The organism is Thermus amyloliquefaciens (genome assembly GCF_000744885.1).
Classification (GTDB): Bacteria; Deinococcota; Deinococci; order Deinococcales; family Thermaceae; genus Thermus; species Thermus amyloliquefaciens.
The window spans coordinates 1-880,259 of the sequence record NZ_JQMV01000003.1 but is presented as its reverse complement, the minus strand read 5'-3'; the positions used below and the strand labels follow the sequence as shown (position 1 = coordinate 880,259).

Genomic DNA, 880,259 nt, shown 5'->3' with positions numbered 1-880,259 from the left:
CCCCAGAAAGGGAAGGCGAGGCCCTAACGGAAGAGGAGCTCCTCCTCCTCTACCCGGGGCTGGAGAAGCTCTAGGGGCCGGCGATGCCCAAGCCCCCCGCCGCGGCGCAAGCCACCGCCGGGGCGCCTAGGTCCCTCCTCGTCCCAGGTAGAGTATTCCCGTGGTACGGGTTTCTAAGCGCACCGTCACCTTCTTTCCCCCTCCCCGGGCCAAGGCGTTGGTGGGGGACTTCACCGACTGGGAAAGGAACCCCATCCCCCTCACCGGCCCCGTCACCCTGGAGTTCCCGGAGGGGGCTTACGTGGAATACGCCTTCCTGGACGAGCTGGGTAGGCCCTTCCCCGACCCCGAAAACCCGGAGCGGGCGGACAACCCCTGGTGGACCTACCCCCGGGCCGTCCGGCTTCCCGGGCACCGGTTGGAAGCGCCCCCCGAGCCCCGGGAGGAGCCCAAAGTGGAGCGCCACCGCCTGGGGCAACGGCGCTACTACGTGGCGGAAGCCGGGGCAAACCCCAAGGCCACCCTGGTGGCCCAGGACGGGGTGGCCTTCTACCGCACCGCGGGCCTGCACAAGGTGGCCCAAGCCCTGGTGGAGGCGGGCGAGATCCCCCCGGTGCGCCTGGTCTTTGTGGAACCCATAGACCGGAACCAGGAGTACCGCTTTTCGGAAAGCTACGAAGAGGAGTTTCACCGGGTCCTGGGGGAGGTGGAGCGCCTCCGGGGCCCTTTGGGGGAGATCCTCCTGGTGGGGGCCTCCCTGGGGGGGCTTTTCTCCTTGTGGCAGGCCTTGCGCCACCCGGACCGCTTCCCAAAGGTCCTCGCCCTCTCCCCGGCCCTAAAGGCCCACCCAGGGGGCACGGACGCCTACCGGGACCGGGAGTGGCTTTTGGAGCAGTACGCCCACGCCCAGGACCTGCCCCGCATCTACCTGGAGGTGGGGCTTTTGGAGTGGCTCCTGGCCCCAGCCCGCCGCTTCGCCGCCCTCCTGGCGGACCGCAAGGTGCCCCACGCCTACCGGGAAAGGGCCTCGGGGCACAACTGGGTCACGTGGAAGCAAGCCCTGGCCCCGGGGCTTCGCTACCTCCTGGGGGAAGCATGAATCCGGAAACCCTTTTGGTGCTCCTTTCCGTGGCGGCCCTCGAGGCCCTCCTCTCCGGGGACAACGCCCTGGTCCTGGCGGTGATGGTCAAACCCCTGCCTGCCCACCTGCGCCGCAAGGCCCTCTTCTACGGGGTCCTGGGGGCCTACCTCCTGCGGGGCCTCGCCCTTCTCTTCGCCGTGTACCTGATCCGGCTATGGTGGGTGCAGGTGTTGGGGGGGCTTTACCTCCTCTACCTCATGGTGCAGCACTTCCGGGACCACCCGGAGGCCAGGCCCTTGCCCGAGGCCACCGCCCGGGAGTTCTGGCGGGTGGTGCTCCTCATCAACCTGGTGGACCTGGCCTTTGCCGTGGACTCCATCCTGGCGGTGGTGGCCTTCTCCAGAGAACTCCTCCTGGTCTTCGTGGGCGTGGCCCTGGGCATCCTCTTCATCCGCCTGGCCGCCAGCTATGTGGTCACGGTGATGGAACGGTACCCGGGCCTGGAGAAGGTGGCCTACGCTTTGGTGGGCTGGGCGGGGGTTAAGCTCCTCCTGGAGGGAAAGGCCACCTTGGCCGAGCTATTGCACCGTCCGGACCTGGCCTGGCACATGCCCAAGCCGCTCTTCTGGGGCGTAACCCTCCTCATCCTCCTGGGGGGAAGCCTTCTGGCCCTCCGGAAACATGCCTAGGGATTGGGACGCCTTCTACCGGGAAAGCGAAGGGGAGCGGTCTCCCGCCTTCACGGTGCGGGCCTACGGGCCCCTCGTCCCCCCTGGGCCCGTGCTGGACCTGGCGGGGGGCCTGGGACGGAACGCCCACTACTTCCTGCAAAGGGGCCACCCCGTGGTCCTGGTGGAAAGGAGCCTCGAGGCCCTGCGAAGGCTTAGGGGCAGGAGCGGCCTGACCCCCGTGGGGCTGGACCTCGAGGCTCCCCAGGCCCTGGCCCACCTGCCCAAGGGCCCCTTCGCCGCCGTCCTCATGAGCTATTACGTGAACCGCCCTCTCCTTAAGGCCCTCCCTCCCCTGGTGGCTCCGGGAGGGCTGGTCCTGGTGGAGGGCTTTAGCCGCCGGGAAGCCATCCGCCGGGGCCGCCCCCATAGCCCCTTCTACTGGGAACCCTATGAACTCCTCACCCCTCCCCCAGGCCTGGCCCTAAGGGCCTTCGGGGAGGGGTGGATGGGGGCCTACCGGGTCTTCGCCGTTTACCAGAAGCCCAAGCCCCCACGGGGGACCTAAGCCCTAAGGCCCCGGGCCACCAGCTCGGCGATGTCCAAAACCTCCGGGGGCCTCTCGTCCTGGGCCACCTCCACGTTCATCATGGCCATGCAGAAGGGGCACCCGGTGGCGATGACCTCGGCCCCGGTGCCCTTGAGTTCCCGGTAGCGGTTCTCGGAAACCCGCATGGCCCCGGGTTCCTCCTCCTTCCAGAACTGGGCCCCACCCGCCCCGCAGCAGAAGCTCCCTTCCCGGTTCCTGGGCGGTTCCACCAGCTGGAAACCCACCTCCTTAAGCACGTCCCTGGGAGGGTCGTACACCCCGTTGTGCCGGCCCAGGTAGCAGGGGTCGTGGAAGACCACCTGCCTGGTCTTTTCGGACACCTGGAGCTTGCCGCTTTGCAGAAGCTCGGCGATGAACTCCGAATGGTGCACCACCCGGTACTCCCCGCCAAAGGCCTTGTACTCGTTGCCGATGGTGTGGAAGCAGTGGGGACAGGTGGTCACGATGGTCTTGGGGGCCACCTGGTTTAGGGTTTCCACGTTCTCCGTGGCCAGCTGGAAGAAGAGGTACTCGTTCCCTGCCCTCCTGGCCGCGTCCCCGGTGCACTTCTCCCTTCGGCCCAAAACCGCCCAGTCCACCCCGGCGGCGTTCAGGATCTCCACCATGCTCCTTGCGATCTTCTGGGCCCTGGGGTCGTAGCTGGCCGCACACCCCACCCAGTAGAGGACCTCGGGGTGGGGCTTTTCCTCCACGGTGGGCACGTTAAGCCCCTCGGCCCAGTCCAGGCGCTTGTCCTGGCCGATGCCCCAGGGATTGCCGGAGCGCTCCATGCCGCGGAAGGCGTTGTTAAGCTCCTGGGGGAAGGCGCCCTCCATGAGCACCTTGGCCCGGCGCACATCCAGGACGTGAAGCATGGGCTCGTTGCCCACCGGGCAGACCTCCACGCAGGCCATGCAGGTGGTGCAGGCCCAAAGGGCCTCCTCGTTCAGGGCGAAGTCCATGAGGGGCCTGGGGCTCTCCTGCCCGTGGGCGAATGCGGAGAGAATCTCGTTCAGCTCGTAGCGTTCGGAAATGACGATGGCCGCCGGGGAAAGGGCCTTGCCCGTGGTGTAGGCAGGGCAGGCCTCCTGACACCGGTTGCACATGATGCAGGCGTAGGCGTCCAAGAGCCGTTTCCAGGAAAGGTCCTCCAGCTTCTCCGCCCCGAACTTCTCCTCCTTCTCAAAGTCCAGGGGCTCGAGGGCCCCGGGCTTTTCCTGGCGGAAGGCCAGGTTGATGGGGCCCATCATCAGGTGGATGTGCTTGGAACGGGGGAAGTAGGGAAGGAAGAGCAGGATGGAGCCCAGGGCGCCCCACCAGAAGACGTGCTCCAAGACCACCAGGCTGGAGGGGGCAAGCCCGGAAAGGAGGCCCGCCAGGAGACTGGCCACCGGTTGGAAGGGATCGGGCTCCCCCTGGGCCAGGCCTGCCGCCTTGGAGAGGAGGCGGCTTCCCACGTGGAAGGTGATGAAGGCCCCCACGATGGCCGAGTCCCTGGGGATGCCCTGGCGCACCCGCTCGTGGAGAGGCACCTTGGGGTTCCAGGTGAAGTCGTGCGGGGCCAGCAGGTAGCGGCGGAGCATCAGGCCCAGGATGCCCACCAGGATGGCCGCGGTGAGGAGGTCGGCTACGAGGTTATAGGCGTTCCAGACCCCTCCTTGGGTGTGCAGGGGGAAGTACCCCTCCAAGAGGTCCACCAGGTTGACCAGGAGGTAGTACACGAACCCGTAAAAGACAAAGGCGTGGAGGAGGGAAACCAAGGGCCGCCTCTTGAAGACCGTCCGCTGGGTAAGGGTTAGCCAGATGGCCCTCCCCACACGCTCGGGCAGGCGGTCAAACCGGTCCTCAGGACGCCCCCGGCGGATGGCCAGATACACCCGGCGAAAGCCGGTATAGGCATAGTAAAGGCTGCCCGCCAGGAGCAGGATAAAGAGGATTTTCTCCGGTAGCGTAAGCATGGGTCCAACCTCCTTATACTCAGTAAAAGTTTACCCCATGGCGCCCACCTGGCAAGGGCTTACAATGGTGCCCCATGGAAACCATGGCCCTTGGCCTCCTCCTCTTCTTCGGCCTTTTGAACCTCTGGGTCTTCCACCGTTTCAAAAAGCCCCTCCTGCCCCTGGCGCTGGTGCTCTTCGTGAGCGTTTTCGTCTTCTTCCTCTCCCCGGTGCTGGGGCTCCTGGTCTTCCTTTTGGGGCAAACCCTGGCCTTCTACGCCGCCGGGAAAAGGTGAAAGCTGAGGAAGGCCACCAAGGCGCCCAGAAGGGCCCCCACCAGGACCTCGAGGTACGTGTGGCCCAAAAGCTCCTTCAAAGGCTCCGGGGCGGGACCCTTCTGCAAAACCTGCTGCAGTTCCTGAACCAACTGGTTGAGGAGCTGGGCATGAAGCCCCGCCGCCCGGCGGATCCCCGTGGCGTCGTACATGACGATGAGGGCAAGGACGGCGGCCACGGCGAACAGGGTGCTACCAAAGCCCTCCCGGAAGCCCACCCCCATGGCCAAGGCGCTCACGGTGGCGGAGTGGGAGCTGGGCATCCCCCCGGTTTCCAAGAAGCGTTCCCACTGAAACCGGCCCTCCAGCAGGTAATAGAGGAAAAGCTTCAGGGTCTGGGCCAGAAGGTTGGCCAGGATCGCCGTCCAAAAGACCTGGTTAGCGAGGAGCTCCATGCCGCCTGAGCAAAGCCGCCTTCACGGTGTTGGCCATCAGCATGGCCACGGTCATGGGCCCCACACCCCCGGGGACCGGGGTGAGGGCGGAGGCCACCTCGGCCACCTCGGGGTGCACATCGCCAAGGAGCTTGTCGTCCACCCGGTTCACCCCCACGTCCACCACGATGGCCCCCGGCCGCACCCACTCCCTGCGCACCAGGTGGGGCTTCCCCACCGCCACCACCAGCACCTCTGCCCGCCGGGTTACCTCCGGAAGGTTCCGGGTGCGGGAATGGGCCACGGTCACGGTGGCGTCCTCCCGCAGGAGGAGGCCGGCCAGGGGCTTGCCGACGATGTTGGACCGGCCCAGGACCACCACCTCCTTGCCCCTTAGCTCCACCCCGTGGTGCTTTAGGAGGCGCACGATGCCCAAGGGGGTGCAGGGGAAAAGCCCCTCGCCCCCGCTCCAAAGCTTGCCCACGTTGATGGGGTGGAAGCCGTCCACATCCTTGAGGGGAGAGATGGCCTCCAAAACCCGATCCGTGCGGATGTGGGCGGGCAAGGGAAGCTGGACCAGGATACCGTCCACCTCGGGATCCTGGTTCAGGGTGGCGATCCGCTCTAAAAGGGCCTCCTCGGGGGTATCCGCCGGGTACACCTCCACCTGGCTCAAAAGGCCCAGCTCCCGGGCCCTTTTGTCCTTCAGGCGCACGTAGGAAACCGAGGCGGGGTCATCCCCCAGGCGGATCACCCGGAGGGAGGGCACAAAGGGCAGGGAGCTAAGGGTCTCCCTTAGCTCCTGGTACACGGCCTGCGCCACCTCGTGGCCGGAAAGGATACGGGCAAGGGTCATCTCAGTCCTCCTTGGGCACCGCCTTCAGCTCGCCCCCCTTAATCCGCCGGTACAAGCGGCCAAGGACCCCGTTGACAAAAGCCCCGGAGTGCTCCCCCCCGTAGCGGTTGGCGATCTTCACCGCCACCTCGATCAGGGGGGCGAAGGGGGTGGGCTCGTAGAGCATCTCGTAGGTGGCCAGGCGCAAGACCGTGAGGTCGGTTTTGGACATCTGGGCGAAATCCCATCCCTCCACGGTTTCCCGCAGCACCCGGTCCACCTCCTCCGCATGGGCCTTGTACCCCTCCAAGAGCCTCCGGGCAAAGGCCACCCCTTCCTGGTCCAGGGGATCGCCGTAGGCGTCCTCCTCCCCCCCCATCTCCTCCAAGGCGTGACGGAAGGCCTCCTCCAGGTCCACCCCCCCCTGGGTGTGGGCAAACAGGGCCCGCATGGCCAGCTCCCGGGCTCGCCTAAGCATGGGCCTCCTTCCGGTACTCCACCTGGGCCACGGTGAGGTTGACCGCCAACACCTTCTCCCCCGTGGCCAGGTAAAGGGCCTCCCTCACGGCCTTCTGCACCGCCTGGGCCACCTCGGGGATGGGAACCCCGTAGTCCACGGAAAGGACCAGGTCCACGGTGAACCCCTCGGGGGTGCGCTCCACCTTGATGGGCTTCATCCGCCGGAAAACCTCCCCCAGGGAGCGGGGGGTGGTTTCCAGAAGCCGCACCCCCTGGACCTCGGAAAGGGCATGGGCCACCAGCCCCTCGAGGGCATGGTCGCTGATCTCGTACTCCACCATCACACGCCCAGTCTACATCTCCATCCGCCGGGCCACGAAGTTGGTGTAGACCGCCCCCCGGCGGAAGAAGGCGTTTTGCAGCACCCTTTGGTGGAAGGGGATGGTGGTCTTGAGGCCGGGCCCCTCGATGACCGTCTCGGAAAGGGCCCTTTCCATGCGCTTGATGGCCTCCTCCCGGGTGGGGGCCCAGGCGATGATCTTGGCGATCAAGCTGTCGTAGTGGGGCGGGATCTGGTACCCCGCATAGAGGTGGCTGTCCACCCGGATCCCCGGCCCCCCGGGGAAAAGGAGGGTTTCCACCTTGCCGATGGAGGGCCTAAAGCCCTTCTCCGGGTCCTCGGCGTTGACCCGCACCTCGAGGGCATGCCCCCGGACCTCCACCTCCTCCTGCCGGAGCCAGAGCTTCTCCCCCATGGCGATGCGGAACTGGGCCTGGACCAGGTCAATCCCCGTGATCATCTCGGTCACGGGGTGCTCCACCTGGATGCGGGTGTTCATCTCAATGAAGTAAAAATTCCCCTCCTTATCCACCAGAAACTCCAGGGTGCCCGCGGAGACATACCCCACGTGCCGAGCGAGCCGGGCAGCCGCCTCGGCGATGGCCTTCCGGGTCTCCAAGGGCAGGGTGCTGGGGGCCTCCTCCAAGAGCTTCTGGTGCCGGCGCTGGATGGAGCAGTCCCTCTCCCAAAGGTGGATGACGTTCTCCCCATCCCCCAGGACCTGGATCTCGATGTGCTTGGGCTCCTCAATGTACTTCTCCAGATAGACGGCGGGGTTGCCAAAGGCGGCCCGGGCCTCCTCCTGGGCCTGCTGGACCGCCCTCTCCAGCTCCTCCTCGGTGTGCACCAAGCGCATCCCCCTGCCCCCGCCCCCGGCGGAGGCCTTGAGGATCACGGGGTAGCCGATCTCCTGGGCGGCGCGCTTGGCCTCCTCCACGCTCTCAAGCTCATCCGTCCCCGGAACCGTGGGCACCCCAGCCTCCCGCGCCACCTTCCTGGCGGTGGCCTTGTCCCCCAGGGCCCGCATGTTCTCCGGGGTGGGGCCGATGAAGGTGATGCCGTGGTCCCGGCACATCTCGGCAAAGGTGGCGTTTTCCGCCAGGAAGCCGTACCCGGGGTGGATGGCGTCGGCCCCGGTCACGATGGCCGCGGAAAGCAGGTTGGGGATGTTCAGGTAGCTCTGCCCCGAGGGGGGCGGGCCGATGCAGATGGCCTCGTCGGCCAAGAGCACCGGCAGGCTCTTCTCGTCGGCGGTGGAGTGGGCCACCACGGTCTTGATCCCCAACTCCTTGGCGGCCCGGATAATCCTCAGGGCGATCTCCCCTCGGTTGGCGATCAGAACCTTTTTCATAGCGGCTGGATCAGGAAAAGGGGCTGCCCGTACTCCACGGGCTCTCCATTTTTCACCAAGATCTTCTTAACGATGCCCGAAACCTCCGACTCAATCTCGTTCATGAGCTTCATGGCCTCGATGATGCAGAGCACCTGGCCCTTCTCCACCCGGTCCCCTTCCTTCACGTAAGGGGGGGCGTCGGGGGCCGGGGCCCGGTAGAAGGTACCCACGATGGGGGCCCTCACCTCCACGCAACCCGGGCACCCCTCCTCTGCCCCCTTGGCCTCCTTCGCCTCGGGGGCCTCGAGGGAAGCCTCCGGGGCCGGAGCCGCAGGAACCGGCACGCCCGAAGTGGCGGGCGTGGGCAAGGGAGGCGGGGTGGAGGCGGAAGGGGCGGTTATCCCTTGCGGCAAGGCCACCACCTGCACCTCGCCCCCTCGGCGTACGGTGAGCTTGTAGTCCGGGGTCTCCAGGGTGAGCTCGCTCACCCCGTGCTCCACCAGGGCCTGCAGGATCTGCTTCAGCTCCTTGGGCGTCATGGGTGCACCTCGCGGCATCAAGCTTACCCTAACCAAGGGCCACCCGTGCCCTTGGACCCAGTAAAAGAAAAGCCCGGGGGTGAACCCGGGCCCTCCCGCCCAAAAGCCTCAGGCGCGGCCCACGTACTGGCCCGTGCGGGTGTCCACCTTGATGACCTCGCCGGGCTCCACAAACAGGGGCACCTGGACCACCGCTCCGGTCTCCAGGGTGGCGGGTTTGCTCCCGCCGGAAACCGTGTCCCCCCGCACCCCCGGGGGCGTGTCCACCACCTTGAGCTCCACCACGGTGGGGGGGGTGATCTTCAGGGGGCGCCCCTCGTACATGTCCCCCAGGACGGTCATCCCCTCCTTGAGAAACCGCGCCGCCTCCACCTGGTCCTTGGGCAGGTGGAACTGCTCGTAGGTCTCGAGGTCCATGAAGACCAGGTCGTCCCCCTCCTGGTACAGGTACTGGAGCTCCCGGGTCTCCACGTAGATGTCCTCCAGCTTCTCCCCGGAGTTGAAGGTGCGCTCAATGGTGGCCCCCGTTTCCAAGTTCTTGAACTTGGCCACCACCTTGGCCCCGCCACGGCCGATCTTCTGGTGCTGGTACTCCACGCACTCCCACAAGCCGCCTTCCATCTTGACCTTGGTGCCGGGCCGTAGATCGGTCACGCTGATCATGCTTCCTCCTGTAGGTCCAAGACCTGGGGCTCAAGCCCTAAGAGGTCAATATACCGAAGATACTCCTCCTCCCCAAGCTCCCGCCCGGCCAAGGCCACCAAAAGGGCCTCCATGACGTTGGTGCCAAAGCTCCGCCCCTGGAGGCGGGGGGTGGTGGTGATGAGGCGCCTTACCCCCCGTTCCCTAAGAAAGGCCACGTCCTCCGCCGTGGTGGTGTTGGTGAGCACCGTCTTTCCCCGCATGTCGTCGGGCATGTGGCGCTTGAGGTAGTGCCAGTCCCCCGCCACCACATCCGCCCAGAGGTAGTAGCGGCTCCGCCAGTCCACCACCCGCTTCTCCTGTTTTTCCCCCGTGGGGTAAAGGAGCTGGAAGGGAAGCTGGGTGAGGAGGGGAAGGAGCACAAAGGCCAGCTTCTGCAAGAAGGAGAGGGAGTAGAGGGGTATGGGCAACCCCAGGGCAAAGATGAAATCCCCGTAAAGAACCCGGGCTCCAGCCTCGTGCAGGGCCTCGGCCAAGCCGAAGCGATCCACGGCGGAGGGCAGCAACACCTTGGTTTTTTTCCAGTCTATCAGCCCCGCCAGTTGGGCCACCGCCCGGCGCTCCAAGGTGTGCTTTAGGCCCGAGCCGTCCACCACCGGGGTCTTACGGGCAGCCTCCTTGAGCCCTTTGGCGTCCCGGATGGTGTAGCGCCGTCCCCCTGCCCAGAGGTAGAGGTCGATGCCCCCAAGGCCGATGGCGTCCACCCGGCCATCCAACTCGGCGATGAGGGCAAGGGCCTTCCTGAAGTCGCCATCCGTGCCCCGCCTTTCCAAAACCACCTCTTCCCCCAGAAGCTCCACCTGGACCCTGGAGTCCCGGCGGCTTCCTCCCAGGGAGACGGAAACCACGTGCTTAGCCACAAGGGCCTATTCTAACCCAGCCCAGAGGGCCAAGGCCAGGAAAACCCCGGCCACGAGGAGGAAGGGCCAAACCCTCCGCACCCCCACAAGCCGGGCGAGGATCCCCAAGACCAGGCTGCCGAAGGCCAAGGCCAAGAAGAGGGCCTCGAGGTGGGCCAACACCAGGCTCATGGCTCCAAGTTAGCGCAAGACCCGCCCGAAAAAGTCCAGGACCCTTTGGCGGAAGACCCGGTCCGCCTCCCCGCGGAAAAGGTGGCCCGCAGGGTAACGGAAGCACTCCACCGGCTTCCCCAAGGCCTTAAGCCTTCGGCAAAGCTCCCACGACCACTCCGGGGGCACCTGGGCATCCTGGGTGCCGTGGTGGACGCTGAAGGGCACAGCGACCCTCTCCAGGTAGGTCCAGGCGGAAGCCTCCGCCAGGGTTTTTGCGGGCAAGGCCCAAAGCTCAAGGCCTCGAGCGCCCCCCGACCAGCGATGGATCCGCTCCAGGTTCCGCCTCTCGTCCCCGCTCATGCTGCCCTGGAGCACCACCCCCTTCAGGCGGGGATCCACCAAGGCCACCACCTGGGCGATCCCCCCGCCCATGGAGTGGCCGAAGAGGGCGATGCGCCTCCCATCCGCTTGGGGCAGGGCACCCTTGCGCACCTCGGCCAGCAAGTTGAGCACGTCCACCGCATACGCGTGGCGCAGGCCCCCGGCGGGCCGCCCCTCCGAGGGGGGATGGCCCCGATAGTTGGGGTGCAGGACCAGGTACCCTTCCCTGGCGAAGAAGTCCGCATAAGGGGTGGTATAGGCCAGGAGGCGGTAGCGGCTCGGCTCCACGTAGCCATGGAGGACCACCACCACGGGAAAGGGGCCCTTGCCCTTGGGCAGGTTGGCAAACCCATGGACCCGAAGGCCATCGGAAAGGTGGGAGAACTGAAGGCGGGTGAAGGAAGGCCCCTCCCCCAAAACCCGTTCCACGCGGAACCCCCCCTCCCCGTACGACCTCTGCCAAAGGTCGGGAAGGGTAAGGGGCTCGGCCCGCACCCACCCGTGGAGGAGGAGCCCCAGGCAAAGAACCCAGCGGACCATGGCCCCACGCTAAGGGGGCAGGAAGCCGAGGAATGTGGTTTAGGGGGTGGCCGCCTCGAGCCAGCCCGCCTGGAGGCCCTTTAGGCCGATGGCGTGGTAGACCAGCTGGGCCGCGGTCATCTCCGCATGGAACTGCCCATTGGGCGAAAGCTCCACGAAGTCCATCCCCACCACCTCCTTCTCCCGGAACACCGCCCCCAGGAGGTCCACCACCTGGCGGTAGGTGAGGCCCCCGGGGAGGGGGGTGCCCACGCTGGGCATGAGGGAAGGGTCCAGGGCATCAAAATCCAAACTGATGTAGACCCGCTCCCCTAGGGCCCCCAGGATCTCCCCCAGGGGTAGCCCCTCCCGGTGAAGCCGGTGGGCGGGGAAAAGCCCCACCCCCCGCTCCCGGGCCAGGGCCAAGGACTCCCTGTCCATGGCCCGGATGCCCACCTGCACCAGGGGAAAGCCCTCCTCTAGGAGCCGGTGGAAGGGGGATGCGTGGGAGTAGACCGAGCCTTGCCACTCCGGGTAAAGGTCCGCGTGGGCATCGATGTGCAGGATGGAAAACTCCCCCAGCGCCTCGCGGTGGGCCTGGACCAGGGGATGGGTGATGGAGTGGTCCCCCCCCAGGGAAACCACGAACTTGCCCGCCCGCAGGTGCTCAAGGGCCGCTTCCCGGATCAGGGCGTGGCTGGCCTCCGCGCTTCCCGCCACCCAGGGCACGGGCTCCGCGGCATGGATCCCCACCTCCTCCGGGGCCACCATGAGCTCCAGGAGAAAAGGCTCCAGCTCCCGGCTAGCCAGCAAGATGGCCTCAGGGCCAAGCCTCGCCCCCGGCAGGAAGGACAGGGAAAGGTCGTAGGGCACGGGCAGGACCACCACCCGGGCCTCCTGGTAAGGGGTATCGCGCTCACCAAAGACCAGGCGCATACCCCATAGAGCCTAGCAGACCCCGGCGCCTAGCGGCCCAGGAAGTGGAGCTCCAAAAGCCGCAGGAGGGCCAGGGTCCCGCGCTCAAAGTCCTGGATACGGATGTGCTCGTTGGGGCTGTGCACCCGGCTCCCTGGGTACCCCACCCCCAGGCCCACCGCCGGGGCCTTCAGGTGGTGGAGGAAGGGGTACATGGGGCCCGACCCCGCCATGTTGGGGTAGAGAACGGGCTTGGTCCCAAAGGCCTCTTCCAGGGCCTTCCGCACCAGGTCCAGGAAGGGATGGGCAAGGTCCGAGCGCGCGGGATGCTCCCCCTTTTCCAGGACCACCACCTCCACGTCGTGAAACCCCTGGGCCTCGAGGTGCCGCCGCAAGAGGATGGGGATCTCCTCCGGGTCCTGGTCGGGGACCAGGCGGAAATCCAGTTTGGCGAAGGCCTCCGCCGGCAACACCGTCTTGGAGCCCGGCCCACCGTACCCCGAGTGAAACCCGTTGAAGTTCACGCAGGGCTCCGCGTAGAGGCGCTGGTTAAACTCCTCGTCCCTGGCCCCGCCCAGGAAGTCCCGCACACCAAAGGCCTCCCTTAAGGCCTCCGATTCGTCGGGGATCTCCGCCAGCACCTCCATCTCCTTGGGGGTGAGGGGCCGGACCCGGTCGTAAAACCCGGGGATAAGGACCCTCCCTTCCTCATCCCGCAGGCTGGCCAGGGCCCGGCTCAAGCGGTAGATGGGGTTTTCCACCACCGCCCCATAGGAGGAGTGGAGGTCAAACCCCGCGGTGCGCACCCTGAGCTCCAGGGCCACGATGCCCTTAAGCCCCGCATAGAGGTAAGGCCGGCCCTTGGCGTCCACTCCCCCCGCCTCCCAGACCACGGCCTCGGACCTTAGGAGGTCCTCCTTGTCCCTTAGGTAGTCCGCCAGGTGAGGGCTTCCCACCTCCTCCTCCCCCTCCACCACGAACTTCACCCGGGGCAGGAAGCCGTGCTTTTCCCGGAACAGGCGCAAGGCCATGATCCTGGCCACCAGCTCCCCCTTGTCGTCGTGGGTGCCGCGGCCATACCAGGCCCCGTTGCGCTCCTCCAGACGAAAGGGCTCGCTTTCCCATAGCTCCAAGGGATCGGGGGGCTGAACATCGTAGTGGTTGTAAAACAAAAGTGCCCCTTCCCCCTCGCCCCCCTCGGCGTAGACCACCGGGGGCCCGTAACCGCGATGAAGCTCCGCTTTCAGCCCGAGCCCCTCCAAAACCTCGGCCACCTTGGCCGCCCCCGCCTCGAGGGCCTTCCCTTCCGCGCTCACCGTGGGCAGGGCCACCAGTTCCGCCAAAAGCCCCTTGGCCTCCTGCAAAAAGGACCTCATGGTAAACTGAGCATACTATGGTGGAACCCTCCTTGGTCCTTTACGGGGCCCTGTACCAAAGGGCCATGGACGTGCTCCAGGAGGCCCTCCAGGAAACCGGGGCCCGCTACGCCCTATTCATTGACCGCAAGGGGTTCGTCCTGGCGCACAAGGAGGCCCTCTGGGCCCCCAAGCCTCCCCCCTTGGACTCCCTGGCCACCTTGGTGGCGGGCAACGCCGCCGCCACCCAGGCCTTGGCCAAGCTGCTAGGGGAAGCGCGCTTCCAAGAGGTGGTGCACCAAGGGGAGCGCATGGGGCTTTATGTGGACGAGGCGGGCGAGGCGGCCCTCCTGGTGCTGGTCTTTGACGAGAACGCCCCCCTGGGCAAGGTCAAGCTCCACGGGAAGCGGGCCGCAGAAGCCCTAGCCCGCATTGCCGAAGAAGCCCTCGCCAACCCGCCCAAGCTGAACCTGGACACCCAGTACCGCGAGGAGGCCAAGGCCCTTTTGGACGAGCTCTTGGGCAACTAGCATGAGCACCATCAACTTTGCCAATCGCGAGATCAACTTCAAGATCGTCTACTACGGTCCGGGGCTTTCCGGAAAAACCACCAACTTGAAATGGATTTACAGCAAGATCCCCGAGGGCCGCAAGGGGGAGATGGTTTCCCTGGCCACCGAGGACGAGCGCACCCTGTTCTTTGACTTTCTTCCCCTGGACCTGGGCGAGGTGAAGGGTTTCAAAACCCGCTTCCACCTCTACACCGTCCCGGGGCAGGTCTTCTACAACGCCAGCCGCAAGCTGATCCTGAGGGGCGTGGACGGCATCGTCTTTGTGGCGGACTCCGCGCCCAACCGGCTTCGGGCCAACGCGGAGAGCATGCGCAACATGCGGGAGAACCTGGCGGAATACGGCCTCAAGGTGGAGGACCTCCCGGTGGTGCTCCAGGTGAACAAGCGGGACCTGCCGGAGGCCCTGCCCGTGGAGATGGTCCAGGCCGTGGTGGACCCCGAGGGGCGTTTCCCCGTCTTTGAAGCCGTGGCCACCGAAGGGAAGGGGGTCTTTGAGACCCTGAAGGAGGTAAGCCGCCTGGTCCTGGCCAGGGTGGGAACCACATAACACCGCCGGCTTAGGGGAGGGGGGTACTGCCCCTCTAGGTACCCCGGGGGGTCCCTAGAGGGGCCTTAAATCTCGCCCTTCTACCCCTCCCATGGGTCACGGGGGAAGCCCGTAACCTGCGGCAACCCCCCACGCATGGGCGCTTGGCTTCCTAATCCGGGCGCTTGGTCAAGGCATCTGGGCTTCCTTTGCCTTCGGGGACAAATGTACTTCACCTTTTTCTCAGCCTTCGGCTACCATAGGCGCCGTATACGGCCAGCTGCCGTAAAGGGAGGACGGGTATGGAGGAAAAACCGGTGGGCGCCATAGGAGTGATAGTGGTTCTTACCCTCACCATCCTGATCTTCTGGCTGGGGGTATACGCTGTCTTCTTCGCTAGGGGGTAGGGTATGGTGGACGAGCACAAGGCCCACAAGGCAATCCTGGCCTACGAGAAGGGGTGGTTGGCCTTCTCCTTGATCATGCTGGTGGTCTTTATCGCCCTCATCGCCTACACCCTGGCCACCCACACCGCAGGGGTGATCCCCGCAGGGAAGCTGGAGCGGGTGAATCCAGCCACGGTCCGCACCGAAGGCCCTTGGGCCGATCCCGCTCAGGCCGTGGTGCAGACCGGCCCCAACCAGTACACGGTCTATGCCTTGGCCTATGCCTTCGGATATCAGCCAAACCCCATAGAAGTCCCCAAGGGGGCGGAGATCATCTTCAAGATCACCAGCCCCGACGTGATCCACGGCTTCCACGTGGAGGGAACCAACATCAACGTGGAGGTCCTCCCTGGGGAGGTATCCACCGTGCGCTACACCTTCAAGGAGGCCGGGGAGTACCGCATCATCTGCAACCAGTACTGTGGCCTTGGCCACCAGAACATGTTCGGCAAGATCGTGGTAAAGGAGTGAGCTATGGCGGTGCGGATGTCGGAGATTAGCCGGGTCTACGAGGCCTATCCGGAGAAGAAGGCCACCCTTTACTTCCTGGTCCTGGGCTTCATCGCGGTGATCATCGGGAGCCTCTTCGGCCCCTTCCAGGCCCTGAACTACGGCAACGTGGATGCCTATCCCCTGCTCAAGCGCCTCCTGCCCTTCGTCCAGTCCTACTACCAGGGCCTCACCCTGCACGGGGTGCTGAACGCCATCGTCTTCACCCAGCTCTTCGCCCAGGCCATCATGGTCTACCTGCCCGCCCGGGAGCTGAACCTAAGGCCCAACATGGGCCTCATGTGGCTCTCCTGGTGGATGGCCTTCCTCGGCTTGGTGATGGCCGCCCTGCCCCTTCTCGCCAACGAGGCCACGGTCCTCTACACCTTCTACCCCCCTCTCCAAGGCCACTGGGCCTTCTACCTGGGGGCCAGCGTCTTCGTTTTGTCCACCTGGGTGAGCGTCTACATCGTGCTGGACCTTTGGCGTCGCTGGAAGGCGCAAAACCCCGGGAAGGTGACCCCCCTGGTCACCTACATGGCCGTGGTCTTCTGGCTCATGTGGTTCATCGCCTCCATCGGGCTGGTGCTGGAGGCGGTCCTCTTCCTCCTGCCCTGGTCCTTTGGCCTCATCCAGGGGGTGGACCCCCTGGTGGCCCGGACCCTTTTCTGGTGGACGGGCCACCCCATCGTGTACTTCTGGCTCCTGCCCGCCTACGCCATCATCTACACCGTCTTGCCCAAGCAGGCGGGGGGCAAGCTGGTCTCCGACCCCATGGCCCGCCTGGCCTTCCTCCTCTTCCTCCTCCTCTCCACCCCCGTGGGGTTCCACCACCAGTTCGCCGACCCCGGCATCGACCCCACCTGGAAGATGATCCACTCGGTCCTCACCCTGTTCGTGGCCGTGCCCAGCCTCATGACCGCCTTCACCGTGGCCGCCAGCCTGGAGTTCGCCGGGCGCCTGCGGGGCGGGAAGGGGCTTTTGGGCTGGATCAAGGCCCTCCCCTGGGACAACCCGGCCTTCGTGGCCCCCGTCTTGGGGTTGATCGGCTTCATCCCCGGAGGGGCTGGCGGTATAGTGAACGCCAGCTTCACCCTGGACTACGTGATACACAACACCGCCTGGATCCCGGGGCACTTCCACCTGCAGGTGGCGAGCCTGGTAACCCTCACCGGCATGGGTTCCCTGTGGTGGCTCATCCCCAACCTCACGGGCAAGCCCATCTCCGATGGCCAGCGCCGCCTGGGCCTGGCGGTGGTCTGGCTCTGGTTCATCGGCATGATGGTGATGGCCCTTGGACTCCACTGGCAGGGTCTCCTGAACGTGCCCCGGCGGGCCTACATCGCCCAGGTGCCGGACGCCTATCCCCACGCCGCCCTTCCCATGGTCCTCAACATCCTCGCCGGCATCATCCTGCTGGTGGCGTTGCTCCTTTTCATCTACGGCCTCTTCAGCGTTCTTTTGGGCCGGGAGCGTAGGGCGGAGCTGGCCGAGGCCCCGGTGCCCTTCGCCGAGGTCATCTCCGGCCCCGAGGACCGTCCCCTGGTCCAGGCCATGGACCGTATCGGCTTCTGGTTCCTGGTGGCGGTGATCCTGGTGGTGTTGGCCTACGGCCCCACCCTGGTGCAGCTTTTCAGCAACCTGAACCCGGTGCCGGGTATGCGGCTCTGGTAGGCCCTCAAGGGGTCAAGGGCCAGGAGTTTCTGGCCCTTGACCTTTTTTGCGGAAGGCGCAAGGCTATGCCCGTGGGCTTTGTAACCTCCCCTGCCTTGAGCTGGATAGTGGGCCTCACCCTTCTCCCCTTTTTTCTCCAGTTCCTGGGGTTGGGCCTGAGCGAGGTGCTGGGGCAAGGGCTTTGCGGAAGCGCCCTGGGGGTTTCCGAGGCGGAGGCTGTCCGCTACGGTCTGGTGAGCGAGTATTACCTTTACGGCCAGCTCTTCCTTGTTTTGCTGGCCCTAAAGGTCACCTACGCCCTTGTCCTGATCACCCTGCGCTTCATGTACCCCAAGGGGGAACCCCCCTTCGCCCCCTGGGTGTGGCGCGTTGGGGTGGGGCTTTCCACCGTTTTCCTCCTGCTCTTCCTCCTCACCCGCACCCTGCCCCTACCCTTCGCCACCCCCCTGGGGCCAGCCCTGCTTTCCCCGGCCCCCTTGGACCCCCTTTCCCTGTTGATGGTCCTTCCAGAACCTCCCCTGCTTTTCCTTTACCTGAGGTACCGGCCATGAAGCTTCCCGCGCAAGTCTACCTCCTGGGCCTGGTCAGCTTCCTCATGGACGTGGCCAGCGAGATGGTCTATCCCCTTTTGCCCCTCTTCCTCACCAGCCTGGGCGCAGGGGCTGGAACCCTCGGCCTGGTGGAGGGGATAGCCGAGGCCACCGCCAGCCTCTTCAAGGTGGTGGGGGGACGGGTTTCGGACCGGGTGGGCCGGAGAAAGCCCCTGCTCCTCCTGGGCTATGGCTTACCCGCCTTCTTAAGGCCCATCCTGGCCCTGGCGCAAAGCCCAGGGCACGTCCTTCTGTACCGTTTTCTGGACCGTCTCGGGAAGGGCCTGCGCACCGCCCCCCGGGATGCCCTCCTTGCGGAAACCGTGGATAAGGGCGCCCTGGGACGGGCCTATGGCCTTCACCGGGGCCTGGACACCTTGGGGGCCACCGTGGGCCCCTTCTTGGCCTTCCTTCTCCTGCCCCATCTGGGGGTGCGGGGCGTCTTCTGGCTTTCCGCCATCCCCGCCTTCTTGGCCTGGCTCACGCTTCTTAGGGTCACGGAGCCTGGCCCGGCCAGGGCCGCCCACACCCCCCCTCCCCCCCTTCGCCTGGACTACCTGAAGACCCTCCCGGCCGCTTACCGGCGCTTCCTTCTGGTTTCCGGCATCTTTGCCCTGGCCCTCTCCTCCAACGCCTTCCTGCTCCTGCGCCTTAAGGACCTAGGCCTCTCGCAGGAGGAGGTCACCCTGGCCTACACGGGCTACAACCTCCTTTACGCCCTTCTCTCCTACCCCTTGGGGGGGCTTGCCGACCGGGTGGGGTTGAGGCGGGTGGTGGCCCTGGGGTTTGCCCTTTACGCCCTGGTCTACCTGGGCTTCGCCTGGACCCAGACCGCCCTGGGGGGCGTGGCCCTGCTTCTCCTTTACGCCCTGTACTCCGCCGCTTTTGAGGGGTCAAGCCGGGCCTACCTGGCCACCCTGGTACCCCAGGAGGCCAAGGCCACCGCCATCGGCCTGTACCACACGGTGGTGGGGGTTTTGCTCTTCCCCGCAAGCCTGATCTTCGGTTGGCTATGGCAAGGCTATGGCCCTGCGCTGGCCTTCGCCGTGGGGGCGGGTCTGGCCCTTTGGGCCCTCCTCCTTTTCCTGCTTGACGGAAGAAAGGGCAGGTCCTAACCTGGAGGAGGCCCTTTGGGGCCTCGAGGAGGAAGGGGCCAAGAGCGCCTTCCCCCCTGACGGAGGTGAGGATGCCCATCAGCAAGGAAGAAAAGCAAAAGGTCATAGCGGAGTACGCCCGCTTCCCCGGGGACACGGGGAGCACCGAGGTGCAGGTGGCCCTGCTCACCCTGCGCATCAACCGGCTTTCCGAGCACCTCAAGGTGCACAAGCACGACCACCACTCCCACCGGGGTCTCTTGATGCTGGTGGGGCAAAGGCGCCGGCTTCTTCGTTACCTGGAGCGGGAAGATCCGGAGCGCTACCAGGCCCTGGTTGAGAAACTGGGCCTTAGGAAGTAAACTGGTATCCAGGTCGGGGGCGGGGCCTTTGGGCTCCGCCTTTCGCTTGAGGACAACCATGGCAGAAGGCACACCCAACACCCCAAGGGCCGAACGGTACGAAACCCAGGTGGCTGGCCGCCTCCTGGTTCTGGAAACCGGAAAGTACGCCAAGCAGGCCTCCGGATCGGTCCTGGTGCGCTACGGCGACACCGTGGTCCTGGCCACGGCCCAGGCCTCCGAGGAACCCATTGAGGCGGATTTCCTCCCCCTCACCGTGGAGTTTGAGGAGCGGCACTATGCCGTGGGCAAGATCCCGGGGAGCTTCATGCGCCGGGAAGGGCGCCCTGGGGAAAAGGCCATCCTCTCCGCCCGCATGACGGACCGGCCCATCCGCCCCCTTTTCCCCAAGGGGTTCCGCCACGAGGTGCAGGTGATCATCACCGTGCTCTCCGCCGACCAGAAGAACCCCCCGGACATCCTGGGGCCCACGGCGGCCAGCGCCGCCCTGATGCTTTCCGACATCCCCTGGGAGGGCCCGGTGGCCGCGGTTAGGGTGGGCCTCCTCGGGGGGCAGTTCGTCCTGAACCCCACCCTGCAGGAGCTGGAGGAAAGCGCCTTGGACCTGGTGGTGGCGGGAAGCCGCAACGCCATCCTCATGGTGGAGGCAGGAGCCCAGGAGGTGGACGAGGAGACCCTCGTCCAGGCCTTGGAGTTCGCCCACCGGGAGATGCAGCCCATCCTGGACCTGCAGGAGGCCATGGCCCGCGCCCTGGGCAAGCCCAAGATGGCCTGGACGCCTCCCGAAACCCTCTCCGAGGAGGAGAAGGAGGCCCTCTACCGCCTGGCCCTGGAGCGGGGGCTTTCCGGGGTGCTCCAGACCGCCAGCAAGGGGGAAAGGAGCCGGGCCCTCGAGGCCTTCGCCGAGGCCCTGATCGCCGAGGCCCTGCCCAAAGGGGAGGACGGCACCCCGGACGAGAGCCGGAAGCCGCTTTACGAAAGCGCCTTTGACGAGGTGGTGCGCAGGGAGCTCAGGCGGCTGGTGCTGGAGGAGGGTAAGCGGGCGGACGGCCGCACCCCCAAGGACCTCCGCCCCATCTGGATCGAGGTGGACGTCCTGCCCCGCACCCACGGCTCCGCCATCTTCACCCGGGGGGAGACCCAGGTGCTGGGCACCGTGACCCTGGGCACCGGCCGGGACGAACAGATCATCGACGACCTGGGGATCGACGAAACGGAAAAGTTCCTGGTGCACTACAACTTCCCCCCCTTCTCCACCGGGGAGGTGAAGCGCTTAAGGGGGGTTTCCCGCCGGGAGATCGGCCACGGCAACCTGGCCAAGCGGGCCCTGAAGGCGGTCCTCCCCCCCGAGGAGGCCTTCCCCTACACCATCCGGGTGGTGGGGGACGTGCTGGAATCCAACGGCAGTAGCTCCATGGCCACGGTCTGCGCCGGCTGCCTGGCCCTCATGGACGCGGGCGTGCCCATCCGGGCCCCCGTGGCCGGGGTGGCCATGGGCCTGGTGTGGGAGGGGGACCGGGCGGTGATCCTCACCGACATCCTGGGCCTGGAGGACGCCCTGGGGGACATGGACTTCAAGGTGGCCGGTACCCGCCGGGGGGTCACAGCCTTGCAGATGGACAACAAGGTGGGCGGGCTTCCCCGGGAGGTGCTCAAAGAGGCCCTCATGCAGGCCCGGGAGGCCCGCCTGAAGATCCTGGACCTCATGGAGAGCGTCCTCCCCGCCCCACGCCCCGAGCTCAAGCCCTTTGCGCCGCGTATCCTTAGCCTCAAGGTGCCGGTGGAGAAGATCGGCCTCGTCATCGGCCCAGGGGGCAAGAACGTGCGCGCCCTAGAGGAACTCGGGGTGGAGGTGGACATCGAGGAGGACGGGACGGTGCGCATCTACTCCAGCGACATGGAGGCGGCCCAGAAGGCCAAGAAGCGCATCGAGGAGCTCACCATGGAGGCCAAGGTGGGCGAGGTGTACGAGGGCACCGTGACCAAGATCACCCCCTTTGGCGCCTTCGTGAGCCTCTTCCCCGGCACCGAAGGGCTCCTCCACATCAGCCAGATCGCCCCCGGCCGGGTGCAGCGGGTGGAGGACCACCTGAAGGTGGGGGACGTGATCAAGGTGAAGGTCCACCGCATTGACGAACGGGGCAAGATCGACCTGATCCGCCCCGAGCTGGAAGGCAAGATCCCCCCCAGGCGGCGCGGCTAGCCCCTGGGGGTTTCCCCTCAGCGCCCATCCCGGCCAGGCCGGGAAGATAGGAGGTTTATGGAAGAGCAGGCGCGCAAACCGAGGCGGCGGCGGAGAAGGCCGCAAGGAGGAGGCGGAGCAACCGGCACCGGTCCCCAGGACTTCCTGGAGATCATCCCCTTAGGGGGGATGGGGGAGATCGGCAAGAACATCACCGCCTTCCGCTTCCGGGACGAGATCTTTGTGCTGGACGGAGGACTGGCCTTCCCCGAGGAGGGGATGCCCGGGGTGGACCTCCTCATCCCCCGGGTGGACTACCTGGTGGAAAACCGCCACCTCATCCGGGCCTGGGTCCTGACCCACGGCCACGAGGACCACATCGGGGGGCTTCCCTTCCTCCTGCCCATGGTCTTCGGCAAGGACTCCCAGGTGCCCATCTACGGGGCCAAGCTCACCCTGGGTCTTCTCAAGGGGAAGCTGGAGGAGTTCGGCCTGAGGCCGGGAAGCTTCAACCTCAAAGAGGTTTCCCCTGACGACCGCATCCAGGTGGGGCGGTACTTCACCCTGGACCTTTTCCGCATGACCCACTCCATCCCCGACAACTCCGGGGTGGTCATCCGCACCCCCATCGGCACCATCGTGCACACCGGGGACTTCAAGCTGGACCCCACCCCCATCGACGGGAAGGTTTCCCACCTGGCCAAGGTGGCCCAGGCGGGGGCGGAAGGGGTTTTGCTCCTCATCGCCGACTCCACCAACGCCGAGCGCCCCGGCTACACCCCGAGCGAGATGGAAATCGCCAAGGAGCTGGACCGGGCCATTGGCCGGGCCCCGGGAAGGGTCTTCGTCACCACCTTTGCCAGCCACATCCACCGCATCCAGGCGGTGATCTGGGCGGCGGAGAAGTACGGGCGCAAGGTGGCCATGGAGGGGCGGAGCATGCTGAAGTTCAGCCGCATCGCCCTGGAGCTGGGCTACCTCAAGGTGAAGGACCGCCTCTACACCCTGGAGGAGGTGAAGGACCTTCCCGACCACCAGGTGCTCATCCTGGCCACGGGAAGCCAGGGCCAACCCATGTCCGTCCTCTCCCGCCTGGCCTTTGAGGGCCACGCCAAGATGGCCATCAAGCCCGGGGATACGGTGATCCTCTCCTCTAGCCCCATCCCCGGCAACGAGGAGGCGGTGAACCGGGTGATCAACCGCCTCTACGCCCTGGGGGCCTACGTCCTCTACCCCCCCACCTACAAGGTGCACGCCTCCGGCCACGCCTCCCAGGAGGAGCTGAAGCTCATCCTGAACCTGACCACGCCCAAGTTCTTCCTGCCTTGGCACGGGGAGGTGCGCCACCAGACCAACTTCAAGTGGCTGGCCGAGGCCATGAGCCGCCCCCCGGAGAAGACCCTCATCGGGGAAAACGGGGCGGTGTACCGCCTCACCCGGGACACCTTTGAGAAGGTGGGCCAGGTTCCCGCGGGCGCCCTCTACGTGGACGGGCTAGGGGTGGGGGACATCACCGAGGAGATCCTGGCCGACCGCCGCCACATGGCCGAGGAGGGCATCGTGGTCATCACCGCCCTGGCCGCCCGGGACCCGGTGGTGGAGGTGGTGTCCCGGGGCTTCGTGAAGGCGGGGGAAAGGCTTCTTGGGGAGGTGAAGCGCATGGCCCTCGAGGCCCTGCAAAACGGCCTTCGCGAGAAGAAGCCCCTGGAGCGCATCCGGGACGACATCTACTACCCGGTGAAGAAGTTCCTCAAGAAGGCCACGGGCCGCGACCCGGTGATCCTCCCCGTGGTCATTGAGGGGTGAGGCATGTACCAGAGCCTTCTCCTTCCCACCGACGGCAGCGAGGCCGCTGAGCGTGGCGTGCGGGAGGGCCTCCAGCTGGCCAAGGCCCTGGGGGCCAGGGTGGCCCTCCTGTACGCCCTGGAACCCTTGGGGCCCAGGCTCCTCCTGGGCCCGGAAACCCTCCCCTACTACCAGGCCCTGCTGGAGGACCTGCGCAAGGAGGGCCTGGCCGCCCTGGACCGGGCCACCCGCCTGGCGGAGGAACTGGGGGTGGCCTTTGAGGCCCATCTCCTCGAGGGCCGGGCAGCGGAGACCATCCTCCGCGAGGCGGAAAAGCACGACCTGGTGGTCATGGCCTCCCATGGGCGGACGGGGCTGGACGCCGCCCTCTTGGGGAGCGTGACCCTGGAAGTGGTACGGCGCTCTTCCAAACCCGTGTTGGTGGTCCCTTACCGCAGGGCGTAAAGCCAGACCAGGCGCAAAAGGTAAAGCCCAAGAAGGGTAAGGGTGTCCCAAGAAAGCACCGCAAGCTTTCTCAGGGCCTGGTAGCTCATGCCCAAGAGCACCACCCCGTACATGGCCAGGGCCACCAGCACCGCGGCCAGGTGGCTTTCGTGGGCGGCGTGGAAAAAAGGGCCCGCATAGAGGAAGTCGTCCCAGGCCAGGATGAGGGCGTTGAAGAGGTTGCTCCCCAGGAGGTTGCCCACCTTGGCCTTTACCCCTTAACCCCCTTCCGCCATACTAGCCGGTCTACCCCTTCGGCCAGCAACCAGGCAAGCAGGGCCATGCCCAAGACCATCCCCCAGATCCACCCCGGCACCAAGACGGCCTCCAAAACCCCAGGGGCCAGGGTGCCAAGGAGGAGCTGGATGAGGATGCCCAAAACCACCGCCCCGTGCAGGTAGGGGTTAGGGAGGGGCATGAAGTGGGTATGCCTGGCCGCATAGGCAAAGAAAAGCTGGCCCAGGGTCATGAAGTGGAAGGTGGCGGTGCGGGCCACCTCGAGCTGGGAAGACATCCCCACAAAGCTCCCCCACCTCGGCATCAGGCCCAGGATGGCCAGAGCAAAAAGGGCCTTGAGGCTCCCGGTGACCAGGATGAACCGCCAGGAAGGCGGATCCAAAAGAGGGCTTTCCTTGGGCCTGGGGGGTCGGTCCAGGACCCCAGGGTTGCGGTCCAAGGCCAGGGCCAAGGCGGGAAGGCCATCCGTCACCAGGTTGATCCAAAGGATCTGCACCGCCGTGAGGGGAAGGAGAAGCTGCCCCGCCTCGTCCCTCAGGTGGAGAAGGGCGGATAACCCCATGCCCAAGGCCACCACCAGTATCTCCGAGAGGTTTGTGGAAAAGAGGAAGCGGATGAACTTTTGTATGTTTTCATAGATGCTCCGCCCCTCCTCTATGGCGGCCACGATGGTGGCGAAGTTGTCGTCCATGAGGATCAGGTCCGCCACCTCCCGGGAGACATCCGAGCCCCGTTGGCCCATGGCCACCCCCACGTCCGCCCGCTTGAGGGCCGGGGCGTCGTTCACCCCATCCCCCGTCATGGCCACCACCTCCCCAGCCTTCTGCAAGGCTGCTACAATGCGGAGCTTGTCCTCGGGGCGGACCCGGGCGAAGACGTCCACCTCCAAAAGCTCCTCGTCGGAAAGCTCGGCGATCTCCTCCCCGGTGGCCACGGTTTCCACCGGCAGGCCCACCTGGCGGGCGATGGCCAGGGCCGTGGCCGGGTGGTCCCCGGTGACCATCACCACCCTGATCCCCGCCTTCAAGACCTTGGCCACCGCCTCGGGCACCTCGGGGCGGGGAGGATCCAGGAGAAGGGCAAAGCCCAGAAAGCTTAGGCCCTCTTCCCGTTCCCCCTCGCCCCAAGCCAGGGCCAGAACCCGGAAGCCCCTTTGCGCATGGGCCTCCGCCTCCTCCAAAAGGGAGGCCTTTTCCCCTGGCTCCAGGGCAAGGCGGGGGATAAGGGCCTCGGGAGCCCCCTTGAAAAAGCTGCCCCTGGGCGTGGTCACCCGCATGTACTTCCAGGCGCTGTCAAAGGGCCTTTCCGAAAGCCTGGGGTTCTCCTGACGGACCCGCTTCACGTCCAGGTGCCGCGAGGCATAGCGCAGAAGGCCCAGCTCCAAGGGGTCCCCCGCACCCGTTTCCAGGTCGGCGTCGTTGCAGAGGGCCATGGCCAGGAGGGCCCCTTGGGGGTCTGGGCCCACCACCCCCTGCACCTCCATGCGGTTTTCCGTGAGGGTACCGGTCTTGTCCGTGGCGATGACCGTGACGCTCCCCAAGGCCTCCACGGCCGCCAGGCGGCGCACCACCGCCTTGCGCCGGGCCATGCGCTCCACCCCCAGGGCCAAGGCCAAGGTAAGCACGGCCGGAAGCCCCTCCGGCACCGCCGCCACCGCCAGAGCCACCGCGAAAAGGAGCACCTTGGCGGAAAAGCCTTCCACCAGAAAACCCAGCGCCACCAGGGCCACGGCAAGAACCACCACCCAGCGGGCCACCCGATGGCCGAAGGCCTCGAGGCGCCGCTCCAAGGGGGTTCTCTCCTCCTCCATCGTGGCCAGGAGCCCGGCGATCCGCCCCATGGCGCTGTTCAGGCCCGTGCGGGTCACCTGCAAAAGGGCCCTGCCCCGCACCAAAAGGGTGCCGGAGAAGACCTCCTCCCCTTCCCCCTTCTCCACCGGGACGCTCTCCCCGGTGAGCACGCTTTCGTCCACCAGAACCCCGCTGGCCTCGAGGAGGAGGCCATCCGCCGGGATGCGGTCCCCCGCCTCCAGGCGCACCACGTCCCCCGGCACGATCTCCCGGCTGGGAAGGCGCTGGAAACGCCCATCCCTTAGGACCCAGGCCAGGGGCTCCGCCATGGCCTTGAGGCGCCTTAGGGCCTCCTCGGAACGCTTCTCCTGGAGGGTGCCAAGCCCGGCATTGAGGAGAAGGATGGCCAGGATGGCCAGGGATTCCAAGGGAAGCCCGTGGGCTCCCTCATAAAGCCAAAGGCTCAGGTCCACCAGCAGGGCGAAAAGGAGGATGTAGATGAGAGGGCTTTGGAACTGACGCAGGAACTTCCGCCAAAGGGGCTCGGGCGGCTTCTCCGGAAGGGCGTTGGGGCCGTATTCCGCCAGGCGTTTTTCCGCTTCCTTTGAGGTCAGCCCCTGCATGGGGGCATGATACCAAGGCCCTTAGGGGCTTATTGTCCCCAGGGACAGGCTTCGGATATGATGGACCCATGCTGCAGTACCCTGAGCTACCCCTAGAAAGCCCCCTCATCGACGCCGAGCTCCCCGATCCCAGGGGCGGGCGGTACCGGCTTTCCCAGTTCCAGGAGCCCCTTTTGGCGGTGATCTTCATGTGCAACCACTGCCCCTACGTGAAGGGCTCCATCCGGGAGATCGTCTCCCTGGCGGAGAGGTACCGGGGCCGGGTGGCCTTCGTGGGCATCAACCCCAACGACTACGAGCGGTACCCCGACGACGCCCCGGACAAGATGGTGGCCTTCGCCGAGGAGCATGGCATCTTCTTCCCCTACCTCCTGGACGAAACCCAGGAGGTGGCCAAGGCCTACAAGGCCTTGCGCACCCCCGAGGTCTTCCTGTTTGACGCCAGGCGCCTTCTCCGCTACCACGGCCGGGTGAACGACAACCCCAAGTTCCCCGACCAGGTGCAAAGCCACGACCTGGAGGCGGCCCTCGAGGCCCTGCTGAAGGGGGAGGAACCTCCCCTCAAGGAGGCCCCGGCCCTGGGCTGCACCATCAAGTGGCGGCCTGGCAATGAGCCCGAGGTCAAAATCGGTTAACCCCGTTTCCTGGGCCTGTTAGGATGGTGCCGTTTTGGCCTGCCGTTTCCAGGGCAGGCAGGAGGTTTTATGCGCGTACTGGTGACGGGTGGAGCAGGGTTTATCGGTAGCCATATCGTGGAAAGCCTTTTGGAAGAAGGCGTGGAGGTGGCCGTTCTGGACAACCTCTCCACGGGCAAGCGGGAAAACGTCCCCCAGGGCGTCTACTTCTACAAGGTGGACCTCCGGGACCGGGAGGGTTTGGAAAGGGTGTTCCGGGAGTTTCGCCCCACCCACGTGTCCCACCAGGCAGCCCAGGCCTCGGTGAAGGTGAGCGTGGAAAACCCCACCCTGGACTTTGAGGTGAACCTTCTGGGCGGCCTGAACCTCCTCGAGGCCATGCGCAAATGGGGGGCGGAAAAGATCGTCTTTGCCTCCACGGGCGGGGCCATCTACGGGGAGGTGCCCGAAGGGGAACGGGCCGAGGAGACCTGGCTCCCCAGGCCCAAAAGCCCCTACGCCGCCAGCAAGGCGGGCTTTGAGCACTACCTTTCCGCCTACGGGCAGAACTACGGGCTCAAGTGGGTCTCCCTCCGCTACGCCAACGTCTACGGCCCCCGCCAAGACCCCCACGGGGAGGCCGGGGTGGTGGCCATCTTTGCGGAAAGGGTGCTCAAAGGGGAGCCGGTGACCCTCTACGCCAGGAGGACCCCAGGGGACGAGGGGTGTGTGCGGGACTACATCCACGTGGCCGATGTGGTGCGGGCCCACCACCTGGCCCTAAAGGGCCTGGAGGGGATCTACAACGTGGGCACCGGGGAAGGGCACACCACCCAGGAGATCCTCATGGCCGTGGCCGAGGCCGCCGGGCGGACCCCTGAGGTCAACCCCGCCCCGCCCCGCCCCGGGGACCTGGAACGGAGCGTGCTCTCCCCCTTCAAGCTCATGGCCCACGGCTGGCGGCCCGAGGTGGGTTTCCAGGAGGGCATCCGGCTCACCGTGGAATACTTCCGCACCCGTTGACATACCCCCCACCCCTATCTGATGATGGGGGGTATGAGCGTCCGTTTCTTCCATCCCGCCTGGTTCGCCATGGTGATGGGGGGAAGTGGGGTGGCCCTTGCCCTCCACCGCTTTGGCCTCGAGGCCCTAGCCCTGGTTAACCACGGGGTGGTGGCCCTTCTCTTCCTCGCCAGCCTGGGCATCTTCCTGGCAAAGCTTTTCGGCCACCGGGACCGGGTCTGGGAAGAACTCCATCATCCCCTTCTTTCCCAGCTCTACGCCACCTTCCCCCTGGCCTTTTTGCTCTTCAGCCTGGCCAGCCACGAGGTTTTGGGGCAAGGGAAGCTGGCCCTGGTCCTCTTCGCCGTGGGCTCACTCCTGGTCCTCTTCCTGAGCTTCCTTCTCAGCTATTTGATCTTCACCCGCATGCGCCTTCCCTTTGAGGCCGCCAATGGCACCTGGTTCATCCCGCCGGTCTCCTCCGTGGTGGTACCCCTGGCGGGAGGCCCCCTCCTGCCCCTCATGGGCCCTTGGGCCAAGGAGGCGTTCTATTGGATGCTCATGTTCCTCGGGCTTGGCCTCGTCCTCTTCCTTTGGGTGGGGGCCAACCTCCTGGCCCGCCTCTACGCCCATGAACGCCCGGCCCCCGAGCTGGTCCCCAGCTTTTTCATCGCCATGGCCCCGGTGGGGGTGGGCATCCTCGCTCCCCTCTCCCTCCTCAAGGGGGCCCAGGCCCTGGGCTTTTTCCCAGGGAGCCTCGAGGCCCTATACCTTTTCGGGATCGCCCTTTGGGGCCTGGGCGGGTGGTGGTTTGTCCTGGCCATGGCCCTTTTCCTGGAAAACCTTCTCCTCCACCGGGTGCGCTTAGGGTTCCAGCCCGGACTGTGGGCCTTCGTCTTCCCCCTGGCGGCCTTCACCCTGGCCACCAGGGCCCTGGCCGAGGGCCTATCCAGCCTCCTCCTGCACCTCCTAGCCCAGGGGCTCCTCCTGGTGCTTCTGGCCTTCTATCTGCCCCTTTTGCTCCGGAGCCTCCTGGCCTTTCTCCGCCTGGAAGCCCTCCGGCCCCTTGGCCAACAGGCGCCGGGCCAGGCGAACCCGGGCCCGCAGGGCCGCTAAAGCCTTCCTTTCCTCCTTAAGCCCCCTTTTGGCCCGGGCCAAGGCCTCCGCCCGGGCCCTGGGCCCCACACCCCCCAGGACCTCCCGGCGGGCCAAGAAGCCCTCGAGGCTCATCCAGGCGATGAGCTCCTCCCGTTCCACCCCCAGGAGCTCCGGCCTCACCCCAGGCAACGCCCCCTGGACCCGCCGGTAGGCCTCGGCGAGGGGTACCCCCTTGCGCACCAGGAGGTCCACCGCCTCCGAGGCCAGCACCTCCGGGGAGAACTCCTCCAAAAGAAGCGCCGGCTCAAAGCGGCTTTCCTCCAAGGCCACCCGGGTGAGCTCCAAGGCGGCCTCGGCGCTTTCCAAAAGGGCCGTCAAGGGCTCCAGCACCCCGGTGGAGTGGTCGTTCAGGTCGGTGAAGGGGGTGTTGTGGTTCAAGAGGGCCAGGGTCCCCACCCCGCCCACCAGCTGGCCCGCATGGATGCGGGCGTGCTCCAGCACCACCGGGTTCCGCTTCTGGGGCATGAAGCTAGAGCCCTGGGCCAGCCCCTCCCCCACCACGAAGGCCCCCCGCTCCGCCAGGGCCAGGAGGTCGGTGAGGAAGCGGGAGAGGCTGGCCCCCAGCCCCGCCAGGGCCGAGGCCAGCTCCAAGGCGTAATCCCCCGAGGCCACCGCATCCAGGGTGTTCTCCACCGGTCCGGCAAAGCCCAAGAGGGCGGCGAGCCGCCGCCGGTCCACGGGATAGGGGTTCCCCGCCAGGGCGCTGGCCCCCAAGGGGCAACGGTCCAGGGTCTCCAAGGCCTGCCTCAAGCGGCGGAAATCCCTCCCCAAAAGCGCCTCCACCCCAAGGAGGTAGTGGTCCAAGGTGGAGGGCTGGGCCGGCCGATGGTGGGTGCGCAGGACCAGGGGTACCCCGGAGTGGGCCTCGGCCACCCGGAGCATGGCCCCCCGCAGGCGGAGAAAATCCCCCAATAAGGCCACGGTGCGGTCCCTCAGGTAGGCGCGGAAGGCGGTGAGGTCCAGGTCGTTGCGGGAAAGCCCCCGCCTGACCACCCCCGCCACCTCCTCCCCCCAGTGCTCGGCCAGCTGGGAGTAGATGGAGAAAAACACGTCCTCCACCTCCCCCGTAAAGCTGGGCAGGGGAAGGGTGCGGAGTTCCTGCAAGGCCCTCACCGCCGCATCGGCCCGGGGGAGGCCCAGGCGGGCAAGCTCCATGGCGTAGGCGGTGAGGGCATCAAAGAAGTGGGGCACCAGGGCCTCCCGGGCGAACCGGTAATGGCGGCCCAGGACAAAGCGGCGATAGACCGCATGCCAACGCATGATCCCATCCTAGGGCCTCAGGGCCAGCACCCCCAAAAAGCCCCCTTGACCCAAAGCCCCAGGCCGGTAAAATGTTACCAACCGCCCGGTTGGCAGGGAAGGAACCGCATCCCCGTCGCCTTTTGGGCCACAAGGGCCTTTTCCCAACCGGCGGCCCGCTGGGCTAAGCCCCCAGGACTTGCCGGAAAAGGGCAGCCGTGGTATGGTGGCACCGAGCACAAGCGGAAAGGAGGCAAACCATGAAGCGCAGGGAGTTTTTGAAGAAGCTGGGTGTGGGCACCTTGACGGCCTTGGGCATGCCCTACTTCGCCACCGCCCAAGCCCGGCCGGTGAAGCTGGCCGCTCTTCTGCCCCTAACGGGGCCCTTCGCCTTTGCCGGCAACGCCGGCCGGGAGGGGTTCGTGGACGGGGTGGATTACGTGAACGAGGTCCAAGGCGGCATCGGCGGGCGCAGGCTGGAGCTCATCGTGGAGGACACCGGCTACGACGTGGCCAAGGGAACCGCCGCCTTCAACCGGGTGGTATCCCGGGAGCGCCCCGACGAGCTCCTCTTCGTCTATGGGGACTCCACCGGCCTTTCCAAGGCCCTGGCTCCGGAGATCGCCCGCATGGGCCTACCCTACTCCGCCACCAGCTTCGCCAACGAACTGGCCGACCCCAAGACCTACCCCACCATCTTCGTCTTCGGCCCCACCTACAACGACATGATGGAGGCCCTCCTGCGGCAGATCCGCCTGCAAAAGGGCCGGGCCAGGATCGCCCTGGTCTACTCCAACACCGAGTTCGGGCGCGACCCCATCCCCTACGTGAAGGAAAGGGCCAAGGCCCTGGGCATGGAGGTGGTGCACGAGGAGGTGACACCCCCCGCCTTCACCGACGCCACCCCGGTGGTGCTGAACCTCCGCCGGGCGAACCCCGATTTCGTCATCCTCCAGGGCTACGCCCTCTCGGTGGAACCCCTGATCCTCCGCACCGCCCGGGAACAGGGCCTGCAGGCCCAGTTCATGGGCACCTACTACTCCGCGGAACTGGCCCTCATCCAAAGGGCAGGCCCGGCCGCCGAAGGGTTTACCGTCACCTACCACAACGCCTACTGGTACGACACCCTGGTGCCGGCGGTGGACGAGATGCGGAAGTTCCGCCAGCGGAAGGGGCGGGACGTCTCCTACCGCCCCACCTACTACATGGGCAGCCTGGCAGTGGCCCTGGCCGTCGCCGAGGCCATGCGCCGGGCCGCCGGAGCGGGCAAGCTCAGCCGGGCCGGGGTGGTGGAGTACCTGGAGAAGCTGGGGGACTACAACGGCCTCGGCCTGCAACGGAGCTACCAGTTCGTGAACCACCGCCTCCCCTACACCAAGCTCTACCGGGCCAGCGTGAGGGAGGGGCGTTTCAACGCCATCACCAACTGGATTAAGCTGGCCTAACAAGCCCGCCTCCCGGATCCTGGGGGCTTTGCAAAACGCCCATGTCCGACCTCCTCCCCTACCTCATCGGCGGCCTAGGCAATGGGGCCCTCTACGGCCTTCTGGCCCTGGGGTTCGTCCTGGTCTACCGGGCCACCAGCGTGGTGAACTTCGCCATCGGGGAGTTCCTGCTGGTGGGGGCCTACCTCACCTACACCTTCGCCCTCTTCCTGCCCCTCCCCTTGGCCATGCTGGCCGCCCTGCCCGCGGCCCTTCTCTTTGGGCTTCTGGTGGAGCGGGGTTTTGTGCGGCCCCTCCTGGGGCGGAACGTGGTGGCGGTGATCATGGCCACCATCGGCCTGGCGGCGGCCCTGGACGGCGGGGTACAGCTCCTCTGGGGCCCGGACCTGAAGTACCTCAACGGGGAGCTGCCCCAGCTGGGCTTTCAGCTGGGGGATGCCTTTGTGCCCTCCCGGGCCGTCTGGAACCTCCTGCTGGCCCTGCCCTTGGGCCTTGGCCTCCTTTGGCTCCTCCGGAGAAGCCGCTATGGGGTCCTGGTGCGGGCCATCTCCGAACGGGAGGTGGCCGCCCTGGCCCTGGGCATCCCCACCGCCCGCATTTTGGCGGGGGTTTGGGGCATCTCCGCCCTCCTCGCCACCCTGGCCGGGGCCCTTCTGGCCGTGGCCAGCGGGGTGGGCCCCAACCTGGTCTTCTTGGGCCTCAAGGTCTTTCCCGTGGCCATCCTGGGCGGGCTGGACTCGGTGGGCGGGGCCCTGCTGGCCGGGTTTCTCCTGGGGATCCTCGAGGCCCTTTCCCAACGGTACCTGGAACCCCTCCTCCCCGGCTTCACCGAGGCCCTGCCCTTCGTGGTGGTGCTTCTGGTCCTTCTGGTGCGGCCCTATGGCCTGTTGGGCGAGCGGCAGATCGAGAGGGTGTGAGGCCACCCCACCCTGGCTTGGGCCAAGGTGGGGCCCCGGTAACGACCTTCTCCAAGCCTCGAGGCGAGGGAAAAGATGGGAAGAAACGGCATGATCCTGTCCGTAGAGAACCTCAAGGTGGTCTACCGGGGGGTGATCCTGGCCCTGGACGGGGTTTCCCTGGAGGTGAGGGAAGGGGAGGCGGTGGCCCTCCTGGGGCCCAACGGGGCGGGCAAGAGCTCCTTGGTGCGGGCGGTGGCGGGCCTCCTCCCCAAGTTTGAGGGGCGGGTGCTGGACGGGCATGTGCGCCTCTTCGGCCAGGAGGCCACCCACCTGGACCCGGTGCGCATCACGGGCTTGGGGCTTACCGCGGTCCTGGAGGGGCGCCCCCTCTTCCGCTACCTGACCCCCGTGGAGAACCTGGTGGCCGCCGGGCACCGCCTCTCCTCCCGGGAGCTTAAGGAGGGCATGGAGGAGGTTTTCGCCCGGTTTCCCCGGCTCTACGAAAGGCGGCACGAGCAGGCAGGTTACCTCTCAGGGGGGGAGCAGCAGATGCTCCTCCTGGGCATGGCCCTCCTCACCCGGCCCAAGGTGCTGGTGGTGGATGAGCCCTCCTTGGGCCTCTCCCCCAAGCTGGTGGAGGAGGTGATGCGCACCCTGGACACCCTGAGGAAGGAGAAGGGGCTAAGCCTCCTCCTGGTGGAGCAAAACGCCCGGGCCGCCCTCGCCATCGTGGACCGGGTTTACGTGCTGGAGCGGGGCCGGGTGGTGTTTGAGGGGGATGCCAAAACGGCCCAGGAGGACCAGGACGTGATGGAGTTTTACCTGGGCAGGGAAGAGGTGGGCTTCCGCCAGGCCAAGCGCTACCGTAGGAGGAAGCGGTGGGTGTGATCCTCGAGGCCAAGAACCTCCACCTCGCCTTCAAGGGGGTGAAGGCCCTGACGGGGGTGGAGTTCAGCGTAGCCGAAGGCGAGTTCTTCGCGGTGATCGGGCCCAACGGGGCCGGAAAGACCACGCTTTTGAACGTGCTTTCCGGGGTGTACGAGCCCGACAAAGGCGAGGTGGTCTTCCTGGGCCAAAACCTCCGGGGGAAAAGCCCCCAGGACAGGGCCCGCATGGGCCTAGCCCGCACCTTCCAGGGCCTGGAGATCTTCCGGGGCTTGAGCGTTTTGGACAACGTGAAGCTGGGGGCCGAGCTGGCCCTGCCCACCTACCCCTTGGCCCTACCCCGGGCCGAGCGGGAATGGCGCCTCCGGGCCTGGGCCGAGGAGGTCCTGGACTACCTGCACCTCTCCCCCTTCCGCCACGCCCCCGCGGGCATGCTTCCCTATGGGTTGCAAAAACGGGTGGAGGTGGCCCGGGCCCTGGCCAGCCGGCCCAAGCTCCTCCTCCTGGACGAGCCCATGGCCGGGCTCTCCCTGGAGGAGAAGCAGGACCTGGCCCGGTTTCTCCTGGACGCCCGGGAGGAATGGGGGGTTACCCTCCTTTGGGTGGAGCATGACCTGAGGGCGGTCCTGGAGCTTTCCGACCGGGTCCTGGTCCTCTCCTACGGGGAGGTGCTCTACCATGGCCCCCCACAAGGGGTGCGCCAGGATCCCAAGGTGGCGGAAGCCTACCTGGGGCAAGCTTGAGGCACTATGGAAGGAACGCTTCTTGCCTACCTGCACCGCCACGCCACGGAGCGGCCCCACGCCCCCGCCTTGCGGGTGAAGCGGCTTGGGGTGTGGCAGAAAACCTCCTGGAAGGAGCTCCTAGAGCGTACCCTCCGCCTCGCCGGGGGGCTTTGGGCCTTGGGCCTTCGGGAAGGGGAGGTCCTGGCCATCCTGGGGCACAACGCCCCCGAGTGGGTGGAGGCGGAACTGGCCGCCCAAACCCTCGGGGCCTTGCCCATGGGCATCTACGCCGACGCCATGCCCGAGGAGGTGGGCTACTTCCTGGAGTTCACTGGGGCCAAGGGCATCGTGGTTTCCGACGAGGAACAGCTGGACAAGGTCTATCCCCACCTGCACCTGGTGGACTTCGTCCTGGTCTGGGAGGAGGCGGGGATGTCCCGCCACTTCCAAGGCAAGGTCCGGCGCTTCAGCCAGGCCCTGGGCGACCCTAAGGTGGGGGAGGAGGCCCTAAGGAGGCGCCACCCCGAGGAGATCGCCCTCCTGGCCCCCACCTCGGGCACCACGGGGAGGAGCAAGCTGGCCATGCTGTCCCACCGCAATCTTCTCGCGGGCCACTTTGCCGTGGGCCAGGCCTTGGGCTTCCAAAAGGGGGCCTGGGTCTTCAGCTACCTGCCCCTTCCCTGGATCGGGGAGCAGATGCTCACCGTGGTGCAGAGCCTGGTGGAGGGCTCCACTGTGCACTTCCCCGAGGACCCCACCACCCTGAGGGAGGACCTCAAGGAGGTCCAGCCCGACTTCTTCCTGGCTCCCCCCCGGCTTTGGGAGGATATGGCCAGCCTCATCCAAAGCCGCATGGCGGACGCCGACTTCCTCAAGGCCTTCTTCTACCGGGTGGGGATGGGGGCCCTCCTGGAAGGGGCAAGCCGGGAGTTCCGGGGGGAGAGGGTGGGCTTTTGGCTCAACCTCAAGCGGGCCCTCTTCTACCCCCTCATCGCCAGGCCCCTTAGGGCCAGGCTGGGCCTCGCCGCCTGCCGCATCGCCGTCACCGGGGGCGCCCCCCTGGGCCCCGAGGTCTTCACCTTCTTCCGCGCCCTGGGGCTGGACATCCGCCAGGTCTACGGCCAGTCGGAGACCGCCGCCGCCACCACCGCCCACGCCACCGGGGACGCCCCGCCCGAGACCGTGGGCCCTCCCCTTCCCCAAACGGAGGTGCGCATCAGCGAGGAGGGGGAGATCCAGGTGAAGGGGCCCCAGGTCTTCCGGGGGTATTTCCGCCAGGAGAAGGCCACGGAGGAAAGCTTCACCGAGGATGGCTTCTTCCGCACCGGGGACGCGGGCTTCTTTGACGAGCGGGGGCACCTGGTGATCCTGGGCCGGGTGAAGGAGGTGGGGGCCCTGCTGGATGGGACCCGGTTTGCCCCCCAGTTCCTGGAAAACCGCCTGAAGTACTCCCCCTACATCCGCGAGGCCGTGGTGCTGGGGCATGGGAGGCCCTTTGTGACCGCCCTCATTGAGCTGGATCCGGAAAACGTGCAGAACTGGGCCAGGCGGCGGGGCATCCCCTTCACCACCTACCTCTCCCTCACCGAGCGCCCCGAGATCAAGGCCCTGATCGCCGAGGAAATCCGCATGGTGAACAAGACCCTTCCCGAAAAGCTCAAGATCCAGCGCTTCGCCATCCTTCCTAAGGAACTCCACCCCGACGACGAGGAGATCACCCGCACCCGCAAGGTCCGGCGCCAGGTGGTGGAGGCCCGCTACGGCCCGGTGATCCAGGCCCTCTACGGGGAGGGGGGGCGGGTGGAGGTGGTGCTCCCCATCCGCTACCTGGAGGGGGAAGGCAGGCTCGAGGCCACCCTCGAGGTGCAGGAGGTCTAGGATGTACCGCCTGGCCAAACAGCTCACCGACGCCTTTAGCCGCCGTTTCGCCCGGGCGGTGCGGGAAACCTACCGCGAGGACGAGGCCTACGCCAGCACCCCCTTGGGCCGGATGGCCCTTTGGGCCTTTTTGCTCCTCCTTCTCCTCCTGCCTGCCCTCCTCGGCCCCTACCCCATGTACGTGGCCACCCTGGTGGCCATCGGGGCCCTGAGCGCCTTGGGCCTCCACCTCCTGGTGGGGGGTGCGGGGCAGATCTCCTTGGGCCACGCCGCCTTCATGGGCGTGGGGGCCTATGCGGCAAGCCATCTCCACGGCCCCCTGGCCCCCCTGGGCATCCTCCTGGGCGGGGGGATCGCCGCCTTGCTGGGCCTTCTCCTGGGCCTCCCCTCCTTGCGCATCAAGGGGGTGTACCTGGCCATCGCCACCTTGGCCTTCCAGTTCCTGGCGGACTACGTCTTCAAGAACTGGGAGGCGGTCACCGGGGGGATCCGGGGGCGGACCCTGCCCCCTGCGGAGCTCTTCGGCCTGGCCTTGGACACCCCGGAAAGGCTTTGGTACCTGGTGCTCCTCTTCGCCCTACCCCTCTTCCTCTACGGCAAGCGCCTCCTCATGACCCGGGCGGGCCGGGCCTTCATGGCGGTGCGGGACAACGACCTCTCCGCCCGGGTGGCGGGGGTGGACCTGGTGCGGGTGAAGCTTTTGGCCTTTGCCCTCTCCGCCTTTTACGCCGGGGTGGCGGGGGGGCTTCTCGCCCAGCTTTACAAGGCGGTGACCCCCGAGTACTTCCCCCTCACGGTGAGCATCCAGTACCTGGCCATGGTGATCGTGGGCGGGGCGGGCACGGTGCTGGGAGCGGTTCTGGGGGCCTTCTTCGTCCTCCTGATCCCCGAGGTGCTCAACAGCCTGGTGGGGTCCTTAGGCCCGCAGTACGCGGCCACCCTGGCCGCCTGGCGCAACGTGGTCTTCGGCCTCCTGATCCTGGGCTTTCTGATCCTGGAGCCCTTGGGCCTGGTGGGCCTTTGGGGGAGGATCCGCAACTACTTCCGCACCTGGCCCCTCCCCTACTGACTAGCGGTCCCAGTCCTTCAGGTGGCGCAAGGCCACGGGAAGGCCGAGCCCCAGCCCGAAAAGGAGGTGGCCGGGGTCCGGGTGCAGGAGGCTGGCCAAGAAGGGCTGGGCCAGGGCCACGGCCAAGGCCGCCCGGTAGGGCCTGCGGAAAAGGGCCTGGAGGAGGGCGAAAAGGGCCAAGCCCCCCAGGAGGAGGCGGGGTCCACCGCCAGGAGGACCCCGGCGGCGGGGGCCAGGGCCTTGCCCCCCGGAGGAGGAGCCAAGGGGAAAAGGCGTGCCCCCAGACCGCCCCCACGCCCCCCGCAAGGCCTCCCCAGGGGCTTCCCGCCGCCCCCTCCCCCAGGGCCACGGCCAGGACCCCCTTGAAGACGTCCAGGAAGAGGACCATGAGGCCCGGCACCGGCCCCAGCAGCCGGTAGGCGTTCAGGGCCCCGGGGTTTCCGGAGCCCTCCTGGAGGAGGTTTCTTCCCCTAAGAGTCCCAAACCAGAAGGCGATGGGGAGGCTTCCCACCAGGTAGCCGAGGAGGAAGGCCAAGGCCATGGTCTAGGAAAGGGCCTTTTGCACCTGAGCCTGAAGCCGCAGCAAGGCCGCCTCGAGGCCCCTTAGGCGCAAGGGGGTGAGGAGCTCCTCCAACCCCGCCCCCTGGTAGAAGGTGGGGGTACCGCCAAGACCACTTCGGGGGGCTCCCCTTCCAGCCCCTCCTTGAGGAGGCCGGCAAAGGCCCTCACCGTGGGGGCCTCCTCGGGGACGAGGAAGTGGAGGCGCACCCTCCCCTCCTCCACCTCCGCCCGCAGGTAGAAGGGGGTCTGGCACTCGTGGACCCGCTCCAGCTCCAGCCCGGGAGGCGGGGCGGGTACCTTCTTGGCGTAGTCCAGGAGCACCTGGGCCTTGAGCTCCTTGGGCAGGGCGCGGATCAGGTCCAGGGCCTCTTGAAGCTTCTTGGGCAGGGCCATGGCCTAAGCTTAGCCCCCCTTGGGAGCGGTCTGGGTGGGGCGGAGCTCTATTTCGCTCACCAGAGCCCTTTCCGGCATCTCCAGGGCAAAGAGCACCGCTTGGGCCACGTCCCCTGGGGCAAGCTTCCAGGAGGCCCCGGGGGCGTTCCCGGCGAAGCCCGTGTCCACCGAGCCCGGCAGGACGTTCACCACCCGTACCCCCGCCTCCCTTAGTTCCAGCATGGCCGCCCCCATGAGGCCCAGAAGGCCGAACTTGCTAGCGTTGTAGGCCGCCCCACCCTTGAAGGCGTTCTTGCCCGCCAGGCTCCCGATGTTCACCACCACCCCCCTGGAGGCCAGGAGGGAGGGCAAGGCCGCCTTGAGGCCCAGGAAGGGCCCCACCAGGTTCACGTCCAAGACCTCCCGGAACTCCTCCTCGGAAAGCTCGTCCAGGGGCTTCATGAGCCCGATCCCGGCGTTGTTCACCAGGGCGTCCAGCCGGCCAAAGGCCCGGAGCACCCCCTCCACCGCCCGCTCCCAGTCCGCCTGGCGGCGCACGTCCCCGGGGAGGGGGATGGCCCCCTCGCCCAGCTCCTCCGCCAGGGACCTAAGCCGCCTTTCGTCCCGGGCCAGGAGGCCCACCCGGTATCCCTTGGCGTGGAGAAGCCGGGCGGTGGCCTCCCCGATGCCCCGGCTTGCCCCCGAGATCAAAACCGCCCGCATAGCCCTAGGATAGCCCAAAGCGGCCCCGGAGCTCCCTCAGCACCTTTTCCAAGGCGGCCTCCAGCTCCGCCAACCCTCCCCGGTTTTCCAGGGTCCAGGTGGCCCGCTTCCGCTTCTCCTCCTCGGGCATCTGGGCCCTTTCCCGGGCCAAGACCTCCTCCCGGGAAAGCCCGGAGCGCTCCATCACCCGCCTTAGGCGTTCCTCCAGGGGAGCGGCCACCAAAAGGGTGGCGTCCAGGTGGGCCTCCCAGCCCTTCTCAAAGAGGAGGGGGATCTCCAGGAAGACGATGGGCGCCTGAACCCGGGTCAGCTCCTCCTGCAAAAGCCGGCGCACCTCGGGGTGGACCACCGCCTCCAGGGCCCGAAGCTTCTCAGGATCGGCAAACACCTCCCGCGCCAGGGCCCTCCGGTCCAGCTCCCCCCCGGGGAAGGCCTCGGGGAAAAGCCGCTTGAGCTCTTCTTTCTTGTTCTCCCGGGCCCGGGCGGCCAGGGCGTCCAGGTCAATCACCGGGTAGCCCCGGGCGCGAAGGAGGGCGGCCACGGTGCTTTTGCCGCTGCCGATGTTCCCGGTGATGCCGATAATGATGGGGTGCTTCGTCTCCTCGCCCATCTTGGCTTCCCCTTTTATACCCCCAAGGGGGCCTTCCCCGTAGGGGGGGCGGTGCGGGACCTCCTCCTGGGAAGGCGGCCTTTGGACCTGGACTTCGCCGCCAGGGACCCCCTGGCGGCGGCCAAGGAGGCCCAGGCTCGCCTGGGGGGCACCCTCTTCCCCTTAGACGAGGGGAGGGGTCAGTACCGCCTGGTGGTGCCCCGGCCCGGCCCCCAACCCCCCTTGACCCTGGACTTCGCCCCCCTCGAGGCCACCCTGGAGGAGGACCTCCTTCGGCGGGACTTCCGCCTCAACGCCCTCCTCTGGAAGGAGGGCCGGGTCTTCGGCCTGCCGGGCGCGGAAGGGGACCTATGCAGGCGCCTCCTGGTGCCGGTGCGGGAGGCAAACCTCTACGCCGACCCCCTAAGGAGCCTGCGGGCGGTGCGCCTGGCCGCCAGCCTGGGCCTGGGCCTGCCCGCGGAAACCCGGAGGGCCCTTTCCCGCCATGCCCGCTTCCTCCTGGCCCACCCCGAGGCCCTCCCCGCCCGGGAGCGGGTGCGGGAGGAGCTGGCCAAGCTCCTCCTCTCCCCAAGGGCGGCCTGGGGCCTCCACATTCTGGAGCGCACGGGGCTTTTGGACGTCTACCTCCCCGAGCTCCGCCCCCTGGTGGGCCTGGAGCAGGGCGGGGTGCACCACCTGGACGCCTGGCGGCACACCCTCTCGGTCCTCTTCCACCTCAGCTGGCTCTGGCCGGAGGCCCCCCTCGCCGCCCGCCTCGCCGCCCTTTACCACGACGTGGGCAAGCCCTTAACCCGCCGCTATGACCCCGAGCGGGGCCGCTTCCGCTTCCTGGGGCATGCGGAGGTGGGGGCGGAGGTGGCGGCGGCAAGCCTCCTTGGGCTCCGCTTCCCCAAGGCGGCGGTGGAGGAGGTGCGGGCCCTGGTGCGCCGCCACATGGACCGCCCCCCCGAGGGGCAAAAGGCCCTCCGCCGCTTCTATTTCCGCCGCAAGGACCTCCTTCCCGCCCTCCCCTACCTCATGGCCGCGGACCGCCTGGGCACCCGGGGGGTGGAAGGGGAGGCCTGGGAGGTCCTGGAGGGCTTCCAGTTGGCGGCCCAAACCCCCCTGCCGGAGCGCCCCCTGCTTTCCGGGGAGGAGGTGATGGCGCTCCTCGGCCTAAGGCCGGGGCCGGAGGTGGGGCGGGCCTTGGCCCTTCTCCTCGAGGCCCAGGCGGAAGGACGGGTGCAAAGCCCGGAGGAGGCCAAGGCCCTTCTCCTATATTGGAAGGGTGGAGGGCAGGATCCGGCTTCTTGAACCGCAGATCACCCGCGTGGAAGGGGGGTTCCTCCTCAGCGACCCCTACGGGGTTTTCGGCAAGCCCCTGGCGCTCACGGAAGGGGGGCTTTTCCTCCTCTCCCTCATGGAGGGGAAGACCCTGGAGGAGGTCCAGGAGGAGGTCTTCAAGGCCCACGGGGTCCTGGTGCCCCGGAAGGAGCTGGAAGACCTCTTGAAGGCCCTGGAGGAGGCGGGCCTCCTCCTCACGGAGGGGGTGGAAAGGCGGCTTAGGGAGGAAGAGGAGAAGCTTAGGAAGGAGCGGCCCATGCGCCTGGCGGGCCTCTCCTACCCCGAGGGGGCGAAGGAGGCCCGGGCGTTTTGGGAGGCGTTTAGGGCCAGCTTCCAGGGGGAGGCCCCTGAGGCCCAGGCCCTTCTTTTGCCCCACCTGGAGCCCGCCCGCGTGCCCGAGGCCTACGGGGCCGCCCTGGCCGCCCTGGAAAAGACCCCGCCCCCTGAGCGCCTCTACCTGGTGGGGGTAGCCCACCGCCCCCTAAGGGAGAAGGCCGCCGCCCTGCCCGTCCCCTTCCAGACCCCCTTCGGCCCCGCCGAGCCCGACCTCCCCGCCCTCCAGGCCCTGGACGCCCTCCTCCCCTTTGAGCTCTTCAACACCCCCCTGGCCTTCCGGGAGGAGCACAGCCTGGAGCTACCCCTCTTCTTCCTGAAGGGGGCCTTCCCCCAGGCCAAGGTGCTTCCCCTCCTGGTGGGGCGGCGAAGCCCCGAGCTGGGGGAGGCCCTGAAGGTGGTGCTCAAGGACTTCCCAGGCCTTGTGGTCCTGGCGGTGGACCTTTCCCACGTGGGGCCCCGGTTTGGGGACGAGCCCCTTTCCCGCTCCCTGGCGCAGGAGGCCAGGAGGCGGGACCTGGGCTTCCTGGAAAGGCTGGCCCAGGGGGAGCCCGAGGCCGCCTTGGCCCACCTGGGAGCCAACCCCACCCGGGTGGACGCGGTGGAGGTGGTGGCCTCCCTCTCCCCCCTCCTCTCGGGGAGGCGGGGCCAGGTCCTGGCCTACCGGCTGGACCTCGAGGTCCCCACCCTAAGCGCCGTGGGGGCGGGAACCCTGGCCTTCTAAACCACCCCATGCGGGCTTATTCTTGATGGAGATGCTGGGGGTGGTGGCAAAGCGGTGCCGGGGCTCGCATAGGACCTCGAGACCCTCAGGCGGCACACCCTCTTCCCCTGGTGGCCTAGGGTGAGGGAATCAGCATAAAAGGGTATCAGGCGCGCAGCACCGTTAGGTGCATGCCGTTGTTAGACGCCATCTCCTCACCGTCCCGTCTGCCACTTGCGCAGGATCTCGTACGCACGGGAGAGACGCCCACCGTAAGGTGCCAGCCAAGTGGGCGGGTTCTTCGGTTCGACAGATAACCAAAAGGTGTCGTTACCACCCTTACCCTTATGCTGAGGCGTGCGGCCAATGACATATTGCCGGAGGACGTCCTTGGGAATAACCCAGCAATGTGCGTCAAAAGGTGAGATCCCGAGGCATATTGCGAACTCGTAGTTCTGGTCGCGAAACTGCTGGAACTTGTAGATACCGCTTTCCCAGAGCGTCGAGAATTTGATTTCGACTCGCCGTCCGGCAATGACGCGGTCAGCCTCCGAGTCTCCGGTCGCCGTGACGTCGAGGCCCTTCGCTGCGCACCAGCCAGCCACAAGTTGCTCGCCAATCTTGCCGACCTGTCGAGACGGGCATGTACGAATCCATGCGAACGGACTGCCCGCCCAAGGGTCATGGGCGCCCTCACGGACGTAGTCGGCCTTGAGCGTGCTCGCTAGCGCCGCGAGCAGCTGTACTTCAGGATCCTTGATCTCATCCTGCATTCGGTTACTCCTCCGGCGCGGCCGGCGCCGAGAACAGCCTACGCTGCTCCTCGCGTTTCTGGAACGGCGTCGGATCGAACCCAACCCACTCGATTCCATGGACGCCTTCGAACCGCCTGGCCATAACCGCGAGGGCCTCGGGGTTGTTATCAACCAGGATAAAGCGCCGTCCCAGCTCAAGCGCAGCTACGCCCGTTGTACCGCTTCCCGCGAAGAAATCGAGGACGATGGCCCCTGGGCGTGAGGATGCTTGTACGATGCGCCTAAGGATTCCGAGCGGTTTCTGTGTTGGATACCCGGTTTTTTCGGAGCTGTTGGTTGGAACTATGGTGTGCCACCAGACATCGGTCGGGAGCTTTCCACGCGCCGCCTTTTCTGGACCCACAAGACCGGGTGCCATGTAAGGTATGCGCTCGATCTCATCGACATTGAACACATAGTTCGATGGGTCCTTGACGTAGAGCAGGATATTGTCGTGCTTTGGGGGCCAGCGGTTCTTGGGGCGGCCGCCATAGTCGTACGCCCAGATGATCTCGTTCAAGAAGGACCGGCGGCCGAATATTGCATCAAGGAGAACCTTACAGTAGTGCACCTCGCGATAGTCCACGTGGAAATACAGGGAACCGTGTGGTGCCAAGACGCGATATGCCTCGACGAGACGCGGCTCCAAGAACGCCAGATAGTCGTCGAAGAAGTCGTTGAAGCGCTTGCTTCCCACGACGATGCTCTCGTAGCGGTGGCCCTGGAATCCGACGCGGTCCCCTTCGGGGGAACGCCTCGTTTTGAGCTGCGTCCGCTTCTGAACCTTCCCGGTATTGAAAGGAGGATCAATGTAGATCAGATCCACAGACGCTGCCGGAAGCGCCCGGAGAACCTCAAGGTTGTCAGCAAAGTAGATAGTCCCTGTCACATTGGCCTCAAGTGGATTCCTGATTAGCATAGCTCCCTCCTTGCGCCTAACTTATCCTTGTAGCCCACCTTCGTACGCTATGAGAGACTGTCGTCAAATCTTCCCACCCCACCTCAGGCGGCCCTGGCCAGCCACTTTACCAACAAGCATATCATGCCCACATACATCCATCCAGGTTTCCGTCACCTTTCGCCCCGTCGCTTCCGCGAGGTATTCCCCTTGCGGGGAAGCAGCGGGGCCCCCTTTTCCCTGGACTTGACGGAGGGACGGTCTATGACCAAGGCGCTAGGGGAAGCGTACCTCCCTTCTCACTTCCGGTCCCGGCGGGCCAGGGCCTGGACGGCGCTCTCCCCGGACACGCGAAGAGGTTTTGGCCCGCAAGGGACCCTAGCGGCGCCGCTTCCTGCGGCCTGGGCGGGGCTTCTCCTGCCCTTCCTTGGGCTGCCACTCGCCGAAGTAAACGGTGTTCACCGTGGCCCGCTCGGGCCGGTCGTCGCGGTGCCTTTCCTTGGGCGGTCCCACCACTTTGCGCATGATCTCCTCCTCTTTCTTGGACTTCTGCCCCCTTGGCTCCTTCGCCTTCTCCTCTCCCCCCTTCTCGGGGGTTTTCTCCACGTAGGGCACCAGGTCCACCTGCCTAAGCCTGGGGTTGGCGGCGGCGATGACCACCTCCATCTCGTCCCCCAGGCGGATCCGCCTGCCCTTGGGGCCCAGCAGGGCCAAAGCCTCCTCGCTGTAGGTGTAGGGCCCCAGGGCCTCGAGGCGCACCAGGCCCTCCACCCCGTTTTTCAGGGTAACGAAGGCCCCAAAGGGGGCCACCCCCGTCACCTTGCCCAAAAACCGCTCCCCCAAGTGGAGCTCGGCCCACTTGGCCATGTAGTACTTGGTGAGCTCCCGCTCCGCCGCCTCCGCCTTCCTTTCCATCTCCGAGGCCTGCTCGGCGATGGCGGGGAAGGAGCCTTGCCACCTGGCCTTTTTCGCCGGGGTGAGGGTGCGCCTCAGGAGGGCCTTCAGCACCCGGTGCACCACCAGGTCCGGGTAGCGGCGGATGGGGCTCGTGAAGTGCAGGTAGTGCTCCATGGCCAGGCCGAAGTGCCCCAGGTTCTCCGAGGCGTAGCGGGCCAGGCGCAAGGAGCGCAGGACCAGGTTGGCCACCACGGGCTCCTCCGGGCGGCCCTTGGCCTCCAGGAGCACCTTCTGCAGGGCCTTGGGGGAAAGCTTCTCGGGAAGGGAATAGCCCAGCCGGGCCAGGGCCTGGCGGAGCTTGGCGTAGGCCTCCTCCAGGGGTTCCTCGTGCACCCGAAAAAGGCCCGGAAGCCCCCGGCGCACCAGGTGCTCCGCCACCTTCTGGTTGGCCAGGAGCATCAGCTCCTCAATGAGGCTCCTGGCCTTGGGCTCCTCCTGGGGCAGGAGGTGCAGGGTGCCCTCCTCCACCTCCACCTTCACCTCGGGGAAGCTGAAGTCCAAGGACCCCGCCTCGAGGCGCTTTTGCCTAAGCCTTTGCGTCAGGTCCAGAAGGAGCGCCAGGTCCTCCGCCAAAAAGGCGTGCTCCTCGGGAAGGCCAAACCCCTCGGCGAAGGCCTCCACCTCGGTGTAGGTGAGGCGGGCCACGCTCCTTATGACCCCTTCCGCAAAGCGCACCCGCTTCACCTCCAGGTCCTCGTCCAGGTCCACCAGGACGGAGAGCACCAACCGGTCCTCCCCGGGCCTCAAGGAGCAGACCCCGTTGGAAAGGCGCTCGGGGAGCATGGGCAACACCCTTCCCGGCAGGTAGACGCTCGTCCCCCTTAGGAGGGCCTCCCGGTCCAGGGCGCTACCCTCCTTCACGTAGTGGGAAACGTCGGCGATGTGCACCCCGAGGCGGTAGCCCTTGGGCAGGCGCTCCACGTGGATGGCGTCGTCAAAGTCCTTGGCGTCCACCCCGTCCACGGTGAAGACCCGCAAGGAGCGGAAGTCCTCCCGCCTTCTGAGCTCCGCCTCGGGGATCTCCAGGGGAATGGCCTCCGCCTCCCGCAGCACCTCCTCCGGGAACTCCGCCCGGAGGCCGTACTTGGCGATGACCGCCTCGGTCTCGGTCTCCGGGGCGTCCCCCTCCCCCAGGTACTCCAGGAACTCCCCGTAGGGGCGCCGGTCGTAGTGCACCTTCACCACGATGCGGCTCCCCCGCTTGAGGCCGTGGAGCCCCTCGGGAAGAAGCCTCAGCTCCGGAAGCCCCGGCTCATCGGGAAGGAGCACGGCATACCCCTTGCGGAAATCCAGGGTACCCACCACCCGCTCCCGGGCCCGCTTCAGGACCCTTTCCACCACCCCCCAGGGCTTCCCGTCCCGCCCCGGGGGCATGAGGCGGGCCTCCACCAGGTCCTCGGGCCAGGCGTCCTGGGTGTGGCCGGGGGGGATGAAGAGGTCCTTCTCCGGCAACCGCACGAAGCCGTACCCGTCCCGGTGGAGGCTGATGGGCCCCTGCACCCGGGCCGGAAGGAAGTACTGGCTCCCCTTCTTCTCCAAAAGGCCTTCCCGCACCAGGCCCCTCAGGTAGGCCTTGGCCTCCCGCTTCTCCAGGCCAAAGCGCCTGAGGATCTCCTCCAGACGGTGGGGCCTGCCGGTCTTCTTGAAAAACTCCAGTAAGGTTTCCCGCATTCTATCCTAGGAGGCCCTCCAGGGCCTTCTCCGTGGCCTTCAGGCTCTCCGAGAAGGCGGAAAGGGCCTCGTCCACATGCTCCTTGCCGATGATGAGGGGGGGCTCGAGGCGCACCACCTTGGGGTTGTTGAGCCCGAAGGCGGTGATCACCCCCCTTTCGGCCAGCTCCGCCACCACCAGGGCGCCGATGTCGGCATCCGTAAACTCCACGCCCAGCATCAGCCCCCTGCCCCGCACGTCCTCAATCAGGTGGGGGTACTGGGCCTTGAGGGCCTTTAGCCCCTCCATGAGGTGGCCCCCCATCTCCAGGGCCCTTTGCGGCAGGTTCTCCTCGAGGGTCACCTCAATGGCCGCCAAGGCCGCCGCCGCCGCCAGGGGGTTGCCGCCAAAGGTGGAGGAGTGGTAAAGGGGGTTGGCCTTGAAGACCTCAAACACCTCCCTCCGCCCCACGCAGGCCCCGATGGGCATCACCCCGCCCCCCAGGGCCTTGGCCAGGGTCATGAGGTCGGGGGCCACCCCCTCCCAGTCCACCCCGAAGAGCCTGCCCGTGCGCCCGAGGCCGGTCTGCACCTCGTCGGCGATCATGAGCACCCCCTTCGCCCGGGTGAGCTCCCGCACCCCCTTGAGGTAACCCTCCGGGGGCACCCGGATGCCCCCCTCCCCCTGGATGGGCTCCACGATCACCGCGGCCGTTTCCTCATCTATGGCCGCTTCCAAGGCCTCCAGGTCCCCGTAGGGCACCACCTTCACCCCCGGCACCAGGGGCTTGGCCGGGTCCTGGTACTCGGGCTTGGGGGTGAGGGAAAGGGCCCCCAGGGTCTTGCCGTGGAAGCCCCCCTGGGTGGTGACGATGCCGGGCTTGCCCGTGTAGGCCCGGGCCAGCTTGATGGCCGCCTCCACCGCCTCCGCCCCGGAGTTGCCGAAGAAGACCATCTCCAAGCCCTCCGGGGTGATCTCGGCCAGCTTGGCGGCCAGGCGGGCCGTGGGCTCGGACACCAGCACCCTGACGGACATGGGCATGCGGTCCAGCTGCCGCTTCACCGCCTCCACCACCTTGGGGTGGCGGTGGCCCAGGTTCAGGGTGCCGTATAGGCCCAAAAAGTCCAGGTAGCGCTTGCCCGTGGTGTCCCAAACGTAGGGGCCTTCCGCATGGGACTCCACCCGGTCCAGACCGGTGAAGCGGAGCAAGCCTGCCAAGCCGGGATTGATGTGGCGCTCAAAGAGGGTAAAGGGGTCGTGGCTCATGCCCAAAACGCTACCCTAAGTGTAGCACACTCAAGGTCTGGTAGATGTCCTCGGGGATGCGCCCGGCCCTCTCCCCCACCTGGCAAAGGTGGCGGGTGAAGCCCTCCGCCAAAAGGACCCCTTCCCGCTCCACCCGGTAGCGGAAGGTGAGGTCCCGCCGGGAAAGCCGCTCCAGCCAGGTGCGCACCCAGACCTCCTCCCCGAAGCGGGCTGGGGCGCGGAAGGTAAGCCCCAGCTCCACCACGGGGAAGAAGACCCCCCGGGCCTCCACCCGGTGGTAGGGAAGCCCCGCCTTTTCCAAGAAGTCCACCCGGGCGGCCTCCAGGTAGACGGCATAGACGGAGTGGTGCACCACCCCCATCTGGTCGGTCTCCGCGTAGCGCACCTTGATCCGGGTCAGGCTCTCCACGGCAGGAACTCCAACCGGGGCAGGTGGCGCATCCGCACCTTCCGGGCCACGGCCCCCAGGAGGCGGGGCTTTGCGTGCTCCAGGGCCGAAAGCGCCTTTTCCTCCTCCTGGAAGGCCTCCACGTACACCGTGAGCACCCGGCCATCCGGGGAAAGGCGCACCGCCTCCACGGTGAGGAGGAAAAGCCGGGGGTCCTCCAGGCCATGGATGGCCTCGGCCAGCGCCCGCTTGAGGCGCTCCTCCAGGTGGGCCCTTCCGTAACTCACCACCTTCAGCTTACTCCCGGTCCAGGCGGGCCACCAGATCGGCCAGCTCCCTGGCCAGCTCCTCCGCCCCCTCCTTGGCCTCCACCATCACCCGCACCACAGGCTCGGTGCCCGAGGGGCGCACGTTCACCCGGCCGAACCCCCCAAGGCGTGCCTCCGCCGCCCGCACCGCCTCCTCGAGGCGGGGATGGGCCATGACCCGGTTCTTGTCGGAAACCCGCACGTTCAAAAGCACCTGGGGGTACATGGGCAAGGCCTCGTACCATTCGGCCAGGTCCCCCCCCAGGGCCTTCAGGGCCTTCAGGGTGAGGAGGGCGGTGAGGAGCCCATCCCCCGTGGTGTGGTGCCGGAGAAAGATCACGTGCCCCGAGGGCTCCCCGCCCAAGTAAAGCCCCTTTGCCTTCATCGCCTCCAGCACGTACCGGTCCCCCACCGCCGCCCGGTGGAAGCCAAGGCCCTTTTCCCTCAGGGCCACCTCGAGGCCCATGTTGCTCATCACCGTGCCCACCACCCCCTTTTCCCCATAGGCCAAGGCGGCCAGGTAAAGGATGTGGTCCCCGTGGAAAAGGCGCCCCTTCCGGTCTATGAACTGCACCCGGTCCCCATCCCCGTCAAAGGCGATCCCCAGGTCCAGGCCCAGCTCCACCACGAAGCGGCTCAAGGCCTCGGGGTGGGTGGAGCCGCAGGCCTTGTTGATGTTCCGCCCGTCCGGGGTGTTGAAGAAGGCCATCACCTCGGCCCCCGCCCGCTGGAAGAGCCTGGGGCCTATGCGGTAGGTGGCCCCGTGGGCCAGGTCCAGGCCCACCCGAAGGCCCGAAAGGTCCGGGGCGTGGGCCAGGAGGAAGTCCAGGTACATCCTTTCCGCCTCCCGGAAGTCCCCCACGGTGCCGATGCCCCGGGTGGGGTGCTCCTCCTCCAAGAGGGCCTCAATCTCCTCCTCCACGGGGTCGGGAAGCTTCTCCCCCTCTGGGCCAAAGAACTTGATGCCGTTGTCCTGGTAGGGGTTGTGGCTGGCGGAGATCATGGCCCCGGCACTGGCCTGGAGGTGCCGGGTCAGGTAGGCGAGCCCGGGGGTGGGCAGGACCCCCAGGTGCTCCACCCGCACCCCCTGGCTCATGAGCCCCGCGGCCAAGGCGGCCTCCAAAAGGTCGCTGGACTCCCGGGTGTCCTTGGCCAGGAGCACCACCGGCCTGGGGCTCCCCCGGCGGAGATGGGCCCCCGCCGCCTGGCCCAGCCTGAGGACGAACTCCGGGGTGAGGGGGGGCTTGCCCGCCTCCCCCCGCACCCCGTCGGTGCCGAAGTAGCGCCTCATGGGAAAGACTATACGCGCCTGCCCGCCTTTTCCGAAAGCCTGGGGGCGGCCAAGCCCTCCTGCCCCGGAAGGAAGGGATAAGCCAGGGTGGGCCGCCGCCACCAGAACCCCAGGGAGGGCCTCCTGCAGGGACGCCTAGCCCTTGGCGGCAAGCCAGTCCTCCCCCATGCCCACCTCCACCTCCAGGGGCACCTTGAGGGGCCACACCCCCTCCATGATCCGCTTGGCCTCCTGGGCCACCTCCTCCGCCCGGTCCTTGGGCGCCTCGAGGACCAGCTCGTCGTGCACCTGCAAAAGCATCCTGGCCCCCAGCTCCCCCAGCCTGGGAAAGAGCTTCACCATGGCCAGCTTCATCAGGTCGGCGGCGGTGCCTTGCACCGGCATGTTGAAGGCCATGCGCTCGGCAGCCTCCCGCACGCTCTTCACCCGGGAGGTGAGGTCGGGGACGTAGCGCCTGCGACCAAAGAGGGTTTCCACATAGCCCCGCTCCCGCCCCTCCGCCAGGGTCCTTTCAATCCAGGCCCGCACCTTGGGGTAGCTTTGGAAGTAGCGCTCAATGAAGGCCACCGCCTCCTCGTAAGGGATGGCGAGCTCCCCCGAAAGCCGGTGGGCGGACATGCCATAGAGCACCCCGAAGTTGATGGTCTTGGCCGCCCGGCGCATGAGGGAGTCCACGGCCTCGGGGGGCACGCCGAACATCCAGCTGGCCGTCTGGGTGTGGATGTCCTGCCCCTCCTGGAAGACCCGGATGAGGTTCTCGTCCCCGGAGAGGTGGGCCAGGACCCGGAGCTCTATTTGGCTGTAGTCCAGGGCCACCAACACCCACCCCTCCTCGGCGACGAAGGCCCGGCGGATCCGCTGGCCCAAGGGGGTGCGCACGGGGATGTTCTGCAGGTTGGGGTCGGAGCTGGATAGCCTCCCCGTGGCGGTGGCGGTCTGGTTGAAGCGGGTGTGGAGCCGGCCCGTCTTGGGGTGGACCAGGGCGGGCAGGGGGTCGATGTAGGTGCCCTTCAGCTTGGCCAGCTCCCGGTACTGCAGGATGTGCTCCACGATGGGGTGGACATGCCTCAGGGCCTCCAAGACCGCGGCGCTGGTGGAGCGCTTGCCCGTCTTCTCCGTCTTGCCGATGGCGGGAAGCCCGAGCTCGTCAAAGAGCACCTTCTCCAGCTGGTCGCGGGAGTTCAGGTTGAAAGGGTGCCCCGCCAGGCGGAAGACCTCCTCCTCGAGGCGCCTCAATTCCGCCTCCACCTCCAGGGAAAGGGCCTTCAGGTAGGCCACATCCAGCCGCACCCCCGTGGCCTCCATGTGGGCCAGGACCCGGGAAAGGGGTTTTTCCACCTCCTCGTAAAGCCAAAGAAGCCGCTCCTCCCCCTTTAGCCGCTCCCGGAGGTTGGCGTAGAGCCTTTCGGCGAGGAGGGCCTGCTCCCCCGCCTCCCCCGTCCACTCCCCCCCGTAGCGCCGGGCCACCCCCTCGGGGGCGGTGTTGGAGGGGTCCAGGAGGTAGGCGAGGAGCATGGGATCGTCCCCAGGCACCAAGGAGATGCCCTCCCGCAGGGCCAAAACCGCCAGGTCCTTGGCCAAGAGGCCCCGGGCCTCCCCCAGCTCCTGGAGGGCCGCCCAGGGGCTTGGGGCCCGGTAGACCCGCCCCCCGAGGCCGCGGCCAAGGCCAGGAGCTCCGCCCACATGGGCTCGGGGCGGGAGAGAAGGAAGCCCACGAAGGCCCCTTTAGGAGGTGGCCAGGGGGCCTCCTCCGCCGCCTTGGGGCTTTCCAGAAGGCCAAACTCGTGGAGCAGGCTTCCGAACTCCAGCCTTTCCAAAAAGGCCTTGAGCCCCTCCCGGTCGGGCTCCCGGCGCCGGGCGAAGTCCACCTGGAGGGGCAGGTCCGTGCGGACCCGGGAAAGCTCCAGGGAAAGCCTCAGGTCCTCCATGTGGTTGAGGATCTTTTCCCGCACCGAGGCGGGTTTCACCTGGTCCAGGTGCCGCAGGAGGTTTTCCAGGCTTCCCCACTCCCGGATCAGCTTGGCGGCGGTCTTCTCCCCGATCCCCTTGACCCCGGGGATGTTGTCGGAAGGGTCCCCAGAAAGGGCCCGGTAGTCCACCCACTGGGAGGGCGTAAGCCCGTACTTTTGCCAAAGCCATTCCGGGGTGATCAGGTACCCCTCGGGGTGCAGGATGGAGATGCGGTCCGAAAGGAGCTGGTAAAGGTCCCGGTCCGCGGTGAGGATGCGCACCTCGTAGCCTTCCGCCTCCGCCTTCTTGGCCAGGGTGGCCAGGACATCGTCCGCCTCAAAGCCCGGGACCTCGAGGCGGGCAAGCCCCAAAAGGTCCACCAGCTCCTTGATGAGGGCAAGCTGCCGGGGAAAATCCTCGGGGGTGGGGGCCCGGCCCGCCTTGTAGGCCTCGTAGGCCTGGTGGCGGAAGGAGGGGGCCTTGGCGTCAAAAACCACCACCACCACGTCCCCGTCTTCCTTGAGCGCCTTCAAAAGGCTTTTGGCGAAGCCGTAAACCGCCTGCACGGGCTCGCCGCGGCTGGTGGTGAGGCCCTTGAGGGCGAAAAAGGTGCGGTAGGCCAGGTGGTGGCCGTCCACCAGGAGGAGGCGGCCCTTGGGTTCAAAGAGGGGCAGCATCGCCTCCATGCTAAGGGTTCTCCACCCGGGCCTGGCCCCGGGTCAGGTCCAAAAGCGCCCGCAAAAAGGCCTCCCTCTCCCCTTCCGGAAGGCGCAGGGCAAAGAGCACCCCCTCGGGCCCATAGCCCTCCTTCGCCGCAAGGCCGCGGGCCTTGAGGAGCCCGTGCACCCGGCCCACCTCGGGGAAAGGCACAAGGAAGCGCACCTCCACCCAGTCCACCAAGGGCACCTTGGGCGCCCGCCTCAGGGCCTCCGCCGCCACCCCCCGTAGGCCCGCACCAGGCCCCCGCCCCCAGCTTGACCCCGCCGAAATAGCGCACCACCAGGACCACCACCCCATCCAGCCCCTGGGCCTCAATGGCGTGGAGGATGGGCTTGCCCGCGGTGCCCGTGGGCTCGCCGTCGTCGGAAAACCGGTACAGCTGGCCCAGTTTGTAGGCATAGCAGTTGTGGGTGGCCTGGGGTTCGCGGTTGGCCGCCAAGAAGGCCAAGGCCTCCTCCTCCGAGGCCACCGGGGCCGCCTTGGCGAGGAAGCGGCTCTTCTGGATGATCTCCTCATGGACCACCGGGGCCGCCAGGGTGTAGGCCATTCACCCCTCCCCCAGGGCCTGGCGGGCCGCCTCCTCCATACCCTTTGGATCGGGGAGGAAGCCCGTCCAGATGCGGAAGGCCAAGGCCCCCTGCCAGGCCAGCATGGGAAGCCCGGTCTGCACCTTGAGCCCCCGGGCCTGGGCCTCGCGCAGAAAGCGGGTCCAGAGGGGGCGGTAGACCAGGTCCACCGCCGCCCCCTCCGCCGGAAGGAACTCCGGGGGCAAGGGCGTGGCCCCCGGATCCTTCAACCCCACGCTGGTGGCGTTCACCAGGAGCCGGGCCTCCTTAGCCCGCTCCAAGGGCACGGCCCTCAACCCAAACGCCTCCGCCAGGGCCAAGGCCCTTTCCCCGGTGCGGTTCCAGACCCAGACCTCGAGGCCCACCTCCCTCAAGGCCCAGGCCACCGCCCGCCCCGCCCCTCCCGCCCCCAGGACCAAGGCGGGGCCCTCCAGGGGGATCCCCCCGGCCCTGAGGGCCTGGAGGAACCCCGGGGCATCGGTGTTGAAGCCCAAGAGCCTCCCCTCCACGGAGAGCACCGTGTTCACCGCCCCTATGCCCCGGGCCTCGGGGGAGACCCAGTCCAGAAGGGGCAAGGCCGCCTCCTTAAGGGGAATGGTGAGGTTCACGCCCCGGTAGCCCTGGCGCACCTGCTCCAGGCGGTCCCTTAGGGCCTCGAGGGGGGTTTCCCAGGCCTCATAGCTCCCCTTAAGGCCCAGGGAGCCCAGGGCGTACCGGTGCATGGCCGGGGAGAGGGAATGGGCTATGGGATGGCCCAACACCGCCAGGCGTAGCACGGACTTCAGGATACCCCACCACACTCCTCCGCCCAAGCCGTATAGAATGAGGGCGGTGAAAAGGCTCCTTGCCCTTTTGCTCCTCCTTCCCCTAGCCCTGGGAAGGACCTACCTTGTCCCCATCCAGGGGGAGATCGACCCCGCCTTGGCCGTCTTCGTGGAGCAGGCCCTGGACCGGGCCGAACGGGAGGGGGCCAGTGGGGTGGCCTTCCTCATCGACACCCCCGGGGGCCGGGTGGACGCGGCCATCCGCATCTCCGACCGGATCCTGCAAACCCCCCTCCCCACCCTGGCCGTGGTGCAGAACGCCTTTTCCGCCGGGGCCCTCATCGCCCTCTCCTGCCGCCAGATCGCCATGCTCCCGGGCTCGGAGATCGGGGCGGCCCTGCCGGTGGTGGCCCTGCCCCTGCAGCAACCCCAGGCGGCGGACCAGAAGGTCATCTCCGCCCTCAAGGGCAAGTTCCGCGCCGTGGCGGAAGCCCGGGGCAGGCCGGTGGAGCTGGCCGAGGCCATGGTGGACCCCAGCCTGGAAATCCCCGGCCTCTCCGCCAAGGGGGAGCCCCTCACCCTTTCCGCCGACAAGGCGGTGGAGCTGAAGGTGGCGGACTTTAAGGCGGGAAGCCTGGCGGAGGCCCTGCGCCAGGGGGGCTACGCCCTGGAGACGGAAAGGCTGGAACCCGGCCCCAGGGTGCAGGTGGCCCGGTTCCTGACCAGCTCCACCGTGGCCGGGCTCCTCCTGGCCCTGGGGCTTTTGCTCCTCCTCCTGGAGCTTTTCACCCCGGGGTTTGGGGTCATGGGGGCCTTGGGCCTGGCCTTTTTGGCCCTTTACTTCGCAGGGGGGTGGCTCGCGGGGCTTTCCGGGGCCTTTGAGCTCATCCTCTTCTTCCTGGGGGTGGCCCTCCTCCTGGCGGAGGCCTTCCTCTTCCCCGGGTTCGGCGTCGCGGGCGCCCTTGGGGTGGGGGCCATCCTGGCCTCCGTGTACTTCACCTTCGGGGAGAACGCCCTCATGGTCATCGGCATCGCGGTGATCGCCCTGGGCCTTGGCCTCCTCCTGGTCTTTCGCTTCCTGCCCAGGACCCGGCCGGCAAGGGCCTTGGTGCTGGAAAGCACCATCGCGGAACACGCCACGGGGGACGAGGTGGAGGTGGGGGCCATCGGGGTGGCCCTCACGGACCTAAGGCCAGGGGGCGTGGCCCGCTTCGGCAACAAGCGCATCGACGTGGTGGCTAACCGGGGTTTCCTGCCCAAGGGCACCACCTTAAGGGTGGTGGAGGTGAGGGGGCCCACGGTGGTGGTGGAAGCCTTGGAGGAATGATATGGAAGGACTGGGCATACTCTTTCTGGCTTTTGTTGTTCTCATCCTCGTTTTTCTCTTCTTCAGCTTCATCCCGGTAGGCCTCTGGATCTCCGCCTGGGCCGCAGGGGTCAGGGTGCCCCTCATCACCCTGGTGGCCATGCGCCTAAGGCGGGTTCCCCCCGCCAAGATCATCTACCCCCTCATCAAGGCCACCAAGGCGGGGCTGGACGTGCGGTTGGACCGCCTCGAGGCCCACTACCTGGCAGGGGGCAACGTGGACCGGGTGGTGGACGCCCTCATCGCCGCGGACAAGGCGGGGATCAAGCTCACCTTTGACCGGGCGGCGGCCATAGACCTGGCGGGGCGGGACGTTTTGGAGGCGGTGCGGGTCTCCGTGAACCCCAAGGTGATCCAGACCCCCATGGTGGCCGCGGTGGCCAAGGACGGGATCCAGCTTCTCGCCACCGCCCGGGTAACGGTGAGGGCCAACATCGACCGCCTGGTGGGCGGGGCCGGGGAGGAGACCATCATCGCCCGGGTGGGGGAGGGCATCGTGACCACCATCGGCTCCGCCAACTCCCACAAGGAGGTCTTGGAAAACCCGGACCGCATCAGCAAGACCGTGCTGGAAAAGGGCCTGGACGCGGGCACCGCCTTTGAGATCCTCTCCGTGGACATCGCGGACGTGGACGTGGGCAAGAACATCGGCGCCCAACTCCAGATCGACCAGGCGGAGGCCGACAAGAAGATCGCCCAGGCCAAGGCGGAGGAGCGGCGGGCCATGGCCGTGGCCGCGGAGCAGGAGAACCGCGCCCTGGTGGAGGCCATGCGGGCCAAGCTGGTGGAGGCCCAGGCCCAGGTGCCCCTGGCCCTGGCGGAGGCCCTGCGCGCGGGAAGGCTTGGGGTCATGGACTACTACCGCCTGAAGAACATCGAGGCCGACACCGACATGCGGGAGTCCATCAGCCGGGCGGCCAAGCCCGAGGGTGAGGAATGAGCCTGGACGATCTCCTTGGCCTCCTCTTCCTCCTTTTCTTCATCGTCATCCCCGCCCTGCAGGGCCTAAGCCGCCGCGGGCAACCCCTGCCCCCCCCAGGCTTTCCCGAGGACCTGCCAGGCCCCGAGGCCCAGCCCCGCCCCAGGCCCAAGGCCCGGCCCAAGCCAAAGCCCCGGCCCACCCCCCCTCCTTCCAAACCCGCCGAGGCGGCCTCCTTGGAGCGCTACCCCAGCCCGGAGCGAACCCCCTTGGAGGTCAGCTTCCGCGCAACCCCAAGCCCGGAAGAGGCGCCCAAGAAGGCTCCCAAACGAAAGCTGGTGGCCACCGACGGTGAGAGCATCCTGAAAGGGGTGATATGGCACGAAATCCTGAAGAAGCCCAAAGGTTGGTAATCCCCCTCAAGCCCGAGGAAACCCTGGCCTTTTTGGGCCAGGCGGACCGCAACCTGAAGAAGCTCCGGGCCCTTCTGCGGGAGGCCTTCGGGGAACGGCTCAAACTCATCGTGCGGGGCAACCAGGTGGAGCTGGAGGGGGAAGGGGAGGCGGTGGGGGTGGCGGAAAGGGCCGTGCGGGACCTCCTGGCCCTCCTGCGACAGGGGGCCGAGCTGGACCCCCCCACCCTGGAACAGGCGGTGGCCTTGGCCCTGCAAGGGGAGGGCCTGTACCAGGCCACCACCCCGGAAACCGAACTGGCGCTCCCGGGACGCCTCAGGCCCAAAACCCCGGGGCAAAGGCGGTACGTGGAGGCCATCGCCCACCACGACATCACCTTCGGCATCGGCCCTGCCGGTACCGGGAAAACCTACCTGGCGGTGGCCATGGCGGTGAGCCACCTCAGGGCCAAGAGGGTCAAGCGCATCATCCTCACCCGGCCGGCGGTGGAGGCGGGGGAGAAGCTGGGGTTTCTGCCCGGGGACATCCAGGCCAAGGTGGACCCCTACCTCCGCCCCCTATACGACGCCCTCTTTGACATGATCGACGCCGAGCGCTTTGAGCAGTACCTCCAGTCCGGGATCATTGAGGTGGCCCCCCTGGCCTTCATGCGGGGCCGCACCCTGAACGACGCCTTCATCATCCTGGACGAGGCGCAAAACACCACCCCGGAGCAGATGAAGATGTTCCTCACCCGCATGGGCTTCTCCTCCAAGATGGTCATCACCGGGGACATCACCCAGATTGACCTGCCCAAGCACCAAAGGTCGGGGCTGGTGGAGGCCACCCGCATCCTGAAGGGCATTGAGGGCATCGCCTTCGTGTACTTCAAGGAATCCGACGTGGTGCGCCACCCCCTGGTGGCCCGCATCATCAAGGCCTACGAGGAAGCCGAGCGTGGTGGAGATCGTAGCCAATAAGCGCCCACCCCGGGGGCTTATCCCCAGGCTCCGCCGGGCCCTTTCCCAGCTGATGGAGGAACTGGGCGTGGGGGACAAGGCGGTCACGGTCATCCTCACCGGGGACCGCAGGCTCAGGGCCCTCAAGCGGGAGTGGTGGGGGGAGGACGAGGCCACGGATGTCCTCTCCTTTCCCCACTACGAACCCGGGGACCCCTTTGTACCCCCCCACCTTGGGGACATCTGGATCAGCCTGGACACGGCCAGGAGGCAGGCGGAGGCAAGGGGGGTTCCCCTGGAGGAGGAGGTCCTGGTCCTGGCGGCCCATGGGCTATGGCACCTCCTGGGCCACGACCACCAAGAGGAGGGGGATTGGGAGGGGTTCCGCCGCGTCCAAGAGAGGATCCTCGGCCTCTAAAGGGCGTCTGGCGCTCCCTGGGTTACGCCTGGGAGGGCATCCTGTACGCCTGGCGGGTGCAGCGCAACTTCCGCCTCGAGGTCTGCCTGGGCCTCCTGGCCCTGGGGCTCGCCCTGTGGCTAGGGGTGAGCCCCGTGCCGGTGCTTCTGGCCAGCGCCCTGGTGCTTTCCCTGGAACTCATGAACACCGCCCTCGAGGCCCTGGCGGACCTGGTGAGCCCCGTCTTCCACCCCCTGGTCAAACGGGCCAAGGACACGGCGGCAGCGGCGGTGCTTTTGGCCAGCTTCTTCGCCCTCCTGGTGGGCCTTTACCTCCTCTTGCCTCCCCTCCTCGGGCGGTTTGGGCTAAGCTAAGCGTATGGACCACGAGGAAAGGGAGATGATCCTGGAGATCTTTCCAGGCACTCCCCCCGAGCTTCTCCCCATTGGGGAGATTCTTTATTATCGCGACGAGGAAGGCCGGGTGATCATCCAGGAAAAGGGGCCCCCGGAGCTCCGCCTGGCCCTGGAACCCCTGCCCGGGACCCTGGGAAGCCCCCAGGTGTGCGAGGCTTGCCGCCGCCACCTCTCGGGAAGCGCCCTGGGGTTCTTCCGCCACCCCGTGGGGGGAAGGGAAACCCACCTCCGCTACCTGGTCCTCTGCCTGGACACGGCTTCTTGCGCCAGCCATGCGGAGCCCGAACGTTTGAGGGAAATCCTCCTTCGCGGTATACTCACCTGAGAAGGAGGCCCTTGGGCCAAGGAGGTCGGCTTTGGCCGACCTTCATGACTTACGAGGTGAGCTATGGCGCGCGAGGTAAAGCTAACCAAAGCCGGTTACGAGCGGCTCATGCAGCAACTTCTGCAGGAAAGGGAACGCCTGCAAGAAGCCACCCGCATCCTGCAGGAGCTCATGGAGTCCTCCGATGACTACGACGATTCGGGGCTGGAGGCGGCCAAGCAAGAGAAGGCCCGCATTGAGGCCCGGATCGACAGCCTCGAGGACATCCTCTCCCGGGCGGTGATCATCGAGGAGGCCGCCACCGAGGTCATCGGCCTGGGCTCGGTGGTGGAGCTGGAAGACCCCGTCACCGGCGAGCGCCTGGAGGTGCAGGTGGTCTCCCCCGCCGAGGCCAGCGTCCTGGAAACCCCCATGAAGATCTCCGATGCCTCCCCCATGGGCAAAGCCCTCCTGGGCCACCGGGAGGGGGATGTGCTCAGCCTGGATACCCCCAAGGGCAAGAAGGAGTTCCGGGTGGTCTCGGTGCGCGGCTAAACATGAACGAGCAGACTCGGCAACGCTTACTCAACCTGGAAGCCCTGGTGGAGGCGGGTTTTCAACCCTACCCCTACCGGTATCCCAAGACCCACAGCGCAAAGGAAATCCTATCCGCCAAGGAGGGGGCTCCCCCGGAAAGCGAGTGGGAGGAAGAGGTGGCCCTGGCCGGGCGCATCGTGGCCTTGAGGCGCATGGGGAAGGTCACCTTTGCCCACCTCCTGGACGAAAGCGGCAAGATCCAGCTCTATTTTCAAAAGGACCTCACCCCAAGCTACGAGCTTTTGAAGAAGCTGGACGTGGGGGACATCCTGGGGGTCAAGGGCACGGTCTTCACCACCAAGACCGGGGAGATCACGGTGAAGGTCCTCTCCTGGACCCCCCTGGTGAAAAGCCTCCACCCCCTCCCCGACAAATGGCACGGGATCAAGGACAAGGAGGTGCGCTACCGGCAGCGCTACCTGGACCTCATCGTAAACCCTGAGGTGCGGGAGGTCTTTCGGCGGCGCACCGCCATGGTGCGCTACATCCGTCGCTTCTTTGAGGAGCGGGGGTTTTTGGAGGTGGAAACCCCCATCCTCCAGCCCACCACCGGTGGGGCGGAGGCCAGGCCTTTCAAGACCTACCACAACGCCCTAGACCACGAGTTTTACCTCCGTATCTCCTTGGAGCTCTACCTCAAGCGCCTCCTCGTCGGGGGGTACGAGAAGGTCTTTGAGATCGGGCGCAACTTCCGCAACGAGGGCATTGATCACAACCACAACCCCGAGTTCACCATGCTGGAGGCCTACTGGGCCTACGCGGACTACCAGGATATGGCCCAGCTGGTGGAGGAACTCCTTTCCGGCCTGGTCCTCCACCTCTTCGGCAGCTACCAGGTCCCCTACCAGGGGCGGGTGCTGGACTTCAAGCCGCCCTTCAGGCGCATCTCCTTCGTGGAGGCCCTGAAGGAGAAAGCGGGCCTTCCCTTTGACCCCCTGGACCTGGAGCGCCTAAGGCTTTGGGCCGACGCCCACCACCCCGAGCTTTCCCAGGTGCCGAACTATAAGCTTCTGGACAAGCTTTTCGGCATCTACGTGGAGCCCGAGCTCCAGGACCCCACCTTTGTCTTTGACTTCCCCCTGGCCATCAGCCCCCTGGCCAAGCGGCACCGGGAAAAGCCCGGGCTTACGGAACGCTGGGACCTCTATGCGGGAGGGATGGAGCTGGCCCCCGCCTACTCGGAGCTCAACGACCCCCTGGACCAAAGGGAGCGCTTCCTGGAGCAGGCCCGGCGCAGGCGCGAAGGGGACGAGGAAGCCCCGGAACCCGACGAGGACTTCCTGTTGGCCTTGGAATACGGCATGCCCCCGGCGGCAGGGCTTGGCCTGGGCCTAGACCGCCTGGCCATGATCCTCACCGACCAGCCCTCCTTGAGGGACGTCCTCCTCTTCCCCCTCCTCAAGCCCAAGAAGGAGGCGGTGGAAGGAGGGGTTTAGATGGCCGAAAACGCCGCCCGGTTGAGCCTCGTCGTCGCCCTCCTCGTCTTGGGGCTCAAGGCCTTCGCCTACCTTCTCACGGGCTCGGTGGCCCTGCTCTCGGACGCCCTCGAGTCCCTGGTGAACGTGGCCGCGGCGCTTCTCGCCCTCCTGGCCATCCGCTTCGCCCAGCGTCCTCCCGACGAAACCCACCCCTTCGGCCACAGCAAGGCCGAATACTTCTCCGCGGTGCTGGAGGGAGTCCTGGTGGTGCTGGCCGCCTTTCTCATCGCCAAGGAATCCATCCCCCGCCTCCTTCATCCCAGGCCCCTAGGGGACCTGGGACCGGGCCTCCTGGTCAGCCTCTTGGCCTCCCTGATCAACGGCCTTCTCGCCTGGCACCTCCTCCGCCAGGGGAGGCGCCTGCGCTCCCCCGCCCTCACCGCCGACGGCTACCACGTGCTTTCCGACGTGCTCACCTCCGTGGGGGTTTTCGCCGGGGTAAGCCTTGCGTGGGCCACGGGGTTATGGGTGCTGGATCCCTTGCTGGCCCTTTTGGTGGCGGGGGACATCCTCCTCATGGGCTTCCGCCTGGTGCGCCAGTCCGTGGGAGGGCTTATGGATGAGGGGCTCTCCCCGGCGGAGGTGAGCCGGATCCGAAAAACCATCGCCGAGGCCTTGGGGGGAAGGGCCCTCGAGGTCCACGACCTCAAAACCCGCAAGGCGGGAAACCGGGCCTTTTTGGAGTTCCACCTGGTGGTGCCGGGGTCCATGACCGTGGAGGAAGCCCACCGGCTCTGCGACGAGCTGGAAAGGGCTTTGGAGGAAAGTTTCCCCGGGCTTGCCGTCACCATCCACGTGGAGCCCGAAAGCGAGCGGAAGCGCTAAAGGATAGGGCTGCCCCCTGACCACTCGAGAAGGTAGCTTCAGAAAGGTGCTGCCGACAGGCTGGCTTCTCCCCGCCGGCGAAGGAGTCTTCTAACGCTCTTTTCCCTGAGCGTATAAAAGCGTAGAATATGGCCCAAGGGAGGACCCATGCGCAAGAAGCACGACTGGCTCAGGGAAACCTACCAGAAGAGCTTGGAGAAGATGCCCGAGAGGCCTGTGGCCCACCGCACCCTTTCGGACATCGCCCCAGAGCCCCTCTACACCCCAGAGGACATCGGCGTCCTGGACCCCGAGTACGAGGAGAAGCGGGGCTACCCCGGGGAGTACCCCTACACCCGCGGGGTCTACGGCTCCATGTACCGCTCCAAGCTCTGGACCATGCGCATGTTCGCCGGCTTCGGCACCGCCGAGCAGACCAACGAGCGCTTCAAGAAGCTCCTGAAGGCGGGCCAGACCGGGCTTTCCGTGGCCTTTGACCTCCCCACCCTCATGGGGTACGACTCCGACCACCCCCTCGCCAAGGGGGAGGTGGGGAAGTGCGGGGTGGCGGTCTCCAGCCTGGCGGACATGGAGATCCTCTTTGACGGGATCAACCTCGAGGAGGTCACCACCTCCATGACCATCAACAGCCCCGCCAACGCCATCTGGGCCATGTACCTGGCGGTGGCCAAGAAGAAGGGCTACGACTGGAAGAAGCTCGGGGGGACCATCCAAAACGACATCCTCAAGGAGTTCATCGCCCAGAAGGAGTTCATCTTCCCTCCCGAGCCCAGCGTGAAGCTGGTCATTGACACCTTTGAGTGGGGGCCCAAGAACGTCCCCAAGTGGAACTTCATCTCCGTTTCCGGCTACCACATCCGGGAGGCGGGGAGCACCGCCGTGCAGGAGCTGGCCTGGACCCTGGCGGATGGCTTTGCGTACGTGGAGGCGGCTATTCAGCGGGGCCTGGACGTGGACGAGTTCGCCCCCAGGATCAGCTTCTTCTTCGACGTCCACAACGACTTCTTTGAGGAGATCGCCAAGTTCCGCGCCGCCAGGCGCATCTGGGCCAAGGAGATGCGCCACCGCTACGGGGCCAAGAACCCCCAGAGCTGGATGCTCCGCACCCACGCCCAGACCGCCGGGGTCTCCCTCACCGCCCAGCAACCCCTCAACAACATCGCCCGGGTGGCCATCCAGGCCCTGGCCGCCGTCCTCGGGGGCACCAACAGCCTCCACACCGACGCCTACGACGAGGCCCTGGCCCTGCCCACGGAGGAGTCCGCCACCATCGCCCTCCGCACCCAGCAGATCATCGCCTACGAAACGGGCGTCACCCACACCATCGACCCCCTGGCGGGGAGCTACTACGTGGAGTGGCTCACCGACGAGATGGAACGCCAGGCCATGGCCATCATTGAGGAGATCCGCCGCATGGGGGGCGTGGTGCGGGCCATTGAGGAGGGCTACTTCCTCCGGGAACTGGCCGAGGCCAGCTACCGCTACCAGCAGGAGGTGGAGCGGAAGGAGAGGATCATCGTGGGGGTAAACGCCTTCACCGACGAGATTCCCCTCAAGGTCCCCATCCAGCTGGTGGACCCCGAGGTGGAAAGGGTGCAGGCGGAGCGCCTCGCCCGGGTGCGGCGGGAGCGCGACCCCAAGCGGGTGGAGGAGGCCCTTGCGGGCCTCAGGCGGGCCGCGGTGGAGGGGCAGAACACCATGCCCCACTTCGTGGAGTGCGCCCTGGCCTACTGCACCCTGGGGGAGATGATGGACGTCTTGCGGGAGGTCTACGGCACCTACCAGGAGCCAGCTTACGTTTAGGATGGGCGTATGGACAGGCGCATACGGGTGCTCATCGCCAAGCCCGGGCTGGATGGCCACGACCGCGGGGCCAAGGTGGTGGCCCGGGCCCTAAGGGATGCCGGCATGGAGGTGATCTACACGGGGCTGCGGCAAACCCCGGAGATGATCGTGTCCGCAGCCATCCAGGAGGATGTGGACGCCATTGGGCTGTCCATTCTTTCGGGAGCCCACATGCACTACTTCCGGGAGGTCAAAAGGCTTTTGGAGGAACAAGGGGCCTCGGACATCCTCCTCTTCGGGGGAGGGATCATCCCCGATGAGGACGTGCCCAAGCTGAAGGCCCTGGGGGTGGCGGCGGTGTTCGGCCCTGGGACCAGCACCCAGGAGATCGTGGACTTCCTGAAGCGGGCGGTGCCGGAGCGCTGGCAGGCCCAGGGCTTAGCATGAAGGCCATCCAGCTCTACTACCCCCCGGAGTGGGCCCACTGCTACGGGTGCGGCTACCTGAACCCCATGGGCCTGCACCTCAAGACCTACTGGGACGGGGAGCGCCAGGAAAGCCGCACCGCCTTCACCCCGAGCCCCCACCACACCGCCATCCCCGGGTTCGTCTACGGGGGGCTACTGGCCTCCCTGGTGGACTGCCACTCCACCGCCACCGCCGCCGCCGCCAAGGCCCAGGCGGAGGGGCTGGATCTGGAAACCCACCCCCTGCGCTTCGTGACCGCCAGCCTCAAGGTGGACTACCTGAAACCCACCCCCCTAGGCCCGGAGCTGGTCCTGGTGGGGCGGGCGCGGGAGGTGAAGGGCAAGAAGGTGGTGGTGGAGACCGAGCTTTACGCCGCGGACGTCCTCACGGTGCGGGGGGAGGCGGTCTTGGTCCAGATCACCGAGGGTTTTGCCAGTAAAACTCCAGCCGCCGAATGAGCTGCGAAAGCTCCTCGGCCTTTGGGGAGGCGGCCAGAACAAGCTCCAACCAGGCCTCCTCCAAGATCCTTTTAACCTCTCCCAGCTCCCGCTCAGGAAAAACCTTGCCCAAGGCCAGGGCTTGGCAGCGGTCCAGAAGCTCGCGCTTTTCCTGGGCCAGGTGTTCCACCCTCTGCCGCAGTTCCCAAAGCTCCGCCTGGGTCCTTTGCAAGCGCTCCTTCAGGTGGCTTTCCTCTAAACGCCTCCTCGCTTGCTCCCTAAGGATGGCGCGTTCCAGCTCGTCATCCCAATGCAGCATGGTTCAAGCCTAACCCCCTTCTGGAACCCAGCGGGTGATCTTTGCACACGCCTTAGAACTCAAAGAAAACGGGCAAAAACTCATACCCCTCCCCCGCACGGCGGATATGGCCCACCGCTGGCCAAGGGAAGTGGTGGGCGGTGCGTCCACAAGGCCCCCGATATGGTCGGGGTGGCCGTGGGTCAGGAAAACGTGGGTGATGTCCTCCGGAGCGTAGCCGGCCAAGGCCAGGTGCTCCAAAAGCCTGCCTCCCGAGGCCACCCCCCGCCCGGTATCCACACCATCCCTGCGCCCTGTAAGAACCGCCTGCGTTGCATGGACCACCCTCCTTGGGCTTCCCCTAACTCTAAAGGCGCCTACGCAAGGAGGGTGTGCCCTGGCTCACACGGGCCTCCAGGTACCGCTCCAGCAGGAAAAGCAACAGGGCCAGGGCCAAGAGGTGCGGGCGAAGGGAAAGGGGGGTGGGAGGGGCCTGGCCCAGGTCCTCCCAGCGCAGGAAACGCCCCCCGCTGGCCTCGGCCATCTCCCGGAGCACCTTTTCCCCCGGGAGCGGGGTCCACTCCCCCGGCAAGGGGAGGTCCAAGGGCAGGCGCCTTTTCCCATCCAGCAAAACCCCCTGCTCCCGGACCCAGGCCTGGTGGCGCAAGGGGCCCGTGGGCACCAGGGGCACCTCCTTCCCCCCGCTCAGCAGCACGGGACGCTCCAGGCGGCCCAGGACCACCACCTGCACCCCCTGCGCCTGGGGATAGGCGTAGAGGGCCAGGGAACGCTGGCTTCCCACCAGGTAACGGGCCAGGCCGCCCAGAAAGGGCGCCGCACCTTCCCAACCTCGCCAGGAGCGGGAAAGGTCCGTGGCCAAGGCGGCCACCCGCCCTTCTCCCCTTTCCCCTAGGGCCAAGACCGCCTTGTCCTCGCTGGCCAAAAGCACCTCCGCCCAGGGCTCGGCCCGGGCCGGGAGGAGGACGGAAAGGGGGGGTGGGGAAAACCCCTCGGTGAGGGGGTGGGGCCTGGCCTGGACGGGAAAGCGGCCCTCCAGGCCCTCCCCCTGGAAAACCTCCTGCCCTTCCCGCAGGAAAAGCCGCGGAAGCTCCTGGGGGGTGGCCGCCCGGTAGTACCGGCCCCCGCCCCTTTCGGCCAGGGCCTGCATAAAGGCCTGGTCGGCGTCAGGTCCCAAGGCCACGGCGCTCACCTCGAGGCCCGCGCCCTCCGCCAGGGCCAGGAGGGGCTCCTGGGGGTCGGAGATGAGGCCGTCGCTGAGCACCAGGATCCCCTTGCGCTCCACCGGCACCCCCTGCACAAGCCGCACCGCCTCCCGGAAGGCGGGCCCCAACACCGTCCCGCCCCCCGCCCGCACGGAGAGGAGGAGGCTTTCCGCCTCCCGCTTGCCCTGCTCCGTCATGGGCCTAGGGGGGAAGAGCACCCGCTGGCTGGAGGAGAAGAGCACCACCCCGAGGTAGTCCTCCGGGGCCGCGGAGCGCACCAGCTCCAAGGCCCCCGCCACCGCCAGGGAGAGCTTCTCCCCCTCCATGCTCCCGGAGACGTCCAGGACCAGGACCAAGGCGGCCCCCTTGCGGCCTAAGGGCTTCAGGGGAAGGTCCTCCGGGAGGGCGCGGTCCCAGCCCCCGAAGAAGAGGCCCTTGGGGGTGGCGGTGAAGAGGAGCCCCCCGCCCCGGCGGAGATGGTCCCGGAGGGCCCCAGGGGCCCCTTCTGGGAGGTCCAGGACCCCGAGGCCCACCGCCACCAGGTCGGCCTCCAGGGGCAACCGGAAAGGCCCCTCCTCCACCTGGAACCCCTGGACCTCCAGATAACGGGCCAAGGCCGGGTCCCCCAGGACCAGGGCCCTGGGGCGGTCGGCGGGGGCAAGCCTTATCCGGGCCTCGCTCCTGCCCCAAGGGCCCTCCGCCACCGCCCGCACCTCCACCTCCCCGGTGAGGGGAAAGGTGTAGGTGAGGCTCCTTTGGCCCTCCACCCGCAGGGAGCGCTCCAGGGTGGAAGGCCCCTCCACCCTCAGGCGGGCTTCCGTGGGGGTGGGGGCCTCGAGGACCACCCCCACCCCCACCGTCTCCCCGTAAAGGGGGTAGGGGGGCGGGACCAGGCGCACCGCCACGTAGGGCCTAGGGGGAACGTAAAGGACATCCAAGGGGAAAGGCGGGGGCACAGGTTCCAAGAGGCCGTCGGAGATCAGCACCGCCCGGCTGGGCCCAAGATTGGCCGCCTCCTGGAAGGCCGCCCGCAGGTTCGTCCCTTCCCCCAGGTCCAGCCGGCGGGCCGTGGGGGAGGGAACCCTCACCGCCCGCTCGGCAAAGGCCACATAAAGACCGTCCTTGGGAAGCCTATCCGCCAGGGCGAAGACGCCCTCCCGGGCCGAGGGGGAGAAGTCCAGGAGGTAGACCACCCGCCCCGGCAAGGGCACCTTGGGGTCCAGGAAGGCTAGGAGGAGCAGAAGGAGCACCGCTCCCCGCAGGAGGAGGGGCATACACCCATCCTACTTGGGTGGGGCCTCAGTCCATCCAGTGGCCCAGCTTCTCCTTCTTGGCCTGGAGGTAGCGCTCGTTATGGGGGTTATCCCCTGCCCGCAAGGGGATGCGCTCCACGATCTCAATGCCGAAGCCGGAAAGGGCCTTCACCTTGCGCGGGTTGTTGGTGAGAAGGCGCATCTTCCGCACCCCCAGGTCGTAGAGGATCTGGGCCCCCACCCCGTAGTCCCTTAGGTCCGGGGGAAAACCCAAGGCCAGGTTGGCCTCCACCGTGTCCAGGCCCTGGTCCTGCAGGTGGTAGGCCCGGATCTTGTTGACGAGGCCGATACCCCGCCCCTCCTGCCTCAGGTAGACCAGAACCCCTTTCCCCTCCTGGGCGATGCGCTCCAGGGCCAGGTCCCGTTGGAAGCCGCAGTCGCACCTTAAGGAGTGCAGGGCGTCCCCGGTGAGGCACTCGGAGTGCATGCGCACCAAAATGGGCTCCTCAGGGTCCCAGTGGCCCATGACCAAGGCGGCGTGCTCCTCCCCGGTAAGGCTATCCCGGTAGCCCAGGATGCGGAACTCGCCAAACCGGGTGGGCAAAAGGGCCTCCGCCTCCCGTTTCACGTAAAGGTCCCCCTTCTCCAGGCGGTAGCGGATCAGGTCGGCGATGGTACCCACCTTGAGGCCCCGCTTCCGGGCAAAGTCCAAAAGGTCCGGCAGGCGGGCCATGGTGCCGTCCTCCTTGAGGATCTCGATGAGGCTCCCCACCGGGGTGAGCCCCGCCAGGCGCAGGAGGTCCACCGTGGCCTCGGTATGCCCGGCCCGCCGCAGAACCCCCCCCGGCCGGGCCACCAGGGGAAAGACGTGCCCGGGACGGCGGAAGTCCTGGGCCGTGGCCTCGGGGTCAGCCAGGAGCCTAACCGTGGCCGCCCGCTCAAAGGCGGAAATCCCCGTGGTGGTTCCCCGGGCATCCACGCTCACGGTGAAGCGGGTCCCCTGGGGATCCTGGTTTTTCTCCACCATGAGGGGAAGGTCCAGGGCCTTGGCCCGCTCCTCCGTCAAGGCCACGCAAAGGAGGCCCCGGCACTCCTTGAGCATGAAGTTCACCCACTCCGGGGTCACGTGCTCCGCCGCCATGATCAGGTCGCCCTCGTTTTCCCGGTCCTCGTCGTCCACCAGGATCACCGGGCGGCCTTGGCGGAGTTCCTCCATGAGTTCCTGAACGCTGGCCAAACCCTCCATCATTCCCCCTTCATGAGCCGTTCCAGGTAACGGGCGATGAGGTCCACCTCCAGGTTCACCCCATCCCCCACCCTCAGGCCCCCCAGGTTGGTGACCCGCAGGGTGTGGGGGATGAGGGTGACAAAAAAGGCCTCCCCCTCTAGCCCCGCCACCGTGAGGGAAACCCCGTTTAGGGCCACGCTCCCCTTCTCCGCGATGTAGCGGGAGAGTTCCCGCGGGGGTCGGAAGTGGTAGTCCACGGCCCCCGGGGCCTCCCGGATGGCCACCACCTCCGCCACCCCGTCCACATGCCCGGTGACGAAATGCCCCCCAAGCCGGTCCCCCACCTTAAGGGCCCTTTCCAGGTTGGGCCGGTGCCCAGGGCGCCAGGTGGGGGCGGTGCGGCGCAGGGTCTCCTGGGCCAGCTCCACCCAGAAGCCCTCCCCGTCCACCGCCACCGCGGTGAGGCAGACCCCGTCCACCGCCACGGAATCCCCCACCTTAAGGTCCGAAAGCACCTCCTGGGCGGCGATCCTGACCCTAAGGAACGGGCCTTCCCTGACCTCCACGATCTCGCCGGTTTCCTCCACCAGTCCCGTGAACATCAGCCCTCCGGATAAGCCTCCAGCCAAAGGTCTTCCCCTATCCACTCCTTGCGCGCCAGCCTAAGCCCCTTGGCCTCGGCCATGCGCTCGGGGGCAAACCCCTCCATCAGCCCCCTTCCCTCCCCCAAGAGCTTGGGGGCCAGGAAAAGGGCCAGCTTGTCCACCCAACCCCTTTGCCAAAAGGCCCCAGCCAGCCTCGGCCCCCCCTCCAAGAGCACCCCGTCCAGGCCCTCCTCCAGCAAAAAGGCCAGGGCCCCCTCGAGGCTCACCCTCCCCCCCTCCCGGGGAAGCTCCACCACCCTGGCCCCCGCGGCCTCCAGGGCCCTAAGCCGCTCCCCGGGCGCCCCTTGGCCCACCAGCACGTAAACCCGGGCGGGCTCCCCCCGGGGCCCCGGCTGGAAGAGGCGGGCATGGGGCGGGGTGCGGGCTTCCGTGTCCAGGACCACCTTCACCGGGTCCCGGAGGGGCGGGGGCTCCAGCATGAGGGGAAAGGGCCTGAAGTCGGGCTCCCGCACGGTGAGCCAAGGATCGTCCCTTAGCACCGTCCCCACCCCCACCATCACCGCGGGAAGCCCCTGGCGGTAGGCCTGGGCCACCCGGCGGCTTTCCTCCGAGGAAACCCAGCGGGCATCGCCAGAAAGCGCCGCCACCTTGCCGTCCAGGGTGAGGGCGGACTTGAGGAGGACGAAGGGCCGGCCGGCCTTGTGGGCGTGGAAGAAGACCTCGTTCTGCTCCCGGGCCTCCCGCTCCAAAAGCCCGGCCTCCACCGCCACCCCCGCGGCCCTAAGCCGCTCCAGGCCTCCTTGGGCCAAGGGATGCGTATCCCGGGCCGCCACCACCACCCGGGCCACCCCCGCCTGCAGAAGGGCCAAGGAGCAAGGGGGGGTGCGGCCAAAGTGGTTGCAGGGCTCCAGGGATACGTAGGCGGTGGCCCCTTGGGCCAAGGGCCCAGCCTGACGGAGGGCAAAGACCTCGGCATGGGGCTCCCCGGCCTTGGGGTGGTACCCCTCCCCCACGATGCGGCCCTCCCGCACCAGCACCGCCCCCACCAGGGGGTTGGGGTGGGTGTGGCCTCGAGCCCTCTCGGCCAGCTGTAGCGCCCTCCGCAGGAACCGTTCGTCCAGCTCTCGCAAAGGCCCTCCTTCTCCCATCCGGACTTTCACCGTCGGCCCCGGAATTCCACCGGGTCGGGCCCCATGGGGGCTTCGCGGGCTTTCACCGCCGGTGGGGACTTCCACCCCGCCCCGAAGGAGGTGCCAGGTGGCACCCAACCCCACTTTACACCCGAGGGAAGGGCAAAAGCTGGAAGTGGGCTACCCTTAGGGCGCCCTTCTGGCCCCCCTGGGCCTCCTTAACCCCCATCCCTTCAGGCATCCAGCCACCCTGCCCCATGGGGACAAAAGCAAATAGGGGCCTTTGCAGGCCCCTATGCCCTTTGGTGGAGGTGGGGGGAGTTGAACCCCCGTCCGAAAGTCCCTACGGCAGGCTTCTACGTGCGTAGTCCGTGTTTTGGGTGTCCTCCTGGCTTAGCCCACGGACAGGCGGCCAGGAGCGAGCCCCGCTTACTTTCGCCTTGGGTTACGGGGCCTAGCCAAGGCTAGCCGGGTTTGTGTCCCCGCTACCGTGAGCCCCCGGCAGGGCTTCCGGGCGGGGTCGCGGGTCTAAGCCGCGAGCGCGTAAGCAGGCTTGTTGGCCTTTATTCGTTTGCGGGTTTTTACGAGGCCACCCGCACCTCGGCACGCCACCTGCCCTCGGCGACCCCCGTCGAGACCGTTCACCCCCATGTACCTGACCGGGATCGGACCGGCAAGCTTGAGTGTACCAGGCTAAAGGGGTTGTAGTCAAGGGGGTTTTGGGTGTAAACTAGGCGCAGTGCTCCCAAGGGAGGGGGGTGGGTGTAAGCCCACCCTTCCTTTGTGAAGGGAGGTTGGGGAGGTGCCTGTGGACCTTTGGCGGTTGGTGGAGGAAGCGGTAGAGCCCTTGGGCCTCGAGGTCCTGGAGGTGAGGGAAGCCCCCGGGGAGGTCCTGGTCCGCCTGGAGCGGAAGGACGAGAGGCCCATCCGCGTGGCCGACCTGGAACAGGCCAGCCGGGCCATCGAGGCCGTCTTGGACCGGGAAGACCCCATCCCGGGAAGCTACCGCCTTTTGGTGGAGTCCCCCGGCCCCAAGCGCCCCCTTTTCACCCGCCGGCACTTTGAGCGCTTCCAAGGCCTCAAGGCCAAGGTGCCGGGGCCCGAGGGCTTCACGGGGCGGATCCTGCGGGTGGAAGGGGACGAGGTGGTCTTCCAGGTAGGCCAGGAGGAAAAGCGCCTGAGGATCGGCACCTTCCGCGCCAACCTCGCCGAGTGGCCCGAGGAGCCAAGATAAAAAGGGGGAAGCATGAACCGGGAATTCATAGACGCCATGCAGCATCTGGCCTTGGAGCGGGGGGTTACCACCGAGGAGGTCCTCGAGGCCTTCAAGGAAGCCTTGCGCAAGGCCTACATCAAGCGGCAGAAGGGTTACCGCAAGGAGGAGATCGAGGCGGGCAAGGGCCCGGAGGTGGACGTGTACATCGATCCCCAGACCGGGCGCATCGAGATGGTGGAGGTCCGCCGCGTGGTGGAGAAGGTGGAGGACCCCGATAAGGAGATCGCCCTCTCCGAGGCCCTCCAGTACGACCCCGAGGTCCAGGTGGGGGACGAGATGGAGTTCCCCATCGACCCCGAGGGCCTCTCCCGCATGGCCATCCAGGACCTGCGGCAGATCCTCACCCAGCGCCTCAAGGAGTCCGAGCGCAACCGCATCTACAACGAGTACAAGGACAAGGAGGGCCAGGTCCTCACGGGGGTGGTGGCCCGGGTGGACAACCGGGGCAACGTCTTCGTGGAGCTGGGCCGGGGAGAGGCCTACCTCCCCAAGAGCGAGCAGATCCCCACCGAGCGCTACTACCCCGGCCAGCGCCTCAAGGTGTACCTGAAAAAGGTGGACCGCTCCGCCAAAGGCCCCTCCCTGATCGTGAGCCGGGCCCATGAGAAGCTGCTGGAACACCTCTTGAAGCAGGAGGTCCCCGAGATCGCCGAGGGCATCGTGGAGATCAAGGCCATCGCCCGCGAACCCGGCCGCCGCAGCAAGGTGGCGGTGATGACCCACAACCCCAACGTGGACCCCATCGGGGCCTGCATCGGCCACAAGGGGCAACGCATCCAGGCGGTTTCCGCCGAGCTGGGCCGGGAAAAGGTGGACATCATCCTCTGGGCCAAGGACCCCAAGGAGTTCATAAGGAACGCCCTCTCCCCCGCCCAGGTGGGCTCCATTGAGCTGGAGCCGGAGGGGCAGAAGGCCCGGGTCAAGGTGACCAAGGACCAGCACTCCCTGGCCATCGGCACCGGGGGGCAGAACGTCCGCCTGGCCTCCAAGCTCACGGGGTACGAGATCCACTTTGAGGAGGCGGAGATCTCCGACCTGGACGAGGCCATCCGCAAGGCCGCCCAGGAGGAAGCCGAAACCACCAGCCGGGCCAAGGAGGAGTTTGAGAAACTCTTCCGCAATCTTTCCGAGTAATGGCGCAACACCTCCCCATCCGCATGTGCGTGGCCTGCCGCAGGAGGCGGCCCAAGGGGGAGCTTTTGCGGATCCTAATCATGCCGGAGGGGTTTCGCCTGGATCCCACGGGGAAGCTGCCGGGCAGGGGGGCCTATGTCTGCCCCGACAACCCCGAGTGCTGGACGGAAAAGAAACTCAGGCGCTTTGCCGGGGGCCGGGCGAAGGCCTTATCGGAAGCGCTCATCGCCCTTTTAGGAGGTACGGATGGCCAAAATACGCATCTACCAGCTGGCTAAAGAGCTGGGCATGACCAACGAGGAGCTTCTGGAACTCCTGGACCAGATGGGGGTTCCCTACAAGTCCCACGCCTCCACCCTTTCCGAGGAGGATGCGGAGGCGGTGCGGGAGCTGGTCAAGGAGCAACGGGGCCTGCAGGAAAAACTGGAGGAGGAAAAGCGCAGGAAAGCCCTCCCCAGAAGGCCTCCCGTGGTGGTCATCATGGGCCACGTGGACCACGGGAAGACCACCCTGCTGGACTATTTGCGAAAAAGCCGCATGGCCGAAAAGGAAGCCGGGGGGATCACCCAGCACGTGGGCGCCTTTGAGGTGAAAACCCCCCAGGGCACCGTGGTCTTCATCGACACCCCGGGGCACGAGGCCTTCACCACCATCCGGCAGCGGGGGGCCAAGGTGGCGGACATCGCCGTCATCGTCATCGCCGCCGACGACGGGATCATGCCCCAGACGGACGAGGCCATCGCCCACGCCAAGGCCGCCGGGGCCAGGATCATCTTCGCCCTGAACAAGATGGACCTGCCCCAGGCCAACCCCGACCGGGTCAAGCGGCAGCTGATGGAGCGGGGTTTCGTGCCCGAGGAGTACGGCGGGGAGGCCATCGTGGTGCCCATCAGCGCCAAGACCGGCCAGGGGGTCCAGGACCTCTTGGAGATGATCCTCCTCATCGCCGAGCTGGAGGACTACCGGGCCGACCCGAACGCCGAACCCAGGGGGGTTATCCTCGAGTCCCGGCTGGACAAGCAGGCGGGGATCATCGCCAACATGCTGGTCCAGGAGGGCACCTTCCGGGTGGGGGATTACGTGGTGGCCGGCGAAGTGTACGGCCGCATCCGGGCCATGATGGACGCCGACGGCAACCAGCGCAAGGAGGCGGGCCCGGGGAGCGCCGTGCAGGTTTTGGGCTTCCAGGAGCTTCCCCATGCGGGGGATGTGGTGGAGTGGGTGCCGGACCTCGAGGCGGCCAAAGAGATCACTGAGGAGCGCAAGGAGGAGCGAAGGGCCCGGGAGGAAGCGGAGCGGGAGCGCCGCCCCAAGACCATGGCGGACCTCCTGCGCGCCCTCCAGGAGGAGGGGAAGAAGGAGGTGAACCTGATCCTGCGGGCGGATACCCAGGGCTCCCTGGAGGCCATCCAGCACATCCTGGCCAAGGAAAGCACCGAGGAGGTGAAGATCAACGTCCTCCTGGCCCAGGTGGGGGCCCCTACCGAGTCCGATGTCCTCCTGGCGCAGACGGCGGGCGCCGCCATCCTGGCCTTCGGGGTGAACCCCCCGGGCTCGGTGAAAAAGGCAGCGGAGCAGAAGGGGGTGCTCCTCAAGACCTTCCGCATCATCTACGACCTCATCGACGAGGTGCGGGCCATGGTCAAGGGGCAGAAGGAGCCCGTATTCAAGGAGGAGGTTCTGGGCCGGGCCGAGGTTCGGGCCATCTTCCGCCTGCCCGGGGGCAAACAGGTGGCGGGATGCATGGTCACCCAGGGCAAGGTGGTGCGGGGCGCCGAGGTAAGGGTTTTGCGCCGGGGCGAGGAGATCTGGAAGGGCAAGATGGCCAGCCTCAAGCGCTTCAAGGAGGACGTGCGGGAGGTGGCCCAGGGTTACGAGTGCGGCATCGGCCTGGAGGGGTTTGACAGCTTCCAGGAAGGAGATGTCATCGAGGTGTTCCAGGTGGTGGAGGTGCCGGCGTAGGGGGTTCTCTGCGGTGGGTCTTGTGGCCTTACCCCAGGAGGTGCCCCATGGCCCTTAGCCCCTCCTTGGGGTATCTGGGGGGTATCCGGGGGAGGTGGGGCCTTGTCCTGGCCCTCCTGGCCCTTGCCCTCCAGGGTCCGGCCCCAATCCCCCCGGGGAGGGTAAAGGGGGAAGCCGGGCTCCATGCCAAGGAACCCGCCTGGGTTCTGAAGGAGGAGCGGCAGGGGAGCGGGGCCATCCCCTTGGCTCAGGTCCCCACCCGCCCCCCCCATCTCCCCCTCAAACCCCAGAACCGGGAGGCCCAACCCCCCGTACCCAGGGCCTTTTCCCCCTCCCACCTCTACCTTCTCTATGGCCGCCTCCAGATGGATGGAGGCTAGGGGCTGGGTCCTCTGCCGGTCCACATCCGGCGCACCCCAAGTTGGCATATACGGCCCTAGGCGCTTTGGATAGCTAATCGGGCACATGCGTGCCCAAAGGGAAAGCGTATGAACCGCAAGCTGCTCAACGGACTGCTTCTCCTCGGCCTTTTCTTGCTGGCCCTCCTCATGGTCTGGAAGCCCTGGGCCCCAGGGGAGCCCAAGGTGAAGCTGGGCCTGGACCTTAAAGGGGGTCTGCGCATCGTCCTCGAGGCCGCCGTGGAAAACCCCACCCCCGACGACCTGGAAAAAGCCCGCACCGTGCTGGAAAACCGCATCAACGCCCTGGGGGTGGCGGAACCCCTGATCCAGATCCAGGGGCAAAAGCGCATCGTGGTGGAGCTGCCGGGCCTCTCCCAGGCCGACCAGGACCGGGCCCTCAAGCTCATCGGCCAGCGGGCGGTCTTGGAGTTCCGCATCCTCAAGGAGGGGGCCACGGGCACCACCGTGGCCCAGATCAACCAGGCCCTCCGGGAAAACCCCCGCCTGAAGCGGGAGGATCTGGAAAAGGACCTCATCAAGCCCGAGGACCTGGGCCCAGCCCTCCTCACGGGCGCGGATCTGGCCGACGCCCGGGCGGTCTTTGACCAGTTCGGCCGCCCCCAGGTCTCCCTCACCTTCACCCCGGAAGGCGCCAAGAAGTTTGAGGAGGTCACCCGGGCCAACGTGGGCAAGCAGCTGGCCATTGTCCTGGACGGCAAGGTCTACACCGCCCCCGTGATCCGCCAGGCCATCACCGGCGGCCAGGCGGTGATCGAGGGGCTTTCGGGCCTCGAGGAGGCCAGCGAGATCGCCCTGGTGCTGCGCTCCGGGGCCTTGCCCGTCTCCTTGGAGGTGGCGGAGATCCGGGCCATCGGGCCCACCCTGGGCCAGGACGCCATCCAAGCCGGCATCCGTTCGGCCTTGATCGGCACCCTGGCCATCTTCCTCCTCATCTTCGCCTACTACGGCCCAAGCCTCGGCCTGGTGGCCTCCTTGGGCCTCATCTACACCTCGGTGCTCATCCTGGGCCTCCTTGCCGGCCTTGGGGCCACCCTGACCCTTCCGGGCATCGCCGGCCTCGTGCTCACCCTGGGGGCTGCGGTGGACGGGAACGTGCTCTCCTTTGAGCGCATCAAGGAGGAGCTCAGGGCCGGGAAAAGGTTCCGCCAGGCCATCCCCGAGGGCTTCAAGCACTCCACCCTCACCATCCTGGACGTGAACATCGCCCACCTCCTGGCGGCGGCGGCCCTGTACCAGTACGCCACCGGGCCGGTGCGGGGCTTCGCGGTGATCCTGGCCATCGGCGTGGTGGCCAGCGTCTTCTCCAACCTGGTCTTCAGCCGCTACCTCCTGGAGCGCCTGGCCGACCGGGGGGAGGTCCGGCCTCCCATGTGGCTGGTGGACCCCCGGTTCAACTTCATGGGCCCCGCCCGCTTCATCACGGTAGCCACGCTCCTCCTGGCGGTGCTGGCGGCAGGGGTGGTTTTCACAAAGGGGTTCAACTACTCCATCGACTTCACCGGGGGCACCGCGTATACCCTGCGCACGGGCCCCGAGGTGGGGGTGGATACCCTAAGGCGCTTCCTAGAAGCGAAGGGCTTCCCCGCGAAGGAGGCGGTGATCACCCAGGTGCAGGCCCCCACCGCCGACTTCCGCGAGTTCTCCCTGAAGCTCCCCCCCCTTAGCGACGCCAAGCGGCTGGAACTGGAGAGGCTTTTGACCTCGGAGCTGAAGGCCACGGTGCTCACGTCAGAGACCGTGGGGCCTGCCATCGGCTCGGAGCTCAGGCGAAACGCGGTGATGGCGGTCCTGGTGGGACTCGGCCTCATCCTCATCTACGTGGCCTTCCGCTTTGACTGGACCTTCGGGGTGGCCAGCGTGCTGGCGGTGGCCCACGACGTGGCCATCGTGGCGGGGATGTACAGCCTCTTGGGCCTGGAGTTCTCCATCCCCACCATCGCCGCCCTGCTCACCATCGTGGGCTACTCCATCAACGACTCCATCGTGGTCTCCGACCGCATCCGGGAAAACCAAAAGCTCCTGCGGGGCGTCCCCTACCGGGAGATGGTCAACCGCTCCATCAACCAAACCCTCTCCCGCACGGTGATGACCAGCCTCACCACCCTCCTGCCCATCCTCGCCCTCCTCTTCCTGGGAGGGAGCGTCCTGAGGGACTTCTCCTTAGCCATCTTCGTGGGCATCTTCGTGGGCACCTACAGCTCCATCTACGTGGTGAGCGCCCTGGTGGTGTTCTGGAAGGAACTGCGCCAAGCGCGGGCCAAGAAGGCGGCCTAGGCGGAAGCGGAAGAACCCACCCCCAGGGGATGCGACCCCTGGGGGTTTAACCTTCCCAACCCAGCTCCCGCAAGGCCCTGGCAGGAGAAGACCCTCCTGGGCCTCCTCGTCCAAGGCATCAGCCTCCCGGCTATAGAATGCCTTAGAGGTACCCCTGAGCCCCAGCGGTTCCAAAACCGTACTGATCACCGGGGCCGGAAGCGGCATTGGCCTGGCCCTAGCCCGGGCCTTCGCCCGAGAAGGGGCGAAGGTGCTGGTCCACGACCTGAAGGACGCCTCCACCCTGGCCGAGGAGATAGGAGGGGAGTTCCTGCAGGCGGACCTGGCCGACCCCAAGACCGTGGAGGAACTGGGAAGACAGGCGGCCCAGCACGGGGTGGACATCCTGGTGAACAACGCCGGCTTCCAGCACATTGACCCCGTGGAGGACTTCCCCTTGGAGACCTGGCAGCGGATGCTCCAGGTGATGCTCACCGCCCCCTTCCAGCTCATCCGGGCCCTGCTGCCGGGGATGAAAAAGAAGGGATGGGGGCGGATCCTCAACATCGCCAGCGTCCACGGCCTGGTGGCAAGCCCCTACAAGAGCGCCTACATCTCCGCCAAGCACGGCCTGATCGGCCTCACCCGCACGGTGGCCCTGGAAGCGGGCCCCTTCGGCGTCACCGTGAACGCCATCGCCCCCGCCTACGTGCGCACCCCCTTGGTGGAGAACCAGATCGCCGACCAGGCCCGCACCCTGGGGATTTCGGAAGCGGAGGTGGTGGAGAAGGTCTTCCTGGCCCAGGCGGCGGTGAAGCGGCTCATCGAGCCCGAGGAGGTGGCAGAGCTCGCCCTCTTCCTGGCCTCGGAGAAGGCAGGGGCCATCACCGGGGCGGTCTTCCCCATCGACCTGGGCTGGACCGCCCGCTAGCCCCGCACGGCCCGAAGGGGCACCCCTTTCTCCTTGGCCCAGGCCTCCCACTCTTGGGCGGTCCTTCCTTGAAAGAAGGCCCGTAGCCGCTCATAAGGCAAAAGGCCGGGCCTGGCGGGACTGAAGGCCGCGGGAAATAGCTCTGGTAGGCCCGCCTCCTCGCAAAACCGGGCCCAAAAATGGGGCTCCAAGGCCGCCAAAGCCACCTGTCCCCGCCGGGCAGGGTAAACCCCATAGCAAAGCACCGAGCCATCCAGAAAGGGAATCGGGGGATAGGCCACGGCCTTCACCGCCTCGGAGAGGGCCACCTCATAAACCCCGCCCCCCAGGAGAAGGCCCTTGAAGACCGCCAGGGCCAGGGCATAGGCCCCGGCCAGGTCGGCGAACAGGAAGGATCTCCAGGGAAAACGTCCAAGTAGTCCGGCCTCGGCCAGGTACGTGAGGTCGTGGCCGGGATCGGCGCCATGGGGATAGCCCCTCAGGCGGGCGTAGACCAGCCGGGGGTTGACCTCCAAGAGCACCTCGGGTCCGAGGCCCAAGCGCTCCATGACCCCAGGGCGGTTGGCCTCGAGGAGAACGGCGGCCTCCCTCACCAGGGCCAGGAACCTCTCCCGATCCTCCCCCCTCTTCAGGTCAAGGGTCAGGACCTCCTTTTCCCCGTTCAAAAAGCGGTAGACCTCCGGGGCCCAGTCCTTTAGGGGATCCCCTTGCGGAGGCTCCACCTTGACCACGGGAAGACCCAAATCCCCAAGCAGCTTCCCCGCCAAGGGCCCGGGAAGAAGCCGGGTCAGGTCCAGAACCTTACCGGGGGGCCATGCGCAAGGCGCCATCCAGGCGGATCACCTCCCCGTTGAGCATGGGGTTTTCCAGGATGTGCAGGACCAAAAGGGCGTACTCCTCCGGCCTGCCTAGGCGCCTGGGAAAGGGCACCTGTTCCGCCAAAGAGGCCTTGGCCTTTTCCGGAAGGCCCTGAAGGAGGGGGGTATCGAAGAGGCCCGGGGCCACGGTCACCACCCGGATCCCCCACTCCGCCAGCTCCCGGGCGGCGGGAAGGGTGAGGCCCACCACGCCCCCCTTGCTGGCGGCGTAGGCCGCCTGGCCCACCTGGCCCTCAAAGGCGGCCACGCTGGCGGTGTTCACGATGACCCCCCGCTGGCCCTCGAGGTCGGGCGGGTTTTCCCGCATGGCCCAGGCCGCCAGGCGCAAGACGTTGAAGGTGCCCACCAGGTTCACCTCCACCACCCTGCGGAAGCTCTCCAGGTCGTGGGGGCCGTCCCGGCCCAGGACCTTGCGGGCCAAACCGATGCCCGCCGCGTTTACCACGGCGAAAAGGGGCGCCTGAAGGGCGGCGAACTCCACCGCCCGCCTGGCCTCCTCCTCCCGGGTCACATCCCCTTCCAGGTACTGGAGGCCCGTATCCTCCCCCCGCCGGAGGTCCAAGACCACCACCCGGTAGCCCCTATCCCTCAGGGCCAGGGCCGCGGCCCGCCCCAGCCCCGAGGCCCCTCCCGTCACCAAGGCGCTCCGTTCCATACTTCCTCCTAGATCCTCTGAAGGATGGTGGCCGTGGCCTGGCCGTGGCCGATGCACATCACCTGCAGGCCAAACTCCCCCCCGGTGCGCTCCAGCTCGTGGAGGAGCTTGGTCATGAGCACCGCTCCCGTGGCCCCCAGGGGGTGGCCGTGGGCGATGGCCCCGCCGTTGGGGTTTACCCTCTCCGGGTCGGGGTTAAACTCCCGCAGGAAGGCCAGGACCACGCTGGCAAAGGCCTCATTGATCTCAATGACGTCCATGTCCTTGAGGGAAAGCCCGGCCCGTTCCAGGGCCTTTTGGGTGGCGGGGATCACCTCCAGAAGCTGCAGGGTGGGGTCCCCCGCCACCACCACCCGGGCGCGGAACCGGGCCCGGGGGCGGAGGCCCAGGGCCAAGGCCTTCTCCCGATCCCCCAAAAGGAGGGCCGCCGCCCCGTCGGAGATCTGGCTGGAGTTGCCCGCGGTCACCACCCCGTCCTCCCGGAAAACGGGCTTTAGGGCCAGCATCCTCCCGTAGTCCACGTCGGGGCGAACCCCCTCGTCCCGGTCCAGGAGGAAGGGCCTCCCCTCCCCATCCACCCCCTCCAGGGGGAGGATCTGGGTCCGGAAGCGGCCTTCCTGGATGGCCCGGGCCGCCCGTTTGTGGGAAAGATACCCCCACTCGTCCAGCTCCTCCCGGCAAAGCCCGTAGCGCTCGGCGATGCGCTCAGCGCTCTCCCCCTGGTGGACGAGCTCATGCTTCTGGAAGAGGGCGGGGTTTAAGGTGTGGAAGCCGCCCCCGATGTCGGAGAACATGGGGACCCGGGTCATGCTCTCCACCCCGCCGGCAATGGCGAAGTCCAGGTCATGGGCGGCGATGGCCTGGGCGGCGAAGTGGACCGCCTGCTGGGAGGAGCCGCACATGCGGTTCAGGGTCACCGCGGGCACCTCCTTGGGGAGCCGGGAGAGGAGGACGGCCAGCCTGCCCACGTTGGCCCCCTGCTCCCCCACCTGGGTCACGCACCCCGTGACCACGTCCCCGATGAGGTGGGGGTCTATGCCCGTCCGCTCCAGGAGGGCGTCCAAGACCTGGGCGTAAAGGGCGTCGGGCCGCCACGCCCTAAGGGCCCCGTTGCGCTTGCCGATGGGGGTGCGCACCGCCTCGAGGATCACCGGCTCTCCCATACCCTCCTCCTTACCAGCTCCCGCAGGACGATAAGCCTTTGGATCTCGGAGGTCCCCTCGTAGATCTGGAGCACCTTGGCGTCGCGGTAGAGCTTGGCCAGTGGGTACTCCTCGCTGTAGCCGTTGCCGCCGAAGACCTGCAGGGCCTCCGAGACCCCCCGCACCGCATGGTCCGCGGCAAAGGCCTTGGCCGTGGCCGCTTCCAAGGCGTTCTCCTCCCCCCGCTCCGCCCCCTCGGCGGCCCTTAGGGTGAGGAGGCGGGCGGCCTCCAGGTCCATGTGGATCTCCGCCAGCTTGAACCCCACCCCCTCATGCTCCCAAAGGGGCTTGCCGAAGGCTTCCCGCATGGCGGCGTAGGCCAGGGCCTCGTCCAAAGCCCTCTGCAAAAGCCCCACCGCCAAGGCGGCCACCATGGGCCGGGAGCGGTTGAAGACCCGCATGGCCAGGGCAAACCCCTCCCAGGCGATCAGCCCTTCCTCGGGCACCCAGACGCCATCCAGCCACACCTCCGCCGCGGGGGAGGCCTTCTGTCCCAGCTTGGGCAAAGGAGGCCCCACCTCCACCCCCTCCCCCCGCTCCACCAGGAAGGCGGCGATCCCCTCCCTCCCCTCCGCCACCTTGGCGAAGACCACGAAAAAGGAGGCCTCTGGGGCGTGGCTGATCCAGGTTTTGCGCCCATGGAGGCGGTAGCCCCCCGCCACCTTCTCCGCCCGGGTGCGGAGGGCGGCCACATCCGAGCCCGCATGGGGCTCGGTGAGGGCGTAGGAGGCCACCTCCTCCCTAAGCCGGGGCAGAAAACCTCGGGCGTAAGGGCTTCCCGAGAGGAGAAGGGCGTCCGCCACCAGGTTGTTGAGGAGCAAGGCCGCCGCCACCCCGGTGCAGGCATAGGCCAGCTCCTCCGCCACCAGGACCAAGGCCCTGGGCCCAAGCCCAGCCCCGCCCAGCTCCTCCGGGACCAGCAGCACGGGAAAGCCCAGCCCCGCCGCCTCGCGGAAAAGCGGCCAGGGAAAGCGGGCCTCCTGGTCTAGCCTTCGGGCCTCGGGAAGGATCCGCTCCCGGGCAAAGCGCCGCGCCAGCTCCCGGATGGGTTTTTCCAGGTCCAAGGGAACCCCCGAACAAAGCTTACCCGGTGCAAAACCCTGGGGCAAGGGCCCATCCCCCCTTCCTTACATGAGCCCATCGGCCGCCTCGAGGGCCACCCCTCCGCCGGGCTGACCCCCACGGAAACCGAAAGGCCCCGCGCCTCCAAGGAGGCCCCGTCCCTTAGGCCCAGGTGCAGGACCGCGGCCAGGCGCCCCACGTCCGGGACCAAGCCACCGGGAAGCCAGCTTGACTTTGCCCCCTCCACCCTGGACGATGAGAAGGATGGATGGCAGGCGCATCCGCAACTTCTCCATCATCGCCCACGTGGACCACGGGAAGTCCACCCTGGCCGACCGCATCCTGCAGCTCACCCATGCGGTGAGCGAACGGGAGATGCGGGAGCAGTTTTTAGACTCCCTGGAGCTGGAACGGGAGCGGGGCATCACCATCAAGGCCAGCGCCGTACGGGTGGAGTACCGGGCCAAGGACGGGGAAACCTATATCTTCAACCTCATCGACACCCCCGGCCACGTGGACTTCACCTACGAGGTCTCCCGGGCCTTGGCGGCGGTGGAGGGGGTTCTTTTGGTGGTGGACGCCAGCCAAGGGGTGGAGGCGGAAACCCTGGCCAAGTTCTACATGGCCCTGGAGCACGGCCACGTGATGATCCCCGTGATCAACAAAATCGACCTGCCCAACGCCAGGCCCCTGGAGGTGGCCCTCGAGGTGGAGGAGGTCTTGGGCCTGCCCGCCGACGAGGCCATCTTCGCCTCGGGGAAGACGGGGGAAGGCGTGGAGGAGGTCCTGGAGGCCATCGTAAAGCGCATCCCGCCCCCCAAGGGCGACCCCGAGGCCCCCCTAAAGGCCCTCATCTTTGATTCCCTTTACGACGCCTACCAAGGGGTGATCCCTTACCTCCGCCTCTTCGAAGGAAGGGTGCGCCCGGGGGACCGGATCCGCATCTACTCCACCGGCAAGGAGTTCACCGTGGATAAGGTGGGGATCTTCACCCCCCAAGGGCTCATCCCCGTGGAGGAGCTCACCGCGGGGGAGGTGGGTTGGCTGGTGGCCGCCATCCGGGACATCCACGACGTCCAGGTGGGGGATACCATCACCCACGCCCATAGGCCCACGGACGCCCCCTACCCCGGCTTCCGCCCCGCCAAGCCCGTGGTCTTCGCCGGGCTCTACCCCGTGGACTCCGGGGACTACGGCAAGCTCCGGGACGCCCTGGAAAAGCTCAAGCTCAACGACGCCGCCCTTACCTTTGAGCCGGAGACCTCCACCGCCCTCGGCTTCGGCTTCCGCTGCGGCTTCCTGGGGCTTCTCCATGCGGAGATTGTGCAGGAGCGCCTGGAGCGGGAGTTTGGCCTGGAGCTCATCGCCACCGCCCCCAGCGTGGTCTACAAGGTCCGCCTGAAGAACGGGGAGGAGATGGAGGTCCTCAACCCCGCCGACCTCCCCGACCCCACCAGGATTGAGGAGATCCTCGAGCCCTACGTCAAGCTCACCGTCTTCACCCCCGAGGAGTACGTGGGGGCCATCATGCAACTCGTTCAGGAAAAGCGGGGTCGCTTGGTGAACATGACCTACCTTCCCGGGGAAACCAAGCGGGTGGAACTGGTCTACGAGGTGCCCTTTGCCGAGATCCTCTACGACTTCCACGATCGCCTGAAGAGCCTCTCCCGGGGGTATGCTTCCATGGATTACGAGCAGATCGGCTACCAGCCCGGGGACCTGATGAAGGTGAACATCCTGGTGCACGGGGAGCCCGTGGACGCCCTCACCTTCATCGCCCACCGGGAGAAGGCCTACACCATGGCCCGGGCCATGGTGGACAAGCTGGCGGAGGTCATCCCCCGGCAGCTCTTTGAGGTGCCCATCCAGGCGGCCATCGGGGGCAAGATCATCGCCCGGGCCACGGTGAAGGCCCTGCGGAAGGATGTGCTGGCCAAATGCTACGGTGGGGACGTGACCCGGAAGAAGAAGCTCCTGGAAAAGCAAAAGGAAGGGAAGAAGCGGCTCAAGGCCATCGGCAAGGTGGAGGTGCCCCAGGAGGCCTTCTTGGCGGTGCTCTCGGCGGGACGGGATGAGTCTTAGGGCAAGGCTGGCCCTGGTCATCGCCCTTCTGGCCTTTCTGCCCAACCTGGTCCTGGCCCTCACCCTGGGCCTCGTGGGGGAAGGCCCATGGCTACCCTTGGTGCTCTGGCTTCTCCTCATCGCCCTGGTTTCCGCAGCCGTGGGGTATTTCCTGGCCCAAAGCCTCCTCAGGCCCTTGGAGGAGCTGGCCCGTGCCCTGGCCTACCTCTCCCTGAAGGAGGGGCCGGTGAACGAGCTCAGGTTGCCTGCCCCCAAGGAGCCCCCGCCCCAGGAGATCGCCCTTCTCCGCGCCCGCTTCGGGGAGCTCCTGCAACGCCTGCAACGCCTCATGGAGGCCAGGGAAGCCTTCTACGGCGCCCTGGCCCACGACCTTAAGACCCCCCTCCTCTCCGCCATCCGGGCCCTGGAGTACCTGGAAAGGGCCGACCACCTGGGGCGGGAAAGGCGGGTGGAGCTCCTTATGGCCCTAAGGCGGGAGCTTTCCCAGGCCCACCTCCTGGTGGAAAACCTCCTGGCCCTTGCCCGCCTCGAGGCCCACACCCCCCAGCGGGAGACCCTAAACCTAAGGGCCCTGGCCGAGGACCTCCTCCTGCGCTACCGGGAGGAGGCGGAAAGGCGGGGGCTTGGCCTGAGGGTGGAGGGGGCAGGCCTGGCCCGGGGGGAGCGGCTCCTTTTGGAAAGAGCCCTGGCCAACCTTCTGGATAACGCCCTCCGGCACGCCAGGACCCAGGTGCGCATCCGGGTGGAGGAGGGGGCCATGCAGGTGGAGGACGACGGGGAGGGGCTTCCCCTTCCCCTCGAGGCCCTGGCCCAGCCCTTCCGCCAGGGCCCTGGGAACCGGGGAAGCGCTGGGCTAGGCCTCTACACCGCCAAGCGGGTGGCCGAGGCCCACGGGGGGAGGCTTCTGGCCTGCAAAAGCCCCTTGGGGGGAGGGTGTTTGCGCCTGGAGCTTCCCTCCGCCAAGGAGCTTTAAGGGCCGGGAAGAAGGGCGATGCCCAAGGTCCTTCTAGGCCCCCGTGGGGGCGCAAGCCACGAGGGGGCAGTTAGTCCATAACCGGGGGAATCTGCCGCACCCAGAGGATGTAGGAGAGGTACTCCAGGTACCTCAGGGGAACCTCGGAAAGGGGGCGGTCCACCTCCAGGCTCATCATGGCCTCCCCACCCCGCTTCTTGCGGCTTACCGTGAGGTAGGCAATGTTCACGTCGTCATCGGCCAGGATCCGGGCCACCCGGGCCACCACCCCCGGGGTGTCCACGTTGCGGATGACCAGGGTGGGGGCTGCCCCGGTGATGCGCACCTCAAAGCCCTCCAGGTCAAAGATGCGCACCAACCCCCCTCCCAGGGAGCTCCCCGTAACGGTGAGGCGCTCCTTCTCCCCCTCCAGAACCATGCGCACGGTGTTGGGGTGCACGTCCCCCAGTTCCACCTCCCTAAAGACCACCTCGAGGCCCTCCTTCTCCGCCAGGGCCAGGCTTTCCTTAAGCCTTTCGTCGTCGGGCTTCAGGCCCAGGACCCCTGCCGCCAGGGCCAAGTGGGTGCCGTGGCCCTTTCCCGTCTTGGCAAAGGAACCGTGCAGGCCAAACTCCACCCGTCTGGGCTTCTCCCCCAAAAGGTGGCGGGCCAGAAGGGCGAGGCGGCAGGCCCCGGCGGTGTGGCTGGAGGAGGGCCCCACCATCACCGGACCGATCATGTCCAGAAGACCCATGCCTGTAGAATAACCCCATGCGCGCGTTCCTGACCCGGGCCATCGGCCTCCTCCTGGCCGTGGGTCTCCCGGTCTTGGGCCAAAGCCTGGTGGTCCCCAGGGAGGTCCAGGCGGGGCGGTCCGTGGTTTTAGAGGGGCGGGACCTGCCCGAGGGACGCTTCCCCCTGGTGCTGGAGGGGCCGGAAGGGCAGCAAACCCTGGAGGTGGAGGTGCAGAAGGGAAGGTTCCAGCTGGAGCTAAGCCCCAAGGCCCCCGGGGAGTACCGCATCCGGCTTTCCCTGCCCGCCGGCGCCTTGGAAGCCCGCTTCACTGCCCTTGCCCCCGCCCTCCCCGAGCTGACCCGGGAAGGCCTTAAGCTCCCCTGGGGCCTCCTGCCCCTGCCCCCGGGGGAGTGGTTGGGACCCCTGGTCCAGGGGGATAAGGTGTACGTGGCCCAGGGGCTTTTGGTGGTGGAGACCAGCCTGAAGGGGGAATCCCTTGCCTTCCACTTCGCCCCAGCCCGCCTCCTGGCCCTCCGTCCAGGCCCCGAGGCCCTCCTGGCGGGGGACTGGGTCCTGCCCATCCCCTTCCCCCCCTTGCCCTTTGAGGGCGACGGGGAGGACCTAGAGGCCCTAGGCGCCCTCCTCCAGGCCCTCAAGCCTCCCAAGCCCTGGCCCTACTTCGCCTACTGGACCCAAGACCCCGCCACCCTCACCCCGGAGGACCTGGAGGCCTACGGCCAGGATCTCCTGGCCCGGGGCCATAGGCCGGAACTCCTCTTCGGCCAGGCGGGGGTGGCCCGCATGGCGGAGGCCTCCCGCTCCTTACGGCAGAAGGACCCCGAAAAGGCCCTCCTCCTGGCCCAGGCCCTTCTCCGCTACACCCCCCTTTTCCCCGGTTCCTTGGCCTTTTTCAGGGAAACGGCCCAGTACCTGGAGGCCCAGGGGCACCCGGCCCAGGCCCTGCGCTTCCAGGAAGCGGAGAAACTCCTTAGGGCCTGGCTTCCCCCAAAGCTTTCCCTGCTTCCCCCCGCCCTGGGGACCCTGGGCCTGGCGTATCTCGCCCTTATGCTCTACCTCTTCCTCTTTTACCTGCCGGCCCAGCTAAGGGACCTGAAGCCCCTGGGGGGCTACCTGGGCGGATTCTGGAAGCACCCCCTCTTGCGCTTTAGGCACCTCCACCTGGCCTACGCCAGCCTGGGGGAAAGGATCCTGGCCCTGGCCCTCCTCCTGGCCCTTGGCCTGGGCCTCCTCCTTCAGGGGCTGGACGCCCGGGTGCGGGCGGGGCTTTCCGCCCCCCCCTTAGACCAGGGGACCCTCCGCACCCAAAAAGCCCAGGACTGGCTGCGCGCCCTGCCCCCCACCCCTGAGGTGAAGGCCCTTTTGGGCTATGCCCTCCTCCCGGAGGCCCCCAAGGAGGCCCAGGGCCTCCTTGGGGAGGCCCCTTTGCCCTTCGCCCTGGCCCTCAGGGGGGACGAGACCCACTTGGCCCAGGCCTACCGCCAGGCGCCCCTCGAGGGCCCCATCCGCACCGCCTTAGGGCTGGGCCAGGACCCCTGGGGGGCCAGGGAGCCAGGCCCCTCCTTGCGCACCCTTTACCTGGCCCTTCTCAAGGTGGAACTCCGGCGCCTCCAGGAGGATCCCTTCCGGGGGTTCCTGCGCCTGGACACCCCCCTTCCTGAAGGGGTGAAGCCTTGGGCTTTCGCGGGCTTCTGGCTCCTCCTCCTCTACCACCTCCTCACCTTCCTCCTGCCCCGGCGCAGGACCCCGGTCCCCCCCTCCTGGGCCCTGGGGGTGCGCCTCTTGGTGCCGGGAAGCCTGGGGTTCTCCGCGGGGCTGGGCCTTGTCCTCCTCCTCCTGGCCGCCTACGGGTTCCTGGCCCTCCTGAAGGGGCAGGGGCCTACCCTCCTGATCCTGGCCTATGGGCTCCACCTCCTGGGGTTGGTCCTTAGCCTGAGGAGGCCCGCATGATCCTTCCCCCCATCCCCACCCCCTTTGACCGGGAAGGCCGGCTGGATGCGGAGGCCTTTCGCGAGCTGGCGGAGGCCCTGGAACCCCTGGTGGACGGGCTCCTCATCTACGGCTCCAACGGGGAAGGCGTCCACCTGACCCCGGAGGAACGGGCCAAGGGGCTTCGGGCCCTTAGGCCCCGGAAACCCTTTCTGGTGGGGCTCATGGAGGAAACCCTACCCCAGGCGGAACGGGCCCTTCAGGAGGCCCAGGAAGCCGGCGCCCTGGCCCTCTTGGCCACCCCACCCCGGTACTACCACGCCAGCCTAGGGGAGGGACTGGTGGCGTACTACCAGGCCCTGGCGGAGAGGATGCCCGTTTTCCTTTACCACGTGCCCCAGAACACCAAGGTGGACCTCCCCCTTGCCGCGGTGGAGCGCTTGGCCCAGCACCCCAGGATCCAGGGCATCAAGGACTCCAGCGGGGACCTGGTGCGCCTGGCCTTTTACCAGGCCCACCTGAAGGACTTCCGGGTCTTCACCGGCCACGCCCCCACCTTCTTGGGGGCCTTGGCCTTGGGGGCGGAAGGGGGCATCCTGGCCGCGGCCAACCTGGCCCCCAGGGCCTACCGGGCCCTCTTGGAAGCCTTCCGGGCGGGGCGGGTGGCGGAAGCCCAGGCCTGGCAAAGAAAGCTCTTCCCCTTGGGGAGCCTCCTCTCCCAAGGAGGGGTACCCCTCCTCAAGCAGGCCCTCCGGCACCTGGGCCTTCCCGCCGGCTACCCAAGGCCCCCCTACCCCCAGGAAAGCCCCCTATGGCCCAGGTTCCTGCCCGTCTTGCAGACCCTCGAGGAAGAGGGGTGGATTTTATGAGAAAGTGGCTCCTCCTGGCCTTAGGTCTTCTGGCGGCTTGTGCCCCCCAGACCCTGACCCCGGAGGCCCGTTTCCGGGGAGGGGAGATCCGGGGTTTTGCGGTAAGCCCGGAACCCCTTCTCCTCCTGGGGGTAAGGGTGGAGTTCCAAAACCCCAACCCCTTCCCCCTCCCCCTTGCCACCTTCGGCGCCCGGCTCCGGGTGGGGGAGGTGACGGTGCCCCTGGACCTCACCCTACCCCCCGGGAGGAAAGAGGAGGTCCTCTTGGTGCGGCTTAGCCCCAAAGGAGCCCTCGCCACCGCCCAAGCCCTCCTTTCCCGGGAGGGGGTGGAGGTGGCCCTGGAAGGCCGCACCCTGGGCCAAACCCTCACCTTCTTCCGCACCCGGCTGGCCTTCCCCCTGGAACCCCCAAGGGTGCGCCGGGCGGGGGTGAACCTCTTCCTGGAAAACCCCAACCCCCTGCCCTTGCGGGTGGAGGGCAGGCTGGTGCTCCTGGGCCAGACCTTCCAGGTGGAGGCCGACCTCCCCGCCCAAGGGGAAAGTAGGCTCCAGGTGGTGGGCTTCCGTCCCGGCCTGGAGCGCGGATCGGGGCGGCTGGAGCTTGTCCTCGAGGTCCCCGGCCTCTTCCGCCAGAGCCTGGTCCTCCCCCTTTAGAGCCTAAAGCCCAGGGGCAGAAGCTCCTCCAGGGTCCGCACCACATACCCCTCGGGCCCGTGCATCACCACCTCGGTCCCGGGGGTGGAAAACTCCAGGAGCACCTGGCGGCACCCCCCGCACGGGGGAACGGGCCCCTTGGGGCTATAGATGTGCACCCGGTGGATGCGCCGCTTCCCCGCCAGGACCATGGCCGCCACCGCATTTCTTTCCGCACACTGGGAAAGGGGGAAGGAGGCGTTTTCCACGTTGACCCCCAAAAACTCCTCCCCCTCCGCCTCCACCAGGGCCACCACGGGAAAACCGGAATAGGGGGCATAGGCCCGCTCCACATGGGCCTTCAGGACGGCCCTAACCCTCTCCATGTTCCACCAACCTCTCCACCCGCACCCTTTCTATGCGGCGCTGGTCCGCGCTTTCCACCACAAAACGGAACCCCTGCCACTCCACGCTCTCCCCCACCCCGGGGATGCGGCCAAACCGCTCGTAGAGGAAACCGGAAAGGGTGTCGTACTCCCCCTCGGGGAGCTCTACCCCCAGGGCCTCGGAGACCTCGTCCACGGGGGTCTGGGCCTGGATGGAGAAGGAACCGTCGGGAAGCCTGCGGATGGCCATATCCTCCGGCTCGTCCGTCTCGTCGTAGATCTCCCCCACGATCTCCTCCATCACGTCCTCCAGGGTGACCAGGCCCGCGGTGCCCCCGAACTCGTCCACCACGATGGCCATGTGCACCTTCCGCCGCCTTAGCTCCCTAAGGAGGGTCCAGGCATCCATGTTCTCGGGGACGAAGTAGGGGGGGTGGGCGATGGAGACCACGGTGCGTCCCTTGAGATCCTCCTCGCAGTGGTAATCCAGCAGGTCCTTGGCGTAGGCCACCCCCACGATGTGGTCCACGCTCTCCTTGTAGACGGGAACGCGGCTGTAACGGTGCTCGCGGAAAAGGTGGAGGAAGTCCTCCAAGGTGGCGTCGGCCTCAATGGCCACCATCTCCACCCGGGGGGTCATGATCTCCCGCACGGGGGTTTCCTCCAGCTCCAGGATGGAGTGGATCATCTCCTCCTCCTGGGCTTCTATCGTGCCCGACTCCTCCGCCCCCGCCAGGATGAGCTTGAGCTCGTGCTCCGAAACCAAGGGGGTATCCCGGGGCTCGAGGCCCAGCACCCGCAGGAAGAAGCCCGCCACCAGGCTGAAAAACCGGCCCACCGGGTAGAGGAGGAGGGAGAGGAGGTAGATGGGCCAGGCGGCCACCTGGGCTAGGGGCACGGCGTGGTGCACGGCGATGGACTTGGGGGTGATCTCCCCAAAGAAGAGGATCAGGAAGGTCATGGCCCCCGTGGCCACCCCCACCCCCACCGAGCCGAAGGCCCGGGTGGCCAGGTCCGTCACCAAGGCGGTGGCGGCGATGTTCACCAGGTTGTTTCCCACCAGGATGGTGGTGAGGAAGCGGGTGATGTCCTGGGAGAGGAGCCGGAAGGGCCCCCCTTGGGTTTCCGCAAGCTCCCGCACCTTCCAGGGGTAGAGGGTGGTGAAGGCGGTCTCGCTCGCGGAGAAGAAGGCGGAAAGGGCCAGGAAGAGGACCAAAAGAAAAAGGTCCCCAGGGCTTGGGGCTTGGGACTGGGCCAGGGCTATGGTGCCGAAGGGCAGGAAAAAGAGCCACCGACTGGGAGGTCTGTCCATATCACCTTTTCGCATTGTACACCATGGGCAAGTGTGGCCCGGCCCCACCTCCTTACTTCACCTTTCTGTATAGTTGAAGGGTATGAATGGTCCGCCCCTCACCCTGGTGGAGGAGCTTTCCCGGTTGGGCTATGCCCTCATGCGCCTCCTCTTCGCCCGGGCCAAGGAGGTCTTCGCTAAGGAAGGGGTGTCCCCCCTGCAGGCGGAGGCGCTCCGCCTGGTGGCCGAGGGGGTGCGGCTGCCCTCAAAGCTGGCCGAGCACCTGGAGGTCCTGCCCTCCCAGGTCTCCCACCTCCTGGCCTCCTTGGAAGAAGCCGGCCTCCTGGAGCGCCACCCCGACCCCGAGGACCGGCGGCGGGTCCAGCTCCAGCTCACCCCCAAGGGCAAGGCGGTGCAAGGACGGCTCCAGGCGGCCTGGCTGGAAGCCTACCGCCAGCACCTGAGCCGCCTGAACACCGCGGAGCTCATGGCCTTCCGCGACCTTTTGAAAAAGCTCACGGAGGTGGAGCGTGGCTAGGCTTTGGGCCCTTCTTTTCCTCCTGGTCCCGGCCCTGGCCAGCGGCCACGCCCTGGACCCCTTGCGGGAGCACCCCCTCCTCCGCCAGGCCCAAGCCCTTCTGGAGGCGGCGCGCAAGGGGCTGGAAGCCCAAGCCGCCCCCCTCGCCTTCAACCTCCAGGGCAACTACGCCCGGCTGGGCTACGAGTGCACCCCCGCCTCCCTCTGCCCAAGCCTCCCCGCCACGGGGGGAAGCCTCACCCTGGCCCTGGTCCTCACCCCCTTCCCCTTCGGGGAGACCGCGGACGGGCTCGCAAGGGCCCAGATCGCCTACCGCCGGGCGGAGCTCGGCTACCGCAAAGCCCTCACCGCCCTCCAGGCCCAGGCGGTGGCCGCATACGGCCGCTACCAGCTGGCCCTCTTGGGGGAAAAGCTGGCGCAAAAAGGCCGGGAGCTGGCCCAGACGGCCCTCGAGGCGGCCAGGAAGCGCCAGGCCAACCCCAAGGAACTCCGGGAGGCGGAGCTGGCCCTAAAGGAAGCGGAAAACCGCCTCCTGGAGGCCCAAAGGAACGTGGAGCTGGCGAAAAAGGGGGCGGAGGGCCTGGTGGACCTCACCAAGCCCCTTCCCGAGATCCCCCCGCCCCAGGGCACCACGCCCCTCGCCCTGGAGGAGGCCCGCCTGAGCCTGGAGGAGGCCAGGATCGCCTACGCCGCCTCCCTGCGCACCCTTTTCCCCGAGGTCAAGGCCAGCTACCTCCTCTACCCGAGCGGGAACGACACCTTGGCCCTAAGCCTTTCCAGCCGGAACCTGCAACCCACCCTGGCCTACACCCGGCAGGACCCAGGGCAACGGCCCACCAGCCTGCCGGGGGGTAGCTACCGCACCGCCGAGGAGCTCAGGCTTTCCCTTTCCCTCACCCTCACCCCCGGCCTTTTTGCCGCCCTGGAGGCGGCCGCGGCCCAGGTGCGGGGAGCGGAGGAAGCCCTAAAGGCGGCCGAGAGGCAGGCCCGGCTCCAGGGGGAAACCCTGGAGAGCTCCCTCAGGGCCTCGAGGCTGGCCCTGGAACTGGCCCGCCTCCGCCAGGAGGCGGGGAAGAAGGCCCTGGAGGAGGCGGTTAAGCGCCTGGAGCTGGGCCTGGAAAGCCCCCTGGCCCTGTTGCAGGCGGAGCTTTCCCTCCTCCAGGCGGAACTGGCCCTGGCCCAAGCGGAAAACGATCTGCGGAACAAGTGGATGGAGCTTTACCAGTTTTACGGCGAACTCTTACCGGAGGTAACCCCATGAGAAAAGGTGCCCTAGCCCTTCTTTTGCTCCTGGCTCCCACCCTGGCCCAGCCCCTCCCCGAGGCCCTGAAGAAGGCCCCGGAGGTGACGGCGGTGGTCCTCGCCCGGCTGGAAGCCGAAACCCGGCGGAAGGACCTGGAGCGCACCCTTCAGGACCCCTTGCGCACCCCCTTGGCCGAGCTGCAGGCGCGCCAGGCCTGGGAACTGGCCGAGGCCAGGCTCAAAAGGGCCTTGGCCCAGGCGGAAAACGAGATCGCTTCCGCCTATGCCCAGGCCTACGAGGCCCTCCTGCAGGTGGGCCTGGCGGAAAAGGCGGTGGAGGTGGCCGAGCTGGGGCTAAAGGCCACGGAGATCCGCCTCAAAGGGGGTGGGGCCACCAGCCTGGACCTCCTGGAAGCGCAAAACCGCCTCCTGGAGGCCAGGAAGAACCTGGAGCTGGCCCAAAAGGGACGGGATAGCGCCTTGGCCGCCCTGGCCCAGCTGGTGGGCCCCTGGAGGCCGGAAAGCGTTAAGGAACTTCCCACCCTCCCCGAGGGGAAGGTGGTGGAAACCCTGCTTCAGGAACACGCCGACCTCTTGCAACTCCGGCAGTCCCTGAACCTTCTCCGCTTCCAGCGGGGCCTCCTGGACGAAAGCTTTGCCCCGAGGAAGGATATAGAGGCCCTGGAGGACCAAAGCCAGGCCCTGGAAACCAACCTGGCCAACCTGGAGCGCACCCTCAGGCTGGGCCTGGAGGCCAGGTACCGCCAGCTTGTCCCCCTCCTCCAGGGGGTAAAGGCGGCGGAGGAGGCCTACCGGGCCGCCCAGGAGCGCTACCGGGCCGAGGAAAAGCGTTTCCAGGCGGGGCTCACCAGCCGGCTTAGCCTGTTGCAGCAGGAGCTTTCCCTGAGGCAGGCGGAGCTTACCCTGGAGCAGGCCAAGCACGCCTACCTGAAGGCCTACTACGGCCTTCTGGCCTCGAGGTGAACATGCGCCCGCTTCTCCTTCTCCTACCCCTCCTTCTCTTCGCCTGCGCCCCCAAGAGGGCAGAGGCCCCCGCGCCAGAGGCCCAAACCCCCTTGGCCCTCCAGGTGCGGGTGGTGGAGGCCAAGCAGGGCGTCCTGGAACGGGAGGTGCGGGCCTCCGCCAGCCTGCAGGCGGAACAGGACAGCCTGGTGGCGGCGGGGGCCTCCGGCCGGGTCCTGCGCACCCTCCCCGCGGGCACCCGGGTGCGGGCGGGGGAGGGGGTGGTTTACCTGGACCCCGCCCCCTTCCAGGAAGCCCTGGAGGCCGCAAGGCTGAACCTCCAGCAAGCCGAGGCCAACCTGGAGCGCGCCCAAAACCAGCTTTTGGGGAACCGGGCGACCCTCAAGGCCCAGCTCCAGGCGGCCGAGGCCCAGCTCCAGGCGGCCAAGAGGCGCTACGAGGAGGGCCAGGCCCTTTTGGCCATCGGGGCCTTGGCCCCCTTGGACCTCAAGGCCCTCGAGGCCCAGTACCGCCAGGCGGAAAGCGCCTACCAGAACGCCTTGGAGGCCCTGTCCCGCCTGGAGCGGGCGGAGGACATCAGGCTTCTTAAGCTCCAGGTGGAGGCCGCCAGGCTCCAGGTGCGCCAGGCGGAAAGGAACCTGAGGGAAAGCGTGGTCCGGGCCCCCTTTGCCGGGGAAGTGGTGGAGGTCTTCGTCAAGGAGGGGGAGTTCGTGGGAGCGGGAAGCCGGGCCTTCCGCCTGGCCACCACGGAGCGCCTCCTGGCCAAGCTCTTCCTTCCCCCGGACCAAGCCAGCGCCCTCAGCCCCGAAACCCCCTTTCTCCTCAGGCAAAACGGCCAGGAGGTGGCGGCCCGCCTCTTGCGCAAAACCGACCTGCCGGGCCAGACCCGGCTGGTGGAGGTGGTCCTGAAGCCAGAGGGCCGGCTTCTCCCAGGCCCCGCCGAGGTGCGCTACCGGGTGAGGCTGGCCGAGGGCATCCTCCTCCCCTTGGCCAGCCTCCAGATCCGGAATGGGGAGGCCCGGGTCTTCGTGGTCCAGGAGGGCAAGGCCCAAAGCCTCCCCGTGCGCCTCCAGGCCCAGGAGGCCGGGCAGGCGGTGGTGGAGGGTCTAAAGCCCAACACCCTGGTGATCCATCCCGTCCCCGAAAGCCTTAGGGACAACGACCCCGTGGAGGTGGTCCGGTGAGGGAAAACCCCTTGGTGGCCTTTTTCGTGGAACGCTTCGTCTTCGCCACCGCCATCTTCGTGGGCCTGGTGCTGGTGGGCCTCCTCCTGGGCCTGGGGCTTGGGGTGGAGCTTTTGCCCCGCTTCAGCGTGCCGGTGGTGGCGGTGTCCACCTCCTACCCCGGGGCAGGCCCCGAGGAGGTGGCGGAGCAGGTCTCCAAGCCCCTAGAGGATGCCCTTTCCACCCTGAGCGGGGTGGACACCATCGGGAGCAGCTCCACCGAGGGCTTCAGCCTGGTCTTCGTCCAGTTCCAGCAGGGGGTGGACGTGGACCGGGCAGCGGTGGAGGCCAGCCAGAAGGTGGCCGCGGCGCGGGGCCAGCTCCCCAAGGACGCCTCGGCCCCGGTGGTGCAGAAGTTTGACCCCTCGGCGAGCCCGATCCTTTACGTGGCCCTCGAGGCCCCGGGGGAGGACCTCTCCCAGGTGCTCCGCTACGCGGAGCGCACCCTGAAGCCCAAGCTCCAGCTGGTCCCCGGGGTGGCGGACATCCGCCTCACCGGGGCCCCCAAAAGGGCCATCCGGGTCTACCTGGACCCGGACCGGCTTCAAGCCCTAGGGGTGGCGCCCGGCCAGGTGGCCCAGGCCCTGGCCGCCTCGGCCCTGAACCTGCCCCTGGGCTCGCTCACCGAGGGGGAGAAGCGGCTGGTCTACACCCTGCGGAGCACCCCCGCCACCGCGGCCCAAGTGGCGGACCTCCTCCTGGACCCCTCCCGGGGCCTCCGGGTGCGGGACGTGGCCCGGGTGGAGGAGAGGGCCGAGGAGCCCACCACCCTGAACCGCCTGAACGGCCGCCCCGCCGTCCTCCTGGCGGTGGTCAAAACCCCGGACTCCAACGCCGTGGCCGTGGCCGACGGGGTGAAGCGGGCCCTTTCCCAGATCCGCCTCCCCCAAGGCTACCGGGCGGAGGTGGCCTTGGACACCACCCGCTTCATCCGCGCCGCGGTGGAGGACACGGTGCGGGAGGCCTTCCTCGCCGCCCTGGCCGTTTCCCTCGTGGTCTTGATCTTCCTGGGGAAGCTCAACTCCGTGTTCTCCGTGATCCTGGCCATCCCCATCACCCTCTCCGGGGCCATCCTGCTCTTTGGAATCCTGGGCTTCACCTACAACCTCATCAGCCTCCTGGCTCTCACCGTGGCCGTGGGCATCGTGGTGGACGACTCCATCGTGGTGGCGGAGAACATTGACCGCTACCGACGCCTGGGCTATGGCCTGAAGGAGGCGGTGCTCAAGGGGGCCAGCGAGGTCTCCGTGGCGGTGGCCGCGGCCACCTTGAGCCTCCTCGCCGTCTTCCTCCCCATCAGCTTCCTGCCGGGGCTCATCGGGCAGATCTTCCAGCAGTTCGGGCTGGGGATGGCGGCGGCCATCGCCGTGAGCTGGCTGGAGGCCCTCCTCTTCCTCACCGTGCGTCTGGCCTACTTCCCCGACCCCGACCCCCCACCCCTCCAGGAAGCCTTCCGCGCCCTCGGCCTCCTGCCCCAGGACCTCCGCTTTGCCTACCGGAGGGGTTACCGCACCCCCTTGGGCCTGCTCCTTGGCCTGGCCACGGCCTACCTCCTCCTCCGCCTGGGGCCTGGCTACCTCCTCCTCCTCCCCCTCTACCCCGCGGCCTACGGGGTGCTCCGCTACCTCTTCCGCCTCCTCCTTGACCTCCTGGGGGCCGTCACCCGCCTCCTCCACGGCCTGGCGGAGGCGGGCCTGAGACGGCTCACGGAGGCCTATGCCCGCAGCCTGGCGGGGGCCCTGAGGCGCCCCGGCCTGGTCCTCGGGGTGGCGGGCCTCGCCTTCCTCTCCATCTTCCCCATCCTGCCCAGGATCCCCTTCAACTTCACCCCCCGCTCCGACACCGGGGTGCTCACCGCCACCCTGCTCCTGCCCAAGGACACCCCCTTGGCGGTGGCCGACCGGGCGGCGAGGGCCCTCGAGGCCTACTTCCTCGCCCATCCCGCCGTGCTCCGGGTGGTGACCACCGTGGGGGCCAGCGCCGTGGGCGGGGCCCAGGTGGGAGACCCAAGCCGGGTGCAACTCCAGATCGTCCTGAGGCCCAAGGGGGAGCGCCAGGACATCTTCGCCCTCACCGAAACCTTCAACCGCGAGGGGAAGGCGCTTCTCAAGGACTTCCCCGGGGCCGACCTGCGGGTCCTGGCCCAGACAGGCCCCGAGGCGGGGGACGCCGATTTGCAGTTCTTCGTCACCAGCCCCGACCGTGCCCTCCTGGAACGGCGGACAGAGGCCATCACCGCCCTCATCGCCGAGAAGCCCTACGTGCTGAACGTGAAGAGCACCCTCGAGGCCACCCAGCGGGAGCGGGTCTTCGTCCCCGACCCGGCAAGGCTCGCCGGGACCGGCCTCACCCCCGCGGACCTGGCCCAGGCCCTGAGGCTCTACCTCTCCGGCACCCAGGCGGCCACCGCCCGGCGCTTTGGGGAGGAGTTCCCCGTGGTGGTCCAGGCCGACCCCCTGCGCCTGGGGAACGAGACGGACCTCCTCTCCCTCCCCGTCTACGCCCCCGCCCTGCAGGCCTTCCTGCCCCTGGGGAGCCTGGGGCGGTTTGTGGAGCGGCCCGGACCCACCCTGATCTCCAGGCGCAACCAGGCCTACGCCGCCGGGATCAACATCAACCTCAAGCCCGACGCCCCGGGAAGCTTCCAAATCCAGCAGCAGCTGGAGGCGGAGCTTAGGGAAAAGGGCCTCCTGGGCGACGGGGTGGAGCTCATCGCCACCGGCCTCGGCTCCTTCACCGGGGAGCTGGCCCGGCTGGCCCCCCTGGCCTTCCTCCTGGCCCTGGTCCTCAACTACCTGGTCATCGCCAGCCAGTTCAACGCCTGGCGCTACCCCCTCTACCTCCTCCTCCCGGTGCCCCTGGCCCTGGTGGGGGCCTTCTGGCTCACCTACCTCCTGGGCACCGGCTTGGACGTGATCAGCGTCCTGGGGGTGGTGATGCTCATCGGCCTGGTCACCAAAAACGCCATCCTCCTCCTGGACTTCGCCGTGAAGCGCATGCGGGAGATGCCCCTGAAGGAGGCCCTGGTGGAGGCGGCCCGGCTCCGCCTGAGGCCCATCCTCATGACCACCCTCACCGTGCTCATCATCAGCCTCCCCTTGCTCCTGGGCACCGGGGAGGGGGCGGAGTACCGTAAACCCTTAGGGGTGATCATCTTAGGAGGGTTGCTCTCCTCCACCCTCCTCACCCTCTTCGTGGTGCCCGCGGCCTTCTACACCTTTGAGCGTGGGCGGGCCCGGGAACCCGTCCTGAGGTGAAGCATGGACGCCAAGAGGCTCCTTTTCCTCTTCCTGGCGGCGGCTTTGCTCCTGGGCGGGGCGGTGGTGGGGGTGGCCCTTTACTTCCTTAGGCCCCTGAAGGCGGAAGGGGTGGCCCAGGAGGTCCTCTCCCGCTCCGGCCTTGCCCTGGAGGAAACCCCTTACGGCTTGGAGCTCGTCCCCAAGGCCCCCAAGGCCCTTTTGGCCTTCTACCCCGGGGCGCGGGTGGAGCCCTTGGCCTACGCCCCCGTGCTGGCCCCGGTGGCCCAGGCGGGATACCTGGTGGTCCTCCTCAAGGTGCCCTCCGGCATCGCCCTTCTGGGGAAGGAGCGGGCCCTCGAGGCCAAGGCCGCCCACCCCCACCTCCCCCTGGCGGTGGGGGGGCACAGCCTGGGCGGGGTGGCGGCGGCGGAGGTGGCCGCCCGGGAAGGGCTTCCCCTCCTCCTCTTCGCCAGCTATCCGGAGGCCGACCTTTCGGGGGAGCGCCTCCCCACCCTGGCCCTCTTCGGCACGGAGGACGGCCTCTTACCCCCTGAGGAGGCCCGGGAAAAGGCCAAGCGCCTCCCCCGAGGGGCCCGGGTGGTCTTCCTGGAGGGGCTGAACCACGCGGGCTTCGGGGCCTACGGCCCGCAAAAGGGGGACCGGCCCGCCACCCGCCCCCGGGAAGCCCTTTGGCGGGAGATCGCCCAGGAGGTCCTCCTCTTCCTGGAGAGCCTGGGCTGGGACACTCCTCCCCCACCCCAGGCCCTACGCTAGGGGCATGGAGCGGACCCACGAGCAGGTTCTTAAGGCCATGCGGGAAAACCTGGGGGAGGGCCTTCCCCAGGCCATCCCCCTCCTGGCGGAAAAGGCCCCGGGCCTCCTTTTGGAGCACGGGCGGAGCTGGAGCTACGCCATGCCGGAAAAGGGGGCCCTGGACGAGGGCACGCGCACCCTGATCCTCCTGGGCATCGCCCTGGCCACGGGTTCGGAAAGCTGCGTCAGGGCCATGAGCCACCGGGCCAAGCGCCTGGGCATCCCCAAGGAGGCCCTCCTGGAGACCCTGAAGATCGCCCGGCAGGCCCAGGCCAACGCCGTCTTGGGGCACGCCACGCCCCTTCTGGAGGTGCTATAGTGGGGAAAGCCGGGGTGGGCGCCCCCCCTCGGAACACTTCCCCCAACAACCGAGCCCAGTTTGGCCCTTTGCCCTTCGGGGGAAGGGAAAGGAGCGGACGTGAAGGACAGCTTCAAGACCCTAAAAACGCTGAAAACGGCCCGCGGCACTTACGGCTACTTTGACCTTGGGGAGCTGGAGAAGCAGGGGGTGGCAGAGGTAAGCCGCCTGCCCTTCTCCATCCGGGTCATGCTGGAAAGCCTCCTGAGAAACGAGGACGGCTACCAGGTGACCCGGGAGGACATCGAGGCCCTGGCCCGCTGGCAACCCGAGCCCGGGGAGATCAACGTGCCCCTGAAACTGGCCCGGGTCATCCTCCAGGACTTCACCGGGGTGCCGGCGGTGGTGGACCTGGCCGCCATGCGGAACGCCGTGGCCGAGCGGGGCGGGGACCCCAAGCGCATCAACCCCGTGGTCCCCGCCGACCTGGTCATTGACCACTCGGTGCAGGTGGACGCCTTCGGCACCGCCTACGCCTTCTTCTACAACGTGGAGAAGGAGTACGAGAGAAACCGGGAGCGCTACCTCCTCCTCAAGTGGGCGCAAAACGCCCTGGAGAACTTCCGGGTGGTGCCCCCGGGCACCGGCATCGTCCACCAGGTGAACCTGGAGTACCTGGCCCAGGTGGTGATGCAAAAGGAGCAGGACGGCCTCCGCCTGGCCTTCCCCGACAGCCTGGTGGGCACCGACAGCCACACCACCATGGTGAACGGCCTGGGGGTCCTGGGCTGGGGGGTGGGGGGCATCGAGGCCGAGGCGGTGATGCTGGGCCAGCCCTACTACATGCTGGCCCCCAAGGTGGTGGGCTTTAAACTCCATGGGGAACTCCCCGAAGGGGCCACCGCCACCGACCTGGTCCTGACCATCACCGAGATCCTCCGCAAGCACGGGGTGGTGGGCAAGTTCGTGGAGTTCTACGGCCCCGGGGTGGCCAAGCTCTCCCTGGCCGACCGGGCCACCATCGCCAACATGGCCCCCGAGTACGGGGCCACCATGGGGTTCTTCCCCGTGGACGAGGAAACCCTCAACTACCTGAGGCTCACCGGCCGGCCCGAGGAGCTGGTGGAGCTGGTGGAGGCCTACACCAAGGCCAACGGGCTTTTCCGCACCCCGGAAGCGGAGGCCAAGGTCCAGTACTCCGAATACCTGGAGCTGGACCTCTCCACGGTGGAACCCTCCCTGGCCGGCCCCAAGCGGCCCCAGGACCGGGTGGCCCTTAAGGAGGTGAAGGCGAGCTTCCTCGCCCACCTCACCAAGCCGGTGAAGGAAAGGGGCTTTGGCCTTACCCCGGAGCAACTCTCCAAAAAGGTAGCCGTCAAGCGGCAGGAGGAGGAGTTTGAGCTCACCCACGGCTCGGTGGTCATCGCCGCCATCACCAGCTGCACCAACACCTCCAACCCCACGGTGATGCTGGGGGCGGGGCTTTTGGCCAAGAAGGCGGTGGAGGCGGGGTTGGACACCAAGCCCTGGGTGAAGAGCTCCCTGGCCCCCGGCTCCAAGGTGGTCACGGACTACCTGGAGATTAGCGGCCTCCTCCCCTTCCTGGAGGCCCTCCGCTTCCACGTGGTGGGCTACGGCTGCACCACCTGCATCGGCAACTCCGGCCCCCTGCCGGAGGACATCGCCCGCGCGGTGGAGGAGGGCGATCTGGTGGTGGCGGCGGTCCTCTCCGGCAACCGCAACTTTGAGGGCCGCATCAACCCCCACGTGAAGGCCAACTACCTGGCGAGCCCCATGCTGGTGGTGGCCTACGCCCTGGCGGGGCGCATGGACATCGACTTCGCCACCGAGCCCCTGGGCCATGACCCCAACGGCAAGCCCGTGTACCTCAAGGACATCTGGCCCTCCATGGAGGAGATCCGGGAGGCCATGGCCAAGACCCTGGACCCCGAGCTCTTCAAGAAGGAGTACGCCAGGGTCTTTGAGGGGGACGAGCGCTGGCAGGCCCTTCCCGCCCCCACCGGGGAACTCTTCCAATGGGACCCCGAGAGCACCTACATCCAAAACCCCCCCTTCTTCCAAACCCTGGGCCAGCACCAGGTGGGGGATATCCGGGGGGCCAGGGTGCTTCTGGTCCTGGGGGACTCGGTGACCACCGACCACATCTCCCCCGCCGGGGCCATCCCCGTGAAGAGCCCGGCGGGCCAGTACCTGTTGGCCAAGGGGGTCAAGCCCGAGGAGTTCAACTCCTACGGCTCCCGCCGGGGCAACCACGAGGTGATGATGCGGGGCACCTTCGCCAACATCCGCATCAAGAACCTCATGCTGGACGGCCTCGAGGGCGGATACGCCAAGAAGCTGCCGGAAGGCGAGGTGGACTTCGTCTACAACGTGGCCATGCGCTACAAGGCCGAGGGCACGCCCCTTTTGGTCATCGCCGGCAAGGAGTACGGCACCGGGTCCAGCCGCGACTGGGCCGCCAAGGGCACCTACCTCCTGGGGGTGAAGGCGGTGCTGGCGGAAAGCTTTGAGCGGATCCACCGCTCCAACCTGGTGGGGATGGGGGTCCTGCCCCTGGAGTTCCTCCCCGGGCAGAACCGGGAGACCCTGGGCCTCACCGGGTACGAGGTCTACGACATCCTGGGCCTTCAGGACCTCGTCCCCCGCAAGAAGGTGGAGGTGGTGGCGCGAAGGGAGGATGGCACGGAGGTGCGCTTCCAGGCCATCGCCCGCCTGGACACGAAGGTGGAGGTGGACTACTACCAAAACGGGGGCATCCTGCAGACCGTGCTCCTCAACCTCCTGAAGGAGGCCAAGGCCCAGTAGGCAAAGCGGCAAAGGACCCCGGGGGTTCCCCGGGGTCCTTTGTTCCTGCCCGCGCCGCCTTTTCGGGGAACCCACCCTGGCCAAGCCAGGGTGGGTGGCATTAGAGGCCCGCCCCGATTTCCAGGTGCGGGTTGGGGCGCCCGCCCTCGGCCTCCGCCTCCCGGGCCTCGATCTTGCCCTTGATGCGTTTTAGGCGGAAGGTGTCCTCCCGCTCCCGTTGCTCCAGGACCTGCTGGATGAAGCGGATCTGGGAGCGGATGCCGGGGATCACCACCTGCTCCAGGGCGTTCACCCGGCGGGTGGTCTTCTTGATCTCCTCGCCGATTTTCTTGAGGCGGGTTTCCGTGTTGGCCACCTGGATCAGGGCCTCGGCGTAACGGCGGAAAGCACGGGCGGCCTCCAGGGTGTAGGCGGGGGTGCCCACCGGGGAAAGGAAGGCCCCATCGGGAAAGGTGGCCCTAAGCCTGGGCACCTTGCTCCCCCAGACGTTTTCCACCTCGGCCTCCACCCCCTCGAGGGGCCTTATCCCCAAAGCCGCCCCGGAAACCACCTCGGGCCCGTCAAAGGCCTGGGCAAGGAGCAGGGCCCCATAGGCCTCCTGGGCGGCCTGGTTCAGGGCCTTGCGGGCCTCGAGGGCCTCCCGCACCAGCCCGAAGAACTCCGCCACCAAGGCGTCCCGCTTCTTCTTGAGGAGGTCCACCCCCTTCTGCGCCAGGCGCATCTGGCTGCGCCGCTGCAGAAGGTTCATGCGGGTGGGGCTCACTTGGCTCAAGACTTCACCTCCTTACCGGGGGCCTATAGGGCCTGCGGAGCACCCCAGATCTCCTCCAGCTTCTGGCCGTAGTACTTGCCGATGTGGTCCTTGGAGATCCGCTTAAGCTCCCCTTGGGGTAGCATGGAAAGCAGGGCCCAGGCGATCTGCAGGCTCTCCTCAATGGAGCGGTTCTGCTGGCCCTGGTTGATGAAGTGCCGCTCAAAGGCGTCGGCGAACTGCAGGTAGCGGCGGTCGTTTTCCGTGAGGGCGTCCTCGCCGATGATGGCCACCAGCTTGCGGATGTCCACCCCGTTGGCGTAGGCGGAGTAGAGCTGGTCGGACACCTGCTTGTGGTCCTCCCGGGTCTTGCCCTTGCCCACGCCGTTGTTCATGAGCCGGGAAAGGGAGGGCAAGGGGTCAATGGGCGGGTAGATGCCCTTGCGGTGGAGCTCGCGGGAGAGCTGGATCTGGCCCTCGGTGATGTAGCCGGTGAGGTCGGGGATGGGGTGGGTGCGGTCGTCGTCGGGCATGGAGAGGATGGGGATCTGGGTCACGGACCCCTTCTTGCCCACCACCACCCCGGCCCGCTCGTAGATGGTGGCCAGGTCGGTGTACATGTAACCGGGGTAGCCCCGCCGCCCGGGGATCTCCTCGCGGCTCGCCCCGATCTCCCGCAGGGCCTCGCAGTAGTTGGTCATGTCCGTGAGGATGACCAGCACGTGGTAGTCGTGCTCAAAGGCCAAGTACTCCGCCACGGTGAGGGCCATGCGGGGGGTGAGGATGCGCTCGATGGTGGGGTCGTCCGCCTTGTTCAGGAAGAGGACGGAACGGCTAAGGGCCCCCGTGCGCTCAAACTCCTGGATGAAGTAGGAGAGCTCCCGCTGGGTGATCCCCATGGCGGCGAAGACCACGGCGAAGGGTTCCTCCTTCTCCCCCTCCCCGGAGAGGTCCGGGCGCACCGTGGCCTGGCGGGCGATCTGGGCGGCGATCTCGTTGGCGGGAAGGCCCGAGCCGGAGAAGATGGGGAGCTTCTGCCCCCGCACCAGGGTGTTCATCACGTCAATGGTGGAGATGCCCGTCTGGATGAACTCCTCCGGCTTCCTGCGGGCCACGGGGTTCAGGGGCAGGCCCACGATGGGCAGGCGCTTCTCCGGGGTGATGGGGGGCAGGCCGTCGATGGGCTTGCCGATCCCGTTGAAGCGCCGGCCCAGCATCTCCTTGGAAACCCCAAGCCGGGCCACGTCCTCCACCAGGCTCACGCTGGTGGTGGCCAGGTCCAGCCCCGTGGTCTCCTCAAACACCTGGATGACCGCATACTCCTCGGAGACCTCGATCACCTGGCCGCCGCGCACCCGGCCCGTGCCGTCCTTGATGTCCACGATGGCCCCGTAGGCCAGGTCCTTGGCGTTCTCCACGAAGAGGAGAGGCCCCGAGATGTAGGTGATGCCCGTGTATTCCTTCTTGAGAAGATCCATCCTTCCCTCCCCTAGGCCAAGGCCTTGAAGGCCCCCTCGATCTCCTTCATGGTCTCCTCAAAGTAACCGGGGAAGTCCTGCTCGCTCACGTAGCGGGCCCGGCCGATGCGCTCCATCACCGGGAGCTGCAGGATCTCGTCCACGGTAACCCCTCGCCGGATGGCCGCCTCCGCCTCCTTGTAAAGGCTCAGGATCATCTTCATGATGCCGTAGGCCTTCCCCATGGAGCAGTAGGCGTCGATCTCGTGGTAGGCGTTTTGCTGCAGGAAGTCCTCGCGGATGATCCGCCCCACCTCGATGACCAGGCGCTCGGCATCCTGGAGGGCATCGGGACCCACCAGCTGGACGATCTCCTGCAGGCCCGCTTCCCGTTGCAAGAGCTCGGAGATGGCGTCGCGAAGCTCCGGGTAGTCAGGGGCCACGTTCTCGCGGTACCAGGGATCCAAGGCGGGGGTGAAGAGGGAGTAGGAGCCGTTCCAGTTAATCGCCGGGAAGTGGCGGCGGAAGGCCAAGGAGGCGTCCAGCCGCCAAAAAGCCCCCACGATGCGCAGGGTGGACTGGGTCACGGGCTCGGACATGTCCCCGCCCGGCGGGGAGACCGCCCCCACGATGGTCACCGCCCCCTCCTCCCCGTTTAGGGTGATCACCTTGCCCGAGCGCTCGTAGAAGGCGGCCAGACGGGCGGCCAGGTAGGGGGGGTAGCCCTCCTCCGCGGGCATCTCCTCGAGGCGGCTAGAGATCTCGCGCAAGGCCTCGGCCCAGCGGCTGGTGGAGTCGGCCATGAGGGCCACGGCAAAGCCCTGGTCGCGGAAGTACTCGGCGATGGTCACCCCCACGTAGATGCTGGCCTCACGGGCGGCCACGGGCATGTTGGAGGTGTTGGCGATGAGCACCGTGCGGTGCATGAGGGGCCCACCCGTCTTGGGGTCGGTGAGCTCGGGGAACTCCACCAGCACGTCCGTCATCTCGTTGCCCCGCTCCCCACAGCCCACGTAGACCACCACGTCGGCGTTGGACCACTTGGCCAGGGACTGCTGGGTCACGGTCTTCCCGCTGCCAAAGGGCCCAGGGATGGCCGCCGTACCCCCCATGGCCACGGGGAAGAGGACGTCCAGGATGCGCATCCCCGTGAGGAAGGGGGTGTTGGGGTCCAGCTTCCTTTGCACCGGCCGGGCACGGCGCACGGGCCAGGTGTGGTACATCTTGAGCTCGGTGCCGTCCTCCAGGATCACCACCGGCTCCTCCACCGTGTACTCCCCGGCGGGCTTCACCTCCTTGACCCGGCCCTTCACGTCCGGGGGCACCAGGATCTTGTGGGTGAAGTTGAACTCCGGGACCGTGCCCAGGACCATGCCCCCCTTCACCTCATCCCCCGGCTTCACCCTGGGGGTCCAGGCCCACTTTTTCTCCCGGTCCAGGGCGTGGACCACCACGCCCCGGGTGATGTAGATGCCGGTCCTCTCCTGGATGCGCTCCAGGGGGCGCTGGATGCCGTCGTAGATCCCGTTCAGCATCCCTGGGCCCAGCTCCACCGCCAGGGGAAGCCCCGTGGACACCACCGGCTCCCCCACCTTCAGCCCCGAGGTATCCTCGTAAACCTGGACGAAGGCGGTGTCCCCATCCAGGCGGATGATCTCCCCCACCAGGCCCTCGTGGCCCACCTTGCAGATGTCGTACATACGGGCCCCGGTCATGCCCTTGGCGATCACCGCCGGGCCCGCAATCTTCTGGATCACGCCCTGGATCATCTTCCCTCCATTCTACAGCTTGATGTCAAAGCCTATGGTCCTTCGCACCAGCTCCCGCATGTACCCCTCCACATCGGGGTTCTGGAAGGCATCCCGCAAGCCCGCGATGGGAAGGAGCACGGGGAGGCTCTTGCCCCGCATGAGCCTCTCCACCGCCTTTTCCGGCTCGGGAAGAAGCCCGCTGTCCACGGCCACCAGGGCATACCCCCCGGCCTGGACAAGCGCCTCCAGCCGGGCCCTGGCCTCCTCGGAGGTGGAGGCGGGGTAGGCCTCGAGGCCCGCCAGCCTAAACCCCTGCGCCGCCTCGGGGTCAGCGATCACCGCGATCTTCATTCGCAGACCACCTCCTCCTCCACCTGGGCCCGGGGAAGCCCGAAGTAGGCCCGCCTGGCCAGAAGCCTAAGCCGCACGGCCTCCCACTCCCGCTCCTTCACGTAGGCCAGCACCAGCCCCACGCCCAGGGGGTCGGCGGCCCCCTTCTTGGCCTCCTTCAGGAGGAGGCAGCGGAGCCGCCTTTCCAAGGCCTTGAGGTCCCGCGCGCCCGCCAAAGGGGCAAAGGGGGTGCCCGCAAGCTCGTCCAAGACGGCGTAATCCCCCTCCAGGAGCCGGGCGAAGCGCACCCGGTCCACGAAGCGCCCGCCCCGGATAAAGACGCCTTCCACCGGCACGTCCTGCCCCTGGAGCTTAAAGGCGGTGCGCAGGTTCTCGGCGTCCACCTCGAGGGCCAGGTAGTCCCGCAAGGCCGCCTCCTCCAGGGCCTTGGAGGCCTTGGCCACGTCCTCAAAGAAGCGCTTGGCCAAAAGGGCCTCGATCCGCCCCAGGTCCTGGGTTTCCCGCAGCACCGCCCTCAAGGCCCGGGCCAGGGGGTGCCCCGGCACCGAGAGCACCTGGGCCATCCCCGCCGCGTCCTGGGCCTCGTAGGCCTGCCGCCAGAGAGCCTCCTTCAGGGTACCCGGGAGGAGGACCACCTCCTCAAAGGGCCTCCCCGTGGCCTTGGCCCGCAGGAGGGCCTGCAGGTTGGTGAGGTCGTTCCTCAGAAGGAGAAGCCGGACCGCCTCCCGGGCCTCCCCCGTGACCAGGCCCGCCAGATCCCCCACCAACCGGGCCTGGGTGAGGGCCACGGCCCGGTCCACCTCAGGAAGGCCCTGGCCGGCCAGGTCCTGGCCGTAGACGCTCTCGGAAAGGAGGCGCAGGAAATCCGCATAGGAAAGGTCCAAGGCCTCCTGAAAAAAGCTCTCCTTGAGGAGGGTGCTCCGCCTGGCCCGCACCCGGGCGTTTAGGTAGCCGAAATCATCCGCCATGTTCTAGCCCCACAGCACCTGGGCCACCTTGGAGGAGAGGGCATCCCAGGCCCGTTCCAAACGGCTTAGCAGGGCGTTCTCCACCTGGGTCCTGCCCCCCTTGCCGATGGCCCTCACCCCAAGGCGCAAGGCGGGATCCGGGCGAAGCTCCAGCCCCCGCTCCCGCGCCAGACCCTCGAGGTGGGGAAGGTTCTCGGGATGGGAGGCCAGGGCCTCGGGCTCGCCCAAGGCCCCAAGGGCCTCCTCCGCCAGCTTCCGCAAAACCCCTGGCCAATCGGGGCTACCCGGTAGGGCGCCAAGGGCCTCCTGCACCCTTTCCCTCACCCGGGCCAACACCTCTCCCTTGGCCTCGGTACGGGCTGTGGCCAGGAGGAGCTCCCCGGCGCTTTCCGCCCGGCGAAGGGCGGCCTGCAGGCTGGCCTCGAGGGCCCGCTTCTTAGCGGAACGCAACCCTTCGGCCTTGGCCCTGGCCTCGGCCGCCAGGCGCTCCGCCTGGGCCTTGGCCTCCGCAAGAAGGGCCTGGATCTCCGCCTCCACCTCCTGGCTCAAAATGGCTTCCAGTTTGGACATCTGCCCTCCTTGGAAAAAGGGCCCCACCCCACCAGGGGCAGGGCCCCCAAACCCCTTACAGCTTGCCGTTCAGGATGAAGGCGATGAGAAGGCCGAAGATCACCAGGGTCTCGGGCAAGAGCAGGAAGATCAGGGCGGTACCGAAGTTGCTCCGGTCCTCGGCGATGGCCCCCACGCCCGCCGCACCGATGCGGGCCTGGGCCACGCCGGTACCCAAAGCCGCCAAGCCCACCGCCAGGCCCATGCCCACGGCGATCAGGCCTCGGTCCAGACCGCCGGAAGCCGCCGCCTCCTCCGCCGCCAAAGCCAGCGCGCCGAAAACCGCCACCAGAACCGTAACCAGAAGCTTCTTCATCTCTTTCCCTCCCTAAAGCGTCTCACGGACGCTCTTGAACGGCCGGTAAGGCCTGCCGTTCTCCTCGTAGAAACCGAACTTGGTGAAGAACTCCACCCAGATAAGACGGATGGGCTGGAGCATGTGGCCGAGGGTGGTGAGGAGGAGGATGAGCAGGTGCAACACCGCCGCCACCAAGACCCCAAAAGCACCCCCAGAAGCCCAATCCGCTCCGCCAGGGCGAAGCCCACATCGGTAAGAAGGCCCGCCAGGATGCCCCCGGCAGCCCCCACCGCATAGATACGGATGTGGGAGAGGATGTGCCCTGCCTGGGTGAAGATCTCCGGAACCATGAGCCACATCCGGCTCACGAGAACGGAAAGCAGGAAGAGGCCAAAGCCTAGGTACATGAGCAAGGACAGCCACCCGGCCTGCAGGTTCCCCAGGTACCCGCCGCCAGGGCCAGGATGCCCACCAAGCCCCCAGGTACCCCACCCCCTCCCAGAAGTGGGCCATGTGGTGGTGCTTCAGGCCCAGGTAGGCCCGTAGGGCCAGGCCCCAGAAGACCATGACCACCCCGAAGGCCACGGAGAGGAGGATGAGGAGGTTGGCGGTCTTAGCCGTGTCGATGCGGGGGATGAGGATGGGGATGAGGCCAGGATGCTCGGGGGTGCCAAACACCCCCAGGTGCTCCAAAAAGGTGCCGAAGAACTCCCCGTAGACGAAGCCCCAGACCACCGTCCAAAAGACCATCCAGTTCAGGATGTAGACCAGCTTCCCGATGACCGCAGGCTTGAGCCTAAGGGCGAAAAGGTCGATCACCAAAGGCTCGTTCCGCTTGACGAACCCGGAAAGCCAGCGCCCGAGGAGGAGGAAGAGAAGGGCATACCCTATATCCCCCACGATCATGCCGAACCAGAAGGGGAAAAAGATGGGCACCACCGGGGTGGGATCCAGGGAGCCGTACTTGGGGGTGTTGAGGAAGCTCACCAAAAGCTCAAAGGGCTTCACCCAAGGGGGGTTGTCCAGGGTCACGGGTACCCTATCGGCCTCGTAGTGCTCGTCCACCGGCTCAAAGGCGTAGACCACCTGGTCCTTGTGCCGGGCCAAAGCCTCCTCCACCCGGCCCTTGGCCTTCACCGGCAGGTAGCCCAAAAGGGCAAAGCCAAAGCGCCCCGAGGCCAGCTCCTCCAAGGCCTTCAGCCGGGCCGCCTCATCCTTAGCCCGGGTCCAGAGGCTTTGCAGGGTGGAGGCCGCCTCCTGGGCCAGCCGGTAAAGGGCCTGCCGCACCTCGGAAAGCTCCTTGGGGGCCGCCTCCGCCCGCTCCTTCAACCGGCGGGCGGCCTCGCTTAGGGGAAGATCCCCGTAGGCCCCAGGGAGGCGCAGCTCCGCCACCCCAGCCCGGGAAAGGGCAGCCTTGGCGGCCTCGAGGTCCTTCCGGTGCACCACGAGAAGCCCCGCCACCCCTTTGGCATAGGGTGCGCTGGCCAGGACAAACCGCTCCTCCAAGGCCTTCTTCAAGGCCTCCTCCACCAGGGGAAGCTCCTTCTCGGCCAGCAAAAAGGGCACCACCCGGAAGAAGGGGCTCCGGTCCAGGCCCTGGGCCATGGCGGCAAGCTTTTCCAAGGGCTCCAGGTAGGCCTGGGCCAGGGAAAGCTCCTCCTCCAGCTCCTGCCGCTGCCGGGCCAGGCCCTCGGCATGGCCCTGGATGGGGGCTAGGGCCTTTTCGGCCGCCTCCAGGCCATCGGGGAAGGGCCTTCCGGGCTCCACCTCCCGGCCCAGAAGGGCCAGGGTGTGCTCGGCCCCCGCCGCCACCCCTTCCCAGCGCCTCAGTTCCTCCCGCTCCTCTTGGGAGAGCTTGTACTCGGCAAGCTCCTCCACCCGGAGGGTCTCCAGGTGGACCACCCCCGCCTGCTGCAGGCTTTGGAGAAGCTCCTGGGCCTTGGCCTTGGGCCCGGCCAGGACCAGCTTCTCCATGGGGGCGATCACGGCAAAACCTCCTTCAACACCAAGGCCACGGCCTCCTTCAAACGGGCCTCCGCCTTCTCCTTCACCGCCTTGGCCTCGGCCTCCGCCTGGGCCCGGTACCGGGCCAGAATGGCCTCGGTTTCCTTGGCCTCCCGGTCCCGGTACTCGGCCTCCAGGGCCTTAGCCTCCGCCTCCGCCTGCTGCAAAAGGGCCCTGGCCTCGGCCTCCGCCTGTTGCACCAGGAGCTCCGCCTCCTTTTTGGCCGCCTCCAGGCGGGCCAGAAGCTCCCTTTCCTTTTCCGCCAGGCTCTTGATAAGTCCCAGGCCTCCCATCGCCCCTCCCTTCGTGAAAAGATGCGCAAAGTGCGCCTGCCGGGTATGATACCGGCCCTTGGGGCAAACGTCAACCAACCCCGCTTAAGTATACTTAAGCGGTGCGGATTCTCGTCAACGAACACGGAGCCCAGCGCCTTCTGGCCCGGCACCTTTGGGTCTTTCGCCGCGATGTCCTCTCGGGCCCCGAGGAGCCCGGGCTTTACCCCGTTCACTGGGGCAAGCGCTTTCTCGCCCTGGCCCTTTTCAATCCCCAAAGCGACCTGAGCGTCCGGGCCTACCGCTTCCGCCCGGCCACGGACCCGGCAAAGGCGCTCCTGGAAGGCCTGGACAAGGCCCTGGCCCGGCGTCTTCCCGCGCTGGAAAGGGAGCCCGAGGGGGGCTTCCGCCTGGTCCATGCGGAAGGGGACTTCCTGCCGGGGCTGGTGGTGGACCACTACGCGGGCCACCTGGTCTTGCAGGCCACCGCCTACGCCTGGGAAGCCCTCCTGCCCCTGGTGGCCGAGAAGCTCAAGCCCCTGGGCAAAAGCCTCCTGGCCAAGAACGACGCCCGGGCCCGGCAGCTCGAGGGCCTCCCCCTGTACGTCCGGCCCCTCTTCGGCCAGGTGCCCCAGGAAGCCACGGTGAAGGAGGGCCAGATCCGCTACCGGGTGGACCTCGCCGGGGGCCAGAAGACCGGGGCCTACCTGGACCAGCGGGACAACCGGATCCTCATGGAAAGGTTCCGCGGGGAAAGGGCCCTGGACGTGTTCAGCTACGCGGGAAGTTTTGGCCTCCACCTGGCCTTGGGCTTCAAGGAGGTGATCAGCGTGGACAGCTCCCCTGAGGCCCTAAGGCAAGCGGAGGCGAACGCCAGGCTGAACGGGCTTTCCCTCAAGACGGTGGAGGCCAACGCCTTTGACCACCTGAGGGCCCTGGAAAAGGCGGGGGAGCGGTTTGACCTGATCGTGCTGGACCCGCCCGCCTTCGCCAAGGGGAAAAAGGACCTGGAAAGGGCCTACCGGGCCTACAAGGAGGTGAACCTCCGGGCCATCAAGCTCCTTAAGGAAGGGGGGCTCCTGGCCAGCAGCAGCTGCAGCCACCACCTAACCGAGCCCCTCTTCTACCAGATGCTCACCGAGGCGGCCCAGGACGCCCACCGCAGCCTAAGGGTCGTGGAGAAACGCGGGCAGGGATGGGACCACCCCGTCCTCCTCAACCACCCCGAAACCCACTACCTGAAGTTCGCCCTGGTGGAAGTGCTCTGATCCGGACCGCCAGGCCTTGGGGAGGGGGATGCCCTTAAGCACCCCCTACGACGGGGTGCTGAACTCCCTTCCCCCAGGCCGCCCCGGGATAGACTAAGGGGGTGGAGAAGGAGCTACTGGAAGCCCTGGGCCAGCACCTGGTCTGGCGCATCGGCCGGGCCGAGGAGGAGGAGGTCCTGGTGGTGCGGGTGGGCCTGGCCTCGGCCACACCCCGCTTCCGGGAACTGCCCAGGCTCGTGAACATCCCGGACGCCGAGGTGGCCCGCCTGGCCAAGGAGGGCCGGGTGCGGGTGGAGTGGGTGGAAGGATGAAGGCCAGGCTGCACCTCCACCTCAACGGCCGCCCTACCCCGAACCTACCCCTGGAACTCCGCCTGGAGGGGGAGGAGGTGCGGGGGGTTTTCCGGCAGGAAAACCCCGTGCTCGGGGAGGTGGCCCTTCCCTTCGCCTCGAGGCTCGAGGGGGAGCACCTCAAGGCCCTGCCCCTCCCGCCCCCCTCCCTTAGGATCGAGGGCCGGATGCGCACCCAGGCCTCGGGGGTAGAGCTGGAACTGGAGCTGGAACTCGTCCTACCTGAAGGCCAAAGCTGGGGCGAACGGGCCTTTGCAAGGATCCTGGAGCTTCTCTTCTTTAAAGGCCTGGAGCGCTCCCTTCCCCAGGCGACCCTTCCTCCGGTATAGTGCCCTATAAAGGAGGTGCCCATGCTGGAAATCCGCTATCTGGGCCACTCGGCGGTGTGGCTTTCCGACGGCAAGACCAAGGTGGTCATCGACCCCTTCCTCACCGGGAACCCCCTGGCCCCGATGGGGGTGGGGGAGGTGCAGGCGGACCTGATCCTGGTCACCCACGCCCACGGGGACCATTTTGGCGACGCCGTGGCCCTCTCCAAGAAAGGGGGCACGGTGGTTTCCACCTTTGAGATCGCCACCTATGCGGAGAAGCATGGGGCCAAGAGCCTCCCCATGAACATCGGGGGGACCCACCGCTTCCCCGGGGGCTGGCTCAAGTGGTTCCCCGCCTGGCACTCCTCCAGCTTCCCCGACGGCACCTACGGGGGCATGCCCATGGGGGTGGTGGTGGAGCTTGGGGGCAAGCGCATCTACCACGCCGGGGACACCGCCCTCTTCTCCGACATGCGCCTCATCGGGGAGCTGGGCCTGGACCTGGCCTTCCTGCCCATCGGGGACCACTTCACCATGGGCCCGGAGGACGCCCTGAAGGCCCTGGAGCTTCTCAGGCCCAAGCGGGTGGTGCCCATCCACTACAACACCTTCCCCCCCATCAAGCAAGACGGGGACGCCTTCGCCAAGAAGGCCCAGGAAAAGGGCGTGGAAGGCCACGCCTTGAAGCCGGGAGGGGTGTTGGTCCTTGACTAGCCTAAAGCGGAAGGACTTCCGCCTAAGGATGCTCCTAGGCCTGGGCCAGACCGCCCAGGTCTACCTGGCGGAGGCCCCTTCGGGGGAAACGGTCGCCCTGAAGCTTCCCCGCAAGGAGGTGCGCCAAGACCCTAAGCTGGCGGAGCGCTTCGCCCGGGAGGTTTCCCTCAGCCTCTCCCTGAGGCATGCCCACCTGGTCCGGGGGCTCCACGGGGTACCCTTTGGCGAGGAGGCCTTCCTGGCCCTGGAGTACTTGGAAAAGGGAACCCTGGAAGACCTCCTCCTCCAAAAACCCCTCCCCCAAGAAGAGGCCGTCCGGGCCCTTCTCCAGGTGGGGGAAGCCCTCCTCTTCCTCCACCAAAGGGGCCTGGTCCACCAGGATGTGAAGCCGTCCAACGTGTTCGTGGGGGAAGGGGTGTACAAGCTGGGGGACCTGGGGACCGTCCGCCCCCTGGAAGAGGCCAGCCCGGAGTACGCGGGAAGCCCCCACTACCTGGCCCCCGAGCTCTTCCTGGGGGCCAAGCCTAGCCCCAAAAGCGACGCCTACAGCTTCGGCGTGATGGCCTATGAGCTCCTGACGGGGAAGCGCCCCTTCCGGGGGGAAACCCTCGAGGAGCTCCGCAACGCCCACCTCCTGCTCCCTCCCCCGCCCACCTCCTTGCCTCCCCGGCTGGACAAGGCCCTAAGGCGGCTTCTGGCCAAGAACCCCGAGGAGCGGCTGGACCTCAAAACCTTCCTGGAGGTCCTGAAAAACCCCCAGGGCCCCAAGACCGAGGCAACCCCCACCAAGCGCCGGGGGTTCCTCTTCTGGAGGAAGTAGATGGAACCCATCTGGTACCCCAACCCCGAGGAAGCCCGGGCCACACGGCTTTTCCAGTTCATGCAAGCCCTGGGCTTTGAGGACTACCAGGCCTTCTACCGCTACAGCACGGAGGAGCCCGAGGACTTCTACCACGCCTTCTTTTCCCACCTGGGCCTACCCTGGCGCAAACCCTACCAAAGGGTCATGGAAGGGGGGTTCCCCCTCCCCCGCTTCTTCGTGGGGGGGCGGCTCAACCTGGTGGAGGCCGCCTTGCGCCACGAACCCACCGCCCTGGCCCTCATCCACGAAACCGAGGAGGGAGGGGTGCGCACCCTCACCTACGGGGAGCTCTTGCAGGAGGTGGAACGGGTGGCGGCAGGGCTACGGGCTTTGGGCGTGGAGCGGGGCGACCGGGTGGGCCTCTGGTTCCCCATGGGCCTCGAGGCGGCCATCCTCCTCCTGGCCACCGCCTGGCTTGGGGCTGTGGCCATCCCCATCTTCTCCGGCTACGCCGCTGAGGCCGCCGCCATACGCCTCAAGGACGCCAAGGCCAAGCTCCTCGCCGTGCAGGACGGCTTCCACAGGCGAGGAAGAAGGGTGGAACTCCTCCCGGAGGCCCGCAAGGCCCAGGCCCTGGCGGAAACCCCCCGCCTTCTGGTAGTGCGCCGGCTAGGCCTTCCCCTGGAAACCGGGGAGGTGGACTACGCCACCCTGCAGGGCGAGCCCTTCCCCCCGGAGGAAATGGAGAGCATGGACCCCTTCATGCTCATCTACACCTCCGGCACCACGGGCCGCCCCAAGGGCACGGTGCACTACCACGCGGGCTTTCCCCTGAAGGCCGCCTTGGACCTGGCCCTCCTCTTTGACCTGAGGGAGGGGGACCGCCTCTTCTGGTTCACCGACCTGGGCTGGATGATGGGGCCCTGGGCCATCCTGGGGGGGCTCCTCCTGGGGGCCACGGTCTTCCTCTACGACGGGGCCCCCGACCACCCGGGGCCGGAAAGGCTCTGGCGGATGGTGGAGGCCCACCGCCTCACCCACCTGGGCCTCTCCCCCACCCTGGTGCGGGCCCTGATCCCCTTGGGGGAGGAGCCCATAAGGGCCCACGACCTCTCCTCCTTAAGGGTGCTTGGCTCCACCGGGGAGCCCTGGAACCTCGAGCCCTACCTCTGGTTCTTCCGCGTGGTGGGAGAGGAAAGGCGGCCCATCGTGAACTACTCCGGGGGGACGGAGATCTCCGGGGGCATCCTGGGGAACGTCCTCCTCAGGCCCATCAAGCCCATGGGCTTCAACACCGCGGTGCCCGGGATAAAGGCCGCGGTGCTGGACGAGGAGGGAAGGCCCACGGTGGGCCGGGTGGGGGAGCTGGCGGTGCTCAACCCCTGGCCCGGCATGACCAAGGGCTTCTGGCAGGACGAGGCCCGCTACCTGGACACCTACTTCGCCCGCTTCCCCGGGATTTGGGTCCACGGGGACCTGGCCCTTCTGGACGAGGAAGGCCACTTTTTCATCCTGGGCCGCAGCGACGACACCCTCAAGGTGGCGGGCAAGCGGGTGGGGCCCGCCGAGGTGGAAACGGCGGCCATCGCCCACCCCGCCCTTAAGGAGTGCGCCGCCATCGGGGTGCCCCACCCGGTCAAGGGGGAGGCCATCGTGCTCTTTGCCGTGCTGAAGCCCGGCCATTCCCCAAGCCCCGAGCTGGCCCAGGCGGTGGCCGACCGGGTGGCGGAGGCCCTGGGCAAACCCCTAAGGCCGGAGAAGGTGGTCTTCGTGCCCGACCTGCCCAAGACCCGGAACGCCAAGGTGATGCGCCGGGTGGTGCGGGCCGCCTACCTGGGCCAGGATCCCGGGGACCTCTCCGCCCTGGAGAACCCCGAGGCGGTGGAGGCCATCCGCCAGGCTTCCCAAGGAGGCTAGCCCGTGCAGGCCCTGGGCCTTCTTCTCCTCCTGGGCCTTGCCCTGGCCACACCCTTGGAAAGCGCCCGAAGCCTCCATGCCCAAGGGGAGATGGCCGGGGTCTTGGCCCAGCTTGACCCCCTGCTCAAGGGCTACGACCCCCCGGAGGAGGCCTTGATCCTCGCGGGCTTCGCCCAGTACCGCCTGGGGCGCCTCGAGGAGGCCCTTTTCACCTTCAGCCGTCTGGTGGGCACCCTCAAGGGGGGTGGGGAGGCCCTCTACGGCTTCGGCCTCACCTTGAGAGCCCTTGGGGATCTGGAGGGGGCCAAAAGCGCCCTGGACTGGGCCCTGCGGCAGGGCTACCGGGAGGCGGAGAGCATCCTGGGACGCCTTCCCCCACCCCCTCCCCCGGCCCCCAAGGCCCGCAAAACCCCACCCCCCTTCCGGGCGGAGGGGGGACGGTTCTGGATCGGGGATACCCCCTTCCAGGTCCGGGGGGTCAACCTGGGGGTGGCCCTGCCCGGGCGCTTTCCCGCGGAGTTCCCGGAGGAGGAGGCCCTTTACCGGGCTTGGCTGGAACTCCTGAGGGCCATGGGGGCCAATGCGGTGCGCACCTACACCCTCCTCCCCCCCGCCTTCTACCGGGCCCTCCACCACCACAACCGCCTCCACCAGGACCGCCCCCTCTACCTGTTCCAGGGGGTTTGGACCGAGCTTCCCGAGGAGGAGGGGTATGAGGACTGGGAGGGCCCTTTCCTGGAAAGGTTCCTCCTGGAGGGGCGGGAGGTGCTGGACGCCCTCCACGGCAACCTCCGCCGCCCCCCTCGCCCGGGGCACGCCCACGGGGACTACACCGCGGACGTCTCCCCCTGGACCCTGGGCCTCCTGGTGGGGCGGGAGTTTGAGCCCTACGCCGTGCAGGCCTACAACGAGCGCCACCCCGGACGGGGCTACCGGGGGAAGTTCTTGGAGGCCCTACCCGGGGCCAGCCCTTTTGAGGCGTACATGGCGGAGGTCCTGGACCGCCTGGCCGGGTACGAGTGGGAGGCTTACGGCACCGTGCGCCCCCTCTCCGTGAGCAACTGGCCCACCCTGGACCCCCTCTTCCACCCCACGGAGAGCACCCGGGAGGAGGAGGTGGTCCTCAGGCGGGCTCGAGGGGAGCGGATCGCGGAGGAGGCGGTGCGGGAGCTGGACAACGACAAGGTGAGCCTGGACATGGCCCTCATCCGCCCTCGTCCGGGAAGCCCCGTGCACACCTTCGCCAACTACCACGCCTACCCCTACTACCCGGACTTCATGAACCTGAGCCCGCGGTACCAGGAGGTCCGGGGCCCCTTGGGGCCTTCCAACTACTTTGGTTACCTTCTGGACCTCAAGGCCCACCACGGGGACCAACCGGTGCTCATCGGCGAGATCGGCCTGCCCACAAGCCGCGGCATCGCCCACTTCCAACCTCAGGGCCTTCATCACGGAGGCCACTCAGAGGAGGCCCAGGCGGAGGGGGTGGCCCGTCTGGTGGAGGAGATCGAGGCCGCGGGGCTGGCAGGGAGCCTGGTCTTCGCCCTTTTGGACGAGTGGTTCAAGCGCAACTGGCTCTTTATGGAGTGGGAGGCCCCCGGCCGCGATCCCTTCTGGCACAACCTCCTGGACCCCGAGGAGAACTATGGCCTCCTGGCGGCCACGGCCCGGGGGGGCTTCCGCCTGGACGGGAAGGCGGAGGAGTGGGAAGGGGTGCCCTTCCTCCTCCGGGAGGAAGGCCGCTTCCTCAAAGCCCACGCCGACCCCGAGTACCTCTGGCTCCTCTACCGGGGGCCCCTGCCCCTAAGGCTCTACCTGGACACCGTCCCCGGGGGCGTACCCGTGGCCCAGGGGTTCGGGGCGGAGTTCCACCTGGAGGTGGGCCCCGAGGGGGGAAGGCTTCTCCTCGAGGCGGGCTACTACCCCTTCCAGGAGCTGGACCACGGCCTTTCGGGGACGGAGTACCTCCTTTTCCGCGGGCCCAGCAAGCCCGGGGAAGGCCCCTTCGTCCCCTTCCTCCTTGAACCCAACCGCCGCCGCACGGGCCGGGACGGGACCGACTACCCCCGGAGGGTCTACGAGCTGGGCCAGCTGCGGCGGGGGCAGGACCCGGAAGGGGCCCGGGACCCCACCGCGGACTACGCCCTGGGGGAAGGGGGGCTTTTGGAACTCCGCATCCCCTGGGGCATGCTCCTGATAGCCGACCCCAGCCAGCGCCTCGCCTGGTACGCCCCCGAACCCATCCCCATCGGGGGCATAGGCCTCCTCCTGGAAGGAGCCCCGCCCCTCCGCTTCACCTGGCCCACCTGGGAGGAACCCGCCTTCGCCCTGAGGCTTAAGCCCCTCTATTTCCGTCTGCAGGAGCTCTGGCGAGGAGGGCCCTGAGGGGGAGGCCAAGCAAGCGAGCCCCGAGGAGGAAGACCCCAAGCCCCAAAACCCCCCCGAGGAAAAGGGGCAGGAGGGCTTCCCCCGCCGTGGCCACGGGGAAGAGCCCCCTGAGAACCCACCCCAGCAAGGCCAGGGGAAGCCCCGCCAGCCAGGCCCGCAGAAGGAAGCCGGGCAGAGCCGGGATCCCCACCCCCTCCCGCCCGAGGAGGCGGAGGTAAAGGAAAAGCCCCAAATACCCCGCCAAGGCGGTGGCCAGGTTCAGGGCAAAAAGCCCGGCATCCTTAAGGAGCCAGTACCCCAGGGTGTTGGTGAGGAAAACCACGGCGCTGGCGGAAACCGCTTCCCGGATCCTTCCCAGGGCATAAAGCCCCCTTAGAAGCAGGGTGTTCACCCCCCAGGGCAGGACGGCAAACCCCAGGGCCTGGAGGACCTGGGCGCTGTAGGCCCGGTTTTCCGGGGTAAGGGGGCCAAAGAGGCCAAAGAGCACCACCACCACGAAGGGGGCCAGGGCCACCAGCATCCCCCCAAGAAGGGAAAAGAGAAGGATAAGCCGCTTCAGGGGGCCCGTGAGGAAGTGGGCCAGCTCCTGGCCCCTCAGGGCGCTCATCCGGGGGAAAAGGGCGATGGCGGGGGAGGTGGCAAAAAGCCCCAAGACCATCTGGAAGACCACCTCGGCGTTGTAAAACCCCGTGACCGCCGCCGGGGGGTAGCGGGTGAGGATATGGGTCAGAACCAGGTTCAGAAACTGGCGCAAGGAGGTGGTGAAGGCGAAGGGCCCCATCCGGAGCAAAGCTGGAGCAAAGGCCCGGTGCCAGCGCCACTCCAAGGTATAGCCCTTGAGGAAGGGAACCTGCACCAGGGCCTGGAAAAGCCCTCCCAGGGCCACGGAAAGGCCAAGGAAGGTGGGGTCTCCTGGAAATAGGGCCATCAGGCCGATGGCCACCAGGTTAAAGGCCACGGGGCCTAGGGCGTAGGGCAGGAAGCGCTCCTCCGCCTGCAACAACGCCGAGAACAGGGCGGCCATGGAGATGCCGAGGAGAAAGGGCAAAAGGAGGCGGGTGAGGTAGACCACCTGGGCCAGGTCCTCCCGCAGATGGCTCTCCCCAGCCACCAAAAGCCCCACCACCCAGGGAGCCAGGAGGTACCCAAGCCCAAGCACCAGGAGGTTGACCCCCAACAGAAAGGCTCCAAAGCGGCGGGCGAAGGCCCGGGCCTCCTCTGGGTCCAGGCCCTTCAGGAGGGGAATGAGGGCATTCTGCACCGCCCCCTCCGCCAAAAGCTCCCGGAGGAGGTTGGGCACCCGGTAGGCCACGTTGAAGGCGTCCTTCAGGGCGTCGGGGTAAAGGGCGTTGAAGACCGCCTGGCGCAGGAGCCCGAGGACCCTCGAGGCCAGGGTCCCCCCCATCACCAGGAGAACCTTACGGAGCATTCCCCTCCAGAACCTCCTGGAAGACCTCGAGGAAGTTGGCCTGGTTCACCACCGTGAGGCCGTGCAGGGCGGAGAGCTCCTTGGCCCGGGCCTTGTCCATGCCCAAAAGGACCAGGAAGCTTTCCCTAGCGGAAAGCCCCAGCACCTTCTTGAGCCCCGCATACTTGGCGATGTGGGCCTGGAAGTCCCCGGTCTTGGCCTCAAACCAATAGACCCTCTCCCCCACCCGCACCAGCACGTCCAGCTCCATGGCCTCCCCACCCGGCAGGGTGACCTGGTAGCCCACCGCCACCTCGTGGGGCAGGTTCTTGGAGCGGAGGAGCTTGCGCACCTTCTCGGCCACGTACCGCTCCAGCCAGCCCCCGGTGAGGAAGTTCTGCACCCAACCCTCCGTGCTGGCCTTGGCCCGGATGCGCCTTTCCTCGCTTTTGTAGTGGTAGGAGGTGAGGAGGGCGTACTGCTTCAGCATGGTGCAGAACTGGGTGGAGTTGGCGATCTCCTCCTGGGAGGCCTCGGAAAGGGAAAGCTCAAACTGGCGCTTGGTGGAAAGGCTTTGCTTCAGACGCTCGTAAAGCTTTTCCAGGCTGGGGTAGCGGTCCCCCAGGAAGAGGGCCAGGCGGGTGAGGACCTTCTCCTTCTCCTCCTCCTCCTGGGGCTTCCGCACCACCTGGATGCCCAGGCCCCTCAGCCATTCCTCCAAGGAGGCCACCCTTTTGGCCTTCGGGGCCTCCTGGACCCTGGGGGGCTCAGGGGGAGGAAGGGGAGCCTTGGGAGGCTCCGGCGGCGCCCCCTTCACCAGCCGCCACATCTCCCCGGCCAGGGCGAAGAAGCGGGCCCGCACCGGGTCCTCTGCCCCTTCCAGGCCCGGGGGGGTAAGGCCGGAGCGCAAGGCGTCCAGGAGCCAGGCCTCGAGGGCCTCCCTCAGGGCCTGCCTGGCCGCCTCCAGGTGCTCCGCCTCCACCCTCACGCCCAACTCGGGAAGCTCCGCGGCAAAACGCCCTGGACCCAAGAGCTCGTAGCGGGCCTGGGCCATGGTCCTTTCCAGGTAGCGGGTGAGAACGCCCACGGGCTCCAGCATATCAAGGCCGAGAAAAAAGGCCCCGGCGTTCGCGGGGCCACCTGGTGCCGGGGACGGGACTCGAACCCGTACGGGGGTAACCCCCCAGCGGATTTTAAGTCCGCAGCGTCTACCGTTCCGCCACCCCGGCAGACGCCTTCCATCCTACAAAAAGGGAGGCTCGGCGCCAAGGCGCAGGGTGAGGTCGGCCCCCAAGACGGCTTCCCCCGAGATCCGGTAAGGTACCCCCAAGAGCTCACCCAGCGACTTGGCCAGAAGCCCGGGCCCATTCTCCAGCACCTCCGTGCGGGAAGGGGGCAGGTCCACGGGGTGAAGGATGACCCGCAACCCCAGCTCCCTGAGCCTCAGGCGAGCCTTTTCCGCCAGGGCCTCCTGCCCGGGTCCATAGACCAGGGCCACCAGCCGCCCCGTAAGATCCCCCGTCCCCGCCAGCGCCTCCCCATCAAAGTAAACGTCCAAAAGCTGCCGCAGGGCCTCCTGGTCCACCTCCCAACCCCCTCCCCCGAACCTCCCGGGTAGAAGCAGGCTCACCAGGTGGGGTTGCTTCATGGCGAAGCCCAGGATGGCCCCCTTTTCCTGGCGGGTGAGGTCGGTCTGCACGTAGGGCTCCACCGCCGCCACCACCCGCGGAAGGCGCAGGATACCCGAGGGGGAAAGAAGCTGCTCCTTCAGGGCATGGAAGAAGGCCTGCTGCCGCTGCACCCGCCCGATGTCCCCCAAGGCGTCCTTGCGGAAACGCAGGTAACCCTCCGCCTGCTCCCCGTTCAGCACCTGGCACCCCGGCTTTAAATCAATGTCCAAGCCCGCGGCGGTGTCCCGGTAGCGCATGGGCTTCTCCACGCACACCCTAACCCCCCCAAGGGCGTCCACCGCCTTCCTGAGGGCCTCCGTGCTCACCACCACGTAACGGTCCGCCCGCACCCCGGTGATCTGGGCCACCGCCTCCTTCATGAGCTCCGGCCCCCCCAGGGGGCTTGCCGCATTCACCTTGTGCCAGCCGTAGCCGGGCAGGTTCACCCAAACGTCCCGGGGAACGGAAAGGACCACCACCCGGTTGGCCCCTGGGTCCAGGCGCACCAGGAGGATGGTGTCCGCCAGGCCCCGAAAGCGCTCGGGGGCCCTTCGGTGGTAGCCGGAGTACTCTGGGCTCGAGCCGTAGACCAAAAGGGTCAGGGGGCTTTTGAGCCCCTCGGGGGCAGGCACCGCCCCGTGGCGCACCGCGGGGCCCAAAAGGGGGTAGGCCCAAAGCCCCAGGGCCACAAGGAGGAGCAGGAGAAGGAGGAAAAACCGCCGCACGGGGGCTTAGTCTACACCCCCTTGGGTGAGGCGGATTAGGGGAAGCAGTAGGTGGTGTCCGCCATCACCCGGTCGGCGCGCACCAGGCCGAAGCCGTACTCGTCGTCCTTCCCCGCCGGGCCCAGGTCCTCCGCGGTCTGCGTGAGGCAGGTGTAGACCTGGTCCGGCGTGGGCCAGGTCTTGCGCTCGCTGGCGTATTTGCTCATGTAGAGGGCCACCACCCCGGCCACGATGGGGCTGGCGAAGGAGGTGCCGCTATCCGCCAAGTAGCCCTGCGGGTTCTTGGGGTCAGGCAACACCACCCCCTGCCCGGGGGCCACCAAACTGAGCTCCGGTCCATACGAAGAAAAGCTCGCCCGGGTCTTGTCCTGCTTAACCGCCCCAACGGCGATCACCCCAGGTAGGTTCGCGGGAAAGTAGACCCCTGCAGTACCCCCGTTGCCCGAGGCTGCCACGATGACGATGCCCGCGTTCCTAGCCCGGGTTAGGGCGTCCGCCAAAACCCCATCCGTTATGCCGTAGGCCCCCAGGGAGAGGTTCATCACCCTCGCGCCCAGAGAACGGGCCAAGTCCACGCCCCTCTGGATGTCAGCGGTGGAAAAGTCCGTCGCCCCGCTCCTCAGGACCTTAATGGGCACCACGTATCCCCCCCAGGTCACCCCGGCCATACCCCGGCCATTGTTGGTGTCGGCACCCAGAACGCCGGCCACCTGGAGGCCGTGTCCGTAGCTGTCTTGGAAGGGGGACTGTCCATCGGTCGGGTCGGGGTCGTTATCGGCCGCATCCAGCTTGACGCCCGCGGGAAGGTACTTGCTGGTCTGAAAATCCTCGTGGGGCAGGATGCCCGTGTCCAGCACCGCAATGAGGGGAGGGCACCCCCGGCCTGTACCCACATCCCAGGCCGCTTCCAATCCGACCAGACCGTTCAGGTATGCCCTTTGGTTGCTGGCATAAAGGAGATCGCTGGGCGCCCGCAGGGGGCGGTAAAGGTAGTTGGGCTGCACGTACTCTGCCCCCGCCCGAAGGAGGGCCCGGGCCCTGGCCTCCTCCTGCCCTTTGGGCACCCTCACCCGCAAGAGACCCCGGGGGAGGGTCTCTTGCGGCTCCACCCCCTCGGCCCGTAGGGTCTGGACGGAAAGCCCCGGCTTGGGGAGTACCAAAAGCTCCCCGGGCACGTACTCTCCCGCGAACCGGCCCAAGCCTTGGAGTCTTAGGGGTTCCTCCGCCTGAACCTCCAGGGGCCCCACCGGGCACTCCGAGGGGTTCACCGGTGGCGGAGGGGGCGTCTGAGGGCAGGCGGTGAGGACAAGGGCCGTGGCCGCAAGAAGGACCAGGAAGAAAACCCGGTTCATGCTCCTTACTTTACATGCCCAGCCCTTGGCCTCCCTTAAGCTTCGCCTAAGGTTTGCGCCACCCGGTCCGCCAGCTTTTCCAGGAAGGAGAAGAACATGGGCCCGTAGTGGGCCAGCTCGTCCCCATCGGTGGCGGCTATGGGAAGGTCCCAGCCCCGCTCCCGGGCCAAGGCCCGCGCCTTCTCCAGGGGGTTTTTGCCCCAGGGCTTGGGCTCGTAAAGGAAGAGGTCGGGCTTGCGCCGCTTGACCTCCTCGAGGTCCGGCTGGAAATACGCCTGGGGCACGTCCAGGAAGATGGGCCTGAGGCCCAGGTGCAAAAGGGCCTGGGCGATGTAGCTCCCCCGGCCCACGGTGATGGGCCCCCCCAGGTCCATCTCAAAGTAAACCCGCAGGTCAAACCGCCCCTTGAGGCGGCCGTAGCGCTCGGAAAGCCCGTGAGCAAGCTCCGTAGCCCTCTCCTCCAGGTCTAAAAGGTGCCCCAAGGTGACGAGGTTTTCCAGGATGCCGTAGGGGCTCGTGGGCAGGGGTACGGCGTAGACGGGGAAGCCCTCCTCCTTAAGCCTCAGGGCCTGTTCCCGCTGAACGCCGGTGGAGAGGAGGACCAGATCCGGCTCCAGGCTCCTCAGGAGCTCGGTGCGGGTCTTGGTGTAGGAGGCCAAGACGGGAAGGGAAAGGACCTCCGCCGGGCGGTGGCAGAAGGCGCTCCGGCCCACGAGCCTGCCGCCCACCCCCAGGGCGAAAAGGGCATCGGTCAGGTTAGGGGCCAGGCTCACGATGCGCCCGAAGCGGTCGGGGAGGTCCAAAGGCCCGAGGATCTCGTGAAAGAGCCTCATCGCCTAAGGTCCAGGGAACGGGCATGGCCCTCCAGCCCCTCCGCCCGGGCAAGCAACGCCCCCTTTTGGGCCAACTCCCTCACCGCGTTCTCGCTTAGGCCCATCACGGGGATCACCTTGAGGAAGTCCCGCACCGAAAGCCCCCCTTGGAAGCGGGCGGTGCCCGAGGTGGGCATCACGTGGCTAGGGCCGGCGATGTAGTCCCCTAGAGCCTCGGGGCTTCCCTCCCCCAGGAAGACCCCCCCGGCGTTTTGCACCTTCCCCAGCCAGGGCAGGGGGTCGGCCAGGGCCAGGCAGAGGTGCTCGGGGGCGTAGAGGTTGGCCAGGGCGAAGGCCTCCTCGAGGTCCTGGGTGAGCACCAATCCCCCCCGCTCCAAGGCCTTTTTGGCGATCTCCGCCCGGGGCAGGCCCTCCAGCTGGCGGGAAAGCTCCGCCTCCACCCTCTCCAGGAGGGCCCGGTCGGGGGAGAGGAGCCAAGGCTCAGAGTCGGGGCCGTGCTCCGCCTGGGCCAGGAGGTCCGCGGCCAGGAGCTTGGGGGAGGCGGAACCGTCGGCCACGATCAGGGTCTCCGTGGGGCCGGCGAGCCCATCTATGCCCACGACCCCGAACACCTGGCGTTTGGCCGCCACCACGTAGGCGTTCCCCGGGCCCACGATCTTGTCCACCCGGGGCACCCGCCCCGTCCCGTAGGCCAAGGCGGCGATGGCCTGGGCCCCGCCCATGGCGAAGAGCCGGTCCGCCCCCGCCACCCAGGCGGCGGCCAGCACCCCGGGGTGGACCTTGGGGGGGCTCGCCACCACCACCTCGCCCACCCCCGCCACCTTGGCGGGGACCACGGCCATGAGGAGGCTGGAAAGGAGGGGGGCGGTGCCCCCGGGGACGTAAACCCCCACCCGGGAAAGGGGGCGGACCAGCTGGCCCAAGACCCCGCTGCCGTCCACCTTGAGGAAACCCCCGCGAGCCTCCTCCCGGTAGAAGGCCTCTATGCGCTCCTTGGCGGTCTCCAAGGCATCGCGCAAGGCCTCGTCCAGGTCCTCGTAGGCCTCGCGCCAGGCTCGCTTGGGGATCTCCTCCACCGGATGGCCGTCCAGCTCCAGGCTCAGGCGGTCCAGGGCCTCGTCCCCCTCCTCCCGCACCGCCCGCAGGATGCCCCGCACGCTCTCCTCCACCTTGGGGTCAAAGGTAAGCCCCCGGCGGGCAAACCGCTCCCTCACCTCCTCCGTGCGGTAGATCATGCCTCCACTATACCCAGCGGCGGCGCCTTTTTACCTCCTCCACCCCCTCCAGGACCCCTTCAAACACGTGGTCGCCCACCTGCTGGGCTATCCTCACGGGAACCCCCTCCTCCAGCTGCACCAGGGTCAGGCCCGGGCGCAGGCGGAAGTGGCGGCGCGGGCGCCCTTCCACCTCGAGGTCCGCAAGCCTTTCCACGTACACCCTCCCCCCGGGCATGGGCCACCGCACCACCTCCCCGGGCTCCAGGGCCAGGCGGGGCAGGGCCAGGAGGAGGGAAAGGGGGTCGTGGTAGGGCGCCACGAAGGGCAGGGCCAGGCTTTCCTTGCCCTGGGTCACCAACACCACCCCTTCCTCCTCCAGCCGCTCCACGGTGAACACCCGGCTCTCCCGCCCCTCCACCCGCTCGGAGAAGTAGAGGGAAAAGCCCTCCGCATCCGTTTCCGTCTGCCAGCGCTGGCGGGTCTTGGGCAAGGGCAGGTTCACCTCGGCGGTGAGGGTGGCCTTCACGCCCACAGGCTGAGGGCGCACCTCCAGCCTCCCCTCCCCCGCCTCCTCCCCGGCGAAGAAGTACCGGTACACGTAGACCGCGGGCTGCTCGGTCATGGCCCTAGCGTACCTTGATGACCAAGGGCGGCCCCGGCACCTCTAGGAGGTAGTCCACGGGGTCGCGGCCCGCCACCCGGATGCGCAACCGGTACACGCCCTTCTGGTCAAACTCCGCCCGCCCAGGGGCAGTGAGGAGAAGCTGGCCAGGAGCCATCTTGGAGCCCTCGGGCACCTCCAGGAGCAACACCTCGGCCCGCTCCGTGGGGGGGTCGGTGCGGAACTCCATCACGTACCCCCCTCCGGAAGGGGCGGAGGGGCGAAGGAGGAAAAGGGTTAAGGCCAAAAGCACCACGGCGCCCAGAAGCCCCACCAGTAAGCCCCGCCTCCTTTGCCGTGGGGGTTCCACCACGGCAAAGGAGGGCTCCTCGGGCTCCTCAATGCGGATGACCCGGGGGCGGCTTGGGGTCGTGCCCGCGGACCGCGGGGCCTCCGAGGTTTTCGCCTCGAGGCCCTGGGCCTCCCCGGGGACGGGGTCCACGCTCAGCACCTTCCGCCCGGAAGCGGAGGGCCTAGGGGGTTCCTCCTTGGGCTGGGCCGGGGGTTCCTCGAGGGGGCTCTCCTGGGCCGCACCCCCCTCCGGGCCAGCCGGGGCCTGGGGCGAGGCCTCGGAAAAAAGGGCCTGCAGGGGCTCCTTCCCGGCCTCCACCCCCTCCAAAAGCTCCTTAAGGCGAAACTCGGGGTAGCGCTCCCCGGCCAGGGCCCGGGCCAGGGCCGCCAGGGCCTTTTCCGGCTCTCCGGAAAGCGCCTTTAGCCCCACCCCAGCCAGCCACACCCGCTTGCCCTTCACCAGGCAGAGTTCCGGGATGGGGGCATGGGACACCCCCTGGGCCTTCAAGGCCGCCAAGATCCGGGCCATCTCCTTAAGCCAGTGCTCCAACCGCTCCAGGTCCGCCACCCCCAGGTACTGGCTTAAGGGGACCGCCCCAATGGGCCACTCCAACACCCAGGCCTCCGGGATCTCTTCCAAAAGGGGAAGCACCCCCTCCGCCGCCACCGGCACCCCTTGGGCCCCCTTAAGCACCATCACCGGCATCCCCGTGCGGGTGTCCTGGCCTTCAAAGGCAATGGTGGAGGCAATACGGGCAAGAATGCGCCGCAACCAATAGGTACCCAAAACCTCCATCCTCCCAAGTATAGCCACGAAAACGCCCATCCGCCCGCCCATGACCCAGCCCAAGGCCAATGGGGGTCCCCTCTGGCCAAGGCCCTTTGGGAGCCCCTGTCGGGGCAGGAGGGCCTTTCGCTCCCCATTCCCCCAGCTATACCTCACCCTCTTCCCCGGCTATATAATCCTCACCAAGGGTAGGGCCCTTAGGCCGGAAAGGAGCGGGGATGGAGTTCAAGATCACGCTAACCACGGAGGAGATCATTCGGGGCTTGAAGCACTACCGCCGCATCGCCAAGCAAGACGTCCTCCGGGCGCCGGAAACGCCCAATCCGGAGGTCTTCCGCCGCCACGCGGAGGCCCGGCGCGAGGTCTACGCCAAGCTGGCCGAGGTGGCGGAGACCGAGGGGCCGGAGGCCGTGGTGCAGTACGCCCTGGAGCTTTACAAATCCCTGCCCTTTGTCACCGGCACCCCGGAGGACCAGTACCCCGAGATCAAGGGCCAGGAAAACGCCCTGGAGAACTTTTTCCTCATGATCGGCCTGGACCCCAAGACCCGGCGGGAAGCCCGGAAGGCCCGCAAGCCCCTGCAATGACCCTGGAATTGCTACAGGCCCAGGCCAAGGCCTGCACCGCCTGCCGCCTAGCGGAAGGCCGCACCCAGGTGGTCTTCGGGGAAGGAAACCCCGACGCCCAGCTGATGATCGTGGGGGAGGGTCCGGGGGAAGAGGAGGACAAGACGGGCCGCCCCTTCGTGGGCAAGGCCGGACAGCTGCTGAACCGCATCCTCGAGGCCGCCGGCATCCCCCGGGAATCGGTTTACATCACCAACATCGTCAAGTGCCGCCCCCCGGGGAACCGCACCCCCTTGCCCGATGAGGCCAAGGTGTGCACGGAAAAGTGGCTCCTCAAGCAGATTGAGCTCATCGCTCCCCAGATCATCGTGCCCCTAGGGGCGGTGGCCGCGGAGTTCTTCCTGGGGGAGAAGGTTTCCATCACCAAGGTGCGGGGGCAGTGGTTTGAGTGGCACGGGATCCGGGTCTTCCCCATGTTCCACCCCGCCTACCTCCTCAGGAACCCCAGCCGCACCCCGGGAAGCCCCAAGCACCTCACCTGGCTGGACATCCAGGAGGTGAAGCGGGCCCTGGACGCCCTTCCCCCCAAGGAGCGCCGCCAGGTGAAGGCGGTGAGCCAGGAGCCCCTCTTTTAAGTAGCCCGTCTTGGCTTGGGCCACGACGGGGGCCCCAGATTGGGCATCGCCCTTCTTCCCTGCCTAGGGCGGCAAGCCATTGGCCTTTAGGCCCGGCTCCAGGGGGTGTAGAGGACCGGCAAGGGGCTCACGAAGGGCTCGGCGTAGTCCACCCCCAGGTAGTTTCCCCAGTAGCGCCTTAGGGCCCGCCTCGCCTCCACCCCCTTAGGCCCCACGGTCTCGCTCACCCCTTCCCCGGAAAACTGGCTCTTGTAGGCCAAAACCGCCTGCTCCCACTGGTCTATAAAGGCGGAGATCTTCACCAGGAAGCTGGGGGTAAAGGGGTGGTTTCCCGGATAGAAGAAAAGCCGCTCCACCCGGTGGGGCTCCCCCTCCAGGGGGGCTTTCCCCAGGCCAGAAAGGTGCACCGCCGCCACCGCCAGACGGCTTGCCGCGGTGTGGTCGGGGTGGCGGTCGGCCTCGAGGGGCGCCAGGACAATGCGGGGCCTGAGCCGCCTCAGGGCCTCCGCCAGGCGGAACCGCTGCTCCGCCACGTCGGCAAGCCCCCCATCCGGCAGGCCCAGGTTGCCCCTATAGTCCAGCCCCAGGATGCGGCTCGCCTCCTCCACCTCCCTCGCCCTTTCCTCCGGGGTACCCTTCGTGCCCATCTCCCCCCGGGTGAGGTCCAGAATCCCCGTGGAAAGCCCCTCCGCCTTGGCCCGGGCCAGGGTGCCCCCGCAACCCAGCTCCCCGTCGTCGGGGTGGGGGGCAAGGACCAAAAGGTCAAGCACGCCTCCCCTCCTTCTCCCCCAGGCGCCTCTCCGTGCCCGCCTGAAGGCGCTTCAGGTTCTCCCGGTGGGTAAAGAAGATGAGGAGGGCCATGAGGGCCACGGTGAGCACCTCCCAAAGGGGACGGGCCAGGGCCAGGGCCAGCACCGTGGCCGCCACGCCCCCGGTCATGCTCCCAGCGGAGACGTAGCGGGTGAGGAGCATCACGGAAATGCCGATGGGAAAGGTCCAGAGGGCCAGCACAGGATCCAGAAAGAGCAGGGTGCCGAAGCTGGTGGCCACCCCCTTGCCCCCCTTGAACCCCAGGAAAAGGGAGTAGTTGTGGCCCAGCACCGCCGCCAAGGCCACCCCGCCCAGAAGGGACCCCTCTATGCCCACCGCCCGGGCGAGGAGCACGGCGATCCCCCCCTTGAACACGTCAAAGAAGGCCACCACCAAAGCAGGCCCTGGCCCCAGGGTCCTAAGGACATTGGTGGCCCCGATGTTCCCCGAGCCCACCTTGCGGATGTCCACCCCGTAGGTCCGGGCCACCAAGACCCCGGCGGGGATGGAGCCAAAGAGGTACGCCAGCACGAGGACCAAAACCACGGACGCCATAGGGGGGATTTTAACTGCTGGCGGAGGTGTAGCTCCTCAGGGCCAGGCGGAAGAAACCCCGGGACAGGAGGAAGAGGAAAGCCGCCAAGAGGCAAGCCGGAAGGAGGCCCGCCCCTCGGCCCAAAGCGGCCTCCGCAGGCACGGTGGTGAGAAAGGCCACGGGGACCACGAAGGTGAAGAAGAGCCGGTACATGGCCGGGTAGGCCCCCATGGGAAACCGGCCCGCCTCCAAAAGCCCCCGCAGGACCTCGGTGACGTTGTAGATCTTCACGAACCAGATGCTGGTGGTGGCCAGGAGGAACCAGAGGCTATAAAGCATCCAGCCCCCAAGCCCCCAGTACCCGGCGAAGGCGAGGTAGTCGCAAAACCCAAGCCCAAGCCGCACCCCCGCGTAGAGGAGAAGGCCCAAGCCCAGGAGAAAATCCCCCAGGCCCCAAGGGGAAAAGACCCTCAGGGAAAGCCAGAACTGGGGGTCCAAGGGCTTCAGGAGCACGAAGTCCAGGGTGCCCTGCTGCACGTGCTCCACGATCTTGTTGAGGTTGGGGGCGAAAAGGGTACTCCCCAGGCCCTGGAGAAGGGTGAAGGCCGCCAGGACCAAAAGGGCCTCCTCAAAGGCCCAGCCCCCGGGCCGGTACCCCCCCTGGTAGAGGAGGAGGAGGCCGAAGAGGGCCCCCAGGAGGGTAAGCCCCGAGGAGAGAAGGCCCAGGAGGAAGTTCAGGCGGTACTCCATCTCCGCCGCCAGGCTGAGGCGCAGGAAAAGGAGAAAAACCCTCAGGTACCGCACAGGAAACATTAGACCACAGGGTAGACTGTAGAGGTGTCGGGGGAGCCCATCGTCCTTGCCCAGGACCTCACCAAGCACTACCGGGTGGCCCTCAAGGAGGAAAGCCTCCTGGCCACCCTGCGCCACTTCCTCTTCCGGCAGTACCGGACGGTGAAGGCGGTGGAAGGGGTGAGCTTCCAGATCGCCAGGGGCGAGGTGGTGGGCTTTCTGGGCCCCAACGGGGCCGGAAAAACCACCACCTTGAAGATGCTCACCGGCCTGGTCCACCCCACCCGGGGTAAGGCGGTGGTGGCGGGGCACGTTCCTTGGCGGCGGGAAAAGGCCTTTCTGAAAAAGATCACCCTGGTGATGGGCAACAAGCAGCAGCTCATCTGGGACCTCCCCGCCCTGGACACCTTCCGCCTCAACGCCGCCATCTACGAGATCCCCGAGGCCGAGTTCCGAAGGCGGGTCCGGGAGCTGGCCGAGATGCTCTCCCTCACGGAGAAGCTCCACCAGCCGGTGCGCAAGCTCTCCCTGGGGGAGAGGATGAAGGCGGAGCTCCTGGCGGCGCTGCTCCACCGCCCGGAGGTCCTCTTCCTGGACGAGCCCACCTTGGGCCTGGACGTGAACGCCCAGGTGGCGGTGCGGGAGTTCATCCGGGAGTACAACCGGCGCTATGGGGCCACGGTCCTCCTCACCAGCCACTACATGGCGGACATCGCCGCCCTGGCCGAGCGGGTCCTGGTGATCCACCAGGGAAGGCTCCTCTACGACGGGGTCCTGGAGGGGCTTTTGGAGCGCTTCGCCCCTTATCGGGAGGTGGGGCTTACCCTGAAGGTGCCCCTCCCCCGGGAAGCCCTCCTCCCCTTGGGGGAGGTGCGGGAGCTGGAGGGCCGGGAAGCCCGGCTTTTGGTGCCCCGGGAAAGGCTCACGGAACGGGTGGCGGAGATCCTCCGGAGGCTTCCCGTGGAGGACCTCGAGGTCCGGGAGCCTCCCCTGGAGGAGGTCATCGCCCGGGTCTTCCAAAACCCCGTCCCGGTGGAGGGGGCATGAGGAAGGCGCAAACCCTCCTCTCCGTGTACCTGGCCTACATGCTGGAATACCGGGCCGAGCTCTTCCTCTGGGCCCTGGCGGGGGCCTTGCCCCTCATCCTCCTCGGGGTCTGGACCGAGGCCGCCCGGGGAGGGGATTTCAGCCTATCCCCAGGGGAGTTCGCCCGCTACTTCCTCATGGTCTTCCTGGTGCGCCAGGCCACGGTGGTCTGGGTGGTGTGGGAGTTTGAGCGGGACGTGGTGGAGGGCAGGCTTTCCTTTCGCCTTCTTAGGCCCCTGGACCCCTTCTTTGAGCACCTGGCCGCCCACGTGGCCGAGCGCCTGGCCCGGCTCCCCTTCGTGGTCCTCCTCACCCTGCTCTTCTTTTACCTCTTCCCCGAAGCCCGCTTCGCCCCCGAGACTGGCCCCTTCCTCCTGGGGCTTCTTTTTACCCTTTTCGCCTTCCTCCTTCGCTACCTGATGCAGTACACCACCGCCATGCTCACCTTCTGGAGCGAGCGGGCCACGGCGGTGGAGGAGGTCTTTTTCCTCCTTTACCTGTTCCTCTCGGGAACCCTTGCCCCCCTGGAGGTCTTCCCCGAGCCCCTGAGGACCCTGGCCCTCCTCACCCCCTTCCCCTACCTGGTCTACCTGCCCGCCGCCCTCCTCGCGGGGCAGGAGGTGGCCCTCTTCCCCGGGGTCTGGGTGATGCTCCTTTGGGGCCTGGCCTTTCTCCTCCTTTGGCGCCTCCTCTGGCGGCTTGGGCTTAGGCGGTATTCGGGCCAAGGCGCATAATGGGAGCATGGCCACCCGCTACCGCTTCCGCGTGGAGGAGTTTGAGCGGGCCTTCCGGGACGTGCCCCGGGTGGAGCTCTTAAGGGGAGAGGTCTACCAGATGAGCCCCATCGGACCCAAACACTTTCTGGCGGTGATGTACTTGGACCACAGGTTGAAGGAGGCCCTCCAAGGCAAGGCCTTAGTGGCGGTGCAGTCCCCCCTCCATCTTGCGGAGGATTCTGAACCCGAACCCGACCTCTTGGTGCTCCAGTACCCCTTGGAACGCTATCAAGGCCGGCTTCCTAGGCCTGAGGACGTCCTTCTCCTCATAGAGGTGGCGGACACCTCCCTGGAGTTTGACCGGGAGGTCAAGCTTCCCCTTTACGCCGAGGCCGGGATCCCTGAGGTCTGGCTTGTGAACCTCAAGGAGGGGCTCCTCGAGGTCTACCGGGAGCCCCGAGAAGGGCGCTACCGCTCCATCCGCCTCCTCTCCCCCTCCGAGCCCGCAACCCCCTTGGCCTTCCCCGAGGTCAGCCTGCCCTGGGCGCCATCTCCCTAAGGCTGGGGTAGAGGAGGGCGTAGGCGTAGCCGTCGGTGAGGGCCTTCAGGGAGGCCTCGAGGATGTTCTCGCTGGCCCCCACGGTGCTGAAGCGCTCCTCCCCCCGCTTCATCTCCACCATCACCCGCACCCCGGAGCTGGTCCCCGCCTCCTGCCCCGAGAGGATGCGCACCTTGTAATCGCTGAGCTCCACGTCGGCCAGCTCCGGGTAAAACTGCAAGACCGCCTTGCGGAAGGCCCTATCCAGGGCGGAGACCGGGCCAAAGGGGCTCTCGGCGGCGGTGTGCTGCAGGCTCTCCCCCACCCTGACCCGCACCGTGGCCTCGGCCCAGGCGGTGTCCAGGCCGCTTCCGTGCACGAAGACGGAAAACCCCTCCACGCTGAAGGGTAGGCTTCCCCCCTTTAGGCGGTGGGCCAGGAGGTAGAAGCTGGCCTCCGCCCCCTCGAAGGCGTAGCCCTCGTACTCCAGGGCCTTCACCTCCTCCAAAAGGCGCTTGGCCTCCTCCTTGGAAAGGTCCACCCCCAGCTCCTGGAGCTTGGCCAGGAGGTTGGAGCGCCCGGAGACGTCGGAAACCAGAAAGCGGCGGCTGTTCCCCACCCACTCCGGAGGGATGTGCTCGTAGGTGCGGGGGTTCTTGAGGACGGCGGAGACGTGCACCCCCGCCTTGTGGGCGAAGGCCGCCTCCCCCACGTAGGGGGCGCGGCGGTTTGGGGTCTGGTTGGCCCGCTCGTCCACGAAGTGGGAGAGCTCCTTGAGGCCCTTAAGCCTTTCCGGGGGAAGGGCGGGGATGTTGTACTTGAAGACCAGGGTGGGAAGGAAGCTGGTCAGGTTCAGGTTGCCGCACCGCTCCCCGTAGCCGTTGATGGTCCCCTGCACGTGGGTGGCCCCGGCCCTGACCGCCGCCAGGGCGTTGGCCACGGCGAGCTCCGCGTCGTTGTGGGGGTGGATGCCGATCCTTAGGCGGGGAAAGCGCTCCACCACCGCCTTGGTGACGGCGTAGACCTCCTCGGGCAGGGTGCCCCCGTTGGTGTCGCAGAGGACCAGGGTGTCCGCCCCCCCTTCCCGGGCGGCCTCGAGGGTGGCCAGGGCGTAGCCGGGGTCCTCCTTGTACCCATCAAAGAAGTGCTCGGCGTCGTAGACCACCCGCTTGCCCCGCCCCGCGAAAAAGGCCACGGTGTCCCGGATCATGCGGAGGTTCTCCTCCAAGGTGGTCTCCAGGGCCTCCAGCACGTGCAGGGTCCAGCTCTTGCCAAAGAGGACCACCACGGGGGTCTCGGCCTCCAGGAGGGCCAGGACCGAGGGGTCCTCCTCGGGGAGAAGCCCCTTCCTGCGGGTAGCCCCGAAGGCGGCAAGCCGGGCCTCCCCCAGGTCCACCCCCTTCATGCGCTGGAAGAACTCGGCGTCCTTGGGGTTAGACCCCGGCCAGCCCCCCTCAATGAGGTGGATGCCGAAGGCGGCCAGGCGCTTGGCGATGGCCACCTTGTCGTCCACGGAAAGGCTGATGCCCTCCCCTTGCGTCCCGTCCCTCAGGGTGGTGTCCAGAATCTCCACCATGGCTTCCCCCTAGGGCCCCAGCCTGGCCAGGCTGGGGCGGGCTCAAACGCCCCGCTGGACCTCCTCGATGGAAGGGGGATGCCGGGTGGCCCGGCCCGAGGCCAGCTTCCCGGCGGCGTCCAAAAAGGCCAGGGCGCTGGCCTCTATAATGTCCGGGGAAACCCCCACCCCCACCGCCTGGAGCTCCCCAAGCCGCAGGCGCACCGTCACCTGGCCCAGGGCCTCGGTGGAACCCGTGATGGCCTCCACCCGGTAAAGCTCCAGCTCGGGCCTGAGGCCGATGGCTTCCTCCAAGGCCTTGTACACGGCGTCCACCGGCCCATCCCCGGTGTGGGTGGCCACGCGCTCCCCATCCGGGGTCTTCACCTTCACCGTGGCCGTGGGCAGGAGGCCGGAGCCGGAGAAGAACTGCACGTGCTCCAGGGCGAAGAACTGGGAGGCGGGCTCCCACTCGCTCTCCACCAGGGCCTGGAGCTCCTCGGCGGAGAGGGGCCCCTTCTTCTCCGCGATCTCCTTGAAGCGGGCAAAGAGGACCTTGAGCTGCTCCTCGGTGAGGTCCTTGTAGCCCAGGTCCTCGAGGGCCTTCTTGAAGGCCGCCCGCCCCGAGTGCTTGCCGAGGACGATCACCGCGGGGCGCCTACCGATGAGCTCGGCGTCCATGATCTCGTAGGTGGAGCGGTGCTTTAAGACCCCATCCTGGTGGATCCCCGACTCGTGGGCGAAGGCGTTGTCCCCCACGATGGCCTTGTTGGGGGGCACGGGCATGCCGGTGTAGCGCTCCACCAGGCGGGAGACCCGGTATATCTCCTTGGTGTTGATCTGGGTCTTGGCCTTGTACCAGTCGCGGCGCACGTAAAGAGCCATCACCACCTCCTCCAAGGAGGTGTTCCCCGCCCGCTCGCCGATGCCGTTCACCGTGCACTCCACCTGACCCGCCCCGTTTTCTACGCCCGCCAGGGCGTTGGCGGTGGCCAGGCCCAGGTCGTCGTGGGTGTGGGTGGAGATGATCACGTTCCGGCCCCGCACCACCTCGTCCCGGATGCGGCGGATCAGGGCCCCGTACTCCCCAGGGGTGCCGTAGCCCGTGGTGTCGGGGATGTTGATGGTGGTGGCCCCCGCCTCAATGGCCACCTCGTAGAGCCTCTTCACGAAGTCCCAGTCCGCCCGCATCACGTCCTGGGCGGAAAACTCCACGTCGTCCACGTAGCGCCTGGCGTAGCGGACCATCTGGTCCGCCATCTCCAGGACCTCCTCCTCGGTCTTCTTCAGCATGTACTCCAGGTGGATCTTGGAGGCCGAGGTGAAGACGTGGATCCTGGGCTTCTCCGCCTTCTCCAGCGCCTTGGCCGCCTGGTCGATGTCCAGGGTGTGGGTGCGGGCGAGGGCGGCGATGATGGGGCCCTTGACCTCGGAGGCGATCCGCCGCACCGCCTCAAACTCCAAGGGCCCGGATACGGGGAAGCCCGCCTCGATGATGTCCACGTTGAGCCGGGCCAGGGCGTGGGCGATCTCCAGCTTCTGGTCCAGGGAAAGGGCCACCCCTGGGCTCTGCTCCCCATCCCTCAGCGTGGTGTCAAAAATCCTTATGTGCCTTTCCTCCATCTCCCATCCCTCCTTAAAGACCTGCAAACCACAAGGCCCCCCTTCTGGGGGGCCTTCTTACCTTGGCTAGCCTACCTCCTCCAATACCCTTGCCCGCAGGAAGGGCATCATGGCCCGAAGCCTTGCGCCCACCTCCTCGAGGGGGTGCTCCTTCCAGCGCTTGCGGTTCGCCTCCAGGACGGGCTGGCCCACCTGGTTTTCCAGCATCCACTCCCGGGCGAACTCCCCCGACTGGATCTGACGGAGGATCTCCCGCATGCGCCTTTTGGTTTCCTCCACCGGCACCGAGACCTCCCCCCGGGTGTAGTCCCCGTACTCGGCGGTGTTGGAGATGGAGTAGCGCATCCCGGCGAAGCCCGCCTCGTAGATGAGGTCCACGATGAGCTTGACCTCGTGCACGGTCTCAAAGTAGGCCATCTCCGGGGGGTAGCCCGCCTCCACCAGGGTCTCAAACCCCGCCTGGATGAGCCGGGTGAGCCCCCCGCAGAGCACCGCCTGCTCCCCGAAGAGGTCGGTCTCCGTCTCGTCCTTGAAGGTGGTGGGGATCACCCCCGCCCGGGCCGCCCCGATGGCCTTGGCGTAGGCCAAGGCCGTGGGGAAGGCCGATCCCGAGGCGTCCTGGTGCACCGCCACCAGGGCCGGCACCCCGCTGCCCTTCACGTACTCGCTCCGCACCAGGTGGCCGGGGCCCTTGGGGGCCACCATCCACACGTCCAGGTCCCGCCTGGGCTTGATCTGGCCGAAATGGATGTTGAAGCCGTGGGCGAAGGCCAAGGCCGCCCCCTCCTTGAGGTGGGGCTCGATCTCCTCCCGGTACACCCGCCCCTGGGTCTCGTCGGGGAGGAGGACCATGACGATGTCCGCCTCCCGCACCGCCTCGGCCACGGGCAAGACCCGAAGGCCCATGGCCTCCGCCCTGGCGGCGCTCTTAGAGCCGGGCCTAAGCCCCACCCGCACGTCCACCCCCGAGTCCTTGAGGTTCAGGGCGTGGGCGTGCCCCTGGGAGCCGAAGCCCAGGATGGCCACCTTCTTGCCTTGGATAAAGCCTAGGTCCGCGTCGTGCTCGTAGTAGATCTTCATACCGCCTCCCGTTTTTCCCTGACCTTAAGGGTACGCTCCCCGCGGCTCATGGCCACCGCCCCGGTGCGCATGACCTCGAGGATCCCATAAGGCCTAAGGGCCTCGATGAAGGAGTCTATCTTCTTGGAGTCCCCGGTGAGCTCCAGGATCAGGCTCTTCTGGGCCACGTCCACCACCCGGGCCCGGAAGGCCTCCTGGATGTCCTTCACCGCCAACCGCTCCTCCACCCCGGCCACGTGGACCTTCGCCAGGACCAGCTCCCGCTCCACGTGGGGCTCCGAGTGGTCGGTGACCTTCAGGACCTCAATCAGGCGGTTCAGCTGTTTTTCCACTTGCTCCAGGGTATGGTCGTCCCCGGAAACCACCAGGCTGATGCGGGAAAGCCCCGGCACATGGGTGGTGCCCACCGCCAGGCTCTCCAGGTTGAAGCCCCGGCGGGCGAAAAGGCTGGTGATGCGGTTCAAAACCCTGGGGTGGTCCTGGACCAAAACGGAGATCACGTGCCTCACGCCTCCACCTCCTCCCGTTCTTCGGGGTGCTCGAGGATCATGTCCTCCGCGGCACCCCCAGCGGGGATCATGGGGAAGACCCCTTCCTCGTGGTAGACCTTGAACTCCGCCACCACGGGGCCATCGGCGTTCAAGACCGCCTCCACCCCCTTCATGAGGTCCTCCTTGCGCTCCACCCTAACCCCCTTGATGCCGTAGGCCTCGGCCAGACGGGCGAAGTCGGGGTTGGAGTCCGCCAGGTAGACCTCGGAGTAGCGCTTGGCGTGGAAGAGGTCCTGCCACTGCCGCACCATGCCCAGGTAGCCGTTGTTGAGGATCACCACCTTCACGTCCAGCTTGTACTTCACCACCGTGGCCAGCTCCTGCAGGGTCATCTGGAAGGAGCCGTCCCCGTCAAAGTCGATGACCAGCTCCTCGGGGCGGGCCACCTTGGCCCCGATGGCGAAGGGCAGGCCCACCCCCATGGTGCCGAGGCCCCCCGAGGTGATAAAGCTCCGGGCCCGGGTCACCGGGAAGAACTGGGCGGCGAACATCTGGTGCTGGCCCACCCCCGTGGTGACGATGGCATGCCCGCCAGTGGCCTCGGCAAAGGCCCGGATCACCTCCTGGCTCTGGAGGTGGGGCCGGGGCTTCCAGCGCAAGGGGTGGCGGGTGCGCCACTCCTCCAGCTGCCGCCACCAGGAGGCCAGCTTAAGGGGCTTGGCCCCCTTCAGCATCTCCCGGAGCACGGACCGGGCATCCCCCACGATGGGCACGTGGGTGCGCACCAGTTTGCCGATCTCCGCGGGGTCAATGTCCACGTGGATGATGGTGTGGGCATGGGGGGCGAAGCGGGAGACCTTCCCCGTGACCCGGTCGTCAAAGCGAAGGCCGATGGCCAGGATGAGGTCCGCATGGTGGATGGCCCGGTTGGCGGCCACGGTGCCGTGCATCCCCGGCATGCCCAGCCAAAGGGGGTGGTTCCCCGGGAAGGCCCCCAGGCCCATGAGGGTGGTGATCACCGGGATCCCCGTTTTCTCCGCAAAGGCCAGCAGCTCCCCGTGGGCGTGCTGGGCCCCACCCCCCACCATGAGGACGGGCCGCTCCGCCTTCTCCAGGGCATCCAGGGCCCGCTCGATCTGCTTGGGGTGGCCCTTGGTGGTGGGCTTGTAGCCGGGAAGGTCCAGTTCCACCTGGAAGGTGCCGGTGAACTCGGAAAGCTGGACGTCCTTGGGCAGGTCAATGAGCACCGGCCCCGGCCTCCCGGTGGAGGCGATGTGGAAGGCCTCCCGCACCACCCGGGGGATGTCGTTCACCTCCTGCACCAGGTAGTTGTGCTTGGTGATGGGCATGGTAACCCCGGTGACGTCCGCCTCCTGGAAGGCGTCGGTGCCGATCAGGGCCCGGGGCACGTTCCCGGTGATGGCCACCACCGGGGTGGAGTCCATGAAGGCGTCCGCCAGACCCGTGACCAGGTTAAGGGCCCCAGGACCACTGGTGGCCATCACCACCCCCACCCGGCCCGAGGCCCGGGCATAGCCGGTGGCCGCATGGATCCCCCCCTGCTCGTGCCGCACCAGGATGTGACGGATGGGACTGTCGTAAAGGGCATCGTAGACCGGCATGATGGCCCCACCGGGGTGGCCGAAGATCACCTCCACCCCCTCCCTTTCCAGCGCCTTCAAAAGTGCCTCCGCTCCCTTCATCGCCCCCTCCTAAACCGAAGCCCCCCGGGTTCTCCGGGGGGCTTTGGATGCGCCAAAACGCTACACCCTACCCCCCGCTGGCCCTACGATTAGGACCAGGCCTAGGGATAGGGAGAGGCAAGGACGCATCTTGTGGCCTATCCTAGCCCTCCTTGTGAAAGCTGTCAAGTGCGACTGGCCAAGGGCCCCACGCCAATGCCCCTGGCCCCCAGGGACAAACCCCCAAAACCGCCTCCTCGGCAAGCTACAATGGTCTTGTGCGCCGGGAGGAAGTGTTGGAAAAGCTCGCCCCCCACCTGGACACCCTCCGGGAAAGGTTTGGGGTGGAGGCCCTTTACCTCTTCGGTTCCGTGGCCAGGGGCGATGCAGGTCCCGAAAGCGATGTGGACTTCCTGGTGCGCTTCTTACGGCCCCCAGGGTTTCTGGGCTACATGGGGCTCAAGCTCTTCCTGGAAGACCTCCTGGGCACAAGGGTGGACCTGGCGATGGACACAGCCTTGCGCCCCGAAGTGCGCCCTTGGATAGAGAAGGAGGCCCTGAAGGTTGCGTGACTGGCGGCGCTACCTTTGGGACATGCAGGGGTTTGTTTCCCGGGTCTTAACCTACCGGGGAAACCTGGATCGAAAGGCGGTCTTCTCCGACCCCATGCGCCTGGATGCCATTCTGCGCAACCTGGAGCTCCTCGGCGAAGCAGCCAAGCGGGTACCCCTCGAGGTGCGGGAGCGGTACCCTGAGGTGCCCTGGCGGGAGGTGGCGGGTTTGCGGGACGTCCTGGCCCACGACTACTTTGGGCTGGACGAAGACATCCTTTGGGAGGTCATCGCGGAACACCTGCCTTCCTTGCAGCTTCACTTAGAACGCATCCTGGCGGAAGAAGGCGGTACCCCTAGGTGGCCCTCCTAAGCCCCCTGCCCCGCGCCAACCCCACCCCTTCGCCGGGCGATGGCGGAAAGGGCCACCTTGGCGTGCTCCCGCCCGTTTTCTATGAAGACCGATCGGGTATCTGGCCCAAAGCCGCAGGAGCCGATGGCGAAAAGCCCCCTTCGGCTAGTCTCAAACTCGGGGGAGAGCAGGGGCCTCTCCCCCTCGTAGGCCACCCCCGCCTCCCTAAGGAGGCGGTCCTCCGCCCGGTAGCCGATCTGGACCAGGACGAAATCGGCCTCCAAAAACTCCTCCCCTTGGGGCCTTTCCAGCACCAGACCCGCGGGGGTGATGGCCTTCACCCTGGCCTCCATCACCGCCCTTATGCTCCCCTCCTTCACCCGGTTCTCAAAGTCGGGGAGGAGCCAGTACTTCACGCTGGGGCGAACCCACCTCCCCCGGTGCACCAGGGTTACCTCCGCCCCACCCCGGTAAAGGTCCAGGGCCACCTCCACCGCGGAGTTGCTCCCCCCCACCACCGCCACCTTCCTGCCAAAGAAGGGGGCCGCCTCCTCGTAGCGGTAAAGCACGTGGGGCAGGTCCTCCCCCGAAACCCCGAGGCGGTTGGGGTTAGCGAAGTAGCCGGTGGCCACCACCACGTACCGGGCCCAAAAGCGCCTTTCCCCAAACCGGTCCCGGGCCAAGACCTGGAAGGCCCCCTCCTCCCCTTGGATGCCCACCACCTCCGTGTAGGTGAGCACCCGAAGCCCCTCCCTTTCCGCCACCCTTTGGTAGTAAAGGAGGGCCTCGAGGCGGGTGGGCTTAGGACCTTGGGACACCAAGGGGTGGCCTCCGATCTCTATGTTTTTGGATTCGGAAAAGAAGACCATCTGCCGGGGAAAGCGGTAGAGGGTCTCCGCCACCGTGCCCCGCTCCAGGACCAGGTGGGAAAGCCCCAAGCGCTTGGCCTCTATGGCCGCCGCCAAGCCCACCGGCCCTGCCCCCACCACCAGCACGTCCACCATGCCTTTCAGTCTACGCCGCCCTGTAGACTCTTTCTCATGGACTGGCTCACGAACCCCGAGGTCTGGGTGGCCCTCGCTACCCTCACCGTGCTGGAAGTGGTCCTCGGCGTGGACAACGTCATCTTCATCAGCATCCTGGCCTCCAAGCTCCCCAAGGGGGAGCAGGACCGGGCCCGCGTGGTGGGCATCTCCTTGGCCGCGGTGACCCGCATCCTCTTCCTCCTTTCCATCGCCTGGATCATGGCCTTGAAAAAGCCCTTCTTTGCCCTCTTGGGCCACGAGGTGACGGGCAAGGACCTGGTGCTTATCGCCGGGGGTCTTTTCCTCATCTACAAGTCCGTCAAGGAGATCCACGAGAAGCTGGAAGGGGAGCCCGGCCACGCGGTGAAAAGGCTGGCCCCCACCTTCGCCTCTGTGATCGGGCAGGTGCTCCTCCTGGACATCGTCTTCTCCATAGACTCCGTCATCACCGCGGTGGGGCTCACCCGCTTCGTGCCGGTGATGGTAACGGCCATCCTCCTCTCCGTGGCCATCATGCTCTGGGCCTCCAAGGGCATCTACGCCTTCGTGAACCGCCACCCCTCGGTGAAGATGCTGGCCCTGGCCTTCCTCCTTTTGGTGGGCTTCACCCTGGTGGCCGAGGGCACCGGGGTGCACATCCCCAAGGGCTACATCTACTTCGCCATGGCCTTCGCGGTTTTGGTGGAGTGGCTGAACCTGCGGGCTGGGCTCAGGGGCAAGCCGGTGAAACTCCACGAGCCTTACGAGGAGGCGTAAAATCGGGCTGGAGGTGCTGTATGGAATACCGGATCGAACGGGACACCATGGGTGAGGTCAAGGTACCGGCGGATCGCTACTGGGGCGCCCAGACCCAGCGCTCCTTAGAGCATTTCCGCATAGGAGCCTGGCGCTTCCGCATGCCCTTGGAGGTGATCCGCGCCTACGGGATGCTGAAGAAAGCGGCGGCCAGAGCCAACCTGGAGCTGGGGGAGCTCCCCGAGGAGATCGCCCGGGCCATCATCCAGGCGGCGGAGGAGGTCATCCAGGGCAAGCTGGACGACCACTTCCCCCTGGTGGTCTTCCAAACGGGAAGCGGCACCCAGACCAACATGAACGTGAACGAGGTGATCGCCAACCGGGCCTCGGAGCTCCTGGGGCACCCCTTGGGCTCCAAGTACGTCCACCCCAACGACCACGTGAACCGGGGCCAGAGCTCCAACGACACCTTCCCCACCGCCATGTACGTGGCCACCGCCCTGGCCCTGCACCAGAGGCTTTACCCGGCGGCGGAAGCCCTCATCGCCACCTTTGAGGAAAAGGCCAAGGCCTTTGACGGCATCGTGAAGGTGGGGCGCACCCACCTCATGGACGCGGTGCCCATCACCCTGGGGCAGGAGGTGGGGAGCTGGGCGGCGCAGCTTAGGAACACCCTGGCCATGGTGAAGGAGGCGGAAAAAGGCCTCTACAACCTGGCCATCGGGGGCACGGCGGTGGGCACGGGCCTGAACGCCCATCCCCTTTTTGGGGAACGGGTGGCCCGGTACCTGGCGGAGGAGACCGGGCTTCCCTTTAGGGTGGCGGAGAACCGCTTCGCCGCCTTGGCGGCCCACGACGAGCTGGTGCAGGTGGTGGGGTCCTTGCGCACCCTGGCCGGGGCCCTGATGAAGATCGGCAACGACATCCGCCTTTTGGCCTCCGGGCCCTACGGGGGCATCGGGGAGCTCTTCATCCCCGCCAACGAGCCGGGAAGCTCCATCATGCCGGGGAAGGTCAACCCCACCCAGGTGGAAGCCCTCACCATGGTGGTGGTGCGGGTCTTTGGCAACGACCACGCCGTGGCCTTTGCCGGAAGCCAGGGCAACTTCCAGCTCAACGTCTACAAGCCGGTGATGGTGGATGCGGCCCTGGAGTCCATCCAGCTCCTGGCCGACGCCATGGAGTCCTTCAACGAGCATTTGGCCAAGGGGATCGAGCCCAACCTGGAGCGCATTGAGGAGCATCTCCAGAAAAACCCCATGCTGGCCACCGCCCTCAACAAGGCCATCGGCTACGACAAGGCGGCGGAGATCGTGAAGAAGGCCATCCGAGAGAAGAAGACCCTGAAGCAGGCCGCCCTCGAGCTGGGCTACCTCACGGAGGAGGAGTTTGACCGCATGGTGGTGCCCATGAGGCTGGCCAAGCCCCACGGGGGCTAAGACACAATGTGAGAAGGCCCACCCCACCTGGGGGTGGGTCTTTTATAGTGAAGGGGGAGGTGCGGTATGCCATATCCGTTCAAACTGCCGGAACTGGGTTACGCCTACGAGGCCCTCGAGCCCCACATTGACGCCAAGACCATGGAGATCCACCACCAGAAGCACCACGGGGCCTACGTGAACAACCTAAACGCTGCCCTGGAGAAATACCCCTACCTGCACGGGGCGGAACTGGAGACGCTCCTGCGCCACCTGGCCGCCCTGCCCCCCGACATCCAGACCGCGGTGCGCAACAACGGGGGCGGGCACCTGAACCACAGCCTCTTCTGGGAACTCCTCACCCCCGGGGGGGCCAAGGAGCCCGTGGGGGAGCTGAAAAAGGCCATTGACGAGCAGGTTGGGGGCTTCGCCGCCCTCAAGGAAAAGCTCACCCAGGCGGCCATGGCCCGCTTCGGCTCCGGGTGGGCCTGGCTGGTGAAAGACCCCTTTGGTAAGCTGCACGTGCTCTCCACCCCCAACCAGGACAACCCCGTCATGGAAGGCTTCACCCCCATCGTGGGCATTGACGTGTGGGAGCACGCCTACTACCTCAAGTACCAAAACCGCCGGGCGGACTACCTGCAGGCCATCTGGAACGTTCTCAACTGGGACAAGGCGGAGGAGATGTACAAGCGGGGCTAGAGCAACATCCCCCGAGGGGCCCTACGGGGCCCCTCGGGTTTTTCTTGAGCACTCTGCCTCCCGAAGCCCCCATGCCCCTCGCCCACCTTTAGGCCCAGGCCTTGCCCCTGATCCAGGGCAAGGGAAAAGGGGGAGGGCCAAGGTCCCATTTGGACTCCCGTGACGGGGCCCTCAAGCCCCCCCCTCCCCCAAAACCCTCGCCACCGCCCCTTCCAGGGCCTCCACCGCCTCCCGCACCCGCCAGGCCCCCTTGTCCCGCACCCCGGCCGGGTTGGAGATGGCCCGGAGCTCCGCTCCCCGCACCCCCAGGGCCAGGCAGGCCCGGGCGAAGGCCGCCCCCTCCATGCTTTCCACCTGGGCCCCCCATTGCCGGGCGAGGGCCTGGGCCTCCTCCGGGCTTTCGGAAACCAGGTCCCGGGTGAGGCCCACCGCCACCTCGAGGCCCAGGGCCCGGGCAAGCCCCTGCGTCAGGCCGGGGTCCAGGGGAAAACGATTGTAGAAGCGCCTTCCCTCAAGCTCCAAAGCCGGGAAGCCCAAGGGGGCGAGGCCCGCCTTTAGCCCCAGATCCGCCTCCACCTCCTCCCCCACCAGGACCAGATCCCCCAAGGCCAGGCCCGAGCCGGGGTAGGCCCCGGCGATGCCGAAGAGGAGGGCCTTCTCCACCGGATGGCGCGCCGCCCAGGCCGCCAGGGTAAGGGCGGCGTTCACCTTGCCGATGCCGGCCTCCAGGTAAACAAACCCCTCTCCCCTAAGCCCCTTCCTCCCCAGGAAGGAGAAGGGCTCGCCCCGGAGAAAGGGGGCCTCGAGGGCCGTGGGGGAAAGGAGGAGCCACACTACTCCACCACCTTGAACCCCAAGGCCTCCGCCCGCTCCACAAAGAACTGGATGTTCTCCCCCTTCACCTCGCCCCCCAGGCTTTTGCGGTCAAAGGCCTCCTCCGCCGCCAGGATCATGGTCTCCGCCAGACAGGCGGGCACCTGGTCGGGGGCACCGAAGTGCAGGTCCAAGGTGGCCCGCGCCCTCCCGGGAAGCCGCACCACCCCCCCGGGGATGACCCTCACCCCGGGCACCTCCTTCACCGAGGGGTGCACGTCGGGAGGCACCCCTTCGTCGTAGATCCAGGCCCCTGGCTTCACGTGCTGGGGAAAGATCACGGGATTGGGGTCGCTGGTGGCGGTAAAGATCAGGTCCGCCTCCCGGATGGCCGCCACCTCGGTGCTCACCTGGATCTCCGGCGCTTGCCCCTTGCGCTCCAGGTTCTTGCGCAGGCTCTCCACCGCCTTTTCCAGCCTTTCCCGATCCCGGCCCACCAGGATGAGCCGCCCCACCAAGGGAGCGATCTGCCGGGCGATGCCGAAGGCCACCACCCCGTTCGCCCCCACCACCGCCGCCGTGGTCTGCCTAAGCGCCTTCCCCCCTTGGGCAAAATGGGCCAGGATGTTGGGGATGGCGGCCTTCACGGTGCCCGCGGTGTAGGCCCCGCCGTTGGTCACCTGGATGCCGGGCACCGCCTCCTGTACCCCCTTGCCCTTCTCCCCCACCACGCTCCAGAAGGCCCCCAAGCCCACCACCGTGGCCCCGAGCTCCTGGGCGAGCCTGGCCCCCTGGATGGCCCGCCTCACCGCCAGGTCCGGCTTGCCCTTGATCTGGTGGGGGAGCAGGGGGGCGGAGATGAGGTGGCAGAGGATCTCCCGGCCATCCGCCGTCTTAACCCCCCTCACCTCCCCCACCTTCATGGGGCGGAAAAGCTCCGCCAGGCGTTCTATCCAGGCCTGTTTCAAAAGCCCCAGGCGAACCAGGGGCCGGGCCCAGCGGAAACGGGGGCTTTGCCAGAAATCCTCCACCGTGAGGGGATGGATGAGGAAGGCGCAGACCACCTGCTTTTCGGAAGGCAGGGGCAAGGGGTTACCCAGCCTGGGCTCGGTGCCCTCCAGGATGCGCCCCAGGTTCTCCTTGTAACGCCAAAGGGCAAGGAGAAAAAGGAGGCCGACAAGGGCCTTGGCCCCCGGGCTAAACCCTCCCCAGAAGGACACCCCAAGAAGCCCCAGGGGAAGCCCCAAGGCCCCCAGGGAGGCGTAGCCCGTGAGGGCGTAGAGGGCCAGGCCCAAGGCCACGGGGACCAGGCCCAGGGCTGGGTCCAGGGGAAGGCCCGCCAAGACCCCCAAGAGCACCCCCGCCCCCTTGGCCCGGAGGGGCCAGGGGTCCCGGAAGAAGAGGGGGTAGAGGTGGCCCAGGTAGACCGCCACCCCCAGGGCCAAGAGGCCCTCGAGGCCAAGCCCCAAAGCCCTTCCCAAGGCCAAGGGCAGGTACCCCTTGGCCAAGTCCAGGAGGAAGGCCGAAAGGGCAAAACCCAGCCCTAGCCGCCTCAGGGCGGTTTCCAACCCCAGGGTGTAGGGGCTTGCCGTGCGCAGGTCCACCCCCCGGCGCCTGGCCAGCCAGTACCCCAAGGGCAAGGCGCCCAGGGCGAAGGAAAGGGGTAGGAGAAGGAGCATCATCGCAGGTAGTTTAGCCCGGCCACCGCCCCGCCCGTGAGCAGGAGGACGAGAAGCCCAGCGGCCAGCACCCCCAGGGAGATGGCCAGGAGGGCGTACCGCTTTTTCAGGCCCAGCACCACCGCAAGCACCGCCCCGCTCCAGGCCCCGGTTCCTGGCAAGGGTACGGCCACGAAGAGGAAAAGGCCCAAGGCCCCCAGGCGTTGCACCTGCTCCTCCCCCTTTAGGCGCACCCGGGCCTCGAGGGCCTCCCACGCCCGGGCCAGAAGGGGCACGCGGGTGGCCAGGGCCACCGCCCAGGGCAGGAGGGTGAGGGCCAGGGGGGCCACCAGGAGGTTGCCCAGGAAGGCCAGGAGAAAAGCCTTCCCCGGGGAAAGCCCCAGGGCCACCCCCAGGGGGATGGCCCCCCTAAGCTCCACCACCGGCAAGGCGGCCACCAGGATCACGTAAAGCTCAGGCGGCATAGGCCACAAGGAACGGCCCGCCGCCAGACCCAAAGGGGATCCCGACGGCGGGCCACCGGGGCCAAGGCGCTAGGCGCGGGCCGCCTTGGCCTTCTCCACCAGCTCGGCAAAGGCCTGGGGCTCCCGCACCGCCAAATCGGCCAGCACCTTGCGGTCCAGCTCCACCCCCGCCTTCTTCAGGCCGTGGATAAAGCTGGAGTAGTTTAGGCCATGCTGGCGGCAGGCGGCGTTGATGCGCACGATCCAAAGCTTGCGGAAATCCCGCTTCTTGCGCTTGCGGTGGGCATAGGCGTAGTTGCCCGCGGCGAAGAGGGTTTCCCGGGCCTTGCGGAAGCTTTTGGAGCGGAGCCCCCAGTACCCCTTGGCCAGCTTGAGGATCTTCTTGTGCTTCCTGCGGCGAACGACTCCGGTTTTGGCGCGCGGCATCCTCTACCTCCTACTCGTAGGGCAAGAGGAGCTTGATCCGCTCCGCCTCCGCCTGGGCCAGGACAAACTTCCGCCCCTTCTGGCGGATGGTCTTCCCGGACTTCTGCCAGTTGAGGTGCCGCTTCCCGGTCCTCATGGCCACCACCTTGCCCGAAGCGGTTACCTTCACCCGCTTCTTGGCGCCCTTATGGGTCTTCATCTTCGGCATGTTCTCCTCCCTTTTGGGAAGCGCCCCGCACCGGGGACTTGCAGGCTCCCCAAAAGCCCCCACACTATAGCAAAGACGGGTGAAAAGGTCCAGTCTAGGCCGACACCTTGGCTGGGGCCAAGAGCATGTTCATGTCCCGGCCCAGGAGCTCCGGCTTCATCTCCACCACAGCCAGGCCCTTCAGGTCCTCGGCCACCCTTTCAAGAAGCCTCTCCCCCAGCTCGGGATGGGACATCTCCCGCCCCCGGAACATGATGGTGACCTTGACCTTGTGGCCTTCGGCCAGGAAACGCTTGATATGGTTCAGCTTGGTCTGATAGTCGTGGTCGTCGATCTTGACCCGGAACTTGATGGACTTTACCTCGGTGCGCTTGGCCTTTTTGCGGGCCTCCTTCTCGGCCACCTGCTGCTCGTAGCGCCACTTGGAGTAGTCCATGATGCGGGCCACGGGAGGATCGGCGGTGGGACCCACCAGCACCAGGTCCAGGTCCTGTTCCTGGGCCAAGCGCAGGGCCTCCCGGGTGTCCATGATGCCCAGCTGCTGCCCATCGGCCCCGATCACCCGCACCTGCCGTGCACGGATACGTTCGTTAACCAAGTACTCCTTTATCTACACCACCTCCTAGCCCGCAGGTCTTCCCTTCCGGCTTGCGGGCTAAGGGGAGTGTAGCAGGAAAAGGCGGGCCCCTACAATGGGGGCATGGTCCAGGTGGAAGGAGGCCCAATCTTAAAGGTGTTCCTGAACGACCCTGAGCGCCGCAACCCCCTCTCCCCAGGCATGGTGGAGGGGCTTTGGCAGGCCCTCGAGGAGGCGGAGAAGAACCCCGAGGTGCGGGTGGTGGTCCTTTCGGGCCGGGGAAAGGCCTTCAGCGCCGGGGCGGACCTGGCCTTTTTGGAAAAGGTCACGGAGATGGGCGCCGAGGAAAACTACCGCCACTCCCTCTCCCTCATGCGCCTCTTCCACCGCCTCTACACCTTCCCTAAGCCCACGGTGGCGGCGGTGAACGGCCCGGCGGTGGCGGGGGGAGCGGGCCTGGCCACCGCCTGCGATCTGGTGGTGATGGACGCCGAGGCCAAGCTGGGCTACACCGAGGTGAAGATCGGCTTTGTGGCCGCCCTGGTCTCCGTGATCCTGGTGCGGGCCGTGGGGGAGAAGGTGGCCAAGGACCTCCTCCTCACGGGCCGGATGGTGGGGGCGGAGGAGGCCAAGGCCCTGGGCCTGGCAAACCGGGTGGCCCCCCGGGGAAGGCCCTGGAGGAGGCCCTGGCCCTGGCGGAGGAGGTGGCGAAGAACGCCCCCACCTCCTTGCACCTCAGCAAGGAGCTCCTCCTCGCCCTGCCAGGGATGGGCCTGGAGGATGGCTTCCGCCTGGCCGCCTTGGCCAACGCCTGGATCCGGGAGACCGGAGACCTTAAAGAAGGCATCCGCGCCTTTTTTGAGAAGCGGCCACCCCGGTTTTAAAAAGCAAGAAAAACCGTTCCCAAACCCTCTTATGCGACCCCTTTGGCAAAGCTCGATGCGGCAGCCAACCCTATTCCTAGGGTGTGAACCCGCTTATAATGGGCGAAAATGGAAGAGACAGCCCTTCTCAAGCGGATCACCTTGGATCCCCAAATCAACCACGGCAAGCCCACCATCCGAGGCCTCCGTTACCCTGTGCACGTGATCTTAGAACTCCTGGCGAGCGGCATGACCCCGGAGGAAATCCTGGCCGACTTCCCTGACCTAGAACCGGAGGATATCCAGGCTTGCCTTCTCTTTGCCGCTAAGCTAAGCGACGTCGGGACGGTGCTCCGGGTAGCATGATCCGCTTTCTGGTGGACGCCCACCTGCCCTTCCGCTTGGTTCGCCTCTTGCGGGAACGAGGGTACGATGTTCTTCACACCAGTGAGCTTCCCAAGGGGAACGCCACACCGGACGATGAGATAAACGCCCTTTCCCTCCGAGAAAGAAGGGTGGTGGTTACCAAGGATGGTGATTTTACGCGGTCTTTGGTGCTTCAAGGTATGCCCTACAAGCTTCTTCTCATCGCTACCGGCAACATTTCCAACCAGGCTCTTGAAAGGCTATTCCTAGAGCACCTTGAAACGATATGTCAACTTCTAGAAAAGTACCGCTTGGTGGAGCTGGGAAGGCATGAAGTGGTAGCCCAGCTTCCCTCGAGCCCAGGCGAGGATCATCTGCCCCCTTAAGGCAGTGGGCCTACGAGGGTCACAAAGAGGGCAAAGGAAGGCGGCCCGGAAAACCGGGCGCTTGGGGGCCTTTTTTGAGAAGCGGCCCCCTAGGTTCTGAAAAGGCATGGCCTTGGAGCGGGGGGAGGGTTTGGGACACCCAGCAAGGGCTATACTCCCCTTATGGGCCTCGTTCCCCCCTGCTTCATCACCGAGATCGTGGAGAAGGACCTGCGGGAAGGCAAGTACAAGAAGCTCCTTACCCGCTTTCCTCCGGAGCCCAACGGCTATTTGCACATCGGCCATGCCCGGAGCATCGTGCTGAACTTCGGCCTGGCCCAGGACTATGGCGGGGAGTGCAACCTGCGCTACGACGACACCAACCCGGAAACGGAAAAGGAGGAGTACGCCCGGGCCATAGAGGAGGATGTGCGTTGGCTGGGCTTCACCCCAGATAGGGTCCTCTACGCCTCCGACTACTTTGAAACCATGTACCGGTGCGCCCTGGAGCTCATCCGGGAGGGCAAGGCCTACGTGGACGACCTCTCGGAAGAGGAGATGAGCGAGCTCCGGGCCCAGGGAAAGCCAAGCCCCTACCGGAACCGGAGCGTGGAGGAAAACCTGGAGCTCTTTGAGAGGATGCGCCGGGGGGAGTTCCCCACGGGAAGCCGGGTCCTGAGGGCCAAGATCGACCCCGCCCACCCCAACTTCAAACTCCGCGACCCCGTGCTCTACCGCATCGTCCACGCCCCCCATTACCATGTGGGCGACCGCTGGCCCATCTACCCCCTCTACGACTACGCCCATCCCCTCGAGGACCTCATCGAGGGCGTCAGCCACTCCCTCTGCACCCTGGAGTTTGAGAACAACCGGGCGATTTACGACTGGGTCATTGAAAACCTCAAGGGGAAGTGCGGCCTACCCCTGTCCCCCAGGCCCCACCAGTACGAGTTCGCCCGCCTGGACCTCACCCACACGGTGCTGTCCAAGCGGAAGCTCATCAAGCTGGTGGAGGGGGGCCACGTGCGGGGCTGGGACGACCCCAGGCTTCCCACCCTGAGGGCCCTGAGGCGCCGGGGGGTGCGGCCCGAGGCCATCAGGGAGTTCGTGCGGCGCACGGGCATCTCCCGCAACGAAGCCCGCATAGAGATGGAGCTCTTTGAGGAGGTGGTGCGGGACGACCTGAACCCCATCGCCCCCAGGGTCTTGGGGGTTTTGGAACCCCTAAAGGTGGTCCTCACCAACTACCAGGGGGAGGAGTGGCTTACGGCCCCCTACTGGCCCCGGGACATCGGCAAGGAGGGGGCAAGGCCCCTGCCCTTTTCCCAGGAGCTTTACATAGAGCGGTCGGACTTCAGCCTAAATCCCCCCAAGGGCTGGAAGCGCCTGGCCCCGGGGCAAAGGGTGCGCCTGCGGCACGCCTACGTCCTGGAGCTGGAGGACGTGGTGGAGGAGGGGGGCGAGGTGAAGCTCCTCAAGGCCCGCATCGTCCCGGGCACCCTAGGGGCCAACCCCCAGGACGGGGTGAAGCCCAAGGGGGTCATCCACTGGGTCTCCGCCCGGCACGCCCTGCCCGTGGAGTTTAGGCTTTACGACAGGCTCTTCCTGACGGAAGACCCCGAGGAGGGGGGGGATTTCCTGAGGAACCTGAACCCCAAGGCCCTCGAGGTGAAAAAGGGCTTCATCGAGCCCAGCGTGGCCCAGGATCCGCCGGACACCCGCTACCAGCTGGAAAGGCTGGGCTACTTCTGGCAGGACCCGGTGGACTCGAGGCCCGAGGCCCTGGTCATGAACCGCATCGTCCCCCTCAAGGAGGGGTACCGGCCCGGGTAGGGGGGCCTAAAGCCCCACGCTCACCCCCACCGCTCCCCCGATCCCGAAGCCCGTCTGGGGGAAGAGGTAAAGGATGGGGTGGGCCTCCACGTACACCCCCACCCAGGGCAGGGGCAGGTTCAGCCAGGTGCCCAAGACCGCCCTCAGGCCCCCCTGGCCCCGCCCCTCCTGGGGCAGGGTAAGGGCCGGCCCCGTGCCGTAAAACCCCCCCAGGCCCAGATAGAGGTCGGTGAGGGGCACCTTGAGGAGCAGGTCCACCCCACCCCCAAGGGCCTCAGGGCCCACCCCGCCATACACCCTGCCGTCCACCAGGAGGGGAACCAGGGGAAAGCGCAACCCCCCCTGCACCCCAAAGGGGCTACCCGCGCTCACCTCGGCCCGCTGGGCCAGGCCCAGGGCCAGCACCGTCAGCAAAACCGCCAGCACCCTACGCATGCCGCACCTCCTCCAGGAGGGCTTCCAACCGGGCCATCTGGGCCCGGTGAGCCCCGGGTTGGTAGTCCAAGAGCACCCCTTCCACCCCCAGCATGCCCAAAGCCCGCAGGAAGGCCTCCTTCAGGGCCCGGCTTTGCAAAACGCTGACCCGCATGCCCAGCTCCGGATGCCGCAGCAAGAAGGCCTGGGCCAAGGCCTCGGAGGTCCAGATGCCCGAAAGCCGCTTTCCCAGAGCTTCCAGCACCAGGTGCTCCCCGGGCTCCCCCTCCAGGATGTACCAGGCGCCGGATAGCTCCATCCCAAGGCGCATAATACCCCTCGTGAGGCTGGACCGCTACCTGGTGGCCGAGGGCCTGGCGGAAAGCCGGGAGAAGGCGCAAAGGCTCATCCGCTCCGGCCAGGTGAAGGTGGCCGGTCGGGTGGTGACCAAGCCCGCCTACCCGGTGAAGGAGGGGGTCCAGGTGGAGGTCCTCTCCCCCGAGCGGTACGTGGGCCGGGGGGCTTATAAGCTTCTGGGTGCCCTCGAGGCCTTCCCCATAGAGGTGAAGGACAAGGTGGCCCTGGACATCGGGGCCAGCACCGGGGGCTTTACCCAGGTCCTCCTGGAACGGGGGGCCCGGCGGGTGTACGCGGTGGACGTGGGCCGGGGCCAGCTCCACCCCTCCTTGCGCCGGGACGAGCGGGTGGTGGCCCTGGAGGGGCAGGACGCCCGCACCCTGGTCCTGCCGGAGCCCGTGGACCTTGCGCTTATGGACGTCTCCTTCATCTCCTCCACCCTGCTTTTGCCCAAGGTAAGGGAACTCCTGAAGCCGGGGGGCGAGGCCCTCATCCTGGTCAAGCCCCAGTTTGAGCTGGGCCCCGGGGTACACCAGGGGGTGGTACGGGAGGAAGCCCTGCGGCAAAAGGCCCTGGCCAGGGTCCGGGAAAAAGCCCTGGAACTGGGCTTTCGCCTCCTGGGGGAAAAGGAAAGCCCCCTGCCGGGGAAGGAGGGGAACCGGGAGTTTTGGCTTTGGCTTAGGGCCCCTTAAGCCACTCCTCCGCGATCTGCACGGCGTTGAGGGCGGCCCCCTTCAGGAGCTGGTCCCCCACCACGAAGAAGTCCAGGCCGTTGTCAAAGGCCAGGCTCTTCCGGATCCGCCCCACCTCCACGTTCCACTTGCCGCTCGCCGTGAGGGGCATGGGGTAGCGCTTGGCCCCGGGCTCGTCCACCACCTCCACCCCTGGGGCCTGGGCCAACACCTCCCGGGCCGCCTCCGGGGTGACGGGCCTGGCAAACTCCACGCTCACCGCCTCCGCGTGGGCCCTCAGGGTGGGCACCCGCACCGCGGTGGCGCTGATGCGGAGGGAGTCATCCCCGAAGATCTTGTGGGTCTCCCAGACCACCTTCATCTCCTCCCGGGTGTAGCCGTTTTCTTGGAAAGCGTCTATGTGCGGGATGACGTTGAAGGGCAAGGGGTGGGCGAAGACCTCGGCCACCGGGGTTTCCCCGTGGAGGTGGCGGTGGGTTTCCCTAAGGAGCTCCTCCATCCCCTTGGCCCCGGCCCCGCTGGCCGCCTGGTAGGTGGCCACGATGACCCTTTTGGCCTGGAAGGCCCGGTGCAGAGGCCAAAGGGCCATGGCCAGGATGGCGGTGGTGCAGTTGGGGTTAGCGATGATCCCCCGGTGGGTGAAGATCTTCTCCCGGTTCACCTCGGGCACCACCAGGGGCACGTGGGGCTCGTAACGCCAGGCGCTGGAGTTGTCCACCACCAGGGCCCCGCCCTCCACCCAGACCGGGGCCAGAGCCTTGGAAAGGGACCCCCCGGCGCTGGCCAGGACCAGGTCCACCGGCAAGGGCCCCTCGGGAAGGGGCTCCACCGGAAGGGCCTCCCCCCGGAAGTCCAGGGTCTTGCCAGCGGAGCGGGGGGAGGCGTAAAGCCTAAGCTCGCTTAGGGGGAAGTTGCGGGCCTCGAGGACCCTCAGCATCTCCTGCCCCACGGCCCCCGTGGCCCCCACCACGGCCACCCTCATCCCCGACCCTCCCGCATGCCAATCCCTTGGCGCAAACCCGCTTTTGCCTTTTCCATGCCAACACTCCCTAAGCGCCTTGGCCCGAGAAAGGCCAGGCCTTGTGGAGGAAAACCCCCTCCTCCCCAAAATACCAAACCCGCCAGGGCAGGAGGGGGTTATGGCCCGGGGCAAGGGAAAACCCATGCCCGCCGGGGAAGTCCCCTACCACCTGAGCTTCTCCCGCAAAAACCCCTCCAGCTCGTCCACGTGAAGCCGGATCTGCTCCATGGTGTCCCGGTCCCGCACGGTGACCGTATCCTTCAGCTTGGTGGTCCCGTCCTTGCTCTGGCCGATGGTGTCGTAGTCCACCGTGACGGCGAAGGGCGTCCCCACCTCGTCGTGGCGGCGGTAGGCCTTGCCGATGTTGCCCGTGTCCTCGTAGAGGACCCTGCCCAGGCCCAAGGCCTGGAGCCTGGCCTTTAAGCGCTTGGCGTACTCGGTGATCTCCGGACGGTTCTTCACCAGGGGGATGACCGCCACCTTGATGGGGGCCAGCTGGGGCTTAAGCCGGAGGACGATGCGCTCTTCCCCACTGGGGAGCTCCTCCCGGGTAAAGGCCTCCGCCAGAAGGGCCAAGACCCCGCGGTCCACCCCCGCGGAGGGCTCGATCACGTAGGGCACGAACCACTTGCCGGTATCGGGGTCCCGGTAGGCCAAGCGGGCGGTGGAATGCTCGTTCTTAAGCACCCGGGCGGTGATGCCGAGCTCCTCCTGGTCCTTGGTGTGGCTCCCCAGGTCAAAGTCCGTGCGGTTGGCGATCCCCTCCAGCTCCTCCAGGCCATGGGGGAAGCGGTAGAGGATGTCCACCGTGGCCTTGGCGTAGTGGGCGAGCTCCTCCTTGGGCTGCTCGTAGGGCACCAGGTTCTCCCGGCTCAGGCCCACCTCCTGCCACCACTTAAGGCGCTCCTCCACCCAGTAGCGGTGCCAGTACTCGTCCTCCCCCGGGCGCACAAAGTACTCGATCTCCATCTGCTCAAACTCCCGCACCCGGAAGACGAAGTTCCTGGGGGTGATCTCGTTGCGGAAGGCCTTGCCGATTTGGGCGATGCCGAAGGGAAGCTTCCGGCTGGTGCTGTCCAGGACGTTCTTAAAGTTCACGAAGATGCCCTGGGCGGTCTCCGGGCGAAGGTAGGCCAAAGCCGCCTCCTCCTCCACCGGGCCCACGTAGGTCTTGAACATCATGTTGAAGTACCGGGGCGGGGTCCAGTCGCCGGGCTCCCCGGTGGCCGGGTCCAGGACCCCCGCGGCGGTCATGGCCCCCCGGCCCTCTCCGGGGCCTGCATCATGGCCTGGACCAGGGCGTGCAGGTTGCCCTCCTCCACCTCCATGGCCCGGTAGAGCCGCCCGAGCACCCCTTCCGGTTGCTCCTTGAGGAGGTGGTCCAGGCGGTAGCGCTTCTTAGAGATGCGGTTATCCACCATGGGATCGGCGAAGGTGGCCTCGTGGCCGGAATAGTAGAGGACCAGGCGGTGGGTGAGGATGCTGGCATCCAACCCCTCCATGTCGTCCCGCTCGTAGACGTTCCTCCGCCACCAGGCCTGCTTCAGGTTGTTCTTGAGCTCCACCCCCAAGGGGCCGTAGTCGTAGGTCCCTTGGAGGCCCCCGTAGATCTCCGAGCCCTGAAAGATGAACCCTCTCCGTTTGCAAAGCGCCACCAGTTCGTCAAGGCTAGTTGCCGGCATTGTCCCTCCCCAAAGGGGGCTTAAGCCCCCGGTTACAGGGCATCTTACCGGATGCCGCCCCCTTTTGCCCCCGCTCACGGGGCCGCCATCCCCCAGGGCCAAGGTAATCCCGGGTGCAAACCTCCGCCGCCCTCCCCTTTAGGCTAGAATGTGGGAAGAGGGGAGCATGAACAGGTACGACGATCGCGCCAGGCTGGTTTTTCACTACGCAAGGGAGGAGGGGAGCCGCTTAGGCCACTCCATGATCGGCCCAGAGCACCTCCTCCTGGGCCTGATGCGCGAGGGGGGCACGGCGGCCCGCATCCTCCAGGAGTACGGGGCGAGCCTCGAGGCCATGCGCCGCATGGTGGAGGAGCTGGTGGGCCGCGGCGAGGGGAGCCGCACCGGGGAACCCCCTGCCATTACGCCCAGGGCCAGGCGGGTCATGGAGCTGGCCAGCGCCGAGGCCCGCAACATGGGGGCCTCGGTGATCGGCACCGAGCACATCCTCCTGGGCATCATCCGTGAGGGTGACGGGATCGCTTACCGCATCCTCTCCCACTTCGCCAAGGACGTGGACGCCATCCGCTGGCGCATCCTCTCCATGGCCGAGGGCCGGGAACGGGAAAAGCCGGTGAACACCCCCTTCCTGGACGAGTACGGCCGCGACCTCACCAAGGAGGCCCGGGAGGGCAAGCTGGACCCGGTGATCGGCCGGCAGGAGGAGATCAACCGGGTGATCCAGATCCTGGCCCGGCGCACCAAAAACAACCCCGTCCTCATCGGCGACCCCGGGGTGGGCAAGACCGCCATCGTGGAGGGCCTGGCCCAGGCCATCGTGGAGGGCCGGGTGCCGCCCATCCTGCGGGGGCCCGGGTGGTGGCCATTGACCTGGCGGGGGTGGTGGCGGGCACCAAGTACCGGGGGGAGTTTGAGGAGCGCCTGCGCCAGATCATCGAGGAGCTAAAAAACGCCAAGGTCATCGCCTTCATCGACGAGCTCCACACCCTGATCGGGGCCGGGGGAGCGGAGGGCACCCTGGACGCCGCCAACATCCTGAAGCCCGCCCTGGCCCGCGGTGAGATCCAGGTGATCGGGGCCACCACCACCGGGGAGTACCACCGTTACATCGAGAAGGACGCCGCCTTAGAAAGGCGCTTCCAGCCGGTGATCGTCCTGGAACCCTCCCCGGAGGAGACCCTGGAGATCCTGAAGGGGCTCAGGCCCCGGTACGAGGCCCACCACGGGGTCATCATCCCCGACGAGATCCTGGAGCTTGCCGTCAAGATCGGGATCCGTTCCCTCCCCGGGCGCAACTTCCCCGACAAGGCCATTGACCTCATCGACGAGGCGGCGAGCCGGGTGCGCCTCAACGCCTCCTTGGGCCTGCCCGTGGCCGAGGAGGAGGACGGCACCCCCATGGTGACCCGGGAGGACATCGAGGCGGTGGTGGACTCCTGGGGCGGGATCTACGTGGACGACAAGGACGACGAGAAGCTCATGCACCTCGAGGAGGAGCTCAGAAAGCGGGTGGTGGGCCAAGAGGAGGCCATCCGCGCCCTGGCCAGCGCCCTCCGCCGGGCCCGGGTGGGCCTGGGGGGCCGGACCCGGGTGGCAGCCAGCTTCCTCTTCGTGGGGCAAAGCGGGGTGGGCAAGACCCAGCTGGCCAAGGCCTTGGCCGAGGTGCTCTTTGGCTCGGAGCGGGCCCTCATCCGCTTTGACATGTCGGAGTTCCAGGAGCCCCACTCCATCTCCAAGCTCATCGGGGCCCCCCCGGGCTACGTGGGCTACGAGCAGGGGGGCCGGCTCACGGAGGCGGTGCGCCGCCAGCCCTTCAGCGTGGTCCTCCTGGACGAGATTGAGAAGGCCCACCCCGACGTGTACAACACCTTCCTGCAGGTCCTGGACGAGGGCCGCCTCACGGACGGCTTGGGGCGCACCGTGGACTTCCGCCGGGTCATCCTCATCATGACCTCCAACACCGGCTACAACGTGGGCCCGGCCATCGGCTTCACCAGCAAGGAGGTGGACACCGAATCCCCCCTCAAGGCCCTCTTCACCCCGGAGTTTCTGGACCGCCTGGACGAGGTGATCCGCTTCCGCCCCCTCACCGAAGAGGAGCTGGTGCAGGTGGCCCGGATGATGCTGGAGGAGATCCAGAAGGAACTCCAGAGCCGGGACATCACCGTGCGCTTCTCCCCCGAGGTGGCCCGGTTCGTGGTGGAGCAGGCCCCCAAGACGGGGAGCGCCCGGGCCATCCGGAACATCATCCGCGAACGCATCGAGGACCCCCTCTCCCTGGCCCTCCTCAAGAAGCCCAGGGGCCACCTCCACGTGAACGTGGAGGAAGGGCACCTGGCCTTCCACGAGGTGGAGGGGGAGGAGCTTCTGGTCTAGATGCCCCCCGGAACCCTTAGGCCCCACCTCCTCCACCCGAGGGGGTGGCCTTTCCTTGGGCCCCTCGAGGCCTAAACCCATGGCCAAGACCGCCTACGCCTGCGTGGAATGCGGTTACCGCACCCCAAAGCCCTTGGGGCGGTGCCCGGCCTGCGGTTCCTGGGATAGCTTCCAGGAGGTAGTCCCGGTCTCTCCCCCCAAGCCACCCCGCCAAGCCCACCCGGAACCCGCCCCCCTGCTTGCCCTTTCCCAGGTGAACGAGGCCGAGGAAAAGCGTTTCTCCTCGGGCCTCTCCGAGATGGACCGGGTCCTGGGCGGGGGGTTCGTGCCGGGGGAGGTGGTCCTCCTGGGGGGCGAACCTGGGGTGGGCAAGAGCACCCTCCTCTTGGAGCTGGCCAAGCACCTTCCCAAAAGGGCCTTCTACCTGGCCGGGGAGGAATCCCCGGCCCAGATCAAGCTGCGGTCCAGAAGGCTGGGGGTCCAGGACCTCCTCCTCCTCAAGGAAACCCGTTTAGAACCCCTGCTCTCCCTCCTGGAGCGCGACCCCCCTGAGGTGCTTTTTGTGGATTCCATACAAACCATTGAGGCAGGGGGTAGCCCGGGCAGCCTGGTGGCGGTGCGGGAGGCCACCCATGCCTTCGTGCGCCTGGCCAAGGAGAAGGGCATCACCACCCTCTTGGTGGGGCACGTGACCAAGGAGGGGGTGGTGGCCGGGCCCAAAAGCATAGAGCATGCGGTGGACGCCACCCTTTACCTGGAAACCGCCGGGGTCTACCGGGTCCTGCGAAGCGCCAAGAACCGCTTCGGCCCCGTGGGGGAGCTCGGGGTCTTCCGCATGGAGGAAGGGGGCCTGGTGGAGGTGAAAAACCCCTCGGAGGCCTTCCTTCTGGAAAGGCCCACCGGGGTGCCGGGAAGCGCCATCGCCTTGGCCCTGGCCGGGGAAAGGGCCTTGGCCCTCGAGGTCCAGGCCCTGGCCGCCAAAACCCCCTTCCCCGCCCCCCGGCGGGTGGTGCAGGGCCTGGACCCCAGGCGGGTGGACATGGTCCTGGCGGTCTTGGAAAGGCGGCTCAACCTCCCCTTGGGCAGCCTGGACATCTACGTGAACCTGGCGGGGGGCCTGAGGGTGCAGGACCCGGGCCTGGACCTGGCCGTGGCCTTGGCGGTGTATTCTGCGGTGGTGGGCCGGGCCCTGCCCCCGGACCTGGCGGTGGTGGGGGAGGTGGGCCTTCTGGGCGAGGTGCGGAGCGTTATGGGTTTGGAAAGGCGGCTTAGGGAAGGGGAACGGGCGGGGTTTTCCCATTTTCTCCACCCGGGGAACACCCGCTCCTTGGGGAAAGCGGTGGAGCAGTACCTGGGATGAGGCCCCGCCTCGTCTTCCACCTCCTTTTCGCCTTCCTCGGCTACCAGCTGGCGGTGAGCCTGGAGGGCTTGGGGCTTCTCCCCCGCTCCGCGGGCCTGCTTTCCCTCAACCGCCTCTACCTAACCCTGGCGGGCTTCCTGGCCGGGGTCCTTCTGGCCCCCAGGTTGGAAACCTTCTGGGAAAAGTGGGCCCGGCGCCTCCGGGAACTTCCCCCCGAGGTGCCGGTGGCCCTGACCCTGGGGGCCACCTTGGGGCTTCTCCTCACCGTGTTGGTTTCCAGCCTCCTGGCCCAGATACCCGGGTTTTCCCCCTACCATAGCCTCCTCCTGGCCCTCTTCCTGGTGGGGCTTTTCAGCTACCTGGCCCTGGGATACAAGGACTACCTGCGCCTTCCCCAAAGACCCGCCCGTCCCCTCGGGGGAAAGGTGTTGGACACCAGCGTCCTGGTGGACGGGCGCGTGGCCGAGGTGGCGGCCACGGGCTTCCTGGAAGGCCCCCTTTACGTGCCCCATTTCGTGCTGAAGGAGCTCCAGCACTTCGCCGATAGCCCCGATCCCCTCAAGCGGGCCAAGGGGAGGCGGGGGCTGGAAGCCCTGGAAAGGCTCAAGGAGGTGGCGCCCCTCGAGGTCCTGGAGGATACGCCCAAGGGGGAGAGCGTGGACGAGAAGCTCCTCTTCCTGGCGCGGGACCTGGGGGCCGCCTTGGTGAGCAACGACCTGGCCCTGTTGCAGATGGCCAAGATCTACGGGATCAAGGCCCTTTCCGTCCAGGCCCTGGCCCAGGCCCTCCGCCCCCAGCTCAAGGTGGGGGATACCCTGAAGCTCCTCATCCTGAAGGAGGGCAAGGAACCCCACCAGGGGGTGGGCTACCTGGAGGACGGCTCCATGGTGGTGGTGGACGGGGGGATCCGCTACCGGGGCCAGGAGGTGGAGGTGGTCATCACCCAGGCCATCCAGACCCAGGTGGGCCGGCTCTTCTTCGCCCAACCCGCCGCCGGGGCCTAAGGCCCAGGGGCACCAATATCCCCAGGACCGGCCAAAGGGCCCAGTCCTGTCCTTGGAGGAAGAGGAAGGTGAGGGAGAACCCCACGAAGTATACGTAAGGCTTTTCGGGGCCCCCGCCGTGGCACAAGCCACGACGGGGTACTCAACACCCGCCCCCCTTGGTCACCTTGGGCCTCCTTTCCCCCTTAGCCCACGCCCTTAGCCCAACCGGGGGAAGGGTATAATGCCCCTTGGCCTTGGCCCGCCAAGGCGAGGGAGGTGGAGCTTGAACCTGCACGAGTATCAAGCCAAGGAGATCCTGGCCCGCTACGGGGTGCCGGTGCCTCCCGGCAAGGTGGCCTACACCCCGGACGAGGCCAAACGGATCGCCGAGGAGTTTGGCAAACGGGTGGTCATCAAAGCCCAGGTGCACGTGGGCGGCAGAGGCAAGGCCGGGGGCGTGAAGCTGGCGGACACCCCGGCCGAAGCCTATGAGAAGGCCCAGGCCATCCTGGGGATGAACATCAAGGGCCTCACGGTGAGGAAGGTCCTGGTGGCCGAGGCGGTGGACATCGCCAAGGAGTACTACGCCGGCCTCATCCTGGACCGCTCCCAGAAGCGGGTGGTCCTCATGCTCTCCAAGGAGGGGGGCGTGGACATCGAGGAGGTGGCGGCAAGGAACCCCGAGGCCATCCACAAGTTCTGGATAGACCCCCACAAGGGCTTCAGGGCCTTTGAGGCCCGGGAGATGGTGAAGCGGGCGGGCCTCGAGGGCAACCTCAACAAGCTGGCCCAGGTCCTGGTGGCCCTCTACCGGGCCTACGAGGGGGTGGATGCCGCCATCGCCGAGATCAACCCCCTGGTGGTCACCACGGACGGCCAGGTGGTGGCCGCCGACGCCAAAATCGTTCTGGACGACAACGCCCTCTTCCGCCACCCGGATCTGGCGGAGCTCAGGGAGATCGAGGCCGAGCACCCCCTGGAGGTGGAGGCCAGCAACTACGGCTTCGCCTACGTGAAGCTCCAGGGGAACATCGGCATCATCGGGAACGGGGCGGGGCTCGTCATGTACACCCTGGACCTGGTGAACCGGGTGGGGGGAAAGCCCGCCAACTTCCTGGACATCGGGGGCGGGGCCAAGGCGGAGGTGGTCTACAACGCCCTGAAGGTGGTCCTCAAGGACCCCGACGTGAAGGGGGTGTTCATCAACATCTTCGGCGGCATCACCCGGGCGGACGAGGTGGCCAAGGGTGTCATCCGGGCCCTGGAGGAGGGCCTCCTCACCAAGCCCGTGGTCATGCGGGTGGCGGGGACCGCGGAGGAGGAGGCCAAGAGGCTCCTGGAGGGCAAACCCATCTACATGTACCCCACGTCCATTGAGGCGGCGAAGGCCATCGTGGCCATGGTGGGAGGTGCGGCGTGATCCTGGTGAACCGCGAAACCCGCGTCCTGGTCCAGGGCATCACCGGGCGCGAGGGGCAGTTCCACACCAAAGAGATGCTGGCTTACGGCACCCAGGTGGTGGCCGGGGTAACCCCGGGCAAGGGGGGAAGCGAGGTCCTGGGCCTTCCCGTCTACGACACGGTCAAGGAGGCCGTGGCCCACCACCGCATTGACGCCTCCATCATCTTCGTGCCGGCCCCCATGGCGGCGGATGCGGCCCTCGAGGCGGCCCATGCCGGCATTCCCCTCATCGTCCTCATCACCGAGGGCATCCCCACCCTGGACATGGTGAAGGCGGTGGAGGAGATCAAGGCCTTAGGAAGCCGCCTCATCGGGGGGAACTGCCCGGGCATCATCAGCGCCGAGGAGACCAAGATCGGCATCATGCCCGGCCACGTGTTCAAGCGGGGGAAGGTGGGGCTCATCAGCCGCTCCGGCACCCTCACCTACGAGGCGGCGGCCGCCCTCTCCCAGGCGGGGATCGGCACCACCACCACCGTGGGAATTGGCGGCGACCCCGTGATCGGCACCACCTTCAAGGACCTCCTCCCCCTCTTCAACGAGGACCCCGAGACCGAGGCGGTGGTCCTCATCGGGGAGATCGGGGGCTCCGACGAGGAGGAAGCGGCAGCCTGGATCAAGGAGAACATGAAAAAGCCGGTGGTGGGCTTCATCGGCGGCCGGAGCGCCCCCAAGGGCAAGCGCATGGGCCACGCCGGGGCCATCATCATGGGCAACGTGGGCACCCCCGAGTCCAAGCTCCAGGCCTTTGCCGAGGCGGGCATCCCCGTGGCCGACACCATCGACGAGATCGTGGATCTGGTGAAAAAGGCCTTGGGTTAGGCCACGCCCCTTTTCCCCGCCGTGGCGTGGGCCACGGCGGGGCCTTTATGCCCGCCCCGTGGCCTCGGCCATCCTGAGAAGCCGCTCCCCGTGCTCAGGGGTGAGCTCCCCCGGCCTAAGCCGCCAGGCCCAGTTCCCCGAGGGGCGCCCAGGGTAGTTCATCCGGGCCTCGCTCCCCAGGGCCAGGACGTCCTGCACCGGGTAGATGGCCAGCCTCGCCACCGACTTCATCCCCAGATGCATGAGGGCCCAGGGCACCTCCTCCTCCCCCCGGAAGCCGATTTCCCACTCCGCCAGGTACCTCTCCAGGAAGGCCCTTTCGTGGGGGGTGGCGGTGCGGTACCAGCCCAAGGTGGTGTCGTTGTCGTGGGTGCCCGTGTAGACCACCACCCGGCCATGGGGGGGGTAGTTGTGGGGCAGGAAGGGGTTTTCCCTGCCCCCATCAAAGGCGAACTGCAGGACCTTCATCCCGGGCAGGCCAAACCGCTCCCTCAGGGCCTCCACCTCCAGGGTGATCACCCCCAGGTCCTCCGCCAGGATGGGCACCTGGCCGAAGGTTTCCTGGATCTTCTGGAAAAGTTTCTCCCCCGGGGCCTTCACCCAGCGCCCCTCCACCGCCGTGGGGCAGGAGGCGGGGATCTCCCAGTAGGCCTCAAAGCCGCGGAAGTGGTCGATGCGCACCAGGTGGAAAAGCTGGAGGGCCTTTCCTAGACGCGCGATCCAGAAGGAGAAGCCCTCCTTCTCCAACACCTCCCAGCGGTACAGGGGATTCCCCCAGCGCTGGCCCGTTTCCGAAAAGTAGTCGGGCGGTACCCCGGCCACCACGGTGGGCCTTCCCTCCTCATCCAGATGGAACCACTCGGGGTGGGCCCAGACCTCCGCCGAGTCCTCCGCCACGAAGATGGGCATGTCCCCGATCAGGGAAAGGCCCAAGGCCTCCGCCTCCTCCCTCAAGGCCTGCCATTGCTGGAAGAAAAGCCACTGGGTCCAGGCGTGGAAGGCCACCTCCTGGGAAAGCCTTTCCTTCGCCTCCCGCAAGGCCCCTTCCTCCCTTAGGCGCAGGGGCAGGGGCCAGCGGTTCCAGGGAAGCCCCCCGTGGTGGGCCTTCAAGGCCATGAAGAGGGCGTAGTCGTCCAACCAACCCCTTTCCCGTTCCCAGAAGGCCTGGAAGGCCTCCTTCTCCTCCCGGCTAGCCCGCCCCTGGAAACCCCGGAAGGCCTCCCTAAGCACCGGCCACTTCCAGGCGTAAAGCCCCCCGTAGTCCACCCGGCCCTCAGGAAAGCCGGGGTCCTGGAGGCGCAGATACCCCGCCTCCGCCAGGGGCCTGAGGTCGATGAGGTAGGGGTTACCGGCAAAGGCGCTGAAGGCCTGGTAAGGGGAGTCCCCGTACCCCGTGGGGCCCAGGGGGAGGACCTGCCAATAGCGGGCCCCATACCGGTGGAGGAAATGGAGGAAGGCCCGGGCCTCGTTCCCCAGGACCCCGATGCCGTAGGGCCCAGGGAGGCTCGTGGGGTGCAGCAGCAACCCGTAGGCGCGTGGAAGCTCCATGGGTCCAGTTTATCCCCCCATGGAAGGCTTTCCAACGGGTGGCCTGCCCCTCAGCCCACCTTGTTCCCTTTCTCGTCGTAGGTGTAAAACCCCCGCCCCGTCTTGCGGCCCAAAAGCCCCGCCTGCACCATGCGGCGGAGAAGGGGGGAGGGGCGGTACTTGTCGTCCCCAAAGCCCCGGTGGAGCACCTCCATGATGGCCAAGCAGGTGTCCAGGCCGATGAGGTCGGCAAGCTCCAAGGGGCCCATGGGGTGGTTCATCCCCAGGCGCATGACCCCGTCGATGGCCTCCTTGGTGGCCACCCCTTCCCTGAGGGCCTCGATGGCCTCGTTGATCATGGGCATCAGGAGGCGGTTGGAAACGAAGCCGGGGTAGTCCTGGACCTCGAGGGGCGTCTTCCCCATGCGCCTCGCCACCTCCACCACCACGTCCCGGGTTTCCTCGGAGGTGAGCTCCCCCCGGATCACCTCCACCAGCCCCATGAGGGGCACGGGGTTGAAGAAGTGCATGCCGATGAAGCGCTCGGGCCTTCCCGAGTAGCGGGCCAAGGCGGTGATGGGGATGGAGGAGGTGTTGCTGGCCAGGATGGCCTCGGGCTTCACCAGGCTTCCCAGGCGCTCAAAGAGGCGGCGCTTCTCCCCTTCGTCCTCCACGATAGCCTCCACGACGAGGTCCGCTTCCGCCAAATCCTCCAAGCGCAGGCTGGTGCGGATGCGCCCCAAGGCCTCGTCGCGGGCCTCCTGGGTTAGCCTGCCCTTCTCCAAGAACTTGCCCAAAGAACGCCGGATGGCGGCAAGGCCCCGCTCCAGGAAGCTTTCCGCCACGTCCACCAGCACCACCTCAAACCCCGCCTGGGCCGCCACCTGGGCGATGCCGCTTCCCATCTGCCCCGCGCCCACCACGCCGATCCGCTTAACCTCCATACCGCACCTCTCGGGCTATTTTACGCCCCTGAGGTTCACCAAAAGGACGCCCACCAGGGCCAAGGCCCCGCCCAGGAGGGAAAGGAAGGAGGGCACCTCCCCCAGCCAAAGGTAGGCGATGAGGATGGCCAAGACGGGGGAAAGGTAAAGGAAGCTGGCCAGGCGGGAGGCGGGGGTGCGGGAAAGGGCATAGGTCCAGGTGAGGTAGGCCAAGGCCCCGGGGAAGACGCCCAGGTAGAGGGCGCTGTAGAGGGCCGGTCGGGGTGCGGCGCGCAGGGCCTCCCCCAGGCCGGGGAGGAAGACGAGAAGGGGAAGCGTGCCCAAAACCAGGGTGTAGACCGTCATCTCCCGGCTGCTGTAGCGGGAGAAGAGGGGCTTTTGCCAGACGAAGTAGAAGGAGGTGGAGAGGGCGGAAAGCAGGATCAGAAAGGCCCCCGGGCTAAGGGACACCCCTCCCCCCTCCCCCACGGCGATGAGCAAGGAGCCCGCCAGGGCCAGGGAAAAACCCAAAACCCCCGCGGGCTTAAGGCGCTCCCCCAGGAAGACGTAGGACAGAAGCGCGGTGAACACCGGCCCGGTGGCGATGAGGAGGCTTGCCGCCCCCGCGCTCACCGTGAGCTCCCCGTAGGCCAAGGCGGTGTGGTACACGGTGATGCCCAAAAACCCCAGGAGGAAAAGCCGGGGAAGGTCCTCCCTCCTGGGGGGGCGAAGCCCCTGGAGCCGGGCATAGAGGAGCAAAAGGGCGCTGGCCACCAAAAAGCGGAGGAGGACCAGGTGCCCTGGGCCCAGGCCCTGGAGCCCCGCCCGGATGCCGGCGAAGGCGCTGGCCCAGAGGAGGATGGTGAGGAGGGCCGCCCCCAGCGCCCTAGGCTCCATGGGGTAGCACCAGGTAGTAGAGGCCCCTCCGCAAAAGGCCCCTCTCCAAAAGGGCGTTGACCTCCCTGGCCCCCACCTGGAGCACCTTTTCCTTCACCTGGGCCAGGGAGAGGTATTGGCCCGTGTACAGGTACTCCATCCCCAGGTGGAAAAGCCTCCCCATGGGGGTCTCCCCGGCAAAGACCAGGCCTGTGGCCAAGGGGGTTTTGGCCTTTTCCACCTCCTCCTCCCCCACGCCCTCGAGGGCGATCCGGTCAAGGGCCTCCTGAAGGACGGCCAACACCGCCTCCTTGTTCCCTGGGTCCGCCTGCACGTAGGCGTGGAAGAAGCCTGCCCGGTCGGCCTCCTCGTGGCCAAAGGAGGCCGTCTCCGCCAGGCCCGCGTCCACCAGGGCGAAGTGGAGCCGCCCCGAGCCCTCCTCCCCCAGGAGGTGGGCCAGCACCTGGGCGGCAAAACGCTCCTCCTCCTGGTAGCCGACCCCGGGGAAAAGGCCCACCAGGTAGAGGGCCCGGGCCTTCTCGTAGGGGTTCTCCACCACCCCCTGGGCAGGGTCTAGGGGAGGGTAGGCTCTTCCCGCCTCCCCCAGGGGCCAGTCCGCCGTAAGCCGCTCCGCCTCGGCCACCAGGGCCTCAAAATCCACCTTCCCCGTGGCGGCCAAAACCATGTTCCCCGGAAGGTAACGCCTCGCGTGGTAGGCGGCCATGGCCTCCCGCGTGAGGGCGGTGATGCTCTCCACCGTGCCCAGGACGCTATTCCCCAAGGGGTGCCCCTGGAAGAAGCGGGCCCGGGCCCAGTCGTAGGCCATAAAGCCCGGGCGGTCCTGATAGCGGGCGATCTCCTCCAGGATCACCTTCTTCTCGGTGTCAAAGTCCTCCTGGCGCAGGGCAGGGCGCAGGAGCCGGGAGAAGAGCTCCAGCAGGGAGAGGGCGAACTCGGGCAGGACCGCCCCGTAGTAGACCGTGGCCTCCTCGGAGGTGAAGGCGTTGTACTGGGCCCCCAGGCGGTCAAAGGCCAGGTTCACCTCCCAGGCGCTCATCCCTTCCGGGCCCTTGAACACCATGTGCTCCAGGAAATGGCTTACCCCGCTCTCCTCCGGGGCCTCATCCCGCGCCCCCGTCCTCACGAAGTAGCCCAAGGCCACGCTCCGCGCCTCGGGAAGCACCTCCGCGATGACCCTAAGGCCATTTTTCAGCTCAGCCTCACGAAACATCGTCCACCTCGCCCAGAAGCCCCACCCAGGGGTTGCGGTAGGGGTGTTCCCGCAAGAAGGCGTTCACCGCCTCGAGGCCCGTACCCTCTATGGCCTCCTCGATCTCGGAAAGGGGCCGGATCCGCCCCAGCATGAAGAGGTCCCGCACCATGGAGGCGGCCCGGCTACGGATGGACTCGTCCGCCATCACCAAGGCGGTCTTCAGGCCCACCTTGGCCCGGGAAAGCTCCTCCTCCGTGACCCCTTCCGCCAGGCGCTCCATCTCCGCCAGCATGACCCTCAGGGTCTCCCCGGCCCTCTCCTTGGTGGTGCCCCCATAGGCCATGAGGAGGCCCTGGCCCCTCACCCCGGCGGGGAAGGCGCTCACCGCATAGACCAGGCCCCTCTTCTCCCGCACCTCGGTGAAAAGGCGGCTAGACATGCCCCCGGAGAGCACCTCCAAGGCCAGCCGGGCGGCGTAGAACCGGGGATCCTCGGGGCCCACGTCGGGGTAGGCCAGGCCGATCTGCACCTGGGCGGTGGAGCGCCTGAGGACAAAGCGCTGGGGCTCGGCAAGCCTGGGCTCCGGGTACCAGGCCTCCTCCCCCTCCCAGGCCATAAGGGGCTCCAGGGCCCCCAAAAGCCTATCCCAGGAGACCCCTCCCGCCACCGCCAGGATGGCCCCCCTGGGGGTGTAGCGCCGACGGTAGTCCTCCCGCACCGCCTGGGGCGTGGCCCTTTTTAGATCCTCCTCCTCCCCCAAGGGGTCCCGGCCGTGGGGGGAGAGGAAGACCCTTTTCCTGAGCTCGGAGAAAAGCTTCCGGGCGGGCTGGTCCTCCTGGGAGAGAAGGGCCTGCAGGGCCACGCTTCTCACCGCCTCAAAGCCCTCCTCGGGAAGCCTGGGCCTAAGGAGGAGGAGGGCATAGATCCGGAAGACCTCCTCCAGGGCCTCCGGCAAGAAGGCGGCGGAGAAGAGGGTGTACTCCAGCCCCGCCCCGCTCTGCCGCCTAACGCCCAAGGCATCCAGGGCCCGGGCCAGCCCCAAGGCGTCCAGCTCCCCAGCCCCCTTCCAAAGCCACCCCTCCAGGAGGGAGCTGGCCCCAAGAAGCCCCTCGGGCTCGTTCACCGCCCCGGCGGGCACCAGGAGGCCGAAGGCCACCCCGGGGTAGTCCCGCTCCTCGAGGGCCAGCAAAAGCCCATTCGGCAATCGCTCCACGCGGCTCACAGGCCTAAGGGTATCATGGAGGGCGTGAGGGAAGGGGAACTCCGGGAAAGGCTCTTCCGGCCCATCCTGCGGGAGCTGAGGGATGGCGCCCGGGACCAGGTGGTGGTGGGGGGCCTGGAGAGCCTCATCCAAAACCTGGCCAAGCCCTTCCCTCAGCTCCAGAGGCTTTTCCAAGGGTACGGGGGGAAGACCCCGGAGGAGCGCAAGAAGGTCCTGATGGAGGCCCTCCGCTTCCTCAAGGACGGCCTGGTGGCCCCGCCCAAGGGAGGGGTGGCCCCCGCCCCTTCCCCCCGGCTCACCCCCCAGGACCCCGCCCACCTCCTGGTCCCCCCGCAAAGCCGGAAAAGGCTGGGGGAGCTTTCCCTGCACACGGTGCGGGACGTCCTCCACTACTACCCCCGCCGCTACGAGGACCGCAGGACCCTCCCCGGGGTCCGCTTCCTGGAGGAGGGCCAGAAGGCCACCCTCGCCGTGAGGGTCCTGGCCAAGGAGCTGGTGAAAACCCCCAAGAAGGGGATGCAGCTGGTGCAGGTTAGGGCCCAGGACGCCTGGGGCTTCCCCATCACCCTGGTCTGGTTCAACCAGACCTGGGTCCTCTCCCAGATCCAGGAGGGGGAGACCCTGATCGTCACGGGCAGGGTGCAGCGGCGCCCTAGGGTGCAGCTTTACGTGGAGCACTTTGAAAACGAGGGCACCGAGTCCCTCTCCACGGGGAGGATCGTGCCCATTTACCCCGCCAAGGAGGGGATCGGGCAGGCCTTCTTGCGCCGCACCGTGCACCGGGCCCTGGAGATGGCCCTCCCCCTCCCCGACCCCCTGGAGCCGTACCGGGAGGAGCACCGCCTCCTCCCCTACGCCGAGGCCCTTCGCCAGATCCACTTCCCCGAGGACGAGGAGGCCTTGAGAAAGGCCCTCCTTCGCCTCAAGTTTGACGAGTACGTGCTCTTGGAGCTCAAAGCCCTCCTGGACGCGGGGGGCCTGGTCCTGGGGCGGAGCTTCAAGGTGGAGGAAGCCTGGACGGAGGCCTTCAAGAAGGGCCTCCCCTTCCCCCTCACCCGGGCCCAGGAACGGGTCATGGGGGAGATCGCCCGGGACATGCAAAGCCCCAGGCAGATGGCCCGCCTCCTCCAGGGGGATGTGGGCTCGGGCAAGACGGTGGTGGCCGCTTACGCCCTCTACCTGGCGGCCATGAACGGGGCCCAGGGGGCCCTCATGGCCCCCACGGAGATCCTGGCCAAGCAGCACCACCAGAACCTAACCCGGTACCTTTTCCCCTTAGGGGTAAGGGTGGAACTCCTCCTGGGCTCCATGACCCCCAAGGAGAAGGAAGGGGCCATCCAGAGGCTCCTTTCCGGGGAGGCCCAGGTGGCGGTGGGCACCCACGCCCTCATCCAGGAGGGGGTGGGGTTTCGGGACCTGGGCCTGGCGGTGGTGGACGAGGAGCACCGCTTCGGGGTGTTGCAGCGGCGGGCCCTCCTGAAGCTGGCCAAGGTCCCCCCCGACGTCCTGGTGATGTCCGCCACCCCCATCCCCCGCTCCCTGGCCCTGACCCTTTATGGGGACCTCGAGGTGAGCCTCCTGGACGAGATGCCCCCAGGGCGCAAGCCCGTGAAGACCAAGGTCCTCCCCCACCGCCTCCGCCTCCAGGCCTACGCCTTCGCCCGGGAGGAGGTGAAAAAGGGGCACCAGGTCTTCGTGGTGGCCCCGGCCATTGAGGAGTCCGAGGAACTGGACCTGAAGGCGGCCACCGCCCTCTACGAGGAGCTCAAGGGCCTTCTCCCCGGGGTGCGCATGGCCCTTCTCCACGGCAAGATGCCCGCCCGGGAAAAGGATAGCGTCATGGAGGCCTTCCGCCAGGGGGCCTTTGACCTCCTGGTGTCCACCACCGTGGTGGAGGTGGGGGTGGATATCCCCAAGGCCAGCCTCATCGTGGTGGAAAACGCCGAGCGCTTCGGCCTGGCCCAGCTCCACCAGCTCAGGGGCCGGGTGGGACGGGGGGGGCTGGAAGGCTACGCCATCCTGATCGCCGGGGAGGCCAGCCAGAAGACCCTCAAGCGCCTCCGGGTCCTGGAGGAGTCCAACGACGGCTTCTACATCGCGGAGATGGACCTGAAGCTGAGGGGCCCTGGGGAGCTCAGGGGCACCCGGCAGTCCGGCTACCCGGAATTGAAGCTTGGGGACCTCTCCCAGGACACCGAGATCATCGAGCAAGCCCGGGCCCTGGCCAAGCGCATTCTGGAGATGGACCCGGACCTCTCCTTGCCCCAGCACCAGACCCTTAAGGAGGAGCTCCGGGCCCAGGCGGAACGCATCGGCTTCCGGGAGGTCATCTAGGGGATGGTGGGGCCTGGGCCAATCCTCGCCAGGGGGTGAGGGATGAAGGCCCTGCCCCATCCCCATATCCCCGCCTTCGCCTCCGAGGGGGGGGTCCTGAGGGCCGAAAGCCTCCGGCGCTACCTCCTGGAGCTGCGGGAGGCCTACACCCCTTATGCCCCGGTGCCCCCCGTGACCCTTTACGTCCTCTCCGAGGGGGACTGGCGGGCCCTCCTCCCCTACCCCTACGGCCTAGCCTTCCAGCGAAGCGAGGGGGGAAGGCTTTCCCTCTTCGCCCCCCTCACCTACCCCGAAAGGCTCCTCCACCGCTTCCGCGAGGCCCTGCTTCCCCTGGGGCCCCCTCCCATGGAGATCCCCGCCTTCTTGGACCTGAACCTGGGCCACGAGTACGCCCACGCCCTCCAGGTGGCCTGGCGCCTCAGGACCGGGGCCAGGTGGCTGGACGAGTTCGTGGCCAACTACCTTTTCCTCCTGGGCCTCACCAAGGCCAGGCCCGACCTGGCGGCATCCCTCCTGGCCTTCTGCCGCCACCTGAGCCGCCTCGAGCCGGAAAGGCGAAGCCTCTCCGCCTACGAGAGGAGGCGGGGGGACCTGAAAAGCGCCCTCTGGTTCCAGGCCCAGTTCACCCTCAAGTCCCAAGAACTTCTGGAAACGAAGGGGGACGGCCTTCTCCTGGCCTTCCTCCAGGCCGCCCCCCTGGACCGGAAAAAGGGGCACAGGGTCCTGCTGGAACTCTTCCCGGAGCTTAGGGCCTGGTTCGCCGCCTTCGGCCTCAAGGGCGCACTCTAGGCGGCGCCTTCCCCTCCGCCAGGGCCCTAAGCCACTCCAGGAAGGCAACCTCCCCCACCTTCAAGGTGTACAGCTCAGGGCGGGGCAGGATGCAGTGCTGGCCCCCCGGGGCCAGGTAGAAGGTGTAGTTTTCCGCCTGGGCCGGGGCAAGGACCGCCCTCATGGCCCCTTCGGCCCACTCCCGGGCGGTGGCCTCGGAGGGGGCCCGCTCCCCCTTCATGAGGCCGTAGAAGAAGATCTGGGTGCCGTCCAGAAGGGTGGTGTACTGGGCGATACGGGTCTTGGGGAAGGCCTTGGCCAAGGCCAGGTAGATCTCCCCCACCTCTGGGTCCTGGGAAAGGCCAGGAAGCTCGGGCAGGCGCGAGTTCCAGACGCGGAAGCCGGGGAAGTCCCGGGTGCGCACCCCTACCCCCGCATCCCCGCAGACCGCCACCTGGGCGTTTTTGTAGGTGGCAAGGACCTTATCCGCCCAGAACACCGCCCCGTAGGCCCCAGCGGAGCAACCGGTCACGAAGACCCTCTCTGGGTTCGTGTGGTTGCGGAACACGTATTCCAAGGCCGCCAGGGCGTTCCTGGCCCCCTGGTGGTGGACCCTAAAGCCCCCGTAGTCCACCGTGGCCCGGCCCACATGGAGATCCCCCGTGCAGTAGGGCACGAAGACGTGGGTCCAGCCAAAAAAGGGGTTGGCCACGCTGATGCGGTTGTAAATGCCCTGGGCCAAAAGAAGCTCCTGGACATCCACCCGCTTGCGGTAGGTCTGGCTCTGGGGGCCGCAGGTGGCGGCGTCCCAGCAGGCCCCACCCCCCTGGAAGTCGATCACCACCTTCCTGGGGTCCCCCGGGCTCACGTAGAACCGATAAGGGGAGCCATCGGCGCATACCCCTCCCGGCACCTCCACCGCCTTCCAGAGGGCCTCGAGGCCCTGGGCCAGGGCCAGACCCAAGAGCAAAACGATGGCGATTAACCGCCGCATTGTTCACCTCCGCCTGCAGTTTACAAAGGGTCTTAAACCAAGTCAAGGAAGGGTAGCCTTTCTGGTTACCCCCCAAGGCAAGGGCCCCCGTCGTGGCTTGGGCCACGACGGGGTATAGGGGGTACTCAGAACACCGCCTTGCGTAGGATGTCCGTCACGGAAACGATGCCGATCACCTCCCCCTGGATGACGGGGGCCCGGCGAATCCCGGTGTTGGCGAAGAGGCGGGCCACGTACTCCACCGCCAGGTCAGGGTTCACGGTGATCACCGGCTTGGTCATGATCTCGTGCACCTGAACCGTGGCGGGGTCCTTGCCGTAGGCGATGACCTTGTAGACGATATCGGTCTCCGTGACGATGCCGTAGGCGTCCTCCTCGCTCCGGCGGTCCACCACGAGGGCGCGGAGGCCCGTTTCCTTCATGAGGTTGATGGCCTCCTTCACCGTGGCCGACCCCTGGATCTTCACCACCTCGGTGGACATGATGTCCTTGGCCTTTTTCACGGCACACCTCCTTGCCCGGGAGGGCCAAGCTTACGGTTTCCGGGCGACCTCACCATACCCCTTAGGGTATGGGGTTTGGTAGGGTCAAAACTCTCTTTCCCTTTATGGGGAAAGGGGGTTCCATAAACCCAAGGGGAACTTCACGCCCACTCCACCCGGCTTCCCGAGGGGTGCTTCCGCACCACGAGCCTGGCCGGGAGCCGCACCGCCAAGGCCTCCACGTGGGTGACGATCCCCACCAGCCGCCCCCGGGTGGGAAGGGCCTCCAGCACCCCCGCCACCGTCTCCAGGGTCTCCGGGTCCAGGGTGCCGAAGCCCTCGTCCAAAAACAAAGCCCCAAGCCGCCCCCGGGAAAGCTCCTCGGAAAGGGCTAAGGCCAAGGAGAGGCTGGCCAGGAAGCTTTCCCCTCCGGAAAGGGTCTTCACCGGACGCACCGCCTCGGTCCAGAGGTCCAGGACCTGGTACTCATCCCCCTTGGAGCGGAGGCGGTAGCGGCCTGTGGAAAGGATGGCCATGAGCTCATCCGCCCGATCCACCAGGTTCCTTTGCCGAAGGCCCAGGAGGTAGGCGGGAAAGTTGTTCTGCTGCAGATCAAAGGCCAGCTTCTCCCAAAGATCCACCTCCCGCACCACCTCCGCCAGACGGGCCTCCAGTTCCCGGCGGCGCTTGTGCTTTTCCTCCAGCTCCCTGAGCCGCTCCTCCAGGACCGCCTTCTCCGCCTTCTTGGCCTCCAGGTCCTGCCGCAGGTGGGAAAGCGCCGCCTCCGCCTCCACCAAGCGCGCCTCCACCTCCCCCAGGGAAGGAAGCGGGCCGGGAAAACGGGCCCTGGCCTCCCGCTCCGCCTCCTTAAGGAGGGCTTCCACCTGGGCCAGCTCGTCCCGGTGGGCCTGGACCCTCCTCGCCAAAGCCTCCCGCTCCTCAGGGGAAAGGTAAAGGGCCTTGGCCTCCTCCTCGGGCATCAGGCCCAAGACCCGGCCTTGGGCCTCCTCAAGGGCCTTCTTCTGCTCCGCCTCCTGGGCCAAAAGCCCCGCCAGGGAGCGGGAAGCCTCCTCCAGGGCCTGGGCCAGATCGCGGTCTTGCTTTTCCTTTTGCTCAAGCTCCTCCAGCCTGCGGGAAAGCCTCGCGACCAGCTCCGCCACCGGCCTTCCCCCCGTCCTTTCCCAAAGCAGGCGGTAAAGCCCAGCCCCCAAGGCCTCCTTCTCCTGCCGCAAGGAGGCCAGGGCTTCCCGGAGGGCTTTCCAAGCCGCCTCCTGCTCAGGGAGGTCCGTTAGGGGGCCAAACTCCCCCTCCAGGCCGGAAAGCGCCTGCCGCCAACGCCCGACCTCCTGGGAAAGCCGCCCCACCTCCTCCTCGAGGGCCCGGGCCTCCCCCTGTGTTTCCCTGTACCTTTCCCGCAGCTCCTGAAGCCTGGCTTGCGCCTCCAAAAGGGCCTCCTCCAAGGCCTGGACATCCCCGGGGACGGGCTCCACCCCCAGGGCCTCCAGGGCCTCCCGCTTGGCCCTCTCCTCCCCCGCCAGGGCCCCAAGCCGGGTCAGGACCCCCCGCAAGGCCTTATCCGCCTCCTCCCGCCTTTCCCTGAGGGCGTTAGCCCCATGCCCCGCGGGCGCCGGGGGCAGGCCGTGGACCACGCCCCCGCAAAGGGGGCAGGGCTCCCCTGGGCGCAAAAGGTCGCGGTAGGCCAGGAGGCCAAGCCGCCGCTCCTCCTGGGCCAGGTGGGCGAGTTCCGCCTCCAGGCGCTCCTTTTCCGCCTCTAAAAGCCCCCGTTGCCTCCCGATCTCCACGAGTTCCTGCCGAAGCCGGTGGGCCTCGGCCCCCTTCCGGGCCCTCTCCAAGGCCTCCACCTGGGCGCGGGCCTGCCCCCCCTCCGCCACCAGGCGCTCCAGGGCCTCCTTGAGCTGGCCCAAGGCCTCCTGCTTTTCCTTAAGCCGCCGTTGCGCCTCCAGCAGATGGGCCAACCCCCGCTCCTTCTCCGCCAAAAGTGCTTCCCTCTGCAAAAGGGATTCCAGGGCCTCCCCATAGGCCTCGGGGGAAAGGCCCACCCTGGGGGCAGGGTGCTCCCTAACCCCCACCCGCCGCCAAAGGCCCTCCAAGGCCTTTAGCCCCTCCGCCTCCAGCAACGCCCTTTGCGCCTCCTTTAGGGCCTTGGGGTCAAAGGCCAGGGCCCGGCGCTCCTCCGCCAAGCGGGCCAGGCTTGCCTGCACCGCCTCCAGCTTCCGGCGGGTGGCCGCCAGGGCCTCCTCCTTCCTCCTCAGGTCCTGCCAAAGGGGGAGGGCGGCCTCCGCCGCCTCCGCCTTCCTCAGCCTTTCCTCCAGCTCCTCCATCCGGGAGGCCTCGGCCCGAAGGCGGCCCAGGCGGCCTTCCAACTCCCCTTTGCGCCGGAGGAAGTCCCGAAGGCCCCTCATCTCCTCAAGGGCCTTCTCCAGGCGGCCTTCCTCCCGTTGCCAGCGGGCGATCTCCTGGGCCAGGTCCGCAAGCCTCCTTTCCAGGTCCTCCTTGGCCTCGAGGCTCGCCCCAAGAAGCCCCGCAAGCTCCCCCTCCAGCCGGCCCTTCTCCTCCAGGAGGGCCGCCCTGCGGGAAGCCGCCTTGTCCCGGGCCCTCTCCAGCCGGGAAAGCTCAAAGAGGTCCAGGAGGATCCTCCGCCTCTCCTTGGCCTCCCCCTTAAGGAAACGGTCAAACTCCCCCTGGGGAAGGAGCAGGGCCCGGGTGAAGGCCTCGTAGTTGAGGCCCAAAAGGTCCTCCAAGGCCTGGTTCAGGGCCTCGAGGGTCTCCAGGGGAAGAAGCCTCTCCCCGGTGGGCTCCACCTGGAAGAGCCTGGCTTCGCTCCTCCTTCCCCGGACCCGCTCCACCCGGTAGACCCTTCCCCCCACCTGGAAGGTGAGGCGCACCCGGGCCTCGCTGGCCCCCGGGTGGACCAGGCTCCCCACGTTCCGCCCCACCCGGGGCACCACCCCATACAGGGCAAAGGCCACGGCGTCCAGGAGGGTGCTCTTTCCGCTTCCCGTGGGCCCGGTGATGGCAAAAAGCTCCACATCGGAGAAGTCCACCCCCTGCCGCTCCCGGTAAGGGCCAAACCCCTCAAGCTCCAGGCGCAAGGGCCTCAAGCTCCACCTCCTTGAGCACCTGGCCGAACCGCTCCAGAAGCCCTTCCTCCTCCCGCCCCCGTTCCTTCAGGTAGCGCTCGTAGGCCTCCACCAGGCCAAGCTCGGGACCCAAGGCCCCACCCTCCTCCTCCAAGACCCCAGCGGTCTCCAGGGCCAGGAGACGGGGAAGCCCCTGGAAAAGCCGCTCCTTCACCGCCGGGGAAAGCCTGCCCTCCACCACCACCTTGAGGTATCCGGGAAAGCGCTCCAGCTCCCGAAGCCTGCCGTCCAGCTCCTCGGGGCGGAGGCGGAAGGTCTTGAGGGGCTTCCCCCAACGCTCCCTTACGGGGTGGACCCGGACCGGCCCCCTCTCGGGCACCTCCACCAGCAAAACCCCCCGCTCCGCCTCCTCCCCCTCGCCGAAGTCCAGCTGGATGAGGCTTCCCGCATACCAGGCCACGGGGGCCTCCGACACCTGCTGCTGGCGGTGGATGTGGCCCAAGGCCACGTAACGGGCCCCCAGGGGCAGGGCGGAAGGGGGAACGGCGTAGCTTCCCGTGAGGTGGAAGGCGAACTCCCCTGCCCCGGGGCGAACCCCCTCCAGGGCAAAGTGCCCTAGCATGAGGGGGCTTTCCAGGTTGGCGAGGATCCGCCGCATAGCCTCGGCGTAGGTGCGGTGGCGCTCCTCCGCCTCCTGCAAAACCTTCTTCACCAGGATGCGCTCCGACACGAAGGGCAGAAGGGCCGCCCTAAGCCCCCCCACCTCCACCACCCCCCCTTCCTCCTTAAAGAGGGGCCTTCCCCGCACCTCCGCCCCCGCCAGGGCGAAGAGGGGAGCGAGGGCCTCGAGGCGCTCCTTGGGGTCGTGGTTGCCGGCGATGACCAAGGCGGGAACCCCAAGCTCCTTAAGGCGCAGAAAAAACTCCACCGCCATGGCCTCGGCCTCGGCGGAGACCTGGGGGCGGTCAAAGAGGTCCCCGGAAACCACCACCAGGTCCACCCCCTCCTTGGCCACCATCTCCAGAAGGGTTTGCAACGCCGCCCCGATCTCCTCGGTGCGGTCCACCCCCTTTAATACCTTGCCCAAATGCCAGTCCGCGGTGTGCAATAGGCGCATGGTTTCCATTATGCCAGGAACCCGCCTCCCCCCTAATGGGCGTGGCCGTGGTCCTCGGGAGGCCCGCCCCTTCCCCCCCGGAAGAACCAGGCCGCCATCAGGGTGGTAAGGGGCACCGCCATAAGGAGCCCCAAGGAGCCCAGGACCATGCTGGCGATCTCGGCGGCGAAGGGCTCGGTGTTCAGGAGGAAGCGCAAGGGGGTGGGGTCCTTGGTGAGGAGGAGGAAAAGGGGCAAGGAACCCGCGGTGTAGGCCAGGACCAGGGTGTTCACCAGGCTGCCGATGTGGTCGTAGCCCACCTCCATCCCCCTCCGGTAGAGCTCCCCAAGGCCAAAGCGGGGGTTGGCGTGGCTCAAGGCCTGGACCACCGCCGCCTGGGTCACGGTCACGTCGGTGAGGGCCCCCAAAGCCCCCACCGCCACCGCCGCCAGGAAGAGGGAGAGGAGGTCCACACCCCCCCACTGCCGGAGGAGGAGGGCCTCCTCCGAGGCCAGGCCGGTAAACCCCATGGCCCGGGTGAAGAAGAGGGCCAGGAGGAGGACGAAGGCCACCGAGGCCAGGGTGCCCAAAAGGGCGGCGGTGGTCTTCCGGTTCACCCCGTGGACCAGGTAGACGGTGAGAAGGAGCACCCCCACGCTTCCCAAAAAGGCGTAGAGAAGGGGATTCCCTCCCGCCGCCACCTGGGGAACCACCCCGTAGACCACCACCAAAAGGCTAAGGAAGGTGCCGAGAAGCCCCCTCACCCCCTTCCCCCGGCCCAGTAGGGCGGCCAGGAGAGCAAACAGGCCCAAAAGGCCGAGAAGCCAGGGGATGCGGTCGGGCTCGGTGACATAGGTCCTGTCCCCTTCCCGGTACAAGACCACCCGCTGGCCCACCCGGTAGTGCCCCCCATCCGCGGGCAATAAGGCCTCCAGCCTCCTCCCCTCCGCCTCCACCAGGGCCACACCCCGCTGGGCCTCGAGGGCCAGTATCCTTCCCACCAGGTACCCCCCATCCCCCTGGGCCAGGGCGGGAAGGAGAAACGCCAAAAGGATCCAAAGGCGCATACCGCCACTCTACCCGGCTAGGATGAAAACTTCTTCTCAACTTGCTATCCTAGGACCATGGAGCGCTCCACCCGGCAACGGCGGGCCATCCGGGAGGCCTTTTTGGAGGCGGGCCGCCCCCTTTCCCCCCAGGAGGTCCTGGAGCTGGCCAGGAGGAAGGTGCCCTCCTTGGGCCTGGCCACCGTGTACCGCACCCTGAAGGGCTTGGTGGAGGAGGGCTTCCTCACCCCGGTGGCCCTCCCCGGCGAACCCTCCCGCTACGAGCCCGCGGGCAGGGAGCACCACCACCACTTCCTCTGCCGCCTGTGCGGCCGGGTCTACGAGCTTTTGGGCTGCGACCTGGCCCTCACCCACCTTCCCCCCGGCTTCCAGGCCGAGGGGCACGAGGTGACGGTCTTTGGCCGCTGCCCGGACTGCGCCTAGGGACGACCTGGGGAACGCTTCAAGGCCGCATCCACCTCCGCCTGGGAGAGCAGCTGGGCCCGGTAGGGTTCCTTGGTGATGGCCGAAAGGTTTCCCGCAAAGGCCCTCAGGTGGTTCCAAGAACCTTGCATGAGGTTCTGGTACACCGCCACGATGTCGGGCCGCTGGGTCTGCGCCAAGCGCACCCGCAGGTCTTGGATGTCCAGCTCCTCTAAGTAGGCCCCCACCGCCAAGGCGGCCTGGAGGGAAGCCTGCCCCTTGACCACAAGCTCCTGGTACAGCCGGGCCAGCTCGGGGTTGCTGAACTCGCCCACGCCCTTACCTTGGGCCGGATCGGGCAGGCCGTAGGCCGTGAGCAGGCGCGCCACCGCGGCCATGTGTTGTTCCTCGCTGCGGGCAATGTTCTGGAAGGCCGGGATGGGGTAGAGCTTGCCCAAGGTCAGGTACACGTCCCTCGCCAGCTTCTCCTCCTCCCGCATCCACAAGAGCCCCTCGCGTTCTTGGGGCATCAGGGGGGAAGCGCCCACCTGCGCCACACCCATTCCCAAAAGCACCGCCACCGCCGCTGAAGTTAGCGTCCAAAGCGTGCCTCGCATCTTCACTCACCTCCCGGCCCTAAGGCCGAACCCCAGCCCGCGGGAAGGTCGGTGAACCGGGTAGCCTCTCTCCGTGAACCCCTTATGAACGCCTACTCCCAGGCCGGGTAGAGGTGCCAAGGCTGGCTCCAGCGGACCTCCTCGAGGGCCCCGTCAAAGCGCACGATGGCCGCCAGCCGGGCCCGGGAGTAGACCCGGTAAGGCTCCTTGGGGATGAAGGCGGTCACGATGTCCACATGCCTCGGGGTGGCGTACTCCAGGACCACGTGCAGGGGGAGCTTCAACCGGGGAGGAAAGACCATGTAGCCCAGGACCAGCATCCTTTGGTCCTCGGGGTAGATGGCCAGCTCCCGGCCCCACTCCAAGGCCCTCAGGACATCCAACTCGGTAAAGCCCTCCTGGAGCATGTGCTTGGCCACATGGGGCCCCAGGCGGTAGCGGCCTTCCCGGAGGTGGGGTAAAAGGTCTTCCAGACGGCGGAGCTTCCTCATCCAGCCCACCCCCTTTCCCTCAAGTCTAGCCCCTGCCCGGGGAGGAAGTGTGGCGGGCTACCGGTAAGGGCCCAGGGCGGAAGGGTCCCGCACCGCCAGGAAGGCCCCGTACACCCGGCCCGCTCCCGCCCGCAGGAGGGCCTCCTTGGCCCGCAAAAAGGTGGCCCCGCTGGTGAGGACGTCGTCCACCAGGAGCCAGGCCCCCGCCACCTGGGCCTGGGGTGCGAAGAGGTCCTGGGGAAGGCGGGCGCGCCCCCGCCCCCGGGTGGGCTGGCTGGGGGCGTAGCGCACCCGCCGGATGACCCGCCGGTAGGGGAGCCCCAGAAGCCGGGCCAGCTCCCGGGCCAGGAGCTCCGGGGGGTTGTAGCCCCGCAGGAGGAGGCGGGGCAGGAGGGTGGGCACCGCCGTGACCCCCTCGAGGACCCAGCCCCGCTCCCGGATCCCCTCGGCCAGGGGCTGGGCCAGAAGCGGGGCCAGGCCCGAGCGCCGCCGGTACTTGAGGGCCCGCACCAGGCCCCCCACGCGCCCGTAAAGGCCCAGGTAGACCATCTCCCCCGTGGAAAAGGCCCTGAGGCCCCCCCGGCAACGGGTGCAGAGGAGGGGCGCGTCCAACCTCCCCCCGCAGCCCGGGCAGAGGTGGCCCAAGAGCCCCTCAAGAAAGCCCCAGAGCATCCCGCAGCGCCTCGTCCAAGGGGGGGTAGAGCACCCCCTTCTCGGTGATGATCCCCGTGAGGAACCGGTGGGGGGTGAGGTCAAAGGCGGGGTGGTAGGCGGGAAAGCCCGGGGGGGCCAGGCGCACTCCCCTTAGCTCCAGCACCTCCTCCGGGGGCCTTTCCTCTATGGGAATCCCCTCCCCCGTGGGGAGGCGGGGATCCACGGAGGAAAGGGGCAAAGCCGCATAGAAGGGGACCCCATGGTGGTGGGCCAAAACGGCCAGGGCGTAGGTGCCGATCTTGTTGGCGAAGTCCCCGTTTAAGGCCATGCGGTCCACCCCCACGATGACCGCATCCACCCGGCCCTGGGCCATGAGGAAGCCCGCCATGTTGTCCGCGATGAGGGTGGCGGGAACCCCCGCCTTCTGAAGCTCGTAGGCGGTGAGGCGGGCCCCTTGCAGGTAGGGCCTCGTCTCGTCCACCCAGACGTGGGAGACCCGCCCCTGGCGGTAGGCCTCCACGATGGCCCCGAGGGCGGTGCCGTACCCCCCGGTGGCCAGGGGCCCGGTGTTGCAGTGGGTGAGGACCTGGCCCCTTAGCACCTTGGCCCCATGGAGGCTTATGGCCCTTTCCGTGGCCTCCACCTCCCGCCAAAGGGCCTTGGCCTCCTCCAGGCTCCCCTCCGGGTCCCCCCAGTGGGCCTTCATGCGGTCCAGGGCGTGGAAGAGGTTCACCGCCGTGGGGCGGCTTTGCCTTAGGAGGCGGTCCGCCTCCTCTGGGTCTTCCCCCCTAAGGTGCGCCAGCACCATGCCGAAGGCCGCGGAAACCCCAATGGCCGGAGCCCCCCGCACCACCATGGCCCGGATGGCCTCGGCCATCTCCCTTGCGGTGCGCACGGGCACCCAGACCTCCTCCAAAGGAAGCCTCCTCTGGTCCAGGAGCCAGAAAACGCCCTCCTTCTCGTCAAAGCGAAAGGGCAAGACGCGTTCCACGGCAAGAGCTTACCGGAGGCGGAGGACCTTGTCGTCGCCCGGGCGCACCTGGCCCCGCCCGTCCCGGTTGGAGGTGGTGACCCAAAGGGCCCCATCCGGCCCCACCCGCACCTCCCGCAGGCGGCCAAAACCCGAAAGGGCCCTTTCCACCCGGACCACCCGCCAGCTCCCCCTTTCCCCCTCCAGGGAAAGCCGCAAAAGGGCCTGCCCCCTGAGGCCCGCCACCCACAAATCCCCCCTCCAGAAGGCCAGGTTCCCGGGCGGGAAGCCCTCGGGCCAGAAGTAAAGGGGATCCCGGTAGCGGGGGTCGTTTCCCCGGCCCACCACCCGGGGCCAGCCGTAGTTCCCCCCGGGCAGGATCAGGTTCACCTCGTCGTGGCCGAAGCCCTGTTCCCCGCTCGGCCCGTGCTCGCTGGCGAAGAGCTCCCCGGTCCCAGGGTGCCAGGCGAGGCCCTGGGGGTTGCGGTGGCCGTAGCTGTAGATCTCCGGGCGGGCGCCAGGGCGGCCTAGGAAGGGGTTGCCAGGGGCGGGGGAACCCTCGGGGGTTAGGCGGAGGATCTTGCCCCCCAGGGAAGCGAGGTCTTGGGCCAGCTCCCGCTCGTACACCTCCCCCGTGGTCACGTAGAGCATCCCGTCGGGCCCGAAGGCGATGCGCCCGCCCGAGTGGAGGCCGTGAGGGCGGGCGGGGATCCCGTCCAGGATCACCCGGTCCAGGACACCCCTTTCCCCTAGGTGCCTTAGGCGCACCACCTGGTTCCTTAGCCCCCCCTCCTCCAGGGTGCGGTAGGCGTAGAGGTAGGGCTCCCGGGGAAACTGGGGGTGGAGGGCGAGGCCAAGGAGCCCCGACTCCCCCCGGGCGTAGACGGGCAGCTCGGCGTACAAAGAGGCCCTGCCCTCCCGCACCAGGCGGATGCGCCCGGGCCGCTCCGAAACCAAAAAGCCGCCATCGGGCAGGAAAGCCAAGGCCCAGGGCACCTCGAGGCCCCCCACCACCTCCTCCACCCTAAGGGCCTGCCCCCGGGCAAACCCCAGGCCCAAAAGCCCCGCCAGCACGCGCCTACGCGTGAACATTCCCCGCCTCCTCTGCCCCAGGCTACCCCTACCCCGGGCCCTTCTCCGGAAGAGGGGGCACATTCGCACCCGGATGCCCCGGGGCTCAGGCCTTGGGGTCCAGGATCACCTTCACCCCTTGCCCCGAGGCCAAAAGGGCAAAGGCTTCCTGGTAACGGCTTAAGGGGAGGCGGTGGGTGATGAGGGGCCTGAGGTCCACCCGGCCCGAGTAGACCAGGGCGGTGCCCTGCATCCAGGTCTGCCAAAGCCTTCTGCCCGCGATGCCGTAGGCGGTAATCCCCCGCATGACCAGCTCCCCGGCCAGGTCAAAGCGGATGGGGTCCGAGGGGATGCCCAAGATCCTCGCCTCCCCCCCGGGGATGAGGGCCTTGAGGCCCTGGTGGATGGCAACCTCATTCCCGGAAAACTCCAAAAGCACCTCCACCCCGCTCCCCGTGACCTCCCGCACCACCTGGAGGAGGTCTTCCTCCAGGGGGTTCACGAGCCGGTCGGCGTAGGGTTGGGCGAAGGCCAGGCGGTAGGGGTTGGGGTCGGAGACCAGGATGGGCCCCGCCCCGCTGGCCCGGGCCACCATGGCCGCCATGAGGCCGATGGACCCCGCCCCGGTGATCAGGACGCTCTTGCCCGAAACCCCGCTTCCCGCGTACACCGTGTGCACCGCGTTGCCGAAGGGCTCCAGGATGGCCCCCACCTCAAAGGGGAGTTCCCGGGGGTTCACCCAGGCGTTCTCCGCGGGCACCACCACGTACTCGGCAAAGCCCCCGTCCCGGTCCACGCCCAGGATCTGGGTGTTCAGGCAAACGTGGTAGTTGCCCGTGCGGCAGGCGGGGCAGGCGTGGCAGACGATGTGGCTCTCCAGGCTCACGTGGTCCCCCACCTCGGGCCGCCGGACCCCAGGCCCCACGGCCTCCACCACCCCGCTGAACTCGTGCCCGGTGACCACCGGGGGGCGGACCCTGCCCCGGGCCCAGGCGTCCCACCTCCAGATGTGGAGGTCGGTGCCGCAGATGCTGGCGGCCTCCACCCGCACCAGGATCTCCCCCGGGCCCGGCTCGGGCACCGGGCGTTCCACTAGGGTTAGGCCCTCTTCCGGGGCCAGCTTGGCCAGTGCGCGCATACCTGGGCCATGCTACCACCGGTAGAGGGCGCCCACGCTGAAGCGGGTGGTGTCGGCGGCCTCGAGGCTAAAGCTCAAGCCCAAGTCCGGGGTGAGGTCGTAGCCCAGGGCAAAGGTGAAGCGGGAAAGCCGCCCATCCCCCGGCAAAAAGGTGGAGCCCAGGGAGAAGGTGAGGCCATCCCGGCGGTACTGGGCGGAAAGGCTCTGTTCCCCCCTGAGGTCCAGCTCGTAGCCCAAAAAGAGCTCGGGGCTCAGGTACTTGCCCACGGAGAAGCGCACGTCCTGGAGGTCCCCACCCTGCAGGAGGGGCACCTGCACCTGGAAGCGGTCCAAGCCCAAGGTTTTGGCCAGCTCCCGCTCCAGCTGCCCCAGGACCAGGTTCTCCAGGGCCGCCCCCAAGGCCGCCTGGGGCAGGGTCTCCACCAGGCGGGTGACGTCGGGGGTGCCCAGGGTAAGGAGGGCATAGATCTCGGGCTCGGTGAGGGGCGGATCCGAGGTGAACTGGGGTTCCAGGCGCACCTTCACCCGGCCGTTGGCCCTTAGGAACTCCCCCGTGGCCTCGAGGAAAACCCTGTGGCCCCGGGTCTCCGCCTGGGCCTTGAGGCGGAACTCGGGCAGGATCCCCCGGTCCGGGGAGAAGCGCAGGAAGCTCCCCGTGGGATCCAGGGCGAAGAGGGAGTCCCACAGGCGGAAGTTGCCCCAAAGGGCTTCCACCTGGCCGGAGAGGTAGGGATCGCCGTAGCTACCCCCCAAAAACACCTCCCCCCTAAGCTCCCCTTGGACCAGGCTTTCCTGCACCAGAACCCCCCTTTCCGCATACACCCGCACCCCCTCGAAGACCAGGGGCACCGGGGCGGGCCTTTCGGTCCCGCCTTCCAGCTTCACCCCCTCCTGGGTCAGCTCCCTGGCCTGGGCCTCCGGCAGGGCCAGCCTTGCCCTCAGGACCTCGGCGTTGCCCGTGAGGTGGTAGGTTCCCCTCTCCTCGTAGAGGAAGAAGCTCTTCACGTCCAGAAGGCCCTCTTGCAGGTAGTACCGGGGGTAGTACAGGGGAAGCCGGCCGTAGCCGGCAAGGCGCAGGGGGAAGAGGGTGCCCTGGGCCTGGGCCTCCCCCAGGCGGATCTCCAGCCCATAGCCCGGGTAACGGAAGGCCACCTCGGCTGGGGTTTCCTCCTTCAGCCCGGGCAGGGTAACCACGCCCTTGGCGCTCACCTGGAAGCTTTCCAGGCTACCCTGAAGGCCCAGCCGGGCCCTTCCGGGAAAGGGTGCGGAAAGGGTGAGCTCCCCCTCCGCCCGCGCCCCCCCGTTCAAGGAAAGGAGCCCCTGGGGGAGGTACCCCGCCACCGGCCCCAGGCGGAAACGGAAGTCCTGGAACTCCACCCGGAAGCCGTCCCCCTGAAGCCGCAAAAGAAGGCTCCCCGAGCCCTCCGGCCGGTAGGGCTTCAGGGCGGGGACCACCTGGAGCACCGGGGTGAAGACCGTGTCCTTGAGGCTCAGGTAAAGGTCGCTGCCCTCCGGGCTCCAATACCCCCCGCCCTCCCAGCTTCCCCGGCCGGAAAGGCGGAGCTGGTCCACCAAAACCCGGCCCCCCTCGAGGCGGAGGGCGGCCCGGCCCCTAAGCTCATCCCCCGCCCCCACGAAGCGCAAGGCCTCCCCCACCAAGACCCCCTCCCCCCGCAGGGGATGGGAAAGGGGTAGGCGGAGGCGCACCGCCCCCGTCCAGTAGGCCTCCCCTTCCAGGGGCCCCGCCACCGCCACGAGGAGGAGGTGGAGGGGAAAGCCCCGTAAGGAGGCGGAAAGGTCCAGCCGGTCCCCCCTAAGGGCCACCTGGAAGGCGCTCTGCCCAAGCCGCCCCTCCCCCTGGACCAACCCCGGCCCCAGGGCTCCGGTGAAGCGGAAGGGCATGCGGCTTCCCGCCACCTCCACCTCCCCCTCGAGCCCTCCTTGGGCCAGCCCCCCCCGGTCCAGGGAAAGTTCCCCGGAAACCATCCCCTTCGCATAGGGGGCATACCGGCCCAAGAACTCCTCCAGGCTGGCCCGCTCCAGGCGGAGCCTCCCCCCCAGGGGTAAAAGCCTCCCCTGGGCGGTGACCCGGCCCACCGATCCCTCCAGCACCCCCTCCACCTGGTACCCCTCGCCGAAAACCCGTCCCCGGAAGCGGCTTTCCAAGGGGGGTAGGGGAAGGTCCACCCGGACCTCCCCACCCGGGGGGTAGGCCAGGGTACCGTTCAGGTAGGGACCCTCGGCCCAAAACCGGGCCTCCAGGAGCCTCCCCTCTACCCCCAAGGCCTGCTCCCCCGCCTGGTACCGCAGCCGGTAAGCCCCCTGAAGGCCCACCTCCCCCTCCAGCCGCCCCGCCCCCGCCACCCACCAGGGGAAGGCGGGATGCTCCCCCCAAAGGCGCACCCGGTCCCCTTCCCCCGCCAGGCGCAGGCGGAAACCGGGGAAGTCCAAGGCCATCCCCCCCGCCACCTCACCCCCGGCGTACCGCAAGACCCCCTCCCCTTGGGGACTGGACAAGGCCAGGGAAAGCGCCTTCAGGTCTAGGCTCCCCTCCAAGGGGAGGCCCACCCCGGGCACCCGGTAGTCCAGGAAGAGCCTTTCCCCTTGCCCCAAAACCCCAAGGCCCCCGGGAAGAAGGGCCCCCAGGATCCTCCCCTCCCCCTCCGCCCGGCGGGCCGCCAGGTCCAGGCGCACCCCCCCCACCTCCAGAAGGGGCCAGGCCAGGCGGACCCTTTCCCCTAAGACCTCCCCGGAAAGCTCGGGCAGCCCCTTGCCCGCAACCTCGAGGCTCCCCTCCCTAAAGGCCACCCTCCCCCGCCAGGCCTCCCGCCAGGCCACCTCCCCCTCCAGATCCCCCCTCAAGCGCAGGCGAAGCCCCCCCTCCCCGTAGCCTCCCTCCGCCTGGGCCTTGCGGCCAAAGGCCGAAAGGGCCAGGTCCAGGCCCACCTCCCGCCAGGGACCCTCCACCCTGCCGGAAAGGGTCAAGGGGCCCTGGGAAAACCCCTCCAGGGCCAGGGCCACCCCCTCCGGGCCCAGCCTCCCCCAAACCCCCTTCCCCGAAACCTCCACCTGGAACCCCGCGAGGCCCATAAGGCCAAGCTCCACCTCCCCGTACCGGTACCGGCCCCTCAGCCACTCCCCGGGGTAAACCCCCTCGGCCCAGAGCTCCCCCAGGCCCCGGGGGAGGGCCCCGGCGTAGCGGTAGGCCAGGCGGAAGGGGGAAAGGTCAAGCCGCCCTGTGAGGGGAAGCCCCTCCCCCACCAGGTCCAGGCCCAGCCCCCCTCCCCGGGCCAGGACCGCCCCGTAGGGGCTCAAAAGCCTCCCCTCCCCAGAAACCTCCCCCAGGTAACCCTCCTCCGCCCGGTAGGCGTAGCCTCCGGCAAAGGCGTACTCCCCGTAGGCCACCTCCCCCTGGACCTGGACCCTTAGGCCTGGGCACCCACCCAGGGGAGCGGGCAGGCAGAACCCCCCCTCCAGGCCCCCACGCCAGCCCCCCTCCCCCTGGAGCTGGAAGCGGCCCGCCCCCAGATCCACCCTCCCGGCAAGCCCCCCCTGGGGCAGGGGGTAGCGGAGGGTGAGGAGGCCGGAAAGCCCCTTCCGGTAAAGGACCTCCCCCCAAAGCCTCGGCCCCTGGAACACCCCCACCCCCTCCCCATCCCGGTACCCCACCGCCACCCTTTCCCCCAAGACCTCCCCCGAAAGCTCCGCCCGCGGGGGCCACAGCCACGCCCTCCCGGAAAGCCTTCCCTCGGGACGCTCCAGGATGACCTGGAAAGCCTCCCGCCAAGGCCCATCCGCCCGGGCCTTTAGCCGCAGGGGAAGGCCGAAGGGGGCCAGGTCCCGGTCCAGGTCCAGGACCAGGTGCCCCTGGGCCAGGCGCAGGCGGAAGCCCTCCGCCTCCCCCGCCAGGGAAAGGGCCTCCACCCCCAAAGGCCCACCCCCGTGGCGGTAGGCGAAGCGGAAGGGCAGCACCTCCCTCTTCCCCGATAGGCTCCCTTGGCCCTCCAGGTACCCCGTGGGCTGGCCCTGAAGGGGTCCCGGCCACCCCCCCTGGAAAGCCCCCTGGGCCTCCAACCGGGCCTGGCCCAAGGCCAGGCGGTACCGGGCCTTCCCGGAAAGGAAGAGGCCCTCCAAGGTGGCCTCCACCGCCACCTCCCCCGGAAGGTCCTTGCCCTCCAGGGTGAGGCGCAAGGGCCCTTGGCCCTCCCCTTTCAGGACAAGCCCGTGCCCCTCCCCCCGAAGCCCCCCCGGTACCCCTCCGGGCCCCAGGTGAGGTCCACCCTAAAGGCCACCCCCTCCGCCTCCCCTTCCCCCTTGGCCGCAAGGTGCCAGGCCCCCTCGTACCAGGCCCTAAGGGCCAAGGGGGCCTCCCAGGAGAGGGCCACCCGGGTTCCTTCCCCCTCGAGGCGCACGGGCCCTTCCTGCTCCAAAAGGCGGAGGCTCCTAAACCACCCCTCCCCCCGGTAGCGGCTTCCCGCGAGGGCCCAGGCCACCTCCCCTTCCCCGTAAGGGGAGGCATGGCGCAAGGTGCCCTCCCCCTGGAGGGCCAAGAGGTTGACCCGGCCCGAAGCTCCGTCCACCCAAGCCCCTCCCCCTGGTAGCGGGCCTCCAGGGCCAAAGCCTCCAAGGAGCCCTTGAACCCAAGCCCCAGGGGGCCGTAACGGAAACGCCCCTCCAGCTCCCCGGGAAGCCCATCCCCCAGCCAGAGCCTCCCCTCCCCAAAAACCTCCCCCAGGCCCCAAAGCCTCCCCTCCCGGGGCGCCCAGGCCAGGCCCACCCCCCTTGCCGGGAGGGATACCTGGAGGACGCCCTGCCGGTAGTCCACCGCCAGGTCCTGGCCCCGTACCGCACCCGGGCCCAGGCCTCCCCCTCCCCCTTAAGGGAAAGCCTTCCCTCCGCCCTTCCCTCCAAGGCGAGGCCCCAGGCCCCAGCCAAAGGGGCCACCTCCTCCAGGGCAAACCAGACCTCCTCCCCCCTTAGCCCCGCCCTTCCCCCTTCCCAGTCCAGGTGGAGGAAGAGGGCCTCGGCAAACCCTCCCCGGAAGGCGAAGGGCAACCCCCCCAGGCTTCCCCTTCCCTCCCCTTCCACCCGAAGCCCCTGGCCCTGGAACTTCCCCTCGAGCCTCCCTTCCCTCCCCCAGGCGGCCAAGGGGAGGGCGAAGCTCCCCCTATAGCCAAGCCCCTCCCCCTCCAAGGCCAGGGGGCCCTCCAGGCGGTAGCGGAGGCTACCCCCCTGGGTCCAGGCCCGGCCCCTCAGGGGCAAGGCCCCCAGGTAGGGGAGCTCGGCCTCGCCAAAGAGCTCCAGGCGCAGGGCCTCCCAGGGCCCACCCCCTTCCGCCGCCAGGCGGAGGGCTACCCCGCCCCGCTGGTACACGCCCCGGAGGGCCAGGGCGAGCCCTTCCGGGGAAACCTCCCCCTCCCCTTGCAGGTGGGGCCCGAGGAGGCGCGCCCGGGCGGAAAGGAGGGCCTCCCCGGTGAGGAGGACCTCCCCGTAGGGGCTTTCCAGCCTGAGCCGCCCTCCCCGGGTGCCCCAGGTGCCGCTGGCCCGGGCGGGAAGCCCCCAAGGGGAAAGGTCAAAGGCCTCCGCCTGGAGCAAAAGCTGGAGGCCCCCATCGTACCCCCCCAGGAGGCGGAGGCCCGGGGCCTGGCCCTGGAAGCGCAGGCCCACCCCCCGCCCCACCAGGTTCAGCCTTAGGCCGGGCTTCTCCAGGTGGACCTGGGCCCGGTAGGCAAGCCCCAGGAGGTCCAGCTGGCCCGCAAGCCGCACCGGGCCCGCATGGGGCACCTCCCCCTGCCCCCTTACCCCCAGGGCCCGCCAGCCCCCCTCGGCCTCCAGGCGGCCATAGGGGGAGGAAAGGCGGAGGCGGCCCCCCTCCAGGTTGCCCTCCGCCTGGAAGCGGCCCGCAAGGCCCCTGTAGCTCCAGGGGAGGTCCAGGCGGAAGGGATACCCCCCGCCAAAGGCCACCTGGCCCACCCCCTCCAGCCTGATCCCCTCCCGGTCCAGGCGGAAGGCCAAGGGGGGCACCTCGAGGCCCTCCGGCCAAGGGGGGTTCAGCCGGCCCTGCACCGCCAGCCGGGGGTAAAGCTCCCCCTGGCCCTCGGCGTACCCCTCGAGGCCCTGAAGGCGAAGCCTCTCTCCCTCCCCCCGCACCACCCCCGCCACCCAGGGGGTCTCCACCCGGGCCTGGCCGCGGAAGCCCCCGTCCCAGGCCAGGTCCGCCCAAAGGGCGAGGGGCCCAAGCCTGGCCCTCCCCTTAAGGCTCAGGCCCCCTTGGTAGCGCAGGAGGAGATCCTGAGCCCGAAGCCTCAGGCCAGGCTCCGGATCGTAGGCCCCGGCGAAGGGAAGCTCCCCCAGGGGGGTCAAGAGCCTGCCCTTTATCCCCGCCCCCAGGCGGCGCAGATCCCCCTCCGCCTCCAGGTAGCGGCCCTTGAGGACAAGCCTTCCCGCAAGCCCCCCATCCCGGTAAAGGACCTGGCCGGAGAGGCGGAAGGCATCCAGGGCGTGGAGGGGCAGGTCCCGCAGGCGAAGGGCCAAGGCCCCGCCCCGGTACACCCCCTCCCCATAGGGGCTTTGGAAGCGGAAGGCCCCGTCCTCCTGCCACAGGCGGAAGGGGAAGGCGGCGTAGGGGGAGGCGTAGCGCAAGGAGGCCTCGAGCCGGCCCAAGACCAGCCTCCCCTCCCCCTGGAGGTGGCCCACCGGCAAGGGCGTGGGGGCCAGCTGAAGCCCCAGCCGGCTCCAGGTGCCGGAAAGGGCCAAGGGCCCAAGCCGCCCCTCCACCCGCTCCCCCTCCCCCGCCACCTCCCCCGAAAGGTCCAGGGGCAGGAAGGGGAAAAGGCGCACCTCAGGGCTACGCACCTGGGCCCGCCAGCGGCTTCCCTGGATGGCCAAGGCCACCTGGGCCAGGCCCTCCAGGGGCCTCGGCCAGGCCACCTGGCCCCGGGCCTCCGCGCGGCTCCCCTGGCCCCTCACCAGGACCCTGCTTCCCAGGGAATCCTGGAGCGTGGCCTGGTAGCCCTGGCCCGCCAGGTCCAAGCCCAGGCGGTAGGTGCGGTCAAAAAGCCTCCCCTCCGCCTCCGCCCTCAGGGCAAAGGCCTGGTCAAAGGCCAGGGTCCCCCGGTGGCGGAAGGGCTCGGAGAAAAACCGCCCCTCCCCCGCAAACCGCCCCTTGAGCCGGATCCGGTCCCAGCCCTCCCCTTCCAGCCAAAGCTGCCCATCCCCCTCCACGGGCAAGGAGAGGCGGTAGTGCCGGGCCAAGGCGGGAAGCCGGGGCCGGCCCGTGAGGGCGAAGCGGTAGCGCTCCCCCTTCAGGTCCACCTCCGCCCTGGCGGTAAGGGGCCCCTCGAGGCCCCTCCCCCTCAAGGCCGCCTCCACCCGGTCCCCCCTTAGGCGGATGGGCCCCTCCACCCCGGTGAGGCGGAAGCCCACCAGCTCCACCACCCCCCCTGCCACCCGGGCCTCCCCCTCCATCCCCGAGGGGCCAAGGCGGAAGAACCCGGAAAGCCTCCCCCCCCTAAGCCCCTCGTAGAAGAAGGAAAGCCCCCGGACCTCCCCCCGGTAGCGGACCTCCCAGGCGGCCAGGTCCTGGGCCAGGGCCCGGGCCTCCCCCTGGAAGCCTCCCCCGGGAAGCCGGGCCACGAAGGCATAGGGGTTCTCCCCGGCCAAGGTGAGGCGCAAGGGGGGGAGGAAGAGCCGCTTCCCTTGGGGAAGCTCCACCTGGGTTTCCTCCAGGCGGAGCTGCCGGAAGACCACCCTCACCTTAGGGGGCGGCCCGGGCTGTTCCGGAAAAAGGGCCTCCCAGGTGGGCCGGACCCGCGCCCCCTTCAGGCTCACGGAAAGGGGAAGCTCCTTCCGAAGAAGCCCCAGGAGGTCATAGCCTAGCCCCACCTCCTCCGCCTCCAAGTCCAACCCCTCCCCCTTGAGCCGCACCCCCTTTAGGCGGAGGCCCAGGAGGAGGTGCCCCCGCACCTCCCGCACCTCCCCCTTGAGGCCCGCCAAGGCCATCCCCTGCTCCACCGCCCTCCGGAGCAAGGGGGGCCAGGCCAGAAGGAGAAGCAGGGTAAACCCCAGGAGGAGGGAAAGCCCCCACCGCATCCCCCTCAGCATAGGCAAGGGAGATGAAAAACGCGTGGCAAGGGGGCTAAAATGCCACCATGCCGCGCCTGGTGGCCTTGGTGAAGGGACGGGTGCAGGGGGTGGGGTACCGGGCCTTCGCCCAGAAGAAGGCCCTGGAGCTCGGCCTTTCGGGCTATGCGGAAAACCTCCCCGACGGCCGGGTGGAGGTGGTGGCGGAAGGCCCTAAGGAGGACCTGCTGGCCTTCCTCCACCACCTCCAGCAGGGCCCCCGCCTAAGCCGGGTGGAGGCGGTGGAGGTTCAGTGGGCCGAGGAGACCGGGCTAAAGGGGTTTTACGTGTACTGAGGGGCCTGGGCCCAGGGCTGGGGCCGCACCCCCACCCGCAAAAGGGCCTCGGCCAAGGCCCCTTTGAGCTCGGGAAGCCCCGTGCCCTTGAGGGCGGAAACCGGTACCCCCCCTAGCCTTTCCCTCAGGTAGAGGAGGTCGTAGGGGGCGGCCCGGTCCGCCTTGGAGAGGGCCAAAACCCGGGGGGCCTCCACCCCCAGCTCCGCCAGCAACTCCTCCACCACCCGGTACCTCCCCAAAGCCCCCTCCTCTGAAGCATCCAGGACGTGGATGAGAAGGTCCGCCTCCCGCACCTCCTCGAGGGTGGCCCGGAAGGCGGTGAGGAGCTCCTTGGGCATCTGGCGGATGAAGCCCACGGTGTCGGTGAAGAGCACCTCCCCCACCCCCGGCACAAAGCCCCGGCGGGTGAGGGGCCTTAAGGTGGCGAAGAGCTTGTCCTCCCCCGGCTCCCCGCCCCGGGCCAGGGCCTGAAGCAGGGTGGTCTTGCCCGCGTTGGTGTAGCCCACCACGGCCACCAGGGGCACCCCCCGGCGCTTCCGCTGCCTCCTGGCCTCCTCCCGGCGCCGGGTGAACTCCTCCAGCTTGTGGCTGAGGTGAGCAATGCGCTCCTGAAGCCTCCTCCGGTCCACCTCCAGCTTGGTCTCCCCGGGGCCCCGGGTGCCGATCCCACCCCCGAGGCGGCTCATCTCCTTCCCCTTCCCCACCAGGCGCGGCAGGAGGTACCTTAGCTGGGCCAGCTCCACCTGGGTCTGGGCCTCAGGGGTTTTGGCGTGCAGGGCAAAGATGTCCAGGATGAGCTGGGTCCGGTCCAGGACCTTGAGGCCCGTGACCTTCTCGATCTCCCGGGCCTGGGTGGGGGTAAGCTCCAGGCCGAAGATGAGGGTGGAGGCGTTTTCGTGGTAGGCGAGGCTTTTGAGCTCCTCCAGCTTCCCAAGCCCCACCAGGTAGCGGGGGTCCAGGTGCTGACGGAAGACCAGCACCCTCTTGACCGGCACCCCGCCGGCGGTGCGGGTGAGCTCGGCCAGCTCCGAGAGGTAAGCCTCCGCCTCAGGGCCCTCCCCCCGGTCCACCCCCACCAGGATGGCCCGCTCCCCGCTCCCGTCCAAAAGCTCCCGCACCCGGGCCTGGCGGGCCAGCTCCTCCTCCAGGGCCTCCACCTCCGCCCCATGGTCAAGGTCCAGGTACTGGAAGTAGGGCCTCGGGGGCAGGATGCGCCAGTCCTCCTCCAGGGGTTCCCCCCGGGAAGCCATCCGGCCCTTGGGCGGGGCGAGGAAGGCCAGGTGCAGCAGGGTGGGCCGGCCCTCCTCCACCTCCAGGGCCGCCAGGCTGTCCAACCGGTTCAGGAAGAGCACGGAAAGGTCCGGACGGGAAAGCCCCCCCTTGGCCAGGTGGGTGTGGAGGAGGCGGAAGCCCGAAAGCCGCCTTTCCCCCCTGGCCCCCTCGGGGATGGGCAGGTCCTTGGCGTCCCCCACCCCCACCCGCACCACCCGGCCTTCCCGGTCCAGGAGGAGGCTGATGGGCCTCCCCACCTCCTGGGAGAGCCCGGCCAAAACCTGGGCCAGCTCGGGGGTGAGGACCCTTTCCTTGGGGATGCGCCTCCGGTACAGATTGGAAAGCCGCTTAAGCTCGCTCTTCTTGAGCCCTTCCGTCCTGCCGAAGATCTTCTCCAATGCCCCTTCAGTATACCAAAAATCCGCCCCTGTCCCTGGGGGCACGGGGGTGGCCCCAAAGAAGGGGGAAGCCCCAAGGCCCTTCCCCCCCTCGTAGCTTGCGCCACGAGGGGATAGATTGAAAAGGGTGTGCCGGCTCCTTGTGGCCCTCCTTCTAAGCCTCCTAAGCGGCAACGCCTGGGCCTTGCCCCAGGGTGCGGCCTTTCCCCAGGACCCAGGGGCAGGGGGTTTGGGGCCTCCCCTTGGGAGGGGGTACCCAACCCCGGCCCAGCCGGGCTACGACTGGATCGTGGTCCTGGGGGCAGCCCAGTACGGGGGTAGGCCCTCCCCCGCCTTGGAAAGGCGCCTCGAGGCGGCCTTGCGCCTCTACCAAAAGGGCCTGGCCCCCAGGGTGGCGGTGGCGGGGGGCAGGCTCCCCGGGGACCGGTACAGCGAAGGGGAGGTGGGGTGCCGTTACCTAAGGGCCAAGGGGGTCCCCCAGGAGGCCCTCCTCTGCGAGACCCAAAGCCAAACCACCTACGAGAACCTCCTCTTCCTCAAACCCCACCTCTCCGGGCGGGTCCTCCTGGTCACCGACGCCCCCCACCTGGCCCGGGCCCTTTTCCTGGCCCGGCTTCTGGGCCTGCGGGCGGAGGGCCACGGGGTGCCCGGGGCCTACCCCCTGGCCTACTGGCTCCGGGAGGCCCTCTACCGCCTCTGGCTCTACCTGGGCCTCCGGCCCTTCCCCGGGGGGCACGGCCTCAAGCCTCCTCCAAACGCTTCAGGGAATCCAGGTACCCCTGCAGAAGGGCTTTGAACTGGGCCAGGAAGAGGGTCTTCTCCTGCTTGGTCCGCTCCACCTCCCCCCGGAGGCGCTTGAGCTCCTCGGCGGCCTCCCGGAGCACCTGTTCCTTGGCGGCCAGGGCCTCCTTCCGGATGATCTCCGCCTCCCGTTCCGCCTGGGCCTTGAGCTCCCGGGCGATCCTCTCCGCCGCCACCACTGCCCGCTTCAGCTCCCCTTCCGCCTCCTTCAGGCGGGCCACCTCCTCCTCCAGGGCCCGAAGCCTTTCCTTAAGCCCCTCGTTCTCCTGAATGAGGCCCTCCAAAACCTCCGCCACCCGGGCCAGGTAGGCCCTGACCGCCTCCTTTTGGTACCCCCGAAGCCCGGTGGGGAACTCCTGATAGCGAATGTCCAAAGGGGTTAAGTCCATGCGTCCCTCAGTCTACAAAAAGGGCCCGGCCCACCCGCACCAGGGTGGCCCCCTCCTCAATGGCGATGGGGAAGTCCTCGGACATGCCCATGGAGCGCTCGGGAAGCCCAAAGCGGTCGGCCAGCTCTGAAAGCCGGCGAAAGATGGGGCGGACCACGGCCTCCGGGCCCATAGGGGGCACCGTCATGAGGCCCAAGACCTCCAGGTGCGGCATCTCCCGCACCCGGGCGAGGGCCTCGGGGAGTTCCTCCTCCAAAAACCCGTGCTTCTGGGGCTCCCGGCCCAGGTTCACCTCCAAAAGCACCCTAAGCCTCACCCCCACCTTCTCCCCCACCCGGTCCAGGGCCTCCGCCAGGCGCAGGGAGTCCAAGGAGTGGACGAGGGCGAAGCGGGGGGCGAACTTGGCCTTGTTGCGCTGCAGGGGGCCCACCAGGTGCCACTCCGCCTGAAGGAGCTCCATCTTCCTCAGGGCCTCCTGCACCCGGCTTTCCCCCAAGGGGAAGGCGCCGTGGCGGAGAACCTTCTCCTGGATCTCCTCCACGCTCCTCTCCTTGGTCACCGCCACCAGGCGCACCTCCTCCGGCCGCCGCCCCGCGCGGCGGCAGGCGGCCTCCATGGCCTCCAAAACCTGGGGCAGGCCCATGGGCTAGAGCTCAGCCAAAATCCCCCGCACGAAGCGGCGGAAAATGGGCCCGGTCTTGGCGGCCACCGCCAGCACCTCCTCCTCCGTGGCGTGGTGCTCCCTCTCGGGCACCGCCATGTCGGTGATGGTGGAAAGCCCCAAGACCCTGGCCCCCAGGTGGCGCAGGGCGATGACCTCCGGCACCGTGGACATGCCGATGGCATCCGCCCCGAGCTCCCTAAGCATCCTGAGCTCGGCCCGGCTGGCGAAGCTGGGCCCCAGGAACCAGGCGTACACCCCCTCAAAAAGGTGCAGGTCCTGCCTCCGGGCCACCCTGCGGGCCAGCTCGATGAGGGCGGGGTCGTAGGCCTCAAACATCACGGGGAAACGGGGGCCCAGGCGCTCGTCGTTTTTCCCCCGCAAGGGGTTGACCCCGGCCACGTTGAGGTAGTCCAGGTGGAGCATGATCCCCCCCGCCTGGAACCGGGGGTTAAGCCCTCCCGCCGCCGAGGTGAGGAGGAAGGTCCTGGCCCCCAGGAAATACCCCACCCGCACGGGGAAGACCACCTCCTCGGGGGAGTAGCCCTCGTAGTAGTGGACCCGGCCCTGGTAGACCAAAACCCGCTTGCCCTCGAGCTCCCCCAGGACCAGCCTCCCCGCATGCCCGGGGGCGGTGGAAGGGGGGAAGTGGGGGATCTCCCCGTAAGGGATCTCCGCCTCCTTGGCCACCTCCTCGGCCAAGGGGCCAAGCCCCGAGCCCAGGACGATCCCCACCTCGGGCACGAACCCGGTCTTGGAGCGGATGTAGGCCACCGCCTCCTGGATCTTCTCGTAAACCTCCATGGCGAACATTCTACTCTCACGCCCCCTTCACCCGGCTCTGGTAAGCTTTGCGCCATGAAACGGCTTTTTGCCCTGGGGTTCCTGGGCCTCTTGGCCCTGGCCGCCCCCATCCGCCAGGTGGTGGTGGAAGGGGGCGACCCTGTGCTGCAGGCCTTGGCCCGGGCCGCCTTGCCCTTTGGCGCAGGGGATGAGCCGGGGAACCTGGAGGAGGCCCGGAAGGCCATCCTGGCCACCGGCTACTTCCAGCAGGTGGAGGTGCGCCTGGAAGGGGATCTCCTCAAGGTCCTCCTCACCCCCTACCCCCCCATCGGCCAGGTGCGGGTGGAGGGGAAGGCCTTCCCCCAGGAGGCCCTTTTGCGCTTCCTGGAGAACTTCGCCATCGGCCCAGAGGCCACCTACAACCCCATCCGGGCGGGGGAGGCGGCCAAGGCCTTGGCCGAGGCCTACCGGCAAAACGGCTTCCCCTTCGTCCCCAAGGTGGAGGTGGAGGCCAAGGAGCAGGCGGGCAAGATGCTCCTCACCTTCCGGGTGGAGGAGAGCCCGGAGGTGAAGGAGGTGCGCCTTGTGGGGGTTAGCCTGCTTTCCGAGGCCGAGCTCCTCAAGGACCTGGAGCCCCTGAATGGCCCCTTTGACTTCGCCAAGTACCAGGAGGCCCTAAGGGGCCTCGCCGCCCGCTACGAGAGGGCCGGCTACCGCTATAGCGGCCCCGACCCCCAGGGTAGCCGCCTGGATGGGGGCATCCTCACCGTGGCGGTGCGGGAGCTTAAGGTGGTGCGCCTGGAGGGAGAGGGCCTGGACCTCACGGGCTTCCCCCTGAAGCCCGGGGACCACCTGCGCTACGACCTCCTTCTGGAGGGGGTGCAGGCCCTTTCCCGGAAACTTTCCCGGGTGGTCAACTTCAACCTCACCCCCGAGGGGGAAGGGGTGGTGGTCCAGCTCCAGCTGGGCCCGGAAGGGGGGGTGATCGAGCGGGTGGAGCTCCGCGGGGCCACCGCCTTCCCGGCGGAAACCCTCCTGGGCCTTCTCCGGCTCAAGCCCGGGGAGGTCTACACCCCCCTCCTGGCCCAGGAGGACGCCCGGCGCCTCGCGGGCTACTACGGGGAGAAGGGCCTGGAGGTGGCTGACGTGCGCTTTGGCTTCCAGGAGGGGGTCTTCCGCCTGGAGGTGGTGGAGCTCAAGATCGGGGGCTACCGCCTGGAGTGGCAGGGGGAGCACCGCACCCAGGAGGAGGTGATCCTGCGGGAGCTCCCCAAGCCGGGAAGCCTCTTCAGCGTCCAGGCCCTGCGCCAGGGCATCGCCCGCCTCATGGCCACGGGGCTTCTCGCAGAGCCGCCCCAGGTGGGCCTGGCCCCCGGGGAGAGGGAGGACCAGGTGGTGGTGGTCCTCAGGCTCAAGGAGGCCCGCACCGGGCTTTTCCAGCCCGCCCTCGGCTGGAGCTCCCTGGAGGGCTGGTCGGGCAGCGTCTCCTTCAAGGAGACCAACCTCTTCGGCCTGGCCCACCAGGTGGGGGTGGACCTGGCCTTCGTGCAAAACGACGCCAGGGACAACCTCTCCCTCTCGGTGAGCTACGCCATCCCCTGGCTCTACGTGGACTACCTGGACCTGAAGGAAGTGCGCACCAGCCTCTCCCTTAGCCTCTTCTCCACCCCCCTTGGCAACAACAAGCTTTTGGACGGGAGCACCGACACCGGCTGGGAGTACACGGAAAGGCGCACCGGGGGGAGCTTCACCCTCTCCCGCCCCTTCTCCCAGGACCTGGAGAACCTGCGGCTATCCCTGGGGCTTTCCGCCAGGCGGTCCGCGTATGCCCTCGAGGTCCATGACCCCAACGCCCCTTGCGACCCCGCCGCCGGTCCCAGCGACCCCAAGTATTGCGACGGCACCGGGTACAAGAACCCCACCCTGGCCCAAGGCCTCCTCCCCACCCCCGGCTGGACCCTGAGGCTGGACACCGGCCTCACCTACACCCAGGTGGACAACCCCCGCTTCCGCACCCAGGGGTACGAGGCGGGCCTGAGCACCGGCTTGGGCCTCTCCCTCCCCGACACGGGAGGCCGGAGCTTCTTCGTGCCGGTGGTGGCCACGGGCAAGACCTACGCCCCCTTGGACGGGGAAAAACGCCAGGCCCTGGCCTTCCGCCTCTCCGCGGGCACCCTGCTGGGCTTCCCACCAGAGAGCGAGCGCTTCTTCCTCTCCGGGGGCGGGGCCGAGGCCTTCCTCCTAAGGGGTTACGAGGACCGCAAGTACGGGGGGCTTTCCTTCGCCACGGGGAGCTTGGAGTACCGCTACAACTTCAACCTCTCCCCCCAGGGGGGGACCAACCTCTACGGCATCCTCTTCGCTGACCTGGGGATCGCTGACAACACCGGCGGGGTGAAGTGGGGGGCCGGCCTCGGCTTCCAGCTGGACCTGGACCTCTTCGGGGCCCTCCTCCCCTCCTTGCGGCTGGACTACGCCTTCAGCCCGGAAAGCCCCACGGGAAGGCTCCACTTCCGCATCGGGCCCATGTTCTAAGCGCCCCGAGGGGGGCCCTTGGTTGCGCCAAGGCAAGGCCCCAGCGCAAACTGTTCTTGACGCCGCCCGGCGTTTCTGCCATGAAAGCCTACCTGGGCCTCTACACCGCCCGGCTGGAGCTCCCAGCCCGGAGCCTTAAGGAGAAGCGGGCCCTCATCAAGCCGGCCCTGGAAAGGGTGAAGGCCCGCTTCCCCGTGAGCGCCGCCCGCCTCCACGGCCTGGACGCCTGGGGCTTTGAGGTGGTGGGCCTAAGCCTTTTGGGCAACGACCCCGCCTGGGTGGAGGAAACCCTTAGGCAGGCGGCCCGCTTCCTGGCCGCCCAAGGGGCCTTCCAGGTGGCCTTGGAGGAGTTCCGCCTCGAGGCCTTTGAGCTGGACGGCCTGGTCTAGGGACACGCCCCCAGCAAGCCCTCGGGGTAAGATGGAAGAGGTGAACCCTTCCCTGCCCACTCCCGATCGGCAACGCCTCCAGGAGCTTTGCCAGCGCTACGGCGTGCGCAGGCTCCTTCTCTTCGGCTCCTTCGCCCGGGGAGAGGCTTCGGAGGCAAGCGACCTGGACCTCTTGGTGGAGTTCTTCCCCGGAAGGACCCCGGGCCTAGGCTTCGTGCGCCTCCAGGAGGAGCTCTCCCGCCTGTTCGGGAGGCGGGTGGACCTCCACACCCCAAAGAGCCTCAGCCGCTACTTCCGCGAGGAGGCCCTAAAGGAGGCCCGTCCCCTTTATGAGGCGGCCTAGGATTACGGACAGGGTCCGGCTCCTGCACATGCGGGACGCGGCGCGAAGGGCCCTAGAGCTGGGGCAAGGAAAGAACCTGGCCTCCCTCCCCCCAGAGGACACCACCGCCTTGGCCGTGGTGCGCCTCCTGGAAATCCTAGGGGAGGCCGCCAGGGGCCTCTCCCAAGAGCTCAAAGAACGCTACCCCGACGTTCCCTGGCGGGAAATCGCCGACACCCGGAACCGCTTCGTCCACGAATACTTTGACGTGGACATGGAGGTGGTGGGAGCCATCGTGGAACAGGACCTCCCCCACCTCCTCTTCCGCTTGGAAAAGATCCTAGAGGAGATGGACACTTAGACCATCTCCACCCCAAAGGCCGTGGACCCGCCGGTCCCGTGGCAGATGGCGGCGAGGCCCCTCTCCTCCCCCTTATGCCTCAGGGCGTTCAGCAGGGTGACCAGGATCCTGGCCCCGCTGGCCCCGATGGGGTGGCCCAGGGCCACCGCCCCCCCGAAGACGTTGAGCCTCTCGTAGGGCACCCCCAGAAGGCGGTGGAAGAGGACGTTGTTGAGGGCGAAGGCCTCGTTGTTCTCAAAGAGGCCGAAGTCGCCAATCCCCATCCCCAGCCGGTCCAGCAGGCGCTTCACCGCCGGGATGGGGGCCTCGGGGAAGCGCCAGGGCTCCCCCGCGGCCCAGGCCCCCCCCAGGACCCGGGCGATGGGCTTCAGGCCATGGGCCCGCACCGCCTCCTCCGAGGCCAAAAGAAGCGCCGCCGCCCCGTCGGAGATCTGGCTGGCGTTGCCCGCGGTGAGGATGCCGTCCTTCCTGAAGGCGGGCTTCAGGGCCGCCAGGGACTCCAAGGTGGTCTCGGGGCGGATGCCCTCGTCCCGGTCCACCACCACCGGCCCCTTCTTCCCGGGAAGCTCCATGGGGGCCATCTCCTGGGCAAAGAGGCCCTTCTCCGTGGCCTCCGCCGCCCTCCGGTGGGAAAGGTAGGCGGCCTCGTCCACCTCCTCCCGGCCCACCCCATAGTCCTGGGCGAGCCTTTCCGCCTGCTCCCCCATGGCCTCGCCCGTGAAGGGATCGGAAAGGCCATCCCTAAGGAGGATGTCCTGCAGCCCCTCCGGGGCCCCCATGAGGAACTTGTACCCCCACCTGGCCCGGTGGGAGAGGTAGAAGCCCGCCTGGCTCATGGACTCCATCCCCCCGGCCAGCACCAGCTGGGCCTCCCCCGTGCGCAGGAACTGGACGGCGTTCATCACCGCCATCATCCCCGAGGCGCAGACCATATCCACCTGGTACCCATCCACCTCCTTGGGGATGCCCGCCCTTAGGGCCGCCTGGCGGGGAAGGAGCTGCCCGTGCCCCGCCCGGAGCACGTTCCCAAACACGTATAGGTCCAGGTCCTTCCCCTCCACCCCGGCCCGCTCCAGGGCGGCCCGCATGGCATGGGCCCCAAGCTCCACCGGGCTCACGTCCTTCAGCACCCCCCCGAAGCGGCCGATGGGGGTGCGCACCGCGGAAACGATGTAGACCTCGCGCATGGGCCCATCATACCCCCTAAGCCAGGGGGCCTGGAAAAAAGCGCTAAGCTGGTGGCGGGCCCATGCGTAGGAAAGGCCTTAGCCTGTTGGAGCTTCTGGTGGTCCTGGGGGTTTTGGGGGTGCTCCTGGGGCTTGGCCTTCCCCTCCTCTCCCCGAATCGCCTGGCCCTGGACGCCGCCGCCCGCTCCCTGGCGGCCCAGGTGACCCGGGCCCGGCTGGAGGCCATCCGGCACAACGCCTTCGCCGGGCTCCAGGTCTTCACGGAGGGGGCAGGCGGGTACGCCGTCTTTCTGGACAGAAACGGCAACCGGGCTTACGATCCCGGCGAGGAGGTGCAGCGGGTGCGCTTTGGGGAGGGCGACTGGGCCCGGGTGCGGCTGGACCCGGGCCAAAGCGCCTTGGGCAACATGCCGCTTCTCTTCGACCCCAGGGGCCTTCCCGCCAAGCCCATCACCGGCACCATCGCCCTTAGCTCGGGCCCTGCCACCCGCAAGGTGGTGGTGAGCCAGCAGGGCCGGGCCCGCCTGGAGTAACCCCCCCCCATTTGGGGGATGCCCCCGGCCCCATCGGGGGCTAGCCTAAAGGCGTGAGGTGGCGCCAAGGCCTTTCCCTGATTGAGCTCATCCTGCTCCTGGCGGTCTTGGGGGTGGCGCTCACCTTGAGCGCCGGCCTCCTTAACCCAAGCCGCCAGGCGGTGAACCAGGCGGCCCAGTCCTTGGCGGCCCAGGTGACCCGGGCCCGCCTCGAGGCCATCCGCCGCAACGAGTTCGTCGGCCTCCGCTTCAGCGCCCAGGGCGCAGGCCAATACGAGGTCTTCGTGGACACGAACCGGGACGGCGCCCCCGACGCGGTGCTGCAAACCGTGGCCTTTGGCCAGGGGGACTGGGGCCGGGTGAGGCTAACCCAAGTCCAGGGGGCCAACCCCTTCCTCTTTGACACCCGGGGCATCCCCAAGGAGTTTGCGGAAACCGCGGTGACCCTGAGCGACCGGCAGGGCACCTACAGCAAAACCGTGCGCATTTCCCCGCAAGGGAGGGCGGAGGTCCGATGAAAAGACAAGGGCTCACCCTCATAGAAGTCCTGATCGCGCTGGCCGTCATTGGCATAGCCTTTGGCGCCTTGCTCATGAGCCAGGTTTCCAACCTCAGGGCCTCCGCCCAAAGCCGCTACGCCACCGACGCCAAGGCGGCGGCGGTGCGGGTTTTGGAAGCCCAATCCGCCGAGGTGTTGAAAAGCGAGGTCCTCACCCCTCCCAACCCCTACATCGACGACCCCCAAAGCGGGCGGAGCTTCTACTTCGTGGATTACTTCTACTCCTGCCCCACCCGGGTAGCCCCTCCCCAGGCCCTTAGGGAAGGAAACCCCAGCTTCCTGCGCCCGGTGAACTGCCAAGGGGAGGAGACCCAAGGGAACGTGGCCGTAAGGTGGCGCATCCTTGGCGAAAGCGGCGTCCTGGGCGAAGGGGTGGTCACCCTGGTGGTCACCGCGGCCCACGAGCGTGGCCCCCGGGTCACCATCGGCCGCCGGGTGACCTGCTACGACGTCTACCCTTCCCCCACCCAGGACAAGCCCGCCCCCTGCCCGCCGCCAAGAGGTGGTAGACCATGAAGCGCACCGGTTTCACCCTGGTGGAGGCCTTGGTGGCCCTAGCCCTTCTGGTGACGGTCCTTGGCGTTGCCGTCCGGTACTTCACCAGCAACGCCGCCCTTGCCCGGGAAACCCAGGCCCGAAGCGAGCTGCAAGACCGGGTGCGGATGGTGATGCAGGTGGTCTCGGGGGACCTGCAGATGGCCGGCGCCCGGTACTGGAACAGCGGGACCGCCAACCGGGCCTTCGTCCTCCCGGCAGGCCAGGTGCTCCGGGGCACGGACGGGGGGGCCAAGGACAGCGTGAGCCTTTACTACGTCACCAGCCTGCGGGCACCAACCCAGGCCTGCCGCCGGGTGGACTACCGCTTCCAGGGGGATACCCTGGAGCGCAGCGACGTGAACGCCACCCCCACCTCCGGCGACGAGTGCACCCAGCCTGAGGCCTCCTTCCAGCCCCTGGCCGAGGGCATCCTGGCCCTGGACATCCGCTACCTGTGCAGCCACGGGGAGACCAGGGATACCCCGGACTGCGGCCCGGACGCCTACCCCCGCTCCGCCCTGGTGGAGGTGGTGGGGTACTCCCTAACCCCCATGAGGGCGGCCGGGCCCGCAACCCTCACCACCCTCTCGGGAGAGACCCTCACCTGCCCCGCAAACCGGGGGTGCTACGCCCTTCGGCAAGAGGTCCTGATGCCCAACCTCAAGCCCCTGCCCCAGTAAGGAGGAAGCATGCGCGCGAAAGGTATTGCCCTGGTGGCCACCCTGGCCCTGATGGTCCTCATCAGCCTTTTGGTCTTTGGGACCTTCTTCCGCACCCAGATAGAACTTTGGGTCACCCGCAACGACACCACCTCCGTCCAGGCCTTCTACGCCGCCGAGGCGGGCCTGCAGAAGTACAAGGCCGCCTTGTTCCAGTACTACATCTGGAGGGAGGAAGAGATCCGAAGGGGAGGCGGGGCGGGTTGCTACTCCTCCCTGGTGGAGGGCATTGACCTAGGAAGGAGCGGAACCCTAATCCGCTTCACCAACAACCAGCTGGTCCTGGCGGACGGGGAAAGCGTGCTGGACGCCGACGGTAGGCCCATTGGGAGCTACACCGTCACCCTGATTAAAGACGCCCAGGATGGGCAACTCTTCACCTTGGTCTCCCAAGGAAGGAGCAGTGGCGCCCGGGCCACGGTGCAGGCCACCTTCCGCCTCAGCAACACCGACTACCTGGAGCAGGCCATCTTTGCCGGCACCGGCCAATCCAACAAGTGGCTGAACGGCAGTGCCACCATCCGGGGGGGGATTTACATCGTGGGCGACCGCAACAAACCTGACGATTACGTGATAAGTGGCACTGGCGACTTCTCCCTGTACAACGACTACAACCTATACGACACGCAAGAATACGGCAACATCGCCTCTTGGGTGGAGGAGAGCTACCGTAAGGTGGATGACCTCTGCGCCAGCCTGCGGGTGCAGTACGGGAAGGTCTCCGTGGGAGGGAGCGTCACGATCGGGAAGCCCGGAAACAAGGTAAAAGGGGTCTTCGTGGGCCGGGGCAGCCAGGACATCACCGGCCAAAACGTGGACGTTTGCCAGAACAACAAGGGGGTCTGCACCGAGACCATGGGGCCCTTTGACCTCTCCGACCCCCCGCCCTTCCCCACCCTGGACGCCAAGCTGGACTCGGAGGCCTGCGGCGCCTACCCCACCTGGCGGCAGTGCCTGCAGGCCAAAGCCGCCTTGCGCATCCAGCGCATAGGGAACACGGTGACCCTCCTCCAGCCCCTAGAGGCCACCCTCAACCCCTCCTGCCTGGCCGCCATGACTTCCGGAACCCTGACCCTCAGCACCAATGGGCTAGACTGCACCTTCACCCGCCTTGACGGGACCAGGGGCGGCTTTAGGTACACCTACGCCGGTGGGCAAGGGGTGTTGGAGCTTTACGGGGATGTGGTCCTGGAAGGCCTGAATGTGGTCTTCGACAAGCCAACGGAGTACAAGGCCTCCTCAGGGGGGAAAAGGTCCGCCACCTTGGCGGTGCTGGCCAAAAACGGGCAAGGGGGCAACCTAAACCTGAACGGCAACCTGTTGCCCAACACCTCCCACGGCCTCTTCCCCTCCCACACCCTGGGCCTGGTGGCGGAGGGGAATATCTACCAGCGGGGGCAATACGTCATGGCCCCGGTGTACGCAGGGAGAACCTTCCGGGTGGTGAAGGACAACGTCCTCTTCGGCTCGGTGATCAGCAACGAGTTCTGCACCACCAGCGCCGGGAACCAAACGAGCTGCAACGCCGGGCAAAAGGCGGAGGTGGTCTACATCCGCATCCCCCAGGAAAACCGTCCGGTGCTTTTGCCGAGCCTCAAGGGGGGAAAGCCCGTCTTCCAGGTGCTCTCCTACGAGCGGCGTTGAAGGCCCAGGGCCCGGCTCCCCTTTTCACACCCCTTTCACACCCCCCTGCCATCCTAAGGATGACCCCCCCAAAAGGGGGGGTTGACGGGGGCCAAGGGAGGCCCTAAGAATGGAAACCAAGGGGAGGTGAGAGCGGGGTTAAAAAGGCGGTAAGAAGGCGGTAAGGCAAAGGGAGGCAAAACGGCAATAGGCACTCATGGCCGCGCAATCCATAAAGGCGCGGAAACCCTTAAGGAGAAGGAAGTATGCGGAACGCAAAAGGCTTTACCCTGATTGAGCTTCTGATCGTCATCGCCATCATCGGCATCCTGGCGGCGGTGCTGGTGCCCAACCTGCTCCAGGCCCGGCGGAGCGCCCAAATACGAGCGGAGCAGGCTTATGCCCAAAACGTTTACAAGGTAGCTAACGCCTACATTGCGGAAAACCCTAACGTCACCAGCATCCCAACTGATTGTAACCAAGCAGCGGGTTACTCGGCCGGCAGCTACTCTACAGGGTCTAAGCCTGCTACGATTACCGCGTGCTCTGTAAGCTTCGACGCCTCTACTCAGAACGTGACGGTAACCTGGTCAGGAGCTGCTGGTAATAACCAAACCATCGGAAGCGGAGGAGGTAGCTCCGGCGGAGAAGGTAGCTCCGGCGGAGAAGGTAGCTCCGGCGGAGAAGGTAGCTCCGGCGGAGGACAATAGTCCTCTCAGTAAGCACCGGCGTTCGGGGACAGGGGATAACCCCTGTCCCTTGTTTTAGAGCAGGAGGCTTAAGTGCCCGCGCATAGACTTTCCCCATCCCTCCCCAAAGGCTCCCCCAACTCCCGCAACGCCCCCCATAACTCCGCCACACCCCCCTAGCCCCGCCGCGGCAAGGGCCACCCCTCCACCCGTCGCCACGCCGTCTCCACCGGGGTCAGATGAGGGCTTCCCCACAGGCACGCTTGGGGCACCAGGGAGTAGGTCTTCCGTTCCCGCAGCGGGGCGTCCTCCTCAGGGGTCAGGTGGAGGCGTAGCAGCTCCACCTAGGCAAGCCCCACGCCCTCGTAAAGGGCCCCCAAGGGCAGGCGCACCACCAGGGAGGGCCGCTCGGGGTGAGGGTCTTCGCCAGAGACCACCTGCTCTGCTAAGCAAGACGCCGCTCCTCCACCGCCCCTTCCGCCTCCACCCACAAGGGGCCGAAGGCCTCCTCCTGCTCGAGGCGCACCAGGCCCAGCCGGTGGGCCTCCAAAAGCGCCGCGAAGCCCACCGCCTGCTCCCCCCAGCCCCGTAAGGGTAGGCGGTGGAAGGCCACCCGCCCCCTAAGGAGGCCCTTCAGCCGCTCCCAGGCCTCCCGCAGGCCAAAGGCCTCCTGGGGCAAGGCCAGCACCGCCTTGCGGAAGGACTGGGCCACCTCCTTCAGGGCCTTGGGGGGAAGGCGCAAGGCAGGCCGGGGCACCGGGGGCGGGGCCACGGGAAGGAGCCGGCTCCGCCGCCTAAGGCGCTCCTCCAGGAAGGCCACGGTCTCGGAGAGGTCCACCAGCACCCGCACGATGGGGGCCTCCTCCCCCTCCTCCTTGGGGGTAAGGGCCTTCTCCGGGGAAAGCTTCAGCACCAAAAGCTCGGCCAAAAGGGGAAGAAGCTCCGCCCGGGCCCTGAGGTCCTCGGGCACCTGGCCAAGGGCCTGCTCCACGATGAGGAGAAGGGGAAGCCCCCGGGGGGAAAGCCTTCCCCGCCTCAGGGCCTCCCGGAGCTCCTCCGGGGTCCCGGAAAACCCGGGAAACTCCAGCCGGATCACCGAAGCACCGGGCGCTTGCTGGGGAGAAGGAGCCCCACCTTCTCCCGCACCTCCTCCATGGTGGCCGCCGCCACCGCCCGGGCCCGCCTGGCCCCTTCCAGGAGGGCGTCCATCACGTAGTCGGGGTCCTTCTTGAGCTCCTCCGCCCGCTGGCGGATGGGCCTTAGGACCTTCATCATCTCCTCAAAGAGGATCCGCTTCACCACCAAGGTCCCCACCCCCGCCTTCCGGTACTCCTCCTTCAAGACCTCCACCAGCTCCTTGGGGGCGAAGTAGGAGAGGTAGGTGAAGACCACGGTGCGCCCCGGGTCCCCGGGGTCGGAGAGGCGGATGCGCTGGGGGTCGTCGGGCAGGTGGCGGATCTTCTCCCAGATGCTCCCCTCGTCCTCCAGGAGGCCGATGGTGTTCCCCAGGGATTTGCTCATCTTGGCCTTGCCGTCTATGCCCGGCACCCGGGGGGCCTCGGGGTTCAGGAGGGCCTTGGGCTCGGGGAAGGTCTCCCCAAAGAGGGCGTTGAAGCGCCTGGCGATCTCCCGGGTGAGCTCAATGTGCTGCACCTGGTCCTCCCCCACGGGCACGGTGTCCGCCTTGTAGATGAGGATGTCCGCCGCCTGCAACACGGGGTACATGAGGAGGCCCGACCAGACCGCCTCCTGCTTCGCGGCCTTGTCCTTGAACTGGGTCATGCGGGTGAGGTCCCCCAAGGGGGTGAGGGTGGTGAAGACCCAGGCGAGCTCCGTGTGCTCGGGCACGTGGGACTGGACGAAGAGGGTGACCTTCTCGGGGTTGAGCCCCGCGGCCATGTTCACCAAGGCGGCCTCAAAGGTACGCCGGGCCAAGGTCTGGGGGTCGTAGGCCAGGGGGTTGGTGAGGGCGTGGTAGTCCACGATGCAGAAGAAGGCCTCCCGCCCCAGCCTCTCCCCCAGCTCCACCCACTGCTTGATGGCCCCCAGGTAGTTGCCGATGTGGATCTCCCCCGAGGGCTGGATGCCGGAGAGAACCCGCGTCATGGGCCTCAGTGTAGCAAAAGCCTAAGGCCCCCTTCCGGGGGCCCTTTGGTGCCGGGGGCGGGACTTGAACCCGCACGTCCGCGAGGACACACGACCCTGAATCGTGCGCGTCTACCAATTCCGCCACCCCGGCAGACGCAAGGGTCATTGTACGGAAGGCCCTTCTTCTCGTCAAGCCCTAGCGCCAAGCCCTTGACCCTGAGGCAGGGGAGGCTTAGGCTATAGGGCAATGCGGCGGGGCTTCCTGCTAGACCTAGGCCGGGCGGGCCCGGCTTAGGGAAGCCCTGTTGCTTTCCCCCGGGCCCAGAACCCGGGGGATTTTTGTAAAGGGAGGGAGCATGGGAAAAACGCTTTACGAGAAGGTATGGGAGGCCCACGAGGTGAGGAAGCTGCGAAGCGGCCAAAGCCAGCTTTTCATTGACCTGCACCTCCTGCACGAGGTCACGAGCCCCCAGGCCTTCGGGATGCTCAGGGACCTGGGGCTTAAGGTGCGCTACCCCCACCGCACCTTCGCCACCGTGGACCACATCGTCCCCACCCACGACCGCACCGAGCCCTTCCAGGACCCCTTGGCCCAAAGCATGCTGGAGGCCCTCCGGCAAAACACCAAGGAGCACGGGATCACCTTCTTTGACCTGGGAAGCGGGAACCAGGGCATCGTGCACGTGATCGGGCCCCAGCTGGGCCTGACCCAGCCGGGGATGACCATCGCCTGCGGGGACTCCCACACCTCCACCCACGGGGCCTTCGGAGCGGTGGCCTTCGGCATCGGCACCAGCCAGGTGCGGGACGTGCTGGCCACCCAAACCCTGGCGGCCCAGAAGCTCAAGGTGCGGCGCATCAACGTGGAAGGGAAGCTCTCCCCTGGGGTTTACGCCAAGGACGTGATCCTGCACATCATCCGCCACCTGGGGGTGAAGGGGGGCCTGGGCTACGCCTACGAGTATGGGGGAAGCGCGGTGGAGGCCATGGACATGGAAAGCCGCATGACCCTTTGCAACATGTCCATTGAGGGCGGGGCCCGCATCGGCTACGTGAACCCCGACGAGACCACCTTCGCCTACCTCGAGGGCCGCCCCTTTAGCCCCAAGGGGGCGGAGTGGGAGGAGGCCAAAAGGCGCTGGCGGAGCTTCGCCTCCGACCCCGATGCCCCTTACGACGACGTGGTCACCTTCCGCGCCGAGGAGATCCCCCCCACGGTCACCTGGGGCATCAACCCCGGGCAGGCGGTGCCCATTGACGGCAGGGTCCCCCTCCTGGAGGAGCTTCCCGAGGAGGAACGCCCCCTGGCCGAGGAGGCCTTGGCCTACATGGGCCTGAGGCCCGGGCAGCCCATCAAGGGGGTGCCCATCCAGGTGGCCTTCATCGGCAGCTGCACCAACGCCCGGCTTTCGGACCTGCGCGAGGTGGCCCGCTTCCTCAAGGGGCACAAGGTGAAGAAGGGGGTGAGGGCCCTGGTGGTGCCGGGCTCGGAGTGGGTGGCCAAGAAGGCCGAGGAGGAGGGCATCGCCGAGGTCTTCCGCGAGGCGGGGTTTGAGTGGCGGAACCCGGGGTGCTCCATGTGCCTGGCCATGAACCCGGACCGCCTCCAGGGGGACGAGCTGGCCGCCAGCTCCTCCAACCGCAACTACAAGGGGCGCATGGGAAGCCCCAGGGGGCGCACGGTCCTCATGAGCCCCCTCATGGTGGCGGCGGCGGCGGTGGCGGGCGAGATCGCGGACGCCCGCGAGGTGTTTGGCATCGGGAGGTAAAGCATGCTGGAGAAGTTCACCGTCATCCGTGGCCGGGCGGTGCCCCTCAGGGGCGAGGACATTGACACGGACCGCATCATCCCCGCCCGCTTCATGAAGGTCCTCACCTTTGAGGGCCTGGGCCAGTACCTCTTCTACGACGAGCGCTTTGACGAAAAGGGCAACCCCAAGCCCCACCCCCTGAACGACCCCCGGTACCAGGGGGCTAGCCTCCTCCTGGTGGAGGCGGGGTTTGGCTCCGGCTCTAGCCGCGAGCACGCCCCCCAGGCCATCAAGCGCGCCGGGTTCAAGGCCATCATCGGGGAGAGCTTCGCGGAGATCTTCTTCGGCAACGCCACCGCCATCGGCCTGCCCTGCGTGACCTTGGCCCCGGAAGACCTAAGGGCCCTCTTCCAGGCGGTGGAGGCCGACCCTTCCCTGGAGGTGGAGGTGGACCTCCTGGCGAAGGAGGTGCGCTTTGGCGGACGGGTGGCCCCCCTTGCCCTGCCGGAGGCGGCGCGGGAGGCGCTGACGCAGGGGCTTTGGGACCCCATTGGGGAGCTTTTGGAAGCGGGAAGCCTTCTGGACGAGTTTGACCGCAAGCTCCCCTACCCCAGGAGGTCGGAATGAGGGTGGCGGTGCTTCCGGGGGACGGGATCGGCCCCGAGGTGACGGAGGCGGCCCTAAAGGTCCTAAAGGCCCTGGACGAGGCCCATGGCCTGGGCCTGAGTTACCAGGTTTACCCCTTTGGCGGGGCCGCCATTGACGCCCATGGGGAACCCTTTCCTGAGGCGACCCGGAAGGGGGTGGAGGCGGCGGAGGCCGTCCTCCTGGGGAGCGTGGGGGGGCCCAGGTGGGACCACCTTCCCCGTAGGATCCGCCCGGAAACGGGGCTCCTGGCCCTGAGGAAGAGCCAGGACCTCTTCGCCAACCTGCGCCCGGCCAAGGTCTTCCCCGGGCTGGAGAGGCTTTCCCCCCTAAAGGAGGAGGTGGCCCGGGGGGTGGACGTGCTCATCGTCCGGGAGCTCACCGGGGGCATCTACTTCGGGGAGCCCAGGGGCATGTCCGAGGCCGAGGCCTGGAACACGGAGCGCTACAGCAAGCCGGAGGTGGAGCGGGTGGCCAAGGTGGCCTTTGAGGCCGCAAGAAAGCGCAGGAGGCACCTCACCAGCGTGGACAAGGCCAACGTCCTCGAGGTGGGGGAGTTCTGGCGGAAGACGGTGGAGGAGGTGGGCCAGGGCTATCCCGATGTGGCCTTGGAGCACCAGTACGTGGACGCCATGGCCATGCACCTGGTGAGGAACCCCGCCCGCTTTGACGTGGTGGTGACGGGGAACATCTTCGGGGACATCCTCTCCGACCTGGCCTCGGTGCTTCCCGGCTCCCTGGGGCTTCTCCCCTCCGCCTCCTTGGGGCGGGGCACCCCGGTCTTTGAGCCGGTGCACGGCTCCGCCCCGGACATCGCCGGCAAGGGCATCGCCAACCCCACCGCCGCCATCCTCTCCGCCGCCATGATGCTGGAGCACGCCTTTGGCCTGGTGGAGCTGGCAAGGAGGGTGGAGGAGGCCGTGGCCCAGGCCCTCCTGGAAACCCCCCCGCCGGACCTGGGGGGAAGCGCGGGGACGGAGGCCTTCACCCAGGAGGTGCTCCGCCGGCTAAAATAGGGAAAATGCTCCGCCACCGCTTTACCGCCGAGGAGTTCCACCGCATGGCCGAAGCCGGCATCCTCCCCGAGGATGCCCGGGTGGAGCTTGTGCGAGGAGAGATTCTAGAGATGAGCCCCATCGGAAAACGCCACGCCTACGTCCTCAACACCTTGGTGGACCTCCTCTCCCCCCTTCGGGGGCGGGCGGTCCTTTCCGTGCAAAACCCCCTGGTCCTGCCCCCGGACACGGAGGTCTACCCGGACCTGGCCCTCCTCCGCCCCCCCAGGACCGCCTACCGGGACCGGCTCCCCGAGGCCCAAGACGCCCTCTTGGTGGTGGAGGTGGGGGAAACCTCCCTGGACTACGACCTGAACGTCAAGGTGCCCCTTTACGCCCAGGCCGGGGTGCCCGAGGTCTGGGTGGTGGACCTGGTGCGGGACCGGGTGCACGTCTTCCGCAAACCCGCTGGGGGAGGCTACGGCGAACGGCAAACCCTCGAGGAGGACGAACTGGAGGTGCTGGGGCTCAAAATCCCGGTGAAGGAGGTCCTGCCGTGACCCGCCACCGGATCTCCCTGGACGAGTTCCACCGCATGGTGGAGGCCGGGGTCTTCCCCGAGGACCTGAGGCTGGAACTGGTGGAAGGAGAACTCCTGGAGATGAGCCCTATCGGCAAGCGTCACGCGGCCAAGGTGGCCAGGCTCACCGCCCTCCTCGCCCCCTTGGTTCCGGAAAAGGCCATCCTCTTTGTGCAAAGCCCCCTGGTGGTGGGAAAGTCGGAGCTCTACCCCGATCTCGCCCTGCTGCCGCCCCGGCCCGACTTCTACGAGGAAGGGCTACCGGAGGGGAAGGACGCCCTTTTGGTGGTGGAGGTGGCGGAAACCTCTTTGGCCTACGACCTGGGGGTGAAGGTGCCCCTTTACGCCAAGGGCGGGGTGCCCGAGGTCTGGGTGGCGGACCTTCCGGGAAGGCGCCTTTGGGTCCACCGGGAGCCCGCGGGGGAGGGGTACCGGGAGGTGCGGACCCTAGGCCCTGAGGACACCGTAACCTTTATGGGGATCGCCATCCCCTTGGGGGAGCTCTTATGAGAAAGACCCTGATCCTCACCGGGGCCAGCCGCGGCATCGGCCGGGCCTTGGCCCTGGAGCTGGCTAAGGCGGGCTACGACCTGGTGCTGAACGCCCGCTCGGAAGGGGCGCTACGGGAGGTGGGCGAGGCGGTGCGCGCCCTGGGGGTTAGGGCGGAATGGGTGGCGGGAAGCGCCGGGCAGGCCCAGGTGGCTGAGGGGCTGGTGCAAAAGGCGGAGGCCTTGGGGGGGTTTTACGGTTACATCCACAACGCCGGGGTGTTGCACCCGGGGCCCTTGGTCTACGAGCTGGCCGAGCCCCTCTTCCTGGAGGTCCTCGAGGCCAACCTCCTGGCCGGCTACCAGCTGGCCCGCTACGCCTACCCCCTTCTCCGGAAAAAGGGGGAAGGGGTGGCGGTGTACGTGGGCTCCGGAGCGGCGGAAAGCAACCTCCCCGGGATCGGGGCCTATGCGGTGGCCAAGGCGGCGGAGGAGCACCTGGCCCGGCAGCTGGCCGCGGAGGTGCCCGAGGTGGCCTGCTTCATCTACCGCCCCGGGGTGGTGGAAACCGAGATGCAGCGCCAGGCCCGGGAGGCCCAAGGAAGCGCCGCCCCGGTGCTCCATCGGGTTTTTCGCGGCTACAAGGAGGAAGGCCGCCTCCTAAACCCCAAGGAGGCGGCCCAGGCCCTGGTGCGCCTTCTGCCCAGGGCCCGGCAGTTTCATGGCAGGATCGCCACCTGGAGGGACGCATGAGATCGGACCGTATCAAAAAAGGCTTGCAGCAGGCCCCCGCCCGGGCCATGCTCCGGGCGGTGGGGGTAGGGGACGAGGACTTCCAGAGGCCCTTCGTGGGGGTGGTGAACACCTTCACCGACGGGATGCCCTGCAACTTCCACCTCCGCCAGCTGGCCCTGGACGTGAAGGCGGGGCTCAAGGAGGCCGGGGTCTTCCCCTTTGAGTTCGGGGCCCCCGCCATCTCCGACGGCATCAGCATGGGTACTCCTGGGATGCGGGCGAGCCTGGTGAGCCGCGAGGTGATCGCCGACAGCGTGGAGCTCATCGCCCAGGGCTACCTCTACGACGGGATGGTGGCCCTCTCCGCCTGCGACAAGACCATCCCCGGCGGGGCCATGGGGGTGATCCGGAGCGGGGTACCGGGCATGGTCCTCTACGGGGGCACCATCGCCCCCGGGGAGTGGCAGGGGCGGAAGCTCACCATCGTTTCCGTGTTTGAGGCGGTGGGGCAGAGGGCGGCGGGGAAGATCACCGAGGAGGAGCTTTTGGAGATCGAGCGCCGGGCCATCCCCGGCCCCGGGGCCTGCGGCGGCCAGTACACCGCCAACACCATGGCCATGGCCCTCGAGGCCCTGGGCCTCTCCCCCGTGGGTTACAACGCCATCCCCGCCGTGCACCCCGAGAAGCCGAGGGCCACCCGGGAGGCGGGCCGCATTCTGGCCGAGGCCATCGCCCGGGACTGGAAGCCCAGGGACTTCCTCACCCGCAGGAGCTTCCTCAACGCCATCGCCGCCGTGGCCGCCACCGGGGGAAGCACCAACGCCGTGCTCCACCTCCTGGCCCTGGCCAAAGAAGCGGGGGTGGAGCTCAGCCTGGACGACTTTGACCAGGTCTCCCGCAAGACCCCGGTCATCGCCGACCTCAGGCCCTGGGGCACCTACACCGCCTTTGAGCTCTACGAGGCCGGGGGGACCGCCTTGGTCTTCAAGAGGCTCCTGGAGGCGGGCCTCCTCCACGGGGACGAGCGCACCCTCACCGGCAGGACCCTGGCCGAGGAGGTGGAAAGGGCCTACCGGGAAAGGGAGGGCCAGCAGGTGGTCTTCCCGGTGGAACAGGCCCTGAAGCCCCACGGGGGCCTGGTGGTGCTCAAGGGGAACCTCGCCCCCAGGGGGGCCGTGCTCAAGCTCGCCGGCACCGAGCGCACCTTCTTTGAGGGCCCCGCCCGGGTTTTTGACTCGGAGGAGGCGGCCATGGAAAAGGTCCTCGGGGGAGGGATCCGCCCGGGGGATGTGCTGGTCATCCGCTACGTGGGGCCCAAGGGGGCACCCGGCATGCCCGAGATGCTCTCCGTCACCAGCGCCCTGGTGGGGGAAGGCCTGGGCCCGGAGGTGGCCCTCCTCACCGACGGCCGCTTCTCCGGGGGCACCCGGGGGCTCATGATCGGCCACATCGCCCCCGAGGCCTTCGTGGGCGGGCCCATCGCCCTCCTGGAGGAGGGGGACCGGGTGCGGATCGACGTGGAAAACCGGCTTTTGGAGGTGCTCCTCCCCGAGGAGGAGCTGCGGAAGCGGCAGGAACGCTGGCAACCCCGTCCCCCGGCGTTCCGCCACGGCCTCTTCGCCCGCTACGCCGCTTTGGTGGCGCAGGCGGACCAGGGGGCGGTGCTCCAAGACCCCGAAGCGTGACGAGTCGGTACCCCGTGGTGGCTTGGGCCACCACGGGGTACTTAAGGCCCCTCCGGCCGCTTCACCGCATCCGGGGTGAGGTTCAAGCCTCGCCCCTTGCGCACCTCCTCCGGGGTGAAGGGATCCCCCTTCACCTGGAGCAGGGCCTTTAGGTGGTTCAGAAGGGCGGCAAGCTCCTCGTCCTTGAGCTGGGCGAAGCCGGGCATGAGCCCCGCCTCCCCCTCCCCCTTTTTGCCGTAGAGGACCACCAGGACCAGGTAGCGCCGCCCCTCGGGGGTGGCGAAGAGGGGCACCGCCCCCTGCAGGCCCGGGTAGGGCCGCACCCCCTGGGCCCGGGGGCCGTGGCACTGGGCGCAGTAGCGGGACCAGAGGCCCTCCACCCCCTGGGCCGCCGTCCCGAGCCCCCCTAGGACCAGGCCCAGGAGGAAGAAAAGGACCTTGGCCTTCATGGGCCCAGTATAGCCCCGCCTCCCGCAACCCGCGTTTAGCGGGCCTTTACCTCGGTCCAGACCCGGTCATAGAGGGCGATGTCCGGGCCCAGGTCCTTGAGGTACTCCAGCTTCTGCCGCACCTCCTCCGGGGGGAAGACCGTGGGGTCCTGGCGCATGGCCTCGGGGAGAAGGGGAAGGGCCTTGGCCACGGGGGTGGCGTAATGGGTGTACTCCGCCAAGGCGGCGGCGTTTTCCGGTTCCAGCAAGAAGTTGATAAAGCGGTAGGCCAGATCCTGGCTGGGCCCCCGCTTGAGGACCACCAGGGCGTCGGTCCAAAGGGTGCTGCCCTCCTTGGGGATCGCATAGCGGAGCCTTTCGTCCTCCTGCCTGGCCTGGAGCACATCCCCGGAGTAGGCCAGGGCCACCGCCGCATCCCCGCCCAGGATCCGGTTTAGGGCCTCCACCCCCCCGGCGAAGCCCACGGAGCGGCGCTTGGCCTCGAGGAGAAGCCCCTTGGCCTTCTCCAAGGCCTCGGGGTCCGTGGTGTTCACCGAGTAGCCCAGGTACTTCAAGGCCGCCCCGATGGTCTCCCGCATCTCGTCCAGGAGGAGGAAGGGCCCCACGCTCCGGGCGGGGTCAAAGAGAACCGCGTAGGAGTCCACGCTCCCCTTCACCAGGTCCTCCCTGTAGGCCAGGCCCGTGGTGCCCCAGAGGTAGGGGACGGAGTACCGGAGGCCGGGGTCATAGGGAGGGTCCAGGAAGAAGGGGTCCAGGTTGGCCAGGTTCCCGAGCCTCTCCTTCTCCAAGGGGGCGATGAGCCCCTCCCGGGCCATCTGCAGCACGTAGTAGTCGGGAGCCACCACCAAGGAGAACTCCCGGTCCGCCCCCGCCTTCAGCTTGGCCAGCATGGCCTCGGGGGATTCAAAGGTGTCCAGGACCACCTTGGCCCCGGTCTCCGCCGAAAACTTCCGGATGAGGTCCTCCGGGATGTAATCGGCCCAGTTCAGGAAGTACAGGGTCTCCCCCGCCCCGGGGGCCTGCTTCGGCCTGAGGAAAAAGACCCCCAAACCCAAAAGAAGGATCGCCAGCAAAAGGATAGCGAAACGCCTCATACCCTCCTCCTGCCCAAAGCATACCCCAAGGCCAGGAAAAAGGCGCTAAGGCCGATGATCAGGGTGGAAAGGGCATGCACCTTGGGGCTCACCCCCAGCTTTACGCTGGAATAGATGTAAAGGGGCAAGGTGGTGGCCCCGGGGCCGGCGGTGAAGAAGGTGACCACGAAGTCGTCCAGGGAAAGGGTGAGGGCCAGGAAGGCCCCCGCCGCCACCCCCGGCCAGGCCAGGGGCAGGGTCACGTGGAAGAAGGTCTGCCAGCCCCGGGCCCCCAGGTCGCGGGCGGCCTCCTCCAAGGCCGGGTCCAGAAGGAGGAGCCTGGAGCGCACCACCAGGGTCACGAAGGCCACCTGGAAGGTGATGTGCCCCAGGATCACCGTGAGGAGGGAGAGCCGGGGGAACCCCAAAACCTCCCGGGCCACGGCGAAGAGGAGAAGGAGGGATACCCCCATCACCACGTCGGGCACCACCACGGGGATGTAGAGGAGGTAGGAGAGGAAGCCCTTGCCGGGAAAGCGGTAGCGCACCAGCCCCACCGCCAGAAGGGTGCCCAAAAGGGTGGCCACCAGGGTGGAGACGAAGGCCACCACCAGGGTATTCAGGAAGTATTCCAGGACCCGGGGGTCCTGGAAAAGGGCCCGGTACCAATCCAGGGTAAACCCGGTGAAGCGCACCCCCCGGCGGCTTTCGTTGAAGGAAAGGGCCACGATCACCAAGATGGGCAGGTAGAGGAAGAGGTAGACCAGGAAGGCGTGGAGGGTAAGGAGCCTTCTCATACCAGGTCCTTTAGCCCCCTTTCCCCCTGCAAGCGGGCGTAAAGGTAAAGGGAAAGAAGCACAAACCCCATCAGGAACACGCTGAGCGCAGCCCCAAAAGGCCAGTCCCGGGTGATGCCAAACTGCTGCTGGATTAGGTTCCCAATCAAGACCACCCGCCCTGCCCCCAGGAGGTCCGCCACTACGAAGGTGCCCATGGCGGGGATGAAGACCAGCACGCTCCCCGCAAAAAGCCCGGGGTAGGTCTGGGGCAAGACCGCATGCAAAAAGGCCTTAACGGGCCTTGCCCCCAGGTCGTAGGCCGCCTCCAGTAGCTGCCAGTCCAGCCGCTCCACGCTGGCGTACACCGGCAGGACAAAAAAGGGCAAGAAGGTGTACACCGTGGCCAAGAGCACCGCCAGGAAGGAGGGATAAAGGGCCAAAGGACCGAGGCCAAGGGCCCCCAGGAGGGCGTTCACCGGGCCCTCCCGTTGCAGGAGGAGAAGCCAGGCGTAGACCCGGATGAGGAAGTTGGTGAGGAAGGGAAGGAGAAGGAGGAAGAGGAGGAGATCCCGCCTCGGGTGGCGGGCGATGTAAAAGGCCAGGGGGTAGCCCAGCAAGGCGGAGAAGAAGGTGGCCAGAACCCCCACGAGAATGCTTTGGGCGAAGGCCTCGAGGTAGACGGGGCGAAGGAGCTTGGCGTAGTTGTGGAAGCCCCAGGGCCCGGTGAGCTCCCCATAAGGCCCCCGGCTGAGGAAGGAGGCCAGGAGGACCAAAAGGGTGGGGAGGAGCACGAAGAGCACCAACCATAGCCCCCCGGGGCCCACCGTCACCAGGACCCGGAAGGCGCGTTGCCAGGGGGTAGCCGCCTCATTCATGGAGCACCACCAGGTTTTCCGGGGGAAGGTAGCAGAGCACCTCCTCCCCATAGGCAAACTCCTCGGCACCAGGCTCCTGCAGGTCCTGGTTCAGCGTGTAGGCCAGAAGCCGCACCTCCCCAGCCCGCAGGTAGTACTGGTTCTCCGCCCCCGTGTAGACGATCTCCTCCACCTTGGCCCGCACCAGGTTGTCCCGCGCGGGGGCCCCGTTCCCCAAAGGGTAGAGGCGGATCTTCTCGGGCCGGATCACCAGTAAAGCCTCCCGGGCTAGGGGCTCCCGAAGCCGCAAGGGGCCCAAAGGGGTCTCCGCCCCCATGGGATGGGGCCTGGCGGGGAGGAGGTTGGAACGGCCCAGGAAATCCGCCACGAAGCGGTTTTTAGGCCGCTCATAGACCTCGTCGGGCAGGCCCACCTGCTCAATCCTTCCCGAGCGCATCACCGCGATCCGGTCGGACATGACCAGGGCCTCCTCCTGGTCGTGGGTGACGAAGATGAAGGTGGTGCCAAGCCTCCGCTGAAGCTGCATGAGCTCCACCCTAAGCTCCTGGCGCAGCTTCAGGTCCAGGGCGGAAAGGGGCTCGTCCAACAGGAGCACCTGGGGCTCCAGCACCAAGGCCCGGGCCAGGGCCACCCGTTGCCTCTGCCCGCCGGAAAGCTCCCGGGGGTAGCGTTTCTCCAGGCCCAGGAGGTCCACCAACTCCAGGGCCCAGGCCACCTTGCGGCGAACCTCCCCCCCGGGGAGGCCCTTCATGCGCAGGCCAAAGGCCACGTTCCCCTCCACGGTCATGTGGGGGAAGAGGGCGTAGTTCTGGAAGACGGTGTTCACCGGACGGTCGTAGGGGGGCACCCCGGCCATGTCCTTGCCCGCGATCTCAATCCTTCCCGCATCCGGGGTGTCAAACCCGGCGAGAAGCCTAAGAAGGGTGGTCTTGCCGCATCCCGAAGGGCCCAGGAGGCTGAAGAACTCCCCCCGGTGCACCTCGAGGTCCACCCCATCCAGGGCCATCACGCCGCCAAAGCTCTTCCTAACCCCGGACAGGCGCACCAACACATCCCCGGCCACGGGGCCCAGTTTAGCAGGCGCGCCCTCTAGGGCAAGGCACCCCTCAGGGAGCCGCCACCTCCAGAAGGAAAGAGCCGTAGCTAACGAGGTTTTTCTGGAGCCCCAAGGCGGCGCAAGCCACGAAGGGGTACTCAGGGCGCAGCCCGGTCCCGGTGCACCAAAAGGACCAGCCCCAGGGAAAGGAGGGTGGCCATGAGGCTGGAACCCCCGTAGGAGAAAAGGGGGAGGGTTAAGCCCGTCACCGGCATTACCCCCAACGCCACCCCCAGGTTCACCACCACCTGGAAGCCCAGCATCCCCCCCACCCCGGCCAGGAAGAGGCGGTCGGCAAGCCGGGGGCACTCCAAGGCCATGGCCAAGAGCCGCACCAGGAGGAGGGCGTAAAGCCCCAGGAGGGCCAGCGAACCCACAAACCCCCACTCCTCCGCAAAAACGGCGAAGACGAAGTCCGTGTGGCGGAAGGGGACAAAGCCCAGCTGGGTTTGGGTACCCTGGCCATACCCTTTGCCGAAAAGCCCTCCGGAGCCGATGGCGATGGTGGACTGGATCACCTGAAAGCCCTGGCCCAGGGGGTCCCGGTAGGGGTCCAAGACGATGAGGACCCGCTCCCGCTGGTAGGGCTTGAGGTTGGGCCAGACCACGGTGGGCACCAGGAGCACCAGGGCGAGAACGCCCACCCAAAGGTGCCTCCAGGGCAGGCCCCGCACAAAGAGGACGGCAAAGACGCCAAAGAGCACCACCAGGCTCCCCCCCAGGTCCGGCTGGAGGAGGAGGAGCAGGACCACGGGTGCCGTCAGGAGGCCGGGCAGGAGATAATCCGAAACCCGGCGCACCTCCCGGGCCTCCAGAAGCCGGGCCAAGGCCAGGATGAGGCCCAGCTTGGCCAGCTCCAGGGGCTGGAACTGCAAGGGTCCCAGGACGAACCAGGCCTTGGCCCCGTTGATCTCCCGACCAAAGGCCAGCACGGCCACCAAAAGGAGAAGGGAAAGGGCGTAAAGGGGGTAGGCCAGGGCGAAGACCTGGCGGCGGGAAAAGAACTGCACCCCCACCGCCAGGAGGAGGCCCAGGCCGAAGGCCAAAAGCTGGCGGCTCAAAAGGCCAGGCTCAGGGGCGGCGCTTCGCAGGTTGAAAAGCCCCAAAACGGCGATGGTTACCGCCAGGAGAATCAGGCCCCAGTCGTAGGCCAAGAGGTTTGGGCGGCGGAGGACCATGGGTTTTTACCGTAGGGGAATATCGGCGATCAGGACCATCTTCTCCCCCCGCTCCTCCAGGGCCACGGAAAGCCCCTCCTCCTGGGCGGGGAAGTAGCGGCGGAGCACCTCCAGAAGGTCCCGCTTCAGGTTCTCCACCAGGCCCGGGGAAAGCTTGGCCCGGTCGTAGGCCAGCACCAGCTTGAGCCTTTCCTTGGCCTTCTCCTTGCTCTTCCTCCGCCACCACATCAGCGACCTCCGAAGAGCCTACGGATCACCGACAAAAGCCCCTGGGCCTCCTCCAGGTTGCGGAAGGGTACCTCCTCCCCGCGGATCCTGCGGGCGGTCTCCATGTAAGCGATGGCGGCTGGGCTCGTCCCTTTAAGCACCAAGGGCTCCCCCTGGTTGGTGGAGATGAGCACCTGCTCGTCCTCGGGGATGATGCCGATGGGCTTAAGCCCCAGGATCTCCACCACGTCCTCCACGGAGAGCATGTCCCCCCGGGCCACCATCTTGGGCCTCAAGCGGTTGATGATGAGGAAGTTTTCCCGGATCTCCCGGGCCTCGAGCAGGCCGATGATGCGGTCAGCGTCGCGGACGCTACTCACCTCCGGGTTCACCACCACCAAGGCCCCTTCCGCCGGGGTGGCGGCGGTCTGGAAACCCTTCTCAATGCCGGCGGGGGAATCTATGAGCACCCGGTCAAAGCCCTCCTCCGTCAAAAGGTGGTGTACCAGCTCCCGGAACCTGGCGGGGTCCAGGGCCTCCTTGTCCTTGGTCTGGGAGGCGGGGAGGAGGAAGAGGTTCTCCACGCGCTTGTCCCGGATCAGGGCCTGGCGCACCTTGGCCCGCCCCTCCAGCACGTCGATGAGGTCAAAGACCACCCGGCCCTCGAGGCCCATGACCACATCCAGGTTGCGGAGGCCCACGTCCACGTCCACCACCGCCACCTTCTCCCCCAGCTTGGCCAAGGCCGCCCCCAGGTTGGCGGTGGTGGTGGTCTTCCCCACGCCCCCCTTGCCCGACGTCACCACGATGGCTCTAGCTTTCACCGCTTCCCCTCCTGTACCACATCCAATATCGCATCCAACTCGCCCAAAAATTCCAAAACCCGCTTGCCCCGCGGGGTCAAGAGGTATTCTACCCGGGGGGGCACCTCAGGGTAGGCCTGCCGCTGGACGAACCCCAGAAGGTGGAGCTCCCGAAGCCGCTCCGCCAAGGTCCGAGGGGAAAGGCCCAGGAAGGACTCCAGGTCGGAAAAGCGGGAGGTTCCGCGGCTTAGGGCGAAGAGCACCTCCGGCGCCCCGCGCCGTGCCAACACCTTGAGCATCTTGCGGGTGTTCTTGGAGAGGGCCATGGCCCAATCCTAGCAAACACCGGCAATAGCTATCCACGGGTAAAGCCTTGCCCCCCCATCGCCACGCCCCAAAGGGGTAGGCTAAAGGGATGAAGGGGGAGATCAAGCCTGACTGGAAGGACTTCCTGGCCCTGGTGCTGGCCATGTACAGCCTGCTGCTGCCGCCCCTCCTCTTGCTTTTCGGGGTCCTCTTCCTCTTCCTTTTCCTCGTGCGGATTTTCCTGTAAAACTAGGGCATGGAAGGCCTCTTTGAATCCCTGCCCGAAGGTTACCGGGAAAAGCTGGGCCGCCCTGGGGAGTATCCCTTTACCCGGGGCATCTACCCCCGGATGTACCTGGACAGGCTCTGGACCATGCGCCAGTATGCGGGCTTCTCCACCGCGGAGGAGTCCAACGCCCGCTACCGATACCTCCTGGCCCAGGGCCAGACGGGCCTAAGCGTGGCCTTTGACCTGCCCACCCAGCTGGGCCTGGATCCCGACCACCCCATGAGCGTGGGGGAGGTGGGCCGGGTGGGGGTGTCCATCGCCACCCTGGAGGACATGCAAAAGCTTTTCGAGGGCATCCCCTTGGACCGGGTTTCCACCAGCATGACCATCAACGCCCCCGCCATGATGCTCCTGGCCCTCTACCTCCTGGTGGCGGAGGCCCAGGGGGTTTCCTGGGACAAGGTCTCCGGCACCGTGCAAAACGACATCCTCAAGGAGTACTTCGCCCGGGGCACCTACATCTACCCTCCAGGGCCCTCCATGCGCCTGGTGACCGACATCTTTGAGTTCTGCGCCCGCCACGTGCCCAGGTGGAACACCATCTCCATCTCCGGCTACCACATCCGCGAGGCGGGCTCCACCGCCGCCCAGGAGATCGCCTTCACCCTGGCGGACGGCAAGGCCTACGTGCGGGCCGCCCTGGAGCGGGGCCTAGAGGTGGACGAGTTCGCCCCCAGGCTCTCCTTCTTCTTCGCCGCCCACGGGGATATCTTTGAGGAGGCCGCCAAGTTCCGCGCCGCCAGAAGGCTTTGGGCCCGCATCATGCGGGAGGAGTTCGGGGCCAAGGACCCCAAGAGCTGGATGCTCCGCTTCCACACGCAAACGGGAGGCTCCACCCTCACCGCCCAGGAACCCTTGAACAACGTGGTGCGCACCGCCTACCAGGCCCTGGCGGCGGTGCTGGGGGGCACCCAGAGCCTCCACACCAATGCCTACGACGAGGCCCTGGGCCTCCCCACGGAGAAAAGCGCCCTTCTCGCCCTCCGCACCCAGCAGATCCTGGCCTACGAGAGCGGGGTGACCCGGGCGGTGGACCCCCTGGGGGGAAGCTTCTACGTGGAGCACCTCACGGAGGAGCTGGAACGGGAGGCGGAAAGGCTCATCCGGGAGATCGACGCCCTGGGGGGGGCGGTGGCCGCGGTGGAGGCGGGGTATTTCCAGCGGGCCCTCGAGGAATCCGCTTGGCAGTTCCAGAAGGAGGTGGAGGAGGGGAAGCGCATCATCGTGGGGGTGAACCGCTTCGCCGACCCCCAAAGCCCCCTCAACGAGCCCACCCCGGTGCAGCGCATCGACCCCGAGCTCCACGAAAGGCGCAAGCGGGAACTGGCGGAGTTCAAGGCCAAGCGGGACGGGGAAAGCGTGCGGGTGGGCCTGGAAAGGTTGCGCCAGGCCGCCAGGGGGGAGGAGAACCTCTTCCCCTACGTCCTCGAGGCCTTCCGCCGCCGGGCCACCTTGGGGGAGGTCTGTGGGGTCTTGAGGGAGGAGTGGGGGGAGTACCAACCTGGGAGGTGAGAAGGCCCCGCCAGGGCGGGAAAAGGCACCTTCTTGGCTACCCCGTGTGGCCCAAGCCACGGCGGAGGCCCCGGGACCATCACGGCGGATCACCCAAGCCCGCAACCCGCGCTCCTAGGTATCCGCGGAAAGGGCTAAGGAGGAGGTGGGGATGGAAGGCGAAGCGGAACTCTGGGATTTTCTGGAAAGGCACCTAAGGAGCATCTATGAGGGGGATCCTGAGGGCTACCGGGCCACCACCCACGAGGAGCTCTCCCTTTACGAGTGGTTCGTGACCCCGCACCGGCTGGACGGCCTCCCCTTCCACCTCTACATGACGGAGCGCCGCTTTGCCACGGGGGGCAGGCCCTACCGGATTGACCTCTTGGAAAAGCGCCTCCAGCGTTACGGGGACGTGGCCATCTTCACCTACACCCTCCTCCTCACCGTGGAGGAGGAGGGGGGGCTTAAGCACCGGACGGTGAACGAAAGCCGGGTGGCGGTGCGCTTCCCTGAGGGGTGGAAGGTGGTTCACGTGCACAAGAGCCCGGCCCAGTAGCCAGGCCCCCCGCAAAACCCAAGGGGGGCCGGGGATCCCCGGCCCCCCTTGCCCCCGAAGGGTCAGGCCCCTTCCTTGAGGCGCTCCACCACCGACCGGTCCTCGAGGGTGGAGGTATCCCCCTTGATCTCCTTCTCCCCGGCGGCGATCTGCCGCAGGAGGCGGCGCATGATCTTGCCGGAGCGGGTCTTGGGCAGGGCATCCGTGAAGCGCACCTCGTCGGGCCGGGCGATGGGACCGATCACCTTGGCCACGTGGGCCTTGATCTCATCCCGCAGGGACTCAGAAGGCGCATGGCCCTCCTTGAGGGTCACGAAGGCCACGATGGCCTCCCCCTTCAAGGGATCGGGGCGGCCCACCACCGCCGCCTCGGCCACCGCGGGATGGGACACCAAGGCGGACTCAATCTCCATGGTGCCCAGCCGGTGCCCGGCCACGTTCAAGACGTCGTCCACCCGGCCCAGGATGAGGTAGTACCCGTCCTTATCCCGCCTGGCCCCATCCCCGGTGAAGTAGTTGCCGGGATGCTGGCTGAAGTACTGTTGCAGGAAGCGGTCAGGGTCCCCCCAGACGGTGCGGAGCATGCTGGGCCAGGGACGGGTGATGCAAAGGTGACCACCCTCATCCGGATTCTCCACGGGCTTGTGCTCCGCGTCCAGGATCTCCGGCTTCACCCCAAAGAAGGGTTTGCCCGCATGCCCCGGCTTCATGGGGTGGGCCCCGGGCAGGGTGGTGATCATGATGCCCCCGGTCTCCGTCTGCCACCAGGTGTCCACGATGGGGCACCGCCCCTTGCCGATCACCTGGTAGTACCAAAGCCAGGCCTCGGGGTTGATGGGCTCCCCCACGGTGCCAAGGAGGCGCAAGGAGTCCAGCCGGTGCTTCAGGGGCCAGCCCTCCCCCCACTTCATAAAGGCCCGGATGGCGGTGGGAGCGGTATAGAGGATGTTCACCCCGTACTTGTCCACGATCTGCCAGAAGCGGTCAGGCTCGGGCCAGTTGGGGGCCCCCTCGTACATCACCGTGGTGGCCCCGTTCAAAAGGGGCCCGTAGACCACGTAGGAGTGGCCGGTGATCCAGCCCACGTCCGCGGTGCACCAGTACACATCCTCGTCCTTCAGGTCAAAGACCAGCTTGGTGGTGAGGTAGACGTAGGTCATGTAGCCGCCCAGGGTGTGCAGGACCCCCTTGGGCTTCCCCGTGGAGCCAGAGGTGTAAAGGATGAAAAGGGGCTCCTCCGCCTCCATGGGCTCCGCCTCGCAGCGGTCGGAGGCCGCCTCCATGAGCTCGTGCCACCAGTGGTCCCGGCCCGGGGTCCAGGGCACCTCCTCCCCGGTGCGGCGCACCACCACCACGTGCTCCACGCTGGAGACCTCCCGCAGGGCCTCGTCCGCGTTTTGCTTCAGGGGCACCACCTGCCCGCGGCGGTAGCCCCCGTCCGCGGTGATGAGCACCTTGGCCTCCGCGTCCCGGATGCGCTCGGCCAGGGCCCCGCTGGAGAAACCGCCGAAGACCACGGAGTGGATGGCCCCGATGCGGGTGCAGGCCAGCATGGCGATGGCCGCCTCGGGGATCATGGGCAGGTAGATGGTGACCCGGTCTCCCTTCTTGACCCCCAGGCGCTTCAGAACGTTGGCAAACTTCTGCACCTCCCGCCAGAGGTCGTGGTAGGTGAGGACCCTCTCCTCCCCCGGTTCCCCCTCCCAGATGAGGGCCGCCTTGTTGCGGCGCCAGGTGGCCACGTGGCGGTCCAGGGCGTTGTAGGCGAGGTTGGTCCTGCCCCCCACGAACCACTTGGGGTGGGGCAGGTCCCCCTCCAAGACCTTCTGCCAGGGATGGAACCAGTGGAGCTCGGAGGCCACCCGTCCCCAGAAGCCCTCCGGGTCCTTTAGGCTTTCCTCGTACAGGCGCTGGTACTCCTCCTCGCTCTTGATGTGGGCCTGCTGGCGGAAGGCTTCGCTGGGATAGAAGACCCGCTCCTCCTTGAGAACGCCTTCAATCCGGTCCATATCCCCTCCTTTGGCTTTTCAGGATAGGCCCCTCCCGGGATGGGGTCAAGAAAAGGGGGGTTTTTCACCATGTACCAAACCCCTCTTTTCTTGACATGAGGGCCCTAGCAAAAGAACATGGACGCAAATGGCCAGGAAGAGAAGCCTCTCCACGGTCCAAGCGGCCTTGCGCATCCTGGCCTACCTGGCCGAGCACCCGGAAGGGGTGGAGGTGAAGGAGGTGGCCCGCGTCCTGGGCAAGAGCCTCTCCACCGCCTACGCCCTGCTGAACAGCCTGGCGGAGGAGGGCTTCGCCGTGAAGACGGAAAGGGGGTACCGCCTGGGCCAGGCCAAGCCCCTCCGGCTGGAGACCACGCCCCTGGAGGAGGCCTTGGAGGAACTTTACCTCCGCACCCGGGAGCGGTGCTACCTGGCCCTTCTGACCCCGGAAGGGATCCGGCTGAAAACCCGGGGGCGGCAGGGCCAGCCCCACCCCCTGGGCGATGCCCTGCCGAAGGAGGTCCACGCCCTGGCCCTGGGCAAGGTGCTCCTGGCCTACGGGGCCCTCCCCCTGCCTCCCCTGGTCCCCAAAACCCCCTACACCCTCACGGACCCCCAGGCCCTCGAGGCGGAGCTCACCCGCATCCGGGAGTCCGGCCTGGCGGTGGAAATGGAGGAGTACGCCCCGGGGCTTTCCGCCCTGGCGGCCCCGCTTTTTGACCCGGAGGGCAAGCTTCTGGGGGCCTTAGGGGTGGTGGTTCCCGCCCGGCGCTTCCCCTTTGCCTTCAGCCGCCTGGCCCGCTCCCTTTCCGAGGTGGCCCAGGTTTCCCCGTACCTCAAGCCGCCAGAGCCCCCCTCCCTGCCCCCGCCCCCGGAGGCCAACCTGAGGGTGGAGGTGCTCACGCCCCCTCCCCCCTTGCGGGAAAGGGCCAACCTCAGGGATTACCCCGAGGCCCACCGGGCGAGCCTCGAGGACCCCGAGGCCTTTTTTGGCGGCTTCGCCAGGGAGTTCCATTGGGAAACCCCCTGGCAAAGGGCTTTTGATCCGGAAAGCCGCACCTGGTTTGCGGGAGGGCGCACCAACGCCGCCCTCAACGCCCTGGACCGCCACCTGCCCGAAAGGGCCCAGCAGGTGGCCCTCCTCACCCTGGACGGGGAGGGGGAGGTTGCCAAATGGACCTACCGGGAACTGCGCGACCTCTCCGCCCGCCTGGCCGGGGTGCTCCTGGGCCTGGGGGTAAGGCCTGGGGACCGGGTGGCCCTCTACCTGCCCACCGGGGTGGAGGCGGCCCTAAGCCTCCTGGCCTTGGCCCGGATAGGGGCGGTCCACGTGGCCCTACCCGTGGGCCTAGGTCCGGAAGCCCTTAGGGAAAGGCTTTGGCAAAGCCAAGCCCGCCTGTTGATCGCCGCCGACGGTTACTTCCGCCGGGGCCAGCTCATCCCCTTGAGGCCGGTGGTGGAGGCAGCCCTTGCGGGCCTTGACCTGCCCGTGCTCTGGCACACCCGGGGCACCACGGAGTTCCTGGAAAGGGCCTCGGAGGGGAAGCCCGCGGAGGCCGTCCCCGTTCCCGCCCAGCACCCCCTCTTCATCCTCCACACCTCGGGCTCCACGGGAAGGCCCAAGGGGGTGGTCCACGGCCACGGGGGGTACATGGTGGGGGTGAGCTGGGCCCTCCGGTACCTCTTTGACCTGAAGCCGGGGGAGGTCTTCCACACCACCGCCGACCTCTTCTGGGTGGTGGGGCACTCCTTCGGCCTCTATGCCCCCCTCTTCCTGGGGGGTACCAGCCTCCTGGTGGAGGACCGGCCGGACCACCCCAGCCCCGCGGCCTTTTACGAAAGGCTGGGGCGCCTTGGGGTGGACGTGCTCCTCACCTCCCCCACGGTGCTCCGCACCCTCCGCCGCCACGGGGAAGCCCGGCCCACCTCCTTGCGCCTGGTGGGAAGCGTGGGCGAGGCCTTAGCCCCGGAGGTGTGGCGCTGGACCCGGGAGAACCTGGCCTGGCCCCTGGACAACTGGTGGCAGACGGAGCTGGGGACTCCCGCCCTGGCCACGCCCCTCACCCTTCCCGCCAAGCCCGGCTTTGTGGGCGTCCCCATGCCCGGGGTGGAGGCCCGGGTGGTGGACGCCGAGAGCCGGGTCCTGCCCCCAGGGGCCAAGGGCCACCTGGTCCTCCTCAGGGCGGGGCCCGCCCACATGGTGGACCTCCTCGGGGGGGAAAGCCCCTGGCGGGGAGGGCTGTACTGGACGGGGGACCTCGCCACCTGGGACGAGGAGGGCTATTTCCGCATCCTGGGACGCACGGACGAGGTCATTAAGGTAGGGGAGGCCCGGCTGGGCACCGCCGAGGTGGAGGCGGCCGCCCTCACCCACCCCCAGGTGGCGGAGGCCGCCGCCATTGGCATCCCTGGGGAGGAGGGGGAGGAGATCGTGGTCTTTGCCGTCCCCAGGAAGGAGGTGCCCGAGGAGCTCAAGGCCCTACTGGCGGAGAAGATCAAGGCCCACCTCCTGCGGCACCTGGGACCGGTGCCCCCACCCCGGATCGTCTTCGTGGAGCGCCTACCCCGCACCCGAAGCGGCAAGATCCTAAGGCGGCTATTGAAGGCGGAACTCCTGGGCCTAGACCCCGGGGATGTTTCCGCCTTGGAGGAGGAGTATGGCGGTGGAAAAGCTTCTTAAGGCAGAGGAACGGCTTTGGGCCCCAGAGGAGGTGCGCCGCAAGGCAAATCTCCAGAACTTTTCCGAGGTCTACCGGCAAAGCCTCGAGGACCCCGAGGGGTTCTGGGGGGCGTGGGCCAAGAGGTTCTATTGGGAGAAGCCCTTTGAAAGGGTGCTGGAGTGGAACCTTCCCGAGCACCGCTGGTTCTTGGGGGGCACCACCAACGCCGTCTACAACGCCCTGGAACGGAACGTGGAAAGGGGCCTCAGGAACAAGGTGGCCCTCCTCTACCTCTCCGAGGACGGGCGGGAGGAGAAGCTCACCTATGGGGAACTCCTGGACCGGGTGCGCCGCCTGGCCACGGGGCTTAAGCGCCTGGGGGTGGCGAAGGGGGACCGGGTGGTCATCTACATGCCCCTGACCCTCGAGGGGGTGCTGGCCATGCTGGCCACCGCCTACCTGGGAGCCATCCACAGCGTGGTCTACGCGGGGCTTGGGGTTTCCGCCTTGCGCGAGCGCATCCTGGACGCGGGGGCCAAACTCCTCATCGCCGGGGACGTGAGCTACCGGAGGGGCAAGGGGGTGGACCTCCGCTCCATCGTGGAGGAGGCCATCAAGGACCTCCCCCTCCAGGTGGTCTGGTTCCAAAGGGCCATCCGGACGGAGCTCCCCGAAGGCCACCACGACTTCCAGGAGCTCCTCTGGAGCCACCCCCCGGAGGCCCGGGCGGAGATGGTGGACGCGGAGCATCCCCTCTTCATCCTCTACACCTCGGGCTCCACGGGAAAGCCCAAGGGCGTGGTGCACGTGCACGGGGGGTACATGGTGGGCACCACCTACCACCTCCGCACCTTCTTTGACGTGAAGGACGACGACGTCTACTGGGCCACCAGCGACATCGGCTGGATCGTGGGCCACTCCTACATCGTCTACGCCCCCCTCCTGGAAGGGGTGACCAGCGTCCTCCGGGAGGGCGCCCCCGACTACCCCGACCCCGGGGCCTTCTGGCAAGCGGTGGAACGCCACCGGGTGAACGTGATGTTCACCGCCCCCACCGCGGTGCGCCTTTTCATGAAGTACGGCCCCGAGTGGCCCGGGAAGTACGACCTCTCCTCCTTGCGCCTCATCGCCGTGGCCGGGGAACCCCTAAACCCCGAGGCCCTGCGCTGGGCCTACCAGCACCTGGTGGAGGGGGGCAGGCGGGGCTTCGTGGCCGACAACTGGTGGCAGACGGAGCTGGGGGGCCCCACCCTGGGCACCCCCCTCGTGCTCCCGGCCAAGCCCGGTTTCGCCGGGGTGGCCCTGCCGGGGGTGGAGGCGGAGGTGGTGGACGAGGAGGGGAAGCCGGTAGCCCCGGGCCAAGGAGGGCTCCTGGTGCTCAAGCGCCCCTTCCCCCACATGATGCGCACCGTCTGGGGCAACCACGACCGCTACCTCCAGTACTGGCGGGAGGTGCCGGGGAACGTCTACGTGGCGGGCGATGTGGCCAGCAAGGACGAGGAGGGTTACTTCAGCGTCCTGGGCCGGGCGGACGACGTCTTGAACGTGGCGGGCCACCGCATCGGCACCGCCGATGTGGAAAGCGCCTTGGTGTCCCACCCTGCGGTGGCCGAGGCGGCGGTGATCGGGGTGCCCGACCCCCTCAAGGGGGAGGCCATCAAGGCCTTTGTGGTCCTCCGCCTGGGCCAGGCTCCCTCGGAGGAGCTCAAGGAAAACCTGGTGGCCCATGTCCGTCGGGAACTGGGGCCCATCGCCACCCCTTCGGAGGTGGTTTTCCTGGACAAGCTCCCCAAGACCCGCTCCGGCAAGATCCTCAGGCGGCTCTTGAAGGCCAAGGAGCTGGGCCGCGACCCCGGGGACCTTTCCACCCTCGAGGAGTAGCCTTCCCTCCGCGGGGGGGCGGGGAAGCCCCGCCCCCCTTTGCGTGGGGAAACCCCACCTTTTTCGCATGCCCGCAAAGCCAAGGTTTCTTGACACCCCCCTCATCCTTTCCTAAGATGGCCGCTAACCGCGAGGGAAGCTGACAAAAGGAGGCGCAAAAGCGCTTCCCAAGCGGGGGAGGGAGCTATGCACAAAACAGAGGAGTACTGGAAGGCCAACACCTCGCTCATACGAAACCTGCTCCTCATCTGGGCGCTGGTTTCGTACGTCTTCGGCATCCTCCTGGTGGAGCCCCTGAACGGCATCCGCCTGGGAGGGCTTCCCCTGGGTTTCTGGTTCGCGCAGCAGGGAAGCATCTACGTCTTCGTGATCCTCATCTTCTACTACGCCTGGAAGATGGATCAGCTGGACCGGCACTACGGGGTGCATGAGTAGGGGTGGAAGATGAGCGTTGAAACCTGGACCTATATCATTGTAGGCCTGACCTTTGCCGCCTACATTTACATCGGCTACGCCTCGAGGGTGCGGGAAACCGCAGGGTTCTACGTGGCGGGCCGCGGGGTACCCGCCATCGCCAACGGAGCCGCCACCGCCGCCGACTGGATGTCCGCGGCCAGCTTCATCTCCATGGCGGGCCTCATCTCCTCCATGGGCTACGACGGTGCGGTCTACCTCATGGGCTGGACCGGGGGGTACGTCCTCCTGGCCCTCCTCCTGGCCCCCTACCTGCGCAAGTACGGCAAGTACACGGTGCCGGACTTCATCGGGGACCGCTACTACTCCCACACCGCCCGGGCGGTGGCGGCCATCGCCACCATCTTCATCTCCCTCACCTACGTGGCTGGGCAGATGCGGGGCGTGGGCATCGTCTTCAGCCGCTTCCTGCAGGTGGACATCGCCACCGGGGTGATCATCGGGGTGGCCGTGGTGGCCTTTTTCGCCGTTCTGGGAGGCATGAAGGGCATCACCTGGACCCAGGTGGCCCAGTATTCGGTGCTGATCATCGCCTACCTGATCCCCGCCATCGCCATCGCCAACGTACTCACCGGGAACCCCATTCCCCAGCTGGCCTTCACCTTCAGCGACCTGGTGAGCCGCCTCAACCAGATCCAGGTGGACCTGGGCTTCACCGAGTACACCAAGCCCTTCCAGGGCAAGCCCATGATCGACATCCTGGCCATCACCCTGGCCCTGATGGTGGGCACCGCTGGGCTTCCCCACGTGATCATCCGCTTCTACACCGTGCCGGACGTGCGCTCCGCCCGTTACTCCGCCGGCTGGGCTCTCCTCTTCATCGCCCTCCTCTACACCACCGCCCCGGCAGTGGCGGCCTTCGCCCGCTACAACCTCATCTCCACCCTGAACGGCAAGACCCTGGAGGAGGTGCGCCAGATCGACTGGGTGGCCAAGTGGGAAAAGACCAAGCTCCTGGCCTTCGTGGACAAGGACGGGGACGGCAAGGTCACCTTCGCCCCTGGCCGGGCCTTCGCCTTAAAGGGCGGCAGGCCGGACTTCAACACCCCCGATGAGAAGAGCAAGAACGAGGTCCACTTGGACAACGACATCATCGTCCTTTCCACCCCGGAGGTGGCCCGGCTCTCCCCCTTCGTGATCGCCTTGGTGGCGGCGGGCGGTCTGGCTGCGGCCCTCTCCACGGCCGCGGGGCTTCTTTTGGCCATGTCCAGCGCCATCTCCCACGACATCTACTACCGCATCTTCCGCCCGAACGCCACCGAGGCCCAGCGCCTCCTGGCCGGGCGCATCGTGATCCTCCTGGCGGTGATCCTGGCCGGCTACTTCGGGGTGAACCCGCCTGGCTTCGTGGCCCAGGTGGTGGCCTTTGCCTTCGGTCTGGCGGCGGCAAGCCTCTTTCCCGCCATCCTCCTCGGGATCTTTGACAAGCGCATGAACCGCGAGGGGGCCATCGCCGGCATCCTGGTAGGCCTCATCTTCACCGCGGTGATGATCGGGATGATGCGGGCGCCCCAGATCTTCGGGGCCCCAGCCCCGGTGATCCCCAACCTCTTTGGCATCAGCGCCGAGGGCGTGGGCGTCATCGGCATGATCCTGAACTTCATCGTGGCTTACCTGGTCTCCCGGGCCACGCCTCCGCCACCAGAGCACATCCAGCACCTGGTGGAGGAGATCCGCATCCCGAAAGGAGCAGGCCAAGCGGCGGAACACTGAGCAAGAAGGGGGGCTTCCGCCCCCCTAAAATGTCCTTATGCCCCTCCTCTACCTGAGGTTTTACCTGGGAAGCCTGGTGGTCCTCTTCGGCTTCTACCTGAGCGGCCACTACCTTTTGGGCTTGCCCTTCCCCACCCCCAGCGTGCTTTTCCAGATCGCCCTGGGAACCGCCTTGGGGATGGGGTTGGGTATCCTTTACCACCGGCTTTGGCCCCTCCCGCCTCCGGGCATTGGTCGCGTGGTGCGGCTTTTCATCCTTCTACCCCCGGCCTTCATGCTGGGGATAGGCCTTTTAATCCTGCTCCAAGCCCAGGTGGCCCTGCCCTACCTCATACCCCTGGTGGCTTGGCTAACCCCCAACTATGGACCCCCGGAACACTCCACCCCTAAGCACCCTTCCTGAGAGGGAACGGGAGGCCCTCCTCCGCGAGGCCCTGGAGGAGGTCTATCCCCCAGGTTCCTTGCTTTTGGAACAGGGGGGGGCGCCTGCGCAAAACCTCTACCTCCTCCTGGAAGGTCAGGTGGCTCTTCTGGATGGGGAAGAGGAGGTGGGGACCCTGGAGGCGGGGGAGTTTTTCGGCTTCCCCTCCCTCCTCTCCGGGGAGCCCCCTTCCTTAAGCGTGGTGGCCAAAACCCCCATCAGGGTCCTGGCCTTCCCCAAGGAGGCCTTCCAGAGGCTTTTGGCCTACCCGGAGGCGGCCCGCTTTTTCGGCCAGGGCCTGGTGGAACGGGTGCGGCTTAGGGTGGCCCCGGAACCCTCCCTCTTCGCCCCGGTGAGAAACCTGGTGCACCGCCCACCCGCCTTCATCCCCCCCTCGGCCACGGTGGAGGAGGCGGCCCGAAGGATGCGCCAAGAGGGCATCTCCAGCCTGCTGGTGGAGGGGGAGCCCCTGGGGATCCTCACGGACCGGGACCTAAGGAACCGGCTCCTGGCGGAGGGCCGCCCCCCTTCCACCCCCGTGGGGGCGGTGATGACCACCCCCCTTTTCTCCCTTCCCGCGGACACCCCCATCTATGAGGCCCTGGCCGCCATGGTGGAGCGGGGGATCCACCACCTCCCCCTCACGGAAGGGGACCGGGTGGTGGGGGTGGTCACCCACACCGACCTCCTCCTGAGCCGGGCGCAAAGCCCCCTCCTCCTCCTAAGGCGGATCGAGAGGCTGGAGCTGGAGCGGTATAGCCTCGAGGTGGCCTCCTTGGTGGAGGCCCTCTTCCAACGGGGCCTGGGCGGGGTGGAGATCGGCCGGGTGGTGGCCTCCCTGAACGACGCCCTCATCCGCCGCCTGGTGCGGGAGGCGGAAACCACCCAAGGGCCCCCTCCCATGGCCTACGCCTTCCTGGTCTTCGGTTCGGAGGGCAGGCGGGAGCAGGCCCTTCTCACCGACCAGGACAACGCCTTGGTTCTGGAAGGTGACGGCCACGAAGCTTACTTCCAGGCCCTGGCGGAGCACGTGGTGGGAGGACTCCTCCGGGCGGGCATCCCCGAGTGCAAGGGAGGGTACATGGCCACCCGCTGGCGCAAGCCCCTTGGGGAATGGCAGGATACCTTCCGCCGCTGGATGGAGGCCCCCGAACCCCAGGCCCTCCTGGAAACCCAGATCTTCTTTGACCTGCGCAAGGCGGCGGGTAGCCTTTCCCTAAGGCCTTTGGAGGAGACCATCCTGGAGGGAAGCCGGAAAGGGGTCTTCCTCTACCACCTGGCCCAGGCCAGCCTGGCCTTCCGTCCCCCCCTGGGCCTCTTCGGCCGGGTGCGCACCGAGGAGGGTTTTGTGGACCTGAAGCGGCACGCCATCGCCCCCATCGTGGCCCTGGCCCGGCTGTATGCCCTCATGGCGGGAAGCCTGGCCAAGGGCACGGTGGAGAGGCTCAAGGTGGCGGCGGAAGGGGGCACCCTAAGCCTCGAGGGGGCGGAACGCCTCGAGGAGGCCTTCCGCTTCTTCTTCTCCCTGCGCCTGAAGCACCAGCTAAAGGCCTTGGAGCAGGGAGGGGAGGTGAGCAACCGGGTGCTTTGGTCCAGCCTATCCCCCGGGGAACGGCGGAAGGCCCTGGAAGGCTTCCGGGCCATCGCCGAGATGCAGGAAAGCACCGCAAACCGCTTCCAGCTGCGATGAAGGAGAGAGCCCTTGCCCTCTTCCTCCTGGCCCTTTTCCTCTTCCTCTTCCCCGTGAGCCTGGTCTTCCCCCTGCCCCTTGGGCCCCAGGGGCTTCCTCCCCTTTACCTCTACCTTTACGGCTCCTGGGGCCTGGTGGTGCTCCTGGCCTACCTGCTGTTCCGCCGCCCATGAACCCCCTTGTCCTCTTTCTGAGCCTTTTCCTGTACCTGGGCCTCCTCTTCCTGGTGGCCCTCCTGGGGGAGGGGCGGGGGCGCGCCTTGGCCCAAAGCCCCTGGGCGTACACCCTTTCCCTGGCGGTCTACGCCACCGCCTGGACCTTCATGGGAAGCGTGGGCCGGGCGGCCACGGAGGGGGCCAGCTTCCTCCCCATCTACCTGGGGCCCACCCTGGTCCTCCTCCTGTGGCCGTTTCTCCAGGAGAGGCTGCTTTCCCTGGCCCGCGCCCACCGCCTCACCTCCTGGGCCGATTTCCTCTACCTGCGCTTCGGCCACGGCCTCCTCGGCCCCCTGGCCGCCGGCTTTTTGGTGGTGGGCCTCCTCCCCTACCTGGCCCTGCAACTCAAGGCCATCGCCCAGGCCTTCCTCTTCCTCAGGGGCGAGGAGGAGCCCCTCACGGACATCGCCCTGCCCACCGCCTTGCTCCTGGCCCTCTTCGCCATCCTCTTCGGCACCCGCCGCCTGGACCCTTCGGAGCGGCACCAGGGCCTGGTGTTGGCGGTGGCCTTTGAGTCCCTCGTGAAGCTCCTGGCCCTCCTCCTCGTGGGAGGGGTGGTGCTGTGGCAGCTGGGAAGCCCCTTCCCCCAGGTCCAGAACCGCCCTGAGCTCCTCTCCCTCCTCCTCCCCCCGGAGGGCCTTGCCGGTTACCTGGAGTGGGTAAGCCTCGTCCTCCTCTCCGGCCTGGCCTTCCTCTTCCTGCCCCGCCAGTTCCACGTGAGCGTGGTGGAGAACACCGACCCCCAGCACCTTCGCCTGGCGGCCTGGGCCTTCCCCCTGTACCTCCTCCTCATCAACCTGCCCGTCCTGCCCCTGGCCCTCTTTGGCCGCCTTCTCCTGCCCGAGGGAAACCCGGACCTCTACGTGCTGGCCCTGCCCATGGAGCTGGGGAGCGCCCCCTTGGCCCTGCTCGCCTTCCTGGGGGGGGTTTCCGCGGCCACGGCCATGGTGGTGGTGGAAAGCCTGGCCCTTTCCATCCTCATCTCCAACCATCTCCTCTCCCCCCTTCTCCTCCGCTTCCGGGCCCTGGGAAGCCTCCTCCTTTGGCGCAGGATCTCCATCCTGGCGGTGATGCTCCTGGCCTACCTCTACTTCCGCCTGGCGGGGGAGGCCTACGCCCTGGTGGCCATGGGCCTCATCTCCTTCGTGGCCGTGGCCCAGCTGGCCCCCGCAAGCCTCCTGGGGCTCTTCTGGAAGGGGGCCACCCCCCAGGGGGCCTTGGCGGGCCTCCTGGGGGGGATCCTGGCCTGGGCCTACACCCTGTTCCTCCCGGCCCTGGCCCGCTCGGGGTGGCTCCCCCCCTTCTTTCTGGAGGGCCCCCACCCCCTCCTGCGGCCGGAGGGGCTCCTCGGAGTCCAGGGCCTGGACCCCGTGACCCACGGCTTTCTGGCAAGCCTCACCCTAAACCTGGCCTTGACCCTCGGGGTTTCCCTCTTCACCCGGCGGATGGCCCTGCAGGAGGAGCGCACGGGGGAGGTGGAGGAGCTGGCGGCCCTCCTCCGGCGGGTGTTGGGGCTGGAGGCGGAGGAGGCCTTCCGCCGCCAGGCCCACACCCTCCCAGGCCGGGAAGCGGCGGGGCTTGCGGAAACCCTGCTGGCGGGCTCCGTGGGGCCCGCCACCGCCAAGCTCCTCCTCCTTTCCGTCACCCGGGCGGTTCCCCCGGAAGCCCTGCGGGAGGAGGTGGAGGAGGCGGCCCGGGAGTCGCGGGAACTCCGGGCTTACGCCCAGGCCCTCGAGGAGGCCAGGAAGGAGCTGGCCGAGGCCTACGAGCGCCTGAAGGCCCTGGACCAGGCCAAGGACGAGCTCTTGGCCGCGGTCTCCCACGAGCTCAAAACCCCCCTCACCGCCGTGCGGGCCCTGGCGGAGATCCTGGAGGCCAACCCCGACCTTTCCGAGGAGGAACGCCGGCGCTTTGTGGCCCTCCTGGCCAAGGAAACCGCCCGGCTCTCCCGCCTGGTGGAGGAGGTCCTGGCCTACACCCGGCTCCAGGCGGGGGTGCCCCTCCTCCGTGGCCCCACGGACCTCCGGGCCCTGGCCGCGGAAGCCCTGGCCCTGGTGGAACCCCTGGCCAGGGAAAGGGGGATTACAATGGAGTCTCACCTGGCGGAGGTCCAAACCCTCACGGACCGGGACCGGGTGCTCCAGGTGCTTTTGAACCTCCTCCACAATGCCCTGCGCCACGCCCGAAGCCGGGTGCGCCTGGAGCTTCTTGCTAACCGGGAAGCCCTCTTCCGCGTCTCCGACGACGGCCCTGGGGTGCCCCCCCAGGCCAGAACCCTGGTGTTTGAGCCCTTCCAGAGCTTCTCGGGGAGCACGGGTCTCGGGCTTTTCCTGGCCCGGAGGCTGGTGGAAAGCCTGGGGGGACGGATCTGGTTGGAGGAGGGGGAAGGGGCCACCTTCGCCTTCACCCTCCCCTTGGAGGTGGAGCATGAGGATTCTGGTGGTGGACGATGAGGAAAGCATTCTGGTGCCCTTGGAGTTTCTCCTGAAGAAGGCCGGGCACCAGGTGGTCCTGGCCCGCACGGGGGAGGAGGCCCTCGAGGCCTTGGCCCAAGGCGCCTTTGACCTCATGGTCTTGGACCTCATGCTTCCGGGCATGGATGGCTTCGCCGTGTTGGAACGGGCCAAGGCCCTCCCCCAGGGCCCCAAGGTCCTGGTGCTCACCGCCCGGGGGCGGGAGGCGGACCGGGCCAAGGCCCTGGCCCTGGGAGCCGAGGCCTTCATGGCCAAGCCCTTTGGCATCCAGGACCTCCTGGCCCAGGTGGAGGAACTGGCGGGGGGAAGATGAGGGAGATCTTGCGCTTTCTTGGGGCACTTCTCCTGGGCCTCCTCCTGGTGGGAGGGACCGTGGGGCTTGGCCTCTTCCTCCTGGTCCAAGGGGAGGAGGACCTGGGAAGGGAACTCCTCCGTCTGGCGAGGGAGAAGCTCCCCACCCTTCTCTTCGTGGGCTTCCTCTTCACCTTGGTGCTGGCCGCCCTCCTTTACCCGGTCTTCCTGGGCTATCTGGCCGCCACCCGGGCCCTGGGCCAGGAGGCGGAGATCGTCCTGGCCAACCCCGGCCACCGCCTGCGCCTCCGGGGGCCCTTTGAGCTCAGGGCCTTGGCGGAGCTCATCAACCGCCTGGCCCAGGAAAAGGAGGCCTTGGAAAAGGAGGTGGCCGCCCGCATCGCTGAGGCCAAATCCCTCCTGGAAGAGGAAAGGCGGAAGCTTTCCGCCCTCATCGGCCACCTTCCCCACGGGGTGGTGCTGGCCAACCCCAAGGGCCAGGTCCTCCTCTACAACCCCAAGGCCCGGGAGCTCCTGGGGGAGGGCCTGGGGGTGGGCAAAAGCCTCTTTGGCCTCCTGGACCGGGGGCTTATGGTCCACGCCCTGGGACTCCCGGAGGAGAGGTTTTTGACCCAGGGGCCCAGGGGACCGCTTAGGCTCCAGGTGGTGCCCTTGGAGGGAGAGGGGGGGTTTTTGGTCCTCCTGGAGGAGGCCCGGGAAAGGGAAGGGTGGGATGCCGCCCTCCTCCACCGCCTTAGGGACAAGCTGGCTGGGCTCCAGGCCCTGGCGGAGGCCCTGGGCCAGGAGGCCAGGGGAACGCCCCTCGAGCCCCTCCTCAAGACCGCCAGGGCCACCGCGGGGGAACTTGGCCAGCTGGTGGCCTCCTGGGAAGCCCCGGCCCAGGCGGCGGAGGTCCTGGCGGAGGACCTTTTCGCCCTCCTGGCCCAGGCCCTGGAGCGGGAAACGGGGGTCTCCCCGGGGTTTTTCCTGGAGGAGGAGGCCAGGGGCCTCCTGGTCCAGGCGGACACCTACGCCCTGGCTCGAGGCCTGGCGGCCGCCATAGGCGATGAGGAAGAGGCCTTCCTGGAAGGGCGGCGGGAGGGCCGCCTGCTCCACCTCACCCTCACCCTGCCCAAACCCCCCACCAGCCCAGCCCCCACCCCGACCTCCCCCCCCTCCTCAAGGAGGCGGCGGAGCGGTCCGGTGGCAGCGCCTGGCGCGAGGGCTTCCGCCTCCACCTCCTCCTCCCCGCCCGGGAGGCGCCCCGGCTCCCCTCCAAGGCCGGCCCTCCCCCCCGGGCCGAGGTCTTTGACCTCTCCCTCCTCCATGCCCCCGAGGAGCTGGAGGAAGCCCCCTTGGAGGGCCTCCTCTACACCGCCTTTGACCTGGAAACCACCGGCCTGGATCCGGAAAGGGACGCCATCATCGCCCTAGGGGCGGTCCACCTCCTGGGGCAAAAGGTGCTCCGCCACGAGGTCTTCGAGGCCTTGGTGGACCCTGGGCGCCCCATCCCCAAGGCCTCCACCGAGGTCCACGGCCTCACCTGGGAGATGCTGAAGGGAAAACCCAAGCTGCAGGAGGTGCTCCCTGGGTTTCGCCTGTTCCTGGAGGACACGGTGCTCCTGGCCCACAACGGGGCCTTTGACATGGCCTTCCTGGAGCGGGTGGGCCTCCACCAACCCCCCCTGGTGGATACCCTGCTCCTTTCCTACCTCCTCTTTCCCGACCTGGAGGACCACCGCCTGGAAACCCTGGCGGAGCGCTTCGGCGTGCCCGTGATCGGCCGGCACACCGCCTTGGGAGACGCCCTCATGACCGCAGAGGTCTTCGCAGGAATGGTCCCCCTCCTCAAGGCCAAGGGCTACCGGACCCTGGGGGAAGTGCTCCAGGCCTGCGCCCGCCTCCCCCTGGCCCGGCTCAAGTACTAGCCCGCCGCAGGGCCTTCTGCCCGATGTCCCGGCGGTAAAGAGCCCCGGGGAAACCCACCTGGGGAAGGTAAGCGTAGGCCCGGCTCAGGGCCTCCTCCAGGTGGCGCCCCAGGCCCACCACGTTCAGCACCCGCCCCCCTGCGCTCACGAAGGCCTCGCCCTCCCGCCGGGTGCCCGCGTGGAACACCAAAACCCCCTCGGGGGGCTCAGGGATGCGGAGGGGGATGCCCTTCTTGGGGCTTTCCGGGTAGCCGGGGGCCGCCAGGACCACGCAGGCGCTGGCCCCTTCCCGCCAGGAAAGCCGGGCCCCCGCAAGCCGCCCCTCCGCCACCCTTAGGGCCAGCTCCACCAGGTCGCTTTGCAAAAGGGGCAGAAGGGCCTGGGCCTCCGGATCGCCAAAGCGGGCGTTGAACTCCAGCACCTTAGGGCCTTCCCGGGTGAGCATGAGCCCGGCATAGACCACCCCCCGGTAGACCACCCCTTCCGCCCGTAGACCCTGGATGAGGGGCCTTAGGATCTCCTCCTCCACCCGCCGCAATGTGGCCCCGTCCATGGGGTAGGGAGCCACCGCCCCCATCCCCCCGGTCATGGGACCCTGGTCCCCGTCCAGAAGGCGCTTGTGGTCCTGTGAGGGCAGGAGGGGCAAGATGGTCTCGCCATCGGTGAGGGCCAGCACCGTGGCCTCCTCCCCCTCCAGGTACTCCTCCACCACCACCTCCCCCCCCTCGGGACCGGAAAGCAGGTTCGTCACCGCCTGCTTAGCGGTGTGCAGGTCAAAGGCCACGGTGACCCCCTTGCCCGCCGCCAGGCCGGAATCCTTGATGACGATGGGCACCCCCACGCGCTCCACGTACTCCAGGGCGGAGAGGGCATCCTGAAACACGCGGTACCGGGCCGTGGGGATGCCGTAGCGCTCCATGAGCTTCTTGGCAAAGGCCTTGGAGCCCTCGATCATGGCGGCCTTCTGGGTGGGGCCGAAGATCCGAAGACCCCGCTTCTCAAAGGCATCGGCGATGCCCTCCACCAAGGGGGCCTCAGGACCCACCAGGGTGAGGTCTATCCCCTCGCCCAAAGCCCATTCCGCCAGGACCTCCACGTCCCCATTCCAGGGAACCAGCTCGGCCAAAGCGGCCATCCCGGCGTTGCCAGGGGCAGCGTAGAGGCGATCCACCAGGGGGCTTTGCGCCGCCTTCCAAAGGAGGGCGTGCTCCCTCCCGCCGGAACCCACCACCAGCACCTTCATAGGGGCAATTCTACCCGCCTTAACCCCTCCTCGGCCCTCAGGCGAACCTCCTCGGGGAGCTGGGCCAGCTCCTGGCGCAAGGCGGGATGGTCTTCCGCCAGCAGATGGGCGGTGAGGAAGGCACCCCGGGCCCAGTCCCCCCCCTGGCCCAAAAGGGCGGCGGGCACCCGATCCCTTAAACCCCAGGCGGAAAGCAGGGCCGCAACCCGGAGATAGAGGGGCTTCTCCCGCGGGGAAAGCCCCTGGAAGCGGGGCCAGGCCTCCCCAAGAAGGGCCTTCAGGCCCTCCCCTGGGGGGAAGGCGAGCCCGGAGAGGACCAGGCGCACCGCCTTGGGGTAGAGGCGGTGCTCCAGAAAAAGCACCCGCCTTTCCAGGGTTTCCGGGGTATCCCCGGGCAGGACGGGCACCCGCCCCTGCAGGACGATGGGGCCGGTGTCCATGCCCTGGTCCACGAAGTGCACCGTGGAGCCGGTCTCCTTTTCTCCCCCCTCGAGGACCCTTTCGTGCACCCGAAGCCCGGGGTAGTCGGGAAGGAGGGAAGGGTGGATGTTGAGAAGCCGCCCGTACCAGGCCTCCACAAAACCCGGGGAAAGGAGGCGCATGAAGCCGGCCAGGAGGACCAGGTCCACGCCCCTGGCCCGCAAGAGGGCCTGGGCCTCCGCCTCAAAGCTCCTCCGCCCCCGCCAGGGGATGGCCACCGCCTCTACTCCCCGCCTCTCCGCCCGCTTTAGGGCGTAGGCCTCCGGGTTGTCGGAGAGGACCAGCACCACCTCCCCCCAGGGGTTTCCGGGGGGGAAGGCCTCCAGGAGAGCCTCCAGGTTGGTGCCCCGGCCCGAGGCCATCACCGCCATCCGGGCAGGGCGGCCCAAGGGAAATGGGCTCAGCATAGGCCTATCCCAGGGCCTCAAGGTGTTTGGCCTTCGGCCAAAGCATCCGGGTGGTGCTTCTGCCAGTAGCGCACCAAGCCCTGCAGGTTCATGTAGGGGGGATCGGCCAGCTCGTAAAGGCGCATCCCCTCCGCCCCCACCCCGGCCCGCAAGAGGCCTTCCCGCCAGTAGGCCTCAAAGCGCTCCGTCATGGCCTCCAGGGGGAGGCCCTCCTTGAGCCGGTGCAGGACCCAACCCGCCCACTCCTCCAAAACCCCCCGCAGGGCCAGGAGGTGGGCCTCCACATCCCGGTAGGGGCCGAAGTGGGTGAGGTAGAGGGCCTCGGGCCGGAGGGCCAGGATGCGGTCCAAGGAGGCGTACCAGCTTTCCAGGTGGATGTCGGGGGGCGGGGTAGGGGGGAGAACCGGCCCCGGGGCTATCCGCACCCCGGCGATGTCCCCCGCGAAGAGGAGGCCGCCCACCAGGTAGGCGTGGTGGTGGGAGGCATGGCCCAGGGTTTCCAGGGCCTGGACCCTAAGCCCCCCGAGCTCCACCGTCTCCCCGTCCCCCAAGGCCCGCACCTGCGCCTGGGGAACCCCCTTCAGCTCCCCCCAGAGGGGCTTCAGCATCGCCCCATAGATGCGCTCCGCGGAGGCCAGGAGCCTCGAGGGGTCCACCAGGTGCGGGGCCCCCCGTGGGTGCACGTACACCGTGGCCCCAAGCTCGGCAAACCGCCAAGCGGCCCCGGCGTGGTCCAGGTGGATGTGGGTCACGAAGACGTGGCGGACCTCCCTGGGGTCCACCCCCTCCCGCCTCAGGGCCGCCTCGAGGCGGGGGTAGGTGCTCTCAGGGCCGGTTTCGATCAGCACCGGCCCCTCCTGGGAGTCCAGGAGGAAGCTGGCGATCACCCGTTCCGCTCCCTGGAAGTGGAGGTCCAGGACCTTCACCATGGGCGCTCCTCCTTGGGGCCGATGCGGGTGTGCAGGGTGCCGATGCCCTCCACGGCCACCTCCAACCGGTCCCCCGGCTGCAAGGCCCCCACCCCTTCCGGGGTACCGGTGAGGACCACGTCCATGGGCTCCAGGGTCATGAAGCTGGAAATGTAGGACAGGATCTCGGCCACGCCGAAGATCATGGCGGAGGTGTGCCCCTCCTGCCGCAGCTGGTCGTTGACGTAGGTGCGCACCCAGGTGTTCTGCGGATCCAGATCGGTTTCAATCCAGGGGCCTAAGGGCAGGAACTTGTCCGCGCTCTTGGCCCTCACCCATTGCAGGTCCTGCCTCTGGGCATCCCGGGCGGTGATGTCCACGGCGATGGTGTAGCCCAGCACGTGGTCCAGGGCCTTTTCCGGGGGCACGTTCCGCATGCGGTCCCCGATCACCACCGCCAACTCCCCCTCGTAGTGGAGCTCCTGGGTGAAAAAGGGGTAGGGCACCGCATCCCCCGTGTTCCAGGGGTCCCGGGGGTTGCCGGGGTGGGCCAGGGTGTTGGGGGCCTTCAGGAATAGGCCCGGTTCCTTGGGCAGATCCTGGCCGAAGTCGTGGCCCATCTCCCGGATGTGCTCCCGGTAGTTCCGCCCCACGCAGACGATCTTGCTGGGGGTGGCGGGCACCAGGAGGCGAACCGCCGCCAGGTCGTAGCGCCTCCCCGTGGGGTTGCCCCCAGGGCCATCGGTTTCCAGGACCAGCTCCCCTTCCAGTATGCCCCAACGCCCCTCGTTAAACCGGAGGATCTTCATGCCCTAAAGCTACCATCTTCCCCTGAGGATTTGCAGGCCCCTAAGCCCCACCAAAAGGGCCGCCAGGAAGGCCCCCAACCGGCCCTCGGGGGAAGCCAGGAGCAGGAGGGCCAGGTAGCCGAAGATGGCCCCAAAGGGAATGGGGTAGATGCCCTTGCGGCGCCTTCCCCAGTACACCAGGTGGTAGACCCCCGCCACCCCCAGGCCCAAAAGGGCCGCCACCAGGGTTTCCCGGGGAAGCCAGGCCAGGAAGTAGCCCAAGGAGGGCGCGATCCCACCCCCGCCCCGGAAGCGGAAGTAAAGGGGCCAGTTGTGCCCCGCCACCACGGCCCCCGCCCCCCAGGGCCGCCACTCCGGCGGGGTCAGCCAGGCGGCCAGAACCCCCTTGCCCAGATCAAAGAGCACCACCAAAAGGGCCGCCAAAGGGCCCTTCCTGCGGTAAACCCCGGAGCCCCCGGGAAGGTCCTTGTCCCGCACCTCGGGGAAGAGGAGAAGCCCCCCCACCAAGGAACCCAGGAGGTACGCCAGGATCACGTGGGCCATGCCCCCATTCTTGCAAAACCCTCCCCCTTGCCCTATCCTGGGAGTGGAAGCTTCCATGAAGCGCTTCCACCAGGAATGGGGAGCAAGGTCATGAAGAAGAAACCCACCATCCTCGAGGTGGCCGCCCGGGCCGGGGTCGGCGTGGGCACCGTGAGCCGGGTGCTCAACAACCACAAGGCGGTGCGGCCGGAAACCCGGGCCCGGGTGCTCCGGGCCATGGAGGAGCTGGGCTACACCCCCAACCCCCATGCCCGGCGCATCGCGGGAGGGAGAAGCTACACGGTCTCGGTGCTCCTTCCCTTTGTGGCCACGGAGTTTTACCGCAGGCTCGTGGAGGGCCTTGAGGGGGTGCTTTTGGAAAAGCGCTACGACCTGGCCCTCTTCCCCATCCTCTCCCAGGCCCGGCTTAGGCGCTACCTGGAAAGCTCCACCCTGGCCTTTCTCACCGATGGGCTCATCCTGGCCTCCTACGACCTCAGCGAGCACTTTGAGGGGGGGCGTCTTCCCACCGACCGTCCCGTGGTGCTGGTGGACGCCAAGAACCCCCGGTACGACTCCGTGTACCTGGACAACTTCCTGGGGGGGCACCTGGCCGGGGAGTACCTGGCCCGCTTCCCCGGGCCCATCTTCGCCGTGAAGGTGGAGGAGGAGCCCGACCGGGCCTTCCGCCACACGGTCTTCGCCGAGCGCCTGGCCGGCTTCCGGGAAGCCCTCAAGGCCGCGGGCCGCCCCTTCCCCGAGGAGCACCTGTACACCACCCGGCTCTCCCAGGAGGGGGGCAGGCTGGCCCTCCGGTACTTCCTGGAAAGGGCCTCCCCGCCCCTCAACGTCTTCGCCGGGGCCGACCAGGTGGCCCTGGGGGTCCTGGAGGAGGCGGAGAGGCTGGGGCTTACCGTGGGCAAGGAGGTGCGGGTCTTGGGGTTTGACGGCCATCCCTTCACCGAGGAGGTGGGGCTTTCCACCATCGCCCAGCCGGTGGAGGCCATGGGGGCTCGGGCGGCCCAGCTCCTCCTGGAAAGGATGCAAGGGTATGCGGGCCCTCCCCGGGCGGTGCGGTTTGAGCCCCTCCTGATCGAACGGGCCTCCACCCGCACCTCCCCCGCGGCCCCCTACCTGCCTTAGCATGAGCCCATGCGCCCGGAGACCTTGGTCTACCCCTTGCGCTGGCTCATGCTTTTGCCCGTGGCGGGGATGCTCCTCGGGGCCCTTTACTTCGCCTGGCACGCCCTCGAGGAAACCCTGGTGGCCGTGCAAAAACCCCTGGACGAAGCCCTCCCCCTCCTGGTGGGCGCCGTGGACCTGGCCCTTCTGAGCGCGGTCTTCCTCATCTTCAGCCTGGGCCTTTTTGAGCTTTTCATCCGCAAGCTGGAGCTTCCCTTGGAAAACGTCCTCACGGTGGAAAGCCTGGGGGATCTCAAGGGGAAGCTGGGCCAGGTGATCATCATGATCCTGGTGGTGAAGTTCTTTGAGAAGGCCTCCGCCTTCAAACCCCAGACCTCCCTGGACTTCCTCCTCTTCGCCGGGGGCGTGGCCCTCTTGGCCTCCGCCTTGTGGCTGGCCAAGGCCAAGGAATAGGACCTTGCTGGTCTACCTGGACCAAAACCACGCCAGCCGCATGGCCAAGCACCTCCTGGGCCAGCGGGGGCATGAGGTGTTTGGGGAGCTCTACCGGGCCCTCCGGGGCAAGGTCCTGGCCCCTCCCAGCCCCTTCCACGTGCTGGAGACCCTCTACCCCGTACGGGGCCCCCAGGAGAAGGCGGGCTACCTCCTGCCCGCCTTGCAGCGCCTTTTCGCCGAGTTCTCTCAGGGGTACTGGGTGCGCCCCTGGCAGGAGGTGGCCGTGCGCCAGGAGCGGGGGCTTTACCGGGAGGATTTCCTCTGGAGGGGGGGAAGCTGGGAAATCCCCGCGGACCTATCCCCCTTCCGGGGCCTGCCGGAAAGCCTCCGGGGCCTGCCCTATCGGGAGGCCCTCGAGGCGGCCCTTCAGGAGATCAAGGGACGCACCGGCCTCAAGGAGGTGCCCTTCGTGCGCTTCTTGGCCGAGCTCCTCGCCCACATGGCCTCGGACCTCAACCGCAAGCCCCGGCCCTCCGACCTCCTGGACGCGGTCATGGCCGCCACCGTCTACCCTTACGTGGACCTCCTCCTCACCGACCGCTACCTGCGGGGCCTCCTGCCGGGGAAGAGCGTGGGGGGAAGGCGAAAGGAAGTGGAGGCCCTAGTCCAGAGGTTCCGCCAAGGGGTAGACTCCTCCCCGTGAAGGGCATCCGGGACCCTAAGCTCTGGCCCATCGCGGAAAAGGTGGAGGTGGGCGAGCGGCTCACCTTTGCGGAAGGCAAGGTCCTCTACGAGACCCGGGACCTCCCAGGCCTCATGCGCCTGGCCAACCGGGTGCGGGAGCGGAAGCACGGGCACAAGACCTACTTCGTCCACTCCATCCGCGTTTCCCAGACCAACATCTGCTACGTGGGCTGCACCTTCTGCGCCTTCCAAAGGAGGTTTGGAGAGGAGGGGGCCTGGGACTGGGAGGTGGAGGAGGTGGTGGCCTGGGTAAGGGAGCGGTACCAGCCCGGCCTCACGGAGATCCACATGACCGCGGGCCACCACCCCAAAAGGCCCTTTACCTACTACCTGGACCTGGTGCGGGCCCTGAAGGCGAATTTCCCCGGGGTGCAGGTGAAGGCCTGGACCGCGGCGGAGATCCACCACTTCTCCAAGATCGCCCGCCTGCCCTACAAGGAGGTGCTCCAGGCCCTCAAGGAGGCGGGGCTTGACGCCATGCCGGGCGGGGGGGCGGAGATCTTTTCCGAGAGGGTGCGGCGGCAGATCGCCCGGGCCAAGGTCTCCGCGGAGGGCTGGCTGGAAATCCACCGCACCGCCCACCAGCTGGGGATCCCCACCAACGCCACCATGCTCTACGGGCATATAGAGACCCTCGAGGAGCGCCTGGACCACATGGACCGCCTCCGCCGGCTCCAGGACGAAACCGGAGGCTTCATGAGCTTCATCCCCCTGGCCTTCCAGCCGGACGGCAACCTGCTGGCCAGGAAGCTGGGGAAACGCGAGTTCACCACCGGCCTGGACGACCTCCGCAACCTGGCGGTGGCCCGGCTCTACCTGGACAACATCCCCCACATCAAGGGGTACTGGGCCACCCTCACCCCCGAGCTGGCCCAGGTCTCCCTGGACTGGGGGGTGACGGACATCGACGGCACCCTGATCGAGGAGCGCATCGTCCACATGGCGGGAAGCCCCACCCCCCAAGGGCTTTCCAAGGCGGCCCTGGCCCGCATCATCCTGGCCGCGGGGAGGATCCCGGTGGAGCGGGATGCCCTCTACCGGGAGATCCGCGTCTGGGACCGGGTGGAAGCCTGATGCCTTACGCCCTAGGCGTCCCCCTCTACGCCAACACCGCCCCCCTTTACCGCTTCCTAAAGCCCAACGGCTGGACCCTGTGCCACGGCGTCCCCGCGGAACTCAACCGCATGGTGCTCTCGGGGGAGGTGGGGCTTTCCCTGGTCTCCAGCTACTTCTACCTGGAGCACCAGGAGGAGCTCGGGCTGCTTCCCGACTTCTCCGTGGCCGTGCTGGGGCGGGTGTACTCGGTGAACCTCTTCCACAAGGGAAGGCTCCAAGACCTAAGGCGCATCGCCCTCACCACGGAAAGCGCCACCAGCGTGGAGCTCCTGAAGCTCCTCCTCCGGGAACGGGGGGTTTTCCCCCGGTACGAGGGGAGGGAAGGGGGGCTGGAGCTCCTTGGGGAATACGACGGGGTACTCCTCATCGGCGACAAGGCCATCAGGGCTTACGCCCAGCTCCTAGACCGCCTTCCCGAAACCCCCCACGCCCTCCCCACCCGCTTCGGAGAGGTGGCGGTGGTGGACCTCTCCATGCTCTGGTTTGAGCGCACCAGGCTCCCCTTCGTCTTCGCCGTCTGGGCCTACCGCAGGGAAGCCCCTCCCCCCTTGGAGCTGGTGCGGGCCCTAAGGCGGGCCCGGCGCCAGGGGCTGGCCCGGCTGGGGGAGGTGGCGGAGGCCGAGGCCAGGAGGCTTGGCATCCACCCCGCCCTGATGGAGCACTACCTCTGGAACTTCCGCTACCACCTGGAGGAGCCCGACCGCCTGGGCCTACAGGCCTTCGCCCAAGCCCTGGGCCTCGCCTTCTCCCCCAGCTACTATCCGGGATAGCGCTTGACATAGTATAGCGCTATGGATATCATACGCTTGGGCCTCGAGCCCAAGGAGGTTCAAAGATGCGTTGGAACCTAGACCCCACCCACACCAGCATCCAGTTCGCCGTGCGGCACATGATGATCGCCACGGTGAAGGGCACCCTGAACCTCAAGGAGGGCTTTGTGGAAACCGACGAGGCGGGCAAGCCCCTCCGGGTGGAGGCACGCCTGGACGCCAAGAGCATCCACACCGGCGTGCCGGACCGGGACAACCACCTCCGCTCCCCCGACTTCCTGGATGCGGAGAACTTCCCGGATATCCTCTTCAAGAGCACCGGGATCACCCCCTTGGGCGAGGGAAGGTACCGGGTGGAGGGGGAGTTGACCCTCCGCGGGGTCACCCGGCCCCTGGCCTTTGAGGTGGAAACCCATGGCCCCGCCAAGGACCCCTGGGGCAACGAGCGGGTGGCCGCCCACTTTGAGGGCCGGCTGAACCGCAAGGACTTCGGCCTCACCTGGAACATGCCCCTGGAGCTGGGCGGGGTGTTGGTGGGCGAGGAGGTGCGCTTCAGCGTGGACACCGAGGCGGTGAAGGCCCAGGAGGCGGCGGCCCAGTAATGGCCTTTCCCAGGCGGCTTTCCTCCCTAACCCTTAGGGTGCGGGACCTGGAGGCCGCCTTGGCCTTTTACCGGGACCTTCTGGGCCTGAAGGTGGAAGCGGACCCACCCCGCTACCGGCTATTCCCTGAGGGGGAGGGGTTTCATTTGGAGGTCCTCCACGACTCCCAGGCCCTCCCAAGGCCCTACCCCTCGGTGGGCCTCTACCACTTCGCCCTCCTCCTCCCCGACCGGAAGGCCCTGGCGCAGGTGGCCCGGAAGCTCCTAAGCGCCCCCATCCCCTTTGAGGGGGCGGCAGACCACGGGGTTTCCGAGGCCCTCTACTTCCGCGACCCGGAGGGGAATGGCCTCGAGATCTACCGGGACCGGCCCGAAGGGGAATGGCCCCAAGGGCCCTTGATGTTCACCGCCCCCTTAAACCTGGAAAGGCTTCTTTCCGAGGCTCCAGGCCCCGGCCCCCTTCCCCCCGAGGCCCTCCTCGGCCACCTGCACCTCCACGTGGAAAGCCTGGAGGAGGCCGAGGCCTTCTTCGCGGGGGAACTGGGCATGGGGGTCACCCTGCGCACCTACCCGGGGGCCCTCTTCTTCGCCTGGGATGGCTACCACCACCACATAGGGGCCAACATCTGGGCGGGAAGGCGGAAAGCGCCCCCAGGGGCCACCGGGCTTTTGGCCTATAGCCTCCTGGACCCCTGGGGGCGGGAGAGGACCCTTAAGGACCCCACGGGGGCCGAGGTCCGGCTTTCCCCCGCGCACCCTTGACAGGGGTTTCCCCCTTCACTAAGCTTAGGGGCAATATGCGGACCTCTGGGCACTACTTTGGCTTTTATTATCCCGCCGGGGGCGCCCTGCGGTCCGCATAGGGTTTTTCCGCAAGAGGGCGCCCCCAAAAAAGGGGGCGCCCAAGCTTTTTAGGGAGGAGAAGATGCTCATCGTGATGAAGCGGGGACACACGGAAGCGGAGCTGGAGGAGGTCATCCGGGAGATCGGGAAGGTGGGGTACCGGCCCCATGTTTCCCGAGGGGTGGAGACCACCCTGGTGGGGGCCATCGGCAAGGGCCCCACCCCCGAGCTGATGGAGCACTTCCGGGCGCTCCCGGGGGTGGCGGAGGTCATCCCCATCTCCAAGCCGTGGAAGCTGGCGAGCCTCGAGGTCCAGCCCTTCCCCACCGTCCTGGAGTTCCCCACGGGCAAGACGGGGGACGGGCACGTGCTGGTGGCGGCGGGCCCCTGCGGGGTGGAGTCCCGGGAACAGACCCTGAAGGCGGCCCGGTACGTCAAGGCCCACGGGGCGGGGATGCTCCGGGGTGGGGCCTTCAAGCCCAGGACCAGCCCCTACGCCTTCCAGGGCCTGGGGGTGGAGGGCCTGAAGATCCTGGCGGAGGCCCGGCGGGAAACGGGCCTTCCCGTGGTCACCGAGGTCCTCTCCCCCGAGCAGGTGGAGCTGGTGGCGGAGTACGCCGACGCCTTGCAGATCGGGGCCCGCAACGCCCAAAACTTCCCCCTCCTCCAGGCGGTGGGGGAGTCGGGCAAGCCCGTGCTCCTCAAGCGGGGCATGAGCATGACCCTGGAGGAGTTCCTCATGAGCGCCGAGTACATCCTCTCCCGGGGCAACATGCAGGTCATCCTGGTGGAGAGGGGGATCCGCACCTTTGAGAAGGCCACCCGCTTCACCCTGGACGTGGCCGCGGTGCCCGTGCTGAAGTCCTGGACCCACCTCCCCGTCTGGGTAGACCCCTCCCACCCCGCAGGCCGGCGGGAGTGGGTCATCCCCCTGGCCCTGGCGGGGCTGGCGGCGGGGGCGGACGGCCTCATCGTGGAGACCCACCCCGAGCCGGAAAAGGCCCTCTCCGACGCCGCCCAGCAGCTCCACGAGCACGAGTTCGCCGAGCTCATGGCCAAGGCCCGGCGCCTGGTGGAGGCCCTGGGCAAGACCCTTTCGGCCCCGGCCCAGGGGGCCTTCCCGCCGCATCGGGGATGAGGCCGCTTTTTGGCAAGGTGGGCATCTTTGGCGTGGGGCTTTTGGGGGGGAGCGTGGCCCTGGGGCTCAAGGAGCGCTTCCTGGCGGAGGAGATCCACGCCTACGACCAGGACCCTGAGGCCCTGGAGAAGGCCCTTTTCCTGGGGGTAGCGGACCGGGTGCATCCCACCCTGGGGCCTTGGGTGGGGGAGCTCCAGCTGGGCATCCTGGCCGCCCCCGTGGGGGCCCTGGCGGAGCTGGGGAAGGCCTTGGCCCCCTTGGCAAACCCCGAAAGCCTCTGGACCGATGTGGGGAGCGTGAAGGGCAGGGTGGTGGCGGCCCTCGAGGCCGCCCTCCCCCACTTCCTTGGGGGCCACCCCATGGCGGGAAGCGAGCGGGCCGGGGTGGAAAACGCCCACGCCGGCCTCTTGCAAAACGCCATCTGGGTCCTGACGCCCACGGAAAGGACCAGCCCTAAGGCCCAGGAGGGGATCAGAAGGCTGGTGGAGGCCTTGGGAGGCTATCCTTTGGAAATATCCCCGGAACTCCACGACCAGCTGGTGGCCCGCATCTCCCATCTCCCCTACCTGCTGGCGGTGGCCCTGAACCGCCTGGTGGCCCAAAGCCCCCACCGGGACCTCCTCATGTTCCTGGCGGCCGGGGGCTTCCGCGACCTCACCCGGGTGGCCTCGGGCTCCCCCAGGATGAGCCGGGACATGGTGGTGGAGAACAAGGAGGCCCTCAAGGCGGCCATAGAGGAGCTCCGGGCGGTGCTCTTGGAACTGGAAGGCCTCCTGGACGAGCCAAAGAGGCTTCTCCAGGCGGCCGAGGCCGCCAAGCGCACCCGGGATAGCCTCCCCATCGTGCGCCGGAGCCTCCTCCCCGAGATGCACGACCTGGTGGTGCAGGTGCCGGACCGCCCCGGGGAGATCGCCCGCATCGCCACCGCCTTGGGAGAGGCCGGGGTGAACATCAAGGACATCGAGGTCCTCACCATCCGGGAGGAAGCCGGGGCCATCCGGCTGGGCTTCGCCAGCCGGGAGGAACGGGAGGCGGCCCGGAAGGTCCTCGCCCAGGTGGGCTACCGCGTCTCCTAAAAACCCCGCTCCACCCGGTCCTTGCCCGCCGACTTGGCCAAGTATAGGGCGCCATCGGCCTTCTGGAAGAGGTCCTGTAGGTCCCCTTGGTACACCGCCACCCCGAAGCTCCCCGTCACGCCCAAACGGGCAAGGCCAGCCCTTAGCCTTTCCGCCACCTGCGCCGCCTCTTCCCCCTTGGTCTGGGGAAGAAGGACCGCAAACTCCTCCCCGCCCCAGCGCCCCACCAGGTCCCCCTGGCGCACGTGGGCCACCAGGTACTGGGCCACCTCCTTGAGAAGGCGATCCCCCTCCTGGTGGCCCTGGGTGTCGTTCACCCGCTTGAAATCGTCCAGGTCCAGCAGGATCAGGGCAAAGGTTTCCTCCCCCCGCTCCACCCGGGCCGCCTCCCGCTCCATGGCCATCTCCAGGGCCCGGCGGTTGGGCAGGCCCGTGAGGGGGTCGGTGAGGGCCTGTTCCCGCCAGAAACGGATCTGGCCGTGGAGCTCGCGGAAGCGGGCCAGGAGGAAGGTAAGCCCCACCAGGAGCACCTGGCTCACGGCAAAGTGGGGCCAGAAGTCCAGGTTCCGGCCCAAAAGTAAGGGGGCCAGGACCAAAACCCCACCCCAAAAGGCGCCGAGCAGGTACCCCAAAGACCAGGGCGGGTAGGCAAGCCCAGCCAAAAGGTACAAGGCGGGGCTGAAAAAACCCACCAGGGGCCAGCTATCCCCCACCCGCACCATCTCAAAGAGGAGGTAGGCCCCCACGGGATGGAGGAGCCAGCGGGGCGCCAGCTTAGGACCCCGGCTCAAGGCCCAGAGGGCAAGGAGGATGAAAAGGCCGTAGAGGAGAACCTCCAGGCCCTGGGGGGGAAACCGCCGCACCTGCAGCCCAAGGGCCAGGGCCATCCCCATCCAGCTGGCAAGGTAGAAAAAGCGGCCCCGGCCATCCATGCTTCCAGGATAGATCGGCTCCTTTTAAAACCCTGTGAAAAAGGACCAGCCAGGCATGAACCCTGGCGAACCAGCATGGGCACCCTTACCCCGGGAGAGGGCCTCCCCCTGGCCTGGACCCCCCTTGGGGCTTACCCCCAGGTGCCACGGCGGGGGCCTCAGAAAGGCCTTGGGCAACGCCCTTCTTCCCTGCCCATGGCTCATGGGCGAAGACCAATCTCGCGGCAACCCCTATGCGCCGGCCCTTAGGGGAGGACCTTTCGTGGGTTGAACAGGCCTTGGGGGTCCAGGGCCCCCTTCGCCGCGCGGAAGGCCTCGAGGGTGGCCCCATCCACCGCCTCCCTCATGAACTCCCGCTTCATGAGGCCAATCCCGTGCTCCCCGGAAAGCACCCCCCCGTGGCGCAGGGCCACCCGGGCGATCTCGTGGGCCAGCTCCCAAACCCGCTCCTCGCTTTCCCGCCTGGGGTCAAAGAGGATGTTGGGGTGCAGGTTGCCATCCCCGATGTGGCCGAACTGGGCCACGATGAGGCCGTAGGCCTCCGCCAAAGCGGCGATCTCCCGCACCACCTGGGGCAGGCGGCTCCGGGGCACGGCGATGTCCTCGTTCACCCGCTTGGGGCGGATGCGGCCCAAGGCGGGGCTCACCGCCCGGCGGGCTCGCCAGAGGGCCTCGGCTTCTTTCTCGTCCTGCGCCCTTCGCACCCTAGCCCCCAGGCCTTGGGCCGTCCTCTCCAGGAGGGAAAGCTCCTCCTGGACCACCTCGATGTCGTCCCCATCGGTTTCCGCCAGGAGAAGCGCATGCCCCCGGGGCAGGCCCATGCCCAGGTAGTCCTCCACCGCCCCCACGCAGACGGGGTCCAGGAACTCCAGCTTAGCGGGCACTGCCCCTTCCGCGATGGCCCGGGAGACCGCCTCCGCCAAGGACCCCACCTCGGGAAAGGCCGCCATGAGGGTGGCCCGGTGCCGGGGCAGGGGGAGGAGGCGCACCCTAGCCCCCGTGATGAGCCCCAAGGTGCCCTCGGAACCGATGAGGAGGCCGGGCAGATCGTAGGCCTGGCGGGAAAGGCGGTGGGCCTCCCCAAAGGCGTCCACGAACTCCAGCTCCAGGAGGTAGTCCCCCGTGACTCCGTACTTGAAGCAAAGGGGCCCCCCGGCGTTCTCCCCCAGGTTTCCCCCTAAGGTGCTGGTGCGCCAAGAAGCGGGGTCGGGAGGGTAGAAGAGCCCGTAGGGTCTGGCCTCCTCCGAGATCCGGGCCGTGGTCACCCCGGGCTCGGCCCAGGCGGTGCGGCCCTTGGGGTCCAGCTCCAGGCGAGTCATGCGGGTGAAGGCCACCACCATGGCCCCTTCCTCCGGCACCGCCCCCCCGGAGAGGCCGCTTCCCGCCCCCCGGGGAACCAGGGGTAGACCGTGCTTGCGGGCCAGGCGCACCAGGGCCTGCACCTCCTCCCGGCTTTCGGGCAGGACCACGGCCAGGGGCTCTGGCCCCACCAGGATGGCGTCGTAGCGGTAGACCCCCCTCTCCGGCCCCAGGAGGGCCCGGGAACCGAAGAGGGCCTTGAGCTCCCTTTGCACCGCCTCGAGGACCCCCATGCCCACAGGCTACCAGAGGGGATCGCAGGCGGGGGAGGCGTCGGGGCGGACGGGGTTTTGGGCAGCGACGAAGGGCCCCGCCACCCCCCCGGTGAAGCCCCTAAGCCAGAGCCTGCGCTCAGGCAAGGGCTCCACCCCGATCCCCTGGGGCAGGGCTCCCCCCTGGCCCTGGGGGGAGGTGAGGGAAACCGCCCGGACCTCCCCGGAGGGGGCAACCTGGAGCCAGCCCCGCAAGAGACCTCCCCGGATAGGACCCAAGAGGGTATACCCCTCTCCGGGCCGGGCCTCCTGGGGAGGCTTTCCCTCGGCAAGCCAGTAAAGCTCCAAGCGGTCCAGGCTCCCTTCTAGGAGGAAGCGGAAGTCCACCCAGGTGTCCCCGTGGGTGCAGTAGGTCCCCTGGGTCTCCAGCCCCGAGATGCGGTGGCCCGGATGGACCAGCTCCAGGGTGAGGGTGCAGGCGGAAAGGAGCCAAAGGAGGGGAAGAAGGGCGCGCATGCCCTCATCTTCCCCCGGGGCTTTGCCAAAAGGTTTTACCCCGGCTAAAGCCTCCTTTAAACTCTTGGCCATGGCCTACTGGCTCCTCAAGTCCGAGCCCGAGGAGTACAGCATCCTGGACCTCAAACGGGAAGGAAGGGCGGTTTGGGATGGGGTGCGCAACTACCAGGCCCGGAACTACCTGATGCGGATGCAGGTGGGGGACCTTTGCTTCTTCTACCACTCGCGCGCCAACCCCCCGGGCATCGCCGGGCTCTGCCGGGTGGTGCGCACCCTCCTCCCCGACCCCACCCAGTTTGACCCCAAGAGCCCCTACTTTGACCCCCAGGCCACCCCGGAAAAGCCCCGCTGGTACACGGTGGAGGTGGAGTTCCTCGAGGCCTGGCCTCTTTTGCCCTTAGAGGAGCTCAGGGCCTGCTTCCCCAAAGACCACCCCCTGGTGAAGAGGGGGAACCGGCTTTCCGTGATGCCGGTCCCCCCGGAGGTGGCCGAAAGGCTTATTGCACGGAAAGGGTGCCGATGATCTTGAAGAGGGGCAGGAACATCCCCGCCACGATCATCCCCACGATCACGCCCAGGAAGATGATCATGAGGGGCTCGATGGCCGCGGTGAGGCTGGCCACCGCCTCGTCCACCTCCCGCTCGTAGAAGTCGGCGATCTTGGAGAGGAGGGTGTCCAGGGCCCCGGTCTCCTCCCCGATGGCCACCATGGAGCTCACCATGGGGGGGAAGACCAAGGGGTGCTGGGCCAGGGTGAGGTTCAGGGGATCCCCTTGCTGCACCTTGAGTTTAGCCGTGTCCACGATCTCCTCCACCACGCTGTTGCCCGCGGTGCCCTTGGTGATGTCCAAGGACTCCACGATGTTCACCCCGCTGGAGAGGAGCAAGGCCAGGGTGCGGGAGAAGCGGGCCACGGCCGTCTTGCGGTTCAGGTTGCCGAAGACGGGAACCCGGAGCTTGACGCGGTCCACCACCCTCCGCCCCTGGGGGGTCCCGTAATACCAGCGGTAGGCGAAGAAGAGGACCACGGCCAAGAGGAGAAGGGGCAAGGTGGCGGCCCGGAGAAGGTTGGAAAGCGCGATGAGGAAGCGGGTGAGAAGGGGGAGCTCCGAGCCCAGATCCGTGAGGATCTGGGCGAACTGGGGCACGATCCCGGTGAGGAGGAAGTAGGCCACGCCCACGGCGAAGACGAAGACGATGGTGGGGTAGGTCATGGCGCTGCGGATCTTGCCCCTGAGCTCCAGGTCCTTTTCCAGGAAGGTGGCCAGGCGGTCCAGGATGACGTCCAGCCCGCCCGAGGTCTCCCCAGCCCGCACCAGGTTCACGTAGAGCCGGGAGAAGAGCTTGTGCTTGGCCAGGGCATCGGAAAAGGCCATGCCCCCTTCGATATCGGTGCGGACCTTCTTGATGATCTCCCGAAACTTCTTGTTCTCGGTCTGCCGTTCCAGGATGGAGAGGGACTGGAGGAGGGTAAGCCCCGCCCCCAGCATGGTGGCCAGCTGCCGGGAGAAGATGGCCAGGTCCTTGAGGCCAGGCCCCCGATCCAAGGCGGGAAGCCGGACCTCCGCCTGGAGGCCTTTCCCCGGCTCCTTGATCTCGGCCACGAAAAGCCCCCGGTCCCTAAGGATCCTGGCGGCGGTGCGCAGGTCCTCGGCCTCTATGGTGGCCTCCACCAGGCGGCCCTGGCGGTCGCGGGCCTTATACTGGTAGACCGGCATGACAGAAGTATACCAGAAGGAGTTGGAGGAGGCGGCCAAGACCCTGAAGCAGGGGGGACTGGTGGCCTTTCCCACCGACACGGTCTGGGGGGTCCTGGCCCGGATGGAGGACGAGGCCGCCTGCCGACGCATTTACGCCCTGAAGGGACGGGGGGAGGAAAAACCCCTCCAGGTCCTGGTGGCCGACCTGGAAGCCGCCCTGAAGCTGGCCGACCTCGGTCCCCTGGAGGCCAGGTTCCTTCGCCTGGCCGAGGCCTTCTGGCCGGGGGGGCTTACGGTGGTGGTCCCCGGACGGCAGATCCCCCCCTGGATCAGCCGGGACGGGTCGGTGGGGCTACGCATGCCCAACCACAGGCCCCTCAGGGAGCTCCTCCGCCGAGTGGGGGGCTACGCCGCCGCCACCAGCCTCAACCGCAGCGGGGAACCCCCTGTGCGCACCGAGGCCGAGGCCCGGGGCTTCCCCGTGGACTATGTTTTCCCCGGGGAGGCGGAGGGGCTGGCCTCCAGCGTGGTGGATCTGCGCACGGGCAGGGTGTTGCGGGAAGGGGCCATCCCCAAGGAAGCCCTGCTGCCCTACCTCCAGGATGCCTAGCCTGAAGGCCGAGCTCCTTGCGGTGCTCTTCGCCGCGGGAAGGCCCGTGGGCCTGAAGGAGCTTCGGGCCCTGGGCCACCCGGAGGAAACCCTCCTGAGGGCGCTCCAGGCCCTGGAGGCGGAGCTGCAAGAGGGAGGCCTGGGGGTGGCCCTGGAGCGGGTGGCGGGGGGCTGGCGGCTCGTGGTGCACGAAAAGGCCCTCCCGGCGGTGGAGCGGGTGCTGAAGCCCTCCCCGCCCCGCCTCTCCAGGGCGGCCCTCGAGGTCCTAGCCCTCATCGCCTACCACCAGCCCGTGGCCCGGGCGGAGCTGGAGGCCATGCGGGGGAAGAGCGTGGAGGGCATCCTGGAAAGCCTTCTGGAAAGAGGCCTTATCCGGGTGGTGGGGGAGAAGGAGGCCCCGGGGCGGCCCAAGCTCTACGGCACCACGGAGCGCTTCCTGGAGGTCTTCGGCCTGGAGAGCCTAGAGGACCTCCCGCCCCTCGAGGACGGCCCACCCCTCCTCCTCCGGGGCTAAGGCCTCCCGGGCGGGAATGGGAAGGGGGCTATAAAGCTCGTTTTGCCGCACAAAGGCCAAAAGAAACCGGCCCAGGAGCCGCATCTGGGTCCGGTGGGCGCGGATAGCCTTCTCCTTTAGCCTCACCTCCTCCTCGCCCAGGGGGAAGCGGCGCCAGGGAAGGCCTTTTCCCCGAGGGGGCGGGTAGAGGGGGAGGCGGGGATGAAGCCCCTTGGGCAAGGGGTACTGGTACCCCCCGTGGATGAGGTAGTATTCCAGCCTGGCCTCCATCCCCAGGGAAGCCGCCGCCTGCATGCCAAAGTACGCCGTGGCCTGGTGGTCCCGGTGGAGGTCCAAGGGGCTTGGCAGGAGGATGCGGGTGGGCTTAAGGGAGGACAAAAGCTCCACCAAGGTGGCTTCCAGGGCCTTTCCCGTGTACGGAAGCCCCAGGCGGTGGCACCCGGGATACGCCACCGCCTTGAGGCCCGTGTAGGGGCTTTCGTAGGGCAGGTAGTAGTGGGTGGTGAAGAGGGCAAAAAGCCCTTGGTCGGGAAAGCCTAAAAAGTAGGCGCTATCCCGGGAAAGGCCCAGGGCCTCGAGGCCCCGCCAAGCCTCCACCATGCGCCTTAAGGCCAGCCGGCGCATGGCCTCCTGGGAGGGCAAGGGGCTTCCCGCCGCCAGGTCAAAGGCATCCCCCGAGGTGAGGTAGACCACGCTCACCCGCCCTCCCCGCAACAGGGTGCGGCGCATCAGCCCCGCCGCCGCCAGCACCTCGTCGTCCGGGTGGGGAGCCAAGACGAGGAGGTGGTCCCCGGCTGGGGCTCCGGGTAGGAGGGAAGCCTCCGCACCCGGAAGGAGGTGGTGAGGGCATGGTAGTAGGCGAAGATGAACCGCCCGTTGATGAAGGCCCAAACCCCCAAGGCCGCCAGAACCAACCCCACCCGCTCCGCCCAAAGAAGCCCCAGCCAAAGCCTCAGGGCCTCCGCCAACACCCAGTAGAGGGCCAAAAGGCCAAGAAGCCACTGCCAGGGAGCCAGGCGGCGCACAAGGGGCATTGTAAGGGCCAAGTGCCGCAAGCGGGTAAGGGGGATCCCCAAGGCGCTTCCGGGGCCCGCCGTGGCGCAAGCCATCACGGGGCACTTAAAGTGGACCTGTGGTCCTCCGTCCCGCCGGGGAGAAGGACCTCCCCGCCATCGCCCGGCTCTCCCACCAAACCCTCCTCCTGGGCCGGGAGGGTTCTTGGGTCTTCCCCAGCCAGGAGCTCTGGGGGGAGCTCTTCGTGGCCCCCTACCTGAGGCGGGGCTGTTGCGGCCGGGTGGCGGAGGAGGAGGGGGTCGTCCTGGGCTACGTGCTGGGCGCCTGTTCCCACCTGGCCCTGGCCCTTTACCTCCTCCCCCGCGTGCCCCTTCTCCTCCTCCGGCTCCTTCTGGGCTTCTACGGCCCGCCCCTTCCCCACCTCCGCTACCTCCTCCGGCTCCTCCTCTTCCCAGGCCCCAAGGCCCCCACGCGCCTTTACCCCGCCCACCTGCACATCGCCGTGGATCCCCAGGCCCAGGGAAAGGGTCTGGGAAAGGCCCTTTTGGGGGATTTTCTGGAGTGCCTAAGGAAAAAGGGGGTGAAAGGGGTGCAGCTCTCCACCACCCGGGCCAACGCCGCCGCCAGGGGGCTTTACCGGGCCCTGGGCTTTCGCCTCTACGCCAAACGGGCCAGCCCCTTCTGGGCCCCCTACCACGGCCACCCCGTGATCCACGAGGTCTGGGTCAGGGAACTTTAGAAGCCGCAAGAGGCCATAATGGAAAGGTGCTGCCCGAGGCCCTACGGGGGTGGGAAAGCTACCGGGACTGGTTGGAGGCCAACCCGGAGTTCCGAGGGCGGATCGTTTTCGCCCGCACCCTTCCCCAGACCCCCCCGAGGACGGTTCCCTACCAGGGGGTCTTTGCCGGGGTCCTCGAGGCCTTGGGGCTCAAGCCCTTCGCCCACCAGAAGGAAGCCCTCCTTCGGGTGGAGGAGGGGAAGAACCTGGTCATGGCCTACTCCACCGCCGCGGGGAAGAGCCTGGTCTTCCAGGCCCCGGTGCTCAAGGCGGCCCTGGAAGGGGGCACGAGCCTCCTCCTCTTCCCCACCAAGGCCCTGGCCCACGACCAGCTGCGGCGCCTTAGGGCCATGGCCGAGACCTTGGGGGTCAAGGGGATCTACCCCTACGACGGGGACACCCAAGGGGAGGTAAGGCGGAAGGCAAAACAGGAGGGGCTTGTCCTCCTCAGCAACCCCGACATGCTCCACTTCGGCCTTCTACCCCGGCACGGGGAGTTCGCCTCCTTCCTCTCCCGGCTCCGCTACCTGGTCCTGGACGAGCTCCACGCCTACCGGGGGGTCTTTGGCACCCATGTGGCCCTGGTCCTCTTCCGCCTCCTGCGCCTGGCCCGGCACTACGGGGCTAACCCCCAGGTGATCGCAGCCAGCGCCACCATAGGGAACGCCAAGGAGCATGCGGAGAACCTAACGGGCCTGCCCTTCGTGGAGCTCCGGGAGGAGGTGGCCCGCTCGGAACGGGAGCTCCTCGTCCTCCTTCCCAAGCCCCTAGACGCCAAGGGGGAAAGGAGGCGAAGCCCCCTCCTCGAGGCCGCCTATCTGGCCCGGGCCCTGGCGGAAGGGGGCCTGAGGGGGCTCATCTTCACCAACGCCCGGAAAAGCGCCGAGCTCATCGCCCGCTACGCCGCCCACCCCGGGGTGCGCCCCTACCGGGCGGGGTACACCGCCCGGGAAAGGCGCCGCCTGGAGGAGGGTTTGAAGTCCGGGGAGGTGCGGGTCCTGGTCTCCACCAGCGCCCTGGAGCTGGGGGTGGACATCGGGGAGCTGGACGCCGTGGCCCTGGTGGGGTACCCCGGGTCCATCGCCGCCTTCTGGCAGCGGGCGGGCAGGGCGGGAAGGGGAAGACGGAGGGCCCTGGTGGTCTACATCCCCCGCGAGGACCCCTTGGACGAGTACTTCCTCCACCGGCCCGAGCTCCTCCTAAGGACCCCTCCCGAGGCGGCGGTGGCCGACCCCCAGAACCCCGTGCTCTGCCCCCTCCACCTGCACGCCGCCGCCTGGGAAAAGCCCCTGGTGCGGGAGGAGGTGCTTTGCCCAGAGGCCTTGGCCGAACTTGAGGAAAAGGATGGGCGCTACCACACGCCAAGGCGTCGCCCCCACCGGGACATAAGCCTCCGGGGGCTTGGGGCCACCTTTACCCTGCGGGGACCGGAGGGGGAGGTCCTGGGCCATCTGGACGAGCGCCAGGCCTACTGGGAGGCCCACCCGGGGGCGGTCTATCTGCACGGGGGGGAGAGCTACCTGGTGCGGAACATCGACCCCGCAAAGCGGGAGATCTGGCTTCTTCCGGCCCTGGAGGACTACTACACCGAGCCCCGGGTGGAGACCGACCTGGAGGTCCTTTCGGGGGAAGCGGTGGGCCATGGGGTCTGGTTGGGCAAGGTGGTGCTGCGGGAAAGGGTGGTGGCCTACGCCAAAAAACGCTTTTTCACCGGGAGCGTTTTGGAGGAAATCCCCTTGGAGCTTCCCGAGATCTCCTTCCCCACGGAAGCCCTTTGGTTCCACCCCCCCATGGTGGTCCCTGCCCACCGGATCCCCGGGGGCATCCATGCCCTGGAACACGCCATGATCGGCCTCCTGCCCCTCTTTGTCCTGGCGGAGCGGCAGGACATCGGGGGCCTCTCCTACCCCTTCTACCCAAGGCCCCTACCCTCGGGAAGCGGCCCCACCGTCTTCATCTACGACGGCTACCCCGGGGGGGTCGGCTACGTCCGCCAGGCGGCCCGTCGCTTCCCCGAGTGGGTCCGCTCCGCCCTGGAGCTCCTCAAGGGATGCCCGTGCGAGGAGGGGTGTCCCCGTTGCGTCCTCTCCCCCAAGTGCGGGAACGGGAACCAGTACCTGGACAAGGGGGCGGCCCTGATCCTGGCGGCCAGCCTCACCCTCTCCCTGCCCCCAAGGACCCTGCATTAAACTCTTCCCATGGTCCCCAAGGACCCCCCCACAGGCCCCTGGCCTGGCCCCCTGGGCCAGGGGACAGGCCACCTTGTTCAGCCGATGGGCTGGATTGAGGAAAGCCCCGAGGCCTTCTTGGCCCGCTTCCGGGCCCACACCGTGGAGGCCCACCTCTTCCCCGAGCCCTGGGGGAGCCCCTTGCTGGAGGTGATGGTCCAGGGCCAGATCCTCTACGCCTTTGACCGGGGAACCCCCCCGGCGCCCACGGGGACGGCGCGGGTGCTCCTGCACGGGGTGGTGCGCCAGGCCAAACCCCTGGAGGGGGAGGCCTTCCTGAGGCGGGAAGGGGCCAGCTACCGCCTGGGAGGGCAAGCCCGTCCCCTGGGGGATGGGTTTTACCTCCTCCAGGCCCCCGTGTCCGTGGTGGTGTTCGCCGAGACCCCCTTGCCGGAGGAGGCGGAGGTCCTCCTCTGGCCTCCCCTGATGCTTTTCCGGGGGTGAGATGCGCTGCGAGTGCGGGCAGAAGAACCCCCCTGAGGCCCGTTTCTGCATGGCCTGTGGCCGGGCCTTAGGGGCCCTTCTGCCCGAGGAGCGGCGGTACGTGAGCGTCCTCTTCTACGACCTGGTGGATTCCAGCCAGCACTTTCAGGCGGGCCTGCAAGCCGCCTACCACCACCTGCAGGGGGCCTTAGAGGAGGCCGCCCGCGTGGCCCGGGCCAAGGGCGGCTTCGTCCACCGGTTCCTGGGGGATGGGATCCTGGTCCTCTTCGGGGCCCCAAGGGCTCGAGGCAAGGAGCCCTGGCGGGCCCTGGAGGCCGCCTTGGAGATGGTGCGCACCTCCCGCCTACCCGCCCGGGCGGGGGTGGCCAGCGGGGAGGTGCTTTGGGCCCCCTTGGGAAGCGGCCAGGCCGGCGAACCCACCGCGGTGGGCCCCCCGGTGGTCCTGGCCGAGCGGCTCAGCAAGATGGCCCTCCCCAAGGAGGTGCTCACCGAGCCCAAGACCCTGGCCCTGGCCCCAGGGGTGGAGGCGGAACCCCTGGGCCTTCGGGAGGCCAAGGGCCTGGGGGCGGTGGAGGTCTCCCGGGTGAAGGCGGTCCGGGTGAAGCTGGACCCGGAGGGCCAGGCCCTCCTGGCCTTTCTTCAGGAAACCTTCGGCCGCCTTCCCGCCCGCCTGAACCTGGTGGGCCCGCCGGGAAGCGGCAAGACCTTCCTTCTGGATAGGTTTTTGGAAGCCTGCCCTCACCCCGTGGTGGTCCTGGAGCGCATGGGGCCGGAAACCCCCTTGCGGACCACCTTGCGCCAGGCGGTGGAACAGGCCTTCGGCCAGGTGGAAAACCTGCTGGCCCTGGCGGACCTTTCCCCCGAACTTTCCCTGGCCCTCCGCTACAGCCTGGGCCTCGAGGCCCGCCCCCCTTGGGACCGCAAAACCCTGGAGATGGCCATTCGGGAAGCCTGGAAAGGGGTTTTGGAAAACCTGCCCCACCCCCTCCTCCTGGTGGCCAAAAACCTCCACGCCCCAGACCCCATCCTGCGGGCCCTCCTCCAGCATCCTTTCCCCCACCTCTCGGTCCTGGCAGAAAGCCGCAGGCCCCTCTTCCACCCCACCCTGGAGGTCCAGGGCCTCAAGGCCCCTCCCCTTTTGGCCTTGCAGCCCGCCTTAGACGCCCTCCCGCCAGCGGAACGCCAAGCCCTTTTGGTCCTGGGGGTGCTGGAGGAGGGCCTGCCCCCCAAAGAAGGGCGCCAAGGGGACCTGGCGGAGCTTTTGCGGGAGCTGGTCGGCACCTTCTCCGCCAAGCGGCTGGAGGAGGAGGGCCTCACCCAAGGGGGCTGGCCCCTGCCCCAGACGGTCCAGGCGGCCCGGGCCCTGGTGCCGGAGGCGCAGGCCAAGGCCTGGCACCAAAGGGCGGCCCGGTTCTACCGGGAAAGGGGCGACCTCCGGGCCATGGCCCTCCACCTGAGGCAAGCCGGGGAGGGGCGGGAGGCCGCTTGGGCCCTTCGGCTCCTCGCCCAGGAGGCCTGGCGCCAAGGCCACCCCGAACGGGCCATACCCCTGTACCAAGAGGCCCTCGAGGCCGCCCCCCCGCCCTGGCGGGAAGCCCTGGGGAAGGAATTCCAAGACGCCCAAGCCTCCCTGGGCCTGGCCCAGGAGGCCCCCGGGGGCCCCAGGTCCCAAGACCCCATCCTGCAGGCTTTCCGGGAGGCCCAGCATCCCTTAGACCTCCTTCCCCTCCTCCCCAGCCTGAAACCCTACCCCCTGGAGGAGGCCCAGGCCCGGCTTCGGGCGGCGGGGGCCTTGTGGCGGGCCTTCCAGCCCCGAAAGGCCCTGGAGGTCCTCGCCGAGCCCCATCCCCAGGTCCCCGCCCCCCTACGCCTCCACTGGCGAAGCCTAAAGGCGGGCCTCCTCATGGACCTGGGCCGCTACGCGGAAGCCGAGGCCCTGCTCCAGGAAAAACCCGCCGGGGACCTGGAGTCGGAAACCCGCTTTCACGCCACCCGGGTCCGCCTTTTCCTGGAAACCGGCCGCCTGCCCAAGGCCCTGGAGGCGGGGGAGGCCGCCTACCGCCAGGAGCCCCACCCCTGGCTGGCCGCCGCCCTCCTCTCCGCCTGGACCCTAAGGGGGCGTTTCCGGGAGGATCTTTTCCAGATGGCCCTGCAACACCCAGACGGCAAGGCCCTTGGGGTCTTGGCCCTGGCCCACCATCGCTGGCAAAAGGGCCACGACCCCACCCCCCTCCTCAAGGAAGCCCTGCGGGAAGCCCGGCGGCTTTCCAACCCCTACGTCTACCACCTGGCCCTCTCCTCCCTGGCCCTCTACCTGTGGCCCAAGGCCCCAAGAAGGGCCCAGGCCCTCTCCCAGTACCTCCTCTACCAAACCCACCGCACGGGGTTCGCCATGCACCTGGAGGTGGCCCGCCTCCTCCGGGCCCAGCTCCTCCTGGAACAGGGGGAGAAGGTGGAACATCTCCTGGGTTTTTCCCCTTCCGTTGCCCTCACCCGCGCGTGGCAAGCGGTTTTGGCAGGGGAGGAACCGGGGGACAACCTCCGGGGATACGGTATCCTGGGAAGGTGGGTCCTGGGGCTTTGGCGTAGCCGGGGGATGGGATGGAGACGGCTCAAGCGGTAGAGGCCATCAAGCGCCGCCTCTCCCTCAAGGAGGTGGTTTCCCGGTACGTGGTCCTGAAGCCCGCGGGCCGCGGCCGCTGGAAAGGCCTTTGCCCCTTCCACCAGGAGAAGACCCCATCCTTCTATGTGGACGAGGAAAAGGGCCTCTTCCACTGCTTCGGCTGCAAGGCGGGAGGGGACCTTTTGGCCTTTGTGGAGAAGATCGAGGGCCTGGACTTCCTGGGGGCCCTGGAGCGCCTGGCGGAGGAGGCGGGGGTGGAGATCCCCAAAGGGGGTGCCCCCGCCAAGCGCCGGGAGCTTTTGGATGTCCTCAAGCTGGCCCAGGAGTACTTCCTGGAGGGGCTTAAGGCCTCCCTCGAGGCCCAGGCCTACCTGAGGGAGCGGGGCCTCACGGAGGAAAGCGTGGCCCGCTTCGGCCTGGGCTACGCCCCCCCTAAAGGGGATGGCCTCCTCACCCACCTGAGCCGGCACGGCATCAGCCCGGAGGAGGGCCTGAAGGCGGGGGTCCTGGCGGAAAGGGACGGGCGCTTCTACGACCGCTTCCGCCACCGCATCACCTTCCCCATCAAGGACCACCTGGGGCGGATCGTGGCCTTCACGGGAAGGGCCTTGGGGGAGGAAACCCCCAAGTACCTGAACTCTCCGGAAACCCCCCTCTTCCGCAAGCGGGAGGTGCTCTTCGCCTACCCCGAGGCCAAGGCCGCCTTGCGCCAGGGGCGGGCCATCGTGGTGGAGGGGCTTTTTGACGCCATCGCCCTGCACCAGATGGGCTTTGCCGAGGCGGTGGCGGTCTTGGGCTCGGGGCTTTCCGAGGAGCAAGCCCGCCTCCTGGAGATGCAGGAGGTGCGGGAGGTCTACCTGGCCTTTGACGCCGACGAGGCCGGGCAAAGGGCCACCCTGCAAAGCCTGGACCTCTCCTTGGCCCGGAAGTTCCTCTTCTATGCGGTGCGCCTGCCCAGCAAGGACCCCGGGGAGCTCCTCCTCCTTCCTGAGGGGCCAGCCCTCTTCCAAAAGGCCCTGGAGGAGGCCCTCCCCGAGGTGGAGTTCCGCTTCCAGGAGGCCACCCGGGGCCTGGACCTGACCCGGCCCGAGCACAAGCGAAAGGTCCTGGAAGCCCTCACCCCCAGGATGCTTTCCCCCGAGCCCTTTGACCCGGTGGCCGACCGCCTCAAGGCCCTGGTGGTGGAGCGGTTAGGCCTTTCCCTGCGCCAGCTGGAGGACTACCTGGCCAGCCTCAAGCGGGGCCGGCGCCCACCCCCCCAACCCCCTAGGGCGGAGCCCAAAAACCGGGTCCTCCTTTTGGAGCTGGACGTGATGGCCCTGCTCCTCTCCCTGCCGGAGGAGCGCTTTGCCGAGTGGGTGCAGCACACGGCCCTTCACGTCTGGCCGCCGGAGGGCTCCTTGCTTTCGGAGTTCTTGGAGCTGGCCAGGCGCGAACCCCGACGGGATTACCTGCGGCAGGTGCTAAGCCGCAAGGAGGCGGGGGGCATCCTCCTGGAAAGGCTGATGCTCATCCCCCCCGTGGAGGAGCCCAGGTTCCCAGAACTTTTGGAAAAAACCCTGGCCCGCCTGCGGGAAGGCTATTACCTGGAGCGCCGGGCCAAGCTGAAGGAAGAGCTTCAGCGCAACCCCAGCATGGAGATCCTACGGGAGATCCAGGAACTGGACCAGGCCATTGAGGCGGAAAGGCGCATCTACCGTAACCTTTGAGGTAGAATCCTCTCGGGCATAGGCCCAAGGAGGTACAGGATGAAAAGCCCCGTTCGCGTGGCGGTCACCGGCGCCGCAGGCCAGATCGGCTACAGCCTTCTTTTCCGCATCGCCGCAGGGGAGATGCTGGGAAAGGACCACCCCGTGGTCCTGCAACTCCTGGAGATCCCCCAGGCCCTGAGAGCCCTGGAAGGGGTGATCATGGAGCTGGAGGACTGCGCCTTTCCCCTGCTGGCGGGAGTCGTGGCCACGGACGACCCCAAGGTGGCCTTTAAGGACGCCGATTACGCCCTTTTGGTGGGGGCAGCCCCCAGGAAGGCGGGCATGGAGCGCCGCGACCTCCTGGAGATGAACGGCAAGATCTTCACCGAGCAAGGCCGGGCCCTGGCCGAGGTGGCCAAGCGGGACGTGAAGGTCCTGGTGGTGGGCAACCCCGCCAACACCAACGCCCTCATCGCCTACAAGAACGCGGAGGGCCTCGATCCCAAAAACTTCACCGCCATGACCCGGCTGGACCACAACCGGGCCAAGGCCCAGCTGGCCAAGAAGACCGGGGTTCCCGTGGACCGCATCCGGCGGATTGCGGTCTGGGGCAACCACTCCTCCACCATGTTCCCCGACCTCTTCCATGCCGAGGTGGACGGGAAGCCCGCCTTGGAGCTGGTGGACATGGAGTGGTACGAGAAGGAGTTCATCCCCACCGTGGCCCAAAGGGGCGCGGCCATCATCCAAGCCCGGGGGGCCTCTAGCGCCGCCAGCGCGGCCAACGCCGCCATTGAGCATATCCGCGACTGGGCCCTGGGCACCCCTGAAGGGGACTGGGTTTCCATGGCCATCCCCTCCGATGGCTCCTACGGGATCCCCGAGGGGATCGTCTACTCCTTCCCCGTCACCGCCAAGGACGGAAGGTACGAGATCGTCCAGGGTTTGGAGATAGGCGAGTTTGCCCGCAAACGGATGGAGATCACCGCCAAGGAGCTTCTGGACGAGATGGAACAGGTGAAGGCCCTAGGGCTTATCTAAGTGCCGCTCTGAAGGCTGCCGCAATGGGCAAGTAAGAAGGGCGATGCCCAAGGTCTTTCTGGGGTCCCCGTCGTGGCGCAAGCCACGGCGGGGTCAGGTTTTTAGCCAGACCTCCGGGGCCCAGGGGTAGACCACCCAGGCCTCCGTGGCCTCGGCGTAAAACTCGGGCTGGTCCGGCACCTGGTTCCTCCCCGGTTTGAAGTGCAGGGTGGCCACCAGGGGGAAGCCACCCGCCTGGCGCACCCGGGCCTTGACGGCGAAGGCGGTGCGCCCGGAGTCCCAGACGTCATCCACCACCAAAACCCGCTTGCCAAAAAGCAGGGGGTCTGGAGGGAACTGCAGGAAGACGGGCTCAGGAAGGGTCTCCTCCCCCTCGTAGAACATCACCGCCGCGGTGAGGATGTCCCTCAGGCCCAGGGCCTGGGCCAGAAGGGCGGTGGGGATGAGCCCACCCCGGGCGATGCCCAAAAGGAGGTCCACCTCCTCCTCCCGGAGCCTTTCGGCAAGCCGCCGCACCAGGGCGAGGAGCGCTTCCCAGGAAACCTGCTTTCGTTCCATCAGGGCTTGTCCAGCTCAAAGGCCTGGTGCACCGCCCTTAGGGCGGCCTCCGCGTACTGGGCGGGGATGATGACGGAGATGCGCACCTCGCTGGTGGCGATCATCTCGATGTTGGCCCCGGTGGAGGCCACCGCCTGGAACATTTTGGCGGGGATCTCCGGGGCCGAGGCCAGGCCCACCCCCACGATGGAGACCTTGGCGATGTCGGGGCGGAGGATGGCCTCCCCCCCGATCTCGGCCAGGACGGGCTCGAGGGCCTCGAGGGCCTCCTGGGCGAAGTCCTTCTTCACGGTAAAGGCCATCTGCTGCCGGGAGGGATCGTGCCCGGGCACCCCCTGGATGATCATGTCCACGGCGATACCCCGCTCGGCCAGGGCCTGGAAGACCTTGGCGGCGATCCCCGGCTGGTCGGGAATGCCGATAAGCCCGATCTGGGCGTGGTCCAGATCCAAGGCCGCACCCGTCACCACCTTGCCCATCTCCATGTTGACCTCCTTCACCAGGGTACCGGGGTTATAGGAAAAGCTGGAGCGCACGTGGAGCACCACCCCGTAACGCTTGGCATAGTACACCGCCCGGGGATGGAGGACCCTGGCCCCCAGGGCGGCCATCTCCAACATCTGGTCGTAGCCGATCGCCTCCAGCTTCCGGGCCTCGGGGATCAGGTGGGGGTCGGTGGTGTAAACCCCTTCCGTGTCCGTGTAGATCTCGCACTCCTTGGCCCCCAGGGCCGCCGCGATGGCCACGGCGGTGGTGTCGGACCCTCCCCGGCCCAAGGTGGTGATCTCCCCCTCGGGGGTGGTGCCCATGAAGCCGGCGATCACCGCCACATACCCCTCCTCCAAGGCCTGTTGGATGCGGCTCGGGTTGACCTCGAGGATCCGGGCATCGCCAAAGCGCCCATCGGTGACGATGCCGATCTGGTGTTGGACAAAACCCCTGGCCGGGATGCCCATGGCCCAGAGTTGCATGGAAAGGAGGGCCACGGAAACCTGCTCCCCCGTGGTGGTGAGGAGGTCCAGCTCCCGGAAGGGGGGTCTCGGGTTCACCCGCTTGGCCAAGGCGATGAGCTCGTCGGTGGTGTGGCCCATGGCCGACACCACCACCGCAAGTTTATGCCCCTTCTCCCGGTAGTGGGCGATGCGCTGGGCCACCTTGTGGATGCGCTCCAGGTCGCCCACGGAGGTACCGCCATATTTTTGCACGACCAGGGACACGCTTACCTCCTTCCCGCCCCAGGGGCGGCTTGAAAAGGAATATTATCACATTTGCCCCTTCACCCCAAGCCCCTTATCCTTGGCCCTGTGGGCATGACCCTAGCGGAGTACCACCGCCTCACCCCCCTCCCCCGACCCGGGGGGGTGCTCTATGTGAAACCCGGAGCCCGGGGGTACCGGGACCCCGTCTACGAGCTTTTGCAAAGCGCCGTGGCCCCCTTTGGCGAAAGGGCCCTGGACCTCAACCCCGGGGTGGGTCTGGGAAGCCTTCCCTTGGAAGGCCGGATGGAGGTGGAGAGGCTGGAGCCCTCCAAAGCCGCCTTCCGTTGCCTTGTGGCCAGCGGTCTGAAGGCCCGCCTCGCTCCCCCCTGGGAAACGGAGGAAGACGCTTACCACCTGGTGGTCCTGGCCCTGCCCGCTGGCCGGGGCACCGCCTATGTGGAGGCCTCCTTGGTGGCCGCGGCCCGCGCCCTAGGGATGGGGGGAAGGGTCTACCTGGCCGGGGACAAGAACAAGGGGTTTGAGCGCTACCTCAAGGAGGCCCAGGCCCTTTTGGGGTACGGCAAGGTCCTCAAACGGGAGGGCCCGGTGCGGGTGGCCCTTCTGGAAAAGGAAAAAGAAGCCCCGCCCCTACCCGCCCTCTGGCACCGCTTTGAAGCCAGGCTTCTGGGGGAAGCCTTCACCTTCTTCCACCTCCCCGGGGTCTTCTCCGCTGGGAAGGTGGACAAGGCCTCGGCGCTTCTTCTGGAAGCCCTGGTGGGGGAGGTGGGCCGGGAAGGCCTCCGGGGCAAGCGCATCCTGGACCTGGGGGCAGGCTACGGGGCCCTCACCCTGCCCTTGGCCCGCCTGGGGGGCGAGGTGACCGCCCTGGAGGACGACCTGGTCTCGGTCCTCTCCTTGGAAAGGAGCCTGGCGGAAAACCACCTTGCCGCCCGGGTGCTCCACTCCGATGTGGACGAGGCCTTGACAGAAGGGGAGGCCTTTGACATCATAGTTACGAATCCCCCCTTTCACGTGGGGGGAGCGGTTATCCTGGATGTGGCCCAGGCCTTCGTGGAAGCGGCGGCCCGGCTAAAGCCGGGCGGCGGGTTTTTCCTGGTGGCAAACCCCTTTCTCAAGTATGAGCCCCTACTGGAGGAGCGCTTTGGCGCTTTCAGGACGCTTTTGGTAAGGGAGTACAAGGTGCTTTTCGCCCAAAAAGCCCAAGGGGGATAAAGACCAAAAAGGGAGGTCCGCCTTGAAGAAGACCAAGAAGAAGCAGGCTACCGCTGGGGAAGAGGAAAGGATGGCCGTCCAGACCCAAGAGCCCACCACCGCCCCGGAGAAACCCCCCAAGGCCTCCCCGGCTAAGGGGAGCCCTGGGGGGGCGGCCGCGAAAAACCGGGGGAAAACCCCTCCCCAGGAGGAAGGGGCACCGGAGGCGATGGCCCTTTCTTCCCAGGATCCCCTCCAGCTGGAGGGCCCAGAGGAACCCCAGCTGGAGGGGGAAGACCCCGACCTCGCCCCCGAGATCTTCCTGGAGGAATCCCTAGACCCCATGGCGGAGGAGGGCTTCCTGGAGGCCGACGACCTCCTCCTCCCCGAGGAGGGGCCTTCCCCAGACTACCTGGGCGAGGAGCTCTTTGAGGAAGAGGAAGAGCTGGCCCTCCCCAAGGTGGCCACCTCGGACCCCGTGCGGCAGTACCTGCACGAGATCGGCCAGGTCCCCCTCCTCACCCTGGAGGAGGAGATCGAGCTGGCCCGGAAGGTGGAGGAGGGGATGGAGGCCATCAAGAAGCTCTCCGAAGCCACGGGCCTGGACCAGGACCTGATCCGGGAGGTGGTGCGGGCCAAGATCCTGGGGACGGCCCGCATTGGTCAGATCCCCGGCCTCCGGGAAAAGCTGGATCCCCAAACGGTGGAGGAGGTGGATGCCAAGCTGAAAAGCCTTCCCCGGGAGCTTAAGCGCTACCTGCACATCGCCCGCGAAGGGGAGGCCGCCCGGCAGCACCTCATTGAGGCCAACCTCCGCCTGGTGGTATCCATCGCCAAGAAGTACACGGGCCGGGGGCTTTCCTTCCTGGACCTCATCCAAGAGGGCAACCAGGGACTCATCCGGGCGGTGGAGAAGTTTGAGTACAAGCGCCGCTTCAAGTTCTCCACCTACGCCACCTGGTGGATCCGCCAGGCCATCAACCGGGCCATCGCCGACCAGGCCCGCACCATCCGCATCCCGGTGCACATGGTGGAGACCATCAACAAGCTCTCCCGCACCGCCAGGCAACTGCAGCAGGAACTGGGCCGGGAGCCCACCTACGAGGAGATCGCCGAGGCCATGGGTCCCGGCTGGGACGCCAAGCGGGTGGAGGAAACCCTCAAGATCGCCCAGGAACCCGTCTCCTTGGAAACCCCCATCGGGGACGAAAAGGACAGCTTCTACGGGGACTTCATCCCCGACGAGAACCTCCCCTCCCCCGTGGACGCCGCCGCCCAAAGCCTTTTGGCCGAGGAGCTGGAAAAGGCCCTCTCCAAGCTTTCCGAGCGCGAGGCCATGGTGCTGAAGCTCCGCAAGGGGCTGATCGACGGGCGGGAGCACACCCTCGAGGAGGTGGGGGCCTACTTCGGCGTGACCCGGGAGCGCATCCGCCAGATTGAGAACAAGGCCCTGCGGAAGCTCAAGTACCACGAGTCCCGCACCCGCAAGCTTAGGGACTTCCTGGACTAGGGGCCGAGGCATGGGGGTTGCCTGAATAGAAAGGGGCGACGCCCAAAGCCTTCCCGAGGACCCCGGCCCTTAGCCTCCCCCCAGGGGAAAGCGGGCCACCTCCAGGAGGTGGCCCGCTTCCTCGTCCCGGACCAAGGCCGCCTCCTTCACCAGGAAGGAGCGCCGAGGAGGAGGGGGCAGGCTATGGGCCAGGCGCCTGGCCTCCTCTTCCCCAAGGCCTAAGGCCAGGGTGAGGTGGGGCAGGTAGCTTGGCCCCTCCAGCTCCTTCAGGGGCGGGGCCAAGGGCTCCAGGGCGTGGTAAAGCCGCCGGAAGGGCCCGCCCCCATAGGCCCGCAGGTAGACCACCCCCTGGGGGAAATACCCCCAACCCCCAAGGCGCAGGCGAAAGGGGGCATGGCCCCGGAGAATCCCCGCGAGGGCGATCTTCAAAGCCTCCTCCTCATAGGGCCAGTCAAAGGGCTGGCGCAGGTTGAGGTGCGGGGGGCCAAAGCCCCTTACCCCATGCTGGACCTGAAGTTCCTCCATAAAACGGCGCAGGTCCTCGGGTGGCCACACCAGCACCCCGTACACGCCGCCAGTATACCGGGGGTTCACGAAAATAGCTCCAACCTTCCCCGGTACACCCGGCCCACGGGCCTTCCCCCTTCCCAGAGGGTGAGGTCCGCCCGCATCCCTGCCTCCAGGCGGCCGTAATCCCGCCAGCCCGCCGCCAGGGAAGCCCCCTCAGTGTGCGCCCAAAGGACCTCTCCCGGGGAAAGGCTCTCCTCGAGAACCAGGGGATGGGAGGTGGCGGCGAGGAGGTTCCGGCCGTAATCCGGCTTGGCCACAGGGGCGTCGGAGCCGAAGGCCAGGGGCAACCCCGTGGCCCAGAGACTCCGAAAGCGGAAGGCTTCCCCTGGGGGAAACCCATAGGCCCGCACCAGGGCGGCGTCCTCCAAGAGGTGCAGGGGCTGTAGGGAAAGGGCCAAGGGGAGGCCAGGGAAAAGGGAAAGGGCCGGGTCGCGCACGTGCTGCACGTGCTCCAAGCGCAAGATGAGCCCCTTTTCCCGGGCCAGGGGGGCCAGGCGGCGGAAGACGGAAAGCGCCGCCTCCACCGCCCGGGTGCCGATGGCGTGCACCGCCAGGGTGAAGCCCGCCCTTAGGGCCTCCTCCCCCTCCTCCAGGATCTCCTCCTCCCGGTCCAGGGGCATCCCGAAGGAACCCTCCGGGTAGGGGTGGTGCATCCAGGCGGTGCGGCTCCCCAAGGCCCCGTCGGCGAAGAACTTCACCCCGGCCAGGTGGAGGTCCCCATACCAGCCGGGCGTGCGCCCCCGCCAGGCCCCCCGGGGCAAGGCCCACCAAAGGCGCACGGGGAGCTCCATGCCCAGGGCCCAGTCCAGGGCCTCGAGGGGCTCATACCCCATGGCGTGCACCGCGGTGTACCCCCGCCGGGCGAAGTCCAAAAGGCCGCGTTCCAGGTCCTGGGGCGAGGGCGGGGGCAGGTGGGGAAGGAGAAGCTCCTGGGCCCGCTCCAACAGGTAATAGGGCACCCCCTGGTGGTCCCTGAGGAAACCGCCCCCTTGGGGGGGCTGTGTGCCCGGACCGAGACCCGCCACCTCCGCCGCCTTGCGGTTGATCCAGGCGGAGTGGTGGTCCCGGCTCCGGAGGAAGACGGGGTGCCCCGGGGCCGCCCGGTCCAGAAGCCCCGGGGGCGGGGGCTTGGGGAAGAGAAACCCCGCCCCCTCCACCCAGGCGCCCGGGGGGAGGCTCCTTGCGGCCTCCGCCACCTTTTCCGCCACCCTCTCCGGCTCCTTGAGCCCAGCGAGGTCCAGGCCCCGCAGGGCCATCCCCCAGTAGAGGGGGTGGGCGTGGGCGTCCTGTAGACCCGGGGTGATGGCCTCAAAGCGCAGGCCCCTGGCCCCGGCCTCCAGCCGGGCGATCCGCTCCCCCTCCACCAGGAGGCTCCTCCGGCCATCGCTTAGCCACATGCTCCCAGCTTAGCGGGACATCTTACCCTTGACTCCAGCCCTGGCAAGGGTGTCCAACGGGAATAAGGAGGTTGCTTATGAAAAGAGCCGTACTGGCCCTCCTGGCCCTCGGCCTCATGGTGGCCCTCTCCAACAAGGAGGCCATCCAAAGGGAGTGGGAGCAGAGCGCCCACAACAACGGGGTCATGGGGGACAAAACCCTAAGCGTGGCCACCGTGGAGGCCCGGGCCGAGGGCGCCGCCCACTGCGCCCGCTGCCACAGCGAGCAGGGCTTTCTGGCCTGGCTGGAGCAGCTCAAGAAGGGCAACCCCGGCAACCTGGTGGGCCCTGACGGCAAGCCCGCCACCGTGGACTACCTGAAGAGCCTTGGCCTCACCAAGGACCAGGTCAAGCCCATCACGTGCCAGACCTGCCACGACGAGGACGGGGACCTGCGCCTGGTCCACGACACCCCCATGCTCCCCTCGGGCTTCAAGGCCACCGCCGTGGGGAACGCCGCCTTGTGCATCGCCTGCCACAACTCCCGCAACGGCCGAATCGCCTGGAACGCCGAGGATCCGGGCCGCTACACCTACCCCCACGCCTCGAGCCAAGGGGACGTGATCCTGGGCAAGAACGCCTTCTTCGTGGACGACACCAAGGACTGGCCCAACCCCCACGCCTTCTTCACCGGGAACGCCTGCTCCACCTGCCACATGAGCCTGGCGGGAACCGGGGAGTACTCCAGCCATACCTTCAAGACCCCGGAGAACCCCTGCGCCTCCTGCCACGGGGCCAAGTACACCAAGGAGATGGTCCAGGAGAACACCGAACACCTCCTCTCCCTCGTGCGCAGCAAGGTGAACGCCCGGGTGCTGGCAGTGCGGGACCGCATCAAGACGGTGCGGGCCTACAACCCGGAAAACGGCCAGTTCACCCCCAACACCCCGGTGAAGGCCCCCGTCTACCGGGTGGACATCCTCTCCATCGCCGGGCAGATCGCCTTCAAGATGACCCTCACCGACGGCACGGTGCTCTACAGCCAGCTGGGGGACATCAAGGACGAAAAGGGCCAGCCCGTCTTCGCCACCAAGGACCCCATCGTCCGGGCCAGCTGGAACTACCTGCTCTTGGTCAACGACGGCTCCAAGGGGGTACATAACCCCACCTACACCCGCTCCGTCCTCCTGGCCACCCTGAACGCCCTCCAGTGATTCCCTTGCGCGGGCCCCGGGGGACACCCCCGGGGCCCTTGGCTTTAACATGGGGACGTGAGCCGCACCTACCTGTACCGGGGCCGCATCCTGAGCCTGGCCCTGGAAGGCCGTTACGAGATCGTGGAGCACAAGCCGGCGGTGGCGGTCATCGCGGTCCAGGAGGGGAAGATGCTCTTCGTGCGCCAGCACCGTCCGGCGGTGGGCCTCGCCCCCCTGGAGATCCCCGCGGGGCTCATAGAGCCGGGAGAGGACCCCCTGGAAGCTGCCCGGCGGGAGCTGGCCGAGGAAACGGGCCTTTTGGGGGACCTCACGCCCCTTTTCAGCTACTACGTCTCCCCAGGCTTCACCGACGAAAAGACCCACGTCTTCCTGGCGCAGAACCTGAGGGCAACCCAAGCCACCCCCGATGAGGATGAGGCGATAGAGGTGGTCTGGCTGGAGCCGGAAAAGGCCTTGGCAATGCACCAAAGGGGCGAGGTGGAGTTTTCCGCCACCGGGCTTGTGGGGGTGCTTTACTACCATGCTTTTCTCCGAGGTCGCTGACGTTCCCAAGGGGGCCAAGGTGGTGGCGGTGGGCTCCTTTGACGGGGTGCACCTGGGCCACCAGCACCTCCTCCGCCAGGCCCTGGCCGAGGCCAAAGCCTTGCGCCTGCCCCTTCTGGTCTACACCTTTGACCCCCCCACCAAGGTCTTCACCCGCGGGGAGGGGTTCCTGATGGACCTCACGGAAAAGGTGGAGGCCCTTAGGGCCCTGGGGGTGGAGTTGATCCTGGCGGTGGCCTTCAACGAGACCTTCGCCCAGAGGGAGGCGGAGGCGTTTTTGGAGGACCTCAGGCGGCTTGGAGCCAGCCGCATCTATGTGGGGGAAGACTTCCGTTTTGGCAAGGGGCGGGGCGGGGGCCCCGAGGACCTGGCCCGGGTGGCCCCGGTGCGCACGGTGCCCCTCCTGACCCTGGGGGGAGAGCCGGTGAAAAGCAGCCGCATCCGCACCCTCTTGCAAGAGGGCCGGGTGGAGGAGGCGCGCCACCTCCTAGGCCGGCCCTACGGGGCCTACGGGGTGGTGGTGGAGGGGGAAAAGTTGGGGAGGAAGCTGGGCTTTCCCACCGCCAACCTGGCCGTCCACCCAAAGAAGGTCCTCCCCCCCGGGGTATTCGCCGTGGAGGCCCAGGGGACCTTCGGCCGCCACAAGGGTGTGGCCAACGTGGGCTCGAGGCCCACGGTAAACGGCACGGAAAGGAGGCTGGAGGTGCACCTTCTGGGCTTTGCCGGCGAGCTCTACGGGGAGGAGATGCAGATCGCCTTCCTGAAGCGCCTGCGGGAGGAAAGGCGCTTCCCGGACCTTCAGGCCCTCAGGACCCAGATCGCCCAGGACGTGGAGGCCGCCCGGGCCTATTTTGGGCTTTAGGGACACCTCTCCCCCGCTCGGGCGGCTAGGCTGGAAACATGGACTGCCTGCGCTTGGCGGAAGCCCTGGTAGGGGCCAGGGGGCGGCAGGAGGTCTTCCGCCGGGCCCTGGCCGCCCTGGAGGAGGCCGGGGTGATCCGCTGCGGGGAAGCCTACTGGGTGGGCGAGGACCTAAGCCTTTTGCAGATGCAGGCCTGCCGCACCTCCTGCCCCTTGGTGGCCCGCTCCCGCCACCTGGCGGAGGCGGTCCTGGTCCAGGGGGAGAAGGTGGAGGAGGGACCCCTCGTGGCCTTACCCATCCGGCAGGGGGAAAAGACCCTGGCGGTGGTGGTCCTGAGCCTGAACGAGGGGCAGAAGCCCCCCGAAGCCCTCCCCGCCCTCCTCCTCCTGGCCCTGAAGCGCCCGGGGCTGGAGCTTTCCGGGAGGCTCCTCTGGGCCCAGGAGGAGGAAAGGCGCCGGGTGGGCCGGGAGCTTCACGACGGGGTGGGGAGCCTCCTCACCGCCGCCCTCCTCACCCTGAAGGTGGCGGAGAAGCGCCGCGAGAAACTCCCCGAGGCCCGCATGCGGGTGGCGGAGGCCCTGGAGGAGGTGCGGAAGCTTTCCCGGGAGCTGCGCATGCCCCTTTTGGACGACCTGGGGCTGGAGGAGGCCCTAAAACGCTACCTGGAGGCCTACGCCAAAAACGGCCTCCAGGTGGAAGCCCACCTGGAGGTACCCCCCCTGACCAAGGAAAAGGAGGTGGCCCTCTTCCGGGTGGTGCAAGAGGCCCTCACCAACGTCCTGCGACACGCCAAGGCCAAGAGGGTGAAGGTGCGGCTGTGGCGGCAGGGGGACCGGCTCTTCGGGGTGGTGGAGGACGATGGGGTGGGCTTTGACCCGGAAAAGACCCCCCCCTCCGTGGGGCTTCTGGGTATGCAGGAGCGCATCCAAGGGCTAGGGGGAAGCCTCCAGGTCCACGCCGCCCCCGGCCAGGGAACGCGGGTGGAGTTCGGGGTGCCCGTATGAGGGTGGTGCTGGTGGAGGACCACCATCTGGTCCGGAAGGGGCTTAGGCTCCTCCTGGAGGAGGGGGGCCACGAGGTGGCGGCGGAGTTCGCCAGCGCCGAGGAGGCCCTTGACGCCCCCTGGGAGGCGGAAATGGTCCTCCTGGACCTGAACCTGCCCGGCATGGGGGGTCTTGAGGCTTTACCGAAGCTGGCTCAGCGGGCCAAAGTGCTGGTGGTCTCCATGCACGACGAACCCGCCTACGTGGCCCGGGCCTTCCAGCTCGGGGCCAAGGGATACCTTCCCAAGCACGCCCTGGACCAGGAGCTCCTCGAGGCCCTGGAGCGCTTGGCAAGGGGCCTGCGCTACCTCCACCCAAGCCTCACCGAGGCCCTCCTCGAGGGCCAGGCCACCCCCAGCCCCGAGGTCCTTTCCGAAAGGGAAAAGGCGGTGGTGGCCCTCTTGGCCCAAGGCTACTCCCTCTCCCAGGTGGCCGAGCGCCTGGGGGTATCGGTAAAGACCGCCTCCACCTACAAGGGGCGGGCCCTGAACAAGCTGGGCCTCATGGACACCCCCGACCTGGTGCGTTGGGCCCGGGAGCACGGGCTGGCCTAAAGCCCCTTCTTAGGGGCGAGCCCCGGGTTCCCAGGGCGGCACGCCCAGGCCAGGGCCCTTTTGGGACCCCCTTCCCCAGGACATTTGCCTTAGGAAGCCTTCCGACACCCCCGGGGTAAAGCCCTCTGTCTTGTGAAACAAGGTGCAAGCCCTACCCTGAGGCCAGGAGGTGAAGCATGGAACTCCTGGGCTGGGTCACCGCAAGCCTCTTCGCCCCCCCGGGCGAGGCCCTCTTCCGGGAGCTGGCCGCGGGCACCCTGGAGGAGGCCTTAGAGGAGCTCACCGGCCACCCGGTGGCCCTGCCCCGGGTGCTCCCAGAGGAGCTTCAGGCCGCCTACACCGCCCTCTTCGTGGCTAACCCCAAAGGGGTGCCCGCCCCGCCCTATGCGGGCTACGCCCTGGACGGGCAGCTCCTGGGGCCCTCCCTGTACCGCCTCCTGGAGCTCTACCGGGAGGGGGGCCTCGAGGTGCAGGACTCGTGGCGGGACCTGCCCGACCACCTGGCGGCCCTAGGGGAGGCCATCGCCCTTCTCAGCCCCGTGCGGCCCGAGCTGGCCCAGCGGGCGGCGACGGAGTTTCTGCTGCCCTGGTTGGAAGGCTTCACCCAGGCAGTCAAGGACCACGACCCCACCGGCTTCTACGCCCAGCTGGTGGACTTGCTAAAGGAGGCCCTGCATGCAAAGAAGGGAGTTTCTCAAGCTTAGCGCCCTGGGCCTGGGGGTAGGGGCCCTGGCCCTCAAGGGGAGCGGTCCGGCCCGGGCCCTCAAGGCCCCCTGGTACGCCCAGGAGGTGCGGAGCGTCTACCAGATCTGCGAGGGTTGCTTCTGGCGCTGCGGCATCGTGGCCCACGCGGTGGGCAACCGGGTCTACAAGGTGGAGGGGTACGAGGCCAACCCCAAAAGCCGGGGCCGCCTCTGTCCCCGGGGCCAGGGCATGCCCCAGACCACCTACGACCCCGACCGCCTGAAGCGCCCCCTCATCCGGGTGGAGGGCAGCGAACGGGGCGAGGGCAAGTACCGGGTGGCCACCTGGGAGGAGGCCTTGGACCACGTGGCCAAAAAGATGCTGGAGATCAAGGAGAAATACGGCCCCGAGGCCATCGCCTTCTTCGGCCATGGCACCGGGGACTCCTGGTTCGTGGACTTCCTCCCCGCCGCCTGGGGTAGCCCCAACGCCGCCAAGCCCTCCGTGGCCATCTGCACCGCTCCCCGGGAGGTGGCCTCCCAGTGGGTCTTCGGCCGTCCCATCGGCGGCCACGAACCCGTGGACTGGGAGAACGCCCGCTACATCGTCCTCATCGGCCACCACATCGGCGAGGACACCCACAACACCCAGCTCCAGGACTTCGCCCTGGCCCTGAAGCGGGGGGCCAAGCTGGTGGTGGTGGACCCCCGCCACTCCACCGCCGCGGCCAAGGCCCACCTGTGGCTTCCCATCAAGCCCGGCACCGACACCGCCCTGCTCCTGGCTTGGATCCACGTGCTCATCTACGAGGGCCTCTACGACCAGGAGTACGTGGCCAAATACACCACGGGCTTTGAGGAGCTCAAGGCTCACGTCAAGGACTTCACCCCCGAGTGGGCCGAAAAGCACACGGAAATCCCCGCGGAAACCATCCGCCAGGTGGCCCGGGAGATGGCGGCCCACAAGCCCAAGGCGGTCCTCCCCCCCACCCGGCACACCGTGTGGTACGGGGATGACACCTACCGCATGATGGCCCTTTACTACGTCAACATCCTCCTGGGGAACTACGGGCGGCCGGGCGGCTTCTACATCGCCCAAACCCCTTACCTGGAAAAATACCCCACCCCGCCCCTCCCCTTGGAACCCGCGGCCGGCGGGTGCTCCGGGCCTTCCGGTGGAGACCACGAGCCCGAAGGCTACAAACCCCGGGCCGACAAGGGCAAGTTCTTCGCCCGCACCACCGCCATCCAGGAACTCATTGAGCCCATGATCACCGGGGAGCCCTACCCCATCCGGGGGCTCATCGCCTACGGGGTGAACCTCTTCCACGCCATCCCCAACGTACCCCGCACCAAGGAGGCTCTCCGGAAGCTTGACCTCTACGTGGCCATCGACGTCCTGCCCCAGGAGCACGTGATGTGGGCGGACGTGATCCTGCCCGAGGCCACCTACCTGGAGCGCTACGACGACCTGGTGGCCGTGGCCCACAAGACCCCCTTCATCCAGCTCCGCGTCCCCGCCCACGAACCCCTCTTTGACACCAAGCCCGGCTGGTGGATCGCCCGGGAGCTGGGCCTGAGGCTGAGCCTGGAGGCCTTCTTCCCCTGGAAGGACATCGAGGAGTACCTGAACACCCGCCTGCAGAGCATCGGCTTTGATCTGGAAACCCTGAAGACCATGGGCACCCTGGTGCAGAAGGGCAAGCCTTGGCTGGAGGACTGGGAAAAGGAGGGCCGGCTTCCCTTTGGCACCCCTTCTGGGAAGATCGAGCTCTACTGCCAGGCCTTCAAAGCCGCAGGCCACCAGCCCTTGCCCGTCTTTACCCCACCGGAGGAACCCCCCCCTGGCTTCTACCGCCTCCTCTATGGCCGTAGCCCCGTGCACACCTTCGCCCGCACGCAAAACAACTGGGTCCTCATGGAGATGGACCCGGAAAACGAGGTCTGGATCCACCGGGAGGAGGCCCAAAAGCTGGGCCTGAAGAGCGGAGACTACGTGATGTTGGTGAACCAGGACGGGGTCAAGGAGGGCCCCGTGCGGGTGAAGGCCACGGAGAGGATACGCAAAGACTGCGTCTACATCGTCCACGGCTTCGGCCACAAAGCCCCTCTCATGAAGGTGGCCCACGGGCGGGGGGCCTCGGACACCTACCTCCAGACCCGCTACAAGCTGGACCCCATCTCCGGCGGCGCCGGCCTCCGGGTCAACTTCGTCAAGCTGGAGAAGACGGAAAAACCCCGCCTGCCCAGCCTGGTTTCCTTGGCCAAACGCCCCTTTGACGAAAGGAGGATGTGATGCCCCGCTACGCCATGGCCATAGACCTAAGCCTCTGCGTGGGCTGCGCCGCCTGCGCCGTGGCCTGCAAGATGGAAAACCAGGTGCCCCCCGGGGTCTTCAACCTTTGGATTCGGGAGCGGGAACTGGGCACCTACCCGGACCTGGTGGTGGAGTTCCGCCCCGAACAGTGCCTGCACTGCGAAAACCCCCCTTGTGTCCCCGTCTGCCCCACAGGGGCCAGCTACCAGACCAAGGACGGGTTAGTGCTCGTGGACCCAAAGAAGTGCATCGCCTGTGGGGCCTGCATCGCCGCCTGCCCCTACGATGCCCGCTACCTGCATCCTGCGGGCTACGTGAGCAAGTGCACCTTCTGCGCCCACCGGCTGGAGAAGGGGCGCCTCCCTGCTTGCGTGGAAACCTGCCCCACGTACTGCCGCACCTTTGGGGATCTGGACGACCCGGAAAGCCCCGTATCCCAAGCCCTCAAAGCAGCGGATCGGGTGGACGTGCTCCGGCCCGAGCAGGGCACAAGGCCCAAGCTCTTCTACCTCAACGCCCCATCCAAGAAGGGGCTCACCCGGGAAAGCGAGGTGCGCCATGACTGAGTTCTACGGCCTTCCCAACGCCGGGGAGTTTTGGCACTGGACCAATGCCCTTCACTTCGTCCTGGTGGGGCTGGCGGGGGGCACGGCCCTTCTCGCCGCCCTTCTCCACCTCAAGGAGCACGAGGAGGCCCGGCGTTACACCCTCCTCGCCCTTCTCTTCATCGCCCTAGACCTCTTCGTCCTCTGGGCCGAGTCTCCCGCCCGCTTCCGCTTCAGCCATGTCTGGCTCTTCCTCTCCTTCCGTCCGCAAAGCCCCATCTGGTGGGGCGCCTGGGGGCTTGCCCTGGGCTTCCTCACCGCCGGCCTCCTCCACCTGGGGAAGGGGCCAAAGCGGGTCCTGAGCTGGGCCCTCCTCGTCTTCAGCCTGGTGGCCCTCGCCTATCCAGGAATGGCCCTGACGGTAAACGGCAACCGCCCGCTTTGGAACGCCCTCATGGCTGGGCTCTTCCCCCTCACCGCCCTAGCCCTCACCCTGGGGGTGGCGGCGCTTCTAAAGAGCCCCTGGGCCTTTTATCCGTTGCGCCTGTTGGTTGGCGCCTCCCTCCTCCTCGCCCTCCTCTACCCCCTCACCCTCTCTCCGGAGGCTCGGGAGCACCTTTGGGAGGAAGGCGGCCTCCTCTACGGCCTCTTCCTCCTCTTGGGTCTGGGAACCTTCTGGCGGGAGCGGCTTTCCCCCTGGGCGGGGCTCCTGGCGGCTGCCGGCCTTCGGGCGCTTTTGGTCTTTGCTGGCCAGTGGCAAGGTCTTGGCCTTTAGGGGCCGAAGCCCCTAGGGAATGCAAAGGAGGTGTGTGATGAAAGGCATGAAGAAGCTCGCTTGGCTAGGTCTTTTGTTGGTCCTTCCGGTGCTGGCCCAGGCCACCACGACCACCTTCTCCGCCCTCACGGTGCGGGAGGTGGGGAACTTCCTCGCCACCCTGCCGGCAGACTACTACGGCATCCAGCCCGCCGCCGCCAAGCAGATGATGGACACCCTGGACGTCTTCATCCTGGACGTGCGGGAGCCCTCGGAGTTTAAGGATGGCCGCATCCCCGGGGCGGTGAACATCCCCATCCGCGACCTGCCCAAGCGCCTTGGCGAAATCCCCAAGGGTAAGCCCATCATCGTCTACTGCGGCATCGGGCACCGCGGGGCCATGGCCTTGGTCTTCCTCAGGGGCCAGGGCTACAACGTGAAGAGCATCCTGGGTGGGTATAAGGCCTGGACCGGGGCCAACCTGCCCGTGGAGAAGTGAGCCGAGGCTAAGCCAGGGGGAGGGGTTGGGTGCCCCTCCCCCTCGGTCCCTGCCTCGCCCTACCCCTGGTCAAAGTAGGTGAGCTTGGGGTACTTGTTGGCCCGCACCTCGTCCAGCCGCCGCACCGGGGTGGTGTAGGGAGCCCCCTCCAGCCACCCCTTGGGCTTTTGCAAAAGCTCCCCCATGGCCTCGGCGAAGGCCTCGAGGGTCTCCTTGCTCTCGGTCTCCGTGGGCTCCACCATGAGGGCCTCCTTCACGATCAGGGGGAAGTAAACCGTGGGGGGATGGAAGCCCAGCTCCAAAAGCCCTTTGGCCAAGTCCAGGGCGCGGAACCCCTGGGGGGGCTGGGCCACGAACTCGTGCATGGAGGGCCCGTCGTAGGGCACCCGGTAACCCTTCTCCTTCAGGAGCTCCTTCAGGTAGCGGGCGTTGAGCACGGAAAGGGCCGCGGCCTTCTTCAGGCCAGAAAGCCCCAGGGTGCGGATATAGGCCCAGGCCCGCACCAGGGCCAGGAAGTTGCCGTGGAAGCTCCGCACCCGGCCGATGCTCTTGGGGCGGTCCAAGCTGAGGTAGAAGCCCTCCTCGCCCCGCTCCACCGTGGGCACGGGCAGGTAGGGAGCCAGGTGGGCCTTCACCCCCACGGGCCCCGAGCCCGGCCCCCCGCCCCCGTGGGGCACGGTGAAGGTCTTGTGCAGGTTCAGGTGCACCACGTCAAAGCCCATGTCCCCCGGGCGGGCCCAGCCCATGATGGCGTTCAGGTTGGCCCCGTCGTAGTAAAGCTGGACCCCGGCCTCCTTGGCCAGGCGGGAGATCTCCAGGATGCGCCGCTCAAAAAGGCCCAGGGTGTTGGGGTTGGTGAGCATGATGGCGGCCACGTGGGACCCAAGCTCCCTTTTCAGGGCCTCGAGGTCCACCTCCCCATCGGGTCCTGAGGGCACCTCCTTAACCTGATAGCCCGCCATGCTGGCGGTGGCGGGGTTGGAGCCATGGGCGGAGTCGGGGACCAGGACCAGCCTGCGGGTCTTCCCCTCCCCCCGGTCCTCGTGGTAGGCGCGGATGATGAGGATCCCGGTGAGCTCCCCATGGGCCCCCGCGGCAGGCTGCAGGGTGATGGCGTCCATGCCCGTGAGGGCCTTCAGGTACTCCCCAAGCTGCCACATGAGCTCCAAGGCCCCTTGGACGGTCCTCGGGTCCTGGTAGGGGTGCAGGTCAGCGAAAAGCCGCACCGCCTCCTCGTGGAGCTTGGGGTTGTACTTCATGGTGCAGCTGCCCAAGGGGTAGAAGGTGGTGTCCACCCCCACCTGGCGGCGGGAAAGCCCCGTGTAATGGCGCACCAGGGTGAGCTCGTCCACCTCGGGAAGCCGGGGTGGGGCCTTGCGCAAGAACTTCTCCGGGATGTAGCGGGTGGCCTCGGGAGCCCCCTGCACCAGCTTTAGGCCCCGCCTCCCTTTGCGGCTCCTTTCAAAGATCAAGGGGTAGCTCATGCCAGCACCTCCCGCATGGCGGCCTGTAGGGCCAGAAGGTCCTCCTCCCGGTGGAGCTCCGTGGCGGCGAAAAGGGCCAGGTTCTCCCCGTACTCCCGGGGCACGGGGCTGGCGGCGTGGAAGCCCCGTGCCGCCAGGGCCTCTTGCACCTGCCGGGGATCCCGGGGAAGCCGGAGGACGAACTCGTTAAAGAAGGGCTCTGGGGTAAAGGGCTCCACCCCGGGGAGGGCCAAGAGAAGCTCCCACAGGCGGTGGGCCATGGCCACGCCCTGCAGGGCCACCTCCTTAAGCCCCACGGGTCCCAAGGCCGCCAGGTACATGGCCCCCATGAGGGCGGTGAGCTGGGCGTTGGTGGTGATGTTGCTCTTGGCCTTGGCCCGGCGGATGTACTGCTCCCGGGCCTGGAGGGTGAGGATGAAGCCCCGCTTCCCCTCCGCGTCCACCGTTTCCGAGACCAGCCGCCCCGGCAGTTGCCGCACGAAGGCCTTCCGGGTGGCGAGGTAGCCGAAATGGGGACCGCCAAAGCCCATGGGCAGGCCCAGGCTCTGCCCGTCCCCCACGGCGATGTCCGCCCCGTAGGCCCCTGGGGGCTCCAAAACCGCCAGGGAAAGGGGGTCGGCCACCGCCACGAAAAGCGCTCCCGCCCCGTGGGCGGCCTCGGCCAGGGGGGCCAGGTCCTCCAGGGCCCCCAGGTAGTTGGGGTTTTGCGCCACCACGGCCCCCGTGCCCTCGGGGACCGCCAGCAAGGGGGTGCGGCCCCCCTCCAGGGGCAGGGTGATAAGCTCCGCCCCCACCGCCTCCAGGTAGCTCCGGAGCACCTCCCGGTACTCCGGGTGCACCCCCTGGGAGACCAGGACCCGCATCCTGCCCGTCTCCCTGAGGGCCAGCAACACCCCTTCCGCCAAGGCGGTGGCCCCATCGTACATGGAGGCGTTGGCCACCTCGAGGCCCGCAAGCTCCGCCACCATGGTCTGGTACTCAAAGGTGGCCTGCAAAACCCCCTGGCTCACCTCGGGCTGGTAGGGGGTGTAGGCGGTCAGGAACTCCCCCCGGCTGGCCAAGGCCTGGACCACGGGAGGGGTGTGGTGGCTCCGTATCCCCCCTCCCAAAAAGGCCTTGAAGGCGGGCTTATTTTTCGCTGCAAGCCGCTTGAGCTCCTCCAGCACCGCCCACTCGGGCAGGGGCTCGGGCAGGGCAATCTCGGGGTTCAGCACCTCCTCCGGCAGGTGCCGGTAGAGGTCCTCGAGGCTTCCCGCCCCCACCCTCTCCAACATGGCCAGGATCTCCTCCTCGGTATGGGGCGTGTAGTCCATAGGTCCATCCTTAAACAAGACCCCCGGGCCATTTGACCCGGGGCTACAGAAGGGCTTCGCCGCCCGGTTAAGGCCGCCCGGGCGCCCCAAAGCCCAGAGCCCGCCATACCAACCGCCTTAGGCCTCGCTTTCCAGAACCTCCTGGTAGCCCGCGGCATCCAGAAGGTCGTCCAGGTGCCCCATGTCCAGGGGACGAAGGCGGAAGATCCAACCCTCCCCGTAGGGGTCCTGGTTGATGAGCTCGGGGGTCTTCTCCAAGGCGGCGTTCACCTCCACCACCTCTCCCGAAACCGGAGCGTAGATGTCGGAGGCGGTCTTCACGCTCTCCACCACGGCCACCGCCTCCCCCTTTTCCACCTTGCGCCCCATCTCGGGAAGCTCCACGTACACCACGTCCCCAAGGGCATCCTGGGCATAGTCGGTGATGCCCACCAAAACGGTGTCCCCTTCGGGCAGGGCCCACTCGTGGGTCTTGGTGTAAAAGCGGTCCTTGGGTATGTCCATAGCGCCTCCTAACCCCCGCTATTTTAGCGGCACAAAGGGCAAAGGGCTAAGGGAAGCCGCCGCCTTGCGCCCGCGAACCTCCACAAAGAAGGGCTCCATGGCCTCCTTCTCCACGTAGGCCAGGGCGATGCCCTTTTCCAGAAGGGGCGAGTAGCCCCCGCTGGTCACCCGGCCCACCGCCCGGTCGCCGGCGTATACCCTGTACCCCTCCCGGGGAATCCCCGCCTCCAACACCAGGCCAATGAGCTTATCGGCGCACGGGGAGGCCAGCATCGCCTCCTTGCCGTAAAAGGCCTTTTCCCCCTTCACCACCCAGGCCCAAGGGGTGCAAAGGGGGTTGGTGTCCTCGGTGAGCTCGTGCCCGTAGAGGGGAAAACCCGCCTCCAGCCGGAGGGTGTCCCGGGCCCCGAGGCCACAAGGGGTGGCCCCCGCCTCCCGCAGGGCCTCGAAGACCGCCTCGGCATCCTCCGGGGCCAGGAAGAGCTCAAAGCCATCCTCCCCCGTGTACCCGGTCCGGGCCAGCCGGGCGGGCCGGCCCGCCACCCGGGCGGGGAACACGTCGTTCTTTTTCCGTTGGGCAAGGTCGGCGTCCGTCAATCCCTGGAGGAGGGAGGCCGCCTTGGGCCCCTGGAGGGCGAGAAGGGCGGTTGCCTCGGAGATGTCGGTAAGCTCCACGGCAAAGCCCCGGGAGAGCTCCTTCAGGTGGGCAAAGTCCTTGGCGATGTTGGCGGCGTTCACCACCATCAGGTACTCCTCCTCCGCCAGCCGGTAGAGGTAGATGTCGTCCACCACCCCCCCTCGGGCGTTGGGCAGCATGGAGTACTGCCCCCGGCCCACCCTCAGCCTGGAGGCGTCGTTGGCCGTGGCCCACTGGAGGAAGGCCAGGGCCCCGGGGCCCCGGATGAGGAACTCCCCCATGTGGCTCACGTCAAATAGCCCTGCCCCCCGGCGCACCGCGAGGTGCTCCTCGCGGATGGAGGTGTACTGCAGGGGCAGGGCGTAGCCCGCAAACTCCACCATGCGCCCCCCGTGGCGCAGGTGGGCCCGATAAAGCGGGGTCTCCTTCATGGCAGCCCCATCCTACTAGAAGAACTCCCGCCTGAGGGCCTCGGCGGAGTTGTCCTCCAGGACCTCCTCCCGCTTGGTGGCCCAGGCGGGAAAGGGAAAGCGCACCAAGAGGGGCACGGGGATCTCCGGCTGGGAGAGGATCACCGACCCTTGGGGCAGGATCAGGGCCCGCTGGCGGAAGGAGGGGGGGAGGTGGCGGTACTCGGGCCGCTCGGCCTCGGCGGCATCCAGGCGGCCCACCACCCGGATGGCGGCGTTCCCCACCACCCTCCTTTCCACCTCGCTGGCGGTTTGCTGGGCCCCGATGAGGATCACCCCCAAGGAGCGGCCCCGCTCGGCGATGTCCAGGAGCACGTCCTTGATGGGGCTTTCCTCGTCCCGGGGAGCGTACTTGTTGAGCTCGTCCAGCACCACGAAGACCCGCCCCCGGTACTGGCCCCGCTCCTTCTTGGCGAAGAGGTCGGAGAGGAGGCTCCCCACCACGAACATCTGGCCCTGGGGAGAAAGCTTGGCCAGGTCCACCACATGGACCTGCTCTCCCCCCTCCAGGGGATCCGGCGGGTGGCCCTTCCGGTCCCCCCGGACGAGGTGGCCCACGTTCTCCACGCTGGCCCTTAGGCGCCGGATGAAGGCCTCCAGGGTCCCCCGCGCCTGGCGGGCGACCCAGGTCCGGTCCCCCTCCCCTTCCCCCGTTTCGGGGCCCAAAAGCTTGTACTCCAGGTAGCGCACCAGGTCGGAGAAGCTTTTCAACCGCACCCTGCCCAGGTCGTCAAAGGTGATCCCCTCGGCCAGCTCCCCCTCGGGCCAGTCCGCCACCAAGAGGTGAGGCCCCTTCTGCCCCTCGGCAAGCCGCCTCAGCTTCTCCGTCACGTGGGCCACCAGGAAGCCCAGGTTGGTGAGGGCCCCCTTGTCGGTGAAGAGGAAGGGCAGAAGCCCCTTCTGGGCGAACTGCACCAGGTCCCAGTGGTAGGCCCTCACCCCCTCCAGCCGGGTTTCCACATCGGGGAGGATGCCCTCCCCCTCCTTCCTGGGCGGGGCCCGAAAAGCCACGCTCCCAAAGGGGGTGGGGGGTAGGCCCAGCCTCTCGTAGTCCCTTCTCGCCTCCTCGGATAGGCGCAGGTTGGGCTTGTCCAGGAAGAGGAGGTCCTCCCCCTTCACGTTGAAAAGGAGCACCTTGGCCTGGTGGGCGTCCTCCAGCACGCCGCTTTCCAGGAGGCTCTTGAGGAGGAAGGTGGCATAGCTGGTCTTGGCCGCCACCCCGCTGATCCCCGAGATGTTCACATGCCCCCCCTTCACCCCGTTCAGGAACTCCAGGTTCAGGTAGGCCACCTCCCCGTTCTTCAAGAAACCTGCGGGGAGGGTGGTGCTCCCCCTTTGGTTGCGCATGGCGTCATAGTAGAGGGCAAGCTCCAGGTCCTCCCCTTGGGCCAGGTAGACGGGCGAACCCGGATCTGGGGGAAAGAACTCCTCGGGCAGAATGCGGGTCACGCTCACGTGGGCCACGTAGGCCAGGGAGACGGGGATCTTCCCCTCCACCGCCAGGAAGATGTCGGTGTCAAAGCTTTCCCCCTCGTGGACCTTGGCCACGTGGTCCACCATGCCGAAGTAGCGCACCTTGCCCACCTTGGGGTGGTAGCCCTCCACCACCACCAGGTCGTCCAGGCGCAGAAGCCCTTGGCCCTCCACCCCCACGAAGAACTCCAAGGGGGTGGCCTCCCGGCTACCCAACACCACGCCGACGCGCTCCATCAACCACCTCCCAGATGCCGGGCCAGGAGGCGTCCCACCACCTCCCGGCTACCCATCCTGCGGGCAAGCTCCCGCTCAAGCCCCCCCACGGGCAGGAGGTTCTGCGGGGCCCTGGGGTCCTTCACGGGGTGGGAGGCCAAGGCGGGAAAGAGGCTTAAGGAGAGGTCCGCCAGGGCGCTCGCGCCCTCCTGCAAGGGGGTTTCCACCCGTAAAAGCCCGCTTTCGGGCGGGCGCACCCCCTCCGGGGGTAGGGGCAGGCGCAGGTACCAGCTGGCCAGCGCCTGCCCTCCCCGGTGCACCCGGAACATGGGGGTGCGCTCCCCGGGCTTCAGGGCGAAGAGGAGGGCCTCCTTACCCTCGGGAAGGTAGCGGGCCCAGTGGGTCTTGATGTAGCCCAAAACCGGGTCCCGGCGCCTTAGGCGCACGGGGCCATCCACGATGAGGAGGCCCCCCGTCAGGCCCCCGGCCACCTCCTCCTCCAGGAGGGCCCGGGCCTTCCGCAACCCCTCCTGAAGGGCCGGAAGGGGGTCCCCCGGGCCCGGACCCCCCTCGAGGGGCAGGGGTTCGTACACCAGCCCCCCCAGGCGCAAGGCCTCCTCCAACCCCACCCCCACCCTGCGCACCCGGGTTTCCAGAAGGCCCATGTTCCCTTGCCGATAGACCAGGGCCCCCGCGGCCACGCACCCCAAAAGGGCGAGCCTCCTCCCGTCGGAAAGCACCGCCTCCGCCCGCTCCCGGCCGTCCACGAAGTAGAGGGGTTCGGGCCAGGGGACAGGAGGGGCCCTTCTCGCCTCCCAGGGCGCCTCCAGTGGCTCAAAGCGGGCGGGGTAGCCCTCCTCCCAAACCGCGCCGGAAAGGACCTCCCCTGCCGTGCCCTCGAGGCGGGAAAGCTCCAGGGCGTAAAGCCGCCAGGCCATGCCCCTAGATTACCGGGGCCGGGCGGTAGGGGAGGTACTTGGGCTCCCAGAAGCGGGAGCGCACGAACTCCATGAGCCCCTTGAAGGAGAGGCCCAAAACCCGCTCCTCCTCCGCCACCCCCTCCTCGAGGGCCCTTTGCATCACCCGGGCCGCCACGTAAGGGGAAACCTCCCTTAGCCGGGAGACGGGAGGGTAAAGGAGCTCGGGGAAATGGCTTTGCGTGTAGTCGTAAAGGGCATAGGCCGCCTCCAGCACCATCCCGTCCGTCACCTCCCGGGCCCGGGCCAAAACCGCCCCCAAGCCGAGGCCCGGGAAGATGAAGGCGTTGTTTCCCTGGCCCACGGGGATGGTGCGCCCCATGTAGCCCACCGGGGGGAAGGGGCTTCCGGCGGCCACCAAGGCCTTCCCCTCCGTCCAGTAGATGAGGTCATCGGGAAGGGCCTCGGAGGCGGAGGTGGGGTTGGAGAGGGGAAAGATCACGGGCCGCGGGGTGTTTTCCATCATGGCCCGGACCACGGGCTCGGTGAAGCTTCCCCCCTGGCCGGAAAGGCCCAGGAGGACGGTGGCCCGGGCGTTGCGGATGGTCTCCAAGAGGTTGGGGTAAGCCCCCGAGAACGTCCACCCCGCGATGCGTTCCCGCCGTTGCGCATAGGGTTCCTTGTAGGCCTCCATGCTCCGGCCCTCCACCAGGAGGCCCTTGGAATCCAGCACCAGAACCCGGGCCCGGGCCTCCTCCTCGGAAAGGCCCTCCCGCTTCATGCCCTCCCTTAGGGCCCAGGCCACGCCAATGCCCCCCGCCCCAGCCCCATAGATGACGATGGTCTGCTCCGAAAGCCTCTCCCCCTTCAGGCGGCAGGCGGAGAGCACCCCCGCCAACGCCACCGCCCCCGTGCCCTGGATGTCGTCGTTGAAGGAGGGGACCACCTTGCGGTACCGCTCCAAAACGGTAAAGGCCGTCTCCTTGGCGAAGTCCTCCCACTGGATGAGGGCCTTGGGGTAGCGCCTGCGCACCGCCTCCACGAAGCGGTCCAGGAAGCGGTAGTACGCCTCCCCCCGGAGGCGCCGGTGCCGCACCCCCAGGTAAAGGGGATCCTTGAGGAGGTCCTCCCGGTCCGTGCCCACGTCCAGCTCCACGGGCAGGGTCTTGTCCGGACCCACCCCCCCCGCGGCGGTGTACAGGGTGAGCTTCCCGATGGCGATGGCCATGCCCCCATACCCCTGGTCCCCGATCCCCAGGATGGCGGAGGAGTCCGTGGCCACGATGAGGCGCACCTCCTCCAGGGGGACGTTGGCCAGGGCCTCCTCCACGCGGTCAATGTTGCGGGTGCTGGCGGTGAAGCCCCGGGGGTAGCGGTAGATGTGGGAAAACTCCCGCACCGCCTCCCCCACCGTGGGGGTGTAGAGGATGGGGAGCATCTCCTCCAGGTGGTCCACCACCAGGGCGTAGAAGAGCACCTCGTTGCGGTCCTGGAGGTGGCGCAGGTAGATGTGCTTTTCCAAAGGGCTCTGGATCAGGCGGTAGCGGCGGTAGACCCTTTCCTTCTGCTCCTCCAGGGTGTTCACGTGAGGGGGGAGGAGGCCCTCGAGGCCCAAGGCTCTCCGCTCCTCCTCGGTGAAGGCCGTGCCCTTGTTGAGGAGGGGAAGCCTAAGGAGAAGGAAACCGGAAACATAGGGCTCCAGGTACCGCTCGCCCCGTTCGTCCCGCTTGACGTCGTAATAGCGGCTAACCGGCATAGCCCTATTCTTCCACCGCCAAGGCGGCAGGGCTAGGGTGGAAACGTCCCTTAGGGGAACGCACGGAGGGGTTCGCCCTCCAAGAGGGCCCCGGGGCACCCCAACCGGCAGGAGCCCGGCCCATTGGCCTCCATGGCCCGCCCCTTGGGGCCGGTGCGGGCCAGGCCCGGCCCAAACCCCCTTGGGCCATCATCCCCCCCACCTCACCTCCAGGGGAAGGCCAAAGGCCTCCTGGAAAAGCCCCCCTTGCTTCTCCGCCTCCAGGCGCTCCACCCAGGGATCCTCCTCCGCCTCCAGGGTTAAGCGCACCCTCTCCCCCAGCTCCACCCCCACCCCCTTCACCCGGCCCGAACGGGTGCGCTCCAGCATCTCCGCCAGCCTCAGGAGGCTCGCCAGGCGCAAAAGCCTTTTGCCGTCCCCCCGGGCCAAAAGGCCCCGGTAGCCCCCAAGGGAGGGCTTCCCCCGCCGGTGGTAGCGCACCAGGAGGGCCAGAAGAACCTGCTCCCGGTGGGACGTGCCCAAGAGGGGCTCGGAAAGGACCAGGTAGGCCCCGTGCTTGTGGTGCTCGTGGTAACCCAGGTGCATGCCGATGTCGTGCAGGTGGGCGGCTTCCAGGAGAAGCCGCTCCTCCTCCTGGGCATAGCCGTGCAGGGGCGCAAGCCCCCGGTACAGGGCCAGGGCCAAGGCCTTTACCCGGTCCCGGTGGTCCGCCCGAAAAGGGTAGCGGCGGAAGAGGTTCTCCACGGCAAAGGCCCGGGGATCGGGGAGGAGGTGGGGCGGGGGCCAGAGGTGCTGGAAAAGGGCGCCTTCCCGGATCCCCATCCCGCTCAGCCAGAGGCCCGGGGCCCGGGTGTGGCGCAGGAGGGTGCGAAGGAAGACCAGGGTGGCGGGGAGGGTCTTGGCCCGGTCCGGCTGGAGGCCGGGAAGCTCCGAACGGGCCTTCAAGTTGAGGCTCAGCACGTCCTCGTAAAGCTCCTCCACCCCCTCCCGGGGGAGGTGGTAGCCGTGCACGAAATCCAGGGGATACCCCCGCCTTTTCTGGTGCCACCGGGCGACCGCCCGGACATTCCCCCCCAGGCCCACCAGGGGCAGGCCGGGCTCCAGGGGGAGGGCCTCGAGGTGGGCGGCCACCGCCCGCTCCAGGGCCTTCACCTCCGCCTTGGCGGGGGGATCGGAGCGGAAAAAGGCCTCCGTGAGGCGCAAGGCCCCCAGGGGAAGGGCCCTGCCCCAAAGGAAGCGGCGCCCCTCCATCCGGGAAACCTGGGCGCTACCCCCACCCTGGTCCACCACCAGGGCCTCTGTCAGGGGCAGGGCGTTGGCCACCGCCAAGACCCCCAGCTGGGCCTCCTCCTCCCCGGTGAGGAGCTGGGGGGAAAGCCCCAGGGCCAGGGCCTCCTCGAGGATCTCCCGGCCGTTTTCGCTATCCCGGATGGCGCTGGTGGCCAGGATGCGCACCTGGTCCGGGGCCACCGCACGAAGGAAATCGGCAAAGGCCCTCAGGGCCTTCTTGCCCCGCTCCAGGGCCTGGGGGTGGATCCGCCCCCGGGCAAGCCCCTCCCCCAGGGCCACGGGCTCCCTCAACTCGTCCGCCAGGTGAAAGGAAAGGCCGGGCTCGTACTCGTACACCACCAAGCGGAAGGTGCCCGAGCCCAGGTCCATAACGGCCAGGGAGCGGGGCTTGACCGCCTTCTGATCTTCTTCAGGCGTAATCTTGAACAAATGCACCTCCTACCCGAGGCCAGCTGGCTACAGTTTAACCGCCGGGTCCTGCTGCAAACGGAGCGGCCCGATTTCCCCCTTCTGGAACGGATGCGGTTTCTTGCCATCTGGAACCGCAACCTGGACGAGTTCTTCGCCGCCCGCATCGCCAAGCCTTTCTGGGAAAAGCGGGGAAGCCAGGGCCACCGGGCCCTGCTGGAGGAGGCCCACGCCCAGACCAGGCTGGCCTACCAGCGCTACCAGGCCCTGCTTAGGGAGGCCCGTCCCCGCCTTCAGGTCCTGGAGCCTCAGGACCTGGACGAGGCGGACTGGCTCTACTTCCGGGTGTACCTGGCGGAGGTGGCGGCCCCCCGCACCGACCTCATCCCCTGGGAGGCCGCCTCCGACCTTTCCCACGGGGCCCTCTACTTCGCCTCGGAAGACTACCTGGTGCGCCTGCCCCAGGACCTTCCCCGCCTCCTGCCCATCCCCGGGCGGGAAGGGGCCTACGTGCGCCTGGGGGCCCTGATGCGGGCCCGAAGCGACCTCTTTCTGCCGAAGCCCTCCCCCCTCTACGAGTTCAGGGTGCTCCGCCTCCTGGAAAGCGAACGGGCCCGGGCGGACTGGGATGAGCTGGCCCAGTCCCTCGAGGGGCGCCAGGAGGGGGTGGCCACCTTGCTGGTGGCGGAGGAGGGCTTCCCCGAAGCCTGGCTGGAGGAACTCCGGAGAACCCTGGGGCTCATCCCGGAAGAGGTCTTCCTTCTGCCTCCGCCCCTGAACCTCACCCTGGTGGAAAGGCTGGTGGCCGAGGGCCCCAAGGAGTGGCTCTTCCCCCCTCTAAAGCCCGAAAGGCCGCGGAGCTTCCTGAAAAAGCCCCTGGCCCACCTGGAGGACCGGGACCTCCTCCTCTACCACCCCTTCGCCGACTACGCCGCCGTGGAGCGCTTTGCCCAGGAGGCCCTCTCCCCCGAGGTGACGGAGGTCTGGGCCACCCTCTACCGCATCGGGGAGAAAAACCCCTTGGCCGAGGCCCTCATCCAGGCGGCGCGGGCGGGCAAACGGGTGCACGTGCTCCTCGAGGGGCGGGCCCGCTTTGACGAGCTTCTGAACCTCCACTGGTACCTGCGCTTCCTCCGGGCGGGGGTGGAGGTGCTTCCCCTCCCCGAGCGCAAGGTGCACGCCAAGGCCCTCCTGCTCCTCACCCGCCAGGGAAGGGGGTACGCCCACCTGGGCACGGGCAACTACAACCCCACCAACGGGCGCCTTTACACCGACTTCTCCCTCTTCACGGGGCGCCCGGAGGTGGTGCGGGAGGTGCACGCCTTCTTCCAGGCCATGCGGGCCAGCCTCACCCAGGGGGGTTTTCTGAGCGGGGAAGCCACCCAGGCCCCAAGCCTGCCAACGCCCCTCCTCGAGCCTTCCCCCGCCCTTTCCCTTCTCCGCACCGGGGAGGCCATCCGCCACCTCCTGGTGGAGGAGATCGCCCAGGAGGCCCACCCCCAGGGGCGGGTCATCCTGAAGTTCAACCACCTCACGGACCCCGTGGTCCTGAAGGCCCTGGTCCAGGCCGCCGAGGCGGGGGCCCGGGTGGACCTCTTGGTGCGGAGCACCCTCACCCTCCTCCACCCCGGCTTCCGGGCCAAGAGCCTGGTGGGGAGGTTTTTGGAGCACGCCCGGGTGGCGGCTTTCCGCAGGGGCGGAGCCTGGAAGGTCTACCTCACCAGCGCCGACGCCATGCCTCGGAACTTCCAAAGCCGGTTTGAGCTCCTCTTCCCCGTCTTGGACAAGGAGGCCAAAAAGAAGGTGCTCCGGGTGCTGAAGCGCCAGATCCGGGACGACCGCAACAGCTTCCTCCTCACCCCAAAGGGCGAGGAGGTGCTTTGGGGAGGCCGCCACGATGCGCATCGTGGGTAGAGGGTTTGCCGGGAAGAGGCCCCCCCTTCCGGTGGAGGGGGGTAGGCCCCTGCTTCCGGCCCCCAAAAGCACCTCCCCCCTCGTTGCCGAGGGGGGAGGTTTCGCGTCCTGGGTGGTGGGCGGCGTAGGACTTGAACCTACGACCTCTCGCGTGTGAGGCGAGCCCAGAACCCCCGTCATCTTCCGTTTTTCCCCTTCCAGACGCGGTTTTCTCCAATAGCACTTCCTGGAATTTACTCCGATAGCCGGCCATTTCCGGGGTGATAGACCGGCTGATAAACCGGCTGGCCGTAGAGTCGTTCTAGGAAACATTGAGGAGGCCGAGGAGCCTCGAGGTGCGCCTTCATCAGGCAAGCTCAGATAGTCCCCACCTTTTTCTTGGCCCTATAGGCCGCCTGACGGCATGCGTTGGAGCAGTAGCGCTTGTCCCCCCGGCCCAAAATGCCCCCACCACACCAGACGCATAGACGCTCTTTCTTTCGCGCCTGAGCCAGTTGGAGGAGGGCGAGGTGGTAAACCCCGCCCGTAGCAACCCACTTAGGGGCCGCAAGAGGTAGCTCCGGCTCCTCGGGACGGTTAGAGAAGAAGGGCCAGAACTCACCCCGGCTGTCAAGAACCAGCCCGCTAAGGGCGGCCTCTCTAAGCCAAGCCCGGACTACTTGAGTCTTGGGCTTCTTGCGCCAGAGGGCTTCCAGGACATTCAGGGCCCATAGGGGAATATCAGGTGAGTTACCGGACTGGCTTCTCACTAGGTCATTGGACCCGGAAGCAAACTCTAGCCCGAACCTGGAGAAGACTTCCCGGCGGATTTCCTTGTACGAGTGCCCATCGCTGAGAAGGGGAAGGACGATGCGCCAAGCCCCTACGGCGTAGGCCGCGGCCAACCACGAAACCAAATCCTCCCCCGAAACCAGAGGAGGCCATGCGGCCCTTTCCACCTTGAAGGGGACGAGAAGGCCCGCGTTCTCTGCGGCCCAGAGAACGGCTTCCCGCGTAGGGCTTCCTTTGGCGTAGGGGTTTGAGTCTTTCAACGCCGTCCTGAATACCCGGGACAGGGCCTCAAGAGGCGAAACGGGTTTTCCTTGAGGCAAGTCCTGAGCCAGGAGGGACCTGCGCACGAGCCTGGGGAAGACGCTTCGGGCTGGCCGTTGAAGCACATGTTTCCTCCATGTGCCCCTCTCGGTTGAGAGAAAAGCGACCAAGGGGGAAACCCCCTCCCATTCGGGAAGCTCCTCGGGCCCATCGGCCCAGGCTACGGGCACCCTAACCGGGTGGGCGGTTAGCGTTACGGCTACCGTTACGGATACAGCCATTGCTATTCCCGTTTTACCACGAAAACATGGGGCCATGCACGAGAAGAGGTTGCTCACGCCGGAAGAACTGCGAGATTACCTGGGACGGGACAAAGTTGGGAGGGACCTAAGCTACGAACTTGCCCGGCGCTACGGGGTGCGCTTGGGACGGCGCTGGCTGGTGCCGCTTCGCGTGGCCGAGGCTCTGGCGGAAGGCCGCCTGGAGGAGCTTGAAACCCCCGGGATGGGGCCCCGGGGGCGGTAGGAGGGCACCGTGCGAACGGCTCAACCCCATTCTAGCGCCCTGGTGGCCGCCCAGGCCTACGCCGCGATGGGCTATCGGGTTTTGCCCCTCGCGCCTGGGGAGAAGCGCCCCCACGGGGGCCTGGTGCCCCGCGGCCTCAAGGAGGCCTCCCGGGACCCGGCCACCCTCGAGGCCTGGTGGCGGGTTTGCCCCAAGTGCGGGGTGGGCATCCTGGCCCCGGACCCCGTCCTGGTGCTGGACTTTGACGACCCCGAGGCCTGGGAGCGCCTGAAGGAGGAGCACCCCACCCTCCTGGAGGCCCCCCGGGCCAGGACCCCACGCGGGGGGGTGCACGTCTACCTGTGCCTTCCCCCGGAGGCGGTGGGGCGGCTTTCCGCCAGCGTGAGGGCCATCCCCGGGGTGGACCTTCGGGGACTCGGGAGGAGCTACCTGGTGGCCCCTCCCACGACCCTCCCCACGGGAGCCTACGTCTGGGAGGTGCCCTTGAGGAGGCCGGAGGAGCTTCCCCCGGTGCCTGCCCCCCTCCTGGCCCGGCTCCTCCCCCCGCCGCCTCCTCCTCCCAGGAGCGTGTGGACTCCCGAGGGGGGGACGAGCCCCAAGCGCCTGCAGGCCCTTCTCCAGGCCTACGCCGCCCAAGTGGCCCGCACCCCGGAGGGGCAGAGGCACAACACCCTCATCCGCTACGCCGTGGCCGCCGGGGGGCTCCTCCCCCACGGCCTGGACCCCCGGGAGGCGGAGGAGGCCCTGGTGGCCGCCGCCATGAGCGCCGGACTCCCCGAGGCCGAAGCCCGGGCCGCCGCGAGGTGGGGGCTGGAGGTGGGGGCTTCCCGCCCCCTGGCCTTGGAGCCCTCTCTTGCCCCCTCCGGGCCCCGCACCTACCGGGCCCGCGTCTACGCCCGGATGAGGAGGTGGGCATGACCTTCCAAGACCTCCTCAAGCGGGTGGGAGAAGCCAAGGCGGAAACCCTTCCCGCCCTTCTCCCCGAGCTCTTCAAGGCTGTCTACGAGGGGGGCTTCCTGGATGCCGAGGTGGAAGCCCTCTTCCTGGCCCTCAAGAAGAAGACCGGGGTGAGCGTGGCCGCCCTCCGGAAGGACTGGGCCCGCTACCGGGCCACGCGGGACGCTCAGGCCCGGGAGGAGGAAGCGCCTCCCATCACTCCCGAAGCCCGGGAAGCCGCCCGGGAACTCTCCGAGGACCCCGCCCTGCTCCACCGCGCCATCCGCACCATCGGGGAGCTTGGGGTGGTGGGGGAGGAGGAGAACCGGGGGCTTCTCTACCTGGCCTTCCTTTCCGCCAGGACGGAAGCCCCCATCAGCGTCCTGGTCAAGGGGCGTTCCTCCTCGGGGAAGTCCTTCCTGGTGAAGCAGACCCTGGCCCTCATCCCCCCTCGGGGCTACTACGAGCTTTCCAGCATGAGCGCCAAGGCCCTGGTGTACGCGGATGTGGACTTCCGGCACCGCCACCTGGTGCTCTACGAGGAGGACGGGCTGAACTCCGAGGAAGTCCTGTACTTGGTGCGCACCCTCCTCTCGGAAGGGCAAATCCGCTACCTGACCGTGGAGAAGACCCCCCAGGGGCGCATGGCCGCCCGGGAAATCGTCCGCCCCGGCCCCACCGGGCTCATCACCACGCTCACCAAGGGGCTCACCAAGGAGGACAACGAAACGCGCACCTTCTCCCTCTACTTGGACGACAGCAAGGCCCACACCCTCCGGGTGGTCCAGGCCCTGGCGGAACGGGAGGCCAGAGGGGACCTTCCCGAGGTGGACCCTACCCCCTGGCACGCCCTCTACGAGCTCCTTCCTCAGAAGGAGGTGGTGGTCCCTTACGCCCCGGCCATCGCCCGGCTCCTGGAGGCCCAGGACCTCCCCGAGGACCTGACCCGGCTTCGGAGGGACTTTGGCCGCTTCCTCACCCTGGTCAAGGTGGTGGCCCTCCTCCACCACGCCCGGAGGGAAGCGCGGGAGGGGCGCTTGGTGGCCGCCCTGGAGGACTACGCCCTGGCCTATCACCTGGCCGCGCGCCCCCTGGCCCGGAGCGTCCACACCGTGAGCCCGCAGGCCCTGGCCCTGGCCGTGGCCGTGCGGGAGGTGCACGAGGCCAAGGTGGAGGAGGCCGCCGGGAAGAACGTTCCCGAGGGGGCCGTGGCCGTCTACGTGAAGGAGTTGGCCCGGCACCTGCGGTGGGCCAAGCGCACCGTGCAGAAGTGGGTGGACCAGGCCGAAGCCGCCGGGCTGGTGGACGTGCAGAGGGACGGGAACCGCCTGGCCATCCGCCCCGTTGAGGGCGCGCCCCTGGAGGAGGCCGCTTTTCGGCTCCTCCCCGAGCCCGAGCGGCTGGCCCGGGAGCTGGGGGAAGGGGGGAGCTACGTGCACCCCCTCACCGGGGAAACGTGCGTGCTCTCTCTCCCCCAAACCGCGTGCGCGTTCTCCCCGAAAACCGAGGAAAACGCCCTCCAGGACGAGGAAAACCAACGCGCACGCCATGCGCACGACCGCGCACGCCCCCCCGAGGAACGCCGTCTAGGAGAGGAAAACCCCCGTGCGCGTTCGGAAGTGCCTTCCCCATCGCAAGAACCGGAAGAACGCGCACGCCGCGCCCTGGCGGAGGTGGCCCAAGGGCTTGGGGGGCGCGTCTTTCGCATCACCGCCCCCCGCCCCCAGCCCGAGGAGGACGAGGTGGAGGTGGAGCTGTGAGCCCCTGGCGCAAGCTCATCACCCTGGCCCCGGACCTCGCGGCCAAGGTGCGGGCCATGCGCCCGCCCAAGCTCCGGGTGGTGGCCGATGGCCGGGTGCTCTACTGGGCTCTGGCCATGCCGGAGGAGGAGGACCTAGAGGCCCACGCCGCCTGGCCCGGGCAGAACGCCCCGAGCTTGGAGGCTTGGCTGGTGGAGCGCCTGGCCTTCCTGGAGGAGGCCTGGCCCGGAGCCCAGGAGGTGGAGCTTCTGGGGGTCTGGGCCGGAAACCCGCCCCGGCTTGAGCCCATCGCCCGGGCCCGGGTGAAGCGGCGTGAGGAGGTAGGAGCGTGAGGCGCGTGCGCGTTTTCCCGGGAACGCCGTCCTGGACGAGGAAGAAAACGCGCACGCACCCTGTGCCGTCCAGGACGGGGCTTCTCCCCCATGCGTGCGCATCCGTGCGCATAGCGTGCGCGAGGGTTTTGCCCGTGCAGGACGCGATAAACCCCCCGTTAGGAGGGGAACGCGCACGCGCTTTCGGGGAGATAGCGCACGCGAAAAGCGCCCCCTGCCTGGGGGTAGAGGTGGAGGTGCCCCATGCGGGCCATTGACGAGGCCGAAGAGGTTTTTTCTTCTAGCCTCTTCGGCAAGGAGGTTAGACGATGGGGCAAATCAAGGACCTGGACCTGGCACTTCGGGCCGCCCTCGGGGCGGGGAGGCGCGGCCCTCTCCCCGGGCTGGGGAGAGGGCCGGGAAGGCCCTGGGAGGGGATTGCCGAACGAACCCCCCAAATCTGGGCCGCGTGGCTGGCGGAGTGGTGGCGGATGAAGACGGGCCGCCCCCTCCCCGAGAGGCCGCCCGTTTGCCTGGCCTTCGGGGAGCAAGTGGTGCGCCTAAAGGGGGTGAGGCACCCCTTCGGGGTGGAGTGGGTCTTCGTCTGCCCCGGGTGCGGGGGGAACCGCCGGGTGCTCTACCTGGTCCACCGGGGGCTCCTCTGCAGGAAGTGCGCCCACCTGGGCTACCTCTCACAGGCCCGGAGAGGGGGGAAGGACCGGGCCCTGGACCTTGGCCTGCCCATGTGGGGGAGGTACGCCCTCCGGGCCTTCCCCGAGGCCCTGGCCGAGGACCTGGGCAAAGACTTCCGCAAGGCGCTGGAAGCCCTCTTCTCCGGGCTCAAGCTCAAGGAGGTGGAAGATGAGGAAGGCGAAGGCGAAGCCGAAGTGGACTGAGCGGTACGAGGCCGCCCGCGCCCGGTGGCAAGAGGCCGAGGCCTGGCGCACGCGCCTGGCCGGGCTTGGGGGCAAGGCCGTGGCGGTCCTGGAGAAGGCCCTGGAGGAGGCGGAAGGCCTCAACCCGGAGCACAAGGCCCGGGTGGCCGCCCTGGCCCTCAAGCTGGCCCTGGCCGCCGCGCCGAAGGCGGAGCCCCATCCCCTCTCCTTCACCGCGGCGGAGTGGCCCTTGGACGAGGAGGGGTAGCCCTCTTTGGAAAACGGCCCGCCCTGGGAAGGCCCAGAACCCCCCTCACGCGTGGGGAGGAGAACCTTACCCCCGCCGGAAAGTTGCGCAAACTTTCGCCTGGGGAAAAGCCCTGGAGCAAACCCCCAGGCTACCCCGGCAAGCCGTCAACCCTTGACGGGAAGCCCGGGCCACACCCCCACATGCGCGAAATCAAGCTTTCGCGAATGAACACCCATCTCTACCCCCCTCCGGGCTTCTGTGGTATCTTACGGGCATGCAAGGAGAAGTCTTGACCGTGGCGGAGGTGGCCAAGCTCCTCCGGGTTAGCCGCAAGACGGTGGAAAAGCTCATCTACGCCAAGAAGCTCCACGCGGTGAAGGTGGGCCGGGTTTGGCGCATCCCGAGGGCCGCCGTGGAGGCGTTCTTGGGGGGGAAGGAGTACCGTGAACCTTAGAAAGCTCTGGTCCTGGCTTCGCTTCGCCAAGATGCTGGCCCGGGGCCGGGTGGGCAAGCGGTGGGCCCTACGCCGGGCCCGGTGGCTTTGGCGCAAGGGAAGGAAGCGTAGGAGGTGGTGATGCGAAGGCGCGGCAAAGGGGGCGGAAGCGTCTTCTACCACGAGGGCAAGGGGAAGTGGGTGGCCCAGCTCACCTGGGTAGACCCCGCCACGGGCCGGAAGGTCAAGCGGGAGAAGCATTGCGAAACCCGCAAGGAGGCCGAAAGGGCCCTGGCGGATATGGTGGCCGCCCAGGCCAAGGGGCTCCTCACCGACCCTTCCAGGCTCACCACGCGGGACTTCGCCCTGGAGTACCTGAAGCGCCTGGAGCGGGAGGGGCTTAGGCCGAACTCCATCCGCCTGGCCTTGGACGAGCTGGCCCACGCCCTCCCCTCCCTCAAGGACCCCAAGGCCCACGACCCCCTGGGCCGCATGCGGCTCCAGGAGGTGAAGCCGGTCCATGTGCGGGCCGCCGTGGACCGGGTGGTGGAAGCAGGCTACGCCCCCCGCACCGTGGGCCGGGTGCTCATGCGGCTCAAGGCCCTCTTCCGGGAGGCCCTACGGCTGGAACTGGTGGCCAGAAACCCCGCCGAAGCCGTGAAGGTGCGCCTGCCCAAGGGGGAGAAGGCGGCCAGGGCCCTGGAGCCCCACGAGGTGGCCCGGCTTCTGGAGGCCGCCGAAGCCTCCCGGTCCAAGGACATGGCCCTGCTCCTCCGGCTCATGCTGGAAACCGGGCTCCGCCGGGGCGAGGCCCTGGCCCTGCAATGGCGGGACATAGACCTGGAGGCCGGGGAGCTTACCGTGGGACGGGCTTGGGTAAAGGTGGCCGGAAGGGGAGCCTTCTCCGAGCCCAAGACCCCCACGGCCAAGCGCAAGGTGCCCTTGCCCCGTGGCCTCCTCCTTCGCCTGAAGGCCCGGAGGGAGGAGCTTCTGGCGAGGCTCACCCCGGAGGAGGTGGACGGGCTCTTCCTGGTGGGCGGGGTAAAGCCCGTGGATCCGGACGCGTTCAACCACTACCTGCGCCGCCTGGCGGAAAGGGCGGGCCTGGGCCGGGTGAGGGTGCACGACCTCAGGCACACCTGGGCCACCCTGGCCCTCTCCCGGGGCGTGCCCCTGGAGGTGGTGAGTGAGCGGCTGGGCCACGCCAGCCCCACCATCACCCTGAATGTGTACCGCCACCTTCTGGAGGAGGAGCGCCGGGGGTGGGTGCTGGACCTGGAAGAACTTCTCTACCCCGCCCCCCGCGCCCAAGCCTGAACGGATAGACCGGCTGATAAACCGGCTAAAGGGTTTCCCCCCACGCTACCGTGGGGGGAAGCTTTGCGTCCTGGAGCTGGTGGGCGGCGTAGGACTTGAACCTACGACCTCTCGCGTGTGAGGCGAGCGCTCTTCCGCTGAGCTAGCCGCCCCCAAGCCTTTTGCAGGGTAGCACGGGCCAAGGAGGCCTGTCAAGCAAAGGCCCTGACCTTTCTCTGACAAGGCCCAGGCTAGACTAAGGGCGTGGCCACGGTCCTTGTGGTGGAGGACGAGCCGGCGGTGCGGCTAGGGGTGCGGCTGGCCCTGGAGCGGGCCGGGCACCGGGTGCTGGAAGCCGCCACCTCCCAGGAAGCCTGGCCAAGGTTGCGGGAGGCGGAAGCCGTGATCCTGGACTGGATGCTCCCCGACGAACCCGGCACCCGGCTCCTGGAACGCATGCGCCAAGGAGCCTACCCCGACCTTCCCGTCCTCATGCTCACCGCCCGGGCCGAGGTGCGGGACCGGGTGGAGGGGCTTTCCCGAGGGGCCGACGACTACCTGGTCAAGCCCTTCGCCACCGAGGAGCTTTTGGCCCGCCTCGAGGCCCTCTTAAGGCGCTCGGGCAAGCGGCAGGTGCTCCGGCGAGGGCCCCTGCTTTTGGACCTGGACCGCAAGGAGGCCAGCCTGGAAGGCCGGCCGCTACCCCTCACCCGCCGGGAGTTTGAGCTCTTGGCCTTCCTGGCCCAGCGCCCGGGCCGGGTCTACTCCCGGGAGGAACTCCTGGAGGCGGTGTGGGGCCAGGACTACCTGGGTACCCCGAGAACCGTGGACCAGCACGTGCTCCAGCTCCGGGAAAAGCTGGGGGAGGACCCCAAGGCCCCGCGCTTTCTGGAAACCGTTCGGGGCATGGGGTACCGCTTCAAGGTGGTCCCCCAGGGGGAAGAACCCACCCCTGGGGCAAGGCCTTTTGAGGGGGAGGGGTGAAGGAGCTTCTGGCCGAGGCCTGGGAGGAGGCCTTGGAGGGCCTGGTCCTGCACCAGGATAGGCAGGTCCTCTACCTGAACCCCAAGGCGGCGATGCTTTTGGAGGTGAGCCGGGAAAAGGTGGTGGGCCGCCCCCTCCTCCTGGCCCTTCGCGACCACCGCCTCGAGGCCCTGGCCCTCCACGGAGGGGAGCGCACCCTGGAGGTGCGGGGCCGCACCCTAAGGGCCAAGGCCCTTCCCGGCAGGCTCTACCTCCTGGACGAAACGGAGCCCCAGCGGCGCCTGGAGGCCCTGGAGGAGGCCACCCAGGCCCTGGCCCACGAGCTCCGCACCCCCCTGGCGGGGATGGGACCCCTCCTCGAGGCCCTGACCCCCAGGACCCCCCAGGAAAAGGAGGTGCTGGACCTCCTCAAGGCGGAGGTCGCCCGGCTTTCCCGTCTGGTGCGGGATCTCTCCCTCACCCAGCCCGGCCCCAAGCGAACCTTTGTTCTGGAGGAGCTCTGGCCCCGGCTGGAAAAGCTCCTCGGGGAACGGCTAAGGGAGCGGCGGGTGGAGGTAAGGCTCCCCCACACCCTCCACACCGACCCCGAGGCCCTCTTCCAGATCCTCCTCAACCTTCTGGACAACGCCCTCAAGTACGGCCGTGACCCCATCCGCCTCCTTTCCCGGGAGGAGGAAGGCCGCCTATGGGTGGAGGTGCGCGACCAGGGGCCCGAACTCCCCGACTACCACGCCCTTTTCCTTCCCCGCCACCGGGGTTTCCAGGGAGGCGCCGGGCAGGGCCTGGGGCTCTACCTGGTGCGCCGCATCGCCCAGGGCCTGGGCGGAGAGGCCTATGCCCAAAGGGAGGGGGCGGAAAACGTTTTCGGCGTCAGCTTTCCCCTAAACTGAGGCAAGGAGGCGGCATGCGCGAGGTACTGGATAAGGCCTTGAACGAGCTGGTGGAGGAAACCCTAAGGATGCTCTCCTTGGTCCGGCAGATGACCCAGGAGGCCACCGAGGCCCTGGTGGAAGGGAATAAGGCCAAAGCGGAAGGCGTCATCGCCAAGGACCAGGAGGTGGACGCCCTGGAGGTGAAGATCGAAAACCAGGCCATAACCATCATCGCCCGGCACCAACCGGTGGCCTCGGACCTCCGCCTCATCTTCACGGTCATCAAGGCCCTAACCGATCTGGAGCGGGCTGGGGACTACGCCATGCACGTGGCCGAAGACGCCTTGTTGCTGGCCCAGGAACCCCCCCTGAAGCGCTACGTGATCCTCCAGGAGATGGCCAAGCGGCTCCTGGAGATGATGGATACCCTGGGCAAGGCGATGGCCGAAAGGGATCCTTCCCTGGCCCGCCAGGTCCTGGAGATGGACGACCAGGTGGACGGGCTCTACGAGGAGATCACCCGGGAGCTCATCACCTACATGATGGAGGACGCCCGCACCCTCACCAAGGCCCTGACCCTCATGCGGGTGGCCCGCAGCTACGAGCGCCTGGGGGACCACCTGGAAAACGTGGCGGAAAGGGTCATCTACTGGCTCACCGGGGAGGTGTACAAGTCTCCAGAGGACGTCTACTGAGGGCCAGGCCCGAACCGGAGGGGGCTCTTGGGAATGCGGCTTCCCGCCCCCATCCGGGCCCAGGCCCCGGCACGCCCGCACACGCTCCCGCCCACCCCTTCAAGCCCGCCACCGCACCTTGGGCTTCACGGATCTGGCCGGGCCAGGGTGCCATGGGCTCTGCCCTAAGGGACCTGGGCCCCGCCGAAGCCGGGCACCAGGATAGGTAAAAGGGCCCTCCCCGACCCCTGGCCAGGGGAGGCCCTAGTCGGCTTCCACCTCCTCCACCGCCTGGCGACGGCCCGCCTTCCACTCCAACCCCGCCCAGATGAAATCCAGCAGGTCCCCGTCCAGGACGTTCTGGGGGTCAAAGCGCATGAGGCCCGTGCGGTGGTCCTTCACGTACTGCTTGTCCAGGACGTAGCTCCGGATCTGGCTCCCCCACTCTATGGGCCGCACCTCGCCCCGGAGTTTCCTAAGCTCCTCCTGCTTCTTCCTCCACTCCAGCTCGAAAAGCCGGGAGCGGAGGACCTTCATGGCCAGCTCCTTGTTCTTGATCTGGCTGCGGGTGGTCTGGCAGGTCACGGTGATCCCCGTGGGCAGGTGGACGATGCGCACGGCGCTGTCCGTGGTGTTCACCCCCTGCCCCCCATGCCCCTGGGAGCGGAAGACGTCAATGCGCAGGTCCTCGGGCCGGATGACCACCTCCACCGAATCGTCCACCTCGGGCATCACCTCCACCCCAGCGAAGGAGGTGTGGCGGCGCCCGGAGGCGTCAAAGGGGGAGGGGCGCACCAGGCGGTGGACCCCAGCCTCGGCGGAGAGGAGGCCGTAGGCGTTCTCCCCCCGGACGAGGATCTGGGCGTAGTCAATCCCCGCCTCAGGCCCCGGGACGAGGTCCACCACCTCCACCGCAAAGCCCTGGCGCTCGGCGAAGCGGGTGTACATCCGGAGGAGCATCGCCGCCCAGTCGCAGGCCTCCGTGCCCCCAGCCCCGGGCTGGATGGTGAGGATGGCGTTCTTCTCCGCATGGGGGAAGGAGAGGAGGGTTTCGTGGTAAAGGTCCTCCAGCTTCTTGGCGGCCTCCTCCAGCTCGGGGCGGAGGGCCTCCCGCTCCTCCGCGGGAAACTCCTGCCAGAGCTCCAGAAGGCCCTGGAGATCGCTTTCCAGGGAACGGAAAGCGTCCACCGTGCGCCGTAGGCGGCTGGCCTCCCGGCTCACCCCCTTGGCCTCCTCGGGATTCTGCCAAAGGGCCGGGTCCTCCAGGCGCTTTTCTAACTCCTTTAGACGGGCTTCTTTACCGGGGATGTCAAAGATACCCCCGGAGGTTTTCCAGACGGGTGGCGAGAAGATCCAGGTCCATACCGTTTCCCAGTGTAAGGGATGCCATGGGTAAGGACAAGGGCCCTTTACATTACCGCGCGCACCTTTGATGACTGGCGCAGCTAAATAGCGGGCTTATGGATCGGCAACGGCAGGCGCAGGATCCCCGCAGGGGCCCTTAGTCCGCCGCCAGGGCCAAGGGCACCTCCGCCAGATTCACCCTGGCCCCCAGGGCGCGGAGCCGCTCCTCCAGGTGCTCGTAACCCCGCTCCAGAAAGTAGACCCCCTCGATCTCGGAAACCCCTTCCGCCGCCAGGGCGGCCACCACCAGTCCACCCCCGGCGCGGATATCCAGGGCCTTCACCTGGGCCCCATGCAACCGCTTCCCGTTCACCAAGAGGGTGCGGTCCCTAAGGTACAGCTCGGCCCCCATCCGGGCCAGCTCCCCCACGTGGGTGAAGCGGTCGGGGTAGACCCGGTCGGTGACGGCGCTCTGCCCGGGAACCGTGGCCAGGTAGGCGGTGACGATGGGCTGGAGATCCGTGGGGAAGCCGGGGTATTCCCGGGCCTCCACAAAAAAGGGCTGGGGATCGGGTACGGCCCGAAGCCGCACCCAGTCCTTCCCCACCTCCAGCCGGTGGCCGGATTGTTGAAGCCTATCCAAAAGGGCATCCAGATGGTCGGGGCGCACCTCCGTCAGGGTGATGGACCCCCGGGTGGCCGCCGCCGCCAGGAGGTAGGTGCCGGCCTCGATGCGGTCGGGGATGATGCGGTAGGTTCCCCCGCCCAGCCGCTTGGCCCCCCGGATGCGCAGGATGGGGCTACCCAGGCCCTGGACCTCTACCCCCAGCATCCGCAGGAAATGGCCCAGGTCCTCCACCTCGGGCTCCATGGCCGCCTGCACCAAGGTGGCCTCCCCCCCGAGGGCGACCGCCAGCATGGCCTGCTCCGTCCCCCCCACCGTGGGCAGGTCAAAGACCACCCGCCCCGAAAGGGGGCGGGACCGCCGGGCGTAGAAGGTGTTCTCCTCCTCCACCACCTCGGCCCCTAAGGCCCGCAAGGCCTTCACGTGCTGGTCCACGGGCCTGGCCCCAAAGGCACACCCTCCCGGCAGGGAGATCCGCCCCTCGCCCACCCGGGCGAGAAGGGCCCCCCAGACGATGAAGCTGGCCCGCATCTGCCCCACCAGCTCATAGGGGGCATGGGTGTTTTGGATCTCGGGGGTGTGCAGGTGCAGGGTGCGCCCCTCCCACTGGTAACGGGTGCCCAGGTGGGCCAAAAGCTCCAGCATCACCTCCACGTCCCTGAGCCTGGGCACCTCCAAGAGGGTGATGGGCTCGGGGGTGAGAAGGCTGGCTGCCAGGATGGGCAAAGCGGCGTTCTTGGCCGGATAAACGCGCAACTCGCCGGAAAGGGGCTGGCCTCCCTCGATCCGCAAGATCCTGCTGCCCCGCCGCGAGTCCTTGAGCATCATACTCACCTTACTCAAGGTGAGGATAAAAGGGCTGATCCACATTGTCAAGGGCATGCACCCTTTGCTACACTCTTGCAAGGGAAGGTATGCCCAAGAAGGAAAAGAAGCGGCTGCAGGTGGTCATCTCCGAGGAGCAAGACGCCCTCCTCACCCGGGCCGCCTACGCCCTCTCCAGCCCGGAGAGGCTGGTTTCCAAGTCGGAGGTGGTGCGCCTGGCCATCGCCAAGATCGTGCAGGAGCTGGAGGGCAACAAGGAAGGGCTGGCCGAACTCTTAAAGCAGCTGGAACCCGAGGAATAGAATGACGGGCATGGTCCTGGGCGGGCGGTACCGCCTCGAGGCCTCCTTAGGTTCCGGGGGGATGGCGGAGGTGTGGCGGGCGGTGGACGAGCGCCTGGGGCGCAAGGTGGCGGTGAAGCTCCTCCACCCCCGGGCCCTGCCCCCCGAGAGGGAGCGGTTTCTCCTGGAGGTGCGGGCCCTTTCCCGCCTCTTCCACCCCGGGATCGTCCAGGTGCTGGACCTGGGGGAGGAGGAGGGGAGGCCCTACTTCGTCATGGAGCTGGTGGAGGGGGGCACCTTTGACCGCCTGGGGCCCTTTGAGGAGGGCCCGGAGGGGGAGCGCATCCTGGAGGCGGCCATCCGGGTGATGGAGGCCCTGGCCCACCTCCACGCCCAGGGCATCCTCCACCGGGACCTCACCCCCAAAAACATCCTCCTCACCAAGGAGGGCTACCCCAAGGTGATGGACTTCGGCCTGGCCTACCTCCTGCAGGAAAGCCGCCACCTCACCCGCACCGGCTACACCCTGGGCACCCCCACCTACATGGCCCCCGAGCAGGCCAAGGGCCTGCCCCTTACCCCCAAGGCGGACCTCTACAGCCTGGGGGCGGTCCTCTACCGCACCCTCACCGGCCGGCCTCCCTTTGAAGGGGAAAACGACCAGGCCGTCCTCTTCCAGCACGTCTACGAGGCCCCCAAACCCCCCCAGGCCCTGAACCCCGCCATCCCCAAGGGGGTAGCGGAGGCGGTGCTTTCCCTTTTGGCCAAGCACCCGGAGGAAAGGCCCTCCCATCCGCGCCTCTTCCAAAGCCCCTTGCAGGAGCTCCAGGCCCTCCGCCTTGCCACGCCCCGGGCTGGGTCCAGCCGCTCGGGCCACTACCCCCTGGCCCCCGACCCCCGCAGGCTCTCCCTCAAAGGCAAGCTGGACCTGGGAGGGGAAGCCGCCTGGCCCGGGGAGATGGTCTACGCCCACGGCCGGGTCTACCTGGGAGCGGGGCGGGGCCTGGCGGAGGTGGACCTCCTTTCGGGAACCGTGCGCCGGGAACCCCTTCCCGAGGAGGTCACTGCCCCCCCCGTGGTCCGGGGTGGGGTGTACGTGGCCGCCTGGGACGGCCGGGTGCGCCGCTTCAGGGCCCAGGCCCTGGAGTGGAGCGCGGATACGGGGGCGGAGATCACCGCCGCCCCCCTGGTCCTGGGGGAGCGGGTCTTTGTGGCCAGCCGGGACGGAAGCCTCTACGCCTTTGAGCGAGGCCGCCTCCTCTACCGCTTCCAGGCGGGGGGGCACCTCTCCGCAAGCCCCACCTTCCACCGGGGCCTCCTTTTCTTGGCCTCGGAGGACGGGTTCCTCTACGCCCTGGACCCGGACACGGGGGCTTTGCGCTACAAGGTGAAGACCGGACCCGTGCACGCCCCCGTGGCCGCCCACCGCGGGGTGCTCTTCATCCCCACCTGGGAGGGGGAGGTTTACGCCTTTGAACCCTTGGGCCGGGAAACCCTTTGGAACACCGCCGTGGAGGGTGAGATCTGGGGTGGGCTGGCCCTGGACGAGGAACGGGTGTACGTGGCCGCCTGGGACGGGATCCTAAGGGCCCTGGACCAGGCCACGGGGGAGGAGGTGTGGAGCCTCGAGGTGGGAAAGGTAACCGCAGGCCTTTCCTATGCCGCCGGGCACGTCTATGTGGCCACGGAGGAGGGGCGCTTCTTGGCCGTGGACCAAAGGGGCCAGGTGGTCTTTGAGGCCACGGGCCTGGGGGCGGTCCAGGTGCCCCCCCTGCCCCTATCCCAGGAGGTCCTGGTGGCCAACCTGGCCGGGAAGCTTTTCCGCTTTGGCGTAGGATAGGGGTATGGAAGCCATCCGCACCGACAAAGCTCCCCAGGCCATCGGCCCTTACTCCCAGGCGGTGCGGGCCGGTGGCCTGGTCTTCGTCTCCGGCCAGATCCCCCTAAGGCCCGACGGCACCCTGGCGGAAGGGGATATCCGCGCCCAAACGGAGCAGGTGATGGAGAACCTGAAGGCCATCCTCGAGGCGGCGGGCTCTTCCCTCGCCCGGGTGGTGCAGACCACCTGCTTCCTGGCCGACCTGGAGGACTTCCCCCTCTTCAACGAGGTCTACGCGGGCTATTTCTCGCCCCCCTATCCCGCCCGGGCCACGGTGGCGGTGAAGGCCCTGCCCAAGGGGGTCCGGGTGGAGGTGGCCTGCGTGGCCCTGGCGGATTAAGGCACGGGGGCAAAAAAGCGTAAAATGTCCCCATGACCGTCCAGGAAGGCCACGTGGAAGAGCTTCTCCAGCGCTTCCACCAAGGGGATGTGCGGGCCTTGGCCCGGGCCCTCACCCTGGTGGAATCGGGACACCCCGTGGGGCAGGAGCTCCTCAAGCGCCTGCGGGGGCAGAGCCGGGCCAAGGTGGTGGGCATCACGGGAAGCCCGGGGGCCGGCAAGAGCACCCTCACGGACCGCCTGATCCTGGAGGCCAGGAAACGGGGGGAACGGGTGGGGGTCTTGGCCGTGGACCCCTCCAGCCCCTTTACGGGAGGGGCCATCCTGGGGGACCGCATCCGCATGATGCGCCACCACCAGGACCCTGGGGTCTACATCCGCTCCCTGGCCTCGAGGGGCGCCCTGGGGGGCCTGGCTGGGGCCACGGTGGCCGCCTTGGCCCTGCTGGAGGCCTTCGGCTTTGACCGCATCTTTGTGGAAACCGTGGGGGTGGGCCAGAGCGAGGTGGACATCGCCCGGGTGGCGGACACCACCCTGCTCGTCCTCACCCCGGCGGCGGGGGATGCGGTGCAGGCCTTTAAGGCCGGGGTGATGGAGATCGCCGACCTCTTCGCCGTGAACAAGTTTGACCTTCCCGGTGGGGAAAGGATCATCCAGGAGCTAAAAAGCGCCTTGGAGCTGGCGCCTCCCCGGCCGGGGGGCTGGCGTCCGGCCATCTACCCCACGGTGGCGGCCACCGGGGAAGGGGTGGAGGCGCTTTTCCAGGGCCTGGAGGCCCACCACCAGCACCTTGTGGCCCACGGGCTCCTCGAGGCCCACCGCCTGGAACGGGCCCGGTTTGAGGTGGAAAGCGTCATCCAGGAATGGGGGCGGAAAAGAACCCAAGGCGCAGGCGAGTTGGTGGCCAGGGTGGCCCGGGGGGAGCTTTCCCCAGAGGAGGCCGCCTTGGCCCTCCTGGACCCCAAAACCCCTCCCTAAGCGCCCACGCACGGGGTACTTAGGCCTCGCGTTCCGGGGAGGCATCCTGCCGGGAGGGACGCCACCGGGCCAGGGCCTTTAGGAGCATCTCCCGCTCGTTGGGATAGGAGAGGCGCTCCAAGGCTTCTGAGGCGGGCAGGAAAAAGGCCTCCTCCACCTCGGTGAGCTGGGGCCTGGGTTCGCCCCCGCGGTAGGCCATGAGAAAATAGTGCACCTCCTTGCTCACCGTAACCGGCTCTCCCCCATTCCGCACGGTGAAGTAGTAGCGCACCTTGCCCAAAGGGGAAAGCACCGCCGCCTCCACCCCGGTCTCCTCCCGCACCTCGCGCACCGCCGTTTCCGCGTAGCGCTCCCCGGGCTCCACCTGGCCCTTGGGCAGGGTCACCACCCGTCCCCCCTTCAGGGAGACCACCAACACCTCGGGCACCCTTCCCCGCAGGACCACGCCCCCGGCGGACACCACCCGTTTCCTAGCCACCCGCACCTGCCGCTTCCTCCGCACGCCTCCTCCCAGCAACAAAAAAGGGCGCCCGAAGGCGCCCCCAAAGGATCTCAAAAAGGGGAGAGCAGAGGCCCCAATGCTCCTTAGAAAGGAGGTGATCCAGCCGCACCTTCCGGTACAGCTACCTTGTTACGACTTCGCCCCAGTCACGAGCCCTACCCTCGGCGCCTGCCCAATGGCTCCCGGCGACTTCGGGTAGAACCCGCTCCCATGGCGTGACGGGCGGTGTGTACAAGGCCCGGGAACGTATTCACCGCGGCATGGCTGATCCGCGATTACTAGCGATTCCGGCTTCATGGGGTCGGGTTGCAGACCCCAATCCGAACTACGCCCACCTTTTTGCGATTCGCTCCCCGTCACCAGGTCGCATCGCTCTGTAGTGGGCATTGTAGCACGTGTGTCGCCCAGGCCGTAAGGGCCATGATGACCAGACGTCGTCCCCGCCTTCCTCCCGCTTTCGCGGGCAGTCCCCCTAGAGTGCCCGGCCTATCCCGCTGGCAACTAGGAGCAGGGGTTGCGCTCGTTGCGGGACTTAACCCAACATCTCACGACACGAGCTGACGACGGCCATGCAGCACCTGTGCTAGGGCTCCCTCGCGGGCACCCCAGGCTTTCACCTAGGTCCCCTAGCATGTCAAGGCCTGGTAAGGTTCTTCGCGTTGCTTCGAATTAAACCACATGCTCCACCGCTTGTGCGGGCCCCCGTCAATTCCTTTGAGTTTCAGCCTTGCGGCCGTACTCCCCAGGCGGCGCGCTTATCGCGTTGGCTTCGGCCCCCAGCTTGCACCAGAGACCTAGCGCGCATCGTTTAGGGCGTGGACTACCCGGGTATCTAATCCGGTTTGCTCCCCACGCTTTCGCGCCTCAGCGTCAGAAGTGGACCAGGTGGCTGCCTTCGCCATCGGCGTTCCTCCCGGTATCTGCGCATTTCACCGCTACTCCGGGAATTCCACCACCCTCTCCCACCCTCTAGCCTGAGCGTATCCCACGCTCCTCCACGGTTGAGCCGTGGCCTTTCACATGGGACGCCCCAGGCCGCCTACACGCCCTTTACGCCCAGTAAATCCGGGTAACGCTCGCGCCCTCCGTATTACCGCGGCTGCTGGCACGGAGTTGGCCGGCGCTATTACCTGGGTACCGTCATCCCCCTCCACAGGGCTTTCGTCCCCAGTTCAGGAGTTTACACCCCGAAGGGCTTCCTCCTCCAAGCGGCGTCGCTCCGTCAGACTTCCGTCCATTGCGGAAGATTCCTAACTGCTGCCTCCCGTAGGAGTGGGGCCCGTGTCTCAGTGCCCCTGTGGCCGGCCATCCTCTCAGACCGGCTACCCGTCGTCGCCTTGGTGGGCCTTTACCCCACCAACTAGCTGATAGGACGCGGGCCCATCCGGAAGCGGGTCGCCCCTTTGGTCATGCCCCAAAGAACATGACCACATGGCGGATTAGCCTGAGTTTCCCCAGGTTGTCCGCCTCTTCCGGGTAGGTCACCCACGCGTTACTCACCCGTCCGCCGCTAAAGCAGGTATAAACCCGCCCCGCTCGACTTGCATGTCTTAGGCACGCCGCCAGCGTTCACCCTGAGCCAGGATCAAACTCTCCAACAAAAACGCCCGAAGGCGTTGGTTGCTTGGTGTTGGCCTCTGCTCTCCCCTTTTCAAGATCCCCCTGCTTGGGCCTTCGCCCGCGCAGCAAAAGCTATGCTATCAAGCCCCCTCCTTCTTGTCAACACCCCCTAGGCGGCGGATCTCCTCAATGAAGCGCTCCACGGAATCAAACTCCCGGTATACGGAGGCGAAACGGATGTAGGCCACGTGGTCCAGATCCTTTAGGAAGGCCATGGCCTTAAGCCCGATCTCCTCCGAGGTGATCTCCGGACCCGTCACCTGGTCCTCAAAGGTGTAGGCAAAGCGCCTCAGGGCCTCCTGATCCACCGGCCGCTTTTCGCAGGCCAAAAGGAGGCCCCGAAGGAGCTTGTCCGGGTTGAAGGGTTCCTTGCGGCCATCCCGCTTCACCACCATCAGGGGCTCCAGCTGGGTGCGCTCGTAGGTGGTGAAGCGGCGGCCGCAAGCCGGGCACTCCCGGCGGCGGCGGATGGCCGCCCCCTCGTCGGAGGGCCGGGAGTCCACCACCCGGGTGTCGGGATGGCCACAGTATGGGCACTTCACGGCACTTCCCTGAGGAGCTCGTAGACCTCGGGGGATGGGGGAGGCTCGGGAAGCTCCACCTCCAGCACCACCCCGCGCACCCCTTCGGAAACCATGGAGCCCAAGCCCAAGGCCGCCCGGACCAAGGCTTGGTCGTAGGCCTCGGAAACGGGATCCCGCGAGGGCACCACCCCGTTGACCCGAACCCCGGGGAAGGTGCGGGTGACCCCCTCGATGAGCCCTTCCACCGCCCGGCGCACGGAAAGGGTATGGGGCTCGATGCGCACCGCTGGCGGCAGCACCAGGGTGACAAACCCGCCCCCGGCCAGGTGGCGCAAGCCCTGCTGGAGCACGTACAGGCTGGACTTCACATCCTGGCTCATGAGGTCGTACCACTCCCCCTCCAATAGCTCCACAAAGGGGGTCTTGCTCTCGGCGGTGGTCACGTGGACGATCCCGTCCAGTAGCCCAAAAAGCTCCTCCACCTTTTCAAAAGTGCTGGTCACATCCAAAACCACGCTCATATCGCCCCGAATGGGGATGGCCGTGGCCCCCAAGGCCTCCACCTCCGAGGCCACACCGGTGGCCATCTCCACATCGGGGTCCACGGCGATGACCGTGGCCCCGTTGCGCCCGTAGCCGTGGGCGATGGCCCGGCCGAAGCCCCTGCCGGCCCCCGTCACCATGACAATCCGCCCCTCGAGGCCTAGGATATCCCGTGACATCAGGCCCATTGTACGGGAAAATGGAGGCATGGCCCGCATCCGCGTGGCAGAAGGGGACATCACCGAGTTCCGGGGGGACGCCCTGGTGAACGCCGCCAACAACCACCTGAAGCTGGGGGCGGGGGTGGCGGGGGCCATCCTGCGGAAAGGGGGCCCCTCCATCCAGGAGGAGTGCGACCGCATCGGCCCCATCCGGGTGGGCGAGGCCGCGGTCACGGGGGCGGGGAACCTGGGGGTGCGCTACGTGATCCACGCCGCCGTCCTGGGGGACGAACCTGCCAGCCTGGAAACCGTGCGGAAGGCCACCCGAAGCGCCCTGGCCAAGGCGGCGGAACTGGGGCTTAGGACCGTGGCCTTTCCCCTCCTCGGCACCGGGGTGGGGGGGCTTCCCGTGGAGGCGGTGGCCCGGGTGATGCTGGAGGAGATCAAGAAGGCCCCGGATACCCTCGAGGTCACCCTCTACGGCTACCGCAAGGAGGACGCCGAGGCCATCCGCAAGGCCCTCTAAAGGTCTTTGCGGAAAGCCCGATCCGCTCCACCTCCTGGTACCCCAGGCGGGTGGACCTCCTGGCCCAGGAGGTTGCCGAGCTCGGCGTCCGAGGCCATCTCCTGGCACCCCCTTGCCCGGGCCCAGGCTTCCGCGGCCTCCACCAGGGCGCGGCCTATTCCCTGCCATCGCCACTCAGGGGCCACATACCAGCCCTCCAGGTAGCCCACAGGACGGGTGGCGCACCCCTCGGCGTAAGGACGCAAGGAAACCTCCACAAAGCCCACCAGCCTCCCTTCCACCTCGGCCACAAAGGCGGCCTGGCGGGGGTCCTGAAGGAGGCCCGCCACCTCCTCCGGGTCGTCCCCGGGACCAAAGGGCAGCGCGGAGCACCAGGTAAGCGGGAAGGTCCTGCGGCCGGAGGGAGCGGACCAGGGGCCTCATGGGGTCTGCCCCTCCCCCTGGTCCTGGCCGTTTTCCTTCCCCGCAGGGGGAAGGGACGAGGGCTTGGCAAAGTACCCCTGCCCCAGGGCCTGAAGGTCGGCGCCGTCCACCTTGCCGTCCCCGTTCAGGTCCCCTTTAAGCTCCTTCCCCTCCTTGCCCCAGTTCTGGGCCAGCTGGAGGAGGTCGGCAAAGGGTTTACCCCGCTTCAAGGCCTCCCCCAGGGGTTTGCCCTCCTTGTCGTAGAGGACCACCCGGGGGGAGAGCCTGGGGGTGAGGGGTTTTTGCGGGGTGAGGAGGAGGCGGAGGACCTCCTGGTCCCTCACCGGCTTAGCAAAGGCCACATCCAAGCGCAAAAGCCCTGCTTCCGGGTCGTAGTCCAGGAGGTAGGCCGGGCTAGGCACCTTCAGGCTGGCAAGATCCGGGCTCAGATCCCTTAAGGGAAGCTCCAGCTGAAAGCCCAAAGCCTCCCGCACCTCCACCCGGGCCAAGAGCAGGAAGGGCCCCTCCACCTGGGCGGGGGGGGCCACCAGGGTGAGCCTAGGGGGAGGGGGGTCGGAGACGGTGAGGGTAAGCCGCTGGACCCGGCTATTCTTGGCCCCGTCCTCCACGGTGAGGGTGAGGGGGAACTGGCCCTTCTCCTTGGGTACCCCGCTGATCCGCCCCCCCTGGAAGGCAAGGCCCTGGGGGAGCTTGCCCTCGAGGCTAAAGCTGTAGGGGCGCACGCCGCCCTCGGCGCTGAAGGCTACGCTGTAGTTCTCCCCCAGGTAGGCGGGGGGAAGGTTGGCGCTGGTGAGGCGCAAGGGCTCCATCCCCGCCCCCGTGGGGTCTTGGGTGCCGCAGGCCGCCAGCAAGAGGACCAGGAGGCCGAGCTTTCGCATAAGGCCAGTCTAGCGGGTATAGTTGAAGGCATGATTAAGCCGGACTGGTGGATCCGGGAGATGGCCAAAAAGGGCATGATTGAGCCCTTTGAGGAGAGGCTGGTGCGGGAGGGGGTTATAAGCTACGGGCTTTCCAGCTTCGGCTACGACCTCCGGGCCGCCCCGGAGTGGAAGATCTTCACCAACGTCTTCTCCACGGTGGTGGACCCCAAGGGCTTTGACCCGAGGAGCTTCGTGGAGTACGAGGGAGAGGAGGTCATCATCCCCCCCAACTCCTTTGCCCTCACCCGGAGCGTGGAGTACATCCGCATGCCGGAAAACGTCATCGCCATCGCCCTGGGCAAGAGCACCTACGCCCGGTGCGGCATCGTGGCCAACGTGACGCCCTTGGAGCCCGGCTGGGAGGGGCACGTGACCTTGGAGATCTCCAACACCACCCCCCTGCCCGCCAAGGTCTACGCCAACGAGGGCATCGTGCAGATCGTGTTCCTGGAAGGCCCCAGGCCCGAAACCACCTACAAGGACCGCCAGGGCAAGTACCAGGGGCAAAGGGGCATCACCCTGCCCCGGGTGTAGGCTATGGGGGTGCGCGCGCTTCTTCTTGGCCTTTTGGTCCTCCTCGGCGCCTGCAGAGGTGAGAGCATGAAGCCCCTCCCCTACCTCTCCGAGAAGCCGGTGCGCTCCTTCAAGGCCCCGGAGGTGGTCCTGGAGCCCGGCAAGGACTATTACGCCCGCCTCCAGACCACCAAGGGGGAGATCCTTTTGGACCTCCTGGAGAAGGAAGCTCCCAACACCGTGAACTCCTTCGTCTTTCTGGCCCTTCACCGCTACTTTGAGGGGGTGGTCTGGCACCGGGTGATCCCCGGCTTCGTGGCCCAGACCGGGGACCCCACGGGCACCGGCACCGGGGGCCCGGGCTACACCTTCGGCCTGGAGATCGCCCCGGGTTTGGCCTTTGACCGGGAAGGGATGGTGGGCATGGCCCGCACCCAGGACCCCAACTCCAACGGCAGCCAGTTCTTCATCACCCTGGCCCCCACCCCGCACCTCACGGGGCAGTACACCCTCTTCGCCAAGGTGGTGGAGGGGATGGAGGTGGTCCGGCGCCTAAGCCCCACGGAGGGCCCGGGGGCCGGGGCGGAGCGGGACAAGATCCTCCGCGTGGAGATCCTGGTCAAGGAATGATCCCCGAAGGCACCCGGTTCCTCCTCCCCCCCGAGGCCCGGCTCAAGGCCGAGCTCATAGGTAGGCTACGGGAGCTTTTCCTGCGCCACGGGTATGAGCCCGTGGAGCTTCCGGCTTTGGAGAGCTACGACCCCTCCCATCCCCTGGCGCAAAGGGCCTTCAAGCTGGTGGACAAGACGGGGGAGGTGCTGGCCCTAAGGAGCGAGTTCACCACCCTCTTGGCCAAGCTGCTTAGGCCCCACCTGGGGGAAGGGGTCCATCGCTTCCAGTACGCGGGCCCCCTCTGGCTCCGGGAGGCGGACGCGGAGCTCGGCCGCCTCCGGGAGTACACCCAGGTGGGCCTGGAGCTCATCGGGGCCACGGGGCCTTTGGCGGACGCGGAGGTCTTGCACCTGGCCTTCGCGGCCCTCGAGGCCCTGGGCCTGGAGGGGGTGGTGGAGGTGGGCCTGCCCAGCCTGGTGGGGGAGGTGCTCAAGGCCTCGGGCCTGCCGGAAGGGGCGCAGCAGGAGGCGCAGCGGGCCATCCACCGCAAAAACCTGCCCGAGCTGGAGGCCCTCCTTGGGCGTTACCCCCTGCCCCCAGAGGCCCGGAAGACCCTCCTGGCCCTCCCCGACCTCTACGGGGAAAGGGAGGTGCTGGAGGAGGCCAAGGGGCTTCCCCTGCCCGAGCGGGCCAAGAGGGCCCTGGCCGACCTGGAAAAAACCCTGGAGGTTTTGGACAGGCCCGTCCTCCTAGACCTGGGCATGGCCCGGCGCTACGAGTACTACTCCGGCATCTTCTTCCGCGCCTACACCCCGGGCTTCGGCCTGCCCCTTTTGGGCGGGGGGCGGTACGACGGGGCGCTTCTGCCCCAGGCGGCGGGCTTTGCCTTAGGGGTGGAAAGGGCCCTGGAGGCCCTTAGGCCCCCCCAGAAGGAGGAGGCCCCCGAGGTCCTGGCCCTGGACCTTAAGGCCCTGCGGCGCTTCGCCGGGGAGAGGCGGGTGGAGCTCTTCCACGGGGAAGACCCCGAGGGCTATGCCCAAAGGCGGGGCATCCCCTTCCTGGCCCAGGGGGAGAGGCTTTGGAGGGTGGAATGAGGCGCTACCTTCTCACCATCGCCCTGCCCAAGGGGCGGATGTTCCAGGAGGCCTACCAGGTCCTAAGGGGGGCGGGGCTGGACCTGCCCCCCGTGGAGAACGAGCGGGCCCTCCTCCACGGGAAGGAAGGGGGCATTGCCCTCCTGGAGCTCCGCAACAAGGACGTGCCCGTCTACGTGGACCTGGGCATCGCGGAGGTGGGGGTGGTGGGCAAGGACATCCTCCTGGACTCGGGCCGCGACCTCTTTGAACCCGTGGACCTGGGCTTCGGGGCCTGCCGGCTTTCCCTCATAAGGCGCCCTGGGGACACCTCCCCCATCCGCCGCATCGCCACCAAGTACCCCCTTTTCACCAGCCGGCTTTTGAAGGAGCGGGGCTGGGTGGCGGACGTGGTGGAGCTATCCGGCAACATCGAGCTGGCCGCGGTCACGGGCCTGGCGGATGCGGTGGTGGACGTGGTGCAGACCGGGGCCACCCTAAGGGCGGCGGGCCTGGTGGAGGTGGAGGTCCTGGCCCACTCCACCGCCCGGCTCATCGTGAACCGCCAGGCCCTGAAACTGAAACGCTCGCTTTTGAAGCCCCTGATCGCTAAGCTGAGAAACCGTGACGGAAGCCCGTAGACGCCGCATCGAGGAGGTCCTGAGCCGGCGCCAACCCGACCTCACCGTCCTCCTGGAGAACGTGCACAAGCCCCACAACCTCTCCGCCATCCTCAGGAGCTGCGACGCGGTGGGGGTCCTCGAGGCCCACGCGGTGAACCCCACGGGAGGCGTGCCCACCTTCAACGAGACCAGCGGGGGAAGCCACAAATGGGTCTACCTGCGGGTGCACCCGGATGTCCGGGGGGCCATCGCCCACCTGAAGGAGCGGGGCTTCCAAGTCTACGCCACCGCCTTAAGGGAAGACGCCCTGGACTTCCGGGAGGTGGACTACACCAGGCCCACCGCCATCCTCCTAGGGGCGGAGAAGTGGGGGGTTTCCGAGGAGGCCCTGGCCCTAGCCCATGGGACCATAAAGATCCCCATGCTGGGCATGGTGCAAAGCCTGAACGTTTCCGTGGCGGCGGCGGTGATCCTCTTTGAGGCCCAAAGGCAGAGGCTAAAGGCGGGGCTTTACGACAGGCCCCGCCTGGACCCCGAGCTCTACCGGAAGGTGCTGGAGGACTGGCTCAGGAAGTGACGTAGGTCAGCCAGCCCTCGTACTCGGGCCTTAGGCCCTTGGCGGCCTCCAGGTAGACCTCCCGGATCCTTAGGGTGATGGGCCCGGCGGTGCCCTGGCCGATGGGCCGCCAGTCTATGAAGGAAACCGGGGTCACCTCGGCCGCGGTGCCGGTCATGAAGACCTCGTCCGCCATGTAAAGCTGGTCCCGGGTGGCCCGCACCACCTGGACCTCGTAGCCCAGGTCCTTGGCGATCCGGATCACCGAATCCCGGGTGATGCCCTCGAGGTTCACCGAGTGCTCCAGGGCGTAGATCACCCCATCCCGCACGAAGAAGAGGTTTTCCCCACTGCCCTCGGCCACATACCCCTCCTCGTCCAGGAGAAGGGCCTCATCCGCCCCCGCCGCCACCGCCTCCATCTTGGCCAAGGCGCTGTTCACATAGTTCCCCCCCACCTTGGCCTTCCCCGGCATCACGTTGGCGGGGAAGCGGGCCCAGGAGCTGGTGATGAGCTTGGCCCCCTTGCGCACCGCCTCCTCCCCCAGATACGCCCCCCATTCCCAGGCGGCCACCATCACCTCCGCGGGGTTGTTGGGCAGGGGGTTCACCCCCAAGGCCTTGGCCCCCATCCAGGCCAGGGGGCGGATATAGCAACTCTTGTAGCCGTTTTTCCGCACCACCTCGAGGATGGCTTCCTCCACCTCCTCGGGGGTGAAGGGGATCTCCATGCGCAGCACCTTGGCCGAGTTGAAGAAGCGCCTGACGTGCTCCTTTAGGCGGAAGACGGCGGGGCCCTTAGGGGTTTCGTAAGCCCGTATCCCCTCAAAGACGCTGGTTCCATAGTGAAGGGCGTGGCTTAGGACACTGGTCTTGGCCTCCTCTTGGGGAACGAGCTTTCCGTTCATCCAAATGAGCCCGGCCTTGATGTGCACGTCCCCACCCTTGGCTTCCGGTTTGGTCATGGCGAACCTCCGCCCCCATCATAACGCTTTTTTGTCCTCAGCCCTTTAACCGCAACTCTTGGAAAACCCTCTTGGCCTCCTCCCCAAGGGCCAGGGCCACGGGTGCCTTGAGGCTACCCTCACGCACCAGAAGGTAAACGGTCCGCCCCGCCCCCGGCGAGCTTAGGGGCCTTAGGTGCACGCGCTTTTCCCTGGGGAGGGTCCACAGGGCCACCTCGGGCAAAAGGGTCAACCCCCCCACCTCCTCCACCAGGAGGATCAGGGTTTCCAGATCCCCGCTCTGGAACTCCACCCTGCGCCTTTCCAGGCTGGGGCGGCAGACGGAAAGGACCTGGTCCCGGAAACAGTGGCCCTCCGAAAGGATCCAGGTGTCCTCGAGGGGGATCTCCAGGGGGTGGAGGCTCTCCTTGGCGTAAAGGGGGTGGCCCGGGGAGATGTAGGCGAGAAACTTCTCGGAAAAAAGGGGAAGGCTCTGCACCCCCGGTGCCCGCTCCTCCGTACCCACCAACCCCGCATCCAACCGGCCCTCCGCCAGCCCCTGAAGGATAGCCGGGGTGAGCTCCTCCTGCACCGAGACCTCGAGGCCCGGATACCTCTCCAGCAGCCGGGGCAAAAGCCTTGGCAGAAGGTACGGGGCCAGGGTAGGGATGACCCCCATGCGGAAGGGGCCTTCCAAGATCCCTTCCTCTCCTCGGGCGACGGCCCTGACCCTGGCCACCTCCTCCAGCACCCGGCGGGCCTGGGCCGCCACCCTTTCCCCGACCTCCGTGGGCTTCCCCTGCCTGCGGTCAAAGAGCTTGACCCCAAGCTCCTCCTCCAGCTTGCGGATCTGCACGCTGAGGGCAGGCTGGGTGAGGTAGACCCGCTCCGCCGCCCGGGTAAAGCTCCTCTCCTCCACCAGGGCCACCAGGTAGCGCATCTGCTCCAAGGTCATAAATTCAGTTTATAGTCGTCACCAATAAAATGCATTGGACTTATGCGAGGATCTCCCCTAAGGTGAAAGCTGCCTGGTGAGACCAGGCAGGAGGTGAGAAGGATGTTCCTGAGAATAGACCGCCTGCAGATCGAGCTCCCCATGCCCAAGGAACAAGACCCCAACGCCGCCGCCGCGGTACAGGCCCTGCTGGGAGGGCGCTTTGGGGAGATGTCCACCCTGATGAACTACATGTACCAGTCCTTCAACTTCCGGGGGAAGAAGGCCCTTAAGCCCTACTACGACCTCATCGCCAACATCGCCACCGAGGAGCTCGGGCACATCGAGCTGGTGGCGGCCACCATCAACAGCCTCCTGGCCAAGAACCCGGGGAAGGACCTCGAGGAGGGCGTGGACCCCGTAACCGCCCCCCTGGGCTTCGCCAAGGACGCCCGCAACGCCGCCCACTTCATCGCCGGCGGGGCCAACAGCCTGGTGATGGGCGCCATGGGGGAGCACTGGCACGGGGAGTACGTGTTCACCAGCGGCAACCTCATTCTGGACTTGCTCCACAACTTCTTCTTGGAGGTGGCGGCCCGCACCCACAAGCTAAGGGTCTACGAGATGACGGACAACCCCGTGGCCCGGGAGATGATCGGCTACCTCCTGGTGCGGGGTGGGGTGCACGCCGCCGCCTACGGCAAGGCCCTGGAAAGCCTCACCGGGGTGGAGATGACCAAGATGCTCCCCATCCCCCGCATCGAGAACAGCAAGATCCCCGAGGCCAAGAAGTTCATGGACCTGGGCTTCCACAAAAACCTCTACCGCTTCAGCCCCTCCGACTACCAGGACCTGGGCCTCATCTGGCGGGGTGCCTCCCCCGAGGACGGGAGCGAGGTGGTGGTGGTGGACGGGCCCCCCACGGGCGGCCCGGTCTTTGACGCCGGGCACGACGCCGCGGAGTTTGCCCCCGAGTTCCACCCGGGTGAGCTTTACGAGATCGCCAAGAAGCTTTACGACAAAGCCAAGTAGGCCATTCCCTAGCCCCCGGCCGGGCCCAGGAGCCCGGCCGGGGTCAGATGGCCCCGTACCTCCCCCCGGGCAGGGCCTGGGCCAAACCCTTGAGCTCCAGCAGGGTGAGGAGGGAAAGCACCCGCTCCGGGGGAAGCCCTAGGGCCTGGGCCAGCTCCTCGGGAAGGGCCTCCCCCTGCCTTAGGAGGGCAAAAAGCCTCTCCTCCTCCTGGGAGAGTTCCACCGCCTTCTTGGGCCTCCCGGAAAGCCCCAGGTAGGAGAGCACGTCCTCCGCGGAGAGGACCGGATAGGCCCCGTCCTGGATGAGGCGGTTCGCCCCCAAGGAGGCCGCGTCCGTGGGGCGGCCCGGCACCGCCAAGACCTCCTTGCCCAGCTCCAGGGCATACCGGGCGGTGATGAGGGCCCCCGACTCCAGGGGGGCCTCCACCACCAGGACCCCCCGCACCAGACCGGCGATGAGGCGGTTCCTCCGGGGAAAGAACTCGGGCTTAGGCTCGGTGCCAAAGGGAAACTCCGAGAGGAGGTCCATGCGCTCCGCCAAAGCCCGGTGCTCCGGCGGGTACACCCGGTCCAGGGCGCTCCCCAAGACCCCCAGGGTACGGCCGCCCCCCTCGAGGGCCCCCAGGTGGGCCTCCCGGTCAATGCCCCGGGCCAGGCCGGAAACCACCCAAACCCCCGCCTCCGCCAGCTCCCGGGCCAGCCTGCGGGTGAAGGCCAGGGCCCAGGAAGAGGCCCGCCGGGTGCCCACCAGGGCCACCGCCCTCTCCTCCTGCGGCAGCTCCCCCTTCAGGTAGAGGTGGGTGGGGGGGTGGGGAAGCCGCCTAAGCCCCTCGGGAAAACCCTCCTCCCAAAGGCCCAAGATCCTTATCCCCAAAGCCGCCGCCCGCTTCCTTTCCGCCCGGGCGCGCTCTTCCGCCTGGGGAAGCCCAGGGGCCACCTGGGGAAAGCGCTCCCGCAAGGCCTCCAGGACATCCCCTTGCGCCAAGAGCTCCAATAGCCGCTTCGGACCGATGCCGGGCAGGAAGGCCAGGGCCAAAGGGTCCACGGCGTGGAGTATACTGGAAAGCCTGGAAGGTCCGGCTCCCCGCCTTCGGCGAGTCCCAAGGGGGCCGGGATGACCTGAAGCCATGGAAGAGAAAACGTACTCCGGTTTTGTGGCCATCGTGGGCAAGCCCAACGTGGGCAAGTCCACCCTGCTCAACAACCTCCTGGGGGTGAAGGTGGCCCCCATAAGCCCCAAGCCCCAGACCACCAGGAAGCGCCTTAGGGGCATCCTCACCGAGGGGAACCGCCAGATCGTCTTCGTGGACACCCCGGGCCTCCACCAACCCATGGACGCCCTGGGGGAGTTCATGGACCAGGAGGTCTACGAGGCCCTTGCCGACGTGAACGCCGTGGTCTGGGTGGCCGACCTCCGCCACCCCCCCACCCCGGAGGATGAGCTGGTGGCCAAGGCCCTAAGGCCCCTGGTGGGCAAGGTGCCCATCCTCCTGGTGGGCAACAAGCTGGACGCCGCCAAGTACCCCGAGGAGGCCCTGAAGGCTTACCACGACCTTCTCCCCGAGGCCGAGGCCAGGATGCTTTCTGCCCTGGACGAGCGGCAGGTGGCCGAGCTTAAGGCGGAGCTGCTGGCCCTTCTCCCGGAAGGCCCCTTCTTCTACCCCGAGGGCTTCGCCAAGAGCGACCAGGACTTCGGGGAGTGGGTGGCGGAGATCGTCCGGGAGGAGGCCATGAAGCGCCTTTGGCACGAGGTGCCCTACGCGGTGGCCGTGAAGACCGAGGAGGTGGCCGAACGGGAAAACGGCATCCTCTACATCAAAGCCGTCCTCTACGTGGAGCGCCCCTCCCAGAAGGCCATCGTCATCGGGGAGGGGGGGCGGAAGATCAAGGAGATCGGCCAAGCGGCCCGGAAGCAGCTGGAGGTCTTCCTGAACCGCAAGATCTACCTGGACCTCGAGGTCAAGGTCTACCCCGACTGGCGCAAGGACCCCGAGGCCCTGCGGGAGCTGGGCTACCGATCCAGCCTAGGGTGAGGCCAGCATTCCCCCCTGGGCCTTTTCCGGTTACCATAGCCCTATGCCCTGGCTCCTTCCACGAGGCATCGCCCCCCTACACGAAAAGGCCCTGGACCGTTTCATTGGGGCTCTGGTGGAAAGGCTTTCCGACCCCAGCGTGGACCGGAACGCCCTGGTGCGGGAGGAGCTTGCCCGCCTCCTCTATGGCCGACCCTATGCGGAACTCCTGGAGCTAAGCCCCCTGGCCGCCATGGGGCTAGACCCCGAGGGCATCACCTTTGAAGCCGAGTACTACGCCGCCACCGACCAGGAGAAGTTCCAAAAGGTGAAGCCCCTCCTCTGGTTTTGGAAGGTTTTGGACCTGACCCCCATCGGCCAGTCCGTGCACTCTGGGGTGGCCATCCGCCGGGCCCTGGCCCCCTTCATCTTCAAACGGGTGGGCAAAAACCCCAAGTTCTTCCAGAACGTGGAGTTTTCCGTGGGCTACAACCTGGAACTGGGCGATGACGTGGTGGTCCACCGCTACGTCCTCCTGGACGACATCGGCGGCATCAAGATCGGGGACCGCACCTCCCTTTCCGACTACGTGAACGTCTACAGCCACACCCACCACGTCCTGGCCTCCCCCGACGTGACCCTTAAGGAAACCATCATCGGCAGCGGGGTGCGCATCACCTACCACGCCACCGTGCTGGCAGGGGTGCGCATCGGCGACGACGCCATGGTGGGTACGGGGGCCATCGTCACCAAGGACGTCCCGCCCCACGCCATCGCCCTGGGCATCCCCGCCCGGCCGGTGCGCTTCAAGGTGCGCCACGACTGCCCCTACTGCCGCAAGGGGGAGCCCCATCCCTCGGACCTTATCCCCAAGGCCCAAGACCGCAAGGGCAACCCCGACTACCCCGACTTCCTCCCCCCTGGCTTCGGCACCCGGGAGGCCTAGCCCATGTGGACCAAGGAGGAGCTGGACCGGTACCACCGCCAGATGATCCTGCCCCAGGTGGGCCCCGAGGGGCAGGAGCGGCTGAAGCGCGCCTCCGTGGTGGTGGTGGGGGCCGGGGGCCTGGGGGTGCCGGTCCTCCAGTACCTGGTGGCCGCCGGGGTGGGGCGGATCGGCATCGTGGAGATGGACCGGGTGGAGCTCTCCAACCTGCACCGCCAGGTGCTTTACACCACCGCGGACGTGGGCAAGCCCAAGGCCCTGGTGGCCAAGGAGCGCCTTTTGGCCCTGAACCCCCTGGTGGAGATTGAGGCCTACCCCGTGCGCCTCACCTCGGAAAACGCCCTGGAGATCCTGAGGCCTTACCACCTGGTGGTGGACGCCTCCGACAACTTCCCCACCCGGTACCTGGTGAACGACGCCTGCGTCCTCCTGGGGAAGCCCCTCATCTACGGGGCCATCTACCAGTTTGATGGCCAGGTGGCGGTCTTCCACCACCCTACCCCCGAAGGGGCAATGGGCCCCTGCTACCGTTGCCTCTTCCCCAAGCCTCCCCCCCCGGGAAGCGTGCCCTCCTGCGCCGAGGCCGGGGTCTTTGGGGTCTTGCCGGCGGTGGTGGGAAGCCTCATGGCGGCGGAGGCCCTCAAGGTGCTTTTGGGGATCGGGAAACCCTTGGCGGGGTCCCTGCTCCTCTACGACGCCCTGGAGGGCCAGTTTCGCAAGCTCTCCATACGCCGTAACCCCGCCTGCCCGGTCTGCGGGGACCACCCCACCCAGCAGGAGCTCATTGACTACGAGGCCTTTTGCGGCCTTTGACGCACCCCCAGGGTGGGGGAGTCCTGGAAAACCCAAAAGGAAGGCCGGGGGCAAAACCCCCGGCCTTCCCCTAGTGTCCCTCTAAGCGCGGGCCTCGAGGGGCTGGTAGGGCACGTCCAGCTCCCCCACGTACTTGGCGTCGGGGCGCAGGAGGCGGTTGTCCAGCTCCTTGTACTCCAGGATGTGGCCCACCCAGCCCGCGATGCGGGCCACGGCGAAGATGGGGGTGAAGAACTCCAGGCCGAAGCCCAGGTCGGAGTAGACCACCCCGGAGTAAAAGTCCACGTTGGGGTAGATGCCCCGGGGGTTCAGGACCTTCCCGGCCTCCTCCTCCACGATCTTCAGGATCTGGTACTCGGTGGAGTGGCCGTGCTTTTCCGCCACCAGCCGGGCCAAGCGCTCCAGCACCCCGGCCCGGGGGTCAAAGGCCTTGTAGACCCGGTGGCCCATGCCCATGATGCGCTCCTTCTTGGCCAGCTTCTCCCGCACCCAGTCCCGGGCCCGTTCAGGGGTGCCGATCTCCCGGATCATCTTCATCACCGCCTCATTGGCCCCCCCGTGCCTGGGCCCCTTCAAGGAAGCCACGGCGGCGGTGATGGCCGAGTAGAGGTCGGTTTCCGTGGAAAAGGCGGCGATGGCGGTGAAGGTGCTGGCGTTAAAGCCGTGCTCGGCGTGCAGGATAAGGGCGGCGTCCATGAGGCGCTCCTGCTCGGGGGAGGGCTCCACGCCGTTCGCCATGTAGAGGAAGTTGGCCGCATGGGAGAGGTCCTCCCGGGGCAGGAGGGGCTCTTTCCCCTCCTTTAGGCGCTTGTTGGCCGCCACGATGGTGGCGAACTTGGCGATGAGGTCTAGCCCCTTACTGTAAAGGGCCTCCCGGGAGATGTCCCCCTCGGTGGGATCCAGCATCCCCAGCTCGGAAACCGCCGTGCGCAGGAAGCTCATGGGATGGGCCGAGAGGGGATAACGGCGGAACGAATCCAGGAGGTGCTGGGGCAAGGCGCGTCGCTTGGCCAGATCTTGCTTAAACCCCTCCAGCTCCTCCCGTTTGGGAAGTCTCCCGTGGAGCAGGAGGAAAGTGGTCTCCTCAAAGGTGCTCTTTTCCGCCAGCTCCTGGATGGGGATGCCGTAGTAGTAGAGCTTGCCCGCCTCCCCATCAATGAAGCACATCCGGCTTTCCGTGAAGAGCACGCCTTCCAAACCCCTTGCCACTTCCATAGGCTCCTCCTTTTCCGCACCCAAGGGGTGCTTCCTCGCCCATCATACCAGGGTGCAAGCGGCCTTCCCCAACCCTCAAAGGGCATCCTCCTGGAGGATCAGGGTCTTCAGGTAGAGGCTTTCCGGCACGTGCAGGCTCCAGGGATGGTCCTTGGGCTGGTGGGTGAGGCCGTGCACCCTAAGGCGCATACCCCGGTCGGCGGCCGCCCTTCGCGCCACCTCCAAAAGGTCCTCCGCCTTAAGGTAATAGCTGCAGGTGGAAAGCCAGAGGTACCCCTCGGGGGCGAGGAGGCGCAAGGCCTCCCGCAGGAGGTCCACCAGGTGCCGCTTCATGGGGGAAACCTCCTCCGGACGCTTCACCAGGGTGGGCGGGTCCAGGAGGATGTGGTGAAAGCTCCCTTGCAGACCCCTCAGCACCTCCAGGGCCTCCCCTTGGCGGATGTCCACCCGCAGGCCCATCCTTAGGGCCACCTGGTCCAGGACGGCCAGGGCCTCGAGGTCCTTGTCCACCGCCAGGGCATGGGCCCCCTTCCGCGCCGCCCTCAGGGCGAAGCCCCCCACATAGCTGAAGACGTCCAAGACCCTCTCCCCCGGGCGCACCATGCCCTCAAAGAGGCGGCGGTTCTCCCGCTGGTCCAGGTAAAACCCCGTCTTCTGGGCCAAGGCCAGGGGGATGGGAAAGGTAAGGCCATCCTCCTCCACCTCCAAGACGGGGGGCACCTCCCCCCATACCACCCCCACCCGCTCGGGAAGGCCCTCCTGCCTCCTGGCCTCCACATCGCTCCGCTCGTAGACCCCCTTGGGGGATACCGCCTCCAGAAGGGCCGGAAGCCACACCTCCCTCAAGGCCTCCATCCCCCGGGTGCGGACCTGGAGCACCAAAACCTCCCCGAAGCGGTCCACCACCAGACCGGGAAGGCCATCCGCCTCCCCGTGCACCAGGCGGTAGCTTTGGCCCAACCCCTCCCTTTTCCGCAAGGCCCGCCGGAAGCGGGCCAGAAAAAAGGCGCGATCCAAGGGGCCGGGGTCAAAGCGGTAAGCCCGGAAGGGGATGCGGGAATCGGGATCCAGGTAACCCACCGCTAAAAAGCCCCCATCGGCAGCCACCGCCTCGGCAACCCCAGCTTGGGAGGGCATCTCCTCCAGCTCGTCCCGGTAGAGGTTGGGGTAGAAGTTGCGGACCTTTCTCTCCTTGCCCGGTTTAACCAGCACCCTAAGCACGGGGTCAGCATACCCTTGGGTTACCTGGGAACCGTGAACCGAGAGCCTTGGCCTGCTCCATCCCCACGTGCGTGGGGACTACGCCCCCAGCCATCCCCCCCAGGAGAAGGCCAGCCGGTCCATCCCCACGTGCGTGGGGACTACGGGCTACTGGGCTTTTTCGGGGGCCCCGCGTACGGTCCATCCCCACGTGCGTGGGGACTACGCCCTGCCGTACCAGATTGAGCTCCTGGGGAGCGGTCCATCCCCACGTGCGTGGGGACTACTGGCCTTCTAAAAGGGCCCCCTGGCCCACAGGCGGTCCATCCCCACGTGCGTGGGGACTACAACTTGACCTTTACCATCGTCTTAACCCTTACCCGGTCCATCCCCACGTGCGTGGGGACTACCACCTCCCGGAGCCCTTCCCCGCCCCCCCAGCCGGTCCATCCCCACGTGCGTGGGGACTACACTATCAACGCCATTCGGCGCTCCTTCAACTCCGGTCCATCCCCACGTGCGTGGGGACTACTTCACTGCCCGCCGCATAGACCAGAAGGGGCGCGGTCCATCCCCACGTGCGTGGGGACTACTTCAAGGGCCAGTGGGAGCCCGAGGATGGCTACGGTCCATCCCCACGTGCGTGGGGACTACTCCTCCGTGGCCAGGACCGCCTGCTCGGCCAGCGGTCCATCCCCACGTGCGTGGGGACTACGAGCTCACCACGGGCTCGGATGTGAACATCCTCGGTCCATCCCCACGTGCGTGGGGACTACTAGGGCGGTGGAGGCCGACCCCGACCGCCTTCGGTCCATCCCCACGTGCGTGGGGACTACAACGAGTAGAGTACGCCATCTCTAGGTATCGCACGGTCCATCCCCACGTGCGTGGGGACTACGAGGGCATGCGGTCGGACACCGCCCTGCAAGCAGGTCCATCCCCACGTGCGTGGGGACTACCGAACATCGCCGGAAGTCGGCCGAGGCTTAGGCGGTCCATCCCCACGTGCGTGGGGACTACACATGACCCACACGGCAAAAACCCCCGCTGACCCCCCTCTATGTGTATGTAAAGGGAACCCGTCTAAGGATTGGCTGTCAAGATCCCCGCTGGGTGTGCGTCAACAAGGGGCTTGCGAACCCACCCAGCTCCCTGGCACCTCGAGGCCCACAGTCTACCCCACCCAGCCCCCTACACGTTGAACCCGAACATGCGCATCATGCGCTTGCCCTCCTCGGTCATCCGAGCAGGGGTCCAGGGAGGGGTCCAGACAAACTCCACATTCACCCCCTGTACCCCGGGAAGGCGCATCACCGCCATTTCCGCATCGGCCTTCACCATGTCCTGGGCCGGGCAACCGATGGCTGTAAGGGTCATGGTGAGGTCCACCACGCCGTTTTCGTGGATCTCCACGTCATAGACCAGGCCCAGGTCCACGATGTTGACGGGGATCTCGGGGTCATAGACCACCTTCAGGGCCTCGAGGACCTGCTCCTTGGTGGGCAAGCCCTCCCGCACCCCAGCAGGCCCCTCCCCCTCGGACCGGCTTTCCTCTCCTTTTGGCAGGGCTTCCTGGCGCTCGTCCATACCCCAAAGGATACCCCTCTCCCCATCCCTCTGCCTAGCCGAGCTCACCTTCCCCTGGATAAGAGGGCCCGGATGTGGCAGAATACCCTCGGTTGGGGAGTAGCCCCAAGGCCAGCCTTCCGTCAAGACGGGCGCGGACCCCGGGAGGCTGGGGGCGGAAAGCCCGGGCAAGACCACCGCACAAGGCGGTGGTCCCTTTTTTTGGAGGTGGTGGGATGGAAACCGGCGTGCTTTCGGTGATCCTGGTCCTCGTTGCCCTGGAGGTCATCCTCTCGGCGGACAACGCCCTAATCCTAGGAGTCTTGGTCCAGAAGCTTCCCGCCCACCTGAGGCGGAAAGCCCTTTTCTACGGCATCCTGGGCGCTTATGTGCTGCGGGGTCTCGCCCTCCTCTTCGCCGCCTGGGTGATCAAGCTTTGGTGGATTCAGGTCCTGGGGGCGGCCTACCTCCTCTACATTGCCCTGAAACACTTCCTAAAGTCCGAGGAAGCCCACGCCCCACCCCCCATGGAGGTGAGCGCCAGCCACTTCTGGAAGACCGTGGCCCAGGTGGAGGTCATGGACCTGGCCTTCGCCGTGGACTCGGTGCTGGTGGCCGTGGCCCTTTCGGATAAGCTTTGGGTCATCTACACCGGGGTCTTCTTGGGCATCCTAGCCCTTCGGATGCTGGCCAGCCTGGTGGTGAACCTCCTGGACCGCTACCCCCGGTTCAAGCACCTGGCCTACGTGGTGGTGGGGCTTGCGGGGGTGAAGCTTTTCATCGGAGGCTGGGACAAGCTGATGAAGGAAGCCCTCCATCGCCCCGAGCTGGCCGTGGGCCTAGATAAGGAGGCCTTTAGCCTCTTCATCCTGGGGGTGCTCCTCCTGGGGAGCCTCTGGGCTTTGCGGAAGCCGGCACCCCAAGCCTCTTAAGTAAGGATGAACGCCTCCTGGTCCCACCTGGTTCCCGCCCTCCTCCTCTTCCTAGAGGTGGGCTTTCCCTTCGGCCTCCTCGTCCCCGGGGGGGATACCCTCCTCTTGGCCCTGGGGGCCCTGGCCGGGGAGGGGAGGCTTGGCCTCTTCCCCCTTCTTCCCCTCCTCTTCCTGGGCAGCTACCTGGGTCACGGGGTGGGGTACGCCCTGGGCCGGGCCTTGGGGCCCAGGCTGCGGGCCCGTTTCCCCGAGGGGCTCATGAGGCGGACCGAAGGGCTTCTTTTCCGCTATGGCCCTTCCGCTCTCCTCCTTGCCCCCTTCGTGCCGGGGATGCGCACGGCGGTGCCCTTCCTGCTTGGGGCCCTAGGGTTTCCCCTCTTGCCCTACCTTCTCCTCGCCGGCCTGGGAAGCCTCCTCTGGACCCAGGGCTTGGTCCTTTTGGCCTTCTTCCTGGGAAAGGCGGTATCCCCCTGGATCCTCTGGCCTGCCCTTCTCCTTCTGGCCCTTTTGCCCCTCCTGCGCCGGAAGTTCAGGACGCCTAGGGCCTGAGGGGCCGAACCGGGGCCTAAACGTACTTCTCCCCCCGTACCACCCAGACGTTCTCCACATAGGCGATCACGGCGTAGTGGGGGAAGTAGGCCTCCTGCAGGCGGGCGAGGATCCTAAGGGCCACCTCCTCGGGAACAATGGTCTCCAGGCGGATGTTCTGCCCCTCCCAGTCCAGGCTCCGCATCCCCCGGGAACCCTCCCCCCTGGCGGGCACAAGGGTGTACCCCTTGGCCCCCAGGCGCTTCACCTCCTCCACCAGCTTCTTTTCCAAGACGCTTTCCGCCACGATGGTCACCAGTTTCAAGGGCACCAGGTCCATGCTCACCCTCCCATCCCTTGGGCCAAGGCGTGGTAGATGGGGATGCCCAGAACCAGGTTAAAGGGAAAGGTCACCGCCAGGCTTGCCGCCAGGTATAGGCTGGGGTTGGCCTCGGGCAGGGCGATGCGCACCGCGGCAGGAGCAGCGATGTAGCTGGCGCTGGCGGCCATGGCCCCCAAGACGGTGGCCCCGCCTACGGAAAACCCCACCAGGTGGCCCAGGTAAACCCCCACGGCCCCGTGCAGAAGGGGCAGGAGGGTTCCGTAGAGCACCAGGCGGAAGCCCACCTGGCCTAAAGTGGCGAACCTCGAGGCCGCCACCATCCCCAGGTCCAGGAGGAAAAGGGTAAGGACCCCATAAAAGGGATCCACGAAAAAGGGCTTTACGCGCTCCATCCCCACCTCCCCGGAAAGGGCCCCGATGAGAAGCCCCCCCACCAGGAGGACCACGCTTCTCCCGGTGAGGACCTCCTGGAAGGCCTCGCCCAGGTTCCCACCCCCCCGCTTGGCCAAAAGCAGGGCCACCACGATGCCCGGCACCTCCAAGAGGGCCACCAGGGTGGGCAAGAACCCCTCGGGCCTGTGGCCCACCCCTTGGACAAAGGTGAGGGCCGCCAGAAAGGTCACCGCGGAGACCGAGCCGTAATGGGCGGCCAAGGCCCCGGCGTCCACCCGGCCCAGGGACAGAAGACGGCGGGCCAGGAAATAGCTGGAAAGGGGCCGCAAAAGCCCCAGGCCCAGGGTGGCCAAGGCAGGGAGGAGCAAGGTGGTCACGGGGGTTTTGGAAAGCTCCACCCCCCCTTTGAAGCCGATGGCGAAGAGCAGGTAGATGGATAGGGCCGTGTACAGGGCCTCGGGAAAGGCCAGGTCGCTCTTGAGAAGGCGGGCCAAAACCCCCAGGGCAAAGGCCAAGACCATGGGGGAAAGGAGGTTGAGCCGAAGGAGCTCCAAGGCATCCATGGCCCGCCTTTTACCATGGGCGGGATAGCTTGGTACAATCCGGTACGATGCGGCCTTTGGTGGGCGTTATCATGGGCTCCAAGTCGGATTGGGAAACCCTCCGCCATGCGGCGGAAACCCTGGAGGCCCTAGGGGTTCCCTATGAGGTGCGCGTGGTCTCCGCCCACCGCACCCCGGACCTCATGGCGGAGTACGCCAAGACCGCCAAGGCGCGGGGCCTCATGGTCATCATCGCCGGGGCTGGGGGCGCAGCCCACCTCCCGGGGATGACCGCCGCCCACACCCCCTTGCCCGTGCTGGGGGTGCCGGTGGAGAGCCAGGCCCTAAAGGGCCTAGACTCCCTCCTTTCCATCGTGCAGATGCCCGCGGGCATCCCCGTGGGCACCCTGGCCATCGGAAGGGCGGGGGCGGTGAATGCCGCCCTCCTGGCCGCCAGCATCGTGGGGCTTTCCCATCCCCAGGTGATGGCGCGCCTCGAGGCCTACCGGAAGGCCCAGACCGAGGCCGTCCTGGCCCACCCCGACCCCAGGGAGGAAAAGGGCCCCGAAGGGGCTAGGTTGGCTAGGGAGGAGGGATGAGGCTGGGCATCCTGGGCGGGGGCCAGCTGGGGAGGATGCTGGCCCTGGCGGGCTACCCCCTGGGCCTTGCCTTCCGCTTCCTGGACCCCTCCCCCGAGGCCTGCGCAGGGCAGGTGGGGGAGCTGGTGGCGGGAGACTACCTGGACGGGGAGGCCCTCGCCCGCTTCGCCGAGGGGCTGGACCTGGTCACCTACGAGTTTGAGAACGTGCCCGTGGAGGCGGCCCAGAGGCTTGCGGAAAGGCTTCCCGTCTTCCCGCCCCCTAAGGCCCTGGAGATCGCCCAGGACCGGCTGGCGGAAAAGGCCTTTATGCAAAGCCTGGGGGTACCCACCCCTCCCTTCCGCAAGGTGGACACCCTGGAAGAGCTCAGGGAAGGCCTGGAGGCCCTGGGCCTCCCCGCCCTCCTCAAGGCCCGCCGGGGGGGGTACGACGGCAAGGGGCAGGCCCTGGTGCGCTCGCGGGAGGAGGCGGAAAGGGCCTTCGCCCAGCTGGGGGGAAAGGGCCTCATCCTGGAGGGCTTCGTCCCCTTTGACCGGGAGCTCTCCATGCTGGCGGTGCGCGGCCTCAGGGGCGAGGTGGCCTTCTACCCCCTGGTGGAAAACCGCCACCGGGGGGGCATCCTGCGCCTTTCCCTGGCCCCGGCCCCGGGGCTTTCCCCAAGGCTCCAGGAGAAGGCCGTGGGCTACGCCAGGAGGGCCCTCGAGGCCCTAGGGTACGTGGGCGTCTTGGCCCTGGAGCTCTTCCAGGTGGGGGAGGAGCTCCTCTTCAACGAGATGGCCCCCCGGGTGCACAACTCCGGCCACTGGACGATAGAAGGGGCGGAGACGAGCCAGTTTGAGAACCACCTCCGGGCCCTCCTCGGCCTCCCCTTGGGCTCCACCGCCCCCAGGGGCTATAGCGCCATGGCCAACCTCATCGGGGTAGAACCGGACTTCGCCCAGGTCCTCGCCCTTCCCGGGGCCCACCTGCACTGGTACGGCAAGGGGGTGCGCCCAGGGCGCAAGGTGGGGCATATCACCCTGCGGCGGGACACCTGGGAGGACCTCGCCCAGGACCTTCCCCACCTTCTCGCCTTGGCCCAGGCCCTCGAGCCGGTATAATCCCCCTGTTCCCTGCGGGAGCGGTAAGGAGGCAAGTTATGGACCGGAACGCTCGGCTCAAAGAGGTGGTGCGCGCGGCCAAGGAACACCCCGTCTACCGGGAAAAGTTCAAGGGGGTCCATCCGGAGGAGGTCACCCTGGAAAACCTGGGGGAGCTTCCCCTCACCACCCGCGAGGAATGGGTGGCCTACCTCAAGGAAAACCCCAGGCCCCCGGCAGGGGCAAGCCTCATGCACCTCACCCCAAGCCCCCTCATGGGCTGGATGCCCGAGTACCTCTCCCAGGAGGATCTCCGTTACCAGACCGAGGCCCTGGCCGAGCACTACCGCCGCCTGGGCCTCACCGGGAAACGGGTGCTGGTGGCCTTCAGCTACCACGTCTTCGCCGGGGGGTGGCTCTTCCACCAAGCCCTTTGGCGCGCCGGCAACCTGGTCTTCCCCCACGGGCCAGGGGAGGCCAGCCGCATCGCCGAGATCGGACGGGCCTACGGCTTTGACGTGCTGGTCACCAACCCCTCCTTCGCCCTCAAGGTGGGGCAGGCGGGGGGACGGTTCCCCCTCCTCCTGGCGGGGGGGGAGCCCTTCACCTCCGTCCCCGGCTTCCGGGAAAGGGTGGAGGCCGCCCTGGGGGGCGTGGCCCTGGACGCCTACGGCACCAGCGAGCTGGGCATCGTGGCCGGGGAGCGGAGGGAAAAGGACGGGCTCTGGGAGATCCCCGAGATGGCGGTCCTGGAGGTCCTGGACCCGGAGACCTTGAAGCCCGTCCCCGACGGGGAAAAGGGGGAGCTGGTGGTGACGGCCCTAAGCCGCACCCTCATGCCCATGGTGCGCTTCCGCACCGGGGATCTCGCCATCGCCGAGAGGCGGGAAGGGCTCACCGTTTTGCCCAGAGGGGTCTTTGGCCGGACGGACCAGATGGTGAAGGTGAAGGGGGTGAAGCTCTACCCCACGGAGCTGGCCCCCATCCTGGGGGGTTTCGGCCTGGACCCCAGGGGCTTCCAAGTGGTGCTGGAAAGGAAGCTGGAGGGCACCGACAAGCTGGTCCTCCGCCTCAAGGCGGAAAAGGTGCCCCCGGGCCTCATGGAGGCCATCCAGAGGGCCACGGGCTTGAAGGTGGACGAGGTGGAGCTGGTGGGCGAGCTGGAGGGCGGCCTGGTGGTGGACCGGCGCTTCTAAACCCCGTCGTAGCCCAGGCCACGAGGCGGCCCCCAGAAGGACCTCGGGCACCGCCCTTCTTCATTGCGGCAACCTCCAGGGGCGACCCCCAGGGGGTCCCAGGAAGGCCATGGGCGTCCTCGTGGGGCCCCTTGTTATATTCTTCTCATAACCCCCGGGTATACTTCCCCCAAAGCAACGGGGCCCTTGCGCTATAGTAAGGGCAAACCCTGTGCCTTTTTGGAAGGAGGCAAGATGCGGTTTTTCGTGGTGGGCGACGTTTCCGTGGACCTGCTCTTCTTCGTGGAGCGCATACCGGAGCCGGGGGAGGAGGTTCCTTCCCGCCGCGCCCTGATGAAACCAGGGGGGGCCGGGGCCACCCTGGCGGTGCAGCTTTCCAGCCTGGGCCACCGGGTCTACCTGGCGGGCCGGGTGGGGCGGGATCCCTTCGCCGAGCTGGCCCTTTCCCGGGTGCGGGAGGTGGGGGTGGACTGCAAACACCTGCAGGAGGACCCCGAGCACACCACCAGCTCCGTGCTGATCCTCTTGGTGCCCGGGGGGGAAAGGGCCATGGTGAGCGCCGAGGGAGCCAGCCGTTACCTGGACCCTTCCCTCTTCAAGCCCCGTTTCCTGGACCAGGCGGACGCCGTGGTCCTCTCCGCCTACGCCCTGGTGGGAGGGCCCAGCCGCAGCTATGCGGTGGAGGTCCTCGAGGCCGCCCGGAAACGGGAGATGCCCATCTTCGCCGACCTGGGAACGGGGGCGGTTCGGGCGGCGGGCAAGGAACTCTTACGGTACCTGAGGGGGGTAACCTGGCTCCTCATGAACCAGAACGAGCTCCTGGCCCTGACGGAGGCCTCCTCCCTTTCCGCGGGGGTGGCCCGCCTCCGGGAAGAGGGGTTCCACCACCTGGCCATCAAGGTGGGGGCCATGGGGTCCATCGTGGTCACCCCGGAAGGGGAGGAGCTCCTGGAGCCCTTCCCCGTGGAGGACATCGTGGACTCCACGGGGGCCGGGGACGCCTACACCGCCGCCTTCGCCCACGCCATCATGAGCGGGAAAAGCCCCGTGGAGGCGGGGAGGCTGGCCAACCTGGCCGGGGCCCTGGCCGCCACCGCCATCGGCGCCCAAGGCAGGCTCCTCCGGCTAGAGGACCTGGAAGTAGCGGCGAGCTAGGGCCAAAAAGGCCAGGCCCGCCCGGCCGCTTTTCTCCGGGTGGAACTGCGGGGCGAGAAGGTTTCCCCTGGCCAACAAGGCGGTGAAGGGGGTGCCCTCGTACTCCCCCTGGCCCAGGGAGTAGGGGGTCAGGGGGCCATAGTAGGAGTTGGCGAAGTAGAAGTGGCGCCCCGAGACCTCCTGAAAAGCCCCCGCAAAGCGCACCCGGTTCCACCCCATCTGGGGGACCCGGCCCCGGGGAAAGCGCCGCACCACCCCTTCCACCAGGCCCAGGCCCCTAACCCCGGGGGCCTCCTCGCTTTCCCGGTACAGGACCTGCATGCCCACGCAGATGCCCAGGAAAGGCAGGCCCCTTTCCAGGTGGGCCAGGACCCGGTCCACGAAGCCGCTCCCCTGGAAGGCCCCCATCACCTGGCCAAAGTGGCCCTGCCCCGGGAGGACCAGGAGGTCCGCCTCCGGGTGGGCCCTGGGGTCGGCGGAGACCCAGACGGCAAAGCCCGCCGCCTCGAGGGCCTTGGCCGCACTCCGGAGGTTCCCCGAGCCGTAGTCGATGAGGAGCGCCTTCATGCCCTAAAGCACCCCCTTGGTGCTGGGAAGCCCCTCCCCGGTGAGGCGGGTGGCCCGGTGCAGGGCCCGGGCCAGGGCCTTAAAGCTGGCCTCCAGCACGTGGTGGGCCTCCCTGCCGGAAAGGAGCCGGAGGTGCAGGGTGAGGCGGCCGTGGTTGACAAACCCCCTGAGAAACTCCCGGAGGTGGTAGTGGTTCACCCCCCCCGCCTCCCCCACCACGGGCCACGCCTCCGGGCGGTACTCCAGGTGGGGGCGGCCCGAGAGGTCCAGGACGCAAAGCACCAGGGTCTCGTCCATGGGGGCGAAGGCCTCGGCATAGCGCTCCACCCCCTTCCCCTCCCCCAAAGCCTCCCTCAAGGCCTGGCCCAGGGTGATGCCCACATCCTCCACCAGGTGGTGCACGTCCACCTCCAGGTCCCCCTTGGCCTCCACCTCCAGGAGGAAGCGCCCGTGCCGCTGAAGCTGCAAAAGCATGTGGTCCAGGAAGGGAAGGCCCGTGGCGATCCCACCCCCCAGGGGCCCGTCCAAGCCCAGGCGCACCCGCACCCAGGTTTCCGCCGTGGCCCGCTCCACCGTGGCCTCACGCATACGCCACCTCAAAGGCCGCCTTCAAGAAGGCGTCCATCTCCTCCTTGAGGCCCACCGTGACCCGAATGCACCCCGAAAGGCCAGGGTAGTGGTCCTGCCGGCGCACCAGGACCCCCTGGGCCAGGAGGTGGCGGAAGGCCTCTCCGGCATCCGGGGTGCGCACCAGGAGGAAGTTGGTGTGGCTCCTGTAGGGCCGCCAGGTGGGATGGGAAAGAAGCCTCCCATAAACCCGCTCCCTTTCAGCCCGCACCGTTTCCACCACCTCCTGGACATACCCCGGGTTCTCCAGGACCACCTCCAGGACCACCCCGGTGTGGGCGGGCAGGACGAAGGGGGGAAGCACCTCCCGCACCACCTGGGCCACCTCGGGAGCCGCAAGCAGGTACCCGGCCCGGATGCCCCCCAGGGAATAGGCCTTGGAGAAGGTGCGCAGGAGAGCCACATGGGGGTTTCCCCGGCCCAGGTGGCGGAGGTCGGTGCCGGCGAACTCCCGGTAGGCCTCGTCCACCACCAAAAGCCCCCCCACCTCCTTGGCCCTCTCGGCCAGGGCCTGGAGGGCCTCCTCGGGGAAAAGGGCCCCCGTGGGGGCATGGGGGTTGGGCAGGAAGAAGACCCCGCCTTGGAAGAGGGCCAAGGCCTCCTCGAGGGGCAGGGAAAACCCCTCCCCCAGGGCCATGGCCCGGTAAGGGGTCCCCGCCATCCGGGCGGCATGGGCGTAATGGGGGAAGGTGGGGCTTAAGTCCAGGACCTCCTCCGCCGCCAGGCTCAAGGCCAGGATGAGGAGGTTGGACCCCGGGGCCAGGACGATGCCCTCCTCAGGCCAGTCCAGAAGGGAGGCCAGCCTCTTGCGCAGGCTTTCCGCGTGGATATCCGGGTAGCGGTTCCAGGGAAGCCGGGCCAGGCGCCTGAGAGCCTCCTCCTTCAGGGAAGGGGGCAGGTCAAAGGGGCTTTCGTTCTGGTCCAGCTTCACCGGGGCCTCCACCTTCTTGTAGGGGTAAGGGGCCAGGCCCCAAAGGTGCGCCTTAAAGGCCCGCATACCCTGGAGTATAGCCCGAAGCCGACAAGCTAAAGGGGTAAACCAAGCCAAGGACCAAGTACCCCACCTGGCAACCACCCGGCTCCCCTGGAGGGGTGGTGAGCCCCCTTGGGCGAAACCCCCGCCTTGCCCGGACCCCAAGGGGGGATTAGGGGCGGAAGTGGTCGTACCCCCTTCGGGGCAGGGGCTCGCCCCGGAGGAAGACCCCCTCCCCCTCCCCCACCCGCCCCGCGCGGAAGAGGGGTAGGCCCACGGCTTCCGCCCGGGCCAGCACCTGGGCCTCGCCCTCAGGAGGCACCACCAGGACGGCCTCAAACTCCTCCCCCCCATAGAGGACGAGGTCCCGGGCCGCCCTCTCACTCCCGGCGAAGGCCAGGACGTCGGGGTAGAGGGGAAGGCCTTCCAGCTCCACCCGCACCCCCAGCTCCGCCAACTGCCAAAGGGTTTCCGCCAGGCCGTCCGAGGAGTCCAGGCTGCCTCGGAGAAGCCCCTTGAGGCTTAGGAGCTCCAGCCGGGGCAGGGGGTAGAAGGCCGCCTCCCGGATCCTGGGGTAGGCCCCCAAGTCCCTACCCTGGTAGTGGGCCTGGATGGCCGCCCCCGTCCTACCCCAACGCTCCCCCGCCAGGTAAACGAGGTCCCCGGGCAAGGCCCGGCGGGGGAGGGGGGCTTCCGCCCGGGCGAAGCCGGCAACGGTGAGGGCCACCTCGCTTCCGGCGTTGGTGTCGCCCCCGAGGAGGAAGGCCCCAAGCCGACCCGCCGCCTCCGCCGCCCCCTCCACCAGGCCCAGGGCGAAGGCCTCCTCCAGGTCCGGGGGCAGGAAGAGCCCCAGGGTAAACCCCAAGGGCCTGCCCATTTTGGCGATGAGGTCTGAGGCCGTGGCCGCCACGCCCCTAAAGCCCACCTCAAAGGGCCCCATCCCCGAGAGGGCCACCTCCCGGTAGAGGAAGCCGTCCGTCTTCAAAAGCCAAGCCACCCCCTCCACCCAAACCCCCCCGGCGTCATCCCCCGGGGGCAAGGGGGCACCCGAGGGGTAGCCGATGGGGGCCAGCTTCCCAAGAAGCGCCCGCTCTCCCAAGTCTCTAAGCCGCATAGGCCCAGGCTACGGTATCATGGCGGGGTGTGCCGGGTTGACCTTTGCCTAAGGCCTGCCCCCGGACCCGTGGTGCTGGTGGAGGTCCTCCCCGCGGGAAGCCTCCTCACCCAGCTCCTGGCCCAGGGGGCCTTGGAAGCCTGGGTGGCCCCTGGGCCCAAGGTGGCCCGCCTCCTGGCCCAGGAGCTGGGCAACGACACCCTTTTGCTGGGGGAAGCGGAGGGCTTCCCCCTGGAGGGCTTCCACGGCCGCCTCTCCCTGGTGGAGCTGGAAGGCCAGGACCTTAGGGGAAAGCGGGCCATCCTGGTGGCCCCCCTCCTGAACGCAAGCCTCCTTCCCGGGGAAGAGGAGGCCTACCTGGTGGGCTTCCGCAACGCCAAGGCCGCCTTGGAGAGGCTTCGCGCCCTTCAGGGGCTGGTCCTGCGCCCCGCCGGGGCTCCCGAACCCCTGCTCTCCGCGGTGGTGGCGGCGGGGTTTTTGCAGAGGAAGCTTTGCCCAAAGGCGCCCTTGGGCCTCGCCTCCGCCCTGCTCAAAGCCTTCCCCGACCCCCAGGAGGCCCTCTTCCAAAGCCCGGAGGGCCAGGCCCTCCACAAGGAGGGGCGCACGGAGGAGCTGGCCCGTGCCAGCCTCATCGGGGTGGACCCGGTGGTGCCCAGGCTGGCCGGGGTGCGCTTCTTCCCCAAGGGGGAGTTCGGCCTGACCCAGGACCGCTACGCCCAGAGGTTTGTGGCATGGAACGGGTAGAACTCCTGGGCCTTCCCCTGGACCCTGTGGGGATGGAGGAGGCCTTGGCCCGGATCCGGGGCTTCCTGGAGGGGGAGGGCACCCGCCAGGTGGTCACCCTGAACCCGGAGATCGCCGTGCGGGCCCAGGAGGACCCCGCCCTTAGGCAGGCCATCCTCGAGGCGGAGCTCATCACCCCGGACGGGATCGGCATCCTCTGGGCCGCCAAAAGGCTCCTCGGCCTGGACCTCAAGGAGCGGGTCACGGGGGTAGACCTCACCCTGGCCCTATTCCGGCGCTTCCCCGGGATCCGGGTCTACCTCCTCGGGGGAAGGCCTGGGGTAGCCGAGCGGGCGGCGGCCGAGGCCAGGCGGCTCGGGGCCGAGGTGGTGGGTTTCCATCACGGCTACTTCCAGGAGGAGGAAGGGGTGGTGGAGGAGATCCGGCAAAAGGCCCCCGACCTCCTCCTGGTGGGCATGGGGGAAAGGCAAGAGACCTTCATCCACCGGCACAAAACCCACCTGGGGGCCAAGGTGGCCATGGGGGTGGGGGGCACCCTGGACGTCCTGGCCGGCGAGGCTAAGCGCCCCCCGGCCTGGGCGCAACGCCTTGGCCTGGAGTGGCTCCTCCGGGTGGGCCTGGACCCAAGGCGGTGGAAAAGGGCCCCCAGGCTCCTCCGCTTCGCCCTCATGGTCCTTAGGGAAAAGCGCTAAAATGCGCCCATGGTGACCCCAAGGCGCTTCCTGGCCCTGTCCCTCCTCCTGGGGCTCAGCCTGGCCCAGGGGCTGGTCCTGCCCTTTGAAGGTCCCCAGGGCTTCCGCCTGGCCCAGGCCTTCGCGGAGGGGCTTCAGGCGCCTCCCCCCACCCTCCTGGCCCTCCTCCTGCCCGACCTGCCCTGGCAACGGGGCTACGACCTGGCTGGCGGGCTTTACACCCGGGCCGGGGCCCGCCTGGCCCAGGCGGCCACCGGGGCGGACTGGGTTCTCCTGGGCAGGGAGGAGGAAAGGGGCCTGCGGGTTTTCCTGGCCCGAAGGGATGGGGTCAAGGAGGGGCTTTTCGCCACCCCAAGCCTCGCCTGGGTTTGGCTCCAAGGGGAGGGCCTGGCCCAGAGGTTCAGCCCCCTACCCCGCCCCGCCCTTTCGGAGGAGGCGCTTAGGGCCCTAGCCCAAGGGCAAAACCCCGACCCCCTGCACCAATCCGCCCTGGACCTCAAGGAGGGGCGGGGCGCTGGGCTCTTGCAGGGGGTTTTGCCGGAAAGGCTCCTTCTCCTTTGGCAAGGAAGGCTTCCCCCAGCCTACCAGGCCCTGTCGCTCCTATCCCAGGGAAAGCGGGAAGAGGCGCTTAGGCAGGCGGAAAGCCTACTCCAGGGGGACGTCCTGGAAAAAACAGCCGCCCACCTGGTGCTTAGGGCCCTCGAGGACCCGCGCTGGCAGGAGTCGGCCCGCAGCCTGGCCCAGGCCTTCCCCGAGCTCCCCCTGGCCTGGGAGGAGGTGAGCTTCGCCGCCTTCGCCGAGGGGAAGGGGGAGGAGGCCAGGGATGCCCTCCTGAAGGCCCTCAGGCTCCGGCCGGATTCCTGGCTTTACTGGACCAACCTGGGCTGGGCCTACTACCTTGCGGGGGACCTCCCCAGGGCCATCCTGGCCTCGGAGCGGGCGGTGGACCTCCTTCCCAACGCCACCGCCTACTACAACCTGGGCCTCTTCAAGGCCATCTACGGGGACTTCCTGGGGGCCAAGGCCGCCTATCAGCGGGCCCTCAGGCTGGACGAGGGGGAGGACTTCCCCGAGGCCCTAAAGGACCTGGAGGGGCGAAGCGAGCTCCTGGCCCTCTTCTTCCGGGCCTATGTGGCGGAACGGGCAGGGCTTCCGGCCAAGGGGCTTTACCAAGCCTTTCTGGAGACCCACCCCCGGCATCCCCTGGCCCAGGCGGCGAGGAGGGCCCTGGACCGGGAAGAAGGGGGGTTGGCTTTGGAGGTGAAGAAGCTTGCCCTGATCCCCGGGGACCTGGAGGCCAGGCCCTTCCGCGCCGGGGAAGCGGTCTTCCCCGAGGTGAAGCTCACGGGAAGCCCCTACCTTCCCCGGCACGAGCTGCAAACCCTCCTTTACAAGGAAGGCGCCCTGGTGGCCCAGGAGAAGAAGCCCTTGGGCTTCCCTCCCCTCACCGCCGCCCTGGAGGAGGTGGCCCCCGCCGTGACCCTGCCCGAGCCGGGGCGGTACGCCCTGGAGGTGCGCTACGGGGAGGCCCAGGTGGTGATCCCCTTGGAGGTGGGGCCCGAGAGCCTGGCCCGGAGGCTTTATGCCCTGGGCCTCGAGGTGCGGGACCTGGACGGGAGCCTTCTCCTGAACCCCAAGGAGGCCCTGGGTCCTGACGGGGAGCGGCTCCTCCTGGAGAGGACCCTGGAGGCCCTAAAGCAGGCCGCCCCCTTGGCCACGGGTAGCCGCTTCACCACCCCCCTCACCCAAGGGCCCTACGCGGGGAAAAGCGTGCAGGACCTCCTGCAAAACCCCACCCTGGAGATGGTGGAGGCCTTCTTTAAAGCGGTGCTGGAAGCCCCGGAACTTCTGGCCGATAACGATGTGGTGAACGCCCTGGTGAGCTGGCTCCTTCAGAACCCGTAACCATGACCATCGCCTGTTCCTCGGTGCTGGTGCCAGGCCCCAAGGACTACCCCCTTTACCACGACTCCACCAATACCCAGGTGCTCTCCGCGGTGGCCACCATCCACGCAACCCCCTTGCCCCTAGGCTTGGCCCAGCCCGCCCGGGTGGTGGTGTCCCCCCAGAGCCTGCATCCCCTCTTGAACCCAGGCTCGGCCACCGGCTACTAGAGGGCACAAAGCAAAAACCTCCCGCCCAGGCGGGAGGTTTTTTGGTGGAGCCGACGGGACTCGAACCCGTGACCTCCTGAGTGCGATTCAGGCGCGCTCCCAGCTGCGCCACGGCCCCACGCGCCCTATATGGTAGCCGGGGGCCTTGGCCTTGTCTAGTCCCCTTCCTTAAGCCGCACCTCCACCCGGCCCTTCTTGTCCTTCACGGACAGCTTGGCCTTGGCCTTGCCCTTTTTGTACTCCGCCTTCCACTCGCCCTTCTTCACCTCGTACTTCACCCGCACCCAGCCTCGGCGGCGAAGGTCCTCGTCGTGGTGGCGGAAGATGGCCTCCGCCTGGGCATAGCGGTAAACCACCACGAGCCCTTGGGGTTCTGGAAAGCGCTCCACCACCACCGCCTGGGGAAAGAGGCTAAAGGAGAGGCTGGCGGTGAGGCGAAGCTCCAGGGAAGGGGCGGGGCTGGCCTCGAGGGCCCAGGCCAGAAGCAGCAAGGGGAGCATCCCCAGGATCCCGCGCATGCCCCCTAGCCTAACCCCCTTTTCCCCCCAGCCCCTGAGGGTAGCCTAAAGTACACTTGAACCATGGACGAAGTTTGGCGGAAGCTCTCCGAACCCTTCCCCCCCGGCGAGGTGCAGTGGCGCATCGAAGCCCTAAGCCGGGACCGGAAGCGGGCCCTGGTGGTGCCCTACGTGGACGCCCGCACCGTCTTGGACCGCCTGGACCGGGTGGTGGGCCCCGAGGGCTGGCAGGACACCTACGAGGTGCTGGCGGACGCCGAGCGCACGGTGAAGGACGAGCGCGGGGAACGGCGGGAACGCCTGGTGGAGGTGAAGTGCCGCCTCACGGTCCTCGAGGTGACCAAGGAGGACGTGGGGGAAGGGGACTCCCTGAAGGCCGCCTTCTCCGACGCCTTGAAAAGGGCCGCGGTGAAGTTTGGGGTGGGCCGGTACCTCTACCGCCTCGAGAAGCAGTGGGTGGACTACGACCCGGAAAAGGGGCGCTTCACCCCCCCCAAGCTGCCCGAGGGGGAAGGCCCGGAGGCCACCCCCCCGGAGGAGGAGAAGCCCGAGGCCCACCGCCTCATTGACCAGCTGCTGGAGCGCCTTAGGGAAAAGGGCCTGGGCAAGGAGGCGGCCAAGATCGTCACCAAGTACGGGGGTTACGGCAAGACCCCCGAGGAGACCAAGCGGCTTTACGGGGAGCTCAGGGCCCTGCTCAAGGGATGAGGATCATCGCCATCGGGGACCTCCACGGCAACTTCCCCGCCCTCTGGCGCATCTTGAAGGCGGAGGGGTTGGCCGACCCCGGCCTTAGGCCCACGGGGGAACTGGTATCGGGAAGGACCCACCTGGTCCTCCTGGGGGACCTGGTCCACCCCAAGACCCCAGGGGCCTACGAGCGCCTCACGGGGCTTAGCCCCTTCAACCCCCAGGACCCCAACCACCTGCGCCTGGCGGCGGGGGCCCAGATCCGGGAACTCTACCGGATCAAGGCCTTCCAGGAAGCCGCCAAAGGACAGGTCACCATCCTGCTGGGCAACCACGAGGAGGCGGTGCTCAAAGGCTACCCCATCCTGGGCAACCGCCACCTGAAGCACCTGGAGTTCCACCCCGAGCACGGGGGGCGCCCCCTTCCCGAGGCCCTGAAGACCTGGATGGCGGGCTTTCCCCGGGAGGTGGTCTTCCATGGGGTACACTTCGCCCACGTGGGCCCCGTGCCCTGGCTCCAGGAATACGATGAGCTCTTCTACGCCCAAAGCGAGCCCAAGACCTGGTGGTTCCGCACCCCCGACTACGTGGAGCGCATGGGCTACCGCTTTGGCGTCTACGGCCATGTGCCCCTGAAGGAAGGGATCCTCCTTAAGGAGCGATTTGCCCTCATTGACGCCCTGGACCTGGGGGAGTACCTGGAGATCTTCCCAGAAGAAGAGCCCTTGCGCCCCCGGGTAAAACGCCTGAACCATGCTTAGGGACTTGCTTTCCCCCAAAGGGGTGCGGGAGCTGCTCAAGCGCCATGGGCACTTCGCCGACAAGCGCTTTGGGCAAAACTTCCTCGTCTCCGAGGCCCACCTGAGGCGCATTGTGGAGGCGGCCAAACCCTTCACCGGGCCCGTCTACGAGGTGGGGCCTGGCCTTGGGGTCCTGACCCGGGCCCTGGCGGAGGCGGGGGCACAGGTTACGGCCATTGAAAAGGACCTGCGGCTAAAGGCCGTGCTGGAGGAAACCCTAGAGGGCCTGCCGGTGACCTTGGTCTTTGCCGATGCCCTCGAGTTCCCGTGGGAAGAGGTACCGCAAGGAAGCCTCCTGGTGGCCAACCTCCCCTACAACATCGCCACCCCCCTCATCACCCGCCTTCTGCAAAGCGGCCGCTTCGCCCGCCTGGTCTTCCTGGTGCAAAAGGAGGTGGCGGAACGCATGGTGGCCCGGCCCAACACCCCCGCCTACGGCCTCCTCTCCCTACGGGTGGCCTACCACGCCCAGGCGGAAAAGCTCTTTGACCTCCCCCCCGGGGCCTTCTTCCCTCCTCCCAAGGTGCAAAGCAGCCTCGTGCGCCTCTTTCCCCGAAAGGTACCCGACGACCCCAGGCTTTTCCGGCTTCTGGAGGCCGCCTTCGCCCAGCGGCGCAAGACCCTGAAAAACGCCCTTTCCGCCGCAGGGTTTCCCAAGGCGAAGGTGGAAGAGGCCCTAAGGAGCCTGGGCCTCCCCCCGGAGGTCCGGGCGGAAGCCTTAGACCTGGAGCAGTTTCAACGGCTCAAGGAGGTTCTTTACACCGCGGTGTAGGAGTCTCCCGACCGATAAGCAAAAGCCCTACACCGATGAGCCGCCCCCGTGGTGTAGCCTGGCCCATTTGTCCTGGAGGTGGGGTGATAAGATGGGCGGGAAATGAGGAGGGGGCTTGGGGGTTTTGGGCTTCCTCCTCGTGACAAGATGCACGAAAGGAGGGGACCTTGGCGCCAATAGCGGAGTACGTGAACATCCTGATCTATCTGGGAGTGGCCCTCTTCATCGGGACGGCAGCCCTGGTGGTGGGGGCCCTCCTGGGTCCCAAGAAACCGGGGAAGGCCAAGCTGATGCCCTACGAGTCGGGGAATGACCCCGCGGGGGAGGTCAGGCGCTTTCCCGTGCACTTCTACGTGGTGGCCATGCTCTTCATCCTCTTTGACGTGGAGGTGGCCTTCCTGTGGCCCTATGCGGTGAGCGCAGGCACCCTGGGCCTTTACGGCTTCTTGGGCGTGGCGGGCTTCACCCTGCTCCTTTTCGTGGGCTTCCTTTACGAGTGGTGGAAGGGGGTGATGCGGTGGCACTGAAGGACCTGTTTGAGCGGGACGTGCAGGAGTTGGAGCGGGAGGGCATCCTCTTCACCACCTTGGAGAAGCTGGTGGCTTGGGGCCGCTCCAACAGCCTCTGGCCCGCCACCTTTGGCCTGGCCTGCTGCGCCATTGAGATGATGGCCTCCACCGATGCCCGAAACGACCTGGCCCGTTTCGGAAGCGAGGTCTTCCGGGCAAGCCCCCGCCAGGCGGACGTGATGATCGTGGCGGGAAGGCTTTCCAAGAAGATGGCCCCGGTGATGCGCCGGGTCTGGGAGCAGATGCCCGACCCCAAGTGGGTGATCTCCATGGGCGCCTGCGCCAGCTCGGGGGGGATGTTCAACAACTACGCCATCGTGCAGAACGTGGACTCGGTGGTGCCGGTGGACGTCTATGTGCCCGGTTGCCCGCCGCGCCCCGAGGCCCTCATCTACGCGGTGATGCAGCTGCAGAAGAAGGTGCGGGGCCAGGCGGTGAACGAGCGGGGGGAGAAGCTTCCCCCGGTGGCCGCCTGGCGGCGGACGAGGGGGTGAAGCGTGCGGCTTCAGGTGGTTTTAGAGGAGGCCCGGACCAAGGGCTACGCCGTGGAGGACAACGGGCTCGGGAACCTGTGGGTGGTGGTGCCCCGGGAGGCCTTCAAGGAGGAAATGGCCCACTACAAGGCCCTGGGGTTCAACTACCTGGCGGACATCGTGGGCCTAGACTACCTGGAGTTCCCGGACCCCAAGCCCGAGCGCTTCGCCGTGGTCTACGAGCTCGTCTCCATGCCGGGGTGGGGCGACGGGGACGGGAGCCGCTTCTTCGTGCGGGTTTATGTGCCGGAGAAGGACCCCAGGCTCCCCACGGTGACCGACCTTTGGGGGAGCGCGGGCTTCCTGGAGCGGGAGGTCTACGATCTATTCGGCATCGTCTTTGAGGGGCATCCGGACCTCAGGAAGATCCTGACCCCGGAGGACCTCGAGGGCCACCCCTTGCGCAAGGACTTCCCCTTGGGGGAAACCCCCACCCTCTTCCGCGAGGGGAGGTTCATCGTGCCAAGCGAGTTCCGGGCCGCCCTCACCGGCAAGAACCCCGGCCCCACCTGGTACCGGGGGGGGAGCCGCAAGGGGTACCGGGCCCTTTGGGCCGATCTCACCAAGGCCAAGGGAGAAAAGGGCCCCAGCAGGGGCTAGGTTGGCTAGGGAGGCTAAATGAAGGACTACTTGGACCTGGACCTAGAGGTGGCGGAGGAGCCTAAGGAGCTCCGCACCGAGGTGATGACCCTCAACGTGGGCCCCCAGCACCCCTCCACCCACGGGGTCTTGCGGGTGGTGGTGACCCTCTCCGGCGAAGAGGTCCTGGACCTGGTGCCCCACATCGGCTACCTCCACACGGGCTTTGAGAAGAACATGGAGAACCGGACGTATACGCAGGTGATCACGTATACGCCCCGGATGGACTACCTCCACTCCTTCGCCCACGACCTGGCCTACGCCCTGGCGGTGGAGAAGCTGGTGGGGGCCGTGGTGCCGCCTCGAGCCCAGACCATCCGCATCATCCTGAACGAGCTCTCCCGCCTGGCCAGCCACCTGGTCTTCCTGGGGACCGGGCTTTTGGACCTGGGGGCCCTCACCCCCTTCTTCTACGCCTTCCGCGAGCGGGAGGCCATCCTGGACCTCTTTGAGTGGGTTACGGGCCAGCGTTTCCACCACAACTACATCCGCATCGGCGGGGTCAAGGAGGACCTTCCCGAGGAGTTCGTGCCCGAGCTGAAGAAGCTCTTGCAGGTCCTGCCCCACCGCATCGACGAGTACGAGGCCCTCTTTGCGGAAAGCCCCATCTTCTACGAACGGGCCCGGGGGGTGGGGGTGATCCCCCCTGAGGTGGCCATCGGGCTGGGCCTCACCGGGGGCTCCTTGCGGGCCAGCGGGGTGAACTACGACGTGCGCAAGGCCTATCCCTATGGGGGCTACGAGACCTACCGGTTTGACGTGCCCCTGGGGGAGCACGGGGACGTGTTTGACCGGATGCTCATCCGCATCCGGGAGATGCGGGAGTCGGTGAAGATCATCCAGCAGGCCCTGGAGAGGCTGGAGCCGGGGCCGGTGCGGGACCCCAACCCCCAGATCACCCCGCCCCCCAGGCACCTCCTGGAGACCTCCATGGAGGCGGTCATCTACCACTTCAAGCACTACACCGAGGGCTTCCATCCCCCCAAGGGCGAGGTCTACGTGCCCACGGAATCCGCCAGGGGCGAACTGGGGTACTACATCGTCTCCGACGGGGGGAGCATGCCCTACCGGGTCAAGGTGCGGGCCCCCAGCTTCGTGAACCTGCAAAGCCTCCCCTACGCCTGCAAGGGGGAGCAGGTGGCCGACATGGTGGCCATCATCGCCAGCCTAGACCCGGTGATGGGCGACGTGGACCGATAGGAGGGAAGATGGGATTCTTTGACGACAAGCAGGACTTCCTGGAGGAAACCTTTGCCAAGTACCCACCGGAAGGGCGCCGCTCCGCCATCATGCCCCTTTTGCGGCGGGTGCAACAGGAGGAGGGCTGGATCCGCCCGGAGCGGATAGAGGAGATCGCCCAGCTGGTGGGCACCACGGCCACGGAGGTCATGGGGGTGGCGAGCTTTTACTCCTACTACCAGTTCGTGCCCACGGGGCGGTACCACCTCCAGGTCTGCGCCACGCTTTCCTGCAAGCTGGCCGGGGCCGAGGAGCTTTGGGACTACCTCACGGAGGAGCTGGGCATCGGCCCGGGGGAGGTGACCCCGGACGGCCTTTTCAGCGTGCAGAAGGTGGAGTGCCTGGGCAGCTGCCACACGGCCCCCGTGGTCCAGGTGAACGACGAACCCTATGTGGAGTGCGTGACCCGGGCCAGGCTTAGGGCCCTCCTCGAGGGGCTCAGGGCCGGCAAGCGCCTGGAGGAGATCGAGCTTCCCGGCAAGTGCGGGCACCACGTGCACGAGGTGGAGGTATGACCGGACCCATCGTGTCTGGACTGGACCCCCGCTTTGAGCGGACCCTCTACGCCCACGTGGGGAAGGAGGGGAGCTGGACCCTGGACTACTACCTGAAGCACGGGGGGTACGAAACGGCCAAGCGGGTCCTAAGGGAGAAGACCCCAGAGGAGGTCATCGAGGAGGTGAAGCGCTCGGGCCTCAGGGGCCGGGGCGGGGCGGGCTTCCCCACCGGGGTGAAGTGGAGCTTCATGCCCAAGGACGGGAAGCAGCACTACCTCATCTGCAACGCCGACGAGTCCGAGCCGGGAAGCTTCAAGGACCGGTACATCCTGGAGGACGTGCCCCACCTGCTCCTCGAGGGCATGATCCTGGCGGGCTACGCCATAAGGGCCACGGTGGGGTACATCTACGTGCGCGGGGAGTACCGCAAGGCGGCGGACCGCCTGGAGGCGGCCATCCGGGAGGCCCGCGAGCGGGGCTACCTGGGGGAGAACCTCTTCGGCAGCGGCTTCTCCTTCAACGTCCACGTGCACCGGGGGGCCGGGGCCTACATCTGCGGGGAGGAGACCGCCCTCATGAACTCCCTGGAGGGCTTGCGGGCCAACCCCCGCCTCAAGCCCCCCTTCCCCGCCCAATCGGGGCTTTGGGGCAAGCCCACCACCATCAACAACGTGGAGACCCTGGCCTCGGTGGTGCCCATCCTGGAGCGGGGCGCCGACTGGTTCGCCAGCATGGGCACGGAGGGGTCCAAGGGGATGAAGCTTTACCAGATCTCCGGGCCCGTAAGGCGGCCGGGGGTCTATGAACTCCCCATGGGCACCACCTTCCGGGAACTCATCTACGAGTGGGCGGGAGGGCCCTTGGAGCCCATCCAGGCCCTCATCCCCGGGGGGTCCTCCACCCCGCCCCTCCCCTTCACCGAGGAGGTGCTGGACACCCCCATGAGCTACGAGCACCTCCAGGCCCAGGGCTCCATGCTGGGCACCGGGGGGGTGATCCTGATCCCGGAGCGGGTGAGCATGGTGGACGCCATGTGGAACGTGACCCGCTTCTACGCCCACGAGTCCTGCGGCAAGTGCACCCCCTGCCGGGAAGGGGTGGCGGGCTTCATGGTGAACCTCTTCGCCAAGATCGGCAGCGGCCAGGGGGAGGAGAAGGACGTGGAGAACCTGGAGGCCCTCCTCCCCCTCATCGAGGGCCGGAGCTTCTGCCCCCTGGCGGATGCCGCCGTCTGGCCGGTGAAGGGCTCGCTTAGGCACTTTAAGGACCAGTACCTGGCCCTGGCGCGGGAGAGGAAGCCCGTGCCCAGGGTGAGCCTTTGGAGGTGAAGGTGGTCAGGGTCAAGGTGAACGACCGGATCGTGGAGGTACCCCCGGGGACCAGCGTCATGGACGCGGTCTTCCATGCGGGGTACGACGTGCCCCTCTTCTGCTCGGAGAAGCACCTCTCCCCCATCGGGGCCTGCCGCATGTGCCTGGTCCGGATCGGCCTCCCCAAGCGGGGCCCGGACGGCAAGCCCCTGCTGAACGAAAGGGGGGAGCCCGAGATCGCCTGGCAACCCAAGCTGGCGGCCAGCTGCGTCACCGCCGTGGCGGACGGGATGGTGGTGGACACCCTCTCCGAGGTGGTGCGGGAGGCCCAGGCGGGGATGGTGGAGTTCACCCTCCTCAACCACCCCCTGGACTGCCCCACCTGCGACAAGGGCGGGGCCTGTGAGCTCCAGGACCGCACGGTGGAGTACGGGCTTTACGAGAAGTACTACCAGAAGGAGCCCCTGGCCCTCCCCGTCTACACCCGCTTTGAGTTCACCCGCCGCCACGTGGACAAGCACCACCCCCTCTCCCCCTTCGTGGTGCTGGACCGGGAGCGGTGCATCCACTGCAAGCGTTGCGTGCGCTACTTTGAGGAAATCCCCGGGGACGAGGTGCTGGACTTCATCGAGCGGGGAGGGCACACCTTCATCGGCACCATGGACTTCGGCCTCCCCTCGGGGTTCTCCGGGAACATCACCGACATCTGCCCGGTGGGGGCCCTTCTGGACCTCACGGCCCGCTTCCGGGCCCGCAACTGGGAGATGGAGGAGACCCCCACCACCTGCGCCCTCTGCAGCGTGGGGTGCGGCATCACCGCGGACACCCGTAGCGGGGAACTCCTAAGGATCCGGGCCCGGGAGGTGCCCGAGGTGAACGAGATCTGGCTCTGCGACGCGGGCCGCTTCGGCCACGAGTGGGCGGACCAGGACCGCCTCAAGACCCCCCTGGTGCGCAAGGGCGGGAGGCTCCAGGAGGCCACCTGGGAGGAGGCCTTCGCCGCCATCCGGGAGGGCCTTGCGGGGGCCAGGAGGCAGGAGGTGGGGATCTACCTGGGCCACGACGCCACCCTCGAGGAGGGCCTCATGGCGGCGGAGCTGGCCAAGGCCCTCGCCACCCCCCACCTGGACTTCCAGGGCCGCACCGCCGCCCCGGCCAGCCTCTTTGCGCCCGCCACCCTGGAGGAACTCCTGCGGGCCGACTTCGCCCTGGTCCTGGGGGACCCCACGGAGGAGGCCCCCCTCCTCCACCTGCGCCTTTCCGAGTTCGTGCGCGACCTCAAGCCCCCCCAGCGCTTCGCCCACGGCACCCCCTTCGCCGACCTCTCCATCAAGGAGAGGATGCCCAGGCGCCTGGACAAGATGGCCCTGTTTGCCCCCTACCGCACCCCCCTCATGAAATGGGCGGCCATCCACCAGGTCCATGCCCCCGGGGAGGAGCGGGAGATCCTCTTGGCCCTCCTGGGGGAGAAGGAGGGGGGCGAGGCGGTGCAAAGGGCCAAGAAGGCCTGGGAGAAGGCGCAAAGCCCCGTCCTCATCCTGGGGGCGGGCGTCCTCCAGGACGCGGTGGCCGCCGAGCGGGCAAGGCTCCTCGCGGAGCGCAAGGGGGCCAAGGTCCTGGCCATGACCCCGGCGGCCAACGCCCGGGGCCTCGAGGCCATGGGGGTCTGGCCCGGGGAAGGGGGTGCCGCCTGGGACGAGCCCGGAAGCCCCTACGCCTACTACGGCTATGTACCCCCGGAGGAGGCCCTTAAGGGCAAACGCTTCCTCCTGATGCACCTAAGCCACCTCCACCCCCTGGCGGAACGGTACGCAGACGTGGTCCTCCCCGCCCCCACCTTCTACGAAAAGCGGGGGCACGTGGTGAACCTGGAAGGCCGCGTCCTCCCCCTCTCCCCTGCCCCCATAGAGAACGGGGAGGCGGAGGGCGCCCTGCAGGTGCTGGCCCTCCTGGCGGAGGCCCTGGGGGTGAAGCCCCCCTTCCGCCTCCAGCGGGAGGCGGAGCGGGAGATGAGGGCGAGAAAGGTACCCCCTCCCATGGGCCTCCTCGCCCACCGCACCCGGGCCCTGCGGCCTAAGGGACAGGAGGGCCAGGTCTACCTCAAGCCCACCATGTGGCGGGAGAAGCAGCTCACGGGCAGGGTGCGGCAGGCGGTCCGCCCCGAACTCTGGGTCCATCCCGAAACCGCCCGGGCCGAGGCCCTGCCCGAAGGGGGCCAGGTGGCGGTGGAGGGCCCCATGGGCCAGGTGGTGGCCCAGGTGGTCTTCCGGGAAGACCTGCCCAAGGGCTTCCTCTACCTCTCCGCCCTTTCGCCCCTCGCCGGTCGGCGGGTCCAGGCCAGGCTCCTGGTGCCCGCGGGAGGTGAAGCATGAGCTACCCCGTGGACCCTTACTGGATGGTGGCCCTGAAGGCCTTTTTGGTGGTGGTGGGCCTCCTCACCGCCTTCGCCTTCATGACCCTCATTGAGCGCCGCCTGCTCGCCCGCTTCCAGGTCCGCCTGGGCCCCAACCGGGTGGGGCCCTTTGGCCTCTTCCAGCCCATCGCCGACGCCATCAAGAGCATCTTCAAGGAGGACCTGGTGGTGGAGCGGGCGGACAAGGTGCTTTTTGTCCTGGCCCCTTTGATCGGCGTGGTCTTTGCCCTCTTGGCCTTTGGGGCCATCCCCTTCGGCCCCCCGGGAAGCTTCTTCGGCTACCAGCCCTGGGTCCTGAACCTGGACCTGGGCCTCCTTTACCTCTTCGCCGTGAGCGAGATGGCTATCTACGGGATCTTCCTGGCGGGCTGGGCCTCGGGAAGCAAGTACAGCCTCCTGGGCTCCTTGCGCTCCTCCGCCAGCCTCATCTCCTACGAGCTGGGCCTGGGCATGGCCCTCCTCTCCCCCGTGCTCCTGGTGGGAAGCCTCAACCTGAACGACATCGTGAACTGGCAGAAGGAACACGGCTGGCTAGCCCTCTACGCCTTCCCCGCCTTCCTCCTCTACGCCATCGCCGCCCTGGCGGAGGCCGCCCGCACCCCCTTTGACCTGCCCGAGGCGGAGCAGGAGCTGGTGGGGGGGTACCACACGGAGTACAGCTCCATCAAGTGGGCCCTGTTCCAGATGACCGAGTACATCCACTTCATCACCGCCAGCGCCCTGATCCCCACCCTCTTCCTGGGGGGTTGGACCATGCCCTTCCTCGAGGTGCCCTACCTCTGGATGTTCCTCAAGATCGCCTTCTTCCTCTTCCTCTTCATCTGGATCCGGGCCACCTGGTTCCGGTTGCGCTACGATCAGCTTCTGCGCTTTGGCTGGGGCTTCCTCTTCCCGGTGGCCCTGGTCTGGTTCCTGGTGACCGCCTTGGTGGTGGCCCTGGACCTTCCCCGCTCCTACCTCCTCTACCTCTCCTTGGCCGCCCTCTTGGCCCTTCTGGGGGCGGTGATGTTTAGCCCCAAACCCGCCCGTAAAGGAGGTGGCGCATGACCCTTAAGGCCCTGGCCCAGAGCCTCGGCATCACCCTCAAGTACCTGTTCTCCAAGCCGGTAACCGTCCCCTATCCCGACGCCCCCGTGGCCCTCAAGCCCCGTTTCCACGGCCGCCACGTGCTCACCCGCCACCCCAATGGCCTGGAGAAGTGCATCGGCTGCTCCCTCTGCGCCGCCGCCTGCCCCGCCTACGCCATCTACGTGGAGCCCGCAGAAAACGACCCGGAGAACCCGGTCTCGGCGGGAGAGCGCTACGCCAAGGTCTACGAGATCAACATGCTCCGGTGCATCTTCTGCGGGCTTTGTGAGGAGGCCTGCCCCACCGGGGCCATCGTGCTGGGCTACGATTTTGAGATGGCCGACTACGAGTACTCCGACCTCATCTACGGCAAGGAGGACATGCTGGTGGACGTGGTGGGCACCAAGCCCCAGCGCCGGGAGGCCAAGATCACCGGTAAGGCGGTGAAGCCCGGCTACGTGGTGCCCTACGTGCGGCCCGAGTTGGAGGGCTTCAAGGCCCCCACGGAAGGAGGGAAGCGGTGAGCCCTTGGGAAGCCTTGGCCGTACTCCTGCTCCTCGCCACCGGGGTCCTGGTGGTGAGCCTGCGAAACGCCATCCACGCCGCCTTGGCCCTCATCGCCAACTTCCTGGTCCTGGCCGGGGTGTACATGGCCCTGGACGCCCGCTTCCTGGGCTTCATTCAGATCATCGTCTACGCCGGGGCCATCGTGGTCCTCTTCCTCTTCGTGATCATGCTCCTCTACGCCGCCCAGGGGGAGGTGGGCTTTGACCCCCTGGTGCGAAGCCGTCCCCTGGCGGCCCTCCTGGCCCTGGGGGTAGCCTTGGTCCTCCTCTCGGGGCTTTGGGGCCTGAACCTGGCCTTCACCCAGGATTTGAAGGGGGGCCTGCCCCAGGCCCTGGGGCCCCTCCTTTACGGGGACTGGCTCTTGGTGCTTCTGGCGGTGGGCTTCCTCCTCATGGCGGCCACGGTGGTGGCGGTGGCCCTGGTGCAACCCGCCCGCCCCCTGGATGCCCTGAGCCCTGAGGAGCGCAAGGAGGAGAAGGAGGTGGTGCGGTGAGCTACCTTTACGCCTCCGCCCTGCTCTTCGCCCTGGGGGTCTATGGGGTCTTGACCCGCAGGACCGCCATTTTGGTCTTCCTCTCCATCGAGCTCATGCTGAATGCCGCCAACCTCTCCCTGGTGGGCTTCGCCCGGGCCTTCGGCCTGGAGGGGCAGGTGGCCGCCCTCATGGTCATCGCCATCGCCGCCGCCGAGGTGGCGGTGGGCCTCGGCCTCATCGTGTCCATCTTCCGCCAGCGGGAGAGCACCGCGGTGGACGATCTATCGGAGCTTAGGGGGTAAGCATGTGGCTTCTTGTGACCGTTCTCCTGCCCCTTTTGGGCTTCGCCCTTCTAGGGCTTTTGGGAAAGCGGATGCGCGAACCCCTACCCGGGGTCATCGCCTCGCTTTTGGTCCTGGCCTCCTTCCTGGTGGGGACAGGGCTTCTCCTGGCCGGGGGGGCCCGCTTTGAGGCGGAGTGGCTCCCGGGAATCCCCTTCAGCCTCCTCTTGGACAACCTCTCGGGCTTCATGCTCCTCATCGTCACCGGGGTGGGCTTCCTCATCCACGTCTACGCCATCGGCTACATGGCGGGGGACCCGGGCTACAGCCGCTTCTTTGCCTACTTCAACTTCTTCATCGCCATGATGCTCACCCTGGTCCTGGCCGACAGCTACCCGGTGATGTTCATCGGCTGGGAGGGGGTGGGCCTGGCCAGCTTCCTCCTCATCGGCTTCTGGTACAAGAACGCCCAGTACGCCGACTCCGCCCGCAAGGCCTTCATCGTGAACCGCATCGGGGACCTGGGCTTCATGCTGGGCATGGCCATCCTCTGGGCCCTTTACGGCACGCTTTCCATCAGCGAGCTCAAGGAAGCCCTGGAAGGCCCCCTGAAGAACCCGAGCCTCCTGGCCCTGGCGGGCCTCCTCCTCTTCCTGGGGGCGGTGGGGAAAAGCGCCCAGGTGCCCCTCATGGTCTGGCTTCCCGACGCCATGGCCGGCCCCACCCCCGTTTCCGCCCTCATCCACGCGGCCACCATGGTGACCGCCGGGGTCTACCTGGTGGCCAGGAGCTCCTTCCTCTACGCCAACCTCCCCGACGTTTCCTACACCATCGCCGTCATAGGCCTCCTCACCGCCCTTTACGGAGCCCTTTCCGCCTTTGGCCAGACCGATATCAAGAAGATCGTGGCCTACTCGACCATCAGCCAGCTGGGCTACATGTTCCTGGCGGCGGGGGTAGGGGCCTACTGGGTGGCCCTCTTCCACGTCTTCACCCACGCCTTCTTCAAGGCCCTCCTCTTCCTGGCCTCGGGAAGCGTGATCCACGCCCTGGGCGGGGAACAGGACGTGCGCAAGATGGGCGGGCTTTGGAAGCACCTGCCCCAGACCCGGTGGCACGGGCTCATCGGGGCCTTGGCCCTGGGAGGCCTTCCCCTTCTCTCCGGCTTCTGGTCCAAGGACGCCATCCTCACCGCCACCCTCACCTACCCCTTCGGCGGGTTGGGCTTTTACCTGGGGGCACTCTTCGTGGCGGTGCTCACCGCCATGTACGCCATGCGCTGGTTCGTCCTGGTCTTCCTGGGGGAGGAGCGGGGCCACCACCACCCCCACGAGGCCCCCGCGGTGATGCTCTGGCCCAACCACCTCCTGGCCCTGGGCTCGGTGCTGGCGGGGTACCTGGCCCTGCCCCATCCCCTGCCCAATCTCCTCGAGCCCTTCCTCAAGCCCACCTTGGCGGAGGTGGAGGCCCACCACCTCTCCGTGGGCGCCGAATGGGGCCTCATCGCCCTCTCGGGGGCGGTGGCCCTCTTGGGGCTTTGGCTCGGCTATACCTTCTTCCAGCGAAAGGCCTTCCCCGCCTGGTACCTCACCTTTGAGGCCTGGAGCCGGGAAAGCTTCTTTGTCGACCGGGTGTACAACGCCCTCCTGGTGAACCCCCTGAAGGCCCTAGCGGAAGCCCTCTTCGCGGGGGATACGGGCCTTCTGCGGGGCTATTTCGGCCTCGGCGGGGCGGTGCGGAACCTGGGCCAAGGGATCGCCCGCCTGCAGACCGGTTACCTAAGGGTCTACGCCCTGCTCTTCGTGCTGGGCGCTTTGGTGCTACTGGGGGTGATGCGGTGGTAATCCTGGCGATTCTTCTACCCGTTGTCTTCGGCATCCTCCTCCTTTTGGGCCTTCCCCGCACCCTGGGGGTCCTGGGCGGGGCCTTAAGCTTCCTCCTCAACCTGTACCTCTTCCTCACCCACCCGGGGGGGGTGGCCCATGAGGTAACCCTTCCCCTGCTTCCTGGGCTCGGGGTTTACTGGGCCTTTGGGCTAGACGGGCTTGCCGCCCTATTCTTTCTCACCATCGGCCTCACCGTCTTCCTGGGGGCTTTGGTGGCGCAGGTGGAAGGCCGGTTCTTGGGCCTGGCCCTCCTCATGTCCGGCCTTCTCCTGGGGCTTTTCGCCGCCCGGGACCTTTTGGTCTTCTACCTTTTCTTTGAGGCGGCCCTCATCCCCGCCCTCCTCATGCTCTTCCTCTATGGCGGTGAGGGGCGGGTTAAGGCCCTTTACACCTTCCTCCTCTTCACCCTGGCGGGGTCTTTGCCCATGCTGGCCGCCATCCTGGCGGTGAAGGCCCTGGGGGGAAGCCCCAGCTTCCTCCTCGAGGACCTCCTGGCCCACCCGGTTGGGGAAGGCGCCGCCTTCTGGGTATTTCTGGGCTTCGCCCTGGCCTTCGCCATCAAAACGCCCCTTTTCCCCCTGCACGCCTGGCTTCCCCCGTTCCACCAGGAAAACCACCCCTCGGGGCTGGCGGACGCCCTGGGCACCCTGTACAAGGTGGGGGTCTTCGCCTTCTTCCGCTTCGCCATCCCCCTCGCCCCTGGGGGCTTTGCGGAGCTCCAGGGGCTTCTCCTCTTCCTGGCGGCCCTCTCCGCCCTCTACGGCGCCTGGGTGGCCTTCTCCGCCAAGGACTTCAAGACCCTTTTGGCCTACGCCGGGGTTTCCCACATGGGGGTGGCGGCCTTGGGGGTCTTCTCCGGCACCCCGGAAGGCGCCTTGGGGGGGCTTTACCTCCTGGCGGCCAGCGGCGTCTACACGGGAGGGCTCTTCCTCCTGGCAGGCCGGCTGCACGCGCGGCTTCACACCCTGGAGATCGGCCGGTTCCGGGGCCTGGCCGAAAGCGCCCCCGGCCTGAGCGCCCTGGCCCTCTTCCTCTTCCTGGCCATGGTGGGGCTTCCCGGCCTTTCCGGCTTTCCTGGGGAGCTTATGACCCTCCTCGGCGCCTACAAGACCAGCCCCTGGCTCACCGCCCTCGCCTTCCTCTCGGTGATCGCCGGGGCCGCCTATGCCCTTACCGCCTTCCAGAAGGTCTTCTGGGAGGTGGGTGGCCAAAGGACGGAGGACCTGAAGGGGAGGGAGTGGCCCTTTGCCGTCCTGGCGGTGGCCGCCTTGGTCCTCATGGGGATCTTCCCCGGGTTCTTCGTAAAGGGCCTTAAGCCCCTGGCGGAGGCCTTTGCCAAGATCCTCGGAGGTGGCGCATGACCCTTGTGCTGCTGAGCTCCTTCGCCGTGGCCCTCACCCTTTTGGGCTTCTTCGTTTCGGTGCCCCTTTTCAAACGGCTCACCATCCTGGGGCTCTCCTTGGCCCTCCTGGCCCTCCTTCTCACCTGGGGTCAGCCCTTCGCCCTCGGCCCCTACCAGCTGGACGGCGTCGCCCGGGTCTTCACCCTGCTTGCCCTTTTGGGGGCCCTCTGGACCGTGGGGTTGGTGCGCACCCGGCGGTTTGAATTCCATCTCCTGGTCCTCTACGCCGCCTTGGGCATGCACCTCCTGGCCTCCACCAAAAACCTCATCCTGATGCTGGTGGCCCTCGAGGCCCTCTCCTTGCCCCTTTACGCCCTGGCCACCTGGCGGCGGGGGGCGGGCCTGGAGGCGGCCTTGAAGTACTTCCTCCTGGGGGCCTTGGCGGCCGCCTTCTTCCTCTACGGCACCGCCCTCCACTTTGGGGCCACGGGGAGCCTCGAGGCGGGAACCCCTGGGGAGGGCCCCCTTTACGCCTTGGCCCTGGGCCTTCTCCTGGTGGGCCTGGGCTTCAAGGTGGCCCTGGCCCCCTTCCACTTCTGGACCCCGGACGTCTACCAGGGTAGCCCCACCCCGGTGGTGCTCTTCATGGCCACGGGGGTGAAGGCGGCCGCCTTTGCGGCCCTGCTCCGGGTGGCCGCCCCGGGTGTCCCTGAGGCCCTAGGCCTCCTCATCGCCCTCTCCGTGGTCCTGGGGAACCTGGCCGCCCTGGGCCAGAAGGAGGCCAAGCGGCTCCTCGCCTACAGCTCCATCGCCCATGCGGGGTACATGGCCTTGGCGCTTTACACGGGGAACGCCCAAGCCCTGGGCTTTTACCTCCTCACCTATGTGCTGGCCACGGGGCTGGCCTTCGCGGTCCTCTCGGAGATCTCCCCCGACCAGGTGCCCCTGGAGAGGATCAAGGGCCTTTTCCACCAGGACCCGCTCCTGGGCTTGGGCCTCTTCGTCTCCTCCCTTTCCCTCCTGGGCCTGCCTCCCCTGGCGGGCTTTTGGGGCAAGTACCTGGTCTTTAGCGAGGCGGCCAAGGCGGGCCAGTGGGGGCTTTTGGTGCTGGCCCTCCTCACCAGCGCCGTGAGCGCCTACTACTATCTGGCCCTGGGCCTGGCCGTGTTCCAGAAGGGCGCGGCCGAGGCCCGCCCCCGTCCCTTGGCCCGGAGCGTGGCCTTCGGGGTGGCGCTCCTCCTCATCCTGCTAGGCCTCATCCCCGGGGCCCTTCTCCCCGCCCTGGCCGCAAGCTGAAAAAAGGGCAAGGTCCAAAGCCCTCCTGGAGCCCCGTCGTGGCCCACGCCACGACGGGGCCCAGCCTTCTTGCCCACGCCCGGTTTACACTCAAGGCATGGAGGACCCCCTGGCCCATCTGCCGCGGGAGCTTTTGCACAAGGATCCCCTGGGGTACGTGGCCCGGGGGGCCCAGTGCTTGCCCAAGGAGCTGCGAGGGGCATGGCTCCTGGGGGTGGTCAGCGGCTTCCTCTGGCCGGAGGCCCCTCCGCCCAAGGACCTTGCCGCCTGCTTCCGCCGAAGCGAGGGGGCCTGGCGGGAGGCGGAGGCGTACTTCCTGGAAACGGGTCTGGACTTCCCGGTGGTGGTGAGCCAGTGGGCTAAGGAGGCCCTGGACCCCCTTCTCCACCGCAAAAGGGAACCCCCCTGGGAACGCCTCGTCCTGGCCTTCCAGGGAGGCCAGGGGTTGGGCCGGTACCTGCGGCGCCGGGCTAGGGATTAAGGACCAGCCGGACCACCCGCCACCCTAGCCCCTGGCGCTCCATCAGCAAACCGGTTTGCGGGTCGTTCCTATGGTGGACAAAAACCCGGGATAACCCCTGCCATTTGAGCCGCCACCGGCGCACCTCCTCCAGACCCACCTCCCCGGGGTCTTTCCCCGTGCCCACGCTGGCAAGACCCTCTGGCGTAAGCAGGGAGTCCACCACGGCCTGGATCAAGCCCCCGGCCAAGAGCACCCCTAAGGCCGCGAAGGGGTTTTCCTGGTTCCTTTCCAGCTCTTTGACCATGGCGGCATGGAGATCCGCTTTGAGGGCTTCTCTAACCCGGGGAAAGTCCACGTACCGTTCCAGGGCCGCCGCATCCCGGCGCTCAATGGCCACCTGGAGCCCCCGGAGGGCAAAGTAAGGGGAAAGCACCAGGTAGCCCCCCAGGACCAGGGGCAGGAGAACCGCCAGCCACCAGCGAGCTTTCACTGAAGCTACTCTAGCCAGCGGAAACCCTGGCGTCAACCCTTAGAGGATCCGTTTCCCCAGGAGGCTTAAGGCCAACCCCACCATCATCTCCGCGGTGCGGTTTCGCTCGTCCAAGATGGGGTTCACCTCCACCAGGTCCAGGCTTCGCACCTGGCCCGACTGGGCCAGGATCTCCATGAGGAGGTGCGCCTCCCGGTAGGAAAGCCCCCCGGGCACCGGGGTCCCCACCCCCGGGGCCAGGGTGGGGTCCAGAACGTCGGCGTCCAGGGAGATGTGCAGGGGCAGGCCAGCAAGCCTTTGCAAAACCTCCTCGGCGATGCGGGCCACCCCCAGACGGTCCACCTCGTGCATGGTGTACACGGTAACCCCCATCTCCCTAAGGAGCCGCTTCTCCCCTGGGTCCAGGCTCCTTACCCCCACCAGGACCACCCTTTGGGGATCCACCGCCCGGAAGACCTCGGTGAGGCGGGGGTGCCCAAGCCCACAGAGCACCGCCAGGGGCATGCCGTGGATGTTGCCCGAGGGGCTGGTCTCGGGGGTGTTGAAGTCCCCATGGGCGTCCACCCAGACCACCCCCAGGGGTTCCCGGGCCACCCCGCTCACCGAGCCCATGCTTAGGGAATGGTCCCCGCCCAAGACGATGGGAAACACCCCTTCGGGAAGGGAGCGGAGCCGCTCCTTAAGCTCGAGGGCGGCCTGGCGGATCTCCTCCAGGTAGTTCTCCCCGCCCAGGCGTCGCCCCTTTCGCCTAAGGGTCTCCGCCACGGGGACCCGCACATCCCCCAGGTCCTCCACCGCCAAGCCCAGGGCCTCGAGCTCCTCCGCCAGGCGGGCGTAGCGCAAGGCGGAAGGCCCCATGTCCACCCCACGCCGCCCCGCACCCAAGTCCATGGGCACCCCTAGGATGGCCACCCGGTCCATGGGGGGCATGGTAGCAGAAACCCCCATGCACCGCTTGGGAACTTTATGCCCTCCCTCTAGGAAAAAGGCGGGCGGGGAGCTATACTTAGAAGGATGGAATACCGCGAGGTGGCAAGCATCAACCTGGCCCGCCTCTTGCGGGAAGGAGGAACGGTCCGCGCCGCAGGCGTGGTGCAGGAAGCCTTTCGGGTAGGCGAGGAGCGCTTCCCCTTGGCGGGGGAAGCCACGTGGAAGGTGGCGGTCTCCGCCGTGGGCGGGGACGAGTACTGGCTTTCGGGCGAGGTGGAGGGGGTAGCCCTCATGGAGTGCCGCCGCTGCCTCAAGCCCACCCCTACCCCCATCCACGCCCACTTCCAGCACCTTCTCCGCTACCAGCAGGGCCTAAGCGAGGTGGTCTTCCACGAGGAGGCGGAGGAGGAGTACTACGCCTTCGGCGAGCCCGACCTGGACCTTCTGCCCTTCCTCACCGAGGCCTTTGTCACGGAGATGCCCTACACCGTCCTCTGCCAGGAGGGGTGCAAGGGCCTATGCCCCGTGTGTGGGGCGGACCGCAACCTGGTGGACTGCGGCCACGAGCCGGAGGCCCACCACCCCCTCCTGGGCCTTAAGGACCTCCTTCCCGAACTTTAGCGGGTCTGCTATACTACCAGGGGTTTAGCGGGGGCCAAGCCCCCCTGGAGGACTGGAGATGGCCAAGCACCCTGTACCCAAGAAGAAAACCTCTAAGGCGCGGCGCGATGCCCGTAGGAGCCACCACGCCCTGACTCCCCCGACCCTGGTTCCCTGCCCCGAGTGCAAGGCGATGAAGCCCCCGCACACCGTCTGCCCGGAGTGCGGCTACTACGACGGGCGCAAGGTGCTAGAAGTCTAGACCGGGTCAAGACAAGGGGCCCCGGAGCCCGGGGCCTCAACTTTTTTCACCGCCAGTGGGTATAGTGGTGCCCATGACGGGAGGTCAGGCACCGGGCATCCTGGCCCTGGGGGCTTACGTCCCCGAAAGGGTCATGAAAAACGAGGAATTTGAGGCCTATCTGGACACCTCCGACGAGTGGATCGTGACCCGCACGGGCATCCGGGAGCGGCGCATCGCCGCCGAGGACGAGTACACCTCGGACCTGGCCTTCAAGGCGGTGGAGGACCTCCTCAGGCGGCACCCGGGGGCCCTGGAGGGGGTGGATGGGGTGATCGTGGCCACCAACACCCCCGATGCCCTTTTCCCCGACACCGCCGCCTTGGTCCAGGCCCGCTTTGGCCTCCAGGGCTTCGCCTACGACCTGTTGGCGGGCTGCCCGGGATGGCTTTACGCCTTGGCCCAGGCCCATGCCATGGTGGCGGCGGGCCTGGCCCGAAAGGTGCTGGTGGTGGGCGCCGAGGCGCTTTCCAAGATCCTGGACTGGAACGACCGGGCCACCGCGGTCCTCTTCGGGGACGCGGGGGGTGCGGCGGTGGTGGGAAGGGTGCGGGAAGGCTTCGGCTTCCGCTCCTTCGTGCTGGGGGCCGACGGCACCGGGGCCAAGGAGCTCTACCACGCCTGCGTGGCGCCCAGGCTTCCCGACGGCACCTCCATGGAGAAACGCCTTCACATGAACGGGCGGGAGGTCTTCAAGTTCGCGGTGCGGGTGATGAACACCGCCACCCTCGAGGCCATCGAGAAGGCCGGCCTCAGCCCTGAGGACATCAAGGTCTTTGTCCCCCACCAGGCGAACCTCAGGATCATCGACGCCGCCCGGGAACGCCTGGGCCTGCCCTGGGAGCGGGTGGTGGTGAACGTGGACCGCTACGGCAACACCTCCACCGCCTCCATCCCCCTGGCCCTCAAGGAGGCGGTGGACGCGGGGCGCATCCAAGAGGGGGACCACGTCCTCCTGGTCTCCTTCGGGGCCGGGCTCACCTGGGCCGCCGCGGTCCTCACCTGGGGGGGTCCTGATGTACGCCGCCCTTTTCCCGGGCCAAGGCTCCCAGCGGGTGGGCATGGGAAGGGCCCTCTATGAGGCCTTCCCCGCCGCCAAGGAGGTGCTGGACCGCGCGGAAGCCACCCTCCCGGGCCTGCAGGGGCTCATGTGGGAGGGCCCCGAGGAGGCCCTCACCCTCACGGAAAACCAGCAGCCCGCCCTCCTGGCGGTGGGCTATGCCGCCTACCGGGCCTTTTTGGAGGCCGGGGGGCGGGAACCCTTCCTGGCCGCCGGCCACTCCCTGGGGGAGTGGACGGCCCACGTGGCCGCGGGCACCCTGGAGCTGGAGGATGCCCTGAGGCTGGTGCGCCTCAGGGGCCGGTACATGCAGGAGGCCGTGCCCCCTGGCCAAGGGGCCATGGCCGCCATCCTGAAGCTTCCCCTCGAGGCCATCCAGGAAGCCCTGACCGGGCTAGAGGGGGTGGAGATCGCCAACCTCAATAGCCCCGAGCAGACGGTGATCTCCGGGCGCAAGGAGGCGGTGGAGGAGGCGGCGGAGAGGCTCAAGGCCAGGCGGGCCCGGGTGGTCTTCCTGCCGGTTTCCGCCCCCTTCCACTCCTCCCTGATGGCCCCCGCCCGGGAGCGCCTCGCCCGGGACCTGGCCCAGGTGCGCCTGCGGAAACCCCGTTTCCCCGTCTACGCCAACGTGACCGCCAGGCCCGAGGAGGACCCCGAGCGCATCCGGGACCTCTTGCTGCAACAGATCACGGCCCCGGTGCGCTGGGTGGAGATCCTGAGGGATATGGAACAAAGGGGGGTCCGGCGCTTCTTGGAGTTCGGGAGCGGGGAGGTGCTCAAAGGCCTTGTGGCCCGGACCCTGAAGGAGGCCCAGGCCTTCTCCGTGGGGGACCCGGAAGGGGTACGGAAGGCGTTGGAGGTGGAGGATGCGTAAGGCACTGGTGACGGGGGCGAGCCGAGGCATCGGCCGGGCCATCGCCCTTAGGCTGGCCAAGGAGGGGTACGCCCTGGTGATCCACTACGGGCAGAACCGGGAGAAGGCGGAGGAGGTGGCCGAGGAGGCCAGGAGGCTGGGAAGCCCCTTGGTGGGGGTCCTGGGGGCCAACCTCCTGGAGGCCGAGGCGGCCACCGCCCTGGTCCACGGGGCGGCGGAGATCCTGGGGGGGCTGGACACCCTGGTCAATAACGCCGGCATCACCCGGGACACCCTCCTCATCCGCATGAAGGACGAGGACTGGGAGGCGGTGCTGGAGGCCAACCTCTCCGCCGTCTTCCGCACCACCCGGGAAGCGGTGAAGCTCATGATGAAGGCCCGCTTCGGGCGCATCGTGAACATCACCAGCGTGGTGGGCCTCCTGGGCAACCCGGGCCAGGCCAACTACGTGGCCTCCAAGGCCGGGCTCATCGGCTTCACCCGGGCGGTGGCCAAGGAGTACGCCGCCAGGGGGATCACGGTGAACGCCGTGGCCCCGGGGTTCATAGAAACCGAGATGACGGCTAAGCTCCCTAAGGAGGTCCAGGAGGCCTACCTGAAGAACATCCCCGCAGGCCGCTTCGGCCGCCCCGAGGAGGTGGCGGAGGCGGTGGCCTTTTTGGTTTCGGAGGCCGCCGGGTACATCACGGGCCAGACCCTGTGCGTGGACGGGGGGCTCACCCCCCATTGAAGGGGCCAGGCCCGGGGCCGTACCCCGTGGTAAAATCCCCAAGGGAGGTTTTTCATGACGGAGCAGGAAATCTTTGAAAAGGTCAGGGCGGTTATCGCGGACAAGCTCTCGGTGGAACCCGAGAAGATCACCCTCGAGGCCCGCTTCATCGAGGACCTGGGGGCGGACAGCCTGGACACCGTGGAGCTCATCATGGGCCTGGAGGACGAGTTCGGCCTGGAGATCTCCGACGAGGAGGCCGAGAAGATCCGCACCGTCAAGGACGCCGTGGCCTACATCCAGGCCAAGCTGGGCTAAGGCCCACCGGCTTAAGGGGGCACAGGAGGTGCCCCCTTTCCCTATCCCTGGGGCCTTCCCGGTATACTACCCCCATGCGACGCGTGGTGGTTACCGGCCTAGGACCCCTTACCCCCATCGGCGTGGGGGCGGAAGCTTACCATAAGGCCCAGCTGGCTGGAAAAAGCGGGGTCCGCCCCATCACCCGCTTTGACGCCTCGGCCCTGCCGGTGCGCATCGCCGCCGAGGTGGACGTAAACCCCGAGGACTACCTGGACAAAAAGGAGCTTAGGCGCCTGGACCGGTTCGTCCAGTACGCCCTGATCGCCGCCGAGCTGGCCCTTAGGGATGCGGGGCTGGAGCCCGGTGCCCTAAACCCCGAGCGGGTGGGCACCCTGGTGGGCACGGGGATTGGGGGCATGGAGACCTGGGAGGCCCAGAGCAAGGTCTTCCTGGAGCGGGGGCCAAACCGCATCAGCCCCTTCTTCATCCCCATGATGATCGCCAACATGGCCTCGGCCCACATCGCCATGCGCTACGGCTTCATGGGGCCAAGCTCCACCGCGGTCACCGCCTGCGCCACGGGATCGGACGCCATCGGCAGCGCCTTTCGCATGATCCAGCTGGGGGAGGCCGACATCGTCCTCGCCGGGGGCACGGAGGCCGCCATCACCCCCATGGCCATCGGGGCCTTCGCGGTGATGCGGGCCCTTTCCACCCGGAACGAGGAGCCCCATAAGGCCAGCCGGCCCTTCACCCTAAGCCGGGATGGGTTCGTGATGGGGGAAGGGGCCGGGGTCCTGGTCCTGGAGGAGTACGAGCACGCCAAGAGGCGGGGCGCCAGGATCTACGCCGAGCTGGTGGGCTTTGGCCGGAGCGCCGACGCCCACCACATCACCGAGCCCCACCCCGAGGGGAAAGGGGCCGCTTTGGCCATGCGCCGCGCCCTTTTGGACGCCAAGGTCAACCCCGAGGCGGTGGGCTACATCAACGCCCACGGCACCTCCACCCCCGTGGGGGACCGGGCGGAGGTCTTGGCCATCAAAGAAGTTTTCGGGGATCACGCCAAGAAGCTCATGGTCTCTAGCACCAAGAGCATGACCGGCCACCTCCTGGGGGCAGCGGGGGGCATTGAGGCCATCGCCACGGTGCAGGCCCTTTACCACGGGGTCATCCCGCCCACCATCAACCTCGAGGACCCGGACCCCGAGCTGGACCTGGACTTCGTGCCCGAGCCCAGGGAGGCCCAGGTGGACTACGCCCTCTCCAACTCCTTCGCCTTCGGCGGCCAGAACGCCGTCCTCCTCTTCAAGCGGGTTTAGGATGCTCTTCCCCCGGGAAAAGCTCCTGGAGCTGGAGGCGGAGAGGCTCGCCCCCTACGCGCAAAAGGCCCGGGACACCCGGGGGCGGGAGCATCCCGAGGCCGAGTCGGCCTACCGCACCCCTTACCAGAAGGACCGGGACCGCATCCTGCACACCACCGCCTTCCGCCGCCTGGAGTACAAGACCCAGGTCTTCCCCAACTGGGCGGGGGACTACTACCGCACCCGCCTCACCCACACCCTGGAGGTGGCCCAGGTGTCCCGCTCCATCGCCCGCGCCCTGGGCCTCAACGAGGACCTCACCGAGGCCATCGCCCTCTCCCACGACCTGGGCCACCCCCCCTTCGGCCACACGGGGGAGAAGATCCTGGATGGGCTCATGCGGGACCACGGAGGCTTTGAGCACAACGCCCAGGCCCTCAGGATCCTCACCCAACTGGAGGTGCGCTACCCCGGCTTCAGGGGCTTGAACCTCACCTACGAGGTCCTGGAGGGGATCGCCACCCACGAGGCCGCCTACGCCCCCGGGTTCAAGCCAGAGTACCCGGGGCGGGGCACCCTGGAAGCCCAGGTGGTGGACCTCTCGGACGCCATCGCCTACGCCGCCCACGACCTGGACGATGGCCTCCGAAGCGGCCTCCTCCGCCCCGAGGAGCTCAGCGAGGTGCCCTTCATACGGGAGCTGGGCCGGGAGGAGGGCCTGGACCTCCTGCGCTTCTCCGAGTTCTCCCGCCGGGTCCTGGTACGCCAGCTTCTGGGCTACCTCATCACCGCCGCCATAGAGGCCACCCACCAGCGGGTGGAGGCCGCCCGGGTGGAAAGCGCCGAGGCGGTGCGCCGCCACCCCGAGCGCCTGGCGGCCTTAACCCAGGAGGCGGAAGGGGCCCACCGGGAGCTCAAGGCCTTCCTCCTGGAGCGCTTCTACCGCCACCCGGAGGTCCTGAGGGAGCGGCGCAAAGCGGAAAACGTCCTGGAAAAACTCTTCCGCACCTACATCCGGTATCCGGAAATCCTGCCCAAGGAGGTGCAGGCCCGGATCCCCGAGGAGGGGCTGGAGCGGGCGGTGTGCGACTACATCGCCGGGATGACGGACCGGTACGCCCTCGAGGCCTACCGTAAGCTCTTCCCCTAAAACCCCGGGGGGATGAGGAATAGAATGGGTAAGTGAAAGCCCTGGACTGGAATACCCTCTTTGGCGAGCGGGCAGGGCGCATCCAGGCCTCCACCATCCGCGAGCTCCTAAAGCTCACCCAGCGCCCTGGGGTGATCAGCTTTGCGGGGGGGCTTCCCGCCCCCGAGCTCTTCCCCAAGGAGGAGGCGGCCCTTAAGGCGGCGGAGATCCTAAGGGAAAAGGGCGAGGTGGCCCTGCAGTATGGGCCCACGGAGGGCTACCTCCCCTTGCGGGCCTGGGTAGCGGACTGGCTAGGGGTGAGGGTGGAGGAGGTCCTCATCACCACGGGAAGCCAGCAGGCCCTGGACCTCCTGGGCAAGGTCTTCCTGGACGAGGGAAGCCCCCTGCTCCTCGAGGCCCCCAGCTACATGGGGGCCATCCAGGCCTTCCGGGCCTACGGGCCCCGCTTCCTCACCGTGCCCGCGGGGGAGGAGGGGCCGGACCTGGACGCCCTGGAAGGGGTGCTGAAGCGGGAGCGCCCCCGCTTCCTCTACCTCATCCCCTCCTTCCAGAACCCCTCGGGGGGCCTGATGCCCCTGAAGGCCCGGGAGCGCCTCCTGGAGACGGTTATGAAGGAGGGCCTCCTGGTGGTGGAGGACGACGCCTACCGGGAGCTCTACTTCGGGGAAAGCCGCCTGCCAAGCCTCTTTGAGCTGGCCCGGGAGGCGGGCTACCCCGGGGTCATCTACCTTTCCAGCTTCTCCAAGATCCTCTCCCCTGGCCTGCGGGTGGCCTTCGCCGTGGCCCACCCCGAGGCCATCCTCAAGCTCACCCAGGCCAAGCAGGGGGTGGACCTGCACACCCCGGTCCTCAACCAGATGCTGGTCCACGCCCTGGTGCAGGAGGGCTTCCCCGAGCGCCTCCTAAGGATCCGGGCCACCTACCGGGCCAAGGCAGCGGCCATGCTGGAGGCCCTGGACCGGGAGATGCCCAAGGAGGTGGGCTACACCCGGCCCAAGGGGGGTATGTTCGTGTGGATGACCCTCCCCGAGGGGCTTTCCGCGGAGGCCCTCTTCCAAGAGGCCATCGCCCAGGACGTGGCCTTCGTGCCGGGCGGGCCCTTCTTCGCGGCTGGCGGCGGGGAGAACACCCTAAGGCTCTCCTACGCCACCATGAGCCCAGAGGGGATCGCCGAGGGGGTCAAACGCCTGGCCAAGGCCCTGAAGGGGCTACTGGCCCCGGCCTAGGAAGAGCAAGGGCTCCCTCTTGCGCAGGGCTTCTATTAGGGCATCCAGGAAGGCTTCCCCCCTCTGAACGGTTCCCAGGGGATCCCGCAAAAGGGGGGTTCTCCGGGAATCCACCTCTATGACCCAATGCCCCTCCACCAAACCCTGAGCCCAAAGGGGAGGTTGCCTTCGGGAGAGGGCCTTTAGACCTTCTTTGAAGCGGTCGTACACGGAAGCAAGCTCCTCCCCTTCTGGGTAGCGGTCCCCTCCCCTCTTCTTGGTGGGTGCCCCGTAATCAAGGACGACCACGTACCCCACCACCACCTCGGGAAAAAGCATCTGCACCGAGGAAACTTCCCCCACCAGGTCGTCCAAGCGGTTGGGCCAGGAGCCGCCTGGGTTGCGCAGGATGGACTTCAGGGAGAGGAGGAGCCGGGGCTTGGGGGGAAGCTGGGGCCCCTCGGGGTACACCAGGCCCACATCCCAGGACTTCTCCCGGGCCAGACCCCGCACCGGGACTTCGCGCCGCAGGTGGGCCCAGAGGTGGGACGGGAGCCGGGCGCGCAAACGGCGCACCAGGTAGTCGGCCATGGGGTTCTGCCGCCCGCTATCCCGAGAGGAAGCCCCTAAAATCCCTTGGAGCGCCCTCTCCAGCTCTTCTACCCATCCCTCCTGCTCCACTAAACCCCCTCCACCACCAGGCTGTGGCCCTTCGCCTCCCGCCCAAAACGCTTTCGCGCCAACTCCGCATACCGGGGTACCAGCTCCACCCCAAGGGAACTCCGCCCGTGCCGGGCAGCGGCCACAAGGGTGGTTCCGGTGCCCGCAAAGGGATCCAGCACCACATCCCCCACGAAGCTGAACATGCGCACCAGCCTTTCTGCCAGCTCCAAGGGGAAAGGGGCGGGATGGGCCTTGGTGCTCTCCCCGGGGATGTCGTCCCAGATCTGCCGGAACCAGAGAGCGAAGAGCTCCTTGGGAATGCGGCTTAGTTCCCTCTGCTCAGGGGTGGGCCTGCGGTAGCCCCCGGGCTTCCTTTGCATCAAGATGTACTCCACCTCGGTCTTGATGATGGCCCCGGGCTCATAGGGCTTACCCAGGAAGAAGCCGGGGCGGTCGGCCTCGAGGGCCGCATTGGTGTGCTTGTGCCAGAGGATGGGGTTGAGGTTGTCAAAGCCAATCCTTCGGCAACGCACCTGGATATCGGCATGGAGGGGGAAAACCAGGTGGCGCCCGAACCGCCTCCGGGCCACGGCCACATCCCCCACCACCACGATGAGCCTCCCCCCGGGGACCAGCACCCGGAAGACCTCCTGCCAAACCCGGTCCAACTCGTCCAGAAAGGCTTCGTAGTCCTCCACGTGCCCAAGTTGCCCCGGGGCGTCCTCGTAACGCTTCAGGGTCCAGTAGGGAGGCGAGGTGAGGACCAGGTGCACGGAGGCCTCGGGCAAGGTCCGCAACACCTCCCGGGCATCCCCCACCAGAAGGCGGTGGGTGGTGGGGAAAGGGGAAGAGCCCTCGCCAAGCACCCCCGGGGGTTCCTGGTCTAAGGTGCGAAGAGGATTGGGGCTCATTGGGCCTCAGTATACTGGGCGCTCTCCCGCAGCACGCCTTCCGGCCACCGCCCCCCCAGGGCCTCCCAGGCTCGGACCATGTCCTGGGGCACGGGGGCCAGGAACTCCAGGATGCGCCCCGTGCGGGGGTGGGGGATGCGGAGCTCGTAGGCGTGGAGGGCCTGCCGCCCGATGTGGGGGCTTTTCCTGCCGTAGACCTCATCCCCCAGGATGGGGGCCTTTAGGTGCTTGAGGTGGACCCTGATCTGGTGGGTGCGCCCCGTGTGGGGCCGGGCCTCCACCAGGGCGTGGGGCCCGGCGGTGGCCAGCACCCGAAAGGCGGTCTCGGCGTAGCGGGGGGCAACCCCGCCCACGTGCATCTTGTGCCGCTCCACCGGGTGGCGGCCGATGGGGGCAATGAGGGTGCCCTCCCTGGGCACCCCCTCGGTGAGGGCCAGGTAGCGCTTCATCACCAGCCGGTCCCGGAAGGCCCGGGCCAGGGCCTCGAGGGCCCCCCCATGCTTGGCCACCACCAAAACGCCGGTGGTGTCCTTGTCCAGGCGGTGGACGATGCCCGGGCGCACCTCCTCTGGCCGCTCCGCCAAGAGCCCCTCCGCCCCTTCGCCAGGGAAATAGCGCGCCAGAAGGGCGTTCACCACGGTGCCCGTGTAGACCCCGGGAGCGGGATGGGTGAGGAGGCCCGGGGGCTTGTTCAGGACCAGGAGGTCCTCGTCCTCGTAGAGGACGGGGATGGGAAGGTCCTCCGGCACCACCAAGGGGCGCTCCTCCTTCGGGAAGACCTGCACCTCCTCCCCCTTCAGGCGGTAGGCGGCCTTGACCACCACCTCCCCCCCACCCGCACCCGGCCCTCGGCGATCCAGGCCTGGGCCCGGGCCCGGCTGATGCCGCAGGCCTCGGCCACCGCCTGGTCCAGGCGCACCCCCTCCATGCGAAACCGCACCACGCCCTCCATGATACGAACCCCGGCGTGGCCCCTGCCACGCCGGGGACCCAGCCAGGCTACATGAAGCGCTTCCGCCTCTTGTAGGCCTTCACCTCCTTGAAGCTCTTCCGCCCCCCTCCCTTGGCCACCCCCAGGTAGAACTCCTGCACATCGGGGTTCTCCAGGAGGTAGTCCCGGTCCCCCTCCAGCACGATCCGCCCGGTTTCCATGATGTAGCCGTAGTGGGCGATGGAAAGGGCCACCCGGGCGTTCTGCTCCACCACCAGGACCGTCATCCCCTCCTCGGCGTTCACCCGGGCCACGATGTCAAAGATCTCCCGCACCAACAAGGGGGCAAGCCCCAAGGAGGGCTCGTCCAGGAGGAGGAGCCTGGGCTTGGCCAGGAGGGCCCGGCCGATGGCGATCATCTGCTGCTCCCCCCGGAGCAGTACCCGGCCAGGCGGTGCCGGAGCTCGGCCAGCCGGGGAAAGTAGTGGTAGATGCGCTCCAGGTCCTCCTTCAAGCGGCTGTCCCTGCGGGTCAAGGTGCCCACCCGCAGGTTCTCCTCCACCGTGAGGTGCTTGAAGACCCGGCGGCCCTCCAACACCTGCACGATGCCCAGCTTCACGATCTCCTCGGGGGGGCGGTTATGGATGGGCTGTCCTTGGTAGAGGATCTCCCCCCTCACCACCTCCCCGTCCTCGGGGATGAGGAGGCCGGAGATGGCCCTTAAGGTGGTGGTCTTCCCCGCCCCGTTGGGGCCCAGGAGGGCGGTGATCCGCCCCTCGGGCACCTTCAAGGAGACGCCGCGCAGGACCTGGATGATGTCATGGTAGACCACCTCGATGTTGTTGACCAAAAGGAGGATGGGGCCTAAGTCTTCGGGGCGCGTGGGGTTCAGGCTCATGGCGAGAGGAAGGCCCGGGGGGCTCCCCCGGGCCGGAAAGCTTACTTCCCGTAGTGCACCTTGCGGAAGAGGGCGGAGGTGAAGGGCTCGGTCACGGGGACAAAGCGGCCCCCCTTGGCCTCGAGGATCCGCAACCCCTCCGCCCCGGTGTGCTCGCTCTTGGTGAAGTCAATCTCAATGCCCTGCTTGGTGGAGACGGCAAACCCAGGCTTGAAGGCGTTGGGCCCGTTCATTCCCACCAGGGCCTGGTACACGGTTTCCCCCGTGATGCGCTTAAACCGCTCCTGGGCCCGGCGCATAGCCTCCACCGCAATGGCGGTGGCCAGCATGCCGTTGGTGTAGTTCACGCTCTCCACGATGGCCTGCGGCCGCCCGTACTTCTGCCCCAGCTCCTTTTGCAAACGGATGCCCGGGGCATCCTCGTGGAACATGTAAAAGCTGGTGGCCCACAAGAACCCTTCCGCCGCATCCCCCGCCAGCTTGATGAGATCGGGGCCACCGGTGTAGTGGGCCCCAAGTTGCTTCATCTTCTTGTCCAGCCCCAGGCGCTTGGCGTCTTTTAGGATGTTGGCCACGGGACCGGCCACGTTCTGGTGGACCAAGTACTCCACCCCCGCCGCCTCCAGGCGCTTGAGAAGAGCGGTGTTATCCAGGTTGCCTGCCCCCACCTCCTGGACATCCACGATCTGGAGGCCTAGCTGGGCTGCCGCCTTCCGGGCATCGGCTACCGGGGCCCGGCCGAAGGGGGAAGGATGCACCACCAAGGCCACCTTGGCCCCCTTCTTCTGCTTGGCGATGTACTCCAGCAGGGCCACCACCTGCTCGGAGTAGGTGGAGGTGGGGATGAAGAAGTAATCGTTGTTGGGCGGGTCGATGAGCTCCACGTGCATGGAGGCCGGGATGGTCACCACCTTCACCTCTTGGATGAGGCTCTTGAGCTGCAGGTTGGCCCCGGTGGCGTAGGAGAGGAACACGGGGATCTTGAAGCGGTCCAAGGCCTCCTCAAGGAAACGCTGGGTGTTGGCGTTGTTGTACTGGTCGTCCCGCACCAGGCAGTTTAGGACCACCCCGGGGATCAGCTTCTTCTCGTTGGCGTACTTGCAATAATCCTCCACCGCCGCCCCGTAAGGAGCCCCCGCATCCGAGGTGGGACCGGTGATGGCCCCTGACCACAGGATGGACACCTGCTGCTGGCCCAAGGCCAGCCCTGCCATCGCCACAAGACCCAACCAGAGTTTTCGCATCTGCCTCACCTCCCATTGCCAACCCCAAAAGGGGGGTTGCCTAGTACTTGAAGGGCCAGGTGCGGAAGTAGCTTCGCACCAAGCGCCACCAGTTGTAAAGCCCCCGGGGTTCAAACATAAGGAAAAGCACAATGATCAGGCCAAAGGCCAAGGGCCTTAGGGCGCTGGCCACATCCACCCCCGCCACGCTGAACCCCAGGGCCTTGATGAGGTTGGAAAGCGCCTCCATGTTCACGTCCAGAAGCTCCAGAAAAGCCGGCCCCAGGAAACTCCCCACCAGGGTACCCAACCCCCCCACGATGGCCATGGCCAAAAGCTTGATGGAAACCGCAAAGGTGTAGTCCTCGATGACCACCGCCCGGGAAAGGTAGGCGTAAAGCACCCCCGCCACCCCCGCGTAGAAGGCCCCCAGGGCAAAGGCGAAGAGCTTGGTGCGCCCCGGGTCCATGCCCATGGCGTCCGCCGCCCGGTCGTTGTCCCTCACCGCCACCAGGGCCCTGCCGTAGCGGGTGCGCAGGAGGTTGCGGAAGAAGACCGCAAGGAGGACCAAAACGGTCAGGGAAGCGTAGTACCAGAAGTGGAAGTGGTTGCGAAAGCCCGCCTCGTAGCCCAAAAGGCTCGCCCGGGGGATGTCCATGGCCCCCCCCTGTTTGAGAAGGGGCGTGTGGCCCACGGCCCACTCAAACACCACCTGGAAGGCCAAGGTGGCCAGGGCCAAGTACAGGTGTTTTACCCGCAGACTGGGAATCCCCACCAGGAAACCGAAGAAGGCCGCCACCAACCCGCCCACGGGAACCACCAGCCAAAAGGGAAGCCCCTGGGGAGCCAAAAGGGCCGCGGTGTACGCCCCCACCCCCATGAAGGCCGCCTGGCCGATGTTGATGAGGCCCGCGTAGCCGGTGGTGATGTTAAGGCCCAAAACCGCCACGCTGTAAACCAGGATCAGGTCCAGGATGAAGACCTGGGTGCGGGAGAGGAACTGCGGCAACACCAAGAGCACGCCTAGGAAAAGGAGGAGGGAAACCAGCTCCCGGTGGGTGGCGAAGATGCTGGTGTCCTGCCGGTAAGAGGTGCGGTAGTTTCCGGTCTGGGCCCAAGGGTTTCTCATACGCGCTCAATCTCCTCCGTGCCAAAAAGGCCATGGGGCTTGAACCAAAGGACCAGAAGGAGCACCAGGAAGGGGAAGACATCCCGGGTGCCCCCGCCGGGGATGAGGGGGTCCAGGAACCCCGCCGCCAGGTTCTCCAAAACCCCGATGAGGATGCCCGCCACCACCGCCCCCGGGATGGAATCCAATCCCCCCAGGATCACCACGGGGAAAACCCGCAAGCCGATGTGCACCAGGCCGTCCAGGTTGAGGCCGGAGATGGTGCCCACCACCATCCCCGCGGCCGCCGCCGTGAGCCCCGCCGCCGCCCAGGCCAGGGCGAACACCCTCTCCACGGAAACGCCCAGGCTCATGGCCGCCATCTGGTCGTCGGCCACGCTCCGCATGGCCACACCCAGGGTGGAACGCTGGAAAAACCAGGTGAAGGCCAGGAGAAACACCAGGGTAAAGGCCACGGCCAAAAGCTGGGCATAGGAGATCTGCACCCCAAGAAGGGCCACCCCCCCTGCGGGAAGGAAGCTGGGGTAGCTAAAGTTCCCCGCCCCATAGGGGGTGAGGTGGATGAGGCCATCCAACAAGGAGGCCAGGCCGATGGTGGCCATGATGACCGAGATGATGGGCTGACCCACCATGCGCTTGAGAAAGACCCGCTCCACCCCAAAACCCAGCAGGGCGGTCAGGGCCAAGGCCAAGGCTGCGGCAAGGAGGAAGGGCGCCCCCAAGGACACCATGGCCCAGTAGGCCAGAAAGGCCCCTATGGCGATGAACTGCCCTTGGGCGAAGTTCACCACCCGGCTGGCCTTGTAGATGAGGACGAAGCCCAAGGCCGCCAGGGCGTAGACCAAGCCCAGGACAATCCCGGAGAAAAGGAGCTGCAAGAAGAAACTCACGCCACCACCTCCTCCCGCAGGTCCAAAACCGGCACCCGGGCCCGCACCCGCTGAACGCTTCCATCCTGGTAACGGTACTCAGCCTCCACCTCCACGCCTTCCACCGGGGCATACAGGGCCTCCACCAAGGGTGCGTACCTCTTGGCCACGAGGCCCCGGCGCACCTTGCCCGTGCGGGTGAGCTCCTCGTCGTCGGCGTCCAGGAGCTTGTAGAGGAGGACAAAGCGCCGGATCCTGAGGTCCTCGGGCAGCTCGCGGTTCACCTTCTCCACCTCCTTGCGGATGAGCTCGGCCACCTCAGGCTTCAGGGAAAGGTCCAGGTAGGTGGTATACGCGAGCCCCTGGTCCTCCGCCCACTTGCCCACCGTCTGGGGGTCGATGTTGATGAAGGCCGCCAGGTACGGCTTGCGGTCCCCGAAGACCACCGCCTCCTTGATGTAGGGGGAGAACTTCAGCTTGTTCTCCACGAACTGGGGGCTGAAAACCGTGCCCTTCTCCGTGCGCATCACGTCGGAAAGCCGGTCGATCACCACCAGGTGCCCGTCCTCCGTGAGGTAGCCGGCATCCCCGGTGTGAAGCCAGCCGTCGCGGAAAGCCTCCGCCGTGGCCTCGGGGCGCTCCCAGTACCCGGCGCAGACCGCATCGGAGCGGCAGAGGATCTCCCCCTCCTCGCTGATGCGCACCTCGGTTCCGGGAATGGGGAGGCCCACGGTGTCGTGGCGCACGTCCCCATCCCGGTGGACGAAGGCGATGCCGCTGATCTCGGTCTGGCCGTAGATCTGCTTCAGGTTCACCCCGATGGCGTGGAAGAAGCGAAAGACGTCGGGCCCCAAGGCGGCGCCCCCGGTATAGGCCCGACGGAGACGCAAAAAGCCCAGCTGGTCCCTAAGGGGCTTGAAGAGCACCTGGTCCGCAAGCCAGTAGGAAAGGCAAAGCCCCAAGGGCATGGGCCTCCCCCGCATGCGGTACTCCGCCGCCCGGTAGCCTATCCGGAGAAGCCTCTCGTACACGAAGCGGTTGAAAGGGTAGGACTCCGACATGCGCACCCAGATGCTGCTTTGGAGGCTCTCCCAGACCCTGGGCGGGCTGAACATCACGTGGGGGCCGATCTCCTTCAGGTCCTGCATGGCGGTTTCCACCGCCTCGGGGAAGTTCACGGCAAACCCCCCGGTAAGGGCCATGGCCACGGACATCATCTGCTCCCCGATCCAGGCCAGGGGGAGGAAGGAAAGGTAGTCGTCCGTGGGCAATAGCGGGTCCACCTCCTGCAGGGCCACCCCCATGTGGATGAGGTTGCGGTGGCGGAGCATGGCCGCCTTGGGGCGGCCCGTGGTGCCCGAGGTGGAGGAGAGGTGGCAGACCTCCTCGGGGCTGGCCTCGAGGAGAAGCCGCTCCACGGCGTCCGGATGCCTCCTCCGGTGCTCCCGGCCCCGCTCCAGGACCTCCTCAAAGGAAAGGAGCCAGGGGTCCCGATAGCCCCGCATGCCCTTGGGGTCCTCGTAGATCACGTGGCGGACCTGGGGGATCTCGTTGCGGATCTCGTAGAGCTTGTCCACCTGCTCCTGGTCCTCGGCAAGCACGAAGCTAGCCCCGGTGTAGGCCAGCATGTAGGCGATCTCGGCGGGGAGGCTGCTTTGGTAGACCCCCACGCTGATCCCCCTGACCGCCTGGGCCCCGAGCTCGGCGTAGAGCCACTCGGGGATGTTGTCGGCGATGATGGCCAAACGCTCCCCGGGCTGGAACCCTAAGGAGAGGAGGCCGTGGGCGAAGAGGAGGACCTTTTCGTAGTACTCGGCGTAGGTGATCTCGTTCCAGATGCCATAGTCCTTTTCCCTCAGGGCCACCCGGTCCCCCTCCTTTTCCGCCCGGAGGCGCAGAAGCTGGGGCAGGGTGTACCGCTTCATCTCGTGGGAGGGCCTTAGGGCCTTCATGCCTCCACCCCCAGGTAGGCCTCCTGGACCCGGGGATTCCTGGCCACCTCCTCCGGGGCCCCTTCCGCGATCACCTGACCGAAGTCCAGCACATAGACCCGGTCGGAGATGTCCATGACCACCCCTAGGTCGTGTTCGATGAGGATCACCGTGGTGCCCTGGGCCCGGATCTCCAGGATGAAGCGCACCATGTCCTCCTTCTCCTCCAGGGTCATCCCCGCCATGGGCTCGTCCAGGAGAAGGAGCTTGGGGGAGAGGGAAAGGGCCCGGGCCACCTCCACCCGCTTCCTAACCCCGTAAGGGAGGTTCCCCACCAGGGCCTTGCGGTAGGGCTCCAGCTCCATGAAGTCGATGACCTCCTCCACCACCCGCCGGTTTTCCACCTCCTTATCCAGGGCCCTGCCGTAAAACACCCCGGCCTGGGCCAGGTTATAGGCCAGGTGGGTGTGGCGGGCCAGCATGAGGTTCTCCAGCACGGTAAGGCCAGAGAAAAGCTCAATGTTCTGGAAGGCGCGGGCGATGCCCAGACGGGTCACCTCATGGGGGCTTGAGCGGGTGATCTCGTGCCCCTCAAAGAGGATCCGTCCTCGCTGGGGGTGGTAAAAGCCCGAAATGCAGTTTAAAAGGCTCGTCTTCCCCGCCCCGTTGGGGCCGATGACGGAAACCAGCTCCCCCTTCTCCACCGCTAGGGAAACCGAGGTAAGGGCAGCCACGCCGCCAAAGGTTAGGGTGATGTTCTCCACCAGAAGCTGGGCCACGGACCTCCTCCCTGACAACCGAGCCGTTTGAGGGGAAGTATAAGGAGGGGCCCAAAGGGATGTCAACGCTCTCTTGCCAAGGTGTAAAAAACCGTTAGACCCCGTATGGCCTCTTCTATGCTACACTCTTTAAGGTACTTGGGGGCCAAGGCCCCAGGGAGGGAAATGGATGAAAAGGACCTGGCAACCCAACCGGAGGAAGCGGGCCAAGACCCACGGCTTCCGGGCCCGCATGAGGACCCCAGGCGGCAGGAAGGTGTTGAAGCGCAGAAGGCAGAAGGGACGCTGGCGCCTCACCCCCAAGGTGAACGCCTGAGGCACCCCCCCCCTACGGCGGGGGGTAAACTCCTTTCCCTTAAGGGCGACCGGGCTTTCCAAAGGCTCCGCCAGGGACGCATGGGGCGGGGCCGGTTTTTAAGCGTGAAGTGGCTCCCCGCCCCCGAGCTCCGGGTGGGGATCGTGGTCTCCAAGAAGGTGGGCAAGGCGGTGGTGCGCAACCGCATCAAACGCCGCCTGAGGGAGATCCTTCGCCGCCTCCACCTCCCCAAGGCCCACCTCCTGGTGGTGGCGAGCCCCGAGGCTCGAGGGGCCGCCTACGCCGAACTCTTCCAAGACCTCATCCGCGCCCTCAAGAAGAGCGGGCTGATACAATAGGCGGCGTGCGCGGCGTACTGATTCTTCTGGTCAAGGCCTACCGCAGGTTCCTCTCCCCCCTCAAACCCAAGACCTGCCGCTTCCACCCCACCTGCTCCGCCTATGCCCTCGAGGCCCTGGAGCGCCATGGTGCCCTATGGGGGAGCTACCTGGCCGCCAGGCGCATCCTGAAGTGCCACCCCCTGCACCCCGGCGGGCTGGACCCGGTGCCCCTGGTCTTCCCGCCCAGGAGGGCAAAGGAGGGCGCCCGATGAAGCGGCTCTTCGCCCTCCTCTTCCTCCTCCTGCCCGCCCTGGCCTTGGAGGCCGGCTTCAAGGACCAGGACGTCAACGGGGACGGGGTGGCGGAGAAGGTGGCCGTCACCAACCTCATGGACCTGGCCTTCAACCGCGAAGGCCAGGTGGTGGGCTGGTACGTGAAGACCTACAAGGGCACCGCCTTCAACGACTACACCCGGGCCCCCAACCTCTCCGCCAACGGGCCCGTGGTGGCCCCGGTGGGCTTCACCCCGGAAAAGGCGGAGTTCCTGGTGGAGGATGGCCGGCTGCTGGCCCGCTTCCAGGGGCCCGAAGGCACCCTCACCTACCGCATCGAGAAGGGCCGCTACACCGTCCAGGTGGGCGCCGACTTCCCCCTCACCCTGAGGCTTTCCGCCCAGGGAAGCCCCAAGGTGCTCCTGGAGGGCCAGAAGGAGCCCACCCCCAGCGGGGAAGGCAGGCTGGCCTACCTGGCCTGGCAGACCAGGCCCAAGGCGGGCTATGCCCTGGTGGCTTTCGCCCAGGCACCCCTTCCGGGCAAGCTGGTGGGCAAGGAGGCCACCCTTACCCTGGCCCCCGGGGAAACCTTAAGGATCTACGGGGGCCAAAACGAGCTGGTGCGCTTCCACGTGGAGGGGCTCCTTGCCCTTCCCGGGCTCTTTTCCCCCAACATCTGGGGGCAGCTTTCCCTGGGCCTTCTCTGGCTCATGGAGGTGGCCTTCCGCTATACGGGAAGCTGGGGCCTGGCCATCCTTTTCCTGACCCTGGTGGTGCGCCTCCTCCTCTGGCCCCTCATGCACCAACAGTTCAAGAGCATGGCGGAGATGCAACGCCTCCAGCCCCTCATCCAAAAGATCAACGAAAAGTACAAGGACGACCCCAACAAGCGGGCGGAGGCCACCATGAAGCTTTACCAGGAGCACAAGGTGAACCCCGCCGCCGGCTGCCTGCCCCTCTTCATCCAAATGCCCATCCTCTTCATCCTCTGGAAGGTGATCGCCAACTACGAGTTCGGCCAGGGCCTCCTCTGGATCCCCGACCTGGCCCTGCCCGACCCCTTCTACATCCTCCCCGCCCTCTACGTGGCCTCCACCTTCCTCTCCACCTGGCTTTCCGCCCACGGCAACAAGGACCTGATCCGCCAGAGCCTCTTCATGAACCTGATCTTCATCTTCCTGGTCCTGCAGTTCCCCTCCGGGGTGACCCTCTACTGGGTGCTCTCCAACCTCATCGGCCTGGTGCAGCAGTGGCTCATCAACAAGAGCCTCAAGCCCCTGGCGGCGTAAACTGAGGGCATGGAGGAGAAGAAAAAGAGCATTGACGACCTCCTCTCCGACCTGGGGGTGCTGGAGGAGGCCCCGGTGGAGGTGGAGCTTAAAGAGGCGGGGAAAGAACCCCGCCCCAAAGGACCTAAGGAGGTGCTGGAGGAGTTCTTGGTGGACCTCCTCCTGCGCCTGGACCCAGCCCATTACGTGGAGGTGCGCCAGGAGGGGAACCTCCTAAAGGCGGAGGTCAAGGGCGGGGACCTGGGACGCTTCATCGGCAAGGAGGGGCGCACCTTGAAGGCCGTGGAGTACCTGGCCGGGGTGGTGCTGGCCAAGCATTTCGGCGGGGCCTACCGGGTGGTCCTGGACGCCGCCGGCTACCGCAAGCGCCAGGAGGAAAAGATCCGCAAGCTCGCCGAGGAGGCCGCCCTCACCGTGGCCATGACCCAGGAGCCCCTCCATCTCCCCCCCATGCGCCCCGCGGAACGGCGCATCGTCCACATGCTCCTCAAAAACCACCCCCAGGTGACCACGGAAAGCCAAGGGGAAGGGGAGGAGCGGCACGTGGTGGTCTACCCCCGTGGTCAAGCTCCTGCGCGAACTGGAGAGGAGGCTTAAGGAGGGGGGGCTGCCGGAGAGGGAGGCCCTGGACCTCCTGGCCTTGGCCTCGAGGCGCTCGCGAAAGGAGCTCCTCCTCCACCTCCCCGAGCCCCCACCCCCAGGCACGGCCGAAAGGGCCCGGGCCCTCCTGGAGAAGCGCCTTGCGGGCTACCCCCTCCAGTACCTTCTGAAGGAGGTGGAGTTCTTCGGCCTGCCCCTCCGGGTGGCGGAGGGGGTCCTCATTCCCCGCCCGGAAACGGAAGGCCTGGTGGAGCTGGCCCTGGGCCTGCCCTTACCCCCAAGGCCCCGCATCCTGGACGTGGGCACGGGCACCGGGGCCATCGCCCTTGCCCTAAAGGCACACCTCCCGGAAGCCCAGGTGTGGGCCACGGACACCGACCCCGAGGCCCTGGCCTTAGCCCAGGAGAACGCCGGCGGGCTGGGCCTCGAGGTGGCCTTTCTCCAAGCCCCCCTCACCGGCGGGTTGAGGGGGCTGGACCTCATCGTCTCCAACCCCCCCTATTTGCCCGAGGCCTACCGGGCCCAGGCTCCCCGGGAGCTGGCCTGGGAAAACCCCCAGGCCCTCTATGCGGGCAGGGAGGGGCTGGACGTGGCCCGGCCCCTGGCCCAGGAGGCCAGGCGGGCCCTCAAACCGGGCGGGTTCCTCCTCCTGGAGCTCGCCCCGGAAAACGTGCACCTGCTGGCGGAGGAACTCAAGGGCCAGGGCTGGGCAGAGGTGGCGGTGCTACGGGACCTTTCGGGTCGGGACCGGTACCTCCGGGCCCGGAGGCCCCCCCAGGAGCTGGAAGAAGAGGAGGGGCCTCTCCGTGGTCCATAGATCCTTGGCCGCCACCACCTCCACCCGCACCACCCCCCTCTTCCCCTGAAGGAGGGAAAGCCCCCGGGCGAGCTCCTCGGGGGAGGGGAAGGTGGCGTACTCCGGGGGATACCCCGCCTGCAAAAGCCTCTGCCGCACAGCCTCCCCCAGGGCCTCCAGGGCCTCCTGGTTGCGGGCCGGGGTAGAAAGGAGCAGGGTGCGGGCGGCCAGAACCTCCCCCATGGCAAAGGCCTTGCGCTCGGGGTAGAAGCGCACCCGCACCAAAAGCCTCCCCTCCCGGTACCCCGCCCCCTCCAGCACCGCAAGCCCCGGGCCCAAGGGGGCGTCCAAGACCTCCACCCCCCGGAAGCCCTGGAGAAGGGCCCGGCGCTCGGCCACCCGTTCCAAAACCGCCTTCCCCTCCTCCGCCCCCAGGCGCACCTCCCCCAGGTAGAGGCCTTGGCTAAGCCGGATGAGGCTCTGGGAAAGCTGCCCCTTCTCCCCCTGGAGCACCTCCGCCTGCACCAGGAGGCTCCTTACCCTTTCCTCCGTTTGGCGAAGCTCCTCCCGGGCCTTGCCCAGGTTGGCCTTGAGGGCCTCCACCTCCTGGGCCAGGGCCTGGCGCTGCCCCCGGGCTTCCTCCAGGCGGGCGAGGGCCTGAAGCACCTCAGCCTGCAGGCGCTTTTTCTCCTCGGTGAGCCGGGCTTTTTCCGCCTCCGCCCGTTTGGCCGCCTCCTGGAGGGCGGCCAAGCGCCCTTCCAAGCCTTGAAGCGCCCGAACCTTCTCCGCAAGCTCCGCCGTCTTCTTGTTCAGCTCTTGGCTTCTTTCCTGGAGAAGCCGGGCCAGGGCCTCCTTCTCCCTCTCCAGGACCTTCACCTGGGCGGCCAGGGCCTTGGCCTCCTCCTCCAGGCGGCTTCTCACCACCCCGGCCTGCTCCAGGGCCTGGACCAGGGTTCGCCTTTCCTCCCGTAGGGCGTTGAGCTCCGCCAGGGCCCTACTGGCCTCGGCCTCCATGGCGGCCTTGGCCTCTAAGAGGAGGAGTTGCTCCCGCTTCAGCTGGTCCCGCTCGGCCCGGATGGCCTGGGCCTCGAGGATCACCTCCCTGGCCTCCCGAAAGACCAACAGGAAGCCCAGGTAGCTGAAAAGGGCGATCCCCACCCCCGTGAGGACGGCAATCAGGGTGGCGGTCTGCCGGGGCCGAAGGCCGAAGAGGCGGTAGTGGCGCTTCCCCGCCCACTTGGCCACCTTGTCCCCCAAATAGGCCACCAAAGCCGCGAGGAGGAGGATGAGGATGAGGAGGGCCCAGAAGGTCATGGCCTAAAGCTCGTAGTCTTCCCCCAGGTAGTGCCGCCTCACCCCTTGGTCCCGGGCGAAGGTATCGGGGTCCCCGTGGAAGAGGATCTGGCCGTCGTACATCACGTACACCCGGTCGGTGATGGCCAGGGTCTCCCGCACCGCGTGGTCGGTGATGAAGACCCCCACCCCCCGCCTCTCCCGTAGCTCGGCGATGACCTTTTGGATCTCCTTGACGTTCTTGGGGTCCACCCCGGTGAAGGGCTCGTCCAGGAGGATAAAGTCCGGGTCCGTGCAAAGGGCGCGGGCCATCTCCAGCCTGCGCCTTTCCCCGCCGGAAAGGGCGTAGGCCATGCGGTCCTTGAGGTGGTAGATGGCAAGCTCCTCCAATAACGCCTTGGCCTTTTCCAGGCGTTCCCCCTTGGAAAGGGGCTGGAACTCCAGGATGGCCAGAAGGTTCTCCAACACCGTCATGCGGCGGAAGGCGGAGGGCTCTTGGGGCAGGTAGCCGAGGCCCAGCTGGGCCCGGCGGTACATGGGCAGGCGGCTCACCTCCTGCCCCTTCAGGAAGATGCGCCCTCCCGTGGGCCTTATGAAGCCCACCATCATGTAGAAGGTGGTGGTCTTCCCTGCCCCGTTGGGGCCGAAGAGGGCCACGATCTCCCCCCTTTTCAGGTGCAGGTCCACCCCCCGCACCACCTCCTTGGGACCGTAGCGCTTGCGCAAGCCCTGGGCCTGAAGCTCCCCGTTCATTACCCTAAAGCCTAAGCCCCAACCTTTAGCCCCGGGTGAGATAATGGGCGAGGTATGGTGGTGACCCGCATCGCCCCAAGCCCCACGGGGGACCCCCACGTGGGCACGGCCTACATCGCCCTCTTCAACTACGTGTGGGCCAGGAAGAACGGGGGCCGTTTCCTGGTGCGCATTGAGGACACCGACCGCGCCCGCTACGTGCCCGGGGCGGAGGAGCGCATCCTGGCCGCCCTCAAGTGGCTGGGCATCCCCTACGACGAGGGGCCGGACATCGGGGGGCCTAGGGGCCCTTACCGGCAGTCGGAAAGGCTTCCCCTTTACCAGAAGCACGCGGAGGAGCTCCTGAAGCGAGGTTGGGCCTACCGGGCCTTTGAGACCCCAGAGGAGCTGGAAAGAATCCGCAAGGAAAAGGGCGGCTACGACGGCCGCGCCCGCCACATCCCCCCCGAGGAGGCCGAGGAACGGGCGCGCAGGGGCGAGCCCCACGTGATCCGCCTCAAGGTTCCCCGGCCCGGCACCACGGAGGTGAGGGACGAGCTCCGGGGGGTGGTAACCTACGACAACGCCGAGATCCCCGACGTGGTCCTCCTCAAGTCCGATGGCTACCCCACCTACCACCTGGCCAACGTGGTGGACGACCACCTCATGGGGGTCACGGACGTGATCCGGGCCGAGGAGTGGCTGGTCTCCACCCCCATTCACGTCCTGCTCTACCGGGCCTTCGGCTGGGCGGTGCCCAAGTTCTACCACATGCCCCTTTTGCGCAACCCCGACAAGACCAAGATCAGCAAGCGCAAAAGCCACACCTCCTTGGAGTGGTACAAGGCGGAAGGGTTTTTGCCCGAGGCCTTGAGGAACTACCTGGCCCTGATGGGCTTCTCCATGCCCGATGGGCGGGAGATCTTCACCCTGGAGGAGCTCATCCAGGCCTTCACCTGGGAGCGGGTTTCCTTGGGAGGCCCGGTCTTTGACCTGGAGAAGCTCCGCTGGATGAACGGCAAGTACATCCGCGAGGTGCTTCCCTTGGAGGAGGTGGCGGAAAGGGCGAAGCCCTTCTTGGAGGCCGCGGGATGCTCCTGGCCGGATGAGGCCTACCTGCATCGGGCGGTGGAGCTCATGCGCCCCCGGTTTGACACCCTGAAGGAGCTTCCGGAAAAAGCCCCCTACCTCTTCCGCGAGGACTACCCCTTTTCGGAAAGGGCCCAGGAGAAGCTGCGGGAGGGCCTTTCCCTTCTGCGGGAGGCAAGGCCCCTCCTCGAGGCCCAGGAGGACTGGAGCGAAAGCGCCCTGGAGGGCCTCCTTCGGGGCTTCGCCCAGGAAAGGGGCCTGAAGCTCGGGCAGGTGGCCCAGCCCCTTAGGGCCGCCCTCACGGGGAGCCTGGAGACCCCGGGGCTTTTTGAGATCATGGCCCTCCTGGGCAAAAAGAGGACGCTTTCCCGACTGGACCGGGCCCTGGAGGGGAGCTAGGGAAAAGCGGCGCAAAGGGGCTATACTGGTCGTCATGAGGCGTCTTCTTCCGCTTCTTGCGCTCCTTCTCGGATTGGCGGGCGCGCAAAGCGCCATAGAGATGCGCTTTGGCTATGGGGAGGGCCTGGGCCTCACCTTTGGGGCGGGGGTGGAAAGCCGCCTGCGGCAGAACCTCTTTGGCCGCCTGGCCGCGGAGCTTGCCCCCGCGGCCCCCGGGGTGGCCCTCGAGGCCGCCCTCCTCTTCAAACCCGACCTGGGCCAGTACGACCCAAGCCTCAAGGGCCTCCTCCCCTACTTCGGCGGGGGCCTGAGCGCCGTGGTGGGACCAAGCCTCACCGCGGGGGTGAGCTTCACCCTGGGGATGGAAGGGCTTTTGGACCCCTACACCGGCCTCTTCGCGGAGGGCAGCTACGTCTACGGCTTCGCCGACTTCCCCAAGGTCTGGCGCTTCGCCCTGGGGGTCAACTTCCGCTAGGGGTTAGCCATGGGGTTTTTTGAGCGCCTCAAGGCCGGCCTCTCCAAGACCCGGGAAAGGCTCCTTGGGGCCATCCCCTGGGGGGCCGACCCCGAGGAGGTGCTGGAGGAGCTGGAAATGGCCCTCCTCGCCGCCGACGTGGGCCTGCCCGCCACCGAGGAGCTCCTGGCCGAGGTGCGGGCCTCGAGGCGAAGGGACCTGAAGGAGGCGGTCAAGGAGAAACTCGTCCAGATGCTGGAGCCGGACGAGCGCCGGGCCACGCTCCGCAAGCTGGGCTTCCGCCCCCAGGCCCCCAAGCCCGTGGAGCCCAAAGGCCACGTGGTCCTGGTGGTGGGGGTGAACGGGGTGGGCAAGACCACCACCATCGCCAAACTGGGCCGCTATTACCAGAACTTGGGCAAGAAGGTGATGTTCTGCGCGGGGGACACCTTCCGCGCCGCCGGGGGCGCCCAGCTTGCCGAGTGGGGGAAGCGCCTCTCCATCCCCGTGATCCAGGGGCCCGAAGGGGCCGACCCCGCCGCCTTGGCCTTTGACGCCGCCCAGGCCCGCAAGGCCCGGGGCTACGACCTCCTCCTGGTGGACACCGCGGGCCGCCTCCACACCAAGCACAACCTCATGGAGGAGCTGAAGAAGGTGAAGCGGGCCATCGCCAAGGCCGACCCCGAGGAGCCCAAGGAGGTCTGGCTGGTGCTGGACGCCGTCACCGGGCAAAACGGCCTGGAGCAGGCCAAGCGCTTCCACGAGGCGGTGGGGCTCACCGGGGTCATCGTCACCAAACTGGACGGCACCGCCAAGGGCGGGGTCCTGGTGCCCATCGTGCGCACCCTGAAGGTGCCCATCCGCTTCATCGGGGTGGGGGAAGGCCCGGAGGACCTCCAGCCCTTTGACGCGGAGGCCTTTGTGGAAGCGCTGTTGGAGGCTTAAGGGCCGGCGCAGGGGGTTGCCGCAAGACACGCCCCTCGGGAAGGAAGGGCCATAGCCTTTTTGGGGCCCCCCATGGGGCACCTAGCCCTCCTCTCCCCCGGCGCCACGGATAGTGGCGGCACCCCGCTTGGGGCGGTAGGCCCCGGCGAACACCCTCCGTCCCTCTTCCCAGTAAAAGTCCGTTTAGGGGTATGCTTTGCTCCATGCAGCGCGCCCCTTTTCTCCTCGCCTTTGCCTGGCTGGTGGCCCTGGTGGCCACCTTAGGAAGCCTTTACTACTCCGAGGTGCGGCTTTTCTTGCCCTGCGAGCTCTGCTGGTACCAGCGCATCTTCATGTACCCCCAGGCGGTGGTGCTGGGCCTGGCCCTTTGGCGGCAGGATTTCGCCATCTGGCCCTACAGCCTGGCCCTCTCCCTCATCGGCGGGAGCCTCAGCACCCTGCACCTCCTGGAACAGAGGTTCCCCGACCTCTTCACCCTGGCCTGCAAGCCCCCGGTGCCTTGTTCCGTGGAGTACATCCCCCAGTTTCCCATCCCCTTGCAGGCCCTGATCGCCTTCATCTTGATCGCCCTAAGCATGGGGCTTCTGGCCCGGGAGGCCCGTCAAAGGGGGTAGCCGAGGCCCTCGAGGACCGCCCGCACCCTGTAGCCCAGGAGGTCCTCCGGGGGGTAGACCACCTGCACCCTTTCCCAAACCCCCCGGTCCACGGGGGCAAGGGCCAGGAGGGCGTGGAAGGGTTGGAGAAGATCCAGGCCAAGCCGTCCCCCCGCATAGAGGAGGACGTCCGCCCTTAGGGCAAGGGCCCTCACCTCCTCCGGCCTCAGCCCCACGTGCCCCCGGGCCCGCTCCGGCAGGCGGGCCAGGAAGCTATCCCCCTCGGCGAAGCTTCCGGCCACCACGGAAACCTGGGCCAAGGGCCTGAGGAAAGGGGCCAGGGCAGGCCGTAAGGGCCCAAGCCAAAGCCCCCTGGCCCCGGGAAAGTGGGCGGAGAGAAAGCGTTCCAGGGCCACCCCTTCCGTGTACTGCCCGGCCACCCCCCCCACCCGGGGCAGCAAAAGGTCCACAAGCCCCGCCTCCCGGGCCTCCGCCTCCAGGAAAAGGCCCGGGGCCACGTCCAGAGGAGGCGGCAAGGCCTCCCCTAGCACCGCCCCTGCCAGCCCCAAGGGGGCCAGGCAGAAAAGCACCTTCCAGGGGTCCTCCGTCTCCACGGGGTAGGGGAAGAGGGGAAGCTTGGCCGTGGCCACCTCGGCCACCAGCCGATCAAAGAGGGGGGAGGGCTTCCAGTGGAGGAAGACCAGGGGGCGGGTCTTGTGGTACTCCGGCCGCATGGGCCACCTCAGGCGGGACGGAGGTCCGCGTACTTCAGGGAGAAGCGCTTCAGGCCCACCCCCTCAAAGTGCACGGTCACCTCGTCCCCCATGGCCGCCACCACCGTGCCCGGGCCGAAGCGGGGGTGGACCACCCTTTCCCCCCCCTTGAAGGCCCCCGGCTTGGGCCGGTGGGCTGGGGGGGTCTTGGCGGGAAGCCGGTAGGGGTCGTACTCCTCGTAAAGCCCCCCGTCCACCTCCTCCAGGAAGCGGCTTGGCCGGCTGGCCTCGGTGCGCCCATAGACCTCCCTTTCCTCCGCATAGGAGAGGTAGAGCCTCTCCTGGGCGCGGGTCACCCCCACGTAGAAGAGGCGGCGCTCCTCCTCCAGGCCCTCCAGGGTGTTCAAGGAGGAGCGGTGGGGCAAAAGCCCTTCCTCCACCCCCACCACAAAGACCACGGGGAACTCCAGCCCCTTGGCGTTGTGCAGGGTCATGAGGGCCACCTTGCCCGCAGGCTCGGCGGGTTCCTCCGCCTTAGCGGTGAGGGCCACCTTGTCCAGAAACTCCATAAGCCCCTCCGCCTCCTTGGCCGCCCTCAAGAGCTCCTCCACGTTCTCCAGACGGTCCTCCAGGTCCTCGGGGTAGGCCTCGCGCAGGTAGGCGAGGTAATCGGTGGCCTCGAGGAGGTGGCGGAAAAACCCCTCCGCCGGGCCCATGGCCAGGTCCTGGAGTTCCTCCATGAGGGCCAGGAAATGGCGCAGGGGCTCGGGCCGGGGCAGGGTTTCCGCCCCCACCTTCAGGGCCTCAAAGAGGGGAAGCCCCTGCTCCTGGGCGATGCGGGCAAGCCGCTCGACCGTGGCGGGGCCGATGCCCCGGGGAGGCGTGTTCAGCACCCGCTTCAGGCTCACCCCGTCCAGGGGGTTCAGGGCAAGGCGGGCGTAGGCCAAAAGGTCCTTCACCTCCGCCCGCTCAAAAAACCCCACCCCGCCCACCACCCGGGCCGGGATCCCCCGGGAGGCCAAGGCCTGCTCCAGGAGGCGGCTTTGCGCGTTGGTGCGGTAAAGCACCGCCACCCGGTCAAAGGGGGGCCCTAGGCGCCCGATCTCCTCGGCCACGAAGCGGGCCTCGTCCCGGGCATCCCGGGCCCTATAGAGGCGCACGGGCTCCCCCCCAGGCTTCACGGGCCTCAAGGTCTTTTCCAGGCGCAGGGCGTTGTGGACGATGAGGGCGTTGGCGAAGCGCAGGATGGCCTCGGCGGAGCGGTAGTTCTCCTCGAGGCGGTACACCTTGGCCCCGGGGAAGTCGCGGGTGAAGTCCAGGATGTTCCGGATGTCGGCGGCGCGGAAGGAATAAATCCCCTGGTCCGGGTCCCCCACGGCCATGAGGTTGGCCTCCTCCCCCGCCAGGAGCTTGGTGAAGCGGTACTGCACGGGGTTCGTGTCCTGGTACTCGTCCACGTGGATGAAGCGGGCCCGCTTCCTGACCCGCTTCAACACCTCCGGGTCCTCCTCCAAAAGGCGCAGGGCGTAAAGGAGGATGTCCCCGAAGTCCAAGGCCCCCTGGGCCTTTAGGGCCTCCTGGTAGCGCTGGAGCACGTCTTGAAGCCTCCCCCGGCTAAGGCCCGCATAGTATTCGGGAAGCTCCGCAAGGAGGGCCTCCGGGGCCACCCCCTGGTTCTTGGCCCGATCCAACAGGGCCTTGAGGGGCCCAGGCCTGGCGGCCAGCCCGAGCTCCTTCAACACCTCCTTGATAAGGGCGGTCTGGTCGTCCTCGTCGTAGACCACAAACCCCGGCCTCAACCCCACCCTCTCCCCGTAGACCCTAAGAATCCGCAAGGCGGCGGAGTGGAAGGTGGCGACCCAAAGCTCCCCTGCCCCCTTCACCATCCGCCTAAGGCGCTCCCTCATCTCCTCGGCGGCCTTGTTGGTGAAGGTGACCGCCAGGATCTCCGAGGGGAAGACGCCCCTTTGGGCGATGAGGTAGGCCACCCGGTGGACCACGGTCCGGGTCTTGCCGCTCCCCGCCCCCGCCACCACCAGGGCCGGCCCCTCAAAGTGCAAGACCGCCTGGCGCTGGGCCTCGTTCAGGGGGCCCAGGAGCCCATCGCCGGGATGGCCGCCTTGGGGCCCATGCGTCCCCGAGAACCCGCGCTGACCCTCCCCTTCCACGGGGGAGAGTGTACCACGGGGTAGACTTTAGGGCATGGAGCTCTACCCCACCCAAGACGGCTTTCTGGGAGAGATCGCCAAGGGCTTCACCTTCGCCCAGGTGGCCCGCTTGGCCGCTGGGTTTGGCGAAAGGGTTAAGGCGGAGGGGATCACCCAGGTGGTGGTGGCCCACGATGCCCGTTTCCTGGCCAAGGAGATGGCGGAGGAGGCGGCGGGGGTCCTCGGGGGGCTGGGCCTGGAGACCCTTCTCCTGAAGGGCCCTTCCCCCTGGCCCCTTTTCGCCTTCGCCCTAAGGGAACTGGAAGCGGCGGGGTTTTACCTCACCGCCAGCCGTAGGCCCGCCCGTTACCAAGGGGTCAAGCTCCGCCTGGGCCCAGGAAGGCCCCTCCCGCCCGCGGGGCTCCCCTTGCCGGAAGAACCCCCCGGTGTGAGGGGAAGCTTCCAAATCCTGGACCGGAAGAAGGCCTACCTGGAGCACCTGGCAGGGAGCGCGGGCGAGGGCTTCCAGGGGAAAAAGGGCGTGGTCTACCTGGATGCCTTGGGGGGCGCAGGGGGGGGCCTTTTGCCGGGGGTCTTTAAGCTTTTGGGCCTCGAGGCGGAGCTTAGGGAACTCCATCCCCTACCCCACCCCCTCTTCTACGGGGTAGACCCCGACCCCAAGCCGGAAAACCTCCCCACCCTCCTCGCCCTCATGAAGGCCGCGGAGGCCCCGGCGGTGGGCTTCGCCCTGGATGGGGACGCGGACCGCCTTGGCGTGGTCCTGCCCGGTGGCGAGGCGCTCCCCCCGGAGGAAACCCTGGAAAGGCTTAGACAAGCCCTGGGCGGGAGGGAGGTCCAGGCGGACGGCGAAGGCGGCTACCTCTTCCCCTGGCACCTCCCGGAAAAGGATCCCTTTTTGGCCGCCCTTCTCCTCCTGCGGGTCCTCCTATGAAGGAGCTTCTTCCCGGTCTTTTCCTCCTCCCCGTGCCCATCCCCTACCCCTTGAAAAGGGTGAACCTCTACCTTTTCCGGGGCAACGGGGAGGTGGCCCTCCTGGACACCGCCTTGGGCACCCGCACCGCCCGGGGCACCCTGGAGCTTTACCTGGCGGAGCTGGGCCTTTGCTTCCAGGACGTGAAGGTGGTCCTCCTCACCCACCACCACCCGGACCACTACGGCCTGGCGGGCTTCTTTGAAGGGCTTGGGGCAAGGGTTTACCTGCACGAGGAGGAGCTCTCGCGGGGCCACCGCTTCTGGCTGGAGCCCGAGGCCTTTGAGGAGGAAAGCTGGCGGCTTTTCCGGGAGCACGGCACCCCGGAGGAGGCCCTTTGGGGCATCCGGGAGACCATGGCCAAAACCCGGGAGCGGGTCCATCCTCCGCAAAACCCCACCCCCCTCCAGGACGGGGAGGTGCTGGAGGTGGCCGGGCGGCGCCTTAGGGTCCTCTGGACCCCGGGGCATGCGGACGGGCACGTGGCCTTCTTCCTGGAGGAGGAAGGGGTCCTGCTGACGGGGGACGCCCTCTTGGAGCGGGTCTCCCCCAACGTGGGCCTCTGGGCCTACACCCGGCCGAACCCCTTGAAGGACTTCCTCGCCTCCTTGAAGCGCCTGGAAGAGGTCCCCGCCCGGATAGCCCACGCCGGCCACTTCGGCCCCCTGGAGGACGTGGCCCAAAGGGCCCGGGAACTCACCGCCCACCACGAGGAGCGCCTCCTGGCCCTCCTCGGTCACCTGGAAACCCCCAAGACCGCCTGGGAGCTCTCCTTGCTCCTCTTCCCCCAGGAGCTGGACGCCGCGGGGAGGCGCTTCGCCTTTGCGGAAACCCTGGCCCACCTGGAGTACCTACGCCAGGAGGGGCAGGTGGGGCGGGAAGGCCCCCCCTACCGCTACTTCCGCGCCTAAGGCGGGGGCGGGGTCCCAGAGGCCAGATTGGGGCCCCCGTGGTGGCGCAAGCCACCACGGGGTACTTCATACCCCTTGCCCCAACGCGGGGAGGGGGGTAAACTTTGACCCGGTTCAAGGAGGTGCCATGCATCCCTGGTACGCCCACTACGACCCTGGGGTCCCCAAGGAAGCCCCGAAGCCTTGGCTCCTGACGGAGCTCTTGCGGGAAAACGCCCGCCGCTACCCCCACAAGGTGGCCCTGGAGTTCCTGGGGCGAAGTCTTAGCTACCAAAGCCTCTGGCAACAGGTGGAGGCCTTCGCCAAGGGCCTCCAGGAGGCGGGCCTAAAACCCGGGGACCGGGTGGCCATCATGCTCCCCAACTCCCCCCAGTTCGTCATCGCCTTCTACGGCACCCTCCTGGCGGGGGGCGTGGCGGTGAACACCAACCCCATGTACACCCCGCGGGAGCTACGGCACCAGCTCCTGGACTCGGGAGCCAAGGCCCTGGTCATCCTGGACCTCCTCCTGCCCCGCTACCAGGAGGTGAAGGCCGAGGCCCCGGTGGAGGTGCTGGTGCGCACCGGGATCCAGGACTACCTGCCCTTCCCCAAGAACCTCCTCTACCCCCTCATGCTGCGGCGCAAGGGCCAGGCGCCCAAACGCCTGGAAGGCATCCCTTGGCGGGCCTTTCTCAAACCGGGCAAGCCCCATCCCGTCCCCCTGGACCTGGACCACCTGGCCCTTTTGCAGTACACGGGGGGCACCACCGGGGTGGCCAAGGGGGCCATGCTCACCCACCGCAACCTCTCCAGCAACGCCCTGCAGGTCCGCGCCTGGATCCCCGACTTCCAAGAGGGGAAGGAGGTGGTGCTGGGAGCCATCCCCTTCTTCCACGTCTACGGCATGACCGTGGCCATGAACCTGGCCCTTTTGGGGGCCGCCAAGCTGGTCCTCCTGCCCAGGCCGGAGATTAAGCCCATCGTGGAGGCCATTGAGAAACACCAGGTCACCCTCTTCCCCGGGGTGCCCACCCTCTACGTGGCCTTCAACACCTTCCCGGGCATTGAAAAACGAAACCTCAAGAGCATCCGGGCCTGCATCTCGGGCTCCGCCCCCTTGCCCCTCGAGGTGGCCGAACGCTTTGAGGCGCTCACCGGGGCCAAGCTGGTGGAGGGCTACGGCCTCACGGAGGCGAGCCCCGTGACCCACTGCAACCCTCTCCACGGGCCCCGCAAACTGGGGAGCGTGGGCCTGCCCTTCCCGGGGGTGGAGGCCAAGGTGGTGGACGAGGAGGGCCAGGAGGTCCCCGTGGGCGAGGTGGGGGAGCTCATCGTCAAAGGCCCCAACGTCATGAAAGGCTACTGGAACCGCCCCGAGGAAACCCAAAGGACCCTCAAGGAAGGCTGGCTCTTCACCGGCGACATGGCCAGAATGGACCAAGACGGCTACTTCTACATCGTGGACCGCAAAAAGGACATGATCATCGCCGGCGGCTACAACATCTACCCCCGCGAGGTGGAAGAGGTCCTCTACCAGCACGAGGCCGTCCAGGAGGCCGCCGTGGTGGGCGTGCCCGACCCCTACCGCGGGGAAACCGTGGCCGCCTTCATCGTCCTCAAGGAAGCCTATAAGGGCAAGGTCACGGAAAAGGACCTCGAGGCCTTCTGCCGGCAAAACCTCGCCGCCTACAAGGTCCCCCGCATCATCCAGTTCCGCGATAGCCTCCCCAAATCCAGCGTGGGCAAGATCCTCAAGCGGGAGCTCACCAAGGAGGTGGGGACCAGGCGGTAGCCCGCTGACGCCAGAGCAAGCCCCTAGGGAGAAGGTCCCCAGGCGGAAGCCCCTGCCGCCTGGGGACTCGCCCTTTCCTTACATGCCTGGGCTCAAGAGTTATAGGCTTTACGTGAGGAGGTTCTGAACAGTTGACCCCTTGCCACCATCAAGCTACACTAGGCTTAGTTTTGGAGCCAATACACCCATGGGCAAAGCAGCTGAGAAGCAACCCAAGACCTACACCGGCCTAGAAGCCCTCCTGGTCTTCCCAAACCATGAGGACCACAAGGACACCGTAGACCTCATGCGCCGGTTTTCCTCAGCCCTTCGCTACGGGTACCAAAGACTCCTGGAAGGAAAGGACCGCAAGGCCTTGAAGAGGGAAGACGGCCTCTTGTGCAACCTCTTCCGCCTCAACACCCGTTACGCAGACGACGCCCTCCTCAAAGCCCAAAGCCTCATCTCCTCCCTGAAGGAACGGGGTGAAGACCCCCGCAAGGTGGTCTGCAAGATAGCCCCTACGGGGCTGACCGGGGGCAGAAAGCTCCACCAGGAGCTCTCCCGTTTCTCAAGGAGCAACCGGCCCCTTTACAGGGAGAAGAAGGCGGAATGGGAGGAACGGCGCAAAGGCATGCTCTATGCCAGGGGAGACAAGACGAAGGGCGGCAACCTCAACCTGCGCCTGGTGATCGGGAACGGAAGCCTTTGCCTTCGCATCAACCTGGTGGACCGCTACGCCCATGCCCTGGTGAAGACGAGCCACCCCAGACTCCAGGAACTTCTGGGGAGGGTGTACGCCGGAGATCCGTACAACGTGGAGCTCAGCCTGAGGAAAGGAAAGGTCTACGCCCTGTTCTCCTGGGAAGAGGAACTTCCACCCCTGAGGGTTACGAAGGAGCAGGGCATCCTGGCCTTGGACATCAACTCCGATCCCTACCATCTAGCCCTGGCCATCGTCAACCCCGATGGGAACCTGAGGCGGTACCTGACCCTCTCTCTTGAGGAAGTTGATAAAGCTCCTAACCGAGGAGCCAAGGAAATCCTCCTTTGGCAGATCGCCCACCAGGTGGTGGGTATCGCCATGGAAGAGGAAGTCGCCATTGCCACGGAAAGACTGAAGCACTTACCCAAGGGAAGGAGAGGAGACGGCTCTGGACGACACTTTCGCCGCAAAGCCCACCGCTTTGCCTACCGCTCCCTCCTCAAGAAAGTGCACACCTTGGCCAGGAGAAAGGGCATCCAAAGCCTGGAGGTGAACCCCAAGGACACCTCCACCATCGGGATGCTGAAGTACGCGCCTCTCCTTTCCCTCTCCAAGGACGTGGCCGCCGCTTACGTGATCGGCAGGAGGGCCTTGGGGTTCAAGGAGGAGATACCCAAGAACCTCAGGGCCCTCTTAGGAGACTCCACTTTCCACCAACACGCCCGGCGTTTCTACGGGGAGCGGATAGCGGAGCTTCAAGACAAATACCGCCGGGAGAGGAACCCCTACCTCAAGCGCAGACTTGGGCGGGAGCTTAAGGAGGCCAAGCGGGCTCTCGCCATGATTTTGAGCTCACAGGGTGAGCCGGGGAGTCCAAAGGGGTCAACCAATGGAAGGAACCCCCAGGGCAATAATCCCTGGCGAGCCCTGAGGGTAGGCACCTTCCTTCCCCTCCTTGGGCGAAGAGTGCCAAGAGACCTGTCGCCGCTCAAGCCCATCCTACTGGGATCGTGGGAGGGGTGGAAGGGAGGCTCAGGTCCACATCCGCAAGGTATGGGCTTCGCCCATGACGGTGGTGGGCCGGCTGCCATGAAAACATCTCCTCGTGAAGAGGTGGGTAGTGGTGGCTAGAGTTGACCAGGTGTTCGATACCACCCTCCACAAGACCCATGCCTGGCTCAAGGCCGCCATGGAGGCCCTGGGCACCGAGGACCGCCACCGGGCCTACATGGCCCTGAGGGCGGTGCTCCACGCCCTGCGGGACCGCCTCACCGTGGAGGAGGCCGCCCAGCTGGCCGCGGGTCTACCCATGCTCCTTCGGGGCCTCTTCTAGGAGGGCTGGGACCCCACAGGCAAGCCCCTCAAGGAGCGGCACAAGGAGGACTTCCTGGCCCACGTGGCTCGGGAGCTCAAGACTCCCTCGGGCCCTGCCCTGGACCCCGAGACCGCGGCGCGGGCGGTTTTCCGGGTGCTTAAGGAAAAGGTCTCGAAAGGCGAGGTGCAAGACGTGATAAACCTCCTCCCCAAGGAGATCCGGGAGCTTTGGCCCCAAGGCTGAACCTTAGTCCAGGACGAAGCGGTCCTCGCTCTCGTGGAGGCGCACCCGGTGGACGATGCGTTGGTCCCCGCCGTTCCCCTCGGTCATGGCCACCACGCTCACGTAGGGCCTTAGGGGGCTACGGAGCACCTTCTTGGTAAGGGTCTCCTCCACCTGGAAGATGCCCGCGGAGTTGTTCATGGTCACCTGGATCTCCACGGGCACCTTCTCCCCTTTGAGGATGCGCACCTCGTCCACCGCCAAGGCGCTGATGGAGTGGATGTCAATGCTCCCCAGGGCGAAGGCCTTCCGCCCCCGGCCCTTGGTGATGTCGGTGCCGTCGGCCACGGCGGTGACCCCCGCCTCGAGGGTGAGGGGCTCCGGGGAGAGGTCGTGGCTGTAGATGCCGTGGAGGATGAGGGCCCTGAGGGCGGTGCGTTGCTCGGGGTCGGGGTAAATCTTCTCCAGGATGCGGTTCAGGATGGGTAGGGCCAGGGTGACGCCAAAGGCCTCGTGGTGGTCCCGGTGCACCTGGTTGCCCAGGTCGTGGAGCATGGTGGAAAGGAGCACCACCACGTAAGCGTCCTCCAGCTCCCCGGCCCCCGACTCCACCGTGTCCAGGCGCACCCCCGCCTCAGCCAGGAGGGCCAGAATGGCCACGCTGGCCGCCCCCGTGAGGAGGGCGTGGACCCGGCCGTGGTCGTTGTAGCCCAGCTTGCGCATGGTGAGGTAGTTGGCCATGTTCCAACCCGCGCGGGCCTCGGGGTCCTGAATGAGGAGCTCGTAGGCCTTAAGGGCCTTGGGAAAGGACTTCAGGCGCTCCCGAATGGCCTGGTCCGCCTCCATGTAGAGCTTGGCCTTGGGACTGGCAACGTGGACCACGCGCTCTCCCGTCATGGGCACCCCTTACCTTACACCACCCCCCGCGGGCAGAAGGTGGCGGCTACTCCCCCTTGAAGTTTGGCGCCCGCTTCTCCAAGAAGGCCCGCACCCCCTCCTTCATGTCCTCGGTGGCGGAGGCGTAGCCGAAAAGGTCCGCCTCGATCTCCAAGGCCTCCGCCAGGTCCAGCCCCTCGCCCCGCACCACGCTCTCCTTGGCCAGGGCCAGGGCGATGGGAGCGTTTTTCATGATCTTCCGGGCCAGCTGCTTGGCCTCCTCCAGGGCATCGTCCGCCACCCGGTTCACCAGGCCAAGGGCGAGGGCCTCCTCCGCAGGCACATGCCGCCCGGTGAAGATCAGGTCCAGGGCCCGGCCCCGCCCGATGAGCCGGGGAAGGCGTTGGGTGCCGCCAAAGCCCGGGATAAGGCCAAGCCCCACCTCGGGCAAGCCCAGCTTGGCCCCCTTGGAGGCCACCCTCAGGTCGCACGCCAAGGCCAGCTCCAACCCTCCCCCCAGGGCATACCCGTGGATGGCGGCGATGGTGGGAAGGGGCAAGGCGGCGATCTCGGCGAAGACCTGCTGCCCCAAAAGGGCGTACTCCCGGGCCATGAAGGGATCCTTCAGGGCGGCGATCTCCTTCAGGTCCGCCCCGGCGGCGAAGGCCTTGCCCTCCCCGGTGAAGATGGCCACCCGCACCTCGGGGTCTTGGTGGATGACCTCGGCCACCTCGGCCAGCTCCCGCAGGAGGTCCTGGGAGAGGGCGTTTAGGGCCTCGGGGCGCCTTAGGGTAACCAGGGCGATGCCCTCCTCCACCTCGTAGGAAAGGTGCTCAAACTCGGGGATCTCCAGGATGAACTCGTGCTCGCCTTCGTGCTCGTGGGCCATGCTACACCTCCAAAAGGGCCTCGAGGGCCACCTCCACCATGCGCCTTACGCCTTCTTGCAGCACCTCGGGAGGGGCCAACTCCGGGTCCCCGATGCGGTTGGAAACCGCAAGGATGGTCCCTACCCGCACCCCCCGCATCTTACCCAGGAGGAAAAGGGCGCTGGCCTCCATCTCAAAGGCCAGAACCCCGTACCGGGCCCAGGCCCTGGCGCCCTCAGGGGTGGTGGCGTAAAAGGCATCCTCGGTGGCCACAAGGCCCACGTGGTGGGGGTAACCCCTTCGCTCCGCCTGGTTCCAAAGGGCGCGGAAGAGGTCGGCATCGGGCACCGGCGCATAGGGGCGGCCCTCCAGGTACTGCCGGGTGGCCCCGTCCAGGGGCACGGCCCCCTGGGCGATCACCAGGTCCCCCGGGGCCAGGCCCTCGTCCACCGCCCCACAGGTGCCCACCCTGAGGAGCACCCTGGCCCCCAGGCTCACCAACTCCTCGGCCACGATGCTGGCCGAAGGAGCCCCCATGCCCGTGGTCTGCACGGAAACCGGCACCCCCCGGTACCGCCCGGTAAAGCCCAAAAGGCCCCGGTGGGAGGTGTAGAGCCGGGGTTCCTCAAGGAAGGTGGTGGCGATCCACTCCGCCCGGCCGGGATCCCCAGGCAGGAGCACCCTTTCCGCCACCTCCCCCCTTTTGCCCCGCACGTGAATGGGACTCATACCGCCCCATTTTAAAGCCGCAAGACGGAAAGGCCTTCCACCAAGGCCTCGTCGTGGGTGGAGAAAAGAAGGGCCGCCCCCACTTCCCGGGCCAGCTCCTGCATGAGCCCGAGCACGTTCCTGGCCTGGGTGCGGTCCAGGCTGGCCGTGGGTTCGTCGGCCAGGAGAAGGCGGGGCCTGAGGTAAAGGGCCCGGGCCACCGCCACCCGCTGCCGCTCCCCACCCGAAAGCCTCTGGGGAAGGAAGTCCGCCCGTTCCCTAAGGCCCAGCCGGGAAAGGAACCAAAGGGCATGGCCCCGGTCCACCCGGCCCACCAGGTAGCCGGGGGCCAGGACGTTCTCCAAGGCGGTGAGCTCAGGGAAGAGGAAGTGGTGCTGAAACACAAGGCCCATAAAGCGAAGCCGCCTCCTGGCCAGAACCCCCTCGGGAAGGCCCCGGATGGGGGTTCCCTCCCAGTACACCTCCCCCTCCTGCAGGGGCAAAAGGCCCGCCAGGAGGTGGAGGAGGGTGGTTTTGCCGCTTCCCGAAGGCCCCAAGACCGCCAGGGCCTCCCCGGGGTAGAGCCTTAAGGAAACCCCCCGGAAAAGGTAACCGTTCCCGTAGGAGAACCCCAGGCCCACCGCCTCCAAAACCGGGTCCACCTTCTAATCCTCTAGGCAAAAGATGAAGCCTCGGTTAGAGTAAGGCCGATGCCCGCATCCCCTCTTTTCCAGGATATGGGCCCGGAGGAAACCCGCCTGGCCCGCTCCTACTTCCAACCCTTGTTCTACCCCAAGGGCAAACCCATCTTCCACCAGGGGGACCTGGGCCAGGCCCTCTACCTGGTGGAGGAGGGTAGGGTGCGCCTCTACCGCACCCATCTGGGAGGCCAGGAGAAGATCCTGGGGTTCCTGGGACCCGGGGAGGTCTTCGGGGAGATGAGCCTTTTGGACGGAGGGGAACGAAGCGCCAGCGCCGTGGCCGAGGAGGATACCTGCCTCCTGGCCCTTTACCAGGAGGCCTACCTTGGGCTCATCCGCCGCCTCCCCCTCTTCGCCCACAACCTGGCCCGCATCCTGGCCCGCCGCCTAAGGGAACTCAACTTGGAGCTGGACCTCATGGCCTTTGAGGAGGCCAGAAGCCGCGTGGCCTACGCCCTCCTAAAGCTCCTTCGCCAAGGGCACGGACCCCAGTTCCAGCTCCGCCACCAGGACCTGGCGGCCCTGGCCGGGGTGAGCCGGGAAACCACCACCCGGGTCCTCCACCAGCTCAAGGACCAAGGCATCCTGCAGGTCTTCGCGGGGATGGTGGAGGTGACGGACCCCGGGCTTTTGGAGGAGGTGGCCTTTGGCCTGGTCTGAGGCAAGCGCGTCGGAGGGACTTCCATGCGCCTGAAGGTGGATGTTCTGCCCACGGAGGCCTTGGTCTACCCCGATGTGGTCCTGGTGGTGGATGTGATCCGCTCCACCACCACCGCCGTCTGCTTCCTGGAGGCGGGGGCGGAAGCCCTGTACCTGGTGGCGGGCCTCGAGGCCGCCCGGGCCTTCAAGGACCGGGACGTGCTCCTGGCGGGGGAGGTGGGGGGGCTGAAGCCCCCAGGGTTTGACCTGGGGAACTCCCCCCGGGAAGCCCTGGAGGCCTCGGTGGGGGGCAAGGTGGTGGTGATGAGCACCACCAACGGGACCAAGGCCGCCCACGCCGCGGCCAAAACCGCCAAGCACGTGCTATTGGCCTCCCTCTTTAACGCCCACGCCGCCGCCCGATTGGCCCGGGAGCTGGCCACCGAGGAGGTGGCCATCCTCTGTGCGGGCAAGGAGGGGCGGGTGGGGCTGGACGACCTCTACACCGCTGGGGTCTTGGCGGAGTACCTGGGGCTTTTGGGGGAGGTGGAGCCCGAGGACGGGGCCAGGATCGCCTTGGCGGTGAAGCGCACCTACCAGGACCCCCTGGAGGCCCTCTCCCTCTCCGCCGCCGCCCAGGCCCTGAGGGGGGTGGGCCTCGAGGCCGACGTCCCCTTCTGCGCCCAGGTGGCCAAAAGCGCCGTGGTGCCCATCCTCACGGGCCGGGTGGGGGAGGCCCTCATCTTCAAGCGGGCCCTCCCCGGGCAGGCGGGCTAGGCGCCAAGACCCAGGAGCCCCGCCCCGGCAGGGCCCCCCTGGCCCAGGTGGGGGAAGGCCAGAAACCCATGGGGGCGCAGGACCAGCAAGCCCTAGCCCCCCGCCAGGAGCTCGTAAAAGCGCCTGATGGCGGCGATCCCCCTCTCCAGGTTCACCAGGTCCAGCTTCTCGTTGGGGGCGTGCAGGTTGTCGTCGGGAAGGCCCAGGCCCAGGAGGACCACGGGCGCCCCCAGGGCCTCCTGGAGCTCCGCCACCACGGGGATGGTGCCCCCTTCCCGGGCATAGACCGGCGGACGGCCCCAGACCTCCTCCAAGGCCTTGGCCATGAGGCGCATGGGGGGGCTATGGGGGTCGGTGAGCACGGGCTTGCCCCCGTGGAGGCGAAGGACCTCCAGGCGGTATCCGGGGGGGCAGACCTCCTTCAGGTAAGCCTCCGCCAAGGCCGCCACCTCCTCCGGGTCCTGGTCCGGCACCAGGCGCATGGAGAGCTTCATCCCCGCCTCGGCGGGGATCACCGTCTTGGAGCCCTCCCCCTGGTAACCGCCCCAGATGCCGTTCGGGTCCAGGGTGGGCCGGGTCCAAAGCCGCTCCAGGGGAGAGTACCCCTCCTCCCCCGGCAAAACCTCCACCCCCAGCTCCGCCTTCAGGGCCGCCTCGTCCAAGGGGGGCCAGAGGCGGCGCTCCTCCTCGGAAACGGGGCGCACCCGTTGGTAGAAGCCCGGGATGCGCACCTTCCCCGTCTTCTCGTCCTTCAGCTTGGCCAAAAGCCAGCCCAGGGCCTGGATGGGGTTTGGGGCCACCCCGCCGAAGGCCCCGGAGTGGAGGTCCCGCCTGGCCCCCTTTAGCCGCACCTCCAGGTAGCAGAGGCCCCTCAGGCCGTAGGTGAGGGTGGGGGTGTGGGGGGCGAACATGGCCCCGTCGGAGATGAGGACCACGTCGGCCTTCAGCTTCTCCCGGTGGGCCCGCACGAAGGGGAGGAGGTTTGGGCTTCCGATCTCCTCCTCCCCTTCCACCAAAAACTTCACGTTCACCCGGGCGGGGAGGTCCTCGAGGGCCGCCACGTGGGCCCAAAGCTGCCCCTTGTCGTCCGAGGCCCCCCGGGCGTAGATCCGCCCGTCCCGCAGGGTGGGGCTAAAGGGCGGGCTTTCCCAAAGCTCCAGGGGATCCGGGGGCTGGACGTCGTAGTGCCCGTAGACCAGGACCGTGGGGGCCTTGGGGTCCAGGAGGCGCTCCGCGTAGAGGATGGGGTGGAGGGGGGTCTCGTGGAGCTCGGTGCGGAAACCCAGGGCTTGGAGCTTGGCCGCTAGCCACCGGGCCGCCTTGCGGACGTCTTCCCTGTGGGCGGGGTCGGTGGATACCGAAGGGATGGACAAGAACTCCAAAAGGGGCGCTAGCGTCTTCACGCCCCCATGCTACTCCCTTCGGAAAGCGCCTTACCCTCCTCCAGGAGAAGGAGCTTCAGCCGGGCCACCTCGGCCTCAAACCGGGCCTGCAGGGCCTCCAGCTCCGCCCGAAGCCGCATGATCTCCTCCACCCCCGCCAGGTTCACCCCAAGCTCCTGCGTCAGGCGGCGGATCTCCCTCAGCTTCTCAATGTCCCGCTCCGAGTAAAGCCGGGTCTTCCCGCCCGACCGCTTCGGCTTGATCAAACCCTTCCGCTCGTACAGCCTCAGGGTCTGCGGGTGCATCTCCAAAAGCTCCGCCGCCACCGAGATCACGTACACGGGACGGTCCTTGGGGGAGGGCTTGGCCGTGGCCCCGGGAGGAGGAAGGGCCGGGCGCTCCAGCTCCTCAAAGCGGGCCCCGATCTCCTGCTTCAGCCGGGCCACCTCGGCCTCAAACCGGGCCTGCAGGGCCTCCAGCTCCGCCCGAAGCCGCATGATCTCCTCCACCCCCGCCAGGTTCACCCCAAGCTCCTGCGTCAGGCGGCGGATCTCCCTCAGCTTCTCAATGTCCCGCTCCGAGTAAAGCCGGGTCTTCCCGCCCGACCGCTTCGGCTTGATCAAACCCTTCCGCTCGTACAGCCTCAGGGTCTGCGGGTGCATCTCCAAAAGCTCCGCCGCCACCGAGATCACGTACACGGGACGGTCCTTGTCCATGGCCTTTAGCTCCCTCCGCTAAACCCTCCTAACCTATCCTACTACAAGGGGGGCACAAAACCTAAGCGCAAGGAAGCTTTCCTGGCCGCCTCCACCACCCGGGGGGCCAGGCGGTGGGCCTCCTCCAGGGAAAGGCGGCTTGCGGGGGCGGAAAGGGAAAGGGCCGCCACCACCTCCCCCCCGGGGCCGAAAACCGGCGCGGCCACGCACCGCACCCCCAGCTCCCTCTCCTCGTTGTCCAGGGCGTAGCCCTTCGCCCTCACCCCGGCGAGCTCCCGCTCCAGGTCCTCCCGGCGGGTGAGGGTGTAGGGGGTGTAAGGGGTTAGGGAAACCCCCTCGGGAAGACCCAGGAAAGCCAGGAAGACCTTTCCCACCCCGGTGGCGTGCAGGGGGGCCCGGCTCCCCGGAGCGGTGAAGAGGCGGACCAGCCTTCTTCCCTCCGCCTGGTCCAGGTAAAGGGCCTCCTTGCCCGCCAGCACCGCCAGGTTCACGCTCTCCCCGGTTTCCGCCGCCAGGGCCTCCATCTCCGGACGCACCGCAAGAAGCAGGTTCCGCCTCGGATAGACCTGGCCCACGGCGAAGGCCTTGGGGCCCACCCGGTAGACCCCCTTTTCCTCCTCCACGAAACCGTGGCGGACCAGGGTCTGGAGGAAGCGGTAAAGGGTGCTCTTGGTAAGCCCCGTTCGTTGCGCCAGGGAGGAAAGACCGGCCTCCCTTAACTCCGCCAAAGCCTGGAGCACGGCTAGGCCCCGCTCCAGGGTCTTCACCTCCTCGGCTCCCTTCCTCCTGGGCCGTGGCATGGGTCTAAGGCTAGCACCCCTGGGCCAGTTTTTCAATAAGCAAAAAACTGTTTTGTTTATTGACAAATCGGGGTCCCTCCCTTAAGCTCAAGCCACCATGAAGGGCGTGGAAATCCTGAAAGACCATCCCCTCTTGGGAGAGGTGCTCACGGAGGAGGCCTTGAGGTTCGTGGTGGCCCTGCACCGGGAGTTCAACCCCGTGCGCAAGGCGCTTCTTGAGCGGCGGAAAGCCCTTTGGGAAAGGTTTAAGGCGGGGGAAAAACCCAACTTCCTCGAGGAAACCGCCTTTGTGCGGGGGGGGTCCTGGCAGGTGGCCGAGGCCCCGCCCGACCTGCAAGACCGCCGGGTGGAGATCACCGGCCCCACCGACCGCAAGATGATCATCAACGCCCTGAACTCCGGGGCCAAGGTCTTCATGGCCGACTTTGAAGATGCCCTTTCCCCCACCTGGGACAACGTGATCGGGGGGCAGAAGAACCTCTATGACGCCGTCCGCCGCCAGATTGACTTCGTGAGCCCCGAAGGCAAGGAGTACCGGCTCAAGGAAGAGGTGGCCACCCTGGTGGTGCGGCCTCGAGGGTGGCACCTGGTGGAGAAGCACGTGCGGGTGGACGGGGAGCCCATATCGGCAAGCCTCTTTGACTTCGGCCTCTACTTTTTCCACAACGCCCACGAGCTCCTGAGGCGGGGAAGCGGACCCTACTTCTACCTGCCCAAGCTGGAAAGCCACCTGGAAGCCCGCCTCTGGAACGAGGTCTTCAACTTCGCCCAGGACTACCTGGGCCTCCCCCGGGGGACCATCCGGGCCACCGTCCTCATTGAGACCATCCTGGCGGCCTTTGAGATGGAGGAGATCCTTTACGAGCTCAAGGAGCACGCCGCCGGCCTCAACGCCGGGCGGTGGGACTACATCTTCAGCTGCATCAAGAAGTTCGCCACCACCGCCCCCATCTTCCCCGACCGGGCCCAGGTGACCATGACCGTGCCCTTCATGAAGGCCTACACCGAACTTCTGGTGAAGTCCTGCCACATCCACGGGGCCCACGCCATCGGGGGCATGGCCGCCTTCATCCCAAGCCGCAAGGACCCCGAGGTGAACGAGCGCGCCCTAAAGCAGGTGCGGGCCGACAAGGAGCGGGAAGCCGGGCAGGGCTTTGACGGCACCTGGGTGGCCCACCCCGACCTGGTGCCCGTGGCCATGGAGGTCTTTGACCGCCACCTGGGGGATAGGCCCCACCAGAAGCACGTGAAGCGGGAGGACGTGCGGGTGGGGGCGGAAGACCTCCTGAACTTTGAGGTCCCGGGGGGCAAGGTGACGGAGGCGGGCCTCAGGAACAACGTCTCCGTGGCCCTGCAGTACCTGAACCAGTGGCTTCTCGGCAACGGGGCCGCGGCCATCTTCAACCTCATGGAGGACGCCGCCACCGCGGAGATCAGCCGGGCCCAGCTCTGGCAGTGGGTGCACCGGGGGGCCACCCTGGAGGACGGGCGCACGGTGACGCCGGAGCTCTACCAAAAGATCAAGGAGGAGGAGCTCGCCAAGCTGGGGGGGCGGGAGGTGGGCCGCTACCGGGAGGCGGAGGAGATCCTGGACAAGCTGGTGCTTTCCCAGGAGTTCACCGAGTTCCTCACCCTGGTGGCCTACGATTACATAGATTAGCCCCATGAGAAAGGGGCAGGCCAAGGCCTGCCCCTTGGGGTAAAGTGGGAGGCAAGGAGGCCACGATGGGGTTTTTGCAGGAGCTCAAGGCCCTGTTCCCCCCGGGGAGGCTCCTCACCCGGGAGGCGGAGCTTGCCCCTTACGAGTCCGACGCCCTCACCGCCTACCGCAGGCGCCCCTTGGCCGTGGTGCTCCCCGAGCGCAAGGAGGAGGTGGTGGAGGCGGTCAGGCTCTGCCACCGCTATGGCGTCCCCTTCGTGGCCCGGGGTAGCGGCACCAGCCTCTCGGGGGGCTCCTTGCCCGTGGAGGGAGGCCTGGTCCTGGCCCTCAACCGCATGAACCGCATCCTGCGCCTGGACCCCAAGGCCCGCATCGCCGTGGTAGAGCCGGGGGTGGTGAACCTGGAGGTCTCCCGGCAAGCGGCCCCCTTTGGCCTCTACTACGCCCCCGACCCCAGCAGCCAGCCCGTCTCCACCCTGGGGGGCAACGTGGCCTTCAACTCCGGGGGGGCCCACTGCCTGAAGTACGGGATGACGGCAGGCCACGTCCTGGCCCTCGAGGTGGTCACGCCCCAGGGGGAGGTGGTGCGCCTGGGCGGGGAAGGCCTCGAGGGCGCGGGGCCCGACCTCCACGGCTTCTTCGTGGGCACCGAGGGGCTTTTGGGGGTGGCCTTGGAGATCACCCTGAGGCTTCTCCCCAAGCCCGAGGCCTACCACACCCTCCTGGCGGCCTACGGGAGCCTCGAGGCCGCGGGGAACGCCGTGAGCCAGGTGATCCGAAGCGGGCTTCTCCCGGGGGCCATGGAGATCATGGACCGGCTCGCCATTGAGGCCGCCGAGGCCGCGGTGAAGGCCGGCTACCCCCAGGCCGAGGCCCTCCTCATCGTGGAGCTGGAGGGCCCCAAGGAGGAGGTGGCGGAGGAGGCCAAGCTCCTGAGCGAGGTCATCCGGGAAAGCGGGGCCTTGGAGGTGCGCATCGCCCAAAGCGAGGCGGAACGCCAGGCCATCTGGAAGGGGCGCAAGGCCGCCTTCAGCGCCGTGGGGAGGCTCTCCCCCGACTACCTCGTCCAGGACGGGGTGGTGCCCCGAAGCCGCCTCGCCGAGGCCCTGAGGGAGATCGGAAGGCTTTCCCAGGCCTTTGGCCTCCGGGTGGCCAACGTCTTCCACGCCGGGGACGGGAACCTCCACCCCCTGGTCCTCTACGACGGCAAGAAGCCGGGGGAGCTGGAGCGGGCCGAGGCCCTGGCCGGGGAGATCCTCAGGCTTTGCGTGCGCTTAGGGGGCTCCCTCACCGGGGAGCACGGCATCGGGGTGGAAAAGAAGGGCTACATGCCCGAAATGTTCGCCCCGGGGGACCTCGAGGCCATGGAGCGGGTCAAGGAAGCCCTGGACCCCCAAGGCCTTGCCAACCGGGGCAAGGTGCTACCGGAAGAGGTTTATGCCTGAGGTTCGCGCGAGCTCCCTGGAAGAAGTCCAGAACGCCGTGCGCGCCCACCCCCGCCTGCGCCCCAAGGGAGGGGGGAGCAAACCGGCCCTTTCCACCCCCAAGGAGGGGGAGGTCCTCCTGGACCTCTCGGGGCTTAGGGGCATCCTGGAGTACACCCCTGAGGAGTTCGTCTTCACCGCCTACGCGGGCACGCCCCTTATGGAGATCGAGGCCGCCTTGCGGGCCCACGGCCAGTACCTGCCCTTCCACCCGCCCCTGGTGGGGCAAGGGGCCACCCTGGGGGGCACGGTGGCGGCGGGGCTTTCCGGCCCCATGCGGGAACGGTTTGGGGGCCTAAGGGACTTCATCCTGGGGGTGCGCTTCGTGGATGGGGAAGGGAGGCTGGTGCGGGGCGGGGGCAAGGTGGTGAAAAACGCCGCCGGCTTTCCCTTCCACCGCCTCATGGTGGGCTCCCTGGGGGCCTTTGGGGTCATGGTGGAGCTCTCCTTCAAGGTCTTCCCCTACCCCCGGGCCACCAGGACCCTGCGGACCGGGTACGGGACCCTGGAAGAGGCCCTTTCGGCCCTGGAGCGCCTCCGGGGGCTTCCCTTGGACCTCCTGGCCCTGGACCTGATCCCCCCGGCCACCCTGGAGATCCGCCTGGGGGGCTTTCCCGGGAGCCTGGAGGGGCGCCTTCGGCGGCTCCAGGAGCTCCTGGGACGGGAAGGGGAGGTCCTCCTCGAGGACGAGGCCCACTGGGAAGGGGTGCGGGACCTCTCCTTCCTGGAGGGAAGCCCCATCTGGGCCAAGGTCCCCTCGCGCCTGGACCTCATCCCCATCCTCGAGGGCCTGCCCCTGGGGCCCAGGCGGTACATGGCGGGCGGGGAGCTCCTCTATGCCGGCCTGGAACCCGAAGGGCTCCACGCCCTGAGGCGGGCGGGGATCCCCCACCTGGTCCTGAAGGGGGCCGAGGAGGCCCTTTTCCCACCCCCACCCGAGGCCTTTTTCCGCAAGGTCAAACAGGCCCTGGACCCCAGGGGCCGCTTTCCCTTAGGGTGAGAGCATGCAGCACCGGATACCCGTGGAAGCCCTGGGCAAGGAAGGGGAGGTGATGGCCCACGCCATCGAGGCCTGCGTCCACTGCGGCTTCTGCCTCCCCACCTGCCCCACCTATGTGGTCCTGCAGGAGGAGATGGACTCCCCCCGGGGGCGCATCTTCCTCATGAAGGAGGTGCTGGAGGGAAACCTCCCCCTGGAGGAGGCCCTCCCCTACCTGGACCGTTGCCTGGCCTGCCAGGCCTGCGTCACCGCCTGCCCCAGCGGCGTCCCCTACGGCGAGCTCATCGCCACCTTCCGCCTTCACACCGAGGGCAAGCGCCACCGCTACCCCTTGGAGCGGGTCTACCGCCTGGGGCTCCTGCGCACCCTCCCCCACCCGGAGCGCTTCCGGCCCCTGGCCGAGCTGGGAAGCCGGCTCAAACCCCTTCTCCAACCCCTTCCCCTGCCCAAGGCCCTTAAGGCCCCCCTCGCCCTCCTCCCCGACCGCCTGCCGGAAAGGGCCTCCCACCAGGAGGTCTACCCCGCCAAAGGCCCAAGGCGGGCCCGGGTGGGCATCCTCCTGGGCTGCGCCCAGCAGGTCCTGAGGCCCTCCATCAACCGGGCCACCCTCCGGGTCCTGCAGGAAAACGGGGTGGAGGTGGTGGTGGCCAAGGAGCAGGCCTGCTGTGGGGCCTTAAACCTCCACGCTGGGGACAAGGAGGGGGCAAGGGCCCTGGCCCGAAAGAACCTAAAGGCCTTCCAAGATGTGGACTACGTGGTCAGCAACGCCGCCGGCTGCGGCTCGGGGATGAAGGAGTACCCCCTCCTCTTCCTGGGGGAGCCCGAGGAGGAGGAGGCCCGGGCCTTGGCGGCCAAGGTCAAGGACCTCACGGTCCTCCTGGACGAGCTCGGCTTCACCCCGCCCCCACCCCCCAGAACCCCCCTCAGGGTGGCCTACCATGACGCCTGCCACCTGGCCCACGCCCAAGGGGTGCGGGAAGCCCCCAGGAGGCTCTTAAGGGCGGCGGGCCTCGAGGTCGTGGAGCCCAAGGAGTGGGAGCTCTGTTGCGGGTCCGCCGGCACCTACAACCTCTTCCAACCGGAGATCGCCAAGGCCTTGGGCCGGAGGAAGGCGGAGAACCTCATGGCCACCCAGCCCGACCTGGTGGTCACGGGCAACATCGGCTGCCTCACCCAGATCCAGGCCTACCTGGACCGGGGCATCCCCGTGCTGCACACCGCGGAGCTTTTGGAGATGCTCTATGCCGGTCAAGGGGGAAGCGGAGGGGATACCCCTCCTCCATAAAGGGCGATGGCCTGGTCCAAGGCACCTGGCCCAGAAGCAAAGTCCCTCCTCCTCACCGCCTTCCGTCAGGCCCTGGAGGAAGCCCACCCCTACCGCCTCACCCTAAGGGCCCTTCCCAAGGCCAAGCCCCACCTGATCCTGGCGGTGGGCAAGGGCGCCGCCTGGATGCTGCGGGCGGCCCTGGATCGCTACGGGGAGGTGCACTACCACCTCACCCTGCCCCAGGGGCAGGAGGCCTTGGGGCTACGGGCGGTCTTCGCCGGTCACCCCCTGCCCGATGGGGAAAGCCAAAGGGCGGCCCAGGAGGTCCTGGGACTCCTCAAGGGGCTTCCCCCCAAGGCCCGGGTTTTGGCCTTGGTCTCGGGTGGGGGAAGCGCCCTGTGGTGCCTGCCCCTAGGGATCTCCCTGGAGGAAAAACGGGCGCTGACGGAAGCCCTCCTAAGAAGCGGGGCCAGCATCGGGGAGATCAACACCGTGCGCAAGCACCTCTCCCGGGTGAAAGGGGGCAGGCTTCTTTTGGCCACCCCGGCCCGGGTCCAGGCGCTCCTCCTTTCCGACGTGCCGGGGGATGATCCCGGGGTCATCGCCTCTGGGCCCTTCCACCCCGATCCCACCACCTATGCGGACGCCTTGGCCGTCCTGGACCGCTACCGCCTGGCCTTCCCCGAGGCCAGGCGGGTGCTGGAGGAGGGAGCCCGAGGCCGGCTTCCCGAAACCCTGAAGCCCCAAGACCCCGCCCTAAAGCGCCTATCCCACCGGATCGTGGGGCGCAACCTTGACCTCCTCGAGGCCGCCCAAAGGTTCCTAAGGGGGCAAGGCCACCGGGCGGTGATCCTTTCCGACCGCTTCGGCGGCGAGGCCCGGGCCTTGGCCCGTTTCCATGCGGAGCTGGTGGAAACCATCCGCACCCATGGGCTTCCCTTCAAACCCCCCCTTTTCCTCCTCTCCGGGGGCGAGGCCCAGGTCCAGGTGAGGGGAAAGGGCCAGGGGGGCCGGAACCTGGAGTTTCTCCTTTCCCTATATGCCCACCTCAAGGCTCCCCTTTACGCCCTGGCCGCCGACTCCGACGGGCTGGATGGGCCTTCGGGCGCCGCGGGGGCCCTCCTCACCCCGGAGGTCTGGGACCTGGGTCTAGACCCCAGGCCCTTCCTGGCGGAAAACGATAGCCTGGGCTTTTTCCAGAAGGCGGGTACCCTTCTGAAGACCGGCCCCACCGGCACCAACCTCAACGACTTCCGCCTCCTCTTTGTGGAATAAAGGCGCTCTCCATAAGGAACTCCCACCTTGGGTTACTCCCTTGTACTCGCCTGCCTTGTAAGGAAAAGGCCAGGTTTTGCACACGGGCGGACTGCCCATATCGTCCCCACCTTCGGGTGAAACCCGCCACCCTCTTTGAGCTTGGGCGGCCCAACCCCCGCGAGGCCAAGGTGGGCCCTAAGGCATGAAAGCCCCTAAAGGGAAACCTTTAGCCAGAAGGACGTTTGCTCGGCCCCAGGAGGCGGAGGGGAGCTTGGGTAAAGGCCGGCCACCCTAGGCCAGGGGAGGTTTAAGAAGGGTGTAAGGGCCCAGGCATAAGCTCAAGGGTGAAGGGGGTGAATGAACCATGGTCAAGCACACCCTTATCACAAAACAGGGAAGGTTGTGGTTGGGCCTTTCGCTTTGGGTCCTCATCCTGGTGGCTTGCGGAACCCCACCTACCAACGAAGCCATCGGAACCCGTTGGACGCTCAGGCAATCTGGAACCACCTATCACCTTTTCAGCGTCACCTTTGGCAACGGCAAGTATGTGTCCGTGGGTGCCAACGGTACCATCCTCACCTCTGCTGACGCCATCACCTGGTCCAACGCAAGCTCTGGAACCACAGCCCTCCTCCGTGGCGTGATCTTTGCCAATAACCGCTTTGTGGCAGTGGGCGGTGGCGGTACCATCCTTACCTCCCCCAACGGAACCAGCTGGAGCGCTAAAGCTTCCGGTACGACCAAAGAACTCCTGGGGGTTACCTACGGAAACGGCCAATATGTGGCTGTGGGCCGCGAGGGCACCATTCTAACATCCAGCGATGGGAGCACCTGGACCAGTCAGACCTCCGGAACCCCGAACGACCTTGAAGGCGTTCTGTTCGCTAACAACCGCTTTATAGCGGTGGGGAGCAGCGGCACCATACTCGTCTCCCAAGACGGCACCCGTTGGTCCCAGGTCGCCACCAACGTGTCCCCTCCGCTAGAGAGCATCGCCTGGGGAAACAATCGCTGGCTGGTGGCAGGAGGTGGCGGCGTGTTGCTAACCTCTTCGGACGGAACCTCCTGGACCCCGCTAAACTCGGGCACCACCAAGTATCTCACAAGCGTAACCTTCGGAGCCAACCTGTTCGTAGTGGTCGGGGAAGATGGCACCATCCTCACCTCCCGAGACGGCAGCAGCATTTCCAGCCAGACCTCCGGGGTCAGCGTGTGGCTAGAGGGAGTTACCTTCGCCAATGGGCAATTCGTGGTTGTTGGCAGGGGAGGGGTAGTGCTCACCTCTCCCTAAGCACCCCGTGGTGGCTTGCGCCACCACGAGGGCCCTAGAAAAGCCGTGGCCGTGGCCATGTCCCTATTCCCCGCCCCTTGGCCACGGGCGAAGCCCGCACCTTGCGGCAACCCCCCATGCACCGGTACCCGGCTTCAAACCACCTCCCCTTGGCCTACTTCCTTTCCCGGCATCCTAAGGCCCTGGCCCGAGGATCGCCAAACCCCCTCTTGGTTAAGCCGCAACTTTGGAAAACAAGGCAGCGCAGGGAAACGTGATACCCTAGGGCCCGGGGGAGAGATCGCTTGCGGGAAGCGCTGAGCCTCTACGTGCACGTCCCCTTCTGCCCCACCCTGTGCCCCTACTGCGACTTCCACGTGGTGCGCCGGGGAGCGGGGTGGGTGGAGGCCTACCTGAAGCGCCTGAAGGAGGAGGCCCAAAGGCTCTACGAGGCCTACCCCGGGCCCCTCAAAACCCTCTACCTGGGCGGGGGCACCCCGAGCTTTCTCAGGGACCGGGAGCTGGTGGCCCTCTTCGGGGCCCTTCCCTGGAGGCTGGAACAGGGGGCGGAGGTGACCCTCGAGGCCAACCCCGGCACCCTAAACCGGGAACGGCTTGCCCTCTTGAAGGGCTTGGGGGTCAACCGCCTCTCCCTAGGGGTGCAGAGCTTCCAGGACCGGGTGCTGCGGTTCCTGGGCCGGGCCCATGGGCGCAAGGGGGCCCTGAAGGCGGTGGAGCTGGCCTTGGAGGGGGGGTTTAGGGTTTCCCTGGACCTCATCCTGGGCCTTCCCATGCAGGAAGTGGAACAGGACCTGGCCGAGGCCGCCTCCCTGGGGGTGGGGCACGTGTCCGCCTACACCCTGCAGGTGGAGAAGGGTACCCCCTTCGCCCTCCTGGGCCTGAAGGAGGACCCGGAGAGGGAAGGCTGGGCCATGGAAAGGGCGGAGGAGGTCTTGGGGGAGGCGGGCCTTTTGCGCTACGAGGTCTCCAACTTCGCCCGGCCGGGGGAGGAGGCCCGGCACAACCTGGTCTACTGGCGGAATGGCTTCTGGCTCGCCCTGGGTCCCAGCGCCGCAGGCCAGTACCCGGGCACGGGGCCGGTCTACGCCTTCCGCCGCACCCATCCTCCCCTCCCCCGCTGGCTGGCCGGGGAGCCCCCGCAGGAGGAGGCCATCCCCCCCCTGGAGCACGCCAAGGAAAGCCTGATGCTGGGCCTGCGCCTCAGGGAGGGGGTGGATGTGGGGGCCTTGGAGCGGCGAACAGGGCTAAGCCTCTGGCCCCGCCTAAGACCCGTGGCCGGAACCCTAGCGGAAGCGGGCTTCCTGGAGGTGAAGGGCCCCCGCCTCATCCCCACCCGCAAGGCCTTTCCCCTCCTGCACCAGGTGGTCTTGAAGCTCTGGGGGGCCCTCGAGGCCTCCCAAAGCCCCAAGGGTGATATCCTTTGACCTAGTCAAAGGAGGAAGCCATGGACCTAAGCCAGCTGGGGAAAGAGGTGCTAAAGGCCCAGCCCTTCAGCCAGTACCTGGGGATGGAGCTCCTATCCGCAGGGGAGGAAGGGGTGGAGCTGGCCCTAAGCGTCCGCCCGGAGTTCTACCAGCACCTAGGGGTGGTTCAAGGGGGCGTCATCGCCGCCCTGCTGGACAACGCCCTCACCTTCGCCGGCGGCCTGGCCTTGGGCCCGGAGGTGCTCACCGTGGAGTTCAAGGTGAACTTCCTCCGCCCCGCCAAGGGGAAAAGGCTTTTGGCCCGCGCGCGGGTGGTGCAGGCGGGCCAGCGCCTGGCCGTGGTCCAGGGTGAGGTTTACAGCGAGGAGCCCGAGCCCAAGCGGGTGGCCTTGGGCCAGGGCACCATCGCCAAGGTCTAGGCGAAGGCCAAGGCTTCCCGTGCCCGGTCGGCCAGGGCGAAGAAGCGCTCCTTGGTAAGGGGGATCTTGCCCGTCACCAAGCCTTTTCCGGGCTCGTAGTGGGCGTGCAGGTGGATGTGGGCCCGGGGAAGGCGGATGCCGATGCGCTTCAGCTTTGCGTGGCGGGGGGAGACGTCCGCCAGGAGGAAGGGCTCCCCCAGGGCGTCCGAGAGGGAGGCGGTCATGATGGTGGTGGGCAGGTCGTAGGGGCGCTCCATGCGGTAGATGAAGTCGGGGAAGTCCGCCTCCTTCTCAAACCGGACCCCCCTCTCCCGGGCGTACTCCCGCATCCAGGAAAGGAGCTCCACCCAGGCCTCGTAGAGTTCCCGTTCGTGCGAAGGGCTCATGGCCTGAGTATACCAACCCTTCCCGGCCTAATAGAGGAACTCCCGGATGTCGTACCGGGCCACCCGCAGCCCCATGCGGCGAAGCGCCTCGGCCCAGGCGGCCAGCTCCGCCTCCAGATCGGGAAGGCCCTCGAGGCCCAAGGCGGCGTAAGGGGTGCCCGGCTGCTCTTGGAAAGGGGAGAGATAGACCACATCCTCCCGGTCCAAGGGGAGCTCGGCCAAAAGCCAGAGGCTCTCCCGGCGGTGGGCCTCCGCGTAGGCCGCGCCCCCAGCCCCCACCATGAGGATCACCCCCACGGAAAGCCCCGCTTCCTTCAAGGCGCTCACCAGGGAGAGGGCCTCCCGGGGGTGCCCGGGTTTATTGAGAAGGGCCAGCAAGGGCGCATGCCCGGTCTCCAGGCCCAGGTACACCCGCCTAAGCCCCAGGGCCCCAAGCCTGGCCCACCAGGAAACCTCCTTCTTCATCCCCGTAAAAAGGTCCAAAAAGCCCAGGACGGGCTCCCCCGGGAAAGTCCGCTGGACCGTTTCCATAAGGGGAAGAAGGGGTTCCCCCAGGGCCAGGGCGTTGCCATCCCCCAGGAAAACCCCTCGCCTTAGAAGCCTTCCCCTTCCCAGGAGTTCCAAAACCCGCTCCACATGCTCCTGAAAAGCGCTCGGAGAGCGCTTCTGAAAGGGGCGGTCCTGGTAAAAGGAGCAGAAGGCGCACCGGTTCCAGGTGCATCCCGTGGTGGCCTGGAGGACCACGGAAAGGTAGGCATCCGGGGGAAGGATGCTCACGGGCCAGGGGTAGGCCCTGCGGTAAGGGGTGGGATCCCAAAGGGCCTCAGGGGTCCAGCGGAGGACCTCGGCCCGGCGTTCGGGATCGCGCAGGTGGGCCTCCGCCAGCCCCAGGATCTCCCCATAGACCGCCAAGGCCTCCTCCTCCCCCAAGCGCCGCCTCCTCCTCGCCCCCTCCCGGTAGCGCAGGTGCAGGCTGCCGTCCAGGGCCCGCTTATAGGTGAGCCCCTGGCGGAAGTAGTGGTAGGGCCGTCCCTCCCGGTCAAAGGAAAGCACCCTCTCCCCCAGGGAGAGGACCGTAGCCTCCGGGCGCAAGAGCTCCACGCCCTTAGGTTATCCGTGGCCAAGGATGCGGTGGGGGCGGATTTGCCCAAAGCCCCCCAGACGAGGCCAGAGGGACACCTCAGCCCCCTCGAGGCCCTTAGAATAAGCCCCGTGGCGCTCTCGGCCCTGAAGGGCCTCCTCTCCCCCGAGACCCTCCCTCGCCTCACTCCCTTGGGCGGTTTTGAAGCCCGGGTGTACACGGATGGGGAAAGGGTCTACAAGGTATACCGGCCCGGCGAGGCCCACCTGGCGGCCCTCGAGGCGCAAAGGATGGCCCGCGCCGGGCTGGGGAGCTTCGTCCTAGGGGTGGAGCAGGTGGCGGGGCAAGGGGTCCTGGTGATCCGCCATTTTCCCGGAAAGCCCTTCAGCCCCGAGACCTTTACCCCCAAGGCCCTGGCCGACCTCTCCCACCTTTTCCTCTCCCTGCACCGCCTCCCCGAGCCGGGGTACGTGGAGGGGAAGGAGCTGGCGGAGAGGCTAGAGCGCTTCGCGGAAAGCCTGGCCTCCGTGCCCGAAGCCCTCACCCTCGCCAAGGCCCTCCTGCGGGAGGTCCCCTGGGTGGCGGGGGTGGAGAAGCGCTTCTGCCACCGGGACGCCTGGGCGGGAAACCTCCTCCTGAAAACCCAGGAACACCCCTCCCCGGACGACCCCGAGGTGCTCCTGGTGGACTGGGTCCGCTCCGGCGGGGACGATCCCGCCCGGGACCTGGCCCTCCTCAAGACGGGAAGCCTGGACCTTCTGGGGGAAGGGGCGGCCCGGGAGGCCCTTTTCCGCCTGGCGCGGTTCTACCCCAAGGAGGTGCGGGAGCGCCTGGCCTTTTACGTACCCCTCACCTACCTCCACGACCTCCACTGGTTCCGCACGAAAAAGCCCGAGGGCTTCCTCGAGGCCCTGGCGGACAAACTCCCCCGGGCCCTGAGCTTCTTCCAAGACTGCTTTCCCCCAAGAAACCGGGCGTGTTAGGCTTTGGGGGATGAGGATCACCCTGGTGGACCATCCCCTGGTCCAGCACAAGCTGGCCCACCTTCGCGACAAGCGCACCGGCGCCAAGGACTTCCGCGAGCTGGCCGAGGAGGTATCCCTCCTCATGGCCTATGAGGCCATGCGCGACCTGGAGCTTACGGAAACCACCGTGGAAACCCCCGTGGCCCCCGCCCGGGTCAAGGTGCTTTCCGGGAAGAAGCTGGCCCTGGTGGCCATTTTGCGGGCCGGTTTGGTCATGGCGGAGGGCATCCTTAAGCTGGTGCCCCACGCCCGCGTGGGGCACATCGGCCTCTACCGGGATCCCGAGTCCCTAAAGCCCGTGCAGTACTACGCCAAGCTACCCCCGGATATCCACGAGCGCCGGGTCTTCCTCCTGGACCCCATGCTGGCCACGGGGGGAAGCGCCAGCCATGCCCTTACCCTTCTTAAGGAAAAGGGAGCCACGGGGATCAAGCTCATGTGCCTTATCGCTGCCCCCGAGGGCCTGGAGCGCATCGCCCAGGACCACCCGGAGACGGAGGTGGTGGTGGCGGCCATCGACGAGCGCCTGAACGAGCACGGTTACATCGTTCCCGGCCTGGGAGACGCCGGGGACCGGATCTACGGGACCAAATGAGCGAACTCCTGAAGAGGGTCGGCATCGCTGAGCCCACGGGCACGGGCTGGCTCACCGTGGCCTTCGCCTTCCTGCTGGCCCTTTTCTTCACCTGGCGCTTTTTGCCCCATGTCCGCCGCTTCGCCCTCAAGGTGGGGTGGGCGGACCTGCCCAACGAGAGGCGGCTCAATCGGGAGCCCCTCCCCAACGCCGGGGGCCTTGCGGTCTATGCGGGCGTGGTGCTGGCCCTGGTGGCGGCGGCCTTCCTGAGGCCCATCCTGGTGGAACAAGTCCTCATCCAGATCCTGGCCATCCTCTTGGGAGGGGCTTGGTTGGTGCTGGTGGGCTTCATTGACGATCAGTTCGGCCTTCCTCCCCTTTTCCGCCTCTTCGTGCAAACCCTGGCCGCCCTGCTCCTGATGGCGGTGGGGGTGCGGTTTGAGGCCGCCTTCGGCACCCCCCTGGACCCCGCCTTGGGCCTTTTCCTCACCTGGCTCTGGGTGGTGGGGATCACCAACGCCCTGAACCTCATGGACGGCCTGGACGGCCTGGCGGGCGGGGTGGCGTACATCAGCGCCATGAGCCTCCTCTTCGTGAGCGCCCAGTTTCCCTACTGGGCGGCGGGCACCTTGGTCCTGGCGGCCCTGGCCGGGGCCGCCCTGGGTTTTCTGCGCCACAACCTCCACCCCAGCCGCATCATCCTGGGGGATGCCGGGGCCTACTTCCTGGGCTACACCCTGGCGGCCACGGCGCTTCTTGGCAACCTGAAGCTCACCACCTTTCTGGGCCTCCTGCCCCCGGCCCTCTTCCTCCTCCTCCCCATCCTGGACACCACCCAGGTGGTGGTGCGCAGGCTTTTGCGGGGGCAGAACCCCCTCTCCACCCCCGGCAAGGACCACATCCACCACCGGCTCCTGGCCCGGGGGTTATCGCAAAGGCGGGTGGCCTTCCTCCTTTGGGGGCTGGCCCTCCTCTTTAACCTTTTGGCCATGGCCTACCTGGGCATGCCCCAGGAGGCCATCCTGGCAAGCCTAGGGGCCACGGTTTTGGGCCTGGGGTGGGTAACCTACCGGCGCTTAAGGGCCCTTTGGAGGGGAGAGTAGCATGAAGCGGGTGGTTCTAGCCTTCGGAACGCGGCCTGAAGCCACCAAGATGGCCCCGGTCTACCTGGCCCTGAAGGAACACCCCCACATCAAGCCCCTCGTCCTCCTCACCGGCCAGCACCGGGAGCAGCTTCGGCAGGCCCTGGGGCTATTCGGCATCCAGGAGGACCGAAACCTGGACGTGATGCAAGAACGCCAGGCCTTGCCCGACCTGGCGGCCCGCATCCTGCCCCAGGCCGCCCGGGCCCTCGAGGAGATGCGGGCCGACTACGTCCTGGTGCACGGGGACACCCTCACCACCTTCGCCGTGGCCTGGGCCGCCTTTCTGGTGGGGCTTCCCGTGGGGCACGTGGAAGCCGGCCTAAGGAGCGGCAACCTCAAGGAGCCCTTCCCCGAGGAGGCCAACCGCCGCCTCACCGACGCCCTCACGGACCTGGACTTCGCCCCCACCCCCCTTGCCCGGGAAAACCTGCTAAGGGAGGGCAAGCCCGCGGAAACCGTCCTGGTCACCGGCCAAACCGGGGTGGATGCCGTGCTTCTCGCCGCCCGGATGGGCCGGCTTCCCCAAGGCCTCCCTCCCGGCCCCTACGTCACGGTCACCATGCACCGCCGGGAAAACTGGCCCATCCTCCCTGACCTGGCCCGGGCCCTGAGAAAGGTGGCGGAGGCCTTCCCCCACCTCACCTTCGTCTACCCCGTGCACCTCAACCCCGTGGTGCGGGAGGCGGTCTTCCCGGTGCTGAAGGGGGTGAGGAACTTCGTCCTCCTGGACCCCCTGGAGTACGGGCCCATGGCCGCCCTGATGCGGGAAAGCCTCCTCCTCGTCACCGACTCCGGGGGGCTTCAGGAGGAGGGAGCGGCCTTGGGGGTGCCGGTGGTGGTGCTCAGGAACGTCACCGAAAGGCCGGAAGGCCTGGAGGCGGGCATCCTCAAGCTGGCGGGAACGGATCCCGAAAGGGTGTACCGGGTGGTGGCGGGGCTTTTGGAAAGCCCTGAGGAACTGGCCCGCATGCGCCAGGCCAAGAACCCCTATGGGGACGGCAAGGCGGGCGTCCGCGTGGCCCAAGGGGTAGCCTGGCGGCTGGGCCTAGGCCCTAGGCCGGAGGACTGGGTTCCGTAGGCCAGGAGCGCAGCTGGTAGGCTCCCACCAGGAGGACCGCCCCCCCAGGACCAAGGCGGCGAGCCGCCCCCCCAGTTGTTCAAAAAGGAAGCCGGTGAGGTAGGCCCCAAGGGGACCGGTGCCCAGCATCACCAGGCTGTACACCGCCATCACCCGGCCCCGGATCCGGTCGGGGACCGAGAGCTGCACCAGGGTGTTGGCGTTGATGAGCACGGAGATCATGCCAAACCCCCCCAGGGCCAGGAAGAAAGGGGCCAAGGAAGCCTGGGGGAGGTAAAGCCCCAGATGGGCCAGGGAGAGGGAAAAGACCCCCAAGAGGAGCCTCTTTGGCTTGGGCCTGCCGGTAAAGGCCATGACCAAAGCCGCCCCCAAGGCCCCAAGCCCCACGCTGGAGAGCAAGGCGCCATACCCGGTGGCGGAAAGCCCCAGGACCAGCCGGGCATAGGCGGGGACCAGGGTCTGGAAGTTCATGCCCAAGAGGCTTGCGAAGAGCACCAGCCCCACCACCCGGCGCACCACGGGGTTCTCCAGGACAAACCGCACCCCCTCCAGGGCCTCCCGCCACCAGCGGCCGTCCCCCTCCTCCCCCCTGGAACCCGGGGGGACCCGGCGGAGAACAAAAAGGAGGGGCAGGAAGGAAAGGGCGTTGGCCAGATAGGCCGCCTCCACGCCGAAGAGGGCGATGAGAACGCCGGCCAGGGCCGGCCCCACAAGCCGGCTCAGGTTGAAGCCAAAGGAGTTCAAGGCGATGGCCCCGGGGTAGCGGTCCCGCCCCGCCAGCTCCACGGTGAAGCTCTGGCGCACGGGGAGGTCCATGGCGTTAAGGGCCCCGTAGAGGAAGGCGAAGAGGAGCACGTGGCCGTAGCGCACCCATCCCGTGAGGATGAAAAGCGCCATGAGAAGGGCCAGGAGCATCATGCCCCCTTGGGTGAAGAGGAGGAGGTTTCGCTTGGGATACCGGTCCGCCAAAACCCCGGCGGGAAGGGAAAAAAGAAGGGAGGGCAGGAACTGCAAGGCCACCACCAGCCCAAGCCGCTCGGCGCTCCCCGTGAGGAGGAGCACCAACCAGCCCTGGGCGGCCGCCTGCATCCAGGTGCCCATCTGGGAGGTAAAAAGGGCGAGCCAGTAGGAGCGGTAGAGGGGATCCCGAAGCAGGGCCAAGGCCAGCACCCTTCCATCCTAAGGCTGACTGACCGGTCATTATCAAGGCCGCCCCGGGCCCCCGGTCTATACTGGGCGCATGTTCCAGCGGGGCCTGACCCTTTTTCGCATCCTGGGCATCCCCGTTCAGCTGGACTTTTCCTTTCTCCTCTTCCTGCCCCTTCTGGCCTTTCTCATCGGGGGCAACCTGCCCATTTACCTGAAGTGGTTCGGCCTGCCGCAAGACCCCACCCTCCTCCAAGGCCCCTGGCCCTTTCTCCTGGGCCTCATGGCCGCCTTGGGGCTTTTCCTCTCCGTGCTCCTGCACGAGCTGGGCCATGCCCTCACCGCCCGCCGCTTTGGCATTGAGACCAAGCGCATCACCCTTTGGCTTTTGGGTGGGGTGGCCCAGCTGGAGCGCATCCCGCAAGAACCCCAGAAGGAGCTCTGGATCGCCCTGGCGGGCCCGGCGGTGAGCTTCGCCTTGGCCTTGCTCCTGCGCGGGTTCCAGATGGAGGCTGGGGTCTTGGGGTTTCTCACCCACTACCTGGCCCTGGTGAACCTGATGCTTTGGCTTTTCAACCTCCTCCCCGCCCTACCCCTGGATGGGGGGCGGGTTTACCGGGCCCTTTTGGCCTTCAGGAAACCCTACCTCCAGGCCACCCGGCAGGCCTTGGCCCTGAGCCAGGCGGTGGCCTGGGCCTTGGGGCTTTTCGGCCTTCTGGTCTTCAACCCCTTCCTGATCCTCATCGCCTTTTTCGTGTACATGGCCTCGAGGGCCGAGGCCGAGGCCGCCCTCCTGGCCCAGGCCTTAAGCGGGCTCAAGGTCAAGGACCTCATGACCCCAAACCCCTTGGTCATCCCCCCCTCCCTTTCCGTCCAGGAGGTCCTGGAACTGGCCTTGGCGCATAAGGTTTCCGGCTTCCCCGTGGTGGAGGAGGGGCGGGTCCTGGGGGTGGTGGGCCTCGAGGGGCTGGAGGGGGCCAACCCCCTGGCCCCCGTGGTCCACCACCTCCAAGAACCCCTGGTCCTCCCCCCGGAGGTGGACGCCCTCACCGCCTTGGAGCGGATGGCCGAGCGGGGGTATGTCCGGGCCCTGGTCATGGAAGAGGGCCGGCTGGTGGGCATCCTCAGCAAAACGGACCTCCTGAGGGCCTTCCAGGTGCGCATGCTGGGGCATTCTTCGCCTTGACAGGCGTAGGGTGGTGGGGTAGGTTAGGGACGCAAAAGTATGCGGGAGGCGACCATGAAAAGAGCCCTTATCCTCATCGGTTTGCTCGCCCTAGGACTGGCCCTGGCCCAAAAGCCCAAGGTGGTGATCGGCACGGGAAGCACCGGAGGGGTCTTCTTCTACTACGGCACCGCCCTGGCGGACATCCTGAACAAGGCGGGGGCGGCGGAGGCCCAGCCGGTGCAGACGGGGGGCTCCTACGACAACCTCCAGCTCCTGCGGGACCGCACCGCGGGCACCACCTACTACTGCGCCCTCACCACCACCGACTCCGCCTACGTGGCCTACACCGGAGAGGAACCCCGCTTCAAGGATCGGCCCGCCAAGACCCAGCGGGTCCTCTTCTACATGTACCCCTCCTTCATCCACCTGGTGACCACGGAAAAAACCGGCATCAAGGTGGTGCAGGACCTCAAGGGCAAACGGGTCTCCACCGGCCAGCCCGGCTCCAGCACCGAGAACCTGGCCCTTCTGGTCCTCCAGGGGGCCAGGGTGAAACCGGAAAGCTTCGCCAAGCGGGAGCGCCTGCCCGTGGCCGAGGGGGCGAAGGCCCTGGCGGAGGGCACCCTGGACGCCTTCTTCTGGGTGGGGGGTGTGCCCACCAGCTCCATCGTGGAACTCTCCCAGACCCTGGCCCGCAAGGGGGACCGCATCTACCTGGTGCCCATCGACCCCAAGAGCACCACCGCCCAGGTGGCCATGAAGAAGTTCCCAGGCCTGGTGGACCCCTACACCGTGCCCAAGAGCGTCTACAACACCCGCACCGACGTGCGCGGCCTGGCCACGGGCAACATCGTGGTCTGCCCGGAAAGCCTCCCGGCGGAAACCGGGTACGCCATCATGAAGGCGGTCTTTGAGAACCTGGACACCCTGCGCACCGCGGTGGCCGCCGCCAAGGACACGAGCCTCGAGGCCACCGCCAAGCTCTACGGAAAGCTACCCATCCCCTTCCACCCGGGAGCCGAGCGGTACTTGAAGGAAAAAGGGCTGATCAAGTAAGCCATGAACCCGCCCGGGTGCCCTGGAACCCTCCAGGCCCCGGGCTTTTTTGGAGGAAGCCATGGAGCTAGAACGCCCTCAGACCCAACCCTCCACCCCCCTGGCCCGGCTCACCCACTGGATCCTGATCCTGGGGGCCCTTTACAGCCTTTACCTGGTGCTCCACCCCTTCACCCCCCTGGCCAAGGCCGAGATCCCCATCCTGGACATCGTACAGCTACAGCGAAGCACCCACGTCCTCTTCCTCCTCCTGGGGGGGTATCTCGTTTCCTTCCACCTCCCCAGGAAGCGCACCCTAGGGGCCTGGGTGTACTTCGCCTTCACCTTGATCCCCCTCTACAACTTCCTCTTTCCCGGCGTCCCGGGGTTGAGCCTGCCCCCTGAGGCCAAGGCGGTGGGCCTCCTCTACTGGGCGGTGGCGGTTCTGCCCGCGGTCCTTCCGAGCCTAAAAGGACCCGCCGACCTGCTGGCGGTTTTCCTGGCCTTCTTCCCCACCCTCTACCAGCTCCGGTACTTTGAGGAGCTGGTCTACCGGGCGGTGCTCCCCGAGCCCTGGGACATGGCCATGTCCTTCGGCCTCATCATGCTGGTCCTGGGCCTGGTCTACCGCCTTTTGGGCCCGGTGATGCCGGTGCTGGTCCTCTTCTTCTTCAGCTATAACCTCTACGCCGACCTCTTCCCCGGGGCCTTTAAGGGAAGCCGCCAAAGCATTGACCTCCTCTTGGGCAAGACCTACAACGAGACCGAGGCCGGCATCTACGGGCTCATCACCGGGGTTTCCGCCAAGTACCTGGTCTACTTCACCTTGCTCTCCGGCATGATCGGGGCCTTGGGCCTGGGGAAGGTGGTGGCCAACCTGGCCCTGGCCCTGGTGGGCAAGCACCCCGCCACCCCAGGGCGGGTCACGGGCCTGGCCAGCGTCTTCATGGGCATGTTCTCCGGCTCCGGGGCCGCGGACACCCAGTTCGTGGCCGCCCTCACCAAGCCGCTTTTTGAAAGGGCCAACTACGACCGCCTGGTGGCCGCGGGCCTGGTGGCCACCGCCGGCACCATCGCCCTCATCACCCCCCCGGTCATGGGCTCCATCGCCTTCATCATGGTGGAGATCCTCCAGATTCCCTACCTGAAGGTGATCGTCATGGCCCTGGGGCCGGCCCTTTTGTACCTGACCGCGGTGCTGGCCTTCAACGAGTTCTACTCCCGCAAGGCGGGCCTCCCCCCGGTGGGGGCGGAGCTGGGCATGAGCCGGGGGACCTATACCTTGCGCTACTCCATCCTCTTCCTGCCCATCCTCCTCATCGTGGCCATGCTCTACCTGGGCTACGAGGTGCGCACCGCGGCCAGCCTGGCCCTCCTCTTCTTCATCTTCATCACCTACTTGGACCCCACGCTAAGGCCCAAGGGCGCAGCCCCCATCTTCCAGGGCCTGGCCGAGGGCTTCCGCACCCTCTTGCCCATCGGAACCGCGGTGACCGCCGCCAACCTCATCTTCGCCATGATGGTGATCAGCGGCCTCCCCTCCAAGTTCAGCCAGCTGTTGCAGCAGGTCTCGGGGGAAAGCCTCCTCCTCGCCACCCTCATCACCGCCCTCTTCAGCCTGGTGCTGGGCATGGGGGTGCCCCCCACCGCCACCTACGTGCTCACCTCGGCCCTCACCGCCCCTGCCATCATCGCCCTGGCCAAGCAAAACGGCATCCCCGACTCCGCCGCCGTCCTCGCCACCCACATGTTCCTCTTCTACTATGCGGTGCTGGCGGATGTGACGCCCCCCGTGGCCCTCTCCGCCTACGCCGCCAGCAGCGTCTTTGGCACCAACCCCCTGGTCACCGGGGTTTATGCGGCGCGGGTGGCCCTGTCCAAGTACCTGGTGGGCTTTTTCTTCCTGCTCTCCTATTCGGGTACCGCCCTTCTCATCGTGCCCGTTTTGGAGAACTCCCCCCCTGGCGAGGCCTGGGGGATGGTTCTGGAGCGCTTCCTTTCCGTGGCGGCCGGTATCATCTACCTTTCCGCCTCCGCCGCGGGCTACACCCGCAGGCCCCTCGCCCGCTGGGAAGCCTGGGCCCTGGGGATCCTGGCCGCCCTGCTCTTCGTGCCCCAGGGATGGCTCAACCTGGTGGCCTTCCTCCTGGGGCTTCCCTTCTTCCGCAAGGGGTTGACGAAAAGCCAAAAGGGGGCTTAGGGTAAAGCCGAAGGAAAGGGGGTAAGGTTATGAAGAGAGTCCTTTTGGCCCTCCTGGCCTTGACGGGTTTGGCCGTGGCCCAAAAACCCAAGGTGGTGGTGGCCACGGGGGGTGTGGGAGGCGTTTACTTCTACTACGGCACCACCCTGGCGGAGATCTGGAACAAGGCCGGGGTGGCCGAGGCCCAGGCCATCCAAACCGCTGCCTCCATCGACAACCTCCTCCTTTTGGAAAACCGCACGGGGGGCGGCACCTACTACTGCGCCACCGTGCTCCCCGACTCCGCCTACCTGGCCTTTACCGGCCAGCACGAGCGCTTCAAGGACAGGGCCGCCAAAAACGTCCGCATCCTCTTCGCCATGTACCCCAACTTCCTGCACATCGTCACCCGGGAAGGCGCGGGCATCCGGGTGGTGCAGGACCTGAAGGGCAAGCGGGTGTCCACCGGGGCCCCGGGCTCGGGCACGGAGGTGGAGGCCCTCTTGGTGCTCCAGGCGGCGGGGCTTTCCCCCAAGGACTTCGCCAAACAGGAGCGCCTGGGAGCCCAGGAGAGCGCCAACGCCCTGGCGGAGGGCAACCTGGACGCCTTCTTCTGGTCGGGGGGCCTGCCCACGGGCGCCATCACCGAGCTCGCCGCCTCCTTGGCCCGGAAGGGGCAAAGGATCTACCTGGTTCCCCTGGACCCCAAGAGCACCGTGGTCCAGACCTTCCAGAAGCGCTTCCCTGGCCTGGCAGGCCCCGGGGTGATCCCCAAGGCCACCTACGGCACCCGGGCCGACACCCCCACCCTCACCTTCTGGAACCTTTTCGTCTGCCCTCAGAGCCTACCCGAGGAGGCCGCGTATGCCCTCACCAAGGCCACCTTTGAGAACCTGGCCACCCTGCGCCAGGCGGTGGCCGCCGCCAGGGATACCAGCCTGGAGAACGCGGTGCGCTTCGTGGGCGGCACCATCCCCTACCACGAGGGGGCCCTGCGTTACTTCCGCGAGGCCGGGGCCTTGAAGTGAGGCCCAGCCCCTTGACGTGGCTACGAAAGCCCCGGCTCCCCTAATCCAAGGGGCCCGGCTCCTCCTGAGCTGGGCCTTTTGGTTCTTCCTCCTCGCCTTGGCCCTGGTGCGGGTGGTGGAGGTGGAGGGGGACGAAGGGCGCCGTTACCTCCTCCTCACCGCCTGGGACGAGGGACGGGTGGAGTTCGTGAACTCCGTGACCGGAAGGCCTGTGCTCCTGGAATTCGGCATGCCTTGGGCCTTCCAAGGTTTCCGGGCCTTCACCGACCCCGAAACCGAAGCCTACTACACCGCAGGGGAGTACCCCTGGAACCAGGCCCTGGCCAAGGAGCGGCGGAGGGCCCTGGCCTACTGCTCCGAGATGGGCCTGGCCCTGCGCCTTGGGGGCACCTGGTTCCGGGCGGAAGGGGGGTGCCTACGCCTAAGGCTCCTCTGGCCCCCTTAGCGCAACACCTGGGGCACCACCTTCAGGGTGAAGGTACGGCCCTGGCGCCAGACCTCGAGGCTCACCGCCTCCCCCGGCTTCTTGCCGTATAGCACCTGCCGGAGCTGGGCGATGGAGCCTAGGGGCACCCCGTCCGCCTTGAGGAGCACATCCCCGTCCACCCCCACCTGCAGGGTCTCCCCCGTGGGCAGTTGCAGGTAGGCGAAGCGGCTGGGTGGCCTTAGGCCCGCCCGGGCGGCCGGGCTATTCCTTTCCACCTCCTGCACCATGAGGCCAGAGGCGGGAAGCCCGTACTGCTGGCGCAGCCTTTCCGGGTAGACGGAAAGGGGGATAAGGGAGACGCCAAGCCGGGGGCGGTTTTTGATGATCTCCTCTGCGGTCAGGGTCTTCCCCGCCTTGAGCTCGGGCAGGTACTGCTTCACCAGGTTGATGGGCAGGGCAAACCCCACCCCCGCGAACTGGGCGGCCCCAAACTGGCCGGTGGGGGTGAAGATGGCGGTGTTGATGCCGATCACCTCCCCGCGGGAGTTGAGAAGGGGCCCCCCGGAGTTCCCGGGGTTGATGGCGGCATCCGTCTGGATCACCTGGGGCACCAGGCCCGACTCATCCCCAATGGCCCCGGGGTTTTCCCGGATGGCGGAGACGATCCCCTGGGTCACGGTGAACTCCAAGCCAAAGGGGTTCCCCATGGCGATGGCCTTCTGCCCCACCCTGATGCGGTCGGAATCCCCCAGGACCAGGGGCACCAGCTTCTCCTTGGGGGCCTCCACCTTCAAAAGGGCCAGATCCAAGGGCGGCGCCGCCCCCACCAGGCGGGCGCGGTACTCCTTGGGGTCGCCGTGGAACTTCACCGTGATCTGGCTGGCTCCCTCCACCACGTGATGGTTGGTGAGGATATGCCCATCCTTATCGATCACGAAGCCCGAACCCGTCCCCTCCTGAGGGGGCATCTGCAAAAACGGAGCAAAAAACTCAAACCCTGGGGGGAGTTGGACGTTTTGGGGACGGGTCACCACCGCCACGTAGACCACCCCATCCCCGTACTTTTCCACGATCTCCACGGTGTTGCGCTCGTACTCCAAAAGCCCCGCCTCGGCAGGTGGAGGAGCAGGCTGGGAACGCTGGGTCTGGCCGTTGCTCAAACCCCACCAGAGCACCGCACCCGCCATCAAGGAGAGGACCAGAAAACCCACGAAGGAACGGGCCAGGTTCATGCGCCACCTCCTGGTCCCACCTTACGCCCTTCCGGTTAGGCCGAGATTAAACAAAGACCACGGTTTTGTTCCCGTGGACCAGGATGCGGTCCTCCAGGTGCCAGCGCACCGCCCGGGCCAGGACCGTGCGCTCCAGCTCCCGCCCGAGCCTCCGCATCTCCGCCACCGTGTGGCGGTGGGATACCCGCACCACATCCTGTTCGATGATGGGGCCCCCGTCCAACTCCTCGGTGACGTAGTGGGCCGTGGCCCCGATGAGCTTCACCCCCCGCTCGTGGGCCTGGCGGTAAGGGTCGGCCCCGGCAAAGGCCGGCAAGAAGGAGTGGTGGATGTTGAGGATGCGCATGGGGTAACGGGCCACAAACCCCGGGGAGAGGACCTGCATGTACCGGGCCAGGACCACCACCTCCACCCCTTCCCCCTCGAGGAGGCCCAGGATGCGCTCCTCCGCCTCCTCCTTCCGCCCCTTCTCCACGGGCACGTGGTGGTAGGGCACGCCGAAGCGCTCCACCTCCTCCCGGTGGTCCGGGTGGTTGGAGATCACCAGGCGCAGGTCCATGGGCAACTCCCCCACCCGGTAGCGCCAGAGGAGTTCCAAAAGGGCATGGGCCGGCTTGGAGACCAGGATGGCCACCCGCTTCCTCTCCGAGGCATAGGCCAGGCGCCACTCCATCTGGAAACGGCTGGCCACCACGTCCTGAAAGGCCCGCTCCAGGGCCGGGCGGGAGAGGTCCAGATGGGGGGTGGTGAAGGCCAGGCGCATGAAGAAGGTGCCCCCTTCGGGGTCCGTGGAGTACTGCTGCAAATCGGTGATGTTGGCCCCGTGGGCGTAGAGGAAGCCCGAGACCGCCGCCACGATCCCAGGCCGGTCCGGGCAGGTGATGAGGAGCCGCGCCTCGTCCATGGGGGCTACTATATTCCCATGGAAGGGCGCACAACAGACCTCTCCGACCTCTGGCCCGAAGGGGAGACCCTGCCCATGGTCTTTAGGAGCTTTGGCGGCACGGCCCGCTTCGCCGGGCGGGTGCGCACCCTCAGGGTCTTTGAGGACAACGCCCTGGTGCGAAGGGTGCTGGAGGAGGAGGGCCATGGCCAGGTCCTGGTGGTGGACGGCGGGGGCTCCTTGCGCACCGCCCTCCTCGGGGGCAACCTGGCCCGCCTGGCCTGGGAGCGGGGCTGGGCCGGGGTGGTGGTCCACGGGGCGGTGCGGGATGTGCTGGAGCTCAAGGAGGTGCCCATCGGCCTCCTGGCCCTGGCGGCCACCCCCCGCAGGAGCGCCAAGGCGGGCCGGGGGGAGGTGGACGTGCCCCTTAGCCTCTTCGGGGCCCAGGTGCTTCCGGGGCATTACCTGATTGCGGACGAGGACGGGCTTCTTCTCCTGCCCGCGCCCCCGAGCGGCGGCCAAAGCGGCGGATAAGCTCCTCCTCCTTCAGCACCAAGAAGGTGGGCCTCCCGTGGGGGCAGACCCAGGGGGTCTCACAGGCCAGGAGGGCGTCCAGAAGGGCTTGCCCCTGGGCCCCGTTCAAGGGATGGCCCGCCTTCACCGCGGGGAGGCAGGCCAGGCGGCCCAGAACTTCCCCCAGGCTCCGCCCCTCCCCCCGGAGGGCCTCGAGGAAGGCCTGGGGGATCAGGAGGGGGTAGGGGTGCAGGAAAGGGGGAGCGGCCAGCACCCGCACCCTCCCCGGCCCGAAGGCTTCGTAAGCGAAAAGGGCCGCGAGGGCCTCCCCCCCGAGGAGGCCCTCCTCCTCCGGGGTAAGCTCCACCAGCACCGGGTACGGCAGGGGCTTCAGCCCCTCCTCCCGAAGGCGCCGCCAAAACTCCTCGTAGATGACCCGCTCGTGGGCGGCATGCTGGTCCACCACAAAGAGGGCCTCCCCCGCCTCCGCCAGGAGGTAGCTTTCCCGGAACTGGCCCAGGTAGCGCAGGCGGGCAGGCCCGAGGGGGTGGGGGGCTCAGGACGGGAAGAGGGGTAGGCTCCGGCAGGCTACGGGCCAGGCCGTGGCGCCGGAAGGCGCTCCGCACCGCCTCCTCCAGAAGGCCCTCCACCTCCTGGGCCACCGCCACCTCCTCCTTGCGGGCGTCCAGGCGCAGGCGGAAAAGCCCAGGGGGCAAGGCGAGGTTGACCACCCCCACGGGGAAGTGCCCCTCGGGAAGGAGCTCACGGTAGGCCCGCCGGAGGGCCCTTAGGAGCCCCTCGGGCCAGGCCACGGGCCGCCCGTTCACCGCGAGGAAGAGGAGGTCGGGCCGGGTGCGGGAGGCTTGGGGACCGGAAAGGAGGCCCAAAAGGCGCACCTCCCCCGCCGCCTCCTCCAGGGGAAAGAGCCTCTCCGAAAGCACCCGGCCGAAGGCGATCCGGGCGGCCTCCCTTAGGCCCGACCCAGGGAAGAGGAGCCGGGCCTCCCCCTCCACAAAGAGGGCCAGGGAAAGGGTGGGGTGGTGGAGAAGGTAGCGCCTTAGGAGCTCCAAGACCCCCCGCACCTCCCTGGCCGGGTCCCTCCCCTCCCCCTGGAAGAGGCCCACCACCTCCACCCGGGTGCCGGGGGGCGCGGGCACCTCCTTGAGGGCCACCGTGCCCCCCTGGACCAGGAGAAGCCCTCCCCCCACCTGGCCCCGGGGGCGGGAGCGCAAGCGCAAGGTGGCGGCCTGGCGCAGGGCATAAAGGGCCTGGCCACGGAAGCCCAAGGTGGCGATGCGCCCAGGGTCCTGCAGCTTGCTGGTGGCGAAGGGCTCCACCGCCAGGGGCAGGTCCTCCAGGGGGATCCCCGCCCCGTCGTCCTCCACCACAAGCCGTTCCATGCCCCCGCCCCACAGCTCCACCCTCACCCGCCGGGCCCCCGCGTCCAGGGCGTTCTCCAAAAGCTCCCGCACCGCGTCCCGCACGGAAAGGAGCACCTCGCCCCGGGCCAGAAGGCCCCGGAGCTCCTCGGGGAGGGGACGGATCACCCCTTTATGGTACCCAAGGGGGTGCCCAGGGCCAAGGCCTTGAGCTCGTGGAGGAGGCGGAGGGCCTCGAGGGGGGTGAGGCGGTCGGGGTCCAGGGCGAGAAGCCTCTCCAGCACCGCCTCCACCGGGCCCTCCCGCCTGGCGGCCATGGCCTGGAGGAGGGCCTTGGCCCGCTCCACCACCTCCGGGGGCAGCCCGGCCATGCGGGCCACCTCCACCCCGTAGCTCTTGGAGGCGGGTCCAGGGAGCACCTGGTGGTAGAAGGTGAGGCCCCCCTCCTCCTCCTTGGCGGCCACGTGCAGGTTCTTGAGCCGGGGCAGGGGCAGGGCGGTGAGCTCAAAGTAGTGGGTGGCGAAAAGGGCGTAGCACCGCCTCTCGTGCAGGGCCTCGGCCACGGCGGTGGCGATGGCCACCCCGTCCAGGCTGGAGGTGCCCCGGCCCACCTCGTCCAGAAGCACCAGGCTCCTCTCCGTGGCCTCCTTGAGGATCAGGGCCACCTCCTCCATCTCCACCATGAAGGTGCTCTTGCCCCCCGCCAGGTCGTCGGAGGCCCCGATGCGGGTCAGGATCCGGTCAAAGAGGGGGAGGATAGCCTCCTCCGCGGGCACAAAGCTCCCAATCTGGGCCAGGAGGGCGATGAGGGCCGTCTGGCGAAGGTAGGTGCTCTTCCCCGCCATGTTGGGCCCCGTGACCAGCACGAGCTCGTGGGCCATCTCCAGGTCGTTGGGGACGAAGCCGGTGCGCCTTTCCACCACCGGGTGCCGCCCAGCGCGGATGAAAAGCCCCTCGCCGAAGCGGGGACGGGTGTAGCCGTGGCGCACCGCCACCTCCGCCAAGGCGGCGTAGACGTCCAGCTCCGCCAGGACCCTGGCCGCCTCCCTCAGGGCCTCCGCCTCCCCTTTGGCCTTCTCCCTGAGCTCCCAAAAAACCTCCTCCTCCCGGCGGCGGATCTGGGCCTCGAGGCGGTAGAGCTCCCTTTCGCGCTCCTTGATCTCCGGCAGGGTGTAGCGCTGCCGGTCCTTGAGGGTCTGGATGGCCTTGTACTCGGAAGGCACCCTCTCGTAGTAGGGCCGGGTCACCTCCAGGTAGTAGCCGAAGACGGCGTTGTAGCCCACCTTCAGGGTGGGGATGCCGGTCCTGGCCTTCTCCCTTTCCTCCAGATCCAAGAAGTAGGCCACCCCTTCCCGGTGGGCCTGGCGCAGGGCGTCCAGGTGGGCATCGTACCCTTCCCGGATGAGCCCCCCTTCGGAGACTTTTAGGGGAGGGTCGTCCACCAAAGCCGCCCGCAGCTCCTCCCAAAGGGGCCTCAGGTCGGGCAGGGCCACCTCCTCCCCCAGAAGGGCCTTCAGCTCCGGCAGGACCTCAAGGCTACGCCTCAAGGCCGCCAGGTCCCGCGGGCCTGCCCGCCCCATCTCCAGGCGGGTGGCGAGGCGCTCCAGGTCCGCCAGGCGGAAAAGGAGCCGCCTCACCCCTTCCCGCAGGGCGCCTTCCCTCACCAAGCGCTCCACCCGGTCAAGCCGGGCCTCCAAAGGACCCCGGTCCAGGAGGGGATGGCGGAGCCAGGCCTGGAGGAGCCGCCTGCCGGGGGCGGTGCGGGTCTCGTCCAGGACCCCGAAGAGGGTATCCTGGCCCCGGATGGGCTCAAAGACCTCCAGGGCCCTTAGGGTGGCCTCGGGCAGGCGCATGAAGGCCCCGGGGTCGTAGGGGCGGAAGGGCCTTGGGGAAAACCCTTCCCCTTGGGTCCAGCGGGCGTACCAAAGGAGCGCCCCCTGGGCCCGGCGCAAGGCCAAGGGGCCTTCCCCCAGGGGCTCAAAGGGGGCCTCGGAGAGCATGACGGGGAAGCGCTTCCGAAACTCCTCCACAAACTCCCCGTTCTCCCGCAACTCCGGCGCCAGGAGCACCTCGGCGGGGCGGTGGCGGAAGAGCTCGTCGTAAAGGGCGCTTTTGCTCTTCAAAACCGTCCCCTTGAACTCCCCCGTGGACACGTCCAAGAAGGCCACCCCCCAGCCGTCCCCGGTGGCCACCGCCGCCAGGTAGTTGGCCTCCTTGGGCAGGAGGGTTTCCTGCACCAGGGTGCCCGGGGTGAGGAGCTGGGTCACCTCCCGGCGCACCAGGCCCTCCGCCTCCTCCGCCGGCTCCACCTGGTCGGCCACCGCCAAGCGGAAGCCCATCTTGAGAAGCCGCTCCGCATAGGCGTCAAAGGCCCGGAGGGGAATCCCCGCCATGGGGGTGGTGAAGTCCTTGCTGGACTTGTGGGTGAGGGCCAGGCCCAGGGCGCGGGCCAACCTCTCCGCATCCTCGCCGAAGCACTCGTAGAAATCCCCCACCTGGAAAAGGAGGAGGTAGTCCGGGTAGCGGTCCCGGAGCTCCACGTACTGCTGCAAAAGGGGGGGCAGGGGACCGGGGCCTTCGCCCTTGAGCATGACCTTTATCATAACCCCGGCATACCCCGGGAAAAGCCCTCCCTAATACACCCATCAGTGATGGTATAAATAGCCCCTTGCCCTAACTTGACACGGGTAGGGTTTGCCTTCTAACATTGGGGCACGAGGCCAGGGACAAAAGTCCTGTGTTCCCTTTCCACTTGTTTCTTCCCTGCCCTCGATTCGGGAGGGTGATATGGAGAAATCCATCAATCGTCGGTTATTGCTGAAGCTGCTGGGTGCTGGAGGGGCCCTGGCGACCTTGCGCCCCAGCCTGGCCCAGACCTCCTCTCAGGCCGAAACCCCCCTGCCTTCCTTTACGGGGCCCGGCCCCAACCCCTACTGGAACGGGGTGCACCCCTACGCTGTCTACCCCCAGAAGCTTCCCCTTCTCCGCATGACCGACCGCCCCGTCCAGCTGGAAACCCCCCGGCACTACTTCCGCACCGCCTTTACCCCCAACGAGGCCTTCTATGTGCGTTACCACCTGGACGAGATCCCCAACGAGATCGACCTCTCCAAGTGGCGGCTCAAGCTGGAAGGCAATTTTGAGCGGCCCCTGGAGCTGAGCCTCGAGGACCTCCTCACCCAGTTCAAGCCCGTTTCCATCGCCGCCGTCAACCAGTGCTCCGGCAACTCCCGCAGCCGCTTCCAGCCCCGGGTATCCGGCGGCCAATGGGGCAACGGGGCCATGGGGAATGCCCTTTGGACAGGCGTCCGGCTCAAGGACCTCTTGGACGCCGCGGGCGTAAAGCCGGGCACCGTCCAGATCCAGTTTGAGGGCCTGGACCGGGGCAAGGGGCCTGAGAACCTGGGGTCGGGACGCTTCATAAAGTCCCTGGACCTGAATGATCCGGTGCTGGAGGAAACCATCCTGGCCTATGCCATGAACGGGGAGCCCCTGCCCATGCTCAACGGCTTCCCCGTGCGCCTGGTGGTGCCCGGCAAGTTCGCCACCTATTGGCTGAAACACGTCACCTGGATCCGGGCCCTCACCGAGGAGGACAAGAACTTCTGGATGGCCACCGCCTACAAAGTGCCCGACACCCCCAACGGCTCCACGACCCCCGAGGACGTGGCCGCTGGCAAGGTCAAGACCGTGCCCATCGGCCACTTCAATATGCCCGTGCGCTCCTTCATCATCGACCCCGACGGCTCAAGCCCCCTGGTGGTGGGCTTGCCGGTAAAGGTGAGGGGCGTGGCCTTCAGCGGGCACGGGAAGGTGGTAAAGGTGGAGGTTTCCACCGACGACGGCAACACCTGGCGCACCGCCTTGCTGGGGCCGGACTACGGCAAGTACTCCTTCCGCACCTTTGAGTTCACCTGGCGGCCCAGCGCACCCGGGAAGTACGTGATCGCGGTGCGGGCTACGGACGAGAAGGGCAACACCCAGCCCGACACCCCTGTGTGGAACCCCGGTGGTTACCTGTGGAACAAGATTGAGCGCCAGGAAGTGGTAGTCCTGGCAGCCAAATAGGAGGCGGCAGATGAAAAGGATTCTGATCCTGGTGGCCCTTCTTATGGCTGTAGGCTTGGTGGTGGCTGAGGTGCCGGGAACGGTGGCTGGCCAGTGGACCCAGGGCACCCTTGGAGTGATTCTGCAACCCGCCCCTGCGGCCGCAGGCGAGGGCGCAACCATAAAGATCGGGGCCCTTCCCATGTACACGGCGGAGCTGGCCGACGGGGAAGGCAAAGAACTGGTCATGGGCTACTGCTCCATTTGCCACAGCGTGACCTACATCACCATGCAACCTCCCCTGGCCAACTGGAAGCCCACCATGGACAAGATGATGAAGACCTACGGAGGGGAAAAGTTCATCCCCGCTGAGGCTGCGGAGAAGATCCTCGCTTACCTCCAAGCCTACTACACCCCCCAGACGCGCAAGCAATGAACCGGGTAGTTTCCCTCCACCTGGGCCTGGGCTCCGGGCTTCCCAAGCCCCGGGTGGAGGTTTTGGAACTGGTGGCCGGCTTCGGGGCCAAGGGGGACCGGCACGCGGGGCGCGACCCCGACCGGGCCGTGCTGGTGGCGGGCCTCCCCGCCTACCAAAAGGCCAAGGAGGCAGGCATAGAGCTGCCCCTGGGGGCCCTGGGGGAAAACCTCCTCCTGGACCTGGACCCCCACGAGCTTCCCCCAGGAACCCGGCTACAGGTGGGGGAAGCCCTCCTGGAGCTTTCCCAGGTGTGCACGGTCTGCAACAGCCTCTCCCAGTTTGACCTCAGGCTTCCCAAGCTCCTCTACGGGGGCCGGGGCCTCTACGCCCGGGTGGTAGAAGGGGGCCTGGTGCGGGTGGGGGACCTGGTGAGGGTGCTGGTGGAGATCTCCTAGCGCCCAAGGGAAAGAGGCCCCGGGGGAAGCCCCCGGGGCCTCTCCTTCGCCTAGCCTCAGGCCCCCACCAGGCCCGGCACCTGGAAGGCCCAGTAGGCGGGCCTTTCCCCTTTGGGCTCGTTCAGCACCTCAATCCGCCCCTCGAGGCCCGCCTCCACCTCCTTGAGTTCCCTCAGGTAGTCCATGAAGCTCTCGGCGTCGCTGAAGCCCGTGTCCACCCGGTAGCCCTGGGCTTCCTTTAAGACGGTGAAACCATCCCCCCCGGCGGCGATGAAGTTGTTCACCACCACCCGGTAGGTGGCCTCCAGGTCCAGGGGCACGAAACCCTTATCGGTTTTCACCTCCACCCGCACCACCCGGTCCCCGGGGGCCCTGGAGAGGTCAAAGGCATAGCGCAGGCCGGAAACCTGCAGGAAGCGGCCCGCCCCCTGCTCCCACTGGGAAACCCCGTTCTCCAGGGCCGCCTTGATCTCCTTGCCCTTCAGGTCCATCACCACCAGGGTGTTGCCGAAGGGCAGGACCTCGTAGACCTTGCCCACGGTGATGGGACCCTTGGGGATGGAGGCCCGGATGCCGCCGCCGTTTTGCAGGGCGATCTGCACCCCGGCGTTTTTGGTCTTCCACACCATGCCGTCCGCGATGAGGTTCCCCAGGTTGCTCTCCCGCTTGCGCACGATGGCCCTTTCGCCCACCAGGTCCACCCTGGCCTGGGCGATCACCTGGCCCATGAGGGCCATCACCGGCTGGGCGTAGGCCAATAGAGCCTCCTTGGCGAAGAAGTCCTCGGGGGAGACCTCGGGGGTCATGAGGAAGGGCTCGCCCTTGTAGGCCACCACCTCCCCCTTCTCGTTGAAGGTGACCTCCAAGAGGCCCACCACCTTCCCCCACTCCCAGGCCTGGACCACCAGCACATCCTTGCCCTCGGGGTTCTTCACCACCGTGGGGTAGGGCCCTGCCGGGTTCAGCTCCTTGTGGGGGAAGCTCCCCAAAAGGGTGTGGGAGTGCCCGCCCACGATCACCTGCACCCCCACGAGCCTCCGGGCCAGCTTCAGGTCCTCCCCATAGCCCAGGTGGGAGAGGAGCACGATCTTGTTGACCCCCCGCCGGAGGAGCTCGTAGACCGCCTTCTGGGCGCTCTCGTAGGGGTCCAGAAAGTCCACGGTGGGCCCGGGGTTGGCGATCTCCCGGGTGTCCGGGGTGGTGAGGCCGATCACCCCCACCTTCTCCCCACCCACCGCCACGATGGCATAGGGGGCAAAGAGCCCCTTCAGCTTGGGCTCCCGCTCCACCCCCACGTTGGCGGAGACCACCTTGAACCGGGCCCCCTTCAGAAACTCCGCCAGGGGACCAGGCCCCAGGTCAAACTCGTGGTTGCCCAAGGCCATGACCCGGTAGAGGGCCCGGTGCATGAAGTACCGGTCCGCCAGCCCCCGGTACTGGTTGAAGTAAAGGGTGCCCTGGAAGACATCCCCCGCGTCCAGGAAGAGGAGGTTTTTCCGGCCCGCCCTAAGCCGGTCAAAGAAGGCGATGCGCTGGGCCACACCCCCCACCTGCACCTTCTTGCCGGAAAGGGTGAGCTCCATGGGCTCCAGGTGGGCATGGGTGTCGTTGGTGTGCACCAGGGTAAGGGTAAACCCCCCTTGGGCCCGCCCCCAGCCCAGGCCCGCCAAGCCTAAGGCCGCTCCTGCCTTCAATACCTCGCGCCGCTTGTACATACCCGACCTCCAGGCTCCAGTCTACCCAAGGGACGGTCAGGTTAGGGTCAAGGCCCTCGAGCCCGCCTAGGGTGCAAGATGCACCATATTACCTTGACAATGTGCATATACTTGCCGTACACTTTGCGCAATCTGCTGGGGAAAACGGGCGAATCCCGGGACCCAGCAGGGCAGGGAGGCCAAAAATGGCGTACACCAAGGCGGAGATCCTCAAGGCGCTCAAGGCGGAGAAGGTCAAGTTCCTCAGGCTCCAGATCACCGACATCCTGGGCGTGGTGAAGAACGTGGAGATCCCCGAGTCCCAGTTTGAGAAGGCCTTGGACGGGGAGATCATGTTTGACGGCTCCTCCATTGAGGGCTTCACCCGCATCGAGGAGTCGGACATGCTCCTCAAGCCGGACTACAACACCTTCGTCATCCTGCCCGAGGCCCTGGAAGACCCCGGGCGGGGCCGGGTGGCCCGGCTCATCTGCGATGTGGCTTACCCCGATGGCCGTCCCTTTGAGGGGGATCCCCGGTACGTGTTGAAGCGCCAGGTGGAGCGCCTTAAGAAGCTAGGCTTTGACACCATGTACGCCGGGCCCGAGCCGGAGTTCTTCCTCTTCCTCAGAACCCCGGAGGGGCTTCCCACCGTGGAGACCCATGACCGGGCGGGCTACTTCGACCTGGCCCCCATCGACAAGGGGGAGGAGGCCCGGCGGGACATGGTGAACATCCTGGTGGCCATGGGCTTTGAGATCGAGGCCTCCCACCACGAGGTGGCCCCGGGGCAGCACGAGATCGACTTCAAGTACGCGGACGCCCTCACCACCGCCGACAACATCGCCACCTTCAAGTGGGTGGTGAAGAAGGTGGCTCTAAACCACGGCCTCCACGCCACCTTCCTGCCCAAGCCCATCCGGGGGATCAACGGCAGCGGCATGCACACCCACCTCTCCCTCTTCAAGAATGGGGAAAACGCCTTCTATGATCCCAAGGCCGAGTACCAGCTTTCCAAGACCGCCCTCCACTTCATCGCCGGCCTCCTGGAGCACGCGGAGGGCATGGTGGCCATCACCAACCCCCTGGTGAACTCCTACAAGCGCCTCACCCCCGGGTACGAGGCCCCCACCAACATCGCCTGGTCGGCGGCCAACCGCTCGGCCATGATCCGGGTGCCCGCCCGCAGGGGCGTGGGCACCCGGGCGGAGCTTAGGATGCCCGATCCTTCCGCCAACCCCTACCTGGCCCTGGCGGTCATGGCCGCCGCCGCCATCGACGGGATTGAGCGCAAGCTCCTGCCCCCGCCCCCCATCCAGCGCAACATCTACCAGATGAGCGTGCGGGAAAGGCGGAAACACAAGATCCGCGAGCTCCCCGGGACCCTCAGGGAGGCCCTCGAGGCCCTGAAGAAGGACCCGGTGATCCGCGAGGCCCTGGGGGAGCACGTCTACACCCACTTCCTCCAGGCCAAGCAGATGGAGTGGGACGACTACCGGGTCACGGTCCACCAGTGGGAGCTGGACCAGTACCTGGCCACGTACTGAGGGTGGGTATGGCGCCCCTCCCCCCGGAGGGGGAGGGGCTGACCCATGGGTCGGGCATAAAGTTACGAGGGGGCATTGACAAGAACCGGTACCCCCCCCTTAGAATGGGGCCGCAACGTGAACGCGTGCGCTTAAGGAGGTACGTATGAGGAAAATCGGGATGCTGGTAGCAGGTGTGGCCGCCCTGGGTATGGCCCTGGGCCAGGCCAACGTCATCAAGATCGCCACCCAGTCCCCCCTTTCCGGCCCCCAGGCCGCCCTGGGGGAGCAGATCAAGCTGGGGGCGGAGCTGGCCATTGAGGAGGCCAAGGCCAAGTTCAAAGCCTTGGGCTTTGACCTTGTCCTGGTGCCCTACGACGACCAGGCCAACCCCGACGTGGGCGTGGCCAACGCCAACCGCATCATCAACGACCCCGACATCCTGGGGGTGGTGGGCCACCTGAACTCCGGCGTGGCCATCCCCTCCAGCGAGGTGTACGCCCGGGTGAACCTGGTCATGGTCTCCCCCGCCAACACCAACCCCCGGGTCACCGACCGCAAGCTCCCCAACGTGAACCGCATCTGCGGGCGCGACGACGTGCAGGGACCCGTGGGCGCCGAGTACGCCTTCAAAAACCTCAAGGTGAGGAACGTCTTCGTCATCCACGACAAGACCGCCTACGGCCAGGGCCTGGCGGAGGAGTTCAAGAAGCGCCTCGAGGCCCTGGGCGGCAAGGCGGTGGCCTTCGTGGGCACCGAGGAAACCTCCAACTTCGTACCCATCATCAACCAGATCCGGGCGGCCCGGCCCGTGCCCGAGCTCATCTACTTCGGCGGGATCTACAGCCAGATCGGCCCCTTCGTGAAGCAACTCCGCGAGCGGGGGGTCAAGACCCGGCTCATGGGCGGGGACGGGCTTGACTCCAGCGAGTTCCTGCGCCTGGCCGGGGCGCAGAACGCCGCCGGCACCTTCTACACCACGGTGGCCGGCCCGGTTTCCGCCTTCCCCAAGGCCAAGGCCGTGGCCCAACGCTTCAAGCAGAAGTACGGCAAGGACATGGAGGGCTTCGGCATCTACGCCTATGACTCCGCCAACGTGATCCTCGCCGCCTTGGAGAACGCCATCAAGGCCGCGGGCGGCAAGAAGCCCACCCGGGAGCAGGTGGCCCAGGCGGTGCGCCAGGTGAAGATGGAAGGCCTGACCGGCACCATCGAGTTTGACGACAAGGGCGACAACAAGAAGGCCAAGTACTTTGTCATGCAGGTGGCCTCCACCGGCAACTGGGCGGACAACAAGCTGATCCGCGTCATCGAGATGGCCGCCCCAGGCTCGAAGTAGTTGGGCATTCCCCACCAAGGGGGTGGCCTTAGGGCCACCCCCTTGGCCCGGAGAAAGGAGGCAGCTTGCTGGAGCAGATCCTAGCCCTGTTGCCCCAGGTGATCTTTGACGGGCTTATCCTGGGTTTCGTCTACGCCATGGTGGCCCTGGGGTACACCATGGTCTACGGCGTCTTGGAACTCATCAACTTCGCCCACTCCGAGATCTTCATGATCGGGGCGGTGGTGGGGGTGGAGGTCTTCCGCTACCTAGCCCCTCAGGTGGGAAATGGCCTTCTCCTCCTTTTTATCGCCCTGGTCCTGGGCGGGGTGGTGGCGGGGATCACCGCCATTTTGGTGGAGCGCTTCGCCTACCGCCCCTTGCGCAAGCGGGGCACCACCAACCGGCTGGTTCCCCTCATCACCGCCATCGGGGTTTCCTTCATCCTCCAGGACCTGGTCCGCCTCCTCGAGGGCCTTTGGCACAACGAGTTCTTCCTGCGCATGCGCACCGTGGAAGACCTGGAGGGCTCGGTGGAGCTCTTCGGTGGGGCCATCTTCGCCCAGAGCAAGTCCTTCATCCTCATGGGGGTTTCCATCCTCATGCTGCTGGGCCTCACCTACCTGGTGAACCGCACCAAGCTGGGGGTGGCCATCCGCGCCGTGGCCCAGGACCTCTCCACCGCCAGCCTCATGGGCATTGACCCCGACCGCATCATCTCCCGCACCTTCCTGATCGGGGGCTCCCTGGGGGGTGTGGCCGGGGTGCTCTTCGCCCTGCAGTACACCACCATCACCCCCTACGTGGGCTTCCTGCCCGGCGTCAAGGCCTTCACCGCCGCCGTTTTGGGGGGCATCGGCAACATCCCCGGGGCCATGGTGGGCGGGCTGGTGCTGGGCCAGCTGGAAAACTTCTTCGGTACCTACCTGCCCATTCTGACAAACGGAAACTTCGGCACCGAGTACAAGGACGTGGTGGCCTTCCTCATCCTGATCTTCATCCTCCTGGTTAGGCCCCAAGGCCTCTTGGGGCAGGTGGTCAAGGAGAAAGTATGAGCGCCCTCGCCTTCCTCCTCAGCCTGGCCTACCTGGCCCTGGTCTTTTTGGCCCCGGGGGCCCTGGCCAACCTCTTCGGCCTAGGGGCCCTGGCGGTGGCCGCCTTCGCCCGGCTCGCTCCCCAGGCGCGCACCCTGAATCTGGCCCTCCTCACCCTGGCCTTCACCCTGGGCCTTATGCGCTCGGGGAACACCTTGGGGCTTATCGGCCTGGTGGGCATCCTGGTGGCCCTCACCACCCTCCCCCGGATCCCCACCTGGGTGCGGGCCCTCCTAAGCCTGGCCATCCTCCTCCTCAGCGTGCCCCTGGCGGGCTTCGCCAATACCTTCATCTTTGAGCTGGGCATCCAGATCGGCATCTATGCGGCCATGGCCTTGGGGCTCAACGTGGTGGTGGGGATGGCGGGCCTATTGGACCTGGGCTACGCCGCCTTCTTCGCCGTGGGAGCCTACACCTGGGCCATCTTCGGCTCCGAGCAGGCCAAGAACTTCATGCAGGGGAACTTCCCCTTGCCCGGCGAGTACATGTACCTCTTCATGGGCATCGCCATCGTCACCACCGCCCTCACCGGCCTCCTCATCGGCCTGCCCGCCTTGCGCTTGCGGGGGGACTATTTGGCCATCGTCACCCTGGGCCTGGGGGAAGTGGTCCGCATCCTGGCCAACAACCTGGACCACCCCATCAACTTCACCAACGGCCCCCAGGGGATCACCCCCGTGCAGCGCCCCCCCATCGACTGGTTCCGGGAGCTGATGGCAAGCCTGGGCGTGCGCCTGGACCAGACCACGGACTACCAGCTTTTCTTCTACCTCCTGGTGCTCCTGATGATCGGCCTGGTGGTGCTGGTGAACCTGAACCTGGCCAACTCCCGCTTTGGCCGGGCCTGGGTGGCCATCCGGGAGGACGAGATCGCCGCCCGCTCCATGGGCATCCCCCTCCTCCCCACCAAGCTCCTGGCCTTCATGACCGGGGCCGCCTTCTCCGGGGTGATGGGGGTGATCTTCGCCGCCCAGCGCACCTTCGTCTCCCCCGAGTCCTTCACCCTCCTGGCCTCCATCACCATCCTGGGCATGGTGATCCTGGGGGGAATGGGTTCCATCCCCGGGGCTATCCTGGGGGCGGCAGCCCTCACCATCCTGAACCTGGACGTGCTCAAGACCTTCAGCGAGTTCGTGCGCACCAGCCTCCCCCAGATCCCCAACCAGGTGGACCCCGCCAAGTACGAGCGCCTGGTCTTCGGCCTGATCCTGGTCTTGATGATGATCTTCCGCCCGGAAGGCCTCATCCCCGAGAAACGCCACCGGGCGGAGATGGAGGAGGGAGCATGAAGGCCCTCGAGGTCACCCACGCCACCAAGCGCTTCGGCGGGCTCGTGGCGGTGAACGACGTGAGCCTTTCCGTGAACCAGGGAGAGATCTTCTCCGTGATCGGCCCCAACGGGGCGGGCAAGACCACCTTCTTCAACCTCCTGACCGGCATCTACCCCCCCGATGAGGGGAAGATCCTGCTTTTTGGCAAGGATGTGACCGGCCTGCCCCCGGACCGCATCGCCAAGGAAGGGGTGGGGCGCACCTTCCAAAACATCCGCCTCTTCGGGGCCATGACCGTGCTGGAAAACCTCCTGGTGGGGATGCACGTTCACATCCGCGTCCCCTACTTCCATGCGGTCTTCCGCACCCCTTTGGCCCGGCGGGAGGAAAAGCAGGCCGAGGAAGAAGCCAAAAGGCTTTTGGAGTACGTGGGCCTCCTCCACCGCAAGGAGGAGCTGGCCAAGAACCTACCCTACGGGGAACAACGCAAGCTGGAAATCGCCCGCGCCCTGGCCCTAAAGCCCCGGCTCCTCCTCCTGGACGAGCCCGCCGCCGGAATGAACCCCCGGGAAACGGAAGAGCTGCAGGCCTTCATCCAGCGCCTCCGGGAGGAGCTAGGGATCACCATCGTCCTCATTGAGCACGACATGCGCCTGGTTATGCGCATCTCCGACCGCATCGCCGTGCTGGAGTACGGCTCCAAGATCGCCGAGGGTTCCCCGGAAGAGGTGCGCACGAACCCCCGGGTCATCGAGGCCTACCTGGGCAAGGGGGCCGCGGGAGGTGCGGCATGAGCCTCCTGGAGCTGCGGGATGTCCACACCTACTACGGCCACATCCACGCCCTAAAGGGCATCTCCTTGAGGGTGGAGGAGGGGGAGATCGTGACCCTCATCGGCTCCAACGGGGCCGGCAAGAGCACCACCTTGCGCACCATCAGCGGCCTGGTAAGGCCCCGGCAGGGGGAGGTGCGCTTCCAGGGAAGACCCATCCACCGCCTCCCCGCCCACCAGATCGTGGCCCTGGGGGTAGGCCACGTGCCCGAGGGCCGGAAGATCTTCCCCCGCCTCACCGTGGAGGAGAACCTGGAGATCGGGGCCTACCTGGAAAACGACCGCAAGGTGGTGAAAGAGCGCAAGGAGGAGGTCTTCGCCCTCTTCCCCCGGCTCTACGAGCGCCGTTCCCAAAAAGGAGGCACCCTTTCCGGGGGGGAACAGCAGATGCTGGCCATCGGCCGGGCCCTGATGCAAAACCCCAAGATCCTCCTCATGGACGAGCCCTCCATGGGCCTCGCCCCCGTGCTGGTGGACTTCATCTTTGAGATCATCCAGAAGCTCAACCGGGAAGGGCGCACCATCTTGCTGGTGGAGCAAAACGCCCGCCTGGCCCTGCAGATCGCCCATCGCGGGTATGTGCTGGCCACCGGGGAGATCACCCTGGAAGGCCCGGCCCGCGACCTGGCGCAAAACCCCGAGGTGCAGAAGGCCTACCTGGGGGAGGGCTAGGGCGCCGGATACCTGGGCTTGCGCTCCCGTAAGGGAGCGCTTTATACTTGGTCCGGACCAAAGGGGAACACCCCGGAAAGGAGCGCTATGAAGAGAAAAATCTTGCTGGGTTTACTGGTCGCTTTGGGCCTGGGTTTTGCCCAAAAGACCTTGGTTTTTGGCGCCAACGGGGAGCCGGTGAGCCTCGAGCCGGGCAACATCACCGACGGCATCTCCATCTACGTGCAGCGGCAGATCTACGACACCCTGGTGGATTTCAAGCCGGGCTCCACCGAGGTGACCGCGGGCCTGGCCACCAGCTGGTTCAGCTCCCAAGACGGCAAGGTCTGGACCTTCCGCCTGCGCCAAGGGGTGAAGTTCCAAGACGGCACCGAGCTGGATGCGGAGGCGGTGAAGTTTAACGTGGAGCGCTGGTGGGACCCCAAGAACCCCACCCGCATTGACGCCGCCGCCCGCTACGAGATCTGGCCCGAGCTCTTCGGCGGCTTCAAGGGCGACCCCGGCTCCATCCTCAAAGAAGTCCAGGTGGTGGACAAGTACACCATCCGCTTCGTCCTTAACCAACCCTTCCCCGCCTTCCCCGCCGCCATCGGCTCCGGCTACTTCGGCATCGCAAGCCCCGCCGCCATAAAGAAGGACGGGGCCAAGTACGGCTCCCCCACGGGGAGCGCCGTGGGCACGGGGCCCTTCCGCCTGGTGGAGTGGCGGCCTGGGGAACAGGTGGTCCTGGAAAAGAACCCCACCTACTGGAAAAAGGGCTTCCCTAAGGTGGACCGGGTGGTCTTCCGGGTCATCAAGGACCCCGCCGCCCGTCTGGCGGCCCTGAAGGCGGGGACCATTGACTTCACCACCGACATTCCGCCCGCCAACCTCAAGGACCTCGAGGCGGACCGCAACCTGGACGCGGTCTTCCGCCCCTCCTTCAACGTGGGCTATTTGGCCCTGAACCCCTCCCACAAACCCCTCTCCGACCCTCGGGTCAGGCAGGCCATCGCCATGGCCATCAACAAGAAGGCCATCGTCCAGGCCTTCTGGGGCAAACTGGGGCTCACCGACGGCCACTTCACCCCGCCTTCCATGAAGGCCTTCCAATCTCCCAAGGTCACGGACTACGAGTTCAACCCCCAAAAGGCCAAGGCGCTATTGGCGGAGGCCGGGTATCCCAACGGGTTTGACCTGGAGCTTTGGTACATGCCCGTCTCCCGGCCCTACTTCCCCACCCCCAAGGAGATCGCCGAGGCCATGGCCGCCGACCTCTCCGCCCTGGGCATCCGGGTTAAGCTCCAGACCAAGGACTGGGCCAGCTACCTGGCGGACCGGAAGAAGGCCCCCGGCTTCCAGGCCTACATGCTGGGCTGGACCGGGGACTACGGCGATCCCCAGAACTTCTACGACCCCCACTTCGCCTGCCCCATCGCCGACCTCTTTGACGGCACCGGGAAGCCCCTCTGCGTGAAGGAACTGGGGGATATCCTCACCAAGGCCGCCACCACCCCGAACCTCGAGGAGCGCAAGCGCCTCTACCAACAGGCGGACGAGCTCACCTTCAACCTGGCCCTGCGCGTGCCCATCGTCCACTCCCAGCCCCTCCTGGCCAAGCGCAAGAACATCTCCGGCTGGGTGCCAAGCCCCTTGGGCTCCGAGTCCTTTGAAACCATAGAGAAGCGCTAGGCCCTTGGGCCCCGGACCCCCTACGGGGGGTCCGGGATTTTTGAGGCGAAAAAATGTGGAGCTATGTTTTGCGAAGACTCATCGGCCTGATCCCGGTGCTTTTCGGGATCACCCTTTTGGTCTTCCTCTTCCTGCAACTCATCCCCGGCGACCCCGCCCAGGCCATCCTGGGGGAACGGGGTACCCCGGAGCAGCTGGCGGCCCTTCGGGAAAAGCTAGGCCTCAACAAGCCCCTCCACGTCCAGTACTTCACCTTCGTCAGGAACATTCTCACCGGGGACCTGGGCACCAGCGCCGTGTCCACCATCCCCGTGGCCGAGGAGCTAAAAAGGCGCTGGCCCGCCACCTTTGAGTTGGCCCTGGCCGCCACCTTGGTGGCCGTGGTCTTCGGCATCCCCGTGGGCATCCTGGCGGCGGTGAGAAAAAATAGCCTTTTGGACACCCTTTCCATGAGCCTCTCCCTGGTGGGGGTTTCCATGCCGGTTTTCTGGCTGGGCCTCCTCCTGGTCTACCTCTTCGCCGTGAACCTGCACTGGCTTCCCACGGGGGGCAGGCTCTCCACGGACTTGGCCATAGACTTCCGGCCCCTCACCGGCTTCCTGGTCTTAGACGGGATCCTGACCCTCAAACCCCAGGTGCTGACCGACGCCCTTAGACACCTCATCCTCCCCGCCCTCACCCTGGGCACCATCCCCTTGGCCATCCTCACCCGCATTACCCGAAGCGCCATGCTGGAGGTGCTCTCTCAGGATTACGTGCGCACCGCCAGGGCCAAGGGTCTGGCGGAACGCCAAGTGATCCTGAAGCATGCCCTTAAGAACGCCCTCCTGCCCGTGGTCACCATCATCGGCCTGCAGTTCGGCACCCTCCTGGGCGGGGCCATCCTCACGGAAACCATCTTCTCCTGGCCAGGCATCGGCTCTTACATCTACGAGGGCATCCTCAACCGGGACTACCCCGTGGTCCAGGCCGGGGTGCTGGTGGTGGCCACGGTCTTCGTCCTGGTTAACCTCCTCGTGGACCTCTCTTACGCCCTTTTGGACCCTCGCATCCAGTACCGGTGAAGCCATGGAAACCCCCACTCGCCAAGCCCTACGGCGCTTCCTGAAATCCCCCTCCGGCAAGGTAGGCCTGGTCCTGAGCCTTTTCCTGGTCCTGCTGGCCCTGGGGATCCCCTTGTTGAAGCCCTACGACCCCACCACGGACCGGGACTACCTGAACCGGCTCAAGCCCCCCAGCCTGGAACACCCCTTCGGCACCGACCACTTGGGGCGGGATGTCTTCACCCGCGTGCTTCACGGGAGCCGCATCTCCCTCCAGGTGGGGGTGATCTCGGTGAGCATCGGCCTCTTCCTGGGCACCCTGCTGGGCCTCCTCGCCGGGTTTTACCGGGGAAGAACCGAGCTCCTTATCGGCTGGTTGGCCGACCTCCTCCTGGCCTTTCCGGGGACGCTTTTGGCCATCGCCATCGTGGCGGTCTCGGGGCCAAGCCTGCAAAACGCCATGCTGGCCATCGGCATCGTGCAGGTGCCCGTCTACATCCGCCTGGCCCGCTCCATGGTCCTCTCCTTGCGGGAACAGGATTTTGTCCAAGCCGCTTTTGCCCTGGGAGCGGGAAACGGGCGAATCCTTTTCCGGCATATCCTGCCGGGCACCTTACCCCCTTTGGTGGTCCAGGCCACCCTGTCCATCGGCACCGCTACCCTCGAGGCCGCCGCCTTGGGCTTCCTGGGTCTAGGAGCCCAGCCTCCCGCCCCCGAGTGGGGGGCCATGATCGCCGACAGCTTCAAGGGCGGCTACGCCATGAACGCCCCCTGGACCATGGTCTTCCCCGGGCTTTTCATCATGCTCACCGTCTTGGCCTTCAACCTCCTGGGGGATGGCCTCAGGGACGCCTTAGACCCCAGGAGCCGGTGAAGGCTAAAGGTGGCCTTAAGAGGGGAGGAGGGCCCAAAGGGGTATCATGGAACCATGAGAAAAGGCCTCCTCTTTCCCCTCCTGCTCCTCCCCTTTCTTAGCGCCTGCGAGGTGTTGGAAGGCACGGGTTACCGGGTGGCCGAGGCCCAGCTCCTCTTCCCCGAGGCCACGGAACGCTGGACCTACTTCTACGGGGAGCCCAGGGAGGTAAGGCTCGGCCAGCAGGTCCTTCGCCTGGAAAAGGGCTCGGGGGAAAGCCTCTGGGCGGTGCCGGGAGCCCTTTGGGTGGAGGGAAACCCGGTGCTTAGGGAAGTAGGGCCTGCCCTCCGTCCCTTGGCCGAGGCGGTGCGGGGGGTCCAGGGAAGCCTCCTCGAGGTCCGGGCCCAGGCCGCCCTGCGCTCCAGTTGGCTTTACGACGGGGTGGGCTGGGTGCAGCTCACGGGAAGCGTACCGGAGGGGGAACGGCGCGCCCTGGTCCAACCCATGGGCTACCGAACCCCAGACTTTTACGCCTTCACCGGGGTGGAAACCCAGGTGCTCCTGAGGGAGATCCTGGCCCGGCGGGGAGGCAGGCAGGTGGTGGTCTTTGAGCTCAAAGAGCCCGTCCTAAGGCCCCTTTCCCTTGACCCCGTTCCCGACGGCTACCGGATCGGGGCCCTGCAGGTGCAGTACGGGCTTAGAGTGGAGGTGGTGGCCCCGCCCCCACCCGCCTACCGCATCCTGGACCGCGGCGTCAACGCCGCCTACATGGAAACGGAAGCCAAGGCCCTCCTGGCCAACAACCCCACCCGCTTCGCCGAGGTCTGGAACCTGGTGGTGGCCAACCGCATCCCCCGCCCGCCCGCCCCCAGCGTGGACTTCCGCAGCAAAAGCGTGGCCGCCTTCTTCTGGGGCCTGAAGCCCACCGGGGGATACAGCATGGAGGTGTTGGGGGTCACCTATGCGGGCGGGACCGCCCGGGTGGTCCTGAACCTGCAAAGCCCAAGGCCCGGGGCCATCGTCACCCAGGCCCTCACCAGCCCCTACGTCCTCCTGGAGCTGGAACGGGTGAGCCGGGTGGTCTTCGCCGACCCCTCGGGGCGGGTTTTGGCCGAGGCACGGGAGTAAGCCGCACCCTACCCCCCAAGGAGCCCCCTCCGCAAGGCGCCCACCAGATACAAGGACCCCGTGGCCAAGACGGGCGCCCCATCCTCCCGGGCCAGCCTCAGGGCATCCTCCAGGGCTTCCCAGGGGTCCGCAAAGAAGGGCTCACCCAGCTCCCGCCCCAAGGCCCCCTCCCCCGCCCGGGTGTAGCGGACGCTTTGGGCCTTGGGAAGGAGGTGGGCCAGAACCCCCTTCACGTCCTTCCGGGGGAAGGCCCCAAAGACCAGGTGGTAAGCGGAAAACTCCCGGGCCAGGGCCTGGGCCGCCGGGGGGTTGTGGGCCCCGTCCAGGTAGACCTCCACCCCCTCCAGGAGGAAACGCTCCAGCCGCCCTGGATGCCTGGCCTCCCGAAGCCCCTGGGCAATGGCCTCCTCGGGGAAGCCCAGAAGCCTCAAGGCCGCCGCCGCCAAGCGGGCGTTTGGCTCCTGGAAGGCCCCCTTTAGGGCGGGGGGCGCGGGAAGGGCGAAGAGGGGGTCCTCCGGGTCCAACACATAGAGGGGGGAGCCCCGCGCCGCCGCCACCTGCCGGGCCACCCTTAGGCCCACCCCCGCCGCCCCGGTGACCACGGGGACCCCCTCGCGGAAGGCCCCCGCCTTTTCCCGGGCCACCGCCTCGAGGCTCCCCCCCAGGGCCTCCAGGTGGTCCTCCCCCACGTGGGTGAGCACGGTGAGGACCACCCGGGGAAGGGCGTTGGTGGCATCCTTCTCCCCTCCCACCCCCGCCTCCACCGCCGCCAGGGCCACCCCCCTTTTTTGGAAGTGCTGGAAGGCCAGGGCGGTGGCCAGGTCAAAGAACCCCGGGGGCTCGGGCCAGGCCTCCCCCTTGGCCCACGCCACGAACGCCACCACCTCCTCCTCGGGGATCAGGCCCAGGTGGGTGCGGATCCTTTCCCGGAAGTCCTGGAGGTGGGGGCTGGTATAGGCCCCATGGGGAAGCCCTGCCGCGCGGAAGGCGGCCTCGAGGTAGGCCACCACGCTCCCCTTGCCGTTGGTGCCCAGGACGTGGACCGCGGGGAAGGCCGCCTCCGGATGCCCCAAGCGCTCCAAAAGGGTCCTCACCCGGCCCGTGCCCCGCTCCCCCTGGCGGCGCTGGGCGAAGAGCCACTCCGTGGCCTCCCGGTAGACCACGGCCTACCCCTCCGCGTACTGCAGCCGGTAGAGGGTGGCGTAGTAGCCCCCGCGCTGAAGGAGCTCCTCGTGGGTACCCTCCTCCACCAGCCGCCCTTTTTTGAAGACCAGGATCCGGTCCACCCGGCGGATGGTGGAGAGGCGGTGGGCGATGATGAGGGAGGTCCTCCCCTCCATGGCCCGGTAGAGGGCCTCCTGCAAGCGCCTTTCCGTCTCCGAGTCCACGTTGGCCGTGGCCTCGTCCAGGATGAGGAGGATGTCCGGGCTGGCCAAAAGGGCCCGCACCAGGGCCAGAAGCTGCTTCTCCCCCGTGGAAAGCCCCGCCCCCCGCTCCCCCACCCGGGTGTGGTAGCCCTGGGGTAGGCGCCCGATGGCCTCGTGCACCCCCAGAAAGCGGGCCACCTCCTCCACCTTCTCCTCCGGGATCCCCTCGTCAAAGAGGCGCAGGTTGTCCAGGATGGTGCCGGAGAAGAGGAAAGGGTCCTGAAGCACAATGCCCACGTGCCGCCTTAGCTCCTCCTGGCGGTAGCGGCGCACGTCCTCCCCATCGATGAGCACCTGGCCCCTTTGCGGGTCGTAGAAGCGGGCGATGAGGCTCACCACGCTGGTCTTCCCCGCCCCCGTGGCCCCCACCAGGGCCACCTTCTCCCCCGGGGCGATGCGGAAGGAAACGCCCCTCAGCACCCACTCCTTCTCCGAGGGCTCCACCCCTTTGGGGGTATAGGCCAGCCACACGTCCTTAAACTCCACCTCCCCGCGGAAGCGGCGGATGGGCTTGGGGTCTTCGGGGTCCTTAAGCTCCTCCTCGGTGTCCAGGACGCCGAAGATGCGCTCGGCGCTGGCCATGGCCCCCTGGAACAGGTTGAACTTGTCCGAGAGGTCCTGCAGGGGCTGGAAGAGCTGGCGGGTGTAGTCCACGAAGGCCACCAGGAGCCCCAAGGAAGCCGCCCCCCGCACCACCTCGCCCCCGCCGTAGAAGAGGAGGCCCGCCACGGCCAAGTCCCCCAGGAAACCCACCACCGGGAAGAAGAGGGCGAACCAGCGCACGATCTCCACCCAGGCCTTGAGGAGGTCCCGGCTCAGGCGGTCAAACTTCTCCTCCCGCTCCCTTTCCTTCACGAAAAGTTGGATGGTCTCCACCCCGGAAAGGTTTTCCTGCAAGGCCGCATTGAGGCGGGCCAGCCGCAGGCGCATCTCCCGGTAGGCGGTGCGCATCCCGTTCCGGACCCAGGCCGTGACCCAAAGGAGGATCGGCACCACCAACAGGACCACCAGGGTGAGCTTGGGGCTCAGGAAGAACATGAAGGCCAGGAGGCCAAAGATGGTGAAGAAGTCGGCGATGACCCCCACGAGCCCCCCGGTGATGAACTGGTTGATGGCGTCCACGTCCGAGGTGATGCGGGTCATGAGGCGGCCCACGGGGTTCTTGTCGTAGAACCCGGGGTGCAGGCGCATCAGCTTGGCAAAGAGGGCGCTACGCAGGTCAAAGAGCACCCGCTGCCCCACCCACTGGATGAGGTAGGTCTGGCCGTAGGTGGCGGCGAAGTTCACCCCCCGCACCAGGAGGAAGCCTAGGCTCACCCAAAGGAGGAGGGCGAAGCGCTCCGCCAGGGGCTTGGCCTCCTTGGGCACCAGGGCCCCGTCGATGGCCCACTTGAAGAAGAGGGGGGTGAGGGCGGCGGTGAGGGTGGTGAGGAGGAGGAAGAGGAGGGCCAGGCCCACCTGCAGGCGGTAGGGCTTCACGTAATGCAGGATTCGGGCGAAGAGCACCCGGTCAAAGGCCTTGCTGTAGGCGTCCTCGTGGGTCATCCCTCCACCTCCGCCTCCATGCGCTGGATGCGGTCCAGCTCCGCATAAAGCCCCCCGGCCTCGAGGAGGGTCTCGTGGGTCCCCTCCTCCACGATCCTCCCCTCGTCCAACACGATGATCCAGTCGGCATGGCGCAAGGTGGCGGTGCGGTGGGAGATGAGGAAGGTGGTCTGGCGGCCCAAGACGCTTTTCAACCCCTGAAGGATCCGGGCCTCGGTCTCGGTGTCCACGGCGCTTAGGGCGTCGTCCAAGATGAGGATCTTGGGCCTTTTGGCCAAGGCCCTGGCCAGGGCCACCCGCTGCCGCTGGCCACCCGACAGGGTCACCCCCCGCTCCCCCAGAACCGTCTCGTAGCCCTTGGGGAAGGCAAGGATCTCCTCGTGGATGCCGGCAAGCCTGGCCGCCCACTCCACCCGCTCCCGATCCGGGGTTTCCAGGCCGAAGGCGATGTTTTCCAAAAGGGTTTCGCTGAAGAGGAAGGGCTCCTGGGGCGCCACCCCCACCGCCTGGCGCAGGGTGGCCAGGGGGATGCGCCGCACCTCATACCCCCCCACGTAAACCCGCCCCTCCGTGGGGTCCAAAAGCCGGGGAATGAGGGCCGCCAGGAGGCTTTTCCCCGAACCCGTGCGCCCGGTGATCCCCAGGGTCATGCCCTCGGGGACGGTCAGGGTCAGGTCCTTGAGGAGCCAGCGCCCCTCCCGCCAAAGCCCCACCCCCTCGAGGCGCACCTCCCCGGAAAGATCGGCCACGGCAAGGGGCAAGGGATCCTGGTCGCGGACAGCGGGCTCCTGGTCCAGGAGCTCCCAGAGCCTCTTCAGGCTGGTCAAGCCCCGCTGGTACATGGCCATCACCCAGCCGAGGCCCAGAATGGGCCAGGTGAGCTGGGCCAGGTAGGCGTTGAACTGCACCAGCTGGCCCACGCTCATCTCCCCCCGGACCACCATCCCCCCGCCCACCCAAAGCACGGTGAGGAAGGCAAACCCCATGAGGAAGCCCAGCAGGGCCTGCATGGGCCCCTCCACCTTGGCCAAGGCCAGGCTCTTTCCCATGTACATCCGGTTCAGCTCCTGGAAACGGGCGAGCATGCGCCCTTCCAGGGCATACCCCTTCACCACCCGAATCCCGCTAAAGGCCTCCTGGGCCAGGGTGCTGATGCGGTCAAAGGCCTCCTGGGCCTCCCGGTAGCGGCGGTCCACCAGGCGGAGCAGATAGAACATGGCCAGGGCGACCAGGGGCAGGATCAAGGTGAGGTAGAAGGCCAGCCTCACGTTCACCGCATACATGGAAAAGAAGGCCAGGAGCACCAGGAAGGAAAGGCGGCTGCCCATCATGATCCCCGGCCCCACCATCTCCCGCACCGCGGAGAGGTCCGTGTTCAGGCGGTTCATCAGGTCCCCCACCCGGGTGGTCTGGTAAAAGGAGCGGTCCAGGCGGAGCAGGTGGTGGAAGAGCGCCCTCCTGAGGTCGTACTCCACCCTCCGGCTGGCCACCACGGCCAGCCGGCGCATGAAGAAGGAAAGGAGGGCGCTCAGGGCAGCGGAGCAAAGCAGGAGGAAGGCATACCGCCCGTAAGGCCCGCCATGCCCCAGGGCATCCACGGCCAAGCGCAGGAAATAGGGGCTCAGCACGAAAAAGAAGATGGAAAGAAGCCCCAGCAGGACCCCCAGGGCGTACCGGCCCCGGTAGGGGTAAAGGTAGGACCCCAGGCGGCGTAGGGAGGCAACTGACCAACCGGTCATACCCATGAGTTTACCCCAACCCGGGCGGGCAGAAAAAAGGCCCGGCCACACCCTTCCCAAGGGGTCACGGCCGCCCCTTGCGGCGAACCCCCTGGATGGGCCCTTAACCCCCCCGGATCTCCTCCCTCAAGGAGCGAAGGGCCTCCCCCCAGTCCTCCCCCCAGGTCACCAGGCGGTGGGGCTTGGCAAGCCGCCGCACCGCCTTGCGCAAGAGGCCGGGAATGGGCGGGCAGGCGTAGGAAACCACCAGCAAAAGGCCTTTCACCCGGCCCAGGCGGTGGAGGTAGTGGACCATGCCGAGAAGCTCCCGGTCGGTGGGAAGGTCCATGGGAAGAAGCCGGTCCCCCTCCTCCCTCAGCTTCTCGGGGGGCAGGTCGGGAAAGTAGGGGATGAGCCCCTCCTGGGCCAAGGCCTCCTCCACCGCCTTGCGGAAGGGTTCCTCCTCGAGGAGGTAGGGCTGGGCCACCACCCCCACGCTCCCCAAAGGGGTCTTGAGGGGGGGAGGGGACTTCAAAAACCCTCGCGCCCGGTCCAGGGCCCGGCCCACCAGCATGGGGTTTTGCGTGAGGAGGTGCCCCACCTCCGCCGCCCGGCCCAAGACCCGTTCGGATAGCTCCGCGGGCACCTTGAGCACCGGGGGAAGGCCCGGGAAGTAGCGGCGGAGGGCGGCCTCCAGGTCCAAAAGCCAGGGGCACTGCCCCCCGCCCTTTTCCGAATCCACCCCCCCTTGCAGGTCGGGGAGGAGCAGGTAGTCCACCCCTTGCGCCTTCAGGGCCTCCACCTGGGCCAAAAGCCCCTGCACCGGCAGGCAGTAGGGCTGGTGGCGGGCGGGGGGAGGCTCCGCCCGCACCACCTCCACCCCCAAGGCCTCTAAATAGGCCTCCCAAAAGCCCAGGTACCGACGGGAAAGAAAGCCCTTCAGGACGCCCACGCGCATACGCCCTATCCTACGCCAAGGGCCTTTAAAAAGGCCAGAAGCACCTCCCGGCCCTCCCAAAGGCTCTTAGGAAGCACCCACTCCTCCCGGGTGTGGGCCCCGCTCCCCCGGTACACCCCCAGGGCCAAGGCGGGGATGCCCCGCTCAATGGCGGCGCTGGCGTCGGTGGAACCCGGCTGGAACCTAGGCCTTTCCCCGATCTTGGCCAGGGCCTCCGCCGCCGCCTGCAGAAGCCGGGGGGTGGCGGTGCTCCCCGTGGGCCTCTGCCCCAGGACCTCCAGGGAGACCCTCACCCCGTGGAACCGGGCCACCTCCTTTAGGACCTCCTGGGCCCTTTGGTGGAGGGTGCGAAGCCTTCCCTCTTCCAAGGCGCGGATCTCCACCAAGGCCGAGGCCTCCTTAGGGATGGCGTTCACCGCCTCGCCCCCTTCCAGGCCGCTGGCGTTCAGGCTGGCCTCGCTCCCCACCTCCTGGAAGAGGGCGCGCAGCCGGCAAAGCCCCTCCGCCAGGGCAAACACGGGGTTGGGCACCTCCTTGTCCCCCCAGGCGTGGCCACCCCGGCCCAAAAAGGTGACCCGGAAGCGGACCGAGCCCAAGGCCCGGTCCACCACCCCCGGCAGATACCCGTCCACCGCCACCACCACCTCGGGCGCCAGGGTTTCCACCAGGGCCCGGGCCCCCTTGAGGTTCCCCAGGCCCTCCTCCCCCACGGTGAAGCCCCGGACCACCCCCGGGATCTCGGGAAGGGAGAGGAGGACGGCCACCCCGCTGGAGTTATCCCCTACCCCTGGGCCGTAGAGCCTTTCCCCCGCCCGCCTGGGGGGCTCGGGGGGCAAAACCGTGTCCAGGTGGGCCAAAAGAAGCACCCGCCCCTCCCCGGCCCACACATTCCCCAGGCCGTCCCGCCGGGCCCCCGGCAGTCGGGCAGCCACGTAGGCCCCCCGGGCCTCCTCCCCCGCCAGGGGGGCGAGCTCCAGGAGGAAGCGCACCGGGTCCACTACTCTTCGGGCTCGGGCTGGGCCAGTCCCTCGCGGATGGCGTACAGAGCCGCTTGGGTGCGGTTGTTCAGGTGAAGCTTCTGGAAGATTTCGGAAAGGCGGTTGCGCACGGTCTTTTCAGAAAGCTGCAGCTCAGCGGCGATCTCCAGGTTGGTGTACCCCTGGGCCACCAGCTTGAGGATCTGGATCTCCCTTTCGGAAAGCTCCGCATGTAGGGGAAGGCTGGACTCCTTCTTGGCCCGGAAGTCCTGGATGATGCGCCCCGCCAGCTCGGCATCCAGAAGCACCTCCCCCGCATGCACCCGGCGGATGGCCTCGATGAGCTCGCTGGCGTTGGTATCCTTCAGGAGGTAGCCCCTGGCCCCCGCCTTCACCGCCTCAAACACGTAGGCGTCCTGGCGGTACATGGTGAGGATGATCACCCTGGCCTCGGGCCACTCCTTGAGGATGGCCTGGGTGGCCTGCACCCCGTCCAGGCCCGGCATCTGGATGTCCATGAGGATCACGTCCGGCTTGGCCTCGAGGGCATGCCGCATGGCCTCCCAGCCGTCCTTCGCCTCCCCCACCACCCGGAAATCCCCCTCCGCCTCCAGAAGGCTTTTAAGCCCTTGGCGAAAAAGGGCATGATCGTCCGCTAAGAGTACCCGAATCACCCCTTTATCTTAGCGCCGGCGGGCTTGGTGTAGGGTGGAAAGGTGAAGGTTCTCACCGTGGAGAAGCTGGTACCGGGAGGCTACGGCCTGGCCCGCACCGAGGAGGGGGCCATCCTCATCAAGGGGGGGTTACCAGGAGAGGCGGTGCGGGGGAAGCCCGTGCGCCGCAAGGGGGCCCTGTTCCTGGAAGAAGTGGAGGTCCTCACCCCCCGCCCCGACCGCTACCCCCACCCCCTCCCCCCCTCCGCCGACCTGCCCTTGGCCTACGAAAGCCAGCTCCCCCTGAAGGAAAGCCTGGTGCAAGACGCCCTGGAGCGCATCGCCAAGCTCCCCTTCCCCCTGGCCCCCATCCGCCCCTCCCCCAGGCCCCTGGGTTACCGCACCGCCGCCCAGTACGCCCGCCATCCCCTGGGGGGCCTGGCCTACCGCCTGCCGGAAAGCCAGGCCCTCTTCCGGCTGGAGGAGGATCCCCTTTTGGCCGAGCCCTTGGCCTGGGCCTTCTCCCTCCTCAAGACCTGGCCCCTGCCGGTGGAGGAGGTGGCCCTTAGGGGAAGCCTCCTGGAGGGCCGGGTGCTCCTCGGCCTCATCGGCGGAAACCCGGAAAGCCTCCGGCGCCCCGCCAAGGCCCTGGTGCGGGAGGGGTTCGCGGGGGTGGTCTGGGCCGAGCCTTCCCCCAAGGGGCGCTTCCGGGGAAGGGTAAGGCCCCTTTACGGGGAAAGAACCCTCCTGGAGCGGTTCGGCCCCCTCACCGCCACCGTGAGCGTGGAAAGCTTCAGCCAGGTAAACCCCTTGGCCATGGGGGAACTCCTGGAGGAGGCCCTGAGCCTGGTTTCCCGCGGGGAACGGGCCCTGGAGCTCTATGCGGGAAGCGGCCTTTTCTCCCTCCTCCTGGCCCCCCGGTTCCAGGAGGTGGTGGCGGTGGAGATCAGCAAGGAGGCGGTGCGCCGAGGGGAGGCGGACCGGAAGCGGCTTGGCCTGGAAAACGTGCGCTTCCACCGGGGGGACGCCAAGGAGGCCCGGAACCTGGGCACCTTTGACCTGGTGGTCCTGGACCCGCCCCGCACCGGACTTTCCCAGGAGGTGAGGGAGTATCTCCTGGAGTCCCGGCCCAGGGAGATCCTCTACGTGGCCTGCGACCCCGCCACCTGGGCCAGGGACGTGGGGTGGCTGGTGGGGGGCGGCTACCGGCTGGCCTTCGCCCGGCCCTACGACTTTTTCCCCTTCACCCACCACGTGGAGGTCCTTTCCCTTTTGCAACTAAGGGCCAAGGCATGAGGGATGCCTTAAGGGCTCGGGAAGAAGGGCGATGCCCAAAGCCTTTCTGGGGCCCCCGTGACGGGGTGCTTAGGGTAGGGGGAGGCCCTGGAAAAAGGGCATGGGGTCCACGGGAACCCCCCAAAGGCGCACCTCGAGGTGCAGGTGGGGCCCGGTGGAAAGCCCCGTGTTCCCCAAAAGCCCCAGCACCTGCCCCCCCTTAACCCTCTCCCCCACCCTCACCCTCCTTTCCGCAAGGTGCCAGTACCCGGTGCAAAGGCCCATCCCGTGGCTCAGGACCACCGCCTCCCCCCGCACCTTCAGCCTCTCCGAAAGGACCACGACCCCCTCGGCCACCGCCCGCACGGGGGTGCCGGGCAAAGCGGCGAAGTCCAGGCCCTCGTGGTAGGAGGTGAAAAGGGTGCCGTAGCGCCGACGGGTGCCAAAGGGGCTGGTAACGCGCCCACCCTCCAGGGGCCTCAGGAAACGGGAAACCCTAAGGGGGCCTTCCCTGGGGCAGGCCCCCACCACCTTCTCCCGCTCCGCCTTCAGGCCGGGATCCCGGAGCAGGCCCTCCAGGGAGGGGCTTAAGGCCAGGGTTTCCTGGCCGTAGCCCCCGGGGACCACCTGGAGGGAAAGGGCCACCTCCTCCCCCTCCAGGACGAGGCGCAAGGGGTACTCCCCCGGCTTCACCAAGGCCCCCACCGGCAAAAGGGCCCATAGGCCCCCCTCCCCGGGTACCAGGGGGTACCGCTCCCCCAAAAACCCCACCCACCCCTGGGCGTACCCCTCCACCCAAAGGCCAAAGGCCCGGCCCTGGACGGGAGGGAAGTAAAAGGCCCTTCCCCGGGGCAGGGCCACCTCCCCCCTTGGGCGCACCCAAAGCACCTGCCCCACCTGGAGGCGGTTGGGGTCCCTTAGCCCGTTGAGCCGGGCCAGCTCCTCCACCGTGGTGCCGTAGCGCCGGGCGATGGCGAACAGGGTTTCCCCAGGGGCCACGGTGTGGGTGAGGGCCCGGGAACCCTGGGCCAAGCCGAGGAGGGACACCAGAACCCCGACGAACCAAAGGCGGCGCATACCGGGTATCCTAGGGCAAAAGGAGCCCGTATGGTGCTGATCCTAAACGGACCCAACCTGAACCTGCTGGGCCAGCGGGAGCCCGAGGTCTACGGGCGCACCACCCTCGAGGAGCTGGAAGCCCTCTGCGAGGCCTGGGGAGCGGAGCTGGGCCTCGGGGTGGCCTTTCGCCAGAGCAACTACGAGGGGCAGCTGATAGAATGGGTGCAGCAAGCCCACCGGGAGGGATTCTTGGCCCTGGTCCTGAACCCCGGGGCCCTCACCCATTACTCCTACGCCCTCCTGGACGCCCTTAGGGCCCAGCCCCTCCCTGCGGTGGAGGTCCACCTCTCCAACCTCCATGCCCGCGAGCCCTTTCGCCAGCACTCCGTGACCGCGGGGGCCTGCCGGGGCATCATCGCGGGGTTTGGCGTCCTCTCCTACAAGCTGGCCCTGGTCTACCTGGCGGAGGTCCTGGAGGTGGGCCCGCCGGGCTAACCCCCCCTGGACCCCCTCGCCCGGGCGGCCGGTCCTGAGGACCGGCGCGTCTGATATACTGAAAAGAGGCTTTGGCCCGAGAGGAAGAGTATGCCCGAGACGGTGGTTCCCGTAGAAATCACAGAAGAGCTCAAGCAAAGCTTCATCAACTACGCCATGTCCGTCATCGTGGACCGGGCCCTGCCCGACGTGCGGGACGGGCTCAAGCCGGTCCAACGGCGCATCCTCTTTGGCGCCTACCAAGAGGGGGTGCTCCCAAACCGCAAGCACGTGAAAAGCGCCAAGATCGTGGGCGAGGTCATGGGTAAGTACCACCCCCACGGGGACGCCGCCATCTACGATGCCCTGGCCCGCCTGGCCCAGCCCTGGAACCTGCGCTACCCCCTGGTGGACGGCCAAGGAAACTTCGGCTCGGTGGACGGGGACCCCCCGGCGGCCCAGCGCTACACGGAGGCCCGCCTCTCCCCGCTAGGGGCGGAGATGCTTCTGGACATCGACAAGGAAACCGTGGACTTCCGCCCCAACTACGACGGCTCCCTTAAGGAGCCCGAGGTCCTCCCCTCCGCCATCCCCAACCTCCTGGTGAACGGGGCCAGCGGCATCGCCGTGGGCATGGCCACCAGCCTCCCGCCCCACAACCTCTCCGAGGTGGTGGACGCCCTGGTGGCCATGATCGACAACCCGGGGATCACCCTCGAGGAGGTCATGCGCCACCTACCCGGCCCCGACTTCCCCACCGGGGGCAAGGTCTCCCGGAGGGGGATCCAGGAGGCCTACGCCACGGGCCGGGGTAGCCTCAAGCTCAGGGCCAAGGTGCGGGTGGAGGAAAAGGGCCAGCGCCCCATGCTGGTGGTCACGGAGATCCCCTACCAGGTCAACAAGGCCAGCCTCATCGCCCAGATCGCCGCCCTGGTGAAGGCCAAGAAGATTGAGGACATCGTGGCCCTGCGGGACGAGTCCGACCGCCAGGGCCTCAGGATCGCCATCGAGCTCAAACGAGGGGCCAACCCTCAGGTGGTCCTGAACCAGCTTTACAAGCACACCGCCTTGCAAACCTCCTTCACGGTGAACCTCCTGGCCATCGTGGACGGAGAGCCCAAGGTCCTCTCCCTCCTCGCCCTCATGCGCCACTACCTGGACCACCGCAAGGAGGTGGTGCGGCGCAGGAGCCTCTTTGACCTCAAAAAGGCCGAGGAGCGGGCCCACGTGCTGGAGGGGCTCCTCATCGCCCTGGACCACATCGACGAGGTCATCGCCCTCATCCGCGGCTCCCAGGACGCCCAGGAGGCCCGCCAAGGGCTCATGGGGCGCTTCGGGCTCTCCGAGGTCCAGGCCCAGGCCATTCTGGACATGCGCTTGCAACGCCTGGTGGCCCTGGAGCGGGAGAAGCTTTTGGAGGAGTACCGGGAGCTCATGGAGGAGATCGCCCGGCTGCGGGCCATCCTGGAGGAGGAGGAACGCCTCTGGGCCGAGGTGAAGAAGGACCTCCTAAGGGTCAAGGAGAAGTACGGGGACGCCCGGCGCACGGTGATCACCGAGTTTGAGGAGAGCTTCAACCCCGAGGACCTCATCGAGGACGAGCCCATGGTGATCACCCTCACCGCCCAGGGTTTCCTGAAGCGCCTTCCCCTGGAGAGCTACCGGGCCCAAGGAAGGGGAGGCAAAGGGCTCATGGCCGGCAAGACCAAGGAGGAGGACGAGGCCATCCAGGTCTTCGTGGCCCAGGCCCATGAAGACCTCCTCCTCTTCACCAACCGGGGCCGGGTCTATCGCCTAAAGGTCTACGACCTGCCGGAGATGGGCCGGCAGGCCCGGGGGGTGCACGTGAAATCCCTCCTCCCCCTGGCGGACGAGGAGGAGGTGGCCGCTTTGCTTTCCGTGAGGGGGTTGGAGGGGGAGGGCTACCTGGTCTTCGCCACGGAACAGGGCTTGGTGAAGCGCACCCCCTTGAGGGAGTACCAGAACCTGGGCACCGCGGGGCTCATCGCCATCCGGCTTTTGGAGGGGGACCGGCTCATCGGGGTGGCCCTTTCCGACCCCGAGGACGAGGCCATCCTGGCCACGGAGGAGGGGCAGGCCATCCGCTTCCCCCTGGAGGAGGTCCGGGCCACGGGCCGGGACAGCCAGGGGGTGACGGGGATCCGCTTCAAAAAGCCTGGGGATCGGGTGGTTTCCCTGGTGACGGTCAAGCCTGGGGAGATGGTGGACCTCCTGGCGGTGAGCACCCGGGGCTACGGCAAGCGTACCCCCCTCGCCGAGTACCCCCTACAGGGCCGGGGGGGTAAGGGGGTCATCACCTACGCCACCTCCCTCAAGGTGGGCCGCCTTGCCGCCCTCCTCAAGGTGCGGGGCACGGAGGACCTCCTGGTCCTTTCCAAAAAGGGCCTGGCCATCCGCACCCCCGTGGCGGATATCCGCCAGTACTCTCGGGCCACCGCCGGGGTCAAGGTGATGAACCTTCCCGAGGACGACGAGGTGGCCAGCGCCTTTGCCGTGGAGGAGGAGCAGTGATGGAGGAGGTGGTCCTGATCACCGCCCCTAACGAGGAGGTGGGCCAGACCCTGGCCCGCACCCTGGTGGAGGAGGGCCTGGCCGCCTGCGTGAACCTGGTGCCGGGCCTCACCTCCGTCTACCGCTGGCAGGGGAAGGTGGTGGAGGACCGGGAGGTCCTCCTCATCGTCAAGACCACCACCTTCGCCTTCCCCCGGCTAAAGGAGCGGGTTCTCTCCCTCCACCCCTACACCGTCCCCGAGATCGTGGCCCTGCCCATCGCCGAGGGGCATGGGCCTTACCTGGACTGGCTCCGGGAAAATGTGAAATGACCCCCTCCGGGCCCTGGGAGCCGCCTCCTGAGGACCCCCAGGGGTGGCCAAGGGTACCGCCGGAAGAAGGCCCGCGGGGGGTCTTCTTGGGCGGAGGGGAGGCCGAGGCCGCCCCGGACCGCCTTCCCCCGGGCGGGCGCCCCTTGCCCAAGCCCTGGGCGGGGCGCGATTTTTGTAACCTAAAGGTTTACAAAACCGGGAGGGCGTGTTAGCCTAGGGGCAAGGAGGCAGCCATGACCCAGGCACGCGAGACGGTAACCTTTAGGCCAGGCGAGGTCATCCTGTACCCGGGGGTCCCGGGGCCCCGGGACCGGGTCTACCGGGTCCTCCAGGGCCTCGTGCGCCTCGAGGCGGTGGACGAGGAGGGCAACGCCCTCACCCTGCGCCTGGTCCGCCCCGGGGGGTACTTCGGCGAGGAGGCCTGGGCGGGCACGGAGCGGGGCTACTTCGCCGAGGCGGTGACCGAGGTGGTGGCCGAACCCCTCCCCAAGGAACCCCACCCCGAGGAGGTCTTTCAGGTGCTCCTCAGCCTGGCCCAGGCCCTTTCCGAGTCCTACCGGCGCATTGAGCGCCTGGCCACCCAACGCCTGAAAAACCGCATGGCCGCGGCCATCCTGGAGCTGGCGGAGACCCCCTTGGCCCACGAGGAGCCGGAGGGCCTGGTCCTCCGCGCCACCCACGACGAGCTGGCGGCGGCGGTGGGGAGCGTGCGGGAAACCGTGACCAAGGTGATCGGGGAGCTCACCCGGGAGGGGTACATCCGCTCCGGCTACGGCAAGATCGTCCTGAAGGACCTCCAGGGCCTCAGGGAGCTGGCCCGAAGCCGCGGGGACGGGCGCTAGGTGCGGTTTTGGGGGTTGCTGCAATAGACGGGGAATAGGGGCGATGCCCAAAGCCTTCCTGGGGCCCCCGTGATGGCGCAAGCCACGACGGGGCACTTAGTCCCCCGGGGTCTGTCCCCTAACCGGCACCCGAAGGGGTGCCTTGTTGCGTAAACTAAAAGCCATGCGCCTGCGCCAGCGGCTTCTCACCGGCCTGGTAACCCTTCTCCCCCTCCTGGTAACCCTGTACTTCCTGGCCTGGGTCTACACCTATTCCGGCGGGTACATCCAGACCTTTCTCCGCCTTCTGAACCTCGAGGTGCCCCGGGCCTACCAGCCCCTCCTCCCCTTCGTGGGGCTCCTCCTGGCCGGGGTGCTCATCTATCTGGTGGGTACCGTGGCGGAAAACTACCTGGGCCGAAGGCTCATCGGCTCCCTGGAGCGCTCCCTTCTCCTTTTTCCCATCGTGCGGGACATCTACAAGGCGGTCCAGCAGATCACCCACACCCTCTTCGGCCACCAGGAGGTAAAGTTCAGCCGGGCGGCGGTCATAGAGTACCCCAGGCGGGGGCTGTACACGCTCTGCTTTGTGGTGCAGCCCGTATCCAACCGCCTTCCCCCGTTGCCGGAAGGGTACACCGCCGTCCTGGTGCCCACCAGCCCCGTGCCCGCCAGCGGCATGGTGATCCTGGTGCCCTCGGAAGAGGTCATCCCCCTGGAGATCAGCGTGGAGGATGCCCTTAAGTACGTGGTTTCCGCCGGCTTCCTCCTCCCCGAAAAACCTTCAGGCCCCTTAAGCTCTCTCCCACAAAGGGCTGAGCCCCCGGCGTAGAATGGGAGGCGATGCGTCCCCTGATCCTCCTTCTCCTTTTCCTGGGGACGGTTTGGGCTGCCCTTCCTCCCCTCCTGGGGCCAGGTCTTCCCCCAGGCACGGAGCTTAGGCTTTTCTCCCAGGACCTGCGCATCCTGCACGGGGCTTGGCGGGTGGAGGGCAAGCGGCTGGTCCCCCTCTCCGCCCCGGTGCCCCCCAGGCCGGGCCAGGAGGTGCAACTCCTCCTGGTGCTCCCGGGGGAGAAGCCCCGCACCCTGCCCGGGGTGGCCGACCGCGGGGATCTATTCCTCCTGCAGGACAAGGAGCGGGTGAGCCTGCTCAGGCTCCTCAAGGAGGTCTATGGCCTCGCCCCTCCGGAAAGGCTTTGGCCATGAAGCGCATCCTGCTCATTGAGGACGATGCGGAGGTGGCCCGCCTGGTGGAGCTGGAGCTCAAGGAGGCGGGCTTTTCCGTGGAATGGGCCAAAAGCGGCATGGAAGGCCTGGTGAAGCATCGCGAACGGAAGCCGGACCTGGTGGTGCTGGACCTTGGCCTTCCCGACCTGGACGGGGCCGAGGTGGCCCGGAGGATCCGGGCCACCGACGACACCCCCATCCTGGTCCTCACCGCCCAGGATGCCGTGGAGCGCAAGGTGGGCCTCCTTTCCGACGGGGCCGACGACTACCTGGTGAAGCCCTTCCACCCCGCCGAGCTCCTGGCCCGCATCCAGGTGCAGCTGCGGCACAAGGAAGGCAGCGAGGTCCTCACCGTGGGCCGGCTGGAGCTTTACCCCAGAAGGCGGCAGGTGTTCTTTGGGGAAAAGGAGGTGCGGCTTTCCCCCAAGGAGTTTGAGCTCCTCCATCTCCTCATGAGCCGCCCGGGAAGGGTCTTTCCCCGGGAGGAGATAGAGGAAAAGATCTGGGGTAAGCCCCTGGGCCGGGATTCCAACGTCCTGGACGTGCACGTGGCCAACCTCCGGGCCAAGCTCCGTGAGGCTGGGGCCTACGGCTACCTGCGCACGGTGCGGGGCCTGGGGTATGCGGTGCGCCCGGGAAGGGGGGAGGAGGAAGCCTAGCCCGGCCCCATGTCCTTCCGGCTTCGGCTTTTCCTCTCCTTCAGCCTCCTCTGGCTCCTCTTCCTGGTGGGGGCTTTGTACCTGGCGGGGCAGGGAGTGGAGCGCGCCCTTAGGGGCCACCTGGAGGCCACCCTCCTGGAGGACGCCAAGCGGGCGGCGGAGGCCTACCGCAAGGGCCAGACGGGGGCCCTCCTCACCACGGGGGGCGTTTACCTGCACCTCTATGCGGAGGATGGGGAGGCCCTGGTCCTGACCCAAAAGGCCCACCGCCTTCCCCCGGAGGCCCTAAAGGGGGTGGGGGAGGCCCCCAGGGTCATCTGGCAAAGGGGCTTCGCCGCCGCCTTGGTGCGCACCCCCTTGGGCCTTCTCGCCCTGACCCAGGACACCGCCCCCATAGACCTGGCGCAAAGGGCCTTGAGGCAGGCCCTCCTCGAGGCCTTCTTCCTGCTTTTCCCCCTGGGCACGGCCCTGGTCTACCTCACCGCCCGGCTCACCGCCAGGCCCCTGGAGGAGGCCGCCAGGGAGATCGCCCAGCGTAACCCCGGGCGCCTGGACCCGGTGCCCCTGCGCCTTCCCAAGGACGAGTTGGGCCGCATGGTGGAGGCGGTGAACGGCCTCCTCTTCGCCCTAAAGGAGGCCAAGGAAAAGGAACGGGCCTTCCTGGCCGAGGCCAGCCACGAGCTCCGAACCCCCCTCACCGTGCTTCTTGGCCACCTGGAGCGCCTCAAGAGGAACCCGCAGGACCTCGAGGCCCTCCGCACCATGGAGGCCACCGCAGAGAGGATGCGCCGCCTGGTGGGGGACCTCCTCTCCCTGGCCCGGGGGGAGGCGGAGCGCACCCTAAACCCCCATATCGTGGACCTCAAAGCCCTAGGGGAGGAGGCCGCCCGGGAGTACGGGGTGGCCTTCCAAGGGGAGGCCCTGGAGGTGCTCGGGGACCCGGACCGGCTTTTGCAAATGCTCCGAAACCTCATCGCCAACGCGGTGCGGGCCGCGGGAAGGGAAGGGGTCTGGGTGCGCCTCAGGCGGGAGGGGGAAAACGCCCTCTTGGAGGTGGAGGACCACGGCCCTGGGATCCCGGAGGAACTCCTTCCCCGCCTGTTTGAGCGCTTCGCCCGGGGACCCGGGGGGGCACCGGGCTGGGCCTGGCCATCGCCCAGGCCATCGCCAGGGCCCATGGGGGGGAGATCACCGTGGAAAGCCGGCCCGGCCTAACCCGTTTTCGGGTGCGCCTCCCCCTTCTAGAGGAGGAGGCCTGAGGCCAGGCGGGCCTCAAGGGCCGGGGACCCGGTGGAAGGCGTTGAGGAAGAGGGGAAGGGCCTGGGCCCGGGCCTCCTGTTCCCTCAGGGCCTCCTCAAAGGCCAGGGGGTCCATGAGGAGGTGGGGTAGCCTGAGCCAGCCCAGGTAGTACTCCCCCGCCTGCCCCGGGTAGGCCAGGCGGGCCTGCTCCTCGGGGAACAGCAGGGCCTCAAAGGCCAGGGGGGAGGCCCAAAAGGGGGCATGCGCGGTGCGCTTGAGGAACTCCTTGAGCTTTAGGGGATTGCTGAAGAAGCCATACCGCAAGCGCTCATCCAAGCTTTCCAAGCGGCCCATCCACCCCTTCTGGACCAGCTCCATCCGCTTAAGGCGAAGCCGGGCATACTGGGCCAAAGAGAGCACTTCCCGGGAAAGGCCCAGGGCCACGAGGAGCCTCGAGGCCACCACGTAATCCTGGTATTCCCGGTAAGGGTCCATAGGCCCAGGATGCCACGGGCAAAGGGGATAGGATGGTGGCATGGATCGCAGGGCTTGGGTCATGCGGGCAGTGGAGGCGTTGCGCTTCGCCACCTTCAAGGAAATCCAGCGCTATTTGGACGAAGAGGGGGAAGCCTTCTCCAAAAAGGAGCTGGAGGACACCCTGAAGGCCCTGGTGACGGAGGGAAAGCTGGAGGAAAAGGAGGGCACCTACCGCCTGGCCCGCAAGCGGGGAGGCGGGGAGGCTTTTGAGAAGCTCTTCAGAGACTGAGTGCCCCGTCTTGGCTTGCGCCACGACGGGGACCCCAGAAAGACTCTGGTCATGCCCTTCTTCCCCACCTATGGGTCAGGGCGAAGCCCCATCCTCGCGGCACCCCCCTGGCAGCAGCCCTTAGCGGGAGTAGTTGGGGGCCTCCTTAACCACCACCACGTCGTGGGGGTGGCTTTCGATGAGGCCCGCCATGGTCATGCGCACGAAGCGGGCTTTTTGCCGAAAGGTCTCAATATCGGGGGCCCCCACATAGCCCATGGCGCTCCTCAAGCCCCCCACGATCTGGTAGAGGACGTCGGCCACGGGGCCCTTATAGGGCACCATGCCCTCAATCCCTTCGGGCACCAGCTTCTTGGCCTCGGACTCCCCTCCCCTGCCCGGCTCCTGGAAGTAGCGGTCGGCGGAGCCCTGCCGCATGGCCCCCAGGGAGCCCATGCCCCGGTAGAGCTTGTAGCGGCGCCCATCCTTCAAGACCTCCTCCCCCGGGGCCTCGTCCGTGCCCGCCAGCATGCTCCCCAGCATCACCGAATGGGCCCCCGCCGCCAGGGCCTTGGCCACATCCCCCGTGTACTTGATGCCCCCATCGGCGATGATGGGCACATCCAGGTCCTTTACCCCCGCCACCGCCTCGAGGATGGCGGAGATCTGGGGCACCCCCACCCCGGTCACCACCCGGGTGGTGCAGATGGAGCCGGGGCCGATGCCCACCTTCACCGCATCCGCCCCCCGTTCCGCCAAGGCCCGGGCCCCCTCCCGGGTGGCCACGTTGCCGGCGATGACCTCCACCTTGTCCCCGAAGGTCTCCTTCAGGTAGGTGAGGGCCTCGAGGATCCCCTTGGAATGGCCGTGCGCGGAGTCCAAAACTAAGACGTCCACCCCCGCCTCCACCAAGGCGGCCGCCCGCTCGGGTAGGTCGCGGCTTGCCCCCACCGCCGCCCCCACCAGCAGCCGGCCCAGAGGGTCCTTGGCGGCGTGGGGGTACTGCTTGCGCTTCACGATGTCCTTTAGGGTGAGAAGCCCCTTAAGCCTCCCCGCCTCGTCCACCAGGGGAAGCTTCTCCACCTTGTGCTTGCGCAGGATCTCCTCCGCCTCCTCCAGGGTGGTGCCAGGCGGAGCGGTGACCAGGCGCTCCAAGGGGGTCATGACCTCGGTGACGGGCCGCTTCAGGTTGCGCTCAAAGCGCAGGTCCCGGTTGGTCACCAGGCCCAGAAGCCTCCCGTAGAGGTCCACCACTGGAAGCCCCCCGATGCGGTACTCCCGCATGAGGCGTTCGGCGTCCTCGAGGGTGGCGGTGGGGGGCAGGGTGACGGGATCCTGGATCATCCCCGCCTCCGAGCGCTTCACCTTGCGCACCATGCTGGCCTGGGCCTCCACGCTGAGGTTCTTGTGGATCACCCCAAGCCCCCCTTCCCGGGCCATGGCGATGGCCATCTCCGCCTCGGTCACCGTGTCCATGGCCGCGGAGAGGATGGGGATGTTGAGGTAAAGCTTCTTGGTAAGCCGCGTCCGCACCGATACCTCCCGGGGCAGCACCTCCGAGTACCCCGGGAGGAGGAGAACGTCGTCAAAGGTGAGGCCTTCGTAGAGGATCTTCCCCTCGTACATGTTCCTCAGGCTATACGCCCCCCTGACCTTCCGTCTAGGGTCAAGGGCTATAAACCGGGGGGTATCCTCCCGCCCCCCGCTTCCCCATCCCCGCAAATCGCCCCCAGGCTTCTGGGCGTTTTCCACAAAAGCCCCGGGTTAGATGGGCGCCACGGGCCCACCCCCTTGCCCTAAGCTGTTCTCATGGCCGCCGAACCTCCCCTGACCCCCGAGCGGGTGCGCCCCGGGGTGCGCCTCCTGGGCCTGTTGCCCGGGGAAGGCGTTCTGGTGGAGCACGTGCGCCCCCTGGGGGAGGCCCTGCAGGTAACCTACCGCCACCCAAGCGGCCAGCTGGGGGAAGCCCTCCTCTACCCCGAGGACCTGGAACGGCTTCGGGCCGAGGAGGCTCCCCGCTTCCCCCTGGACGCCCCTGGGGACCTCTTCCGGCTGGCCGCCGAGGCCAAGCGCATCCGTCTGGCCTACCTCTTTGACCCCATGATGGCGGTGCACGCCTCCTTGGTGGAACCCCTCCCCCACCAGATTGAGGCCGTCTACGGCCACCTCCTGCCCAAAACCCCCCTCCGCTTCCTCCTGGCCGACGACCCCGGTGCGGGCAAGACCATCATGGCCGGGCTTTACATCCGGGAGATGGCCCTGCGGGGGGCCCTGGAGCGGTGCCTGGTGGTGGCCCCTGGCGCCCTGGTCCTGCAGTGGCAGGAGGAGCTTTGGGAGAAGTTCCGCCTGGACTTCCGGGTCTTCTCCCGCTTCACCCTGGAGACCTCCCCCGTCAACCCCTTCCGGGAACACCCCCTCTGGATCGCCCGTCTAGACGGCCTGGCCCGCTTTCCCGAGGTGGCGGCGAAGGCCCTCGAGGTGGACTGGGACCTGGTGGTGGTGGACGAGGCCCACAAGATGGCCGCCTCCTACTACCGCGGGGAGGTGAAGGCCACCCGCCGTTACCGCCTAGGGCAGGAGCTTTCCCAGCGGGCCAAGCACCTCCTCCTCCTCACCGCCACCCCTCACCGGGGCAAGGAGGAGGACTTCCGCCTCTTCCTGGCCCTCCTGGACCCCGACCGCTTCCTGGGCAAGCCCCGGCCAGAAAGCCCCCGGCCCGATACCCAAGGCCTCTGGCTCCGGCGGCAGAAGGAGGACCTGGTGCGCTTTGACGGCACCCCCCTCTTCCCCGAGCGCCGGGCCTACACCGTGGCCTACTCCCTCTCCCCGGAGGAGATGGCCCTTTACCAGGCGGTGACCGCTTACGTGCGGGAGGAGATGAACCGGGCCGAGGCCCTGGAGGAGGGGCAAAGGCGCACCGTGGGCTTCGCCCTCACCCTTCTCCAGAGGCGGCTGGCCAGCAGTCCCCAGGCCATCCACCGTTCCCTGGAACGGCGCAGGAAGCGGCTGGAGGCCCGTCGGGAGGAGGTGCGCCGGGGCCTGGCCCTCGCCTTCCCCACCCTGGAGGAGGAGGACATAGAGGAAAAGGAGGAGTTCCCGGACGAGGAGCTGGAGGCCGCCCCAGAAATCCTGGACCAGGCCACCGCCGCCCGCACCCTGGCGGAGCTGGAAGCCGAGATCGCCACCCTAAGGCGCCTCGAGGCCCAGGCCAAAGCCCTCCTCCGGAGCCACCAGGACCGGAAGTGGCAGGAGCTACGGACCCTCCTGGAGGAGGAGCCCATCCGCGGACGGAAGCTCATCATCTTCACCGAACACAAGGACACCCTGGACTACCTGGAAGAGCGCCTCAAGACCTACCTGGGGCGGCCCGAGCAGGTGGTAAGCCTCCACGGCGGGCTCTCCCGGGAGGAACGCCGCCAGCGCCAGGCGCGCTTCACCCAGGACCGGGAAACCCTGATCCTGGTGGCCACGGACGCCGCCGGGGAGGGGGTGAACCTGCAACGGGCCCACCTCCTCATCAACTACGACCTCCCCTGGAACCCGGCCCGGCTGGAGCAACGCTTTGGCCGCATCCACCGCATCGGCCAAACCGAGGTCTGCCACATGTGGAACCTGGTGGCGGAAAACACCCGGGAGGGCGAGGTCTACCTGCGCCTGTTGCGCAAGCTGGAGGAGGCCAGCCAGGCCCTGGGCGGACGGGTCTTTGACGTGCTGGGAAGGCTCTTCCAGGAAAGGCCCCTCAAGGAGCTTCTCCTCGAGGCCATCCGCTACGGGGAAGACCCCCAGGTACGGGCCCGGCTTTTCCGCCAGGTGGAGGGGGCGGTGGACCAGGAGAGGCTGGAGGCGCTCCTACAAAACGCCTTGGCCTCCGAGGTGTTGGACCCAAGGCGCCTGGAAGCCCTTCGCCTAGACATGGAGCGGGCCGAGGCCAAAAGGCTCCAGCCCCACTACCTGAGTAGCTTCTTCCGCAAGGCCCTCGAGGCCCTGGGGGGCACCGTCCACCCCCGGGAGGCGGGGCGGATGGAGGTGAGCTTTGTGCCCGCCAAGGTGCGCGAGGCCAGGCCCGGGGTTCAACGGAGCTACGAGCGGATCACCTTCCAAAAGGACAAGGTGAGCCTTCCCGGAAAGCCCCTGGCCGACTTCCTGGTGCCGGGGCACCCTCTGTTGGAAGGGGTCCTGGACGCCGTGCTCCGCCAGTGGGGCCCGTACCTGGAGCGGGGCACGGTCCTGGTGGACGAAAACGCCGTAGCTCCCCGCCTCCTCCTGGCCCTGGAACACGAGGTGCGGGACGCCCGCGGCCCCGTGTCCCGCCGCTTCCTCTACCTGAGCCTGGGCCCCCAGGGGGAGTTGCGGGAGGAGGGCCCAGCCCCCTACCTGGACCTGCGCCCGGCCACGGAGGAAGAAAGGGCCGAAGCCCTGAGGCTCTGGGAAGGCTGGGACACGGCGGGGCTCCTGGCCCAGGCGGAAGCCTACGCCGCCGCCAGGCTGGCCAGGGAGCACTTTGAGGAGGTGCGCCGCTTCCGCCAAGCCGAGGTGGACCGCACCCTCCGAGCGGTGAAGGAGAGGCTTATGTCCGAGATCTATTACTGGGACGGCCTGGCCAACCGGGAGAAAGCTCGGGCCGAGGCGGGAAAAGCGGGGCCTGGGGACGGGCGGAAGCAGCGCGCCGGAGGGCGGATGAGCTTCAGGAGCGCCTGGAGCGAAGGGAGCGGGAGCTGGAGGAAGCCCGGCACCTTCAGTCCCTCCCACCCCGCCTTTCCCAGGCCATCCTGGTGGTGCCGCCCTTGGGCTTGGGCGTGAAACCCCCCGAAGCGGAAGCGCAAAAGCGCCTGGAACGGCTGGCGGTGGAGGCGGTGCTCCAAGCGGAGCGCAAGCTGGGCCACGAACCCAAGGTCATGCCCCCAGGCTGGCCCGGCTACGACGTGGAGTCCCGCACCCCCCAAGGGACTCTCCGCTTCCTCGAGGTGAAGGGCAAGGGGCCGGGGTCAGAGGTGGTAACCCTCTCCCGCACCCAGATCCTCACCGCCCTCAACAAGCCTGACGCCTGGTTCCTGGCGGTGGTGGAGACGGACGGGGAGAGGGCCCTCAGGGTCCACTACATCCCCACCCCCTTTGTGCGGGAACCCGACTTCGGGGCCACCAGCGTGAACTACAGCCTGAAGGAGCTCCTGGCCAAGGCGGTGCAGGTGGTGGCCTTGTGACACGCCCGTATCACACCGGGGAGGTTGTGATACAAAAAGGAGGGTTTTGTATCCGAAACCGCCCCGCTACAGGAACTAGGAAAAGCCCATGAGGAAGCTCATTGAAGTCGCCCTGCCCCTCGAGGCCATCAACCGAGAGTCCTCCAGGGAGAAGTCCATCCGCCACGGCCACCCCTCCACCCTGCACCTCTGGTGGGCCAGACGGCCTTTGGCCTCGGCCCGGGCGGTCCTCTTCGCCAGCTTGGTGGACGACCCTGGGGAGTACCTGCCCGAGGAGGAAGCCAGAAAGGAGAGAGAACGGCTCTTTGCTCTTCTGGAACGCCTGGTAAACTGGGACAACATCAAGAACCCCACGGAAGCCGAGCGGGAAGGAGGGGTTATCTGGGAAGCCCAGTACGAGATGGCCAAGAGCCTGGCCCGCGCCCTGGGGGAGAAGCCCCCCGCCTCCCCCAAGGACCGGGAGAGGATAAGGGCCCTCCTGGAGCAGGCCCCCCCGGTCCTGGACCCCTTTGCCGGAGGGGGCACCATCCCCCTCGAGGCCCAGCGCCTGGGCCTGAAGGCCTACGCCTTTGACCTGAACCCCGTGGCCGTCCTCATCAACAAGGCCCTGATAGAAATCCCCCCCCGCTTCGCCGGAAAGCCCCCAGTGAACTCGGACTACCGGGCCAAGGCCCAGGCCACGGACCGCTTCCCCCGGGCCAAGGGCCTGGCCCAGGACGTGCGATACTACGGGGCCTGGATGCGGGAGGAGGCCCTCAAGCGCATCGGCCACCTCTACCCCGACCTGAACGGGGAGCGGGTCATCGCCTGGCTCTGGGCCCGCACCGTGGTTTGCCCTAACCCCGCCTGCCGGGCAGAGGCTCCCCTGGCGCGCTCCTTCTGGCTTTCCACAAAGAGGAAGGTCTACGTGGTGCCCGAGGTGCAGGGGGGCCAGGTGTTTTTCCGGGTGGAGGAGGGAAAGGAGCCTCCCGTGGCAGGCACCGTGGACCGGCGGGGCGGGCGGTGCCTGGTGTGCGGGGCCCACATCCCCTTGGAGCATGTGCGCCAGGAGGGGAAGGCGGGCCGCCTAGGGGCCCGGCTCATGGCCATCGTGACCGAGGGGGAAGGGGGAAGGAACTACCACGCCCCCACCCCGGAGCACGAGGAGGTGGCCAAGGAAGCGATACCGAGGTGGAAGCCGGACACTAAGCTCCCCAGCCAGGCTTTAGGCTTCCGGGTGCAAAACTACGGCCTCACCACCCACGCCGACCTCTTCACCCCCCGCCAGCTGGTGGCCCTCACCACCTTCGCCGACCTGGTGGCGGAGGCCCGGGAGAAGGCCTACCGGGACGCCCTGGAAGCGGGGCTGACCGACGATGGCCTGCCCCTGGCGGAAGGAGGGGTGGGGGCCAAGGCCTACGCGGAGGCGGTGGGGGTGTATTTGGGTATCGGAATAGATCGCCTTGCCGACTATCACGCTTCTTTGTGTATTTGGCACGTAAACAGAGAAACCATTGCCCACGTCTTCAACCGCCAAGCCCTCCCCATGACTTGGGACTATGCCGAAGCAAATCCCTTCGGGGAAGCCACGGGCTCTTGGGAGGGCATGGTGGAGTGGGTGGCAAAAGCCCTGGAAGCCCTCCCCGCCCACCCCCAGGGCCAGGCCCGCCAGGTGAACGCCCTGGAGGCGGCCAACGGGGTGCCCACCCCACCCCTCATCTCCACCGACCCCCCCTACTACGACAACATCAGCTACGCCGCCCTCTCCGACTTCTTCTACGTCTGGCTCCGCAAGGCCCTGGGGGACACCTACCCCACCCTCTTCCGCACCCTCCTCACCCCCAAGGCCGAGGAGCTGGTGGCCGACCCCTACCGCCAAGGAGGGAAGGAGGCGGCCAGGCGCCACTTTGAGGAGGGGATGCGCCAGGTCTTCCAAAACCTCCGGGCCAAGGCCCACCCCCACTATCCCCTTTCCCTCTACTACGCCTTTAAGCAACAGGAAGCGGAGGTAAATGGGAACGGGGAGGAGGAAGACGAAACCCCCAAGGTGGCCTCCACCGGCTGGGAAACCTTCCTCCAGGGCCTGGTGGATGCGGGCTTCCAGATCACCGCCACCTGGCCCATGCGCACGGAGTTAGCCAACCGCCCCAGGGGACAGAACTCCAACGCCCTGGCCTCCTCCATCCTCCTGGTCTGCCGCCCCCGGCCCCAACATGCCCCCATAGCCACCCGCCAGGACTTCCTCAGGGCCCTCAGGCGGGAGCTTCCTGAAGCCCTGCGCCACCTCACCCAAGGAAGCATCCCCCCTGTGGACCTGGCCCAAAGCGCCATCGGCCCCGGCATGGCGGTGTACAGCCGCTTCCAGGCGGTGCTGGAGCCCGATGGCCGCGCCATCCCCGTGCGGGAAGCCCTGGCCCTCATCAACCAGGTGCTGGACGAGTTCCTGGCCGAGGAGGAAGCCGAGCTGGACGCCCCCACCCGCTTCGCCATCGCCTGGTACGAGCAGTACGGCTACGCCGATGGCCCCTACGGGGACGCCGAGACCCTGGCCAAGGCAAAAAACGTGTCCGTGACGGCCATGGCAGAAGGGGGCATCCTCTGGGCCAAGGGGGGCAAGGTGCGCCTCCTCCGCCCCGAGGAGTACCCCCCGGACTGGAACCCCGCTGGCCACCGCTCCCTCTCCGCCTGGGAAGTGGCCCACGGGCTTATCAAAGCCCTAAAGGAGCAGGGGGAAACCGCCGCCACCAGCCTTCTGGCCCGCATTCCCGAGGCCCTGGCGGAAGGGGCCAGGGCCCTGGCCTACCGCCTCTACGGCCTGGCCGAGCGCAAGGGCCGCCTGGCGGAGGCCCAGGACTTTAACCTCCTGGCGGGCAGCTACAGCCACCTCAGCGTGGAGGCCCGCAAAACCCGGCGGGCGGTGCAGGAAGGGCTCTTCTGAGGTTAGCCTTGACTAACCTCTTACGTAGGTATACCATGGGGGTGTGAGGTGGGGCGCTACCGGGTGGTCTTCTACGTGGATGCTCGGGGGCACTCGCAAGTTCGGGACTGGCTGGAAGAGCTTAGGCGCCACAATCCCAAGCTTCACGCCTTTGCCCTGCGCCTTCTGCGCATGCTGGAAGAGCAAGGCCCAGACCTCCGCCCGCCTCTGGCCAAGCGGCTTGGCCACCTGGAGGCACCCATCTGGGAGCTCCGCCACCGCACGGGTATCCGCCTCTACTACTGGCGCCAGGAAGAGCTTCTCTTTGTGGTGGCGGCGGGGGAGGTCAAGGACCAAGACAGCCCGGACCCTAAGCTCCTCGAGCTGGCCGAGCAAGCCTACAAGGCCATGAAAAAGGGAAAGGTGAACTGATTATGGGCCGGCACATGGATTTCCGCGACTACTACCAGGAGTCCCTGAAGGATCCCGAAAGCGCTCGGCTTTACCGGGAGGTTCTGGACGAGGAGCTTTCTTGGCTTCTGAGCTACCTCCGGGAACACAGGGGGCTTTCCCAGAAGGAGGTGGCCGAGCGGCTGGGGGTGTCCCGGAGCCGCGTCAGCCAAATGGAAACCTCCGCCGGGCTTTCCATGACCCTCGAGGGGCTGGCCCGCTACGCCCAGGCCCTGGGGCTTTCCCTGCGCCTGGAGTTCACCGACGAAGAGGGCGAAGTCCTGGCCCGGTTCCACTTGGGCGCGGACGAGCCCGTGGCCGAGCCCGTGACCAAGACCTGGGAGCCTGTGGCGGAAGCCTGGGTCGCTTTGAGACAGAAGGGAAAGCGGGCGTGGGAGGAAATCGCCTAGGCCGATGGAAAGCAAGTCCGCCACCATCCGCAGGCTCTACCAGGAGGGCAAGAGCGTCTCCGCCATCGCCAAGGAGCTGGGCCTCACCTACCAGCGGGTCTACAACACCCTGCGCCGGGCGGGGCTCCTCCCCACCAAGGAGGGCGGAGAACCTTCCCCCAAGGCCTACGCCGACTTCATCGCCGGTTTAGAGATCCTGGGGGTGGAGCTCCTCGAGGTCCACGCCAAGCTGGAGCGTCCCCCCCAGGGCCAAAAGCGCTTCAGCCCCTCCCCCGATGGGCTTTCCGCCTTTGGCCCCACAAAGACTGAGGAGGGCTTCCAAGCCGGCCTGGAGCTTAGGCTGGAGTTCCAGGACGAGGAGGGCCGCTTTGGCTTCGTCCACCTGCGCCTGGCCGCCCACTACCGGAGCCCCATCTTCCCCGACGAAGCCCTCTTCAAGGTCTTCCGCGAACGGAACCTGCCCCTGAACCTCTGGCCCTACCTGAGGGTCTACGTGGACTTCCTCACCGCCCAGATGGGCCTGCCCCGCCTGGTGCTGCCGGTCCTGAAGCTCTAGGCTCTCCGTGTCCATTTGGCCAGGCTCCGGGAACCTGGCCAAGTATTCTTAGGGATATGGCGCTCAGCAACCGGGAAATCGTGGGGCGGGGCCTGGACCTTTTGAAGGCGGGCCTCGGCCCTTTTGTGGAGCGGGAGTACCGCCGGGTGTACGGGGAGGCGTGGGCCCAGCAGGCCCTCGAGGTGGTGCGGGGGGAGCGAAGCAAACTTCAAAACCCCGACGCCCAGGCCCTCCTCAAGCTCATGGACCACCGCTGGCACGAGGTTTTTGACGAGAAGCTGGGCCAGTGGGGGCGCACCCTGGTGAAGGAGCTCCTCGAGGTGCGCAACCGTTACGCCCACCAAAACGCCTTCACCCTCGAGGACGCCCACCGGGCCCTGGACACCATGACCCGCCTCCTGGAGATGGTGGCCGCTGAGGAAGCCCGGGAGACCGGGCGGCTCGCCCGGGAACTCCTGCGCCGCCGCTTTGAGGAGGAGGCCCGGCGGGAGATGGAACGGGCGGCCAAGCTTCCCCAGGTCCCCACCCCCTCGGGCCTCAAGCCCTGGCGGGAGGTGGCCACCCCCCATCCGGACGTGGCCTCGGGCCGCTTCAGCGAGGCCGAGTTCGCCGCCGACCTGGCCCAGGTCCTCCGGGGGGAGGCAAGCCCGGAGTACGGCGACCCCTTGGAGTTCTACCGGCGCACCCACCTCACAGGAGGCCTCCGGCGGCTCTTGCTGAACGCCTTAAGGCGGCTTTCAGGAGAGGGCGGCGACCCGGTGGTGGAGCTCCAAACGGCCTTCGGCGGGGGCAAAACCCACTCCATGCTGGCCCTCTACCACCTCTTTGGCGGAGGGCTTGACCCCCACGAGGTGCCGGGCCTGGAAGAGGTGCTGAAGGAGGCGGGCCTCACCCAGGCCCCCAAGGCCCGCCGGGCGGTGCTGGTGGGCACCGCCTTGGACCCCGCCAAACCCCGCCCCAAGCCGGAAGGGGTGGTGGTCCACACCCTATGGGGGGAGATGGCCTACCAGCTGGGCGGGGTGGAGGGCTACCGCCTGGTGGCGGAGGGGGACCTGAGGGGTGTGGCCCCCGGCTCCGACACCCTTAAAGAGCTCTTTGATCGCTTCGCCCCGGTTCTGATCCTGATTGACGAGTGGGTGGCCTATCTGCGCAACCTTTACGGGGAGGTAGACCTTCCCGCAGGCACCTTTGACCAAAACCTCACCTTCGCCCAAGCCCTCACCGAGGCCGCAAAGCGTAGCGGGCGGGCCCTGTTGGTGGCCTCCCTCCCCGCCTCCGATGCCGAGGTGGGAGGTAGCGGGGGACGGGAAGCCCTCTTCCGTCTGCAAAACGTCTTTGGCCGCCTGGAAAGCGTCTGGCAACCCGCCACCCAGGACGAGTCCTACGAGATCGTGCGCCGCAGGCTTTTCCTGCCCCTCTCGGCCGAGGGCTTCCGGGACCGGGATGCGGTGGTGCAGGCCTTCATGCGGCTTTACCGGGAACACAAGGGGGAGTTCCCTGCGGAAACCGCAGAGGCCGACTACGAGCGCCGCCTGAAGCTGGCCTACCCCATCCACCCGGAGCTCTTTGACCGCCTCTATGGGGACTGGTCCACCCTCGAGGGGTTCCAGCGCACCCGGGGGGTGCTCCGCCTTATGGCCGCCGTGGTCCACACCCTTTGGACCCGCGGGGACACCTCCCTCATGATCCTCCCCGGGAACCTGCCCCTGGATGCGGGAGGACCCCGGTACGAGCTCACCCGCCACCTCTCCCGCTTCCACGAGGGCTTTGACCAGGTGCTGGACACGGACGTGGACGGACCCAACGCCAAGGCTTTTCTCCTGGACCAGGAACGGCCCAACCTGGGCCGCTACCAGATGGCCCGGCGCACCGCACGGGCGGTCTTCATGGCCACCGCCCCCGCCGCCGCCCCCATTGGCAGGCCCCGGGGGGTGGAGAGCATCCGGGTACGCCTGGGGGTGGTCCAACCTGGGGAAAACCCCTCCTTCGTAGGGGACGCCCTCCGGGCCCTGGCCGACAAGCTTACCTACTTCCATGCTGAAGGGGATCGCTTTTGGTTTGAAACCCGGCCCAGCCTGAACCGCCTGGCCCAGGACCGGGCCGCCGCCTTGGACGAGGAAAAGGTGCGCCAAGAACTGGCGGAACGGCTCCGCACCTGGGCCAGGGAACGCCCTAGCCTCTTCGCCGCCGTTCACGCCATCCCTGAAGGGAGCGGAGACGTCCCTGACGAACCCGCCTTGCGCCTGGTGGTCCTGCCCCCTTGGACCCCTTACGCCAAGGGAGGATCGGAGGCGGAGCGTTTGGCGAGGGAGATTCTAGAAAGGCGTGGGCAGGCCCCGAGGCGCTACCGCAACACCCTCCTCTTCCTGGCGGCAGAGGCCAGCTCTTGGCCGGATCTGGAGGCGGCCTCGAGGAGTTACCTGGCCTGGAAGTCCATCTGGGAGGAAGCTTCCGCCCTGGACCTGGGGGACAGGAACAGGGCGCAGGTGAAGTCGCGCATGGCCGAGGCGGAAACCACCCTGAACACCCGCCTGGAGGAGGCCTACCGCCACCTCCTCAGCTTCCACCAGCCCGACCCCAAAGCGCCGGACCTGGAACTCCAAGCCCTCCGTCTTCAAGGGAGCGGCAAACCCCTGGAACGGGCAGCAAGCAAGGCCAGAAACGAGAGTCTGGTCTACACGGAGTGGCACCCCCGGTTCCTGCAGGATACCCTGGAGCGCTACGGCTTCTTCACCGCCCGGGAACCCCAAGGGATCCTCTCCCTACGCTGGCTTTGGGAGGCTTGCTGCACCTACCCCTACCTGCCTCGGCTGAAGGACGAGGAGGTCCTCCTGGCCTCCGTGCGGAAGGGGGTGGAGGAGGGGCTTTTCGGCTACGCGGAGCGCCTCGAGGAAGAGCGGCCCAAAGGGGTGCTTTTGGGTGAGGGGGGTTTTGCCCCCAACCTGGCAGGGTTCCTCCTGGCAAAGGAAGTGGCGGAAAAGGCCAAAGCGGAGGAAGGGGGCCAATCCCCTAGGCCCCCAACGTTAGGGCCGCTTTCCTCCCACACGGAACCCCTTCCCCCACCCCCTCCCCCACCCCAACCCAAACCTCGGCGGTTCTACCTCAAAAAGGAGCTTCCCCCCACCAACCTCCTGCGGGAAGCTGAACTCCTGGCCCGGGAGATCGTCCTCCAGCTGGCTAAGGAGCCGAAGGTGCGGGTGAGGGTGGTCCTCGAGGTCCAGGCGGAGGCCGAAGAGGGTTTCCCAGAGGACCTGGCCCGGGCCCTTCGGGAAAACAGCCAGGCCCTCAGAGCGGAGTATGGCCTCGAGGAGGCGTGAAGACCCAGGAGACCTTTCCCTGGGAAGGCCTCCTTTGGCGAAAAAGCGGGCGATCAAGGGTACCTCGCCTTCCCAAACCCCCACCCCAGGAGCACCTGGAGGAGGTGCGCCGGGGCCATGCGATCCGAAAAAATGCCCGGGCAACCAACCCCAAAACCATGTACCCCGTTGTGGCGCAAACCACAACGGGGGCCCTAAAACGCTTCCCCCCTCGGCGCCGAGGGGGGAAGCCTCATGTTTCGTGGTGGGCGATGGTGGACTTGAACCACCGACCTCACGCTTATCAGGCGTGCGCTCTGACCAGCTGAGCTAATCGCCCCCGCACGCAAAGAATAGCTTATCCAGGAACCCGCCTGGCGTCAAGATGCCCCGGGCTTGCCTAGTAAATCGCCTTGTACCCCCCCTGAGGGGGAAGCAGGGTGAGCAGGATGCGCAGGCCGTAGGCAAGGAACTCCATAAAGGCCCGCCACATGGCCGTATGCGGTTTCCGCTCCTGCAAATAACCCCTCCGCAAACGCGTCTTCATCCCCCCAAACACCCCCTCCACCACCCCTCGCCTCCGATACACCTCCCCGTCCCACCTCGCCGCTACCTCCCGCCGCACCTCATCCCGCACCTCTCCCCCTCCCCGCAGCCGGATCAGGGGCCACACCCCAAGCCCCCGCACCACCTCCCACACCTCCCTCCCGTCAAAGCCCGCGTCCCCCAAAAGCACCCCGCCCCCCAGCCCAAACCGCAGGAGCACCCCCGCCCCAAGCCTCGGGTCAGGGGCATACGCCCGCCCCACCCCGCCCCCCCAAGGGGCCAAAAGCTTCTGCCCCCTCCTCCACCGCACCAGGGCCAAAAGCCGGCTGTGCCCCCGCATCCGCCGCTCCTCCTGCCCCCTGCGCCAGCGCAGCACCGTGTCTTTGCTACGGTAGGCCAGCCCCGTGCTGTCCATCAAGAAAAGGGGGGTTCCCCTTCCTCTTGGGGAAGCCGGGCTTCCACCTCCTGTACCAGCCGTTCCAGCAGCGCCTGCAGCACCTCTTCGTTCAGGTGTTTCTGTGCATAGGCGGCCAGGGCCTGGTGGGAGGGGAAGGGGCCCTCTAGGAGGTCCTGGAGATGGGCCTCTGTGGCTCGGTAGGTGAGGCCGTAGAAGGCGCGGAAGAGGAGGAGGGCCAGGTACAGGGCATGGGTGTAGCGCCAGGGTCTGCCGCGGTGGCCTTTGGGGGTGGGTGGGGCCACCTCTTGGGCCAGGTACAGGCAGAGCTCCAGGACTTCCTTGGGCCTCGGTTCCCTTCGGACGAAGCCGCGCTTGCCCATCTCGGGAAATGCATAACTCAAGAGGGCTTGCAAGGCAAGCCCCACCCCCCTTGACAGTGGTGCTCGGGTCTGGTAGTTTTTTCTTTGCGCTGCCTGAAGGGGCGGCGGGGGATCTTGAAAGCTGGGGTGGAGGAATAGGTGAGTTAAGGCCGCGCGAGCGGTCTTGTGGGGTCAAGATGCTAAGGGCCCACGGTGGATGCCTTGGCACCCGAGCCGATGAAGGACGTGGCTACCTGCGATAAGCCAGGGGGAGCCGGTAGCGGGCGTTGATCCCTGGATGTCCGAATGGGGGAACCCGGCCCGTGGGAACACGGGTCACCGCTTTTAGCGGGGGGAACCTGGGGAACTGAAACATCTCAGTACCCAGAGGAGAGGAAAGCGAAAGCGACTCCCTGAGTAGCGGCGAGCGAAAGGGGAAGAGCCTAAACCGTCCGGCTTGTCCGGGCGGGGTTGTGGGGCCCTCGGATACCGAATCCCTGATCCTAGCCGAAGCTGTTGGGAAGCAGCGCCAGAGAAGGTGAAAGCCCTGTAGGCGAAAGGGGAGGGGATAGGTGAGGGTACCCGAGTACCCTGTGGTTCGTGGAGCCATGGGGGAATCTGGGCGGACCACCGCCTAAGGCTAAGTACTCCGGGTGACCGATAGTGGACCAGTACCGTGAGGGAAAGGTGAAAAGAACCCCGGGAGGGGAGTGAAATAGAGCCTGAAACCGTGGGCTTACAAGCAGTCGCGGCCCCTTTGGGGGTTGCGGCGTGCCTATTGAAGCATGAGCCGGCGACTCACGGTCGTGGGCGAGCTTAAGCCGTGGAGGCGGAGGCGTAGGGAAACCGAGTCCGAACAGGGCGCGAGTCCGCGGCCGTGGACCCGAAACCGGGTGAGCTAGCCCTGGCCAGGGTGAAGCTGGGGTGAAACCCAGTGGAGGCCCGAACCGGTGGGGGATGCAAACCCCTCGGATGAGCTGGGGTTAGGAGTGAAAAGCTAACCGAACCCGGAGATAGCTGGTTCTCCCCGAAATGACTTTAGGGTCAGCCTCAGGTGCTGACTGGGGCCTGTAGAGCACTGATAGGGCTAGGGGGCCCACCAGCCTACCAAACCCTGTCAAACTCCGAAGGGTCCCAGGTGGAGCCTGGGAGTGAGGGCGCGAGCGATAACGTCCGTGTCCAAGCGCGGGAACAACCGAGACCGCCAGCTAAGGTCCCGAAGTCTGGGCTAAGTGGGAAAGGATGTGGCGTCGCTGAGACAGCCAGGAGGTTGGCTTAGAAGCAGCCATCCTTTAAAGAGTGCGTAATAGCTCACTGGTCGAGTGACGCTGCGCCGAAAATGATCGGGGCTTAAGCCCAGCGCCGAAGCTGCGGGTCTGGGGGGTTATCCCCCAGGCGGTAGGGGAGCGTTCCCGATGCCGATGAAGGTCGTCCGCGAGGGCGGCTGGAGGTAAGGGAAGTGCGAATGCCGGCATGAGTAACGATAAACAGGGTGAGAATCCCTGTCGCCGTAAGCCCAAGGGTTCCTACGCAATGGTCGTCAGCGTAGGGTTAGGCGGGACCTAAGGTGAGGCCGAGAGGCGTAGCCGAAGGACAGCCGGTTAATATTCCGGCCCTTCCTGCGGGTGCGATGGGGGGACGCTCTAGGCTAGGGAGACCGGAGCCATGGCTGAGCCCGGCCAGAAGCGCAGGGTGGGGGGCAGGCAAATCCACCTCCCGCGAGCTCTGCGTGGTGGGGAAGCCCGTGAGGGTGACAACCTCCTGAAGCCAGGGAGCCAAGAAAAGCCTCTAAGCACAACCCGCAGGAACCCGTACCGCAAACCGACACAGGTGGGCGGGTGCGAGAGCACTCAGGCGCGCGGGATAACCCTCGCCAAGGAACTCTGCAAGTTAGCCCCGTAACTTCGGGAGAAGGGGTGCTCCCCGCAAGGGGAGCCGCAGTGAACAGGCTCTGGCGACTGTTTACCAAAAACACAGCTCTCTGCGAACCCGTAAGGGGAGGTATAGGGAGCGACGCTTGCCCGGTGCCGGAAGGTCAAGGGGAGGGGTGCAAGCCCTGAACCGAAGCCCCGGTGAACGGCGGCCGTAACTATAACGGTCCTAAGGTAGCGAAATTCCTTGTCGGGTAAGTTCCGACCTGCACGAAAAGCGTAACGACCGGAGCGCTGTCTCGGCGAGGGACCCGGTGAAATTGAACTGGCCGTGAAGATGCGGCCTACCCGTGGCAGGACGAAAAGACCCCGTGGAGCTTTACTGCAGCCTGGTGTTGGCTCTTGGTCGCGTCTGCGTAGGATAGGTGGGAGCCTGTGAAGCCGCCCTTTCGGGGGCGGTGGAGGCGCCGGTGAAATACCACCCTGATGCGGCTGGGGGCCTAACCCAAGGGATTGGGGACAGCGCTTGGCGGGCAGTTTGACTGGGGCGGTCGCCTCCTAAAAGGTAACGGAGGCGCCCAAAGGTTCCCTCAGGCGGGACGGAAATCCGCCGGAGAGCGCAAGGGTAGAAGGGAGCCTGACTGTGAGGCCTGCAAGCCGAGCAGGGGCGAAAGCCGGGCCTAGTGAACCGGTGGTCCCGTGTGGAAGGGCCATCGATCAACGGATAAAAGTTACCCCGGGGATAACAGGCTGATCTCCCCCGAGCGTCCACAGCGGCGGGGAGGTTTGGCACCTCGATGTCGGCTCGTCGCATCCTGGGGCTGAAGAAGGTCCCAAGGGTTGGGCTGTTCGCCCATTAAAGCGGCACGCGAGCTGGGTTCAGAACGTCGTGAGACAGTTCGGTCTCTATCCGCCACGGGCGCAGGAGGCTTGAGGGGGGCTCTTCCTAGTACGAGAGGACCGGAAGGGACGCACCTCTGGTTTCCCAGCTGTCCCTCCAGGGGCATACGCTGGGTAGCCATGTGCGGGAGGGATAACCGCTGAAAGCATCTAAGCGGGAAACCCGCCCCAAGATGAGGCCTCCCACGGCGCAAGCCGGTAAGGACCCGGGAAGACGACCCGGTGGATGGGCCGGGGGTGTAAGCGCCGCGAGGCGTTGAGCCGACCGGTCCCAATCGTCCGAGGTCTTGACCCCCTTTGCCCTGATGTCCACCCCAGCCAAGGTTCCCCCGCCCCCCAAGGGTGGCGTGGAATTTTGAAAGGCAAAACACGAGAATCCCCCGTGCCCATAGCGGCGTGGAACCACCCGTTCCCATTCCGAACACGGAAGTGAAACGCGCCAGCGCCGATGGTACTGGGACCGCAGGGTCCTGGGAGAGTAGGTCGGTGCGGGGGATTTTTTCCATGCGGGAGTAGCTCAGTCGGTAGAGCACGACCTTGCCAAGGTCGGGGTCGCGGGTTCAAGTCCCGTCTCCCGCTCCAAGTAGCCCCCAAGCTTAGGCTTGGGGGTTTGTTTTTTGGTCCCTTGCCCTCGAGGCCAAGGCGTAGTATGGTGGCCCAAAGGGGGAAAAGGCATGAAGCTACTGGACAACCACGGGCGCATCATCAAAGACCTTCGCATCTCCATCACCCCCCGGTGCAACCTGCACTGCCTTTACTGCCACCCCCTGGGCCTCGAGATGGCCGAACCCCCGGGAACCCTCACGGTGGAGGAGGTGGACCATTTCCTGGAGGCCGCCTCCCTTCTGGGCCTTTCCGCCGTGCGCTTCACGGGCGGGGAGCCCCTGGTGCGCAAGGAGCTTCCCCAGATGATCGAACGGGCCCGGAGCAAGGAGGGGATTGAGGACGTGGCCATCACCACCAACGGCCTCCTCTTCGCCAAAAGGGCCAAGGAGCTGGTCCAGGCGGGCCTGAACCGGGTGAACATCTCCCTGGACGCCATCACCCCCGAGGTCTTCACCCGCATCACCCGGGGCGGGAAGGTGGAGCGGGTGCTGGAGGCGATAGAGACCGCCTTGGAGCTTGGGCTCCACCCCGTAAAGCTCAACGCCGTGGTGATCCGGGGGATGAACGAGGAGGAGGTGGTGCCCCTGGCGGGCCTCTCCCTGGACCGCCCCTTGCACATGCGCTACATCGAGTACATGCACCTGGACAACTCCGACCCCGAGGAGTACCGCCACCGCTTTGTCCCCGGGAAGGAGATCCGGGCCCGGATCGAGGCGGTCTATGGCCCCTTGGAACCCGTTCCCCACGACCCCTCCTCCCCGGCGCGGGTCTTCAAGATCCCCGGGGCCCAGGGCACCGTGGGCTTCATCAACCCCGTCACCGAGCCCTTTTGCTCCAACTGCTCCCGGCTTCGCCTCACCTCGGACAAAAAGCTCAGGCCCTGCCTCCTCACCGATTTGGAGATGGACATCGCCTGGGCCTTTGCCGCGGAGGAGCCCGTGGAGGCCCTGGTGGATGCCATCCTCATCGCCACCAACCGCAAGCCCGCCTTCGGCAACACCCTCCCCACCCTCAGGAAGCGGGTCATGCTGGGGATCGGCGGATAGCCTGTAGGGTGGCCAGGATCACCAAGACGGCCCCCAGGAGGCCCGTTACCCCGAGCCTTTCCCCCAGGACAAGGAAGGCGAAGAGGGTGGCCCAGACGGGTTCCAGGGTGTAGAGGATGGCCGCCTGGGGAGCAGGCACGTACTTCTGTCCCCAGGTCTGGAGCCAGGTGGTGAGGGCCGTGGCCACCACCCCCAGGTAGAGGACCGCCCCCCAGGGTATTCCTTCCCACTCCACCCCTTCCCAAAGGGCCCAGGGTAGGGCCAAGAAGGCCGTGCCGAAGACCTGCACCGCGGTGAGGGGCAGGGAGGGGAAGGTTTTGGCGTGCACCTCGAGGCGCACGATGTAAAGGGCGTAGGTAAAGGCGGTGAGCAGGGTCCAGAGGTCCCCCACGTTGAGGGGGGGCTGGCGAGGATCGTAGGAGAGAAGGCCCACCCCCAAGAAGGCCAAAAGGGCGGCCAGCCACACTGGGCCGAGCCGCCTGCCCGCCAGGCCCAGGAGAAGGGGCACCAACACCACGTTTAAGGCGGTGATGAAGGCGCTTCGGCTCGCCGAGGTGTACATGAGGCCCACCGCCTGGGAGGCGTAGCCCAGGAGGAGCCAGAAGGCCAGCTCCAACCCCGGGCCCCAAACCCCCTTGGGCAGGCGGAGGGCCCAGGGCAAGAAGAAGAGGCTCGCCAGAAGGAAGCGGAGAAGGACCAGAAGGCTTGGGGCCATCTCCCCCACCGCCCCCTTGACCACCACGAAGGTGGTGCCCCAAAGAAGGGTGAGGAGGTTGAGGGCAAGGAGGCCCAGGGCGTAGCCGTGCATGGCCTAAAGTGTATAGCATGGTGCCCACCCCCCAGGAAGTGAAGGATGCCCTTTATGCAAGGCTTCTGGGCCACCTGGCCCACCCCGATCCCGTTTACCAGGCGCTCCTCCAGGAGTATCCCTCCCGAGGCGGGAAAATGCTCCGGGGGCTTTTGGTGGTCTACGCGGGGCTGGCCCATGGGGCTCCCCTGGAAGCCAGCCTCTGGGCAGGCACCGCATTGGAACTTTTCCAAAACTGGGTGCTGATCCACGACGACATAGAGGATGGTTCTGAGGAACGCCGAGGAAAGCCCGCCCTACACCGCCTCTACCCCCCATCCCTGGCCCTGAACGCCGGGGACGCCCTGCACGGGGAGATGTGGGGGCTGCTGGCGAAGGGCCTCGAGGCGGGCCTTCTTACCCCTGGGGTGCTGGCCGAGTTCCACAAGGTGGTGCGCCGCACCGCCTACGGGCAGCATTTGGACCTCTCTTGGACCCTTTCCGGCCGCCTGGACCTGGCCCCGGAGGACTACTTCCTCATGGTGGCCCACAAGGCCGCCTATTACACCGCCGTGGCCCCCTTGCGGCTTGGGGCCCTGCTTTCCGGGAAAACGCCCCCCGCCGCCTACGAGGAAGCGGGGCTAAAGCTGGGGATCGCCTTCCAGATCGTGGACGACGTGCTCAACCTGGAGGGGGACGAGGCCTACGGCAAGGAGCTGGCCGGGGACCTCTACGAGGGCAAGCGCACCCTGATCCTGATCCGCTACCTCCAGGAAGCCCCAAAGGAGGCGCGCGCCCGGGCCGAGGCCCTTTTACGCCTCCCCCGCGAGGCCAAGCCCGAGGCCGAGGTGCGCTGGCTTTGGCAAAACCTCCTGGCCTCCGGAGCCGTGGCCTGGGCCAAGGAGGAGGCCAGGAGGCTGGCCCAGGAGGGGATGGAGGCCCTAGCCCCCCATCTGGACCGCCTGCCCGGCCAGAGTGCGGCCTCCCGGCTTCGGGACCTCCTCACCGCCTTGGTGGAACGCAGGGCATAATGGGGCCATGCAGGGGGTTCGGTTCAAGGTGATCACCGCCAACGATCCCGACATCTTTCAAGAAAGGCTTAACCGCTTCGTGGAAGAGCTTCCCGAGGACGTGGTCTTGGTGGAGGTGAAGTTCTCCGTGGCCGAGGGGCCCTCTCCCCTCTTCGCCGCCCTCGTGCACTACAAGGAAGTGGAGGCGTGGAAGGACTAGGGGCCTTTCTCTTCTTCCTGGCCCTGAGGGGTGAGGCCAAGCGGGAGGAGGTGCGGGCCCGCTTCCCCAGGCTGGTGCCCCTGCTCAAGGCCTTGGGCCAGGAGGTGGAAGCCCAAGGGGAAACCTTCCGTCTGGGAAAACCCCTCCGCCTCTCCTGGTTCGCCCCCCTCTTCCGGCAGGAATACTCCCCCCTTCTGCCCGAGGAGGAGCGGAGCCTGGCCCTGGAGCGGCTCCTCGAGGCGGCCCACCTTTCCGCGGAAGCCGGGGAAGCCCCGGTAGCAGGGGAGGGCCTCCTGCAGGTGGCCCGCACCTTCCAGGAGGGAAGCCAAGCCCTCCTAAGGGGTGCCTACCGGGAGGCCCTCCACCGCTACGGGGAGGGCTTAGGGCTTTTGGAAAAGGAAGGCCTCCCCTTCCCCGCCACCGCCTTGGCCCTCCTAGCCCTGGCCCAAGAAGGCTTCCGCCCAAGGGGCAAGGGGCGGGAAACCGCCCGGAAAGCCCTGGAAAGGGCCAGGACCGCCTTCGCCCGGGAAATGGCCCAAAAGGCCCTATCCCAAGCCACAAAGGAAGCGGAGAGGGAGGCCTAGAATGGGGGGCATGGAGCTTGAGCGGGTGTACCTGGCCCGGCCCCGGGGTTTCTGCGCTGGGGTGGTGATGGCCATCCAGACGGTGGAGCGCTGGGCCGAGGCCCTCCAGGAAAAGGGAGAGCTCGTGGTCTACCACGAGATCGTCCACAACCGCACCGTGGTGGAGCGCCTTAGGGCCCAGGGGGTGCACTTCGTGGAGGACCTTTCCGAGCTGGAAAAGCTCCGCCAGGAAAGGCCCCTGGCCGGCACCCTGGTCTTTTCCGCCCACGGCCACCCCCCCGCGGTGCGCGAGGAGGCGGCAAGGAAGGGGTTCCACATCCTAGACGCCACCTGCCCCTTGGTCACCAAGGTGCACACCGAGGCCAGGCGCTACGCCCAGGAGGGGTACTGGATCCTCCTGGTGGGGGATTCCGCCGACCACCAGGAGGTGAAGGGCACCTACGGGGAGGCCCCGGAGAGGACCATCCTGGTGGCGGTGCACACCCACGTGGGCAAGGACCCTCGTCTGGCGGACCCCAATACCGTGGAGGTGCCGGACCCGGAAAGGGTGGTGGTGCTCACCCAGACCACCCTGAGCGTGGACGACACCCTGGCCACCATTGAGATCCTCAAAAGGCGCTTCCCCAAGCTGGTGGTGCCCAAAAGGAAAGACCTCTGCTACGCCACCCAGAACCGCCAGGAGGCGGTGAAGCGCATCGCCCCCAAGGTGGACCTCTTCCTGGTGCTCACCAGCCCCCATTCCTCCAACGGCATGCGCCTTTTGGAGCTGGCCCAAAGCCTCACCGGGAGGGCCTACCGCTTGGAGACGGCCAAGGACCTCCGGGAGGAGTGGCTTTTGGGGGCGAGGAGCGTGGGCATCACCTCCGCCGCCAGCACCCCTGAGGACCTGGTGCAGGAGCTGGTGGCCCTTCTAAAGGCCAAAAACCCCGGGCTGGAGGTGGTGGAGGAGGGGGAGTGGGAGGAGATCGCCTTCCGCGAGCCCAAACCCCTCTCCCCGGAGGAGGTCCTGCGGGGTGGCTGACTTCCGCCTCTCCGTGGCCCCCATGGTGGACCGGACGGACCGGCACTTCCGCTTTCTGGTCCGCCAGATCAGCCGGGGGGTGCGCCTCTACACCGAGATGGTGGTGGACCAGGCGGTGCTCCGGGGAAACGCCGAAAGGCTGCTGGCCTTCCACCCCGAGGAGCACCCCATCGCCCTGCAGCTGGCGGGCTCGGACCCTAGGAGCCTGGCGGAGGCGGCGCGGATCGGCCAGGCCTTCGGCTACGACGAGGTGAACCTGAACCTGGGTTGCCCCTCGGAGAAGGCCCAGGAAGGGGGGTTTGGCGCCTGTCTCCTCCTGGACCCCCAAAGGGTGCGGGAGATCCTTAGGGCCATGGTGGAGGCGGTGGAAGTCCCCGTCACGGTGAAGCTCCGGCTCGGGGTGGAAGGGGAAAGCTACCCCCTCCTCGCCCGTTGGGTGGAGGCGTACGCGGAAACCGGGGTGCGGGTCTTCATCGTGCACGCCCGGAGCGCCCTCCTCAACCTCTCCACCCGGAAAAACCGGGAGGTGCCCCCCTTGCGCCACGAATGGGTCCACCGGCTCAAGGGGGATTTTCCCCAGCTCACCTTCGTCCTGAACGGGGGGGTGCGGAGCCTGGAGGAGGCCCTCCCCCACCTGGAGAGGGTGGACGGGGTGATGATGGGCCGGGCGGTGTACGAGGATCCCTTCGTGCTGGCGGAGGCCGATTCCCGGGTGTTTGGGATGGGGGGAAGGCCAAGCCGCCTCGAGGTGGCCCGGCGCATGCGGGCCTACCTGGCCCAGGAGGCCGAAGGGGGCACACCCCCCTGGGCCGTGCTGAGGCACATGCTGAACCTCTTCCGGAACCAGCCCGGGGGGCGGCTTTGGCGGCGCCTCCTTTCGGAAGGGCGTTCCCTGGAGGCCCTGGAGCAAGCCCTAGGGCTTCTTCAGGAGAAAATAGGCCACGAGGGCGAGGAGGAAAACCCAGACCCAAAGGGGAACGCGGCGGTGGAGCGGGCGGGGTTGGGGCTTTCCCGTGAGGGGGTCTAGGGAAGCGGGCGGGCGCAGCTTGAGCCGGGTGGCCCGCTTCATGTGGGCCACCATCTTGTCCAGGTCGCCCTTCCGCTTGTAAAGGGCGGCCAGGTTCTCGTGGATCAGGGGGTCGTCCGGGGCCAGCTTCAGGGCCCTTTGGTAAAGGTCCAAGGCCGCCTCCGGCTCCCCCCGTTCCTGGTAGAGGTTGCCCAGGTTGGCGAGGGCTCGGTGGTGGTGAGGGTCCAGGGCCAAGGCCCTTTGAAAGTGGGCCTCCGCCTCCTCCCGCCTCCCCTCCCCCACGGCCCTCACCCCCAGGAGCACCTCCCGCTCCGCGGCGAAAAGGGGGTCCTGCAAACCCTCGGGAGCTTCCTCCAACAGGCGAAGCCCCGCCAAAAGCCTTTCCTTGGCCTCCTCAGGAAACTCTTCCGCATAGGCCCTGGCCCCAGGGTAGTCCTTGTGCCGAAGGAGCCGCACGAAGTGAAGCAAGGCCTGGGCCTCGGGATCCCCCGCCAGGGCCTTGGCCTCGAGGTCCTTCACCATCCCCCTTAGCCTAAGGCCAACCGGTACACCCGGCGGTAGGCCTCGGCGCTTTTGCCCCAGGAGAAATCCTTTTCCATGCCCCTTAGGCCCAGGGCCTCGGGCCCCAGGCGGAAGAGGCGCAGGATCCCGTAGAGGAGGCCCTCGGGGTGGTAGGTCTGGAAGAGCACCCCCGTACGGCCATCCTCCACGGTGTCCCTAAGCCCCCCCACCGCCCGGGCCACGGGCGGGGTGCCGTAGCGCTGGGCGATCATCTGCACCAGGCCGCAGGGCTCAAAGCGGCTCGGTACCAAAAGGGCATCCGCCCCCGCATAGACCAGGCGGGCCAGGGCCTCGTCGTAGGCCTCCACGAGGCGCACCCGCCCGGGATGGGCCGCCTCCGCCGCCCGCAAGGCCTGGGCCAACCCCTCCTCCCCCACCCCCTGGACCAGGAGGCTGAAACCCAGCTCCAGGAGATGGGGAAGGGCCTGCAGGATCAGGTCCAGCCCCTTCTGGGGGTCCAGGCGCCCCACGTAGGCGAGGAGGGGGGTGGGAAGCCCGGTGCGCTCCCCCAGGGCCTCCTTGGCCCGGGCCTTGCCGGAGGGGTCCTCCCGGGAGTAGGGGGCGGGGAGGTGGGGGTCCTTGGCCGGGTCAAAGACCTCCGTGTCCAGGCCGTTCAGGATCCCGAAGAGCTTATCCGCGTGCCGGCGCAGGACCCCATCCAGGCCCATGCCGAACTCGGGGGTCTTGATCTCCTCCGCGTAGGAGGGGCTCACCGTGGTCACGGCCCGGGCGAAGACGATGCCCCCCTTCATCAGGTTCACCTGGCCGTGGAACTCCAGGGCCTCCATATGGAACAGGCTCCAGGGAAGCCCCGTCCAGTGGAAGAAGGGGGCGGGGTCCACAAGGCCCTGGTGGGCCAGGTTGTGGATGGTGTAGACGACGGGCACGGGAGCGGTCAGGGCGAGGAGGGCGGCCGTCCAGTCATGGGCGTGGGCCAGGTCAAACCCCCGGGCCACCTGGCCGGCCGCCAGGGCGAAGCGCAGGTAGCGCTCGGGGTCATCGGGGTAGCCGTAGACCCGCTCCCGGTCAAACCCCTCCACCCCTAGGAGGAGGAAGCGCACCCCCCCCTCCAGCCGCTCCCCCAGGGAGGCCCGGGCCTCCTGGCCCGCGAAGCGGTAGGCCACCTCCCCCACCCCCTGGGCCTCGAGGCCCCGGTGCCAAGGCAGAAGCACCCAGGCCTCCACCCCCAAGGGCCTTAGGGCCTTGGGCAGGGCCCCCACCACATCGGCAAGCCCCCCCACCTTCACCAGGGGGTAGGCCTCGGGGGCCACCATGAGGACCTTCATGGTCATACTATAGACAGCGCCGGGCGTCGGTGGGCCAGGCCAAGCCCACCTCTCCAGGCTCCCAGGGAGTGGCCCAAGGGAAGCCTAGGCCGGCCACACCCCTTGGGGAAGCCAAACCGCCCCCTCGAGGTTCCCCAGGTAGACGTAAGCCCAGGCGGAAAGGGGGCCCTCCTCCGTCCCCACCACGACCCGGACCCGCCGGTACTCCTCCTCCAGCTGGTCCAGGAGGGGAAGGACCTCCTCCGGCAAAACGAGGACCTCCCCGTACACCCTCCCCTCCCCGGGCACCATGCCGGGATAGGGGTAAGGCCGGTCCCGTCCCTCGGCCAGGTGAAAAAGGCGGAAGCCCTCCACGTGCCCGGGCAGCACCTTCACCACCCACCCCTCCACCAAGGGGTGGTTCCTCTGCCCGCGCCTCAGGGTGCCGTAGACGAAGACCGCCTCCACCTACTCCCCCACGAAGCGGTACCCCATCCCCACCACGGTTTCGATGAACCGGGGGGCCCGGGGATCGTCCTTTAGCTTTTTGCGCAGGAGGCGCACGTAGGCGTCCACCACCCGCTCCGAGCCCTCAAACTCCGGGCCCCAGACCCGCTCCAAAAGCTCCTCCCGGCTGAAGACCCGGCCCGGGGTCTGGGCCAGGGCCAGGAGGAGGTTCATCTCCGTGGCGGAAAGCCTTAAGGGCTCCCCCTCCAGGTAGGCCTTGCGCCCCTCCAGGTCCAGCTCCAAGGGACCAAACCGCCGCCTCCCCTCCTTCCCGCTCCGGCGCAGGAGGGCCTTGATGCGGGCCAAGAGCTCCTTGAGGGAAAAGGGCTTGCCCAGGTAGTCGTCCGCCCCCTCCAAAAGCCCCTCCACCCGGCTATCCTCGTCCGCCTTGCCGGTGAGGAGCAAAACGGGGAGCAAAGGGTCCAGGTCCCGCAGGGCCTTGAGGACCTCGAGGCCCTCCATATCGGGAAGCCCCCGGTCCAGGACCACCAGGTCCGGCTTGCCGGCATCCCAGACCAGTTGCAAGGCCTCCCGGCCCGTGCGGGCCCAGGCCACCCCAAGCCCCTCCTTCTCCAAAAACCGCTTAACCAGCTCCCCCACCTGGGGATCGTCCTCCACCAAGAGAATCCGCACCATAAACTTTTCCCCAAATACGCCTAACGTCCCAGAATGACCACCACCCCAGGGTATTCCCCCTCGGGCAACCGCAGGAGGTGAGCCACCATCTCATCATAAAAGGTTTCCGCCGGGTAGGCGGCCAGACCCTGGCCGATGGCGGCCAGGAGAACCAGGCCTGCGGCGTAGCCCGCCTCGAGAAGGGCGTACCGGTACCCCCTAAGGCCGAAGAGGGCCTCGCTCCTCTCCGGAACCAGGGTGAGGACCAGAAGGGCTGCCGCCTGCTCCAGGCCGAGCCCCAAAAGCGCCTCCGACCAGGAGGCCTCCTCCACCTTGGCGGCGATCTGGAAAAGCTGGTGCTCCTTGGGGAAGTAATGGTAGACCCCGGGAAACACCCCCTCCACCCGGCGCACCACCAGGTAGGCCTCCAAGGGGTAGGCCTCCCCCGCCGAGGGGAAACCCCGCCTCCCGGAGCGCTCCGCCAGGGGGTAGAGGACCTGGGAAAGGTCCTTCAGGGTCAGGGCCGAGCCCACCTCGGGCAAGAGGGGCCTGAGCTGGGAAAGAACCCGGAACAAAGGCGGCCCTCCCTCCTCCCGAAAGGGGGGCAGGGCCTGGGTCTCCAGGGGATTGGCGTACACCTTGGACTTGGGCTTCCGCTTCAGGGGAAGCTCCTCCCCCTGGCTCAAGCGGGAAAGGCGGTAGAAGAGCTTGCCCGGATGCTTCTCCATGGCTAGAAGCGATAGCCCTTGGGCACCACCACCACCCCTTCCGGGGTCACGGTGAAACCCCGGGCGCGGTCGGCTTCCAGGTCGTAGCCGATCTCCGTATGGGGCGGGATCTTCACGTTCTTGTCCACGATGGCGTTCCGGATCTTGCAGTAGCGGCCCACCTCCACGTCGTCAAAGAGGACGGAACGCTCCACCAGGCTGTAGGAGTTCACCCTGACCCGCCGGAAGAGGACCGACTCCCGCACCGTCCCCCCGCTCACGATGACCCCACCGGCCAGGAGGCTGTTCAAGGCCCGGCCCACCCTCTCCCCCGTTTCGTGCACGAACTTGGCGGGCGGGCTGAAGAGGTTGGCGGTCCTGAGGGGCCACTCGGGGTTGAAGAGGTCAAACTCGGGGACCACCTTCACCAGGTCCATGCTGGCCTCAAAGTAGGCGTCCAGGGTGCCCACGTCCCGCCAGTAGAGGTTGGGACCCTCCTGGCCGGGGATGGGGTTGCGGTGGAAGTCGTAGGCAAAGACCCTATACCCCTCCTTGAGGGCCCTGGGGATCACGTCCTTGCCGAAGTCGTGGCTGGAAGTGCTCTCCTTGGCATCGGCCTCCAGGAGTTCAAAGAGGGCCTCGGTGCGGAAGATGTAGTTGCCCATGGAGGCCAGGGCCAGGTGGGGCTTATTGGGAAGGGGCTTGGGGCTTTGGGGCTTTTCCTGGAACTCGGTGATGCGCCACTCCTGGTCCACCTGCAAAACCCCAAAGCGGCTGGCCTCCGCCACCGGCACGGGGTAGGCGGCGATGGTGATGTCCGCCCGCTTCTCGTAGTGGTACTCCACCATGTGGCGGATGTTCATCTTGAAGATGTGGTCGCCCCCGAAGACGGCCACCGCGGTGGGGGCGTGGTTCTGCACCAGGTGGAGGTTCTGGTAGATGGCGTCGGCGGTGCCCCGGTACCAAACGGGGCCGAGCTCCTCGTAGCGGTACATCTGGGCGGGCACCAGGAGGATGAAGTGGTCCTCCAAGAAGGCCCCGAAGCGCCAGTAGCGCTGGATGTGCTCGGTGAGGGACTGGGCCTTGAACTGGGTGAGGACATAAATGGAGTAGATGCCCGAGTTCACAAAGTTGTTGAGCACGAAGTCAATGATGCGGTACTTGGCCCCAAAGGGCACCGCCGGCTTGGCCCGCTTGGCGGTGAGGGGGTAAAGGCGGCTCCCCTGCCCCCCTGCCAGGATCATGCCCAGAACCTCCACCTTTACCATGAAATCCCTCCTTTGACCGCTAGTTTACCCCAGGCCCCCCGGGGCATGGGTCCGGGTATAGTGAGCCCGATGCGGGTCAGCGCTCTCGCCTGGTTCACCCCACCTACCGAGCCCAAACCTGCCCCTCCCTTCTTCGGCCAGGAGCGGGCCCTTAAGGCCCTCGAGGCCGCCTTCCGCCAGGGGGGCCACGGCTACCTGGTGGGGCCAAGCGGCCTCGGCAAACGGAAGCGCCTCCTCGCCTACCTGCAGGACCGCCCCTTCCCCAAGGAGGAGGTGGTCTACCTTCCCCTGGGGGAAGAGGCCTTTCCCCTCCTTCTCCCCGAGGGGCAGGGCCGGGCGCTGGTGGAGGGGGTGGAGGCCCTCTTGGCCGAGTTCACCCCTGCCCTCTTCCGGGAAAAGGGGTTCCTCTACGCCAAAAGCCTGGTGGAGGCCCGCTACGAGAAGGAGGCGGAAGCCCTCCTGAGGGCCCTGGCTCAGGAGGCGGAGGGGTATGGCTTTGCCCTTTTGGAGGGCGAAGAGGGCCTGAGGCTTTCCGGTAAGGGCCCCATGCCCCCCGAGCTTTCCGCCAAGCTGGCGGAAACCGTCTTGGCCTACGTGGACGTGCGGCAACGGGCGGAGGCGGAGGTGGCCGCCTTGAGGCGGGGCTTCGCCGAGCGCTTCCTCCTGCCCAAGGCCTTGGAGCTCAAGGGGCGCTTCCCCCAGGCGGGCCGGTATCTGGACTGGATCACGGAAACCCTGCTGCGGGCCGCGGCCCTGGAGGAAACCCTGAAGCTGGAGAAGCTTCTCCCCCGCCTCCTGGTGGAGGGGGGGGAACGGGTGGTCTATGAGCCCAACCCCAGCCCGGAAAGGCTTTTCGGGCACCTGGAGTACGAGATGCAGGAGGGCCTCCTATCCACCCATCTGGGCCTCCTGCGCCCCGGGGCCCTGCACCGGGCCACGGGGGGGGTGCTGGTCCTCGAGGCCCACCGGGTGTGGGAGCTGGGGAGCTACCCCCTCCTGAAGCGGGCCCTGGCCACGGGGGAAGTGGAGCCCCTCGCCCCCCGGCCCGAGGTCAAGGGCCCGAGGCTCAAGCCCGCCCCCCTCAAGGCCCAGGTCTTCCTGGTGGGCCCCCCGGAGGTGATCGCCTTTTTGGAGGAGGACGAGGAATTCCTGGAGCTTTTTCCCTTCCGCGTGGAGTTTAGCCCGGAAATCCCCTACACCAGGGAAAACGTGGCCTACCTGGGGGGGTTTTTGCAGGCCGAGGGGGTGGCGCTAACCCCGGAGGGCCTGGCGGCCCTAGCGGACGAGGCCCGGCGCTGGACGGGGCACAGGGAAAGGCTGGACGCCAGGCTCTACCGCCTGCTGGACCTGGCCAAGGAGGCCTCGGCCTTGAAGCACCCCCTGGACCGGGAGGCGGTGGAAAAGGCCCTCCTGGCAAGGGAGGAGCGGTTTGGCCTGGAGGAGGAGCTTTACCTGAAGGACCTCGAGGAGGGGGTGGTGGCCCTGGAGGTCCAGGGGATGCGGGTGGGGGAGGTCAACGGCCTGGTGGTGGTGGAAGGCCCCCTGCCCCGGGGGCGGCCCGTGCGCATCACCGCCCAGGCGGGCCCCGGACGGGAGGGCATCCTCTCCATCGACCGGGAGGTGGGCCTGGGGGGTCAGGTCTTCCACAAGGCGGTCCTCACCCTGGCGGGCTACCTGCGGGGAACCTACGCCAGCCTGGGAGCCCTTTCCGCCACGGTGAGCCTGGTCTTTGAACAAAGCTACGGGGGCATAGAGGGGGACTCGGCGGGGCTGGCGGAGCTTTTGGCGGTGCTCTCCGCCATCTCGGGCCTGCCCCTGAGGCAGGACTTGGCGGTCACGGGGGCCATAGACCAGACGGGCCGGGTCCTGGCCGTGGGCCGGGTGGCGGAGAAGGTGGAGGGGTTTTTCCGGGTCTGCCAAACCTTGGGCCTCACCGGCACCCAAGGGGTGGTGCTCCCCAAGGCCAACCTTCCCCACCTCACCCTGCGGGAAGAGGTGGTGGAAGCGGTGGAAGGGGGCCTCTTCCACCTCCATGCGGTGGAGGAGGTGGACGAGGCCATAGAACTCCTCTTCGGCCGCAAGGCCTACTGGGTGCACGAGCGGGTGAGGGAAGTGCTGGCCCACTTCCAAAGCCTGGAAAACGGCGAAGAAAACAAGGGTTAACCCCTAGCGCCCAGGCTCCAGAAGAAGGGTTTTACCCCCTTCCGCAAAGCGCATGGGCAGGTACGCCCCCCTGGCCCAAAGGGGCAGGAGGTCGGCGTAGTGGGGGGAGAGGAAGTGCCCCGCCTGGCCCATGGGGTGGACGAAGAGGGAAGCCTCCGGATCGGAAAGGTCCACGATCTGCCGGTAGCTGGGCCCATGGGTCATCTGGAGGGTTTCGGGGACGAAGGGGCCCACGTTCACCGTGTACCGGTCCCCGCCGAAGGGCACCCTCCGGTCCGTGAGCCGCCTCAAGGGGGTGTGGGTGAGGACGGCGTGGGGGAAGACCGCCCGGTGCACCTCGCCCCAGGAGCGCCCCCCTAGGGCCTCCTTCCGGTCCAGGGCCCGTTCCAGGGCCAAGGCGGCGAAGTCCAGGCAGGTCTCCGGGTACCCGGTGTCCGGCTGGTCGCAGTTTTTATCCCCCTCCTTAAGGGCCCTTAGCAGGTAGCGGGGCTCGTCCCAGAAGGCCTCCCCCACCTCCCTCTCCGGCAACCGGGTGAGCTCGGTGTACCAGAGGGCGAAGACCAGGGCCTCCTCCGAGCCGGCGGCCATGGTGCCGTCCCAGGCAAGAAGCCTTTGGCGCCAAACCCGGCCCCGCTCGGAGAGGGGGTTCAGGAGCTCCAAGGCGGGGCGGAAGTCCCGGAAGAGGAGGGTTTTCTGATCCTGCTGGATGGCCCGCATGTCCTCCAGGGAAAGCTTTTCCTTGGCCAAGAGGAGCTCGCGGATGCGCTCTGCCCGGTAGGGCTCGGCCCAGTCGTAGGTGAGGGCGTAGGGGAAGCCCTCGGGGGTGGCCTTGTGGTTGGCGGTGACCACAAAGCCCTCCTTGGGGTTCAGGACCATGGGCCACGCCTCGGGCCTGCGGTAGCCCTGCCAGTCCCACTCCCCGTTCCCGGGCACGGGCACGGTGCCCGTGTGCCCCTCCTTGCGGATGGGGAACTTCCCGGGGGCGATGTAGCCGATGTTGCCCTCCACGTCGGCGTAGACGAAGTTCTGGCTGGGGGCGGAGTAGTGGCGGAGGGCGGCCACGAACTCCTCCCAGCTCCCCGCCCGGTTCACCCCCAGGAAGGCCATGAGGATGTGGTCCTCCGGGTCCAGGCTCACCCAGCGGAGGGCCATGGGGGTCTTGGGGGGGTCTTGGAGGGCGTCGGTGATCACGGGGCCATAGAGGGTTTCCCGCACCCGCAGGACCTCCTCCCTACCCCCCTTGACCCGGATCCTCTCCTCCCGCACCCGGTAGGGCACCACCCGGCCCTTGTACCGGTAGCCCCTACCCTCCACGTCCTCCAGGAGGTACAGGTCCTGCACGTCCGCCCCCACGTTGGTCACCCCCCAGGCGATGCGCTCGTTCCGGCCGATGACGATGCCCGGCACCCCGGGGAGGCTGGCCCCCATGGCCCGGTAGCCGGGGGCCTCGAGGACCATCAAGAACCAAAGGGAAGGCGCCTGGAGGCCCAGGTGGGGGTCGTCCGCCAGGAAGGGCTTCCCCGTGACCGTGCGGCTTCCCGCCACCACCCAGTTGTTGCTGGCCTCCAGGCGGCGGGGCGGGGCCATCCTCAGCAGGGCGGCCGGGGCCTCCTCCCGCTTTAGGGGAAGCCTCAGGTCCTCCCCTTGCAGGATGGTGGGGGCGTCCTCGGGGTAGGGGGGCATGAGCTGGAGGAGCCTCTCGGGGCTTATCCCCCGGGCGAGGAGGCGGTGGCGGAGGAGCTCCTCCTCCCAGTTGCCCGAAAGGTCAAAGCTCATCATCTTGGCCCACACCAGCACGTCCGGCCCCGACCAGGGCTCGGGGCGGAAGCCGAGGAGGCGGAACTCCGGGGGCAAGGGGGCCCCGCTTTCCAAAAAGGCGTTCACCCCGGCCACATAGGCGTCCACCGCCCGCTTTTCCTCCGGGTAAAGCCGCTCGTAGGCGCTCTTTGCCGCCTGGTAAAACCCCCAGGTGCGCAGGAAGCGGTCTTGAGGAAGCGTGGCCTCCCCCAGGACCTCGGAAAGCCTGCCCTGCCCCACCCGGCGCTGGAACTCCATCTGCCAAAGCCTTTCCTGGGCGTGGACAAAGCCCTGGGCGAAGAGGAGGTCCTCGAGGGTCTGGGCCCGCACCCGCACCACCCCCCGCCCGTCCCGCACCACCTCCACCGGGGCCGAAAGGCCCTTCAGGGCGATGCGCCCCTCCGCCTGGGGCAAAGAGGCCCGCAGGGTGGCGTAGACTCCCAGGGCCAGCAAGAGGACCGCCAGAAGGGCCAAGCCCAGGGCCCAAGCCAGAAACCGCAAGAAGCGTTTCATGGTTGGACGGAGTATACCATGGGGCCTGGGCCCCCTGAGCCAAGGGAAGACCCTGGTGGGGTGTTCCTGCGGGTCTTCCGGGCTCCCCTTCCCTTAGGATGGAGCCATGCGGCTGGAGTTCGTGGAAAACGGTCCCATCCGGTTGGAGGGCGGACGCTTCCGGGTGCGGGTGGGGGAGCGGGAAGAGGTCTTGGAGAAGCCCCGGCTCTCCCTTTGCCGCTGCGGCGCCTCGGCGAACAAACCCTTCTGCGACGGCACCCATAAGCGCATCGGCTTCCAGGCCCCTGGTGGGGTGTTGGAGGTGGAAGGGGACTGACCCGCTGGTCAACCTTGGGCCAAGGGGGTAAACTCCGGTAGCTATGGGCACCATGCGCTACCGGAAGCTGGGCAAGTGGGGCCTCAAGGTCTCCGAGATCTCCTTGGGGGCCTGGGTCACCTTCGGCGACGTGGTCAAGGACAAGGAAACCGTCCGGGAGATCGTGAAGATCGCCTATGAGGGCGGGGTGAACTTCTTTGACAACGCCGACGTCTACGCCAAGGGCCTGGCGGAGGAGGTGATGGGGGAGGTGCTAAGGGAGTTTCCCCGGCACACCCTGGTCCTCTCCACCAAGGCCTACTGGCCCATGTCCGAGGACCCCAACGACCGGGGCTTAAGCCGCAAGCACCTCCTGGAAAGCCTCACGAAAAGCCTAAAGCGCCTCAGGACCGACTACGTGGACCTCTTCTTCGCCCACCGCTACGACCCCGAGGTGCCCATGGAGGAGATCGTCTACGCCATGCACACCCTCGTGGAAAAGGGCTACGCCCTCTACTGGGGCACCTCGGAGTGGCCCGCGGCCAGGATCGCTGAAGCGGTAGCCTTCGCCAAGGCCAACGGCCTCCACCCGCCCGTGGTGGAGCAGCCCCAGTACTCCATGCTCTACCGGGAGCGGGTGGAGGGGGAGGTCCTTCCCGAGGCGGAGCGCTTCGGCATGGGCCTGGTGGTCTGGAGCCCCCTGGCCATGGGCATGCTCACCGGCCGCTACGACGAGGGCATCCCCCCGGAAAGCCGCTTCGCCCGTTACCCCCAGTTCGCCGAGCGCTTCCTCACCGAGGAGAACCGCAGGAAGGTGCTGCGGCTTAAGGAGGTGGCGGAGGAACTGGGCCTCACCCGCACCCAGCTGGCCCTGGCCTGGGTTTTGCGCCTCCCCGGCATCTCCAGCGCCATCACCGGGGCCACCCGGCCCGAGCAGATCCGGGAGAGCCTGGGGGCCGCGGGGGTGGACCTGCCCCAGGAGGCCCTGGAGCGGATTGAGGCCATCCTGAAGGGCGAGGCGTAAAGAAGCCTATTTCGGTGCCGGGGCCAGGCCCAGGTGGACCAGGTACCGGGCCTGGCCCTCCGCCTGCCGCGCCGGGGACAAGGCCGCATAGCGGTGGTACAGGGCAAGAAGCTCCCGCTGGAAGGCCTTGGCCTCCTCCCGGCTCAGGTAAAGCCCGGCGCTCCAGAGGTTCACCAAGGGGGGAAAGCCCTCGGCCAGGAGGTCGGATTCCGCCTCGCCCCCGAACTCCAAAAGGCCCTCCTCGTTCAGGAAGACCCGGAGGACAGCCCCGTGGCCGGGGTCGTGGGCCTCGAGGGCCCTCGCCCACTCCTCCTGCCAGCTCCTGGCCCCCTCCAGGGCCCGCAGGACCCTCTCCGGCACCAGCTCCCGGGGGATGCGGAAGTCGGTGTCCACCGCCCGGTAGAGCCGTATGGGCCGCCCCCGCCTTTGCCGGGTCCCGACAGGCAGCAAAAGCCCCGCCCGCACCAAGAGGCCCACCCGGTAATGGGCCTGCTGCAGGGAAAGGCCCTGGGCCAGGGCCAGGTCCTTCACGCTGGCCGGGCCCTTCATGAAGGGCTTCAGGGCCACGGCCATCTCCGGGTCCGCCAGGAGGCGGGCCGCCAAGGGGTTTTCCACCCGGAAGGCCATGCCTCTACTCTAAAGGTCCGCTTGCGCCTGGAGTAGAGGGAGGGGGAAAGTGGGCGGCATGCAGGGCTTCGCCGCCTTCCGCCTGCTCTGGGTGGGCCAGGCCCTGGCCCTGGTGGGCCGGGAGATGACCTGGTTCGCCCTCACCCTCTACGCCTACCAGAAGACGGGCCTGGCCACCACCCTTTCCCTCTTGGGCTTCTTCCACTTCCTCCCCCTCATCCTCCTCTCCCCCCTGGCGGGGGCCCTGGTGGACCGCTACCCCCGGCGGTGGGCCATGCTGGCCGCGGACCTGGGCGGGGGGCTGGCCACGGGCTTCCTCCTCCTCATGCTCCTCCTGGGGCGGCTGGAGGTGGGGCACCTCTATGTGGTTTCCGCCTTCACCGGGGCCCTTTCCAGCCTCCACTGGCCCGCCCTCTCCGCCGCCCTTTCCGCCATGCTGGAAAAAAAGGACTACGCCCGGGCCAGCGGCATGATGAGCCTGGCGGAGTCCCTGGCGGGGGTGGGGGCCCCTGTGCTGGCCGCAGCCCTCCTGAAGCCCCTGGGCCTTTGGGGCATCTTCGCCCTGGACCTCCTGGGGGCGGGTGCCGCGGTCCTCACCCTCCTCATGGTGCCCATTCCCAGCCCTCGAGCTCAGGCTGGGAAAAAGACCTCCCTCCTGGAGGAGGCCCTCTTCGGCTTCCGCTTCATCCTGCAAAGGCCCCCCCTCCTGGGCCTGCAGCTCATGTTCTTTGGGGTGAACTTCCTCACCACCCTGGCGGCCACCGTCCTTCCGGCCATGGTCCTGGCCAAGACCGCCCTCTCCGAGACCGCTTTGGCCCTGGTGCGCTCGGCCTCGGGGCTCGGAGGGGTGGCGGGGGGGCTTCTCCTCTCCCTCTGGGGCGGCCCCCGGAAGCGGGTGCACGGGGTCTTCCTGGGCATGGCCCTTTCCAGCCTGGCCCTGGCCCTCATGGGCGTGGTGGAGGGCCCCCAGGCCTGGGCGGCCTTGGCCTTCCTGGAGAGCCTCTTCATACCGCTGCTGAACGGCTCCAACCAGGCCATCTGGCAGTCCAAGGTGCCCCTCGAGGTCCAGGGCAAGGTCTTCGCCGCCAGGCGCATGATCGCCTGGTTCGCCAACCCCCTGGCCATGCTCCTCTCTGGCCCCCTGGCGGACCGGGTCTTCGGCCCCCGTTACGGCCAGGGGGAGGGGATCGCCCTCATGCTCCTCCTCTTTGGCGGCCTGGGGGTGGCCCTGGGGCTTTTGGGCTACCTCCTCCCCCCGGTCCGGGAAGCGGAACGCCTTCTCCCAGACGCCAAGCCGGACTAAACTTTCCTCATGGCGAAGCTGGAAGCCCTTAGGCGCCTCCTCCCCGGGAAGGTGGACACCTCCCCCTCCGAGCGCCGCCGCCACGGGCGGGACGAGGGCTACCCCGAGGAGGGGGAGGTGTTGGCGGTGGTCTACCCGGAGGGGGTGGAGGACGTGCAAAAAGCCCTCCTCTGGGCGCGGGAGCACCGCGTGGCGGTCATCCCCTTCGGGGCGGGCACCAGCCTGGAGGGCCACCTCCTCCCCTTGGGGGAGGCCATCAGCCTGGACTTCGCCCGCATGAACCGCCTCCTCGAGGTCCGCCCGGAGGACTTCCTCTGCGTGGTGGAGCCCGGCCTCACCCGCAAGGCTCTGAACGAGGCCCTGAAGGGGACGGGCCTCTTCTTCCCCGTGGACCCCGGGGCCGACGCCACCTTAGGCGGCATGGCCGCCACCAACGCCAGCGGCACCACCACGGTGCGCTACGGGGGGATGCGGCCAAACGTCCTGGCCCTGCAGGTGGTCCTGGCGAACGGGGAGGTGCTGGAGCTCGGGCGGCCCGTGCGCAAGACCAGCGCCGGCTACGACCTCAAGGACCTCTTCATCGGCTCGGAAGGGACCTTAGGGGTCATCACCCGCCTCACCCTGCGCCTGCACCCCTTGCCCGAGCACGTGCACACCCTAAGGGTCTTCTTCCCCGGGGTGGAGGAGGCGGCGGCGGCGAGCTATAGGGTGATGGCCAGCGGGCTTCCCGTGGCCCGGCTGGAGCTTTTGGACGAGCTGGCCCTAAAGGCCCTGAACCGCCACCTTGGGGCGGGGTTTCCCGAGCGCCCCGCCCTCTTCCTGGAGTTCCACTCCTCCACGAGGGAGGCCCTGGAGGCGGAAAGCGCCCTGGCCCTTACCCTCATGGAGGAGGCGGGGGCCTTGGCGGTGGAGGCCGCCAAGACGGAGGAGGAGCGCAAAAGGCAGTGGGAGGCCCGGCACCAGGCCTACTGGGCCCTGGTCCACCTCTTCCCCGGCCACCGCTTCATGATCACCGACGTGGCCGTGCCCCTTTCCCGCCTGCCCGAGATGGTGCGCTATGCCCAAGGGCTTCTTTGGGAAATGGGCCTCACCGGCAACATCCTGGGCCACGTGGGGGACGGGAACTTCCACACCCTGGTCCCCGTTTTGCCGGAGGACTACCCCAAGGCCGAAGCCTACGCCGAGGCCCTGGTGCGCCGCGCCCTGGAGCTTGGGGGCACCTGCACCGCCGAGCACGGGGTGGGCCTGAGGAAGAAGAAGTACCTGCCCCGGGAGCACGGCCCTGCCCTGGATTGGATGCGAAAACTGAAGGCGCTCCTGGACCCCGAGGGCCTCCTGAACCCGGGGAAGGTGCTTGACACGCCCTAGGCCCTCCGCTATAGTTAAGGATGGCGACGCGGGGTGGAGCAGCCTGGTAGCTCGTCGGGCTCATAACCCGAAGGTCGCGGGTTCAAATCCCGCCCCCGCAACCAAAAGGGAGCCCAAACCCCAAAGGGTTTGGGCTTTTCCTTTACCCTTTAGGCATGGACTGGGAGGTGCGGCAAGACCCAGAACGCCTTTACAAGGCCTTCCGCTTCCCGAACTTCCGGGAGGCCCTGGCCTTCGCCCAACGCGTGGGGGAGCTGGCCGAAAGGGAAAACCACCACCCCCGCCTCACGGTGGAGTGGGGCCGGGTGACGGTGGAGTGGTGGACCCATAGCCAAGGGGGCATCACCGAAAGGGACCGGGAGATGGCCCGCCTCACCGACCTTCTCCTGTAGCCTGGGAAGGGTATGGAGGCGCGGACCTTAGAGCTTGTCTTCCCCGAGCACACCAACCCCCTGGGCGCCGCCTTCGGCGGCTTTGTGCTGGGCCTCATGGACAAGGTGGGCTCCTACGCCGCCGCCAGAAGGGCCAAGAAGCCCGTGGTCACCGTGGCCGTGGGCGGGGTGGAGTTCAAGGTGCCCATCCGCACCGGGGACCTCCTGGAGGTGGTGGCGAGGGTGGTGCGGGTGGGACGCACCTCCTTGACCGTGGAGGTGGAGGTGTACAAGGAGCGCTTTGGCCAGGAAAACGGCCGGGTCCTGGCCACCAAGGGGGAGCTCACCTACGTGGCGGTGAACGAGCGGGGCCAGCCGGTGCCGGTGGACGAGCATGCGGGTATGGATTGATGCCTCCTGCCCCTACTGCCGGGCCTTTGGCCTGGGGCCTAGGCTCTACCGCACCCTGGCCCAGAGGAGGCCCCGTGCCTGAGCTGCCCGAGGTGGAAACCACCAGGCGGCGCCTCGAGCCCCTCCTTCTTGGGCAACGCCTCCTGGAGATCCACCACCAGGACCCAAGGCGCTACCGCCACACGCAAAAGGCCCAGGGGCAGATGGTGGAAAGCCTCCTGCGCCGCGGGAAGTTCCTCCTCTTTCCCCTCTCTGGGGGCTTGGAGATGGTGGTCCACCTGGGCATGACCGGGGGGTTTCGCCTGCAAAAGACCCCCCACACCCGGGTGGCCTTCCGCCTGGAGCAGGGGGAGCTCTTCTTCCACGACCCGAGGCGCTTCGGGCGCATCTGGGTGGTGGAAAAGGGGGATTACCGGGAGATCCCCCTGCTCTCCCGCCTGGGCCCCGAGCCCCTTTCCGAGGCCTTCCGCTTCCCGGAGTTCTGGGAGGGCCTAAGAAGGAGCGGCAAGCCCCTCAAGGGCCTCCTTCTGGACCAGCGCCTCGCCGCCGGGGTGGGGAACATCTACGCCGACGAGGCCCTCTTCCGGGCCCGCCTCTCCCCTTTCCGCCGGGGGCGGGAGCTTAGGGAGGAGGAAGCCCAAAGGCTCTTCCTGGCCCTTAAGGAGGTGCTGGCCGAGGCCACCGCCCAAGGGGGAAGCACCCTTTCCGACCGCACCTACCAGCAACCCGATGGCCTTCCGGGAGGGTTCCAGGAGCGCCATGCGGTCTATGGCCGCGCGGGGCTCCCCTGCCCCCTTTGCGGCACCCCCGTGGCCCGGGGGGTGGTGGCGGGGCGGGGCACCCACTTCTGCCCCCGGTGCCAGGCCTGATGCCGCCCCACGCGGAGGGAGTCCGCACGGGGTGGCATCAGCCCCACCGGCCGCGGCCCCGGTCCAGGAGGTAGAAGAGGAGGGCGGAAAGGAGGGCCAGCAGGAAAGCCAAGGCCAAGGCCTCCCGAAAGGGGGCCTCCCCGGGCCGGCCCAGCCGCTCGTAGATGGCCAGGGTCAGGGTGGTCCACTCGGGCCGCCAGAGCACCAGGCTGGCCCCAAACTCCCCCAGGATGGCCGCCAGGGCCAGGGCCAGCCCCGAGGTGAGGGCGGGGAGGACCAAGGGGAGCTCCACCCGCAGGAAGGCGCGAAGGGGCGTGGCCCCCAGGACCCGGGCGGCCCAAAGGAGGCTTGGGGGAAGGCTCTTCAGGGCGGGAAGCAACGCCCGGGCCAAGAGGGGGTAGGCCAGGAGGGCGTAGGCCCCGAGGAGGAGGCCTAGGGAGCCCCTAAGGGAGGGGTAGGCCAGCAGGTAGCCCAGGCCCACCGCCACCGGGCTCACCATGAGGGGGAATAGCCCCAAAAGGTCCATAAGGCGGCTTCCCCGGGCGGCCACCGCGTAGGCCACCCCCAGGGGAAAGGCCAGGAGCAGGGCCAGAAGGGTGAAGCGGAGGCTATTCCCCAAGGCCAGGGAAAGGGGGGTGAAGTCCTCCGAGGCCCAGGCGGAGGCCAAGGCCCCGGGGTGAGCCTGGAGGAGGAGGGCCCCCAAGGGCGCGAAGAACAGGAGGAAGAAGGCGGCAAGCCCCACCGTGCCAGCCCAGGAAAGGCCAGGCCCCAGCCCCCCTGGGGGCAGGGGGTAGGGGCGGAGGCGCAGGTACAGCAAGACGGCGAGCCCCAGGGTGAGGATCTCCAGGAGCATGAGGGCGCTGGCCTCGGGAAAGGCCAGGCGGTAGGCCAAAAGGGTGTAGACCTCCACCTCGAGGGTGGCGTACCGGGGCCCGCCCAAGAGAAGCGGCACCCCGAAGGCGGAAAAGGTGTAAAGGAAGACCAGCAACCCGGCGGAACCCAAGGCGGGAAGCAGCAGGGGAAGGCCCACCCTTAATAGGGCCCGAAAAGGGGTGGCCCCCAGGACCCTTGCCGCCCGCATGGGCTCGGCCAGGTGCACCGCCACGGGAAGGAGGATGCGCAGGGCGAGCCCCAGGTTGTAAAAGACCGCCGCCAGGAGGAGAAGGGCCTTGGTGCCGTAGAGGTCCACCCCCAGGAATCCGCGGGGGCCCAGGAGGGCCAAAAACCCCAGGGCCACCACCGGGGTGGGGAGGACGAAGGGGAGGGTGGAGAGGGCAAGGAAGGCCTCCCTGAGGGGAAACCGCCTGCGGAAGAGAAAGGCCAGGGGAAGGGCCAGGGAAAGGGTCAGGAGGGCAGAAAGGAGCCCATACTCCAGGCTCCAGAGGTAGCGCCCCCAGTAGTAGGGGTTGGCCAGGGCCCTGGCGAACCCCTCCCCCACCCCCAGGGCCAGGATGCGCCCCAAGGGGTAGAAAAGGGCCAGGCCCAGGAAGAGGAGGACGAGAAGCCCCGCGAGCCTGGCCACGCCCCTTTATACCCCCTCGCCTAGCCAGGGGAGGCTTGGGGAAGCCTCACCGCCGCCCCTTGCGCACCGCCTCCGGGCTTTGCCCCTGGAGGACCACCTTGGTCCACTCCTCAATCCAGCGTTCCCGGTGCTGGGCCATGGCCTTGGGGTCCATGCGCACGCTCCCCAGGGGCTCGGGGGCGAAGCGGAAGACCTCGGGGAGCCCCGCATCCCGGCGGGCGGGGTACATCCACATCTCCGTGGGGATGTTCTCCTGCACCGGCTTGGAGAGGAGCCAGTCCACCACCTTCCTGGCCCCTTCCAGGTTCTTGGTGCCCTTCAGGATCCCCACGAACTCCACCTGGAAGAAGGCCAGCTCGGGGAAGAGGTTCCCCGTGGGGGGCTCTTGGTACTTGCCCTCGGAGTAGTAGACCTCGGCGGCGGGGCTGGTGGTGTAGGAGACCACCAGGGGCCTATCCCCCTTGTAGAGGGTGAAGTGGGTGTAGTAGGCCTCGCTCCAGCCCTTGGCCACCCGCACCCCCCCATCCCGGAGCTTGGCCCAGAAGTCCAGGTAGCCGTCCTCCCCAAAGCGGGCCACGGTGGCCATGAGGAAGGCCAGGCCCGGGGAGCTGGTGGCGGGGTTTTGCACCACCAAAAGCCGGGCGTACTCGGGCCGGGCCAGGTCCTGGGGCACCTTGGGCAGGGGCCGCTCCTTGAAGTAGGCCCGGTCGTAGTTCAGGCTCACCCAGCCGTAGTCCACGGGCAGGGCGCGGAAGGTGGGGTCCAGAAGCAAGGTGGCCTTCAGGTTCCGGACCTCGGGGCTGCGGTAGGGGAGGAGGATGTCCGCCTCGAGGGCCCGGGAGAGGAAGGTGTTGTCAAAGCCATAGATCACATCGGCGATGGGGGCCCCCTTGGTGAGGATGGCCCGGTTCAGGGTCTCCCCCGCATCCCCTCCCTTGAGGAAGCGGAGCCTCAGGCCCGTCTCCCGCTCAAACCGGGCGATGAGCCCCTTGTCCAAGGAAAAGCTGCTGTGGGTGAGAACGGTGATCTCCTGGGCGAAGCCGAAGGCCAAAAGGGCCAGCAAGGCCAAAAGGCGCAACATACAACCCCTCCTTGTCACCGGGAGGGGCCTTGGTCACCTTCCCTACGCCGGCATTACCCGGTTCAGGTTCCAAGGGTATCTCTCAGCCCCGCAAACGGAGCACCCCCGGTGACGCCTAGAGTTTACCACCTTCCCCGGCCCCAGAAGGGCCACCCAGGCCCCCTTCACACCCCCCAGGGCACCAAAAGGCCCTCGAGGGCCTCCCGGAAGGCCACGCCAAAGGCCTCCGGCTGGTCGATCCAGGGGTAGTGCCCGGCCCCGGGGATCACCCGGATGGGGGCTTTGAGGCGCTCCGCCACCTCCTCCGCGTAGGGGTAGCTGGTGCCGTCCCTCTCCCCCACCAGCAAGGTCACCGGGCTGCGGCCCGGGGCAAGGTAGGGGGTGTAGTCCAAGCGCCAAAGGCCGTTGTGCAGGAAGCCCCAGGCCGGGGTGTCCGGCCCCAGGATGCCGGAGCCCTCCACCACCCACTCGTACTCCAGGCGGCCATGGGGGGTGGGAAACATGAGGCGGTCAAAGAGGAGCTTGGGCTCGGCCTTGGCCAGGGCGGCCTTCAGGTTCTCCTCGGGGTCGGGAAGGGGCTCAAGCCCCGCCGCCTCGGCCAGCCGGGCAGCAAGCCAAGGGAAGCTCACCCAGGGCCCCAACAGGAGGGCCCCCCCGGCCTCGGGGTAGCGGCGCAGAAGCTCCAGGGCCACCAGGGCGCCAAAGCCGTGGGCCAGGAGGTGGAACCGCTCCACCCCCAAGGCCTCGGCCAGGGCCAGGGTGTCCTCCACCAGGGCATCCAGGGTGAAGAGCCGGGGATCCTGGGGAAGCTCCAGGCTCCGCCCCGAACCCCGCTGGTCAAAGTAGATGACCCGAAAGCCCTCCAGGTAGTCCTGAAGCCCCTCCCTGAGGGCATAGGCGTTGCCCCCGGGCCCGCCGTGGAGGACGAGGATGGCCGGGGCATGCTCGTCCCCCACGTCCTCCACGTAGAGCTCCGCTTCCCCTACGGGGATGTACCCGATTTCTTCCCGCATCCCCTATAGACTACCCCATCCCGAAGGGTAAAGGCCCAAACCTTAACCCCAGGCAGGGCCTGGGCCCTCCGCCAAGCCTCCTCCCCCGCACCCAAGACCTCAAGAAGCCACACCCCTTCCCCCTCAAGAAGCCAAAAGGGATGGGGAAGCTCCCGGGCCAGGGCCAGGAGGGCCTCCCGGTCCTTCCCCTCCACGAAGAGCACCCTCATCCCTTCCCCCAAAGGCGGTGGTAGAAGAGGATCTCCGCGCTCTCCTCCAGGGTGGTGAGGAGGCTGTAGGCCTGCAAAAGGGCCTCCTCTGGCCGCTCCTTGAGTCCAATGGCGAAGGCCCCATGCCCCCGCAAAAGGCAAACCGGCCTCTCCCTAAGGGCCTCGGCCACGGCCAAGGCCGCCTCCTCCGTGGCGGAAACCGTCTTGGGGGAAAGCACCGGCACCTCCTTCAGGTGGTACTGGCCCTCGAGGTCCAGGGGAACCAGGAGGTCCAGGTGCAGGGAAAGGGCCACCGCCACCCGGGGATGGGCGTGGACGATGGCCTGGGCCGCGGTCCTTAGGTAGACCTCCCGGTGGACGACGCTTTCCACGCTGGCCCCTTCGGGAAAGGGGCCCACGAGGGGCACCTCCACCAGGTCCTCCGGGGTAAGCCTCCCCTTCTGCACCCCGCTTTTGGTGATGAGGAAACCCTCCTTGGTGCGCACGGAGAAGTTCCCCGCGGTGGCGGAGACGAGCCTTTGCTGGAAGAGGTCCTCCCCCACCTGGCGGAAGGCGGTATAGATCCGCGCCAGCATGGGCCCATTATGGCGCAACCCGGGGCCCCACCCCAGCCGGACTGGGGTGGGGGGCCCTTAGGCCTGTTTCCCGGGCTGTTCCCGACGGGCAGGGCGGCGCAGGGCGGGTTCCTTTTCCTTGGCCTCCACCGCCTCCTTCCTGGCCTCCTCGATGGCCTTGAGGGTCTTTTGGTCCACCACCTGGGTGAAGCGGACGAAATCGCTCCCCGTGCCCGCGGGAATGAGGCGCCCCAGGATGACGTTTTCCTTGAGGCCGATGAGCTCGTCCTTCTTGCCGGCGATGGCCGCCTCGGTGAGCACGTGGGTGGTGTTCTGGAAGCTGGCGGCGGAAAGCCAGCTCTTGGTGGAAAGGGCGCTCTTGGTCACCCCCATGAGGAGGGGCTTCCAGGCCACGGGGGTCTTGCCCTCGGCGATGAGCCGCTCGTTCAGGGCCTCCACGTCCCACTTCTCCAGGATCTGGCCCTCCAAAAGGCGGCTATCCCCGGGGTCGGTGACCTCCACGTACTTGAGCATCTGCCGCACCACGATCTCAATGTGCTTGTCATGGAGCTTCACCCCCTGGGCCCGGTAGACCTTCTGGATCTCGTCCACCAGGTAGCGCTCCACCGCCTCGGGACCCTTGGCCTCCAGAAGCTGATGGGGATCCACGGCCCCGCGGGTCAGGGGCTGGCCCGCCTCCACATAATCCCCATCCTTCACCACCAAGCGGGCGTCCTTGGGAAGCTTGTACTCCTTGGAGAAGCCCTCGGACTCCACGAAGACGGAGAGCTTCTCCTCGGTTTCCTCGATGCGCACCACCCCGTCGATCTCGGAGATGACCGCCTTGGCCTTGGGCCTGCGGGCCTCAAAGAGCTCGATGACCCGGGGCAGACCCTGGGTGATGTCGGTGCCCACCGCCACGCCGCCCGTGTGGAAGGTGCGCATGGTGAGCTGGGTGCCGGGCTCGCCGATGGACTCCGCCGCCACCACCCCCACCGCCTCGCCGATGGACACGGGGCGGGCCATGGAGAGGTCGTAGCCGTAGCACTTCTGGCACACCCCGTAGCGGGTCTGGCAGGTGAGGGGGCTGCGCACGGGCACCTCCTTGATCTCCCCCGCCTCCGCCGCCTTGATGAGGAGCCCCACGTCCTCCAGGGTGAGGTAGCGCCCCTCCTCGAGGCGCTCCCCCAGCACCTCCACCTCCCGGGCCAGCACCCGGCCATAAAGCCCAGACTCGATGTCGGAACGCTTCCTCAGGCGCAAGGAGCGGGTGACCTCGTCGGGCTGGAAGAGGGGAACGGAGATGAAGTTGGTGGTGCCGCAGTCCGCCTCCCGCACCACGATCTCGTGGGCCACGTCCACCAGCTTCCGGGTGAGGTAGCCGGAGTCGGCGGTGCGGAGGGCGGTGTCCGCCCCACCCTTGCGGGCCCCGTGGCTGCTGATGAAGTACTCCAAGACGGTGAGGCCCTCCCGGAAGGAGGAGCGCACGGGCACCTCGAAGGTCTCCCCCGAGGGCTTTTGCATGAGGCCGCGCATGCCGCAAAGCTGGCGGATCTGCTGGGGGTTACCCCGGGCCCCGGACTGGGCCATCACGTAGAGGGGGTTGAAGGGGTAGTTCTCTTCAAAGTTCTTGAAGACCGCCTGGGTGACCTTCTCCGTGGTCTCGGTCCAGAGCTGGATCACCTGGTCGTACCGCTCCCGGTCGGTGAGGAAGCCCATCTCGTAGGCTTGCTCAATCTGGCGGAGCTTGCGGTCGGCCTCTTCCAGGTACTTCTGCTTCTCCGCCGGGATCACGGCGTCGTCAATGCCGATGGTGATCCCGCTGGTGGTGGAGAGGGTGAAGCCGTAGTACTTGAGGGCGTCCAGCAGCTTGGCCGTTTTTTCAATGCCCAGGCGCAGGAAGGACTGGTAGACCAGGTCCTTGAGGGAGTTCTTCTCCTGGGGCACGTCCATCTGGAGAAGCTCCTGGGCCACCTTCTCGTCCCCCACCGCCTCCCCCACGATGCGGGCGAAGAGCACCCGCCCCGGGCTCGTCTCCAGGCGCCGGCCCAGGTAGCGCACCGTGACCACGTCCTGGAGGTCCAGGTACCCGTGGGCCACCGCCAAAAGGGCCTCGTCGGGGCTGGAGAAGACGAACTTGAGGCGGCCCACGCTGGTCTCCTTCCCCGCCACCCTTATGGGCGCGTTCAAGGCCACCTCGCCCCGCTCGTAGGCGGCCAGGGCCTCTTCCGGCGTGGCGAACTCCCGGCCTGCGCCCTTCTTCTCCCGGCGCACCTGGGTGATGTAGTAAAGCCCCAGGATGATGTCCCGGCTGGGCTTGGCCAAGGGTTCCCCGGAGGCGGGGGAGAGGAGGTTGTGGGCGGAGAGCATCTGGACGCGGGCCTCCGCCTGGGCAAAGGAGGAAAGGGGCACGTGCACCGCCATCTGGTCCCCGTCAAAGTCGGCGTTGAAGGCCTCGCACACCAGGGGGTGGAGCTGGATGGACTGCCCCTCCACCAAGACCGGCTGGAAGGCCTGGATCCCCAGGCGGTGCAGGGTGGGGGCCCGGTTCAGGAGGACCACCTTGCCGTGGATCACCTCCTCCAGGGCGTCCCAGACCTCGTCCTTGATGTCCCGCTGCCTTTCCAGCATCCTGCGGGCCGCCTTCACGTTGGGGGCGATGCCCTTCTCCTCCATCTTCTTGAGGAGGAAGGGCTTGAAGAGCTCCAGGGCCATGCGCTTGGGCAGGCCGCACTGGTGGAGCTTGAGCTGGGGCCCCACCACGATCACGCTCCGCCCCGAGTAGTCCACCCGCTTGCCCAAGAGGTTCTGCCGGAAGCGGCCCTGCTTGCCGGAGAGGATGTCGGTGAGGCTCCTCAGGGGCCGCTCGGAACCCGGGTTGGTGACGGGCGCCCCGCGGCGGCCGTTGTCGATCACCGCATCCACCGCCTCCTGGAGCATGCGCTTCTCGTTGCGGATGATGATCTCCGGGGCCCCCTGGGCGAGGAGCTTCTTCAGGCGGTTGTTGCGGTTGATGAGGCGGCGGTAGAGGTCGTTGAGGTCGCTGGTGGCGAAGCGGCCCCCGTCCACCTGCACCATGGGCCGGAGGTCGGGGGGCAGCACGGGCACCGCCTCGAGGACCATCCACTCCGAGCGGTTGCCGGAGTCCAGGAAGGCCCGCACCACCTCGAGGCGCTTCCTGGCCTTGGCCCGCCGGGCCCGGGAGGGGTGCTTCATCTCCTCCAGGAGCTCCGCCTCCAGCTTCTCCAGGTCCAGCTCCTTCAGGAGGGCCTGGATGGCCTCGGCCCCCATGCGGGCGTCAATGTCGTAGGACTCCACCACCCGCACCGCATTCCGGACCAGGTCCACCTCCACCCGGCCGTAGATCTCGCTCTTGACCTTGCCCCCGTCCGCCAGGGTATCCCCCGGGGCCACCCGGTCCCCGGTGGAAACCTCCACGTCGTCCTCAAAGGGGTAGAGGCGGGCCTTCATCACCACGATGCTGGCGGGCTCGTGCAGGTGGACCACCCCCTCGGCCTCGGCGATCACCTCCTCCTCGGGGTCAATGGCCGCCACCACCTTCTCCCCCGCCTGGACACGGGCCCCCTCGGGCACCACCACGTTCATGTGGGGAGCCACCGCATAGTCCTTGGGCTCCGTCCACTCCAGGAAGAAGGTGAGGTAAACGGTATCCCCCTCCTCCTCCACCTCCACCTCTTTGGCGCTCATGTGGCGGGGCATGCGCACGAGGCCCTGGCCCTCCGCCAGGGGCTGGCCCTTCTCCACGATCTCCCCCTGGACCACCAAGGGGGTAAGCCCCACGGGCAGGAAGTAGCGGGCCACCACCGCCTCCTCCTGGCGCAGGTAGAGGAGGTGGCCTTCTGCAAGCTCCCTAAGCTCCACCACCCCCTCCTCCTCCGCCCGGAAGAGGTAGGGCTCGGGAAGCTCCGCCAGGACCTCCCCCGGCCTGTACGCCTCCTTTTCCACCCAGGCGGAAAGGGGAAGGCGGAGGCCCGCCCGCTCCTTGCGCAGGTAGTCCACCCGCACCCGCCGGGGGAAGCGGTAGAGGGCGATCCCGTCCATGCGGCTTGTCACCCCGGGGGCCAGCTCCTGCCCCTTCACCACCTCCTCCCCGTCCTTGACCAGGGCATCCACCCCGGGGGGCAGGGGGTAGGTCTCCTGCTTGCCGTAGCGGAGCTCCCGGTACTCCTCGTCGGTGAGGAGCTGGCGCTTCTGCACCGGCACCCCATCCAGCACCGCCCCCTTGGGGTCTAAGACGATGTACTTGCTGAAGTAGAGGACCTGCTCCAACTCGGTGGCGGAGAGGTCCAAGAGGGTGCCGATCTTGGAGGGCACATCCTTCACGAACCAGATGTGGGCCGCGGGGGTGGCCAGCTCAATGTGCCCCATGCGGTAGCGGCGCACGATGCTCTTGGTGACCTCCACCCCGCAGCGCTCGCACACCTTCCCCTCAAAGCGCTGGCGCTTGTACTTGCCGCAGGCGCACTCGTAGTCCTTGGTGGGGCCGAAGATGCGCTCGTCGAAAAGCCCATCCCGCTCTGGCTTCAGGGTGCGGTAGTTGATGGTTTCGGGCTTCTCCACCTCCCCGTAGCTCCAGGAGCGGATCTTTTCCGGAGAGGCCAGGGCGATGCGGACCTTGCGAACTTCCTTTTTCATTCTTCCTCCACAAGAGCAATCCCGCTTCTTCCGTGCGGTCTACCGCTTGGAGGCCAAGCCCTCGAAGATGTCCACGGGGTTGTCCCGCTCGTCCAGGGTCTGCACATCCAAGGCCAAGGCCTGAAGCTCCTTCACCAGAACCCGGAAGGACTCGGGCACGCTGGGCTCGGGCACGTCCTCCCCCTTGATGATGGCCTCGTAGGCGGCGTTGCGGCCCTCGATGTCGTCGGACTTGAGGGTGAGCATCTCCTGCAGGGTGTGGGCGGCCCCGTAGGCCTCGAGGGCCCACACCTCCATCTCCCCAAAGCGCTGGCCGCCGAACTGGGCCTTACCCCCAAGGGGCTGCTGGGTGATGAGGGAGTAGGGGCCGGTGGAGCGGGCGTGCATCTTGTCCTCCACCATGTGGTAGAGCTTCATGATGAACATCTGCCCCACCACGATGGGGCCCTCAATGGGCTCCCCGGAGCGGCCGTCGTAAAGGACCACCTTGCCCTGGAGGAAAAGCTCCTTAAGCTGCTCCTCGGGGCTCTTGCCGGGGCTCACCAGGCCCAGCTTCTCCGCCCGGGCCAGGACCTCCAGCTCCCGCTTGTCCACCCCGAAGCCCTCCTCCTTCCGCTTGCCGAAGTAAAGGTCAAAGGCCTCGGCCAAAAGGGCCTTGACCTCGGGCTCCGTGGCCCCGTCAAAGACCGGGGAGATGTAGCGCTGGCCCAGGAAGAAGCCCGCCAGGCCCAGGTGGGTCTCCAGGATCTGGCCCAGGTTCATCCGGCTGGGCACCCCCAAGGGGTTCAGGATGATGTCCACCGGGGTGCCATCCGGCAGGTGGGGCATGTCCTCCACGGGGAGGATCTTGGCCACCACCCCCTTGTTCCCGTGGCGGTTGGCCAGCTTGTCCCCCACCTGGAGCTTGCGCTTTTGCGCCACGTAGACCCGCACCACCTCCCGCACCCCGGGCTTCAGCTCCACCCCGGGGTCGCCCCGCCTCAGGCGCAGGGTGCCCACCACGATGCCCCCCTCGCCCGGGGGAACCCTCAAGGAGGTGTCCTTCACGTCCCGGGCCTTATCCCCGAAGATGGAGCGCAGGAGGCGCTCCTCCGGGGAAGGCTCCTGCTCCCCCTTGAAGCTGGTGCGGCCCACCAGGATATCCCCCGGCTTCACCTCGGCCCCGATGCGCACCACCCCCTCCTCGTCCAGATCCCTTAGGGCGGCCTCGGAGAGGTGGGGGATGTCCCGGGTGATCCGCTCCGGGCCCAGCTTGGTGTCCCGGGCCTCGATCTCGTAGCGCTCGATGTGGATGGAGGTGTAGAAATCCCGCTTTAAGAGCTCCTCGCTGATGACGATGGCGTCCTCAAAGTTGTAGCCATCAAAGGGCATGATGGCCACCAGGACGTTCTGCCCCAGGGCCAAGAAGCCCTCCTCGGAGGCGGGGCCATCCGCCAGGAGGTCCCCCTTCCTCACCCTCTGGCCCACGGTCACCCGGGGGCGCTGGTCCAGGGCGGTGCCCTGGTTGGAGCGCACAAAGCGGCGCAGGGCGTACTCCACCAGGCGGCCGTCCTCGTAGCGCACGGCGATGCGGCGGCCATCCACCGCCACCACCTCCCCGTCCCCCTCGGCGTAGACCGCGGCCAGGGAGTCCCGCACCACCCGCTCCTCGAGGCCCGTCATCACCACCGGGGCCTGGGCCCGGATGAGGGGCACCGCCTGGGTCTGCATGTTGGATCCCATCAGGGCCCGGTTGGCGTCGTCGTGCTCCAGGAAGGGGATGAGGTTGGTGTTCACGGAGAAGACCTGCTTGGGGGAGACGTCCATGAACTCCACCTCCTCCGGGCCCACGATCACCGGCTCCCCCCGCCGCCTTGCCACCACCCGGTCGGTGGCGATCCGGTCCCCCTCCAAGGGGGTGTTGGCCTGGGCGATGGTGTACCGGTCCTCCTCGGTGGCGGTCATGTAGACCACCTCGTCGGTGACCACCCCACCCCTCACCCGGCGGTAGGGGGTGCGGATGAAGCCCAGCCCGTCCACCCGGGCATAGGCGGCCAAGGAGGTGATGAGGCCGATGTTGGCCCCTTCCGGGGTCTCCACGGGGCAGATGCGGCCATAGTGGGTGCGGTGAACGTCCCGCACGTCAAAGCCCGCCCGCTCCCGGGTAAGGCCCCCAGGGCCCAAGGCGGAGATCCGCCGCTTATGGCGCAGGGAGGAGAGGGGGTTGGTCTCGTCCTTGAACTGGGAAAGCTGGCTCCGGCTGAAGAACTCACGGATGGCCGCCTCCAGGGGGCGGTTGTTCACCAGCTTGGCCGGGGTCAGGGTGTCGGCGGACCCCATCACCATCCTCTCCCGCACCCCCCGGGCCAGGCGGCTTAGGCCCACCCGGAACTGGTCGGCCATGAGCTCCCCCACGGTGCGGATGCGGCGGTTGCCCAGGTGGTCGATGTCGTCCGCCTCGTGGCCCGGCGCTCCAGCGGTGAGGGCGAAGAGGTAGCGCAAGGTGGGCAGGAAGATCTCGTCCTTGAACTCCCCGTCCTCAAAGCGCACCAGGGTGCGGCCGGAAAGCCTCACGCCCAGCTTCTCCTCCGCCTTGTACCGCCCCGCCTCCCCCAGGTCGTAGCGCTTGGGGTCGGCGAGGAGGCCGAAGAGGTAGGCCAGGGCCTTGTCCTTCTTGGGGGGATCCCCGGGGCGGAGCAGGGTGAAGAGGCGCACCAAGGCCTCCTCCGGGCGCATGGCCAGCACCGCCTCGTCCAGAAGCCCCTGCACCAGCTCCCCATAGGCCCCAAGCTCCCGGTTCAGGGTTTCGGCATCGTAGCCCAGGACCCGGAGGAGGAGGATCAGGGGGAACTTGCGCTTGTTGACCTTCATGGAAACGGTGCCGTTTGACTCCACCTCCAGGTCAATCCAGGGCCCCCGCTTGGGCAGGGGGATGATGCTGGCCACGTAACGCCCGGGCCGGGCGGGGTCCGGGGTGAAGTAGACCCCCGGGGAGCGGTGGATCTGGGAGACGATCACCCGGTCGGCCCCGTTGATGATGAAGGAGCCGTCCTCGGTCATGAGGGGGATGTGGCCCAGGAAGACCTCGTCCTCCTTGATGAGCCCCGTGTCCTTGTGGATGAGCTGGAGGCGGGCATAGAGGGGGGCCTGGTAGGTGAGGTCCTTCTCCCGGCACTCGTCCTGGGAGAAGGGGGGCTCCCCGATGCGGTACTCCAGGAAGTCCAGGACCATGCCGCCCTTGCCCTTGTCCCCCTCCTCCACGGGGAAGGTCTCCTTGAAGGCCGCCTGGATGCCCACGTCCTCCCGCTTATCCGGGGGCACATCGGCCTGGAGGGCCCTCTTGTAGGACTCCACCTGGATTTCCGTCAAAGGGGGAAGGGGAATGACCTCTCGGATGCGACCAAACCGCTTAATCTCCATGCATCACCTCAAGGATGGAAAAGCGGGCCGCCCGAGGTAAGCTAACAGGGTTCTTCCGCGGGTTCTGGTGTCCCGCGGCGGCTGGCTCTTACCGTGCTCCCTTGGCCCGACCAAAGAGCACAAACCTTAGCTTATAGGGCAATCCCTTAAGCCGTCAAGCCTACCCGCAACCCTGGCCCTTCGCTCCTACCGTTCCACCTCCACCTTGATTTTATAGTTTCCCCGCCTGGTTTCGCCAAGCACCTCCAAGAGCCTCAGGCTCCCCAAACCCTCCGCCAAAAGGGTGTCCCCGGGGGCCATCTCGTCCTTGGGGGAGGCCACCTTGCCCCTTAGCCGCACCTTCCCCGCCCTCACCCCTTGGGCGAAGTAGTTGCGGGAGACCCCGAACCCCTTGGCCCCCACCGCGTCCACCCTTAAGGAGGGCACCACCAGGGTGCGCACCCGCTCGCCCCTGGCCCTTAGGGCCCCCTCGGGCGGGGGAAGAAGGGCAAAGCCCGCCTCCTGGAGGGCCTTCCTCCCCTGGGGCAGGAGGGCCACCAGAAACCCCCCCTCCCACACCTCCAGGTCCCCCATGGCCTCCCCCAGGTCCGGGGGCTCCTTCTCCAGGAAGGCCACCTCCACGGGGTCGTGCACGGCAGGGATCTCCGGGGGGTAGAGCACGGCCACCTTGCGCTCCGCCAGGGGAAAGCCCCCGAAGAAGGCCACCTTGAGCCCCTCGGCCCGGGCGGCCGCCTCCAAGAGGGCCTGGGCCTCGAGGTCCAAAAACCCCGTCTGCACCACCCGCCCACCCCGGGCCCGCTTGAGGTAGGAGGCCAGGTCCGCCATCTAGCCCCCCCGCACCGCAAAGCTCAGGGTGGCGCTGGCCCTTTCCTCCCCCTCCACCAGGGCCCTGACCGCCACCTTGCCCAGGCCCCGGCGGAAGAGGAGAAGCTCCCCCTCCAGGATCAGGGTGTCCCCTGGCACCACGGGCTTTTTGAAGCGGGCCTCCTCCACCCCCACCAGGAACACCAAGCCCCCCGGCTTGAAGCCGGGCTGCCGGGCGATGGTGCCCACCGCCGCCTGGGCCATGGCCTCCAGGATCAGCACCCCCGGCATGATGGGGTAGCCGGGGAAGTGCCCCTGGAAATGGGGCTCGTTGAAGGTGACGTTCTTCAAGGCCCGGAAGGACCTTTCATCGGCGTGAAGAACCCGGTCCACCAGGAGAAAGGGATACCGGTGGGGCAGAAGGCTGAGAATCTCGGTGATCTCCACCGCCTTACCTCTTCAGCACGTCGTCGGAGGAAAGGATGGTGTCCTCCAGCACGTGGAGCATCTCCAGGGCCCGCCCCGTGCCCAAGGCCACCGCCTCAATGGGGTTCTCCGCCACCACCACCGGCACCCCCGTGGCCTCCTGCAGGGCCACGTCTAGGTTTTTAAGCAGGGCCCCGCCCCCGGTGAGGAGGATGCCGCGCTCGTAGATGTCCGAGGCCAGCTCGGGGGGGGTGGTCTCCAAGACCCCCTTCACCCCTTGGAAGATTTTCTCCAGGGGCTCTTTCAGGGCCTCGGCCACGTCCTCGGCGGGGATCTCCGCGGTGCGGGGGAGGCCGGTGATCAGGTCCCGGCCCCGCACCTCGGCCACCTCTTTCTCCTCCCCCGGCAGGAGCTTGGCCCGGCCCAGCTGGATCTTGAGCTCCTCGGCGGTGCGTTCCCCGATGAGGAGGTTGTACTTTTGCCGCACGTAGCGGATGATGGCCTGGTCCATCTCGTTGCCGGCGATGCGCAGGCTCTCCGAGCGCACGATGCCCCCCAGGGAGATGACGGCGATGTCCGTGGAGCCTCCCCCGATGTCCACCACCATGCTGCCCGTGGGTTCGGCCACGTTGATCCCCGCCCCGATGGCCGCCGCCAAGGGCTCCTCGATGAGGTAGACCTTGTGGGCCATGGCGGAAACCGCCTGCACCACCGCCCGCCGCTCCACGTCCGTGACCCCGGAGGGTACCCCCACCATGACCCGGGGACGGAAGAAGCGGCTCATGGGGGAAAGCACCTTTTGCAGGAAGAGGAGGAGCATGCGCTCCGTGAGGGCGTAGTCGGCGATCACCCCATCCTTAAGGGGCCGCACCGCCACGATGTTCCCCGGGGTGCGCCCCAGCATGCGGTAGGCCTCGGCCCCCACCGCCTTCACCTCCCGCTTCCCCTGCACCACCGCGATCACGGAGGGCTCGCGCAGGACAATGCCCTTCCCCCGCACGTAGATGAGGACGCTGGCCGTCCCCAGATCGATCCCGATGTCCTCGCCCCTCAGCATATCGCCCCATTCTACTCAGGAAGAACCCGGTAGCGGACCCCCTGGTCCTCTACCCCCGCCAGCACCTGCTTTCAAAGGACACCCGCCCCTCCGCGAGATAAAAGGCGAAATCCAAGGGCGGCCTCCAGGTGCGAAAACCCTTGCTCGGGGTCTGGCGCTTGAAGGGTTGCCGGAGCGTGGCCACAGGAAAGGGCATACCTCGCCCCCCATGACCTCCGGGTCCGGGCTGATGCGCCCACGCCAGACCATGTCACTTAGCGTACTCCACCGCCCGGGTCTCCCGCACCACCGTCACCTGCACCTGGCCGGGGTAGTTCATCTCCCGCTCGATGCGGCTTGCGATCTCCCGGGCCAGGAGGGTGGCCTTGGCGTCGGTGATCTTGTCGGGCTTGACGATGACCCGCACCTCCCTTCCCGCCTGCACGGCAAAGGCCGTCTCCACCCCAGGGAAGGAAAGGGCGATGCGCTCCAGGGCCTCGAGGCGCTGCAGGTACTCCTCCAAGCTCTCCCGCCTGGCCCCGGGCCGGGCGGCGGAAAGGGCATCGGCGGCCGCCACCAAAACGGCATACACGGTTTCCGCGTTCTCGGGGTCGTGGTGGTGGGCGATGCCGTCCAAAACCTCTGCGGGTTCCCCGAAGCGGCGGGCCAGGGCGATGCCGATCTCCACGTGGCTTCCCTCCACCTCCCGGTCCACGCTCTTGCCGATGTCGTGCAAAAGCCCCGCCCGCCGGGCCAAGGCGGCATCCAGCCCCAGCTCCGCCGCCATGATCCCCGCGAGGTGGGCCACCTGCACCGAGTGCTTCAGCACGTTCTGGCCGTAGCTGGAGCGGAAGTGGAGCCGCCCCAAGAGCTGGATGAGGCCGGGCTTTAAGCCCACCACCCCCGCCTCGAGGGCCGCCTCCTCCCCCCGCTCGTAGATGAAGGTCTTCATCTCCTGCTTGGCCTTCTCCACCACCTCCTCGATGCGGCTTGGGTGGATGCGCCCATCCTTGAGGAGCTCCTCCAGGGCCATGCGGGCGATCTCCCGGCGCACGGGGTTGAAGGAGGAAAGCAAGACCGCCTCCGGGGTGTCGTCGATGATCAGGTCCACCCCCGTCAAAGCCTCAAAGGTGCGGATGTTCCGCCCCTCCCGCCCAATGATCCTGCCCTTCATGGCATCCGAGGGGATGGGCACCACGGAAACCGCAAGCTGCGCCGCCGTCTCCGAGGCCTGGCGCTGCATGGCCTGGGCCAGGATCTTCTGGGCCTCCTTGCGGGCCTCGAGGCGCACCCTCTCCAAGGCCGCCCGCACCCTTTGGGCCTTTTCCTCCTCCAGCTCCCGGTCCAGCCTCTCCAGGATGAGGCGCCGGGCCTCCTCCGGGGAGAGGCCCGCCACCTCGTAAAGCCTCCTTTCCGCCTCCCGCTCCTTCTCCTGCAGAAGGGCCTCCTGCGCCCTAAGCGCCTCCTCCCGCTTGGAAAGGGCCTCCTCCAAGGCATCCAGCTTGAGGGCCCGGGCGTCCAGGGCCTCACCCCGCTTGGAAAGCCTTTCCGCCTCCCGCCTGAGCTCCTCCCGCTCCCCCTTGAGGCGCTCCCTTTCCGCCTTAAGTTCCTCCTGCAAGGCCCTAAGCCTCTCCCGCTCGGCCTTAAGCTCCTCCCGCTCGCCCCTTAGGCGCTCCTCCGCCTCCTGCAAACGCCTCTTGGCCTCCGCCTCCAAGGCCTCCGAACGGCGCTTCAGCTCCGTCTCCAGCTCCTGGCGCAAGGCCTTGGCCCGCTCCTCGGCCTCCTGGCGCAGGGCCCGGGCCTCGGCCCGGGCGGCCTCCAGGATCTCCTTGGCCTCCTTGCGGGCCGCCTCGAGGGCCTCCCTGGCCTCCTCCCTGGCGGCCTCCAGGAGCCTTTTGGCCTCCTCCCCGGTCCGGTCCTCCCCCTTGCGCCTAAGAAACAGGGCCCCCGCCAGGACCAAGACCAGGAGGAGAAGCCCCAGGTCCAAAAGGGTCAGGGTCATCTACTCCTCCCCCTCCTCGCTTCCCGCGAGCACCACCTCGTGGGCCCTCTCCAGCACCTTGGCCCGGATCTCCTCCAGAAGCTCGGGACGCTCCCTGAGGTACTCCGCCGCCTTCTCCTTCCCCTGGCCCAGGCGGGTCTCCCCGTAGGAAAACCAGCTTCCCGCCTTCTCGATGACGTTCGCCGCCACGGCCACGTTCACCAGGTCCATCACCGGGTCCAGGCCCTTGCCGAAGTAGATCTCCAGCTCCGCCTCGCGGAAGGGTGGGGCCAGCTTGTTCTTCACCACCTTCACCTTGACCTTGATCCCCACCGCCTCATTCCCCACCTTGATGGGCTGGCCGCTTTTGCGCACGTCCAGGCGCACGCTGGCGTAGAACCTGAGGGCCCGGCCGCCCGGGGTGGTCTCGGAGTTTCCGTACATCACCCCCACCTTCTCCCGCACCTGGTTGATGAAGATGGCGGCGGTGTTGCTCTTGGAGAGGACCGCGGTGAGCTTCCGGAGGGCCTGGCTCATGAGCCGGGCCTGCAAGCCCACGTGCTGGTCCCCCATCTCCCCCTCGATCTCCGCCTTGGGCACCAAGGCGGCCACCGAGTCCACCACGATCACGTCCACCGCCCCCGAGCGGGCCAAAAGCTCCACGATCTCCAGGGCCTGCTCCCCGGTGTCGGGCTGGGAGACCAGGAGGTCCTCCACCTTGACCCCCAGCTTCTGGGCGTAAAGCGGGTCCAGGGCGTGCTCCGCATCCACGAAGGCGGCCACCCCCCCTTGCTTTTGTGCCTGGGCGATGATGGTGAGGGCCAAGGTGGTCTTCCCCCCGGACTCGGGGCCGTAGATCTCAATGACCCTTCCCCGGGGAATGCCCCCGATCCCCAAGGCCAGGTCCAGGCCCAAGGAGCCCGTGGGGATCACGTCCACCTGCAGCTTGGGCATCTCCCCCAGGCGCATCACCGCGCCCTTGCCGAACTCCTTCTCAATGGTCTTGAGTGCGTTTTCCAGCGCTTTCCTCTTGTTCTCGTCCATGGTCACCTCGCAAAGGGAACTTCTCCAAAATGGTATAGACGGGCCCCTTGGGCTTAAGCTCCGAGCGGACCAGGGCAAACTCCGTCACCGGCCATTCCAAGCCAAAGACCACCGGGGGCACCCGGGGAGCCGGGGCCTTGCGCCGGGCCAGGGTGATGTGGGGCTTGAAGGGCTTATCGCCGCCCGCCAAAAGCGCCTCCTCCCCCAGCAGCTCCCGCACCCCTTCCCGAAGCCCTTCCGCCAACAGGGCAAACCCCTCTCCCTCCGCCTTGGCGAACCACACCCGGGGGGTGCCCTCGTTGGGGAAGTAGCCGGTGCCCCGGATGCGGGCGGTAAAGGGGGGGTGAAGCCGCCCCAGGCGGTGGCCCAAGGCCCGGAGATCCGCCAGGTCCTCCTCCGGCCTTTCCCCCAGGAAGAGAAGGGTGACGTGGAGGTGGTGGGGCGCCACCTCCCTCCACCCCTTGTAGCGGGCCACCCGCTCCTGAGCCTCCACCAAGGCCCGCTTCACCTCTTCAGGAAGAAAAATCGCGTAGAAGAGCCTCATGTTAGGAGTAAGGCCAAGGCGGCATACACGCTTCGCAGCCGCACCGCCTCGCGGTCCCCGGGAAAGCGGTAGCGGCGCACCTCCGTCCCCTTAGGCCCCGCCAGGGCCACGAAGACCGTGCCCACGGGTTCGCCCTCCAAGGGGTCCGGCCCCGCCACCCCCGTGGTGGAAAGGGCATAGGTGGAACCGAAAAGCACCCGGGCGGCCTCCGCCATGGCCTTGGCCGTCTCGGCGGAAACCGTCTTGGCGAGGAGTTCCTCCGGCACACCGAAGCGGGCCTTGGCCCCTAGGGAATAGGATACCACGCCGCCCAGGTAGAACCGGCTCGCCCCCGGCACCCGGGTGATCTCCGCCCCCAGAAGCCCCCCGGTGAGGCTTTCCATGGTGGAGAGGGTGGCGCCCTCCCGCTCCAGGCGGCGCTTCACCGCCTCGGCCAGGGTGAGCTCCCCTTCACCCCAGACCTCCTTCAAAAGGCGCTTCTTGACCTTCTCCGATAGGTCCGCCACCAGGTCCTCCCGGCCCCGCACCACCACCTCCACCCCCTGGAGCTTGGGGTAGGTGCCCACCTCCACCTCCTTGTCCCGCCGAAAAAGCTCCCCGAGCCTCTCCACAATCTCCGACTCCCCTATGCCCCAGGTCTTCAGGACCCGCTTGGCGTAGGGGCGGCGGGGGAGGTTCAGCCGGGGCAAGACCTCTTGCCACATGGGCCGCCACTCAGGGGGAGGCCCGGGCAGGAGGATCAGGTCCTTGCCCTCCTTGCGCACCCACCAGCCGGGGGCGGTGCCCCAGGGGTTCTTAAGCCAGATGGCCGAGGGGATCTTCAGGGCCTGCTTGCGATTCGCCTCGGGCATGGGCCGCCCCCGGGCCCGGAAGAGGGCCTCGATCTCCAAAAGCATGGCCTCGTCCAACACCAAGGGCTCCCCCAAGGCCTCGGCCACCGCCTCCCGGGTCACGTCGTCGGGGGTGGGGCCCAGGCCCCCGGAAAGCACCACCAGCCTGGCCCGCTCCCAGGCCTGGCCCACCTCCCGGGCCAGGGGGAGGGGTTCGTCCACCACCCTAAGGGTCCTTTCCACCTTGAGGGCGTAGCCCTCGAGGCTCCTGGCGATCTCCGCCGTGTTGGTGTCCAGGGTCTCCCCGTAGATGAGCTCCGTGCCTACCCCGATGATCTCCGCCCGCTCCATGCCGCCTCCTCAAAGGGCCAGGCCTCCACCTGGAAACGCCCTCCCCCTCCTTCCAGAACCGCCTTCAGGGGCACCTCCTGGCGCACCACGGCAAAGCCCAGGACCCCCCAGGGGGTTTCCACCACCCGCTTGGCCTCCCCCACCTTCCGCCCCTCCAGCAGGAGGTCAAAGGGGGCCCCTTGGGAAGGGGCAAGCCCCCTCAGGCCCACGGGGCGGTGGTGCACCTCCTTCCCCTCGAGGCGGGCCATGATCTCCTGGCCCACGTAGCACCCCTTGCCGTAGTCCACCAGGTGGAGAAGCCCCACGCTCTGGGGAAGCTCGCCCCGGATGTCGGCGAGGAGGGGAAGGCCCTTAAGCAGGGCGTAAAGGGGGTAAAGCCCCGCCGGATGGGCCCCCTCCCCGCTTTGGGCCACCTCCTCCCGCCCGTCCGCGTGGAGCAGGCGGTAAAGAGGAAGCTCCACCAGCTCCACCTGGTCAAAGACGATGTAGCGCCGAAGCCGGGCCCTTAGGCCCTCCAAGGTACCCCAGGGGGCCAGGAGAAAGCCTTCCGGGTGCAAAAACACCGTGGCCGCCTCCTCGATCTGGCCCCGGTGGTTGAGGAAAAGGGTCCCCGCCGGTGGGGAAAGCCGCCGCAGGTCCCGGGTGGCCTGGCCCTGGAGAAAGGAAAAGGCGTCGGGCCCCCGCACCAGGAGCACGCCGGGGAAGGCGAAATACCCCTCACCCGCCAGGGCTTTTTCCAGGGCCGCCTCCATGCCTCCCATTATTGACCACAGGGTCAGGAAGGGGGAGAATGGCGGACGTGCGCCTTTTCTGGGGCTCCTTCCTGGCGCTCTTTCTGGTGGGGGTGATCGTGGCCCTGCCGGGGGCAGCCTTGCCCGAGTGGCGGGAACGCCACGGAGTGGGCGAGGAGGTTTCCTGGTTCTTTACCGCCCTTCTCCTGGGCCTCCTCCTGGGGGTCCGCCTGGCCCAGGGGGAGAGGCGCCACCCCCTTCTTCCCGCCGCCTTGGGGCTGGTGGGCCTGGCCCTATGGGGGGTGGCCCTGGCCCCTTCCTTTACCCTGGTGGTGGCCCTGGCCTTCCTCCTGGGGCTTGGGGAAGGGGTGATGAACGTCCACGGCAACAGCCTGGTGGGGGAGCTTGACCCCGGGAAGCGGGTGGAACTCCTGAACCGGGTGAACGTGGCCTTCGGCCTAGGGGCGGTCTTCACCCCCTTTGCCCTCACCCTACTGCCCTATGCCGGCGTGCTCGGCTTGGCGGGCCTCCTGGCCTGGGTGGGGGCCCTCCTCCTCTGGCGGGCGCCAGCGGTCAAGCAAGCCCCTCGGGAAGGCGGGAAAAGGCTTTGGCCCTTTCTCCTGGCGGTGGCGGTCTACACGGGCCTGGAGGGAGCCCTGGCCGCCTGGAACCGGGTCTGGCTGGAGGGGCTAGGCCACTCCACGGCCCTGGGCGGCCTCCTCCTTTCCCTGTACTGGCTCTTCCTGGCCCTGGGCCGCCTCCTTTTGGCCAGACGGGTGGCGGGAAGCCCCTTGGCTTCCTTAAGAAACCTGCTCCTGGGCGTCCTGGCCCTCCTCGCCCTCAACCTCCTCCCCCCCGCAGCCCTCCTCTTTCCCCTGGTGGGCTTCTTCCTGGGCCCCCTTTTCTCCACCCTTTTCGCCTTGGTGCAGGCCCAATACGGCCACCGGGCCCTGGGCGGGTTGCTCTATGCGGGGGCCACGGGAAGCACCCTGATCCCTGCCCTCTTCGCCCTCCTGCCCACGGCGGGGATTCCCTATGGGCTCCTCTTCCTGGCCCTGGCCCTTTACCTTTTGATCTCCGGCCTGGAAGGGAGGGTGGCCCATGCTTAAGGCCTTGCTCTTTGACCTGGACGGCACCCTGGCCGACACCGACCCCCTGCACCTCCAGGCCTGGCGGGAAGCCCTGGCGCCCTGGGGCCTCCAGGTGGACGAGGCCTTCTACCGCAAGCGCATCTCGGGCAGGCTGAACCCGGACATCGTGCAGGACCTCCTGGGCCTGGAGGGCGAGGCGGCCCAGCGGCTCATTGAGGCCAAGGAGGCCCGTTTCCGGGAGTTGGCCCAGGACCTGAAACCCACCCCGGGGCTCCACGGGCTCTTGGCGAAGGCCGAGGCCCAGGGCCTCACCTGGGGCGTGGTGACCAACGCCCCCAGGGAAAACGCCCTGCACGTGCTTAGGGCCCTGGGGCTGAACCCGCCCCTCTTGGTCCTGGCGGAGGAGGTGGGCCGGGGCAAGCCCGACCCCCTGCCCTACCGGGTGGCCCTGGAGCGGCTGGGGATTGAACCGGGGGAGGCCCTGGCCTTTGAGGACTCCCCCTCCGGGGTAAGGAGCGCCGTGGGGGCGGGGATACCCACCTACGCCCTATTGACGGGGCACGGGAAGGAGGCGCTCCTGGAGGCGGGGGCTCTAGAGGCCCTACGGGATTTCCAGCAGATCGTGGATTTACTCTAAGGCATACCGCCGAAACGCCTCCTCGTCCCACCGGCCCTCCACCAGGTCCTCAAAGTAGAGCCAGCCCTCGCGGAAGGCGGGGAAGGAGAAAAACCCCCCCTCGGCCTTGAGGTGGAAGGCCAGCTCGTTGGGCTCGGTCACCCCCTGCTGGAAAGCCAAGAGGGCCGACTGGTAGGCGCCGAAGGCGCTTTGCGCCTGGCTTCCCACCATGGCCCGCTTCCCCTTCTCCCGGGCCAGGGCGAGCATCTCCAGGGTCCAGGTGATGCCGGTGCGGGCGGGCTTGAGGTTCAGGATGTCAAAGGTGTCCAGAAGGAGTTCCCGGCGCAGGTCCTTCGGGGTCATGGCCGAGTCGTCGGCGATGAGGGGGAGGATTTTCTTCTCCCGTAGCCTCCTCCTGGCCTCCACCTCCTCGGTGGGCAAGGGTTCCTCCACGTAGAGGAGGCCCAGTTCTCTCCAGGCCCGCAAATAGCCCTCGGCGTCCTTGGGGGAGAGGGCCTCGTTGGCGTCCGCGTAGAGCTCGGCATCCGGGAAGGCCTCCTTGAGGCGGGCGATCCGCCTGGTGTCCCCCTCGAGGTCCCGGCCCACCTTCACCTTGAAGACCCGCACCCCCGCCTCGTAGGCCATGCGGGCATCCGCCAGCACCTCCTCCTCCGGCCCCAGGCCCAGGATGTAGGCCACCCGCACCCGGTGCTTGGCGGGCTTCAGGACCTGGTAAAGCTCCTCCCCCTCGCTCCGGGCCCAGGCCTCCCAGATGGCCGTGTCCAGGGCCCCCTTAAGGGCATAGTTGAAGGGAAAGCCCTCCAAAACCGCCCGGATCGCCTCTTGGTCGTCGGCCTCGAGGCCCAAAAGCTTGGGCCTTAGGTACGCAAGCCCCGCCTGCACGCTTCCTAGGGTCTCCCCGTAGATGGTGGGGCGGATGGCCACCTCCGCCCGGCCCAGGGAACCATCGGAAAGCTCCACCTCCAAGAGGGCGTGCTCCAAGGCACCCAGCTCCGAGGCCTTCCCCCAGCGCAAGGGGGCCTTCAGGGGGATACGGAAGGGGATGAGGCGAAGGTCCTTAAGGGTCGCCATAGGGCCCATTTTAGAGGCCCTGCTCACGCAAAAAGGCCCGCACCGCCAAGACCTCCTCCTCTGGGGAAAGCCTTTCCGTATCCAAGAAGAGGGCCCTTGGGTGGCCCTGGAGGAGGCGCAAGGGGCCCAGGGGATCGTAGTTCCGCTTCTCCTCGGCCACGATCTTCAGCTTGGCCAGGACCTCCTCCAGGGGCGCCAGGGCCAAAGCCTCCTCCAGCTCCTCCGGGGCCAACACCCCCTGGGCCAGGGCTTGAAGCTCCGCCCTCTCCTCCGGGCGAAGCTCCACCCGGTCAAAGGCGTCCCGGCGGGCGAGGAGCCTCTTGAGCCTTGTGGCCTCCCGGGCGTGGAGGACCACGAAAAGCGCCTTGGGCAGGTGTTCCAGGGCGTAGGCCACCTCCGCCTCACCCCTTAGGCCGTCAAAGAGGAGGAGGGAGTGGGGCGCCACGTACCCCCGGGCCAGCACCTCCGCCACCCCCCCGGGAACTCCTCCCGGAAACGGCGGGTGAGCCGGAAGCGCTCCTCCCGGGGGATGGGGGGCTTGGCCCCATAGCGGGGTAGGACGTAAAGGTCCACGAGTTCCCTCCGGTCCGGGAGCCGGGGCAGACCCAAAGCCTCCACCAGGGTGCTCTTCCCCACCCCCGTTAAGCCCACAAGGACGAGGAGGGGAGTTTCTGGAGTAGGGCGCAACCCGATCCCGGGTTCCATGGAAAAAGGCACCATGCGAACATAGTAAATACCCCCTGGCGGCGTGCGCCAGGAGGAAAGCCCCAGAAAGCCCTTGGCCACGAGCGGAACCCCTGGCCTGCGGCAACCCCCAGGCCTCGGGGCTTGGCTGTTAGGATAGGGAGGATATGAAGCGCACCCTGGCGTTCCTGGCTTTGGCCTTGGGCCTCTCCCTGGCCCAGGCCCCCGCCTACCCGGAAAACACCCTCGGCCTCGGCTACGCCCCGGGCAAGGGGGTCTACCTGCAAGGAAGCGCCCTTTTGCCCTTTAGCCCCTTGGGGATCGACACGGGGCTAGACCTCCAAGCCCTCCTTGCCCAGAACCCCGAGGTCTTCGCCCTCCTCAAGGCCAACCTCTTCCCCGGCCTGGTCCTCATGGACCTCTACACCTCGGTGGGGCTGGGCCTGGACCTGCGCTACCCCTTCGGGGCGCACCTGGGGCCGGTGGTGAGCGTGGAGGTGCCCGGGGGGGCCCTTTCCGGCACCCTGGGCCTGGGGTACCAAAACGGGTTCCACCTGGCCTGGGGAGCGGGCTTTAGGCTTTACCTCGAGCCCCTGGCCCTGGAGGTTTCCGCTTCCGACCGCTACCCCTTTCTCCTAAGCCTCCTCTACCTCTGGTAGCCCCGTGCAGCGCCTCCCCCTTTTCCTCTTCTCCCTGCCCGCCCTCCTCACCCTGGGGGTTTTCGTCCTCTACCCCTTCCTGGACGTCCTTCGCTTTTCCACCTGGGAGTGGTCGGGTCTATCCGAGCCCAAGCCGGTGGGGCTCAAAAACTACCAGGACCTCCTCCGGGACCCCGCCTTTTGGGGAAGCCTCTGGGTAACCCTGAAGTTCATGCTCCTGGCCCTGCCCCTCTTCGTGGGGCTTTCCCTGGCCTTGGCGGTGGCCCTGGACGGGGCCCCTTACGAGCGCTTCGCCAAAAGCCTCCTCTTCCTCCCGGGCCTGGTCACCCTGGGCGGGGCCACCTTGAGCTGGTACACCCTCTTCACCCCGGAGTACGGGGCCCTGGCCCAGTTCCTGCCCATCCCCCCCTGGGACCGGGAGGGGTTCTGGGCCCTGGCCATGGTGGTCCTCTTCACCCTCTGGCGGCACCTGGGCTACGGGGTGCTGGTGGCCTCGGCCCGGCTTAAGGCCATCCCCAAAACGCTTTTGGAAGCCGCCTATGTGGATGGGGCTGGGCCTTGGGAAGCCTTCCGCCATGTGGTCCTTCCCCTCATGCGGCCGGCGGTGGCCTTCTTGGTGGTGGTGGGCACCATCCTCTCCTTGCAGTCCTACTCGGCCGTCTTCCTCCTTACCCGGGGCGGGCCTTACGGGGCCACCCGGGTGCTGGGCTACTACCTTTACGAGTCGGGGTTTGAGAACTTCCGCCTGGGCTATGCCGCCGCGGTCACCGTGGTGATCCTGGTGCTCACCCTTCTTTTCGCCTACGCCCAGCTTCGGCTTTTGCGTCAGGGGGAAGAGTAGCGGTGCCGGCGTAGGCCCTCCAGGTGGGCCTCAAAGGTGGTGTTGAGGAAGAGCTTCCCCTTGGCGTGGAAGAAGTACAGGTAGGGCCGCCCCTGGGCATCGGTGCGCAGGGGATTGAGCACCGCCAGGAGGGCCGCCCGCCCCGGGTTTCCGATGGGCCCTGGGGGAAGCCCGGGGTAGCGGTAGGTGTTGTAGGGGGAGTCGTGGGTGAAATCCCCCGCCTTCCGGGAAAGCTCCGGAAGCCTCTTGCCCAGGGCGTAGGCCACGGTGGGATCCGCCTGGAGGGGCATGCCCCTTTCCAAGCGGTTCAGGAAAACCCCGGCGATCTTGGGCATCTCCTCAGGGCTTCCCGCCTCCGCCTGGACGATGGAGGCCAGGGTCACCCAGGCGTGCACGGAAAGCCCCCGCTCCTCCAGAAGGCGCTTGACCGGGGGGGTAAGCTCGGCCTCAAAGCGGCGCAGGAGGGCCCGCACCACCTCCTCGGGGGTGGCCAGGAGGTCAAAGGTGTAGGTGGCGGGGAAGAGGTAGCCCTCCAAGGACCGGCCCTCCACGTAGGGGGGGCGCAAAGGCCCGGGCTCCTGGACCATCCTCAGAAAACCCTCCCCATCCAGCCCGGCCTGGGAAAGCCTTCTGGCGTAGTCCACCGCCCTTTCCCCTTCCGGGAAGGTGAGGGTCACGGTGAGGGGCTTCTCCCCCCCCGTGAGGGCCCGGGCCAGGCGGAAGGCCCCCTCCCCCTCGAGGCGGTAGACCCCCGGGACCAGCCTCTTGGCCCGGCCGGAGAAGCGGAGGTAGGCGGAAAAGAGGTATCCGGAGCGCAAAAGCCCTGCCTCCTCCAGAATCCTGGCCACCTCCTGGCCCGTGGCCCCCCGGGGGATGCGCACGGTGGCCTCCTTTCCCGTGGGACCCAAAAGCCAGAGGGCGTAGAGGAGGAGGAGGGCGAAGGTGAGGAAGAGGACCACCACCCCCCGCCAAAGCCACGTCCTAGAGCTTTCCCGCAAGATAGCCCTCCAACAGGATCACCGCGCTCATCTCGTCCAGCCGGCCCCTCTCCCGGCGGACCCGCTTGGGGGCGTGCTTTAGGCGCCTGGCCGCCGCCTGGGTGGTGTAGCGCTCGTCCACTAGCTCCACCTCCACCCCCCGGGCCCTGAGCGCCTCCACCAGGGGAAGGACCCGTTTGGCCTGGGCGCTTTCCTTGAGGTCAGTGCGCAAGGGGAGGCCCACCAGGAGCCTCCCCACCCCCTCCCGGCGCACGAAGTCCAGGAGGGCCGCCACGTCCTCCTCCAGGCTCTTCCGCACCAGATACCCCCGGCCGAAGGCGAAGGGGCTTCCCTCCTCCCCCACCGCCAGGCCGATCCTGGCCTCCCCCACGTCAAGCGCGCCGAGACGCATACTGCACGCTACGGTCCGCCAAGGCCACCCCCAGGTAGAGGAGGAAGACCCCCAAAGCCCTTCCCGCCTCCTCCAGTCCCACCACCCCAAAGCGGTTCAGGGTGCTGGTGGAGGCCAGGTCCAGGGCCGAGAGGAAAATGAGCCCCGTGCCCTGGGCCCTGAGGGGGTTCTTGCGCCAGAAGAGCGAGGTGGTGTAAAGGGCCACCCCCGCCATGAGGAGGGTGCCCAGGAGGTTGAAGGGGATGGTCCAGAGCCTGGGCGAGGTCAGGCTGGGCTCGGGGAAGGCCTTCCCCAGGGGGGCGTAGGGCGTGGGCAGGAGGAAGAAGTCCAAAGGCGCCGAGGCCACCAGGAAAAACCCGTAGAGGATGAAAGGGGAAAGCCCAAGGAGGAGGGTGCGGGCCGCCTTGGGGTTCAGGAGGGCCAGGCTTCCCAGGCCAAGGAAGGTGACCCCGTGCATGGCCCCGGTGAAGTACCAGAGCCGGTAGAGGAAGGGGTTCCAGGCCCCTAGGAGCTTGGCCAAAAGCTCCGCGGAAACCCCCAGGGCGAAGAGGAGGAGGCCCAAGGCGTAGAGGGCGTTGTGCAGGGCGGGCCGCCTGCGGTACCGGGCGAAGGTGAGGCCGAAAAGGGCCCAGGATAGGGCCACCGCCACCAGGCTCAAGAGCATGGCCATACGGCCATTTTACCCCGCAAGATACCCGGGATGGGTGTCTTCAGGGAAGGAGGTCTGGGAGCGCCCCTCGGGCCTTCTCCGGGTCCAGGCCGGCCCCCTGGGCCAAGGCCCCCGGCCGCCCCCCGGCCCCAGCCCGCTCCACCAGGGCCCGGAAGAGGGCCCCCGCCTCGAGGCCCCTTTCCTGGGCCCTGGGGGAGAGCTTGAGCACCGCCTGCCCACCGGAGAGGACCAGGGCGACATCCGCCCCCTTGGCCACCAGGTCGTCCGCCGCTTGGCGCAGGGCGGCCGCATCCACCCCGGAAAGCTCCACCGCCCCGTAGCGCAGGCCCCCCTTCTCGGCAAGGGCCACCTCCCCCCGGAGCTCCGCCTGCACCAGCCGGGCCTTGAGGCTTTCCACCTCCTTCTCCCTTTGGCGGAGCTCCTGAAGGAGCTTTTCCAGCCGCTCCTCCAGGGCGGCCTCGCCCACGGAGAGCTTCTCGGAAAGGGCCCGCAGGCGGTTCAGGCCCTGCCGGGCCAGGCGCACCGCCCACTCCCCCGCCACCGCCTCGATCCGCCGCACCCCGGCGGAGACCGCCTCCTCCTTCTGGATGAGGAAGGCCCCGATCTCCCCCGTGCGCCGCACGTGGGTGCCCCCGCAGAGCTCCTTGGACTCCACCCCCGGCAAGGGGCTCCCCTCCACCCGTACCACCCGCACCACCTCCCCGTACTTCTCCCCGAAGAGGGCCATGGCCCCCTCCCGCCTGGCCTCCTCCAGGGGCATGTGGTGCCAGGTGACGGGGAAGTCCGCTATGATCCAGCGGTTCACCAAAAGCTCAATCCGCTCCAGCTCCTCCGGGGTGAGGGCCTCGGGGTGGGTGAAGTCAAAGCGCAAGCGGTCGGGGGCCACCAGGCTTCCCGCCTGGCGCACGTGGGGGCCGAGGACCGCCCGCAGGGCCGCGTGCAGGAGGTGGGTGGCGGTGTGGTGGCGCTCCGTGTCCCGGCGGGCGGGGTCCACCATCGCCCGCACCCTTTCCCCCACCCTGAGGACCCCCTCCTCCACCCGGGCCTTGTGCAGGAAAATGCCCCGCTCGGTCTTCTGGGTGGTCTCCACCCGGGCCCGGCCCGAGGGCCACTCCAAGACCCCGAAGTCCCCGATCTGCCCGCCCCCTTCCGCATAGAAGGGGGTCCGGTCCAGGACCACCTGGACCTCGGTGCCAGGGCCCGCCTCCTCCAGGCTCTGATCCCCGGCCAGCAGGGCCAAGACGGTGGCCTCCGCCTCGAGGGCCCCGTAGCCCAGGAACTCCGTGGCCCCCGTTCCGCGTAGAGCTCCTCCAGCACCTGGGCGCTTTTCTTGAAGATCTCCCGCTCAAAGGCCATGGCCGCCCGGGAGCGCTCCTGCTGGGCCTCCATGGCCCTTTGGAAGCCCTCGGTGTCCACGCCGAAGCCCCTTTCCGCGGCGATCTCCACGGTGAGGTCCAAGGGGAAGCCGTAGGTGTCGTAAAGGCGGAAGGCCTCCGCCCCCGGAAGCACCTCGCCCGGCCTGAGGCCCGAAAGGAGGGTGTCCAGCCGCCTCAGCCCCCCTTCCAGGGTCTCCAGGAAGCGCTCCTCCTCGAGGCGGATCTGCTTCTCCACCGCGGGCAGGTTCTCCCGCATCTCCGGGTAGAAGTCCCCCAGGACCTCGGCCACCACCGGGGCCAGGCGGTGGAGGAAGGGGTCCTGCAGGCCCAAAAGGTAACCGTGCCGGAGGGCCCGGCGAAGCAACCTGCGGATCACGTAGCCCCGGCCGGTGTTGGAAAAGGTCACCCCGTCGGAAAGGGCCGCCACCACCGCCCGGATGTGGTCGGCGATCACCCGGTGGCTCACCGAAGCCTTGCCCTCGTAGGGCCGGCCGCTAAAGAGGGCCACCCGCTCAATGATGGGGTAGAAGGTGTCCGTGCGGTAGAAGTCCTCCACGTCCTGGAGGATGGCCGCCACCCGGTAAAGGCCCATCCCGGTGTCGATGTTCTTCTGGGGCAAGGGTTTCAAGATGCCGGGGCCGGGGATGGGGCCTTGCCGGTCGTACTGGGTGAAGACCAGGTTCCAGATCTCCACGAACCGGTCCCCGCTTCCGGTGTTGGGGCCGGTCTCGTCCGGGGTGCCAAAGGCCGGCCCACGGTCGTAGAAGATCTCGGAGCAGGGCCCGGAAGGCCCGTTGGGCCCGTGGGTGATGGCCCCCCCGGGCCAGTAGTTCTCGTCCTCCCCGAAGCGGCCGATCCTTTCCTCCGGCACCCCCACCAGGTCCCGCCAGAGGGCGTAGGCCTCGTCGTCGTCCTCGTAGACCGTGACCCAAAGCCTCTCCGGGTCCAACCCCAGCCACTTGGGGTCGGTGAGGAACTCCCAGGCCCAGAGGATGGCCTCCTTCTTGAAGTAGTCCCCAAAGGAGAAGTTGCCCAGCATCTCAAAGAAGGTGTTGTGCCGGGCGGTGCGGCCCACGTTCTCAATGTCCCCCACCCGCAGGCACTTCTGGCAGGTGGTGATGCGCCACCACTCCTTGCCCCCGAAGATGGGCTTAGCCCCTAGGAAGTAGGGCTTTAGGGGAGCCATGCCCGCCGAGGTGAAGAGGAGGGAAGGGTCGTTCTCGGGGATGAGGCTGAAGGAGGGCAGGCGCAGGTGCCCCTTGCTCTCAAAGAAGGAGAGGTACTTTTCGCGGATCTCGGCGGTACGCATGCCTTTGATTATAGGATGTCCTTATGACCGTGGAGATGCGCCGCTACCGCCTGAAGGAAGGGGCCAAGGAAGCGTTCCAGAAGGTTTTCTTGGAGGTCATCGTCCCCTTGCGCCAGGCCATGGGCTTTACGGTGCTTGGGGCCTACTGGCTTTCCGAGCGGGACTTCCTCTGGTTCGTGGGGCACGAGAACTTCGCCGAGGCGGAGAAGGCCTACTACGAGCACCCCGAGAGGAAGAAGGTGGACCCCCGCCAGTACATTGAGGCGATGGAGACCCGCTTCGTGGAAAGGCTCCTCTGACACCGGCCCCCTTCCGCGCACCTGTGGCTCCCCCCACACCCAGATCCCCCGCAAGGGGTAAGCTTGGCCCCGTGGAGATCTTCCACCTGGTCCTGCGCAACCTCTTGGCCCGCCCGGTGCGGAGCCTCCTCACCCTCCTGGGGGTCCTGATCGCCAGCGCCAGCATGGTCCTTTTCCTCTCCTTCGGGGAGGGCCTAAGGCGCTCCCTTTACCAGGAGCTTTCCCGGGTGGGGCCCGCCATCCAGGTGGTGCCGGAGGGCACGGAGGGCCTAGGCTTCGGCGGCTACCCGGAGATCACCCCCGAGCAGGCCCAGGCTCTGGCGGAGGCGGGCAAGGCCCTCGAGGTGCGGGCCCTCATCCCCACCCTCTTCCTGGCCCGGGGAGGGTTTGACCCCCAGACCTCCTTCTTCTTCCAGGGCCTGCCCCAGGGGGTGGGGCCGGACCTCCTCTACCCCGGGGTAAGGGTCCAGGAGGGCCGTCTGGTACCCACGGCGGGCGGCGCGGTGGTGGGAGGGAAGGTGGCCAAGCGGAGCCAGCTCGCCCTGGAAAGCCCCCTGCGCCTTTCCCCCCAGGTGACCCTTAGGGTGGAGGGTGTGCTGGAGGAAAGCGGGGGCCTGGCGGACAACCTGATCTTCGTACCCCTTTCCGCCTTGCAGCGGGTGCTGGGAACGGAGAACTATAGCGCCATTCTGGTGGCCCTCGGTCCCGGCCAAAGGGCCGAGGAGGTGGCCAGGGAGCTGGAAAAGGCGGTCCCCGGCCTCAAAGCCCAGACCACGGGGGACGTGATGCGCTTTGCCGAGCGCGCTTTGCGCATCAGCGACCTGGTGCGCTTCGGCATCAGCCTGGTGGCCCTGGTGGTGGGGGGGCTCCTCGTGGCCAACACCGTGATGATGTCCGTGTACGAGCGCACCCGGGAGTTCGGGGTCATGCGGGCCCTGGGGGCCAGGCGGGGCTTCATCTTCCGGCTGGTGGTCCTCGAGGCCCTCCTCCTGGCCCTCTTGGGGGGGCTTTTGGGCCTGGCTTTGGCAAGCGGCGTTTCCTACGCCATCAACCTCTACACCCTGGGCGAGGTGGGGCTCGCCCTTTCCGCCGTCACCCTCAGGCTATCCCTCTTCGCCCTTCTGGTGGCCCTGGGGCTCGGGCTCTTTGCCGGCCTCCTCCCCGCCTACAACGCCAGCCGCATCCCCGTGGTGGAAGCCTTGGGAAGGGTGTAAAGGAGCGCCATGCTTAAAGCGGAGAACCTCACCAAGCGCTACCGCCAAGGGGAAAGGGAGGTGGTGGCCCTAGCGGGCTTCACCTACGCCTTCCCCCAAGGGGCCACCGCGGTGGTGGGCCCTTCCGGGAGCGGCAAAACCACCCTTTTGAACCTGCTTGCGGGCTTTGACCTGCCCACGGAAGGGGGGGTTTTCCTGGGGGATGTGCCCCTCCACCGCCTTCCCGAGGACGGCCGGGCGGAAATGCGCCTCAAGCACATGGGCTTCGTCTTCCAGCAGTGGAACCTGATCCCCACCCTCACCGCCTGGGAAAACGTGGCCTTTCCCCTCCTCCTGGCGGGCTGGCCCCCGGCCAGGCGCCGGGAGCGGGCCTACGCGCTGCTGGAGGAGGTGGGGCTCGCCCACCGCCTCCACCACCTGCCAAGCCGCCTCTCGGGGGGCGAGCAGCAGCGGGTGGCCCTGGCCCGGGCCCTGGCCTTGGACCCCCCCATCCTCTTCGCGGACGAGCCCACGGGCAACCTGGACGCGGAGTCCCGGGAGCAGGTGGCGGCCTTGCTCTTTGCGGCGGGGCAGAAGCGCACCCTGATCCTGGTTACCCACGACCTGGAGCTGGCGGGCCGGGCGGAGCGGATCCTGTACCTCAAGGGAGGCCGGCTGGTGCGGGAAGAGGTGGTTGGGCTTTCCCGGTAGCCCCCGCCAAACCCCACCCCAGCCCCGCCAGGCCCGGGACATCCTGCCCACCCCGCCCGTGGCACAATACCCCCTATGGGCAAGCGGCTGGTGGTTGTGGGTGGTGTGGCGGGCGGGGCCTCCGCCGCCGCCAAGGCCAAGCGGGAGAACCCGGACCTCGAGGTGGTGGTCTACGAGAAATCCGCCTGGGTTTCCTACGGGGCCTGCGGCCTTCCCTACGTGCTCTCGGGGGAAATCCCCCGCCTGGAACGGCTCGTGGCCCGAACCCCGGAGGAGTTCCGCAAACAAGGGATAGCGATCCACACCCGCCACGAGGTGGTGGACGTGGACCCGGAGCTGAGGACCCTCACGGTCTTTGACCACGGGGAAGGGCGGACCTTCCAGGACCGTTACGACCACTTGGTCCTGGCCACGGGGGCCAGGCCCCTCATCCCCCCCATTCCCGGCACGGAGCAGGAGGGGGTCTACACCCTGCGGAGCCTGGAGGACGGGGAAAGGCTCCTTAAGGCCCTGGAGGGGGCCAGGAGGGCGGCCATCCTGGGGGCGGGGTACATCGGCCTCGAGGTGGCCGAGGCCTTCCGCAAACGGGGCCTGGAGGTGACCCTCCTGGAGCTCAAGAACCGCCCCCTGCCCCAATGGGACGAGGAGGTGGGGAACCTCCTTAAGGAGGAGCTGGAGCGGCACGGGGTGGAGGTCTGGACCGGGGTGAGGGTGGAGGCCCTCCGCGGCCAGGGGCGGGTGGAGGCGGTGGAGACCTCGGAAGGGGTGGTACCCGCGGACCTGGTCCTGGTGGCCACGGGGGTCCGGCCCCACACCGCCTTGGCCCAGGCCATGGGGGTGGCCTTGGGGCCCACCGGCGCCATCGCCACCGACGAGGGCATGCGCACCAACCTGGAGGGGGTCTACGCCGCCGGGGACGTGGCGGAAAGCTACCACCACATCCTGAAGCGCCCTTACTGGCTCCCCTTGGGGGACGTGGCCAACAAGCACGGGCGCACCGCCGGAAGCGTCATCGCCGGCAAGGAGGCCCGCTTCGGGGGTGTGGTGGGCACGGCCATCTTCAAGGCCTTCGGTTTGGCGGTGGCCACCACCGGCCTCCCCCTGGAGGGGGCCCTAAGGGAAGGCTTCCGGGCCAAAAAGGTCTTCATCCAAAGCCGCGACGGGGCCCACTACTACCCGGGCAGCCAGCCGCTTTGGGTGGAGCTGGTCTACGAGGAAGGGACGGGGAGGCTTCTGGGTGGGGCGGTGGTGGCCCACGGCCACGGGGCCTTGCGCATCGACGCCCTGGCCGCCCTCCTGCACCAGGGAGGCACCGTGGAGGACCTGTTGCGCTTGGACCTGGCCTACGCCCCGCCCTATAGCCCCGTATGGGACCCCCTCCTCATCGCCGCCCAGCAGGTCCGGTGAAGCGGTGTAGGTAAGGGGAGAAAACACCGCCAAAAGGTGTCAAGCCCCTTTGCCTACACCCTACACCATAACGCCTCCCGGCCCCAGACTGGGTCTGGGAGGTGAGGGATGGATCCCTTGAGCGTGCTGACCCCAGAGATGCGGCAGGAAGCGGAGGAGCTTCGGCAGGAGTGGGCCACCAACCCCCGCTGGAAAGGGGTTAAGCGGGACTACCGCCCCGAGGACGTGGTGCGGCTCCGCCCCAGCGTGAAGGTGGAGTACACCCTGGCCAAGCGAGGCGCGGAAAAGCTCTGGCAGCTTCTTCACGAGCGGCCCTACGTGCACACCTTCGGGGCCTACACCGGGGCCATGGCGGTGGAGATGGTGCGGGCCGGACTGGAGGCCATCTACCTCTCCGGCTGGCAGGTGGCCGCCGACGCCAACCTGGCCTGGCAGACCTACCCCGACCAGTCCCTCTACCCCTACAACTCCGTGCCCCAGATCGTGAAGCGCATCAACAACGCCCTGATGCGCGCCGACCAGATTGAGCGCTCCGAGGGCAAGGTGACCCGGGACTGGTACGTCCCCATCGTGGCCGACGCCGAGGCGGGCTTCGGCGGGGCGCTCAACGTCTTTGAGCTCACCAAGGCCATGATTGAGGCGGGAGCCGCCGGCATCCACTACGAGGACCAGCTGGCCTCGGAGAAGAAGTGCGGCCACCTGGGGGGCAAGGTCCTGGTGCCCACCTCCCAGCACATCCGCACCCTGCAGGCCGCCCGCCTGGCCGCGGACATCATGGGGGTGCCCACGGTGATCATCGCCCGCACCGACGCCGAGGCCGCCACCCTGATCACCAGCGACATCGACGAGCGGGATAAGCCCTTCATCCTTTCGGACGAGCGCACCCCCGAGGGCTTCTACCGGGTCCGGAACGGGATTGAGGCGGGGATCGCCCGCGCCCTGGCCTACGCCCCCTACGCGGACGTGATCTGGATGGAGACCTCCAAGCCGGACCTCGAGGAGGCCCGCAAGTTCGCGGAGGCGGTGAAGAAGGAGTTCCCGGACAAACTCCTCGCCTACAACCTCTCCCCCTCCTTCAACTGGAAGAAGTTCCTGGACGACGAGACCATCGCCAAGTTCAACCGGGAGCTGGGGGAGATGGGCTACAAGTTCCAGTTCATCACCCTGGCGGGCTGGCACACCCTGAACTACTACACCTGGGAGCTGGCCAAGGGCTACAAGGCCCGGGGCATGCCCGCCTTCGTGGAGCTCCAGCAGAAGGAGTTCCTGGCCCAGGCCCAGGGCTTCACCGCCGTCAAGCACCAACGGGAGGTGGGGGCGGGCTACTTCGACGAGGTGGTCCTGGCCCTCACCCAAGGGGAGGCCTCCACCCTGGCCCTTAAGGGCTCCACCGAGGAGGCCCAGTTCAACGAGCCCGTGCACTGAGGGGAGGCCCCTCGCCCCTCCTGCCGCCCCCAGTTCTGGGGGCGGCATCGTTTGGGGTAAGGAGCAAGAACACCGGGGCTGATATAGTGTAATCACTATGCCGGAGGCCAATACACCCTGGCTGCGCTACCTGGAGGACCTCCGCCCCCATCTCCGGGGCCGGGACCACCGGGGCAAGCGGGGCTCCCTGCGCTGGCTCGAGGCCCTCATGGCGGAACGGGGGGGCAAGGCGGGGACGGTGCGCAACATCCTCTACAAGGACCTGGGAAGCCCCGAGGAGAAGGAAAGGCTTTACGGGGTCATCGCCGACCTGTACCAGGAGGCTGGCCTCCCACCCCCCCCGCCCCCGGCGGAGCTTTTCCTGGAAAGCGCCCGCAAGACCCTGGGCCGGGACAAACGCCGCATCTTCCGCCGTTTCCTGAAGGAGTTGGAGGCCGGGGGAAGGCCGCAGATGGTGGTGGTGGGGGGGCCGGCCACGGGCAAGGGGGTTCTCCTGGCCGCCCTCGGCCGGGCCCTCTCTGCCCTGCCAGGCAAGGAACCCTTTCTCCTCAACCTGGGGGGGGAGCTGGCCCACGCCCTGGTCCCCTTGGCCGAGGGCCTGGGGGTGGGGGAGGAGGTCCGCTCCCTTCTGGCCCAGCTCTCCCCCACCCAGCCCTACATCCTGCAGGGGGCCTTGGAGCAGGAGGTCCTGACCCTTTTGGCCCGGGGCCTGAACCGGGAAGGGCGGCCCCTCCTCCTGCGGGCCGAGGCGGAGGGCACCCTGGAAGGCCTCCCCCTGCGGGGCCCGGACGGCACGCAGCGGGGGCTCGCCGCCTGGCTGGAACCTTTCTTAAAGGCTTTGAGCATCCCCTACGTGGCGGCCCTGAGCGAGCCTCCCCCCACCCTCCCCTACCAGCCCCTTTCCCCCCCGAGCCGGGAGGAGGCCCGGCGCTTCGTGCGGGAACGCCTTCCCCACCTCTCCCCGGAGAGGCTGGAGGCCTTGGTGAACCAGGCGGGGCGCAACTTCGGGGAGCTTTCCCGCCTGGTCCTCCTGGAAGCCGCCAAGCACGATCCCAAAACCCCTTTGCAGGACGACCCGGCCCTCAAACCCCTGCTCCTGGCCCTCGCCGCCTTCAGCCCCGAGGCCGATCCCTCCTTTCCCGCAGAGCTCTTGGAAAAGGCCCTGGGCAAGCCGCTGGAACGCCTTTCCCAAGCGGAAAGGGCCCTTTTGGACTGGGTGGGGGAAGGCCTGGTGCGCCCCGCCTTAAGAAGCCTCCTCCCCCAGGAGGCCCCCAAGGAGCTCCACCGCCTGGCCCTGGCCTTCTTCCCCAAGGAAAACCTCTTCCGCAAGCTGCACCACGCCTACAAGGCGGGGGAAATCCGGGTTCTTTTGGACCTCTTGCAGGAGGATCCCGCCCGGCTGGCCCTCCTTCCCGGGCTCTGGCAGGAGGCCCAGGCCTGGCCCCGGGAGGACCTCGAGGCCCTGGCCGCGGTGGTGGTGCGCTACCGGGCCGTGTTGGGCCAGTATGCCCACCCTGAGGCGGAGGAGGCCCTCAGGGTGCTCTCGGAGGCCCAAAACCCCTCCTTGCGCACCTGGGCCCGCATCAAGGCGGCGGAGGCCAAGGCGGACGCCGCCCTCTACCGGGAGGCGGAGGAGCTTCTCCCCCCCAAGGAGGACCTGGCGCTCCTGGACGAGACCGCCCAGGCGGAGGGGCTTTTGGTGATGGCGGCGGTGGAGCGCTGGAAGGGGGATTACGAGAAGGCGGCCCGGTTCGTGGCGGAGGCCCAGGGGCTTCCCGTGGCCCCCTTCCTGCAGGACCGGGTACACCTGTGGCGGGGACTGGTGGCCAAGGACCTGGGCCGCTACGCCGAGGCCTTGGAGGCCCTATCCCGGGTGGGCCACGACCCCCTCCTCTTGGGAAGGGCCCGCTACCAGATGGGGGACCTCCTCATGCGCCTGGGGGACCCCCAGGCCAAGCCCCGCATGGAGGAGGGCCTCAAGGCCCTGGAGGAAGCCGGGGCCCCCAAGGACGAGGTGGCCCGGGTAAGGGCCCGCTACGCCACCCTCTTGCGGCGCCTGGGCCAGTACCAGGAGGCGGCCAAGGCCATCGAGAAGGCCCTGGCCGAGGCGGAGGACCCCTTCACCCGGGCCCGGGTGGAGAGCGAGGCGGGGATCCTGGAGGTGGCCCAGGGCCATCCCTTTGAGGCCCTTGCCCTCCTCCGCCGGGCCGAGGCTTACTTCCGGACCACCCGCGAGAGGCCCAAGGAGGCCCGCTACCGCCACCTGCGCACCCTCTTCCGCCTGGGGGCGGCCTACCTCCTGCTGGAAACCGGCCAACCCTACCGGGCCCCCTTCCTGGGGGGCCTCGAGGCCCCCGCCGCCCAGAGGCTCCTGGAGGAGCTCCTGAAGGAGGTGCCCGAGGAGGCCACGGACCGCTACACCGCCCTCAGGCTGGACACCGCAAGCCTCCTGGCCCTCCTCCTCCCCCCCGCGGAGGGCAAGGTCCTCCTCAAGCCCTTCCTGGACTTGGAAAACCCCTACCTCCGCGCCCAGGCCCGCCTGGGCTACGCCGAGGTCCTGGTCCGGGAAGGGAGCCTGGGGGAGGCCCTGGCCCAGATCGTGGCCCTCCCCCGCCTGGAAGACCCCGGCCTCCTGGCCCAGGCCCGGGCCGTGGAGGTCCTGGCCCTCCTGGGCCTGGGGGAGAAGGAGGCCGCCTGGCACAAGCTTTCGGAGGTGAGGCAAAGCCCCCTCCCCGAGCCCTTCCGCTTCCAGCTGGGGCGGGCCTTGGGCCGCTTCTGCCCCGAGCTCCAAAGGCGCCTTCCCCCTTCCCCCTTGGCCCTCCCCGAGGCCCTGGGCTTCCACCTGGCAAATCCCGACTAAATCACTATACTTTTGGAGGTGCAGGGGCTATACTCTTACTGCGAATGGGTCGCAGTAAGAACCCGACCCGGCATCAGGAGGCAAAAGCATGAACCAGCTGGAAATCCGCGACCTCTGGGCTTCCATTGACGGGGAAACCATCCTCAAGGGCGTGAACCTGGTGGTCCCCAAGGGCCAGGTCCACGCCCTCATGGGCCCCAACGGGGCCGGCAAGAGCACCCTGGGCAAGATCCTGGCGGGGGACCCCGAGTACACCGTGGAGCGGGGAGAAATCCTCCTGGACGGGGAGAACATCCTGGAGCTCTCCCCTGACGAACGGGCGAGGAAGGGCCTCTTCCTGGCCTTCCAGTACCCGGTGGAGGTGCCGGGGGTCACCATCGCCAACTTCCTGCGCCTGGCCCTGCAGGCCCGGCTCGGCCGGGAGGTGGGGGTGGCGGAGTTCTGGGGCAAGGTGAAGCGGGCCCTGGAGCTTCTGGACTGGGACGAGGGCTACCTCTCCCGCTACCTCAACGAGGGCTTCTCCGGCGGGGAGAAGAAGCGCAACGAGATCCTCCAGCTTCTGGTCCTCGAGCCCACCTACGCCGTCTTGGACGAGACCGACTCCGGCTTGGACATCGACGCCCTCAAGGTGGTGGCCCGGGGCGTGAACGCCATGCGGGGGCCCAACTTCGGCGCCCTGGTCATCACCCACTACCAGCGCCTCCTCAACTACATCGTCCCCGACCGGGTGCACGTGATGATGGACGGGAAGGTGGTGGCGGAGGGCGGCCCCGAGCTGGCCCTGGAGCTGGAGGAGAAGGGCTACGAGTGGCTCCGGGAAAGGGTGAAGGAGGGAGCATGAGCGAGGTGGACCTGAGGGCGTTGGGCGAAGAGTACAAGTACCACTTCGTGGACGAGGTCAAGCCGGTCTACGTGGCCGAGCGGGGCCTCACCCGGAGGGTGATCGAGGCCATCAGCTACCACAAGGGGGAGCCCGAGTGGATGCTGAAGTTCCGCCTACGGGCCCTGGAAATCTTCCAAAAGAAGCCCATGCCCACCTGGGGCCCCGACCTCTCGGACCTGGACCTGGACCACCTGGTCTACTACGTGAAGCCCGCGGAGACCCGGGACGCCAAAAGCTGGGAGGAGATCCCCGAGGAGATCCGCAGGACCTACGAACGCCTGGGCATCCCCGAGGCGGAGCGCAAGGTGCTGGCCGGGGTGGGGGCCCAGTACGACTCGGAGATGGTCTACCACCGGGTGAGGGAGGAGCTGGAGCGGCAGGGGGTCATCTTCGTGGCCATCGAGGAGGGAATGAAGAAGTACGAGGACCTCTTCCGGGAGTACTTCGCCAAGGTGGTCCCCCCCGAGGACAACAAGTTCGCCGCCCTGAACTCCGCCGCCTGGTCCGGGGGCTCCTTCGTCTACATCCCCCCGGGGGTCAAGGTGGAGCTTCCCCTGCAGGCCTACTTCCGGGTCAACACCCCCGAGTTCGGCCAGTTTGAGCGCACCCTGATCATCGTGGACGAGGGGGCGGAGGTGCACTACATCGAAGGCTGCACCGCCCCCATGTACTCCACGGAGAGCCTGCACACCGGGGTGATTGAGATCGTGGTGAAGCGGGGGGCCCGGAGCCGCTACACCACCATCCAGAACTGGTCCACCAACATGTACAACCTGGTGACGCAGCGGGCCCTGGTCTACGGGGACGCCTTCCACGAGTGGCTGGACGGGAACCTGGGCTCCAAGGTCACCATGAAGTACCCCTCCAGCTACCTGCTGGAGCCGGGGGCCCGCACGGAGATCCTCTCCATCGCCTTCGCCAAGACGGGGCAGCACCAGGACACCGGGGCCAAGATCCTCCTGGGTGCCCCCCACACCTCGGGGACCATCGTTTCCAAGAGCATCTCCAAGGGAGAAGGCCGGGCCAGCTACCGGGGCCTGGTGAAGGTGCTAGAGGGGGCCAGGGGGGCCAAGGCCAACGTGGAATGCGACGCCCTCCTCATCGATCCGGAAAGCCGCACCGACACCTACCCCTACATCGAGATTGAGGAGGAAACCGCCCACGTGGGCCACGAGGCCACGGTGTCCAAGATCAACGACGAGCAGATCTTCTACCTGCAGACCCGGGGGCTCAAGGAGGACGAGGCCGCGGCCCTCATCGTCCGGGGCTTCATTGAGCCCATCGCCAAGGAGCTGCCCCTGGAGTACGCGGTGGAGCTCAACCGGCTCATCGAGCTGGAGATGGAGGGCTCCGTAGGCTAAGGAGTCCCTTTGGGGGGTGGGGCCTTAGGGCCTCCCCCCTGCCCACGCAAGGAGGCGCGATGCAGGTACTGGACAAGGCACAGGTGGAGGCCATCTCCCAGGCCCTGGGCGAGCCCGCCTGGGTGCTGGAGAAAAGGCTGAAGGCCCTCGAGGCCTTCGCCCGCCTCCCTTACCCCAGCAAGAAGGACGAGCACTGGCGTTACACCGACCTCTCCGAGGCCCCCCTGGAGGGGGAGGTGGAGACCCCCAAGGGGCTAAAGCTTTCCCGGGACGAGCTCCCCGAGGCGGTGAAGCGCCGCCTGGAGAAGACCGATGTTTCCGGCTTCCTGGTCTTCGTGGGGCCGGACCTGGTCTACGCCGAGGTGCCCGAGGAGCTCCGGCAAAAGGGCCTGGTCTTCACCAGCCTGGCCGAGGCCCTGAAACTCCACCCCGCCAAGGTGGAGGCCGCCCTCTTCCGGGGGGTCTACACCGAGGACAAGTTCGCCGCGGAAAACGCCGCCTTTTTCACCCACGGGGCCTTCCTCTACGTGCCCGCGGGGCTGGAGGTGGAAAGGCCCCTAGGGGTCTTCAAGGTGCTGGAGGGGGGCAAGGCCTCGGCGGGCCGGAGCCTCCTCTTCCTGGAGGACAACGCCCAGGCCGCCTACATTGAGGAGTACCTCTCCTCGGACCTCCCCCCCACCCTGCACCTCTCCGCCACGGAGATGGTCCTCCGCCCGGGGGCCAGGCTCCGCCACGCCCACGTGCAGACCTTCGGGGAGGGGGTCTGGCACTTCCACCGGCAGCGGGCCCTTTTGGAGCGGGACGCCACCCTGAACGACCTGGTGGTGAACCTGGGCGGGCGCTACGCCCGGAGCGAGGTGGCCTCGGAGCTCTTGGGCCCGGGGGCGGAAAGCGAGATGCTGGGCCTCTACTTCGGCCACGGGCGGCAACACTTTGACCACTACACCCTGCAGCACCACGTGGAGCACCACACCCGAAGCGACCTCCTCTACAAGGGGGCGGTGAAGGACGAGGCCCGGGCGGTCTTCTCCGGCCTCATCCGGCTGGAGCGGGGGGCCCAGAAGACGGACGCCTACCAGGCCAACCGCAACCTGATCCTCTCCCCCACCGCCCGGGTGGACTCCATCCCCCAGCTGGAGATCGGGGCCAACGACGTGCGCTGCACCCACGGGAGCACCACCGCCCCCGTGGACGAGATGCAGCTCTTCTACCTCCAGTCCCGGGGCCTGCCCCGGACCCTGGCCCAGGAGCTTTTGGTCAAGGCCCACCTGGCGGACGTCTTGACCCGCATCCCCCTCAAGGCCCTCAGGGCCCACCTCGAGGCGGTGATCGAGGAAAAGGTTAGAATCTAAGGCCATGTGGACCCCGGTAGCCAAGCTGGGTGACCTGGAAAACGGCCGGCTGGTGATCCAAAGGCCCGAGCACCGGAAGCCCATCCTCCTCCTCTACACCGGGGAGGAGGTCTTCGCCCTGGAGGACGTCTGCACCCACGACGACGGCCCCCTGCACGAGGGGGAGGTGGAAGAGGGCAAGATCGTCTGCCCCCGGCACGGGGCCCGGTTTGACCTGAAAACAGGCCGCCAGACCCTCCCCGCCCCCAGGCCCGTGAAGGTCTTCCCCGCCAGGCTGGAGGGGGAGACCATCCTCCTGGACCTCTAAACGCCCACCCCGCCCACCAGGCCCCAAGGAAGACTTGGGGCCTTTGCCCTTGACGGCGGGCGAAAGAAGGGCTAAGGTGAGAGTACCCACCCCCCCTGGGGTGGGGGGAGGTACGAGGATGCTGAAACTCAAGGTGGAAGGCATGACCTGCAACCACTGCGTCATGGCGGTGAAAAAGGCCCTCATGAAGGTGCCTGGGGTGGAGAAGGCCGAGGTGAGCCTGGAGCGGGCCGAGGCCCTGGTGGAAGGCCAGGCGGACCCTGAGGCCCTGATCCGGGCCGTGGAGGAAGAAGGTTACCGGGCCGCCCTGGCGGGCTAAGGAGGCCCTGTGCCCCGCGAACACCTCCACCTGGACCCCAAGGTGCGGGAGGAGGCCAAAAGGCGCCTCCTCTCCGCCAAGGGCCACCTCGAGGGCATCCTGCGCATGCTGGAGGATCCCCACGTCTACTGCGTGGACGTGCTGAAGCAACTCAAGGCGGTGGAAGGGGCCCTGGACCGGGTGGGGGAGATGGTCCTAAGGGCCCACCTGCGGGACCATGTGGCCACCGCCCACGAGCGGGGGGACGTGGAGGAGATCGTGGAGGAGCTGATGGAGGCGCTTAAGTACCGCTAGGCCATGGAGGGCCCCCTTTACGCCGGCTTAACAGAGCCCACGTAGCCTAGCCCATGGAGGTAAAGCCATGAAGTACCTTTCCCTTCTCTTCCTGGCCTGGACCCTGGCCCTGGCCCAGCACGCCCACCCCGCCCCAAGGGATGCCGGGGAAAGGGCCTTTCTCTCGGGCATGATCGCCCATCACGAGGGCGCTTTGGAGATGGCCCGCCACCTCCTGCAAAGGGGCAAGGACAAGGAGGTGCGGGCCTGGGCGGAGGCCATCCTGAAGGACCAGGAGCGGGAGATCGCCCTCATGCGGAGCTGGCTCCCGAGCCTGGGGGGGCTGGATCAGGCGGCTTACGAGGCCATGCGGCGGGAGATGGCCGCCATGCTGCAGGAGCTCAGGGCCGCTTCGGACCCCGACCGGGCCTTCGTGGAGCTCATGCTCCAGCACCACAGGGGGGCGGTGGAGATGGCCCTCTCCGCCCTCACCACCGCCAAGGACCGGCGGGTCTTGGACCTGGCCCGGGACATCATCCTGGCCCAGGCCAAGGAAATGCACGCCTTTAGGCTATGGCTCTTGAGGCAAAGGTAAAGGTCAGGGGCATGACCTGCGCCGCCTGCGTGGCCCGGGTGGAACGGGCCCTGAAAAAGGCTCCTGGCGTAGAGGAAGCCCGGGTTAACCTCGCCACCGAGGAAGCTTTTTTGCGCCTTCAGGAGGGGATAGACCTCAAGGAGGTCCTGAAGCGGGTGGAGGAGGCGGGCTACGAGCCCGTGGTGGCCCGGGTGGAGATCCCCATCCGGGGCATGACCTGCGCCGCCTGCGTGGCCCGGGTGGAACGGGCCCTGAAGGGGCTACCCGGGGTGCTTTCCGCCCACGTGAACCTGGCCACGGAGAAGGCCTTTGTGGAGTACCTCCCGGACACCGTGACCCTCCCCCGCCTGCGCCAGGCCATCCGGGAGGCGGGCTACGAGCCCCTGGAGGTGGCCCAAGAGGAAAGGAGGGCCCCCGCTTACCCCACGGACCTCCTCATCGCCCTGCCCTTGGCCCTCCTCACCCTCCTCCTGGCCATGGGGCCCATGCTCCTGCCCCTTCCTCACGTTCCCCCGCTCCTCCAGGTCCTCACCGCCCTCCCCGTCCTCTACGCCGGCCGGCGCTTCTTCCGCCAGGCCCTGGCGGAAGTCCGGCACCGGGCCTTGGGCATGAGCACCCTGGTGGCCCTGGGGGCGGGAAGCGCCTACCTTTACTCCTTCCTGGTCCTCCTATTCCCCACCCTCTTCCCCGAGGAGGCCCGCCACCTCTACCTGGAGGCGGGGGCGGTGATCCTGGCCCTGATCCTCCTGGGCAAACACATGGAGGAAAGGGCCAAGGGGAAGGCCTCGGAGGCCATCCGCAAGCTCCTCGCCCTTAGGCCCAAGACCGCCCGGGTGGTCCAGGGGGGGGAGGAAAAGGAGATCCCCGCCGAGGCCCTCATCCCCAACGACCTGGTGCGGGTGCTCCCCGGGGAGCGCATCCCCGCGGACGGGGTAGTGGTGGAGGGCTCTAGCCATGTGGACGAGGCCATGCTCACCGGGGAGCCCATCCCCAAGGCCAAGGGGCCCGGGGATGAGGTGGTGGGGGGAACGGTGAACGGGGAAGGGGTCCTCCTCATCCGGGTAAGCCGGGTGGGGGAGGCCACGGTCCTGGCCCAGATGGCCCGCCTGGTGGAGGAAGCCCAGGCCTACAAGCCCCGGGTGCAGGAGGTGGCGGACCGCATCGCGGGCGTCTTCGTGCCCATCGTGCTGGTCATCGGCCTCCTCACATTCGCCCTTTGGCTTCTTCTGGGGCCTGGCCTCTCCTACGCCTTTGTGGCCCTTCTTTCCGTGCTCCTGATCGCCTGCCCCTGCGCCATGGGCCTGGCCACCCCGGCGGCCATCGCCGTGGCCACGGGAAGGGCCGCCGGCATGGGCCTCCTTTTCCGCAAGGGCCAGGCCATAGAGGGCCTTGCCCGAGCGGACACCGTGGTCCTGGACAAAACCGGGACCCTGACCCAAGGGAAGCCCACCCTCACGGAAACCCTGGGGTTCGCCCTAAGCCCGGAGGAGGCCCTGCGGCTCGCCGCCGCCTTGGAGCGGGGAAGCGAGCACCCCATCGCCAAGGCGGTCCTGGAGGCGGCCAAGGGCCAGAGCCTCCCCGAGGCCGAGGGGGTACGGGCCCTGCCCGGGGAGGGCCTCGAGGGGGTGGTGGAGGGGAGAAGGCTTTACCTGGGGGGCCCGGCCCTGATGGAGCGGCTTGGGGTGAGGCTTCCCCAGGAGGCCCAGGCGCTTTCCCAAAGGGGCTACACCCCCCTTTACCTGGCGGATGGGGAGAGGCTTTTGGCCGCCTTTGGGGTCTTTGACCCCCCCAGGCCCGAGGCCAAACGGGTGGTGGCGGCCCTAAAGGCCCTGGGCCTCAAGCCCGTCCTCCTCACCGGGGACCACCCCATCCCGGCCAGGCGGGTGGCCGAGGCCTTGGGCATAGAGGAGGTGCTGGCCGGGGTGCGCCCCGAGGGCAAGGTGGAGGCCATACGGCAACTCCAGGCCCAGGGGCGGAAGGTGATCTTCGTGGGGGACGGCATCAACGACGCCGCCGCCTTGGCCCAGGCCGATGCGGGCATCGCCCTGGCCACGGGCACGGACATCGCGGTGGAGGCGGGGGACGTGATCCTGCTTTCGCCGAGCCTGGAGGGATTGGTGCAGGCCATTCTCCTCTCCCGGCGCACCCTAAGGACCATCTACCTCAACTTCTTCTGGGCCTACGCCTACAACCTCCTCCTCATCCCCGTGGCGGCCGGGGTTCTTTACCCCTTCACCGGGCTCCTGTTAAACCCCATGCTGGCAGCCGCCGCCATGAGCCTCTCCAGCCTCTTCGTGCTCACCAACTCCCTGAGGCTTAGAGGTTTCCGGGCTTACCCCCGGCTAACCGCCATTTCCTAGGCTGGCAAAGCGGGGAGGCCTTCTCCCCGAAAGGAGGTACCGCATGATGGCATGGGCACACGCAGGATACGGCTATGGGCCTCACATGGGCTGGGGCTGGGGATGGCTGGGCTGGCTTTACCCCTTCCTGTTCCTGGTCCTCCTCGTCCTGGGGGTGTACCTGGTGGCGCGGGCCCTGGCCCCTAAGCAGGAGAACCGGGCCCTGGAGATCCTCAAGGAGCGCTACGCCCGGGGGGAGATCGACAAGGAAACTTTTGAGCGCATGAAGCGCGAGCTCGCATGAGGGTTCTCCTGGTGGACGACGACCCGGCCCTCCTCGAGGTCCTGGGGGCCTACCTGAGGGGGGCTGGGTTTGAGGTGCTGGAGGCAAAGGATGGGGAAAAAGCCTTGGAGCTTTTTCCCCGGGCCGACCTCGTCATCCTGGACCTCATGCTGCCCAGGCTGGACGGCTTCAAGGTCCTGGAAGAGGTGCGCCGGGAAAGGCCCGAGCTTCCCATCCTCATGCTGACCGCCAGGGGGGAGGAGGAGGAAAGGGTTAAGGGGCTGGAGCTAGGGGCCGACGACTACGTGGTCAAGCCCTTCAGCCCCAAGGAGGTGGTGGCCCGGGTCAAGGCCCTCCTACGGCGGGCCGGCCTCAAGGAGGAACTCCGCTATGGTCCCTTGCGGCTGCTTCCCAAGGAGCGGCAGGCCTACCTGGGAAACAGGCCCCTCTCCCTTTCCCAGCTGGAGTTTGACCTCCTCCTCACCTTGGCCCAGCACCCAGGCATGGTCTTCACCCGGGAGAGGCTTCTGGAAAAGGTGTGGGGGCCAGACTTCCCGGGCATAGACCGTGTGGTGGACGTGCACATCGCCGCCTTGAGAAAGAAGCTCATGGACGATCCGGAAAACCCCCGGTTCATCGAAACGGTGCGGGGCGTGGGCTACCGCTTCCGGGAAACCGATGCGCCTTCAGATAGCTCCGCTGATCTTCGCTAAGCTCTTCTTCAGCCACCTTCTGGTGGCCCTTCTAACCCTTTTGCTCTTTTTTCTGCTGGCCGAGGCCCTCGCCCCCTCCTTCTACCGGGGGCATGTGGAGCGCATGTACCACGCCCTCTCCATGATGGGGGGGCTCATGATGGGCGAGGTCTTGAGGCGGGACCTCGAGGAGGGCCTGCGCTCCACCCTCACCACCGCCCTCCTCGCCGCCCTCCCCCTCTCCGTGGCCGGGGCCGCCCTCTCCGCCTCCTTCGCCAGCCTGCGCTTCTCCCGCACCGCCAAGCTGTTGGCCGAGGGAAGCCGCCGCATGGCCCAAGGGGAGTACCGGGTACGCCTCCCTCCCCTAGAACGGGACGAGCTCGGCGAGGTGGCCCTCCACTTCAACCGCCTGGCCGAGGCCCTGGAACGGGTGGAACAAAGCCGGGTAGAGCTCATCGGCACCGTGGCCCACGAGCTCAGGACCCCCCTCTCCGCCCTCCAGGCCTACGCCGAGGCCCTGGCGGACGGGGTCATGGAGCCCGAGAAGGCGGCGGAAAGGATCCAGCAGGAGGTGCGGGCCATGAGCCGGCTGGTCCGGGACCTCTCCCTGGTTTCCCAGGTGGAATCGGGCGCCGTGGAGCTCCATCCCGAGCCCCTGGACCCCCAAGGCCTTCTGGCGCAAGCGGCGGAGCGCTTCCGCCCCGCCTTCCAGGCCAAGGGGGTGGCCCTGGAGGTGGAGGTCCGAAACCCCCTTCCCCAGGTCTGGGCCGATGAGGAACGGACCCTCCAGGTGCTCGCCAACCTGCTTTCCAACGCCCTTCGCCACACCCCAGCGGGGGGAAGGGTGCGGCTTGGGGCGGAGGCCATGGGCCAGGCTGTGCTCTTCAGCGTGGAGGACACCGGGCCCGGCATCCCCGCGGAACACCTCCCCCGTATTTTTGAGCGGTTTTACCGCATTGACCCCTCCCGCAGCCGCCAAGACGGGGGGACAGGGGTAGGCCTCACCATCGCCAAGGGCCTGGTGGAAGCCATGGGAGGGAGGATCTGGGCGGAAAGCCAGCTGGGCCGGGGAAGCGCGTTCCGCTTCACCCTGCCCCTTTACACGGGCTTAACGGGTAGGGCTTAGGGTGGGTGCCATGAGGAGGCTTCTAGCGCTGACCCTCGGCGTGGCTTTAGGTCTGGCCCAGGCCCCTAGCCCCGAGGCCCTCAAGGGCCTGGGGCCCGAGGAGGCCCTGGCCCTGGCCAAGCGGTGGCGGGAAGAAGGGCAAAGGGTGGTGAGCTACGTGACCCCCGAGGCCTTCTTCTTTGAGTTCCCGGACGGCCGCAAGGCCCAGGTGGGCCTCAAGGACCGCTTTCTCCTGGCGGTGGCCCCCTATGTGAGCCGGACCCACCCCTGCCAGGTCCACTACTTCTCCAGCTGCACTGGGGAACTGCAGGAGGAGGTCTTTGAGGTCCGGGTCCTGGAGGGGGAAAAGGAGGTGCTCAAGACCCAGGTCAAAACGGGGAAAGATGGCTTCTTTGAGCTCTGGCTACCCCGGAACCGCCGCTACACCCTGGAGATCCGCAAGGGGAACTGGGTAGCCACAGGACCCGTAACCACCTTCGGCCAAAGCCCCACCTGCCTTACCGGCTTCCGCCTGGCCTCGCGGTAGAAGACCATGCGCCCCCTAGCCCTTACCCTCTTCCTCGGCCTCGCCCTGGCCCAAACCCCCTTGGGCCCGGTGTCCACCCGGGATGTCCACGCCCTCTTGTGGCACCCCTCGGGAGCCCTTCTCCTGGGCCACCACGACGGCATCGTTGCCTGGGGCGACACCCCCCAGGACCTGGTGCGGCGGCGGGACTGGGACGCCATGAACCTGGCCTGGGACGGCAGACGCCTCCTGGTTGCCGGGCACTGGATCCTTGCGGAAAGCCAGGATCTCAAGCGCTTCCGCGACCTAAGCCCCAAGGGCCTTCCTGCCTTGGACCTCCACGCCTATGCCGTGGACCCCAAGAGGCCCGAGGTCCACTACACCCTCGAGGCCACCCACGGCCCCTTCCGCAGCCAGGATGGGGGGCGCACCTGGAGGAAGCTACCTGCCCAAGGCTTGCCCAAGGCGGGGATGGCCTTTTTCCTGGTGGACCCCAAGGGCCGCCTCTGGGTTTCCCTCATGGAACAGGGGCTCTTCCTGAGCGAGGATGGGGGGCAGAGCTTCCGGCCCCTCCCCTCCCCGGACCCCGCCCCGGGGCCCTTGGCCCTTTCTCCCTCCGGCACCTTGTACCTGGGGGGCCAGCTCGGCCTATGGCAGCGGACGGCAACGGGGTGGCGTAGGCTCTGGACGGGTGCGGTCCTGGCCCTGGCTGCCCATCCCCAGGAGGAGGGTTTACTGGCCTGGGTGGACGGGAAGGGCACCCTTTGGCGAGGGCGCTGATGGCCCCTCCTTCCAGGCCACCCCGGCCACATGGGGGGCCACCAGGGGAAGGGGCAAGGCGAAGGTTTCCGCCTCCACCCGGACAAACCCGGCCTCCTGAATGAGGGCCAGGGTTTCCCGGTTGGGGTGGCAGCCATCCCCTAGGGCCTTCCAAAGAGGTGAGACCAGGTCCTGGGCCTTGCGTAAAGGAGAACCCCGGGGGGCGGCCACGTGCTCCAGGAAGACGAACCGCCCCCCGGGCTTCAGCACCCTCTGGATCTCCGCCAGGGCCCGCCTGGGGTCCGCCACCGAGCAGAGGACCAGGGTGGCCACCACGGCCTCCACGCTTCCCTCCGGCAGGGGGATGGCCTCCGCCTGGCCCAAAAGAACCTCTCCAGGAAGCCCCCTCAGGCCCAGGGCCCGCTGGAGGTGGGGGTGGAAGTAGGGATTGGGCTCGAGGCCAATCCAGTAAACGCCGTCCGGCAGGTAGGCCAGGTTGACGCCCGTTCCCGGGCCGACCTCTAAAACTTTCCCCGCCAGGCTTCTCAGGAGTTTTTTCCGCCAGGGTTCGCTCAGGCCCACGTGCCCCCGGGAAAGGGCAGGAAGGAGGGCGGCGAACAACCGAGCCCTTAGGCCCCTCTTCATCCCCACGCCTTCCATGCTAGAGGTTCCAGTAAAGAGCCGTGTCCAAAATCCCCAAAACCACGAAGACCACCCCTGCGCCCCTCAGAAGGCGGCTTCCCACACGCCGCATTCCCTTGAGGGCCTGACCCCGGCCCATGCGGGCGAAGAGGAGGAGCAGTAAACCGAGGGGAAAACCCGTCCCCAAAGCGAAGAGAAGGGGAAAGAGAAACCCAACGGGAGAGGCCAGGGCCAGGGGAAGGAGAAGCCCGAAGAACAGCCAGAAGAGGGTGGGGCAGAAGGCCAGGCCGTAAACCCCACCTAGGGCCAAGGGCCCAAGAAGCCCGCCCCATGCCCCCAACCGGGCCCCCCAGCCCTCCGGCACCCCCCAGGCCAAGGGCCAGCGCACCACCCCTAAGAGGCCCAGACCCACCAGGACCATGAAGGGCCCAAGGGCCAGCCGCACCGGACGGAAGACCGCCCCGGGGTTCTCCAAAACCCCGCCCAGGAAAAGGAGAACGACCCCGGCGAGCACCAGATAGGTGAGGGCCTTCCCCAGGAGAAAGGCCAGAAACCTGGGCCAGACCCTTCCCTCGAGGGCGGAAGGGGCCAAATAGGCCAGGGCGCTGGCCCCGGTGGTGATCTGGCAAGGAGCAAAGGCCGCCAAGACACCAAGAAGGAAAGCGGAAAACCAAGGGACCCCCACTTCCCGCCTCAGCCCATCCACCCAAGGGGCCAAGAGGGCGTATAGGGTGTTGGCCACCCGGTAAAGGCCTCGGGAAGCCTCCTCCAACAGCCCACTCCCCAAGGCCAACCCCCCCAGGGCCAGGATGGCAAAACCAAGCGCCAGGAGCCCTTTTCGCATGCCCACCAGCCTAAGGGCCAAAGGTTAAGCGCCGGTAAAGCCCCTTTACGCCAGCTTAATCGTACGGGTCTAGGGTATGGGTGGAGGTGGATGGTGGGCATGATGGGTTGGGGCGGCATGGGCTTCGGGTGGTTCTCCGGGCTTCTCAGCATGCTCCTGGTGCTGGTTCTCCTGGGACTCTTCCTGTACCTGGCCCTTGGGGTCTGGCAATGGGGAAGCGGGGAAGGGAAAAGGGATGCGGCCCTGGAGGCCCTGCGCCTCCGGTACGCCAGGGGCGAGCTGGACGAGGAGACCTACAGAAAGCTGCGGAAGGAACTGGAAAAAGGAGGTGAGGCATGAAGCGGTACGGTATGGCCTTAGGGGTTTCAGCCCTTTTGCTTTTGGGCCTCGCCCTTACCCAGGGCATGATGGGGGGCTTTGGCCCAGGAATGATGGGCTACGGCCCGGGAATGATGGGCTACGGGATGATGGGCGGCCACGGGATGATGGGCATGATGGCGGTCTACCCCCCGGAGGCCCAACCCATCCCCCAGAAAGAGGCCAGGGCGCGGATGGAGGCTTACGCCAAGCGGCTGTACCCAGGAGCGCGCCTTAAGGACTTCATGGCCTTCAGCCAAAACTACTACGCCCAGGTGGTGGACGAGAAGGGGCAGGGGCTTTTGGAACTCATCGTGGATCGTTACACCGGGGTGGTCTCCCCGGAGCCTGGGCCCAACAGGATGTGGAACACCCGTTACGGCATGATGGGCGGCCTCGCCGGGATACCTGCCCGCTTCTCCTTAGAGGAGGCCAAGACACTGGCGGAGACCTTCCTGAAAGGCTACCTCCCGGGTGCCCAGGTGATGGAAGCCGGGGCTTTCCCCGGGTACTACACCTTTGACTTCGGGCGTAAGGAGGTGGAGGGCATGCTTTCCGTAAACGCCTACACGGGGGAGGTCTGGGTCCACACCTGGCACGGCTCCTTCCTGGGAGAGTAAGCCCGGTTGGCCCCTTGCCCGGGAAAGCCTCTCCGGGCGGGGCCTAGGCCTTTTCCCATACCCCCCTATGCTGCCCGTTATCGCCCTCAGGAAAAGCTTTCTCCTAAAGGTTCTGTTACACTTTAGCCAGGGAGGGTATCCATGACGGACCTGAGGAAAACCCTGAGGACCAGCCTGGCCGAGGCCCGGGCCCGGCTGGAGGCCGCCTTGAAGGAAGAGGGCTTCGGGATTCTCACGGAGATCGACGTGGCCGCCACCCTTAGGGCCCGCCTGGGGCTGGAAAGGCCCCCTTACCTGATCCTGGGGGCGTGCAACCCCAGCCTGGCCGCCAAGGCCCTGAAGGCCGAACCCGACATCGGCCTCCTCCTCCCCTGCAACGCCGTGCTCAGGGAAAGCGGGGAAGGCGTGGAAATCCTCCTTCAGGACCCCGGGGGCATGTTCCAGGTCCTCCCCCCGGAAAAGCAGGAGGCGCTCAAGCCCGTGGTGGAGGAGGCCCGGAGCCGGTTGGAGAAGGCCTTGGCCAGACTCTAGAGGGACCTTTATACTGCCTTTACAAACCCTCGCTACCCTCTGGGGGCATGAAGGCAAACCGTCGAACCCTTTTAAAGGTTGCCGCAGGCTTCCTGCTTTCCCCGTTGGCCCGAGGACAGGCCTCCTTCCCCGAACCCCCGGTCCTCCAAAGCCGGGAAGGGCTATTACAGGTGCGGCTGAAGGTGGCCCCCACCCCTGTTGCCGTGGCTGGGCGGGAAGCGCAGCTTTGGACCTATGGGGGCAGCTTCCCCGGGCCTACCCTTCGGGTACGCCCCGGGGATACGGTTCGCCTCGAGCTGGAGAACCTCCTTCCCGAACCCACCAACCTCCACTGGCACGGGCTCCCCCTCTCCCCTAAGGTGGACGATCCCTTTCTGGAAATCCCGTCCAAGGAAACCTGGAGCTACGCCTTCGCCGTTCCTCAGGACCTGGCGGGCACCTTCTGGTACCATCCCCACCTGCACGGCCGGGTGGCCCCCCAGCTCTTTGCCGGCCTGGCGGGGGCCATCCTGGTGGAAAGCCCCCTGGACGGGATCCCTGAGCTTCGGGAGGCCGAGGAGCACCTTCTGGTGCTCAAGGACCTGCAGCTTGTGGGCGGCCGGCCTGCGCCGCACGGGCCCATGGACTGGATCAACGGCAAGGAGGGCAACCTCCTCCTGGTGAACGGGGCCTCCCGCCCCACCCTGCGGGCCGGCAAGGCCACCTTGCGCCTCCGCCTGCTGAACGCCAGCAACGCCCGCTATTACCGGCTCCAGTTGGAGGGACACCCCCTTTACCTTATCGCCAGCGACGGGGGATTCCTGGAGGAACCCTACGAGCTTTCCGAGCTCCTCTTGGCCCCTGGGGAGCGGGCCGAAGTACTGGTAAGGTTCCAAAAAGAAGGGGTCTTCCGCCTCCTCGCCCTGCCCTACGACCGAGGGGCCCACATGATGGGCGGGATGGAGCACATGGGCCACGGAGGGATGCCCATGGGGACAAGCCAAAGTAGCCCGCAAACCCTCCTCACCCTGGTAGCCCCGCCCCGTCCCAAACCCCTCCCCCTGCCCAAGGCCTTGGCCAAACCATCCGCCCTCAACCCCAGCCAGGCCAGGGTGACCCGGCGCCTCACCTTCACGGAGGACATGATGGCCGGAAAGTTCTTCATCAACGGCCAAACCTTTGATCACCTTAGGGTGGACTTCCAGGGACGGGCGGGGGAACTGGAGGTCTGGGAGGTGGACAACCAAGGGGACATGGACCACCCCTTCCACCTCCACACCCACCCCTTCCAGGTCCTCACGGTGAACGGAAAGCCCTTCCCCTACCGCGCCCTTAAGGACGTGGTCAACCTTAAGGCCAAGGAGGTGGTGCGCCTCCTGGTTCCCCTAAAGGATCTGCCTGGGAAGACCGTCTTCCACTGCCACATCGTGGAGCACGAGGACCGGGGCATGATGGGGGTGCTGGAGGTGGTCTAGTGCATCCCCACCCCCATCCTCCCCCGCCTCCCCCTCCCAGCCCCGGGGCCGGCATGCGGGCCACACCCCGGAGATGTTCCGGGACCGCTTCTTGGTTTGTCTTCTCCTCACCCTGCCGGTCCTCTACGCCTCCGAGGAGGTACGGGGTCTCTTCGGCCTTCCCCCCTGGGAGAAAGCCTCCTGGATCCCCCTCCTGGGAACCCTGATCTACCTCTATGGCGGCGGCGTGTTTCTCCAGGGGGCCCTGCGGGAGCTTGGGAGCAGGCGGCCAGGAATGATGACCCTAGTGGCCTTGGGAATCACCGTGGTCTACGCCTACAGCCTGGCCGTAGAGCTGGGCCTGGAGGGGAAGCCCTTCTGGTGGGAACTGGCCACCCTGGTGGACGTGATGCTCCTCGGCCACTTTTTGGAAATGAAGGCCATTCTGGGAGCTGGGGAGGCTTTAAGGGCCTTGGCCAGGCTGATGCCCCAGACAGCCCACCGGTTCCGGGATGGCCGGATCGAGGACGTGCCCATCAGTGCCCTTCAGGAAGGGGACCTCATCCTCATCCGCCCGGGGGAGCAGGTGCCCGCAGACGGCGTGGTGGTGGAAGGGGCCACCAGCATGAACGAGGCCTTCCTCACCGGGGAGTCCCGGCCCGTGGCTAAAGGGGTGGGGGATGAGGTCCTGGCCGGGGCATTAAACGGGGAGGGGGCGATCCAGGTCCGGGTGATTCGCACCGGAACCTCCACCACCCTGGGGCAGATCATGCGCCTGGTGGAGGAAGCCCAAGCTTCCCGAAGCCGCTTCCAGGACCTGGGGGACCGGGCGGCGGGGTGGCTTTTCTACCTGGCGGTGCTAGGGGGAAGCGCAACCCTTCTCCTTTGGCTTGGTGCCGACGCCTCCTTGTCCTTCGCCCTGGAGCGGGCGGTGACCGTGGTGGTCATCGCCTGTCCCCACGCCTTGGGCCTGGCCATTCCCTTGGTGGTGGTCAACGCCACGGCCATGGCCGCCCAAAGGGGCATCCTCATCCGCAACCGGGAGGCCTTTGAGAGGGCCACCGGCCTGCGATACGTGGCCTTGGACAAGACCGGTACCCTCACCGAGGGGCGGTTTGAGGTGCGGGGGGTGTATGCGGAGGGTTTACGGGAAGAGGAAGCCCTGGCTCTAGCCGCAGCCCTCGAGGCCGAGCCCGAAATCGGCCTCCTTCTTCCCTGCTCCCCTGCAACGTGGTCCTCCGGGAAACCGAAGGGGGCGTGGAGGTCCTCATCCAAGACCCGAGGCCATGTTCCGGGTTCTCCCCGAGGCCACCCAAAGGGCCCTGGCCCCCGTGGCCGAGGAGGCCCGGACCAGGCTCTCCCGCGCCCTTTCCCGGCTCTAAAGACCCATTCTCGCTTTTTCCTCCACCCCTCCCCTCAGGGGAAGGGGGGTAAAATCTCCTTAAGAAGAGAAGCGAAGGAGGTGCCCAGATGAAGGACAATCGCACCCACCACGCGCACGAGCACCATCACCACCCCTCCCCCTCCGAGCCCAAGCACGCCCATCCTCCCCACACGGGCCACGACAAGCACGCCGGGCACACCCCGGAGATGTTCCGGGACCGCTTTTTCGTAAGCCTCCTCCTCACCCTCCCCATCCTCTACTTCTCCGAACACCTCCAAGATTGGTTCGGCTACCGGGCAGCCCAGTTCCCGGGAAGCGCCTGGGTGAACCCCGTCTTGGGGACGATCCTCTACTTCTACGGCGGCCTGGTCTTCCTAAAGGGGGCGCTTCGCGAGCTTCGGGCGCGCACCCCCGGGATGATGACCCTCATCGCCCTGGGGATCACCGCGGCCTACGGCTACAGCCTGGCCGTCTCCTTGGGCCTTCCGGGAAAGCCCTTTTACTGGGAGCTGGCCACGCTCATTGACGTGATGCTCCTCGGGCACTGGCTGGAGATGGCCTCGGTGCAGGCAGCAAGCCGGGCCCTGGAGGAACTCTCCAAGCTCATGCCCACCACCGCCCACCGGATCTTGGGCGACCGCATAGAAGACATACCCGTCTCCGCCCTCAAAGAGGGGGACCTGATCCTTATCCGCCCCGGGGAGCAGGTGCCGGCGGACGGGGTGGTGGTGGAGGGCGCTTCCACGATGAACGAGGCCTTCCTCACCGGGGAGTCCCGGCCCGTGCCCAAAGAACCGGGAGACGAGGTGATAGCCGGGGCGGTGAACGGGGAGGGCGCCCTCAAGGTCCGGGTCACCCGCACCGGGGAGGCCACCACCCTAAGCCAGATCCTGCGACTGGTACAGGAAGCCCAAGCCTCCCGGAGCCGCTTCCAGGCCCTGGCAGACCGGGTTGCGGGGTGGCTCTTCTACATCGCCCTTACCCTCGGCACCCTCACCTTCCTCGTCTGGCTCGCCCTGGGACGGGACTTCAACTTCGCCCTCTCCCTGGCAGTAACCGTGGTGGTCATCGCCTGCCCCCACGCCCTAGGCCTCGCCATCCCCCTGGTCATGGTGAACGCCACGGCCCTGGCTGCCCGGCACGGCATCCTGGTCCGAAACCGGGAAGCCTTTGAACGCGCCCGGGAGATCCGCTTCGTGGCCTTGGACAAGACCGGGACCCTCACCGAGGGGCGCTTCGCCGTTCGGGCAATATACGCTGAGGAGTTTTCCGAGGAAGAGGTGCTTTCCCTAGCTGCGGCCCTCGAGGCTTTCTCGGAACACCCCTTGGCCCAGGCCATCGTGGAAGCGGCGGAAGGCAGGGGGCTTCCCCGCCCTGAGGTCCGGGACTTCCAAGCAGTCCCCGGCAAAGGCGTGGAGGGCACCCTCGAGGGTAAACGCTACCGGGTGGGCCGGCCCGAGTGGGCGGAGGAGCTTGGGCTAAGGGTGTCCGAAGCCCTAAAGCGAGGCCTCCGGGAGGCCGAAGGCCGGGGGGAAAGCGCCGTTGCCCTCATGGACGAGGAGCGGGTTTTGGCCTACTTCGCTTTGGCCGACCGCATCCGTCCCTCCGCCAAGGAAGCCGTCCAACGGCTGAAGGCCATGGGCCTCACCCCCGTGATGATCACGGGGGACGCCGAGGCCGTGGCCAAAACCGTGGCCCAGGAGCTGGGAATTCAGCGGTACCACGCCCGGGTCCTACCCCAGGACAAAGCCCGGATCGTACGCGAGCTCAAGACCCAAGGCCCCACCGCCTTCGTCGGCGACGGCATTAACGACGCCCCCGCTCTCCTCGAGGCCGACCTGGGCATCGCCATCGGGGCGGGGACCAACGTGGCCATCGAGGCGGCGGATCTCGTTCTGGTGGAAAGCGACCCCCTGGACGTGGTCCGCGCCCTCCTCCTCGCCCGGGCCACCTACGCCAAGATGGTGCAGAACCTCTTCTGGGCCACGGGCTACAACGCCATCGCCCTGCCCCTGGCCGCCGGGGTGGCCTACCCCTTGGGGATCGTCCTTTCTCCGGCGGTGGGAGCGCTTTTTATGAGCCTCTCCACGGTGATCGTGGCCCTAAACGCCACGCTCCTCAGACGGGTGCGCCTGGACTAGACTGAGGGCATGGACCTAAGCACCTTAAGGGTGGACTTCCCCCTGATCGCTGGGCGGCCCGACCTCGTCTATCTGGACTCCGCCGCCACGAGCCAAAAGCCAAGGCGCGTCATTGAGTCCCTGAAGCGCTTCTACGAGACCCTGAACGCCAACGTCCACCGGGGGGCCTACCGGCTTTCCGCCGAGGCCACCGAGGCCTACGAGGAGGCCCGAAAAAGGCTTGCCCGCTTCCTGAACGCAAACCCCCAGGAGATCATCTTTGTGCGCAACACCACCGAGGCCCTGAACCTGGTGGCCTACGCCTGGGGTCTCCGGAACCTGAAGGAGGGGGATGAGATCCTGGTCACGGAGATGGAGCACCACGCCGGGCTTGTGCCCTGGCACCTGGTGGCGGGGCTCAAGGGGGCCCGCATCAAGGCCATCCCCCTCACCGAGGAGGGCCGGCTGGACCTTTCCGCCTTGGACACCCTCCTCACGGAAAGGGTCAAGGTGGTCTCCGTGGTCCACATGTCCAACGTCCTGGGCACCATCAACCCCGTGGCGGAGATCGCCAGGAAGGCCAAGGAGGTGGGGGCCTTGGTGGTGGTGGACGGGGCCCAGTCCGCCCCCCACCTCCCCGTGGACGTGAAGGCCCTGGGGGCCGACTTCTTCGCCCTCTCCGGGCACAAGATGCTGGGGCCCACGGGGGCCGGGGTGCTTTGGGGCCGCTACCCGGTGCTGGAGGAGATGGGGCCCTTCCTGGGAGGCGGGGAGATGATCCGGGAGGTCCACGTGGACCGCTCCACCTACGCCCCCCCGCCCCAGCGCTTTGAGGCGGGCACTCCCCCCATCGCCGAGGCCATCGCCTTGGGGGAAGCCGCCAGCTACCTGATGGAGATCGGCATGGAGCGGGTCTTCGCCCACGACCGGGCCCTTCTGGACTACGCCCTGAGGCGCCTGGCGGAGGTCCCAGACCTCAAGGTCTACGGGCCCCAGGGGCCGGACCGGGGCGGGGTCATCCCCTTCACCCTAGGGCGGCTTCACGCCCACGACCTGGCCACCTTCTTGGATGAGGAGGGGATTGCGGTCAGGGCCGGGCACCACTGCGCCCAGCCCCTGCACCGGAAGCTGGGCCTTGCGGCCACCGCCCGGGCAAGCTTTTACCTCTACAACACCTTTGAGGAAGTGGACCGCCTCGTGGAGGCCCTCCTCCGCATCCACACCCGGTACCGGGCCTGGCTATAATGGGGGAATCCATGAGCGTCCTTGACGAGCTTTACCGGGAGATCATCCTCAAGCACTACCAGAACCCCAAGAACTTCGGGGTCCTGCCCCAGGCCACCAAGGTGGCGGGGGGCATGAACCCTTCTTGCGGGGACCAGGTGGAGGTGATGGTGCGGCTGGAAGGGGATACCCTGGCCGACATCCGCTTCCAGGGCCAAGGGTGCGCCATCAGCACCGCCAGCGCCTCCCTCATGACCGAGCTGGTGAAGGGGAAAAAGGTGGCGGAGGCCCTGGAGCTTTCCCGGAAGTTCCAGGCCATGGTGGTGGAGGGCGCCCCCCCGACCCGGCCCTAGGGGACCTGGTGGCCCTCCAGGGGGTGGCCAAGCTCCCCGCGCGGGTGAAGTGCGCCACCCTGGCCTGGCACGCCCTCGAGGAGGCCCTGAAGTGAAGCGCTACCCCGCCCATCGGGTGACCCCCCTTCTGGTCCAGTACCCCGACCTTATGGAGACCTGGAAGGAGGCCGCCAAGGCGGGGCTCCTGCGGGCGGAAACCCAGGATGGGCACAACTATGTGGTGGTGGAGGACCCAAGCCTCATCGCCCGGCTGAAGGCCTTGGGCGTGGAAGGCGAGCCCGTGGAGGAGGGATGACCCGCGGCCTGGTCTTTCTGCACGCCTTTCCCTACAACCCCCGCATGTGGGAAGAGGAGGTGGCTTATTTCCGGGGAAGGCTCCCGGTCCTCGCCCCCCACTACCTGGGGCTTTCCCTGCCCGATGGGGCGGAGAAGGTGCTCCGGGAGATGGACGAGGCGGGGATGGAGGAGGCGGTCTTCGTGGGGCTTTCCATGGGGGGCTACCTCATCTTTGAGCTTTGGCGCAAGGCCCCCGAGCGTTTCCTGGGCCTGGTCCTGGCGGACACCCGCGCCGGGGCGGACACCGAGGAGGGCAGGAAGAACCGCCTTTCCCTCAGGGAAAGGGTGCTGCGGGAGGGGGTGGGCTTCCTTCCCGAGGCCCTCCTCCCGGGCCACCTGGGGAAGACCACCCGGGAAGAGCGGCCCGAGGTGGTGGAAAAGGCCCGGGCCCTCATCCTGGAGGCCAGCCCCGAGGCGGTGGCGAATAGCCTCCTGGCCCTGGCGGAACGGCCGGACTCCACCCCGCTTCTTCCCGGGATGCGCCGCCCCGCCCTGGTCCTGGTGGGAGAGGAGGACACCCTTACCCCCCCGGACGAGGCCAAGGCGATGGCCAAGGCTTTACCCGACGCCCGCCTCCTCATCCTCCCCGAGGCCGGGCACCTGGCCAACCTGGAAAACCCCAAGGCCTTCCGCACCGCCCTCCTGGGCTTTTTGGCGGAGGTGCTTTAGCTACTCCGCCTTGGGTTCCCGGGCCATGAGGGCGGAAAGGGCCCTCAGGGGGTCTAAGCCCTCGTAGGCCACCCGGTAGACCGCCTCGGCGATGGGGAGCTCCACCCCCGCCTTCGCCTTCCAGGCCATGAGGGCCTTCACCGCATAAAGGCCCTCCACCACCCCCCGGTCCTCCAGGCGCTCCAAGGCCTCCCCCCGCACCAGCCTCTCCCCCGCCCCCCGGTTTCGGGAGTGGAGGCTGTAGGCGGTGGCCAGGAGGTCCCCCAGGCCGGAAAGCCCGTAGAAGGTGGCCTCCTCCCCCCCCAAGGTGGTGCCGAAGCGCACCATCTCCCTCAGGCCCCGGGTGAGGAGGGCCGCCTTGGCGTTGTCCCCCAGGCGGAGCCCGTCCACCATCCCCGCCGCCAGGGCCAGGACGTTCTTAAGGGCGCCGCCCAGCTCCACCCCCCGCCGGTCCCCGCTGGTGTAGACCCGGAAGGTGGGCCCGGAGAAAAGCTCCTGTACCCTTTTCGCCAGCTCCGAAGGCCCCGCGGCCACGCTGGCCGTGGGCAGGAAACGGGCCACCTCCTCCGCGTGGTTGGGGCCGGAAAGGGCGGCCACGGGCCTACCGGTCAAGGCCTCCACCACCTCGCTGGGGGTGTGCAGCCCCCCTTCCTTGAAGAAAAGCCCCTTGGTGGCGGAAAGGTACCAGGGGGCCCGGGGCAAAGCCCCTATGGTCTCCTCCAGGGCCTTGGAGGGCAGGGCCACCACCGCCAGCTCCGCCCCCTCCAGGGCCTCCTCAGGGTCGGCGGTGGGGTAGAGGTAGGCGGGAAGGGCCACCCCCGGCAGGTAGTCCCGGTTCTCCCGCATGGCCCTAAGGGCCTCCGCCTGCTCCTTGCGCCGGGCGAGGAGGGCGGTGGGCACGCCCTTGCTGGCCAGAAGCACCCCCAAAGCCGTGCCCCAGGCCCCAGCCCCCAGGATGGCCACCTTCATAGGAGAACGCTCACCTCCCAGGCCTCGTACCAAGCCGCCAGAACCAGGAAAAGAGCCCCCAGGTAAAAGGCCAAGAGCAAGGCCCTAAGGCCCTTCCTGTACCCCTCCCCCCGGACCGTTTTGGCCAGCAGCACAAGCCCCCCGAAGGTGACCAGGATGTAGGCCTGGAGTTCCAGGAGCAGGGTGGGCAGGTGGGCCAGAAAGGTGGGGCCCAAAAGCGCCGGGGAAAGGGCAAAGCCGAAGACCAGGTAACGCAGGGCGTTTAGGAGGAAAACCGGAACCCCAAGAAGCAAAGCGGGAAGGAGGCCGGTGAGGAAAAGCCCTTGGCTGAAGTTCCATTGGAAGATCACCCCGGCCAGGACCGGGATCCCCTTCCCCATGGCCTCCTCCAGGCCCAAGGCCTCGAGGGCCCCTCCAAACAGGGCCTGCACCGCCTTGGCCATCTCCGGCATCCCGTAGGCCAGGAGGGCCCCCAGGGCAAACAGGCCGTAGAGGCAAAGGTTGGTGAAAAGGTAAAGCCCCCTATGGGCGCGAAGAAGGGCCAGGGCCTCCCCAAGCCAGGCGCGAAAGGGGGAGGGCTGGAAGAGGAGGAAAAGCCAGAAGAGGCTCAGGAGGGAAAACCCCCACCCCGCCAGGGGGCTTAAAAGGTAGCTGGGAAGGGAAAGCCCCTGGGGGCGGAAGTAGACCCGCTTCGCCTCCCCCCCCTCCAGGACCACCACCACCTCCCCCACCTCCTCCCCCACGGCCGCGGGGAAAAGGACCCGGTTCCCCTCCACCTTGGGGCTATCCAGGTTGAGGGAGAGGCCCTTAGGGGGCGGCGGGAATAGGGCGTAGCGCTCCAAAAGCTTAGGGACTTCTTGAGGGGAAGCCCTGAGCACCTCCTCGAGGCTTGGGGAAAGCTCCCCCGCCCACCAAGCCTCCACCGCCTGGCGGGCCAGCTCCGCGGGGGAAGAGGCCAGGGCCCAAGGGAGCAGGACAAGAAGCCAGGCCAGGAGGCGCATGGCCTCAAACCTCCTCCAGGGGCACCCCATCCCGGCAGAGGGGGCAGGCCGCGGGAAGGTACTGGGGCACCTCCAGCCTCAGGAGGGCCCGGAAGGGAACGCCGAAGTCCACCTTCCCCCCGCTCCGGTCCACGATGGCCCCCACCCCCAGCAAAACCCCTCCCCTGGCCTCCGCGGCCCGTATGGCCTTCCTCACGCTCTCCCCGGTGGTCACCACGTCCTCCACCGCCAAAAAACGGTCGCCGGGGTTCACGGTGAGGCCCCGGCGCAAGGTCATGCCCCCCTGGCCGTCCTTTTCGGCGAAAAGGGCCCGGGCCCCCAGGGCCCTGGCCACCACGAAGGAGAGCACCACGCCCCCCAGGGCGGGGCCGATGACAAAGTCCACCCTCTCGTCCTCAAACAGCTTGCCCAAGGCCTCCCCCACCGCCTCCGCGTAGAGGGGGTGCTGCAGGAGGGCGGCAGATTGCAGGAAGACCGGCGAATGCAACCCCGAGCGCAGGAGGAAATGCCCTTCCAAAAGGGCGCCTGTCCTGCGGTAAAGCTCTAGGACATCCATCCCCCCTACTCTACCAAAGCCCGCCCAAACTCCTCCGCCGCCCGCAAAGCCCCCTGGAGATCCGGCCTACCCCCCGGGTAGAAGAGGGCCCGGCTAACGGTGGTTAAAAGCCCGGGGCCCTTCAAGGGCCTCCCCCCCTGCGCCCCCACCCCAGGGAGGAGCAGGGGGCCCGGGGGGCCACCTCCCGCACCCTCCCCACCGCCTCCGGGTAGGTGGCCCCCACCACCATGCCGATGCGGCTCCACTCCCCTTCGCGGTACGCCTCCCCCTCTTGGGCCAAGGCCTCCGCCAGATGGAGGTAAAGGGGCCTTCCCCCTACCTCCAGGTCCTGGAGGAAGCCCGAGCCGGGGTTGGAGGTCTTGACCAGGACGAACACCGCCCCCTGGCCCTCCTGGGCCGCCCGGAAGAAGGGGGTTAGGGCATCCAGGCCCAGGTAGGGGTTCACGGTGAGGGCGCTTCCCGGGAAGCGGAGGAGGTAGGCCTCGGCGTAGGCCTCGGCGGTGGAGCCGATATCCCCCCGTTTGCCGTCAAAGATCACCGGGAGGCCCATCACCCGGGCCCCGCTGGCCAGCTCCAGGAGGAGGGCCATCCCCTCAGGGCCCAGGGCCTCAAAGAAGGCCAGCTGGAACTTGACCGCGGCCAGGCTAGGGGCCAAGGCCTCCAAGAGTTCCAAGGTGTAGCGCCGTAGGTGGGGAATGGGTTCCTTGCCGTGAAGGCCCGGCCTGGGGTCCACCCCGAGAACCAGGGGGGGACGGGCGAGCGCCTCCAGAAAGTCCATGCCTCCCACTATAGGCCTTGACGGGCTGCCCACCCAGGCCCTAAAGTGGCAGGCGTACCTCAAGGAGGTGGTATGAAAAGACTGCTCCTGGCCCTAGCCCTACTGGTCCTCGCCGCCTGCCAGCAGCAGGCGCGGGTGGAACCCCAGGCCGCCCCCGGGTCCACCCAGACCTACATCGCCGTCCTGGAGCCCGGGGGAGGCCTGGCCCCCTTGGCCACCCGCTTTGGCGAAAAGCTCTCTGCCCTGGAACGGGAGCTTGGCCTCAGCATCCCCGCTGAGGACCGCCTCGAGGCCCTGGGGGCCGTCATCCTGCGCAACCTCACCCCGGCCCAGGCCCAGCGCCTGGCCCAGGACCCCCGGGTCTACGCCCTGACCCCGGACCGGGAGGTGCACGCCTACGCCCAGACCGTGCCCTGGGGTGTGGAGCGCATCGGCGCCCCCACCACCACCGCCAAGGGGGCAGGCGTGTCCGTGTACGTGGTGGACACGGGCATCAAGGTGGGCCACGAGGACCTCACCAACCTCAAGGGCGGCTACGCGGTGGTGAAGTGCCGGGGCAAGTGCCGCACCGCCTACGACGACGACAACGGCCACGGCACCCACGTGGCCGGGACGGTGGCCGCGGTGAACAACAGCGTGGGCGTCTTGGGCGTGGCCCCTGCCGCCGAGCTCTGGGCGGTGAAGGTCCTCTCCGGCTCAGGCTCCGGCTCCATCAGCGGCATCGTCCAGGGCCTCAACTGGGTGATCACCCACAATAACGGGGGGAAGCCCAAGGTGGTCAACATGAGCCTCGGCGGGGCCGGCACCGACGACCAAGACGGCCAGTACTGCCCCGCCACCCGCTCCACCGACGCCTTCCACAACGTCATCCAGAAGGCGGTGTGCGACCATAAGATCACCGTGGTGGTGGCCGCGGGCAACGAGGGGGACAACGCCGCCAACCACACCCCCGCCGCCTACGACGAGGTCATCACCGTAAGCGCCACCAACAGCCAAGACGACTGGCCCTCCTGGTCCAACTATGGCCCCGATGTGGACCTGGCCGCCCCCGGCGTGTCCATCCTCTCCACCTGGAATGCCTCCACCAGCAGCTACAACACCATTAGCGGCACCTCCATGGCCAGCCCTCATGTGGCCGGGGCCGCCGCCTTGGTCCTCTCCCGCTACCCCAGCTACACGCCCGCTCAGGTGAAGGCCTTCCTCCTGCAAAACGCTGAAAGCACCGCCACCTGGCAAAACACCTCGGGGCATCCGCACCCTGAGCCCTTCCTGAACGTGCGGGGCCTCTAGGCTTCTTCATGGAAGACCCCCCGCCCTTAGGCGGGGGGTCTTTTCTTCGGAAAAAAAGAAACCCCCCAAAAAGGGGGTACCGGTTTGAACCGCGGGGTCTTGAAAGCGCAGGAACGGGCCTGATGCTCCTTAGAAAGGAGGTGATCCAGCCGCACCTTCCGGTACAGCTACCTTGTTACGACTTCGCCCCAGTCACGAGCCCTACCCTCGGCGCCTGCCCAATGGCTCCCGGCGACTTCGGGTAGAACCCGCTCCCATGGCGTGACGGGCGGTGTGTACAAGGCCCGGGAACGTATTCACCGCGGCATGGCTGATCCGCGATTACTAGCGATTCCGGCTTCATGGGGTCGGGTTGCAGACCCCAATCCGAACTACGCCCACCTTTTTGCGATTCGCTCCCCGTCACCAGGTCGCATCGCTCTGTAGTGGGCATTGTAGCACGTGTGTCGCCCAGGCCGTAAGGGCCATGATGACCAGACGTCGTCCCCGCCTTCCTCCCGCTTTCGCGGGCAGTCCCCCTAGAGTGCCCGGCCTATCCCGCTGGCAACTAGGAGCAGGGGTTGCGCTCGTTGCGGGACTTAACCCAACATCTCACGACACGAGCTGACGACGGCCATGCAGCACCTGTGCTAGGGCTCCCTCGCGGGCACCCCAGGCTTTCACCTAGGTCCCCTAGCATGTCAAGGCCTGGTAAGGTTCTTCGCGTTGCTTCGAATTAAACCACATGCTCCACCGCTTGTGCGGGCCCCCGTCAATTCCTTTGAGTTTCAGCCTTGCGGCCGTACTCCCCAGGCGGCGCGCTTATCGCGTTGGCTTCGGCCCCCAGCTTGCACCAGAGACCTAGCGCGCATCGTTTAGGGCGTGGACTACCCGGGTATCTAATCCGGTTTGCTCCCCACGCTTTCGCGCCTCAGCGTCAGAAGTGGACCAGGTGGCTGCCTTCGCCATCGGCGTTCCTCCCGGTATCTGCGCATTTCACCGCTACTCCGGGAATTCCACCACCCTCTCCCACCCTCTAGCCTGAGCGTATCCCACGCTCCTCCACGGTTGAGCCGTGGCCTTTCACATGGGACGCCCCAAGCCGCCTACACGCCCTTTACGCCCAGTAAATCCGGGTAACGCTCGCGCCCTCCGTATTACCGCGGCTGCTGGCACGGAGTTGGCCGGCGCTATTACCTGGGTACCGTCATCCCCCTCCACAGGGCTTTCGTCCCCAGTTCAGGAGTTTACACCCCGAAGGGCTTCCTCCTCCAAGCGGCGTCGCTCCGTCAGACTCCCGTCCATTGCGGAAGATTCCTAACTGCTGCCTCCCGTAGGAGTGGGGCCCGTGTCTCAGTGCCCCTGTGGCCGGCCATCCTCTCAGACCGGCTACCCGTCGTCGCCTTGGTGGGCCTTTACCCCACCAACTAGCTGATAGGACGCGGGCCCATCCGGAAGCGGGTCGCCCCTTTAGTCATGCCCCACAGGACATGACCACATGGCGGATTAGCCTGAGTTTCCCCAGGTTGTCCGCCTCTTCCGGGTAGGTCACCCACGCGTTACTCACCCGTCCGCCGCTAAAGCAGGTATAAACCCGCCCCGCTCGACTTGCATGTCTTAGGCACGCCGCCAGCGTTCACCCTGAGCCAGGATCAAACTCTCCAACAAAAACGCCCGAAGGCGTGATCTTTCGTGCGTTGCCCTGTTCCTGCGCTTTCAAGATCCCCCGCCGGTCCAACCGGCGCAACATTGAATGTACCAGGCGGGGGCTTTTCTGTCAAGATGGGGGCATGCTGGACCTCTTGGTGGTGGTCCCCCATCCCGACGACGAAAGCTTCGGCGCTGGGGGAGCGCTCCTTTTGGCCAAGAAGGATGGCCTTCGGACGGGCGTCCTCACCCTCACCCGGGGGGAAGCGGGAAGGACCCTGGGGCTTTGTGCCCCCGCGGCCCTACCCCAGGTGCGGGTGGAGGAGCTCAGGCGGGCGGCGGAGATCCTGGGGGTGGATTTCCTCGAGGTCCTCCCCTTCCCCAACGCCCTGCCCCAGGGGCGTCGGGGCCAAAAGGAGGCGGCGGAGGGCTCCCGCGGCCTGGCCTCGGGAAGGGGCCTGCCGGACCATCCCGAGGCGGAAGCGGCCATCCGGGAAAGGCTCCTCAGCCTAAGGCCCCGCTACGTCCTCACCTTTCCCCCAGACGGCATCAACGGCCACCCCGATCACGTGGCGGCAAGCCGCTACGCCACCCGGGCAGCGGAGGGCCTGGCCCAGGTGGTGTACTTCGTGCGGCCTGAGGGCCCTTGGCCCGTCACCCACCGCCTCCACCTTCCCGAGTGGGCCTTGGCCCGGAAGCTCCAGGCCCTGGCCCAGCACCGGACCCAGGCCCTGTCCCTTCTGGAGTTCATGGAGAAGCACCCAGAGCGGCTTTGGAGGGAGACCTTCCACCTTCCCGGGGCGGAAGGCCCCCAGGAGGGACCATGGTGGTGAAGCCCCTGGACCACACCGCCGATGTGGGCTTCCTTCTTGAGGCGGAAAGCCTCGAGGGCCTCTTCCAGGCCGCCCTGGAAGGGCTCCTCCAGGTGATGTTCCTCTCGCCCCCAAAAGGGGGTAGCCGGCGCCGGCGGCTTTCCCTGGAAGCCGAGGACCTGGAAACCCTCCTGGTCCGCTTCCTCAACGAGCTCATCTACCTGATCCAGACCAAGGGCTTCGTGCCGGGGAAGGCCCGGGTGCAGGTGAAGCGGGAGGCGGGGGGCTACCGCCTCACCGCCACCCTCTTGGGCGAGCCCTTCCAGGAGAGCTTTGGCTTTCAAGGGGAGGTGAAAAGCGCCACCTTCCACGGCCTAAGGGTGGGCCAGGAAGACGGGAGGTGGAAGGCCCAGGTGATCCTAGACGTGTAAAGCGGAAAGGCCCGCCCGCACCCGGTCCAAAAGCCCCGCCGCCACCAGGTTCCTGGCCCGGAGAAGGGCGTTTTTCACCGCCAGGGCGTCGGCGGAACCGTGGCCGATGAAGACCGCCCCCTCCACCCCCAAAAGGGGCATGGCCCCGTACTGGGAGGGGTCCACCTTGTCCCGCACCCGGCGCAGGGCCCCCTTGGCCAGCAGGGCCCCGAGCCTGGCCAAGGGGCTTGAGGTGAGGGCCTCCTTGACCCAGCCCAGAAGCACCTTGGCCTCCCCCTCCGCCAGCTTCAGGACCACGTTCCCGGTGAAGCCGTCGGTGACCACCACCTCCGCGGTGCCCAGGAAGACGTCCCGCCCCTCCACGTTGCCGTGGAAGCGCCCCCCGAAAGCGGCCTTCAGGAGGGGATAAGCCTCCAGCACCAAGGCGTTGCCCTTCCCCTCCTCCTCCCCAATGGAAAGAAGGCCCACCTTGGGGTCCTTAAGGCCGCTGGCCTCGGCATAGGCCAGGCCCATGGCGGCGAACTGTACCAAGAAGAAAGGGCGGCAGTCGGCGTTGGCTCCCCCGTCCAGGAGGAAGGTGCGTCCCCTTTGGCTGGGGAACTCCACCAAGAGGGCAGGCCTTTCCACCCCCTTGACCCGCCCCAGGGTGAAGAGGGCTGCGGCCATGGTGGCCCCGGTGTGGCCCATGGACACCACCGCCTGGACCTCGCCCCGCTTTAGAAGGTCCATGGCCACCATGATGGAGCTTTCCCGGCGCTTCCTCACCTCGGTGGCATGCTCCTCCATGGGAATCCAGTCTGGAGCATGGTGGATGGGCAAGGAAGTCCCCAGGCGGGCAAGCTCGGCCCGCAGGCGGGCCTCCTCCCCCACCAAAAGGACCTCCACCCCTTCCTTGGCGGCCAGGAAGGCTCCCTGGACCGTAACCCCGGGGGCCCGGTCCCCCCCCATGGCGTCCAGGGCGATCCTAATGCTCATGCGCTCGCAGGGAGGTGCTTCTGGATTTTGGCCTCAAAGTTGCGCTTGGGCTGGGCCCCCACCAGGACCTCCACCGGCTGGCCGTTTTTGAAGAGGATCACCGTGGGGATGCTCATGACCCTAAAGCGCATGGCCGTCTTGGGGTTCTCGTCCACGTCCAGCTTGGCCACCAAGAGCTTCCCCTCGTACTCCCTGGCCAACTCCTCCAGGATGGGAGCGATCATGCGGCAGGGAGCGCACCACTCCGCCCAGAAGTCCACCAGGACCAGGGGGTGTCCGCCTAAGGTCTGGTCAAAGTTGGCGTCGGTAACCTCTATGGGCTTCACCATACCCCATCACTTTAAAGCAAAACCCCGGGGGCATACACCCCCGGGGGGAACCCTTTGGGGTTAACGCTTTTTCTTGCCGCCCTTCTTGCCCCCCTTGCCGCCAAAGCCCCCGGTGCCCCGGAGGAAGCTTTTGAGCTTGTTCTCAAACTCGGGGGACTGCTTGGGCAGGCGCCTGGGCCTGGGGGGCGGAGCCCCTTCCGGGGCGGGGGTGAGGTCCTTGATGGAAAGGTCCAGACGCCCCTTGGCGTCCCGGCCCTTCACCATCACCTGGACGATGTCCCCCTCGTTGAGGAAGTCCCGCACGTTCCTCACGAACTCGTGGGCGATCTGGGAGATGTGCACCAGGCCCTGCTCGCCCCCCGGGAGCTCCACAAAGGCGCCAAAATCCGTAACCCGCACCACGCGGCCCTCTACGATGCTTCCCGCTTCTATCTCCACTTTCCTTCTCCTCGCGCGGACCTGCCGCGATGCCCCCACTATAGCACAAGGCCCCTCTGGGGGCGGTAGGGCCACACCCCTTGCGGGCCCAAGGCGGCGAGGAGCTCGGCGAAGGTGCGGCCCAAGAGGGGGTGGCGCCCCTCGGGGAGGAGGTCCAAAAGGGGCACCAGGACGAAGGCCCTTTCGTGGAGCCTTGGGTGGGGAAGCTTCAGGCCCTCTTCCTCCAAGACCAAGTCGCCATAAAGGAGGAGGTCCAGGTCCAGGGTCCTGGGGCCCCACCGCTCCTTGCGCTCCCGGCCCAAAGCCTCCTCTATGCGGAGCATCTCGGAGAGGAGGGCCCGGGGCGGAAGCTCTGTCTCCAGCTCGGCCACCAGGTTCAGGTAGCGGGGCTGGGGCGGGCCCAAAGGCTCGGTCTCGTAGAGGGGGGAAAGCCTGAGGAGGCGGGTCTCGGGAAGCCGGGAGAGGGCGGAAAGCCCCCAAAGGAGGTGGGCCGCCCGGTCCCCCAGGTTGCTCCCCAGGCCCACGTAGGCCAGCACCTTCCGAGTTTATAGGGCAAAGGTCAAGGCGAGGGAGGGTATGGGGATGGGCAGGAGGTAGGGTCCAGCGTCGGGAGGAAAGAAGATGGGCAGGAAAAGCTCCAGGCGGCCCTCGAGGTTCCTCCCCAAGACCCAGGAGTAGCCAACGTAAGGAGCGGCGAGAAGCAACCTGTCTGGAGGCCCGAAAAGTCGCAAGAGGGAACCCGCCGCCAGGCCCAAAGAGAAGCTACCCACATAGAGGTGCCCCCCAAGGGCCACCAGGACGGCATCTGGGTAAGGCGTGGCCCAAAGGGCGTATCCTTCTCCCTCATAGGCAACCGCAAAGGAAGGCCAAAGGCCCGCGAGGAGCCGGGGGTAAAGCCGGAGATTTTCCGTCCGGACAGAGGATTCACCCCCCCAGCCGGAAGGGTAATAGCGCACCCCAAAGTGCGCCCGCAAGGAAGGGTTGGCCGCAACCAGGGTTGCGAGTTCCAGAAAAGGAACCGCCTCCACGCCCAGAGAGGCCTCCACCCCCCAAAGGAGGGAAGGGGCGACCTTTCCAAAGCCTCTGCCCTCCACCCCCAGGCCGACGTAGTAGGCCCCAGGCAAGCCAAAGCCAATCCCCATAAGCCCCAAGGGTACCAGGGGACTTACGGTCCCTTCCCGGCGGAGGTAGAGGTGGCCCCCCCAACTCAGGTCGGTGTTCAGGAAGAGGCCTACCCAGTATCCCTCCGGAAGGACCTGGCCGTAGCCAAAAGATAGGTAACGGCCAACCACCGAATACGTGTCATTAGGGGAGGTGCCGCCGTCATACCCCACCGCCAGCCCGAAAAAGCGTTGGGTTTGCGCGAAGACGCCGCTCCCGAGCATCAAAAGAAACACCAATATGCGCATATTTCTAAAATATGCCCGTTGACACCCCCTGTCAAGACCCCTACTCTGGAGGGGAGATGGCCGCCCGCGGCAAAACCTAAGCACGCCTGGGAAGCCTGGCTTCCCGGGCCCGCCCGGGGGCTTTTCTTTTGGGAGGGAGCATGGTCAAGGAGGACTGGCGCGCGCTATTGGAAGCGGAGAAGACCCTGGACAGCGGCGTCTACACCAAGCACGACCTCCTCCTGGTGCGGGGACAGGGGGCCAAGGTCTGGGACGCCGAGGGCAACGAGTACATAGACTGCGTGGGGGGCTACGGGGTAGCCAACCTGGGCCACAGCAACCCCGAGGTAGTGGAGGCCATCAAGCGGCAAGCGGAAACCCTCCTTTCCATGCCCCAGACCCTGCCCACGCCCACGCGGGGGAGTTTTACCGCACCTTGGTCTCCTTGCTGCCCCCCACGCTTAACCGGGTCTTCCCCACCAACTCCGGCACCGAGGCCAACGAGGCCGCCATCAAGTTCGCCTGGGCCCACACCAAGAAGCGGAAGCTGGTGGCCGCCATGCGGGGCTTCTCCGGGCGCACCCTGGGAAGCCTTTCCGTCACCTGGGAGCCCAAGTACCGGGAACCCTTCATGCCCCTCTTGGGCCCCGTGGAGTTCATCCCCTTTAACGATGTGGAGGCCCTGAGGAAGGCGGTGGACGAGGAGACCGCGGCGGTGATCCTCGAGCCCGTGCAGGGGGAAGGAGGGGTGCGCCCCGCCACCCGGAAGTTTCTGGAGGCTGCCCGGGAGATTACCCGGGAAAAAGGAGCCCTGCTGATCCTGGACGAGATCCAGACCGGCATGGGGCGCACGGGAAGGCGCTTCGCCTTTGAGCACTATGGGGTGGTACCCGACATCCTCACCCTGGCCAAGGCCCTTGGGGGCGGGGTACCCATCGGGGTAGCGGTGATGCGGGAGGAGGTGGCGAAAAGCATGCCCAAGGGGGGCCACGGCACCACCTTCGGGGGGAATCCCCTGGCCATGGCCGCCGGGGTAGCCGCCCTGCGCTATCTGGAGCGCACCCGGCTATGGGAGAGGGCCGCCGAACTCGGGCCCTGGTTCATGGAAAAGCTGAGGGAGATCCCCTCCCCCAAGATCCGCGAGGTGCGGGGGCTTGGGCTCATGGTGGGCCTCGAGCTCAAGGAAAAGGCTGCCCCCTACATCGAGCGCCTGGAAAAGGAGCACCGGGTGCTGACCTTACAAGCCGGCCCCACGGTGATCCGCTTCCTTCCCCCTTTGGTCATCGAAAAGGCGGATCTGGAGCGGGTGGTGGAGGCGGTGCGGGCTGTGCTAAGCTAACGGGATGAGGCAGCGCTTCCACGTGGAAGTGGAATGGGACGAGGAAGGCTACCTGGTGGCCCACGTCCCGGAACTTAGAGCCCACACCCAGGCCAAGAGTTTCGCCGAGCTGTTAGAACGCCTCCAGGAAGCCATAGCCGTTTCCTTGGACACGGAGGAAGAAGTCGTCGTGCGGGGATTTTCCGGGGATTTGGAGATCGAAGCGGCGTGAGCCCCCGCCTAACCCCCATCGCCGGGAAGGAGCTGGTCCGCCTCCTACAGGAAGAAGGCTTCCAGGTGGTGCGCGTGAGGGGGAGCCACGTGCGCCTTAAACACCCAGACGGCCGAGCCACCACGGTGCCGGTACACGCAGGAGAACTCCTTCACCCGGGAACGCTTCTAGGGATCCTCCGGGACGTGGGATGGAGCAAGGAGGAGTATGAGCGCAAGCGCCTTGGACCCCGTTGAGTTCCTCAAAGGGGCCCTGGAGATCCCCTCCCCTTCAGGGCAGGAACGCCTGGTGGCGGAGTACCTGGCGGAGGGGATGGAGAGGCTGGGCCTTAAGGGCTTTGTGGACGAGGCGGACAACGCCCGGGGCCAGGTGGGCCAAGGGCCCATCCAGGTGGTCCTCCTGGGGCATATCGACACGGTTCCTGGGACGGTGCCCGTTAGGCTGGAGGGGAACAAGCTCTTCGGCCGCGGGGCGGTGGACGCCAAGGGCCCCTTCGTGGCCATGATCCTGGCCGCCGCCGGGCTTTCGGAGGAGGCGAAGGAGCGCCTCACCGTCCACCTGGTGGGGGCCACGGAGGAGGAGGCCCCCAGCTCCAAGGGGGCCCGCTTCGTGGCGCCCAGGCTCAAGCCCCACTACGCCGTCATCGGGGAACCCTCGGGCTGGGAGGGGATCACCCTGGGGTACAAGGGCCGGCTTCTGGTGAAGGCCCGGCGGGAAAAGGACAACTTCCACTCCGCCCACCACGAGCCCAACGCCGCCGAAGAGCTCATCAGCTATTTTGTGGCCATCAAGGCCTGGGCCGAGGCCATGAACGTGGGGCAAAAGGCCTTTGACCAGGTGCAGTACGCCCTTAGGGATTTCCGCATCCAACCCGCGGAGCTCAAACAGGTGGCGGAGATGTTCTTTGACCTCCGCCTCCCCCCCAGGCTTCCCCCGGAGGAGGCCATCCGCCACCTCACCGCCTACGCCCCCCCCACCATAGAGCTGGAGTTCTTCGGCCGGGAGGTGCCCTACCTGGGCCCCAAGGACACCCCCCTCACCCGGGCCCTAAGGCAGGGCATCCGCAAGGCCGGGGGGAAGCCCGTGTTCAAGCTGAAGACCGGGACCAGCGACATGAACGTCCTGGCCCCCCACTGGAAGGTGCCCATGGTGGCCTACGGGCCAGGGGATTCCACCCTGGACCACACCCCCTACGAGCACCTCGAGGTGGAGGAGTTCTTGAAGGGGATTGAGGCCTTGCGGGAGGCCCTCGAGGCCCTGGCCAAAACGCACACGCCCCTAGAAAACCTGGGCTAAACTGTGGGCGTGGTTCCCTATGTTCTGGGCCTTTCCGCCCTTTTCCTATTCCTCGGCCTATTCCCGCCCACCGCACCCTGGAGCGAGCGCTTCCTCACGCCTTTGGTGGCCCTGGTGGGGGGCGGTTTCCTCATACGCCAAAAAGAGCCCCTCCCTGGCTTAGGGCTCCTCTTCTTTGGGGTGGGGGATCTGGCCTGGACCCTGGAGGACTTGGGCAACCTGCCCCGCGGACTCTATCTGGAGTTTCCCTATTTAATCGGCTACGCCCTCCTCACCCTTTGGCTCCTCCGCCTTCCCGGGAAGCCGCCCCGCCTATCCCTTGGCCTTCTTCCCCTGGGGCTTTTGGGCCTGCTTTTGGCCTTCAAGCCGGAACTGGGTATAGACCGCATCTACGCCGCGTGGGACGCCCTGCTCCTCCTTTTCCTCCTGCCCCGGCTGGAGCCCCTCTTCCAGGTGGGGCTAGGGGGGCAGGCCCTTCGGGGGGTGGGCTTCCTCCTCTTCTTGGCGGCGGACATGGCCTACGCCTTCCTGGAGGCAGCGGGCGGCTACCCCATGGGCCACCCCGTCCACCTCCTCTGGACCCTGGGGTATCTGCTCCTGGCCTGGGGCGTGGAGGAGGAGAGGCGTGGGGAAAACACCTTTTTGGGGCAGGCCCTGGCCCTAGGGGGGCTCTTCCTGATGCCCGCCCTTCTCCTCCACGATCCCACCCCCTGGGGGGTGCGGGCCATGGCCCTCTGGGGAGGGCTGGTGGGCGCCCTGGGCCTCCTTTATGCCCTCCACCTGGAGTGGCGGCGCACGGAGGCCAAGCGGCTCCGCTGGACCCGCTTCTTGGAGGAGCTCACCCGCCTCTCCCCCAGCGTGACCCAGACCCTAAGCCCGGAAGTCGTCCTCTTGGGGGCCTTGGAGGCGGCAAGGCACCTCCTGCCCCAAGCCGTGGGCCTCGAGGTGCGGGGGAGGCGCGGCCTGGTGGGGGAGCGCACCCCCCACTCCCTGGCCATCCCCTTCAACGGGGACACGGCCTACCTCTACCTGCGCCTCCCTCCCGAAGAGCCCGTGCCTTCAGGCTTCCTCTCCCTCCTGGGCGAGCGCCTTCGGCAGGTGCTGAAACAGGTGGAGTGGGGTACCCTGGCCCTCACCGACCCCCTCACGGGGCTTTTGAACCGCAGGGGTCTGGAAACCGAGCTCCCCAAGCTCCTGGCCCTGGCCCGCCGTTACCAAGCCCCCTTGAGCGTGGTGATGCTGGACATCGACCGCTTCAAGCGGGTGAACGACACCTACGGCCACCCCGTGGGGGACGAGGTCCTAAAGCTCCTAGGCCGCATCCTCCAGGCCAGCGTGCGCCGCGAGGACCTGGCGGTGCGCCACGGGGGGGAGGAGTTTTTGCTTCTCCTTTACGGGGCAAACCGCGAGGCGGCCAAGGAGGTGGTGGAGCGCATCCGCTACCGCTTCCGTACCCAGCGGGTGGACCCCATCCCCTACCCCCTGACCCTTTCCGCGGGCATCGCAGGGGGGGAGGTACCGGAGGACGAGGCCCAGCTGGAAGAGTGGATCCTCAAGGCGGACTACGCCCTCCTGCGGGCCAAGGAAACCGGGCGGGACCGCGTCACCATGGCGTAAAACCCCCTAGGCCGCGCGGCGGCCCAGGGATCCTAGCCCCCCTCACTTCTTGGGCATCATCTTGGCCATGAGGGCCTGGATGGCCTTCATGTCCTCGTTCAGGTGGCCGAAGGCCTTGCCCAGGGCCTTTAGGAGCAGGAAAAGCACGCCCAGGGCCTTCTGCACCTCGGGGTCGGAAAGCTGCTTCAAAATCCCCGCAAGGCCCACCCGGGGCGGGTCCTGCATCACCTCGGGGGTGAAGGTTTCCGAAAGCCCCCGCTGCAGGGCGCTGGCCATCATGCCGATGGCGGCGGGCTCAATCCGGGAAAGGATGTCCAGGACGTTGGCTCCGTGGGAGGCGAGCCTTAGGAGCTGGGGCTCCATGAGCATCCCCAACCCCTCGCCGAAGTTCTCGGAGAGGTGGCCCAAGAAGGCCAGGGCGCCAGACTTGTCCAGCTTTTCCAGGGTATCCGCCAGCTTCTCCAAGGCCTCGGCCTGGTCCAGGAAACGGGCCAGGAGGGAGATGAGCTGCAGGTTCTTGGGGTCCATGAGGAGGCCCAGGTTCTCGGCGAGGGTCTCCCCTGCCCCCACCTGGGCCAGGAGGGCGAGGCCGCTTTTCTCCAGGACCTCCTCAATGCGGGCCAGCCGCTCTTCCACCGTCAGGGTCTCCATAGCCACCTCCTACTCGATGAGGGTGGCGAACCAGAAGCCCTCAAAGAGCATCTTGGTCACCCGCACCCACTTGCCCACCGCCATCACCCCGCAGGAGGGCATGCCCGTGCCCGCCAGGAGCCTCTCAAAGGAGCACTGCGGCAAAAGGGCGTTGTCGCCGAAGTCCATGATGCACATGGCCACGGGGTTGAAGGGCTCGCCGATGTAGGCCCCCTTGAGGTCGGAGGCGATGACCCCGGCCACGTACTCCCCTTGGAAGTGGGCCACCACCCCGGCGGGGGGCAGCATGAGGGAGGGGTTCACCGTGTCGCCGATGACGAAGACGTTGGGGAACCTGGGGGAGCGGAAGGTGGCCTTGTCCACCTCGGGGAAGCCCTGGGGGCCCGCCAAGGGGGACTCCCGCACCACCCGGTTGGGGGCGAAGGGCGGCGTGAGGATGAGGAGGTCGTAAGGAAGCTCCCGCCCGTCCTTGGCCTTCACCTTGCCCCCCTCAAAGGCCACGGGCTCAAACTCCCCGTGGAAGGTGATGCCCTTGGAGCGGAGGATCTCCATGACCTTCCCCGAGATCACCGGGCCCATGCCCGCCAGGGGCAGGGGGTTCAGGTGGAAGACCTCCACGGTGCTCTTCCCCCGCACCCCCTTGACCTTCAGGGCAAACTCCACCTGGCCCGCCACCTCGTAGGGGGCCGGGGGGCAGGGGTAGTAGGGGGAGGAAACCCCCACCACCACCCTGCCGCCCTTGAAGCCCTTGAGGGCTTCCCGGAGCTTCAGGGCCCCCTCGAGGCTCCAAGGGGCGTAGCTGTCCTCCGCTGGAGCAGGCAGGGCCTCGGCCCCCAGGGAGACGATCAGGTAATCGTAGGCGAGCTCCCCGGCGCTGGTCTTCACCTTGTTGTTGGCGGGGTCCAGGGCCTCCACCGTGGCCTGGAGGTAGTGGACGCCCCGCTTTTCCAGGTTGGCCAGGGGCCTTTTCACCTGCTCCGGCTCCCGCATGCCGAAGGCCACCCAAGGGTAGGCGGGCATGAACTCGTGGTAGGCGTTCTTGTCCACGAGGGTGACCTCCACCTCGCGGCCCAAGAGCTTCTTCACCTTGTTGGCCGCCACCAAGCCACCCGAGCCGCCTCCCAGGACCAGAATCCTCGTCGCCATCTTCCACCTCCTGGGTACCCTTACCGTGTACCCCTAGGTTCAGGATGCACCCATCCCTTTTGTGAAGGTAGGTGCAAATGCCCCGCCCCCCGGGCGGGGGATTGGGCTCCCCAAACCCTCAGGAAGGGTTCCGCAGGCGCTGGATGAAGAAGAGGCCCAGGCCCAAAAAGCCCAGCGCCTCCCCCACCCCCACCCCCCGCCCCAGGGCGGGGAGCACGTACCAGGCCAGGTGCAGAAGGCGGAAGAGGGGAATCCAAAGGGCCACGGGGAAGAGGAAGCGGGCCTCCCGCTTGGGGAGGTTGGTGAGGAGGTAAAGGAAGGGGAGGAAGAAGCCGCCCACCACCCAAAAGGCAGCCAGGGTTCCCCAAGGGCCCTCCAGCCGCTTCAGGTAGAACTCCACCTCATGGGGCAGGTCCGCCCCCCAGATGATGATCAGGGTGGTGGCCTCCACGTAGATCCAGATGATGGAAAGGGCCAGGAGGAGGTTGGTGTGGTTCTGGGCCTGGCCCATGAGGGCGGGCGTCCCCTTCCGGGCCGCCAGGGCCACGGCCACGGCCAGGGCCAGGAGGGCGGCGGAGAGGAGGAGGATGGCCCCGAAGGAGGCGGAGGAGAAGTGGGCCTCGAGGGCCATGAAGAGGTCGTAGCTGAGGAAGGTGCCGGCGGCGAAGGTGAGGGGTAGCCCCCAGGCCCCCACCTCCGCCCGGTGCTCCCCTGGCTTCAGCTTCAGGAGCACCCAGGAGAAGAGGGCGAAGAAGAGCACGTAGCGCAGGAGCATGAAGGGGGCGTTCAGGTACCCCGCGCGGTGGGCCAGGATGGGGTCCAGCATGGCCCCGGGCCGGGCCCAAGGGAAAAGGTCCGCCAAGAAGAGGAAGAAGGGTAGGCCCAGAAGCCCCATGAGGGGAAGGAGGCGGGCCAAGGGGTACAGGTAAGGCTCCAGGGGCACGCCCCAACGGCTCTTGAGGGCGTTGTGCAGAAGGAGCACCAGAAGCGCCCCTAAGGAAAGGAGGAGGAAGAAAGCAAAGGGAAAGTAAGCGGCCGGAGCCCCAAAGAGAAAGGCCAGGGCGTAAAGGACCAGGCCCAGGAACAGGATGCCTGGACGGCTTGCCTCAATAGACCTCTGCATTCACCACCTCCAGGGGGCAGGCCTCCATCTGGAGGCACCGCTTGATGTAGCGGGCGATGAGCCAGCGCTCCCTCTCCGGGATGCGGCTCTTGTAGGAGAGCATGCGGCCAAAGCCGTTGGTGGCCGCGAAGTAGAAGTAGCCTTCGGGCATGGCCTTCACCGCGGGGTCCAGGAAGGAGCGGGGCTTGGGCATCCCCAAGGGGATCACCCGCCCGTCCCCTTCCCCGTTGAGCCCGTGGCAGATGGCGCAGAAGGAACGGTAGAGGACCTTGCCCCGCAAAAACTCCCCCTCCGTGAAGGCGTAGGGGTTATCGGCGAACCCGCCCTCGGGCTTAAGGCCGGTGCGCACCTCCAGGTTCAGGTTCTCCCCGAAGCGCACCCGCTCCGGGGCCACCTGGACCTGCAAGGGGGCTTGTCGGAAGGGCTTCACCTTGGGCTGCTCCCACATCCAGCCGCAGGCGGAAAGGAGAGGGAGAAGGAGAAGGAGCCACCTAGCCACGCCGCACCTCCTCCACCTCCGCCCCCAGTTCCCAGAGAAGGGCCTTGGTGCCCTCCAGGTCAAACTTGGGGTCGGAGGCGTAGACGAAGATCCCGTACTCGTCCAGCAGGACCCGCACGTACTCCTTGGCCTGCACCGCGGGGTGGGCGGCCAAGGGCAGGCCGTTCATGTACAGAAGGAAGAGGAAGATGCCCACGGTGATGGTGAGGATGGTGAGCTCAAAGGTCACGGGGATGAAGGCGGGCCAGCCCAAAAGGGGCTTGCCCCCGGCGTTGTGGGGGTAGTCCAGGGTGGTATAGATCTGGAGAAAGAGGCCAAGACCCACGCCCAAGACCCCCAGGGCGAAGGCGATCCAGGGAATGCGCCCGTCCCCACCCAACACCTCCTCTATCCCCTCCACGGGGTTTGGGGTGAGGGCCTCGAGGCGCCGGTACCCTTGGGCCTTCAGGGTCCGCAAAGCCGCCAGCAGCTTCTCCGGCGCGTCAAAATAGGCCATGAGTCCGTAGAGCATAGGCCCCTCCTAGTGCTTGCGCAGGCGGTGGAACAGGTGCACCATCTCCGCCACCGCGATGGGGGGAAAGATGCGGATGAAAAGGGAAAGCCCAAAGAGGAAGAAGCCGATGGTGCCCAGGAAAAGGGTCCAGTCCACCCAGGTGGGGTAGTAAAGCTGGAAGTTTCCGGGGAGGAAGTCGTGGGACAGGCTGATGACCACGATCACGAAGCGCTCCAGCCACATGCCCACGTTGGCCAGGATGGAGAAGACAAAAAGCCAAGCGATGTTCCGGCGGAAGCGGGGGAACCAGAGGGTCTGCAAGAGGACCACGTTGATGAGCATCATGGCCCAGTAGTAGGGGGCGTAGGGCCCGGTCATGCGCCAAAGCTGCTGGGCCCACTCCGCGGGCTCCCCCGCGTACCAGGCGATGAAGATCTCCAAAAGGTAGATGTAGGCCACCCCGAGCCCCGAGGCCAGGGTCACCTTGGCCATCCAGTCCAGGTGCCGCTCGGTGATCACCCCTTCCAGCCGGTACCACTTCCTAAGGGGGATGATGAGGGTCAGGGCCATGGCGAAGCCCGAGTAGATGGCCCCCGCGGCGAAGAAGGGGGGGAAGACCGTGAGGTGCCATCCCGGCACCAGGCCGTAGGCGAAGTCCATGCTCACCACCGAGTGCACGGAGATCACCACCGGGGTGGCCAGGCCCGCCAGGAGCACATAGACCGCCCGGTAACGCTGCCAGTGCACGGCGTTCCCCGTCCAGCCCAAGGAGAGCCACCCGTAAAGCTTCCGGCGAAAGCCCCGGCTCCTCTCCCGCAAAAGGGCCAGGTCGGGGATCAGGCCCAGGTAGAGGAAGAGGGTGGAGATGGTGATGTAGGTCATGATGGCCAGCACGTCCCAGGAAAGGGGGCTTTTGTACTGGGGCCAAAGGGCCATGTGGGTGGGGTAGGGCATGACCCAGTAGAAGAGCTGGGGCCGGCCCATGTGGATGAGGGGATAGGTGGCCGCGGCCAGGATGGCGAAGAAGGTCATGGCCTCGGTGACCCGGTTCAGGGAGTCCCGCCAGTTCTGGCGCATGAGGACCAGGATGGCGCTGATCAGGGTCCCCGCGTGGCCGATGCCGATCCACCAGACGAAGTGGACGATGTCAAACCCCCAGGCCACGGGCTGGTTGATGCCCCAGGTGCCAAGGCCCTTCACGAAGGTGACGAAGATGGCGTAGAGCCAGGCCAGGGTCAGGGCCGCCCCCACGGCCACCACCACCCGCCAGGGCCTGGGGGCTGGCTTTTCCACGGGCTCCAAAAGCTTTTCCACCAGCGTCTTTTCCGTCCACTCCCCTTGGATGAGGTCGTGGTCGGGGTGGGGTTCCTTATGCGCCATGCTTCCCCTCCTTCAGCTTGGGATTGGGGTTTCTCAGATGGGCCAGGTAGGTGGTCCGGGGCCAGGTGTTGGCCTCCTCCAAAAGGGTGTAGTGCCGCCCCTCCTTACGGTGGGCCTGGATGGGGTCCTCGGGGTCCAGGAGGTCCCCGAAGTGGATGGCCTTCCCGGGGCAGACCTCCTGGCAGGCGGTCACCACCTCCCCGGTGCGGATCTTGCGCCCCTCCTGGGCCGCCCGGGCCCGGGTGGTCTCGATGCGTTGCACGCAGTAGGTGCACTTCTCCATCACCCCGCGGCTCCTGACCGTGACCTCGGGGTTCATGAGGAGGGAGAGGGGGCTTTCCTTCGCCCTTCTGGGGTCCCCCTTGCCCACGAAGGCCTCCCCGTAGGGGAAGAAGTTGAAGCGCCGCGCCTTGTAGGGGCAGTTGGCGGAGCAATACTTGGTGCCCACGCAGCGGTTGTAGACCATGAGGTTCAGGCCCTCGCTGGAATGCTCCGTGGCCGCCACCGGGCAGACCGCCTCGCAGGGAGCCTTCTCGCAGTGCTGGCACATCACCGGCTGGTGCACCACCCCCTCCTCGGCGAAATACCGGTCGATGCGGATCCAGTGCATCTCCCGCCCCTTCCGCACCTCCTCCTTGCCCACCACGGGGATGTTGTTCTCCACCTGGCAGGCCAGGGTGCAAAGCCCGCAGCCCAAACAGCGGCTTAGGTCCACGGTCATGGCCCAAGCGTGCTCCCCCTGGGGCCAAGGGGGGTAGAAGGAGACCCGCTTCTCCTGGTGGGGCTCGGCCTTCAGGGCTTCCTCCGCGGTCATCACCCTCGCCGCCTCCACCTCCCCCAAATAGCCGTGGTACTGGGTGGAGACCAGGGGGTAGTCCCGGCCCGTGGGGGCCACCTCCGCGGGGAAGGCCACCCCCTCGGGGTGGAAGAAGTGGGAAAGAGGGGCCACCCCGCTCCCCCGGGGCAGGCCGGGAAGGGGCCAGAGGGGAAGGAGGGCCTCCTTGCCCCCCGCCCTAACCCGCAGAAGGGGCCTTTTGGGATCCGCCCGGCGCTCCCGGGCCCGGATGTCCGCAAGAAGGCCCAAGGCCTCGGTATCCTCCTCCCCGAGGAGGAGGGCCCCATCCCACACCAACCGGCTCAGGGGCCGGGGCAGCTCTTGCAAATAGGGGTTGTCGCGGTAGCGCCCGTCGTAGAGGCTGGCATCGGGGCGTAGGGTGATCTCCAAGGGAGCCTCCTCCCGCAGAGGGGGAAGGCGGCCCTCCAGGCCGGGGCGCACCCCCAGGGGTACCTCCTGGGCCTCCGCCAAGGGCCTCCCCTCCACCAAGGCCCGCTTCTCCTCCGGGCTAAGGGCGGGAACCTCCTCCCCCAGAAGCCCCGCCAAAACCTCCTCCAGGCTCTTCCCGCCCCACAGGGGCTGGATCAGGGCCTGAGCGGGCCAGAGCCGGCCCTCGGCATCCCGGTGCTGGCCGGAGGCCTCGAGGGCATGGGCCAAGGGCAGGCTCCAACCGGCCCCCTTGTGGGGGTAGAGGGAAAGGACCGCGGAAAAGGCCTTGCCCGCAAGGCTGGGCAAGGGTCCCTCCGCCGCCCACACCAGGCGCTCGGCCCCCTCGGCCTGGGAAAAGGCCCTGGGGGTGGCCACCTCCTTCTCCGGGGGCTCCACATAGCGCACCGGCGCCCCGAGGGCCTGGTTGATGGCCATGACCAGGGCCTGGGCCCCCGGGGAGAGCTGGGGCCCGGCCAGGACCACCCCGCCCCTTTGCAGGTCCTCCGCCAAGGCCGGGAGAAACCCCCCGTAGTCCGAGGGGGGGGTCCCCTGGACCACCCCCAGGGTCTGGGCCAGGGCCAGGGCAAAGGCCTCCACCTGGCTGGGCTTCAAGGCCAAACGGTGGTCCGCCATGCCCCCCAAAAGGCTCGCCCCGCTTTCCACCGCATAGATGCGGTTCATGGGGGGAAGGCGCCTTTGGCTTAGGGCCGCCCACCAGAGGTAGCCCGCCGGGTGCTCGTGCGCCTCCACGTCCAGAAGGAGCACCGTCTCCGCCCGCTCCGGAGTGTACACGGGCCAGGCCCTCCGCCCGAAGGCCACCTCCGCCCCCAGGTAGACGTTCTCCAGGCTCCAGGCCTCAAACCGGGCCACCCGGAGGTTGGGGAAGCGGGCCTGGGCCCTTGCCAGGAGGCCCTCGAGCCTCGGGGAGGTGGTGCGGGGCAGGACCAGGAGGGTCTCCCCCTCCGCTAAGGCCTTCCGCCAGGCCTGGTAGAAGCCCTCCCAATCCGGGGCCTTCCCCTGGCGGGCCGGGTCGTAGAGGGCGTATAGGCCCGCCAGGGGATAGGGGCTCATGGCCCTCTCCAAGGGCGCCAGGAAGAGGGGCCTTTCCTGGTAGACCTTCACCCGCACCGGCTCGGCAAAGCCGGCATGGACCGTGGCGGTGACGAACTCCGCCTCCCCCCCCTCCACCACCCATTCCGGCTGGCGCACGTAAGGGACGCCCTGGCGCCGCACCACCGGGGTACAGGCGGCTAGGGACAAAAGGCCCAGGGCCAAGAACCCCCGCCGGGTCAGGGGGCCAAAAGGAAACTCCTCGCGAAAGAGCTCCCGTTCCAAAGCCTCTTCATAACCGCGTCGTTCCCTCATGAAGCCTCCTAGCGGTGACAGGTGTTGCAGCTGGTAAGGGCCTCCGCCGAACGCACCTGGTAGACCTGCTTCAACCGCTCAGCCAGCTGGGGATCGGGGGTGTAGGCCATGTTGAAGACCTGCTCCCTTGGCCTGAGGCGGGCTTCCGGCTGGCGGTGGCAGTCCAGGCAGAACTTCATGGTGAAGGCCTGGGGCTGGTACACCACCGCCATCTGGTCCACCCGGCCGTGGCACTCGGCGCACCCCACCCCCTTGGCCACGTGGGCGCCGTGGTGGAAGTAGACGAAGTCCGGGAGGTTGATGACCCGGTTCCAGCGCAAGGGCTCCCCCGTCTCCCAGCTCTTCCGCACCAGGGCCAGGTTGGGGCTGTCGGGCTTAATGAAGGTATGGCAGGTCATGCAGGTCTCCGTGGGGGGAAGCCCCGCGTAAGGGGCCCGCTCCACGCTGGCATGGCAGTAGCGGCAGGAAAGCCCCAAGCCCCCCGCGTGGAAGGCGTGGCTGAAGGGCACGGGCTGCTCCACGGGCTGGGTGCGGTACTCAAAAGCCCCCACCGCCACCCCGGAAAACACCACCCCCAGGAGGGCGAACACCCCCAGAACCGCTCCCCAAAAGAAGGTTTTGACCCATCGGTTGCGCCGCCTCATGCCACCTCCGGTCTTAAAGGGCAAGCGTAGGGGCAGGAAGCGGAGACTTCAATCAAGGGGGTCGGGTCTTTCCATAAGCCGGCTTGGCCTTCCCACGCCTACCCTTTAGCTAGGTCTTCTCACAGGTACCCTAACAAAAAGGGTAAGGGACAAATGTCCCAAGGGCGGCGAACCTGGGCTTGCCTAGTAAATTGGCTTGAACCCCTTGGGAACAGGGGTGAGGGTAAGGAGGATCCGGAGGTCATAGGCGATGGCCTCCAGGAAGATCCGCTTCATCGCCGAAGAGGGCTTGCGCTCCATCAAGTAGCCCCCGGCCCACCGGCTCTTCATCCCCCCAAACACCCCCTCCACCACTCCACGAAACCGATACAGCGCATCCTCCCAGTGGAAAGCCGCCCAACGCCGCACTGCATCCCGGACCTCCCCCTTCTCCCGCAACCGGATCAGGGGCCGCACCCCAAGCCCCTTCATAAGAAATCCGTTTATACCTCTCCCTCAGCACCCCCCAGGCCACCAGTGGAAGAGGGTGTAGCTCCGGATGAGGGCATGCTGGGTCCGGAGGTACGCACACCGCGCCTCCACCCGCTCCCAAAGCTCCTCCTCCGTCTCCACCTGCCCATTGGCCACCCCCGCATCCACCAAGCTCCACACCCGCTCCACCGGCTGTAGCTCCGGGGAATAGGGCGGCAAGAACACCAACCCCACCCCCTCAGGTACCCGCAGCTTCGGGGAAGTATGCCACCCCGCCCGGTCCAGAACCACCAAGACCACCTTGCCCTTCCCAGCCCCTCGGCCCCGGGCAAAGGCCCTAAGGACCGCCTCAAAGGACACCGTGTCCACGGAGGGCAACAGCCAGTGCTCGTTCTCCCCCGTGTTGGGCCGCACGAAGGTGTAGACGTAAAGCCACCGATAGCGCGGCCTCTCCCAGACCAGAGGGGTCTTCCCCCGCAGAGCCCACAGGCGACGGCGGAGGGGCTTCAGGCCCAAGCGATGCTCGTCCAAGGCCCATAGCTCCACCCCCAGCCACGGAAACAGGTAGCGCAGAAGGACCAAGGTCAGGAGGAGCTTTTTTTAAACTCCTCCCCCGCCTCCAGGTCTCGTTCCCGGTGCCGGGGACGGGGACGCAGGGGGGCAAAGCCCAGCCTCCGCATCCAACTCCAGGCCCGCCTGGGGTCCACCTCTCGCCCCAGCCTCTCGGAAAGCCACTCCGCGGCGTTGCGGATGGTCCACAGGCCATCCCGGGGGTGAGGGGCCTGCAGGGCCTGGCGAAAAGCCTCCTGGACCTCGGGGGGGAGGAGGGGAGGCTTACCCTTGTTGCGGTGGCGTAGGTCGGCCATGGCCCTCAGGCCCCCCTGGTTGTAGCGATGGATCACGGTGCGGACCCAGCGCTCGGAGTAGCCCAGGATCTTGGCCACCTGGGGGATAGGGTGGCCGGTGGCCAGGAGCCACAGGGCGTGCCAGCGGGCCCGTTCCACTGGGTCTTCTGTCTCCCGGTAGAGGGCGTGGAGGTTGTCGGGGTGGGGAGGGTCCTTGAGTTCCAGCCTGGGGCGGCGTCGGTGCTTGGCCAGTTGCACAAGCACATGCTACCGGATAAGGTCATGCCTTCGTTTGCTACTTCAAAGCTCCACCCCTGCCATCTTCAGGAGAACCCGACTCCGGATGAGGTTGTGGGCTAAGAGGACGAGGTTCACCCTCGCCACCAGCCCCCAGTAAGAACGAGCCTCAACCCGCCCAAGCCCCAGGGAACGCACCATCACACTGAAACGCGTCTCGATCCAGTTTCTCACCCTCCCCATCCACTCCCGCCATCCCGTCTCCACCACCTGTCCCCCCCGCAGGCGATAAGGTGGGGTGAGAACGCCCTCCACCCAGCGAAAGCCTCGGTCCCCCAGAACGTGCTCCAGCCCCTCCAGAAGCCCCCTGGCCCAGGTTTCCCGGGCATTCCCGGGCAACAGGGCCCAGCGGTGAAACAGCCCCCGGTCGTTGATGACCCCCACCAGGGCGTAGCCCGCAAAGCCTCCCAGGGGCCCCACGCCAATCCCCGATCCGGGCAGGGCATAGCCCCGGATGCGGTGGCCGTGGGCCATGGGGAGGGGCTTCAGGTCTACCACGTGCAGGAGGCTGGGCCCCTGAGCCAGGCGGAGGGCCAGGTGGGCCAGGAGGGGCTGGGCGTTTTGCAAGACGCGGAGGAAGCGGGAGAGGTGGGGTAGGGAGGGGAAGTAGGGGCGGAGGAGGGATTGGGAGAGGAGGTAGCCTTTGCTGAGGTCCAGGCCCAAGAAGGTCAGGAAGAGGGCGATGGTCAGGAGTTCGGGGAGGGTGGCCTTTTGGTGCTTTTGGGGTTTTGGCAAGCGCATTCCTTGGGCTTGGAGGGCTTTGAGCTGGTCATCGACCCAGACGTAGGTAGCCACCAGGAGGGTTTCTGCGTCAATATGGTAAAGGGGATGCTCGCGATCGAGTCGGGTCGTGTCAAGATTTATGTGTAAGCGTCTGTGTACGGGGGGCATACCTCTCCAGAAGCATCTTCTCCAGCACTTCCCGCACCTCAGCAAAGCCCTTCAATCGCCGCTCAGACCACCTCCCCTCCTGACGCTCCGCCTCCAAGTAAAGGAGCTTAAACACAGACTCGGGTCGGGGGAACTTATGATCCCGCACCTTCGTCCCACGCCTCACCTCCCGGATGAACCTCTCCATCAGGTTGGTGCTCCGCAGATAGGGCCAGAGCACCTGGGGGTAATCGTGGAAACGGAGCAGAGCCCCCGAGTTCTCCCACCAGGAGGCCACCAGGGAAGGGTACCTGGCACCCCAGGCCTCCCTCAGCCTCTCCAAAGCACCCAGGGCTTCCTGTCGGCTCCCCGCCATGTACACCCCCTTCAGGTCTTGGGCCAAAAGAGCCCTGTCCCGGGAACGCACCTGCCCCAGGCTAGAGCGCACCATGTGCACCACGCACCGCTGCCACCCCGCCATGGGATAAACCCTCCTGATGGCCTCCTCTATCCCAGGTAGACCATCGGTGACCAACAGCAACACCCGCCTTAGCCCCCTTTCCCAAAGCTCCTTCAGCACCTCCCCCCAGGCATGGGCGTTCTCCGTGGGAAGGAGCCAGAAGCCCAGAACCTGCCTCTCCCCTTTGGGGGTCACCCCCAGGGCCACGTATACGGCCGCCCTCTCCACCCCAAGTCCCTCCCTGAGCACCTTCAAGAAAAAGCCATCCAGGTAAACAAAGGCCATCTCCTCCGGCAAAGGCCGCTTCTGGAAAGCCTCGGCCGCTTCCAGCACCTGGTCGGTGATGGCGCTGATGGTTTCGTGGGTGTACCGGTGGCCCAGCAAGAGGCTCATCACCTCCGCCGCTTTGCGTTGACTCACCCCAGCGGCGTAAAGGGCAATGGCCACCTCCCCCACGTCCACCTGACGGCGGGCATAGGGTTGAAGGAGGCTGGGATAGTATTTCCCTTCCCGATCCCGGGGGATGGCCAGCTTCACCTGGCCAAAGGCGGTCTCCAGCTTGCGGGGGTAGTAGCCGTTCTTGCGTCCCCCGTGCTGGCGCAAGAAGGCTTCCCGGTCGGCGTCCAGGAGAATCTGCAAGACCTCGGTCACCGTCTGCCTCACCGCTTCCCTTAGCATCACCTGCAAGGTATCCTGGTCCACGGGGTACCTCCTTCCTAATCCTGGTACCCCCCTTTTATACACAAACCCCTACACATAATTCCTTACACGACCGGTGGAGCTTTGAAGTAGCAAACGAAGGAATACCACAATCATCATTTGATGTCAAGCCACTGTGGGCTTGCCTAGTAAATCGCCTTGTACCCCCCCTGAGGGGGAAGCAGGGTGAGCAGGATGCGCAGGCCGTAGGCAAGGAACTCCATAAAGGCCCGCCACATGGCCGTATGCGGTTTCCGCTCCTGCAAATAACCCCTCCGCAAACGCGTCTTCATCCTCGCCGCTACCTCCCGCCTCACCTCATCCCGCACCTCTCCCCCTCCCCGCAGCCGGATCAGGGGCCACACCCCAAGCCCTCGCACCACCTCCCACACCTCCCGTCAAAGCCCGCGTCCCCCAAAAGCACCCCGCCCCCCAGCCCAAACCGCAGGAGCACCCCCGCCCCAAGCCTCGGGTCAGGGGCATACGCCCGCCCCACCCCGCCCCCCCAAGGGGCCAAAAGCTTCTGCCCCCTCCTCCACCGCACCAGGGCCAAAAGCCGGCTGTGCCCCCGCATCCGCCGCTCCTCCTGCCCCCTGCGCCAGCGCAGCACCGTGTCTTTGCTACGGTAGGCCAGCCCCGTGCTGTCCATCAAGAAAAGGGGGGTTCCCCTTCCTCTTGGGGAAGCCGGGCTTCCACTTCCTGTACCAGCCGTTCCAGCAGCGCCTGCAGCACCTCTTCGTTCAGGTGTTTCTGTGCATAGGCGGCCAGGGCCTGGTGGGAGGGGAAGGGGCCCTCTAGGAGGTCCTGGAGATGGGCCTCTGTGGCTCGGTAGGTGAGGCCGTAGAAGGCGCGGAAGAGGAGGAGGGCCAGGTACAGGGCATGGGTGTAGCGCCAGGGTCTGCCGCGGTGGCCTTTGGGGGTGGGTGGGGCCACCTCTTGGGCCAGGTACAGGCAGAGCTCCAGGACTTCCTTGGGCCTCGGTTCCCTTCGGACGAAGCCGCGCTTGCCCATCTCGGGAAATGCATAACTCAAGAGGGCTTGCAAGGCAAGCCCGGCGAACCTTGACAAGAAGAGGGCTTTTGCTAAACTAAGGCTTGCGCGTGAGGCGCACCCTGCCGGGATGGTGGAACTGGTAGACACGCCATCTTGAGGGGGTGGTGCCCGCAAGGGCGTGCGGGTTCAAGTCCCGCTCCCGGCACCAAAAGGCCCCTCGGGGCCTTTTTCTTTATGCGGCTTCTCCTGGAGCGCACCCTTAAGACCCTGGAGGACACCCAGGCCCTGGCCCGGGAGGTCCTGCCCCTCTTCCCCGAAGGGAGCCTGGTGGCCCTGGAAGGCCCCTTGGGGGCGGGGAAGACCACCTTTGTTCGCCTCCTGGCCGAAAGCCTGGGCTTCAGGGGAAGGGTGACCAGCCCCAGCTACACCCTCATCCACACCTACCCCACCCCAGAAGGCCCCCTGGTCCACGCGGACCTTTACCGCCTAAAGGACCCAAAGGCCCTCCTGCCCCAGCTGGAGGCCGCCCGGGAAGGGGCCCGCCTCCTCCTGGTGGAGTGGGGGGACCCGCAGGCCCTCGAGGCCGACTTCCTCCTCCGCCTCACCCCCCAAGGGGAGGTGCGCCGGGCCGAGCTATGGCAGCTCCACCCCGGCCAGGAGCAGGGCGTCTAGCAGGGCCTCCCGCCCAGCCCGCCCCGCAAACAGGGCCACCACCTTCCCCTCGGCATCCACCACGAAGGTCCAGGGCTGGCCCACCACCTTGAAGCGGTTGGCCACCTCGTGGGGCTTATCCTTGTCCGAGGCCAAAAGGGGGATGAAGCGGGGATAGGCCTTCATGTACTCCAGCACCACCTCCTTGGTGTCCTTGGGCTCCCGGCTGATCACGTAGAAGGGCACCCGGGTCTCCTCCGCCACCCGGTGAAGCCCCGGGAACTCCGCCTTGCACACCGGGCACCAGCTGGCCCAGAAGACGATGACCGCGGGCTTCCTCATGGTGTTGGGGGTGACGAGGTTACCCTTGGGATCCAAAAGGGCAAACTCGGGCAGGCGCTGGCCAGGCTGCACCGCAAGGACCAGGCCGAGAAGCAAAAAAACCATTCCCCCTAGCCATCGCTTGAGCATGCCTCCATTGTTTACCCTGGCGGGGATGGGTATGTAAACCTCCTCACCTTGGCCGCCGTAGGCGCCTCAGGTCGTGGTCGGGCCAGATGCCATCCGCCACCAGGTGGAGCCATTGGGAGAGGTAGTAGCCCAAAAGGGCAAACCCCCAAACCTCCGGGGGCCAGGAGGGGGGTTTTAGGGCAAACCCCATGCCCAGGTACCCGGCGAGGCCCTGGGCCAGCACCGCCAAGCCCCCCAGGAGCCCCACCAGGTAGCCCAGGCGGGTCAAGGGCCCCAGCACCCAGGTGTGGGAAAGCCCTCGGTGGCGGAAAAGCCAGCCGTAGGGGCGCCAAAGAAGCCCCAAGAGGCCCCAACGGCGCTGGGAGCGGGTGCCCCTTTCCGCCAGGTCCAGGTCGGGGGAGAGGAGGAAGGTGCCCGCCAGATAGGCCAGGGCAAAGGCCAGAACCCGGGGCTCCTCCGGGGAACCCCCATAGGCCAGGTAGACCAGGGCCCCTCCCCCCAGGACCGTCAGGTTGATGGCCTCGTGCACCCGCCCCGAGGGCATAGGCCCATGCTAAAGGGCCGGCAGGGCAAACCGCTCCCCCGCCGAGAGCACATCCACCTTGAGCCCCTTCACCCCCCGGCCCGTGTACTCCGCTCCCCCGGCGTCCACCAGGGTCACCCCTCCCATCCAGACCTCCCCCAGGCCCTTTAGGAGGCGAAGGGCGGTGTTCTCCAGAAGGCCCAGGCCCATCAGGTCGGGGTTGTCGGCCACCAGGCGGGAAAGGGCCAGGAACCGCCCCCGTTCCTCCACCCGGGGGAGGAGGACCAGGCCCCGAAGCAGGGCCAGGCCCAGGGCGGCCCTAACCTCCCCCTCCAAGGAGTAGAAGGCCGCCTCGCCCAAAAGGCCCGCCGCCTCCCCCAAGGCCACCACCCCTCCCCCCTGGCGGTGGACCTGCAAAAGGGCCTGGAGAAGGAGGCTGCCCCGGATGAGATCCAAGAACTCCGGCAACCCCTCCGCGGCGAGAAGCACCAGGGGGCTTTCCACCACCCTTTGGGCTATCTCCGGGTCAAAGGCCTCCTCCCGCCGCCTGAGGTACAAGACCCTTCCCCGCCTCAGGCCCAGGCTGCGGTAGGCGAGCCGCCAGGCCTCGGCCAGGTCCCGCAAAGGATAGGGCACCAGGAAGAGGGCCTCCCCCCCGGCCTCCTCCAGGAGCCGGGCCTCCACCGGACGCAAGGCCCCCCGGAGGGGATCAGCGGTGAGCAAGGCGAAAAAGCCCTGGGGCATACCCGACCTCCTATACCCTTAGGGTAACCGCCTCCTCATGAAAGGAAAAGGGCGGTGTGGTAAACTTGAGGGCGTGGCCGCGATGGTATCCCCGCCGGGGGCGCTCTCCAGGGACAAAAAGAAGGCCATCCTCCAGGCCACCTTGGAAATCCTCCGGGAAATGGGGCTTTCCGGGCTCAAGATGGAGGAGGTGGCCCGGCGGGCGGAGGTGGGTAAGGGCACCATCTACCTCTACTTCCGCGACAAGAAGGACCTCTTGAAAAACCTGGTGGAGGAACGAACCTGGGCCTTCTACCGGGAGGTGGAGGAGGTGGTGCGCCAAAAGGCGCCCTTTTTTGTGCGCCTCGAGGACCTCCTGAAGAAACGCCTGGCCTGGATCGCCGAGTGGCGGGGCCTGTGGGCGGCGGTGGCCCGGGAGGCCATGGAGGACCCCACCCCCTGGCTCAAGGGGCTCCACCAGCACTACCTGGACCTTTTGGAGGCGTTGGTGCGAAGCGGCCAGGAGGAAGGGGCCGTGCGCCCCGAGCTTTCCCCCAGGGCCACCGCCCACGTGATCGCGGCCTTAGGATGCACCCCCCAGCTCGAGGCGGAGGCATATTTGGAGCACCTTATGGAGGTGTTCCGGAAAGGAGTCGCGCCGTGAAAGAGTTCCGTCCCGGCGACAAGGTGGTCTTGCCCCCTTACGGGGTCGGCGTGGTGGCGGGCATAGCCCAGAGGAGCGTGAGCGGCATCAACCGGGCCTACTACCAGGTGGACTTTCCCGGTTCCCGCTCCAAGGCCTACGTACCCGTGGAGGCTCCCCAGAGCGTGGGCATGCGCAAGGCCTTGGCCCCGGAGGAGGTGCCCATCATCCTGGACCTCCTAAAGAACGGGCGCATGCCCCTGCCCAAGCAGTGGGCCGCCCGGCACCGCAAGACCAGCGAGATCCTGGCGGACGGGAACCCTTACCGGATCGCCCAGATGGCGGGGCAACTCAGGGCCTGGGAGCTGGAACGGGGCCTGCCGGACCTGGACCGCCAGGCCCTGAGGCGGGCCATCTACCTCCTGGCGGAGGAGGTCTCCCAAACCCTGGAGATCACCGTGCAGGAGGCCAAGCGGCTCTTTGAGGAAGCCTGGGGCGAGGAACTGAACTGAGGAAGTTCTCCCCAGGCCCAGGGCCCCGGCCTCCGGGGCCCTTTTTCATGCCGCCTACAGGAGGAGGCTCCAGGTTTTCTTTTCCATCTCCAGGATGCGGGCCAGGTAGCGCTCCACCACCCCGGGATCCAGCCCCTCCACCTGGCCCTGGGCCATAACCTCCAGGTCAAAGAGCACCGCCTGGAACTCGGGGGCGGACCAGTGCTCGGCCAGCTCCCGCCAGGGGCCATCCCCCTCCACGTGGGCGTTCCAGGCCTCGAGGAAAAGGCGGTTCAGGAAGTAAAAGAAGACCAAGCGGTAAGGATAGGAGAAGCCCTCCATCTCCTGGAGCAGGGCGATGTACTCCTGGCGCACCGGGTGCACCGGCTCCCCGGGATCCGCCCCCTGGGAGAGAAGCCAGTCCAGCTCCTCCACCGTGGCCATGAGGGCCTGGACCAAGGGCGCCCGGTGGGGATGGGGCGCCTCCTTGAGAAGCCCCACCTGAAAGCGGTACAAAGCCTCCACGAAGGGAAAATCCTGCCTCAGCCAGAAGGCGAACCGCTCCTCATCCCAGCGGAGGGGCAAGGCCTTGATCTCCTCCAAGGCATCCGGGCTAAACCCAAAAAGCTCCCTAAAGCGCCCCATACCCTCCCCCCAGAATCCCCTTTCGGGCGTAACCGGTGTGCCTAAGGGCCTCCACCGCCCTCTTGGCCTGGGCCTCGTCCTCGGCCAGACCGAAGAAGGCGCTCCCCGATCCCGACATCAAGACCCCCCGCAACCCCAAGGCCCGAAGCCGGGCCTTCACCGCCTTTAGCTCCGGGTAGAGGCGAAAGGCGGGGCCCTCGAGGCTATTCCAATAGGGTGGCTCCTCCCCCCTCTCCAAGGCCTTCAGGATCTCCTCCACGGGAAGCTCGGGCCCGAAGTCGTGGGGCTTGACCTCCGCATAGACCCTGGGGGTAGGGAGGCGCAACCCCGAGGAGAAGACCACCACGGGCAAAGGGGGCAGGGAAAGGGGCCTAAGCCTCTCCCCTATCCCCCGGGCCTCCGCCACCCCCCCCTGGAGGAAGAAGGGCACGTCGGCCCCCAGGGAAAGGGCCAAGGCGGAAAGGTCCACCTCCGCCGGATAGAGCTCCCGAAGCCCAAGAAGCACCTGAGCAGCATCCGAACTCCCCCCGCCCAGGCCCGCCCCCTCGGGCAGGGCCTTCTCCAGGACGATGCGCACCCCCCCCGGCCAGCCCGCCGCCTCCAGGTAGGCCTGGGCCGCCCGGTAGGCCAGGTTCCGCCGCCCGTACCGCCCCCGGAACTCAATCCCCTCGGGGATGGGCTCCAAAAGGAGCCGGTCCCCGAAGGAAAGGCTGGCGAAGAGGGTATGGAGCTCGTGGTAACCATCCGGCCGCCTCCCCAAGAGGGAAAGGCCCAGGTTCACCTTGGCCACCGCTAGGCGTTCCATATCCGCGCCAAGGCCTCCGCCAGGGGAAGGTCCTCCGGGTAGGTGATCTTGAAGGCGGACCTCTCCCCCTCCACCAGGGCCACGGGGTAGCCCAGGGCCCGCACCAGCTGGGCGTCGTCGGTGGCGGAAAGCCCCCGCCTCCTGGCGTAGGCGTGGGCCTCCCGCAAAAGGGCGGTGAAGAAGCCCTGGGGGGTCTGGACCAGGCGCAGGGCCTCCCGGGGGACCACCTCCCCATACCCTTCCCCTTCCGGCCGGATGAGGGTGTCGGGAAGGGGCAGGACCGGCACCGCCGCCCCGGTGGCGCGGGTGGCCTCGAGGACCCGCCCCACCAGGCTGGGGCTCACGAAGGGCCGGGCCACGTCGTGGACTAAGACCAAGGGAAGGCTCGCCGCCTCCAGGAGACGGGCCACGGACTCCTGGCGGGTCCTCCCCCCCTCCAGGAAGACCGCCCGCAGGCCCCGCGGGGCCTCGGCCCCGGGGGGCAGGGCCACCAGGACCTCCGCCGCCTCCCGGAAGGCCTGGAGGGACCACTCCAAAAGGCTCCTCCCCCCCACCCGCAGGAAGGCCTTGGGCCCCAAGCCCAGCCTTTCCCCGTTCCCGGCGGCGGGGATGAGGACGGAAACCTCCACGCCCCTCATGGTAGCATGGGCCGCGTGAGCGCTTGGGAAGCCCTTCTCTTGGGCCTTGTGGAGGGCCTCACGGAGTTCCTGCCCGTCTCCTCCACCGGCCACCTGACCCTCCTTTTCCACCTCCTCGGACTGCCCATTGAGGAAGACCCCTTCCTGAAGACCTTCCTCATCGCCATCCAGCTGGGGGCCATCCTGGCCATTCTTTTCCTCTACGGAAGGCGCTTTGCCTTGGACCGGGCCCTGTGGCTCCGGATTGGGGTGGCCTTCCTGCCCACCGCGGCCATGGGCTTCCTCCTCTACCCCCTCATCAAGGGGAGGATCCTGGGGGATGACGGCATCGTGGTCTTCTTCCTGTTCGCCGTGGGCCTGGTCCTTCTCCTGGCGGACCGCCTGGCGGAGCAGGCCCGCCATGGGGACGTGCTGGAGCTCCCCCTGGTCCGGGTAGCCCTGATCGGGGTTTTCCAGGGCCTTGCCGCCCTTTTCCCGGGCACCAGCCGGAGCGGGGCCACCATCCTGGGGGGGCTCCTCCTTGGGCTAAAGCGCAAGGCGGCGGCGGAGTTCAGCTTCCTCCTGGCCCTACCCACCATGCTGGCCGCCGTGGGCTACGACCTCCTCAAAAGCGCCCCCCAGGTGCCGCCAGGGGGCTGGGACCTCCTTCTTCTCGGCTTCCTCGCGGCCCTCATCACCGCCCTCCTCACCGTGCGCTGGATGCTTTCCTTCGTGGAGCGCCACGGCTTTAGGCCCTTTGCCTACTACCGCATGGCCCTGGCCCTGGTCTACGCCTACTTCTTCTTAGGCTAGGGCCAGAACCCGGTCTAAGACCTTCAGGAACTCCCCGTAAAGTTCCCGCCGAGCCGCCTCCCCCATGAGGCCCAGCCGCAACACCTGCCCCCGGGTGGGCCCGATCCCCCCGGCCACCGCCACCCCCTGGGCGTACAGGGCCTTGACCAGGCGGTCCGCCTCCATCCCCTTCGGGGGGCGCACCACCAGCACCGTGGGCAAGGGGCTCGCCTTGGGGTAGAGGCTAAAGCCCCTGGCCCCAAGCTCCTCCCGCAACCAGGCATACACCTCCTTGGCCCGCCTTTCCCGGGCCTCCACCCCCTCCTCCAGGGCCACGTCCAAGGCCTCCAGCAGGGCGTAGTGCAAGAGGACGGGGGTGGTGTGGTGGTAGCCGCCCCGCTCCCAGTGCTCCGCCACCCGGGTGAGGTCCAGGTACCAGCCCCGCCTAGCGGTGAAGGCCCGGCGGGCCTCGAGGCTCACCGCCACGGGCGCCAGACCCGGGGGGGCGGAGAGGCACTTCTGGCTGCCCGTGAAGGCGTAGTCCACCCCCATCTCCCGCATGGAGAAGGGGAGCATCCCCAGGGTGGTGACGGCATCTAGAAAGAAAAGGGCCCCGGCCTCCTTGGCCAGGGCCCCGATCTCCCGGGCCGGGTTCAGCACCCCGGTGGAGGTCTCCCCGTGCACCATGGCCACCATGCGGTAGCGCCTGGCCCTCAGGGCCCGGGCCACCGCCTCCGGGTCCACGGGCTCCCCCGGGGGAAACTCCAAAACCGTGGGCTCCAGACCGTGCACCTGGGCCATCTCCGCCACCCGCTGGGAAAAGGCCCCGTTCACCAGGACCAGGACCGGCCCCCGGTCCAGGTTGGCGAGGCCGGCCTCCATGCCCAGGCTACCCGAGCCCGCCAAAGCCGCCAGCAAGGCGCCTTCCCCGGGGTCAAAGAGCCGGGCGAGCCTTTCCTGGATGGCTCGGTTGGTGGCCAGCACCTCGGGGTCCAGATGGCCCCGCATGGGACGGAGAAGCACCTTTTGCACGCGTTCGGGGATGGGGGTGGGTCCAGGGGTCAGAAGCAGCATCTTGCCTCCTTTGCGCCCGTGGGAAGCGGGCATAAGAAAAGCCCCCGCGGCCAGACCGGGGGGGCCCTTCCCGAGGGAAGGGGCCCCCTACCGGATAGCTCGCAGGAGCCTCATTGAGGCCCACTTTAGCCCAAGGCCCCTTTCCTTGTAAAGTGCTACCTGGATGAAGGACTACTACGCCATCCTGGGGGTGAGCCGGGAGGCCACCCAGGAGGAGATCAAAAAGGCCTACCGCAGGCTCGCCCTGCAGTACCATCCCGACCGCAACCCCGGGGACAAGGAGGCGGAGGAGCGCTTCAAGGAGATCAACGAAGCCTACGCCGTCCTCTCCGACCCCGAGAAGCGGGCCCAGTACGACCGGGGGCTTTTGGGGGCGCCGGGGTTCCAGGCGGAGGATCTCTTTGACCTCTTCGCCCAGGCCTTCGGTTTCCGCACCCCTCGCGCCGCCCCCAGGGGGGAGGACCTCGAGGCCCAGGTGGAGGTGGGCCTGGAGGACCTCCTTCACGGGAAGGAGGTGGAGGTAACCTACGGCCGCCTCACCCCCTGCGAGGCCTGCCACGGCCAGGGGGGCAGACGGGTGGTCTGCCCCACCTGCGGGGGAAAGGGCGTGCTGGAAAGCTACCGCCAGGGCCTCTTCGGCGCCTTCGTCACCCGCTCCACCTGCCCCCATTGCAAGGGGCAGGGCCACCTCCTGGCGGAAACCTGCCCCGTCTGCCGGGGCCGGGGCCGGGTGGTGCGGGAGGCAAGGGTCCGGGTAAACATCCCCCCGGGCATGGACGAAAACCACCTCCTGCGGGTACCGGGCCACGGCAACCTGGGGCCCGGCGGCCCAGGGGACCTCTACGTGCGCTTGAAGGTACGCCCCCACCCCCACCTGGAGCGGGAAGGGGCCGACCTCATTTACCGGCTGAACCTCGGCCTGGCCCAGGCGGCCTTGGGCACCCGGGTGGAGGTGCCGGGGCTTTCGGGTCCCATCCCCCTGGAGATCCCCCCAGGCACGGGGCACGGGGAGGTGTTTGAACTCCCCGGGGAAGGCCTCCCCTACCCGGGGGAGTCCAGGCGGGGGGCCCTTCGGGTGGTGGTGGCCCTCTCCGTGCCCAAGCACCTTAGCCCCAAGGCCAAGGAACTCCTTCGGGCCTACGCCAAGGAGGTGGGGGAGGAGGTTGCCCCCGAGGGCTTTTTTGAAAGGCTAAGGGGGTTCTTCCGCAAGTAGGCCCTTTGTGGTATAGTGAGGTATTCCGGGTCGCTATAGGGTGGCCCCTTGGGTCTAAAGCAACCCCTAAGGCCCCGGATGCGAGCCCAAGGGCTCGGAAGAGAAGGAGCAGTATGCAGAAGGGTCGGGTCAAGTGGTTCAACGCGGAGAAGGGTTACGGCTTCATTGAGCGCGAGGGGGACACCGATGTGTTCGTCCACTTCAGCGCCATCAACGCCAAGGGGTTCCGCACCCTGAACGAGGGCGACATCGTCACCTTTGACGTGGAGCCGGGTAAAAACGGCAAGGGCCCCCAGGCGGTGAACGTCACCGTGGTGGAGCCGGCCCGCAGGTAAAGGGCAACCTGGACCGCCGTGGGGAAAGCCCACGGCGGTTCCCTTTTGGCAAACCCATCCTCCCTTTCTCAGACCAAAGCCGGTAGCATGGGAGGGATGCGGACCCTCAACCTGAGCCTGCGCCCGGTCCTTCCCCTGGACGCACCCCTTCTGCACCAGCTCTTCCTGCGAAGCCCCGGGTACTTCGCCTTGATCGGTATGGAACCCCCGGCCCTGGAGGACGTGGCCCGGGACCTGGCCACCCTGGAGCAGGACAAACGCCGCCGGGCCTTTTTCCTCCTCCTGGAAGGGGAGGTGGTGGGCTACCTGGACTACAAGCTCCACTACCCCGAACCCGAGGACGCCACCCTAAGCCTCCTCCTCATCCGGGAAGACCGGCAAGGACAGGGCCTGGGGCGAAGGGCCCTGGAGCACCTCTTAGACCACCTGACGGGGGCCGAGCGGCTTTATGCGGTGGTCTACGGCCACAACACCCGGGCCAAGGCGTTCTTCCGGGCCCAGGGCTTCCGCCACGTGAAGGACGGGGGCCCCACCCTGAGCTGGTACGTGCGGGAGCTGTAAAAAAACCCCGCCAAGGTTTCCACCCTGGCGAGGGCCCCAAGCCCCTTGGGCCAAGGGCTTACCCCTTAGCCCAGCCCAGCCAGCTTGCGGTTCTTCTCAATGTAGGACTTCCACTGCTCGGGAACGTCCTCCTCGGGGAAGATGGCGTTCACCGGGCAGGCGGGCACGCAGGCCCCGCAGTCAATGCACTCCTCGGGGTGGATGTAGAACTGGTCCCCCCCGTCGTAGATGCACTCCACCGGGCAGACCTCCACGCAGGACTGGTCCTTTACGCCGATGCAGGGTTCGCAGATCACGTGCGGCATCCTTCACCTCCCGAGCTACCGCTCCCCCCTATTTTAGGGCAGCAGGCCCTTTGTCAAGCGCCTAAGCTCCCAGGTGCCGGAAGAAGGCCTCCCGGGAAATGGCCCCCAGGACCTCCTCCCCCTTCACCACCAGGACCAAGGGTTGGCGCAGGAAAAGAGGGGAAAGCTCGCTCATCGCCACCTCGGCCTCCACGCTGGGCACCTCCTCCAGGGGCAGGATGTGGTCGGAAAGGCCCAAAAGCCCCACCGGACGCCCCTCCTGCACCAGAAGGGCCACCCCCCGGCCCTCGTAGGCCTCGAGGGCCTCCACCCGGGGCAACGGCCTCGCCAGGCGGCGGGCCGGGGTGGGCCAGATGAGCCCGGCGGTGAGCAGGGTGGTGCAGGGCACCCGCACCGCCTTCTTGGCCACGTAGAGGGCAAAGGTTAAGGAGAGGAGAAACCCCAGCCCCTCCAGGAGCCCGGTAAGGTTAAAGTCCTCCCACCCCAACCGACCCCCACCCCCGAGGAGGGAGTGGAGGAGGTAGGAAAAGAGAAGGCCCAGCACCAAGGCGGCCAGATAGGCGAAAAGCCCGGCCAGGCGGAGCTCCTTCACCGTGCGCATGGGCTTAGCTTACCAGCTCCTCCTCCCGGTCCACGTCCACCCCCACCTCGGGGTAGGGGGTGATGAGGGCCCTGGCCTCCACCCCCAGGATCCTCCTGGCCCTCCTTTCCAGCTCAGGAAGGGTAAGCCGGCCCAGGAGAAGCTTCAGGAGGATATCCAAGCCGATAAGCCGGGCCAGGGCAAGGGGCTTCTTCCTAAGGGCCACCACCTTTTTGGCCAGGGGCAGGGCCTGGAAGAAAAGCCCCTTGTCCAAAAGCACCAGGTTCCCGCCGGTGAAAACGCCTTCCCGAAGACGGGCGTAGGTGCGGCGGGTATGGGGAAAGCGGGCCTCCACCACCTCCTTGGGCACGATGGGGTAGACCAAAGCGGCCTCCGGGGCCCTTTCCAGCACAAAGCGCACCGCCTCGGGGGTAAGGTGGGGGATATCGGCGGTGGCCACCAGGACCCGGCCCTCCACATGCCCAAGGGCCGCCTCCAGATTGCCAAGCAGGCTGCCGGCGTCGGGGAGGGTGAGGCGGGGGGCCGGGGTTAGCCCCGGGTTCTCCCCCACATAGACCACGGAAAGCCCCGCCTCCGCCAAGGCGGAAAGCACCCACTCCGCCATGGGCCTGCCCCGATAGGGCACCAGGGCCTTGCTCCTGACCCCGTACTTCCCCGCCCAAGCCTCCTCGCCGCCTCCCAGGACGATGGCCTCCACCCCCCCATGCTACCGTGAGGGCATGGGAAAGGGGCTTGCCCCTTTGGGCCTCTTCCTTGGGTTTGGTTCGCCGCCCTGCTGGCTGGGGGGCTTTACCTGGTGGTCCTCTCTACCTGGCCTGGCGGAAGGCCCCGGGAGGAGGATGCCGCCCCACGGGGAGGCCGCAGCAAAGGAGCCAAGCCGCCCCGGCCTGAGGCCGGGGCGGCCCCCTTCGCCCCCTAAAGGGGCCTAAGGGTGAGGCGCAAGACCTGGTTGCCCGTGACCTGGACCTCCTGCACCAGGGTACGGTACCCCGGGGCCACCAGGGTGAGCTCGTGGTTCCCGAAGGGCGCCTCGAGGCGCAGGTAACCCCCCTTGGCCAGGCCCACCTCCTGCCCGTCCAGGAAGACCCGGGCCTCCACGTTCAGGTAAAGCTCCAACACGGCCCGCACCGGGATGAGCTCCACGTAAAGCCTCAGGGACTCCCCAGGGCGCACCTCCACCTGCGCCCGGTACTCCGCATACCCGGGGGCCAGGACCCGCACCTCGTGGAGGCCCGCCTCCAGGCTCATCCGTAAGGGCGCCCGGCCCACGAGGCGGCCATCCACCTGGACCTCGGCCCCCTCGGGCCTGGCCTCCAGGTAGAGCTCCCCCGTGCGGATGGGCCTAAGGCTGGCGGAAAGCCGGGTCTCCCGGCCCCTTTCCACCCGCACCGTGGCCCGGTAGGGCTCGTGGCCCGGAAGCCTAAGCTCCACCTGGTAAGTCCCCTCGTCCAGGACCAGGCGCAAGGGGGTGCGGCCCCGCAAGGTGCCGTTCACGTAGGCCTCGGCCCCCGTGGGGCTGGACTCCAGGAAGAGGGTGCCGGTGCGGGGCAAGGGGGTGAGGCGCACGTCCAGCCTCGAGGTCTCCCCCCTCCGCACCTGGACCGTGGCCCGGTAGGGCTCGTAGCCCGCAAGCCTAAGCTCCACCGTATACCGCCCCTCGGGCAGGCTCAAGGAAAGGGGCGTACGGCCCCTGAGGGCCCCCTCCACGTAGACCTCGGCCCCGGAGGGGCTGGAGGTGACGGCCAGGGTTCCCTGCCTGGGCTCCGGCACCAGCTGGGCAAAGACCTGGACCCTTTCCCCCGGCTTGGGGTTCACCGTGACCCGGTAGGGCTGGTAGCCGGAAAGCCTGAGCTCCACCTCGTGCCGGCCAGGGTTCACCTGGAGGGTGACCGGGGTGCGCCCGGAAAGCCGCCCATCCAGGTAGACCTCCGCCCCGGTGGGCCTGGAGTCCACCGCCAGGGTGGCCGTGGCGGGGGTGGAGGGGGGAGCCGTCACCCGGCCCACGAAGTAGCGGGCCACGTCCGTGACCCAGTCCTTGTCGGGGATGGGCTCAATGACGATGGAGAGGGCCCTGGCCAACCCCTCGGCCCCCTGCACCCGCACCCGGCTCCCCTCCACGTCCAGGATCTCCCCCAGGGAAAGGGGCCTGCGGCTCGCCACCGCCAGGATGCGGTCCTCCCCCTCGGGGCCCGTCACGGTATAGCGGTAGCGGGCCCCTTCCGGGGGGAAGCGCCGGGTCTCCCCGGCCCGGAGGAAGTTATTCCGCTCAAAGGCGTTGGGCAGGATGGGATCAATCCTGCCGTCGGCATTGATGTTGAAAAGGTAGACGTAGGCATCCTGGTTCACGTTCACGTAGATGAAGATGGGCTCACCGATCTGGTATAGGGCGGTGCCCCGCTTCCCCGGGTCCTTGTCCACCCAGACCCTCACCTGAAGGTCGGTGGGCACGGGGTTCACGATGATCCCCTGGGGGCTTATCTGCTGGGCCAAGGCCGCCCCCAAACCCAGGATGGCCAAAAGCAGTTTCCGCATATCCCTCACCTCCACTCCCAGGCTAAAGCTTCCCTGTGAAAATCCTGAGGGAAAAGGCCCAAGGCCCCTTAAGACTCGGCGTAGGCCCCCAGGGCGCGGAAGCGGCGGTAACGGTCCTGGTAAAGCTCCTCCGGGGAAAGCCCCTTGAGCTCCTCCAGGGTCCTTAGGAGGGCTTCCTTGATGTTCTGGATGGCCCCAAGGGGGTCCTTGTGGGCCCCGCCCTCGGGCTCGGGGACGATGGCGTCCACCACCTTCTGGGCCAGAAGGTCCTGGGCGGTGAGCTTCAGGGCCTCCGCGGCCTTAGGGGCCTCCTTGGCGTCCCGCCAAAGGATGGCGGCGCAGGACTCGGGGCTGATCACCGAGTACCAGGCGTTTTCCATGATGAGGACCCGGTTGGCCACCCCGATGGCCAAGGCCCCCCCGCTTCCCCCCTCCCCCAGGATGAGGGCGATGGCGGGCACCCTTAGGCGGCTCATGCGCTGGAGGCTTTGGGCGATGACCCAGGCCTGGCCCCGCTCCTCCGCGGAAACCCCGGGGTAGGCCCCGGGGGTGTCGATGAAGGAGATCAAAGGGTAGCCGAACCGGTCCGCCAGGTCCATGAGGCGCATGGCCTTGCGGTACCCCTCGGGGTGGGGCATGCCGAAGTTGCGCATGAGGTTCTCCTTGGTGTCCCGCCCCTTCTGGTGGCCCACCACCACCACCTTCTGCCCCTCCAGATAGGCAAGCCCCCCCACGAGGGCGGGGTCGTCGGCGAAGGCCCGGTCCCCGTGGAGCTCCAGGAAGTCCTGGAAGGCCTTCTCCAGGACGTCCAAGGTGGTGGGCCGGCCCGGGGCCCGGGCCAGCTGCACCCGCTGCCAGGCGGTGAGGTTGCCGTAGACCTCCCGCTTGAGCCGGGCCAGGCGTTCCTCCAGGAGGCGGATCTCCGCCTCGAGGTCCACCCCCGTGGTGCGGGCCGTCTCCTTGAGCTCGGCGATGCGCTTTTCCAGCTCCAGGATGGGCTTCTCAAACTCCAGCGGCATAGGGCACCCCAGGGTGCAGGTGGCGGAGGACCTGGACCACCTCGGCCTTGAGCCGCCTGCGGTCGGTGACCCGGTCCACCATCCCGTGCTTCAGCAAAAACTCCGATCGCTGGAAGCCCTCGGGGAGCTCCTGCCGGATGGTCTGGCGGATGACCCTGGGCCCGGCAAAGCCGATCAGGGCCCCGGGTTCGGCGAAGATCACGTCGGCCAAGGCGGCGAAACTGGCGGTAACCCCCCCGGTGGTGGGGTCCGTGAGGACGGAAACGTAGGGCAGGCGTTTTTCCCAAAGGCGGTCCAGGCTCATCACCGTCTTGGCCATCTGCATGAGGGAAAGGGCCGCCTCCTGCATCCTGGCCCCCCCGGAGGCCGCCACGATCACCAAGGCCCTTCCCTCCGCCGCCGCCCTCTCGGCCCCCGGGCGATCTCCTCCCCCACCACGCTCCCCATGGACCCGCCGGCGAAGGCGTAGTCCATGACCAAAAGGACCGCCGGCACCCCGCCGATGGTGCAGGTACCCCCCAGGATGGCGTCCTGGCGGCCCGTCTCCTCCTGGTAGGCCCTAAGCCTTTCCGCATAGGGCTTGGTGTCCACGAAGCCCAAGGAATCCAGGGGCCTAAGCCGGGTGGTCTCCTGGAAGGTGCCGGGGTCGGCCAGCATCTCCACCCGCTCGGGGGCGGGCAGGCGGTGGTGGTGGCCACACTTGGGGCAGACGTACAGGTTCTCCCGGAACTCCTTCTTGTAAAGCTGGGCCCCGCAGGCCTCGCACTTGGTCCAAAGCTCGGGGACGTCCCGGTTCTCCCCGCTGGGCCTTTTTCTTCGGAAAAGCCGCTCTAAGGCCACGCTACGCCTCCTTGGGGGCCTCGAGGGCCCTGGTCTCCCCCGCCAGGCTCTGGCCGATGAAGACCGCCCCCGCCTCCACATCCAGGGCCTGGGCCCGCACCGTGCCGGTGAAGCGGGCCGTCTTGGAGAGGCTGACCTTGGCCGCCACCAGGTCCGCCTTCACCTCCCCGTGGATCTGGGCGCTCCCTGCCTCCACCCGCCCCCCTTCCACCCGGCCGGTGCGGCCCACCTCCAGCTCCCCTTCCACATAGACCGAGCCCTTGACCAGGCCGTCGATGCGCACCTGGCCCTTGGCCTTCAGGTCCCCCAGGACCTCGGTGTCGGGCCCCAGGTAGGTGAGGGTCCCCGCCTGTTTCCTCCCCAGCATCCGCCCCATTTTAACGGGAGGCCCAAAGGGGGTCCAGGTAGGGCCTGGGGTCCACCGGGGTGCCATGGCGGTAGACGCTAAAGTGCAGGTGCGGCCCCGTGGAGCGGCCCGTGGAGCCCACGTACCCCAGGACCTGCCCCTTCTCCACCCTCTGCCCGGGGCGCACCACCAGGCGGGAGAGGTGGCCGTAGAGGCTCTGGTACCCTTCCGCGTGGTCCAGGAGGACGGCCAGGCCATAGGCCCCCATCCAGCCGACTCGGGCCACCACCCCGCTTCCCGTGGCGTAGACGGGGGCCCCGTAGGGAGCGGCGAAGTCCAGCCCATCGTGGAACTCGTACCCCGGGCCAAAGGGGTTTTTGCGCACGCCGAAAAAGGAGGTGACCCCCTCATGCCCCCGCAGGGGCAGGCCCCGGGGAAGGCTTCGTTCCACCTCCAGGGTCCTTTCCAGGGCCGGGACCACCTCCCTAAGCTGGTTCCTCAGGTCCAAGACTTCGGCCCGCACCTCCCCCCAGAGGGCCAAGTCCTCCGCGGCCCCACCCCCCTTTCCCCCCTCCTGGTAGCGCACGGGAAGGGCGTTCAGGGGGGAAAGCCCCGCCCGGCGGCGGAGCTCCTCTATGGCCTTCCTGAGGGCCTCCAGCTCCTTCTGGGTACGCTTGGCCTCCTCGGTGAGGGCGCCGTTTTTGGCCCTCTCGGCCTCCAGGGCCAGGGAAAGCCTTCGGGCCTCCTGGGATAGGGCCTGGAGGCGGGTTTCCAGGGCCCGGGTTTCCCGGCTCCTCTGCCAGAGGTAGAGGTTGGCCCCGGTCCAGAGGGTTAGGAGGACCAGGAGGAGGGCCACCGCCCACCCCGGCAGGGACACCGCCCGGCTTCCCCCGCCGCTTCGGGCCAGAAGAAGGGTATAGCGCACGGGCCTCCTCGCCTGCCGCTTCATCCAAAGGAGTATACCCTACCCCGCCCCCCTGCCCCTCAGGGCCAGGCCTCCAGGACCAGGGGCAAGGGGTTGGGCTCCTCCCCCAAGCGGAAGGCCTCCCTTAGATGGGCCAAGGCCTCCTCCAGGCCCTTCCCCCGGTGGTAGACCAGGGCCAGGGCCTCCCCCTTGGCCACCCGGTCCCCCGGCTTTTTCAAGAGGTGGACCCCCACCCCGTGGTCGATGGCCTCGCCCTTCCTCCTTCGCCCGCCCCCCAGGGCCAGGACCGCCAGGCCCACCCGGTACGCGTCCACCTCGCGCACCACGCCCTCCTCCTCCGCCCGCAGGGGAAGCTCCTCCCCCAGGGGAAGCAGGGAGAAGTCGTCCACAACCCGGGGGTTCCCCCCTTGGGCCTCGAGGAAAGCCCGGAACTTCTCCAGGGCCTCCCCGCTCTCCCAAGCCCGGTGGGCCAGGCCCGGGTCCAGCCCCTCAAGCCTTAGGGCCTCCTCGGAAAGGCGCAAGGCCACCTCCAGGAGGTCTTTAGGCCCCTTGCCCTTGAGGGTTTCGATGGCCTCCCTCACCTCTATGGCGTTCCCTACCGCCCGGCCCAGGGGGGAGTCCATGCGGGTGAGGAGGGCCCTCACCCTGCGGCCCGCCCCCTGGCCGATCTCCACCATGGCCTTGGCGAGCAGCCTGGCCTCCTCGAGGGTCTTCATGAAGGCCCCCGTGCCCACCTTCACGTCCAGGACGATGCTCCTGGCCCCGGCCGCCAGCTTCTTGCTCATGATGGAGCTGGCGATCAAGGGGATGCTCTCCACGGTGGCCGTCACGTCCCGCAGGGCGTAAAGCTTCCCGTCCAAGGGGGCCAGGTCCGGGCTTTGGGCGGCGATGACCAGGCCGATTTGCCTGGCCCTTTCCATGAACTCCCCCTCCGTCATCTCCCCCCGCCAGCCGGGCACCGACTCCAGCTTGTCGATGGTCCCCCCGGTGTGGGCCAGGCCCCGGCCCGACATCTTGGCGAAGGTGCACCCACTGGCCGCCAGGATGGGGCCCACCACCAGGCTCACCTTGTCCCCCACCCCCCCGGAGGAGTGCTTGTCCACGGGGTGGGGCAGGTGGGAGAGGTCCAAAACCCTTCCAGAATAGGCCATGGTTTCCGTAAGCCAAAGGGTTTCCTCCCGGTCCAGACCCCTCAGGAAGGCGGCCATGAGCCAGGCGGAAACCTGGTAGTCCGCCACCTCCTCCCTCAAGTAGCCCAGGAGAAAGGCCTTCAGGTCCTCGCGCCGGTGCTTGAGGCCCTCCCGCTTCTCGCGGATGAACTCCACGGGGTTCATGCCCCCATGCTACGCTAGGGCCATGGCCCAGCGGTACCGCTTCGGGATAGAGGAGTTTGAGCGGGTTTTCCAGGGGGTCACGGGGGTGGAGCTTCTGGACGGGGAGGTGTACCAGATGAGCCCGATCGGTCCGAAGCATGCGGAGACGGTGGCCCGTCTGACCGCCAGGTTTGCCCAGGCCCTAGGGGAGAAGGCCCGCATCTGGCCGCAAAACCCTGTGCGCCTGCCCCCGGGCTCCGAGCCCCAACCGGACCTGGCCCTCCTTCGGCCCAAGGACTACTGGGAGGCCCTTCCAACCCCCGAGGATATCCTGCTTCTGGTGGAGGTGTCCGAGTCCAGCCTGGAGTATGACCGGAACATCAAGCTTCCCCTTTACGCCCAAGCGGGCATCCCCGAGGTCTGGATCCTGGACCTGGGGGAAAACCGCCTCCACATCTTCCGCCACCCCAAGGAAAACCTCTACACGGAGCACCGTATCCTCCTCCCGGGCGAGGAGGCCCGACCCCTCCACTTCCCTGGGGTGCGCATCCCCTGGCCTTGAAGGATGGGTAGACCCCCCCTCTCCACCCCGCAAGAAGCCGCCCATTGCCTGGGCATTTCCGTGACCGCCTTTCGATCCCTCCCGCTTCCTCAACCGCCACCCCTGGCCCAACCGTGCCGGAGGTGGCCTTGCGGGTTGCCATGGCCGAGCTTGGGGCCTTGGGCCCTCGTCCTCGGGGCGGTGCTTCTACAAAGGACAACGGGCTGGCCACCCCAAGCGGCCGAAGCCGTCGCACGAACCCACGCTCAAGCTGATCGCTTTCTAAATACGACCCCGCCTCCCCTGGTCGCTTAGTAGGCCTGCCCCGTGGCCTTGGTGAGGAGGAGCCGGAACTCGTGGGGGCTGGTGGCGGCGGAAAGGGCATCCTCCAGGGAGATGAGCCCCTGGGTGTAGAGCTCCACCAGGTGCTGGTCAAAGGTGTGCATCCCGTGGATGGAGCCCTCCATCATGGCCTCCTTGATCTGGGGGGTCTTGTCCTCGTCCTTGATGAGCTCCCGCACGTACGGGGTGGCGATGAGGACCTCGAGGGCCAGCACCCGCCCCTTCCCGTCCGCCCGGGGTAAAAGCCTCTGGGAAAGGATGCCAAGCAGGGACTCGGCAAGGAGGATGCGCACCTGCTGGTGCTCGTGCAAGGGGAAGAACTCAATGATGCGGTTGATGGTCCTGGCGGCATCCAGGGTGTGCAGGGTGGAAAGCACCAGGTGCCCGGTCTGGGCGGCCATGAGGGCGGCCTCCACCGTCTCCTTGTCCCGCATCTCCCCGATCAGGATCACGTCGGGGTCCTGGCGCATGGCGTACTTGACCCCGGAGTAGAAGCTGTCCGTGTCCAGCCCCACCTCCCGCTGCACCACCAGGCTCTTCTTGTGCTTGTGCAAAAACTCTATGGGGTCTTCTATGGTGATGATGTTCTTGGCGTAGTGCAGGTTGATGTGGTCGATGAGGGCCGCCAGGGTGGTGCTCTTCCCTGAACCCGTGGGCCCGGTGACCAGGATGAGCCCCCGCTCCTTGGCGGCCAGTCCCTCCATCACCTCCCGGGGCAGGCCCAAGGCCTCAAAGCTGGGGATCGCCTCGGAAACCACCCGCATCACCAGGCCGAAGCTTCCCCTTTGCCGCATAAGGTTGCAGCGGAAGCGGGCCACCCCGGGGATGGTGTAGGCGAAGTCCATCTCCTTGCGGTACTCCACCTCCTCCCACTGCTCCGGGGTGAGGAGGGCCTTGGCGATGGCCTCCGTGTCCTTGGGGGTAAGGGGCCGGTTGCCGAAGGGGCGGAGCTTCCCATCCACCCGGATCACCGGGGGGGCCCCCGCCTGCAGGTGGATGTCCGAGGCCCGGGCCTGGACCATGGCCTTGAGCATCTCCAAGAGGCTCTGCTTACCCTCCTGGGGGGAAGCCTCGCTCATGGGTACACCTCCAGGTTATCGATCAGGCGCACCTCGGGGAAGCGGCCGGCAACGATCCCCCGGGCCCCCGGCACCCAGTCGGAAAGGGGAAGGAGGGTTTCCGGGTGCACCAGGGCCAGGTAGTCCTTGCGGAACTCGGGCACCTCGGCCAAAACCCCCTCCCCGGCCCGCAGGGCCTCGGCCACGCTCCCGCCCGCCCGGGCCACCACCCGCATGGCCACGAGGGCCCGGTAGAGGAGGTTGGCCTTCCCGCGGGTTTCCGGGGAGAGGTAGACGTTGCGGCTGGAAAGGGCCAGCCCATCCTCCTCCCGCACCGTGGGCACCCCCACCACCTCCACGGGGAACCCCAGGTCCCGCACCATCTTGCGGATCACCAGGAGCTGCTGGTAGTCCTTCTCCCCAAAGTAGGCCCGGCTTGGCCCCACCAGGAGGAAGAGCCTGGCCACCACCGTGGCCACCCCCTGGAAGTGGCCGGGGCGCACCGCCCCCTCCCAAAGGGCCGTGAGGGGACCCTCCACGCTGACCCGGGTGGAGAAGCCCGCCGGGTACATCTCCTCCACGCTGGGGGCGAAGAGGAGGTCCACCCCCGCCTCCGCCAAAAGGGCCCGGTCCCGCTCGAGGTCCCGGGGGTAGCGGTGGTAGTCCTCCCCGGGGCCAAACTGCAAGGGGTTCACAAAGATGGAAACCGCCACAAAGGGGTTTTCCCTCCGGGCCCGCTCCACCAAGGCCAGGTGGCCCCGGTGGAGGTAGCCCATGGTGGGGACGAAGCCCACCCCCTCCTGGGGTAGGGCCTGCCTCAGCTCCGCCACGGTGCGCGCCACCTTCACGGGGCCCAGTATACTTTCCCCGTGGGCAAGAAAAAGCGCGAGGAAAAGCTTAAGAAAAAGCTCCTGAAAGAGTGGGAAGAAAAGCGGCCCAAAACTTTTCGCGAGGCCCTAAAGTACTTTCCTGGGGTCTTTTTGCGCACCACCTTGGTGATGGTGGGCGCAGTGGCCGTGATCCTTATGGTCAACCTCCTGGGCTTGAAGGTGGCTCAAAGCTTCTGGTTCCAGCTTCTGGTGTACCTGGGCTTTTACCTGGCCTTCCAGCGCTTCATCATGGGGCCTCTAGCCCCGCCCCGGATAAAATGAGGGCAGATGGCTGAACCCGCGGAGGTCCAACGCCCCATGACCCTCGAGGCCTACCTGGAGGAAGAGGCCCAAAGCCCCGTGCGCCACGAGCTGGTCCGGGGTTTCCCAAGGGCCATGGCCGGGGCCAGCCGCCGTCACAACCTCCTGGTGGTGGCCCTGGTAGCGGCCCTTTTCCCCAGGGCCCGGGAGAAGGGGTGCCGGGTCCATGCGGAGACCTTCAAGCTCCAAGTGGCTCCCGACACCGTCTACTACCCCGACCTCATGGTGGTTTGCGCTCCTCCCGGAGAAAACCCCTTCTTGGAAGAACACCCCTGCCTGGTCCTGGAGGTCCTCTCCCCTTCCACGGAGGCCCAGGACCGCTGGGAGAAGATGCGGGCCTATTTGGGCCTGAAGAGCCTCCAGGCCTATCTGCTCCTGGACCCCGAACGGAAAGGCCTTGAAGGGTATTTCCGCGAGGGAAAGGGCTTCAGCCTAAGGCGCTACGCCGGGGGCCAGGTGCCCCTGCCCTGCCTGGACACCTCCCTAGACCTCGAGGCCATCTACTCGGCCCTGGACTAAGTGCCATGGCCCCAGAAAAGCCCCCGGGCAAGCCCCTTCCGCTTTGGCGAAGCCACCTTGGTGCACGGGCCTTGGGGCCCAGGGCCTGTCAAATCCTCTTGGCGTCCGCCCAGAAGCCTTCCAGGTCGTAGTACTCCCGGGCCTCCGGGGTCATGAGGTGGACCACCACCTCCCCGTAGTCCAGGACCACCCAGCGGGGGCTCTGCCCCTCCGTGGGCCGGGGGCGAAGGCCCTCCTCCTCCAGCTTCTCCTGCAGGTGCCGCTCCAGGGCCTGGAGGTGAGGGGTGCTGGTGGCGCTGGCCAAGACGAAATAGTCCAGGCTCTCCGAAACCGCCCTCAGGTCCAGGGCCACCACGTCCTCCGCCTTCTTTTCCCAAAGGAGATCCTTGATCCTCGCGATCAGCTCCACCGCCTCCAGGGTCTTGACCATCTGGCCTCATTGTAGCAGGTCCTTCCCGAGCTCCACCACCACCCCAAGGACCGGCCGGTGAGGGACAAGGAGGGGCAGGTGGAAGAGCTCGGCAAAGTAGCTTCCCGCCTCGAGGCTTTGGGCATAGACCGCACTCTGGACCACCTCCGCCTCCTCCCCTTGGGCCTCAACCCCTTCCCGGGCGAGGAACGCCTGGCCCCAAAGGACGAGGCCCCTTTCCCCCCTAAGGCGCACGGGCACCTTGGGCGGGGAGGAAGGCACAGCCCCTCCCAAAAAGGGGGCCAGGACCTGGGCCCGGGCCTCCTCGTCCACGTGGAGGAAGGTCCCCGCCCCCTCCCGGGTGGGCAGGGTGGCCAGGGAAAGCCTCAGGCCCCGCACCCCGGGCAGGTACCCCAGAATCTCCTCCAGGGAGAGGTCGGTGTCCAGCTCCCGCCAGGTTTCCCGTAGGGCCAGGGCCAGGGCCGGCCAGGTGCGGGGGTCCTGGGCCCTCTTGAGCACCTGGCCGAGGACCCCCTTGATGCGGTCCAAGCGGGCGTAGTCCCCCAGGGCGTCGTGGCGGAAGCGCATGTACTTCACCGCCTCCTCCCCATTCAGATGGAGCCTTCCCGCGGGGAAGTCGATGAAGAGCTTGGCCGCCCGGTCGGTGTAACGCATGGGCCTCTCCAGGTGGACCTCCACCCCCCCCACCGCGTCCACCACCCGGGCCACGCTCCCCAGGGTCAGGACCAGGTGCCTCTCGGCCACCAGGCCCGTGGCCTCCTCCACCGCCCTCTTCAAAAGCTCCGCCCCCCCGCGGGCGTAGGCGGCGTTGATCTTGCCCCCCACCAAGGGGCTATAGAGGTCCCGGGGAATGGCCAGGGCCTGGACCTCCCTTCCCCTAAGGCGCACGTAGAAGATGGTGTCCGTGCGGCTTCCCGGGCCACAGGGGGTGTGGTAACCGCAGTACTCGATGTCCCGGGCCGCCACCACCACCCCAAGCTCAGGGAGGGCCCCCACCCGCTTCCCCCGCACGGGCCTTTCCTCCGTCCCCCGGGGCCAGGAGAGGACAACCCCCAGGGCGAAGAGGCTCAAGGCCAGGAGGAGGAAGGAGAGCCTAGGGCGCATGCCAAAGGCCCTGGTACACCGCCAAGGTTCTGGGGTGGACGGGGATGCCCTTGGCCTCCAGGTACCTCACCTTTTTGTCCACCGCCTGGCGGTAGGCCTCCAGAAGGTGCCCCGAAAGGGCCAGGTGGCGGATCTCCTCGTTCACCCCCCGGCCCGGCTCGGAGACGTCGGCGATGTAGAGGGCCATGCCGATGCCGTTTGCCGGGTCCACCCCGTACACGTGCCCCTCCACCGCCTCCAGGACCTCGAGGTCCCCCACCCCCCAGGCCTCCGCCAACCTGCGGGCTGCCCGGCCGTGGAGGGAAAGGGGATGGGCCTCCTCCACCTCGTTTTCCGGAGGGGCCAGGCGGCGGAGTTCCTCCAGGGGCAGGTCCCGGGCGGCATCGTGCAAGATCCCCGCCAGATAAGCCCTTTCCCCGTCCAGGCCGTTTTTCTCCGCGATCTCCCGGGCCAGGGCCGCCACCCTCTGGATGTGCGCCCACCGCTCGGGACGGACCAGGGCCTGGACCCTTTCCATAAGCTCAGCGGTAGAAACCGTGCTTTTCAAGGTACACCTCCACGGGCCTGGGCAGCCAGAAACGGACGCTCCTCCCCTCCCGGATGCGCCTGCGGATCTCGGTGCTGGATATCCCCACCTCCGGGACCAGGAGGGGCACCACGGGCACCGGCATGGCCTCCAAGGGGTAGCCGGGCCGGGCCACCGCCACCAGGGTGGCGAGCTCGGGAAGCCTTTCCCCATCCTTCCAGGTGAGGACGTCCCGGTAGGCGTCCGCCCCGGTGATGAAGAAGAGCTCGTCCCCTGGGAAAAGCCTCCGGGCCTCCTCCAGGGTATCCACGGTGTAGCTGGGCCCAGGCCGGTCCAGCTCGAGGCGGGAGGCAAAGAAGCGCTCCTCCTCCGCCGTGGCCAGGAGGGCCATCTCGTAGCGGGCCTCCGGGGGGGCCACCGGGGTCTTGTGGGGGGGGCGGGCGGCCACCACGAAGAGCACGCGGTCTAGCCCCAGGGCGCTTGCGGCCTCCTTTGCGGCCAGAAGGTGCCCCAGGTGGATGGGGTCAAAGCTGCCGCCGAAAAGACCGATGCGCAAGGCTAGCCCTCCGGTATGTACTCAAACTCCCGCTCCCCGATCCGCACCAGGTCCCCCGCCCGCACCCCCTTGGCCCTGAGGGCCGCCTCCACCCCGTGGCGCCGGAACACCTCCTGGAGGTAGCCCGCCGCCTCGGAAAAATCCCCCTTAAGCCGCCTCAGGTACCGCTCCAGGGCAGGGGCACGCACCTCATACACCCCCTCCTCTAGGGGTACCACCTCCACCCCGGCCTCCACCACCCCCTTGGGCGCGGGCTTGGGAAGCTCGGGGGCTGGAGTGGCCTTCACCAGGCCCAGGAGGGCCTCCTTGAGGGCCACGAGCCCCTCCCCCGTGAGGGCGCTCACCGGCAAGACGGGAAGCCCCTCCCGGGCCAGCTCCGCCACCTTAGCCCCCACCTCCTCCGGGGTGAGCAGGTCCACCTTGTTGAGGGCGATGAGGCTGGGACGCCGAAGGAGGCCTGGGTCGTAGGCCCCCACCTCCTGGCGCAGGGTACGGAAGACCTGGAGGGGCTCCTCGGCGGCGTCCAGCACATAAAGGAGCACCCGGGTGCGGGCGATGTGGCGCAGGAACTCTAGGCCCAAGCCCCTGCCCTGGCTCGCCCCCTCCACGATCCCGGGGATGTCCGCCAGGGTGAAGCGCTCCCCCTCCACCTCCACCACCCCCAGGTTGGGGCTCAAGGTGGTGAAGGGGTAGGGGGCGATCTTGGGGTGGGCCCGGGTGGTGGCGGCAAGGAGGCTGCTCTTGCCGGCGTTGGGGTAGCCCACAAGCCCCACGTCGGCAATCAGCATGAGCTCCAGCCTTAGGCGGCGCCTTTCCCCCTCCTCCCCCGCCTCGGCGAAGCGGGGGGCCTGGCGGGTGGGGGTGACGAAGTGGGCGTTGCCCCGCCCCCCTTCCCCTCCCCGGGCCACCAGGAGGACCTGGCCCTCCTCCGTGAGGTCCCCGAGGAGCTCCCCCGTGTCCGCATCAAAGACCCGGGTGCCCCGGGGCACCTCGATGTAGAGGTCCCGCCCGGCCCGGCCGTGCTGGCCGCTTCCCCGGCCGTGCTCCCCATCCTCCGCCTTATAGGTGCGCTTGGAAAGCTCCGAAAGGGAGTCCACGCTCCCCCTGGCCCGCAGGTAGACGCTTCCCCCCCGCCCCCCATCCCCCCCGTCCGGCCCCCCTTTGGGCACGAACTTTTCCCGGCGGAAGGAGACGGCACCGTCGCCACCCCGGCCGGCGGCGACGGTGATGAGGAGAAGGTCTTGGAACATCCGGGCACGCCTCCTTGGCCTACGCCAAGGGGCGCACGCTCACGAAGCGGCCCAGCCGCCCCTTGTCCTGGAACTCCACCACCCCGTCCACCAGGGCAAAGAGGGTGAAGTCCCGGCCCATGCCCACATTCTTCCCGGGCTTGAACTTGGTGCCCCGTTGGCGGACCAGGATGTGGCCCGCCTTCACCACCTGACCCCCGTGGCGCTTGACCCCAAGGCGCTTCGCCTGGGAGTCGCGGCCGTTTTTGGTGGAACCCAAACCCTTTTTATGCGCCATGGCTCACCCCTGGATTTCCTTGATGAGGATCTCGGTGTAAGGCTGGCGGTGCCCCTTCTTCCTGCGGTACTGGACCTTGGCCTTGAAGCGGGAGACGGTCACCTTCTTGCCCTTGCCGTGGCCCAGGACCTCGGCCACCACCTTGGCGCCCTCCACCACCGGCGTACCCACCACCGTCTTCTCCCCCCCGAGGAGGAGGACGGGAAGTTCCACCTGGCTGCCGGGCTCCGCGGAAAGCTTCTCCACCCTTAGCTTCAGCCCAGGCTCCACCCGGTACTGCTTGCCGCCTGTCTTCACGATCGCGAACATGGCCTCCCCTTCCTAAGGGCCCCAAAGGGGGCTACCGGTCTTCCACTATACCTAACCCGGCCTCTTCCTTCAAGCAAGGCCCTCAGCCAAGCCCCGCCCCCAAAGCCCTAGGGGCAGGGGCGCCCTACCCACCCCGGCCCCTACCCCGCCGCCTCGGTCCTGGGCGCCCGCAGGGCCTCGGCCAAGAAGGCCGCCATCACCCCCAGCACAAGCCCCAAAAACACCGCCAGGGCCAGGATCAAGGCCCGCTTGGGCGCCACCTTCTCGTACACGGGGAAAGCCGGGGCGATCACCTGGGCCAGGGCATTTTGGGAACTGGCCAGCTCAATCTGCAAGTCCGTCTTCTTCTGGGAGAGGGCCAGGTAGGCGTTCTTGGCCAGCTCCAGGGCCTGGTTCACCCGGTCCTGCTCCACCTGGGCCTTGGCCACCCGCTCCCGCAGAAGGGCGATGCGGGCCTCCACCTGGGCAATGCGGGCCTCGAGGGCCGCCTTGCGCGCCAAAAGCCTGGCTTCCTCCGCCTGGGCATCAATGAGGACCGAGCGCAGCCGCTGGTACTCGGGGTTGGGGTTATCAAAGGCCAGATCCTGGGCGGTGAGGTTGGCGATCTGGTCATAACGGGCCCGGAAGGCCTCATAGGCGGCCTTCTTGGTGTTGTACTCCAGGAGAAGGGACTCCTTTTCCCTCTCCTGAGAGGCGATCTGGGCCCGCAGGCCTTGGATGCGGCGCTCGTACTCCTGGGCGTTCTGTTCCAGCGCCCGGAGCTCCGCCTCCAAGGCGGCCCGCTCCGCCTCGAGGGCCACCACCTCGTCCCGGAAGCGGAGCACGTCCGGGTTCACCTCCCGAAGCCGCAGCTCCGGCTTGCCCGCCAACCGCTTCAGGTTCTCCGCATACCGGTACACCGCATTGTAAATGTCCCGCGCCACGTCCAACTCCGTGGCCAACCGCGCCCGCCTCGCCTCCTCCTCCGCTATCCGCTCCTGCAAAGACTGCACCTCCGGCTCAAGCCGCCTCACCTCGGCAGAAAGCGCCTCCTCCTCCGCCAAAAGCGCCGCCAGCTGAATCTCCAGGTCAATTATCTGATCCCGGAAGCGGAGCACGTCCGGGTTCACCTCCCGAAGCCGCAGCTCCGGCTTGCCCGCCAACCGCTTCAGGTTCTCCGCATACCGGTACACCGCATTGTAAATGTCCCGCGCCACGTCCAACTCCGTGGCCAACCGCGCCCGCCTCGCCTCCTCCTCCGCTATCCGCTCCTGCAAAGACTGCACCTCCGGCTCAAGCCGCCTCACCTCGGCAGAAAGCGCCTCCTCCTCCCGCTCCAAAGCCCCCAGGTCGGCGCGAAGGTCCAAAGCGGTGAAGAGGAGCTTTTGGTGGGTGGGGTTCAGCTCCTGATTCTTGAGCTTCAGCCCCACCAGGGCCTGGAGGTCACCCCCCCGGGCTATGGCTGCCGCCACCGCGGGATCGGCCACCACTTCCCTTTCCAAAGCCAGAAGCTTGGGCTCCTTGGCAAGCTCTGCCTCCGCCTCGGCAAGCCGCTTTTGGAGTATTGCCCGCTCGGTGGGGATCTTCTCTAGGCGCTGCCGGATGCTGGCCACCCGGTCGGCAAAACCCCCAAGCTGCTGCTTCAGCACCGCAAGCTGGCTCTCCCGCTGGTACGCCTGCCACGCCGCCTCCGCCGCCTTAAGCCGGCCATCCGCCTCCTTTAGGCGCTCCGCCACCAAGGCCTCCGCCTCGGCCACCGTCAACCCCGCCACCAGGTTCTCCAGGGAAAGATTCGGAAGCTCAGCCTTGAAAGCCTCAAAACGTTGGCGGGCAACCCCCAAGGCCTCCTGAACCCGCACCCTCTCCGTAAGAATAACGTTAAGCCGCTGCCGGATGCTGGCCACCCGGTCGGCAAAACCCCCAAGCTGCTGCTTCAGCACCGCAAGCTGGCTCTCCCGCTGGTACGCCTGCCACGCCGCCTCCGCCGCCTTAAGCCGGCCATCCGCCTCCTTTAGGCGCTCCGCCACCAAGGCCTCCGCCTCGGCCACCGTCAACCCCGCCACCAGGTTCTCCAGGGAAAGCCCCGGAACCTGCGCCTTGTATTCCTCCAGGCGGGCACGGGCCTCCTTGAGGCGGGTGGCGTTCACCGCAAGGTCCTTTTGCAAGGCCAGACTCCGGGAGCGGGCGGAAGCGTAAGCCTCGGTGTAAGCGGAAAGCTCCGCCTGCCACACGGGGATGCGCTCCTGGCGCTTAAAGACCTCCAGGGTCTGCGCCGCCCGAACGTAGGCCTGCCGGGCCCGTTCCGTCTCCCCCTTGAGGTTCTCCTGCGCTTCCCGTAACCGCTTGCCGATGATGGCCAGCTGCTCTGGGCTGGTCCCGATGGGTACCAAGGAGGCCTGCTTCCGGGCCTCGGCCTCCAAAGCCGCCACCCTGCCCTGCACCGCCGCCAAGTCCCGCTCCAAAGCGGAACGCTCCTGGTCCAGGCTCACGCGCTCCGCCGTTTTGGACTCCAGCTCCGCCTTGTCCTGGGCCAGGGTGGAGGCACGCTGGAAGGCCTCCCAACGGGCCTGGGCCTCCCGGTACGTCCTCTCGGCGGGGAGGATCTGCTCCTCCAGGGCCTTCAGGTTGGCCTCGAGGCGCCGCAGAGGGATCCGGTTCACCCGTTGGGTCACCGCCTCCGCCCAGAGGTTGGCCGTCCTAGCCGCCACCTCGGGGCTTGGCGCCTGCACGGTCAAGGAGGCCACCACCGGGGGCACCTGCCCCTGGGGCACCACCTGCTGCCGCGGGGATTCGTTCTTGATTTTAAAGTCCTTCACCATACGCTCTAGGCCCGGGGTGCCCCCCTGGTCCTGCCAGGCGGTGGGGAGCTTCCTCTCCCTCTTCAAGGCCTCCCAGACCTCGCGGGTAACCTCCTCCGAAAAGGCAATGGCCTTCAACCCCTCAAAGGTGAGGAGGTTTTGCCCCTGCACCTGGATGCGCTGCTCCAGCTGGGCCTGCACCTGGACCGGGGCCACGTTCACCGTGGCGGTGGAGGCGTAGCGGGGCTCGGCGATAAAGAAGGCGTAGATGAGGGCCACCGTAACCAGTACCAAGGGTAAGGAGACGACTAAGCGGCGGTGTCGCTCAAGAACCGCCACCAAATCCCGAAGGGAAAACTCCTCCTGAGGCGCCTGAAGCATACTCGGGCCAGTATACCCTCAATGTGCTCCCTTGGAGGTCAGAACCACCCAAACCGTACGTGCCAAGATGTAAAGGTCCAACCAAGGGGACCAATTACGAACATAGTACGCCTCCAGAGCAACCCTTTCAGCAAATTCAAGCTGGTTCCTACCCATTATCTGCCACGGCCCTGTCAACCCGGGTCGCACACTACAGTAGAGCTTCGCTAAAGGTCCGTAGTAAGCCTCCAGCTCTTCGTGGAAGGCCGGACGAGGTCCTACTAAACTCATATCCCCGCGTATTACGTTCCACAGCTGGGGTAGCTCGTCCAAACTCATTTTGCGAAGGATTTTGCCTACTACTGGCAAAAGCCGTGGATCGTTTTTCAGCTTGCGAAACTTTTGCCATTCCTCTTTGGCCTTTGGATCTTTTTCCAAAAGCACCTTCAACCTTTCTTCGGCATCCAAGCTCATGGTGCGCAACTTCCAAATGCGGAAAGGTTTGCATCCGTACCCAATACGCTCCTGGGAAAATAAAACGGGCCCTCTGTCAACAAGCTTAATTAAAAGTGCCAATACAGCCATAAGCGGCAAGCTAGCCAAAAACAAGGGTACGCTTATACCCAAGTCCATGGCACGTTTTATAAATTTATTCTGAGCAAAAAGCAGATTATTTCTCATTTCCAAGCCTAAAATCCCCCCTAAATCTCTCACCGAGACCCAAAGGCTCTGGGTTTCCAGCAGATCTGGCACCAAGACCACTTTGGGAAAGGGAAGACCCTCCAAAAGCTCCAATAAACGCTTCCGACCCACCCCTGGCATGGCTAGAACAGCCGTTCTCACCCCCTCCTGGACCCACCCCCCAGCTTCCGCAAGGGCGCCCAAGACAGGCAAGCCCTCTATCTGCTTCTCCCACTTCGTGGGATCGTCGTCCAAGAAACCAATAGGCTTCAGTCCCAGGGCCCTTTCCCGAAGAAGCGCTCGAGCCACCAAGGCTCCCGTCCTGCCCGCCCCAAGGATGAGAACCGGTGTGCCCCACAGCTCCAGACGCACCAATCCTTCACGCGCCAACGCCTCAAACAGGGAGGGTAAGACCAAGGCAAAACCCAGGGCTAGGAGCAAGACCCCTCTAGACCACCCCTCCCTTAAGAAAAGCCACTCCCAGGCGATAAGGGCCAGGAACATCAACAGGGTGACCAGCACCTTCCGGCGTATTCGCTCCACAGGGGGAAGCCCGTACCCTGGGTAAAGGCCTGCCAGGGCGTAGCCCAATGGAAATAGAAGGAGGGCGAAGGAAAGGGAACTTGAGGGAAAAAAGAGCCGTAAGAGTTTATTGCTGTTGAACAAAAGCGTATCCAAAGCTTCTCGGAGGACGTAGGCGAATAGAAGTGAAAGTTCCAAGGCCAAAAGGTCCACCACCAGCAACCCCAAGAGCACGGCCGCCCCCTTCCCTAAGCGCTTCGCAATCGGCTCCCGCCGGGGAATTCTCAAAACCCGTTCTTGCTGCACGGTTACTTCACCTCCCTGTAAAAGGCCAAGGTTTCCCGCACCATTTTGTCCTCGGTGTAGTCCGAAGCTCTTCTCCGACCCTCTTCTCCCATCTTACGCCGCAGAGCTTCATCCAACGCTAGGAGCGCCATATAATGGCTGAGGGATGCAAAGTCGTCCACAGGATAGAGAAACCCATTGACCCCGTGCCCCACTATTTCGGGAGCCCACCCCACAGGCGTGGTGAGTATCGGCAGGCCGGAAGCAGCAGCCTCCAAAAGCACAATCCCTGCCGATTCGTATGCGCTAGAAAGCACGAAAACGTCAAACCCTTGCATGGCCACCTTCCCATCCTGGTATCCAAGAAAAAGCGTGGCGTGCTCAATCTTTAAATCCTTAGCCATCGCCTCCAGTGACTGGCGAAGTGGCCCATCTCCCACAAGCACCAGCTTAGCCTTCCCCTCAAACTGGCGGGCAAACTCAGCGAAAGCCTTCAGGGCTACATGAGGAGCCTTCTGGAAGTCCAAGCGCCCAACAAAGCCAAAGACCACCTCGTCCCCCTCTAAGCCCCAAGAACGACGGAGGGACTCTCGCGTGGTTGCAAGTTCCGGCTGTGGAGATAAACCTATAGGGGGAATGATCTTAAAAGATGCTTTGGAAAACCCCAAGCGGTCAAATTCTCGGCGCTCGTAAGCTGAACCCAGGATAAAGCCATCCGTAAGCCGGGCCAGCATTTTTTCTGCAACAGTGTAAAGCCATCGTTCTGCGGGCCTCAAGTAAGGAGAAAGGGTTACAAACGCATGCGGATTGTAAATCACCCTAGCCCGAGGAAAAGTCAGCTTCAAGAGGCGCGCAAAGGCGCCTCCCTTGGAGCTGTGCCCGTGAAAAATGTCAAAGGGACCTTGACGCCTGACGTACCCCACCAGCGTTGCCCAAGCCCTCAGATCCGAGGGGTGAGGAGACCGACGCATGGGGACCTCCACAAGCGAAACTCCCGCCTCTCGGAGGGCCCCCAAGGCCCCCAACATAAAAGCGTCCGCCCGCAAGGGAGAGTAAGCCAAATGGTTTTCTACCCCCTCCCTCGCAAGCCCTAGCAATAACTGGACTGCATGTCGCGCGGTCCCACCCGCCGTGGCCTCTAGAATGTGAAGCACTCGCATCATAACCATCCGCGCCACTTTTCCAAGCGCCTTTTCAAGAATTGCACCACAGGAACCGGTACCGCCAAAAGTGCCACGCTCTTCATCAATCCAAGCCAGCTCTCTTTGCGGCCCACATCAAAATACGTCAACATCACCTTGATTCGGCTTAAAATCTGCCGCCTACGCTTGGTTAGCGAAATGCCCTTAGGATCCACATGGCAAATCAACACCGCGTCAGGTAGGTTGGCAACCTTGAACCGTTTTGTCAGCCTAAAAAACAGCTCGTAGTCTTCCGCAGCCGGGAAACGATCGGAATAAAAGCCTACCTCCTGCAAAGCTGAAACCCGCAACATCACCGCCGGATGAATGAAGCAACTTCGCGCATGCATTATTCGGCTAATGTCTTCATGTTCTGTGGGAAACTTTTCGCGGAACAAGTCTCTTCCGCTATCATCCACGAACCGCACTTGGCCGCCTACAAGGGCATACTGGGGGTTTTTTTCTAAAAACTCCCTTTGCCTAAAAAATCTTCCCGGATAGCACAAGTCTCCCGCATCCAAGCGGGCCACATAACGATAGTCCTTCTCAAGAATCCAGCGCAAGCCATGATTGAGGGCATGTTCTATGCCCATGTTTCTATCCAAGCGCAAAACAAATCCCCTATGTGGTTGGGGGAGCCCCCTTAGCTGAATCGGTGGGTCGCTACCGTCATCTACTACCACAACATCAAGGGGTAGTTTTTCATCTATTGAGGCCAGGGTTCGTTCCAAGCCTGCTTGGTTGTTGTATACCGGAATCAAAACAGCTACATCGGGTTTCATGGCCACCCCCTATGGAGAGTAGTTAAAGATTGTCCTGTAAGGCAAGAAGGGTGTCAGCGTGCCTGTCAACTGGCCATCGTAATCTGAGAGGAAGTTTCTGTACAGAAAAAGGCAACTCAGGATGCCAGCAAAAGCCAAACCCGACCAAAAGACCCTGCTAGGAACCACACTGTTGCGATCAAACCAACGAAGAAGCAGAAGAGGGGTCCCTACCGCCATCAAGTCCAGGATGCGCAAGCCGGCGTAGGAGAAAAGCGCCAGTGTCTGTCCCATGAGGGTCGGTACGAGTAGCCAAAGCGCAAAGCCTATTCTATCTTTGCTAAAGGGGATAACAAATCCTAACAAGATTAGGAAAACCGCGGATGAGCGTGACAACCCCGACCACGGCGACGGCGAACTATAGTCCGCATACAGAAATAGCTTCGCTTGAAAGTAGTCCTCTTTAATCACAATCAGAATAGCAAGGAGCGTTAGTAAAACCACCAAACTGAAAGCAACCTGTGGCTTTCTTAGATTCTTTTCCTGAAGAAAAAGCAAGAACGCCAAAACAAAGGCTGAGTAATGAAATAAGATGGCCAGAAGACTAAGAAAAAAATATGCCCAAACCTTCTTTCGCCTCAGCGCCTGCCATCCCAAGAGAACAAAAGCAAAGGCGAGCCCAAAGCGAATGGCATTCATGCCTAATTGATACACAAACGCAGGAAAAAGATACAGAAAAAAGACTTTTTGCTCCGCGCTATCCGCGCGCATGTAGAAAAGAAGCAACATAAGCATGAACAGAAAACCAATTGCACGCACCGCCCAAACTTCCGAGTGAGTAAAATACAAGAAAAGTTCCGAAACGACCACAAAAGCAGGCTCCCATCCGGCAAGAAAACCCGACCATTCGCCTCTCAAAAGTTGTCCCAACATCTGCTCATAAATTCCGTAAGTATCTGTACCGCTATAGCGTATTATAATGACAATCGTCATGTACAGTATTGCGGGAAAGAGAACGATCTTACTCCGGAATCCCAAATACCAAAGCGCTACGCCCCAGTAATTTAATAACCACCCCACGATGTATACCACCCCTAAGCCTCCCCACCTTCAGCTTTCGGCGCGTAGAAGCTTTCTGTACAGTCCCTCACTAAGCCTAGAACCCCAAATCACCAGTGCACCCCCGTGTCCTAATATATCCCTTCGTTTGCTACTTGACCTGCACCCCCAGGACATGAAAAAAGGGGGATGCCATGCGACCCGATCGCGAGCATCCCCTTTACCATATTGACGCAGAAACCCTCCTGGTGGCTACCTACGTCTGGGTCGATGACCAGCTCAAAGCCCTCCAAGCCCAAGGAATGCGCTTGCCAAAACCCCAAAAGCACCAAAAGGCCACCCTCCCCGAACTCCTGACCATCGCCCTCTTCCTGACCTTCTTGGGCCTGGACCTCAGCAAAGGCTACCTCCTCTCCCAATCCCTCCTCCGCCCCTACTTCCCCTCCCTACCCCACCTCTCCCGCTTCCTCCGCGTCTTGCAAAACGCCCAGCCCCTCCTGGCCCACCTGGCCCTCCGCCTGGCTCAGGGGCCCAGCCTCCTGCACGTGGTAGACCTGAAGCCCCTCCCCATGGCCCACGGCCACCGCATCCGGGGCTATGCCCTGCCCGGATCGGGGATTGGCGTGGGGCCCCTGGGAGGCTTTGCGGGCTACGCCCTGGTGGGGGTCATCAACGACCGGGGGCTGTTTCACCGCTGGGCCCTGTTGCCAGGGAATGCCCGGGAAACCTGGGCCAGGGGGCTTCTGGAGGGGCTGGAGCACGTTCTGGGGGACCGAGGCTTTCGCTGGGTGGAGGGCGTTCTCACCCCACCTTATCGCCTGCGGGGGGGACAGGCGGTGGAGACGGGATGGCGGGAGTGGATGGGGAGGGTGAGAAACTGGATCGAGACGCGTTTCAGTGTGATGGTGCGTTCCCTGGGGCTTGGGCGGGTTGAGGCTCGTTCTTACTGGGGGCTGGTGGCGAGGGTGAACCTCGTCCTCTTAGCCCACAACCTCATCCGGAGTCGGGTTCTCCTGAAGATGGCAGGGGTGGAGCTTTGAAGTAGCAAACGAAGGCTCCTTAGACATTCACTTAAGCTACCTACATTCCCGCACAGCCTTTCTTAGGACCCCGGGAGCATGCCCACTGCCCAGACTCCGCTTGGTAAAAGACCTCCTCGTAGCAGGTGAAAGGAAAGGATCCCTCTTCGCAAACCTTCTACCTTGGCCTCGCTCATGTCCAACACGGCCACCTGGTGGCCTATAGTCGCTCCCGTCGTCCACCACCACGTCCAGGGGAAGCTCCTGGGGCAGGCTACGAAGGCTCTTGGCGAGCCCCTCTCTGTCGTTATAGACGGGGATGAGCAGGGCTACTTGGGACTCCTTCACGGGCGAACGCCTCCTCGTAAGGGATCAGGTTCCCTCTCAGGCCCAGGAGAGAGGCCTTCCACCAGAGCCTCCAGCCCTTCCAATCCCCCCGGCGCACCAGGAGGAAGAACCAGGTGTGGCGGAGGATGTCCAGGGCCACCCAAAACCACCAAGGCCTTCGGTGCAGGCGGAAGATGTGCATCCGGTTGCGGTAGTTGTAGAAGTCTTTGCGGGGGTTACCCGAATACACTACCACGAGCCGCCTTCCCAGAAGCATGTTGACCTCCCCCTTGAAGCTCGGATGCCGGACGAAGGCGGTGGTTAGGGTGGCCAACCGCCCCCCAATCCCCTTCAAGCGCAGGCCGTACTCCACCTCGTCCCCCCGGATGAAGAGGCGTTTGTCAGGGAAACCCCCTTGGGCCAGGATCCCCCGAGCCACCAGCACCCCCAGGAAGAAAGAGGCTTCCCCCAGGATTAAGCCCCGCCCTTCCAGATCCTGCCTCCGCCAGGTCAGCCCTCCTTGGGTGTGGTGGGGATAGGCCAGCTCGGTTTCATTTTCGGAAGAAAGGGGGAGGGGGCCCACGGCATCCAAGCCCTCCCTTTCCGCAACCTGGAGGAGGCGTTCCAGCGTTTCCGGGTAGGCAAGGGTATCGTCGTCCATCAACCAGATCCACTCGTACCCAGCCTCATAGGCTCGCTTCATCCCCTCGTGAAACCCACCCGCTCCCCCCTGGTTCTCCGGCAGGCGCAGGACCTCCACCTGCGGGAACTCCTCCCGGAGCATCTCCGGCGTTCCGTCCGTGGAGGCGTTGTCCACCACCAGGACGTGGTCGGGGGGCCGGGTTTGCGAGAGGACAGCCTTGAGGCATTCCCTGAGGAGCTCCTTCCGGTTGTAGGTCACGATTACCGCACACACCCTATCCACGGGCTACCTCCTCAAAGAGCTTCAACGCCCTTGCCACCGCCTGGTCCATGTTGTAGTAGCGGTAGTCCCCAAGCCTCCCGGCAAAGAAGACCGTCCTGAGCTTTTCCGCTTCCTTCAGGTAAAGCTGGTACCGCGCCTCGTTCTCCTCCTTGGGCACCGGGTAGTAGGGCTCGTTCCGCCCCGGCTCGTAGGCCTCCGGGTACTCGTAGACCACGGCCGTGTGGGGCAGGTAATCCTGCCCCGTGAGGTGCTTGAACTCGGTGATGCGGGTGAAGGCGTGGTCGTTGGGGTAGTTCACCGTGCCCACCTCCTGAAACCAAGGCCTGGGGTGGTGCTCAAAGCGGAAGCGCAGGGAGCGGTAGGGCAGGGGCCCGTGGAGGTAGCCGAAGAACTCGTCGATGGGCCCGGTGAAGATGAGGCGGTCAAAGCGCACCTCCCCCTCCACCTCCCGCCAGTCCGCCCCCAGGAGGAGCTTGATGTTGGGGTGGGCCAGCATCCGGCGGAAGAGGGCCGTGTACCCCTCCTTGGGCATGGCCTGGTAGGCGTCTTGGAAGTAGCGCTCCTCGTGGCTCACCAGGACGGGGACCCGGGCGGTGACCGAGGGGGCAAGCTCCTCTGGGCGCATCCCCCACTGCTTCAGGGTGTACCCCTCAAAGACGTTCCTGTAGACGTAGTCCGCCAGGAAGCGGAGGTCGGGGTCCTCCATTTCCTTGAGGCGCAGGATGGGGACCCTGGCCCCGTAGCCGAAGTGGGCCAGGAGCTTTTCCTCCAGCTTGTCCGCCAGCCTCGGGGAGAAGAGCTTGCGCAAGGTGGCCAGGCTGAAGGGGAGGGGGACCTCCTTCCCCTCCACCACCGCCCGCACCCGGTGGAAGTAGGGGCGCCACTCGGTGAAGCGGGAGAGGTAGTCCCAGACCCGTTTGCTTTGGGTGTGGAAGATGTGGGGGCCGTAGCGGTGGACCAGGACCCCATGGGGGTCGTACTCGTCGTAGGCGTTGCCCCCGATGTGGTCCCTGCGGTCCACCACCAGCACCCTCTTGCCCAGTTCCGAGGCGATCCGCTCCGCCAGGGTGGCCCCGGTGAAGCCTGCACCCACGATCAGGTAGTCCACCCTCACCGGACACCTCCCATCCGGAGAAAGGACCAGGGATCGCGCCTATGCGCCCTTAGGTAGAGCCACATGCCTAAGGTGACCAGAAGCTCCGAAACCACCACCGCCAGGGCCATGCCCACATGGGCCAACCTGGGGGCCAGGACCACCGCCAGGGCCAGGTTGGCGAGCCCTGCCCCCACGATGATGACGTTAAAGGGGCGATCCAGGCCCAGAGGGAGCATCCACTGGATGCCCAGCACGTTGCTCAGGGCGATGAGGGGGACGATCAGGGCGAGGATCTGAAGAGGCAAAACCGCCTCCTCATACCCTTCCCCCAGGAAAAGCCTGACCCAAAAGGGGGCCAAAGCCCAGACCCCAAGCCCCAAGGCCACCCCCCCCAGCCCCATCCCCGCCAACCCCATCCGGGCTAATCTGGCCGCCTCCAGGGGGGCATTCTGAGCCAAGTGGCTTAGCCGCGGGTAGAGCGCCTGGCTTACCGGGGAGAGAAGCCCTAGAAACGCCTTGCTGATCTTCTCCGCTCCGGCGTAATACCCCACCACCTGGGGTGGGGCAAAAAGCCCCAAAATAAAGGTGTTAGCCAAGGTATAAAGGCTTACCGCACCGCGAAAGAGGAACATGCTCCACCCAAGACGGAGGGCCTCCAGGACCCCCTGGAAGGTGGGCAGGATAAAGGGCACCTCCCGGTAGGCAAGGGACAAGGCCAACAAAGTGGCTAGCAAGGACGCTCCCCCTTGCAAAGCAAGAACCTTCCAAACATCGCCAGGCCCTTTCACCCAAAGGAAGATCAGGACCAGGGCTAAGGCCCTGGTACCCACCTCCAGGCCGGCCAAGAGGCGCATCCTCTCCAGCCCTTGGAAGTACCACATGGGGCTGTAGGCCGTGGCCAGGGCCCAAAACACCCCTGCCCATAAAACCCCAGGGTGATCCCGGAAGGCGGGGATAGAGCCCCCCACCCATGCGGCTATGCCTGCCACCAGGAGGGTAAGCACGCCCTTAGCCCCCAGCACCCCGGCCAGAAGTTCAGCCCGCCTTCCCAAGGAATCCCGGGCCTGGGCCACCTGCCGGGTAGCGGAAAGACCAAAGCCATACTCCACCAGGAGGTTGAGGTACCCCCCAAAGGCCTGGGTGAAGGCCAGAAGCCCCCATTCCTTGGGCCCCAGGACCCTGGCCAGATAGGGAACGGTGACGAGAGGGAACAGGTAGTTGGCAAAGTGGACCCCATAGAGGGCCAGGATGTTCTGAACCAGGCCGTGGCGAAGGAAGCGGGATAAGTGACTTGTCATGCCTTTCCTTCAAGGAAGTTAGTCTCTGCCCGGAGTAGCCCTTGGGCCACCAGTTCCCTAAGCTCCTCATCGTGCACGTCGGGAATGTAGTTTTCCCCCCGGTTCACCTTCTCCGCCCGCCTCGGGTTCTGCTCCACCCCGATCACCCGGAAGCCCACCTTGGCCTTCTCCACGGCGAAGGGCAGGCCCACATACCCTAGGCCCACCACCCCCACCACCGCCTGCCGGGTGGCGATCTTGAGCTTAAGCTCTTCTAAGATTGTTGCGGAGCGCTCCAACATGATCCCCTCTCCTAGCCGAGAATACCATGCCCTTCCCTCCTTCCAGGTTTAAGTCCCCTTATGTAGAATCCCCAACATGAAGCGGCTCTTGGTCTTGGGGACCCTCTTGGGGTTGGCTCTGGCGGGCCCTTGCGGGCAAAGGCCCTACACCCTGGAAACGGAGGAGGGCCTTTTGGGCGGGGAGGAGATGGCCTACGACGGGGAGGTCCTGGTCTTTGAGGGCCGGGCCTGCTTGGAAAGGGAGGGGCTTTACCTGGAAGCCCCCGCCATCCGGTACCTGGAGGCCGAGGGGACCTTCCGGGCGGAAAACCTCCGGGGGGAGGCCCAGGGTTGGCGGGTGGAGGCGGAGGCCCTTTTGGGGAAGGCGCTTCAGGGGGTGCGCCTGAGCCGGGGAAGGCTGAAGGCCCAGGTGGAGCGGCTTAGCCTCGAGGCCCCCCTCCAGGGGGAAGGGATCCTCCTGGAAAGCCCCGCCTACCGGGTGCGGGCCAAGGAGGCCACCTTCACCCGGGAGGAGGCCCGGCTCAAGGGGTTCCTGGCCACCCCCTGCCCCTGCGGGGAGGACGTGCGCCTGGCCATGGACGAGGCCACCTTCCTGGTGGGTACCGGGGAGCTCAAGGGGGAGGCCACCTTGGGGCTTTGGGGCCTCGAGGTGCCCCTGGGGGAGGCCCGGGCCAACGCCAACCGGCGGCCGGAGCTCAGAAGCCCCCTGGTCTTGGCAAGCTCCGACACCGGGGGCTGGACCCTGGGGCTCCAAGACTTCCCCTTGCCCAAGCCCGGGGAGGAGATCGGCCGCTGGGAGCGAAGCCTCACCCTCCTGGCCACGGGGCTCGGGACCCCTGAAGAGGCCCTGCGCCTGGGCCTAAGGGAGGGAAACCGGGGGGCTGAGGTGCGGTTTGGGTACGCCCCAGGGGTGCAGGCCCAGTGGGAGGACTTCTTCTTCGCCGCAAGCCCCCTTCCCCCCGACCTGGACACCCCGAGGCTAGAGGCCCGCTACACCCCCACCCTCCGCCTGGAGAACCTCACCCTGAGGCCCTTCCTGCGCTACGCGGAAACGGGAAGGAGCCGGGGCCTCACCTTGGGCTTGGAGGGCGCCTACCGCCACGCCTTCAGGGAGGGGCCCCTCGGCCTCACCCTGAGCCCGGCCCTCCTCCTGGCCACCTATCCCTTCGCCGGCTACGAGCCCTACCTGGCCTTAGGGGGAAGCCTGGAGGGCACCTTCCGGGAAGGGGACCTCACCTTAAGGGCCTCCTATGCGGGGAGGCTCGAGGCCCTTTCCCCCACCCCCCCCTTCACCTGGGAACACCGGGACGAGTTCCAGCGCCTCCAGCTGGAGGGGACCCTGGGCCCCTGGGGCCTGGGCTACACCCTGGAAAACCCCTTGGGCCAGCGCCTGGACCGCCTGGAGGGAAGCTACCGGGACGAGGCTCTGGGGAGCTTCCGCCTGGCCTATCTGCGGGGAAGCCTCGAGGAGGTGCGCCTCTCCTACGCCATGCCCCTCCCCGACCGCACCTGCTGCCAGGCCCTCTGGCTCGCCCCCGAGGTGGGGCTAAACCAGGAGGGCCTCACCCGCCTGGGCCTCACCCTCCGCCTCTACGATGGCTGCTTGGCCTACGAGGTGCGGTGGCAGAACATCCTGAAGGGGCAGTACGACGAGGCCACGGGGCAAAGCCTTTCCTTTGGCCTTTCCCTCCGCTAAGCCAAAGCAGAAGCGGTTCGCGGAGAGGGTGGAGAAGCTGGCAGGGGCGGTGGAGACCACCATCCGGGTCCTTCCCCCCTGGGTGAAAAACCTCTCCCGGCGTATGGACGCCTCGCGGGAAGAGGTGAAAGGGGAGCTAAGAGAAACCCGGGCCTATTGGGAAAACCGCATCGGCTCCCTGGAGGAGCGCCCGGCGGAGAGCAGGCTAGACCCTATCAGTAAGTGCAGGCTCTCCTGACGGGCTAAACCCACACCGAGCCGGGAGCCCGCAAGGGAAGGTCTGAGGAAAAGAGGGAGGCCGTCCAGAAAGAGACGCGAAGGGAGATCCACACCGCTTTGAACAAGGCCATGCTGGCCTTCACCGCCCTCGAGGTGGTGCTGGCCCTGGTCTTCCTCTAATAGACCACCCGCAAGGCCCGGAGGAAAAGGTTGCGGTCCTCGGGGGGCTGGTAAAGGTCGTTGGTGAAGGCGAGAACCAGGGTGCCATTCCCCTTGGTCCTCACCCAGACCTCCCTTACCCCCCGCACCTCCCCCTGCCAAAGCACCCGGCCTCCCTCCACCACCAGGGCATAGGGCCCCTTCCCCTGGGCCAGGGTGCCCTCCAGGAGGAGCCCCACCTCCGCCTCCCGGCACAAGGGGATCTCCACCACCCCGTTGGCCCATAGCTCGGCCCTCTGGGGAAGGGGCCCTGGGGTGCAGGCCTCCTGGGTGAGGGGGGCTAAGCGGAAGGCCTGGTTCAAGGACCAAAGGGCCCCGCCAACCCCTAAGGCAAAAAGCCCCAGGCCCCAAAGCCAGGCCCACCCCTTCACCGCCTCACCTCCTTCTCCAAGGAGTAACGGGGCTTTAGGGCCAGCCGGTGTTGGCTAAAGAGGAGAACTTTAAGCCGGTACTCCCCCGGGGGGAGGTCTTGGGGTAGGGGGAAAGCGATGGGCCTATCCCCAGGCCCCTCCCACCCCAGGCGCTGGCAACCCTTCCGGCAAAGCCACACCTGGACCCTATACCCCTCCCCTCCCACCAGGCGCAAGAAACCCACCCCTTCCCGAGGCAGGGCCAGGTAAGCCAGCTTGGGGGGAGGGGCAGGAGGACGGGTGGCCAGGTAGAGGAAGGGTAAGGCCCAAAGGAGGGCCACCCCTCCGGCGAAGGCCAGGGTGCGGGAGGGCGGGGCTCCCCGGGCCAAGGCCACCCCCCCCAGGAGGAAGAAGATCTCGCCCCGGAAGGGGCTTGGGACGCTGAAGGGGTTATCCGTGACGCCCAGGGCCACGAAGGCCAGGATCAGGGAGAAGAGAAGCCCCTCCCCCCAGGCCCCGGCCAGGAACCCCCCCACCAGGAGGAGAAGCCCCACGGCACCCATGGCGCCGCTTTCCCCCAGGGCCTGGAGGAGGTGGTTGTGGGCAAAGCTCCAAAGCCCCCCCAGGGGCTTAAGCCCCTCGGGGCAGGTAAGGCCGCGGGCCTCGAGGAGGGTAAAGAGAAAGCAATCCCCGAAAAGGATGCCCTTCAGGTAGTCCCCCAGCACATAAGGCCCCACCCCCGTCCAGGGGTGGGCCTGGAAGACCTCATAAGCCCGAAGCCAAAGCCCCTCCCGCCCCGAGAGGTGGGCCTGGAAAAAGCGCTCGGAGATGGGGGTGTCCAGGGAGGCGGCGGCGAAGAGGAGGAACCCGGCAAGCCCCAGGGCCCAAAGCCCCCGCCCGCGGAAAAGAAGCCCCCCAGATCCCCCCAGGAGGAGGGCCGCCATCCCCCCGCGGCTTCCCGTGAGCAACAAGACCGCACCCCCCAAAAGCCCCAGAAGGAGACGGAAGGGCCAGGGGTAGCGGGTATAGATGGCAAGAAGCACCCCTAAAGCCCCCAGGAACCCCAGGCCCACGGGGTTGTGGAAGGGGTGCATAAGCCTTTCGTGGACCACCTTGTCCCCGAAGGTGAGGTAGGAGGCCAAAAAGGCGCTCCCATAGACGAGGAAAAGCCCATACCCCAAGGGCCCAAGGGCTTGGGAAGGGGTGGCGGCCTGCCGGGAAAGGGCCACCCCCGCCCCCACCAGCCCCAGGACATAGAGGACCCGGCCCAGGGCCAGGGGGAAGGCGAGGGGTTCCGGGGCCCCAAGGGCCGGGAGGATCACGGACAGGGCATAGATCCCCAAAAAGCCAAGCGCCCAAGGGGAAAGCCGCCTTAGGTGGCCCAGAAAGAGCGGGGCCAAGAGGGCTAAGGGGGGAAAGAGGGGAGCCAGAACCAAGGCCGGGGGCCAAAAACGCACGGGGACACTATACGCCAAGGAAGCCCTAAGCCGCTCCTCAGGAGCATCGGGTAAAGTACCCTTCATGAACGGGTATGGCCGACTGTTCCTAGCCTTGGCGTTGCTTCTCGCCTCCGCCCTGGGGGCCCGCTTCGCCGCCTTCAGCGTGGAGCCCTTCGGCCCCCAGCGGGTGAACCTGGACACGGGGGTCACCACCCTGCCCCAGGGAGGGATCCTCACCGACAACGAGCAAGCTTGGAAGCTCAAAGGCAGCTTTGTAGAGTACAAAGAAAACAGCTTTATTTTTGTGAAACGAGCCGAGTTTCTCACGGATGCATTTCGTCTAGACGCTCAAGAGTTGCGCTTGGACATACCCCGCCAGACGGTATCCATTTCTGGGCTGTCCTTGCACCACCCCCTCTTTTCCCGGTTGTGGGTAAAAAAGGGCCTCCTCTTTCTGGAGGAGGACATCCTGGTAGCCCGGGAGGAGGTGCGGGTAGAAAAGCCCTTATTGGAAGCCAGCCTCATGGTGGTGAACCTCAAGACCAAACAGGGGCTTGTCCTCGGGGAGTTTACTTTCTCCGACGGTAGAGGCACGTTGCGCGGAAAGGGGAAAGAGGCTCGCCTCTACCTCTACCTGGCAGGCAACAACGTGCGGGGTAGCACGCGTCTGCCTCCCCATGCGACGGTCCTCGAGGCCTGGATCAGGAGGGCTCCATGAAACCGTATGGGCTACTCTTATGGGCTATCCTAGGATTCTCTCTGTTCTCCCCTGGGCTAGGGCAATCGGAAACCATCTTCTACCTGCGGGCAGGACACGACCTGGGATGCCAAGGTTGGGGTGGCGACCTTGGTCTGCGAAACGGTGCTTTTTCTTACGGGGCAGAATACTACGCATGCCAGGGCGCTTCCCGGACTTCCTTTCGCTTGTCTTGGCAACCCCTTCCGATTTTTCCCCTGGAAGTGGGCGCCTACGGTGGGGTCCTAGGAGGGCTACCCAGCTGGGGCTTTTTGGTAGGAAGCTGGCTCCCCATGGCTTCCACTGACGAGGGTTGGCGGCTGGTTCTCCACGCTGCCGCAGGTTTGGGCTGGACCCACCTGCCTATAGGACAGCTCTTGCCAGGGATACGCCTTGTACTCTCATGGGAAGCCCGCTTTCCCGTGACCCTGAATCCCCCCACGAACAGGGCTATGGGAGAAATAGGGGTTGGTGATACATCAGATACCGCCTGTGTTCCGCCCACCCCTGAAACCCTAATGGCCTTTTTCAACGCCCTGGTCGAGAGCACCAGATCCGCAGTCATCTCCTCTTTGAGTGCCCTCTACACCGACTTCCAATACCAGCTGAGCGATTTAGAAGTCCTCGTGGAGGGAAACCGCGGAAGCATCCGAGGACGGTACGCGGTGGAGGCAACCCATCGTCTCACGCGGGTTCGCCACTCCTACTCGGGCCAGGGAGCAGCAGAGTTTCGCCACAACGGTTGCTCTTGGGAACTCGTGTCCTACCGCTATTAGGCCATGGTCCTTTACCGGCACATCCTGAAAGAAAGCCTGCCCGTCCTCCTCCTAGCCCTCCTCTTCCTCACCGCCGTCTACCTCTTCGGTTTCTTCTACGCCGGGGCCCGCTGGCTGGAAGGGGTGCCCCTCCTCAAGGTGGCCCGTTGGCTCGCCTACCACGTGCCCGGGGTGCTGGTCCAGGTCTTCCCCATCGCCTTGGTCACCACCACCGTCCTGGTCTTTGGCAGGCTCTCCGCGGAAGGGGCCCAGTTCGCCCTGCTCTCCGGTGGGATACCCCTCTGGCGGGCAGCCCTTCCCCTGCTTTGGGTGGGGGTCTTGCTGAGCCTTTTTGCCCTCTACCTCCAGGAGAGGCTGGTCCCCCACTACAACGAAAGGGTCCGGGTCGCCTGGTGGGACGAGATCCACACCCAAGGGGCGGGGCTCTTCCGCCTGAAAGGCCTGCAGATCCCCATCGGCCAGGGGCGGAGCCTCTACTTTGAGGACTTCGATATGGAGCGCAAGGAGATGGTGGGGGTGCGCATCGCCTCCTTCCGGGGGGAAGAGGGTACTTTTCTCTTTGCCGAGCGAGGAAGCTGGGAGGACCGGGTGATCACCCTGAGGGGCTACCGCTTCTACCGGGTGGACTTCCAGGAGGTGCCGCGCCTGGAGACCGCCCGGGACCTTTTGGCCCAGATCCGAAGGGTCTTCCGGGTGGTGAGCCGGGGGGAGGTTTTGGAGGTGGAGTCCGACCTTTCCCGGGCCCGGGCCATCGCCGACTACGCCGACACCTTCAGCTTTGGCCAGGATAGCCTCTCCCAGGCTTGGGCCAAGGTGCGGGACCCCTTCTTGGCCCCCCTGGAAAGGTGGCGGGCCCGGCTGGAGTTCCACTCCAAGCTGGCCCTGCCCCTGGCCAACCTGGTCCTGGTCCTCCTGGCCACAGCCATGGCCCTGAGGTACGGCCGAAGCACTGGGCTCGCCCTGGGCCTAAGCGTGGTGCTGGCCTTGGGCTATTACGGAACCTTCTTCCTGGGACGCTCCCTGGCGGGGATTGGGGCCTTGCCGCCGGAGGTGGGAGCCTGGGGAGCCAACCTCCTCTTCCTCCTTCTGGGGATCAGGGCCCTGCGCTAAAAGCTTTTCCCCCTGGGTTTCCCCAGGGGGCTTCTGGTGGAGCCGAGGGGATTCGAACCCCTGACCTCCTCAATGCCATTGAGGCGCGCTCCCAACTGCGCCACGGCCCCAGGCAACGCCTATGGTACCGAGGGGGAAGGGTTTTGTCAACGGGGCCAGAGGCCGATCAAGAGGGCCAAGGCGGCGAAGACCGCCCCGAGGATCACGGTGATGCGGTAAAGCCCGCCGGTGACGCCCCGGGCGGAGAAGAGGTCAGCGGAGGCGCCCATGAGGTCCCCCGCGCCCTGCTTGGGCTCCTGCACCAGCACCAGGTAGACCAAAAGCCCCGCCACGCCCAAGTAAAGGAGGATGACCAAGGTGTAGAGAAAGTCCATACCCCTACCACTTTAGCCCCGGAAGGGCAGGGTGTCCACCCCTGGCCCGGACACCCCCTTGCGGCCTGCGCCAGCCCGAAGGCCCCCAGGGGGCCCCTTCCCCATGCCTCGGCCCCCAAGGGGGGTATAAAGAGGCGTGGAGCTTGCTGAGATCTACGCCGCCTACCGGCGCATCCGCCCCTATGTCCACCGCACCCCTCTCCTCACCTCCCAGCTCCTGGATGCGCTTTTGGGGAAGCGCCTCCTCCTCAAGGCGGAGCACCTGCAGAAGACGGGGAGCTTCAAGGCCCGGGGAGCCCTTTCCAAGGCCCTTGCCCTGGAAAGCCCCAAGGGGCTCCTGGCGGTCAGCAGCGGCAACCACGCCCAAGGGGTGGCCTACGCCGCCCGGATCCTGGGGGTAAAGGCCCTCATCGTCATGCCCGAGGAGGCAAGCCCCTACAAGAAGGCCGCCGCCCGGGCCTACGGGGCCGAGGTGGTGGACCAGGGCGTACGGGTGGAAAACCGGGAGGAGGTGGCGAAGGCCTTGCTGGCGGAGACCGGCTACGCCTTCGTGCATCCCTTCGACGATCCCCTGGTGATGGCCGGGCAGGGAACGGCGGGCCTCGAGCTCATGGCCCAGGCGGGGAAGCTTGGGGTTTTCCCCGAGGCGGTCTTGGTCCCCGTGGGTGGGGGCGGACTCATCGCCGGGGTGGCCACCGCGGTGAAGGCCCTCTCGCCCAGCACCCTGGTCCTGGGGGTGGAGCCTAAAGGGGCGGACGACGCCCGAAGGAGCCTGGAGCAGGGGGAGATCGTGCGCCTCAAAGAAGCCCCCAAAACCCGGGCGGATGGGGTCAGGACCCTGGCCCTGGGGCGGCACACCTTTCCCGTGTTGCGGGAAAAGGTGGACGGCATCCTCACCGTGAGCGAGGAGGCCATCCTGGAAGCCGAAAGCCTTCTTTTCACCCGCACCAAGCAGGTGGTGGAGCCCACGGGGGCCCTACCCCTGGCGGCGGTGCTGGAGCATGGGGAGAGGCTTCCTGGGACGCTCGCCCTCCTCCTTTCGGGGGGTAACCGCCCGTTTGACCCCTGGCCTTGAGGTAAGGCCTTACCCTTGAAAATCAGGCATCGCGATGCGGTATTTTCAAGGCTTTCCCCGCGGACCAAGGTCATCCCCCTGCCCCAGCTGATGCAAAGGCTTTGGAACCTGGGCCTCCAGGGCGGGACTTCCTTCCCTGGGAAGGAGGTTCTGAACCGTTGACCCCTTGCCACCATCAAGCTACACTAAGCTTGGTTTTGGAGCCAATACACCCATGGGTAGAGCAGCTGAGAGGCAACCCAAGACCTACACCGGCCTAGAAGCCCTCCTGGTCTTCCCAAAGCATGAGGACCACAAGGACACCGTAGACCTCATGCGCCGGTTTTCCTCAGCCTTTCGCACTGCGTACCACCGCCTGTTGGAGGGCTGGGACCGCAAAACCTTGAAGCGGGAAGAGGGTTTCTTGTGCACCTGGTTTGGCCTCAACACCCGCTACGCGGACGATGCCCTTCTCAAAGCGCAAAGCCTCATCTCCTCCCTGAAGGAACGGGGGGAAGACCCCCGCAAGGTGGTCTTCGGGGGCAGGAAGCTCCACGGGGAGCTCTCCCGTTTCTCAAGGAGCAACCGGCCCCTTTACAGGGAGAAGAAGGCGGAATGGAAGGAAAAGCGTCAGGGCAACCTCTACGCCCGGGGGGACAAGACCAAGAGCGGCAACCTCAACCTGCGCCTGGTAATACAAGACGGAGCCCTTTGGTTACGTATCAACCTGGTGGACCGTTATGCTTGGGCCCTGGTCAAGACCTCCCACCCTAGGCTCCAGGAGCTTCTGGGGAGGGTATACGCGGGGGAACCTTACAATGTGGAGCTCAACTTGAGAAAGGGAAAGGTTTATGCTTCGTTCTCATGGGAAGAGGAGCTTCCTCCTTTGAGTATTAACAAGGGCCGAGGCGTCTTGGCATTAGACATCAACTCAGACCCATACCATATAGCCCTAGCGGTGGTGAACCCCGATGGGAACCTGAGGCGGTACCTGACCCTCTCTCTTGAGGAAGTTGATAAAGCTCCTAACCGAGGAGCCAAGGAAATCCTCCTTTGGAACATCGCCCACCAGGTGGTGGGTATTGCCGTGGAAGAGGAAGTCGCCATCGCCACGGAGAGGCTCAAGTATCTCCCCAAGGGAAGACGAGGAGACGGCTCTGGCAAAGACTTCCGCCGCAAAGCCCATCGCTTCGCCTACCGCTCCCTCCTCAGGAAGGTGCACACCCTGGCGAGGAAAAGAGGGGTCCAATCCCTACAGGTCAATCCCAGCGACACCTCCACCATCGGGATGCTGAAGTACGCGCCTCTCCTTTCCCTGTCCAAGGACGTGGCCGCAGCTTACGTCATTGGCAGGAGGGCCTTGGGGTTCAAGGAGGAGATACCCAAGGGTCTAAAGGTTCTTTTGCAAGACACTTCCTTCCACCAACACGCCCAGCATTTCTACGGGGAGCGGATAGCGCAGCTTCAAGACAAATACCGCCGGGAGAGGAACCCCTACCTGAAGCGCAGACTTGGGCGGGAGCTTAAGGAGACCAAGGGGGCTCTCGCCATGATTTTGAGCTCACAGGGTGAGCTAGGGAGCCCAACGGGGTCAACCAATGGAAGGAACCCCCAGGGCAATAATCCCTGGCGAGCCCTGAGGGTAGGCACCTTCCTTCCCCTTCTCGGGCGAAGAGTGCCGAGGGATCTCTCACCGCTCAAGCCCATCCTCATGGGATCGTGGGAGGGGTGGAAGGGAGGCTTAGGTCCACATCCTGGTGGTGGGCCGGCCATCACGAAGGCATCTCCTCGTGAAGAGGTGGGTAGTGGTGGCTAGAGTTGACCAGGGGTAAGCTTAGCCCGTGATCGTCAAGGAAGCGCTTTTACCCATTGAGGAAGTGGCGGCGAAGCTGGGCCTAGGCAGGGACCGGCTCTACCCCTACGGCCCCCATATGGCCAAGGTCCTGGGGGAACCCCCCAAGGCCAAGGGCAAGCTGATCCTGGTCACGGCCATCACCCCCACCCCGGCGGGGGAGGGCAAGACCACCACGGCCATCGGGCTGGTGGACGCCCTCTGGCGGCTTGGGAAAAAGGCGGCCTTGGCCCTAAGGGAACCCTCCTTGGGCCCGGTCTTCGGGGTGAAGGGCGGGGCCACGGGGGGCGGAAAGGCCCGGGTGGAGCCCCGGCACGAGATCAACCTCCACTTCACCGGGGACTTCCATGCGGTGACCAGCGCGGTGAACCTCCTGAACGCCCTCTTGGACAACCACCTCCACCAGGGAAACGCCCTGGGGATTGATCCCAGGCGCATTGAGCTCAAGCGGGCGATTGACATGAACGACCGGGCCCTAAGGCACATCGTCCTGGGCCTGGGGGGGAAGGCCCACGGGGTGCCGCGGGAGGGAGGGTTTGAGCTCACCGTGGCCAGCGAGGTCATGGCCCTCATGAGCCTGGCCCGGGACTTCAAGGACCTGAAGCGGCGCCTGGGCAGGATCCGCGTGGGCTTCACCCACGAGGGCAAGCCCGTCTACGCCGAGGACCTGGGGGCGGTGGGGGCCATGGCCGCCCTCCTAAAGCAGGCCTTCCTCCCCAACCTGGTGCAGACGGCGGAGGGGAACCCCGCCTTTGTCCACATGGGGCCTTTTGGCAACATCGCCCACGGCACCAACTCCCTAAGGGCGAGCCTCTTCGCCCTGGGCCTGGCGGACTACGTGGTGCAGGAGGCGGGCTTCGCCACGGATTTGGGCATGGAGAAGTTCATGAACGTGGTGGCCCGCACAGGGGGCCTGGTTCCGGAAGCGGTGGTGCTGGTGGCCACGGCGCGGGCCCTCCGCTACCACGGGGGCCAGGACGCCTACGAGATGCCGGACCTCGAGGCCCTGAAGCGGGGCCTGGCCAACCTGGAAAAGCACGTGGAAAACGTGGAGCTCTTCGGCTTTAAGCCCGTGATCGCCCTAAACCGCTTCCCCACGGACGCCCCCGAGGAGATCGCCCTCCTGCGGGCCTTCGCCGAGGAGCGGGGCCTGCCCTTTGCCGTGAGCGAGGTCTACGCCAGGGGCGGGGAGGGGGGTTTGGAGCTGGCGGAGCAGGTCCTCCGCGCCCTGGAGCTCCCCCACGCCTACCGCCCCCTCTACCCCCTCGAGGCCCCCCTGGAGGAGAAGGTGGAAACCATCGCCCGAAAGGTCTACGGGGCGGAGGGGGTGGAGTGGAGCGAGGAGGCCAAAAAGGCCCTCAAGGCCGCCAAGAAGGAGGGGTGCGAGGCCCTCCCCGTGGTGATGGCCAAGGCGGCCACCTCCCTCTCCGACAACCCCAAGCTCCGGGGAAGGCCCCAGGGCTTCAGGGTGCGGGTCACGGACCTCAAGTGCCGCTTCGGGGCAGGCTTCGTGGTGGTCTACATGGGGGGGATTGAGACCCTCCCCGGCCTGCCCAAGGTGCCCCAGGCCCTCTCCATCGACGTGGACGAGGAGGGAAACATCCGCGGGATGGACTACTGAGTACCCCGTGGTGGCCACCACGGGGGCCCAAGAACCGCCCAGGGAAGCTGGGCCCCCCCTTTTAGGGCTTAGATCCCGTGCCCGTCCGCCCTTTGCTTCTCCACGGGAAGCCCCGTGACCCCGTGGAAGGCCTCCACCTCCTCCAGGAAGCGGCGGAAGAGGTAGAGGGCGTCGTGGGGGCCGGGGGCCGCCTCGGGGTGGTACTGCACGGAGAAGACGGGGTAGCGGGCGTGGGCCATGCCCTCCAGGGTCCCGTCGTTCAGGTTGATGTGGGTGGGCCTGAACTCCTTCAGGGAGTCGATGTCCACCGCGTAGCCGTGGTTCTGGCTGGTGATCTCAATCTTCCCCGTGAGGAGGTTTTTCACCGGGTGGTTGGCCCCGCGGTGGCCGAACTTCATCTTGTAGGTGCGCCCCCCCGCCGCCAGGGCCAAAAGCTGGTGCCCCAGGCAGATGCCGAAGGTGGGAAGTAGCCCCATGAGCTTCCAGATGGTCTCGTGGGCGTAACGGGGCATGGAGGGGTCCCCGGGGCCGTTGGAGATGAAAAGGCCGTGGGGCTCGAGGGCCATGATCTGGCTGGCCGGGGTCTTGCCCGGCACCACCAGGATCTCAAAGCCTTGGGCCGCCAGGTTCTCCACGATGGCGTGCTTGATGCCGAAGTCCATCACCACGATGCGCCGCCCCGACTTCAGGGTGGGCCAGGCGTAGGGCAGGGGGGTGGAGACCTCGGGGGTCATGTCCCGCCCGTCAATGTCCGTCCAGGCCTTGGCCTCCTGGCGCAGGGCCTCCAGCTCCTCCGGGGTGAAGGCGTGCTTGGGATCCCCGAAAAGGCTGGCATGGGCGATGGTGCCCTTGAGCACCCCACCTTCGCGGATCTTGCGCACCAGGGCCCGGGTGTCGATGCCCTCAATCCCCACCACCCCGTAGAACTCCATGAACTCCCCCAGGGTCTGCTGGGCCCTGGGGTTGGAAGCCACGCGGCTGAACTCCTTGGCCACGAAGCCCTTCACCCAGGGGCGGTTGGACTGCATGTCGTAGACGTTCACCCCGTAGTTGCCCTGGTGGGGGTAGGTCATGACCACGATCTGCCCATGGTAGCTGGGGTCGGTCATGATCTCCTGGTAGCCGGTCTGGGCGGTGTTGAAGACCACCTCCCCCACCGTCTTCCCCCGGGCCCCAAAGGCGTAGCCGTGGTAGACGGTGCCGTCCTCCAGGACCAAAACCGCGCGCTCCCTCACCATCCCACCCATTCTAGCCCCCGAAGGGCCCCGGGGAAAGCCCCTTGATGACGGCAATCTCCCGGCAGTTCTCGTAGAAGGGGCAGGCGTTGCACTCGCTCCACACCTTGGGGGGCAGGGCCTCCCGGGTGGTGACCTGGTAGCCCAAGGAGCGGAAGAAACCCACCTGGAGGGTCCAGGCGAAGACCCGGGGAAGCCCCAGGTCCCGGGCCTCCCGCTCCGCCCCCAGGACCAGCCAGCGCCCGAGGCCCTGGCCCTGCCTCTGGGGGTGCACCGCCAGGCCCCTAATCTCCGCCAGGTCCCGCCAGAGCACGTGCAGGGCCACGGTGCCCACGATCCGCCCGTCCTCGTCCTCCAGCACCTGGAAGTCGCGGATGTTCTCGTAGAGGTGGCTGTGGCTCCGGACCAGCATGAGCCCCTTCTCCGCCCAGTAGCGGATGAGCCAGTAGATGGCGTCCACATCGGCAAGCCTGGCCTTCCTGAGCTCCACCGCCGCCTGGGGGCGCACCTCCGGCAGGACCACCGGGGAAAACTCCAGTCCCTTCGCCTCAGTCAAGGCCCACCTCCTTCTTGGCCTCAAGAAGCCTCTCCCGCACCGCCTCGGGGGCGGTGCCGCCATAGGACCTCCGGCGGTGGATGGCGGTCTCCAGGCGGAGGAGGGGCAGGGCGTCCTCGGCGAAGAGGGGGTGGTGGGCCTGGAGCTCCTCCAGGCTCAGGTCCTTCAGGGCCCTTCCCTCCTGCACCAGCCTCCGCACCAACCGCCCCACCACGTGGTGGGCCTCCCGGAAGGGAAGCCCCTTCTCCGCCAAGTAGTCGGCGAGCTCCGTGGCCAGGGCATACCCCTCCTCCGCCGCCTGCCACATCCTCTCCCGCCGCCACTTGAGGCCGGGGAGAAGGGCCGCCAGGAGCTTAAGGCTATCCCGGTAGGTGGCCAGGGCGTCCAAAAGGGGCTCCTTGTCCTCCTGCAGGTCCTTGTTGTAGGCCAGGGGAAGGCCCTTCACCACGGTGGAAAGCCCCACCAAAGCCCCCAAGACCCGGCCCGCCTTGGCCCGGATGAGCTCCAGGATGTCCGGGTTCTTCTTCTGGGGCATGATGGAGCTCCCCGTGGCGAAGGCGTCCGGCACCTCCACGAAGCCGAACTCCTCGGTGCTGTAGAGGATGAGCTCCTCCGCCAGGCGGGAGAGGTGGAGCATGCCGATGTTGAGGGCGGAGAGGACCTCGAGGGCAAAGTCGCGGCTTCCCACCGCATCCAAGGAGTTGCGCATGGGCCTATGGAAGCCCAGCTCCCGGGCGGTGTAGTGGCGGTCAATGGGAAAGCCCGTCCCCGCCAGGGCCGCTGCCCCTAAGGGGCTTTCGTTCAGGCGCTCCCGGGCGTCCTTTAGCCTTCCGGCATCCCGGGAAAGCATCTCGTAGTAGGCCAAAAACCAGTGGGAGAGCAAGATGGGCTGGGCCCTTTGCAGGTGGGTGTAGCCGGGGAGGACGTAAAGGGGCTCCAGGTGCTTCTCCGCCTCGCCCACCAGCACCCGGCGCAGGTGGTGGAGGAGGGCCAGAAGCTCGTCCAAGGCCCCCCGGAGGAAGAGCCGGAGATCGGTGGCCACCTGGTCGTTGCGGCTCCGGGCGGTGTGGAGCTTGCCCCCCGGGGGGCCCACCAGCTCGATGAGGCGGGCCTCCAGGTTCATGTGCACGTCCTCCAGCTCCTCCCGCCAGGGGAAGGTGCCCGCCAGGATCTCCCCCTCGATGCGGTCCAGGCCCTCGAGGATGGCCGCTAGCTCCTCCTTGGTAAGAAGCCCCACCTCCTGGAGCATCCGGGCGTGCACCCGGTTCTGCCAAAGGTCCTCCCGCCAAAGGGCCCGGTCAAAGGCCAAGGAGGCGTTGAAGCGGGCCGCAAGCACATCCGGCCCCTCCGCGAAGCGGCCGCCCCAGGTCCTATGCGCCATGCTCCCCCTTTCCCCTCTCCGCCATGGCCCGCACCCTTAGGCGCAGGGCCTGGATGCGGATGAAGCCCTCCGCGTCCTTCTGGTCGTAGCCCCCAAGCTCGTCAAAGGAGACCAGGTCCTTCTGGTAAAGGCTCTTGGGGGCCTTCCGCCCCACCACGTACACGTTCCCCTTGTAGAGCTTGAGCCGGGCCACCCCGGTGACCGCCTGGGCCACGTGGTCAAAGTAGGCCTGGAGGGCCTCCCGCTCCGGGGCGTACCAGAAGCCGTAGTAGACCAGCTCGGCGTACTTGGGGGAGAGCGTGTCCCTTTGGTGCAGGACCTCCCGGTCCAGGGTGAGGCTTTCCACCGCCCGCCTTGCGTGGTAGAGGATCGTCCCCCCCGGGGTCTCGTAGACCCCCCGGGACTTCATGCCTACAAAACGGTTCTCCACGATGTCCACCCGGCCCACCCCGTGCCGCCCGCCCATCTCGTTGAGCCTCTGGAGGAGGGCGGCGGGGGAAAGGCGCTCCCCGTTCACCGCCACCGGGTCGCCTTCAAAGAACTCCACCTCCACGTACTCGGGGGTGTCGGGGGCTTCCTCGGGGTCCACGGTCATGCGGAACATCCCCTTGGGGGGCTCGGCCCAGGGGTCCTCCAGGACCCCCCCTTCGTAGGAAATATGCAGGAGGTTGGCGTCCATGGAGTAGGGCTTCTCCTGGGTCACGGGCACGGGGATGCCGTGGGCCTCGGCATAGGCAATCATCTCCTGCCGCCCCCGGAAGCTCCACTCCCGCCAGGGGGCGATGACCCGGATATCAGGCTTCAGGGCGTAGGCGGTGAGCTCAAAGCGCACCTGGTCGTTGCCCTTGCCCGTGGCCCCGTGGGCGATGGCCTCGGCCCCCTCCTCCTCCGCAATCCGCACCAGGTGCTTGGCGATGAGGGGACGGGCGATGGCGGTGCCCAGGAGGTAGTACCCCTCGTACACCGCCCCCGCGCGGAACATGGGGAAGACGAAGTCCCGCACGAACTCCTCCTTGAGGTCCAGGGCGATGGCCTTGGAGGCCCCGGTCCTTAGGGCCTTCTCCCGGGCCTCCTCCACCTCCTCCCCTTGGCCGATGTCCGCGGTGAAGGCGATGACCTCGGCCCCGTAGGTCTCCTTGAGCCACTTGAGGATGATGCTGGTGTCCAACCCGCCGGAGTATGCCAGGACGATCTTCATGCCGACCTCTAGTCTACCCCCGAAGGGGGGTGTGTATAAGTATACGCCCCTTCGGGTGTTGACGCCCCCGGGTGTGTTCCCTATATAGTTTGCATGTAGAAGTTACCCCAGCTGAGGAGGTGCAAAGCTGTATGGAAAGGCATCGGCCATCCGGACCACAGGCAACATACTTGAAAAACCCCATAAAGGAGGCCCTATGAGGCTTGCTCGCGCTCTTAGTACCTTGCTTGCCGCCACCCTTTTAGCCCTGACTGGCTGCTCCCCCGAAAGCGACCCCTCAGCCATTCATACCCTTTCTGGCATCGTGGTGAGCGAGTACGCGGGGGCCCCGGTTGCGGGTAGCACCATCAAGTTGTACCGGGCAGGAACCCTAGTAGCCACCACCCAATCAGACGCCAACGGGTCCTTCTCATTCAGCGGGTTAGCCCCGGACACCTACCGCCTCGAGGCCCAGAAGCCCGGCATGGCGGGCAGCGTCATGGAGGGCATCCGGGTGCCGGAAATGGCCTCGGTGACCCTCATCCAGAAGCCTGCCTTTGACGCCACCGCCACCACCACGCCTCCCACCCTGATCATCACCCAAGACGGCACCCAGCCCCTCACGGGCCAGACCTTCACCAACACCATCCCCTTCCGGGTCCAAGTGGACACCTCCAAGGACTACGTCCGGCCCATGCGCTACATCTACGTGGCCCTAGGCCGCACCCCGGGTTCCGCCTTTATCACCAACAGCGCCACCTGGAGCCGCCGCATTTTCACGGATACGGAGGACACGGGAAACCAGACCCTCTCTGGAAGCAACGTGGCCGGCTTCGGCAGCGCCAGCGGGGAGATGGTGTACCTGGAGGTGGTGGCCTATGACTTCAACCAAAACCGGAGCCACTACCTCATCCCCCTCACCTTCGTGAACACCAACCCCGCTCAGGGCAACGCCGTGAGTGCCCCCACGAACGTAGCCGCCACCGCCATTACCCTCACCCGTGCCGTGGGTTTCTACGAGGCCAAAGCCCCAGCCAAGCTCACCGTGCCGGTGGCTAAGGGAACGATGGGCGAGCTCACCCTAGACCCCGAGGCAGCGCCAGCGGGGAGCAACCTCTACGTGGAGGTGCGCTGGTGCTACTCCAGCGCCAACCCCACCCCCTTTGCCTTTGACATCGAACGCTCCACGGATGGCGCGAACTGGGAAAGGGTGGGCTCCGTGGGAGGAGGCCAGAGCGCCAGCTGCCCCAGCAATCCCTTCAACCGCCCCTTCTTCTTCCGCGACGCTTCCCCCGACCTCACGCCCGGGCAAACCTACTACTACCGGGTGGTGGCCCGGGGGGCCAACCGGGCGGAAAGCACCCCCAGCGCCACCACGCCCTTGCCTCCCTTCTTCGCCCCCCTCATGAGCCCGGAGGACGAAAGCACGGGGGTTTCCCTGACGCCCGACTTCACCTTCGGCCACCCCCAGCTCAGCATCGGCGCGGACGGAGCGGCCTACAACCTGGTCCTCTGGGACAACCTCACCGGGGACAGCGTGGCCTGGCAGACCCTGGCCGGGTACAACCTCCTGGTGGAGTTCGGTACCCCGGACAACGACATCCCGGACGGGGAAGCGGTGGTCTACGGGTACCACCCCGTTGTGGATGACTTGGTGATCTTCACCGACACTGCAGGCGTGTACGATCCCAGCAAGCCCAATCTCATCCCTGTGGACGTGACCCAGGGCACCGTCACCCTGCCCTACAACTTTGACGGCCTGGCCCAGCTCCCCACCCTGCAAGCCCTCCGCACCTACGCTTGGCAACTTTATGTCAGCTACGCCTACAAGTACAACCCCCAAGAGGGCTACCGCATCTCGGCCTACAGCGTCCAGACCTGGCCCAGCTCCACATCCTTCATCCGCATCAGCCGCCCCGAAACCCAGGTCTTTGACTTCACCACGGGGCAGTAAGGAGGGAAGATGAAGGCGTTACACTTGACCCTTGCTCTCGGCCTCGCCGCCCTGCTGGGCGCTTGCTCCCAACCCCCTGCCCAGACCCGCTCCCCGAAGGAACCCGGGGTGATGGTTACCTCCGAGGGCGTCCGCCACTTCCAGGGGCAGGTGGTGGTGGGCTACCAGGATGAGGCCGCCCTTCAAGAAGCCGTAAGGAAGCTCGGCGCCAAGGAGCTAGCCCGCATCCCCGAACTCAAGGCGGCCTTGCTACAAGTCCCAGGGGACGCCCTCAAGGCCAGCCGGGCCCTAAAGGGTGCGCGGGGGGTGCGCTACGCCGAACCCCATTTCGCCCAAGTCACCCCGCCTAAGGACGAACCTGTGGAGGCCCCTCGAGGCCGTGCCGATAGCCTTTTGCCCTTGGCAAACCCCTCGGATCAAATCCTGGATGCCCTCCCTCAGTACGCCCTGGACCCCCGCCACCTAAACGCCAAGCGGGCCTGGGACCTGGGCTTTGAAGGGGAAGGGGTCACGGTGGCCATCATTGACGACCCCGCGGATGTGACGCACCCTGACCTGGCCGCCAACTGGGCGGGCAAGGCTTACGACCCCGTGAACGACACCGTCTTCACAGACCCTGCCGCCTGGGTGACCTTCGCCACCGCCAACGACCCTGCCAATACCTACCACGGCACCTTCGTGGCCTCCACCGTGAGCGCCCCCCGCGATGGCCAGGGCATCGCCGGCCTCGCCCCCAAGACCAAGTTCCTCCCCGTGGCCATCTTCCAGCCGAACTACGTGGGCGACTTCTACGTGGCTCGGGGCATCGTTTGGGCGGTGAACAATGGGGCCCAGGTGCTCAACAACTCCTGGGGGGGCCTTGGCTACGGGAACCTGGTGAAGGAAGCCTTTGACTACGCCCTGGCCAACGGCGTGGTGGTGGTGGCCAGCGCGGGCAACTCCTCCAAGGACGAGGTGCGCACTCCTGCTGGGTATCCCGGCATCATCGCCTCGGTAGCGGCAGACGGCAACCGTAACAAAACCGACTTCTCCACCTTCGGCCGCCACGTGTCCAGCGCCGCTCCCGGCTTGGATGTGCTTCTCGCCAACCCCACCTGGTTGGGAGGGGGCTACGGCCTCATCTCCGGCACCTCCTTCTCTGGGCCCTACACCGCCGCCGCTGCCGCTCTGGTCAAAGCCGCCTGCCCGGGGGCTACCCCCTACCAGGTGCGCCGGGCACTGGAAAGCACCACCTGGGAAAGGACCTTCTCCCGGGAAAAGGGCTGGGGCCACCTGAACGCCGGCAACCTGGCCGACCTGCTCCGCCGGGGCTGCGCCGCTTTGCCCCCCAAGGGCTCGGTGGTGCAGGTGAAGGTGGAGTACTTCAACGAAAACGGGCTCTTCCCCGGCCTCCTGGCGGACGTGATCCTGCGCGGGAAAGGCTTGCGGCCCGGGGACGCCACCGACCCCACCCCCGTCTACTGGGCCCGCACCGACCTGAACGGGGAGGCCTGGTTCTACGAGATCGCCCCTGGAGAGTACGACATCTACGTGGCCGGGGCTGACCTCTCCCTTACCGGCGGGCTCCCTGAGGAGCGGGGCACCTTCGTGGGCACCCTCGTGGCCACCTCCGGTTCCCATGCGGGCAGCCCAGACTTTAAGCTGGTGCGCCTGAACGCCGCCGAGGTCAACCTCAACCCCACCGACCCCTACGAGCCCAACGACAACCCATCCCAGGCCACGCCCATCGCCTATGGAACCACCACCCAGCTGGCCTACATCTTCGGCCAGCCTAGGGACTTTGACTTCTTCGCCTTCACCGGGACCGCGGGTGACGAGATCCGGGCACGGGTCTATGCCAAGTCCAGCCTTGGTGGCACCTTGGACTCCTACCTCTTCCTCCTGGATGCCTCGGGGAACGTCTTGGCGGAAAACGACGACCTGGTGCCGGGGCAGATCACCGACTCGGAAATCACCTTTACCCTGCCCGCAAGCGGCACCTACTACCTGGTGGTGACCAGCTACACCATCGCCTCGGATCCCGCGGCCTCGGATAACAGCCCCTTCAACAAGTACCGCCTGGAGCTGGCGAAGACCAACTAGGCAAAAACCAAGCCCCGGCCAGGCGTGCCTGGCCGGGGTAGTACCTTGCCCTAAAGGTGAACGGGCTTCTCCCAAGCCGCCAAGGCGGCCTCCTTGAGGATCTCCGAGAGGGAGGGGTGGGCGTGGGGGGCCCGGCCCAGGTCCTCGGCGCTGGCCTTGAAGAAGAGGGCCAGGGCGGCCTCGGCCAAAACGTCCCCCACCCGGGCCCCGATCCCGTGGACCCCCAGGATGCGGTCGGTCCTGGCATGGGCCAGAACCTTGACGAACCCCTCGGTCTCCCCCATGGCCCGGGCGCGGCCCGAGGCTGAGTAGGGGAACTTGCCCACCTTGTAGGGGATGCCCTGGGCTTTCAGCTCCTCCTCCGTGTACCCCACCCCCGCCACCTCGGGGTGGGTGTAGACCACGCTGGGGATGGCCAAATAGTCCACGTGGCCGAAGCCCCTCGCCATGTGCTCCACCGCGGCGATGCCTTCCTCGCTCGCCTTGTGGGCCAGCATGGGGCCCCGGACCACGTCCCCGATGGCGTAGATGTGGGGCACCCGGGTGCGGAGGTGCTCGTCCACGGGGATGCGGCCCCGCTCGTCGGTGGCAAGCCCAGCGTTTTCCAAGCCCAAGCCTTCCGTGTAGGGCCTGCGGCCCACCGCAAGGAGCACCCGGTCCGCCTCGAGGACCTCCCCCCCCTCAAGCTCCACCCGGGCCCCCTTGCCTTGGGGGCGCACCGAGAGCACCCTGACCCCGGTGCGGATCCCCAGGCCCTCCTTCCGGAAGACCTTTTCCGCCGCCCGGGAGAGCTCGGCGTCCATGGTGGGGAGGATGCGGTCCAGGTATTCCAGGACGATGACCTCGGCCCCCAGGCGGTGCCAGACCACCCCAAGCTCCAGCCCGATCACCCCGCCCCCCACCACGATGAGCCTTTCCGGGACCTCGGGGAAGCTTAGGGCCTCGGTGGAGGTGACCACCCGCTTTCCGTCCACCTCCGCCCAGGGGGGGATGAGGGGGGCGCTTCCCGTGGCGATGAGGATAAAGCGGGCGGAAAGCTCCTCCCCCGTCTCCTCCACCAAGACCTTGCGCTCGGAGAGGAAGCGGGCCGTGCCCTGGTGGCGGGCGATGCCGTTTTTCTTGAAGAGGAACTCAATCCCCTGGGTGTTGGCCCCGACCACCTTGTCCTTGTGGGCCATGAGGGCGGGGAGGTCCAGGGTTAGGCCCTCCACCTTGGCCCCGATGAGGCCCTTTCGGACCTCGTAGATGCGCTCCGTGGTCTCCAAAAGCGCCTTGGAGGGGATGCACCCCACCCGCAGGCAGGTGCCCCCCAGGGCCTTTTCCTTCTCCACCACCCCCACCCGCATCCCCAGCTGGGCGGCGCGGATGGCGGCCACGTATCCCCCAGGCCCTGCCCCGATCACCAAAAGGTCGTAGGTGTACACGCTAGACCTCCAGCAGGAGACGCACCGGGTTTTCCACCAGCTCCTTGACCCGCCTCAGGAAGGTGACCGCCTCCCGCCCGTCCACGATGCGGTGGTCGTAGGAGAGGGCCAGGTACATCATGGGCCTTATCACCACCTGGCCGTCCCGGGCCACGGGGCGTTCCTGGATGGCGTGCATGCCCAGGATGCCCACCTGGGGCGGGTTGAGGAGGGGGGTGGAGTTCAGGGAGCCGTAGACCCCGCCGTTGGTGATGGTGAAGGTACCCCCCATGAGCTCCTCGGGCTTGAGCTTTTTGCTCCGGGCCCTTTCGGCGAAGTCGGCGATCTGGCGCTCGATCTCGGCGAAGGAAAGCCGGTCGGCATCCCGCAGGACCGGGACCACGAGGCCCTCCCCACCCCCCACGGCCACCCCGATGTCGTAGTAGCGGTGGTAAACGATGACGTTGTCCCGGATCTCGGCGTTCAGCTCGGGGATCTCCTTCAGGGCCTGGACCACCGCCTTCACGAAGAAGCTCATGAAGCCCAGCTTCACCCCATGCTTCTTCTGGAAGGCCTCCCCCAGCTCCTTCCTGAGGGCGATCACCTGGGACATGTCCGCCTCGTTAAAGGTGGTGAGCATGGCGGTGGTCTGCCGGGCCAAAAGGAGCCTCTCCGCGATGCGGCGGCGCAAGGGGCTCATGGGCACCGCCTCGCTCACCCGCCAGGGGCGGTCGGCGGGGGCTGGGCCACCGGGGCAGGCGTGGGGGCAGGGGTAGGGGGCGTGGGGGCGGGAGGAGGGGGCACCTGGGCCTCCAGGTGGCGGAGCACGTCCTCCTTGAGGATGCGCCCGCCCAGGCCCGTGCCCTGGACCTCCTCAGGGGCCACCCCGGCCTCCCGCAGGAGGCGCTCCGCCGCGGGCATGGCCAGGGGCGGCTCCGGCGGCGCGGCCTCGGCTGGGGCCTGGGGGGCTTGGGCGGCGGCCTGGGCCCCCGCCTCCAAGAGGGCGATGGCCTCCCCCACCCTGGCGGTTTCCCCGGTGCGCTTTAGGATCTTGGCCAGGGTGCCCGCAAAGGGGGCGGGGAGCTCCAGGGTGGCCTTGTCGGTGATGAGCTCCACCAGGGGTTCGTCCTGGGCAAAGCCCTCCCCTTCCTTCTTCAACCAGGCGCCGATCTCCACTTCCACGATGGACTCGCCCACGGAGGGCACTTTCAGTTCCTGCACCGTCTACCTCCTCACTTAAAGGCTTCCTCAAGCAGTTTTCCCTGTTCTTCCTTGTGCACCTTGGAGGAACCCACCGCGGGGCTTGGGGACTCGGGCCGGGCCACCACGCGGAAGGGGTGGCCGTAGATCTCCCCGCAGAAGCGGGCGGAGAGGTACCACCAGGCCCCCTGGTTCACGGGCTCCTCCTGGACGTAGACCACGGGGGTCTTCTTGGGGTAGGGGCTCAGGGCCTCCTTCAGGTCCGCCTCGGGGAAGGGGTAGAGGAGTTCCAGCCTTAGGATGGCCACATCCTCCGCCCCCAGCTCCCGGCGCTTCTGCAGGAGGTCGTAGTAGACCTTGCCCGAGGTGAGGAGGACCTTCCGGGCCCCCTTCACCCGCTCGGGGATCACCTTCTGGAAGCGCCCCTGGGCGAGCTCCTCCAGGGGGGAGACCACCTCCGGGTGGCGGAGGAGGCTCTTGGGGGTCATGACCACGAGGGGCTTGCGGATTTTGCGCTTCACCTGGCGGCGCAGGAGGTGGAAGAACTGGGCGGGGGTGGTGGGGTAGGCCACCTGCAGGTTGTCCTGGGCCCCAAGCTGCAAGAAGCGCTCCAGCCTCGCCGAGGAGTGCTCGGGCCCCTGGCCCTCGAGGCCGTGGGGCAGGAGGAGGACCAGGCCGGAAAGCCGGTTCCACTTGGCCTCGGCGCTGGCCAGGAACTGGTCGATGTAGACCTGGGCCACGTTGACGAAGTCCCCGAACTGGGCCTCCCAGAGGATGAGCCCCTCGGGGTAGTCCAGGCTGTAGCCGTACTCAAAGCCCAGGACCCCGGCCTCGGAGAGGGGGGAGTTGTGGATCTCCACCTCCGCCTGCCCCTCCGCCAGGTGCTGCAGGGGGAGGTAGGGCCTCCCCGTCTGGTAGTCGTAGAGGGCGGCGTGGCGCTGGGTGAAGGTGCCCCTTAGGGCGTCTTGGCCCGTGAGGCGCACCCGATGCCCCTCCACCGCCAAGGAGGCAAAGGCCAAGGCCTCGGCGGCGGCCCAGTCCAGGGGGCGGGCTTCCTCGGCCATCTCCCTCCTGGCCTCCAGGAAGCGCTTCAGCTTGGGGTGCACCACGAAGCCCTCGGGCACGGTGCTCAAGCGAAGGAGAAGCCCCTTTAGCACCTCCCGGGGCACCCCGGTGTCCACCTCGGGCACCGAGGCATCGGGCCCCCCCACATACCCCTGCCAGAGGCCGGAAAGCCCGTGGGGCACCACGGGGCCCGGCTCCGCCTTGACCCGGGCAAACTCGCTTTCCAGCCTGGCCAAATAGGCCTCCTCCCAGGCCTTCACCTCCCCCTCCGCCACCACCCCCTCGGCAAGAAGCCTCTCCCCATACACCTTCCAGGGCTCGGGGCGCTTGGCGATGAGGGCGTACATGGGGGCCTGGGTGAAGGTGGGCTCGTCCGTCTCGTTGTGCCCCCGGCGGCGGTAGCCCACCAGGTCAATCACCACGTCCTTGCCGTAGCGCTGGCGGTACGCCAGGGCCAGGCGCAGGACGAACCAAAGCTCGTCCAACGCCTCGGCGTTCACGTGGAAGACGGGGGCCCCCACCATCTTGGCGATGTCCGTGGGGTAGCGGCAGGAGGTGTACTCCTCCGGGTTGGTGGTGAAGCCCAGCTGGTTGTTGGCCACCACGTGGAGGGTTCCCCCCACCCGGTAGCCGGGAAGGCGGGAGAGGTTGAGGGTCTCCTGCACGATCCCCTCGCCGATGAAGGCCGAGTCCCCGTGGACCAAAAGGGCCAGGCCCCTCTTCCGCTCCCGGTCCCCGAAGCGGTCCTGCTTGGCGCGAAGCCTCCCCAGGGTCACGGGGTTCACGAACTCCAGGTGGCTGGGGTTGAAGTTGAGGGAGACGTGCACCTGGCCGTGGGGGGTGGCCAGGTCGTTGGAAAAGCCCAGGTGGTACTTCACGTCCCCGGAGTACCCCTCGGGGAAGATCTCCTCAAACTCGCGGAAGATGCGCTCAAAGGGCTTGCCCACCACGTTGGCCAGGACGTTGAGCCGCCCGCGGTGGGCCATGCCCAAAACCACCTCCCTCACCCCCAGCCGGGCGGCCTCCTCCACCGCCAAGAGGAGAAGGGGGACCAGGCTCTCCAGGCCCTCGAGGCTGAAGGTCTTGGCCCCCAGGTACTTCCGCTGCAGGAAGGCCTCAAAGAGGCTCGCCTGCATGAGGTGCTCCAGCATGCGGCGGCGCACCTCCTTGGGGGGCCTTTCCCAAGGGGCTTCTATGCGGGAAAGAAGCCAGGCGCGCTCCTCGGGCTCCACGTGGGCCACCTCAAAGCCCACGGGGCCCAGGTAGGTCCGCTCCAACCCCTCCAGGAGGGCACCCAGGGTGGGGGCCCCGAAGAGGGGGGGCAGGGGCTTCTCCAGGTCCTTGGGGGTGAGGCCGTGGGCCTCCAGGGAAAGCTCCTTGGGCCTGGGCCGTTCCCTTCCCAAGGGGTCGATCCGGGCCGCCAGGTGGCCCAGCTCCCGGTAGGCCTGGAGCAAGCGCTCCACCTTGAGCAGGAAGGCGAGGTCCACCGCCTCCGCCAGGGGAGCGGGGGTGGCTCTTCGGCCGTCCTCGAGGGGCTCTCGTCGGGAAGTCTCCAGGGTGAGGGCGGAAAAGTAGCGGCGCCACTCTTCCGGCAAGGAGAAGGGATCCTCCAGATAGGCCCGGTAGAGGGCCTCCAGGTAGCCTTGGCTTTCCAGCGTGAGCTCCATCCTGCCTCCCAAGGGGGCGGTATACCCCCTTCATCTACGCTACACCAAAAGGCGGTGTAGGTGCCCAAACCCTTACAATGGGGCCATGGTCCTGAAGGAAAGGCACGAGGGGGTCCTGCTCCTCACCCTGAACCGGCCGGAAAAGCTGAACGCCATCACCGGAGCCCTGCTGGAGGAACTCCACCGGGCCCTAAAGGAGGCCCAGGAAGACCCCGGGGTCCGGGCCCTCCTCCTCACGGGGGCGGGCCGGGCCTTCTCCGCCGGGCAGGACCTGGGGGAGTTCGGCGAGAAAAAGCCCGACTACGAGGCCCACCTCCGCCGCTACAACCGGGTGGTGGAGGCCATGAGCGCCCTGGAGAAGCCCCTGGTGGTGGCGGTGAACGGGGCGGCGGCGGGGGCGGGGATGAGCCTGGCGCTTTGGGGGGACCTGCGCCTGGCCGCCCAGGAGGCCACCTTCGCCACCGCCTTCGTGCGCATCGGCCTGGTGCCGGACTCGGGCATGAGCTTCCTCCTGCCCCGCCTGGTGGGCCTCGCCAAGGCCCAGGAACTCCTCCTCCTCTCCCCCAGGCTTTCCGCGGAGGAGGCCCTGGCCCTGGGGCTGGTGCACCGGGTGGTGCCGGGGGAAAGGCTTTTGGAGGAGGCCCTGGCGCTGGCCAAGGAGCTCGCCCAAGGGCCCACCCGGGCCTACGCCCTCACCCGGAAGCTCCTCCTGGAGAGCTTCCGGCTTTCCCTCACGGAGGCCTTGGCCCTCGAGGCCATCCTGCAGGGGGAGGCGGGCCGCACCCAGGACCATGAGGAGGGGGTAAAGGCCTTTAGGGAAAAACGCCCGCCCCGCTTCCAGGGCCGATGATCCGCTACCTGAAGGGCACCGTGTTGCGCAAGGAGGAGGACCGCTTCCTCCTCGGGGTGGGAGGGGTGGGCTTCCTCCTGCAAGCCCCCCTGACCTTCCTGCAAACCCTCCAGGAGGGGCAGGAGGCCGAGGCCTACACCCACCTCCAACTCCGGGAGGACGGGCTTTTCCTCTACGGCTTCCCCGACGAGGAAAGCCTGGCCCTCTTTGAGCTCCTCCTCTCCGTGAGCGGGGTGGGGCCCAAGGTGGCCCTCGCCCTCCTCTCCGCCCTGGGGCCTAAGCTCCTGGCCCGGGCCCTGGCGGAGGGGGACCTGAGGCTCCTCACCTCGGCGAGCGGGGTGGGACGGAAGCTGGCCGAGCGCATCGCCTTGGAACTCAAGGGGAAGGTGCCCGCCCAGCTGGTGGGGGAAGCGGCGGCGGGGGAGGCGGCGGAGGAGGCGGTCTTGGCCCTGGCCGCCCTGGGCTTCCGGGAAGGCCAGGCCCGGGCGGTGGTCCTAGACCTCCTGGCCAAGAACCCCAAGGCCAAGGCCCAGGAGCTGATCAAGGAGGCCCTGAAGCGGCTTCGCTAGGGAGGGGAAGCCGGAGGCGGGCGAGGAGGCCGGAAGGGCGGTTGGGCTGAAGCTCCAGCCGCCCCCCGTGGGCCTCGGCCACCTTCTTGGCCACGGAGAGGCCAAGCCCCTCCCCGGGCTTCCTCGAGGCCCGGAAAAAGGGCCTTCCCGCCTCCTTCAAGGCCTCCTCGGGCATCCCCGGCCCCTGGTCCTGCACCTCCAAAACCGCCTCCTCCCCTTCCACCCCTAGCCCCACCTCCACCCCCTTCCCCTCCCCGTGCACAAAGGCATTCCGCAACAGGTTCCCCAGGGCCTGGGCCAGGAGGAGGGGATCCCCCAGAAAGGGAAGGCTTTCCGGGCCCCGGTAGGGCACCCCGAAGGCCTCGGCCTCCTGGCGGGCCAGCTGGGCCAGGTCCAGGGGAATCCTCTCCACCCGCCCCTCCCGGGCCAGGACCAAAAGGGCCTCCACCAGGCGCTTCATGCGCAGAAGCTCCTCCTTGGCCGCCTGGAGGGCCTCCTCCTTGGGTAGGTAGCCCGCTTCTGCGCCTTCCACTTGGGCCAAGGCGGCGGCCACTGGGGTTCTTAGCTCGTGGGCGGCATCCCGGGTAAAGCGGCGCTCCCTCTCCAAAAAGGCCTCAAGCCGCTCCAACATGTGGTTGAAGCTCTCCGCCAGGGCCTGGAGCTCCCCGCCCCCTCCCGGGTCCACCCGGTGGGAGAGGTCCCCGGAGTCCGCCACCCGCCGGGCCACCTCCGTGAGGCGGGAAAGGGGGGCCAAGGCGGCCCCGGCCAGCCTCGAGGCCAAGAGCACCGCCAAGAGGGTAAGGAGGGCCCCGCTTGCCAAAAGGGCCAAGCGGAAGCGCGCCAAGGCCCCCGCCGCCCCCGGGTCGTACCGGGCCACGCTGAGGGTACCCCCCGGCACCTCGAGGACCAAAACCCGCCACCCTCCCCGCCAGTAAGCCCCTGGGGAAAGCCTGGGAAGGTCGGGGAAGTTCTCGCTTTTGTGCACCGCCTCGCCCTGCACGAGCCGGAAGGCGAACTCCCCCCTTGGGGGCCTCCTGCCCTCGGCGAGGGCCTCCACGTAGAAGCGGAGGGAGCGGTCCAGGTCCGCCTCGAGGAGGCGCCGGAAGGCCAGGTAGCTCAAGCCCCCCTGGAAGAGGAGGGCAAGCCCTATGGAAAGGGCCAGGAAAAGGGCCAGGCGGGCCCTAAGGCTCATGGCCAAAACGGTACCCCCCGGGCACGGTGCGCACCACCCCGGGGTGGAGCTTCTGCCGCAGGTAGTGCACGTAGACCTTCACCGCCCCCACCTTTTCCCCGTCCCCAAAGACCTTCTCCGCCAGCTCCTCCGGGGCAAAGACCCGGCCCGGGTGGAGGACAAAAGCCTCCAGGAGGGCAAACTCCTTCAAGGAGAGGTCCACCCGCCGCCCCTCCTGGAAGACCGCCCGCCCCGCCAGGTCCACCTCCAAAGGCCCCAGGCGCACCCGGCTGGCCTTGAGCTCCGCCCCCCGGCGCAAAAGGGCCCGCACCCGGGCCAAAAGCTCCTCCAGGTGGAAGGGCTTCACCAGGTAATCGTCCCCGCCCAGGTCCAGGCCCAGGACCCTATCCTCCAGGGCGTCCCGGGCCGTGAGGAAGAGGATGGGCCCCCGGTAGCCCGCCCCCCGGACCTCCTCCGCAAAGCGGAAGCCCCCGTCGGGGTCCTCAGGCAGGCGCACATCCAAGACCATGAGGTCCGGCTCCAACTCCAAGAAAATCCCCCGGGCCTCCTCCAGACCCTGGGCCCAGCGCACCCCGTACCCCTGGGCCAAAAGCGCCCCCTCCACCGCCCGGCCCAGGCGGGGCTCGTCCTCCAACAGGAGCACCTGCACGGCTTTAGTATGCCGCCTGCGGGTTAGACCAGGGTTATGCCCAAGCCCTAACCCCCGCCTAACCGCCGGCCCCTACCCTCTAGGGCATGGGCCGGTACGGGGCCAGGTGGGAAGGGGTCTTGGGAAGCTTCCTGGAGGTCCAGATCCTGGCCGCACCCTGGCGGGCGGGCAGGGCCTTCCGGGCAGTCCTGGCGGAGGTGGAGCGCCTGGAGGCGGTCTTCAGCCGCCACCGGGAGAGCGAGCTCACCCGCCTGGTGCGCCAAGGGGGCGGCCGGCCAAGCCCCGAGATGCGGGAGGTGCTGGCCCTGGCCGCAAGGCTCCAGGAGGCCACGGGGGGGGCCTTCCACCCCGCCCCCCGGCACGGGGGGGAGGCCCTGCGCTTCCGGGGAGAGGAGGTGGAGGTCCTGGCCCCCTTGGACCTGGACGGCCTGGCCAAGGGCTACATCGCCGACCGGGCGGCGGAGGCCGCCCTTAGGGCGGGGGCCAGGGCGGCCCTGGTGAACCTGGGCGGCGACCTGGCCCGCAAGGGGCCGGGGCGGGCAGAGGTGGCGGTGGAAAACCCCCTGGGCCCGGACAACGCCCCGCCCGCCCTGGTCCTCCCCCTGGGGGAAGGCGGGGTGGCCACCAGCGGCCTGCGGCATAAGGGCCCCCACCTCCTAGACCCCCGCACCAAGCGGCCCGCCCCCGGCCTCCAGGCCACGGTCCTAGGCCCCTCCGCCGCCCTGGCGGACGGCCTGGCCAAGGCGCTTTTCGTTCTGGGAAGGGAAGGGTTTCCCCTGCTGGCGGCCTTCGGGGCCAGGGGGGTCCTCTTCACCCCGGAAGGCCCCGTGTCCGGCCCAGAAGGAGGAAGGGATGCTCAAACGCTACTACAGCCGGCGAAGCTTCTTTAGACGGGTAATGGGCGGGGCCTTAGCCTTGGGCCTGGCCCGGGGGCAAGGGAAGCCCTGGCCCCAGGGGATGGAGCTCCGGGTGAGCTTCGCCTACGAGGGCGGAGGGTTCCGCTACCGGGCCCCCTATGTGGCCGTCTACGTGGAGGACGAAAGGGGCAACCTCGTCCGCACCTTGGGGCTTTTCCTCATGCCGGGAAAGGGGGAGCGCTGGTGGAACTCACTCAGGCGGTACTTTGGCCTTTCCGACCTGGAGAGGATGCGCACCCTCTCCGGCCCCACCCGTCCCCCGGGCCGGTACGCCGTGGCCTGGGACGGGCGGGACGAAAGGGGAAAGCCGGTGGTCCAGGGGGCCTACCACGTGTGCGTGGAGTACGCCCGGGAGCACGGCCCCTACGAGCTCTTCCGCGAAAGGGTGGAGATCGGGGACAAGCCCTTCCAAAGGGCCTACCCCCTCCAGGGGGAGCTCAAGGAGGTGGTCCTTGATTACGGCCGGAAGGCCTAGGGGTGGGGTGGGCCTCCTGCGGGCCCGGCTCTACGCCTGGGCCCGGACCCTCCACCTCTACCTCTCCATGCTGGCCCTCCTCTCCCTCCTCTTCTTCGCCCTCACCGGCCTCACCCTGAACCACCCGGAGTGGTTTGGGGCGGGAGAGGTGCGAAAGGCATCGGGCACCCTTCCCGGGGCCCCCTACCTGCAGGGGGAGGCGGTGGACTGGCTCCGCCTGGCGGAGGACCTCCGGGCCCTGGGCCTGCGGGGCCGGGTGGCGGAACACGGGGAAAGCGGAGGAACGGTATGGCTTTCCTTCCGCGCCCCCGGCTACGGGGCCGATGCCCAAGTGGAGCCCAAGACCGGGGCCTACACCCTGACCCTCACGGAGGCGGGCCTGGTGGCCGCCTTGAACGACCTGCACAAGGGCCGGGACACCCCCGGGGCCTGGAGGTGGGTCCTGGACGCCTCCGCCCTCTTCCTGGCCCTGGTGAGCCTCACCGGGCTCCTCCTGGGCCTTCTCCTGCGCAAGACCCGGCGGGCGGCCCTCCTCACCCTGGCCCTGGGCCTTCTCCTTTTCGGGGGGGTTGCCCTCTGGGCAAGCCTCTAGGGAAGCTCCCCCACGGGGGCAGGATCAGAGCTCGTCCAAAAGCTCCCTGGGGGTGCGGCGCACCGCCAGGTGGCCCCCTTCCCGCAGGGTGAGGGGAAAGAGGACCTCCCACGGGCCTTCCAAGGCCAGGAGGTTCTCCCCCCGGAAGGCCCGCACGCCCCCGGGCAAGGCCCCCTCCAGGCCGTAGGGGAGGAGGGCCAAAAACCCCTCCCCCGGCTCCCCCTCCCCCCGGTCCAGGTAAAGGGCCACGGGCTCCAGGTAGCCCATGAGCCGGGTGCGGTGGAGCTCCCGGCGGAAGGCCTGGAGGGCCCTAGGGTCCTCCACCCCCTGCCACAGGAGGAAGTCGGCCTCCGCGGAAAACCCCACCAGGCTGTGGACCGCCAAAAAACCCTCCCTGGCCTGCCAGCGGCTTAGGAGGAGGGCGAACTCCTCCTTCAGGTGCTCCTGCCCCTCGGCCTCGAGGCGGCGGAACTCCGGCAGAACCCGGAAGAGGCTGAAGGCCCAAAGCCTCATAGCACCCCCAGGAGGCGGCCCAAGGCCTCCTCCCCCAGGTACTTGCCCACGTAGAAGGGCCCGAACTCGCCAAAGCGGGCGGAGACCTCGTCAAAGCGCATCTCGTAGACGATCTTTTTGAACTGGATGGGGTCCTCGCTGAAGAGGTCCACCCCCCACTCCCAGTCGTCCAGGCCCTGGGCCCCGCTGATCACCTGCAGGACCTTGCCCTGGTACTTCCTCCCCGTCTCCCCGTGGGCCTTCATGAGCTCGGCCCGCTCCCGGGCGGGAAGCAGGTACCAGTTGTCCTGCCCCTGCCGCCTTTTGTTCATGGGGTAGAAGCAGACATACCCCCCCTTGGGCACCCGGGGGGTGAGGCGGGGCTTGATGTAAGGCGCCTCGGGGTCCAGGGGCCCGGTCTGGCTTCCCAGCTCCACCACGGAGTAAAACCCGTAGGCAGGGCTTAGGTAGCGGACGAACAGGCTCTTGTTGAGCCTGGCCTCCACCTCCAAAAGGGCGTCCAGGCTCTCCCGCAGGTTTAAGAAGAGGAGGTCGGCCTTGGGGGTGACCACCTGGTACACGCCAAAGGACCCCCTGCCCTCCGCCTCCACCTCCTCCCACCCCTTCAGGACCTCCCTCAGCTCCGCCCAGGCCGCCTGGCGCTCCTCGGGGGAAGCGGCAAACCAAGCGGGATAGTCCAAGCGGCGGAAGTCGTGGAGGATGTGCCAGCCCTCGAGGGTGAAGGTGGGCTCGGGAATGTAACCTCCCATGCCCCCAATATACCCGGGGATATACTCCCGGCATGGTGGCCCTACACGTAGCCCTTGCCCTTCTCCTGGCCTGGCTCCTGGGCCGCTACGGCGCCAAGGCCCTGAACGCCCTGGGGCGCCTCACCCCCACGGAGCGGGACGACCGCTTCTTCCAGGCCCTGGGCCTCCTCTGGTGGGGGGTGGTGGCCCTCCTGGCCCTAAGCTACCTGGCCCACGCCCTGGCCTGGCCCCTAGAACCCCTGGCCACCTGGGGCAGGGCCCTCACCCAGTGGCTGGGAAGCCGGGGCCTGGCGGTTTTGGCGGTGGTGGGCCTCACCTTTTTGGGCTACCGCCTCATCCCCCTCCTCCTTGCCCGCCTCCCCGAGCCCGAAGGGGAGCTCACCCGGGAGGCGGTGCGCCGCAAAACCCTGAGGGCGGTGGCCGACTCGGTGCTGAAGATGGCCATCCTCACCCTGGGCGGGCTTTTCCTCCTTTCCAACCTGGGCTTCAACGTCACCGCCCTCCTGGCGGGGGCCGGGGTGGTGGGCCTGGCGGTGAGCTTCGCCGCCCAGAACCTGATCCGGGACTTCATCAACGGCTTCTTCATCCTCCTGGAGGACCAGTACGGGGTGGGGGATATCGTGCTCATCAACGGGGTGGGGGGGCAGGTGGAGCGCTTCAACCTGCGCCTTACCGTCCTCCGGGACCTGGAAGGCCGGGTCCACTTCCTCCCCAACTCCGAGGTGCGCCAGGTGACGGTCCTCACCCAGGAGTGGAGCCGGGCGGTGGTGGACGTGGGGGTGGCCTACAAGGAGGATCTGGACCGGGTGCTGGCCGTCTTCCGCGACGAGGTGGAGCGCTTCTACAGGGACCCGGAGTGGCGGGAGCGGTTCACGGAGGCCCCGGAGGTCCTGGGGGTGCAGGACCTGGGGCAAAGCGCCGTGCTGATCCGGGTCCTCTTCAACACCAAGCCCGCCCAGCAGTGGGCGGTGGCCCGGGAGTTCCGCCGCCGCATAAAAAACCGCCTGGACCGGGAGGGGATCGAGATCCCCTACCCCCACCAGAAGCTCTACTTCGGCGAACCCCTTAAGCTGGAAGGGGGAGCGTAAGGATGCCGGACGTGTACGGAACCATCCTGGAGGCCATAGGGCCCCACCTGGGCACCCGGGCCGAGGCGGTGTTGCAGGAGGGGCTAAAGCGGCTGGGCAAGCGGCCTTCCGAGCTCACCCCGGCGGATGGGGCCCATCTCCTGAAGGGCCTGGTGTACCGCGAGCTCCAGGCCCGCATGCGCCCGGAGGAGGCCCGGCGGCTGGTGGAGGGGGTGCTGGCCCAGCTCGAGGGCCAAGGGGCCAGGCTGGCCAAGCTGGAAGAGGGCTTGAAGCGCTTCGGGCTCTATGTGGACTGGCCGGAGGTGGGACGCCTGCGGGCCCTGGTCAACCGCCTGCGGCAAGCCCCGGATCCCGGCCTCCTGGCGGAGGGGGAGGAGCTTTTGGAGGCCCTGGAGGAGAGGCTGGAGGAGGCCCTCCTGCGCCAGGCCAAGGACCTGGCCCACCTGGAGGAGGCCCTGGAAAGGGTGCGCCACCTGGGAGGGCCCAAGGTGCGGCGGCTGGAAACCCTGGTGGAGACCATCCAACGGGCCCATAAAGAGGGGGTTTTTGCCCCGGCGGAGGTGGAGCGGGCCAGGAACCTGGCCCTGGAACTCCGAAAGTTCCTGGAGTCCAGCGCCGTCAAGGCCCACACCCTGCCGGAGATCGTCTTTGAAACCCAGGAAACCCCACCCCGGGCGGAAACCCCTTCCTCCCCCCCCACCGACGTCTTCCTCACCGTGGAGGAAGCCTCCGAGCTGGAAGGGGAGCTGGTGGTGGACCTCGAGGCCCTGTCCCAGGAGGCCAGCCAGCGGATCCTGGCCCTGGAGGTGGAGGAGGAGAGGCGCAGGCTGGAGGAGCTCTTAAGCCGCTATGCCCCCCTGGTGGAAAGGGCCACGGTAAGCCCCCTCCTGGCGGAGGTCCAGGCCCTCTTGGATGCGGGCACCCCCGTGGGGGAGAAGCTCAAGGCCCTGGAGGAGGCCTTCCAGGAGGCCGAGAAAAACCTGCGGGCGGAAAAGCGGGCCCGCCTGATCCAGCTCCAGGAGGCCTTGCGCCTCCTCCCCCTGCCCGAGGAGGCCAAGCTCCCCCTGCAACGGGCCCTAGGGCTGGCGGAGGAAACCCTGGAGGAGGGGGGCTACCCTGACCTTTTGCCCCTGGAGGAGGAGCTCAGGGGCCTCGAGGCGGAGGCCCGGCGCAGGGCGGAGGAGGCAAAGCGCCTCCTCCAGGAGAAGGAGGCCCTGGTGGAGGAGCTGAGGGCCAAGGGGGAGGCCTTCCGCCCGCTTTTGGAAGAACTGCAGGCCCTCCCCCTGGAAGCCCTTCCCCAAAGGCTTCCCGAGGTGCGGGCCCGGTACGCCGAGCTCCTTAGGGCCCAAGGGGAGGAGGCCGCCCTAAGGGCCAAGCTCGGCGAGGCGGCCAGGGCCCTGGAGGCCCTAAAGCCCGAGGCCCTGGCCCTGGGCCTGAAGGAAAAGGTGGCCGAGGCGGAGGCCCTTTTGGCCCAAGGAAGCCTCCCCGATCTTGGAGCCCTGCAAACCAGCCTGGAGGAGGCCAGGGCCAAGGCTCGGCAGGAGGCCCTTTTGGAGCTGGGCCGCCTCCAGGCCCTGGCGGAGCGGTTCCGCGGCTTCGGAGGGGAAGGGGTCTTGCGGGCCATCGCCGAGGAAAAGGGCAAGCCCCTCCCCGATCCCACCCCCATCGCCCGGGCCCTGGAGGCCCTGAAGCGGCGGATGGAGGCCAAGCGGGAGGAGCTCACCACCCGCCTCACCGCCTTTTTCCAGACCCACGCCCGCCTCGAGGGGTTCCAGAGCGAAACGAACCGCCGCCTAAGGTCCCTGCTGCCGGTGCTGAAAAGCGCCCAGGAAAAGCTTCCCCGTCTTGGGCCCCAGGGCCTCCTCCAGGTGGAGAAGACCCTGGGCCAGGCGGAGGCCCTCCTGCGGGAGCTGGAAAGGGAACAGGAGGCCGCCAAGGCCGTGCTCCGGGAGATCAAGGGCGAGGACCTGGAGGCCCTCTTGAAGGTCTTTGACCAGGAAAGGGCCCAGGCCGTGCCCTCCGGCCCCCAGGTGGCCTCCTTGGAGGCGGACCTTGCCCCCTTGCGCCTTCCCGGGGTGGAGGTGCTGGGCTACCTGGGGGAGGCCTTGCCCCTGCCCAGGGAGCCCCTGGAGGCCCTGGTCCAGGCCCTGGACCAGCTGGATAAAAGCCTCCGCCAGACCCGGGGGCCTGCGGCCATCCTCCTGGGGGAGAAGGCCTTGGTCCTAGCCCCGCGCCAAGGCCGCACCCTGGTGGCCTTGCTGGAAAAAACCAGCCTTTCCGCCTTCCTCCTGGAACTCGCCTCCTAAGACCCCATCTTGGCGCCCCAAGAGGGGCCCCAAAAGGCCTTCAAGCCCCTTATCCCCCGCCCCTTGGTCACGGGCGAAGCCTGCCCCCTGCGGCACCCCCCTGCACCGGGCCTTGGGGGTGCTACACTGAAGAATGGTGGTACCTGTCTCGGCCCTTTGGGATAAACTTGCACCTCTTCTAGACTACCTGCCGTTGGGGGAACGGGAAAGGGTGCGGGAGGCCTACCGCTTCGCGGAGGAGGCCCACCGGGGCCAGCTCCGAAGAAGCGGGGAGCCCTACATCACCCACCCGGTGGCGGTGGCGGAGATCCTGGCCTCCTTGCGCATGGACGCGGATACCGTGATGGCGGGTCTCCTCCACGACACCCTGGAGGACTGCGGGGTGGCCCCCGAGGAGCTGGAAAGGCGCTTTGGCCCAGGGGTGCGCAGGCTGGTGGAGGGGGAGACCAAGGTCAGCAAGCTCTACAAGCTGGCCAACCTCGAGGGGGAGGAGAAGAGGGCCGAGGACCTCCGCCAGATGTTCATCGCCATGGCGGAGGACGTGCGCATCATCATCGTGAAGCTGGCGGACCGCCTGCACAACCTGCGCACCCTGGAGCACATGCCCCCCGAGAAGCAAAGGCGCATCGCCCAGGAAACCTTGGAGATCTACGCCCCCCTGGCCCACCGCCTGGGGATGGGGCAGCTGAAGTGGGAGCTGGAGGACCTCTCCTTCCGCTACCTCCACCCCGAGGCCTACCACGCCCTTCTCTCCCGCATCCAGGAGACCCAGGAGGCCCGGGAGCGCATCGTGCAAAGGGCCATGGCTGCCCTGGAGGAAACCTTGCGGAAAGATGAGCTCCTCCAGGCCCAGCTTCAGGGCTTTGAGGTGACGGGCCGCCCCAAACACCTCTACTCCATCTGGAAGAAGATGGAGCGGGAGGGCAAGGCCCTGGAGCAGATCTACGACCTGCTTGCGGTCCGGGTCATCCTGGACCCCAAGCCCGCCCCCACGGAGGAGGGCAGGGCCTTGAGGGAAAAGCAGGTTTGCTACCACGTCCTGGGCCTGGTCCACGCCCTTTGGCAACCCATCCCCGGACGGGTCAAGGACTACATCGCCGTGCCCAAGCCGAACGGCTACCAAAGCCTCCACACCACGGTCATCGCCCTGGAGGGGCTCCCCTTGGAGGTGCAGATCCGCACCCGGGAGATGCACCGCGTGGCCGAGTACGGGATCGCCGCCCACTGGCTTTACAAGGAGGGCCTCACCGACCCCGAGGAGCTAAAAAGGCGGGTTTCCTGGCTGAAAAGCATCCAGGAGTGGCAGCAGGAGTTTTCTAGCTCCCGGGAGTTCGTGGAGGCGGTGACCCGGGACCTTCTGGGGGGCAGGGTCTTCGTCTTCACCCCCAAGGGGCGGATCATCAACCTGCCCAAGGGGGCCACCCCCGTGGACTTCGCCTACCACATCCACACCGAGGTGGGGCACCACATGGTGGGGGCCAAGGTGAACGGGCGGATCGTTCCCCTCTCCTACGAGTTGCAAAACGGGGAGATCGTGGAGATCCTCACCAGCAAAAGCGCCCATCCCTCCAAGGACTGGCTGGAGTTCGCCAAGACCCGCAGCGCCAAGAGCAAGATCCGCCAGTACTTCCGCGCCCAGGAGCGGCAGGAGACCCTGGAGAGGGGCCAGGCCCTCCTGGAGCGTTACCTGAAGCGCCGGGGCCTCCCCAAGCCCAGCGACAGCCAGCTGGAGGAGGCCGCCAGAAAGCTGGGCCTCACCCCTTCCCCGGAGGAGCTCTACCTGGCCTTGGCCCTGAACCGCCTCACCCCCAAGCAGGTGGCGGAGAAGCTCTACCCCAAGGTCCTCCTCAAGCCGGAAAAGCCCAAGGCGCCCCCCAAGAACGAGTGGGGGATCCGCCTGGAGCAGGACCTGCAGGCCCCCATCCGCCTGGCCTCCTGTTGCGAGCCCATGAAGGGGGACAGCATCCTGGGCTTCGTCACCCGGGGAAGGGGGGTCACGGTCCACCGGGCGGACTGCCCCAACCTGCGCCGCATCCTCCAGGGACCGGAGGCCGAGCGGATCATCGGGGCCCACTGGGAGGGGGTGGGGGGCAAGGTGGCCACCCTCGAGGTCCTGGCCCAGGACCGCGCCGGCCTCCTGCGGGACGTGATGCAGGTGGTGGCCGAGGCGGGCAAAAGCGCCCTGGGCTCGGAGACCCGCATCCTGGGCCCCATGGCCCGCATCCGCCTCCGCCTCATCGTGCAGGACGGGGAGCGGGAGTTCCTGGTCCAGGCCCTCAAGGGGGTGAAAAGCGTGCAGGAGGTGCGGTGGGTGTAAGGGGGCTAGAGGGGCTTTACCCACACCTCCCGCACCCTGGGCCCGTCAAACTCCGCCAGGAAAACCTGTTGCCAACGGCCAAGCCGAAGCCTCCCCCCTTCGGCGGGAAGGAGGAGGTGGACCCCCGTGAGGAGGCTTTTCAGGTGGGCGTGGGAGTTCCCCTCCGCATGCCGGTCCTTGGGGTGCACCCTGGGGGCCAGCTCCTCGAGGCGGACCAGGAGGTCGTGGGCCACGTCGGGGTCCGCCCCCTCCTGCACGGTAAGGCCGCAGGTGGTGTGGGGAACGAAGAGGTAGACCAAGCCGGTATGCCCAGCCAAGACCTCTTCCACCTGGCGGGTGATGTTCACCAAACCCTCCTTGGGCGTGGGGATCCGGATGGTCTTCATCCCCTCAGCATAGGCCCCTTCCCGCCCCAGCGGCCCCAGGCGCCCCCAGATGGGGTTTGGGAAAGGGCTTTGGGGGGCGCTAGGCCATGCGGGTGGTGCGCAGGGTGAAGCTCCTTTCCAGGGTAAAGGGGCGGTCCAGGTGGCCGAACTCCCTTTCCGCCCAGGCCCAGAGCCCGGGCATGACGCGCTCGTGCACCTCCTCGGGAACCGCCTGGGTGAAGGAGTAAAGCCTTTCCTCCAGGGCCTCGAGGGCCTGGCGCAGGGTGCGCTCCTCCCGCCACTGGACCACCTGTTTCGCCTTGGGCCTGAGGCCAAGCCGTTTCAAGGCCTCCTCCACCTCTTCCAGCCGCCTTTTGTGCAGGCCCCGCACCACCCGCACCCCCTCCGCCTCCACCAAGGCCCGCCACCTCTCCTGGATCCTGAGCTCCTCCTCGGCCGCCATCTCGTCCCAGCCCTCCAGGAGCACCCCCCCCGGCTTCAGCACCCTTAGGGCCTCGGCCAGGGCCTTGGGCCAGTCGGGGAGGAGGTGCCAGAGGTGGACCACGATGACCCCGTGCACGCTCTCATCGGGCAGGGGAATGGCCCGGGCATCGGCCTCCAGGAGGCGCACCTTGCGCATGACCCCGGCCACCTTCTGGCGGAAGACCTCCAGCATGGCCGGGTCCTTGTCCAGGGCCAGGTAGCGGTAGCCCCGGGCGATGAGGGGCAAGGCGATGCGCCCGGTCCCCACCCCAAGCTCCAGGAGCACCGCCTCCTCCCCCCGCACCCCAAGGGCGTTCCCTATGGCGGTGGCGATGCGGCCCGCCACCTCCGGCGGATAGGCCCGGAGGCGGTCGTAAGCGTAAGCCATGCGCACGGAGGCCCTGAGCATCCTTTCCCTCATTTTACGGGTATACTCCCTTGCGTGAAAGGACTCATTCTGGCTGCCGGACGGGGCACCCGGCTCCGTCCCCTCACCCACACGAGGCCCAAGCCGGTGATCCGGGTGGCGGGAAGGCCCATCCTGCACTACGGCCTGGAGAACCTCCTGCAGGCGGGCATAAGGGAGATCGGGGTGGTGGTCTCCCCGGAAACGGAGAAGGACATCCGGGAAGCCCTTTCGGGCTACCCGGTGCGGTACATCCTGCAAGAGGAGCCCCAGGGGCTGGCCCATGCGGTGGCCGTGGCCCGGGACTTCCTGGGCCAAAGCCCCTTCGTCCTCTACCTGGGGGATAACCTCTTCCAGAAGGGGATCACCCGCTTCCTCCAGGCCTTCACCCCAGGGGTGAGCGCGGTGATCGCCCTGGTGCGGGTGGAAAACCCCAGCCAGTTCGGGGTGGCGGTGCTGGAGGGGGAAAGGATCGTGCGCCTTCTGGAAAAGCCCAAGGAGCCCCCCTCGGACCTGGCGGTGGCGGGGGTTTACGTCTTCACCCCGGAGGTCCTGGAGGTCATAGAGGGGCTCCAGCCCTCCGCCCGAGGGGAGTACGAGATCACCGACGCCATCCAGGGCCTCATCGACCGGGGGAAGAGGGTGGTGGGGGTGGAGGTGGAGGGTTGGTGGAAGGATACCGGCCGCCCCCAGGACCTCCTGGACGCCAACCGCCTCCTTCTGGAAGAACTCTTACCCCGGGTGGAGGGGGAGGTGGCGGAAAGCCAGCTCACCGGCCGGGTGGTGGTGGCGAAGGGGGCCAGGGTCCGGAAAAGCACGGTGATCGGCCCCGCCTTCATCGGGGAGGGTGCGGTGGTGGAGGGGGCCTACATCGGGCCCTTCACCTCCTTGGGACCGGGGGCCAAGGTGGTGGGCTCGGAGGTGGAGTACTCCATCCTCGAGGACCACGCCGTCTTGGAGAACGTGACCCTGCGCCTGCAGGAAAGCATCCTGGGGGTGGGGGCCGGGGTGAAAAGCCGGAACGGCCTCCCCCGGGCCCACCGCCTGATCCTGGGGGACCTCTCCCAGGTGGAACTGGCCTGATCCCCGCCCCATGGCCCGGCTTCTGGACCTCCTCACCGAGGCGTACCAAAGCGGCGAAGCCTTGGCCCAAAGGCTCGGGGTGAGCCGCCAAGCGGTTTCCAAGGAAGCGAGAAGGCTTCTCGCCGAGGGCTTCCCCGTGGAAATGGGCCGGAAGGGCTACCGCATCCGGCCGGGAACCCCTTTGCCCCACCTCTTTCACCCCCTGGGGCGGCTTGGCCGGCCCTACCGGTACCTGGGGCGGGTGGGGAGCACCCAGGATGCGCTCCGGGCCTGGGCGGAGGCGGGGGCGGAGGAGGGGGCCCTGGTCCTGGCGGAGGTCCAGGAAAGGGGCCGGGGAAGGCGGGGGAGGCGCTGGGAAAGCCGCCCGGGGGAAAGCCTCACCTTCTCCCTCCTCCTCCGCCCCACCCTTCCCCTGGCCTCCTTGGGCCTCCTTCCCCTCCTCGCCGGCCTGGCCCTTTGGCGGGCGGTGGGGGTAGGGGGGCTGAAGTGGCCCAACGACCTCCTCTCCCCCGACCGCAGGAAGCTGGCCGGGGTGCTCCTCGAGGCCAAGACCGAGGGGGAGGAGGTGGCCTACGTCCTCCTGGGGGTGGGGGTGAACGTGGACTGGGCCCCCGAGGGGGCCGCCGCCTTAAGGGAGTTCGCCCCCCTTTCCCGAAAGGAGGTGCTCTTGGGCTTTCTCCTCCACCTGGAGAACCTGTTGCCCCTTCTGGAAAGCCCGGAAACCCTCCTCTCCCTCTACCGGGAGGCCTCCTACACCCTGGGCCACAGGGTGCGGGTCCAAACCCCCCGGGGGGTGGTGGAGGGGGTGGCGGAGGCGCTTCTATCCGACGGAAGCCTCCTGGTGGGGGGAATCAGGATAGGCGCGGGGGAGGTGGCCCTCGTGGGCCCCTTCCCGGCCGGGGAGGCCGAACCTTGAGTAAGCCAGGCTTAGATTTTCCAAAGCGTTTGTGCTAGGATAAGCTCAGGTATGTTTGCCCGCATCTTTACCAAGGAAGAGGCCGACGCCCTCTTGCCCGAGATCCGGCGGGTCCTCTCCCAGATGCGGCAGGCCCGGAAGGAGCTTTCCGAGGTGCAGGCCCGGCTTCCCGAGGCCCGCGGGCTGGAGAAAAGGGCCCTGGAGGAGGAGGCCCGTTTCCTCCTGGGCTCCCTGGAGGCCGACGCCCGCTACCTGGCCTCCTTGGGCGTCTTCCTCAAGGACCTGGACCGGGGCCTGGTGGACTTCCCCGCCCGGGTCGGGGGTGAGGTGGTCTTCCTCTGCTGGCAGGAAGGCGAGCCCGAGGTGGCCCATTACCATCCCCTGGCGGGAGGGTTTGCCGAGCGGCGCCCCTTGCGGGAGGGGGCTAACGGCCTCCTCCCCCAGGCCCCCCGCCCCGGCGAAACTCGGCCAGGCGCCTAAGGTCCTCCTGGACCAGCTCGTCCCGGCCCGCAAGGGACTCCAGGTGGTGCCTTAGCTCGTGGAGGAGGGTTTCCCAAACCTCCCCCTCCCAGTCAAACCCCGGCCCCGCCACCTTTTGGAAGGAGCCGTGGTAGAGGACAATATGCCGCCCAAGCCCTTCAAAACCGCGGAAGGCCGAGGGGGGCCCCGGGTCCAGGTACTCCCCAAGCCGCCAGACCCCCTCCAGCCCGGGCTCGGGCTTGGCCTGGGGCAGGACGTGCACCCCCTGAAGCTCCCGTTTGAAGGCCTCGGGAACCTCCGCCCAAAGCCTCTCCACCAGCGCCACAAAGGCCTCGTAGGTCATGGCCGATGGTAAGGATGCCCGGCCCTTAAGGTCAGGATCCGGTAAAGCTGTTCCATGAGGACCAAAAGGGCCAGCTCGTGCTGCAGGGTAAGGGGGGAGAGGGCAAGGAGGAGGTCGGCCCGCTCCCGCACCCCTTCCGGGTAGCCCTCGGCACCCCCCACCAAAAAGGCCACCCGCTCCCCCTCCCAGCGCCTCAGGGCCTCCAGAAGCCCCTCCGTGGTGAAAAGCCTCCCCCTTTCGTCCAGGACCACCGCGCGGTGCCCCTCCGCCTTTGGGAGAAGCTCCCGAGCCTCCTTGACGAACTGGACCTCGAGGGGGGCGTACTTTTGTATACGCCTCGCGTACTCCTCCACCCCCAGCCGGGCATAGGCCAGCCTGGGTTTGCCCACCGCCACCACCCTAAGGCGCACGCCTCCATCCTAAGGCCGGGGTATACTCAGGGCGAAGGGAAAGTGGGGCCTCACCCACCCCGATAGAGGAGCCTTAGGTCCTTACCCAGGGCAGGCTCTAAGGGCGCCAAAAGCGCTGGCGAAGGAGGGTTTATGGTAAAGGACACCCACCGGTTTCAGCCCTTCACCCCCGAGCCCATAAGGCTCATCGGGGAGCGAGGGGAGTGGCTGGGGGATTTCCCCTTGGATCTGGACGAGGCGAGGCTACGCCGCCTATACCGGGACATGCTGGCGGCCCGGATGCTGGACGAGCGCTACACCATCCTCATCCGCACCGGCAAAACCAGCTTCATCGCCCCTTCGGCCGGCCACGAGGCCGCCCAGGTGGCCATCGCCCACGCCATCCGCCGGGGCTTTGACTGGGTCTTCCCCTACTACCGCGACCACGGCCTGGCCCTGGCCCTGGGCATCCCCCCCAGGGAGCTCTTCGGCCAGATGCTGGCCACCCAGGCCGACCCCAACAAGGGCCGCCAGATGCCGGAACACCCGGGCTCCAAAGCCCTCAACTACTTCACCGTGGCCAGCCCCATCGCCTCCCACGTGCCCCCCGCCGCGGGGGCGGCCATCAGCATGAAGCTCCTGCGCACGGGGCAGGTGGCGGTCTGCACCTTTGGGGACGGGGCCACCAGCGAGGGGGACTGGTACGCGGGGATCAACTTCGCCGCCGTGCAAGGGGCCCCCGCCGTCTTCATCGCCGAGAACAACTTCTACGCCATCAGCGTGGACTACCGCCACCAGACCGCAAGCCCCACCCTGGCCGAGAAGGCCCACGCCTTTGGCATCCCCGGGTACCTGGTGGATGGGATGGACGTCCTGGCCTCCTACTACGTGGTGAAGGAGGCGGTGGAGCGGGCCCGCATGGGGGAAGGCCCCAGCCTGGTGGAGCTTAGGGTCTACCGCTATGGCCCCCACTCCTCCGCGGACGACGACAGCCGTTACCGCCCCAAGGAGGAGGTGGAGGCCTGGCGGAAGCGGGACCCCATAGGGCGCTTCCAGCGCTTCCTGGAAGGACAAGGCCTTTGGACCCTGGAATGGGAGGAGGACCTCAAGGCGGAGATCCGCGCCGAGCTGGAGCGGGGCCTGAAGGAGGCCGAGGAGGCGGGCGCCGTGCCCCCCGAGTGGATGTTCGACGACGTCTTTGCGGAAAAACCCTGGCACCTAAGGCGCCAGGAGGCCCTCCTCCGGGAGGAGCTCTAAGGAGGTCCCCATGGCCCTCATGACCATGGTGCAGGCCCTGAACCGGGCCCTGGACGAGGAGATGGCCAAAGACCCCCGGGTGGTGGTCCTGGGGGAGGATGTGGGGAAGCGTGGCGGGGTCTTTTTGGTGACGGAGGGGCTTTTGCAGAAGTACGGCCCCGACCGGGTCATGGACACCCCCCTCTCCGAGGCGGCCATCGTGGGGGCCGCCTTGGGCATGGCCGCCCACGGCCTTAGGCCCGTGGCCGAGATCCAGTTCGCGGACTACATCTTCCCCGGCTTTGACCAGCTGGTGAGCCAGGTGGCCAAGCTCCGCTACCGCTCCGGCGGCCAGTTTTCCGCCCCCCTGGTGGTGCGCATGCCCTCCGGGGGCGGGGTGAAGGGGGGGCACCACCACTCCCAAAGCCCCGAGGCCCACTTCGTGCACACCGCCGGGCTCAAGGTGGTGGCGGTCTCCACCCCCTACGACGCCAAGGGCCTCCTGAAGGCCGCCATCCGCGACGAGGACCCCGTGGTCTTCCTGGAGCCCAAGAGGCTTTACCGCTCGGTGAAGGAGGAGGTGCCCGAAGAGGACTACGTCCTCCCCCTGGGCAAGGCGGCCAAGCGCAAGGAGGGCAAGGACCTCACCCTCATCGGCTACGGCACCGTGATGCCCGAGGTGCTCCAGGCGGCGGAGGAGCTGGAGAAAGCCGGCGTTTCCGCCGAGGTTTTGGACCTCCGCACCCTCATGCCCTGGGATTACGAGGCGGTGATGGAGTCCGTGGCCAAAACGGGAAGGGCGGTGCTGGTGTCCGATGCCCCCCGGCACGCCAGCTTCATCAGCGAGGTGGCGGCCACCATCGCCGAGGACCTCCTGGACATGCTCCTCGCCCCTCCCATCCGGGTGGCGGGCTTTGATACCCCCTACCCCTACGCCCAGGACAAGCTGTACCTGCCCACCGTCACCCGCATCCTGAACGCCGCCAAGCGGGCGTTAGACTACTGATCAGAGGAGGGAGTATGCGTTTGAAGGTAGTCCTGGAAAAGAGCGAGGAAGGCGGGTATACCGTCTATGTACCCGCTCTTCCCGGTTGCATTAGCGAGGGGGACACCCTCGAGGAAGCCTTAGCCAACATCCGTGAGGCCATAGCCCTCTATCTGGAGCCGCTAGAGGAAAAACTTCCGGAGAACGCCGAACTGGCCGAGGTAGAGGTTTGAAGGTTCCCTCCTTGTCTTATAAGCGGGTAGTCAAGGCTTTGGAAAAAGCAGGCTTTCAGGTGGTACGCCAACGGGGAAGCCATATCCGGATGGAAAAGGAAGTGGGTGAAAAGCGGATCATCGTCATCGTACCTGCGCACATCCCCATCAAACGCTCCACTCTAGCCCACATCCTTAAGGATGCCCAGCTTCCCCTCGAAGAGTTTTTAGATCTAATCTAGGAGGCCTATGCCCAAGGAAATCCTCATGCCCGAACTGGCGGAAAGCGTGGTGGAAGGCGAGATCCTAAAGTGGCTGGTGGAGGAAGGGGACTACCTCAAAAAGGACCAGCCCTTCGTGGAGGTGATGACCGACAAGGTCACGGTGGAGCTACCCTCCCCCTACGAGGGGGTACTCCTGAAGAAGCTGGCCAAGGAGGGGGAGGTGGTGAAGGTCCACGCCCCCATCGCCCTCCTGGCGGAGCCCGGGGAGGCGGTGGCCGGGGTAAAGGAACCGGAAGCCCCGCCGGTGCAAGCGGTGGAAGAGCGCTCCATCGTTGAGCCTGGGCTTCCCCCGAAGGAGGAAAAGGAGGACCTCTCCCTCTTCAAGCCCGACACCACCCAGGTGGCGGTGAAGAACCCCTTCCTCAGCGCCCCGCCCGGACAAGTCCCCCAGGAAGGCAAAGCCCCAGGCCGGGTGCTGGCGGTACCCGCCGCCAGGAAGCTGGCCCGGGAGCTGGGCATCCCCCTCGAGGAGGTACCCGGCTCCGGCCCCATGGGCCGCATCCGGGTGGAGGACGTGCGGGCTTACGCGGAGAAGCGGGCCAGGCCCTCCCCCACCCCCGTCCCCGAGGCTCCCCGGGAAGCCCCTCCCGCCCCAGCCCCCGGCTTCCCTCCCCCGCCCCGCTACCTCCCCCCCAAGGGCTACGAGGAGCTGGAGGAGCGCGTTCCCCTTAGGGGCATCCGCCGCACCATCGCCCAGGGGCTTTGGCAGAGCCACCTCTACACCGTGCGCACCCTGAACGTGGACGAGGCCGACCTCACGGAGCTGGTGGCCCTCCGGGAGCGCTTGAAGCCCGAGGCCGAGCGCCAAGGGGTGAGGCTCACCTACCTCCCCTTCATCTTCAAGGCGGTGGTGCGGGCCCTGAAGAAGTTCCCCATGCTGAACACCAGCCTGGACGAGGAGCGGCAGGAGGTGGTCTACAAGCGCTACTACCACCTGGGCCTGGCGGTGGCCACGGAAAGGGGCCTGATCGTGCCCGTGGTGCGGGACGTGGACCGGAAAAGCCTCCTGGAGCTGGCCCGGGAGATCGCCGAGCTTTCCGCCAAGGCCCGGGAAGGGAGGCTTTCCCCCGAGGAGGTCACGGGGTCCACCTTCACGGTCACCAACATCGGCTCCGTGGGGGCCCTCATGAGCTTCCCCATCATCAACGTCCCGGACGCCGCCATTTTAGGGGTGCACTCCATCCGCAAGCGCCCCTGGGTCCTGCCCGATGGCTCCATCGGGGTGCGGGAGATCATGTACCTCTCCCTCTCCTTTGACCACCGCCTGGTGGACGGGGCCGAGGCGGCCATGTTCACCCGGGAGGTGATCCGGCTTTTGGAAAACCCCGAGCTCCTCTTCCTGGAAATGTAGGATGGCGTCATGAAGACCTACGACCTGATCGTGATCGGCACCGGACCCGGCGGCTACCATGCGGCCATAAGGGGCGCCCAGCTTGGCCTAAGGGTTTTGGCGGTGGAAGCCGCCGAGGTGGGGGGGGTGTGCCTGAACGTGGGGTGCATCCCCACCAAGGCCCTGTTGCACGCGGCGGAAACCCTCCACCACCTCGAGGTGGCCGAGGGCTTTGGCCTCAAGGCCACGCCCGAGCTGGACTTGAAGAAGCTGGGCGCCTGGCGGGATGGGGTGGTGAAGCGGCTCACCGGGGGGGTGGCGGGGCTTTTAAAGGGCAACAAGGTGGAGCTTTTGCGGGGCTTCGCCCGCCTTGTGGGGCCCAGGGAAATAGAGGTCAACGGGGAGCGCTACGGGGCAAGGAGCGTCATCCTGGCCACGGGGAGCGAGCCCGCCACCCTCAAGGGCTTCCCCTTCGGCGAGGACGTCTGGGACTCCACCCGGGCCCTTAGGGTGGAGGAAGGCATCCCAAAGCGCCTTTTGGTGATCGGGGGCGGGGCGGTGGGCCTCGAGCTGGGCCAGGTCTACCACCGCCTGGGCGCCCAGGTGACCCTCATCGAGTACATGCCGGAGATCCTCCCCGCGGGCGATCCCGAGACCGCCGCCCTCCTGCGCAAGGCCCTGGAGAGGGAAGGCCTTAGGGTGCGCACCGGCACCAAGGCCGTGGGCTACGAGAAGAAAAAGGACGGCCTCCACGTGGTCCTGGAGCCCGCCCAGGGGGGCCAGGGGGAGACCCTGGTGGTGGACAAAATCCTGGTGGCCGTGGGCCGCAAGCCCCGCACGGAGGGGCTTGGCCTGGAAAAGGCCGGGGTGGCCCTGGACGAGCGGGGCTTCGTGCGGGTGAACGCCCGGATGGAAACCTCCGTCCCCGGCGTCTACGCCATCGGCGACGTGGCCAAGCCCCCCCTCCTTGCCCACAAGGCCATGCGGGAGGGCCTGGTGGCCGCGGAGAACGCCGCGGGCAGGACGAGCGCCTTTGACTACCAGGTGCCCAGCGTGGTCTACACCTCCCCCGAGTGGGCCGGGGTAGGGCTCACGGAGGAGGAGGCCAGGAAGGCGGGGTACAAGGTGAAGGTGGGGAAGTTCCCCCTTTCCGCCTCCGGGCGGGCCCTGACCCTGGGAGGCGCGGAGGGGCTGATCAAGGTGGTGGGGGATGAGGCCACCGACCTGCTGCTTGGGGTCTTCATGGTGGGCCCCCAGGCGGGGGAGCTCATCGCCGAGGCCACCTTGGCCCTGGAGATGGGGGCCACGGTCTCCGACCTGGGCCTCACGGTCCACCCCCACCCCACCCTCTCCGAGGGGCTCATGGAGGCGGCGGAGGCCCTTCACAAGCAGGCCATCCACATCCTGAACCGCTAAAGCCCCGCCCGCGGCCAGCCAAGGCTTTTCGCCCCCGCCGTGGCCCAAGCCACGGCGGGGTACTTGGGCGCTCCCCTAGCGGATCTCCACCCCGCCCCAGCGCTCCAGGAGCTTCAGGGCCTCCACGTGGTCGGCCTCCGCGCCCAACTCCCGCTTGGCCATCTCGTAGACCTCCCGGGTGAGGCGGAGGAGGGGGCTTGGAGCCTTTTGCCTATCCAGGACCCCCATGGCGATCCCCAGGTCCTTCACCAAAAGGCCCAGGGCAAAGGTCTTGGGGAAGGCGCGGCTTACCACGCGCTCGGGGATGAGGTTCTCCGTGGCGTTGGAGCGGCCGCTGGAGGCGTTGATCACCTCCAGGGCCCTCTCCGCGGAAACCCCCTGCGTTACCAGGGCCAAAAGCCCCTCCCCCGCCGCCCAGAGGTTCACCGCCAAAAAGGCGTTGTTGATGGCCTTCACCGCATGCCCCGCCCCCACGGGCCCCACGTGGACCACCTTCTTGGCGTAGGCCAGGTAGGGCCTCACCCGCTCCACCGCCTCCTCTGGCCCTCCCACCATCACCGTGAGGGTGCCCTTTTCCGCCCCGACGGTCCCGCCGGAAACCGGGGCGTCCAGATAGACCACGCCCCTTTCCAAAAGGCGCTCCGCCAGCCTGCGGCTCCCCTCGGGCTCGCCGCTGGTGGCGTCCACCCAGTAGGTGCCGGGCCTTAGGTGGGGCAAAAGGGCCTCCGCCACCTCGGTCACCTCCTTGGTGGTGGGGAGGCAGGTGAAGAGCACCTGGGCCTCCGCCACCCCTTCCAGGGGCACGGCCTGGGAACCAAACTCCTCCTGGTGCCTCAAGGCCTTGGCAAAGGTCCGGTTCCAGACCAGGGTGGGGAACCTTTTGGCCAGATGGGCGGCCATGGGGTAGCCCATGGCCCCAAGACCGAGGAAGGCCACCTTTTCCATGTCCCCTTTTTACCAGAGCCTGAGGAGCTTGGCGAGGCCCCGAAGGAGGAGGAGGAAGAGGAGGCTAAAGCCCATGGCCACGGCCAGGAAGACGAAAAAGCCCGTGCCGAAGGCTCCCCCGAAGACCATCTGCCTAAGCCATAGCCCCGCGGGCAGGGCGATGGCCCAGGTGAGGAGGAGGTTGGCCCAGGTGGGCCTGCGGTAGGTGCCGAGGAAGGGGGAAAGGAGGAGCCACACGAAGAGGACGGGGAGGACGTTCCGGGCCAGTCCCCCCGCGCTCACCGCCTGGCCGTGGGAGAGGAGGCCCACCCCAGCGAAGAGGAGAAGGGCCAAGAGGTCCAGGAGGAAAAGGGGGCTCATGGGCGGGAGGTGGCCTCCAGAAAGACCCGGTCCGCCCGGTAGGAGCTCCGCACCAGGGGCCCGGAAAACACCTCCTTGAACCCGAGCTCATACCCCCAGGCCTCATAGCGCTTAAAGTCCTCGGGGGGCACGTAGCGGGCCACGGGCAGGTGGGCCGGGGTGGGGCGCAGGTACTGGCCCAGGGTGAGGATGTCCACCCCCGCCGCCCTTAGGTCCCGCATGGCCTCGAGGATCTCCTCCTCCCTTTCCCCCAGGCCCAGCATGAGGCTGCTCTTGGTGAGCACTTCGGGCCGGTAGCGCCTGGCGTGGGCCAGGACCTTCAGGGTCTGCTCGTACCCGGCGCGGGGGTCGCGCACCTTGGGGGTGAGGCGGCGCACGGTCTCCAGGTTCTGGGCATAAACCTCAGGGCCCGCATCCAAGACCGTCTCCACCGCCCTGAGGTCCCCCTGGAAGTCGGGGGTGAGGGCCTCCACCAGGACCCCGGGGGCCTTGGCCTTGATGGCCCGAATGGTGGCGGCGAAGTGGCCCGCCCCGCCATCCGGCAGGTCGTCCCGGTCCACGCTGGTGAGGACCACGTAGCGGATGTTGAGCCTGCTGATGGCCTCGGCCACCCGCTCGGGCTCCTCGGGGTCCAGGATGCCGCGGGGGTTCCCCGTGTCCACGGCGCAGAACTTGCAGGCCCGGGTGCAGATGCTCCCCAGGATCATCACCGTGAGGGTGCCGTGGGTCCAGCACTCCCCCACGTTGGGGCAGAGGGCCTCCTGGCAGACGGTGTGGAGCCTGAGCTCCTCCACGGTGTGCTTCAGGGCCTGGTACTTGGCCCCCGTGGGCAGGGTGGCCCTAAGCCAGGGGGGCTTCTGCCGGTCCACGGGCTCGGGGCGGGCCTTGCTCAAGCCGTTTTTCACCACCTTGAGCTCAATCACCTCCCCCGTGGGGGCCAAAAGCTCCAGCGTCTCAAACTTGGGCTTCATGCCGTTCCTCCCTGTACCGGGGCACCATGCCGAAGACCTCCGCAAAGGCCTCCACCACCCGCGCCTTCACCTCGGGCATGGGCACCTTGCGGCCCAGAAGCTTCTCCAGCGAGGTGACCCCCTTGCCCTTCAGGCCGCAGGGGATGATCACGGTGAAGTCGTTGAGGTCGGTGGAGACGTTCAGGGCGAAGCCGTGGAAGCTCACCTCCTCCTTCACCGCCACCCCGATGGCGCAAAGCTTGTCCTCCCCCACCCAGACCCCCGCGTACCCCGGGGTAGGGTAGGCCTCGAGGCCGTAGCCTGCCGCCACCTTCACCATGGCCTCCTCAATCTGGCGCAGGAAGCGGCGCACCTCCCGCCCCACGGGGAAGATGGGGTAGCCCACCAGCTGCCCCGGGCCGTGGTAGGTCACGTCCCCGCCCCGCTCCACCCAGTAGAGCTCAAAGCCGTTTTCCCGGTACCAGCTCTCGGGGAAAAGCAGGTTCTCCCCCGTGGCCTTGCGGCCCAGGGTGATGACCCGGGGGTGCTCCAGGAGGAGGAGGGTGGGGGGGCGCTCCCCCCGCACCACCTCGCTGTGCACCCGCTTTTGGTACGCCCAGGCCTCCCCGTAGGGCACGAGGCCCAGGTCCTCCACCAGGAACTCCACGCCCTTAAGCATACGCCAGCCGGGCGGACAGGGGCCGGGGAGGGCCACAAAGTCCCTGACCGGCCCCTGACATGGGCCCGTCACCATGGGGACATGGGTACGGAACACCGCCTGGAAATGCTTCTGGAGCTGGAACCGGAGTCCATGGACCCCTCCCTGGCGGAAGCGCTCCTGGACGAGGTGCTCGCGGTGCTGCGCCGACACCTGTCGGTGCGGGCCCTGGAGGCCCGGCTGGAACGGCGGGGAAGCCACGTGGTGCTCCTGGCCGCGGTGGAGCTGGCCCCCTAAACGCCCAAGGCCCGGGCCAGGATCCGGTCCCGCAAGGCGGCGGGCAGGAGGCGGAGGAGGAGGGTCTGCCAGGCCCCATCCCGCCTGGCCACCAGGTAGCGGGCCCGCGGCCTTGGGCTTTCCAAGGCGTGGCGCACCGCCTCCGCCACCCTTTCCGGGGGCAGGCCCGCCCGGGCGCTCCTTTGCGCCATCTTCCGGGCCACCTCCAGGTAGCGCCCATAGACCCCCTCCGTGCCGGGAGGGGGCGGGAGCAGGTAGCCCTCCGCCGCCCGTGCCGAGCGCTCCCAGATGGGGGTGGCCACGGAGCCGGGCTGGATGAGGACCACCCCCACCCCAAAGGGCCTTAGCTCCACCCTTAGGGCGTCCGCCAGGGCCTCGAGGGCGAACTTGCTGGCGGCGTAGGGCCCCATGAGGGGAAGGGCCACCAGGCCGGAAACCGAGCCCATGAGGACCACCCGCCCCTGGCCCTTCCGCAAAAGGGGCAAAAAGGCCCGCACCGTGGCGTGCACCCCCAGGACGTTCACCTCCAAGGCCTCTCGGAAGGCGGAAGGGGGCACCAGCTCCAAGGGCCCCGCCACCGCCACCCCCGCGTTGGCCACCAGGCCCCAAAGACCCTCTCCTCCCAGGGCCTCCCGGGCCCCAAGGAGGTCCTCCTCCCGGGTCACGTCCAGAAGGAGGGGCTCCACCCCCAGGGCCCTTAGGCGCTCCCCGTCCTCCTCCTTCCGCACCCCCCCGTAAACCCGGTACCCCCTGGCCGCAAGGAGCCGGGCCGTGGCCAGGCCGATGCCGCTACCCGCCCCGGTGATGAGCACCCGCCGCATGGGAAAAGCTTAAGGGCTCCTGGGTTCCAGGAGCCCCTTGCGGCCTGCCGGACCTATGGCCCCTACTGGGCCACCACGCTCACCTTCACCTGGATGGGCACCTCGGGGTGGGGCTTGTAGGTGAGGACGTACTCCCCCAGTTCCTTGATGGGCTTTTCCAGCACCAGGCGCTTGGGATCAATGGTGATGCCGTGCTGGCGGGAAAGGGCCTCGGCGATGTCCTTGGCGGTCACGGAGCCGTAGATCTTGGTCTCCCCCGCCCGCACCGGGATGGTGAGGGTGAGGTTTTCCAGGATCTCCTTAAGCCTCTCCGCCTCCGCCTTCCTTTCTGCCAGGCGCTTGGCCTGGGCGCGGATCTTGGCCTCGAGGGCCTTCAGGTTGCTCTCCGTGGCCAAGACCGCCAGGCCCCGGGGCAGGAGGTAGTTCTTGGCGTAGCCGGGCTTCACGTTCACCACCTGGCCCACGTCGCCCAGGTTCTCCAGGGGTTCCAGCAGGATGACCTTCATGTCCACCCCCTACTTGCGCACCAGCTTCTCCGTGAAGGGAAGAAGCCCCAGAATCCTGGCCCGCTTGATGGTGCGGGCGAGGATCCTTTGCTCCTTGGCGGAAAGCCCCGTGCGGCGGCGGGGAAGGATCTTCCCCGTCTCCGACAGGAACCGCTTCAGCACCTCCACGTTGCGGTAGTCCCTAAGGTCAAACTCCCCCAGGCTGGCCTTCACCTTGGCCTTCCTGGAAGGACGCTTCGGCGTCTCCTTCTTGGGTTTAGCGTTCTTCGTGCTCAAAACGGCAAATCCTCCTCCGGCGGGAAGTCTTCCAGTCCTTCGTCAATGTCCACCCCACCCGTCTGGACAGAGCGCCCTGGCTCTTGGGGCCTGCTTCCGCCGGTCCTTTCAGGCCCACGGGTGGGTCGCTCCAACCTGAGGGCTTCCACACGGGTCTGGAAGCGCCTCTCCCCGGTGGAGCTCGTCCAGGAGTCGTTCACCAAACGGCCGATCACCAAAAGCCCCTCACCCCGCCTAAGCTCGGAGGCCCACTCGGCCAGGTCGCGCCAGGCCTGAACCTCCACGAAGTGGGTCTTCTCCCCATCCGGCCCCTGGCCCGGGCGGCGCTCGTTCACCGCCAGGCCCAGCCTGACCACCGCCGTCCCCTGGGGGGTGTAGCGCAGATCGGGATCGCGGGTGAGGTTACCCATGAGGATCACCTGGTTGAGGGCGTGGCGGAGCCTGGGCTGGCCCCGGGCGTCCTCCAGGGTCTCGCGGCCCCGCCCCTCCAAGGGGTCGATGAAGTCCGCCCGGATCTGGATCTCGCTCCGCCTCTCCCCTTCCCGCTCCCACTGCCGGTACTCCAGCCGGCCCTCCACAAAGACCAGCTGGCCCCTTTCCAGAATATCCCCCCACATCTCCGCCTGCCGGCCCAACAGGCGGACCCGGTGGTACCAGGCCACCTCCCGCTCCTGGCCGGAGGCATCCAGAAGGGTATCCTGGCCCGCCAGGCTCAGGTCCAGAATGGCCATCCCCCCCGGGGTATAGCGCATGTCCGGGCGGGCGGTAAGGGTACCGATGAGGAAAACGCGGTTCAGGCCTCGTGCCATGAGAACAGTCTACGCCTTGGTGAGGAGGGGCTCCTGGGTTTTCACCACCATGACCCGGCGCACGTTGTCGCGCAGGCGGAGCTCCCGGGCCAGGTCGTTCACCCGGTCTTCAGGCATCTCCACCTGGTACCAGAGGAAGTAGCCCTGGGTGTCCTTGGCGATGGGGTAGGCCAGGCGGCGCACCCCCCACTCCTCCACCTTCTCCACCCGGGCCCCATGGGCCTCGAGGGCCTTACCGATGACCTCCTTCTCCAGGGCGAGCTGGGTCTGGTCCAGGTTGGGGCTCAGGATGATGTTCACCTCGTACTTGCGCATCCACACCTCCTTTCCGGGCCCGGCAGGCCGCACGAGGATGCATTATACCCTCTCTTCCCCCCCAAAAAAAGACCCAGGGGGCCCTAAGGCCCCCATCTGGCTCCGCGGGCAGGACTCGAACCTGCGACCAACCGGTTAACAGCCGGCCGCTCTACCAGCTGAGCTACCGCGGACCGACCGCACTAGGCACTATAGCAGGGGCGTAGCAAGCCGTCAAGAAGCGAGGACCCAGGGATACCCCCGGGTCCAAGGCTTGGGCCAGCTAAGGGCTGGCGCACGGGGGGGGCCCAGTAGGCGGGCGAAGGGCGGGGTTCAACCCCGTGGCGGCCCAGGGTACCTAGAGCTTCTTCAGGGCCTGGGTGAGCTGGGTGAGGACGTTCTGGGCGTCCCCGTAGAGCATGCGGGTGTTGTCGGCGTAGAAGAGCTCGTTCTCCACCCCGGCGAAGCCCTTGCCCTGGCCCCGCTTGATGACGATCACGTTCTTGGCCTTGTCCACGTCCAGGATGGGCATGCCGTAAAGGGGACTCCCCTGGCGGCGGGCGGCGGGGTTCACCACGTCGTTGGCCCCGATGACCACCGCCACGTCCACGGTGGGGAACTCGGGGTTGATCTCCTCGAGGTCCTTCAGCTTGTCGTAGTCCACCCCGGCCTCGGCCAGGAGCACGTTCATGTGCCCCGGCATCCGCCCCGCCACCGGGTGGATGGCGAACTTCACCTCCACCCCCTTGTTCTCCAGGAGGTCCGCCAGCTCCTTCACCTTGTGCTGGGCCTGGGAGAGGGCCATGCCGTAGCCGGGCACGAAGACCACCTTGCCCGCATAGGCCAGCATGACGGCGGCGTCCTCCACGTCGATGGGCTTCAAGGAGCCCTTGACCTCCCCTGCCTCCTGCTCCACGCCGAAGCCCCCCATGAGGACACTCCACACCGAGCGGTTCATGGCCTTGGCCATGAGCACCGTGAGGAGGGTACCCGCCGCCCCCACCAGGGTGCCCGCCACCATCAGGGCGGGGTTCCCCACGGCGAAGCCCTCAAAGCCCACGGCCATGCCGGTGAAGGCGTTGTAAAAGCTGATGGCCACCGGCATGTCCCCACCGCCGATGGGCAGGGTCATGAGGACGCCGAATAGGAGGGCCAGGAGGAAGAAGAGGACGATGCTCAGGGTGGGGTCGTTCCAGAGGAGGGAGAAGCCCAAGAGCACCGTGACCAGGAGGACCAGGGCGTTCACCCCCTTCTGCCCGGGGAAGAGGATGGGGCGGCTTTTCATGATGCCCTGGAGCTTGGCAAAGGCGATGAGGCTTCCCGTGAAGGCCACGCTGCCGATAAGCCCACCCAGGATGGCCAGGGCCATCAGGCCCGGGTTCTCAAAGGCTCCCTTCAGGAGCTCCACCGCGGCGATGGTGGCGGCGGCGCCGCCGCCCATGCCGTTGTAGATGGCCACCATCTGGGGCATGTCGGTCATGGCCACCTTGACCGCTGCCCACCAGGCCACCGCCGAACCCACCAACAGGGCCAGGAGCATGAGGGCGAAGTTGCCCATCCCCGGCCAGAAGAAGGTGGCCAAAACCGCCAGCACCATGCCCCACCCCGCCCACACGATGCCGCTTTTGGCGGTGGTGGGGTGGGCCATGCGCTTCAAACCCACGATGAAGAGGATGGCCACCACGAAGTAGGCTGCCTGGATGAGGTCCATTACTGACCACCCCCTTTGCCCGGCTTTTTCTCAAACATCTCCAGCATGCGCACCGTGACCGCATACCCCCCGGCGGCGTTGGCCGCGCCCAGGATCACCCCCAGGAAGCCGATGAGCTTCTCCAGGCCGGTTTCCGCGTGCCCCAGGACCACCATGGCCCCCACCACCACCACCCCGTGGATGAAGTTGGACCCCGACATCAGGGGCGTGTGCAGGATCACGGGCACCCGGGTGATGAGCTCGTACCCCAAAAAGGCGGTGAGCACGAAGATGTAAAGGGCAGACCAGAAGCCAAACTCCATCACGCACCTCCCACGAGGGCCTTGGTGGGCCCGTGCAGGATCTCGCCTTCCTTCATGAGAAGCGCCCCCTGGATGATCTCATCCTCCCACTTGGGGGCGAACTCGCCCTTTTCCAAGAGGAGGCTGGAAAGGTTCAGAAGGTTTTTGGCGTACATCTCCGAGGCGTGCACGGCCAGCTCGCTGGGAAGGTTCAAGGGGCCAAAGATCCGCACCCCCTTCACCTCCACCACCTCCCCCGGCCGGGTGAGGACGCAGTTGCCCCCCGACTCCGCGGCCAGGTCCACCACCACGGTGCCCGGCTTCAGCCGCTCCACCATGTCCTCCGTGAGGAGGATGGGGGCCCGGCGACCCGGCACCTGGGCGGTGGTGATGATGGCGTCCATACCCGCCACGTGCTCCCTGAGGGCCTCGTGCTGGATGCGCTTCTCCTCCTCGGTGAGCTCGCGGGCGTAACCGCCTTCCCCTTCCGCGCTGATGGGGAGCTCAATGGGCTTGGCCCCCAGGGAGAGGGCCTGCTCCACCGCCGCCTTGCGCACGTCGTAGGCGAAGACCTGGGCCCCCAGGCGCTTGGCGGTGGCGATGGCCATGAGGCCCGCCACCCCCACCCCCATGACCATCACCTTGGCGGGACGGATGGTGCCCGCGGCGGTGGTGAGCATGGGGAAGAAGCGGGGGGAAAGCCTGGCGGCGTGCAGGGCCGCCAGATACCCCGCCACCGTGGCCTGGCTGGAGAGGGCGTCCATGCTCTGGGCCCGGGTGATGCGGGGGATGAGCTCCATGGCGATCACCGTGGCCTTTTTGGCGGCCAGGGCCTTCACCAGGTCCAGGTTCTTGTGGGCCTGGACAAAACCCACCACGATGGCCCCAGGCTCCAGGGCCCCGATCAGGTCTTCCGGCGGCGGCTGGACGGTGAAGAGAAGGTGGGCGCCCTTTAGGAGCTCCCCTCGCTCCACCGCCTCTGCCCCCGCCTCGAGGTAGGCGGCATCCGGGTAGTAGGCGCCCTCACCGGCACCCTTTTCCACCCGCACCCGCGCCCCCTGCTTGACCAGGCGGGCCACCACCTCGGGCACCAGGGCCACCCTTCTTTCCCCTGGGGCCCTTTCCTTAGGAACCGCGATGGTCACCATAGGACCTCCTTCCGCGCCAGTATACCAACCCCGGTATGGGCATTTGCCCCATGGGGAAGCGCTGACCTACTGGTCAGAGGCCTGGAACTTATGAAAGAATGCCCCCATGCGGCCCTCCGGCCTCCAGATCGCCGCCGTGCTCCTCCTGGGCATCCTGGCCATCAGCTTTGGCTCCATCCTGGTGCGCCTGGCCCTCGCGGTCTCCGGCGACAAGAGCCTCGCCTTCAGCCTGGTGATGAGTGCCGGGAGGATGGGCCTGGCCGCCCTCCTCCTGGCCCCAGGCTGGCGCACCCTTCCCCAAAGCCGGGCCGGGGTTCCCTACGCCCTGGCCGCCGGGGCGTTTTTGGCCCTCCACTTCGCCTTCTGGATCACCTCCCTCTCCTACACCTCCGTGGCGGCCAGCACCGCCCTGGTCACCACCAACCCGGTTTGGGTCACCCTCTTCGGCTGGCTTTTCTTCCGGGAGGCCCCCTCCCCCCTCACCCTCCTGGGGGTGGGGGTGGCCCTGCTGGGAGGGCTCTTGATCGGCCTAGGGGATGCGCAGGGAGGCTCAGGGAGCCAGCCCCTTCTGGGAGACGCCCTGGCCCTTTTGGGAGCGGTGGCCGCCTCCCTTTACTTCCTCCTGGGACGGGAAGCCCAGAGGCGGGGCCTCTCCATCCTGGAGTACGTGCGGATCGCCTACACCGCCGCCGCAATGGTGCTCCTGCCCCTTCCCTACCTCTTTGGCGGAGGCTACGGGGGCTATCCCCTGGAGGTCTACGGCTACATCCTCCTCATGGCCCTGCTGCCCCAGCTTTTGGGCCACACCAGCTTCAACTGGGCCACCCGGCATATCCCCCCGGTGCTGGTCACCCTGGCCATCCTCTTTGAACCGGTGGGGGCAAGCCTCCTGGCCTTCCTCCTCTTCGGGGAGCTCCCCGGGGTCCAGGTCCTCCTGGGGGCCTTGGTCCTCCTCCTGGGGGTGGGGCTTGCGGTGGTGGGGGGTAGGCGATGACCTATGTGGCCCTGGCCGCCCTGCTTTGGGGCTTAGGGGGTGCCCTGGCGGGCCGGTTCATGGGGGAGATCCCCCCCTCGGTCCTCATCCCCTTGCGCTTCCTCCTGAGCTTCGGCCTCCTCCTCCCCCTCACCCTGCGCTTCCCCTTGAGGCCCGAGGAAAGGCCCCGCCTCCTCCTGGTGGGCCTTGCCCTATCCGGGGCCCAGGCCTTTTACTACCTGGCCATCCACGCCACCACCGTGGCCACGGGGATCTTCCTCCAGTACCTGGCCCCGGCCCTCCTCACCCTTTACGCCCTGCTGCGGAGGGAGAGGCTACCCGCAAGGGCCCTGTGGGGGGTGGCCCTGGCCCTTTTGGGGGCCTACGCCTTGGTGGTGGGGCCCGGAGGGCTGGTGGGGGGCCTTTGGGGGTGGCCTACGGCCTCCTGTCCGCGGTGTCCTTCGCCCTCTACGCCGCCCTTTCCCACGGGCTCAAGACCCCGCCTCTGGTGAGCCTGGGGGTGGCCACGGGGGTGGGAAGCCTCCTCTCCCTGCCGGTCCTCCTTCTTCACCTACCCCAGGCCATGGCCCTGAGCCCGGGCCAATGGGGAGCGGTGGCGTACCTGGTGGTCTTCGGCACGGTGGTGCCCTTTGGGCTTTTCCTGCTGGGCGTGCGCACAGTGCCCGCCCGCACGGCCACCCTGGTGGCCATGTTGGAGCCGGTGGCAGGGGCCTTTTTCGCCTGGCCCCTGGCGGGGCAACCCGTAAGCCCTTGGGCCCTTCTGGGCGGCACCCTGATCCTCGTGGGGGTGGCCCTCAACCGGAGGTGATATGGCGGCGCGCGTGTTTTTCCTGTTCACGCTGGGCTATTTCCTCTCCTACTTCTACCGCTCGGCCAATGCGGTGCTCTCCAAGGACCTCTCCCAGGACCTGGGCCTGGGCCCGGCGGAGCTCGGGTTCATGACCAGCCTCTTCTACCTGGCCTTCGCCGCGGTGCAACTTCCCCTGGGAAGCCTCCTGGACCGCTACGGCCCCCGGCGCATCACCCCGGCCCTCCTGCTGGTGGCGGCCCTGGGGAGCGTGGTGTTCGCCTTGGCGCCAAACTTCCCCCTCCTGGCCCTGGGCCGGGCCCTGATCGGCGTGGGGATGGCTGCGGCCCTCATGGGGGCCCTGAAGGCCTTTAGCCTTTGGTTCCCGAAGAGCTACGCCACGGTGTCCACCCTGCTGGTGGGCCTGGGGCCACGGGGGGGCTTCTGGCGGCCACGCCCCTGGCCCTCTTGAAGGAGATCCTGGGCTGGCGGGGGGTCTTCCTCCTGGGCGCGGGGGCGGTGGTCCTGGTGGCCCTCCTCCTCTACCTGGGGGTGCGGAATGCGCCCCCGGGGGTGCCCTGGCCCAAGGGGGCGGGGCGGGGGCCTCGAGGCGGTCCTCAAGAACCTCCCCCTCCTGCGGGTGGCCTTTTTGGGCCTGGCCTTCGGCGGGAGCTTCCTGGCCCTGCAGACCCTTTGGGCTGGGACCTACGCCTATAGCCTGGGCCTTCCCGCGGTAGGGGTGGGCAACCTCCTTCTCCTCTACTCGGGAACGGCGGTCTTGGGCTTCCTGGTCTCGGGCTACCTGGCGGACCGCTTGGGCACCGCCAGGGTCTTGGTCTTCGCCGCCCTCCTCTTCGCCCTGGGCCTGGTCCTCCTGCTCCTCAAGGCCCTGGTGCCCGCCTACTTCCTGATGGGCCTTTTTGGGGCCTTCAATATCCTCACCCTCACCCAGGCCCGGGAGCTGGTGCCCCCTTACCTGGTGGGCCGGGGCACCACCCTGGTGAACCTCTTCGCCATCGGGGGGACCTTCCTCCTGCAGTGGGGGGTAGGGGTGTTGGTGGGGGCTTGGGGTACGGGTGGGCCTTTGGGGGGCTTCTGGGGCTCCTTCTCCTGGCCCTTTTCCTTTACCTGCCCCTCTTAACCCCTAGGGGCCCATAGGCTTTGCTGGAGGTCCCGGATTTTCCCTTCCCAATCGGGACGCTCGGGCGGCAGGACGGGCGGGAGAAGCTTAGGGTGTTTCCGCGTCCCCAAAAAGAGCCAAGGGTGGGACAAGAGGTGTCTGCCACCTCGAGGGCGGTAGACCACCAACCGCCCCCGGCTCACCCACTGGTAGACCAGAACCCGGCTCACGCCCAGATCCCGAGCTACTTCCTCCAAAGGCTTCAGGTTATCAAAGCGCATCAGGGCCAAGGCCACCAGGTTGTCAAGCCGGGGCAGTAGGGTCTCTGCCAACAAGAAGGCCAGGGGCCGAAAATCTCCCTGGTCCAGGGCCTGCAAAAGGTGCTCCGGCTCCGGAGGCGGGAAACCGCGGTGGAAACCCCGATCTGCCTCCTGGAGGGCAGCATAGTAGCGCTCCCGTTCCTTTTGGGTAAGGCCCTTAATGGCCAAAGGAGGAAGGCCTTGGAGAAGGGCCAAGTAGTTGAGGAGAATGCGCCCCACCCGGCCGTTGCCGTCGCGGTAGGGGTGGATGGCCTCAAAAAGGACATGAGCCTTAGCCAAGGCTTCCAGGACTTCCCGTTCCCGCAGCAATCTGGGCACCAGCTTCACAAAGGCCCGCAGGTAATCTGTGGCCTCCAAAGGCGGTTGCACCCGTGCCCCAGCGATCTGCCGTATGATCCCGTCGGCGGGCTGGCCCCTGTGGCGATCCTGTGCGGTGCCCTGGAAGAGCATGGCGTGAATGTTGTTGATAAGAGGAAGGTCTAGGTGAAGCTGGCCCTCCTTGTGGTACTGGAAGGCAAGGCCGTAAGTGTACTGGGCGGTACGGAAGTAGTTGAGCACCTCCAGGGAACCCCTCCGGCCCTGAACCACCGCCTCCAGCTCCCCTTCGGTGGCGAAGTAACCTTCTATCGCCAGGGAGTGACGGGTGTCCTCCTGAAGCATGTACAGCCACTCCTCGTTGGCCACCTGAAGCAAGGCCAGGGGTAAGCCTCCCAAGCGTTTCAAAAGCTCCTGGCGTTCCGCCAAAGCCGCCTTAGCTTTGTCATACGACCCCAAAGCCCCATGGCCAGACATGGCCCTATGATAGGGCCTCCGGCCCCCTGTATACCAAACGGTACCCCCCCGCAAAACTGACAACCCTGTGATAAACTCCTTCCATGCTAGCCCAGGTTAGAAGCTACACCCTCTTCGGTCTGGACGCGGTTCCCGTCACCGTGGAGGTGGATGTCAGCCCTGGGCTTCCCAGCTACGCCCTGGTGGGGTTGCCGGACAAGGCGGTGGAGGAAAGCCGGGAAAGGGTAAGGGCCGCCCTCAAGAACTCGGGCTTCCCCTACCCCCAGGCCCGGGTGGTGGTGAACCTGGCCCCGGCGGAACTCCGTAAGGAAGGAAGCCACTTTGACCTGCCCATCGCCCTGGGCCTCCTGGCCGCCCAGGGGGTGGTGCCCCTGGAGGGCCTTTCGGGGCTGGCGGTGGCCGGGGAGCTGGGCCTGGACGGGAGCCTACGCCCGGTGCCCGGGGCGGTGAACCTGGCCTTGGGGGCCCTGGCCGAGGGGAAAAAGCTCCTCCTTCCCCTGGAAAGCGCCAAGGAGGCCGCCTTGGTGGAGGGGGTGGAGGTCTGGGGGGCGGAAAGCCTCCGGCAGGCGGTGGCCTACCTCAAGGGGGAAGAGGAGCCCAAGAGGGCGACACCCGAGGACCCCGTGGCCGCCTTGGAGGCCCTGGACCTCCGGGACGTGAAGGGCCAGGCCAAGGCCAAGCGCGCCCTGGAGATCGCCGCCGCCGGCTACCACCACCTCCTCATGGTGGGAAGCCCCGGCTCGGGGAAGACCATGCTGGCCAGGCGCCTCCCCTTTTTGCTCCCTCCCCTTTCCCAGGAGGCCGCCCTCGAGGTGAGCCGCATCCACTCCGCCGCCGGGCAAATCCTTAGGGGCCTGGTGCGCACCCCCCCTTTCCGCGCCCCCCACCACACGGTGAGCTACGCCGGGCTCATCGGGGGCGGGGCCATCCCCAAGCCCGGGGAGGTCTCCTTGGCCCACCGGGGGGTGCTTTTCCTGGACGAGTTCCCCGAGTTCTCCCGGGACGCCCTGGAAGCCCTCCGCCAGCCCCTGGAGGACGGGGTGGTCACCGTCTCCCGGGCCAAGGCCAGCCTCACCTTCCCCGCCCGCTTCCTCCTGGTGGCGGCCATGAACCCCTGCCCCTGCGGCTGGTACGGGGATCCCGAAAGGGCCTGCACCTGCACCCCTGCTAGCCGGCAGCGCTACGCGGGGAAGATCTCCGGGCCTCTTTTGGACCGGTTTGACCTGGTGGTGGAGGTGCCCCGCTTAACCCCGGCCGAGTTGGCCCGCGCCCCCGAAGGGGAGAGCACCGAGGCGGTGCGGGAACGGGTCCTAAGGGCCCGGGAACGGATGCTCTCCCGCCAGGGAAGGCCCAACGGGGAACTGGCGGGAAAGGCCCTGAGGGAGCACGTGCGCCTGGCCCCGGGTGCGGAAGCCCTCCTGCAGGCCGCGGCCAAGCGGATGCTCCTTTCCGCCCGAAGCTACGACCGCCTCCTCCGGGTGGCCCGCACCATCGCCGATCTCCAGGGCTCGGAGGAGGTGAACGAAAACCACATGGCCGAGGCCCTGGCCTACCGAAGGAACCTTTAGCCCACCTGGGCCTGGAGCCAGGGGACCAGGGCCTCCGCCGCCTGGGGGTTGCTGGCCAAGGGCACCCCGTGCACGTTGCAAACCCGCATGAGGGCCTGGATGTCGGGCTCGTGGGGCTTGGGGGTGAGGGGGTCTTGGAAGAAGAGGACCGCCAGCACCCTGCCCTCCGCCACCCGGGCCCCGATCTGCTGGTCCCCCCCCAAAGGCCCCGAGAGCACCCGCTCCACGGGAAGCCCCGTGGCCTCGGCGATGCGCTCCCCCGTGGTGCCCGTGGCCAGGAGGGGGAAGCGGGCAAGGAGGGCCCGGTGCCGTTGGCAGAAGGCCACCATCTCCCCCTTCTTGGCATCGTGAGCGATGAGGGCCAAGGCCTTCATGGGGGCATTGTAAGCTTTTCCCATGGACCACGCGCCCGACCTGGAGTTTTGGGCAACCCTTTCCACAGGGTTTGCGGAGGAAGCCCGCGGGGTTTTCCTAGAAGCCCTCTCCTAAGGAGGAGCCATGGAGACGCCCCTCACCTTCAAGGAAGCCCAGAAGGAGGTGGATGCCTGGATCGGCCAGTTCCAGGAGGGGTACTTCCCCCCCCTCCTCATGCTGGCCCGCCTGGCGGAGGAGCTTGGGGAGGTGGCCCGGGTGCTGGCCCACCGCCACGGGAAGAAGCCCAAGCCGGGGGAGGCAGAAGGGGACCTGGCGGAGGAGCTCGCCGACCTCCTCTTCGTCCTCATCTCCTTGGCCAACCGGGAGGGCATAGATCTGGAAACGGCCTTCCGCAAGGCCATGGCCAAGTACCGGGGACGGGACCAGAACCGTTGGACCCAGAAGGGAGGCTAAGGTGGCGCGCCCCTTCCTGGAGGCCCAGGGCCTGCACAAGCGCTTCGGGACCCTCGAGGCGGTAAAAAACGTCCACCTCTCCCTACGCCCTGGGGAAATCCTGGCCTTCTTGGGTAAAAACGGTGCGGGTAAGAGCACCACGGTGAAGATGCTTTCGGGCCTCCTCCTCCCCGACCGAGGAGAGGTGCGCCTTTTGGGAAAAGATCCCTTTCGGGAGCCTGCGGCCTTGAAGCACCTGGGGGCGGTCTTGGAGGGCAACCGCAACACCTACTGGCGGCTTACTCCCCTGGAAAACCTGGTCTACTTCGGGGTGGCCCGGGGCCTCCGCCCTGTTGCCGCCAGGAAGCGGGCCTTGGAACTCCTGGAGGAGTATGCGCTCCTGGAAAAAGCCCACACGGAGGTCCGCCACCTCTCCCGGGGGATGCAGCAGAAACTGGCCCTCCTGCAAGCCCTGATCCACGACCCTGAGGTGCTCCTTCTGGACGAGCCCACCCTGGGCCTGGACGTGGAAACCGCCTTGCTGATGCAGGACAAAATCCGCGCTCTGGCCAGGGGGGGCAAGGCCATCCTCCTCACCACCCACCAGATGGAGGTGGCCGAAGCCCTGGCCGACCGGGTGGCCATCATCCACCGGGGGGAGGTGGTGCTGGAGGAAAGCAAGGAAGCCCTCCTCGCCCGCTTCGCTGGGGAGCACTACCTCCTGGAGCTGGAAACCCCACCACCCCCTGGGGTCCTGGCCCGGCTCCGCACCCTGGGGGTGGAAGGCGAGGGTCCCTTCCTGGTGAGGGGAAGCGGGGAAGGACTCTGGGAGGTGCTGGAGGCCTTGAAGCCCCTGCCCCTCAAGAAGGTGGCCAAGGCGGAAGCCGACCTCCTGGAGGTTTTCCTAAAGGTGGTGGACCGTGCTTGACCTCTTGCTGGTGGAAATCTGGAGGAGCCTTCTGGCGCTCCGCCGCTACCCTATGGAGCTCCTGGGGGCGGTGGTCACCCTTAGCCTGATCTTCTACCTCCTCTTCCTGGGCGCCCGCTTCCTGGCGGGGCCCGGGGTGGAGTTCGGGGGGAGGCTCGAGGCCGTGCTGGTGGGCTACCTGCTTTGGACCTTCACCCTTGCTGCCTACAACGGTCTCTCCTACGGCCTTATGGAGGAAGCCCAGACGGGAACCCTGGAACAGGTCTTTCTCACCCCCTACGGGCCGGCGCGTCTCTATCTGGTCCGGGACCTGGCGGGCCTCTTTACCCAGGGACTTTTGGTCTTCCTCATCGCTCTGGTCCTGATGGTCCTCACCGGTGCCCGGCTCTCCTTCACCCCTCTGGTCCTCCTCCCCTTCCTGGCCGTCCTCCTGGGAGGTTATGGCCTGGGCTTCGCCATGGGCAGCCTGGCCCTTCTTTACAAAAGGATCGGCCAGCTCCTGGGCCTTTCCCAGTTCCTCCTCCTCTTCCTCCTACAGGCCCCTGGAGAAGGGCTCTTCCGCCTTCTGCCCCTGGCGCCGGGAGCAGCGTTGGCCCGCAAGATGCTGGCGGAAGGGGCTCCCCTTGACCCTCTCACCCTCTTCTTCGGCTTCCTAAACGGCCTCGCCTACCTCGGGATGGGGCTATTCCTCTTCCACCGCGCGGTGCGCCTCGCCAAGCGGCGCGGGCTTCTCCATGGCTACTAGGCTCCTCCTCCTGGCCTTAGGGCCCGCCTTGGCCCTGGGGCTGGGGCGGTTCGCCTACGCCCTGGTCCTGCCCCTCATGCAAAGCGCCTGGGGGCTTTCCTACGCCCAAGCGGGGATCCTGGGAAGCGCCAACACCCTGGGCTACCTGGTGGGGGCCTTTTTCAGCCACCGCCTCCTAGGCCGGATGGGCTACCGGAAAGGGTTCTTTCTGGCCCTCCTCCTGCAGGGATTCCTCCTGGCCCTCACGGGGATGGAAAACCTCCCCTTGGTCTTCAGCCTGCGGTTTCTCCAGGGTTTTCTGGGCGCCCTGGTTTTTGTGGGCGGGGCGGCCCTCCTCATGGCCCTGGGCAGTTCCGGGCGATCCCTGGGGATCTACTACGGGGGCGTGGGCCTGGGGCTTCTCCTGGCCCCCTGGCTCCTATGGGGAGCCGCCGAGCCCACGGGGGCCTGGGCCAGGCTCGGCCTGTACAGCCTCCTGCTAAGCCTGCCCGCCCTCCTCGCCTGGCCTCTTCTGAAGGAACCCCCAGCCCCCGTCCGGGGCGAGGGGGGCCTGGGGCCCATCCTTCCCCTACTCCTGGCCTACGGCCTTTACGGGGCAGGGTACATCGGCTACATGACCTTCGTGGCGGCGGTGGTGGGGGACTCCCTGGTCCTCTTCAGCCTCCTGGGCCTGGGAGCCCTTCTCACCGGCCCCGTCTGGGGGCCCTGGGTGGAGCGGGTGGGGGGGAAGAGGGGGCTTCTCCACGTGCTCCTGGTGCTCTTCCTGGGAAGCCTCCCACCCCTGGCCCAAGGCCTTCCCGCCCTCAGCGCCCTCCTCTTCGGCCTCTCCTTCCTGGGGGTGATCACCGCCCTCACCCAGGCCTTCCGCGCCCTCCTCCCCCCTTCCGCCTGGCCCCGGGCCATGGGGCTTTCCACGGCGGCCTTCGCCCTGGGGCAGGCGGTGGGGCCCACCGTGGCCGGGTTCTTTGCGGAGATGGCGGGGCGAGGGGAGGGGGCGCTTTGGGCGGCGAGCCTCCTCCTCTTCCTGGCCCTCCTGCCCCTCCTGCCCCCTCAGAGGCCGTAAAGGGCCCGGTACTTCTCCTCCAGGTAGGCCAAAAAGGGCCGGGCGCTGGGGGAGGCGCCGGTTACCCGCTCCACCAGGGCCTTGGGGCGGAAGCGGCTCCCCTCGGCGTGGATCTTCCTCCGGCTCCAGTCCAAAAAGGGCGCGAACTCCCCCCGGCGGAAGAGGCCCTCGAGGTCCCCAAGCTCCTCCTGGGCCTTGGCGAAGAACTGGGCGGCGTAGAGGTTCCCCAGGGTGTAGGTGGGGAAGTAGCCGAAAAGCCCCCCGGACCAGTGCACGTCCTGCATCACCCCGTCCTTGTAGTCCTTGGGGGCCACCCCCAGGTAGGCCCGGTACCGCTCCGCCCAGGCCCCCGGGAGGTCCTCCGGGGCAAGCTCCCCGCGGAAGAGGGCGAGCTCCAGCTCCAGGCGCACCAGGATGTGGAGGTTGTAGGTGACCTCATCCGCCTCCACCCGGATGAGGGAGGGCTCCACCGCGTTCACCGCCCGGTGGAAGTCCACCAAGGACACGTCGCGGAGGCTTGGGAAGTGCTCCTGGGCCCGGGGGAAGAAGCGCTCCCAAAAGCCCAGGGAACGGCCCACCCGGTTCTCCCAGGTGCGGCTTTGCGACTCGTGCACCCCCAGGGAGACCGCCTCCCCCCGGGGCGTGCCCCAGTGCTCCTTGGGCAGGCCCTGCTCGTAGAGGGCATGGCCCATCTCGTGCAGGGTGCCGAAGATGCCGGCGTTGAAGAAGTTCTCAAAGTACCGGGTGGTGATGCGCACGTCCCCGGGGCCGATGGAGATCTCAAAGGGGTGGGCGGTGGGGTCCAGGCGGCCCGCCTCGAGGTCGTAGCCGCAAGCGGCAAGGAGCTCCAGGGCAAAGGCCCTCTGGGCCTCCTTGGGGTAGGGGCGGTGGAGAAGGGCGGTGTCGGGCCGCCTTCCGCTTCCCAGGATGCGGTCCAAAAGCCCCTGAAGCCCCTGCCTCAGCTCCTGGAAGAGGGGCAGGAGCTCCGCTGAACGCATCCCCGGCTCGTACCCGTCCAGGAGGGCGTCGTAGAGCTCCCCATAAGGCGGGTCCCCCGGGGCCACGGGGAGGGCGTAGAGGATCTCCGCCTTCTCCCGGGTAAGGGCAAAGATGCGCTTCAGGTAGGGCAGGAAGCCCCGCCAGTCGTCCTTGGGCCGGGCCTCTTCCCAGTAGCTTTCCGCCTCGCTTTGCGCCTGGGCCAGCTCCACCATGAGCCGCTCGGGAATCGCCCTGGCCCGCTCGTAGGCCTGCCGCCACTCCCGCACGTTCACCGCGGCGTCGGAGAGGGGGTCTTGCACCAGGTGGGAGCCCTCCACCGCGGAAAGCCACTCCCCGATCCTGGGGTCGGTGGCCCGCTGGTGGAGAAGCCGGGCCAGGGCCGCCATCTGCCTCGCCCGGTGCTCGTGCCCCTTCTTGGGGATCATGGTGCGCTGGTCCCAGGCGGCCAAAGCGCCCAAAGAGGCCAGGTAAGCCGTTTCCCTCTGGAACTCCAAAAGGTGCTGATAAGCGGTTTCCGGCGTCACGGGGGGATCATACTCCTACCCCGCGAAAAGACCGTGAAAGCCTTCCTCCCATAAAATGGCCCCATGTGGCCCCTTTTCGCCCTGGTCTTAGGCCTCCTGGTGGGCTCCTTCCTGAACGTGGTCATCCACCGCGTGCCCAGGGGGGAGTCCGTGGTCTACCCCCCCTCCCGTTGCCCCCATTGCGGCCACCCCTTGGGCCCGGCCGACCTGGTGCCCGTCCTCTCCTACCTGGCCCTTAGGGGAAAGTGCCGCTATTGCCATAGCCCCATCCGCGGGCGCTACCCCCTGGTGGAGGCCCTCACCGGGGGGCTTTTTCTGCTGGCAAGCCTCCGCTACCCCCCTTCCCCTGAGGCCCTCCTGGTCTTCGCCTTCCTGGGCTTTTTGGTGGCCCTCTCCTTCATCGACCTGGACACCTACGAGCTTCCCGACCCCCTCACCTACGGCCTCCTCTTCCTGGGTCTCCTCTCTGCCCTTGTCCTCGGCTTCCCCCTTCCCTTCCCCGAGGCCCTGGACGGGGCTCTGCTGGCCGCCGGGGCCCTGGCGCTCATCGCCGGGTACGGGGGGCTTTTCCTGAGGCGCTTCCGGGAGGGGAGGGCGGAGGTGCCCGTGGGCCCCCACCAGGTCCACATGGCGGCCCTCTTCGGGGCCCTCCTGGGCCCAGGGGTGGGGATGGCCTTGGCCTTCCTCACCTGGGGGCTTTCCGCTCGCGTGGGACGCCCCGTGGTCCTCCCCGACCGGCTCACCCTCCCCCTTTTGCCCCTGGCCCTCCTGCTCTCCCCCGCCCTGGGCTTGGACTTCCTGGGCACCCTGAAAGGGGCCCTCCTCTCCGCCGGGGGGCTGGCCCTGGCGGGGGGCTCTACTGGGCCTTCCGGCCCACCCCGGAAGGGGAGGAGGAGGAGCCCGTGGCCATGGGCTACGGGGACGTGAAGCTCCTGGGGGCCCTGGGGGCTTGGCTTGGGCTTTACGCCTTCTTGGGGCTCTTCCTCGGGGTCTTCGCCGGGGCCCTCCTGGGCCTTCTCCTCCGCCAGCGCAAGATCCCCTTCGGCCCCTACCTGGCCCTGGGCGGGGCGGTGGCCTTCTTCTTCGGGGAGGCCCTCTTTAGGGCCTATCTGGCCTGGCTCGGGCTATAGTGGGGGGCGTGGAAGGAACCGCCCTTGGCGAAGCCCTCTTGCACGTGCTCGCCCAGCGCCGGAGCGTGCGGCACTTCAAGCCCGAGCCCATCCCGGAAAGGGATCTGGAAAGGCTCCTCTTCGCCCTGCAACGGGCCCCCACCGACGCCAGCGCCCAGCTCTACAGCGCCCTCCGCATCACCGACCCCCGCCTGCGGGCGGAGGTGGCCAGGCTTTCGGGGGAGCAGGAACACGTCCGGCAGGCGGCGGAGTTCTTCGTCTTCCTGGCGGACGTCCACCGCCTGGAACGCCTCCTGGCCCACCGGGGGAAGAGGATGGCCTCTTGGCCCAAGACGGCCCTCCACTTCGCCATCCTGGACGCCGGGCTTGCCGCGGGCTACCTGGCCCTCACCGCCGAGGCCCTGGGCTACGGGGCCTGCTTCATCGGCGGGGTGCTGAACCAGCCGGAAGCCCTTTTGGACCTCCTGGGCCTCCCCCCTGGGGTCTTCCCTGTGGTGGGGCTGGCGGTGGGGGTACCGGACGAGGCGGGCCCCCCAGGCCCCGGCTTCCCCGAGGCCTGGTGGTGCACGAGAACCGCTACCGCCCTTACGGGCCCGAGGACCTCGAGGCCGCCTTCCAGGCCATGGCCCCCTACAGCCGGGTGGGGGACTGGGGGAGGGTGCTATCGCGCTACTTCGCCCAAGGGGGGACCATGGAGGCGCGGGAGCCGGCCTACGGGCAAGCCCTCGCCCGCCAGGGCTTTGACCCCGACCTGCCGGTGGGGGCCCCCGCCTACTCCCTGGGGGCCCTCCTGGAAGAGGCCCTGAAGGAGGCCCGGGGGGTGCTCTTCCGGGAAGGGGAGGTTTGGTTGGAGCGGGAAAGCGAGGCCTTCCGGGGTGAGGGGAGGCCAGGGGAGGCCCTCCTCGCCGCCCTCAAGAAGGCCCGGGGGGAGATGAAGGACTGGCCCTAAGGCCCCCCGTGGGTTCGTTTCCCCGCCTCCCGCACCACCCGCCGGGCCCCCCGGTAGGCCTTCTGGTAGAAGGGGGCCTCGAGGCTCTCGATCACCACCCGGCTCCCGTAGCTCGAGGCGTGGGCGAAGACCCCCCGGCCCAGGTAGATCCCCACGTGATCCACCTCCCGGCCCCCGAAGCTGAAGAAGACCAGGTCTCCCGGGCGGAGCGCGTCCGCCGGGGGCAGGGCCTGGTACTGCTCCCGGCTGGTGCGGGGCAGGGCCACCCCCAGCTCCGCATACACCTGGGCCACGAAGGCGGAGCAGTCCAGGGAGAGGGAGGAGTTCGCCCCGTACTTGTAGGGGACCCCCAGGTAGCGGAGCACGGCCTTGAGAAGCGGGCTTTCCGGGTCGTAATCCTCACCCAAAGCCCCGGGAGGCTGCCCCGGGTCACGGGCCTCCTCCCGGGGCGAAGGCGGGGCCTCGGAGGAGGCCCCGCCCTTGGACCCGCCCTCCCCCTTGGGGGTTGGGACCCTTAGGACCTGGCCCACCTTAAGCCCTGGCGTGGAAAGCCCGTTGAGGCGCATGAGCTCCTCCACGGTGGTGCCGTAGCGCCGGGCCAGGGAGAAAAGGGTATCCCCGGGGGCCACCACGTGGATCCCCTCCCGTCCTTGGGGAAGCCTAAGCACCTGCCCCGGTTGGATGAGGAAGGTCTCCAGGCCATTGAGGCGCATGAGCTCCTCCACCGTGGTGCCGTAGCGCCGGGCGATGGCGAAGAGGGTGTCCCCCGGGCCACGGTGTGCCCCAGGGCAGGGGCCGCCAAAGGGCCCCCTGGGGGCAGGCCGGAACCCCCCTGGGCCAAGGCCCAGGGTAAAAGCCAACACGAGGCCAGCAAGACCCAGCCGCGGAGCATGGGCACATTCTACCCAAGGAGGGCGCCCCTTGGCCTTTTCCCGAGGGTGTGCTACAATCCCTCAAGGCGGGGGCCGTTAGCTCAATTGGCAGAGCACCGGTCTCCAAAACCGGGGGTTGGAGGTTCGAGTCCTTCACGGCCCGCCAAACGGCCCTTCGGGGCCCTTTTTCGTTATGGACGGCTACAGGGTCCTCATCGTGGGGGCGGGCTTCGCGGGAAGCGAGGCCGCCCACCGGCTGGCCAAGGAGGGGGTGCGGGTGGGCCTCCTCACCCAGAACCTGGACTCGGTGATGATGCCCTTTTTACCCCCAAAGCCCCCCTTTCCCCAAGGAAGCCTCCTGGAAAAGGCCTACGACCCGGACGATCCCCGGCTTTGGGCCTTCCACGCCCGGGCCAAGTACCTCTTGGAGGCCGAGAAGAACCTGCACCTCTTCCAGGCCACGGCCACGGGCCTCCTCCTGGAGGGGGACCAGGTCCAAGGGGTGAGCACCTGGGAAGGCCCCCCGGTGCGGGCCGAGCGGGTGGTCTTGGCGGTGGGAAGCTTCCTGGGGGCAAGGCTCCGCATAGGAGAGGTGGAGGAGGAGGCGGGGAGGCTTTCCGAGGCCAGCTACCCCGACCTCTTCCAGAGCCTCCTGGCCCTGGGCTTCCGCTTCCTGGAACGGGAAGGGGAGGTGCCGGAAACCCCCGCCACCCCGGGCTACCGGGTGCGCTACCACGCCTTCCACCCGGAGGAGTGGGAGGAGGCCAGCTTCCGCCTCAAGCGGCTAAGGGGGCTCTACGCCGTGGGGCTTTGCGTGCGGGAAGGGGACTATGCCCTCATGAGCCAAGAGGGCCTGCGCCTGGCGGAGCACCTTCTCCATGAGCTTGGGTAGGGGCCTCCCCCTGGGGTCCTCCCCTTCCCCATCCCAGGGGGCCAGGTAAACCTGGACCCTGAGGCGGCGGTGGGTGAGGGCGTGGCGCACCTCCCCGGCGGGACGGGGCCTCACCCCAAGGGCCTCCGCCCTTTGGGAAAGCTCCTCCAAGGGGAAAAGCGGCACCCCATAAAGCCCAAAGAAGCGCCCGGAAAGCCGCTCCAGATGGACCCCCTTCCGCCCCAGGAGGACCAAAGCCGCCAGCACCTCCTCCCGGACGTTGCGCCTCCTTGGCCTGGGGTAGCGCCCCGGCGCCCCCTTGCCCCGGCAGTGGGCCTCGAGGGGACAGGCGGGGCAACGGGGCACCCTGGGCAGGCAGACCGTGGCCCCCAGGTCCATCAGGGCCTGGTTCCAGGCCCCGGGGTCCTCCCCCTCGGGGAGAAGGCGTTGCGCCAGGTCCTGCAGGGCCTTGGGGGAGGGGTCCTCCAGGGCGAAAAGCCGGCAGAGGACCCGCCTCACGTTCCCGTCCACCGCCGCCACCCGTTCCCCAAAGGCCAAGGAGGCCACCGCCGCCGCGGTGTAGGGGCCGAGGCCGGGAAGCTTCAGGAGTTGGCCGTAACTTGGGGGCAGGGCCTCCACCTCCTGGGCCAGGCGGTGGAGGTGCACCGCCCTGCGGTAGTAGCCTGCCCCCTGCCAGGCCTTCAAGACCTCCTCCAAAGGGGCCTCCCGCAGGGCCTTTAGGCTGGGGAAACGGGCCAGGAAGCGGTGGTAGTAAGGGATGGCCTGCTCCACCCGGGTCTGCTGGAGAAGGACCTCGGCCACCAGGATGCGGTAGGGGTCCTTCTCCCCCCGCCAGGGGAGGGCCCGGGCGTGGACCCGGTACCAGGCAAGGAGGGCCTCCTGCAGGCGGGACATGGGCAAAAGCGGGATCAGGGGGCGGCGAAGAGCCGGCGGTGCTCCACCATGAGGCACCGGTCCGCCACCACCAGGAGGCCCGCCTCCCTCAAGGCCGCCTCAAAGGCGGGGTGGCGGATCCCCGACTGGAGCCAGACCACCCCCGGGCGCAGGGCCAGGACCTCCTCCAGGTGGCCCAAGAGGGCCTCCGGGGGGCGGAAGACGTCCAGAACGTCCACGGGCTCGGCGATCTCCCCCAGGCTCGCCACCACCTGGGTTCCGAAAAGCTCCTCCCCGGCAAAGCGGGGGTTCACGGGCAGGATGCGGTAGCCCTCCTCCCAAAGGTATCGGGGCACGTAGTGGGCAGGGCGGGAAGGGTCCTTGTGGGCCCCGAGGACGGCGATGGTCCGGGCCTTTTCCAGATGGGCCTTGAGCTCCTGGTCGGTCATGGCCGGTAGTCCAAGGGCCTCAGGTAGAACTCCCCAATGGCGGTGGAGGAAAGGAGGGCCACGGTGGGCAAGGCCCGCTTCCAGTGGGTGCGGTTCACCCGCTCCTTGACCCGGGCGATCTCCTCAGGGGTGTAGCCCAGGCTCTCGATGTAGGCGTCGGGGTAGCCCTTCAGGTAGTGCTCCAGGATCACGTCCGCCCGCAGGTAGCGCACCCCCAGGTCGGCCTCGTCCGTCTGGCCTGGGATGAGGTCGGCGGTGGGGGCCTTCGCCACCACCGCCTCCGGCACCCCCAGGTGGCGGGCCAAGCCCCAGACCTGGGTTTTGTAAAGGTCCCCCAGGGGGTTCACCGGGGGGGTGTCGTCCCCGTGCCAGGTGAAGTAGCCGAAAAGCCTCTCCGTCTTGTTGCCCGTGCCCAGGGGCAGGGCCTGGTAGGCCTGGGACTTGTCAAAGAGGACCATCATCCGGGCCCGGGCCATGAGGTTGCCCTTGCGGTGGGGGGTGAGGTCCGGGGTTTGCGCGGCGTAGCCCTCCACCATGGGGGTGATGTCCACCTCCTCCAGCTCCACCCCGAAGGCCTCGGCCACCAGGTGGGCATGTTCCCGGGAAAGGGGGCTACTCTCCCGGTGGGGCAGGAAGAGGGCGTGCACCCCTTTAGGCCCCAGGGCCCGCACCGCCAGGGCCAGGGTGGTGGCGGAGTCCACCCCCCCAGATACCGCCACGATGGCCTTCTCGTAACCCCTCCAGGCAAGCTCCTCCTGGAGGAAGCGGGTGAGGAAGTCCGCCACCAGGGGCCAGTTGAGCTCCAGGCTTTCCTGGGCTTTGGGGGCCTGAAGGATTCTCATCCCGCCTCCTTTCCAAGAACCCTTTCCAGATCTGGGAGGAGAAGGGGCAGGGCGGCCTGGAGGTCGGAAAGCAGGGGGCTGTCGTAGCGCACCGGGGGTATCCGACCCCGGTCCAGCCCGAAGAGCAAGGCCGCCTCCTCAAAGAGGGGGGCCTCGGCCAGGATCCGCCCCTCGGGCCCCACCGCCAGGCTCCCCCCGCTCATCCCCTTCCCCCCCTCAAACCCCACCAGGCTGGAGAGCACCACGTACACCCCGTGCTCCGCCGCCACCGCCCGGCTCAGGGTGCGCCAGCGCTCCACGTTCTCCGGGCGTTCCCCCCCGAAGCCCCGGGCCGGGCTCGCCGCGGGCACGTAAAGGACCTCCGCCCCGTCCAAGGCGGCGATGGCCGCGGTGATGGAGTGCCAGAAGTCCTCGCAGATGAGGATGGCCACCCGGCCAAAGCGGGTGTTGAAGGCCTCCACCCGCCGGCCCCGGGCCAGGTAGCGCTCCTCGTCAAAGACCCCGTAGGTGGGCAGGAAGACCTTGCGGTGCACGTGGACCACGCGGTGGGGGAGCTCCAGGTAGGCGGCGCTGTTGTAGTAGGCCCCCTCGTCCCGCTCGTAGAAGCCCACCACCACGTCCAAAAGCCCCTCCCAGCCCACCTCCTTATGCACCCCCGAAAGGAGCTCCAAAAGCTCATACCGGGTAAGGGCCTGCTCCCTCACCCCCCCCTGCAGGAAGTACCCGGTTAAGGCCGCCTCGGGAAGGACCACCACCTCGGGGGCATAGGGGCGCAGGGCCTTTAAGCGCTCCCCCAGGCGGGCCAGGTTTTCCCTCAGCCTGGCCTTCTCCGGACGGAACTGAAGGATGGCGTGCCGGACCACGGCCTTTAACCTACACTCCCGTGCGGGGTCCTGCTGGGCTCCAGGTAAAGCCTGGGGTCCGCCTCGGGGAAGGGGTTATCCTGTGCCTCCAAGGCCGCAAGCTCCTCCGGGGAGACCCCCTTAAGAAGCCTAAAGAAGGCCTCCGCATGCCCCCGGTAACGCTCCTTGGCGTACGCCGCCGCCTGGCCGGTGTCGATGAGGAAGGGCCAGTCGGAGGCCTCGAGGAGCAAAAGCTCCCGCATGGCCTGCTGCAGCACCCGGGGGGGCAGGCTCCCGCGGCGCACCACCTCCCGCATGGCCCCTTCCGCCCGGTAGACGGTGCGCCAGTAGTCCAAGGTGGCCTCGTTGAGCCAGACCCTATGGTCCCCACCCCGGCCCCAGGAGCCCTCGGGCAAGGCGGTGCGCACCGCCTTGCCCTGCACCGCCTCCTTGACGGTCACCGCCCGCACCCCCTTGGCGCGGGCAAGACGCCGCAGCACCTCCTCTAGCCAGGCCACCCCCTCGTACCACCAGTGGCCGAAGAGCTCGGCGTCATAGGGGGCGAGGATGACCCCATCCGGGTGCTCCCGGGCCAGGCGCTCCACCAGATCCACAAAGTGGGCGGCGTGCTCCCTCACCTTGCGGAAGGCCGCCTCGGGGTCGTAGGGGGCCTTGGCGGAGAGGTCGGCCTGGCGGTGGGTGACCCGCCAGTGGTGGAGGCCGGAGAGGGGATCCTTGCGGTGGAACTCCCGGTAAAGCCCCTCCCCGGGATAGCCGTAGTCGGCGCTCCACACCTGCAAGGAGGTCTCCAGGTTGCGGGCCAACACCCTCAGGCCCGACTCCAGCTCGTGGACGTGGTAGGTGGCCTCGGCGCTCGCCACCCGCAAGGAGGCCTCCCCGTAGGGGGAAAGGGCCTTCCCTCCCTGCACCAGGTGGGCGTCCACGAAGGTGTAGCGGATCCCCGCCCGCATGAGGAGCTCGTCCACCCCTGGCCTAATCCCTTCCGGGGCCCCTTCCACGGGGGGCCTCCACGGGCCCCGGGGCCGGTAGGCCATCTCGGGGAGCCAGTAGCCCGTGGGGTCCTGAGCAAAGTGGCGGCGGTAGGTGGCCACCCCCGTCTTGATCTGGGCCCAAAGGGCCTCATCGTACCCCAGAAGGGGGGAGTAGCCGTGGGTGGCGCTGCTGGTGAGAAGCTCCACCTGGCCCCGGTCCTGGGCCCGGCGGAAGGCTTGGAGGAGGTCCCCTCCCAGGTGGTGGAAATGGTCCAGGGTGAGCTCCCAGAAGGCCACCTGGTGGCGGGCGCTGGCCTCGAGGTCCGTCCCCTGGTAGCGCAGGTAGTCCCCTTGGGCCCTCTCCAGGCGGTCCTGGGCGTAGGCGCGGAAGCCCTCCTTGATGCGGCCATCGGCCAGCTGCTCCGCCAGGATGGGGGTGACGCCCAGGGTGAAACGGACCTCCACGCCCTCTTGGTTAAGCCTTTCCAGGGCTCGCACCAAGGGCAGATAGGTTTCCGCCATAGCCTCGTAAAGGGTCTCCTCCCCAAAGGGCCACATCCCGTGGGAGCGCACATAGGGGAGGTGGGCGTGGAGGACCAGGGCAAAGCGCACCATGGGTCTAGCGTACCACGGTGCCCTCCCCGGCCAGGGCCCGCCTTATGGGGTTTTCCACCCGGGCATCGGCGAAGATCACCCGCTTCACTCCCCCCCTCACCGCCTCCACCGCCCCCATCACCTTGCGCTTCATCCGCCCCTGGGCCAGGGCCAGGTACTCGGGGCTTTCCACCTGTTCCACGGGGATCTCCCGCACCAGGCTGGCCTCGTCGGGGTAGTTCGCCAAAAGCCCCGGGACGTTGGAGAGGTAGACCAAGGCCTCGGCCCCATAGGCGGTGGCGAGGAGGGCCGCCACCTGGTCCCCGTCGGTGTTGATGGCCTCCCCCTCGTGGCTGATGGCCGGGGGGGTGATCACGGGCAAATAGCCCGCCTCGAGGAGGAGGTCCAAAAGGGCCCGGTTCACCCGCTCCACCGTGCCCGTGTAGTCCCCGCGGTGGATCTTCACCTTGCCGTCCTCCACGTACTTCACCGCGGTCTTCCTGCGCCCTTCCAGAAGCCTCCCGTCCACCCCGGAAAGCCCCACGGCGTTGGCCCCTTCCTGCTGGAGGAGCTCCACCAGGCGCTTGTTGGTGAGGCCGCAGTAGACCATGAGGAAGATGTCCAGGGTCTTCCTATCGGTGAGGCGGCTCACCTGCCCCCCGGGATGGGTGAGGAAGCGGGGCGGGTGCCCCAAGGCCTCCGCCACCTGGTTGGTGAGGGCGCTTCCCCCGTGGACCAAAAGGAGCCTCACCCCCTCCTTCCACAACGCGGCGGCGTCCTTGGCCACCGCCCGGTAATCAATGCCCTCGGCACCACCCACCTTGACCACGATCACGCCCCACCCCCTAAGGATGAAGCCCGGGGAAGTCCAGCCCCAGGGTCTCAGACCAGCCCATGCGGATGTTGAGGGCCTGGAGGGCGTGGCCCGCGGTGCCCTTCACCAGGTTGTCGATGGCCACCATGACCACCAGGCGCCCGGTGTCCTCATCCAGCTCAAAGCCGATGTCCGCGTAGTTGGTGCCCTGGACGAAGCGGGGGTCCGGGTAGCGGTGGATGCCCTTTTTCTGCTTGACGATGCGAATGAAAGGCTCCTCCCCATAGGCCTCCCGGTAGGCCTGCCACACGTCCCGCTCGCTCCAGCCGTCCTGCAGGAAGGCCTGGGCGGTCATGAGGATGCCCCGAACCCGGTCGGTGGCGATGGCGGTGAGGTGGACCTCGGGCTTCCCCGGGAGGTTCTCCACCACCTCGGCGGTGTGGCGGTGGCCCGTGGGCTTGTAGACCCTCAAGGAGCCCGCCCGCTCGGGGTGGTGGCTGGCCGGCCCCGGCTCGGCTCCACCCGCCGAGGTGGAGATGAGGAGGGTGACGAAGATGGGCCCCGGGCGCAAAACCCCGCCCCTAAGGAGGGGGTAGAGGCCCAGGATGGTGGCGGTGGCGTTGCACCCCGCCCCCGCCATCCAGTCCGCCTCCCTAAGCTCCCTCCGGTAGAGCTCGGGCAGGGCATAGACGAAGCGGCCCAGAAGCTCGGGCCGGGGGTGCTCCCCGTAGTACTTGCGGTAAAGCCCGGGGTCCTTGAGGCGGAAGTCCGCGGAAAGGTCAATGAGAACGGGGGCCAGGGCGGCGTAGCGCTCAAACTCCCGGGCCAAGACCCCGTGGGGCAGGGCCAGGACCAGGATGTCCGCGGGCTCCAACCGCTCCGGGGGGATGAACTTCAGGTGCGTTCTCCCCCTGAGGTTGGGGTGGACGAAGTGCACCGGCTCCCCGGCGAAGCGCCTGGAGGTCACCTGCTTCACCTCGAGGTGGGGGTGGGCCAGGGCCAGGCGCAAAAACTCCCCCCCCGCGTACCCCGAGGCCCCCACGATGGAAAGGGTCTTCCTATCCACGGACCACCTCCCAGGCGTAGCGCAGGATCTCCCCGGGGATGTCCACCCCGGTGGTGTGCACCGAGTTCTTGAACTCCATGGTGTGGTTCACCTCGTTCACCAAAAGGCCCCGCTCCGACTCAAAGAGGTCAATGGCCACCACCCCGCCCCCCACCGCCTGGGCCGCCCGCACCGAAAGCTCCGCGAGCTCCGGGGTTACGGGGCAGTTTTCCGCCTGCCCGCCCCGGGCGGTGTTGGTGATCCAGTGCTGGCTACGGCGGTAGATGGCGGCGATGGCCCGATCCCCCACCACGAAGACCCTTATGTCCCGCCCCGGCTTGCGCACGTACTCCTGGAGGTACAAAAGCTGGTGCTGGAAGCCCCCCAGAACTTCCTTGTGCTCCAAGATGGCCTCCGCCGCCTCCCGGTCGGTGACCTTGGCGAGGAGGCGGCCCCAGCTCCCGATCACCGGCTTCAGCACCACGGGATAGCCCCATTCCTCCATGAGCCTTAGGGCCTCCTCGGCCTCGGTGAGGAGGGCGGTCCTGGGCTGGGGAAGCCCCGCCCGTTCCAGGGCCACGCTGGTGGCCCACTTGTCCCCGCAGGTCTCCATGACCTCCGGCCGGTTCACCACGGGGATGCCCAAGGCGGTGAGGTAACGGGCCACGGCCAGGCCCCGGGTCTGGCTCACGCACCGCTCCAGGGCCACCGTGACCCCCTCCAGCTCCTTGGGCCTTTCCCCCAGGACCATGCGCAAGGCGGGGACGTAGACCTTCTTGTGGGGGATGCCCAGGGCCTCAGCCCGCTCAAAGAGCATCCTCTCGTCGGGGCGGATGCGGTCGTACAGGATGGCCAGCATGGCACCTCTCCCCTTAGGCGCCCCGACCGGGCCCGGGCCCGGTCGGGGGAAAGGCCCCTTGGGAAGCCCGGCCTAGGCTCACTCCCCCCAGTCCTCGGCCTCCTCCGGGGCGGGCTCCAGGCGCAAGGGGTCTAGCCCCACCACCTCCAACTCCGCGCCGCAGTCCTCGCAGACGATCAGCTCGCCAAGCTCGGGGTTTTCCAAGGTAAGTTCCGCACCGCACTCAGGGCAAGTGGCTACCATTCCTCGTCCTCCTCAACCTCGCTCCAGTCAGGGACAAACCGGAAGCCGCACTCCGGGCACTCCACCTCTTGGCCTTGGTCCTCCTCGGACACCTCCAGGGTGTAGCCGCAACGGGGGCAGTCCACGAAGAAGCCCTCCAAGCCCTCCTCCGTCACCTCCACCTCCAGGGGGTCCAGGGAGACCACCTCCAGGAAGGCCCCGCAGGCCTCGCACTCCAGAACGTCCCCCACCTCGAGGGTCTCCAGGTCCTCGGCCAGCACCAGGCTGGCCTCGCCGCACACCGGGCAGGTGATCTCCAGGTCCTCCATGCGTCCAGTCTACTCCCCCGGGAAGCGGCCGTGCTTCTTGTAGTAGTCCAAGAGCGACCCTTCCCTCAGGGCCTCCAGCAAAAAAGGCGGCGGGGGACGAAGGGCGAAGCGTTCCCCTCCCCGCACCAGCACCCCCGTTTCCAGATCCAGCTCCACCTCATCCCCGTCCTCTAGCGCATCCACCACCTCCTCCGACTCAAAGGGAACGATCCCCAGGTTCACCAGGTTGCGGAAGAAGATGCGGGCGTAGCTCTTGGCGATCACCGCCCGGACGCCGAGGCGCTTCAGGGCCTCTGGGGCATACTCCCGGCTACTGCCAAGCCCGGCGTTCCTTCCGAAAACCAGGATGTCCCCGGGCCTCACCTCCTGGGCGAACCCAGGCCGCAGGTGGGCGAAGGCGAAGGTGTGGAAGCGGTCCTCGCCCACCATGAAGGGGGCGTACTTGCCGGGAAGGATGTCGTCGGTGTTGATCTGGTCGCCAAACTTCCAAACCCTAGGCATGGGCTTCCTCCAAAGGGAGAAGGTCCTCGGGGGTGGCGATATACCCGGCCACGGCGCTGGCCGCCGCCACCCGAGGGCTTGCCAGGTAGATCTCGGCGTCGGGCGCCCCCATCCGCCCCCGGAAGTTGCGGTTGCTGGTGGACACGCACACCTCCCCCGGGGCCAGGACCCCCATGTGCCGCCCCATGCAGGGGCCGCACCCGGGGGTGCCGAGGGTGGCCCCCGCCTCCAAGAGGGTGAGGAGGGTGCCGTCCCGGGCGGCCTCCTCCAGGACTTGGGAGCTGGCGGGGATCACCAGAAGGCGCACCCCCGGGGCCACCCTCCGCCCCCTTAGCACCTCGGCGGCGGCCCTTAGGTCCTCTATGCGCCCGTTGGTGCAGGTGCCGATGAAGACCTGGTCCACCCGCTTGCCCCGCACGGCGGCCACCTCCTGCACGTTGTCCACATAGAAGGGGACGGAGACCCGGGGGGTGAGGGTGGAAAGGTCAATCTCCACCTCCCGCACGTACCGGGCATCGGGGTCGGGGTAGAGCCAATCGGGCACCCGGTAAAGCTCCAGGATCTCCCCCGAGGGCACCACCAGCCCCGCCTTGGCCCCCGCCTCCACCGTGAGGTTGGCGAGGGTCATGCGCTCGCCCCGGCTCAAGGTTTCCGCCCCGTCCACCAGGTGGATCTCCACCGCCATGTAGGTGGCCCCTTCCGCGGTGAGGAGGCGCACCATCTCCAAGGCGGCGTCCTTGGCGGTGACCCCTTTAGGAGGCCTCCCCCGGAAGACCACCTTGACGCTTTCCGGCACCCGGAGCCAGGTGCGCCCGCTGGCGGCGGCCAAGGCGATGTCCGTGGCCCCCATGCCCGTGCCGAAGGCCCCCACGGCCCCGTAGGTGGTGGAGTGGGAGTCCGAACCCACCACCACCCATCCCGGCTGGGCCAGGCCCTCCTCCACGAGCACCTGGTGGCAGACCCCCCGGCCCACGTCAAAGACGCGGATGCCGTGCTTATGCCCCCACTCGCGGATCTCCTTCTGGGCCTTGGCCACCTCGAGGTTCGCCGCCGGGGCCACGTGGTCGATGACGATGGAAACCCGTTCCGGGTAGCGGGGGGTGGCGTTCAGGTACTCCAGCCGCTTGAAGAAACTCCCGGCGATGGAGTCCACCACCATCACCTGGTCCACCTCCACCACCAAAAGCTCCCCGGCCCTCACCTCTCTTCCCGCCTTCCTGGAAAGGATCTTTTCCGCCAAGGTCATGCCCATGCCCGCCTCCTATACTGAGGGTAGGACCCACACGGCTCTCGTCTATGACCCTGAAACCCCGGGAACCTGGATCGCCGAGTTCCCTGCCATCCTCGAGGCCCACTCCTTTGGCCGAACCCTCGAGGAAGCCTTGGCCCACGCCAAAGAAGCCTTGGAGTTGGCGCTGGCCTACCTGAAGGAAACAGGCCGCCCTCTTCCCCCAGATGTCCGCACGGTGCAGGTGGGGATAGAAGCCTATACCCGAGGAGGTTGCCAGAAAGCCTCAGCGCCTGGGGTTTGAGGAGCGCATGGCCAAAGGGGGGCATCGGCTTTACACCCACCCCGATGGCCGGATCGTGGTGATGCCCTTCCATAGGGAAGGGCTTCCCAAGGGCACCATCCCGAGGCAAGCCGGCCTCACCGAGGGGGAGTTCCGGGACCTTTAGCCTCATGCCGTGATCCACTCCCTCAGGATCCGGTCCAGCTCCTCCAGGGTCAGCTGCCCCTTATCCGCCAGGGCCTTGATGTGCTGGGTGATGCGGGCCAATTCCTCCTCCCCGTAGTGCAGGCCCAGCTCCTCCGCCCGCGCCTTGATGGCGTGCCGGCCCGTGAGCTTGGAGGCGATGATGAGCTTGCGCTTCACCCCAAAGACCTCAGGCGGATAAGGCTCGTAGGACTCGGGGTTGATGTAGATGGCCTTGAGGTGCATCCCCGCCTTGTGGCTGAAGGCGGTTTCCCCGGTGATGTAGTTGTTGAAGGGGATCTCAACCCCCACCATCTTGGCCACCATGCGGTCCAGCTCGGGAAGCATCTCCAGCTTGTACTTCCCGCGCACGTACTCGGGTTGCAGGGTGAACATGCGGGCCAGGAAGCCCCCCAAGGGGGTGATCCCGTTCCGCTCCCCGATCCCCAGGATGGTGGTGTCCACGTGGGTGGCCCCCGCCTCAATGGCCTCAAAGGCGTTGGCGATGGCGCAGCCGGTGTCGTTGTGCCCGTGGAACTCTATGTCCACGCTGGGGCCCACCACCCGCCGCACCTCCCGCACCAGGGCATAGACCTGCCTGGGGGTGGCGATGCCCACGGTGTCCGCCAGGCCCACCCGGTCCACATAGGGGGCGATGGCCCCGTAGATCTCCAGGAGATCGTGCTCGTCGGAACGGAAGGTGTCCTCGGCGGAGAAGCGCACCTCCACGTGGGGGGCCGCCTCCCGGATGTAGCTAATGACCTCCCTGGCCTCCTCAATGATGCGGGGGATGTCCCGCCCGTGGGCCGCCCGCAGGTACTTGCTGGTGCCAAAGAGGAGGTCAATGCCCTGGACCCCCGTTTCCACCGCCACCTTGGCGGCCTCCATCCGGGTTTGGATGTGGGTCACCACCTTGGCCCTGAGCCCCAAGGAGGCCAGGACCTCCGCGTCCTTCCGGGACTGGGGGGAGGCCATGGGGGTGGTCACCTCGATGTACTCCACGCCGAACTCATCCAGGGCCTTGGCGATGGCGATCTTGTCCTCCGTGGAAAAGTTGGCCCGTTCAAACTGCTCGCCTTCCCGTAAGGTGGAATCAATAATCTTCCATTCCCGCATGCGCCCCTCCCCAAAAGAAAACCGGCCCGAACTCGGGCCGGGGGATAAGGAACCCTCTGGGGCTACCCTACCCCCCGGCGGCCGAGTTTTTTCTCAAGGGCCAGCATCTTGCCTGTAAGGGTATACGAAACCTCCTCTTTTGTCAACGGCCAAACCGGCGCTCGCGGGCCTGGTAGCTGCGGAGGGCCCTCAAGAAATCGATCTTCCGGAACTCCGGCCAAAGCACGTCGGCGAAGTAGAACTCGGAGTAAGCGGACTGCCAAAGGAGGAAGCCGGAAAGCCTAATCTCCCCCGAGGTGCGGATGATGAAGTCCGGGTCGGGCAGGCCTGCGGTGTAGAGGTGGCGGGCGATCGCCTCAGGGGTAAGCCCTTCCGCCACCTCCTTGGGGGAAAGGCCCCTTTGATCCGCCTCCAAAAGAAGCCTTTTCACCGCATCCACGATCTCCTCCCTCCCCCCGTAGCCCAAGGCGATGTTCAACACCATGCCCTGGTGGTGCCGGGTCTTGGCCTCGAGGCGCTCCAGGGCCCTTAGCACCTCCTGGGAAAACCCCTCCCGCCGCCCGATGAAGCGCACCTGCACCTGGTGCTCCAGGATGCGGTGATCCTCCGCCATCCTTTCCGCCTCCCGCACGAAAAGGCGCATGAGCTCCTCCACCTCCTCGGGCGGGCGCCGGAAGTTATCCGTGGAGAAGACCCAGACCGTCACCGTCCGGATGCCCATCTCCAGGCACCATTCCAGGACCTCGTAGGCCTTCTGGACCCCAAACTCGTGCCCCTTCACCGGGGCCAAGCCCAAGGCCTTGGCGTAGCGGCGGTTCCCATCCAGGATGAGGCCCAGGTGCTTGGGAAGCGGGCCTCCTTTCACCTCCTGAAGGAGGCGCTTTTCGTAGAGCCAGTAGAGGGGCCGGGACAGGGAAAGGAGGCGGCGGACCATACCCTTCCCACCCTAAGACGGGAGGATGAGAAAGGGAAGGGCCGGGGCGGGCTACCGGTAAAGCTCCCGGGCGATGATGTGGCGCTGGATCTCCGAGGTGCCCTCGTAGATCTCCGTGACCTTGGCGTCCCGGTAGTAGCGCTCCACCCGGTAGTCCCGGTGGTAGCCGTATCCCCCCAGGACCTGCACCGCCTCCCGGGTCACCTCCACCGCCGCGCTGCTGGCGAAGAGCTTGGCGGCGCTGGCCTCGAGGGTGAACCGCTCCCCGGAGTCCTTCTTCCTGGCGGCCTCCAGCACCAAGGCCCTGGCGGCGGCGATTTTCACGTGCATGTCGGCAATCTTGAAGGCGATGGCCTGGTGCTCCCTTAGCCTCTTGCCGAACTGCTCCCTTTGGTCCGCGTAGGCCTTGGCGATCTCAAAGGCCCCCCGGGCGATGCCCACCGCCTGGGCCGCCACCCCGACCCTGCCGGAGTCCAGGCCCGCCAGGGCGTAGGCCAGGCCCCGCCCCTCCTCCCCCAGGAGGTTCTCCTCGGGGACGAAAACCTCCTCCAAGCGCACCTCGGCGGTGTGGGCGGCGTGGAGGCCCATCTTCGCCTCAGGGGGGCCAAAGGAGAGGCCCGGGGTATCCTTCTCCACCAAAAAGGCGCTGATGCCCTTTTCGCCCCTGGCCATGACCACATAGAGATGGGCCTGGCCGGCGGAGGTGATCCAGCTTTTGGTGCCGTTCAGCACATAGCCCCCGGGCACCCTCCTGGCCTCCGTGCGGAGGCTTGCGGCATCGGAACCCGCCTGGGGCTCGGTGAGGCAGAAGGCCCCGATCCACTCCCCCCGGGCCAGGGGGAGGAGGTATCTCCTTTTTTGCGCCTCGGTGCCGAAGCGCAGGAGCATGTACTGGGGAAGCCCGCTGGTCACGGAAACGATCACCGCCACGCTGGGGTCGGCGGCGGCGATCTCCTCTAGGGCCAAGGCCCAGGTGACCGAGTCCAAACCCGCCCCGCCCCACTCCTCCGGGGTGGCCATGCCCAGAAAGCCCAGCTCGGCCAGGGCCTTTAGCTGGGGCCAGGGGTATTCCCCCGTGCGGTCGTACTCCGGGGCCAAGGGGTACAGGACCTCCTTGGCCACCTGGCGCACCGTGTCCAGCACCAGCTTCTGTTCCGGGGTGGTCACCATCTTTTCCATCGTAACACTGCAGGCATGCAAGAAAACGTCATACACAACCCAAACCCCCTCCGCCGCCCCTTCCGTCCTGCGGGGTGGCCCAGGTCCTTCTGGGGTTTAGCCCCCCTCCCCCCAGCGGGGAGCCCGCTGGGCGCTTAGGCCCAGGTGGTCCAGGATGCGCTGGGTGATGAAGCCCAAAAGGTCCTGGATCTCCTTAGGCCGGTGGTAGAAGCCGGGGCTTGCCGGCAGGATCAAGGCCCCGGCCTCCGCCGCCTGCACCATGGCCCTCAGGGTGGGAAGGGGCAAGGGGGTTTCCCGGGGCACCAGGACCAGGGGCCGTTTCTCCTTAAGGTGCACGTAGGCCGCCCGGGTGAGGAGGGTGTCCGCCAGGCCCAGGGCCACCTTGCTGAGGGTGCTCGCGGAGCAGGGGACCACCACCATCCCCTGGGTTCGGAAGGAGCCCGAGGCGATGGGGGCACCAAGGTCGCCGTCCTTGTAGACCCGGTGGGCCAGGGGGTAAAGGTCCTTGGGGCTTAGGCCCATCTCCTCCCAAAGGACCCGCTTGGCCCCCTGGCTCAAGACCAGGTGCACCTCGGCAAGGTCCTTTAGGGTGCTCAGCAAGTCCAGGGCGTAGGGCATGCCGCTAGCCCCCGTCAACCCCACCACCACCCGGGGAAGCTCCGCCATGGCTCCCATGGTATTCCCAATCCCCATCCCCTGGCCCTAAGTGCCGAGGCATGGAGGTTGCCGCAATGGGCGCAATGCCCAAGGTCTTTCCGGGGTCCCCGTCGTGGCGCAAGCCACCACGGGGTACTTAGAAACCAAAACCCCAGGCCCTCTAGGCCTGGGGGGCACCCCGTGGAAGCGGAGGGTTACTTGAGCTCCACCACCGCGCCCACGGCCTCGAGCTTCTTCTTGATCTCCTCGGCCTCGGCCTTGGGGATCCCCTCCTTGACGGGGCCGCCCTTCTCCGCCAGGTCCTTGGCCTCCTTGAGGCCCAAGCCGGTGATGGCGCGAAGCTCCTTGATGACCTCCAGCTTCTTGGCCCCCGCGTCCTTGAGGATCACGTCAAACTCGGTCTTCTCCTCCACGGGGGCAGCGGCCGCCGCCGCCGCAGGGGCCGCGGCCACGGCCACGGGAGCCGCCGCGGTCACACCCCAGGCCTCCTTCAGCACGTCAATGAGCTGCTTGAGTTCCAAAACCGTAGCCTGAGAAAGCTCTTCCTTGATGCGTTCGATGTCCAAAGCCATCTTCCACCTCCTACGCCGCCTTCTTCTCCGCGTACGCTTCCAGGATGCCTACCAGCTCGCGGGCCACACCGCCCAAGATCCCCACCAGCTCCGCCATGGGGGCCTGCAACACGCCCACAAGCTCCGCCCGGAGCTCGTCCATGGTGGGAAGCTCCGCCAAAGCCGCCACGTCCTTGGCCGAGAGCACCTGGCCCTGCAAGAGCCCGCCCTTGGCCTCGGGGATGCCCTTGGGGTTCTTTTTGGCGAACTCCGCAAGGGCCTTGGCCGCCGCCACCGGGTCCTCGTAGAAGACCACGGCGCTCGGGCCCTCTAGGCCATCCAGCTCGGGCAGGCCAAGCTCCTTTAGGGCGATGCGGATCAGGGTGTTCTTGGCCACGAAGAGCCTGGCCCCCTTCTCCTTCAGGGCCTGGCGCAGGGCGTGGGTTTCCTTGGCGGAGAGCCCCTGGTAGTTCACCAGGAAGAAGGAGCCACGGGCCCGCTCAAGGTTCTCCTTGAGGGCGGCAAGAAGCTCAACGTTGCGCTTATTGGGCACGCCTTCCTCCCTTTGGGGCAGGGGAACCCCAGCCGAATTTTCGGGATTTCTGCGAAACGCTCCCCCTCAAGCGCCTCGGCGGGATGTTTAAGGCCTCTAGCCCCCCGCTGTCTTTGGCCTGGGCGCAAGAGCGCCCGGGGTGCCATAGGAAAGTGTAAAGGGAAAAGGGCCAGGGGTCAAGCTGGCCCCTGGCCCTGACCCTCAGGGCCCTTAGGAGTGGGGGTTGATGCGGATGCTGGGCCCCATGGTGCTGGTCACGTAGACGGAGCGCAGGAAGGTGCCCTTGGCCGCCTCGGGCTTGCTGGCCTCGAGGGCCCGGATGAAGGCCCGGATGTTCTCGGCGATCTTCTCTTCCGGGAAGCTCGCCTTGCCCACGGGGGCGTGGATAGCCCCGGTCTTGTCGTTGCGGAACTCGATGCGGCCCGCCTTGATCTCCTTGATGATCTCCCCGATGTTGAAGCCCACGGTGCCGGCCTTGGGGTTGGGGAGGAGGCCCCGGGGCCCCAGGATGCGGCCCAGCTTGGAGCCCACCGCCCCCATCACGTCCGGGGTAGCCACCACCGCATCAAAGTCCATCCAGCCGTCCAGAATCTTCTGGATGATCTCCTCCCCGCCCACGTAGTCGGCCCCGGCCTCCTCGGCCTCCTTGATCTTCTCCCCCTTGGCGATGGCCAGGACCCGCACCTGCTTGCCCAGGCCGTGGGGGAGGGAGACCGTGCCGCGCACGTTCTGGTCCGACTTGCGGGGATCGATGCCCAACTTGGCGTGGACCTCCACGGTCTCGTCAAACTTGGCCGTGGCCAGCTCCTTGACGAGCCGGGCGGCTTCATCGATGGTGTAGATCCGGGTGGGGTCCACCTTTTCCAAAAGGGCCCGGTAGCGCTTGCCGTGCTTAGGCATCCTTCACCTCCGGCGCGCCCACCACCTCCACCCCCATGGAGCGGGCTGAGCCTGCGATCATGCGGGCAGCGGCCTCGAGGTCGGTGGTGTTCATGTCGGGCATCTTCTGCTTGGCGATCTCCAGAACCTGCTGCCAGGTGATGCGGCCCACCTTTTCCCGACCGGGCTTCTGGGCCCCCTTCTCCAGCCCCGCCGCCTTGCGGATCAGGTAGCTGGCGGGCGGGGTCTTGGTGATGAAGGTGAAGGAACGGTCGGCGTAGATGGTGATCTCCACGGGGACGATGGCGTCGCCCATGTTGGCGGTGGCCGCATTGAAGGCCTTCACGAACTCCATGATGTTGGCCCCGTGTTGGCCCAAGGCCGGGCCCACCGGGGGTGCTGGCGTGGCCTTGCCAGCCGGCAACTGAAGCTTCACCACAGCAACGACTTTCTTCATTTTTCCCTCCTAGGCTCCCCCCAAGTTGGGGGTGCAAGCGCCTCCTAAGCCTTGACCACCTGGGAGAAATCCAGCTCCACCGGGGTCTCGCGCCCGAAGATGGTGACCATGACCTTGACCTTGCCCTTTTCCGGGTTGATCTCGGTCACGGTGCCGGTAAAGTCCGCAAAGGGGCCGGAAACCACCCGGACCTGATCCCCCTCCCGAAAGGCCACCTGGGCCTTGGGGGCCTCCTTCCTCCCCAAAAGCCCCGACACCTCCAGGATGTGCCGCACCTCGTCGGGGGAAAGGGGCACCGGCTTATGCCCTGCCCCCACGAAGCCGGTGATGCCCGGGGTACCCCGCACCACCTCCCAGGCCTCGTTGGGTTCCTCCTCATCCCCCAGGTCCATCTGCACAAAAAGATAGCCGGGGAAGAGCTTCTTCTTGACGACCTCCTTCTTGCCCCCCTCGCGGAGTTCCACCACCTCCTCCGTGGGAATGAGCACCTGGAAGATCTTATCCTCCATGCCGAAGGCCTTAACCCGCTTCTCCAGGTTGGCCTTGGCCTTCTCCTCCTGCCCCACGTAGGTGTGGACCGCGTACCATTCAATGCTCATCGCACAAGCCCTATCAGGAACCGGAAGACAAGATCGTAGAATCCCAAGATCACCATGGCCACCACGGTGAAGACCAGGATGGCCTGGGTACCCTCCACGATCTGCTCCCGCGTGGGCCAGGTAACCCGGGCGAGCTCGGCCCGGGCTTCCTGGAAGTAGCGAACAATCCGGGTAAACATCAGACTTTCACTTCCTTGTGCACCGTGTGCTTATCGCACCAGGGGCAGTACTTCTTCAGCTCCAGCTTGGTGGTGGTGTTGCGCTTGTTCTTCTCGGTGGCGTAGTTGCGGCGCTTGCATTCGGTGCACTCCAGGAGGATTTTGATGCGGACTTCGCTGGCCATGGTTCACCTCCTTTCCTCGAGGGGCGGCTAGCCGCCCCCAAGCTTACTCCAGGATCTTGGTGACCACGCCGGCGCCCACGGTCCGCCCACCCTCACGAATGGCAAACCGCAATCCCTCCTCCAACGCCACCGGCTTGATCAGCTCCACCGTAAACGTCACGTTGTCCCCCGGCATCACCATCTCCACCCCCGAGGGCAACTCCACCACCCCCGTCACATCCGTCGTCCGAAAGTAAAACTGCGGACGGTACCCAGAAAAAAACCCCGTGTGCCGGCCCCCCTCCTCCTTCTTCAAGATGTACACCGAGGCCTCAAACTTCGTGTGCGGCGTAATGCTCCCGGGCTTCGCCAGCACCTGGCCCCGCTCCACTTCCTCCCGGCTTACACCCCGGAGCAACAAACCTACGTTGTCCCCAGCAATCCCCTCCTGCAGCGTCTTACGGTGCATCTCCACACCCGTCACCACCGTCTTCCGCGTCTCAGGAGCCAAACCCACAATCTCCACCTCGTCCCCAACCTTCACCTTCCCACGCTCAATACGACCCGTGGCCACCGTCCCACGACCCGTGATCGTAAACACGTCCTCCACCGGCATCAAGAACGGCTTGTCCACGTCCCGCACCGGCGTGGGTATGTACTCGTCAATGGCGTCCAACAACTCCCAAATCTTATCCACCCACTCGTTCTCCCCACGCTTCGTCTGGGGATTCTTGTGCATCTGCTCCAGCGCCAAAAGCGCGCTCCCGCGAATCACCGGAACCTCGTCCCCAGGAAATTCGTACTGGTTCAGGAGGTCCCGCACCTCCATCTCCACCAGGTCCAAAAGTTCCGGGTCGTCCACCATGTCCACCTTGTTCATGAACACCACGATGTACGGCACCCCCACCTGGCGGGCCAGCAAAATGTGCTCCCGCGTCTGGGGCATCGGCCCGTCCGCCGCCGATACCACCAAAATCGCCCCGTCCATCTGGGCCGCACCCGTGATCATGTTCTTGATGTAGTCCGCGTGACCCGGGCAGTCCACGTGCGAATAGTGCCGCTTCGCCGTCTCGTACTCCACGTGCGCCGTGTTGATGGTAATCCCCCGCGCACGCTCCTCCGGCGCCTTGTCAATCTCCCCGTAGTCCTTCACCTCCACGTTCGGGTTCTCCGCCGCCGCTACAAACGTCAGCGCCGCCGTCAACGTCGTCTTCCCGTGGTCCACGTGCCCAATCGTCCCCACGTTCACGTGAGGCTTCGTACGGATAAACTCGCCCTTGGCCATGGTTCCTCCTTCTTTCTTGCACGCAAAAGCCGCCCTGGGGGCCCTACGCCCAGGGCAGACAAAAAGATGGAGCTCGCGGCCGGGCTCGAACCGGCGACCTCACCCTTACCAAGGGTGTGCTCTACCTGCTGAGCTACGCGAGCTCGTGGAGCGGGAGACGGGACTCGAACCCGCGACCCTCGGCTTGGGAAGCCGATGCTCTACCAACTGAGCTACTCCCGCATGGGGTGTGCTGGGCACACCTTTGGTGGGCAGGGCTGGATTCGAACCAGCGAAGGCATACGCCAACGGTTTTACAGACCGTCCCCTTTGGCCGCTCGGGCACCTGCCCACGCCCGCTTGGAGCCACCCAGGGGAGTTGAACCCCCAACCCCCCGATTACAAGTCGGGTGCTCTGCCAGTTGAGCTAGGGTGGCAGGACGGGGGATAGGACCCTGTCCGAGGGAATAGGCTAACACACCCTAAGGCCAGTGTCAAGATAAAGGCATGCGCATCGTACCTTTTGGGGCCGCACGGGAGGTCACGGGAAGCTGCCACCTCCTCTTGGCCGAGGGCAGGCGGATCCTCCTGGACTGCGGCATGTTCCAGGGGCAGGGGGAAGAGAGGAACCACGCCCCTTTTGGCTTTGACCCCAAGGCGGTGGACGCGGTGGTCCTCACCCATGCCCACCTGGACCACGTGGGCCGTCTACCCAAGCTCTTCCGCGAGGGCTACCGGGGGCCGGTCTACGCCACCCAGGCCACCCTTTCGCTGATGCGGATCGTCCTCGAGGACGCCTTGAAGGTCATGGAGCCGCCCTTCTTCCAGGAGGGGGACGTGGAAGCGGTCTTCCGCCACACCCGCCCCCTGGAGTACGGGGAGTGGCTCCGCCTGGGGGATTTGACCCTGGCCTTTGGCCAGGCGGGGCACCTTCCGGGAAGCGCCTTCGTGGTGGCCCAGGGGGAAGGGAAGACCCTGGTCTACAGCGGGGACCTGGGCAACCGGCAAAAGACCGTTCTCCCCGACCCCTCCCCACCCCCCAAGGCGGACCTGGTCCTCTGCGAGGGCACCTATGGGGACCGGCCCCACCGCTCCTTCGCCGCCACGGTGGAGGAGTTTTTGGCGATTTTAGAAGGCACCCTGGGCCAAGGGGGCAAGGTCTTCATCCCCTCCTTTGCCGTGGAGCGCGCCCAGGAGATCCTATTCCTCCTCCATGAGAACGGCCACCGCCTGCCCGAGGCCCCCATCTACCTGGACTCCCCCATGGCCGAGGAGGTCCTGGACCTCTACCCCAGGCTGGTGCGCTACTTCAGCGAGGAGGTGCGGGCCCACTTCCTGGCGGGGAGGAACCCCTTCCGCCCCCGGGGGCTCCGGGTGGTGGAAACCAGGGAGGAGTCCAAGGCCTTGAACCGCGAGCCCGGCCCCATGGTCATCATCGCAGGAAGCGGCATGCTCACCGGGGGGCGGATCCTCCACCACCTGAAGCACGGCCTTTCCGATCCGAAAAACGCCCTGGTCTTTGTGGGCTACCAGCCTCGAGGCGGCCTGGGCGCCGAGATCCTCCAAAGGCCCGAGCGCATCCGGATCCTGGGGCAGGAGGTGCCCCTAAGGGCCAGCGTCCACACCCTGGGCGGCTTCTCCGGGCACGCGGGGCAGGACGAGCTTCTGGAATGGCTTCAGGATCAGTCCCGGGTGGCCCTGGTGCACGGGGAGGAGGAGAAGCTTCGCGAGCTTCAGGGGCTTCTGAGCCAGCGGGGCCAGGCCGCCCACCTGGCCGCCTTCGGAGAGGCCATGGAGGTCTAAGGCCTCGGCTTAAGGCCCAGCCGCTCCAGGACCATGCGGGTGGCGGGGCTTTTGTTGAGGGTGTAAAAGTGCACCCCCTCCACCCCAGCCCGCAAAAGCTCCGCCACCTGACGGGTGGCGTGCTCCACCCCGATCTCCAGGACGGCCTTGGGGTCATCCTGGTGCCTCTCCAGCTGGGAGAGGAGGGGGCCGGGAATGCTGGCCCCGCAGACCTCGGTGAAGCGGCGAAGCTGGGCGTAGCTGGTGATGGGCATGATGCCGGGAAGGATGGGGATTCCTATGCCCATGCGCCTCGCCCTTTCCAGGAAGCCAAAATAGTGGGCGTTGTTGAAGAAAAGCTGGGTGATGGCGAAGTCCAACCCCGCCTCCACCTTGGCCTTGAAGTGGAGGAGGTCGGCCTCGAGGCTCGCGCTTTCCGGATGCCCCTCGGGGTAGGCGGCCCCGCCCACGGAGACCCCTTCCCCGTACCGCTCCCGGATAAAGGCCACCAACTCCGAGGCGTAACGGAACCCCTCCGGATGGGGTCTAAAGACCCTTTCCCCTTGCGGGGGATCCCCCCGAAGGGCCAGGATGTTCTCCACCCCCACCTCCAGGAAGCGGTCCAGGACCTCCGCCACCTCCTCCCGGCTCTGCCCGGCCACGGTGAGGTGGGCAAGGGCATTCAGATCCATCTCCAGGATGCGCCTGGCCCAAAGGACGCTCCGCTCCCTGGTGCTCCCCATGGCCCCGTAGGTGATGGAGACGAAGGCGGGCTGGAAGCCCTTAAGCTCCCTTATGGAGCGGAAAAGGGCCTCCTCCCCCTCCGGGGTCTTGGGGGGGAAGAACTCAAAGGAGAAAAGGGGCCCCTTGCGCGCCTTAAGGAGGTCCCGTATTTTCATGCGCTAGAGTGTAGCCCCTCCCCTCCCCCCGGTCAAGGTGGCAGAATGGGGGTATGGTAGAGGTTCCGGAAATCCCCAAGGTGGAAAGCCTGGAACTCCCCGCCAAGGAGACCGCCCTAATCGTGGTGGACATGCAGAACGACTTCGCCCATCCCCAAGGGGCCCTTTTCGTACCGGACGCCCCCAAAAGCGTCCCCGCCATCCGGCTCCTTCTGGAAAGGGCACGGCAGGCGGGGGCAAGGGTGGTCTACACCCAGGACTGGCACCGGGAGGACGATCCCGAGTTCCAGATCTGGCCCCGGCACGCGGTGGCCGGCACCTGGGGGGCGGAGATCCTGGAGGAGCTCCGCCCCGAACCGGGGGACCTGGTCGTCCAGAAGGTGCGCTACGACGGCTTCTACGGCACCTCCTTGGACCACTACCTGCACCTTTGGGGGGTGAAGAACGTGGTGGTCACGGGCACCGTGGCCAACATCTGCGTCCTGCACACCGCGGGCTCCGCCGCCCTTCGCTGGTACCGGGTGGTCCTTCCCGAGGACGCCACCAGCGCCCTCACCCCCTTTGACCTCCAGGCCGCCCTGCGCCAGATCACCTTCCTCTACCAGGGCAAGGTCACCCGGGCCGAAGGGGTGCGCTTTGTTTGAACCCCCGGCCTCCGTGCTGGGCCTGAGGCGCTCCGAGGCCTTTCCCATGGGGGATCTGGGGCCACGCCTTAAAGCCCAGGGCCCCTTGGGCGGGAAAACCCCGGCGCTTCCCGCCCTTGGCGGGGCCTGGCGTGGCCGCCCGGCTTGGTACCCATGGCGAACCCGGGATTAACCCCCTTGGTCCAGGCGGAAGCCCCAGGGGAGGTCCTTCTCCTGCGGCAGGCCCAAGACCTGGGCTTCCCCGTGGGAGAAACCTGGGTGGTGGAGCTTTGGGAGGAGTTCGCCCGCCTCAACAACCTTGCCGAGCGCATCGGAAGGCTTTTTCAGGGGGTCTTTGGCGTGCGCATAGACGAGGATAGGCTCCTTCTGGCGGCGGAAGAAGCGGAACGGGCCGTGCGGGAAAGCTATCTCCTCCCCGAGCGGGCGGAGACCTTCCTGGAAGCCCTTGGAGGCAGGGGGCCCTTCCTCGTGCGGCGGGCAGGGGAGGGAGTCTACCGCCCGGCCCAGACCCCAAAGGAGGCCCTTTTCGCCCTGAAGCGGCTTTGGGCGGAGGCCTTCCGGGTGGAAGCCCTCTTGGAACGCTACCCCACCCTTTTCCCCCCATCCCTGCCCGTCCTGGTGCAGGAGGTGCCCACCCTCCCCCCGCCCGAAGGGGGGCTCCTGGAGGACCCCTTCCTTTCCCTGGACCTTTCCCAGGCCTTGGGGCAAAGGGTGATCGCCTACACCTGGGAAGGGGTCCTCCTTCGGGTAGAATCGTCAAGTGCTGGATAGCCACGTCCACACCCCTCTTTGCGGCCATGCCCAGGGGACCCCAGGGGAGTACCTGTTTCACGCCCAAAAAGCAGGGCTAAAGGGCCTGGTCTTCACCGACCACAGCCCCATGCCCCCCTGGTACGACCCCCAAAGCCGCATGCGCCTCGAGGCCCTCCCCTTCTACCTCCTGGCCCTGGAAAGGGTCCGGGAGGAGCACCCGGACCTCTACGTGGGGATTGGCCTCGAGGCCGACTTCCACCAGGGCACGGAGGAATTCGTGCAGACCCTGCTTCGGGGCTACCCCTTTGACTACGTGATCGGCAGCGTCCACTACCTGGGGGCCTGGCCCCTGGACCATCCCGACCACCAGGAGGAGTACACCTGGCGGGAGCTGAAGGGGATCTTCCAAGCCTACTTTCAAGAGGTGGAAAAAGCGGCGCGAAGCGGTCTCTTCCACGCCATCGGCCACCTGGACCTCCCCAAAAAGTTCGGCCACCGCCTGCCGGAGGAAGCCCTGGTGGAACTGGCCGAACCCGCCCTGAGGGCCGTGGCGGAGGAGGGGCTTTGCCTGGACGTGAACACCGCCGGGCTAAGGAACCCGGCCAAGGAGATCTACCCGGCCCCCGCCCTCCTAAGGCGGGCCCGGGAGCTCGGGATCGGGGTGGTCCTGGGCTCCGATGCCCACCAACCCCACCAGGTGGGGTACGCCTTTAGGGAAGCGGTGGACCTCCTCCTGGAGCTGGGATACCGGGAGGCCCATTACTTCCGAGGAGGAAAAGCGCAAACCTATCCCCTGTCCAGGGCCTCGTAGACCCGGTTCCTCAGGGCGCCCAGGTCCAGGTCATCCCGGCTTCCCGAGGCCTTCTCGTAGGCCCTCACCGCCGCCACCAACCGGGAAAAGGCCTCGGCGCAGGGATCGGGAGCAGGGGCCTCGTACTCCATAAAGGTGACCCGATCGTAGTCCTCCGCGTACTCCTCCTCCTCTGCCTTCACGCACTCCCAGTAGCGGCGCAAGGCCTCCTCCACCTCAAGGCGAGCCCCTTCCAGAGCCGTCATCCTTCCCTCCTTTCCGGCTTTGAAACCTCAGGCTGGCCGCAGGGATAGGGCCTTCCTGGAAGCGCTCCTCCCGCCAGGGGTCGCCCCGGAAGTGGTAGCCCAACTTCTCCCAAAAGCCCAGCTCCAGGTGGTCCAAAAGCTCTATGCCCCTCACCCACTTGGCGCTTTTCCAGGCGTAGAGGTGGGGCACCAGAAGGCGCACCGGGCCGCCCCTTTCAGGGGGCAGGGGCTTGCCGAAAAGGGTGTGGGCCAGGAGCACGTCCTCCCGCAGGAGGTCCTCCAGGAAGAGGTTGGTGGTGTAACCCCCGTAGCAGTGGACCAGGGCCGCCACCGCCTGGGGCTTGGGCCTGGCCCTCCACAAAAGATCCTTCACCCGCACCCCCCGCCAGGCCACGTCCAGGCGGCTCCAGCGGGTCACGCAGTGGAAGTCCCGGGTTACCTCCACCTGGGGCAGGGCCAGGAGGTCGGCGTAGGTAAGGGTGAAGGGCGCCTCCACCAAGCCGAAGAGGGAAAACCGCCACCCCTCGGGGGAAACCCGGGGTTCCTCCCCGTAGGTGAGGATGGGGAAGCGCTCCGTGACCACTTGGCCTGGGGGGATCCTCTCCATACCCCCAGGCTAGACCGGCCTTGGGGGAGAAAAAGCGCCCTGGATCACCGGCTCTGGTAGCGGATCACCTCCACCTTCTCCAAGGTGACCAAGCCCTCCTTGACCATCTCGTCCAGCACGGGCAGGAAGGCCCGGATCTTCTCCTCGGTGTCCACGATCTCCACCATCACCGGCAGGTCCTCGGAAAGCTGGAGCACCTTGGCGGTGTGGATGCGGGAGTGGGCGCCAAAGCCCATGAAGCCCTTGAACACCGTGGCCCCCGCCAGTCCCCGGCGCTTGGCCTCGAGGACGATGGCCTCATAAAGAGGCCTTCCCCCATGCCGGTCCGACTCCCCCACGAAGATGCGCAGGAGCTTGGCCTCCCCTTCCAGCCTCATACCCCTAGGCTACCAGGGCCCCACCCAGGCGGTAGCCCAGCAACACCAGAAAAAGGCCCAGGACGACGCTGGCAAGAACGTACACCAAGGCCCGCCACACCTCGCCGTCCTGGAGGAGGGCCAGGGTCTCGTAGCTAAAGGTGGAGAAGGTGGTGAACCCCCCCAGCACCCCCACCGCCAGGAAGATCCGCCCCTCCCCGGAAAGGGCCCCCTCCAGGGAAAGACGGATCACCAGGCCGATCAGGAGGCTACCCAGGGCGTTGATCAGAAGGGTGCTGTAGGGAAAGCTGGGCCCGGTGAGGGCCTGCACCCAGGCCCCAAGCCCGTAGCGCAAGAGGGAGCCCAAGGCTCCCCCCAAGGCCACCAGGAGATACCGCTCCACCCCCAAAGTATATTGGGGCCATGAAGCCCAAGACCCTCTCCCCCATCCTCACCGCCAAGGGGGTGCGCCTGGCCATCGCCGTGGGCCGGTTCAACGAACGGGTGACCAAGATGCTCCTGGAAGGGGCCCTGGAGGCCTACGCCCGCCTGGGCGGGGACCCCGCCGAGGTGCTGGTGGCCTGGGTGCCCGGCTCCTTTGAGCTTCCCCTGGTGGCCAAGCGCCTGGCCCTGCGCCCCGATGTGGACGCGGTGGTGGCCCTGGGGGCGGTGGTACGGGGGGAAACTCCCCATTTTGAGTACGTGGCCGCCCAGGCCGCCAGCGGCCTCATGCAGGCCATGCTCCAGACGGAAAAACCCATCGTCTTCGGCGTCCTCACCACCAACACCCCGGAGGAGGCCCAGGAAAGGGCCGGGGGCAAGGCGGGGAACAAAGGGGCCGAGGCGGTCTTTACCGCCATCGAGATGGTGCGCCTTCTGGAGGCTATTTCCCGGTAAAAAGCGCCCGGGCGTAGCGCAGGTGCAGGTAGAGGAAGCACCCCAGGCAGAAGCCGAAGGCCAGGTTGACGAAGGCCAAAAGGGCCACCAACAAGGCCAGGGCGTACCCCACCCCTTTGAGGCCCAGGAGGAGGCAAAAGGAGGCAAGCCCCAAAAACACCGCCCCCAGGGTGCGGGCGAAGCGGTGGGGCCTGGGGTCCTCCTCCACCAGCCTAGGGGGGAGACCCAGGACCCGCTTCAGGGCCACCATCAGGTCCCAAGGGGTGTGCTGGCTCACCATGAGGAGGAAAAGGAGATAGACCAAAAGGGGTAGATCCAGAAGCGCCGCCAGGGGCAGAAGGAGGGTGAGAAGCACCTGGTTGAAACGGAGCTGGTTCCGGTCCGTCCTCATGGGCCCAGTATACACCTGAGCCTGTAAAGGATAGGGGTAAGGCGGCGGCATCCCAGGGCACAATAGGAACATGCTCCCCCTCCTCACCACCCCGCTACCGGTACCCCATGGCTTCACCACCCGCCTGGGCGGGATTTCGGAAGGCCCCTTCGCAAGCCTCAACCTCTCCGCGGCCACCGGGGACGACCCCGAAAGGGTGGCCGAGAACCAGAGGCGGGTCCTGTCCCTCTTCGGCCACCCACCGGTGGCCGGGCTTAGGCAGGTGCACGGAACGGAGGTCCACCTGGTGGAAGGCCCTGGGGTTTGGGAAGGGGATGGCCTCCTCACCCAGACCCCCGGCCTCCTCCTGCGGGTGGGGGTGGCGGACTGCTACCCCCTTTTGCTGTACCACCCGGCAGGGGCGGTGGCGGCCCTGCATGCCGGCTGGCGGGGGGTGGTGGGGGGCATCCTGCCCAAAGCCCTGGCCCTCCTGGAGGGCCTGGGCCTGGACCCAAAGGAAGCCCACCTGGCCATCGGTCCGGGCATCGGAGGGGGGTGCTACCAGGTGGGGGAGGAGGTGGCAGAGGTCTTCCAACAGGCCGGCCTGCCCACCTTCACCCCCGATCCCAAGGCCCCTGGCAAGTACCTTCTGGACCTGGAGAAGGCCCTTCTCCTTCAGGCCAAGCGGGCGGGGCTGAAGGAAGAGCGCATCTACCGGGTGGGCCTATGCACCCACTGCGAACCCACCCTCTTCTCCCACCGCCGGGACCAGGGAAAGACGGGGCGGATGTGGGGGTTGGTGATGCTCCCCCGTTAAGGGGCCGTTCACCCGCCTGTGCCACAATAAGGCTATGCTCTTCCCGCGGGCGGTCCTTCCCTCTCTCCTTCACCTAACCCCCGGGTGGCTCGAGGAACGGGGCCTTAAGGGGGTCATCCTGGACCTGGACAACACCCTCTTGCCCTACGGGGAGGAGGAACCCTTACCGGAACACCAAGCCTGGTTGGAGGCCTTAAGGGCCAAGGTGCCCATCTACCTCCTCTCCAACGCCCTACCCGAGCGCTTCGCCCGGATCCGAGGAAGGCTTGGCCTCCCCGGCCACGCCCCAGCCCTCAAACCCTGGCTTGGGTTTAGGAGGGCCCTGGAAGCCCTGGGGCTGCCCGCCCGGGAAGTGGCGGTGGTGGGGGATCAGGTGTTCACCGATGTCCTTGGGGGCAACCTGGTGGGGGCCTACACGGTTTTGGTGCCCCCCTTGCGGGAAAAGGAATTCTTTTACACCCGTTTCATACGGGCGTTGGAAGCTCCATTTAGAAGACCGCGGGGAGGACTGGAATGAGCGTGCTGACCATAGGGGACAAACGGCTAGGGGCCATCCTGCTGGATGCCGGCCTCCTCACCGACGAGGAGCTCCAGATGGCCCTGGAAAAGCATCGGGAGGTGGGGGGTTCCTTGGCGGAGGTCATCGTGGACTCGGGGCTCCTTTCGGAAAGGCGGATCGCCCAGGCCATCGAGGACCACTTCGGCATCCCCCTGGTGGAACTGCACACCCTGGATATCCCTCCCAAGGTGAAGGCCCTTCTGCCGGCGGAAAAGGCCAAGGAGCTCCAGGCCATCCCCTTCGCCCTGGACGAGGAGGCGGGGGTGGTGCGGGTGGCCTTTGTGAACCCCCTGGACACCTTGAGCCTGGAGGAGGTGGAGGACCTCACCGGGATGGTGGTGGAGCCCTACCAGGCCACCAAGAGCGCCTTCCTCTATGCCTTGGCCAAGAACTACCCGGAGCTCGGCCTACCCCTACCCCCTCCCCCCAGTGGCCCCAGCCGGGAGGAGTTGAAGGTGGGCGAGCTCCTGGTGCGAAAGGGCCTTTTGGACCGGAGCCTCTTGGAGGAGGCCCTGGTGGAGCAGGAAAAGACCGGGGATCTCCTGGGCCGCATTCTGGTGCGAAAGGGGGTGCCCGAGGAAGCCCTCTACCGGGTTTTGGCGGAGCAACGGGGCATGGAGTTCCTCCCCACCACCCAAGGCCTCTCCCCCGACCCCGCCGCCGCCAACCTGCTCCTCCGCTCCGATGCCCTGCGCTATAGCGCCGTACCCGTGGGGTTCAAAAACGGGGAGGTGGAGGTGGTCCTCGCCGACCCCCGGCACCGGGAAGCGGTGGCGGAGCTTTTGGGCCAGCCCGCCCGTTTCCTCCTCACCCTACCCAAGGAGTGGGAATCCCTTTTCCACCGGGCCTATCCCGAGAAAAGCCGCCTGGGGGAGGTCCTGGTCCAGGAAGGCCGCCTGAGCCGCGAGGGGCTACGGGAGGCTTTGGAGGTGCAAAAGCGCCTGCCCAAGGCCAAGCCCCTGGGGGAGATCCTGGTGGAGCTCGGCCTGGCCCGGCCCGAGGACGTGGAGGAGGCCTTGAAAAAGCAACGCCAGGGGGGAGGGCGCCTCGAGGACACCCTGGTGGCCTCAGGCAAGCTCAAGCCCGAGGCCCTGGCCCAGGCGGTGGCCGCCCAGCTGGGCTACGCCTACATCAACCCCGAGGAGAACCCCCCAGACCCCGGGGTCGCCCTCCTCATCCCCGAGGACCTGGCCCGGCGGTACGGGGTCTTCCCCCACCACCTGGAGGGCAAGGCCCTGGTCCTCCTCATGAAGGACCCCAGGAACATCCTGGCCCTGGACGACGTGCGCCTGGCCTTGAAGCGCAAGGGCCTGGCCTACGAGGTGGTCCCCGCCGTGGCCACGGAAGGGGCCATCACCAAGCTCATCGAGCGCTTCTATGGCAAGGAGGAGCTGGGGGAGATCGCCAAGGAGCTCTCCAAGGGCTATCAGGAAGAGGAAGCCATTACCCCCGAGCTGGACGAAAGCGCCGCCCAGAAGTTCGTCAAGCAGGTGATCCGGGAAGCCTATCTCCAGGAGGCCTCCGACATCCACATCGAACCCCGGCAGGCCGATGTCCTGGTGCGCCTGCGCATCGACGGCGCCTTGCGCCAGTACACCACGCTGCCCAAAGGGGCCCTAAACCCCATCATCAGCGTGGTCAAGATCATGGGGGGCCTCAACATCGCCGAAAGACGCCTGCCCCAGGACGGGCGGGTGCGCTACCGGGAAGGTTCCATCGACCTGGACCTGCGCCTTTCCACCCTGCCCACGGTCTACGGGGAAAAGGCGGTGATGCGCCTCCTGAAAAAGGCCGCGGACATACCCGAGATCGAGGGGTTGGGCTTCGCCCCGGGGGTCTTTGAGCGCTTCCAGGAGGTGATCCACAAGCCCTACGGCATCTTCCTCATCACCGGGCCCACGGGAAGCGGCAAGAGCTTCACCACCTTCTCCATCCTCAAGCGCATCGCCACCCCCGACAAAAACACCCAGACCATTGAGGATCCCGTGGAGTACGAGATCCCCGGCATCAACCAGACCCAGGTGAACCCCCAGGCTGGCCTCACCTTCGCCCGGGCCCTCAGGGCCTTCCTCCGGCAGGACCCGGACATCATCATGGTGGGGGAGATCCGGGACTCGGAAACCGCCAAGATCGCCACCGAGGCCGCCCTCACCGGGCACCTGGTGATCGCCACCCTGCACACCAACGACGCCGCCCAGGCCATCACCCGCCTGGACGAGATGGGGGTGGAGCTCTTCAACATCTCCGCCGCCCTCATCGGCGTTCTCTCCCAGCGCCTGGTGCGGAAGGTCTGCGACCACTGCAAGGTGGAGGTGAAGCCCGACCCGGAGGTCCTGCGGCGCCTGGGCCTTTCCCCGGAGGAGATCCAAGGGGCCAAGCTCTACAAGGGCATGGGGTGCGAGCGCTGCGGGGGAACCGGCTACAAGGGACGCTACGCCATCCACGAGCTCTTGGTGGTGGACGACGAGATCCGCCACGCCATCGTGGCCGGCAAGTCGGCCACGGAGATCAAGGAGATCGCCAGGAGGAAGGGGATGAAGACCCTGCGGGAAGACGGCATCTACAAGGCCCTCCAGGGGATCACCACCCTCGAGGAGGTCCTGGCGCGTACCATTGAGTAAAGGAGTGAGCCATGGCCAAAACACCGGACATCGTGGACCTGCTGACCCTGGCGGTGGAACGGGGGGCCAGCGACCTGGTGATCACCGTGGGCCTCCCCCCCATGCTCAAGGTGGACGGGGAGTTCCACCCCACGGAGTACGAACCCCTCTCCCCCCAGGACACCCGCCGCCTCATGTACGCCCTCATGGACGAAAAGCAACAGCGGGTCTTTGAGGAGGAGAAGGAGCTGGACTTCTCCTTCAGCCTCCCGGGCAAGGGGCGCTACCGGGTGAACGTGTTCCTGCAACGGGGGAGCGTGGGGGGGGTCCTAAGGGTGGTCCCCGCCACCATCAAGAGCTTTGAGGAGCTGGGCCTGCCCAAGAACATCGCCGACATCGCCTTGAGCCCCAGGGGCCTGGTCCTGGTCACGGGGCCCACCGGGTCGGGGAAGAGCACCACCCTGGCCTCCATGATCGACTACATCAACGAGCGCAGGCCCGTGCACATCGTGACCATCGAGGACCCCATAGAGTTTTTCCACCGGCACAAGAAGGCCATCATCAACCAGCGGGAAATCGGCTCCGACACCCATGGCTTCCACAAGGCGCTTCGAAGCGTCCTCCGCCAGGCCCCGGACGTGATCCTGGTGGGGGAGATGCGGGACTACGAAACCATCGCCGCCGCCATCACCGCCGCCGAGACCGGGCACCTGGTCATGGGCACCCTGCACACCAACTCCGCCCCCGAAACCATCGACCGCATCATCGACGTCTTCCCGGAAAACCAGCAGGAGCAGGTGCGGGTGCAGCTTTCCAACAACCTGGTGGCCGTCCTCACCCAGCAGCTTCTGCCCAAGGCCTTCGGAGGAGGGCGGGTCCTGGCCTACGAGCTCATGATCGCCACCCCGGCGGTGAGGGCCCTGATCCGGGAGGGCAAGAGCCACCAGCTCAGGAGCGTCATCCAAACCGGGGGCCAGTACGGCATGATCACCATGGACGCCTGCCTGGCGGACCTCTACAGGCGCAAGCTCATCACCTATGAGCTGGGCCTCTCGCGGGCGGTGGACCCCAAGGAGTACATGCGCCTGGCGGGGGTCCAGGAAGGGGCCAAGCGCCCCTAGGGCCACCCCGGCGAAAGCCTTAGGCCCCCTCGCCCCCGGGGGCTTGGTAAACTTTAGGCCATGTACGAGGCGGTGATCGGCCTCGAGGTCCACCTGCACCTCAAGACCCGGACCAAGGCCTTCTGCGGCTGCAAGGCGGACTACTTCGGCGCCCCCCCCAACACCCACACCTGCCCCGTCTGCCTGGGTCTTCCCGGGGCCCTTCCCGTGCCCAACCAGAAGGCGGTGGAGTTCGGCCTGAGGCTGGCCCTGGCCCTGGGCAGCCGGGTGCCGGAAAGGCTTCTCTTCCACCGCAAGAACTACTTCTACCCCGACCTGCCCAAGAACTACCAGATCAGCCAGTACGACCTGCCCCTGGGCCAGGGGGGAAGCCTCCCCTTAGGGGAAAGAAGCGTGCGCATCAAGCGCCTCCACCTGGAGGAGGATGCCGGGAAGAGCCTCCACCTGGAGGACCGAACCCTCCTGGACCTGAACCGGGCGGGAAGCCCCCTGATCGAGCTGGTCACCGAGCCCGACCTAAAAACCCCTGAGGAGGCCCGGCTCTTCCTCCAGCGCATCCAGGCCCTGGTCCAGACCCTGGGCATCTCCGAGGCCAGCCCCGAGGAGGGCAAGCTCCGGGCCGACGTGAACGTCTCTGTGCGCCGCGCGGGAGAACCCTTGGGCACCAAGGTGGAGATCAAGAACCTGAACTCCTTCAAGAGCGTGCAGAGGGCCCTGGAGTACGAGATCCGCCGCCAGACCGAGATCCTAAGGCGGGGGGAGAGGGTCAAGCAGGCCACCATGGGCTTTGAGGAGGGAAGCGGCAAGACCTACCCCATGCGCACCAAGGAGGAGGAGGCCGACTACCGCTACTTCCCCGAGCCCGACCTCCCCCCGGTGCCCATCTCCCGGGAATGGCTCGAGGCCATCCGGAAAGACCTCCCCGAGCTTCCCTGGGAGAAGGAAAGGCGCTACCTGGCCCTGGGGATCAAGGCCCAAGACGCCGAGGTCCTGGCCTACACCCCCGCCCTCGCCCGCTTCCTGGACCGGGCGCTGGAACTGGGGCTCGCCTCCCCTCAGGCCCTGGCCAACTGGCTTTTGGCGGACGTGGCCGGGCTTTTAAACGAACGGGGCCTATCCCTGGAAGAGACCCGCCTCACCCCGGAAGGCCTTTCCCGGCTGGTGGCCCTTTTTGAGCGGGGGGAGATCACCAGCCGGGTGGCCAAGGCCCTCCTGCCCGAGGTCCTGGAGGGGCTGGACCCCGAGGCCCTGGTGCGGGAGCGGGGGCTAAGGGTGGTGGCGGACGAGGCCGCCCTAAGGGCGGTGGTGGGGGAGGTCCTCCAGGCCATGCCGGAAGCCGCCGAGAGCGTGCGCCAGGGGAAGCTCAAGGCCCTGGACGCCCTTTTGGGCCAGGTGATGCGGAGGACCAAGGGCCAAGCCAAGCCCGACCTGGTGCGCAGGCTCCTCCTCGAGGCCCTTGGGGTAGGATAGGGGCGATGCGCTACGAGGAGGCCGGGGTCCACATCGAAGCCAAGGCCGAGGCCCTGAGGCGGGCCAAGGAGGCCATCGCCGCCACCTACACGAAGGAGGTGCTACGGGGGCTTGGGGCCTTTGGGGGGCTTTTTGACGCCAAGGCCCTCACGGGGATGCGCCACCCCGTCCTGGTGGCCACCACGGACGGGGTGGGCACCAAGACCCTCCTGGCCCTCGAGGCGGGGGATGTGTCCGGCCTGGGCTTTGACCTGGTGAACCACTCGGTGAACGACCTCCTTTGCCAAGGGGCCACCCCCCTTTTCTTCATGGACTACCTGGCGGCGAGCCGCCTAGAAGAGGGCGTTCTGGCCGCACTCCTCGCCTCCTTGGCCGGGGCCTGTAAGGCCCTGGGCATCCCCCTCCTGGGAGGGGAAACCGCCGAGATGCCCGGGGTCTACCGGGAAGGGGCCTGGGATGTGGCCGGCACCCTGGTGGGGGTGGTGGAGAAGGAGGCCATCCTAGGCCCCGAGCGGGTCCAAGAAGGGGACGTCCTCCTGGCCCTCCCCTCCTCCGGCCCTCACACCAACGGGTACTCCCTCATCCGCAAGGTGGTGGAGGGCCTGGACCTGGAGGCGCCCGTGCCGGAGCTGGGGGAAAGCCTAAAGGCGGCCCTCCTCCGTCCCCACCGGGCCTACCTGGAGGAGTTCCTCACGCTTAGGGAAGCGGGCGTAGAGATCCACGCCATCGCCCACATCACCGGGGGCGGCCTTCCGGAAAACCTCCCCCGGGCCCTCCCCGAGGGCCTAGGGGCGGAAATCCGCAAGGGAAGCTGGCCCATCCCCCCCATCTTCCCCTACCTGCAACGGAGGGGAAACATACCGGAGGAGGAGATGTACCGGGTCTTCAACATGGGCCTGGGCCTGATCCTCGTCCTGCCGGAGGGGGATGCGCAGAGGGCCCAGGCCCTGTTGGAAGGCTTCCCCATCGGACGGGTGGTGCCAGGCACGGGGATCCGATGGGTATGAAGGAGCTCTGGCTCATCCGCCACGGGGAAACCGAGTGGAACGTCAAGAAGCGCTTTCAAGGCCACCTGGACGTCCCCCTGTCCCCCGCGGGGATCGGGCAGGCCTTCCGCCTGGCCCAGCGGCTTTTGCGAAGCCAACTCTCCTTTGCTGGGCTCTTCTCCTCCGATCTCCGCCGGGCCCGGGAAACCGCCGAGCCCCTGGCGGCGGTGCTGGGCCTACCCCTGAAGACCACACCCCTTCTACGGGAAATCGACGTGGGCGCACTCGCCGGGCTGAGCCGGGAGGAGGCGGAGGCGCAGTACCCCGAGTTCGTGCAAGCCGCCCGCGAGGACCCCTGGCACACCGCCCGCCCCGGTGGGGAAAGCATGGCGGACCTGGCCCGGCGCCTGGAGGCCTTCCTCGAGACGCTCCCACCCGGCCGTCACCTCCTGGTGACCCACGGGGGCGTCATCCGCGCGGCCCTGAAAATGGCCTTGGACCTGGAAGGCGATGCCTGGAGGCGCTTCCACATCCCCAACACCTCCATCACCCGCATCCTCCTCCCCGAACGGGAGGTCCTCGCGGTCTCCGATAGCGCCCACCTGGAAACCTGGGCGGACTGGCTTTCCGACGAAAGCGTCAAATAAAAAACCCCGGGCTAACCCGGGGTTCCTTGGAGCGGGAGACGGGACTTGAACCCGCGACCCCGACCTTGGCAAGGTCGTGCTCTACCGACTGAGCTACTCCCGCATGGAAAAAATCCCCCGCACCGACCTACTCTCCCAGGACCCTGCGGTCCCAGTACCATCGGCGCTGGCGCGTTTCACTTCCGTGTTCGGAATGGGAACGGGTGGTTCCACGCCGCTATGGGCACGGGGGATTCTCGTGTTTTGCCTTTCAAAATTCCACGCCACCCTTGGGGGGCGGGGGAGCTTGGCTGGGGTGGACATCAGGGCAAAAAGGGTCAAGACCTCGGACGATTGGGACCGGTCGGCTCAACGCCTCGCGGCGCTTACACCCCCGGCCCATCCACCGGGTCGTCTTCCCGGGTCCTTACCGGCTTGCGCCGTGGGAGGCCTCATCTTGGGGCGGGTTTCCCGCTTAGATGCTTTCAGCGGTTATCCCTCCCGCACATGGCTACCCAGCGTATGCCCCTGGAGGGACAGCTGGGAAACCAGAGGTGCGTCCCTTCCGGTCCTCTCGTACTAGGAAGAGCCCCCCTCAAGCCTCCTGCGCCCGTGGCGGATAGAGACCGAACTGTCTCACGACGTTCTGAACCCAGCTCGCGTGCCGCTTTAATGGGCGAACAGCCCAACCCTTGGGACCTTCTTCAGCCCCAGGATGCGACGAGCCGACATCGAGGTGCCAAACCTCCCCGCCGCTGTGGACGCTCGGGGGAGATCAGCCTGTTATCCCCGGGGTAACTTTTATCCGTTGATCGATGGCCCTTCCACACGGGACCACCGGTTCACTAGGCCCGGCTTTCGCCCCTGCTCGGCTTGCAGGCCTCACAGTCAGGCTCCCTTCTACCCTTGCGCTCTCCGGCGGATTTCCGTCCCGCCTGAGGGAACCTTTGGGCGCCTCCGTTACCCTTTAGGAGGCGACCGCCCCAGTCAAACTGCCCGCCAAGCGCTGTCCCCAATCCCTTGGGTTAGGCCCCCAGCCGCATCAGGGTGGTATTTCACCGGCGCCTCCACCGCCCCCGAAAGGGCGGCTTCACAGGCTCCCACCTATCCTACGCAGACGCGACCAAGAGCCAACACCAGGCTGCAGTAAAGCTCCACGGGGTCTTTTCGTCCTGCCACGGGTAGGCCGCATCTTCACGGCCAGTTCAATTTCACCGGGTCCCTCGCCGAGACAGCGCTCCGGTCGTTACGCTTTTCGTGCAGGTCGGAACTTACCCGACAAGGAATTTCGCTACCTTAGGACCGTTATAGTTACGGCCGCCGTTCACCGGGGCTTCGGTTCAGGGCTTGCACCCCTCCCCTTGACCTTCCGGCACCGGGCAAGCGTCGCTCCCTATACCTCCCCTTACGGGTTCGCAGAGAGCTGTGTTTTTGGTAAACAGTCGCCAGAGCCTGTTCACTGCGGCTCCCCTCGCAGGGAGCACCCCTTCTCCCGAAGTTACGGGGCTAACTTGCAGAGTTCCTTGGCGAGGGTTCTCCCGCGCGCCTGAGTGCTCTCGCACCCGCCCACCTGTGTCGGTTTGCGGTACGGGTTCCTGCGGGTTGTGCTTAGAGGCTTTTCTTGGCTCCCTGGCTTCAGGAGGTTGTCACCCTCACGGGCTTCCCCACCACGCAGAGCTCGCGGGAGGTGGATTTGCCTGCCCCCCACCCTGCGCTTCTGGCCGGGCTCAGCCATGGCTCCGGTCTCCCTAGCCTAGAGCGTCCCCCCATCGCACCCGCAGGAAGGGCCGGAATATTAACCGGCTGTCCTTCGGCTACGCCTCTCGGCCTCACCTTAGGTCCCGCCTAACCCTACGCTGACGACCATTGCGTAGGAACCCTTGGGCTTACGGCGACAGGGATTCTCACCCTGTTTATCGTTACTCATGCCGGCATTCGCACTTCCCTTACCTCCAGCCGCCCTCGCGGACGACCTTCATCGGCATCGGGAACGCTCCCCTACCGCCTGGGGGATAACCCCCCAGACCCGCAGCTTCGGCGCTGGGCTTAAGCCCCGATCATTTTCGGCGCAGCGTCACTCGACCAGTGAGCTATTACGCACTCTTTAAAGGATGGCTGCTTCTAAGCCAACCTCCTGGCTGTCTCAGCGACGCCACATCCTTTCCCACTTAGCCCAGACTTCGGGACCTTAGCTGGCGGTCTCGGTTGTTCCCGCGCTTGGACACGGACGTTATCGCTCGCGCCCTCACTCCCAGGCTCCACCTGGGACCCTTCGGAGTTTGACAGGGTTTGGTAGGCTGGTGGGCCCCCTAGCCCTATCAGTGCTCTACAGGCCCCAGTCAGCACCTGAGGCTGACCCTAAAGTCATTTCGGGGAGAACCAGCTATCTCCGGGTTCGGTTAGCTTTTCACTCCTAACCCCAGCTCATCCGAGGGGTTTGCATCCCCCACCGGTTCGGGCCTCCACTGGGTTTCACCCCAGCTTCACCCTGGCCAGGGCTAGCTCACCCGGTTTCGGGTCCACGGCCGCGGACTCGCGCCCTGTTCGGACTCGGTTTCCCTACGCCTCCGCCTCCACGGCTTAAGCTCGCCCACGACCGTGAGTCGCCGGCTCATGCTTCAATAGGCACGCCGCAACCCCCAAAGGGGCCGCGACTGCTTGTAAGCCCACGGTTTCAGGCTCTATTTCACTCCCCTCCCGGGGTTCTTTTCACCTTTCCCTCACGGTACTGGTCCACTATCGGTCACCCGGAGTACTTAGCCTTAGGCGGTGGTCCGCCCAGATTCCCCCATGGCTCCACGAACCACAGGGTACTCGGGTACCCTCACCTATCCCCTCCCCTTTCGCCTACAGGGCTTTCACCTTCTCTGGCGCTGCTTCCCAACAGCTTCGGCTAGGATCAGGGATTCGGTATCCGAGGGCCCCACAACCCCGCCCGGACAAGCCGGACGGTTTAGGCTCTTCCCCTTTCGCTCGCCGCTACTCAGGGAGTCGCTTTCGCTTTCCTCTCCTCTGGGTACTGAGATGTTTCAGTTCCCCAGGTTCCCCCCGCTAAAAGCGGTGACCCGTGTTCCCACGGGCCGGGTTCCCCCATTCGGACATCCAGGGATCAACGCCCGCTACCGGCTCCCCCTGGCTTATCGCAGGTAGCCACGTCCTTCATCGGCTCGGGTGCCAAGGCATCCACCGTGGGCCCTTAGCATCTTGACCCTACAAGACCGCTCGCGCGGCCTTAACTCACCTATTCCTCCACCCCAGCTTTCAAGATCCCCCGCCGCCCCATCAGGCAGCGCAAAGAAAAAACTACCAGACCCGAGCACCACTGTCAAGGGGGGTGGGCGGGGTCTTGGGGTAAGCTAAGGCCGTGCGTGGCCTATTGGCTAGGCTTTTCCTAAACACCCTGGCCCTTTGGACGGTGAGCCTGGTATACCCAGGGGTTTCCTTCGCCCGGGAAGCGGGGCTTCTGGACTACCTGGTGGCGGGGGCCGTGTGGGGGCTGGCCAACGCCCTGCTCCGACCCCTCCTCCTTTTCCTGACCCTACCCCTCAACCTTTTGACCCTGGGGCTTTTCACCTTGGTGGTTAACGGGATGGTGCTCTACCTGGTGGCCCAGGCCACCGCCCTCGAGGTGCACGGGTTCGCCGGAGCCCTGGTTGGAGCCCTGATCCTATCCCTGGTGAGCCTTTTCCTTACCTGGCTGTTGCGGGATTAGCGGTTTTCCATCACGTAGCGGGAAAGCTCCTCGATCAGGACCTCCTGCTGGGTGATGATGGCCTTGACCGCATCCCCGATGGAGATCACCCCGACCACCCTGCCCCCCTCCAGGACCGGCAGGTGGCGCACCCGGTGCTCGGTCATCAGGCGCATGGCCTCCTCCAAGGAGGTCTCGGGGGTCACGGTCACCACCTCACGGCTCATGACCTCCTCCACCCGGGTGTCCTTGGAAAACCGGCCCAGGAGGACCAGCTTGCGGGCATAGTCCCGCTCGGAGAAGACGCCAAGAAGCCTATCCCCCTCCATGACCAAAAGGGCCCCGATGTCGTGCTCGGCCAGCTTCTTGAGGGCCTCCAACACCGTGGCCTGGGGGTGGACGCTATAAGCCCCTACCCCCTTGCGCAACAGGACCTGGCGAACGGTCATACAACCCCCTTTCCTTTAGGGGTTCATTATACCAGACCGCGAGGACACTTATCGCACGGTGAGCACTGGCCCCACCGCGTGGCGCACCACGTGTTCGGCGGTGCTTCCCAGCACCAGGCGGCGCACCGGCGCCCCCAAGGCCAGGAGATCCGAAGGGGTTTGCAAGGACAAAAGGTGCTCCGCGGGATCGCCCGAGAAGGCTAAGGGTTCCACCCGGATCCCTTGGTCCTGGAGGTAGGTCTGGGCCTCGAGGGCCCAAGCCCCGGCCTGCACGGGGTCATCGTGCACGCTCACCACCCGGACCGGAAGCCCCAGGGATTTGGCCAAAGGGGCCAGGATGTGCAAGGCCCGCACCGCGCTTTCCGAAGCGTTGTAGCCCAGGATGGCCCCCTCGATCTCCACGTGGTCGGTGGGGGCTACCAGAACCGGCGTGGACGAGGTCCTCAGGACCCTGTCCACGGTGCTCCCCAGGCCCGTGAAGCTCCCCCCGTGGGCTTCCCCGCTCCGGCCCATGACCAGAAGGTCCGCGGTGCGGGCGTGGCGCAGGATCACCTCGTGGGGCACCCCGGTTTCCATGTGGACCTCCACCTGAAGCCCCGCCTCCTCGGCGCTTTTACGGATGCGCTCCAATAGCGCCTCGCCGTAGGCGGAAAGGGCCTTTTCCAGCCCTTCCCGATGGGCCGGCACGGGAACGGTGAGGGCGCCGAAGTCCAGGAGCTCCAGGGCCCGGACGAGGCGGGCGTCCCGCACATACAGGGCCACCAGCTTGGCGGAAAGCTTGTAGCAAAGCCACTCCGCCAGCACCTCCGCCCCCCGGGCCTGGGGAGAGCCGTCCGTGGCCAGGAGAATCCTCATGGGACCATCTTAACGCCCCTCGCCCTGAGCTGGGCCCGGCTCCCTCACCCCTTGGGCCAGGACCCAGGCGGGCAGGATCAGGACCCCTAGGGCCAGGAGAACCGGCATCACGCCAAACACCTCTATCAGGTGCCCTATGGGGGCGTAGAAAAGTCCGGCAAAACCCCAGGTGAAGCCCATGAGAAGACCCGAAACCGTGGCCGTTTGGCCGGGTTCCAGCTCCTGGGCCAAGGCCACGGCCACCGGGATGCCCGCGTTCATCAAGGCCCCGGTCAGGGCCAAAAGCGCCAGGTAGGACACGCCTCCTGGGGGCAGGAAAAGGAGGCCCAGGTACAGGGGCAACCCGAAGGTCAAGGTCCCCAGCAACACCGCCTTCCGCCCCAGGCGGTCGGAAAGGGTCCCCCCCAGGAAGGCGCCCAAGGTGGCGGAGAAACTGTAGGTGGAGAGGCTTAGGGCAGTGTAGGCATCGGAAAGGCCCTTCTGGGTAAACCAGTAGGGCAAGGTGGTGGAGAAGCTCATAAACACCAGGCTCCTTAAGGTGGCCATCCCCCATAGCCGGGCCACATCCCCGCGAAACACCCTCAGGAAATCCCCAAAGCCTGCAGGCCTCCCCTGCCGCCGCACCGGGGGAAGGCGCAAAAGCAGCAGGGCGGGAAGCAGGGCCAAAGGGGTCAGCCAGAAAAGGCCCTTAAGCCCCCAGGCCTCCACCGCCAAAAGGGCCACCACCGGCCCCAAGGAGAGGCCCAGATACCCCGCCGAACCGAAAAAGGAAAGCCAAAACCCCCTCCGCTCCTTGGGGGCGAACTCCCCCACCAGGCTAGCCCCCGAGGCGTGAAAAAGGGCCGACCCCAGGCCGGCAAGCCCCAGGATCAAAAGGAGGACCTCAAACCGGGGCCAAAGGCCCAAAGAGCCCATACCCAGGGCCACCAAGACCGGACCCAAGGCCGCCAACACCCTCCGGTCCAGGCGGTCCGCCATAAGGCCCGCCAAGGGCTGAAGCAGGCTTCCGGTCAGGGAGTAAACGGAAACCAAAAGCCCCACCGTCCCCAGCCCTACGCCAAAATGGGCCATCAGCTTGGGCAAAAGGGGGGTGAGAAAGTTGGAGAAGAGGTCGTTGACGGTGTGGAGCCAGGCCAAGAGAAGGGGCAGCACCCTCCCATGCTAAACCCCTTTCTCATGGGGGGTGTGTTACAATTCCTTCGTGCTTGTGGGCTTTCCGGTTGGCGGGGGAAAAAGAAAAATGGCGCGCCCGAGAGGACTCGAACCTCTGACCTTCGGCTCCGGAGGCCGACGCTCTATCCAGCTGAGCTACGGGCGCACTCAGCGGGAAATATCCTAGCACGCTCAGGAGGAGGCGGTCAAGTGTTCGGTATCAGCAAGAAAGCCATCACCATCCTTTTCGGTCTTCTGGCCTTGGCCTTTGCCGTGGGGGCCATCCTCCTTTTCACCCCCCAAGCGGGACAGCAGGCGCGGGGCAAGCCCGTGCTGTGGGTGAACGGGAAGGCGGTCTACGAGCTGGATCTCCTCAGGCTCCAGGGCAACGACCCTCTTTATGCCGCAAACCCCCAGGGGCTTCTTAAGTCCCTGGTGGACACCCACTTCCTGGAGCAGGTCATCCTCACCGAGGCCCTCAAGCAGGACGCTGCCCGGATCCGGGTGGGCAGCGCCGAGGTGCGCAAGGAGGTGGACCGCATCAAGGAGCAGTTTGGCCTAAAGGACAAGAAGGCCTACGACCAGTTCCTCAACCAGGTGGGGTACACGGATGCCCAGCTCAGGAACGAGGTAAAAACCCAGCTGCAGATCCAAAAGCGCCTCGAGCAGATCCGCTCCGCGGCCAAACCCACCCCGGAAGAGGTGCGGTTCTACTTTGAGGTCCACCAGGAGGACTACAAGGGCGAGGCCCGGGTGAAGGCCCGCCAGATCGTGGTGGACGACGCCAAGCTGGCGGCAGAGCTTCTGGCTAAGGCGAAGGCTGGGGAGGACTTCGCCGCCTTGGCCAAGCAGCACTCCAAGGTGGGCGCCGAGCAAGGGGGGGCCCTGGGGGCGGCACCGGGGACCAGCGAGCCCAAGCCCGTGACCAAGGTGGTCTTCCCCGAAAAGGTGGCGGAGGCGGTCTTCGCCCAGAAGGGGCCGGGCCTGGTGGGGCCCATAGAGGCGGGGGGGCGGTACTACCTGGTGCAGGTGGAGGAGTACCTCCCCCCCAAGGCGCCCTCCTTTGAGGAGGTCAAGGAGCAGGTGGAGAAGGACGCCCAGGAAGCCAAGGGGAACGGGGCCCTCGAGGCCTACCTGGAGGAGCTTCGCCGCAAGGCCCAGGTGCGCTTCGCCGAGGACAGCCCCTACAGCTACAAGAACCCTCCCGTGGCCGAGGTGGGCGAGAGGGAGATCCTGCTGAGCGAGGTCCTCCAGCCGGTTTTCGCCAACCAGCAGACCGCGGCCCTCATCCAGCAGGGCCTGGGCGAGCTGGCGGTGCAGTTCTTCCTGCCCCAGACCCTGGAAAGCCTCATCGACCGCGAGCTCCTGGTGGAAGCCGCCAAGAAGAGCGGCAAGCCCTTTATCGGCTCCAAGGACCAGATCGCCCAGGCCTACCTCCTTTACGAAACCCGGGGCCTCACCGCCACCGAGGAGGAGGCCCGCAGGTTCTATGCGGAGAACCCGGGCCTTTTCACCGTGCCCGCCAGCGCCGAGGTGACGGGGGTGGTCTTCAAGGCCGAGGCCAAGGCCAAGGCCTTCCGGGAAGCCGCCCTGAGGGGTGGGGACCTAGAGGCCCTGGCCAAGGCCCAGGAGGGCACGGTCACCGAGTACGGCACCGTGAACCCCAACGAGCTCCCCGCCGTGCTGGACCGCCTGGTCTTCAAGGTAAAGGAAACCTTCCCCAAGGGCCCCTTGGGCGAGGTCAGCGAGGTGGTCAAGCTGGAAGACGGCACCTTTGCGGTTCTCGTCATCCGCAACCGCAAGCCGGAGGTGCTCAAACCCTTCGCGGAGGTGGAGGACCAGGCCAAGGAGGGGGTCATCAACCGCAAGCGGCAACAGCGGGCCCAGGCCCTTATCCAGGAGCTGCGTAAGGCGGCCAAAATAGAAAACCGCTTGAGCCAGGTGCTGGCGGAGCTGACCCCCAAAACCCAGGAGCCGGAGAAAGCCCCCACGGAGGAGGCCCCTAAGGAGTCCCCTTCCAAGCCCTAAGTGTCCCTGCCCGGGGGTGGCCACAAGCTACCACGGGGCACGGAGTTTTGGGGAGGCCCAAGGCGCCTTGGGCCTCCCCGGTTTTTAAAATGGGGGCATGGACCTTCCCAAGCTCCTCACCCTTTACTACGAAGAGCGCCCGGACCCCCAAAACCCCCTCCAACGGGTGGCCTTCGGCACCAGTGGCCACCGGGGCACCAGCCTCAAGGGCACCTTCACCGAGGCCCATGTGCTGGCCATCGCCCAGGCCATCGCCGACCTTCGGGCCTCCTTTGGAGCCACCGGGCCCCTCTTCCTGGCCAAGGACACCCACGCCCTCTCCGAACCCGCCTGGGCCACCGCCCTGGCGGTCTTCGCCGCCAACGGCCTCGAGGTGCGCATCGCCGCGGACGGAGGCCCCACCCCCACCCCCCTGGTCTCCCTGGCCATCCTGGAGCACAACGCCCACCACGAGGCCAAGGCCGATGGGGTCCTCCTCACCCCCAGCCACAACCCCCCAGAGGACGGCGGCTTCAAGTACAACCCCCCCACGGGCGGCCCCGCGGATACCCGCACCACCAAGGCCATAGAGGAAAGGGCCAACGCCCTCCTTGGGGAAGGGCTAAAGGGGGTGAAGCGCCTGCCCTTCAGGGAAGCCCTAAAGGTAGCCAGGCCTTTTGACTACACCGGGCTCTACGTGGAAAATGTGGGGGAGGCGGTGGACCTCGAGGCCATCCGGGCCTCCGGCCTGCGCCTGGGGGTGGACCCTTTGGGGGGTGCAAGCCTAAGGGTGTGGGAACGGCTGGCCGAGGCCTACCGGCTAAACCTGGAGGTGGTGAACCCCACCCTAGATCCCACCTTCCGCTTCATGCCCAAGGACCACGACGGCAAGATCCGCATGGACTGCTCCAGCCCCTACGCCATGGCGGGTCTTCTGGCCCTGAAGGAACGCTATGACCTGGCCGTCGGCAACGACCCCGACGCCGACCGCCACGGGATCGTGACCCCAAGGGGCCTCATGAACCCCAACCACTACCTGGCCGCCGCCGTCTTCCACCTCTACACCACCCGCACCTGGCGGGGGGCCAAGGTGGGCAAAACGGCGGTGACCAGCGCCCTTCTGGACCGGGTGGCCAGGGCGTTGGGCCGGGAGGTGTACGAGACCCCGGTGGGCTTCAAATACTTCGTGGAGGGGCTTTTAGAAGGCTGGCTCGGCTTCGGGGGCGAAGAGAGCGCCGGAGCAAGCTTCCTCCGCTTTGACGGCAGGCCCTTCTCCACCGATAAGGACGGCATCCTCCTCGGGCTTTTGGCGGCGGAGATCCTGGCCAAGCGGAAGAAGGCTCCCGATGAACTCTACGAGGAACTGGCCCAAAGCCTAGGCCGGCCCTTCTACGCCCGCAAGGACCTCCCCATCTCCCCCGAGGCCAAGGCCAGGTTGGCCCGCCTCTCCCCCGAGGACGTGGAGGCAAAGGAGCTGGCAGAGGAGCCCATCCTGGCCATCCTCACCCGCGCCCCAGGAAACGGGGAGCCCCTGGGGGGCCTCAAGGTGGTGACGGAAAACGCCTGGTTCGCCGCCCGGCCCAGCGGCACCGAGGACGTGGCCAAGGTGTACGCGGAAAGCTTCAAAGGGGAGGGGCACCTTAAAGAGGTCCTGGAAACCGCCATGGAACTGGTGCGCAAGACCCTTGGCTAACCCCCTACCCCTTGACGGCGCCAGCGGTTAGCCCCGCCACGATGCGGTGCTGGAAGATCAATACCAGCACCACCAGGGGCACGGTCACCACCACGCTGGCCGCCATGATGGAGCCCCAGGGGATCTCAAAGGGCGTGGCTCCCCCAAAGCTGGCGATGGCTGGAGGGACCGTCTTAACCTCATCGCCCACGGTGAAGGTGAGGGCGAAGAGGTACTCGTTCCAAGCGGCGATAAAAGCCAGAAGCCCCGTGGTCACTAGACCCGGGCCCGTAAGGGGAAGCATGATGCGCACCAAGGTCTGCAAAGGGGTGGCTCCGTCCACATAAGCCGCCTCCTCCAGCTCCCGGGGCAAACCCTTGAAATAACCCACCAGGACCCAGACGGTAAAAGGGAGGGTGAAAAGGAGATAGCTGAGGATAAGGCCCAAATGGGTGTTGAATAAGCCCGTCTGGCGGAGCAGCATGAAAAGCCCTCCCAGGACGGAGATCTGGGGGAACATGGTCATGGCCAGCACCAGGTAGAGCACGGCGTTCCTGGGGGGGAAGGGCAACCTACCCAAAGCGTAGGCGGCCAGCACCCCAAGGACCAGGGAAAGGAGGGTGGCCCCGCCGGCCACCACCAAGGAGTTCAGCAGATTGCGGCCAAAGTTGGCCTGGAGAAACACGTTCTTATAGTGCTCCAGGGTGAAGGGCAGCGGCAAAAAGCTGGGGTTGCTGGCGAAAAGGGCGTCGGAGGGCTTGAAGCTGGAGATCACCGCCCAGTAAAAGGGAAAGACGCTATACACCACCACGAAGGCCACCAGCAGGTAAAAGAGCAGGCGATTTCCAAGGCGAAGCCAGGTCCTCATCGCAAAGCCTCCCTACCCAGGGTGCGCATGTAGGCCACCACGAAAAGGAAAATTAAGACCAGGATCGCCACGCTTATGGCCGACCCATACCCCAGGTCCTGGAAATCTATCAAGGTCTGACGGTTGTAGACGGCCAGGGTGCGGGTAGCCGGATTGACCCCACTCATCACGAAGATCACGTCGAACACCCGTAAGGCATCCAGGGTACGGAAGATGAGGGCCACCACCAAGGCGGGGGTAAGAAGGGGAAGGGTAATGGTCCAAAACTGCTGCCAACGGGTGGCCCCGTCGATGCTGGCGGCCTCGTAAAGCTCCTCAGGAATCAGCTGAAGGCCGGCCAGGAGAAGAAGGGCCATGAAGGGGGTGGTCTTCCATACATCCACGGCGATGATGGCGGGAAGCACCAGCTCGGGGCGAGCCAGGAAGGCCACCTTCTGCGACAGGATGCCCAGCTTCACCCCCAGGATGTTGATCACCCCGTAGACATCGTGGAGCATCCACTGCCACATCTTGGCGGAAACCACCGTGGGGATGGCCCAGGGAATGAGGATGGCGGTGCGCACCAAGCCCCGGCCCTTGAAGTTGGAATGGATGACCAAGGCAATGGCCAATCCCAAAAGGGTTTCCAGGCTGACGGAGATCACCGTGAACTTCACCGTGTTCCATAGGGCCTGGCGGAAATCGGGGTCCTGGAGAAGGTAAAGGTAGTTCTTTAAACCCACGAACTCCGGAGGCTCCACAAAGGCGATATCCGCCCGGAACAAAGACCAGTAAAAGACCTGGGCCAGGGGGTACCCCGCCACCAACACCACCACCAATAGGGTGGGAAGGACCAGGGCCCAGGCCAAACGCACCTGCCGTTGGGTCAGCATGCTCTTTAAGGATAAACCCCGGGGGAGGGCCCCCGGGGTAAGAGGAGGGTTAGCGCAGGATACGGCGCAAGCGGCCCTCGAGGTCCCGCACCGCCACCTCCCCGGTCTTCTTCCCGGTTAGCACGCTGTGCACCTCGGTCCAGATGGCCTCGGACACCTGGTTGTACTTGGCGCCAGCCACATCAGAAGGCCGGGAAACCGCGTTCTGGAAGACGGGGAGAAGGTCGCGGAACCAAGGGTTCCTGCCCAGGACGTCCCGGTCGGTGTAGAGGGCCGGCCGGGTGGGCAGGCGGGAAAGCCGCACGGCGTTGTCCTTTTGCACCTCGTAGGAGGCCAGGTACCTCACCAGATCGGCCGACTCCTTGGGGTAGCGGCTGTAGGCGGAAACCATGAGCTGCCAACCACCCAGGGTAGCGGCGTTGGGCGCATCGGCTCCGCCCTTGGGAAGCACCGTGACCCCAAACTTGCCGCGGATGGGGCTTCCCTCCGCCTGGCCCAGGGCGTAGGCGTAGGGCCAGTTGCGCATGAAGAGGCTATTGCCCTGTTGCCAGACGTTCCTAGCCTCCTCTTCCGCGTAGCTGGTGACCCCAGAAGGGGCAATGGTGCCCACGAAGCGGCGGATGGTGTTGAGGGCTAAAGCGGCGCGGCCATTGTTGATGCTGACGGTGCCATCCGGCTCGATGATGCGCCCGCCCTTATGGGAGTAGATCCACTCCAAGGCGTCGCAGGTGAGGCCCTCGTAGGCCTTGCCTTGGAAGACAAAGCCCCAGAAGTCGCGGTTGCCCGCCTTGCGCTCTCCCTCCATGACCTTCTTGGCCATCTGCTCCAGCTCTGCCCAGGTGCGGGGCGGGTTCTTGAACCCGTACTTTTCCAGAAGGTCTTTGCGGTAATAGAGGATGCCCGCATCTGTAAAGAAGGGAATGGAGGTGAGCTTACCGCGGATGGTGTTGTTCTGGACAATGCGGGGGAAGAACTCCTTGAGCTCGTTCTCCGAGAAGTACGGCTTCAGGTCAAGGGCATGGGGAGCCACGATGCCCGGCCAGATCACGTCGATCATGTAAACGTCCACATCCGGGCTCCTGGCCGCCCAGTACTGCTGGTAGAGGGCCAAGCGGTCGTTGGTATCCGCCGGGGAGTCTATGTACTCCACCCGGGTGCCCGTCTTCTTGCCCCAGGCCTCCACCATCTCCTTCATCCAGCGGCCACCCTCGCCCACCGCGGTGGAGTCCCCAGCCACACGGATGACCGGGCCCGCTTGGGCCCGCACCAAGGCCGGCCCCCAAAGGGCGCTGGCAACCAGCCCAACCCCTGCCTTCTTGAGAAACTCTCTACGCCTCATACACACCCCCATGGAAGCTTTTCCAGGGCAATTTTAAACCCGGTCCTCCCCCCCTGTCAAGCCCGGGGAAACCCAGCTCCCAAAAGGCAAAGCCCCGGGGAATACCCCGGGGCAGCCACCTCCACGAACCCTAGACGGAAGGGAAGGCGAACTGCTCGTAGCCCAGCTCTGCCACCCCAAACCAGCGGTACTGCTCCTCGCGGAACTTCTTCCAGGCGGTATAGACCTTCTTGTAAAGCGGGTTCTTGGCCGCCTCCTCCTCAAAGAGCTCAAACGCGGCTTTCTGGGCAGCTTTGAGGACATCGTTAGGGAACTTCCTCAACCGCACCCCCCTTTGCAATAGGGTCTGGAGCGCCTTGGGGTTTTGGGCGTCGTAGCGGGCGACCATGCTTAGGTTGGCCTCGGCGGCAGCCACCTCAAAGGCCTGCTGGTACTCCTTGGGGAGCTTCTGCCACTCCTTGAGGTTGACGATGAAGACCAGGGCGGGACCGGGCTCCCACCAGCCGGGGTAATAATAGTACTTGGCCACCTTGTAGAAGCCCAGCTTCAGGTCGTCGTAGGGGCCCACCCACTCCGCGGCGTCCACGGTGCCCCGTTCCAAGGCGGGATAGATGTCGCCGCCGGCCAAGGTCTGGGGCACCACCCCAAGCCGGCTCATCACCACTCCGCCCAGGCCGGGGATGCGCATCTTGAGGCCCTTGAGGTCGTCCACGCTCTTAATCTCCTTGCGGAACCAGCCTCCCATCTGGGCACCGGTGTTTCCCCCAGGAAACTGAATCAGGCCGAAGTCCGCATACAGGGGCCGGGTAGCCTCAATGCCCCCACCATGGTAGAACCAGGCGTTCTGCTGGCGGGCGGTGAAGCCGAAGGGCAAGGCGGTGTCAAAGGCAAAGGCGGAGTTCTTACCCACGTAGTAGTAGCTGGCGGTGTGACCCACCTCCACGGTACCTTGCTGCACCGCGTCCAGCACCTGTAGCCCGGGCACGATCTCCCCCGCCTGGTAGGGGCGGATCTGGAAGCGGCCGCCGGTGAGGGTGGAAACCCGCTCCGCCAACACCTCCGCTGCCCCATAAATGGTGTCCAGGCTCTTAGGGAAGCTCGAGGCTAGCCGCCACCTCACCGTGGGCTGGGCCTGGGCAAAGACTGGGCCGAAGGCCGCGCTGGCCGCTACGCCGATACCTGCCTTCTTCAAAAAATCCCGTCTTTTCATGCTACCTCCTCACCACCCATGTTCAGGGTTGGTTCGGGGTGGATTATACCGAGGAGTGGATAACGTATGCAAGACATCCCGGGGGCCGCCGGGCCCCCGGAGTAGAGGGCAAGGCTCAGACGGCGGGGAAGGCGAACTGCTCGTAGCCCAGCTCCGCCACCCCGAACCAGCGGTACTGCTCCTCGCGGAACTTCTTCCAGGCGGTGTAGACCTTCCTGTAGGTAGCGTCTTTGGCGGATTCTTCCTCAAACCACTCAAAGGCCGCCTTCTGAGCCGCCTTTAGAATCTCAGCAGGCCACTTCCGGAGGCGAACACCGTTCTTGATGAGGCGCTGGAGGGCTGCGGCGTTCAGCTGGTCGTACTTGGCCTGCATGGTGAGGTTCACCTCCGAGGCCGCCACCTCAATGGCCTGCTGATACTCCTTGGGAAGCTTCTGCCACTCCTTCAGGTTCACGTAAAGGGTGAGCTGGGTCCCAGGCTCGTGCCAGCCGGGGTAGTAGTAGTACTTGGCCACCTTATAGAAGCCCAGCTTTTCATCGTCGTAGGGGCCAACCCACTCGGTGGCGTCAATGGCACCGCGCTCTAGAGCGGGATAGATGTCGCCGCCCGCCAACACCTGGGGCACCACCCCAAGCCGGCTCATCACCTGGCCCCCAGGACCAGGGATGCGCATCTTAAGCCCCTTTAGATCCGCCAAGCCCTTGATCTCCCTACGGAACCAGCCGCCCATCTGCACGCCCGTGTTTCCTGCGGGGAACTGGATGATGCCGAAGTCCGCGAAGATGGAACGGAAGAGACCGATGCCGCCCCCGTGGTACATCCAGGCGTTTTGCTGGCGGTAGGTGAGGCCGAAGGGCACCCCCGCATCAAAGGCCAAAGCCTGGCTTTTGCCCACGTAGTAGTAGCTGGCGGTCTGGCCCATCTCCACGGTGCCCTGCTGCACCGCATCCAGCACCTGTAGCCCGGGCACGATCTCCCCCGCCTGGTAGACGCGGATCTGCAGCTTGCCTCCCGTGAGCTCCGCCACCCTCTGGGCAAATTCCTCAGCCCCGCCGAAAAGCGTGTCTAGGCTTTTGGGAAAGCTACTGGTGAGGCGCCACCTTAGGGTGGGCTGGGCCTGGGCAAAGACTGGGCCAAACGCCGCGCTGGCCGCCACGCCGATACCTGTCTTTTTCAAGAAGTCACGCCGCTTCATTTTTGACCTCCTTAGCGGTCCAGGGGGATTATACCCCACCTGGGGGCGGAAAGGGCAAGCCCCTTTGCAAGTTCATGCAGTCAGCGGACGTAGAAGTAGGTTTCCACCACCTGGTAGTGGCGGGCTCCCGAGGCCTCCAGGTACACCCTGAGCCGGGCGTCCCAGTCGGTATATACCCCTTCCAGGCGCAGGCTCCCAGGCGGGCCATCCATGTAGATGGCCCGCACCCGCTGGAGCCCCCTCGGGGGCGTGAGGGTGTAGCTATAGGCCCCGGGAGGGAGCACGTGGGTGCCGCGGCCCAGGTACAAGCGGTCCAGCTCGTAGGTGCGCCCATCGGGATCGATGGCCACCAGGCTTATCCAGCCGGGGTCCGCCAGGGTGAGGAAGAACCGGACCTCCTCCCCCACGTAGTAGGTGGCCCCCGCCCCCCGGTCCGGCTCAAAGCGCAGGATGACCGGGGTAAAGTCCCAACGGTAGCTTAACGTAAACCCCTCGAGGGTCACGGTGCAGGCCGAGAGCAAGCCCGCCAGGAGGGGGAAAAGAAGCCGCATGGACACCTCCACCTTCCAGCCTAGCCCAAAGGCGGCCTAAGGCCCTTCAGGAAACCTTAAGGCCGCCTGGGCCACGGGGGCGTAGCGCCTGCGGTGGACCGGCGAAGGCCCCAAACGGGCCAGGGCCTCCTGGTGCTCCGGGGTGCCGTAGCCCTTGTGCCGGGCAAAGCCATAGCCAGGGTAAAGGCGGTCCAGCTCCTCCATGAGCCCGTCCCGGTGCACCTTGGCCAGGATGCTGGCCGCGGCCACGCTGGGGCTATGTTGGTCCGCCTTAGGAGGGGCGAGCAGGGGCAAGGCGGTGGCCACCTGGAGGTAGTCGGTGACCAAGGCCTCGGGAGGAGGATCCAGCCCGGCCAAAGCCCGCTCCGCCGCAAGCAGGGTGGCCCGAAGGGGCCCCAGCCGGTCCACCTCCGCCACCTCCGCCACCCCCAGGGCATGGGCCAGGGCCACCCGACGCACCTCCTCGGCCAGGCGCTCCCGCTCCCTTGGGCTTAGGAGCTTGGAGTCCCGAAAAGGGTAACGCCCGGGAGGCAGGATCACCGCCCCCACCACGATGGGCCCCGCCCAGGCCCCCGGCCGGCCTCGTCCACCCCGGCCACCCGGAGGCCCAAGGACCAGAAGGGAGCCTCGAGGGGACCTTCCACCCCCGCCATCCCTTGGCATTATGCCCCCGTTGACGCCCCCGGAGGAGATCTGGATATAGTTTCCCCATGAACCCCTTTCCAAAAGTGGGGCTTTTGGGGCTCGCCCTTGGCCTGGCCCTGGGCCAGGAGATCCCCGTGGAAACCCCCCTCGGCCTGGCCCTGGGCCAGGTGGAAAAGGGGGTTATGGCCTTCTATGGGCTCCCTTATGCGGAGGCTGGCCGCTTCCAAGCTCCCAGGCCGGTGGCCTCCTGGCCCCCAGGGGCGGGAAGGGAACGGGTGGCCTGTCCGCAAGTCCCCGGGACCACGGCCCGGCTAGGGGGGTTCATCCCCCCCCAAAGGGAAGAGTGCCTGGTGGCCAACCTCTTCCTCCCCCTAAGGCCCCCGCCCCCAGGGGGCTTCCCCGTGATGGTCTACCTGCACGGGGGTGGCTTCACCTCGGGAAGCGCCGCCGAGCCCATCTACGGGGGGCACCGCCTGGCCCAGGAGGGGGTGGTGGTGGTCACGGCAAACTACCGCCTCGGCCCCTTGGGGTTTCTGGCCCTTCCCGCCCTGGAAAGGGAAGATCCCAGGGCGGTGGGCAACTATGGCCTTTTGGACGCGATAGAGGCGCTACGCTTCGTCCAGCGCTATATCCCCTACTTCGGCGGCGATCCCCAGAACGTGACCCTCTTCGGGGAGTCCGCTGGGGGCATGCTGGTCTGCACCCTGTTGGCCACCCCCGAGGCCCGGGGGCTTTTCCACAAGGCCATCCTCCAGTCGGGGGGTTGCCACCAGGTGCGCCCTTTGAAAGGGGACTTTTCCTTCGGGGAAGGGTGGGCCAAGACCCTGGGCTGCCCTCCCGAGGACCTGGCCTGTCTCCGCCGCCTTCCCCTTTCCCGCCTCTTTCCTGAGGAAAGGGAAGCCCTTCCCGACGTCAACGCCGCCGTACTGGGCTTCCCCAACTCCCCCTTCAAACCCCACCTGGGGGCCCTGCTTCCGGAAAGCCCCCTCGAGGCCCTCCGGAAGGGGCAAGCCCGGGATATCCCCTTGCTGGTGGGGGCCAACCTGGAGGAACTCACCTTCCCCGGCCTCTCCTGGCTTTTGGGTCCCAGGACCTGGGAGGAGTTCGGCCAAAGGCTGGCCTCCCAAGGCATACCCCCCAGGAAGCGGGAGACCCTGCAGGAGGCCTACCAAAAGCGTTTCCCTGATCCCGCCCAGGCCTGGGGAGTGGCCCAGACGGACCTCCTTCTCCTCTGCCCCTCCCTGAAGGCGGCCAGGCTTCAGGCCCCCTTCGCCCCCACCTACGCCTACCTCTTCGCCTTCCGCGTCCCCGGCTTTGAGGGCCTGGGGGCCTTCCACGGCCTGGAGCTCGCTCCCCTTTTTGGAAATCTAGGGGAGATGCCCTTTCTGCCCCTCTTCCTCAGCGCCGAGGCCCAGGAAAAGGCCGAGGCCCTGGGGAAACGCATGCGCCGCTACTGGGTGGGTTTCGCCCGGGAGGGGAAGCCCCGGGGCTGGCCCCGCTGGCCCACCTACGAGGAGGGCCACCTCCTCCTTTTGGACGAGCCCCCACGCCTCCTCCCGGATCCCTTTGGGGAAAGGTGTGGTGTCCTCGAGGCCCTGGGGCTACTATAGGGGGCATGAAACCCCGCGCCACCTGCCCCCTGGACTGCCCGGACGCCTGTAGCCTCCTCCTCACCTTTAGGGAGGGAAGGCTCGTGGGGGTGGAGGGCGACCCCCGCCACCCCGTCACCCGGGGTTTCGCCTGCGCCAAAACCTACCGGTATCCCGAAAGGGTAAGGGAACGCCTCCTCCACCCCCTGCGCCGGGTGGGGAGGAAGGGGGAGGGCCGCTTCCAGCGGGTCTCCTGGGAGGAGGCCCTGGGGGAGATTGCGGAAAGGCTCAAGGCCGTCCTGGACGCCCACGGGGGGGAGGCCGTCCTCCCCTACCACTACGCGGGCACCATGGGCCTCGTGGAAAACCAGCACCCCTTGGCCTTCTTCCGGGCCATCGGGGCCAGCGAACTTCTGGAGACCATCTGCGCCAGCGCGGGGGGCGCCGCCTGGGAGATGACCTACGGGCCCCGCCTGGCCCCAGACCCCGAGGAGGTCCCCCAGGCCCGCTACATCCTCCTTTGGGGCATCAACAGCCTCTCCACCAACAGCCACCTCACCCCCTTCCTCAAGGAGGCGAGGAAGCGGGGGGCCAAGGTGGTGCACATTGACCCCTACGAGAACCCCACGAGCCGCTTCGCCGATGAGCACCTCAAGCTCCGCCCCGGCACGGACGCCGCCTTGGCCTACGCCTTGGCCCACGTCCTCTTCCGGGAGGGCCTGGTGGACTGGGCGTACCTGAGGGAAGCCGCCACCGGGGTTGAGAAGTACCAAAGGAAAGCCGAGGACTGGACCCCAGCCAGGGCCGAGGCCCTGACCGGGGTGCCGAAGGAGGCCATCGAGCGGCTGGCCCGGGAGATGGGGGAGGCGAAGCGGGTCTTCGTAAGGGTGGGCTACGGCATGACCCGCCACCCGGGGGGAGGCAACGCCCTGCGGGCCGTGATTCTCCTTCCCGCCCTCCTGGGGGCTTGGCGCTACCCAGGGTGCGGGGCCATGCTTTCCACCAGCGGGGCCTTCCCCCTGAATAAGCGCTTCCTGGGGGGCAGGCACCTCCTGGAGGGGGAGCACCCCCACGAGGGCTACTTCCGCCCCAACCCCAGGGTGCGCCGGGTCAACATGAACGAGCTGGGAAGCGCCCTCACCCGCCTCGAGCCCCCCATAAGGGCCCTTTTCGTCTTCAACTCCAACCCCCTGGTGGTGGCCCCCAACACGGGAAGGGTCAAGGAGGGGCTTTCGCGGGAGGACCTCTTCACCGTGGTGCTGGAGCAGGTGATGACGGAGACCGCCCTTTACGCCGACTACCTCCTCCCCGCCACCTTCTTCTACGAGCACCCCGACCTCTACACCAGCTATGGGCACTACTACCTCTCCTGGAACGAGCCCCTAGCCGAGCCCGAGGGGGAGGCAAGGCCCAACACCTGGGTCTTCCGGGAACTGGCCAAGAGGCTCGGCCTGCAGGAACCCACCCTCTACTGGACCGCAGAGGAGGTGGCCCGAAGTCTCCTGGACACCGACCATCCCTACCTGGAGGGCATCACCCTGGAAAGGCTCAAGCGGGAGGGCTTCGTAAAGCTCCACCTCCCCAAGCCCTTCCTCCCCTTCGCCCAGGGCCCGGTGCGCTTCAGCCCACCCCCGGAGGTCATCCCCACGGAACCCCTGCCGGGCTACCCCCTGATCCTCCTCACCCCTCCTGCCCACCGCTTCCTCAACACCACCTACGGGAACGTCCGGGCCCTGGTGGAGGCGGAAGGCGGCGAGCCCCGCCTCCTCATCCATCCCCAGGACGCCGAGGCCCGGGGCATCGCCGAGGGCATGCTGGTCCACATCCGCTCCCCCCAAGGGAGGGTGGTGCGCAAGGCCAAGGTGACGGAGGCCCCCATGCCGGGGACGGTGGTCCTCGAGGGCACCTGGTGGGAAAAGTGGGCCCCGGATGGCAAGGGCATCAACCACCTCACCGCGGAAAGGCTCACCGACCTAGGGGGCGGAAGCACCTTCCACTCCACCCCGGTGGAGGTGGAGCCCCTTCGCCTGGCCTGACTGGAACCTGGGCCACGGTTTTGCTACCCTGGTTAGGTGCTGACGGCCAAGCCCCTCAAGCGCGCGGTGGCCCTGGCCGCCTGGTCCGATAAGGGGCTCCTATTGGTGAAGCGCCCCGAGGAGGACCCCGAGTTCGGGGGCGCCTGGGGTCTTCCCGCCGTAAGCCTGGAGGAAAGGGAGGGGGTGGAGGAAGGGGCTTTACGGGTGGGCCGGGAGAAGCTGGGCTCCCTCGTGGAGGTTCTCCAGCCCGTGGCCTTTGGGGTGGAGGAGCGGGCGGCCTACACCCTAAAGCTTTGGGTGGTGGAGGCCAAGCTCCTTTCCGAACCCCTCCTCCCCGAGCCCCAGCCCGGCAAAACCTACTACCGGGCCTACCGTTTCGGTACCCCTCAAAACCTCAAGGAGGCCGCCAAGGGAGGCTCCTTGTGTAGCCGCCTCTACCTAGCGGTGAAGGGGCTATGCCCTTAGGTACCCCATCGTGGCTTGGGCCACGACGGGGCCCCAGAAAGGCTTCGGGCCTCGCCCCTCTTTCCTGCCCGTGGAGGCGAGCCCCGTGCAGAAGCACCTAGCCATGGAGACCCTGGTTCTGGTCAACCTTTTCCACGAGCTGGCCCTGAAGGGGGGCAACCGCCCCCTCTTCCTGAAGCGGGCCAAGGCCCACGTGAAGCGGGCCCTGAAGGGCACGGGGGCCAGGCTGGAGGCGGAGTGGCCCATGGCCCTCCTCCTAGGCCTGCCCGAGGAGGCCTGGCCCGAGGCGAAGGAGCGCCTGCAGGACACCTTAGGGGTGGAAGGCTTCGCCCGGGTTGTGCGCACACCTCCGGACCTCCAGGCCCTCCAGGCGGCCCTGGAGGAAGCCCTTGCCGCGGAACGCTTCCAAAGCTTCCGCATCACCGCCAAGCGCTCCGACAAAACCTTCCCCCTCACCTCCCCGGAGATAGAGCGCCTCCTGGGCGCCTTCGTGAAGGAGAAGACGGGGGCCAGGGTACAGCTCAAGGGAGCGGAACGGGAGTTAGTGGTGCGCATCCTGCCCAAGGCCGCCCTTTTGGAGGTGGAGCGCCACCCGGGGCCCGGGGGGCTTCCCCCGGGGGTTTCCGGGAAGGTGGTGGCCCTGCTCTCCGGGGGGATTGACTCCCCCGTGGCCGCCTACCGCCTCATGCGCCGGGGGGCGGAGGTGGTCCTGGTCCACTTCCACCCCTTCCCCCTCCTCACGGGCCAAAGCCGGGAGAAGGCCAAGGCCATCGCCGAGCGCCTGGCCCGCTTCCAGCACCAGCTCACCCTCCACCTGGTGCCCTTCAGCGAGGTGCAACGGCAGATCATCCTCGAGGCGCCCAAGGCCTACCGGGTGGTCCTCTACCGCCGCTACATGCTCCGCATCGCCGAGGCCATCGCCAAGGAGGAAGGGGCCCTGGCCCTTTGCACGGGGGACAGCCTGGGCCAGGTGGCCTCGCAGACCCTGGAGAATCTCCATGCGGTCAACCAAGCCGCCACCCTTCCCGTCTTCCGCCCCCTGATCGGCCTGGACAAGGTGGAGATCAAGGCGGAGGCGGAGCGCATCGGCACCTACCCCATCTCCATCCTCCCCGACGAGGAGTGCTGCACCCTCTTCGCCCCCAAGCACCCCGTGACCCGGGCCCAGCTTTCCGTGGTGCTGGAGGCGGAAGGCCGCCTGCAAACCCCTGAGCTCATCGCCTTGGCCCTAAGGGGCCGGGAGGTGGTGCGCTACACCTGGCCGGGGCGAAAACCCCTACCAAGGGCCCAAGAAGAGGCCCCTATAATGGGGCATGGACCTCTTGACGGCTAAAACCCTTCTTGAAAGGGGCAAAACCACCCCCCTGCTCCTCTTGGAAGAAGCCCTGGAAAGGGCCCAGGCCTTCCAGGACCGCAACGCCTTGGCCTACCTGGATGCGGAAGGGGCAAGGCAGGAGGCCGAGAGGCTCACCAAGGAGCTCAAGCAGGGCACGGTGCGGGGGCCCCTCCACGGCCTTCCCCTCACGGTGAAAGACCTCTTCCCCGCAAAGGGCATGCCCACCCGCGCGGGAACCCGGGCCCCCTCCCCCCCCTGCCCGAGGAGGCCTGGGCGGTGCGCCGCCTTAAGGAGGCGGGAGCCCTCATTTTCGCCAAGACCAACATGCACGAGGTGGCCCTGGGCATCACCGGGGAAAACCCCTGGACGGGCCCCGTACGGAACGCCATAGACCCCACCCGCCAGGCCGGGGGCTCTAGCGGTGGGAGTGCCGTGGCCGTGGCCTTGGGGATCGGCCTCGCCTCCTTAGGCTCGGACACCGGGGGCTCCATCCGCATCCCCGCCGCCTTCAACGGGGTGGTGGGCTTCAAACCCTCCTACGGCCGGGTAAGCCTGGAAGGCGCCTTGCCCCTCTCCCGCTCCACCGACCACGCCGGGCCCATCGCCAAGACGGTGCGGGATGCCCACTTCCTCACGGAGATCCTGGCCGGCGAGAGCATCCCCTTGGAAGGCCCGCAAAACCCCACCCTCGGGGTACCCCTGGACTTCCTGGAGGGCCGGCTGGGGGTGGGGGTGCGCAGGGCTTTCCAAGACCTTTTGGAGCACCTGCCCTCCCTAAGGGCCGAGGTGAGGGAGGTCTCCCTACCCCTTCCCGGGGTCTATGAGGTCTACACCCGCCTGGTGCGCTACGAGGCAGCCCGCATCCACGAAAAAGCCCTCAGGGAGCATCCCGAAGGCTTCTCCCCCCAGGTGCGGGAGGCCCTCCTGGCGGGGCTTGGCCTCACGGAGAAGGACTACCGGGACGCGGTGGCGGAAAGGGAAGTCCTGCGCCTCCAGCTGGTGAAGGCCTTGCGGGGGGTGGACGCCCTTCTCCTCCCCACCCAGCCCCTCCCCGCACCCCCCTTGGGCACGGAGGAGGTGGAGCTGGAGTCGGGAAGAAAGAGCCACCGGGAGGCCTTCATCACCCTCACCCTGCCCTTTAGCCTCCTGGGGGTGCCCACCCTCACCCTGCCCTTCGCCCGGGTGGAGGGGATGCCCGTGGGGCTCCAGGTGGTGGGGCCCTACGCCGAGGACGGGCGGGTCCTGGCCATCGGAGGGTGGCTCGAGGCGCGGCTAAAGTAGGGCGTAAAGCAGGCCCAGGCTCAGGAGGGTCAGGGGCAGACCGAAACGGAGGTGCTCCAGAAAACCCACCCTCACCCCCTCCCTCCCCGCCCCTTCCGCCACGATGAGGTTGGCCACGCTGGCGAGGAGGGTGAGGTTCCCCGCCAGGGTGCTGCCCCCGGCCAGGAGGAGCCAGTCCTTGGGCTCCTGCACAAAGGGGGCCAGGAGCAAGACCGCGGGCACGTTGGAGATGAGAAGGGAGAGGAGGGTGGCGGTCAAAAGGAGCCCTAAGGGCGTAGTCGCCAAGGGAACCAAGGCCTCCACCAGGTCCAGCCGCCTCACCCCCTCAGTGACGATGAAAAGCCCCCCGAACATCACCAAAAGCTCCCAGTCCACCCTGAGGAAGTACCGCTCGGAGCGGAGGCGGCGGGTGAAGAGGAGAAGCCCCGCCGCCACCAGGGCCCCCTGGGCCATGGGGTAGCCCAGGAGGAGGGCCAGGAAGAGGCCAAGGGCCACGAGAAGCCCCTTCCGCAAAAGGGGCCGGTGAAGCCGATAGCGCAAGGGGGGCAGGGGAGGAAGGGGCCTGAGGGAACGCACCTCGGGGTAGAGGAGGGCCAGGAGGAGGACCTGGAGGAGTAGGCCCAAGAGGGCAGGCAGCCAGAGGGCCTGCACGAAGCCTAGGTAAGAAAGGCCCGAGAGGCTCGCCACCACGATGTTCTGGGGGTTCCCCGTGGGGGTCATGAGGCTTCCCGTGTTCACCGCCCCCATGAGGGCCAGGAGGTAGGGCACGGGGTTAAGCCCCAGGCCCCGGGCCACGGAAAGCACCAGGGGGGTGAGGAGGAGGGCCATGGTGTCGTTGAGGAAGAGGGCCGAGAGGAGGCCGCTTCCGAGGGTGAGGAAGAGGAGGAGGGCCAAGGGGGTCCTGGCCAGGGCCAGCAACCGCTCCGCCGCCAGGCCGAAGAAACCCGCGTACCCCAGGTGGGCGTTCAAGACCATGACCCCGAAGAGGAAGGTGAGGGTCTTGGCGTCCAGGGCGGCCCAGGCCTCCTTCAGGTCCAGCACCCCTAGGAGGAGCAAAAAGCTCGCCCCTACCAGGGCCACCCCCGCCCGGTTCATGCGGTAACCGGGAAGCCCCCCCAGGGCCAGGCCCAGGTAGGTGAGGAGGAGCACAAGGGCGCTAACCGCCTCCCGGACCCCCATAGAGGCGTGCCTCCAGCCTATCCTTCACCCCGGGCCACTCCTCCCGCAGGAGGCTGTAGACCACGTCGTCGCGGAAGGTGCCATCCGAAAGGAGGCGGTTTCGCCGCAAAACCCCTTCCCGCACCGCCCCCAAGGACTCCAAAGCCCGCTGGCTCCGCTCGTTCCTCCGGTCCACCTTGAACTGCACCCGCTCCGCCCCAAGGACCTCAAAGGCGTGGCGGAGGAGGAGGTACTTGGCCTCCTTGTTGGCCGGGGTGCCCCAGAAGGGCTTGAAGATCATGGTGCCGATCTCCAGCTGGCGGTTTTGGGGGTCGGGGGCGATCACGGAGATGCGCCCCACCAGGGTAAGCCCAGAAGAGGGGGCCCGGAGGGCAGGGGTGGGGCGGAGGGCCCAGTTCACCCGGCCGGGTTCCCGGAGGAGGGCCTCGAGGTGCTCCCGCAACGCCGCTTCCTCCGGCTCCTTGGGCGCCCGGCGGAGGAAGCGGAAGACCTCGGGGTCAAACCCAGCCAAGAAATCGGGCAGATGGGCCAAGGAAAGGGGCTCCAAGGCCACGTAACGCCCCAGAAGGCGCTCGGGGAAGGTCCACATGGGCCCATTATGCTTGGGATCGTGGAAAGGGTGAAAGCCGTGCTCCGGCTCCTCGAGCTTCCCCACCGGGGAAGCGCCACGGCCCTCGAGGCCCAGGCCTTCCAGCGCCTGAAGGGCTTCCTGGAAGACCAGGGGATAGCTTTCCAGGAAATCCCCTTCCGGGGCGTGCGGAGCTACGGCCCGGAGCTTCTCGCCATAAGCCTCCTCCTGGGGCTCGCCCCGGTTTCCCCCGTGTTCCCCCTCCTGGGGGCCCTGGGCTTTTTCCTCTACTTCAACGGCCATAGGCCCTGGGGCTTCCTCCTGGACCGCCACCCCTCCCAGGACCTCCTGGCCTGGAAGGGCCACGGGGAAAAGGCTTTGGTCCTCATGGCCCACGTGGACACCGCCAAGACCTTCTTCCTCTACCACCCGCGGAGGGTGCGCCACTTCCGGGCCAACTTCCTCCTGAACGCCCTCCTGGCCCTCCTGGCGCCCCTTCTTGCCCTTACCCCCTTGAAGTGGCCCGTGGGACTCTACTTTCTGACCCAAGCCGCCCTCCTCCTCCACCGGGAGCTTAAAGCCCCCTACGTGGAAGGGGGAAACGACAACGGGAGCGGGGTGGCGGTGGCCACCGCCCTCTTCCTGGAGACGGAGCCTCCCGAGGGGTGGCGGCTGGGCCTGGCCCTCACGGGGTGCGAGGAGGTGGGGGCCCTGGGGGCCAAGGCCCTCCTCCCCCACCTGCCCCCGGGCGCCTTGGTCCTGAACCTGGATAACGTGGGCCGGGGGGAGCTCTTCTATGCCGAGGGGGAGGGGATGCTCCTCTACTTCCCCTACCGGGGGGCTCTCCTCGAGGCCGCCCGCAGGACCCCTGGGGCTAGGCCCCTCCGCTACCGCCTGGCCTACTTTGACACCCTGCCCCTGGCGCAGAGGGACCTCCCCTGCCTTACCCTCATCCGCCTGCAGGAAGGGGTGCCCCCGGACTGGCACTGGCCCACGGACACCTTCGCCCGCCTGGAGGAGGCCGCCTTGCAACACACCCTGGACCACGCCCGCTCCCTTTTGCAAAGGGTCTTCCAGGGGGTAAGCTCTTGACAAATGTTCCGCGTGGGCATCCTGACCGTATCCGATAAGGGCTTCCGCGGGGAGCGGGAGGACACCACCCACCTGGCCCTCCGGGAAGCCCTAAAGGGAGGGCCCTTTGAGGTGGTGGCCTACGAGATCGTCCCCGACGAACCCCCCCTGATCAAGAAGGTCATCCGGCTTTGGGCCGATCGGGAGGGCCTGGACCTCATCCTCACCAACGGGGGCACGGGCCTAGCCCCCCGGGACAAGACCCCCGAGGCCACCCGGGAGCTCCTGGACAAGGAGGTGCCGGGCCTCTCCGAGCTCATGCGCCTTAGGGGCCTGGAAAAGACCCCCATGGCCGCCCTTTCCCGGGGCCTGGCAGGGGTAAGGGGGAAAAGCCTCATCCTGAACCTGCCGGGAAGCCCCAAGGGGGCCCGGGAGTCCCTGGAGGCGGTGCTCCCCGTCTTGCCCCATGCCCTCAGCCTCATCACCGGCAAGGCCTGGCGGGAGGGGCACCATGAGTAGGGTGCCGGAGGCCTCGGTCTTCCTGGTGGTGGACGAGGCCAAGAGGAAGGCCCGGGAGAAGGGGATCCCCCTCTTGGACCTCTCCATCGGCTCCACCGACCTCCTGCCCCCGCCTGAGCCCCTCCAGGCCCTCAAAGAGGCCCTTGCCGACCCCAGCACCTACGGCTACTGCCTGAAAAGCTGCACCCTGCCCTTCCTGGAGGAGGCCTCCCGCTGGTACGAGGGGCGCTACGGGGTACGCCTGGACCCCAGGCGGGAGGCCTTAGCCCTCATCGGCAGCCAGGAGGGGCTGGCCCACCTCCTTTTGGCCCTCACCGAGCCAGGGGACCTCCTTCTCCTCCCCGAGGTGGCCTACCCCAGCTACTTCGGGGCCGCCCAGGTGGCCTCCTTGAAGACCCACCTCATCCCCTTGCGGGAGGACGGCCTGGCGGATCTCTCCCGGGTTCCGGAAGGGGTCTGGAAAGAGGCCAAGGTCCTCCTCCTCAACTACCCCAACAACCCCACGGGGGCGGTGGCGGACTGGGGCTACTTTGAAGAGGCCCTGGGCTTGGCCCAGAGGCACGGCCTATGGCTGGTCCACGACAACCCCTACGTGGACCAGGTCTACCAGGGCGAGGCCCCCTCCCCCTTGGCCCTGCCCGGGGGGAGGGAGCGGGTGGTGGAGCTTTTCAGCCTTTCCAAAAGCTACAACCTGGCGGGCTTCCGCCTGGGCTTTGCCCTGGGGAACGAGGAGGCCATCGCCCGGCTGGAAAGGGTGAAGGGGGTCATCGATTTCAACCAGTACGCGGGCATCCTGCGCATGGGGGTGGCGGCCCTCAAGACCCCGAGGGAGGTCACCCGGGGCTTCGCCCAGGTCTACCGGGAACGGGCCTTGGGCATGGCGGAAGCCCTCGAGGGGGCCCTGGACCTTCTTCCCCCCAAGGCCACCATGTACCTTTGGGGAAGGCTGCCCCAAGGCGTGGACGACCTGGAGTTCGCCCTAAGGCTGGTGGAGCGGGGCGTGGCCGTGGCCCCGGGGCGGGGGTTTGGGCCGGGGGGGAAGGGCTTTGTGCGCATCGCCCTGGTGCGGCCTTTGGAGGAGCTGAAGGAGGCCGCCCGCCTCCTGAAGGAGGCCCTGGACTAAGGGCCGATGCCTGGGGGGCAGGGAAAAAGGGCGAGGCCCAAAGCCCCCTGGCCCAAGGGGCCTCACTGCCACCTCTCCTCCGGGGGAAGCCCCAAAAGGGCCCGCTTCACCTCCCCCACCAGGTACAGGCTTCCCGCCACCACCGCCCGCTCCGCCAAGGTGAAGGCGGTTTCCAGGGCCCTAAGGGGCTCCTCCACCACCATGGCCCCAGGGAAGAGGGGGAGGAGGGCCTTGGGGTCTGCGCTCCTGGGGGAGTGGTAACGGGTGAGGACCACGGGACCGAGGCCCCTAAGGGCCTCCGCCATGGCCGCATGCTCCTTCTCCCGGCTGAAGGCGAGGACCAAGGCCGCGGGCAAAAGCCCGTGGAAGCGGAGGGCCTCCCGCAGGGCCCAGGCCCCTTCCGGGTTGTGGGCCCCGTCCAGGAGGAGCACCTTCCCCCCAGGCCAGGGAAGGCGCTCCAGCCGGCCTGGGTTTTCCACCCGGGCCAAGGCCCTTTCCACCGCCTCCCAACCCGCCCCCAAAAGCCTTCCCGCCACCGCCGCCAAGGCCAGGTTCTCCGCCTGGTGGGGGCCCAGGAGGCGGGTGCGGAAGGTGCGCTCCTCGCCCCTAAGCCCCAGGCGGAAGGCCAAGCCCTCCCCCTGGGCCTCCACCCCGAGAAGGAAAAAGGCCTCCCCCAAAACCCAAAGGGGGGCGCCCAGGGCCTGGGCCTTCTCCCGAAGCTCCACAAGCCCCTCCCCCCTGGCGGCGGTGAGGGCCGGCACCCCCTTGCGGAAGATCCCCGCCTTCTCCCGGGCCACGTCCCTTAGGGTGGGGCCCAGAAGCTCCAGGTGGTCGCGGCCCACGTTGGTAACGATGGAGAGGACGGGCTCCGTGGCGTTGGTGGCGTCCAGGCGCCCCCCCAGGCCCACCTCTAAGACGGCGAACCCCACCCCTTCCCGGGCGAAGTGGAGGAGGGCTAAGGCGGTGGCCACCTCAAAGAAACTGGCCCCCAGGTCCTCCGCCAAGGGGCGGATCTCCTGCAAAAGGGCTGAAAGCCCCTCCTTGGGGATGGCCTCGCCCTGGACGGCCACGCGCTCCCGGAACTCCACCAGGTGGGGGCTGGTGTAGAGGCCCACCCTCAGGCCCGCCTCCTCCAAAATGGCCGCCAGGGCCCGGGCGGTGGTGCCCTTGCCGTTGGTCCCCCCCACCAGGGCCACGGGGTAGGCCTCTTGCGGGTTCCCTAGACGCTCCAAAAGGGCCCGGATCCGCTCCAGGCCCAGGACCACCGCGCCCTGGCGGGCGTAAAGCCAGGCTAGGGCGTCCATCAATACGGTACCGGAAGCGGCCTAACCCCTGGGGGCCGCCTTGCAGGTGGGGCAGAGGCCCCTATAGGTCACCTCGGCGGTGCGCACCTCCACCCCGGGGTGGGCCTCCCGGGCCAGGGCCACCAGGTCCGGCAGGGCCACCTCCAGGTCCACGATCTCCCCGCAGGCCTCGCACACCAGGTGCAGGTGGGGGTGGAGGTTGGCGTCGTAACGGGTGGCCTCCCCTGCCTTGGTGATGGGGATGAGATGGCCCTCCGCCACCAGGGCGTCCAGGGTGCGGTAGATGGTCCCCAGGCTCACCTTGGGCACCACCTTGCGCACCTCCTGGTAGATCCAGGCGGCATCGGGGTGGTTGTGGGCCTTCCTCACCACCTCCAAGACAGCCTTGCGTTGGCGGGTCAAGCGCTTAAGCGCCATCTAGCCCCACTATACCCCAGAGGGTTGGAAAACTCTACCCGGCCTGTCGGGTTTGGGCAAGGATCTCCCGTCCCCCCTGCTCCAGCACGTCCTGGGCCAGCTCCAGGCCCAGCTCCTCGGCCTCGGAGGCGTCGCCCTCGATCTCCGCCCGGATAAAGCTCTTGCCATCGGGGGTGAGGACCATCCCCTCCAGAAGAAGGGTCCCGTCCTCCCCCACCTGGGCCAGGGCCCCCACGGGGGCCAGGCACCCAGCCCCAAGCCCCTTCAAAAAGGCCCGCTCCGCCCGCACCCGGTCCGCGGAAGGGTGGTGGTGGAGGGCGTAGGCCAGCTCCTCCGCCAAGTCGTCCCCCACCCGCACCTCCAGGGCCAAGGCCCCTTGGCCAGGGGCGGGGAGCATCACCTCGGGCTCGAGGAACTGGTCAATGCGGTTCCTAAGGTCCAACCGGATGAGCCCCGCCGCCGCCAGGATGATCCCGTCGTACTCCCCGTTCCCCAAGGCGGCCAGGCGGGTGTCCACGTTGCCCCGGAGGTCCTTCAGCAAAAGGTCCGGCCGGTGGGCCAAAAGCTGGGCCTTGCGCCTTACGGAGCTCGTACCCACCACCGCGCCCTGGGGGAGGTCCTCGAGGCGCTTGTACACCTTGCCCAAAAAGGCATCCCGGGGGTCCTGCCTGCGGGGTATGGCGGCGATCTTAAGCCCCGGGGGTTCCTCCGTGGGGAGGTCCTTCAGGGAGTGCACGGCGATGTCAATCTCCCGGGAAAGAAGCGCCTCCTGAAGCTCCTTGACGAAGATGGCCTGCTCCAGAGGGCTCGCTCCCTGGTCCCCCCGGGTTTTCACCGTCTTGACCTTGAACTCCGCCTCAGGCCAGCTCTCCTTCAAACGCTCCACCACCCACCGGGTCTGGGCCAGGGCCAGAGCGCTACCCCGGGTTCCCACCACGATGACGCGCATACTTTCCCATACTACACGAGAACCCGGGGCAGGTCCTCCCTCACTCCAAGGCCAGGCCCAGGGGGTCCTCCAAAAGCGCCGCCAGATGGCGGCAGAAGCGGGCGGCCTCGGCCCCGTCGATGAGGCGGTGGTCGTAGGTGAGGCTGAAGGGCATCACCAGCCTGGGCACGAAGGCCTCCTTCTCCGCGTCCCAAAGGGGTTTCATCTGGGAGCGGGACACCCCCAGGATGGCCACCTCCGGCCAGTTCACGATGGGGGTGAAGCCGGTGCCCCCGATCCCCCCCAGGTTGGAGAGGCTGAAGGTGCCCCCTTGCATCTCCTCGGGGGAAAGCTTCCTTTCCCTGGCCCTTTCGGAGATCTCCTGAAGCTCCTTGGCCAGGCGGAGAACCCCCTTTTGGTCCACATTCCGGATCACCGGTACCAGGAGGCCAAAGGGGGTGTCCACCGCCACCCCGATGTGCACGTAGTCCTTGTAGACGACCTCGGCTTGCTCCGGGTCAATGGAGGCGTTGAACTTGGGGAAGGCCTTCAGGGTCAGGGCCAGGGCCTTGAGAAGGAAGGCGGTGAGGGTGAGCCTGAAGCCCCGCTCCTCCGCCCGCTTGGCGTAGCGCTTCCTCAGGGCCTCCAGCTCGGTGATGTCCGCCTCGTCAAAATGGGTGACCATGGGCACCTGGGCCCAGGCCTGGGCCATGGAGCGCAGGGTGGCCTTGCGCACCCCGCTCATGGGCTCGGTGCGCACCGGGCCCCAGCGGCTGAAATCGGGAAGCCTGGGGGCCGGGTACCCCGGGGCCTGGGCCGAGGGGAGGGCCGTGGGCGGAAGCTCCGCAGGGGCGCCAAGCCCCGCCGCCCGCCGCACGTCCTCCGCGGTGATCCGCCCCGCCAGGCCCGTGCCCCGCACCTGGCGGATGTCCACCCCCAGCTCCCGGGCCAGGCGGCGCACGCTGGGGGCAGCGGGGATGAGCCGGCCTTCCTCCCCTGCCGGGGCCAGGGAAGGGCCAGGGGCCTCTTGGGCAGGCTCCACCTGGGCCCCCTTAGGGGGGGCAGGCGCCTCCTGGGGCTTAGGGGCCTCCTCCCCGGCCTCCAGCTCCAGGAAGGGCTGCCCCGGGCGCACCTCGTCCCCCACCTTCACCAAAACCCGCCGCACCACCCCGCCCGCCTCCGCGGGCACCTCCATCACCGCCTTGTCGGTCTCCAGTTCCAGCACCGGCTGGCCCGGGGCCACCCGGTCCCCCTCCTTCACCAGTACCCCCACCACCGTGGCCGCGCTGACGTTGTCGCCCAGTTCGGGAAGTTTCAGCTCCATGCCTTACCCCCTACCGCCTGTGGGACGGCGTCGCCTCCAGCTTAAGGCCAAGTTCCTCCCGCACCTTCGGCAAAAGCCCCGCCTCCGCCTGGCCCTCCTCCGCCAACAGGGCCAAGGCGGCGTAGGCGATGTGCCGGGCATCCACCTCAAAGAAGTCCCTCAAGGCCTCCCGGGTGTCCGAGCGGCCAAAGCCGTCCGTGCCCAGGGCGCAGAAGGGCCGGTCCAGGTAGCCCCGGATGAGGTTGGGCAGGGCCTTCAAGTAGTCGGTGGCGGCCACCACCGGGCCCTCGTGCCCCTCCAAGGCCTCGGCCACGTAGGGCTTGCGGGCCTTGCCCAGAAGCCGCCGCTCCCTTTCCGCCTCTATGGCGTCCATGTAGAGGGCCTTGTAGCTGGTGGCGCTCCACACGTCCGCCACCACCCCGTAGCCCTTAAGGAGCTCCTGGGCCTTCACCGCCTGGGGCAGGATGGGCCCCGAGCCCAAAAGCTGGACCCTTGGGCCCTTCCCCTCCCCTTGGCGGAAGAGGTAGAGGCCTTTCAGAATGCCCTCCTTCACCCTCTCCCGGGGCTCGGGCATGGGGGGGTGGGGGTAGTTCTCGTTCTCGATGGTGATGTAGTAGAAGACGTCTTCCCCCTTCTGGTACATGCGCTTTAGGCCGTCTTCCAGGATCACCGCGAACTCGTAGGCGAAGGCGGGGTCGTAGGCCAGGAGGTTGGGGGCGGCCAGGGCGTAGATGTGGCTCTGGCCGTCCTGGTGCTGGAGGCCTTCCCCTTCCAAGGTGGTGCGCCCGGCGGTGGCCCCCAGGAGGAAGCCCCTCGTGCGCTGGTCGGCGGCGGCCCAGACCAGATCCCCAATCCGCTGCAGGCCGAACATGGAGTAGGTGATGAGGAAGGGGATGGTGGGAATGCCCCAGTGGGCGTAGGCGGTGCCGGCGGCGATGAAGTCCGCCATGGCCCCGGCCTCGGTGATGCCCTCCTCGAGGATCTGCCCCTCCTTACTCTCCTTGTAGGCGGTGAGGGTGCCCGCGTCCACGGGGATGTAAAGCTGCCCCTGGGGGGAGTAGATGCCCACCTGGGCGATGAGGGCCTCCATGCCGAAGGTGCGGGCCTCGTCGGGAACGATGGGCACGATGAGCTTCCCGATCCCAGGATGGCGCAGGAGCTTGGCCAGGATGCGCACGAAGGCCATGGTGGTGGAAATCTCCCGCCCCCCCGTGCCCTCGTAGAACTCCTGGAAGAACTCCTCCCCCGGCACCTCGAGGCCCCCGGTAAACCGCACCCGGCGCTCAGGGACAAAGCCCCCTAGGGCCTTCCTGCGCTCCAGGAGGTACCGCACCTCGGGGGAGTCCGGCCCCGGGTGGTAGTAGGGGAGCTCGGAAAGCTTCTCCTCCGGCACGGGGATGCCCAAAAAGGCCCGGGCCTCCTTCAGGTCCTCCTCGGTGAGCTTCTTCACCTGGTGGGCCACGTTCTTGGCCATGGCCGTGGGCCCCATGCCGTAGCCCTTGATGGTGCGGGCCAGGATCACCACCGGGCTCCCCTTGTGCTCCACCGCCGCCTTGTAGGCGGCGTAGATCTTCTTGAGGTCGTGCCCGCCCCGGCTCCGGGTGAGCTCGGTGAGCTCCTCGTCGGTCATGCCCTCGATGAGGCGCTTAAGCTCGGGGGTGTTGAAGAAGCGCTCCCTAAGCTCCTTGGCCCCGAAGGCGGCGTAGCGCTGGCTCTCCCCGTCCACCAGGGCCTCAAAACGGCGGAGGAGGTGGCCCTCCTTGTCCTTGGCGATGAGGGCGTCCCAGGCCGAGCCCCAAACGATCTTGATCACCCGCCAGCCCGCACCCCTATAGAGCCTTTCCAGTTCCTGGATGATCTTGGAGTTGCCCCGCACCGGGCCGTCCAGGCGTTGCAGGTTGCAGTTGACCACGAAGACCAGGTTGTCCAGGTTCTCCCTCGCCGCCAGGTGCAAGGCCCCCACCGTCTCCGGCTCGTCGTGCTCCCCATCCCCCAGGAAGGCCCAGACCTTGGCGGTGCTCTTGGGCTTCAGGCCCCGGTCCTCCAGGTAGCGCATGAAGCGGGCCTGGTAGATGGCCTGGATGGGGCCAAGGCCCATGCTAACCGTGGGGAACTCCCAGAAATCGGGCATGAGCCAGGGATGGGGGTAGCTGGAAAGCCCCCGGCCCCCCGCCACCGGGGGGTGCACCTCCCGGCGGAAGTTCTCCAGGTCGGCCTCCGAAAGCCTCCCTTCCAAAAAGGCCCGGGCGTAGATGCCAGGGGAAGAGTGCCCCTGGAAGAAGACCAGGTCCCGGTCCAACCCCGCCTCGGGCCCGCGGAAGAAGTGGTTGAAGCCCACCTCGTACAGCTCGGCGATGGAGGCGTAGGTGGAGATGTGCCCCCCGATCCCCTCCGCCTTCTTGTTGGCGCGGGCGACCAACATGGCCGCGTTCCAGCGCAGGATGTTGACGATGCGCCTCTCCAGCTCCAGGTCCCCGGGGTAGGGGGGTTCGTGCTCCTTGGGAAGGGTGTTCAGGTAGGGGGTGGAAAGGCGGTTTTGCGGGGAGAAGCCCTGCAGGTAAAGGAACTCATCCAGAAGGCGCAAAAGCTCCTCCACCCTGGCGAAGCCCTCCACCCGGAGCACGTACTCCAAGGACTCCCGCCACTCCCGGTTCTCCTCCTCCCTGAGCCGGGCCAGTTCCTCTGGGGAAAGGGCCTCCAAGGCCTTCCTCAGCGCATCCGCATTCACCACCTTCATCCTCCCCCTTTACGAAAACTACACTACACCGACTCCCCTTCCCAGTCTGGGATGGGGGAGGCCCTTTGTCCAATAGAAAAGCCTGGGGCGTGCTGATAAGCTAATCTTATCATGGACCTGCGCCGCCTGCGGCTTTTTCTCCTTTTGGCCGAGGAGAAGAACTTTCACCGGGCCGCGGAGAAGGCCTACCTCTCCCAGCCTGCCCTTTCCCAGCAGATCCAGGCCCTGGAGCAGGAGCTGGGGGTGAGGCTTTTAGAGCGCAGGCCCTTCCGCCTCACCCCAGCGGGGGAGGTGCTGGTGCGGGAGGGCCCGCGGCTTTTAGAGGAGGTAGAGGCCCTAAAGGCCCGGGTGCGGGGTGCGCAGCCCGGGAACCTTCTTGGGGAGCTCCGCTTCGGGGTGCCGGAAAACCTCCTTCCCGATCTCATGCCCCTTCTGGACCACCTCCGCCGGGGCCTGGGCCAGCCGGTGGAAATCCTGGAGATGCACACCCCCGAGCAGGTCAAGGCCCTCAAGGAGGGCCGGTTGGACTACGGCCTGGCGGGGCTTAGGGTGGAGGACCCCGCCATAGGCCAAGAACCCCTCTTGCGGGTCCCCATCGTGGTGGCCTTGCCCGAGGGGCATCCCCTGGCCTCGAGGGAACGGGTACCCCTCAAGGCCCTAAAGGAGGAGCCCTTCCTCCTCCTCCCCAAGGAGACCCTGCCCCCCCTGTACGAGGCCTTCATGGAGGTGTTCCGCCGGGCGGGCTTCGCCCCCCGGGTGGTCCGGGAGGTGGCCCGGTTCTCCCAGGCGGTGAGCCTGGTGGCCGCGGGGGTAGGGGTCTACCTCACCCTGGCCCCCTACCGCGTCTTCCCCCACCCCGGGGTGGTGCTCAAGCCCCTGGAGGAAGGAGCCGCCCTGCAGGTCTCCCTCATCTACCGCACCACCCCCCCGCCCCCCAGGCTTGGGGAGGTCCGGGAACTCCTCAAAGCCCTGGTCCTTTAGGCCTGAAGGCCTGGGGCTTCCGCCTCCCCCCAGGCCAGTTCCACCAGGCCGATCAGCTCCTCCACCGGGAGGCCGTAGTCGCGGGAAAGGCGCGTGATCTCGTGCCCAAGCCTTCTCAGGTGGGCCAGCTGGGAAGAGCTGGCCTCCCGTGCCAGGTCCAAAAGCCAAGAAAGCAGGGCCTCCGCCTCCTCATCGGTGAGGCCCTCGGTCAAGGCTTCATCCTCCAAAAAGAGCGCCGCCGGGTCTTCCCTCATCGCCTCCTTAGTATCTCCTCCTGCCGCACAAAACCCAACCGGCGCACCAGGGCCTCCAGGTGCGCCGGGTCCTTGGCCGCCCTCACCTCGGCCTCGAGGCGGGCCACCCGGGCCTGCGCCTGGCGCAGGGCCTCCTCCAGCCTGGCCCGCTCCTGGGCCAGTTGGTAAGCCCTGACCCCCTCTTGGCCCAAAAGGAAAAGGGCATGGGCCAGACCCAAGGCAAAGACCCAGCGCAGGATGCGGTGGATGGGCCGGTCCACGGTAGGACCCATTATACCGCAGGCGGACCGCGGGCCCGGGCGGGGATGGGTTAAAAATAACCTGGAACCTTGTCCAAGCTTGGGCGGCGATGGCAGAAAAACCCCCTTTCCAAGGGGGAGGGAATGCTTATACTGCCCATTCTTCATTTTGGGTGTTGCATTTGCACATAGCCTGTGTATACTGGAATTGAAAGGAAGGAGGAGCTATGCCAAGGATGAGGGAAAAGGAAAACTACCGGTCGCGGCTAAAGGCGGTGGGCCTCAGGCACACCCTGCCCCGGGAGCGGATCCTGAGCTACCTGGACCGGAAGAACGTCCACCCCACCCCTGAGGAGCTCTACAACGGGCTGAAGAAGCGGGGCTACGACATCGGCCTTTCCACCGTATACCTCAACCTCCACGTCCTGCGGGAGCACGGCCTCATCTACGAGTTCCGCGACCCCAAGGGCCTGACCCGCTACGACGGCTACACCGAACCCCACGTGCACCTGGTCTGCACCTCCTGCGGAAAGGTGGAGGACCTGCTCCTGAAGCACCTGCCGGAGCTGGACCTGTCCCAGGCGCAAAAGGCCGCTGGCGAGAAGACCGGCTGGGCTTTGGAGAACTTCCGGCTGGAGTTCCGCGGGCTTTGCCCTAACTGCCAGGGGTAGGCTCCCAAGAATCCCCACCCTGCCCGGGGCAGGGTGGGGTTCTTTATAGGGGCTCTACGCTACCCCGGCCAGCCCCTGGGCCACCTGGAGGACCGTCCGCACCCCAAACCCCGTCCCCCCCTCGGGGCCCAGGGCATGGGCCTTTTTGGCGAAGGCGGGCCCGGCGATGTCCAGGTGCACCAGGGGCACCCGGGCGAACTCCGCCAGGAAGAGCGCCGCGGTGATGGCCCCCCCGTTCCGGTCCCCCACGTTTTTGAGGTCGGCCACGGGGCTTTTCAGCTTCTCCCGGTAGGCCTTCTCCAAAGGCATGGGCCAGACCTTTTCCCCGGCCCGCCTGGCGGCCTCCTCCACCTGCCTGCCCCAGGTCTCCTCCGTGGCGAAAAGCGCCGCCACCTCCTCCCCCAGGGCCACCACCGCCGCCCCGGTGAGGGTGGAAAGCTCCAGGATCCTCTCCGCCCCCTGGCGCTCCGCATAGGCCAGGGCGTCCGCCAGGGTGAGGCGGCCTTCGGCGTCGGTGTTCATCACCTCCACCGTTTTGCCGGAAAGGGTTTTGAGCACATCCCCCACCCGGTAAGCCCGGCCCGAGACGAGGTTCTCGCACGCGGCGATGTAGCCCCTGAGCTCCAGGGGAAGCCCCAGGAGGGCGGCGCTTTTCATGGCCCCCAGGACCGCCGCCGCCCCCGCCATATCCCCCTTCATGGTGGCCATGCTCTCCGTGGGCTTCAGGGAGTAGCCGCCGGAGTCAAAGGTGAGGCCCTTGCCCACCAGGTCCAGCCTCTGGCGGGCGCCCTCAGGGGCGTAGCGCAGCTGGAGGAAACGGGGCGGGTTTTCCGAGCCCTGGGCCACCGCCCAAAAGGCCCCCATGCCCAAAGCCCGGATGGCCTCCTCGTCCAGAACCTCCACCTCCACCCCCAGGGCGGTCAGGGAAAGGGCCGCCTCGGCCAAGGCCTCCGGGGTCAGGACGTTGGGGGGCTCGTTCACCAGGTCCCGGGCCCAGTAAACCCCCTCCGCCACCTTCTTGGCCCTTTCCAGCTCCTCCGGCCTAGCCCCGGAAAGCTGGAGGGCCATGGGCTTTTCCTCCTTGGAACCCTTGTAGCGGTCAAAGCGGTAAGCCCCCAAAAGAAGCCCTTCCGCCAGGGAATAGGCCTCGAGGGCCTCCACCAAGGCCTCGGGAAAGGAAAGCTTGGAAAGCGCCTGGGCGAGCCTTCCCCCCGTGGCCCGAAGGTCCTCGTCCAGGCCGAAGAGGAGGAAATGCCCCTCCGGGGTGGCCAAAAGAAGGCTCTCCCCCGCCTCTCCCCTAAAACCCGCCTCGGCCATGGCCCGCCGGAGAAACCCTCCCAGGCGGGCGTCCAAGGCCTCCCCTTGGGGGGTAAGCTCCCCCCGCCTAACCCACACCACCTTCAAGGGCGCCTTCCCCTCCGCCAAGGTGGCCTCTGTGGCATGCAAGGTGATCACGCCTGGAAGATACCACGCCCCCATGGCAGAATGGGAGGGATGCGGCTTCCCTTGCTCGCCCAACAGCTGACCCTGGGGGGCTCGGCGGCCCTCGAGGGGGTGATGATGAAATCCCCCTGGGCCTGGGCCCTGGCGGTGCGCCTCCCCGATGGGGGGGTGCACGTGGAGCGCCACGAGGAACCCGCCCTAAGCCAGCGCTACCCCTGGGCCCGCCTGCCCCTGGTCCGGGGGGTGGTGGCCCTCTTGGACGCCCTTTCCGTGAGCTACCGGGCCCTGGCCCGGAGCGCCGAACTCGTCGGGGGCGAGGAAGAGGTGCCCAAGGGGGCCCTCTGGGGCACGGTGGCGGTGAGCCTCCTCATCGGCATTGCGCTTTTCATCGTGCTTCCCGGCTTCCTTTCCGGCCTTCTGGTGGACCCCGCCCGCCTTCCCCTCCTCTACAACCTCCTGGCGGGCCTCATCAAGGTGGGGCTCCTGGTGGGCTACCTGCGCTTCATCGGCCGCATGCCCGAGATCCGGCGCTTTTTCATGTACCACGGGGCGGAGCACAAGGCCATCCACGCCTTTGAAAAGGGGCTTCCCCTCACGGTGGAAAACGTCATGGCCCAGCCCCGCTTCCACCCCCGTTGCGGCACCACCTTCATCGCCTTCGTCATCGTGGTTTCCATCCTGGTCTATAGCCTCATCCCCGCCCCGGAGGTGCTCTGGTGGCGCCTCCTCGCCCGGGTCCTCTTCCTGCCCCTGGTGGCGGCCTTGGCCTTTGAGCTCCTCTACCTCTCCGCCCGGCACGAGGATCCCCTCTCCCGCCTCCTTAGGGGGCTTGGCTTCCGCTTCCAGGCCCTCACCGTGGCCGAGCCCACCCCGGACATGGTGGAGGTGGCCATCAGGAGCACGGAAGCCGCCCTGGGCGAACGGGTGGTGGCCTGAGGCCCCGGGCTTTGAGGCCCACCCCTCCGGTGGCGTAGACCCTGGGGAAGTCGCCAAGGGCCCAGGGAAGGGCACCCAAGCGCCGTGGCATGGGGGTTGCCGCAATGGACAAAGAAGGGCGATGCCCAAAGCCTTTCTGGGGCCCCAAGCCACGACGGGGGCACTTAGCGTATCCTGAAGGAAGTGGGGGAGGAGCGATGCCTAAGCCCAAGGTCCTGGTAGCCATGTCCGGGGGGGTGGACTCCTCGGTTTCCGCCTACCTCTTGAAGGAGGCGGGGTACGAGGTGGTGGGGGCCATGATGCGCTTCTGGCCCGAGGAACCTCCCCGGCCGGTCCTCGAGGGCCCAGGGGGGCGGGCCTGGGAAAGCTGCTGCACCCCCGAGGCCGCCTACGAGGCCCGGCGGGTGGCGGACCTCTTGGGCATCCCCTTCTACCTCCTGGACTACCGGGAAACCTTTGAAGAGGAGATCATCCAACCCTTCCTTAAGGACTACGCCCAAGGCCGCACCCCCAACCCCTGCGCCCGGTGCAACACCTTCGTGAAGTTCGGCGCCCTCCTCAAGCAGGCGCGGCGCCTTGGCCTGGACCACGTGGCCACCGGTCACTACGTGCGCCGGGAAGGGGAAGCCCTGCTTCGGGGAATAGACCCCTTGAAAGACCAGAGCTACTTCCTCTGGGGAACCCCCAAGGAGGCCCTTCCCCACCTCCTTTTCCCCGTGGGGGGAATGACCAAGGCCGAGGTGCGGGCCCTGGCGGAACGGGCTGGGCTTCCCACCGCCAGGAAGCCGGAAAGCCAAAACCTCTGCTTCGTGGCCGGGGACCTGAAGGCGTTCCTTAGGGAAAGGCTCCAGGTGCGCCCCGGCCCGGTGGTGGACGCCCTCACCGGGGAAGTGGTGGGGGAGCACCAGGGGGCAAGCCTCTACACCATCGGCCAGCGGAAGGGCCTTGGGCTCTATAAGCCCCACCTGGAGCGGTACGTGGTGGGGGTGGATCCCCTGGCCAACGTGGTCTACGTGGGGCCCAGGGAGGCCGCCCTTTGGCTGGGGCTGGAAGGGGAGGAGGCCAACCTCCTCGCCGAACTCCCGGAGGAGGTGGAGGTCCAGGTGCGCTACCGCACCCCCCCCGTAAGGGCCCAGGTGGAGTCCTTACGCCCCTTGCGCCTTCGCTTTGCCAGCCCGGTCTTCGCCGTGACCCCGGGGCAGAGCGCCGCCTTCTACCAGGAGGAGAGGCTCTTGGGGGGTGCGGTGATCCGGCGGGGGATTTACAACCTGGCAGGCCTTGACCAGGACTTGACGGAAAGGGCCTTGACTTTCTCCTGACAAGGGGCTGGCAAAGTACGGGTGGGAGGTTTAGGATGCGACGGTTAACGGCAACGGTCTTGGGAGCTTTGGTGCTCGTAGCCTCGGCATGGGCGCAACAGTCCATCACCTTGGTGGGAGCGGGAGCCACCTTTCCCTATCCCCTGATGGCCAAGTATGGGGACGAGTACACCCGGCTTACCGGGGGTAAGGTGCGCATCAATTACCAGTCCATCGGCTCCGGTGGGGGGATCCGTCAGTTCCTGGAGCAGACCGTGCACTTCGGGGCCAGCGATGCCCCTTTGGACGATCAAAGGATAAAGGAGGTGCGGGAGAGGTTTAAAACCAATGCCCTCAACATCGGGTACGCTTTGGGGGCCGTGGTTCCCGTCTATAACCTCCCCGGCATACGGGAACCTTTGCGCTTCTCGGGCCCAGTCCTGGCGAATATTTACCTGGGCAAGATCAAGGTCTGGAACGACCCCGCCCTCCAGGAGCTCAACCCCAACGTAAAGCTTCCTCCCCTGCCCATCACCGTGGTGCACCGCTCCGACGGCTCCGGTACCACCTACGTTTGGGTGGACTACCTTTCCAAGGTCTCCCCCGAGTGGGCCAGCAAGGTGGGGCGGGGTACCAGCGTCCAGTGGCCCGTGGGCGTGGGGGGCAAGGGCAACGAGGGCGTGGCGGGCGTGGTCAAACAGACCCCTGGGGCCATCGGCTACGTGGAGGTCACCTACGCCAAGCAGAACAACCTGAGCTACGGGGCCGTGCGGAACAAGGCGGGGCGGTTCATCCTGGCGGACCTGGCCAGCATCAAATCCGCTGCTAACGTGCCCCTCCCCGGGGACATGCGGGTCTCCCTCACCGACACCGCAGCCCCCGATGGCTACCCCATCGCCAGCTTCACCTACCTCCTCCTCTACGAAAACCTCTCCGCCAACAAGGCGGTGAAGAGCGAGGCCGAGGCCCGGGCCCTGGTGGAGTTTGTGAAGTGGATCCTCACCGAGGGGCAGAAGTTCAACGAGCCCCTCACCTACGGGGCCCTCTCCTCGGTGGCCCAGCAGCGGGCCCTGGCCCTGGTTTCTCGGGTCACCTACGAGGGCAAGCCCATCGGTAAAGAGATCGTGGGGCGTTAGAAAGGCCTCATCCTAGGGGTGGCCTTTTCCATTCCAAGGCCACCCCTTATCTTGAAAAGGGGTTGCCCATGAAGCGGCTATACACCCATTTTGGCGACCGGATCTTTGCCTGGGCCCTCCTTTTCCTGGCCTTGGGGGTGGTGGCCTTGGCCCTGCTCATGGCCTGGGAGCTTTACCAGGGGGGAAGCCTGGCCCTAAGGCGGTTTGGGCTTTGGGGGTTCGCCTTGGGCACGGAATGGGACCCGGTAATCCAGAAGTCCTTTGGAGCCTGGCCCTACATTCTCGGCACCCTCATCGTAAGCCTTTCCGCCCTTTTCCTCTCCTTCTTCCCCGCCCTGGCCGCGGCCATCTTCGCCGCGGAGTACGCCCCCAGGTGGTTGGCGCAGACCATCAACTTCCTACTGGATCTTATGGCGGCCGTGCCCAGCGTGGTCTACGGCCTCTGGGGCATCTTCGTCCTTGCCCCATGGATCCGGGACCGGGTGCAACTTCCCCTTTACATGTGGGCAGCCGAACAAGCCCCGTGGCTCCTCCCCTTCTTGGGAGTGCCCACGGGATACGGATTGATGACCGCGGTCCTGATCCTGTCCGCCATGATCGTCCCCTTTACCGCAGCCTTGGCCCGGGACGCCATCGCCTTGGTGCCCAAGGAACACCGGGAAGCGGCTTATGCCCTAGGGGCTACCCGTTGGGAAGTGATGCGCATGGCCGTCCTTCCCCTGGCCCGGGGCGGGATCATCGCCGGGGCCTTTCTGGCCCTTGCCCGGGCTGTGGGAGAAACCATGGCGGTGACCATGGTCATCGGCAACTCCCACAAGCTCCCCTACACCCTCTTTGGCGGCGCCGCCACCATGCCCAGCGTGATCGCCAACGAGTTCACCGAGGCTGTGGAGGATCTGCACCTTTCCGCCCTGATCGCGGTGGGCTTCCTGCTCTTTTGGGTTTCCATGGGGGTGAACCTAGCGGCCGTTTACATCCTTAGGCGCCAAGAACGCCTGGTTAAGGGGGTGCTGTAGTGGTTTCCTCTGCAAGAACCCTGGAAAGGGACCTGGCCCTAAGGCGCCGTTACCGCAAGGAGCGCTTCATGATGGGTCTGGTGGGCCTGGGGACCGGGCTGGCTTTTCTTGTCCTCTTCCTGGTGCTGGCCTATGCCCTAGCCCAGGGGGCCAGCGCCTTGAACCTGGATCTCTTCCTCAAGGACATGCGTCCCCCAGGGGAAACCGGGGGTGGTCTTCGGCAAGCCATTGTGGGAACCTTGATCGTGGATGGGCTTGGGCTTCTCATCGCCCTGCCCTTTGGCCTAGCCGCGGGGATTCTCTTGGCGGAGTATCCGGATCACCCGATAAACCCTTACCTCCGCCTCCTCTCCGACACCCTAAATGGCATGCCCGCCATCCTCTTTGGACTCCTGGCGTTTATCCTCATCGTTAAGCCCATGGGAGGCTTTTCGGGCCTTTCGGGGGCTTTTGCCTTGGGTTTTCTCATGATCCCCATCCTGGCCCGGAGCACCGAGGGGGTGCTTAGCCTGGTGCCCAAGGAAATCCGTGAGGCTGGACTGGCCCTTGGGCTTCCCCGCTGGCGGGTGATCCTCTCCCTGGTCCTGCCCACCGCCCGGGCAGGGCTCATCACCGGGGTCCTCTTGGCCTTTGCCCGGGCGGCGGGGGAGGCGGCGCCTTTGCTCTTCACCGCCTTCGGGAGCCCCCTATTGGAACTGAACCCCATGAAACCCATGGATACCCTTCCCCTACGCCTCTTTGCCTTCGCCATCAGCCCCTACGAGGATTGGCACCGCCAGGCCTGGGCCGCAGGGTTGGTGCTCTTTGGGCTCATTACCCTGACGAGCCTGCTGGCCCGGTGGGCCTCGAGGAGGAGGTTCTGAATGCCACCGGAAACGAAGGTAGCCGTGAGCACACACATGGAGTCCAGGGGGCTCGTGGTCCGCTACGGGAACCGGGTGGGTGTGGGGGTTGGGGGCGGGGTGAACCTCCCCCTGTACCGCCACCGGGTCACCGCCCTCATCGGCCCCTCCGGGTGCGGCAAGACCACGTTTCTCAGGGCCCTCAACCGCATGCACGACCTAACCCCCATCGCCAAGGTGGAGGGGGAGGTCCTCCTGGATGGGGAAAACATCTACGCTCCCGGTGTGGACCCGGTTTTGGTGCGGAGGCGGGTGGGCATGGTCTTCCAAAAGCCCACCGCCTTTCCCACCATGTCCATCTACGACAACGTGGCGGCGGGGCTTAAGCTGGTGGGCATCAGGGATAAGCGCCGCCTGGACGAGGCGGTGGAAAGGGCCCTGCGCGGGGCCGCCTTGTGGGACGAGGTGAAGGATCGCCTGCGCACCCCCGCCAGTGGCCTTTCTGGGGGGCAGCAACAACGCCTCACCATCGCCCGGGCCCTGGCGGTGGAGCCGGAAGTCCTCCTCATGGACGAACCCACCGCCAGCCTGGATCCCATCTCCACCCAGGCCATTGAGGACCTCCTCCTTTCCCTAAAGGAACAGGTGACCATCGTCATCGTGACCCACAACATGCAACAGGCCGCCCGGATATCCGACTACACCGCCTTCTTCCTCAACGGGGAAATGGTGGAGTTCGGTCCCACCGAGGCCATCTTCACCAAGCCCACGGACCCCCGCACCGAGGCCTACATCACCGGCCGCTTCGGATAGACTTTGGTTCATGTCCCCTCTTGGCCTCCTCTTCCTCACCCTGTTCAACAGCGTTCTCGGGCTTTCCATCCTCTTCCCCATCCTGGGGCCCTTGGGGCGGACGCTGGGGCTTACCGAGGTCCAGGTGGGCCTTTTCTCCACGGGCTACGCCCTCATGCAGTTTCTGCTCTCCCCCTTCTGGGGAAGGCTGAGCGAACGCGGGCGCAAGCCCATCCTTCTCGTGGGCATCCTGGGCTTTGGGGTGAGCTTTTTCCTCTTTGGCCTCTTCGCCCTCCTGGGGGAGAAAGAGCTGGTCCCGCCCGCCTTCCTCTTTCCCCTTCTCCTGCTGGCCCGGCTCATCGGCGGGGCCTTTAGCTCCGCCACCCTGCCCACCGCCCAGGCCTACGTAGCGGACATCACGGGGCGGGAAAACCGCACGGCGGGCATGGCCCTTCTGGGGGCGGCCTTCGGCCTGGCGGTGATCCTGGGGCCAGCCCTGGGGGCGGGGCTCGCCGCCCTCTTGGGCCTTTTGGCCCCGGTGTTTTTCTCCGCGGGGTTTGCCCTCTTGAACGCCCTCTTCGTGGCCCTGGTTCTTCCCGAGTCCCGGCCTGCGGGAACCCGGGAGGTAAGGCGGCTTTCCCCTTGGGACGCCCGCGTCTTCCCCCTTCTCCTCCTGGGGTTTGCCCTGAACCTCTCCAGCGTGTCCCTGGAGCAGACCCTCGCCTTCTATTTCCAGGACCGGTTGGGGCTCTCCGCCTTGGCCACCGCAAGAAGCGTGGGCCTGGCCCTGGTGCTTTACGGCCTGGTGGCGGTTTTTATCCAGGGTTTCCTGGTGCGCAGGCTCTCCTGGCCCCCCAAAACCCTTCTCCTCCTGGGCCTTCCCCTGGGCATCCTGGGCTTTGCCATCCTGGTCATGGCCCAAAGCTTCTGGGGGCTGGCCTTGGGCCTGGCCCTCCAGGGGGCGGGGGCCGCCTTGGCGGGACCGGGGGTTACGGCCGCCCTCTCCCTGGCGGTGGGGGAAGGGGAGCAGGGGCTGGTGGCGGGGCTCAACAGCTCCGCCCAGGCCTTGGGGCGCATGCTGGGGCCCATCCTGGGCACCGGGCTGTACCGCATGGCCCCCGAGGCCCCCTACCTCCTGGGGGGAGGCCTTCTCCTCTTGGCCCTCCTCTTCCTCCCCGCCCTCTTCCGTCGGGTAAAGCTCTAGATGCGGCTTCTCCTCTTTCGCCAGAAAAACTTCCGCAACCTGGCCCTGGCCGCTTTCCGTCCCCCGCCAGGCCTCTTTGCCCTGGTGGGGGGGAATGCCCAGGGCAAAACCAGCCTGCTTCTGGGCCTCCACCTGGCCCTGGGGGGGGAGGTGCGGAGCCCCTTGGCCGACCTCATCCGCTTTGGGGAGAAGGAGGCCTGGCTCTTCGCCGAGGTGGAGACGGAGCTCGGCCTTTACCGCATAGAGCAACGGCTTGGCCCAGAGGGAAGGGAGGTCTTCCTCAACGAGAAGGCCGCAAACCTCCGGGCGCTTCAGGAGCTTCCCGGCTCGGTCCTGATTCTGCCCGAGGACGTGGAGGTGGTCCTGGGGAGCCGGGAGGAGAGGCGCACCTTTTTGGACCGCCTCATCGGGCGCTTCTCCCGGCGCTACACCGCCCTCCTTTCCGCCTACGAGAAGACGCTTCGCCAGCGGAACGCCCTCTTAAAGGCGGGGGGCAATGGGCTTGAGGTGTGGGACCGGGAGCTGGCTCGGTACGGCATGGAGATCATGGCCTTGAGGAGGCGTTTCCTTAAGCGGTTCCTGCCCATCTTCCAGGGCGTCCACCAAAGCCTGGCCCCGGGGGAGGCGGGGCTTCTTTTGGAGGAAACCGCGGGGGGGGATCTCCTCGAGGCCCTGAAGGCCCAAAGGGAAGAGGAGTTGGCCCGGGGGCAGACCCTGGTGGGCCCCCACCGGGACGACCTGGTCTTTCTCCTCTCGGAACGCCCGGTCCACCGTTTCGCCAGCCGGGGGGAGGCCAAGGCCATCGCCCTGGCCCTCCGCCTGGCGGAGCATCGGCTTCTTTCCGAGCACCACGGGGAGGCCCCCCTCCTCCTGGTGGACGAGTGGAGCGAGGAGCTGGACGAGGGCAAACGGGAGGCGGTGCTGGCCTACGCCCGCGGGTTGCCGCAAGCCGTCCTGGCTGGGCTTTCGGCCCCCAAGGGGGTACCGGTATGCTGGGTGGAAGGAGGGGTGGTCTTATGCTGACCCTCCCGGGAGGAGGGCGATGCCCTGGCGGCTTAAGGAGGTGATCCCCGAGGCCCTCAGGAAGGCGGGGGGGAAGGAGAAGCTGAGGCGGGGCCTGGTCCTGGCCGCCTGGCGGGAGGTGGTGGGCAAGGAGCTGGCCCACCTCAGCGAGCCCCTTTCCCTCGAGGGGGGCACCCTCACCGTGCGCGTGGCCGACCCCGTCACCGCCCACCAGCTCACGTATAGCCGCCTAGCCCTTCTGCGGCGCTACGAGGAGCGGTTTCCCGGGGTGGTGAAGGAGATCCGCTTCGTGGTGGGCCCCCTGGAGAAGGAACCGGAGGCCCCCAAAACCCCGGAAAACCCCGATCGGTTGATTTGGGCCAGCCGCCGGGCCCTGGAGCTGGCGGAAAGGGCCCCCTTGGAGTTGCGGGAAAAGGTGGCCCGGGCCGCCCTGGCCCTTTTGCAGAAGGATCGGGGCGAGCCCTGCCCCATCTGCAAAAGCCCCAGCCCCCAGCACCCCTGCCCCACCTGCCGCCGCCTTCTGGAAAGCCCCTGGGTGCGCAAGGAAGCGGAGCGCCTCAAGCGGGGGCGGCCCACGGGCCTCGAGGGGGAGGCGCTTCTCGTGGCCCGGTACTTGGCCAAGAATTCCCTCCTGGCCGAGATGGAGGAACTCTTCCCCCAGGCCCTGCGGGAGGAAAGGCTCCGCCCCCTGCTCAAGGACCTGGCCCAACGCTTCCAAACCCTCTTCCCGGAGGAACCCCTGCCCGAGGCCGTGCGCAGCCTCCTGGCCAAGGAGGCCTAGGCCTCCAAGCGCCTTCAAAACATCTCCCCCCTCGCTAGCGAGGGGGGAGCCTTGCCTCCTGGAGCTGGTGGGCGGCAGAGGATTTGAACCTCTGGCCTCTCGCTTGTAAGGCGAGCGCTCTGACCAGCTGAGCTAGCCGCCCGTGGTGACCCCAGGGGGAATCGAACCCCCGTTTCGGCCTTGAGAGGGCCGCGTCCTGACCGCTAGACGATGGGGCCCCGGTTTGGTGGGCCGTGCAGGATTCGAACCTGCGACCTACCGATTAAAAGTCGGTTGCTCTGCCAGCTGAGCTAACGGCCCAACAGCCTTAGTGATTATAGGGGAAGAAGGGAAGCATGTCCAGGGCAAGGCCTAGCAAAGCCCCCTTAGGCGTTCCAGAAACCTCAGGCCAAGGGCTTCCTCCTGGGCCCTTCGCTTTAGGCCCTCGAGGTCCAAGGCCCTCCTCGCCACCCCCTCCAGGGCCACCTTGGGAAGGGGAGCGGCCTCCAGAAGGGCGAAGAAGGCCCCGTCGGTCCAAGGGGGCACCCAGGCCCCGCTGCGGCAGAGGAAGACCCGGTGGAAGACCCCTTCCACCGGCCCCCCGGGGTCCTTTTGGCGCTCCACGGGCACCGCGGGCCCGGGGTCCAAGGCGGGATCCCGCCAAGAAGGGTAGAAGACCCTAAGCCTAGCCCCCTGCCGGGCGTAAAAGACCATCCAGTCGTCGCAGGCGGGCTCCTCGCCCAAGGGGCGGTACCCGGCGTCGTGGTGGGCGTCAAAGAGCACCACCTCCTCCACCCCCTGGCGCACCTTTGGATGGAAGGCCAAGGCGTTGGAGTCCGCATAGTAAAGGTGAGCCCCCGGGGCGAAAGCGAAGCGCTGCCAAAACCCCTCCCAGCCCTGGGCCTGGGGAAAGGGAAGGCCCCTCAAGAAAAAGGCCAAGGCCCGCTCCTCCCAGACCTCCCCCAGGTAGTAGGGGGTCTCAAAGTGGGCCCAGGCGTAAAGAGGGGCCAAGGGATCCCTTGGGTCCTGGGGCACGGGGAAGAAGAAGTCAAAGTCCACCACCAAAAGGCGCATCCCTTTCCATACATAGCAAAGCCCCCGCCCAAGGGCGGGGGCCCAAAACCCAAGGGGCCTACCAGATGTAGAAAAGGGTGACGATGAAGAGCCAGACCGCATCCACCAGGTGCCAGTACATGCTGGCGGCCTCGAGGGTGCCGTGGTGGTGCTGGCTGAGCTTGCCCCTAAGGGCCTGCAGGTACGCCAGGATCAGGCCAAAGCCCCCGATCACCACGTGCAGGCCGTGCAGGCCCACGATGGTGAAGAAGGTGGCGGTCCAGAGGTTCTCCTGCCAGCTGGAGGCGTGATGGAAGTGGTAGAACTCGTAGCTCTGAACCAGGAAGAAGAGCACGCCCAGGATGATGGTGACCAAAAGGCCAAAGCGGAAGGGGTTGAAGCGGCCACGCCTCAGGTCATGGTGGGCGAAGTGCACGGTGAAGGAGGAGCTCACCAGGAAGAAGGTGTTGAGAAGGGCCAGCCAGAGGGCAGGCCGCTCCTCGGGAGGCACCGCCGCCCCGGTGAGCCGGAGGTAGAGGTAGCCCGCGATGAGGATGGCGAAGAGGCCCACTTCCGAGACGATGAACCAGGCCATCCCCATCCAGGCGTTGGACTTGCCCGAAAGGGTGTGGTGCTCCACGGGGTGGCTGTACTCGTCCTCCAGGGCCCAGCGGATGAGGCCGTAGGCGAAGAGGGCCAGGAAGACCCACATCCACACGTTGGGCACAGGCAGGGCCGCCACGGAAACGAAGAAGGCGAAGAGGGTAGCGGCGGAGTAAAAGGGCCAGAAGGAGCTATTGGGCAGGTGGATGTGGCTGGGGTCTTCGGGCTTCAGCTCCACCCCCTTCTTGGCCCAGTCGTAGAGAGGCCGCTCAGAGGGGAAGTCCTTGGGCAGGACCACGTCAAAGTTATGGGCCTTGGGCGGGGAGCTGGTGAGCCACTCCAGGGTGTAGCCACCCCAGGGGTTCTCGGGGGCCTTGGGACCGGAGCGGAGGCTTTTCAGCATGTTGTAAACCCAAACGATCCCGCCCAGGCCCAGGATGAAGGCCCCGACGGTGGAAATGAAGTTGAGCTCGGGCCAGCCGGCGATGTCGGCGTTGTAGGTGTAGTAGCGTCGGGGCATGCCCAAGAAGCCCAAGGCGTACTGGGGCAAGAAGGTGACCAGGTAACCCACCAGGAAGAGCCAGAAGTGGAGCCGGCCCAGCCGCTCGTCGTACATGCGGCCCGTCATCTTGGGCCACCAGTAGTAAAGCCCGGCAAAGGCCCCGAAGGCGCTCCCCGCCATGAGGACGTTGTGGAAGTGGGCCACCACGAAGTAGGAGTCGTGGAACTGGTAGTCCAATGGGGTCATGGAGAGCATGACCCCGGTGATGCCCCCCAGGAGGAAGTTGAAGATGAAGCCCAGGACCCAATAGAGGGGGGTGTGCATCTGGAGCTTGCCGCCCCAAAGGGTGCCGATGAGGTTAAAGAGCTTCACCCCCGTGGGCACGGCGATGAGGGCGGTGAAGAAGGCGAAGGCGATCTGGAAGAGGGTGGACTCGCCCACGGCGAACATGTGGTGGGCCCAGACCATGGTGCCCAGGACCACGATCCCCATCTGGGCCCAGACCATCTGCTTGTAGCCGAAAAGGGGCTTGCGGGCGAAGGTGGAGGCCACCTCGGCGAGGATGCCGAGGTAAGGCAGGAGCATCACGTAGACCGTGGGGTGGGAGTAGAACCAGAAGAACTGCTGGAAGAGGACGGGGTCGCCCCCGATGTCGGGGTTGAACCAGGTGAGGCCGATCTTCCGGTCCAGGAGGACCAGCAGGGTGGCCGCAGTAAGCCCCGCCAGGCTGAAAAGGTTGAGCACGCTGGCGGCGAAGACGCTCCACACGTACATGGGCATCTTCCACATGCTCATCCCCTGGGCCCGCAGGTTGTAGATGGTGGCGATGAAGTTGGCGTTGCCGAGCAGGCTGGAGAAGCCCAGGAGGAGGATGGCCGCCATGTAGAAGTCCACCCCGCTACCCGACTGCACGGAGAAGGGGTAGTAGAAGGTCCAGCCCACGCTGGGGGCACCCCCGGGGAAGAAGAAGCTCATGAGGGCCAGGATGATGGAGCCCAGGAAGGCCCAGTAGCTAAAGGCGTTCACCCGGGGTAGGGCCACGTCCCGCGCCCCCAGCATCAGGGGCACCACGAAGTTGCCGAAGCCGGTGAGCCCGGCCTGGATGATGAAGAAGAAGAGCATGGTGGCCCCGTGCAGGGTGAGGATCTGGTTGTACTGCTCGCCGGTGAGGAAGGTGTTGTTGGGCACCGCCAGCTGCGCCCGGATGAGGAGGGAGAAAACCCCCGCCAGGGCGAAGGCGAAGAAGGCGGTGGCCGTGTACAAGAGGCCGATCTTCTTATGGTCTACCGTGGTAAGCAGGTCCCAAAGGACCGCCCAGACGCCCGCTCTTGGCTTAGTTGCGATGGCCATCTTCCAAACCCCCCTAGAACTTAGGCAAGGCCTTAAAGTCCAAGCCCTCCACCTTCAAGCCGTCCAGGTAGCGGACCAAAGCGTCCAGGTCCGCCTCGGAAAGCTGCGGGAAGCCCGGCATCTTCGTCCCCGGCTTCATGGAGGCGGGGTCCTTGATCCAGGCCTTCAGGTTCTCCGGCGTGTAGTCCACAATGCCCGCCGCCAGGCTGGTGCGGTTGCCCATAAAGCCCAGCTCGGGGCCGATGACCGCCGGAGGCATCTTGCCCTGGACCGAATGGCAGGCCATGCAGTTCTGCTGGAACACCTGCTGCCCCTGGGCATCGGCCACGGGGGGCGTGTACGTCTTCGCCGCTTGGGCGAAGCGCTCAAAGTCCTCCTGGGGCAGGACGACCACCCGGAAGAGCATGCGGGCGTGGCTAGGTCCACAGAGCTCCGCGCAGAAGCCGTAGTACACGCCCGGCTTTTCCGGTGTGAAATGAAGAAGGGTCTTTTGTCCCGGAATGGCATCCCGCTTGCCTACAAGCCCCGGCACCCAGAAGGAGTGGATCACGTCCTTGGAGGTGATCTCCAGGGTCACCGGCACCCCCACGGGCAGGACGAGCTCGTTGGAGTTGCGGAAGCCCAAGGAGGCATAGTTGAAGTCCCACCAGAACTGGTAGCCAGTCACCTCCACCTTCATGGCCCCTGGGATGGGCTTGTTCACCAGGATCAGGCTCCGGGCGGTGAAGCCAAAGAGGACGAAGATGATGAGGAGGGGAATCACCGTCCAGACCACCTCGAGGCGGTCGTTGCCGTGGATCTGGGGGGGCTCCCCCTCCTGGCCCGGCCTAGCCCGGAAGCGCCAAGCGATGTACGCCAAAGCCCCGGCCACCACGCCAAAGATGAGCACCGAGAAGACCAAAACCCAGACCAGGAGGAAGTTGGTCTCCCGGTTGAAGGCAGACACCGGATGGGTGATGGCCACCCGGTGGGCCTCCTGGGCCAGGGCTACGCCTAAAAGACCTAAGACCGCGATACCTCTTTTCATCCACTCCCTCCCTAAAGCACCCGATCCACCGCCATGGCCACGAACAAGAGGGCCAGGTAGAGCATGGAGTATTTATACAGCGAAACCGCCGTCCTCCGTTCGGGCTGGCGGTAGAGGGCCAAGCTCTTAAGGATAAGCAAAGCGTTAAGGGTGAGGCTAAAGAAGAGGTAGACGAGGCCGAGTTCCCCCAAAAGGAGGGGCATGAGGGAGATCAAGGCGGTGAGGAGCGCATAAAGGGCGATCTGCATCACCGTCACCCGTTCGCCCAGCACCACGGGCAACATGGGGACGCCCACCGCCTTATAGTCGTCCTGGATCATGAGGGCCAAGGCCCAGAAGTGCACCGGGGTCCAGAAGAAGATGAGGGCGAAGAGGTACCAGGCAAAGAGGCTTAACTCACCCGTCACCGCCGCCCAGCCCACCAGGGGCGGGAAGGCCCCCGCCGCCCCGCCGATGACGATGTTGTGCCAGGTCCGCCGCTTCAGGTAAAGGGTGTAGACCAGCACGTACCAGATGAGGCCCATGAGGGCCAGGGTGGCCGTCAGCAGGTTCGCCCCCCACCAGAGGAGGAGAAAGGCCAGAAGGGCTAGGCCAAAAGCGAAGAGCAGGGCGTCGCGGCTGGAGATGCGTTGGGTGACCGTGGGCCTCTTGGCCGTGCGGCGCATGCGGGCGTCAATGTCCCGGTCCACCACCATGTTGATGGCGTTGGCCGCTCCCGCCATCATGTAGCCACCCAGGGCCACGGCCAGGAAGAGCCCTGTCCCAGGCCAGCCCCTGGCGGCGATGAGCATGGCGAAAAGGGTGGTGAAGAGAAGCAGGCTGATCACCCGCGGCTTGGTGAGGGCCAGGTAATCCTTCCAGGTGGCGCCCCCGGTGCCCCGGTGTACCCCCGCCTCCGTCCCCTCCCCCAGCTCCACCCGCCTGGCCCCCCGGTCAAGGGCCGCAGCCACCAAGAGGACGAAGAAGAGCCACACGGCATAGGCCAGGAAGAGGTGGAGGATCTGCATCCAGACGGGAGCCTTGAGCCAGACGTTCACCAGGCCCGCCAGAAGCTGCACCCCATAGAGGTAGGCCAGGGCGTGGGCGAAGCGCCGGGTGTGGGAAGAAGGCCGCAGATGAGCCACCAGGTAGCCGGCAAACACCACATAAAGCCCCACGCTCACCGCAATAAGGGGATGGAGAACCCGAAGGCGCACCAGGAAGTGCTCGCCCGGGGTCAAGGAGCGCTCCAGGGCCTCGAGGGTATTCCGCACGGGGAAAAGGAGGTCGCCCAAGGCGGTCACCGCCCCGCTCATGCCCAGGAAAAGGAGGGCCAAAAGGCCCAGGAGCAAGGCCACCCCCACCGCCCCCTGTCCCCTCAGGCGCAGGGGGGCCCCACCGGAAGCCCACCAGGCGGTGAGGACCAGGGAAGCCAGGAGGAAGTAGGTGTTGGCCAGGTGCACCATCTGCACCACGGCCCGCTCCGCGCTGACGTTGTCCGCCACCCAGCCGAAGAGGACCAAGGAGGCCCCCACCAGGCTCTCGGTGATCATGAAAAAGAAGGCCAAACCCGCCCCAAGCCGCACGGGATGCCCCTTGGGCCAAAGGCGGAAGGCCAGGAAGGCCAAGAGGAGCACGGAAAGGAAGGCCAGGCCCGAGGTGGCCCGGTGGGTGAACTCGATGAGGGTCTCCACCCCGGGGCTTCTGGGGATGACCTCCCCGTTACAGGTGGGCCAGTGGGCCCCGCACCCCGCCCCCGACCCCGTGGCCCGCACATAAGCCCCCCAGAGGGCCACCAGGACGTTCCACACCAAAACTCCCCAGGCGTAGCGGCTAAACCAAGGTTGGCTCATAGGGCACCCGTCCCCCAGACGGTGGTGCGTACTATTTTGCCAGAAGACCTGGTCCAGGGGTGAAGTACATTTGTCCCTTCCATTGCCCGCCCCTTAGGAGCCTAATACCCCCTTGCCCTATTTGGCAAGGGGCTGGGCGTGGGCCCAGCCCCCAAGGCCCCTTCTCCCCTACAGCCTCGGCCCCGCCTGGAGCACCGCTTCCTCCACCCCGTCGGCGTATTTGCGGAAGTTCTCCTGGAAAAGCGCCGCCAGCTTCCTGGCCTGGCGGTCATAGGCCTCCTTGTCGGCCCAGGTTTCCCGCGGGTCCAGAAGTTCCCTCGGCACCCCGGGTACCTCCAAGGGCACCTCAAAGCCGAAGACGGGATCCTGACGGTAAGGGACCCCCTCGAGGGCCCCGGAAAGCGCCGCCTGGAGGAGGGCCCGGGTCACGGGAAGGGGGAAGCGGCGGCCTACCCCGTAGGGTCCCCCGGTCCAGCCCGTGTTCAACAGGTACACCCGGGGGCCATGCTTCGCGATCTTCTCCCCCAGCATCTTGGCGTAAACCCCGGGGTGCATGGGCAAAAAGGGCGCCCCGAAGCAGGCGGAGAAGGTGGCCTTGGGCTCGGTGATCCCCCTTTCCGTCCCCGCCACCCGGGCGGTGTAGCCGGAAAGGAAATAGTACATGGCCTGCTCCGGAGAGAGGCGGGCGATGGGGGGCAGGACCCCGTAGGCGTCGGCGGAGAGGAAGAAGATGGCCTTGGGATGGCCCGCCATGCCCGAGTCCACCACGTTTTCCAGGTGGGCGATGGGGTACGAGGCCCGGGTGTTCTCCGTCTTGGTGTCGTCGTCCCACTCCACCCGCCGGCTTTCCGGGTTCACCACCACGTTTTCCAAAATGGCCTCAAACTGATTGGAGGCTTTGTAGATAAGGGGCTCGTGCTCCGGGGAAAGCCGGATGACCTTGGCGTAGCAACCCCCCTCGAAGTTGAAGACCCCCTCCTCGCTCCAACCGTGCTCGTCGTCGCCGATCAAGGGCCTCTCCGGGTCGGTGGAAAGGGTGGTCTTCCCCGTCCCCGAAAGCCCGAAGAAGACGGCCACATCCCCCCCCTTCCCCACGTTGGCCGAGGCGTGCATGGGGAAGACCCCAAGCTTGGGCATGAGGTAGTTCATCACGGTGAAGATGCTCTTCTTGATCTCCCCGGCGTACTTGGTACCCACGATGAGCACCAGCTTCCGCTGGAAGCTAATGCCCACGAAGACCTCGCTCCGGGTACCGTCCCGCCCGGGGTCGGCCAGGAAGTAGGGGGCGTGGATCACGGTAAAGCCAGGGGTGAAGGGCTCCACCTCGTCGTCCTCGGGGAAGCGGCGGGGGAGAAGGAACATGTTACGGGCAAAGAGGGCGTGCCAGGGGCTTTCCGTCACCACCCTCACCGGCAGGCGGTAGCGCTTGTCGGCCCCGGCGTAAAGGTCCTGAACGTAAAGGTCCCGGTCGGAGAGGTAGGCCGCCACCCGCTCCAGGAGGGCCTGGAAGGCCTCTGGGGCGAAGGGCTGGTTCACCTCCCCCCACCAGATCTCCCCCTCCACCTCGGGCTCCCGCACCACGAACTTGTCCCGGGGGCTTCTGCCGGTGTAGGGGGTGGTGTCCACCACCAAGGGCCCCTTGTGGGCCAAAAACCCCTCCCCCCTGGCCAAGGTGTGTTCCACCAGGACGGGAGAAACCGTGTTCCAAAAAACCTGCTTTTTCGGCTTGATGCCCAAAGGCTCCAGTCGGTCCATAAAGACCCCCTTATGCCTAGGGCATCATACACCCCTTTCCACGCTTCCAAGGTCAGGAGGGGTATCCGGGGCGTCCCAGAAGGGCAAAGGTCAAGCGCTTGCCCAGCTCCACCCCGGGCTGGTCAAAGGCGTTGACCCCCCAAAGCTCCCCCAGGAACGCGGTCTGCCACATGAGGTGTTGCAAAAGCCAGCCCACCGCGTAGGGGGAAACCTCCGAGAGGTACAGGGTGTAGGTTCTCTGCCCCGCTTCCGCCAAGGCCTGGTAGGTGGCCTCGGCTTCGGCCCTTAGGAGCTGGAAGAGGCTCTTGCCCACGAGGTAGCCCGCCTCCTCCTCGAGGCCTTCCACCCGGGGCAGGGCGAGGTCCTCCGTGGGCCTTTCCGGCACCACCAGAACGATGAGCTTGTCCAGGGGGCCTTCCCGGAAAAGCTGCACCTGGGCGTGCTGGTCCTGTGGGCCCAAGGCGGGCACCGCGGTGGTGCCCACCCGGTTGCCCTCCCCATCCCGTTTGCCCAGGGACTCGTCGTGGAGCTGGACGAACCAGGCGGGAAGGTATTTGAGCCGCTCGGAGTAGACCATGAAGACGGTGACGGGCAGGTGGCGGTGGAGGTGCTGCAGAAGGGCGGTCTGCAGGGGAAGGCTCTCCTCCAGGGGGGCCAGGGCCACCTCGTTGGCCTTCCTGGCCCCCATGAGGAGGGCCTCGAGGTCCATCCCGGCGAAGGCCAAGGGGAGGAGGCCCACCGGGGAGAGCACGGAAAAGCGCCCTCCCACGTTTTCCGGAATGGCAAAGGCCAGGAGGCCCTCCCTGGCCGCCAGGGCCCGCAGTGCCCCCCGCCGGGGGTCGGTGGTGAGGACCAGGTGCCGCCGCCAGTCCTCCCCCAGGTGCTCCCGAAGCCAGTTGAGGAAGAGGAGGAGGGCGGCCAGGGTTTCCGCGGTAGCCCCCGACTTGGAAACCGCATTCACCAGGGTCTTCCGCGGATCCAGGCCCCGAAGGAGCCGAAGCACGGGCTCCGGCTCCACGTGGTCCACGTAATGGAAGCGGACACCGCCTTCGTTGAAGGCGGCCTCCAAAGCCTTAGGCCCCAAGGCGCTTCCCCCGATGCCCAGAAGAACAAAGTCCTCCACCCAGGGGTTGGCCTCGCGGTAGCGGCGGATATGCCTTAAGGTTTCCGTGTCCTCGGGGAGATCGATCCAACCCAGCATGCTTTGGGGATCCTGCCGTCTGGAAAGAAGGGCCTCCCGGGCCCTTAGGAGGAGGGAAGCGTGCTCCTTGAGGGCCTCCGGGAAATGGGCAAGGAAACGGGTATCCAGCCTGAGCATGGACCCATGCTACCGGGAAGCGGGGGAAAGGACCACCTGGCAAGCGCCCCCAGGCGCGGAGGAGTAGGCTAAAGGCATGGGCTACGTGCCCCCACCCACGCCCCAGCACGGCCTCGAGGAGGGCCCCATCCTCCTCAAGGATGGACGCACCGCCTTCCTAAGGCGGGCAGGCCCCAAGGACCTTCCCCTCTTCGTGGAGTTCCTGAGGCGCCTATCCCCGGAGTCCTTGCGCATGCGCTTCTTCTCCCCCATCTCCCCGGAAAAGGCGGCGGAGCTTCTCCTTTCCGCCAAACCCGAGGAGGAAAAGGTGAACCTCATCGTCCTGGCGGGGGACCCCCCCAGGATGGTGGCCACGGGGGAGTACGTGCGCCTTAAAGGGGAGGACACCGCCGAGGTGGCCTTCCTGGTGGACGACGCCTTCCAGGGGAAAGGCCTGGGCACCCTCCTTCTGGAGCGCCTGGCCCTGATCGCCGCCAAGCGGGGGGTGCGCCGCTTCCAGGCCTATGTCCTGGCGGAAAACCAGAAGATGCTCAATGTCTTCATGGAAAGCGGCTTCCAGGTGCGGGCCCACCGGGATAGCGGGGAAATAGAGGTGGAGTTTGGGATCCTCCTGGAGGAACAGGCGGCGGCGCGCTTTGAGTGGCGGGAGAAGGTCTCCACCATCGCCAGCCTTCACCCCTTCTTCTTCCCCCGGGGGGTGGCGGTGGTGGGGGCGAGCCGCGACCCGGAAAGCATCGGCTACCGCATCCTGGAAAACCTCATCTTTGGACGCTTCCAAGGCCCGGTGTACCCGGTGAACGAGGCCATCGGCAAGGAGGGGGGCACGGTGGGGCCCCTTCTCGCCTACCCCCGGGTGGAGAGCATCCCCGGCCCCGTGGACCTGGCGGTGATCGCCGTGCCCAAGGAGCGGGTCTGGGAGGCCCTCGAGGCCTCGGGAAGGCGGGGGGTGCGGGCGGCCATCGTCCTCACCACCGGCTTCACGGAAGGGGAAGCCCGGGAACTGGCCGACAAGGCCCGGCGCCACGGGATGCGCCTTTTGGGCCCCGGCTCCTTGGGTATGGTCCACACCCACCCCGATGTCCGCCTGGCGGCGGGCCTGGCCCCCCTCCCCAAGCCGGGGCCTTTGGCCATCTCCAGCCAGTCGGGGACCCTGGGCCGGGCGGTGATGGCCTATGCGGAGGGCATGGGGCTTGGCATCTCCTCCTTCGTTTCCTTAGGGGCCAAGGCGGACCTCTCCTCCAACGACCTCCTGCAGTTTTGGGAGGAGGACGAAAGAACCCGGGTGATCCTCCTCTACCTGGAGAGCTTCGGCAACCCCAGGCGCTTCTCCCGCCTGGCCCGGAGGATCGGCAAGAAAAAGCCCATCCTGGCGGTGCACCCTTCCCGGGACCCCCTGGTGCGGACCCTCTTCGCCCAGGCGGGGGTGATCCGGGCCAACAACCTGGAGGAGGCCTTTGACGTGGCCGCCCTCCTGGCCCTGGGACAGCTTCCCGAAAACAACCGGGTCCGCCTGATCTCCAACGCCTCCGGCCCCTCCAACCTGGCCCTGGAGGCCTTAAGGGAAGGAGGGCTTGCCGTAGAACACGTGGATCTGGGCTCCGCCGCCAAGGCGGAGGCCTTCGCCCAGGCCCTGGAAGAAGCCCTGCAAAGCGAAGCGGGAAGCGTGTTCCTCCTCTTCGTACCCATGGGCTTTGCCAGCGAGGAGGAGTTCCTGGCCCTTTTGGAGAGGGCCGAGGGAAGCAAGCTCCTCCTGGCCTGCGTGATGGGCTCCCCCGGGGTGCGGGCCCGGGTTGCGGGCCGGGTGGCCCTCTACCGCTTCCCCGAATCGGCGGCCATCGCCTTGAGCCGGGCCTGGGCCTACAAGGCTTGGCGGGAAGAACCCCTCCACTTCCCCGACTTCCCCGACCTGCGTCTGGAGGAGGCCAGGAAGCTCCTGGAAGGGAAAACCGCCCTGACCCAGGCGGAGGGGGCCGCCCTTTTGGCGTGCTTCGGCCTACCCCTGGGGAAAGGGGAGGGGCTCTCCCTCAAGCTCACCGCCAAGCCCCATCCCCTCTTCGGCCCCGTCCTCACCCTGGTCCTGCCCACCCCCCTGGGGGACCAGGTGCTGGGCCAGCGGCTTTCCCCCCTCACCCAGAAGGACGCCCAGGAGCTGGTAAAGCCCATCGCGCACGGGCAAAACCCGGATGGTGCTCCCCTTGACCCCACCCCCTACCAGGAGATCCTCCTCAGGCTTTCCCGGCTTCTGGAGGAGTTGCCCCAGGTGGAGGAGGTTTCCCTGGAGCTTTCCGGACCCCGGGTAACCCGCTTTGCGGTGCGCCTCCAGGGAAACCCCGAGCCGAGGAGCCGCCATGCGCATCCAAAGCCCCGCTAACCCCAAGGTGAAGGCCCTGGCCGCCCTGAAGGAACGCAAGGAGCGGGAGCGGGCCGGGCTTTTTTTGGTGGAGGGACGGCGGGAGGTGGAAAGGGCCCTTAGGGCCGGCCTCCACCTGGAAACCCTCCTCCTCGGCCCCAAGGCCACCCCGGAAGACCGGGCCCTGGCGGGCCCTGTTCCCATCCTGGAGTTCTCCCAAGAGGCGATGGAGCGGGTTTCCGTAAGGGAGCATCCCCCGCCCGTCATCGGGGTCTTCCGCATCCCCCAAAAAAGCCTAAAGGGGGTCCGGCTCCCGCAAACCCCCCTGGTCCTGGTCCTCCTGGGCCTGGAGAAACCCGGCAACCTCGGGGCCATCCTGCGCGCGGCGGACGGGGCGGGGGTGGACCTGGTCCTGGTGGCCGAGGGGGTGGACCTCTATAGCCCCCAGGTCATCCGCAACTCCACGGGAGCGGTCTTTTCCCTACCCGTTTATCCCGTCCCCGAGGAGGAGGTCGGCGGTTTCTTGGAGGGGAAAGGGCTCATCTTGGTGGCCGCCACCCCCCGGGGGGAAAAGATCTACTGGGAAGAGGACTACCGCAAGGGGGTGGCCTTCCTCCTGGGCGCGGAGGACGAGGGGCTTCCCGAAGCCTGGCTCCAGCGGGCCCAGACCCGGGTGCGCATCCCCATGCGGGGGGTGGCGGACAGCCTGAACGTGGCGGTGAGCGCCGCCCTTCTCCTCTACGAAGCCCAACGCCAAAGAAACCCAGCCTAGGTCACATTCGGGCGCTTCAAGGATCAGATACAATTTTTAACGTGCGGAAAGTTCTCCTGATAGGGTTTCTCGCCTCGGCTCTGGGCCTTTTACCCGCAGAAAGCATAACCCAACGCTCTTCCCCCTCGGGTTGTGGGTTGGATGTGAAGGACTGCCCTTACATGCCCCTGTAGCCAAGGATGGGTTCGGCCCCTGCCCTCATCGTGCCCTTGGTGGGTGCTTCCCTCCTTGTGGGCGTTGCGCCAGGGTTAGGGCTTTCTCTGGTCTTGGGGGTAGGCCTCCTCCACTGGGGCAAGGCCTTTTACCCCCAGGGCTTCCTATGGTTGGCCTTTCTTCCCGGCCTGTTTCGCGCCCTGGCTCTAGCCTTCCCCTCCTGGCTTCCTGAGTGGGCCTTGACCTCTGGGCTCCTTTTGCTCTATGGCCTTTTCCTTGCCGCTCAAAAACGGCCCCTTTCAAGCCTCCTCCTCCTGCCTATAGCTCTTGGGCTGGGTCCGCTCGGCCTGTTCCTTCTAGGGCTTCTTCACGGGTTCAACCTCCTGGCGGGAGCCCATAGGCGAGCCCGAGAACGGGGGGAACGGTTTTGGACTCCCCCCTCCACCCTATGGATCCCAGGGATCCTGGGCCTCCTGCTGGCAAGCCTGGCCTTTCTTCCCCTCCGCCTTCCCGCCCTTCCCCTACCCAGCTTGACTCCCCCTAGCCTTCAGGCTTCCCCGGCAGCGAAACCCCAGTCCGGAGAGGAAGGAATGTACCAGGCTCCCATGGAGGGGTTTTCCCCCTGGGTGGCCTTCCTCAACCGGGCCTTGGCCCATGCCCAGCCCCTGGCCCTCCTTCTTCTCCTCCTGGCGCTTCTGCCCCTTTTGGGCCGGGGGGAAAGGCTTCCCTACCGGGGGCTTCACCTTTTGCCCCTCTTGCTGGCCCTTTTGGCCGGGGTCCTTTTCCTCCTCTACCTGGGTACTCTTGGGGGTGGGGAAAGCGCATGGGGAACCACCCCCTCAGCCCCCATGCCCACCCCTTCCCAAGAGGGGGGCCCAAAAGAAGCCGTACCGGGACCCAGGCGGCTAGGCGAGGTGGGCATAGCCCTGGCGGGGCTTTCCGCCCTTTTCACCCTGGGGCTTCTCTCCCTTCTAGCCTTCCTGGTTTGGCGCCACCGTGGCTGGGAAGAGCAGGAGGCCGCCCAGGGCATACCGGCCAGTAGCTCCAAGCGCTTCCAAGAAACCCTCCCCCAAGACCGGGTGCGGCGAGCCTATTCCCAGGCCCTGAAGGCCATAAAGGCCCTGGGCCTTCCCCGCCTGGCCTCCGAGGGACCCTTGGAATACCTGGAGAGGGTTTCCCCTTTGCTCCCAGGATTAAGGGAGCCCCTTTCGGAACTCACCCGGCTTTACCTGCCCGTGCGCTACGGGGGAGGGACCGGGGAGAAGGAAGCGGAACGGGCGGAAGTTTTCTTGAAGGATATCCTTAGGCTATGTTCCTCAGACGCATCCAAGGGGCTCTTTCGGGCCGGGTCCTCCTGAGGGAGGAAACCCTAAGGCTTTCCCTGGCCACCCTGCTCTCCGGGGGACACCTTCTTCTGGAGGACGTGCCCGGCACGGGGAAGACCACCTTCGCCAAGGCCTTAGCCCGGGTCCTAGGCCTTTCCTTTAGCCGCATCCAGATGACCCCCGACCTCCTGCCTCAGGACCTCACCGGGGTCTACCTCTACCGGGAAGGGAGCTTGGTGTGGCAGGAGGGCCCCATCTTCGCCCAGGTCCTCCTGGTGGACGAGCTGAACCGGGCCACCCCACGCACCCAGTCCGCCCTCCTCGAGGCCATGGGAGAAGGCCAGGTGACCCTGGAGGGGAAGACCCATCCCCTGCCCGAGCCCTTCTTCGTCCTAGCCACGCAAAACCCGGTGGAGGAGGAGGGCACCTACCCCCTGCCCGTGGCCCAGCGGGACCGCTTTACCGCCCGGCTCTCCCTGGGCTACCCCGACGAGAAGGCCCTGCTCCAGGCCCTAAAGGAGCGGGAGCCCCTTTCGGGCCTCGAGGCCGTCACCGGACCCGAGGAGCTTTTGGCCCTGCGGAAAGAGGTGCGGCGGGTGCAGGTTTCCGAGGAGCTTTTGGACTACCTCCTCTCCCTCTCCGCCTGGCTAAGGAGCCGGGAGGAGCTGCGGCTTGGGCCCTCCCCCAGGGCCCTTTTGCAGGTGGAGCGCCTGGCCCAGGCCCTGGCCCTCCTGGAGGGGCGCCCCTTCGTCATCCCCGAGGACGTCAAGCGGGCCTTCCGGGCGGCCATTCCCCACCGCCTTCTCCTGAGGCTGGAGGCGGAGCTTTCCGGGGCGAGCCCGGAGGGGCTGGTGGCGGAAGCCCTCAAGGCTGTTCCCACCCCGGTGGAACGGGCCTAGCATGGAAAGCCTCTTGGCTCTCCTGGGGCTTGCCCTCCTCCTGGCCCTTTACCGGGCACCCTGGCTGGCCCGGGCCCAGGCGGAGCTGGGGGGGCTTCGCCCGGGCTTCCCTGGGCAAGGGGGCGAGGGAAGGACCGAGGTGGAGCTCGTTTGCCCCTTGCCCGTCCTCTTCCGGCTGGAAAGCCTGCCCTCGGCCCCCCTGGGCCTCGAGTCCCGGGGCGTTTCCGGGGTGGCCTGGGGGAGAACCCGGCTTTCCCTCCCCCTCCCCCACCGCTACCGCAGACGGGGGGAGCACCCGGTGCGCCTAGGCCTCCACCTCCAGAGCCCCCTGGGGCTAGGGGAGCGCCTCCTCCTTCTGGAAGCGGGGAAGGTCCTGGTCTACCCCCCCTTGCGGCCCTTACCCCCCTACACCCCCGTCCCCAGCTTCTTCCTGGAGGGCAGGCCCATGCCCTTCGGCCTCCCCGATCCCCTCGAGGCCAAAGGCCTCCGCCCCTACCGGCCCGGGGACTCCCTGCGCCTCCTGGCCAAGAAGGCCAGCCTCCGCCAGGGGCAGCCCCTGGTGCGGGAGGTGGAGAAAAGCCTCCTGGGAAGCCTCTTTCTTCACCTGGACACCCAGGCCCTCCACCCCAGCTACCTGGACCACGCAGCGAGCCTCGCCGCCTGGCTCCTCCTGAAAGCGGAAAGACGGGGAGAGCGCTACGGCCTCTCCGCAGGGGAGGTCCTCCCCTTGGGCCGGGGCAAGGCCCACCTGGAGCGGGCCCTGGCCCTCCTCGCCCGGCTTGCCCCCACCCCCTCCCCCGCCCTCCCCCCACCCGCCCCGCCGGGAAGCACCTACCTCCTGGTGAGCCAGGCAGCGGAGGAAGCCTTCCTGCGGGCCGCCCTTCGGGGCGCGGCGCGGGCCCGGCAGGGGGTGCTCCTCCTCCTACCCGAAGGCTACTTCCTCTACCCCGGGGAAAAGGGCCGCCCCATCTTTGGAGCCCCCCCGGGGCTGGCCCGGGCCCTGGCCTTGCAGGGCCTCCTTCTCGCCCACGGCCTGGAGCTCAGGGTAGTGCGCGGGCACCAGGCCCCCACCCTATAACGACCTCCCTCAACCCCCTTGACAAAGGGGTAAGGGGGTAGAATAATGACCTTTGGTTTGACACTCTCGCCCTTTGAGCGTCAAAGGAGGGAGTGGATATGGCTGCGGAGGTGAAGACCGTGATCAAGCCCCTAGGCGACCGGGTTGTGGTGAAGCGGATTGAAGAGGAGCCCAAGACCAAGGGTGGCATCGTGCTCCCCGACACCGCCAAGGAAAAGCCCCAGAAGGGCAAGGTGATCGCGGTGGGCTCGGGCCGCGTCTTGGAGAACGGGCAGAAGGTGCCCCTCGAGGTCAAGGAGGGGGACATCGTGGTCTTCGCCAAGTACGGCGGCACCGAGATCGAGATTGACGGCGAGGAGTACGTGATCCTCTCCGAGCGCGACCTTCTGGCGGTTCTGCAGTAAAGGGAGGTGAGGTATGGCGAAAGTCCTGGTGTTTGACGAGGCGGCCCGCCGGGCCTTGGAGCGCGGCGTCAACGCGGTAGCCGATGCGGTGAAGGTGACCCTTGGCCCCCGGGGCCGGAACGTGGTCCTGGAGAAGAAGTTCGGCTCCCCCACCATCACCAAAGACGGGGTGACGGTGGCCAAGGAGATCGAGCTGGAGAACCACCTGGAGAACATCGGGGCCCAGCTCCTCAAGGAGGTGGCCTCCAAGACCAACGACGTGGCCGGTGACGGCACCACCACCGCCACCGTCTTGGCCCAGGCCATCGTGCGGGAGGGCCTGAAGAACGTGGCCGCTGGCGCCAACCCCCTGGCCCTCAAGCGGGGCATTGAGAAGGCGGTGGAGGTGGCGGTGGAGAAGATCCGCTCCCTGGCCATCCCCGTGGAGGACCGCAAGGCCATCGAGGAGGTGGCCACCATCTCCGCCAACGACCCTGACGTCGGCAAGCTGATCGCCGACGCCATGGAGAAGGTGGGGAAGGAGGGGATCATCACCGTTGAGGAGTCCAAGAGCCTGGAGACCGAGCTGAAGTTCGTGGAGGGGTACCAGTTTGATAAGGGGTACATCTCCCCCTACTTCATCACCAACCCCGAGGCCATGGAGGCGGTCCTGGAGGACGCCTTCATCCTCATCGTGGAGAAGAAGGTCTCCAACGTGCGTGAACTCCTCCCCATCCTGGAGCAGGTGGCCCAGACGGGCAGGCCCTTGCTCCTGATCGCCGAGGACGTGGAGGGCGAGGCCCTGGCCACCCTGGTGGTGAACAAGCTCCGGGGCACCCTGAACGTGGCCGCGGTGAAGGCTCCCGGCTTCGGCGACCGCCGCAAGGAGATGCTCAAGGACATCGCCGCGGTCACCGGGGGCACGGTGATCTCCGAGGAGCTCGGCTTCAAGCTGGAGAACGCCACCCTCTCCATGCTGGGCCGGGCTGAGCGGGTGAGGATCACCAAGGACGAGACCACCATCGTGGGCGGCAAGGGCAAGAAGGAGGACATCGAGGCCCGTATCAACGGCATCAAGAAGGAGCTGGAGACCACCGACAGCGAGTACGCCAAGGAGAAGCTCCAGGAGCGCCTGGCCAAGCTGGCGGGGGGCGTGGCGGTGATCCGGGTGGGTGCCGCCACCGAGACCGAGCTCAAGGAGAAGAAGCACCGCTTTGAGGACGCCCTGAACGCCACCCGGGCGGCGGTGGAGGAGGGCATCGTCCCGGGCGGTGGCGTGGCGCTCCTCAGGGCCATCAGCGCCGTGGAGGAGCTCCTCCAGAAGCTGGAGGGGGATGAGGCCACCGGGGCCAAGATCGTGCGCCGGGCCCTGGAGGAGCCCGCCCGTCAGATCGCCGAGAACGCCGGGTACGAGGGTTCCGTGGTGGTCCAGAAGATCCTCTCCGAAACCAAGAACCTCCGCCTGGGCTTCAACGCCGCCACCGGGGAGTACGTGGACATGGTGGAGGCGGGCATCGTGGACCCCGCCAAGGTGACCCGCTCCGCCCTCCAGAACGCCGCCTCCATCGGCTCCCTCATCCTCACCACCGAGGCGGTGGTGGCGGAGAAGCCCGAGAAGAAGGAGTCCACCCCTGCGCCTGCGGGCGGCGGGGACATGGACTTCTAAGGCCACCCCAACCTGGCTTCGCCAGGTTGGGGGCCCCGGCAAAGGGGCAAAGGAGGTTGGGCCTAAGCCCAACCTCCTTTATTTGGCTCCCTCCACCTTCTTGAGGTGGGCTCCCACAAGGCGCCTAATCTCCTCCAGGGAATACCCCTCCTTCACCCGCACCCGTATCAAAGGCAGGCCCACCTGCTGGAACAAGGCCTCCAGGAAACGATCCCGCTCCTGCCGGTCCCGGCGAAGATGGCTTTGGTCGTCCAGCTCAATCGCCAGGAGGGGCTTGGCATCTTGGGCGCGCACTAGGAGAAAGTCCACGTGTTTAGCTACCACCCGGTTCAAAGCCGCCTGCCTGTCCTTTCCCCCAGCCTCTAAGAGGAGGAAGTCCACCAGCCTCACCTTGGGCCACACCCGTACTCCCTCCGGAACAACCCTCTCCAAAACCCCAAGGAAGGAGCGCTCCGCGGGGGTGAGGACGGAACCCTTAAGGCGGTAGGGGAATGTTTCCCCTGCCCCGGGAACCCCCTTCCTTCCCAGAAGACTCTGGGCCAAGATGGCCAGGCCCAGGAGAACCAGGATGAAGAAAAGGACCTCCATGCCAAGGTCAGTATACAAGGCAATTGGAACTCATTCTGAGACTTTAGACCTGAACATGGCTTAAAAAGGCACCACCTCCTCCTTGGACCCGCCCCCGCCATTCCCCTGCAAGAAGACCTCCCGGTCCGGCACCAGGTAGGCCCGGAACCCCTCGGCCTGGAGGGCCTCCAAGATCCCTTCATCCACCCGGGCTTCCCGTAAGGAAAGGATGGCCTCCCCGAAAGGCCCCTGCACCCTGAAATAGAGGGGCAGAGTCCCTGGGTACTCGTCCAGAAGGCTTTTGAGCTGGGTCACGCCCTCCTCGTCCAGAAGGGCGTGGTCCACCTCCACCTCCAGGGCCTTGGGGGCCTCGGCCACCTCCTCGTGGGTCCAGGCGGCCTGGGCGATCACCCGAAGCCCCCCCTCCTCTCGTTCCACCTCCGCCAGGACCAGGAGGGGGGTGTCCTCCCTGAGCTTGGGGGAAACCCCCTCATAGGCCCGGCCGAACACCACCACCTCGAGGGCCCCCGTCTCGTCGGAAAGGGTAAAGCGGCCCATCATGCCCCCGCTGCGGGTGGGCTTGCGGGACACCTCCTCCACCACCCCCGCAAGGAGCACCCTGGACCTTGGGGGAAGGCCCTGGATGAAGTGGGGAAGCTCCTCCAAAGGACAGCTGGCCACCTCCCTGAGGCCTGGGTAGCGCAACACCGGGTGGCCGGAAACGTAGATGCCCAGGGCCTCTTTCTCGTAGCGAAGCCGGGTGATCTCGTCCAAGGGCGGAGCCTCCGCCAAGGGGGGCTCCTCCACCTCGGCGAAGAGGCCCATCATGCCGGACCGCTCCCGCTCCCGGCTTTCCGCGGCCCACCGGAGGAGGGAGTCTAAGGAGGCCAAAAGGCGGGCCCTATCCCCAAAGGCGTCAAAAGCCCCCGCCTTGATGAGGGACTCCAGGGTGCGCCGGTTCACCACCTTCTCGTCCAGGCGCCTCAGGAAGTCCCCCAGGCTCCTAAAAGGCCCCCGGCGTTCCCTCTCCGCCAGGATGGCCTGGGCGGCGCTTTCCCCCACGTTCTTCACCGCGGAAAGGCCAAAGAGGATCTCCTCCCGGTGTTCGCCCAAGGGCGAAGCAGCTCGGTGTTCGCCTAAAGGCGAAGCCCTCCCCACCACCTTGAAGTCAAAGCCCGAGCGGTTGATGTCGGGGGGCAGGACGGGGATGCCCATGGCCCGGGCATCGCGGATGTACTCCGCCACCTTGTCGGAATCGTGGCGCTCCACGGTGAGGAGGGCGGCCATGAACTCCACCGGGTAATGGGCCTTCACGTAGGCGGTCTGGTAGGCGAGGAGGCTGTAGGCGGCGGCGTGGGAGTTGTGCACGATCAAGTCCTCTGCCACGAAGGTGTGCGTGCCTTCCACGGTGAGGTCAAAGACCTCCTCCACCCCCAAGGGCTCTATGGCCTCTACCCGGTCCCAGTAGACCTCGGCCTGGACCAAGCGCAAGAGGGCTAAGCTGCCGGTGAGGGCCGCAAGGCGCTCTGCTGTGGCTCGGGCAAACCCCCTCCGCCCTTTCCCGGGGCGTAAAAGGCCCTGGGCAAAGCCTGCGGCCTCCAAGAAAGCCCTCTCCTTTCCCGGCGAAGCCTCGGCCACCGCCTGGCGCACGAGGGGTAAGAAGGCCATAGGGAGCACATCCTTGGTGCTGCGGCCCGCCCCCTCCCAAGAGGCAAGGAGGGCCTGGAGGTCGCGCTTCCGCTTGCCCAGTAGGTAAGGCCCCAGGGTTTCCGCAAACCGACGGGCGGCCTCGAGGCCCCCCAACAGGTACACGGCATATCCCTTCCGCCCCCCCCGGTAGGGGAAGCGCTTCTCCACCAAGCGGCTCTGCAAGCCCAGGCGCAGGAGGAGGTGCTGGATCCCCCGGGCCAGGGCCTCCGAGGCGGTGGCGTAGTGGATGAGCCGCCCCTTGGGGTCCACCCCACCATCCCCCACCCAAAGCCGCCCCAAGAGGCGGGCCACCTCCTCGAGGGGCAGGGCAAAGACCACCTCAGGCAGGCGCTTTTCTCGGGCGGAAAGGCCCAAGAGGCCGTGACGGCGCAAAAACTCCACCGCCTCTGCAGGAGCCCGCCGATCCTGCCGCCCCACGTAGAGGTGGGCCACACCCCGCCGCCAGGCTATCCGCACGCGGGTGTTGGCAAAGGCGGCCAAGACTTCCTGCATGGCGGCAAGCTCCTCCTCCGAGGCCGTGTAGAGGTAAAAGCCCGAGGGGTGGCGGAGGTTGCCCTCGCTGAGGGCGTAGCCCAGGAGGTCCAGCTCGTGGGGTTGCAGGCTGGCCGAAGGCGTGTAGGGCAGGTGGCGGGGCAAGGCCACAAAGTCCCCGGGGGCCAAGGCGCCCAACGCCCGCCAGCCCTCCGGGGTGTAGAGGGGGTGGTTGGCGGTGGCCTCGAGGACCCGGCCCGTGGCGGTGCGTAGGCGATAAACCTGGGCCTTCCCGCTGGAAAAGGCCGCCACCACCGGCTTCGGCACCAGACGCAGGGTCTTTTCGTCCAGGGAGGCCACCCAGACGCCCTGGACCTCCCCCCGGACGATGGCCTCAATGGGCACGGGTTTCCCCGTGCGGAAGTCCACTACCCTGGCCCTTCCCGGAAGGCACTTGTTGAAGCCGTAGTTGGCAAAGGCCTCCAGCATGTCAAAAAGCCGGTTGGCCTCCTCCTCGGGCACGCCCCGCTCCTTCGCCCCCTGGACGAAGCGCTCCCGGTGCTTTTGCATCTCCTCCACCTTCTTCTTGCCCATGGCCCGGCGGAGAAGGTCCGCCTCCCCCAGGGAGTAGCCCGCCACCTGGGAGGCGATCTGCATGATCTGCTCCTGGTAGACGGGGATGCCGTAGGTTTCCTCCAGGATGGGCCTCAGGTACTTTTCCGCATGGGGGAACTCGGCGTAGCTCACGGGCTCCTGGCCATGGTGGCGGCGAATGTAGGTGGGGATGTGCTCCAAGGGCCCAGGACGGTAGAGGGAAAGCAGGGCGATGATGTCCTCCAGGCGCCGGGGCCTGAGCCCCCGCACCGTGTTCGTCATCCCCCCGGACTCCAGCTGGAAGACGCCCTTGGTCTCCCCGCGGGAAAGGAGGGCGAAGGTTTCGGGATCGTCCAGGGGCAGGCGGTCGTAGTCCAGCTCCACCCCCTTGGACTCCTTGACGATCTTTTTGGCCTCGTCCAGGAAGGTGAGGGTGCGCAGGCCCAAAAAGTCCATCTTCAAAAGCCCCAAGGCCTCCACCGCCCCCATGTCGTACTGGGTCACGGGCCGCCCCTCCTGGTCCCGCATGAGGGGCACCAGGTCCGTGAGGGGCTCTTGGGCGATCACCACCCCGGCGGCGTGCACGGAGGCGTGGCGGTTTAGGCCCTCCAGGCGCATGGCCACCTCGAGGACCTCCCGCACCTTGGGATCGTTTTCCATCTCCGCCCTAAGCTCCGGCACCAGCTCTATGGCTTCGGCCAAGGGCTTGGGCTTGCCGAACTGCACGGGGATGAGCTTGGCCAGCTCCTCCGCCTTCTTGTGGGGGATGCCGTAGACCCGGGCCACGTCCTTCAGGGCCGCCTTGGAGGCCAGGCTCCCGAAGGTGCCGATCTGGGCCACCTTGTCCTCCCCGTACCGCTCCCGCACGTACTGGATCACCTGGTCCCGCTTGCGGTCGGAAAAGTCCGTGTCTATGTCCGGCATGGACACCCGCTCGGGGTTCAGGAAGCGCTCAAAGAGGAGGCCGAAGCGCAAGGGGTCAATGTTGGTGATACCCACGGCGTAGGCCACCAGGCTCCCCGCCGCACTCCCCCGCCCGGGGCCCACGGAAACCCCGTGCTCCTTGGCCCAGTTGATGTAGTCCTGCACGATGAGGAAGTAGCCGGGAAAGCCCATGCGTTCAATGACGGAAAGCTCGTAAAGGGCCCGGTGCAAAATGGCCTCCGCCCCCCACTCCCTCACCCCCTCCAAGGGGGGAAGCCCGGCCATGAGCCTTTCCCAAGCCTCCTTCTCCACCTGGGCCAGGGCCTCGGCCAGGGCCTTGCCGTCCCCGTGGGGGGCCATTTTCCCCAAGCGGCGGAAGAGCTCCCGGTAAAACGCCGGGGTAATGCGGTCGGGGTAGCGGTCAAGGAGGCCCTTGAGGGTGAGCTCCATGAGGTACTGGGCCTCCGTGCGCCCCTCGGGGAGGGGGAAGCGGGGGATGCGGTAGACCATCTTGTCCCCGATGGGGAGGTCCACGTTGCACAGGCGGGCGATCTCCACCGTGTTGTCAAAGGGCTCGTCCCCCCATTCCTCCTCGGGGAGCATGGCCCGCATCTCCTCCGGGGTCTTCACGTAAAACTCGTCGCAGGGGAAGCGCCAGCGGTCGGGGTCGTCCAGGGTGCTCTTGGACTGGATGGCCAAAAGCACCTCGTGGGCCCGGGCGTCCTCCTTGCGCACGTAGTGGCCGTCGTTGGTGGCCACCATCCCCAGGCCGTACTTCCTGGCGAACTCCTTGAGGACCTGGTTCACCTTTTTTTGCTCGGGAAGGCCGTGGTTTTGGATCTCAATGAAGAAGCGGTCGCCAAAGATGGAAAGGTACTCGTTGAGCCGGGCCTCCGCCAGGTCCAGGCGGTCCTGCAGGATGAACTGGGGGATCTCCGCCCCCAAGCAGCCGGAGAGGGCGATGAGGCCCTCGGCGTGCTCCCGCAGGATCTCTCGGTCAATGCGGGGCTTTTCGTAAAAACCTTCCAGGTAGGCCCGGCTCGCCAGGCGCACCAGGTTCTGGTAGCCCCGAAAGTCCTTGGCGAGGAGGGTGAGATGGAAGTATCCCCCGTCCAGGCCCTTGCCCCGCTTGCGGTCGTAGCGGCTTTCCGCCGCCACGTAGGCCTCGTACCCCAGGATGGGCTTCACGCCCATGGAGGTGGCCTTCTTGTAAAACTCCACCGCGCCGAAGAGGTTCCCGTGGTCGGTGATGGCCAAAGCGGGGTCCTCGGGGGAGACCTCCTTGACCCACTTGAGGAGGTCGGAAAGCTTGGCCGCCCCGTCCAGGAGGGAGAACTGGGTGTGCTGGTGCAGGTGGGCAAACTTTAGCCTGGAGCCCATAGGCCTTCCCAGCTTACCCTTGCAGGGGATCCACGCGGCGGATAAACTGATGCATGCAATGATGCATCAAAAGCGCAGGATGAGCGCCACCGAGGCCCGGGTTCACTTCGGGGAGGTGCTCCGGCGGGTGGGGGAGGGAGAGGTGATCCTGGTGGAGGGGCGGGGCAAACCGCTTGCGGTCATCCTCTCCCTCGAGGCCTACGAGCGCCTAAAGGGAGAGGGGGAGGACCCCTTAAGGACCATCCTCAGCGTGAACCGGGGCATCCGGCAGCGTTTGGGCAAACCCCTTACCCCCCCGGAAGAGGTGATCCGGGCCATGCGAGAGGAGCGGGACCGTGAGCTTCTTGGTCCTGGACGCTAGCTTCCTGGTGCGCCTCCTCTTGGCGGAGTCGGAGGAGGCAGCCGCCGTCCAGCGCTACCGGGAGTGGAAGGCCAAGGACCTGGAGATGGCCCTCCCCAGCCTGGCCCTCTACGAGGTGGCCAACGCCCTATACCGCTACGCCCGGGCTGGGGAGATGACCCTGGGGGAAACGCAGACGCTTTGGCGCCAAGCCCTGCGCCTGGGCTTCCGCTACTTTCAGGAGCCCTGGATCCACACCCGGGCCCTGGAGCTGGGCCACGAGCTAGGGCTGGGGGCGGTCTACGATGCCCACTACCTGGCCCTGGCCGAAGGGCTTGCCGCGCCTTTTTGGACGGCGGACCAGAGGCTATACCAGAAGGCCCTCGAGGGCCAGGCCAAGGGCCTCCTGCCAGGAGTTTCCCTTCACCTCCTAGCCCCATGACCTTAGGCGAGCTTCGGGAAGAGGTCTGGAACACCCTGGCCCGCTACGACCTGGCCCTCCACCCCACACCCCCCCACGGCCACCACCCCAACTTCCTGGGGGCCAGGCGGGCGGCGGAGCTCCTCCTCCGCACCCCGGAGTTCCAAAGGGCCAGGCTCCTGCTGGCGGGGATGGATGCGGTGCTGAAGCCCTTGAGGGAGGAGGCCCTCAGGGCGGGGAAGGCCCTGATCCTCCCCCACCCCGACCGGCCGGGGGAGTTCGTGCTCCTAAAGGACCTGGACCCGAGGAAGCTCAAAAGGGTGCGGGAGGCTTACCGCTACGGGGTGAAGGTGGACCTGAGGGGCCAGCCCATAGACCTGGTCCTCATCGGGTGTGTGGCCGTGGACGAGGAGGGGGGCTGGGTGGGGAAGGGCTACGGCTTCCCTCAGGCTTGGCTTTCCGTGGAGGCCCCCTTCGCCACCCTGGCCCACGCCCTCATGGTCTACCCCAAACTCCCCGTGGCGCCGGAGCGCCGGGTGGACCTGATCGCCACCCCCCAGCGGCTCATCCGGCCCTAGAGGGCGAACTCCTTCAGCAGGCCCTCCAGGTCCAGGGGCTCCTGGGGCCCCAAGGCCGGGTAGACCTCGGGGTAGCGGGGAAGGTAAGCCTTGAGGCGCTCCTCAAAGGTGGGCACCTCCGCCTTCCAGAAGACCCCGATGGGGATCCTCTCCCCCCACTCCGTGGCCTTCTCCTGGAACTTGGCCATCTTCCGGTCCAGCTCCTCGGGGGGAAGCCCCTCGGGCACGTAGGGGTCGTAGCCCTCCTCCTGGAGCTTGTAGAGGCGGGGGGCAAACCACTCCTTGGTGTGGAGGTCGTTGTAGGTGGGGCAGGGCTGGAGGACGTGGAGGAAGGCCAGGCCCTTGTGCTCCAGGCCTTCCTTGATGAGCTCCTTCAGGCCCTTCACGTCGTAGGCGTAGCCCCGCCCAATCCAGGTGTAGCCCGAGGCGAAGGCGAGAAGCAGGGGGTTGATGCGCCCCTGGGGGTTGGGCTTGGGAAGGCTTTTGGTCTTCTCCCCAAGGCCCAGGGTGGGCCCCGCCTGCCCCTTGGTGAGGCCGTAGACCTCGTTGTCGTAGAGGATATAGAGCATGTCCACGTTGCGCCGGCCCGCGGCCACGAAGTGCCCGGCCCCGATCCCGAGGCCATCCCCGTCCCCGCCCACCGCCACCACGGTGAGGTGGGGGTTGGCCAGCTTGGCCCCCTGGGCGGTGGGGAGGACCCGGCCGTGGAGGGTGTGGACCCCGTAGAGGTTGAGGTAGTGGGGGGTCTTGGCCGAACAGCCGATCCCCGAGAAGACCACCGTCCGGCTGGGGTCTTTCCTCAGCTCAAAGAGGGCCATCTGCAGGGCGGAGAGGATCCCGTAGTCCCCGCAGCCCGGGCACCAGTCCGGCTGCTTTTCCGCCTTGTAGTCGGCAAGCTTGAACTCCAGCATGCTAGACTCCTTTCCGCAACACCAAGCGCTCCGGTGCCTCCTTGGAGGCCACCCGCCTCAAGGCCTCCACCGCCTCATCCAAGGTGATGGGGCGGCCGTTGTACTTCACGATGCGGTGATGGATCCGCTTCAGGGTTTCCTGCTGCACCAGGTCGGCAAGCTGCCCCGAGTAGTTGTGCTCCACCGTGACCAGCCTCTTCCCCTCGAGGAGGTGGGCGATCTCGGGGAAGGGCCAAAGGAGCCTGAGGTGCAGATACCCCACCCCCGGCAGGTGGTCCAGGGCCTCCAGGAGGGTGCCCTTCACCGTGCCCCAGCCCAGGACCAGGATCTCGCCATCGCGAAAGAGGGTGTACTGGTCCTCCAGAGGGATCTCCTTGCGGGCGGTCTGGAGCTTTTGCATGCGCTTCTCCATCTGGTACTCCCGCAAGGCGATGTCCTCGGTGATGTGGCCCTCGAGGTCGTGCTCGTCCGAGGTCATCCAGTAGAAGCCCCCCGGGGTCCCCAAGGGGATGAAGGGGGAGATGCCGTCCTCCGAGGGCGCGTAGCGCTCGTAGGGTCCAAACCCCTCCTCCCGGGGCGTGAGGCGCTTCTCCCCGTCCAGCCCGAGCACCCTAAGGGCCTCCTTGGGAAGGCTTTGGGCCATGGAGGCCAGGAACTTGTCCAGAAGGTGCACCACCACCGTCTGGTAGCGCCAGGCCCAGGCCAGGGCCTTCTGGGCGTCCAGGAAGGCGTCCAGGATGTCCCCGGAGGCCAGGACCAAGCGGGGGTACTCCCCGTGCCCGCCCCTTAGGGCGAACATCAGGTCCCCCTGCTCCGTGCGGGTGGGAAGGCCGGTGGAGGGCCCACCCCGCTGGTAGAGGGTCACCACCAAGGGGGCCTCGATCATGCCGGCAAAGCCCATGCCCTCGGCCATGAGGCTGAAGCCGGGGCCGCTGGTGGCGGTGGCGGCCTTGGCCCCGGTGAGGGCCGCCCCCACGGCCATGGTCACCGCGGCGATCTCGTCCTCGGTCTGGACCACGGCCACGTCCGCCCCCTGGAAGGCGGTGTGGGCCTCGAGGTAGGTGGACTCGTCCGTGGCGGGGCTTATGGGGTAGTAGGTCTGGAAGCGAAGCCCCCCGGCCAGCTTCCCCAAGGCCGCGGCCTGGGCCCCGGTGAGGTAGACCCGCCCGGGCTCGTAGCCGTTCAGGTGGAGCTGGGCGGCCAGCTTGGGCACCTCCTCCCGGTAGACGGCCCTGGCCACCGCCTGGTTCAGCTCCAGCACCTTGCCCCTAAACTGCAGGGCCAGGGCCTCCAGCAAGGGCTCCAAGGGAAACCCCAGGAAGTGGAGGCTCGCCGCCACGGCGATGGTGTTCAGGGTGCGCCGGGCCTGCAGGGAAGGTATGCCCAGCTCCGCCCCAATCCGGTCCGCCACCTCCTCAAAGGGGTAAGGCAGGGGCTGGACCCCCAAGTCCACGTAGGCCGCAAGGATATCCCTCAGGCTGGGATCCGGCTTGCCGAAGCGCTCCGAAAGGGCCTCCGCCACCCGGTGGTCCAGCATGGGAAGCTTGTGCACCGTGAGGTCCAAAACCCGGGGATCGTAAAGAAGCGCCCCATTAGGCTGGACCTCGTCCAGGTGCCGGGCCAGGGTCTCCCCGTCCAGGGCCACCAGCATGTCCACCTTCTCCCGGAAGGCCGCCACCGGTTTTCGCGAAAGGCGCACATCCAAGTAGGAGTGCCGCCCCATGATGTTGGAGTGGTACTCCCGCTTGGTGGCCACCCACCAGCCGCCCTTGCCCACCGCCCGGGCAAACAGGGTGGCCGCCGTCTCTATCCCACCCCCTTGGGGGCCGCCCACGCGCCAAGTGAACTCTTCCATAAGCCCTCCCTTGCTCCTTGATACCCTACTCCTTAAGGGTCTGGCTTGGCTAGGGGCATTTGCCCAAAAGGGGGGTTCATTCCTCCTGGTCCGCCTGATGAAGCCTTTGGCCCCAGAGGCTCTGGGGGCGATGGTGCTCCAACACCAAGGCCCGCACCTCCGGATCCCGGATGCGCTCCGCCGCATACAGGGGATGGTGGCGGCGCACCTGAAACGCCCCCCAGATCCCCCCCCGCAAGGGGTAAGGGGGCACGGGGAGAGCATAAAGCCCCGTGAGGATCCGCTCCAGGGGATGGTAGGGCCTCACCGCCTTGCCCGCATCGTGGAGAAGGGCGGCCCGGACGGCAAAGAGGGGAGCGTCCGGGTAGCGCCTCAGGAGCCTGCGGGCCACCCGCACCGCGTGGGCCCGGTCCCGGGGGTCCATGGAAAGGTAAAGAAGGCGCTCCTCCCCCTGCAAAAAGGCCAAAGCGAAGGCGTCGTCCGGCTTCTCCCCTCGAGGAAAAAAGGCCCGCAAGAGGCGCCTAAGCCTCTTCTTCACCTTCCCGAAGCCCTGCCCTAAGCCCTGGCTCCTGGCACCCGGCAAGGGACTAGATGAACTTCTTCAGCATGGTGGCGATCTCCTCGGGCTTTTTGGGGTCCACCTTGCCCTCGGAAACCTCCGCGGCGCAGATGTTGAGGAACTCCTCCAAAATCAAGGTGGCCGCCGCCTCCATGGCCTTTTTGGTGGCGGTCATCTGGGTGAGGACCTCGTCGCAGGGACGCCCCTCCGCCACCATCTTCTGCAAGCCCCGCACCTGGCCTTCAATACGCCGTAGCCGCTTGAGGATGTTCTCCACGGTCTCTTGCCCCAGCTCAGTGGTCTTGGTCATGTGGGCATTATATACCAGTACCCCCTATGTCGTCTTCGCTTACCGGTTCCTCGGCCTCGGGGAGCCTGGGCCTGCGCACCCAAAGGAGGCGCGCCCCCAGGAGCCGGGTGAGCTCCGCCAGGCGCCGGTTGGAATCCCCGGGATCCTCCACCCGAACCTCCTGGCCAGGGGGGTCTTCAAAAGGGAAGCCTTCCGCCGGCTCGGGCAAGACTTCCCGCGGACTGGGCACCGCCGGCCCCTGGGGAGAACCCCTACCCTGGGGGGCCTCTTCCGGCGGGGTCAGGGAGGAGGGCTCGGAGGCCTTAGGGCCTTCGGCCTGCCCGCCCCGGGCGGGTTTTTCCCCCGGCCAGGGGAGGTTTCGGGAAAGGGGCCTAGGGTTTGGGCTTTTTTTTTCCAGGAGGAAGGCCACCTCCTCCACCCCGAAGTGGGCCCGCACCAGGGGAAGCAGGGCGACCTTTTGCTCCTCCGCCCGTTTGTGGTGGAAGGCCTTGCCCTCGGGGAAACGGAGCACAAGGCGCCCCTCTTCCAGGCCGGGCCGGGCCTCCCGGAGAAAGGCCCTGAGGGTGGGCTTCAGGGCCTCGAGGAAAGCCCTCCACCTACCGGCCAGCTCCCCCTCCCCTCCCGGCACCCCCCCGGAGGGGCCCGCCTCCTTCAGGCCTGGGGGCGCCAGGGGTTGGGTGGGGTGGAACTCGGGGAGGTCCTCCCCGGAGGCCCCTGGTTCACGCAAGGGGGTGGGCCCTTGAGGAAGGGCCGCCCCCGCCTGCGCCGCTTCCCTAGGGGAAAGGTCCGCCGCGGGCCGGACCTCCCCCTTACCCGGGAAAACCCTCGCCGCCTGCAACAAGGAAGCCTCCAGGGCCAGGAGGTCCGAGCGCTTGGCAAGGCGCTCCATGGCCTCGTCCAGGGCGGTGAGAGCCCCCAACAAGGCCTCGGGCGGGGCCTCCATACCCTCCCCCGGTAGGCCGTGGGCAGCGTAAAGGGCCTCCCGCAACACCTCCATGAGCCCCCCCACCAGGCTTCTTGGGGCAAAGCCCTGGGCGTAAAGCCTCCTGGCTTCCGAGAGCACCTCCCCGAGATCCCCCCGGGCCAGCCCCCGGGCCAGGCGGGAAAGGGCCTCCTTGGGGGGAAGGCCCAAGGCCTCCTCCACCCGCTTCCGGGTCAGGGGGCCCTCCAGGAGGAGGAGGCGGTCCAAAAGGCTTTCCGCATCCCGCATGGCCCCGTCCGCCAGCCGGGCCACCAGGAGGAGGGCATCCTCCTCCGCCTCCCTCCCCATCTCCCCCAGGATGCGCTGGAGCTTGGAGGCGATCTCCTCCTCCCTCAGGCGGCGGAAGCGGTAGTGCTGGGTGCGGGAGAGGATGGTGGGGGGCATCCTCTCGGGCTCGGTGGTGGCGAAGACGAAGAGGACGTGGGGCGGGGGCTCCTCCAGGGTCTTGAGGAGGGCGTTGAAGGCGCTTTTGGAGAGCATGTGGGCCTCGTCCAGGATGAAGACCTTCTTGGGGGCGGAAAGGGGGGCGAGGAGGATCCTCTCCCGAAGCTCCCGCACGTCCTCCACGGAGTTGTTGCTGGCGGCGTCGATCTCCACCACGTCCGGGTGGGCCCCCCGCTGCACCGCCTGGCAGTGGGGGCAGGTCCCGCAGGGGCGCTCCCCCTCCCCCTGGCAGCCCACCGCCATGGCCAGGAGCCGGGCGGTGGTGGTCTTCCCCACCCCCCGCGGCCCGGAGAAGAGGTAGGCCTGGGCCAGGCGCCCCTCCCGGATGGCCCGCATGAGGGGCTCCTTCACATGCTCCTGGCCCACCACCTCGGCGAAGGTGAGGGGGCGGACGCGGCGGTAGAGGGCGCTCACAGAGGCTAGTATAGGGCTTGGTGCGGAGCTTTCTCTCCTTCCACGTTCAGGCCCCCCTGGAGGAGGTCCTGGCCTTCGCCCGGGAGCGCACGGGGGGCGCGGGGGTCTACCTGGTGCCCGACCCCCCTTGGGTGAGCCTTTACCACGAGGCCCTCGAGGCCGAGGAGAACCCGGAAGGGGTGCGCGCCTTCCTGGAAGGGCTTTCCCGCCTGGGCCAGACCCTGGCCTTCCTGGTCCTGGCGGAGGAGGACCTCCTCTTCCTGTGGGCGGAGGGAGGCCAGGTGCGGGCGGAGTTGCGGAAGGGCCCGGAACTGGGGGAGGCCCTATGGGCCCCCGAAGACCTCCTTCCCCTCCTGGCAAAGGCCCAGGCCATGCCCCCTGTGAGCGCCGTCCAGGCCCTGGCGGCTTCCTTCGGCCTCCACCCCGACCACGCCGCTTTGGGCTTTTTGGACCTCCTGGAGGCCGAGGAGGAGGAAGGCCTGCCCGAGGAGGTGGTCTACCTTGAGTGAAGCCCTCCTGGTGAAGGTGGGGGGAAGCCTGAGGGGGGCTGAGGCCCTCCTGGACGAGCTTTCGGGCTACCCCGGCCCCCTGGTCCTGGTGCACGGGGGCGGTCCCGAAATCGGGGCCCTCCTGGAGCGCCTCGGGTTCCAAAGCCGCTTCGTGGGGGGCCTGCGGGTGACCCCCAAGGAGCAGATGGAGGCGGTGGAGATGAGCCTATGCCTCACGGGCAAGCGCCTGGCGGAGGGGCTTTCCCGGCGGGGCCGAAGGGCCCTCGCCCTCTCGGGCCGGGACGCCCTCGCCCTACGGGGCCGGGCCCTGCCGGAGCTCGGGCGGGTGGGGGAGGTGGTGGGGGTGAACACCCAGCTCCTTTTGGACCTACTGGAAAGGGGCTACACCCCCCTCCTCGCCCCCATCGCCCTGGACGAGGAGGGCCCCCTGAACGTGAACGCGGACACCGCCGCCGGGGCGGTGGCCGGGGCCTTAGGGTGGCCTGCCGTCTTCCTCACCGACGTGGATGGGGTCCTAAGGAACCCCAAGGACCCCCAAACCCGCTTCCCCCACCTCACGGCCGAGGCGGTGGAGGCCCTGAAGGCCCAGGGCGTGGTCCAAGGGGGGATGATCCCCAAGGTGGAGGCGGCCCTAAGGGCCCTGGAGGCGGGAGCCCCCTGGGCGGCCATCGCCAAGGGGGAGCGGGGCGTTTTGGCCCGGGTGCTCTCCGGGGAAGCGGGGACCCGCTTCACCCCTGGAGAAGGCCCAGAAAAGCCCGCATGAACCCGGGGAGGTCCTGGGGGCCCTGGGCGGTGACCAGGTTCCCGTCCACCACCACCCCCTCTTCCCGGTAAAGCCCCCCGGCGTTTTCCAGGTCGTCCCGGATGGAGAAGAAGCCCGTGACCCGCCTGCCCCGCACGAGCCCGGCGCTCACCAGCACCCAGCCCGCGTGGCAGATGGCCCCGATGGGCCTCCCCTCCTCCGCCACCCGGCGCACCAGGGAAAGCACCTCCGGGCTCCTCCGCAGGTAGTCCGGGGCGAAGCCCCCGGGGATGAGGAGGCCCTCGAGGGCCGGGGCCTCCTTGGCGCTCACCTCCGCCCTCCAGGCCAAGCCCGACTTGGCCCGGTACTCCCTGGCCTCCGGCCCGATGACCAGGGGCGTATAGCCCGCCTCCTGCACCCGGTAGTAGGGGTAGAGGAACTCCCGCTCGTCAAAGAGGTCCGCCAAGAGGATCCCGATGCGCCTCACGCCACACCTCCAGGAACTCCCTCAGGATATTCCCCGTGACCCCCCAGATGTCCACCCCCCGCCAGGGGAAGTGCCACACCGTGCGCCCCAGGCGGATTTCGCTCCAAGGCGCCACCCTAAGGAGCTCCTCCAGGGGGGCCAGGAGGACCTCGGCCACCTCCTCCGGGCTCGGCCTCAAGGGGGGAAGGTCCTCCCGGTAGACCACCACCGGCTGGACCAGGAAGCCCTGAGGGGAAAGGACGGGGGAGAGGAAGCCCAAGGGCTCCACCCCCATGAGGCCCACCTCCTCCGCCGCCTCCCGCAAAGCCGCCTCCAAGGGGGTTTCCCCTGGTTCCACCACCCCCCCGGGAAAGCTCACCTGCCCCGCGTGGGTGGGCAGGTGGGGGCTCCTTAGGGTGAAGAGGAGGCTTTCCCCTAAAAGGGGCACCGCCACCGCCGCCAGGCGGAAGCCCTCGGGGAGGGCTAGCCCCCCTGGCAGGCCCTGAGGGAGCGCCGCCTTAAGGCGGTCTCGGGGTCCAGGCCCCTTTTGGCGAAAAGCCCCACCAGGTTCCAAAGCGCCTCCTCGAGGTCTCCCCGCTCCAGGGCCCTCCTCAGGCCCTCCTCGCTTCCCGGATCCACGCCCTTGCGCTGGAGCTCATAGGCGCGGAGCAGGGTGGGAAGGTGCTTGGGGAGCCCGCAGGGCTCCTCCTTCTTCCCCTCCTCCGCCTTCAGCTCCTCCCAGCGGGCCTTCACCTCCTCCGGGGTTTTGGCCGCGCCCTCCCCGAAGACATGGGGGTGGCGGCGGATGAGCTTGTCCACGATGCTTCTCTCCACGTCCGCATAGGAGAACCGCCCCTCCTCCTCGGCGATGACGCTGTGGAAGGCCACCTGCAGGAGCACATCCCCAAGCTCCTCGGCCATCTCCTCGGCGTCGCCACCCAAAAGGGCATCCGCCGCCTCGCTGGCCTCCTCCAAAAGGTAGGGGATGAGGCTTTCGTGGGTCTGGGCCCGGTCCCAGGGGCAGCCCCCGGGCCCCCTAAGGCGGCGCATCACCTCAAGCAGCCGTTCCATGCCCCCCATTCTCCCTCAGGAGAATCCCCCCTGCCAGGGAAAGGCCCACCAGGAGGAGGGACAAGGGGTCCAGGGGCGCCCGCTCCAGCACCCACCCCCCGGGCCCCGGGGCGGGAAGGCCCACGGCGCGGGTGAGGAGGAAAAGCCCCACCATCACCCCCACCAGGTACCGGCCCAGGCGAAGCCAGGCGGGGCCTATGGGCACCTCCAAAAGGGGCAGGAGGAGGAGGGAAAGGCCATAGCCCAGCTGCAAGGCCAAAAGCCCCATGAAGAGCAGGGCGTACCAAAAGCCTGGGGTCTGGAAGGCCAAGGCGGGGTTTTGCGCCAGGAAGAGCTCCCCGCACAACCCTCCCCCTAAGGGGGTGTTCCCGAAGCCCAGAAGCTGCAGGAAAAAAGGGAGGATGAGAAGGCCGGCCGCAAGCCGCATCTAACGCTCCCTCACGGGCTCTAGGCGGACCGCGGTGCCGTAAACCAGGATCTCCGCCGCTCCTTGGAGCACGTTGGCCGTGAGGTACCGCACCCCCAAGACGGCATGGGCTCCTAGCCGCCGGGCCTCCTCCAGCATCCGCCTTTCCGCCTCCTGACGGGCCTCCTGCAGCATCTCCGTGTACTCGGGGATCTCCCCCCCCACCAGGGTGCGGAGCCCCGCCAGGAGGTCCTTGCCCAGGTGCTTGGAGCGCACCGTACTCCCCCTGACCACGCCCAGGACCTGAACCACCCGGTGGCCCGGCACCTCGCTCAGGGTGGTAAACAGGATCTCCATGGTCCCCATCCTACCGGTCCCGGCGGGCGAAGATCAGGGCCCCCAGCAAGGCCAAGGCCAAGGCCAGGAGGCAAAGGTAAGCGAGCCCCAAAAGGGGCCCCACCTCCCCCAGCCTCTCCGCCACCAGATAGCCCACGGGCCCGGTGAGGACAGGGGCCTTCAGGCCCGCAAGGAGCCCCACCCGGTGGACCTCCTGGGGGTTCAGGAGGAGGGCCAGGGTGAGAAAGCCCTCCAGGGGGTAGTCCCTGAGGCGCACCGCCAGGGCCACCACCAGGGGGCCGTAGAGGACGTTTAGGAGGCCGAAGAGGGCAAAGCCTAGGCCCAGGGCCCGCCTCTCCTCCAAGAGGAGGGCGGAAAGCAGGGCGGCAAGCCCCACCCAGAAGGCCAATACCCCCACCCCGGAAAGGAGGAGCCAAAGGAGGGCCTTCCCGGAAAGCCCCAAGACCCCCGCCCCCAGAAGGAGGCCCAGGGCCAGGGGCAGGCCGAGGCCCAGGAAGACCCCCAGGGCCCCCAGCAAGAACCCCCGGAAGGGGCGGAGGGGCAGGCCCAGGAGGAAGGCCCACTCCTCCCTCGAGGCCAAAAGGGGCACCCCCAGGGCCAGGACCAAGGGGGGCAGGAGGAGGAGAAGCCCCGAGTAAAGCCCCACGAGCCCCACCCCCTCCCCCCGGCCCAGGAAGCCCAGGGCCAGGAGAGGGGGAAGGAAAAGCAGCCCCGAGGTCCAGGGGTTGCGCCAGATCTCCTTCAGGAAGAGGGCGGTCATGGGGCCTTGGGGGGCGGGGGGAAGAAGGCGGCAGGCACCCAGGTGCGCTTCTCCCCTTCCTTGAGGGCCTCCGCCCAGGTGAGCACCCGCCCCCCGGCCCGCTCGGGCCGCTCCTTGAGGTGGCGCTCCAGGGCCTCCCGGCTCCCAAAGGCCAATAGCCCCGAGCCCATGGGGGTGCGCACCTTGGGGTTGTGGTAGAGGAGGGCCTTCTCCGCCGCCACCCACTTGGGTGCGGTGCGGGTGCTCTCCGCGTGGTCCGCCAGGTAGACCTCCTTGGGGGCGAGGGAAGGCCCTCCCCAGCCGTTCAGCTGGTCCAGGAGGCAGGCGGGGTCGTCGTAGAAGAAGGCCTTGCCCTGGGGGTTCACCGCCTGGGCCGCATGGCGGGCGTCCAGGATGGTCATGAAGCAGTAGGGGCAGGCCTCCACCCCCACCCTAAGGGCCCGGGGGGCGGCCAGGGCCCGGGGGAGGAACACCCCGGACGCCAACCCCAAGAGAAAGCGCCTGCGGTCCATGGGGGAAGTCTAATGGCTCCCGTGGTCCCCGCCTCCCAAGAGCCCCGCGTGCTGGGCCAGGAGGGCCACCAGGTTCATCTCCGGCAAGGGGGCCAGGTCCCAGAGGGTCTGGAAGTCCAGGAAACGCTGGCGCCCGTGGGCCTCCCGGTGCCGCTCTGCGAAGGCACGGGCCTGGGCAGGGTCCGCAAAGGCCACCAGCCTGGCGTTCATCACCACCATCATCCGCTCCCCCCAGTAGTAGGTGGCCTGGCGGGCGGGAACGAGGCGCACGCTCTCCTGGGGGCGGGCGGGGTCGTAGGCCCCCCGGTCGGCCACGTGGAAGGTGGCCCCTTCCCCGTCCCTAATCCCGTGCACCCAGGCGTAGTTCACCATGCAGGCGATGCTCTCAAAGTGCAAGGCCTCCACCACCCGCTTGGGATCGTGGGGGGCGGGCCTTGGCTTCTCAAAGGCGATCTGGCTGTAGGTCTGCTCAAAGAAGCCCTGGGGGAAGGTGCGCCCCCGCCACTGGCCCTCGGGGGTCTTGATGGGCATGCCGCAGAAGGCGCACTGGCCATCCCCCCAAGGGATGGGCCTGGCGGGCATCGCCGCGCCCGCGGAGGCGGGGGCCGCCCCGCCCATGGCTCCTTGCCCCTGGTGCTGGGCCAGCACGGGAGCCGCCAGCGCCAAACCGCCCAATGCCTTCAGCACCTCACGCCGACTCCGCATAGAGCACCTCCATTAGCCAGGGGAGACGTTCTCCCCTTGGGCCCAAAACCTGGTCCGGGGGGCCCTCCTCTAGCACCCCACCTTCCTTTAGGAGCAACAGGCGGTCCGCCCTCCGGGCCTCTTCCACGTGGTGCAGGGCCAGGAGGACCACCCCCTCCCGCTTGGCCCCTACCCAGGCCCAGAAGCGCTCCCGCCCCTTGGGGTCCAAGGCGGCGGTGGGCTCGTCCAGGAGCCAGATGGGGGGGTCCCCCATGAGGGCCGCGGCCAGGGCGAGGCGCTGGCGCTGGCCTCCGGAAAGAACGGCCACAGGCCGGTGCAGAAGGCCTTCTAGGCCCATGCGCGCCACCGCCTCCTGCAAAGCCTCCCTCCCCAGGCCTTTCGCCCGCCTGGCGCCCTCCAGGACCTCGAGGGCCCGCAGGTGGGGAAAAAGCCTGGGGCTTTGCGGGAGGTAGGCCCGGAGGGGCAGGGCCTTGGGGTCCCGGGGGGTGCGCCCCAGGAGGCGGGCCTCCCCCCCATCGGGCCGGAGGCGGCCGGCGAGGAGGGCCAAAAGGGTGCTCTTCCCCGCCCCGTTGGGGCCCAAAAGGCCCACCACACCCCCCTCCACCCGGAGGTTCACCCCCAGGAGCCTGCCCCGCTTCCTCAGGCCCTCCACCGCCACCATAGGACACCCCCCAAAAGGCCGAGGACCAGCCACCCCCCCTGGGTCCGGACCTCCTTGGCCAAAGGTTGGGCCGCGGGATCGGCCAGGGCTACCCCCCGCAGGCCCGGCACCTGGGCCTCCACCGCCTCCCAGAGGACCACCCCTGGGGAGAGGGCGAAGAGGGAAAGCTCGGGCTGGCGGGCCAGGAGGAGGGCGAAGGCGCCCGTGGGTAGGTGGGGGACGGGGAGGCCCGAGGCCCGGTCGTAGCGGTTACCCACCACCTTGGCCTTGGCCCCGGGGTCGTCCACCAGGAGGTCGTAGAGGTTCCCCTGAAACGCGTTCCCCTCCACCCAAGCCGAGTTCCCTCCCCGCTCCCGGGTGATGCGCAAGGCGGTGCCGTTTTCCTGGAAGCCATTGCCCCACACCCTCACCCCTTGGGCGTCCATAAGGACCAGGCCCAGGGTGTTTTCCGCAAACAGGTTTTCCCGGACCTCGGTCCCCCGTTCGTCCTGGACCAGAAGCCCATAGCCCACCGGGCTTTTGTGCCCGTAAAGCCGGTTTCCCCGCACCCGGTTCTGCGCCCCGTGCATCACCGCATTGCCAACCCCGTTCGCCCGGCTTAGGTTCTCCTCCACCCGCACCCCCCAGGAAAACATCACGTGGAAGCCGTAGCGCCCGTTCCCCTCCAAAAGGTTCCCCCGGATGACCATGTCCGGGCTGTACTCCACGTAAATGGCGTCCATGTAGCCAAGGAGGTGGCTTCCCTCCACCCGTACCCCAGGGCTCCCGTAGACCAGAACCCCCGGGGACTCCCCCAGGCCTTTGGCCCTCAAGCCCCGCACCACCGCCCTTGGGGAGTCCTCCACCCGCACCGCCGCGGGGGCTTCCTCCACCGTCACCTCCTCCAGCAGGCACCCCTCGCACCCCCGCAGGTAAATGGCGGCGTCGGGTTCAAAGAAGTCCTCCCCCGGCCCCGCCCCCACCACCTTCAGCCCCCGCACCGTTATGCCCGGGGCCAGGAGGCGCAGGGTGTGCCCCTCCTTTCCCCGGAGCACCGCCCCCTCCCCCTCCACCACCAGGCCCGGGGTGGTGAGAACCAGGGGTCCCTCCACCTCCCCCCTCAGCTGAAGGACCGGTGCGGCCAGGGCCATGCCCAGGAAAAGGGGCCACCACCCCAAAGGGCGCATCACACTAAGGGTAGGCCTGGGGAGCGGGACATTCGTACTCCCAGGAAATGTGCCCTAAACCACGGAGTACATTTGTCCCCCTCCCGATTGGTAAGGTAAACGCGTGAGGTGGCTCCTGATCCTGCTGGGAAGCCTGGCCCTGGCCCAGGCCGCGGTCACCCCGGGCTGGGTCCGCCTGGTGCCCCCGGTGGTGAAGGACACCGCCGCCTACCTCACCCTGGAAAACCGGGGCAAGACCCCCTTGCGCCTGGTGGGAGCCGAAACGGAGGTGGCCGAGCGGGTTTCCTTCCATCAGAACAACCGGGAACACCGGGGAGGCCAGGTGGTCCTGGGCATGCGCCCCCTTCCCTACCTGGACATCCCCCCAAGAAGCAAGGTGGAGTTCCGCCCGGGGAAGTATCACTTCATGCTGGAAGGGCTTAAGCGTCCTCTGAAGGCGGGGGAGAAGGTAGTTTTGGTGTTGAAGTTCCAAGATGGCAGCAGGCTCCAGGTGATCCTGCCCGTGGAGGAGCGATGAAGGCGAAAGCTCTCTTGCCCGTCCTGCTGGTCCTCGCCCTGGTGGGGGTGGCCTATCTTCTTCTCCCCAAGGGCGCCCACAGCTTCTACGGCACCCGGCTTCTGAACCCCAAGCCCGTGGATTTCACCCTCGAGGGGCCCCAGGGCCCGGTACAGCTTTCCCAGCTTAAGGACAAGCTGGTCCTCATCTTCTTCGGCTTCGTCCACTGCCCCGACGTCTGCCCCACCACCATGCTGGCCCTGAAGCGGGCCTATGAGGAGCTTTCCCCTTCAGAGCAGGCAAGGGTGCAGGTGGTCTTCATCAGCGTGGACCCCGAGCGGGACACCCCAGAGATCTCCGACCAGTACGCCAAGGGCTTCCACCCTAGCTTCCTGGGCCTCACGGGAAGCCCCCAGGCCATCCAGGAGGTGGCCCGGACCTTCGGGGTCTACTACCAGAAGACCCAGTACCGGGGCCCCGGGGAGTACCTGGTGGACCACACCGCCACCACCTTCGTGGTGAAGTCGGGCCAGCTGGTCCTCCTCTTCAGCCCGGACAAGGTGGAGGAAACCCCGCGGGTAGTGGCCGACCTCAGGGCTTTGCTCTAAACTAGAGCTACCATGGATTTCAAAGGGTTCTTGCAGAAGGCCAAGGAAGCGGTGCAGTCGGCGGCGGAAGAGGCAGAAAAAAGACTCCAGGAGCTCCGGGAGAAGCTGGACCAGGACAAGGACGGGAAGCCCGACGTGGTGGAAAAAGCCCTTCAGGAAGCCAAGAAGGCCCTGGCGGAGGCCAAGGCCCGCCTGGCGGAGCTGGACCAGGACCAGGACGGAATCCCCGACAAGCTAAAGGACCTGGCGGAGAAAGCCGCCCAGGCCGCCGAGGCCGCCAAGGCCAAGGCGGAGGAAGCCGCCCGCCTCCTCAAGGAACGCCTGGGCAAGGAGGATGCCTAACCCGACCCGTACCTTGCAGCCCTCGGCCCTTCGCCTCGAGGAGAGCCTCAGCCCAAGGCCACGTCCAAGGCCAACATGCAGGCGAAGCCCGTCATGACGCCAAAGGTGGAGATGTCCCCGTTGCCCTCCGCCTGGCTTTCCGGAATGACCTCCTCCACGATCACGAAAACCATGGCCCCCGCCGCCAGGGCCATGAGGTAGGGCAAAAGGTAGAGCATCTGCGTGACCAAAAGGGCTCCCAGCAGGGCCCCAAGGGGCTCCACGATGGCGGAAAGCTGCCCATAAAACCAGGCCTTCCCCGCCCCGATACCCGCCCGCCTCAGGGGCCAGGCCACCGCCAGGCCCTCGGGCAGGTTTTGCAACCCGATGCCCACCGCCAAGGCGATGGCCCCGCCCAGGGTGGCCGCCCCCGTGGGGTCCAACCCCGCGGCCCCAAAGGCCACCCCCACCGCCAGGCCCTCGGGGAAGTTGTGAAGGGTGATGGCCAGGATCAACAAGGTGGTGCGCCGCCACAGGGTTCTCACGCCCTCCTCCTGGGCCCCTGGCCCCAGGTGCACATGGGGAAGGAAGCGGTCCATCAGGCGCAACAAGGCCCCGCCCAGAAGGAAGCCCACCACCGCGGGCACCCAAGGCACCGTGCCCTGAGCCTCGGCCATCTCCATCCCCGGAAGGAGAAGGGAGAAGACGCTGGCCGCCAGCATCACGCCAGCGGCAAAGCCCAGCATCCCATCCAGAAGCTTGCGGCTGGGCTCCCGCATTAGGAACACGCTGGCGGCCCCCACCGCGGTGAGCCCCCAGGTGAAGAGCCCTCCCAATAGGGCGTAGAGGAAGACCGGGGTTTCCATGGCCCCAGTTTAGGCTTACCTAAAAACCAAGGCAAGCCCCGCTTGGGGTATCCTGAGGTAAGGTATGCTGGATAAGCTCGCGCGCCTAGAAGAGGAATACCGGGAGCTGGAAGCGCGCCTCGCTGACCCCGAGGTCCTGAAGGACCAGAAGCGCTATCAAACCCTCTCCCGGCGCTACGCGGAGATGGGGGAGGTGATCGCCCTCATCCGGGCGTACCGGAAGGTGCTGGAGGACCTGGAGGGGGTGGAAGGCCTCCTCGAGGACCCCGAGCTCAAGGAGGTGGCCAAGGCGGAGAGGGAAGCCCTTCTTGCCCGCAAGGCGGAGCTGGAAAGGGAACTGGAGCGGCACCTCTTGCCCAAGGACCCCTTGGACGAGCGGGACGCCATCGTGGAGATCCGCGCGGGAACCGGGGGCGAGGAGGCCGCCCTTTTCGCCCGGGACCTCCTGGAGATGTACCTGCGCTTCGCCGAGGAGATGGGGTTTGAAACCGAGGTGCTGGACTCCCACCCCACGGACCTGGGAGGCTTCTCCAAGGTGGTCTTTGAGGTGCGGGGACCCGGGGCTTACGGCACCTTCAAGTACGAAAGCGGGGTCCACCGGGTGCAACGGGTCCCCGCCACGGAAACCCAGGGGCGGATCCACACCTCCACGGCCACGGTGGCGGTGTTGCCCAAGGCGGAGGAGTCCGACTTCCAGCTCAACATGGACGAGATCCGCATTGACGTGATGCGGGCCTCGGGGCCGGGGGGCCAGGGGGTGAACACCACGGACAGCGCCGTGCGGGTGGTGCACCTGCCCACGGGGATCATGGTCACCTGCCAGGACTCCCGTAGCCAGATCAAGAACCGGGAGAAGGCCCTGATGATCCTAAGAAGCCGCCTCCTGGAGATGAAGCGGGCGGAGGAGGCGGAGAAACTCCGCCAGACCCGCCTGGCCCAGATCGGCACCGGGGAGCGCTCGGAGAAGATCCGCACCTACAACTTCCCCCAGTCCCGGGTCACGGACCACCGCATCGGCTTCACCACCCATGACCTCGAGGGCGTCCTCTCGGGGCACCTCCAGCCCCTTCTCGAGGCCCTCAAGCGGGCCGACCAGGAGCGCCAGCTGGAGGCCATGACGGAAGCGTGATGCGCCGCGAGATCCTGGTGGTGGCGGCCATCCTCCTGGACCGCCAGGGCCGGGTCCTCCTGGTGGGGAACGACTGGGGCCGGCGGGGCATGGTGCGCTACACCCTCCCCGGGGGCACGGTGGAGCCGGGGGAAACCGTGCTGGAAGCCCTGGTGCGGGAGGTGCGGGAGGAGACCGGCTTAAGGGTGAAGGCCATTGAGCACCTGGCCTACGCCATCCAGGTGGAGGACCGCCGGAAGAACGAAAGGACCCTGGCCATGGCCTTTAGGGCCAGCTACGAGGGGCTTTTGAACCCCCGCGACCCTGACGGCCACATCGTGGAGGCCCGCTTCTTCACCCCGGAGGAGGTGGCGGTGAAGCTTGCCGGCCACCGCCCCCTTCTGGAGCCTCTCCTGGACTACCTGGCGGGAGAACGGGGGCGGTTTTACGCCTACACCGGCTGGAACCAGCCGGGAACGCGGGTCTAGCCCTTAAGGGCCCAGCTTGCGCTTCAGGTAGGCGGTGAGCTCCTCGAGGGCCTTTCGCAAGGCCCGTTGCTCCTCCGCCAGGGCCTCGAGGGGGTCCTTGGTCCCCTCCGCCGCGGAAAGGGTCTTGAAAAGGAGGGCGGAGTTACCGCACCTAGGGCAAGCCAGGCCCCCGGGGCGGACCGAGGGGGCGTAGAAGATCCGGGTGCGGCACCGGGGGCACAGGAGGTACTTGACCCCGGAGGCCTCCCCCTTGCGCACCGCCTCCTCCAACTCCACGGCCTCCTCCCGGGGAAAGCCCAGGAAGAAGTCCTCCCCCACCTGAACCCACCCCGGATCCTCCCGGGTGGGTTTGAACTCCCCCTTCCCCCCCTCGGGGGTTTCCCAGGTAAACCCGTTCCAGCGGAAGTGGCGAAGGTGTTTTTTCCCTTCCCGATCCTCAATCTCCACGATGAGCTGGAGAACGGGATCCCTGGGATAGTAGTAGAAACGCACCGCCTGCACCCCGGAAGGGCTCTGGCTGCGGGGGAGGGTGTAGGCCAAAGGACCCTCCCCCTTGGCGGGGTACCCCACCAAACGCTGCAGGTCATAGAGGGTGAGGCCGGGGCGCTCCATGTCCCCAAAAAGCAGGCGTTCCACGTAACGGAAGGCGGCAGCGAGGTCGGAGCCTTGCCCCTGGCCGAGGCCTGGGTCCATGGGAGTAGTCTACCCCGGGGAGGCTTCCCCGGGGTAGAGGGTTCCCCAGCATTCAAGGAGCAGGCCAGGAGAGGCAGTAGGGCTTGAGCACCGCGTACCTCCCCCCGCCGTACTGGGAAAGCATGGCCTCCTGCACCCCCCGCTCGGGCCAGAGGTAGTCCACCACCAAGGGCGCGTCCTCATTGGCGGCCCCACCCAGGTTCCAGGGCCCCGCCTCCCGCCCCACGGGGCGGAAGTGGTCCGGGCCGTAACCGTCCTGGCTGCCCACCAGGACGTACAGGCACACCCTCTGCCCCGGGGCTGGGTTGAAGTGCTTTTTATCTAGCTGCAGGATCACCTGCTTATCCGCGGGGTTGCTGGCCACCACTACCCCATCGGCGGTATCCGTGCCGTCTGGGAAGCCCACCCGTTGCCCGTACTGGGGCCAGCCCGCCGCCTTGAGGAAGAGGTCCCAAGGATGTTCGGGGTCAAAGGCCACCTTGGCCCCCTTGGCGAAGGTATCGGTCCGCCCTCCCTCCTTGAAATCCAGGTAGACGTTCACGAGCTGGTGGCTGAAGCCCGCCGGGGCCCCCCAGGGGTTGGTCATCTCCCCGAAGGTGAAGACGAAGGTCCAGGTGGCCCCGCTGTCCAAAAGCCGAACCTCCAAGAGGTCAAAGAGGCCCTTGAAGGGGGCGAAGGCGTTCTCCTTGGGGTAGGTGTAGGTGCCAGGGCCGTGCTCGTCCCCTTCCGGATCCTGCAGGCGGAAGACCTCCTTGCCCGCCAGGCGCTGGGGCAGGCTCAGGGCCAGGGGGTTGCCGTTGGGGGCGGTGTCCAGCACCCGCCCGCCCCGCTCCAGCACCACCGCCAAACGCAGGGTGTCCCCGGCCTCGGCCTTCAGGGTGGTGTAGGGGATGCGCATCTCCACCTCCTCCCCCACCCAGGCCCGCCGGCCCGCCAGGTCCGCGGGGGAACTGGCCAGGACCCAGGCCCCTTCCCGGTAGGCGTAGCGCACCAAGACCCCCTGCCCCTCCCGAACCTGGTCCAGATCCAGGGTGATGCGCTGCTGCAAGGGAAAGCCCAGGGAAACCCCAGCGCCCTCGGGGAAGGCCGCCCCCCCTTCCTCCCTGGGGGTGGTGGCGTACACGTGCAGGCGGTACCCCTGGCCCAAAAGGTCCTGGGCCTGCACCCCGTCCCGCAGGTCCACCCGCAGGTAGACGCTCTGCTCGTCAAAGCCCAGGTAAACCCCCTTGAGGAGGTCGTCCGGGGTTTGCATGGTGGTGCCGTCGGCATCCGCCAGGTAGGCGGCCCCCTTCCACTCCTCCGCCTCGCCCCTGCCGTCCAGATTGGGCTTCACCCGGCCCGGGGCGCCCTGGGGCGCCACCGGGGGCCGCACGGCGATGAAGAGCGCCTCCGGGGGCTTCTGGCCCAGGGTGCGGTACACCGACTGCAACAGGGCGCGGAAGGCCTCGTCAAAGGGCGGGTTGTTGGGGAAGCCGGTGTCCTGGCCGTACCACCAGAACCAGTCCGAGGCCTGGGCGGCATAGATCAGGCCCATGGCCTTCTCCACCACCTGGGGATCGCCCCCGGCCTCCTTGTAGGCCAGCACCGCCTGCCGGGCCCGGGCCAGGCGGTCCCAGGCCTCGTTTTCCTCCGGCTCCCCCGCCCACATGGCGAAGTCCCCTGCCCAACCGCCTGTACCCAGCCGGGCGATGGGGAGGGAGGGCTTTTCCAGAAGCTCGGAGAAGAGGACGGTCTTGAGGGTGCCCTTTCGCTGCTCTTCCGTGAGGCGCTTGTAGAGGAGGCGGCGGAAGTCGTTGCCGTTGTTGGGGTAGTTCTCCCAGGCGTTCTCCCCATCCAGGGCGATGGTGAGGACGGCCTCGGGGTTTTGCGCAATCACCTGGCGGCGGATCTCCAAAAGGGTGCCGATGAAGTCCTCCACCGCCCGCTCCGCGGGCATGCCGCTGTAGCTGAAGCCGATGCGGTCCGAGAGGTCCCGGTGGCGGAAGAAGAGGACCACCCGCTTGCCCCCCTTCTCCACGTGGTAGATGCGGGTAAGGGTGGCGGGGGTTACGGGAAAGCCGCTTTTACCCAAGATGGCCTCGTCGGTCACCAAAAAGCCGATGCCCTCCTCGGCGTAGAGCTCCGCCGCCTTCTGGCTCACCGCCCCTTCGGGGGGCCACATCCCCTTGGGCTCCCTACCGAAAAGCCCCTTGAAGTACGCCTTCCCAGCCCGCACCTGCCAGGCGGCGTCCTCGGGCCAGGCGATGGGCTCCTTGGGCAGGGCCAAGGCGGGGTTGGACTCCCGGATGGCCTCCTTGTCCAGGAGGATGGGCAGGATGGGGTGGTAGTAGGGGGTGGTGATGAGGTCGATCTGCCCCCGCTCCCAAAGCTCCTGGTGCAGGGGCAGGATGGTGGCCATGAGCTCCAGGTGCTTCCCTAGAACGTAGTCCACGTCCTTCTGGGTGAAGCCCCTGTCCTTCTGGTAAAGGGCCCTCAGCCCAGGGTCGCGCTCAATGTAGTCCACGTTGATCCAGTAGAGGTTCCAAAGCACCCGGAGGTCCAGGAGGTCCTGGTCGGAGAAGGCTTCACCCCGGATTTTCTTGGCCTGGAGCTCCTTGTAGCGGGGGCTTTTTTCCACGAAGCGGGGGTTGATGTCAAAAAAGCGGTCCACGATGAAGGCCCGCTCCTCTGGGGTGAGCTCCCCAAGGGGCTTCACCGAAAGCCGCCAGTAGGCGTCCTTGGCCTTTCCCGAGAGGTAGTCCGCGATCTGCTTGAGCAGGGTGGAGGTGTAGTCAAAGGTCACCTTGATCTCGGGAAACTCCTTCAGCACCTCGGCCATCCAGGGGTAGTCGTTCACCCCGTGGGCCCGCACCCAGGGACCCTCGTACTGGCCGGTGAGGGGGTTCTCGTAAGGAGGCTGGTGCTGGTGCCAGAGGATGGCCACCTTTAGGGGCTGGGCTAGGGCCGCGGAAAGGACCAGGAAGGACAACAAGAGGGCTTGCTTCATGCTCTCACCCGCCTTGGACCTGCTGGAAGAGGTTCCATAGGGTTACCAAGGCCATTATATGCCCCTCCATATTCCGCCAGGCCATAATGAACCCATGGCCCTCCTCTTCACCCCCCTAAACCTGCGAGAGGTTCGGCTCAGGAACCGCCTGGCCATGTCCCCCATGTGCCAGTACTCGGCCACCGAGGAAGGGGAGGTCACGGATTGGCACCTCCTCCACTACCCCACAAGGGCCCTAGGGGGCGTGGGGCTCATCCTGGTGGAGGCCACCGCCGTGGAGCCCTCAGGCCGCATCAGCCCCCACGACCTCGGCATCTGGTCGGAGGGCCAGCTTCCGGGCCTGAAGGAGCTCGCCCGGAGGATCCGGGAGGCGGGGGCGGTGCCCGGGATCCAGCTGGCCCACGCCGGGCGCAAGGCGGGAACCGCCCGGCCCTGGGAAGGGGGCAAACCCCTGGGCTGGCGGGTAGTGGGGCCAAGCCCCCTCCCCTTTGACGAGGGCTACCCGGTACCCGAACCCCTGGACGAGGCGGGAATGGAAAGGATCCTAAAGGCCTTTGTGGAAGGGGCCAGGCGGGCCCTTCGGGCAGGCTTTCAGGTGATTGAGCTCCACATGGCCCACGGCTACCTCCTTTCCTCCTTCCTCTCCCCTCTTTCCAACCAGCGCACGGACGCCTATGGGGGTAGCCTGGAAAACCGCATGCGCTTCCCCCTTCAGGTGGCCCAGGCCGTGCGCCAGGTGGTCCCCCCCGAGCTTCCCCTCCTGGTGCGGGTATCCGCCACGGACTGGGGGGAGGGAGGGTGGGGCCTAACGGACACCCTGGCCTTCGCCGAAAGGCTTAAGGCCCTGGGGGTAGACCTCCTGGACTGCTCCTCGGGCGGGGTGGTGCCCAGGGTGCGGATTCCCCTGGCCCCGGGCTTCCAGGTACCCTTCGCCGATGCCGTGCGCAAGAAGGTGGGCCTGAGGACGGGGGCCGTGGGCCTCATCACCACCCCCGAGCAGGCGGAGACCATCCTGCAGGCGGGGAGCGCCGACCTCATCCTCCTGGGCCGGGTTCTCCTCAGAGATCCCTACTTCCCCTTACGGGCGGCCAAGGCCCTGGGGGTGGCGCCGGAGGTGCCCCCGCAGTACCAGAGGGCCTTCTAGGGGGTAGACTGGGCCTCACCATGAGGGCGGTTCGGGTTCACCAAACAGGCGGCCCCGAGGTCTTGCGGCTGGAGGAAATCCCCGTCCCCGAGCCTGGGCCAGGGGAGGTCCTGGTGCGGCTTTTGGCCATCGGGGTCAACTACATTGACACCTACAAGCGGAAAGGCCTCTACCCCATGCCCCTCCCCTTCACCCTGGGGGAGGAGGGGGCCGGGGTGGTGGAGAAGGTGGGGGAGGGGGTAGCGGGGGTGGCCCCCGGGGATAAGGTGGCCTTCGCCAACGTGCAGGGGGCCTATGCGGAGTACCAGGTGGTGCCCGCGGAGAGGCTCGTGCCCGTGCCCGAGGGGGTGGAACCCAGGCTCGCCGCCGCGGTCCTCCTCCAGGGCATGACCGTCCACTACCTCCTCAAGAGCACCTACCCCGTGGCCCCTGGGGACCAGGTGCTGGTGCACGCGGGGGCCGGGGGGGTGGGCCTCCTTCTCATCCAGTGGGCCAAGCGGCTTGGGGCCACGGTCTACGCCACCGCCAGCACCGAGGAAAAGCGGGCCCTGGCCAAGGAGGCGGGGGCGGACTACGCCCTGCCCTACGAGGGCTTTCCGGAGGCGGTGAAGGCCCTCTCCGGGGGCGGGGTGGACGTGGTCTACGACGGGGTGGGGCAGAGCACCTTTGCGGGGAGCCTGGACGCCCTGCGCCCCCGGGGCTTCCTGGTCCTCTTCGGCCAGTCCTCGGGGCCGGTGCCCCCCCTGGACCCCCAGGTGCTGAACCGCAAGGGAAGCCTCTTCCTCACCCGCCCCACCCTCCACCACTACACGGCAAGCCGCAAGGAGCTCCTCTGGCGCGCCGGGGAGGTCTTCCAAGCGGTGCGGGAAGGGTGGCTTAGGGTGCGCATCGGGGCCGAGTTCCCCCTGGAAAGGGCCAGGGAGGCCCATGAGGCCCTGGAGGGGCGCAAGACCACGGGCAAGGTCCTCCTAATCCCCTAGGTAGCGCCCCCGCCAGGCCCTAAGCCCCTCCTCCGGCAGGTAGGCCCCCCGCACGGTGCAGGCCAGGGCGGAAAGGGCGATGGCGCCCCGCAGGGCTTCCTCCAGGTCCTCGAGGGCCAGGCGGGGGAGGGTGCCCTTGCCATACCCCTTTCGGAGCAGGAGGGCGAGAAGGCCCGCGGTGAAGCTGTCCCCCGCCCCCACGGTGTCCGCCACCGCCACCTTCTCCCCGGGGAGGCGCACCTCCTTCCTCCCGAGGAAGGCCACCGCCCCCTCCGGTCCCAGGGTGAGGACCTTGAGGGGCGGAAGAAGGCGCCGGACCGCCTCCACGGGGCCTTCGGGGAAAAGGAAGCGGGCGTCCTCCAGGGAGAGTTTCAGGAGGTCCACCCGGGCCAGGTAGCCCTCCAGGCGCCGCCTGGCCTCCGGGGTAGGGGCGGCGCGGAGGTTGGGGTCGTAGGAGAGGAGGGCCCCTTCCCCCTCCGCCTCCTTCAGGAGGGCCTCCACCCCACCCGCGGTGCGCCCTTCCAGGGCGAAGAGGGAAGCGAAGTGGAAGGCCCTCACCCCCCGGAGGCCCCCCGGCTCCGGGCGGTAGGCCGCCCGGAAGGGCCGGTGGAAGCTGTAGGAGGCCTCCCCCCCCTCGTCCAGGCGCACCAGGGCCAGGGGCATGGGGCCCGCGTGCCGCTGAAGGCGAAGGTCCAAGCCCCGCCGGGCCATCTCCTCCTGGCTCCACCGGGAAAGCCAGTCCGACCCCACCTCGGAGAAGAAGCGCACGGGAAAGCCCAGGCGGCTCAAGGTGGTGGCGGTGTTCAGGGCCGAGCCGCCCAGGACCCCGGCGAAGCGCAAGGGGTCCTTCGCCTCGAGGATCAGATCCACCAGGACCTCGCCCGCAAAGGCCAACATACCCCCATTATCCCCGTCACCCCATTCACAATCTGCGGAGGGCTCGGTGGTATAATCCCGCAGGAACCAGGGCAGTCCTGCGGAACCCTTCCGGCGACGGGCTCTCGTCTTCCAAGCCCTAAGGAGGTGGCCAATGCTTGGCGGATATGCCCATAGGCTTGCCCGTATTGACCTTTCCAGCGGCCAGGTGGAGTACTTTGCCCCCGACCCCAAGGACCTGGAGATGTACGTGGGGGGCCGGGGGCTTGGGGTGAAGTACGTGTTTGAAAACGGGCCGAAGGTGGACCCCTTGGGCCCCGACAACCTCCTTTGCATCATGAATGGCCCCCTCTCCGGCACCCGGGCCAAGATGTCCGGGCGTCTGGCCATCGTCACCAAAAGCCCCCTCACGGGCACGGTCACCGACAGCCACATGGGGGGCTGGACCGCGGCCAAGCTGAAGTGGGCGGGGTTTGACGGGCTCCTCATCCGAGGGGCTTCGGAGAAGCCCGTCTACCTTTTGGTGAAGGATGGGGAAGTCTCCATCCACGACGCCTCCGACCTCTGGGGCAAGACCACCCACGAGGTCCACCGCATCCTGCGGGAGCGGCACGGGGAGGACGCCGACGTGATGGCCATCGGCCCCGCCGGGGAGAACCTGGTGCGCTTCGCCAACTGGATCAACAACGACGAGCGGGCCGCAGGCCGCGGGGGCACCGGGGCGGTGGCGGGGAGCAAGAGGCTGAAGGCCATCGTGGTGGTGGGCAAGCAGGAGAAGATGCCCCAGCCCAAGGACCCGGAAGCCTGGCGGGAGGCGGACCAGCAGGCCTCGGCCACCATCAACGACCCCAAGAACGTGACCGCCCCCAAGAAGGGAGGCCTTTCCCTCTACGGCACCAACGTCCTCATGAACATCACCAACGTGATGGGGGCCTTGCCCACCTTTAACGCCCAGCACACCTGCATCGACGGGGTGGAGACCATCTCCGGGGAGTACATCCGCGAGCACCGCCTGGTCAAGGACAACACCTGCCACGCCTGCCCCGTGGCCTGCAAGAAGATGGTGGAGGTGCACATCGACGGCAGGACCATCCGCTTTGAGTCCTACGAGTACGAGTCCGCCTGGGCCCTCGGGGCCCATGCGGGCCACACCGACACCGACTGGACCGGCTACGCCATCTACCTCTGCAACGCCTACGGCATGGACACCATCGAGACGGGCAACGCCATCGCCGTCCTCATGGAGGCCACGGAGAAGGGCTACTACCAGGGGCCTGATGGGATCCGGTTTGGGGACAAGGAGGGCGAGATCCGCACCATTGAGGCCATCGCCCACCGCCGGGGGGTGGGGGACGGCCTGGCGGAGGGCCCAGCCCGCTGGGCCAAGGCCATCGGCCACCCCGAGCTTTCCCTCGAGGTCAAGGGCCAGTCCATCCCCGCCTACGACCCCCGGGGCCTCAAGGGCATGGGCATCGCCTACGCCACCTCCAACCGTGGGGCCTGCCACCTTAGGGCCTACACCCCGGCCTCGGAGATCCTGGGCGTGCCCTACAAGACCGACCCCCTGGCCTGGGAGGGGAAGGGCAAGCTCACCAAGCTCTTCCAGGACCTCTCCGCCTTCACCGACTCCCTGGACCTCTGCAAGTTCAGCCAGTTCGCCGAGGGCCCCGAGGAGTACGCCAAGCAGCTTTCCGCCTACTGGGGCCGGCCCGTGACCCCCGAGGAGATCCTCAGGATCGGCGAGCGCATCTACAACCTGGAGCGCTACTACAACAACCTGGCGGGCTGGGCCGAGGGCTCGGACTACCTCCCCGAACGCTTCCTCAAGGAGCCCTCGGGTTGCGCGGGCTCCAAGGGCCAGCTCACCGAGCTGGACCTGATGCTCCAGGAATACTACCAGGAGCGGGGCTGGGAGCGGGGCGTGGTGCCCCCCGCCAAGCTCCAGGAGCTGGGCATCCTCTCCCAGGCCGCGGACTAACCCCCTCGGGAAGGCCCGGCCCCCCGGGGGGCCGGGTTTTCCCTTAGACTCTCCTTATGCCCAAGGTGAACCTCTACGCCACCTTCCGCGACCTCACGGGAAAGGGCCAGCTCCAGGTGGAGGGCAGGACCGTGGGGGAGGTGCTGGAAAACCTCGTCCGCCTCTACCCCAGGCTGCGGGAGGAGCTCTTTGAGGGGGAGGCGTTGGCCGAGCGGGTTTCCGTCTTCCTGGAGGGGCGGGATGTGCGCTACCTGGAGGGGCTTTCCACCCCCCTCGCGCCTGAGGCCACCCTGGACCTCTTCCCCCCGGTGGCGGGCGGCGCCTTGGCCCAGCGCTTTGGGGCCCTGCCCCCCTGGCTTCTGGCCAGGTACCTCCTGGAGTGGGGCGGAACGAGGCTGGACGAAGGGGCCTACGCCCTTCCGGGGGCCACCGTGCGCTTCCGGGAGGAGGCCCCCCTTCGGGCAGGAAGCCTTTCCGTCCGACAGCTTTGGGTGGAGGTGGAGGGCGAGGAGGCTGAGGCCTGGTTCCAAAGGATTGGGCTGGCGGCAGCCCGGGGCGGAGGCTGAGGGCCAAGGCGTGGGGGTTGCCAAAAGAGCCGGGGAACAAAGGGCATGCTCCAGGCTTTTCTTGGGCCCCCGTGGTGGCCTGGGCCACGGGGCACCTAAGGAAGCAACCTTCCCTCCAAAAAGGCCTGGCTCCTCGGGTCCTGCGGGCTTTGCCAAAACCGGTCCACGGGGGCTTCCTCCACCACCTGGCCCTGGAAGAGGAAGACCACCCTATGGGCCAGCCTGCGCACCTGGAAGAGGTCGTGGGTGGCCAGGACCACCCCCCGGCCCTCCCTGGCCGCCTCCTGGAGCAGGGCCTCCACCTTCAGGGTGTTGGCGGGGTCCAGGCTGGCGGTGGGCTCATCCAGAAGCAAGGCGGCGGGCTCCACCAAAAGGGTCCTGGCCAGGGCCAGGCGCACCGCCTCCCCCCCGGACAGGAGGTGGGCGGGCTGCCGGGCCTTGGCCCCTAGGCCCACCCGTTCCAAAAGCAGGGCGGCCTGGGCCAGGGCCCGGCGCCGGGGAATCCCGTGGAGCCACAGGCCGAAGGCGGCGTTTTCCAGGACGCTTCGCCGAAGGAGGGGTGGGGTCTGGGGCAGGTAGGCCCGGAAGCCCCCTTCCACCTGGCCCTCCTCCGGGGAGAGGAGGCCGGCGAGGAGGCGCAAGAGGGTGGTCTTGCCGCTTCCCGAAGGCCCCAGCACCGCCAGGATCTCCCCGACGTGGACCTCGAGGCGGGGAACCTCGAGGCGAAAATCCCCATGGCGGTGCACCAACCCCCGGACCTGCAGAACCGGCCTCATTCCCGCTCCAAGACCACCAGCAGGGCCGTGACCAAGAGGGCCATCCCAAGAAGGACAAACCCTAAGGCCAAGGCGCTTTCCAGCTCCCCCTTACGGGTCTCCACCACGATGGCCGTGGTGAGGACCCGGGTGTGGTGGCGGATATCCCCGCCCACCAAGGTGGCCGCCCCCACCTCGCTGATGGCCCCCCCGAACCCCGCGGCCAGGGCGGCGGCCAAGGTGCGGCGGCTTTCCCAAAACAGGGTGGGAAGCACCTGGCGCTCCCTACCCCCCAGGCTCCTCACCAGAAGCCGCACCTCCGCCACCCGGCCCCTGGCCCCCGAAAGGACGAAGGCGGCGATGAGGGGGAAGGCCAAGACCGCCTCCGCCAGCACCATGGCGTAAGGGGTATAGAGAAGGCCCAAGGAGCCCAGGGGCCCGGAGCGGGAAAGGAGGAGGTAAAAGAAAAGCCCCACCACCACGGAGGGAAGGGCAAGGCCAGCGTAGAGGAGGACCCGCCCCCATAGGCCCCCGCCCCCCTTCAGGGCCAGCCACAGCCCCAAGGGCACGGCGGGAAGGGCCGCCAAGAAGGTGGCGAGCCCCGCCACCCAAAGGCTCCGCCAGGAGATTTCCCAAAGCTCAAAGGCCTCCACTCCAGGGGATGATACACCGCCCCCTTAGGGGCTTGAAGAGTTGCACCCCCTCCACCCGCAGGCCCCCCACCAGCCGGGCCGCTTCCTCCGTGGCCAGGAAGCGGCGAAGGGCTTCCGCCTCCTTGAGCCGCACCCCCTGAGGGACCACGTGGTACGTGTACTGGTTCAAAAGAAGGGGGTCATCCCGCCCATGCAGGGCCACCAGGCCCCTTTTCCGGCCAACGGTGAGGTGGGTGGCCAGGTCGGAGAGGGTATAGGCCCCCTTTTCCGCCGCCAGAACCAGGGTCTGGCCCATGCCCGCCCCCGACTCCAGGTACCAGCCCCCCTTGGGGACCAGGCCCGCCTTCGCCCAGAGGGAAAGCTCCTGCAAATGGGTGCCCGAGCGATCCCCCCGGGAGACGAAGGGAGCCTGGGCCCGGGCGATCCGCCGCAAGGCCTCCAGGGCATCCCTTGCCTCCCGGACCCGGGCGGGATCCCCCTTGGGCCCCACCAGGAGGTAGCTGTTCTGCGCGAGGCAGAAGGGCTCGGCCAGGACCCCCCGCTTTAGGGCCTCCCCTTCCAGCTCCGGGGCGTGGACCAAGACCGCATCCACATCCTTGCGCTCGGCCAGGCGCAGGGCCTGCCCCGTGCCCACGGCCAGGACCTCCACCCGCACCCCCGCGGCCCTCTCAAAGGCGGGCAGGAGCCGGTCCAAAAGCCCCGCATCGTAGACGCTGGTGGTGGTGGCCAGCCTGAGCCCCAGGGCCGGGCCGGAAAGGCAGGCGGCAAGGAGCACCAGGAGGGCGCGCATGGGAAGAGTTTAGTCTGAAGGGGTGGAAGCCTTGAGGGAGGCCTGGCACCTTTTTCAGGGAGGGCGCTACTTTGAGGCCCACGAGGTCCTCGAGGAGGCCTGGCGCAAGGCGAAAGGGGAGAAGCGCCGCTTTTTCCAGGGGCTCATCCTCCTGGCGGCCGCCCTGCACCAGGCCCAGACCGGGCGGGGGGGCCTGAGGAACCTGCGGAAGGCGGAGGGAAAGCTCCTGGGCCTCCCCTCCCCCTATCTGGGCTTAGACTGGCGGCCCCTCCTCGAGGAGGCCCGGCGTAGACTTGGAGCGTGAACGCCTTCGTCCACGTCTACCGCGGCGAACTGGTGGAGAACCGGCACCGGGTTTCCCTGGCCATCGTGGGGCAGGAAGGGCTTTTGGCCTATGGGGGGAACCCCGCCCTCCTGGCCTACATGCGCTCCTCGGCCAAACCCTTCCAGGCCCTGGCCCTATTCCTCACGGGGGCGGTGGAGCGGTTTGGCCTCACGGAGGAGGAGGTGGCCCTGGCCACCGCCAGCCACGACGGCACCCCGCAGCACGTGGCCGTGGCCGCCCGCTTCCTGGAGAAGCTGGGCCTGGGCCCCGAGCACCTGGCCTGCGGGGTCCACCCCCCCTTCTCCCGGGAGGCGCGAAGGGCCCTGGAGGAGGCCGGTCTAAGCCCCACCCCCCTCCACCACAACTGCTCGGGAAAGCACGCGGGCATGCTGGCCGCCGCCCTGGCCATGGGGGCCCCGGTGGAGGGGTACGAGCGGCCGGACCATCCGGTGCAACGCCTGAACCAGAAGACCCTCCTGGAGCTTTCCGGGACCCAGCCCGCCCACGCCACCGACGGCTGCAGCGTGCCTACCTTCGCCCTGCCCCTCGCCCGCGCCGCCCGGGCCTTCCACCTCCTGGCCCGCCCGGAGGCGGCCCCCGAGGTCTACCGGGAACCCCTCCTCCGGGTGCAAAAGGCCATGCGCCGCCATCCGGAGCTGGTGGCGGGGCCGGGGAGCATTGACACCCTCCTCATGGAGCGGCTTCCCCTGGTGGCCAAGCGGGGGGCGGACGGGTACTACGGCCTGGCCCTCCTGGAAAGCCCCCACGGACCCCTGGGCGTGGCCCTGAAGGTGGAGGATGGCTCCTCCCAGGCCCGGGAGGTGGCGGTGGTGGCCCTCTTGCGCCTCCTGGGGCTGGACCCCGGCCCCACCCCCTGGGACCGGCCGGAGGTGCGGAACCACCGGGGGCTTCGGGTGGGCCACCTCGAGGCCCAGCTGGACCTCACTTGGGTGTAGGGGGCAAGGGAGGGCTTCAGCCTGCCCGCAGGCCCAGGACCAGCCCCCCCACGAAGCTGGCCCCAAAGGGGAGGTTGTAGGTGAGGGTCCTCAGAAGCCTATCCCAAAGGCTTTGCAGGCCCGGCTGCTGCAGGAGGGGCTCCACGTCCTTCTGGAGGCGGGTCCAGTCCACCTGGATGTACCCAGCCTGGGCGAGGAGTTGTAGGGCGACGAAGAGGAGGCCGAGGCCAAGGGCCAGGAGGCGGCCCACCTTCTTCAGGGCATAGCCCACCGCATACCCCGCCAGGCCACCGAAGGTCATCTGCCCCAGATAAGGGCTTAGGTCGGGCAGTTCCACGCCCTCCACCCTAGCGGAACCTAAGGGGAAGCGGCAACTACTTGAGGCCCAGAAGCTCCGCTTCGCCCTTCATGGCCTCGAGGACAAAGGCCATGTGCTCCTCCAGGGAAAGGCCCAACGCCTCCGCCCCCATGCGAATCTCCTCCCGGTTCACCCCCTTGGCAAAGGCCTTATCCTTGAACTTTTTCTTGAGGCTTGGGAGCTCCAGGCCCAGGATGGAGCGGTCCGGGCGCACATAGACCGCGGCGGTGATGAGGCCCGTGAGCTCGTCCACCGCGAAGAGGGCCTTGGCCATCAGGGTCCTGCGGGGCACCCCGGTGTAGGAGGCATGGCCCAGGATGGCCTCCAGCACCTCCTCCGGGTAGCCCAGACGCCGCAGCTCCTCCACCCCGCGGTAGGGGTGCTCCTCCGGGTACTTCTCGTAGTCCATGTCGTGGAGGACCCCGGCCACGGCCCAAAGCTCCTCGTCCTGCCCGAAGCGGCGGGCGTAGGCCCGCATGGCCACCTCCACCGCCCGCATGTGCCGCCTCAAGGACTCGCCTTCCGTCCAGGCCTCCATGAGGGCCAAGGCTTCCGCAAAGCTCGGCATGCCCTAAAGTATAGCCATGCGCATCGGCTACGGGGAGGACAGCCACCGCCTTGGGGAAGGCAGGCCCCTTTACCTTTGCGGCCTCTTGATCCCAAGCCCCCATGGGGCCTTGGCCCATTCCGACGGGGACGCCCCTTACACGCCCTCACCGACGCCCTCCTTTCCGCCTATGGCCTCGGGGACATCGGCCTCCTCTTCCCCGACACCGACCCCCGCTGGCAGGGAGCGAGGAGCGAGGTCTTCCTGAAGGAGGCGTTGCGCCGGGTGGAGGAACGGGGGGGAAAGCTCTTGCAGGTGGCCCTAACCCTCACCCTGGACCGCCCCAAGCTCTCCCCCCACCGCGAGGCCCTTTTGGAAAACCTCTCCCGGCTCCTCGCCCTGCCCAAAGACCGCATCGGCCTCACCTTCAAGACCTCGGAGGGCCTGGCCCCGGAGCACGTGCAGGCTCGGGCGGTGGTGCTTTTGGATGGTTGAGGCCCTGGTCTGGCTCGGCACCCTGGTCTTCGCCGCCACGGGGGCCCTGAAGGGGGTGGAGCGGGGGTTTGACCTCCTTGGGGTCCTGGTCCTGGCCACGGTGACCGCGGTAGGGGGTGGCTCCATCCGCGACGTCCTGGTGGGGACCTTACCCCCCACGGCCCTGAGGAACGAACCCCTCCTCTGGAGCGTGGTCCTGGTGGGGCTTCTCGTCTTCCGCTTCCACCCCCGGGTGCAGGCCCTGGAAAGGCCCATCTACTACCTGGACACCCTGGGCCTGGGCCTCTTCGCCGCCTTGGGGGCGGAGCGGGGCCTCGAGGCGGGGCTTGGGCCCTTCGGGGTGGCCCTGGCGGGCACCCTCTCCGGGGTGGGGGGAGGGGTGCTCAGGGACGTGCTCTCCGGGGAGGTGCCCGGCATCCTCTACCGGGCAGGGGACCTCTACGCCTCCGCCGCCCTGGTGGGGGCGCTTTTGGTCTACGCCCTCCACGGCCTTCACCCGCAAGGGGCCCTCTTCGCCGGGGCTTTGGCCACGGTCCTCCTGCGGATCTTCGGGAGGCGGCTAGGCCTTAGGCTCCCCACCCCGAAGTGAAAAACCCCACGGGGCCTTCGGTCCCGTGGGGGCCCCGGCAAGGCCCTACTTCAGCTTGGCCAGCTCCTGCCGGGCCCTTTCCTGGTCGTACCGGTCAGCGGCGGTCCTGGCGGGGAGGGCAAGGGCGGTCTCCAGCTGCTTCCTGGCCTCCTCCTTCTTGTTCCAGGCCGCCAGCACCTTGGCGTACTCCACCCGGTGGATGATGACCTCCGGCTCCAGGGCAATGGCCTTCTTCATGAGGGGCTCCACCTGGGCCCCGTCCGCCCCCTGGGTGGCGGCCACCAGCCACCCCTTCTGCACCAGCTCAAAGTGCCAAAGGGCCAGGGCCACCATGGCCCCCGCATGGTCGGGCTTGAGCTTGAGGGTCTTCTCCAAATCCCCCTTGATCCTGGGGGCCAGGCCCTCCGCCAGGGCCTCGAGGATCCCCTTGAACTGGGAAAGCCGCCCCAGGGCCCGGGCCCGCTCAAAATACCCTTCCGGGTAGTCCGGGGCCTTGGCGATGGCCTGGGAGGCGGCCTTCTCCGCCCGCTCAAACCAAGCCCGCTTCTCCTCGGGCTTGGCCTGGTACAGGGCGTAGAAGCTCGCCCCCTTGGCCGCCAGGGCCAGGGCCTCGGGGGTGCCCAGCTTCAGGCCGGCCTCGTACGCCTCCTGAAACCGCCCAGCGTCCACCAAAGCCGCCACCTGGGGCGCCTGCCCCAGGCTCAGGGAAAGGGCCATGGCCAAAAGGAAGGGTATCCAGCGTTTCACGGGTCTCACCCGCTGGGATTATACCGGGTTCAAAGGGGGCCCGGCGTAAACTGGAAGGCATGAGGGTTATCCTGGGATTTTTGCTCCTCCTGGGTCTTGACGCCTGGGCCCAGGGGGCCGAGGATTATTTCTCCCGTTGCCAGCGGCTCTACCAGCAAGGGGCCTTGGAAAGCGCCCAAGCCACCTGCGAGCTGGCCCTCACCAGCGACCCAGAGCACCGGCCCAGCCTTCTCCTCCTCGCCCGCATCCACCTGGAACGGGGGGATCTGGCCCAGGCGGAAAACCTCCTGGGGCGCCTGGGCGATGAGCCCGAGGCCCAGCTCCTTCGCGCCCGGATCCTGCTTCAAAAGGGGCAGGCCCAGGAGGTGCTAAGGCTCCCCCTCCCCCCAGGCCCCGAGGCCAACCTCCTCCAGGCCATGGCCCTGGAGGCCCTCCACCGGTACGAGGAGGCCCTGGGGTTAGCCCCCGGCCTGCCCTCCACCCCGGAAGCCCGCCTTTTGCGGTCGCGGCTCCACCTGGCCTTGGGAAGGCCCCAGGAGGGCCTGGCCCTCCTGGGCTCCACCCTAAGGGAAAGGCTAGAGCGGGGCCGCCTCCTTTTCCTCGTGGGGAAGCCCCAGGAGGCCATAGCCCTCCTGGAAGGGCTTTTGCCGGAGCTTACGGCCCAGCCCGAGCTGCAACGCCAAGCCCTCTCCCTCCTGGCCCTGGCGTACCTGGGGCAGGGGCAGCTGGCCCAGGGGCAGGCGGCCTTGAGGCAGCTGGCCGCCTTGGAAAACCTTCCTGCCCGCTTCCTGGCCCAGGCCTGGCCTTGGCTTCTCGTCTTTTTGGCCTTCTTGCTCCTGGTTCTCCTGGGGGAAAGCCGCATTGAGCCCCTGCGCACCCTCGAGGTGGTGGAGGATCCCTTGCCGGGGCCAGGAAGCCTCTACCTGACCCTCCTGGGGGGCCTTCTTGTCTCGCTCCTGCTGACCCTCTTCCTGGGAAAGGCCCTCTTCGCCAACGCCTTGGCCCTCATCACCCCTTACCAGAAGGACCTGATCCTCCCCAGCTTCTACCTCTTCTATGGGCTTTTGCTCTTCGTAAGCCTCCTTCTCCTCAAGAGGTTCCGAAGCCGCCTTCCCGCCTTGCTGGGCCCTTGGTCCACCTGGATCGAGGGGTTCTGGGTGGGACCGGTTTTGGTCCTGTTGCTCTTTGTCTACGGCTGGGCCCGGGGGTTCCTGGGGCTTGGCACCCTGCCCCTAAACCTCCTGGCCTTCCTGGGCCTGGCCCTTATGGAGCCCTTTTTCCGCGGCCTGGTCCCCCTGGTCCTTAGGGAGCGGTACCGGGACCTCGCCCCCCATCTGGCCGTCTTGCTCTTCGCCGTGGCCGTGCCCGGGCCCACCTTCCTCCTCCTTCTCTTGGGGGCCGGCCTCCTTTGGGCCAAGGAGCGGGCAGAGGGTACCTTGGGGCTGGCCTTGGGCTGGGTGGTGGCGGGGGTGATCCTGGCCCTCCTCCCCGCCCTTTGGCTTAGGGCCTTCTAAGGGCCAGCGCATGGAAGATGCGTCCCGTCTTTTTCCTTTCCGATTTTGGCCTCGAGGACCCCTACGTGGGGGTGGTCAAGGCGGTGCTCTGGGCAAGGGCCCCCGGGGTGCCCGTCCTGGACCTGGCCCACGGCCTGCCGCCCCAGGACCTGCGCCGGGCCGCCTACGCCCTCTTTGAGGCCCTCCCCTACCTGCCGGAAGGGGCGGTGGTCCTGGCGGTGGTGGACCCGGGGGTAGGCACGAGCCGGCGGGCCATCGCCGCCCTGGGAAGGCGCTTTTATGTGGGCCCCGACAACGGCCTCTTCACCCTGGCCTGGCTCCTGGACCCCCCCATGCGGGCCCACGAGATCGCCTTCATCTCCCCTCCCCGCCCCGCCGGTATCCTCCCCCCACCCGGCTGGGCCCCCGGAGGCCACACCTTCCACGGCCGCGACCTTTTCGCCCCCGCCGCCGCCCACCTGGCCCTGGGGCTTCCCCTCGAGGGGCTTGGCCCCCAGCTACCCCCGGAAGGCCTCCGCCGCCTACCCCTAAGCCTGAGCCAAGGGCCGGAGGGAGAGGTCCTCACCTTTGACCGCTTCGGCAACGCCATCACCACCCTCCTGCGGGCCCCCGTGGGGGGGTGGGTGGAGGTGGGGGGCAGGCGGGTGGCCATCCGCCACACCTTCGGGGAGGTGGGGATGGGGGAGGCGGTGGCCTACCTGGGAAGCGCGGGGCTTTTGGAGGTGGCCGTGAACCGGGGAAGCGCCAGGGAAACCCTGGGCCTGGAGGAGGGCATGCCGGTGCGCCTCCTCTAGAGGCCTTCCATCCACTTCTCCACCTGGGCCAGGAGGTGGGAGGCGGTGAAGTCCAGGCTCACCGGGGTGATGGAGATGTAGCCCCGGCGCACGGCGTAGAGGTCCGTGCCCTCCTCCTCTTCCCCCACCGGGGTGCCGGCGATCCAGTAGTAGGGCCTTCCCTCGGGGTCCAGGCGCTCCACCACCTTGTCCTCCCAGTGGTGGGTGGAAAGCCGGGTGACCATGATCCCCTTGGGCATCCCGGCGGGGAAGTTCACGTTGAGGAGAACCCCTTTGGGAAGGCCCTCTTGCATCACCCGGCGGGCGATCCTCACCGCCCACTCCGCCGCCAGGGTGAAGTTGAGCTCCTCCCCCGAGGTGTCCAGGCTGAAGGCGATGGAGGGGATGCCCAAGGAGGCGCCCTCCAACGCCGCCGCCACCGTGCCCGAGTGGGTGAGGTCCAAGCCCAGGTTCACCCCGATGTTGATGCCGGAGACCACCAAATCCGGCCGCCCGAGAAGGTGCACCCCCAGCACCACGCAGTCGGCGGGGGTACCGTCCACCCGGTAGGCGGGCACCTCCCCGAAGCCAGCGCTGGCGGTGTGCTTGAAGCGCAGGGGGCGCCTTACGGTGATGCCATGGCCCACCGCGGACTGCTCCACATCGGGGGCCACCACGTAGACCTCCCCCAAGGCCCGCATGGCCAGGCCCAGGGCCTTGATCCCGGGGGAAAAGATGCCGTCGTCGTTGGAAACCAGGATGCGCATACCCCAAGCCTAAAGCAAAAAGGCCCCCGAAGGGGCCTTTTGCAGGGAGGGCTCCTCTAGAGGCGGCGGACCTTCTTAGCCTGGGGGCCCTTGCCGCCCCGGCCCGGCTCCACCTCAAACTCCACCCGGTCACCCTCGTTTAGGGTGCGAAACCCATCGGCCTCAATGGCCGTGAAGTGCACAAACACATCCGGACCCTCTTCCTGCTGGATGAACCCGTAGCCTTTTTCCGCGTTAAACCACTTGACGGTACCCTTCTTCATGCTTCTCCTTCATCCCGAAAACCCACTTGGCTTTCCAGGGACCCCTTACTATCCCACAGCCGGCAAAAAAAGTCAAGGACCCGCGGGCTTGCCTTGCAAGCCCTCTTGAGTTATGCATTTCCCGAGATGGGCAAGCGCGGTTTCGTCCGAAGGGAACCGAGGCCCAAGGAAGTCCTGGAGCTCTGCCTGTACCTGGCCCAAGAGGTGGCCCCACCCACCCCCAAAGGCCACCGCGGCAGACCCTGGCGCTACACCCATGCCCTGTACCTGGCCCTCCTCCTCTTCCGCGCCTTCTACGGTCTCACCTACCGAGCCACAGAGGCCCATCTCCAGGACCTCCTAGAGGGCCCCTTCCCCTCCCACCAGGCCCTGGCCGCCTATGCACAGAAACACCTGAACGAAGAGGTGCTGCAGGCGCTGCTGGAACGGCTGGTACAGGAAGTGGAAGCCCGGCTTCCCCAAGAGGAAGGGGAACCCCCCTTTTCTTGATGGACAGCACGGGGCTGGCCTACCGTAGCAAAGACACGGTGCTGCGCTGGCGCAGGGGGCAGGAGGAGCGGCGGATGCGGGGGCACAGCCGGCTTTTGGCCCTGGTGCGGTGGAGGAGGGGGCAGAAGCTTTTGGCCCCTTGGGGGGGCGGGGTGGGGCGGGCGTATGCCCCTGACCCGAGGCTTGGGGCGGGGGTGCTCCTGCGGTTTGGGCTGGGGGGCGGGGTGCTTTTGGGGGACGCGGGCTTTGACGGGAGGGAGGTGTGGGAGGTGGTGCGAGGGCTTGGGGTGTGGCCCCTGATCCGGCTGCGGGGAGGGGGAGAGGTGCGGGATGAGGTGCGGCGGGAGGTAGCGGCGAGGTGGGACGGGGAGGTGTATCGGAGGCGAGGGGTGGTGGAGGGGGTGTTTGGGGGGATGAAGACGCGTTTGCGGAGGGGTTATTTGCAGGAGCGGAAACCGCATACGGCCATGTGGCGGGCCTTTATGGAGTTCCTTGCCTACGGCCTGCGCATCCTGCTCACCCTGCTTCCCCCTCAGGGGGGGTACAAGGCGATTTACTAGGCAAGCCCAGGACCCGCGGGCTTGCCTTGCAAGCCCTCTTGAGTTATGCATTTCCCGAGATGGGCAAGCGCGGCTTCGTCCGAAGGGAACCGAGGCCCAAGGAAGTCCTGGAGCTCTGCCTGTACCTGGCCCAAGAGGTGGCCCCACCCACCCCCAAAGGCCACCGCGGCAGACCCTGGCGCTACACCCATGCCCTGTATCTGGCCCTCCTCCTCTTCCGCGCCTTCTACGGCCTCACCTACCGAGCCACAGAGGCCCATCTCCAGGACCTCCTAGAGGGCCCCTTCCCCTCCCACCAGGCCCTGGCCGCCTATGCACAGAAACACCTGAACGAAGAGGTGCTGCAGGCGCTGCTGGAACGGCTGGTACAGGAGGTGGAAGCCCGGCTTCCCCAAGAGGAAGGGGAACCCCCCTTTTCTTGATGGACAGCACGGGGCTGACCTACCGTAGCAAAGACACGGTGCTGCGCTGGCGCAGGGGGCAGGAGGAGCGGCGGATGCGGGGGCACAGCCGGCTTTTGGCCCTGGTGCGGTGGAGGAGGGGGCAGAAGCTTTTGGTCCCTTGGGGGGGCGGGGTGGGGCGGGCGTATGCCCCTGACCCGAGGCTTGGGGCGGGGGTGCTCCTGCGGTTTGGGCTGGGGGGCGGGGTGCTTTTGGGGGACGCGGGCTTTGACGGGAGGGAGGTGTGGGAGGTGGTGCGAGGGCTTGGGGTGTGGCCCCTGATCCGGCTGCGGGGAGGGGGAGAGGTGCGGGATGAGGTGCGGCGGGAGGTAGCGGCGAGGTGGGACGGGGAGGTGTATCGGAGGCGAGGGGTGGTGGAGGGGGTGTTTGGGGGGATGAAGACGCGTTTGCGGAGGGGTTATTTGCAGGAGCGGAAACCGCATACGGCCATGTGGCGGGCCTTTATGGAGTTCCTTGCCTACGGCCTGCGCATCCTGCTCACCCTGCTTCCCCCTCAGGGGGGGTACAAGGCGATTTACTAGGCAAGCCCAGGACCCGCGCGCCCCCGCAGTGGGACCCGGCGCTTTCCTCAAACCAGGATCACGAACCTCCCGTAAGGGAGCAACCCCTCATCTGCGCTCACCAGCCTGAGGCCCTCCACCATGGCCTGGGCCACCAGCATCCGGTCAAAGGGGTCACGATGGTGCCACGGCAAGCTCAGCACCGCCATGGCGTGCTCTGGGGTGATGGGGAGATGGGTAAACCCTTCCTCCTCCACCACCTCCAGCAAACCCTCCGGCATCCGGAGCTTACCCAGGGATGCCTTCACGGCCAGCTCCCAGGTGGTTGCCGCACTCACAAAGACCCTGTCGGCCTTCTGGATCAACCGACGGGCCTTGCGGGTCAGCCTTTCATCGTCGGAAAGCCACCACAGCAGGATGTGGCTATCGAGCAGAAGGTTCAATCGGGCCTTCCTCCATCATCCGAGCGATCTCGGCGTTGGGTTCGTCAAAGTCGGGGGCTATCCAGACCTTTCCCTTCCAGATTCCAGGCACCCGCTTCGGTTTAGGAGGGGTGTCAGGCGGCACCAGCTTGGCCACCACCCGCCCATACCGACCGATGAGGATCACCTCTCCCCGCTCCACCCGCTTCACCAACCGGGAGAGCTGGGCCTTGGCCTCCGCAATGTTGACCAACTTTTTCCTGCCAGCCACCTTAGGCATTGCCGGTCCCTTTCTCCCTAAGGATAAGAGACTTGACCAGGGTTGGTCAACTTTAACGAGGATTCCCCCTTTTCCGCGGCCCCGTGGTACCCGGGGGCATGAAGCGGGCTAGGAACAAGGCCAAGAAGAGGCGCGTGCGCGGGAGTTTGCCTGCGCACAGGGTCTCCAAGGAAGATCAGGAAGCGCAGGCTCTGATGCGCCGGACCCTCTAGAGGAACCTGGATACCTTCAAACTTCTGGCGCGCTAGACCCTTCAACCTTCGCCCAGCCTCTATGCGCCTCCGAAAGGGGCCTCACCTCCCGACCCTTCACGCATAACCCCCGCAGGCTCAGGGCCTGCGGGGGCTGAAACTTGCGCGAAAGTGAGCTTTCAGGAAGGACTACTCCTGGCCTCCCGCCACACCCGGATCGGAAACAGGCCCAAGGTCCAGGACCCGAAGCGTGCCCGCGGACTGCACCTGCAGTGCCTGGGCGCTCCAGGCCGAGGAGAGCAAAAGCTGGGGGTCAAGCTGGCTCGCCTGGCCAGGGGTGGGAAGGCGGGTGAAGTCCACGTTGGCGGCAAACACCCGGGCCCGGTAGTTGCCAGGGGGAAGGGTGATTCCCGCCGCTTGGGTGAACTGGTATTGGGTGCTCGTGGTGAACCACCCCAGCCGATAGACCGACGGCCGATTCTGGTCGTCAAGCTGCCATAGTTCTACGAAGTAAGACTTCGCCCCGGAAACCGGCGACCAGGTCACCCTGGCGCTGTTGCTGGTAATGGTCTCCAGGCTGACATTTTGGGGCTGGGGCAGGGTGGAGCTGGCGTTCACACTCATCGTTCGGTTGAGGGTCAAGCCCTCGGTGAGGTTGGCCGAGAGGGTGTAGGAACCCGAAGGGGGCACCAGAGAGCTTTCAGTCAACCACCAAAAAGCCGCTCCAGCAGTGCTTCTTCTAAATCTAAATGCTGGACTCCACGAGAAATTGTTGGGCCCACTGATGGTCAGGGTGAAGCCGTCGGGGCTGGTGGGCTGGGGTAAATCCGCCCACAGGACGTAGGCTACCCCCACGTTCTGCCCCCCATAGTTCCAGGTGCCCACGGAGGCGTTCACCTTGCGAGGATCGCCCACCTGCCCGCCGCAACCGGCAAAAAGCAGAAGGGATGCCGCCAGAACCAGTAGCCGCTTAGCTTCCTTCATAGAAAACCCCCCTGTTGAAGATTGGCAGCGAAAAGATGTTCCCCCTAAGTGTACAAAACCCCGCCCGGGATTGCAATAGCCTTGTAATCGGCCGCTACATTTGAGACACGCTGGGGAACCGACCCTTCCCGCATCTTAGCCAGGAACTCCAAAGGAACAAGACCCCCCAAGGCCATGTGGGGCCTCCTGTAGCCGCTCCACGTGCCTGTTCAGCTTAGGGCTCCCGGGAGGCAGCACGAAAAGGGTTTCACCTCCTTGCGCAACGCCAGCCAGATGGGCCACCGCCCCCAGGTGGGGTTCTCCCTCCTCAGCTCCTCCACCCGCACAAGAACCTCGGGCCTCCAGTGCACCTTTCCCCGCAGCCGCCGGGGGCGGCGGGACTGGGGCTTGAGCCCGGCCAGGCCCTTCTCCCTCAGGGCCTTCTCCCAACGGTAGTAGGTGGCCCGGCTGAGGCCCAAAAGCTCCCGGATCTCATCCCAGCCCCGCTTGGCTTCCCGCAGGGCTTTCACCAACTTCACCTTGCGCAGGCGTTCCTGGACCTCCGGGTCCCCCGCCCCCGCCTCGGCCAGGCTTATCCCTTGCCTAGCTCCTTGCCATATCGCTCGGCCAACTGGGGTGAGCTACATAGGGGGAACCGACCCTGTGGAGGTTCCCCCTCTTTTTATCAGGTGTGTCTGTCCAGATTCAGCCCCAAGGCGAGGGGCCTTGGGGCCGGGGAATCCAGGAGGGTCTAGTGGTGGTGCCCGCCTTCGTGAACGTGGCCGTGGAGGATCTCCTCCGGGGTGGCCTCCCTGACCTTCACCACCTCCACCTCAAAATCCAGGTCCTTGCCCGCCAAGGGGTGGTTGAAGTCAATGGTCACCTCCTCCCCCTGGACCTCCACCACGGTGAGGGGCATGGGGTTGCCCTCCATGTCCTGGGCGTAGAACTGGGCCCCAGGCACCACCTCCGCATCCTCGGGGAAGGCGGAAAGGGGCACCACCTGGACCCCCTCGGGGTCATGAGGGCCATAGGCCTTCTCCGCGGGCACGTGGGCCCGGAAGCTCTCCCCCTCCTGACGGCCCTCCAGCTCCTCCTCGAGGCCCCGGATCAGGTTCCCATGCCCGTGCAGGTAGGAAAGCTCCCCCTGGTCCAGCACCTCCCCCTCCACCTGGAGGGTGTAACGAATGGTTACCACCTTGTCCTGTTCAACCTTCATGGTCACCCTTTCGCAAGCCGAGCTTGCTCCCTTTAGCCTAGCAGACCCGCCCCCTAGAGGAAAGGTGGGGGAGGCTTTCCCCGTATCCAAGCCCCTTTCCCCTTCCTTGCCAGCCCTATAGTAGGGGTATGCGGGTGGAAAGCATCATCGGCAAGACCCCGGCGGTGCGCCTTCTCAAGCTGGTGGAGCCCGACATGGCCGAGGTGTGGGTGAAGCTGGAAGGCCTCAACCCCGGAGGGTCCATCAAGGACCGGCCCGCCTGGTACATGATCAAGGATGCCGAGGAAAGGGGCCTCCTCCGCCCCGGCTCGGGCCAGGTGATCGTGGAACCCACCAGCGGGAACACGGGGATCGGCCTGGCCATGATCGCGGCAAGCCGCGGCTACCGCCTCATCCTCACCATGCCCGCCCAGATGTCCGAGGAGAGGAAGCGGGTCCTAAAGGCCTTCGGAGCGGAGCTGGTCCTCACCGACCCCAGCCGCCGGATGCTGGCCGCCAGGGAGGAGGCCCTGCGCCTCAAGGAGGAGCTTGGGGCCTTCATGCCCGACCAGTTCGCCAACCCCGCCAACGTGCGCGCCCACTACGAAACCACAGGGCCTGAGCTCTTTGCGGCCCTGGAGGGGCGCATTGACGCCTTTGTCTACGGTTCGGGCACCGGGGGGACCATCACCGGGGTGGGGCGCTATCTGAAGGAAAGGATCCCCGGGGTGAAGGTGATCGCCGTGGAGCCGGCCCGCTCCAACGTCCTCTCCGGGGGGAAGATGGGCCAGCACCAGTTCCAGGGCATGGGCCCGGGCTTCATCCCCGAGAACCTGGACCTTTCCCTTCTGGATGGGGTCATCCAGGTGTGGGAGGAGGACGCCTTCCCCCTGGCCCGGCGCCTGGCCAAGGAGGAGGGGCTTTTCTTGGGGATGAGCTCCGGAGGGATCCTTTGGGCGGCCCTGCAGGTGGCCCGGGAGCTGGGCCCGGGGAAGAGGGTGGCCTGCATCAGCCCCGATGGCGGCTGGAAGTACCTCTCCACCCCCCTCTACGCCGAGCCCTAGCGCCGCACCACCTGGGCGTCCTTGGGATAGCGCTTGAGGTCTTGGGGGCGCAAGGAGGCCCTCTTGAACTCCACCACCCTAAGGTCCGCCAGAACCCTTCCCGCCTCATCCCGGAACACGAAGCGCACGGGCCTGGGATCGGCCTTTAGGATGTAAAGCTCCAGGCTGGCGAAGCCCTGCCCCTCCTTGGCCTGGCCCACCAGCTTCCAGGCCACCCCCTCCGGCAAGCGCTCCTCCCCCACAAGGCGCAGGCTCACCCGCTGGGAAAGCCCCTTCAGGTCCCCAAGGCCCTGGGGGCTAAACCCCAGACCCTGCACCTGGGCCTTTTCCTTGGAGCTGACCACCAGCTGGTTGGTGAGGTAGAGGTAGTTCCAGACCTCCTTTTCCGTGATCACGGTGAAGTTCCCCTCCAGGGAGCCTGGCCTTTGGAACTCTATGCGGAAGAGGTCTTCCTTGGGGATGGCCAGCACCCGGGCCCTAAGCTCCTCCTGCCCTCCGGGTCCTTGGATCTGGCCCTGGACCACCGCCTGCCAGGGTTCCTGCAGGTTCTTCTCCACCCGGTCCAGGATCTCCACGACGCTTTGCGCCAAGGCCAAGCCCAAGGCCAGGAAGAGGGCAACCCCGGTTTTCTCCAGCGCGTGCGTGTTCATGGCCACCTCCAGGCGTACCGGACCCAGGCGTAGGGAGCCCCCCTAAAGCCCCCCTCCAAGCCCAGGTCCCCAAGCCACACCCCGAGGCTACCCGCCCAGGGATAGGAAAGGGTGAGGAAAAGGCTAGCCTCCCCTAAGTAAAGCCCCGCCTCGAGGCGGTTCAGCCCCCCCAGGCGCAAGGAGAGGTCCAGGACCTCCATCCCCTCCCCCACCTCCCCCTTCCAGCCCAAGATCAGATAGGGAAGCCCGGAAAAACCCGCCCCCAGGGTGTGGGTGGCCCCCTCCCTCAGGGCGTAGCTCACCTCAGCCCGCGCCCCCTCCCCCTTTTCCAAGAGCAGGCCCACCACCTCCTTGGGCACCAGGCGGTAGCGCAGGGAGAGCCGGCCAAACACCCCCTCCTCGGGGAACATGGGGAAAAGCCCCTTGGGGCGGTAGCCAAGCCGCACCCCCAGGGCCAAGGGGCCAGCGCCCCCCTCGGCGAAGGCTATCCCCCCAACCCCCCCCGCCCCCGCCTCGGCCTGAAGGCCGTAGGCCAGGTACCCCAAGGGCCCCAGGGCCAGGCTGGAGGAAAACCCCAGACCCCCCCGGCTTTCCTGCCCCATTTGCAGCTTGGCGTAGACCTCCCCCGGCTCCAGGCTGTAGCCCACCTCGAGGGTAGGGGCCAAGGCTCCAGGGATCCCGTACACCCCGGCCTCGAGGCGCCCCTGGGCCAGGGCCAAACCCAAAATGAGCCATCCCGCCCACCCGATCCTTTTCATGCCACCACCTGCCTTTGGAAGCGCACGGAAGCCAGGAAGAGGACCAAGGTGGAAAAGTGGTCTTCCCCGCCCCGTTGGGCCCCAAGAGGCCGAAGACCTCCCCGGGGCGCACCTCGAGGCTCACCCGGTCCAGGGCCTTGACTTCACCAAAGCTCCGCGTGACCTCATCTGCCCGCACCATACTTACCCTCCCCCGCAGACAGGCCCTCCGAGAAGGAAGCGGGCCATCAAGGGGTCCACAAAGGCCAAGGCCATCTCCTCTTAACTCCGGTGGGCAAAAGGGCCTCCTTGCGGCCAAAGCGCCGGAAGAGGTTCACCTCGTTCACCCCGGATCTCCTTGGTGGTGGCCCAAAGCAACCCCCGATCCGGGTCCTTGCCCCAGGCCCGCTCCCCTGGCCCCGCAAGCAAGGGCATACTTGCAGGGCGAGCCTACCCCTTCCCCCCGCCCCGGTCAAGGGCGGGGATGTGGCATACTCAACCTAGGAGGAACAACCATGACCCTACTGGACCGCCTCAGCCGACTCATCCGGGCCAACCTGAGCGACCTCTTGCGCCGGGCCGAGGACCCGGAGAAGATCATCCAGCAAGCCCTGGAGGACATGAGAGAAGCCCTAAGGGAAGCCCGGGAGCAGGTGGCGGCCGCCATGGCCGAGGGCAAGCGCCTGGAACGGGAGGTGGAAAGCCACCTCAAGGAGGCTTCCCTTTGGGAGGAAAAGGCCAAGGAGGCCCTGAAGGCGGGCCGGGAGGACCTGGCCAAGGAGGCCCTAAAGCGCAGGAAGCGGGCCCTGGATCTGGCCGAGGGCTTCCGGCAACAGGCGGAGGAGCAGAAGGCCCTCATCCAACGGCTCATGACCCAACTCAAGGCCTTGGAAGCCAAGATTGACGAGGCCGAGGCCCGCAAAAAGCTCCTCCTGGCCCGCAAGAAGGGGGTGGAGGCCGCGGAGGCGGTGCGGCGGATGGAATCCAAGCTGGATGCCCACCCGGCCCTCGAGGCCTTCGAGGAAATGGAGGCCCGCATCCTTTCCCTGGAGGACCGGCACGAGGCCCTGAGGGAGCTGGATGGCCAGGACCTGGACAAGGAGCTCGCCGCCCTCTCTGCGGATAAAGAGGTGGAGGAGGAACTCGCCCGCCTGAAGCGGGAACTGGGCCAGGCCTAAAGCCCCATGCCCCTCCTCCTGGAGCTTTTGCTCCTCCTCGTCGTCCTGCTCCTCCTGGCCCTCCTCCTGCGGCCCAGGCCGGCGGGGCTGGAGTGGACCAAGGCCCAGCTGAAAAGCCTGGTGGACTGGGCCGAGGTGGAGCGGGCCCTCCGGGCCTTGGATGCCCGGGAAAGGGAACTGGAGGAGGCCCTGAAAGCGCCCCACCTTTTCCCGGAAACCCGAGGACGCCTCGAGGCCGCCCTTGGCCAGACGCAAAGGCAGCGGGCCCAGCTCCTGGCCCTCCTGGAGAGCCTGGCGGCGGAGCGGGCCCTGGCCCGCAAGGACTTGGGAGCGGCCAAGAACCTGGAGGAGCGGCTCGCCGCCCTGCGGGAAGTGTTGGCCAACCTACGGGAAAGGGGGGAGTAAACTCCGTATCATGAGGCGGTACGTTATGGCCCTTGCCCTCCTCCTGGCCGCCTGTGCCCCTCAGGTAACCCAGGCCCCTAAGGCCCAGCCCCTCCTGCAGGAAACCGCCTTCTACCCCGCCACCACGGGGCTGGAGTGGGTCTATGTGCCCGAGGGGGAAGCCCTTTCCTCCCCCCCCTACCGGGTGCGGGTGGAGGGCCCAGCCCTGTACGAGGGGCAGGAGGCGGTGCGCTTCCGCAGCTTTGGCCGGGGGGAGGACCGGGTCTACTACCGGCAGGTGGGGGCTTTTGGCGTGCGGCTTCTAGGCTTTCAGGACCCCTCCGCCCGGGTGGTTTTCACCCCCCCCATCCTGGAGTACCCCCCGGAGGCCCTCCTGGCCCCGGGCCACCGCTGGGGAGGCAAGGTGACGGTGCGGGTGGAGCTCCTCACCCCGGGGGGACGGGAGCCCTTGGCCCAGGGGAGCCTGGGCTACGCCATGGAGGTGCTGGAGGAACGGGAGGTGCGCCTGCCCGCGGGGGTCTTCCGGGTGTATAGGATCCGCCAGGTGTATCAGGATGAGCGCGGCCAGGATGCGCGGGAGGTCTGGTTCGTCCCCAAGGTGGGGGAGGTGCGCACCCGGGAAGGCCGCGTTCTGGTGGAGAAGAATTTTTAGGGGGAAAGATGGTACTGGACAAGGTGAACAGCCCCGAGGACCTGAAGGCCCTGAGCCTCGAGGAGCTCCTCCAACTGGCGGAGGAGATCCGCAGCGAGATCATCCGGGTAACGGCGCAAAACGGCGGCCACCTGGCCAGCTCCCTGGGGGCGGTGGAGCTCATCCTGGCCCTGCACCGGGTCTTCCAGTCCCCCAAGGACCGCATCCTCTTTGACGTGGGCCACCAGGCCTACGCCCACAAGCTGGTCACCGGCCGCAAGGACCGCTTCCACACCCTCAGGCTGGAAGGGGGGCTTTCCGGCTTCACCAAGGTCTCGGAGTCGGAGCACGACGCCATCACCGCGGGGCATGCCAGCACCTCCTTGGCCCACGCCCTGGGCATGGTCCTTGCCCGGGACCTGGCGAAGGAGGACTACCACGTGGTGGCGGTGATCGGGGACGGGGCCCTCACGGGAGGGATGGCCCTGGCCGCCCTCAACAAGATCGGGGAGCTGGGCAGGCGGATGCTCATCATCCTGAACGACAACGAGATGAGCATCTCGGAAAACGTGGGGGCCCTCAACAAGTACTTCAAGGAGCTCCAGATAAGGAAGTGGGTCCAGGACGCCGAGAAGCTGGGCCGGAGCATCCTGGAGCACATCTCCTCCAAGCTCTTCGGCCTGGTGGACCGGGCCAAGGAGGCGGCCAAGCTCCTCCTGCACCAGGAGAACCCCTTCTACGCCTGGGGCATCCGCTACGTGGGCCCCGTGGACGGGCACGACCTCAAGGGGCTCATCCACATCCTGGAGCACCTGAAGGAGCTGGAGGGCCCCACCCTGCTCCATGTGGTCACCCAGAAGGGCAAGGGGTACAAGGTGGCCGAGGCCGACCCCATCTACTGGCACGGCCCCCCTGGCTTCAACCCGGAGAAGCCGGAGAAGGTCTCCAAGGGCTACTCCTGGAGCCAGGCCTTTGGGGATGCGGTCACGGAGCTGGCCTATTTGGAGCCCCGCCTCTTCGTCCTCACCCCGGCCATGCGGGAGGGTTCGGGGCTGGTGCGCTACTCCCTGGAGCACCCGGAGCGCTACCTGGACGTGGGCATCTGCGAGGACGTGGCGGTGACCACGGCGGCGGGGATGGCCTTGAGGGGCCTGAAGCCCATCGTGGCCATCTACTCCACCTTCCTGCAACGGGCCTACGACCAGGCCATCCACGACGTGGCCATAGAGAACCTGCCCGTGGTCTTCGCCATCGACCGGGCCGGGGTGGTGGGGGCGGATGGGGCCACCCACCACGGGGTCTTTGACATCGCCTATCTGCGCACCATCCCCAACCTGCAGATCGCCGCCCCCAAGGACGCCCTGGAGCTCAGGGCCATGCTGAAGAAGGCCTTGGAGATCGGGGGGCCCGTGGCCATCCGCTACCCCCGGGACAACGTGGAGCGGGCCCCCGAGGGGGTGTGGCCCGAGATCGCCTGGGGCAAGTGGGAGGTGCTGAAGGAGGGCACGGAGGTCTACCTCTTGGCCTTTGGCAAGACCCTGAAGTACGCCCTGGAGGCCGCCGCCGAGGATCCCAGGGTGGGGGTGGTGAACGCCCGCTTCCTCAAGCCCCTGGACAAGGAGACCCTCCGGGCCCTCGCCCGCTACCGGCTGGTCACCGTGGAGGACCACCAGAAGATGGGGGGGTTTGGAAGTGCGGTCCTCGAGGCCCTGAACGAGATGGGCCTGAACCCGGAGGTGCGGATCCTGGCCCTCCCCGACCGCTTCCTTGAACACGGCCCCATCCCGAGCCTCCACCGCCAGGCGGGGATCGACGCGGAAGGGATCCGGAAGGCCCTCCGGGAGATGGGCCTCCATCCCGCCTATGAGCGGGCCTGAGGTCCTGCGCTTTGCCGCCAACCTGTACCGGGTACCGGCGGAAGGGGGGTATTTCCTGGTGGACGCGGGCCTTCCCTGGGAGGCCGGGCGGCTCCTGGCCCGCCTCAGAACCCCGCCCATTCTCCTCTTCCTCACCCACCACCACACGGACCATAGCGGGGGGGCGAGGGCCCTTTGGGAGAGGTTCCGCCTCCCCCTCCTGGCCCACCCCCGGGAGTGGCCCTACCTGACCAAGGAGAAGCCCCGCCCACCCCTGCCCATCCCCCTCCTGGGGCGCACCCTGGCCAACCTGGCCCCGCCCCTTCCCCGGGAGGCCCTAAGGCCGGTGGAGGAAGGGGAGGAGGTCCTGGGGTGGCGGGTGGTGGAGCTTCCCGGCCACACCCTGGGGCAGGTGGGGCTTTTCCGGGATGGCCTCCTCCTGGCCGGGGACGCCCTTAGGGGCCATGGCCTCCCCCCCAGGTTCATCAACGAGGACCATGACCTGGCCAGGAAGACGGTGCGCAAGATCCTGAGCCTGGGGGTGGAGACCGTCTACCTGGGGCACGGGGGGCCCCTATCCCGGAAAGAGGTGGAGGCCTTGGCCCTTAAACTGGGGGTATGAAAAAGCTCCTCGCCCTCTCCCTCCTGAGCCTTTCCGCCCTGGCCCAGGAGGTGGTGGTTTACCCGGGCTTCGCGGAGGTCAAGGAGCCCGTGCTCCTTCCCCCTTCCGCCTGGGTCTACCTGGCGGGGGAGAAGCTTTCCCGCATGGTCCCGGGTTCCTTGCGGCTTCTTGGGGTGGAGGAAACGGGGCGGGTCCTCCAGGGCACCGCGGTCCTTTTCCGCTACCGAGGGGAAGGCCCCGCCACCTTGCGCTACCTGTACACCGGGCTTTCCGGGGAGGTCTTTTACACCCTGGAAGAGGAAAGGCTCACCCTCTGGGCCCGGCTCCGGCTGGAGGGAAGCCCCCTGGAAGCCAAAAAGCTCACCCTTTTGGCTGGGGAGGCCCCCCTTCCCGGCCTGGCCGAGGCCAAGGGGGTACCCCTGCGGGCTTTGGCGGAGGCCCCCTTGGGGGAGAACCCCTTTGGCCTCTTTCGCTACCCGCTACCCCCAGGCCGGCTGGAACCCGGCACCACGGAGCTCCCTGTCCTTACGGCCCAGGTGGACCCCACCCGGCTCCTTCGCCACCAAGGCCCCTTCCGCACGGACAGGTTTTTGGCCCTGGAGCGGGGCTACCGCCTTAGGGCCCCCTTCCCCTTGGCCCCGGGGAGCCTCGAGGTGGTGGAGGGAGGCCTCTTCCTGGGCCAGGCCCTGCTTCCCGCTACCCCCCAAGGGGAGGTGGCGGAGGTGTGGCTGGGACGGGACCTCGAGGGCCGGCTGGAACGGCAGGTGAGCCTCTTGAGCCAAGGGGAAAAGGAAGCCACCTACCGCGTGGAGACCCGCTTGGCGAACCCCTACCCCTACCCCATCGCCCTCCTCCTCTCGGAAACCTTTCCCCAGCCCTTCCGCCTGGACTTCCCCGAGGCCACCCACCTGCCCCAGGGCTATCGGCTGGAGGTGGCCCTTAAACCCGGGGAAGCCCGCACCCTGGTCTACCGCCTCACCCTTCCCCGCTAAGGACATCTGCCCCCATCCCCAGGCGGCATCCTGGAGGCATGAAGCCCGACCTGCACCGCTTCCCCCTCCTGGTGGCCTGGGAGATGACCCGGGCCTGCCTGCTCGCCTGCCAACACTGCCGGGCCTCGGCGGAACCCGACCCCTTGCCCGGGGAGCTCACCACCGAGGAGGGGCTGAGGCTCTTGCGGGAGCTGGCCACCTATACCCCCAAACCCATCCTCCTGCCCACGGGGGGTGACCCCTTGGCCCGTCCCGACCTTTTCCTCCTCCTGGAGGAGGCCAGGCGCCTGGGCCTCAAGGTGGGCATCACCCCCGCGGTCACCCCCAGGCTCACCCGGGAGGTGGTGGCCCGCTTCAAGGAACTCGGCGTGCACCAGATGGCCATCTCCCTGGACGGGGCTAGCCCGGAGCGCCACGACGGCTTCCGGGGCGTTCCCGGCACCTTCGCCCGGGCCCTAGAGGCTTTGGAATGGGCCCGGGAGGTGGGCCTCATGACCCAGGTGAACACCACCGTGACCCGGAGGACCAAGGGGGAACTCACCGGCATCGCCGAGATCCTGGCGGAGAAGGGGGTGGTCACCTGGGAGGTCTTCTTCCTGGTCCCCGTGGGCCGGGGGGCGCTTTTGGAACAACTTACCCCGCAAGAGTATGAGGAGGTCATGCACCTCCTCTATGACCTTTCCCGCCGCTACCCCTTCAAGGTGCGCACCACCGAGGGCCCCATGTTCCGCCGGGTGGCCGTGGAGCGCCGCCAAAGGGAAGGTGGGGAGGACGGCGCCCTGGTAGGAGAGGGCCGCGGCGTGCACCTTTCTGACGGCTTTGGCTTCGTCTTCGTTTCCTCCACGGGAGAGGTCTACCCCTCGGGCTTTTTGCCCCTACCCGCAGGGAACGTGCGGGAAAAGCCCCTTCTGGAGATATACCGGCATAGCCCCCTTTTCCTGGAGCTGCGCAACAAGGCCCTCCTGAAGGGGAAGTGCGGGGTCTGCGAGTACCGGGAGCTTTGCGGGGGAAGCCGGGCCCGGGCCTGGGCGGAAACCGGGGACCACCTGGCCTCGGACCCCCGGTGCGCCTATATCCCCAAAGGCCAAGGACAAATGCCCCTGGCCTAAAAGGAGGGGGGTTCCCCATAATGAAGCCATGAAGCGCCTCTTGCCCGCCTTGCTCTTCCTGGGCCTTCTGGCCTTTGCCCAAAGCCCTGGGGCCAAGCTCTATTCCGCCAACTGCCAAAGCTGCCACCAGGCCACGGGCCTGGGGCTTCCTGGGGCCTTTCCGCCCCTCACCCACCTGGACAAGGTGGTCCAGGCCAAGGGGGGGCGGGAGTACCTGATCCGGGTGGTCCTCTACGGCCTGCAGGGAAGCCTGACGGTGGAGGGCAAGACCTATAACGGGGTCATGCCCCCCTTCCGCCAGCTCAAGGACCAGGAGGTGGCCGACCTCCTGAACCACGTCCTCACCACCTTCGCCAAATCCAAGGCCAAGCCCATCAGCGCCGCCGAGGTAGCGGCCCAAAGGGCCAGGGCCAGATCTCCCCAGGAGGTCCTCAAGTCCCGTCCCCCGGTCAAGTAGACCGGCGTACTCCCTCCCCCCGGGGCCCTTGGGCCCCGGGCACCTTTTCCCTGGCCCCTGACAGGGGATAATGGTCTTGCCGTGGAGCCTGGGTTCCACCTCCTCTACGCCAGGCGCCTCGCCTGGCGCCACCGGCTCCTTTTGGCCATTCCCCTGGCCCTTTTGGGCTTTCTCCATCCCGCCTTCGCCCTGGCCTCTTGGCTTCCCCTTTTGCTACCCCCAAGGCTTTGGGAGAGGAGGGCCCTGAAGGAAATCGCCCGGGTCAGCTTAGCCTACCCCACGGCTTTGGCCTATGGGGAAGCCTCCCTTTGGCAAGAGGCAAGGAAGGTTCGGGCCGAGGCGCCCCCTTTTCCCCTGGGCCTTCTCCTCCTCTACCTGGCCATCCTTCTGGCCGCCCTGTCCTGGGGTGCCTGGGGTGCCTGGACCCCCGAAGCCCCCAGCCCCCCATGGTCCCTTCCCATAGAGCGCCCTCTAACCCAAGACCAGGAAGGGGCGTCCAGACCAACGAACCCGGACCCGGGGGCCAAGGCCACCCCCACGCCCACCGAACCCGGTGAGGGGAAATCCCCCCTGGCCCCAGAAGCCCCTCGGGAAAGCCCCCTCCAGACCCGAGCGCGGGGCAAGAGGAGGGCCAGGGGACGGGGAGGCCCAGGGGGCAAAGGGGGAAACCCCCCCCAAGGCGAGGAGATAGGCCCAGGGGCCCGCAAGGAAGCCAGCCAGGAAGGGCCAGGCCCGGAGGCCTCCGCCCCGGGCGCCTCCGGATCCCCTCCCCAGGCGGGGCCCCGCCATCCCGCCCATGCCCCTGACCCCGCCCCGGGGGAAGGACTCCTCCCGCCAGGGCAGGGGGGAGAAGGCCAAGGCCTTCCCTCCCCCTGGCGGGAGGGGCGCCCGCCGGAAGGGGTGCGGCGCGGGGTGGAGGTCTACCTGGAACGCACCCCCCTGCCGCCCGAGGCCCGGGAGCTCCTCAGGAGGTACTTCGGCGGGCCCTGACCTGTTCCAGGGCCTCGGCCAGGCTCACCGGGCCCACCTCGAGGCGGTCCGCCATGGGGAAAGCCCCCATGGAGCCCCCGTGGCCGAAGCGGGCCCCCACCCGCAGGTCCACGTCCTTAAGGAGCTCCCGCATGAGCTGGTGCTTGTTCCCCCCCTCCATGGCCGCATAGGGGTTTTCCCGCACCTCCAAAAGGCGAAACTCCTCCCCCTCCACCCCATAGATGGCGAAGCGGGGCGCGTGGCCGAAGGGGCCAGGGTAAACCTTGTCCTCCTGGTTCTTGGCCAGGGCGATGGCGATCCTCATGTCCCCAGGATACACCCCCTGGGTAGGAGACCAGGGGCTCAAGGGGCCCGCCACTCCCCGCTCTTCCCACCGGCCTTATGGAGGAGGCGCACCCCCGAGATGACCAGGCCCTTGGAGGCCGCCTTCAACATGTCGTAAACGGTGAGGGCGGCCACGGCGCAAGCGGTCAGGGCCTCCATCTCCACCCCGGTTTCCGCCTTGGTGCGCACCGTGGCCTCGAGGCGCACCCGCCTGGCCTCCCTTTCCAGCTCCACCTTCACCTCCACCCCGGTGAGGGGCAGGGGGTGGCAGAGGGGGATAAGCTCCGAGGTCTTTTTGGCCCCCAGGATGCCCGCAAGCTGGGCCACCATCAGGGGGTCCCCCTTCCCCACCCCGCCTCCTTCCAGGGCGGTCAGGGCCTCCTCCGTGAGCTCCACGTAGGCCTCGGCGGTGGCGGTGCGGTAGGTGGCGGGCTTTTCCGTCACGTCCACCATGTGGGGTTTGCCGTCCTTAAAGTGGGTGAGGTCCATACCCCCAGTTTAGGGCCTACCCCCCAAAACCCATCCCACCCACAAAGCGGAGGATGGGCTCCCGCAGGAAGTAGACAAAAACGAGAACCAAAAGTTGCAGCCCGATAAACGGAATCCCCCCCAGGTAAATGTCGGCGGTCTTCACCTCCTTGGGGGCCACGTTGCGCAGGTAGAAAAGGGCAAAGCCAAAGGGCGGGGTGAGGAAGGAGGTCTGCAGGTTCACCCCCACCAAAAGGCCAAACCAGAGCTTGTCTATGCCCAGGGCCTCGGCCCCGATGGCCAGGAGAGGCAAGGCGATGAAGGCGATCTCAAAGAAATCGATGAAGAAGCCCAGGAGGAAGACCAGGACCATCACGAAGAGGATGAAGCCCACCTCCCCGCCCGGCAAGCGGGTGAGGAAGCCTTCCACCCAAAGGTCCCCGTTTACCCCGCGGAAGACCAGGCTGAAGAGGGTGGAGCCGATGAGGATGAAGATGACGAAGGCGGTGAGCTTGGCCGTACCCTCCATGGCCCCATAGAGCACGGGGAAGGAAAGCCTGCGGTTCAAGGCCGCCAGGACCAAGGCCCCCACCACCCCCATGGCCCCGGCCTCCGTGGGGGTGGCCAGGCCGATCAGCACCGTGCCCAGCACCAGGAAGATGAGCACCAAGGGGGGTACCATGGAAAGGAGGGCTCTTCTAAGCAGAGGGTTTTTGCGGATCCAAGGAAGGAGCACCAGGGTCCAAAGGGCTAGGGCCAGGAGTACCTCCAACCCCTCCGCCCAGGCGGGCAAAAAGCGCCCCATGGCATAGGCCCCCACCCCCACCAGGAGGTAGGAAAGCAAGGCGAAGGCCGCCTGAACCTCCTTGCCCGCATCGGGCCGGGCCTCGAGGGGCAAGGCTGGGGCCCACTTGGGCCGGAAGAGGGCCACGTAGATCACGTAAAGGAAATAGAAGCCCACCGTAAGCCCGGCGGGGATCAGGGCCGCCTTGTACATGTCCCCCACGCTCACCCCCAGCTGGTCCGCCAGGACGATGAGGACCACGCTGGGGGGGATGATCTGGGCCAGGGTGGCGGAGCCCAGGATCACCCCGCTGGCGAACCGGGGGTTGTACCCGTACTTGAGCATGATGGGCAAGGAGATGAGCCCCATGGCCATGACGCTGGCGGCCACCACCCCGGTGGTGGCCGCCAGGATGGCCCCCACGAAGACCACGCTCAAGGCCAAGCCCCCCCTTAGGGGCCCAAAGAGCTTGCCCATGGTATCCAGGAGGTCCTCGGCAAGGCCGCTTTTCTCCAGGATGATCCCCATGAAGGTGAAGAAGGGAATGGCCAAGAGAAGCTGGTTGGACATGATGCCGAAGATGCGGTCGGGCATGGCCCGTAGGAGAGGGGCGGGGAAGATGTCCAGGGCTATCCCCAAAAAACCGAAGACGATGCCCACCGCTCCCAGGGAGAAGGCCACCGGGTACCCGGAGAGCAGGAAAACCACCAGGGCCAAAAACATCAGAGGGGGCATGAGGCTTTCCAGGTTCACTCCACCACCTCCGCTTCCTCCTCCACCAGTTGCGTATGCCCCGTGAGGTAGGCGATGCGCTTGATGAGCTCAGAGAGGCCCTGCAAGGCCAAGAGGGCGAACCCCAAGGGCAGGGCCAGCTTGATGGGCCAGCGGGGCAGCCCCCCCACGTCGGGGGACATCTCCTTCCCCAGGAAGGAGTTCAGGGCCCAGGGCCAGGAGAGGTAGATGACCCCCACCGCCATGGGCAGAAGGAAAAGCAGGGTCCCCACCACGTCGATCCAGGCCTGGGTGCGCTTGGAGAAGCGCCCGAAGACGAGGTCAATGCGCACGTGGGCGTTGTGCTTGAGGGCGTAGGCCCCCCCCAGGAGGAAGATCAGGCTGAACATGTACCACTGGGCCTCGAGGTAAGCGTTGGAGCTATAGCTAAAGCCGTAGCGCATGATGGCGTTGCCCGCAGAGAGCAAGGCCACCAGAAGAACCAGCCAAACGGTGATCCTGCCCACGGCCTCCGTTAAGGCGTCTATGGCTCGCGAAAGACCCAGGAGAAAGCGCATTCCCAACCCCCCTTGAAACCGGCCCCATCCTACCCAGGGCGGCCCGGGTTGTCAATCAAGGTGGCCTTCAGGAGGGCTTTTTCTGGATTACGCCAAGCCCTAGCGGGCCCGGCGGATCGGGGCCACCAGGAAAGCCCCCAGGAGGAAGAAGACCCCCGCGAGCAAAAAGAGCACCACGTACCCCAGGCCCTCCCCCCTGGCGTTCAGGAGGTCCAGGGGCCTGCCGAAGGCCCCCGCCAGCACCTGGGGGACCACGATGGAGGTCTGCCACAGGCCCATGTCCGTGGCATGGGCCTCGGGGTCGCGAAGCACATCCGCCACCAAGGCCCAGTCCACCGCCAGGTAGACCCCATAGAAGAAGCCAAAGCCAAGGGCCAGGAAAAGCAGGACGTCATAGCGAGGGAGGAGGAGAATAAGGGGCAAAAGGAGCCCCAGCCCCACCCCCGAAAGGTAGATGAGGGGTTTGCGCCCCAGCCGGTCCGAGGCCCGACCGGCGGGAATGCCGGCCAGGGAAGCCCCCAAGGAGATGAGGAGGCCCAAAAGGGCCACCGCCTGGAAGGGTTCCCGGGCGAGGGCCCGCCCGAAGGCCTGGAAGGTCTGGACCACGTCCGCCAGGTAATACTGCAGGTAGGTCTGGGCCAGGTAAAACCCCAGCATCACCAGGAAGCGGGTGAGGTAGACCAGCAGGAAGTCCCGGTCCCCCCAGGGCCTCACCATGGCGGCCCAAAAGGACCGCGGGTTGGCCCTTAGGGGATGGTCGGGGATAAGGCGCAAGCTCAAGCCCGCCCCCGCCAGGTTTAAGAAGGCCGCCAGGTAGGCCTGAAGGGGCAAGGGAAGGAGGAAGCCCACGGCGCCCCCCAGGATCTGGCCGGAAACCTGCAACACCCCCATGTACCCTGAGGCGGTGCCCCTTTCCCCCCGGGGCACCAGGTCGGGAATGAGGGCGGAGTAGGGCCCGGTGGCCAGGTCGTCCGCCACCTGCAGAAGGAGGTAGGCCAGGAGGAGAAAGCCGTAGGTGGGGGCGTGGACCAGAAGGAGGAGGGCCAAGGCGGTGAGGAGGCTTCCCAGGAGGAGAAAGGGACGGCGCTGGCCCAGGCGGTCGGAAAGATAGCCCATGAGGGGAGGACCCAGGATGGCCATCACTGCCCCTAGGCCAAAGAGAAGGCCCAGCCGTGTGGCCTTTTCCTCCGGGGGAGAAAGCTCCGCCACCTTGGCGGGCAGGATCACCAGGAGGACCAGGAACCACTTGAAACTGGTGGCAAACCAGTAGGCGGAAAGGGAAAGAAACCAACCAGGCCCGTGGCGCATGGGCCCTACCTTACCAGACCGTGGCCTCGGGCACCACCAGGAGGGGGAGGGAGCTCCGGTGGGCCAGGACCTCCACCATGCGCCCAAGCCGGTGGCGCCAGGTGCTCTTGGCCTTGGAACCCAAAACCAGAAGGTCCGCCTCCCGGGCCTCGGCCAAGCGCAAAAGGTCCAGCTCCTCTTCCCCCTTGGACACCTCCACCACCCCCGTGGCCTTCAGGAGGTTTTCCAGATGGGCCTTGGCCCGGTCCAAGGCCTCCGCAAGCCCCAGGGTTTCCGGATCCAGATAGGTGGGGAAGCAGCACCCCCCTTGCCCGCTCACCAGGTGCAGGCCGAAGACCTCGGCCCCCAAGGCCCTGCCCCAGGCCTCCGCCATCCGGAAAGCGCTCAGGCTTGCGGGGCTATCGTCCAGCCCCACGGCGATGCGCCGCACCCCCTTTAGGGCCCTGGGAAGCAGGAGGACGGGCACCTCCCCCCGGTGGAGCAGGTAGCGGGCCAGGCCTCCCCGGGCCAGGGCCTCGAGGGCATCCGTTCCCCGCTGACCCAAAAGGACCAGGCGGCTTTTCAAGGCCTCCCCCGCCACCACCTGGGCGGGAAACCCCCTTAGCACCTAGCCCCTCAGGCCCGTCTCGGCTAAAGCCTCCCGCACCCCTTCCTCCACCAGGCCCAAGGTGGCCTCCAACCTGGGCGCCAGATCCGGGAACCGCCTGCCTAGGGCCTCCAGGTAGGGGGTGGGCACCACGTGCAGGAGCTCGGCGGGAAGCCCAAGACCCTCTTGGAGGAAGCGGGCCGTTTCCACCACCACCCGAAACGCCTCCCCCAGGTCCACCGCCGCCAAAAGGCGCATTTCGCTCACCTCCTGGCCCCAATATAATCCTTACGTGCTCTGGCTTCGCGGCCGCACCCTGGACCTATCCCAGCCCCGGCTCATGGGCATCCTCAACCTCACCCCCGACTCCTTCTCCGACGGGGGCCTCTATCTGGACCCGGAAAGGGCCCTGGAGCGGGCCAAGGCCTTGGTGGCCGAGGGGGCGGATCTTTTGGACCTGGGGGCCGAGTCCACCCGCCCAGGAGCGGAGCCCGTGCCCGTGGAGGAGGAGAAAAGGCGGCTCCTCCCCGCCCTGGAAGCGGTCCTGGAGCTGGGGGTACCGGTGAGCGTGGACACCCGCAAGCCCGAGGTGGCGGAGGAGGCCTTGAAGCTGGGAGCGCACCTCATCAACGACGTGACGGGCCTCAGGGACGAGCGCATGGTGGCCCTCTGCGCCCGCTTTGGCGTGGCCGCCGTGGTCATGCACATGCCCGTGCCCGACCCCAGGACCATGATGGCCCACGCCCGCTACGGGGACGTGGTGGCCGAGGTGAAGGCCTTCCTCCAGGCCCAGGCGGAAAAGGCCCTGAAGGCCGGGGTGCCCCAGGTGGTCCTGGACCCCGGCTTTGGCTTCGGCAAGCTCCTGGAGCACAACCTGGCCCTCCTCCGCCGGCTGGAGGAGATCGTGGCCCTGGGCCATCCCGTTTTGGTGGGGCTTTCCAGGAAGCGCTCCATCGGGGAGCTCACCGGGGTGGAGGAGCCCGCCAAACGGGTTTTGGGCTCCGTGGCCGCCCACCTTTTCGCCGTCACGAAGGGGGCCCGGATCCTCCGCGTCCACGACGTGGCCGCCCACCGGGAGGCCTTGGCCGTCTGGAACGCCCTTGGGGGGTAGACGTGGGAGAGATCGCCCTTTTGGGTCTGGAGTTCTACGGCCGCCATGGGGTGAGGCCTGAGGAAGGCCAGTTGGGGGCCCGGTTCGTGGTGGACCTCTGGCTCAAGGTGCCCTTTGAGGGCAAGGGCGACCGGCTGGAGGAAACCGTGGACTACGCTGCCGTCTACGCCCTGGTGGAGGAGGTGGTGCGCCACCGGCGCTTCTACTTGATCGAGGCCCTGGCCGACCACCTGGCGGAGAAACTCCTGGAAGCCTTTCCCCGCCTTCTGGGGGTGCGGGTGCGGGTGCACAAACCCCATGCGCCCATCCCCGGGGTCTTTCGCGACGTGTACGCGGAGACGGAAAAATTGCGTTCTTAGCGCCCCCTTGGGCTCCTCATCTTGCGCTCATGGGATGGCCGTGGTAGGATACCGGCGCCCGAAAGGGCTAAGCCGAAACGGGTATGCCTCCCCCACCGCTCATTGGGGCGGTGGGCTATGAACTTTCTCACGCGCTTGAGCTAAACTGGAGGAGCCCGGAAAGGGGCGGGTCTATTATGGAAAGGGTAGCCATATTCATCGACGGCTCCAACCTGTACAAGGGGTTGGTGCAACACCTGGGGCCGGACTATCGGCTTAACTTTGTGGAGTTTATCACCCTTCTCACCGCCGGGCGCCGGCTTTTGCGCGCCTACTACTACAACGCTCCCCTCCCCCCGGAAGACCCGGCCGCCAAGGCCCACCAGAGCTTCCTCAACTACCTGAAGCGGGTGCCCTACGTGGCGGTCCGCTTGGGAAGGCTGGAAAGGCGGGCGGATGGGTTCGTGGAAAAAGGGGTGGACATCCAGATCGCCATCGACATCCTGCGCCTGGCCTACGCCGACGCCTACGACGTGGCGGTTTTGGTATCTGGGGATGGGGATTTCGCCGAGGTGGTCCGGGTGGTCCAGGACATGGGCAAGCAGGTGGAGAACACCACCTTCCACGCCCTTTCCTCCCACCGCCTGGCCCAGCAGGCGGACCGCTTTTACCCCCTGGACGACTTCCCCTGGGAGCGCCTCCGGGCCCCCAGCATGCCCCAAGCCCCGAAAGCGGCGAGTAAGCCCCGGGCTAGAGGAGTTCCTCGGGGCGGAAGAAGAGGGCGATCTCCCTGGCTGCGTCCTCGAGGCTCGCGGAGCCGTGGATCACGTTCTCGTCGATGGTGGTGGCGAAATCCCCGCGGATGGTGCCGGGGAGGGCGTCCTTGGGGTGGGTGGCCCCCATCATCTTGCGCACCTCGGCCACCGCGTTTGGCCCCTCCAGCACCATGGCCACCACGGGACCCGAGGTGATGAAGCTCACCAGGCCGGGGAAGAAGGGCTTCTCCCGGTGCTCGGCGTAGTGCTGTTCGGCCAGCTCTTGGGAAATCCGCATGAGCTTCAGGCCCACCAGGCGGAAGCCTTTCCGCTCAAAGCGGCCCAGGATCTCCCCCACCAGGCCCCGCCGTACGCCATCGGGTTTCACCATCACGAAGGTGCGCTCCATACCTCTAGGAGTCTAGCAGGTTTAGGGCCTTTGGAAGTAGCCCAGCAGGATATAGGCCACCACCACCACCCAAAGGAGCACCAGGAGGGCATCCCGCCAGCCCAAGCGGGCCCTGGGCCGCTTGGGCTCCAGAACCTGGGTGGGCAGCTCCTCGGGCTCCTCCCCCAGCTTGAGACGCACCGGGGCTCCCTTTGCCGCCTCGAGGGGCAGGGCATAGGGGCGACCCCCCGGGGGAAGCTCCCCGGGGATTGCCACCACGATGGCGCTCACGTTATCCGGCCCTCCCCATTCGTTGGCCAAGGCCACCAGGCGCTTGGCCGCCTCCTCGGGAGGAAAACCCTTTAGAACCTCTCCCAGGGTTCGGTCGTCCAAAACCCCCGAAAGGCCATCGCTACACAACAAAAACACGTCCCCCGGTTCCAGCTTGAGCCCCATGAGGTCCACCCGGGCCTGGGGGAAGGAGCCCAAGGCATTGGTGATCACGTTGCGCCAGCGGTGGGTCTTGGCCTCCTCCGGGCTTAAAAGGCCCTGGCGCACCCTCTCCGCCACCCAGGAGTGGTCCTCGGTGAGGAGGGTAAGCTCCCCTTTCCTGAGGAGGTAGGCCCTCGAGTCCCCCACGTGGGCGATGAGGGCGTAGGGCAGGTCCAGGACCAGACAGGTGGCCGTGGTGCCCATGCCCCGGTTCTCCGGGCGCTGGGCCTCCTGGTGGATGCGCTCGTTGGCCTTTTCCAAGGCGTGAAGGAGCACCCGCGGGGACGGCTCCGCCTCCTTCAGGTGCTCCAGGATGGTCTCCACGGCCAGCTTGGCCGCCACCTCTCCCGTGCGGTGCCCACCCATGCCGTCGGCCACCACGAAAACCCCGCCCCAGGGGGTAAGGAGGTGGCCCACGGCGTCCTCGTTCTTGGGCCGCTTGAGGCCGGGATGGGTCTCCAGGGCGAAGGCCAAGCCGGGCACAGGGGGATTTTACCGCAAGCCCCTTCTACCGGGTACGCCTCCATGTGCAGTCCTTAGGGGACGAGCGTTGGGCTGACGCCGCCATCCTCCTTCGGGTGTTCGTGGATACCTCGGGGGCCAAGGCCTTGGAGTTCCTCCTTGGCATGGAGGGCGTGAGGCTCACCAAGGTCCTTCCTCTCCGAACCCCCCAAGGCCCCTTAGCCCTGCATAGCCTTGACGCATACCGCATACCGGGCTAGATTGAGGATAGCCCGGGCCCTTAAGCCCGGCCTTTTGCTTTTGGAGGGCGCCATGCGCTTTGAAAGGATCGCCCCCTACACCTACCGCATCCCCCGCCAGGGGAAGATGCGGGTGGACGCGGTTTTCTTCGCCTCGGAGGAGATTTTAAAGGACCTCGAGGGGGAAAACTACGCTTCCCTGCAACAGCTCATGAACGTGGCCACCCTGCCGGGGATCGTGGAGCCCGCCCTGGCCATGCCCGACATCCACTGGGGCTACGGCTTCCCCATCGGGGGGGTGGCGGCCTTTGACCCGGAAGCGGGTGGGGTGGTGAGCCCAGGAGGCGTAGGTTTTGACATCAACTGTGGGGTACGCCTCCTGGTTTCCTCCCTCACCTTGGAAGACCTCCTCCCCAGACAGAAGGAGCTGGCCGACGCCCTCTACCGCCTCATCCCCTCGGGGGTGGGGAGCGAGCGGAAGGATGTGCGCTTTAGCAAAAAAGAGCTCAAGGAAATCCTGAAGGAGGGCGCGGGCTGGCTCATCCGGCGGGGCTTCGGCTATCCGGAGGACCTGCGCTTCATTGAGTCCGAGGGCCGCCTCCCCTGGGCCAACCCCGACAAGGTCTCGGAAAGGGCCTTTGAACGGGGAGCCCCCCAGATCGGTACCCTGGGAAGCGGGAACCACTTCCTCGAGGTCCAATACGTGGACCAGATCTACGACGAGGTGACCGCCGAAGCCTTCGGGCTCTTTCCCAACCAGATCACCGTCCTCATCCACACGGGAAGCCGGGGCCTGGGGCACCAGGTCTGCCAGGATTACGTGGAGAAATTCCTTAGGTCTGCCCCTCGCCACGGCATAGAGTTGGTGGACAAGCAGCTGGCGGCGGCCCCCATCCATAGCCCGGAGGGCCAGGACTACCTCCAGGCCATGGCCGCCGCCGCCAACTTCGCCTTCGCCAACCGCCAGCTCATCGCCCACTTCGTGCGGGAGGCCTTTGAGGCCGTGGGGTACACCCCCAGGGACCACGGCCTGAGGGTGCTTTACGACCTGGCCCACAACAACGCCAAGTTTGAGGAGCACGGGGGGAGGCGGGTCCTGGTGCACCGCAAGGGGGCCACCCGGGCCTTCGGCCCCGGCCACCCGGAGATCCCCCCCGAGTACCGCAAGGTGGGCCAGCCCGTGCTGGTGCCTGGGGACATGGGCCGCTACTCCTTCGTGCTTTCGGGAACGGAAAGGGCCATGGCGGTCTCCTTCGGCAGCAGCTGCCACGGGGCCGGGCGCAAGATGAGCCGCCACCAGGCCAAACGGGTGGCCCGGGAGCGCAACCTGATCAAGGAGCTGGCGGAAAGGGGCATCCTGGTGCGGGCCGCCACCCGGGCCACCGTGGACGAGGAGATGCCCGAGGCCTACAAGGACGTCTCGGTGGTGGTGGAGGCGGTCCAAGGGGCAGGGATTGGCCAAAAGGTGGCCCGCCTGAGGCCCCTCATCGTGGTAAAAGGATAAGCGCCCTCTAAGCACCCTCTCACCGCCATCTGGTCCCATGGGGGGATGAGGCCTTTTGGGGCTTACCCGTTCAAAACCCTCGCCCTTTCCCTTTTCCTCTCCCTTTCCTTGGCCCAGACCCTGCTTCCCGCCGGCACCTTTGGCCTCTCCTTCCGGGAAGAGAACGGGGCCTGGGTCTACGAGGGGGAAGGGGTGCGGCTCGTGTACGTGCCGGGTGTGGGCTGGGCCGAGCCCCGGGAGGCCACCCTCCCCCCGCCCGAAGGGGAAAAGGTTCCCCTCGAGGCCCTGAGGTCTTTGGGCTATTTCCGCACCCCCGAGGCCGGGGTCCGGTTTGCCCCCCAAGGCCGGGGCCTGCGCCTGGTCCTGGACCTAACCCAGCCCCACCCTGGCCCGCCCCAGGACGCCCAAGGACAGGAGCGCCTGACCCTCCTTCTCCCCTACCTGGCCCCGGGAACGCTCCAGGTGGCTTGGCCCAAGGGAGTGGAGGCCAGGGTGCGGCTTCTGCCCACGGGCACGGAACTGGGCCTTTTCGCCAAGGGTAAGCTCCTCCGTTACCGGCTTTTCCCCTTGGAAAACCCCCCTCGGCTCGTCCTGGACCTTTACGCCCTGGAGCCGGAGGTGCAGGAGCCCCTGGCCCCCGGGATCCGCTACCGGGAAGTCTGGGCCTTTACCCCCGAACCCTTAAGGCTTCACCTGGTGGAGGCGGAAGGGGGAAGGCTCATCCCCGTGGGCCGCCCCGGGGTGAGGGCCTTGCCCAAGGACCTTGCCCAGGACGCCCTTGCGGTTTTGAACGGAGGGTATTTCGATCCCCCAAGCGGCACCCCCATAGGCCTTTGGGTCCAGGACGGGGTAACGGTCTCCTACCCCTACGGACGGGTGGCCCTCCTCTGGGATGGATTCCGTTTCTTCCTGGGAAAACCCAGATTTGAAGCCGTGGTGCGCGGGCCAAGTGGGGAAAGGGTGCGGGTGGGCATCAACGCCTCCCGGGCCCGCTACACCGCCCACACCGTTCCGGGAAGGGTGGGCCGGCAAGGGGAAGAGGTGGCCCTGGTGCGCGGGGACAAGGTGGAGGCCATCCTGCCCGCCCCCCAGGACCTCCCCCCTGGGGCCTGGGCCCTGTCCTTTCCCCAAGGAGCCCCGCCCTTCCCCCTGAAGCCCGGGGACCCCCTAAGCCTCTACGGCCGCCTGGACCCCCCTTTCCGCTACGCCCTGGAGGCCGGCCCCCTCCTGGTCCAGGAGGGCCGGTACGCCTTTGACCCAGGCCAAGAGAACTTCCGCGACCCAAGGCCCCTCCAAGCCGTAACCCCTCAGGCGGCGGTGGCCTGGACCCGGGAGGGGAGGCTTTGGCTCTTGGTTTCCGAGCCCACCACCCCCGGGGTCCTGGCCCGCGCCCTCCTCTCCCTAGGGGCCTGGAACGCCCTCCGGATGGACGGGGGAGGATCCGCCCAGCTTTGGGTCAAGGGTAGGCTGAGAAGCCCCCACCAGGGCTCCCCAAGGCCGGTGGTGAGCGCCTTGGCCCTCTATGCCCCGTAAGGAGGCTCCGCCCACGGGGGCCTTAGCTCACCCGCTCCACCCGGATGAGGTTGGTGGTCCCCCGCACCCCAAAGGGCACCCCGGCGGCGATCACCACCCTCTCCCCCACCTGGGCTAGGCCACAGGCCTTCACCTTCTCCAGGGCGATCCGCACCATGTCGTCGGTGTCCTGGGGGTCAGGGGCCAGGTGGGGGAGAACGCCCCAGACCAAGGCCAGTTGCCGCTCCACCTCGGGGTTGGGGGTGAGGGCCAGAATGGGTACCCGGGGCCGGGTCCGGGCAATGCGCCTGGCGGAGCTTCCCGTGGCGGTAAAGACCACGATGGCCCGGGCCTCCACCGCCTCCACGATGTCGTCCGCTGCCTGGGCGATGGCGTCCTGGGTGGTGGGGGTGGGGGCCGGGCGGAGCACGTTGAGCTTTTGCAGGAACTCCGGGGAGGACTCCACCGCCCGGGCGACCCTGGCCATGGTGGCCACCGCCTCCACCGGGTAGGCTCCGGCGGCGGTCTCCGCGGAAAGCATCACGGCATCGGTCCCGTCAAAGATGGCGTTGGCCACATCTGAGGCCTCGGCCCGGGTGGGGCTGGGGTTTTGCACCATGGACTCCAGCATCTGGGTGGCGGTGATCACCGGCTTGCCCGCGGCGATGGCCTTGAGGATAAGGCGCTTTTGCACGATGGGAACCTCCTCCAAGGGCATCTCCACCCCCAGGTCCCCCCGGGCCACCATGATGCCGTCCGCCTCCTCGAGGATCTCCTCAAAGCGGTACACGGCGGAGGGCTTCTCTATCTTGGCCATGAGCCGGGCCCGGGAGCCGTGCCGGGCCAGGTAGTGCCGGGCCAGGAGCAAGTCATCCCGGGTGCGCACGAAGGACACCGCCACCCAGTCCACCCCCAGCTCCGCCCCCAGGGCCAGGTCCTGGATGTCCTTCTCCGAAAGGGCAGGGAGGGAGAGGTCCGAACCCGGGACGTTAATGCCCTTGTGGTCGGAAAGAACCCCACCCAGCTCCACCACCGTGTGGATCTCGTCCCCCTGGACCCTCTCCACCCGAAGGCGCAGGCGGCCATCGTCCAAAAGGAGCGCCTGCCCCGGGGCCACGTCCTCGGGAAGCCCCTTGTAGGTGATGGAAACCCGCGTTTCGTCCCCCTCCACGGGAGCCCGGGTGAGGACGAAGGGCTGGCCCACCTTAAGCTCCACCCGCCCCTCCTTGAACCGGCCGATCCGGATCTTGGGCCCCTGGAGGTCTTGGAGGAGGGCCAAGGTTTTGCCCAGCTCCCTCCCCACCTCCCGCACCCAAGCCACCCGCCGGCGGTGCTCCTCGTGGGTGCCGTGGCTGAAGTTCAGGCGGAACACATCCGCCCCCGCCTCCGCCAGGGCCCGGATGGTCTCCTTGGAGTCGGAGGCGGGCCCCAGGGTGGCCACGATCTTGGTGCGCCTAAAAGGCTTCATAGCCTAGAAAGCGCGCCGCCTGCCCCAGCTCCTCCTCAATGCGCAGGAGCTGGTTGTACTTGGAAAGGCGGTCCGAGCGGGAGAGGGAACCGGTCTTGATCTGCCCGGCGTTCACCGCCACCGAAAGGTCGGCGATGAAGCTGTCCTCCGTTTCCCCGGAACGGTGGCTGATCACCGCCCGGTAGCCGGAACGCTGGGCCAGACGGATGGCCTCCAGGGTCTCCGAGAGGGTGCCGATCTGGTTCACCTTCACCAGGATGGCGTTGGCCACGCCCCGCGCGATGCCCTGGCGGAGCCTTTCCGGGTTGGTGACGAAGAGGTCATCCCCCACCAGCTGCACCTTGCCGCCAAGCCGTTCGGTGAGGAGCCGCCACCCCTCCCAGTCGTCCTCCGCCAGGCCGTCCTCGAGGGAGCGAATGGGGTACTTCTCCACCCAGGAGGCCCAAAACTCCACCATCTCCTCCGAGGAGAGGACCCTCCCCTCCCCTTCCAGGTGGTACTTGCCGTCCCGGTAAAGCTCGCTGGCCGCGGGGTCCAGGGCCAGGGAGACCTCCTGCCCAGGGGTGTACCCAGCCCGCTCAATGGCCAGGAGGAGGAGTTCTATGGCCTCCTCGTTGCTCCGCAGGTCCGGTGCGAAGCCCCCCTCATCCCCCACGTTGGTGCTGTAGCCCCTCTCCTTCAGCACCCCCTTCAGGGTGTGGAAGACCTCGGCCCCCACCCGCAAGGCCTCGGAGAAGCTGGCCACCCCCCCAGGAACCAGCATGAATTCCTGGAAATCCACCCGGTTGTCCGCGTGCTTGCCCCCGTTGATGACGTTCATGAGGGGCACGGGCAGGACCACCCCCTGGGCCCCGCCCAGGTAGCGGTAAAGGGGAAGCCCAAGGGCCTCCGCCGCCGCCCGGGCCGTGGCCAGGGAAACCGCCAGGATGGCGTTGGCCCCCAGGTTGGACTTGTTGGGGGTCCCGTCCAGTTCCAGCATGGCCCGGTCCACCCCTTCCTGGTCCAGGGCGTCCCGGCCGATGAGCTCGGGAGCAATGCGCTCGTTGACATTCTCCACGGCCCGCTGGACCCCCTTGCCCAGGTAGCGCTTGCCGCCATCCCGTAGCTCCAGGGCCTCGTGGGTCCCGGTGGAGGCCCCGGAGGGCACCATGGCCCGCCCCCTAGCCCCTCCCTCCAGCTCCACCTCGGCCTCCACCGTGGGAAAGCCGCGGGAGTCCAACACCTCACGCGCCCGCACGCTGACGATTGTGGTCATGGTTCCTCCTTTGTGGAAGCGCTTCACGCCCCTCCTGGATAAGAGCTTACACCCGAAGGGGCACCACCACCGCCTGGTAGCCCTCCCCCACCATACCGGGGGCAACCTCCTGGGGACGGAGGAGGCTTGGGCTCGTGGGGCCGGAGAGGAACAAGGTGGCCTGGCCCGAAAGGGGCGAAAGGGCCTCCAGAAGGTAGCGGGCATTGTAGGCCACCGCCAGGGGCGTGCCCTCGAGGCGCACCGGGATCTCCTCCCGGCCTTTCCCGTAATCCCCTTCGGCGGAAAGGGAGGCCCTGCCCTCCTCAAACATGAGGTCCACCCGGTGGTTTTGCCGGTCCGCAAGAACGCTCACCCGACGCAGGGCTTCGCGGAGCGCCTCCACCTCAAAGGTGGCCTTCAGGGGAAACTCCTTGGGGATCACCCGCTCGTAATCGGGGAACTCCCCTTCCATAAGCCGAACCGCCATCCGCACCTGCCCCTGGGAGGAATCCGCAAGCCCCCCCGCGGCCAAGCCCAGGATGCCCGGGCCTAAGGCCAGGGCCACCTCCCCCTCCCCCATGGCCTTGAGCACCCTCACCATCTCGTCCACGCTGCGGGCGGGCACCACCGCCTTCTTGCTGAAGGGCTGGGGTTTGGCAAGCCCATAGAGGGCCAACCGGTACCCATCGGAGGCCACGGAGCGCAACCCCTTCTCGGAAAACTCCAGCTGGACGCCCCGGAAGATGGCCCGGTACTCCTCGTTGCTGGCGGCATAGCGCACATGGGAAAGGGCCCGGTAGAGCTCCTCCACGGAAAGCAGGGTCTGCAAGGGGTAAGGCTCCGAGGGTCCCTCGGGGTTGGGGAAAAGCAGGTCCGGGTAACCCTCGTCGGGCGCCAGGCTCAGCCGGGTGCTGAAGGAGCCCGAGGAGAGAAAAAGCTCGGCGCCAAAATCCAGCTCCACCTGGTCCCCGGGGAGGCTTCGCACCAGTTGGAAGAAGGGCTGGGCTGGAACCAGGAACCGACCTTCTCCCTCGGTGAAAAGCGGGAGGCGCACCTCCAGGTCCACCTCCCCGTTGGTCCCAAAGAGGGTCAAGACCCCCGGGGAAAGGGCCAGGCCCAGGTAGGTGAAGAGGGGGTTGGAGCTACGGGTGGGGATGACCCTTTCCAGCAAGGAGACGCGCTCGGTGAACAGGTTTTTAGGAACGGTTACCTTCATTTTCCCTTCCTCCTCTTACTGCTTTTACTGAGAGCTTTAAAACTTTTAAAGGATAGTAGCCGTAGTAGTAGGGGCTGTGGATATGTGGATAAGGGGCGGTGAAGGCCGTTGGGAACGGCAAACCGCCTGTGGAAAAGCCCTGTGGATAACTGGGCTTGGCTTGTGGATAAGCTGTGGATAACTGGCCAGTTATCCACAGGCCCCCAAAGGGGGTCAGTTGTCCACAGGTTATCCACACGGTTATCCACAGGAAAAGGGGGGTTATCCACAGGGTTATCCACAGGTTATCCACAGGGGTCATGACAGGGCCTCTTTCAGGCTGCGAAGGAGCCTCTGCACCTCCCGGTCGCTTTCCGAAAGTTCCTGGACCTTTTGGATGGCATAAAGAACCGTGGTGTGGTCCCGCCCCCCGAAAAGCTGGCCGATCTCCGGTAGGGAGGAGCGGGTAAGTTCCCGGACCAAGAACATGGCGATCTGGCGGGGTAGGACCACCTCCTTGCGCCTTCCCCCGCCCAGCAGCTCCTCAGGCCGGAGGGAGAAGTATTCGGCCACCTTGCGCACGATCTCCTGCGGGTCCACCTCCGCCTCCCTGGAGGCGAAGATATCGGAAAGGGCCTTGGTGGCCACAGCCCGGGTGAGCTCCACCCCGTTTAGGGAAGCGTAGGCGATGGCGCGCATCAGGGCCCCCTCCAGCTCGCGGATGTTGGAGGTGACTTGGCGGGCGATGTACTCCAGCACCTCCTCGCTGATCCGCAAACCCCGTTGTTCGGCGTTCATCTTCAGGATGGCGATGCGGGTTTCCAGGTCGGGGGGCTGGATGTCGGTGATGAGGCCCCATTCGAACCGGCTTCGCAAGCGGGCCTCGAGGGTCAGGATGTCCTTGGGCGGCCGGTCGGAGGAGAGGATGATCTGCTTGTGGGCCTCATACAAGGCGTTGAAGGTGTGGAAGAACTCCTCCTGGGTGCGCTCCTTACCGGCGATGAACTGGATGTCGTCCACCAGGAGGAGGTCCACGGAGCGGTAGCGCTCGCGAAACTCCGTCATGCGGTCCTCACGGATGGCGTTGATGAGCTCGTTGGTGAAGGTTTCCGTGGACACGTACTCAATCTTCAGGTGGGGGAACCTTTTGGCCACGGAGTGGCCCACGGCATGCATGAGGTGGGTCTTACCCAGCCCCACGCCCCCGTAGATAAAAAGGGGGTTATAGGCCCTTCCCGGGGATTCGGCCACCGCCACCGCCGCCGCGTGGGCCATGGAGTTGTTGGGACCCACCACAAAGTTCTCAAAGGTGTACTTGGGGTTGAGGTTGGGTTTGGGGGTTTCAGGGGTAGGGGCGGTTTGGAAGATGTCCTCCTGGACCGCCACGCTGGGGACCACCTTGAGCTCAAACCGGGGAGGCTGGGCTCCCAGGAGGCCCAGGGCTTCCTGGATTAGCTCCGCGTAATGCCGCTTGATCCAATCCAGGGCGAAGGAGGTGGGCACCGCCAGCTGGAGCACCCCATCCTGGATCCCTAGGGGGCGGATGCGCTCAAACCACGTGTGGAACTCCACCTCGGTGATGTTGCGGCGGATGTGCTCCAGGATGTGTTGCCAGATGGCCTCGTGGGTCAAGGCTACCCCCCCGCGTTTCCGGAGGTACATTCTACGCCAAGGCCTTGGGTAAAGTGGAGGGTGGGATGCGCTACGACGTGGTGGTGGTGGGAGGGGGACATGCGGGGCTGGAGGCGGCCTGGGCGGCCGCGGCCCTGGGGGTGCGGGTGGCCCTGGTCACCATTAACCCCGAGCGCATGGGCATGATGCCCTGTAACCCGGCGGTGGGCGGACCGGGAAAGAGCCAGCTGGTGGCGGAGCTCACCGCCCTGGGGGGGCTTATGGGCCGGGCGGCGGACGCCACCGCCATCCACACCCGGGTGCTGAACCGGTCCAAGGGGCCGGCGGTCCAAAGCTTGAGGGTCCAGGTGGACCGGGACCTCTACGCCCTTAAGGCCCAGGAAATCCTGGCGGAGAGGCCCATCCAGGTGATCCGGGGGGAGGTGGCGGGCCTCTGGGTGGAGGGGGGAAGGCTTCTTGGGGTGCGCACCGTGGATGGCCGGGGGATTGCCGCCAAGGCGGTGGTGGTGGCGGGGGGCACCTTTTTGGGCGGGGTGGTTTGGTACGGGAGGCGGTCCCGGCCGGCGGGGCGGCAAGGGGAGCCTCCCGCACGCTTCCTCTCCCAGAGCCTGAGGGCGGTGGGCCACACCCTGCGGCGCTTTAAGACCGGCACCCCGCCCAGGATCCGGGCGGATTCCGTGGAGTTTGCCGAGTTGGAGGTGGTGCCTCCGGAGGTCCCCCCGGGAAGCTTCACCGGAAACCCCGGTCCCCATGCCGCCAGGCTCCCCACCTGGCAGACCCGGACCACCCCCAGCACCCACCGCCTGATCCTGGAAAACCTGCACCTCTCCCCTCTTTATGCGGGGGATATCGTGGGCGTTGGCCCGCGCTACTGCCCCTCCATAGAGGACAAGGTGGTGCGTTTCGCCGATAAGGAGAGCCACCTCCTCTTCGTGGAGCCCGACGGCCTCGCCACCAGCGAGGTGTACCTCCAGGGGTTTTCCTCCAGCCTGCCGCCCGAGCTCCAGGAGGCCATGGTGAGGAGCCTACCGGGGTTTGGGCGGGCGGTGATCCAGCGCTATGCCTATGCGGTGGAGTACGACAGCCTGGACCCCACGGAGCTCACCCGGGGGCTCCAGTCCCGTTTCCTGCCGGGGTTGTTCGCTGCCGGGCAGGTGAACGGAACCTCGGGGTACGAGGAGGCGGCGGCCCAAGGCCTTCTGGCCGGCCTGAACGCCGCCCGCTTCGCCTTGGGTCTTCCTGAGGTTCACCTGCCGCGGGAGAGCGGCTACGTGGGGGTGATGGTGGACGACCTGGTGGGCCGGGGTACGGATGAGCCCTACCGCATGATGACCTCGCGGGTGGAGCTCCGCCTCATCTGCCGGGCGGATAATGCGGACGAGCGCCTGGTGCCCCTGGCGGTGGAGTGGGGCCTGAGGCCCAGGGAGGATCTAAGGCGGGTGGAGGAGAAGTACCGCCGGGTGGCCGAGGAGCTCCGGCGCCTCGAGGCCTTGCGCCTGGATGGGGTGAGCGGCCTGGTGTGGCTGAGGCGCCCGGAAAACAGCTACTGCGCCTTGGCGGAGCGCTTCCCCCCGCCGGTTCCCTTGAGCCCTGAGGAGGCCTACCAGGTGGAGGTGAGGGCCAAGTATGCGGGGTACATTGAGCGGCAGGAGCGGCTACGGGAGAAGCTGAGGGACCTGGAGGCCTTCCGCATACCCGAGGGCCTGGAGTTTCCCCGGGTTCCCGGCCTTTCCCGGGAGGCGGTGGAGAAGCTTTCCCGGGTGAGGCCCCGCACGGTGGCGGAGGCGGCCCGGGTTCCCGGGATCCGGGATTCGGACCTCACGGCCCTATTGGTGCACCTGAAGGTGCTTGCCCACTAGAGGGGGATGTTTCCCGTGAAACATAGGGGGCGGGAATGGGCTTGAGCCCTAAGGGCGTCCAGCTCCTTCTGGAAGGGGCTAAGGCCTTGGGGTTGGACCTCGAGGCCCACCTTCCCGCCTTTTCCCGCCTCCACGACCTCCTGGTGGAGGCCAACCGGCGCACCAACCTCACCGCCTTGCGCACCGAGGAGGAGGTGGTGGTCAAGCACTTCCTGGACTCCTTAACCCTCTTGGCCCTGCCCCTGTGGGAGGGTCCCTTGCGGGTCCTGGACCTGGGCACGGGGGCGGGGTTTCCCGGCCTTCCCCTGAAGATCGTGCGCCCGGAGCTGGAGGTCACCCTCCTGGACGCCACCAAAAAGAAGGTGGCCTTTGTGGCCCAGGCGGTGGAGGCCCTGGGGTTGAAGGGGGCCCACCCCCTTTGGGGCCGGGCGGAGGAGTTGGCCCACCTGCCCCAGCACCGCGAGGCCTACGGACGGGTGGTGGCCCGGGCGGTGGCCCCCCTTTGCGTCTTGGCGGAACTGGGCCTTCCCTTCGTGGCCCTGGGGGGGTACATGGTGGCCCAGAAGGGGCCGAGGGTGGTGGAGGAGTTGGAGCCTTTGCCCAGGGCCCTGGCCCTCCTTGGAGGAGGCTCGGTCACCGTCCACACCTTGGTGCTTCCCGTGGCCCAGGAGGAGCGGAACCTGGTGGTGATGGCCAAGGAGGCTCCCACCCCAAGCCGGTATCCCCGGCGCCCAGGGGTGCCCGGGAAAAATCCTTTATGCTAGGGTCCAAGGTGTTGCGGCGGATCGCCCTGGTGAACCAGAAAGGGGGGGTGGGTAAGACCACCACCGCCATCAACCTGGCCGCCTACCTGGCCCGCATGGGGAAGAGGGTGCTTTTGGTGGACCTGGACCCCCAGATGAACGCCACCAGCGGCCTGGGGCTTAGGCCGGAGCGTGGGGTGTACCAGCTCTTGCAAGGGGAGCCCTTGGAGGCCTTGGTGCATTCCGTGGACGGCTTTTCCCTCCTACCGGCCACCCCGGAGCTGGTGGGGGCCACGGTGGAACTCCTGGAAAGGCCCACGGCCCTGGGGGAGGCCTTACGGGACGAGGGGTACGAGATCACCCTTCTGGACGTGCCACCCAGCCTCTCCGCCCTTACCCTGAGCGCCCTGGCGGCGGCCCATGGGGTGGTGGTCCCGGTGCAGGCGGAGTATTACGCCCTGGAAGGGGTGGCGGGGTTGCTCTCCACCCTGGATGAGGTGCGCACCCGGCTGAACCCGGGCCTTCGCCTGCTGGGCATCCTCATCACCATGTACGACGGCCGCACCCTCTTGTCCCAGCAGGTGGAGGCCCAGCTTCGGGCCCACTTCGGGGAGAAGGTGTTCTGGACGGTGGTGCCCCGCAACGTGCGCCTGGCGGAGGCCCCCAGCTTTGGCAGGACCATCGCCCAGCATGCGCCCACCTCCCCTGGGGCCCACGCCTACCGCCGCCTGGCCGAGGAGGTGATCGCCCGTGTCCAAGAAGGCTAGCGGCTTAGGAAGGGGCCTCGAGGCCCTCCTGCCCAAGGGAACCGGAGGCGTGGTCCGCCTCCCCCTTTCGGCCATCCGGCCCAATCCCCACCAGCCGCGGAGGAGGTTTTCCCAGGAAGGCCTGGAGGAGCTGGCCGCCTCCATCCGGGAGAAGGGCCTTCTCCAGCCCCTCTTGGTGCGCCCCAAGGGGGAGGGGTACGAGCTGGTGGCCGGGGAGAGGCGCCTTCGGGCGGCGGAGCTGGCGGGCCTAAGGGAGGTCCCCGTCGTCATCCGCGACCTCACCGACCAGGAGGCCATGGAGGTGGCCCTGGTGGAAAACCTGCAGCGGGAGGACCTCACCCCCCTGGAGGAGGCCCGGGGTTACCAGGCCCTCTTGGACCTGGGCCTTACCCAGGAGGAGGTGGCCAGGCGGGTGGGCAAGGCCCGCTCCACGGTGGCCAACGCCCTGAGGCTTTTGCACCTGCCAGAGGAGGTGCTTCAGGCCTTGGAGGAGGGGCGCATCAGCGCGGGCCACGCCCGGGCCTTGCTCATGCTGGAGCCCGAGGACCGGCTTTGGGGCCTGAGGGAGATCCTGGATAAGGGGCTTTCCGTGCGGCAGGCGGAGGCCTTGCGGGAGCGCCTGGTGCGGGGGGAGCGCAAGGTCCAGGAACCCTCCCCCCTTTCCCTGGAGCTTTCCCGGCACCTGGGCCTGCCGGTGAGGGTGGTGGGGGGAAGGAAGGGAAAGGTGGTCATCCACTACCGTTCCCTGGAGGAGCTGGAGGCCCTGTTGGCCCGCCTGGGTTACCAGGCATAGCCGAAGAGGACCCGCACCGCCCCGTG

861 protein-coding genes, 20 tRNA genes, 6 rRNA genes, 1 other RNA gene, 42 pseudogenes, 1 CRISPR repeat array and 2 riboswitches (1 of these 933 running past the window's edge) are annotated in these 880,259 nt (G+C 67.3%); of the genes and pseudogenes, 480 read left to right on the top strand and 450 right to left on the bottom strand.

Translation table 11 applies throughout. From position 1 onward, the window contains the following. The 4 genes from BS74_RS04880 to BS74_RS04865 form a co-directional block, all read left to right on the top strand. Window positions 1-74: the final stretch of a DUF1517 domain-containing protein gene (locus BS74_RS04880; protein ID WP_038056588.1), read on the top strand. Its footprint begins 778 nt before the window's first position; 74 of the gene's 852 nt are visible here — the last part of the coding sequence; its start codon lies off the left edge, out of view; the stop codon is at window positions 72-74. Window positions 75-160: 86 nt separating this feature from the next. Beyond that, window positions 161-1,099: an alpha/beta hydrolase gene (locus BS74_RS04875; RefSeq protein ID WP_038056586.1), complete on the top strand. Its 939-nt coding sequence runs from the start codon at window positions 161-163 to the stop codon at window positions 1,097-1,099. Continuing rightward, window positions 1,096-1,770 carry a TerC family protein gene (locus BS74_RS04870; protein ID WP_038056584.1) on the top strand — a complete coding sequence of 225 codons (675 nt, stop codon included), beginning with the start codon at window positions 1,096-1,098 and terminating at the stop codon, window positions 1,768-1,770. Before BS74_RS04875 ends, BS74_RS04870 begins: the two co-directional genes overlap by 4 nt. Then, window positions 1,763-2,317, top strand: a complete 555-nt coding sequence (locus BS74_RS04865; RefSeq protein ID WP_038056581.1) for a class I SAM-dependent methyltransferase — start codon at window positions 1,763-1,765, stop codon at window positions 2,315-2,317. The genes BS74_RS04870 and BS74_RS04865 overlap by 8 nt, the downstream gene beginning before the upstream one ends. Here the strand turns inward: BS74_RS04865 and BS74_RS04860 are convergent. Further along, window positions 2,314-4,296, bottom strand: a complete 1,983-nt coding sequence (locus BS74_RS04860) for a (Fe-S)-binding protein (RefSeq protein WP_038056579.1) — start codon at window positions 4,294-4,296, stop codon at window positions 2,314-2,316. The genes BS74_RS04865 and BS74_RS04860 overlap by 4 nt on opposite strands. A 74-nt stretch (window positions 4,297-4,370) precedes the next feature. Here BS74_RS04860 and BS74_RS04855 point away from each other — a divergent pair, with 74 nt between their 5' ends. Beyond that, the gene (locus BS74_RS04855) at window positions 4,371-4,571 is read left to right on the top strand and encodes a hypothetical protein (RefSeq protein WP_038056577.1); all 201 of its coding nucleotides are present in this window, start codon (window positions 4,371-4,373) and stop codon (window positions 4,569-4,571) included. Here BS74_RS04855 and BS74_RS04850 read toward each other — a convergent pair. From BS74_RS04850 to BS74_RS04800, 12 genes are all read right to left on the bottom strand, one after another. Continuing rightward, on the bottom strand, window positions 4,550-5,005 hold the full coding sequence (locus tag BS74_RS04850; protein ID WP_038056575.1) for a divergent PAP2 family protein: 456 nt from the start codon (window positions 5,003-5,005) through the stop codon (window positions 4,550-4,552). The two genes, BS74_RS04855 and BS74_RS04850, sit on opposite strands and share 22 nt — an antisense overlap. Next, window positions 4,989-5,840: a bifunctional 5,10-methylenetetrahydrofolate dehydrogenase/5,10-methenyltetrahydrofolate cyclohydrolase gene (locus tag BS74_RS04845; RefSeq protein WP_038056573.1), complete on the bottom strand. Its 852-nt coding sequence runs from the start codon at window positions 5,838-5,840 to the stop codon at window positions 4,989-4,991. The genes BS74_RS04850 and BS74_RS04845 overlap by 17 nt, the downstream gene beginning before the upstream one ends. Window position 5,841: 1 nt before the next feature. Next, window positions 5,842-6,297 (bottom strand): transcription antitermination factor NusB, encoded by a 456-nt coding sequence (nusB, locus tag BS74_RS04840; protein ID WP_038056571.1) that lies wholly within the window; start codon window positions 6,295-6,297, stop codon window positions 5,842-5,844. Then, window positions 6,290-6,619 carry an Asp23/Gls24 family envelope stress response protein gene (locus BS74_RS04835; protein WP_038056568.1) on the bottom strand — a complete coding sequence of 110 codons (330 nt, stop codon included), beginning with the start codon at window positions 6,617-6,619 and terminating at the stop codon, window positions 6,290-6,292. Before BS74_RS04835 ends, nusB begins: the two co-directional genes overlap by 8 nt. Before the next feature lie 12 nt (window positions 6,620-6,631). Next, a complete protein-coding gene (gene accC, locus BS74_RS04830; RefSeq protein ID WP_038056566.1) occupies window positions 6,632-7,969 on the bottom strand; it encodes an acetyl-CoA carboxylase biotin carboxylase subunit in 1,338 nt (445 codons plus the stop codon). After that, entirely contained in the window at window positions 7,966-8,490 is a 525-nt protein-coding gene (gene accB / locus BS74_RS04825) for an acetyl-CoA carboxylase biotin carboxyl carrier protein (RefSeq protein WP_038056564.1), read from the bottom strand. Before accB ends, accC begins: the two co-directional genes overlap by 4 nt. Before the next feature lie 108 nt (window positions 8,491-8,598). Beyond that, entirely contained in the window at window positions 8,599-9,153 is a 555-nt protein-coding gene (efp, locus tag BS74_RS04820; protein ID WP_015716879.1) for an elongation factor P, read from the bottom strand. Continuing rightward, a complete protein-coding gene (locus BS74_RS04815; RefSeq protein ID WP_038056562.1) occupies window positions 9,150-10,052 on the bottom strand; it encodes a PHP domain-containing protein in 903 nt (300 codons plus the stop codon). Before BS74_RS04815 ends, efp begins: the two co-directional genes overlap by 4 nt. 6 nt (window positions 10,053-10,058) lie before the next feature. Then, window positions 10,059-10,223, bottom strand: coding sequence for a hypothetical protein (locus tag BS74_RS11870; protein ID WP_185747694.1), 165 nt, complete (start codon window positions 10,221-10,223; stop codon window positions 10,059-10,061). Between the two features lie 9 nt (window positions 10,224-10,232). After that, a complete protein-coding gene (locus BS74_RS04810; RefSeq protein WP_038056561.1) occupies window positions 10,233-11,126 on the bottom strand; it encodes an alpha/beta hydrolase family protein in 894 nt (297 codons plus the stop codon). Window positions 11,127-11,165: 39 nt separating this feature from the next. Next, a complete protein-coding gene (gene speB / locus BS74_RS04805; protein WP_038056559.1) occupies window positions 11,166-12,041 on the bottom strand; it encodes an agmatinase in 876 nt (291 codons plus the stop codon). Between the two features lie 29 nt (window positions 12,042-12,070). Beyond that, window positions 12,071-13,396 carry a M20/M25/M40 family metallo-hydrolase gene (locus BS74_RS04800; protein ID WP_038056557.1) on the bottom strand — a complete coding sequence of 442 codons (1,326 nt, stop codon included), beginning with the start codon at window positions 13,394-13,396 and terminating at the stop codon, window positions 12,071-12,073. 17 nt (window positions 13,397-13,413) lie between these two features. Between BS74_RS04800 and mglB the strand changes: the two genes are divergently transcribed. From mglB to BS74_RS04745, 11 genes are all read left to right on the top strand, one after another. After that, a complete protein-coding gene (gene mglB, locus BS74_RS04795) occupies window positions 13,414-13,905 on the top strand; it encodes a GTPase-activating protein MglB (protein ID WP_038056555.1) in 492 nt (163 codons plus the stop codon). A 1-nt stretch (window position 13,906) separates the two neighbouring features. After that, window positions 13,907-14,494, top strand: coding sequence for a GTPase MglA (gene mglA, locus BS74_RS04790; protein WP_038056553.1), 588 nt, complete (start codon window positions 13,907-13,909; stop codon window positions 14,492-14,494). Between the two features lie 281 nt (window positions 14,495-14,775). Then, on the top strand, window positions 14,776-14,880 hold the full coding sequence (locus BS74_RS04785) for a cytochrome c oxidase subunit 2A (protein ID WP_038042704.1): 105 nt from the start codon (window positions 14,776-14,778) through the stop codon (window positions 14,878-14,880). Between the two features lie 3 nt (window positions 14,881-14,883). After that, window positions 14,884-15,390 carry a cupredoxin domain-containing protein gene (locus BS74_RS04780; RefSeq protein WP_038056550.1) on the top strand — a complete coding sequence of 169 codons (507 nt, stop codon included), beginning with the start codon at window positions 14,884-14,886 and terminating at the stop codon, window positions 15,388-15,390. A 3-nt stretch (window positions 15,391-15,393) separates the two neighbouring features. Continuing rightward, window positions 15,394-17,082, top strand: coding sequence for a b(o/a)3-type cytochrome-c oxidase subunit 1 (locus BS74_RS04775; protein WP_038056548.1), 1,689 nt, complete (start codon window positions 15,394-15,396; stop codon window positions 17,080-17,082). Between the two features lie 65 nt (window positions 17,083-17,147). Continuing rightward, complete coding sequence (locus BS74_RS04770; protein WP_185747693.1) at window positions 17,148-17,633, top strand: hypothetical protein; 486 nt, start codon at window positions 17,148-17,150, stop codon at window positions 17,631-17,633. After that, window positions 17,630-18,787 carry an MFS transporter gene (locus BS74_RS04765; RefSeq protein WP_038056546.1) on the top strand — a complete coding sequence of 386 codons (1,158 nt, stop codon included), beginning with the start codon at window positions 17,630-17,632 and terminating at the stop codon, window positions 18,785-18,787. Before BS74_RS04770 ends, BS74_RS04765 begins: the two co-directional genes overlap by 4 nt. A gap of 71 nt (window positions 18,788-18,858) precedes the next feature. After that, a complete protein-coding gene (gene rpsO, locus BS74_RS04760) occupies window positions 18,859-19,128 on the top strand; it encodes a 30S ribosomal protein S15 (protein WP_038056544.1) in 270 nt (89 codons plus the stop codon). A 58-nt stretch (window positions 19,129-19,186) separates the two neighbouring features. Then, on the top strand, window positions 19,187-21,331 hold the full coding sequence (gene pnp, locus BS74_RS04755) for a polyribonucleotide nucleotidyltransferase (protein WP_038056542.1): 2,145 nt from the start codon (window positions 19,187-19,189) through the stop codon (window positions 21,329-21,331). A gap of 57 nt (window positions 21,332-21,388) precedes the next feature. Next, window positions 21,389-23,116 (top strand): ribonuclease J, encoded by a 1,728-nt coding sequence (locus BS74_RS04750; protein WP_038056540.1) that lies wholly within the window; start codon window positions 21,389-21,391, stop codon window positions 23,114-23,116. A 3-nt stretch (window positions 23,117-23,119) separates the two neighbouring features. Next, complete coding sequence (locus BS74_RS04745) at window positions 23,120-23,560, top strand: universal stress protein (RefSeq protein WP_038056538.1); 441 nt, start codon at window positions 23,120-23,122, stop codon at window positions 23,558-23,560. Here BS74_RS04745 and BS74_RS04740 read toward each other — a convergent pair. Together BS74_RS04740 and BS74_RS04735 are read right to left on the bottom strand one after the other, a co-directional pair. Beyond that, window positions 23,545-23,802 (bottom strand): hypothetical protein, encoded by a 258-nt coding sequence (locus BS74_RS04740; RefSeq protein ID WP_038056536.1) that lies wholly within the window; start codon window positions 23,800-23,802, stop codon window positions 23,545-23,547. The genes BS74_RS04745 and BS74_RS04740 overlap by 16 nt on opposite strands. An 8-nt stretch (window positions 23,803-23,810) precedes the next feature. Then, window positions 23,811-26,249: a cation-translocating P-type ATPase gene (locus tag BS74_RS04735; RefSeq protein ID WP_038056533.1), complete on the bottom strand. Its 2,439-nt coding sequence runs from the start codon at window positions 26,247-26,249 to the stop codon at window positions 23,811-23,813. A 68-nt stretch (window positions 26,250-26,317) separates the two neighbouring features. On the opposite strand from BS74_RS04735, the gene BS74_RS04730 reads away from it, so the two are divergent. From BS74_RS04730 to BS74_RS12355, 3 genes and pseudogenes are all read left to right on the top strand, one after another. Then, window positions 26,318-26,884, top strand: coding sequence for a thioredoxin family protein (locus BS74_RS04730; protein WP_038056532.1), 567 nt, complete (start codon window positions 26,318-26,320; stop codon window positions 26,882-26,884). A gap of 69 nt (window positions 26,885-26,953) precedes the next feature. Next, window positions 26,954-27,886 (top strand): NAD-dependent epimerase/dehydratase family protein, encoded by a 933-nt coding sequence (locus BS74_RS04725; RefSeq protein WP_038056530.1) that lies wholly within the window; start codon window positions 26,954-26,956, stop codon window positions 27,884-27,886. 21 nt (window positions 27,887-27,907) lie between these two features. Further along, window positions 27,908-28,831 (top strand): annotated as a pseudogene (locus BS74_RS12355) (SLAC1 family transporter); the annotation flags it as partial. A gap of 3 nt (window positions 28,832-28,834) precedes the next feature. Here BS74_RS12355 and BS74_RS04710 read toward each other — a convergent pair. Further along, window positions 28,835-30,283, bottom strand: coding sequence for a lyase family protein (locus BS74_RS04710; RefSeq protein ID WP_038056524.1), 1,449 nt, complete (start codon window positions 30,281-30,283; stop codon window positions 28,835-28,837). A 239-nt stretch (window positions 30,284-30,522) separates the two neighbouring features. On the opposite strand from BS74_RS04710, the gene BS74_RS04705 reads away from it, so the two are divergent. From BS74_RS04705 to BS74_RS04680, 7 genes and pseudogenes are all read left to right on the top strand, one after another. Then, window positions 30,523-31,707, top strand: a complete 1,185-nt coding sequence (locus BS74_RS04705; RefSeq protein ID WP_038056523.1) for an ABC transporter substrate-binding protein — start codon at window positions 30,523-30,525, stop codon at window positions 31,705-31,707. Window positions 31,708-31,748: 41 nt separating this feature from the next. After that, on the top strand, window positions 31,749-32,624 hold the full coding sequence (locus tag BS74_RS04700) for a branched-chain amino acid ABC transporter permease (RefSeq protein WP_038056521.1): 876 nt from the start codon (window positions 31,749-31,751) through the stop codon (window positions 32,622-32,624). 93 nt (window positions 32,625-32,717) lie between these two features. Continuing rightward, complete coding sequence (locus BS74_RS04695; protein WP_185747740.1) at window positions 32,718-33,494, top strand: ABC transporter ATP-binding protein; 777 nt, start codon at window positions 32,718-32,720, stop codon at window positions 33,492-33,494. After that, a pseudogene (locus tag BS74_RS04690) lies at window positions 33,485-34,000 on the top strand (ABC transporter ATP-binding protein); the annotation flags it as partial. The gene BS74_RS04695 and the pseudogene BS74_RS04690, both read left to right, overlap by 10 nt. Before the next feature lie 6 nt (window positions 34,001-34,006). Continuing rightward, the gene (locus tag BS74_RS13190; RefSeq protein ID WP_407702033.1) at window positions 34,007-34,234 is read left to right on the top strand and encodes an ABC transporter ATP-binding protein C-terminal domain-containing protein; all 228 of its coding nucleotides are present in this window, start codon (window positions 34,007-34,009) and stop codon (window positions 34,232-34,234) included. Window positions 34,235-34,240: 6 nt separating this feature from the next. Continuing rightward, window positions 34,241-36,094, top strand: coding sequence for an AMP-binding protein (locus BS74_RS04685; RefSeq protein WP_038056516.1), 1,854 nt, complete (start codon window positions 34,241-34,243; stop codon window positions 36,092-36,094). Window position 36,095: 1 nt separating this feature from the next. Beyond that, on the top strand, window positions 36,096-37,163 hold the full coding sequence (locus tag BS74_RS04680) for a branched-chain amino acid ABC transporter permease (RefSeq protein WP_038056515.1): 1,068 nt from the start codon (window positions 36,096-36,098) through the stop codon (window positions 37,161-37,163). On the opposite strand, the pseudogene BS74_RS13185 reads toward BS74_RS04680, so the two are convergent. The 4 genes and pseudogenes from BS74_RS13185 to coaE form a co-directional block, all read right to left on the bottom strand. Further along, window positions 37,164-37,704: pseudogene (locus tag BS74_RS13185) on the bottom strand (glycerol-3-phosphate acyltransferase). A 3-nt stretch (window positions 37,705-37,707) separates the two neighbouring features. Then, window positions 37,708-38,117, bottom strand: a pseudogene (locus BS74_RS04670) (SufE family protein). 9 nt (window positions 38,118-38,126) lie between these two features. After that, on the bottom strand, window positions 38,127-38,819 hold the full coding sequence (locus BS74_RS04665; protein WP_038056513.1) for an SDR family oxidoreductase: 693 nt from the start codon (window positions 38,817-38,819) through the stop codon (window positions 38,127-38,129). 4 nt (window positions 38,820-38,823) lie between these two features. Continuing rightward, window positions 38,824-39,429: a dephospho-CoA kinase gene (gene coaE, locus BS74_RS04660; protein WP_038056511.1), complete on the bottom strand. Its 606-nt coding sequence runs from the start codon at window positions 39,427-39,429 to the stop codon at window positions 38,824-38,826. On the opposite strand from coaE, the gene BS74_RS04655 reads away from it, so the two are divergent. Both BS74_RS04655 and amrB read left to right on the top strand, forming a co-directional pair. Further along, window positions 39,409-40,722 carry an HDIG domain-containing metalloprotein gene (locus BS74_RS04655; protein WP_038056509.1) on the top strand — a complete coding sequence of 438 codons (1,314 nt, stop codon included), beginning with the start codon at window positions 39,409-39,411 and terminating at the stop codon, window positions 40,720-40,722. The genes coaE and BS74_RS04655 overlap by 21 nt on opposite strands. Then, complete coding sequence (amrB, locus tag BS74_RS04650; protein ID WP_038056508.1) at window positions 40,697-41,809, top strand: AmmeMemoRadiSam system protein B; 1,113 nt, start codon at window positions 40,697-40,699, stop codon at window positions 41,807-41,809. Before BS74_RS04655 ends, amrB begins: the two co-directional genes overlap by 26 nt. Window positions 41,810-42,003: 194 nt before the next feature. On the opposite strand, the gene BS74_RS04645 is transcribed toward amrB, so the two are convergent. From BS74_RS04645 to aroE, 10 genes and pseudogenes are all read right to left on the bottom strand, one after another. Next, the gene (locus tag BS74_RS04645; RefSeq protein WP_038056507.1) at window positions 42,004-42,561 is read right to left on the bottom strand and encodes a hypothetical protein; all 558 of its coding nucleotides are present in this window, start codon (window positions 42,559-42,561) and stop codon (window positions 42,004-42,006) included. Between the two features lie 4 nt (window positions 42,562-42,565). Then, window positions 42,566-43,501, bottom strand: coding sequence for a DNA-methyltransferase (locus BS74_RS04640; RefSeq protein WP_038056504.1), 936 nt, complete (start codon window positions 43,499-43,501; stop codon window positions 42,566-42,568). Between the two features lie 357 nt (window positions 43,502-43,858). Continuing rightward, window positions 43,859-46,108: a ribonuclease R gene (gene rnr / locus BS74_RS04635; protein WP_038056502.1), complete on the bottom strand. Its 2,250-nt coding sequence runs from the start codon at window positions 46,106-46,108 to the stop codon at window positions 43,859-43,861. Window position 46,109: 1 nt separating this feature from the next. Further along, complete coding sequence (locus BS74_RS04630) at window positions 46,110-47,354, bottom strand: aspartate aminotransferase family protein (RefSeq protein WP_038056501.1); 1,245 nt, start codon at window positions 47,352-47,354, stop codon at window positions 46,110-46,112. Window positions 47,355-47,364: 10 nt separating this feature from the next. Next, complete coding sequence (locus BS74_RS04625) at window positions 47,365-47,763, bottom strand: acyl-CoA thioesterase (protein ID WP_038056498.1); 399 nt, start codon at window positions 47,761-47,763, stop codon at window positions 47,365-47,367. Beyond that, window positions 47,751-48,029 (bottom strand): ribosome-binding factor A, encoded by a 279-nt coding sequence (locus BS74_RS04620; protein ID WP_038056496.1) that lies wholly within the window; start codon window positions 48,027-48,029, stop codon window positions 47,751-47,753. Before BS74_RS04620 ends, BS74_RS04625 begins: the two co-directional genes overlap by 13 nt. A 10-nt stretch (window positions 48,030-48,039) precedes the next feature. Then, complete coding sequence (gene glmM, locus BS74_RS04615) at window positions 48,040-49,341, bottom strand: phosphoglucosamine mutase (RefSeq protein ID WP_038056494.1); 1,302 nt, start codon at window positions 49,339-49,341, stop codon at window positions 48,040-48,042. 135 nt (window positions 49,342-49,476) lie between these two features. Next, window positions 49,477-51,977: pseudogene (polA, locus tag BS74_RS04610) on the bottom strand (DNA polymerase I). Window position 51,978: 1 nt separating this feature from the next. Next, window positions 51,979-52,558: pseudogene (locus tag BS74_RS12965) on the bottom strand (IMPACT family protein). Further along, the gene (gene aroE, locus BS74_RS04600) at window positions 52,559-53,353 is read right to left on the bottom strand and encodes a shikimate dehydrogenase (RefSeq protein ID WP_038058841.1); all 795 of its coding nucleotides are present in this window, start codon (window positions 53,351-53,353) and stop codon (window positions 52,559-52,561) included. It abuts the pseudogene before it with no gap. Between the two features lie 46 nt (window positions 53,354-53,399). On the opposite strand from aroE, the gene BS74_RS04595 reads away from it, so the two are divergent. From BS74_RS04595 to BS74_RS04535, 13 genes are all read left to right on the top strand, one after another. Next, window positions 53,400-54,668, top strand: a complete 1,269-nt coding sequence (locus BS74_RS04595; protein WP_185747692.1) for an NfeD family protein — start codon at window positions 53,400-53,402, stop codon at window positions 54,666-54,668. A gap of 1 nt (window position 54,669) precedes the next feature. Then, a complete protein-coding gene (gene floA, locus BS74_RS04590) occupies window positions 54,670-55,647 on the top strand; it encodes a flotillin-like protein FloA (protein WP_038056490.1) in 978 nt (325 codons plus the stop codon). Continuing rightward, the gene (locus BS74_RS04585) at window positions 55,644-56,039 is read left to right on the top strand and encodes a hypothetical protein (RefSeq protein WP_038056485.1); all 396 of its coding nucleotides are present in this window, start codon (window positions 55,644-55,646) and stop codon (window positions 56,037-56,039) included. The genes floA and BS74_RS04585 overlap by 4 nt, the downstream gene beginning before the upstream one ends. Next, window positions 56,003-56,998 carry a PhoH family protein gene (locus BS74_RS04580; protein WP_038056483.1) on the top strand — a complete coding sequence of 332 codons (996 nt, stop codon included), beginning with the start codon at window positions 56,003-56,005 and terminating at the stop codon, window positions 56,996-56,998. The genes BS74_RS04585 and BS74_RS04580 overlap by 37 nt, the downstream gene beginning before the upstream one ends. After that, on the top strand, window positions 56,976-57,395 hold the full coding sequence (gene ybeY, locus BS74_RS04575) for an rRNA maturation RNase YbeY (protein WP_038056481.1): 420 nt from the start codon (window positions 56,976-56,978) through the stop codon (window positions 57,393-57,395). The genes BS74_RS04580 and ybeY overlap by 23 nt, the downstream gene beginning before the upstream one ends. Next, window positions 57,350-57,748: a diacylglycerol kinase gene (locus BS74_RS04570; protein WP_038056479.1), complete on the top strand. Its 399-nt coding sequence runs from the start codon at window positions 57,350-57,352 to the stop codon at window positions 57,746-57,748. Before ybeY ends, BS74_RS04570 begins: the two co-directional genes overlap by 46 nt. 4 nt (window positions 57,749-57,752) lie before the next feature. Continuing rightward, a complete protein-coding gene (locus BS74_RS04565) occupies window positions 57,753-58,115 on the top strand; it encodes a hypothetical protein (protein WP_038056477.1) in 363 nt (120 codons plus the stop codon). A 63-nt stretch (window positions 58,116-58,178) separates the two neighbouring features. Next, entirely contained in the window at window positions 58,179-58,649 is a 471-nt protein-coding gene (locus tag BS74_RS04560) for a GreA/GreB family elongation factor (protein WP_038056475.1), read from the top strand. A gap of 2 nt (window positions 58,650-58,651) precedes the next feature. Next, a complete protein-coding gene (gene lysS / locus BS74_RS04555) occupies window positions 58,652-60,127 on the top strand; it encodes a lysine--tRNA ligase (protein WP_038056474.1) in 1,476 nt (491 codons plus the stop codon). Further along, window positions 60,128-60,994, top strand: a complete 867-nt coding sequence (locus tag BS74_RS04550) for a cation diffusion facilitator family transporter (protein ID WP_038056471.1) — start codon at window positions 60,128-60,130, stop codon at window positions 60,992-60,994. Between the two features lie 147 nt (window positions 60,995-61,141). Beyond that, window positions 61,142-62,797 carry an acyl-CoA mutase large subunit family protein gene (locus tag BS74_RS04545; protein WP_038056469.1) on the top strand — a complete coding sequence of 552 codons (1,656 nt, stop codon included), beginning with the start codon at window positions 61,142-61,144 and terminating at the stop codon, window positions 62,795-62,797. A 9-nt stretch (window positions 62,798-62,806) separates the two neighbouring features. Further along, entirely contained in the window at window positions 62,807-63,226 is a 420-nt protein-coding gene (locus BS74_RS04540) for a cobalamin B12-binding domain-containing protein (protein ID WP_038056467.1), read from the top strand. Continuing rightward, entirely contained in the window at window positions 63,223-63,705 is a 483-nt protein-coding gene (locus BS74_RS04535; protein ID WP_038056461.1) for a PaaI family thioesterase, read from the top strand. Before BS74_RS04540 ends, BS74_RS04535 begins: the two co-directional genes overlap by 4 nt. On the opposite strand, the gene BS74_RS04530 is transcribed toward BS74_RS04535, so the two are convergent. From BS74_RS04530 to ssrA, 7 genes and pseudogenes are all read right to left on the bottom strand, one after another. Beyond that, the gene (locus BS74_RS04530) at window positions 63,665-64,003 is read right to left on the bottom strand and encodes a hypothetical protein (RefSeq protein WP_038056456.1); all 339 of its coding nucleotides are present in this window, start codon (window positions 64,001-64,003) and stop codon (window positions 63,665-63,667) included. The two genes, BS74_RS04535 and BS74_RS04530, sit on opposite strands and share 41 nt — an antisense overlap. 144 nt (window positions 64,004-64,147) lie before the next feature. Further along, window positions 64,148-64,282, bottom strand: a pseudogene (locus BS74_RS13180) (MBL fold metallo-hydrolase); the annotation flags it as partial. Window positions 64,283-64,349: 67 nt separating this feature from the next. Then, window positions 64,350-66,479: a VWA domain-containing protein gene (locus BS74_RS04525; RefSeq protein WP_038056454.1), complete on the bottom strand. Its 2,130-nt coding sequence runs from the start codon at window positions 66,477-66,479 to the stop codon at window positions 64,350-64,352. A 25-nt stretch (window positions 66,480-66,504) separates the two neighbouring features. Then, complete coding sequence (locus tag BS74_RS04520) at window positions 66,505-67,704, bottom strand: bifunctional 3,4-dihydroxy-2-butanone-4-phosphate synthase/GTP cyclohydrolase II (protein WP_038058840.1); 1,200 nt, start codon at window positions 67,702-67,704, stop codon at window positions 66,505-66,507. Continuing rightward, window positions 67,704-68,288 (bottom strand): riboflavin synthase, encoded by a 585-nt coding sequence (locus BS74_RS04515; protein ID WP_038056450.1) that lies wholly within the window; start codon window positions 68,286-68,288, stop codon window positions 67,704-67,706. Before BS74_RS04515 ends, BS74_RS04520 begins: the two co-directional genes overlap by 1 nt. Then, complete coding sequence (ribD, locus tag BS74_RS04510) at window positions 68,288-69,421, bottom strand: bifunctional diaminohydroxyphosphoribosylaminopyrimidine deaminase/5-amino-6-(5-phosphoribosylamino)uracil reductase RibD (protein WP_081914557.1); 1,134 nt, start codon at window positions 69,419-69,421, stop codon at window positions 68,288-68,290. The genes BS74_RS04515 and ribD overlap by 1 nt, the downstream gene beginning before the upstream one ends. A gap of 2 nt (window positions 69,422-69,423) precedes the next feature. Next, a riboswitch (FMN riboswitch) is annotated at window positions 69,424-69,544 on the bottom strand. A 180-nt stretch (window positions 69,545-69,724) separates the two neighbouring features. Continuing rightward, window positions 69,725-70,070, bottom strand: a transfer-messenger RNA (tmRNA) gene (gene ssrA / locus BS74_RS11630). A gap of 159 nt (window positions 70,071-70,229) precedes the next feature. On the opposite strand from ssrA, the gene rimP reads away from it, so the two are divergent. The 7 genes from rimP (at window position 70,230) to BS74_RS04480 (ending at window position 77,399) form a co-directional block, all read left to right on the top strand. Continuing rightward, a complete protein-coding gene (gene rimP / locus BS74_RS04505; RefSeq protein ID WP_038056445.1) occupies window positions 70,230-70,655 on the top strand; it encodes a ribosome maturation factor RimP in 426 nt (141 codons plus the stop codon). Between the two features lie 12 nt (window positions 70,656-70,667). Further along, window positions 70,668-71,831: a transcription termination factor NusA gene (gene nusA / locus BS74_RS04500; RefSeq protein WP_038056439.1), complete on the top strand. Its 1,164-nt coding sequence runs from the start codon at window positions 70,668-70,670 to the stop codon at window positions 71,829-71,831. Next, window positions 71,831-72,109 (top strand): YlxR family protein, encoded by a 279-nt coding sequence (locus BS74_RS11625; protein WP_081914556.1) that lies wholly within the window; start codon window positions 71,831-71,833, stop codon window positions 72,107-72,109. Before nusA ends, BS74_RS11625 begins: the two co-directional genes overlap by 1 nt. After that, a complete protein-coding gene (infB, locus tag BS74_RS04495; protein ID WP_038056437.1) occupies window positions 72,078-73,793 on the top strand; it encodes a translation initiation factor IF-2 in 1,716 nt (571 codons plus the stop codon). Before BS74_RS11625 ends, infB begins: the two co-directional genes overlap by 32 nt. A gap of 47 nt (window positions 73,794-73,840) precedes the next feature. Next, window positions 73,841-74,173, top strand: coding sequence for a hypothetical protein (locus BS74_RS04490; RefSeq protein ID WP_038056435.1), 333 nt, complete (start codon window positions 73,841-73,843; stop codon window positions 74,171-74,173). A gap of 108 nt (window positions 74,174-74,281) precedes the next feature. Continuing rightward, the gene (secD, locus tag BS74_RS04485) at window positions 74,282-76,489 is read left to right on the top strand and encodes a protein translocase subunit SecD (RefSeq protein ID WP_038056433.1); all 2,208 of its coding nucleotides are present in this window, start codon (window positions 74,282-74,284) and stop codon (window positions 76,487-76,489) included. 154 nt (window positions 76,490-76,643) lie between these two features. Then, window positions 76,644-77,399, top strand: a complete 756-nt coding sequence (locus tag BS74_RS04480; RefSeq protein ID WP_038056431.1) for a 3-hydroxybutyrate dehydrogenase — start codon at window positions 76,644-76,646, stop codon at window positions 77,397-77,399. Here the strand turns inward: BS74_RS04480 and BS74_RS04475 are convergent. Genes BS74_RS04475 through BS74_RS04460 form a run of 4 tightly spaced genes read right to left on the bottom strand, consistent with a single transcriptional unit; the run spans window position 77,396 to window position 81,198 of the window. Beyond that, window positions 77,396-78,229: a CoA transferase gene (locus tag BS74_RS04475; RefSeq protein WP_038056429.1), complete on the bottom strand. Its 834-nt coding sequence runs from the start codon at window positions 78,227-78,229 to the stop codon at window positions 77,396-77,398. The genes BS74_RS04480 and BS74_RS04475 overlap by 4 nt on opposite strands. Beyond that, complete coding sequence (locus tag BS74_RS04470) at window positions 78,201-78,932, bottom strand: 3-hydroxyacyl-CoA dehydrogenase (protein WP_038056427.1); 732 nt, start codon at window positions 78,930-78,932, stop codon at window positions 78,201-78,203. Before BS74_RS04470 ends, BS74_RS04475 begins: the two co-directional genes overlap by 29 nt. 8 nt (window positions 78,933-78,940) lie before the next feature. After that, the gene (locus BS74_RS04465) at window positions 78,941-80,095 is read right to left on the bottom strand and encodes a thiolase family protein (protein WP_038056425.1); all 1,155 of its coding nucleotides are present in this window, start codon (window positions 80,093-80,095) and stop codon (window positions 78,941-78,943) included. Then, window positions 80,080-81,198 (bottom strand): acyl-CoA dehydrogenase family protein, encoded by a 1,119-nt coding sequence (locus BS74_RS04460; RefSeq protein ID WP_185747691.1) that lies wholly within the window; start codon window positions 81,196-81,198, stop codon window positions 80,080-80,082. The genes BS74_RS04465 and BS74_RS04460 overlap by 16 nt, the downstream gene beginning before the upstream one ends. 253 nt (window positions 81,199-81,451) lie before the next feature. Here BS74_RS04460 and lepA point away from each other — a divergent pair, with 253 nt between their 5' ends. Together lepA and BS74_RS04450 are read left to right on the top strand one after the other, a co-directional pair. Beyond that, window positions 81,452-83,278 carry a translation elongation factor 4 gene (lepA, locus tag BS74_RS04455; protein WP_185747690.1) on the top strand — a complete coding sequence of 609 codons (1,827 nt, stop codon included), beginning with the start codon at window positions 81,452-81,454 and terminating at the stop codon, window positions 83,276-83,278. Continuing rightward, window positions 83,268-84,251, top strand: a complete 984-nt coding sequence (locus BS74_RS04450) for a sensor histidine kinase (protein WP_038056422.1) — start codon at window positions 83,268-83,270, stop codon at window positions 84,249-84,251. Before lepA ends, BS74_RS04450 begins: the two co-directional genes overlap by 11 nt. A 70-nt stretch (window positions 84,252-84,321) precedes the next feature. Here the strand turns inward: BS74_RS04450 and sdaAB are convergent, their stop codons facing one another. Beyond that, window positions 84,322-84,984 carry an L-serine ammonia-lyase, iron-sulfur-dependent subunit beta gene (sdaAB, locus tag BS74_RS04445; RefSeq protein ID WP_038056420.1) on the bottom strand — a complete coding sequence of 221 codons (663 nt, stop codon included), beginning with the start codon at window positions 84,982-84,984 and terminating at the stop codon, window positions 84,322-84,324. Between the two features lie 17 nt (window positions 84,985-85,001). Here sdaAB and BS74_RS04440 point away from each other — a divergent pair, with 17 nt between their 5' ends. The 3 genes from BS74_RS04440 to BS74_RS04430 are packed head-to-tail and all read left to right on the top strand — an operon-like array spanning window position 85,002 to window position 88,434. Then, window positions 85,002-86,933 (top strand): hypothetical protein, encoded by a 1,932-nt coding sequence (locus BS74_RS04440; RefSeq protein ID WP_038056418.1) that lies wholly within the window; start codon window positions 85,002-85,004, stop codon window positions 86,931-86,933. Continuing rightward, window positions 86,930-87,781 (top strand): dihydrodipicolinate synthase family protein, encoded by an 852-nt coding sequence (locus tag BS74_RS04435; protein ID WP_038056416.1) that lies wholly within the window; start codon window positions 86,930-86,932, stop codon window positions 87,779-87,781. The genes BS74_RS04440 and BS74_RS04435 overlap by 4 nt, the downstream gene beginning before the upstream one ends. Continuing rightward, window positions 87,778-88,434, top strand: a complete 657-nt coding sequence (locus BS74_RS04430; RefSeq protein ID WP_038056415.1) for an LEA/WHy family protein — start codon at window positions 87,778-87,780, stop codon at window positions 88,432-88,434. The genes BS74_RS04435 and BS74_RS04430 overlap by 4 nt, the downstream gene beginning before the upstream one ends. Here BS74_RS04430 and cdd read toward each other — a convergent pair. Together cdd and BS74_RS04420 are read right to left on the bottom strand one after the other, a co-directional pair. After that, window positions 88,431-88,799 carry a cytidine deaminase gene (cdd, locus tag BS74_RS04425; protein WP_038056414.1) on the bottom strand — a complete coding sequence of 123 codons (369 nt, stop codon included), beginning with the start codon at window positions 88,797-88,799 and terminating at the stop codon, window positions 88,431-88,433. The genes BS74_RS04430 and cdd overlap by 4 nt on opposite strands. After that, the gene (locus BS74_RS04420) at window positions 88,786-90,111 is read right to left on the bottom strand and encodes a hemolysin family protein (RefSeq protein WP_038056412.1); all 1,326 of its coding nucleotides are present in this window, start codon (window positions 90,109-90,111) and stop codon (window positions 88,786-88,788) included. The genes cdd and BS74_RS04420 overlap by 14 nt, the downstream gene beginning before the upstream one ends. Before the next feature lie 82 nt (window positions 90,112-90,193). Between BS74_RS04420 and BS74_RS04415 the strand changes: the two genes are divergently transcribed. The 8 genes from BS74_RS04415 (at window position 90,194) to acnA (ending at window position 101,253) form a co-directional block, all read left to right on the top strand. Beyond that, entirely contained in the window at window positions 90,194-90,628 is a 435-nt protein-coding gene (locus BS74_RS04415; protein WP_038056410.1) for a MarR family winged helix-turn-helix transcriptional regulator, read from the top strand. Further along, a complete protein-coding gene (locus BS74_RS04410) occupies window positions 90,621-91,889 on the top strand; it encodes a TolC family protein (protein WP_038056408.1) in 1,269 nt (422 codons plus the stop codon). The genes BS74_RS04415 and BS74_RS04410 overlap by 8 nt, the downstream gene beginning before the upstream one ends. Beyond that, complete coding sequence (locus tag BS74_RS04405; RefSeq protein WP_038056406.1) at window positions 91,886-92,854, top strand: TolC family protein; 969 nt, start codon at window positions 91,886-91,888, stop codon at window positions 92,852-92,854. The genes BS74_RS04410 and BS74_RS04405 overlap by 4 nt, the downstream gene beginning before the upstream one ends. 2 nt (window positions 92,855-92,856) lie before the next feature. Then, window positions 92,857-94,038 (top strand): efflux RND transporter periplasmic adaptor subunit, encoded by a 1,182-nt coding sequence (locus tag BS74_RS04400; RefSeq protein WP_038056404.1) that lies wholly within the window; start codon window positions 92,857-92,859, stop codon window positions 94,036-94,038. Continuing rightward, complete coding sequence (locus BS74_RS04395; protein WP_038056403.1) at window positions 94,035-97,334, top strand: efflux RND transporter permease subunit; 3,300 nt, start codon at window positions 94,035-94,037, stop codon at window positions 97,332-97,334. The genes BS74_RS04400 and BS74_RS04395 overlap by 4 nt, the downstream gene beginning before the upstream one ends. 3 nt (window positions 97,335-97,337) lie before the next feature. Beyond that, window positions 97,338-98,090, top strand: coding sequence for an alpha/beta hydrolase (locus BS74_RS04390; protein WP_038056401.1), 753 nt, complete (start codon window positions 97,338-97,340; stop codon window positions 98,088-98,090). Between the two features lie 4 nt (window positions 98,091-98,094). Further along, the gene (locus BS74_RS04385; RefSeq protein ID WP_038056399.1) at window positions 98,095-98,448 is read left to right on the top strand and encodes a carboxymuconolactone decarboxylase family protein; all 354 of its coding nucleotides are present in this window, start codon (window positions 98,095-98,097) and stop codon (window positions 98,446-98,448) included. A gap of 99 nt (window positions 98,449-98,547) precedes the next feature. Beyond that, window positions 98,548-101,253: an aconitate hydratase AcnA gene (gene acnA, locus BS74_RS04380; RefSeq protein WP_038056397.1), complete on the top strand. Its 2,706-nt coding sequence runs from the start codon at window positions 98,548-98,550 to the stop codon at window positions 101,251-101,253. A gap of 100 nt (window positions 101,254-101,353) precedes the next feature. On the opposite strand, the gene atpD is transcribed toward acnA, so the two are convergent. The 9 genes and pseudogenes from atpD to BS74_RS04335 form a co-directional block, all read right to left on the bottom strand. Beyond that, window positions 101,354-102,025, bottom strand: a complete 672-nt coding sequence (gene atpD / locus BS74_RS04375; protein ID WP_038056396.1) for a V-type ATP synthase subunit D — start codon at window positions 102,023-102,025, stop codon at window positions 101,354-101,356. Between the two features lie 23 nt (window positions 102,026-102,048). Next, complete coding sequence (locus tag BS74_RS04370) at window positions 102,049-103,482, bottom strand: V-type ATP synthase subunit B (RefSeq protein WP_038046061.1); 1,434 nt, start codon at window positions 103,480-103,482, stop codon at window positions 102,049-102,051. Between the two features lie 11 nt (window positions 103,483-103,493). Continuing rightward, window positions 103,494-105,230 (bottom strand): V-type ATP synthase subunit A, encoded by a 1,737-nt coding sequence (locus BS74_RS04365; RefSeq protein ID WP_038056394.1) that lies wholly within the window; start codon window positions 105,228-105,230, stop codon window positions 103,494-103,496. 12 nt (window positions 105,231-105,242) lie between these two features. Continuing rightward, complete coding sequence (locus BS74_RS04360) at window positions 105,243-105,557, bottom strand: V-type ATP synthase subunit F (RefSeq protein ID WP_185747739.1); 315 nt, start codon at window positions 105,555-105,557, stop codon at window positions 105,243-105,245. Window positions 105,558-105,559: 2 nt separating this feature from the next. After that, entirely contained in the window at window positions 105,560-106,531 is a 972-nt protein-coding gene (locus BS74_RS04355; RefSeq protein ID WP_038056391.1) for a V-type ATPase subunit, read from the bottom strand. Window positions 106,532-106,534: 3 nt separating this feature from the next. Beyond that, window positions 106,535-107,101: a V-type ATP synthase subunit E gene (locus BS74_RS04350; protein ID WP_038056388.1), complete on the bottom strand. Its 567-nt coding sequence runs from the start codon at window positions 107,099-107,101 to the stop codon at window positions 106,535-106,537. 55 nt (window positions 107,102-107,156) lie between these two features. After that, window positions 107,157-107,456, bottom strand: a complete 300-nt coding sequence (locus BS74_RS04345; protein ID WP_038056386.1) for an ATP synthase subunit K — start codon at window positions 107,454-107,456, stop codon at window positions 107,157-107,159. A 12-nt stretch (window positions 107,457-107,468) separates the two neighbouring features. Then, window positions 107,469-109,424: pseudogene (locus BS74_RS04340) on the bottom strand (V-type ATP synthase subunit I). After that, entirely contained in the window at window positions 109,421-109,735 is a 315-nt protein-coding gene (locus BS74_RS04335) for a V-type ATPase subunit subunit G family protein (RefSeq protein WP_038056384.1), read from the bottom strand. Before BS74_RS04335 ends, BS74_RS04340 begins: the two are co-directional and overlap by 4 nt. 101 nt (window positions 109,736-109,836) lie before the next feature. Between BS74_RS04335 and BS74_RS04330 the strand changes: the two genes are divergently transcribed. The 7 genes from BS74_RS04330 to BS74_RS04300 all read left to right on the top strand — a co-directional run bounded on the left by BS74_RS04330 (window position 109,837) and on the right by BS74_RS04300 (window position 117,461). Then, complete coding sequence (locus BS74_RS04330) at window positions 109,837-110,982, top strand: 23S rRNA (cytosine(1962)-C(5))-methyltransferase (RefSeq protein WP_038056382.1); 1,146 nt, start codon at window positions 109,837-109,839, stop codon at window positions 110,980-110,982. Window positions 110,983-111,083: 101 nt separating this feature from the next. Continuing rightward, entirely contained in the window at window positions 111,084-111,293 is a 210-nt protein-coding gene (locus tag BS74_RS04325) for a DUF3248 domain-containing protein (RefSeq protein ID WP_038056380.1), read from the top strand. Next, on the top strand, window positions 111,290-111,661 hold the full coding sequence (locus tag BS74_RS04320; protein WP_038056378.1) for a DUF3809 family protein: 372 nt from the start codon (window positions 111,290-111,292) through the stop codon (window positions 111,659-111,661). The genes BS74_RS04325 and BS74_RS04320 overlap by 4 nt, the downstream gene beginning before the upstream one ends. Window positions 111,662-111,682: 21 nt before the next feature. Continuing rightward, window positions 111,683-112,357, top strand: a complete 675-nt coding sequence (locus tag BS74_RS04315; protein ID WP_038056376.1) for a metal-dependent hydrolase — start codon at window positions 111,683-111,685, stop codon at window positions 112,355-112,357. Next, window positions 112,350-113,177 carry a serine/threonine-protein kinase gene (locus tag BS74_RS04310; RefSeq protein WP_038056374.1) on the top strand — a complete coding sequence of 276 codons (828 nt, stop codon included), beginning with the start codon at window positions 112,350-112,352 and terminating at the stop codon, window positions 113,175-113,177. The genes BS74_RS04315 and BS74_RS04310 overlap by 8 nt, the downstream gene beginning before the upstream one ends. Beyond that, on the top strand, window positions 113,178-115,076 hold the full coding sequence (locus tag BS74_RS04305; protein WP_038056372.1) for an AMP-binding protein: 1,899 nt from the start codon (window positions 113,178-113,180) through the stop codon (window positions 115,074-115,076). 3 nt (window positions 115,077-115,079) lie between these two features. Beyond that, on the top strand, window positions 115,080-117,461 hold the full coding sequence (locus BS74_RS04300; RefSeq protein ID WP_038056370.1) for a tetratricopeptide repeat protein: 2,382 nt from the start codon (window positions 115,080-115,082) through the stop codon (window positions 117,459-117,461). On the opposite strand, the gene murJ is transcribed toward BS74_RS04300, so the two are convergent. The 9 genes from murJ to BS74_RS04255 form a co-directional block, all read right to left on the bottom strand. Continuing rightward, complete coding sequence (gene murJ, locus BS74_RS04295; RefSeq protein WP_038056368.1) at window positions 117,412-118,893, bottom strand: murein biosynthesis integral membrane protein MurJ; 1,482 nt, start codon at window positions 118,891-118,893, stop codon at window positions 117,412-117,414. The two genes, BS74_RS04300 and murJ, sit on opposite strands and share 50 nt — an antisense overlap. Next, window positions 118,883-119,971: a PDDEXK family nuclease gene (locus tag BS74_RS04290; protein ID WP_038056366.1), complete on the bottom strand. Its 1,089-nt coding sequence runs from the start codon at window positions 119,969-119,971 to the stop codon at window positions 118,883-118,885. Before BS74_RS04290 ends, murJ begins: the two co-directional genes overlap by 11 nt. A gap of 42 nt (window positions 119,972-120,013) precedes the next feature. Further along, window positions 120,014-120,101: transfer RNA gene (locus tag BS74_RS04285), tRNA-Leu, on the bottom strand. A 14-nt stretch (window positions 120,102-120,115) separates the two neighbouring features. Then, on the bottom strand, window positions 120,116-121,267 hold the full coding sequence (locus BS74_RS04280) for an LCP family protein (RefSeq protein ID WP_038056364.1): 1,152 nt from the start codon (window positions 121,265-121,267) through the stop codon (window positions 120,116-120,118). Between the two features lie 35 nt (window positions 121,268-121,302). After that, window positions 121,303-122,619: a S8 family peptidase gene (locus BS74_RS04275; protein ID WP_038056361.1), complete on the bottom strand. Its 1,317-nt coding sequence runs from the start codon at window positions 122,617-122,619 to the stop codon at window positions 121,303-121,305. 35 nt (window positions 122,620-122,654) lie between these two features. Beyond that, window positions 122,655-123,452, bottom strand: coding sequence for an ABC transporter substrate-binding protein (locus BS74_RS04270; RefSeq protein WP_038056359.1), 798 nt, complete (start codon window positions 123,450-123,452; stop codon window positions 122,655-122,657). Continuing rightward, window positions 123,449-124,687, bottom strand: a complete 1,239-nt coding sequence (hisD, locus tag BS74_RS04265; protein ID WP_038056357.1) for a histidinol dehydrogenase — start codon at window positions 124,685-124,687, stop codon at window positions 123,449-123,451. Before hisD ends, BS74_RS04270 begins: the two co-directional genes overlap by 4 nt. 7 nt (window positions 124,688-124,694) lie before the next feature. Beyond that, entirely contained in the window at window positions 124,695-125,291 is a 597-nt protein-coding gene (locus BS74_RS04260; RefSeq protein WP_038056355.1) for a hypothetical protein, read from the bottom strand. A 4-nt stretch (window positions 125,292-125,295) separates the two neighbouring features. Beyond that, window positions 125,296-126,417 (bottom strand): hypothetical protein, encoded by a 1,122-nt coding sequence (locus BS74_RS04255; protein WP_038058838.1) that lies wholly within the window; start codon window positions 126,415-126,417, stop codon window positions 125,296-125,298. Window positions 126,418-126,626: 209 nt separating this feature from the next. Here BS74_RS04255 and BS74_RS04250 point away from each other — a divergent pair, with 209 nt between their 5' ends. Continuing rightward, window positions 126,627-126,995 carry a hypothetical protein gene (locus BS74_RS04250; RefSeq protein ID WP_038056354.1) on the top strand — a complete coding sequence of 123 codons (369 nt, stop codon included), beginning with the start codon at window positions 126,627-126,629 and terminating at the stop codon, window positions 126,993-126,995. Continuing rightward, window positions 126,992-127,609, top strand: a complete 618-nt coding sequence (locus BS74_RS04245; RefSeq protein WP_038056352.1) for a uracil-DNA glycosylase — start codon at window positions 126,992-126,994, stop codon at window positions 127,607-127,609. The genes BS74_RS04250 and BS74_RS04245 overlap by 4 nt, the downstream gene beginning before the upstream one ends. A gap of 86 nt (window positions 127,610-127,695) precedes the next feature. Here BS74_RS04245 and bshB1 read toward each other — a convergent pair whose 3' ends face one another. From bshB1 to BS74_RS04230, 3 genes are read right to left on the bottom strand one after another with little or no spacing between them, the layout of a single operon-like run. Beyond that, window positions 127,696-128,379: a bacillithiol biosynthesis deacetylase BshB1 gene (bshB1, locus tag BS74_RS04240; protein ID WP_038056350.1), complete on the bottom strand. Its 684-nt coding sequence runs from the start codon at window positions 128,377-128,379 to the stop codon at window positions 127,696-127,698. Beyond that, a complete protein-coding gene (gene plsY, locus BS74_RS04235) occupies window positions 128,372-128,974 on the bottom strand; it encodes a glycerol-3-phosphate 1-O-acyltransferase PlsY (RefSeq protein ID WP_038056348.1) in 603 nt (200 codons plus the stop codon). The genes bshB1 and plsY overlap by 8 nt, the downstream gene beginning before the upstream one ends. 10 nt (window positions 128,975-128,984) lie before the next feature. Next, window positions 128,985-129,767: an ABC transporter permease gene (locus BS74_RS04230; RefSeq protein ID WP_185747689.1), complete on the bottom strand. Its 783-nt coding sequence runs from the start codon at window positions 129,765-129,767 to the stop codon at window positions 128,985-128,987. Between the two features lie 24 nt (window positions 129,768-129,791). Between BS74_RS04230 and BS74_RS04225 the strand changes: the two genes are divergently transcribed. From BS74_RS04225 to BS74_RS04215, 3 genes are read left to right on the top strand one after another with little or no spacing between them, the layout of a single operon-like run. Continuing rightward, window positions 129,792-130,793: an ABC transporter ATP-binding protein gene (locus tag BS74_RS04225; protein WP_038056346.1), complete on the top strand. Its 1,002-nt coding sequence runs from the start codon at window positions 129,792-129,794 to the stop codon at window positions 130,791-130,793. Further along, complete coding sequence (locus BS74_RS04220; RefSeq protein WP_038056345.1) at window positions 130,790-131,566, top strand: ABC transporter permease; 777 nt, start codon at window positions 130,790-130,792, stop codon at window positions 131,564-131,566. The genes BS74_RS04225 and BS74_RS04220 overlap by 4 nt, the downstream gene beginning before the upstream one ends. Before the next feature lie 7 nt (window positions 131,567-131,573). Then, window positions 131,574-132,107: a Uma2 family endonuclease gene (locus BS74_RS04215; RefSeq protein WP_038056344.1), complete on the top strand. Its 534-nt coding sequence runs from the start codon at window positions 131,574-131,576 to the stop codon at window positions 132,105-132,107. Here the strand turns inward: BS74_RS04215 and cimA are convergent. The 5 genes from cimA to ilvB all read right to left on the bottom strand — a co-directional run bounded on the left by cimA (window position 132,079) and on the right by ilvB (window position 138,538). Next, a complete protein-coding gene (gene cimA, locus BS74_RS04210; RefSeq protein ID WP_038056343.1) occupies window positions 132,079-133,662 on the bottom strand; it encodes a citramalate synthase in 1,584 nt (527 codons plus the stop codon). The genes BS74_RS04215 and cimA overlap by 29 nt on opposite strands. 42 nt (window positions 133,663-133,704) lie before the next feature. After that, on the bottom strand, window positions 133,705-135,264 hold the full coding sequence (locus BS74_RS04205; protein ID WP_038058835.1) for a 2-isopropylmalate synthase: 1,560 nt from the start codon (window positions 135,262-135,264) through the stop codon (window positions 133,705-133,707). 66 nt (window positions 135,265-135,330) lie between these two features. Further along, window positions 135,331-136,344, bottom strand: coding sequence for a ketol-acid reductoisomerase (gene ilvC, locus BS74_RS04200; RefSeq protein WP_038056342.1), 1,014 nt, complete (start codon window positions 136,342-136,344; stop codon window positions 135,331-135,333). Beyond that, window positions 136,341-136,853: an acetolactate synthase small subunit gene (gene ilvN / locus BS74_RS04195; protein WP_038056341.1), complete on the bottom strand. Its 513-nt coding sequence runs from the start codon at window positions 136,851-136,853 to the stop codon at window positions 136,341-136,343. Before ilvN ends, ilvC begins: the two co-directional genes overlap by 4 nt. Next, on the bottom strand, window positions 136,850-138,538 hold the full coding sequence (ilvB, locus tag BS74_RS04190; protein ID WP_038056340.1) for a biosynthetic-type acetolactate synthase large subunit: 1,689 nt from the start codon (window positions 138,536-138,538) through the stop codon (window positions 136,850-136,852). The genes ilvN and ilvB overlap by 4 nt, the downstream gene beginning before the upstream one ends. Window positions 138,539-138,795: 257 nt before the next feature. Here ilvB and BS74_RS04185 point away from each other — a divergent pair, with 257 nt between their 5' ends. After that, window positions 138,796-139,089 carry a nucleotidyltransferase family protein gene (locus BS74_RS04185; RefSeq protein ID WP_038056339.1) on the top strand — a complete coding sequence of 98 codons (294 nt, stop codon included), beginning with the start codon at window positions 138,796-138,798 and terminating at the stop codon, window positions 139,087-139,089. Next, window positions 139,082-139,441 (top strand): HepT-like ribonuclease domain-containing protein, encoded by a 360-nt coding sequence (locus BS74_RS04180; RefSeq protein ID WP_081914555.1) that lies wholly within the window; start codon window positions 139,082-139,084, stop codon window positions 139,439-139,441. The genes BS74_RS04185 and BS74_RS04180 overlap by 8 nt, the downstream gene beginning before the upstream one ends. On the opposite strand, the gene BS74_RS04175 is transcribed toward BS74_RS04180, so the two are convergent. Then, window positions 139,438-140,424: a YpdA family putative bacillithiol disulfide reductase gene (locus BS74_RS04175; RefSeq protein WP_038056338.1), complete on the bottom strand. Its 987-nt coding sequence runs from the start codon at window positions 140,422-140,424 to the stop codon at window positions 139,438-139,440. The two genes, BS74_RS04180 and BS74_RS04175, sit on opposite strands and share 4 nt — an antisense overlap. Before the next feature lie 36 nt (window positions 140,425-140,460). Between BS74_RS04175 and BS74_RS04170 the strand changes: the two genes are divergently transcribed. From BS74_RS04170 to BS74_RS04160, 3 genes are all read left to right on the top strand, one after another. Beyond that, entirely contained in the window at window positions 140,461-141,201 is a 741-nt protein-coding gene (locus tag BS74_RS04170) for a TerC family protein (protein ID WP_038056337.1), read from the top strand. Between the two features lie 20 nt (window positions 141,202-141,221). Continuing rightward, window positions 141,222-142,619 (top strand): class II fumarate hydratase, encoded by a 1,398-nt coding sequence (gene fumC / locus BS74_RS04165; RefSeq protein ID WP_038056335.1) that lies wholly within the window; start codon window positions 141,222-141,224, stop codon window positions 142,617-142,619. A 66-nt stretch (window positions 142,620-142,685) separates the two neighbouring features. Next, window positions 142,686-143,300, top strand: coding sequence for a superoxide dismutase (locus BS74_RS04160; protein WP_038056333.1), 615 nt, complete (start codon window positions 142,686-142,688; stop codon window positions 143,298-143,300). Window positions 143,301-143,471: 171 nt separating this feature from the next. Here BS74_RS04160 and mqnB read toward each other — a convergent pair whose 3' ends face one another. The 6 genes from mqnB to infC all read right to left on the bottom strand — a co-directional run bounded on the left by mqnB (window position 143,472) and on the right by infC (window position 147,500). Continuing rightward, entirely contained in the window at window positions 143,472-144,134 is a 663-nt protein-coding gene (gene mqnB, locus BS74_RS04155) for a futalosine hydrolase (protein ID WP_038056331.1), read from the bottom strand. Further along, complete coding sequence (locus tag BS74_RS04150) at window positions 144,134-145,795, bottom strand: glycerol-3-phosphate acyltransferase (protein ID WP_038056329.1); 1,662 nt, start codon at window positions 145,793-145,795, stop codon at window positions 144,134-144,136. Before BS74_RS04150 ends, mqnB begins: the two co-directional genes overlap by 1 nt. Beyond that, entirely contained in the window at window positions 145,792-146,256 is a 465-nt protein-coding gene (locus BS74_RS04145; protein WP_038056327.1) for a COG2426 family protein, read from the bottom strand. Before BS74_RS04145 ends, BS74_RS04150 begins: the two co-directional genes overlap by 4 nt. Before the next feature lie 69 nt (window positions 146,257-146,325). Further along, on the bottom strand, window positions 146,326-146,682 hold the full coding sequence (gene rplT, locus BS74_RS04140; protein WP_038056325.1) for a 50S ribosomal protein L20: 357 nt from the start codon (window positions 146,680-146,682) through the stop codon (window positions 146,326-146,328). Window positions 146,683-146,692: 10 nt separating this feature from the next. Beyond that, window positions 146,693-146,890 (bottom strand): 50S ribosomal protein L35, encoded by a 198-nt coding sequence (rpmI, locus tag BS74_RS04135; RefSeq protein ID WP_038056323.1) that lies wholly within the window; start codon window positions 146,888-146,890, stop codon window positions 146,693-146,695. 94 nt (window positions 146,891-146,984) lie between these two features. Beyond that, the gene (gene infC / locus BS74_RS04130; RefSeq protein WP_081454909.1) at window positions 146,985-147,500 is read right to left on the bottom strand and encodes a translation initiation factor IF-3; all 516 of its coding nucleotides are present in this window, start codon (window positions 147,498-147,500) and stop codon (window positions 146,985-146,987) included. A gap of 90 nt (window positions 147,501-147,590) precedes the next feature. Here infC and BS74_RS12960 point away from each other — a divergent pair. The 4 genes and pseudogenes from BS74_RS12960 (at window position 147,591) to BS74_RS04110 (ending at window position 150,894) form a co-directional block, all read left to right on the top strand. Further along, window positions 147,591-148,351 (top strand): annotated as a pseudogene (locus BS74_RS12960) (enoyl-CoA hydratase/isomerase family protein). 108 nt (window positions 148,352-148,459) lie between these two features. After that, a complete protein-coding gene (locus BS74_RS04120; protein WP_038056321.1) occupies window positions 148,460-148,696 on the top strand; it encodes a DUF433 domain-containing protein in 237 nt (78 codons plus the stop codon). A gap of 11 nt (window positions 148,697-148,707) precedes the next feature. Further along, window positions 148,708-149,082, top strand: coding sequence for a DUF5615 family PIN-like protein (locus tag BS74_RS04115; protein ID WP_245606075.1), 375 nt, complete (start codon window positions 148,708-148,710; stop codon window positions 149,080-149,082). Window positions 149,083-149,244: 162 nt separating this feature from the next. Beyond that, on the top strand, window positions 149,245-150,894 hold the full coding sequence (locus tag BS74_RS04110; RefSeq protein ID WP_038056319.1) for a glutamine--tRNA ligase/YqeY domain fusion protein: 1,650 nt from the start codon (window positions 149,245-149,247) through the stop codon (window positions 150,892-150,894). 6 nt (window positions 150,895-150,900) lie between these two features. Here BS74_RS04110 and BS74_RS04105 read toward each other — a convergent pair whose 3' ends face one another. Beyond that, window positions 150,901-151,329 (bottom strand): hypothetical protein, encoded by a 429-nt coding sequence (locus BS74_RS04105; protein WP_038056317.1) that lies wholly within the window; start codon window positions 151,327-151,329, stop codon window positions 150,901-150,903. After that, a complete protein-coding gene (locus BS74_RS04100; protein WP_038058829.1) occupies window positions 151,322-151,627 on the bottom strand; it encodes a DUF3234 domain-containing protein in 306 nt (101 codons plus the stop codon). The genes BS74_RS04105 and BS74_RS04100 overlap by 8 nt, the downstream gene beginning before the upstream one ends. A 22-nt stretch (window positions 151,628-151,649) precedes the next feature. Between BS74_RS04100 and BS74_RS04095 the strand changes: the two genes are divergently transcribed. After that, window positions 151,650-152,357, top strand: a complete 708-nt coding sequence (locus BS74_RS04095; RefSeq protein WP_038056315.1) for a TlyA family RNA methyltransferase — start codon at window positions 151,650-151,652, stop codon at window positions 152,355-152,357. On the opposite strand, the gene BS74_RS04090 is transcribed toward BS74_RS04095, so the two are convergent. Continuing rightward, window positions 152,344-153,339 (bottom strand): aspartate-semialdehyde dehydrogenase, encoded by a 996-nt coding sequence (locus tag BS74_RS04090; RefSeq protein ID WP_038056313.1) that lies wholly within the window; start codon window positions 153,337-153,339, stop codon window positions 152,344-152,346. The two genes, BS74_RS04095 and BS74_RS04090, sit on opposite strands and share 14 nt — an antisense overlap. 201 nt (window positions 153,340-153,540) lie before the next feature. Next, window positions 153,541-155,060, bottom strand: a pseudogene (locus BS74_RS04085) (glycine--tRNA ligase). Window positions 155,061-155,226: 166 nt separating this feature from the next. On the opposite strand from BS74_RS04085, the pseudogene BS74_RS04080 reads away from it, so the two are divergent. The 5 genes and pseudogenes from BS74_RS04080 to sucD all read left to right on the top strand — a co-directional run bounded on the left by BS74_RS04080 (window position 155,227) and on the right by sucD (window position 162,065). Next, window positions 155,227-157,436: pseudogene (locus tag BS74_RS04080) on the top strand (ATP-dependent Clp protease ATP-binding subunit). Window positions 157,437-157,515: 79 nt separating this feature from the next. Beyond that, window positions 157,516-158,796 (top strand): DNA repair protein RadA, encoded by a 1,281-nt coding sequence (radA, locus tag BS74_RS04075; protein ID WP_038056311.1) that lies wholly within the window; start codon window positions 157,516-157,518, stop codon window positions 158,794-158,796. Beyond that, window positions 158,793-159,800, top strand: a complete 1,008-nt coding sequence (locus BS74_RS04070; RefSeq protein ID WP_038056309.1) for a PIN/TRAM domain-containing protein — start codon at window positions 158,793-158,795, stop codon at window positions 159,798-159,800. The genes radA and BS74_RS04070 overlap by 4 nt, the downstream gene beginning before the upstream one ends. Before the next feature lie 265 nt (window positions 159,801-160,065). Continuing rightward, complete coding sequence (gene sucC, locus BS74_RS04065; protein ID WP_038056307.1) at window positions 160,066-161,202, top strand: ADP-forming succinate--CoA ligase subunit beta; 1,137 nt, start codon at window positions 160,066-160,068, stop codon at window positions 161,200-161,202. Further along, window positions 161,199-162,065, top strand: a complete 867-nt coding sequence (gene sucD / locus BS74_RS04060; RefSeq protein WP_038056305.1) for a succinate--CoA ligase subunit alpha — start codon at window positions 161,199-161,201, stop codon at window positions 162,063-162,065. The genes sucC and sucD overlap by 4 nt, the downstream gene beginning before the upstream one ends. 45 nt (window positions 162,066-162,110) lie before the next feature. Here sucD and malQ read toward each other — a convergent pair whose 3' ends face one another. From malQ to BS74_RS04035, 5 genes are read right to left on the bottom strand one after another with little or no spacing between them, the layout of a single operon-like run. Further along, on the bottom strand, window positions 162,111-163,613 hold the full coding sequence (gene malQ / locus BS74_RS04055; RefSeq protein ID WP_038056303.1) for a 4-alpha-glucanotransferase: 1,503 nt from the start codon (window positions 163,611-163,613) through the stop codon (window positions 162,111-162,113). A 50-nt stretch (window positions 163,614-163,663) separates the two neighbouring features. Beyond that, window positions 163,664-164,536, bottom strand: a complete 873-nt coding sequence (locus BS74_RS04050; RefSeq protein WP_038056302.1) for a 3-hydroxybutyryl-CoA dehydrogenase — start codon at window positions 164,534-164,536, stop codon at window positions 163,664-163,666. A 15-nt stretch (window positions 164,537-164,551) separates the two neighbouring features. Continuing rightward, window positions 164,552-165,412 (bottom strand): DMT family transporter, encoded by an 861-nt coding sequence (locus tag BS74_RS04045; RefSeq protein WP_038056300.1) that lies wholly within the window; start codon window positions 165,410-165,412, stop codon window positions 164,552-164,554. Beyond that, window positions 165,402-166,622, bottom strand: coding sequence for a M16 family metallopeptidase (locus BS74_RS04040; protein WP_038056298.1), 1,221 nt, complete (start codon window positions 166,620-166,622; stop codon window positions 165,402-165,404). The genes BS74_RS04045 and BS74_RS04040 overlap by 11 nt, the downstream gene beginning before the upstream one ends. Next, window positions 166,612-167,826, bottom strand: a complete 1,215-nt coding sequence (locus BS74_RS04035) for a M16 family metallopeptidase (RefSeq protein ID WP_038056297.1) — start codon at window positions 167,824-167,826, stop codon at window positions 166,612-166,614. The genes BS74_RS04040 and BS74_RS04035 overlap by 11 nt, the downstream gene beginning before the upstream one ends. A 15-nt stretch (window positions 167,827-167,841) precedes the next feature. Between BS74_RS04035 and recG the strand changes: the two genes are divergently transcribed. Both recG and BS74_RS04025 read left to right on the top strand, forming a co-directional pair. Then, window positions 167,842-170,160: an ATP-dependent DNA helicase RecG gene (recG, locus tag BS74_RS04030; RefSeq protein ID WP_038056295.1), complete on the top strand. Its 2,319-nt coding sequence runs from the start codon at window positions 167,842-167,844 to the stop codon at window positions 170,158-170,160. Window positions 170,161-170,202: 42 nt separating this feature from the next. After that, a complete protein-coding gene (locus BS74_RS04025) occupies window positions 170,203-170,949 on the top strand; it encodes a hypothetical protein (RefSeq protein WP_038056293.1) in 747 nt (248 codons plus the stop codon). Here BS74_RS04025 and BS74_RS04020 read toward each other — a convergent pair. The 5 genes from BS74_RS04020 to BS74_RS04000 form a co-directional block, all read right to left on the bottom strand. Then, the gene (locus tag BS74_RS04020) at window positions 170,933-171,922 is read right to left on the bottom strand and encodes a pectin acetylesterase-family hydrolase (RefSeq protein ID WP_038056291.1); all 990 of its coding nucleotides are present in this window, start codon (window positions 171,920-171,922) and stop codon (window positions 170,933-170,935) included. The genes BS74_RS04025 and BS74_RS04020 overlap by 17 nt on opposite strands. Window positions 171,923-172,047: 125 nt before the next feature. Then, entirely contained in the window at window positions 172,048-172,425 is a 378-nt protein-coding gene (locus BS74_RS04015) for a CBS domain-containing protein (protein ID WP_038058826.1), read from the bottom strand. Window positions 172,426-172,565: 140 nt separating this feature from the next. Beyond that, the gene (locus tag BS74_RS04010; RefSeq protein WP_038056289.1) at window positions 172,566-175,526 is read right to left on the bottom strand and encodes an AAA family ATPase; all 2,961 of its coding nucleotides are present in this window, start codon (window positions 175,524-175,526) and stop codon (window positions 172,566-172,568) included. Then, on the bottom strand, window positions 175,501-176,622 hold the full coding sequence (locus BS74_RS04005; RefSeq protein WP_038058824.1) for a metallophosphoesterase family protein: 1,122 nt from the start codon (window positions 176,620-176,622) through the stop codon (window positions 175,501-175,503). Before BS74_RS04005 ends, BS74_RS04010 begins: the two co-directional genes overlap by 26 nt. Before the next feature lie 32 nt (window positions 176,623-176,654). Next, a complete protein-coding gene (locus BS74_RS04000) occupies window positions 176,655-177,668 on the bottom strand; it encodes a YibE/F family protein (RefSeq protein ID WP_038056287.1) in 1,014 nt (337 codons plus the stop codon). Window positions 177,669-177,725: 57 nt separating this feature from the next. On the opposite strand from BS74_RS04000, the gene BS74_RS03995 reads away from it, so the two are divergent. Then, on the top strand, window positions 177,726-178,091 hold the full coding sequence (locus BS74_RS03995; protein WP_038056285.1) for a zinc uptake transcriptional regulator: 366 nt from the start codon (window positions 177,726-177,728) through the stop codon (window positions 178,089-178,091). Here the strand turns inward: BS74_RS03995 and BS74_RS03990 are convergent. The 9 genes from BS74_RS03990 to BS74_RS12950 form a co-directional block, all read right to left on the bottom strand. After that, window positions 178,088-178,600 carry a DUF2202 domain-containing protein gene (locus BS74_RS03990; protein WP_185747687.1) on the bottom strand — a complete coding sequence of 171 codons (513 nt, stop codon included), beginning with the start codon at window positions 178,598-178,600 and terminating at the stop codon, window positions 178,088-178,090. The two genes, BS74_RS03995 and BS74_RS03990, sit on opposite strands and share 4 nt — an antisense overlap. Before the next feature lie 179 nt (window positions 178,601-178,779). Further along, window positions 178,780-179,178 (bottom strand): DUF4258 domain-containing protein, encoded by a 399-nt coding sequence (locus BS74_RS03985; protein WP_038056281.1) that lies wholly within the window; start codon window positions 179,176-179,178, stop codon window positions 178,780-178,782. 57 nt (window positions 179,179-179,235) lie between these two features. Then, window positions 179,236-179,850 carry an amidophosphoribosyltransferase gene (locus BS74_RS03980; RefSeq protein ID WP_038056279.1) on the bottom strand — a complete coding sequence of 205 codons (615 nt, stop codon included), beginning with the start codon at window positions 179,848-179,850 and terminating at the stop codon, window positions 179,236-179,238. Then, window positions 179,831-180,823: an S-methyl-5-thioribose-1-phosphate isomerase gene (gene mtnA, locus BS74_RS03975; protein ID WP_038056277.1), complete on the bottom strand. Its 993-nt coding sequence runs from the start codon at window positions 180,821-180,823 to the stop codon at window positions 179,831-179,833. The genes BS74_RS03980 and mtnA overlap by 20 nt, the downstream gene beginning before the upstream one ends. A gap of 9 nt (window positions 180,824-180,832) precedes the next feature. Beyond that, window positions 180,833-181,894 (bottom strand): PQQ-dependent sugar dehydrogenase, encoded by a 1,062-nt coding sequence (locus BS74_RS03970; RefSeq protein WP_038056275.1) that lies wholly within the window; start codon window positions 181,892-181,894, stop codon window positions 180,833-180,835. A gap of 85 nt (window positions 181,895-181,979) precedes the next feature. Next, on the bottom strand, window positions 181,980-183,011 hold the full coding sequence (gene tdh, locus BS74_RS03965; RefSeq protein WP_038056273.1) for an L-threonine 3-dehydrogenase: 1,032 nt from the start codon (window positions 183,009-183,011) through the stop codon (window positions 181,980-181,982). 12 nt (window positions 183,012-183,023) lie between these two features. Further along, the gene (locus BS74_RS12955; RefSeq protein ID WP_281173168.1) at window positions 183,024-187,202 is read right to left on the bottom strand and encodes a translocation/assembly module TamB domain-containing protein; all 4,179 of its coding nucleotides are present in this window, start codon (window positions 187,200-187,202) and stop codon (window positions 183,024-183,026) included. 20 nt (window positions 187,203-187,222) lie between these two features. Continuing rightward, window positions 187,223-187,504: a hypothetical protein gene (locus BS74_RS12320; protein WP_245606143.1), complete on the bottom strand. Its 282-nt coding sequence runs from the start codon at window positions 187,502-187,504 to the stop codon at window positions 187,223-187,225. After that, window positions 187,455-191,102 (bottom strand): translocation/assembly module TamB domain-containing protein, encoded by a 3,648-nt coding sequence (locus BS74_RS12950; RefSeq protein WP_281173167.1) that lies wholly within the window; start codon window positions 191,100-191,102, stop codon window positions 187,455-187,457. Before BS74_RS12950 ends, BS74_RS12320 begins: the two co-directional genes overlap by 50 nt. Before the next feature lie 59 nt (window positions 191,103-191,161). Between BS74_RS12950 and BS74_RS03955 the strand changes: the two genes are divergently transcribed. Then, complete coding sequence (locus tag BS74_RS03955) at window positions 191,162-191,428, top strand: acylphosphatase (protein ID WP_038056271.1); 267 nt, start codon at window positions 191,162-191,164, stop codon at window positions 191,426-191,428. On the opposite strand, the gene hflX is transcribed toward BS74_RS03955, so the two are convergent. Beyond that, window positions 191,416-193,098: a GTPase HflX gene (hflX, locus tag BS74_RS03950; RefSeq protein WP_038056269.1), complete on the bottom strand. Its 1,683-nt coding sequence runs from the start codon at window positions 193,096-193,098 to the stop codon at window positions 191,416-191,418. The two genes, BS74_RS03955 and hflX, sit on opposite strands and share 13 nt — an antisense overlap. A gap of 229 nt (window positions 193,099-193,327) precedes the next feature. On the opposite strand from hflX, the gene BS74_RS03945 reads away from it, so the two are divergent. After that, window positions 193,328-193,894: a YdcF family protein gene (locus BS74_RS03945; protein WP_051946884.1), complete on the top strand. Its 567-nt coding sequence runs from the start codon at window positions 193,328-193,330 to the stop codon at window positions 193,892-193,894. Here BS74_RS03945 and BS74_RS03940 read toward each other — a convergent pair. Genes BS74_RS03940 through BS74_RS03930 form a run of 3 tightly spaced genes read right to left on the bottom strand, consistent with a single transcriptional unit; the run spans window position 193,839 to window position 195,762 of the window. After that, window positions 193,839-194,288, bottom strand: a complete 450-nt coding sequence (locus tag BS74_RS03940) for a DivIVA domain-containing protein (RefSeq protein WP_038056267.1) — start codon at window positions 194,286-194,288, stop codon at window positions 193,839-193,841. The two genes, BS74_RS03945 and BS74_RS03940, sit on opposite strands and share 56 nt — an antisense overlap. Window positions 194,289-194,295: 7 nt before the next feature. After that, window positions 194,296-194,931, bottom strand: coding sequence for a YggS family pyridoxal phosphate-dependent enzyme (locus BS74_RS03935; RefSeq protein WP_038056266.1), 636 nt, complete (start codon window positions 194,929-194,931; stop codon window positions 194,296-194,298). Window positions 194,932-194,934: 3 nt separating this feature from the next. After that, window positions 194,935-195,762 (bottom strand): purine-nucleoside phosphorylase, encoded by an 828-nt coding sequence (locus tag BS74_RS03930; protein ID WP_081914552.1) that lies wholly within the window; start codon window positions 195,760-195,762, stop codon window positions 194,935-194,937. A 45-nt stretch (window positions 195,763-195,807) separates the two neighbouring features. Between BS74_RS03930 and BS74_RS03925 the strand changes: the two genes are divergently transcribed. The 4 genes from BS74_RS03925 (at window position 195,808) to BS74_RS03910 (ending at window position 199,339) form a co-directional block, all read left to right on the top strand. Further along, window positions 195,808-198,267, top strand: a complete 2,460-nt coding sequence (locus BS74_RS03925) for a BamA/OMP85 family outer membrane protein (RefSeq protein ID WP_038056264.1) — start codon at window positions 195,808-195,810, stop codon at window positions 198,265-198,267. Between the two features lie 80 nt (window positions 198,268-198,347). Further along, window positions 198,348-198,656, top strand: coding sequence for a DUF503 domain-containing protein (locus BS74_RS03920; RefSeq protein WP_038056262.1), 309 nt, complete (start codon window positions 198,348-198,350; stop codon window positions 198,654-198,656). 31 nt (window positions 198,657-198,687) lie between these two features. Further along, the gene (locus BS74_RS03915; RefSeq protein WP_038056260.1) at window positions 198,688-198,999 is read left to right on the top strand and encodes a nucleotidyltransferase family protein; all 312 of its coding nucleotides are present in this window, start codon (window positions 198,688-198,690) and stop codon (window positions 198,997-198,999) included. After that, a complete protein-coding gene (locus BS74_RS03910) occupies window positions 198,986-199,339 on the top strand; it encodes a HepT-like ribonuclease domain-containing protein (RefSeq protein WP_038056258.1) in 354 nt (117 codons plus the stop codon). Before BS74_RS03915 ends, BS74_RS03910 begins: the two co-directional genes overlap by 14 nt. Here BS74_RS03910 and BS74_RS03905 read toward each other — a convergent pair. After that, window positions 199,336-200,526 carry a thiolase family protein gene (locus BS74_RS03905; RefSeq protein WP_038056256.1) on the bottom strand — a complete coding sequence of 397 codons (1,191 nt, stop codon included), beginning with the start codon at window positions 200,524-200,526 and terminating at the stop codon, window positions 199,336-199,338. The genes BS74_RS03910 and BS74_RS03905 overlap by 4 nt on opposite strands. Window positions 200,527-200,588: 62 nt before the next feature. Here BS74_RS03905 and BS74_RS03900 point away from each other — a divergent pair, with 62 nt between their 5' ends. The 6 genes from BS74_RS03900 (at window position 200,589) to BS74_RS12045 (ending at window position 205,207) form a co-directional block, all read left to right on the top strand. Next, window positions 200,589-201,059, top strand: a complete 471-nt coding sequence (locus BS74_RS03900; protein WP_038056254.1) for a GspH/FimT family protein — start codon at window positions 200,589-200,591, stop codon at window positions 201,057-201,059. A 53-nt stretch (window positions 201,060-201,112) separates the two neighbouring features. Then, window positions 201,113-201,577: a GspH/FimT family protein gene (locus tag BS74_RS03895; RefSeq protein ID WP_038056252.1), complete on the top strand. Its 465-nt coding sequence runs from the start codon at window positions 201,113-201,115 to the stop codon at window positions 201,575-201,577. Beyond that, complete coding sequence (locus BS74_RS03890) at window positions 201,574-202,134, top strand: type IV pilus modification PilV family protein (protein ID WP_038056250.1); 561 nt, start codon at window positions 201,574-201,576, stop codon at window positions 202,132-202,134. Before BS74_RS03895 ends, BS74_RS03890 begins: the two co-directional genes overlap by 4 nt. Further along, entirely contained in the window at window positions 202,131-202,835 is a 705-nt protein-coding gene (locus BS74_RS12945) for a PilW family protein (RefSeq protein ID WP_038056248.1), read from the top strand. Before BS74_RS03890 ends, BS74_RS12945 begins: the two co-directional genes overlap by 4 nt. Before the next feature lie 9 nt (window positions 202,836-202,844). Continuing rightward, window positions 202,845-204,518, top strand: a complete 1,674-nt coding sequence (locus BS74_RS03880) for a pilus assembly PilX N-terminal domain-containing protein (RefSeq protein WP_038056246.1) — start codon at window positions 202,845-202,847, stop codon at window positions 204,516-204,518. A 245-nt stretch (window positions 204,519-204,763) separates the two neighbouring features. Continuing rightward, window positions 204,764-205,207 (top strand): type II secretion system protein, encoded by a 444-nt coding sequence (locus BS74_RS12045; RefSeq protein WP_081914551.1) that lies wholly within the window; start codon window positions 204,764-204,766, stop codon window positions 205,205-205,207. Between the two features lie 424 nt (window positions 205,208-205,631). Here BS74_RS12045 and BS74_RS03870 read toward each other — a convergent pair whose 3' ends face one another. The 3 genes from BS74_RS03870 to BS74_RS03860 form a co-directional block, all read right to left on the bottom strand. Further along, window positions 205,632-206,282, bottom strand: coding sequence for a chromosome segregation protein ScpA (locus tag BS74_RS03870; RefSeq protein ID WP_038056244.1), 651 nt, complete (start codon window positions 206,280-206,282; stop codon window positions 205,632-205,634). Continuing rightward, on the bottom strand, window positions 206,279-207,292 hold the full coding sequence (trpS, locus tag BS74_RS03865) for a tryptophan--tRNA ligase (protein ID WP_038056242.1): 1,014 nt from the start codon (window positions 207,290-207,292) through the stop codon (window positions 206,279-206,281). Before trpS ends, BS74_RS03870 begins: the two co-directional genes overlap by 4 nt. A 46-nt stretch (window positions 207,293-207,338) precedes the next feature. Next, window positions 207,339-207,425, bottom strand: a tRNA-Leu gene (locus BS74_RS03860). Window positions 207,426-207,630: 205 nt separating this feature from the next. Here BS74_RS03860 and leuC point away from each other — a divergent pair. From leuC to ilvD, 7 genes are read left to right on the top strand one after another with little or no spacing between them, the layout of a single operon-like run. Further along, on the top strand, window positions 207,631-209,043 hold the full coding sequence (leuC, locus tag BS74_RS03855; protein ID WP_038056240.1) for a 3-isopropylmalate dehydratase large subunit: 1,413 nt from the start codon (window positions 207,631-207,633) through the stop codon (window positions 209,041-209,043). Window positions 209,044-209,046: 3 nt separating this feature from the next. Continuing rightward, the gene (gene leuD, locus BS74_RS03850; RefSeq protein ID WP_038056238.1) at window positions 209,047-209,652 is read left to right on the top strand and encodes a 3-isopropylmalate dehydratase small subunit; all 606 of its coding nucleotides are present in this window, start codon (window positions 209,047-209,049) and stop codon (window positions 209,650-209,652) included. Next, entirely contained in the window at window positions 209,649-210,686 is a 1,038-nt protein-coding gene (gene leuB / locus BS74_RS03845) for a 3-isopropylmalate dehydrogenase (RefSeq protein ID WP_038056236.1), read from the top strand. The genes leuD and leuB overlap by 4 nt, the downstream gene beginning before the upstream one ends. A 5-nt stretch (window positions 210,687-210,691) precedes the next feature. Continuing rightward, entirely contained in the window at window positions 210,692-211,225 is a 534-nt protein-coding gene (locus tag BS74_RS03840; protein ID WP_038056234.1) for a Uma2 family endonuclease, read from the top strand. Beyond that, entirely contained in the window at window positions 211,222-211,755 is a 534-nt protein-coding gene (locus BS74_RS03835; protein WP_038056232.1) for a Uma2 family endonuclease, read from the top strand. Before BS74_RS03840 ends, BS74_RS03835 begins: the two co-directional genes overlap by 4 nt. Beyond that, window positions 211,752-212,486 carry an SDR family NAD(P)-dependent oxidoreductase gene (locus tag BS74_RS03830; protein ID WP_038056230.1) on the top strand — a complete coding sequence of 245 codons (735 nt, stop codon included), beginning with the start codon at window positions 211,752-211,754 and terminating at the stop codon, window positions 212,484-212,486. The genes BS74_RS03835 and BS74_RS03830 overlap by 4 nt, the downstream gene beginning before the upstream one ends. Beyond that, window positions 212,483-214,153: a dihydroxy-acid dehydratase gene (gene ilvD, locus BS74_RS03825; protein WP_038056228.1), complete on the top strand. Its 1,671-nt coding sequence runs from the start codon at window positions 212,483-212,485 to the stop codon at window positions 214,151-214,153. Before BS74_RS03830 ends, ilvD begins: the two co-directional genes overlap by 4 nt. A 41-nt stretch (window positions 214,154-214,194) precedes the next feature. On the opposite strand, the gene BS74_RS03820 is transcribed toward ilvD, so the two are convergent. From BS74_RS03820 to BS74_RS03780, 9 genes are all read right to left on the bottom strand, one after another. Continuing rightward, on the bottom strand, window positions 214,195-214,602 hold the full coding sequence (locus BS74_RS03820) for a c-type cytochrome (RefSeq protein WP_038056225.1): 408 nt from the start codon (window positions 214,600-214,602) through the stop codon (window positions 214,195-214,197). Window positions 214,603-214,637: 35 nt separating this feature from the next. Next, window positions 214,638-215,696: a polyamine ABC transporter substrate-binding protein gene (locus BS74_RS03815; protein WP_038056223.1), complete on the bottom strand. Its 1,059-nt coding sequence runs from the start codon at window positions 215,694-215,696 to the stop codon at window positions 214,638-214,640. Continuing rightward, complete coding sequence (locus BS74_RS03810; RefSeq protein ID WP_038056221.1) at window positions 215,693-216,472, bottom strand: ABC transporter permease; 780 nt, start codon at window positions 216,470-216,472, stop codon at window positions 215,693-215,695. Before BS74_RS03810 ends, BS74_RS03815 begins: the two co-directional genes overlap by 4 nt. Next, window positions 216,469-217,329 carry an ABC transporter permease gene (locus BS74_RS03805; RefSeq protein WP_038056219.1) on the bottom strand — a complete coding sequence of 287 codons (861 nt, stop codon included), beginning with the start codon at window positions 217,327-217,329 and terminating at the stop codon, window positions 216,469-216,471. The genes BS74_RS03810 and BS74_RS03805 overlap by 4 nt, the downstream gene beginning before the upstream one ends. Next, window positions 217,322-218,392, bottom strand: a complete 1,071-nt coding sequence (locus tag BS74_RS03800) for an ABC transporter ATP-binding protein (RefSeq protein WP_038056217.1) — start codon at window positions 218,390-218,392, stop codon at window positions 217,322-217,324. Before BS74_RS03800 ends, BS74_RS03805 begins: the two co-directional genes overlap by 8 nt. Window positions 218,393-218,523: 131 nt before the next feature. After that, window positions 218,524-219,603 carry a rod shape-determining protein RodA gene (gene rodA / locus BS74_RS03795; RefSeq protein WP_038056215.1) on the bottom strand — a complete coding sequence of 360 codons (1,080 nt, stop codon included), beginning with the start codon at window positions 219,601-219,603 and terminating at the stop codon, window positions 218,524-218,526. Between the two features lie 6 nt (window positions 219,604-219,609). Further along, window positions 219,610-219,831, bottom strand: a complete 222-nt coding sequence (gene minE, locus BS74_RS03790) for a cell division topological specificity factor MinE (RefSeq protein ID WP_038056213.1) — start codon at window positions 219,829-219,831, stop codon at window positions 219,610-219,612. Further along, complete coding sequence (gene minD / locus BS74_RS03785; RefSeq protein WP_038056211.1) at window positions 219,831-220,634, bottom strand: septum site-determining protein MinD; 804 nt, start codon at window positions 220,632-220,634, stop codon at window positions 219,831-219,833. Before minD ends, minE begins: the two co-directional genes overlap by 1 nt. Continuing rightward, window positions 220,631-220,939 (bottom strand): winged helix-turn-helix transcriptional regulator, encoded by a 309-nt coding sequence (locus BS74_RS03780; protein ID WP_038056210.1) that lies wholly within the window; start codon window positions 220,937-220,939, stop codon window positions 220,631-220,633. The genes minD and BS74_RS03780 overlap by 4 nt, the downstream gene beginning before the upstream one ends. Window positions 220,940-221,028: 89 nt before the next feature. Between BS74_RS03780 and BS74_RS11860 the strand changes: the two genes are divergently transcribed. The 3 genes from BS74_RS11860 (at window position 221,029) to BS74_RS03770 (ending at window position 223,258) form a co-directional block, all read left to right on the top strand. Next, the gene (locus BS74_RS11860) at window positions 221,029-221,166 is read left to right on the top strand and encodes a hypothetical protein (protein ID WP_185747686.1); all 138 of its coding nucleotides are present in this window, start codon (window positions 221,029-221,031) and stop codon (window positions 221,164-221,166) included. A 9-nt stretch (window positions 221,167-221,175) separates the two neighbouring features. Continuing rightward, window positions 221,176-222,720, top strand: a complete 1,545-nt coding sequence (locus tag BS74_RS03775; protein ID WP_038056208.1) for an acyl-CoA mutase large subunit family protein — start codon at window positions 221,176-221,178, stop codon at window positions 222,718-222,720. A gap of 151 nt (window positions 222,721-222,871) precedes the next feature. After that, window positions 222,872-223,258 carry a nuclear transport factor 2 family protein gene (locus tag BS74_RS03770; protein ID WP_038056206.1) on the top strand — a complete coding sequence of 129 codons (387 nt, stop codon included), beginning with the start codon at window positions 222,872-222,874 and terminating at the stop codon, window positions 223,256-223,258. A gap of 62 nt (window positions 223,259-223,320) precedes the next feature. Here BS74_RS03770 and acs (BS74_RS03765) read toward each other — a convergent pair whose 3' ends face one another. Beyond that, window positions 223,321-225,267: an acetate--CoA ligase gene (gene acs, locus BS74_RS03765; RefSeq protein WP_038056205.1), complete on the bottom strand. Its 1,947-nt coding sequence runs from the start codon at window positions 225,265-225,267 to the stop codon at window positions 223,321-223,323. Between the two features lie 127 nt (window positions 225,268-225,394). On the opposite strand from acs (BS74_RS03765), the gene BS74_RS03760 reads away from it, so the two are divergent. From BS74_RS03760 to BS74_RS12300, 11 genes are all read left to right on the top strand, one after another. Then, on the top strand, window positions 225,395-227,926 hold the full coding sequence (locus BS74_RS03760; protein ID WP_038056203.1) for an AMP-binding protein: 2,532 nt from the start codon (window positions 225,395-225,397) through the stop codon (window positions 227,924-227,926). After that, a complete protein-coding gene (gene acs / locus BS74_RS03755; protein WP_038056198.1) occupies window positions 227,904-229,787 on the top strand; it encodes an acetate--CoA ligase in 1,884 nt (627 codons plus the stop codon). The genes BS74_RS03760 and acs (BS74_RS03755) overlap by 23 nt, the downstream gene beginning before the upstream one ends. 186 nt (window positions 229,788-229,973) lie before the next feature. Then, a complete protein-coding gene (locus BS74_RS03750) occupies window positions 229,974-230,222 on the top strand; it encodes a DUF4212 domain-containing protein (protein WP_038056196.1) in 249 nt (82 codons plus the stop codon). A 9-nt stretch (window positions 230,223-230,231) separates the two neighbouring features. Continuing rightward, the gene (locus tag BS74_RS03745; RefSeq protein WP_038056194.1) at window positions 230,232-231,974 is read left to right on the top strand and encodes a sodium:solute symporter family protein; all 1,743 of its coding nucleotides are present in this window, start codon (window positions 230,232-230,234) and stop codon (window positions 231,972-231,974) included. A 37-nt stretch (window positions 231,975-232,011) separates the two neighbouring features. Then, window positions 232,012-232,377 carry a hypothetical protein gene (locus BS74_RS03740; protein WP_038056192.1) on the top strand — a complete coding sequence of 122 codons (366 nt, stop codon included), beginning with the start codon at window positions 232,012-232,014 and terminating at the stop codon, window positions 232,375-232,377. Next, a complete protein-coding gene (locus BS74_RS03735) occupies window positions 232,337-234,085 on the top strand; it encodes a DUF294 nucleotidyltransferase-like domain-containing protein (RefSeq protein WP_038056190.1) in 1,749 nt (582 codons plus the stop codon). The genes BS74_RS03740 and BS74_RS03735 overlap by 41 nt, the downstream gene beginning before the upstream one ends. After that, the gene (locus BS74_RS11855) at window positions 234,082-234,258 is read left to right on the top strand and encodes a hypothetical protein (RefSeq protein ID WP_185747685.1); all 177 of its coding nucleotides are present in this window, start codon (window positions 234,082-234,084) and stop codon (window positions 234,256-234,258) included. Before BS74_RS03735 ends, BS74_RS11855 begins: the two co-directional genes overlap by 4 nt. Further along, window positions 234,255-236,753: an ATP-binding protein gene (locus tag BS74_RS03730; RefSeq protein WP_038056188.1), complete on the top strand. Its 2,499-nt coding sequence runs from the start codon at window positions 234,255-234,257 to the stop codon at window positions 236,751-236,753. The genes BS74_RS11855 and BS74_RS03730 overlap by 4 nt, the downstream gene beginning before the upstream one ends. Further along, window positions 236,728-237,087, top strand: a complete 360-nt coding sequence (locus BS74_RS03725; protein WP_038056186.1) for a response regulator transcription factor — start codon at window positions 236,728-236,730, stop codon at window positions 237,085-237,087. Before BS74_RS03730 ends, BS74_RS03725 begins: the two co-directional genes overlap by 26 nt. Next, window positions 237,084-238,499, top strand: coding sequence for a sensor histidine kinase family protein (locus tag BS74_RS12940; RefSeq protein ID WP_281173166.1), 1,416 nt, complete (start codon window positions 237,084-237,086; stop codon window positions 238,497-238,499). Before BS74_RS03725 ends, BS74_RS12940 begins: the two co-directional genes overlap by 4 nt. Continuing rightward, window positions 238,421-238,993 carry a 3'-5' exonuclease gene (locus BS74_RS12300; RefSeq protein ID WP_245606131.1) on the top strand — a complete coding sequence of 191 codons (573 nt, stop codon included), beginning with the start codon at window positions 238,421-238,423 and terminating at the stop codon, window positions 238,991-238,993. The genes BS74_RS12940 and BS74_RS12300 overlap by 79 nt, the downstream gene beginning before the upstream one ends. Here the strand turns inward: BS74_RS12300 and purD are convergent. Genes purD through BS74_RS03695 form a run of 5 tightly spaced genes read right to left on the bottom strand, consistent with a single transcriptional unit; the run spans window position 238,983 to window position 243,383 of the window. After that, window positions 238,983-240,236: a phosphoribosylamine--glycine ligase gene (purD, locus tag BS74_RS03715; protein ID WP_038056179.1), complete on the bottom strand. Its 1,254-nt coding sequence runs from the start codon at window positions 240,234-240,236 to the stop codon at window positions 238,983-238,985. The two genes, BS74_RS12300 and purD, sit on opposite strands and share 11 nt — an antisense overlap. Further along, window positions 240,233-241,123, bottom strand: coding sequence for a phosphoribosylglycinamide formyltransferase (purN, locus tag BS74_RS03710; RefSeq protein ID WP_185747684.1), 891 nt, complete (start codon window positions 241,121-241,123; stop codon window positions 240,233-240,235). Before purN ends, purD begins: the two co-directional genes overlap by 4 nt. Window positions 241,124-241,140: 17 nt before the next feature. Then, on the bottom strand, window positions 241,141-242,052 hold the full coding sequence (locus BS74_RS03705) for an MBL fold metallo-hydrolase (RefSeq protein WP_038056177.1): 912 nt from the start codon (window positions 242,050-242,052) through the stop codon (window positions 241,141-241,143). Then, window positions 242,046-242,840, bottom strand: coding sequence for a fumarylacetoacetate hydrolase family protein (locus tag BS74_RS03700; protein WP_038056175.1), 795 nt, complete (start codon window positions 242,838-242,840; stop codon window positions 242,046-242,048). Before BS74_RS03700 ends, BS74_RS03705 begins: the two co-directional genes overlap by 7 nt. 9 nt (window positions 242,841-242,849) lie before the next feature. After that, window positions 242,850-243,383 (bottom strand): glycerol-3-phosphate acyltransferase, encoded by a 534-nt coding sequence (locus BS74_RS03695; protein WP_038056173.1) that lies wholly within the window; start codon window positions 243,381-243,383, stop codon window positions 242,850-242,852. Window positions 243,384-243,473: 90 nt separating this feature from the next. Between BS74_RS03695 and BS74_RS03690 the strand changes: the two genes are divergently transcribed. The 9 genes from BS74_RS03690 (at window position 243,474) to BS74_RS03650 (ending at window position 251,228) form a co-directional block, all read left to right on the top strand. Then, on the top strand, window positions 243,474-244,505 hold the full coding sequence (locus BS74_RS03690) for a substrate-binding domain-containing protein (protein WP_038058814.1): 1,032 nt from the start codon (window positions 243,474-243,476) through the stop codon (window positions 244,503-244,505). 9 nt (window positions 244,506-244,514) lie between these two features. Then, on the top strand, window positions 244,515-244,958 hold the full coding sequence (locus BS74_RS03685) for a YqhA family protein (protein ID WP_038056171.1): 444 nt from the start codon (window positions 244,515-244,517) through the stop codon (window positions 244,956-244,958). 4 nt (window positions 244,959-244,962) lie between these two features. Continuing rightward, window positions 244,963-245,643, top strand: a complete 681-nt coding sequence (locus tag BS74_RS03680) for a hypothetical protein (protein ID WP_038056170.1) — start codon at window positions 244,963-244,965, stop codon at window positions 245,641-245,643. Continuing rightward, entirely contained in the window at window positions 245,640-246,758 is a 1,119-nt protein-coding gene (gene mqnE / locus BS74_RS03675) for an aminofutalosine synthase MqnE (protein ID WP_038056167.1), read from the top strand. Before BS74_RS03680 ends, mqnE begins: the two co-directional genes overlap by 4 nt. Continuing rightward, window positions 246,758-247,570 (top strand): menaquinone biosynthetic enzyme MqnA/MqnD family protein, encoded by an 813-nt coding sequence (locus tag BS74_RS03670; RefSeq protein ID WP_038056165.1) that lies wholly within the window; start codon window positions 246,758-246,760, stop codon window positions 247,568-247,570. Before mqnE ends, BS74_RS03670 begins: the two co-directional genes overlap by 1 nt. 65 nt (window positions 247,571-247,635) lie before the next feature. After that, window positions 247,636-248,172: a YceI family protein gene (locus tag BS74_RS03665; protein WP_038056163.1), complete on the top strand. Its 537-nt coding sequence runs from the start codon at window positions 247,636-247,638 to the stop codon at window positions 248,170-248,172. After that, the gene (locus BS74_RS03660; protein ID WP_038056162.1) at window positions 248,172-248,933 is read left to right on the top strand and encodes a VOC family protein; all 762 of its coding nucleotides are present in this window, start codon (window positions 248,172-248,174) and stop codon (window positions 248,931-248,933) included. Before BS74_RS03665 ends, BS74_RS03660 begins: the two co-directional genes overlap by 1 nt. Window positions 248,934-249,096: 163 nt before the next feature. After that, window positions 249,097-250,152, top strand: a complete 1,056-nt coding sequence (gene aroF, locus BS74_RS03655) for a 3-deoxy-7-phosphoheptulonate synthase (RefSeq protein ID WP_038056161.1) — start codon at window positions 249,097-249,099, stop codon at window positions 250,150-250,152. After that, complete coding sequence (locus tag BS74_RS03650; RefSeq protein WP_038056158.1) at window positions 250,149-251,228, top strand: prephenate dehydrogenase/arogenate dehydrogenase family protein; 1,080 nt, start codon at window positions 250,149-250,151, stop codon at window positions 251,226-251,228. Before aroF ends, BS74_RS03650 begins: the two co-directional genes overlap by 4 nt. Here the strand turns inward: BS74_RS03650 and BS74_RS03645 are convergent. The 3 genes from BS74_RS03645 to BS74_RS03635 form a co-directional block, all read right to left on the bottom strand. Further along, a complete protein-coding gene (locus BS74_RS03645) occupies window positions 251,225-252,160 on the bottom strand; it encodes a GGDEF domain-containing protein (RefSeq protein ID WP_038056156.1) in 936 nt (311 codons plus the stop codon). The two genes, BS74_RS03650 and BS74_RS03645, sit on opposite strands and share 4 nt — an antisense overlap. Window positions 252,161-252,405: 245 nt before the next feature. Continuing rightward, on the bottom strand, window positions 252,406-253,752 hold the full coding sequence (locus BS74_RS03640) for an FAD-binding oxidoreductase (protein ID WP_038056155.1): 1,347 nt from the start codon (window positions 253,750-253,752) through the stop codon (window positions 252,406-252,408). A gap of 9 nt (window positions 253,753-253,761) precedes the next feature. Next, on the bottom strand, window positions 253,762-254,247 hold the full coding sequence (locus BS74_RS03635) for a hypothetical protein (RefSeq protein ID WP_038058812.1): 486 nt from the start codon (window positions 254,245-254,247) through the stop codon (window positions 253,762-253,764). A 70-nt stretch (window positions 254,248-254,317) separates the two neighbouring features. Between BS74_RS03635 and BS74_RS03630 the strand changes: the two genes are divergently transcribed. Beyond that, window positions 254,318-254,770: an EVE domain-containing protein gene (locus BS74_RS03630; protein WP_038056154.1), complete on the top strand. Its 453-nt coding sequence runs from the start codon at window positions 254,318-254,320 to the stop codon at window positions 254,768-254,770. On the opposite strand, the gene pilC is transcribed toward BS74_RS03630, so the two are convergent. After that, window positions 254,745-255,965 carry a type IV pilus assembly protein PilC gene (pilC, locus tag BS74_RS03625; RefSeq protein WP_038056153.1) on the bottom strand — a complete coding sequence of 407 codons (1,221 nt, stop codon included), beginning with the start codon at window positions 255,963-255,965 and terminating at the stop codon, window positions 254,745-254,747. The genes BS74_RS03630 and pilC overlap by 26 nt on opposite strands. Here pilC and BS74_RS03620 point away from each other — a divergent pair. Together BS74_RS03620 and scpB are read left to right on the top strand one after the other, a co-directional pair. Then, entirely contained in the window at window positions 255,964-256,557 is a 594-nt protein-coding gene (locus BS74_RS03620; RefSeq protein ID WP_038056151.1) for an L-threonylcarbamoyladenylate synthase, read from the top strand. The two genes, pilC and BS74_RS03620, sit on opposite strands and share 2 nt — an antisense overlap. Next, on the top strand, window positions 256,550-257,071 hold the full coding sequence (gene scpB, locus BS74_RS03615) for an SMC-Scp complex subunit ScpB (protein ID WP_038056148.1): 522 nt from the start codon (window positions 256,550-256,552) through the stop codon (window positions 257,069-257,071). The genes BS74_RS03620 and scpB overlap by 8 nt, the downstream gene beginning before the upstream one ends. On the opposite strand, the pseudogene BS74_RS03610 reads toward scpB, so the two are convergent. Further along, a pseudogene (locus BS74_RS03610) lies at window positions 257,018-258,096 on the bottom strand (PIG-L deacetylase family protein). The gene scpB and the pseudogene BS74_RS03610 sit on opposite strands and share 54 nt — an antisense overlap. A gap of 107 nt (window positions 258,097-258,203) precedes the next feature. Here BS74_RS03610 and BS74_RS03605 point away from each other — a divergent pair. The 6 genes from BS74_RS03605 (at window position 258,204) to BS74_RS03580 (ending at window position 266,890) form a co-directional block, all read left to right on the top strand. Further along, complete coding sequence (locus tag BS74_RS03605; protein ID WP_038056145.1) at window positions 258,204-258,824, top strand: GNAT family N-acetyltransferase; 621 nt, start codon at window positions 258,204-258,206, stop codon at window positions 258,822-258,824. 26 nt (window positions 258,825-258,850) lie between these two features. After that, the gene (locus tag BS74_RS03600) at window positions 258,851-261,052 is read left to right on the top strand and encodes a DEAD/DEAH box helicase (RefSeq protein WP_038056143.1); all 2,202 of its coding nucleotides are present in this window, start codon (window positions 258,851-258,853) and stop codon (window positions 261,050-261,052) included. A gap of 84 nt (window positions 261,053-261,136) precedes the next feature. Further along, window positions 261,137-261,535 (top strand): hypothetical protein, encoded by a 399-nt coding sequence (locus BS74_RS03595; RefSeq protein WP_038056141.1) that lies wholly within the window; start codon window positions 261,137-261,139, stop codon window positions 261,533-261,535. A gap of 1 nt (window position 261,536) precedes the next feature. Then, complete coding sequence (locus BS74_RS03590) at window positions 261,537-264,158, top strand: adenylate cyclase (RefSeq protein ID WP_038056139.1); 2,622 nt, start codon at window positions 261,537-261,539, stop codon at window positions 264,156-264,158. Further along, on the top strand, window positions 264,137-265,867 hold the full coding sequence (gene dnaG / locus BS74_RS03585) for a DNA primase (RefSeq protein ID WP_038056137.1): 1,731 nt from the start codon (window positions 264,137-264,139) through the stop codon (window positions 265,865-265,867). The genes BS74_RS03590 and dnaG overlap by 22 nt, the downstream gene beginning before the upstream one ends. A gap of 39 nt (window positions 265,868-265,906) precedes the next feature. Further along, window positions 265,907-266,890, top strand: a complete 984-nt coding sequence (locus BS74_RS03580; protein ID WP_038056135.1) for a malate dehydrogenase — start codon at window positions 265,907-265,909, stop codon at window positions 266,888-266,890. A 93-nt stretch (window positions 266,891-266,983) separates the two neighbouring features. On the opposite strand, the gene BS74_RS03575 is transcribed toward BS74_RS03580, so the two are convergent. Together BS74_RS03575 and BS74_RS03570 are read right to left on the bottom strand one after the other, a co-directional pair. Beyond that, on the bottom strand, window positions 266,984-267,448 hold the full coding sequence (locus tag BS74_RS03575) for a phosphoribosyltransferase (RefSeq protein ID WP_038056133.1): 465 nt from the start codon (window positions 267,446-267,448) through the stop codon (window positions 266,984-266,986). Further along, a complete protein-coding gene (locus tag BS74_RS03570; protein WP_038056131.1) occupies window positions 267,448-268,665 on the bottom strand; it encodes an aspartate kinase in 1,218 nt (405 codons plus the stop codon). The genes BS74_RS03575 and BS74_RS03570 overlap by 1 nt, the downstream gene beginning before the upstream one ends. Before the next feature lie 93 nt (window positions 268,666-268,758). Here BS74_RS03570 and BS74_RS03565 point away from each other — a divergent pair, with 93 nt between their 5' ends. After that, on the top strand, window positions 268,759-269,880 hold the full coding sequence (locus BS74_RS03565; RefSeq protein ID WP_185747683.1) for a class I SAM-dependent methyltransferase: 1,122 nt from the start codon (window positions 268,759-268,761) through the stop codon (window positions 269,878-269,880). 208 nt (window positions 269,881-270,088) lie between these two features. After that, window positions 270,089-271,369 carry an RNA polymerase sigma factor RpoD gene (gene rpoD, locus BS74_RS03560; RefSeq protein WP_051946878.1) on the top strand — a complete coding sequence of 427 codons (1,281 nt, stop codon included), beginning with the start codon at window positions 270,089-270,091 and terminating at the stop codon, window positions 271,367-271,369. Between the two features lie 69 nt (window positions 271,370-271,438). Here the strand turns inward: rpoD and BS74_RS03555 are convergent, their stop codons facing one another. Together BS74_RS03555 and BS74_RS03550 are read right to left on the bottom strand one after the other, a co-directional pair. Next, window positions 271,439-271,939, bottom strand: a complete 501-nt coding sequence (locus tag BS74_RS03555) for a 2'-5' RNA ligase family protein (RefSeq protein ID WP_038056127.1) — start codon at window positions 271,937-271,939, stop codon at window positions 271,439-271,441. 20 nt (window positions 271,940-271,959) lie between these two features. Then, complete coding sequence (locus BS74_RS03550; RefSeq protein ID WP_038056125.1) at window positions 271,960-273,336, bottom strand: amidohydrolase; 1,377 nt, start codon at window positions 273,334-273,336, stop codon at window positions 271,960-271,962. Between the two features lie 77 nt (window positions 273,337-273,413). Between BS74_RS03550 and BS74_RS03545 the strand changes: the two genes are divergently transcribed. From BS74_RS03545 to BS74_RS03500, 10 genes are all read left to right on the top strand, one after another. Then, window positions 273,414-274,529 carry a hypothetical protein gene (locus tag BS74_RS03545; RefSeq protein WP_038056123.1) on the top strand — a complete coding sequence of 372 codons (1,116 nt, stop codon included), beginning with the start codon at window positions 273,414-273,416 and terminating at the stop codon, window positions 274,527-274,529. 57 nt (window positions 274,530-274,586) lie between these two features. After that, a complete protein-coding gene (locus BS74_RS03540; protein WP_038056121.1) occupies window positions 274,587-275,075 on the top strand; it encodes an NUDIX domain-containing protein in 489 nt (162 codons plus the stop codon). Continuing rightward, a complete protein-coding gene (gene ribF, locus BS74_RS03535) occupies window positions 275,053-275,937 on the top strand; it encodes a riboflavin biosynthesis protein RibF (RefSeq protein ID WP_038056119.1) in 885 nt (294 codons plus the stop codon). The genes BS74_RS03540 and ribF overlap by 23 nt, the downstream gene beginning before the upstream one ends. A gap of 38 nt (window positions 275,938-275,975) precedes the next feature. Then, a complete protein-coding gene (locus tag BS74_RS03530) occupies window positions 275,976-276,941 on the top strand; it encodes a sensor histidine kinase (protein WP_038056117.1) in 966 nt (321 codons plus the stop codon). After that, window positions 276,938-277,534: a response regulator gene (locus BS74_RS03525; RefSeq protein ID WP_038056115.1), complete on the top strand. Its 597-nt coding sequence runs from the start codon at window positions 276,938-276,940 to the stop codon at window positions 277,532-277,534. The genes BS74_RS03530 and BS74_RS03525 overlap by 4 nt, the downstream gene beginning before the upstream one ends. 176 nt (window positions 277,535-277,710) lie before the next feature. After that, complete coding sequence (locus BS74_RS03520) at window positions 277,711-278,238, top strand: TorD/DmsD family molecular chaperone (protein WP_038056113.1); 528 nt, start codon at window positions 277,711-277,713, stop codon at window positions 278,236-278,238. Further along, window positions 278,210-280,513, top strand: coding sequence for a molybdopterin-dependent oxidoreductase (locus BS74_RS03515; protein ID WP_038056111.1), 2,304 nt, complete (start codon window positions 278,210-278,212; stop codon window positions 280,511-280,513). Before BS74_RS03520 ends, BS74_RS03515 begins: the two co-directional genes overlap by 29 nt. Continuing rightward, window positions 280,513-281,100: a 4Fe-4S dicluster domain-containing protein gene (locus BS74_RS03510; protein ID WP_038056109.1), complete on the top strand. Its 588-nt coding sequence runs from the start codon at window positions 280,513-280,515 to the stop codon at window positions 281,098-281,100. The genes BS74_RS03515 and BS74_RS03510 overlap by 1 nt, the downstream gene beginning before the upstream one ends. Beyond that, on the top strand, window positions 281,093-281,854 hold the full coding sequence (locus BS74_RS03505; RefSeq protein ID WP_038056107.1) for a polysulfide reductase NrfD family protein: 762 nt from the start codon (window positions 281,093-281,095) through the stop codon (window positions 281,852-281,854). The genes BS74_RS03510 and BS74_RS03505 overlap by 8 nt, the downstream gene beginning before the upstream one ends. Before the next feature lie 37 nt (window positions 281,855-281,891). Next, a complete protein-coding gene (locus BS74_RS03500; protein ID WP_038056105.1) occupies window positions 281,892-282,332 on the top strand; it encodes a rhodanese-like domain-containing protein in 441 nt (146 codons plus the stop codon). A gap of 59 nt (window positions 282,333-282,391) precedes the next feature. Here BS74_RS03500 and gcvPB read toward each other — a convergent pair whose 3' ends face one another. The 8 genes from gcvPB to BS74_RS03460 form a co-directional block, all read right to left on the bottom strand. Continuing rightward, a complete protein-coding gene (gene gcvPB / locus BS74_RS03495; RefSeq protein ID WP_038056103.1) occupies window positions 282,392-283,816 on the bottom strand; it encodes an aminomethyl-transferring glycine dehydrogenase subunit GcvPB in 1,425 nt (474 codons plus the stop codon). After that, window positions 283,813-285,129, bottom strand: coding sequence for an aminomethyl-transferring glycine dehydrogenase subunit GcvPA (gene gcvPA / locus BS74_RS03490; protein ID WP_038056101.1), 1,317 nt, complete (start codon window positions 285,127-285,129; stop codon window positions 283,813-283,815). Before gcvPA ends, gcvPB begins: the two co-directional genes overlap by 4 nt. 117 nt (window positions 285,130-285,246) lie before the next feature. Beyond that, complete coding sequence (gene gcvH / locus BS74_RS03485; RefSeq protein WP_038056099.1) at window positions 285,247-285,633, bottom strand: glycine cleavage system protein GcvH; 387 nt, start codon at window positions 285,631-285,633, stop codon at window positions 285,247-285,249. An 18-nt stretch (window positions 285,634-285,651) separates the two neighbouring features. Then, window positions 285,652-286,701: a glycine cleavage system aminomethyltransferase GcvT gene (gene gcvT, locus BS74_RS03480; RefSeq protein WP_038056097.1), complete on the bottom strand. Its 1,050-nt coding sequence runs from the start codon at window positions 286,699-286,701 to the stop codon at window positions 285,652-285,654. 15 nt (window positions 286,702-286,716) lie between these two features. Then, window positions 286,717-288,450 carry an ATP-binding protein gene (locus BS74_RS03475; RefSeq protein WP_038056095.1) on the bottom strand — a complete coding sequence of 578 codons (1,734 nt, stop codon included), beginning with the start codon at window positions 288,448-288,450 and terminating at the stop codon, window positions 286,717-286,719. Then, entirely contained in the window at window positions 288,450-289,367 is a 918-nt protein-coding gene (locus BS74_RS03470) for a DNA double-strand break repair nuclease NurA (RefSeq protein ID WP_038056093.1), read from the bottom strand. Before BS74_RS03470 ends, BS74_RS03475 begins: the two co-directional genes overlap by 1 nt. Window positions 289,368-289,371: 4 nt before the next feature. Continuing rightward, on the bottom strand, window positions 289,372-291,102 hold the full coding sequence (locus tag BS74_RS03465; protein WP_038056089.1) for an NAD-dependent malic enzyme: 1,731 nt from the start codon (window positions 291,100-291,102) through the stop codon (window positions 289,372-289,374). A gap of 189 nt (window positions 291,103-291,291) precedes the next feature. After that, window positions 291,292-292,821, bottom strand: a complete 1,530-nt coding sequence (locus BS74_RS03460) for a Ppx/GppA family phosphatase (RefSeq protein WP_038056087.1) — start codon at window positions 292,819-292,821, stop codon at window positions 291,292-291,294. Between BS74_RS03460 and BS74_RS03455 the strand changes: the two genes are divergently transcribed. Next, a complete protein-coding gene (locus BS74_RS03455; protein WP_038056084.1) occupies window positions 292,822-294,714 on the top strand; it encodes a polyphosphate kinase in 1,893 nt (630 codons plus the stop codon). Window positions 294,715-295,070: 356 nt separating this feature from the next. Here BS74_RS03455 and BS74_RS03445 read toward each other — a convergent pair whose 3' ends face one another. Continuing rightward, a complete protein-coding gene (locus BS74_RS03445; RefSeq protein WP_185747682.1) occupies window positions 295,071-295,916 on the bottom strand; it encodes a hypothetical protein in 846 nt (281 codons plus the stop codon). Window positions 295,917-296,061: 145 nt separating this feature from the next. Here BS74_RS03445 and BS74_RS03440 point away from each other — a divergent pair, with 145 nt between their 5' ends. The 9 genes from BS74_RS03440 (at window position 296,062) to BS74_RS03405 (ending at window position 302,153) form a co-directional block, all read left to right on the top strand. Continuing rightward, on the top strand, window positions 296,062-296,271 hold the full coding sequence (locus BS74_RS03440) for a hypothetical protein (RefSeq protein WP_038032614.1): 210 nt from the start codon (window positions 296,062-296,064) through the stop codon (window positions 296,269-296,271). Between the two features lie 9 nt (window positions 296,272-296,280). Continuing rightward, the gene (locus tag BS74_RS03435) at window positions 296,281-297,189 is read left to right on the top strand and encodes a bifunctional DNA primase/polymerase (RefSeq protein ID WP_038056080.1); all 909 of its coding nucleotides are present in this window, start codon (window positions 296,281-296,283) and stop codon (window positions 297,187-297,189) included. Beyond that, window positions 297,186-298,967 (top strand): hypothetical protein, encoded by a 1,782-nt coding sequence (locus tag BS74_RS03430; RefSeq protein ID WP_038056078.1) that lies wholly within the window; start codon window positions 297,186-297,188, stop codon window positions 298,965-298,967. The genes BS74_RS03435 and BS74_RS03430 overlap by 4 nt, the downstream gene beginning before the upstream one ends. Beyond that, window positions 298,964-299,299 (top strand): hypothetical protein, encoded by a 336-nt coding sequence (locus BS74_RS03425; protein WP_038056076.1) that lies wholly within the window; start codon window positions 298,964-298,966, stop codon window positions 299,297-299,299. The genes BS74_RS03430 and BS74_RS03425 overlap by 4 nt, the downstream gene beginning before the upstream one ends. A 308-nt stretch (window positions 299,300-299,607) precedes the next feature. Next, window positions 299,608-300,174: a hypothetical protein gene (locus BS74_RS03420; RefSeq protein WP_038056074.1), complete on the top strand. Its 567-nt coding sequence runs from the start codon at window positions 299,608-299,610 to the stop codon at window positions 300,172-300,174. Then, complete coding sequence (locus BS74_RS03415; protein WP_038056072.1) at window positions 300,140-300,421, top strand: hypothetical protein; 282 nt, start codon at window positions 300,140-300,142, stop codon at window positions 300,419-300,421. Before BS74_RS03420 ends, BS74_RS03415 begins: the two co-directional genes overlap by 35 nt. A 256-nt stretch (window positions 300,422-300,677) precedes the next feature. Beyond that, a complete protein-coding gene (locus tag BS74_RS03410; RefSeq protein WP_038056070.1) occupies window positions 300,678-300,857 on the top strand; it encodes a helix-turn-helix domain-containing protein in 180 nt (59 codons plus the stop codon). Further along, window positions 300,847-300,978, top strand: a complete 132-nt coding sequence (locus BS74_RS12935) for a hypothetical protein (RefSeq protein WP_015716574.1) — start codon at window positions 300,847-300,849, stop codon at window positions 300,976-300,978. The genes BS74_RS03410 and BS74_RS12935 overlap by 11 nt, the downstream gene beginning before the upstream one ends. After that, complete coding sequence (locus tag BS74_RS03405; RefSeq protein WP_015716573.1) at window positions 300,978-302,153, top strand: site-specific integrase; 1,176 nt, start codon at window positions 300,978-300,980, stop codon at window positions 302,151-302,153. The genes BS74_RS12935 and BS74_RS03405 overlap by 1 nt, the downstream gene beginning before the upstream one ends. A gap of 77 nt (window positions 302,154-302,230) precedes the next feature. Here BS74_RS03405 and BS74_RS03400 read toward each other — a convergent pair. After that, window positions 302,231-302,305 (bottom strand) — tRNA-Val (locus BS74_RS03400). Window positions 302,306-302,396: 91 nt separating this feature from the next. On the opposite strand from BS74_RS03400, the gene BS74_RS03395 reads away from it, so the two are divergent. Genes BS74_RS03395 through phoU form a run of 3 tightly spaced genes read left to right on the top strand, consistent with a single transcriptional unit; the run spans window position 302,397 to window position 304,683 of the window. Next, a complete protein-coding gene (locus BS74_RS03395; RefSeq protein ID WP_038056069.1) occupies window positions 302,397-303,116 on the top strand; it encodes a response regulator transcription factor in 720 nt (239 codons plus the stop codon). Then, window positions 303,113-304,006 (top strand): sensor histidine kinase, encoded by an 894-nt coding sequence (locus BS74_RS03390; RefSeq protein ID WP_038056068.1) that lies wholly within the window; start codon window positions 303,113-303,115, stop codon window positions 304,004-304,006. The genes BS74_RS03395 and BS74_RS03390 overlap by 4 nt, the downstream gene beginning before the upstream one ends. A gap of 14 nt (window positions 304,007-304,020) precedes the next feature. Further along, complete coding sequence (gene phoU, locus BS74_RS03385) at window positions 304,021-304,683, top strand: phosphate signaling complex protein PhoU (protein ID WP_038056067.1); 663 nt, start codon at window positions 304,021-304,023, stop codon at window positions 304,681-304,683. A gap of 243 nt (window positions 304,684-304,926) precedes the next feature. Here the strand turns inward: phoU and prfB are convergent. Both prfB and murA read right to left on the bottom strand, forming a co-directional pair. Further along, a protein-coding gene (prfB, locus tag BS74_RS03380; RefSeq protein WP_185747681.1) for a peptide chain release factor 2 occupies window positions 304,927-306,025 on the bottom strand; the annotation gives its coding sequence in 2 pieces (ribosomal slippage) (window positions 304,927-305,973 and window positions 305,975-306,025; 1,098 coding nt in all). 138 nt (window positions 306,026-306,163) lie between these two features. Further along, window positions 306,164-307,459 (bottom strand): UDP-N-acetylglucosamine 1-carboxyvinyltransferase, encoded by a 1,296-nt coding sequence (gene murA, locus BS74_RS03375; RefSeq protein ID WP_038058806.1) that lies wholly within the window; start codon window positions 307,457-307,459, stop codon window positions 306,164-306,166. 86 nt (window positions 307,460-307,545) lie between these two features. Here murA and BS74_RS03370 point away from each other — a divergent pair, with 86 nt between their 5' ends. The 4 genes from BS74_RS03370 to meaB are packed head-to-tail and all read left to right on the top strand — an operon-like array spanning window position 307,546 to window position 310,933. Next, entirely contained in the window at window positions 307,546-307,758 is a 213-nt protein-coding gene (locus BS74_RS03370; protein WP_038056065.1) for a hypothetical protein, read from the top strand. 1 nt (window position 307,759) lies between these two features. Further along, window positions 307,760-309,577: a protein kinase domain-containing protein gene (locus BS74_RS03365; RefSeq protein WP_038056064.1), complete on the top strand. Its 1,818-nt coding sequence runs from the start codon at window positions 307,760-307,762 to the stop codon at window positions 309,575-309,577. Between the two features lie 4 nt (window positions 309,578-309,581). Beyond that, a complete protein-coding gene (locus BS74_RS03360; protein ID WP_038056062.1) occupies window positions 309,582-309,956 on the top strand; it encodes a RidA family protein in 375 nt (124 codons plus the stop codon). Between the two features lie 32 nt (window positions 309,957-309,988). Beyond that, entirely contained in the window at window positions 309,989-310,933 is a 945-nt protein-coding gene (gene meaB / locus BS74_RS03355) for a methylmalonyl Co-A mutase-associated GTPase MeaB (RefSeq protein ID WP_038056061.1), read from the top strand. A gap of 19 nt (window positions 310,934-310,952) precedes the next feature. On the opposite strand, the gene BS74_RS03350 is transcribed toward meaB, so the two are convergent. The 4 genes from BS74_RS03350 to BS74_RS03335 all read right to left on the bottom strand — a co-directional run bounded on the left by BS74_RS03350 (window position 310,953) and on the right by BS74_RS03335 (window position 314,301). After that, window positions 310,953-311,435: an NUDIX hydrolase gene (locus BS74_RS03350; protein WP_038058804.1), complete on the bottom strand. Its 483-nt coding sequence runs from the start codon at window positions 311,433-311,435 to the stop codon at window positions 310,953-310,955. Between the two features lie 87 nt (window positions 311,436-311,522). Continuing rightward, window positions 311,523-313,036: ribosomal RNA gene (locus tag BS74_RS03345) — 16S ribosomal RNA — on the bottom strand. A gap of 99 nt (window positions 313,037-313,135) precedes the next feature. Next, on the bottom strand, window positions 313,136-313,597 hold the full coding sequence (gene nrdR, locus BS74_RS03340) for a transcriptional regulator NrdR (protein ID WP_038056060.1): 462 nt from the start codon (window positions 313,595-313,597) through the stop codon (window positions 313,136-313,138). Beyond that, the gene (locus BS74_RS03335; protein WP_185747680.1) at window positions 313,594-314,301 is read right to left on the bottom strand and encodes an SDR family NAD(P)-dependent oxidoreductase; all 708 of its coding nucleotides are present in this window, start codon (window positions 314,299-314,301) and stop codon (window positions 313,594-313,596) included. The genes nrdR and BS74_RS03335 overlap by 4 nt, the downstream gene beginning before the upstream one ends. A gap of 28 nt (window positions 314,302-314,329) precedes the next feature. Here BS74_RS03335 and BS74_RS03330 point away from each other — a divergent pair, with 28 nt between their 5' ends. Continuing rightward, complete coding sequence (locus BS74_RS03330) at window positions 314,330-314,809, top strand: macro domain-containing protein (protein WP_038056054.1); 480 nt, start codon at window positions 314,330-314,332, stop codon at window positions 314,807-314,809. On the opposite strand, the gene BS74_RS03325 is transcribed toward BS74_RS03330, so the two are convergent. Together BS74_RS03325 and BS74_RS03320 are read right to left on the bottom strand one after the other, a co-directional pair. Beyond that, a complete protein-coding gene (locus tag BS74_RS03325) occupies window positions 314,806-315,138 on the bottom strand; it encodes a GNAT family N-acetyltransferase (protein WP_245606073.1) in 333 nt (110 codons plus the stop codon). The genes BS74_RS03330 and BS74_RS03325 overlap by 4 nt on opposite strands. Window positions 315,139-315,228: 90 nt before the next feature. After that, window positions 315,229-316,110: a putative Ig domain-containing protein gene (locus BS74_RS03320; RefSeq protein WP_038056053.1), complete on the bottom strand. Its 882-nt coding sequence runs from the start codon at window positions 316,108-316,110 to the stop codon at window positions 315,229-315,231. A gap of 30 nt (window positions 316,111-316,140) precedes the next feature. Between BS74_RS03320 and dcd the strand changes: the two genes are divergently transcribed. The 5 genes from dcd to trmH are packed head-to-tail and all read left to right on the top strand — an operon-like array spanning window position 316,141 to window position 319,550. Further along, on the top strand, window positions 316,141-316,686 hold the full coding sequence (dcd, locus tag BS74_RS03315) for a dCTP deaminase (RefSeq protein ID WP_038056052.1): 546 nt from the start codon (window positions 316,141-316,143) through the stop codon (window positions 316,684-316,686). A 3-nt stretch (window positions 316,687-316,689) separates the two neighbouring features. After that, the gene (locus BS74_RS03310; protein WP_038056049.1) at window positions 316,690-317,295 is read left to right on the top strand and encodes a peptidylprolyl isomerase; all 606 of its coding nucleotides are present in this window, start codon (window positions 316,690-316,692) and stop codon (window positions 317,293-317,295) included. Next, a complete protein-coding gene (locus BS74_RS03305; protein ID WP_038056047.1) occupies window positions 317,292-318,371 on the top strand; it encodes an ATP phosphoribosyltransferase regulatory subunit in 1,080 nt (359 codons plus the stop codon). Before BS74_RS03310 ends, BS74_RS03305 begins: the two co-directional genes overlap by 4 nt. Beyond that, the gene (gene hisG / locus BS74_RS03300) at window positions 318,368-318,991 is read left to right on the top strand and encodes an ATP phosphoribosyltransferase (RefSeq protein WP_038056045.1); all 624 of its coding nucleotides are present in this window, start codon (window positions 318,368-318,370) and stop codon (window positions 318,989-318,991) included. The genes BS74_RS03305 and hisG overlap by 4 nt, the downstream gene beginning before the upstream one ends. Continuing rightward, entirely contained in the window at window positions 318,975-319,550 is a 576-nt protein-coding gene (gene trmH, locus BS74_RS03295; protein WP_038056043.1) for a tRNA (guanosine(18)-2'-O)-methyltransferase TrmH, read from the top strand. The genes hisG and trmH overlap by 17 nt, the downstream gene beginning before the upstream one ends. Here the strand turns inward: trmH and BS74_RS03290 are convergent. Together BS74_RS03290 and BS74_RS03285 are read right to left on the bottom strand one after the other, a co-directional pair. Then, window positions 319,540-320,493, bottom strand: coding sequence for a branched-chain amino acid transaminase (locus BS74_RS03290; RefSeq protein ID WP_038056041.1), 954 nt, complete (start codon window positions 320,491-320,493; stop codon window positions 319,540-319,542). The genes trmH and BS74_RS03290 overlap by 11 nt on opposite strands. A gap of 37 nt (window positions 320,494-320,530) precedes the next feature. Continuing rightward, window positions 320,531-321,427 (bottom strand): hydrogen peroxide-inducible genes activator, encoded by an 897-nt coding sequence (locus BS74_RS03285; RefSeq protein ID WP_038056039.1) that lies wholly within the window; start codon window positions 321,425-321,427, stop codon window positions 320,531-320,533. Between the two features lie 102 nt (window positions 321,428-321,529). On the opposite strand from BS74_RS03285, the gene BS74_RS03280 reads away from it, so the two are divergent. Continuing rightward, a complete protein-coding gene (locus BS74_RS03280) occupies window positions 321,530-322,438 on the top strand; it encodes a manganese catalase family protein (RefSeq protein WP_038056037.1) in 909 nt (302 codons plus the stop codon). A 43-nt stretch (window positions 322,439-322,481) separates the two neighbouring features. Here BS74_RS03280 and dprA read toward each other — a convergent pair whose 3' ends face one another. After that, window positions 322,482-323,483, bottom strand: coding sequence for a DNA-processing protein DprA (gene dprA, locus BS74_RS03275; protein WP_038056035.1), 1,002 nt, complete (start codon window positions 323,481-323,483; stop codon window positions 322,482-322,484). An 82-nt stretch (window positions 323,484-323,565) separates the two neighbouring features. Between dprA and era the strand changes: the two genes are divergently transcribed. The 3 genes from era to BS74_RS03260 are packed head-to-tail and all read left to right on the top strand — an operon-like array spanning window position 323,566 to window position 326,209. Continuing rightward, complete coding sequence (era, locus tag BS74_RS03270; protein WP_038056030.1) at window positions 323,566-324,471, top strand: GTPase Era; 906 nt, start codon at window positions 323,566-323,568, stop codon at window positions 324,469-324,471. Between the two features lie 43 nt (window positions 324,472-324,514). Next, window positions 324,515-325,396, top strand: a complete 882-nt coding sequence (locus BS74_RS03265; protein ID WP_038056026.1) for an acyltransferase — start codon at window positions 324,515-324,517, stop codon at window positions 325,394-325,396. A gap of 3 nt (window positions 325,397-325,399) precedes the next feature. After that, window positions 325,400-326,209, top strand: a complete 810-nt coding sequence (locus BS74_RS03260) for a HesA/MoeB/ThiF family protein (protein WP_038056022.1) — start codon at window positions 325,400-325,402, stop codon at window positions 326,207-326,209. A gap of 81 nt (window positions 326,210-326,290) precedes the next feature. Here BS74_RS03260 and BS74_RS03255 read toward each other — a convergent pair whose 3' ends face one another. The 3 genes from BS74_RS03255 to BS74_RS03245 all read right to left on the bottom strand — a co-directional run bounded on the left by BS74_RS03255 (window position 326,291) and on the right by BS74_RS03245 (window position 330,211). After that, on the bottom strand, window positions 326,291-327,424 hold the full coding sequence (locus tag BS74_RS03255) for a citrate synthase/methylcitrate synthase (RefSeq protein WP_038056021.1): 1,134 nt from the start codon (window positions 327,422-327,424) through the stop codon (window positions 326,291-326,293). Between the two features lie 75 nt (window positions 327,425-327,499). Next, complete coding sequence (locus tag BS74_RS03250; protein ID WP_038056018.1) at window positions 327,500-328,645, bottom strand: class I SAM-dependent rRNA methyltransferase; 1,146 nt, start codon at window positions 328,643-328,645, stop codon at window positions 327,500-327,502. Window positions 328,646-328,698: 53 nt separating this feature from the next. Next, window positions 328,699-329,644: a CRISPR direct-repeat array (repeat unit 29 nt; unit sequence CGGTCCATCCCCACGTGCGTGGGGACTAC). Window positions 329,645-329,815: 171 nt separating this feature from the next. Beyond that, the gene (locus BS74_RS03245) at window positions 329,816-330,211 is read right to left on the bottom strand and encodes a metal-sulfur cluster assembly factor (RefSeq protein WP_245606072.1); all 396 of its coding nucleotides are present in this window, start codon (window positions 330,209-330,211) and stop codon (window positions 329,816-329,818) included. Between the two features lie 215 nt (window positions 330,212-330,426). On the opposite strand from BS74_RS03245, the gene BS74_RS03240 reads away from it, so the two are divergent. Both BS74_RS03240 and BS74_RS03235 read left to right on the top strand, forming a co-directional pair. Continuing rightward, window positions 330,427-331,122 (top strand): TerC family protein, encoded by a 696-nt coding sequence (locus BS74_RS03240; protein WP_038056016.1) that lies wholly within the window; start codon window positions 330,427-330,429, stop codon window positions 331,120-331,122. A gap of 6 nt (window positions 331,123-331,128) precedes the next feature. Next, a complete protein-coding gene (locus BS74_RS03235; RefSeq protein WP_038056014.1) occupies window positions 331,129-331,671 on the top strand; it encodes a DedA family protein in 543 nt (180 codons plus the stop codon). A 16-nt stretch (window positions 331,672-331,687) separates the two neighbouring features. Here the strand turns inward: BS74_RS03235 and BS74_RS03230 are convergent, their stop codons facing one another. Next, window positions 331,688-331,990: a P-II family nitrogen regulator gene (locus tag BS74_RS03230; protein ID WP_038056013.1), complete on the bottom strand. Its 303-nt coding sequence runs from the start codon at window positions 331,988-331,990 to the stop codon at window positions 331,688-331,690. A 2-nt stretch (window positions 331,991-331,992) separates the two neighbouring features. Next, window positions 331,993-332,949, bottom strand: a complete 957-nt coding sequence (locus BS74_RS03225) for a sodium-dependent bicarbonate transport family permease (protein ID WP_038056011.1) — start codon at window positions 332,947-332,949, stop codon at window positions 331,993-331,995. Between the two features lie 47 nt (window positions 332,950-332,996). Here BS74_RS03225 and purE point away from each other — a divergent pair, with 47 nt between their 5' ends. From purE to BS74_RS03205, 4 genes are all read left to right on the top strand, one after another. Further along, complete coding sequence (purE, locus tag BS74_RS03220; RefSeq protein ID WP_051946738.1) at window positions 332,997-333,527, top strand: 5-(carboxyamino)imidazole ribonucleotide mutase; 531 nt, start codon at window positions 332,997-332,999, stop codon at window positions 333,525-333,527. Continuing rightward, on the top strand, window positions 333,524-334,627 hold the full coding sequence (locus BS74_RS03215) for a 5-(carboxyamino)imidazole ribonucleotide synthase (protein ID WP_038056010.1): 1,104 nt from the start codon (window positions 333,524-333,526) through the stop codon (window positions 334,625-334,627). The genes purE and BS74_RS03215 overlap by 4 nt, the downstream gene beginning before the upstream one ends. Before the next feature lie 38 nt (window positions 334,628-334,665). Continuing rightward, a complete protein-coding gene (locus tag BS74_RS03210) occupies window positions 334,666-335,802 on the top strand; it encodes a phenylacetate--CoA ligase family protein (RefSeq protein WP_038056006.1) in 1,137 nt (378 codons plus the stop codon). Window positions 335,803-336,036: 234 nt separating this feature from the next. Continuing rightward, window positions 336,037-336,957, top strand: a complete 921-nt coding sequence (locus BS74_RS03205) for a carbohydrate kinase family protein (RefSeq protein WP_038056004.1) — start codon at window positions 336,037-336,039, stop codon at window positions 336,955-336,957. Here BS74_RS03205 and hisH read toward each other — a convergent pair. The 4 genes from hisH to BS74_RS03185 form a co-directional block, all read right to left on the bottom strand. After that, the gene (gene hisH / locus BS74_RS03200; RefSeq protein WP_038056003.1) at window positions 336,928-337,524 is read right to left on the bottom strand and encodes an imidazole glycerol phosphate synthase subunit HisH; all 597 of its coding nucleotides are present in this window, start codon (window positions 337,522-337,524) and stop codon (window positions 336,928-336,930) included. The two genes, BS74_RS03205 and hisH, sit on opposite strands and share 30 nt — an antisense overlap. Window positions 337,525-337,527: 3 nt before the next feature. Continuing rightward, window positions 337,528-338,112 (bottom strand): imidazoleglycerol-phosphate dehydratase HisB, encoded by a 585-nt coding sequence (hisB, locus tag BS74_RS03195; RefSeq protein WP_038056001.1) that lies wholly within the window; start codon window positions 338,110-338,112, stop codon window positions 337,528-337,530. Beyond that, window positions 338,105-339,148: a pyridoxal phosphate-dependent aminotransferase gene (locus BS74_RS03190; RefSeq protein WP_038055999.1), complete on the bottom strand. Its 1,044-nt coding sequence runs from the start codon at window positions 339,146-339,148 to the stop codon at window positions 338,105-338,107. The genes hisB and BS74_RS03190 overlap by 8 nt, the downstream gene beginning before the upstream one ends. 148 nt (window positions 339,149-339,296) lie before the next feature. Further along, window positions 339,297-340,238, bottom strand: coding sequence for a thiamine-phosphate kinase (locus BS74_RS03185; RefSeq protein WP_038055997.1), 942 nt, complete (start codon window positions 340,236-340,238; stop codon window positions 339,297-339,299). 27 nt (window positions 340,239-340,265) lie between these two features. Between BS74_RS03185 and BS74_RS03180 the strand changes: the two genes are divergently transcribed. The 4 genes from BS74_RS03180 to BS74_RS03165 are packed head-to-tail and all read left to right on the top strand — an operon-like array spanning window position 340,266 to window position 343,788. Further along, a complete protein-coding gene (locus BS74_RS03180) occupies window positions 340,266-340,982 on the top strand; it encodes a 2-phosphosulfolactate phosphatase (protein ID WP_038055994.1) in 717 nt (238 codons plus the stop codon). Next, window positions 340,970-341,674, top strand: coding sequence for a WecB/TagA/CpsF family glycosyltransferase (locus BS74_RS03175; protein WP_038055991.1), 705 nt, complete (start codon window positions 340,970-340,972; stop codon window positions 341,672-341,674). Before BS74_RS03180 ends, BS74_RS03175 begins: the two co-directional genes overlap by 13 nt. Before the next feature lie 9 nt (window positions 341,675-341,683). Then, entirely contained in the window at window positions 341,684-343,579 is a 1,896-nt protein-coding gene (locus BS74_RS03170; protein ID WP_038055988.1) for a tetratricopeptide repeat protein, read from the top strand. Window positions 343,580-343,581: 2 nt separating this feature from the next. Beyond that, window positions 343,582-343,788 carry a hypothetical protein gene (locus BS74_RS03165; RefSeq protein WP_245606071.1) on the top strand — a complete coding sequence of 69 codons (207 nt, stop codon included), beginning with the start codon at window positions 343,582-343,584 and terminating at the stop codon, window positions 343,786-343,788. Window positions 343,789-343,830: 42 nt separating this feature from the next. Here the strand turns inward: BS74_RS03165 and BS74_RS03160 are convergent. After that, window positions 343,831-343,906: transfer RNA gene (locus BS74_RS03160), tRNA-Ala, on the bottom strand. A gap of 37 nt (window positions 343,907-343,943) precedes the next feature. Further along, a complete protein-coding gene (locus BS74_RS03155; protein WP_038055985.1) occupies window positions 343,944-344,306 on the bottom strand; it encodes a hypothetical protein in 363 nt (120 codons plus the stop codon). Window positions 344,307-344,369: 63 nt separating this feature from the next. On the opposite strand from BS74_RS03155, the gene BS74_RS03150 reads away from it, so the two are divergent. From BS74_RS03150 to BS74_RS03065, 18 genes are all read left to right on the top strand, one after another. Further along, a complete protein-coding gene (locus BS74_RS03150; RefSeq protein WP_038055982.1) occupies window positions 344,370-345,014 on the top strand; it encodes a Rad52/Rad22 family DNA repair protein in 645 nt (214 codons plus the stop codon). Then, a complete protein-coding gene (locus BS74_RS03145) occupies window positions 345,011-345,757 on the top strand; it encodes a metallophosphoesterase (protein ID WP_038055977.1) in 747 nt (248 codons plus the stop codon). Before BS74_RS03150 ends, BS74_RS03145 begins: the two co-directional genes overlap by 4 nt. After that, window positions 345,750-346,568: a 16S rRNA (adenine(1518)-N(6)/adenine(1519)-N(6))-dimethyltransferase RsmA gene (gene rsmA, locus BS74_RS03140; protein WP_038055974.1), complete on the top strand. Its 819-nt coding sequence runs from the start codon at window positions 345,750-345,752 to the stop codon at window positions 346,566-346,568. The genes BS74_RS03145 and rsmA overlap by 8 nt, the downstream gene beginning before the upstream one ends. 167 nt (window positions 346,569-346,735) lie before the next feature. Continuing rightward, the gene (locus BS74_RS03135; RefSeq protein WP_038055971.1) at window positions 346,736-347,095 is read left to right on the top strand and encodes an NADH-quinone oxidoreductase subunit A; all 360 of its coding nucleotides are present in this window, start codon (window positions 346,736-346,738) and stop codon (window positions 347,093-347,095) included. Continuing rightward, window positions 347,086-347,631: a NuoB/complex I 20 kDa subunit family protein gene (locus tag BS74_RS03130; protein ID WP_038055966.1), complete on the top strand. Its 546-nt coding sequence runs from the start codon at window positions 347,086-347,088 to the stop codon at window positions 347,629-347,631. Before BS74_RS03135 ends, BS74_RS03130 begins: the two co-directional genes overlap by 10 nt. A 3-nt stretch (window positions 347,632-347,634) precedes the next feature. Next, complete coding sequence (locus BS74_RS03125; protein WP_038055965.1) at window positions 347,635-348,270, top strand: NADH-quinone oxidoreductase subunit C; 636 nt, start codon at window positions 347,635-347,637, stop codon at window positions 348,268-348,270. 18 nt (window positions 348,271-348,288) lie between these two features. Beyond that, complete coding sequence (gene nuoD / locus BS74_RS03120) at window positions 348,289-349,509, top strand: NADH dehydrogenase (quinone) subunit D (protein ID WP_038055964.1); 1,221 nt, start codon at window positions 348,289-348,291, stop codon at window positions 349,507-349,509. Window positions 349,510-349,517: 8 nt separating this feature from the next. Next, window positions 349,518-350,063 (top strand): NADH-quinone oxidoreductase subunit NuoE, encoded by a 546-nt coding sequence (gene nuoE, locus BS74_RS03115; protein ID WP_038055962.1) that lies wholly within the window; start codon window positions 349,518-349,520, stop codon window positions 350,061-350,063. Beyond that, window positions 350,060-351,373 carry an NADH-quinone oxidoreductase subunit NuoF gene (gene nuoF, locus BS74_RS03110; protein ID WP_038055960.1) on the top strand — a complete coding sequence of 438 codons (1,314 nt, stop codon included), beginning with the start codon at window positions 350,060-350,062 and terminating at the stop codon, window positions 351,371-351,373. The genes nuoE and nuoF overlap by 4 nt, the downstream gene beginning before the upstream one ends. A 2-nt stretch (window positions 351,374-351,375) precedes the next feature. Beyond that, complete coding sequence (gene nuoG, locus BS74_RS03105; RefSeq protein WP_038058797.1) at window positions 351,376-353,727, top strand: NADH-quinone oxidoreductase subunit NuoG; 2,352 nt, start codon at window positions 351,376-351,378, stop codon at window positions 353,725-353,727. Next, window positions 353,724-354,815: an NADH-quinone oxidoreductase subunit NuoH gene (nuoH, locus tag BS74_RS03100; protein ID WP_038055958.1), complete on the top strand. Its 1,092-nt coding sequence runs from the start codon at window positions 353,724-353,726 to the stop codon at window positions 354,813-354,815. The genes nuoG and nuoH overlap by 4 nt, the downstream gene beginning before the upstream one ends. Further along, the gene (nuoI, locus tag BS74_RS03095) at window positions 354,812-355,360 is read left to right on the top strand and encodes an NADH-quinone oxidoreductase subunit NuoI (protein WP_038055956.1); all 549 of its coding nucleotides are present in this window, start codon (window positions 354,812-354,814) and stop codon (window positions 355,358-355,360) included. Before nuoH ends, nuoI begins: the two co-directional genes overlap by 4 nt. Further along, on the top strand, window positions 355,357-355,896 hold the full coding sequence (locus BS74_RS03090; protein ID WP_038055954.1) for an NADH-quinone oxidoreductase subunit J family protein: 540 nt from the start codon (window positions 355,357-355,359) through the stop codon (window positions 355,894-355,896). Before nuoI ends, BS74_RS03090 begins: the two co-directional genes overlap by 4 nt. Next, window positions 355,893-356,180, top strand: coding sequence for an NADH-quinone oxidoreductase subunit NuoK (gene nuoK, locus BS74_RS03085; protein WP_038055952.1), 288 nt, complete (start codon window positions 355,893-355,895; stop codon window positions 356,178-356,180). The genes BS74_RS03090 and nuoK overlap by 4 nt, the downstream gene beginning before the upstream one ends. Window positions 356,181-356,182: 2 nt before the next feature. Further along, window positions 356,183-358,003, top strand: a complete 1,821-nt coding sequence (nuoL, locus tag BS74_RS03080) for an NADH-quinone oxidoreductase subunit L (protein WP_038055951.1) — start codon at window positions 356,183-356,185, stop codon at window positions 358,001-358,003. Then, the gene (locus BS74_RS03075) at window positions 357,997-359,406 is read left to right on the top strand and encodes a complex I subunit 4 family protein (RefSeq protein WP_038055949.1); all 1,410 of its coding nucleotides are present in this window, start codon (window positions 357,997-357,999) and stop codon (window positions 359,404-359,406) included. The genes nuoL and BS74_RS03075 overlap by 7 nt, the downstream gene beginning before the upstream one ends. Further along, on the top strand, window positions 359,403-360,683 hold the full coding sequence (locus BS74_RS03070) for an NADH-quinone oxidoreductase subunit N (RefSeq protein WP_038055948.1): 1,281 nt from the start codon (window positions 359,403-359,405) through the stop codon (window positions 360,681-360,683). Before BS74_RS03075 ends, BS74_RS03070 begins: the two co-directional genes overlap by 4 nt. 97 nt (window positions 360,684-360,780) lie before the next feature. Further along, complete coding sequence (locus BS74_RS03065) at window positions 360,781-361,164, top strand: hypothetical protein (RefSeq protein ID WP_038055946.1); 384 nt, start codon at window positions 360,781-360,783, stop codon at window positions 361,162-361,164. Here the strand turns inward: BS74_RS03065 and BS74_RS03060 are convergent. Then, a complete protein-coding gene (locus BS74_RS03060; RefSeq protein ID WP_038055944.1) occupies window positions 361,154-361,636 on the bottom strand; it encodes a DUF2939 domain-containing protein in 483 nt (160 codons plus the stop codon). The genes BS74_RS03065 and BS74_RS03060 overlap by 11 nt on opposite strands. Before the next feature lie 39 nt (window positions 361,637-361,675). Then, entirely contained in the window at window positions 361,676-362,566 is an 891-nt protein-coding gene (gene rocF, locus BS74_RS03055; RefSeq protein WP_038055942.1) for an arginase, read from the bottom strand. An 84-nt stretch (window positions 362,567-362,650) separates the two neighbouring features. Between rocF and BS74_RS03050 the strand changes: the two genes are divergently transcribed. From BS74_RS03050 to lysN, 9 genes are all read left to right on the top strand, one after another. Further along, window positions 362,651-363,187 (top strand): DUF177 domain-containing protein, encoded by a 537-nt coding sequence (locus tag BS74_RS03050; protein WP_038055940.1) that lies wholly within the window; start codon window positions 362,651-362,653, stop codon window positions 363,185-363,187. 58 nt (window positions 363,188-363,245) lie between these two features. Continuing rightward, the gene (rpmF, locus tag BS74_RS11615) at window positions 363,246-363,428 is read left to right on the top strand and encodes a 50S ribosomal protein L32 (RefSeq protein WP_015716502.1); all 183 of its coding nucleotides are present in this window, start codon (window positions 363,246-363,248) and stop codon (window positions 363,426-363,428) included. Window positions 363,429-363,501: 73 nt separating this feature from the next. Then, window positions 363,502-364,548, top strand: coding sequence for a beta-ketoacyl-ACP synthase III (locus tag BS74_RS03045; protein WP_051946735.1), 1,047 nt, complete (start codon window positions 363,502-363,504; stop codon window positions 364,546-364,548). Further along, on the top strand, window positions 364,484-365,401 hold the full coding sequence (fabD, locus tag BS74_RS03040; RefSeq protein WP_038055938.1) for an ACP S-malonyltransferase: 918 nt from the start codon (window positions 364,484-364,486) through the stop codon (window positions 365,399-365,401). Before BS74_RS03045 ends, fabD begins: the two co-directional genes overlap by 65 nt. Continuing rightward, a complete protein-coding gene (gene fabG / locus BS74_RS03035; protein ID WP_038055936.1) occupies window positions 365,394-366,131 on the top strand; it encodes a 3-oxoacyl-[acyl-carrier-protein] reductase in 738 nt (245 codons plus the stop codon). Before fabD ends, fabG begins: the two co-directional genes overlap by 8 nt. A 54-nt stretch (window positions 366,132-366,185) precedes the next feature. Next, the gene (gene acpP / locus BS74_RS03030) at window positions 366,186-366,428 is read left to right on the top strand and encodes an acyl carrier protein (RefSeq protein ID WP_038055934.1); all 243 of its coding nucleotides are present in this window, start codon (window positions 366,186-366,188) and stop codon (window positions 366,426-366,428) included. A gap of 74 nt (window positions 366,429-366,502) precedes the next feature. Next, entirely contained in the window at window positions 366,503-367,729 is a 1,227-nt protein-coding gene (gene fabF, locus BS74_RS03025; RefSeq protein WP_038055932.1) for a beta-ketoacyl-ACP synthase II, read from the top strand. A 1-nt stretch (window position 367,730) separates the two neighbouring features. After that, on the top strand, window positions 367,731-368,861 hold the full coding sequence (locus BS74_RS03020) for a deoxyguanosinetriphosphate triphosphohydrolase (RefSeq protein WP_038055930.1): 1,131 nt from the start codon (window positions 367,731-367,733) through the stop codon (window positions 368,859-368,861). 32 nt (window positions 368,862-368,893) lie between these two features. Further along, window positions 368,894-370,087, top strand: a complete 1,194-nt coding sequence (gene lysN / locus BS74_RS03015) for a 2-aminoadipate transaminase (RefSeq protein WP_038055928.1) — start codon at window positions 368,894-368,896, stop codon at window positions 370,085-370,087. Here lysN and BS74_RS03010 read toward each other — a convergent pair. From BS74_RS03010 to BS74_RS02970, 9 genes and pseudogenes are all read right to left on the bottom strand, one after another. Then, window positions 370,070-370,747: a hypothetical protein gene (locus tag BS74_RS03010; RefSeq protein WP_245606070.1), complete on the bottom strand. Its 678-nt coding sequence runs from the start codon at window positions 370,745-370,747 to the stop codon at window positions 370,070-370,072. The genes lysN and BS74_RS03010 overlap by 18 nt on opposite strands. Next, on the bottom strand, window positions 370,747-371,640 hold the full coding sequence (locus BS74_RS03005) for a DNA-methyltransferase (RefSeq protein WP_081914548.1): 894 nt from the start codon (window positions 371,638-371,640) through the stop codon (window positions 370,747-370,749). Before BS74_RS03005 ends, BS74_RS03010 begins: the two co-directional genes overlap by 1 nt. Beyond that, window positions 371,637-372,592: pseudogene (locus BS74_RS03000) on the bottom strand (RluA family pseudouridine synthase). The gene BS74_RS03005 and the pseudogene BS74_RS03000 overlap by 4 nt, the downstream one beginning before the upstream one ends. Before the next feature lie 47 nt (window positions 372,593-372,639). Continuing rightward, window positions 372,640-373,469 (bottom strand): annotated as a pseudogene (locus BS74_RS02995) (ABC transporter ATP-binding protein). Window positions 373,470-373,510: 41 nt separating this feature from the next. Next, on the bottom strand, window positions 373,511-374,713 hold the full coding sequence (locus BS74_RS02990; RefSeq protein WP_038055926.1) for an ABC transporter substrate-binding protein: 1,203 nt from the start codon (window positions 374,711-374,713) through the stop codon (window positions 373,511-373,513). Between the two features lie 40 nt (window positions 374,714-374,753). Next, window positions 374,754-375,821 (bottom strand): branched-chain amino acid ABC transporter permease, encoded by a 1,068-nt coding sequence (locus BS74_RS02985; RefSeq protein WP_038055923.1) that lies wholly within the window; start codon window positions 375,819-375,821, stop codon window positions 374,754-374,756. After that, entirely contained in the window at window positions 375,818-376,711 is an 894-nt protein-coding gene (locus BS74_RS02980; protein WP_038055913.1) for a branched-chain amino acid ABC transporter permease, read from the bottom strand. Before BS74_RS02980 ends, BS74_RS02985 begins: the two co-directional genes overlap by 4 nt. Further along, entirely contained in the window at window positions 376,708-378,642 is a 1,935-nt protein-coding gene (locus BS74_RS02975) for a long-chain fatty acid--CoA ligase (protein ID WP_038055910.1), read from the bottom strand. Before BS74_RS02975 ends, BS74_RS02980 begins: the two co-directional genes overlap by 4 nt. Further along, entirely contained in the window at window positions 378,639-379,400 is a 762-nt protein-coding gene (locus tag BS74_RS02970) for an ABC transporter ATP-binding protein (protein ID WP_038055908.1), read from the bottom strand. Before BS74_RS02970 ends, BS74_RS02975 begins: the two co-directional genes overlap by 4 nt. Before the next feature lie 169 nt (window positions 379,401-379,569). Between BS74_RS02970 and rpmH the strand changes: the two genes are divergently transcribed. From rpmH to prmC, 6 genes are all read left to right on the top strand, one after another. Continuing rightward, a complete protein-coding gene (rpmH, locus tag BS74_RS11610) occupies window positions 379,570-379,716 on the top strand; it encodes a 50S ribosomal protein L34 (RefSeq protein WP_081914585.1) in 147 nt (48 codons plus the stop codon). Window positions 379,717-379,796: 80 nt separating this feature from the next. Beyond that, complete coding sequence (gene rnpA / locus BS74_RS02965; RefSeq protein ID WP_245606069.1) at window positions 379,797-380,054, top strand: ribonuclease P protein component; 258 nt, start codon at window positions 379,797-379,799, stop codon at window positions 380,052-380,054. Window positions 380,055-380,059: 5 nt separating this feature from the next. Then, window positions 380,060-380,308: a membrane protein insertion efficiency factor YidD gene (gene yidD / locus BS74_RS02960; RefSeq protein ID WP_038055907.1), complete on the top strand. Its 249-nt coding sequence runs from the start codon at window positions 380,060-380,062 to the stop codon at window positions 380,306-380,308. Further along, a complete protein-coding gene (locus tag BS74_RS02955; protein WP_038055906.1) occupies window positions 380,305-381,597 on the top strand; it encodes a YidC/Oxa1 family membrane protein insertase in 1,293 nt (430 codons plus the stop codon). The genes yidD and BS74_RS02955 overlap by 4 nt, the downstream gene beginning before the upstream one ends. 9 nt (window positions 381,598-381,606) lie before the next feature. Then, window positions 381,607-382,194, top strand: coding sequence for a Jag family protein (locus tag BS74_RS02950; protein WP_038055905.1), 588 nt, complete (start codon window positions 381,607-381,609; stop codon window positions 382,192-382,194). Further along, window positions 382,157-383,014, top strand: coding sequence for a peptide chain release factor N(5)-glutamine methyltransferase (gene prmC / locus BS74_RS02945; RefSeq protein WP_038055904.1), 858 nt, complete (start codon window positions 382,157-382,159; stop codon window positions 383,012-383,014). Before BS74_RS02950 ends, prmC begins: the two co-directional genes overlap by 38 nt. Here the strand turns inward: prmC and BS74_RS02940 are convergent. Both BS74_RS02940 and lptB read right to left on the bottom strand, forming a co-directional pair. Then, window positions 382,922-384,307 carry a DUF3084 domain-containing protein gene (locus tag BS74_RS02940; protein ID WP_038055902.1) on the bottom strand — a complete coding sequence of 462 codons (1,386 nt, stop codon included), beginning with the start codon at window positions 384,305-384,307 and terminating at the stop codon, window positions 382,922-382,924. The two genes, prmC and BS74_RS02940, sit on opposite strands and share 93 nt — an antisense overlap. Before the next feature lie 3 nt (window positions 384,308-384,310). Then, window positions 384,311-385,039, bottom strand: coding sequence for an LPS export ABC transporter ATP-binding protein (gene lptB, locus BS74_RS02935; RefSeq protein ID WP_038055900.1), 729 nt, complete (start codon window positions 385,037-385,039; stop codon window positions 384,311-384,313). A gap of 54 nt (window positions 385,040-385,093) precedes the next feature. On the opposite strand from lptB, the gene gltX reads away from it, so the two are divergent. The 4 genes from gltX (at window position 385,094) to BS74_RS02915 (ending at window position 388,519) form a co-directional block, all read left to right on the top strand. Beyond that, entirely contained in the window at window positions 385,094-386,506 is a 1,413-nt protein-coding gene (gene gltX, locus BS74_RS02930) for a glutamate--tRNA ligase (RefSeq protein ID WP_038055898.1), read from the top strand. A 34-nt stretch (window positions 386,507-386,540) separates the two neighbouring features. Next, window positions 386,541-386,981 (top strand): hypothetical protein, encoded by a 441-nt coding sequence (locus tag BS74_RS02925; protein ID WP_038055897.1) that lies wholly within the window; start codon window positions 386,541-386,543, stop codon window positions 386,979-386,981. A gap of 9 nt (window positions 386,982-386,990) precedes the next feature. After that, entirely contained in the window at window positions 386,991-387,905 is a 915-nt protein-coding gene (gene ftsY / locus BS74_RS02920; RefSeq protein WP_038055894.1) for a signal recognition particle-docking protein FtsY, read from the top strand. A gap of 203 nt (window positions 387,906-388,108) precedes the next feature. After that, window positions 388,109-388,519, top strand: coding sequence for a disulfide oxidoreductase (locus tag BS74_RS02915; protein WP_038058792.1), 411 nt, complete (start codon window positions 388,109-388,111; stop codon window positions 388,517-388,519). Here BS74_RS02915 and BS74_RS02910 read toward each other — a convergent pair. Next, window positions 388,507-389,232, bottom strand: coding sequence for a hypothetical protein (locus BS74_RS02910; RefSeq protein ID WP_038055892.1), 726 nt, complete (start codon window positions 389,230-389,232; stop codon window positions 388,507-388,509). The genes BS74_RS02915 and BS74_RS02910 overlap by 13 nt on opposite strands. 8 nt (window positions 389,233-389,240) lie before the next feature. Next, window positions 389,241-391,307: an ATP-dependent helicase gene (locus BS74_RS02905; RefSeq protein WP_038058791.1), complete on the bottom strand. Its 2,067-nt coding sequence runs from the start codon at window positions 391,305-391,307 to the stop codon at window positions 389,241-389,243. Window positions 391,308-391,413: 106 nt separating this feature from the next. On the opposite strand from BS74_RS02905, the gene BS74_RS02900 reads away from it, so the two are divergent. The 5 genes and pseudogenes from BS74_RS02900 to BS74_RS02880 all read left to right on the top strand — a co-directional run bounded on the left by BS74_RS02900 (window position 391,414) and on the right by BS74_RS02880 (window position 397,277). After that, window positions 391,414-392,310 carry a phosphohexomutase domain-containing protein gene (locus BS74_RS02900; protein WP_038055890.1) on the top strand — a complete coding sequence of 299 codons (897 nt, stop codon included), beginning with the start codon at window positions 391,414-391,416 and terminating at the stop codon, window positions 392,308-392,310. Then, on the top strand, window positions 392,307-393,260 hold the full coding sequence (locus BS74_RS02895; RefSeq protein WP_038055888.1) for an MBL fold metallo-hydrolase: 954 nt from the start codon (window positions 392,307-392,309) through the stop codon (window positions 393,258-393,260). The genes BS74_RS02900 and BS74_RS02895 overlap by 4 nt, the downstream gene beginning before the upstream one ends. 127 nt (window positions 393,261-393,387) lie before the next feature. Continuing rightward, a complete protein-coding gene (locus BS74_RS02890; RefSeq protein ID WP_038055886.1) occupies window positions 393,388-395,034 on the top strand; it encodes a long-chain-fatty-acid--CoA ligase in 1,647 nt (548 codons plus the stop codon). A 187-nt stretch (window positions 395,035-395,221) separates the two neighbouring features. Continuing rightward, window positions 395,222-396,850, top strand: coding sequence for an IS200/IS605 family accessory protein TnpB-related protein (locus BS74_RS02885; RefSeq protein ID WP_245606068.1), 1,629 nt, complete (start codon window positions 395,222-395,224; stop codon window positions 396,848-396,850). Continuing rightward, window positions 396,840-397,277: pseudogene (locus tag BS74_RS02880) on the top strand (DUF2267 domain-containing protein). The gene BS74_RS02885 and the pseudogene BS74_RS02880 overlap by 11 nt, the downstream one beginning before the upstream one ends. Window positions 397,278-397,280: 3 nt before the next feature. Here the strand turns inward: BS74_RS02880 and BS74_RS02875 are convergent. Genes BS74_RS02875 through BS74_RS02860 form a run of 4 tightly spaced genes read right to left on the bottom strand, consistent with a single transcriptional unit; the run spans window position 397,281 to window position 400,371 of the window. After that, on the bottom strand, window positions 397,281-398,153 hold the full coding sequence (locus BS74_RS02875; RefSeq protein WP_038055884.1) for an HD domain-containing protein: 873 nt from the start codon (window positions 398,151-398,153) through the stop codon (window positions 397,281-397,283). A 46-nt stretch (window positions 398,154-398,199) separates the two neighbouring features. After that, window positions 398,200-399,021 (bottom strand): enoyl-CoA hydratase/isomerase family protein, encoded by an 822-nt coding sequence (locus BS74_RS02870; protein WP_038055882.1) that lies wholly within the window; start codon window positions 399,019-399,021, stop codon window positions 398,200-398,202. A gap of 1 nt (window position 399,022) precedes the next feature. Beyond that, window positions 399,023-399,730 carry a phosphorylase family protein gene (locus tag BS74_RS02865; RefSeq protein ID WP_038055880.1) on the bottom strand — a complete coding sequence of 236 codons (708 nt, stop codon included), beginning with the start codon at window positions 399,728-399,730 and terminating at the stop codon, window positions 399,023-399,025. 11 nt (window positions 399,731-399,741) lie between these two features. Continuing rightward, a complete protein-coding gene (locus tag BS74_RS02860) occupies window positions 399,742-400,371 on the bottom strand; it encodes an ABC transporter ATP-binding protein (RefSeq protein WP_038055878.1) in 630 nt (209 codons plus the stop codon). 48 nt (window positions 400,372-400,419) lie between these two features. On the opposite strand from BS74_RS02860, the gene BS74_RS02855 reads away from it, so the two are divergent. Next, complete coding sequence (locus BS74_RS02855) at window positions 400,420-401,070, top strand: Crp/Fnr family transcriptional regulator (RefSeq protein ID WP_038055876.1); 651 nt, start codon at window positions 400,420-400,422, stop codon at window positions 401,068-401,070. Window positions 401,071-401,094: 24 nt separating this feature from the next. Next, window positions 401,095-401,826 carry a 2-phosphosulfolactate phosphatase gene (locus tag BS74_RS02850; RefSeq protein WP_038055874.1) on the top strand — a complete coding sequence of 244 codons (732 nt, stop codon included), beginning with the start codon at window positions 401,095-401,097 and terminating at the stop codon, window positions 401,824-401,826. Between the two features lie 92 nt (window positions 401,827-401,918). Here the strand turns inward: BS74_RS02850 and BS74_RS02845 are convergent, their stop codons facing one another. From BS74_RS02845 to BS74_RS02835, 3 genes are read right to left on the bottom strand one after another with little or no spacing between them, the layout of a single operon-like run. Then, window positions 401,919-403,229, bottom strand: a complete 1,311-nt coding sequence (locus BS74_RS02845) for a dipeptidase (RefSeq protein WP_038055872.1) — start codon at window positions 403,227-403,229, stop codon at window positions 401,919-401,921. Next, entirely contained in the window at window positions 403,226-403,924 is a 699-nt protein-coding gene (gene hspR / locus BS74_RS02840; protein WP_038055870.1) for a heat shock protein transcriptional repressor HspR, fused homodimer type, read from the bottom strand. The genes BS74_RS02845 and hspR overlap by 4 nt, the downstream gene beginning before the upstream one ends. Window positions 403,925-403,965: 41 nt before the next feature. Beyond that, entirely contained in the window at window positions 403,966-404,724 is a 759-nt protein-coding gene (locus BS74_RS02835) for an IclR family transcriptional regulator (RefSeq protein WP_038055868.1), read from the bottom strand. 97 nt (window positions 404,725-404,821) lie between these two features. Between BS74_RS02835 and aceB the strand changes: the two genes are divergently transcribed. The 8 genes from aceB (at window position 404,822) to BS74_RS02795 (ending at window position 414,526) form a co-directional block, all read left to right on the top strand. Beyond that, window positions 404,822-406,384 carry a malate synthase A gene (gene aceB, locus BS74_RS02830; protein ID WP_038055867.1) on the top strand — a complete coding sequence of 521 codons (1,563 nt, stop codon included), beginning with the start codon at window positions 404,822-404,824 and terminating at the stop codon, window positions 406,382-406,384. A gap of 65 nt (window positions 406,385-406,449) precedes the next feature. Then, window positions 406,450-407,829 (top strand): FAD-linked oxidase C-terminal domain-containing protein, encoded by a 1,380-nt coding sequence (locus tag BS74_RS02825; protein ID WP_038055864.1) that lies wholly within the window; start codon window positions 406,450-406,452, stop codon window positions 407,827-407,829. Further along, window positions 407,822-408,868, top strand: coding sequence for an FAD-binding protein (locus tag BS74_RS02820; RefSeq protein WP_038055862.1), 1,047 nt, complete (start codon window positions 407,822-407,824; stop codon window positions 408,866-408,868). Before BS74_RS02825 ends, BS74_RS02820 begins: the two co-directional genes overlap by 8 nt. A gap of 4 nt (window positions 408,869-408,872) precedes the next feature. Then, window positions 408,873-410,153, top strand: a complete 1,281-nt coding sequence (glcF, locus tag BS74_RS02815; RefSeq protein ID WP_038055860.1) for a glycolate oxidase subunit GlcF — start codon at window positions 408,873-408,875, stop codon at window positions 410,151-410,153. A gap of 6 nt (window positions 410,154-410,159) precedes the next feature. Next, the gene (locus tag BS74_RS02810) at window positions 410,160-411,410 is read left to right on the top strand and encodes a glycerate kinase type-2 family protein (RefSeq protein ID WP_038055858.1); all 1,251 of its coding nucleotides are present in this window, start codon (window positions 410,160-410,162) and stop codon (window positions 411,408-411,410) included. Between the two features lie 346 nt (window positions 411,411-411,756). Beyond that, window positions 411,757-412,683, top strand: coding sequence for a WD40/YVTN/BNR-like repeat-containing protein (locus BS74_RS02805; RefSeq protein ID WP_219228109.1), 927 nt, complete (start codon window positions 411,757-411,759; stop codon window positions 412,681-412,683). A gap of 284 nt (window positions 412,684-412,967) precedes the next feature. Then, on the top strand, window positions 412,968-414,107 hold the full coding sequence (hemW, locus tag BS74_RS02800) for a radical SAM family heme chaperone HemW (protein ID WP_245606067.1): 1,140 nt from the start codon (window positions 412,968-412,970) through the stop codon (window positions 414,105-414,107). Window positions 414,108-414,127: 20 nt separating this feature from the next. Further along, entirely contained in the window at window positions 414,128-414,526 is a 399-nt protein-coding gene (locus tag BS74_RS02795) for a PaaI family thioesterase (protein ID WP_038055856.1), read from the top strand. On the opposite strand, the gene BS74_RS02790 is transcribed toward BS74_RS02795, so the two are convergent. Both BS74_RS02790 and BS74_RS02785 read right to left on the bottom strand, forming a co-directional pair. Then, a complete protein-coding gene (locus tag BS74_RS02790) occupies window positions 414,523-414,912 on the bottom strand; it encodes an NADH-quinone oxidoreductase subunit 15 (protein ID WP_038055854.1) in 390 nt (129 codons plus the stop codon). The genes BS74_RS02795 and BS74_RS02790 overlap by 4 nt on opposite strands. Before the next feature lie 27 nt (window positions 414,913-414,939). Next, window positions 414,940-416,013, bottom strand: a complete 1,074-nt coding sequence (locus BS74_RS02785; RefSeq protein WP_038055852.1) for a radical SAM protein — start codon at window positions 416,011-416,013, stop codon at window positions 414,940-414,942. On the opposite strand from BS74_RS02785, the gene BS74_RS02780 reads away from it, so the two are divergent. Genes BS74_RS02780 through wecB form a run of 4 tightly spaced genes read left to right on the top strand, consistent with a single transcriptional unit; the run spans window position 415,930 to window position 419,815 of the window. Further along, window positions 415,930-416,976 carry an aminoglycoside phosphotransferase family protein gene (locus BS74_RS02780; protein WP_245606066.1) on the top strand — a complete coding sequence of 349 codons (1,047 nt, stop codon included), beginning with the start codon at window positions 415,930-415,932 and terminating at the stop codon, window positions 416,974-416,976. The two genes, BS74_RS02785 and BS74_RS02780, sit on opposite strands and share 84 nt — an antisense overlap. 10 nt (window positions 416,977-416,986) lie before the next feature. Next, on the top strand, window positions 416,987-417,613 hold the full coding sequence (gene upp, locus BS74_RS02775) for a uracil phosphoribosyltransferase (protein WP_038055850.1): 627 nt from the start codon (window positions 416,987-416,989) through the stop codon (window positions 417,611-417,613). Beyond that, on the top strand, window positions 417,610-418,695 hold the full coding sequence (locus BS74_RS02770) for an MraY family glycosyltransferase (protein ID WP_038055847.1): 1,086 nt from the start codon (window positions 417,610-417,612) through the stop codon (window positions 418,693-418,695). Before upp ends, BS74_RS02770 begins: the two co-directional genes overlap by 4 nt. A 1-nt stretch (window position 418,696) precedes the next feature. After that, entirely contained in the window at window positions 418,697-419,815 is a 1,119-nt protein-coding gene (wecB, locus tag BS74_RS02765) for a non-hydrolyzing UDP-N-acetylglucosamine 2-epimerase (protein ID WP_038055845.1), read from the top strand. On the opposite strand, the pseudogene BS74_RS02760 reads toward wecB, so the two are convergent. Beyond that, a pseudogene (locus tag BS74_RS02760) lies at window positions 419,790-420,985 on the bottom strand (MFS transporter). The gene wecB and the pseudogene BS74_RS02760 overlap by 26 nt on opposite strands. Window positions 420,986-421,055: 70 nt before the next feature. Here BS74_RS02760 and BS74_RS02755 point away from each other — a divergent pair. From BS74_RS02755 to BS74_RS02735, 5 genes are all read left to right on the top strand, one after another. After that, the gene (locus BS74_RS02755) at window positions 421,056-422,147 is read left to right on the top strand and encodes a site-2 protease family protein (protein ID WP_038055842.1); all 1,092 of its coding nucleotides are present in this window, start codon (window positions 421,056-421,058) and stop codon (window positions 422,145-422,147) included. A gap of 54 nt (window positions 422,148-422,201) precedes the next feature. Next, a complete protein-coding gene (locus BS74_RS02750) occupies window positions 422,202-423,185 on the top strand; it encodes a TAXI family TRAP transporter solute-binding subunit (protein WP_038058784.1) in 984 nt (327 codons plus the stop codon). 61 nt (window positions 423,186-423,246) lie between these two features. Further along, window positions 423,247-425,364: a TRAP transporter permease gene (locus BS74_RS02745; protein WP_051946731.1), complete on the top strand. Its 2,118-nt coding sequence runs from the start codon at window positions 423,247-423,249 to the stop codon at window positions 425,362-425,364. A 29-nt stretch (window positions 425,365-425,393) separates the two neighbouring features. Continuing rightward, entirely contained in the window at window positions 425,394-426,371 is a 978-nt protein-coding gene (locus BS74_RS02740) for a TAXI family TRAP transporter solute-binding subunit (RefSeq protein WP_038055840.1), read from the top strand. Between the two features lie 16 nt (window positions 426,372-426,387). After that, window positions 426,388-426,816: a hypothetical protein gene (locus tag BS74_RS02735; RefSeq protein WP_038055839.1), complete on the top strand. Its 429-nt coding sequence runs from the start codon at window positions 426,388-426,390 to the stop codon at window positions 426,814-426,816. On the opposite strand, the gene BS74_RS02730 is transcribed toward BS74_RS02735, so the two are convergent. Continuing rightward, window positions 426,813-428,030, bottom strand: coding sequence for a S1C family serine protease (locus BS74_RS02730; RefSeq protein ID WP_038055837.1), 1,218 nt, complete (start codon window positions 428,028-428,030; stop codon window positions 426,813-426,815). The genes BS74_RS02735 and BS74_RS02730 overlap by 4 nt on opposite strands. A 46-nt stretch (window positions 428,031-428,076) precedes the next feature. Then, window positions 428,077-428,934 (bottom strand): formyltetrahydrofolate deformylase, encoded by an 858-nt coding sequence (gene purU / locus BS74_RS02725; protein WP_038055835.1) that lies wholly within the window; start codon window positions 428,932-428,934, stop codon window positions 428,077-428,079. Between the two features lie 18 nt (window positions 428,935-428,952). On the opposite strand from purU, the gene rraA reads away from it, so the two are divergent. Further along, complete coding sequence (gene rraA / locus BS74_RS02720) at window positions 428,953-429,447, top strand: ribonuclease E activity regulator RraA (protein WP_038055832.1); 495 nt, start codon at window positions 428,953-428,955, stop codon at window positions 429,445-429,447. Here rraA and mutL read toward each other — a convergent pair. Both mutL and mutS read right to left on the bottom strand, forming a co-directional pair. Beyond that, window positions 429,341-430,973: pseudogene (mutL, locus tag BS74_RS02715) on the bottom strand (DNA mismatch repair endonuclease MutL). The gene rraA and the pseudogene mutL overlap by 107 nt on opposite strands. After that, the gene (gene mutS / locus BS74_RS02710) at window positions 430,970-433,396 is read right to left on the bottom strand and encodes a DNA mismatch repair protein MutS (protein ID WP_038055830.1); all 2,427 of its coding nucleotides are present in this window, start codon (window positions 433,394-433,396) and stop codon (window positions 430,970-430,972) included. The pseudogene mutL and the gene mutS overlap by 4 nt, the downstream one beginning before the upstream one ends. 196 nt (window positions 433,397-433,592) lie before the next feature. Between mutS and BS74_RS02705 the strand changes: the two genes are divergently transcribed. From BS74_RS02705 to BS74_RS02695, 3 genes are read left to right on the top strand one after another with little or no spacing between them, the layout of a single operon-like run. Then, window positions 433,593-434,873 carry a molybdopterin-dependent oxidoreductase gene (locus BS74_RS02705; RefSeq protein WP_038055828.1) on the top strand — a complete coding sequence of 427 codons (1,281 nt, stop codon included), beginning with the start codon at window positions 433,593-433,595 and terminating at the stop codon, window positions 434,871-434,873. A gap of 10 nt (window positions 434,874-434,883) precedes the next feature. After that, a complete protein-coding gene (locus BS74_RS02700) occupies window positions 434,884-435,288 on the top strand; it encodes a hypothetical protein (protein ID WP_038055826.1) in 405 nt (134 codons plus the stop codon). Then, window positions 435,285-435,725, top strand: a complete 441-nt coding sequence (locus BS74_RS02695) for an MOSC domain-containing protein (protein ID WP_038055824.1) — start codon at window positions 435,285-435,287, stop codon at window positions 435,723-435,725. The genes BS74_RS02700 and BS74_RS02695 overlap by 4 nt, the downstream gene beginning before the upstream one ends. A gap of 56 nt (window positions 435,726-435,781) precedes the next feature. Here BS74_RS02695 and BS74_RS02690 read toward each other — a convergent pair whose 3' ends face one another. Continuing rightward, window positions 435,782-437,440 carry a bifunctional metallophosphatase/5'-nucleotidase gene (locus BS74_RS02690; RefSeq protein ID WP_038055820.1) on the bottom strand — a complete coding sequence of 553 codons (1,659 nt, stop codon included), beginning with the start codon at window positions 437,438-437,440 and terminating at the stop codon, window positions 435,782-435,784. Between the two features lie 185 nt (window positions 437,441-437,625). On the opposite strand from BS74_RS02690, the gene glnA reads away from it, so the two are divergent. The 10 genes from glnA (at window position 437,626) to BS74_RS02640 (ending at window position 448,827) form a co-directional block, all read left to right on the top strand. After that, entirely contained in the window at window positions 437,626-438,966 is a 1,341-nt protein-coding gene (glnA, locus tag BS74_RS02685) for a type I glutamate--ammonia ligase (protein ID WP_038055819.1), read from the top strand. Between the two features lie 145 nt (window positions 438,967-439,111). Continuing rightward, on the top strand, window positions 439,112-440,284 hold the full coding sequence (locus BS74_RS02680; RefSeq protein WP_038055818.1) for a branched-chain amino acid ABC transporter substrate-binding protein: 1,173 nt from the start codon (window positions 439,112-439,114) through the stop codon (window positions 440,282-440,284). 65 nt (window positions 440,285-440,349) lie between these two features. Next, window positions 440,350-441,318, top strand: a complete 969-nt coding sequence (locus BS74_RS02675; protein ID WP_038055816.1) for a branched-chain amino acid ABC transporter permease — start codon at window positions 440,350-440,352, stop codon at window positions 441,316-441,318. Further along, window positions 441,315-442,646, top strand: a complete 1,332-nt coding sequence (locus tag BS74_RS02670) for a branched-chain amino acid ABC transporter permease (protein ID WP_038055813.1) — start codon at window positions 441,315-441,317, stop codon at window positions 442,644-442,646. Before BS74_RS02675 ends, BS74_RS02670 begins: the two co-directional genes overlap by 4 nt. After that, window positions 442,643-443,422, top strand: coding sequence for an ABC transporter ATP-binding protein (locus BS74_RS02665; RefSeq protein ID WP_038055811.1), 780 nt, complete (start codon window positions 442,643-442,645; stop codon window positions 443,420-443,422). Before BS74_RS02670 ends, BS74_RS02665 begins: the two co-directional genes overlap by 4 nt. Beyond that, entirely contained in the window at window positions 443,419-444,132 is a 714-nt protein-coding gene (locus tag BS74_RS02660) for an ABC transporter ATP-binding protein (protein WP_038055808.1), read from the top strand. Before BS74_RS02665 ends, BS74_RS02660 begins: the two co-directional genes overlap by 4 nt. A gap of 87 nt (window positions 444,133-444,219) precedes the next feature. Continuing rightward, window positions 444,220-445,803: an ABC transporter substrate-binding protein gene (locus BS74_RS02655; RefSeq protein WP_038055806.1), complete on the top strand. Its 1,584-nt coding sequence runs from the start codon at window positions 444,220-444,222 to the stop codon at window positions 445,801-445,803. A 53-nt stretch (window positions 445,804-445,856) separates the two neighbouring features. After that, a complete protein-coding gene (locus tag BS74_RS02650; protein ID WP_038055804.1) occupies window positions 445,857-446,867 on the top strand; it encodes an ABC transporter permease in 1,011 nt (336 codons plus the stop codon). Window positions 446,868-446,871: 4 nt separating this feature from the next. Then, window positions 446,872-447,720: an ABC transporter permease gene (locus BS74_RS02645; protein WP_038055802.1), complete on the top strand. Its 849-nt coding sequence runs from the start codon at window positions 446,872-446,874 to the stop codon at window positions 447,718-447,720. Between the two features lie 54 nt (window positions 447,721-447,774). After that, window positions 447,775-448,827, top strand: a complete 1,053-nt coding sequence (locus BS74_RS02640) for a protease complex subunit PrcB family protein (RefSeq protein ID WP_038058782.1) — start codon at window positions 447,775-447,777, stop codon at window positions 448,825-448,827. An 8-nt stretch (window positions 448,828-448,835) separates the two neighbouring features. Here BS74_RS02640 and BS74_RS02635 read toward each other — a convergent pair whose 3' ends face one another. The 6 genes from BS74_RS02635 to BS74_RS02610 form a co-directional block, all read right to left on the bottom strand. Continuing rightward, on the bottom strand, window positions 448,836-449,990 hold the full coding sequence (locus BS74_RS02635; RefSeq protein WP_038055800.1) for a bifunctional folylpolyglutamate synthase/dihydrofolate synthase: 1,155 nt from the start codon (window positions 449,988-449,990) through the stop codon (window positions 448,836-448,838). A gap of 3 nt (window positions 449,991-449,993) precedes the next feature. Next, entirely contained in the window at window positions 449,994-451,799 is a 1,806-nt protein-coding gene (locus BS74_RS02630) for an ABC transporter ATP-binding protein (protein ID WP_038055798.1), read from the bottom strand. Continuing rightward, window positions 451,796-453,538: an ABC transporter ATP-binding protein gene (locus tag BS74_RS02625; protein ID WP_038055796.1), complete on the bottom strand. Its 1,743-nt coding sequence runs from the start codon at window positions 453,536-453,538 to the stop codon at window positions 451,796-451,798. The genes BS74_RS02630 and BS74_RS02625 overlap by 4 nt, the downstream gene beginning before the upstream one ends. Before the next feature lie 103 nt (window positions 453,539-453,641). Beyond that, a complete protein-coding gene (locus BS74_RS02620) occupies window positions 453,642-454,475 on the bottom strand; it encodes an acyl-CoA dehydratase activase-related protein (RefSeq protein ID WP_038055793.1) in 834 nt (277 codons plus the stop codon). A gap of 5 nt (window positions 454,476-454,480) precedes the next feature. Further along, on the bottom strand, window positions 454,481-455,473 hold the full coding sequence (locus tag BS74_RS02615) for a M20/M25/M40 family metallo-hydrolase (RefSeq protein ID WP_038055792.1): 993 nt from the start codon (window positions 455,471-455,473) through the stop codon (window positions 454,481-454,483). After that, window positions 455,473-456,126 (bottom strand): response regulator, encoded by a 654-nt coding sequence (locus tag BS74_RS02610; RefSeq protein ID WP_038055791.1) that lies wholly within the window; start codon window positions 456,124-456,126, stop codon window positions 455,473-455,475. The genes BS74_RS02615 and BS74_RS02610 overlap by 1 nt, the downstream gene beginning before the upstream one ends. Before the next feature lie 42 nt (window positions 456,127-456,168). Between BS74_RS02610 and BS74_RS02605 the strand changes: the two genes are divergently transcribed. Then, window positions 456,169-457,401 carry a class I SAM-dependent RNA methyltransferase gene (locus BS74_RS02605; protein ID WP_038055789.1) on the top strand — a complete coding sequence of 411 codons (1,233 nt, stop codon included), beginning with the start codon at window positions 456,169-456,171 and terminating at the stop codon, window positions 457,399-457,401. A 69-nt stretch (window positions 457,402-457,470) separates the two neighbouring features. On the opposite strand, the gene BS74_RS02600 is transcribed toward BS74_RS02605, so the two are convergent. Beyond that, window positions 457,471-458,457, bottom strand: coding sequence for a peptidoglycan DD-metalloendopeptidase family protein (locus BS74_RS02600; protein WP_038055785.1), 987 nt, complete (start codon window positions 458,455-458,457; stop codon window positions 457,471-457,473). Window positions 458,458-458,487: 30 nt separating this feature from the next. Here BS74_RS02600 and aroQ point away from each other — a divergent pair, with 30 nt between their 5' ends. From aroQ to BS74_RS02560, 8 genes and pseudogenes are all read left to right on the top strand, one after another. Next, complete coding sequence (gene aroQ / locus BS74_RS02595; protein ID WP_038055784.1) at window positions 458,488-458,934, top strand: type II 3-dehydroquinate dehydratase; 447 nt, start codon at window positions 458,488-458,490, stop codon at window positions 458,932-458,934. A gap of 90 nt (window positions 458,935-459,024) precedes the next feature. Then, window positions 459,025-461,445 carry a DNA gyrase subunit A gene (gene gyrA / locus BS74_RS02590; RefSeq protein WP_038055783.1) on the top strand — a complete coding sequence of 807 codons (2,421 nt, stop codon included), beginning with the start codon at window positions 459,025-459,027 and terminating at the stop codon, window positions 461,443-461,445. Next, on the top strand, window positions 461,445-461,756 hold the full coding sequence (gene cutA / locus BS74_RS02585; protein WP_038055782.1) for a divalent-cation tolerance protein CutA: 312 nt from the start codon (window positions 461,445-461,447) through the stop codon (window positions 461,754-461,756). The genes gyrA and cutA overlap by 1 nt, the downstream gene beginning before the upstream one ends. Before the next feature lie 233 nt (window positions 461,757-461,989). Continuing rightward, window positions 461,990-462,598 (top strand): helix-turn-helix domain-containing protein, encoded by a 609-nt coding sequence (locus BS74_RS02580; RefSeq protein ID WP_038055781.1) that lies wholly within the window; start codon window positions 461,990-461,992, stop codon window positions 462,596-462,598. Window positions 462,599-462,761: 163 nt separating this feature from the next. After that, a complete protein-coding gene (locus BS74_RS02575; RefSeq protein ID WP_038055780.1) occupies window positions 462,762-463,409 on the top strand; it encodes a DUF502 domain-containing protein in 648 nt (215 codons plus the stop codon). Between the two features lie 11 nt (window positions 463,410-463,420). Next, on the top strand, window positions 463,421-463,783 hold the full coding sequence (locus tag BS74_RS02570) for a hypothetical protein (protein ID WP_038055779.1): 363 nt from the start codon (window positions 463,421-463,423) through the stop codon (window positions 463,781-463,783). Continuing rightward, complete coding sequence (locus BS74_RS02565) at window positions 463,780-464,463, top strand: response regulator transcription factor (protein WP_038055778.1); 684 nt, start codon at window positions 463,780-463,782, stop codon at window positions 464,461-464,463. Before BS74_RS02570 ends, BS74_RS02565 begins: the two co-directional genes overlap by 4 nt. 9 nt (window positions 464,464-464,472) lie before the next feature. Next, window positions 464,473-465,722 (top strand): annotated as a pseudogene (locus BS74_RS02560) (sensor histidine kinase). A gap of 13 nt (window positions 465,723-465,735) precedes the next feature. On the opposite strand, the gene BS74_RS02555 reads toward BS74_RS02560, so the two are convergent. Then, a complete protein-coding gene (locus tag BS74_RS02555) occupies window positions 465,736-466,197 on the bottom strand; it encodes a hypothetical protein (protein ID WP_038055777.1) in 462 nt (153 codons plus the stop codon). Between the two features lie 40 nt (window positions 466,198-466,237). On the opposite strand from BS74_RS02555, the gene BS74_RS02550 reads away from it, so the two are divergent. Next, complete coding sequence (locus tag BS74_RS02550; protein ID WP_038055775.1) at window positions 466,238-466,468, top strand: hypothetical protein; 231 nt, start codon at window positions 466,238-466,240, stop codon at window positions 466,466-466,468. A 120-nt stretch (window positions 466,469-466,588) separates the two neighbouring features. Here BS74_RS02550 and guaB read toward each other — a convergent pair whose 3' ends face one another. Continuing rightward, window positions 466,589-468,073, bottom strand: coding sequence for an IMP dehydrogenase (gene guaB / locus BS74_RS02545; protein WP_038055767.1), 1,485 nt, complete (start codon window positions 468,071-468,073; stop codon window positions 466,589-466,591). A gap of 183 nt (window positions 468,074-468,256) precedes the next feature. Between guaB and BS74_RS12930 the strand changes: the two genes are divergently transcribed. The 7 genes from BS74_RS12930 to BS74_RS12920 all read left to right on the top strand — a co-directional run bounded on the left by BS74_RS12930 (window position 468,257) and on the right by BS74_RS12920 (window position 479,277). Beyond that, window positions 468,257-471,247 carry a DEAD/DEAH box helicase gene (locus tag BS74_RS12930; protein ID WP_281173165.1) on the top strand — a complete coding sequence of 997 codons (2,991 nt, stop codon included), beginning with the start codon at window positions 468,257-468,259 and terminating at the stop codon, window positions 471,245-471,247. Continuing rightward, window positions 471,244-471,648 (top strand): protein NO VEIN domain-containing protein, encoded by a 405-nt coding sequence (locus BS74_RS12290; RefSeq protein ID WP_245606065.1) that lies wholly within the window; start codon window positions 471,244-471,246, stop codon window positions 471,646-471,648. Before BS74_RS12930 ends, BS74_RS12290 begins: the two co-directional genes overlap by 4 nt. An 88-nt stretch (window positions 471,649-471,736) precedes the next feature. Continuing rightward, window positions 471,737-474,565 (top strand): DUF1156 domain-containing protein, encoded by a 2,829-nt coding sequence (locus BS74_RS12925; RefSeq protein ID WP_038055766.1) that lies wholly within the window; start codon window positions 471,737-471,739, stop codon window positions 474,563-474,565. 48 nt (window positions 474,566-474,613) lie between these two features. Continuing rightward, window positions 474,614-474,976, top strand: a complete 363-nt coding sequence (locus tag BS74_RS02530; RefSeq protein ID WP_038055765.1) for a type II toxin-antitoxin system RelE/ParE family toxin — start codon at window positions 474,614-474,616, stop codon at window positions 474,974-474,976. Between the two features lie 14 nt (window positions 474,977-474,990). Next, the gene (locus BS74_RS02525) at window positions 474,991-475,404 is read left to right on the top strand and encodes a helix-turn-helix domain-containing protein (RefSeq protein WP_038058779.1); all 414 of its coding nucleotides are present in this window, start codon (window positions 474,991-474,993) and stop codon (window positions 475,402-475,404) included. A 4-nt stretch (window positions 475,405-475,408) separates the two neighbouring features. Beyond that, window positions 475,409-475,960 (top strand): helix-turn-helix domain-containing protein, encoded by a 552-nt coding sequence (locus BS74_RS02520; protein ID WP_038055763.1) that lies wholly within the window; start codon window positions 475,409-475,411, stop codon window positions 475,958-475,960. 56 nt (window positions 475,961-476,016) lie between these two features. Continuing rightward, window positions 476,017-479,277, top strand: a complete 3,261-nt coding sequence (locus BS74_RS12920) for a Swt1 family HEPN domain-containing protein (RefSeq protein ID WP_038055761.1) — start codon at window positions 476,017-476,019, stop codon at window positions 479,275-479,277. Between the two features lie 242 nt (window positions 479,278-479,519). Here the strand turns inward: BS74_RS12920 and BS74_RS02510 are convergent. From BS74_RS02510 to BS74_RS12260, 3 genes and pseudogenes are all read right to left on the bottom strand, one after another. Continuing rightward, window positions 479,520-479,596: transfer RNA gene (locus tag BS74_RS02510), tRNA-Ile, on the bottom strand. Window positions 479,597-479,656: 60 nt separating this feature from the next. Continuing rightward, a pseudogene (locus BS74_RS12265) lies at window positions 479,657-480,238 on the bottom strand (transposase); the annotation flags it as partial. Beyond that, complete coding sequence (locus BS74_RS12260) at window positions 480,217-480,579, bottom strand: hypothetical protein (RefSeq protein WP_051946690.1); 363 nt, start codon at window positions 480,577-480,579, stop codon at window positions 480,217-480,219. The gene BS74_RS12260 and the pseudogene BS74_RS12265, both read right to left, overlap by 22 nt. Before the next feature lie 169 nt (window positions 480,580-480,748). Here BS74_RS12260 and BS74_RS02495 point away from each other — a divergent pair. From BS74_RS02495 to moaA, 4 genes are all read left to right on the top strand, one after another. After that, window positions 480,749-483,624, top strand: a 23S ribosomal RNA gene (locus BS74_RS02495). Between the two features lie 83 nt (window positions 483,625-483,707). After that, window positions 483,708-483,824 (top strand): 5S ribosomal RNA (rrf, locus tag BS74_RS02490). A gap of 11 nt (window positions 483,825-483,835) precedes the next feature. Beyond that, window positions 483,836-483,911: transfer RNA gene (locus BS74_RS02485), tRNA-Gly, on the top strand. 92 nt (window positions 483,912-484,003) lie between these two features. Next, on the top strand, window positions 484,004-484,981 hold the full coding sequence (gene moaA / locus BS74_RS02480) for a GTP 3',8-cyclase MoaA (RefSeq protein ID WP_038055759.1): 978 nt from the start codon (window positions 484,004-484,006) through the stop codon (window positions 484,979-484,981). Here moaA and BS74_RS02475 read toward each other — a convergent pair. After that, the gene (locus tag BS74_RS02475) at window positions 484,959-485,789 is read right to left on the bottom strand and encodes a DMT family transporter (RefSeq protein WP_038055758.1); all 831 of its coding nucleotides are present in this window, start codon (window positions 485,787-485,789) and stop codon (window positions 484,959-484,961) included. The genes moaA and BS74_RS02475 overlap by 23 nt on opposite strands. Before the next feature lie 17 nt (window positions 485,790-485,806). On the opposite strand from BS74_RS02475, the gene BS74_RS02470 reads away from it, so the two are divergent. From BS74_RS02470 to dusA, 5 genes are read left to right on the top strand one after another with little or no spacing between them, the layout of a single operon-like run. Beyond that, on the top strand, window positions 485,807-486,799 hold the full coding sequence (locus tag BS74_RS02470; protein WP_038058777.1) for a polyprenyl synthetase family protein: 993 nt from the start codon (window positions 485,807-485,809) through the stop codon (window positions 486,797-486,799). Window positions 486,800-486,806: 7 nt separating this feature from the next. Then, window positions 486,807-486,998: a hypothetical protein gene (locus tag BS74_RS02465; protein WP_038055757.1), complete on the top strand. Its 192-nt coding sequence runs from the start codon at window positions 486,807-486,809 to the stop codon at window positions 486,996-486,998. Next, window positions 486,986-487,582, top strand: a complete 597-nt coding sequence (locus BS74_RS02460; protein WP_038055755.1) for a hypothetical protein — start codon at window positions 486,986-486,988, stop codon at window positions 487,580-487,582. Before BS74_RS02465 ends, BS74_RS02460 begins: the two co-directional genes overlap by 13 nt. A 1-nt stretch (window position 487,583) precedes the next feature. Next, the gene (gene ispH, locus BS74_RS02455) at window positions 487,584-488,603 is read left to right on the top strand and encodes a 4-hydroxy-3-methylbut-2-enyl diphosphate reductase (RefSeq protein ID WP_038055752.1); all 1,020 of its coding nucleotides are present in this window, start codon (window positions 487,584-487,586) and stop codon (window positions 488,601-488,603) included. Continuing rightward, window positions 488,596-489,630: a tRNA dihydrouridine(20/20a) synthase DusA gene (dusA, locus tag BS74_RS02450; RefSeq protein WP_038055750.1), complete on the top strand. Its 1,035-nt coding sequence runs from the start codon at window positions 488,596-488,598 to the stop codon at window positions 489,628-489,630. The genes ispH and dusA overlap by 8 nt, the downstream gene beginning before the upstream one ends. On the opposite strand, the gene BS74_RS11600 is transcribed toward dusA, so the two are convergent. The 6 genes from BS74_RS11600 to glgC all read right to left on the bottom strand — a co-directional run bounded on the left by BS74_RS11600 (window position 489,517) and on the right by glgC (window position 494,553). Then, window positions 489,517-490,152, bottom strand: a complete 636-nt coding sequence (locus BS74_RS11600; protein ID WP_081914545.1) for a tetratricopeptide repeat protein — start codon at window positions 490,150-490,152, stop codon at window positions 489,517-489,519. The genes dusA and BS74_RS11600 overlap by 114 nt on opposite strands. 5 nt (window positions 490,153-490,157) lie before the next feature. Next, complete coding sequence (locus tag BS74_RS02445) at window positions 490,158-491,477, bottom strand: glycogen synthase (protein ID WP_038055748.1); 1,320 nt, start codon at window positions 491,475-491,477, stop codon at window positions 490,158-490,160. 84 nt (window positions 491,478-491,561) lie between these two features. Then, window positions 491,562-491,924 (bottom strand): gamma-glutamylcyclotransferase family protein, encoded by a 363-nt coding sequence (locus BS74_RS02440; protein ID WP_038055747.1) that lies wholly within the window; start codon window positions 491,922-491,924, stop codon window positions 491,562-491,564. Beyond that, window positions 491,925-492,599: a response regulator transcription factor gene (locus BS74_RS02435; RefSeq protein ID WP_038055746.1), complete on the bottom strand. Its 675-nt coding sequence runs from the start codon at window positions 492,597-492,599 to the stop codon at window positions 491,925-491,927. A 20-nt stretch (window positions 492,600-492,619) separates the two neighbouring features. Continuing rightward, window positions 492,620-493,306, bottom strand: a complete 687-nt coding sequence (locus BS74_RS02430; RefSeq protein WP_038055745.1) for a SagB/ThcOx family dehydrogenase — start codon at window positions 493,304-493,306, stop codon at window positions 492,620-492,622. Window positions 493,307-493,308: 2 nt separating this feature from the next. Beyond that, complete coding sequence (gene glgC, locus BS74_RS02425; protein ID WP_038055744.1) at window positions 493,309-494,553, bottom strand: glucose-1-phosphate adenylyltransferase; 1,245 nt, start codon at window positions 494,551-494,553, stop codon at window positions 493,309-493,311. 69 nt (window positions 494,554-494,622) lie between these two features. On the opposite strand from glgC, the gene BS74_RS02420 reads away from it, so the two are divergent. Then, window positions 494,623-496,716 carry an AAA family ATPase gene (locus tag BS74_RS02420; protein WP_038055743.1) on the top strand — a complete coding sequence of 698 codons (2,094 nt, stop codon included), beginning with the start codon at window positions 494,623-494,625 and terminating at the stop codon, window positions 496,714-496,716. Between the two features lie 3 nt (window positions 496,717-496,719). Here BS74_RS02420 and BS74_RS02415 read toward each other — a convergent pair whose 3' ends face one another. Beyond that, window positions 496,720-499,026: a penicillin acylase family protein gene (locus BS74_RS02415; protein ID WP_038055741.1), complete on the bottom strand. Its 2,307-nt coding sequence runs from the start codon at window positions 499,024-499,026 to the stop codon at window positions 496,720-496,722. Between the two features lie 106 nt (window positions 499,027-499,132). On the opposite strand from BS74_RS02415, the gene BS74_RS02410 reads away from it, so the two are divergent. Together BS74_RS02410 and BS74_RS02405 are read left to right on the top strand one after the other, a co-directional pair. Continuing rightward, a complete protein-coding gene (locus BS74_RS02410; RefSeq protein WP_038055740.1) occupies window positions 499,133-499,342 on the top strand; it encodes a CDGSH iron-sulfur domain-containing protein in 210 nt (69 codons plus the stop codon). A gap of 43 nt (window positions 499,343-499,385) precedes the next feature. Further along, window positions 499,386-500,345 (top strand): aldo/keto reductase family protein, encoded by a 960-nt coding sequence (locus BS74_RS02405; RefSeq protein WP_038055739.1) that lies wholly within the window; start codon window positions 499,386-499,388, stop codon window positions 500,343-500,345. 6 nt (window positions 500,346-500,351) lie between these two features. Here BS74_RS02405 and BS74_RS02400 read toward each other — a convergent pair whose 3' ends face one another. Next, a complete protein-coding gene (locus BS74_RS02400; protein ID WP_038055738.1) occupies window positions 500,352-500,972 on the bottom strand; it encodes a helix-turn-helix domain-containing protein in 621 nt (206 codons plus the stop codon). Between the two features lie 58 nt (window positions 500,973-501,030). Between BS74_RS02400 and BS74_RS02395 the strand changes: the two genes are divergently transcribed. From BS74_RS02395 to BS74_RS02370, 6 genes are all read left to right on the top strand, one after another. Beyond that, a complete protein-coding gene (locus BS74_RS02395) occupies window positions 501,031-502,275 on the top strand; it encodes an MFS transporter (RefSeq protein WP_038055736.1) in 1,245 nt (414 codons plus the stop codon). Window positions 502,276-502,284: 9 nt separating this feature from the next. Continuing rightward, the gene (locus tag BS74_RS02390; RefSeq protein WP_038055733.1) at window positions 502,285-503,643 is read left to right on the top strand and encodes an FAD-binding oxidoreductase; all 1,359 of its coding nucleotides are present in this window, start codon (window positions 502,285-502,287) and stop codon (window positions 503,641-503,643) included. Window positions 503,644-503,670: 27 nt separating this feature from the next. Continuing rightward, window positions 503,671-503,747: transfer RNA gene (locus BS74_RS02385), tRNA-Met, on the top strand. 51 nt (window positions 503,748-503,798) lie between these two features. Next, window positions 503,799-504,035: a 4a-hydroxytetrahydrobiopterin dehydratase gene (locus BS74_RS02380; RefSeq protein ID WP_038058775.1), complete on the top strand. Its 237-nt coding sequence runs from the start codon at window positions 503,799-503,801 to the stop codon at window positions 504,033-504,035. Window positions 504,036-504,047: 12 nt separating this feature from the next. After that, on the top strand, window positions 504,048-504,425 hold the full coding sequence (locus tag BS74_RS02375) for an acyl-CoA thioesterase (RefSeq protein ID WP_038055731.1): 378 nt from the start codon (window positions 504,048-504,050) through the stop codon (window positions 504,423-504,425). Between the two features lie 74 nt (window positions 504,426-504,499). Then, window positions 504,500-505,294 (top strand): DNA-formamidopyrimidine glycosylase, encoded by a 795-nt coding sequence (locus tag BS74_RS02370; protein WP_038055729.1) that lies wholly within the window; start codon window positions 504,500-504,502, stop codon window positions 505,292-505,294. 37 nt (window positions 505,295-505,331) lie between these two features. On the opposite strand, the gene BS74_RS02365 is transcribed toward BS74_RS02370, so the two are convergent. The 15 genes from BS74_RS02365 to BS74_RS02295 form a co-directional block, all read right to left on the bottom strand. Continuing rightward, complete coding sequence (locus BS74_RS02365; RefSeq protein ID WP_038055727.1) at window positions 505,332-506,816, bottom strand: ABC transporter permease; 1,485 nt, start codon at window positions 506,814-506,816, stop codon at window positions 505,332-505,334. 46 nt (window positions 506,817-506,862) lie between these two features. Then, window positions 506,863-507,897, bottom strand: a complete 1,035-nt coding sequence (locus tag BS74_RS02360) for a thiamine ABC transporter substrate-binding protein (RefSeq protein WP_038055726.1) — start codon at window positions 507,895-507,897, stop codon at window positions 506,863-506,865. A gap of 21 nt (window positions 507,898-507,918) precedes the next feature. Beyond that, a riboswitch (TPP riboswitch) is annotated at window positions 507,919-508,014 on the bottom strand. Between the two features lie 47 nt (window positions 508,015-508,061). Continuing rightward, window positions 508,062-508,910 (bottom strand): alpha/beta fold hydrolase, encoded by an 849-nt coding sequence (locus BS74_RS02355; RefSeq protein WP_038055721.1) that lies wholly within the window; start codon window positions 508,908-508,910, stop codon window positions 508,062-508,064. Next, the gene (locus BS74_RS02350; protein WP_038055719.1) at window positions 508,880-509,119 is read right to left on the bottom strand and encodes a hypothetical protein; all 240 of its coding nucleotides are present in this window, start codon (window positions 509,117-509,119) and stop codon (window positions 508,880-508,882) included. Before BS74_RS02350 ends, BS74_RS02355 begins: the two co-directional genes overlap by 31 nt. Beyond that, window positions 509,116-509,694: a fuculose-1-phosphate aldolase gene (locus BS74_RS02345; RefSeq protein ID WP_038055717.1), complete on the bottom strand. Its 579-nt coding sequence runs from the start codon at window positions 509,692-509,694 to the stop codon at window positions 509,116-509,118. Before BS74_RS02345 ends, BS74_RS02350 begins: the two co-directional genes overlap by 4 nt. A 57-nt stretch (window positions 509,695-509,751) precedes the next feature. Continuing rightward, window positions 509,752-514,329, bottom strand: a complete 4,578-nt coding sequence (gene rpoC, locus BS74_RS02340) for a DNA-directed RNA polymerase subunit beta' (protein WP_038055715.1) — start codon at window positions 514,327-514,329, stop codon at window positions 509,752-509,754. A 39-nt stretch (window positions 514,330-514,368) separates the two neighbouring features. Continuing rightward, window positions 514,369-517,728, bottom strand: coding sequence for a DNA-directed RNA polymerase subunit beta (gene rpoB, locus BS74_RS02335; protein ID WP_038055713.1), 3,360 nt, complete (start codon window positions 517,726-517,728; stop codon window positions 514,369-514,371). A gap of 186 nt (window positions 517,729-517,914) precedes the next feature. Continuing rightward, window positions 517,915-518,553: an RNA-binding protein gene (locus tag BS74_RS02330; protein WP_038055711.1), complete on the bottom strand. Its 639-nt coding sequence runs from the start codon at window positions 518,551-518,553 to the stop codon at window positions 517,915-517,917. Beyond that, window positions 518,554-518,979 carry a 3-hydroxyacyl-ACP dehydratase FabZ gene (fabZ, locus tag BS74_RS02325; protein ID WP_038055709.1) on the bottom strand — a complete coding sequence of 142 codons (426 nt, stop codon included), beginning with the start codon at window positions 518,977-518,979 and terminating at the stop codon, window positions 518,554-518,556. It lies immediately after the preceding gene. 4 nt (window positions 518,980-518,983) lie between these two features. Then, the gene (gene mreB / locus BS74_RS02320) at window positions 518,984-520,015 is read right to left on the bottom strand and encodes a rod shape-determining protein (RefSeq protein ID WP_038055707.1); all 1,032 of its coding nucleotides are present in this window, start codon (window positions 520,013-520,015) and stop codon (window positions 518,984-518,986) included. 250 nt (window positions 520,016-520,265) lie between these two features. After that, on the bottom strand, window positions 520,266-521,990 hold the full coding sequence (gene rny, locus BS74_RS02315; RefSeq protein ID WP_038058773.1) for a ribonuclease Y: 1,725 nt from the start codon (window positions 521,988-521,990) through the stop codon (window positions 520,266-520,268). A gap of 6 nt (window positions 521,991-521,996) precedes the next feature. After that, window positions 521,997-523,019 (bottom strand): recombinase RecA, encoded by a 1,023-nt coding sequence (gene recA / locus BS74_RS02310; protein ID WP_038055705.1) that lies wholly within the window; start codon window positions 523,017-523,019, stop codon window positions 521,997-521,999. Continuing rightward, window positions 522,970-523,563 carry an RNA 2',3'-cyclic phosphodiesterase gene (gene thpR, locus BS74_RS02305; protein ID WP_038055702.1) on the bottom strand — a complete coding sequence of 198 codons (594 nt, stop codon included), beginning with the start codon at window positions 523,561-523,563 and terminating at the stop codon, window positions 522,970-522,972. The genes recA and thpR overlap by 50 nt, the downstream gene beginning before the upstream one ends. Further along, window positions 523,560-524,744 carry a CinA family nicotinamide mononucleotide deamidase-related protein gene (locus tag BS74_RS02300; RefSeq protein WP_038055701.1) on the bottom strand — a complete coding sequence of 395 codons (1,185 nt, stop codon included), beginning with the start codon at window positions 524,742-524,744 and terminating at the stop codon, window positions 523,560-523,562. The genes thpR and BS74_RS02300 overlap by 4 nt, the downstream gene beginning before the upstream one ends. After that, on the bottom strand, window positions 524,717-525,496 hold the full coding sequence (locus BS74_RS02295) for a YgfZ family protein (RefSeq protein ID WP_038055699.1): 780 nt from the start codon (window positions 525,494-525,496) through the stop codon (window positions 524,717-524,719). The genes BS74_RS02300 and BS74_RS02295 overlap by 28 nt, the downstream gene beginning before the upstream one ends. A gap of 38 nt (window positions 525,497-525,534) precedes the next feature. On the opposite strand from BS74_RS02295, the gene BS74_RS02290 reads away from it, so the two are divergent. Then, the gene (locus BS74_RS02290) at window positions 525,535-526,584 is read left to right on the top strand and encodes an MFS transporter (RefSeq protein WP_038055697.1); all 1,050 of its coding nucleotides are present in this window, start codon (window positions 525,535-525,537) and stop codon (window positions 526,582-526,584) included. Next, complete coding sequence (locus BS74_RS02285; RefSeq protein WP_038055695.1) at window positions 526,577-527,203, top strand: HAD family hydrolase; 627 nt, start codon at window positions 526,577-526,579, stop codon at window positions 527,201-527,203. Before BS74_RS02290 ends, BS74_RS02285 begins: the two co-directional genes overlap by 8 nt. Here BS74_RS02285 and BS74_RS02280 read toward each other — a convergent pair. Both BS74_RS02280 and BS74_RS02275 read right to left on the bottom strand, forming a co-directional pair. Beyond that, complete coding sequence (locus tag BS74_RS02280; protein ID WP_038055693.1) at window positions 527,195-528,274, bottom strand: enolase C-terminal domain-like protein; 1,080 nt, start codon at window positions 528,272-528,274, stop codon at window positions 527,195-527,197. The two genes, BS74_RS02285 and BS74_RS02280, sit on opposite strands and share 9 nt — an antisense overlap. 10 nt (window positions 528,275-528,284) lie before the next feature. After that, window positions 528,285-528,994 (bottom strand): annotated as a pseudogene (locus BS74_RS02275) (DEAD/DEAH box helicase family protein). A 131-nt stretch (window positions 528,995-529,125) separates the two neighbouring features. On the opposite strand from BS74_RS02275, the gene BS74_RS02270 reads away from it, so the two are divergent. Further along, a complete protein-coding gene (locus BS74_RS02270) occupies window positions 529,126-529,617 on the top strand; it encodes a hypothetical protein (protein WP_038055691.1) in 492 nt (163 codons plus the stop codon). 4 nt (window positions 529,618-529,621) lie between these two features. Continuing rightward, entirely contained in the window at window positions 529,622-530,458 is an 837-nt protein-coding gene (locus BS74_RS02265) for a carbohydrate ABC transporter permease (RefSeq protein WP_038055689.1), read from the top strand. On the opposite strand, the gene mltG is transcribed toward BS74_RS02265, so the two are convergent. The 4 genes and pseudogenes from mltG to alaS all read right to left on the bottom strand — a co-directional run bounded on the left by mltG (window position 530,443) and on the right by alaS (window position 535,202). Continuing rightward, window positions 530,443-531,456, bottom strand: coding sequence for an endolytic transglycosylase MltG (gene mltG, locus BS74_RS02260; protein ID WP_038055687.1), 1,014 nt, complete (start codon window positions 531,454-531,456; stop codon window positions 530,443-530,445). The two genes, BS74_RS02265 and mltG, sit on opposite strands and share 16 nt — an antisense overlap. Beyond that, window positions 531,440-531,847: a Holliday junction resolvase RuvX gene (gene ruvX, locus BS74_RS02255; protein WP_038055685.1), complete on the bottom strand. Its 408-nt coding sequence runs from the start codon at window positions 531,845-531,847 to the stop codon at window positions 531,440-531,442. The genes mltG and ruvX overlap by 17 nt, the downstream gene beginning before the upstream one ends. Next, window positions 531,828-532,511 carry a hypothetical protein gene (locus BS74_RS02250; RefSeq protein WP_038058770.1) on the bottom strand — a complete coding sequence of 228 codons (684 nt, stop codon included), beginning with the start codon at window positions 532,509-532,511 and terminating at the stop codon, window positions 531,828-531,830. Before BS74_RS02250 ends, ruvX begins: the two co-directional genes overlap by 20 nt. A 46-nt stretch (window positions 532,512-532,557) precedes the next feature. Then, a pseudogene (alaS, locus tag BS74_RS02245) lies at window positions 532,558-535,202 on the bottom strand (alanine--tRNA ligase). A 23-nt stretch (window positions 535,203-535,225) separates the two neighbouring features. Here alaS and BS74_RS02240 point away from each other — a divergent pair. The 19 genes from BS74_RS02240 to BS74_RS02150 all read left to right on the top strand — a co-directional run bounded on the left by BS74_RS02240 (window position 535,226) and on the right by BS74_RS02150 (window position 553,912). Next, the gene (locus BS74_RS02240) at window positions 535,226-535,501 is read left to right on the top strand and encodes an NIPSNAP family protein (protein ID WP_038055683.1); all 276 of its coding nucleotides are present in this window, start codon (window positions 535,226-535,228) and stop codon (window positions 535,499-535,501) included. Between the two features lie 71 nt (window positions 535,502-535,572). After that, window positions 535,573-536,715: an ABC transporter permease gene (locus tag BS74_RS02235; RefSeq protein ID WP_038055681.1), complete on the top strand. Its 1,143-nt coding sequence runs from the start codon at window positions 535,573-535,575 to the stop codon at window positions 536,713-536,715. 9 nt (window positions 536,716-536,724) lie between these two features. Further along, entirely contained in the window at window positions 536,725-537,405 is a 681-nt protein-coding gene (locus tag BS74_RS02230; protein WP_038055679.1) for an ABC transporter ATP-binding protein, read from the top strand. Window positions 537,406-537,480: 75 nt separating this feature from the next. Continuing rightward, window positions 537,481-538,812: an FAD-dependent oxidoreductase gene (locus BS74_RS02225; RefSeq protein ID WP_038055677.1), complete on the top strand. Its 1,332-nt coding sequence runs from the start codon at window positions 537,481-537,483 to the stop codon at window positions 538,810-538,812. Window positions 538,813-538,920: 108 nt separating this feature from the next. Beyond that, window positions 538,921-540,237: an isocitrate lyase gene (gene aceA / locus BS74_RS02220; protein ID WP_038055675.1), complete on the top strand. Its 1,317-nt coding sequence runs from the start codon at window positions 538,921-538,923 to the stop codon at window positions 540,235-540,237. A 97-nt stretch (window positions 540,238-540,334) separates the two neighbouring features. Then, on the top strand, window positions 540,335-543,097 hold the full coding sequence (locus tag BS74_RS02215) for a tetratricopeptide repeat protein (protein WP_038055673.1): 2,763 nt from the start codon (window positions 540,335-540,337) through the stop codon (window positions 543,095-543,097). Between the two features lie 88 nt (window positions 543,098-543,185). Continuing rightward, window positions 543,186-543,938: a Fe-S cluster assembly ATPase SufC gene (gene sufC, locus BS74_RS02210; RefSeq protein WP_038055671.1), complete on the top strand. Its 753-nt coding sequence runs from the start codon at window positions 543,186-543,188 to the stop codon at window positions 543,936-543,938. Continuing rightward, complete coding sequence (sufB, locus tag BS74_RS02205; RefSeq protein WP_038055669.1) at window positions 543,935-545,341, top strand: Fe-S cluster assembly protein SufB; 1,407 nt, start codon at window positions 543,935-543,937, stop codon at window positions 545,339-545,341. The genes sufC and sufB overlap by 4 nt, the downstream gene beginning before the upstream one ends. Window positions 545,342-545,400: 59 nt before the next feature. After that, window positions 545,401-546,693: a Fe-S cluster assembly protein SufD gene (gene sufD, locus BS74_RS02200; protein WP_038055667.1), complete on the top strand. Its 1,293-nt coding sequence runs from the start codon at window positions 545,401-545,403 to the stop codon at window positions 546,691-546,693. A gap of 4 nt (window positions 546,694-546,697) precedes the next feature. Next, on the top strand, window positions 546,698-547,000 hold the full coding sequence (locus BS74_RS02195) for a Rieske (2Fe-2S) protein (protein WP_038055666.1): 303 nt from the start codon (window positions 546,698-546,700) through the stop codon (window positions 546,998-547,000). A gap of 118 nt (window positions 547,001-547,118) precedes the next feature. Next, a complete protein-coding gene (locus BS74_RS02190) occupies window positions 547,119-547,319 on the top strand; it encodes a CopZ family metallochaperone (protein WP_038055664.1) in 201 nt (66 codons plus the stop codon). Between the two features lie 9 nt (window positions 547,320-547,328). Further along, window positions 547,329-547,613, top strand: a complete 285-nt coding sequence (locus BS74_RS02185; RefSeq protein WP_038055661.1) for a metal-sensitive transcriptional regulator — start codon at window positions 547,329-547,331, stop codon at window positions 547,611-547,613. Window positions 547,614-547,680: 67 nt separating this feature from the next. Continuing rightward, complete coding sequence (locus tag BS74_RS02180) at window positions 547,681-548,187, top strand: DUF305 domain-containing protein (protein WP_038055659.1); 507 nt, start codon at window positions 547,681-547,683, stop codon at window positions 548,185-548,187. Next, on the top strand, window positions 548,166-550,547 hold the full coding sequence (locus tag BS74_RS02175; RefSeq protein WP_185747678.1) for a heavy metal translocating P-type ATPase: 2,382 nt from the start codon (window positions 548,166-548,168) through the stop codon (window positions 550,545-550,547). The genes BS74_RS02180 and BS74_RS02175 overlap by 22 nt, the downstream gene beginning before the upstream one ends. 43 nt (window positions 550,548-550,590) lie before the next feature. Continuing rightward, window positions 550,591-550,830 carry an SHOCT domain-containing protein gene (locus BS74_RS02170; protein ID WP_051946724.1) on the top strand — a complete coding sequence of 80 codons (240 nt, stop codon included), beginning with the start codon at window positions 550,591-550,593 and terminating at the stop codon, window positions 550,828-550,830. Further along, window positions 550,827-551,522, top strand: a complete 696-nt coding sequence (locus BS74_RS02165) for a response regulator transcription factor (protein ID WP_038055653.1) — start codon at window positions 550,827-550,829, stop codon at window positions 551,520-551,522. Before BS74_RS02170 ends, BS74_RS02165 begins: the two co-directional genes overlap by 4 nt. Beyond that, on the top strand, window positions 551,488-552,627 hold the full coding sequence (locus tag BS74_RS02160; protein WP_038055651.1) for a sensor histidine kinase: 1,140 nt from the start codon (window positions 551,488-551,490) through the stop codon (window positions 552,625-552,627). Before BS74_RS02165 ends, BS74_RS02160 begins: the two co-directional genes overlap by 35 nt. 10 nt (window positions 552,628-552,637) lie before the next feature. Further along, window positions 552,638-553,153: a CueP family metal-binding protein gene (locus tag BS74_RS02155; RefSeq protein WP_038055649.1), complete on the top strand. Its 516-nt coding sequence runs from the start codon at window positions 552,638-552,640 to the stop codon at window positions 553,151-553,153. A 6-nt stretch (window positions 553,154-553,159) separates the two neighbouring features. Next, window positions 553,160-553,912, top strand: coding sequence for a WD40/YVTN/BNR-like repeat-containing protein (locus BS74_RS02150; RefSeq protein WP_038055648.1), 753 nt, complete (start codon window positions 553,160-553,162; stop codon window positions 553,910-553,912). On the opposite strand, the gene BS74_RS02145 is transcribed toward BS74_RS02150, so the two are convergent. Then, complete coding sequence (locus BS74_RS02145) at window positions 553,865-554,536, bottom strand: methyltransferase domain-containing protein (protein WP_038058767.1); 672 nt, start codon at window positions 554,534-554,536, stop codon at window positions 553,865-553,867. The two genes, BS74_RS02150 and BS74_RS02145, sit on opposite strands and share 48 nt — an antisense overlap. Window positions 554,537-554,552: 16 nt before the next feature. Further along, window positions 554,553-555,377, bottom strand: a complete 825-nt coding sequence (locus BS74_RS02140; RefSeq protein ID WP_185747677.1) for an urease accessory protein UreH domain-containing protein — start codon at window positions 555,375-555,377, stop codon at window positions 554,553-554,555. A 99-nt stretch (window positions 555,378-555,476) separates the two neighbouring features. Here BS74_RS02140 and BS74_RS02135 point away from each other — a divergent pair, with 99 nt between their 5' ends. The 11 genes and pseudogenes from BS74_RS02135 (at window position 555,477) to BS74_RS02090 (ending at window position 564,404) form a co-directional block, all read left to right on the top strand. Next, on the top strand, window positions 555,477-555,716 hold the full coding sequence (locus tag BS74_RS02135) for an SHOCT domain-containing protein (protein WP_038058764.1): 240 nt from the start codon (window positions 555,477-555,479) through the stop codon (window positions 555,714-555,716). Then, a complete protein-coding gene (locus BS74_RS02130) occupies window positions 555,713-556,354 on the top strand; it encodes a hypothetical protein (protein ID WP_038055645.1) in 642 nt (213 codons plus the stop codon). The genes BS74_RS02135 and BS74_RS02130 overlap by 4 nt, the downstream gene beginning before the upstream one ends. A 141-nt stretch (window positions 556,355-556,495) precedes the next feature. Continuing rightward, window positions 556,496-556,885 carry a DUF302 domain-containing protein gene (locus tag BS74_RS02125; RefSeq protein WP_038055643.1) on the top strand — a complete coding sequence of 130 codons (390 nt, stop codon included), beginning with the start codon at window positions 556,496-556,498 and terminating at the stop codon, window positions 556,883-556,885. A gap of 47 nt (window positions 556,886-556,932) precedes the next feature. Beyond that, window positions 556,933-558,339: a multicopper oxidase family protein gene (locus tag BS74_RS02120; protein WP_038055641.1), complete on the top strand. Its 1,407-nt coding sequence runs from the start codon at window positions 556,933-556,935 to the stop codon at window positions 558,337-558,339. A gap of 73 nt (window positions 558,340-558,412) precedes the next feature. Beyond that, window positions 558,413-559,432 (top strand): annotated as a pseudogene (locus tag BS74_RS02115) (HAD-IC family P-type ATPase); the annotation flags it as partial. Between the two features lie 57 nt (window positions 559,433-559,489). After that, window positions 559,490-559,700: pseudogene (locus BS74_RS13110) on the top strand (DUF302 domain-containing protein); the annotation flags it as partial. Window positions 559,701-559,788: 88 nt separating this feature from the next. Beyond that, window positions 559,789-561,843 carry a heavy metal translocating P-type ATPase gene (locus tag BS74_RS02110; RefSeq protein ID WP_038055639.1) on the top strand — a complete coding sequence of 685 codons (2,055 nt, stop codon included), beginning with the start codon at window positions 559,789-559,791 and terminating at the stop codon, window positions 561,841-561,843. Between the two features lie 9 nt (window positions 561,844-561,852). Continuing rightward, window positions 561,853-563,067, top strand: a complete 1,215-nt coding sequence (locus BS74_RS02105; RefSeq protein ID WP_038055637.1) for a cysteine desulfurase — start codon at window positions 561,853-561,855, stop codon at window positions 563,065-563,067. An 11-nt stretch (window positions 563,068-563,078) separates the two neighbouring features. Then, window positions 563,079-563,494, top strand: a pseudogene (sufU, locus tag BS74_RS02100) (Fe-S cluster assembly sulfur transfer protein SufU). Then, window positions 563,491-563,694, top strand: coding sequence for a hypothetical protein (locus BS74_RS02095; protein ID WP_038055635.1), 204 nt, complete (start codon window positions 563,491-563,493; stop codon window positions 563,692-563,694). The pseudogene sufU and the gene BS74_RS02095 overlap by 4 nt, the downstream one beginning before the upstream one ends. Then, complete coding sequence (locus BS74_RS02090) at window positions 563,691-564,404, top strand: alpha/beta fold hydrolase (RefSeq protein ID WP_038055633.1); 714 nt, start codon at window positions 563,691-563,693, stop codon at window positions 564,402-564,404. Before BS74_RS02095 ends, BS74_RS02090 begins: the two co-directional genes overlap by 4 nt. On the opposite strand, the gene BS74_RS02085 is transcribed toward BS74_RS02090, so the two are convergent. The 4 genes and pseudogenes from BS74_RS02085 to pyrF all read right to left on the bottom strand — a co-directional run bounded on the left by BS74_RS02085 (window position 564,405) and on the right by pyrF (window position 567,708). Beyond that, window positions 564,405-565,373 (bottom strand): NAD(P)H-dependent glycerol-3-phosphate dehydrogenase, encoded by a 969-nt coding sequence (locus tag BS74_RS02085; protein WP_038055631.1) that lies wholly within the window; start codon window positions 565,371-565,373, stop codon window positions 564,405-564,407. Next, window positions 565,370-566,374 (bottom strand): hypothetical protein, encoded by a 1,005-nt coding sequence (locus tag BS74_RS12250; protein ID WP_038055629.1) that lies wholly within the window; start codon window positions 566,372-566,374, stop codon window positions 565,370-565,372. Before BS74_RS12250 ends, BS74_RS02085 begins: the two co-directional genes overlap by 4 nt. 4 nt (window positions 566,375-566,378) lie before the next feature. Then, entirely contained in the window at window positions 566,379-566,930 is a 552-nt protein-coding gene (gene pyrE / locus BS74_RS02075) for an orotate phosphoribosyltransferase (RefSeq protein WP_038055627.1), read from the bottom strand. Window positions 566,931-566,935: 5 nt separating this feature from the next. Beyond that, a pseudogene (gene pyrF / locus BS74_RS02070) lies at window positions 566,936-567,708 on the bottom strand (orotidine-5'-phosphate decarboxylase). Between the two features lie 72 nt (window positions 567,709-567,780). Here pyrF and BS74_RS02065 point away from each other — a divergent pair. After that, window positions 567,781-568,998 carry a S8 family peptidase gene (locus BS74_RS02065; RefSeq protein ID WP_038055625.1) on the top strand — a complete coding sequence of 406 codons (1,218 nt, stop codon included), beginning with the start codon at window positions 567,781-567,783 and terminating at the stop codon, window positions 568,996-568,998. A 133-nt stretch (window positions 568,999-569,131) separates the two neighbouring features. On the opposite strand, the gene BS74_RS02060 is transcribed toward BS74_RS02065, so the two are convergent. Further along, window positions 569,132-570,645: ribosomal RNA gene (locus tag BS74_RS02060) — 16S ribosomal RNA — on the bottom strand. A gap of 125 nt (window positions 570,646-570,770) precedes the next feature. Here BS74_RS02060 and BS74_RS02055 point away from each other — a divergent pair. Together BS74_RS02055 and BS74_RS02050 are read left to right on the top strand one after the other, a co-directional pair. Then, a complete protein-coding gene (locus tag BS74_RS02055; protein ID WP_185747737.1) occupies window positions 570,771-571,457 on the top strand; it encodes a PIG-L deacetylase family protein in 687 nt (228 codons plus the stop codon). Further along, entirely contained in the window at window positions 571,448-571,867 is a 420-nt protein-coding gene (locus BS74_RS02050; protein WP_038055621.1) for an archease, read from the top strand. The genes BS74_RS02055 and BS74_RS02050 overlap by 10 nt, the downstream gene beginning before the upstream one ends. Here the strand turns inward: BS74_RS02050 and plsX are convergent. From plsX to folK, 4 genes are read right to left on the bottom strand one after another with little or no spacing between them, the layout of a single operon-like run. Beyond that, a complete protein-coding gene (gene plsX, locus BS74_RS02045; protein WP_185747736.1) occupies window positions 571,856-572,836 on the bottom strand; it encodes a phosphate acyltransferase PlsX in 981 nt (326 codons plus the stop codon). The two genes, BS74_RS02050 and plsX, sit on opposite strands and share 12 nt — an antisense overlap. Window positions 572,837-572,838: 2 nt before the next feature. Further along, window positions 572,839-573,171 (bottom strand): thioredoxin, encoded by a 333-nt coding sequence (gene trxA, locus BS74_RS02040; protein WP_019551696.1) that lies wholly within the window; start codon window positions 573,169-573,171, stop codon window positions 572,839-572,841. Window positions 573,172-573,231: 60 nt separating this feature from the next. After that, window positions 573,232-573,609 carry an RNA-binding protein S1 gene (locus BS74_RS02035; RefSeq protein WP_038055617.1) on the bottom strand — a complete coding sequence of 126 codons (378 nt, stop codon included), beginning with the start codon at window positions 573,607-573,609 and terminating at the stop codon, window positions 573,232-573,234. A gap of 38 nt (window positions 573,610-573,647) precedes the next feature. Continuing rightward, window positions 573,648-574,145 carry a 2-amino-4-hydroxy-6-hydroxymethyldihydropteridine diphosphokinase gene (gene folK / locus BS74_RS02030; protein ID WP_038055615.1) on the bottom strand — a complete coding sequence of 166 codons (498 nt, stop codon included), beginning with the start codon at window positions 574,143-574,145 and terminating at the stop codon, window positions 573,648-573,650. A gap of 1,013 nt (window positions 574,146-575,158) precedes the next feature. Between folK and lysJ the strand changes: the two are divergent. The 5 genes and pseudogenes from lysJ to BS74_RS02000 all read left to right on the top strand — a co-directional run bounded on the left by lysJ (window position 575,159) and on the right by BS74_RS02000 (window position 579,460). Next, window positions 575,159-576,336: pseudogene (gene lysJ, locus BS74_RS02020) on the top strand ([LysW]-aminoadipate semialdehyde transaminase LysJ). A gap of 4 nt (window positions 576,337-576,340) precedes the next feature. Further along, the gene (locus BS74_RS02015) at window positions 576,341-576,547 is read left to right on the top strand and encodes a type II toxin-antitoxin system HicB family antitoxin (protein WP_038055613.1); all 207 of its coding nucleotides are present in this window, start codon (window positions 576,341-576,343) and stop codon (window positions 576,545-576,547) included. Beyond that, window positions 576,544-576,783, top strand: a complete 240-nt coding sequence (locus BS74_RS02010; protein ID WP_038055611.1) for a type II toxin-antitoxin system HicA family toxin — start codon at window positions 576,544-576,546, stop codon at window positions 576,781-576,783. The genes BS74_RS02015 and BS74_RS02010 overlap by 4 nt, the downstream gene beginning before the upstream one ends. Beyond that, on the top strand, window positions 576,755-577,843 hold the full coding sequence (locus tag BS74_RS02005) for a [LysW]-lysine hydrolase (protein WP_038055609.1): 1,089 nt from the start codon (window positions 576,755-576,757) through the stop codon (window positions 577,841-577,843). Before BS74_RS02010 ends, BS74_RS02005 begins: the two co-directional genes overlap by 29 nt. Before the next feature lie 9 nt (window positions 577,844-577,852). Further along, the gene (locus BS74_RS02000; RefSeq protein ID WP_038055607.1) at window positions 577,853-579,460 is read left to right on the top strand and encodes a GGDEF domain-containing protein; all 1,608 of its coding nucleotides are present in this window, start codon (window positions 577,853-577,855) and stop codon (window positions 579,458-579,460) included. Between the two features lie 42 nt (window positions 579,461-579,502). Here the strand turns inward: BS74_RS02000 and BS74_RS01995 are convergent, their stop codons facing one another. The 15 genes and pseudogenes from BS74_RS01995 to BS74_RS12240 all read right to left on the bottom strand — a co-directional run bounded on the left by BS74_RS01995 (window position 579,503) and on the right by BS74_RS12240 (window position 592,678). Next, window positions 579,503-580,111 carry a helical membrane plugin domain-containing protein gene (locus BS74_RS01995; RefSeq protein ID WP_185747676.1) on the bottom strand — a complete coding sequence of 203 codons (609 nt, stop codon included), beginning with the start codon at window positions 580,109-580,111 and terminating at the stop codon, window positions 579,503-579,505. 9 nt (window positions 580,112-580,120) lie between these two features. Continuing rightward, on the bottom strand, window positions 580,121-581,257 hold the full coding sequence (locus tag BS74_RS01990) for an NAD(P)/FAD-dependent oxidoreductase (RefSeq protein ID WP_038055599.1): 1,137 nt from the start codon (window positions 581,255-581,257) through the stop codon (window positions 580,121-580,123). A 118-nt stretch (window positions 581,258-581,375) separates the two neighbouring features. Further along, window positions 581,376-582,380 (bottom strand): hypothetical protein, encoded by a 1,005-nt coding sequence (locus BS74_RS01985; RefSeq protein ID WP_038055597.1) that lies wholly within the window; start codon window positions 582,378-582,380, stop codon window positions 581,376-581,378. Further along, the gene (locus BS74_RS01980) at window positions 582,364-582,879 is read right to left on the bottom strand and encodes a c-type cytochrome (RefSeq protein WP_038055595.1); all 516 of its coding nucleotides are present in this window, start codon (window positions 582,877-582,879) and stop codon (window positions 582,364-582,366) included. The genes BS74_RS01985 and BS74_RS01980 overlap by 17 nt, the downstream gene beginning before the upstream one ends. Continuing rightward, window positions 582,872-583,390, bottom strand: a complete 519-nt coding sequence (locus BS74_RS01975; RefSeq protein WP_038055593.1) for a DUF3341 domain-containing protein — start codon at window positions 583,388-583,390, stop codon at window positions 582,872-582,874. Before BS74_RS01975 ends, BS74_RS01980 begins: the two co-directional genes overlap by 8 nt. A gap of 9 nt (window positions 583,391-583,399) precedes the next feature. After that, window positions 583,400-584,752, bottom strand: a complete 1,353-nt coding sequence (gene nrfD, locus BS74_RS01970; protein ID WP_038055590.1) for an NrfD/PsrC family molybdoenzyme membrane anchor subunit — start codon at window positions 584,750-584,752, stop codon at window positions 583,400-583,402. Then, window positions 584,742-587,381 (bottom strand): 4Fe-4S dicluster domain-containing protein, encoded by a 2,640-nt coding sequence (locus BS74_RS01965; protein WP_038055588.1) that lies wholly within the window; start codon window positions 587,379-587,381, stop codon window positions 584,742-584,744. Before BS74_RS01965 ends, nrfD begins: the two co-directional genes overlap by 11 nt. A gap of 8 nt (window positions 587,382-587,389) precedes the next feature. Next, window positions 587,390-588,025: a cytochrome c3 family protein gene (locus BS74_RS01960; RefSeq protein WP_038055586.1), complete on the bottom strand. Its 636-nt coding sequence runs from the start codon at window positions 588,023-588,025 to the stop codon at window positions 587,390-587,392. A gap of 183 nt (window positions 588,026-588,208) precedes the next feature. Continuing rightward, a pseudogene (locus BS74_RS01955) lies at window positions 588,209-588,484 on the bottom strand (hypothetical protein); the annotation flags it as partial. Window positions 588,485-588,520: 36 nt separating this feature from the next. Continuing rightward, window positions 588,521-589,078 carry an IS630 family transposase gene (locus tag BS74_RS01950; protein ID WP_185747674.1) on the bottom strand — a complete coding sequence of 186 codons (558 nt, stop codon included), beginning with the start codon at window positions 589,076-589,078 and terminating at the stop codon, window positions 588,521-588,523. Window positions 589,079-589,080: 2 nt separating this feature from the next. Beyond that, a complete protein-coding gene (locus BS74_RS01945) occupies window positions 589,081-589,599 on the bottom strand; it encodes a winged helix-turn-helix domain-containing protein (protein WP_038058749.1) in 519 nt (172 codons plus the stop codon). A gap of 42 nt (window positions 589,600-589,641) precedes the next feature. Continuing rightward, window positions 589,642-590,529 (bottom strand): hypothetical protein, encoded by an 888-nt coding sequence (locus tag BS74_RS01940; RefSeq protein ID WP_051946718.1) that lies wholly within the window; start codon window positions 590,527-590,529, stop codon window positions 589,642-589,644. Continuing rightward, the gene (locus BS74_RS01935) at window positions 590,492-591,712 is read right to left on the bottom strand and encodes an IS256 family transposase (RefSeq protein WP_038055582.1); all 1,221 of its coding nucleotides are present in this window, start codon (window positions 591,710-591,712) and stop codon (window positions 590,492-590,494) included. The genes BS74_RS01940 and BS74_RS01935 overlap by 38 nt, the downstream gene beginning before the upstream one ends. A 101-nt stretch (window positions 591,713-591,813) precedes the next feature. Next, window positions 591,814-592,337 (bottom strand): annotated as a pseudogene (locus BS74_RS12245) (hypothetical protein); the annotation flags it as partial. Beyond that, on the bottom strand, window positions 592,316-592,678 hold the full coding sequence (locus BS74_RS12240) for a hypothetical protein (protein WP_051946690.1): 363 nt from the start codon (window positions 592,676-592,678) through the stop codon (window positions 592,316-592,318). The pseudogene BS74_RS12245 and the gene BS74_RS12240, both read right to left, overlap by 22 nt. A 103-nt stretch (window positions 592,679-592,781) precedes the next feature. Between BS74_RS12240 and BS74_RS01920 the strand changes: the two genes are divergently transcribed. Then, window positions 592,782-592,868, top strand: a tRNA-Leu gene (locus BS74_RS01920). Between the two features lie 26 nt (window positions 592,869-592,894). Next, window positions 592,895-593,332 carry a tRNA (adenosine(37)-N6)-threonylcarbamoyltransferase complex ATPase subunit type 1 TsaE gene (tsaE, locus tag BS74_RS01915; protein WP_038058745.1) on the top strand — a complete coding sequence of 146 codons (438 nt, stop codon included), beginning with the start codon at window positions 592,895-592,897 and terminating at the stop codon, window positions 593,330-593,332. Here the strand turns inward: tsaE and BS74_RS01910 are convergent. From BS74_RS01910 to BS74_RS01900, 3 genes are all read right to left on the bottom strand, one after another. Then, complete coding sequence (locus BS74_RS01910) at window positions 593,294-593,758, bottom strand: TlpA family protein disulfide reductase (protein WP_185747673.1); 465 nt, start codon at window positions 593,756-593,758, stop codon at window positions 593,294-593,296. The two genes, tsaE and BS74_RS01910, sit on opposite strands and share 39 nt — an antisense overlap. Window positions 593,759-593,825: 67 nt before the next feature. After that, window positions 593,826-594,326, bottom strand: a complete 501-nt coding sequence (locus tag BS74_RS01905; RefSeq protein WP_038055576.1) for a metal-binding protein — start codon at window positions 594,324-594,326, stop codon at window positions 593,826-593,828. A 9-nt stretch (window positions 594,327-594,335) separates the two neighbouring features. Next, window positions 594,336-595,049, bottom strand: a complete 714-nt coding sequence (locus BS74_RS01900; RefSeq protein ID WP_038055574.1) for a type 1 glutamine amidotransferase family protein — start codon at window positions 595,047-595,049, stop codon at window positions 594,336-594,338. A gap of 82 nt (window positions 595,050-595,131) precedes the next feature. On the opposite strand from BS74_RS01900, the gene BS74_RS01895 reads away from it, so the two are divergent. Continuing rightward, window positions 595,132-595,692: a TetR/AcrR family transcriptional regulator gene (locus BS74_RS01895; RefSeq protein WP_038055568.1), complete on the top strand. Its 561-nt coding sequence runs from the start codon at window positions 595,132-595,134 to the stop codon at window positions 595,690-595,692. After that, the gene (locus BS74_RS01890; protein ID WP_038040405.1) at window positions 595,689-596,183 is read left to right on the top strand and encodes a CarD family transcriptional regulator; all 495 of its coding nucleotides are present in this window, start codon (window positions 595,689-595,691) and stop codon (window positions 596,181-596,183) included. The genes BS74_RS01895 and BS74_RS01890 overlap by 4 nt, the downstream gene beginning before the upstream one ends. Before the next feature lie 54 nt (window positions 596,184-596,237). Here BS74_RS01890 and BS74_RS01885 read toward each other — a convergent pair whose 3' ends face one another. From BS74_RS01885 to ispD, 3 genes are read right to left on the bottom strand one after another with little or no spacing between them, the layout of a single operon-like run. Then, entirely contained in the window at window positions 596,238-596,807 is a 570-nt protein-coding gene (locus BS74_RS01885; RefSeq protein ID WP_038055566.1) for a TenA family protein, read from the bottom strand. After that, window positions 596,794-597,612 (bottom strand): 4-(cytidine 5'-diphospho)-2-C-methyl-D-erythritol kinase, encoded by an 819-nt coding sequence (ispE, locus tag BS74_RS01880; RefSeq protein WP_038055564.1) that lies wholly within the window; start codon window positions 597,610-597,612, stop codon window positions 596,794-596,796. Before ispE ends, BS74_RS01885 begins: the two co-directional genes overlap by 14 nt. Continuing rightward, complete coding sequence (gene ispD, locus BS74_RS01875; protein WP_038055562.1) at window positions 597,600-598,250, bottom strand: 2-C-methyl-D-erythritol 4-phosphate cytidylyltransferase; 651 nt, start codon at window positions 598,248-598,250, stop codon at window positions 597,600-597,602. Before ispD ends, ispE begins: the two co-directional genes overlap by 13 nt. Window positions 598,251-598,265: 15 nt before the next feature. Here ispD and BS74_RS01870 point away from each other — a divergent pair, with 15 nt between their 5' ends. Next, entirely contained in the window at window positions 598,266-599,042 is a 777-nt protein-coding gene (locus BS74_RS01870; protein ID WP_483855296.1) for an undecaprenyl-diphosphate phosphatase, read from the top strand. Here BS74_RS01870 and BS74_RS01865 read toward each other — a convergent pair. Then, window positions 599,034-600,095, bottom strand: coding sequence for an aminotransferase class V-fold PLP-dependent enzyme (locus BS74_RS01865; RefSeq protein ID WP_038055556.1), 1,062 nt, complete (start codon window positions 600,093-600,095; stop codon window positions 599,034-599,036). The two genes, BS74_RS01870 and BS74_RS01865, sit on opposite strands and share 9 nt — an antisense overlap. 163 nt (window positions 600,096-600,258) lie before the next feature. On the opposite strand from BS74_RS01865, the gene BS74_RS01860 reads away from it, so the two are divergent. From BS74_RS01860 to BS74_RS01850, 3 genes are all read left to right on the top strand, one after another. Next, window positions 600,259-601,308 carry a DnaJ C-terminal domain-containing protein gene (locus BS74_RS01860; RefSeq protein ID WP_038055554.1) on the top strand — a complete coding sequence of 350 codons (1,050 nt, stop codon included), beginning with the start codon at window positions 600,259-600,261 and terminating at the stop codon, window positions 601,306-601,308. A 113-nt stretch (window positions 601,309-601,421) separates the two neighbouring features. Further along, the gene (locus BS74_RS01855) at window positions 601,422-601,643 is read left to right on the top strand and encodes a cold-shock protein (protein ID WP_014516375.1); all 222 of its coding nucleotides are present in this window, start codon (window positions 601,422-601,424) and stop codon (window positions 601,641-601,643) included. A gap of 87 nt (window positions 601,644-601,730) precedes the next feature. Then, a complete protein-coding gene (locus BS74_RS01850) occupies window positions 601,731-602,204 on the top strand; it encodes a GNAT family N-acetyltransferase (protein WP_038058743.1) in 474 nt (157 codons plus the stop codon). A gap of 65 nt (window positions 602,205-602,269) precedes the next feature. On the opposite strand, the gene BS74_RS01845 is transcribed toward BS74_RS01850, so the two are convergent. The 9 genes and pseudogenes from BS74_RS01845 to BS74_RS01805 form a co-directional block, all read right to left on the bottom strand. Further along, a complete protein-coding gene (locus BS74_RS01845) occupies window positions 602,270-602,509 on the bottom strand; it encodes a ferredoxin (RefSeq protein ID WP_015716251.1) in 240 nt (79 codons plus the stop codon). A 61-nt stretch (window positions 602,510-602,570) separates the two neighbouring features. Further along, window positions 602,571-603,110, bottom strand: a complete 540-nt coding sequence (locus BS74_RS01840; RefSeq protein ID WP_038055552.1) for a hypothetical protein — start codon at window positions 603,108-603,110, stop codon at window positions 602,571-602,573. Between the two features lie 4 nt (window positions 603,111-603,114). After that, on the bottom strand, window positions 603,115-603,807 hold the full coding sequence (locus BS74_RS01835; RefSeq protein ID WP_038055550.1) for an NTP transferase domain-containing protein: 693 nt from the start codon (window positions 603,805-603,807) through the stop codon (window positions 603,115-603,117). 218 nt (window positions 603,808-604,025) lie between these two features. Next, the gene (locus tag BS74_RS01830) at window positions 604,026-605,642 is read right to left on the bottom strand and encodes a PEGA domain-containing protein (RefSeq protein ID WP_038055547.1); all 1,617 of its coding nucleotides are present in this window, start codon (window positions 605,640-605,642) and stop codon (window positions 604,026-604,028) included. Between the two features lie 68 nt (window positions 605,643-605,710). Beyond that, window positions 605,711-606,661, bottom strand: coding sequence for an acetyl-CoA carboxylase carboxyltransferase subunit alpha (locus BS74_RS01825; protein WP_038055545.1), 951 nt, complete (start codon window positions 606,659-606,661; stop codon window positions 605,711-605,713). Next, window positions 606,645-607,501, bottom strand: a pseudogene (accD, locus tag BS74_RS01820) (acetyl-CoA carboxylase, carboxyltransferase subunit beta). Before accD ends, BS74_RS01825 begins: the two are co-directional and overlap by 17 nt. A 1-nt stretch (window position 607,502) precedes the next feature. Continuing rightward, the gene (locus BS74_RS01815) at window positions 607,503-607,868 is read right to left on the bottom strand and encodes a bactofilin family protein (protein WP_038055543.1); all 366 of its coding nucleotides are present in this window, start codon (window positions 607,866-607,868) and stop codon (window positions 607,503-607,505) included. A 10-nt stretch (window positions 607,869-607,878) separates the two neighbouring features. Further along, the gene (locus BS74_RS01810; RefSeq protein WP_038055541.1) at window positions 607,879-608,796 is read right to left on the bottom strand and encodes a M23 family metallopeptidase; all 918 of its coding nucleotides are present in this window, start codon (window positions 608,794-608,796) and stop codon (window positions 607,879-607,881) included. A gap of 35 nt (window positions 608,797-608,831) precedes the next feature. Beyond that, window positions 608,832-610,106: a thymidine phosphorylase gene (locus BS74_RS01805; RefSeq protein ID WP_038055539.1), complete on the bottom strand. Its 1,275-nt coding sequence runs from the start codon at window positions 610,104-610,106 to the stop codon at window positions 608,832-608,834. Between the two features lie 22 nt (window positions 610,107-610,128). Here BS74_RS01805 and BS74_RS01800 point away from each other — a divergent pair, with 22 nt between their 5' ends. Further along, window positions 610,129-610,647 carry a Uma2 family endonuclease gene (locus BS74_RS01800; protein WP_038055537.1) on the top strand — a complete coding sequence of 173 codons (519 nt, stop codon included), beginning with the start codon at window positions 610,129-610,131 and terminating at the stop codon, window positions 610,645-610,647. Between the two features lie 290 nt (window positions 610,648-610,937). On the opposite strand, the gene BS74_RS01795 is transcribed toward BS74_RS01800, so the two are convergent. Then, a complete protein-coding gene (locus BS74_RS01795; protein ID WP_038055535.1) occupies window positions 610,938-612,047 on the bottom strand; it encodes a type IV pilus twitching motility protein PilT in 1,110 nt (369 codons plus the stop codon). Beyond that, complete coding sequence (panC, locus tag BS74_RS01790; RefSeq protein WP_038055533.1) at window positions 612,044-612,874, bottom strand: pantoate--beta-alanine ligase; 831 nt, start codon at window positions 612,872-612,874, stop codon at window positions 612,044-612,046. Before panC ends, BS74_RS01795 begins: the two co-directional genes overlap by 4 nt. A gap of 21 nt (window positions 612,875-612,895) precedes the next feature. Here panC and BS74_RS01785 point away from each other — a divergent pair, with 21 nt between their 5' ends. Together BS74_RS01785 and BS74_RS01780 are read left to right on the top strand one after the other, a co-directional pair. Continuing rightward, window positions 612,896-613,177: a hypothetical protein gene (locus tag BS74_RS01785; RefSeq protein WP_038055531.1), complete on the top strand. Its 282-nt coding sequence runs from the start codon at window positions 612,896-612,898 to the stop codon at window positions 613,175-613,177. 6 nt (window positions 613,178-613,183) lie between these two features. Then, window positions 613,184-613,735 carry a Uma2 family endonuclease gene (locus BS74_RS01780; RefSeq protein ID WP_038055529.1) on the top strand — a complete coding sequence of 184 codons (552 nt, stop codon included), beginning with the start codon at window positions 613,184-613,186 and terminating at the stop codon, window positions 613,733-613,735. 88 nt (window positions 613,736-613,823) lie between these two features. Here BS74_RS01780 and rsfS read toward each other — a convergent pair whose 3' ends face one another. From rsfS to BS74_RS01720, 12 genes are all read right to left on the bottom strand, one after another. Further along, a complete protein-coding gene (gene rsfS / locus BS74_RS01775) occupies window positions 613,824-614,165 on the bottom strand; it encodes a ribosome silencing factor (RefSeq protein WP_038055527.1) in 342 nt (113 codons plus the stop codon). A 6-nt stretch (window positions 614,166-614,171) separates the two neighbouring features. Beyond that, window positions 614,172-615,269: an LCP family protein gene (locus BS74_RS01770; RefSeq protein WP_038055525.1), complete on the bottom strand. Its 1,098-nt coding sequence runs from the start codon at window positions 615,267-615,269 to the stop codon at window positions 614,172-614,174. Beyond that, on the bottom strand, window positions 615,259-615,816 hold the full coding sequence (gene yqeK / locus BS74_RS01765; protein ID WP_038055520.1) for a bis(5'-nucleosyl)-tetraphosphatase (symmetrical) YqeK: 558 nt from the start codon (window positions 615,814-615,816) through the stop codon (window positions 615,259-615,261). Before yqeK ends, BS74_RS01770 begins: the two co-directional genes overlap by 11 nt. Continuing rightward, the gene (gene nadD / locus BS74_RS01760; RefSeq protein WP_038055518.1) at window positions 615,791-616,351 is read right to left on the bottom strand and encodes a nicotinate-nucleotide adenylyltransferase; all 561 of its coding nucleotides are present in this window, start codon (window positions 616,349-616,351) and stop codon (window positions 615,791-615,793) included. Before nadD ends, yqeK begins: the two co-directional genes overlap by 26 nt. A 2-nt stretch (window positions 616,352-616,353) precedes the next feature. Further along, a complete protein-coding gene (gene obgE / locus BS74_RS01755; protein WP_038055516.1) occupies window positions 616,354-617,601 on the bottom strand; it encodes a GTPase ObgE in 1,248 nt (415 codons plus the stop codon). Window positions 617,602-617,620: 19 nt separating this feature from the next. Further along, a complete protein-coding gene (gene rpmA, locus BS74_RS01750) occupies window positions 617,621-617,878 on the bottom strand; it encodes a 50S ribosomal protein L27 (RefSeq protein WP_038055514.1) in 258 nt (85 codons plus the stop codon). A 3-nt stretch (window positions 617,879-617,881) separates the two neighbouring features. After that, the gene (rplU, locus tag BS74_RS01745; RefSeq protein WP_038055512.1) at window positions 617,882-618,187 is read right to left on the bottom strand and encodes a 50S ribosomal protein L21; all 306 of its coding nucleotides are present in this window, start codon (window positions 618,185-618,187) and stop codon (window positions 617,882-617,884) included. 140 nt (window positions 618,188-618,327) lie between these two features. Beyond that, window positions 618,328-621,345 (bottom strand): Wzz/FepE/Etk N-terminal domain-containing protein, encoded by a 3,018-nt coding sequence (locus BS74_RS12915; RefSeq protein ID WP_038055510.1) that lies wholly within the window; start codon window positions 621,343-621,345, stop codon window positions 618,328-618,330. 18 nt (window positions 621,346-621,363) lie between these two features. Beyond that, window positions 621,364-622,833: an undecaprenyl-phosphate galactose phosphotransferase WbaP gene (gene wbaP, locus BS74_RS01735; RefSeq protein ID WP_185747672.1), complete on the bottom strand. Its 1,470-nt coding sequence runs from the start codon at window positions 622,831-622,833 to the stop codon at window positions 621,364-621,366. Between the two features lie 2 nt (window positions 622,834-622,835). Further along, complete coding sequence (locus BS74_RS11590) at window positions 622,836-623,972, bottom strand: glycosyltransferase (RefSeq protein ID WP_038058738.1); 1,137 nt, start codon at window positions 623,970-623,972, stop codon at window positions 622,836-622,838. Continuing rightward, on the bottom strand, window positions 623,972-624,775 hold the full coding sequence (locus tag BS74_RS01725; RefSeq protein ID WP_038055508.1) for a glycosyltransferase: 804 nt from the start codon (window positions 624,773-624,775) through the stop codon (window positions 623,972-623,974). The genes BS74_RS11590 and BS74_RS01725 overlap by 1 nt, the downstream gene beginning before the upstream one ends. Window positions 624,776-624,784: 9 nt before the next feature. Beyond that, on the bottom strand, window positions 624,785-625,846 hold the full coding sequence (locus BS74_RS01720) for an EpsG family protein (protein ID WP_038055506.1): 1,062 nt from the start codon (window positions 625,844-625,846) through the stop codon (window positions 624,785-624,787). A 161-nt stretch (window positions 625,847-626,007) separates the two neighbouring features. Between BS74_RS01720 and BS74_RS01715 the strand changes: the two genes are divergently transcribed. After that, the gene (locus tag BS74_RS01715) at window positions 626,008-626,853 is read left to right on the top strand and encodes a hypothetical protein (protein ID WP_038055504.1); all 846 of its coding nucleotides are present in this window, start codon (window positions 626,008-626,010) and stop codon (window positions 626,851-626,853) included. 286 nt (window positions 626,854-627,139) lie between these two features. On the opposite strand, the gene BS74_RS11465 is transcribed toward BS74_RS01715, so the two are convergent. Genes BS74_RS11465 through BS74_RS01695 form a run of 4 tightly spaced genes read right to left on the bottom strand, consistent with a single transcriptional unit; the run spans window position 627,140 to window position 630,759 of the window. After that, a complete protein-coding gene (locus BS74_RS11465) occupies window positions 627,140-628,084 on the bottom strand; it encodes a glycosyltransferase family 2 protein (RefSeq protein WP_081914542.1) in 945 nt (314 codons plus the stop codon). Next, window positions 628,077-629,198 carry a UDP-galactopyranose mutase gene (gene glf / locus BS74_RS01705; RefSeq protein ID WP_038055501.1) on the bottom strand — a complete coding sequence of 374 codons (1,122 nt, stop codon included), beginning with the start codon at window positions 629,196-629,198 and terminating at the stop codon, window positions 628,077-628,079. Before glf ends, BS74_RS11465 begins: the two co-directional genes overlap by 8 nt. Next, entirely contained in the window at window positions 629,195-630,478 is a 1,284-nt protein-coding gene (locus BS74_RS01700; RefSeq protein ID WP_038055490.1) for a flippase, read from the bottom strand. The genes glf and BS74_RS01700 overlap by 4 nt, the downstream gene beginning before the upstream one ends. Next, window positions 630,475-630,759, bottom strand: coding sequence for a hypothetical protein (locus tag BS74_RS01695; protein WP_038055487.1), 285 nt, complete (start codon window positions 630,757-630,759; stop codon window positions 630,475-630,477). The genes BS74_RS01700 and BS74_RS01695 overlap by 4 nt, the downstream gene beginning before the upstream one ends. A 76-nt stretch (window positions 630,760-630,835) precedes the next feature. On the opposite strand from BS74_RS01695, the gene BS74_RS01690 reads away from it, so the two are divergent. Together BS74_RS01690 and BS74_RS01685 are read left to right on the top strand one after the other, a co-directional pair. After that, complete coding sequence (locus tag BS74_RS01690) at window positions 630,836-632,455, top strand: hypothetical protein (RefSeq protein ID WP_038055485.1); 1,620 nt, start codon at window positions 630,836-630,838, stop codon at window positions 632,453-632,455. Window positions 632,456-632,483: 28 nt separating this feature from the next. Continuing rightward, the gene (locus tag BS74_RS01685; RefSeq protein ID WP_185747671.1) at window positions 632,484-632,693 is read left to right on the top strand and encodes a hypothetical protein; all 210 of its coding nucleotides are present in this window, start codon (window positions 632,484-632,486) and stop codon (window positions 632,691-632,693) included. A 157-nt stretch (window positions 632,694-632,850) separates the two neighbouring features. Here BS74_RS01685 and BS74_RS01680 read toward each other — a convergent pair whose 3' ends face one another. After that, a complete protein-coding gene (locus BS74_RS01680; protein ID WP_038055481.1) occupies window positions 632,851-633,264 on the bottom strand; it encodes a hypothetical protein in 414 nt (137 codons plus the stop codon). Next, complete coding sequence (locus tag BS74_RS01675) at window positions 633,261-634,700, bottom strand: O-antigen ligase family protein (protein ID WP_038055479.1); 1,440 nt, start codon at window positions 634,698-634,700, stop codon at window positions 633,261-633,263. The genes BS74_RS01680 and BS74_RS01675 overlap by 4 nt, the downstream gene beginning before the upstream one ends. 64 nt (window positions 634,701-634,764) lie before the next feature. On the opposite strand from BS74_RS01675, the gene BS74_RS01670 reads away from it, so the two are divergent. Together BS74_RS01670 and BS74_RS01665 are read left to right on the top strand one after the other, a co-directional pair. Beyond that, window positions 634,765-635,400 carry a hypothetical protein gene (locus BS74_RS01670; protein WP_038055477.1) on the top strand — a complete coding sequence of 212 codons (636 nt, stop codon included), beginning with the start codon at window positions 634,765-634,767 and terminating at the stop codon, window positions 635,398-635,400. A gap of 797 nt (window positions 635,401-636,197) precedes the next feature. Further along, complete coding sequence (locus BS74_RS01665) at window positions 636,198-637,304, top strand: LptF/LptG family permease (RefSeq protein WP_038055473.1); 1,107 nt, start codon at window positions 636,198-636,200, stop codon at window positions 637,302-637,304. Window positions 637,305-637,338: 34 nt separating this feature from the next. On the opposite strand, the gene BS74_RS01660 is transcribed toward BS74_RS01665, so the two are convergent. Continuing rightward, window positions 637,339-637,414, bottom strand: a tRNA-Ala gene (locus tag BS74_RS01660). 36 nt (window positions 637,415-637,450) lie between these two features. Next, complete coding sequence (secG, locus tag BS74_RS01655) at window positions 637,451-637,678, bottom strand: preprotein translocase subunit SecG (RefSeq protein WP_038055471.1); 228 nt, start codon at window positions 637,676-637,678, stop codon at window positions 637,451-637,453. A 136-nt stretch (window positions 637,679-637,814) separates the two neighbouring features. On the opposite strand from secG, the gene BS74_RS01650 reads away from it, so the two are divergent. The 3 genes from BS74_RS01650 (at window position 637,815) to BS74_RS01640 (ending at window position 642,205) form a co-directional block, all read left to right on the top strand. Beyond that, window positions 637,815-638,753, top strand: a complete 939-nt coding sequence (locus BS74_RS01650; RefSeq protein WP_038055469.1) for a threonine/serine dehydratase family protein — start codon at window positions 637,815-637,817, stop codon at window positions 638,751-638,753. A 214-nt stretch (window positions 638,754-638,967) separates the two neighbouring features. Further along, the gene (locus BS74_RS01645; RefSeq protein ID WP_051946710.1) at window positions 638,968-640,548 is read left to right on the top strand and encodes an IS200/IS605 family accessory protein TnpB-related protein; all 1,581 of its coding nucleotides are present in this window, start codon (window positions 638,968-638,970) and stop codon (window positions 640,546-640,548) included. 25 nt (window positions 640,549-640,573) lie between these two features. Continuing rightward, window positions 640,574-642,205, top strand: a complete 1,632-nt coding sequence (locus BS74_RS01640; protein ID WP_038055466.1) for a formate--tetrahydrofolate ligase — start codon at window positions 640,574-640,576, stop codon at window positions 642,203-642,205. A 68-nt stretch (window positions 642,206-642,273) separates the two neighbouring features. Here BS74_RS01640 and carA read toward each other — a convergent pair whose 3' ends face one another. From carA to BS74_RS01620, 4 genes are read right to left on the bottom strand one after another with little or no spacing between them, the layout of a single operon-like run. Continuing rightward, window positions 642,274-643,443: a glutamine-hydrolyzing carbamoyl-phosphate synthase small subunit gene (gene carA / locus BS74_RS01635; protein ID WP_425427234.1), complete on the bottom strand. Its 1,170-nt coding sequence runs from the start codon at window positions 643,441-643,443 to the stop codon at window positions 642,274-642,276. A 10-nt stretch (window positions 643,444-643,453) separates the two neighbouring features. Beyond that, a complete protein-coding gene (locus BS74_RS01630; RefSeq protein WP_038055462.1) occupies window positions 643,454-643,996 on the bottom strand; it encodes an N-acetyltransferase in 543 nt (180 codons plus the stop codon). After that, entirely contained in the window at window positions 643,989-645,377 is a 1,389-nt protein-coding gene (gene argH, locus BS74_RS01625; protein WP_038055460.1) for an argininosuccinate lyase, read from the bottom strand. Before argH ends, BS74_RS01630 begins: the two co-directional genes overlap by 8 nt. After that, entirely contained in the window at window positions 645,367-646,575 is a 1,209-nt protein-coding gene (locus tag BS74_RS01620; RefSeq protein WP_038055458.1) for an argininosuccinate synthase, read from the bottom strand. Before BS74_RS01620 ends, argH begins: the two co-directional genes overlap by 11 nt. Window positions 646,576-646,771: 196 nt before the next feature. Between BS74_RS01620 and BS74_RS01615 the strand changes: the two genes are divergently transcribed. Both BS74_RS01615 and BS74_RS01610 read left to right on the top strand, forming a co-directional pair. Then, window positions 646,772-648,508: a carboxypeptidase-like regulatory domain-containing protein gene (locus tag BS74_RS01615; protein ID WP_038055456.1), complete on the top strand. Its 1,737-nt coding sequence runs from the start codon at window positions 646,772-646,774 to the stop codon at window positions 648,506-648,508. A gap of 9 nt (window positions 648,509-648,517) precedes the next feature. After that, the gene (locus tag BS74_RS01610) at window positions 648,518-650,590 is read left to right on the top strand and encodes a S8 family serine peptidase (protein WP_038055454.1); all 2,073 of its coding nucleotides are present in this window, start codon (window positions 648,518-648,520) and stop codon (window positions 650,588-650,590) included. A 50-nt stretch (window positions 650,591-650,640) separates the two neighbouring features. On the opposite strand, the gene lpdA (BS74_RS01605) is transcribed toward BS74_RS01610, so the two are convergent. The 3 genes and pseudogenes from lpdA (BS74_RS01605) to BS74_RS01595 all read right to left on the bottom strand — a co-directional run bounded on the left by lpdA (BS74_RS01605) (window position 650,641) and on the right by BS74_RS01595 (window position 655,925). Continuing rightward, window positions 650,641-652,014: a dihydrolipoyl dehydrogenase gene (gene lpdA, locus BS74_RS01605; protein WP_038055452.1), complete on the bottom strand. Its 1,374-nt coding sequence runs from the start codon at window positions 652,012-652,014 to the stop codon at window positions 650,641-650,643. A 1-nt stretch (window position 652,015) separates the two neighbouring features. Further along, a pseudogene (gene odhB / locus BS74_RS01600) lies at window positions 652,016-653,214 on the bottom strand (2-oxoglutarate dehydrogenase complex dihydrolipoyllysine-residue succinyltransferase). Between the two features lie 11 nt (window positions 653,215-653,225). After that, entirely contained in the window at window positions 653,226-655,925 is a 2,700-nt protein-coding gene (locus BS74_RS01595; RefSeq protein ID WP_038055450.1) for a 2-oxoglutarate dehydrogenase E1 component, read from the bottom strand. Between the two features lie 85 nt (window positions 655,926-656,010). On the opposite strand from BS74_RS01595, the gene BS74_RS01590 reads away from it, so the two are divergent. Together BS74_RS01590 and ruvA are read left to right on the top strand one after the other, a co-directional pair. Continuing rightward, window positions 656,011-656,775 (top strand): enoyl-CoA hydratase/isomerase family protein, encoded by a 765-nt coding sequence (locus BS74_RS01590; RefSeq protein ID WP_038058730.1) that lies wholly within the window; start codon window positions 656,011-656,013, stop codon window positions 656,773-656,775. After that, window positions 656,772-657,344, top strand: a complete 573-nt coding sequence (gene ruvA, locus BS74_RS01585; protein WP_038055448.1) for a Holliday junction branch migration protein RuvA — start codon at window positions 656,772-656,774, stop codon at window positions 657,342-657,344. The genes BS74_RS01590 and ruvA overlap by 4 nt, the downstream gene beginning before the upstream one ends. Here ruvA and BS74_RS01580 read toward each other — a convergent pair. Continuing rightward, window positions 657,316-658,536, bottom strand: a complete 1,221-nt coding sequence (locus BS74_RS01580) for a sensor histidine kinase (protein WP_038055445.1) — start codon at window positions 658,534-658,536, stop codon at window positions 657,316-657,318. The two genes, ruvA and BS74_RS01580, sit on opposite strands and share 29 nt — an antisense overlap. Beyond that, complete coding sequence (locus tag BS74_RS01575; protein WP_038055443.1) at window positions 658,526-659,185, bottom strand: response regulator transcription factor; 660 nt, start codon at window positions 659,183-659,185, stop codon at window positions 658,526-658,528. Before BS74_RS01575 ends, BS74_RS01580 begins: the two co-directional genes overlap by 11 nt. 86 nt (window positions 659,186-659,271) lie before the next feature. On the opposite strand from BS74_RS01575, the gene BS74_RS01570 reads away from it, so the two are divergent. Genes BS74_RS01570 through BS74_RS01560 form a run of 3 tightly spaced genes read left to right on the top strand, consistent with a single transcriptional unit; the run spans window position 659,272 to window position 661,169 of the window. Then, on the top strand, window positions 659,272-660,075 hold the full coding sequence (locus BS74_RS01570) for an FAD:protein FMN transferase (protein ID WP_038055440.1): 804 nt from the start codon (window positions 659,272-659,274) through the stop codon (window positions 660,073-660,075). Then, complete coding sequence (locus BS74_RS01565) at window positions 660,038-660,577, top strand: DUF2271 domain-containing protein (RefSeq protein WP_038055438.1); 540 nt, start codon at window positions 660,038-660,040, stop codon at window positions 660,575-660,577. The genes BS74_RS01570 and BS74_RS01565 overlap by 38 nt, the downstream gene beginning before the upstream one ends. Continuing rightward, on the top strand, window positions 660,555-661,169 hold the full coding sequence (locus BS74_RS01560) for a PepSY-associated TM helix domain-containing protein (RefSeq protein ID WP_038055436.1): 615 nt from the start codon (window positions 660,555-660,557) through the stop codon (window positions 661,167-661,169). The genes BS74_RS01565 and BS74_RS01560 overlap by 23 nt, the downstream gene beginning before the upstream one ends. 24 nt (window positions 661,170-661,193) lie before the next feature. On the opposite strand, the gene BS74_RS01555 is transcribed toward BS74_RS01560, so the two are convergent. Next, window positions 661,194-661,682 (bottom strand): chlorite dismutase family protein, encoded by a 489-nt coding sequence (locus BS74_RS01555; RefSeq protein WP_038055434.1) that lies wholly within the window; start codon window positions 661,680-661,682, stop codon window positions 661,194-661,196. After that, on the bottom strand, window positions 661,679-662,431 hold the full coding sequence (gene hemQ, locus BS74_RS01550) for a hydrogen peroxide-dependent heme synthase (protein ID WP_038055431.1): 753 nt from the start codon (window positions 662,429-662,431) through the stop codon (window positions 661,679-661,681). Before hemQ ends, BS74_RS01555 begins: the two co-directional genes overlap by 4 nt. 32 nt (window positions 662,432-662,463) lie before the next feature. Here hemQ and BS74_RS01545 point away from each other — a divergent pair, with 32 nt between their 5' ends. From BS74_RS01545 to BS74_RS01535, 3 genes are all read left to right on the top strand, one after another. Further along, window positions 662,464-663,519, top strand: a complete 1,056-nt coding sequence (locus BS74_RS01545) for a mechanosensitive ion channel family protein (protein ID WP_038055429.1) — start codon at window positions 662,464-662,466, stop codon at window positions 663,517-663,519. Window positions 663,520-663,521: 2 nt separating this feature from the next. Then, a complete protein-coding gene (locus tag BS74_RS01540; RefSeq protein WP_038055425.1) occupies window positions 663,522-665,825 on the top strand; it encodes a coiled-coil domain-containing protein in 2,304 nt (767 codons plus the stop codon). 133 nt (window positions 665,826-665,958) lie between these two features. Then, window positions 665,959-668,142, top strand: a complete 2,184-nt coding sequence (locus BS74_RS01535) for a RelA/SpoT family protein (protein ID WP_038055422.1) — start codon at window positions 665,959-665,961, stop codon at window positions 668,140-668,142. A gap of 5 nt (window positions 668,143-668,147) precedes the next feature. On the opposite strand, the gene BS74_RS01530 is transcribed toward BS74_RS01535, so the two are convergent. Next, complete coding sequence (locus tag BS74_RS01530) at window positions 668,148-668,528, bottom strand: secondary thiamine-phosphate synthase enzyme YjbQ (protein ID WP_038055419.1); 381 nt, start codon at window positions 668,526-668,528, stop codon at window positions 668,148-668,150. Window positions 668,529-668,607: 79 nt separating this feature from the next. After that, window positions 668,608-669,399, bottom strand: coding sequence for a class I SAM-dependent methyltransferase (locus BS74_RS01525; protein WP_038055417.1), 792 nt, complete (start codon window positions 669,397-669,399; stop codon window positions 668,608-668,610). 33 nt (window positions 669,400-669,432) lie between these two features. Here BS74_RS01525 and BS74_RS01520 point away from each other — a divergent pair, with 33 nt between their 5' ends. Genes BS74_RS01520 through BS74_RS01510 form a run of 3 tightly spaced genes read left to right on the top strand, consistent with a single transcriptional unit; the run spans window position 669,433 to window position 671,875 of the window. Continuing rightward, window positions 669,433-670,479, top strand: a complete 1,047-nt coding sequence (locus tag BS74_RS01520; protein WP_038055414.1) for a glucose-1-phosphate thymidylyltransferase — start codon at window positions 669,433-669,435, stop codon at window positions 670,477-670,479. A 10-nt stretch (window positions 670,480-670,489) separates the two neighbouring features. Further along, on the top strand, window positions 670,490-671,395 hold the full coding sequence (locus tag BS74_RS01515; protein WP_038055412.1) for a biotin--[acetyl-CoA-carboxylase] ligase: 906 nt from the start codon (window positions 670,490-670,492) through the stop codon (window positions 671,393-671,395). A gap of 51 nt (window positions 671,396-671,446) precedes the next feature. Continuing rightward, entirely contained in the window at window positions 671,447-671,875 is a 429-nt protein-coding gene (locus BS74_RS01510) for a DUF2203 domain-containing protein (RefSeq protein WP_038055410.1), read from the top strand. Here the strand turns inward: BS74_RS01510 and BS74_RS01505 are convergent. Both BS74_RS01505 and BS74_RS01500 read right to left on the bottom strand, forming a co-directional pair. Then, window positions 671,820-672,218 (bottom strand): metallopeptidase family protein, encoded by a 399-nt coding sequence (locus BS74_RS01505; protein WP_038055408.1) that lies wholly within the window; start codon window positions 672,216-672,218, stop codon window positions 671,820-671,822. The genes BS74_RS01510 and BS74_RS01505 overlap by 56 nt on opposite strands. Further along, entirely contained in the window at window positions 672,215-672,628 is a 414-nt protein-coding gene (locus BS74_RS01500; RefSeq protein ID WP_038055405.1) for a 23S rRNA (pseudouridine(1915)-N(3))-methyltransferase RlmH, read from the bottom strand. The genes BS74_RS01505 and BS74_RS01500 overlap by 4 nt, the downstream gene beginning before the upstream one ends. Window positions 672,629-672,760: 132 nt before the next feature. Here BS74_RS01500 and BS74_RS01495 point away from each other — a divergent pair, with 132 nt between their 5' ends. Genes BS74_RS01495 through lpdA (BS74_RS01470) form a run of 6 tightly spaced genes read left to right on the top strand, consistent with a single transcriptional unit; the run spans window position 672,761 to window position 678,070 of the window. Next, complete coding sequence (locus BS74_RS01495; protein WP_038055403.1) at window positions 672,761-673,864, top strand: thiamine pyrophosphate-dependent dehydrogenase E1 component subunit alpha; 1,104 nt, start codon at window positions 672,761-672,763, stop codon at window positions 673,862-673,864. 10 nt (window positions 673,865-673,874) lie between these two features. After that, window positions 673,875-674,849: an alpha-ketoacid dehydrogenase subunit beta gene (locus tag BS74_RS01490; RefSeq protein ID WP_038055402.1), complete on the top strand. Its 975-nt coding sequence runs from the start codon at window positions 673,875-673,877 to the stop codon at window positions 674,847-674,849. A 14-nt stretch (window positions 674,850-674,863) separates the two neighbouring features. Continuing rightward, complete coding sequence (locus BS74_RS01485; protein WP_018111076.1) at window positions 674,864-675,061, top strand: type II toxin-antitoxin system HicB family antitoxin; 198 nt, start codon at window positions 674,864-674,866, stop codon at window positions 675,059-675,061. Beyond that, window positions 675,058-675,282 carry a type II toxin-antitoxin system HicA family toxin gene (locus tag BS74_RS01480; protein ID WP_038055400.1) on the top strand — a complete coding sequence of 75 codons (225 nt, stop codon included), beginning with the start codon at window positions 675,058-675,060 and terminating at the stop codon, window positions 675,280-675,282. Before BS74_RS01485 ends, BS74_RS01480 begins: the two co-directional genes overlap by 4 nt. Before the next feature lie 7 nt (window positions 675,283-675,289). After that, a complete protein-coding gene (locus BS74_RS01475) occupies window positions 675,290-676,675 on the top strand; it encodes a dihydrolipoamide acetyltransferase family protein (RefSeq protein WP_038055398.1) in 1,386 nt (461 codons plus the stop codon). A 9-nt stretch (window positions 676,676-676,684) separates the two neighbouring features. Continuing rightward, complete coding sequence (gene lpdA / locus BS74_RS01470) at window positions 676,685-678,070, top strand: dihydrolipoyl dehydrogenase (protein ID WP_038055396.1); 1,386 nt, start codon at window positions 676,685-676,687, stop codon at window positions 678,068-678,070. Window positions 678,071-678,145: 75 nt separating this feature from the next. Here lpdA (BS74_RS01470) and BS74_RS01465 read toward each other — a convergent pair whose 3' ends face one another. From BS74_RS01465 to lipB, 4 genes are read right to left on the bottom strand one after another with little or no spacing between them, the layout of a single operon-like run. Then, entirely contained in the window at window positions 678,146-679,015 is an 870-nt protein-coding gene (locus tag BS74_RS01465; RefSeq protein ID WP_038055394.1) for an NAD(P)-dependent oxidoreductase, read from the bottom strand. A gap of 9 nt (window positions 679,016-679,024) precedes the next feature. Continuing rightward, entirely contained in the window at window positions 679,025-679,375 is a 351-nt protein-coding gene (locus BS74_RS01460) for a DUF3054 domain-containing protein (RefSeq protein WP_038055392.1), read from the bottom strand. Continuing rightward, complete coding sequence (gene lipA, locus BS74_RS01455) at window positions 679,372-680,346, bottom strand: lipoyl synthase (protein WP_038055390.1); 975 nt, start codon at window positions 680,344-680,346, stop codon at window positions 679,372-679,374. Before lipA ends, BS74_RS01460 begins: the two co-directional genes overlap by 4 nt. Continuing rightward, entirely contained in the window at window positions 680,330-680,992 is a 663-nt protein-coding gene (gene lipB, locus BS74_RS01450) for a lipoyl(octanoyl) transferase LipB (protein WP_185747670.1), read from the bottom strand. The genes lipA and lipB overlap by 17 nt, the downstream gene beginning before the upstream one ends. Window positions 680,993-681,085: 93 nt before the next feature. Between lipB and BS74_RS01445 the strand changes: the two genes are divergently transcribed. Continuing rightward, window positions 681,086-681,280, top strand: coding sequence for a hypothetical protein (locus tag BS74_RS01445; RefSeq protein ID WP_038055386.1), 195 nt, complete (start codon window positions 681,086-681,088; stop codon window positions 681,278-681,280). Here BS74_RS01445 and BS74_RS01440 read toward each other — a convergent pair. The 9 genes from BS74_RS01440 to BS74_RS01400 all read right to left on the bottom strand — a co-directional run bounded on the left by BS74_RS01440 (window position 681,277) and on the right by BS74_RS01400 (window position 687,126). After that, window positions 681,277-682,101 (bottom strand): SDR family oxidoreductase, encoded by an 825-nt coding sequence (locus BS74_RS01440; protein WP_038055384.1) that lies wholly within the window; start codon window positions 682,099-682,101, stop codon window positions 681,277-681,279. The genes BS74_RS01445 and BS74_RS01440 overlap by 4 nt on opposite strands. Before the next feature lie 62 nt (window positions 682,102-682,163). After that, entirely contained in the window at window positions 682,164-682,607 is a 444-nt protein-coding gene (gene rplI / locus BS74_RS01435) for a 50S ribosomal protein L9 (protein WP_038055381.1), read from the bottom strand. Window positions 682,608-682,616: 9 nt separating this feature from the next. Next, window positions 682,617-682,883 (bottom strand): 30S ribosomal protein S18, encoded by a 267-nt coding sequence (gene rpsR, locus BS74_RS01430; protein ID WP_038055378.1) that lies wholly within the window; start codon window positions 682,881-682,883, stop codon window positions 682,617-682,619. Beyond that, window positions 682,880-683,692, bottom strand: a complete 813-nt coding sequence (locus BS74_RS01425; RefSeq protein WP_038055375.1) for a single-stranded DNA-binding protein — start codon at window positions 683,690-683,692, stop codon at window positions 682,880-682,882. The genes rpsR and BS74_RS01425 overlap by 4 nt, the downstream gene beginning before the upstream one ends. A 9-nt stretch (window positions 683,693-683,701) precedes the next feature. After that, window positions 683,702-684,007, bottom strand: a complete 306-nt coding sequence (gene rpsF / locus BS74_RS01420; protein ID WP_038055373.1) for a 30S ribosomal protein S6 — start codon at window positions 684,005-684,007, stop codon at window positions 683,702-683,704. Window positions 684,008-684,104: 97 nt separating this feature from the next. Beyond that, window positions 684,105-684,180 (bottom strand) — tRNA-Asn (locus BS74_RS01415). Between the two features lie 164 nt (window positions 684,181-684,344). Beyond that, entirely contained in the window at window positions 684,345-685,697 is a 1,353-nt protein-coding gene (locus tag BS74_RS01410) for an NAD(P)(+) transhydrogenase (Re/Si-specific) subunit beta (protein WP_038055371.1), read from the bottom strand. Beyond that, window positions 685,697-685,999 (bottom strand): proton-translocating transhydrogenase family protein, encoded by a 303-nt coding sequence (locus BS74_RS01405; protein WP_008630585.1) that lies wholly within the window; start codon window positions 685,997-685,999, stop codon window positions 685,697-685,699. Before BS74_RS01405 ends, BS74_RS01410 begins: the two co-directional genes overlap by 1 nt. After that, window positions 685,999-687,126 (bottom strand): NAD(P) transhydrogenase subunit alpha, encoded by a 1,128-nt coding sequence (locus BS74_RS01400; protein ID WP_038055368.1) that lies wholly within the window; start codon window positions 687,124-687,126, stop codon window positions 685,999-686,001. The genes BS74_RS01405 and BS74_RS01400 overlap by 1 nt, the downstream gene beginning before the upstream one ends. Before the next feature lie 106 nt (window positions 687,127-687,232). Between BS74_RS01400 and BS74_RS01395 the strand changes: the two genes are divergently transcribed. The 3 genes and pseudogenes from BS74_RS01395 to BS74_RS01385 all read left to right on the top strand — a co-directional run bounded on the left by BS74_RS01395 (window position 687,233) and on the right by BS74_RS01385 (window position 690,065). Then, complete coding sequence (locus tag BS74_RS01395; protein WP_038055366.1) at window positions 687,233-688,120, top strand: DMT family transporter; 888 nt, start codon at window positions 687,233-687,235, stop codon at window positions 688,118-688,120. After that, window positions 688,117-688,928: pseudogene (locus tag BS74_RS01390) on the top strand (EamA family transporter). The gene BS74_RS01395 and the pseudogene BS74_RS01390 overlap by 4 nt, the downstream one beginning before the upstream one ends. Before the next feature lies 1 nt (window position 688,929). Then, window positions 688,930-690,065 (top strand): annotated as a pseudogene (locus BS74_RS01385) (MFS transporter). On the opposite strand, the gene BS74_RS01380 reads toward BS74_RS01385, so the two are convergent. Beyond that, the gene (locus BS74_RS01380; RefSeq protein WP_038055363.1) at window positions 690,045-691,139 is read right to left on the bottom strand and encodes a Fic family protein; all 1,095 of its coding nucleotides are present in this window, start codon (window positions 691,137-691,139) and stop codon (window positions 690,045-690,047) included. The pseudogene BS74_RS01385 and the gene BS74_RS01380 sit on opposite strands and share 21 nt — an antisense overlap. Window positions 691,140-691,222: 83 nt before the next feature. On the opposite strand from BS74_RS01380, the gene BS74_RS01375 reads away from it, so the two are divergent. After that, a complete protein-coding gene (locus BS74_RS01375; RefSeq protein WP_038055361.1) occupies window positions 691,223-692,707 on the top strand; it encodes a YifB family Mg chelatase-like AAA ATPase in 1,485 nt (494 codons plus the stop codon). Here the strand turns inward: BS74_RS01375 and BS74_RS01370 are convergent. Next, window positions 692,704-693,081: a methylglyoxal synthase gene (locus tag BS74_RS01370; protein WP_038058727.1), complete on the bottom strand. Its 378-nt coding sequence runs from the start codon at window positions 693,079-693,081 to the stop codon at window positions 692,704-692,706. The genes BS74_RS01375 and BS74_RS01370 overlap by 4 nt on opposite strands. Before the next feature lie 124 nt (window positions 693,082-693,205). Here BS74_RS01370 and BS74_RS01365 point away from each other — a divergent pair, with 124 nt between their 5' ends. The 4 genes from BS74_RS01365 to BS74_RS01350 are packed head-to-tail and all read left to right on the top strand — an operon-like array spanning window position 693,206 to window position 696,250. Further along, window positions 693,206-693,535, top strand: a complete 330-nt coding sequence (locus BS74_RS01365; RefSeq protein WP_038055359.1) for a nucleotide pyrophosphohydrolase — start codon at window positions 693,206-693,208, stop codon at window positions 693,533-693,535. A 1-nt stretch (window position 693,536) separates the two neighbouring features. Continuing rightward, window positions 693,537-694,442: an ABC transporter ATP-binding protein gene (locus tag BS74_RS01360; protein ID WP_038055357.1), complete on the top strand. Its 906-nt coding sequence runs from the start codon at window positions 693,537-693,539 to the stop codon at window positions 694,440-694,442. Continuing rightward, window positions 694,435-695,187: a hypothetical protein gene (locus BS74_RS01355; protein WP_038055355.1), complete on the top strand. Its 753-nt coding sequence runs from the start codon at window positions 694,435-694,437 to the stop codon at window positions 695,185-695,187. Before BS74_RS01360 ends, BS74_RS01355 begins: the two co-directional genes overlap by 8 nt. After that, window positions 695,177-696,250: a YbfB/YjiJ family MFS transporter gene (locus BS74_RS01350; RefSeq protein WP_038055354.1), complete on the top strand. Its 1,074-nt coding sequence runs from the start codon at window positions 695,177-695,179 to the stop codon at window positions 696,248-696,250. Before BS74_RS01355 ends, BS74_RS01350 begins: the two co-directional genes overlap by 11 nt. On the opposite strand, the gene BS74_RS01345 is transcribed toward BS74_RS01350, so the two are convergent. Next, window positions 696,238-697,773 carry a carboxypeptidase M32 gene (locus BS74_RS01345; protein ID WP_038055352.1) on the bottom strand — a complete coding sequence of 512 codons (1,536 nt, stop codon included), beginning with the start codon at window positions 697,771-697,773 and terminating at the stop codon, window positions 696,238-696,240. The genes BS74_RS01350 and BS74_RS01345 overlap by 13 nt on opposite strands. Before the next feature lie 63 nt (window positions 697,774-697,836). Between BS74_RS01345 and BS74_RS01340 the strand changes: the two are divergent. Together BS74_RS01340 and BS74_RS01335 are read left to right on the top strand one after the other, a co-directional pair. Next, window positions 697,837-698,903 (top strand): annotated as a pseudogene (locus BS74_RS01340) (prepilin peptidase). A gap of 8 nt (window positions 698,904-698,911) precedes the next feature. Next, window positions 698,912-699,852 (top strand): annotated as a pseudogene (locus BS74_RS01335) (nitroreductase family protein). Here the strand turns inward: BS74_RS01335 and BS74_RS01330 are convergent. Further along, complete coding sequence (locus BS74_RS01330; protein ID WP_425427253.1) at window positions 699,849-700,565, bottom strand: C40 family peptidase; 717 nt, start codon at window positions 700,563-700,565, stop codon at window positions 699,849-699,851. The pseudogene BS74_RS01335 and the gene BS74_RS01330 sit on opposite strands and share 4 nt — an antisense overlap. 249 nt (window positions 700,566-700,814) lie before the next feature. On the opposite strand from BS74_RS01330, the gene BS74_RS01325 reads away from it, so the two are divergent. Next, window positions 700,815-700,890: transfer RNA gene (locus BS74_RS01325), tRNA-Trp, on the top strand. A 27-nt stretch (window positions 700,891-700,917) separates the two neighbouring features. Then, window positions 700,918-701,616 carry an FAD-dependent oxidoreductase gene (locus tag BS74_RS11585; RefSeq protein ID WP_081914541.1) on the top strand — a complete coding sequence of 233 codons (699 nt, stop codon included), beginning with the start codon at window positions 700,918-700,920 and terminating at the stop codon, window positions 701,614-701,616. On the opposite strand, the gene BS74_RS01315 is transcribed toward BS74_RS11585, so the two are convergent. From BS74_RS01315 to BS74_RS01260, 12 genes are all read right to left on the bottom strand, one after another. Next, window positions 701,509-702,510, bottom strand: coding sequence for an A/G-specific adenine glycosylase (locus tag BS74_RS01315; RefSeq protein WP_038055349.1), 1,002 nt, complete (start codon window positions 702,508-702,510; stop codon window positions 701,509-701,511). The two genes, BS74_RS11585 and BS74_RS01315, sit on opposite strands and share 108 nt — an antisense overlap. 14 nt (window positions 702,511-702,524) lie before the next feature. Continuing rightward, the gene (locus BS74_RS01310; RefSeq protein WP_038055347.1) at window positions 702,525-702,938 is read right to left on the bottom strand and encodes a CoA-binding protein; all 414 of its coding nucleotides are present in this window, start codon (window positions 702,936-702,938) and stop codon (window positions 702,525-702,527) included. Further along, window positions 702,935-703,780, bottom strand: coding sequence for an NAD+ synthase (locus BS74_RS01305; protein WP_038055345.1), 846 nt, complete (start codon window positions 703,778-703,780; stop codon window positions 702,935-702,937). The genes BS74_RS01310 and BS74_RS01305 overlap by 4 nt, the downstream gene beginning before the upstream one ends. Then, the gene (locus BS74_RS01300) at window positions 703,777-704,643 is read right to left on the bottom strand and encodes a nitrilase-related carbon-nitrogen hydrolase (RefSeq protein ID WP_038055339.1); all 867 of its coding nucleotides are present in this window, start codon (window positions 704,641-704,643) and stop codon (window positions 703,777-703,779) included. The genes BS74_RS01305 and BS74_RS01300 overlap by 4 nt, the downstream gene beginning before the upstream one ends. 5 nt (window positions 704,644-704,648) lie before the next feature. After that, window positions 704,649-706,229, bottom strand: coding sequence for a 1,4-alpha-glucan branching protein (locus BS74_RS01295; RefSeq protein ID WP_038055338.1), 1,581 nt, complete (start codon window positions 706,227-706,229; stop codon window positions 704,649-704,651). 4 nt (window positions 706,230-706,233) lie between these two features. After that, the gene (locus tag BS74_RS01290) at window positions 706,234-707,043 is read right to left on the bottom strand and encodes a [LysW]-aminoadipate kinase (RefSeq protein ID WP_038055337.1); all 810 of its coding nucleotides are present in this window, start codon (window positions 707,041-707,043) and stop codon (window positions 706,234-706,236) included. Between the two features lie 10 nt (window positions 707,044-707,053). Then, window positions 707,054-708,088, bottom strand: coding sequence for an N-acetyl-gamma-glutamyl-phosphate reductase (gene argC, locus BS74_RS01285; RefSeq protein WP_038055335.1), 1,035 nt, complete (start codon window positions 708,086-708,088; stop codon window positions 707,054-707,056). Next, complete coding sequence (lysX, locus tag BS74_RS01280; protein ID WP_038055334.1) at window positions 708,081-708,926, bottom strand: lysine biosynthesis protein LysX; 846 nt, start codon at window positions 708,924-708,926, stop codon at window positions 708,081-708,083. The genes argC and lysX overlap by 8 nt, the downstream gene beginning before the upstream one ends. 78 nt (window positions 708,927-709,004) lie before the next feature. Further along, complete coding sequence (gene lysW, locus BS74_RS01275; protein WP_038055333.1) at window positions 709,005-709,169, bottom strand: lysine biosynthesis protein LysW; 165 nt, start codon at window positions 709,167-709,169, stop codon at window positions 709,005-709,007. After that, window positions 709,163-709,477, bottom strand: coding sequence for a TFIIB-type zinc ribbon-containing protein (locus BS74_RS01270; protein WP_038055332.1), 315 nt, complete (start codon window positions 709,475-709,477; stop codon window positions 709,163-709,165). Before BS74_RS01270 ends, lysW begins: the two co-directional genes overlap by 7 nt. A gap of 9 nt (window positions 709,478-709,486) precedes the next feature. After that, window positions 709,487-709,978 (bottom strand): LeuD/DmdB family oxidoreductase small subunit, encoded by a 492-nt coding sequence (locus tag BS74_RS01265; protein WP_038055331.1) that lies wholly within the window; start codon window positions 709,976-709,978, stop codon window positions 709,487-709,489. Beyond that, window positions 709,971-711,230, bottom strand: a complete 1,260-nt coding sequence (locus BS74_RS01260; protein ID WP_038055330.1) for a 3-isopropylmalate dehydratase large subunit — start codon at window positions 711,228-711,230, stop codon at window positions 709,971-709,973. The genes BS74_RS01265 and BS74_RS01260 overlap by 8 nt, the downstream gene beginning before the upstream one ends. On the opposite strand from BS74_RS01260, the gene BS74_RS01255 reads away from it, so the two are divergent. After that, window positions 711,229-711,510 carry a type II toxin-antitoxin system HicB family antitoxin gene (locus BS74_RS01255; RefSeq protein ID WP_051946706.1) on the top strand — a complete coding sequence of 94 codons (282 nt, stop codon included), beginning with the start codon at window positions 711,229-711,231 and terminating at the stop codon, window positions 711,508-711,510. The two genes, BS74_RS01260 and BS74_RS01255, sit on opposite strands and share 2 nt — an antisense overlap. A gap of 7 nt (window positions 711,511-711,517) precedes the next feature. Then, the gene (locus BS74_RS11580; protein WP_081914540.1) at window positions 711,518-711,655 is read left to right on the top strand and encodes a type II toxin-antitoxin system HicA family toxin; all 138 of its coding nucleotides are present in this window, start codon (window positions 711,518-711,520) and stop codon (window positions 711,653-711,655) included. A 2-nt stretch (window positions 711,656-711,657) separates the two neighbouring features. Here BS74_RS11580 and lysS (BS74_RS01245) read toward each other — a convergent pair whose 3' ends face one another. The 16 genes from lysS (BS74_RS01245) to BS74_RS01170 form a co-directional block, all read right to left on the bottom strand. After that, on the bottom strand, window positions 711,658-712,788 hold the full coding sequence (gene lysS, locus BS74_RS01245) for a homocitrate synthase (RefSeq protein WP_038055328.1): 1,131 nt from the start codon (window positions 712,786-712,788) through the stop codon (window positions 711,658-711,660). A gap of 142 nt (window positions 712,789-712,930) precedes the next feature. Further along, complete coding sequence (locus BS74_RS01240; RefSeq protein WP_038055327.1) at window positions 712,931-713,722, bottom strand: isoprenyl transferase; 792 nt, start codon at window positions 713,720-713,722, stop codon at window positions 712,931-712,933. A gap of 51 nt (window positions 713,723-713,773) precedes the next feature. Continuing rightward, on the bottom strand, window positions 713,774-714,892 hold the full coding sequence (locus BS74_RS01235) for an acyl-CoA dehydrogenase family protein (RefSeq protein WP_038058723.1): 1,119 nt from the start codon (window positions 714,890-714,892) through the stop codon (window positions 713,774-713,776). 105 nt (window positions 714,893-714,997) lie between these two features. Further along, the gene (locus BS74_RS01230) at window positions 714,998-715,576 is read right to left on the bottom strand and encodes a UbiX family flavin prenyltransferase (protein WP_185747669.1); all 579 of its coding nucleotides are present in this window, start codon (window positions 715,574-715,576) and stop codon (window positions 714,998-715,000) included. 176 nt (window positions 715,577-715,752) lie between these two features. After that, window positions 715,753-716,130, bottom strand: a complete 378-nt coding sequence (gene rplL, locus BS74_RS01225) for a 50S ribosomal protein L7/L12 (protein WP_038055324.1) — start codon at window positions 716,128-716,130, stop codon at window positions 715,753-715,755. A 10-nt stretch (window positions 716,131-716,140) separates the two neighbouring features. Further along, window positions 716,141-716,662, bottom strand: coding sequence for a 50S ribosomal protein L10 (rplJ, locus tag BS74_RS01220; protein WP_038055323.1), 522 nt, complete (start codon window positions 716,660-716,662; stop codon window positions 716,141-716,143). A gap of 210 nt (window positions 716,663-716,872) precedes the next feature. Then, window positions 716,873-717,562 (bottom strand): 50S ribosomal protein L1, encoded by a 690-nt coding sequence (gene rplA, locus BS74_RS01215; RefSeq protein ID WP_038055322.1) that lies wholly within the window; start codon window positions 717,560-717,562, stop codon window positions 716,873-716,875. Beyond that, window positions 717,555-717,998, bottom strand: coding sequence for a 50S ribosomal protein L11 (gene rplK, locus BS74_RS01210; RefSeq protein ID WP_038055320.1), 444 nt, complete (start codon window positions 717,996-717,998; stop codon window positions 717,555-717,557). The genes rplA and rplK overlap by 8 nt, the downstream gene beginning before the upstream one ends. Window positions 717,999-718,042: 44 nt before the next feature. Further along, complete coding sequence (gene nusG / locus BS74_RS01205) at window positions 718,043-718,597, bottom strand: transcription termination/antitermination protein NusG (protein ID WP_038055318.1); 555 nt, start codon at window positions 718,595-718,597, stop codon at window positions 718,043-718,045. Continuing rightward, complete coding sequence (secE, locus tag BS74_RS01200) at window positions 718,594-718,776, bottom strand: preprotein translocase subunit SecE (protein ID WP_015716106.1); 183 nt, start codon at window positions 718,774-718,776, stop codon at window positions 718,594-718,596. Before secE ends, nusG begins: the two co-directional genes overlap by 4 nt. Continuing rightward, entirely contained in the window at window positions 718,776-718,940 is a 165-nt protein-coding gene (gene rpmG / locus BS74_RS01195) for a 50S ribosomal protein L33 (protein ID WP_015716105.1), read from the bottom strand. The genes secE and rpmG overlap by 1 nt, the downstream gene beginning before the upstream one ends. 43 nt (window positions 718,941-718,983) lie before the next feature. After that, window positions 718,984-720,204, bottom strand: a complete 1,221-nt coding sequence (tuf, locus tag BS74_RS01190; RefSeq protein ID WP_015716104.1) for an elongation factor Tu — start codon at window positions 720,202-720,204, stop codon at window positions 718,984-718,986. A 67-nt stretch (window positions 720,205-720,271) separates the two neighbouring features. After that, window positions 720,272-720,347: transfer RNA gene (locus BS74_RS01185), tRNA-Thr, on the bottom strand. A gap of 3 nt (window positions 720,348-720,350) precedes the next feature. Further along, a tRNA-Gly gene (locus BS74_RS01180) sits at window positions 720,351-720,426 on the bottom strand. Between the two features lie 23 nt (window positions 720,427-720,449). Next, window positions 720,450-720,535 (bottom strand) — tRNA-Tyr (locus BS74_RS01175). Window positions 720,536-720,544: 9 nt separating this feature from the next. Next, window positions 720,545-720,620, bottom strand: a tRNA-Thr gene (locus tag BS74_RS01170). Between the two features lie 70 nt (window positions 720,621-720,690). Here BS74_RS01170 and BS74_RS01165 point away from each other — a divergent pair. Beyond that, window positions 720,691-721,986, top strand: coding sequence for an MBL fold metallo-hydrolase (locus tag BS74_RS01165; protein ID WP_038055316.1), 1,296 nt, complete (start codon window positions 720,691-720,693; stop codon window positions 721,984-721,986). Here BS74_RS01165 and metF read toward each other — a convergent pair. Continuing rightward, a complete protein-coding gene (metF, locus tag BS74_RS01160; RefSeq protein ID WP_038055314.1) occupies window positions 721,983-722,864 on the bottom strand; it encodes a methylenetetrahydrofolate reductase [NAD(P)H] in 882 nt (293 codons plus the stop codon). The two genes, BS74_RS01165 and metF, sit on opposite strands and share 4 nt — an antisense overlap. A 53-nt stretch (window positions 722,865-722,917) precedes the next feature. Between metF and BS74_RS01155 the strand changes: the two genes are divergently transcribed. From BS74_RS01155 to BS74_RS01145, 3 genes are all read left to right on the top strand, one after another. Then, window positions 722,918-723,508 (top strand): nicotinamidase, encoded by a 591-nt coding sequence (locus BS74_RS01155; protein ID WP_038055312.1) that lies wholly within the window; start codon window positions 722,918-722,920, stop codon window positions 723,506-723,508. Window positions 723,509-723,661: 153 nt separating this feature from the next. Next, entirely contained in the window at window positions 723,662-724,279 is a 618-nt protein-coding gene (locus tag BS74_RS01150) for a hypothetical protein (protein WP_038055310.1), read from the top strand. Then, a complete protein-coding gene (locus tag BS74_RS01145) occupies window positions 724,269-725,072 on the top strand; it encodes a histidinol-phosphatase HisJ family protein (RefSeq protein ID WP_038055308.1) in 804 nt (267 codons plus the stop codon). Before BS74_RS01150 ends, BS74_RS01145 begins: the two co-directional genes overlap by 11 nt. Here the strand turns inward: BS74_RS01145 and BS74_RS01140 are convergent. Genes BS74_RS01140 through crcB form a run of 4 tightly spaced genes read right to left on the bottom strand, consistent with a single transcriptional unit; the run spans window position 725,048 to window position 726,683 of the window. After that, window positions 725,048-725,317, bottom strand: coding sequence for a hypothetical protein (locus tag BS74_RS01140; protein WP_038055306.1), 270 nt, complete (start codon window positions 725,315-725,317; stop codon window positions 725,048-725,050). The genes BS74_RS01145 and BS74_RS01140 overlap by 25 nt on opposite strands. Then, entirely contained in the window at window positions 725,289-725,924 is a 636-nt protein-coding gene (locus BS74_RS01135) for a sulfite oxidase-like oxidoreductase (protein WP_038055304.1), read from the bottom strand. The genes BS74_RS01140 and BS74_RS01135 overlap by 29 nt, the downstream gene beginning before the upstream one ends. A 44-nt stretch (window positions 725,925-725,968) precedes the next feature. Continuing rightward, the gene (locus tag BS74_RS01130; protein ID WP_038055302.1) at window positions 725,969-726,301 is read right to left on the bottom strand and encodes a DUF190 domain-containing protein; all 333 of its coding nucleotides are present in this window, start codon (window positions 726,299-726,301) and stop codon (window positions 725,969-725,971) included. 4 nt (window positions 726,302-726,305) lie between these two features. Next, complete coding sequence (gene crcB, locus BS74_RS01125) at window positions 726,306-726,683, bottom strand: fluoride efflux transporter CrcB (RefSeq protein ID WP_038058721.1); 378 nt, start codon at window positions 726,681-726,683, stop codon at window positions 726,306-726,308. Window positions 726,684-726,703: 20 nt separating this feature from the next. Between crcB and ribH the strand changes: the two genes are divergently transcribed. Continuing rightward, window positions 726,704-727,177 carry a 6,7-dimethyl-8-ribityllumazine synthase gene (ribH, locus tag BS74_RS01120; protein ID WP_038055301.1) on the top strand — a complete coding sequence of 158 codons (474 nt, stop codon included), beginning with the start codon at window positions 726,704-726,706 and terminating at the stop codon, window positions 727,175-727,177. Here ribH and BS74_RS01115 read toward each other — a convergent pair. Then, window positions 727,164-727,568, bottom strand: a complete 405-nt coding sequence (locus BS74_RS01115; protein ID WP_038055299.1) for a DUF4395 domain-containing protein — start codon at window positions 727,566-727,568, stop codon at window positions 727,164-727,166. The genes ribH and BS74_RS01115 overlap by 14 nt on opposite strands. A gap of 70 nt (window positions 727,569-727,638) precedes the next feature. Here BS74_RS01115 and pgeF point away from each other — a divergent pair, with 70 nt between their 5' ends. From pgeF to BS74_RS01080, 7 genes are read left to right on the top strand one after another with little or no spacing between them, the layout of a single operon-like run. Continuing rightward, window positions 727,639-728,364 (top strand): peptidoglycan editing factor PgeF, encoded by a 726-nt coding sequence (gene pgeF / locus BS74_RS01110; protein WP_038055292.1) that lies wholly within the window; start codon window positions 727,639-727,641, stop codon window positions 728,362-728,364. Window positions 728,365-728,380: 16 nt separating this feature from the next. After that, the gene (locus BS74_RS01105; protein WP_342666031.1) at window positions 728,381-728,881 is read left to right on the top strand and encodes a YqeG family HAD IIIA-type phosphatase; all 501 of its coding nucleotides are present in this window, start codon (window positions 728,381-728,383) and stop codon (window positions 728,879-728,881) included. Continuing rightward, window positions 728,878-731,544 (top strand): type IV pilus assembly ATPase PilB, encoded by a 2,667-nt coding sequence (gene pilB / locus BS74_RS01100; RefSeq protein WP_038055289.1) that lies wholly within the window; start codon window positions 728,878-728,880, stop codon window positions 731,542-731,544. Before BS74_RS01105 ends, pilB begins: the two co-directional genes overlap by 4 nt. 11 nt (window positions 731,545-731,555) lie before the next feature. Further along, window positions 731,556-732,644 carry a type IV pilus twitching motility protein PilT gene (locus BS74_RS01095; RefSeq protein WP_038055287.1) on the top strand — a complete coding sequence of 363 codons (1,089 nt, stop codon included), beginning with the start codon at window positions 731,556-731,558 and terminating at the stop codon, window positions 732,642-732,644. A gap of 60 nt (window positions 732,645-732,704) precedes the next feature. Continuing rightward, complete coding sequence (gene gatB, locus BS74_RS01090; RefSeq protein WP_038055286.1) at window positions 732,705-734,114, top strand: Asp-tRNA(Asn)/Glu-tRNA(Gln) amidotransferase subunit GatB; 1,410 nt, start codon at window positions 732,705-732,707, stop codon at window positions 734,112-734,114. Window positions 734,115-734,119: 5 nt separating this feature from the next. Beyond that, a complete protein-coding gene (purM, locus tag BS74_RS01085; protein WP_038055279.1) occupies window positions 734,120-735,121 on the top strand; it encodes a phosphoribosylformylglycinamidine cyclo-ligase in 1,002 nt (333 codons plus the stop codon). After that, complete coding sequence (locus BS74_RS01080; protein ID WP_038055277.1) at window positions 735,118-735,747, top strand: histidine phosphatase family protein; 630 nt, start codon at window positions 735,118-735,120, stop codon at window positions 735,745-735,747. The genes purM and BS74_RS01080 overlap by 4 nt, the downstream gene beginning before the upstream one ends. Window positions 735,748-735,774: 27 nt before the next feature. Here BS74_RS01080 and BS74_RS01075 read toward each other — a convergent pair. The 3 genes from BS74_RS01075 to BS74_RS01065 all read right to left on the bottom strand — a co-directional run bounded on the left by BS74_RS01075 (window position 735,775) and on the right by BS74_RS01065 (window position 738,936). Continuing rightward, window positions 735,775-735,850: transfer RNA gene (locus tag BS74_RS01075), tRNA-Gly, on the bottom strand. Between the two features lie 11 nt (window positions 735,851-735,861). After that, window positions 735,862-735,978: ribosomal RNA gene (gene rrf, locus BS74_RS01070) — 5S ribosomal RNA — on the bottom strand. An 82-nt stretch (window positions 735,979-736,060) separates the two neighbouring features. After that, window positions 736,061-738,936, bottom strand: a 23S ribosomal RNA gene (locus tag BS74_RS01065). Between the two features lie 154 nt (window positions 738,937-739,090). Here BS74_RS01065 and BS74_RS01060 point away from each other — a divergent pair. Next, the gene (locus BS74_RS01060; protein ID WP_038055275.1) at window positions 739,091-739,438 is read left to right on the top strand and encodes a phage holin family protein; all 348 of its coding nucleotides are present in this window, start codon (window positions 739,091-739,093) and stop codon (window positions 739,436-739,438) included. Here BS74_RS01060 and BS74_RS01055 read toward each other — a convergent pair. The 4 genes from BS74_RS01055 to BS74_RS01040 all read right to left on the bottom strand — a co-directional run bounded on the left by BS74_RS01055 (window position 739,435) and on the right by BS74_RS01040 (window position 742,039). Beyond that, complete coding sequence (locus BS74_RS01055; RefSeq protein WP_038055273.1) at window positions 739,435-739,866, bottom strand: CBS domain-containing protein; 432 nt, start codon at window positions 739,864-739,866, stop codon at window positions 739,435-739,437. The genes BS74_RS01060 and BS74_RS01055 overlap by 4 nt on opposite strands. A 48-nt stretch (window positions 739,867-739,914) precedes the next feature. Then, on the bottom strand, window positions 739,915-740,721 hold the full coding sequence (locus tag BS74_RS01050) for a universal stress protein (RefSeq protein ID WP_038055272.1): 807 nt from the start codon (window positions 740,719-740,721) through the stop codon (window positions 739,915-739,917). 9 nt (window positions 740,722-740,730) lie between these two features. Then, window positions 740,731-741,873, bottom strand: coding sequence for an MFS transporter (locus BS74_RS01045; RefSeq protein ID WP_038055271.1), 1,143 nt, complete (start codon window positions 741,871-741,873; stop codon window positions 740,731-740,733). Window positions 741,874-741,962: 89 nt separating this feature from the next. After that, window positions 741,963-742,039 (bottom strand) — tRNA-Arg (locus BS74_RS01040). A gap of 44 nt (window positions 742,040-742,083) precedes the next feature. Between BS74_RS01040 and BS74_RS01035 the strand changes: the two genes are divergently transcribed. Together BS74_RS01035 and BS74_RS01030 are read left to right on the top strand one after the other, a co-directional pair. Then, window positions 742,084-743,901, top strand: coding sequence for a peptidylprolyl isomerase (locus BS74_RS01035; RefSeq protein ID WP_038055270.1), 1,818 nt, complete (start codon window positions 742,084-742,086; stop codon window positions 743,899-743,901). 97 nt (window positions 743,902-743,998) lie between these two features. Continuing rightward, complete coding sequence (locus tag BS74_RS01030; protein WP_051946701.1) at window positions 743,999-745,573, top strand: phosphoglucomutase; 1,575 nt, start codon at window positions 743,999-744,001, stop codon at window positions 745,571-745,573. Between the two features lie 4 nt (window positions 745,574-745,577). On the opposite strand, the gene BS74_RS01025 is transcribed toward BS74_RS01030, so the two are convergent. The 7 genes and pseudogenes from BS74_RS01025 to BS74_RS00995 all read right to left on the bottom strand — a co-directional run bounded on the left by BS74_RS01025 (window position 745,578) and on the right by BS74_RS00995 (window position 752,240). Beyond that, window positions 745,578-746,420 (bottom strand): carbohydrate ABC transporter permease, encoded by an 843-nt coding sequence (locus BS74_RS01025; protein WP_038055269.1) that lies wholly within the window; start codon window positions 746,418-746,420, stop codon window positions 745,578-745,580. Next, window positions 746,417-747,292, bottom strand: a complete 876-nt coding sequence (locus tag BS74_RS01020) for a carbohydrate ABC transporter permease (RefSeq protein ID WP_038055268.1) — start codon at window positions 747,290-747,292, stop codon at window positions 746,417-746,419. The genes BS74_RS01025 and BS74_RS01020 overlap by 4 nt, the downstream gene beginning before the upstream one ends. Before the next feature lie 49 nt (window positions 747,293-747,341). Continuing rightward, on the bottom strand, window positions 747,342-748,631 hold the full coding sequence (locus BS74_RS01015) for an ABC transporter substrate-binding protein (RefSeq protein ID WP_038055267.1): 1,290 nt from the start codon (window positions 748,629-748,631) through the stop codon (window positions 747,342-747,344). Between the two features lie 130 nt (window positions 748,632-748,761). Further along, a complete protein-coding gene (locus BS74_RS01010; RefSeq protein ID WP_038055265.1) occupies window positions 748,762-749,841 on the bottom strand; it encodes a TRAP transporter substrate-binding protein in 1,080 nt (359 codons plus the stop codon). Between the two features lie 115 nt (window positions 749,842-749,956). Further along, window positions 749,957-751,036, bottom strand: a complete 1,080-nt coding sequence (locus tag BS74_RS01005; protein ID WP_038055264.1) for a TRAP transporter substrate-binding protein — start codon at window positions 751,034-751,036, stop codon at window positions 749,957-749,959. Window positions 751,037-751,116: 80 nt separating this feature from the next. Beyond that, window positions 751,117-751,587 carry a DUF4384 domain-containing protein gene (locus BS74_RS01000; protein ID WP_038055263.1) on the bottom strand — a complete coding sequence of 157 codons (471 nt, stop codon included), beginning with the start codon at window positions 751,585-751,587 and terminating at the stop codon, window positions 751,117-751,119. A 36-nt stretch (window positions 751,588-751,623) separates the two neighbouring features. Continuing rightward, window positions 751,624-752,240 (bottom strand): annotated as a pseudogene (locus BS74_RS00995) (ribonuclease HII). Between the two features lie 57 nt (window positions 752,241-752,297). Here BS74_RS00995 and BS74_RS00990 point away from each other — a divergent pair. From BS74_RS00990 to BS74_RS00970, 5 genes and pseudogenes are all read left to right on the top strand, one after another. Further along, window positions 752,298-753,842, top strand: a complete 1,545-nt coding sequence (locus BS74_RS00990) for a carboxylesterase/lipase family protein (RefSeq protein ID WP_038055262.1) — start codon at window positions 752,298-752,300, stop codon at window positions 753,840-753,842. A 5-nt stretch (window positions 753,843-753,847) separates the two neighbouring features. Further along, window positions 753,848-755,857, top strand: a complete 2,010-nt coding sequence (locus BS74_RS00985; RefSeq protein WP_038055261.1) for a molybdopterin oxidoreductase family protein — start codon at window positions 753,848-753,850, stop codon at window positions 755,855-755,857. A gap of 36 nt (window positions 755,858-755,893) precedes the next feature. Further along, the gene (locus BS74_RS00980; RefSeq protein ID WP_038055260.1) at window positions 755,894-756,322 is read left to right on the top strand and encodes an NUDIX hydrolase; all 429 of its coding nucleotides are present in this window, start codon (window positions 755,894-755,896) and stop codon (window positions 756,320-756,322) included. Window positions 756,323-756,425: 103 nt separating this feature from the next. Beyond that, the gene (gene thiI / locus BS74_RS00975; RefSeq protein ID WP_038058716.1) at window positions 756,426-757,655 is read left to right on the top strand and encodes a tRNA uracil 4-sulfurtransferase ThiI; all 1,230 of its coding nucleotides are present in this window, start codon (window positions 756,426-756,428) and stop codon (window positions 757,653-757,655) included. After that, window positions 757,636-758,939 (top strand): annotated as a pseudogene (locus BS74_RS00970) (amidase). The gene thiI and the pseudogene BS74_RS00970 overlap by 20 nt, the downstream one beginning before the upstream one ends. Here BS74_RS00970 and BS74_RS00965 read toward each other — a convergent pair. Beyond that, the gene (locus tag BS74_RS00965; RefSeq protein WP_038055259.1) at window positions 758,931-760,118 is read right to left on the bottom strand and encodes an SLC13 family permease; all 1,188 of its coding nucleotides are present in this window, start codon (window positions 760,116-760,118) and stop codon (window positions 758,931-758,933) included. The pseudogene BS74_RS00970 and the gene BS74_RS00965 sit on opposite strands and share 9 nt — an antisense overlap. Continuing rightward, window positions 760,096-760,707, bottom strand: coding sequence for a GNAT family N-acetyltransferase (locus BS74_RS00960; RefSeq protein ID WP_038055258.1), 612 nt, complete (start codon window positions 760,705-760,707; stop codon window positions 760,096-760,098). The genes BS74_RS00965 and BS74_RS00960 overlap by 23 nt, the downstream gene beginning before the upstream one ends. A 9-nt stretch (window positions 760,708-760,716) precedes the next feature. Between BS74_RS00960 and BS74_RS00955 the strand changes: the two genes are divergently transcribed. Genes BS74_RS00955 through BS74_RS00945 form a run of 3 tightly spaced genes read left to right on the top strand, consistent with a single transcriptional unit; the run spans window position 760,717 to window position 763,399 of the window. After that, complete coding sequence (locus BS74_RS00955) at window positions 760,717-761,778, top strand: M28 family peptidase (protein WP_081914538.1); 1,062 nt, start codon at window positions 760,717-760,719, stop codon at window positions 761,776-761,778. 3 nt (window positions 761,779-761,781) lie between these two features. Continuing rightward, window positions 761,782-762,276, top strand: coding sequence for a MogA/MoaB family molybdenum cofactor biosynthesis protein (locus tag BS74_RS00950; protein WP_038055257.1), 495 nt, complete (start codon window positions 761,782-761,784; stop codon window positions 762,274-762,276). After that, complete coding sequence (locus tag BS74_RS00945) at window positions 762,269-763,399, top strand: aminotransferase class I/II-fold pyridoxal phosphate-dependent enzyme (protein ID WP_038055255.1); 1,131 nt, start codon at window positions 762,269-762,271, stop codon at window positions 763,397-763,399. Before BS74_RS00950 ends, BS74_RS00945 begins: the two co-directional genes overlap by 8 nt. A gap of 62 nt (window positions 763,400-763,461) precedes the next feature. Here BS74_RS00945 and BS74_RS00940 read toward each other — a convergent pair whose 3' ends face one another. From BS74_RS00940 to aceE, 5 genes are read right to left on the bottom strand one after another with little or no spacing between them, the layout of a single operon-like run. Then, entirely contained in the window at window positions 763,462-764,703 is a 1,242-nt protein-coding gene (locus BS74_RS00940; RefSeq protein WP_038055254.1) for a bifunctional folylpolyglutamate synthase/dihydrofolate synthase, read from the bottom strand. A gap of 21 nt (window positions 764,704-764,724) precedes the next feature. Beyond that, entirely contained in the window at window positions 764,725-765,120 is a 396-nt protein-coding gene (gene perR / locus BS74_RS00935; protein WP_038055249.1) for a manganese-dependent transcriptional regulator PerR, read from the bottom strand. Window positions 765,121-765,154: 34 nt separating this feature from the next. After that, window positions 765,155-766,069: a hydroxymethylbilane synthase gene (gene hemC, locus BS74_RS00930; protein WP_038055246.1), complete on the bottom strand. Its 915-nt coding sequence runs from the start codon at window positions 766,067-766,069 to the stop codon at window positions 765,155-765,157. Window positions 766,070-766,109: 40 nt separating this feature from the next. Next, window positions 766,110-767,372 carry a 2-oxo acid dehydrogenase subunit E2 gene (locus tag BS74_RS00925; protein ID WP_038055244.1) on the bottom strand — a complete coding sequence of 421 codons (1,263 nt, stop codon included), beginning with the start codon at window positions 767,370-767,372 and terminating at the stop codon, window positions 766,110-766,112. A gap of 10 nt (window positions 767,373-767,382) precedes the next feature. Continuing rightward, window positions 767,383-770,109 carry a pyruvate dehydrogenase (acetyl-transferring), homodimeric type gene (gene aceE / locus BS74_RS00920; protein ID WP_038055241.1) on the bottom strand — a complete coding sequence of 909 codons (2,727 nt, stop codon included), beginning with the start codon at window positions 770,107-770,109 and terminating at the stop codon, window positions 767,383-767,385. A gap of 111 nt (window positions 770,110-770,220) precedes the next feature. On the opposite strand from aceE, the gene BS74_RS00915 reads away from it, so the two are divergent. Beyond that, window positions 770,221-771,090, top strand: a complete 870-nt coding sequence (locus BS74_RS00915) for a LysR family transcriptional regulator (RefSeq protein WP_038055240.1) — start codon at window positions 770,221-770,223, stop codon at window positions 771,088-771,090. Here BS74_RS00915 and BS74_RS00910 read toward each other — a convergent pair. Beyond that, window positions 771,087-771,344 (bottom strand): hypothetical protein, encoded by a 258-nt coding sequence (locus BS74_RS00910; RefSeq protein WP_038055239.1) that lies wholly within the window; start codon window positions 771,342-771,344, stop codon window positions 771,087-771,089. The two genes, BS74_RS00915 and BS74_RS00910, sit on opposite strands and share 4 nt — an antisense overlap. Next, window positions 771,341-771,604, bottom strand: a complete 264-nt coding sequence (locus BS74_RS00905; RefSeq protein WP_038055238.1) for a septum formation initiator family protein — start codon at window positions 771,602-771,604, stop codon at window positions 771,341-771,343. The genes BS74_RS00910 and BS74_RS00905 overlap by 4 nt, the downstream gene beginning before the upstream one ends. A gap of 206 nt (window positions 771,605-771,810) precedes the next feature. Between BS74_RS00905 and BS74_RS00900 the strand changes: the two genes are divergently transcribed. Next, window positions 771,811-772,254: a Fur family transcriptional regulator gene (locus tag BS74_RS00900; RefSeq protein ID WP_038055237.1), complete on the top strand. Its 444-nt coding sequence runs from the start codon at window positions 771,811-771,813 to the stop codon at window positions 772,252-772,254. Between the two features lie 54 nt (window positions 772,255-772,308). Here the strand turns inward: BS74_RS00900 and BS74_RS00895 are convergent, their stop codons facing one another. Next, window positions 772,309-773,709, bottom strand: a complete 1,401-nt coding sequence (locus tag BS74_RS00895; protein ID WP_038055235.1) for a leucyl aminopeptidase — start codon at window positions 773,707-773,709, stop codon at window positions 772,309-772,311. 39 nt (window positions 773,710-773,748) lie between these two features. Here BS74_RS00895 and BS74_RS00890 point away from each other — a divergent pair, with 39 nt between their 5' ends. From BS74_RS00890 to BS74_RS00850, 9 genes are all read left to right on the top strand, one after another. Then, a complete protein-coding gene (locus tag BS74_RS00890) occupies window positions 773,749-774,633 on the top strand; it encodes a DUF1385 domain-containing protein (protein WP_038055234.1) in 885 nt (294 codons plus the stop codon). Window positions 774,634-774,830: 197 nt separating this feature from the next. Next, on the top strand, window positions 774,831-775,952 hold the full coding sequence (gene mnmA, locus BS74_RS00885) for a tRNA 2-thiouridine(34) synthase MnmA (RefSeq protein WP_038055233.1): 1,122 nt from the start codon (window positions 774,831-774,833) through the stop codon (window positions 775,950-775,952). Between the two features lie 35 nt (window positions 775,953-775,987). Further along, window positions 775,988-777,067 carry a phosphate ABC transporter substrate-binding protein PstS gene (gene pstS / locus BS74_RS00880; RefSeq protein ID WP_038055232.1) on the top strand — a complete coding sequence of 360 codons (1,080 nt, stop codon included), beginning with the start codon at window positions 775,988-775,990 and terminating at the stop codon, window positions 777,065-777,067. Between the two features lie 68 nt (window positions 777,068-777,135). Next, window positions 777,136-778,083, top strand: coding sequence for a phosphate ABC transporter permease subunit PstC (gene pstC, locus BS74_RS00875; RefSeq protein ID WP_038055231.1), 948 nt, complete (start codon window positions 777,136-777,138; stop codon window positions 778,081-778,083). Further along, window positions 778,083-778,946, top strand: coding sequence for a phosphate ABC transporter permease PstA (gene pstA / locus BS74_RS00870; protein WP_038055230.1), 864 nt, complete (start codon window positions 778,083-778,085; stop codon window positions 778,944-778,946). The genes pstC and pstA overlap by 1 nt, the downstream gene beginning before the upstream one ends. After that, entirely contained in the window at window positions 778,947-779,738 is a 792-nt protein-coding gene (pstB, locus tag BS74_RS00865) for a phosphate ABC transporter ATP-binding protein PstB (RefSeq protein ID WP_081914537.1), read from the top strand. A gap of 10 nt (window positions 779,739-779,748) precedes the next feature. Further along, complete coding sequence (locus tag BS74_RS00860; protein WP_038055229.1) at window positions 779,749-780,921, top strand: MFS transporter; 1,173 nt, start codon at window positions 779,749-779,751, stop codon at window positions 780,919-780,921. Beyond that, entirely contained in the window at window positions 780,922-781,944 is a 1,023-nt protein-coding gene (gene recF, locus BS74_RS00855; RefSeq protein ID WP_038055228.1) for a DNA replication/repair protein RecF, read from the top strand. It begins immediately after the preceding gene. Between the two features lie 19 nt (window positions 781,945-781,963). After that, complete coding sequence (locus BS74_RS00850) at window positions 781,964-782,725, top strand: DciA family protein (protein WP_038055227.1); 762 nt, start codon at window positions 781,964-781,966, stop codon at window positions 782,723-782,725. Window positions 782,726-782,790: 65 nt separating this feature from the next. Here the strand turns inward: BS74_RS00850 and BS74_RS00845 are convergent. From BS74_RS00845 to pgi, 9 genes are all read right to left on the bottom strand, one after another. Further along, window positions 782,791-782,867: transfer RNA gene (locus tag BS74_RS00845), tRNA-Val, on the bottom strand. Window position 782,868: 1 nt separating this feature from the next. Then, window positions 782,869-782,943, bottom strand: a tRNA-Glu gene (locus BS74_RS00840). Window positions 782,944-782,949: 6 nt separating this feature from the next. Continuing rightward, window positions 782,950-783,025 (bottom strand) — tRNA-Lys (locus tag BS74_RS00835). A 51-nt stretch (window positions 783,026-783,076) separates the two neighbouring features. Next, entirely contained in the window at window positions 783,077-783,778 is a 702-nt protein-coding gene (locus tag BS74_RS00830) for a hypothetical protein (protein ID WP_038055225.1), read from the bottom strand. A 58-nt stretch (window positions 783,779-783,836) separates the two neighbouring features. After that, window positions 783,837-786,212 carry a cytochrome c oxidase subunit I gene (ctaD, locus tag BS74_RS00825; protein WP_038055224.1) on the bottom strand — a complete coding sequence of 792 codons (2,376 nt, stop codon included), beginning with the start codon at window positions 786,210-786,212 and terminating at the stop codon, window positions 783,837-783,839. A gap of 13 nt (window positions 786,213-786,225) precedes the next feature. Continuing rightward, a complete protein-coding gene (coxB, locus tag BS74_RS00820; protein ID WP_038055222.1) occupies window positions 786,226-787,239 on the bottom strand; it encodes a cytochrome c oxidase subunit II in 1,014 nt (337 codons plus the stop codon). A gap of 11 nt (window positions 787,240-787,250) precedes the next feature. Then, window positions 787,251-789,071, bottom strand: coding sequence for a heme o synthase (locus BS74_RS00815; RefSeq protein ID WP_038055219.1), 1,821 nt, complete (start codon window positions 789,069-789,071; stop codon window positions 787,251-787,253). Between the two features lie 168 nt (window positions 789,072-789,239). Beyond that, a complete protein-coding gene (gene pckA / locus BS74_RS00810) occupies window positions 789,240-790,826 on the bottom strand; it encodes a phosphoenolpyruvate carboxykinase (ATP) (protein WP_038055216.1) in 1,587 nt (528 codons plus the stop codon). A 52-nt stretch (window positions 790,827-790,878) separates the two neighbouring features. Next, the gene (gene pgi / locus BS74_RS00805; protein WP_038055214.1) at window positions 790,879-792,144 is read right to left on the bottom strand and encodes a glucose-6-phosphate isomerase; all 1,266 of its coding nucleotides are present in this window, start codon (window positions 792,142-792,144) and stop codon (window positions 790,879-790,881) included. 76 nt (window positions 792,145-792,220) lie between these two features. On the opposite strand from pgi, the gene BS74_RS00800 reads away from it, so the two are divergent. The 7 genes from BS74_RS00800 (at window position 792,221) to groL (ending at window position 800,770) form a co-directional block, all read left to right on the top strand. Further along, entirely contained in the window at window positions 792,221-794,515 is a 2,295-nt protein-coding gene (locus BS74_RS00800) for a GNAT family N-acetyltransferase (RefSeq protein ID WP_038055212.1), read from the top strand. Further along, complete coding sequence (locus BS74_RS00795) at window positions 794,493-795,266, top strand: TrmH family RNA methyltransferase (RefSeq protein WP_038055210.1); 774 nt, start codon at window positions 794,493-794,495, stop codon at window positions 795,264-795,266. The genes BS74_RS00800 and BS74_RS00795 overlap by 23 nt, the downstream gene beginning before the upstream one ends. 743 nt (window positions 795,267-796,009) lie before the next feature. Further along, window positions 796,010-796,777 (top strand): DUF4129 domain-containing protein, encoded by a 768-nt coding sequence (locus BS74_RS12225; RefSeq protein ID WP_245606058.1) that lies wholly within the window; start codon window positions 796,010-796,012, stop codon window positions 796,775-796,777. Next, the gene (locus tag BS74_RS00785; RefSeq protein ID WP_038055206.1) at window positions 796,729-797,643 is read left to right on the top strand and encodes an AAA family ATPase; all 915 of its coding nucleotides are present in this window, start codon (window positions 796,729-796,731) and stop codon (window positions 797,641-797,643) included. Before BS74_RS12225 ends, BS74_RS00785 begins: the two co-directional genes overlap by 49 nt. A gap of 1 nt (window position 797,644) precedes the next feature. Continuing rightward, window positions 797,645-798,721 carry a DUF58 domain-containing protein gene (locus tag BS74_RS00780; protein ID WP_038055204.1) on the top strand — a complete coding sequence of 359 codons (1,077 nt, stop codon included), beginning with the start codon at window positions 797,645-797,647 and terminating at the stop codon, window positions 798,719-798,721. A gap of 98 nt (window positions 798,722-798,819) precedes the next feature. Beyond that, window positions 798,820-799,125 (top strand): co-chaperone GroES, encoded by a 306-nt coding sequence (gene groES, locus BS74_RS00775; RefSeq protein ID WP_038055202.1) that lies wholly within the window; start codon window positions 798,820-798,822, stop codon window positions 799,123-799,125. Window positions 799,126-799,138: 13 nt separating this feature from the next. Beyond that, window positions 799,139-800,770, top strand: a complete 1,632-nt coding sequence (groL, locus tag BS74_RS00770; protein WP_038055200.1) for a chaperonin GroEL — start codon at window positions 799,139-799,141, stop codon at window positions 800,768-800,770. A 78-nt stretch (window positions 800,771-800,848) separates the two neighbouring features. Here groL and BS74_RS00765 read toward each other — a convergent pair whose 3' ends face one another. Continuing rightward, entirely contained in the window at window positions 800,849-801,358 is a 510-nt protein-coding gene (locus BS74_RS00765) for a DUF2726 domain-containing protein (protein ID WP_051946696.1), read from the bottom strand. 60 nt (window positions 801,359-801,418) lie between these two features. Continuing rightward, on the bottom strand, window positions 801,419-806,416 hold the full coding sequence (dnaE, locus tag BS74_RS00760) for a DNA polymerase III subunit alpha (protein WP_038055198.1): 4,998 nt from the start codon (window positions 806,414-806,416) through the stop codon (window positions 801,419-801,421). A 61-nt stretch (window positions 806,417-806,477) separates the two neighbouring features. Here dnaE and BS74_RS00755 point away from each other — a divergent pair, with 61 nt between their 5' ends. The 3 genes from BS74_RS00755 to BS74_RS00745 are packed head-to-tail and all read left to right on the top strand — an operon-like array spanning window position 806,478 to window position 807,755. Next, window positions 806,478-806,777 carry a type II toxin-antitoxin system Phd/YefM family antitoxin gene (locus BS74_RS00755; protein WP_245606057.1) on the top strand — a complete coding sequence of 100 codons (300 nt, stop codon included), beginning with the start codon at window positions 806,478-806,480 and terminating at the stop codon, window positions 806,775-806,777. Further along, complete coding sequence (locus BS74_RS00750) at window positions 806,752-807,198, top strand: type II toxin-antitoxin system VapC family toxin (RefSeq protein WP_038055194.1); 447 nt, start codon at window positions 806,752-806,754, stop codon at window positions 807,196-807,198. Before BS74_RS00755 ends, BS74_RS00750 begins: the two co-directional genes overlap by 26 nt. After that, window positions 807,195-807,755, top strand: a complete 561-nt coding sequence (locus BS74_RS00745) for a 5-formyltetrahydrofolate cyclo-ligase (RefSeq protein WP_038055191.1) — start codon at window positions 807,195-807,197, stop codon at window positions 807,753-807,755. The genes BS74_RS00750 and BS74_RS00745 overlap by 4 nt, the downstream gene beginning before the upstream one ends. Here BS74_RS00745 and BS74_RS00740 read toward each other — a convergent pair. From BS74_RS00740 to dnaX, 5 genes are all read right to left on the bottom strand, one after another. Continuing rightward, entirely contained in the window at window positions 807,752-808,666 is a 915-nt protein-coding gene (locus BS74_RS00740) for a 2-oxoacid:ferredoxin oxidoreductase subunit beta (RefSeq protein ID WP_038055189.1), read from the bottom strand. The two genes, BS74_RS00745 and BS74_RS00740, sit on opposite strands and share 4 nt — an antisense overlap. 1 nt (window position 808,667) lies before the next feature. Continuing rightward, entirely contained in the window at window positions 808,668-810,521 is a 1,854-nt protein-coding gene (locus BS74_RS00735; RefSeq protein WP_038055187.1) for a 2-oxoacid:acceptor oxidoreductase subunit alpha, read from the bottom strand. Window positions 810,522-810,597: 76 nt separating this feature from the next. Next, entirely contained in the window at window positions 810,598-811,059 is a 462-nt protein-coding gene (locus BS74_RS00730; RefSeq protein WP_038058710.1) for an HD domain-containing protein, read from the bottom strand. 49 nt (window positions 811,060-811,108) lie between these two features. Then, window positions 811,109-811,390 carry a metal-sensitive transcriptional regulator gene (locus BS74_RS00725; RefSeq protein WP_015716013.1) on the bottom strand — a complete coding sequence of 94 codons (282 nt, stop codon included), beginning with the start codon at window positions 811,388-811,390 and terminating at the stop codon, window positions 811,109-811,111. 7 nt (window positions 811,391-811,397) lie between these two features. Beyond that, complete coding sequence (gene dnaX / locus BS74_RS00720) at window positions 811,398-813,230, bottom strand: DNA polymerase III subunit gamma/tau (protein WP_038055181.1); 1,833 nt, start codon at window positions 813,228-813,230, stop codon at window positions 811,398-811,400. 17 nt (window positions 813,231-813,247) lie between these two features. Here dnaX and BS74_RS00715 point away from each other — a divergent pair, with 17 nt between their 5' ends. Further along, on the top strand, window positions 813,248-813,739 hold the full coding sequence (locus tag BS74_RS00715; protein WP_185747668.1) for a hypothetical protein: 492 nt from the start codon (window positions 813,248-813,250) through the stop codon (window positions 813,737-813,739). Then, window positions 813,732-814,502 carry an acetylglutamate kinase gene (gene argB, locus BS74_RS00710; protein ID WP_038055177.1) on the top strand — a complete coding sequence of 257 codons (771 nt, stop codon included), beginning with the start codon at window positions 813,732-813,734 and terminating at the stop codon, window positions 814,500-814,502. The genes BS74_RS00715 and argB overlap by 8 nt, the downstream gene beginning before the upstream one ends. Here the strand turns inward: argB and BS74_RS00705 are convergent. Genes BS74_RS00705 through BS74_RS00660 form a run of 10 tightly spaced genes read right to left on the bottom strand, consistent with a single transcriptional unit; the run spans window position 814,468 to window position 820,585 of the window. Continuing rightward, a complete protein-coding gene (locus tag BS74_RS00705) occupies window positions 814,468-814,968 on the bottom strand; it encodes a type 1 glutamine amidotransferase domain-containing protein (RefSeq protein WP_038055174.1) in 501 nt (166 codons plus the stop codon). The two genes, argB and BS74_RS00705, sit on opposite strands and share 35 nt — an antisense overlap. Then, the gene (locus BS74_RS00700; protein ID WP_038055170.1) at window positions 814,931-815,401 is read right to left on the bottom strand and encodes an NUDIX hydrolase; all 471 of its coding nucleotides are present in this window, start codon (window positions 815,399-815,401) and stop codon (window positions 814,931-814,933) included. The genes BS74_RS00705 and BS74_RS00700 overlap by 38 nt, the downstream gene beginning before the upstream one ends. A gap of 29 nt (window positions 815,402-815,430) precedes the next feature. Next, a complete protein-coding gene (locus tag BS74_RS00695; RefSeq protein WP_038055169.1) occupies window positions 815,431-816,027 on the bottom strand; it encodes a MazG family protein in 597 nt (198 codons plus the stop codon). Next, a complete protein-coding gene (locus tag BS74_RS00690; RefSeq protein WP_038055166.1) occupies window positions 816,002-816,445 on the bottom strand; it encodes a hypothetical protein in 444 nt (147 codons plus the stop codon). Before BS74_RS00690 ends, BS74_RS00695 begins: the two co-directional genes overlap by 26 nt. Continuing rightward, a complete protein-coding gene (locus BS74_RS00685; protein WP_081914581.1) occupies window positions 816,446-816,781 on the bottom strand; it encodes a YbjQ family protein in 336 nt (111 codons plus the stop codon). It abuts the gene before it with no gap. Between the two features lie 10 nt (window positions 816,782-816,791). Then, window positions 816,792-817,541, bottom strand: a complete 750-nt coding sequence (locus BS74_RS00680; RefSeq protein ID WP_038055162.1) for a hypothetical protein — start codon at window positions 817,539-817,541, stop codon at window positions 816,792-816,794. Then, window positions 817,538-818,053 (bottom strand): nitrous oxide reductase accessory protein NosL, encoded by a 516-nt coding sequence (locus BS74_RS00675; protein ID WP_038055160.1) that lies wholly within the window; start codon window positions 818,051-818,053, stop codon window positions 817,538-817,540. The genes BS74_RS00680 and BS74_RS00675 overlap by 4 nt, the downstream gene beginning before the upstream one ends. Before the next feature lie 9 nt (window positions 818,054-818,062). Further along, window positions 818,063-818,758 carry a nitrous oxide reductase accessory protein NosL gene (locus BS74_RS00670; RefSeq protein WP_038055158.1) on the bottom strand — a complete coding sequence of 232 codons (696 nt, stop codon included), beginning with the start codon at window positions 818,756-818,758 and terminating at the stop codon, window positions 818,063-818,065. Further along, window positions 818,742-819,419, bottom strand: a complete 678-nt coding sequence (locus BS74_RS00665; protein WP_038055154.1) for an ATP-binding cassette domain-containing protein — start codon at window positions 819,417-819,419, stop codon at window positions 818,742-818,744. The genes BS74_RS00670 and BS74_RS00665 overlap by 17 nt, the downstream gene beginning before the upstream one ends. Then, complete coding sequence (locus tag BS74_RS00660; protein ID WP_038055152.1) at window positions 819,398-820,585, bottom strand: right-handed parallel beta-helix repeat-containing protein; 1,188 nt, start codon at window positions 820,583-820,585, stop codon at window positions 819,398-819,400. The genes BS74_RS00665 and BS74_RS00660 overlap by 22 nt, the downstream gene beginning before the upstream one ends. A 103-nt stretch (window positions 820,586-820,688) precedes the next feature. On the opposite strand from BS74_RS00660, the gene BS74_RS00655 reads away from it, so the two are divergent. From BS74_RS00655 to BS74_RS00645, 3 genes are read left to right on the top strand one after another with little or no spacing between them, the layout of a single operon-like run. Further along, the gene (locus BS74_RS00655) at window positions 820,689-821,102 is read left to right on the top strand and encodes a copper chaperone PCu(A)C (RefSeq protein ID WP_038055150.1); all 414 of its coding nucleotides are present in this window, start codon (window positions 820,689-820,691) and stop codon (window positions 821,100-821,102) included. Continuing rightward, a complete protein-coding gene (locus tag BS74_RS00650) occupies window positions 821,099-821,689 on the top strand; it encodes an SCO family protein (protein WP_038055148.1) in 591 nt (196 codons plus the stop codon). Before BS74_RS00655 ends, BS74_RS00650 begins: the two co-directional genes overlap by 4 nt. A gap of 12 nt (window positions 821,690-821,701) precedes the next feature. Continuing rightward, on the top strand, window positions 821,702-822,031 hold the full coding sequence (locus BS74_RS00645) for a hypothetical protein (protein WP_038055145.1): 330 nt from the start codon (window positions 821,702-821,704) through the stop codon (window positions 822,029-822,031). Window positions 822,032-822,078: 47 nt separating this feature from the next. On the opposite strand, the gene BS74_RS00640 is transcribed toward BS74_RS00645, so the two are convergent. After that, a complete protein-coding gene (locus tag BS74_RS00640; RefSeq protein WP_038055143.1) occupies window positions 822,079-822,876 on the bottom strand; it encodes a ZIP family metal transporter in 798 nt (265 codons plus the stop codon). Between the two features lie 64 nt (window positions 822,877-822,940). Here BS74_RS00640 and prfA point away from each other — a divergent pair, with 64 nt between their 5' ends. Both prfA and BS74_RS00630 read left to right on the top strand, forming a co-directional pair. Further along, window positions 822,941-824,005, top strand: a complete 1,065-nt coding sequence (prfA, locus tag BS74_RS00635) for a peptide chain release factor 1 (protein WP_038055141.1) — start codon at window positions 822,941-822,943, stop codon at window positions 824,003-824,005. Next, complete coding sequence (locus BS74_RS00630) at window positions 824,005-824,472, top strand: NUDIX hydrolase (RefSeq protein WP_038055139.1); 468 nt, start codon at window positions 824,005-824,007, stop codon at window positions 824,470-824,472. The genes prfA and BS74_RS00630 overlap by 1 nt, the downstream gene beginning before the upstream one ends. Before the next feature lie 3 nt (window positions 824,473-824,475). Here the strand turns inward: BS74_RS00630 and BS74_RS00625 are convergent, their stop codons facing one another. Together BS74_RS00625 and BS74_RS00620 are read right to left on the bottom strand one after the other, a co-directional pair. Next, window positions 824,476-825,165 (bottom strand): hypothetical protein, encoded by a 690-nt coding sequence (locus BS74_RS00625; RefSeq protein WP_038055137.1) that lies wholly within the window; start codon window positions 825,163-825,165, stop codon window positions 824,476-824,478. A 52-nt stretch (window positions 825,166-825,217) separates the two neighbouring features. Continuing rightward, complete coding sequence (locus BS74_RS00620; RefSeq protein ID WP_038055135.1) at window positions 825,218-828,151, bottom strand: glucodextranase DOMON-like domain-containing protein; 2,934 nt, start codon at window positions 828,149-828,151, stop codon at window positions 825,218-825,220. A gap of 94 nt (window positions 828,152-828,245) precedes the next feature. Between BS74_RS00620 and BS74_RS00615 the strand changes: the two genes are divergently transcribed. Then, window positions 828,246-829,295, top strand: coding sequence for an NADH:flavin oxidoreductase/NADH oxidase (locus tag BS74_RS00615; RefSeq protein WP_038055134.1), 1,050 nt, complete (start codon window positions 828,246-828,248; stop codon window positions 829,293-829,295). 20 nt (window positions 829,296-829,315) lie between these two features. Beyond that, the gene (locus BS74_RS00610; RefSeq protein ID WP_038055132.1) at window positions 829,316-830,275 is read left to right on the top strand and encodes a quinone oxidoreductase family protein; all 960 of its coding nucleotides are present in this window, start codon (window positions 829,316-829,318) and stop codon (window positions 830,273-830,275) included. Here BS74_RS00610 and BS74_RS00605 read toward each other — a convergent pair. Continuing rightward, a complete protein-coding gene (locus tag BS74_RS00605) occupies window positions 830,264-831,172 on the bottom strand; it encodes a carbohydrate kinase family protein (RefSeq protein ID WP_038055125.1) in 909 nt (302 codons plus the stop codon). The two genes, BS74_RS00610 and BS74_RS00605, sit on opposite strands and share 12 nt — an antisense overlap. Before the next feature lie 133 nt (window positions 831,173-831,305). On the opposite strand from BS74_RS00605, the gene BS74_RS00600 reads away from it, so the two are divergent. Together BS74_RS00600 and BS74_RS00595 are read left to right on the top strand one after the other, a co-directional pair. Next, a complete protein-coding gene (locus tag BS74_RS00600) occupies window positions 831,306-833,129 on the top strand; it encodes an aldehyde ferredoxin oxidoreductase family protein (RefSeq protein ID WP_038055124.1) in 1,824 nt (607 codons plus the stop codon). A 56-nt stretch (window positions 833,130-833,185) separates the two neighbouring features. Continuing rightward, window positions 833,186-833,695 carry a ubiquitin-like small modifier protein 1 gene (locus BS74_RS00595; protein WP_038055123.1) on the top strand — a complete coding sequence of 170 codons (510 nt, stop codon included), beginning with the start codon at window positions 833,186-833,188 and terminating at the stop codon, window positions 833,693-833,695. A gap of 95 nt (window positions 833,696-833,790) precedes the next feature. On the opposite strand, the gene BS74_RS12905 is transcribed toward BS74_RS00595, so the two are convergent. From BS74_RS12905 to BS74_RS00580, 3 genes are read right to left on the bottom strand one after another with little or no spacing between them, the layout of a single operon-like run. Then, complete coding sequence (locus BS74_RS12905) at window positions 833,791-834,471, bottom strand: ATP-binding cassette domain-containing protein (RefSeq protein WP_038055121.1); 681 nt, start codon at window positions 834,469-834,471, stop codon at window positions 833,791-833,793. Beyond that, entirely contained in the window at window positions 834,468-835,103 is a 636-nt protein-coding gene (locus tag BS74_RS00585) for an ABC transporter permease (RefSeq protein ID WP_038055119.1), read from the bottom strand. The genes BS74_RS12905 and BS74_RS00585 overlap by 4 nt, the downstream gene beginning before the upstream one ends. Further along, window positions 835,090-835,893 (bottom strand): ABC transporter substrate-binding protein, encoded by an 804-nt coding sequence (locus BS74_RS00580; protein ID WP_038055117.1) that lies wholly within the window; start codon window positions 835,891-835,893, stop codon window positions 835,090-835,092. The genes BS74_RS00585 and BS74_RS00580 overlap by 14 nt, the downstream gene beginning before the upstream one ends. Before the next feature lie 22 nt (window positions 835,894-835,915). Here BS74_RS00580 and BS74_RS00575 point away from each other — a divergent pair, with 22 nt between their 5' ends. Together BS74_RS00575 and BS74_RS00570 are read left to right on the top strand one after the other, a co-directional pair. Further along, entirely contained in the window at window positions 835,916-836,197 is a 282-nt protein-coding gene (locus BS74_RS00575) for a DUF309 domain-containing protein (RefSeq protein ID WP_038055112.1), read from the top strand. Continuing rightward, on the top strand, window positions 836,194-837,174 hold the full coding sequence (locus tag BS74_RS00570; RefSeq protein WP_038055109.1) for an asparaginase: 981 nt from the start codon (window positions 836,194-836,196) through the stop codon (window positions 837,172-837,174). The genes BS74_RS00575 and BS74_RS00570 overlap by 4 nt, the downstream gene beginning before the upstream one ends. Window positions 837,175-837,190: 16 nt before the next feature. On the opposite strand, the gene BS74_RS00565 is transcribed toward BS74_RS00570, so the two are convergent. Together BS74_RS00565 and BS74_RS00560 are read right to left on the bottom strand one after the other, a co-directional pair. Then, a complete protein-coding gene (locus BS74_RS00565) occupies window positions 837,191-837,511 on the bottom strand; it encodes an FUN14 domain-containing protein (RefSeq protein ID WP_038055107.1) in 321 nt (106 codons plus the stop codon). A gap of 37 nt (window positions 837,512-837,548) precedes the next feature. Next, the gene (locus BS74_RS00560) at window positions 837,549-838,100 is read right to left on the bottom strand and encodes an HD domain-containing protein (protein ID WP_038055105.1); all 552 of its coding nucleotides are present in this window, start codon (window positions 838,098-838,100) and stop codon (window positions 837,549-837,551) included. Window positions 838,101-838,116: 16 nt separating this feature from the next. Between BS74_RS00560 and ispF the strand changes: the two are divergent. Both ispF and BS74_RS00550 read left to right on the top strand, forming a co-directional pair. Further along, window positions 838,117-838,574, top strand: a pseudogene (gene ispF / locus BS74_RS00555) (2-C-methyl-D-erythritol 2,4-cyclodiphosphate synthase). Next, on the top strand, window positions 838,567-839,163 hold the full coding sequence (locus BS74_RS00550; RefSeq protein ID WP_038055104.1) for a trimeric intracellular cation channel family protein: 597 nt from the start codon (window positions 838,567-838,569) through the stop codon (window positions 839,161-839,163). The pseudogene ispF and the gene BS74_RS00550 overlap by 8 nt, the downstream one beginning before the upstream one ends. A gap of 45 nt (window positions 839,164-839,208) precedes the next feature. Here the strand turns inward: BS74_RS00550 and BS74_RS00545 are convergent, their stop codons facing one another. Continuing rightward, window positions 839,209-839,880 carry a tetratricopeptide repeat protein gene (locus BS74_RS00545; protein WP_038058705.1) on the bottom strand — a complete coding sequence of 224 codons (672 nt, stop codon included), beginning with the start codon at window positions 839,878-839,880 and terminating at the stop codon, window positions 839,209-839,211. Between the two features lie 89 nt (window positions 839,881-839,969). On the opposite strand from BS74_RS00545, the gene BS74_RS00540 reads away from it, so the two are divergent. Together BS74_RS00540 and BS74_RS00535 are read left to right on the top strand one after the other, a co-directional pair. Beyond that, the gene (locus BS74_RS00540) at window positions 839,970-841,424 is read left to right on the top strand and encodes a tetratricopeptide repeat protein (protein WP_038055103.1); all 1,455 of its coding nucleotides are present in this window, start codon (window positions 839,970-839,972) and stop codon (window positions 841,422-841,424) included. Window positions 841,425-841,441: 17 nt separating this feature from the next. Next, window positions 841,442-842,218 (top strand): SAM hydrolase/SAM-dependent halogenase family protein, encoded by a 777-nt coding sequence (locus BS74_RS00535; protein WP_038055099.1) that lies wholly within the window; start codon window positions 841,442-841,444, stop codon window positions 842,216-842,218. Here BS74_RS00535 and surE read toward each other — a convergent pair. Next, window positions 842,215-842,964: a 5'/3'-nucleotidase SurE gene (gene surE / locus BS74_RS00530; RefSeq protein WP_038055097.1), complete on the bottom strand. Its 750-nt coding sequence runs from the start codon at window positions 842,962-842,964 to the stop codon at window positions 842,215-842,217. The two genes, BS74_RS00535 and surE, sit on opposite strands and share 4 nt — an antisense overlap. A gap of 56 nt (window positions 842,965-843,020) precedes the next feature. Beyond that, a complete protein-coding gene (locus BS74_RS00525) occupies window positions 843,021-843,227 on the bottom strand; it encodes a cold-shock protein (RefSeq protein WP_038055089.1) in 207 nt (68 codons plus the stop codon). A 126-nt stretch (window positions 843,228-843,353) separates the two neighbouring features. Here BS74_RS00525 and BS74_RS12215 point away from each other — a divergent pair, with 126 nt between their 5' ends. From BS74_RS12215 to BS74_RS12200, 4 genes and pseudogenes are all read left to right on the top strand, one after another. Beyond that, window positions 843,354-843,716 carry a hypothetical protein gene (locus tag BS74_RS12215; RefSeq protein WP_051946690.1) on the top strand — a complete coding sequence of 121 codons (363 nt, stop codon included), beginning with the start codon at window positions 843,354-843,356 and terminating at the stop codon, window positions 843,714-843,716. Next, window positions 843,695-844,276: pseudogene (locus tag BS74_RS12210) on the top strand (transposase); the annotation flags it as partial. The gene BS74_RS12215 and the pseudogene BS74_RS12210, both read left to right, overlap by 22 nt. A gap of 59 nt (window positions 844,277-844,335) precedes the next feature. Further along, complete coding sequence (locus BS74_RS12205) at window positions 844,336-844,698, top strand: hypothetical protein (RefSeq protein WP_051946690.1); 363 nt, start codon at window positions 844,336-844,338, stop codon at window positions 844,696-844,698. After that, window positions 844,677-845,258 (top strand): annotated as a pseudogene (locus BS74_RS12200) (transposase); the annotation flags it as partial. The gene BS74_RS12205 and the pseudogene BS74_RS12200, both read left to right, overlap by 22 nt. Before the next feature lie 47 nt (window positions 845,259-845,305). Here BS74_RS12200 and BS74_RS00500 read toward each other — a convergent pair. From BS74_RS00500 to BS74_RS00480, 5 genes and pseudogenes are all read right to left on the bottom strand, one after another. Further along, complete coding sequence (locus BS74_RS00500) at window positions 845,306-845,680, bottom strand: type II toxin-antitoxin system VapC family toxin (protein ID WP_038055083.1); 375 nt, start codon at window positions 845,678-845,680, stop codon at window positions 845,306-845,308. Beyond that, on the bottom strand, window positions 845,661-845,939 hold the full coding sequence (locus BS74_RS00495; protein ID WP_038055081.1) for a type II toxin-antitoxin system Phd/YefM family antitoxin: 279 nt from the start codon (window positions 845,937-845,939) through the stop codon (window positions 845,661-845,663). The genes BS74_RS00500 and BS74_RS00495 overlap by 20 nt, the downstream gene beginning before the upstream one ends. A gap of 380 nt (window positions 845,940-846,319) precedes the next feature. Beyond that, entirely contained in the window at window positions 846,320-847,114 is a 795-nt protein-coding gene (locus BS74_RS12195; RefSeq protein ID WP_245606056.1) for a fibronectin type III domain-containing protein, read from the bottom strand. A 251-nt stretch (window positions 847,115-847,365) separates the two neighbouring features. Continuing rightward, window positions 847,366-847,713, bottom strand: a pseudogene (locus BS74_RS13175) (helix-turn-helix domain-containing protein); the annotation flags it as partial. A 131-nt stretch (window positions 847,714-847,844) separates the two neighbouring features. Continuing rightward, a complete protein-coding gene (locus BS74_RS00480; RefSeq protein ID WP_038055079.1) occupies window positions 847,845-848,312 on the bottom strand; it encodes an FKBP-type peptidyl-prolyl cis-trans isomerase in 468 nt (155 codons plus the stop codon). Window positions 848,313-848,440: 128 nt separating this feature from the next. On the opposite strand from BS74_RS00480, the gene cysK reads away from it, so the two are divergent. Beyond that, entirely contained in the window at window positions 848,441-849,355 is a 915-nt protein-coding gene (cysK, locus tag BS74_RS00475; protein WP_038055076.1) for a cysteine synthase A, read from the top strand. On the opposite strand, the gene BS74_RS00470 is transcribed toward cysK, so the two are convergent. From BS74_RS00470 to BS74_RS11560, 3 genes and pseudogenes are all read right to left on the bottom strand, one after another. Next, window positions 849,352-850,005, bottom strand: coding sequence for an outer membrane lipoprotein carrier protein LolA (locus BS74_RS00470; RefSeq protein ID WP_185747666.1), 654 nt, complete (start codon window positions 850,003-850,005; stop codon window positions 849,352-849,354). The two genes, cysK and BS74_RS00470, sit on opposite strands and share 4 nt — an antisense overlap. Beyond that, a complete protein-coding gene (locus BS74_RS00465) occupies window positions 850,002-850,763 on the bottom strand; it encodes a hypothetical protein (protein WP_038055074.1) in 762 nt (253 codons plus the stop codon). The genes BS74_RS00470 and BS74_RS00465 overlap by 4 nt, the downstream gene beginning before the upstream one ends. A gap of 55 nt (window positions 850,764-850,818) precedes the next feature. After that, window positions 850,819-850,944: pseudogene (locus tag BS74_RS11560) on the bottom strand (ATP-binding cassette domain-containing protein); the annotation flags it as partial. A gap of 313 nt (window positions 850,945-851,257) precedes the next feature. On the opposite strand from BS74_RS11560, the gene BS74_RS00460 reads away from it, so the two are divergent. The 9 genes from BS74_RS00460 to BS74_RS00420 all read left to right on the top strand — a co-directional run bounded on the left by BS74_RS00460 (window position 851,258) and on the right by BS74_RS00420 (window position 858,982). After that, entirely contained in the window at window positions 851,258-851,920 is a 663-nt protein-coding gene (locus tag BS74_RS00460) for a PspA/IM30 family protein (RefSeq protein ID WP_038055072.1), read from the top strand. 6 nt (window positions 851,921-851,926) lie between these two features. Beyond that, on the top strand, window positions 851,927-852,325 hold the full coding sequence (locus BS74_RS00455) for a hypothetical protein (RefSeq protein WP_038055070.1): 399 nt from the start codon (window positions 851,927-851,929) through the stop codon (window positions 852,323-852,325). A 10-nt stretch (window positions 852,326-852,335) separates the two neighbouring features. Further along, complete coding sequence (locus tag BS74_RS00450; protein WP_038055065.1) at window positions 852,336-852,977, top strand: hypothetical protein; 642 nt, start codon at window positions 852,336-852,338, stop codon at window positions 852,975-852,977. An 8-nt stretch (window positions 852,978-852,985) separates the two neighbouring features. Next, the gene (dxs, locus tag BS74_RS00445) at window positions 852,986-854,833 is read left to right on the top strand and encodes a 1-deoxy-D-xylulose-5-phosphate synthase (protein ID WP_038055064.1); all 1,848 of its coding nucleotides are present in this window, start codon (window positions 852,986-852,988) and stop codon (window positions 854,831-854,833) included. Further along, complete coding sequence (locus tag BS74_RS00440; protein WP_038055063.1) at window positions 854,820-855,434, top strand: MBL fold metallo-hydrolase; 615 nt, start codon at window positions 854,820-854,822, stop codon at window positions 855,432-855,434. Before dxs ends, BS74_RS00440 begins: the two co-directional genes overlap by 14 nt. Further along, the gene (locus tag BS74_RS00435) at window positions 855,431-856,426 is read left to right on the top strand and encodes a hypothetical protein (protein ID WP_038055062.1); all 996 of its coding nucleotides are present in this window, start codon (window positions 855,431-855,433) and stop codon (window positions 856,424-856,426) included. Before BS74_RS00440 ends, BS74_RS00435 begins: the two co-directional genes overlap by 4 nt. A gap of 38 nt (window positions 856,427-856,464) precedes the next feature. Then, window positions 856,465-857,535, top strand: coding sequence for a TIGR04053 family radical SAM/SPASM domain-containing protein (locus BS74_RS00430; protein WP_038055061.1), 1,071 nt, complete (start codon window positions 856,465-856,467; stop codon window positions 857,533-857,535). A gap of 28 nt (window positions 857,536-857,563) precedes the next feature. After that, window positions 857,564-857,992 carry a c-type cytochrome gene (locus BS74_RS00425; RefSeq protein ID WP_038055059.1) on the top strand — a complete coding sequence of 143 codons (429 nt, stop codon included), beginning with the start codon at window positions 857,564-857,566 and terminating at the stop codon, window positions 857,990-857,992. An 81-nt stretch (window positions 857,993-858,073) separates the two neighbouring features. Further along, window positions 858,074-858,982 (top strand): hypothetical protein, encoded by a 909-nt coding sequence (locus tag BS74_RS00420; protein ID WP_038055057.1) that lies wholly within the window; start codon window positions 858,074-858,076, stop codon window positions 858,980-858,982. On the opposite strand, the gene BS74_RS00415 is transcribed toward BS74_RS00420, so the two are convergent. The 7 genes from BS74_RS00415 to BS74_RS12180 all read right to left on the bottom strand — a co-directional run bounded on the left by BS74_RS00415 (window position 858,957) and on the right by BS74_RS12180 (window position 864,008). Further along, on the bottom strand, window positions 858,957-859,286 hold the full coding sequence (locus BS74_RS00415; RefSeq protein WP_038058702.1) for a NifB/NifX family molybdenum-iron cluster-binding protein: 330 nt from the start codon (window positions 859,284-859,286) through the stop codon (window positions 858,957-858,959). The two genes, BS74_RS00420 and BS74_RS00415, sit on opposite strands and share 26 nt — an antisense overlap. 38 nt (window positions 859,287-859,324) lie before the next feature. After that, a complete protein-coding gene (gene moaC, locus BS74_RS00410; RefSeq protein ID WP_038055055.1) occupies window positions 859,325-859,795 on the bottom strand; it encodes a cyclic pyranopterin monophosphate synthase MoaC in 471 nt (156 codons plus the stop codon). Between the two features lie 16 nt (window positions 859,796-859,811). Continuing rightward, window positions 859,812-861,311 (bottom strand): TRAP transporter large permease, encoded by a 1,500-nt coding sequence (locus tag BS74_RS00405; protein WP_038055053.1) that lies wholly within the window; start codon window positions 861,309-861,311, stop codon window positions 859,812-859,814. After that, window positions 861,308-861,847, bottom strand: a complete 540-nt coding sequence (locus BS74_RS00400; protein WP_038055051.1) for a TRAP transporter small permease subunit — start codon at window positions 861,845-861,847, stop codon at window positions 861,308-861,310. The genes BS74_RS00405 and BS74_RS00400 overlap by 4 nt, the downstream gene beginning before the upstream one ends. A 99-nt stretch (window positions 861,848-861,946) precedes the next feature. Continuing rightward, window positions 861,947-863,242, bottom strand: a complete 1,296-nt coding sequence (locus BS74_RS00395; protein WP_342666015.1) for an MFS transporter — start codon at window positions 863,240-863,242, stop codon at window positions 861,947-861,949. After that, window positions 863,166-863,762: a universal stress protein gene (locus BS74_RS12895; RefSeq protein WP_281173154.1), complete on the bottom strand. Its 597-nt coding sequence runs from the start codon at window positions 863,760-863,762 to the stop codon at window positions 863,166-863,168. The genes BS74_RS00395 and BS74_RS12895 overlap by 77 nt, the downstream gene beginning before the upstream one ends. Next, window positions 863,763-864,008, bottom strand: coding sequence for a hypothetical protein (locus BS74_RS12180; protein ID WP_245606055.1), 246 nt, complete (start codon window positions 864,006-864,008; stop codon window positions 863,763-863,765). It lies immediately after the preceding gene. Between the two features lie 25 nt (window positions 864,009-864,033). Here BS74_RS12180 and folP point away from each other — a divergent pair, with 25 nt between their 5' ends. From folP to BS74_RS11555, 3 genes and pseudogenes are all read left to right on the top strand, one after another. Continuing rightward, window positions 864,034-864,852 (top strand): dihydropteroate synthase, encoded by an 819-nt coding sequence (gene folP, locus BS74_RS00385; RefSeq protein WP_038055047.1) that lies wholly within the window; start codon window positions 864,034-864,036, stop codon window positions 864,850-864,852. 2 nt (window positions 864,853-864,854) lie between these two features. Further along, window positions 864,855-865,211 carry a dihydroneopterin aldolase gene (gene folB, locus BS74_RS00380; protein ID WP_038055045.1) on the top strand — a complete coding sequence of 119 codons (357 nt, stop codon included), beginning with the start codon at window positions 864,855-864,857 and terminating at the stop codon, window positions 865,209-865,211. A gap of 176 nt (window positions 865,212-865,387) precedes the next feature. Beyond that, a pseudogene (locus BS74_RS11555) lies at window positions 865,388-865,921 on the top strand (LabA-like NYN domain-containing protein); the annotation flags it as partial. Window positions 865,922-865,940: 19 nt separating this feature from the next. On the opposite strand, the gene ndk reads toward BS74_RS11555, so the two are convergent. Further along, window positions 865,941-866,354, bottom strand: a complete 414-nt coding sequence (gene ndk, locus BS74_RS00375) for a nucleoside-diphosphate kinase (protein ID WP_038055043.1) — start codon at window positions 866,352-866,354, stop codon at window positions 865,941-865,943. A gap of 21 nt (window positions 866,355-866,375) precedes the next feature. Next, window positions 866,376-867,308 (bottom strand): PP2C family protein-serine/threonine phosphatase, encoded by a 933-nt coding sequence (locus tag BS74_RS00370; RefSeq protein WP_038055041.1) that lies wholly within the window; start codon window positions 867,306-867,308, stop codon window positions 866,376-866,378. 291 nt (window positions 867,309-867,599) lie between these two features. Between BS74_RS00370 and rtcB the strand changes: the two genes are divergently transcribed. Together rtcB and BS74_RS00355 are read left to right on the top strand one after the other, a co-directional pair. Continuing rightward, window positions 867,600-869,030: an RNA ligase RtcB gene (rtcB, locus tag BS74_RS00360; protein WP_038058701.1), complete on the top strand. Its 1,431-nt coding sequence runs from the start codon at window positions 867,600-867,602 to the stop codon at window positions 869,028-869,030. Between the two features lie 45 nt (window positions 869,031-869,075). Continuing rightward, window positions 869,076-870,563, top strand: a complete 1,488-nt coding sequence (locus BS74_RS00355) for a phosphodiester glycosidase family protein (protein WP_038055037.1) — start codon at window positions 869,076-869,078, stop codon at window positions 870,561-870,563. A 22-nt stretch (window positions 870,564-870,585) separates the two neighbouring features. Here the strand turns inward: BS74_RS00355 and pyk are convergent, their stop codons facing one another. From pyk to dnaA, 5 genes are read right to left on the bottom strand one after another with little or no spacing between them, the layout of a single operon-like run. After that, on the bottom strand, window positions 870,586-872,010 hold the full coding sequence (gene pyk, locus BS74_RS00350) for a pyruvate kinase (protein WP_038055035.1): 1,425 nt from the start codon (window positions 872,008-872,010) through the stop codon (window positions 870,586-870,588). Continuing rightward, window positions 871,997-873,265 carry a phosphopyruvate hydratase gene (gene eno / locus BS74_RS00345; RefSeq protein WP_038058699.1) on the bottom strand — a complete coding sequence of 423 codons (1,269 nt, stop codon included), beginning with the start codon at window positions 873,263-873,265 and terminating at the stop codon, window positions 871,997-871,999. Before eno ends, pyk begins: the two co-directional genes overlap by 14 nt. Before the next feature lie 46 nt (window positions 873,266-873,311). Continuing rightward, entirely contained in the window at window positions 873,312-874,460 is a 1,149-nt protein-coding gene (dnaN, locus tag BS74_RS00340) for a DNA polymerase III subunit beta (RefSeq protein ID WP_038055033.1), read from the bottom strand. Next, complete coding sequence (locus BS74_RS11850) at window positions 874,441-874,761, bottom strand: hypothetical protein (protein WP_185747665.1); 321 nt, start codon at window positions 874,759-874,761, stop codon at window positions 874,441-874,443. The genes dnaN and BS74_RS11850 overlap by 20 nt, the downstream gene beginning before the upstream one ends. Next, window positions 874,758-876,071, bottom strand: coding sequence for a chromosomal replication initiator protein DnaA (gene dnaA / locus BS74_RS00335; RefSeq protein ID WP_185747664.1), 1,314 nt, complete (start codon window positions 876,069-876,071; stop codon window positions 874,758-874,760). The genes BS74_RS11850 and dnaA overlap by 4 nt, the downstream gene beginning before the upstream one ends. A 44-nt stretch (window positions 876,072-876,115) precedes the next feature. Between dnaA and mnmG the strand changes: the two genes are divergently transcribed. Genes mnmG through BS74_RS00315 form a run of 4 tightly spaced genes read left to right on the top strand, consistent with a single transcriptional unit; the run spans window position 876,116 to window position 880,233 of the window. Continuing rightward, entirely contained in the window at window positions 876,116-877,930 is a 1,815-nt protein-coding gene (gene mnmG / locus BS74_RS00330) for a tRNA uridine-5-carboxymethylaminomethyl(34) synthesis enzyme MnmG (protein WP_281173152.1), read from the top strand. A 35-nt stretch (window positions 877,931-877,965) separates the two neighbouring features. Continuing rightward, window positions 877,966-878,694, top strand: coding sequence for a 16S rRNA (guanine(527)-N(7))-methyltransferase RsmG (gene rsmG, locus BS74_RS00325; RefSeq protein ID WP_038055029.1), 729 nt, complete (start codon window positions 877,966-877,968; stop codon window positions 878,692-878,694). Next, window positions 878,688-879,440, top strand: coding sequence for a chromosome-partitioning ATPase Soj (gene soj / locus BS74_RS00320; protein ID WP_038055027.1), 753 nt, complete (start codon window positions 878,688-878,690; stop codon window positions 879,438-879,440). The genes rsmG and soj overlap by 7 nt, the downstream gene beginning before the upstream one ends. Next, window positions 879,424-880,233, top strand: coding sequence for a ParB/RepB/Spo0J family partition protein (locus tag BS74_RS00315; RefSeq protein WP_038055025.1), 810 nt, complete (start codon window positions 879,424-879,426; stop codon window positions 880,231-880,233). Before soj ends, BS74_RS00315 begins: the two co-directional genes overlap by 17 nt. Window positions 880,234-880,259: the final 26 nt, after the last annotated feature.

Excerpts from the sequence above, each read along its gene's own strand:
- BS74_RS04870 (WP_038056584.1), top strand. The coding sequence starts at position 1,096 with ATGAATCCGGAAACCCTTTTGGTGCTCCTTTCCGTGGCGGCCCTCGAG.
- BS74_RS04865 (WP_038056581.1), top strand. The coding sequence starts at position 1,763 with ATGCCTAGGGATTGGGACGCCTTCTACCGGGAAAGCGAAGGGGAGCGG.
- BS74_RS04860 (WP_038056579.1), bottom strand. The coding sequence starts at position 4,296 with ATGCTTACGCTACCGGAGAAAATCCTCTTTATCCTGCTCCTGGCGGGC.
- BS74_RS04855 (WP_038056577.1), top strand. The coding sequence starts at position 4,371 with ATGGAAACCATGGCCCTTGGCCTCCTCCTCTTCTTCGGCCTTTTGAAC.
- BS74_RS04850 (WP_038056575.1), bottom strand. The coding sequence starts at position 5,005 with ATGGAGCTCCTCGCTAACCAGGTCTTTTGGACGGCGATCCTGGCCAAC.
- BS74_RS04845 (WP_038056573.1), bottom strand. The coding sequence starts at position 5,840 with ATGACCCTTGCCCGTATCCTTTCCGGCCACGAGGTGGCGCAGGCCGTG.
- nusB (WP_038056571.1), bottom strand. The coding sequence starts at position 6,297 with ATGCTTAGGCGAGCCCGGGAGCTGGCCATGCGGGCCCTGTTTGCCCAC.
- BS74_RS04835 (WP_038056568.1), bottom strand. The coding sequence starts at position 6,619 with ATGGTGGAGTACGAGATCAGCGACCATGCCCTCGAGGGGCTGGTGGCC.
- accC (WP_038056566.1), bottom strand. The coding sequence starts at position 7,969 with ATGAAAAAGGTTCTGATCGCCAACCGAGGGGAGATCGCCCTGAGGATT.
- accB (WP_038056564.1), bottom strand. The coding sequence starts at position 8,490 with ATGACGCCCAAGGAGCTGAAGCAGATCCTGCAGGCCCTGGTGGAGCAC.
- efp (WP_015716879.1), bottom strand. The coding sequence starts at position 9,153 with ATGATCAGCGTGACCGATCTACGGCCCGGCACCAAGGTCAAGATGGAA.
- BS74_RS11870 (WP_185747694.1), bottom strand. The coding sequence starts at position 10,223 with ATGAGCCTGGTGTTGGCCCACCTCGAGGCCCTCTTCTTGGCCTTGGCC.
- BS74_RS04810 (WP_038056561.1), bottom strand. The coding sequence starts at position 11,126 with ATGGTCCGCTGGGTTCTTTGCCTGGGGCTCCTCCTCCACGGGTGGGTG.
- speB (WP_038056559.1), bottom strand. The coding sequence starts at position 12,041 with ATGCGCCTGGTCTTTGGTGAGCGCGATACCCCTTACCAGGAGGCCCGG.
- BS74_RS04800 (WP_038056557.1), bottom strand. The coding sequence starts at position 13,396 with ATGAGGTCCTTTTTGCAGGAGGCCAAGGGGCTTTTGGCGGAACTGGTG.
- mglB (WP_038056555.1), top strand. The coding sequence starts at position 13,414 with ATGGTGGAACCCTCCTTGGTCCTTTACGGGGCCCTGTACCAAAGGGCC.
- mglA (WP_038056553.1), top strand. The coding sequence starts at position 13,907 with ATGAGCACCATCAACTTTGCCAATCGCGAGATCAACTTCAAGATCGTC.
- BS74_RS04785 (WP_038042704.1), top strand. The coding sequence starts at position 14,776 with ATGGAGGAAAAACCGGTGGGCGCCATAGGAGTGATAGTGGTTCTTACC.
- BS74_RS04780 (WP_038056550.1), top strand. The coding sequence starts at position 14,884 with ATGGTGGACGAGCACAAGGCCCACAAGGCAATCCTGGCCTACGAGAAG.
- BS74_RS04775 (WP_038056548.1), top strand. The coding sequence starts at position 15,394 with ATGGCGGTGCGGATGTCGGAGATTAGCCGGGTCTACGAGGCCTATCCG.
- BS74_RS04770 (WP_185747693.1), top strand. The coding sequence starts at position 17,148 with ATGCCCGTGGGCTTTGTAACCTCCCCTGCCTTGAGCTGGATAGTGGGC.
- BS74_RS04765 (WP_038056546.1), top strand. The coding sequence starts at position 17,630 with ATGAAGCTTCCCGCGCAAGTCTACCTCCTGGGCCTGGTCAGCTTCCTC.
- rpsO (WP_038056544.1), top strand. The coding sequence starts at position 18,859 with ATGCCCATCAGCAAGGAAGAAAAGCAAAAGGTCATAGCGGAGTACGCC.
- pnp (WP_038056542.1), top strand. The coding sequence starts at position 19,187 with ATGGCAGAAGGCACACCCAACACCCCAAGGGCCGAACGGTACGAAACC.
- BS74_RS04750 (WP_038056540.1), top strand. The coding sequence starts at position 21,389 with ATGGAAGAGCAGGCGCGCAAACCGAGGCGGCGGCGGAGAAGGCCGCAA.
- BS74_RS04745 (WP_038056538.1), top strand. The coding sequence starts at position 23,120 with ATGTACCAGAGCCTTCTCCTTCCCACCGACGGCAGCGAGGCCGCTGAG.
- BS74_RS04735 (WP_038056533.1), bottom strand. The coding sequence starts at position 26,249 with ATGCAGGGGCTGACCTCAAAGGAAGCGGAAAAACGCCTGGCGGAATAC.
- BS74_RS04730 (WP_038056532.1), top strand. The coding sequence starts at position 26,318 with ATGCTGCAGTACCCTGAGCTACCCCTAGAAAGCCCCCTCATCGACGCC.
- BS74_RS04725 (WP_038056530.1), top strand. The coding sequence starts at position 26,954 with ATGCGCGTACTGGTGACGGGTGGAGCAGGGTTTATCGGTAGCCATATC.
- BS74_RS04710 (WP_038056524.1), bottom strand. The coding sequence starts at position 30,283 with ATGCGTTGGCATGCGGTCTATCGCCGCTTTGTCCTGGGCCGCCATTAC.
- BS74_RS04705 (WP_038056523.1), top strand. The coding sequence starts at position 30,523 with ATGAAGCGCAGGGAGTTTTTGAAGAAGCTGGGTGTGGGCACCTTGACG.
- BS74_RS04700 (WP_038056521.1), top strand. The coding sequence starts at position 31,749 with ATGTCCGACCTCCTCCCCTACCTCATCGGCGGCCTAGGCAATGGGGCC.
- BS74_RS13190 (WP_407702033.1), top strand. The coding sequence starts at position 34,007 with ATGGCCGGGCTCTCCCTGGAGGAGAAGCAGGACCTGGCCCGGTTTCTC.
- BS74_RS04685 (WP_038056516.1), top strand. The coding sequence starts at position 34,241 with ATGGAAGGAACGCTTCTTGCCTACCTGCACCGCCACGCCACGGAGCGG.
- BS74_RS04680 (WP_038056515.1), top strand. The coding sequence starts at position 36,096 with ATGTACCGCCTGGCCAAACAGCTCACCGACGCCTTTAGCCGCCGTTTC.
- BS74_RS04665 (WP_038056513.1), bottom strand. The coding sequence starts at position 38,819 with ATGCGGGCGGTTTTGATCTCGGGGGCAAGCCGGGGCATCGGGGAGGCC.
- coaE (WP_038056511.1), bottom strand. The coding sequence starts at position 39,429 with ATGGGCGAGGAGACGAAGCACCCCATCATTATCGGCATCACCGGGAAC.
- BS74_RS04645 (WP_038056507.1), bottom strand. The coding sequence starts at position 42,561 with ATGCAGGATGAGATCAAGGATCCTGAAGTACAGCTGCTCGCGGCGCTA.
- BS74_RS04640 (WP_038056504.1), bottom strand. The coding sequence starts at position 43,501 with ATGCTAATCAGGAATCCACTTGAGGCCAATGTGACAGGGACTATCTAC.
- rnr (WP_038056502.1), bottom strand. The coding sequence starts at position 46,108 with ATGCGGGAAACCTTACTGGAGTTTTTCAAGAAGACCGGCAGGCCCCAC.
- BS74_RS04630 (WP_038056501.1), bottom strand. The coding sequence starts at position 47,354 with ATGAGCCACGACCCCTTTACCCTCTTTGAGCGCCACATCAATCCCGGC.
- glmM (WP_038056494.1), bottom strand. The coding sequence starts at position 49,341 with ATGAGGCGCTACTTCGGCACCGACGGGGTGCGGGGGGAGGCGGGCAAG.
- BS74_RS04595 (WP_185747692.1), top strand. The coding sequence starts at position 53,400 with ATGAGGGCGGTGAAAAGGCTCCTTGCCCTTTTGCTCCTCCTTCCCCTA.
- floA (WP_038056490.1), top strand. The coding sequence starts at position 54,670 with ATGGAAGGACTGGGCATACTCTTTCTGGCTTTTGTTGTTCTCATCCTC.
- BS74_RS04585 (WP_038056485.1), top strand. The coding sequence starts at position 55,644 with ATGAGCCTGGACGATCTCCTTGGCCTCCTCTTCCTCCTTTTCTTCATC.
- BS74_RS04580 (WP_038056483.1), top strand. The coding sequence starts at position 56,003 with ATGGCACGAAATCCTGAAGAAGCCCAAAGGTTGGTAATCCCCCTCAAG.
- BS74_RS04565 (WP_038056477.1), top strand. The coding sequence starts at position 57,753 with ATGGACCACGAGGAAAGGGAGATGATCCTGGAGATCTTTCCAGGCACT.
- BS74_RS04560 (WP_038056475.1), top strand. The coding sequence starts at position 58,179 with ATGGCGCGCGAGGTAAAGCTAACCAAAGCCGGTTACGAGCGGCTCATG.
- lysS (WP_038056474.1), top strand. The coding sequence starts at position 58,652 with ATGAACGAGCAGACTCGGCAACGCTTACTCAACCTGGAAGCCCTGGTG.
- BS74_RS04550 (WP_038056471.1), top strand. The coding sequence starts at position 60,128 with ATGGCCGAAAACGCCGCCCGGTTGAGCCTCGTCGTCGCCCTCCTCGTC.
- BS74_RS04545 (WP_038056469.1), top strand. The coding sequence starts at position 61,142 with ATGCGCAAGAAGCACGACTGGCTCAGGGAAACCTACCAGAAGAGCTTG.
- BS74_RS04540 (WP_038056467.1), top strand. The coding sequence starts at position 62,807 with ATGGACAGGCGCATACGGGTGCTCATCGCCAAGCCCGGGCTGGATGGC.
- BS74_RS04535 (WP_038056461.1), top strand. The coding sequence starts at position 63,223 with ATGAAGGCCATCCAGCTCTACTACCCCCCGGAGTGGGCCCACTGCTAC.
- BS74_RS04530 (WP_038056456.1), bottom strand. The coding sequence starts at position 64,003 with ATGCTGCATTGGGATGACGAGCTGGAACGCGCCATCCTTAGGGAGCAA.
- BS74_RS04525 (WP_038056454.1), bottom strand. The coding sequence starts at position 66,479 with ATGCCCCTCCTCCTGCGGGGAGCGGTGCTCCTTCTGCTCCTCCTAGCC.
- BS74_RS04520 (WP_038058840.1), bottom strand. The coding sequence starts at position 67,704 with ATGGAGGGTTTGGCCAGCGTTCAGGAACTCATGGAGGAACTCCGCCAA.
- BS74_RS04515 (WP_038056450.1), bottom strand. The coding sequence starts at position 68,288 with ATGTTCACGGGACTGGTGGAGGAAACCGGCGAGATCGTGGAGGTCAGG.
- nusA (WP_038056439.1), top strand. The coding sequence starts at position 70,668 with ATGAACCGGGAATTCATAGACGCCATGCAGCATCTGGCCTTGGAGCGG.
- BS74_RS11625 (WP_081914556.1), top strand. The coding sequence starts at position 71,831 with ATGGCGCAACACCTCCCCATCCGCATGTGCGTGGCCTGCCGCAGGAGG.
- infB (WP_038056437.1), top strand. The coding sequence starts at position 72,078 with ATGGCCAAAATACGCATCTACCAGCTGGCTAAAGAGCTGGGCATGACC.
- BS74_RS04490 (WP_038056435.1), top strand. The coding sequence starts at position 73,841 with ATGGCCCTTAGCCCCTCCTTGGGGTATCTGGGGGGTATCCGGGGGAGG.
- secD (WP_038056433.1), top strand. The coding sequence starts at position 74,282 with ATGAACCGCAAGCTGCTCAACGGACTGCTTCTCCTCGGCCTTTTCTTG.
- BS74_RS04475 (WP_038056429.1), bottom strand. The coding sequence starts at position 78,229 with ATGGCGCCTTGCGCATGGCCCCCCGGTAAGGTTCTGGACCTGACCCGG.
- BS74_RS04470 (WP_038056427.1), bottom strand. The coding sequence starts at position 78,932 with ATGGAACGGAGCGCCTTGGTGACGGGAGGGGCCTCGGGGCTGGGGCGG.
- BS74_RS04465 (WP_038056425.1), bottom strand. The coding sequence starts at position 80,095 with ATGGGAGAGCCGGTGATCCTCGAGGCGGTGCGCACCCCCATCGGCAAG.
- lepA (WP_185747690.1), top strand. The coding sequence starts at position 81,452 with ATGAGAAGGATGGATGGCAGGCGCATCCGCAACTTCTCCATCATCGCC.
- BS74_RS04450 (WP_038056422.1), top strand. The coding sequence starts at position 83,268 with ATGAGTCTTAGGGCAAGGCTGGCCCTGGTCATCGCCCTTCTGGCCTTT.
- sdaAB (WP_038056420.1), bottom strand. The coding sequence starts at position 84,984 with ATGGGTCTTCTGGACATGATCGGTCCGGTGATGGTGGGGCCCTCCTCC.
- BS74_RS04440 (WP_038056418.1), top strand. The coding sequence starts at position 85,002 with ATGCGCGCGTTCCTGACCCGGGCCATCGGCCTCCTCCTGGCCGTGGGT.
- BS74_RS04435 (WP_038056416.1), top strand. The coding sequence starts at position 86,930 with ATGATCCTTCCCCCCATCCCCACCCCCTTTGACCGGGAAGGCCGGCTG.
- BS74_RS04430 (WP_038056415.1), top strand. The coding sequence starts at position 87,778 with ATGAGAAAGTGGCTCCTCCTGGCCTTAGGTCTTCTGGCGGCTTGTGCC.
- cdd (WP_038056414.1), bottom strand. The coding sequence starts at position 88,799 with ATGGAGAGGGTTAGGGCCGTCCTGAAGGCCCATGTGGAGCGGGCCTAT.
- BS74_RS04420 (WP_038056412.1), bottom strand. The coding sequence starts at position 90,111 with ATGGACAGACCTCCCAGTCGGTGGCTCTTTTTCCTGCCCTTCGGCACC.
- BS74_RS04415 (WP_038056410.1), top strand. The coding sequence starts at position 90,194 with ATGAATGGTCCGCCCCTCACCCTGGTGGAGGAGCTTTCCCGGTTGGGC.
- BS74_RS04405 (WP_038056406.1), top strand. The coding sequence starts at position 91,886 with ATGAGAAAAGGTGCCCTAGCCCTTCTTTTGCTCCTGGCTCCCACCCTG.
- BS74_RS04400 (WP_038056404.1), top strand. The coding sequence starts at position 92,857 with ATGCGCCCGCTTCTCCTTCTCCTACCCCTCCTTCTCTTCGCCTGCGCC.
- BS74_RS04390 (WP_038056401.1), top strand. The coding sequence starts at position 97,338 with ATGGACGCCAAGAGGCTCCTTTTCCTCTTCCTGGCGGCGGCTTTGCTC.
- BS74_RS04385 (WP_038056399.1), top strand. The coding sequence starts at position 98,095 with ATGGAGCGGACCCACGAGCAGGTTCTTAAGGCCATGCGGGAAAACCTG.
- BS74_RS04370 (WP_038046061.1), bottom strand. The coding sequence starts at position 103,482 with ATGGATCTTCTCAAGAAGGAATACACGGGCATCACCTACATCTCGGGG.
- BS74_RS04365 (WP_038056394.1), bottom strand. The coding sequence starts at position 105,230 with ATGATCCAGGGCGTGATCCAGAAGATTGCGGGCCCGGCGGTGATCGCC.
- BS74_RS04355 (WP_038056391.1), bottom strand. The coding sequence starts at position 106,531 with ATGGCGGATGATTTCGGCTACCTAAACGCCCGGGTGCGGGCCAGGCGG.
- BS74_RS04350 (WP_038056388.1), bottom strand. The coding sequence starts at position 107,101 with ATGTCCAAACTGGAAGCCATTTTGAGCCAGGAGGTGGAGGCGGAGATC.
- BS74_RS04345 (WP_038056386.1), bottom strand. The coding sequence starts at position 107,456 with ATGAAGAAGCTTCTGGTTACGGTTCTGGTGGCGGTTTTCGGCGCGCTG.
- BS74_RS04335 (WP_038056384.1), bottom strand. The coding sequence starts at position 109,735 with ATGGGAGGCCTGGGACTTATCAAGAGCCTGGCGGAAAAGGAAAGGGAG.
- BS74_RS04320 (WP_038056378.1), top strand. The coding sequence starts at position 111,290 with ATGAAGGCCAGGCTGCACCTCCACCTCAACGGCCGCCCTACCCCGAAC.
- BS74_RS04315 (WP_038056376.1), top strand. The coding sequence starts at position 111,683 with ATGCTGGAAATCCGCTATCTGGGCCACTCGGCGGTGTGGCTTTCCGAC.
- BS74_RS04305 (WP_038056372.1), top strand. The coding sequence starts at position 113,178 with ATGGAACCCATCTGGTACCCCAACCCCGAGGAAGCCCGGGCCACACGG.
- murJ (WP_038056368.1), bottom strand. The coding sequence starts at position 118,893 with ATGCTCCGTAAGGTTCTCCTGGTGATGGGGGGGACCCTGGCCTCGAGG.
- BS74_RS04290 (WP_038056366.1), bottom strand. The coding sequence starts at position 119,971 with ATGCTGGAGCCCGTGGGCGTTCTCACCCGCTACCTGGAAAGGACCATG.
- BS74_RS04275 (WP_038056361.1), bottom strand. The coding sequence starts at position 122,619 with ATGAACCGGGTTTTCTTCCTGGTCCTTCTTGCGGCCACGGCCCTTGTC.
- BS74_RS04270 (WP_038056359.1), bottom strand. The coding sequence starts at position 123,452 with ATGAGGCTCTTTCACGAGATCCTCGGGCCTTTGGACCTCCCCGACCGC.
- hisD (WP_038056357.1), bottom strand. The coding sequence starts at position 124,687 with ATGATCTACCGCACGGAGGAGGTGAGGGAGCGGTTTGCCCGCCGGGGG.
- BS74_RS04260 (WP_038056355.1), bottom strand. The coding sequence starts at position 125,291 with ATGACCGAGCAGCCCGCGGTCTACGTGTACCGGTACTTCTTCGCCGGG.
- BS74_RS04255 (WP_038058838.1), bottom strand. The coding sequence starts at position 126,417 with ATGGAGGTTTTGGGTACCTATTGGTTGCGGCGCATTCTTGCCCGTATT.
- BS74_RS04250 (WP_038056354.1), top strand. The coding sequence starts at position 126,627 with ATGGAGTTCAAGATCACGCTAACCACGGAGGAGATCATTCGGGGCTTG.
- BS74_RS04245 (WP_038056352.1), top strand. The coding sequence starts at position 126,992 with ATGACCCTGGAATTGCTACAGGCCCAGGCCAAGGCCTGCACCGCCTGC.
- plsY (WP_038056348.1), bottom strand. The coding sequence starts at position 128,974 with ATGGCGTCCGTGGTTTTGGTCCTCGTGCTGGCGTACCTCTTTGGCTCC.
- BS74_RS04230 (WP_185747689.1), bottom strand. The coding sequence starts at position 129,767 with ATGTTTCCTGTGCGGTACCTGAGGGTTTTTCTCCTTTTCCTGCGCCTC.
- BS74_RS04220 (WP_038056345.1), top strand. The coding sequence starts at position 130,790 with ATGAGGAAGGCGCAAACCCTCCTCTCCGTGTACCTGGCCTACATGCTG.
- BS74_RS04215 (WP_038056344.1), top strand. The coding sequence starts at position 131,574 with ATGGCCACCCGCTACCGCTTCCGCGTGGAGGAGTTTGAGCGGGCCTTC.
- cimA (WP_038056343.1), bottom strand. The coding sequence starts at position 133,662 with ATGGTGGAGATTCTGGACACCACCCTGAGGGACGGGACGCAAGGGGAG.
- BS74_RS04205 (WP_038058835.1), bottom strand. The coding sequence starts at position 135,264 with ATGGAGGAAAGGCACATAAGGATTTTTGACACCACGCTGAGGGATGGG.
- ilvC (WP_038056342.1), bottom strand. The coding sequence starts at position 136,344 with ATGAAGATCTACTACGAGCACGACGCGGACCTAGGCTTTATCCAAGGC.
- ilvB (WP_038056340.1), bottom strand. The coding sequence starts at position 138,538 with ATGAAGGGAGCGGAGGCACTTTTGAAGGCGCTGGAAAGGGAGGGGGTG.
- BS74_RS04175 (WP_038056338.1), bottom strand. The coding sequence starts at position 140,424 with ATGGTGGACGTGCTGGTGGTGGGGGCAGGGCCGGTGGGCTTGGCGGCG.
- BS74_RS04170 (WP_038056337.1), top strand. The coding sequence starts at position 140,461 with ATGGACTGGCTCACGAACCCCGAGGTCTGGGTGGCCCTCGCTACCCTC.
- fumC (WP_038056335.1), top strand. The coding sequence starts at position 141,222 with ATGGAATACCGGATCGAACGGGACACCATGGGTGAGGTCAAGGTACCG.
- BS74_RS04160 (WP_038056333.1), top strand. The coding sequence starts at position 142,686 with ATGCCATATCCGTTCAAACTGCCGGAACTGGGTTACGCCTACGAGGCC.
- BS74_RS04150 (WP_038056329.1), bottom strand. The coding sequence starts at position 145,795 with ATGATGCTCCTTCTCCTACCCCTTTCCTTCGCCCTGGGCGCCTTGCCC.
- BS74_RS04145 (WP_038056327.1), bottom strand. The coding sequence starts at position 146,256 with ATGCCGCCTGAGCTTTACGTGATCCTGGTGGCCGCCTTGCCGGTGGTG.
- rplT (WP_038056325.1), bottom strand. The coding sequence starts at position 146,682 with ATGCCGCGCGCCAAAACCGGAGTCGTTCGCCGCAGGAAGCACAAGAAG.
- rpmI (WP_038056323.1), bottom strand. The coding sequence starts at position 146,890 with ATGCCGAAGATGAAGACCCATAAGGGCGCCAAGAAGCGGGTGAAGGTA.
- BS74_RS04120 (WP_038056321.1), top strand. The coding sequence starts at position 148,460 with ATGGAAGAGACAGCCCTTCTCAAGCGGATCACCTTGGATCCCCAAATC.
- BS74_RS04110 (WP_038056319.1), top strand. The coding sequence starts at position 149,245 with ATGGGCCTCGTTCCCCCCTGCTTCATCACCGAGATCGTGGAGAAGGAC.
- BS74_RS04105 (WP_038056317.1), bottom strand. The coding sequence starts at position 151,329 with ATGCGTAGGGTGCTGGCGGTTTTGCTGACGGTGCTGGCCCTGGGCCTG.
- BS74_RS04100 (WP_038058829.1), bottom strand. The coding sequence starts at position 151,627 with ATGGAGCTATCCGGCGCCTGGTACATCCTGGAGGGGGAGCCCGGGGAG.
- BS74_RS04090 (WP_038056313.1), bottom strand. The coding sequence starts at position 153,339 with ATGAGGGTGGCCGTGGTGGGGGCCACGGGGGCCGTGGGGCAGGAGATG.
- radA (WP_038056311.1), top strand. The coding sequence starts at position 157,516 with ATGGCCAAGACCGCCTACGCCTGCGTGGAATGCGGTTACCGCACCCCA.
- BS74_RS04070 (WP_038056309.1), top strand. The coding sequence starts at position 158,793 with ATGAGGCCCCGCCTCGTCTTCCACCTCCTTTTCGCCTTCCTCGGCTAC.
- malQ (WP_038056303.1), bottom strand. The coding sequence starts at position 163,613 with ATGGAGCTTCCACGCGCCTACGGGTTGCTGCTGCACCCCACGAGCCTC.
- BS74_RS04050 (WP_038056302.1), bottom strand. The coding sequence starts at position 164,536 with ATGGAGGTTAAGCGGATCGGCGTGGTGGGCGCGGGGCAGATGGGAAGC.
- BS74_RS04045 (WP_038056300.1), bottom strand. The coding sequence starts at position 165,412 with ATGGAGCCTAGGGCGCTGGGGGCGGCCCTCCTCACCATCCTCCTCTGG.
- BS74_RS04040 (WP_038056298.1), bottom strand. The coding sequence starts at position 166,622 with ATGTTTCGTGAGGCTGAGCTGAAAAATGGCCTTAGGGTCATCGCGGAG.
- recG (WP_038056295.1), top strand. The coding sequence starts at position 167,842 with ATGGAGGGCGTGAGGGAAGGGGAACTCCGGGAAAGGCTCTTCCGGCCC.
- BS74_RS04025 (WP_038056293.1), top strand. The coding sequence starts at position 170,203 with ATGAAGGCCCTGCCCCATCCCCATATCCCCGCCTTCGCCTCCGAGGGG.
- BS74_RS04020 (WP_038056291.1), bottom strand. The coding sequence starts at position 171,922 with ATGCGGCGGTTAATCGCCATCGTTTTGCTCTTGGGTCTGGCCCTGGCC.
- BS74_RS04005 (WP_038058824.1), bottom strand. The coding sequence starts at position 176,622 with ATGCGCCTATTGCACACCGCGGACTGGCATTTGGGCAAGGTATTAAAG.
- BS74_RS04000 (WP_038056287.1), bottom strand. The coding sequence starts at position 177,668 with ATGCGCCTTTGGATCCTTTTGGCGTTTCTCCTTCCCGCCCTGGCCCAG.
- BS74_RS03995 (WP_038056285.1), top strand. The coding sequence starts at position 177,726 with ATGGAGCGCTCCACCCGGCAACGGCGGGCCATCCGGGAGGCCTTTTTG.
- BS74_RS03990 (WP_185747687.1), bottom strand. The coding sequence starts at position 178,600 with ATGCCCCAAGAACGCGAGGGGCTCTTGTGGATGCGGGAGGAGGAGAAG.
- BS74_RS03985 (WP_038056281.1), bottom strand. The coding sequence starts at position 179,178 with ATGAGGAAGCTCCGCCGTCTGGAAGACCTTTTACCCCACCTCCGGGAA.
- BS74_RS03980 (WP_038056279.1), bottom strand. The coding sequence starts at position 179,850 with ATGCTCTGGGGCTTTCTTGAGGGGCTCTTGGGCCACCTCTGCCCGGGC.
- BS74_RS03970 (WP_038056275.1), bottom strand. The coding sequence starts at position 181,894 with ATGTTCACGCGTAGGCGCGTGCTGGCGGGGCTTTTGGGCCTGGGGTTT.
- tdh (WP_038056273.1), bottom strand. The coding sequence starts at position 183,011 with ATGCGCGCACTGGCCAAGCTGGCCCCGGAAGAGGGCCTAACCCTAGTG.
- BS74_RS12950 (WP_281173167.1), bottom strand. The coding sequence starts at position 191,102 with ATGCGGTGGGGGCTTTCCCTCCTCCTGGGGTTTACCCTGCTTCTCCTT.
- BS74_RS03955 (WP_038056271.1), top strand. The coding sequence starts at position 191,162 with ATGCCGCGCCTGGTGGCCTTGGTGAAGGGACGGGTGCAGGGGGTGGGG.
- BS74_RS03940 (WP_038056267.1), bottom strand. The coding sequence starts at position 194,288 with ATGGACTTAACCCCTTTGGACATTCGCTATCAGGAGTTCCCCACCGGG.
- BS74_RS03935 (WP_038056266.1), bottom strand. The coding sequence starts at position 194,931 with ATGGGCCTGCCCCAGGTTTTGGAGGCCATGGAGGCCGCCTGCCGCCGC.
- BS74_RS03930 (WP_081914552.1), bottom strand. The coding sequence starts at position 195,762 with ATGTTCGCCATGGAGGTTTACGAGAAGATCCAGGAGGCGGTGGCCTAC.
- BS74_RS03925 (WP_038056264.1), top strand. The coding sequence starts at position 195,808 with ATGAAACGGCTTTTTGCCCTGGGGTTCCTGGGCCTCTTGGCCCTGGCC.
- BS74_RS03920 (WP_038056262.1), top strand. The coding sequence starts at position 198,348 with ATGAAAGCCTACCTGGGCCTCTACACCGCCCGGCTGGAGCTCCCAGCC.
- BS74_RS03915 (WP_038056260.1), top strand. The coding sequence starts at position 198,688 with ATGGAAGAGGTGAACCCTTCCCTGCCCACTCCCGATCGGCAACGCCTC.
- BS74_RS03910 (WP_038056258.1), top strand. The coding sequence starts at position 198,986 with ATGAGGCGGCCTAGGATTACGGACAGGGTCCGGCTCCTGCACATGCGG.
- BS74_RS03905 (WP_038056256.1), bottom strand. The coding sequence starts at position 200,526 with ATGCGCGAGGTCTACATCGTTTCCGCGGTGCGCACCCCCATCGGCCGC.
- BS74_RS03900 (WP_038056254.1), top strand. The coding sequence starts at position 200,589 with ATGCGTAGGAAAGGCCTTAGCCTGTTGGAGCTTCTGGTGGTCCTGGGG.
- BS74_RS03890 (WP_038056250.1), top strand. The coding sequence starts at position 201,574 with ATGAAAAGACAAGGGCTCACCCTCATAGAAGTCCTGATCGCGCTGGCC.
- BS74_RS12945 (WP_038056248.1), top strand. The coding sequence starts at position 202,131 with ATGAAGCGCACCGGTTTCACCCTGGTGGAGGCCTTGGTGGCCCTAGCC.
- BS74_RS03880 (WP_038056246.1), top strand. The coding sequence starts at position 202,845 with ATGCGCGCGAAAGGTATTGCCCTGGTGGCCACCCTGGCCCTGATGGTC.
- BS74_RS12045 (WP_081914551.1), top strand. The coding sequence starts at position 204,764 with ATGCGGAACGCAAAAGGCTTTACCCTGATTGAGCTTCTGATCGTCATC.
- trpS (WP_038056242.1), bottom strand. The coding sequence starts at position 207,292 with ATGACGCGGGTTCTCTCCGGCATCCAGCCCTCGGGGGAGATCCACATC.
- leuC (WP_038056240.1), top strand. The coding sequence starts at position 207,631 with ATGGGAAAAACGCTTTACGAGAAGGTATGGGAGGCCCACGAGGTGAGG.
- leuD (WP_038056238.1), top strand. The coding sequence starts at position 209,047 with ATGCTGGAGAAGTTCACCGTCATCCGTGGCCGGGCGGTGCCCCTCAGG.
- leuB (WP_038056236.1), top strand. The coding sequence starts at position 209,649 with ATGAGGGTGGCGGTGCTTCCGGGGGACGGGATCGGCCCCGAGGTGACG.
- BS74_RS03840 (WP_038056234.1), top strand. The coding sequence starts at position 210,692 with ATGCTCCGCCACCGCTTTACCGCCGAGGAGTTCCACCGCATGGCCGAA.
- BS74_RS03830 (WP_038056230.1), top strand. The coding sequence starts at position 211,752 with ATGAGAAAGACCCTGATCCTCACCGGGGCCAGCCGCGGCATCGGCCGG.
- ilvD (WP_038056228.1), top strand. The coding sequence starts at position 212,483 with ATGAGATCGGACCGTATCAAAAAAGGCTTGCAGCAGGCCCCCGCCCGG.
- BS74_RS03820 (WP_038056225.1), bottom strand. The coding sequence starts at position 214,602 with ATGAAGGCCAAGGTCCTTTTCTTCCTCCTGGGCCTGGTCCTAGGGGGG.
- BS74_RS03815 (WP_038056223.1), bottom strand. The coding sequence starts at position 215,696 with ATGAGGCGTTTCGCTATCCTTTTGCTGGCGATCCTTCTTTTGGGTTTG.
- BS74_RS03810 (WP_038056221.1), bottom strand. The coding sequence starts at position 216,472 with ATGAGAAGGCTCCTTACCCTCCACGCCTTCCTGGTCTACCTCTTCCTC.
- BS74_RS03805 (WP_038056219.1), bottom strand. The coding sequence starts at position 217,329 with ATGAATGAGGCGGCTACCCCCTGGCAACGCGCCTTCCGGGTCCTGGTG.
- rodA (WP_038056215.1), bottom strand. The coding sequence starts at position 219,603 with ATGGTCCTCCGCCGCCCAAACCTCTTGGCCTACGACTGGGGCCTGATT.
- minE (WP_038056213.1), bottom strand. The coding sequence starts at position 219,831 with ATGTGGTGGCGGAGGAAGAGCAAGGAGAAGGCCAAGGAAAGGCTCAAG.
- BS74_RS03780 (WP_038056210.1), bottom strand. The coding sequence starts at position 220,939 with ATGGCCCTCTCCAAGAACACCCGCAAGATGCTCAAGGTGTTGGCACGG.
- BS74_RS11860 (WP_185747686.1), top strand. The coding sequence starts at position 221,029 with ATGAAGGGGGAGATCAAGCCTGACTGGAAGGACTTCCTGGCCCTGGTG.
- BS74_RS03775 (WP_038056208.1), top strand. The coding sequence starts at position 221,176 with ATGGAAGGCCTCTTTGAATCCCTGCCCGAAGGTTACCGGGAAAAGCTG.
- BS74_RS03770 (WP_038056206.1), top strand. The coding sequence starts at position 222,872 with ATGGAAGGCGAAGCGGAACTCTGGGATTTTCTGGAAAGGCACCTAAGG.
- acs (WP_038056205.1), bottom strand. The coding sequence starts at position 225,267 with ATGGACCGGATTGAAGGCGTTCTCAAGGAGGAGCGGGTCTTCTATCCC.
- BS74_RS03760 (WP_038056203.1), top strand. The coding sequence starts at position 225,395 with ATGGCCAGGAAGAGAAGCCTCTCCACGGTCCAAGCGGCCTTGCGCATC.
- acs (WP_038056198.1), top strand. The coding sequence starts at position 227,904 with ATGGCGGTGGAAAAGCTTCTTAAGGCAGAGGAACGGCTTTGGGCCCCA.
- BS74_RS03750 (WP_038056196.1), top strand. The coding sequence starts at position 229,974 with ATGCACAAAACAGAGGAGTACTGGAAGGCCAACACCTCGCTCATACGA.
- BS74_RS03745 (WP_038056194.1), top strand. The coding sequence starts at position 230,232 with ATGAGCGTTGAAACCTGGACCTATATCATTGTAGGCCTGACCTTTGCC.
- BS74_RS03740 (WP_038056192.1), top strand. The coding sequence starts at position 232,012 with ATGCCCCTCCTCTACCTGAGGTTTTACCTGGGAAGCCTGGTGGTCCTC.
- BS74_RS03735 (WP_038056190.1), top strand. The coding sequence starts at position 232,337 with ATGGACCCCCGGAACACTCCACCCCTAAGCACCCTTCCTGAGAGGGAA.
- BS74_RS11855 (WP_185747685.1), top strand. The coding sequence starts at position 234,082 with ATGAAGGAGAGAGCCCTTGCCCTCTTCCTCCTGGCCCTTTTCCTCTTC.
- BS74_RS03730 (WP_038056188.1), top strand. The coding sequence starts at position 234,255 with ATGAACCCCCTTGTCCTCTTTCTGAGCCTTTTCCTGTACCTGGGCCTC.
- BS74_RS03725 (WP_038056186.1), top strand. The coding sequence starts at position 236,728 with ATGAGGATTCTGGTGGTGGACGATGAGGAAAGCATTCTGGTGCCCTTG.
- BS74_RS12940 (WP_281173166.1), top strand. The coding sequence starts at position 237,084 with ATGAGGGAGATCTTGCGCTTTCTTGGGGCACTTCTCCTGGGCCTCCTC.
- purD (WP_038056179.1), bottom strand. The coding sequence starts at position 240,236 with ATGAAGGTGCTGGTGGTGGGTTCCGGCGGGAGGGAGCACGCCCTCCTT.
- purN (WP_185747684.1), bottom strand. The coding sequence starts at position 241,123 with ATGCTGAGCCCATTTCCCTTGGGCCGCCCTGCCCGGATGGCGGTGATG.
- BS74_RS03705 (WP_038056177.1), bottom strand. The coding sequence starts at position 242,052 with ATGGTGAAGGTCCTGGACCTCCACTTCCAGGGAGCGGAACGGGTGATC.
- BS74_RS03700 (WP_038056175.1), bottom strand. The coding sequence starts at position 242,840 with ATGAAGATCCTCCGGTTTAACGAGGGGCGTTGGGGCATACTGGAAGGG.
- BS74_RS03695 (WP_038056173.1), bottom strand. The coding sequence starts at position 243,383 with ATGGCCCACGTGATCCTGGCGTACCTCCTGGGTTCCTTGGTGGGGGGG.
- BS74_RS03690 (WP_038058814.1), top strand. The coding sequence starts at position 243,474 with ATGAAGAAGAAACCCACCATCCTCGAGGTGGCCGCCCGGGCCGGGGTC.
- BS74_RS03685 (WP_038056171.1), top strand. The coding sequence starts at position 244,515 with ATGCGCCCGGAGACCTTGGTCTACCCCTTGCGCTGGCTCATGCTTTTG.
- BS74_RS03670 (WP_038056165.1), top strand. The coding sequence starts at position 246,758 with ATGCCTTACGCCCTAGGCGTCCCCCTCTACGCCAACACCGCCCCCCTT.
- BS74_RS03665 (WP_038056163.1), top strand. The coding sequence starts at position 247,636 with ATGCGTTGGAACCTAGACCCCACCCACACCAGCATCCAGTTCGCCGTG.
- BS74_RS03660 (WP_038056162.1), top strand. The coding sequence starts at position 248,172 with ATGGCCTTTCCCAGGCGGCTTTCCTCCCTAACCCTTAGGGTGCGGGAC.
- aroF (WP_038056161.1), top strand. The coding sequence starts at position 249,097 with ATGCTCATCGTGATGAAGCGGGGACACACGGAAGCGGAGCTGGAGGAG.
- BS74_RS03650 (WP_038056158.1), top strand. The coding sequence starts at position 250,149 with ATGAGGCCGCTTTTTGGCAAGGTGGGCATCTTTGGCGTGGGGCTTTTG.
- BS74_RS03645 (WP_038056156.1), bottom strand. The coding sequence starts at position 252,160 with ATGGATGGCCGGGGCCGCTTTTTCTACCTTGCCAGCTGGATGGGGATG.
- BS74_RS03640 (WP_038056155.1), bottom strand. The coding sequence starts at position 253,752 with ATGGGGGTCCTCGAGGCGGTGCAAAGGGAGCTCAAGGCCCTCTTCGGT.
- BS74_RS03635 (WP_038058812.1), bottom strand. The coding sequence starts at position 254,247 with ATGCGCGCCCTTCTTCCCCTCCTTTGGCTCCTTTCCGCCTGCACCCTC.
- BS74_RS03630 (WP_038056154.1), top strand. The coding sequence starts at position 254,318 with ATGGCCTACTGGCTCCTCAAGTCCGAGCCCGAGGAGTACAGCATCCTG.
- BS74_RS03620 (WP_038056151.1), top strand. The coding sequence starts at position 255,964 with ATGACAGAAGTATACCAGAAGGAGTTGGAGGAGGCGGCCAAGACCCTG.
- pilC (WP_038056153.1), bottom strand. The coding sequence starts at position 255,965 with ATGCCGGTCTACCAGTATAAGGCCCGCGACCGCCAGGGCCGCCTGGTG.
- scpB (WP_038056148.1), top strand. The coding sequence starts at position 256,550 with ATGCCTAGCCTGAAGGCCGAGCTCCTTGCGGTGCTCTTCGCCGCGGGA.
- BS74_RS03595 (WP_038056141.1), top strand. The coding sequence starts at position 261,137 with ATGGGCTGGATTGAGGAAAGCCCCGAGGCCTTCTTGGCCCGCTTCCGG.
- BS74_RS03590 (WP_038056139.1), top strand. The coding sequence starts at position 261,537 with ATGCGCTGCGAGTGCGGGCAGAAGAACCCCCCTGAGGCCCGTTTCTGC.
- dnaG (WP_038056137.1), top strand. The coding sequence starts at position 264,137 with ATGGAGACGGCTCAAGCGGTAGAGGCCATCAAGCGCCGCCTCTCCCTC.
- BS74_RS03580 (WP_038056135.1), top strand. The coding sequence starts at position 265,907 with ATGAAAAGCCCCGTTCGCGTGGCGGTCACCGGCGCCGCAGGCCAGATC.
- BS74_RS03575 (WP_038056133.1), bottom strand. The coding sequence starts at position 267,448 with ATGGAACGAAAGCAGGTTTCCTGGGAAGCGCTCCTCGCCCTGGTGCGG.
- BS74_RS03565 (WP_185747683.1), top strand. The coding sequence starts at position 268,759 with ATGACCCTAGCGGAGTACCACCGCCTCACCCCCCTCCCCCGACCCGGG.
- rpoD (WP_051946878.1), top strand. The coding sequence starts at position 270,089 with ATGGCCCTTTCTTCCCAGGATCCCCTCCAGCTGGAGGGCCCAGAGGAA.
- BS74_RS03550 (WP_038056125.1), bottom strand. The coding sequence starts at position 273,336 with ATGTGGCTAAGCGATGGCCGGAGGAGCCTCCTGGTGGAGGGGGAGCGG.
- BS74_RS03545 (WP_038056123.1), top strand. The coding sequence starts at position 273,414 with ATGAAAAGAGCCGTACTGGCCCTCCTGGCCCTCGGCCTCATGGTGGCC.
- ribF (WP_038056119.1), top strand. The coding sequence starts at position 275,053 with ATGCTTTTCTCCGAGGTCGCTGACGTTCCCAAGGGGGCCAAGGTGGTG.
- BS74_RS03530 (WP_038056117.1), top strand. The coding sequence starts at position 275,976 with ATGGACTGCCTGCGCTTGGCGGAAGCCCTGGTAGGGGCCAGGGGGCGG.
- BS74_RS03525 (WP_038056115.1), top strand. The coding sequence starts at position 276,938 with ATGAGGGTGGTGCTGGTGGAGGACCACCATCTGGTCCGGAAGGGGCTT.
- BS74_RS03520 (WP_038056113.1), top strand. The coding sequence starts at position 277,711 with ATGGAACTCCTGGGCTGGGTCACCGCAAGCCTCTTCGCCCCCCCGGGC.
- BS74_RS03515 (WP_038056111.1), top strand. The coding sequence starts at position 278,210 with ATGCAAAGAAGGGAGTTTCTCAAGCTTAGCGCCCTGGGCCTGGGGGTA.
- BS74_RS03510 (WP_038056109.1), top strand. The coding sequence starts at position 280,513 with ATGCCCCGCTACGCCATGGCCATAGACCTAAGCCTCTGCGTGGGCTGC.
- BS74_RS03505 (WP_038056107.1), top strand. The coding sequence starts at position 281,093 with ATGACTGAGTTCTACGGCCTTCCCAACGCCGGGGAGTTTTGGCACTGG.
- BS74_RS03500 (WP_038056105.1), top strand. The coding sequence starts at position 281,892 with ATGAAAGGCATGAAGAAGCTCGCTTGGCTAGGTCTTTTGTTGGTCCTT.
- gcvPB (WP_038056103.1), bottom strand. The coding sequence starts at position 283,816 with ATGAGCTACCCCTTGATCTTTGAAAGGAGCCGCAAAGGGAGGCGGGGC.
- gcvPA (WP_038056101.1), bottom strand. The coding sequence starts at position 285,129 with ATGGACTACACGCCCCATACCGAGGAGGAGATCCTGGCCATGTTGGAG.
- gcvH (WP_038056099.1), bottom strand. The coding sequence starts at position 285,633 with ATGGACATACCCAAGGACCGCTTTTACACCAAGACCCACGAGTGGGCC.
- gcvT (WP_038056097.1), bottom strand. The coding sequence starts at position 286,701 with ATGAAGGAGACCCCGCTTTATCGGGCCCACCTGCGCCACGGGGGGCGC.
- BS74_RS03475 (WP_038056095.1), bottom strand. The coding sequence starts at position 288,450 with ATGGAGCGCGTCGGCGTGGTGTTGGGTAGCCGGGAGGCCACCCCCTTG.
- BS74_RS03470 (WP_038056093.1), bottom strand. The coding sequence starts at position 289,367 with ATGGCCTGGCGGCTTTACGCCCTGGAGCTTTCCCGCCTCGAGGGCACG.
- BS74_RS03465 (WP_038056089.1), bottom strand. The coding sequence starts at position 291,102 with ATGCCGGTTAGCCGCTATTACGACGTCAAGCGGGACGAACGGGGCGAG.
- BS74_RS03455 (WP_038056084.1), top strand. The coding sequence starts at position 292,822 with ATGCACCTCCTACCCGAGGCCAGCTGGCTACAGTTTAACCGCCGGGTC.
- BS74_RS03440 (WP_038032614.1), top strand. The coding sequence starts at position 296,062 with ATGCACGAGAAGAGGTTGCTCACGCCGGAAGAACTGCGAGATTACCTG.
- BS74_RS03430 (WP_038056078.1), top strand. The coding sequence starts at position 297,186 with ATGACCTTCCAAGACCTCCTCAAGCGGGTGGGAGAAGCCAAGGCGGAA.
- BS74_RS03420 (WP_038056074.1), top strand. The coding sequence starts at position 299,608 with ATGGGGCAAATCAAGGACCTGGACCTGGCACTTCGGGCCGCCCTCGGG.
- BS74_RS03415 (WP_038056072.1), top strand. The coding sequence starts at position 300,140 with ATGAGGAAGGCGAAGGCGAAGCCGAAGTGGACTGAGCGGTACGAGGCC.
- BS74_RS03410 (WP_038056070.1), top strand. The coding sequence starts at position 300,678 with ATGCAAGGAGAAGTCTTGACCGTGGCGGAGGTGGCCAAGCTCCTCCGG.
- BS74_RS03405 (WP_015716573.1), top strand. The coding sequence starts at position 300,978 with ATGCGAAGGCGCGGCAAAGGGGGCGGAAGCGTCTTCTACCACGAGGGC.
- phoU (WP_038056067.1), top strand. The coding sequence starts at position 304,021 with ATGCGCGAGGTACTGGATAAGGCCTTGAACGAGCTGGTGGAGGAAACC.
- murA (WP_038058806.1), bottom strand. The coding sequence starts at position 307,459 with ATGATGCTCAAGGACTCGCGGCGGGGCAGCAGGATCTTGCGGATCGAG.
- BS74_RS03370 (WP_038056065.1), top strand. The coding sequence starts at position 307,546 with ATGCCCAAGAAGGAAAAGAAGCGGCTGCAGGTGGTCATCTCCGAGGAG.
- BS74_RS03365 (WP_038056064.1), top strand. The coding sequence starts at position 307,760 with ATGACGGGCATGGTCCTGGGCGGGCGGTACCGCCTCGAGGCCTCCTTA.
- BS74_RS03360 (WP_038056062.1), top strand. The coding sequence starts at position 309,582 with ATGGAAGCCATCCGCACCGACAAAGCTCCCCAGGCCATCGGCCCTTAC.
- meaB (WP_038056061.1), top strand. The coding sequence starts at position 309,989 with ATGACCGTCCAGGAAGGCCACGTGGAAGAGCTTCTCCAGCGCTTCCAC.
- BS74_RS03335 (WP_185747680.1), bottom strand. The coding sequence starts at position 314,301 with ATGTCACGGGATATCCTAGGCCTCGAGGGGCGGATTGTCATGGTGACG.
- BS74_RS03330 (WP_038056054.1), top strand. The coding sequence starts at position 314,330 with ATGGCCCGCATCCGCGTGGCAGAAGGGGACATCACCGAGTTCCGGGGG.
- BS74_RS03320 (WP_038056053.1), bottom strand. The coding sequence starts at position 316,110 with ATGCGAAAGCTCGGCCTCCTGGTCCTCTTGCTGGCGGCCTGCGGCACC.
- dcd (WP_038056052.1), top strand. The coding sequence starts at position 316,141 with ATGATTAAGCCGGACTGGTGGATCCGGGAGATGGCCAAAAAGGGCATG.
- BS74_RS03310 (WP_038056049.1), top strand. The coding sequence starts at position 316,690 with ATGGGGGTGCGCGCGCTTCTTCTTGGCCTTTTGGTCCTCCTCGGCGCC.
- BS74_RS03305 (WP_038056047.1), top strand. The coding sequence starts at position 317,292 with ATGATCCCCGAAGGCACCCGGTTCCTCCTCCCCCCCGAGGCCCGGCTC.
- hisG (WP_038056045.1), top strand. The coding sequence starts at position 318,368 with ATGAGGCGCTACCTTCTCACCATCGCCCTGCCCAAGGGGCGGATGTTC.
- BS74_RS03290 (WP_038056041.1), bottom strand. The coding sequence starts at position 320,493 with ATGACCAAACCGGAAGCCAAGGGTGGGGACGTGCACATCAAGGCCGGG.
- BS74_RS03285 (WP_038056039.1), bottom strand. The coding sequence starts at position 321,427 with ATGACCTTGGAGCAGATGCGCTACCTGGTGGCCCTGGTGGAGGAGAGG.
- BS74_RS03280 (WP_038056037.1), top strand. The coding sequence starts at position 321,530 with ATGTTCCTGAGAATAGACCGCCTGCAGATCGAGCTCCCCATGCCCAAG.
- era (WP_038056030.1), top strand. The coding sequence starts at position 323,566 with ATGGAAGAGAAAACGTACTCCGGTTTTGTGGCCATCGTGGGCAAGCCC.
- BS74_RS03265 (WP_038056026.1), top strand. The coding sequence starts at position 324,515 with ATGCCCTGGCTCCTTCCACGAGGCATCGCCCCCCTACACGAAAAGGCC.
- BS74_RS03260 (WP_038056022.1), top strand. The coding sequence starts at position 325,400 with ATGTGGACCAAGGAGGAGCTGGACCGGTACCACCGCCAGATGATCCTG.
- BS74_RS03255 (WP_038056021.1), bottom strand. The coding sequence starts at position 327,424 with ATGGAAGTGGCAAGGGGTTTGGAAGGCGTGCTCTTCACGGAAAGCCGG.
- BS74_RS03245 (WP_245606072.1), bottom strand. The coding sequence starts at position 330,211 with ATGGACGAGCGCCAGGAAGCCCTGCCAAAAGGAGAGGAAAGCCGGTCC.
- BS74_RS03240 (WP_038056016.1), top strand. The coding sequence starts at position 330,427 with ATGGAAACCGGCGTGCTTTCGGTGATCCTGGTCCTCGTTGCCCTGGAG.
- BS74_RS03235 (WP_038056014.1), top strand. The coding sequence starts at position 331,129 with ATGAACGCCTCCTGGTCCCACCTGGTTCCCGCCCTCCTCCTCTTCCTA.
- BS74_RS03230 (WP_038056013.1), bottom strand. The coding sequence starts at position 331,990 with ATGGACCTGGTGCCCTTGAAACTGGTGACCATCGTGGCGGAAAGCGTC.
- BS74_RS03225 (WP_038056011.1), bottom strand. The coding sequence starts at position 332,949 with ATGGATGCCTTGGAGCTCCTTCGGCTCAACCTCCTTTCCCCCATGGTC.
- purE (WP_051946738.1), top strand. The coding sequence starts at position 332,997 with ATGCGGCCTTTGGTGGGCGTTATCATGGGCTCCAAGTCGGATTGGGAA.
- BS74_RS03215 (WP_038056010.1), top strand. The coding sequence starts at position 333,524 with ATGAGGCTGGGCATCCTGGGCGGGGGCCAGCTGGGGAGGATGCTGGCC.
- BS74_RS03210 (WP_038056006.1), top strand. The coding sequence starts at position 334,666 with ATGGACCGGAACGCTCGGCTCAAAGAGGTGGTGCGCGCGGCCAAGGAA.
- BS74_RS03205 (WP_038056004.1), top strand. The coding sequence starts at position 336,037 with ATGCGGTTTTTCGTGGTGGGCGACGTTTCCGTGGACCTGCTCTTCTTC.
- hisH (WP_038056003.1), bottom strand. The coding sequence starts at position 337,524 with ATGAAGGCGCTCCTCATCGACTACGGCTCGGGGAACCTCCGGAGTGCG.
- hisB (WP_038056001.1), bottom strand. The coding sequence starts at position 338,112 with ATGCGTGAGGCCACGGTGGAGCGGGCCACGGCGGAAACCTGGGTGCGG.
- BS74_RS03190 (WP_038055999.1), bottom strand. The coding sequence starts at position 339,148 with ATGCGGGCCTTTAAGGCGCACCTTTGGGGCCTGGCCCCTTACCCCTAC.
- BS74_RS03185 (WP_038055997.1), bottom strand. The coding sequence starts at position 340,238 with ATGCGGCTTAGAGACTTGGGAGAGCGGGCGCTTCTTGGGAAGCTGGCC.
- BS74_RS03175 (WP_038055991.1), top strand. The coding sequence starts at position 340,970 with ATGGAACGGGTAGAACTCCTGGGCCTTCCCCTGGACCCTGTGGGGATG.
- BS74_RS03170 (WP_038055988.1), top strand. The coding sequence starts at position 341,684 with ATGGTGACCCCAAGGCGCTTCCTGGCCCTGTCCCTCCTCCTGGGGCTC.
- BS74_RS03165 (WP_245606071.1), top strand. The coding sequence starts at position 343,582 with ATGACCATCGCCTGTTCCTCGGTGCTGGTGCCAGGCCCCAAGGACTAC.
- BS74_RS03155 (WP_038055985.1), bottom strand. The coding sequence starts at position 344,306 with ATGCGCGGGATCCTGGGGATGCTCCCCTTGCTGCTTCTGGCCTGGGCC.
- BS74_RS03150 (WP_038055982.1), top strand. The coding sequence starts at position 344,370 with ATGGACGAAGTTTGGCGGAAGCTCTCCGAACCCTTCCCCCCCGGCGAG.
- BS74_RS03145 (WP_038055977.1), top strand. The coding sequence starts at position 345,011 with ATGAGGATCATCGCCATCGGGGACCTCCACGGCAACTTCCCCGCCCTC.
- rsmA (WP_038055974.1), top strand. The coding sequence starts at position 345,750 with ATGCTTAGGGACTTGCTTTCCCCCAAAGGGGTGCGGGAGCTGCTCAAG.
- nuoD (WP_038055964.1), top strand. The coding sequence starts at position 348,289 with ATGAAGGACTACTTGGACCTGGACCTAGAGGTGGCGGAGGAGCCTAAG.
- nuoE (WP_038055962.1), top strand. The coding sequence starts at position 349,518 with ATGGGATTCTTTGACGACAAGCAGGACTTCCTGGAGGAAACCTTTGCC.
- nuoF (WP_038055960.1), top strand. The coding sequence starts at position 350,060 with ATGACCGGACCCATCGTGTCTGGACTGGACCCCCGCTTTGAGCGGACC.
- nuoH (WP_038055958.1), top strand. The coding sequence starts at position 353,724 with ATGAGCTACCCCGTGGACCCTTACTGGATGGTGGCCCTGAAGGCCTTT.
- nuoI (WP_038055956.1), top strand. The coding sequence starts at position 354,812 with ATGACCCTTAAGGCCCTGGCCCAGAGCCTCGGCATCACCCTCAAGTAC.
- nuoL (WP_038055951.1), top strand. The coding sequence starts at position 356,183 with ATGTGGCTTCTTGTGACCGTTCTCCTGCCCCTTTTGGGCTTCGCCCTT.
- BS74_RS03070 (WP_038055948.1), top strand. The coding sequence starts at position 359,403 with ATGACCCTTGTGCTGCTGAGCTCCTTCGCCGTGGCCCTCACCCTTTTG.
- BS74_RS03065 (WP_038055946.1), top strand. The coding sequence starts at position 360,781 with ATGGAGGACCCCCTGGCCCATCTGCCGCGGGAGCTTTTGCACAAGGAT.
- rocF (WP_038055942.1), bottom strand. The coding sequence starts at position 362,566 with ATGCCCCCCATGGACCGGGTGGCCATCCTAGGGGTGCCCATGGACTTG.
- BS74_RS03050 (WP_038055940.1), top strand. The coding sequence starts at position 362,651 with ATGGAATACCGCGAGGTGGCAAGCATCAACCTGGCCCGCCTCTTGCGG.
- rpmF (WP_015716502.1), top strand. The coding sequence starts at position 363,246 with ATGGCCAAGCACCCTGTACCCAAGAAGAAAACCTCTAAGGCGCGGCGC.
- BS74_RS03045 (WP_051946735.1), top strand. The coding sequence starts at position 363,502 with ATGACGGGAGGTCAGGCACCGGGCATCCTGGCCCTGGGGGCTTACGTC.
- fabD (WP_038055938.1), top strand. The coding sequence starts at position 364,484 with ATGTACGCCGCCCTTTTCCCGGGCCAAGGCTCCCAGCGGGTGGGCATG.
- fabG (WP_038055936.1), top strand. The coding sequence starts at position 365,394 with ATGCGTAAGGCACTGGTGACGGGGGCGAGCCGAGGCATCGGCCGGGCC.
- acpP (WP_038055934.1), top strand. The coding sequence starts at position 366,186 with ATGACGGAGCAGGAAATCTTTGAAAAGGTCAGGGCGGTTATCGCGGAC.
- fabF (WP_038055932.1), top strand. The coding sequence starts at position 366,503 with ATGCGACGCGTGGTGGTTACCGGCCTAGGACCCCTTACCCCCATCGGC.
- BS74_RS03020 (WP_038055930.1), top strand. The coding sequence starts at position 367,731 with ATGCTCTTCCCCCGGGAAAAGCTCCTGGAGCTGGAGGCGGAGAGGCTC.
- BS74_RS03005 (WP_081914548.1), bottom strand. The coding sequence starts at position 371,640 with ATGAGCCCCAATCCTCTTCGCACCTTAGACCAGGAACCCCCGGGGGTG.
- BS74_RS02990 (WP_038055926.1), bottom strand. The coding sequence starts at position 374,713 with ATGCGAAAACTCTGGTTGGGTCTTGTGGCGATGGCAGGGCTGGCCTTG.
- BS74_RS02985 (WP_038055923.1), bottom strand. The coding sequence starts at position 375,821 with ATGAGAAACCCTTGGGCCCAGACCGGAAACTACCGCACCTCTTACCGG.
- BS74_RS02975 (WP_038055910.1), bottom strand. The coding sequence starts at position 378,642 with ATGAAGGCCCTAAGGCCCTCCCACGAGATGAAGCGGTACACCCTGCCC.
- rpmH (WP_081914585.1), top strand. The coding sequence starts at position 379,570 with ATGAAAAGGACCTGGCAACCCAACCGGAGGAAGCGGGCCAAGACCCAC.
- rnpA (WP_245606069.1), top strand. The coding sequence starts at position 379,797 with ATGGGGCGGGGCCGGTTTTTAAGCGTGAAGTGGCTCCCCGCCCCCGAG.
- BS74_RS02955 (WP_038055906.1), top strand. The coding sequence starts at position 380,305 with ATGAAGCGGCTCTTCGCCCTCCTCTTCCTCCTCCTGCCCGCCCTGGCC.
- BS74_RS02950 (WP_038055905.1), top strand. The coding sequence starts at position 381,607 with ATGGAGGAGAAGAAAAAGAGCATTGACGACCTCCTCTCCGACCTGGGG.
- BS74_RS02940 (WP_038055902.1), bottom strand. The coding sequence starts at position 384,307 with ATGACCTTCTGGGCCCTCCTCATCCTCATCCTCCTCCTCGCGGCTTTG.
- lptB (WP_038055900.1), bottom strand. The coding sequence starts at position 385,039 with ATGAACGGGGAGCTTCAGGCCCAGGGCTTGCGCAAGCGCTACGGTCCC.
- gltX (WP_038055898.1), top strand. The coding sequence starts at position 385,094 with ATGGTGGTGACCCGCATCGCCCCAAGCCCCACGGGGGACCCCCACGTG.
- BS74_RS02925 (WP_038055897.1), top strand. The coding sequence starts at position 386,541 with ATGAGGCGTCTTCTTCCGCTTCTTGCGCTCCTTCTCGGATTGGCGGGC.
- ftsY (WP_038055894.1), top strand. The coding sequence starts at position 386,991 with ATGGGGTTTTTTGAGCGCCTCAAGGCCGGCCTCTCCAAGACCCGGGAA.
- BS74_RS02915 (WP_038058792.1), top strand. The coding sequence starts at position 388,109 with ATGCAGCGCGCCCCTTTTCTCCTCGCCTTTGCCTGGCTGGTGGCCCTG.
- BS74_RS02910 (WP_038055892.1), bottom strand. The coding sequence starts at position 389,232 with ATGCGGCCGGAGTACCACAAGACCCGCCCCCTGGTCTTCCTCCACTGG.
- BS74_RS02900 (WP_038055890.1), top strand. The coding sequence starts at position 391,414 with ATGGAGCTCTACCCCACCCAAGACGGCTTTCTGGGAGAGATCGCCAAG.
- BS74_RS02895 (WP_038055888.1), top strand. The coding sequence starts at position 392,307 with ATGAAGGAGCTTCTTCCCGGTCTTTTCCTCCTCCCCGTGCCCATCCCC.
- BS74_RS02890 (WP_038055886.1), top strand. The coding sequence starts at position 393,388 with ATGCATCCCTGGTACGCCCACTACGACCCTGGGGTCCCCAAGGAAGCC.
- BS74_RS02885 (WP_245606068.1), top strand. The coding sequence starts at position 395,222 with ATGGGCAAAGCAGCTGAGAAGCAACCCAAGACCTACACCGGCCTAGAA.
- BS74_RS02875 (WP_038055884.1), bottom strand. The coding sequence starts at position 398,153 with ATGACGGGAGAGCGCGTGGTCCACGTTGCCAGTCCCAAGGCCAAGCTC.
- BS74_RS02870 (WP_038055882.1), bottom strand. The coding sequence starts at position 399,021 with ATGGCCCACGAGCACGAAGGCGAGCACGAGTTCATCCTGGAGATCCCC.
- BS74_RS02865 (WP_038055880.1), bottom strand. The coding sequence starts at position 399,730 with ATGAGTCCCATTCACGTGCGGGGCAAAAGGGGGGAGGTGGCGGAAAGG.
- BS74_RS02855 (WP_038055876.1), top strand. The coding sequence starts at position 400,420 with ATGCCCGCATCCCCTCTTTTCCAGGATATGGGCCCGGAGGAAACCCGC.
- BS74_RS02850 (WP_038055874.1), top strand. The coding sequence starts at position 401,095 with ATGCGCCTGAAGGTGGATGTTCTGCCCACGGAGGCCTTGGTCTACCCC.
- hspR (WP_038055870.1), bottom strand. The coding sequence starts at position 403,924 with ATGGACAAGGACCGTCCCGTGTACGTGATCTCGGTGGCGGCGGAGCTT.
- BS74_RS02835 (WP_038055868.1), bottom strand. The coding sequence starts at position 404,724 with ATGCCACGGCCCAGGAGGAAGGGAGCCGAGGAGGTGAAGACCCTGGAG.
- aceB (WP_038055867.1), top strand. The coding sequence starts at position 404,822 with ATGAAGGGCGTGGAAATCCTGAAAGACCATCCCCTCTTGGGAGAGGTG.
- BS74_RS02825 (WP_038055864.1), top strand. The coding sequence starts at position 406,450 with ATGGGGTTTTTGCAGGAGCTCAAGGCCCTGTTCCCCCCGGGGAGGCTC.
- BS74_RS02820 (WP_038055862.1), top strand. The coding sequence starts at position 407,822 with ATGCCTGAGGTTCGCGCGAGCTCCCTGGAAGAAGTCCAGAACGCCGTG.
- glcF (WP_038055860.1), top strand. The coding sequence starts at position 408,873 with ATGCAGCACCGGATACCCGTGGAAGCCCTGGGCAAGGAAGGGGAGGTG.
- BS74_RS02810 (WP_038055858.1), top strand. The coding sequence starts at position 410,160 with ATGGCCTGGTCCAAGGCACCTGGCCCAGAAGCAAAGTCCCTCCTCCTC.
- BS74_RS02805 (WP_219228109.1), top strand. The coding sequence starts at position 411,757 with ATGGTCAAGCACACCCTTATCACAAAACAGGGAAGGTTGTGGTTGGGC.
- BS74_RS02795 (WP_038055856.1), top strand. The coding sequence starts at position 414,128 with ATGGACCTAAGCCAGCTGGGGAAAGAGGTGCTAAAGGCCCAGCCCTTC.
- BS74_RS02790 (WP_038055854.1), bottom strand. The coding sequence starts at position 414,912 with ATGAGCCCTTCGCACGAACGGGAACTCTACGAGGCCTGGGTGGAGCTC.
- upp (WP_038055850.1), top strand. The coding sequence starts at position 416,987 with ATGAGGATCACCCTGGTGGACCATCCCCTGGTCCAGCACAAGCTGGCC.
- BS74_RS02770 (WP_038055847.1), top strand. The coding sequence starts at position 417,610 with ATGAGCGAACTCCTGAAGAGGGTCGGCATCGCTGAGCCCACGGGCACG.
- wecB (WP_038055845.1), top strand. The coding sequence starts at position 418,697 with ATGAAGCGGGTGGTTCTAGCCTTCGGAACGCGGCCTGAAGCCACCAAG.
- BS74_RS02755 (WP_038055842.1), top strand. The coding sequence starts at position 421,056 with ATGTTCCAGCGGGGCCTGACCCTTTTTCGCATCCTGGGCATCCCCGTT.
- BS74_RS02750 (WP_038058784.1), top strand. The coding sequence starts at position 422,202 with ATGAAAAGAGCCCTTATCCTCATCGGTTTGCTCGCCCTAGGACTGGCC.
- BS74_RS02745 (WP_051946731.1), top strand. The coding sequence starts at position 423,247 with ATGGAGCTAGAACGCCCTCAGACCCAACCCTCCACCCCCCTGGCCCGG.
- BS74_RS02740 (WP_038055840.1), top strand. The coding sequence starts at position 425,394 with ATGAAGAGAGTCCTTTTGGCCCTCCTGGCCTTGACGGGTTTGGCCGTG.
- BS74_RS02730 (WP_038055837.1), bottom strand. The coding sequence starts at position 428,030 with ATGAACCTGGCCCGTTCCTTCGTGGGTTTTCTGGTCCTCTCCTTGATG.
- purU (WP_038055835.1), bottom strand. The coding sequence starts at position 428,934 with ATGGACGAGGCGCGGCTCCTCATCACCTGCCCGGACCGGCCTGGGATC.
- rraA (WP_038055832.1), top strand. The coding sequence starts at position 428,953 with ATGGAAGGGCGCACAACAGACCTCTCCGACCTCTGGCCCGAAGGGGAG.
- mutS (WP_038055830.1), bottom strand. The coding sequence starts at position 433,396 with ATGCTCAAGGGCGAAGGCCCCGGTCCCCTGCCCCCCCTTTTGCAGCAG.
- BS74_RS02705 (WP_038055828.1), top strand. The coding sequence starts at position 433,593 with ATGGAGAAATCCATCAATCGTCGGTTATTGCTGAAGCTGCTGGGTGCT.
- BS74_RS02700 (WP_038055826.1), top strand. The coding sequence starts at position 434,884 with ATGAAAAGGATTCTGATCCTGGTGGCCCTTCTTATGGCTGTAGGCTTG.
- BS74_RS02695 (WP_038055824.1), top strand. The coding sequence starts at position 435,285 with ATGAACCGGGTAGTTTCCCTCCACCTGGGCCTGGGCTCCGGGCTTCCC.
- BS74_RS02690 (WP_038055820.1), bottom strand. The coding sequence starts at position 437,440 with ATGTACAAGCGGCGCGAGGTATTGAAGGCAGGAGCGGCCTTAGGCTTG.
- glnA (WP_038055819.1), top strand. The coding sequence starts at position 437,626 with ATGGCGTACACCAAGGCGGAGATCCTCAAGGCGCTCAAGGCGGAGAAG.
- BS74_RS02680 (WP_038055818.1), top strand. The coding sequence starts at position 439,112 with ATGAGGAAAATCGGGATGCTGGTAGCAGGTGTGGCCGCCCTGGGTATG.
- BS74_RS02670 (WP_038055813.1), top strand. The coding sequence starts at position 441,315 with ATGAGCGCCCTCGCCTTCCTCCTCAGCCTGGCCTACCTGGCCCTGGTC.
- BS74_RS02665 (WP_038055811.1), top strand. The coding sequence starts at position 442,643 with ATGAAGGCCCTCGAGGTCACCCACGCCACCAAGCGCTTCGGCGGGCTC.
- BS74_RS02660 (WP_038055808.1), top strand. The coding sequence starts at position 443,419 with ATGAGCCTCCTGGAGCTGCGGGATGTCCACACCTACTACGGCCACATC.
- BS74_RS02655 (WP_038055806.1), top strand. The coding sequence starts at position 444,220 with ATGAAGAGAAAAATCTTGCTGGGTTTACTGGTCGCTTTGGGCCTGGGT.
- BS74_RS02650 (WP_038055804.1), top strand. The coding sequence starts at position 445,857 with ATGTGGAGCTATGTTTTGCGAAGACTCATCGGCCTGATCCCGGTGCTT.
- BS74_RS02645 (WP_038055802.1), top strand. The coding sequence starts at position 446,872 with ATGGAAACCCCCACTCGCCAAGCCCTACGGCGCTTCCTGAAATCCCCC.
- BS74_RS02640 (WP_038058782.1), top strand. The coding sequence starts at position 447,775 with ATGAGAAAAGGCCTCCTCTTTCCCCTCCTGCTCCTCCCCTTTCTTAGC.
- BS74_RS02630 (WP_038055798.1), bottom strand. The coding sequence starts at position 451,799 with ATGACCCACGAGGACGCCTACAGCAAGGCCTTTGACCGGGTGCTCTTC.
- BS74_RS02625 (WP_038055796.1), bottom strand. The coding sequence starts at position 453,538 with ATGACCGGTTGGTCAGTTGCCTCCCTACGCCGCCTGGGGTCCTACCTT.
- BS74_RS02620 (WP_038055793.1), bottom strand. The coding sequence starts at position 454,475 with ATGCGCGTGGGCGTCCTGAAGGGCTTTCTTTCCCGTCGGTACCTGGGC.
- BS74_RS02600 (WP_038055785.1), bottom strand. The coding sequence starts at position 458,457 with ATGCGCCGCCTTTGGTTCGTCGGGGTTCTGGTGTCCCTCCTCGGCTTG.
- aroQ (WP_038055784.1), top strand. The coding sequence starts at position 458,488 with ATGGTGCTGATCCTAAACGGACCCAACCTGAACCTGCTGGGCCAGCGG.
- gyrA (WP_038055783.1), top strand. The coding sequence starts at position 459,025 with ATGCCCGAGACGGTGGTTCCCGTAGAAATCACAGAAGAGCTCAAGCAA.
- cutA (WP_038055782.1), top strand. The coding sequence starts at position 461,445 with ATGGAGGAGGTGGTCCTGATCACCGCCCCTAACGAGGAGGTGGGCCAG.
- BS74_RS02580 (WP_038055781.1), top strand. The coding sequence starts at position 461,990 with ATGACCCAGGCACGCGAGACGGTAACCTTTAGGCCAGGCGAGGTCATC.
- BS74_RS02575 (WP_038055780.1), top strand. The coding sequence starts at position 462,762 with ATGCGCCTGCGCCAGCGGCTTCTCACCGGCCTGGTAACCCTTCTCCCC.
- BS74_RS02570 (WP_038055779.1), top strand. The coding sequence starts at position 463,421 with ATGCGTCCCCTGATCCTCCTTCTCCTTTTCCTGGGGACGGTTTGGGCT.
- BS74_RS02565 (WP_038055778.1), top strand. The coding sequence starts at position 463,780 with ATGAAGCGCATCCTGCTCATTGAGGACGATGCGGAGGTGGCCCGCCTG.
- BS74_RS02555 (WP_038055777.1), bottom strand. The coding sequence starts at position 466,197 with ATGGACCCTTACCGGGAATACCAGGATTACGTGGTGGCCTCGAGGCTC.
- BS74_RS02550 (WP_038055775.1), top strand. The coding sequence starts at position 466,238 with ATGGATCGCAGGGCTTGGGTCATGCGGGCAGTGGAGGCGTTGCGCTTC.
- guaB (WP_038055767.1), bottom strand. The coding sequence starts at position 468,073 with ATGTACGAGGGGAAGATCCTCTACGAAGGCCTCACCTTTGACGACGTT.
- BS74_RS12930 (WP_281173165.1), top strand. The coding sequence starts at position 468,257 with ATGGCCGCCGAACCTCCCCTGACCCCCGAGCGGGTGCGCCCCGGGGTG.
- BS74_RS12925 (WP_038055766.1), top strand. The coding sequence starts at position 471,737 with ATGAGGAAGCTCATTGAAGTCGCCCTGCCCCTCGAGGCCATCAACCGA.
- BS74_RS02525 (WP_038058779.1), top strand. The coding sequence starts at position 474,991 with ATGGATTTCCGCGACTACTACCAGGAGTCCCTGAAGGATCCCGAAAGC.
- BS74_RS02520 (WP_038055763.1), top strand. The coding sequence starts at position 475,409 with ATGGAAAGCAAGTCCGCCACCATCCGCAGGCTCTACCAGGAGGGCAAG.
- BS74_RS12920 (WP_038055761.1), top strand. The coding sequence starts at position 476,017 with ATGGCGCTCAGCAACCGGGAAATCGTGGGGCGGGGCCTGGACCTTTTG.
- BS74_RS12260 (WP_051946690.1), bottom strand. The coding sequence starts at position 480,579 with ATGGGCAAGCGCGGCTTCGTCCGAAGGGAACCGAGGCCCAAGGAAGTC.
- moaA (WP_038055759.1), top strand. The coding sequence starts at position 484,004 with ATGAAGCTACTGGACAACCACGGGCGCATCATCAAAGACCTTCGCATC.
- BS74_RS02475 (WP_038055758.1), bottom strand. The coding sequence starts at position 485,789 with ATGCACGGCTACGCCCTGGGCCTCCTTGCCCTCAACCTCCTCACCCTT.
- BS74_RS02470 (WP_038058777.1), top strand. The coding sequence starts at position 485,807 with ATGGTGCCCACCCCCCAGGAAGTGAAGGATGCCCTTTATGCAAGGCTT.
- BS74_RS02465 (WP_038055757.1), top strand. The coding sequence starts at position 486,807 with ATGCAGGGGGTTCGGTTCAAGGTGATCACCGCCAACGATCCCGACATC.
- ispH (WP_038055752.1), top strand. The coding sequence starts at position 487,584 with ATGGGGGGCATGGAGCTTGAGCGGGTGTACCTGGCCCGGCCCCGGGGT.
- BS74_RS11600 (WP_081914545.1), bottom strand. The coding sequence starts at position 490,152 with ATGGTGAAGGACCTCGAGGCCAAGGCCCTGGCGGGGGATCCCGAGGCC.
- BS74_RS02445 (WP_038055748.1), bottom strand. The coding sequence starts at position 491,477 with ATGAAGGTCCTCATGGTGGCCCCCGAGGCCTACCCCCTGGTGAAGGTG.
- BS74_RS02435 (WP_038055746.1), bottom strand. The coding sequence starts at position 492,599 with ATGGTGCGGATTCTCTTGGTGGAGGACGATCCCCAGGTGGGGGAGCTG.
- BS74_RS02430 (WP_038055745.1), bottom strand. The coding sequence starts at position 493,306 with ATGGAGAAGCATCCGGGCAAGCTCTTCTACCGCCTTTCCCGCTTGAGC.
- glgC (WP_038055744.1), bottom strand. The coding sequence starts at position 494,553 with ATGGTAAAGGTGGAGGTTCTGGGCATGATCCTGGCAGGGGGGCAGGGG.
- BS74_RS02420 (WP_038055743.1), top strand. The coding sequence starts at position 494,623 with ATGCGGGTCAGCGCTCTCGCCTGGTTCACCCCACCTACCGAGCCCAAA.
- BS74_RS02415 (WP_038055741.1), bottom strand. The coding sequence starts at position 499,026 with ATGAAACGCTTCTTGCGGTTTCTGGCTTGGGCCCTGGGCTTGGCCCTT.
- BS74_RS02410 (WP_038055740.1), top strand. The coding sequence starts at position 499,133 with ATGCGGCTGGAGTTCGTGGAAAACGGTCCCATCCGGTTGGAGGGCGGA.
- BS74_RS02405 (WP_038055739.1), top strand. The coding sequence starts at position 499,386 with ATGGGCACCATGCGCTACCGGAAGCTGGGCAAGTGGGGCCTCAAGGTC.
- BS74_RS02400 (WP_038055738.1), bottom strand. The coding sequence starts at position 500,972 with ATGGCCTTCCGGGTGGAAAACCCCTTGGCGGCCCGCCTCCTGGCGGAC.
- BS74_RS02395 (WP_038055736.1), top strand. The coding sequence starts at position 501,031 with ATGCAGGGCTTCGCCGCCTTCCGCCTGCTCTGGGTGGGCCAGGCCCTG.
- BS74_RS02390 (WP_038055733.1), top strand. The coding sequence starts at position 502,285 with ATGGCGAAGCTGGAAGCCCTTAGGCGCCTCCTCCCCGGGAAGGTGGAC.
- BS74_RS02380 (WP_038058775.1), top strand. The coding sequence starts at position 503,799 with ATGGACTGGGAGGTGCGGCAAGACCCAGAACGCCTTTACAAGGCCTTC.
- BS74_RS02375 (WP_038055731.1), top strand. The coding sequence starts at position 504,048 with ATGGAGGCGCGGACCTTAGAGCTTGTCTTCCCCGAGCACACCAACCCC.
- BS74_RS02360 (WP_038055726.1), bottom strand. The coding sequence starts at position 507,897 with ATGTTGCGCCTTTTGGCCTTGCTGGCCCTTTTGGCCTTCGGCTTCGCC.
- BS74_RS02355 (WP_038055721.1), bottom strand. The coding sequence starts at position 508,910 with ATGCGGGAAGAAATCGGGTACATCCCCGTAGGGGAAGCGGAGCTCTAC.
- BS74_RS02350 (WP_038055719.1), bottom strand. The coding sequence starts at position 509,119 with ATGAGGGTGCTCTTCGTGGAGGGGAAGGACCGGGAGGCCCTCCTGGCC.
- BS74_RS02345 (WP_038055717.1), bottom strand. The coding sequence starts at position 509,694 with ATGCTGGCGCGGATCTATACCGCCTTCCGCCAGGTGGGGGAGGACCTC.
- rpoC (WP_038055715.1), bottom strand. The coding sequence starts at position 514,329 with ATGAAAAAGGAAGTTCGCAAGGTCCGCATCGCCCTGGCCTCTCCGGAA.
- rpoB (WP_038055713.1), bottom strand. The coding sequence starts at position 517,728 with ATGGAGATTAAGCGGTTTGGTCGCATCCGAGAGGTCATTCCCCTTCCC.
- BS74_RS02330 (WP_038055711.1), bottom strand. The coding sequence starts at position 518,553 with ATGGCGGACCTGGCCTCCTACCTCAAGCGGGCCCGGGGTGGGCGGGTG.
- mreB (WP_038055707.1), bottom strand. The coding sequence starts at position 520,015 with ATGCTGAGGGGCGAGGACATCGGGATCGATCTGGGGACGGCCAGCGTC.
- recA (WP_038055705.1), bottom strand. The coding sequence starts at position 523,019 with ATGGACGAGAACAAGAGGAAAGCGCTGGAAAACGCACTCAAGACCATT.
- thpR (WP_038055702.1), bottom strand. The coding sequence starts at position 523,563 with ATGAGGCTCTTCTACGCGATTTTTCTTCCTGAAGAGGTGAAGCGGGCC.
- BS74_RS02300 (WP_038055701.1), bottom strand. The coding sequence starts at position 524,744 with ATGGAGCGGGCGGAGATCATCGGGGTAGGCACGGAGCTCATCTACGGG.
- BS74_RS02295 (WP_038055699.1), bottom strand. The coding sequence starts at position 525,496 with ATGGAGGCGGCCCTGGAAAAAGCCCTGGCGGGTGAGGGGTATTTCGCC.
- BS74_RS02290 (WP_038055697.1), top strand. The coding sequence starts at position 525,535 with ATGGCGGACGTGCGCCTTTTCTGGGGCTCCTTCCTGGCGCTCTTTCTG.
- BS74_RS02285 (WP_038055695.1), top strand. The coding sequence starts at position 526,577 with ATGCTTAAGGCCTTGCTCTTTGACCTGGACGGCACCCTGGCCGACACC.
- BS74_RS02280 (WP_038055693.1), bottom strand. The coding sequence starts at position 528,274 with ATGGCGACCCTTAAGGACCTTCGCCTCATCCCCTTCCGTATCCCCCTG.
- BS74_RS02270 (WP_038055691.1), top strand. The coding sequence starts at position 529,126 with ATGAAGCGCACCCTGGCGTTCCTGGCTTTGGCCTTGGGCCTCTCCCTG.
- ruvX (WP_038055685.1), bottom strand. The coding sequence starts at position 531,847 with ATGCGTCTCGGCGCGCTTGACGTGGGGGAGGCCAGGATCGGCCTGGCG.
- BS74_RS02250 (WP_038058770.1), bottom strand. The coding sequence starts at position 532,511 with ATGCTCTTGAGCCTGGTGGCGGTGGCCCTATCCTGGGCCCTTTTCGGC.
- BS74_RS02240 (WP_038055683.1), top strand. The coding sequence starts at position 535,226 with ATGACCGTGGAGATGCGCCGCTACCGCCTGAAGGAAGGGGCCAAGGAA.
- BS74_RS02230 (WP_038055679.1), top strand. The coding sequence starts at position 536,725 with ATGCTTAAAGCGGAGAACCTCACCAAGCGCTACCGCCAAGGGGAAAGG.
- BS74_RS02225 (WP_038055677.1), top strand. The coding sequence starts at position 537,481 with ATGGGCAAGCGGCTGGTGGTTGTGGGTGGTGTGGCGGGCGGGGCCTCC.
- aceA (WP_038055675.1), top strand. The coding sequence starts at position 538,921 with ATGGATCCCTTGAGCGTGCTGACCCCAGAGATGCGGCAGGAAGCGGAG.
- BS74_RS02215 (WP_038055673.1), top strand. The coding sequence starts at position 540,335 with ATGCCGGAGGCCAATACACCCTGGCTGCGCTACCTGGAGGACCTCCGC.
- sufC (WP_038055671.1), top strand. The coding sequence starts at position 543,186 with ATGAACCAGCTGGAAATCCGCGACCTCTGGGCTTCCATTGACGGGGAA.
- sufB (WP_038055669.1), top strand. The coding sequence starts at position 543,935 with ATGAGCGAGGTGGACCTGAGGGCGTTGGGCGAAGAGTACAAGTACCAC.
- sufD (WP_038055667.1), top strand. The coding sequence starts at position 545,401 with ATGCAGGTACTGGACAAGGCACAGGTGGAGGCCATCTCCCAGGCCCTG.
- BS74_RS02195 (WP_038055666.1), top strand. The coding sequence starts at position 546,698 with ATGTGGACCCCGGTAGCCAAGCTGGGTGACCTGGAAAACGGCCGGCTG.
- BS74_RS02190 (WP_038055664.1), top strand. The coding sequence starts at position 547,119 with ATGCTGAAACTCAAGGTGGAAGGCATGACCTGCAACCACTGCGTCATG.
- BS74_RS02180 (WP_038055659.1), top strand. The coding sequence starts at position 547,681 with ATGAAGTACCTTTCCCTTCTCTTCCTGGCCTGGACCCTGGCCCTGGCC.
- BS74_RS02175 (WP_185747678.1), top strand. The coding sequence starts at position 548,166 with ATGGCTCTTGAGGCAAAGGTAAAGGTCAGGGGCATGACCTGCGCCGCC.
- BS74_RS02170 (WP_051946724.1), top strand. The coding sequence starts at position 550,591 with ATGATGGCATGGGCACACGCAGGATACGGCTATGGGCCTCACATGGGC.
- BS74_RS02165 (WP_038055653.1), top strand. The coding sequence starts at position 550,827 with ATGAGGGTTCTCCTGGTGGACGACGACCCGGCCCTCCTCGAGGTCCTG.
- BS74_RS02160 (WP_038055651.1), top strand. The coding sequence starts at position 551,488 with ATGCGCCTTCAGATAGCTCCGCTGATCTTCGCTAAGCTCTTCTTCAGC.
- BS74_RS02155 (WP_038055649.1), top strand. The coding sequence starts at position 552,638 with ATGAGGAGGCTTCTAGCGCTGACCCTCGGCGTGGCTTTAGGTCTGGCC.
- BS74_RS02150 (WP_038055648.1), top strand. The coding sequence starts at position 553,160 with ATGCGCCCCCTAGCCCTTACCCTCTTCCTCGGCCTCGCCCTGGCCCAA.
- BS74_RS02145 (WP_038058767.1), bottom strand. The coding sequence starts at position 554,536 with ATGAAGAGGGGCCTAAGGGCTCGGTTGTTCGCCGCCCTCCTTCCTGCC.
- BS74_RS02140 (WP_185747677.1), bottom strand. The coding sequence starts at position 555,377 with ATGCGAAAAGGGCTCCTGGCGCTTGGTTTTGCCATCCTGGCCCTGGGG.
- BS74_RS02135 (WP_038058764.1), top strand. The coding sequence starts at position 555,477 with ATGATGGGTTGGGGCGGCATGGGCTTCGGGTGGTTCTCCGGGCTTCTC.
- BS74_RS02130 (WP_038055645.1), top strand. The coding sequence starts at position 555,713 with ATGAAGCGGTACGGTATGGCCTTAGGGGTTTCAGCCCTTTTGCTTTTG.
- BS74_RS02125 (WP_038055643.1), top strand. The coding sequence starts at position 556,496 with ATGACGGACCTGAGGAAAACCCTGAGGACCAGCCTGGCCGAGGCCCGG.
- BS74_RS02120 (WP_038055641.1), top strand. The coding sequence starts at position 556,933 with ATGAAGGCAAACCGTCGAACCCTTTTAAAGGTTGCCGCAGGCTTCCTG.
- BS74_RS02110 (WP_038055639.1), top strand. The coding sequence starts at position 559,789 with ATGAAGGACAATCGCACCCACCACGCGCACGAGCACCATCACCACCCC.
- BS74_RS02105 (WP_038055637.1), top strand. The coding sequence starts at position 561,853 with ATGGACCTAAGCACCTTAAGGGTGGACTTCCCCCTGATCGCTGGGCGG.
- BS74_RS02090 (WP_038055633.1), top strand. The coding sequence starts at position 563,691 with ATGACCCGCGGCCTGGTCTTTCTGCACGCCTTTCCCTACAACCCCCGC.
- BS74_RS02085 (WP_038055631.1), bottom strand. The coding sequence starts at position 565,373 with ATGAAGGTGGCCATCCTGGGGGCTGGGGCCTGGGGCACGGCTTTGGGG.
- BS74_RS12250 (WP_038055629.1), bottom strand. The coding sequence starts at position 566,374 with ATGCGCCTCCTGGCCTGGCTTCTTGTCCTGCTCCCTTGGGCCCTGGCC.
- pyrE (WP_038055627.1), bottom strand. The coding sequence starts at position 566,930 with ATGGATGTCCTAGAGCTTTACCGCAGGACAGGCGCCCTTTTGGAAGGG.
- BS74_RS02065 (WP_038055625.1), top strand. The coding sequence starts at position 567,781 with ATGAAAAGACTGCTCCTGGCCCTAGCCCTACTGGTCCTCGCCGCCTGC.
- BS74_RS02050 (WP_038055621.1), top strand. The coding sequence starts at position 571,448 with ATGGTGGTGAAGCCCCTGGACCACACCGCCGATGTGGGCTTCCTTCTT.
- trxA (WP_019551696.1), bottom strand. The coding sequence starts at position 573,171 with ATGGTGAAGCCCATAGAGGTTACCGACGCCAACTTTGACCAGACCTTA.
- BS74_RS02015 (WP_038055613.1), top strand. The coding sequence starts at position 576,341 with ATGAGGCAGCGCTTCCACGTGGAAGTGGAATGGGACGAGGAAGGCTAC.
- BS74_RS02005 (WP_038055609.1), top strand. The coding sequence starts at position 576,755 with ATGAGCGCAAGCGCCTTGGACCCCGTTGAGTTCCTCAAAGGGGCCCTG.
- BS74_RS01995 (WP_185747676.1), bottom strand. The coding sequence starts at position 580,111 with ATGGAGACCCTGACGGTGGAAGAGCGGCTGGCCCGCATTGAGGAGGTC.
- BS74_RS01990 (WP_038055599.1), bottom strand. The coding sequence starts at position 581,257 with ATGGCGACGAGGATTCTGGTCCTGGGAGGCGGCTCGGGTGGCTTGGTG.
- BS74_RS01985 (WP_038055597.1), bottom strand. The coding sequence starts at position 582,380 with ATGCAGAGGTCTATTGAGGCAAGCCGTCCAGGCATCCTGTTCCTGGGC.
- BS74_RS01975 (WP_038055593.1), bottom strand. The coding sequence starts at position 583,390 with ATGCTCTACGGACTCATGGCCTATTTTGACGCGCCGGAGAAGCTGCTG.
- nrfD (WP_038055590.1), bottom strand. The coding sequence starts at position 584,752 with ATGGCGCATAAGGAACCCCACCCCGACCACGACCTCATCCAAGGGGAG.
- BS74_RS01965 (WP_038055588.1), bottom strand. The coding sequence starts at position 587,381 with ATGAGGGAACGACGCGGTTATGAAGAGGCTTTGGAACGGGAGCTCTTT.
- BS74_RS01960 (WP_038055586.1), bottom strand. The coding sequence starts at position 588,025 with ATGAGGCGGCGCAACCGATGGGTCAAAACCTTCTTTTGGGGAGCGGTT.
- BS74_RS01940 (WP_051946718.1), bottom strand. The coding sequence starts at position 590,529 with ATGCCCCCCGTACACAGACGCTTACACATAAATCTTGACACGACCCGA.
- BS74_RS12240 (WP_051946690.1), bottom strand. The coding sequence starts at position 592,678 with ATGGGCAAGCGCGGCTTCGTCCGAAGGGAACCGAGGCCCAAGGAAGTC.
- tsaE (WP_038058745.1), top strand. The coding sequence starts at position 592,895 with ATGCGGCTTCTCCTGGAGCGCACCCTTAAGACCCTGGAGGACACCCAG.
- BS74_RS01910 (WP_185747673.1), bottom strand. The coding sequence starts at position 593,758 with ATGGTTTTTTTGCTTCTCGGCCTGGTCCTTGCGGTGCAGCCTGGCCAG.
- BS74_RS01905 (WP_038055576.1), bottom strand. The coding sequence starts at position 594,326 with ATGCCCTCGGGGCGGGTGCACGAGGCCATCAACCTGACGGTCCTGGGG.
- BS74_RS01900 (WP_038055574.1), bottom strand. The coding sequence starts at position 595,049 with ATGCCCCAGGGCTTTTTCGCCTTGCTCACCGCTGATCCCCTCCGGGGG.
- BS74_RS01895 (WP_038055568.1), top strand. The coding sequence starts at position 595,132 with ATGGTATCCCCGCCGGGGGCGCTCTCCAGGGACAAAAAGAAGGCCATC.
- BS74_RS01885 (WP_038055566.1), bottom strand. The coding sequence starts at position 596,807 with ATGGGGCGCTTTAGGGAGCTTTTTGGGTTTAGCCCGGATGCCTTGGAG.
- ispE (WP_038055564.1), bottom strand. The coding sequence starts at position 597,612 with ATGGAACGCCTAGCGGTGGCCAAGGTGAACCTGGGCCTTTCCCTCTTG.
- ispD (WP_038055562.1), bottom strand. The coding sequence starts at position 598,250 with ATGAGGGGCGTGGAGGTTTCCGTCCTCATCCCCGCCGCCGGGAACGGG.
- BS74_RS01865 (WP_038055556.1), bottom strand. The coding sequence starts at position 600,095 with ATGCTGCTTCTGACCCCTGGACCCACCCCCATCCCCGAACGCGTGCAA.
- BS74_RS01860 (WP_038055554.1), top strand. The coding sequence starts at position 600,259 with ATGAAGGACTACTACGCCATCCTGGGGGTGAGCCGGGAGGCCACCCAG.
- BS74_RS01855 (WP_014516375.1), top strand. The coding sequence starts at position 601,422 with ATGCAGAAGGGTCGGGTCAAGTGGTTCAACGCGGAGAAGGGTTACGGC.
- BS74_RS01850 (WP_038058743.1), top strand. The coding sequence starts at position 601,731 with ATGGGAGGGATGCGGACCCTCAACCTGAGCCTGCGCCCGGTCCTTCCC.
- BS74_RS01845 (WP_015716251.1), bottom strand. The coding sequence starts at position 602,509 with ATGCCGCACGTGATCTGCGAACCCTGCATCGGCGTAAAGGACCAGTCC.
- BS74_RS01840 (WP_038055552.1), bottom strand. The coding sequence starts at position 603,110 with ATGCGCACGGTGAAGGAGCTCCGCCTGGCCGGGCTTTTCGCCTATCTG.
- BS74_RS01830 (WP_038055547.1), bottom strand. The coding sequence starts at position 605,642 with ATGCGGAAACTGCTTTTGGCCATCCTGGGTTTGGGGGCGGCCTTGGCC.
- BS74_RS01825 (WP_038055545.1), bottom strand. The coding sequence starts at position 606,661 with ATGCCGCTGGAGTTTGAGAAGCCCATCCTGGAGCTGGAAAAGCGCATC.
- BS74_RS01815 (WP_038055543.1), bottom strand. The coding sequence starts at position 607,868 with ATGCTGGGGAGGAAACAGGCGGGGACCCTCACCTACCTGGGGCCCGAC.
- BS74_RS01810 (WP_038055541.1), bottom strand. The coding sequence starts at position 608,796 with ATGAAGCGGCAGGCGAGGAGGCCCGTGCGCTATACCCTTCTTCTGGCC.
- BS74_RS01805 (WP_038055539.1), bottom strand. The coding sequence starts at position 610,106 with ATGAACCCCGTGGAGTTCATCCGCGAGAAGCGGGAGGGCCTCAAGCAC.
- BS74_RS01800 (WP_038055537.1), top strand. The coding sequence starts at position 610,129 with ATGGCCCAGCGGTACCGCTTCGGGATAGAGGAGTTTGAGCGGGTTTTC.
- BS74_RS01795 (WP_038055535.1), bottom strand. The coding sequence starts at position 612,047 with ATGAGCGAGGCTTCCCCCCAGGAGGGTAAGCAGAGCCTCTTGGAGATG.
- BS74_RS01780 (WP_038055529.1), top strand. The coding sequence starts at position 613,184 with ATGGCTGAACCCGCGGAGGTCCAACGCCCCATGACCCTCGAGGCCTAC.
- rsfS (WP_038055527.1), bottom strand. The coding sequence starts at position 614,165 with ATGGTCAAGACCCTGGAGGCGGTGGAGCTGATCGCGAGGATCAAGGAT.
- BS74_RS01770 (WP_038055525.1), bottom strand. The coding sequence starts at position 615,269 with ATGCGCCCTAGGCTCTCCTTCCTCCTCCTGGCCTTGAGCCTCTTCGCC.
- obgE (WP_038055516.1), bottom strand. The coding sequence starts at position 617,601 with ATGTTCCAAGACCTTCTCCTCATCACCGTCGCCGCCGGCCGGGGTGGC.
- rpmA (WP_038055514.1), bottom strand. The coding sequence starts at position 617,878 with ATGGCGCATAAAAAGGGTTTGGGTTCCACCAAAAACGGCCGCGACTCC.
- rplU (WP_038055512.1), bottom strand. The coding sequence starts at position 618,187 with ATGTTCGCGATCGTGAAGACAGGCGGCAAGCAGTACCGGGTGGAGCCT.
- BS74_RS12915 (WP_038055510.1), bottom strand. The coding sequence starts at position 621,345 with ATGCTTCAGGCGCCTCAGGAGGAGTTTTCCCTTCGGGATTTGGTGGCG.
- BS74_RS11590 (WP_038058738.1), bottom strand. The coding sequence starts at position 623,972 with ATGCGAGTGCTTCACATTCTAGAGGCCACGGCGGGTGGGACCGCGCGA.
- BS74_RS01725 (WP_038055508.1), bottom strand. The coding sequence starts at position 624,775 with ATGAAACCCGATGTAGCTGTTTTGATTCCGGTATACAACAACCAAGCA.
- BS74_RS01715 (WP_038055504.1), top strand. The coding sequence starts at position 626,008 with ATGCGACCCGATCGCGAGCATCCCCTTTACCATATTGACGCAGAAACC.
- BS74_RS01700 (WP_038055490.1), bottom strand. The coding sequence starts at position 630,478 with ATGACAAGTCACTTATCCCGCTTCCTTCGCCACGGCCTGGTTCAGAAC.
- BS74_RS01695 (WP_038055487.1), bottom strand. The coding sequence starts at position 630,759 with ATGTTGGAGCGCTCCGCAACAATCTTAGAAGAGCTTAAGCTCAAGATC.
- BS74_RS01690 (WP_038055485.1), top strand. The coding sequence starts at position 630,836 with ATGAAGCGGCTCTTGGTCTTGGGGACCCTCTTGGGGTTGGCTCTGGCG.
- BS74_RS01670 (WP_038055477.1), top strand. The coding sequence starts at position 634,765 with ATGAACGGGTATGGCCGACTGTTCCTAGCCTTGGCGTTGCTTCTCGCC.
- BS74_RS01665 (WP_038055473.1), top strand. The coding sequence starts at position 636,198 with ATGGTCCTTTACCGGCACATCCTGAAAGAAAGCCTGCCCGTCCTCCTC.
- secG (WP_038055471.1), bottom strand. The coding sequence starts at position 637,678 with ATGGACTTTCTCTACACCTTGGTCATCCTCCTTTACTTGGGCGTGGCG.
- BS74_RS01645 (WP_051946710.1), top strand. The coding sequence starts at position 638,968 with ATGGGTAGAGCAGCTGAGAGGCAACCCAAGACCTACACCGGCCTAGAA.
- carA (WP_425427234.1), bottom strand. The coding sequence starts at position 643,443 with ATGGTGAGGGAGCGCGCGGTTTTGGTCCTGGAGGACGGCACCGTCTAC.
- argH (WP_038055460.1), bottom strand. The coding sequence starts at position 645,377 with ATGGCGCATAGGACCTGGGGCGGCCGCTTCGCGGAGGGGCCGGATGTG.
- BS74_RS01620 (WP_038055458.1), bottom strand. The coding sequence starts at position 646,575 with ATGAAGATCGTCCTGGCATACTCCGGCGGGTTGGACACCAGCATCATC.
- BS74_RS01615 (WP_038055456.1), top strand. The coding sequence starts at position 646,772 with ATGAGGCTTGCTCGCGCTCTTAGTACCTTGCTTGCCGCCACCCTTTTA.
- BS74_RS01610 (WP_038055454.1), top strand. The coding sequence starts at position 648,518 with ATGAAGGCGTTACACTTGACCCTTGCTCTCGGCCTCGCCGCCCTGCTG.
- BS74_RS01595 (WP_038055450.1), bottom strand. The coding sequence starts at position 655,925 with ATGGAGCTCACGCTGGAAAGCCAAGGCTACCTGGAGGCCCTCTACCGG.
- BS74_RS01590 (WP_038058730.1), top strand. The coding sequence starts at position 656,011 with ATGGTCCTGAAGGAAAGGCACGAGGGGGTCCTGCTCCTCACCCTGAAC.
- ruvA (WP_038055448.1), top strand. The coding sequence starts at position 656,772 with ATGATCCGCTACCTGAAGGGCACCGTGTTGCGCAAGGAGGAGGACCGC.
- BS74_RS01580 (WP_038055445.1), bottom strand. The coding sequence starts at position 658,536 with ATGAGCCTTAGGGCCCGCCTGGCCCTTTTCCTGGCCCTTTCCATAGGG.
- BS74_RS01570 (WP_038055440.1), top strand. The coding sequence starts at position 659,272 with ATGGGCCGGTACGGGGCCAGGTGGGAAGGGGTCTTGGGAAGCTTCCTG.
- BS74_RS01565 (WP_038055438.1), top strand. The coding sequence starts at position 660,038 with ATGCTCAAACGCTACTACAGCCGGCGAAGCTTCTTTAGACGGGTAATG.
- BS74_RS01555 (WP_038055434.1), bottom strand. The coding sequence starts at position 661,682 with ATGAGGCTTTGGGCCTTCAGCCTCTTCCGGGTTCTGCCGGAGTTCCGC.
- hemQ (WP_038055431.1), bottom strand. The coding sequence starts at position 662,431 with ATGGGAGGTTACATTCCCGAGCCCACCTTCACCCTCGAGGGCTGGCAC.
- BS74_RS01545 (WP_038055429.1), top strand. The coding sequence starts at position 662,464 with ATGGTGGCCCTACACGTAGCCCTTGCCCTTCTCCTGGCCTGGCTCCTG.
- BS74_RS01540 (WP_038055425.1), top strand. The coding sequence starts at position 663,522 with ATGCCGGACGTGTACGGAACCATCCTGGAGGCCATAGGGCCCCACCTG.
- BS74_RS01535 (WP_038055422.1), top strand. The coding sequence starts at position 665,959 with ATGGTGGTACCTGTCTCGGCCCTTTGGGATAAACTTGCACCTCTTCTA.
- BS74_RS01530 (WP_038055419.1), bottom strand. The coding sequence starts at position 668,528 with ATGAAGACCATCCGGATCCCCACGCCCAAGGAGGGTTTGGTGAACATC.
- BS74_RS01525 (WP_038055417.1), bottom strand. The coding sequence starts at position 669,399 with ATGCTCAGGGCCTCCGTGCGCATGGCTTACGCTTACGACCGCCTCCGG.
- BS74_RS01515 (WP_038055412.1), top strand. The coding sequence starts at position 670,490 with ATGGCCCGGCTTCTGGACCTCCTCACCGAGGCGTACCAAAGCGGCGAA.
- BS74_RS01510 (WP_038055410.1), top strand. The coding sequence starts at position 671,447 with ATGTTTGCCCGCATCTTTACCAAGGAAGAGGCCGACGCCCTCTTGCCC.
- BS74_RS01505 (WP_038055408.1), bottom strand. The coding sequence starts at position 672,218 with ATGACCTACGAGGCCTTTGTGGCGCTGGTGGAGAGGCTTTGGGCGGAG.
- BS74_RS01495 (WP_038055403.1), top strand. The coding sequence starts at position 672,761 with ATGGTAAAGGACACCCACCGGTTTCAGCCCTTCACCCCCGAGCCCATA.
- BS74_RS01490 (WP_038055402.1), top strand. The coding sequence starts at position 673,875 with ATGGCCCTCATGACCATGGTGCAGGCCCTGAACCGGGCCCTGGACGAG.
- BS74_RS01485 (WP_018111076.1), top strand. The coding sequence starts at position 674,864 with ATGCGTTTGAAGGTAGTCCTGGAAAAGAGCGAGGAAGGCGGGTATACC.
- BS74_RS01475 (WP_038055398.1), top strand. The coding sequence starts at position 675,290 with ATGCCCAAGGAAATCCTCATGCCCGAACTGGCGGAAAGCGTGGTGGAA.
- lpdA (WP_038055396.1), top strand. The coding sequence starts at position 676,685 with ATGAAGACCTACGACCTGATCGTGATCGGCACCGGACCCGGCGGCTAC.
- BS74_RS01465 (WP_038055394.1), bottom strand. The coding sequence starts at position 679,015 with ATGGAAAAGGTGGCCTTCCTCGGTCTTGGGGCCATGGGCTACCCCATG.
- BS74_RS01460 (WP_038055392.1), bottom strand. The coding sequence starts at position 679,375 with ATGAGCCCCCTTTTCCTCCTGGACCTCTTGGCCCTTCTCCTCTTCGCT.
- lipA (WP_038055390.1), bottom strand. The coding sequence starts at position 680,346 with ATGAAGCCCAAGTTTGAGACGCTGGAGCTTTTGGCCCCCACGGGGGAG.
- BS74_RS01445 (WP_038055386.1), top strand. The coding sequence starts at position 681,086 with ATGGGTACGGAACACCGCCTGGAAATGCTTCTGGAGCTGGAACCGGAG.
- BS74_RS01440 (WP_038055384.1), bottom strand. The coding sequence starts at position 682,101 with ATGCGGCGGGTGCTCATCACCGGGGCGGGTAGCGGCATCGGCCTGGCC.
- rplI (WP_038055381.1), bottom strand. The coding sequence starts at position 682,607 with ATGAAGGTCATCCTGCTGGAACCCCTGGAGAACCTGGGCGACGTGGGC.
- BS74_RS01425 (WP_038055375.1), bottom strand. The coding sequence starts at position 683,692 with ATGGCACGAGGCCTGAACCGCGTTTTCCTCATCGGTACCCTTACCGCC.
- rpsF (WP_038055373.1), bottom strand. The coding sequence starts at position 684,007 with ATGCGCAAGTACGAGGTGAACATCATCCTGAGCCCCAACCTGGACCAG.
- BS74_RS01410 (WP_038055371.1), bottom strand. The coding sequence starts at position 685,697 with ATGGACCTCATCCAGGCAGCCTACTTCGTGGTGGCCATCCTCTTCATC.
- BS74_RS01405 (WP_008630585.1), bottom strand. The coding sequence starts at position 685,999 with ATGGAGTTTGGCTTCTGGTCTGCCCTTTACATCTTCGTGCTCACCGCC.
- BS74_RS01400 (WP_038055368.1), bottom strand. The coding sequence starts at position 687,126 with ATGGTGACCATCGCGGTTCCTAAGGAAAGGGCCCCAGGGGAAAGAAGG.
- BS74_RS01395 (WP_038055366.1), top strand. The coding sequence starts at position 687,233 with ATGCGGCCCTCCGGCCTCCAGATCGCCGCCGTGCTCCTCCTGGGCATC.
- BS74_RS01380 (WP_038055363.1), bottom strand. The coding sequence starts at position 691,139 with ATGTCTGGCCATGGGGCTTTGGGGTCGTATGACAAAGCTAAGGCGGCT.
- BS74_RS01375 (WP_038055361.1), top strand. The coding sequence starts at position 691,223 with ATGCTAGCCCAGGTTAGAAGCTACACCCTCTTCGGTCTGGACGCGGTT.
- BS74_RS01370 (WP_038058727.1), bottom strand. The coding sequence starts at position 693,081 with ATGAAGGCCTTGGCCCTCATCGCTCACGATGCCAAGAAGGGGGAGATG.
- BS74_RS01365 (WP_038055359.1), top strand. The coding sequence starts at position 693,206 with ATGGAGACGCCCCTCACCTTCAAGGAAGCCCAGAAGGAGGTGGATGCC.
- BS74_RS01350 (WP_038055354.1), top strand. The coding sequence starts at position 695,177 with ATGGCTACTAGGCTCCTCCTCCTGGCCTTAGGGCCCGCCTTGGCCCTG.
- BS74_RS01330 (WP_425427253.1), bottom strand. The coding sequence starts at position 700,565 with ATGCGCCTCAATGGCCTGGAGACCTTCCTCATCCAACCGGGGCAGGTG.
- BS74_RS11585 (WP_081914541.1), top strand. The coding sequence starts at position 700,918 with ATGGACGGCTACAGGGTCCTCATCGTGGGGGCGGGCTTCGCGGGAAGC.
- BS74_RS01315 (WP_038055349.1), bottom strand. The coding sequence starts at position 702,510 with ATGTCCCGCCTGCAGGAGGCCCTCCTTGCCTGGTACCGGGTCCACGCC.
- BS74_RS01310 (WP_038055347.1), bottom strand. The coding sequence starts at position 702,938 with ATGACCGACCAGGAGCTCAAGGCCCATCTGGAAAAGGCCCGGACCATC.
- BS74_RS01305 (WP_038055345.1), bottom strand. The coding sequence starts at position 703,780 with ATGAGAATCCTTCAGGCCCCCAAAGCCCAGGAAAGCCTGGAGCTCAAC.
- BS74_RS01295 (WP_038055338.1), bottom strand. The coding sequence starts at position 706,229 with ATGGTGCGCTTTGCCCTGGTCCTCCACGCCCACCTCCCCTATGTGCGC.
- lysX (WP_038055334.1), bottom strand. The coding sequence starts at position 708,926 with ATGCTGGCCATCCTGTACGACCGCATCCGCCCCGACGAGAGGATGCTC.
- lysW (WP_038055333.1), bottom strand. The coding sequence starts at position 709,169 with ATGGTAGCCACTTGCCCTGAGTGCGGTGCGGAACTTACCTTGGAAAAC.
- BS74_RS01270 (WP_038055332.1), bottom strand. The coding sequence starts at position 709,477 with ATGGAGGACCTGGAGATCACCTGCCCGGTGTGCGGCGAGGCCAGCCTG.
- BS74_RS01265 (WP_038055331.1), bottom strand. The coding sequence starts at position 709,978 with ATGCCTAGGGTTTGGAAGTTTGGCGACCAGATCAACACCGACGACATC.
- BS74_RS01255 (WP_051946706.1), top strand. The coding sequence starts at position 711,229 with ATGCCCGCCTCCTATACTGAGGGTAGGACCCACACGGCTCTCGTCTAT.
- BS74_RS01260 (WP_038055330.1), bottom strand. The coding sequence starts at position 711,230 with ATGGGCATGACCTTGGCGGAAAAGATCCTTTCCAGGAAGGCGGGAAGA.
- BS74_RS11580 (WP_081914540.1), top strand. The coding sequence starts at position 711,518 with ATGGCCAAAGGGGGGCATCGGCTTTACACCCACCCCGATGGCCGGATC.
- lysS (WP_038055328.1), bottom strand. The coding sequence starts at position 712,788 with ATGCGGGAATGGAAGATTATTGATTCCACCTTACGGGAAGGCGAGCAG.
- BS74_RS01240 (WP_038055327.1), bottom strand. The coding sequence starts at position 713,722 with ATGGTCCGCCGCCTCCTTTCCCTGTCCCGGCCCCTCTACTGGCTCTAC.
- BS74_RS01235 (WP_038058723.1), bottom strand. The coding sequence starts at position 714,892 with ATGGTGACCACCCCGGAACAGAAGCTGGTGCTGGACACGGTGCGCCAG.
- BS74_RS01230 (WP_185747669.1), bottom strand. The coding sequence starts at position 715,576 with ATGGGAGCCATGGCGGAGCTTCCCCGGGTGGTGGTGGGGTTGACGGGG.
- rplL (WP_038055324.1), bottom strand. The coding sequence starts at position 716,130 with ATGGCTTTGGACATCGAACGCATCAAGGAAGAGCTTTCTCAGGCTACG.
- rplA (WP_038055322.1), bottom strand. The coding sequence starts at position 717,562 with ATGCCTAAGCACGGCAAGCGCTACCGGGCCCTTTTGGAAAAGGTGGAC.
- rplK (WP_038055320.1), bottom strand. The coding sequence starts at position 717,998 with ATGAAGAAAGTCGTTGCTGTGGTGAAGCTTCAGTTGCCGGCTGGCAAG.
- nusG (WP_038055318.1), bottom strand. The coding sequence starts at position 718,597 with ATGAGCATTGAATGGTACGCGGTCCACACCTACGTGGGGCAGGAGGAG.
- secE (WP_015716106.1), bottom strand. The coding sequence starts at position 718,776 with ATGTTTACCCGGATTGTTCGCTACTTCCAGGAAGCCCGGGCCGAGCTC.
- rpmG (WP_015716105.1), bottom strand. The coding sequence starts at position 718,940 with ATGGCCAGCGAAGTCCGCATCAAAATCCTCCTGGAGTGCACCGAATGC.
- tuf (WP_015716104.1), bottom strand. The coding sequence starts at position 720,204 with ATGGCCAAGGGCGAGTTTATCCGTACGAAGCCTCACGTGAACGTGGGG.
- BS74_RS01165 (WP_038055316.1), top strand. The coding sequence starts at position 720,691 with ATGCGCATCGTACCTTTTGGGGCCGCACGGGAGGTCACGGGAAGCTGC.
- metF (WP_038055314.1), bottom strand. The coding sequence starts at position 722,864 with ATGAAAATACGGGACCTCCTTAAGGCGCGCAAGGGGCCCCTTTTCTCC.
- BS74_RS01155 (WP_038055312.1), top strand. The coding sequence starts at position 722,918 with ATGGTAGAGGTTCCGGAAATCCCCAAGGTGGAAAGCCTGGAACTCCCC.
- BS74_RS01150 (WP_038055310.1), top strand. The coding sequence starts at position 723,662 with ATGGCGAACCCGGGATTAACCCCCTTGGTCCAGGCGGAAGCCCCAGGG.
- BS74_RS01140 (WP_038055306.1), bottom strand. The coding sequence starts at position 725,317 with ATGACGGCTCTGGAAGGGGCTCGCCTTGAGGTGGAGGAGGCCTTGCGC.
- BS74_RS01135 (WP_038055304.1), bottom strand. The coding sequence starts at position 725,924 with ATGGAGAGGATCCCCCCAGGCCAAGTGGTCACGGAGCGCTTCCCCATC.
- BS74_RS01130 (WP_038055302.1), bottom strand. The coding sequence starts at position 726,301 with ATGAGGCTGGAAGGGGAGGCCAAGCTCCTGCGCATCTTCGTGGGGGAG.
- ribH (WP_038055301.1), top strand. The coding sequence starts at position 726,704 with ATGAAGCCCAAGACCCTCTCCCCCATCCTCACCGCCAAGGGGGTGCGC.
- BS74_RS01115 (WP_038055299.1), bottom strand. The coding sequence starts at position 727,568 with ATGAGGACGGACCGGAACCAGCTCCGTTTCAACCAGGTGCTTCTCACC.
- pgeF (WP_038055292.1), top strand. The coding sequence starts at position 727,639 with ATGCTCCCCCTCCTCACCACCCCGCTACCGGTACCCCATGGCTTCACC.
- pilB (WP_038055289.1), top strand. The coding sequence starts at position 728,878 with ATGAGCGTGCTGACCATAGGGGACAAACGGCTAGGGGCCATCCTGCTG.
- BS74_RS01095 (WP_038055287.1), top strand. The coding sequence starts at position 731,556 with ATGGCCAAAACACCGGACATCGTGGACCTGCTGACCCTGGCGGTGGAA.
- gatB (WP_038055286.1), top strand. The coding sequence starts at position 732,705 with ATGTACGAGGCGGTGATCGGCCTCGAGGTCCACCTGCACCTCAAGACC.
- purM (WP_038055279.1), top strand. The coding sequence starts at position 734,120 with ATGCGCTACGAGGAGGCCGGGGTCCACATCGAAGCCAAGGCCGAGGCC.
- BS74_RS01080 (WP_038055277.1), top strand. The coding sequence starts at position 735,118 with ATGAAGGAGCTCTGGCTCATCCGCCACGGGGAAACCGAGTGGAACGTC.
- BS74_RS01055 (WP_038055273.1), bottom strand. The coding sequence starts at position 739,866 with ATGACCGTTCGCCAGGTCCTGTTGCGCAAGGGGGTAGGGGCTTATAGC.
- BS74_RS01050 (WP_038055272.1), bottom strand. The coding sequence starts at position 740,721 with ATGAGGATTCTCCTGGCCACGGACGGCTCTCCCCAGGCCCGGGGGGCG.
- BS74_RS01030 (WP_051946701.1), top strand. The coding sequence starts at position 743,999 with ATGGACCTTCCCAAGCTCCTCACCCTTTACTACGAAGAGCGCCCGGAC.
- BS74_RS01025 (WP_038055269.1), bottom strand. The coding sequence starts at position 746,420 with ATGAGGACCTGGCTTCGCCTTGGAAATCGCCTGCTCTTTTACCTGCTG.
- BS74_RS01020 (WP_038055268.1), bottom strand. The coding sequence starts at position 747,292 with ATGCTGACCCAACGGCAGGTGCGTTTGGCCTGGGCCCTGGTCCTTCCC.
- BS74_RS01015 (WP_038055267.1), bottom strand. The coding sequence starts at position 748,631 with ATGAGGCGTAGAGAGTTTCTCAAGAAGGCAGGGGTTGGGCTGGTTGCC.
- BS74_RS01010 (WP_038055265.1), bottom strand. The coding sequence starts at position 749,841 with ATGAAAAGACGGGATTTTTTGAAGAAGGCAGGTATCGGCGTAGCGGCC.
- BS74_RS01005 (WP_038055264.1), bottom strand. The coding sequence starts at position 751,036 with ATGAAGCGGCGTGACTTCTTGAAAAAGACAGGTATCGGCGTGGCGGCC.
- BS74_RS01000 (WP_038055263.1), bottom strand. The coding sequence starts at position 751,587 with ATGCGGCTTCTTTTCCCCCTCCTGGCGGGCTTGCTCTCGGCCTGCACC.
- BS74_RS00990 (WP_038055262.1), top strand. The coding sequence starts at position 752,298 with ATGAACCCCTTTCCAAAAGTGGGGCTTTTGGGGCTCGCCCTTGGCCTG.
- BS74_RS00985 (WP_038055261.1), top strand. The coding sequence starts at position 753,848 with ATGAAACCCCGCGCCACCTGCCCCCTGGACTGCCCGGACGCCTGTAGC.
- thiI (WP_038058716.1), top strand. The coding sequence starts at position 756,426 with ATGGAGACCCTGGTTCTGGTCAACCTTTTCCACGAGCTGGCCCTGAAG.
- BS74_RS00965 (WP_038055259.1), bottom strand. The coding sequence starts at position 760,118 with ATGGGGGTCCGGGAGGCGGTTAGCGCCCTTGTGCTCCTCCTCACCTAC.
- BS74_RS00960 (WP_038055258.1), bottom strand. The coding sequence starts at position 760,707 with ATGTGGACCTTCCCCGAGCGCCTTCTGGGGCGTTACGTGGCCTTGGAG.
- BS74_RS00955 (WP_081914538.1), top strand. The coding sequence starts at position 760,717 with ATGCTTGGGATCGTGGAAAGGGTGAAAGCCGTGCTCCGGCTCCTCGAG.
- BS74_RS00950 (WP_038055257.1), top strand. The coding sequence starts at position 761,782 with ATGTTCCGCGTGGGCATCCTGACCGTATCCGATAAGGGCTTCCGCGGG.
- BS74_RS00945 (WP_038055255.1), top strand. The coding sequence starts at position 762,269 with ATGAGTAGGGTGCCGGAGGCCTCGGTCTTCCTGGTGGTGGACGAGGCC.
- BS74_RS00940 (WP_038055254.1), bottom strand. The coding sequence starts at position 764,703 with ATGGACGCCCTAGCCTGGCTTTACGCCCGCCAGGGCGCGGTGGTCCTG.
- perR (WP_038055249.1), bottom strand. The coding sequence starts at position 765,120 with ATGGCGCTTAAGCGCTTGACCCGCCAACGCAAGGCTGTCTTGGAGGTG.
- hemC (WP_038055246.1), bottom strand. The coding sequence starts at position 766,069 with ATGCGCGTCATCGTGGTGGGAACCCGGGGTAGCGCTCTGGCCCTGGCC.
- BS74_RS00925 (WP_038055244.1), bottom strand. The coding sequence starts at position 767,372 with ATGGAGCTGAAACTTCCCGAACTGGGCGACAACGTCAGCGCGGCCACG.
- aceE (WP_038055241.1), bottom strand. The coding sequence starts at position 770,109 with ATGAAGGTGGTGAATGCGGATGCGCTGAGGAAGGCCTTGGAGGCCCTT.
- BS74_RS00915 (WP_038055240.1), top strand. The coding sequence starts at position 770,221 with ATGGACCTGCGCCGCCTGCGGCTTTTTCTCCTTTTGGCCGAGGAGAAG.
- BS74_RS00910 (WP_038055239.1), bottom strand. The coding sequence starts at position 771,344 with ATGAGGGAAGACCCGGCGGCGCTCTTTTTGGAGGATGAAGCCTTGACC.
- BS74_RS00900 (WP_038055237.1), top strand. The coding sequence starts at position 771,811 with ATGCCAAGGATGAGGGAAAAGGAAAACTACCGGTCGCGGCTAAAGGCG.
- BS74_RS00890 (WP_038055234.1), top strand. The coding sequence starts at position 773,749 with ATGCGGCTTCCCTTGCTCGCCCAACAGCTGACCCTGGGGGGCTCGGCG.
- mnmA (WP_038055233.1), top strand. The coding sequence starts at position 774,831 with ATGCCTAAGCCCAAGGTCCTGGTAGCCATGTCCGGGGGGGTGGACTCC.
- pstS (WP_038055232.1), top strand. The coding sequence starts at position 775,988 with ATGCGACGGTTAACGGCAACGGTCTTGGGAGCTTTGGTGCTCGTAGCC.
- pstC (WP_038055231.1), top strand. The coding sequence starts at position 777,136 with ATGAAGCGGCTATACACCCATTTTGGCGACCGGATCTTTGCCTGGGCC.
- pstB (WP_081914537.1), top strand. The coding sequence starts at position 778,947 with ATGCCACCGGAAACGAAGGTAGCCGTGAGCACACACATGGAGTCCAGG.
- BS74_RS00860 (WP_038055229.1), top strand. The coding sequence starts at position 779,749 with ATGTCCCCTCTTGGCCTCCTCTTCCTCACCCTGTTCAACAGCGTTCTC.
- recF (WP_038055228.1), top strand. The coding sequence starts at position 780,922 with ATGCGGCTTCTCCTCTTTCGCCAGAAAAACTTCCGCAACCTGGCCCTG.
- BS74_RS00850 (WP_038055227.1), top strand. The coding sequence starts at position 781,964 with ATGCCCTGGCGGCTTAAGGAGGTGATCCCCGAGGCCCTCAGGAAGGCG.
- BS74_RS00830 (WP_038055225.1), bottom strand. The coding sequence starts at position 783,778 with ATGCGCCTTTTGGTGGTGGACTTTGACTTCTTCTTCCCCGTGCCCCAG.
- ctaD (WP_038055224.1), bottom strand. The coding sequence starts at position 786,212 with ATGGCCATCGCAACTAAGCCAAGAGCGGGCGTCTGGGCGGTCCTTTGG.
- coxB (WP_038055222.1), bottom strand. The coding sequence starts at position 787,239 with ATGAAAAGAGGTATCGCGGTCTTAGGTCTTTTAGGCGTAGCCCTGGCC.
- BS74_RS00815 (WP_038055219.1), bottom strand. The coding sequence starts at position 789,071 with ATGAGCCAACCTTGGTTTAGCCGCTACGCCTGGGGAGTTTTGGTGTGG.
- pckA (WP_038055216.1), bottom strand. The coding sequence starts at position 790,826 with ATGGACCGACTGGAGCCTTTGGGCATCAAGCCGAAAAAGCAGGTTTTT.
- pgi (WP_038055214.1), bottom strand. The coding sequence starts at position 792,144 with ATGCTCAGGCTGGATACCCGTTTCCTTGCCCATTTCCCGGAGGCCCTC.
- BS74_RS00800 (WP_038055212.1), top strand. The coding sequence starts at position 792,221 with ATGGGCTACGTGCCCCCACCCACGCCCCAGCACGGCCTCGAGGAGGGC.
- BS74_RS00795 (WP_038055210.1), top strand. The coding sequence starts at position 794,493 with ATGCGCATCCAAAGCCCCGCTAACCCCAAGGTGAAGGCCCTGGCCGCC.
- BS74_RS12225 (WP_245606058.1), top strand. The coding sequence starts at position 796,010 with ATGTACCAGGCTCCCATGGAGGGGTTTTCCCCCTGGGTGGCCTTCCTC.
- BS74_RS00785 (WP_038055206.1), top strand. The coding sequence starts at position 796,729 with ATGTTCCTCAGACGCATCCAAGGGGCTCTTTCGGGCCGGGTCCTCCTG.
- BS74_RS00780 (WP_038055204.1), top strand. The coding sequence starts at position 797,645 with ATGGAAAGCCTCTTGGCTCTCCTGGGGCTTGCCCTCCTCCTGGCCCTT.
- groES (WP_038055202.1), top strand. The coding sequence starts at position 798,820 with ATGGCTGCGGAGGTGAAGACCGTGATCAAGCCCCTAGGCGACCGGGTT.
- groL (WP_038055200.1), top strand. The coding sequence starts at position 799,139 with ATGGCGAAAGTCCTGGTGTTTGACGAGGCGGCCCGCCGGGCCTTGGAG.
- BS74_RS00765 (WP_051946696.1), bottom strand. The coding sequence starts at position 801,358 with ATGGAGGTCCTTTTCTTCATCCTGGTTCTCCTGGGCCTGGCCATCTTG.
- dnaE (WP_038055198.1), bottom strand. The coding sequence starts at position 806,416 with ATGGGCTCCAGGCTAAAGTTTGCCCACCTGCACCAGCACACCCAGTTC.
- BS74_RS00755 (WP_245606057.1), top strand. The coding sequence starts at position 806,478 with ATGCATCAAAAGCGCAGGATGAGCGCCACCGAGGCCCGGGTTCACTTC.
- BS74_RS00745 (WP_038055191.1), top strand. The coding sequence starts at position 807,195 with ATGACCTTAGGCGAGCTTCGGGAAGAGGTCTGGAACACCCTGGCCCGC.
- BS74_RS00740 (WP_038055189.1), bottom strand. The coding sequence starts at position 808,666 with ATGCTGGAGTTCAAGCTTGCCGACTACAAGGCGGAAAAGCAGCCGGAC.
- BS74_RS00735 (WP_038055187.1), bottom strand. The coding sequence starts at position 810,521 with ATGGAAGAGTTCACTTGGCGCGTGGGCGGCCCCCAAGGGGGTGGGATA.
- BS74_RS00725 (WP_015716013.1), bottom strand. The coding sequence starts at position 811,390 with ATGACCAAGACCACTGAGCTGGGGCAAGAGACCGTGGAGAACATCCTC.
- BS74_RS00695 (WP_038055169.1), bottom strand. The coding sequence starts at position 816,027 with ATGGGGGGCATGGAACGGCTGCTTGAGGTGATGCGCCGCCTTAGGGGG.
- BS74_RS00690 (WP_038055166.1), bottom strand. The coding sequence starts at position 816,445 with ATGCGGCTTGCGGCCGGCCTTCTCATCCTCCCTTTTTTCCTGCAGCTT.
- BS74_RS00685 (WP_081914581.1), bottom strand. The coding sequence starts at position 816,781 with ATGGAGATCCTGTTTACCACCCTGAGCGAGGTGCCGGGCCACCGGGTG.
- BS74_RS00680 (WP_038055162.1), bottom strand. The coding sequence starts at position 817,541 with ATGACCGCCCTCTTCCTGAAGGAGATCTGGCGCAACCCCTGGACCTCG.
- BS74_RS00675 (WP_038055160.1), bottom strand. The coding sequence starts at position 818,053 with ATGGACCGCAGGCGCTTTCTCTTGGGGTTGGCGTCCGGGGTGTTCCTC.
- BS74_RS00670 (WP_038055158.1), bottom strand. The coding sequence starts at position 818,758 with ATGCGGAGTCGGCGTGAGGTGCTGAAGGCATTGGGCGGTTTGGCGCTG.
- BS74_RS00665 (WP_038055154.1), bottom strand. The coding sequence starts at position 819,419 with ATGGTGGCGGTGGAGGGCCTGAGGAAGCGGGGCAGGCTCCTGGGGGTG.
- BS74_RS00660 (WP_038055152.1), bottom strand. The coding sequence starts at position 820,585 with ATGCGCCCTTTGGGGTGGTGGCCCCTTTTCCTGGGCATGGCCCTGGCC.
- BS74_RS00650 (WP_038055148.1), top strand. The coding sequence starts at position 821,099 with ATGAAGGCGAAAGCTCTCTTGCCCGTCCTGCTGGTCCTCGCCCTGGTG.
- BS74_RS00645 (WP_038055145.1), top strand. The coding sequence starts at position 821,702 with ATGGATTTCAAAGGGTTCTTGCAGAAGGCCAAGGAAGCGGTGCAGTCG.
- BS74_RS00640 (WP_038055143.1), bottom strand. The coding sequence starts at position 822,876 with ATGGAAACCCCGGTCTTCCTCTACGCCCTATTGGGAGGGCTCTTCACC.
- prfA (WP_038055141.1), top strand. The coding sequence starts at position 822,941 with ATGCTGGATAAGCTCGCGCGCCTAGAAGAGGAATACCGGGAGCTGGAA.
- BS74_RS00630 (WP_038055139.1), top strand. The coding sequence starts at position 824,005 with ATGCGCCGCGAGATCCTGGTGGTGGCGGCCATCCTCCTGGACCGCCAG.
- BS74_RS00625 (WP_038055137.1), bottom strand. The coding sequence starts at position 825,165 with ATGGACCCAGGCCTCGGCCAGGGGCAAGGCTCCGACCTCGCTGCCGCC.
- BS74_RS00620 (WP_038055135.1), bottom strand. The coding sequence starts at position 828,151 with ATGAAGCAAGCCCTCTTGTTGTCCTTCCTGGTCCTTTCCGCGGCCCTA.
- BS74_RS00615 (WP_038055134.1), top strand. The coding sequence starts at position 828,246 with ATGGCCCTCCTCTTCACCCCCCTAAACCTGCGAGAGGTTCGGCTCAGG.
- BS74_RS00610 (WP_038055132.1), top strand. The coding sequence starts at position 829,316 with ATGAGGGCGGTTCGGGTTCACCAAACAGGCGGCCCCGAGGTCTTGCGG.
- BS74_RS00605 (WP_038055125.1), bottom strand. The coding sequence starts at position 831,172 with ATGTTGGCCTTTGCGGGCGAGGTCCTGGTGGATCTGATCCTCGAGGCG.
- BS74_RS00600 (WP_038055124.1), top strand. The coding sequence starts at position 831,306 with ATGCTTGGCGGATATGCCCATAGGCTTGCCCGTATTGACCTTTCCAGC.
- BS74_RS00595 (WP_038055123.1), top strand. The coding sequence starts at position 833,186 with ATGCCCAAGGTGAACCTCTACGCCACCTTCCGCGACCTCACGGGAAAG.
- BS74_RS12905 (WP_038055121.1), bottom strand. The coding sequence starts at position 834,471 with ATGAGGCCGGTTCTGCAGGTCCGGGGGTTGGTGCACCGCCATGGGGAT.
- BS74_RS00580 (WP_038055117.1), bottom strand. The coding sequence starts at position 835,893 with ATGCGCGCCCTCCTGGTGCTCCTTGCCGCCTGCCTTTCCGGCCCGGCC.
- BS74_RS00560 (WP_038055105.1), bottom strand. The coding sequence starts at position 838,100 with ATGCCGAGCTTTGCGGAAGCCTTGGCCCTCATGGAGGCCTGGACGGAA.
- BS74_RS00550 (WP_038055104.1), top strand. The coding sequence starts at position 838,567 with ATGGTTGAGGCCCTGGTCTGGCTCGGCACCCTGGTCTTCGCCGCCACG.
- BS74_RS00545 (WP_038058705.1), bottom strand. The coding sequence starts at position 839,880 with ATGGCCCTTTCCCTGAGCCTGGGGCAGGCGCCCCAGGTGGCGGCTTTG.
- BS74_RS00540 (WP_038055103.1), top strand. The coding sequence starts at position 839,970 with ATGAGGGTTATCCTGGGATTTTTGCTCCTCCTGGGTCTTGACGCCTGG.
- BS74_RS00535 (WP_038055099.1), top strand. The coding sequence starts at position 841,442 with ATGCGTCCCGTCTTTTTCCTTTCCGATTTTGGCCTCGAGGACCCCTAC.
- surE (WP_038055097.1), bottom strand. The coding sequence starts at position 842,964 with ATGCGCATCCTGGTTTCCAACGACGACGGCATCTTTTCCCCCGGGATC.
- BS74_RS00525 (WP_038055089.1), bottom strand. The coding sequence starts at position 843,227 with ATGAAGAAGGGTACCGTCAAGTGGTTTAACGCGGAAAAAGGCTACGGG.
- BS74_RS12215 (WP_051946690.1), top strand. The coding sequence starts at position 843,354 with ATGGGCAAGCGCGGTTTCGTCCGAAGGGAACCGAGGCCCAAGGAAGTC.
- BS74_RS12205 (WP_051946690.1), top strand. The coding sequence starts at position 844,336 with ATGGGCAAGCGCGGCTTCGTCCGAAGGGAACCGAGGCCCAAGGAAGTC.
- BS74_RS00495 (WP_038055081.1), bottom strand. The coding sequence starts at position 845,939 with ATGCCTAAGGTGGCTGGCAGGAAAAAGTTGGTCAACATTGCGGAGGCC.
- BS74_RS12195 (WP_245606056.1), bottom strand. The coding sequence starts at position 847,114 with ATGAAGGAAGCTAAGCGGCTACTGGTTCTGGCGGCATCCCTTCTGCTT.
- BS74_RS00480 (WP_038055079.1), bottom strand. The coding sequence starts at position 848,312 with ATGAAGGTTGAACAGGACAAGGTGGTAACCATTCGTTACACCCTCCAG.
- cysK (WP_038055076.1), top strand. The coding sequence starts at position 848,441 with ATGCGGGTGGAAAGCATCATCGGCAAGACCCCGGCGGTGCGCCTTCTC.
- BS74_RS00470 (WP_185747666.1), bottom strand. The coding sequence starts at position 850,005 with ATGAACACGCACGCGCTGGAGAAAACCGGGGTTGCCCTCTTCCTGGCC.
- BS74_RS00465 (WP_038055074.1), bottom strand. The coding sequence starts at position 850,763 with ATGAAAAGGATCGGGTGGGCGGGATGGCTCATTTTGGGTTTGGCCCTG.
- BS74_RS00460 (WP_038055072.1), top strand. The coding sequence starts at position 851,258 with ATGACCCTACTGGACCGCCTCAGCCGACTCATCCGGGCCAACCTGAGC.
- BS74_RS00455 (WP_038055070.1), top strand. The coding sequence starts at position 851,927 with ATGCCCCTCCTCCTGGAGCTTTTGCTCCTCCTCGTCGTCCTGCTCCTC.
- BS74_RS00450 (WP_038055065.1), top strand. The coding sequence starts at position 852,336 with ATGAGGCGGTACGTTATGGCCCTTGCCCTCCTCCTGGCCGCCTGTGCC.
- dxs (WP_038055064.1), top strand. The coding sequence starts at position 852,986 with ATGGTACTGGACAAGGTGAACAGCCCCGAGGACCTGAAGGCCCTGAGC.
- BS74_RS00440 (WP_038055063.1), top strand. The coding sequence starts at position 854,820 with ATGAGCGGGCCTGAGGTCCTGCGCTTTGCCGCCAACCTGTACCGGGTA.
- BS74_RS00435 (WP_038055062.1), top strand. The coding sequence starts at position 855,431 with ATGAAAAAGCTCCTCGCCCTCTCCCTCCTGAGCCTTTCCGCCCTGGCC.
- BS74_RS00430 (WP_038055061.1), top strand. The coding sequence starts at position 856,465 with ATGAAGCCCGACCTGCACCGCTTCCCCCTCCTGGTGGCCTGGGAGATG.
- BS74_RS00425 (WP_038055059.1), top strand. The coding sequence starts at position 857,564 with ATGAAGCGCCTCTTGCCCGCCTTGCTCTTCCTGGGCCTTCTGGCCTTT.
- BS74_RS00415 (WP_038058702.1), bottom strand. The coding sequence starts at position 859,286 with ATGAGGATCGCCATCGCCCTGGCCAAGAACCAGGAGGACAAGGTTTAC.
- moaC (WP_038055055.1), bottom strand. The coding sequence starts at position 859,795 with ATGGACCTCACCCACTTTAAGGACGGCAAACCCCACATGGTGGACGTG.
- BS74_RS00400 (WP_038055051.1), bottom strand. The coding sequence starts at position 861,847 with ATGCGCTTTCTCCTGGGTCTTTCGCGAGCCATAGACGCCTTAACGGAG.
- ndk (WP_038055043.1), bottom strand. The coding sequence starts at position 866,354 with ATGGAGCGCACCTTCGTGATGGTGAAACCCGATGGCGTACGGCGGGGC.
- rtcB (WP_038058701.1), top strand. The coding sequence starts at position 867,600 with ATGCGCTTTGAAAGGATCGCCCCCTACACCTACCGCATCCCCCGCCAG.
- BS74_RS00355 (WP_038055037.1), top strand. The coding sequence starts at position 869,076 with ATGAGGCCTTTTGGGGCTTACCCGTTCAAAACCCTCGCCCTTTCCCTT.
- pyk (WP_038055035.1), bottom strand. The coding sequence starts at position 872,010 with ATGAAGCCTTTTAGGCGCACCAAGATCGTGGCCACCCTGGGGCCCGCC.
- eno (WP_038058699.1), bottom strand. The coding sequence starts at position 873,265 with ATGACCACAATCGTCAGCGTGCGGGCGCGTGAGGTGTTGGACTCCCGC.
- dnaN (WP_038055033.1), bottom strand. The coding sequence starts at position 874,460 with ATGAAGGTAACCGTTCCTAAAAACCTGTTCACCGAGCGCGTCTCCTTG.
- BS74_RS11850 (WP_185747665.1), bottom strand. The coding sequence starts at position 874,761 with ATGACCCCTGTGGATAACCTGTGGATAACCCTGTGGATAACCCCCCTT.
- rsmG (WP_038055029.1), top strand. The coding sequence starts at position 877,966 with ATGGGCTTGAGCCCTAAGGGCGTCCAGCTCCTTCTGGAAGGGGCTAAG.
- soj (WP_038055027.1), top strand. The coding sequence starts at position 878,688 with ATGCTAGGGTCCAAGGTGTTGCGGCGGATCGCCCTGGTGAACCAGAAA.